This window comes from Paenibacillus sp. FSL R7-0331 (assembly GCF_000758645.1).
In the GTDB taxonomy this organism is placed as follows: domain Bacteria; phylum Bacillota; class Bacilli; order Paenibacillales; family Paenibacillaceae; genus Paenibacillus_AQ; species Paenibacillus_AQ camerounensis.
The window spans coordinates 1,733,257-2,656,002 of record NZ_CP009284.1; the positions used below are offsets into that span (position 1 = coordinate 1,733,257).

Genomic DNA, 922,746 nt, shown 5'->3' on the forward strand with positions numbered 1-922,746 from the left:
AGGAATTATCGCGATCCGTCCGCAATCTATTGTTAGTTTTTGTATCGGCATGGGAATCAGCTTTGTGGTTACATTTATAATCACTCTGTTTTGGGGCAAACGGAAGAATACCTCAGCCCCAAGTGAAAACTTAAATGAAGCAGCGGCTTAACAGGCGGTCTTAATAATATTTATAGCAAATTTACAGTTAGGAGGTGGTCTGGAGTGGAGTGGGTAAAAGAAGAGAGATACAGAAGACTGGAAGATACCGATCCGGATGAACTCTCCTGGCTGGCTGCCAAAGTCGCAAGAAGCCCCTGGCGTCAAGGTTATCATATCCAGCCTGAAACAGGGTTGCTGAACGATCCGAATGGATTTGCTTTTTTTCAAGGGGAATATCATTTGTTCTATCAATGGTTTCCCCTTGGTCCTGTACATGGTCTGAAATACTGGTACCATACCAGTTCTCCGGATCTCGTTCGCTGGACGAACCGGGGAGTGGCGCTTAAACCGGATCAAGACTTTGACAGTCATGGGGTATACTCAGGAAGTGCAATCGAATTTAATGGTTGCTTGTACCTTATGTATACCGGTAACACACGTGATAAAAGTTGGGAGCGCCTGCCTTATCAGTGTATGGCACAAATGGAGAAAGACGGACAGATACACAAGTTTCACTCTCCTGTTATAAGCGGGACCCCCTCCGGGTATACCGAACATTACCGTGACCCCAAGGTATGGCAGCAGGGGGAGTGTTTCTATGCTGTAATCGGTGCACAGCGCTCTAACCTCACTGGCTGTGCTGTGCTGTACCGCTCAAATGATCTTTATAAATGGGAAAAGGTTGACGAGCTCAATACCGGTTTACCGGATTTCGGTTATATGTGGGAATGCCCGGACTATTTCGAACTCAATGGTCAGGGGGTTCTTTGTTTCTGCCCACAGGGAGTAGATCTGAAAGAGCCTGGAAACATATATTCTTCGGGTTATATTATCGGAACACCGCTTGATGTTGAGACAGGGGATCTTCAGCATGAGGATTTTCGCCTGCTAGATCGTGGTTTTGATTTTTATGCTCCCCAGACAACTTTAACGCCTGATGGAAGACGAATATTAGTCGGCTGGATGGGACTACCCGAAACCAAGTATCCTACCGACGATTATGGGTGGGCCCACTGCCTGACACTGCCGCGTGAATTGCGTGTAGAGGGTGGAAGTTTATATCAGGTTCCTGTTCGTGAGCTTCAGACAATTAGAGGACAGCGAAGTTTAGCGGACGGGATGATTTCAAGCGGTTCGCTTAATCTGACTGACTTTGCCGGTTCCCGTTACGAACTGATAATAGAATTTAATAATATTGACGCTACCGGATTTGGTATTGCACTGAGGACAGGAGAAAAAGAAAGAACAGTCCTGTTATGCAACACAAAGGAGTCTAAGCTAATGCTGGACAGAACGCTCTCCGGTCGACCGATTGCAGAAGAGTTTGGGACGATTCGAACCTGTAATGTGAATCCTTCGACTGTCAAGCTGCAAATATTTATGGATACATCGTCTATAGAAGTTTTTGTGGATGACGGACGCGAGGTCTTTACCGCTCGAATATTCCCCCATGAGGAAAGTAAGGGAGTATGCCTTTTCGCCAAGGGCGGCAATGTGCTGTATCGTGCGAAAAAGTGGAACATTGAAGTAGAGGGTAGCAAACTGAATGTTATTTAGGAGCTGGAGGTTGAGGGAAGATGGCATGGTTTAAGAAGAAGGAAAAGCTGGAAATGATTGAAGTTGGGGTTCCGATTGCCGGCACTGTCGTTGAACTTTCAGAAGTGCCCGATCCGGCATTCGCAGGCGGATTTATGGGCAAAGGGGCCGCTATTAAGCCGCAGGATGGTAAAGTCTTCTCACCATTTGACGGAACTGCAGCACATGTATTTGACCGCAGTAATCATGCTTTGCTTCTGGAGCATTCCAGTGGTATTCAACTACTGATTCATGTTGGTATTAATACAGTGTCGTTGAAAGGAAGGGGGTTTACTCCTCGCGTTAAGACCGGTGATAAAATCAAAAAGGGACAACTGCTTTTAGAGTTTGATATTTCTGAAATTGAGCATGCCGGTCTATCGGTGATTACACCGGTATTGATCCCGGATGATCAGGAATCCGTGAAATCTGTGGAGTTGATAGATGGGGCTGGAGTGACAGACGGTGTCCCGTTACTACGCGTTCACTTGCATTAATAGAAAGCAGGGCTTGGAATCATGAGATTTCAAGCCCTGCTTTCTATGTTCTTTCTAAGCTTCAGTATAATTACTTATTCTGCGACTCTGCTAAACCGCCAGAATAGGCTGATATAATCTCCTTTAATTCTTGGGAGCGTCAATCCGGCGTACATCAACTCATCACCACCGTACACCTGGCCCGTTTCGTAATGTCGATACACATAATCTGGATTTAAGCCTTTGCACTTTAGAACAGGTACCCTTTCACCAGGCTGACTAAGCACTCGGAAGAAGGCAAGCACAGCCTCATTTTGGTCGGCAGAAACAAAAGCCCAGGCTGTTTCATTCCCTTCAAACGGGCTTAAAATCCGATAAAACTCCCCAAACTGAATGAGAGGGCGAATTTCTTTATATAGTGCAATTTGATGTTTGACCGTTAATTTTTCCTCTGGAGACAATTTGGTAAGATCAAGCTCGTAGCCAAAGTTTCCCGACATCGCGACGTGCCCCCGGGTATCAAGAGGAGTAACACGGTTAACTTGATGATTAGGAACACTAGAAACATGAGCCCCCATAGACACAGCCGGATAAACCATACTATTACCATACTGGATTTTTAGTCTGCTTATTGCATCTGTATTGTCGCTTGCCCATGTTTGGGGCATGTAGTACAGCATGCCGGCATCATACCGTCCCCCTCCGCTTGAACAGCTCTCGAACAGTACATCCGGGAAAGCGGAAGTGAGCTCATCCATTACTTTGTACAGACCAAGGATATAACGGTGCCCTGTTTCGCGCTGACGTTCCGCCGGAAGAAGGGCAGAGCCGATCTCGGTCAAATGACGGTTCATATCCCATTTAACATAGGTAATCGGTGCAGAAGACAAAATATCGGATATGGCCCCAACAATATAGTCACATACATCACAGCGCGATAGATCAAGTACAAGCTGATTCCGTCCCACGGTTCGAGGACGATCGGCCATATGAAGGCACCATTCGGGATGACGCCGGTAGAGATCGCTATCAGGTGAGACCATCTCCGGTTCAAACCAAAGACCGAACTGCATACCCATCCCGGTTATCCGTCGGGCAAGGTTGTCCAGCCCCTCGGGAAGCTTGCGCTGATCAACAGTCCAGTCCCCTAAAGAACTTAAATCATTATCCCGCTTGCCGAACCAACCGTCATCCAAAACAAAGAGCTCCATACCAAGTTCCTTTCCTTCACGGGCAATCGCTTCGATTGTGTCAGCGTTAAAATCAAAGTAGGTGGCTTCCCAATTATTAATTAGAACGGGCCGTTCGGCATCTCGAAATTTGCCGCGGCATAGCCGTGTGCGATATAGCCTATTAAAGACACGGGACATTCCGCCCAGTCCCTGTGCAGAGTAAACCATAACAGTTTCTGGAGTTTGGAAGCTCTCACCGGGAGTAAGCTGCCAGGAGAAGCCAAAAGGGTTGATGCCTATAGACACTCGGGTCGTCCGGTACTGTTGAACCTCTGCTTGGGCGATGAAGTTTCCGCTGTAAACGAGGTTCAGAGCAAACACCTCACCGTTATCTTCATCAGTACCGGGACGAAGTAATGCCAGAAAGGGATTCTGCTGAGGACTGCTGGCACCTCGCCGGCTTTCTGCACTCTGGATGCCAGGCATTAGGGGCCTACGCGCTATATTCCGTTCATTGGTATGCGCTCCGTAGAAGGTTAGCATGTCATACTGATCATCCCTGAAATCAATACTTGCGCTGAGGGCACGTGTCAGGAGCAAATTTTCTGAGCCGGTATGGTCGAAGCGAACGGAACGCACGATGGCATCGTGTTCATTAAATACTGTATAAATTAAGGTTGCACGTAGACCCGTTAGAGTATCCTGAAGTTCAATTTCTAGTGTATCCGCTTCGCTCTCCTGCTCGATGTAAGTAGTAGGAAGACCTGGTAGCTTTGGCTTACCTGCATAAATCCGATATGCTCGATAACGGAGGTCGCAGATTTCAGATCCGTTAGGCTGGCTCACTTGAAAGGCAGGTACGCCGAAATCTCCATTTCCGTACCCAGGATATTCTTGAGGAAGGTTGTCTAATGAGAACTTTCTGTCTGCAGGATCGGGATTAGGAGAAAAACCGCGGTCAATAAAATCAAAGGGGATAGAATTTCGATAGACAGCGATTCGTCTTCCCCAGTATATATGTCCAACATAGCCGTCACGGATAATTTGAATACAGTAACTAGAACCAGGTGTCTGGAGGTGAAAAACCTGACTTCCCTCATCATAATGAATGCCCATAAGTGAAATAATGCTCCTTTTGTTGGTATAATTCAGCATGAGATACGCCAATTGATTTTAAATAAAATTGCTTTCTATACTAGCGTAAAGGTGCGGAAGCACTGAAACAAGAGTAATTTCATAGAAAGGTAGGGTGAAATATTGCGGTGAATCATAGTGAGGAAAGCAGGGGGCCCAAACAAACGTCTGTATCTTTTCACTTTATTACACCAATGCCTTATATATTATTAAAGGGTGTTGGATATGAGTTAATTACCTCGCATGACTACATCTGGGATGGGAGGAACCGTACCGGTGACCATTGTGTGCTTCAATTTACATTAAATGGTTGTGGTGAGATCGAAACGGGCGGGAAAAGATATTCTCTTAAACCTGGAGATGCTTTTTTAGCGGATATACCGGGTGATCATATTTATCGTCTCCCTTCTGATTCTACCAAGTGGGAGGTGCTCTATTTCGAATTGTCACACTTAGCCCTACATCTTTTGCATGAATGGATTGATATTAACGGCTATATTTTTCGGATCGAACAGGGATCACAACTGGAGCGTCTGTTGTGGGGGACTTACCGGGAAGCGATTGAGGATAGTTATTATGATATGTACCAGTGTTCACGGGCTGCTTATTCATTGGCCATGGCACTTGCTAGTCATCTGGTCGCGCTTGCCAGTAGTATCCCATTACCTCGGTTTGTGGAACGGTGTAAGGCCTTTATTGAGGGCAATCTGCATCAGAGCATTGGTCTCCAAGACATGGCAGAGTTTTCCGGTTGTTCGAAATACCATCTTACCCGTGAGTTTGAGAGTAGGCTTGGAATCTCTCCCGGTCGCTATCTAACCCGTATGAGGTTGGAGAGAGCCGCTACTCTTTTACTTGAGCCTGTAAATCTAACACTGGAGCAGGTGGCGGAGCAATCCGGGTTCTCTAATGCAAACTACTTTGGTAAAGTATTTCGGAAATATACAGGAATGGCTCCAGGCGAATTCCGAAAAGAGGGTGATTTGTATCAAATTCGGCGGGTAATCCGGAGCGGTCAATAAAAGCAGGGTCTTAAAAAGAGTAACAAGCTGCCGACGATTTCAGCAGCTTGTTTTGTGGTACCCAGCATGGGTGTCATCTCTAGGGTGAAACTCCCGAACGGGGGCTGCTTTTACTTCGAACCCCAAATCGACTTGTTGTTGGTACCGATCAAGGAGAAGGTCATCACTTCATTGTGGCTGGACAATTCATTGCGCTGCTTAAAGAATACGCCTTTATATGTTATGCCATCAATGACCATCGTGCAGTAGTAGGTTCCTGACGTATTGGACCATGTACCTGTTGCTGAACCGCTGATGGTTCCATTGCTGTTCAGGGTCACACTCTGGGTGGTCAGCATACCCACATTGGCCGTAGAAGCATCCAGTCCCATATTGATGAATTGATAGGTCCCCGCCATTTCACTGGCACTGTACCCGGTGGAGGCAATACTGCTGCCCAGAAATTCATACACCGCAGTAACCGGCCATTTGTCCTGATTCATAAATTGCTGATGCACACGAACCTCATGCGCCTCGGTGCCGTTATTGAATCGGGTGTGGTATACCAGATATCTTCTGCCATCCGTATCGATTAGAGCAGAATTGTGGCCGCCCGATTTATACCCCTGATTAATTCCTGCCAAGTTATAATTCCCGAACAGCTTGATGCCGTAACCCGACTGATCCGCGGAAGCGGAGGGATAGACGGCCGGGTTGCCGGCGGCATCGGTGTAGGTTCCGTCGATGGTGGTGGAGCGGTACAGCCGGATGTGGTACCCGCCGGCATTGGCCAGACCGCCATACGTGACGTAAAGGTAGTAATAGCCTGATGAGGAATCATACACGATGTAAGGAGCTTCGCCTGTTTTACCGTAGCCTCCGGCAATCCGCTTGCCAAAATAACGGTCAACATTGCCATTGTCAGAGCCCGGGTGGTACGGCTTGCCGGTGGCCGGGTTAATCTGCAGAATATAAATGCCTCCGGACCAGGAGCCGTAGCTCATCCACAGCTTGCCGTTGCTGTCATACACCAGCGCCGGATCTATGGCATTCGGAAAAAGGGTGTTGTTGAATCCGCCGTTGCTGTTAAACCAGCCGCTTCGGGTTCCGGCTAACGTACCGTTGTCGATCAGCTCGGGGATATTGGTGTACTTGTGCCACGTATCCACCGTCTTGCTACCTAACGAAGAGGTTGTTGTAATCGGATTGATGCCGCTGGTGAAGCCGGAATAGACAATGGTATCGATATATTCATAAGGTCCGGTGACCGACTTGGACACACTGTAGGCGATAGCTGAACGGATGTATGTCGAGGAGGTGCAATAGTAGAGCATGTAAGCTCCCGTTGATCCGTCTGCCCACACGTATGAAGAATTATATACCGGTCCCGGCGCCCATACGGATTGTCCGCCAGAACTATCCTGATCATTATACCCAGCCCAGGCAAAAGGCACCGCGAGCGCAGAGTTCAATGCTGCACCGGCGCTTCTGGCGGAATTGCCGGTTCCTCCTGCCTTCACCAGCTCCCATTTCTGCATATCGCCGCCCCAGTAATTCCATTGCTGGATGTTCGCGCCATTCGCTGTGCTGCCGTCCGCCACATCCATTGCGGCAGTGTAGTTGGATGCCTTGGTTAGGAACGCCACCGTTCCGTCGGCATTTTGCTGGATTTTGAACAGCTGCATAGTACCGCCCCAGTAATTCCACTGATCAATGATGGCCCCGTCCGCGGAGGAACCTTCGAAGATATCAATACCGCTTTTATAAGCGGAATTCCCTGTAAGGATGTAATAATCCCCGCTTCCGTAGTACATAATCCTGAACTTCTGCGCATCCGAGCCAGTATACGACCATTGCTGAATATTCGTGCCGTCAGCCGCCGAGCCGTTGAGTACGTCCAGATATAATCCGCTGTTCTTATTTTTGATATAATAATAGCCTTCAAAAGTGGAAGGAGCGTACAGGCTGGTGTTCGAGTAGCCCTGTGTCCCGAGGTTGGACCAGTTCCGCAGATCGGTACTTGATGCCTGTGCCAGGTGTGACCCAAATATATAATATTTGTTCGTAGAAGCATCATAGGAAATCGAAGGATCATGCACAGATACTCTTGTGTTGTTAGAGGTAGTGGATGAACCCGCCGTCCCGAAAACATTGCCGCTGCCAATGATCATTGCTAATAAAATGCATACAATAGCTAGAATAACAATTTTATTGCTCCTCATTTTGTGGATTAGCTGCATATTGATCAAATCTCCTTTTGGTTGCTTTTAAATGAACCGCTTACATTATGTTAGATGAATGTAGGTTTTCATTTACTCTGCTAGCTCTCTTATCCCTCCCTCAACTGATTAATACTTCGCAGTATGGAAATCCTCCCTTGGTTTTTAAGCTAATTTTAGTCCGAACGCGGTGTCTAAGTAAGGCTTATTTTGTCGTCAAATATAAAATAATTTAAAAAGGTTTAGATATATATTGATATAAAAAGATATAGAGAACTCAAAAAGTGGAAAATCATAATTATCTGGTTTGATGAAGTTCATTAGCTGCTATTTCGTCGCTTTGAATGGAACTCATTAGTATTTGGTAATATTATCCATCCAACTAAAGTGATAGAAATCCAATCGTTGTTATCTCGTCTTTGCCTATACGCCGTTCTATAATAACTTTACGAGGAGGATGTTTATGTACTCAAAACTTCACAAGTATCGTTGGCAGTATCTCATGATTTTACCGGGCGTAGTGTTATTGTTTCTTTTTAATTACATTCCTATGGCTGGTATCCAGGTTGCTTTTCGTGACTTCCGGATTGGCGGCTCAATATGGAATAGCCCATGGGTTGGCTTTAGTAATTTTGAGTTCTTGCAGGATCCGCAGTTTTTGACCATTGTAGAAAATACACTTTTTATTTCTGTTCTGAAATTTATTTTTGGTTTTCCGGCTCCGATCTTACTCGCTCTTCTCATTAATGAAATTAGAAGTTCAAGATTCAAACGGTTTGTGCAATCCGTCAGTTATTTACCCCATTTCTTCTCTTGGATTGTAGTCGCTTACATTCTTCATTCGTTTTTATCGCTGGATGATGGACTCGTCAACCAGTTCATTACGTGGACCGGAGGAGAGCCGGTCTTCTTCCTAGGGTCGGATGAATGGTTTAGACCTATGGTTATCGTAAGCGGTCTATGGAAAGAGACGGGGTGGAACACCATTCTCTTTTTAGCCGCGATTACTACGATTGATCCTCAGCTCTACGAGGCGGCGAAGGTAGAGGGGGCAGGCAGACTGGCGCAAATTCGGCACATCACGCTGCCGGGCATGATACCGACCATTACAATTATTTTGATTTTGAGCATACCCGGATTAATTACAATAGGAATGGATCAGATTTATCCGTTGATGAATTCCGCAAATATGGGAGTCGCGGATGTGTTGGATACTTATGTATTGCGAAGCGGCCTGCAACAAGGGTACTTTGGAATGGCGACAGCCGTCGGCCTGCTATCTTCGGTGATTAGTTTGATACTGGTTATCTCATCGAATCAATTTTCGCGAAAAATAAATGGCGAAGGGTTGTGGTGAAGATGAGATTATCCAAGTCTGAAAAAATCGGCCAAATCATCATTGTAGTTATACTAGCCGTATTGTGTGTCTCCATTATTTATCCGTTTCTCTATATGATGGCCATATCGCTTAACGAAGGAGCGGATGCGGCCAAAGGGGGCGTATATTTGTTCCCGCGCTCTTTTACGCTAATTAATTACGAAATCGTACTTGGCAACGAGGTCATCCGCAATTCGTATATGATTACCATCGCTCGAACAGTCATCGGTACGATATCCGGTCTCGGTATAACATTGTTAGTTGCCTTCGGTTTGTCTTATAAAGGACTTCCATTGAGGCGGACCATTATGACTTACATTTTAATTACGATGTTGTTTAACGGGGGGCTGGTCCCCTTCTATATTCAATTGAACAATTTGGGGCTGGTGAACACATTTTGGGTCTATATTTTACCAGGTATGTTCTCGGTCTGGAATATGTTCGTTATGCTCAAATTTATTCAGGGTATACCTGAAGCACTCATTGAATCGGCAGAGCTGGACGGCGCCGGTCCCCTAAGAACCCTGTTGCAAATCATCATTCCTCTCTCAAAGCCGATGCTTGCTGCTCTTGGTTTGTTTACGGCTGTAGGTCACTGGAATGATTGGTTCTCTGGCGCTTTTTACGTAACCGACCAATCGCTCATCCCGGTGCAGACCTTCTTGCAGCAGTTACTATCCGCCTCTGATTTGTCCGCCATCTTTGGCTCGAACACCAATCAAGAAGCAATAGCAAGAAACTCCATGATGCAGAGCACGACGCTTATGTCCATCAAGATGGCTGTCGTCATGGTCAGTGCACTTCCGATTCTATGTGTCTATCCTTTTCTGCAGAAGTATTTCGTAAAAGGCGTACTCATTGGTTCTGTCAAAGGATAATTCATGAACCTAAGTTTTGGGCAACAAATAAATAACAATATGAGAATTATAGGGAGGGTCATTCCATGGTCGTTATCAAAAGGAACCGACATTTGATTGCTTTAGTGATGGCAGTACTGCTCGTCACTCTCGTCGGCTGTTCAAGCACAGGAAAGGAGAAAAATAGTTCTGGAATTCCTGAAAGCGCAACCAATTCTGGGACGTCAACGTCTGATAGTGGATCGTCCAAGTTCGATCTTTGGCTGGGTTGGGCGGCAACAATCAATAACGACAGTCTGGTTCAACAATATTGGAGGGATAAAGAACCAGGGGTCGAAGTGAAGTTGGAAGCAACCCAAGGGGATGCGATGACGGCGCTCAATTTGAAACTGAATGCCGGCGGTTTTAAAGACGCAGCCATTTTCAGTCACAATGATACGGTGGTAGCCGCAATGACCCGGTCTGGAATGGTTATGCCTCTTGAACAATATTTCGATATGCCTGACAAATATCCGGGATTGGCTTCCATCCCCAAAGTGTACATTGACCGGTTGAAAGACAAGGATGGTCATATTTGGTCCATTCCTACCTGGTTCGACCAAAATCCCGATAACCCATGGCCAGGTTGGTCTTCAAACGCATGGGTGGTTCGGACGGATGTTGTTGAAAAGGCAGGAATGACCCTAGAGGACTTAAGCACAATCGAAGGTGTGGAGGAGTTTCTTCGCGAAGCAGCCAAGATCAAGGATGATTCGGGCAAACCCTTACTCCCGCTTTCGTTCCTGATGGATCAGAATGATAATTTAGGTTATAGCGATGAGAATGCTGTACTTAATGCCTTTGGCGTGTCTACAGGCGGAGCCGGTATTGAGAAAAAAGGTGAAGAATTTATATTCGCCTATGACAACCCCAATTATAAGAAAGCCTATCAATGGATGAATAAGCTGTACCGGGAAAAGTTAATCGATCCCGAAGTTGTCACAAGCAAGAAAGAACAATACCAGGAGAGAAACCAATCCGGACGCGTAGCAATGAATGTCGGATCGTTCTTTAATATTCCGTCTTCTGCTTGGGAGGCTCTAGATGGACCTACGGCTCCCGGGTGGTATTATCAGGTTATTCCGATCCCAAAGGTTCCAGAGGTGGATCAGGTCGGCATCAATCAAGTCGTGAATCCTTATCCGGGTTATGATGTCTTTGTCAATAAAGATACCAAGAATCTGGATGCCGTCTTAAAATTCTTTGATTATACCTTGCAACCGAATCCCGAGCAGCAGCATGTTGTTAATGAAGGACCATCGGGACTGTATTGGGACTGGGTTGACCAACCACTCGGCAAATGGAATTTCACCGATCCGGAATACGACAAGGCTCGTAACTCGGGGGACGTGGCCTTAAAATCCAAAGTTACGCCTGAATTGTACATGACGGCTTCCTTTAGTAATGAATGGTACCCGTGGTGGAATGTCGGCAATCATCCGCATGTGGGTTATACGAAGACAACCGAGTTTACGGAAGCTGTCGGCAAAATGGGTGCAGTGCGCTCCGTGCACTCTTATGACTTAGTGAAGATGAAGACAGGCGGAGTTTGGGAGAAAACTGCACCAACTGTTGAGAATCTTCGTAAAGAGTACCGGGCAAAGTTATTGATGGCACAGGACGATAAAGCTTTCGAGAAGATTTGGAATGAGTTCCGCGGGGCGCTTGAAAAGCGAGGGCAGTGGAACGAAATGAAAGCAGAATGGCATGAAACCTATCAGGCTGAAGTTAAAGTGAATGGAGAGTTTTAGTATAATGAAGGAGCATTCTTGAATAAGGGGTGCTCCCCTTTGTTGTTGCTAAGGCCCGGGGAGTCAGAAATGGGGGGTCCTGTTGAGTCTGCCGCGACGAGTTGAAAATTTCGTTATCAGAATGACCCAATCGATGAATATTAGAAAAAAGGTCATCATTTTATACGCATTCATCGTATTTATTCCGACTGCATTACTCGCAGTAGGGGCAGGTTACGTTGTTCTTCACCTAGTTCGTGAGAATTATTTGATTACGATACAAGAAGCCGTCCGCCAAAATGCCCAAAGCATCGCATTCAAAAAGCAAAGTTACGATTTAATCGTCACCCGTGCCGCCACGGATGGGGAGCTGATTTCTAGACTTTCCCGTGAATACAAAGATATATACGAGCAACTGGACACCGTGCTGTACGTGGACCGGTCTTTTCAATATACAAATCAGTATTTACCGGGAATTAAGTCGTTTCGTATTTACCATTCGAACGGCACGCTCGTTCAGGACGGGGGGTTCCTTTGGAGACCGGAAAACCGGATGATATCCGGTGAAAGTGAAGAAGTATGGTTTGATCGAACAATTGAGACTCCGGGCGCGCTAAAATGGTCCAATGTCATTGATAACGAGCGCGAGTTGGTGGTCTCTCATAAGATTTCAAACCATAACGGCGGGTATTACGGAATTATTTATATGCGACTGGATTATAACGAGGTCTTTAAGGAATTCATCCATCGCCCATTCGATGGAGCCGGCGATTTGTATATCGTGGATGAAAAAGAAAACATCATCGCTTCTTCGAATCAAGAACAAATCGGGACCCGGTTGGACGAATCTTCGATACAGTCTTACTGGAATGATTTATTTGAAATGAACGCCGTAATGAACGGCAAGCTGTTTGTGACCAGCAAGCTGGATTCCGGTTGGACCGTCGCCGCGCTGGTACATTTGGACCGAATGGAAGAACAATCTCGGCTCATTTTTATCTCTGTTGGAGCAGGTATCGTTTTCTTCTTACTGTTATCGATTTTCTTGCTGCATGCCTTTTTAAACAACTTCGTGTGGCGGATCCACAAACTGGGGAAACGAATGAATGATATTTCTCGTGGTGATTTCGAAGTAAGTGTAAAAAACAGGGTGCAAGACGAGCTTGGCGAGCTGGAAGTGCTGTTCAATCATATGACAGGACGCTTAGGAAAGCTTGTCGAAGAGAATGCGCAGGCCGGGATGAAGGAGAAAGAACAGTCGTTCAAAGCATTACAGGCCCAAATCAATCCGCATTTTATCTATAACTCCTTAGGGTTGCTACGCTGGCGCGCGCTGGATCTGCATGATGACAAGCAGATTAGAATCATTGATGCGTTAACGACCTTCTATCGAATGGCTCTGAATAATCGGGAAAACGTGACCGCAATTCGCGACGAACTAGAGCATGTAAAGGCCTATCTTGAAATTCAACAATTGCGCTACCCGGATCGGGTTTCGGTGGAGTGGGACATAGATTCTGAGGTTTTGGACTTGTATTCGATCAAACTTTTGCTTCAGCCGATTGTGGAAAATTGCTATTTACATAGCGGAATTACGCAGGTTATCCATGCACAGATCCGTATTGCCATTATTCGATTGGATGGAGAAGTCCGCTTTGAAATATTTGATAACGGTAAAGGCTTGCGTCCAGAGATATTGGAACTGGTTCGTATGGAGAAATATGAAGGCACCGGAAACGGGTTTGGGCTTAACAATATAAGAGAACGGCTGCGTTTGTATTTTGGTTTGCAAGGACACTTTGCTATAGACAGCATCGAAAACGAGTGGACATGTATCTCTATTCGTATTCCTGTCTGCACGACTAAGCCCCAAATTATGAGAGGTGAGGGTTATGATTCAAGCGTTAATCGTGGATGACGAACCGCTGCATATTGAAGGGCTGATAAAGTATATTCGTTGGAACGATATCGGTTATGTGCGGCCACTGACTGCAGAATCGGCTGAAGCAGCCTTGGTGACCTTGGCCGAAAACCTTGTAGACGTTCTGATTACGGATGTATCAATGCCTGGAATGACAGGGATCGAACTGCTTGCTACCATCACGGCAAATTATCCTAGATTATCATCCATGCAGACATTGATAATCAGCGGGTACACAGAGTTCGAGTTCGTCCAGGAAGCGATCAATCTAGGCGCAAAGGGATATGTGTTGAAACCGATCAAGATGGAGGAACTGGAAGCAAAGCTGATTTCATTCCGAACGGTTATCGAAAAAAAACGGATGATCGAAAAGGAAACTACAGCATTGAAAGAGAGAGTCATTGGAAGCATTGACGTACTCCATGATCGATTCGTTAATGAACTGCTAGAAGGAAGAATTCAAAACGGAGAGCAAGCCAACTCATGGAGGCATCTTCTTGATTTACCTCCCGGAGACCGGGAGATTCGATTGTTCCTGTTTACTTACGACAAATTACATGGATTGCCCTTGCAGGATGCTGAGCAGCGAATTCTCCTAAGTGACTCGTTAGTTCGTACCGTTCGAGTGGGAATCTCAGGGTACGGTCAAATTTATATCGGAAGAATAGCTACCGACGAAGTAGCTGTCTTGCAATTGAACGCCTCTCCAGGCGAACGGGCCATGTTGGAAAAGCAGTTCGCTTTCGTGCAGGAAGTCATCCGTGAGCAGCACGACGCTACGATCACGATAGGCGTGAGCAGAGAAGTCATCGGTATAGGGGAGGTTTCAAGACTTTATAAGGAACTGAAACATATGCTCACTCAATTGAAGTCTACCGGAAGTGAGCAAATTCATTATTTCGATCAAATCCAAGCGACCGAATACCGCGAATTTCAGTTACGGGATGAGGAAATTCCGGAAATCGTCCGGCTTCTAGAAGCAGGCGAAGAGGAGCGGGCCGTTGCGCAATTTAATCATGCCTTTGATATGCTGTTGGTGCAAGACGACATTTCGATCACCTATGTAAAGGCCTTTGCTATGGGTTTGATCAGCGAATTGGTGCGAAGGTTTAATCGTTTGAAAGATAATGACAAAACTCACTATCTGATGGTCTGGCATTGTTTGCTTGAATGTGTCCATACGTTGGAAATTCGCGAGGTTGTCTTGGATTACATGACCAGATTCGTACAACTTGAGCGGAAGGAGCTAGCTACGCAGCAGCATCATCTTATTCGCAACGTTGAAGCTTATCTGGAAAAAGGGCTTCATACACAACTGACGGTCAAACAATTGGCTGAACACTTTCAATTGAATGCAAGCTATTTAAGCGTTTTGTTCAAGAAGGAAATGGGAAGAACAATATCCGATTTTATATTGGAGAAGCGTCTGGAAAGAGCGAAGGAATTGCTGAAGGACCCTAATATAAAGGTGTATGAGGTAGCGGAACAGGTAGGGTATCAGACTGCTGCGTACTTTACATATTTGTTTAAGAAAGCTACCGACGTCACCCCGCAGGAATATCGGGATTATTATTATGAGGATTAACGATGATTGTTTGTAATCAACCAAAGAATTGGCGCTTCCGGTTCTCGAATATTTCTGGTTACAATCATCAGGAACGAACGGCGATCGGCGGCATCAACTTTTGCTCCTCGCAATTCTCATTCATCTTCAAAATGTACTATCTTTTCCTTCTGATCTTCATACTAGGAGTCCGGATAGAAAGTTAAAATACAATGGAGTGAAAGAAAATCGAGAGCTAGAAGAGATTGGAGGAAAACAATCAATGAATATAGAGCAATTAAAAGGATTATTCACTAATCCATCTGCTGAATACAGGTCTGTTCCATTCTGGTCCTGGAATGACGATCTGCAGCAGGAAGAACTGGACCGTCAGGTTGAGGGGTTTAAGCAGCAGGGAATGGGCGGCTTTATGATGCATGTAAGGGAAGGGCTGGAAACGCCTTATCTCGGTGAAGAGTTCTTCGAACGCATCCGTGAGACCGTGCAGACTGCGAAGAGAGAAGGGATGTACGCCTGGCTGTATGATGAAGACCGATATTCTTCAGGTATGGGGGGAGGGGCTGTTCCGCAGCTTGGCGGAGATGATGTTCGTGCCAAAGCCCTCACGCTGGAGACGACACTACACTATGCTCCCGACAATAAAATCATTGCTGTATATGAAATAATGGAAAGCAATAATCAGCTTGAAGAATTTGTTGTAGTGGATCATGCTTCTCTTACTGAGGGTGCAGCCCCCCGTGAAGGTTATCACTTTCTTGTATTTAAAAGAGAAATTGCCGCCGCCAGAGAATGGTGCCACGGGGATACGTATACGGACAATCTCAATCCGGAATCAGCACGGCTTTTTCTGCAAAGCACACATGAATTATACAAGAAGGAAATCGGTGAGGAGTTCGGCAAAACCGTCCCGGGAATATTTACGGATGAGCCGACGATTACCGGATTTGGAGAGAGTGCGGGAGACCGGTTGAATTGGATTGGCTGGTCTGATGTGTTTCCGGCTTATTTTCTGGAGAAGAACGGCTACTCCCTCTGGGATATACTGCCGCTGCTGATCTATCCTGGTGAAGGGTTCAATAAAGCCCGGTTTGATTATTGGAGAACAGTCACTGAATTGTTCTGCGAATCCTACACACAGCAAATCAGTACCTGGTGCCGGGAGAATGGCTTGAAATTTACGGGACACTTCCATTCTGAAGCAAGTCTTATTGGGGCAACTAAAACAACTGGAGCCGTTATGCCCCACTACCGCTACCTCGATATTCCCGGAATTGATACTTTGGGTGAACAAACGGATGAGCATCTGACCATCAAGCAAGTGGCGAGTGTTGCCCGGCAGTTTGGGAAGAAGCGGGTCATTACAGAGACGTACGGAGTCACGGGTTGGGATTTCACTTTTGAAGGCCGCAGATGGCTGGGTGACTGGCAGTTTGTGCAGGGAGTCAATTTTTTGACCCATCATCTTGCTCTCTATTCTCTAAAAGGCTGCCGGAAGAGGGATTATCCGCCGTCCTTTAATTACAACATTAATTGGTGGGAGCACAATCATGTGCTCGAAGATTATTACGCCAGACTGTCTGCTGTGTTGAGCCAAGGGGAGGTGGTGCGCGATGTTCTGGTCATCAATCCGGTCTCCTCTGTATGGTCGATGCTGGGCGCAGAGTCAGGATCTAATGAAGAGGAGAACAATCGCGCGCTCCGCAAGTATGAAAAGGATTATACGAAATTTGTGAATCTGCTGCTTGCCTCACATTATGATTATGATCTTGGTGACGAGCTGATTATTCGCGATAGCGGTGCCATCCGTGACGGGAAATTTGCAATTGAGCTTGCTTCCTATTCAGTGGTCGTGTTACCTCCGGTCAATAACATGTTTGGTACAACGGCAGAATTACTGCAGGATTTTCTGCGGGCTGGAGGGAAGGTCATCGCTGCCGGACAATTGCCGGCCCTGGTGGATGGAACACCGTCAGATTTGATGAAGCAGCTGAGGGAGCATGAAGGGTTCATTCAAGCGGATGATCCGGGACAAGTGCCGGTCCTGCTGGAGCATGTCCTTCCCCGGGAAGTCAGTATCCTGAATAACGTACGCCGCGAAGCGGAGTCTTTCCTCTATATGCTGAGAGATGAGGAAGACAGCCGGATTCTGTTTGTAGTCAATAACAGCCGGCATCATGGCGCGGAGGTTGAATTGTCTCTGCGGGGCAGCGGGCGTCTGGAGGTCTGGGACCTGTTATCCGGGACAATACAGGAAGTGGCAACGGTTGTGAAGAACGGAAATACCTGCTTCCAGGATTCCTTCGGACCGGCCGACTCCCGGTTGTATGTACTCCATACGGTTTCACAAGAACGAACGGCACCTGAAAGCAAGCGGCAGCATAACGGGCAGCAGCAGATCATTACCGCCCTTGGCCCGGTGAGCAAATTTAGCCGTTCAGCGCCCAATGTGTTGACTCTCGATCAGTGCAGCTACTCCATTAATGGCAGCGCATCCTCGGAAACAATGGAGGTATGGCTGGCACAGAAGCAAATTCGGGACACTTTGGGGATGCGTCAGGTGTTCAGCAACGGCGGCTTACAGCGTCATATGTGGATACACAACCCTCATGTGAATGATGGTGCAGCGGTGTCCTTCGAGTTTAACTTTGAGGTTGCCGATGTGCCAGGTAATGATGTCTTCTTAGCCATAGAACAGGGGCAACGCTTTGCAGTCACGTTAAACGGAACTCCGGTTGATCCATCTGTAGACGGGTGGTTTCTCGACCGCAGCATCAACAAGGTTCTTTTGCCAAGGATGAAATCCGGTCTTAATACATTAACAATCAGTTGTTCCTACATGAACGATATGGAGGTGGAAGACTGCTATCTCATCGGGGATTTCGGGGTTTCACCGGATCGGCGGATTGTACAGGAGAAGGAGACGCTCCGCTTTGGTGACTGGTGCCTCCAAGGATATTTACATTACTGCGGAAGCATAACCTATCATTTGGAATATGATCATCTCATCCAGACTGAGAAGAATGAATCCATTATCCTGGAACTTGGAGATTATAAGGCAGTCACTGTGAATGTGCGGGTTAACGGGCAGCATGCAGGGTATATTCCCTGGCGGGCAGCCAAACGTCTCGACATCAGTAAGCTGATTGTAAGCGGAATAAACACTATAGACATCGAGGTCGTGGGTAGTCCGCGTAATATGCTGGGGCCTCTGCATCAGGCAGGGACTGATTATAACTGGAAAGAATGGTGGGATTACCGCCGTACAGGCCAGGAATACACACCAGACTATGTGCTTACTCCATATGGCTTATTGGGACAAGTGCATATCTATCGACAATCCAATTAGAGAAGGTGATTACAACCTATGTTACAACCATACGCGCCGGCTATTAAAAATTACTATTCGGCAATTGGGATTGACACTCCCAAACCCATCTTTGTCTGGAAGTTAAGCAGTCCGCTTCGGAATCAGAAGCAAACACATTACCGGATTACAGTAGCAGAAAATGCCGAATCGCTTGAAGAAGAAAACAACCTGCTGTGGGACAGCGGGAAGGTGGCTTCCGATGAGCAGCTGGGTGTTATGTACAAGGGTTCACCGCTGGAGAGCACTTCCAGGTATTGCTGGAGGGTAGCCATTTGGGATTCATCCGGCCAAAGCTTATGGAGTGAAGTCCAATATTTTATTACCGGATATCTAAATAGTGAGCATTGGAGTGCCAAGTGGATAGGTGACGGAAGCGATGCGCCCTTCTATGCCCGTTATGAATTTGATCTGAACAAGAAGGTCAAGCAGGCATTTGCCTTGGTATCGGGACTTGGACAATTTAAGTTCTATATGAATGGCAGGCAAGTGGGTGACCATGAAATGGATCCGGGATGGACTAATTATCATAAGTCCGTACAGTATGTAGGTTTCGATATAACGGATCATCTGCAATCAGGAAAAAATGCGGTCGGACTCCATGTCGGGAACGGATTCTTCGCTGGAGCCAGCGGCGGACGACACTTTTATACGATGGATAAAGGATATGAGCCTTACGGAGACCAGCTTGTGGCTATCGGGGAATGGCATATCGAATTTGAGGATGGAAGCCGGATCATTCTCCGTACGGGAGAGGAAGGCTGGAAAGTACATGAGAGTGCAACTACGCTAGCCAATGTGTACGGGTCTGAAAATTTCGACGCCCGGCTGTATCCGGATGGATATCACGTTCCGGGATTCGACGACAGCGGGTGGAAGCCGGCTCAGCTTCTGAAGCCGCCTGCGGGTAACCTGGTTCAGCAGAACCAGCCGCCAGTCAAGGTTAAGCAGGTCTATGATACGCTGTCTGTTGCCGAACCGCTGCCGGGAGTGTATGTGTTTGACCTGGGGCAGAATATGGCGGGGATGTTCGAGATCTATGCCAGCGGACCTGCGGGCAGTAAGGTGATCATTAAACCCGGTGAACTGATGAGAGAGGACGGAACCATTGCCACTCCATGGGACATCGTAACCTATTCTGAATTTATCCTGGCAGGAACAGGGGAAGTAGAGGTATGGAAACCGGATTTCTCGTATTACGGTGCGAGATGGGTGCAAATTGAAGGCTGTACACGTGATGAAGCGGATACGGGCAGGCCAATGATCCATGATGTAAAAGGTCATTTTATTACTTCGGCATCCCAAGATACAGGCACTTTAAGTACGGATGATGTAAGAATTGATAAACTAGCGGATATCATCACCAAAGCCATCGAGAGTAATCTGCAAAGTGTGCATACGGATTGTCCGACCATTGAGAAGCTTGGCTGGCTGGAAGCATCGGCTTTAATGGGGCCTTCGATCGTGTACGTCAAACAGGCAGAAGAGCTGTTCCTGAAAATAGTCCGGGATATGATGGAAGCACAAACGGAGGAGGGGCTGATTCCTGATATTGCTCCCGAGTATTCTCTCTTCCCGGATGGATTCCGTGATTCCATCGCATGGGGCATTGCCCTTCTGATGGTACCTGATCTATTGCTCGAAAGGTATAACAACTTTACAGCTATTGAGGTTGCCTACCCTGCAATGAAGCGGTATATGGATTACCTGAAATCCAAAGAGATTCATGATGGGCTAATCGGCCACGGGTTAGGGGACTGGGGAATCCAACCGCAAACAGGCGGCGATTATATAGAAAATGTGGAGACAGCCTTTTATTATGAAGGCTATCGTCTAATGGCCAAATTCGCCGGCATACTTGGTTTTACGGATGAGCTTGAGGATTACTCCGCGGAAGCAGAAAGAATTAAATTGAATTATAACAAGCAGCTGCTACATTCGTTGCCGGAGAACAGCCCGCGCTATGCTTATTGTAAGCTGGGAGGCCAATTCGATCCGGCCAATCAGGTCGTGCAGGCGATTCCGTTAGCCTTCAACCTTGTCCCGGAGGAACAGCTTCACAATGTAGAACACGCATTGCTGCAAGCAGTAGCTTCCCGGCAGTTTCATTCCGGTGAAATCGGGCTGCGTTACTTATTTCTCGCACTTTCCCGATTGAACCGTAATGATATCGTTTTGGACATGATGATGCAGCCGGAGCATCCAAGCTATATCAGATTCGTAGAGCGCGGAGAAACATCGCTGCCTGAATTCTGGACGGACGAAGCCCGTTCCCGCAATCACGATATGATGGGCCATATCCTGGAGTGGTTGTATAAGGAATTGCTGGGCATCTCCTCTGCTTCCGGGGCGTATAAAGAGATTCTTATTGCTCCGTTCCGAAGCGGACGCGTGAAGCGGGTGAAGGGAGTGCATCATTCCATCCGCGGAGAAATTGGAGTGGAGTTTAGCCATTCCGCAGAGGAGATTATTCTCAATGTTCAGATTCCGGCAAACACGACTGCAACTTTACAGATTCCACTGCTGCATGGTGAGTCTCAGCTATATGAAAGGGGTACGCGGGTTCTATATGAACCGTTCAATCAAGGTGCGCAGATCTATGCCCGGTTAAAGATAGGCTCTGGCAGCTACTCCTATGTAAACAGAGTTTAAAGAGTGATGCGGTAGACTACAAAGGGTATCCGCATTTGGATACCCTGATTGTTTGCTTTATTTTGCCGTGCTTAAGGCGATTCTTTTTTTAATATCACCCGGTGTATAACCATATGTTTTACGGAACAACCGGATGAGATAGCTGGGCTCCATGCCCAATTGTTGGGCTACATGTTGAATCGGCAGGGACGGGCTTTCCCTGATCATCTGCATTGCACGTTCAAGACGCAGATTCTGCAGGTACTTGAGAGGTGTCACGCCATATTCCTGCTGGAACAAAAGCTGGAAATGCTGCACTGAATAACCTACAGCCCGGGCCAGGTTAGAGATCAGCAGCGGCTCAGTATAGTGTTCGTTCATAAGCCGGAGTGCTTTTTGCAGTACCTCATTATGGGGTAATTCATCGGCAGGCACTTGCTGAACCTCCCTGGAATGCTCTGCAATGCGGAGATTCAGGAAAAAGTGGTAGAGTGATCCGGAAATGCTCTGCATATAGCTTTCATCATGGGGAGGAGAACAGGAAATATCTACAGATTGCCATATATGTTTGATTTTCTCCCAGCATTCCTCAAACCTTTTGGGGTAAAAAGGAACGGCAGTGTTCAGACCTATTCCTTCCAGAAAGCTCCCAAGTATGCTGCCGAAAAAACCAATAAAGCCTACATGCCAAGGTTCATTGGACAGGGGGAAATATTCATGTGCCCGGTCTGCCTGAAATAAAAACGCATGTCCCGGCTCAAGCACCCATTCTTCCCCGGAATCCAAATCCCGGAACAATCCCTTCCCGCTGCGGATCAGAAAAACCTGATACACCGGAAAGCCCTGCGGTTTGACATGGCGGTATTGATGATGACTTCCCACAGAATACAGGTAGAGGGGGAGCGAAAGGGACTCCCGGGATGATTTGTTTAACCGGAAAGGAAGCATCATCGTGTTATCATTCATACTTACTTTGGATTAGCTTAATAATTACTTCAACTCCGCCTAAAGCGCTTCGTCTCACTTCTAATCCCGACCTTTCTCCGTAGTATATTTTCAGACGTTTGTGAATGTTAAGAAGACCCGTCACTTCACATTGTTCCCTATTCTCGAGTCCGGAGTTTATTTGATCAGGGTACAAGCCGGAGCTTTCCTCCCCGTTATCCGCAACATGGATTTCAAAGTAAGGTCCGTTCTCAGCAAAGGTAATCTGTAGCATTCCATTCTCTTCCTTGTTCTCCAAGCCATGCTCAAATGCATTTTCAATAATCGGCTGTAAAATTAAGCGGGGAACAAGCAGATCGTTGTACCGTTCAGGGAGCTCTTCAAACTCAATATGAATACGGTCATAGAATCGTGATCCCTGTATGCTGGTATAGCTTCTGGCGTGTTCCACTTCCAGCGCCAAAGGTACGTCATCCGAATTGTTTTTGGTCAGAAAACGGAAGAAGACACCAAGATGCTGCGCGAACTCTTCTGCAATTGCGTTATCTCCTCTTTTTATTTTCTGGCTTAGAGAAAAGAAGCTGTTATACAAGAAATGTGGATTAATCTGAGCCTGAAGCTGTTTGAGTTCAGCTCTTTGAGTCAGGTTCTTCTGAATATAAACCTCCTCAATTAAATTCCGGATCTCCAGTGTCATGTGATTGAAGCCGTCGTACAGATAGCTGAACTCATTCCCTTTGCCTGCAGCCAATTTAAGCTCGCTGTTAAAGTTGCCGTGTTCGACTCTGGAGAAGGCTCTTAGCAGTTTGACCAAGGGCTTATGAATGTTGCGTTCGGTAAATGCAGAAATGCTGACCGATAAGAAGAGCATCACAACAATGTAGATAAAGACCAGCCATTTGTACATTTGCAGATCACGTAATACCTCTTTTTCCGGGTTATATTGCACAAAAAGCCCAAAATAATCAGATTTTCGGATGACCGTCAGGAATTTTTGCTTATCTACATTTAAGGTGAGCGAATTTTCTTCAGCATGATTTGGATCTGAACGGATATACTCCATCATGTTTTTGCCGTAACTACCGCCTTCGTTACTCTCAAAAAGGATGTTCTGATTTTGCTGGAAGAGAAAGGAACCGCTGTTCTTGATGGTATTGAAGGTGGACAGCGTATCGATAATTTTGTCCCGGTTCAGCTCTACATAGAAGAAAGCCTCCGTCATTGAAAGGTTCTTATCATAGGGGGTACCCGTAGATACCATGAACAGCTTGTTATCTTCAACATTCATGATCTGGTTTACGGAAGGATAGTGCTTTTCAATGAAAGACATATCCTCGCCACTTAATGCTTCCACAACGTCATTGGATATCTTTAAGTTTGCTTTCGGTAAGTACAGCGTGGCTGTTTTGACCAGTAGACTGCTGTTCTTCAACGAATTCAGGCGTTCCTGTTCGGTTAATATGGCTTCTCTCCGCTCATAATCGGTGAGTGTGCTGTTCGGATTCACCAGAAACACCAGTTTGCGCGCCGAGAATAGATCATACATCATATTCTTGATATTCATGATCTGCTGATCGATGGAATCAACAAAAAAGTCCGCCTGGGAATTCATTTTGTCATTAATGGATTGCTTAGCGACTTTGATAGCGTTGTAGTAAAGAAAAGAAGACAATAGTGTACTCACAAACAAGAAAAGAAAGAATATAGAAAGCTGTCTTGTACGAATCGAGTTTTTCCAGTTGATTTTGAATGGGTTTTCCCGTAATAAAGTTCTTTTCATTAATGCTCACCATACTTATCCCTATATTCCTGTGGCGTTATTCCGGTCATTTGTTTGAATACTCTGGTAAAAGAGTGTGCGGATGTATAGCCGACTTTCCGGGAAATTTCGTGAATGCGCTCGTTGCTGGTTCGCAGCAGGCGTTTTGCCAATTCCACACGGCCTTTCCCTATATACTCAGAAAGATTACACCCATAGGTTTGTTTGAAGATTCTGGACAGGTAGGAAGCGTTGAAGCAGCCGACTTCGGCCAGCCTGTTCAATGTCAGATCTTCATGAAGATTGTTCTCGATATAATCCTGGACCTTCTGCAGCGCTTCGTTTGTCCGATTTCTCGCTTCGCCGCCAAGGGTTTCAAAGATACGGCTTGAGAGATCATACAAGAAGGTGATTAAATGCTCCATTGATGTTTGATTGCCGGCATTCATTAGTTTATCCAAGTTTATTTTTTCAGCAACAGCTGCAGTCAGGTTGTTTTCGTTAATAAAGTTGAGCAGTGTGACGGCGACGTTATAATAAAGCGCCAATGCCGCATCATAATACTTGCTCTGTATTTGCTCCGGCGTTCCCAGAAGAGTATCCAATGTTTCGAAATAGGATACGGGTTTTCTCATCTCGAGATACGTCTCCAGCAGTTGAATTTGCGGGCGCACATTCATTGGAGTGAATGCAGCTTCAGCTGTCCCCTGAGCATGGTTGTCTTCCTTAAGGATCATCTGCTCGCTTAGGCCTATCCTTGAAATGGCCAGTCTCTTTAATCGTTCATAATGAAAATGCAGCTCCTGAAAGGAGCAAGGCTCTGTGCTGGTTACAAAGGAAATACTCGTATGAACTGTTTTTCGGAAATTTTCTTGTATATATTCCAAGGCTCCAAAGGAAAGAGTATATATACGTTCCCACTGGATCTCATGAACTAAATCTGCCGCAGCGGGCTCAGGCTGTAACAGCAATATTCCGTATCCGTTTGTTACAAAATGAACATGGACCCGGATGTGGTCAGGCATGAAATGATGGACAATATGAAAGATATTCTGATATAGAACAAATTCTTCAGCAATGAAATCCTCCGCCCCGGCATTGTCCAGACGGAAAAGAAAAGCAAGCATAGGGAAACTGCTCTGAATGGGGATTCTGAGCTCTTCAAGCTGTTGTTGATGGATTTCACGTTTGCCCTTATTGTATATAAGCTGGTTAATGTACTCCTTGCGCAGCCACATCTGCGCCTTATCCATTTCAAGCTCCAGCGATTGGGCGGTGTATTCGAGCTCAATCATTTTTTGGATGTCATCAAAAGCCTCCATGACCGTTCTGATGATGGCGGTATTGTCTTCGCTTTTCAGCAGATAACGTACATCTTTGTAATCATGGATTTCGTACAAATAATCAAATTCCCTATAGCCGGTCAGGAAAATAACCCGGCATTGCGGCCAGTTATTTTTGATCACCTTAAATAATTCGAGGCCGCTCATTCCGGGCATCCGGATGTCTGTCATAACGACATCGAATTTCAGCTTATCCAGCAGTTGAATGGCTTTTCGGGCTGAGTTGGCTGTGTAAACATCAATATCTGCTGATACTTCGTATAGGAACATGTCCTGGAGGGACTCCAATATATCTAACTCATCGTCTATAATTAACAGGCTTCCCACGGTTATTCCTCCTAAGGTTGCATAGAAATGAACAAATTAATGCGTCTACCTCTATTGTACAGAACAATAGAACTCTTTTGAATGCGCTATCAGAAAGTAGTAAAAATATAAAGGCAAAGTAAAATCATGGACGTAGATGAAAGAAAACGTTTTCTTTTATAATGCACATGTACCCACCAAGGTAGTTACAAAAGGGAGGATAAAAATGAAAAAAGAGAGATTGAAAAGCGCGGCTGGTATTGCACTGGCTGCAGCAATGCTGATAACTGTAACCGCATGCAGCGGTAATGGTAGTTCAAACAATAATACGGGTAATGCAGCTGCCAGCAACAACGCTACTAATCAAGCTGTCAGTAATGCAGCGGATGATGACAATCTTTATGGTTACACTACGCCGGTCAAGCTCAATGTAGGATTTGCTTTTGCCTCTGACTTTAAGATGCAGGGCCAGGAAACGGAATCCCAGAACACCTGGATGGATCTGTATAAAGAAAACGGATATAACATTACTCCTATGTACAGTGTTGACGCCAGTCAAGGAGAAACCAAGCTATCGACGGCAATCGCTTCCGGCAGTTACCCGGATGTATTTACGGTATCGGCTTCTGAGCTTGTAAAATATGCGCAAACGAATGTAATCGCCGACATTAGTGAGGTATATGAAAAATATGCTACTCCGGAGCTCAACGAGTATTTGAATGTAGATGAAGGTGCGTCACTGGCTTCAGCCAAGGTGGACGGTAAGCTGTATGCGATTCCAAAAATGAGCAGCGGTTTTGACGGCGTTATGATGATGTTCGTCCGTCAGGATTGGCTGGATAACTTGGGCTTGAAGATGCCGGCAACCATGGACGAACTGGTCGAAGTGGCAAGCGCATTCACCAAAAATGACCCGGATGGCAACGGTAAAGCGGATACTTACGGACTTGCACTAAATGGTAAAGAGGGCTTTGCCATGCTCTCCGGTTTGCAGGCATTCTTTGAAGGTTACGGCGCAGCGCCGGGTCACTGGAACGGAAAATTCTCTCTTATTGAGAAGGATGGCAAGGTGGTCTGGGGTGGTGCTCTGCCGGATGAGATGAAGAAGGGTTTAACCGCACTGCAGGCTATGTACAATGAGGGATCTTTGGCCAAAAATTTTGGAACCATGGATTTGACTGCAATCAACAAGGATTTAGGCAGCGGAAAAGCCGGAATCTTCTTCGCTCCGATGTGGGGAGCCATGACATCTATTATGGATGCAATTAAAAGTGACCCGAATGCCCACTTTACAAGCGCCCGCATTCCGGACGGTAATGGTGAAGGCTCCTCCAAAGCTTACATGCCTACACTGCCTGAATCTTATTTTGTAATAAGCAGCAAAGCCAAAAATCCGGAAGCGTTAATCAAGTTGATTAACCTCAGTGTGCAAAAACTGATTCACCCGAGCAACGAAGACGAATTCAACAAATATTACGGACAAACTGATGTGTATAGCGGCTGGAAGTTCAGTCTGACTCAAACCCTGAACCCACTGAAAAATCTCGAGAATTATTATAAAGAATCCCAAGCACTGCAGACAGGCGATACTTCTGAGCTGAATGTTGAACAAAAGGGCGATTATGACAAAATGAAATATTATCTGGATGCCGTAGAAGCGGGAACGGCTAAAGACATGATTGCAGCAAATGATTCCACATTCCTGAGCGGCGCGAGCTTATATACCGTGTTTGGTGACCCGCAAGGCGGGGAAGCGACAGTGGACCTAATTAAAACAAGTGGCGCTTATAACCTTTCGGCGTACAACTACATTCCAACCGAAACGATGTCAGCCAAATATTCGACACTCGACAAAATGGCGCTTGAAACCATTGTGAAGATTATCTACGGTGACAGCGTGGATTCGTACGATAAATTCCTCCAATCCTGGAAGGCACTTGGCGGAGAGACAGTAACGAAGGAAGCGCAGGAATGGTACGACAGCAATAAGTAATCAGATATAAATAAGGTTAGGGGATGTAATGACAGTATTGCATCCTCTAATGATGGAAAGGAGCAGGAGCGGATGACCAATATTGATAAAAAGAGACAACGAATGTTTCATCTTATGCTTGTTCTGCCTGTGGTAGTTTTATTCATCTTTAGTTATCTTCCCATTTTCGGGATTGTTATCGCTTTTCAGGACTATCAGCCGGGCCTCGGGATGCTGAAATCCAATTGGGTAGGATTTGAGAATTTCAAGACGATTGCGTTATTGCCGGACTTTATGCCGGCTTTACGAAATACGCTAACTATTGCCGTTTTTAAGATTATCGGTAATATGATTTTTCCGATTGTATTTGCCCTGATGCTGAATGAACTCCGGATCAAATGGTTCAAAAAAACGGTACAGACCATTACCTATTTGCCTTATTTTCTTTCCTGGGTCGTTTTAGGAGGAATCTTACTGGATTTTCTGTCACAAGGCAATACAGCTGGAGATGCAGGATTCCTGAATACGGTGTTGATGAATCTAGGTTTGGTGGATGCGCCTATTAACTTTCTGGGAAATAAGCACATCTTCCCGGCTTCGGTAGTAGTCAGTGATGTCTGGAAAAACTTTGGCTATAATACGATTGTTTATTTAGCCGCATTGACCAGTATCAATCCCAGTTTATATGAAGCATCGTCAATCGATGGTGCAGGAAGATGGAAACAGACCTGGCATGTTACGCTCCCGGGCATTGCGCCTATTATCATCTTAATGACAGTACTTTCTATAGGGAATATTCTGAATGCCGGGTTTGAGCAAATCTTTGTATTGTACAGCCCTTCAGTATACGAGACCGGCGATATCATTGATACGCTTGTTTATCGGCTAGGTCTGGTAAATCAGCAATTCTCGTTATCTGCAGCGGTAGGTCTGTTTAAGTCAGTTATTTCGGGCATCCTTATCGTCGTTTCATTTAAAATGGCAGAGCGATATGCTGGATACCGCGTATTTTAGAAGGGGGTAACAAGCATGTTTGCTAAAAATATTTCCATGAGCAGGAAGGTATTTATTCTTTGTAATGCTATTTTAATATTGGCGATAACGCTGGCTTGTCTAATTCCGCTTGTTAATTTATTGGCCCGCTCTCTTAGCGGCTCCCAAGCAATTTTGGCGAACAGAGTGAAATTATGGCCGGTAGACTTCACCACAGAAGCTTACAGCTATGTAATGAATAACAGCGAGTTTTGGACAGCGGTTCTTGTAACGGTCAAACGGGTAGTTATCGGCGTTCCGATCAATATGCTGTTAACGATTCTGGCAGCTTATCCGCTATCCAAAAGCGATTCTATCTTTAAGAAAAGAAAGTATTATTCCGCGTATTTCATTTTTCTGATGGTATTTAACGGCGGTTTGATTCCTACGTATATTCTAATATCCAAGCTCGGGTTGATTGATTCCATATGGTCACTTGTCCTTCCCGGCGCGGTTCCTATTTTTAATGTCATATTGATTATGAACTTCTTCAGGGGCATACCCGAGGAATTAGAAGAGTCTGCAATGCTTGACGGAGCAAGCCAATGGACGATTTTATGGAGAATATATATTCCTCTGTCTAAACCTTCTATTGCTACAGTTACTCTCTTTAGCTTAATTCATCACTGGAATGCCTGGTTCGACGGCTTGATTTATTCGAACTTTACTTCAAACTATCCGCTGCAGTCGTATTTGCAGACACTTGTCGTTGATATTCAAAGTGCAATTCTTGGTGGAGACCTGCAAACTATCGTTGATGTAATGAACGTAAACGACATTAACCTGAAAGCCGCTCAAATCTTTATTTCCATTATTCCTTTGTTTGTTGTTTATCCGTTTATGCAGAAGTATTTTACGGAAGGGCTGACACTGGGAAGTGTGAAGGGGTAGGGCTCAGGGATTGGTAGTAATAAATTTGCCTGTAGGAATGAGACATTGGATGTCTCGATCCTGCAGGTTATAAAAGATAGAATTACATTTACATTATGTTAGCCAGCTCAATCAGGTTGTTGTCAGGATCACGTACGTAAACGGAGAGGATGGGCCCTTGTGCTCCAGTGCGTGCTACTGGCCCCTCTTCAATAGGAATATGATACTTCAATAATCGTTGTATAACTTCTTCCAGTGGAGTGCTCACAAGGAAACAGAGATCCGCTGAGCCTGGTGTTGGCATCAGGGCTTTGGGTTCATACTCGTTGCCTTTTTCATGCAGATTGATTTTTTGTTGACCGAACTGCAGGGCTTTTCGGCCTTGGCCGAATTCTACAAGCGTCATGGACAGTACTTCTGTATAGAAAGTAATTGTCTGGTTTATAGAGGTAACAGTTAATACGAGGTGATCAATACCTTCGATCTTCATGATGAAAGCCCTCCTGGCAGTCGTGCATATCAATACAGTTATTTTAGTTGAAGGGAGCGTATGAATACAAGGATTGCTCGTTGAGATAGCGACTTGTCTTCGGATAAGTTGCTTTTTTTCATTGGAATGAGATTTTATTAATATCGTTACCGTTCTTAATTGGATGATGAATATGTTACTAAATGACATGCATGTGATACTAGCTTGCATTCCGGTTTATTATAGATCTCCTTATAATGAATGAGACTGAAGTTGTTCTAAAGGGAAGAAATAATAAAAGAGGAGTGCACATTATGATATTTGTCGGAACCAATTACCACCCGCATGACTGGCCCCGTGAACGATGGCCGGAGGATATCTGCCTGATGAAGGAATCAGGCTTTAATCTGGTACGTCTCGGGCATCTGTGCTGGGATAGCTTTGAGCCTTCGGAAGGCAATTATGACTTTGCGTGGTTTGATGAGGTTATGGATTTGTTCGCAGAGGCAGGATTCAAAGTAGTTCTCGACATTGCGACCCGTCCGGCGCCCACGTGGCTGCATAAGAAATACCCGATCATCAATATTACTGACCAGCACCGGAATCGTCTCCATTCTGTACGCCGTTATATGGAAGATGTGGGCAATCCGGTATTTCAGGAATATGCCTACCGGTTTGCAGAGAGACTGACCACAAGGTATGCCGGTCACCCGGCTCTTCATGCCTTCGGCTTATGCAATGAGGTGGGTGCGGGCATGCAGACTTACTCTGAAGAAGCCCGTCAGCGGTATATTCAGTGGCTGAGAGCGAAGTATGCTACGATCGGGGAATTGAATGAAGCATGGGCTGCGCAGAGATGGTCCCGCAAGCTCGGCAGCTTCGAGGATGTTGAATTTCCGGTTTCCGGTGAAAGAACTGGGCCGCCGGAGCGGATGCTGGAGGTACGCCGGTTCTATTCGGACGAGCAGCTGTCCTATCTTCAGGGCTTAAGCGATATCGTGCGCAAGCATGCTCCTGATGCCCGGGAAACGACCAATCACTGGGGGGAATATCCGGCACTCGGCTTTGATTATTTGAAGGAATACCAGCAAATCTTTGATCTGCCTGGAGTAGGCTTCTATCCCGGAGTAAATCCCGAAGACCACAATGCGTTATTTGGAGCTTGCTTCACGATGGTTCACCGGATTGGGGAGAAGGATGAAGCGATCTGGTGTCTGGAATTCCAGACAGGATCATTCGGTGCCTATGCACCTCCAAAGGGTGTTCTCCGGATGTATGCCTACTTATCCTTGTTATTTCGCTCGGGAGCCGTCTGCGCATGGACATGGAGATCCATGTTAGGCGGAGAAGAACAGTACTTATTCGGGCTGCTTGATCACGATGGCCAGCCGGGAAGGAAGCTGGATGAATTTCGCGAATTTGCACGCGAGATGGAGCAGCTGAAACCAATTGGATTGCCCTATCTGCCGCAACCGGAAATCGCCATGGCCTATTCCTTCGAATCCTTCAGAGTCTCCGAGAATTCGAAAGCTTACTATAAGACAGCTTATCTTGAGCAAATCATGCAGACCTTCCTTGCGTTAAGCGAGGATAATGTCGCATTCAATATTGTGGACCTCCGCAACATCGAGAAAAACTACAAAATGTTGCTGGTACCTGGCCACTGTATTATGGATGAAGCTTCCGCCAGTGCGATCAGGAAGTTTGTTCAAGAAGGCGGAACGGTAATTATGACTGCCTATTCAGCCAAAGTCGATGAGCATAACCGGGTTTTCAGCACGACCATGCCCGGAAGGCTTAGCGATGTATTTGGTATCCGCGCTAATGCTTTTGAGAATGCTGCCTATCACTATTCGGATAGCAATGAGGGTGGTCTCCAGAAGCAAAAGCTCAATATCCGGCGTGAAACTCCGAACATTAAAATGAATGATCGGATTTTAGATTATAGGGTAGACTACTATGAAATTCTGGAACTTACGAGTGCTGAAGTACTGGCTACATTTACTAACCTGGATCAGGAGCTTCCGGCGGTTAGCATCAATGCGTACGGAAAAGGTAAAGCCGTTTATGTAGCGGTTCCAGCTCAGTTTGAGCTTATGCAAGAGTTACTCAGCCACTTCTATGCACAGCTCGGAGTTGAAAAGGGGCCGGAGACTCCGTTAGGGGTAAGCGCTCGTCAGTTAGGGAATCACGTGATATACGTAAATACGACAGCTGATGAACAGCATGTCTTCCTTAAGGTACCGGGGGAAGGCCTCTTGACCGGAAAATTGTACGAGACAAGTCTGGAACTCGCTCCTTACGGGGTGGAAGTCTATAAGGCGGCTGCAACTTCGAATATTTAATCCAAATCCATTGTAATAATCAGGCTGTCATGAGCAGTTGTTAACAGATAAATCCCTTTCTTTCTGACATCGTAATATGAAATGATTATACATCTATGGACAGCAATCTCATGGAGTTACGTGATCTAGGAGTTCGGCTTAATCATTCTGGTAATTACCGGAAAATCCGTTGAACTTCTCATTGTTGTGATTTATCATTTATAAATTTGACGACCTCTTCAAAGGCTAACTGAGCAGGCTCCGTTTGGAGTCCAAAGATGTAATCATGAGGCAAGTTATTTCCGCTGCCAGTCCAATAGACACTCGTAACGTCAACACCATGTGCTCTGAGAATAGCATCCATTTCATAGGTCTGTGGTTCTAGTGGATCGGCATCACCTGCGGTTAAATACGTTGCCGGATAATCGGAGGTGATATTTTTTACAGTTGAAAGCTCGTCTAATCTGGAGTAGCTTTCGTAATCTTTCTTTCCGGTATAACTCCAAGCATATTTTCTAAAGCCAGGGAAGTTATCCCGTGCTACAGTATCAAAGTCATATACGCCATTAAGTAACAGTAAACCCTTCACGTTATCAGCGGGGATATCAATATTTATGCCGACTTGCTGTTCAAGTGCGGGATTGGTGATCATTGCTCCCAGCTGACCTGATATTTGAGCACCCGCCGAGTTACCGCCTATGAAGAGCTTTGCGGGATCTGCATTGTATTCGGCAGCGTGAGCCTGCAGATAATGGATTGCTGCTGCGGCCTGCTGTATGGGAGCCGGATATCTGTACTCGGGGGCAAGCGAATAATCTAGAGACGCAACAACATATCCCTCGGACACTAGAAGCTTTGAGAATGACTCTAATTGTTTCGCATTTCCTGCTGCCCAGCCGCCGCCATGTATAAATAAAATCAGGGGCTTAGGAGCACCGGATCCGGCATCAGAAGTATACATGGTTAACTCAGCATCGGGCAATCCTTCAACAGGAATACTGACTGCGTCACTAACTTCAATACCATTAATTTTGTCAGCATATGGACCCAGATTTACAGCATTCTCTTGGGTGTTGATTAATGCTCTGAAAATGGCCACATAAAGACGCGGTGTGAGCTGGTTCACAACAACAATTGTGAGGATCAGGAAAGCTATAACACTGAGTGTAATCCCGGTTTTCCTCCCGATTCTAAATTTTTTTACTTGGTTCATATTTTCCTCCTATTGAACTTCAATTAATTGAGACAATGGAACTTATCCATATAAAATACAGTCTAATTGACGATGCGATGAACCAGTATTATTGGCATATTAACGGTAGAGTTCTTAACGTTTCTGGTGGTACTGCCGTAATGAATGATCTGGAAGGATATCTGAATGTACCTAAACGATGGGCTTAAGGCTTTTTTGTAAGTGGATCACTAGTTTTACCGGAACTGGGATGGCGGCACATTGTAGTATTTCTTGAAGGCCTTTGAAAAGGTATAGGGATCAGGATAGCCGAGCAGCCCCGCAATTTGTTTGATTGAAAAACGTTTGGTGTACAATAAATTCCGGGCACGGCTCATCTTCATCTGATAGATGTACAGACCTGGTGTAGCACCGCATGCTTGTTTGAAATAGACAATGAAGTACTTCTCCGACATGCCAGCCAGTACTGCAAGTTCTTCAATACGGATGGGCTCATGCAGATGCTCGCGGATGAACTGGAAAACAGGCTGCAGCTTCTGTAAACTGGTGATTCGCTTTCGCTCGGACAAATTATTCGTAAATCCCCCGCGGTATGAGCCAAGCTCATAACATTCCAATAACTTGGAAATTAAGATGGTCAGCGCGCCCTTTAATCGAATCGTTGACATCATAGCACCGCCCTTATACTGTTCACAACTGTCTAAGAACAGACGAATTTCTTCCGGGAAGAGGGGGCTTGGAATCACACCGGGGAGCTGGAAATTGTCCAGAATTGTATGCTGGTCTCCAAGGTCAAAATTAAAGTGTGTAAAGGTAAATCTGCAATTAGCCCCAACGTTTGTGGCGGTATAGACTACCTTGGGGCTGAATAAAATCAGGTCGCCTTCTCTGGCGATGTGTACCTGATCGTAAATGCGAATTTCAATTTGGCCTTCATGTAGATACCAAAAGGAGTAATCCTGAAGCTGTTTGGTTTCTGCCCAGCTATTGGGATGAGCGGCCTCCAAGCACATATTGATTCGAATTAATATGTGCTCTGAAAGTTCATGGAGTATGTTTAAGTTGTTCACTGCTATGCTCCCTTACTTTCTGACATCAAAATATGAAATGATTATATCATAACAGGTTAGTAGTATCCGTTTACAATAAGGTTTCAAAAAGCAACTTGTCTGCGGATGGGTTGCTTTTTGTTTTGCTTCCGGAGCTCAGTAAAGAGAATGGATATCACTTAAGTTACATTTTTTTGCAGTGGATGATTTTAAAAAAACATTGACCTGTAAATGAGGTGTGGTTATAATTTACAATGATAATCGTAATCATTACTAATAGAGTAAGGTATCAGTGATTCAAACTGAATTTCTAAGGATGTGAGTGATGAAGCGGCAGCTCTCTGCATGGCCGGTGGTGAATTCTGTGGGAATGCCTGCATGTCCTTGGATGCATTGACAGCATTTCACAGGGGACTTGAGCCCAAGAGCACTATGGCGATTCAAATGGGGACCTCTGGATTAGATCAGCTTATAAGCTGTCAAGTGCAGAGAACGGATGCGGATTATTTCTGCAAGGTCATGATGCCCGTACCTGAAAACATCGAAATTAGGATGTTCAGCTATAACACCCGTGAATTCATGCTCGGTCTTATCCAGTACTCCAAGCGTGAATTCGGGAGCTTTCATATTCCTGCTGATTCCAAGGTAGTATACGTCTTGTAACAGGAGGAATAGAGCAATTTAAGGCAGAATTGAAACAAGTTACACCTATCATTTTCAGTTCAACGGTGCCGGCAAAGTATGAGCCGCTTGACTCAAGGCTACGGGACCGTAAGCGGGCTATGGGAGATAGTGATCTTGTCGGTGACAGCGGATGCATATCTGCAGGTACTGCGACAATTGGACAGCGGTCTTTTAGCCCATGTGAAATCTGTTATTTTGATTTCCCCCACTTTGGGTTCGAACAGCCTGGTTCACACTTACATAAAAGAAAAGGGGGCGGAAGCGGAGAGCAGAAACATCTCTTTGTTCGTTCATCCTGTATATCCGGTACGCCTCCCTGCTGATCGATCCGTGCTCAGTGCCTGACCATCGATCAGTTCATTGACCGTTATGAGCAGCAGCTGAAGTTCTCGGCCCAGGTGCTCCAAGGCCAGGCTGTAACCGAGGCGTTTCACGTACAATCCTATTCCGAGGATATCCGGATGATTTGCAGTAATTTGGCAGTGAAAAAGAAAGACTGACAATAGTTCTTACATGGGGGAATAAAGATGAAAAGAAGATATGCCATTTTGCTGGCAGCCGTTACATCCATGGCTGTGCTGGCCGGATGCGGGCAAGCAGACAGCGGACAGAATACGTCCAATTCAAGCCGTGAGCTGGTTTATGCTACGGTAAAGGACATTAACGACATGAACCCTCATTTATACACTGGCTCTATGCCGGCGCAGGGGAAGGTATACGAGTCCTTGGTTGAGAATACACCTGAGGGAATCAAGCCGTTGCTGGCAGAATCATGGGACATCTCCGCAGACGGGACGGTCTATACGTTCCATCTAAGGCAGGGCGTTGTCTTCCATGACGGAGAACCGTTTAATGCGGAGGCGGTCAGGCTGAATATCGACGCAGTCCAGCATAATGCAGTCAAGCACGCCTGGATTAAATTGTCTACGAAAATTGTGGACACCAAGGTGATCGATGAGTATACCTTTGAAATGACGTTATCGGAGCCGTATTACCCGGCATTACTGGAGCTTTCCATGACAAGGCCTTATGTGTTCCTTTCCCCGAAAGACTTTATCAATGGAGAAACCAAGGATGGAGTCAACGGTTATAACGGCACAGGCCCTTACCGGCTTACAGAGCATCAGACGGATCAATACGCTGTATTCGAAGCGAATAAAGATTACTGGAACGGTGCACCAGCTATAGAGAAAATCACAGCAAAGGTGCTTCCGACAGGGGAAACAACATTTCTGGCCCTGCAAAAGGGGGAAGTGAACTTCGTCTTTACTGATGACAGAGGAACGGACAGCATCGATGCGGAGTCAATGGACCGGCTGGCGGAATCCGGGGACTATCAGGTGGTCAGAAGTGAGCCGATGAACACGAAGATGATCGTGGCTAACAGCGGCAAGACAGACAGTCCTGCAAATGAAAAAGCCGTCCGTGAAGCCATCTGGTATGCTATCGACCGTGATACTATCGCCCGGCATATTTTTAACGGGAAAGAGACGCCCGCCGAAACCTTGTTCTCCCCCAATGTGAACTACGCGGATATCGGATTGAAGCCGAGAGCCTATGATTTGCTTGCGGCTGAACGATTGCTGGAGGAAGCGGGCTGGGGACTCTCTAGCGGAGAAGTTCGGATGAAAGACGGTAAGCCCTTAACGATGAAGCTATACTATGATGCGGCTTCATTATCGCAGAAAACGCAAGCCGAGCTGATCCAGAATACCGTAAAAGGCATAGGCATGCAGCTTACTCTGGTCGGGGAGGACTCTTCCTCAATTGCGAGGCGGCGAGCCGCGGGGGATTATGATCTCTTATTTAACCAGACTTGGGGACTGGCTTATGACCCGCAAAGTACCGTTTCTGCATTCACCACGGAGTCATCTTATTATCATGCAACAAGCGGTATTGCCCAGGCAGAAGACCTGTATAGCAATATTAAGGAGGTCATGGTCACTACCGATGAGGAACAACGGAAATCGCTCTACGCGGATATTTTGACGACTGTCCATGATGAAGCGGTCTTTATCCCGATTACGAACGGCAATCTTACAGTGGTTGCTCCGGGCAGTCTACAAGGCATCGGTTTTAAGCAAACCCAGTTTGAGCTGCCTTTCGAGACTATGCATTTTCAATAATCGGAGACGGAAAGGGGCTTTATGAAAGTTTTTATCCTGAAAAGAACACTGCTAACGGTTCCTCTGCTGATTATCATTTCCTTTTTGACTTTTGTGCTGAATCATCTTTCACCGCTGGACCCGGCAGAGGTTGTGCTGCGGGCACAGGGAGTCCCGCAAATCACCGAAGCACTGCTTGCGGAGACAAAAATAGCGCTGGGCATGGACCGGCCGTTTATGATCCGCTATTTCCATTGGCTGTCCTCCTGTCTCCGGCTGGATTTCGGTGAATCCTATATAACGGGTACCCCGGTATGGTCGATGCTTGGACCCGCATTTCTAAATACGCTTAAATTAACGTTGGTATCGGTGGTTGCCATTCTGGTGTTGTCTGTTGGACTGGGCATCTTCTGCGCGCTGAAAGAAGGCAGGCTGCTAGACCGCTCGGTCCGCGGAATTTCATTCTTCCTCACATCCATGCCTTCGGCATGGCTTGCAGCGATAATGATCTGGTATTTCTCTGTCAGGCTGGACTGGCTGCCGACGAGCGGTATGGATTCTTATGCCAGCTACATCCTGCCAGTGACCGTGCTGACGGTCAGTTATGCCGGTATCTACTTTCGCATTGTACGAAGCTCGATGCTAAGCCAACTGCATGAAGACTACACGCTTTATGCCAGGGCATGCGGCTTGCCGGAAGGGAAAATTACACTGCGGATGCTGAAGAACTCTATGCAGGTCGCCGTCTCCGTATTCTGTATGGCAGTTCCGATTATTCTTGGGAGCACAGTCGTTGTAGAGAGTATCTTCGCCTGGCCGGGACTCGGGGCATTGACCGTGAACTCCATTCTGGGCCGTGATTTTCCGGTCATCCAGGCATATGTCCTGGTGCTGGCTGTTTCCTTCGTGGTGTTCAATACCCTTTCGGATCTTATTAACGCTGCATTGAATCCCAAGCTGAGAAAGGAGTTCTAGATGAATGTACTTCAAAGGATGTGCAGGGACAAGCTGGCGGCCTTGTCCCTGACTGTCATAACATTGACCGCAATCCTCGGAATCTGTGCGCCTTGGTTTGCCCCCCATGATCCACAGCAGGTCCAGATGGAGCTGCGCTATGCTTCACCCTCCTGGCAGTATCTACTGGGTAACGATCATCTGGGACGCTGCGTATTGTCCAGATTAATATACGGCATTCGTCCCAGTGTACTCTGGGTATTTGTTGCTCTGGCGGTATCGGCTTCCTTTGGCGCCATTCTCGGCTTCATCGCCGGCTACTTCAGAGGTAAGACGGACAATATCCTAATGAGGGTATGTGACGTCATGCTCTCCTTTCCGGGTTACGTCATGTCACTGGCTGTTGTCGGCATCCTGGGTCCGGGAATCCAGAACATCCTGATCGCCTTCGTCATTATGAAGTGGGCCTGGTTTGCACGAGTCATCCGGACCTCGGTCATGCAGTATGCCGATACAGACTATGTAAGATTCGCCAAGACATTGGGGATGGGCAACTTGACCATTATGATGAAGCAGATCCTCCCTATGACCCTTCCGGATATGGCAGTGATTGGCAGCAGCGCTTTTGGCACCATGATCCTGCAAATTTCAGGCTTGTCCTTTCTGGGTTTAGGTATCGAGGCGCCTCACGCAGAGTGGGGGATGATGCTGAATGAAGCCAGAGGGGTGATGTTCTCCCGGCCGGAGCTTATGCTTGCCCCCGGACTGGCTATCGTTATCGTCGTTTCGGCGATTAATTTCTGCTCCGATGCGCTTCAGGCAGCCTTGGACCCGAAATTGCAAAGGAAGGCTAACAAATCACAGCGGGCCTTCGCTTTATTCTCCGCCAAACCAAAGGGAGAAGAGGTGGCATGAATTCTATGAACACGCTGGAGGTTTCAAACTTACGGATATGGGACGATTCGACCGGCAGAAGCATTGTTTCGGATAGTTCCTTTCAAGTTAGGCCGGGGAGCTGTCTGGCCATTGTAGGAGAGAGCGGAAGCGGAAAATCTGTAACCTGCCGGGCGCTCCTTAGGCTGAATAAAAACAACATTAGACAATTGGGAAGCATTAAGCTGAACGGCAAGGATCTGGCGAAGCTTTCCGAAGCGGAGATGCGGGAGCAAAGGGGCAGACAGTTGTGCCTGATCATGCAGAACGGCATGCGCGCCTTTGATCCTTCAAGTGTGGTCGGCACCCATTTCAAAGAGACGCTGCAGCAGCACTATGGCTGGGGTCTCAGTGAAATAACGGCGCGGATGGCCAGAGCGATGGAGAGCGTCATGCTCAAAGATCCGGTTGAACTGATGAATAAATACCCGCATCAGCTTTCAGGAGGCATGCTCCAGCGGATGATGATCGCACTTGCCATCGTGCTTGAGCCCAAGCTGATTATTGCCGATGAACCGACATCTGCGCTTGATACGATTTCACAATACGAGGTTATGGAACAATTGATCCGCCTGCGGGCTGAAACAGACTGCTCCATGATATTTGTTTCGCATGATTTAGGCGTGGTGAAACGGATTGCGGACGAGATAGTGGTCATGAAGAGCGGCGAGATTCTGGAGCGCGGGACTACAGCCGATATTTTCATCCGTACGAGACATGAATATACAAGACATCTGATTGAAGCTAAGCAGGCACTAAGCCGGCATTTTATCAGCAGGATGGGGGGACCTCAGCATGTTGACCGTGGATAAGGTGGAGAAATCCTATGCTGGCGGGGGAGCGTTCTCACTTAAAAATAAAAAAGTGTTGTATAATATCAGCTTTACTGTAGAGGCAGGCGAGGTACTGGGGATAATCGGAGAAAGCGGCAGCGGCAAGTCGACTTTGGGACGTCTGATGCTTGGTATTGAGAAGCCTGATCACGGGAGTATCTGGTTTGAAGGCAAAAGCATAGGTAAGCGGGACGGCCGGCGGGGAAAGATCAGTGCGGTCTTTCAAGATTATACTTCATCGATTCATCCGTACTACTCGGTGGAGAAGGCTTTGGCTGAACCTCTGAGACTTCTTGGGTGGAAAGACGGGGAAATCGGGAAGCAGATTGACCTTCTGCTGCGCCAGGTAGGGCTGGACTCTTCTTATCGGATGAAGTATCCTCATGAGCTGTCCGGAGGAGAGGCACAGCGGGTATGCATCGCCAGAGCTGTTTCGACTGAGCCGGCCTGCATCGTCCTGGATGAAGCCGTTAGTGCGCTCGATGCCTCCGTACAATTCCAGGTGCTTGAGCTGCTGAAGACGCTGAAAGAAATGTACGGCATGAGCTATATCTTCATCACCCATGATATCCAGGCGGCAGCCTATCTGTGTGACCGCATGATGTTTCTGCGCAGCGGACAAATCGAAGAGATTGTATCTGCCGACCAATTACATAATGTTCAGTCCGAGTATTCTAAAGTCTTGCTACAGATGGCCCTGCGCTTTACTGATCCCGAAGAGTGCGGTAGCAATGGATGTGCAGACGGAAAGGAGAGTACCCTGTGAAGGGAGCCCTGTCTTGGCCCTTTCTGCGTTTGTATCTGCTGACGCTGCTGTATTTCAGCGCGAATTCCATTCTCAATGTCATTATACCTTTAAAGGGAGAGTCCCTCGGCGCCAGCAATTCAACAATTGGCATTGTCATGGGGGCGTACTTGTTAACGACCATGTTCCTGCGGCCTTGGGCCGGCCAGGTCATCCATCAGCTGGGACCGGTCAAAGTTTTGCGCGTTATTCTGGTAATTAACGCCTTGGCTTTATCTCTTTATACCTTTACCGGGTTAGGCGGGTATTTCTTCGCCCGGATGCTGCAAGGGATATGTACAGCTTTTTTCTCCATGTCATTGCAGCTTGGCATTATTGATGCCCTGCCGCAGAAGGAGCGTTCGCAAGGAATTTCCATGTATTCACTTTGTGCATCAATGCCCGGGGTATTAGGACCGTTGCTGGCAGTGAACATTTGGGAGACCGGGAACATGAATGTTTTTACAGCGGTTATTGTCGGCATGGCTGTACTTACAGGAGCTGTAGGCTTCAGTGCCACGGTGAAGACAGCTGCTGATAACCGGCCCAAAGCTCATAAAACGAGCATGCGGGGTTCATTTAACCAGTTAATCACGAACCCTCACTTGTTTCGCTGCAGTATATTGATGCTGGGTGCGTCCATTATTTTTGGCGCCGTAACTGTCTTTATTCCATTATATGCAGCACAGAACGACCACGGCAGTGCAGCCGTTTATTTAATGCTGCAGGCCGGAATGATTGTTGCGGCGAGGTTCTTTTTGCGGAAAAAGATACCTTCGGACGGGAGATGGCATCCTGCTTTTGTAACAGGCATTATTCTTGCAATTACGGTGGCATCCTTGTTTACGGGGCTTTCCAGCAGTATGGGTGGATTTGTAGTGTTCTATTGCGGTGCTTTATTCATGGGCTTGGCCCAGGCTATGCTGTATCCAACCTTAACCACCTACTTAACCTTTGTACTCCCGGAAATAAACCGCAATGTACTGATCGGTTTGTTTATAGCCATGGCTGATCTGGGCGTATCGCTTGGCGGGGTAATTATGGGTCCTGTGGTCGATTGGTTATCGTATGCCGGGATGTACTTCGTTTGTGCGGTTTTGGGAGGAGGCCTGCTTCTGGTAATCTATGGGCCACAGCGGCAACGATATTAATAATTAGTATCCCAGGTCGATCATGAGAAGGAGGCTTGCCGTCGGCCGCTTCGGCCTGGACACCGGCGGAGAGGAGCGGACGCAGCAGGAGATTGCGAAAGGAGCTTGGGATTAGCCGCAGCTATGTATCGCGGGTCGGGAAGCGTGCGCTAATGAAGCTGTGTCATGAGTTTTATAAGGGGAAGCAGTAAAAAGTGAAGGGACTGTCCCAAAAGTAGTCTTTCTACGAGTAGAGACAAATCCTTTTTAGGATGGAAGAGTCAATTCTCGCTTAAACAGCGGAGGGGGCAGAATGATTGTGGAAAAGCGAAGCGTTCGCCTTTGTGTCCGGATTTTCACCACTAAGGGGAATGAAAAAAATCTGGACTGGGCAGCGGTTGGAACAACGTTCTGTCTGCGGAGCGTCCACCCAAGTGCTCACATTGATTCTACTCCAGAATAAAGAGCCGTCCCAAGTAGCCATTTCATGGCTTTTGGGACAGCTCCTGCTGCACTAACCGAGGATCGCGCGTGCCCTTAAACTCGCGATGGAGCTGCACTCTTGACGCCGCCCTCGCCGCTATTTCCGCCTTCGCTTCGGCGGCGGACGATGGTGCGCGTAATGGTCTTTTCGATTTCAATAATGACGAATACCGCAGCTCCCATCATAAGCGGGAACGTCCAGTAGGACAGGCCGATCGGCACAGTACCGAACACCTTGTTCATGAACGGCAGATAGGTGATGGACAGCTGGAATAGGATCAGCAGGCCGGATACGACGAATACGGCTTTGTTGGCGAAAAAGCCTTTGCCAAATGCCGGCTCCAGCTCTGTACGGCAGTTGAATAAATGGAACATTTGGGCCAGGACGATGGTCTGCATTGTAACGGTGTTGACGACGCTCTGGTCATATCCGTTATCCAGCAGGGACATGCTCATCGCCAGCGTTCCGCCGCCGAGCAACACCGATACGAACAGTATCCTGAAAATATAATACTTGCTTAGCAGAGGCGCAGCCGGATTGCGGGGCGGCCGTTTCATCGCACCCGGTTCGATGCGCTCAAACGCCAGCGCCAGGGAAACGGTAACCGAGCTGACCATATTAACCCACAGAATCTGGATCGGCGTCAGCGGAATCACGGTGCCCAGCAGGATGCTCGCCATGATCAGGAAGCTTTCAGCACCGTTAGTCGGCAGAATGAACAGGATGGTTTTCTTCAGATTGTCGTACACACGCCGGCCTTCCTTCACCGCCTGGACGATGGTGCTGAAGTTGTCATCGGCCAGCACCATTTCCGAGGCATCCTTGGACACCTCTGTTCCCTTGATGCCCATTGCAACACCTACGTCTGCCCGTTTGAGGGCCGGCGCGTCGTTCACCCCGTCGCCGGTCATGGCGCAGATGCTGCCGCTGCTTTGCAGCGCTTCGACCAGCTGCAGCTTGTTTTGCGGGCTGGTCCGGGCAAAGATAGAGTATTGCCGTGCGGCCTCCTGCAGCTCTTCCTTGGACATACGGTCCAGCTCCCGGCCTTCGATTGAATGCTCGCCGTCGCCGATGCCGAGCTGTTTGCCGATCGCCATCGCGGTTTCCTTATGGTCGCCGGTAATCATCTTGACCTCAATGCCTGCATTCTTGCACTCGCGGATAGCGTCCACCACCTCATCACGCGGCGGATCGACGATGCCCGTGAGTCCCAGAAATACAAGCCCTTCCTTCAGATCGTCATGATCTACCTGATCAGGGGACGCCCCTTCCGGCAGCTCCTTCATCGCAAGTCCAATGACCCGCTGTCCTTTGCGGGCATGGGCCTGCATCTGGTCACGCCAGAAGCCGGCATCGAACGGGGCTACGCCATCATCCTCCGCCTGACTGTCCGCCATTTCAAACAGGCGATCAGGAGCACCCTTGACGTAGATAAGCGATCGGCCCTCATCCTTCGTCAACACCGCCATATATTTATACTCGGAGTCGAATGGCAGCTTCGATGTTATTTCCAGTTCAGGTATCTCGGATTGTGCCTTGCCCGCAAGCGTAAGCAGACAGCCTTCCGTAGGATCACCTTGAAGCGTCCATTTACCTTCTTCTTTGGTCAGAACAGAATCGTTGCAGGTTACCCCGCATATCAGCAGATGCTTCAGCGTCCGATCCTCTTCAGGGTCGGCCTCTTGCTCTTTGTTCCGGCGAATTTCGCCATCCGGAGCGTAGCCCGTTCCTGTTACCTCGTATTCTCGGGAGGATGTTACCACGGAGGTGACCGTCATTTCGTTTTTGGTCAGGGTGCCTGTTTTGTCCGAGCAGATGACCGAAACAGCGCCGAGTGTTTCTACCGAAGGCAGATTGCGGACAATTGCTTTTCTTTTCGCCATATTTTGTACACCGATTGCCAAGATAATGGACAGAATGGCCGGTAAGCCTTCGGGGATTGCCGCTACAGCCAGACCGATGACCGACAGCAGCAGCTCTCCGACTTCATAATCACGCAGCCAATACCCGAATCCGAACATCAGTGCAGCTACGGCAACTATAACGATGGATACCATCTTGCCGAAATGGGCAGTCTGTTTCAGCAGCGGTGTGCTTTGTTCTTCGACGGAGGCAATCGACTTGTTTATTTTTCCGATTTCTGTCTGATCCCCGGTTGCTACCGCTACGCCGGTCCCCGTGCCGGATGAGACGGTCGTCCCGGAAAAAACAATGTTGGTCCGGTCGCCCAGTGTCACTTCCTCCTCCAGCGCGCCCGTCTGCTTCTCAACAGAGGTGGATTCGCCGGTCAGTGCCGATTCCTCAACCTTCAGGTTATCACTGCTGAGCATTCTGAGATCTGCCGGAATTTTATCCCCCGCACTTAGCAGCACGATATCACCCGGTACGACCTCCGCCGCTTCAATTTTTGTCAGATTTCCATCCCGCCGCACCTGCGCCTCCGGAGACAGCATATTCTTGATGCCCTCCAGCGCTTGTTCGGCCCGGTGCTCCTGCATGAAACCGATTGTTGCATTAACGATGGCTACAATAACGATGACGACGGTGTCACTCCAATGGCCCAAAATGGCCATAATAACGGCGGCTGCCAGCAAAATGTAAATTAGCACGTCATTAAAATGCTTTAAAAACTTAAAGATAACCGGTGTTCTCTTTCCTTCAGGCAGCTCATTTCTTCCATACCTGTCCAGACGGCTTTTTGCCTCGCCATTACTCAGTCCGCGTTCACTGTCTGTTTCCAATGCTTCCAGCGTATGCTGGCTGTCCAAGGCATGCCACAATTTGTCCTGCTTCTCTGCCAAGTCAGTCGCCTCCTCTGGTTTAAATCTTCCCATTCATTAAACGGGATAGCGCCGAGGCAAACGCTTCAGAGGGAAGTCGTTATGAAATGTTCACATAAGGAGCAGATAAATGCTAAAGTTGACAGAACAGGTTTCAAAAAAAATCGGTACTAGTGATGAACAGATGAATTCTACGCAAGGGAGTGCAGCCTGAATTGAATAAAACAGAGCGTCTTTTAGCGATTGTGATAGAGCTGCAGCGAAGCAGATTGCAGACAGCAGATGAATTAGCAGAGGTTTTGGGGGTCAGTGTAAGAACGATTTATCGTGATATGCAGGCTTTGAGTGAGGCAGGTGTTCCCATCATTGGTGAGACAGGATTAGGCTATTCGTTAATGGAAGGCTACTTTCTTCCGCCCATTAGTTTTACAGTAGAAGAGGCAGTGTCACTTGTTCTTGGCGCTGAATTCATCGAAAAACGTTTTGATCCGGCTTTTCGCAGCAGTGCCCGTTCTTCCAGCAAAAAAATAGAGGCCATTCTGTCTGGCCCCATCCGTGAGGAGACAAGCCGGATACAAGGAGGCATCCGGCTGCTCCATCAAGATGAGATGGCCGTCATGCTGCGGGAGAAAGAGCACTTGGGAATCATTCGTGAAGCCATGCTGGAGAGCAAGAAGATTCGTTTTACCTATAACAAGCGGGTTGCTAGAGCGGATGGGGGCAGGGTAACTGTGCGAACGGTATCGCCATTCGGATTGGCGCATGATGAGCAGAACGGCTGGCTGTTACTTGCCTTCTGTGAACTGCGGAAGGATATTCGCCATTTTCGTGTCTCCAGAATCAGTGACCTTACCGTGACGGATGAACCGTTTCAGCTTCCTGATCACTTCAACCTGCAATCCTATCGGCCTAAGGATACCCGCGGCATACAGGTCTGCGCCATTTTCAATTCAGACATCGCCGATAGAGTAGAAGAGGCGAACAACTATTATATGGAGACTGCTGAAGCTAGAGAGGATGGGTACCATGCTACTTTTCGTGTCCGCGAGCCGGAGGAATTGCTGAGCTGGATGCTTGGGTGGGGTGCAGATGTGGTAATCACTGAACCGGAGTCCTTCAGAAACCGGATCAGAGAAGAAATCAGCAAAATGCAAGAACGCTACTGACATACTGTTGGCAAGAGGGTGCTCGTATAATCAAGTTATACAAGAGCTGGTGTTAAGACTTGTATTAACATCTTACACAAACCCGCATACAAAGGAGAATATTATGTCAGCCATTGGACCCGATTTCATTTCACTTCAGGTGAGCAATCTTGAGAGCTCAGCAGAATTCTATCAACACTATCTCGGACTGGTCCGCTCGCAAGCGGGACCGCCGCATGCTGTAGTCTTTGATACAAAGCCTATTGCATTTGCTCTTCGTGACCTGTTGCCGGGAACAGAGCTTGGTTCAGGCACTCAGCCTGGACTCGGTGTTGCTCTGTGGCTCTATGCCCCTGATACGCAAGAAATCCATGACAAGCTTACTGCAGGAGGCGTAAAGATTGCTTCCGCACCCATTGATGGCCCCTTCGGGCGGACCTTTACCTTTGCCGACCCGGACGGCTATCTGGTTACCCTTCACAGCAAAGGCTAATCCGATATCCTGCACCCTGATATTACCCTGCATGAAATTCCTTGTCCGGTGCACGGGAGGATGGCGGAGCTTGGATGTCAAGGCTGCGCAGATGAGGATTGGACAGCCCGGCGGTCAGGCAGACGGCAAACAGGGCAGCGGCAATTCCGAAGCAAATGGCTACACCGATGCTGTCGGCCAGAACACCTACTCCGCCGTAGGTTAACGGGATAGAGAGGTTAAATGCCAGGGAGCTGATGCTGTTGACGCGTCCCCGAAGCTGCGACGGAACCAGGAGCTGAAACAGGGTGCTCATCGGGATTACTGTAACGGTTACTCCGAAGCCCAGAAGCAAGTTGCCGAAGCAGGCCGGCCAAAGTGCAGGAGATAGTGCGATCACACCCATGCCGAGGCCTTGAATCCCCAGCCCGACGGAGAACCAGAGACCGATTCTCCGGGGCGACCTGCTGCCGACAAAGAGTCCGCCCAGAAGCAGACCGGCACCAATAGCTGCATTAAAAATACCTAGCTCGCGGGAACCGCCCTGCAGCAGCTCCCCGATCAGCATGGGGGGGAGCACATTGCTTGGCCCCAGGGCAATGTTGCTGAGTGTACCGAGAAGGATAAGCAGCAGCAGGGCAGTCTGCCCCCGCAGCCATCCCCAGCCCTCATGAATTTCCGCGAAGATGGACAACCCGGCAGTGCCGGGTTGTCTTTTGGTCTTGCTGCGGAATTTAATCCGCTGAATCAGGGCGAGCGAGAGGATAAAGGATACCGCATCTACAACCACGGCTCCTGAATTTCCAATGGAGGCCACCAGTATTCCGCCGGCAACCGTACCGAGAATACGGGTGACTTGCAGGGAAACAGACATCAGTGAGTTAGCCGGGATAAGATAGGCTTTATCTGCGATGAGCTCGGGCATTAAGGAGCTCTGTGAAGTCCCGAACAGATTGCCCATTATCGCAAGGGCAGCTGTAATCAGATAGATATGCAGCAGCTGCAGCTGACCGGTTAACATGAGCACAGCAAGGGTTCCGGTGAGCAGGGCCTGAGCGGCATCGGAGATCTGCATCAGGATTTTTTTGTTCAAGCGGTCAACCCAGGCCCCGATGAATAGGCCGAGTATCATTTCCGGCAGGAATTTAGTGACGATGACTAGCCCCACCTGGAGTGAGGAGCCAGTCATCGAATACACGAGCCAGCTAATCGCCAGATTGTATAAGGCATCTCCGAAGAAGGAGCAGGCACGGGCCAGCCATAAATAGCGGAAGTCCGCATTATGCTGCAGGAGGAGCCTGTAATTAGGCTTGCTTACTGCGGAATTCAACTGAACACGCCTCCTCTGTCCAAGGCTCTGTATACCTCTGTTACCGGCGGCTGCTTCAGCCGCAGAAACCGGTTGCTGATACAGTGCTGCCACAGCTTTGTATGGAACTCCTGCTGCGAGGAGTGCTGAAGCAGCTCCGTTAAGCTTAAGCCATGCTCGAACTTCCGCAAAAAAACGATCATCGGGGCGGGAAACGGAAAAAGAGTACCGTCCCGCCGGACGAACAGCTGCTGCTCCTGCGGCTCTGCGTAGCCGGGAACATCCGGTTTCCACCACTGAAGCAGCTCCGATATATTTTGCGCGGTGACGGCCTTTCCTTCGCGTTCGGAGGTATCAAGGATGTGGTCGAGGTCCTTTTTGCTGAACAGCTTGTGTACAGGAAGGTAATAATGTCCCTCAAGGAGATGACCGTTTAATTCCATGACTGTGTCCCCGTTAGCCGGCGTATGATTTGCACCGCCGATGATGCTCAGGATATGATTTCCGAACCTCTCGTGATAGAACATCGAATGTGCAGTATCCACTCCCCCAACCCAGGGACGGTCCAGCAGACTTCCCCGCAAGGAGGCTTTGGCCTCAGTCAGCTCCTTCGGCCCGCAGCGGGAAGAGTCAGCCAGAAGATCCTCAGGCTCACTGTAATGCAGCCGCCATGCAACATCCTCCCCCTCGAACGGCCGGACACCATGAATATTGAAGCGTTCCGGCTCCTTGGCTATAATGGCACCTTTGGTTAAGACGAATTGGCCGAGTCCGCCAAAGGTCCAATACATGGTATTCTTCTCCAAAAATTCAACGGAGCCCAGAGCATCTTCAACCGTTTCCGTAGGGAAGCCGGTAAAGCCCATAATTTGCACGCCAATGCCGGCTTCGCTGAACATTTGAATCGTTTCCTGCAGCCGGTCAACCCTGGTTCCTTTATTAATCAGATTCAATATCCGCTGGTTGCCGGATTCAAAGCCGACCGAGATGGCAGTACAGCCGCTTTGATGCAGCAATTCACAGCGTTCTGGTGTCCAGTATTCCTCAAGCCGGATCTCTGCTCCCCAGCGGATATCAAGTCCTTCTTCCAGAATGGCTGCTGCAAGCTTCAGGAGCAAGGCAGGAGAAAGCACGTCCACTGAGAAATAAATATATTTGAAGGTGACGGCGAGCGTCCTCAAATCTTCGATGATTTTATCCAGCGGGTATTGCCGCCAGGGGCTTGTAGGTGAATCGGTGTTCAAGCCGTAATCACAAAAGGTACACCGGTTCCAGTAGCACCCCCGCGAAGGCGAATAGTAAATGAACGGAAACGGGGACAGATACTTCTCCCAGGGCAGCTTGCTGTACTCCGGCACCGGAAAGGAGCAGATATCTTCATATTTAATTCTCAGAGCTGCCGGGTCATGCGCGGCCTGATGCCTTGGGTGCAGAGCGATATTGGCAGATGCAGGTATAGGAGTACCGTGCTCCAAGGCCTGGAGGATAGAGACAAAGGCACTCTCGCCTTCACCGATAATGCAGGCATCTGCCGGGTCGAATACTGCAAAGAAATCTTTTTTGTCCAAAATGTATTTCCAGTAATCCGAGACGGCAGTGCCGCCGAAGATAATCCGTATTTCCGGACAGCTTGTCCGGATAAGGCGTGCCATGCTGAGTGCAAAGGGGATTTGGGCGACATAGGTGATGCTGATGCCAACAAGCGAATAGCCGCCTGTAATCATACCGGGAATCAATTCCTTGCTGTAATAATCAGCGAACGGCCGGGAGATCATCCCGGTAATTTCAGGATCACGCATATCCAGTGAGCTAAAGATATTGTAAAATCCGCTGGTTGCCAGGCTGAACCCCCGGAACTGCCCCGGGAAGCCTTTTAAAGATAAGGCATCCATCCAGAGCATCACGGTCTCAACAGCGCTGGTATACAGCCTGTAGTCAAAAAATGCAGCTTCGTCCCGGAACGTATGCAGCGCAGCCGGCAGAGCCTCTGCGAAATTCATACCTTGCACTTTGAGTGCGTAATGCAGCTCCATTTGTTCAATGGGTGTAAGCTGTTCCCTGGTTTGAAGCTGCACACTCCGTTCTTTGACAGATTGCATCGTCATCCCGATTTGCTCAGGGGCTACTGTATATAGCCACGAATCAATGTTACTGTCAATAATATCAATGTCTTCAAAGCCGTATTGCCGCGCATAGCCCGCCAAACAGCAAAGGCTGTGATAACCCGATGTAGGATCGCTGACAGGAGGGTATATAAGCGCCGTTTTTACCATTCTAAGACCTCCATAATAAGAGAATACCTCCTCATTAAGAAGCTCCAATGAGGAGGCAGGGGCGCGAAAGGCTGCTAGTGGATGTTATTAATGTTGTTCTCGCGTGTAGTAACGCTATCAAATTCTTCGGTGACTTCCAGAATGGCGGCAAGCAGCTCTTGCTCTTCCTTTTTCATACAAATTCACCTCCTTTGGGTATTGTAGAGATTATATGCTAAAAAATACCATTGATATATGAGCTTGAAGATAGACTCTGAAATGATTTACAGATAAACTATTCATTTAGATACGTATAAGAATTCTGGAAAGTGAGGCAAGCGAAATGATAAGAGCATCTGAAGATAATCAATATTATGAGCTGTCGAGTCCGACGATTCTGCCCAAGGCCTCGGGCTTCCTGTGGAATGAGCAGATGATGATCCATGTGAACTGCCGGGGGTATGCGGTAGCCCAGTTTATGCAGCCTGAGCCTGCGAAATATTCGTATGCACCGAATCTGGAAGCCAAAACCTTCATGCAGCCGGAGCAGCCTTATTATGCCCATCATCCCGGACGGTTTGTCTATATAAAGGATGAGGAGAGCGGCGAGGTGTTCTCTGCTCCGTACGAGCCTGTCCGTATGCCTCCTGACCACTATACCTTTGCTGTAGGCAAACATAATATTGTCTGGAAAATAGAGAAAAACGGCATTGCCATTGAAATGACGCTGAGCCTGCCCAAAAATGAGCCGATGGAGCTGTGGCGGGTGAAGGTGACCAATCTCTCTTCCGCTGCCCGGAAAATCAGCATGTACCCTTATTTCACTATTGGCTATATGTCCTGGATGAACCAGTCCGGTGAATATAAGGAAGCATTGCAGGGAATTGTGGCTACAGCCGTTACGCCTTACCAGAAATACCAGGACTATGACAAGATCAAAGGTCTGAAGGACCGGACTTTCCTGCTCGCTGATCAGGCCCCGGCAGCCTGGGAGGTAAACCAGGAAGCCTTTGAGGGTGAGGGGGGAATTGGCTCGCCGTCAGCACTAAAAAGCGGACTGCTGGCTAACGGGGAAGCGCGCTATGAAACGCCCGTAGCCGTACTGCAATACAGCATTGGCCTTGCTCCGGGCGAAGAGCGGGATTACCGCTTTGCATTCGGGCCCGCTCATAATGAGCAGGAGATTGCAGCTATCCGCCAGCGTCTCTTCCTGACTACCGATGCAGCCGGTAAGGATGGCTTCGCGCTCGCTGAGCGGGAGTACGAGGAGTACATTAAGGAAGGCAGAGGCGTCATCGAAATCACCACTCCGGATGCCGATCTTGATAATCTGGTTAACCACTGGCTGCCCCGGCAGATGTATTATCACGGGCAGACGAACCGCCTGACGACAGACCCCCAGACCCGGAATTATCTGCAGGATAACATGGGGATGAGCTATATTAAGCCGCAGACGGCGAGAAGGGCGTTCCTGACCGCCTTAAGCCAGCAAAATGTAAGCGGAGCCATGCCGGACGGGATTATTTTGCATGAAGCGGCTGAGCTTAAATATATCAATCAGGTTCCGCATACCGACCACTGCGTCTGGCTGCCGGTCTGCCTCATTACCTATCTGGATGAGACGGATGACTACAGCATTCTGGAGGAGACCGTTCCTTACTCGGGCGGGGAGGAAGCCGGCACTGTCTTCGAGCACATCGACCGGGCCATGCACTGGCTGATCCATGAGCGGGACGAAAGAGGACTGAATTATATTAATCAGGGCGACTGGTGTGACCCGATGAATATGGTCGGCTATAAGGGCCAGGGTGTTAGCGGATGGCTGACAATAGCTACGGCGTATGCTTGTATGGTCTGGGCCGATATCTGCGAATACAGCGGTCGGCCGGAGAACGCTAAGGCCTTCCGCCAGGCTGCGGAGGAGACGAATGCTGTAGTCAACCGGTATCTCTGGGATGGAGAGTGGTATGCGCGGGGAATCACCGATGATAATGTAGTGTTTGGCATCAGCGAGGATAAGGAAGGCCGGATCTTCATTAATCCGCAGGGCTGGGCGTTGCTCAGCGGTGCGGCCGATGCGGAGCAGCGGGAGAAGCTGATGAGATCAGTCCGGGAACAGCTGGAGACCCCATATGGTGTGGAAAAGCTGGCGCCCTCCTATACCGCTATGCGGGAAGATGTGGGCCGGGTAACGCAGAAGCATCCGGGGACAGCCGAGAACGGGGCGGTCTACAATCATGCCGCAGCCTTTTATATCTATGGCCTGTATGCGGTTGGCGAGCATGAGGATGCCTACCGGCTGCTGCGTAAAATGCTACCGGGACCCGATATCGAGGACATTATCCGCCGGGGCCAGCTGCCGGTCTTCATTCCGAACTATTACCGCGGAGCCTACAGACAATTTCCAAAGACTGCCGGACGCTCCAGCCATCTTTTTAATACAGGAACGGTGCCGTGGGTATACCGCTGTCTGATTGACGGGCTGTTCGGACTGCAGGGTAACCGTGAAGGAATGCTGGTACGGCCGCAGCTTCCTTCGCATTGGGATGAGGCTGTGGTCAAACGAAGCTTCAGAGGCGCGCAGCTGCAAATTGATATGAAGCGTGAAGCCGGAGTTACGGCTACAGAGGTTTATCTGGACGGTAAGCTTGTACGTGACGGTATTCTTAAAGGGCTGGAAGCCGGCGGGCAATATAAGGTGCTTGTTAAGCTTCCGGCGGTTAATGCCTGAGTAACATAAATAACCCAACTGGTTCCAGAAGCAGCAGAATTCTGGAACCACTTGGGTATTAATTTTTCATTAATAAATGTCCTTCAACAGCGCAACCACTTCTTCTAATGTGAGACCAAAAGATTTGTAATAGTCCGTATCTGTTACCATTTGCTTAAGAATCATTTCATTGCGCTTCTGAAGCTTTGCGTCAGCTGAAAGCCCGGTGACAAAACAGCCTTTACCTGTCACGGTATAGATCAGGCCGCTTCGTTCAAGCTCCTCCCAGGCCTTTTTCACGGTGATGATACTGACGGACAGCTCAACGGCTGCTTGGCGGATGGGCGGCAGAATATAGCCGCTGTCCAGCTCTCCCTTAAGAATCTGTGAACTGATCTGATCAAATAGCTGTTGATAGATTGGTTTATCAGAAGTGTTAGAAATGGCTATGTTCATTAGATTTCCACTTTCAAGAATCGTTTGTAGCCAATATGATAAGCTAAAAATGTGAATATTGCAAAAATCGCAGTGCAGGCAAGCAAGATAGAGAGCTGGGTAGTCATGCTGTCAGCACCGCTTCCCTTGAACAGATCATGCACTAACGGGCTTTGGATGCCCAGCCATTCCGCAACTCCGGCGAACAGGGTAGCGGCGGTGATAGATACAGTGGAGGCTGCGCCGTATTTATAGGCTGTTTTGTAATACATCGCAAAAAAGATGAGATTAAAGATTGCCAGCATCACCAGACATAACCCCCAGAAGCCAATAGTCGGTGAGAAGAAATAGTAAGTCATATTCGGATATAAGCGCACACTGATCAGACCGTAGATTATGGCGAATACAATATGCAGCAGCTCCAGAATGACAATGAAAGTTACCTTCGCTTTGACGACATCCTTTTTGGTTACAGGCAGCATGCCGGTGAACATGAGATCATTTTGACTTTTATATCCGGCGAACATATTCGGTACCGTTAAAAAACAAAAGTATAGGATAACAAGGAAATACAGCCAGCCCGGAATTAACATCAATGCGCCTGTCAAAAGAGGGAGCAGGTAAAAGAATGGGTTTACGCCTAACTTAAATTCTTTGAGCAGCAAATTATACATAGGCTTCCTCTTTTCTAGAGTAGTAAATCATAATTTCCTCGAGATTTGGAACTGCGGATATAATGCCCCGGGACGGATCGAAATCTTTCGTATAGATCAGGCCGGTAAAGCCGAAGGAATTTGTTTTGTAGGAAATCAGGTGGTCTTTGACCAGCTCCAGCTGCTCTTTTGTTCCGTTCAGCAGGCGAAATGCATCGACGAATGCTTCCTTCTCGGCACTGTTAACGATTTCGCCGTCATGGATGTAGGTGATATAGTCAGCGCATTTTTCCAGGTCGGAGGTGATATGGGTTGAGAAGAGAATGCTGATTTCGCCGTCTTGTACCAGCTCCTGAAAAATACTCAGAAGGTTATCTCTGGCGCTAGGATCGAGTCCGCTTGTCGGCTCATCCAATATAAGGAGCTTCGCACCATGCGACAAAGCGAGGGCCAGGCTGTATTTGACCTTCATTCCGGTTGATAATTCGGCGATTTTTTTATTTTCATTTAGATTGAATTTTTTCAGATACCTGCGATAGGTTTCGTCATCCCAATTGTGGTAAAAGGTTTTGATTACATTCGTTAACGTTTTGATTTTGTTGCGGTTGTAAAAGTTGACGTCTCCAAAGGCATAGCCGATTTCCTGTTTCAGCTCAAGTTCATGCTGTGTTATGTTTTTCCCCAGAGCATGTATCTCTCCTCCGTCCATGCTGATTAAATTCAGAATGGATTTGATCGTTGTTGTTTTTCCTGCGCCATTTATTCCGATAAAGCCCATAATATAACCCTGCTCCAGCTGGAAGGACACATTTTTTAATGAAAAATGTTCATATTGCTTATTTACATTTTTGATATCCAATACAAGCATGAGAGTTACCTCCTCATTAATATTGTGTATGTCGTGCATACACAATATATCATCGGAGATTTATGGTGTCAATTGCTGCTCCGGGTATTTGTTCATTTGCAGAGGTTCTAATCAGGATAGAAATAAGGTTATAATCAATACGGATCTATACCATGAAAAAACACCGGGAGAAGAATCATTCATGCATTTTCTAAGCAATATTCTTACCATTATTATGTGTTACGGGATTTCCGTTTTCGGACATCTCTATTTAGTGAACAGGCTGCTTCATCTAAGGATGAGCCTGGTGCAGTATGCGTACTGCTGGTTAATCGCCTTCACGGTGTTCAGTGTACCCCTAGTATTGTCTTGGGAGCACCCGGTGCTGACCGCGTACCTGCTTCAGGCTCTGGTTATGCCGATACTTTCCTTTATGCTCTGCCGTAAATCCGTATTGCAGTGTATAGGCGCCTCGGGAATTGCTTTTATTATGGTATACATAGTGATCAGGACCTTTTTTATTACGGGAAGCTCGACTACGTTCAATGCGTTATTATCGCTGGAAACTTTGAATTTGCAGACCTTGGCCGTTTCACTCATCAGTGATGCGTTTCTGCTGGGCGTCTTGTTCTTTGTGCGGAAAAAGAGGCTTTCGGTGTGGTTTGAGCGGCTGTACCGCATAAGAAAAGGAAGCATCGTTACCACCATATTCGTAGCCCTGTTCATTCTGATCTGGGTTAAAATGATGCAGTACCTATCCGTACAGTTTCTGGCAGGCACAGAGGATTTCGATCAGCTGTACTTACTGTCGTTTGTTACGATCATCGGAAGTATAATTGTCCTGCTGCTGGTCCTGACGGTCTATTACCGGAATGAAATGAAGAACGAGCGGCTTCAGAGTCAGGAATTCATGCTGCTGCAGCAGCAGGCCTACATCAGCAATTTAGAGCAGCTGCAGCATGAGATCCGGGTCTTTCAGCATGATTACAAGAACATTATGGCCAGCCTGTATGCCTCTGCGGGTGATGACAAGGTTAATGAAACGCTGGGCTTTATCTCCCGGCACATCCTGAATCTGGAGCTGAACCTGGATCAGAGCATTCAGGAAACTACCCATCTGAGCCGTGTCAGGATCGATGAAGTCAAAGGGCTGCTGCTGGCCAAGCTGTCCAAGTCCAAAAGCATGCAGGTGAGCTTCACTCTGGAAGCCGTTAAGGATGTTACGGAGGTGTATATGGAGCGGATCGATTTCATCCGTTGCCTGGGCATTCTGCTGGATAATGCGATTGAAGCGGCTGCCGGCAGCGAGGACGGGTTTGTAAAAGCTGCACTGATCCAGGACCAGGGAAAGTTTGTGCTGATTGTCCGCAACAGTTATGCAGATGCTCCTTCTGTGAGTGAGATATGGAACAACGGCTACTCTACTAAGGGAGATAATAGAGGAATAGGGCTGTATAGCTACAAGGCGATGGTAAACAGATATGCTAATGTTGTAACAGAGAGCGGCTTGGAAGACGGGTGCTTTGTACAGGTTTTAAAATCCTTTAAAGAGAAGAGTGTGCGTTAACATTGCTGCCTATTTATGTATGTGAAGATGATGATGCGGCGAGAACACGTGTTACGGATGTGATTGAGAAGTTTATCCTTATCGAAAATCTGGATATGCGGCTGCAGCTGGCTACCGGTAATCCGCACGAGGTTCTGGAATGGGTCGCCGGCAAGCGGACGAGGGGGATTTATTTTCTCGACATCGATTTGTCCAGTGACATGAGCGGCTTTGATCTGGCTAAAGAGATACGGAGGATGGATGCCAGGGGCTTTGTTGTCTTTATAACGACGCATGGCGAGCTGGCCTTTGAAACCTTCAAGTACCAGATCGAAGCGATGGATTATATCCTGAAGGACGAGCCTGAGCAGGTCGGTTCAAGAATTCAGCAGTGTCTCACCAGTATTAATGAACGGATGCATGCGGACGACCGCGATGAGACTGAATTTTTCACCATACGCCAGATGGATGAGATCAGATACGTCAAAATCCAGGATATCCTGTACTTTGAGACGTCTGCCGCCAAGCATAAGGTTGTCCTGGTTACAGCCCATGCTAACGTGGAGTTTTTTGATAATCTCAAAAATATCGAACAAAGAATTGGCGGACGGTTCATCCGCTGTCACCGCTCCTTTCTGATTAACAAGCGTCATATTGTAACGGTGAATACTAAAGATTCCTCCGTGCTGATGGCGAACGGGCAGACGTGCATGCTGTCTAGAAGCGGCAAAAAAGAACTGAATATCCATATGGAATGCTCCTCATTTTCTTAACCGGAAATGGGGAGTTTTTGAATATAAGGATTTAAATGCTTTACGCTATAAATTCTCCTTATATTTCTCGCAGAAACGGACACCGTCCTGTTTAGGACGGAGTCTGTTTCTACTTTGTCAAACAGGAAATGAAACGGTCCATTCAGGAAAAAGCGCGCTGCGTATTCACCATTTACCTTATGATCACTTCAAGAACAAGACAAATGGAGTGAAGCTGAGATGAACGAGGTTATGCTGCAGACGAAAAAGCTCTCGAAGCATTATAAGGAAGCTAATGTGGTACGCAATGTTGATATGACTTTATATAAGGGGGATATCTACGGGCTGATCGGTAATAACGGTGCCGGCAAAACCACCCTGATCCGTATGCTGACAAAGCTGATAACACCAAGCTCCGGGGAGTACAGCTTTCTGAGTCCTGATGTTAAGGTGGCTGCCGTAATTGAAAGCCCGTCACTCTACATGGATATGACAGCTGAGGAGAATCTGAAATACAGCAGCATTCAGAAAAAGTGCTACAGCAAAGAGAAGATAGCCGGCACTCTGGCTTTTATTGGCCTGGAGCATGCAAGAAACAAGCAGGTCAAAGACTTTTCTCTGGGAATGAAGCAGCGGCTGGGGATCGGCATGGCTATCCTGAATGAGCCGGATTTGCTGATCTTGGATGAGCCTATCAACGGTTTAGACCCACTGGGGATTATCGAAATCAGACAGATGATTCAACAAATTAATCAGGAGCTGGGCACAACACTGCTGATTTCCAGTCATATTTTAACCGAGCTTGAGCTGGTGGCTACGAGATATGGCATCCTGCATGAGGGGGAGTTAATTCAGGAATTCGCGAGCGGAGAGCTGCAGGCAGGGCTGGAAGACCACTTCCTGAAGGTCGTAAGCAGACAGAAGGTGGCACTATGAAGCTTTTGCTGAGAGCTGATGTTTACCGGATGTGGAGAAAGAAAAGGCTGCTGCTCCTCACGCTTGCAGTCATGTGTATAGGCTGTTTAATGGTCAGGACAGCAGGGGAGCAGGATGCGCTTATGGTGATTACGAGGGTGCTGCGCAGTGGAACGCTTCTTTTGCCAGTCATGTTCATACCGGTTTATCTGTTCACCTGGCATACCGATTTTACGAGCCGTGCGGTTAATAACGTGCTGATCTCCGGGATTTCGCGTAAAGGCTATTTTGGCAGCAAACTTCTTTTAACGTACCTGACCGGAACTGTATTGGTTGCAGCGTACAGCCTTTCGGCAATCCTGTCTGCATATGTGTCTCTGGGTTCTTTTAACCTTAGGACAATCATGCTGGCACTTGGCCTGCAAATCATCCTGTATTACATCGTGCTGTCACTTGGGTTCATGATCTACACGCTGGTGCGCACAACGGCTTTGCCTACTACTGTGTACCTGCTAATCGTTCTCTTGGGTGAGAATCTGCTGAGTGTGCTTATGAACCAGATGAACATGGACGCAGGGCGTCTTTCGCCCTACTTGCTGTTCCAGAACTTGTCCAGAGTGGTAAGCATCGGGGAGTTTAGCCGTCAGGACTGGAGCGGGATGGTTATCGGCGGATTCGTGATCTGGATCTTAGCGGTAGGCTGGAGCTGGGTCAGATTCTCGGGTGAGGAATTGAAATAGGGGGCATGGCTATGCGCAAACGGACAAAGATACTGGTGATTCTGATCATGCTGGCGGCGGTTGGTATTGTACTTATGGGGTACACACATGAGCAGACTATTGCTGTGAATAAGAGCTGGGTATTAAATGAGGCTGAGGCTTCTGAAATTGCGGTCAAAGGTCTAAGCCAAAACCTGGATGTTCATATCAGGCCGAGCAGCAGCTCTGACAATCGGGTGGTAATAACGGGAAGCCTGCCGGAGTCCTTTGCACAGAAAATAGAGCAGATTCGCCCGGATTCTCAGGGTTTGAGCCTGTCGGTTGTCTCCGATTTCGGCTTCAGTATGGCGAAGTTTAATGATGCAAGCTTAATAGTGGACATTTATCTGGCGGATCTGAATACGCTGAACGGACTTGTTATCCAGTCGAACCGCGGAGATGTGAAGCTGTATGTGCCGGAGGCTTTTGAGCGGAGGTATCAATTGCTGACCAATAACGGGACGGTAACGGGGCCGGCGAAGGCGTATGATGTTCCTGAAACCGTCAACATCGAGCTGGGGTCAGGTGATATTAAAATTATTGAGGAATAGCCTTCTTATACAATTTAATCCAAGCGCTTGTCCAAAAGGATAAGCCCCTGGGTTCTTTTCATTTAAGCCTACAGGGTTATTACGCTGATCTCGTTACCATGGGCCGTTACAATGCTAAGCAGATCTTCGGGTGCCAGCCAGACTGTAGCGGTGTTATCGTTGGGATGGACGCCGACGGCTTCGCCCTTTTGCAGATCGGCATCCAGTACGAATTTCACCATGCACTCCTTGTCGTTCAGTATGCCAAACGGGGAGACAGCGCCTTTGGTAAGCCCAAGCAGCTGCAGCAGATCCTCTTCAGAAGCAAACGTCAGGGGCCGGGATTCCAGCAGTGTGCGCAGCTGCTTCAGGTTAACGGATTTATCCTTTTGGATCGTCAGCAGATAATAGTTTCTTTTTTTGTCATCCCGGATGAACAGATTTTTGGCGATCTGCTCGATTCCCGGGAGCTCAAAGCTCTCCATATCGGCGATAGTATAGGCTGCGGGATGGTCAATCACTTCATGGCTTACATTCTGCTGCTTTAACAGCTCAATAACGGCTTCGCGGTTCATCATAATCACCTTTATCTCTGGATTTGGTAGAGTGGAAACTGCAACTGGACATAATAATATCATCTGTTGATAGAAAATATCAGTAGACGGTTTGGTTTTTTTTCTGTATTTTAAGTTTAATCCTAGCAGAGGAGCTTTGGGTTTAGATAAATGTAGAAGGTGAAGCACATTGAAAATCAGAAAAGTAAGATTACGCCTTCAGACAACGATTACCCTGATGATCTGTCTGGTTGTTGTCTCCGTCCTGATCATTGTATATGTGATGTTTGGCATGAGATTCTCCAGACAAGCTCAGGAATCGCTGGAGAATAAGGCCATTACTATTGCCCGTACCGTATCGCGCACACCGCTTGTAATGAATGCTTTGCTGGGGAACCCGGATTCCGGCAGTATTCAGGATTTTGCAACCGAGATCAGTGATATTAATGACGTTCAATTTGTGGTTGTGATGGATGTGCAGGGCATTCGTCATTCTCATCCCGATACGGCCTTAATCGGCAAGCATTTTATAGGAGGCGATGAGGAGGATGCCTTACACGGTAAGGAGAAAATATCGATTGCAAAAGGTTCGCTGGGCTATTCTGTGAGAGCGTTCTCACCTATATTCGGACCAGATGGCAGGCTGATCGGTGCGGTGGCCGTAGGAATCTCACTCAGTAGTGTCCAATCCGCTGTACATCAGAATCAGTGGATCATTTATTCGGGGATTTTGGTTGGCGGACTTATCGGCATGGCCGGGGCGGTGCTGCTGGCGCGCACCATCAAGCGGATGATGCTCGGTATGGAGCCCTGGGAAATTTCCAAATTGCTTGAGGAGCGGAGCGCAATGCTTCAATCCACCAAGGAAGGTATTCTGGCAATAGACAAAAATTCCTGTATCACCCTGGTTAACGCAGAGGCAAGGAGACTTATGGGCAGCAAAGGCATAAGCCAGGACCCGGTCAGCAGGCAGATTGAGGAATTCTGGCCTCTCCTACGGATGGAGAAAGTACTGGAGAGCGGGGAGCCTTTGCTTGATAAGGAAGTTGAACAAAGCGGAATCACACTGCTGGTAAACGTAGTTCCGGTAAGGGTAAAGGGGGTCATTGAAGGAGCTATTGCCACCTTCCGTGACAAGACGGAAGTCAGTCTGCTGCTTGAGCGTCTTTCAGGGATATCGCTATACGCGGAGGCGCTGCGTGCCCAGACGCATGAATTTATGAATAAGCTGCATGTCATAATGGGACTGACCAGTATGCATAGATATGACCGGCTGGAAGAATATCTGAAGGATATCGTACTTAGCATTCAGACAGAAGCGGATTCCGTAGTAAGGCTGGTCAAAGACCCGGTTATGGTTGGCTTTCTGCTGGGTAAGCTCAGCAGGATGAGGGAGGCGGATGTACGATTGGTCATTCTTGAAGATGGGGGGCTGCCCGAGTCTGCCAATCACGAAGCTTCCCGGGAGCTCGTCACGATTGCCGGCAACCTGTTGGATAATGCTCTGGAGGCCGTACAAGGTAAGGATAACAAGCTGATCGAGATCGGATTCCGTTACAGGGACAATAGGCTTGTACTCCTTGTCCGCGACAATGGTACAGGAATTTCTGCAGCCAATGGAGATCATCTGTACGAACAGGGGTATTCCACCAAAGGGAAAGACCGGGGCATTGGGCTCTATCTGGTGCAGCGGAGCGTAGACATGCTGGGCGGAAGGATTCACTGGGTCAGCCGAGAGACTGAAGGAACCGAGTTTACTGTAGAGTTACCCTATACCGCGAAGGGTGATGATCAATAACGATGATAAAGGTACTTATTGTTGAAGATGATCCGATGGTTTCGGAGATGAATAAATTTTATTTACAGCAGGTTGAGGGCTTTCGGGCTGAAGATTGGGCCAGCAACGCGAAAGAGGTGCTGGACCTCTTAAATGAAAAGGTCTATGATCTGATTCTGCTGGATATTTACATGAAAGAGAGCAACGGCCTGGAGCTGCTGTCCGAGATCCGCAGGAAGGGCTTGAAAATTGATGTCATCGTTATTTCGGCGGCCAGTGACAAGGAAAGTATCCAGGAGGCTCTGCAAAACGGAGCTGTAGACTACTTGATCAAGCCGTTCGAGTTCTCGAGATTTCGTGCGGCACTGAACGGATATAGGAAGCAGAACTATTTATTCCGTACCCAGGAACGGCTGAATCAATCGGAGCTGGATAAGCTGTCCCGCTTCAAGCAGGAGCGGACAGCCTCACAGGAGCTCGCGAAAGGCTTCACACGCCAGACGCTGCAGGCGGTCTGGAAAGCGGTAGAGGCCTGTAATAGTGATCTGTTTTCTGCGGAGGATATTTCGGCTGTTTCAGGAATTTCCCGGGTTTCTGCCGGTAAGTATCTGGTTGGACTCACGGAAATGGGAGTGCTGCAAATGGATCTGATCTATGGTAGTGTGGGCAGGCCGGTACAGAAATACAAAATCGCTCCCGATGGCACAACGCTGATTACCCAATACCTCTAACATATATAAGCCCCTGCCGCGAAATTGCAGCAGGGGCTTATATATGCGTGCGTACGACATTTCATGCCGGTTTCCACTGTGTTCGCCGGGAAATAGAGGTGTTTCTGCTGTCGTTTTTTGATAACGCTTACTTTAATAATTTACAAAACCCCTTCATTATTTACACAAAAACAAAAGCGCTTTCATAAACGCTATGATGATTTTGTAAACGAGTTAAGGAGGCCAGGATAATATGCAAAAAGTATTTCAAGCTCCACTTCCGGTACCGGATCAGCAGCATGCACGGAAACAAGAAAAAAATGGTTTTGTACAGCGGGTCATGCAATTAAAAGTAGGTGTGATTCCGCTTCCGCTGTACGTAGTATTTGCACTCATCATCTTTGCAGCATCTGTACTTGGCGAGCTGCCTAACGACATGATTGGCGGATTTGCGGTAATTATCGTCCTGGGTGTACTGCTCAGCGATTTGGGCTTCAAGCTTCCGGTTCTGAAAAATATCGGAGGTCCGGCCATTCTCTCGTTAATGATTCCGTCGTTCCTGGTGTTCTGGAATGTACTGGACCCTTCGGTTACCGAATCGGTTAACACACTCATGAAAACGTCGAACTTTCTGTATCTCTACATCTCTGTACTGGTGGCAGGAAGCATTACCGGTATGAACCGCACTACATTAATAAGCGGCTTCATCCGCATTTTTATCCCGATGATGGCCGGAACCCTTGTTGCGGTGGGCGCGGGCCTGGGTGTCGGAATGCTGCTTGGATACAGTGCTCACCGTACCTTGTTCTACATTATTGTACCGATCATTGGAGGCGGCGTCGGGGAGGGGATACTCCCGCTGTCCATTGCATTCTCGCAGATTCTCGGAGGGGAATCCGGTTCCTATGTGGCCCAAATGATTCCTGCAGCAGTTATAGGGAATGTATTTGCGATTATCGGCGCAGGGTTACTCAAGAAAATGGCTGACAAAAACCCCTCCATTACCGGCAACGGTGTTCTGGTGAAATCGAAGGATGGCCGGGTGCTGGGCGGAAGCACCTATGATAGTGAAAAACCTGATTTCCTGCTGATGGGGGCGGGTCTGCTGTTCGCATGCGGGCTATTTATTACCGGACATCTGCTGTCGCCATTCATCGGCATTCCCGGTCCGATTCTCATGATTTTTACAGCAGCGCTGCTAAAAATATTAAAGCTGCTTCCGTCTAAAATTGAGCAGGGTGCTTATCAGCTATACAAATTGGTATCCGGTACATTGACCTGGCCGCTTATGGTGGGCCTTGGCATGCTGTATATTCCGCTGGAGGACGTGGCTGCACTGATCTCCATTCCTTATATTATCGTCTGCGCAACCGTTATCGCTGCGATGATTCTGACCGGCTATTTTATCGGCAAGTGGATTAATATGTACCCTGTGGAAGCAGCGATAGTAACAGGCTGCCGGGGCGGCCTTGGCGGAACGGGTGATGTTGCGATTCTGTCAGCATCCGGACGGATGGAACTTATGCCATTTGCACAGATCTCTACACGTATCGGGGGAGCCATTACGGTTGTTGCAGCAACATTACTGATCTCCGTATGGGGTGGCTGATTAACATGGGCTATGAACCTTAGAATATCACGCTGGAGGCGATTAGGATGAATCAAATTAACCGGAATTCCTATACATTTACACTTCGTGTCCAATACCGCAGCAGCGATTATCTTGCGAATCTGGTGAGTATCGCCGAGAACTACAAGGGCACCGTGCTGCATGCTGAATTAAAGGAGCTGCGTGAAAACCTGACAGGTGCCGATGTTGTAATTTCCGTAGAGCTGCCTGAGGATCAGAAGTGGATTGAAAAAGCAGTAAACCAGTTGAACGGGGGAGTCATTGTGGAATTATTGGAAGAAATCATGTATTTACACAGAGGCGGTAAGCTCGAAACAACCTTGAAGAATCCGATACGGACTAAAGAGGATTTATCCAAAGTGTATACACCGGGTGTAGCTAAGGTCTGTCAGGCAATCGTGCAGGATCATACCCAGGCTTATGAGCTGACGACCAAGAAGAATACAGTGGCTGTCATATCAGATGGAACCGCTGTACTGGGCCTCGGGGATATCGGACCGAAGGCAGCCATGCCGGTAATGGAGGGCAAAGCTGCGCTGTTTAAGCAGTTTGCAGATGTCGATGCTGTGCCGATCTGCCTGGACACTAAAGATACGGAAGAAATTATTGCGATTGTGAAGGCGCTTGCCCCTACCTTCGGAGGGATCAATCTTGAAGACATTTCCTCCCCGCGTTGCTTCGAGATCGAAACAAGACTGAGAAATGAGCTGGATATTCCGGTGTTTCATGATGATCAGCACGGAACAGCCATCGTGGTCCTTGCCGGATTGCTGAACGCGCTTAAAGTATGCGGCAAGAATATAAGTGAAGTCAAAATCGTAGTCAACGGTGTCGGGGCGGCTGGAATCTCTGTCTCCAAGATGCTGCTGCACGCAGGAGCGGTAAATTTAATCGGTGTGGATCGGGAAGGCGCCATCAACCGGCTTCACACCTATGACCGGACACATTGGAGCGACTTCGCCCAAATCACCAATCCGGGACTTGAAACCGGCGGACTGTCGGATGTAATTAAAGGTGCGGATGTTTTTATCGGGGTATCTGCGCCAGGCGTGCTGAAACTGGAAGATGTGCTGAATATGGCAAAGGACCCGATCGTATTTGCAATGGCCAATCCGACTCCTGAAATCGATCCGGCCATTGCTGCACCGCATGTCAAAATTATGGCAACAGGGCGCTCGGATTTTCCAAACCAGATTAACAATGTACTGTGCTTTCCCGGCATTTTCAGAGGAGCGCTTGATTGTGAAGCCTATGATATTAATGATGAAATGAAGCTGGCTGCAGCAGAAGCTATCTCGTCCGTTATTGATCCGTCCGAGCTGCATGAGAATTATATCATTCCTGACGCCTTTGATCCCCGGGTGGTTGAGAGAATCCGTACGGCCGTTGCCCGGGCGGCATTTAAAAGCGGAGCCGCCAGAAAAGATCTGTTTATCGGCGTCAACTGATTTTCCGAATAGAGACGACGAATTCCGGTAATGCAATATGAGCTGCTGTGGAGGAGGAAATAAAAGATGTCGGCTGAACACATTACAAAGAAGCAGGTCTACCTGTTCGAAGAAGGAAATGCCTCTATGGTTAAGCTTCTAGGAGGAAAAGGTGCGAATCTGGCTGAGATGACAGCACTTGACCTGCCTATTCCGCCGGGATTTACGATCACTACAGATGCTTGCAGAAGCTATTACAAGCAAGGCGGCCAATTGCCCGGGGAGCTGCTGTCTGAGATCAGAACGGCCGTCTCAGTCTTGGAAAAAGCGAAGGGCAGCCGGTTTGGTGATACTAATCAGCCGCTTATGGTATCCGTCCGCTCGGGTTCGGTTACATCCATGCCTGGTATGATGGACACCATTTTAAATCTTGGCCTGAATGATGAATCCGTTATAGGACTGGCCCGGCAGACGGAAAGTGAAAGCTTTGCTTATGACTGCTATCGTCGGCTCATCGCGATGTATGGAGAGATCGTTCTCGGTGTGCCCTCCCTGTTGTTCAGCAAGCAGCTGGAGAATCTTAAGCTTCTGGCAGGACGGGAAAGTGACGGGGAATTAAACGCCGGTGAATGGAAAGAGTTAATAGTTAAATATAAGCAGCTGATTAAGGAGCATAGCGGCATAGATTTTCCGCAGGATGTCTACCAGCAGCTGAATATGGCGGTGCGGGCGGTGTTCCGCAGCTGGAATAACGCGCGGGCAAAAGTCTACCGCAGGCTGTACTCCATCCCGCATGATCAGGGAACTGCAGTAAATGTGCAGGCGATGGTATTCGGCAACAAAGGGGCGGACTCCGGGACCGGCGTTTTGTTTACACGCAACCCATCCACCGGATGCAATGAGCTGTATGGCGAGTATTTGCTTAATGCACAGGGCGAAGATGTAGTCGCCGGCATCCGAACCCCCCGCAGGCTGGAAGAGCTGCGGGATGAGATGCCCGAAGTCTACAATCATCTTGCTGCCTTGGCAGCTGGTCTGGAGAAGCATTACAGGGACATGCAGGATATCGAATTTACGATAGAAAGCGGTACATTGTATCTGCTTCAGACCCGCAGCGGTAAGCGTACCGCCCAGGCGGCAGTTAAAATCGCCGTTGATCTGTATGAGGATAGGGTGATATCTAAGGAAGAGGCGGTCAGCCGGATCGATGTCGGCCATTTGGATCAGCTGCTGCACCGTACCATCACTGAGGAAGAAGGGCTGAAACCTCTGGCTGTCGGACTTCCGGCTTCGCCCGGCGGAGCGTCCGGTAAGATCGCCCTTGATGCTGAAACAGCAAAGGAATGGAAAAGAAACGGAGGCCGGGTCATCCTCGTCAGTGCAGAAACATCGCCTGAGGATATTGATGGCATTCTCGCTGCCGAAGGTGTGCTGACGGCCAGGGGAGGCATGACCAGCCATGCGGCTGTTGTAGCAAGGGGCATGGGTACGCCCTGTGTCTGCGGGTGTGATCAGCTGAATATTGATATGAAACAGCGGGCTGTTCAATTGGGTGATCACAGCCTCAAAGAAGGAGAGATCGTCTCAATTGACGGTACTTCCGGCCGTGTCTATGCCGGTATTGTGCCGCTAAGCGATCCGCAGATGACGCCCGAACTGCGGAAGCTGCTGGAACTGGCTGATGAGATCAAAGAGCTGAAGATTTACGCAAATGCAGATACTCCTGAGGATACCCGTATCTCACGGCAGCTGGGTGCTGAGGGGGTTGGATTATGCCGGACAGAGCATATGTTCTTCTCAAATACCCGGCTGCCTACCGTACAGTCCATGATCCTCGCCGACAGCCGGGAGGAGCGGCTTAATCTGCTCGAACGTATCCTTCCTATGCAGCAGTTTGATTTCGAAGAAATGTTCACGGCAATGGACGGTTTACCGCTGACGATCCGGCTGCTGGACCCTCCGCTTCATGAGTTTTTGCCTAATCCGCAGCAGCTAGAAGAGCAACAACGGAAATTGCAGGCAACAAGCGGAGCTGTGGAGGAGCAGAGGCGTCTGAAACGGATGATTACCAGGATTCGTAGCCTGCAGGAAAAAAATCCGATGCTTGGACTGCGTGGCTGCCGGCTGGGCATTCAATTTCCGGAAATTTATGACATGCAGATTGAGGCAGTGTTCCGGGCAGCTAAAGCGGCCGCGCAGAGAGGAATTGAAGTGCGGCCGGAAATAATGATTCCGCTGGTAGGAGACCCGCGTGAGCTTAAAGAGCTGCGCAAGCTTGTGGATAAAGTAGCTTCAGAGGTACTCGGAGAAGCGTTCAAGTCGATTCACTACCGGGTGGGCACAATGATTGAAGTGCCGCGGGCGGCTATAATGGGCGATAAAATTGCCGAGTATGCGGATTTCTTCTCTTTCGGTACCAATGATTTAACACAGATGACGTTCGGCTACAGCCGTGATGATGCGGAAAGTAAATTTCTGAACAGCTATCTTGATCGAAACATCTTATCTGGAAATCCTTTTCAGATGCTGGATCAGGAGGGTGTAGGGCAGCTCATTGAATGGGCCGTTGCCAGAGGGAAAGCGAAGAAATCCTTTCTCAAAACAGGGCTGTGCGGTGAGCATGGCGGTGATCAAAGCTCTATCTTTTTCTGTCAGCAGATAGGCCTTGATTATGTGAGCTGTTCGCCTTACCGGATACCTTATGCCCGGGTAGCAGCTGCACAAGCAGTGATTACCGCCCGTAATGAAGCACCAGGCAAGAAACGGAAAGCGGAGATCCTTCCAGGGGGATGAGCCCGGTGAAGGGAGGCAGCTATGTTCAAACAGCGGCAGATCTTTGTTCTCTCCGATTCGGCTGGTGAGACGGCAGAGCGGGTAGCCCGTGCGGCGGTGCAGCAGTTTGAGCTTGGCAATGCCGCCGTGCGCCGCTTCAGGCGGATACAGTCAGAGGAAGAAATTGCCGGGCTGGTGCAGCTGGCACATACGGAGCAATCCTTTATTGTCTATACGCTCGTCCTGCCTGGCTTGAGGGAAGCAATACAACGTGAAAGCGCCAAATGGAGTGTAGATATAGTAGACATTATGGGACCTGTTATGGAAACTATTCAGCACCATTTTAAGCTTACACCCCTGTTGAAGCCGGGCTTGCTGTATGACATGAATGAGGATTATTACCGGCGGATTGAAGCTATAGAATTTGCAGTGAAGTACGATGATGGGCGTGATGCGCGCGGGCTGTTGTTGGCGGATATTGTGTTAATTGGCGTATCGCGTACCTCTAAGACCCCTCTTAGCATGTATCTGGCCTATAAGGGCTACAAGGTTGCCAACTGGCCGCTTGTTCCTGGAGTGAAGCCTCCCAAGGAGCTGTGGCAGATCAGCAGATCCCGTCTGTTCGCCTTGACTATGGACATAGAGGCCCTGATTGCGATCCGCACGGAACGCTTGCGCCTGCTCGGACTTGGAATGGGGGCAGGTTATATTTCCGGGCTTCAAGTGCTGGAGGAGTATAATGAGGCTGAGGCTCTGGTGAAATCCCTGAGCTGTCCGGTTATTGATGTTACAAACACATCTATCGAAGAATCAGCAGAGCTTATTATGGAGTGTGTAGTGCCGGGACAGAATTAGAGAGTTAAGCTGAATAAATGAAGGACACAAAAACGGTCAAGCTGCTGCCCGGACAGCATGTTTGATCGTTTTTGTGTGCAATCAGATGTGCATTCAGTTACCCGGAAAATAAATATGCAGATAAAAAATATCGTCCTCTGTATGAAAAGAAACGGTCCCGTCGTATTGCTCAGCAATATGCCGCATGCTTTTAATGCCAAAGCCATGGCGGTTTTTATCCTTTTTGCCGGTTTGCGGCAAATGATCTTTAACGATAAAGTCTCCATTAAAATAGTTGGTTACGTGAATACCGATTACTCCGTGTTCTTTGCCAATGGAAATAGAGATCATCCGTTTCTTGTCGTTTTGGACGAGCTGCACTGCTTCCAGGGCATTTTCTATGGCATTGTTCAAGAGAGAATACAGATGAGTAGGTGAGATAAAAGACAAACATTGGCCATCCGCCATGCAGCTCATGCGTATTCCGTTTTTTTCACAGAAAAGTTGCTTTTTATAAAGAATCACATCCAGAATATCGCTGCCTGTCTTGACGGTTGTATCGTATACCTCAATGGCTTCCTTTAAAGATTCCAGCTCCTGAAGGGTTAGCTTATAGCTGATATTCGACAATTGCTGGCGGAGGTCGTGAGATTTCATATTAATGATCTCAATTTCACTCCGCATACTGTCGAACTGTTTCTTTTCCGAATACAGCAATTCATCCATGATCAATAGATCCTGCTTGAGCTTGCTGGTCTCCAGTATTCTTGTCCGTAACAATAAAGTCAGCAGAGCATACAGAATAGCAAAAATACGGATGATAAAATCCAGAACTGTATTCTCTCCCTCAAAGGAACGGCTGACTGAGCTGAGGATCATTGTAACAACAATAAAAATGAGGGAGAAGGTAATAATTAATTGCCTATTGGCTCTGTCATGCTCATAGACTCTTTTCCGGCGAAAAAGAAGGGCAAGTAAAGAACACAAAAAGAAGTGAATCAAATAGTATAGCGGCCAGTCCCGCAATGGAACCATGCTGTGAAAGAGTGAAAGGGTTTCATACGGATTCTTATCTAAAGTAATAATTAAGATTTCATATAAACGGCCTACGATGACCTGGATAGCTACCGCACCGCATAGACACAGTAATAATTCGGAGAAAGTCTCCTGATACAGCAAATATAAAGCACCCAGAGCGAACAGATACAAAAAGATATTGGTCATGCCCGCAAAAAACTGAGGATTGTGCGTGTTAATTACGGACATGAGAAAAATAACCGGAAAGGCGAACGGAGTGATGATACCTAACGTTATTCCGAATCCGTTTCTTTTCTGAAAAGGCAGTGTCAGCAGAAAGACGCAAAATGTTAACTCAATTAACGAAGCGGAACGAATGGTAAACTGCTTTGCGTAAATCCCCAGTAAGTCATAAATGACCCCGATCATAGATCCTTATCCCTTACATATTCCATTAGTTTATTTACAAAGGCCTTTTTCCGGGGCTGGCTGATCCGCAGGGCATCGCCGTCAAGCATAACAGTATATCCCTGTATTTTTTGCACATAGGCCAAATTGACAAGATAGCAGTTGTTGCATCTGAAAAAATCATATTCCAGCAGCTTTTTCTCGATCGATGAAAGGGTTGCATACTGCCGGAATACACCATCTGCCGTATGGTAAAGCACATGATGTCCTTCCGTTTCAACATAGCGGATACTCTTGGGAGATACCTTCAGGATGCCGTCGTCAGTTGAGATAAGAATATCATTCCGCGGCACCTCATTAATTCTCCGTATAGCGCGGGACATTTTCAGAGCGAAATCGAAATATTCGACCGGCTTTACAATATAATCAAGCGCTTCCACTTCATAGCCCAGAATGGCGTATTGCGTAAGATTCGTAATGAAGATAATAATGACGCCTTTATCAAGCGCTCTGATGCTGCGGGCAGCATCCATTCCGTTCATATAGGGTAACTGAATATCCATGAATATGATATCAAAATTAGCGGTGTAGTTTTCTAGCAGTGCAACAGCTTGCGGAAAATGCACGATGCCAAAAGAGAGCCCTTTCTCGGATCCGTAATTGTTCAGGTGGCTTTCGAGCAGGCGGGCTTGATTCAGATCATCTTCCACAATGGCAATTTTAATAATCATATTTCACCTCTCCGTTTATCGCAGGTCCATTTTCACTATAGAAAGCGAATTCATTTTTGTCAATGAAGCAGCCCTTGCTTATCATAGACTAAAAAAAAACAGCTTAAACTAAAACGGCTGAGCTGAATTTTCTGCTATTTCATTAGATTAGGCTACGGATAACACGAATTGAATAATTTTCAATACAATTAGCTTGCGCTTAAGGAAGCGTATACAAATCCTTATCAGGGGGAAAAGAAATGACTACAAAAATAGTTAAAAGAGTAAGTACGGCAATCTTGACAATAGCACTGGCCACGGGGCTTGCTGCATGCGGTAATTCTTCAAATGAAGCCGTCAGCGGAGGAGGACAGCCGTCAGCGGTGTATGCTTCGACGACAAACGTCGCCTTTGCAAGTGCTTACCCGGAATATACCTTCAAGCAGGCAATCTTCGGTGTGCAGAGCATCGAGACCTTTGCAGACAACACTTATGTTCTGACAAGCACGGATACCTTCTATTCCGGACATCTGCTATTTAATGACGACGGCAAATATGATGTTGTTCCCAGAGGAGCAAGCATCATCAAGTACTATGGCACTTTAACTTCAACAGATGCGGACGGACTGGTCACCCTTGAGCTGTCCAAACCAACTGCAGTTATAACGAACAGCTCCTATTCGGCCGGGACCAATCCGATTGGTTATGTAAATACGAGTGAATGGACCGATGAGATGGGAACTGCAGTCGGCGGCGAGGGCCCGGCTTTATCTGCTGAAGAGTATCTGGAATCGGTTTCCTTCCCGGAGACTTCAATTATCGTTGATGCCGCAAATGACAGCTTTGATTATGTAGTGTTGACTGGTGACGAAGCAGCATCCAAATAAGCCAATCAGGGAAAGTGTAGGGAGGTAACACCTTGAGAAGACAATCGAATTTGTGGCGTGGAATGACATCCGTTTTCGCTTTTCTATTATCCTTTAGTTTGCTGATGACTCAGCTGCTGCTCAGCTGGAGCGGACAGGTCAACGTCTTTCTGAATGTCACAGCACCTGTAATCGAAGCGGATGCCAGCACAATGCAATATAAGAGTGATTACGAACTGTCAGATGAAGGCCTGCAGCAAATGCTGGCAGACTCTGATAAGCATGATGTACAGACCATGGAAGAGGGCGCGGTTCTGTTAAAGAACGAGCAGGCTGTTCTGCCGCTAAGCTCTGAAGAACGCAGTGTCACCTTGTTTGGCCGGGCGGCCGCCGATCCTGTGTACAGCGGGAATGCCGGGGGGCCGGGTATGGATGAGGCGCGTAAGGTCAATCTGTACAGCGCTTTGCAGGAAGCGGGATTCAAGATCAATGATAAGCTGTTCGACGCTTATACAAACAGCGATGTTGCCAGAGTTAAGGCATCACCGGACTGGTTTATCGGAGAAGTTGAAAACAGCTTCTATACAAGCGAGCTGCAGGCCACATACCAGGCTGACTACAATGATGCAGCTATTGTGATGTTGTCCCGCGATGGCGGCGAGGGTAAAGACTTAGCTACTTCTGATATAGACGGAATCTCTTATCTGGCTCTGCATGATTCTGAGAAGGATCTGCTCAAGATGATTAAGGACAGCGGGAAATTTACCAAGACTATCGTCTTAATCAACAGCGCCTATGCCATGGAGCTTGGCTGGATTGAAGAAGAGGAATACGGAGTAGACGCAGCGCTGTGGATCGGTAATCCGGGATTAAAGGGCTTCACCGGTGTTGCTAATGTATTGACAGGTGCTGCAGATCCTTCAGGCAGACTGGTGGATACCTATGCAGCCGATTCACTGTCTTCACCAGCTGTAAGCAATGCCGGTGATTTCAAATATGCCAACGATGACGGTCATTACATTGTTGAGGCTGAAGGGATTTATCAGGGATATAAATACTATGAAACACGGTATCAGGATGCTGTACTCGGGCTCAATAATGCGGACAGCAGCGCAGGTGCTTTTGTTAATAAGGATAGCTGGAGCTATGCAGATGAAATGGTATACACCTTTGGCTATGGCAGCTCGTACGCCGAGTTTTCCCAGGAGTTAACCTCCGTGAATTGGGACAGACAAGCGAAAACCGTGACCGCGACTGTCAAAGTAACAAATGAAGGTTATCCGGAAGGCTCAGCTTACACAGGAAAATCAAAATCAGTAGTCCAATTATATGCCCAGCTTCCATATGAAAAAGGGCAGGCTGAGAAATCAGCCATTCAATTGATCGGCTTTGGCAAAACGGGCGAACTTTCTGCTGGTGAGTCGGAAGAAGTAACAGTCACCGTTGACGAGTACTTATTCGCAACCTATGACGTTAACGCTGAGAATGGTGCTGACCCGGCCAAAAAAGGCAGCTATGTCTACGATCCGGGTGATTATTACTTTGCGATCGGAAATGACAGCCATGATGCGCTTAACAACATCCTGGCCCGTAAAGAAGGCGCTAATGTACAAGGAAAGCTGCTGGCTGCTGACGGTTCCAACGTGGAGGGCAAGCCGGAGAATGCGGCAGCTGTTGCGTTAGAGTCGTTAGATAACACATCGTACGCCAAGTCTCAATACACGGATGAGGTTGTTTCGAATCGATTTGATACTGTCGATATCAACACCTTTGCGGAGAATACAGTGACTTATCTGACCCGCAGCGATTGGAATACCTATCCGCAGCCTTATAAAGATATCACGGCGACGGATGATTTGAAATCGACTATGTACGATCAGAAATATCAAAAGCCGGCGGACGCGCCTGCATATGACAGCTTTACTCAGGGGGCAGAGGCTACACTTAAACTCCTTGATATGAAGGATGTCCCGTTTGAAGATGATGAGACATGGAACAAGTTCCTGGATCAGTTAACAGTCAGTGAATTAAGTGCAACGATTGGTGAGAATTTTGGCCAGCCGGCTGTAAAATCCATTAATAAACCTGCGAATAAAAATACGGATGGTCCTTCAGGGTCCCAATCCAGCTATTTATATGGCGGTAATCAGCCAGCTACGTTCCATGTGGTTCAAGTTGTAGCAGCATCAACCTGGAGCAATGAACTGATAGCAGAACGCGGCAATTTTATTGCAGAGGATTGCCTGTTCAGCGGCACTTCACAGCTCTGGTCACCAGGGGGGAATCTGCACCGCACTCCATTTAGCGGTCGTAACTTTGAGTACTACTCAGAGGACAGCATTCTTACTTATTTGATGGGAGCTACTCAGACAGAAGCGATGCAGGCCAAGGGGTTAACAGCTGCCATTAAGCATTTTGTAGCAAATGACCAAGAAACGAATAGGCAAGAGCTCTCTACATTTATGACGGAACAAGCTTATCGCCAAGGGCCTCTAAAAGGTTTCGAAGGTGCTTTTACAAAAGGCGGAGCGCTTGGAACAATGATGTCATTCTCGCGGATTGGCGGCCAGCTGGCTTATAGCGATAATGCTACGCTGAAACAGGTGTTAAGAAAGGAATGGGGCTTTAAAGGTGTAACGATTACGGATTCAGTCAAAGGAAATCCGAATATTCCAACTGTTGAATCCCTCGTCAATGGAACAGATACCTTTAATGCTGACACTGGCCGAGCCAGTGAGATTCTTAAATATCTGGTAAGTAAAAAGGACGGATATGTTCTGCAGGAACTAAGACGGGCCAATAAACATTTCTATTACTCACTGGCCAATTCTAATTTGCTTAATGGTCTCACAGATGACACCGAAGTTGAAGGGTTCACTCCGTGGTGGCAAACATTCCTGAAGGTTACCAATTACGTTCTTATAGCATTGACGGCGCTCAGTGCAATCTTGTTCATCAGAAGCGGCTTAAGACGCAATGACAAGGGGGGGGAATAGGATGGTCTTATTTAAAGATAGAACGCCGGGGTTCTGGATCGGGTTCCTGGCATCGTGTCTGATGCTTGCAGGCAATATTGCGTTTATCCTGTTTGATTATGGCGACCGGACCTTTTCCTTTATTACCTTTGGTCTGATTATATTCGGCTTCCTGGGAGAATTATTGGTTTGGACTAAAAACTATTACTTTGCTCCTCTATTACCGGCCATTTGCTTTGGTGTAGCGCTATCATGGCATCTTTACTTAGGTTTTCCGACCTTATCAGATGTTGTGAATGGCGTCAATTTTATCGGAGGAAATCCGCAGGCAGTCATTATTTTTGGCATTATCTTTGCTGCCGGTACCATTGCTTCGATCATCTCAAGCTTCATGAAGCAATCCAGAACGGAACGATTAATCTTTACCGTTACCACTTCAAAATGAATAGATGGAGATAAGTAGATGAGAAAAATCAGTATCTGTGATGGATGGAGTTTTGTAGAGAACATTACTAATGCATTTATTAACTTCACAGAGGAGGGGACAGCCGTAAGGCTGCCCCACACCTCTAAGGAAGTGCCGGTTCATTATATGGAGGAAAGCTCCTGTCAGATGATCTGCGGCTACCGGCGTCATCTGAACGTACCGGAGCTATGGAAGGGCCGGCGCCTGTTTCTCCAGTTTGACGGTGCTGCCCATGTAGCAGATGTGTTTGTAAATGGCGAACAGTTAATGACTCATTACGGCGGCTATACTGCCTTTCGGGTAGAAATAACGGATAAGGTGCTGTACGGGGAAGACAACAGAATTGTAGTCCGGCTGAATACGCGTGAAGATGCAAATGTCCCTCCGTTTGGCCATGTAATTGATTATATGACCTATGGCGGACTGTACCGCGAAGCATGGCTGGTGCTTGCAGATCAAAGCTATGTTGAAGATGTGTTTGTCCAGACACCGGATATGAAGCATGCGCTTATTGATGTCGCGATCAGCCGTCCTGATACAAGCCATACGCTGGAGTTAAGCATATTGGATCAACAGCAGAAGGTAGTGGGTCATAAGAGCCTGAATGCTCTTGGGACAGTAATTGATAAATGCAGTATCAGTATTGATAACAGTCATGCCTGGAGTCCGGAATCTCCATATCTGTACACATTGATAGCCGCGCTGAGAAATCAGAGGGGGGAGATCATTGATGAGTATAACGTGTCCTTTGGATTCCGCCAGGCTGTGTTTCGCGGTGACGGGTTCTATCTGAACGGCAGGAAGTACAAGATCCGCGGGGTTAACCGACATCAGAGCTATGCACATGTAGGGTATGCCATGCCAGCGTCCATGCAGGTGGAGGACGCCCGGATTCTAAAGGAAGAGCTGCATGTCAACGCGGTCCGCACCTCTCATTATCCCCAGTCCCAGCACTTTCTGGATGCCTGTGACCGTATGGGATTGCTTGTGTTCACAGAAACGCCCGGCTGGCAGCATATCAAAAACGATGATGAATGGAAACAGACCGTTTGCCGCAATGTTGAAGAAATGATTATGCAGTACCGGAATCATCCTTCCATTATTCTCTGGGGAGTACGTGTGAATGAGTCCCAGGACGATGATGCATTGTACACCAAAACAAATGAAATTGCCCATCGTTTGGATCAGAGCAGACAGACCAGCGGTGTCCGTTTCCTGTGGAGAAGCAGCCTGCTTGAAGATGTGTATGCATTCAACGACTTCTCTCATACAGGCAAGAATGGCGGTCTATTGCCAAGATGGCTGATTTCACCCAATAAAAACAAGGGATATCTGATTGCCGAGTTCAATGGACATATGTTCCCGACCAAATCAACAGATACGCCTACCCACCGGCTGTCCCATGCGATCCGTCATGCCAATGTTTTAAATGAAGTATATAAGAGAGAAGATATTGCAGGAGCCTTCGGCTGGTGTATGTTTGACTACCAGACCCATGGCGACTTTGGATCAGGTGACCGTATTTGTTACCACGGCATTATGGATATCTACCGTAATCCTAAGCTTGCTTCAAAGGTCTATGCGAGCTTCTCCGAAGAAGCGCCGGTCCTGGAAGTCGGTTCAGATATGCATATCGGCGATTATCCCGGGGGTGCCGTTGGTGAAAATTATATTTTCACCAATGCGGATACAGTACGGCTGTATAAAAATGAGCGGATGATCCGGGAATTTATGCCGGTCAATAAAAAATACCGTCATTTGCCTCACCCTCCTATAGAATTCTACGACACCGTGGGAAATGTAATTGAAGAGGGCGAGAACTATTCGCACAAAAAAGCCGAGGCCATCAAAGAGTGTCTGCTGGCCATTCAACGCTTCGGTACCGCCCTGCCGCCAAAGTATATTTTTAAAGCGATGTGGGTCATGCTGCGGCATGTTGTATCCCCGGTAACCTTTTACCGCTTGTTCTTTAAGTATATTGAGAATTGGGGCGTATCTGCGCCGGTTTACCGCTTTGAGGCGGTCAAAAACGGCAAAGTTGTTGCTGAGGTCACTAAAGCTTCCAGCGCAACCCTTCACCTGGAAACTACAGTCAGCGGCACCAGCCTTACTGAAGCAGAGACCTTTGATGTGGCGTCGGTCCGCATTCGGGTAGCAGATGCCAACAACAACAATGCTGCTTACTCTCATCTGCCGGTTTTCCTGAAAGCAGAAGGTGCGATAGAAATCATAGGTCCCGACTGTGTTACAGCAGAGGGAGGCATGTGCGGGACTTATATTAAGTCGACCGGAGCAGCCGGCAATGGAACCTTGACGATCTCAACTAATCAGACAGAGCCGGTGGTACTGCGCTTTAGTGTAAATGTAGAAGGACGTGGCAGCAATGAGTGGAATTAAATCGTTCTGGAATAATTACAGTATTAAACACCCCCAAATTGCCCAGTTTATTATGTTTGTTCTGCTCAGCAACGGGATTACCGTTTTTCAGATGATTCTGATGCCGGTTTTAAAAGCCGCTTTTAGCGGAACAGCCTTGGAAGCTTATAGTTTTCAGATTTTGCCGGTAGGTCATAACTCGGACGGATCGCCCTACTACATCTTTAACTATCCGTTAGGGTCCATATCCTCCGGCGGCGGGGGCGGGCTTGCCTACTTCATTGCCGTTCAGCTGACGCTGGGGATCGCCCAGGTTATTAATTTCTTTGCCCAGCGCAATATTACTTTCCGATCAAAAGGGAACATTTACAAAGCGGCCGTCTGGTATCTTATCGCCTATATTCTAATCACCATTTGTGCAGGGGCGCTCCAGGGCTGGTATAAGGACCCGATCTACCAATTCTTTATTGACAGGTTTGGAAGAACCGGGGAGACTGCTGCTGACTTGGTTACGATGATCATTAATGCCGCAATTTCATTCTGGGTCTACTTCCCGATCTTAAAAATTATTTTCAGAGAAGATAAAAAGCAAATATCAGCTTAAAAAATGAGGTTGGTGTGAATGAAACTATTGTCTTTCATAATCCCCTGCTATAATTCGCAGGATTACTTGGACCGTTGTATCAGCAGCCTGCTTGTTGAGGGAGAAGAAATCGAAATCTTAATCATCAATGATGGGTCCAGTGATCAGACTGGAATGATTGCCGAGGACTATGAGGCAAAGTATCCATCAATTGTAAGAGTGGTGCATCAGACAAATTTAGGGCATGGCGGTGCGGTTAATACCGGGATCAGCCATGCTTCCGGATTTTTTGTGAAGGTAGTGGACAGTGATGACTGGGTAGACAGAACTGCGTATCAGAAAATACTGGCGACCCTGAAGAAATTGATTACGGAAGCGAAGCCGGTAGATATGGTGGTCAGCAATTTTGTCTATGAAAAGCAGGGGAAAAAGCACCGGAAGGTCATGAAGTATGACAAAAACTTTCCTGAGGAACGGATTTTTACCTGGGACGACATTCAGAGCTTCCGTAAAGGCCAGTATATTCTGATGCACTCTATCATCTACCGGACGAATCTGTTGAAGGAATGCCAGTTGAGGCTTCCGGAGCATACCTTTTATGTAGACAATCTGTTTGTGTTCAAGCCGCTGGAGAAGGTGGAGCGCATCTATTATGTGAATACAGATTTCTACCGGTATTTTATTGGCAGAGAGGATCAATCCGTCAATGAGAAGGTCATGATCGCCAGAATTGATCAGCAGCTGAAGGTTAATAAACTCATGATTGACGGATTAAACCTTAAAGAGATTGCAAGTCCGAAGCTCCGCCAGTATATGCTGAATCACCTTGAAATTATCACCATCATTTCTACAATACTTTTAATTCGTTCAAAGCAAAAAGCTAACCTTCAGAAGAAAAAAGAGCTGTGGAAGTATATCAAAGAAAAAGATATGGAGCTGTACAATACGATCAGATACGGAGTAATGGGAAGATTAATGAACATACCGGGACATCTTGGCCGCAGTATAACTGTATCTGCCTATAAGGTTTCCCAGAAGATTGTGGGATTTAATTGAAAGTAAGGTGCCTCTATATGAAATACGACTATCTGGTGGTAGGCTCCGGATTATTCGGCAGTGTCTTTGCCTATGAAGCAGCCCGGCGGGGAAAACGGGTAAAGGTAATCGACAAGCGGAATCATGTCGGCGGTAACATCTATACCGAGAACATTGAGGATATCCAGGTGCATAAATATGGAGCCCATATTTTCCACACAAACAGTAAGGAGATATGGGACTATATTAATCAATTTGCAGCATTTAACCGCTATACCAATAGCCCGATCGCCAATTACAAAGGTGAAATTTATAATTTGCCTTTTAATATGAATACCTTTAACCAGCTGTGGGGAACGGTTACGCCTTCTGAGGCGATGGCAAGAATTGCGGAACAGACAACGGCTGCAGGGATTGAAAAGCCGGAAAATCTGGAGGAACAGGCCATTTCACTAATAGGAACGGACCTGTATGAAAAGCTGGTGAAGGGTTATACAGAAAAACAGTGGGGACGTAAAGCGGCAGAGCTGCCTTCCTTCATTATTAAACGGATACCGGTCCGTTTTACTTATGATAACAACTATTTCAATGACACCTATCAGGGAATCCCTGTCGGCGGCTATACCCGAATCATTGAAAAGATGCTGTCGAGCGAATTCATTCAGGTAGAGCTGAACCAGGACTTTTTTACGGACAGGTCATTGTATTTAAAAGAATATCCGAGAATTGTCTACACTGGCATGATCGATCAATTCTTCGATTACAGATTTGGTGCATTGGAATACCGGAGTTTAAGCTTTGAATCCGCTGTGCTGGATCAGCCGAATTATCAGGGAAATGCAGTTGTGAATTATACAGATGCAGAGACCCCGTATACCCGGATCATTGAGCATAAGCATTTTGAATTCGGGACTCAGCCCAAGACCGTTATTACCAAAGAGTATCCAAAGACCTGGAGCAGAGGCGATGAACCCTACTATCCTTTAAATGACGGCCGCAATAATGAAAAATATAGAAGGTACCGCGAACTTGCGGAGCAATTGCCGAATGTTCTGCTCGGAGGACGCTTAGGGCTGTACAGATACTTTGATATGCATCAAGTGATAGCTGAGGCGTTAAGTGTGGTCAAGAGAGAGCTGGGATGAAAAGAGGGGCCAAGTGCCCCTCTTTAATGTTTCACCAGGCTTACGCCAGCACAGTAATCTTCTGCGCAATCAGTTTAGTCATGGCATGCTTATGGGGAATACCCGATGAATTACAGTCGAAGACGACTTCTGAGCTATCCTTAATCAGCCAGTCATGATAATGCGACAGCAATTCGCCGGAATGCCATTTATAGGAGTTGGATTCTTTTTCGGGCGGAGGGGCAATGAACGGCTTGTTAACAAACACATTAAGGACATGCAGGCCGCCTTCATTGGTATAGTGCTTGTAATGATCAAAGATTTCCTTGCGGAAATCCGGTTTTATGTAGTTAAGCACGCCGCTTGAGAAGATGATGTCATAGTGTGTGTTCAAACGATAGTCCTGGATATCTGCTTTGAACACATTTACGTGTACACCGTTCTTTTCAGCAAGCCGCCTGGTCTTCTCGATACCCGCATCTGAAATATCCAGGGCGCTGACCTCATACCCGTTCCGGGCCATGAAGACAGCGTCTTTTCCTTCCCCGCAGCCGATATCCAGCACCTTCAAATGTCTGGTGGGAGGCATAAGCTGCAGCACCTGATAACATGCCTTGTTGGGCTCGGTTCCCCAGTAATATTCCTGCGTTTTATAGACATCCTCATAGATGGAAATTGGCCGGTCTTGAGATGTATACCCCAGCAGCTTATCGATACTTACTTCTAAGGTTGCAGACAGCAGGGGCAGCAGCGAAATGTCCGGCATGGACTGGGCATTTTCCCATTTGGACACGGCCTGAAAAGACAGACCGAGAATTTGTGCAAGCTCCTCTTGTGTAAGTCCCTTTTCCTTGCGGTATAGGCTTATGTTTCTGGCTAATTTATCCTTCATGATTCAGTATCCACGCTCCTTTTCTGTGTAGTCCAATTCTATTGGAGATTTATGGAACGGACAATAACCTGTTATTTGATTATTTTGGGGAGTTCAACTGATGGTTGAGTATCGCCGGGAATGTTCAGATTGTGCTATCAGGTTGAGAAGAATCGTTCTACACGACATGGCAGGTTCAGTGATAGAATTATTTACTGTAGTGTGAAAATTTTACTAATCATAATGGAAGCTGGAGGGAAGTTGAATGGATCACAAGGATTTCAGCAACTTTAATTGGCTAAATGAAAGCAGCATCCGGTTTGAGAATGAAGCAATGGTATTGTACGCACCTAAGGATAGTGATTTCTTTTGTAACAATGGGACGGTATCTGAAGAAGGAATTACGCCAAGCTCGCTTACAAACGCCCCGTTTTTTTACACAGAGGTTTCCGGGGATTTTGTAATGCGGGTCAAGGCAGAGCATGATTTCAAGGATATTTACGATTCCGCTTCGGTCATGGTCATGAAGGATCTCAAGGTATGGGCTAAGCTGTGCTTTGAATTGACGGATTTTAATACACATGCCGTTGTAAGCGTAGTAACAAATCCGTTATCAGACGACGCAAATGGAAACAATATTGACGGCAATTCGGTATGGCTCCAGATTACCCGTGTCGGTCAAGCCTTTGCTTTTCATTATTCATTAGATGGTGACCAGTTCTATATGGTGAGATTCTTCAATTTACCGGTGGACGAGACTGTAAAGGTGGGCTTCGTTCCGCAGGCTCCCAATGGCAACGGCGGGGACAGAAGCTACTCTGACTTCTCATTAGAGAAGAAAACGGTGAAAAACATTCGAGCAGGTGTATAGGCTGAACGGAGGAATAGACCCGTTATTGATCTGAATATCTGATGTAAGCTTAATATCTGAAAAGAACCCACCAGAGGCGTCAGGCTATCTGAAGTGGGTTTTTGCTTTGTGGTGCACGCAGGAAATCCCCAGCTAGATGTAGAATGAAAACGGTAGACAAACAGCCAAGAGACAGCAGCAGAGGAAATTGCGGGAGGACCTATCAGCATGCTCCCGGATAAAATGGAGGCTATTATGTTTCAGGTAACAGAAGCAACAGGATGCCCTTTTGACAGAACCTATCTATTGAAGGAAGAACGCCGGTTCGATATCCGTGATTTCGGGGCGGGTGTGGAACAGTCACCGGTGGTGAATACTTCGGCAATTAATAACGCCATTCAGGCTGCATCAGCAGAAGGCGGTACTGTCGTTATACCTGAAGGCAGCTTCAGAGTGTACACGATTCGTCTCTTGAGCGGCGTTAATCTATACTTGTCCCCAGGCAGTGTCCTTTCCGCAGCCAGAACGGATATCACTCAGTCCTATGAGCTGCAGCTTGGAGAGGGCGGTAACTATGATGAGCCTGAGGTCAATCTGTATGTGGGCTTGCAGGATCACGGGCATACGTATTTTGCCAACAGCCTGATTTATGGTGCAGATATCCGTGATGTAATGATTTACGGGCCGGGGCTGCTCGATGGAAGCTCACTGAATGATCAGGGGGAGCTGGAGCAGATTCTGATGGGCGGGGACCCGCATGAGCCAATTCGCCGTAGTGAGCCGGGGCATCAGGGTGAATGGTTCGGGAACAAGGCGATTGCACTGGTGCGGTGTGAAAATGTAGCCTTTTGCGACTTTTCGATTCTGGCCGGCGGCCATTTTGCGATTATTACGACTTGTGTGAAAAATATGCACGTGGAGCACATTCTGGTCGATACGAACCGCGATGCATTTGATGTAGACTGCTGCGAGAATGTGACGATTGTGCATTCCACCTTTAATTCTTTGACCGATGATGCCATTGTGTTAAAAGCCTCCTACGGAGGCGGAATATTCATGCCGCTGCGGAATGTGCTGATTGAAGACTGCACGGTCAGCGGCTATGACATCGGCTCCGTATATGCGAAAACGTATACACAGGACAAGCTGATTGCCACGGACCGCTGCGGCCCTACCGCCCGGGTTAAGCTGGGAACCGAATCAACCTGCGGGTATGATCTTGTTACGGTGCGCCGCGTCCGGTTTAAACGATCCAGAGGTTTTGCGCTTGAAGCCGTTGACGGGGCGGATTTGAGCAATATTATTTTTGAGGATTCGACTATGGAGGATGTAAGCAGCTCGCCGATCTTCATTAAAGCGGGAGACCGCGGACGATTCCCTGTTACGGGGAACAGCACCGGGGAAGACTTTATTCCTGCCGGGGATGAAGAGCCGAACGTCAGGCTGGATCAGAGGCACTGGGTGCTGCCAGCCAAGGAGCCATATCAGGTGTATCCGGCGAGGCGTTATCTCCCGTCGTATAACAGAACCCGTAAGGTTTCTGCGGACGGGTCCTCCTGTTTTAACATTGTAGACCCTGAGCAGCCTCTCCGGCTGAATCCGGCCAATGTCCATGAAGAGAACGGCAGATGGTATGCTGTCTGCTACGATGAGCTGACGAAGAAATATGTGCCGGATTATAGTAAAGAGCTGCAGGAAAGCGAGCTGCCCCTTTACGCCAATGCGAACGGCAGCGGGCATATTGCTTATGTTCACGACATTATCATTCGGAATATTACGGTTAAGAATGCCGATCCCCGTTATCCGATTGAACTGATGGGCCTGATGGGCAGCCGGATTAAGAATGTATCCATTACCAACCTTAAGGTGGAGTACCGCGGCAGTCTGAGTCTGGAGCATGCGGTGGAGCAGCGTCAGCTGAATACGAACTGGGAATATGCCCAGTATGGCGGTCAGAAGCGCAGTGTGCAATCGCTGCCGTGGCTGGTGAACACCTTTTTCCTGAAAAATGAAGGACTGCTCCCCCGTGTAGAATGGAATCCGGAAGCCGGAGTGTGGAAGGACGCGCCGTTTAATGTCCCGGAGCTGCCGGAGGTTTATCCGGAGCCGAGCAACTGGGGAATTCTGCCGGCCTACGGGCTGTATGCGAGACATGTGGACAATCTGTATCTGGACAACATAGAGCTGCGTTACCTGACAGAGGATACCCGGTATCCGATTGTACTCGATGATGTAGTGCACGGCTCGCTTCAGAATATTAGCGTTGACCATGCTGAAGGAGTTGAAGAGGTTGTACTGGTGAAGAACCGGTGCAAACGCCCGGCAGGACTGGAATATGTAACGGACTATCCGTATGAGCAGACTGCTGTGGTGGATGTAACGATAGCCAGTGAGCTGTCTGTCACAACGGTAGAAGTCACTGCACCGGCTCCGGGTACGCCGAAGGACAGGCTGTATCCGTACGAAACGGTAGCTATCCCGGAGAATGGCTATAGCCTCCCGGTTGAGACGGGAGAATATCCTTTGCCGCAGACGGTATTCCGGCCGTTTTTCGCTTTTATTCCGGAACAGAGTGCCCGGGTGGGTGAACAGCTATCCTTCCCTGTTATAGCCAGACAGCCGGCATATGAGGTGTCCGCTCACGAAACGGACGGCAAGATTTATAATGAAACCAGCTCCGTAAAGGACCCGGTAGTACGGGGGATAGCGGAGCCGATGATTTTGACAGCAGGGGCGTTGCCGGAGGGAGCTTGCTTTGATACAGCCTCTTTTGTTCCGGGACAGGCCTGTATGTTCAGCTGGACGCCTGCTGCTGATGCGGTACGCGATGAACCTTATCTGGCAGCATTCATTGCTGATGACGGGATCATTCCGGTTAAGCTGGAAGTCAGCATTAAGGTGACAGGATGAGCCGGATGATGGGTTATATTAAGGGACTAGATCCCAAACGGCTGATTATTATGGTTATCGGCAATATATTTTTGGGGATGGGGATTAGCATTTTTAAGCTGTCCGGTATGGGGAATGATCCCTTTAGCGGCATGGTAATGGCCCTGGCAGACCTCAGTTTTATCAGCTATGCTAATTTTCTTATTCTACTAAATGTAGTGCTGTTCGTAGTTGAATGGATTACCGGAAGGAAGTTTATCGGAGCCGGGACATTCGTTAATGCTATCCTTCTGGGGTATATCGCCACCTTCTTTTATGACATCTGGATCGATGTGCTGGGTGAGCCTCAGCAGCTCTGGTATAAGGTGATCACAGTGGCAATTGGTGTGGTGGTCTGCAGCTTTGGAGTATCCCTGTATCAGTCCTCGGATGTGGGGGTAGCCCCGTATGATGCACTGTCTCTGATTATGAAAATCCGCTTTCCGAAGGTTTCGTATTTCTGGCACCGGATGTTCACCGACGCGCTTTGTGCGCTGATCTGCTTACTGGCAGGAGGGATCGTCGGACTCGGGACGCTCGTATCCGCATTTGGGCTGGGACCAATCATTCATTTCTTTGATGTGCATTTTACGAACAAGCTGCTGGGCAAAAAGAGTACACACGCGAACGGCGGCCCAGTTACACTGTAAGGGCTGCTGAACAATAATGGTACTGAACGATAACAAGGTATCCCGGACTCCACAGCTGCTGCGGACCGGGATACCTTGTTTTTTTATTTCGGGCCTATATTGGTCCGGGGTGGCCTGGTTTGAGCCGCAATAAAGGGAAAAATACCTTTAAGTGGTCCGGATTGGTCCCGTCCAGGCCATAATAGAGGGAAAAATCCCTCTAAGTGGTCCAAAGTTGCCTCGCCCGGGCCACAATAGAGGGAAAAATCCCTCTATGTGGTCCAAAGTTGCCTCGCCCGAGCCGCGATAGAGGGAAAATTCCCTCTAAATGGTCCAAAGTTGCCTCGCCTGGGCCACAATAGAGGGAAAAATCCCTCTAAGTGGTCCAAAGTTGCCTCGCCCGAGCCATAACAGAGGGGAAATTCCCTCTAAATGGTCCAAAGTTACCCCGCCTGGGCCACAATAGAGGGAAAATTCCCTCTAAATGGTCCAAAGTTACCCCGCCTGGGCCACAATAGAGGGAAAAATCCCTCTAAATGGTCCAAAGTTACCCCGCCTGGGCCACAATAGAGGGAAAATTCCCTCTAAGTGGTCCAAAGTTGCCCCGCCTGGGCCGCAATAGAGGGAAAAATCCCTCTAAGTGGTCCAAAGTTGCCTCGCCCGAGCCATAATAGAGGGAAAAATCCCTCTAAATGGACCAAAGTTGCCTCGCCCGGGCCACAATAGAGGGAAAAATCCCATTAAAGGGGCAGAAGCAACCCAAGCCCGAGCCGCCCTACTAAACATGCCACCTGCTATTATCAGACGCTGCTCAGTCCCTGCGGTCCTCTTCGTCCTCATGATCCGGGGCAATCCCGGGAGCCGTTACCTCGTGGTCGTTCCCCAGCACTGCGCCGACGATTTCGTCGAGCTTGCCTGCTGCTCCTGTGTCGCTATCTGCCTTGGAGTCCGGCTCAGGGATCGGATGAACGCCCGGTTTGCGACCATCCAGAGGGGCTTCCTTGTTGTCCTTCATTGGATAATCTCCTTTCTATGTGCAGACTCTATCTTAGGATGTGTCACCAAAAGCCGTTCTATGTAACGATAACCGCCACCAGACACAGTGAACCACACGCCCGCTGCTCTTTTGCCAAAACGGCCCTGCCATTTGCTAATAAAGTGATAAATATTATAGACTGGTTTCTGTGAGCTTTTGTGTAAAAGGTAAATTTATTTAGAAACGGGGAAGTTTAATGAATGTAAGAAGACAACCGAAATCGAATAAGCTAAGAGTTTTTTCAAAGGCATTACTAGTAACTATCGGGGCTATGATCGCTGCGTATGGTCTGGAAGCCGTATTAATTCCCAATAATGTCTCCGACGGAGGCGTGACAGGTCTAAGTATCGTAGGCTCGCAATTGTTCGGAGTTCCGCTGGGGCTGCTGATTGCGGTCATTAATATCCCTTTTGTGTGGCTTGGTTATAAGCAGATCGGTAAAAGCTTTGCCCTTTACTCCATTCTCGGTATTGCATCATTGGCTGTCGGCACCGTGCTTATGCATCATGTACCTACGATTATCCAAGGGGATACCCTGCTGGTTACTGTAGTGGGCGGTATTATCATCGGTTTCGGGATGGGTCTTGCTTTGCGTAACGGCGGGGCGCTGGACGGGATTGATATGCTGGCTGTGCTGCTGTCACGGAAGCTGCCTTTTGGTACGAGTGACCTGATCCTGTTCCTGAACACCTTTGTGTTCATTGTCGTGTCAACCGTGTTTGGTCTGCAGGGGGCGATCCTGTCGGCACTTGCTTATTTTATTGCTTCAAAAGTTATACATATCGTAGAGGAAGGCCTCAGCGGCTCCAAAACGTTCAAGATTATCACCAACCAGCCTGAAGTCATGGTCGAGACGATCCGCGACCGGCTTGGCCGGGGAGCAACCTATACCGATGCTTACGGCGGCTACTCCAACGAACAGTTCAAAGAAATCACCTGTGTTATCAACCGTCTGGAGGAGAGCAAAATTAAAGATATCATCCATGAAATTGATCCGGGTGCCTTTGTCGTAGTATACGATGTAGCCGAGGTTAAGGGCGGTAACTTTAAAAAGAAAGACATTCACTAATCACCCTTATGACGCGCCCGGCGGAAGGATCGAAGTTCCTTCCCGCCGGCGCGTTATTTATTTGGAATAATGCTATAATCTGCATAATCACTTGAAACTTTATCAGGAGGGTCCGCATGGATATTGTTAATATTGCTTTGATTGGCGCCACAGGGAAATTTTCTTTAGACATTCTTAACGAGATAGAACATAATAATGGGTTCCTGCTCAGTAATGCCGTAACAAGAGCAGGGAATCAGCATGTTGGCCGCAGTGTTTCTCTGATTTCTGAGTATAAGAAAACAGATGTCGTGATTTCCGATAACTTCAATAATGTGAGCGAAGCGGATGTCATCATTGATGTTACGATGAGAGATGCATTTATGAATAACAATTACAGCCATTATAAAAACCTGAAGAAACCGCTGGTGATTGCCACCACTGCATTCACAGATGAGGATTTGAATGATATTCAAGAGCTGAGTCATTCTTTTCCTATATTGATGGCGGCTAATTTCAGTGTGGACATTTACATATTTATCGGGGAAGTCAGAGAAATTGTGAAGCGGGGAGGTATTGTTAAGGCCGGGATTGTAGAAAAGCATCATAAATATAAGCTGGATGCACCAAGCGGAACAGCACTGAAAATTTATGAGGAAATACGGGAAGCCGATGAAAGGATAGATGTTGAAATATCGAGTATCAGAGAAGGCGATATTATCGGAGAACATTACGTTACTCTTTATAATGCCTTAGGTGAAACCATTCAGCTGTCACATCAATTAGAATCCCGCAGAGATTTGACTAATGGTATTCTGATGGCGGCTACATTCATTGCAACACGGCACAATGGACTCTATACAGTAGAGGATTTAATGACGAATGTGTTGAGTAACGGTAAATAAATTTTTGACAAACAGGCGGATGTGGGCTATGATTTGCTTGAATGTCAGTCAGTACTGACAGTCATATAGGCAGGAAACGGCAGGTTTATTTTATAGAAAAGAGGCCCTACAATGCAGACAAACAGCAGCACTCCCGCCAATAACGGCGAGCGGCTAATGCGTATTCTTGTATTTACGCTGATCATCTCGGTGATGAACGGAACGATGTTCAATGTGGTGCTTCCGGTGATCAGCAAGCAATTTCTGCTGTCGCCGTCGCAGGTAAGCTGGATGGTATCGGGCTATCTGATCGTGTATGCTATCGGCACGGTTACCTTCGGCAAGCTGACGGACAAATACAGCCTGAAAAATCTGCTGACATTCGGACTGATCTTTTTAGCAGCGGGCTCTGTGTTCGGAATCGTGTCCACTGAGTATTGGATGATGATTGTGGCCCGTTTGCTCCAGGCGGTTGGGGCGTCGGTCATTCCTGCGCTGGCGATGATCATCCCGATCCGTTATTTTTCACCTGAAAAGCGCGGCCGTGCTCTGGGCACTTCCGCCATCGGGGTAGCGCTTGGCTCTGCACTCGGCCCGATTATTGCCGGGTTTGTGTCTACGGTGTGGAGCTGGCAGGTGCTTTTCGTCATTCCGCTGCTTGCCCTGTTCACGTTACCGTTCTACCGTAAATACCTGGATGATGAGAAGGGGGCAGACAGCAAAATTGACTTGATTGGCGGCGTTCTTTTGGCAGGCACCGTTGCTGCACTGCTGCTTGGGTTGACTAATGGAGGGGCCAGGTATGCTGTAAGCGGAGTTGCTCTGCTGATTCTGTTCCTGTTACGTATCCGCTATGCGGCGCATCCGTTTATTGATCCGGTTGTTTTCCGGAACAAGGCATATACCTCCGGTCTGGCTATTGCCTTTGTTTTGACTGCCATCAGCTTCAGCACACCGTTCATTACGCCTCAGCTCCTGGCACAGCTAAACCAGCTGTCACCGGCTGTAATCGGATTGATTATGCTGCCTTCGGCGCTAATAACGGCATATATGGGACGCAAAGGAGGCAGGCTGGCTGATGAAAAAGGGAATTCATTTCTTTTAACTACTGCAGCAGCTCTGCTTATCTTTGGCTTCATCAGCCTGTCTACGGCTGCAGGCATGCCGCCTGTTTTTATTGCCGTATCCCTTATCTTTACGGTGCTTGGCCAATCCTTTATGCAGATCGCCTTATCAAACACCATTTCCCGCACCTTATCCAAGGATCAGATCGGAATCGGGATGGGCCTGTTTTCCATGTTAAACTTTATTGCAGCAGCGGTATCTACGGCAACGATAGGCAAAATTCTCGATTTCGGCACAACGACAGTCCGGTTTAATCCGATTCCCCGGAATAGCGCGGCATTTGTATACAGCAACATTTTCTTAACACTGGCGTTGCTTGTGGCAATCATGGTTTCTCTATATTTCGTTCCATTCGGGCGCAGATCTGACAAGGACACAGCTGAACGGCCGGGAACTGCCAGACTATAATCATGAGGTGGAAATAATGAGTGAAGGAAGCAACGCTGCTACAAGTACCGGTGATAAGCTGCTGCTGGCTGCGATTGATCTGATGGCAACCAAGGGCTATAAGGGAGTAACAACCCAGGAGATTGCTGCAGCCGCCGGGTTGAGTGAGAAGACGCTGTTCCGCCATTTCGGAAGTAAGCAAAACCTGCTGGAGACAGCCTTTGACCGGTTTCATTATGCGGAGGAAATGACCAGGCTGTTCAATGAAAAGCTGGTGTGGGAGCTGGAGACAGACCTGCTGCTAATCAGCCGGACCTATCATGAGATCATGAACCGCAACCGTAAAATGATTATGATCAGTGTAAAAGAGGCAGATCATCTGCCGGGCTTTCGGGAGCGGACGATCAGGCACCCGAAGCAATTCATTGAAATTCTGACCCGTTATTTTACGGAGATGACCGCTCAGGGTAAGCTGATCGAGACCAACGCGGAGCTGCAGGCTTATTCCTTCATATCTATGAACTACGGAGTATTCCTTAACAATCTGTCCAGCGGTGAACATTTCCCTGGCCTGACACTGGAGGATTTCATCACGGAGAGTGTGGGGACGTTTACGAGGGGATTGGGGCGGCAGGTTTATTGATTAAGCAAGCATAAGGAGCAGGAAGACCGGTAACGGAGCTTCCTGCTCTTTATGCTGCTGCTGCGAAACTCCTTCATCCCTTTACCGAGCCCAGCAGCACCCCTTTAACAAAGAACTTCTGCGCAAACGGGTACAGGATAATCATGGGCAGGGAGGCGATAACCATTGCGGCCAGTTCAATTGTTCGTGCCGTGACGTTACCGACTCCGCCGGTATTATTAAGCAGATTGGCAACAGCGAGATTGGTGCCGTTGTTCATGCTCATCATATTCTCAACTGCACGGTTAGACTGGATGAGCCGCAGAATTAAGTACTGCAGTGTCTGCAGATCGGTAGATTGCGTGTAATAGAGTGTCGCTCCGTAATCATTCCAGATGTTAACGGCTGTAAAGACGGACAATGCGGCTAATACCGGTTTGGATAAGGGCAGGACAATCTGGAAAAAGATACGGTATTCGCTGGCCCCATCCATTTTGGCGGATTCAAATAAAGCTTCCGGGATGCCCTTATAGTTGGCGTTGAAAATAATGACATTCCAGAACCCGCCGAACAGGGCAGGGAGGATATAGACCCAGTAGCTGTCATATAATCCAAGCCAGTTCATCAGCATATAGGAAGGAATCAGGCCGCCGCTGAAGTACATGCTTATGAAGCCGATCGTAATGTAAAAGGCCTTGCGCCGCAAATAGGGGCGGGAGAAGGCATAAGCAAACATCGACGTATACAGAATGGATACGGCTGTAACAATTACAGTCCGCGAGGCTGTAATCCAGGCTGCGTACAGAATGCCCTGATCCGACAATACCGCTTTCCAGCTGGCGAATGTGAATTCGCGCGGCCATAGGAACACAGGACCACGTAGTAAATCTCCTCCGCTGTTAAATGAACTAATGACCGAAAACCAGAAGGGATACACGGTCATGATCATGAGCAGGATCATTATTGCAATGGTTAAACCGTTAAACAGCCGCTCCCCGGCGTGGTTTCCGCCCACCATAAGTGATTTCCTCCTTAGAACAATCCGGTTTTAGTTATTTTGTTAGATACCCAGTTTGACCCAACCAGCAGTACCAGTGCAAAGACAGACTTTGTCAAACCGATTGCGGTCGCTGACGAAAATTGAAAATTGAGTAGTCCGGTCTGATAAACATACGTATCGATAACCTGACTGGCAGGCAGATTTAGCGTATTCTGCAAAACATAAATCTGGGTAAAGTTGTTATTCAGCATGCCGCTGACAGCGAAAATAATAAGCACCATCAGTGTCGGAAGAATACCTGGTATTGTTACATGGAGCATTCGTTTAAACCGTCCTGCACCGTCGATCGCCGCCGCCTCATGCAGGCTCTGGTCCACTCCGGCCATTGCGGCCAGGTACAGGATGGCACCCCAGCCGAGATCCTTCAGCAGGCCAGTCGCAATGGCGACACCCCAGAAATATTTCGGATCAGCCAGAAATTGCAGAGGAGAGTCGATGAAGCCCAGTTGAAGCAGGACATAGTTAACGATGCCATCGCTGTTGAGCAGCGTAATAAATAATCCGCCGAAGATAACCCAGGACAGGAAATGCGGTAAATAGGTAACCGTCTGGACAACCGCTTTGAAGCGGGAATTGCGGATTTCATTGAGCAGCAGGGCGAAGAGCAAAGTACACGGGATGCTGACGGCTGCGCCGAGCAGATTAATCCCCAGTGTATTGCGGATCATCGGCCAGAACTGAAAATTGGTAAACAATCGTTTGAAATGGGCCATCCCGTTCCAGTCCGCTGTAAAAATACCTTTGACACCCATAACCGGCTCAAAATCTTTAAAGGCCATAAGCAGCCCGAACAGCGGTGTGAAATCGAACAGGAAGATCAGGAATACAGCGGGCAGCAGCATCGTTTTGAGCTCCAGCTGTGTGCGGAAGTCGTAACCGAGCCTGAAGGATTTTTGCTTGCGGGCTGCCTTATTCTTCTTCTTAGCAGAAGTTATTGGTTCGATCATCGCCATACCGGTTTCCTCCAATCCGGCTTGAGCCTGCCGCAGACTGTTTGCCGCAGGTCCAAGCCTTTTTCTTTGGTTTAATTGCCTATCAGGAGTTTATACCTTTGGCATGAACGCCGTATTCATCGCTTTTCTGCTGAATGTACTGATTGCGTTCGGCATCCAGCTTTTCAATCCCCAGCTTCTTCAACTGGTCAATCAGCTCATCGTACAGCCGGTTAAATTCATCATCTGTTTTGGCCATCACAATCTTGGCAATCTGCGCTTCTTTATAAGCCTTGATCTGTGTTTCTATGTTGGCGTTATCGCTGTTTGCAGGGAAGAGATCAGCTGGCAGTGACAGTGCGGAGCTGTCGTAAATATGAGTCTCCTTATCCTTACCATAGGCTGCCTGAACCTTATTAGCCGTCACGGCTTCCTTATCTGTTGCCTCGGTCGGAGGCTGCTGTACCGAATAGGAAAAGGTGGTGTGATGGAACGGCCAGATCGCGCTGACGGCTGTATTCATATAATCTGCGGCGTCCTTCAGCCCTTTTTCGGTTTTGACAAGCAAGCCTTTGTCGTCCAGGGTGTAATGCTCGCCTTCAAAACCGTAAATATGCAGCATCATCCCGTCCTTGCTGGTCATATAACTGAGCCATTTAGCCAGCTTCTCAGGGTATTTGGTATCTTTGGAAATCAGGGTTTTCATCCAGCCGCCGCCAGCCCGTTGACTTTTATCCAATGTCGGAACTTTGCCGCCTGCAGACAGGATGGGGCCGGAAGACTGCCAGTAATCGTTAAGCTGGAATGAGGTGTTGGCCGTATTTCCGATAAAGGTGAACACCCGGCCGGAGGCGACATCGGCTTTGACTGCAGCGTTGTCAACGGTCATCTGTCCCGGTTCAAAGTAACCGCTGCGCATGGACTGGTTCAGGAAAGACAAAGCATCTTTGGTTTCCGGAGCGAGCAGCAGATCTCTATAGGTTCCGTCTTTATCGACAACCATTGCACCGAAAGTGTCCTGGAGGAACTTGAGTGTGCTGTCCTGATAGCCCTTGCCGTCAACCAGCAGCGGAATCACCGGCGTGCCGTCCACCTTAAGGCCTTTGGCTTTGTCATAAGCAGCCAGCAGCCCCTCTTCGGTACGGATATCCTCAAGTGTCATGCCGATCTGCTCCAGAATGCTGCTGTTTACCATAATGCCCAGATTGGAGGCGTAATCCACCAGGTCAACGTAGAACTCACCGGAAGGCGGATAGACGCTGCGGGCATCTGCTGAATTGATGTGGCTCGGGTAGGAATAGAAGCCGCCGTCACGTTCTTCAATCACTGCTTTTACGTCGGCTGGAAAGTCATTAAGAATGTGGGATTCCGGATCGTATTTGGTCAGGAATTCTTCCAGATCCCATACCTTGCCCGACTGGATCAGCTTCTTCACCATCACATCATTCGTAACCGTCAGAACGTCCGGGAAATCCTTGCCGGATACGAGCATCAGATTCAGCTTCGTATCACCGTCCTGTGCCGGAATGTTGAATTCAAAGCTTAATCCGGTTGCTTCTGAAATTGCGCCCTGCACCGACTTCGGGTCTGTGTTCCAGGTGGCCGGCGGATTCCAGAAATCAATGCTGGAGAACCATACGGCCTGATCCAGCTTCCCGCTTTGTTCTCCAGCGGTGTCCTGTGATGGTGATGCGGCGTTGCCCGCATTTCCGTTAGAAGAACCGGAGCTGCCGCATGCTGTAACCAGAAGTGATAAGGCCAATAAACCGCTTAGTGCCAGTGGCTTCATTCTTTTCATTTCTCTTTAAACCTCCCCGTTTGTTGTAATGAGGCATAAGACAATTCTTATGCTAAACGTTCAGCCTTCCAGGGCATAGGGCTGGAGTTTGCTGTTTTGGTGTTTTGTTCACGGGTTGAATCCGCTTTCACAGTTTGCGGTACTTGCTTGGCGTTACACCGAAATGTTTTTTGAACAGCTTGTTGAAATGGAAATAATCCTTATAGCCTATACGTTGCACGATCTCCTGGATCGACAGCTCCGGGTCTGCGAGCAGCTGGCGGGCCAGCTGCAGACGCTTGGCGGCCACATAGTCTGAATACGTAGAGCCTGTTTCCCTTTTGACGAGGGCACTCGCATAACCGGTGCTGAGGCGGAAGTTCCGGGCTACCTCGCTCAGCAGCAGATCTTCGGTAAAGCTGTCATCGATATAATCCAGCACCCGCTTCGCAAGTCCGCTCGGATTAACAGCCGACTCACCGGCTGCATTCTCAAAGCTGGCCCCAAGGCGGACGAACAGCTCTTCAGAGGTACAGTGCTGACGGGCAATATTATCATAGGTTAACAGCTCTGGACCCGAGTTCCAGGAAGATTCATAGTACTTGTAATATAGGCTGACAATCTGATTGTAGGCAAAAGCTACCTGATCGGCAGGCAGCAAATGAGTCCGGCAAATGGCAGCAATAAGTGCGACATCAGAGGTAATGTCATCATGACGTTGCTCCTTGATAGACACTTCCAGTCTAAGCAGCGTTTTACGCAGCTCAGCAGGGGGCTGAACAGGCTTGTAGCGCAGCACATTCTCTGTCCGGTAAAAGGCCGAGCTGTACAGAGCAATGTCAGCTTCCTGATGAAGGCGGGAGAGTGGGGAGTCAAGCAGACCCAGACTGCTGATGCCGGTCCATTCCGCAACTTGCAGATGCTCTGAAATGTAAGTTAGCAAATCAAGCGGATAATTATCCTCGTCATAATTGATAAGAATGGATAGCTTGTTCTGTCCGGTACGCATACGGAGCTCGTGAAGCTGTCCGGCGTTTGCAGGACTGGTTAGGGCCGGCCAGTCCGGGGAGGCTTCCGGAAACAGGCAGTTGATGAAGCGGAAGTGGGGGAAGCTGGCTGGTATTCTTCTGTTTAGGGTGAAGCCTGCAATGCTTACACTGTTATCCGGATCAAGCAGCTCAAACAGATCATCCAGAAAAAGATCCAGACTGCTATCGGGCTGCTCCCTGGCATCCAGATATTCACCCACCCGTTTAGCCGCATCCTCCAGCTGGTCCTGCTCCACCTGCTTGAGCAGATAATCAAATGCACCGTGGCGGATTGCCTGCTGGGCATAGCTGAAATCCGCATAGCCGCTAATCAGCACAACCTGAGTAGGAAGTCCGCTCTTATTAATATTTTCCAGCAGTTCAAGGCCATCTAGTCCGGGCATGCGGATATCTGAAATAACCAGTTCAGGCTGTTCCTGCATGACCTGCTGCCATGCACTGGCTCCGTCATAGGCTTCACCGATAATCCTGAAGCCGAGACGCTCCCAGTCGATCAGCTGGGATATGCCATAGGCAACCCAAGGCTCGTCATCGACGATTAATACTTTTCTCATGCTAGTCGGCCTCCGTCTCATCTAAAGGAATATGAATGGGAAAATCAAGCGTGACAATTGTGCCCTGAACAGGGCCGGCCTCAATCTTAAGCGCTGCCTGCCCGCCGTAAAACAGCTTAAGCCGGCGGAAGCTGTTAGCGAGGCCGATTCCGGAGCTCTGCAGTCCTGTGCGAGGGTCGCCTGTAAACTCAGCCTGCAGCAAAAAAGCCTGGAGCTGTTCCAGCTTGTCCTCCCGGAATCCGATCCCGTCATCTGCGACGACAGCCCGGATGGAGTCTGAATTCACTCTATGCAGCGTAACGGTAACCTTGCCGGGTCCGATTTTACGCTCCAGCCCGTGGAAGACAGCGTTTTCAACTAATGGCTGAAGCAGCAGCTTTAGTGTCCTCACCTCGGTTAGGGACTCTTCCACATCAAAGCGGATCGTGATTTTTCCTCTGAAACGAAAGTCAATAATACGGGCATATTCCTGCATATGGGCTATCTCTTCACGGATTGTAACAAAGTTATCCCCTTTAACGGAATAGCGGAACAGCCTTGATAAGGAGGAGGTAATTTCAGCGATGTCACCTGCCTTGTGGTAAAGGGATAGAGCCCGGATACTTTCCAGTGTATTGTACAAAAAATGGGGATTGATCTGGTTCCGGTAAGCGGTGATCTCCATCTGCTTACGGTCCAGCTCGGATTCGTACATTTTTCGCTGCGCATTCTGCACGTCATTTCCCAGCTGTACAATCGAATCCAGCATATGATTGATGCTTGTGCCCAGCACGCCAATTTCATTATGATAGCTGTTATGGAACCGGGCCTGTCCTCCTCTGCGCGCATACGAGTTTACGAAATCCAGCAGGGCGCGTACGGGGCGCAGCAGCTGGAAATAGAAGAGCAGCAGAAACAGCAGGAACACCAGTGAAATCACGGCATAAGCAACAACGTTCAGCCGTTTGACCAGATCCAGCTCGGACAGAAGCTCGGCACGGGGGATGTCGCTGACAATTTTCCAGCCGTTGGCCAGTGTCCTGCTCAGCACAATATAGGTTTTGCCGGAGCTGTGCTGATCAACATCTGCAAGCATGCGGGGATCAGGCCCGTCGGAGCCGGTTATGATATGGTCCCGGTCATCGGTCAGGAATAGGCGCGAATGCTCGGTCAGCTTCGATTTGCTTAAGACCGAGGTGAAATTTTTGACGTCCATATAAAATACGCACATACCCCGGTAGTCCTTAAGTACACGGTTATTCTGCAAATTGTAGACAGGTACTGATATGGTATAGAAGGTTTTGCCGGCCTGGTCTGAGGTGCCCAGCTCATATTTAATTTCATCCACCGATCTTTGCTGCACCGGAGCAAAGGGTTTGCCGACACTGGTGGCGAGCTCCCCTTCCCGGTTGTAGAGCTGGATACCCATTACCTCCTCCTTCAGTGCCAGTGTGCTGGAGAACTCGGCAATGATCTCCGGATTCATCAGAATCTTCGTGAGCGGATCATCGCTGCTCAAGTAATTTTGCAGGATAGTGCTGTAAAGCAGGGAGTAAGAGATTCCGTCCATATCCTTGAAGAAATTGGCCAGCGTCTCCTCTACCTGCAGCACGATTTTGTCAGCTGAGTCTGCGACCTGCTTCTCTACCGTGCGCTCCGCAATTTTATTAGACACAGCGAACGATACCAGCACGATAATAAAGGTCACTCCGATTAAGTAGACCAGCTGTCTGAATAAGCCTACATTGTGAAATGGATTGCGCATAGGTTCCCTCCCGGCTATTCTTGCCCATATCATAACGTATTCTTTATTAATCCGCATAAAAACAGGAAAAATCAGTAAAATGTCAAAGAAGTTATCTAAAGTATATTGTGTAAAATGCCTATAGCTGGGATGATAAAGGTTGCCTGAAGATTATGATCTGTTCTATAGAATGGATGTACAGGAGGAATAGAGTTGAGCAAATACTTGCTGAAGCTGCTTGCGTATAGTCTGGTGCTGGGCATTCTGCCCACGATCATTATCGGCTTTGCCTCCTATTCTACAGCTTCAAGGGATATGGAGACGAAGGTCAAGGAAATGAATATGCAGTGGCTGGATCAGACGCAGATGCGTGTCGAGCAGATTCTCAGAACCACAGAGAAATCGGCTACCCAGTTTGCCAACTCCTCGCTTGTCAGGGAATCCATGAGCAGCCCGTTATCTTCATATAACTTTGAAGCCGTCCGCCAGCTAACCAAGGAGCTGTATAACCTGCAGTCAAGTGATGCCATTATTACGCAGGCCTACCTGGTCAGCCTGGAGCAGAACTGGGCGCTGGGCCTGAATGTAATGAAGCCGCTGGATCAGCTGGAGAACTATCAGGAATTTGCGGAGAATGCCAGACAGCCCAAAAGCATCTTCTGGTATACGGGGGTGTCGGCTCCCGGTACAGAAGATTTATACGAACCTGTGAAAACGATTACATTGGTGCATAAAATCCCTATTCTGCCGCGGACCAATGAACCGCAGGGACTGCTGGTCGTGAGCATTGTTTTATCAGAAATCCAGGATGTCATGCAGTTATCCTCCAACGTATCCAGCCGGAATTATATTCTGGACCGGACGGGTGCAGATATTCTGGCTGCAGGACCGGATAAGACCAGATATGAAGAGATAAACAGCGAGGTGCTTAACCGGCTGACCTCAGATGCGGAGCGGCAATCAGGAATACTGAACACCCGGCTGGACGGGAAAGAAGCGGCTGTCATGTACCGTTCCTCAGGCTATAACAGCTGGACTTATATCTCGGTGGTGGATATCGGGGAGATCAAGAAGGATACCCGGAAAATCGCCGGCTTCACAATCCTGGTATGTCTGACCATCCTGCTGATGGTCGTTACTATAGCTCTGTATGGAAGCCGCAGGATGTATCTGCCCATCCGTAATCTGCTTAAGGTGGCGCGGACCTACGGGGAATCGGATTCAGAACCGCGGAGCGTGCGCGGCCGGGATGACCTTGAATACATCAAGTCGAGTTTTCAGTCCCTTGCCGGATCACGGGACCAGCTGGAGAAGCAGATGACGGGCCAGACCAGCCACCTGAAGGAATATTTTGTATTAAAGCTGTTCACCGGCCAGATCAGCGAAAACGATTATTTATTCCGCTCAGACAAATACGGTTTTCCTGAAGGCTGGAAGAGCCTGGGGGTGCTTGCCCTGCAGATTGATAATCTGCAGGAGACACGCTGCCGGGAAGAGGACCGTGAGCTGCTGCTCTATGCGGTCAGCAATATTGCCCAGGAGGTGCTGCCTGCCTCGCTCCGCTTCCCGCCAATTACGCTGAACGGGTCTCAGGTTACGCTGATTGCCACGGATAAGGAGGACAGGGAGGCGGTAAGAAATATTCTGTATGAGGCTGCAGAGTGTATCAAGCTAAATGCCGAAAAGGTTCTGCAGATTAAGGTGAGCATCGGGATCAGCAATCCGTATGTCCAGCTCACAGATACCGTCCATGCCTACGCGGAAAGCCTGAATGCCCTGAAGGCGAGGATCAGCCTGGGACCGGAAATGATCATTCATTACGGCGATACCGGGAACCATGCCGCGGACAGTCATTATGAATACTCTCATCTGAAAATTCTGGAGGACCGGGTAATCTACGCCATCAAGGAAATGCAGCCGGACAGCGCTTCTGAGCTGCTGGGCCAGTATCTGGACACCCTAATCCATAAGGACCGCCCGCTGTATGAGCATCAGACCATGCTGCTGCAGCTGGCCTCCGGCATCCTGCGGATCGCCCAGGAGCAGGGAATTCCGGTCAAGCAGGTGCTGGAGGGGGAGAGCAGCCTGAGAACCATTTTTCAGCTGCAGACCCGGGAGGAGATTATTCACTGGTTTGAATCCAGACTGTTCAGGCCTCTAATCAGACAGCTGTCAGACAGCTCCAAAATCCAGTACGTTAAAATTGCCGACAGGCTGGTGAACCTGATTCATGAACAATACGATCAGGACATTACGCTGGAAATGTACTCGAAGCTGCTGAGCTATCATCCGGTGTACTTAAGCCGTATTTTCAAGCGGGAGATTGGGGTCTCGTTCAGCGATTATCTGACGGACTACCGGATGAAGATGGCCAAGGAGATGCTGGAGACGACGGATATGAGGATAGCGGAAATCAGTGAGAAAATAAAATACAAAAATATCAGCTCCTTTATCCGCAGCTACAAGAAAACCTATCAAATTACCCCGGGCCAATACCGGGAGAATATGATGAATGGAGTCCAGCAATGAAAATAAATCTCTGCCGTGGTGCAGCTATCCTGATGTTGACGGCTGTTCTTGCCGGCTGCGGACCTGTGGACGGAAGCTCCAGGCAATCCGCCGGCCCGGCTCCGTTCCATCTGTCTATAGGTGCCACCCTGATTGGTGAGCTGCCGCCCAACAATAATGCAGTAGAGCAGGCTATCGAAGCTTATACGGACACCGAGCTGCAGATTGACTGGATTCCGATGTCTGCTTATGACGATAAGCTGAGGCTGATGATTGCTGCCGGCGAGCTCCCCAAGCTGGTTAAGCTGGGCTATACACCGGACTATATAAGCACGATCAAAGCCGGCCAATTCTGGGAGCTCGGGCCGCTGCTGAAGGATTATCCCCATTTATCGGTGCTGGACAGCGAGTACTACAGTAACATCTCGGTGGAAGGGCGGATCTACGGCATTCCCATTGTCCGTGATCTCGGCCGGGCGACCATCCAGTACCGCAAGGACTGGTTCGATAAGCTGGGTCTGAAGGTGCCTGTTACGCTGGAGGACTGGTATACTGTCGTGCGGGCTATGACCTTGGAGGACCCTGACGGGAACGGGAAGCAGGATACTTACGGTATGGTGCTGGATAAAAGATACAACCAGGATGCCAGCTCGATGCTGACCCGGATTTCTGTATCCCAGGGCGGGCCGAACAAGTGGCTGGTGGAGAACGGTAAGTTTACCCCCGAATTCCTGACCGGGACTTTTTATGAAACCATGCAGTTATTCAGAAGGCTGTACGCGGAGAAGCTGATTAATTCTGATTTTGTAGTTATCGATAATAATGAAGCCTCCAGAATCTATGATTCAGGTCGTGCGGGCATCCAGATCTCCGGAGGGAACGTCCAAAGCTGGATGGATAAATTAATCAAGACAGTGCCGGACGCGAAGGTGGATGTAGCCTTTCTTGCCGGACCAGCAGGCAGCCGTCTGCCGGGTGAACCGGGCAATGCCGGATTCTTCGCAGTTCCCAAGGATTCTGTAAAAACACTGGAGGAGGTCAAGCAGATCCTCGATTTTCTCGACAAGCTGTTTGATCCTCCGATGCAGACCGTCATTACAAGAGGAATTGAAGACCGGCATTGGTCTGACCGGGGAGATTATGCCGAAATTACGGACCGCACGCTGGATCTGAGAGAGGTTAAGCCGTACAGGGACCTGCTGCCTAATCTTGCAGAGTATCAGCGTTCCATCAAGCCTGTCCGTCAGCCTGAGCTGTACCAGAAGAATCAGCAGATCGGTAAAATGAACCGGGAATATACCGTAGAGAATCCGGCGCTGACACTGGAGTCGGACACCTATACAGAAAGAGGCAAGGATCTGGAGACTATTATCCTGGATGCCCAGACCAAATTTATTATGGGCATGATTGATGAGGAGGGCTGGCAGGCGGAGCTGGCCAGGTGGAAGGCGGCAGGCGGCAATCAAATGTGTCTTGAATATGAGCTGGCCTACAGGAGCAGGGCGGCGGAATAACCGGCGGGTTGAGATCACAGATCTCACCCGTTTTTTTTGCTTATATCACGCTGTAGCCATGGTTGCCTGGAGTCAATGGTAAAGGATAGATGAAGCTTATTGCAGGCTCCGGTATCCCTGGAAAGCCTTATGGACAGCGGCCGGACAGCTGCAGCGAGCAACAGGTTACCCCAGCCTTATAGCCGGTCACGGCAAACTGAAATAAGATTGGGCCAGAAACCAAACAGGACCATAAGGAGGTTACAAAAGGTGAAGCAGAATGTCTCAACTTCTGCAGGAATGCCCGGTATTAAAGCCCCCAGAGGCAAGGCGGGTACCCTGCTGCGGGATATTATCCGGGACAAGTGGCTGTATCTGATGCTGCTGCCCGGTGTCATCTATTTCATTATCTTTAAGTACGTGCCGATGTACGGGGTATCGATGGCTTTTATGGATTATAAGCCGTACACCGGTTTTCTGGGCAGCCCTTGGGTGGGACTCAAGCATTTTGAACGGTTTTTCTCGGAGCCGCAGTTCGGCATGCTGTTCCGCAATACGGTTATTCTGGCGGTCTACAATCTGGTGTTCTTTTTCCCGATGCCGATTATCCTCTCTCTTATGCTTAATGAGGTAAGGAGGGCCAAGTTCAAAAATTTCGTACAGACCCTCATCTATATTCCGCACTTTGTATCCTGGGTCGTGGTTGTCGGGATCTTCTATATTCTGCTAACAACGGAGAATGGGATTCTAAATGAGCTGCTTTATCGGATTACCGGCGAAAAAATAGCCTTCCTGCTGGAAGCGGAATGGTTCCGGACGATGATTATCACCCAATCGATCTGGAAGGAAATCGGCTGGGGAACAGTTATATTCCTGGCTGCCCTGGCCGGTGTCGATCTGCAGCAGTATGAAGCAGCACGAATTGACGGGGCCAGCCGCTGGCGCCAGCTGTGGCATATTACACTGCCGGCGATACGCAGCACAATCATCATCCTGTTTATTCTGCGGCTGGGCAACTTCCTGGATTCCGGGTTTGAGCATATCTTCCTGATGATTACGCCGACCAACCGCGAGGTGGGGGAAGTGTTCGATACCTACGTGTATACCAAAGGGATGACCCAGGCCCAGTACAGCTACAGTGCGGCGGTCGGATTGTTCAAATCGGCAGTAGGGCTGGTGCTGGTATTAGGGTCCAACTGGCTGGCCAAAAAATTCGGAGAAGAAGGGGTCTACTGAACCCGCTGCATGAACAAGGAACGGAGGAGGAGTATTCTACTATGCTTCAAGATAAAACCATCGGTAACCGGATTTTTGACATTATCAATTACACGCTGTTAATGCTGATCGCTCTGGTCTGCGTGCTGCCCTTTGTATATGTGCTGGCGGTTTCCTTTACCAGTCCGGCAGAAGTCGCGAGGGGCGGGTTAATTCTCTGGCCGAAGGAATGGTCACTGGCCTCATACCGGTACATTTTCTCAACGGATACGCTGTTCCGCAGCATGCTGGTGTCCATCTACATTACGGTAGTGGGGACCTTCATCAACCTGCTGTTCACTTCACTTATGGCCTATCCGCTGGCAAAAGCAACACTCAGAGGCCGCCAGTTTATTCTGCTTGCTGTACTGTTCACCATGCTGTTCGGCGGGGGCATGATTCCTACATACTTCGTAGTCAAGGCGATGGGGCTGACGAACAGCCTGTGGTCGCTGATGATCCCGAATGCGATCAGTGCCTTTAACCTGATTGTGCTTAAAAATTTCTTTCAGCAGATTCCTGACGGCCTGGAGGATTCGGCACGGATTGACGGCTGCAATGATGTAGGCGTGCTGTTCCGGATTGTGCTTCCGCTTTCGATGCCGGCAATGGCTACCTTCGGCCTGTTCTATGCAGTCGGGCACTGGAACCAGTTCTTCAATGCCATTCTGTACATCAATGACAGCCGGCTGTATCCGATCCAGGTGCTGCTCCGCCAGATCGTCATTCTGGCCCAGGGCAGCATTGGCGATACCTCGATTGACAATATTGAGATTCAGCCGCTGACCATACGGATGGCCGTCATCGTGTTTGCTACCGTTCCTATTCTGCTGGTCTATCCGTTCCTCCAGAAGCATTTTGCCAAAGGGGTAATGCTAGGATCGGTCAAGGGCTAAGGGTGCTTGAAAGGCAATGAACAGGCTATGAATGCCTGTAGCCCCTGATTAAACGGGCGTTACAGGCTCAACATAGAAATTTCTACAACCGGAGGGGTTAGGTTAATGAAGAAAAGAATGGCGTTACTAATGGGAGGCGCGTTACTGGCCACATCTGTATTGTCGGCATGCGGCAGCAATAATGAGCAGAATGCGGCGGGCGGTAATAATGATGCGGCTAAGGGTAACACGAATGCACCTGCTGTGGAGGACACTTCACCGCTGGAGCTGTCCATTGCCGTACACCAGGCCGCTGAGGCGCCTGCCAAGGGAAATCCGATGGAGCAGGCTATTGAGAAATATACAAATACCAAGCTGAGTATCCAGTGGATTCCGAATTCGGGCTATGACGAAAAAATCAACGTTATGATTGCCTCGGGAGAGCTTCCCAAAATTCTGAAGGTCAGCTATGTTCCAACCATTATCAGTGCCATGCAGGCTGATGTGTTCTGGGAGATTGGAGCTTACCTGAAGGATTATCCGAACCTTGCTGCCCAGCCTGAGACTTACTATAACAATATTAAAGTTGACGGAAAGCTATATGGACTGCCGGTATTCCGCAGTGTAGGCCGCGCTGTTCTACAGTACCGCAAGGACTGGTTCGATGAGTCCGGCCAGAAGGTTCCAAAGACGCTGGATGAGTGGTATAACGTGCTGAAGGCTGTAGCGGAGAATGACCCGGACAAGAACGGGAAGAAGGATACCTACGGAATCATGCTGGATAAGAATTACAATCAGGGTGTGGCTTCGACCTTAACCAGATTTTCTGTTATGCAGGGCGGTCCGAATAAATGGGAGGCCGATGAACAGGGAAACTTCACTCCTGAGTTCATGACAGATGTATTTAACGATACGCTGGATTTATTCAGACGGCTGTATGCCGAGAAGCTGATCAATCAGGATTTTGCTGTAACCGATGCCCAGACCATCGATAAGGCATATGAAGCAGGCCGGATAGCTATGCGCATCTCCGGGGGCAATGCCCAGTCCATGCAGACCAATCTGGTGAAGGTCGTGCCTACCGCCGTTATGGATGTGGTCGCACTGGAAGGGCCTGGGGGAATCCGGGTTCCTGCCGAGAGCGGAAATGCGGGGATATTAGCCTTGCCGAAGTCCTCCGTTCAGAGTGAAGCGGAAATGAAACGGGTGATGACGTTCCTCGATCAGCTGCTCGACAAGGAAATGGTCAATCTGATCAATAAAGGGATCGAAGGGACGCATTACTCAGTAGAAGGGGATTATACCCTTCCGCTGGATAAGGATGCTGATGCCAAGGAAGTGAAGCCTTACCGGGATACACTGCTTCAGCGCGGAGAGTCCTATAACATGGATAAGCCGATGAAGCAGACAGAGCTGTTCCAGAAGAACAATAAAATAGTATCAGACAACGAACAATATGTAGTGTCCAATCCGGCCCTTACGCTGATCTCTAATACCTATACAGAACGCGGAAGCGAGCTTGAGCAGATGATTACGGACGCGGAAACCAAGTATATCATGGGCAAAATAGATGAAGCGGGCTGGAACGCCGAAATTGAGAAATGGAAGCAGGCCGGCGGCAGCAGCCTGATGGAAGAGTATAAGGAAGCTTATCTGAAAAACAAATAAGAATTGCCGGCCGGAGTGAAACCGTCTTATGAACCTGGAAAGGAAGTAAGGCGGTTTTTTTAGAGTAAAGATAAAAGCGCTTAGATGAATGCAGCTTTATCATTTTTGAAACAAGGAGGACACACATGTACAAGCAGACGAAAAAAGCCATGAGCCAGCTCATGGTACTTGTGATGCTGGTAACGGCTGTGTTTGGCCTGCAGTCTGCCCCCGCAGAGGCGGAGGGCAATGCACAGGGCGGCCAGATCGAGGTATGGGACTTCGGAGGCGTACAGGCAGCGGGAGATTCCTATATCAATCACATTACAGTGGATACCCTTAACGGGTTAGGCTCCTTTATCGGGGCCGGCTGGTTCAGGCAGAATACCGTGTTCGGCGACTTAACGGTAATGACCCCAGCCGGGGGCGGTTACCACAGACTATATTATTACGACGGTGAAGTGAACGGCGCATTATCTTACGGCAAGCCTACCACCAAGACCTTCAGCGACGGCTATGCGAGCAAGGGCTCTGTCTATTCCGCCGGCAACGGAGATGCTTCAGCTAAATACATCCAGCTGGAGAATGTGAAAGCCGGAGACAAGATCACGGTATACGGCTTTGTTACCAACGGGTCCGGGCCGGCTACTGTTAATTTCGCCTTGACCAGCAGCACCACTGGTGAAGTGGTGACCAGAAGCACCGACTCGTTTACTTCAGCGGGGCAGATCCTTGAATATCATGCACTGGACTCGGGAACATTGCGGCTGTTTTATTCTGAATCGGGGAGCTATAAACCCAATGTGGCCCGCGTTACCAGAACCCCGGGTGTTACAGTATCCGGTACGCTGGGCCTGAATGAACACACGCTTTCCGGTCATTCCATTGTATTTCAGAATCAGTCCACCGGGGAGCTACTGCCGGCTGAGCTTGCTGCTGACGGCACTTACACGGCCGCTCTTACAGCAGGCTACACGTATACCGCCGTTCTCCGGGGCGTGAGCTCTGAATATGCCATTTCAGACACCTCGAAGACCGTCAACGTTACGCTTGCTGATCTGGGCAGCGGTATTAAGAATGTCCAATTAGATGTGGTGAAAACCTCCATGGCGAAGCTCAGCGGTACCATTAGCGGATTCGAGTCAGGCTACAGCCTGAACAGTCTGAAGGTTACCCTGGTTCCGTCCCAGGGAAGTCTTGCTCCGGTTGTAGAAGCTGTGCTGGATACAGCAGCGCTGACTTACTCAGCAGATCTCCGTGCCGGAGAACGTTATACCCTGACCCTTTCCGGCATGAATGATTACGTCCTTACAGGCGAAGCGGATGTTAACATCAGCGCGGATACTGTGCGGCCCCTCACGGCTGCGAAGGCAGAGGTTTATAACGCAACTGGTGCTTTTACGGGATTGCCGTCCGGGGTCACCGTCAGCAGTCTCAAATTTACGAATCTATATGACGGGTACAGCTATACCGGAAACGTTACGGGCGACGGTTACTCAGTCAAGCTGAGGGATGGCGCTTATGCAGTGACCGCAGTTTGCTCTGACCCTGCCTACACAACCGGAGGCCACACCGTTATCAAGGGAAGCGGCGCGGTAAAAGATCTCAAATTCTCAACCTCTAAGGCTCCGGCCGCTCTTCCGCTGGTTCAGGATTTGTATGTGGGTGACAGCGCCAAGGAGCACCATTTCGGTTCGGTCAAGGAGGCACTCGCAGCAGCCGCGAGAATGAATCCTTCCAGCGAGACGGAACGGATTACGATCCATATTGCCCCCGGCACTTACCGGGCCCAGCTGAAAATCGCCACTCCTTACATCAGTCTCGTCAATGCCGAACCGGATAAGGAGGTTAAAATCACGTGGTACTACGGGGTTGGTTATGATTATTACAGCGCAGGACCGGATGGGCTGTACAATGAGGACCGGGCTTTTGATAAATACCTGAAGGGCAATCCGGGCAGCTTCAAGTGGGGAGCTACCGTGTTTGTGACGGGGGCTGCCACCGGCTTCAGGGCAGAGAACATCGTGTTTGAGAATTCTTTTAACAAGTACATTACTGAGGAGGAGCTGGAGGACGGAGTCGAAGTCACAACGATTAACTCGCCTACTAATCTGACTCCAAGAACAGCTTCCCTGGATGCCAGATCGAGAGGCGCAACAGAACGGGCAGCTGCCATCGCGGTCGAAGCCGATCAGGCTGAATTTTATAAATGCTCCTTTTTGTCTAACCAGGATACGCTGTTCACGGGCAACACCCGCCAGTATTACAAGGACAGCTTCATAGAAGGCAACACCGACTATATTTTCGGCTCGGGTAACGTTGTATTCGATAACAGCACGCTTAACTTCACAGGCTACAGCGACCAGGATTCGGGAGGCCATATTACAGCAGCCAAGCCGTCGTCTGCATCGGACCCGTCCTTCCATGGTTATCTGTTCAGGGACAGCATAGTCACTGGCAGCTCTACTAATAACTACAAGGCATCCGGGGATTTCGGGAGACCGTGGGGACAGGATGCCAAGGTGACCTTTCTGGATACCAGACTGGAGAACAGCTCCATCATCTATCCGGAGGGCTGGGCCGGCATGGGCGGCTCCGTCCCGGAAAAGGCAGATTTCTATGAATACAACACGACCTATAACGGCGTTCCGGTAGACACCTCTGCGAGAAAAGGGAATGTGCTTAGCGCAGCGGCAGCTGTGGTCGATGTGACCCGATATTTCGGCGCGGACTGGGTGCCTCATTACTATGAGCCGGGTACCTTGACACCGCCTGTGCTGCAGGCTGACTCTGTCAGCGAATCCCGGGCGGTTATCAGCTGGCAGGGCGCTGTCAGCAGCATCGGCTCCATCCTTTATGAGGTATATCAGGATGGCCGGAGGGTCGCCACAACAACTGAAGCCACTTATGCGGCGGATCATCTGGCTGCGCTGACGAGCTATACCTTTAAAGTCAATGCCGTCAACACTGCCGGAAATACGGCGGAAAGTAATACTGTAGAGATTACTACCGCTGAGCAGGGGCTGCCTGCTGCACCGGTCATAACGGCTGAACCCGGCGATGGGAATGCAACGATCTCCTGGTCAACAGTAACAGGCGCCACCTACTATACCGTCAAAGGCAGGTCTGCCGGCAGTGACGGATACGACATGCTGCATACGGTTAGCCCGGCAACGGTTACCTCTTATACGTATACGGAGTTAACCAACGGAACCCCCTATCATTTTGTTGTCTCCGCTTCCAATGAGCATGGGGAAGGACCGGATTCTAATGAAGCTGTGGTAACCCCGGAAGCCGGAACTGCACCCGGTACTGTTATTAAACCGGAGGATTTCACCGGCTTTGACATCGGCAGTCCCGGCACACCGGGCTCATCAGGCTTTGATGAGGATACCAACCTGTTCACGCTGACCGGTTCAGGAACGGGAATCAATAAGAATGCCACCGGACTGGATCAATTTTATATGAAGGCAGTCAAGGTCAAGGGCGACTATACGATTAGCGCCAAAGCGGTCTACAGTGAAGGCCAGCTGGGGGCGATGAGCTTAACACTCAGAGAGAGCCTGGACCCGAACAGCTACCATTACACACAGGCGGCCACCGCTACAGGCGGACGAAAAATGTTCCGGTACAGCGGCTCCTCCAACGGCTCCAATTCCGTGATGCCCGTGAAGGGAACAGCCTACCTGCAGATCACCAAAACCGGCGACAAAATCCTGTCCATCGTCAGCACCCTGCCTATCCCGTCTAATCCGGTTGCCTCAGAGACGCTTGCGGTCAGTACAGCTACCGCCAGCCGGCTGGGCCTGGATGAGAACGGGAATCCCAAGGAGCTGTATGCGGGGCTGATGGTGAATGCCGCGAATGCATCTTCTTCCCTTACGGCTGTATTCGAAGATGTCAAAATTGTGATGGCCGATGGTACCGTGCTGTTTGACGCCAATGCCGGCAAGCCGGTCGCGCCGAAGAATGTCCAGGCCAAGCCTTATAATGCGGGCGTCCAGATTACCTGGGATGCGTTAAATACAGCCACTTCCTATACGGTACAACAAAGCATAAGCCCGGAAGGGCCATTTACAGAAGCTCTGACCGTTGGAGGCTCTGTATATGAAGCCTTCGTTACAGGGCTGGAAAATGACAGAACATACTATTTTGCCGTCACTGCAAAGAATGCCAGCGGGGAAAGCGTGCCGTCACAGGTGGTAAGTGTATCGCCTGCCGCTTCAGCCGATCTGCCTCCGGTTCTTACGATGACTTCGGCTGAGCCTGCCGCCGGTGTGTTCAGTGCCCTGCTGCCGCTAAGCGGGAGTGTGGATAAGGAGAGCATCCTGACAATCAGAAATAACGGAGTTCCTGAAAAGCTGAACGGGACGGAGGAGTATTTACTTTTACACAAAGGGGATACGTTCAGTGTGAAGCTGATTCTGGTGCCGGGACTGAATGAAATTGAAATCAAGGCCACTGATACGTACGGCAATGAAACTGTTATAAAATATGCTGTCACTTACACGTATAGAGCGGGCAGCATTGGCTTCTATGATGCAGAGGGGCAAGCCGTTACTGTGCTCGAAGCAGGCCGGGAAATTTGGATACAGGCAGAAGCAGAAAACTTTATCGCTGCCACCAAAGATGTCTTATTGTTTATCGGCCTGTATGACGGGCATAACAATCTGATCAAATTCATTAGTACGGCTGAGACCCTGTACAGCGGTGAGACAGATACCCTTTACGCCCGGCTAAGGCTTCCTGATGATGTGAGCGGCTATACGCTCAAAGCCTTTGTCTGGGACAACATGACTGACATGCAGCCTGTTTCTGAAACGGCCGAGTTACAATCCAATTAATCTGCAGGAGGATGAACCATGAAGAAAAGGATGATCTCAACTGCGTTATGTGCGCTGCTGGGTGCTTCATTCCTGGCTGATGCAATGCCTGCTCATGCTGCCCAGGCGCCGGCGGCTATACCGGCGTTTCCGGGGGCCGAGGGCGGAGGGATGTATGCCAGCGGCGGCCGGGGCTATGACGTCTATGAAGTGACCAATCTGAATGACTCCGGGCCGGGTTCCTTGAGAGAGGCAATCAGCGGAGATAACAGAATGGTCGTATTCAGGGTATCCGGGACGATTCAGTTGTCCAGCCCGCTCGGCTTTAACAACAGAAAGAATATTACCGTTGCCGGACAGACGGCTCCGGGAGACGGGATTTGCATTGCCGGCTTTAACACCGATATCAGCAGCGCAACCAATATTATTATCCGGTATTTAAGATTCAGACCCGGTTCGGCCAACATCTCCAGCGAGCCGGATGCCCTGGGCGGTAGGGGATCAAATTATGTGATGATTGATCATGTCTCAGCCGGCTGGTCGACGGACGAAGGATTATCCTTTTATGAGAATAACAATCTGACCGTGCAGTGGAGCATCATCAGCGAAAGCCTCACTTTATCCGGGCATGTAAAAGGAAAACACGGGTACGGCGGGATCTGGGGCGGCAATGCGACCACCTTCCACCACAATCTGCTTACCAGCCATACCAGCAGAATGCCGAGAATCGGAAACGGCAATACGCCCGGTAATATCACGATGTCTAACAATGTGATTTACAACTGGGGCTTTAACAACACCTATGGCGGCTTAACCACGCTGCAGTCCAATATCATTAATAACTACTACAAGCCGGGGCCGTCTACCCTCCAGTCCGTAAAAGGCAGAATTATCAATCCCGGTGACGGCGAGTTTTTTGTGGACGGAAATTATATGTACGGCAGCCCGGAGATCAGCGCGGACAACAGCAAGGGGATTCAGAATGCAATCCCTGCTACGGTTCTCTCCAAAGCCCCGTTTCAGAATGACAGCTATACAACGGTAAAGATCACGGATGCAGAGCAGGCTTACCAGGATGTGCTGGACATGGCGGGTGCGGTGCTGCCAAGAAGAGATGCCGCAGATGCCCGGGCCGTACAGGATGTAATAGACAGAACCGGCCGGACGATCAACCGGGAATATGAGGTGGGCGGTTACCCGGAATTACGGTCCGCAGAGGCTCCGCCGGACAGCGATCATGACGGCATGCCGGATGCCTGGGAAGAGGCTAATGGCCTGAATAAGCTGGACAAAGCGGACGGCAAAACCATCAGTCCGAACGGGTACAGCAATCTGGAGAACTATCTGAACAGTCTGGCAGATATGAGCCATGCTGCAGACAATCCTGTGGTCAAGCTGAAATCACCTGTGTATAACGCTTTGTTTGCCGAGGGCGGAGCCATCCGGATGGATGCAGAGGCTGCAGACAGGGACGGAATTGCCAAGGTGCAATTTTACAGCAATGATGTGCTGCTGGGGGAAGTAAAGAAGGCCCCGTACAGCTTCACTCTGGACAATGTGGAGGACGGCACTTATTTTATCTCTGCGCGGGCTTATGATACGAAGGGAAATGCAACCCAGTCCACCTCCCTGCCGGTTCATGTCAACGGTCCCGGGGTGAGTACGGGCTGGACTTCCGCAGATATCGGCAATACGCCGGTGAAGGGCAGCGGAAGCCTGGACGGCTCCGGTACGCTGACTGTGAAAGGGTCCGGCAAAATCACCGGCCGCAGTGACAGCTTCCATTATGTATACCAGCCGGTCAGCGGCAATGCTTCCTTAACCGCCAGACTGGATTCTATTGCCCTGCTGGACAACAACGCCATTTCAGGCCTGATGATCCGGGACAGCCTGGAGCCGGACGCAGCTGCAGCAATTATCAGCACCTCCATCGTGAAGGCGGACCGGGATGAGCTGGGCAACGGTGATAAGGATGACACGTTCTATGCCACCTATTTCTCATCACGGATGAACAAAGGAGGGACTATCCGCACACTGAACAATACCGATTATCCGCAGGATTATTTGCCAAGCTTAACAGATAACACCCTGCCGATCTGGCTGAAGCTGGAGCGTGTAGAGGATACCATTGTCGCTTTCACCTCCTATGACGGTGAGCATTGGAAAGAGCTGTTCAGGGATACCTTTGCTATGGATAAGGAGGCTTATATCGGATTTGCCGTCGACGGGACCCAGCCTGCGATAGGGGATAAATACTACAACACGGCCAAATTCTCGAATGTGCAGCTCAGCAGCTCCTTTACGGTAACGGATATCAAGCTTACAGATGCTCTGGGAAATGAGGCAGCGCAGCCGGCTCCTGGGCTGACCGCTGTAGCCGCGGTTACTGTTGAGCGGAATTCTATTGCTGCACCGGAGGGAGTCATTGTTATCCAGCTGTGTGACGCGGAGGGCAATATTCTCTCCTCGTCTTATGTGAAGTCTGCCTTTGGGGTGAACGGGACCAAGACTGTAAAAGCCATGTTCAGCACGCCTCTGCAGCTTACAGGGCTGCAGATAAAGGCTTATGTCGTCAATAATGTGCAAGAAGGACAGCTCATTTCCAACGAGAAGCTCGTGCAGTTAGGAGGAGGCTTATGAACAAGAGGATATTCAGAGCGTGCATAGCATGGATCGTATTCTCATTGCTGGTGCTTCCGCTTTGCAGTACCGGTGTATCGGCAGCTGCAGCCTTAACGGCCAGCTTGGAGGTAGATCATAATACTGCAGCAATCAAGGTTATCAGTACAGCCAATGAGCAGGACACAGTAACGGTATTCATTATGCAAAAGCAGACCGGGTCCATCGCCTATGTGGATCAGGCTGAGCTTAAAAACGGACAGCACACCTTCCAGACCGTGCTTCCAAAGGGAGAGTATTACGGCTCCGTGAGCTCGGCCGGCAGCGGGAAGGCAGAGCTGCAGGCTTTCGCGGTTGAGCATACCGAGACGATAACGGGCTTCAGGCCGTTGCAGGCTCTTACAGTTGCCAAAGGCGGCAAGCTTGTACTGCCCGGCTCCGTGATTGCCGTATTCGACAGCGGGGCTAACCGGGAGGTAGGTGTGAAATGGTCCGGAGTGCCGGATACCGGTACAGCCGGTCAATTCACGGTTACCGGTAATGTGAACGGAAGCCTGCAAACCGTGGAGCTGGTGGTAAAGGTCGGCGGGACGACAGCGACACCGACAGCGACACCAACTCCAACATCAACACCGGTGCCGACCGCTACACCCGCAGCGACAGCGCCACCCGTATCAGGGGGACAGACCATAGCAGCAACAGCGACACCGAAGCCTTCACCTGCAGCAGCAGGTTCTGCCATTACGCTGACTGCTGTGCTTGATCCGGCAACGGCTGTCGCGAAGGCAGAGGTCACTGCAGCAGCCGTCAGCACAGCCTTGTCCAAGGCGGCAGCGGATGCTAAGGGAATCAGAACTGTGGAAGTCATTATAACTCAGGCAGAAGGGGCTAAGGCGTATGAGCCGGTGCTGCCTGCCAGCCTGTTTGCAGGAGATCCGAAGCAGGTGATCCGGCTGGTTACTCCGGTTGGAACCGCCCAGCTGTCCGGAAATATGTTTGAAGCCCCGCTTACAGCAGGAAGCTCTACTGTTTCCGTGGTTATCGGATTAGCAGATGCGGCGGCGATAAATGACCCATCGCTGAGAGAAAGCGCCAGCGGTAAACCAGTCATCGAGCTGACTGCGAAGGTTGACGGTACAGCCGTTGAATGGAGCAACAAAAATGCACCGGTTAAAGTATCTGTTCCATACTCACCTAAGCAGGACGAACTTAACAGCGGTGAACATATCGTAGTCTGGTATATTAATCCGGCGGGGAAGGCAGTCAAGATACCTGATACCAGATTTGACGCGGCGGCAGGGAGGGTAACCTTTAGTACCACGCACTTCAGCAAGTTTGCCGTTTCCTATGAATTGAAGACTTTTGCTGATGCTGCTAAATTTCCATGGGCGCAGCAATCCATAGAAGCACTAGCCTCCAAAGGTGTGATCAACGGAATTTCGGATACGTCCTTTGCCCCTGAAGCGAACATCACCCGGGCGGATTTCCTGGTTATTCTGGTAAGGGGCCTGGGACTTACAGCCGGCTTCAATGATAACTTCAGCGATGTTAGTCCTGCGAAATACTACTATGAAGCGCTGGGAATTGCCAGGGAGCTGGGGATCACAGACGGAGCGGGCAATAACCTCTTCAAGCCGGATACACCGGTCTCCCGCCAGGAGCTGATGGTTCTCGGCAGCAGGGCCCTTTCGCTTAGCGGGGCGGCAATGCCGGCGGGCAGCGCTGACGATATCCGTAAGTTTAGCGACAGAGCCGAGCTTGCAGCTTATGCGGTGGAGGATGTGGCTGCGATGGTAAAAGAGGGGATTGTCAGCGGCAGCGGAAGCAAGCTCAATCCGCATGCCAATGCGACCAGAGCGGAAGCTGCGGTTATTGTGTACAGGATTATTAATAAGCTGTAACTGCATTCTTGTCTATAGTGCGCCTCCCCTGTGGGGGCGCTTTTTCTGTAGACGATTTTTTATACCATCAAAGACTTCTTTCCAAAAGAGTGCCAACCTGCTTCGCCATAACCTGCGGAGGATGCGGCATCCCGTTTTTAATCCACCACTCAATAATCCCCACATAAGCGGTGCCTGTATATTGCAGCATAACAGCTTCATTTAGCTCCGCATTTTTTCCGCTGTCCCTGTCGATTTCTTCATTGAAGCCCTTCATTACATATTCGAGCAGCCTCGCTCTGAAAGTAGGGGCCCCTTTGCTTGCCAGCATGGTCGAGAAGAATAAATAGTTTTTTTCAAAGTATTCAAAAAAAGGCGTGAGCCCGTTGCTCCAGTCCAGCCGGCATGCCCATTCATCCATCTCGCTTAATTCATCCATATGGGATTCAATCAGTTTATCCAGAAGATCATATTTATCCTGATAGTGAAGGTAGATAGTGCCCCGATTCAGGTTTGCCCTGTCAGCGATATCCTGAATGGTAATTTCATCAAAGCTTTTTTCGCCCATTAGCTCAAGAACCGCTTTTTTTAATGCCTCTTGTGTTTTAATAATCCTCCGGTCCACTTTTGCCATACGATTTCCACCAAACCTTCTTAGTTAATTGACAATTCAAGCTGATGTGTTGAGATATCAATAGATTGCATGCTTTTAAACATTGAATCTATACGTTGTAATTCTATAATAATAGACACGAGTTGTTTTAACAATTGTTTATGGTTATACAGCTGATGTTGGAACTAAATGTGACTACTTCTATAGATTGTGAGGATGAATAAATGAACGCAGCATCAAGTGTAACTAGACGAAATCCGTTACTGATTTTCATTTTAACGATAGGTGTGTTCGGTATACTTAATACCGAGATGGGCGTAATCGGCATATTGCCGACCCTTGCTGAACGCTTTAATGTCAGTGTCACAGAAGCGGGGCTGCTGGTGAGTGTTTTTGCTCTGGGCATCGCTGTTTCGGGTCCGATCATGCCGCTGTTGTTCTCAGGTATAAACCGTAAAAAGGTCATGCTGCTTGTACTGGGCATATTCGTTGTGGGTAACCTGGTCTCCCTGTTTACAACTAACTTTACGGTTTTATCTAAAAAAGCTGAGAATACTCCACCCTCGATAGGGTGGGGATGAATCTGCGGTATTTGACCTAAACCCGAACGTATGTGCTATAATGTAAATAATATTACCAAAAATGAGGTGTCGCACATGCTGATACATCAAGCCTATAAATACCGGATCTACCCCACATCGGAACAACAGCAACTCATAAGGCGTATGTTTGGCTGCTGCCGCTTTGTGTTCAATTACTTTTTGGACACTTGGAATCAAAGCTATGCGGAAACGGGAAAAGGCTTGTCCTATCACGCTTGTGCGACAAAACTCCCTGCACTAAAAGTACAATACGACTGGCTGAAAGAAGTCGATAGCATTGCTTTGCAGTCGGCTGCCCGTCATGTGGCGGATAGCTTTGATCGCTTTTTCAAAAAGCAAAATCAAGCGCCACGCTTTAAGAGCCGGAAGCATCCGGTTCAAAGTTACACGACCAAATTCACGAACGGGAATATCGCCATTGAGGGGAGTCGCTTGAAGCTCCCAAAACTCGGCTGGATGCGTTTTGCAAACTCCCGGAAGCTGGAAGGCCGGATATTGTCCGCTACCGTGCGTCAAAACGCCAGTGGGAAATTTTTCGTTTCGCTTGGTTGCGAAGTTGAAAAGAACCCACTGCCGCAAGTGGACGCACATATCGGAATCGATCTGGGTTTGAAAGAGTATGCTGTAAGCTCGAATGGTGAACGGTATGCCAATCCCCGCTTTTACCGCCAATATGAGAAAAAGCTGGCGCTTTGGCAGCGGCGGATGGCTCGGCGTACTCCGGGCGGCTCCAACTGGAAGAAAGCGAAGCAGCATGTCGCTCGCATTCACGAACGTATTGCGAATAAACGAAATGATTTTCTCCACCAACTGACAACGAAACTGATCCGTGAAAACCAAACGATTAGTATCGAACATCTGCGTGTCGCGAATATGATTCAGAATTCCAAGCTTTCAAAATCCATCGCGGATGCGTCTTGGGGGGAGTGGGTACGGCAACTGACGTACAAAGCCCTTTGGTATGGACGAACCCTTCGGATCGCCGATATGTTCGAACCGACCAGTCAGCGGTGTCACGTGTGTGGCACAATCCACCCGGAAGTTAAGAATCTTGCGGTTCGGGAATGGACGTGCAACGCTTGCGGTACGCTTCATGACCGTGATGAAAACGCCGCTCATAATATTGCACAAGTAGCGGTTTAACCGCCACCTATCCAAATGATAGAACTGTTGGAACGCAGGAATCGCTTGCTAAATAAGAAGAGGTTACTCTTCTGTTCGCAAGAATCCGCCACTTCAAGCGCTAGCTAAGTGGGGGAGAATTCAATAATAGCCAGGATTATACCAGCCTTATTCCATCCCGCAGCTACATGCTTGTCCCTGCAAAGCAGCTTTCAGGGCAAGGCTAATACTGGAGAGGGAGGATTCCTATGAACAAGAGACCCTATATTGTCTGCCACATGCTAACCTCATTGGACGGGAGGATTGCCGGAGATTTTCTGGAGACGGAGCGGACCTCCTTTTTCAGCAAAAAGTATGAGGAAATTCATCAGCAGTATGAATGCAAGGCGTGGATCTGCGGCAGAGTGACCATGGAGAAGCATTTTACCTTTGGACACAGATTAGAATTAGGAGATGAAAATATACCGGCTATTCCAAGAACAGACTACGTAGCGGATCGTGCTGCCGATGCCTACGCAATCGCAGTAGACCCTTCAGGTAAACTGGGCTGGACCCAAAATTATATTGCAGAGGATGACGACCGGTATGGCCACCATATTGTCGAGGTGCTTACTGAGCAGGTTGCGGATGCCTATTTAGCCCACCTGAAGAACCTGGGTATCTCCTATATCTTTGGCGGCAAAACTGACTTGAATTTCACTGTGGTGGCTGAAAAGCTAAAACGTCTGTTTTCCATTGACAAGCTTCTGCTTGAAGGCGGAGGCAAAATAAATAGTTCGTTCTTGAACGAGGGATTAATAGACGAGATCAGTTTAGTTCTGATTCCCGTAATAGACGGCGCAGCGGATGCATTGACTTTGTTTGAAGCAAACGCCAGTCCCCGCAAGATTAATCCCGTAGATTTTGATTTCAAAAGTGTAGAGAATCTGGGCGATGGCGGACTTTGGATTAAGTATGTGCAGAAGCCGTAAACGGACTAAACTTCATTCACTGCTTGAATCAACCATTATACGAATTCAACTTCATTGTTCCTTAAAAGCTGTTGCCAAAAAACCGGACTTAGGAGTACATTATACTGCGAGTATAGAAGCCGAGAAGGAAGGTAGTTGCAGATATGACAGAAACCACTCAGGTATATAGGGCAACAGAGGATAATGTAAAAATCATCGGACGGACACATTATTATAATGATGTGCGGTGGCTGGCTCTCTCCGGCAGCGGCGTTGAGTTCACCTTTTACGGCCGGAAAGCGGAAATTACGCTGCTGGGGGATGCCATCGCCCTAACCGGCAATAACCTGGCCCGGATGGCTATCTGTGTAAACGGAGTGCAGGTGATTGATGATCAGCTTAACCAGCGCGAGGTAACGTACACTGTATTTGAAAGCGATACCGAGCAGGAGGTTACGGTAACCGTCATAAAGCTGTCCGAGGCGGCAATGTCGACCGCAGGGATTCAAGCCATCACAGTCGATGCTTCGGAAGGCATTAAGCCGGCTCCTGCTGGCGTACATACAATCGAATTTATCGGCGATTCCATTACCTGCGGCTATGGCGTGGATGATGAGGACGGAACGCACTCTTTTAGCACAGCCACTGAAGATGTCACCATGGCTTATGCGTATCAGACCGCCCGGAGACTTGGGGCAGATTATAGCATGGTATCCTACAGCGGATATGGCATCATCACAGGCTATACGGAAAATGATCAGAAGCTGACTACACATCTGCTTCCGGACTACTATGAAAAGGTGGGTAAATCCGAGGGCAGATTTGCGGATACTCTTCTTCCCCAGGAGCTTCCCTGGGATTTCAATAGGCTTGTACCCGACCTGATTGTTATTAACCTGGGTACTAATGATGATTCCTATACTAAAGATGATCCCGGCCGGCAAGCCGAGTACGCCCGTGAATATGCCGGATTTCTAACAACAGTCCGGTGCTGTAATCCCCATACGAAGATACTGTGTACGCTGGGAATCATGGGCGACAGACTGTATCCTTATGTGGAGCAGGCGGTTAGCCGATACTCTGCTGAAACTGGGGACAGCAATATATCTACGATGAAGTTTGAAGTGCAGCTGGCGGCGGACGGTTATGGTTCGGACTCTCACCCGTCCCGGGTTACTCATCTTAAAGCGGCTGATAGACTGGCTGCCCATATCCAAGAGCTTATGAAGTGGGAATAAAGGAAGGAGAGGCCTGCGGAAACCGCAGGCCTCTGGCAATACTCAGTAGAACCTATCCTGAAGTCCCGGACTATGCCCGTTCGGCATCTCCGGTCTGCTCATCAAGAGGCTGGTTAAGGTTAGACCTTTACAGCTTCAGGTCTTTTAACCTGGAGCGGCGGAGGGATCAGCCAGCCGTTTTTCTTGGTTAGCTGAAGCACCTTCATCCCAAGGGCGGCTTTGGTGAGGTGATACTTGGCAAATAAGGCGCCGACATCCTCACGGATGGATTGCCCCATAGCCTGGCTGCAGGCCACTAGTCCGGCAGCATTGTCCGCAGCCAGCTTGGCTGCAATCTCCGGATCAGTGAATCTTGCACCGGCCGGGATATCCTCCAGCCGGGCTTCAGGGCGCTGCGGCATCGCCGGTGCAGACGCCAGTCCCTGCTCAGCCAGAAGCGAATCCAATTCGCTGATTTCCAGCTCCGCCTGATCAATCATAGCTCCCAATATCTTTTTCAGATCATGGTCACCGGCATGATACATGTACGCCCGGTAACAGGATAAAGCACCTTTGGCTACCGTCGAGGCTGTCCATACGCTAAAAATCTCCCCGTAATGCATCGGCTCGTCTTTGGGGTTGCCGCCTAAAATTCCTGTCATGGGTAAGCTCCTTTGTTATGAAAGTGAAATGTGGAACAAAGGTAGCATGCCCTGAAATGTGCAGAAATTGCAGGAGGATTTATCCGTAATCCTGGCAAAGGGTTAGCGGAATAATTGCCAAGCTTAGTCTTTGAACAGAATTCTGAAGCTGAAGGGCTCAAGCACAAGTCTGATCTCGCCATTGTCTGCAGCGGCGGCTTCTCCGGTAAGGGCATCCTTCCATTTGCCCTCAAGGGCCTGCACCAGCGTAGCCGGTTCAGCGGTCGGATTCATCCAGACCGTACAATGCTCTTGATCATTATAACGTTCATAGATTAGGGCGCGTTCCTGCTGGTTGCTCTTCAGGAAGCTGAACTCCCCTGTACGGAGAACCGGATGGTCCTTGCGGAGCTTAATCAGCTGTTTGTAGCTCTGATGCAGATCGCGGTCCTGACGCTCCTTCTCCCAAATCATGCATTTCCGGCAATCCGGATCATCCTCGCCATCAAGGCCAATTTCATCCCCGTAATAAATACAAGGTGTTCCGGTAAAAGTAAGCAGAAAGGCAATCGCCAGCTTGAGCTTTCTTTTATCGCCGCCCAGTTGGGTAAGCACCCGCGGGGTATCATGGCTGGCCATCAGATTGAACAATACTTCATTGGCCTGCTGCGGATACCGCATCAGCAGGGCGCTGATATATTGTGAGAAGGTCTGCGCATCCATATCATCGCCTTGCAGAAATTCAATCAGCCTTTTTGACAGCGGATAATTCATGACGGAATCGAACTGGTCGCCGTGCAGCCAGCGCAGGGAATCGTTCCAGTTCTCCCCGATAATATAGGCATCCGGATTAACCGCCTTAATGCGGCTGCGGAATTCCTTCCAGAACTGATGGTCGATTTCATTGGCCACATCCAGCCGCCAGCCGTCCATCCCGAGCTCCTTGACCCAGTATTCGGCGATATTAAGCAGATATTCACGGGTTTCCGGATTGGCAGTATTCAGCTTGGGCATCTCGGCGAAGAACCCGAAGGCATCATAAGTGGGTTTCCCGTCTTTGACCTGAACCGGAAATTCGTTAATATGAAACCAGTCTGCATATTTGGACTTTTCCCCATGCAGGGTAACATCCTTGAACTGTGAAGAGTTGGAGCCGATATGGTTAAACACGGCATCAAGAACGACCCGGATTCCTTTGGCATGGGCCTCGTCAACCATTTTTTTTAACAGCTCCGTATCACCGAAATGCGGGTCGATCTTCATATAATCAGTGGTGTCATACTTATGATTGGTAGGTGCCTCAAATATAGGTGTCAGATAAATGGCCGTAATGCCCAAGTCCTCCAGGTAATCAAGATGATCGATTATCCCCTGCAGATCCCCGCCGAAAAAATTATCTGTAGTAGGCTTATCCCCCCACGGCATCACGTCTTCCGGATCGTTTCCGGTATCTCCATTGGCAAACCGCTCAGGCATAATCTGATAAAATACGGCTGATTTTGCCCATTCCGGTGCTTGGAAAATATCAATTTCATGGATATAAGGCCAGTCAAAAAAACCGCCCGGAGCTTCGGGCTCTTCTGCCATAATTCCGTTCTCCGTCATCCAAACCGTCTCACCGCCGGCATGAAGGCGGAAAGCATAGGAGAACCGGCGGTGATCCGGCTTTACCGTTGTCTGCCAGTAATCAAAGAGCCGGTCGGTGCCTACTTTGCGCATTTCATATTCGTGATGATAGGTTTCCCAGTCATATTTATCGCCTGTCAGCGCATAAATGCGTTCCACATTCTGCTTTTTGGTCCGGACGCGTAAATGAAAGGTATCTTTGTCGTATGGATAGGACCAGTTGCCATACGGAACATGATGCAGGCTTTCCAAATGGATGCAGGTCGTAAGATTGGCGCAGCTGATGGCTTGTTCATTAGAGATCATTCCAGTCCCTCCCGGATCTGTGTAGTTGGTGTATGCCTAGCAGTATTACCTTAGTAGAAAGGAATCAGCCGGAGCCTTAGATTTGCCGTCACCCCAAAGCCCGTGCTTAAACAGGCTGCCGGAAATCATGTTAATTTGAAGCACAAGAGGAAATGCTACATTATAAATAACCTGTGCCGTAGTAAATAAACACATGGATTTATATTTCTGGATGCAGTGGAGTAATGGTCATTGTTTAAGCGGTCACACTTAATTATATATAGTACCTTATAATATGTTATAATGGATTTCTTACTGCAAACTATGAAGAATAGAGGTCGCCACAGGATGAAATGTAAAATTAACCGCAACGCCGCCAAAGTCTTGAAGGATATGCTGAACACACCGGAAGCGGAAGGCAAGAAGATCCGCGTAGTGATTACCCAGAATCACGGGGATCACGGCCACTATGATGTGACCCTGGATACACCGACTGAGCATGATGAGCTTGTAGCAACCGACAAGGATATCGAGGTGCTGCTGGATACACGTGAGCCGCTGCTGGACGGGGTATGGATTCAATACTTCTACGTGCCGCAGGAAGGCTTCTTCATCACAAACCCATCTACCGGATTCCTTGAAAAATAAGCAGTACACGTTAAAAGCGTTCAACCCGTACAATGGGCTGAACGCTTTTTTTGGCTTGTCAGGCAATAATCAGGAGCTCCCGTTCCTGTTCATACCGTTCACTACACTCCAGTTATGATTAACCGACGCGGTAATACGCCCCTGTCTGCCCAGATAATCGGCGATCAGCTCGACCATGTCTGTCGGGATGTCCTTCACGACCGGCTTATTCTGGAACATGGCGAAGTTTCCGCCGCCTGACGCCCGGTAATTATTCATAACCACATCATATTCGGCGTCAGCTATGAGCGGCTGTCCGTTCTGCTCAAGCCGGGCAACACGCTGTCCGGCAGGCTGCGAAATGTCCAGAATATAGTCTATGCCTTCCCACATGTCATAATTGAAATGCTGGGGCTTGGGCATGAGGAACGACGGATTCACGGCAATCTGCCCCTCAGCATTGATTTCGAAGTATTCTGCTGATTGCTCCAGTGCCGCTTTAATGTCGCTTCCCGACACACGCAGCACTTTTAACGTATTGGGGTAGATGTAATTAGCTACGATCTCGCGCATGGTGATGCATTCCCCAAAGCCCGGCGACACGTTATCGAACAGGGCGGCAGCTGAGATGCCTGCTCCGGAGGCATCCATCTGCACGCGGTGGATAAATTCAATTAACGGGTGCTCCTGAAGACGCGCCCGGGCATGGGAATGCACCGTCATGTCGCCGTCCAGGAAGCCGAAGGGCTGATCAAGCCAGGTCTGTGTCAGCTCCTCAATTTCATGGACAAGCTGCAGAATGGCCGGGTCAGGCTCATAATCCGCAGAAGAGATCAGCTCAGAACGGCAGCCGGTCATGCTCCAGCCTTCGAAATTCTTCTCTATATGCAATGTCACCTTACCCAAGTACCGGCCCTCGTTCCCGGGCTGAATCACATGAACCCCGTTAATGCAAGCCTCCAGAACCCGGTGCTGGTGGCCCGTGAACAGCACATCTATACCCGGTACCTGTTCGCAGAGGGCATAGCCTGTATTCTCTCCGGTCAAAGGCTCGGTCGCCTGTCCGGTCTCAGGGTTCCGTTCTAACCCCCCGTGATACGAAACGACTACAATATCTGCCTGCTCCTCTGTTTTCATTACAGGAATCCACTTCTGCGCAGCCGTCACCGGGTCCTCAAACTGCAGGCCTGCAATATGGTCCGGCTGTTCCCAGACAGGAATATAAGAGGTGGTCAGCCCTAGAACACCGATCCGAATACCATTCTCCAGCTCCCGCATGATATAGGGCTTGCCGAAGGCCGGCTGTCCTGTAGTTGAATCCACAATATTGGCCGACAGCCACGGGAAGCCAGACGCATCTGCTGCGCTCCGCAGATACGGCAGACCGTAATTGAACTCGTGATTGCCCGGGACAGCCGCATTGTAGCCCAGCTCATTCAGGCAGGCGATGACCGGATTCGGCAATGAGGGATTTACTTTGGCATGATAATAGGTCAGCGGGGTGCCCTGCAGACAATCGCCGTTATCAATCAGTATGGTATCTGGTGCGGAGCGCCGGATATCCTTGATTATACCGGCAATCCGGGCTAGTCCGTGTCCGGCCTCTTTCCGCGTAGCATAGCTGCTTGGCAGGATAAATCCATGCAGATCGCTGGTTTCTAACAACACAATTTCATAGTGCTGAGTCGGCATGTTGTCTCTCCTTTGCAGGCTTATCTAGAAAACTTTGCTTATTCTATCACACTATTTGGCGAATCAACAGACTCTGGAAGTTTTATCATAGTGATTACAAATTCATGCCAGATCGTTAACAAATGAATTATATAGTGATTAAGCACCAGTAAAATTCCGGTCTTGTATAAGACAAAAAAGTGGAGGGTCTTTAAGTGAAAAAAAGAATTCAGCATCTGTTCACAGGAGTACTTGCAATCGGGCTATTGGCAGGTTGCGGCAACAACAACACAGGCAGCAACGGAGCTGCGAATGCAGCTGCAAATAATGCAACAAAGGCAGCGACAGCACAGCAGGAGACAAGCACGGCAATTGATGTTCTGAAGGTCAGCTTTGTACCGTCGAAGGACCCGGATCAGATCATTACAGCCACTGAGCCGTTAAAGGAGCTGCTGAAAACCCAGCTGGGCACCAAGGGCTTCACCGTAGGCGATGTACAAATTGATGTCGGTACTACATACGAAGCAGTAGGCGAAGCACTCAGTGCCGGAACTACCGATGTCGGGCTGATTCCCGGCGGTACGTATGCACTGTATGATGACGGGGCTGAGGTTCTGCTGACATCAACACGCAAGGCACTTTCCAATGACTCCGAGAATCCGAAGGACTGGAATGACAATAAGCCGACTACCGGGCTTGACGACAAACAGGCTTCCTATTACCGTTCCCTGCTTATTGCCGGACCTTCCGCTAAAGGCCAGGAGCTTGCAGCTAAAGTAAACAACGGCGAAGAGCTGACATGGGAAGACCTGAACAGCGCAACCTGGGCGGTAATGTCCACATCTTCTTCCGCAGGCTACATCTACCCAACACTGTGGCTGCAGGAGAAATATCAGAAGGGATTGACCGATCTGGCCAAAGTAACCCAGTCGGATTCCTACGGAAGCTCGTTTGCGCGTCTTGCCGCAGGACAGGCTGATATTGTGGTTGCCTTCGCAGACGCACGCCGCGATAACGAAGAGAAATGGACAAGCGAGTACGGCGGTACAGGCCCGATCTGGGATCAGACGAACGTAATCGGTGTAACGCAGCCAATCTACAATGACACAGTTAGCGTAAGCAAAAACTCCCCGATTATGACGGATGAGCTGAAGACAGCGCTGCAGGAATCCTTCATGGAGATTGCTGAAACGCCAGAAGGTAAAGAAGTTATCGCCATCTATTCACACGAAGGCTACAAAGTAGCTCAATCTTCCGATTATGATGGTGAACGCCAGGCGCAGGAACTGATCCGCAGCATGAAATAAACAGCAAGTTCATATTCGTGAAACCTGAAATGAGAGCATCATGATTTCATGATGCTCTCATTTTTTCCACTTTATAAAATATGTGCAAAAGGATTGGATGCCCCCATGATTCAGTTTATCGATGTAAATAAGACCTATAATAACGGCACGACTGCTCTCAGCAATATCAATTTGACAATCGGGCAAGGTGAATTCGTTGCCGTAATCGGCCTCTCCGGTGCCGGCAAATCGACATTGATCCGTTGCATTAACCGTATACATGATATTTCCGGCGGCCAGCTGCTGGTCGACGAGGTAGACGTGTCCAAGCTCAGAGGACGGCATATCCGCAGATTCCGGCGCAGAATCGGGATGATTTTTCAGTCCTTTAATCTGGTAACACGCACGAGCGTAATGAACAACGTGCTGGTATCCTTCGTGCCGGGGCTGCCCTGGTGGAGAAAGCTGACGGGAATCTTCCGCAAGGAGCACAAGATTCTGGCGCTGGAGGCGCTCGACAAGGTCGGTATTCTGGACAAGGCCTTTGTCCGGGTGGACCAGCTGTCGGGAGGCCAGCAGCAGCGGGTGGCCCTGGCGCGGACGCTGGCCCAGAATCCGGATATCATTCTGGCGGACGAGCCGATTGCTTCCCTTGATCCCGTTACTGCACGGATCGTAATGGACGACTTCAAGAAGATCAATCAGGAGATGAACATCTCTGTCATTATGAATATCCACCATGTCGAGATCGCGCTTGAATATGCGGACCGCATTATCGGAATCCGCAAGGGAGAGGTTGTGTTCGACGGGGCAACCGGCGGGGTAACCCAGGACATTCTGCAGGAGATTTACGGCGGGAAGTGGGATGCGGAAAAAGCAGCCATGGAGGAGCAGCCGGCCTATGTATGATAAACTTTTTCCTCCGCGCAAAATTGAGCTTCCCAACGGAAAAATGGTGCTGCAGAAACGTTCGCGCACGCCGCTTGTCGTCCTGCTGCTGGTTATCTGCACGATAGCCTCTGCACAATTCACGGGCTTCAGCCTCCGGCTGCTGGTTACACGGATTCATGAATTTTTTACAATCATCATTGCCATGATTCCGCCGGACTGGCAGAGCCTGTCCCGGATCTGGTCCCCGCTGCTGGATACGATCAAGATGTCCCTGCTGGGTTCCATTATCGGGGCCGTAGTGGCACTTCCGGTTGCTGTTGCAGCTTCCGCTAATATTGTCCAGTCCAAGGTGCTCATTGTGCTTAGCAAAGCTGTGCTCAGCCTGCTCCGCACGCTGCCGACGCTCGTATCCGCACTGATTGCCACCTTCGTATTTGGTCTCGGACCGATGGCCGGAACAGTGGCAATCACGCTGTTTACGATTTCTTATGTCGGCAAGCTGCTGTACGAGCAGATCGAGAATGTGGACATGGGCCCCTTTGAAGCGATGGAGTCGCTTGGGATGACAAGACTTGAGGCTTTCCGTTTCGCGGTTATGCCGCAGGTGCTTCCAGGCTATATCTCAACCTCCTTGTACTGCTTTGAAGGAAATGTTCGTTATGCGGCAATTCTCGGCTATGTCGGGGCGGGAGGCATCGGGCTGCTGATTAACGAGGGGCTTGGCTGGCGGGATTATCCTGCGGTCGGCATGATTATCGCTGTTCTGATTGTGACTGTATATCTGATTGAAAGAGTCAGCGAGCATTTCCGCAAGAAGCTTATTTAAGGGAGACGTTACATTCATGAATACCATTGAAAAGCAGCTGGGAACCGCTCCCCGCCGTTCATTATATCTGGGCACCATTGCGGTCATTGTCGGTGCGCTGTTCTTCTGGTCGCTCACGGCAGTGAATTTCAACCAGATCGAGCAGAACAGTCTTAAAATTGCCAAAAATATCGTATACGGGCTTACCCATCCGGATACAGAGCTGTTGTTCAATGTATCGAAGCAAAGCGTGCTGTATCTGCTGCTGGAGACAGTGGCTATAGCCTTTCTAGGAACGGTAGTGGGTGCAGTGCTTGCGGTGCCGCTTGCCTTTCTGGCTGCCTCCAACATCGTACCTAAGCCGGTATCATGGCTTACAAGACTGGTGCTGATCGTCATCCGCACCGTACCGGCGCTTGTCTACGGCTTGATGCTGATCCGGGTAACCGGTCCGGGCGCTTTTGCCGGAGTGCTGACGGTGGGCATAACCTCCATCGGGATGCTGGCCAAGCTCTATGTGGATGCGATCGAGGAGCTGGACAAGCGGGTTCTGGAGTCGATGACCTCGGTGGGCTGCAGCACCTTTGAGAAGATCAGGTTCGGCATTGTACCTCAGCTTCTCTCGACGTTTATGTCCGTTATGATCTACCGCTTCGATATGAACATGCGTGAGGCTTCCATTCTGGGGATGGTCAGCGCGGGAGGCATCGGCGCACCACTCATCTTCGCCATGCGCAGCTATAAATGGGATCAGGTCGGATCGATTCTGATCGGGCTGGTTGTGTTCATTCTCATTATTGAGTTCTTCTCCAACAAGATCCGCGGAAGACTGGTAAAGGGATAACCATAAAAGCGCTATGAGCCGGGTTGCCGGTTCACAGCGCTTTTTACATGCAAAGGGGGGTTACAGGTAACACAAAATAGATTGTTCGATCCAATACATAAACTGTGTGTTCGGGCTTAATGGCTCATATTCCTTCATCCGCAGATACATGTCCATACCGTCCGAGACATCATGCCAAAGATCGGTAAAGACAAAATCATATTGCCCGCCGGGCATCTGGTGCTCCGCATATTCAAAGGCATCGGCCTGAATGACTGTGATTTTGTGCTTATTGCCGAACTGGGGCAGGATATGCCTGCGGAACAGCCGGATCACATCCTCATTGTTGTCCACGATGGTAACACTGCGCACCTCAGCTTTTTCCGAAGCCATGTAGGCATAGTAGCCCATCCCCAGCCCGTACGTAAGCACATTGCCGGACGCACCGGCGACAGCCTCCTTCATCGTCTCGATTTCATTCGGGGTAATCGTCATCCAGATCCGGTTATTCTCAAGCACGGCCGGGAAGCGGAATTCCGTCTCAAAAAAGCCGATCTGCGGAATCATCCGTCCTGCGGAGGTAGTGATAATGTCATTGCAGACAAAAGCCTCATAAGGCTTGTACTGTTCAACCTTCAGCTCACTGCCCCCGATCGTGGCCGCGGGTATCTTAATGTTTTTGAAGTACGGATTATCGTAATACTCATGGACATCGAGCCTGTGCAGCATTTTGCTGAAATAGTGGTTGTACAGGTCCGTATCCTCAGGATTATCTACAATATCCAGCCCCAGTGCAGCCGCGAAAAGAACACCGAAGGCATACTCCGCAGATACGCCGAGCCCGGTAATCTCCGCAATCTCTTCCCGGCTGATGTAGTCCGGCCTGTTATTTAAAAAGCGGCTTAGCAGGGTCAATATTCTGTAGTTATCGTCCTTAATCTTATCGGTTGTAGTCTCGTTCATAATGTCACCTTTCTGGAATGGCGCTGCTGTCCGGGAGCTTATTCTGTCCGCCGAGGCGGCGCCTGAAGCTTTCCTGCCAGTTGGCTTCAAGGTGACCGGCGGCTGCTGCGAAATCTCCAGCCTGCAGGGCGCGGATAATCTGTGTATGCTCTTCAACCGACTGAGCGGCTCCGGTAAATCCGTTGAAATAGGTTACTTCATAGCGGCGCAGCTTTTTTTTGAGTCCGTCCAGGACGCTGATCAGCTCCTCATTAGCCGACAGGCGGATCAGCACCTGATGAAATAACGTATCCAGACGCTGGGCTTCCAGTGCATCCTGTTCGTTCAGTGCATGCCGAAGCTGCTCATTGTATTGCTCCATTTCCCGGATATGCGCGGCAGTGATATGCTCCCGGGCAAAGGAAACCGCCAGCTTTTCCAGTGAGATAATCATCGGATACAGCCGGTAGGCCTGATTAATATCCACAGGTGCAACCTGAGTCCAGCTGTTGGCCTTGCTCTGAATCATTCCTTCTTCCTCGAGCCGGAGCAGTGCTTCTCGGATGGGAGTACGGCTGGCCCCGAGGGTTTCCGCCAATTCCTGGTCCCTAAGCTTATCGCCCGGCTTTAGCACCCCGTTAATAATCCATTCCTGTATTTGAAGGTACACCTGCTCACGGATGGATGAGCGTTTGACCTTGGCTGTATCTTGCGGCAGCAATAGAGACTCCTCCTTCATGACAAATACACATAGACGTAATATATCACATACAATTTTAGATTGACAGCAAACGGATGATCTAATTAACATGTAATATATCACATATCAATTAAAGCGGAGTACCATATCTTTTGTAGGAGGGATGCATGTGAATACAGCCGGTGAACTGAAGGTTGTGGCTAACGAATTGGCCCGGAGGCTTGTGGTTGAGGAGAAAACGCTGCCTTTTCTGAACGAGGAGACGGTAAGCAGGGTGAGGGCGTTCCACCGCAGCTTTCCTGAGTATGAGGCAACTCCGCTGCACAGCCTCGATAAGCTGGCCGGTAAGCTCGGAGTGGATAAAATATGGGTCAAGGACGAGTCTTACCGGTTTGGCCTGAATGCATTCAAAGTACTCGGCGGCTCTTACGCGGCCGGGATGGTACTGGCGCAAATGCTGGAGCTGGAGCCAGCGCAGCTGTCTTTTGACAAATTAAAGGCGGATGAGGTTAAGGCCTTGCTGGGTGAGGTCACCTTTGTAACGGCGACAGACGGCAATCATGGCAGAGGCATTGCCTGGGCGGCACAGCAGCTGGGCCAGAAATCGGTTGTGTTCATGCCCAAGGGCTCCTCGGAAGCCCGGCTCGATAATATCAGAAAAGAAGGCGCAGAGGCTTATATCACCGCTTTGAACTATGACGATGCGGTTAGATGGGCCAGTAACTATGCGGCTGAGCATAACGGCGCACTGGTGCAGGACAGTGCCTGGGACGGTTATGAACAAATTCCCGTCTGGATCATGCAGGGGTATTGCACACTGATAGACGAGGCGCTGGAACAGATCAGGGCAGCTGGGGAGGAGACTCCGACGCATGTGTTTTTGCAGGCAGGGGTGGGCTCTTTTGCGGCTAGTATACTCGGTTATTTGTTAATGCAGTTTGGTGAAAATAGGCCGGTAACCGTTATTGTTGAGCCGGAGGAAGCGGCCTGCATCTATAAATCAGCGGCAGCAGGTGACGGCAAGCCGCATGCGGTGGGCGGTGACATGCCGACGATTATGGCAGGACTGGCCTGCGGGGAACCCAGCACGGTGGCGTGGCCGCTTTTGCGGGACTATGCCGATACGTACATTTCCTGCCCCGACTATACTACTGCTAACGGAATGAGAATACTCGGCAACCCGCTGGAGGGCGATCCCCGGGTAATTTCAGGAGAATCGGGGGCAGTCGGTATAGGTGTGTTAAGCGCCATTCTGGAGTATGGAGATCATCATGAGCTGGCTGAAAGATTGGGCCTTAACCAGACTTCCAGAGTACTGATTATAAGCACTGAGGGGGATACCGATCCAGTGAGCTATAGGGATATTGTCTGGAATGGCAGCTTTTCGGGCCGGGGGGATAGTGACGGTGGTACAGGGCAGGATGGAGGAGAGGAGGATAATTATGGACAATCTAAGCTTTGAAGACCAGCTCATCGCCTGGAGGCATGATCTCCACAGGCGCCCTGAAACTGCGTTTGAGGAAAAGGAAACCTCAGACTATATCGCCGCTGTGCTGACAGAAATGGGTCTGGAGGTGCACAGAGGCATAGGCGGTACAGGTATCGTGGCCAGTCTGGTAGCGGGAGAAGGGCAGGGAGTTATCGGTATCCGTGCAGATATGGATGCTCTTAACCTGAAAGAAGAGGCACAGCATGGTTATTCTTCACTGCATCCCGGCCAAATGCATGCCTGCGGACATGACGGCCATATGGCGATGGTATTGGGCGCTGCCAAACTGCTGACGGAGCGGCGCAATTTCCATGGAACGGTCCGCTTTATCTTTCAGCCTGCAGAGGAGCCGGGAAAAGGGGCACTGGCTATGCTTCGGGATAGGCTGCTCGAACGCTTCCCTATGGATGAAATCTATGGTATGCACAATATGCCGGGGATGCCGGCGGGTTCATTTTCTACCCGCAGCGGCGGTATAATGGCAAGTGAGGATAATTTTGTAATTCGGATCAAGGGACAGGGCGCGCATGCGGCTCGTCCGCATATGAGCAAGGACCCGCTGGTCATCGCCTCTGAAATCATTATCGCCCTGCAGACGATTATTTCGCGTAATCTGGAGCCGGGTGTGCCGGCTGTGATCTCCTGCACGGAGCTCCATACCGACGGAATACGTAATGCCATTCCTTCCCGCGTGGAAATCAAAGGGGATACCCGGAGCTATACGCCCGAGGTGCAGCAGCTGCTGGAGGAAAGGATGCGTACGATCAGCACAGCCCTTTGCGGGATGAACGGGGCGGAATGCGCTTTTGAGTATACGCGTGAATTTGCCCCTACTGTTAACTGGGCTGAATGTACAGCTGTGGCGGTTAACGCTGCCCGTCATGTTGCCGGTGCCAATCGTGTTGACCCCGATGTGCGGCCGATGATGATCTCAGAGGACTTTGGTGTTTTCCTGCGGGAGATTCCGGGCAGCTTCATGCTTATCGGGAACGGCGACGAGGCCGAGGGAAGAGGCCATATACCACTGCATAGCTCTGCTTACGATTTTAATGACAGCATTCTAGAGACAGGTGCAGAGTATTGGGCTGAGCTGATCCGGATCAGGCTGCCTGAACAGCCTGAAAATGCGGTTGAGTAGGTGAGTGGACTGGCGGGCGGGCAGGCAAATATTGAATGACATTAGTGAGTGGACAGGTGAGCGAACGGGCAGGTAGGCGAGCAGCGGAGTAGGCGCTAACGGACCGAGACGACCTTATTTTCACTATAGAGGGCATTTCGTCGGGTTAATGGACCGTAGCGCTCTTATTATTGCAGAATCAGAAATAACAAGGCTGTTTACCCCAATTAAGAGCGTTGGTGTCCGTTAGCCTGGCCAAGTGCGGGATTTTGGCGAAAGAAGGTTATCTGAGTCCGTTACAGGTAGCTGCTGAAATATCACCTAGTTGAAACAACGCTAGAACTCCCGCTTATTGCCCGAAATCGCGCCCGCACGGCCAAATAACGCAAATATCCCCCTGTTTGCCGGGCAGGTAATCGGTTAATGATTAATGACTGATTGAACACCAAGACTGGCCCAAGGGGGTTATGCGATGTTGAAGAAGATTAAAGAGAAGCTGTATGACCGGAAGGAGCAGGCCTTTCCGCTGGCAGTGTTCCGGATCGGATTCTCACTTGTGATGATACTTGAATTGCTGCAGATGATGACGCTCAGGGATCTGATTTTTCAAAAAGACAGCCTGGCTGCGACCGTGCCGGCCTTCCTGACCGCCTTATTTGTACTGTGGATGATAGCGCTGTTCCTGCTGCTGATTGGATACCTGACCCGTCCGGCTGCCATTGTCAATTATGCAATCAGCGTGTATCTGCTGGGCTTTGTTGTGGTGAATGAAGCGAATAACTGGCAGGTGGATTCGCTGTTTCTGACAGGAGCATTCCTGTTAATGTTCATGCCTGTGTCAGCATGCGTGTCAATAGAAAGCCTAATGGAACGCCGCCGCCAGGCCAGAGTCCGTGTCCGCAAGCTGCCCAGGCCCCAGGTCCGGTTCCTTCATACTGGGTTCCTGATCCTGCTGATCGGACTGTTTTATCTGGATTCAATGTTCTACAAGCTTTCCTCCGATATGTATCTGTCGGGACTGGGCTTATGGGCTCCGGCATCGCTTCCCTTTACTACTTATTATGATGTCACCTGGCTGATCAATCATGAATGGCTGGTGCTCATCCTCGGCTACTCCTTGCTCCTGTACGAAGGACTTTACATCTTCCTGGTCTGGTTTAAGCAGCTGCGGGTATGGATGAGTCTCGCCGGAATTCTTTTGCATGCAGGAGTGCTGTTCGTCTTTCCGATCCCGGCAATGAGCCTGCTGGTGATTGCTATCCATCTGGCGGTTATTCCAGAGAGCACCTACCGTAAGCTGTATGACCGGTGGATCGCGGCGAAGCACAAACGGCTGGCCGTCTATTATGACCGGCTCTGCCCGCTGTGCCGCCAGACCGTCGGCATCCTCTCGGCACTGGATTTCCGCAAGGCGATTGAGTGGAAGGCGCTGCAGGATTTTGCGGCTGAGGAAAAGCTTCTGGCTGACATTCCCGAGGCCGACCTGCTCCATGACATTTATGCGGTGGAGAACGGAACCAGGCTGCATAAAGGTGTGGACACCTACGCTGCGGTTCTGCGGTCGATGGGCTGGGCTTATCCGGCCGGTCTGCTGCTTGGCCTGCCGCCGTTTCATGGCATTGCCGCCCGCATTTACGGGAAGGTGGCAGCCAAACGCAAACGCGAGGGCGGCTGTACGGACAGCACCTGCGGTATCGGGATTGTGGCTCCGCCGGAGAAGGCTGTCACTCCATTTAGCGGAAAATTCTGGCCTGCCGGGACCTTCCTGCTGCTGTGGGCTGTTTCATTCCTTATCATTTCCTTCGGAACACCGGCCTACGGAAAGTATCTTACGGGTGAGAACAGCAGCCTGACGGCTACCCTAAGGGATATGGCCGCAGTCTACAAGCGGATAACCTATCCTGTACTGGGCTGGACTAACCATGGCGTGTATACGGAGACGCATTACGCGGAGTATGACTTTCAGACCCGGCTGGTCTATGTAGACGGCGATTCATCTGTGCCGCTGCCGATTATGGACGATGAAGGCTTTTCCCGGGGCTATAAGGTCGGCCGGCAATGGGATAACTGGGCCTACGCCACGGTCAAGCCGGATGTTGCATACGGGCAGGCCAGCAGGAGCATGCTGGGGTACGCCGCCTTCTGGGCGAAAGACAGCGGGACAGATCTGCACTCAGGCAACGGGCATATTGAAATCCAGCGGAAGCCGATTGAGGTGTCCATGAAGGACTTTCGCCCAGGCCTGCTGCAGGACAATATGGGCCAGCCGTGGAGCCGGATCGGCGAAATTGCAGCCAGCGGCGGCAGGCTGCAGCTTGCGCTGGACGGCGCTGCCGGCAGCGGCGAGCACCGGACCTGGGGCGAGGCAGTGGATGCTGCGGTAAAGTCCACTGCAGCTGCATTGCAATAGAATCGCAATAACATGGCAATAGTACCGCATCGTCACAGCAGCCGCAGGCGCATTCGCATCTGCGGCTGCATTGCGTCCAGCCTCAGCCGCGGCAGCCCCGCATCCACCGCCCCCGAACCAGCTCAGTAATACAGCTTCCTGAACTGGTTCGGGCTAAGTTGCTCGTGCTTTTTGAACACGGTGCAGAAATAGTTGGGGTCCTCGAACCCGGACAGGAGGGCAACCTCTTTTACCGGCATATTAGGACTGCGCAGCAGCAGCTCCTTGCTGTTCTTGATCCGCACTGAATGGATATACTGGACAATCCGGATGTTCGTCGTCTTCTTGAACACAGTACACAGGTGCTGGGGCGTAATGCCGGCCACTCCGGCCATTTCCTCCAGTGTCAGCGGTTTGTGTGCATTCTGCTCGATATAGTCAAACAGCGGCTTCAGCTTCAGATTGAGGCTGGAGGCACTGTTGTGCGGATGGACGGACGCATACTGGACCATTTCAATCAGCAGGGCATAGATTTGTGCGGACCATTCCAGGCTTCGCAAGGCATAGTCCGATTGCTGAATATCCATAATGCTCTGGATTCTGGCTGTAAAAACCTCAGGCTTCGAAATATAGTAAACCCCCGGAGCGGTAATCCCCGCCGTCCGCTTCAAAAAGCTCTCCACCTGATGGCCGTCGAACACAATCCAGTTGACCCGCCAGGACGGGCTGACCGCATAATACTCATGGGGAGCCCCCTTGAGCAGCAGCATCGCGGTGCCTTCCTTTACCCGGAAGGTTCTGCCGCCGGATATCAGCTCGCCTTCGCCTTCCACGCATTGAATCCATTGATATAAGTAGCCGTCCGGACGGACAATCGGCTCCTGATCCCAGTGAACACCCGCATCCACAAGGTAGTAGGGAAGCTCCTTGTCTGATTCCGTGATGAGGGGCAGCAGCCGCCTGTACATAGGATCACGACCTTAATATTTTAATGTTGTTATGAATATCCTTAGATTGTTCGCAGGGAATAACATCACTACAATATAAATATAACAAAGTTTGTTTAGCGCTTACAAATATATATAAAGGATGGTACAACACAATGAGCAGGCTTGAAACCAAAATCATGGACGGCTGGGATTTCACCTTGCAGCAGCCTGAGGACGGGAATTTCGTACCCGTAAAGCTGCCGCATGACTGGGCGATCACCGCTCCGGTAAATACGCAGATGAAGCAGGGAGAGGCTCAGGGCTTCAGGGACCGCTGGGGAACAGGCTGGTACAGAAAGCAGCTGACCATCAGCGGGGTTAAGGAAGGCTATGTGTATAAGCTGCATTTTGGTGGAATCTATGAAAATAGTACAGTGTGGGTCAACGGCAAGGAAGCAGGCGGCCATAAATACGGCTATACCAGCTTTGAACTGGATATTACGCAACTGATTCATGAAGGCGATAACCTGATTCAGGTTAAGGTGGATAACACCGTATTCCCGGCAGACCGATGGTATTCGGGTGCAGGCATTTACCGTGATGTAACCCTGCTGGAGCTGCCGCAGAATCATCTGGTGCCTTATGAAATTCAAGTAACAACGAAGATTGAAGGTAGTGCAGGCATTGTCACTGTAAAAACCGGCACAACAGCCCTCGTAAAAGCCGTTCTCACTGACACAGACACCTCCTACACGGAAGAGTCCGATGATCAGGGCGTTATCCGGTTTGAGCTTCGATCAGCGAAGCTGTGGAGTCCGGAGCAGCCGCATTTGTACCGTCTGGAGCTGTCGCTTTTCCAGGGGGATGAAGCTGTTGACCATTACGGCCTGAACGTCGGCATCCGGGAGATCAAAATGGTTCCGCACAAGGGGATGTATATCAACGGGCAATTAACCAAGGTCAAGGGTCTGTGTATCCACCAGGATGCAGGCTGTCTCGGAACGGCTGTAACGGCGGAGATCTGGAAAGACCGGCTGCTTGCCTTCAAAAAAATCGGCTGTAACGCGATCCGCACCTCCCACCATATTTTTATGGCAGAGTTACTGGACCTGTGTGATGAGCTGGGCCTGCTGGTGTACGAGGAGCCTTTTGACAAATGGACCGGCGGGGCTTATGGGCGTTACTTCGAGACCGAGTGGCAGCGTGATCTGGAGGGGATGGTGAAGCGCGACCGGAATCATCCCTGCATCTTTATGTGGGGTGTCGGCAATGAGGTGGAGCATCAGGGACAGGCCTCCATGCTGAACATTCTGAAGATGCTTAGGCAGCATCTGCTGACGCTGGATGATACGCGGCCGGTGTCGTATGCGATGAACCCGCATTTTAAATTTGAAAGCAATGTTGATGTGTCGCTGATAGAGGATATCCAGCAGTTTGTTGATGAAGCGGATGATACGGAAATTTATGATGTGGCCGAAAGGGTCGAGCGGATCCGCCGGATCGGGGAAATCGTCGATGTGGTCTGCTGCAATTACCAGGAGCAATGGTATCCCGAGATTCACGAAGCCTTGCCGGATAAGCTGATTTTGGGGACGGAGACGTATCAGTTTTTCCGCGGTCACCGGGATCAGATGCAGAATTTTAAGGCAGAGGTTCCCTGGATGGATGTGGAGCAGCACGATTATGTGATCGGCGGAATGCTGTGGACCGGGATTGATTACCTAGGTGAATCGATGGGTTATCCGGCCAAAGGCTGGGCGGGCTCACTGTTCTATACGAATAATGAGCGTAAGCCGTTATCTTACCTCTATGAAAGCTACTGGTCCAATAAGCCGATGGCCTATCTGGCCGTCATGGATTATTCGCTGCAGGATGAAGGTGTGAAGGAGCATTGGGATGCGCCGAGATACGCCAGCCACTGGAATTTCCCGCAGTTCAACAAGACTGTGATTCCGTACATGATTGCTACTAATTGCGAAGAGGTCACTCTTGAATTGAACGGTAAAAGCTTTCATGTGGGCAAGCCGGCTGCTTACCCGGGCCGGATGATTACCGGCTATCTGCCTTATCAGCCCGGTACGATTACCGTAAAGGGGTATATCGGCGGCGAGGAAGTGAGCCAATATGTACTGAAGACCGCAGGGCCTGCGGTCAGGCTGGTGTTTGATCAGGAGATTGTGCGTCTGAAAGCGGAGGATGTATCGCAAAAGCTGCTCACTGTCCGGGCGGTAGACGCTGAGGTTGTGCCGGTATTCCGCGACAGCTCCAAGGTGACCTTTGAGGTTACGGGACCGGCGGAGGTCATTGCAGTTGATAACGGTGACCTTAGCTCAAGCGAGCCGTATGACCGCAGCTGGATGCATCTGTACCACGGCTGTCTCAGCACAGCTATCCGGCTGACCGGGGAGAAGGGGCGCATCGTGTTGTCGGCTTACGCGGAGGGAATGTATCCGGCGCAGCTGATTATTAATGTAATCTAACTTTTGAGTCAAAAAAAGGGGTATCCCGGCCGCCGCTAACGGCTGTCAGGATACCCCTTATTATTTACAGGAAGCTATACAATCGTACGCCATGCGGCGGTACGGTTGTCTGCAGTGTACCTGCGGCCAGCTCAGCCGCTTCACCGCTATACAGCTCCGTACCGGCTGCTGCGCTGAGGCCGATCTCTTCAAGAGCCAGCTCCACCTGCAGCGGGGCCTCACCGGTGTTGAACACTGCAGCATAGCGGGTGCCGTCGTTATGCTCGGCAGTCCACACAATGAGCTCGCCCTTGCAGAGGGCTTCTCTGGCGCCGTGGCTCTCCTGCTGGATGCGCAGCACTTCGCGGTTGGTCAGCAATGACAGCGTCCACTCGTCATTGTCGCGCAGCTCGCCGCCGAAGATGAGCGGCGAGCGGAAAATGCTCCAGAGCGACATCATCGTCAGCTGCTCGTCACGCGTGAACCGGGTCCAGCGGTCTGCACCGCCGCCGTCCACCGAACGGATACCGATATGGCCGAGCGGCAGCATATCGCAGTCCGGCCAGCTGCCGTCCCCGGGTACGCCCTGCCATTTGCGGCAGCGGTCGAACATGTCCAGCAGCAGCGGCCACAGATCCCAGAAATCATCCGTGACCCGCCACATGTTGGCGTGCTCTACGAAGAAGTCGGCGTATTCCACCGGAGCCGGGCCCGGTGACAGGCTCAGCACCATCGGCCGGCCGCTGCGCTCGATGGCCCTGGAGATCAGGGCAATCTCCGGCTGATGGGTGTCATACAGTCTGGAAGCTGCGATGTCATCCACCTTAACCAGATCGACACCCCACTGTGCGTATAGCTCAAAGAGGGAATCGTAATATTCCTGCGCGCCTTCCTTCGAGGCATCTACTCCGTACATATCCGTGTTCCAGGGGCAGATGGAGTTGGTATGGGCGATGTCGCGTGCCGTCGCCGTTGTGCCGAGCAGCGCAGTGCCGGCATGAGCAGCCTGCCGCGGAATGCCGCGCATAATATGAATCCCGAATTTCAGCCCGAGGCTGTGTACGTAATCAGCCAGCGGCTTGAAGCCCTGGCCGTCCGCTGCCGAAGGGAAGCGGTTCTCGGCAGGCAGCAGCCGGGAGTGTTCATCCATTACAAGCGGTACAAACGGCCGGTATTGGGAGGAGTTGGCATAAGGCTCATACCACTGAATATCGACCGTAATGTAATTCCAGCCGAAGTCTTTAAGATGCTCTGCCATATAGTCTGCGTTACCGCGGATTTCGGATTCTGTTACGGCTGCGCCGTAGCAGTCCCAGCTGTTCCAGCCGAGCGGTGGAGTAGGTGCTGCAAGCTTATGTGTCATTGTAAATCTCCTTTACTGATGGATTATTGCTCTTTGTTAAGAACATCATAAGGTAGGAGAATCGCAATATCTATAGTAATCTTGCAAGCTCTATAGCACTATATTGCGGTCAGTCAAAGAACAGTCTGCGGTAGGTGAGGCTCTCGCCCCCGCTGCGGAATTCACCCGGCGTCAGCCCGGTCAGGCCGCGGAAGGCTTTGATGAAATAGCTTCCGCTGGAATAGCCGATCTTTCCGGCGATCGCTTCAATGCTGAGGTTTGTTCCCCGGAGCAGCTCCATCGCCTTCTCGGTGCGGACCCGGGTCAGATAAGCGACCGGCGTCAGCCCGGTGCTGGCTGAGAAACGGCGGATAAGATGGTATTTGGACAGCGCCACATGCTCGGACAGCTGATCAATGCTAATCATCTGCGCATAATGCTGCTCTATATATTCCGCCGCCCGCCTCACACTGTCAGACCAGTTCTCCTTGTCCCGCAGGCTGGTCACCTGCATTCTGGCCAGCTCCGTCATGAACTGGTAGATGGAGGAGGAGGCGATCAGCGGATCGGAGATCCGGCCTGCCGCCGCATCAGCTACGATCAGCTTTAGCAGCCGGATGGGGACGCTATCGGCAGGCAGGTGAGGAATCTCGCCGGCTTCACGGAGGAACTTGCGCCAGTGCGGCAGAATCAGCTCCGGCCGGAACAGCAGAAATATGAACTCCCATGGCTCTGCCGCTCCCGGGTCATAATAATAGCGGTGCGGTCCGGGAATCTCTGCCAGAAAAGCCTGTCCGGCAGTAATCCGGTGGGTCCGGCTTCTGGACTCAAATATGCCCTCTCCGGAGAGCGTATACTGGAACAGCAGAAGCGGGCCGTCAGTCCGCTCCAGTCCGTCCCAGCGGTAATCCGGCGTGGAGATGGAATCACAGCCGGCGGCGTAGAGCACGCACAGCTTGAGCTCTTTATCTTCGGCGAACCGGAAGCCGTAGGTGCCTGCGGACATGTCCATTGCTGTAGGTTGCCTCCTTAGGTGTCCATATATGAATAAGGTTATAAATGTAACTTTATCATAGGCACCCGCAAAAAACAGCGCTGCCCCGTATACGGGAACAGCGCTGTTCTGAGTTGTCTTTTAACTATGCCTGGGCACTTTCGGCTGTTTTGGAGCCAAACGCTCTACGGACCAGCTTGGTCAGCTCCATCAGGATAACGGCACCCAGTGCCAGTCCTGTTGCTGTCAGCCAGTGCGACATTCCGAATGTATCCGGGATAGAGAAGATTTGTCTGATGCCCGGCAGTACTGCAATACCATAGAAGGCAAAGCAGACGAGCACGGCACCGATGACATATTTGTTGCTGAAAAAGCCGGCTTCAACCGAAGTCTGAGTGTTGGAGCGGGCGGCAAAGGTCTGAAGCGTACGGGACAGAATCAGCGTAGTGAACGCCATCGCTACACCCATGTCATCGGAATGCTGAAGACCAAGGTACAAGGAGACAATTACCGCTGCTCCGATAAGCACGCCGCGCGTAATGATTGCCTGCATCAGGCCGCCGGAGAAGATGCCTTCATTAAGCTCTCTCGGTTTTCTGCTCATCACATTCGGCTCGGCTTTTTCCATACCGAGCGCAATGGCAGGCAAGGAGTCATTAGCCAGGTTGATGAACAGCAGCTGAATGGCTGTGAACGGGTTGATCCAGTCAAAGATCAGGGCGAACAGGATGGCGATAATCGCACCGAGGTTGCCCGAGAACAGATAGGCGATCGCTTTTTTAATATTATCGAACACTGTCCGTCCTACGGAGACTGCGTTAACAATCGAGACAAAGTTATCATCGGTCAGAATCATCGCAGCCGCATCCTTGGCTACATCGGTTCCGCTGCCCATCGCTACGCCGATATCGGCCTGCTTGAGGGCTGGTGCGTCGTTCACACCGTCACCGGTCATGGCTGTGACTTTACCTTTACGCTGCCATGCGCGGACAATCCGGATCTTGTTCTCCGGGGAGACACGGGCGTATACGCCGATCTGCTCCAGCTTGTTGTCGAGCTCTGCATCAGACATGGCATCCAGCTCCTGGCCGGTGATAGCAATATCAGTGTCACTCATCAGGCCGATGTCGCGTCCGATTGCCTGGGCGGTGGTTTTGTGGTCACCGGTAATCATGATCGTACGGATGCCGGCGTTTTTCGATTCAGCGATGGCACTGTATACGGCTTCACGCGGAGGGTCAATCATTGCGGTTAAGCCTACCAGCACCAGATTTTTCTCATCCTCAAGCGTAATTTGCGTAGAGGAATTCGGCACAGTCTTGTAGGCGTACGCCAGTACACGCAGCGCCCTGCTGGAGAAATCCTCATTGACTTTAATGAACCGTTCACGCAGCTCTTCTGTAAACGGCACTTCGATTTCATCAATCAGCACATGCGAACATACGCTAAAGAGCACATCCGGTCCGCCTTTGGTGATCATTTTCTTTTGTCCGCCAAACGTATGCAGGGTACTCATCAGCTTACGTTCGGAGTCGAACGGGAGCTCTGCTTCCCGGGGGAAGTTATCGCGGATTTCCTGGTAATTCTTATCAAGACTGTTACTGAAGGCGATAAGCGCAACCTCTGTCGGGTCGCCCAGCTCCTTGCCTTCTTCATTAATATTGGAATCATTACAGAGTACGGCAATATGCAGCAGCCTCCGGGCTTCGGGAGACCATTCATGATGCTCGAGCTTGAACTGGTCCTTCTGGCCCTCCGGCAGGTAATAATCAACAACCGTCATTTTATTCTGGGTGAGGGTACCCGTTTTATCCGTACAGATGACGCCGGCCGAGCCGAGTGCTTCAACAGCCGGCAGCTTACGGATAATTGCGTTTTGCTTGGCCATTTTGTTCGTTCCAACGGACAATACTATTGTCACAATAGAGGAGAGGGCTTCAGGAATCGCCGCTACCGCTACAGCGACAGCAAACATGAGAGCGTTGAAGATGGCTTCAGTAGTATCAACGTCCGTATCCGACAGCCATACACGGCCCGCCTGGATACCGAAGATAATAACCGACAGTATCAGAATGGCGATACCGAGCTGTTTACTGAAGGCTTCGAGCTTGCGCTGCAGCGGCGTCTGCTTGGCTTCGGCGCTTTCGAGCAGTTCGGCGATTTTACCGATTTCAGTAGTCAGGGCAGTTCCCGTTACGAGAAAAACACCGCGTCCGTAGACCACCAGGGAACCGCTGAAGGCCATATTGCGGCGGTCGCCGAGCGGGGCCTCCTGATCAATAATATCGGTATGCTTTTCAACAGCCTCAGATTCCCCGGTCAGCATGCCTTCGTTGATCTTCAGGCTCCCTGATTCAATAATACGGCCGTCGGCAGGGACGAAATCCCCGGCTTCCAGAATAACGATATCCCCTCTGACCAGCTCACGGGCAGGAATTGAGAGCAATGCCCCGTCCCGCTGAACTTTGGCCTCCGGTGCAGACATCTGCTGCAGGGCAGCAAGCGAGCTTTCCGCTTTACGGGTTTGAACTACACTGATTACGGCATTAAGAATCAGCACGAGGAATATAATGAGTGATTCCATAACATGTCCCATGAAAATCTGGATGGCCGCTGCAATCAGCAGCACGACCACCATCGGGTCTTTGAAATTTTCTAGAAAAAGCTTCCATAGCGGGTCTCTGTCCCGGCCTTTGATTTCATTGTAGCCGTCCTTCTCCAGACGACTTTGTACCTCAGCAGACGTAAGTCCTTTTGCTGAACTCTGCAGTTCTTGTAAACTGTCGGTCACACTTTTGCGGTAATGCTCCACTAATGATTTCTCCTCTCTCTCCTATACGGGTCTGTGTGTGGTTATAAGCAGCTTCGATTTACTGGACTAATACCCGTTAAATGCTCCTTCAACTCAGGTGTGATATTTCAGTTTGCCCAATAATCCTGCTTTGGAACCTGTTTGTAAAAGTTACGGTTTAAAAACGGAGGAGGTTTCAAGAGAAACGCATTCTTTAAGGGTGAAAGGGCTTACATGAAAAAAGTTTCATGAAAGGAATCATCCTCGGAGCGGCTTTTGACCGTCTACACAATGAATAAATAAGGGAAAACAATACTTAACAGGCTGAAAAAGAAACTGAAGCGCGATAAATATCTGTATCTGATGCGGGCTTAAGCTCGCGATTACAGGAAAACCATTAAAGGGAAAAATCCCATTAAATGAGCCAGAACCCCGTTCGGAGTCTGTCCTCAAAGGGAAAAATCCCATTAAATGAGCCAGAACCCCGTTCAGAGTCTGCCCTCAAAGGGAAAAATCCCATTAAATGAGCCAGAACCCCGTTCGGAGTCTGCCCTCAAAGGGAAAAATCCCATTAAATGAGCCAGAACCCCATTCGGAGTCCGCTCTTAAAGGGAAAAATCCCATTAAATGAGCCAGAACCCCGGTCAGAGTCTGCACACAAAGGGAAAAATCCCATTAAATGAGCCAGAACCCAGGCCGGAGTCTGTTCTCAAAGGGAAAAATCCCATTAAATGAGCCAGAACCCCGTTCAGAGTCTGTCCTCAAAGGGAAAAATCCTATTAATGAGCCAACACCTGGCACGCGCGCCACGCCATCCGCCCTAGCCCTTCCCACTGCCGGCTCCCGCGCTCACGATACAGCCGCACTAGCCCGGAGCACTCCTTGCCACCGCACCTGCACCATCCACGCCAAGCCTTTCCACTCCCGGCCTACGCGCTCATGATACAGCCCCCACTAGCCCTGCCCACTCCCCGCCAGCACGCTAAAGCGGTACTGGCGGGGGGCCATGCCGATCTTGCGCCTGAACAGCTGGTGAAAAAACTTCAGATCGGCATACCCGACGGCGGCGGCGACCTCGGCTACACTGCGGCTGGTGTCTGCAAGCAGGCGGCAGGCTGCGTCCATGCGGATATTGTGCAGGTAGCCGGTGAAGCTCATACCGGTCTGCTGCCGGAACAGCCTGCTGAACTGGCGCTCACTGAGATTGGCAGCGGCGGCCAGCCCGCTGAGCGTCAGGCCGCCTGCATAATTACCTTGTATGCAGGCGATTGCTTCATCAACCGCGGTCCATTGCGGTCTGGCCCCTGCAGACGCCCCCGACTGCAGCTGCTGCCTGTAGAGGCCGGTCAGCATCCGTACGATGAGTGATGCGATTACAGCCAAATAACCCGGGGGCCTGGCTGAGAACTCACTATACAGCTCCCTGAACAGCATATGGTAGGTACCGGCGGTATCTTTTACGGAGAACCAGGACATTTGCTCTACAATGAAATAATCACAGATTTCAGCAGCCTGCGGGTAGGCTCCGCGAAGCCCGGACACATAGCTGAGCGGAAACAGGCAGTTATACACAACCAGCGGACGGTCCTTCTTGGTTGTTCTGGGCCGGAACACATGGCTGCGCCCGACGGGAATAAAGAACAGGGTGCCATGCTCCACCGGGACGGCCTCATCATCAATATAATGCACGCCCGAGCCTTCACTGACATAAGTAATTTCGATGAACGCATGGGAGTGCTCATGCAGCTCAAAGTTTTCGTAAGCACGGTTCACAAACACGGGAATATCGGGTGCGAAGAACTCCTCACCTGACATTACAAAGCTGCTGCGTCTGACTGTCATTCGGATTTCACCTCTGGAGCATTGGTTAACTGACTCCATCCTACGTAATCAGACTTTGAATGTCCAGATTACCCTGCAACAATGTCCGGAACAGCCCCCATAAGCCATTGAATTGCCCCATACAATAGACGTAGATCTGCCGGAGATGGAAGGTTAAGGCAGTCCGGAACCGGCACGAGGCGTACATCTTAAGTTAAGGAGCGGCTGAAATGACCCAATCTACAATGTTCAACAACCTGATGGTGAATTACAGAAAAAATCCTGTGGGGATAGACGATCCCAACCCGCGGCTCAGCTGGCAGATTCAGGCGCAGGCAAGAGGATTCATGCAGTCTGCGTATCAGATTCAGGTAAGCGGTAATCCGGCGTTTGAGGCAGAGGCAGAGGCAGAGCTGGAATGGGATACCGGGAAAGTCATATCAGATGCCAGTGTGCACATCGAATACGAGGGCCGTTCCTTGCGCCCGCGCACCCGTTATTATTATAGAGTGCGCATATGGGATTCCGAAGATAATGCAACAGTCTGGAGTGAAGCTGCTTATTGGGAAACCGGATTGCACTCAGCCCACAATTGGCATGCAAAATGGATAACAGCCTCTGCCCCGGGCCGGTCCGTTGAGAACAGCGAAGGCGATCCCTGCGATTATTTCCGCACTGCATTCGAGCTTCCCGACGGAGCCGTTTCAGCGCGGATCTATGCGACCTCCCTCGGCTTGTACCGTCTATATATAAACGGGAGACCGGCTGATGATACACAATTTAACCCCGGCTGGACGAGCTACAACAAAAGGCTGCAGTATCAGACTTATGATGTAACACAGCTGCTCACTGCGGGTGAAAATGCCCTTGGCTGTATCGTAGCCAACGGGTGGTACAAAGGCTATCTGTCCTGGGACGGAAGCAAGGATCATTATGGTAAACAGCGTGCTGTACTCATTCAGCTGCATGTGACGTTAGCAGACGGAACAGAACAAATGCTGATTTCAGACGGCAGCTGGCGCACCTCATCAGGACCGCTGCTCATGTCGGAGCTGTATCACGGGGAAACCTATGATGCACGGCTAGAGCTGGACGGCTGGTCTTCTCCGGGCTTTGCGGATCACCAATGGCTGCCAGCTGAACTTACGGATGCTCCGCCAGCCGGGCTGGTCGCCCAGGAGAACGAGCCGTCACGGATTGTTGAAACTATCAAGCCTGTCGCAGTTATAACCACCCCTGCCGGCGAAACGGTGCTTGATATGGGCCAGAATATGGTCGGCTGGGTCAGGTTCACGGCTGACGCCGGAGCCGGTACAGAAATCACATTGCAGCATGCCGAGGTGCTGGACCGGGACGGGAATTTCTATACCGGCAACCTGCGCTCGGCGAATCAGACCGTAACGTATATCTGCCGGGGCGGTGGCCCGGAGACGTTTGAGCCGCATTTTACCTTCCAGGGCTTCCGCTATGTGCAAGTAACGGGTGTGCCGCAGGATCAGCTGCTGGAGCAGTTCACCGGCTGTGTGATCCATTCGGATCTGGAGCAGACCGGCAGCTTCCGCTGCTCGGATGAGCTGGTGAATCAGCTGCAGCATAATATTCTATGGGGGCAAAAGGGGAATTTCCTCGATGTGCCGACCGACTGCCCGCAGCGTGATGAAAGACTGGGATGGACGGGTGATGCCCAGGTGTTTATCCGCACGGCTGCTTTTAATATGAATGTCGTGCCTTTTTTTGAAAAATGGCTGAAGGATCTCGCAGCGGATCAGGAGGCGGATGGCAGAGTGCCGCATGTCATTCCCGACATCCCGGCTGCGGGCTACGGCTCCTCGGCCTGGGGGGATGCCGCCGTTATCTGTCCGTGGACGCTGTATCAGTGCTACGGGGATGTCCGTGTGCTGAAGGAGCAATATCCGAGCATGAAGGCGTGGGTAGAATACATCCGGGCCCAGGGTGATCATGAGTTTCTGTGGAACACCGGCCATCATTTTGGAGACTGGCTCGGTCTGGATGCGAAGGAGAACAGCTACATTGGAGCGACGCCCAAGGATCTGATCGCTACCGCTTTTTTTGCTTATTCAACAGAGCTGCTGGTCAAGACGGCAGAGGTAACCGGACAGCCGGAGGAAGCGGAGAGGTACCGCCAGCTGCACAGCAATATTATCCGCGCATTCCGTGAGGAATTCGTAACACCAGGCGGGCGTGTCGCCTCTCCGACACAAACTGCCTACGCAGTGGCGCTGATGTTCGATCTTTTGGAGGAAAAAGACCGTCCGCGTACGGCCGCGATGCTGGCTGAGCATGTAAAAGAGAATGGAAACCACCTGACGACCGGTTTTGTCGGAACGCCTTATCTGTGCCTGGTTCTGTCCCGCTTCGGTTACACCAGTCTGGCCTATGAGCTAGTGCTTCAAAAGGAATATCCGTCCTGGCTGTACTCTGTTCTTCAGGGAGCAACAACGATCTGGGAGCATTGGGACGGAATCAAGCAGGACGGCTCCTTCTGGAGCGACGATATGAACTCCTATAATCATTATGCTTACGGGGCTGTCGGGGACTGGCTCTACCGGATTGCCGGAGGGATTGAGCTTATCGAGCCCGGCTACAAAAAAATCCGCATCCAGCCGCAGCCGGGTGCACAGCTATCCTGGGCGGAAGCCGCCTACAGCTCCATTTACGGGACGATCAAGTCTGGCTGGAGCAGGCAGGCGGACGGCTCCCTGGAGCTGAACATGGAGATCCCGGCCAATACTACGGCTGAGGTGATTGTGCCGGACGGCTATCAGGGACGGATTACAGAGAAGGGTGAGAAGCTGGATCAGGTGACGGGGATTTTAACGGTGGAAGAGAATGCCGGTGACCGGAAGCTGACCGTGGGATCGGGAGTCTACCGGTTCACAATCTATAATGAAATAGACTGAATTTACGAATGGCAAAAAAGCGGCAGCTGAGGACTAGAGATGTAGTCTGCAGCTGCCGTTTTTTGATTTCAACCTGCTTTGGCGAGCTTCGCGCCGCGAACCGATGAGGCGGCGTAGACCGCTAGTGCTGTCCAGATGAGCGCAAAGCCGGTGAGCAGAACCGGCGATACCGTTTCTTTGAACACAAAGACGCTCAATATCAGCATAATCGTCGGCCCGATATATTGCACGAAGCCGAGTGTGGTCAGCGGCATCCGGGCGGCTGCCCGCGCAAAGAAGAGCAGCGGCAGGGCCGTTACCGCACCGGAGAGAAGCAATCCGGTGAACATAGGCCAGGACAGTGTCCAGGCTGTGGACTCTCCCGAGGCTGCCAGATAGATCCAGTAGACGAGTGCAATGGGCAGAACAACAGCTGTCTCCGACAGCAGGCCCACAGAAGCCTCTTGTCTGGTCTTTTTCTTTGCAAGGCCGTACAAGCCAAACGACGCAGCAAGCGAGATTGCAATCCATGGAAAACGTCCATAGTTGACGGCGATGAGCAGCACTGCGGCACCGGCAATCGCAATGGCGAGCCATTGGCCGCGGTTTGGCTTTTCACGGAGAAAGACGACTGCCAGCAGCACATTAAACAAAGGATTTAAATAATAGCCGAGACTTGTCTCGACGACATGCCCGTTGTTCACCGCCCAGATGAAGATGAGCCAATTCGCTGCGATCAGCAGTCCGCTGGCTGTGAGCGATAACAGCTGTGAGCGGTTGGCTGCAATCCGCTTCATGTCACTCCAGCGCTGCTGGATGGCGACGAGAACAGCCATGAATACAAACGACCAGACAACCCGGTGTGACAGAATCTCGCCTGCAGGCACATCATTGAACAGCTTCCAGTATAGCGGCAGGACCCCCACATAATATAAGCGATAATAGCGTTGACGAGCCCGTTGTTCATGCTCACTTCCCCCTTACAATTGAAATTCCTCTTTAATTCTCTGTGCTGCCTCATCCGCAGACAGATGGGTGTTATCAATTCTTATGTAACGCTCTCTGGTGATCTCCCCTTCATGTGAGTTCAGCCGGTGCTGCTCCATTGTTGTTAACAAATTCTGTTCAGAGCGTGCGGTATCCCGTTTGGAAGGCTTATGCTGAAGCCGGTGAGGTGTTTTGTTCCGTTCAAGCCGCTCTTCAAGGGCTGTCTCAAGCTCCACAAAGTACACTTCACCGCCGCGTTCCTCGATGATTGTACAGACAGAATCTATATAGTCCCAATCATTCTGCAGGTCAAAGGCCCATACGTAGGTAAAAATCATTCCGTACAGCCCGCTATCGGCAGCCGCTTCGAATATCTCCTGGCGAAACTTGGTGGCAAGCCTCCACATCTCTGAACTAAAGCCGAAATAAGGAGCCAGCAGCTCGATCGTCATATGGTTGTGGAACAGCTTCAGTTCCGTGCTTTTTTCCAGTGCATGCCCGATTGTCATTTTCCCGGATGCCTGCGGGCCGAATATAATGACTAGCTTCATCTTTTCATCCTCCCGGAATCGTCTGGATACATAATAGCATAAGCGAATGGACCGGGCAGTATTATTTCAGGCAAGGGGTCAGAGGGTAATGAACAGTAATATGTACTGATAATAGAAGGAACAAGGAGGCTGAAGCATGCTTATTCTCCGGATATTGGCAGGTTTGGCCCTGTTTATATCAGGGCTGTTGTATCTTGTACAGAGTACGGTGACTGTGAATATCGCCAGGCCCGGCACAGCGGAGACCAAAAAGTATACGAAGGGCTTTCCGCTGATCCTGTCCCGGATTGCCGGTGTTGCGCTGATGATCATTGGTGCAGTGATCTGGATTTTCGGATTCCCTCACTTATGGTGAATGATAGTTTTATCCAAAAGAAAGATAAGATCGGACATTCATCCGGCTGTCCGCTGCTGCTACGATTAAACGGTGAGAGCAGTAACATCAGCCGGATAAATGGAGGTCTGTAACAAGTGAACATTCAATTTGCTACCCCTGCTGTATATTGGACGGAAGCGCTGCCTGCTGGTAATGGTAACCTTGGCGCTATGGTATTCGGCGGGATTGAACAGGAAAAGATTGCTTTAAATGAAGATACGCTCTGGTCAGGATATCCCCGTGAATGGAATAATCCGGAGGCGAAGGAGGTATTGCCGGAGGTACGGGCACTGATTGCAGAGGAGCGCTACAGTGAAGCGGACCGGCTCTGCCGGAAAATGCTCGGGCCCTACACCCAGTCGTATTTGCCGCTCGGTAACCTGAACATCATGATGGAGCACGGCAAGCCGGTTCACCGGGGAAGCTACAGCCGGAAGCTGGATCTGTCGTCCGGTGTAATAAGCATTAAATATGAAATCGGCGGTGTCCAATATACGCGTGAGGTATTTGCTTCACACCCGGATCAGGTCATTGCTGTCAGGCTGACCGCAAGCCGGGAAGGTGCGCTGAGCTTCCGTGCCGGGCTGGACAGCCAGCTCCGCTACAGGGCTCTGCCGGAGCAGGATCAGTACACCATAGCCGGACATGCGCCGGAGCATGTGGACCCGAATTATTATCAGACTGCCGAACCCGTAAGTTACGGCGATCCAGAAACAGCCAAAAGCCTGCGGTTCCATGGACGGCTGGCTGCCGTGCTTGACGGCGGAACCCTGCGGGCTGGAGCAGAAGGACTGCATGTAAGCGGGGCAACCTCGGTTACCCTGTACTTCAGTGCAGCGACAAGCTTTGATCCGCTGCTGCGGGCCGGCAGCCCGGACCGGAATCCCGGGGAAGTGACGGCCGGAATGATCAGGGCCGTCTGCAGGAAGGCATATGCCGGGGTTCTGGAAGACCATGTGCTTGATCACCGCTCGCTTTTTGATAGAGTGAAGCTGCATCTGGGAGCAAGTACAGCCCCGGCTGATCTGCCGACTGACCGGAGAATTGCTGAGTATGGGAGCAGTGATCCGGGACTAGTGGAGCTGCTGTTCCACTATGGCAGATACCTGCTTATTGCCAGCTCCCGCCCGGGTACACAGCCAGCCAATCTGCAGGGGATTTGGAACCAGGAGACAAGAGCGCCATGGAGCTCCAATTATACGCTGAACATTAACGCCGAGATGAATTACTGGCCGGCAGAGGTCTGCAACCTGGCTGAGCTGCATGAGCCGTTTATCGATTATATCGGCGCGCTTGCTGTTAACGGGCGCAAGACAGCGGAGGTTAACTACGGCGCCAGAGGCTGGGTAGCCCATCACAATTCCGATCTGTGGGCCCAGACGGGACCGGCCGGCGCTTACGGGGACGGAGATCCGGTATGGGCATTCTGGCCGATGGGGGCAGTATGGCTGACCCAGCATTTATGGGAGCACTATCTGTTCGGCGGTGACGGGGATTATCTGCGCAATATGGCTTATCCGGTCATGAAGGATGCTGCACTGTTCTGCCTGGACTATCTGATTGAGAACGAAGCTGGAGAGCTGATGACTTCGCCGTCCACCTCACCTGAGCACAAGTTCCATGCCGGAGGGGGGCTGCATGCTGTAACAGCCGCCCCCGCGATGGATCTGTCACTGATTGCCGAATTGTTCGGCAACTGCCAGGAGGCAGCTCTGCTGCTGGAGATTGATGAGGAGTTCGCAGCCCTGCTGCAGCGTACGAAGGAGCGTCTGCAGCCGCTGCGCATCGGAGCGCAGGGCCGGCTGCAGGAATGGTCGGAGGATTACCAGGAGGAGGATGTCCATCACCGCCATGTCTCCCATCTAGTCGGCGTGTATCCGGGCCGGTTAATCTCCGAGAAGTCATCACCGGAGCTGTTCCAGGCTGCAAGAACTGCGCTTGAGATTAGGGGAGACGGCGGAACGGGCTGGAGCCTGGGCTGGAAGATTAGCCTTTGGGCCCGTTTTAAGGACGGCAACCGGGCGGAACGTCTGGTCTCCAATCTGCTGAATCTGGTCAGGGAAAATGAGACGGATCATAACCGCGCTGCTGAGGGCGGCGTCTATGCGAACCTGTTCGACGCTCATCCGCCATTCCAGATTGACGGGAATTTTGCAGCGACCTCCGGTATAGCCGAGATGCTGCTGCAGTCCCATCAGGGCTTCCTGGAGCTGCTGCCGGCGCTGCCGGACTCCTGGCCTGAAGGGTTCGTGAAAGGGCTGAGGGGCAGAGGCGGATTTGAAGTCGATATCGACTGGAATAACGGAAGCTTGTCAGGCGCGGCTGTTACAGCTTCGGTTACCCAAACCTGCTGCGTGCTTACCCGCTGTAATGTTAGAATCACCGGAGCGGGGAATGCGGCAGTGAAGGCTGCTGTTAAGGACGGGATAACCGAATTTACGGCTGAGGCTGGCACGCGGTATATTATCTCTGTTAAGAAATAGTCAGATAAACGCAAAAAAACCTCATTGCTGAGGTTTTTTTGCATGTTCAAGCCGCTGCTCCGGGCTGAAGGTCAGCCGGTAGGCTGTCGGCGAAAAGCCTGTAGCGGCCTTGAATGTTCTTGACAGGTAAGAGATGTCCGGAATCCCCACCCGTTCGCCGATTTCCGCGAGCAAAAGATTCGTGGTCACAAGCAGCAGCTTGGCTTCCTCGAGTCTTTTTTTGTTGATGTACTGGATCGGTGAGGTTCCGAACTGTCTTTTAAATACACGGATGAAGTAGTTGGGCTGCAGGTGTGCCTGCTCCGCCAGTTCTTCGATCGTCAGATTCCGGTGGTAGAAGCGCTGAATATGCGAGATGACCTGCTGAAGCGGCTCAGATACTGCTGCTGTACTGAGGCCTTGCGGGGTTACCGCGCTCCGTTCCAGATAGTATGAGATAAGCCTCAGCATAGCAGATTTGACCAGCAGGGGACCGGTGATAGAAGAATCCTTATGGTATTTCAGCAGCTCACGGAAAAGCTCAATGGGCGCACTGTCCTGCTCCTTGCCGATCCATACCGGCGTCTGCAGCAGATCAAACAGATTGCGTTCCCCGATCCGCGCGGTAAAATGGCACCAGTACTTGGTGTACCGCGGCCCGGAAGTATATGAAAAAGACTGCTTGATCCCCTGCGGCATCAGGAACCACTCACCAGGCTGCGGAGTGAATTCCGTATCACCGATTTTCAGCCAGCCCTCCCCTTCGCAGATCAGGTAGAACTTGTTGTAATCAGGCGTGTAGTCCAGCTCCCGCCAATCGGTCCACACCTGATTGTATCCGGCAGCCGTTACATGTACCTCCATATTCTCCATATACATCCGGATCAGTTGCTGGTTATTCACAGTATACGCTCCGTTTCTTACAGTAGTGGATTGTCTAGTCATTGTTAATGATTTTATCATGCATTGGCGGAATTCAGTCGTTTTTTTGACGAAAGGGCTTACAGCCCTGAAACTTCCATAAATCCAATATTTACAAAAATCACTATACGTCGTACAGTTCAAATAGGGTTCCAATAACATGAAGGTGGATAAAAATGGCATACAATGAGAATGAATTGCGTGCATCATTAATTTCTACGGTTCCTGTCATTCTGGACAGGCATTATCGGTCTATAACCGGCAGAAGTTCAGATTTTGCCATGTTTATTGCAGCACATAAGGAAATACTGGATTCAAGCTTCAAGGAGATCCTTTTACATATGATCGGGGCCTTGTTCATGAATCCCGGGGATTATAATCAGTATCTTGAGGTTCAGCAGCGCGAAGGCGCCCAGCAAGGGGTATTCATGGCGGATATATTCGGTAAGCACTTTGATCTGATGCTGGAGATGAGCAAGGATCTGAATCTGACAGCCCAGAATGTGATGTTCCGGGTTATTGAGGACGGGGTGGCTGATTCAGCGGAACGTCTGCTTTTTAACGGCCGTCTGATGGAGTGCAACTGGGTCCGGTTTACCGGTTTCGCCCAAGGCTATCTATCCAACAAGAACCAGGAGATTGACAGCCTGCATGAACAAAAGATAGCCGTTATGGGGCAGATGGCAGCAGGTATGGCACATGAAATCCGTAATCCGTTAGCTTCTATAAAAGGCTTCGCCCAGCTGGTCAACAACCGGCTGAAGGAGCCTGTGATCAAGGCAGCAGAGCTTCGCACCTACATGGATATTACAATCAAGGAAATCGACAATCTGAATAAGCTGGTTACCGATTTTCTGGTGCTGTCCCGCAAAGGGGATATCGTAAAGAGTGACGGCGAGATTTTTAACGTTATCGAGGTTGTACACAGAGTGATCAATATCGTGAATCAGCTGATCCTCAGCGATAATATCGTTCTGAATGTAGACTACTCCGCAGAGCAAGTGCTGACACTGGGAAGCGCCTCCCAGCTGGAGCAGGTTTTCCTGAATATTTTAAAAAACAGCATCGACTCCTTCACGGCCTGCAGCGGCAGAATTGACGTTACGATTACGGCACAGGCGGAGCCAAACCTGATTGTGCTGATTTTTGCCGATAACGGCGCAGGGATTCCGAGGGACAAGCTGGACCGGATATTTGACCCCTTCTTTACCACGAAGCAAAAGGGGACGGGTATCGGGTTATCCATCTGCAAGCAGTTGATCGAAACGTATGGCGGACAGATCAGGGTCGACTCCGAGATCAAGGTGGGAACAACGGTAAAGGTCAGCCTGCCCTTAGTTCACGACCCGGCTTATATTAAGGAAGCTGTCTTATAGCCTTTAGCGGATATGCGATAGATAAGATATTTAAGGGAGACCTGCCGGGCGGCTGGTCTTTTGTTTTGGTGCGATTTTATTGCGGTTCACTGAAGTGCTGCCGGAAGTGCTATTGACGGAAGATGCGCTAACGGACAGGAGCGGCCTTATTTTTGCTGCGGAGCCTCTTTTTTCGATCTAACGGACCGTATTACTCCTATTGTTCCTCATAAAGCCATACTTGGGGCAATAGCTGCACATAAGGTCGCTGGAGTCCGTTAGCAGGTTCATTTGGGGGTTAGCGCAGAAATAAGGTCATCTGGGTCCGTTAGTTGTTAAGCGGCGTTAAGTAGTTGAGAGATCTCAATAAACCGATGAATTTTAGTTAATATATATATTAACTAAAGGCGAACAGCGGCACTGTTGAACAATAACACATCAATATTTCAGTCCTTTCAGCAATAATGGATTGACTCCATACCGTTCATCTGCCTATAATATTTTTGTAATTATAAATGTATTAATATATATATTAACTAAATAAAGGCTTTATAAGAGAGGAACAGGATCAATGAATAACCAGACCAAGCTGAAGGTGTACACGCAAAAGACTGGAGCAGCGCTGGGCGATATGTTCGGTATTTTCTTTGAGGACCTTAATCATGCAGCCGACGGGGGATTGTATGCTGAGCTGGTCCAGAACCGCTCGTTCGAATTCGACCCGATCGACCATCCCGGCTACCATGCGTTGACTGCCTGGGACAAGGTGGAGCGCGGCGGCGGGCGTGCAGAGCTGACGGTAGAGAGTGAATCGCCGTACCACTCCAAAAACCCGCATTATGCAGTTATTGAAATTACTGAGCCGGGAGACGGTGTCGGCCTGTCCAATGCCGGGTTTAACACGGGTATTCCGGTAAAAGAAGGCGAGAATTACCTGTTCTCCATCTATGCCCGGCGTACGGACAGCTTCAATGTGCCTGTACGTGTCCTCATTGAGGACCGGAACGGCGCGGCATGCGCATCGGCTGAGCTTGCTGTGGATTCTGCTGACTGGCGGAAATACGAAACGGTACTGACCTCAGGCTGCACTGATAACGCTTGCAGACTGGTTATTCTCACCGGCGGACAGGGCAGGCTGGAGCTTGATCTGGTGTCCCTGTTCCCTGAGAAGACCTATCTTGGACGCCGCAACGGACTGCGTGAGGACATTGCGGTCCTGCTGGCGGATATGAAGCCGAAATTCATGAGATTTCCCGGCGGCTGCCTTGTTCATGACGGCTCGCTGAATCCGGATGACCGGAATTCAATGTACCGCTGGAAGAATACAATCGGAGAGCTGGCTGCCCGTCCGGCAAGACGTAACAACTGGCAGTATAATCAGACACTGGGCCTCGGCTACTATGAGTACTTCCAGTTCTGCGAAGACATCGGTGCCAAGGCCATTCCCGTATTGCCGGGCGGCTATGACCCGCACCACAAGCGCATCGTTCCGCTGGACGAGCTGGGGCCGTGGATTCAGGATGCCCTGGACGTTATTGAATTCGCCATTGGTGATGCCTCCACAGAGTGGGGCGCAATCCGCAGCTCCCTTGGCCATCCCGAGCCGTTCGGGCTGGAATATATTGCGATCGGCAACGAGGAGGTCGGCGAGCCGTTCTTTGAGCGGTATCCGTATTTCCATAAGGCGATCAAAGAGCAGTACCCGGATATGCAAGTAATTAACAGCAGCGGCCCGTTCGCTGCCGGCGGCGAGTATGAGCGGGGCTGGGCCTCGGCCAGAGAACACGGCTCTGATCTTGTTGACGAGCATTACTACCAGTCCCCGGAGTGGTTCCTGGCCAATATGGACCGGTACGACAGCTTCAAGGCTGATGAGCCTAAGGTGTTCCTGGGTGAATATGCATCCTGGGGCAATACCTACTATAATGCCCTGGTGGAAGCCGCCTTTATGACCCGGCTGGAGCGCAATGCCCATGCCATCGGTCTCGCCTGTTATGCCCCGATGCTGTGCAATGTCGACTATGTTAACTGGAAGCCGGATATGATCTGGTTCAATAATCATGAGGTATTCGGCACACCGAATTACTATGTCCAGAAGCTGTTCATGAACCATCAGGGAGACCGGCTGCTGCAGATTGATGCCGAGAATCTGCCGGAGAAGCCGGAGCCTGTTCAAGAGCCGGTGAAGGGAAGTATTGTCCTGGCTGCCGAGAAATCGGCTGTAACGTACAGCAATATTACGCTGACCAACAATCTGACAGGCGAGCAAAAGGTGATAGAAGCACCGGTGGAGCTCAATGATACAGAAGGAACAGTAAGCAAAGAGGAGGAGCTGCGCTCGTTCACACTGGGAGAAACGGACTGGAGCGACTACACGCTCAGACTGACTGCCCGCAAAACCGGCGGCGTCCGCGCCTTCCTGATCTTCTACGGCATGCAGGATACTAAGAACAGGCTCAACTGGGAGCTGGGCGGCTGGCAGAATCAGGACAGCACGCTGAGTGCGGTAACTGACGGCCGGGGCTCCTGCCTGACCCAGAGCCTGTTCACGGTGGAGAAGGATACCGATTATGAGCTGGAGCTGCATGTCAGCGGCCGGCAGATTACAGCCTCGATTGACGGTGCTGTGATCAACTCGGCGGAAGACCGCCAGCCGGACATCCAGCCGCTGTATTATACGGCAAGTGTGGAGGATATCACCGGTGATGTGATCGTTAAGGCGGTAAATGTCCTTGATACTCCGCTTCCGGTGACGGTAGAGCTGCAGGAGCTGGCAGCCGCTTCATACCTTGCTGAGATTCATGAGCTGTCCGGAGTCAGTCTGGATGCCGAGAACAGCTTTGATGAGCCGCTGAAGGTCAGCCCGTCGAGCGGGACGATCGCTTTTGAAGGCAGCAGCTTTGCTTATGAATTCCCGGGACATTCCGTTACTGTATTCAGAATTAAGTCTAAATAATCCAACATTCCTGTAAGGAGGGCTTATCTTGTCCCAATCCAAATTAACATACACCGGCTATCTTTTAGTTCATTTTATCGGGGAGCAGCCGGACGGTGAACAGGTTTACTTCTCATACAGCGAGAACGGCCTGCACTGGAAAGACCTGAACGGGGGCCGGCCGGTTCTGCGCTCGGAGCTTGGAGAAAAGGGAGCGAGAGATCCCTTTATCGTCCGTTCGCCCAAGGAAGGCAAGTTCTATCTGATTGCGACCGATCTCCGTATTGCCAGCGGCAAGGGCTGGGGCAAGGCAGTTGAGGGCGGAAGCCGCGATATTATCGTCTGGGAATCAGCTGACCTGGTGAACTGGTCAGAGCCTTGGCCGGTTACCGTCGGCGTGGAAGGTGCCGGCTGTGTGTGGGCGCCGGAGGCTATTTATGACGAAGCGGCAGACGAATTTCTGGTATTCTGGGCTTCTGCTACACAGGAAGCACATGAAAGCGGACGTAAGCACAAAATCTACAGTGCCCGCACCAAGGATTTCCGTTCCTTCAGTCCGGCGGAGAAATACATTGAGCGTGAGAATCACATCATAGATACTACAATTATTGAGGCGGGCGGCAAGTATTACCGCTATTCCAAGGATGAGACAACCAAGAATATCCGGGTAGAGGAAGGCGCTTCTCTGGATAAGGATGCCTTCAGCTATGTAGATGCTCCTGTTCTGGAAGCCATCATGGGTGTAGAAGGCCCGGAGATCTTTAAGCTGAACGGCCGTGAAGAGTGGTGCCTGATTGTGGACCGTTATGCCGAAGGCAAAGGGTATCTGCCGCTCCTGACCTCAGACCTTGGCAGCGGAGCGTTCCGGGTGCTTGAAGACGGCGAGTTTGACCTTGGCCGCAGCAAAAAGCGCCATGGCGGCGTGCTGCCGGTTACCTTTGAGGAATCCGGCCTGCTGCTGCAGGCATTCGGAGACGGCCACCAGGTGCTGCCCGGACAGTTCGCTGACCCGGATCTGGCTAAATTCGGAGACCGTTATTATCTGTATCCGACAACAGACGGCTTCACCGGCTGGTCGGGAACACAGTTCCATGTCTTCTCGTCGGATGATCTCCAGCTGTGGAAGGACGAGGGCGTTATTCTCGATCTTGCGACCGATGATGTGCCTTGGGCAGTCAGCAGCGCCTGGGCTCCGTGCATCGCCACTAAGGACGGCCGCTACTACTATTATTTCTGCGGTAAAAAGCCGGATGGAGACAGCGCCATCGGCGTGGCCGTTGCCGATACGCCTGTAGGCCCGTTCACTGCGCAGCCGGAGCCGCTGATTACACTTGAGCAGATCAGCCGGCTCGGGCTGGTAATGGGACAGGCGATCGACCCGTCCATCTATGTCGAAGAGGATGGCAAGGTGTATATGCTGTTTGGTAACAGCCACGCAGCAATTGTAGAGCTTGGCGCAGATATGGTCTCAGTCGTTGAAGATACGATGCGCAATCTGGAAGGGCTGCATGACTTCCGTGAGGCCGTAACCGTGCTTAAGCGGGACGGGCTGTATCACTTCACCTGGTCCTGCGATGATACCGGCAGCGAGGACTATCATGTGAACTATGGAACGGCGGAGCAGCTGTACGGGCCGGTCACCTTCCTGTATACCGTTCTCAGCAAAAATAAAGACAAGGATATGCTCGGTACTGCACATCATTCCATAATGAATGACCCGGATAGCGGAAAGTACTGGATTGCTTATCACCGGTTCGTTACACCGCTTACCCGGTTCGATGATTATAAAGGCATTCACCGTGAAACCTGCATTGATCTCTTAAGCTTTGGCGAAGACGGGCTGATGCTGCCGGTGAAGCTGTAGAAGCAGCATGTAAAGAACAGCTATAAAGACAGAGAAACCAGGAGGCTGCTATATTATGAAAGAAACCCTTACCAATCCCTTAGTCCTTCAGCGTGCAGATCCCTGCATTTACCGGCACAGTGACGGCTATTATTATTTTACCGCTTCAGTACCCGAGTATGACCGGATTGAGCTGCGCAGAGCACAGACACTCGGAGGGCTTGCCGGCAGTGAGCCGGTTGTAATATGGACCAAGCATATTACCGGCATTATGAGCGGTTATGTGTGGGCACCGGAAATTCATTTCATCGGCGGCAAATGGTATGTGTATTTCTCCGCAGGCAGCGATGATGCGCCTTTTGCACAGCGCCTATATGTGCTGGAGAACGGGGCGGACAATCCGCTTGAGGGCAGCTGGGAAGAGAAGGGGCGGATCTACACTGCCTGGGATACCTTCTCGCTGGACGCTACAACCTTTGAGCATGCCGGAGCACAATATCTGGTATGGGCCCAGGAGGACCCTTCGGTTCAGGGAAATTCCAGCCTGTTCATCTCGAGGATGTCCAACCCGTGGACGCTGGAAGGGGAACAGACGGTGCTGACCCGGCCTGAATATGACTGGGAAATTATCGGCTACCGCGTAAATGAAGGGGCGGCTATCCTGAAAAAGAACGGCAGAATCTTCCTGACTTACTCTGCCAGCGCGACTAACCATAATTACTGTATGGGCATGCTCACGGCAGCAGACAGCAGCGATCTGCTGGACAGCGGATCATGGATCAAATCCCCGGTTCCTGTCTTTACTTCAAGCGAGGAGACCAGCCAGTACGGACCGGGGCATAACAGCTTTACTGTATCGCCGGACGGATCGCGGGAGCTGATCGTCTATCATGCCAGAAGCTATAAGGAGATCACAGGAGATCCCCTGTTTGACCCTAACCGCCATGCCCGTGTCCAGCCGGTAGAATGGGATGAACAGGGTCTGCCGGTATTCGGCCTGCCGGTCCCGGACGGAAAAGAACTGGAAATCTAGTAAACGGACGGTTAGCCAGATTGAATTAGATAACAAAAATCGAACTAAATAGAATGCACTAAGCAAAATCTATAACCAAAACAGGGATGCCCCTCAGCCGTTACGGCGGGGGGCATCCCTGTTTGTTAGTTAGAAATTATTGCAGATTGATGATGTTGCTGATGATGACGGCAGCCTGAGCACGGTTAGCAATGCCTTTTGGCGCAAAGGTGTCGGCGGTCATGCCTTGAACGATACCTTCCTGGGTAAGCAGCGCTACAGCGTCTTTACCATAGGAAGCAATGCTTGCTTTGTCCTTGAAGCCTGCAAGGGCAGTATCGGCATTGGCAACCGATTTGCCTTTAAACTTCGTCAGAGCGTTAGCGGCGATAATCGCCATTTCTTCACGGGTGATAGAGCGGTTAGGCTCGAACTTGCCGTTGCCTACACCATTCACCAGGCCATTGCTGACACCGGCAGCAACATAGCTGTAAGCCCAGCTGGAAGCTGCTACATCACTGAAGTCTGCGGAAGCATTCTCCAGCGGCAGAGCAAACGCACGTACGATCATGGCGATGAATTCGGCACGGGTAACTTCCTTGAGCGGTGCGAAGCTGCCGTTGCCTACGCCGTTGATGATGCCTTTAGCGCTTAGCTCTTCGATAGCAGAGGCTGCCCAGGTAACCTTACCCAGATCTGTGAAGCTGCCTGCCGGAGCTGGTGTAGCTGTCGGCTGCGGTGTTGCAGTTGGTGCCGGAGTTGCAGTCGGTGCCGGAGTTGCAGTTGCGATTGGTGCACCTGTACCCGGATTAACCGGCTCAGATTCCAGTACGCCAGGGTCCATGCCGTCAGCTTCGGTAGCTGCCGGAGACGAAGCGTAGATTGCATTAGCCAGTAATCTGAACTGGTTCTGCGGGTGATACTTGTTAAGCAGATCGTTAGCGAACAGAGTTACATGAATGCTGTCCGTCTGGTAATCGAGAGCCAGTACCTGATCTTTGGCAGCATCGCTGTTCGGCCACCAGCCGGCTTTGAAGAAGTCATCCCCGGTTCCGTATTTCGCCAGAATTTCAGCGCCTTCCGGAACGGAAGTGATATACGCAGCAGACACTGTGTACAGGTATTCACTTTCTTCATAAGGAGCAGTAATCAGGCTGTCCTGCGAGATTGTTGCTTTGAACAGGCCTTCATGGGCAGCGGTTCTGTTCGACTGGTTCACCGGATTGGAATAATTCAGGCCCGGCAGAACGTTCAAGGATTTAATGCTGCTAAGGATGGTACGGCCGTAGCCGATAAACGGCTTACCGCTGGCAATCAGGTTAGTACCGGAGTTAACCAGCACGTCTGCAGCAACAGTGTCGGTAGTTACCTTGAATCCAAGATCAGCCAGGATGAATGAAGGTGCTCCGGCAATTGCTACATTCGCCGGCTTCAGCAGCTTGCCTGTCTTATCGCCAGATTCGTTGAATGGAACAACGTCAAGCAGGTATTTTGAGGCTACAGTTCTCAGATTGGATCTGGAGACCAGGAAGCTGCCTTTTTCATAGCCTGTTCCGCCGTTATCAAGCAGGGTTACCGCTTTTTTGTTGGCAAGCAATTCGTTGACGGCCTTGACCGCATCGTTGCTGCTGTTGCGGATAACATAATTTTGCGAGAACGCATATTGGCTCAGGTCAGTTGTTGGAATAATAATGCTGCTTACTTGCGTTGTTTTACCGGTAAAAGCACCGGCACTGCGGCTGATGTAACGGTTAAATCCGCGCATGTCCGCAAAGTTCTGTACCGTATCGGAATACATAGCATCGAAGTCGGATACATCCAGTCCGTCGTACAATACCAGGTTGGCATAGCCGCGTTTGGCCTGATGCATATTGACCACATAGGTTCCGGCAGGGTAAGTTACCCCGTCCACAGTGACTTGTTCAGCAGTCTGCTCAACCTTTACGCCGTTGCGGAGCAGGTACTGCACCATTTTGTAGGTTTCCAGAGCATTTTTCTGCAGACTTTTCGCAATTGGAAGCACGTAGTATTCAGGGAAGAAGTTCGAATCTTCCGTAGCGCGCTCACGGCCAATGGACTCATAGTCGGCATTTACCAGATAGGGATCAACCTCTTTGTGGTCTTCATTGTTGATACCGCGTTTGAAGATTTCAAGCTGGTTCAGGAACAGTTCTTCTTTGTTGTCCTGCACATAATTGGTAGCTGCCAGTGTTGCATAATAGAAGGCATCCAGGGAATCTTCATTCAGCTCAGGCACCTCGATCGTATGGCCGAGTGCACCCTGGTGCATCGCATAGACAGCGGTGTAAGCCGGGGATGCATCATCCCAGCCGGTGGCATTGCCGTAAGGATCGGCATAGTTTGGATCATTTTTCAGCTTCTCAGCTTCCAGATAAGGAATGTGGTACGCATCATATTTCGTGTTGGCAACTCCGGCATTACCCATGGCGTTCGCCTGTTCAAGCATGCTGTCCATGACCAGATCGTATTCGATATTCGGGTCATGCGGAGGCGTACAAGGCTCAATCAGGAAGCCGCTCACGAAGCCGTGCATATCCAGGAAGCTCAGCGGTGTCCATTTGGCGATCTGTGCCGTAACAGCCTGAGTCTCAGGTTGTGTCTGGTAAGAGTTGTCGCGGTTCGGGTCAAGCAGGGTCGAAGTCGCACGTGTGTTCAGCGCACGGCCATCCGGATTCTCTACATAATCGAGCAGGAAAATCACATTGTCCAGCGCTTTATCGATATCCAGTGTCACTGGAACAACGTTGCCGCCGGCATCCGTTGTATCATAGTTAACGATCTTCTCTGTCATCAGGGTTTCCAGGAACTTGATAATAACGTCAACACCGTTGGCCTCATCCGCATGGATGTTGTTCAGCCAGATCGGCACTTTATAATCCTGAAGCTGGCCGTTCTTGATCATCTCCTGCAGCTGGGCAGGATTATTGTTCATCAGCGGCAGCGTTTCGTTCAAATATTGGTCTACGGACGCTTTGTCCTTGGCGATGATGGAGAAGTGGATGGCCCGTCCCTGTGTGGACGTTCCGATCTGCTGGTACTCCACATAACGGCCGTATTTGTTATTGCTGTCAGCGGTGATTTTATCAATCGCCGGCTTGATTTCATCATATGTATGATAGGTATCATACGGGTTCAAATCTACTTTCTGCTCTGCCAGTACATCCCCGGCAGGCGTCTTTGCAGTCAGGTTGTATACTCCTGCGAGCTTTACATATTCAGCCCGGATACCGCTGACGGCCAGGTTGACGCCGAATGGCATATCGAAGTATACCAGAGCGGTTACCGTAGAAGCTGCAACAGGCTCATAGGATACTTTTACAAAAGGATCTCCCGTATAAGCTCTAACGTTCGAAGCGTTGTTCCATTTCTTCCATTCAGCCAGCGGCTTCGTTTCTTCCGCAGTTCTGCCGAATGTCCAGGTAAGCTGTTCTGCTGTTACTCCCTCAGGAAGGGTCAGTGTAACCGGCATAGTTCTGGCATCGGTCATCGAAGCCTGATAGACTTCTTCCGATACGGTGGCTTGTGCAGCAGCCTGGGCTGTCTGATAGACTTCCTCAGATACCGTTGCGGACTGAACCTGAGGCTGTACCTCAGTGACAACGGCTCCGGCATAGGCTGACGGAATGATTCCGGATAATGTAAGGGTTAAAGCGATTAATAAGGATAAGAATTTCTTAGTCATCATGTACCTCCCAGTGTCTTATATGATAGCTTAGCTGATAGATTGCTGCCGGAATGGCAGATGGCTTCTGCCTATGCAGATTTATGCATCCCTCCTGTTGTTTCGCACGGCAAATCTCCCATGAATATGTAATATTCACATTGCGTGTAACGAATTAATATACATGAAAAATATTTATTATACATATGGAATACTATAATATAGTATTTTAATTAAAATCGGAAGCTTTTTAATAGATTTAAGCCAAAAAATTATATTTCACAAATGATAACGCTTAAAAATTATATTGTGTGAAGTCTATTCGTTCCTGCTGATGCAATCCACCGAATGTCCCAGGAAATGGACCGCTGACATAGTCCTTAACGCTTATCCGGTGTACTCCGGTTGCGTGAGCTCATTACTAAGGATTCATTTTCTGGAAATAACGCCATTTTAGGCTATGAACCTTCTCTGACAAGCCTTAGAATACTATCTATCGGATGTATGATCCTCTTAATCCGGCAGGACTGCGTAATCAAGTGAAGGAAGGCGGGGTGATCCCGTAGATGTCGTTAGAGGCATATGATATTTTTATAGGAAAAAAGCTGAGCAGCAATATTTACAGCATGGACGGAATCTTATTAATCGCGAAGGATACGGTATTGCTGCAGAACCACATCGACAAGCTGGCGAATTTTCGGATCAAGCTTAGAGTTGTGGAGGAGGCTGTGGAAGATGCAGTAGAGGAAGAAGAAAAAGCTGCACAAGGACAAGCCGCACAAGGACAAACCGGACTCCGCCCCTCCAGCATTGAATCACGGCAGAAGGCCAAAGTGACCGAAAAGCATCTGGAGGAGATTGACAGGCTGGTGCGGGCTAACGGCATTGTTCCCATTGACGATGTAGAGGAAAAAATTCTGCCTTTCATTAAAGACACTGCTAAGCGGTTTAATCTGTTTCAGGTTTTCTCGGAGCTTAAGGAGCAGGAGGATTACCGTTACAAGCAAAGCATAGGCGTTGCGGTCATTGCCACCTCGCTAGGCAAGCGGCTGGGCCTGGACGATGAAGAAATGGAGCTGCTGGCGATTGCAGCCTGTGTCTATGATATCGGCTTAGTCCGGCTGCCGTCCTCGCTAATCACGAAGCCGGGCAGGCTGGACAAGCATGAGTTCGAAATAATGAAGCAGCATACTGTACTCGGGTATGAGCTGCTGGCGAATTCCGATGTTGATCCCCGGATCGCGCTGGTCGCCCTTCAGCATCATGAACGCGAGGACGGCAGCGGTTATCCTCACGGGATCAAAGGGGAGCAGATTGACCGGCTGAGCAAAATCGTCACTCTGGCAGACATCTACATGGCGATGATTTCGGACAGGCCGCACAGGCCTGCGGTTTCTTTTTTTGAGGTTATCAGCAGTATACATGAAGGTATTATACATAAGCGTTTTGATTCTATTATAGGTATGACGTTTCTGGATTCGCTGCTCGCAAGCCAGGTCGGCTGTGAAGTCTCATTGTCAGACGGGAGAATGGGCCGGATTGTGCTGACTAATGCGAATTATCCGACAAGACCGCTCATTGCGTTAACGCAGAATGAGTTCATTGATTTAAGCAAAACCAGCCACTTACATATCAGGGATGTTATCGGTTAAACGGAGTAAGGAACAAATTGAATAAGGGAAAGGAAGCAGCTTCTCTTAAGAGAGGCTGCTTTTTGATTATAAGCTTTCGGAGTTATTTCATGCGGGTATAGCGCTGTCAGGTACGGTGCAGCTTACGGTACTCACGGGGCGGTAAGCCCGAAATTTGCTTGAACACCTTGCCGAAATGGGTGAGGCTGTCAAAGCCGCAGTCCTCCGACACTAGTGTAATGCTCCAATCAGTGTCCCTTAGCAGCCGCTCCGCTTCCCGCACCCGGATAAGATTTACGTATTCGGTGTAACCGAAGCCGGTGATTTTTTTGAAAATACGGCTCAGATGGCTTTTGCTGATATAGAAGGCTTCCGCGATACCGTCAAGCTGGAGCGTCTCCCCGTAATGCTGGTTGATATGTCGGACAATCTCTGTCACCTTGCGTTGTGCGGGTGAAGTCAGAGCTTCCGGCTGGGCGCCGCGCTTCCAGACGGTTCTGGCAATATAGAGCAGCAGCTCAGCCGTCAGATTCTGCAGCTTGAGTGTATAGCCGGGTGCCTGCTCATCCATCTCATCCAGCATGGAATATAACAGCTGCTCCACCTGCATCTGCTCCTGAAGATTCAGCCGGATTACCGGTGTATGCTGGGTAAAGGGGGCGAGCAGCAGCTCCTTCTCAGCCGGCCGCAGCGAATCAAAAAAGCCGGGTGAATAATAGACGACAATCCGTTCGTGATTCGGCTTGCCGGACTCGGAGGTTTTGTGCAGAGCGTTGGATTCAACCAATACGAGATCGCCGGGCCGGATATGGTAGGCGGTGTCTTTTACGAAATAATTCCGTTCACCCTGGAACAGATAGAAGATCTCATACTGGTAATGGTAATGGTTGCTGTTCATTGAATAAGGGCCGGTACGCCGGTCAAATTCAAGCTTGAAGGGGTCCAGATCGGTACCGGAACGCAGGATATCAGGATAGACCGGAGCGGACATACGGAACTCCTTTCGCTATAGCGGGTGATTTTATTATTATAGCAAAATAAATGGAATATAGGAGTATTATGCGCTTTAATGCGGAGTAATCCCACTTTTATTGTGTTAGTCTGGTTACGACTCGCAAGCAACCGATACGGGAGGATGATATGAGGACTAATGGGATTATATGTAAGGAAGAGCTTGTGAATGGATTGGATAAGCTCTGGAATAAGCTACATGGCGGGGAAGAGCATGACAATCTGGATATGTGGGAATGGGTGCAGGGGGTAGCGCTGTACGGGGTCATTAAGACCTATGAGGAGACAGGGCAGAAGCGGTATTTGAACTTTTTACAAAAATGGTGTGAGGACAATGCAGAGAAGCTGCGGCACGGCTCGGTGAACTGGGTTGCGCCTGCCAATGCGCTGCTTAGCGTATACAGGGAGACGGGCGATAAGCGATACCTGGATAGCTGCCGGGAGGTCGCTGACTGGTGCGTGCACGGAGCCCTGCGGACAATTAACGGCGGCTTTGCCCATGTATGGGGGCCGGGGGCAGGCGGATTAGAGGATTATAGGAACCAGCTATGGATTGACACGCTATTCATGTCAGGGTTGTTCATGCTGCGGTTCGGTGTTACTGAAGACAATGAGGCTTGTATTACCGAGGCGCTGCGCCAGTTCGATATTCATGCCGGCTGCCAGCTTGAACCGGAGAGCGGCCTATATTCCCACGGCTATCACTGCCTGCAGAACGTCCGGCTTGGGGAGCATTGGGGCCGCGGCAACGGCTGGGCTGCAGTAAGTGTAGTAGAGCTGCTGGAGCTGCTGCAGGGGCAGCCGTATGATACCGCACGGTTCGGGGAGCAGTTCAAGCGGCATATGGAACAAGCGTATGAGCTCCGTATGGAGGATGGGATGCTGCGGACACTGCTGGATGAGGAAGAAGCCTACATGGAGGTCAGTGCCTCCGCATTGTTCGCCTATGCTGCACTCAAAGGCTTCAGACTCGGCCTGCTTGATGAGCGTTTCAGGGAATGGGGCCGGCAGATTACGCGGAATATACTGGCTGATCATCTGGCGGAGGATGGAACGGTGCTGCACGCGTCCGGCGGTACAGACTGTCAGGATAAGGCGGGCTATCTGCAGGTGCCTTACGCGCCGAGACAGTATAACACCGGCATTGCGCTGATGCTCTTCAGTGAAGCGCTGGTTCATCACTGCTAATGCTAATGGAACAACAATATCAGGAGGTGGGAAAAAGCATGTCTATGCTGCGTTTAGACTGGCTGACAGCGCAACAGGCAGCGCGTACACCGGTAAGCTTCGGTACGCCGTGGAGCCAGGGGGCGCTGCAGCCCGGAGAGCTTGTATCGTTACAGGACGAGGCCGGGAACGGTGTCCCCGTTCAGACGAAGATTAACGCTTACTGGCCGGACGGCTCGGTGAAGTGGCTGCTGCACAGCGGAGTACTGGATACCACGGCAGCTCATTATTTGCAAAAGGGGAAAGCGGCTGTTGCACATTCCCTAATCACAGCATCTCAGGCGCCGGACGGGTCCGTATATATCGAAAGTGAACAGCTCTCCTGCTCGGTACAGAAGGGCGGTCAGCTTATCTCGTCCCTGCTCCGCAGACAGAGCGGGCAGCAGCCCTTATCAGCACAGTTAACCGCCCTGATTGAGAACCGCAAGGAGGACGAAGGTCTTGAGACCGTTTCCATCCACAAGCTGATCGGTTATACGGACACCCTTACACTGGAGGAAGCGGGTCCGCTGCGGGCTGTCGTCAAGCTGGAAGGCAGCCACCGGTATATGAACAGTAGTGAGCGGCGTTTTCCGTTTGTGATCCGGCTCTACTTCTATGCCGGAAGCGACGAAGTCCGGATGGTTCACAGCTTCATCTTCGATGCGGATGAGAACCGGGATTACCTGAAGGGGCTGGCCGTGCATTTTCAGATGGGGGCTGCGGGAGAGCTGTGGAACCGCCATGCCGGCTTCACCGGGGATACGGGCATGTTCTACGAAGCCGTGCGGCCGCTGTATACCTATAGCGGCATCCATCCGCTGTACGAGCGGCAGCAGAGGGACGGCCAGTTTGTCTACATTGATCCGGATGCCGAACCGGCGCTGCTGGAGAATGTGCGGGATAATGCGGCCTGGAGCAACTTCCGGCTGCAGCAGGACTCCTGCGACCACTACAGCATTGTCAAAAGCACCGCCCGCCGCAGTGCCTACATTCCGGCGGCGCAGGGCAATCGTTCCAGCGGAGCCGTTTTTTTCGGCAGCGAGAGCGGAATCATGGCGGCAGCAGTCAAGGATTTCTGGCAGAAAAGCCCGATGGCGCTGGAGATTACCGGGGCCAGGGAGGAAAATCTCTGCCTAAGCATCTGGCTCTATAGCAGGTACGCCGAAGCCTATGATTTCCGGGCTTATGATACGGAGTCACATGCCTTCTCCTACGGGGATATGAATAACCATCCGGAGGGGACCGCCAATACCAACGAGATTACGCTCAAGCTGTTTGACCGTATGCCGGGCAAGCAGGCGGTTTTGGATTTTGCCGCAGATGTGCAGAACGATGCGCTGCTGGTTGCCGGACCCGAAGTGTATGCGGAGACCAGGGTGTTCGGCTCCTACTGGCACCCGCCGGGCCAGGAGGAATACCGGACGGCTGCGCATGAGCAGGCGCTGCTTGGCTTTATGGACTTTTATATGAAAGAGGTGGAGCAGCGGAGATGGTACGGCTTCTGGGACTACGGGGATGTGATGCACACCTATGATCCTGTCCGCCACACTTGGCGTTATGATGTCGGCGGCTTTGCCTGGCAGAATACGGAGCTGTGCAATACCTATGTGAACTGGCTGCTGTTCCTGCGCACCGGTAATTATGATATCTTCCGGTTCGCCCGGGCGATGACACGGCATACAAGCGAGGTGGATATGTATCATCTCGGCGAATATGCGATGCTTGGCAGCCGCCACAATGTCCGCCACTGGGGCTGCAAATGGAAGGAGCCGCGAATTTCCATGGCCGGGCATCACCGTTTCTTCTATTATCTGACGGGGGATGAGCGGACCGGCGATATTATGGATTTTGTTAAGGATGCCGACCATGCCCCGCGGATAGACCAGAGCGCGGATGCAGAAGGCTGCTATCAGGTGAGGACCGGTCCGGACTGGTCCTCCTATGTCTCCAACTGGATGACCCGTTGGGAGAGATTTCAGGATACAAAGTACCGTGACAAGATCCTGACCGGCCTAAGGGCGATCAAACAGGCGCCGAACCGGCTGGCCTCCGGCTCCCATTTCCGGTATAACCCGGATACCGGAGAGATGGGATATTTAAGTGAAGGCAATTACCAGTATCATATGGTCATCTGCTTCGGCGGGCCGGAGATCTGGTTTGAGCTGGCGGAGCTGACCGGCGATGAAGAGCTGCGGGATATGCTGGCCCAGTTCGGAGACTACTTCGCTATGACACCGGAGGAGCGAAAGCTTGCGTCAGGCGGCTTATTTAATGAAAGTAATGATAAGGCCTGGGACGGTCTGCGGTTTGGCATTCGTATGCCGGCCTATACGGGCTACCGCTTCGGAAAGCCTGAGCGGATGCAGCAGGCGCTGGATATGCTGAATGCAGCAGCGGACCACAGCTCCAACACTCCCGGCCAAATAGATCCGGACGGCAATCCGGTGTATGTAAATGTGGCGGAAGCGGAATATATCCGCCCGGTCCGGGAGGTTTCGTATGCCAACACCAACGGGATTTCGCAGTGGAGTCTCAATTATATGGAGACGGTCAGACTGCTGGAATTAATGAAGGAAAACGGAGGGAATGGCAATGCAACCAACGGACACTAACCTGTTAACGCCGCTTAATCTTGTTTCTCCGCCGTCCGCCCGGACCTCCGGAAGCATCGCGGTGGTCTGGGATAAACCGGAGGTACCGGGAGGCGCCGCCTGTTACCGGGTGTATGTGAATGATGCCGTTCACGGCATATGCGCGGCGGCAGACTATACGTTGACAGGGCTTGCGCCTGCGCAGGAATATAAAGTGCATGTGTGTGCGGTAACTGCAGCCGGAGTAGTGTCTCCTCCGAGTAATTTAATTATGGCGTCCACGAAGCCGGAAGGGGAGCTGTTTGATATTACCGGATTCGGTGCGGCAGAGGGCGGTGAGGTGCTTAACACAGCCGCGATCCAGGCGGCTGTTGATGCCTGTACACCCGGCGGTACGGTATACGTGCCTGCAGGCACATTTTTAAGCGGCGCCATTTTTCTTAAAAGCAACATGACGCTGTTCATTGAGAAGGGCGGGGTGCTGCTGGGCAGCGCGCAGCCGGCGGATTATCCGCTGATGGCCTACCGCTGGGAAGGCCGGGAGCAGCTCTGCTATGCGAGCCTGGTGAATACGCAGGACTCCAGCGGCGGCGGGCGGCTTGAGCACATTACGATTACCGGCGGAGGAACAATCAACGCGAACGGGAGTGCCTTATTCAAGGCGGAAATGGCTGAGAAAAAGGGCTTCCGGGGCCGGGCGGTCTGCCTGCGGAGTACAGATTATGTGTACCTGAAGGACATTACCGTCCGCCAGTCGCCCGCCTGGTGCGTGCACCTCATCTACTGCAATCAGGTGACGCTCAATAATGTCAGTATCTATACCAAATACGACGAGTATGGCCGCAGCTATGAGCATATCTTTAACGGTGATGGGCTGGACCCGGACTCCTCCAGCAACATTCATATCTTTAATTCGTTGATCGCCAGCCAGGATGACTGCATTGCGATCAAGTCAGGCCGGGATGAAGAAGGCAGGCGTGTCGGCATCCCTTCAGAGAATATCCGGATTTCGAACTGCCGGTTTAAGAGCGGCTTCGGTGTTGCTGTCGGCAGCGAAATGTCCGGCGGTGTCCGAAATGTCAAGGTCAGCGGCTGCACATTTGAGGATGTCTACAGCATCGGGACGGTGAAAGCGCCAAGAGGCCGGGGATCGGTTATAGAGAATATTCTTTATGAGGATTGCACATTACGCAACTATAACCTGGAGCATGAGGATGGCCAGTGGTTCAGGGGAGCAATCAATATTGACCAGTTCTACGGCCAGAGGGAGTACGATCCGGACTGTGTGGAAGAAGTAACAGAGGGCACTGGAGTCATCCGCAATATAACGTTCCGGAATATTGTGCTCGACACACAAGCCGGTAACGCGATATTTATGGCCGGGCTGCCTGAACAGCCGCTGCAGAATATCGTGCTGGAGAATATATCGGCTATCGGGAAGTACGGCCTGAAGGCCTACAACATCGAAGGCTTAGCAATGAACAAGGTATCCGTGCTGTCACGGCTGGATGAGCCCTATCAATTCCGTAACGCCTAATAAGCTTAATAAGAATAAGGCAGTCAACTGATGTGTTGACTGCCTTATTTATGCTGCCGCCGGCTATCAGCCGGTAGGCATAGCCACCCAGTGGCCTTCCGATATCTCCACCAGACTGGAGGTCTCCAGATTGTACTTGTCACCGGCGGTTTGTTCTTCCATCAGTGTCCGTTTCTTGGCTGCCTCGATCTTCGGATCGGGCACCGGGATGGCTGCCAGCAGCGACTTAGTGTATTCGTGCTGCGGATTCGTATACAATTCTTCACTTTCAGCGAGTTCAACGATGCGGCCCATATACATTACAGCTACCCGGTCGCTGATATGCTTGACCATGGACAGGTCGTGGGCAATGAACAGATAGGTCAGGCCGAGGCGCTGCTGCAGCTCCTCCAGCAGCTTGACGACCTGTGCCTGAATCGACATATCCAGTGCCGAGAGCGGCTCATCGCAGACGATGAACTTCGGCTCGACGGCAAGCGCCCGGGCAATGCCGATCCGCTGCCGCTGTCCGCCCGAGAATTCATGCGGATAACGGATAGCGTAGGCCGGATCAAGCCCGACCAGGTCCAGCAGCTCCTCGACCCGTTTCTTCCGCTCGCTCCTGCTGCCGGCGAGATTATGTACATCCAGCGCTTCCCCTATAATATCCATCACCCTAAAGCGCGGATTCAGCGAGGCGTACGGGTCCTGAAAGATTATCTGCATATGGCGGCGCATTGTCTTCATTTCCTGTGCATTCAGCCGGTTAACGGCCATACCGTGGAAGAGCACATCACCGCCGGTCGGCTCATGCAGCCGGAGAATCGAACGGCCGGTGGTTGACTTGCCGCTGCCTGATTCACCAACCATGCCAAGCGTCTCGCCTTCACGGATCTGGAAGCTGATATCGTTAACAGCGCGCAGCACCCGGCCTTTGCCGAGGTCGAAATGCTGCTTCAGTGATCTGACCTCCAGCAGCGGGCGTTTGCCTTCTCCGGGAATAATCAGCCCGGGCGGCTTGGGCTTCTTCTTCTCGTCCAGACGGGGCAGGGCGTTCAGCAGCCGCTGTGTATACGGATGCTGCGGCCGTGCGAAGATCTCCTCAGTGGTGCCCGTCTCTACAATCTCCCCGTTCTTCATAACGGCTACCCTGTCGCACATCCCTGCGACAACTCCAAGATCGTGGGTGATCAGAATAATGGAGGTGCCGAGCCGCTGCTGCATATGCTTCATCAGATTGAGGATCTGGGCCTGAATGGTCACATCCAGCGCCGTGGTCGGCTCATCCGCAATGAGTAGTGCCGGCTGGCAGACCAGAGCGATCGCAATCATTACGCGCTGCCGCATACCGCCCGAGAATTCGTGTGGATACTGCTGATAGCGGACCTCGCTGTCACGGATGCCGACCTGCTTCAGGATCTCCAGCGCCTCCTGTTTGGCAGCCCTGCGGGACAGCTTGCGGTGCTTGACCAGGCTTTCACTGATCTGTTCTCCAATTCGGATCGTCGGGTTGAGGGAGCTCATCGGGTCCTGAAAAATCATTCCGATCTCCCGGCCCCGGATTTGCTCCATCTGCTTCTCTGATTTCGCCGCCAGGTTATCTCCCAGAAAAACGATTTCTCCATCCTTTATAAGTGCAGGCGGGGAAGGTAGAAGCCTCATAATGGAGCGGGCGGTGACGCTTTTGCCGCTGCCTGATTCACCGACAATCCCCAGTGTTTCCCCTTTATAAACTTCAAAGCTTACGCCGCGGACGGCGGGGCGCTCTTCATCATGGCTCTGAAAAGAGATATGCAAATTGTTGACTTTCAAAATCGGTTCCATGTTTCCACCTGCCAGTTTCGCTAAATTTTAAAATGGTTTTCTTGACAACAATCAAATCTATTAATAAAATATACCTTATCTATCGGAATAGTACAATTTTAAAATGTAGAATCAAGGAGGGCAAGTTATATGGAGGCGGCAAAGCATGGAGGCATAAATGTCGCCAAGGCCATCGGTGATTCTTACGGCAAACTGCTGCAGAACAACTCGTACCGGTATTTCGCTCTTATACTGGGCGCACCCGTTAATCTGTTCACGCTGCTTGTCCACCGTGCGCATAAGGCCGGAGATATTCATACTTCCGTCTTGCAGGAGACACGCCAGGAGCTGGTGGCTTCAGGGCTTCAGGAGAAGCTTGAGTCCGAGTTCACGGATCAGCTGCACAGTAAGGCACAGTTCTTCGGGCGCCAGACAAGTGAAACGGAGCTTGCAGGCGAAGCACGTAAGCTTGCGGCAGAACGGTTTGAGCTTATAGCTGCCGAACGTGCGGATGGCAGGCTGAAGGAGAAGGGACTTGCCAGATCAACGTTTATCAGCACCTTTCAGACGCTGCTGCAGCACCCGTTATTTTTACCGTTATCTTTTATTCCGGGCTTGCCCTTATATCTATTAATTCTGCTCTACAGCAGCCCTTATCTTAAATACATATTTGAAAGACTGGTAATGACCGTCTTTGTCATTTTCGGAGTTGCCATCCTTGTATTTACCATTCTGTACATTTCACCTTTTGATCCGGCGGTTAATATTCTCGGCCAAACCGCTACCGACGCGCAGATCGTCGAGTTCAACCGGGTATACGGGCTGGATCAGTCCTATCTCGTACAGCTATGGAACAATATTAAAGGCATTGCGATGTTCGATCTCGGCAAAGCCTTTGCGGGGAATGAGGAAATTGTATCAGCGATCGGCCGGAAATTCCCGGTAACGCTTGAGCTGACGCTGTTCTCGCTGCTGATGGCTGTAGTGATTGCAATTCCGATCGGAATCATCTCAGCAGCCAGGCCAAACTCCTGGTTTGATTATACATTCATGCTCGTTGCGCTGATCGGCCTGTCAATTCCGAGCTTCTGGCAGGGGCTAATCTTTATCCTGGGTTTCTCGATCAAGCTGCAGTGGCTGCCGGCAACCTTTAATCCGGGCAACTGGCTGACCTTTATTCTGCCGGTGGTGGTGCTTGGAACAGGATTAACTGCAGCGATTGCCCGGATGACCCGGGCGTCCACGCTTGAGGTTATCCATGAGGATTACATCATAACGGCAACGGCTAAGGGCCTCAGCAGGCGGACAGTGCTGCTGAAGCATGCTGTACGCAATGCGCTCATCCCGATTGTGACTGTCATCGGGCTGCAGTTCGGGGGCATGCTGGGCGGAGCGGCTGTTACGGAGAAAGTATTCAATATCAGCGGCCTCGGCAGCTACATTGTGGATAAACAGTTCATTCCCGACATTCCGGCCATTATGGGCGGTGTTGTCTACACGGCAATCACTATTTCTCTTATTAACGCATTGATCGATATCTTATACGCCTTTGTGGACCCGCGTATCCGGTCCAAAATGAAACAATACTGATAGCAGGTGAACTTACATGGTTAACACAAACGCCGAAAGGCGTGAAATACAGCTTAGGCTCAAAACCTCCCGGGAGTACCGGCAGGCCGGCTTTGCCTGGACCGGGTCCCTTATCATCACGCTGGTGCTGCTATTCGCAAGCTATGACTGGGAGTCGCACAGCATTAAGCCTTGGGTGGGGATCGCCTGTCTGGTTTACGGGGTTTTTACAATCCTGCAGGTGCTGCTCACTCTGCTCATCCGCAGAGATCTTATTGTCGGGGGTGAAATCCGCAGCATTACCCGTGCTTTGGGCTATGTACAGCTACTCAGTCTGGTGGCGGGCAATGTATTTCTTGCCACTGCAGCCTTTCAGCTGATTCAGAAGCGTAAGTCACCGGAATATACGCTGGCAGTGTACGCTCTGCTGACACAGATTGGGGTCATTGCAATTTCTGCAATCAATCTGTACAAGCCCTACGTAGCGGATACCTTCCTTACGGGAATGTTTATTCTGCTGGCGGTCGCTGTTTTTCACCTGCTGACAGTGATCCTTTCCGCCAGCTTCGTACGGAGACGCCAGGTGCCGGGAGGTATGGTATGGATCGCTTACCCGCTCCTGCTGACCTCGCTGACCGGTAATCTCTTTGCACTTGCGCTGGGAATTATCCTGCTGATCCGTATCCGGAACAGCGGCAACCCTGCGGTCGCCGGCTGGGAGGATGTGCTGGAGCGGCTGACCCGCAATACAACAGCAATGCTGGGTCTGCTGTTCATTGCCTTTTTGTTCTCCGTCTCCGTCTGCAGCTACGTCACCTTTGATTATGGTATGGCGGTGGATAACAATTACTCGCTGATTTTGCAGCCGCCGTCACTGGCGTATCCGCTGGGCACCGATAATTTCGGACGCTGCCTGTTTACACGCATTGTTTTTGGAGCGCGGATCTCTCTAATTGTCGGAGTCATGTCCACTGTTCTGCCGCTGTTCATAGGAGGTACATTAGGGGCGGTCTCCGGTTACTATGGCCGCTATACCGACAACATCATCATGCGTGCGCTTGATGTGCTGTATGCGATTCCGGGTATCCTGCTGGCGATTGCCATCATTGCCGCCTTTGGCGCTAATACGGTCAATCTGATTCTTGCGCTCAGCGTAGGAGCTATTCCGACCTATGCACGGACGATGCGGGCCAATGTGCTGCAGGTGTCCACCTTTGAATATGTGGATGCTGCGCGGGCCTTCGGCTCCAGTAACCGGTCGATTATCTTCAAGCACATCGTTCCGAATTCACTGGCGCCGATGATCGTCAAGGCCACGCTGACCATTGGCGGTGCGGTTATCTCGACAAGCAGTCTCAGCTTCCTGGGGCTGGGAATCGAACCGCATATCCCCGAATGGGGGAATATTCTTAAGCTGGGAAGTACCTATCTTGAGACGAACTCTTACCTGGCGATATTCCCGGGACTGGCGATTATCGCACTTGTACTGTCCTTTAACTTCTTCGGGGACGGGCTGCGGGATGCGCTTGATCCCAAGATGGATTAATTATTGTATTGATTAAGGAAAACTCGTCTTAACCGGCGTTTTTCATAGAGATATTAATAGATACTGGGGAGGAAATTGTAATGAAAAAGAAATCCGCATTGGCGCTGCTACTGACTACGGTAATGGTCCTTGGCGGCTGCTCTGTAGCAACCAAGTCCAATACAGCCGGCAGCTCGGCTGAACCAGCTGCTTCCACTGCTCCGGCAACAGCGCCTGCCGGCGATGGAACACCGGTTAATATTGATGTGCTGGGCATGAGCAGCAATGAGTCTGATCTGAACATTGTCCGCGACCAGCTGACTAAGAACGGCTTCAACGTGAAGCTGAACATTCAACCTGACTATGCAAGCTTCAAAGCCCAGGAGGATGCCGGGAACTATGATGTTTCCTTGTCCGGCTGGACTACTGTAACGGGTAACCCGGATTATGCGGTACGCTCCTTGTTCATAACCGGCGGTGACTACAGCAGACAATCCGACCCTGAGCTTGATGCGCTGATTAACGAAGCGGCTACGCAGACTCCGGAAGAGTACACACAGACCTACAAGGAATTTGAGCAGCGTCTCGTATTTGACGAGGCCCGTATTGCACCACTATATATCTCCCTGAAGAGCCAGGCGGTTAACAAGGAGATTCTTAAGGCGGATTCTGTTAGACTGTCCAAATCCCGAGCTCTCGCATGGGAAGACATTGATTTTAACGACACTGCTAAACGGACTACAGATCCGCTGATTCTGTCCCAGGCGGCATCTACGCTTACCTCTTTGGACCCGATTAAGGGCAATGACGGTTCGATCAACCAGCTGAATACGAATATGTATGTACGCCTGGTCAACCTGACTGACGATGATAAAATTACGTCCGATGCTTCGCTGTCCCGCAACCACACGATTGCAGACGGCAACCAGGACTACTACTTTATTCTGCGTGATGATATCCATTTTGCCAAAATCGAGAATAAAAAAGCGGTGGATACCGGGGAGCGTGTAGGCGGCGACGATGTTGTATTCTCACTGGACCGCGCCAAGAACAAGGACTCTGTGCCGGATCACCGTACTTACAGCCTGCACGAGCATATTAATACTGTTGAAGTATTCACAGACCTGAACGCGCTGGACTCTATTAAGGTGGCAGGCGGAAACGGTACGGTTAAAGAAGCGCTGGAAAAAGGTCTGGATGCACCGATCTCCGAGCTGGTAGCTGATAAGAAGCAGGCTGACAACGCAAAAGGGAAATATCAGGTTATTAAGCTGACTACTACCGAGCCGTTCCCGCAGGTGCTGAACTATCTGGCGCATCAATCGGCTGGTATTGTCTCCAAGAAGCAGGTAGAGAGCATCAACACTTATGATGTAGCTACATTTGACGTTAACAAGGACATCCCTTACGGTGACCAGAACACAGTAACAGAAGGCGACAAGTACAACAACACGCTGTATACCAGCGGCCCATACATTCTGTCCTACAAGAACGACTATGAAGGGATCTTCCTGAAGAACCCTGCATACCAGAAAGGCACAGACAACGAAGCGCTGATTGATCAGGTTAATGTCCGCTTCATTGCCGATGCTGACAGCACCTTGTCTGCTCTGCGCAGCGGTGAGATCTATGTGTACTACGGCGTGCCTGAAACGAAGTATGACGTTGTTGAAGGCGACAGCAAGCTGCAGCTTAAGAGCATCCCGAGCAACGGGGTGAGCTACCTGCTGTTCAATACGCAGAACCGGGAAGTGGCGAATAGTGTAGATCTCCGTAAAGCGGTGCTCTACTCCATCAATCAGGATGAAATTCTGGCCTTCTACAACGGTAAAAAGATTAAGGCGGTTTCCACCGTCAGCCCGCTGATCGACACAGGAAATGTGCTTACAGCCGATCCGGCAAAAGTGCAGGAATTCCTGGCAGCCTACAAGGCTTCCAAGTAAGTCCGCACAGGAAAAACAGTAATCCAAAAGAAGCCCCGCCAGTCAGCTTGAAGCTGAGGGACGGGGCTTTTCTTTATACCATACGATGCTCTACTTATAATCACACACGAAGTCTGTGAACCCGGCGGATGCCCCCTCACCGCAGGCATACAGCCCGATCAGTACGCCGGTAAAGCCGCCGGCCACCTCGGAGGAAAGGTATTTGGTATGCGCCGTTCCGAGCGGCAGCTCTCCGCCGTCTGCCTGCTTAAGGAAGAAGCTATAGCGTTCAGCTGCAGATTTGATAATCAGCGTCGCTTCCTGCGTGTCATTCAGCTCAGCAGTATGCTCGACCGATTTGACATCCCCGATGTTCAGCCGCTCAATTACCCGGCAGCCGTCCTGGTCTTGGATGACTGCCAGATCATAGTGATGCAGCTCATCCATGTACAATGTAAGGCCGGCCTCGCCGCTGCCGGTGAGCTTCACCTTGCAGGAAATGACGGCATCGAAGTCTCTCTGCCGGATACCGATAAAGGTAGGGGAAGCCGGTACATCCAGGGTAATTCCGGTTCCTGTCAAGGTTGCTTTTTCAGGCTCCAGCTTGTAATTCTCTGTCGCCGGATGGCGGAGATAACACCAGTCAAGGCTCCAGTCCGTGTTGCCGAAGGTATACTGCTTCTTGTCCGCCTGGACTATATTTTCCGGGAAACGGTCTGTCTCGAAGCTGCTCAGTGTGGTGCCGTTATGCCCTGCGGTGAACCAGCCGTCCTCATCAAAGGTAACCGGAGTAAGGAACACCTCGCGTCCCAGGTGATGGAAGGTCAGCCAGCGGCCGGTCTGGCGGAAGCCCAGATGCAGCATCCACCAGTTACCCTCAGGGTCCTGGATAAGGTCGCCGTGTCCGACACCCTGCAGCTCATAGCCGCCCAGATTGCGGTTGGTCAGCACCGGATTGTGCGGATAGGACTCGAACGGGCCGGACAGCTGCTCGCCCCGGGCGTAAATAACCATATGTCCATACTCGGTGCCGCCTTCAGCCGCCATCAGATAATAACGTCCGTTGATAAGGTACATATGGGGACTTTCCAGATAACGTCCGCCGGTACCCTGCCAGATCGTCCGGCTCGGGGAGAGCTTCTGTCCGGTAGCGATATCGATCTCACATTGGACAACTCCGCCAACACCGTTGTCGTCCTGGCCGTTGCTCATAAAGTAGGCTCTGCCGTCTTCAAAATACAGATCCGGATCAATTCCCCCCTGGTCAACAAAAATAGGCTCTGACCATTCCCCGTAGATATCATCAGTCCATACATAAAAGTTCTGGCGCAGTGAATCATTGGTTGTCGTCATATAGAAGCGTCCGTTGTTGTAGCGGATCGTAGGGGCGAATACCCCGCCGGAGCTGCCTACTTCTCCAAGCTGTACCTGGCTCTCCCGGGTAAGGCAATGGCCAATCTGCGTCCAGTTGATCAGATCCTTGCTCTCAAACAGCGGAACGCCGGGGAAGAATTGAAAGGAGCTGCAGACCAGATAATAAGTATCTCCTGCCCTGCAGACACTCGGATCCGGATAAAAGCCTTTAATGACCGGGTTGTTGTATATCATAATATTCCACCTCGTTATGAATTCTTATATATGTGAATCTAATATGTTCACTGACTAATGAAATTAAACATTATTGACTGTAATCTTGCAATGGCTTAGGGTTGTCTGGGAATGTTAAATCAATTAAATTAATAAATATATGAATTCAATTGCAGGGGATGGATGACACCTATGATTAGGGCGAACGGGGAAACGCAGTATCTGCCGCTGTATGAAGCACTGGCAAGCGAGGTGAGATGGCGGATTATGAGCCTGATAGCCGGGCAGGAGATGAATATGAAGGAGATTGCGTCCAGGCTGGAGCTCAGCCCTTCTATTGTGACTATGCATATCCGCAAGCTGGAGCAGGCCGGGCTGCTGGGGAGCCGCAGAGTCCGGCTGAACGGAGGTACACACAAGCTGTGTTTTCTAAAGGAAAAGCATATTGAAATCGATCTGCCATCGGTTCACCGCAATGCGAAAGTCAGGGAGCAGAGTATTTCTGTGGGCCACTATACCTCATTCGAGATTCATCCTACCTGCGGGCTTGGTACACATGAGATGGAGATCGGCGTGTGGGATGATCCGCGCTACTTCTATGATCCGGAGCGGGTGAACGCGGCGATCCTGTGGTTCGGCAAAGGCTATGTGGAGTATAAAACACCGAATTATCTGCTCTCCGGCCAGAATGTCGAAGCGCTTGAAATTTCGATGGAGCTGGCCTCTGAAGCGCCGGGCCTGAGGGATGACTGGCCGTCGGATATCAGCTTCACCTTCAACGGTATCCCGCTCGGAACCTGGACCAGCCCCGCTGACTTCGGCCGGGCCGCCCGCGGCAAATACACTCCGTCATGGTGGCACCGGAATGTGAATCAGTACGGTCTGCTCAAGACCATACGTATCGACGCCTCAGGCACATGGATTGACGGGGAGCGGATGTCGGAGGTGACCGTCCATGATGTACGGCTCCAGGAGCCGTTCTGGACGCTGCGTTTTGCGGTTGAAGAGCAGGCAGTGCATGTCGGCGGACTAACACTGTACGGGGCCGGATTCGGCAATCACGACCAGGATATTGTGATCCGGGTGCAGCTGGAGGGCTGATAGTGCTGATAGTGCTGGGATTGGATGTGCCTTGGGCGACTGAAAGAATACTGAACTAAGTGGAAAATCGCCATCTAATTCAGGACAATCTGCAAGTGGAAGGAATTTAGTCGGAAAAAGGTAACTTATTCCTGCTGTTTTTGCTCTCAAGTGGCTTTTTGGTTGAATTTAAGTGGCGATTTTCCAGCTAAATATCAATAATTATGGAAAATAATGAAATTAGATGGCGAAAATCCAACTATATAGATTGAACTTTAAAAAATAGTTCAATCTATATAATTATCGGAGGGCCCCCGCACGAATCTGCCCGCGAGTAGACAACAGATTACCGGCTGTTCCGGCAGCGGCCCCGCTTGCAGCTGGAGCAGCTGTGAAGTACACTTTCAGTATCTGATGCTAAGGACGTGTTATGGATGAATGCAGAAAGGGTAATGCAGGAGCTCGAAGCCCTCGGCAAGGAGCGCACGAAGAAAATGTATTGCTCAAACGGTGCGCAGGAGCCGCTGTTCGGCGTGGCGACAGGGGCGATGAAGCCGATTTTCAAGCAGACCGGGATTAATCAGGAGCTGGCCGAACAGCTGTACGCAACAGGTAACTACGACGCCATGTATTTTGCCGGAATCATTGCTGATCCGAGTGGCATGACCGAAGCTGATTATGAACGGTGGATGGACGGTGCCTACTTTTATATGCTGTCCGATTTTGTGGTGGCGGTGACGCTGGCGGAGGCAGATATTGCCCAGCAGGTAGCCGATAAATGGATCGCCAGCGGCGAGGACCTGCGGATGTCAGCGGGCTGGAGCTGTTACTGCTGGCTGCTCGGCAGCCGGAAGGACGCGGAATTTGATACAGACAAGCTGGCCGGCATGCTGGGGCTGGTGAAGAATACCATTCACGATGCGCCCGAACGTACCAAATATTCCATGAATAACTTCCTCTACACGGTGAGCACATCTTATGTGCCGCTTCATGAGCAGGCTGCCGTAACAGCTAAAGGGGTTGGACCGGTAGAAGTCGGAGACGGCAAGGGAAAGAGCAAGCACATTCATGCCTATGCGAATATTGAGAAGGCGATGGATAAAGGGCAGAAGCCCGGGTTTAAGCGCCGGCATGTGAGGTGCTGAGGATTCGCAGAATGGTTTATGTATAAAGGGAAATTTCTTGAAGGACAAGCCGCCGGCTTGTCTCTTTTTATGGCTTTAGCCAGTTGAGCGCTTGAAACGCAGGAACCAAAAAACACCCAAAAATTTTGGGTAGAAGAGGTACTATGTAAGTACAGTAGGTTAGCAATTAGGGGTTATACCCCAAGAGCAAACCACCCGTTGGACGGGTGGTACAGATTTGAAAATGCCCTTGAGTTCACGCAATATACACTGTCAGAATTTAGCGCGGCAATGAATTAAAAAAATAGCTAACATATGCGCGTTATATAAGCTATAATAAGGTCTAAAAAAATAAAAAAATGGGGTCAGTACATGAATCAACAAAAAGGTCAACAAAGCCTGCTGACGGAGAAAAAAGAACGTTTCTCCAACAGCGGCTTCATTTTTGCGGCCATCGGCAGCTCGGTGGGTCTGGGGAACATGTGGAAGTTTCCTTATATAACAGGGGAAAACGGGGGCGCAGCCTTCTTCCTGCTCTTTATTGTCTGTCTGGTGCTGATCGGTCTGCCGGTGCTGCTGGCTGAGCTGGCTATCGGACGCAGCGGACGCGGAAGCGCCGCAAGCTCGTTCATCCGTGCCGGTGGCGGTAAAGGGTGGAAGGTAGCCGGAATATTACAGGTAATCGCACCGTTTCTGATACTTTCCTTCTATGTCATTGTTGCTGGCTGGACCCTGCAGTATGCGGTCATTTCCTTCAACGGACAGCTGTTTAGTACTACTGATTATGCCGGGGAGTTCGGTTCTTTCGTCTCCGGGTATATGCCGATTGTATGGCAGGGTATTGCGATGCTGATCACAGCGGCTGTCGTTATTCTCGGCGTATCCGGCGGGATTGAGAAGTTTAACAAAGTCTTGATTCCGGGCCTTGTCGTGCTGCTGATTGTCCTGATGATCCGTGCAGTTACACTGCCGGGCTCATCTGCAGGCGTGTCATTCTTCCTTAAACCGGACTTCTCGGTGCTGACCGCGGAATCCGCTCTGGTAGCTTTGGGACATGCCTTCTTCTCATTATCGCTCGGGATGGGGATTCTGCTGACTTATGGCTCATATGTGGACAAAAACCAGTCACTCGGCAGCGCCACACTGGCGATCGGCGCAGGTGATTTGCTCTACGCGTTCATTGCCGGTCTGATCATTTTCCCGACAACGTTCTCGTTCGGCATTGCTCCAGACCAGGGGCCTTCGCTGATCTTTGTCGCGCTGCCTGCAGCGTTCTCTGCGATGCCATTCGGCGCCTTCTTCGGCGGGCTGTTCTTTATCCTGCTGGCCATTGCGGCGCTGACCTCGGCTGTATCCCTGCTTGAAGTTCCGGTATCCTACGCTATGGAACGCTTCCGCTGGAGCCGTCCGCGTGCGGTCTGGATTCTGTCGCTGGTCTGCTTCCTGGTCGGTGTTCCGTCCGCTATGTCGCTGGGGATGTTCCCTGAGCTTACGTTCGGGGGCAAAGCGCTGTTTGACTGGATGGACTTTATTACCTCCAATATCATGCTGCCGCTGGGCGGCCTGCTGATTACTCTCTTTGCCGGATACTTCTGGAAAGGCGCGGCGGATGCAGCCGGACTTAATGCCCGCTGGTTCCGCATTTGGCTGTTCACCCTGCGTTATGTGGCTCCGGTGCTTGTCTTCCTGGTGCTGCTGCATACGTCGGGGATCATCAAATTCTAAGCTGAGTATACGTATGTAAGCCTCCGGGATTTATCCCGGGGGCTTTTTGCTGTACAGGCCATTAGCCTGTTCATTAGATTTTATTACATTAGCTTATTATGTCTCCATCCCCCGCATCCCCTTTATGCTTGACAAAGTACAAAGTACTTCACATACTTAATAATCAATTCAGGGCAGGCTGCCCTGGTTTTATGTAAGCGCTAACCGATGCCAGATGTAGAGGAGCTAACCTATGCTTGGACTAATCAAACGGATGAAGATTTTCCACCGGCTGGTGTTTTTTATGCTGCTGCTGATCCTGCTGGTATGTGCCGGATTTCTGGCGGTCACAACGCTATCTTTCAAAACCTATGATGAAATGCTATACGAGCAGGCTTCCCGCGCCATGAACCTGTCTGTCTCCGGTATCGAGAACGAGATCAGCAATATCGAGGAGCTGTCGATGAATATGGCGCTGGATTCCAGAATCCAGGAGCAGCTGGTCAGCATACAAGGGGGAATCTCCGCCTACGAACGCACGGTCCGGACAACGGATTTCAAAAATAAAATTGCACAATATATGTTCTCAGAGGAGAGTATCGCCTCCATCCGGTTCCTGAATACAAGCGGCTATGACTTTTTGGTCGGGCAAAATAGAGTTATGAATCAAGAGGAGGACGTTGACGGGATTGTCCGGACTGCACATGAACGGCAGGGCTCCGGTGTCTGGATTGAACCGCAGCAGACGGATGAGGGGCTGACGCTGGCCCGGGAGGTCCGGTCGATTTTTGAGCCGATTCTGGAGCCGCTGGGTACGCTGATTTTTCAGATTGATTACCAAAGGCTGGTGGAGCGCCATTTCAGGCCGGAATCCAGCACAGCAACAGAGCTGTTTGTATTATCCGGGTCACGTATGCTGTACCGTCCTGCGTCTGAGAGCCTTCAGCGCTTTGAAATTGCGGCAATCCCGTTGACCGGCAGCACAGGCTCCCTTTTGCAGCATATTAACGGTAAGCCTTATTTTCTTGCTTATAAGCAATCCCCGGCGACGGGTTGGACCTATATCAGCGTAATTCCCTACGACGAAGTATTCCAGGAGAAAAAAGTGCTGCGAAACACCATTCTGCTGATTGCGGGAGCACTCCTTATAATTGCCTGTACCATCAGCTATCTGTTCGCTAAAAGCTTCACCCGCCCGATCAACCAGCTGGCCAGACAGATGCGCAGTGCCGAGAAGGGAGATTTCAGTGCTTCCCTGCTGGATATCCGTGCGGCTGCACAAATGGACGAGATCGGGTATCTGCACAAAAGGTTCAACAGCATGATCCGTAATATCGAGCAGCTGATCGACGACAATTACAAGAAGCAGATTGTGATCAAGGATACGGAGTACCGGGCGCTTCAGGCGCAGATCAATCCGCATTTTCTCTACAATACGCTGAATTCGATCAACTGGATGGCCCGGATGCGCAGTGATGAGGTCATCTCCACAATGGTGGAGTCCCTCAGCCAGCTGCTTCGTGGGGCGATGGATAACAAGCGTACCATGGTGACCGTCCGTGAGGAGCTTGAGCTGATTAGCAGCTATATGTATATCCAGAAGGTTCGCTATGGCAAGCGGATTGCTTTCAGTACGGAGGTGGAGAGCGGAGCAATGGACAGTCTGATTCCGAAGTTTGCACTGCAGCCGGTTGTTGAGAATGCAGTGTATCATGCCGTAGACCAGACAGCAGGGGTATGCCATATTCTTATCCGCTGCGAGACCGCGCGTGACGGGGAGGACCTTGTCTTTGCCGTCAGTGACGACGGGCCCGGCATCGGCGCGGATTATCTGGAGCGTCTGCGGAGTCTGGATTATGAGGCTAAAGGGACGGGAATCGGTCTGCGGAACATCCATGAGCGGCTGCAGCTGGCTTTTGGCGGGGAGTACGGCATTGGCATTGAGAGCGAGCCCGGCAAAGGAACCTGTGTGCGGATTACGATACCTAAAGGAGGCAGCGGCGATGTATAAAGTACTGCTCGTTGATGATGAGGAGCTGGTGGTGCAGGGGATTTCCAGCCTGATTCCCTGGGAGAAGAACGGGTTCCGGCTGCTTGAGCCGGCCTATAACGGAGCGGAGGCGCTGGAGCGGTTCCGCCGGGAACCGGCTGACATCGTGATTACAGACATCCGCATGCCGCTGATGAACGGACTGGACTTGATCCGGCAGCTCAGGGCAGAGTCTCCGCACACGGAGTATGTCGTCTTGTCCGGTTACGGTGAATATGACTATACAAGCGAAGCGATGGCCCAGGGGGTGAAGCATTATCTGCTGAAGCCAAGCAATGAGACCAAAATTCTCGAGGTTCTGCACACCGTGGCCGCCGAGCTGAAACGCCGGTCGGAGCATGCGGAATTTGTGGAGCGGCTGCAGAATGATTTTAAAAAGGTGCTGCCCCATGTAAAAGAACAGCTGCTGCGCGATATTGTGCTCACCGGCATGTACAACAAGCAGGACTGCGATTATTTCATGGATCTGTTCATGATTGAGCAGCAGCTGTTCAAGCTGGTGCTGTTTGGCATCCACGGGGAAACGGAGTATATTCATAAATTTGCACTCAGGAATATTGCCGGGGAAGTATTTAAGGATGAGGGGGCCTATTTAACGACAGTAGTGCGGGACCAGGTGCTGCTGCTTATAAAGGCAGTTGATTTCGGGCAGCTCTCAGCAAAGGTCAAGCAGGTTCAGCGGATTTATAAAGCTTATTACAAGCTTGAATGCTTTGTAGCGGTCAGCAATGAAGGGGGCTTCACAGCGATCCGCTCCATGTACGATACGGTGAGACGCTGCCTGAGCTTTGGGCTGCCCTTTCAGGAGGGCTTCATCGTGACTCCGCAGGATGTGCCGGATGCCGAAAAGGAGCTTCCAGTGGATGCAGCCAATGTATCGGAACGGCTGGTGCTGGCTGTCCGTGCCGGCAATGCGGCGGAGATAAGCGAGACAATTAATGAAGCAGGCGGACTGCTGGTAAGCGGTGTACATGATCCGGCGGCTGCACGGAAATTGTGTCTGGAGCTGTTTCTGGCGGTAATCCGGCAGAGTGAAGGAGGGCTGGATGAGTACGTGACAGCTATACCGCAGCTGTATAACATGCCTTCCCTGCGCGAAGCCTTTCAGCTGCTGGAGGAAACGGCGCTGGAGCTGGCTGCACGCCATTCCGGCCGGACAGCTAAACGGCAGAATGATCTGATCGACTCGGTGCTGCAGATTGTGCAGGAGAATCTCGGCAATCCCGATTTATCGCTGAAGTGGATCGGCAGCGAGCTGCTCTATGTAAATGTGGATTACCTGGGCAAAATGTTCACCAGAAAAACCGGCAGTAAATTTTCCGGTTACCTGCTGCAGCTGCGGATGGAATCGGCCAAAAGGCTGATGGAGCAGGAGCGGGAGCTGAGGATTTATGATATTGCGGTCATGCTGGGGTATCCGGAGGACGCCCAATATTTCTCCAAGCTGTTCAAGAAATATACCGGCATGACGCCGACGGAATATATGCGCGGCAGTGAGGGGCAGAAGCAGCAGCCTTCCTGAAAGAACTCGATTTCTTTCAGGAAGAACCTCTGTTTTTTCCATGTTGGAGAAGCGCGAAGCGGTGTATTTTAGATATAGAAACGTATTGCAGCATCCGGGCCCGGACAACACAGATACGTTCAGGTTACAAATAACAACAATAGAGGGGCGCTAACCAATGAAGAGACGTTTTTCCAGTATGATGATTGCGGCTGCTGCCGGTATCCTTGCGCTTACCGGGTGTTCAGGGGGCAATTCGAATACAGCAGAGCCGGGCGGAAGCGCGCAGCCTGCCGGTCAAACCGTAAGCAGCAGTACACCGGATGCCGGGGGCAATCTCCGGATTATCTGGTGGGGCAACCAGGAACGGCATGATTTGACGTCCAAGGTGCTCGATCTCTACGCCAAGACCCATCCGGGGACCACCTTCGCACCGGAATATCAGGGCTTTGACGGGTATTTCCAAAAGCTTACGCTGCTTGCCGCCTCCAACAATATGCCTGATGTGGTTAATTTTTATGTGGGCTCCAGCGATTCGAACCAGTTCCTGGACAAAGGGCTGCTGGAGCCGATGGATCAATATGTTGAAAACGGTACCATCGATGTTGCGGATATCGGGGAAAATACATTGTCCGGCGGAAGAGGTGCTGACGGCAAGCTGTACGGGATACCGCTTGGCGTTAATGCCAGAGTGATGATTGTCGATCCGGCAGCGTACGAGAAAGCCGGCCTGACTATTCCTGGGCAAGGATATGCTAACTGGGAAGCGCTGCATGACGATCTGGCTAAGCTGAAGGAGGTCACCGGTGCTTACGGTGCAGATGATCTGTTCAACATCAATTTCACGCTTGCGTATTATGCCCGCCAGTTTGGCCAGACAATCGCAGCTGAGGAGAAGGGAATCGGCTTTGACGAGAAGCTGTACACGGATTTCTTTACTTACCGGCAGGGGTGGTCCAAGGAGGGGCTGATACCGAAGATGGATGCTTCCTTGTCAGTCAAGAACCCGGAGGAATCCTTCCTGGTAAAAGGCCAGTCTGCGGTCATGGTCGCCTACACGAACCAGTATCCCGGGATTGTCAAGGCAGCGGGCAGACCGCTGCAGATGATTCTGATGCCTGGTCCGGATTCGGATAAAGCAATGGATGTGCGGCCGGGCATGCATTTCTCCATCTCGGTCAATTCCACGCACAAAGAAGCAGCTGCCAAATTTATCAGCTATTTCGTCAACGATGTGGAAGCCAATAAGATCCTGAATGCCAACCGCGGCATGCCGGTCTCAAGCGCTGTGCGCGCTGCCCTGATGGAGCAATTCGAGCCGGAAATGAAGGCGGTAGCGGATTATATGGAAGTCGTAGCAGAGCATAGCGGCCCGCTTGATCCGCCTGCCCCGGCAGGAGCGACTGAAATTGATAAGCTTATGGTGGATCTGGAGCAGCAGATTATGTACGAGCAGACCTCCATTAAGGATGCCTATGCGAAGCTGACGCAGGAAGCGGCGGCGATTGTAGCCAGAAACAAGCAATAACATACAACAGCGGCCGGCTTCTGATTACGGTGAAGCAGCCGGCCGCAGACAGGTGTGATGAAGCTAATGGCACAAAAGGCCGTCAAAGCAGGTTATGAGAACCGGACAGGCTATCTGTTTATTTTACCGTGGATTATAGGCTTTACCGCATTTACGCTCATCCCGTTTGTGGCTTTATTCTATTTCGCCTTTACTGATTATGATCTCTTGTCATCACCCGGCTGGGTCGGGCTGGATAACTTTATCCGCATGTTCACAGTGGATGAGAAGTTCCTGACCAGCCTGAAGGTTACATTCTTCTATGTGCTGACTGCGATCCCGCTCCGCCTAATCTTTGCTTTATTCATTGCGATGCTGCTGAACATGAAGATCAGGTTTGTGGGCTTATACCGCACAGCCTTCTACATTCCCTCCATCATCGGAGGCAGTGTAGCGGTGGCGGTCATGTGGGGCCAGCTGTTTGGCCTGAACGGGGCCGTTAACGGAATCATCGGCCTGTTCACCGGCGCGAGCCCCAATACCTCATGGATTGCCAATCCTGATACGGCGCTGTGGACACTGATCCTGATGGCGGTCTGGCAGTTCGGCTCGCCGATGATCATTTTTCTGGCCGGGCTCAAAAATATTCCCGATTCCTATTATGAAGCAGCGGTTGTTGACGGGGCGAACGGCTTCCACCGTTTTGTCAAAATTACGCTTCCCCTGCTGACTCCGGTCATCCTGTTCAATCTGGTTATGCAGATTATCGGCGGCTTCATGACCTTTACCCAGGGGCTTATTATTACGTCAGGCGGACCGCTGGACCGGACTTTATTCTATCAGCTGTATGTATACCGGCAGGGCTTTGAGTTTCTGGACATGGGCTATGCGGCGGCCTTATCCTGCTTCCTGCTGCTTATTGTTGCCGTACTGACCGCGCTTGTCTTTAAGTCATCCTCCGCATGGGTACATTACGAGTCGAAAGGATAGCCGCTATGATGCCAAATACAAAAAAAAATGCCAGCAGGCTGACGGTCCACCTGGTATGCCTCCTGATCGGGATCGTCTCGCTGTATCCGCTTGTCTGGATGGTGGCCAGCTCCCTGAAAGAAAGCTCCCAGGTGTTTGTAAGTGCGCATTCACTGATTCCAGCCAGCTGGGACTTCGGCAGCTATATCAGCGGCTGGCGCGGGTTTGCCGGAATTACCTTCGGGACCTTTTTCAAGAATACCGTTATTATTGTCTGCTCTGTAGTCGCAGGGACCCTTGTCTCCTGCTCCCTGATCGCTTACGGCTTCGCCAGAATACCATTCAGGCTGAAGGGCTTCTGGTTCGCAACCGTCATGCTGACGCTGCTGCTGCCGGGGCAGATTGTACAGATTCCGCAGTATATTATTTTTTACAAAATGGGCTGGGTCAATACCTTTCTGCCCTTAATCGTGCCGGCCTTTTTCGGCTCAGCGTTCTTTATCTTCCTGCTGCTGCAGTTTATCCGCACCATTCCCTATGAGCTTGATGAAGCGGCCAAAATTGACGGCTGCAGCCGGTTCGGCATTTTCTCCCGGGTTATTCTGCCGCTGATCAAGCCGGCGCTGGTCACCGCGGCCATCTTTGAATTTTACTGGGCCTGGGATAACTTCTTCGGTGCGCTGATCTATCTGGGCAGACCACAGCTGTATACGCTCAGCGTTGCCCTCCGGCTGTTCGCCGACCCGAGCTCCGGCACGGACTGGTCTGCCATGTTCGCAATGGCTACATTGTCGCTCATTCCGCCAATTCTGGTCTTCTTCATATTCCAGCGTTATATTGTTGAAGGAATCAGCACAACGGGATTAAAAGGATGAACGGCCAGTGTGATGAGGCTGGCTCCAGCTGTTTCGACAGCACAATAAACATGCGGTGCGCTGATAACAGCGTACCGCATGTTTTGCTTTTACCGGAATATCCAGACCCCGGCTACCCTTTCACCGCACCAATCATGACACCCTTCTCGAAATACTTCTGCACAAAAGGATACACAACCAGGATCGGTACCGTTGCTACGATAATCGTAGCGTATTTGATCGTCTCCCCAATCATGAACTGGTCGGCAGAGCTGGCTCCGGTGGACATATTGTCGGTGGAATTGGCGATCAGGATCTCGCGGAGCACCAGCTGCAGCGGGAACAGGTTCCGGTCCTTCAGGAAAATGGAGGCATAGAACCATGCGTTCCATTTCTCTACTGCATAATAGAGGATCATAACGGCTATTACCGGCTTGGACAACGGCAGGATGATCCGGAACAGAATCGTCAGATGGTTAGCCCCGTCTATCTTTGCCGATTCCTCCAGACTCTCGGGGATGGCCGAGAAGGAGGTGCGCATGATGATCAGGTTGAACGTGCTCACGGCGAATGGAACAATGGTGGCCCACAGGGAGTCGATCAGGCCGACATTTTTGACGATCAGGTAGAGCGGAATCAGTCCGCCATGAAAGAACATGGTGAAGATAATCAGGAAGGTGAACAGATTGTTCCACATCACGTTCCGTCTGGATAATACGTAGGCTGCGACCGCAGTCAGGAACAGGTTGAGCGTGACCCCGACAACGAGAATGAACAGCGTATTTCCATACCCCTTGATGATGCCGGGATTACTGAATACACTCTTATAGGCTTCAAGGCTGAAGCCCAGCGGCTTAAACAGAAAGCCCTTGTTCGCAACCAGCTGCGAGGACTCACTGAAGGAAGCGAAGGTGACGTACAGCAGCGGATACAGGGTAACGATGACCAGCAGAATGAGTGCGGTATTAATAATCCAGTCAAAAGCTTTATTTTTCAGGCCGTTTTCGGCTTGCATCATATTTTCCTCCTACCATAAGCTGCTCTTGTTGACTTTACGGCTGATATAGTTGGCCGAGATGAGCAGAATCAGATTCACAAGCGAGTTGAACAGGCCGACGGCCGAGCTGTAGCTCCAGCCGAATTCGAGCAGACCTTTGCGGTAGACAAAGGAGGAGATGACGTCAGCTGTTTCGTAGGTAACCGGGCTGTAGAGCAGGATGATTTTTTCAAAACCGACGTTCAGCATATTGCCCATCCGGAGAATGAACATGATCGTGATAGTCGGCAGAATCCCCGGGAGCGTGATGTACAGCATCTGCTTCAGGCGGCTGGCACCGTCGATCCGGGCGGCCTCATATTGCTCCTGGTCGATGCCCGCCAGTGCGGCGATGTAGATAATGGATTCCCAGCCGATTTTCTGCCAGATTTCGGACCCGATATAGAGGGGTCTGAACAGGCCCGGCTTCTGCAGCATGGCAGCCCCGTCATAGCCGAACAAGGAGAAGAGGGAATTGAGGATTCCGTTGCTGTTGGTGAAATCGGTAATCATCCCGCAAATAACAACAAGGGAGATAAAATAAGGCATATAGGAAACGGTCTGAACGACCCGTTTGAAGGCCTGGTTTCTGACTTCATTGATCAGCAGCGCAAGAATAATCGGAGCCGGAAACATAAAGATGATGGAATACAGGCTGATGACCACCGTATTCTTCAGAATGCGCCAGAAATAATAGCTGGAGAAAAAGTCCCGGAAGTGCTGGAGCCCGACCCATTCACTGCCCATAATTCCTTTCATCGGTGAAAAATCCTTAAAGGCGATGACTGCCCCGTACATCGGTGCATAGTGGAAAATAACATAGTAGAGCAAGACAGGTATCATCATAAAATACAGCAGCTTGTTCAGCTTGAAATCGCGGATAAAGCGCTGTTTAAAGTTGTTATGTGAAGCTGCGGTTTCGTATCCGCTCATCGGTTCCAGTTTAGACATGGTTTTCTGCTCCTCCTCCTTAAAGGAAGCAGGGAGAGGATGTCTCCCGCCTGCTCCGTTATACCTTCTTTGGTCTAACGCTGCAAATACCGCTCCAGCGCCGCCTGTTTAATTTCAATGGCCCGGGAGAGCTTGACGGACTGCAGTTTATCCAGATACCCGTCATAAGCCTCCAGCGGTTCAGTACCCAGAATGATCTTTAGGGTCATTTCATCTACAAGGGTGTTCACATCCGCCATGATGTTGGCGAATTCTGCACTTTCCTCCGGGGTTGGGGTAACGAGAGGAATCTGGTATTTGGCCATATCCGTTTTTTGCCACGTTGCTACTGCTTCCTGCTGCTCAGGCAGGTTCAGATACTGCTCGGAGACCCGCTTGTCAGAAACAAAAGGCCCCATGGTATTGCCCCGGATATAGAGTGACATCGCCTGAGCCGGAGCCAGCTTCTCAGGATTGTTCATCAGCAGATCAGTAAATACCGGCTCGCCGTTCTCAAGGGTATAGCTGACGCCTTCGGTTCCGAAGTTAAACAGCATACTGCCAGCTTCGCTGTAGCCGTAATCCAGCAGCTTTACTGCAAGCTCGGCATTCTTGGAGGTGGCCGAGATGGCTACCATACCGCCGGTGGACATGAAGTAGTCTCTTTGTCCAAACTTAGGCGTTGTTCCTTTTTCGAGCACCGGATACGGTGCTGCTATAATTGAAGCTGTAGGGTCCTTTTCTTTAATGATCGGCGTCCATTTGCCGATGCCGCCGCCGGAGTTGCCCCAGGTAGCCCCGGTTGCACCTGATGTAATATTCGCATCCATCACCTTGGAATCCACTGTAGCCACATCCTTATCCAGCAGCCCTTCGGCATACCACTGGCGGAACAGGCTCAGGAACTCCTTATAGCCCGGCTCGGCAGGTCCGAATTTAACCTTTCCGTCTTCCAGATAGAAGTCACGGGTAACGCCGAACGCACCTACAAAAGCACCGTTGCCCAGTTCATTGAACACACGCGGCTTGCCGACGAAGGAGATCGGTGCGGCTGCCCCCTTTTTCTCCTTAAACGCTTTCAAGGTTGCTGTCCATTCATCGATCGTTTCAGGCACAGGCAGACCCAGCTCATCCAGCCAGTCCTTGCGGATGACCGGGCCCTGGAATGTCAGGAGGGATTCATCCCCGCGGATAAAAGGAAAGGCATAATAGCTTCCGTTATCGGTTTTGACCATTTTCTCAACCTCGGGATGCTCCTGCAGATACTTTTTGTAATTTGGGGCGTATTTGTCGATCAGGTCATTCAGCTCCAGAATGTAGCCGTCCTTGATTGCTTTCTCCGGTCCGCCGGGGAAGCCGAAAAAGTTATATTCCAGCATATCCGGCAGCTCACCCGATGCCAGCATGACGTTAAAGGATTCATCGATCTGGTTGGTTGGAGGCGCAGTGAAATTCACTTTAATCCCCGTCTGCTTTTGCCATTCCTGATAGAAGGGAACCTCAGCATGCTCTGATCTTACCCCGGTCAGCGCATTCGGCAGAGCTCCCCAATACGTAAGCGTCTTATCTGTCTCAATGGGGTACGTCACTGCCACAGGTTCCGCAGATATATCTGTGGAAGGGGCTGCTTCGTTGTTTCCGTTGTTGCCCGAGCATCCTGCCAGCGTGCTTCCCGCCAAGAGGAATGTCATGAGCGAAAACATGATCTTTCTGCTTGCTCTTCTCATTCTTTGTTAACCTCCCTGAGTGTGTTTCATAAGCTTATCTTTCAGAACCTGCCGTACGGCGGCGGCTCATGCCATAACTATAAGGTTGGTCCCGCGTGACTGTACATGCGCAGTATATCCAATGGGATTGAAACCTGTATTTTCAGCATCGGCAAAATAGACAAAGGGATAGGCGAATCGGGAACATGAAGCTCGAATCCGAGGTCTCCTGAATGGGCTCCGCCGTGACTCCAGAGAATATTTGGACTTCCGGCCGCTGTTGTCTGCAGATTTCTCATATTTAAACCGCTGCTCGCGGTAGAAATCCGCAGACAAAGGCGGACGCTACCGCTCCTCCAGTTCCAAAATTCTCCTCCCCCACTTTTTCCTTTAGGATTGTTTTAATTCAATGTTCAAGCTGTCATCCTATGCTTCATTCCCTATAAAAAATCCCCGTCCGCCATACAGGATGGCAGGCAGGGAAGAGAGGAGTCAACCATCAATAGTCTCTTTATATTTGCCGGGGGTGATGCCCTCTAGCTTCTTGAAGGTACGGATATAAGTGCCGACATCATTGAAGCCGGATTTCTCCGCCGCCTCCTGGACGGTCAGCCGTTTATCCGCGATCAGCTGCTTGGACCAGTCAATCCGTTTCTTGTTGATCGTATCCAGCAGGCCTTCACCGGACTGCTCTTTGAACAGCCGTGACAGGTAGGTGGGCTTCATATCAAACTGCTGGCCGAGCAGGGAGACGTTCAAGCCGGGATCAGTATAATGGTTATCGATAAAAGCTGATACCTCGCTGATCAGCTCCGTCAATGCCCGCTGGCGGTTCTCCTGCACATTCTGCAGGCGTCTGGCTGCGGCATAATCACAGACCTCCTTCAGCATACTCTCCAGCTGCTCCTGCATTTCCGAGAGCGTCTCGGAGGAGGAGAGCCTGTCAATGATCTTGGGGTTCTGGATCAGGATATTGTCCCGGCCCGCGCCAAGCTCGCCCATGCTTTTAATCAATGTGCCGGCCAGATCGAGAATCAGACAGCGGGCCAGCGGAAGCTTGACCGGGTGGGCCGAGAAGTTCATCTGCAGAATGTCCTCCAGGGCAGCCTTGGCCGCCGGGAAATCCCCGACCTTGACGTAATTGATCAGCTGCTGCTCACTCTGGAGCGGATAATAATAGCCGGAATCGGTATCCGCCTGGATGCTGTACCGCTGAATGTCCTCATAGGCGAGAATCTCCTGCTTGCCCATCACCAGCTTATATTCCATAGCCTCCAGCGCTTCCTGATATGCCTGGGGAATATGCTCCAGGCCGCTGTGAACCCGGCTGATTGACACAGTAATATAGATGCTATAGGTTTGGGCAAGGAATTCCTGGGCGGACCGGGCTGCCTGGAGCAAATCCGCTGCCTGCTCTTCCTGGGGAAGCCCGGACAGGCTGACTAGGCAAGGCATGGCGTCATCATTTTCAACCAGGTAACCCCGGTGCTTGACATTCACCAGCTCCTCCACTACATTCCACACGATAAAATGCAGCAGCCGCAGCTTTTCCGCAGCCGTTTTACCCTGAACCCTTTCCAGAAAAATATCCACATCCTCCATGTATAACAGCAGAACCCCGAAATCCTCTGACAGCAGACGGATATCAAAGGCAGTCAAAGCTTCAGCCAGCGGAAGCTCATGGTCCCGTTTGCCCTTGAACCATTTCATCATATAGCCGGAGCGAAGGCTGTAATGCTGCTTTTTCATCTCCAGCATCAGGTTGTCCATTTCATTCAGAGTACTGTCCACAGCCTGCTGGATAAAATGAAATTCGTTCGTTCCTTTCTCCCGGAGAGCCGCTTTATTATTGAAAGCGCCTACAATTTGCCGGAGAGGATTATAATTTTTACGCAGAAAGATGTAGGTGAGGCATCCGCCGCCGAGCAGGCTGGCCAGAATACTGATATAAGTGAGCTTGCGGACAAGCTCCGCCTTCTTCCAGTACACCTCGCTGGGAACAAGAGAGATATATTTAAGATTGGATACCCCGGACTGGATGGAAAACACCTCGTATTGCCGTCCTCCCGACTCCCAGATGAACATGCCGCCTGACTGAGTATCAAAGGGAAGCCTGGCGGGAAGCTCCTCACTTGAGCTGGATACCAGCACATTGTTATCGGCGTCTGCGATCAGTACATGCCCCTTGCTGAAGGCCTCGATGTTAAGCAGGGAGGTAAGGATATTGGATTTGTCGATCAGAATAACATTGGCCCCTGACGGCTTGCCCTCCTCGTAATCATAGGTGCTTACATAGGCGAGCGCATCTACTTGAACCCCGTTTTCGTTGTTGCGCTTCACGGGTACAAAGCCCTTGAACTTTTGGCGCTGCAGAATATCCGTCCATTCCTCGTAGCTGAGCATACTTGATTTGTGATGCTCATTGTAGGCAAACCTCGCACTCCGGTATACGCCGGGAAGCAGGACGGTTTCTCTCGCTGCCAGGTAGATATAGAAAAGGTCCGTTTCGCCGTAAGCCGACTGATAGAGGGACATATCCTTGGTGGCATCGTACAGATCATACATGTATTCTTCCGGAAAAATAGCATACTTGTGCTGATCGACCAGCTCCCGGAACTTGGTATTCCAGCTCAGCTCAAAATCAAGCCGGTTGACCGCTTCAATCTGCTTGTCCATTAGCTCTCTTAATTGTCTGAGCAAGGAATTGTTGGCCAGGTGGATCTCGTCAGCCAGCATCCTGCTGGACTGGTAATAGACAATCGAGCTCAGTATGACCGGCAGCAGCAGCACGGCCAAATAAGATAAAGTCCAGGTGAGCAGCACGCTCCGGCTGGCCCACCATCGTTTGTTTGTTTTCCCCATCCGCATTCTCCTGTCGGCACTTCCATTCTTTGACATGGTTTATTGTACAGGGACGCCCGGCTGATTACAATTGACATTCTGGAGGCAATTCTGCCGGAACGCAGGCAAGTCTCACTCATAATAAATCGCATCGTATGGAAATTCCAGCTTTTTCAGACGGTAATCCTTCGGGGTCATGGACATATAATCGCGGAATACCTTGCCGAAATAGCTTGGGCTGTCAAAGCCGCACTCACGGCCGATTTCCTGTATAGAGTGATCGGTGGTACGCAGCAGGGAGACGGCCGCTTCCACCCGCCGTTCCCTAAGATAGGCGAGCGGGGAGGTCTGCTCCGATTTCTGGAACAGCCGGCACAGATGATGCTTGTTGACCCCGCAATGCTCTGCAAGCAGGTCCAGAGTCAACGGCTCAGCGTAGTGCGCCCTCATGTATTTTTTGGCCTTTAGAATGATCGAGCTGGTAGCCGCGCTGATATCCTTGGAGATCTCACCGCTCGTCCGGACCAGAGTCAGCAGCCAGCTGTAGACCTGGGCGGAGAGCAGATATTTGTCGGTCACCTTATCCTCGCCGATGGCCCGCAGCAGCTCCCATAACGCCGTGATCAGCGGGGAACCGGCCTCTCTGCGGATGACATGGCCCTCCTGGGCAATAACCATATCCCAGATCCGGGCTGCTTCAGCTCCTCTTATATTCAGCCAGAGAATTTCCCAGGGCTGGCTGTCCGGTGTGTAAAAGTAGCGGTAATTGCCGGGAACCTTGACCAGAAAGCCTGAGCCTTTAGCCAGGGGAATAAGCTGCTGGTCCACCTCGATCCAGCCCTGCCCGCTGAGCGTATATTGAAAAATGACATGCCCGGAGTCCGGACGCTCATTGCCGTCAAAGCTGTATTCAGCATTTCTTATTCTCTGCCACCCGATGGAGCTAAGCATCAAGATTGAATTATCATCGTTATGAAAAGCATATGCCGATGGCTCAGTCATCGTTCATCCTCCTAAACCCAAAAGTCAATTTTGTTATATTATAGCGCACAACTTTTAGATTGTCTCCGGCTGGCCCCGCAGGTAAGATCGGATTAGAAAAAGGAGTGAGGTCAGATGGATCAGACGACAAAATACGAACAGCTTATCAGGCTGCTTCCGGGTGAATACTGGTGGGGCGGACGTGCTGCAGACGGCAAAAGCATGCCTTACGGACAGGAGCTGTTCCGGGCAGATCTGGATCAGCATCATAACGGCAATCAGGCCAGTCCGCTGCTGCTCTCAAGCCTGGGAAGGTATATCTGGAGTGAAGAGCCCTTTGAATTTGTTTTTGAGGACGGGTTTGTAACGGTAACAGGGAAGGGGGAGCTGATAGCCGGAGAGGGCTGCGGCAGCTTAAAAGGGGCGTTTGAGCAAGTATCCCGAAGCTATTTTCCGCCAGCCGCCGGCATCCCGGAGGAGCTGCTGTTCACCGCTCCGCAATATAATCTGTGGATCGAGCTGCTGTATGAGCCGACCCAGGAAAAGGTGCTGCAGTATGCCCGCAAGGTGCTTGAGCACGGAATGCCGCCGGGCGTCATCATGATTGATGACAACTGGCATGAGCCTTACGGCACCTGGACCTTTCATTCCGGAAGGTTCCCTGATCCGGGCCGGATGGCCCGGGAGCTTCATACCCTCGGCTTCAAGGTTATGCTATGGGTCTGCCCGTTCATCAGCCCGGATTCCCGCACCTTCCGCCAGCTGGAGCCTGCCGGAATTCTGCTGAAGGACCGGGAAGGCAAGACTGCCCTACGGAAATGGTGGAACGGCTATAGCGCGGTTCTGGATTGTACGAATCCTGATGCGGTGAAGTGGATTCAGGAGCAGCTGGATACCCTGCAGCGGGAGTACGGGATTGACGGGTTCAAGCTGGATGCCGGCGACGCTGAGTTTTATGAGCCGGATGACCAGGCTTTTATTCCGGCCACCACACGCAGCGGGCATAGTGAAGCCTGGGCGAGAGCCGGGCTGAAGTACAGGCTGAATGAGTACCGTGCCTGCTGGAAGCTGGCCGGCCAGCCGCTGGTGCAGCGGCTTAAGGACAAGGGCCATGCATGGCAGGACAACGGGCTGGGGGACCTTATTCCTGACGGGCTCGCCCAAGGACTGCTTGGTTATGCCTACACCTGCCCGGATATGATCGGCGGTGGTGAATTCAGCAGCCTGACCTCGGCCCGGATTGATCCCGAGCTGTTCGTCCGGTATGCCCAGTGCTCGGCGCTGTTTCCGATGATGCAGTTCTCAGCGGCCCCCTGGCGGGTACTGGATGAGAAGCATCTCGCTCTTTGCGTAGAGGCAGCCGCATTACATGCCGGGTTCGGGCAGGAGATTCTGGAGCTGGCCCGTCACGCCTCCGTCACCGGAGAACCGGTTATGCGCCATATGGCTTATGAGTTCCCGGGCCAGGGACTGGAGGCCATTAAGGACCAGTTCATGCTGGGCAGCTCTGTACTGGTTGCACCGGTTATCCGGATGGGCGGCAGACAGCGCCGTGTAATATTCCCGGAGGGCATCTGGACCGGGGATGACGGCAGCACCGTTACCGGCCCGGCCGAGCTGGAAATCGAGGTGCCGCTCAGCCGGCTGCCTTATTACCGGAGAGGCTGACTCTTGCCGGGCTGCTGTGCAGCAGCTGTAACGGACCGTAGCGCCGCTATTTTTATTATTAATTATTTCAAAAAAATCTAACGGACCGTAGTGAGCTTAAATCGTCCCTGGCGGGTAATTTTTAACCATATTATCGGGATTAAGAGCACTGGTGTCCGTTAGACTGAAATAATGTCCATTTTCCCGATAATAAGAGCATCTGTGTCCGTTAGGGCTATATATAGCTTTTCCGCCTTGATTAAAGTCCGACCCTCCGGATAGCCGCCAACGTGTTTTGGTTAATAAATGGTATGTCTTTGGACAACCTATTACCTAATACGGAAGAAATGAGGCGATAAGCATGTCAACTTTGAACAATAGCCACCAGGAGGCTGTCGAAACAGTACGTAAGCTGATCAAGGGTATTGATACGGCGATGTTCACCACGATTTCACCTGAAGGTCTGGTGTCCCGGCCGATGAAGACGCAGGAGGTCGAATTTGACGGGGACCTGTGGTTCCTGACCAAAAAGGATACCAGCAAGTTCGGCGAGATCCTGCACGACCCGCGGGTGAATGTAGTATATGCCGATAAATCCTATGTCTCGATCCGCGGTGTGGCGAGAATTGTGGATGATGTAGCCAAGAAGAAGGAATACTGGAATCCGGGCTATGAAGCTTTTCTGAAGACCAGCTATGATGATCCGGAAGTCATCCTGATCCAGGTCCATGCCGAATCTGCGGAGTACTGGAAGAGCGGCAATCTGGCCGAGAAGGCAAGTTATATGTTCAAAAGAATTACCAATCAGGATACGGAAGACTCCAATCTCAATCAGACGGTTGAGCTGGAATAACACGAATTGAATGCTATGACAGCAAGGAGCCCCGCTGCAAAAGCGGAGCTCCTTTTTGTTAGAAGGCTGTAAGCTGTATCTCAGATTTTGAACTGGTTCAAAATCTTCTGAAGATCATCAGCAAGACTGGCCAGCGCCTGGGCGGAAGAGGAGATTTCCTGCATGGAAGCCAGCTGCTCTTCGGTTGCGGCAGAAATATTCTGGCTGAGGGAGGCGGAATCCCGGGCCACATTCCTTACCTTACCAATCGAATCATCAATGCCGGAAGTCCCCTCGGCCAGCTTGTGGAGCGCTTCAGCGATGCCTCCGATTTGGTCAACAAAACGGCTTACAGCCTCCTCAATTTTATGGAAGGACTGGCCGGCATGATTAACTTTGCTCAAGCCTGACTCCACTTCGTGCGAGGTTTGATCCATAGTGGAAAGGGTGGTTTCCGTATCCTGCTGAATCAGCCTTATCAGCTGTGCAACCTGCTCGGCTGAGCGGTCTGACTGCTCAGCCAGTTTTCTGACCTCCCCGGCAACAACAGCAAATCCCCGTCCATGCTCCCCGGCTCTGGCTGCTTCAATGGAAGCATTCAGCGCAAGCAGGTTCGTCTGTGCGGAAATGCCGGAGATGACACTGACGATCTGCCCGATCTCCGCGGAACGGTTATTAAGGCTGGTGACTGCTTCAACCAGGCTGTGCACATTGGAGGAGATTGAATTCATCTGCGCCGTTACCTCAGTAATGGCCTGGTTGCCTTCCATAGACATGCGGGAAGCGTGCAGCGCATCCTGCTTCATCTGCTCAGTATTGCCGGCGATGGCCTGCGTGTAGCCGCTCATTTCTGCGATGGAAGCCGAACTGCCTTCGACAATATGAACCTGCTTCTCCGTGCCCGTGGCCAGATCCTGAACCGTCTCGGCAATATGCCCGCTTGCGTGGCTGTTCTGCTCAGCGCTTGCGCTGAGCTCCTCGGAGGTGGAGGCGACAAAATGCGAGGACTCCTGCACGGTGCTGAATATCGCCTGCAGCTTGCCGGTCATTTCATTAAAGGAAGCCGAAAGTCCGCCGATCTCGTCTTTGGAGATATAGCTGCTTTTGACCGTAAAGTCTCCGTTTTCCGCTTGCGCCAGAAGAGACCTGACTTCCTTGACCGGTCTGACAATCATGCGTGAAATCAGCAGACCGAGAAGGACAAGTAGAAGGAGGGCGGCTATCATCACGGATGAGGCAATGATGGTAATCCGGGTAACCCTGCTCTGATTCTCTGAATTAATGCCCTCGGCTCCTTCAACCTTGGATTGCTGCATGGCCTTTAGAGTGTCATTGACCAGCTTGCGCTGGGATTCTATTTCTTCTGTATAGACTATATAGGCCAGCTCATTTTTGTTCTGTGAGGCTAATTCAATGACCTGAAGTCTTGAAGCTTCCAGCACCGCAGCCTGCTCATGATACCGGGCTATAAGCTGACGCTCCTCTTCCCGGAGATGTGTTGCTTCAATCTCCCCGATCATGTCGTCAATTTCCGCCCATGCGGAAATAATTTCTTCATTTAATTCTTTTATACGGTCAGCCTTTTTGGTTGTCAGCAGCTCAAGCGTATAGGCATCACTTGCTCTGGCGTTGATCCGGATCTGCATGACCGTTTTGAGCGGGATCAGATTCTCCTCGTACATTACTGTAGATTTATCGGCCATTATATTCGTGTAGACCTGCCCGATTGTTCCGATGGTAAGAAGAGAAGCTGCACTCACCAGGATGAGAATCATAAGCTTTTTTGCAATACCCAGGTTTTTTAACAGTCTCATACAGGATGTCCCCTTTGTTTCTCTATAATGTTAATTATTTTAACTGAATATATATCGACAGATTACAGCTGTTTGTTGAGCAGATAGGGGAGAATTCCGGGACTTTTGTATTGGTAAAATAGAGAAAAGGGTATTCATCTCCGGGGCGGAGATAAATACCCTTTTTTGCTGCAGTGGTATTGCAGTAATCAGCTGACTGAGTCTTGGAGCAAGCTTAGCGTTTTATTGCTCTCAGACGGTAGGTGCAGCTGGTGAAATCGCCGCGCAGATCGGAGACAACGAGCCCGATGCGCATCAGACGGTCGCCGCCGTAAGGTGCGCCGCCAAAGGCAGACTGGAACGGAGCCGTGCTGTCAGCAGCTGCATCCGCAGTACCGTGGCTGTCAGAGCTGCCGGCAGCGCCGGTCTCAAGCACATAGTCCAGCTCAGGATCAAGCCCTTTTAGTGTGAGACGCGTTATTGGAGCGTTCGGCTTGGCAAGTACACGGAAGTAGGCCACGAAGGCTTCTGTCTTATCTTCGCTGACGAACATCCAGGCGGTATCGCCGCTGCCCTCGAACGGGCTCAGCAGACGGTACATATCCCCTTGCTGAACAAGTGTGCGGATCTCCTTGTACTGGGCAATCTGCTGTGCAGCCAGGCTCTTTTCTGCTTCGGTGAAGGCAGTCAGGTCCAGCTCATAACCGAAGTTGCCGCTCATGGCCACATCGCCGCGGATCGCAAGCGAGGTTGTCCGCTCTACCTGATGGTTCGGTACCGCAGATACGTGTGCGCCCATGCTGCTGGCAGGGTACACAATGCTGGTGCCGTATTGAATCGCGAGACGCTCGATTGCATCGGTGTCGTCGCTGGTCCAGGTCTGCGGCATGTAGAACAGCATGCCCGGATCGAACCGGCCGCCGCCGCCGGAGCAGCTCTCGAACAGGATGTCAGGGAAGCGCGCGGTTAGGCGCTCCATCAGATTGTACAGGCCGAGCATATAGCGGTGCGCAGTTTCCTTCTGGCGCTCAGGACCGGCTGCTGCTGAGACAACCTCAGTCATGTTGCGGTTCATATCCCATTTGATGTACGTAATTGGTGCGCTGGAGAAGACCGCGCTCAAGGTCTCATACAGATAATCGCAGACCTCTGGACGCGAAAGGTCAAGGATCAGCTGGTTACGTGCCTCGGTCCGGCGGCGCCCTTCAGCGTGCAGGCACCAGTCCGGGTGCTTGCGGTACAGCTCGCTGTCCGGCGAGACCATCTCCGGCTCAACCCACAGGCCGAATTGCAGGCCTTCTTCGTTCACACGGCCGGCAAGATCAGCGAGACCGCCGGGCAGCTTGCGGCTGTGCTCGAACCAGTCGCCGAGTGAGCTGTTATCGTTATCCCGTTTGCCGAACCAGCCGTCATCGAGGACAAACAGCTCAATCCCGAGCGGTCCGGCTTCTTTGGCAATGGCGGTGATTTTGTCGGCATCAAAGTCAAAATAAGTCGCTTCCCAGTTATTGACCAGGATCGGACGGGCCTGGTCACGGTGTACGCCGCGGCACAGACGGGTCCGGTATAGCCGGTGGTACGTGCGAGACATGCCGCCGAGCCCTTCACCGGAATAGACCAGAATGGCCTCTGGAGTCTGGAAGGTTTGGCGCGGCTCCAGCAGCCACGAGAAATCAAACGGGTTAATCCCGATATTTACGCGGGTTGTACCGAACTGCTCAACCTCGGCAACAGCTGCGAAGCTGCCGCTGTATACAAGGCTGAAGCCGTATACATCGCCGTTATCTTCATCCGCACCCGGACGCAGCAGCGCCAGAAACGGATTGAGCTGATGACTGCTTGAGCCGCGGCGGCTCTCCAGCGACACTGCAGCACCGGGAACAAGCGCGCGGCGCTGGATGTGGCGCTCTCTCACCCAGGCTCCGCTGAGGTGCAGGGTATCGTAGGACGAATCGGCAAAATCGACCGAGGCGCTCAGCGCCTGCTCCAGCCGCAGCGGCTCTGTGCCGTTATGCTCGAAGTGTACGGAGCGGGCAATTGCACTGTGACCGGCAAAGACGGTGTACAGCAGCTTAACGGTAAGTCCGGCATAATCGTCCTTTAGGGTAAGCTCCAGTGTCTGCGCTTCATCATCGCTTTCTGCATAGACAGCAGGAAGCCCTTCAAGAACCGGCTTACCGGAAGAAATAGCGTAGCCTGCATATTTAAGCTCTGTGATCCGGCTGCCGTCGGCAAGCTGGGCCTGGTAGGCAGGACGGCGGAAGTCACTTGTTCCATACTGCGGATATTCCTGCGGCAGGGCATCCAGTGACAGGGACGGCTTACCCGGCACCGGATTCGGGGAAAAGGACGACCGCTCGCGGAGCTGGAGCGCATCAGTCAGACTGTTGTCGTGGCGGAGGCGTGATCCCCAGTATACATGGGAAGGATAACCTTCAACTAGCTGGATAATATAGCTGGTATCCTTGGACTGAAGGTGAAACAGGCCTAACGATTCTTCAACGTAAATGTTCATGCTCATGTTATTAACTCTCCTTTATTCATGTGTGTTATCTATACGGCCGAATGATTCCGCTGCTCCGCAGGTCCCTCTGATAATTAGTCTGGTACCGATAATGGTGTGAGACGGTGCCTCTCGGCCTTCAAAACGCTCGGCAAGCAGTTGGACCGCAGCCTTTCCCATCTGTTCCGGATAAGCGCGGATGGTGGTCAGCGGCGGCTGGACATAGGCGGCCATCTCGATATCATCGAAGCCGACAATGGCCATCTCCTGCGGCACTTGTACTCCATGCTCATGCAGTGCCCGCAGGGCGCCGACCGCGAGCGGGTCGCTGGCAGCGAAGCAGGCCGTCGGACGTTTGCCGCCGGAGAGCAGCTCGTCCATCATCCGGTAGCCGTCGGCGCTGCTCCAGCTGCCGGTGCGGATCAGCGTAGGATCATAACAGCCTTGCTGCTGCATTACCCGTGCGAAATGATGAGCCCGGCGCTCACCGCCGTCACCGCCGCCGATAAAAGCGATATCGCGGTGGCCAAGGGCAAACAGATGACCGAGCGCCTGATCCACCGCCTGGCGGAAATGCGTCCGCACGGAATCATAGTCGGAGCGCTCCTGATACTGGTCTACGAGCACGATCGTATCCGGGTCATCATGCAGCCCCTTGAGATCGTTCGGATCGAAGCCGCCTACAACGATAAGGCCGTCGCCGGGCCGCAGCATATGCTGCGGCGCCCGTCCTCGCAGCGTCTGATCAATCCGGATGCCCAGCTCTTCACAGCGCAGCTCTACCCCGCGGCGGATCGATCCGTAATACGGGTCATCCCGTTCTTCTTCAGGAGAGCACCAGAGCAGGAGCGAAACCTTCTTGGCGCTGAGCTCGGTATCCCGTTTCAGCTGCTTCAGCCTCGCGGGCTTGTAATCCAGCTGCTCCGCAACAGCAAAAATCCGGGTCCGCGTATCTTCGCTCACAGACAGGGACAGGTCGTTATTTAACACCCTCGATACAGTAGCTGCAGATACTCCAGCCTCGCGGGCGATGTCTTTAATCGTTGCCAAGCTGCTCACGCCTTTTTTAGTTAATAAATTTACTAAATATTAATCACGCCTTTATCCTACCATCCCGCCGGCTAACTTTCAAGCAGACTTTTTACAGAGTAGGCCGGAACTGAACCTGCTGCACCTAACGTCTTCTAAAGCCGGGATGATTATGTTACCATGTTGAATATTCATTTGAGGGCGGAGGAGAACTGGGCTTGAAGATAACAGCACTTATCGGGAAATGGTTTGGACGGCTCCGCTTCAAAAGCAAGGTTATCGCGATTTTTCTTCCCCTGCTGATCCTGTCTCTGCTTATTTTGGGCGTATTGTCCAGCCATTTATTCAGCCGCTCGCTGATTGAGCGGACGACACGCAATGTAGCGGATGAATCGCAGCTGATTCTGTCGCGCACCGATTATATTCTGCGCAGTGCCGAGACTGCAGCTAATATTATGGTCACGAATATTAACCGGTTGTATGAAATGTATCCGGGCGTTCAGACGATTCCGCTGGAGCAGGTGCGATTTGCCAATCTGATGCAGAGCCGGCTTTCCACGGACCTGTCGATATTCCGGGAGGTGGATGCGGCGGTGTTTGTCAGCAATGACGGCACTGTGTACCCATCGTATACCTCCGGCGTTAATGAGGAAGGCCTCGCCGCGAGCGGCATGCTGGAGCAGGTGCTATTTTCGGACAGCTACGGTGTCTCCCATTGGTTCGGGATGGAGCAGCGGAGCTATCTCACGCCTGATCCGTCATCACCTGTACTGACACTGGGCAAAATGGTCATCAACATCGGCAGCGGTGAGCCGCTGGGAACGTTATTTCTGATGGTTAAAGAGGAGCAGCTGTCGGCATTTCTACAGTCGAGCGATCCGGCTGCGCCCAAAGCTTATTATTTCATGGATGGTCGGGGGCGGATTGTAGCCGCAGCGGATAAAAGCAGCCTGCTCCAGCCGGTGGAGCAATCGGTGGCAGCGGAAATCGGGGCGGCCAGCGGGCTTGCCGGTGAATCCAGCTTTTCCTATCAGGAGGGTGGAAATCTGGTGACAGTCAGCCATTACGGCCGGATGGACTGGGAGCTGATCAACGTCGTATCCCTTAAGCTTCTGACGGCGGATGTGCAGCAAAATGTGCGGCTGACTGCGCTGGTCGGGGCTCTCTGCCTGATCTTTTCCCTGTTCGGGGCCAATTTGCTGTCACGGAAGGTGGCAAGTCCGCTGGAGCGGCTGACCCGGGCGATGCGCCAGGTGGTGAGCGGTGATCTGCGTCCGGTGGCTGCGGCGAGAACCGGAGATGAGATCGGCACGATTGCCGAAGCGTTCAATTTTATGGTTGGCCGGGTAGGAGAGCTGCTGGACCGGGTAACCGAGGAGCAGAACCGTAAGCGTGAGTATGAGCTGGCTCTGATCAGCGCGCAGATTAAGCCGCATTTTTTGTATAACACACTGGATACCATCTATGTGCTGAATGAGCTGGACCGCAACGAGGAGGCACGCGATACGACCAAGGCGCTGGCAGATTTTTACCGGATGGTGCTCAATAAGGGGCGGGAGCTGATCATTCTTGAAAAAGAAGCCCAGATTACGGACGATTACCTGGCAATTATGCAGATCCGCTACCCTGACGTATTCCGTTATGAGATTGATATCCCGCCCGAGCTGTCGGGAACCCCGGTTCCGAAGCTGTCGCTGCAGCCGCTGGTTGAGAACGCTATTTACCATGGCCTGAAAAAGAAAGGGAGCAAGGGCTTCATCCGGATTCAGGCCGGAATAGCCGGGGGCAAGGTAATCGTTACTGTGACAGATAACGGTGTGGGTATGGATGAGGAGCGGATTGAGGCGGTTATGTCCGGATACTCTCCCGAGGAGGAGACCCGGTCGATCGGCACTTACAGTGTCCGGCAGCGGCTGAGCCTGTACTTCGGGGAAGAGTACGGCCTTAGTATCCGGAGTACCGCCGGTGAAGGGACTGTTGTAAAGCTGTCTTTGCCGATGCTTGGAAACGAAAAGAGGGATGTGCACGATGTACAAGGTGATGATTGTTGATGACGAGCCGCTGTTCCGGGATTTTTTGAGGCTCAAAATGGACTGGCAGCGCTTGGGCTTCGAGGTATGCTGCGAGGCCAGAAACGGGCAGGAGGCGCTTGTGGAAGCGGAGAAGCACCGGCCGCATCTGGCGCTGGTCGATATTAATATGCCCTTTATGGACGGAATCGAGCTGGCAGGCAAGCTGAAGGACCGCTTTGAGCGGATCGTTATTGTGTTCATTTCGGGACACAATGAATTTGAGTATGTACAGAAGGCGGTCCGTACCGGTGTGCAGGATTATCTGCTTAAGCCCTTCAACGAAGCGGAGATGACGGAGATGCTGGAGCGCATCCGGCCAAAGCTGCCGCGCTTGTCCGGCGGACGGAAAGCAGTGCAGCAGGCGGCAGACGGCAGCGGTACGGCGGGGCACGCCTCCGGACAGGAGATGCCTGAGCTGGGCTCGGTGCGGGATGCCATCGTGCTGGGCCTGCGCATGAAGGATGCCGATGTACTGGAGGAGGTGCGCAAAGCAGTCAGCCAGCTGCGCGGCAGCACCTGGGGAGACGAATATGCAGACGCGATGATGATGGGGCTGCTCTCGCTGGCTTTGACCTTTGCCGGGGAGCGCGGATTTTCGTACAGCCGGGTCTGGGACAGCGGTGAAGACAAAGCACCCTATGACAGGCTGAAGGCCTGTGCCTCCTGGGATGAAGCGGAGGAATGGCTGACCGCCCTGTACCGCAGGGTGATCCAGCTGACGGAGGATGTGAAGCCGACCAAGGCCTCGAATCTGTTCAACGCCGCTATCCGCTATATCGAGCAGCATTATGCGGATGCGGAGCTGTCGGCTGAGCAGGTGGCAGGCGGCGTCTATGTGGACTCCAGCTATCTGCGCCGCGTCTTCCGCAAGGAGTCCGGCCATTCCATTGTCGACCACCTCACCCATATCCGCATGAAAAAAGCCCGCGAGCTTCTGCTCGGCGGCAACCGCAGGCTGGCCGACATCTCTGAGAGTGTAGGCTATGCGGACCCGAGCTATTTCAGCAAAAGCTTCAAAAAACGCTTTGGTGTAACCCCGACTGAATATGAGCAGCTGGTGCGGAAGTAGCCGGGTGCGGGCGGCGGCTGCACCTACTGGCGGATACCGCTCGCTGCCAGGGACAGAATGAGAGGCAGAGGATGTGCAGCCAACCTTTATAAGCTTTGCATCTCGTCACCCGGCAGGGGTGGCTTTTCTTTTTGTCCCGTTTTTTACGGGTAATGCCCGTTTTGTGCCTTAAGATCACCGGTGTTCCGGAGCTATAATGTGGGTGTAGCAAGGATAGCAAAGCCTAAAGACATATACTCGCACGAGGGGGAAACAAAATTGAATAATCAGCGCAAAGGTTTAAGTGTAATCATGATAACGCTTTCCATGACACTGGTGCTCTCCGCCTGCGGAGGAGGCAATACGGCTTCCAATAATAGTCCGGCAGCAGATACAGCGGCAGAGGGCGGCGCGGTCAAACTGAAGGTATATGCCCAGCATTTTGACGATGATACCAAAGGGCCGTTTGATTACGCGGTGGCTGAGCTGAAGAAGGAAATGCCGGAGGTGGAGATCGAGCTGGACCCGGCGGTGCAGGACGGCAACCAGAAGCTGAAGACCTATGCCGCAACCGGCAACATGCCTGATATTTACTTCACGGACTGGGCGACACTGCAGACTTTTGCCAAATCCAAAAATGTAGAAGTGCTGGATGATTACGAAGCCACCACCGATTACAAAAACAGCCTGAACCCGGGCGTAGAATCTCGCCTGATTGCCCCGGACGGACATGTATACGCCTATCCCGACACCGGCATCGAGTTTCAGGTGATCTATTACAACAAAACCATCTTTGAAGAATTAAGCATTGCCACCCCAATCAAGACCTACGACGAGCTGGCGGCTGCAGCCGGTAAATTGAGGGAAGCGGGCTATGTGCCAATGTCGATTTTTGCAAAAGAAAAATGGATTACCTCCGCGTTCTACAACGGTCTCGTAACCCGTGAGGAGGCTGCCGGCTTCGGCGCGTTGGATGAGCAGGGGCTGACAGAGCTGCCGCAGTCATTCGTAACAGCAGCACAGCAGCTCGAAAAGCTGCAGCAGGCCGGATTGTTTGACGCCAACGCGACGAATACCAACTATGACCAGGCATCCTCCCAATTCTACCAGGGGCGTGCAGGCATGTTCGTCAACGGCCAATGGGAAATCTACAGCTCGGCTGAAAAACTCAGTGACCAGGTAGACTGGATGTACTGGCCGGCTAAGGACGAAGCAACATACGAGACATCCAAATTTAACATCGCGGGAGCAGGCTCCCCGCAGGGCTACGCTGTATCTCCGGCAAGCGATAACAAAGAAACCGCAGTTAAGGTAGCCGCTTTCCTGGCAGCCAAATCAGCCGAGTATAAATATACCCAGCTGGGCAGCCCGATTGTTTCGCCTAAAACCGATAAGCCAATCGCATCCGATGTACCGGTTATGATGCAGCGGATCGCCGATGAGCTGCTGCCAAATGCCAAAGAATACGCGAAGCTGCTGAGCAATACGCAGATTCAGAATGCCATCAATGACAACACGCAGAATATGCTGGTAGACGGCTTTACTGCAGAGGATTTTGTAACCAACCTTAACCGTACGCTTAGTAAAGAAAATCAGTAATTTAAGGAAACCTGAAACAGTCCCGACCCTGTGGCTCTTGCCCCGGGGTCAGGCTGTAACGGGAACTTGGAGGGAAAGAACCGCATGAATAAATACTTGGGAAATAAACCGGCACTGGCGCTGTTTCTGCTCCCTGCCCTGCTGTTATACAGTGTTATCCTGATTTATCCTGTGCTGCAGTCGATAGTTCGCAGCTTCTATGACTGGGACGGGCTGAGCACGGCAACCTTTGCAGGCCTGTCCAATTACCGTGAGCTGTTCAGTGATCCGCTGCTGGCCACTTCGCTTAAGAACGGTGGACTGTTCGCTCTTGTACTTGCTGTATTCCAGATCGGGCTGGGCACTATTCTTGCGCTGGTCTGCGCCAATCCGAAGGTCCGCGGACGCAAGCTGCTGAAGACGGCTTATTTTATCCCCGTAGTTCTGTCGGTGACCGTTGTCTGCCAGCTGTGGATCGCGATGTACGATCCGACGAACGGGCTGGTGAACAAGCTGTTTGAGGTGCTGGGCATTTCTTATCAGCAGAATTGGCTGGTTTCACCGACGCAGTCGATCATCGCGATTGCTTTTGTCAACGCCTGGCAGTTCATGGGGTACCAGTTCTCGCTCTTGTACGCCGGAGTCAAGGCCGTGCCTGAGGATTACTTTGAGGCTGCAACGATTGACGGCTGCGGCAAATGGCGGGCTCACTGGCATGTAACCCTGCCGTTGATGCGCGAGACGTTCAAATTCTGCTTCACAATTGCCATCACCTCGGGAATCGGGGCGTTTGTGCAGATGCTGATCATGACCAACGGCGGTCCGGGAACAACGAACTACACCTTGACCTTCATGATTTACCGTTACGCTTTCCTGGAGAGCAATTACGGTTACGCCTGCGCTGTATCGGTCCTGCTCGTGTTAATCTCACTTGTAGCGACTGTTGTTATTAACAAAGTATTTGACCGCGGACAGCATGCTTAATGGAAAGGAGCACAACATGAACTCAAAAACTGCATTCCGGTCCATCGGCAGCTTCCTGCTGCAAATACCGCTGTGGCTGTACTTTATTGTCTCTGTCTACCCGCTGTTCTGGATGATTTCCTATTCCCTGAAAAATAATGACGAAATTTTTGTTACCAATCCATTCGGCTTCCCGACCCATTTCCGGTTCGAGAACTATGTAAATGCCTGGACACAGTTTAACATTCCGCGTTATTTTATGAACAGCTTCATTGTTTCTATTATATCTACATTATTTATTCTACTGCTGGCGCTGATGTTCGCTTTTGCGGTAGCCCGGATGCAGTGGAGATTCCGCTCGGCGGTCAGAACGTATATGATTGTCGGGATGTTCATGCCGCTGCAGGTAATTATGATACCTTTGGCCATTCTGGTGCGTGATTTCCACCTTACTAATACCTATGGGGCGCTTATCATTCCCTACATAGCCATTGGTCTGCCGTTCTCAACGATGGTGTTCTACGGATTCCTTGTGAGCATTCCCCGGGAAATAGAGGAGGCGGCCTGCATTGACGGAGCGAGTATTTACCGGCTGTTCGGCCAGGTGATTCTGCCGCTGGCGCTGCCGGCGATTGCTACCATTGCGATTTTCCAATTCCTGAACAACTGGAACGAGTTCACCTTGGCCTACATTTTAATATCCGATGAGAATATGAAGACACTGCCGCTGGGACTGCTCTTTTTCCAGGGCTCTTACAGTACCGATTGGGGAGCGATGGGTGCAGTTATGACGATTGCATCGCTTCCTATGGTGCTCGTCTATCTGCTGCTGAGTGAGCAGGTGGAGCGGGCGATGACGGTGGGCTCAGCGGTAAAAGGCTGAGTGTTGCAGCAGAATATATTTTGCAGAAATAAGAGGATTAGCAGAACTAATAAGATGTAAACCGGACCTTAAGATTGGGAATCTTAAGGTCCGGTTTTTTTTTGAAGCCCCGCCGCCGCTGACCCGGTGCAAACACCAACACCAACACCAACACCAACACCACCTCGCTAGCAGGCGAGGAAGTATATGGTCTTTGCAGTAAATAATCATCCTTGATGGAGTGAAGCGCCAAATCTATAATCAAACCAAACGGACGAAGAACGTCCCGTAATCCAAGCTTATTGGGGTGCGGGACTTTTTTGTGTTTGAAGGGGGAAGAGAGTAATGGGATTTGCTGAAGAGCATATGAAATGGATTGATTATCATAAACAGCGGAGGAGCAGTGAACATTTCCTTCTATAATACAGTCCAGTCCAAGAGCTTCCTCTCCCGGCCGAATATACATGCTACTAGATTCAATCTCCATAATAAAGAGGTGGTAAATAATGAAGCGGAAGTCAGCGGCGGGGAAGCGGCGCACCCAATCTGCAAGGACGCGGTTAATCTCCAGGCTTAGCCCCGGCCTGAAAAAGAAGCTTAGCGGCCCTACCCCAAAGCCCCTGCAGACCAAACCGGGATTGAAACGCAAGGCAAAGGCCTACACGGTGGAATTTGCCGTGATTGGAGACAGCCATGTGGGCTATGCGAACAGCTCAGCTATCTTTAAAGACTTGTTGCCGAAGGCGGCAGGCAGCGGGAACAAACGGTTTTTCATTTTCGGCGGAGATAATACGCAGGCCGGGGCGAATCACGGGAAGGAGGCGGACGCGTATTACAGGGATTTTAAGAATATAGTCACTGCCACCCTCGGCAGCACTCCCTACAAAGCTTCTATAGGCAACTGGGAAGCCAGCACCCGTCCGCTGTTCACTAAGTACTTGGGAGGGGTAACGGGGAGGATGAATTTTCCGGGAACTCAGGGGCTGGTCCGGTATGTGTGGCTGGATTGTGCACTGGGAATCTTTTCGGCCGACAGCATCAATCTGCTCAAAAATCTGGATGATCACTACTATTATATTATCGACTTTCACTGGCCGCTCCAGATCAGCGGAATTACAGTGGAGTCCAGCCATGTGCTCAGTGCGGCGGAGACGGCGAGATTTTTTGCAGCAATTCCTGATAAGGCGAGAGATAAAGTGCTGGCAATCTTTACCCATCACGGGCATAAATTTTTCCGCAAGCTGACGCATATTTATCCGGGCTTCACCAACACCAAATTTTTCGTGACCGGCTGCTCCGGCGATTATAAATGTAAGCCGGGCGGCGACCGGGGGTATTACAACGGGACACTGAGAATGAACGGCTCTGTTGTCACGGTGGAAGCGTATAGAGTAACTGTATAATGCAGACCGGCTATATCTGCTGAACCCAAGCTCCGCGGTGCGGGGCTTTTTGGTATGTCCCGAAAGGATAATATAAAGACAACCGGAGGGTTTGAAATAAACAGCCATCTGCCCTAAAGCCCGCAGCAGCAAGGGTTCCAGACTGGTACTAAGCTGACTATAGACGGCAATTCCGCAGCTCAACTATATTGGTGGCAGAGCAAGCAGCTGCCGATATGCTCCGCCGCCGGGGTGAGATGGGGGAGATACGGTGAAGGTTACTAATTTCATCCTTCCGGACTAATTCCATTTCTCACTCTAGTTAATTCAATTCAATAGAACAGCCGATGAGCTTGTGTTGCCTCTACGAGGCATTGACGTGAGCAAATACCCGGCAATATAATTTAACAAACGGACGAAGAACGTCCCGTACTCCTTTTCCTTTGGGGTGCGGGATTTTTTGCGTTAAGGAGGAGGTTAACAATGGGATTTACGGAAGAGCATCAGAATTGGATACAGTATCACAAGAAACGGAGAACCGGCGAACGTCTGGATAGGCTGGAGCGTGGGCATGGACATGGTGAGCGGATGTTTCTGGAGCGGGTGTGGTGGCCGGTTTTTGGACAAATGGAAGATTTGCACCCGGAGTATGAGGTTTCGGATTGGCGCGGCCGGCCATACTTTGTGGATTTTGTCTGGAAGCCGGGGCAGGTTAAGTTCGCCATCGAGGTTAAAGGATACGGGCCTCATGTGCAGAATGCCGACAGGACCCGGTACCGCCAGGAGCTAAACAGGGAAACGTATCTGCAAATTGCCGGATATCGCGTTGTTGCCATTCCCTATGATGACCTGGAGTCGGCGCCTGAGCTGACCATCTCTCTGCTGAAATCGTTACTAATCCCAAGTTTGCTGAAAAACACTGAAGGGAGGAGCCATCAATATACTAGAGTAGAGAAAGAGATTCTGAGGTTTGCAGCGCATGCTAACGGATTCATACGGCCGGTTGATCTGGTGAAGGAAACTGGCGTTGACCTTAAAACAATTAGAAAGTACATGGCCGTATTATGTGAGAAAGGCAAGTTCAAACCTATACAGGTCAAGGAAAACAGCCGAATCTGCCGGTACGAATACATTCACTCTGTGCTGGAAAACGAGCTATGGTAAGTGCCACTAGAGACAATGGGCCGTATAGTGCAAATCAACGGTAAAAGTCCCGTTGATTGTGCCTCCTGCGGGCCGTATAGTGCAAATCAACGGTAAAAGTCCCGTTGATTGTGCCTCCTACAGGCTGTATAGTGCAAATCAACGGTAAAAGTCCCGTTGATTGTGCCTCCTGCGGGCCGTATAGTGCAAATCAACGGTAAAAGTCCCGTTGATTGTGCCTCCTGCAGGCTGTATAGTGCAAATCAACGGTAAAAGTCCCGTTGATTGTGCCTCCTGCAGGCCGTAAAGTGCAAATCAACGGTAAAAGTCCCGTTGATTGTGCCTCCTGCGGGCCGTAAAGTGCAAATCAACGGTAAAAGTCCCGTTGATTGTGCCTCCTGCGGGCCGTAAAGTGCAAATCAACGGTAAAAGTCCCGTTGATTGTGCCTCCTGCAGGCAGTATAGTGCAAATCAACGGTAAAAGTCCCGTTGATTGTGCCTCCTGCGGGCCGTAAAGTAAATCAACGGTAAAAGTCCCGTTGATTGTGCCTCCTGCGGGCCGTAAAGTGCAAATCAACGGTAAAAGTCCCGTTGATTGTGCCTCCTGCGGGCCGTATAGTGCAAATCAACGGTAAAAGTCCCGTTGATTGTGCCTCCTGCGGGCCGTATAGTGCAAATCAACGGTAAAAGTCCCGTTGAACCCTTCCACGCTCTCCTCCCAAACTTGACAGCCCTTTCATAGTGCCGCTATGGTAGACTGGTCAGAAGAAAAGGGAGGCTGAGGCGCTTGGGAGGATTACTAGGTAATCATTTTGTTACTCAGATTGGTATTCTGGTGAATGATGTGGAGAAGGTGAGCGCGGCGTACGCGGCGTTTTTCGGGCTGGAGCAGCCTGAGATTATAGTGACGGATACAGCGGACCTCGCACAGACCCGGTATAACGGTGAAGGAACGGAGGCGCGGGCGAAGCTGGCCTTTTTCGATATGGGGTCACTGCAGCTGGAGCTGATTGAACCTGACCATCAGCCGAGCACCTGGCGTGACTATTTAAATGAGCATGGGGAGGGTCCGCATCATATCGCTTTTGTGATTGAGGGTATGCAGGATAAGATCATGTTACTTGAAGGGAAAGGGTTTGCGCTGCAGCAGAAGGGTGAGTATACCGGAGGGCGTTATGCGTATATGGATACGTTTAAGGACTTGAAGGTGCTTGTAGAGCTGCTGGAGAACGATAAGCAATAAGTTTAATTAATGCAGCCAGAGTAGTTATAGATAACGAGTTGTATACCTAATATAAGGAGGATCTATCGATGAACAACATTCTGATTACCGGTGCCGGACGCGGACTGGGACTGGATTTGACAGCCGAAGCACTGCAGCGCGGATACTTGGTGATTGCCGGAGTGCGCAACCCCAATCAACAGACAGAAGCGTTATCCCAGCTTGCCGCTGAATACGGGGATAAGCTGACAATCGCAAAGCTGGATGTGACGGATGAAGCGGGAATCGCAGCGCTGGCTGCTGAGTTTAAAGAACAGGGCCGCACGCTTGGCGCCATTATCAATAACGCGGCAGTGCTGACTGCGCGCAACACGCCTGTTGAAGCGCTGGATCTGCAGGACATGCTGACTACTATGGACATCAACTTGTATGGTCCGATCCGTGTCGTTAAGCACTTCCTGCCGCTGCTGACCGAAGCGGATCCTTCGATTATCAATATCTCCTCGGAAGCAGGCAGCATTACCAATGCTTATCCGGGTGATTATCCGTACAGCATTTCCAAGACAGCGCTCAACATGTTCTCCCAGCAGCTGCATGTCTACCTGCAGGAACGCGGAGTGCATGTGCTCAGCGTCCATCCGGGCTGGATGCATACGGATATGGGCGGGGAGCAGGCGCCGACAGACCCGCGTAAAAGCGCGGAAGGGGTGCTCAGACTGATAGAGCAGCGGACGGCACCGGAAGGCCAGTTCATGTTCGTGGATTACACCGGGAAGGATATGAAGATATAAGCGGACAATTACCGGGAGGCTTCCTGAAAATATGCTGCGGATAGGCGCCGTTTAGTCGGAGCCTATCCGTTTTTATTATGCTGCAGCAGTCCTAGAGAATATCTTCTTTCCGGCTCATCATCATTTTTTACAGCGCGTAAGGCCTATTTCCTGCCTCCCCCTTTCATCACATCGCTCCTCCCGTTTGTACCGGGCTTTTATCTGAATTGGCCCGTCCAGAGCTTGGAACCACCATCAGCACAAAAGAAACAACGAGCAGCAGCAGGCAGCCCCAGTAAGCATGGCGGTAGCCGAGCCACTGGGCGGCTGCTCCGCCTGCCAGACTGCCGAACAGACGGCCTAGCGTAGTAGCGTTGGTATAGAGCGTCGAGGCATAGCCGGGCAGGTCCGGCAGCAGATCCTGGATATAGCTGATGCCGATCGCTGAAATCACAGCGACGAATACAGCCAGCAGTACCTGGCCGGCGATAATCTGCCACAAGGCGCCTGAGAACAGGACCAGTACATAATAGGCCGCGCCCAGCACGATTCCCCACAACAGCAGCAGGCGGTTGGAATATTTAGCGGACAGAACGCCAAGCACAAGCATGAACGGAATCTCAAGCAATGCGCACACGCTGGACACGGAAGCCACATTCTGCGTGCTGCCGCCCAGCGTATTGATGATGAACAGTGAAATGTTCAGGTTGTTCATCCAGTGGCCGGAATAGAGCAGTGTCATCACGAGAAAAGGGATAAGGACCCGGGTGTCCTGATGAAGCTTCAGCGGCTGCCCGGGTTTAACCGTAGCGGCTGTTTTCACTGCCGGACGTTTTGCGGTGCAGAGCATCAGCACGGCATTCAACACGAAGATCAGCGAGGTGCCGGTAAAAATCCCCTGAAAGCCGGAATGCTCCAGCAGAACCGCACCGATCAGCGGGCCGGTAATGAAGCCCAGGGAGAACATGGAGCGGAGTGATGAATTGGCAAAGGCGTGATCCGAGCTGCTGCTGGCATTCACTGCCTCACGTGCGCTGGCGAACAGCTGTGGCATGGCGGGTGCGCCGATTGCCGTAAATACGGTCATATAAATCAGCAGCAGATAAAACTCATGGATGAATAAATATCCCGAGAAAGCTATGGCATTAAAAAACATAGCCGTGACCATCAGTGTCTTGCGGTTCATCCCGTGATCGGAGCGCTTGGCAATCAGTGTGCTGATCCCGACGCCGCTAATCAGTGTGACTGCCGTGAAGATGCCGAAGACACCTGCCGATACGCCTAACTCTGAAGTGAAATAAACAGCCAAAAACGGGGAGCTGATGGAAATGCCCATTCCCTGCAGTATCATGCAGATCATAAACGGGGTGTAGCCGGGAATGCTGAAAAGCTGGCGGATACGGATTGACATAGGGATGAAGGTCTCCTTTTGCGTTCATTGCGGTATCATTTTGGTTTGTATTTATTATATTGAGTTTTTTATACAGAAAGAAATGTCTAATTTTACAGTGATTTTTCCGTCAATTGTGCTGGTGTTTCTGAAAGCGTTTATCTTTTATGATTAAATAGAATGTAACCGTTATCATATAGACCGAAGGAGTGACTATGGATGGAAAGCGTGACATACCCTTTTCAGCAGACAGAATTGCCGCTTAATGAACGTGTGCAGGATCTGCTGTCCAGATTGACTTTGGATGAAAAAGTAAGCTTGATGCCGCAATATCAGGCGGAAATTGAGCGTTTGGGCATAGGTGCCTATAAGCATGGTACGGAAGGGGCGCACGGGATTTCCTGGCTGGGAAAAGCAACCTATTTTCCGCAGCCGGGTGGGCTGGCCTGCACATGGAATCCGGAACTGCTGAAGCAGGTGGGCTCGGCAATTGGCGATGAAGCGCGAGCTTTTTACAAAAAAAATCCTGCGATTAACGGACTGACCCTCTGGGCGCCTACCGTTGATATGGAGCGCGATCCGCGCTGGGGACGGACGGAGGAGGCTTACGGGGAAGATCCTGAGCTGACCGGTCAGCTGAGTACTGCGCTTGTGCAGGGGATTCAGGGCGATCATCCGGTGTATTTGAAAGCGGTAGCAACGCTCAAGCATTTCCTCGGCAACAACAATGAAATCAACCGCGGAGTGGATTCCTCCAGCATTGACCCGCGCAATCTGCGCGAGTACTATCTGGAAGCCTTCAAGCCTGCCTTCAAGGAAGGCGGCGCACAGTCGATGATGACCGCCTACAATTCGCTTAATGGCGTACCGGTTATTTTGCATCCTTCTGTGATGGATGTGGTCAAGGGCGAGTGGGAAATGGACGGGTTCATTGTGAGCGACGCCGGGGATTTGTTCGGAATTGTAAAAGATCATAAGTACTATGATTCGTTTGCCCGGTCAATGGCGGAATCGATCAAAAACGGGATCGACAGCGTAACCGAAGAGACAGAAGAGACGATAAAAGTAATCCATCAGGCGCTTGCCGAAGGCTTGCTGGCTGAAGAGGATCTGGACCGGGCGCTGTGTAATACCTTCCGCGTGCGTTTCCGTCTTGGTGAATTTGATCCTGAGGAGGGCAACCCGTACGCAGCTATTGACGATTCTGTGATTCTAAGCAAAGAGCACAGTGAGCTGTCACTGGAGGCGGCTAAGCAGTCTATTGTATTGTTGAAAAATGAGAATGCAGCGCTTCCGCTGAACCCGCAGGAGCTGTCCAAAGTGGCAGTGATCGGCCCGCTGGCGGATGAAGCCTTCAGAGACTGGTACTCCGGTACACTGGCCTATGGAGTTACTCCGTTGCAGGGCGTGATCAAAAAGCTCACCGGTAAGCAGGTGACCTTTGAAAGCGGGGATGACCGGATTATCCTGACCTCGGCGGACGGCGGCAAGGCGGTAGGCATGACGGGTGAAGACGGCCGGCTGGCTGTGCTGCATGAGGCTCCTGAGCGCGGAGAACTGTTCCGGCATACAGCCTGGGGCTGGACTGCCCATACACTTGAGGCGACCAGCCGCGGCCAGTATGTCACACTGAAGGATGAAGGGATTTTGACGGCTTCAGCAGATGAAATTTACGGCTGGTACGTCAAAGAATCGCTGGATTTGGTGACAGAGGAAGACGGAACGGTTACGCTGCGCACCTGGAACGGTAAGCCGATTACGGTTTCCGAAGACGGAACACTTCGTTCGGCTGAACAGGATGCTGAAGTTGAGGCGCATAAGTTCCGCAAAAAAACGGTCGTTAACGGTGTGGAAGCAGCCGTTGCAGCAGCGAAGTCTGCAGAGGTTGCGGTGGTGTTCGTCGGTAATCATCCGCTGCTGAACGGCAAGGAAGAGATTGACAGGCCGGATATCGTGCTCCCGGAAGAGCAGGAGAACCTGGTAAAAGCAGTCTACGCCGCCAATCCGAATACAGTTGTAGTTATTGTCGGCAGCTACCCGATTACTTCTACCTGGATCGACGAGCACATTCCAGCCGTGCTGTACACCTCACACAGCGGACAGGAGCTGGGCAATGCGGTGGCAGAGGTGCTGTTCGGCGGCTATAGCCCGTCCGGCAAGCTGAACATGACCTGGTTCCGGTCGGTGGACCAGCTTCCGCCGCTGATGGACTATGATATTATCAAGGGCAAGAGAACCTATATGTACTTTGACGGCGAGCCGCTGTACCCGTTCGGCCATGGCCTGAGCTATACGCAGGTAGCCTATAAGCAGCTGGTGCTTGCCGCTGATGTGCTTCAGCAGGATGAAACCATTAATCTGAGCGTAGAGCTGGAGAATAACGGCACAGTAGACGGCGACGAGGTCGTTCAGCTGTACGTGCAGTCATTGTCGACCCGGATCAGACGTCCGCTTAAGCAGTTAAGAGATTTTGATAAAATCAGCCTCACGGCAGGTGAATCAAAGATAGTCTCATTCTCTCTGCCCGTGCCTGAGCTGGCGTTCTGGGATGTAACCCGTGAGCAATACTGTGTGGAAGACGGGGAATACAACATTCTGGTCGGCCGTTCCTCCGGTGACATTCAGCTCTCAGCCCGAATCAGGGTGCATGGCGACACTGTGCCTGCCCGTAATCTGTATGTTCCTGTAAAGGCAGAGAACTATGACGATTACGAAGCGGTCTACCTGGACGAGTGCAAGGCCGGTGGCGCTTCCATCCATCCGGTTCAGGACGGCGCATGGATTGCTTTCCATAACGCTGCGTTTACTGATGGAGCAGCAGCGTTTGAAGCGCTGGTCTCCTCAAGCAGAGGCGGCAGCATCGAGGTCAGAACCGGCAGCCCGTCCGGCAAGCTGGCAGCTGCGCTGCAGATCCCGGCAGGCGGACAGCAGGAATGGCACAGCCTGACGGCTGATGCCGGAGTGGATGCCGGAACAGCCGATGTATTTCTGATTTTTACAGGAGAAGTACTGCTCAGCCGCTTCAAATTTACGCAGTAATATGCTCCTACATGCTCTAAGAATATATTGGTGAAACACAAAAAAGCCCCGGATGACGGGGCTTTTTTGTGTTTATTGGATCAAAAAGCCTCTACAGCTTACAAAAGACCGTTTAATTGCACATACTACATTTAAATTGTTGTATCCGGCTACATGACGGAGCCGGTCCGGGGAACCAGCGGATATCCCTGCTGAATGCTCAGTCTCCCCCGCCCCCTCCGCCGCCGGAATCTCCGCCGCCCGAGTCACCGCCGCTATGGCTCCCGCTGTCCCAGCCGCCGCCGTGACTGCTGTCGTGACTGCTGCTCCAGCTGCTTCCGCCATGGTGGTGATCATGATGATGGCTGTGATTGTGGTGGCTGTGATGCTTGTTCGTTCCGTTGTTGTCATCATCATTACGGTGAAGGTCATTAGTGAGCATGTTCGGGTCGGCTCCCGTAAAGAAATAATTGCCGGACGAGCTGCTGCTTCCATCATGCCCGTTTCTTCTGCGTTCATTTCCGCCGTTATTGCGTACAACTGCCTGAACAACAATAACCAAAGCTACACCAACAAAAATAATCCCAATACCCAAGCTGTTCCCGCTCCTTTTTTTGGAAAATAAAAGAAGAGTTCCTCTAGTGATCATACCATAATTTGCAAAAAAAGGCTGTTGAGCTATTGTCACTTATAAACTGTACCCATGTCCTTCCTGAACTGCCTGGGAGTCAATCCTGTCAGCTTTTTGAACACCTTGGTGAAATAGCTTTGGTCGTTAAAATGCAGCCTGGCAGCAATATCCGACAAGCTGAGGCCGGGAAGAGCCATCAACCGTTTGGCTTCCTCAATCCGCTCCTGCTGAATATAATCACTTACAGCCAGGCCCGTCTCTTTCTTGAACAGCTGAGACAGATAGCTGGGATTCAGCCGGGCAATCTCTGCAAGCCTGCCTAATGTGATCTCCTCGTACAGATGATTAAAAATATAGTTCTGGCACAGGGCGGAGGTGCGGGACTGCTTCGATCTGCGGTTATCGCGCACATGGTCAGCGAAGTCGCACAGGGCTGCAGTCTGGGCCAGGTCGACGGCCGGAATATCGTTCAGCTCCTCAATGTGCTGGATGTGAAAATCACTCAGTGTATAGGCAATCTCCCAGAACAGCCCGCCCTCAATTGCAGCACGGGTCGCTAGGGTGATGGAGGAGACGGCCAGGTTTTTTTTGCTGCGCAGCAGGCTTTTTTTGGATAAGAGCCCAAAGCTCTCCTCGGGAAAAGCCGCCTGGCTCGCCAGCAGCCCTTCCGTATCACCGCTGGAAATGTATCGGAACATTTCACGCTCCAGCATCGGATCATGATGCAGCCATTCATTTTCGCGCCGGTAGGAGAGGTCGAGATCAGGCCCGTTTTCCGGATGCTCAGCCGGCTGCGGAGCCGGGACGGGCAGCAGCAGGTCCGTTACAGACAGTTCTTCTCCGGTAATAAGCGTGTACAGCAGCAGTGCTGCATGATACCATCTCGTTCTGCTCAGCACCGGCAGGCTGCGGAAGTAATGCAGCCAGCCCTCATGCTGACTCGGGGCAATATTATAATCATGCATCAGGCTGGCTGCACTATCTCCGGTAACCGGAGCGGACAGAACCGGCCCGATGATAACAGTCCCGGCAGACCCGGACGGCGCTGCGGGAAGCGGGAGCAGAATAAATTGCTCCAGAAGGCTGCTCGTGTAGAGACACGGGAGGGGGGCTGTTCCGGCCGGATTTGCAGCCTGCCGGCTGAAGGCGTAGTCGGCAGCCTCTGCCAGCAGCCCGCGGTTACCCTGAAGCGATGTCCGGCACTCGAAGGATTCAGGCAGGCCCAGTTGGACATGGCCAGCGGCATCCAGCAAAAAAACCGGAACACGGTAGGCCTCATAGATGAGCTTGCAGATATAGGGAATGCGTTCTATGCTGCTGCTGAGTGAGTTCATGCACGAACCTCCTTCTTTTATCCAATAAAAATACCAAATAACAGATGAAAATACCATAAATCAATAATCAAGTCCGATAAAATAATAAATAAGAAAACGCATTCTTAGGAGGAATGACGAAGTGACAACAACGAAGACTACCACTGAGATCCGCAATCTGATCGCACAAATGACACTGGAGGAAAAAGCCGGGCTCTGCTCCGGACTGGATTTCTGGAATACGAAGGGAATTGAGCGGCTCGGTATCCCCTCTGTGATGGTAACAGACGGACCGCATGGCCTGCGGAAGCAGCAGGAAGGCGCGGATCATCTCGGGCTGCATGACAGTGTGCCGGCAACCTGTTTTCCATCGGCGGCGGGACTGGCATCCACGTGGGACCGTGAGCTGATCGTGCGGGTTGGTGAAGCGCTGGGTGCGGAGTGCCAGGCGGAGAACGTGGCGGTACTGCTGGGACCTGGTAACAATATAAAGCGCTCGCCGCTCAACGGACGGAATTTTGAATATTTTTCAGAAGACCCGTTCCTTGCCTCGGAGCTGGCAGCGAGTCATGTTCAGGGGGTACAGAGCCAGGGCGTGGGGACATCACTTAAGCATTTTGCAGCCAATAACCAGGAGCACCGCAGGATGTCGGTCGATGCTGTCATTGATGAACGGACGCTGCGGGAAATCTATCTGGCCAGCTTTGAAGGAACGGTGAAGCAGAGCCAGCCTTGGAGCGTCATGTGCTCATACAATCAGGTGAACGGCGAGTTTGCTTCCGAAAGTGAAACACTGCTGACCAAGGTACTGAGAGAGGAATGGGGCTTTGAAGGCTTCGTCGTATCTGACTGGGGCGCGGTGAATGAGCGGGTGAAGGCGCTGCAGGCCGGCCTGGAGCTGGAAATGCCGTCAAGCAGCGGTATCGGAGATGCCAAGATTGTGGCGGCGGTAAAGAGCGGCGAGCTGGCGGTGGAGATACTGGATAAGGCTGTAGAGCGGGTGCTGGCTTTTGTATTCAAAAGCGTGGGGCACCGTAAGGAGAAGACTTCGGTTAACCAGGAAGAGCATCATGCGCTGGCCCGTCAAGTGGCCCGTGAGAGCATGGTGCTGCTGAAGAATGAGGACAACCTTCTGCCGTTGGCTAAGAGCGGTACGATTGCCATCATCGGCGAATTTGCCAAAAAGCCTCGTTACCAGGGCGGCGGCAGCTCGCATGTAAATCCAACGAAGCTGGATGATGCTTTTGCCGAGATGAAATCCGTTGCCGGAGCCTCTGCCACCTTCCTGTATGCACAGGGCTATGAGCTGGAGAGTGATGAGGTCAATGACCGCCTGCTGGATGAGGCCCGGGATACCGCTTCCCAAGCTGATGCTGCAGTATTGTTCCTGGGATTGCCTGACAGATATGAATCTGAGGGCTATGACCGTACCCATCTGTCGCTCCCCGAGAGTCATAAGGCGCTGATTGACGCGGTAGCTGGAGTGCAGGGCAAGGTCATAGTTGTATTGAGCAACGGTTCACCGGTTGAGATGCCGTGGCTGTCTTCAACCCAAGCGGTCCTTGAGGGTTATCTGGGCGGCCAGGCCTTCGGCGGTGCGGTTGCCGATCTGCTCTTTGGCGTTGTAAGTCCAAGCGGTAAGCTGGCTGAGACATTCCCGCAGAAGCTGAGCGACAATCCTTCGTTCCTGAATTTCCCTGGGGAAGGCGATAGAGTGGAGTATAAGGAGGGGCTGTTCGTAGGCTACCGTTATTATGATAAAAAAGAAATCGAGCCGCTCTTTCCGTTCGGCTTCGGCCTGAGCTACACCAGCTTCAGTTATAGCCATCTGCGGCTCGGCAAGAGCAGCATCCAGGATAGTGAGACTGTGGAGGTAACGGTAACCGTTAAGAACACCGGCAATGTGGCAGGTAAAGAAATTGTGCAGCTCTATGTCAGTGATGTGGAGAGCAGTGTGATCCGTCCGCTTCAGGAGCTGAAGGGCTTCGCGAAGATCGAACTACAGCCTGGAGAGGCGGGCGAGGTTACCTTCACACTGGATAAACGCTCCTTCGCTTATTACAATGTGAAGCTGGGTGACTGGCATGTGGAGAGCGGAGAGTTCAGCGTTGCTGTGGGGGCTTCTTCACGCGACATCCGTCTTACCGCTCCGCTTGTAGTTCATTCGGCTGTGACAACAGCTGTCAAATTCCATCGCAACACCACAGTTGGCGACCTGCTGGACAATCCGCTGACTGCAGATAAGGCGAAGGATTACAGCAGCATCTTCGGACTAGAGAGCGCGATGGAGGATAATCCGGAAATGTTCCTGGCCATGATGAAATACATGCCGCTTCGGGCCCTTGTCAACTTTGGCCAGGGGAAATATACCGAAGCTGACCTGGCAGATGATTTGCTGGAGCTCAACACTCTGGCTGGCCGGGATTGAGCCTCCTGAGTTATTGAAGCCGTCTGCTTAGCAAGAATTCAAGATTGCGCTCAAATACGGCGGTGGCGTCCCAGTTCATGTATGCTTCCGGGACCGGGATGCCGGCAGCGGAAGGCTTGGATTCCAGCCCGATGTAAGGCTGGCAGAGAGCCAGCAGATCGCTTATGTACTGCTGCATATGCGTGATACTGTCTGCACTACTGACAGGTCCATGTCCGGGAACGATGCAGACAGCATCCAGATTCCGCAGCGTTTCTAGTGCGCTCATCCAGTCTTCCGGATCACCATCGGTAAGCAGCGGATGGTTGCTGACCGCGACGGCATCACCGGCAAAGACGATGGAGTCGTCAGCGAGGTGCAGGACAGAGTCACATTCTGTGTGGGCCCGGCCGAGGGTCAGCAGCCGGGCACTCCGTTTGGAGCCGTGAATGGTCAGTTCTTTATCGTACGTTACAGCGGGACAGGTAACAGCAAGAGTTTCGATAGATTCGCGGATCTCAAGCAGATAGCTGTGGTGGACGTTTAGCAGCTTACGGGTATCCTCATCCGTTGCAGCCTTGACAGCTGCCGCCGCTGCAGCAATATCTGCGTTCAGCTGCGGGAGCAGCGGAGTCATTCGTTCCAGCCATTGCGGCTGGGTAGTCAGTATGAGCCCCCTGGTCTTGCCGGAGGATACAATGGGCACGTCCCCAAAGCATTGGTTCCCACGGACGTGGTCCCCGTGCCAATGGCTGTTAACGACATAGCCGATAGGCTGGTCCAGCAGCTGCAGCGCTGCCTCCCGCAGATCCCGGCCGGCCTGGGGCGTATTAAAGGTGTCAAAAATGATTGTAAAGCCGCCCATATCAATGATTCCTGCATTGCTCATGGCTCCGCCTTGTTCAGTGGCAATAAGGGCATAAATTCCCCCGGCCAGCGGTTTGATGCTGAAGTGCCGTGAATGGATCATGGTTTAACCTCACTCCTATATAATAAATTTATATTAATACCATTTTTTGTTGTACGTAAGCAAGGCCTCGCAGGATTCGTTTTTCCGCCATATGCTTGCTTTCCCCGCAGTTATTTGCTAACATACGATGTAACTTAATCAATTTGGTTTTCTAGGGTTCCGCGGCCGTAAACGGCCGGACTGGTCCGAGGGAAAACGCACGGATTCCAGTCCGTGTCTACACGGAGGGATAAAAGCCCGGGAGGTATCGTCAGTGATGACGGTGGCCTTCCGGGCTTTTGTGTTGCCGCGGGAAGGCCCGGATTAAGAATCAGCAGCTTACTGGAGGAGAAGTGAAATGAGCAAGAGCAGCAAGGCCTGGTTGAAAATAGCGGGAGCAGCCTGCTTCGAGGTTGCGTGGGTGATTGGACTAAAGCATGCGGCAACACCCTGGGAATGGGCGGGGACAGTGCTGGCTATTATTATCAGCTTCTATGTGCTGATCTCGGCCAGCAGCAGGCTGCCTGCAGGCACTGTCTATGCGGTGTTTGTCGGGCTGGGAACGGCGGGAACGGTCCTGGCGGATATGGTATGGTTCGGACAGCCGTTCCATATGGGAAAAGTGGCGCTGATCGTACTGCTGCTTTCGGGTGTAATCGGACTCAAGCTGGCGACCAGGGACGGCGCAAAAAAGCAAACAAAGGAGGTATCATAGATGGACTGGCTGATGCTGATTGGGGCCGGGCTTTCTGAGATGCTCGGTGTTGCGATGATGGCCAGGCTGCAGATACGCCGCAACTGGCAGACACTGACTTTGCTGATGGGCGGCTTCGGTGCCAGCTTTGTACTGTTATCCCTGGCGATGGAGACCCTTCCCATGGGGACAGCTTATGCGGTGTGGACCGGTATCGGTGCTTCCGGCGGAGCGGTCCTCGGCATGTTGCTGTACGGGGAATCACGGGATCTGCGGCGGATACTGTGTATTGTGATGATCCTCGGTGCTGCTGTCGGCTTGAAGCTGGCGGGCTGAGACCTGCACTAAGATGTTAAAGATTTGGACACCTGTACGATGTTTCGATTGAAGCAACATGGTAAGTATAGTAAGTATACAATCCATCTGTTAAGGAGACATCAGCATATGAATAACAGCATTCACAACCGGATTAATCTGCGGGGCGGCGCTTCTGTTCCGAGAATCGGCCAGGGCACCTGGTTTATGGGGGAGGATGCGGCAAGCCGGACAGAGGAGATTGCCTCTCTGCGCCTTGGTGTTGAGCTCGGCATGAACCTGATCGATACCGCTGAAATGTACGGTGAGGGGCGGGCAGAGGAGCTGGTTGGTGAAGCGATCCGCGGCATCCGTGATGAGGTGTTTCTGGTATCCAAGGTTTACCCGCACAATGCGGGCCAAGGACAGCTGGTCCGCAGCTGTGAGGATAGTCTCAAGCGCCTTGGTACAGATCATCTGGACCTGTATCTGCTGCACTGGCGGGGACATGTACCGCTTGAAGAAACCGTTGAAGGAATGCAGGAGCTGGTAGCTGCAGGAAAAATCAAGCGCTGGGGTGTCTCCAATCTGGATACCGAGGATATGAGAGAGCTGATGGGTATACCCGGCGGAGAGAACTGCGCCGTGAATCAGGTGCTCTACCATTTGGGCTCCAGAGGCATAGAGCACGAGCTGCTGGCCTGGGAGCGGAGCCACAAGATCCCGGTTATGGCCTATTCTCCGCTCGCCCAGGCAGGCAGCCTGCGCAGAGGCTTGACTGACAACCCGGCAGTCCGGGATATTGCTGCTAAGCACGGGGTTACTCCGCTGCAGATCCTGCTGGCCTGGAGCATCCGTGAGGGGGATGTCATTGCCATCCCGAAGGCAGCCTCGCGCAAGCACGTGACCGAGAACGCTGCGGCTGGTCGGATCCGGTTTAATGAGGAGGAGCTGCGGCAGCTGGATGAGGCGTTCCCGCAGCCGGCCTGGAGAGTTCCGCTGGATATGATCTGATAAATCGGCTGTCCGTGATTTCACGGGCAGCTTTTTTTAATGATTTATGATACTTCCTATCGCTATTTTTTTTCTGTAAGGTAGGCCCTAAGGCCCGGTAAAAGCTTATGGCAACAGCTCTTAAATGTTGTCAACAACGTTCATGACGAAACCGCATTTTCAATTGAGTGACAAAGAAAGCGCTTTGATTTACGATGTGTGCATAGGGGATGAACTCACAGCAAAGCTTAAGTGCAGGAATCCCATTTAATTCAATAGGGGGGCATTTTAAATGGCCACATCGGCAACTACGCCAGCAACACAACCTTCATCCGGCGGAGCAAGGGTGAAACTACAACAATTCGGCCGCTTGCTCAGCGGTATGGTTATGCCGAATATCGGCGCCTTTATCGCATGGGGATTAATTACGGCTTTGTTTATTCCAACAGGTTGGATTCCAAATGCAACTCTTGAAGCACTGGTAGGTCCGATGATTACTTACCTGTTGCCGCTGCTTATCGGATATACCGGCGGTACAATGATTCACGGCAAACGGGGCGGTGTTATCGGAGCAACAGTAACAATGGGGGTTATCGTGGGTACAACCGTACCTATGTTCCTCGGGGCTATGGTCGTTGGTCCATTGTCCGCATGGGTTCTGAAGCAGTTTGACAAAGCCGTTGAAGGCAAAATTAAAGCCGGATTCGAAATGCTTGTTAACAACTTCTCACTCGGTATTATCGGCGGTCTCCTCACACTGGGCGCACTGAAAGGTGTGGGACCGGTCATTCAAGGGATCACTAATGTTCTGTCTGACGGTGTACAGGTACTGGTGGACCATAACCTGCTTCCATTGATCAACATTCTAATTGAGCCGGGTAAAATTCTGTTCCTTAATAACGCAATTAACCAGGGGATTCTAACCCCGATTGCATCGGGGCAGGTAGTTGAAGCAGGGAAATCCATCCTGTTCATGCTTGAATCAAACCCTGGTCCCGGTCTTGGTATCCTGCTTGCTTACTGGCTGGTTGGTAAAGGTTCAGCTAAATCATCCGCTCCTGGTGCAATTATTATCCACTTCCTCGGCGGTATCCATGAAATTTACTTCCCGTACATCCTGATGAACCCGCGTCTGATTCTTGCGGTAATCGGTGGCGGTGTATCCGGTACATTCACCTTCCAGATGCTTGGTGCAGGTCTGGTAGCTTCTCCTTCGCCGGGCAGTATCTTTGCTTACTTCGCTATGACGCCTAAGGGCGGATACTTCCCGATGCTTTCTGGTATTATTGTGGCAACGGCAGTTTCCTTTGTCCTTGCATCATTACTGCTCAAGACTGTGAAGAAAACAGATGAAGAGGATATGGATCTTGAGACAGCTGCAGCAAAAATGAAAGACATGAAGAGTGCCGGTACTGCAGCTTCCCCTGCAGTTGCAACTGCAGCTGCAAATAACGTTGCTGCTAATGTCCGCAATAAAGCAGATGTCCGCAAAATCGTCTTCGCTTGTGATGCGGGCATGGGCTCCAGTGCAATGGGTGCTTCGGTACTCAGAAAGAAGCTGCAGAGTGCAGGCGTTAATCTTACGGTAGTTAACTCGGCGGTAAGTGAAATTCCGGCGGACGCTGATATTGTATTCACACAGAAAACGCTGACTGACCGTGCTATTGCAAGCAATCCTAATGCAGAACACATTTCAATCGATAACTTCCTCAAAAGTCCGAAGTACGATGAATTGGTTGAACGTTTAAAATAAAAGACGGTTTAGCAATGACGTATAACGCTAAATAAGGAGACGCTGGCCCCCGGGAGCCAGCGTTTGTCTCCATTTTAGGGCGGAGGTACACGGTTATGAGGAAGGTTACCGCCAGGCAGCGCCAGATTATCTGGCTGCTGCTGGGCGTAAATGAAGAAATCACAGCCGCCGAGATCGCCGAAGGGATCGGGGTAAGCGTAAGAACCGTTCACCGTGAGATGGAAGACATTGAACACACGCTTGCGGATTTCGGGCTGGATCTCATCCGTAAATCGGGAAAAGGCATACAGCTGAGCGGACCGGAAGACGGTCTGGCTGAGCTCAGGCTGTTCCTTCGCCAGGAAAAGCCTGCCGAGTATTCCAGCGAAGAACGCAAAATTTACGAGCTGTGCACGCTGCTTGAGGCAGAAGAGCCGGTGAAGCTGTTCACTCTCGCTCATTGGCTGAAGGTAACTGTAGCAACGGTGAGCTATGATCTGGATGAGCTGGAGCTGTGGGTCCGTAAATTCAACCTGCATCTGGTCCGAAGGCGGGGGTACGGTGTCGAGATAACCGGCAGCGAGGCGGATAAGCGCAGGGCAATCGGCCGGCTGGCGGCAGAGCATCTGGATCTCTCGGATCTGGTAGGGCATACTCCCCAGCTGGCCAGCAGCCAGGTCTACCGGATTCTGCTAATGACCGTCGGAAAGAACAATTTGCTGGAAGTGGAAAATACACTATGGGATATGGACTGGAAATGGACTGCGGAGCTTCCCGAAATTGTCTACATGGAAATGCTTCTGGGGCTTGCTGTTGCCTCAAGACGGATTTCTATCGGCCAGGGGATTGGAAACGGCGGTGAGGCCGGCTATCCCCGAATGTCTGATCACCGTAATATTGCCGGAGCAGAGCATTTTGTCAAACGGCTTGGCCTGGCGCTTGAGGAGGCTATTCCCCGGGCAGAGATTCTGTATATTGCCGGATTATTCGACCGGGCCCAGGAATCATTCTCCTCCGGCGGGATTGCTTACGGCGATGTAGAGCTGATGGAGATTGTCTACAGGCTGACCGAGAGTGTGGTCAGGCGGACAGGGCTGCCGTTCCAAAGTGACCGCTCCCTGCGGGAGGGTCTGCTGGAGCACATGGACCCGGCCTTCAAGCGGCTGCGGGAGGGAACGCGCATCCGTAATCCGCTGCTGGGGCCGATTCGCAGGGATTATGATTATTTATTCCAGATTGTCAGGGCTGCTGTGGAGGATCTGCAGCTGGATTTGGAAATTCCCGATGAAGAGGTAGGCTTTCTGGTCATGCATTTCGGGGCCTCCATGGAACGGCTGAACCAGCTGCAGCGCACTGTAAGGGCTATTCTGGTCTGTGCCAGCGGACTCAGCTCCTCACGGCTGCTGGCTACCAGGCTGGCCAAAGAGATGCCCCAGATTGAAATACTGGGTAATATATCATGGTACGAAGCCGCCCGCCTGCCGGAGGTTGACTATGATCTGATTATCTCCACTATTGATCTGCCGCTTGACAAGGAACGCTATATTAAGATCAGTCCGCTGCTTACCGCAGATGAAATTGATCAGCTGTTAAGCTACATTCAGAATATCACCCTGCGGGAGCGGGAGAGCGTACCGCAGGGGGACAGTGATAAGGGCAGCCGGGATGACAATGCGCTGAACCGACTGAAGAGCTACAAGGGCATACTGGATGAAACAGTAAGCCTGCTGGAGCGCTTCCGCTTTTATCCGCTGAATAATGAAGGTATTCCTTTACAGTCTACGATAGCAGCAATGCTTGATTCTCTTAAGGGAACTGGAGTCGTAGGGGATGCTGATATCCTGCTGGAGCGGCTGCTCGAGCGGGAAAGGATGTCCAGCCAGGTTATTCCGGACACGGGACTTGCGCTTTTTCATACCCGGAGCAGCCATATTCTGTTGTCGTCTCTTACGCTCTACCGTCTGCAGCATCCTGTTATACTGGAAGGGAATACGGAGGTCAGGGTGATCCTGCTGATGCTTGCTCCCCGCAAGCTGTCCAAGGAGAGCCTGGAGGTACTTAGCGAGATTAGCGCCATGCTGTTGAATTCGGATCTGGTGAAGCTCCTGGAGGAACGGACAGAACCGGAAATCCGGGGCTACTTGTCTTCAGAGCTGCTGCATTTCTTCGAAAATAAAATGTGAAAGCGAGAGAAACCATATGAGTATACTGTCAGAAAATAAGATTATTATGAACGGTGCCGCCAAAGACAAATATGAAGCGATCACTATGGCCGGCCAGCTGCTGGTTGATGCTGGACATGTAACAGAGGAGTATGTGCCGAAGATGCTGGAGCGTGAAGAAGTCGTGTCTACTTACATGGGCGAGGGGCTTGCCATTCCGCACGGTACGAAGGAAGCAAGACCCTTCATCAAATCCACCGGACTTTCAATAATCCGTTTTCCGGACGGCGTTGATTTCGGCGGGGATGAGCCTGCTTTTGTCGTAATCGGCATTGCTGCTGCAGGCGACGGGCATATGGAAGTGCTCACGAATGTTGCGATGATCTTCTCCGAGGAAGATGCGATTGAACGGGTAATGAATGCTCCTACACCTGCTGATGTCATTGCTATTTTTGAAGGAGGCCTTGAATAATGAAGGCTGTTCATTTCGGTGCGGGCAATATCGGCAGAGGCTTTATCGGACTTTTGCTCTCGCAGGCCGGCTATGAGGTCTGTTTCGTAGACGTAAATGAAGCATTTGTATCCCAGCTTAAGGAGCGCGGCGAATATCCGGTGACTCTGGCAAGTGAAGGACAGGAAACGGTTATTGTAAAAAATGTTACTGCGCTAAGTAGTGTTACACATGCCGATGAAGTAGCAGCTGCCATTGCAGAAGCTGATCTGGTTACGACAGCAGTCGGTGTGTCCATTCTGAAGCATATCGCCGGCACTGTGGCTGAAGGAATCAAAGGGCGGGTTGCCGTCTCTGATGCCCCGCTGCATGTGATTGCCTGCGAGAACGCCATCGGCGGCAGTGCACAGCTCAAGGAGCTGGTGTATGCGCAGCTGGATGAGGCTTCCCGTGCTAAGGCAGACGCATCGGTTGCCTTCCCTAATGCAGCCGTAGACCGGATTGTACCGCTACAGCAGCATGAGGACATCCTCAAGGTTGTAGTGGAGCCTTTCTATGAATGGGTGGTAGATGCTTCACAGATGCTTCCGGGCTATACTCCCGTTGAAGGTGTACATTATGTGGAGAATCTGGAGCCTTATATCGAGCGCAAGCTGTTCACCGTTAATACCGGACACTGCTCCGCCGCCTACCTGGGATTCCTGCGCGGCTACGACACCATCCAGCAGGCGATGGCAGATGAGAGTCTGACTGCACTGGTGCGTGAAGTATTGGAAGAGACCGGAGCGGTACTGGAGCAGAAGCACGGTTTTGACAGCGCAGAGCACAGTAAATATATTGACAAAATCCTGGAGCGCTTCCGCAATCCGGCGCTTACAGATGAGGTATCTCGTGTGGGCCGTTCGCCGGTCCGCAAGCTGTCTCCGAATGACCGCCTGGTATCGCCAGCCCTTCAGGCCTTTGACCGCGGTCTCAGCTACAAGGCGCTGACCCGCTCCATGGCCGGAGCCCTGCTGTTCCAGGCTGCTGATGATCCGGAAGCTGTAGAGCTTCAGGCTGCTATCGCCGGACTTGGCGTGGAAGCTGCGCTGACCAAGTACACCGGGCTGGCTGCTGACCATGCCGTACATCAGTCTGTTATGGCAGAATACGCAGCTCTTAAATAATTCCTTTTTCGGCTGTACACAATAAGAAAGAGCAAGGCTTTCCGCTGCGGATAAGCCTTGCTCTTTCTCTATTCTTGAATCGGTTCCCAGTGACGGAGCTCGCCGATTAAATCACGCCCGGACGATACAAAAAGAAACCGATTGTCTTCTCCTCCCATTACTGCAATTTAGCTGTTTTCCAAAATGGTCTGCAGCGTTGTGCGGTCCAGGCCTTCCACCAGCTTGATCAGCAGCTCCTTGGCCGCCTCATAATCATCGCTGTGAATGACGGAGGAAGCGGTGTGGATGTAACGGGAGCAGATGCCGATAACTGCAGACGGTACGCCGATACCGCTGGTGTGAACAGCTCCGGCATCCGTTCCGCCTTGGGATACGAAATACTGGTACTTAATCTTATGAGTATCTGCTGTATCTTGTACATATTCTATCAGTCCGCGGTGGGTAATCATCGTCGGATCGTAGATACGCAGCAGCGCGCCCTGGCCGAGCTGTCCGAACGCTTGCCGGTCACCGGTCATGTCGGCAGCAGCACTGGCATCCAGCCCGAAGAAAATGTCCGGGTTCAGCAGGTTAGCAGCTGTACGGGCGCCGCGCAGTCCGGCCTCTTCCTGCACTGTAGCACCGGAATAGACGGTATTAGGCAGCTTTTTCCCGTGCAGCGCCTTCACCAGCTCAAGAGCAAGACCTACACCGTAGCGGTTGTCCCAGGCTTTTGCCATGATCTTCTTAGGATTGGCAAGCGGAGTAAACGGACAGATTGGCAGGATCTGCTGGCCGGGCTTTACGCCAAAGCTTTCGGCTTCTTCCTTGCTGTCTGCGCCGATATCAAGGTACATTTTACTGATTTCACCGGTCTTGGTGCGCTCTTCCGGGCTAAGCAGATGGATCGGAGTGCTGCCGACGACTCCGGTAAGCACACGTTCAGGTGTGATAATCTGCAGCCGCTGTGAAGCGACAGCCGAGGCCAGCCAGCCGCCGAGCGGCTGGAAACGGATCATTCCGCTGCTTGTAATGCCGGTAACCATAAAGCCCACTTCATCAAAATGACCGGCAACCATAATTTTTGGCCCGTTCTCCTCGCCGCGCAGCACGCCGAACAGGCTGCCAAGCCGGTCCTGCACAAACTCGTCTGTATAAGGGGACATCGCATTTTTGAAGTATGCGCGAAGTTCACGCTCGAAGCCCGGGGCTGCGGGGAATTCAGTCAGTGTTTTAAATAAATCCATCGTTTCCTGATTCATACGGATAGCGCTCCTTTTCTTATCTCAAGTGTTCAAGCTCAACCAATATAGTATGAACTTCTGCACGCCGCTTGTCTATCTCTAAGGGGACCGGGCGCACACCCGGAGCTGCTCCGCTGAATACCATACAGTAACGGATCTGCAGGCAGGAGCCGGGAAAGGAAGCGGATAGAATGAAGGGTGCAGGAAGAATTTCCGGACCTTTTACACAGGGTGTTCCCCGTAGAGCGCCTGCACGCGGCATGCAGCGGAGATACCGCAGGCGTTACGGGCGGGACAGTGAAACGGTGCTGATTCTCGTTTTGTTCATGCTGCTGGTAATTGTGCTGCTGTTTTTTTCCTGAGTATACAGGGACATAACAAGGCGGAATATGGTGAACAATAAGGAAAAACTTCTAGGTGAAGAACAACCGCGGGGAAGCGGGCAGCAAAGCTTTCAGAGGCAGCTTCCCTTCGCACATATTCCAGGAGGTGTCCTATTTTGCCGGCAAAAACGAAAAAAAGCGGTGTGAAGCTGCGGCTTGACACCATGACTCCCCAGGACTACGAGAAGCTGTCGAAGCCGTTCGTGCCTTCAAGGCCTGTGTTCAAAAACTGTATCCGTGCCTTTCTGTCCGGCGGCCTGATCTGTGTGCTGGGACAGGTCATTCAGGAGGCCTTTATGGCGATCTTTGATATGTCCTCCCGGGAAGCTTCAAGCCCGACGGTAGCCGTCCTGATTCTGCTCTCGGTAATCCTGACCAGCTTCGGCGTGTACGACAAGCTGGCCCAGTGGTGCGGAGCTGGAACGGCCGTGCCTGTTACCGGTTTTGCGAACAGCATGTGCTCCGCAGCACTTGAACACCGTGCTGAGGGTCTTGTACTTGGCGTAGGCGGTAATATGTTCAAGCTGGCCGGATCGGTTATCGTCTTTGGTGTGGTCGCCGCATTTGTGGTCGGCGTAGTTTATGCCGTTATGGGCTGGGGAGGTACACATTAATTATGGAGCAGCTTGGCAGCCAGACCTGGAAATTCACCACCCGTCCAATCATTGTTGGTTCTTCCTCGGTTGTGGGACCGGAGGAAGGGGAGGGCCCCCTGGCCTCTGACTTCGATTTTATTTATGACTCGCTTGAGATGGGACAGAAGACCTGGGAAAAAGCAGAACGCGCCCTGTTTGAAAAATCATCCAAGCTGGCGCTGATGAATGCCGGAATTGAACAGGAGCAGCTGGAGTTTTTTGTCGGCGGTGATCTTATGAACCAGATTATCAGCAGCTCTTTTGCCGCCCGCAAGCTTGGTGTTCCTTATCTCGGCGTATTCGGTGCCTGCTCCACCTCAATGGAGAGTCTGGCCATTGCCTCAATGATCGTTGATTCGGGAGGAGGCAAATATGCACTGGCCGGAACCTCAAGCCATAACTGTACAGTGGAGAAGCAATTCCGCTATCCGACAGAATACGGCTCGCAAAAGCCGCCTACCGCCCAATACACCATTACCGGCTCAGGCTGCGCGGTTGTCGGCCGTAATGACGGCAGTGCACAGGGGCCACAGGTCCATGTCATTTCGGCAACGATCGGCCGGATTATGGATTTGGGCCTGACAGACCCTTTTAATATGGGGACTGCAATGGCGCCTGCTGCTGCGGATACCATTACCGCCCACTTCCGTGACACCGGCCTAACACCCGGATATTATGACCTGATTGTAACCGGTGATCTTGCATCAGTAGGTCTGCCGATTGCCAAAGAGCTGCTGGCGGAGGAAGGCATCCCGATGGAACAGACGACCTTTGATGACTGTGGCCTGCTTATTTTTAATCTGGACAAGCAGAAATATGTAATCGCCGGCGGGAGCGGCTGCGGATGCTCCGCGGTCGTCACATATGGGCATATTCTAAAGCGGATGCGAAAAGGGGAGCTTAAGCGGGTGCTTGTCGTAGCAACAGGAGCACTGCTGTCTCCGCTATCCTATCAGCAAGGCGAGAGTATTCCCTGTGTAGCGCATGCTGTAGCTCTTGAGATCGGAGGTGAAGGACAGTGATCTATCTTTGGGCTTTTCTTGTTGGCGGAGCTATTTGTGTCATCGGCCAGCTGATGTTTGATGTACTCGCACTTACGCCAGCCCACACGATGAGCACACTCGTAGTGCTCGGGGCTGCTGCCGATGCATTCGGACTATATGATCCGCTTGTGAAATTTGCCGGAGCCGGAGCCAGCGTGCCGATCACAAGCTTCGGTAACTCCCTGGTGCACGGCGCATTGACAGAGCTGCAGCGCGACGGCTGGGTAGGTGTAGTAACCGGCATATTCGATGTAACGAGTGCCGGGATTTCTTCGGCTATCGTGTTTTCGTTCCTGGCAGCGCTCGTTGTAAGGCCTAAGGGCTAAGGTATCTTCGTTAAAATGAATGAATAAAGTCCGTAGACCGCTGAATAGCGGTCTTTTTTCATGAAAATAGGTAATTAATCTCAAAAAAATGTCGATTATTGCCGATATATAAGGTTGATTGAATGCTTGATATACATAATGACAGGGGACGTGCAGAAGTTGCAAAATCAGCAGAAGGTCGAATTGTTTTGGAGAAGAAACACAATTATTATGGTTATTTTTTGGGCGGTAACGGTGGTGGGCGTAATTCTTGCCTTCCAGACCCCAAAGCTTTGGATTAGCAGCGCGGTAGCCGTGCCGCTCGCTGCTGCACTTACCCTCTTTAACAGCCGGCGGAAGGGTGTAATGGTGATACCCTGGATCATTACAGGAATGCTTACATTTATGGCGTTTTACTTAACACTCGGCACTTTGAACAGCTTGGTAGTGCTGCTGTTATGCTCGCTGCTCCTGCTTTATCCGCATTATAAATACTATGCGGCTGCTTCTGGAATAAGCGCAATTCACATTCTGGTCCAGCTGATCGGCGGGGCTGAGGTTTCGGGTGAAGAGAGCAGAATGCTTACCTATTTTACCGGATTAGGCCTGTACCTTATCATCAGTATTGTACTGCTTGTCGTTTCGTACCTGAATGAGAAGCTGCAGCGCCAGAGCTATGAGCAGCGCCGGCAGGTCGAAGCTTCCGGTGAACAGGTGCAGTATCTGCTTGAACGGGTGAAAACAGCTGTGGACGGCCTTTATGATTTCACCGGCAGCTTCAAGGTAGAGGTCGAAATGGCTGGAGCCATTACCAATGAAGTGGCAATCGGCTTTCAGGAGGTATCCAAGGGAATCGAATATCAGGCAAGCAGCATCGGGGAAATTACCGAAGCTGTCTCAGTTTCCGACCGTCATATTCAGGATGTAGCCGGATACTCACAGGAGATGAAGAAGCTGTCGGCAGAAACTGCAGCAGTCAGTGAAGAAGGCAGCGGCAACATCTCCCTGCTGGCCGGACAGTTCTCCGAGCTCAGGGAAATGATGGAGCAGACCTCGGCCCAGATGCAGGAGTTCAGCCGGCGCAGCCAGGATATCCATGAAATGCTGGAGGGCATTACGCAAATATCCAGACAGACAAATCTGCTGGCCCTAAATGCATCAATTGAAGCAGCGCGTGCAGGCGAGCACGGGCGCGGGTTCGCAGTGGTTGCCGGTGAGGTGCGCAAGCTGGCCGAGGATTCGGGTAAAACAGCGGATTCGATCAGCGGGGTTATAGGCAGCCTGAGACAGCAGACGGACTCACTGAGCGACCAGTTTGTACAAAGCGTCGGTATTCTGCAGACAGGCAGTGAATCGGTGCAGCGCACCGAGGCTGTCTTCCGTTCCATACTGCTGAACGCACATAAGGTGCTGGAGCAGGCGGGAGAGGTTGAGCAGAGTTCGGCAGGCATGAAGCAGTTCTCGGAGAAGATTGTTAGTGAGATAACCGAATTCTCAAGTGTCACGGAGCAGTCCAGTGCCGCAACTGAAGAAATTCTGGCCGGAGTCGAGGAGCAGCGCACAATGACCGGCAATATGATAGACAGCTTCAAGCAGCTGGAAGGCCTGATCGTCAGCCTGAATGAGCTGGTGAATGATCATAGGCAGGGATAGAAGATTTGAGGGATAGGTGTTAACAAGCAGGGCGGCGGTTCTTCCACTTAGGAAGGATGGCAGCGCTGCTTGTTCGCTTTGCGGTGTGTTTATCAACGAGCTTTTATATTTGTGATTTATTACAAGAATTGAGCGGAACCGCTTCTGTCCTTTGTAAAAAAAGCTATATGTTTGGCGGCCGGCAATTTCAAAGTCTTCAATAATGTACTTTGGGTCCTATAATCATGTAAAATATAATTATTACTGCTTATTCTGACATAGGAGGTCTAATCATATATGCCCGTACGTCAAGAATCCACGCAAATCATGAAGGCTGTTCGCTCTAATCTGGAATCCTGTATACTTGGAAAAAGCTTTGAAATAGAATTGCTGCTCACAGCACTTCTGGCCGGGGGACATGTCCTGATCGAGGATGTTCCGGGAACCGGGAAAACCCAGCTGATACGGGCATTATCACGGTCAATGTCCGGTGACTACCGGCGGATCCAGTGTAATCCGGATATTCTGCCGAGTGATATCACCGGGGTGTCCGTTTATCATCCGCGTGATGAAATGTTCTATTTCCGGCCGGGGCCGGTAATGACTAATATTCTGCTTGCCGACGAGATTAACCGGGCGACGACGAAGACACAATCAGCACTGCTTGAGGTAATGGAGGAACGGAATGTGACAGTGGACGGTGAGACCTATCCGCTTCCGCATCCCTTCATGCTCTGTGCTACACAGAACCCGATTGATTTCGAAGGAACCTATACCCTGCCAGAAGCCCAGCTTGACCGCTTTATGCTGCGGATCAGCCTCGGCTATCCGGACAGCGAGACCGAGAGGAATCTGCTGCTCAGCCATCAGGCGGGCCAGCCGGTGGACAAGCTGACTCCTGTTACAGGCATGGAGCAGATTGCAGCCATTCAGGAAGAAATCCGCGAAGTGTACATCAGTGAACCAGTGCTGGGCTACCTGCTGGATATTGTCCGCCAGACAAGAGAGCATCCGCTGGTGCTCCTGGGGGCAAGCCCGCGGGCTTCGCTGTCCTTTATGATGGCCTGCAAGGCATATGCGTTCCTGCAGGAACGTGATTATGTCCTGCCTGATGATGTGAAGATCCTCACGCCCTATGCCCTGGGGCACCGTATTATTCTGCGTCCGGAATCGCGGCTGGATAATGTCAGCGTGGAATCCCTGCTCGTCAAGCTGCTGCAGAGCATCCATGTGCCCGTTACTATGAGGCAATAGCGATGAAGAGCTATCTGTCCGGAGTGGCAGCAGGCATCCAGCCGCGCAAGTTCGCCGGCATACTTGCGATTTGGGCCGTTACGCTCCTATATGTGCTGTTTCAGGGCGGCAAAACATCATTCATGCTGTTTATTATGGTCTCAGTCCTCATCCTTTATTTAATCATCGGTGCTCTTGGCGGAGTACGGAGGGCCAAGGGCACCCGCAGCCTCTATTCGGAGCAGGATAAGCCGGAGCTGCTCTATGCCGGCGGATATCTGCGTGTGAAGCTGCAGGTGAACATACCGGGTTTCCTGCCGCTGCCGTACGTAGTTGTCAGGGAAATTCTTAAGCGGCACAACGGTGAGTCGTGGGTGTTCGAAGAAAGTATGATTCCCAGCCTGAGAGGGCACGGGGAGCTGCAGTTTCAGACCCCTCTGCTTGAGCGCGGCAGCTACAGCTTTGAGCGCACGGATATTCTTGCTGAAGATATTTTCGGGCTGGTGGAGCATAAAGGGACCTTTAAGGCGGAAGGGCAGTTCCGTGTACTCCCGCGGGCCGTCTTCGTTCCGCGCTGGCAGCTGTATGAGCGCAGATCACGGCTCGCCGGACTGCAGACCTCGCTTGCTCATTCACGGCGTGAAACTACACAAATCAACGGGGTCCGCGACTATGTGTACGGCGACCGGTTAACCCGTATTCACTGGAATGCTACGGCCAAAACAGGCCAGTGGAAGTCCAAGGAATTCGAGCATGAATCGGTCCCCAAGACGGTGCTCGTCCTCGACGGCAGTGCTGCGGCATACGGCAGCTCCAACCAGTTTGAGCTGGCCGTATCCGTTGCTGCCTCCTTACTCGGCTATGGTATCCGTGACAGGATCGGCATCGGCCTGTGCTGTCTGGACCGGACCACCAAAGTCTTCGTTCCCGCTGAGAGCGCTGCTGAACGGCACAAGATGATTCAATATCTGATAGACATTAATGCCGAAGGCAGCGGACCGCTGGTCCCGAGGCTGGAAAAGAGCCACCGGATGTTTCCTAAGGGCGCCTATTTTGTTCTGATCAGTCCGCAGAGCGGCCAGCCGGTGCTGGATATCCTGCGCTGGGCGGAGAGCCGGGGAATGACACCGGCCCATATCCAGGTGCTGAATCCCGCAGCGGCAAGCGGTGCCAGAGAGTGGGCCGGTGTGCTGAGATCACGCGGCATCACGGGCTACAGTGTAAACTCCCTGCAGGAGCTGCCCGCAGTGCTGGGAGGTGATGCAGTATGAACCGGTGGTGGAACGGCATCAAATCATCCTGGCATCATTCCTTCAGTCTGCTGTGGCTGGCCCTAATCGGCCTGCAGTGGGTATCCTTTACCGAGCCATTCTGGCTGCAGGCTACTACAGAGGTGGTGCTGCTGGCGCTGGTCACCGTTGCAGCCATCGAAATTCTTCTGCCTGTTAAGTGGGGAGTAAGGCTGCTGCTTGAGGCAGCCGCGATATTGTACATTACCTACCGGCAAATCCTGAATAAGGGTATTTATATTCCCGATCCCTGGGCAACTGCTTTACGTGACCGGCTGAATGATACTGCAGCCCATATGGTCCCGTATATCTGGTTCGCTCTGGCAGCAGGAGCAGCACTCCTGCTGTCTTCCTGGTGGGTCAATTCCAAAACCAGGATTTTAATGTTTCTTACCGCTAACATCGTTGCTTTTGCGGCGCTCGATTCCTTTACTGCCGCCGTTCTCTGGCAGGAGGTAGCCTGGACTGTAGCAGCCGGCATGGGCTGGCTGGTAACACAGCATTTACGCAGCTTTCAGCTGCATTACCCCCGGGGCTGGACCTATTTGCTGCGTTATCCGTTTAAGGTACTGGTTAACATTGCTATCATTTTCTCGCTGGTTATTGTGACAGGGGTTAATATGCCTGACGTACGGCCAACGCTGACCGATCCTTATACAGCCTGGCAGGATTGGAACGGGGGCGGGGGATCGTCCGGAACAGGCACCTCGGGCAGCCAGAATACAAGCCCTGGCAGCGGTGGAACCGGAAGCGGCAGCTCTTCTTCCGGCTACAGCCTGGACGATGATAATCTGGGCGGCGGCTTCAGCTTTGATTACTCACCGGTGATGACGGTGACCTCCGATCAGCGTACTTATATGCGGGGAGAGTCGCGGGCTGTCTATTCCGGCAGAGGCTGGAGTGATGACGACAGGTGGAACAGAGGTCCGCTGATACGGGCTGCTGCAGGTCAGGAGCTGGAGCGGGAGATTGCGCCAAAGGTGCAGACAAAGCCGCTGCAGCAGACGGTAAGGCTGCTCGGCGGCAATGATTATCCGGTGCTGTTCGGCGCTTATTCTATTTCCAGTGTGGATACGATAGACGGTGAAGCAGCAAGCAACGGACTGTTCTGGCGGAGCCAGGACAATGAGATGATCTGGGGCTCAGATGATGTCCTGACTTATCCGCAGACCTATGTGCTGACCTCCGAGATCCCGGTTGTCCCGGTTCAGGAGCTGAGCCAGCAGACCTTTGACCAGCTGTATGAGGGCCAGGACAATGACCGGTACCTTCAGCTTCCTGACAATTTCCCGCAGAGAGTCAGCGGGCTTGCTGAAGAGATTACCGCCGGCGCACAGACACCTTACGAAAAAATAGCGCTGCTGCAGCAATATTTACAAGTAACCTATCCTTATACCAACCAGCCTGACCTCACCCGTAAGAGAAGCAAGGATATGGTGGAGAGCTTCCTGTTCGAAATTATGGAGGGCTACTGTGATTACTACTCTACAGCGCTTGTTACCATGGCCCGTTCACTTGATATCCCGGCCCGCTGGGTGAAAGGCTATGCGCCTGGTGAACAGGCGCAGCTGCCGGACAATCTGATGGCACAGGGTGTGTCTAACAACAATTATACAATTACCAATGCGGATGCCCATTCCTGGGCAGAGGTATATTTCGGGGAATACGGCTGGGTTCCGATCGAGGCAACGCCCGGCTTCACTGTTCCGCTGATGACCCAGAGTGAGGAGCAGACTCCTGAAGAGCCGGTGCAGGAGGAGGAAGAGGTCGAGGAGCCGGTGCAGGCACCGGCACAAAGCAATTCCGGCGGTAACCTGAACATCGGCGCATGGAGTGTAGCAGCGGCTGCAGCCGTATTGCTGCTCTGGAGCGGTTATCTGCTGTGGCAGCACCGCTTGAGCCTGCGCTTCCTGCTGCAGCGCCTGCGCACCGGCCGGCCGCTTACGCCGGTCCAGAAAGTGGTCGCTGAAACGGAGAGATGGGTAAGGTATGTGCGCAGAAAGGGTATGCTGAAGGAAGAGCATGAAACACTGCGCGAAGCTGTCGGCCGCTGGAGCCGTGAAACCCCGGAAGCTGCGGGCAGTTTTACTTCGCTGCTGCACCTGTTCGAGCAGGCGCAATACAGTCCTGATATTATTAAAGACAAAGACTGGCACAGCGTGTATACTGAAGCTTTGCAGCTTCAGCGCAGCCTGAAAGGGCACAGAACTAAGAGTATGATATAGTTGTTTGAGCAACTTGTATGAAAATCGAGGTGAACGTATTGTTTGAGAGGCTAGTCCCGAAACTGCGGGTAAATACCGTTTTTGATATTAACCTTGAAGAATTGTACCGGAAGGGCTACCGCGGCATTATTACAGATCTGGATAACACGCTCGTTGGCGCCAAAGCGCCGCTGGCTACCCCGGAGCTGCTGCTGTGGTTCGCAAAGGTAAAGGAGCTTGGATTCAAGCTTGTCATTGTTTCCAATAACAATATGGACCGTGTGTCCCGTTTTGCCACGCCGCTGGATATCCAGTTTGTTCATCAGGCGCGCAAACCGATTAATACCCCGTTTCTGAAAGCAATGAAGCTGATGGAGCTTCAGCCGGAACAGACCATTGTAGTCGGTGATCAGATGCTTACCGATGTGCTGGGCGGCAACCGCCTGGGTCTGTATACGGTATTGGTCCTGCCGATCTCCGTTAAGGATGAAGGCTTTGGGACAAGAATTAACCGCCGTGTTGAACAGATTGCACTAACGCGGCTGCGTAAGCAAGGATTGTGGCAAGAGGAGGATAAATATTAATGAGTCAACCCAATGAAACTGAGCGCCCGGTGAAATGCAGCGGCTGCGGTATTAAGCTGCAGACCGGAAATAAGGAGCTTCCGGGCTATATCCCGGAGGCGGCCTTTGAACGGGAGCCGGTCATCTGCCAGCGCTGTTTCCGGATTAAGAATTACAACGAGGCTTCTTCTGTATCCGTCGATCAGGATGAATTCCTTCATCTGCTGAGCGGAGTCGGCGAGAAGAATGCGCTTGTAATCCACATTGTGGACCTGTTTGATTTTGAAGGCAGCCTGATCTCCGGGCTTCAGCGGTTTGTCGGTAATAACCCGGTTATTCTGGCGGTTAACAAATGCGATCTGCTGCCGAAGGTAACGAACTGGAACAAGGTCCGCAACTGGATGCAGCAGCGCTGTAAGGAGCATGGCCTGCGGACAGCGGAGATCGTTCTGGTCAGCGCCAAGCGCAACCAGGGCTTTGAACGCCTGCTGGAGACCGTCACCGAGCTGCGCGGACAACGTGACATCTATGTTGTCGGGGCTACAAATGTAGGCAAGTCCACACTGATTAACCGACTGATCTCCGATTACAGTGACCTGGAGCAGGAGCTGACGACCTCGCGTTATCCCGGTACAACCCTGGATATGGTCAAAATTCCGCTCGACGACGGCCACTATATTATCGATACTCCCGGGATCGTATATCCTTGGCGTTACAGTGAGCTGGTGGAGCGGCGTGATCTGGGCGCGGTAATGCCCGAGAATCCGCTTAAGCCTGCGGTATATCAGCTGAATGAAGGCCAGACGCTGTTCTTCGGCGGACTGGGAAGGTTTGATTTTGTTCAGGGACCCCGCCAGTCCTTTACCTGCTACATTAGCGGGGCGCTGAAGATCCACCGCACGAAGCTGGAGCGGGCGGATTCGCTGTATCAGGATCACCGCGGTGAGCTGCTGACTCCGCCTTCGGCAGAGGATATGGACAAGCTGCCGCAATGGCAGCGCCATGAATTCCGGATTGGCCGGGGCAGCCAGACTGAGTTGTTCATGTCAGGGCTTGGCTGGATCAAAGTGAACGGAACAGAAGGTGCAGTAATTGCCGTACAAGTTCCGCGCGGTATTAAGGTGCTCACCCGTCCTTCGCTAATTTAATTTCAGGAGGAACATGCCTATGGCCGGTAAGACCGGAAGTACAGATCTTCTGCTGGGCGTGATGGGCGATCCGATTGCCCAGTCGAAATCCCCGCTGATGCATACCGCAGCACTGAAAGCCCTCGGCCTACCTGGTGCGTATGTACCGCTTCACATTGCCCCGGGACAGCTGGGCGAAGCGGTTCAGGCAATCCGTGTGCTCGGGTTCCGCGGAGTTAACGTGACAATACCGCATAAGATTGCGGTGATGGAATACCTGGACCGGCTGGATGAGAGCGCACTTGCCGGAGGTGCTGTCAACACTATCGTCAATGACAACGGTGTGCTGACCGGATACAACACCGACGGGATCGGATATGTCCGTTCGCTGAAGGCAGAGGCTGTCCCGGACCTGACAGGTGCCCGCATTCTGGTGCTGGGCGCCGGAGGTGCGGCCAGAGGCATCATCAGTGCCCTGCTGCAGGAGCATCCGGCTGCTGTCGTAATTGCTAACCGCACGGCCGGCAAGGCGCATGAGCTTGCAGCCTCGTGGCAGTCAGCAGGAACAGTAAGCGGAGTGGCTATGGAGGATATTGCGGGCATTATTCCGGCTACCGATATTGTAATTAATACAACCTCAGTCGGAATGTATCCGTATCCGGGTGAGCTGCCGCTTGATCCGGGCCTGCTTCATAAAGGGCTTGTTGTCAGCGATCTCATCTATAATCCGCTGCGCACCCGGCTGCTGGAGCAGGCGCTTAACACAGGCTGTACCATTCACGGCGGCCTGGGAATGTTTATCTATCAGGGTGCTTATGCGCTCGAATACTGGACAGGCAAAGCTGCTCCGGTAGAAATTATGCGGCAGACTATGCTGGATGCCTTCGGGGTCAGCGAAGCCGACATGGAATTACTTAAATAGGGTAATAATATTTAATATTTGTTAATTAAGGGGTTTGTTCATTTATGTTAACTGGTAAACAAAAACGTTATCTCCGCTCTTTGGCCCATCATCTAGATGCTGTCTTTCAGGTTGGCAAAGGCGGCGTTAACGACCATCTGATCCGTCACGTTGAGGAAGCGATTGAAAAGCGCGAGCTGATGAAGATCAGTGTGCTGAACAACAATGCCGATGATCCGAAAGAAATCGGCGCTGCCCTCGCGGAGCAATCCGGTTCAGAGCTGGTGCAGGTGATCGGCAAGACAATCGTGCTGTATAAGGAATCCCGCGACAACAAGACAATCGAGCTGCCGCGCTAAAGCTTTTTATCCGGATGATAAGAGGAGGTACACCTCTTGAAAGTAGGAATTATGGGAGGAACCTTTGATCCTCTTCACATAGGCCATATGCTGGCGGCGGAAGCTGCCAGGGATTCGTTTTCCCTGGACGAGATATGGTTCATGCCCTCACATATTCCGCCGCATAAGCACGAAGCCGGAGCCTCCGGTGCAGACCGGCTGGCTATGGTGAAATGCGCGGTAGAGGGTGATCAGTCGTTCGGCATTCTCGACTGGGAAATCGTCCGGGGCGGTGTCTCTTATACCATTGATACCGTACGCAGCCTGAGGCAGGAATATCCGCAGCATGAGTTCTATTTTATCGTCGGCGCGGATATGGTTGAATACTTGCCTAAATGGCATGGGATTCGTGAGCTTGTGGAACTGCTGACCTTCATTGGTGTAGGTAGGCCCGGAACTCCGCTTGACCTATCAGCCCTGCCGGATTTCATCTCAGGCAAGGTGCTGCTGGCGGATATGCCGCAGGTGGATATTTCATCGACGATGCTCAGGTCAAGGGCGGCCGGCGGCCGTTCAATCCGTTATATGGTGCCTGAGCAGGTATATGAATATGTGCAAAGGAGTGGATTGTATGGGATTCAGCCGCGAAGCGCTGATTGAGGCTGTCTCTGCCCAGATGCCCGACAAGCGCTGGCAGCATACGCTGGGCGTGATGGAGACCTCGGTCAAGCTGGCGAAGCATTACGGAGCTGATCCAGAGCAGGCGGAAACGGCGGCAATTCTGCACGATGTAGCCAAATACTGGCCGGTGGAGCGGATGAGGGACATTATTGAGCAGAACGGTCTTTCAACTGAGCTGCTTCAGCATGACAAGCAGCTGTGGCATGCTGAGGTAGGGGCCTTTGTCGCTGAGCATGAGTATGAAGTTACTGACCCCGGTATTCTTGGGGCGATCCGTTATCATACCTCGGGCCGCGAAGGGATGACATTGCTGGAGAAGGTGGTCTGCCTGGCGGATTACATCGAACCGGGCCGTGATTTCCCCGGGGTGGACGAGATCCGCAGGCTGTCTATGGTCAGCCTTGAAGAAGGGCTGATTGCCGGATTCGATTCAACCATCAGCCTGCTGCTGCAGAAGCGCCGGGTCGTATTTCCGCTTACCGTGCTTGCACGCAATGATTTAGTAAGAATACTGGAGGAAAAAATATGAGTGTACAATCAAGCAAAGTGCTGGAGCTGGCCCTGAAGGCAGTCGAAGACAAAAAAGCAATGAATGTTGTCGCATTGGACCTGCGCAGCGTATCACCGATCAGTGATTATTTCATCATCTGTCACGGTAACTCCGACACCCAGGTGCAGGCAATTGCCACCGAAGTACGCAAAGTCGTTCACGAAGCCGGCGGCCTGATCCGCGGGATTGAAGGCATGGATGCAGCCCGCTGGGTTCTGATGGATCTCGGGGATGTAGTAGTGCATGTCTTCCACCGCGACGAACGGGAGTACTATAATATCGAGCGTCTCTGGTCTGACGCCAAGGTTGTGGAGACCGTATGAGTCTGATTGCCGGAACGATCGTTACTCTGGAAGTACTTCGTGAAGTATCCCCTTACGGATACTTCCTCGGTGCAGGTGACCAGGATGTCATGCTGCATTATACAGAGCTTGTCGGCAGTAAGCCCAAAATCGGTGCTAAGGTAGAAGTGTTTATCTTCTTTGATACGGAGGACCGGCTTGCCGCTACTATGAAAAAGCCTTTTCTGACGCTAGGGGAGATGGCGCTGCTGGAAGTGGCAGATATTCATCCCCGGCTGGGCTGTTTCCTGGAGATGGGGCTTGGCCGCCAGCTGCTCTTGCCGATTGGCGAGCTGCCTGAGCTGATCGAGCTCCGCCCGCAGATTGGCGACAAGGTGTTTGTACTGATGGAGCATGATAAGCAGGGGCGCCTGCGTGCCAAGCTGGCCGGTGAGCAGGAGCTCGATCCGCTTACTTTTGCTGCGCCTGATTCCTGGAGGGGGCAGAACGTTACAGCAAGAGTGTATAGACCCCTGCAGATGGGTACATTCGTAATCATAGACGGCGGTGTACTTGGTTTTGGAGTAATCGGCATGATTCATTCCTCCGAACGCAGCCGGCTGCTGCGTCTGGGAGAGCAGATTGAAGCACGTGTCTCTCACATCCGTGAGGATGGCCGGGTCAATCTGGCGATGACCCAGCGCAAGGAAATCGGCCGCGATGTCGATTCTGCTGCTCTGCTGGAGTTTCTGCACTCCCGCCCGGGCGGCGCAATGCCTTATTCGGATGCTACGCCTCCGGAGATTATCAAGCAGCGCTTCGGCATCAGTAAGTCTGCGTTCAAACGGGCGATGGGCAAGCTGATGAAGGAAGGCCTTATTACTCAAAAAGAGAACTGGACCTATCTGGCCAAGCCTGAAGAAAGTACTCCGGAACAGAATCAGGAATAGAAAGCGGTGTGCGCATTGTCTTCCTACGGGAAATTTGCATATGTATATGATGAACTGATGGCGGACATGCCGTATCCGGACTGGCTGGCCTTTGCTGAAGCCGCATGGAGCAAATACGGCAAGCCGCGCACAGTCGCCGAGCTTGGCTGCGGAACCGGCAGTATTACAATTCCGCTGGCGGCAGCAGGCTATCACATGACCGGAATAGATCTTTCCTCAGACATGCTGTCCGTAGCCCGGCAAAAAATGGAGCAGCATCCGCAGGGCCGCCGGTTTCTGCGCGAGGGTAGTGTGCGCTGGATCAGACAGGATATGACGGAATGGGAGCTGCCGGAGCCGGTGGATGCGGTCATTTCCTTCTGTGACTGCCTGAACTATGTGCTTGAAGAAAAGGATGTTCAGGACGTTCTGGCCCGTACGTACGCAGGCCTTAAGCCGGGCGGGACCTTCCTGTTTGATGTCCATCACCCGAATACGCTGGTGAGATACGAAGAGGAGCAGCCGTTTGTGCTGGATGAGCCTTCAGTCTCCTACATCTGGACCTGTGAGCTGGATGTGCCGCGCCGGGAGATTGAGCATCATCTGTCTATCTTTGCACGGGACGAGGGAAGCGGCCTGTACCGCCGGTTTGAAGAGAGCCATGTCCAGCGCGCATATGATCCGCAGTGGCTGGCTGAAGAGCTCCGCAAGGCAGGCTTCAGCGAGGTCCAGCTATATGCGGACTTTGAATGGCTTCCGGCAGATGACAGCGCCCAGCGCCTGTTCTATGTAGCAGTGAAATAAATCATATGTACGATAGTGGTCCTTACCCGCGGGGTGAGGGCTTTTTTTCTATGTTGATCATAAAAGGATCATTAAAAGGAACCGGCCTGTACATGCTGTACAGGTCCGGCATCTTCCAACCTTTTACCGGTGCTCAAACAAGTCAATGGCACCCAGGACCATATGTGCCAGACCAAAGCCAAGTACGCCTGTTGCGGCCAGCTTATACTTACTTCCTAGAAAAGCTGCGCCGGAAGCGGAAACTACGGTACCAAGAACAGTGGGAATCAGACCTTCGCGCATTCGAAACACTCCTTCTCGGTGGTATGGGAGACAGGTTTATTGTTCGTTTTCCAGCCCGGGATTATGTATGGCGGATAATGGTTGTCTGTTTTAGACATTTATAAAGGAAAAATCTGGAGAAGATCCAGAAACTTTTTTTACATCAAACAACGATTTCTGACCACCCCGGAAAAAACTGATGGATAAACGGAAATACGGAAAATTGCGTTTTTTTGTACCTCAAAAGTTTCTATTTCCTCGCCTGGCTGAATACATTATAACTGCCTAAAACATTTAATAAATGTGTAAAGGAGGATGCCAGGCAGCGGCAAGGAGCCGCAGGTTTTCCGGAGGGCTTTTGATTACGGAGTTATTTTGTATCCGTTTACATTACGCTCGGGCAACAATATTGAACTATAGGAGGGTCAAGCATGAAAAACAAATGGCTGATCTCATTTCTGGTCGTCTCCATGCTGGTGTTCTTGGCCGGTTGTGGGAAATCTTCCTCAGGAACCTCAGGCGGAGAGTCCTCTGTGCTGAACGGCGGGGCTGGAGATAAGGCTACAGAGCTGTCCTACTGGACGTTTGTCGAGCTGCACGGGCAGCATTTTGAGAAAATGCTGGAGAAGTGGAATGCCGCCAATCCTGACCGGCAAATCAAGCTGAATGTAACGGTCATGCCGTATGACGATATGCACAACAAGCTGTCCATCGCGGTGCAGACGGGAGTGGGAGCACCGGATATTGCCGATATCGAGCTGGGCAAGTTCCCGGACTTCCTGGCCGGAGAGCCGCAGCTTGAGCCGCTGAATGATGTGGCAGAGCCCTTTAAAGGCACAGTCGTGCAGTCTCAGCTCGATCTCTACGCCAAAGAAGGCAAAATCTACGGATTATCCACCCACGTAGGGGCGACGGTCGCTTTTTACAATACCGAAATTCTTGATGAAGCCGGAGTGGATTACAAAAGCATCGTAACCTGGGATGATTTCAAAAAGGCGGGTATTCAGGTCTACGAAAAAACCGGCAAGTACATGGGCACCGCCGACACCAGTGCGATCTGGCAGGCTTCGCTGCTTCTGGCCCAGCAGGAATCGGATCTGACGGATGCTGACGGCAAGCCGCAGGTGAATTCTCCTGAAATGGTCAGAGCGATGACGATGCTGAAGGATCTGCAGGACAATAATGTGATCTCAACAATCGCCGGCGGACAGCCGGATACGGAGGAAGCTTACGGCGAGTATAATTCAGGCAACTATGCGGCCGCCTTTATGCCGCTGTGGCAGATGTCCAGATACACCAACTACATGAAAGACCTGAGCGGCAAAATCGCCATTGCCCCGCTGCCCGTCCTGGAAAAAGGCATGCACAGATCGTACGGCGGCGGCGGTACCGGAACAGTCGTGACGAAGACGGCTAAGGATATCCAGCTGGCGAAAGATTTTATCGCCTATGCGAAGCTATCGCTTGATGCCAACATTGAAATTTGGAATACGCTCGGCTTTGACCCGATCAACATGAGTGTCTGGGATATGAAAGACGTAACCCACAACCCGGAGAACCAGTTCGTCAAATACTTCGTCAACAACCCGTTTGATGTGCTGAACGAAATTAAAGAGGAGATCAACCTCATCAAATCAACCTCCGCCTCGCCGACGATCAACAATGTGCTGTGTACGGTGACGCTGAATGAAATTTTTGAGGATGGAAAAGATGTCCAGCAGGCGCTTGATGATGCCCAGACGCAGATTGAACAGGAGCTGAAATAACAGGTACGGTTACTCTTTGGGGCTGTCCACCCGGTGGGCAGCTCTACTTTAAAGGAGCATTAGCCATGATCAAAAACTTCCTTTATTCGCAAAAAGTCGCTCCCTACGTGTTCGTGCTGCCGTTTGTACTCGTATTCATCATCTTCTGGGTCTATCCGCTGCTGAGCTCGTTCGGGATGAGCTTTCAAAAGGTCACTCTGGGCCAGGAGGCCAGCTTTATTGGAGCGGATAACTACACCAAGCTGATGGGGGATACCATCTTTTTCAAAGCGGTGCGCAACAGTGCGGTATATATGATTCTGACCCTGCTGATCCTGATCCCGTTCCCGATGCTGTTCGCCGTGCTGATCAACAGTAAAGCCATGTGGGGCCGTGAATTTTTCAAATCCTCGTTCTTTTTCCCGGCGTTGACCTCGGTGGTGGTGGCGGGGACGATTTTCCGGCTGATGTTCGGGGAGATGGAGGGCTCGCTGATCAACAGCCTTCTCGGTGTGTTCGGCGTGGAGCCGGTTAAATTTCTGAAGGGACAGACTACCGGCTTCGTTGCTCTGGTGGCGCTGGCGAGCTGGCGGTGGATGGGTGTGAACATGCTGTATTTTCTATCGGGACTGAAAAATATCCCTGACGACTACTACGAGGCCGCCTCCATCGACGGGGCATCCGCCTTCCAGCGGTTTACCCGGATCACCATACCACTGCTGAAGCCGACGACAATCTACGTGCTGACGATCAGCATATACGCCGGACTGGCTATGTTTATTGAGAGCATGATGCTCTGGAACGGCAACAACTCTCCCAAAAATATCGGTCTGACCATCGTCGGTTATCTGTACCGGCAGGGGATCGAGAAAAATAATCTCGGCTACGCGGCTGCGGTCGGGATCGTACTGCTCATCATCACCATGGTCATTAACCTGACGCAATTGGCGCTCAGCGGGATGTTCAAGAAGGAGGAGGAGTAAAGGATGAATACAGGGACTCTCCGCAAAATCCTCCTGTTTGCCTTTTTCAGTGTGCTGTGCCTGCTGATTCTGGTGCCTTTTTATGCTGTGACGATTGCCTCGTTCAAGCCCGGGGAGGATCTGATCCGTTACGGACTTAACCTGCGCTTCGACTTGTCGGCGATGAGCTTCGATAATTTTGTCTTTCTGTTCACCGGGGAGCATGCTTACTTCACCTGGTTTTTCAACTCACTGCTGCTGACAGTGGTACAGGTTGTGTTGACGCTGCTGGTCAGCGCGACGGTTGCTTACGGTTTTTCTGCTTATGAATTCAGAGGGAAAAATCTGCTGTTTGTCTGCGTGCTGCTCATTATGATGGTGCCGTTTGAGATTCTGCTGCTGCCGCTGTACACGCTGACGTTTAATATGGGGCTGATGAACAGCTATTCGGCGATTATTCTGCCGGGTGTGGCGGGTGCGGCGACGATCTTTTTCTTCCGGCAGTATCTGCGGGGCATTCCCAAGGAGATGATTGCGGCCGGGCGGGTGGACGGGGCGAATGAGTATGCCATTTACGTGCGCCTGATTCTGCCGGTGATGAAGCCGTCCTTTGCAGCGATGGCGATCCTGAACGGGATGAACAGCTGGAACAACTTCCTCTGGCCGTTTATGGTGCTGAGCGATGAAAAGAAGTACACGCTGCCGATCGGCCTGAAGACGCTGCTGACTCCCTATGGTAACAACTACGATCTGCTGATCGTCGGCTCGTTTTTTTCCATTCTGCCGATTCTGGTACTGTTTCTCGGGTTTCAGAAGTATTTTATTGACGGGATGACGGCGGGTGCGGTGAAGGGGTGAGGGCGGTGCGTGCGGAAGAACGGGCGGTGGTAAAGATAAACTGGCCAGAATTGAAACGTTATGGCTGGTAAGGTGGTTAAGGCGGGCAGGGCTGGATAATAAAACACCGGTTATACGTTTAGCAGGCAGCTTATCCGTAGCGGTAGGCGGCTTGCTTTTTTATTTCATTTGCTATTGGGAGGTTTTCGTTTTATTATTTGAATATATGGAAAAATTTTCTTTTGATATGGAGGGTTAAATCGTGAAGCAAAGTGTGATTAACGTTATGTTATGCTTTATCCTCATAGCAGCAGTAGTTACCATGCACGATGTGTTTCCCGGCTTCAGTTACAGGGTGCCTTTCACTTTAGTGTTAGCACTGGGCGTGCTATACATTTTCTCAAAAGCGGGAATACAAAAGCCTGCATCGTATAAAGGAATTTCACTGTTATTCTTGTCTCTGTTCGTATTCACCTGTGTGTACCATACAGCTCTGTCTGCGATAACGGGGAACGGGTTGTTTGATAACAGCTACTGGATCTTCTTGTGTGTTATCAATGTTCTGGCCTGGCTGCGGATGCGCTTTACCTTCAAAGGGAACAGCGGTGCTGCGTCATAAGCAACTTGTCTGCGGACGAGTTGCTTTTTTCTTTGCTGGCGGGCGGTGAGTCGTGAGAACGGTAAAAGTCCCGTTGATACTGGGCATCTGCCCGAGATGAACCAAATCAACGGTAAAAGTCCCGTTGATACCCGGGCATCTGCCCGAGATGAGCCCAATCAACGGTAAAAGTCCCGTTGATACTGGGCATCTGCCCGAGATGAACCAAATCAACGGTAAAAGTCCCGTTGATACTGGGCATCTGCCCGAGATGAACCAAATCAACGGTAAAAGTCCCGTTGATACTGGGCATCTGCCCGAGATGAACCAAATCAACGGTAAAAGTCCCGTTGATACTGGGCATCTGCCCGAGATGAACCAAATCAACGGTAAAAGTCCCGTTGATACTGGGCATCTGCCCGAGATGAACCAAATCAACGGTAAAAGTCCCGTTGATACTGGGCATCTGCCCGAGATGAGCCCAATCAACGGTAAAAGTCCCGTTGATACCCGGGCATCTGCCCGAGATGAGCCCAATCAACGGGAAAAGTACCGTTGATACTGGGCATCTGCCCGAGATGAATCAAATCAACGGTAAAAGTCCCGTTGATACCCGGGCATCTGCCCGAGATGAACCAAATCAACGGTAAAAGTCCCGTTGATACCCGGGCATCTGCCCGAGATGAGCCAAATCAACGGTAAAAGTCCCGTTGATACCCGGGCATCTGCCCGAGATGAGCCCAATCAACGGTAAAAGTCCCGTTGATACTGGGCATCTGCCCGAGATGAGCCAAATCAGCGGTAAAAGTACCGTTGATACTGGGCATCTGCCCGAGATGAACCAAATCACCGGTAAAAGTACCGTTGATACCTGGGCATCTGCCCGAGATGAACCAAATCACCGGTAAAAGTCCCGTTGATACTGGACGACATTTGCGGACATCTGCCTGTGTGCATCCCGCATACCTGCCTGTCTCACGCCAAAAAGGCTATCCCCGCCAAACGCAGGGATAGCCTTTTTGCCCTTGCATCAATCGCTAATCATCACTGCCGATCTCCCGGCTTCCCAGCGGCTGAACAGGGCGGTTATCATGCGGGAAAATAGCTGCGAATTTGCCGATTTGCTCCGCGGACCAGGTTACCGGGTTCTCCAGGACAATCCACTGGACACCTTCGGTACAGGGCGGTGTGGTGAGCGAGCCCTGGTAGCGGAAGGAGTGAAGATCGGCGGGCAGCAGCCCGGCCGGATCGAAAGCTCCGTCAATCACAATCTCATCCGCACTTTCTTCGGCCGGAAGCACGGACCAAAGCATGTTCAGCGTGATGTTTTCACTCCCCGAATGGATCAGCACACCCAGTACAGCGAGCGAACCATCTTCGCTTTTATGAACGAGATGAAGCTCCATCTCTGCATGCTTGCCGTCAACCTCATGTTCACTGGGCAGGTGGAAGTGAAACTGCTGCAACTGGTAAGTCTTGCCCTCGATAGTAAGCTTATTGTTCTTGTTGTTAAGAGTAACCTGGATGGTATGACCGTTGTTCATGATAGACACCGGTGAAGGAGAGTACTCAACTGAGACAGGAGAAAGGCTCTCATCTTCCTTCACTTTGTCATGAACAATATTAACCGGCGACTGGGCTGTACCGGTGCTGCAGGCGGTAAACAGCTGATCCAGCTCCGCCCAGTGCTCCGGGGACGTATCTCCTTCATAAGACCAGTGTGTCTGATGCGCGCTAACCGGGACGGAAGCTTCCTTAGCAACTTCTGCCTTATGACTGGGATTGCTGTTGTTACCGCAGCCGGCTACTGCAGTTAGTACTATGACCGTGAATAGTAATCCCCGTTTGTTAATCTGCATGCTTCATCCTTCTTTCTGATATACTGGAACATTGTTATTTATATTGTAAATAATGGATGTTGCGGTATCCAGAGAACAAAGACTCAGCTGCCTGAGTAGTTCTAATTATCCATAATAATCCAGATCACTATAGACATCAGGCTCTCTCGCGGGAAGACTCCTGAACTGTAAATCTAACGCTACATACAAAAATACCCCTCCGCATCCAAGCTGGAAGCGAAAGGGCAAAGAAGCAGATCTATAGCTTTCCCTCACTTAAGGGTTCTTAGCTGTTCTTCAGAGTGCTTTAGCACTCTTAAACAGCTCAAAGTAAGCTGCTATTCGGTAATAGCTTCGGCCGCCGGCCGCCGGTTCATTTCCTCCACCTCATGCACATTGTAGAGCACGCGGGCCAGCAGGTCCTGGCTGTAGTTGCCGAAATGCTTGCCGTAGATAGTCAGGCCGCGCTTGTTGACCGGCTTGTCGGTGACGGCAATGCGGAAGGTCAGCTCGCTTTTGTAATCCAGCTTGATATCGTTCAGTGTGATGTTGGAGATCCGGCAGCCGTCGATAAAGCTTCCTTCGTTATTGATCCGGATCAGCTTCAGCATCCCGTATTGATTAAGATGCGGCGGCCACCAGTCCGGGTTGAACGTTCCGCGCTGGTCGCCGAAGTCGCCCGGGCTGGTCCAGTAGCCAATCTCGATCCCGTTCAGGTAAAAATACAGATCGGACGGATAGTTGTCGCTGAAGCCCGGGGCCTCGGAGCCGATTTCCATGGAGAATTGAATCTCCCGGAAGGTCTGGTTCGCTTTCAGGTAATTTGGTATACGGTACTCCAGGAAGCCTTCGGCCATCCAGATAATCTCGGAATCTATCCGCTGGGGATCGGCGAAATAACGCGGCTCGTCAAAGTCTCCGATTATACTGTCTTTGGTAGCAAGCCCGCAGGTAGGAACCGCCTGATAGTTGCTGTAGTGGCCGACCTGGATCTCCACCTCATAGAGGTTGTCGACATCCTTGCTGCGCAGATCCACCATCAGCTTATCCTTGTTCAGGTAGCAGACCTTCTGGATGCCGTGCTTGCCGACAGAGGTGTTAATTTCAATCAGTCCGCTTTCCTCCAGCTTCTTAATGTGCATTGTGATAGCACCATTGCTGAGGTTCAGCTTCTTGGCGATTTCATTCAGGTTAAGCTCCTGATTACCGGCGAGCAGCTCCAGAATTTGAATCCGGATTTCAGAGCTAAGCGCTTTGAAAATATCAATGCCACTCATCAGATCTTTTATATATATCATCTCAAACCTTCTTCCGCAGACGTCTATAATGACTATTTTATAAAATTATAAACTAATTGAGGTGAAAAGGGAAGCTTCCTGCCTTTATTTGTGAGATTCTATTAAAAATATGTTGCCATTTACATAATAAAATATTTTATTATGTGTTTATTTGAATATAAAATTGAGTAAGCCTTTAAAAAGGAACAATTTTTATCTGTATTGATGTTGAAACTATGTTTATTTTGTATATATATAAATAGTTTTATATTATTATGTTTACAACGTAGTTTATATATGTTATTTTATACCTGTAAGCGAATACATTCAAATGTTTTTTAATTAATTAATGAATATGTGAAATGGATGGTGCTCACATTGTCGTCAGACACACTGAGAGCGGCGATAAGGCCGAAAGGGACAAGCATCCTTACGGTTCATTCATTAAAGAGCCGGCAACATAAGCGCGCCGAGTGACCAAGACATCCTGGAATGTTATTCGTACGGGCAAATCGGTGGTATCCAGCTGACGTGACCCGGAATCAACCCAGAGTTAATTGTTTGCAAAAACATTTTTGTAGATGATTCACTAATTTTAATCATTTAGGAGGAGAAAGTGTTGACTAAAAAGTGGGGTTTTTCAGCATTAGCACTTGTTCTATCATTATCTACGGTGTTGGCAGGCTGCGGGAACGATGACACAAAGACAATTACGTTCTGGACGCCGCTGACTGGTGATGATGGTGCTTATATGGATCAGCTGGTGAAGGATTACAATGCAACCAATCCTGAAATTCAAGTGAAGCATGTCATTACCGCAGATATGTATACAAAGGTATCAACTGTACTTAACTCCGGTAAAGGCGTACCTGACCTCGCGATTATTCACGCGGACCGCGTACCGGGCTTTGTGAAGCAGGGGCAACTGGAGCCCATGACTGCCGTAACAGCTGCGCAGACCGAAATTAAGGAAGAGAACTACCTGCCGCAAGCATGGAATACAGGTAACATCGGCGGAACGCAGTATACAGTACCGCTTGATATCCACAGTAATGTTATGTATTACAACAAAGATCTGCTCGCGAAATACGGCGCGGAATCTTTCCTTGACGATAACGTTGTAACCATTGATGAAATACTCTCCCTGCAGGGCAAATTGGATGAAGGCGATTTTGTTGTCAATGACGCCCTGCTTGGCTGGGTCATTCTGGCGCAGATTCAGAACCTTGGCGGAGATATCCAGGAGAACGGCAAGCCTGCTGTGAATACACCGGTTATGAAGCAAGCCTTTGAGGAAGTTAAAAAAATCAACGATGCCGGCCTGATGACACCATTTGGTGAAGACGGCTACCTGATGTTCCAATCCGGTAACGTATTGTTCTCCACTGACGGTACTTGGAGCTCCACTGCACATGCCGGAGTAGAGGGCCTCAATTTCGGAGTAACCAACATTTATTCTCCTACACCTGACAAGTTCACGAACAGATCGTCCTCCCATTTGTTCGCGATGCTGAAGAACAAAGACAGATCGGAAGAAAAAGTAGCCGGAATCGGCAGCTTCCTGGAGTTCATCCGTGAAAACTCCATGGAGTGGGCGAAAGCCGGACAAACTGTAGCAAGTAAGCAAGTTATCGAGAACCCTGAATACAAGAACTACATGCAATCCTTCTTTACCTCTGATGAAAAAGAAATTGAATCGCTCTATATCTACACTTATGAGTACTACCCGTACATCGCAGAAGCTGTTGATACGTATTGCGGAGATATCGTCCGCGGTAACGTGGATATCGACGAAACCCTACAGACCATGCAGAAATTCGTAGAAGATAAGATCGCTGAAGGAACAAGCGCAGCGCAGTAAACAGCAAGCGGAAATGATTGTATGGAGCAATGTGCCACTTGTGGCACATTGCTTTATGCCAAAGGAGAAAAGATTGCCTATGAAAAAGAAATTAAATCTGGCGCCTGTTTTCTTTGTAGGTCCACATGTCATCTTATTCATTGTATTTATCCTGCTGCCGACCATTTACGGGATTTATGCTTCCTTCACGAAGTGGAATCTGATGAATGATCCGGTCTGGGTTGGCCTCGACAACTACAAGACCATTCTTTTTGATAACAGCTCCACCTTTCATACGCAGTTCAACAACGGTCTCAAGAACACTTTGATATTCGTTCTGCTTAGTGTACCGCTGTTAATTGTGCTTCCGCTGCTGATTGCGGTTGCGCTGGAACACAAGAAAGTGAAGGGGAAAAGCCTGATTCAAGCTATTTTGTATGTTCCCGGCCTGATCTCCATTTCTGCAGGCGCCTTGATCTGGCTGCTGCTCTTCAACAAACAGCTTGGGATGGCCGGTAATGTGTTCGGCTCTGATGTCTCCTGGCCGACTCACCAGCCGTATGCCTGGATTCTCATTATTATCATTACCATTTGGGGCGGTGTCGGGGGCAACCTGATTATTTACCGTGCTTCCATCAGCGGTGTAGCTCAGGATTTATACGAATCTGCTGAAATTGACGGTGCAGGCCCTATCCGCAGATTTACGAGCATCACACTGCCTTCAATCCGCTTCCCGCTTATTTATACCTTTGTTATGACGACTGCGGGGGCCTTCAACGTCTTCGGCCAGCCGCTCATGATGACAGACGGCGGTCCGCGTCAGAGTACGCATGTATTGATGATGTACATCCGCCAGCTCGCATTCGGCAACGGTGAATCTATTGCGGGGATGGCTTCGGCAATGGCAGTACTCCTGGGACTGGTTATTTTGCTGATTTCGGCTCTTCAATATTATGTAATGAACCGGAATGCGACCTAATTCTCCCATAAGACAAACGGATCAAGCAGCGAAATTGAAAAGGCAGGTGTACCCGTATGGCAAACCAAGTGGCTGGGCAAATGGATAAAGGTCCGCTTATAAACGGACAGCGAGTCGATAATAGAAAAGGTTCAGGCATTAGCATCTCAAAATATATCTCCTATCTGTTTCTGATCATTCTGTGTGTAATCTGGATCGTTCCTGTAGTGTTTGGAATCACTACCTCCTTCCGGTCGCAGACTGAGGTTGTCAGCTCAGGATTCAGAATGTTTCCGAAGGAATGGATTTTTGATAACTATATCGCAATTTTAAATAATACCTCTACGGCTCCAATTCTGCGCTGGCTGATGAACTCCCTGTTTATTGCCACCATGCATACATTCCTCGTAGTTGTGGTCATTTCCATAACCGGTTACGGATATTCCCGGATGAAGTTCAGAGGAAGAGATACGCTCTTTTTTACCTTACTGGGTATTTCCTTTTTCCCGGGTGTCGTGAACCTGATTCCTTCCTACAAAATCATTGATGCCCTAGGGTGGGTGAATACTTCCTGGGCGATGATTATTCCCGGGCTTGCGGGTATGGGAAACCTCTTTTTGGTCAGACAATTTATGAATGGTATCCCTAAAGAGCTGGATGAATCGGCTCACGTGGATGGTGCGGGCCATTTCCGGATTTATGCCTCGATCATTGTACCGCTGATGAAACCGATTCTGATTGTATGCGGCCTGTTCTCGTTCACCGGATCATGGAATGACTTCCTGTGGCCGGTTATCGTGTTCACAGATGTTGATAAAATGCCGGTTACGGCAGGACTCTTGCTGCTGCAGGATATTTACGGCAACTACCGGATGATCGGGCAGCTGATGGGCTCGGCGATTCTGGCCATTATTCCTACACTGGTGCTCTTCTTGTTCGCACAGAAGTACTTCGTACAATCAATCAATTTGAATTCAGGGATAAAGGGCTAAATATAAGGCTTAACCCAAGGAGAGAGAAACTATGACTGCAAAGCTTGTAATCAACGCCGATCTTCCTAAAAACAGGATCAATAAAAATATTTACGGGCATTTTGCCGAGCATCTGGGCAGATGCATCTATGAAGGAATATGGGTAGGCGAGGATTCGCCGATTCCGAACACGGATGGTATCCGCAATGACATAGTAGCAGCGCTCAAGAAGCTGGATATTCCAGTGCTTCGCTGGCCGGGCGGCTGCTTTGCCGATGAGTATCACTGGAAGGACGGAATTGGCCCGAAGGAAGGCCGCAAACGGATGGTTAACACCCACTGGGGCGGCGTTGTGGAGAACAACCATTTTGGAACGCATGAATTTTTCCGCCTGTGTGAGCTGCTGGAATGTGAGCCTTATATTTGCGGCAATGTCGGCAGCGGCACGGTTCAGGAGATGTCAGAGTGGGTCGAGTATATGACCTTTGACGGGGAATCACCGATGGCTGCCTGGCGGCAGGAGAACGGGCAGGAGAAGCCATGGGCGCTGAAGTATTTTGGCGTCGGCAATGAGAACTGGGGCTGCGGCGGAAATATGCGCCCTGAGTATTATGCGGATCTCTACCGGCGTTATCAGACCTATGTCCGGAATTACGGCGACAACAAGCTATACAAGATTGCCGGCGGAGCCAATGTGGATGATTACAACTGGACAGAGGTTGTGATGCGGGAGGCAGGCGGCATGATGGACGGCCTCAGCCTGCATTCCTATACCATTCCCGGCAGCTGGGAGGAGAAACGTCCGGCGCTTGGCTTCGATGAAGCTGAATGGATTGAGACGATGCAGAAATCCCTACGTATGGACGAGCTCATTACCCGCCACTCGGCGATTATGGATAAATATGATCCGGAGCAGCGGGTAGGATTGATTATAGATGAATGGGGAACCTGGTTCCTTAGCGAGCCGGGGACGAATCCGGGATTCCTCTACCAGCAGAATACACTTAGAGATGCACTGGTTGCAGGCATCCACCTGAATATTTTTCACAATCACAGTGGCCGCGTGCAGATGACGAACATTGCCCAGATGGTCAATGTGCTGCAGGCGCTGATCTTAACGGAAGGGGATAAGCTGCTGCTTACGCCTACCTATCATGTATTTGAGATGTACAAGGTGCATCAGGATAATGAGCTGCTAGAGGTTGGATTTGAGAGCCCGCTGTACACCTACGGTGACGTAACGGTTCCGCAGCTTAGCGTCTCTGCGTCCCGCGACGCGGAAGGCAAGGTTTATGTCTCGATCTGTAACCTCAGCCATGAGGCGGCTGCCGCCTTAAGCCTTGACATCAGAGGCACACAGGCTGGCCGGGTATCCGGACAGATTCTGACGCATGCAGAGCTGGGAGCACATAATACCTTTGAAGCGCCGGATACAGTAGCCCCGGTTGCCTATGAAGGTGCCGAACTGGCGGACGGCGTGCTGCACTGCACCCTCCCGCCGGCATCCGTTACCGTGCTTACACTTAAATAGATCCAGCTTAAATGGACCAAAGGAGAAACCGATATGAGTACTGGCAAAGAATACAGCAACCCGCTTGTGGAGCAGCGCGCCGATCCCTGGGTATATAAGCATACAGACGGATATTATTACTTTACCGCTTCCGTACCGGAATATGACCGGATCGAAGTGCGCAGAGCCGCAGCAATTGAAGACCTCGCGGAGGCCGTGCCTGTTGTAGCCTGGCGCAAATATGACACCGGACCGCTAAGCGCCAACATCTGGGCGCCGGAAATCCATTACCTGCAGGGCAGATGGTATATCTATTTCGCCGCTGCGCGTACAACCGAAACACAGGACGGACTGTTCGATCACCGCATGTTCGTGCTGGAGAATGAATCGCCGAATCCGCTGGAAGGCAGCTGGGTGGAGAAGGGCCAGGTCAAGACGGCCTGGGAATCCTTTGCCCTGGATGCGACGACCTTCCAGCATAAAGACATTCTCTATTATGTATGGGCCCAGAAGGACCCGGATATTCCGGGGAACTCCAACCTGTACATCTCGGAGATGAGCAATCCGTGGACCCTGACCGGGAAACAGACCATGATTGCCCAGCCGGAGTACGATTGGGAGAAAATCGGATTTAGCGTGAACGAAGGTGCAGCTGTGCTGAAGCGGGGCGGTAAGATCTTCATGAGCTTCTCGGCCAGTGCGACCGACTACAACTACTGTATGGGACTGCTGACTGCCGATGAGGACAGCGATCTGCTGGATGCGGCCTCGTGGAGCAAGCATCCGGTGCCGGTGTTCAAGACGAGCGAAGAGAACGGCCAGTTCGGCCCGGGCCATAACAGCTTCACCGTTAATGAGAACGGGGAGGATGTTATGATCTACCATGCCCGCAGCTACAAGGAGATCACAGGCGATCCGCTGTATGATCCGAACCGCCACACCCGCGCCAAGGTGCTTGGCTGGAAGGAAGACGGCACACCGGACTTCGGCGTGCCGCTGCCGGATAATAAGTAGCAGGCCCTGACCGGGTGTGATGAAGGGCAAAAATGCCCTTAAATAGAAACAGCGGCAGTAATGGACATTGTTTTTGTCCATTAACTGCCGCTGTTTTTTCGCGTATATTAGTAACCTCGGCCCGTCCGCCTTACGAGGTCAGCTTCAGCCCCACGGCTGCCGCCAGCACCATTCCGATGAACAGAACGCGGCGCCATTCTCTGGACTCCCCGAAGAAGAACATGCCGACCAGTGCGCCGCCGACTGTACCGATTCCCGTCCAGATCGCATATGCCGTACCCATAGGCAGGTCCCTCATGGCCAGGCTTAGACAGGCAAAGCTTAGCACAATGCCGGAGATGAAGGTCAGATATGCTTTTTTGTTACGGTCACGTTTAATCCGGTTCATGCCGAGCACGCCTACGACCTCGAACATACCGGCGAACATTAATGTTAACCATGCCATCGTTATGCTGCCTCCTTTGTTTTGGCCGAGCCGCTGTACAGTTTCAAGCCGAGCACACCTGCCAGCAGCAAGGCGATCAGCAGAAGCTTGGCAGGCTTAACAGGCTCATCGAACAAGACCATTTCAGCCAGCACAGTGCCGGCGGTTCCAAGTCCGGTAAACACGGCGTATACCGTACCGACCGGCAATTTTATTGAGGCAGTAATAATGAGATAGAAAGATACGACAAGTGCAACAATGGTTGCTCCCCATGTAACGATATCGTCGGCATGCTTGAATCCGATCACCCACACGACTTCGAATAATGCTCCGATAAAAATATAAATCCAGCTGCGGTTCATCTGTAAATCCTCCTCTAGTTGTTTCTAATCCCGCGCCAATAGACACGCCATGATGCATCAAGCCTGTGGGCAGCACTTTCAGTATTGCCGTACAGCAGCTCGACAAACATTCCGTCCAGTACAGCAATAAAAGCAACAGAAGCTGTAGCCGCAGTGACCTCCGGATGGATAATGCCGCCCTGTGCCGCAGACTCAAAATGTGCCTGCAGCAGCAGACCTATCCGGTCAAGATGCCGGTTGCTGTACTCTACGATTTCTTCGCGCAAATGAGCCGGCGGAAAGAAAGCCATCCTCAGAAAGAAGCGGGTATCATCCTCTTGCTCATAACGCCTGCTGTAGCTATGTAAAAAGCCATGCAGCATCTCTTCCAGCGGCAAAGAACCGCTCTGCTGCAGATAGCCTTCAATGAACAGCATTTCCCTCTCGGCTGCATCACGGAACACCGTCAGGAACAACTCGTCTTTGCCTTTGAAGTGGTTATAAATCGACTGCTTCTTGATCCCCACCTCGGCAGATATATCGGCCAGTGAGGCCCCTTCATAGCCGTTTTTGGCAAAATGGGCCAGCGCGATTTCTCTTATCCTGTTGGATGTCATCAGCTCAAGCCTCCCTTACGAACGTTCGTCAGTTTATTTAAGCACATAACTAATAGTAATGCAAATCGACGATGCACCAGATGTAAGAGGCTTGTACGAAAAGAACGGATTCACCTCCTGTGATCAAGGCACGCCTGTGGCTTTTGCAAAACTGTCCTGATTATACAACTTAGCCTGCCCAACCGGAGAGCCTGCCCGCTTAGCGGGGGATGGCTCTCTTTCGCTTGTCCAAGGCGTTTACTCATAAAACAACAGCCGCTTCGCATAAGCATTGCGGAAGTCAGTGGGCGTTAGCCCGACGATCTTTTTGAACGATTTCATAAAATTGTGGCAGTCCTTATAGCCGAGCTGGAGCGAGACCTCGCTGATATTCTGGTTGGTGTCGGTGAGCAGAAACTTTGCCAGCTCCATCTTTTGCTGCAGGATGTACTGCTTGAGCGGGATGCCGGAGATGGTGGTGAACAGATGGGACAGGTATTTTACGTTATAGCCAAAATAGGCGGCGAGCTGTGATACCTTGATATGCTCGCTGCGGCTCCATTTGATATAGTCCACAATGTCGTTATAGAGCTGCTCCTGCTTTGTTTTTTTGACCGGGCTATGTTCATTATGGAATACCTGATTATACAGCTCGCACAAAATAACCGTGGTCATATAGTTGTTAAGCGTCTTCTGGTTGTACGACCTTACGGAATCCTGGAGCTGCTTCATCATGACGATGATTTTCTCCAGACTTTTTACAGTGCCGCACTGCGGGAGCAGTAGCCGGGTCTCCGTTTGATCCGCTGTATGGCCGGTACTGTCTGTAACGGCAGGTCCGCCGGCCGTCTTAAAATGAAGCCAATAAAAGCTGCAGCCGGAGGCTTTATAGCCGTATTGTCTGGTGTAGGGAGGGAGCAGCAGGTACTCCCCTTTAGAGAGGGTATACCGGGTATCATCACCGGCCAGATAGAGCACGCCTTCTGTCATTATAATCAGCTCATAATCCTGCAAAATCCGGCTCAGATGAATCCAGTCGCTGGAGGGGGCGACAAACTTTCCAGTCATCTCCAAATGAACCGGTCCAGCCACGTTCAGCTCAAAAGCAAGCATACATTGATCTCCTTATCTAACTTTAATACACTTTGTTACTCTTAGTATTGGGGAAGAAACACCTAAAGTAAAGTGCTTGCTTAGGGAGAAAGATAACCTTTTTACACCCGCTCACAGGCTGTTGCCACACCTGAATCAAGTAATCCCTGCAAACGTTCCGTCATTAAAAAGAGGCTGCCCTTGAAGTAGATAACTCTACTGCAGGATAGCCTCTGTCTGCTGCTTGCGCAGGTATGTGATTATGGGATGTACTGCTGAACGATTGAAGTAATAACGCCATTCTCAAGCGTCACATGATAAGGCGTCCAGCTGAGGTCAAAAACGTCCGTCTGTGCAAATTCCTCAGTGAACTTCTGGAGCGTGATACTCTCGTTCCAGTTAATATCAAGATCCTCAATATTGCCGGTATGATCAAAGATCTGCATCGTCACTGCAGCGTTATCAGCGACCGGATAGGTGCTGAGCGTATCGCTGTCATTTACGATGTAGTAGCCATCCGGTGCTCCGCCAATCTCGGCAGCAGCCTCCGGCTCACGACCGGCAAAAATGCGGTCCGCCTCAGCGCCTTCATACCATTCAACCGGATCGGCTGTCAGCTTCAGGCTGCCGTCTGCAGTTTTGTGAATTCCGTTGATATATACTGTCAGGTGCTCTGACTGAGCTCCGCTCTGCGCCTCTGCTCTAGTGCCTGGCGTGCTTGCCGTCGTAATGAGGGAAAGGAACAGCAGAACCAGCACAGGCAACACAACTTTAGGTTTGTTAATAGACATCTTATCATTTCCCCCTTGGCAAAATGTGACTCGAACGATCACTTATACTCATTCTTTACCCGCCGCCCTGTAGTTCAAACGGGTTTGTACCGTTATAAACGTTGATTTACTGAAAATGTTGCAAATATTTTTTGGGAAAAGGTGGTTAGCTGTAGATTTCGTCCGCAGCATATTAGAATATTCAGAATACAGCCGTAAGGTGCCTAATAAATGGGCGGGATGTTATGGATAAATTGTGAAGCAGGGGGAGATAAACGGACTGCTGGGGAAATAGCTTAGCTAGTATGAGCCAAACAAACAGAGCAGCGGTCCCCTAAGGAAGCGCTGCTCTGCTTGTTGTATCCTATCCGCCGATCGTGCCGGCGGATGCTATGGCACTTGTCAGGCTTCTTATCTCGCCGGTGCGAAATCGGCCACCTGGCCGAGGATGCGGTCGATCGTCTCCAGCGTGTCCGGCTGGAGGACGATGTCAACAGCCTGCGCATTTTCTTCGACCTGCGCTGGCTTGCTCGCCCCGATCAGCGCGGAGCTGACGCCCGGCTGGCGGAGTACCCAGGCCAGCGCGAGCTGAGACAGCTTCACGCCGAGGCCGGCCGCGACTTCATCGAGCTGGGCCACAACGCCCAGCACATCGTCGCGCAGATAGCTGCGGATGACGCCGTTGACCGATTCATCGGCGCCGCGCGTGCCTGCCGGTGCCTGCTGGCCCGGCTTGTATTTGCCGGTCAGGATGCCCTGGGCCAGCGGAGAGAAGACCACCTGCCCCAGGCCTGCTTCACGGGAAACCTCAAGCACTTCCTGTTCGATATAGCGCTCGAACATGTTGTAGATCGGCTGGTTGGAGGCCAGCGGGCGCAGGTTCAGCCGGCGGCTGATGCCGCTGGCCGTGGCGATCTGTGCCGCGCTCCATTCGCTGACGGCGGCGTAGAGGATTTTACCCTGTGCAGTCAGGTCATCCAGTGCCCGCAGCGTTTCTTCGACCGGAGTATCCTGGTCAAAACGGTGGCAGAAATAGACGTCAATGTAATCGGTACCAAGACGGCGCAGGCTGGCTTCGCACTGCTCTATAATATGTTTGCGCGAGAGGCCGCGGTCGTTCACGCCGTCTCCCATCGGGAAGAATACCTTGGTGCTCAGCACATAATCGGAGCGTTTATACGGCCGGAGTGCTGCCCCGATTGCTTTTTCCCCTTCACCGCGGTTATAGGCATTAGCTGTGTCAAAAAAATTGATACCGCATTCAAAAGCGGCGGCCACACACTCATCAGCAGCCTTTTGCTCTGCTGCCGTTCCGTAGGTCAGCCAGCTGCCCAGCCCAATCTCACTGACCTTCAGCCCGGTGTTGCCAAGTCGTCTGTACTTCACTTTGATCCAATCCCTTCTGGAATGCTGTAGTAGTAGTTTCGAAACAATCAAGTTAATAGTATCACAACTGCAGCAGTGGAGCTAACAAAGTTATTTTGGATGACGGGTCTCACTAATATGAGGGGTTCCCGGTCGCCGGAAGGCGTGCTAATATAATGACAGTCAGGGTTGAAAGCCCTTACTTTAATACTGCTCGCCATGGTGGTCTTATGGCAAGGGGAGGAAGAGGCCGCGTGTGGTGGCTGCAGACAAGGTTGAAATTTAATACACTCAGGAGTCAGATGCTGCTCGGTTTTCTCGCCGTTATGCTCCTGATTCTCACGTTCGTCGGCTATCTAACCTTTCATTCCGTTTCGACGCTGCTCAAAAATAACGCCGAAAAGCATATTCAGCAAACGGCTGTTCAGGCTAATGGCCGTCTGGAAGGTATTTTGGAGCAGATTAATTCTCTGACGACGCTGGTTTCCACCAATGAGTATATCCAGCAGCTGCTTTTGCGGGATGTAGAGGGCCAGGCGCCAACCTTTGCGGAGCGGCAGGCGCTGCCGCCCATTATCAACCTGGTCCAGCTATATACAGATGACATCAAATCTGTTGAGCTGTATAACAAAGACGGGACGAGGCTGTATCCGCTTGACGAAAGCAGCCTGAGAGGGAAGGTGCCCGGGAATTTGATTGAGCTGGCGGCCCAAAAGGAAGGCAGTCTAGTCTGGTATGGGATTGATCCGCTTGATCCCACCTCGCTGCTGGCAGTCCGGCAGATTAGTCTGATCGACCGCTATTTCACGGCAGGGGGCTACCTGCTCATCCGCTCCGACCGCGGAAAGTTTGCACTGGAAGACTCCTTAACCGCGGGAGGGGAGAAAGAAACTATACTCCTCCTCGATACCGGCGGCCGGCTCATTAACTCTAATGATGAGACTATTTCGCAGGACACAGCTGCCCTGATTGCTGCAAAGTCGGGGGATCAGACCGCTTCCATCGGCAAGCGTTCCTTTGTCGTTGTGAAACAGCGTTCTGCGGTAACCGGTTGGACACTGCTTATCCTCACACCGGTTAACGTCATTACTCAAGGGATTTCCGTCCTGCGGACTACGATCGTTGTATCTGCTATTATCGGCACTCTACTGTTCACTGTGCTTTCTTTTTTCCTGTCCACACTCATTACCCGGCCTGTCTTTAAGCTTATTAAAGCAATGAGAAGCACCAGGCTCGGCATTCTGAGGCCCACCGAATATGCATCATCCACTATGGAAATTCAGGAGCTGAACTATTCCTATAACAAAATGGTGGATAACATTAATGAGCTGATCCAGCTGGTTTATGAGAAGGAGCTGTCCCGGAGCCACACCGAGCTGAAAGCGCTACAGGCTCAGATTAATCCGCATTTTTTATTCAATACGCTGGATGTGCTGTACTGGTCACTGGTGGACAAGGAGGAGGACGAGCTCGCAGGCTATGTTGTCGCGATGTCCGATTTATTCCGCTATACGATTACCGGGCAGAGCGAAGAGGGCTGGGTGAAGCTTCGCGATGAACTGGAGCATATCGGCAAGTATTTGTACATCATGAAGGTGCGGTTTGAAGACCGGCTGGAATGGGAAATCGAAGCTTCTCCAGAAGCGCAGGATGCTGAGCTGCCCCGGCTGCTGCTGCAGCCGCTTGTGGAGAATGCTGTCCTGCATGGGGTGGAGAGCAGGATTGAGCCCGGAAGGGTGAAGCTGACAGTTGCCCGCAAGGGTGAGCGGATTGCCATCACAGTGGAAGATGACGGGATCGGCATGGATGAAGAAAGGCTGTCCTCCCTGATGAATGAGCTGGACAGCGGTAAGGTCTCTTCTGCCAAAGCCTCCGGGGTCGGAATTGCCAATGTGCAGAAGCGGCTTCAGCTGTTTTTCCCGGGAACAGGCAGGCAAGCCGCAGCTATGCGTATCGAGAGCCGGAAGGGCCAAGGCACCGTCATCAGCATCGAAATACCTGTCCGAGGAGGCACAATGACATGAGGAGCCGTACGATTCTTGTTGTCGATGATGAACCGAAATCAAGGGAAGGAATAAAGAAGATGCTGGGGGTGTGGTCTGCCGGCCAGTTTGAGGTGCTTACCGCCAGCAATGGAGTAGATGCGCTGCGGATTCTTGAACAGACTGCCGTCGAGCTGATGATAACGGATATCCGCATGCCGGAGATTACCGGGCTTGCCCTGGTCCGGCAATTGCGGGAAAAAGGAATCCGGTCCCAGCCGTCTGTTATTCTTATTTCCGGTTACGCCCAGTTTGAGTATGCTCAGCAGGCGATTCATTTGTCTGTGGTGGACTATCTGCTGAAGCCTGTCAGCCGGGACAAGCTGGTGGAGTCGGTGGAAAAAGCCCTAAAGGCAGGCGAGGAGCGGGAGCACCTCCTCTTCATGCGGAAGATGGCCGACCCGCAGCTGATGGCTGTCAGGAATGAAGAAGCTGCCCTAAGCAATCCGGTCCGCCAGGCCATTCAATATGTGGAAATGCATATAGAAGAGGCGATCAGCCTGCAGGAGGTTGCCGGGCATGTACATCTGAACGGCAGTTACTTCAGCGCGCTTTTCAAAGAGCAGTGCCAGATGAATTTCAGCGAATATGTCGCCCGCAGAAAATTGCAGAAGGCGAAGGAGCTGCTGCTGAAAACCAACCTGCCGATAGCGGAAATCGCCAGCCGTACGGGCTATCAGGCTGTGAAGTATTTCAATAAGCTGTTCAAGGAGCATGAAGGGATGAGTCCGGGGCAGTACCGGTCCATGAGGAACGAGACGAAAGCAGAGGTCCGTTAATGAACAGAATTCGCCAGGGGAAGATACCTACGAAAAAAATCGGATATTATGGCGCCCTGCTCCTGGCCCTGCTGCTGACAGCGGCTGCCTGCGACGAGAACAACAGCGGCAAGGAGAATGTCCCCGAAAGCAGCGGTGAAAAAATTACCCTCAGGATGATGCATTCATGGCCGGACAGCAGCAATTCAGCACAGAACCAAATGGTAAAGGATATTATCAGCGAATTTGAAAAGGCCAATCCGAACATCAGCATCCGTACAGAGGCGCTGGAGACCGAACAATACAAAAGCAAGCTTACTGTGCTTGCCGCATCCAATGATCTGCCGGATATCGGCTTCACCTGGGCGGCCGGGTCTATGGACCCTTATGTTAAGGGCAACAAATTTGCGGCACTGGACGATCTTTTACAGATGGAGCTGAACGGTAAGTTCGTAGCCGGCACGACAGAAGCCTATTCTTTTGACGGGAAAACGTATGCTCTTCCGGTGGAGCTGAACATTGTTCCGGTCTACTATAACAAAGAATTGTTTGCAAAATACAGTCTGCAGCCTCCCCGTACCCTGGATGAGCTGAAGACCATTATCCGGACACTGAATAATAACGGGGTTACTCCGGTTACCCTTGGGGGCAAGGAAGGCTGGCCCTCCTCCTTCTGGTACATGTATCTGGCTGACCGGATCGGCGGTCCTGATCTGCTGGATCAAGCCGTAGCAGGGCAGGACTTTACGGACCCATCTCTGCTTGAAGCAGCAAGAGCGGTGCAGGAGCTGGTAAATCTCAAAGCCTTTGTTAAAGGCTATAACGGATTGTCCAATGATGAAGCCAAGCTCCAGTTCCTGAAGGGGGAAGCGGCGATGTTCGCCACAGGTACCTGGGAGCTGCCGGACTATACAACGACCGCAGGTATTCCCCGGGAATTCAAGGACAAAATCGGATATTTCAAGTTCCCGGCAGTGGCAGGGGGCAAAGGGAATGTGGATGACTGGGTGGGCGGACCGGGGACCGGATTATTTGTATCCCGCAACTCCGCACATACTGCGGAGGCGAAGCGCTTTGTCAGCTTTTTCGTTGAAAAGTGGGGCGAGCATTCGGTTGTCGATGCGGGTGTGATCCCGGCAACCAAAGTGGATACAGCGACTATCAGGCTGCCGCAGCTGTTTATTGATCTGTTGGATGAACTGAATAAAGCCCGTAAAGTAACGCTTTATCTGGATACCCAAATGAAGCCGGGTGCTTCCGGCATACACCTTAACCAGGTCCAGGCGCTGTTCGGTAAAGCGGTAACACCGGAGGAATTCATCAGGAAGCAGGATGAGGCGCTCAAGGCAGATAAGTAGTGGCAGGAATAGAGCTGGACAGAAGGCACCGGGGGGTCCCAGGTGTCTTTTTGCATCCTCCGGCAGCGGAATCCAAAAATAGTGGAAGTTTTCCCAATGGTAGGCTCCTTATGGGGAAGCATAATCAGCTATATAATCATGTATGCGGTTACATAAACCGCAGGCTTAAACAAAAGGGGAGGCAAAGTATGAAAAGGTTGAAACGTGTGTTTACAGGGATTTCTGCACTGCTGGTGATGTCAACTGCACTTGCAGCGTGCGGCGGTAACTCTAATTCCGGCTCAAGCTCATCCGGTTCTGAAGCAAGTCCGGCAGCATCAGCTGCTGCATCCGAGGCACCGGCCAAAGGGAAGGGCGAAAAAGTGACGATCAATCTCTGGAGCTTCACCGATGAGATCCCGAACATGACTAAAAAGTATCTGGAGACCCATCCGGACGCCAATGTGGAATTTAAAACAACGGTGATTGCCACCACTGACGGAGCCTATCAGCCTGCACTTGACCAGGCCCTGGCGGCCGGCGGAAAGGATGCCCCGGATATTTTTGCGGCTGAAGCGGCATTCGTTCTCAAATATACGCAAGGTGATGCTTCCAGCTATGCAGCTAACTATGCGGACCTCGGGCTTGATGATCAGCTGGTTAAGGATGCGGGCATTGCCCAATATTCAATTGATATCGGCAGCAAGGACGGCCAGCTGAAGGGCCTCGGCTACCAGGCGACAGGAGGAGCCTTTATCTACCGCCGCTCGATTGCCAAGGATGTATTTGGAACCGATGATCCGGGGGCTATTAAAGGTGAAGTCGGACCCGGCTGGGAGAAATTCTATGAAGCCGCTGCGAAGCTGAAGGCCAAAGGCTACGGCATCGTTTCGGGAGACGGGGATATCTGGCACGCTATCGAAAACAGCTCGGAAAAAGGCTGGATTGTTGACGGCAAGCTGCATATTGATCCGAAGCGCGAGGAATTCCTTGATCTCTCCAAGAAGCTGAAGGATAACGGCTACCACAACGATACGACAGACTGGACGGAAGCCTGGTATGCGGATATGTCCGGCGCCGGCGCGCAGCCTGTCTTCGGATTCTTTGGTCCTGCGTGGCTCATTAACTATGTAATGAACGGCCAGGTGAAAGACACGAACGGCGACTGGGCCGTGACTGAATCACCGACAGGCTTCTTCTGGGGAGGCACCTGGCTGCTTGCCAGCCAGGAAGCTACCAAGAATGAGGCTAAGAAGCAGGCTGCTGCGGACTTTATCAAATGGGTGACACTCGATACCACCGAAACGGGCCTGCAGTATTACTGGGCTAACGGGACGATGAAAGAGGGTGAGCAGGGCACCAAGGACAGTGTGGCTTCCTCTGTGGTAATGTCGAACTCCAATGGTGAAGTACCGCTGCTTGGCGGGCAGAATATGTTCGACGTGTTTGTTCCGGCCAACGCCAACGCTTCGGGCAAGAATCTGACCCAGTATGACGAAACGATTAACCGGCTGTGGCGTGATCAGGTGCGTGAATATACTGCGGGCAACAAAGACCGCGATAAAGCGATCGAAACGTTCAAGCAGCAGGTCAAGGACCAGCTCGGCATAGACAGCGAATAAGAAGAAAGTAAAAGGGGCGGGGAATATCCCGTCCCTTCATATAACAAGGGGTGAAATCATGCGCCGCAAAGGTGTGAACTATGCAAAATTTGGCTATATCTTCACATTCCCGTTTGTCCTGGCCTTTCTGATTTTTTCGTTATATCCCATTCTGTACACTGCAGTCATCGGATTTACAGATATGCAGGGGCTGATCCCCAAACCGGTTCATATTCTGGATAACCCTTTTCAAAACTTCAAGGATTTGCTGTTCGATAACGTCTCTTTCAGAAAATCCCTGGTGAACACCGGGCTGCTCTGGATCGTCAACTTCATTCCTCAGATTGCTCTTGCGCTTCTGCTTACCGCATGGTTCACGAACAAGCGCCTCAACATAAAGGGACAGGGGGCATTCAAGGTTCTGCTGTACATGCCCAATATCATCACTGCGGGTACAATTGCCGTATTGTTCAGCACTTTGTTCGCTTATCCGATGGGTCCCATGAATAGCTTCATTGAAATGATGGGCTGGTCGGATGCTCCAATCTTCTTCCTGCAGGACAAAACAACAGCGCGCGGTATTGTGGCGTTCATCCAGTTCTGGATGTGGTACGGCAACACGATGATTATTCTGGTCGCCGGCGTTATGGGCATCAATCCGGCCCTTTTTGAGTCTGCGGCAATTGACGGCGCGAACGGCGTGCAGACCTTTTTCCGGATTACACTGCCGAGCCTGCGGACCATACTGCTGTTCACGCTCATTACCTCGATGATCGGCGGTCTGACGATGTTCGATATTCCGCAGCTGTTCCTGGCAGGCGGACCGGATGATTCCACGCTTACCACGTCCATGTTCATCTACGGGCAGGCATTCAAGGGAAGCTATATGTATAACCGCGCTGCGGCGGCAAGCATGATTATGTTTGTGATTGCGGCCATTTTGTCGGGACTGGTGTTCTATCTGATGCGTGACCGCGATGCGCAGAAGTTGAAGAAAGCGGAAAAAATGTACCGGAAAACAGCTAAAGCAGCAGCTGTGAGGGAGGGATAGCATATGGACCATAATCATTCAAGCGGAGCCGTTACCCGAAAGATCAACAAGACGATCATTTATGTGGTCTGTATCTTTCTGGCGGTGCTCAGCATCCTCCCGTTCTGGATCATGTTCGTTAATGCTACCCGGTCAACAGCGGAAATTCAGAGCGGCCTCTCACTGATTCCGTCCACCCATATGATGAACAATCTGCGGGTGCTGCTGGACAAAAGCTTTGATCCGGTGCAGGGGTTCCTGAATTCTTTTATCATCTCCAGCTCAGCTACAGTCCTGACGGTCTACTTCTCGTCGCTTTCAGCGTACGGGCTTGTGACTTATGACTGGAAGCTGCGCAAGCCGTTTTTTACCTTTATCCTGTGTGTGATGATGATTCCTTCCCAGGCGAGTGCAATCGGGTTCTATCAGTTTATGTATAAAATCCACTGGACCAACAGCTTCCTTCCGCTGATCTTGCCTGCGATTGCAGCACCTGCTGTGGTGTTCTTCATGCGCCAGTATCTGCTCGCAACCCTGTCCCTTGAGATCGTAGAGGCTGCGCGCGTTGACGGGTCCGGCGAATTCAAAACCTTTAACCGGATCATCCTGCCGCTGATGATGCCGGCGGTAGCAACCCAGGCGATCTTTGCCTTTGTGGCCAACTGGAACAACCTGTTTATGCCGCTCATCCTCCTGACCCAGAAGGAAAAATATACGATGCCGGTCATGGTAAGCTTACTGCGCGGCGATATTTACAAAACGGAGTTTGGCTCAATTTATATGGGCCTGGCGCTGACGGCCCTGCCGCTGTTTGTGGTGTATTTCCTGTTATCCAGGTATATCATTGCAGGCGTAGCACTGGGTGGCGTGAAGGAATAACCGGTTGAGGCTCAGTAACCCTTTTACAGAGCATTAATATTCTGAGGGCGGCGGAATCCGGTTTTTCTGGTTTTACTAGTATCCGAGCCGCCGAGTCCTGTTGAATGTCGTTCAACAGGGCTTTTTAGCGCCAGCGGGAGTTAGCTGGATATTCGCCATCTAATTTTAGGATTTTTTTGAATTTTCTAATCATTAGGTGGAACAACGCCGCTTATTTCAGGGCGTAATCCCGTTTAGGTGCGATAAGTACTGATTTAAGAGGCGTTTTTCCCACTAATCTCCTTTTCGCGGCAAGAATCAAGGAAATAGATGGCGATTTTCCACTTAGTTGCTGCTTCTGGCCGAGCCCTTTCGGCATATTGAACAGCTGCAGCAGGCACTTCACTTCATCGACCAACAATGCTCCAACAACTCACCAGCAATCCACCAACATTCCTTTAACAACCCTCCGCAATCCAATCCACTATTCACCCTCACCGGTTCTGCTTCCTGTACTGAAGAGGCGAGCGCTTGGCTATTGCCTTGAAGACGCGGCCGAAGTGGGCGATGCTGTCAAAGCCGGTGTCCTCGGCAATCCGGGTCACGGAGTCGCTGCTCTCCCGCAGCCGCCGCTGCGCCTCCTGGACACGGATCGTGTTCAGGTACTCAATAATCGTGAAGCCGGTGGTCTGCTTGAACAGGCGGCACAGGTACGGAACACTGAGGTAGAACCGCTCCGACAGCTCCTCAAGCGTAACGGCACCCGTGTAGCTGGCCTGCAGATACTCAATAATCTCATATACCTTGCGCTGCTTCTCATCATTGGCCGGTGCGATTGCGGCCTGTGCGCTTTCGCGGATGCGGTTCATTTCAATCAGGAACTGGATCAGCAGCGTCTGCAGATAGAGGCTCTGGTGGCCCCGCGGCTCCTGCTGCTCCTTCAGCATCGCAAACAGCAGGTTCTCAATAGTACCCTGTTCGTGTCCATCCGGCCGCAGGAGCAGGCATTGCTCACTGAAAAAGGGCAGCGTAAGCCCCTTGCCGCCAAGCATCCCCTGCAGAAATTCAGGACGGAAATTAATCAGGATGCGCTCATGGCGCACTTTGCCCTTAGCCATCGTACGGTGCAGCTCATTACGGTTAATGAAGATCAGATCACCCTTGCGCAGGGAATAGACCAGATTATTAATGTAGTAGCTGCGCTCTCCCGCAAGCAGATAATACATTTCATAGGTTTCATGAAAATGGTCGGTGTCCATGCTGAAGGAGCCGGCCCTTTTTAACTGCTCCACATAAAACAAAAATTCCTGCTTCTCCTCTTGCACTATACTCACTCCTAACCCAAGGATAATATATGCACAAAAATGCTTATTTTAAGCAAAAACCGTTTAGAAATGAATGTATTTTATACTATACAATATACGTAGTAAACGCATTCAAAACAATAGTGATGGAGTGATAACAGTGGGAAGCAAGAAATATGCATTTGTAGGCACGGGCGGCCGGGCTGAGTTCTTTTACGGGGAGATTACAACGAATTACCGGGAGACCGCGGAGATCGTAGGCTTGTGTGATGTCAACGGGGCGAGAATGGCTTATGTGAACACACTGCTGACTGACAAATACAATTACCATGCTGTTCCAGCGTATAAGGCGCATGAGTTCGATAAGATGATCGAAGAGACGAAGCCGGATACTGTAATCGTTACCAGTGTTGACCGCACGCACCACCGTTATATTGTCCGGGCTATGGAGCTAGGCTGTGATGTGATATCCGAGAAGCCGATGACTACGGATGTGGAAAAATGCAAGGAAATCCTGGACGCTATTGAGCGGACCGGCAAAAAGCTGCGCGTAACCTTCAACTACCGCTATGCCCCGCATAACACCAAAATCCGCGAGCTGCTGATGGACGGGGCGATCGGCGAGGTGCTGTCCGTCAATTTTGAATGGCTGCTCAACACGCAGCACGGGGCGGATTATTTCCGCAGATGGCACCGCGACAAGCGCAACAGCGGGGGGCTGCTGGTCCACAAATCGACGCATCATTTTGACCTGATGAATTTCTGGCTCGGCTCGCAGCCGGATACGGTATTTGCGATGGGCGATCTGCGTTTCTACGGGCGGGAAAATGCCGAGAAGCGCGGAGTTACTGAGTTCTACCAGCGGGTACACGGAAGCAAGGCGGCAGAGAATGACCCGTTTTCCCTGCATCTCAAGGATAATGAGAAGCTGAAAAAGATGTATCTGGACACTGAGTATGAGGATGGATACCTGCGCGACCAGAACGTTTTTGGCGATAATATCAGCATTGAGGACACCATGGGCGTGATGGTCAAGTATAAGAACAAGACGATCATGAACTACTCGCTGAATGCCTATCTGCCGTGGGAAGGCTTCAATATTGTCTTTAACGGCACTAAAGGCCGGATGGAGGTTAAGGTTGTTGAGCAGTCCTACGTTAACGCCGGAGGCGGCAAGGATCAGGAGGGTGCGGTCAAGGACAAGCAGATTACCATCTTCCCGCAGTTTGCTGCTCCGTATGAGGTGGAGATCGAGGAAGGCGTCGGCGGACACGGCGGCGGTGACCCGGTTATGCTGCGCGATATATTCGAGCATCCGGCGGATGACCGCTTTAACCGGGCAGCCTCGCACATTGATGGCGCCCAGTCGATTCTAACCGGTATTGCCGCCAACCAGTCGATTGCCACCGGCCTGCCGGTGAAGGTGGATCAGCTGCTTAAGCTGTAGCGAATCTGATGCACAAAACAACTTAATAAGCCTTCCAGAGACCGTCCTGATTTATGCAGGCGGTCTTTTTATGTCGAAAAAGTTGATGAATGATCATATTTTGGCGGCAAATTGTTAAAAAGACCTTGAAAATAGTGAAATGTGTCGAGAATTGTTGAGAGTTTGTTCAGAGGGCTCTGTTACAATGACTCCAGGATTAAAAATATAGGTACAAAGTAGTTGATTACAGGAGTGAACGCGAACCTTAGTCAGCCGCAGAATTTTAACATGGGAGGTAAGCAGCATGAAGAAACGGTTTTTATCAAAGGTCTTATCTATTGTTACTACCGTCAGTTTGAGTATAGGCTCTTTTGCAGGCATCGGCTATGCGGGCCCGGCAGACACAAGCGCGTACGGTGAGGTCCTGGTAAGCGATACCGATACTACCAGTTGGACTATAGCACCGGGTAATACCTCAAGAAATTTAGCGGTTTCGCCGGATGGCTCCATTTATGCCGTATATAACGGCGGTACTGAGATCCGTGTCGCCAAGAGCTCAGATAACGGAAAGACCTTCCAGGCGAGCGTTATTGCTGCAACCGGCCAATATGAGCCGGAGATAGCGGTTTCTTCTTCCGGTACGGTATATGTTGTGGGAGTGGAATCAGGTACAGGTGTACTGGTGAAAAGTACTGACGGTGGTAAAACATTTGGTGCCCCGGCCACAATAGGCTCTTTTATGGGCAGTGCAGTACATATGGCTGTGGATGGCAGCTACATTTATGTGACGGACACGGTAGGATCAGACCTTTTTTACAGCAGTGATGAAGGGGTGACCTTTAATAAGTACGCTTTTAATGAATATTATGCCTTTACCGATCTGCATGTCGACCCTCAGACCGGCGATCTGATTGTCCAGAAGGATAATCCGTCATTGAAGTATTATGTAAGCAGCACTCACGGTCAGACCTTTGAGACGGCTGTAATTCCTAACCGTTCGGTATTTTATTCTGTCGGGGCTTTATCGGCAGGCAGCAAAGGCCAATACCTGTTTGTAGCCGGATCGGGTTCGAATATGGTCCGAATGAATATCAAGGACAAATCTGTAACGGATCTGCAGGGCGGAGACAACCAGTCTTCGCAAGGGCGCTCCCTTAGCGCAGACAGCTACGGCAATGTCGTGACGGGCTTCAGCAACGGCTCCTCCGTATTTTTCAGCGTCAGCCAGGATCTGGGCGCGACCCTTTCCTCCGCGGTTGAAGTCGCAGCCACTGACGTAGCTAATGCGGCAATCAACACGACGAATGGTGACGTTCTCTATCTGTATGAGCAGAGCGGCAAGATCTACCTGAAGGTATTCCAGGGTCTGCTGAGCGGCTACAAGCTGTATCTCTCGAACACCAATCTGTATTTTAATTATCCAGCGCAAAAGAAAGGCTCCGTCACAGTAACCAATACGTCGGATGCCTCCCTTAAAATCAATGAAGTACAGGTAAGCGGCGACTTTTCCATCGTCAGCAATACCGTTCCTTCCGAGCTTGCCCCGGGTGAAGGCGGTGTAATTGAAGTACAGTATGTACCGCAGGGTCCGGGTACCTCAAACGGGAAGCTGACCCTTAAGATGGACGGCGAGCCGGATCGTGTAGTTCTGCTGAGCGGTATCAGTGATGCTGCGGCAGGCAGCTCTGCACCGCAGGCATCTGATGTTACTGCTAATGCGACTGCTGACACAGTGACTGTTAAAAATGTTCCTGCTGGTACAGAAGTTACGGTATATGCCGCAGACGGCACGACTGTACTCGGAACAGCGAAGAATACTGCTGATGCAGCTGCCGATGTTACGGTAGTCATTACAGCCGGATTAAGTGCAGGGGAAGCCCTGAAGGTGAGTCTGACTGAGCCTGATTTGGCTGAGAGCGAGCTTACAGTTATCACAGCCCTAAATGAAGTGACAGCATCACCAGCTGCGGCTGATATTTCCGCCAATGCTACTACATCTGCTGTTACTGTAAAAAATGTGCCTGCAAACGCAGTGGTATCTGTATATAGCGAAGATGGTATTACCGTGCTCGGAACAGTTACCAATGAGACTGGAAGCCCGGCTGATTTAAATATCGTAATTGCATCCGGACTTGCAGACGGACAGATCGTGAGAATCGGCTCGCAGGAGCCGGGCAAGGATCAAAGTCCGCTTATAGCAGTTCCCGCAGCATATGAGCCGACCGTGGCGCCAGCAGCCGGTAGTTTGACGGCCAATGCCACGACCGGCGTAGTTACAGCAAGCGGCGTTCCGGCAAGTGTTACGGTATCTGTATACGCAGAAGATGCTGTAACTGTGCTGGGTGCTACTTATAATGATACCGGTGCTCCGGCTAACTTTAATTTTGCAGTGAACGGCCTTGTACTGGGACAGATTGTAAAGGTCAGCTACACTGAAGTAAATAAAGCGGCAAGCGCGAAGGTGGAGGTTAAGGCCGTTTATGAGCAGACTGTCCAGCCACTGGCCGGAAATATTGATATCAGTGCCACTCAAAGCACGGTCATTGTCAATCAGGTTCCTGCAGGAGCGGCAGCTTCTATCTACAACAAAAACAACAAGCTGCTGATCAGCGCTGTAAATAACACAGATACAGCAGGTCCGCTGAAATTTACAGGCCTTGCCCTGACCGAAGGCGACAGCATTTCCGTTACACTGACAGAAAACAAAAAAACGGAGAGCGCTCCGCTTAGTGTAATTATAACTATCAACGCAGCAGACGCTGTAAATGAAGCCTCCAAGCTGCTTGAAATCAGCTATTCAGCCGGTGAAAGTTGGGAGAATGTACTGTCAGCTCTGACCCTTGCTGCAAACGGCAGCTACGGTACACAGATCAGCTGGACTTCCAGCAAGCCGGAGGTTATCGAAATTCCCGCAGCATCAGGCAGCGCCATCAAGGCTGCTGTGAACCGCGGTACCAAGGATGAGTCTGTAGTGCTCAGTGCGAAAGTCAGCCGGGACGGACAGGAGAAAATCCGCACCTTCCTGCTGGTTGTAACTGCAGAAGGAACATCAAAGGTTGAGGATACCAGCAATATCCGCAATGTGGAAGTGAAGGACCAGTCAGATGCAACAGCCCAGATTCCGGTAAAACGGATTAACGTAACGGCTGCAGACGGTACAGTCTCCAAAATTGACAAGGTAGTATTCGACACTGCCAAGGCACAGGAGATCATTTCATCTTCTGTACCGGGCTACAATAATGCAACTACTGTATACATTGATGAGCTGGCAGGGAATGCCGCTGATGAAATTGCAATTGAAGTTCCGGCAAGTACACTTGCCCTTCTGGGAGCAAACGGCTTCAGACTGAATATCCAGAGTGACTATTCAACAGTAACGCTGAATTCAGCTGAGCTGCAGTCCATGATGGAAGATAATCTGGATCTGTATTTCCGGATTGTGCCGGTTCACAGTAATTCAGCATTGGCAGAAGTAACGCCTCCGGTGCCAACGTCCTTTGGCGGACAGAATCTGAAGGCGCTTGGCCAGCCGCTTGAGATCGAAACAAATTACAGCGGCTATGAGACAACGCTGATGATTCCTTTTGTGAAAAACGGTATCAATGGTGCGCTGGACCTTAACCGTCTGGCCGTCTATATTGTCCACAGCGACGGGGATATTGAGCTTTCGGCGGGAACTGTCGTGTACAATGAGCTTAAAGAGCCGGTAGGCATTTCCTTTGTTATTAACAAATTCAGTACCTTTAGTGTAGTTGAGACAAGCTCCTCGCTTCCGGGCAGCAGTGCACCTGCACCAGCCGGACCGGTTGTACCAGGTGTTGTCTCGGACAGCCAGACTACAGCAACAGAAGCAACCTATTCGCATTCCTCTTATATCCAGGGGTATGAGGATGGTACCTTCAAGCCTAGCCGTGCAGTAACGCGGGCTGAGCTTGCAGCCCTTCTTGCACGCAACCTGGGCACAACTGCTGCAGCTGCAGCAGGCTTTACAGATGTAACAGCCCAGCACTGGGCTGCGGAGTATATCTCCACAGTTGCAGCAGCGGGCCTGATGAAGGGTGATCCGGACGGCAGCTTTAAGCCGGACCGTGTGGTAACCCGTGCCGAGATGGCGGTTCTGAGTGCGCGTCTGAAGGAATTGTCCTTTGATGAGAGCGGGGCAGTCGTTTCCGCTATTACTGATGTGAACAAGCACTGGGCTGCAGGAGCGATTGATGCAGTGAAGGCTGCGGGGCTGATGACCGGCTTTGCAGACGGAAGCTTTGCCCCTGCCAAGACATTAAGCCGTGCAGAAGCAGTAACTGTAATCAACCGTCTGTTCGGAAGAGGACCGCTTACGGGTGTAACCCGTCCAAGCTTCTCTGATGTTCCGGCAGCACACTGGGCTTTTGCAGACATTGAGGAAGCATCGGTAAATCACAAGTACACGATCCAGAACGGTAAAGAGGTTCTTGCTGACTAGGATTATAGCCAGACAAGAATTAAGCTGTAAAGAATAAAACAAAAGCCTGTCTGTATTCCGGCAATACCGGATTCAGACAGGCTTTTTGCTGACTTTATAACAGAGTTTTGAAGGAATGGCGGATGACGTCGCCGCGGCTGATAATGCCGACAAGCACACGGTTGCGCTCAACAGGTACTTTTTTAATTTGTTTTTTTCCCAGCACAGCGGCAATCCGCTCAATATCCTCGTCCCAGTGAACGGTGATGACCTTCCTTTTGGCGATAGACATCACATTCAGATCGAGCAGCCGGCGGGTCCGTTCCTCGAATTCATCCTCGTCACCTTTAATCACATTTACCTGAAAAAAAGAATCGACAATCAGATCATCGTGCTTGCCGATATAACGCATGATGTCCCCGTCGCTAATGTAAGCGACAATTTCGTTCCGGTCATTGATGACCGGCATGCCGCTGATCCGGTGCTCCAGACATTTCTCGATGAAGGTCCGCACGGTATCGTATTCCTTCACTTTGTATACCTGTCTGATCATAATTTCATGAGCTTTCATGAGGTTCCCCCAACTATGAATGGACTAGCTTTTGTTCAAATAACTTGTATAATGAAACTATATACTTGTATTATACAAGCTGAATGGCTGAAGTCAATGATAGTGCTCTTTTTCGACCTGTTAAAGGAAGTGAAGAATACAGATCAGCATGGAAAGGGAGGCCGCCGTACATTATGGAACGAAGCCCGTTAGAAGCAATTGAACTCGAAATGACCATACTCAGCCGCCGGCTGACCTCCATCAGCACCTACAAGAAATACGGCATTCTCGATCACTCCGCCTACCTGCTGCTGCACCAGATTGCTTCACGCGGCTCCGCCGGAGTGAAGGCTCTGGCTGATGAGTTTCATCTGGACATTTCCACAATCAGCCGCCAGGCTTCCGCCCTGGAGCAGAAGGGCTATGTGTACCGGGTTCCCGATCCGCTGGACGGCAGAGCATACACGCTGCAGATGACGGAGCTGGGAGCCGAAACGCTGAAGAATGATACAGATGTCCGCCGCGTCAAATTTGCACAGCTGCTCGAGGATTTTAGTGAAGCGGAGCGTGAGCAGCTGGGGCAGCTGCTGCAGAAGCTGAATGAAGCTGTTTTTCGGGCCATGTAACGGGCTGGCCGGCCATACAATCACGGAGGTGTCTTATGAATTCCCAGAATCATCAGGAAGAGCAGCTGCTGAAGGTATTTGAGAATATCAGAAGCTTAACGAACCGGACCAACTGGAATGATCCGATACCTTATGGTGAGTTCCTTATGATGTTTATGATTCATGCGATGATGAAAAGGATGGACCCGGATGCGGAAATGCCGGCTCAGCAGGGCGTAATGGTGTCCAAACTAAGCGAGCTGCTGCAGATCAGCAGGCCGACCGCATCACAGACCATCAGTGCCCTTGTGGATAAGGGATATATCCGGCGGACGACGTCTGAAGTTGACCGGAGAGCCGTTTACATCAGCCTGACCGGTGAAGGGCAGGCGGTGTTCCGGGAGCGGATGGCCCGTTATTCAGGCATTCTGAATGAGATTATTGATAAAGTTGGCCGGGAAGAGGTCGATCAGCTGTTCGTCACCTGTGACCGGCTTCGTAATGTGGTCGATGAAGTAAGAATAAGACACACTACAAGCCAAGCGACATAATTTTCACCAGGGATAGACGCCGCTTATACCAGTATAAGCAGCGTCTATTTAACTTTTGCCTGTGTCTCCGCGTTCTGGCGGCAATAATGGATTTATAGCGCGATAGGCAAGGCCCATTGCCAAAGTGAAGGCCCGGGGGGTTATCCTGAGGGCCTTTTTGTCATACACGGCAAGAATAAAGTATCAAAGAAGGTTACTAGAAAATAGTTTGCTAAGCATACTGCCTTAACCTCAAGGCTAAAATAAACAGGATTGACGTCTGTGCAGCAGCATCCTGCTAGTTGAAAGCAGTTTGTTTGGACGATAATTGTTTATATGAAAGGTTTTCGCACATGATATAAAGGGATTTTGGAGTGGAAAATGGTTTATTGTGCGTTTATGTATACTAATGTGATACTAGGTGACATCGAAGGTGCTGATAACAAATGGCATAACGATTGATGATATGTTAAATGACATTAAAAAAGGGGAAAGGTGATGAGAGAATGACAACAAGATGGTCTAAGAAATGGGCAGGTCCTACAACGGCGGTCGTATTAATCTCCTCTATGCTATTAACCGCATGTTCTTCCAAGGAGGATGCTGCCAGCGGGAATGCGCCGTCAGAATCATCCAAGCCTACTACATTAAAAGTAGAGTTGTTCGACCGGGGGAACTCACCCGCCGGCTACACCATCACCGACAGTTATTTGACGAGGCTGGTGCAGGAGCGTTTTGGCAAGCCGAATAATATTGATGTCCAGTTCGTACCGGTGCCGCGATCGGAAGAAATTCAGAAGCTCAATGTACTGATGGCCAGTCAAAGTGAAGTGCCGGACATTGTGTTCACCTACGATTCAGGAACCTTCAACCGGTATGCTGAGCAGGGCGGTTTAACAGATCTTACGGACTTGCTGGATAAGAATGCACCGAACCTAAAGGGATTTCTAGGCGAGGATACGTTAGCCTACGGACAATATAAAGGGCAGCAATTCGCACTTCCGGGCAGAAGACTTGTGCTGGGCAAATACGCCGGTTACATCCGCCAGGATTGGCTGGACAAGCTTGGAATGCCAGTGCCGCAGACAACAGAGGAGCTCTACACTACACTCAAAGCTTTTAAGGAAAAAGATCCCGGCAATACCGGCGGCAAGGCCATTCCGTTTGGTATGAGTCTGGCGTCCGCTCAATATGAGCCGCTTCTCTGGTCCTTCATTGAACCGCTCACGGATGAGCAGAAGTATACCTTGACCCAGCAGCTTGGCTCCAATGATTATCCAACGCTGCTTCCAGGCTTCAAGGAGGGTCTGAAATTTATGAACAAGCTGTACAATGAAGACCTTATAAGCAAAGACTTCGGCCTTGATAAAGACAAGAAGCAGCTATGGCAGAATTTGCAGAATGGCCTGCTTGGCTTCTATACAGAGGATGCAGGGGAACTGTACTTCTCAGCGAATGGCGGGTACGAAAATCTGCAGGCTAATGTGCCGGGCGCTGTGATCACACCTGTTGATGCATTCACTAACTCGGAAGGCATACATGCCAAGCCGGCTTATGCGCCGAATGCCATGTACGTTATGATCCCGAAAACCAGCAAAAATGCTGAAGCCGCACTGAAATATCTGGATTGGATGGCTTCAGATACGAACCTCTTCGATATGCAGTACGGTGTAGAGAATGAGAACTATACCCTCGTAGACGGAGTGCCTGTGGTGAAAGCAGATGCGACGCAGGAAGCTATGGACCGGATCTACAACTTCGGTGACCTTGCCATCATCGTTAATGGTAAATTTGCCGGAGACGATGCCAAGAATGAAGCAGCATACATTGCACAAACTCCGGAGAAATACCAGGCTGATATGAAAAAGTCGGTGGAAATCTCGAATACAGACAACATTCAGCCTGTGAAATTCGATCACCCGATCGAAGCGGAAGCAAAATATGGCACAGCGCTGGCTGACAAATTCCAGGAGATTATCGTTAAGATGACGATGGTTAAGCCAGAACAGTTCGACAGTACCTATGATTCGATGATCAAGGATTACTTGGCAAGCGGCGGTCAGGCCATTCTGGATGAGCGTACCGAAGCTTACAAAGAGATGTCTTCCAAATAAGCTGCATCTATATAAAGAGAGATAGCGGCAGGTCCCCCGGGGGTGCAGTTAAAGCCCCCGGACATTGCCGCAGACAAGAGAGGAGAGTGATGGCAGTGAAGAACAGTACTTATATCCGCAGAAACTGGCAATTGTATCTTTTGCTCGTACTGCCGGTCATTTACTTCCTGGTCTTTAAATATGGGCCAATGTACGGGGTACAGATTGCTTTTAAAGAATTCAACTTTTTTCAGGGCATCGGCGGCAGTGAATGGGTCGGGCTTGATATTTTCCGCGAGGTCTTTCATAACAATGACTTCTTCAAGGCGCTGCGCAATACGCTGCTGCTCAATCTGCTGGACCTGATCGTTTCGTTTCCCGCTCCGCTAATTTTGGCAATTATGCTCTATGAGCTGCGGATTGTCTGGTTCAAGAAGTTCGCCCAGACGATTCTATATATTCCTCACTTTATTTCGTGGGTTATTATCGGCGGCATTGTGCTGCAGGTATTCGGTACAGAATCCGGCTTTATCAACAACATGCTGACGGGTATGGGGCTGGATGCCATTCCTTTTCTCTCCAATAAGCATTACTGGCTGATCACTTATTTGCTGGTCGGGGTGTGGCAGAGCGCAGGCTGGGGAACCATCCTGTATCTGGCGGCGCTGACAGGCATCAATAAAGAGCTGTTCGAGGCCGCAGAAGTAGACGGGGCAGGAAGGTTCAAGAAGATTCTGTATATTTCCCTCCCGGGGATCAAAACAACCATTGCCACCCTGCTGATTATCAACCTGGGCAATATGATTTCCATCGGCTTCGACCGCCCGTTCATCATCGGCAATGTCGCTGTCCGCGATTATTCAGAAGTGCTGAGTACCTTTGTCTACCGTGTCGGTATTGGGTCCGGGCAGATTTCGCTGGCTACCGCTGTCGGGCTGTTCCAGGCGCTTGTAGGCTTGATTTTCCTGCTGGGGGCGAATTATGCATCTAAGAAACTGGCGGATGAGAGCATTCTCTAGTCCTGGCCGAACGCAATAGAGACTAAGGGGGAATTTCAATGAGTGAGCGTGCATCAAACCGGATATTTGATATCTTTAATGTCTTGGTAATAACTTTTGTAATCCTGCTGTGCATAATGCCTTTTATTCATATTATTGCAATCTCTTTAAGCTCTACCCGTCCGATTATGTCGGGACTGGTGACCTTCTTTCCGAAAGAATTCAACATTGACGCCTACACTAAGGTTTTCTCTGATATGGCGATGATCCGATCCCTGGGCTTCACAATAATGCTGACCGTTCTGGCTACGGTATTGTCGATGATTATGACCATCGCTGTTGCGTATTCTTTATCCAAAAAAGAGCTGCGCGGACGAAAGTGGTTCATGCTGATTATCGTCATCACAATGTTCTTCACCGGAGGGATCATTCCCGATTACATTCTGGTCCGCAACCTCCATTTGCTGGATACCGTCTGGGCGCTTGTCCTGCCGGGTCTTATCAGCCCGTTCTACATGATTATCCTGATCTCATTCTTTAACAGTATTCCGAAAAGTTTGGAGGAAGCGGCGGAAATTGACGGCACTACCCATCTGGGTACGCTGCTGCGCATCATCCTTCCGCTATCGCTGCCATCGCTGGCTACGCTCAGCCTGTTCTATGCCGTGGGGCGCTGGAACGGATTCCAGGATGCCTTGATGTATATCAACCGCCCGGATCTGTATCCGCTCCAGCTGAAGCTCTATCAGATGATCCAGAACAATCAAGTCAGCGAGCTGATGCAGCAGGAAGGTCTTGGGATGGCCCAGCTGATGCCGGAGAGCCTGAAAGCGGCGAGTGTCGTTTTCTCCACCGTTCCGATTCTGATCGTCTATCCATTCCTGCAGCGCTATTTCATCAGCGGAATGATGGTTGGCGCAGTTAAAGGCTAATGAAAGAGGGGAATACGTGTGACACAGGTCATGATAGACGGGCTTTCGGAAAGACAGCGTTATTTGGTGGTTCAGGCAATGGCGCTTATGGATTCGCTATATGACGAAGCAATGGAGCTTGTGATCGATGAAGAGGAGAGTGACCGTCATAACACACGCAGCAGTGCCCATTATGCGCTGGGGCTACTGATCCGTGGCGGTGCAGGTGATGCGCAGCGGGCATGCAGACTGCTGGATCAGGTGATGAATCTGCAGTTTAATTGCCCGGACGAGATTTATCACGGCACGTTCCGCGTTTCTCCGCAGGCCGCACTGCCTCCGGCCGGGAATTATGAGTGGAAAAAGTTTGCGCCGGGTTTCGCCTTTTTTCTCAGTGAAACTACAGAGAAGGTCGGTAAACAGCTAAACAGCATACTTTCCCGGGAAATAAGTCCCGCATGGACCGGAGAGGACGGGCAGGCAATCAGACAATATCTGCAGTCAGCGGTCGATGAGGTGCTGCCGCCGGTCTGGAAGAGCTATGATCCGAATTGGCGTGAATTCATTGCCAGCACCTTTGCGGTGATTCTTGAGCATTTTGCCGGAGTTCTGCCGCAGGAGCTTGTACAGCGGTTGGAGGAATCGATGCAGAGAACGGTTTCAGCTTCCATCGACCGGCGGTTATCCGATGTTATTCCGATGAATTCAAATATTGAGCTGATGCATATTTTTATCGTCCATTACTACGGGCACCGCTTTGCTAATGATGAATGGATCCGGCACGCGGACCGGGAAGCAGCAGCATTCCTGAGTGAATTCTCAGAATTTGGCAGCATTGCCGAATTCAATACAACCACCTATTACGGTGTGGACCTTACCGTGCTTGGCATGTGGAGAAAGTATGGACGTACTGCTTCATTCAGGGAGATTGGACGAAGCCTGGAGCATGGAATGTGGGAGAATATTGCCCTATTCTATAATCCGCTGCTGGAGAATATGTCGGGACCGTTCTCGCGGGCTTATGAGATGGAGATGACGGGGCATAGCTCAATAGGCGTATTCCTCTATCTCTCCTTAGGAGAAGGCTACGAGCATCTGGCTGCGCCGAACTGTGAAACCAGTCATGATCCGCTGATCGCACTCGCAGCTGGCGAGGTTCCGCCGGAACTGCTGCTGAAGTTCAAGACATTCGGCGAGAGCCGCAGAGTCGAGAAGCAGTTCCGCGAGCTGTGTGAACGGGACAAGCCCGGAGAGAACCGCAACCTGTGCACAGCGGCGGCTTGGATTGAAGAGAACCGGATGATCGGTGGGATGTCGGGAAGCCGGAATACGAACGGGCAGATGCATCCGGCGACCGTACATTGGAGAACCGCAGACGGAGCCCGCTATTACCTGCGCTTAATCCGCAGGGAGCAGGGCAAGAGCTGGAACAGCCATTTGCGGGGAATCGTTTTTGAAGCCGCAGTGGACAAAGATCTGCTGACGGCCGAGGTTCGGCTGGATACGGAGGTTCCCGTTGAAGTGCTGTTTGAGATTACCGGCCCGGGGCTTGCGTTGGCCGAAGTAAGTCCAGACCACTGGGTGCTTCCTGGTCTTGTATGCCGGGTGTCAGCTGCAGCACCTGAGCCGTCCATCCTTTGCGATGAAGGAGAGAGCAGACTGGAAATTATTTATCTGCACCGTCCGGAGGACGGAGTGCAGAGGATGTCCTTCACTCTCCGGATGGACCCGGTTTCTTGAAGCTTACCTCTGAAAGGTGGCAGCAAACAATGACAACTGAGCAATTGACCGGTTATCAGGCGGGGCGGCGGGTGCAGCGATTCTGTCGTAAAGGAAGGATACATCATGGAAAATACGGCGACAATATCGGTGGATGCCAAGAAGGAGCTGCTGAAGCTTCGCTTATTGTATCTATTGACGGGCCTCGCAGGCGGACTGTTTAACCCCTATTTAACTACCTTATTTGTGCATCAGGGCATCGGAGCAAATGTTGTCGGGATGCTGATGTCGATCGGCACGCTGCTGTCCATTATTGTCCAGCCGGTATGGGGAATACTGGTTGACAGGTATCGCCAGACGAAGCTGGTACTGATCCTTGCGGTCTCTGTACCGGCCTGCTTGTCTTTTTTTTATAGCTTTCAATATACTGCGGTAATTATGACGGTTTATATTCTGTCTATTATTTTCCAGGCGACGCAAAGTCCTGTTGCTGATTCCTACGCGGTTACTGCTGCGAAGAAAGGGCGTACCTCTTATGGGACGATCCGCAGTCTGGGCAGCCTGGGGACAGCGCTGGGCGGTTATGCCGGCGGGTTCTATCTGTCGAGCTTCGAGATTACTCAGCTGTGGATGCCGTTTCTGACCCTTAGTCTCGCAGGGACAGCCACGGTGCTTACTTTATCCCGAAGTACAGAAAGAAAGGCCGCGGCGATTTCATTGTCACAAGGGATGAAGGAGCTGCTGGGTAACCGTCTGTTTCTGCTGTTTCTGATCGCCTGCTTTTTCGTTAACCAGACTCTGACAGCTTACAATTCATTTTTTGTACTGGCCTTTCAGGAGGCGGGGGGCAGCTATTCGCTCGTTGGCACGGCACTGCTGCTTGCCTCCCTGACGAATATTCCTTCAATGCTGCTGGCAGCCGGAATCCTCAGGCGGATCGGCCATGAACGGACGCTGCTGCTGGCCGCTTTATTTTATGCGCTGCGCTGGGGTATCCAGTGGCTGTTCCCGGTTCCGGCGGTAATGGTAAGCATTCAGGTGCTGCATGGACTTTCTTTCGGGCTGTTTTATGTGGCTGCTGTGGAATATGTGGCCGAAGCCTCCGGGAAAAGGATGCAGGCGACAGGCCAAAGCCTGTTCAATATGGTATTTTCCGGGCTTGGCGGAATTGTGGGTAACTTGCTGAACGGCTATTTGTTTTATTCGGGCGGTGCACAGATGATGTATCTGTCTTGTACAGTTAGTGCATTAATCGGTGCGGGCATGCTATATTGGATAAACCGAATAGCAAGAATGTCCGTGTGAAGTTTCCTGTCATTCTTCAGGCGGCATGCTTCGGAACCCATTGAAGAAGGGCGGGAGTACATATGAGACGAAACTGGTCGAGAAGCATGATGTTCTCCTATTTCCCTATCTTTCTGCTGACCGTGTCGATCCTGATTTTCCTGTCGTTTCTGATCGTAGGTGAGCTGTCCCGCAGCGAAACGAACAAGGCCAACCGCATCTCAACGGGCTATGTGGTGGATTCACTGCGGAGTGCACTGAACGATGTAGAGATCTCCGTACTTCAGGAAATGGAGACCAATCATGATTATGGCGATTTCCTGAGCGGGCTGAGTGACGAAGGGGACCGGACCCGGCTCTATAATACGGTGAGTGATATGCGGGGGATTCTGTACCGCAACCAGCTGATTGATTCCATCTATATTTACCGTAAATGGGATGATAAGGTCCTGACGCTTAACGGCCTGGTCGACCGGGAGTTTTTTGCAGACCGGGAAATTCTGGATCAGATGCTGGCAAAGAGTGATGAACGGAATTGGAGTGATGTCCGCACCCTCCGGCTCTTCAGCTTTGACCAGCCGGTGCGGGTAATCAGCATGGGCAAGCCCCTGCCGCTGCCGTTTGGGGCGGAGGGCGTCATTATGGTGAATTTAAGCATGTACCGGCTTGAACGGATGATTGATGATATGACGAACAGCCAGGTCTCCTTCATGCGTGTGGTGGGGGATCAGGGGAATCTGATCTATTCCGCCCACCGGGAAAATAATATGCCCGAAGGCGATGTGCTGACCCGGATCACGCTGGACAAAACAGGCTGGACCTTTGAGAGCGGCATCCGTGCAGGGGAGCTGTTTGCCTGGATGTCCGTGGTCTCTTACCTTTGGATTATTATCGGTATCCTGACAGTCGTTCTGGGTACGCTCTATATCCTGTACATCACCCGCAAGAATTACCGGCCGATTAAGGCGATGATGAACCGGATTCAGGTACTGCAGTTCCGTGAACAGAGCCTCGACAGTACATCAAGAAGCGAGCTTGTGCTGATTGACCGGGCGCTGGAAACGCTGATTAACCAGACGGTAGACTATCAGAAACAGTACGATGAGAATCTGCTTGTACAGCGCCGCCAGCTTTTTCTGGACTTAATGGAAGGGGAGCAGAGAGGTTCTCTGGAAGAGAAGCTGCAGCATTTCGAGCCGTTTACGGATGAAGCGGTGCAGTTTGCCTTTATAGCAGCGGAAATGAACCGCTACGAGGAGTTCCGCAGGAAATATCCGGCTAAGGAGCAGAACATGCTCAAGCTGACGCTCATGAACCTGTTCCAGGAGCTGGCGGTTGAAGAGGGGCTGCAGGGCTGGGCGGAGTGGGTGAGCGGCAACCGGATCGGGCTGATGACGGGCGGCGGGGAGCTGCGGACGGACAAGCAGAAGCTGACAATCCTGGCTGAGCGTTATTTGAGATGGGTCAGCGATAATCTCGGACTGTCGCTCGCAATAGGCATAGGTCCGGTTGTGGATGGACTGGAGGCCATTTCGGAGTCCTGTACCGCGGCGGAGACAGCATTGCAGCATAAGCTGTCCCTTGGCAGGGACATGATTGTACTGAGCGACAGCCTGCCGGACCGTTCCACGCTGCATTCCTACAAATATCTGCAGATGCTGAGTGAAATCGTCCGTGAATTCCGGATTGCCGACGAGAACTGGCGGCAGCGGGTGGATGAGCTGTTCCGCTGGTTCAGCAGCGATCAGATTAAGGATGAAGAGATCCACATGCTGCTGCATATGCTGATCCAGATGCTTGACCGCGAGCTTGGGCAGCTGTCGGACAGCCTGCGCAGAATGTTCGCCGAGACCGGCCTGCAGGGATATTACAGCGAAATGGAAATGCAGGCGACGCTTGAGCAGGTGCATGCTGTAATTCTGAAGTGGCTGGCCGAAATTTACCGGACTTATGTATCTGTAAATGAATCGAAGAGCTACCGGGCGATGATCAGCGAGATGAAGGTATATATTGAAGAGAATTTCGATAATCCGGATTTATCGCTGAAGCATCTCAGCGACCGGTTCCAGATCTCGGGCAAATATGCCAGCCATTTGTTTAAAGAGGAATTTGATATGAAATTCGTCGATTTCCTGACCCAGCTGCGGATGCAGCGCGCAGAATATCTGCTGGCGACGACCAGCGATAATCTGCAGGACATCGCCCAGAAGCTTGGCTATACCAGCTCGATTACCTTCGGGCGGGTATTCAAACGGGTGGTTGGAGTGACGCCCGGCGACTACCGCAAGCACCGTATGAAGCCGGGGACAAAGGCTGACAGGTAGTGCAGACTAGCTGAAACAGCGGATCAGCAACTAAATGTTTCAACGGATAGTCGGTTCCGCTGCGGCCGCTGGCGTTATACCTGATATTAATCCGGTTACCGGCCGGATTGACAACAAATTGTGAATTGGCTATACTTTCTGTAATCTTATAGTTTGTATACGTTGAATGAGCGCAGTAGCAGCTTAGTCCCTGTCACAGAAAGCCGGGGGGTGATGGAACCCGGTACACACGAGGGCTGCGAAATACACTCTGGAGTATCTTGGGTAATGCCAAGCGGAACGAAGCGAACGATAACTCGCTTATGAGTGGTACGGATCGGCTGATTTAGGCTGTCTGTGCAATTTGGGTGGTAACACGGTTAATTCAATCGTCCCTGTGTCTGAATAGACAAGGGGCGATTTTTTGCGTTTGCCGGACCGGCGGGCTGTATGACATAAATGCAGAGATTGGCGGTCCGCGGACTTTTGGCCGTACCACCGGGTGGCGCTCACCCTCCAACGTATCTCACTAACACTAACCATACCTGATCACTAACAAAGGGGTTGTACATGTTGAATATTATTGATGAACTGGAATGGCGCGACGCCATTAATCAGCAGACGGATGCAGAAGGACTGCGCGAATTGACGAAGAGCAAGGCGGTTTCGCTGTACTGCGGCGTTGATCCGACCGGGGACAGTATGCATATCGGACATTTGATTCCGTTTATGGTGCTTAGACGCTTTCAGCTGGCCGGTCACCGTCCGGTGATTCTGATCGGCGGAGCTACCGGAACAATCGGCGATCCGAGCGGACGCCAGAGCGAGCGCTCCCTGCAGACACTGGAGCAGGTACAGGAGAATGTGGATGCGCTGACTGCGCAGATGAAGAAGCTGTTTATCTCCGATGATGATGCCAATCAGGTCCGTCTGGTCAACAACTACGACTGGACCAAGAACATTAATGTCATTGAATTCCTGCGCGATTTCGGTAAAAACTTCAGCATCAACACGATGCTTGCCAAAGATGTTGTCTCCAGCCGTCTGGACAGCGGGATTTCGTTCACCGAGTTCTCGTACCAGATTCTGCAGTCAATCGACTACCTGCACCTGTACAAGCATGAGGATGTACAGCTGCAGATCGGCGGCTCTGACCAATGGGGCAATATTACAAGCGGTTTGGATCTGATCCGTAAAAAAGAAGGCAACGAAGCCAAAGCATTCGGTCTGACCATCCCGCTGATGCTTAAGGCTGACGGCACCAAGTTCGGCAAAACCGCAGGCGGCGCTGTCTGGCTCGATCCGAAGAAAACTACCCCTTACGAGTTCTACCAGTTCTGGGCGAACACGGATGACCGGGATGTAATCAAATACCTCAAGTACTTCACATTCCTCAGCAAGGAAGAGATCGAAGCTCTTGCAGCCAAGGTTGAATCCGAGCCGCACAAACGGGAAGCGCAAAAGGCGCTGGCAGAAGAGATGACCCGGTTCGTGCACAGCGAAGAGCTGCTGGAGCAGGCGAAGCGGATTACTGCGGCGCTGTTCAGCGGCGATATCCGTTCCCTGACTGCCGATGAGATCGAGGAAGGCTTCAAGGAGATGCCGACCTTCACCGCCTCCGCCGAATCGAAGAATATCGTTGAATGGCTGGTTGATCTGGGCATCGAGCCGTCCAAACGCCAGGCACGCGAGGATATCACCAAGGGCGCCATTTCCATCAACGGCGAGCGCGTTAGTGAACTGGAAGTTGACATTACCGCTGAACACGCCATTGGCGGCAAGTTCATTATCGTCCGCAAGGGCAAGAAAAATTACAGCCTCGTCAAGCTGGTTTAATCCGCAACTGATAAGTTAGGCGGCAAAAGCACACAAAAAAGGCTATTCCGGTCATTTCGCATGACCAGGGGATAGCCTTTTTTGTTTTGGTCGCAAGGAAGCCCACTCGTTTGCTCTTCTGGCGGTGCTGTTAGAAGGAAAAATCCCACTATAAAGGCGTCCGCCTCTCCTTCTTCTCGGTGATGCACTTGCCCTGTTTCGTAGGTAATGGCACGGCATCATGAATGAGCCGGGTTGAAATAACTGTACTTTTTGCAACTAAACTAGGCTAATTATCTTCGCTGCAGGTTTTAACTGCACTCTATACATTTATATTTGCCGAAAACGCCCCGAACCGGCTTTGTTGCGAAAAATAGATGTACAGAATACAGTTATCTCCTTAAAATGACTGAAATCCCCTGTTTTAATTGCACAAACTACACTTAAAACTCATTTGGCTCCGAAATGACTGACTAAGGTTAGAGCTTTGGCAAGGGAGATCCATCCGCTGCTCAACGCTTTACCTAAGGCAGGAACAGGAGACGGTTTGTTAGTCTCTTAATGACGTTCTATATATAGCCGGGTAACTTCCTATTCTCCCTAGCGGGCCCCAAGCTTAGTCTGCCCGTTGTTCTGCTAGTTTTCCAGGTGTCAGTTTAATCTTCAAGCTGCTCCAGCTCATCCTCCAGCCCGGCCAGCTTTTTCCGGATGGCGGCGGCAAGCTCCGCGTCCCCGTCTTTTTCCGCATGTACCAATGCTTCCTGTGCCTGGCTGATTTGATACTCCAAATAAGCATAATCGGATGAGGCGCCCGGCTGTGCTGAACGTTGAGAGTAGGTCATGCTTTACACTTCCTTTTTACATAGTAGAATCGTTCCAGGCTGTCGCCATAGTATGTCCATATTACTAGCTTGCGGGAGTATGCTCAACCTGTGAAGCTTTGTGAACAGCGCTCCTGACAGTTATCAATCAGACTTGCTGCAACAAAAAGCGACATTATTCACAGACAGGTAAGATACTTTGGTTAACCATAAGATAGAATCAAAAATTAAAACTAATTTTTTAGAAAAGTTTATTAGAAAAGTTTATAAGGGAGCTTCCCGCACAGAAAGGTTGTTATACATAATGAAAGCTTTATCGTTTCTCACGTTGGACGAAGCCAAGCGTCATCTGGAAGTACTGGGTGACAGCCGCGGCTTGGTGCTGTTTGCTTCAGCTGCTGCTGTCAGGCAATTGTCTCCGCTGGCTCCGCCGCGTGTTCTGCTCTGCTCGACCAAAGGAGAGTATACACCAGAGGGCTACCGGAGCGGCGTTGTTACCGGCTTTGAATATGATACCTCTATCGCCGAGATTACAGAAATTGTGCAGCCGCCCGTTCTGAGCAGTGCCAGGCTGAAGGCCGCTTATCTTAAGGTAAAGGACAACGCCAATGCCTTTCTGCTGCTGCTGTGTGACGGAACAGCGGGGATGGAGGAGACGATTCTTTCCTCACTGTTCTTCGTTGATCCGGATTTCAAGGTTATTGGCGGAAGTGCTGCGGATGATGAGAACGGAGAGGCTTATATCTTCATAGGCAGCCGCCGTGTTCAGAACCTTGGCGTATTCTTCGACATGTCTGTTCGCACCACACTGGTTAAAGAGAATATTTATGTCCCGACCGGCAATACGCTGCTGGTTACAGAAGCTGATGTGTTCGCGAGAACCGTGTATTCGTTCAACGGGCGTCCGGCTTCTGCGGAATATGCTCGCGCGCTGGGCGTTCCGGAAGGAGAGCTGGACCGGCATTTCCTTAGCAATCCGCTGGGTAAAAGGTATGCCGATGATCTGATCATATCTTCCCCGATGACAGTGAATCCCGATCAGTCCGTCACTTTTTACAGTCAGATTATGTCCAGTACTTATGTTGAGGTGCTTAATTCGGCAGATCCGCTGGCGGTGCTTGAAGAGACTCTGGAGACAAGCCCGTACAAGCCTTCCTTTGTGCTCAACATTAACTGTACTTTGCGGGACCAGCTGTTCACCAGAGATAACTTGTGGGCGGCGTTCGATGAGAAGATGCTCAGCTTCTGCGGCAACACTACAGGCTTCATCAGCTACGGAGAGCAATATTATAAAAAGCATGCCAACCAGACAATGATACTGCTGCTGGTTGAATAGGGGGAATCATAATGGAATGGATTAATAAACTGCGCTCTTTCTGGAAAACATCATATTCAGATCATGAGATCATGATTCCGGAAGCCGCTATACCTGCAGGAGCAGTTACTGAAGCTGACTCCGCGCCTGTACCCGCTGTACCTGCACCTGTATCTTACGGTATTCACGCCTATGCTTTGGCTGAGCAGATCCGCCGCGAAACCGGGGCTATTCTTCAGCAGGAGGGACGAATGGTCGAGGAGTTTGCAGCTCTGCGGGCGGGTGGCGGGGAATTAATCACGCAGGTCGGCGGAACCCAGCAGCTGCTGGAGCATCTGAAGGCGAACAGCGGACTGACTGAGAATCTGATCAATGATATGTACGGCAGCCTGTCCTTTTCCTCCAACAAAATCGAATTTGCCAAGGAATCCAACCTCCAGATTGCTGCCGAAATGCAGAAGGCATCGGCGGTATTTACGGAATTCGTTACATTGAACGAAGAGCTGCGCCGGCATTTCACCAGCATTGAACAGCTTGCCAGATTCATTACCGAAATCGCCGAGCAGACGAATCTGCTATCGCTTAATGCGGCGATTGAAGCAGCCCGGGCGGGCGAACATGGGCGCGGCTTTGCCGTTGTCTCAAGTGAGATTCGTAAGCTTGCCGACAGCACACGCAGCCATGTAAAAGAAATTATGGGCTCGCTCACAGGAATGACCGATGTAATGGAGCAGCTGCACAGCAAATCCGCTGATGGTACCAGGGCGATGGCCGAAACGGCCGAGCGGATCAGCCAGTCAACCGTATTTATGAACGAGATTGTGGAGGCGGAGGAAGAGGTATTTGAGCATCTGGAGAAAATTCAGGTGTCACAGGAGAGCAGCATGGAGGATGTCGAGCAGATCAACGGCGACCTGCTGCGTATTCTGGAGAAATCAGGACAGGATTCCGACCAGTTCCAGAAGCTTGTAATGGCTGTCCAGCAAAAAGCCGATCATTATCAGCAGCTGCTCAACCATCTGCATCAGATAGAGCAGCTGCAGCAGCTTGATGAAGCGCAAAGCGTGCACTGAGCAGCTGCAGCGTATGGAATGGCGATACAGCAAACCCGCAGCCGGCAGAGTTCCGGCTGCGGGTTTTTGCTGTGATTAAGCGGGTGAGGCTGTATGATAGAGGCGCTGTTTATGCTATAGTTAACAGTAAGCTTTACGAAGTGACAGCAGACCTGAAAGGGAGTACTTCATGACACAGTTTGTCTACAAGCAGATTATTGATGACCTCAAAATGAAAATTTTTGCCGGAGCCTACCCGGATATGCGCCTGCCGGATGAACGTACGCTTAGTGAGACGTATGAGGTCAGCCGCAGCTCAATCAAACGCGCACTCGCCAAGATGGAGAGTGTCGGCATTATTTTCAAAAAACGGGGCTCAGGCACCTTTATCAATCCCTTGTACATAAAAAATGAATCGATCTTTAATTATGAAGGCTCCAATCTGGGAGTCACCGACAATTTCCAGATGCATGGCACGAGGCCCAAAGTCAAAGTGCTGAAATTCGAGGTCATCCCTCCAACCAAAGAGCTGCAGCGGGATTTATTCCTCGGGCCCCATGATTTCGTATACCGGATCGTCCGGCTCCGTCTGTTCGACGATGAACCGTTCATGATTGAGACCGGTTATATCCCGATCAAAATTGTTCAGGACCTCAATCAGACGATTATCGAAGGCTCGATCTTTAATTATCTGGAGGATTCGCGTAATCTGGCGGTGACCAAATCTTTCCTGTCTGTTTTTGCAGAACCGTCCGAGCCGGGTGACCAGGAGCTGCTTAATCTGGCGCCGAATGAGCCTGTCAGCATCATGGAGGGGATTTTCTTTCTTGATAACGGTACTCCGCTTGAATTCTCCCATATGAGATTCCACTACAAATATCTGAAATTTAATACCTTTGTATCGGTTACTTAAGCGCAGGTCCGGGAATTTTCCCGGGCCTTTTTGTTATCAACATAACAGTAATCATCCTCTAACAAATAGCCTTTAGGATTCGGTGAATGTAAAAAACTGGCGAAAGACATAGCGGAAGAGCGTTTTCCCAGACAATTACCTGCACATTTCATACTATGTTCAAAATTTCACAAAATTGGACCGTATCACTTGTCTAAAAGGTTGTATTTATTTTTATCAGAGGTATGATGTACCTGTAGAGAGAAAAGATTGGCAATAATAAATACAATCAATTAGGGAGTGGAGAAAATGGGATTATCGACCATGGGTGTTGATTACTCATCAAAAACGTATCTGGAGAAGCTGGACGCTTACTGGCGGGCAACGAACTATATTTCCGTAGGGCAGCTGTATTTGAAGGATAATCCGTTGTTAAGAGAACCTTTGAAGGATGCTGACGTTAAAATCAAACCGATCGGGCACTGGGGAACGATTCCCGGCCAGAACTTCATTTATGCGCACCTCAACCGCGTTATTACCAAATATGATCTGAATATGTTCTATATAGAAGGACCGGGCCACGGCGGCCAGGTTATGGTGTCCAACTCCTATCTGGATGGCAGCTACACCGAAATTTACCCGGAAATTACCCAGGATATCCCTGGTCTCAAAAAACTGTTCAAGCAATTCTCGTTCCCGGGCGGCGTAGCTTCCCATGCTGCTCCAGAAACTCCAGGATCAATTCATGAAGGCGGAGAGCTTGGTTATTCCTTATCCCACGGCGCTGGAGCTATTCTGGATAACCCGGACCTGATCTCGGCTGTAGTTGTCGGAGACGGCGAAGCAGAAACCGGACCGCTGGCTGCTTCCTGGTTCTCCAACCGTTTCATCAACCCTGTAACCGATGGCGCTGTGCTGCCGATTCTGCACTTGAACGGCTTCAAGATCAGCAACCCGACCATCCTGTCCCGTCAATCGAAAGAAGAAATTACCGCCTACTTCACAGGCATGGGCTGGGAGCCGTTCTTCGTTGAAGGCGAAGACCCTGAACAAATGCACCCGGAAATGGCGAAGGTCCTCGATACTATCGTTGAAAGAATTGCAGCTATCCAGAAAAATGCGCGTGAAAATAACGACCTTACCCGTCCGGTATGGCCGATGCTCGTCTTCCGTTCCCCTAAAGGCTGGACTGGACCTGCGCAGTGGGATGGCGTGCCTAATACAGGTTCGTTCCGTGCCCATCAGGTGCCGATTCCGGTGGACCAGAAGAATATGAAGCATGCACCAGCCCTGCTGGATTGGATGAACAGCTACAGACCGGAAGAATTGTTCGATGAGAACGGCCGCCTGAACGCTGAACTTGCCGAAATCCTGCCTACCGGCGACAGACGTATGGGTATGAATCCTGTAACCAATGCCGGCAACCTGATCAAAGATCTGAACCTGCCTGACTTTGCCGACTATGCGCTGGACAATGCTGTTCCGGGTCAAGTGGTAGCACAGGATATGGCCGTTCTCGGTAAATACCTGAAAGAGGTAGTCCTGCGTAATGAGCCTAACCGCAACTTCCGGATCTTCGGACCGGACGAAACGATGTCCAACCGTCTGGGACCTGTGTTTGAAGTGACCAAACGCCAATGGCTGGATCAGGTTATTGAACCAAACGATGAATTCCTGGCTTCCTACGGCCGTGTTATTGACTCCCAGTTGTCGGAGCATCAGGCAGAAGGCTTACTGGAAGGCTATGTGCTGACCGGACGCCACGGCTTCTTCCACAGCTATGAAGCGTTCCTGCGTGTGGTGGATTCGATGATTACCCAGCACTTCAAATGGCTGCGCAAGGCAACCGATCAGGGCTGGCGTGCTGATATCCCGTCCCTGAATGTTGTGGCAACCTCGACTGTATTCCAGCAGGACCATAACGGCTACACTCATCAGGACCCGGGCCTGTTAGGCCATCTGGCTGACAAGAAACCGGAATTCATCCGTGAATATCTGCCGGCGGATGCGAACTCCCTGCTGGCTGTATTCGACACCGTGCTGAATGACCGTCAAAAGATCAACCTGATCGTCTCCTCCAAGCATCCGCGTCCGCAATGGTTCAGTGTAGCAGAGGCACAGGAGCTGGTTGATAAAGGGCTGAAGATTATCGACTGGGCAAGCACTGACAAGGGCGGAGAACCGGATGTGGTCTTTGCTTCCGCAGGTACAGAGCCAACTATTGAAGCCCTGGCGGCCATCTCCATCCTGCATGAGAAATTGCCTGAGCTCAAAATCCGTTATATCAACGTAGTGGACCTGCTGAAGCTGAGAAGCCGGAAGCTCGATCCGCGCGGCTTATCCGACGAAGAGTTTGATCAATTTTTCACAAAAGACAAACCGGTCATCTTCGCCTTCCACGGCTATGAAGGCCTGATCAAGGATCTGTTCTTCGACCGTCACAATCACAATCTGCATGCGCACGGCTACCGCGAGAACGGTGACATCACCACTCCATTCGATATGCGCGTGCTGAACCAGATGGACCGCTTCGATCTGACGAAGGAAGCTGTACTGAGCCTGCCGGAGTCTGCCGAGCATTCTGCCATCGCGGCTGAAATGGATGCCATGGTCAAGAAGCACAATGCCTTTATCCGCGAAGAAGGCATTGACCTGCCGGAGGTTGAAAGCTGGGTCTGGAAGGGCTTGAAATAAGGTTTGTATTGGATAGAAGGCCTGCTCCCTTGTCGGGGGCAGGTTTTTTTGTTCAGTCCGCAATCCGAATGCTGCTAACGGACCGTACAGCTTTTAATTTCTGTGTGGGAAGCATTTTCATAATCTAACGGACCGTAATGCCCTTATTGCTCCCAAATTGGGGATTAAGTCAGCAAAAGTCGGTGAATAAGCGCACTGGGGTCCGTTAGCCTGGCAAAAAGGAATATTCAGCAGAGATAAGAGCGCTGGAGTCCGTTAGAGCTTGGTGCAAGCTGGCTAATTGCTTTAAGCAGGATGAAGGCCAGACAGAAAAACGATAACTGCAGCACCATAGGTGCATCTGGCCATTAAAGGAAAAAATTTGCACCCTATTTCCAGTAGAAACGTAGTAGAAGTTATACGTACTTATGGAATTAATTAACTATAATACCAGCGTTACAAAAGGAGGCTGTACATGAACCTGAGAAGATGGTTTACCTTATTTAAGCCGCCGGTTATTTGTCTGACGGCACTTTTATTACTGCTGTCCGCCGGAGTTCCTGCGTATGCGGCAGAAGGAGGAGCGGTGCCGGCTAACGATGAGAGCCCTTCCGGAATCAGGCTATCTTCACTGGAAACCGTTATTGATTCTTATATGACTCCTGCACGCATGGAGACGACTGGAGCGGTATCTGTTGCAATAGTTAAGAGCGGTAAGATTATATTAAACAAAGCCTACGGCTTAGCGGATGTGGAGCACAATGTCGCCGCCGATACGGACACGGTGTTTGAATGGGGCTCCGTCACGAAGCTGCTGGTCTGGACGAGTGTGATGCAGCTGGTGGAGCAGGGAAAGCTGGATTTGCAGACAGATATCCGTGAGTATCTGCCGGAAGGCTTCCTAAAGAAACTTAAGTATGATGAGCCGATTACGCTGCTTAATCTGATGCATCATAATGCAGGCTGGCAGGAGCAATATACAGGTTTATATTTCTTACAGGAAAAAGATGTCCCTGATTTGGCTGAGGCGCTACAGATCTTTGAACCCCGTCAGGCTTATAAACCGGGTAGAGTAGTAGCCTACTCCAATTACGGTGCAGCGCTGGCAGGCTATATTGTTGAGCTGCAGAGCAGCCAGCCGTTTTATACATATGTTAATGAGCATATTTTTAATGTTTTGGGTATGGAGCATACCTCCATTCATCCGATGCAGCAGGATAATCCGGCAGCCGGCATTGCAAGGGACAGGATTCAGGGCTATTCATCAGAACGAGAGCTGATACGGCAGAATCAATTGCCTATCAGTATTTATCCGGCAGGGGCTGCACTCGGAACAACGGCAGATGCAGCAAAGTTCATGGCCGCGCTTATCCCGCCGGCTGGCAGCACGAGCCCGCTGTTTCAGAATAATGCCACACTTCAGGAAATGCTGACTCCAAGCCTGATGTATGAAGGCACTGATATGGCAAGAATTGCCCATGGATTTCTCGTGAACGAACACGCAGTCCGCACGCTGGAGCATGGGGGCAATACGACGGCTTTTACAAGCAATTTTGTGTTTGATCCTGTTTCCGGGTTCGGGATCATCGTGATGACAAATCAGAAGAATGAAGGGCAATATACTACGGGGCTGGTTGACAGCGTTTTTGGCACCTATAGACCGGAGTCTTACAGCGGTAAGCTGCCGGACACTACTGAGGTCGCCGGGACCTATCTTCCGGCACGGCGGGCGGTTCACGGCTTCGGGAAGATGTATGCCTACTTTAATACGGCGGACATTGTTGCTGTAAATAACCGCGAGTATAACTGGAATGAACAGCCCTCCAGCCAATTTGCACCTGATGCTTACTCTAAGGTATACTGGTCGGCCAATGAATACTTTGTAAGAAATGATCAGGGTGAGGTTGAAAAGCTTTCTATTCAAAGCAGTGATTATTTTCGCCTGACAGGTCTTGCTTTATATAGTGTAAGAATTACACTGATTGTTCTTGTGCTTGGGATAACCTATACCCTGTTTGCACTTATTAACGGATTGATACACTTCAGTAGACGTACAATCAAAAGAATGGCCGGATCGTTACCCGGCTTGGAAAAGTACCATCTATTAATCAATACTTCCAGTCTGCTTCTGGTTCTGAATATTGTTATTATGGCCTATCGTAATATTGGCTTAACTTCATACGCTACGATTAGAGTTCATCTAATAATAAACATTCTCTATTGTCTGCTGACCGCCGGATACATAGTATTACTTCTCCTGAAGCTGCGGCGCTCGGACAGCAGAAGAATGAGAAAAGCAATGTACATACTGTCCGGCCTGTCAGCTGTGCTGTTCAGTGGGCTGATTATCGGGTGGGATTTGTACTTTTAGGTTTTCAACCTCATACAAGGAGGCTGTACATGGGAAAATATATCCGTTATGCATTTTACAAGCCGTTGTTCATCTGTCTAACCGTCGTCCTCCTGTTTTTGTCTGCAGGTGTCCCCGCTTTTGCGGCAGAAGGAACGGTTGCTCCGGCCGCAGATGTTACTCCCTCCGGAATCAGGCTGTCTTCGCTTGAAGCCGTTATCGATTCTTATATGACTCCTGCACGTATGGAGACGACTGGAGCGGTATCTGTTGCAATAGTTAAGAACGGGGAGATTATATTAAATAAAGCCTACGGCTTAGCGGATGTAGAATACAATACTGCCGCTGATACGAACTCGGTGTATGAATGGGGCTCTGTCACGAAGCTGCTGGTCTGGACGAGTGTCATGCAGCTGGTAGAGCAGGGGAAGCTGGATCTGCAGACGGATATACGGGAGTATCTGCCGGAGGGCTTTTTGAAGAAGCTGAAATACGATGATCCCATCACGCTGCTGAATCTGATGCATCATAATGCGGGCTGGCAGGAGCAGTATACCGGTTTGTTTTATAGGCAGGAAGATGATGTACCCGGCCTGAGAGAGGCGCTACGGAGAGGTGAACCCCGGCAGGTGTATAAACCAGGTACGGTGTTGGCTTATTCCAATTACGGTGCGTCTCTAGCAGCTTACATCGTAGAGCTGCAGAGCGGAATGCCGTTCTATACATATGTTAATAGGTATATTTTTGAGGTGCTGGAGATGGATGCTACCTCGATTCATCCGAAGCAGCTGGATAATCCGGCTGTTGCCGCTGCAAGAAGCAAGATTCAGGGATACACAGCTGAGCGGGAATTGATCAAGAAAAACAGGATATATTTTGGTATGTATCCGGCAGGCGGTGCTATCGGCACCACAGCAGATGCTGCAAAGTTCATGACCGCACTAATGCCGCCGGGAGACCAGTATAGTCCGTTATTCCGCAGTAACACAGTACTCAAGGAAATGCTGACGCCAAGCCTGGTGTATGAAGGCACTGATGTGCCAAGAGTTGCCCACGGTTTTTTTGTGAATGAGCATGCAGTCCGTACGCTGGAGCATGGCGGAAATACACTGGCTTTTTCTAGTAACTTTGTGTTCGATCCTGTTTCCGGGTTCGGATTCATCGTGATGACCAATCAGAAGAATGAATGGCAGCATTGCCAGGGGCTGGTTGATAGAGTCTTTGGCACCTATACTCCGGAAGCTTACAACGGCGAGCTGCCGGACAGCTCAGAGGTAGAAGGTACTTATATACGCGCACGCCGGGTTGTTCACGGATTTGGCAAAATGTTTGAATATCTCAATCTGGCCTATATTGAACCTGTTAATACACGGGTATCAAGCTGGAATGATGACCCCTCTAATCAGTTTGCGCCTTATGCCTACTCCAAGATTTACTCGTCGGGTGTCGAATATTTTATAAGAGATGATCAGGGGAAGATTATCAAGCTTTCAAATATGTACGCGGATTACTTGCCGCTTACCGGCTTCTCCGCACAAAGCATCGGAATATCGCTTATTGTCCTGGGGCTTGGTACAGCAATTACTCTGTTTGCAATTATCAATCAATGTATCCGCTGGCTGATCTGCCGCTTTAAGAGAGCACATAAACGGGTGACTGGGTTGGATAAGGTTTACATGTGGGTTAATATAGCGGGGCTCATTTATATTTTGAATAATACCATTATGTTTTTCCGGGCTATGAATACCGCAACCTACACCGGATTGTATGTTCATTTTGCATTAAATATTGTCTATTGTCTGCTGACCGCCGGATACCTAGTAATACTTCTCCTGAAGCTGCGGCACTCGGACAGCAGAAGAATGAGAAAAGCAATGTACATGCTGTCCGGCCTGTCAGCTGTATTATTCAGTGCGCTGATCATCGGGTGGGATTTGTACTTTTAGTATGTAGGGCGGATGCATAGTTCAGACTGCGGCTGGTTAAAATTAGGTAACTGTTTTTTTGAAAGGATGGTTGACACCGTTTTCAGCTTGTGTTAAATTGTTTCCGAGGCTTGTTACCGGTAATGCGGGCAAAACCACAGTGGAAATGATTCTATCATAGCCATTGTTGTTTTGCCCTTTTTTGATTCCTCAAACACAGGTGGGTTCATAGTGATCATCAAACAAATTTTTAACAACAATATCGTCAGTACGCTTGATGACAAGAACCAGGAGCTGCTTATCCTCGGCCGGGGTATCGGTTTCCAGTTCAAGGCAGGCGACACTATTGACGAAGGGCGGATTGAAAAAATCTTCCGTCTGCAGGATTCCTCCATCTACGAGCGCTTTAAAGCGATTGTTACTGAGGTGCCAATTGAAATTTTGCAGGTTACGGATGATATTGTCAGTCTGGCGCGCATGCAGCTGAACAAGCAGATAAGTGATGGGATTTACGTATCGCTGTCCGATCATATTCATTTTGCCGTACAGCGGATGGAGCGGCAGCAGATTGTCCGTAACCCGCTGTCGTGGGAGGTGCAGCACTTCTATAAGGCTGAGTACGATGTGGCCAAGGAAGCGCTGACGATTCTCAAGGAGCGGCTGGGAATTGATTTTCCAAAAGATGAAATTTGCAATATTGCCCTGCATTTCATTAATGCTGAAGTCAATGATTCGATGAACGATGTGACGCATCTGATGCAGCTGCTGCAGGAGATTATGAATATCATCAAATATCATTTCAGTGTGGATCTGGATGAGGACAGCGTTAACTATTTCCGATTCATTACGCATCTCAAATATTTCTGCCAGCGTGTCATTACCCACTCCAGTCATGATGACACAGAGGAGTATCTGTACGAGGTTGTCCGCAAGAATTACCCGGAGACCTTCAAAGGTATCATCAAGATCGAAACGTTTATTCTCAAAAACTATGATTATGTCATGACGCATTCCGAGCAGCTCTACCTGACGCTGCATCTGGAGCGGCTGATGAAAAGTAAATAACCAAGGGCTTGTTACTGTTCAATCAGGCAAAACCCGGATGAGGCACGGTACGCGTAAAGCGCGGAGACGGTGTGTTCGTTCGGGTTTTTTATATGCCAAAAATAGGGGGAAGTAAGATGAAACATCAGGAAACAGCACAGCAAATCGTCCAGTCCGTGGGCGGGGTGTCCAATGTGAATTCGGTTTACCACTGTGTAACCCGGCTGCGTTTTGAGCTTAAAGACAACAGCAAGGCCGATCAGGCTGCGCTCAAAAAGCTGGATATGGTCATGGGCACCAACATCTCGGGCGAGCAGTTCCAGGTCATCATCGGCAACGACGTACCGAAGGTCTACGATGAGATGGTAAAGGCTTATCCGGCACTTAAGCAGAGTGGTGAGAGCGTTAAAAAAGAGGATGGAAAGAAACAGAACGTCATCCTGAAGATTTTTGAAACGATCGCGGGCGTATTTGCGCCAATGCTGCCGGCTATCACAGCTGCAGGTATTCTCAAGGGTCTGCTGGCCCTGTTCGTAACACTGGAATGGCTGACAACCGGAACGGATACGTACCGGATTCTCTCCGCCATCGGTGATGGGGTGTTCTACTTCCTGCCGATTCTGATCGCCTTCAGCGCAGCCCGGAAATTCGGCAGCAATCCGTTTATTGCGGTTGGAGTAAGTGCGGCATTAATGTATCCGGATATGGGGGCATTATTGTCGAGCGGTAATCCGGTTGCTTTTCTGAACATCCCGGTTACTGCGGTATCCTACGCTTCATCGGTTATTCCGATCCTGCTGGCCGTATGGCTGCTCTCTTATGTTGAAAAGACGGTAGACCGTTTCATCACGCCATCACTGAAATTACTGCTTGTTCCGTTAATTTCGCTGCTTATTATGGTTCCTGTAACGCTGATTGCGATCGGACCGCTGGGAACCTTTATCGGCGACGGCCTGTCCGGCGGCATCAACTGGCTGCTGAATGAAGGCGGACTGATCTCCGGTATCGTCCTCGGGGGGGCAATGGCCCTGATCATTATGACGGGGATGCACTACGCGCTGGTTCCGGTTATCATCAGCAATCTGGCTACACTTGGCTTCGACAAATTCCTGCCGCTGACCTATATCTCGAATATGGGACAGGCTGGAGCAACTCTGGGCGTATTCTTCCGGGCAAAAGATAAAAAGCTGAAATCCGTAGCACTCTCCACCAGCTTCACCGCGCTTATGGGTGTCACTGAGCCGGCGATGTACGGTGTCAATATGAAATACAAAAAGCCGTTCATCGCCGCGATGATTGGTAGTGCGGCAGGAGGCGGCTTCGCGCTGGCCTTTGGTGCCAAAGCCTATGCGCTTGCCGGCAACGGCGGTATTCCGGGTCTTCCGGGACTGGTGGGCCAGACATTCTGGTACGCTTTTGGCGGGATGGTTATTGCCTTTGTAGTTGGCGCTGTCGTTACAGTACTGCTTGGATTCCAGGAAGAAGCGGATGATGCTGCGCAGATTTCCGGCAATATTGCAGCCAAACCGGCTAATGAGGCTCCGCAGTCTGCGGCTCCGGCAGCAGTAGAAATTGAAGCAGCGTCCGCAACTGCAGACAGCACGGCTTATGCACCGATGAGCGGCAAGGCGATTCCTCTAAAAGAGGTTAATGATCCTACGTTTGGTGATGAGCTGATGGGTAAAGGGATCGCTTTTGTACCGGCAGTCGGCGAACTGGTATCTCCGGTCAGCGGTACAGTAATGAATGTATTCAAAACCAAACATGCCATGGTCATCCGTGATGAGAGCGGCATGGAGCTGCTGATCCACGTCGGCATCAACACCGTTAAGCTGCGCGGCCAGTTCTTTGAAGCCCATGTGCAAACAGGTGATCAGGTGCAGGCTGGCGACAAGCTGCTGACCTTCGATCTGGAGCAGATTGCCCAGAATTACGATATTACAACCGCGATGGTTGTTACGAACACTGCTGACTATAAACAGATTCTGCCGATTAAGCTGGGTCCGGTTGGCTTTGGTGAGCCGGTGCTGCGAGCGGAGCTGTAGGCTGGACGTTAAGCCATGCTGCGTGAAGTCTCAATAGACTGGACAGTAGACGACATGAATCCGTACCTAATTCGGGGATTTCCCGGGCAATTAGATCAATTTTGTAATACTAACCAGGGATGGATTTGCAGGCGCAGCAAAAGCAGAATACTTTTTACAAAAAAATATGATATAGATGGATCTTGAAAACTTAAATTAAGGGAAAAGTGGCGGAAGGGATTTTGGAACTGTAGGAGCGGAGCGTCCGCCTTTGTGTTTGGATGTTACGGCCTATATAGATTGAACTTGAAAATTAAGTTAAGGGAAAAGTGGCGGAGGGGAATTTTGGAACTGGAGGAACGGAGGTGTCCGCCTTTGTCTGCGGATTTCCACCGCGAGCAGCGGTTTAAATGAAGAAATCTGCAGACAACAGCGGCCGGAAGTCCAAACATTCTCTGGAGCCACGGCTAATCCCAAAACGGAAAATTCTTCAGTTCGATCTATATAGTAGCAGTTAAAGAGACAATTTCATAATTCAGTTTGCTGGAAAGCAAGACTGGGCCAAAATCTGAGTTTGTTTTTAAAAAAATCAGGCCACTTGTTGGGAGTTTCTTAACTGCTTGTTCAACTTGTCTAGCGCAAACTTACTCAAATTGTAGGCCAATGTGCTGAGCTGGAAATCGACACTTGCCCGGACGCCGCGGTGACGCGTGCGTTTCATCCCAAAATACTCTTTGAGATAGGCAAAAACACGTTCTACAGCCGTTCGTTTCTTGTACAGTTGCGTAAAGCTCTCGCTTCCTCTTGCTGGGTTGGCATGCTTACGCAAATCGGTTTGGATTCGGATTTTAAACACTTTTTGGCAGCCGGATTCGGAAAACGGACAGTCTTTGCACTGGTTAGGCTTGGTGTAACGCAGCGTTTCGTACTTAGCATCGAAACTGTCGTAACGGTAGGCGTGTCCCTGTGAGCACACAGGGGTGTAGTCCTGGTTCATCCCCTCAGGCGGTTTTTTGTGGTGAATCATTTTAATAATAGGAAAAGCGCCTAAGGAATGAATCAACCGGTAAATGGCCGAACTGTCATACCCTTTGTCGCCCAAGACATGCTTCACCTTCAGCCCAGGAAACTTCAGGTGTAGCCCCTTTAGGAGCAGGACGGCCATCCGCTGGTCATTCAGATTCGCCGAACTAAAGACACCGCTTAGCACATACTGAGAATCCGCATCCACCAGTACGTTTGCCTTAAATCCGTAGTAACTGGTGAGTCTGCCCTTTGTATTTTTCTTGTCAAAGCGTGCAGCGTGCCGGGGGATCGTGCTCAGGAGCTCGTTATAGGTGTAAGATAGCATCGCTTCAATCGTTTTCTCAAAGGGCGCTAAGGTCTCTTCATAAGCGTCCCGTTCCAGACGCCGGCGCTCTTTTTCTTCCGCAGAAGCCCGCCCACGTCGGTAGACTGGTTTTTTAAGCGGTTCGTTCGCTGGCTGAGGCTCTGGCTCGGCATTCTCGAACTCCAGTTGCTGGATTTCTGGAGCTTTGCTTGGTTTTTTGGCACGGCGGGCCGCTCGGCATTTCGACGCAGATTCACTGAATTGGCAATCCCAAGCCTCCACAATGGAGGAGTCAACGGCAAGGTGCGTGCCCGTAGTAAAGCCCTCTTCCATGGCAGACAGCACCAAGGTATCCTGCAGTTGCTCAAGCATTCCCGTTTGCTCAAGCGCAGAAATCAGACGGGAGTATGAAGCCAGGCTCGGAATAGGGTTCGAGCCGGTAAATCGGCACTGCGCCCGAAATTCCTCGCTATGCTTAAGGCGCCTAACCAAGGAAGAAACAAACTCAATGCCCTCCATTTTTGAGATGAGCAGCGAGTAGATCATGGCAGGGAGGTTTAGCTCCTGTGGCCGCCCACGGTGGTTCTTTTTCCGGAGGACGTGCAGGACCGGAGCCAGGTTTAAGTGATCAAAGATTTGGCTGTATTTATCTTCCGGGCGCATTTGGAGCAATTCCTCGAAGGAAAACAGCTCTTCTTGTCGAATAGAATAGATAGGGATTACCTCTTTTCTTCTCGGGTGTTGGTTTCGTCGCCTATAACTTCGAGAACTTGGGGAGGTACTCCTTTTTCTATGCTCAAAAAAACCAGGTATAGCAAGGGTTTTGAATTATGAAATTGTCTCGTTAAATCCAAACAATTGCAGACAACAGCGGCCGGAAGTCCAAAATACTCTGGAGTCACGGCCAATCCTAAAATTTACACTTTATAGTTCAATCTATATAACAACCAAGGAGATGAGCACATTGAGCATACAGCAAGGATTTCCGGAAGGTTTTTTGTGGGGCGGCGCCATCGCGGCCAATCAGGCGGAAGGAGCATTTGATGCTGACGGCAAAGGGCTGTCCACTGCGGATATGGTGCCTTACTTTAAGAAAAAGGATTATACCAATCTGAAAGAGCTGATGCATGTTACCAGCGAATCCATTCAGCGGGGGATGCAGCATACTACGGCTGAGGGGTATCCGAAGCGCTACGGGATTGATTTTTACCACCGTTATAAGGAGGATATCGCTCTGTTCGGCGAGCTGGGCTTCAAGGTGTTCCGGATGTCGATTAACTGGGCGCGGATTTTCCCGAATGGTGATGATGCGGAGCCGAACGAAAAAGGGCTGCAGTTCTATGACGATATGTTCGACGAGATGCATAAGTACGGGATTGAGCCGCTGGTTACTATGTCCCACTATGAAATGCCGATGTCGCTGGTGCTGAACTATGGCGGCTGGAGAAACCGCAAGGTGATTGCTTTTTATGAAAAGTATGCAGAGACGGTGATGACCCGGTATAAGGATAAGGTTAAGTACTGGCTTACCTTTAATGAGATTAACACAACCGTCATTGAACCGTTCACCGGCGGCGGTGTGGTTGAAGATACCGTGGATAATATCCGTGAAGCGTCTTATCAGGCGCTGCATCACCAGTTCGTGGCCAGCAGTCTGGCAACGAAAAAGGGCCGCGAGATCAATCCGGAGTTCCAGATCGGCTGTATGCTGGCGCGCATGATTCATTATCCGGCAACCAGCAGTCCCGAGGATGTACATCAGGCGCAGGTGGACAACCAGCTTAATCTGCTGCATACCGATGTGCAGGCACGGGGCAGTTATCCTCCGTTTGTGAAACGGTATTTTGCCGAAAATAACATTAATCTCGTGGTTGAGCCGGGAGACGAGCAGCTGCTGCGTGAGCACACGGTAGATTTTATCTCCTTCAGCTACTACACTTCGTTAATCTCAACAGTGGATCCTGAGAAATACGGTGTGACAGGCGGTAACCTGTTCAGCACGGTGAAGAACCCGAATCTGCAGGTAACCGAATGGGGCTGGCAGCTTGATCCGATTGGATTACGAATTGTGCTCAAGGAGCTATATGACCGTTACCAGCTTCCGCTGTTCGTCGTGGAGAATGGTCTCGGGGCAAAAGATAAGGTAGAAGAAGACGGTTCAATCAACGATGACTACCGGATCGACTATCTGCGCAAGCACATCACGCAAGTGAAGGAAGCTGTTTTGGACGGCGTTGACGTGATGGGCTATACCAGCTGGGGGGCAATTGATATTATCAGTGCCTCAACCTCCGAGATGTCCAAACGTTACGGTGTGATCTACGTGGATCAGGATGATGAGGGTAATGGTACGCTGGACCGGTTCAAAAAGAAGAGCTTTTACTGGTATCAAAAGGCGATTGCTTCGAATGGTGCGGATTTGGATTAATAGCGGAACAGTGTGATGCGGCAGAGCTTTGCAGCAGTAGAACTGTTGCGAGGTTATTGTAGAGTAATGAATAGCTAATGCTTAGCTAATGCTTAGCTACGTACAGCCTGTTGTTATGGGACGCACTGCTAACTGTGAGGTTTAGTTGCAGTTTGTGCAATTAAAAACGGTAAATTGCTGCCTTCGCGCCATATAAGTGTACTCTGTGCAGCTATTTTTGCCCATATTGGCCTAAAGAGGGGTTATGCGGACATTTTAATTGTATGGAATACACTTATATGTCTTTTCTGTGGTAAACCAGCTGTTTTAATTGTACAGAGTGCAGCTATGTAGAAGAAGATTAGTTAGTTGGCGGGAATGATCGACAGGGTGATTCTAACCAGGTTAAGTGATAATCGGCATCTGAAATCTGCTTCAGCCAGAGATTCAGGGAGGCCATAGTTTCAACAGCCGGTTGAGCGGATAGCATATCACCGGTAACTGAAAATAGTCAAAAAGCAGTATGCAGCGGAATTAATTCCGGCGGCATACTGCTTTTTTTTGTTGCCTGATGATTCAAAAGCTTGCGCACAACACTATGTTATTGCGGGCAGCTCCTGCTAAGGGCTGTTGCCAAGGAGCTGCTGCTAAAGCGTTACTGTCAAACATGCCATGTGATGTTCATTCTGGAGCTCCTGCCATGATTACGTCCGCGCTGCAACGCCGCGTCCTTATTCCCTGAGCGTAATGAGCCGGTATTCATACGGCTCCAGCATCAGCGGGCCGGCCGGCACAGCCCGGCCGGCAAGGACATCCTGCCCGCTGCGCGGCAGGGTCACAGTGCCCCCGAGACCGTCCATGTTCACGACGGTCCACAGCTCCCCGCTGCTGCCGCGCCGCGGGCACACCACAGTGCCTGGCGTGACATCGCTGCGCACGGTCACACCAGCCCGGCCGGCATAATGCCCGATCAGCGCCTGCAGCAGCTGATCGCCGTCCTCGCCGGCCGGCAGCGAACCGAGCATTACGATGGCCCCCCGGCCATACGGCTGCTCGGTCGCAAAGGCAAGGCCAGGCGTCCGGCCCTCCGTAATCTCGCCGATCACGGAAGCTCCGCCGGGCAGCGGCTCAAACACCGCGCTCCATAAGGAAAGCGGCGCGGACAAGCCAAAAGCCTGCCCGATGCTGCCGGTTCCCTCCATCGGGTAGACGTATTTGGTATGCACGCCTGCATACCGTTCCAGCTCACCCAGAGCAGCATCAGTATGCAGGGTGTGTTCGGCCGTGCGTCCGCCGCTCAGCGGGCCGGCGATCCAGATGCCGCCGGCCTCCGTGAACGCCAGTGCTCTCCGCAAATACTCAGGAGACAGATAGTGCACGAAGGGAGTGAACAGCAGCTTGTAGCCGCTGAGCTCGCCGCCTTCCGGCACCAGATCGCGGTGAATGCCCATGTCCACGAACCGTTTATAAAAGTCACCGAGCAGGGAGCGGTAGTTCAGCTTCCGGTGCGGCTCGGTAGCCAGATAAGCTTTGGTCCGGTCCGAATAGGTTATTGCGACCTCAGCCTGCACCGGCCGGGTAGCCAGCATATGCGGCTCGATTGCCAGCCGGGCCTTTGATGCGGCCCGTACATTATCGTATCCGAGCGCCGGGTCACCCCAGGCGCTGAGAATCGAGCTGTGTGTCTGCTCGCTGCCCGAGCGCTGCTGCCGCCACAGCCAGTAGCAGAAAGCCCCGGCTCCAAGTGCATACGCGGACACTGCTTCGGCTGTGAGGTAGCCGTCCGGATGCGGCTGGCCGTAACTCGTGAGAGAGCCGGCATATGCCGGGCTGGTCTCAAGCAGCCAGAAATTCCGGCCGGGCTTGAAATTTCGCCATAGATCACAGTTCAGCAGATAAGCATGGCGGTTGGCCTGGGAGGCATAGGTGTCATATGCAGCAAAATCCAGCTCCTTGAACAGCTGTTCATTATCCACGTGAAAAGCAACGCTGCTATTGTGGGTGATAGGCGCATCCGAATAGCGGCGCAGAATACTTGCCTGATCTGCTGCGAATTCAGCGAGCTTCTCCATATGGAACAGCCTGTACAATGTAACGAGCGAGGAGTTATGGAGGAACGGGGTAGCCACAGGCTGCGGCACCTGCTCAAAGGACTGATAGGTATGGCTCCAGACAGCGGTTCCCCAAGCGTCATTCAGCCTGTCAATGCTGCCGTAGCGCTGCTCAAGCCACTCATGCCACAGTAATCTGCAGGTTCCGCAGATGCATTCGGCGACATGCGCCTTGAATTCATTATCGAGCTGCCAGGCAACAAGGCCCGGCAGCCCGCCCAGCTCCCGGGCCAGATGTTCGGCAATAATGGCTGCCCGCTGCCGGAAGTACGGATTATTGGTACAGATATGCTGTCTGGACCCGTGGTTCATCACCGCTCCGTCTGTCTTGACGAACAGCCGCTCGGGATGTCCGTGCGTCAGCCATATAGGCGGTGTTGCGGTTGGTGTACACATAATGGTGTCGATGCCGTGGTTATGCAGCAGCCGGACATATTCGGCAAACGGGCGTACATCAATAAGATTCTCCTCAGGCTCCAGCTCTGACCAGATGAACTCACCCATACGGACCAGGTTGATCCCGGCTTCCTTCATAAGCTGATAATCCTGCTGCCGCTCCTTTTCTCCCCACAGCTCCGGATACCATGCGGCACCGTAATACAGTTTATGCTTCACTGAACATACCTCCAGGTGATTATAATGAAAGAATTTAATCTTCCGGCATCATAGTTGCCGCCTGTCAGGCAGGCAATAGTAATGTTTTGCCGGCTTTGCACTTTATTGAATTGTGCTGTACCAAACCGGATGCAGAACCATCCAAAAAGTATGATTGCCGGAAAAATGTAGCAGGGACATAATGGGAACCGTAGCCCAAGAGAATAGACAAGGCTGCATAATCCTATCGGAGGTGAATGTAATGAAACAAGGAGCGGCGATGGGAACGGCGGAGATTCATACTGGCGCCTACCGCAGTAAGCGGGAGATGGTCTTCAAACGTCTAAAGCGCGATAAATGGCTCTACATCCTGCTAACCCCGGGACTCCTGTATTTTTTGGTATTTAAATATGTACCAATGTGGGGGATTTTGCTCGCATTCAAAGATTTCCAGCCCTTCCTGGGCTTCATGAAAAGCGAATGGGTCGGACTTGAGCATTTCCGCACATTTTTCCAGAACCCGGACTTTTTCATGCTGCTGCGTAACACGCTTGTATTGTCACTGCTGAATCTGGTGTTCTTTTTCCCGGCACCGATTATACTGGCTCTACTATTAAATGAAATACGGCTGTCTTTCTACAAACGAACGATTCAAACACTGATTTATGTGCCGCATTTTATATCCATGGTTATCGTCGCCAGTATATCCTATGTATTTCTGACCACTCAGGGCGGAGCAGTGAATGAATTCCTGTATACGTATACAGGAAGCAAAATTGACTTCCTCGCCGACCCTAACTGGTTCCGGCCGATGATCATTCTCCAGACAATCTGGAAGGAATGCGGATGGGGAACAATCATCTTCCTCGCTGCGCTGGCCGGTGTCGATGTGGAGCAATATGAAGCAGCTGTAATGGACGGAGCAAGCCGCTTGCGTCAGATCTGGCATATCACACTGCCTGCGATCCGCAGCACGATTGTAATTCTGCTGATTCTGCGGATGGGAACCATTCTGGACAACGGGTTCGAGCAGATCTATCTGATGATGAATGCGCTCAACCGCGAAGTTGCTGAAGTCTTTGATACATATGTATATGCGCTGGGGATTACCCAGGGGGCATTCAGCTACAGTACGGCTGTCGGGCTGTTCAAATCCGTAATCGGTGTTGTACTGGTGCTCGGCACCAACTGGCTCGCCAAAAAATTCGGCGAATCGGGACTTTACTAAGAGGGAGGCTGTTTGCGTGGTTAAGAAGCAATATCGGAGCACGGGTGAGATCACCTTTGACATCTTCAATTACATTATCTTGGGAATTATCGGAATCACCGCCATACTGCCGTTTCTGTTCGTAGTCGCCGGTTCGTTCGCAACTGAGGCGGAAATTACGAAGCGTGCGGTCTTCCTGATTCCTACAACGATCTCGTTCGATGCTTATAAATTCATCTTTTCAACAGATACGATTGTACGAAGCATCGGGGTTTCCTTATATGTGACGGCTGTCGGGACGATTGTCAATTTGTTCTTTACCGTAACCATGGCTTATCCGATGGCAAAGCGGTATCTGATGGGCCGCAATATGATCCTGAATCTGGTTATTTTCACCATGCTGTTCGGGGGAGGCATGATCCCCACCTATCTGGTCATCCGTGATCTCCAGCTGCTGGATACCTTAAATGCCCTGATTTTGCCGGGGGCAATCAGCGCGTTCAATCTGATTATTGTTAAAAACTTCTTCCAGGAGCTTCCGGTGGAAATGGAGGAGGCGGCACGGATTGACGGCTGCAGTGAGCTTGGCCTGCTGTGGAAAATCGTGCTTCCGCTCTCAAAGCCGGTGCTTGCGACCTTTACGCTCTTTTACGCGGTAGGGCACTGGAATAACTTCTTCTCGGCGCTGCTCTATATCAATGATCCATCCAAGTGGCCGCTGCAGGTAATGCTGCGCCAGATCGTTATGCTGTCCCAGTCGGCAGCCGGCGACCTCAGCCAGATGGACCCGAATTTCATACAGCCGCCTGAGCAGTCGATCAAAATGGCCGTAATCGTGGTCGGCACACTTCCGATTATGTGTGTCTATCCGTTTCTGCAAAAACATTTCGCCAAAGGGGTGATGCTCGGTTCAGTCAAAGGGTAATCTGTTATGCTAACATATAAAGGGAGGCCAATCATGAAAAATCAAGGTTTAGCAGGAAAGAAATCCGTTAAATTTAAAAAGCGGTTGTTTACAGTACTGTCAACTATTATGATTGTAAGTGTAATGTCAGGCTGTGGAAGTAACAATGAAACAAAGAATGCAGCAGGAACTGCAGGCAGTGAAGGAAATGCCAAGTCTGAGGCTACAGCGGGAACGGAAACAGAGAAGCCGCTGGATCTGACGCTGATGCTGCCGATTTTTAAAACCAATTATCCGAAGGATGACAGCCCCGTTGCTGCCAAGCTGGAAGAGCTGACCAATACTAATATCCATTTTGAATGGGTACCGAATGCTTCCTATACCGATAAATTCAACATTACGCTTGCTTCAGGCAAACTGCCCGATATTATTTATGTAGGAGATGTGAAGGCTTCGAGCTTTGTCAATGCGGCAAGATCCGGCGCGTTCTGGGAGGTTGGACCCTACCTTAAGGATTATCCTAACCTGAGCCAGGCTAACCCGGTCATTCTGAACAACTCGGCCATTGACGGCAAGAACTACGGAATTTACAGAGGCCGGGCGCTGGGCCGCAACGGTGTAGTATTCCGCAAAGACTGGCTGGAGAAGCTGGGTCTTGAGACTCCGCAGACAGTGGACGAGTTCTATAATATGCTGAAAGCGTTTAAAGAGCAGGATCCGGACGGTAACGGCAAGGACGATACCTACGGCATGGTAATGGTAAAGTGGACCGGCGGCTGGGCCAGCGGCTTTGATGCGATGAAGCTGTGGTTCGGATCTCCGAATAAATGGGGCATCCAGGATGGCAAGCTTGTACCTGAGCATGAATATCCGGAGTATGTGGAAGCGCTTAAATTTATGAAAAAGCTGTATGATGAGCAGCTGGTCAACTCCGACTTCGCCGTTATGGACAGCTCTAAATGGAGTGATCCGGTTGTTAACAACCAGGCTGGCGTTATTGTCGACGTAGTGGACACTGCTGCACGGATTGACGACAAGATTCATGCTGCACTGCAAAAAGAAGGCAAAGATGAGCCGGACCGTCACTACATGGATGTTATAGGCGGCGTTAAGGGAGAGGACGGACAACTGCATACACTCCCGACTTCCGGCTTCGCCGGTATGCTGGCTATCCCGAAATCCTCCGTCAAAACAGAGGATGAGCTGAAGCGGGTGCTGGCTTTCCTGGATAAGGTGAATGATGCGGAACTGCAAACGCTGACAGGATACGGAATTGAGGGTGTCCACTATAACCTTGTGGATGGTTTTGTAGAACGTTCAACAGACACTGTTCTGCTGGAATCTGAAGTCGAAGGTCTGAACCAGATGGTTCCTTATATTCCGGATGAGAACGCAAAAGCCGCGAAGCAGATTAAGCAGACGGAACTGCGGAACAAGCAGACGGAACTGCAAAAGACAAATGAAGCAACTATCGTAGTTAACCCGGCAGAAGCACTGATCTCTACTGTGTATACACAAAAAGGCTCACAGCTTGATAATGTCATCAATGATGCGCGCATCAAGTTTATTGTCGGACAAATCGACGAAGCCGGGCTGAAATCAGCCTTTGACGTATGGCGCAAGACAGGCGGAGACGAGCTGGTAAAAGAAATGAACGAATTGTACGCAAAATTGGGTAAATAGCATCCGGCCACGCTCCATGTACCGGCCGGAATAGCCCCATTAACGCCGCAAGGCTGCAATGCTAAACTATGAATTCGGCTGGTGAATAGACATGGAGAATGGAACGACAGAAAAGCGGAAGGGCTTTATACGGGGATGGAAGGGGCGCAAGGGACGGTATTACCGCAATAATCTGATTATTGTGCTGATTGTCTCGTCCATTCCCGGCCTGATCATAGGATTGCTTGTATACTGGATGGCGGGCGGAAGCCTGGAGGACGAGCTGCTCGAGATGCACAACCGGCAGATCGAGCAGCGTGCCGCCAATATTGATGACCAGCTGTCCAATCTGGAGCTGATGCTGGCTCATTGGGCCTTTGATCCCAAGTTTGACTATAGCCTCAAGGGTATGGATTTTACAATGGATCACGAGCGGGCTTGGGACATCACCAAGACGCTGCTAGTCATGCAGGGCTCCAATTCCATGGCACGTCAGGTGGAGCTGTATCTGGCCGATGAGCGTCCGGTGCTGTTCGGCACAGAGTATGGTACGGTAACGTCTTCCGGAGCTGCCGTTTATGAAAAGCTGATGAAGACGGAGCAAAGCACCTACTGGACAGAGACGGCATTTGACCCGGCGAAGCCTAAGTCTAAAGAACTGACACTTGTGCACCATATTCCCGGCGGCAGCCTAGAGCCGTTCGGGGTATTGCTGCTGCGGATGGATACACAGAAGGTTGCAGACATGCTGCGGACGATGACGCCGTATAACAGCGGAGAAGTGTATATGCTGCAGAAATCAGGCGGCTTGTTCATCTCCGGAAGCGGGGTTGATAATGCCCCCACGCCGTTTGTTGGTGCGCTGCAGACGGCTATAGAAACAAGAGGCAGCGGTGACAGCACATCCTTCCTGTATGACTGGAACGGGGTTACCTATGCGGTGACCTACGGTGATTTCTCCCGGATTTCCAGCGAATGGGCTTATGTATCCGCTTCACCGATTTCAAGCATAACCTCCCCGGTGGTGGAGCTTTCAAGAACCATTATTACAGTCAGCCTGAGTGCGCTGCTGCTCGCGGCGGTTCTGTCCTGGATTGCCTCCCGCCGGATCTATTCGCCTTTCCGCCGTCTTCTGAAGACGCTGCTCCCTGAGCACGATGCCTCCGGAGACCGTGAGGATGAGGTGACGCTGATCGAGCGGCACTGGCAGAATCTGCACGGGCAGCAGAATGCATTGCAATACACCCTTTCGGAGCAGCTGCCGCATGTACAGCGCAGCTTCCTTCACCAGCTGTTTCTCGGCTATCACTATGCTTTTTCCGAGCAGGAGCTGTTAGGCCGGATGAAGCAGTACAAGTGGGAAGTAGACAATTGTGTCTTCGTGGTGCTATACATTCAGCTAACAGGTATTTCCAGTCTTGAGGCTAAGTTCCGCAGCGGTGACGAAAGCCTGGTCTCTTTTGCGGCGGTTAATATTATCGGAGAATTGGCAGCTGAGCACTTTGATCAGGCGGAGACAGTCAATCTGCACAACCTTACAGCCGGCATCCTGCTGATTGAACGGGGAAGCGGCCCGGAGGCGGCCCGGGTACAGGCGTTCGGCGAAGAGATGGCTGCCACCCTTAACCGGATGCTTAAGCTGCAGGCTACTGTGGCATACAGCTCACCGATGGAACATATTTCAAGTATTCCCCGCTCTTTTGAAGCAGTAAAGCAGGCAGCGAAGCACCGCAGATACGGGGGCGGTAACCAGGTAGTCAGCCTGGAGCAACTGGAACGGGAAGGAGAGGGCGCTCATATGCCGCAATATTCGTTCGCTCTGGAACGTGGCCTGATTCAGGCGCTGCGCACCGGCGAAGCGGAGGAGGCAGACCGGCTGCTGGAGGAATTCCTCACCACGCTATCCGCTGACGGCGCTAAGGTAATTGACGTGCAGCAGGGGATGCTGCATCTGCTCGGTGCGGTACAGCATGCTGTGCTGGAAGCAGGGATTGCGCCGAACCAGCTGTTCAAAGGCAAGAATCTTTACGCCGGCCTGTCACAGATTCATGAGCCGGGTATGATTCTGCCATGGTTCCGTGACCAAGTCGTTTCTCCTTTCCTGAAGGAGCTGTCCGAGCGTTCAGACGCCGGTATCCGGCGGACGATTGATCAGGCCATGCTGTACATTCAAGAGCATTATATGGACAATATCTCACTGGACAGCTGCGCGGATTATACGGGGACAAGCCCGTTCCTGCTCAGCAAGTCTTTTAAACGGGTGACCGGACAGAACTTTATTGATTATTTAACGGAGCTTCGGATTGAAAAAGCAAAAGAGCTGCTTCGTGACACGGATCTGAAAATGAACGATGTTGCGCTGCAGGTCGGCTATCAGCAGAGCTATTTTAACCGGATATTCAAAAAACAGGAGGACATCACACCGACACGCTACCGTGAGCTGAGCCGGCATGAAGGGGAGAAGGGCACCGGAAGCCGGTAGGCTGGTAGCTGGCAGGCTATACGGATGGGCGCCATAACGTGCTCTGCGGCGGCTTGTATAAGCCAAGATTTACTGCCCGTATGATGTCTAAAAAGGAGATGACAGCCTTGTCTTCAGCCTTGCCGATCCATTTACACTGGCTGAACCAACCCGCCGCGGCTGCGGGGGTTACATGGGGAGTTCCCTGGACCAAAGGAGAGTTAAACCGCAAGGAGCTCGCCGATCTTTATCTTAGCGGGCCGGACGGCAATTCCCGTCTGCCGCTGCAAAGCCGTCCGGCCGCTTATTGGCCGGACGGTACTATTAAATGGTCGTTTCATTCGGCAGTCTGCCCGGAAGGCGGAGCGGAAGGGTATACACTGGAACGTTATACAAAGCCGGAAGCCGTCCAGTATACAGCAAAGGTATCCGTCCGTGAGACGGAGGAAGCTTACATCGTGGATACAGGTGCGATTATTTGTACTGTAGGTAAATACGGTGCGGGACCAATCTCGCAGATTTTGCGCCGGAGACCGGAGCAAGCAGGCGCTTCAGATAGCAATTCCGGACATTCAGGAGATATAAAGGATGTCAATGCAAGAGACGGACAGCGGGTATGCAGCGGAAGCGAGCTGGTCTGTCTGCGTGAGCAGCGGGATACGCTGAGCGGTGAGCTGACACTGCGTCAGGAACGGTTCACCGGCGTGACCAGACAGGCCGCCCTGGAGGAGAACGGGCCGCTGCGCGCTGTGATCCGTCTGGACGGCCGGCACCGCAGCAGTAACGGAGCAGGAGAGTGGCTTCCCTATACGCTGCGGCTGTATTTTTATGCCGGGCTTGAGTCGATCCGGCTAGTGCATACCTTTTATTATGACGGTAACCCGCAGCAGGATTTCATCAAGGGGCTGGGTATCCGGTTCAGAGTGCCGCTGAGCGGACCGCTGTATAACCGTCATATCCGGTTTGCAGGCAGTGAGGGCATTTTCAGCGAATCGCCAAAAACACTCCATACCCGCAGAACCAAGGGGAAATATGCAGAGCTGTTCGCTGCCCAGCTGGAAGGCCGCAACCTGCAGTTCGACCCCGGGGAGGATGCCTATTTCACCGGACTGCTGCGGGATTCGGCAGTATGGGACAGCTTCCGGCTCGTTCAGGATTCCTCGGAGCATTTTGCCGTCCATAAGCGTACCGGCCCGGATTGTGTCTGGATCAAGGGAGCAGAGGGGCGGCGTGCCGGAGGGCTGGGCTATATCGGCTCGGAGGGCGGCGGTCTGGCTGCCGGAGTGAAGGATTTCTGGCAGAAGCATCCGTCGGGTCTTGAGCTTAGCGGTGCTGCCGGCGATGAAGCCGGGTTGACCGTCTGGTTCTGGTCGCCGGAGGTTCCGGCGATGGATCTGCGCCATTACGATACGAAGACCCATGTGGAGTCTTCATATGAAGGAGCAGAGGAGCTGCGTGCTACCCCGTATGGTATTGCCAATACCAACGAGCTGACCCTGTGGTGCACTTCGGGGACACCGGATTCCGCCGGGCTGCTGCGGATGCAGCGGGAGGCTGATCATCCGCCGCTCCTCGTCTGTGAACCGGAGTATTATCACCGCAGCCGGGCATTTGGCCTATGGAGCCTGCCGGATAGAAGCACACCTGCCAAGGCATATCTGGAGGAGCGGCTGGCCGGAATTATCTCCTTCTACCAGGCGGAGCTGGAGCAGCGCAAATGGTATGGCCTGTGGGATTACGGCGATTTCATGCACAGCTACGATCCCGTGCGCCATGTCTGGAACTATGATCTGGGGGGCTGCGCCTGGCAGAATGCGGAGCTGGTGCCGAATATGTGGCTGTGGGTGAGCTTTTTGAGAACCGGGCGCGCGGATATATTCCGCATGGCCGAGGCGATGACCCGGCATACCAGCGAGGTGGACGTCTATCACTTCGGGGAGTATGCGGGTCTTGGCTCGCGGCATAACGTGGTGCATTGGGGCTGCGGCTGCAAGGAAGCGCGGATCGCTATGGCCGGGCTGCACCGCTATTACTATTATCTTACCGGTGATGAACGGATCGGCGACATTATGGACAGTGTGAAGGATGCCGACTACACGACGGTGACGCTGGACCCGATGCGGGCTTATTTTCCCAAGGATGAATTTCCGACACATGTGCGGGTTGGCCCGGATTGGGCGGCGTTCAGCTCGAACTGGATGACCCGGTGGGAACGGTACGAAGATACGTTTTACCGCGATAAAATATTGACCGGATTGGACGGCATCAAAGCAGCCAATCTGCGGCTTATCTCCGGTCCAACCTACGGATATGATCCAAAAACCGGCATCCTCAGCCCGATGGGTGATGATAACTGGGGCCGGCATCTGGCAATCTGTATGGGCGGACCGCAGGTGTGGTTCGAGCTCGCCATGATGCTGGAGGACCCGGTATGGGAGGATATACTCGCTGAATTTGGCGTGTTCTATAACCTGCCGCAGGAAGAAAAGGATGCTTATGCAGGAGGAGCAATTACAGGCAAGCTGCGCTTTGAGCACCCTGTACTGAGTGTCGCTATTGCTGCTTACGGGGCATGGTACAAGGATGACCGGGCAACGGCTGACCGCTGCTGGAACATCCTGCTTGAGAATCCGTTCGGTGCAATCAATCTGCAGGAAGCGCAGACGCCGGTTACTTACATGGAAGAGCTGAATGAAATTGACTGGATGAATACGAACGAAGCCTCCCAATGGTCGCTCAATACGATTATTGCACTGGAGCTGATTGCAGAAGCCTTGCCGGAGCGTGATTCCGTGAAGGGGGCAGAAGAATGACCGCTCAGCAGAATGCAGCGCTGATCCCAGAGCAGTGGCGGGAGATATACCGTAATACGCTGGCGGACCCGGAGCAAACGGACGGATTCCGGATGGAGGGGGACGGCGCTGTAACCTTTCCGATGGGCCGGTTACGGCTAGAGAGCACGCGGGCTGCTTCTGAGGGTCAGAAAGCTAATGTTGTGTTCTGGTGTCCTGAGGTATTTCCGGGGGATCTGGCAGTATCGTGGAAATTCCGGCCGCTGCGCGAGCCTGGACTGGCGATTCTGTTCTTCGCTGCCGCCGGCGCCAATGGCAAAGACCTGTTTGACCCGTCGCTGCCGGGACGGACCGGGGAATATGACCAGTACCATCACGGGGAGATGAATGCTTTTCATATCTCGTATTTCCGGCGGATGTGGGAGGAGGAACGTGCCTTTCACACCTGTAACCTGCGCAAAAGCTACGGCTTCCATCTGGTCGCTCAGGGCGCTGATCCGCTGCCGGGTGTTGCCGATATGAACGTTGCCTACGAGATTCTGGTAGTGAAGCAGGGACCTGCAGTAACCTTTGCAATTAACGGACTGCCGCTGCTGAAGTGGACCGATGACGGCTCGTCCTACGGTCCGCTGCTTGCCGGCGGCCGGATCGGCTTCCGCCAGATGGCACCGCTGATTGCAGAGTACAGCGATCTGGTTGTGTATGCGCCTTGAATGGCCCGGAAGCTGCCGAGTGGGCGCTATTTTTACTTGGGATACATCTATATATAGAGAAGGAGGCGTAACAGCAATGCCTGGAGTGTATTACTGCTATCCGGAAGGCCGGCACAAGGCACTGACAATGAGTTACGACGACGGCAGACGTGCGGATGAGCGGCTGGTCGGCCTGTTCAATCAATATGGAATCAAAGGAACCTTCCATTTGAATTCCGGCCTGCTGGGAGAAGGGGACCGGATTACAGCGGAGGAGATTCCTGATCTCTATAAGGGCCATGAGGTCAGTGCCCATACGCGGCGCCATCCGACGATGGCACGCTGTCCGCAGGAATATATTGTTGAGGAAATTATGGAGGACCGCAAGGCGCTGGAGGCGCTGCTGCATCAGCCGGTCCGCGGCATGTCTTACCCGAACGGGTCGTATACTGCCGAGATCAAAAAGCTGCTGCCGCATCTGGGTATTGAGTATGCCCGGACCGTACAGAGCACCGGCGGCTTCGGCCTGCCGGAAGACTTTCTGGAATGGCCGGCAACCTGCCATCACAACCGGGGACTGCTGGAACACGGGGAGAATTTTGTCGGACTGTTTAAACGGCAATATCTGTATCTGATGTATGTATGGGGACACAGCTACGAATTCGACAACGATAATAACTGGGAGCTCATGGAGCGCTTTTGTGCCATGGCCGGCGGCCGGGATGACATCTGGTATGCCACCAATCTGGAGTTTGTCCATTATATGAAGGCCTGCCGGAGTCTGATTTTTTCGGCTAGCCGGGATTTTGTATATAATCCGAATGCTGCTGCGGTCTGGCTCGAGGTTGACGGTCAAATCGTTGAAGTGCCGGGCGGGCAGACAGTGGACTTGGGTTAATAATCGGAGCAGGCCGGGAGAGACGACTGGTTGCACCTGCTGCAGGCGGGGCAAACGGATAGGAGACAAGGAGGAGCAACTGTGAATAACACCAACCATACCAACAATCAATCATTGCACCGGCTGGCCGGAATTGACATTTCGGCTGCCGGTCCCAGATGCAAAATGCTGATCGGGGATCTGGACGGGGACGGCAGGGCTGAGCTGCTGCTGGTGCAGCCGGATAACCGCCAGGATGTCAGATACATTCCGCATCAGGTGCAGTGTCTGACCGCTTATGATCTGGACGGACGGCTGCTGTGGCAGACCGGTAAGCCGGATGAGGGTGCAGGAAGCCAGGGCTCGGATTATCCGGCCCAGATCTATGATATTGACAGTGACGGTGCGCTTGAGGTGCTGTGTGTCATGGATGATAAGCTGCAAATACTGGAAGGGGCAACCGGAAAAGTGAAGGCAGTACACGAGCTTCCCTCCGCTGAAGCGCATGACTGCATCATTATTGCCAATCTGAGCGGTAATGAGCACCCTTCTGACATTATCCTCAAGGACCGTTACCACAAGTTGTGGGCACTCGACAAAAACCTTCAGCTGCTGTGGACTCATGAAGGCAATGTGGGCCATTATCCATGGGTATCCGATCTCGACGGTGACGGGCGTGATGAGGTTATGGCCGGTTATGATCTTCTGGATGCCGACGGAAAGCTGAAGTGGAGCTGCCATGATCTGGATGATCACGCAGATTGCCTGTGGGTCGGTGATGTGAACGGCGACGGCCTTCCCGAGCTGGTGGTCGGGGGAAGTGTTACAGTCATGTATGACCGGAACGGACAGGAGCTGTGGCGGTACGAGGGCTCCATTGAATCCCAGCATCTGGCCCTTGGGCGCTTCTGTCCTGAGCTGCCCGGACTGCAGATTGCCGGGCTTGACCGTATGGTCCGCGAGGATGACGGCAAGGGTCTCAAGGGAAAGGACGCCATGTTCCTGCTGGATCAGAACGGCCGGGAGCTCTGGAAAGAGGAGCGCACTACGGACGGCTGGCTCACAATCGTGGATGCGGTCAGCAGCTTCTGGAAGAACGCGCCTGACTACATTCTGGCGTACCGGCGCGGCGAAGGCGTGCTGCCTGCGCTATATGACGGTAAAATGAACATAGTTGCACAGTTTGCCGAGCAGGGCTATGCCGTGCACGGGGATCTGCTGGGCAGCGGCACTGAGCAGGTTATCATCTATACGGATGAGCTGGCGGCAGTCTATGCCGGTGAGCCGCTTCCGCTGACGCCGGTTCATCCGGGCCGTCAGCTTCCGCAGCCCAAACGGCTGTACAGCTCCACCCTCTACCCTGGCGGTGAAGTTGCGCTCTAAGGACGTGCTCTATTAAGGTGTATAGAATGTGCAGCACAATTGACGCTGCTTTAACCCGGAATAACCCGTGAGGCATAAGCCTCCGGGTTATTTGTATTATTGAGCATAACATTATACGGTCACGGACCATCCCTATTGTATAGTAACCACCCGTTTAACAGACGAAAGGGTGATTTTGTAGTAAACTGGAAGGAATGTACTTTGTGCTCTCAAATTCTACAGAAAAGAATGTGATATGTTTATGCAGCTTCAGGCTCGAATACGCAGTAAGCAATGGCTGGAAAAATACCTTACCGGGGAAGGGATGGATTACCGGCAGATTATCGCCTTGTTCCTTCCCATCCTGATCGACCAGGCTTTCATCATCGGGCTGAACCTGGTCAACACAGCGATGATCAGCTCGTCCGGAATGGCGGCGATCAGTGCGGTGAATATGGTGGATTCACTGAATATTTTTCTGATCAATGTATTTGTGGCGATAGCGACCGGCGGGACAGTGGTGGTGGCTCAGTATAAGGGCAGCGGAAATGACCGGATGGTGTCACAGGCTGCAGCGGGTTCCGTTACTTCGGTATCGCTGATCTCTGTAGGAATCGGTCTTCTGCTGATGGGCTTCCACTCCCCGATCTTAAATCTTCTGTTCGGGTCAGCCTCTGCCGATGTCCTGGATAATGCCCGGATTTATATGATAGGCAGCAGTATCTCCTATCTGGGGATTGCCGTAGTTCAGGCCGTATGCGGTGCGCTGCGGGGTGTGGGCCGGACACGGGCTTCCCTGATGCTGTCACTGATTATGAATCTTTTGTACGTACTCCTGAACATTGTTTTTATAAATCTGCTGGATATGGGTGTGCTGGGCATGACGCTGGCGGTCAATATCGCGCGGTATGCGGGAATGATCTGTGCCCTTGTGTACCTGTTCAAAATCGATACGGCTCTGCGTGTGCGCATGCGCGATCTTCTCCGAGTTCCGCTTGATATGCTGCGCAAAATTATGTTCATCGGCGTCCCCTTTGCGGCGGAGCAGATGTTCTTTAACGGCGGCAAGCTGCTGACCCAGATTTTTATCGTCAGCCTGGGTACCTATGCCATTGCGACCAATGCCATTGCAGGCTCTCTGGCCATGGTGTTTCAGATCCCGGCAAGTGCGCTGTCGCTAACTATTGTAACGGTAGTCGGGCAAAGCATCGGGCGGGGGAATGTTGCTGATGCCAGAAAATTTATCAAAGCCTTTCTATGGATCGGTTCAGGCTCCTATGTCCTGGTTACGCTGATTCTGATGCCGCTGTTCCATCCGCTGGTATCTATCTTTTCTCCGCCTCCGGAAATCATCGATGATTTGTTTATAGTGCTGCTGGTCAATGCGGTTGCCCAGATTCCGCTGTGGGCTGTCAGCTTTATTCTCCCGTCTGCGCTGCGGGCAGCAGGGGATTCCCGGTTTACCTCCATTACCTCGATGCTGTCGATGTGGCTGTTCCGGGTTGTACTGGGCTATATTCTCGGGATTGTGCTCGGCTATGGGGTGCTCGGAGTCTGGATGGCGATGAACTGCGAGTGGGCTGTCCGCGGGGCTGTTTTCCTATGGCGGTTCAGAGGAGATAAATGGTTTGCGCATAAGCTGATCTGAAGAATCTGGTAATCAGATATGCTGAGAAAAATGATATTTTCGCAATTAAAACGGATTCATTTCCTGTATTGGATATAATAGTTTTACCCGCTCTGGCATTATGTGAATTTTGTTTGACAGGGGGTTTAGTATGGGCCATAATACAATCCATACTAAACATATAAGGTTTATAGGAAGGGGAGTTCAGATATGCAGTTTACGTCTTCTATCAAAAAATCGTTATGGTCAGGAACAGTGGCAGTTCTATTAATGGCGGTGATTGCGGGATGCTCCGGACAGAACAATACACCTGCTTCCGGCGAAACGGCCCAGCCAAGCGCAAGTCAGACAGCGGATGCGGGCAACAGCACCAGCGAGCCGGCGGCGGGAGGAACCTTTGTTTACGGACGGCCTGCTGCAGTAACCTCATTTGATTTGCATAATCAGATTACCTCAAACAATGCTTTTGCGATTGATAAGGTTTTTGAATCCCTGGTTGCCTTTAACAGTGAAGGGGAAATCGTAGATTGGCTGGCTGCCTCCCATACCATCAGTGAGGACGGATTAACTTATACCTTTGTGCTGCGCGACGGTCTGAAGTTCTCTGACGGCAATGCTGTAACAGCAAAGGATGCTGTATTCTCGCTGGAGCGCCACCTGAAGGTCGGCGGCCCGCTGGCCATTGCAGCCAAGGTGGACAGTGTGACTGTGCAGGATGACAAGACGCTGGTAATTAAACTCCAGGAGCCGTATACTCCGTTCATCTCAGAGCTGTCCAACTTCTCCAACGGAATTATCCCGGCTGATTTCGGCGGGGTTACAGAAGAAGAATTCTTCAAAAAGCCAATCGGCACCGGCCCGTTCGCCATCGAAGCATGGGACCCTGCAGGTGATGTGACATTCGTCAAGAACACAAGCTACTGGCAGGAAGGCAAGCCGGCGATTGACAAGCTCGTCTATAAGCTGATTCAAGACGACAGCCAGGCTATTAACCAGCTGAAGGCCGGAGAAGTGAACGCTATTGAGGCGCTTGCCCTTCAGAATGCTGAAGAGCTGAAGAATGGTGCAGATACAGCTGTAGTAACTAACGGCAGCTGGGTAACAGAGCAGCTGTTCTTCAATACACTGGATGAGCATTTCAAGGATGTGCATGTCCGCCGCGCGCTGGCACTGGCACTGGACCGTGAAGGCCTGACCAAAGCGCTGACCTTCGGTTATGCCAAGGCGGCCACTTCACTGCTGCCAACGACTATTCCTTACAATGCGAATGACACGATAAAAGCACTGGGCTATGATGTCGAAGCGGCCAAAGCTGAGCTGGCCAAATCCGCATTCCCTAACGGCTTCAGCACCAAGCTGCTGGTGGCCTCCGGCAACAGCACAAGAGCCCAGGAAGCGCAGATTATTCAGGCGGCAGGCCAGGCAATTGGCATCAAAATTGAGATTGAATCCATTGAGCTGGCTTCCTTCCGTGAACGGTTCTTCGCTTATGATTTCTCTGCCATGCTGAACAGCGGCCAGGCTGATTCTCCGGAAGCGAACTCGATTCTGGCTTTCCAGACTGATCCGGAAGGCTTCAGCAAATCGTACTGGACACATTATACCAATGACGAAGTAACCAAGCTGCTGTATGAAGGACAAAAAACAGCAGACGGCGACGCCCGGGCCGAGATTTACACCAAGCTCCTGCAGACGCTGGCTGATGAAGTGCCTTACATTCCTCTTTACTACCCTGACATTCTGATCGGCGCCCGTTCTTCGGTAGAGGGACTTACCGTACTGCCTAACGGCAGCGTCCGCTTTGAAGACGTGCGGATTGGTCAATGATGATGCCGGGCAAGCTGCAAAGTTCTGCAGCAGGTAATCGTACATCCTACAGATGGCTGACGGCGGCTCTAATCAGAGCCGCTGTCGTTATCCTCTGTGTGATGACCGCTGTCTTTTTTCTGATCCGTATCGTTCCCGGTGACCCCGCAAAAATGATTCTGGGTGAATACAGTACTCCGGAAGCCATCGCAGCCATGCATCATACACTCGGACTGGATCTTCCGCTCTGGGAGCAGTTCATCCGGTTTGTGAAGCTGCTGTTCACCTCCGGCGATACCGGTAATTCCATTATCTCGGGAACCTCAACACGGGTGCTGATAGCTGAGCGTGCTCCGGTAACCATGCTGCTGATTGCAATGGCCTGTGTCATTGCAGTAGTGATTGCCCTCCTGCTTGCTACGATTGCGGCTACGAATAAGGACAAGCTGCCGGATCATCTGATCCGTATTTTTCCTACGATTACTCTGGGTATGCCAATCTTCTGGGTTGGCATCCTTTTCATTATGCTGCTTAGTGTCCGGCTCCGCTGGTTTCCTGTGGGCGGTGTGGGGGAAGGCTGGTCCGGCATGCTGTACAGCCTGACGCTACCGGCGGTTACGGTCGCTTTTTCACAGATTCCAACGCTTGTCCGCTCTTTAAGGGCACAGATGCTGGAGGTGCTGGAATCCGACTTCGTAGTCACTCTTAGGGCTGCACGTATTCCCGGCAGGGTTATTCTGTTCAAGCATGTGCTGCGAAATTCAGCCCTGCCGACACTGATGCTGCTGGGTGTTAACATATCCTATCTGATTGGCGGCACGCTGGTTGTTGAGCAGGTGTTCGGCATTAAGGGCATCGGCAGCCTGCTGTTTACTTCCATTTCAAACCGGGATTTTCCGGTCATCCAGGGAATTGCGCTGTATTGTGCGGTTTCTGTGGTGATTATCAGCCTGCTGGTGGAGATTGCAGCCAAGTGGCTTGATCCCCGGACGAAAGGATCACGATGAAAAATACAACAGCTTACCCTGAACTGCAGACAGACAGAGCCGGGTTTTCCCTGATCCGCCGGATTCTAAATACTCCGTCCCTGCTGGCAGGAAGCATAATGTTCGCTGTGCTGATCCTGCTGGCTATTTTCATTCCGTACATCAGCCCCTATGACTCGACGGAGCAGAATTTAAGCGCGTTTTTACAGCCGCCCTCCGCCGCGCACTGGCTGGGAACTGACCAGCTGGGGCGGGACCTGTTCACCAGACTGATCTACGCTGCCCGGACTGACCTGACGATTATGGTGCTGGCGGAGATTATCCCGTTTTGTACCGGTATCTTTCTGGGAATGGTGGCAGGATACTATGGAAAATGGGCCGATAACATCATTACCCTGATTACAGATACGTTCATTGCCTTTCCATTTTACCTGATCGTCATTATTGTGGCCTTTGCCAGCGGAGCGGGCCAGCGCGGAATATATATCACTTTTATTCTCGTCGGCTGGATTGTGTTCGCCCGGGTTGTCCGCGGACTTAGCGCCTCATTCCGGGAACAGGAGTGGATTGCTTCAGCCCAGACGCTGGGACTGTCCGGCCCGCGTATTATTCTGCGGCATCTGCTGCCCAATGTACTGCCGCAGGCAGTAGTTGTGCTGATGACGGATATGGTCGGCCTGCTGGTGGCGATTGTTACGCTCGGCTATCTCGGCATTGGTATCGCCCCGCCGACTCCCGACTGGGGAACGATGATTGCGGACGGGCAATCCTTTATCTCGACCGCCTGGTGGCTCTCGGCTGTTCCGGGCTTCGCCGTGGTATACACGGGGATTGCCTTGTCGCTGGTGGGCGACGGGCTGGCAGATCTATGGAGGAAAAAATAATGGCTACAACACCCGTTTTGGAAATAGAGGCCTTGACGCTGACTGCCAAATCGCAGGAGGCGCTGGTCAAGGATGTCAGCTTATCGCTTAACCAGGGGGAGAGCCTGGGCCTGGTCGGTGAATCGGGTTCCGGCAAATCGCTAACGCTGCGTGCGGTGCTTGGCCTGCTTCCGCGCGGTGTCGACCAGACTGGAGGAGTGATCCGGAGTGCATCAGACAGCGCGATGGTCTTCCAGGACCCTAGGGGGGCGCTGGACCCGCTCTGCCCGGTAGTTAAGCAGGTAACCGAAGTAGTCTATTACAGACAGCGGATAGGCCGAAAAGCGTCCCGCGCCGCGGCGCTGGAGCTGCTGCATATGCTCGGGCTGCCCGATTCACTGCGCAAAGCGGACCGTTATCCCGGCCAGCTCTCCGGCGGCCAGTGCCAGCGGATCGTTATTGCAATGGCTCTGGCCTGCAAGCCTGGCATTCTGCTCTGCGATGAGCCGACAACGGCGCTCGATGTTACGGTACAGAAGCAGATCATGGAGACAGTGGGCCGGCTGCAGCAGGAGCTGGGCTTTGCGATGATCTTTGTAACCCATAATCTCGCGGTTGCTGCCGCGATGTGCTCCAGGCTGGCCGTGATGAAAAAAGGGGAGGTTGTGGAGCATGGCAATACGTTAAGTGTTCTGCAGAATCCGCACAATCCGTATACACAGATGCTTATTAACTCGGTGCTGCCTGTGCCGGAGCTTGCGGCTGAAGGGAGCGGTGCTTTATGGACCTGAGCCTGCAGGTTAACAATGTAACAGTACGTTACGGAGGATTTACAGCGCTGGATAATATCCGGCTTGAGGTGCAGCGGCATACTACTCTCGGTCTTGTTGGAGAATCCGGGTCGGGCAAGTCCACGCTGGCACGGGTAATTGCCGGGCTGATTATCCCGGATGAGGGCCAGCTTCTGCTGGGAGCAGAGCCGCTCTCCAGAAAACGGACCCGTGAGCAGCGTAAGAGCATTCAGATGATCTTTCAGAATCCGGATGCCTCGCTGAATCCTAAGCACCCGATCCGGCAGATTCTGGCTGAAGCGCTGCTGTTTCATAAGATCGTAGGGCGCGCAGAGGTGGAGAAGAGATCCAGGCAGCTATTGGAGCGTGTGCAGCTTGACGGGAAGGCATTGGACAAATATCCTCATGAATTCTCAGGCGGCCAGCGCCAGCGGATCGCTATTGCCCGGGCGCTAAGCGTTGAGCCGAGCCTGCTGATTGCCGATGAGCCGACCAGTGCCCTTGATGTATCCGTGCAGCTGAATGTGCTGGAGCTGCTGGGCACTCTCAAGTCAGAGCTTAATTTGACTATGCTGTTTATTTCCCATGATCTGGGTGTTATACATGCTGTAAGTGATAAAGTTGCTGTCATGCGGCAGGGAAGGCTGGTTGAGGTTAGCCAGAAGGACAGGTTCTTTAGCCGTCCGGAAGCAGCCTATAGCCGTGAGCTGCTGTCTGCAGTTCCCCAAATGCCGACTAAGAAACCATCAGGAGGACTACATGAACCAAGATCATAAAGGATATGTGCCGCTGACACGCGCTGAATTCAGCACATTGACCAGCCAGCTCTCCCGGCTGCTGTCTACCGAACATCCTCCCGTTATCATTCCTGCTGAGGCAATTCTGGGGATCGAGGCGGTCGCCGCAGGCATTTCTGCACCGGGCAGGACGTTTATTAATGTTGTAACAGGGCCATACGGCAGCCTGTTCGGCCAGTGGCTGGAGCGCGGCGGGGCAAGAGTGGTGGAAGTGAAGGTCCCGTTTGATGAGGTGGTGCCGGCTGAGCAGGTTGCCGCAGCCATTGAGCGGGTTAAGCCGGACGCGATATCCTTCGTGCAGGCAGAGGTTGTGACCGGAGGCTCGAACCCGGCTAAGGAGATTCTGCGTATTGCGCGCAGCCACAACCTGATCACGGTAACGGACTCCGTCTCGGCAGTCGGCGGTGAAGAGCTGCTGGTGGATGAGTGGGATGTTGACTTTGCCGCTGTCGGAGCGCAAAAAGCGCTGGGCGGACCCAACGGAGTCAGCGCCGTCAGCATTTCACCGCGCGGCTGGAAGTTCCTGGAGTCCAATAAGAACGCCCCGCGTAACTCTATACTTTCTCTGCTGGATCTGAAGCCGTCCCCGGATGGTGCAGAGCCAGTGCGCGTTCCGCCCAATATTCCGGCGCTGGAGGCCAGAGCACTGATTGAAGCGCTGGAGGCGGTTGAAGTAGAAGGCCTGAATCAGGTCATCTCGCGCCATAGGGCTGCGGCAGCCTCTGCCCATGCCGGCATCAAGGTACTTGGACTTGAGCCTTGGCAGAAGGACAGCGGGCAATATTCCACCCTGACGACCACCGTCCGCATTGGCGGGGATCAGCGTCTTAGAATTACGCAGCCTGTCGGCATTGTTGCTCCGGGAGACGGGGAGCTTAACGGCCGTCTGCTGCGGATCAATCATTTTGGCGTAAATGCAAGCCTGCTCAGCGTGGAAAAGGCGGTTGAAACGCTGGCGGAGCTGCTCGAACAAGACGCCGCTTCAGCGCTGCAGGCGGTCCGGGCAGCATGGGGGAATGCCCATGCTTAACAAACGTCCGGAGGCGCTGGATTATAGAGCAATCCGCATCGCAGGGATTGAAGGCAAGCGTTACGATATTTCTATCAGAGACGGCAGATTTACGTCTGTGAAGGAGTCGGAGCCAGGGGCGCAGATTGAGTCCTTGGACCATACAGAGCCATTTGCACAGCAGGAGCCGGATCGGCCGGCAGAGCCTACTCAATCAGAACCCGGTCTCTGGATCAGTCCCGGCATTATCGACCTCCATACGCATCTCGCCTGGACGGACTTTGACCATGCAGATCAGCTGAAGCGCACAAGCAGTGAGGTGGAGGCCATGCAGGGTGCGGCATTTGGAGCTACCCTGCGGACCGGTGTAACGACTGCACGGGACGCAGGCGGTATTACGCCTCAGACCATCCGCCATCTGGTCCGGAACTATGGGAACCCGCTGAGGGTTGAGACCAGCAGTGAAATGCTGGGTTCAGCCGATGCGCTGGGAACAAAGTTCCTGGAAGGCCGGCTGGCCGAGATTTATGCTACCGGAGCAGGCTGGGTTAAGATTATGGCAACCGGAGGCCTTGGTGCACCAGCAGAGAAAGTGCTTGAGCCTGTATTCTCTGAAGAAGAGTTCAACTTCATTGTCCGCCATGCCCATGCCAATCAGATCAAGGTGCTGGTCCATACCTGGGGCGGGGTGACCGTTGACTGGTCTATCCGGGCCGGCGTCGAATCGGTCGAGCATGGAATGTTCCTGACTGCAGACCAGGCAGGAAGGCTGGCCGAATCGCGGACTGCCTATGTGTCTACGGCGTCAATCTACCGGATTGCTGCAGATCCGGCCGGCGTGCTGGCACTGCCTCCGGTGATCCGCGACCGTGCTGCCCGTGCTGCCGAGGCGCACTCCCGGGCCATCGGCTATGCCCGAAGCGCGGGCGTCCGCCTCGGCTTTGGCACAGACTATGCCACTCCGTTACTGCACGGCTACAATCTGCAGGAACTGGATACACTGCTGGATTACGGCCTGACCCGCGCGGAAGCTTGGCAATCCGCTACCTCCGGCGCGGCTGAAATTCTCGGGCGAGGGCATGATTTAGGCCGGATTGCCGAAGGCTACCTGGCCGATGCCGTAATCTGGAACGCCGATCCGTTCCAGGCGCGTGATGCCGATGTGCTGCGGGAGAGCATTGTGTCCGTGATAACGGGGCAGAGTGAGGCAGAGCTGGCAGGCGGGAAATAGGCCGGTTCAATGGGTTTAGAGTAAACTTTAAGCGGACGGGCTGTATAACCTTAAGTTATACGGCTTTTTGCTGTGCTTTGGGTTAGTGAGTGACTGCTCTTACTGTTCAATAGATTACTTCACAGAGAGCTGATATCAGCAGACGGTTGACGGGGAGAGCAGGGAGGCTGAAGTGTATTGAGATCATTTTTCACTGGAATAAAGGCTGCTGAATATTTAGGTAGATTTTCTCCACCTAATTCTGCTGTATTCCTGAGTTTTCACGGGTTAGTTGGATAATGGATACTTAATTCCGCTCTATCCCCCGCTTTAAGCCCAAAACAGTAAAATTAGCTTGCCTTTATCCATTTAAGTTGGCCTTTTCTATACTCGCAGAAAGAGTTAGTGGTCGTTTTTCCACATATTTGGATTAGCGGCCACTGCGAGAAGCATAGTTAAAGCTGCTTCCCCCTCTTCCAGAGCACAGATCCGGCTGCTGACTCAAATGTTATATAAAAAGTACGGTATCATCTTTAGTTTGGAGAAAGACAGTGATTTTGCGGGTGTGCTACGATTTTGCTTGAGGAGGGGGGCTGTTCAGGAAAGGTTTGTAAGCGCTTAACTTGAAGGGCAGGTACAAATTGATAAAAAAAGGAGTGCAGTGCATGAGTAGAATGTTCAAGCGGGTCTTCCCGGCAATATTAGCAGCCAGTCTGCTGTTACCGTTAGGCTGGGCTGCTCCCGCAGCGCAGGCATCCCAAGTATCCCGGGCTACAGAAACGGGCCAAGCGGAAGTAACAACGGTTTATCATGAGACCTTTGCGGGTGGAGCAGGTAAAGCCGGTCAATCCGGCGGGGCCAGTCTGGCTGCGGTTAACGGTATCCCCTTCGACGGTAACACTGACGGTGCGGCGCTGTATGTAAGCAACAGGGTGAACAACTGGGACGCGGCAGATTTTAAATTCAGCGATCTCGGACTTGTTAACGGGGAGACTTATACAGTGACTGCCGTGGTATACGTTGACGCCGCTGTTATTCTGCCTGAAGGCGCAAAAGCGGCACTGCAAACCGTGAACAGCTACGGGAACTATGCTGAAGCAGCCTATGAGGCGGGTAAGGCCGTTACACTGACTAAGGAATTCATAGCAGATACGTCAAAGGATCAGGCGCTGCGCATTAATTCCAATGAGGCGGGCAAAGCCGTTTCGTTCTACATCGGAGATGTGCTGATTACCGGAAAAGCAGCCTCAGGCGGCGGAGAAGAGCCGGACAGAGACCCGGCATTACCGTTCAGCACGATTACCTTTGAAGATCAGACCGCAGGCGGCTTCACCGGCAGGTCGGGAAATGAGACACTGACGGTAACGGATGAAGCAAACCATACGGCAGAAGGCTCTTACGCTTTGAAGGTGGAAGGAAGGACTTCGACCTGGCACGGGCCGGCGCTGCGTGTGGAGAAATATGTGGACAAGGGCAGCGAATACAAGATCTCCGCCTGGGTCAAGCTGATCGACCCTGCCAGCTCGCAGCTTCAGCTGTCTACACAGGTCGGCAACGGCAGCAGCGCCAACTATGTTGCGCTTTCCCCTAAGACTATCAGCGCCGCTGACGGCTGGGTGAAATTTGAAGGCAGCTACCGCTATAACAGCGTGGGCGACGAGTTTCTGACCATTTACGTGGAGAGCTCAAATAACGCTGCCGCTTCCTTTTACATTGACGATATCAGCTTTGAGCATACGGGTACTGGTCCGGTTGCTATCCAGAAGGATCTGGTTCCGGTTAAGGATGCGTACCGGGATGATTTTCTGATCGGGAATGCTATTACGGCTGAGGATCTGGAAGGGGTACGGCTGGAGCTGCTGAAGATGCATCATAATGTGGCCACGGCAGGCAATGTGATGAAGCCGGATGGGCTGCAGAATGTGAAGGGCGAATTTACCTTTAGCGAAGCGGATACGATGGTCGATAAGGTGCTGGCAGAAGGCATGCAGATGCACGGTCACGTCCTGGTCTGGCATCAGCAGTCACCGGTGTGGATGAATACGGGCAAGGATGTGGAGGGTAATAGCGTACCTTTGGGCAGGGAAGAGGCCCTTGTGAATCTGCGGACCCATATCCGTACTGTGATGGAGCATTTTGGCGATAAGGTGATCTCCTGGGATGTCGTGAACGAGGCGATGAATGATAATCCGGGGAATCCGGCCGACTGGGAGTCGTCGCTGCGCCAGGCCCCTTGGAAAACCGCAATCGGAGCAGATTACGTCGAGCAGGCTTTTCTGGCGGCACGCGAAGTGCTGGATGAGCATCCGGAATGGAACATCAAGCTGTACTACAATGATTACAATGAGGACAATCAGAATAAAGCCCAGGCCATTTATAACATGGTAAAAGCACTGAACGATAAGTATGCGCTTAGTCATCCCGGCAAACAGCTGATCGACGGTATCGGCATGCAGGCGCACTACAACGTAAACACCAATCCGGAGAACGTCAGGCTTTCACTCGAAAAATTCATCTCCCTTGGGGTGGAGGTAAGCGTCACGGAGCTCGACATTCAGGCAGGCAGCAACTATGAGCTGTCAGCAAAGCTGGCCGATGCCCAAGGGTATCTGTACGCCCAGCTTATGGGCCTCTACAAGGAACATGCCGCGAACATTGCACGAGTCACCTTCTGGGGGATGGATGACAATACGAGCTGGAGAGCCTCGGCCAATCCGCTGCTGTTTGACAAGAGCCTGCAGGCCAAGCCGGCATATTATGGCGTTATTGATCCGGTAAAATATATAGCGGAGCACCAGCCGGATACGACGGACGCTAACGTGTCTAATGCGGTATATGGCACACCGGTCATTGACGGGACAGTAGATGCACTCTGGACAGGTGTACCCGAAATGCAAGTTAACCGCTACCAGCTGGCGTGGCAGGGGGCAAGCGGTATAGCCAAAGCCCTATGGGATGACCAGAATCTGTACGTGCTGGTTCAGGTCAGCGATGCACAGCTGGATAAGGCAAGCGCGAATGTCTGGGAGCAGGATTCGGTTGAGATTTTTGTGGATCAGAATAACGGAAAAACCTCCTTTTATCAGGACGATGACGGCCAGTTCCGGATCAATTTCAATAACGAAACTACCTTTAATCCCGACAGGATTGCGGCAGGATTCACTTCTGCAGCCAAAGTATCAGGAACCAACTATACGGTTGAAGTAAAAATTCCGCTAACCGGCGTTACTCCGGCCAATGCTAAGAAGCTCGGCTTCGACGTGCAGATCAATGATGCGAAGGATGGCGCGCGGCAAAGTGTGGCCGCATGGAACGATACTACCGGCAACGGGTATCAGGATACCTCGGTATACGGTGTGCTTACACTCACTGGCAAGCCTGATGCACCGGAAGTGACGCCTACACCGACGCCTACACCGACGCCAACGCCAACGCCGACTCCGGAAGTAACCCCGTCACCCGTTGCAATTCCAGGCGGTACCAACACTATGGCTACGCCAAAGCCTGTTACGGCAGAAAATAAGGACGGTGTTGTTACGCTCAAACCGGAGGTTAAGATCACCGGCGGCGAGGTTAAAGCGGACGTCTCTGCTGATAACCTGACGAAAGCCCTTGAACAGGCGCTGCTTGGTATTGACGGGCTTAAACATATTGGAATCGAGCTGCCTGAACAGCGAGATGCTGCCGCCTATGAATTGCAGCTTCCGGCGCAAAGCCTTAAAGGGCAGGCAAACTTTGTACTGCTGGTAAAGACGGCAGCTGCCTCAATTGAGATTCCGGGTGATGTACTATCCGGTGCAGCGGCAGATACGGAGTACGTATCCGTCCATGTAAAGCAGGCTGTTAAGGATAGTCTTGCCAGCGTAGCCCGTACCCTTATAGGTGAGGGTCCGGTTATTGACCTGAGCCTGACGGCAGGAGCCAAGGAGATTGCCCTGGGCGCTCCAGATGCTCCGGTAAAGGTTGCCATCCCATACACACCTGCTTCGGCGCAGCTTGGTAATCCGGCAGCCCTCATAGCAGGTCAGCTGGGCAGCACGGGCGGATTGACGCCAATTCCGAACAGCCGCTATGATGCGGCTAGCGGATCACTTGTGTTCCATATTACCGGTTCCGGCACCTATGCAGTTGCCTATAATCCAGTGAGCTTCACAGAGCTGGAGAAGCTGACATGGGCTAAAGAGGCTATTACAGCCCTGGCTGCGCGCGGTGTCGTGCAGGGATCTGCTGAAGGCAGCTTCACCCCGGCAGCACCCGTGAAGCGGGCCGACTTTGTCGTAATGCTCGTCAAAGCGCTTGAGCTGAAGGGAACCGGCTCCGCTGCTTCCGGCTTCAGCGATGTCCCGGCCGGTATAGATTACAGCAACGGGCTGGCTATAGCACATCAGCTTGGCATCATCAGCGGCTATGCAGACGGTACCGTCCGTCCTGACAATCCGATCAGCCGTCAGGAAATGATGGTGATTGCAGCGCGGGCACTGGCGGCAGCGGGCAAAGCCGCTGCAACCAGCAACGGTAGCCTGAATGCATATCCGGATGCGGCGCAAGTAGCCGGATACGCCGCAGACAGCGCATCCCTGCTTGTTAAAGCCGGTGTTATCACGGGCAAGAACGGCCTGCTTGCACCAGGTGACACGCTCACCCGCGCGGAAGCGGCGGTGATTGTGTACCGGATTTGGGGTCTGTAGCGAAATGCGCGTAATTTATTTATATTAGGGGGCTGTCCCATCAGCAAGCAATGCTGATGGGACAGCCCTTTTGACTTCCCGTGCGGAATCGTACAGACGACAGCTAACTTGGCGCGAACCCTGTTTCCTGCGCCCGAATATTATCAATGCACGGAAGGAGCTTCTGGACAGAGTGGCAGCCTGCTTCCAGTAGGTCAGATAAGTTACCACCAGTAGGTGTATATAATTTTATGGTTTGGCAAAGAGTATTATCTGTGGCAGGTCTAGTAATAAACAGACAATAATAAGGAGAAAACAATGATAAAACCAATTGATATCATCACAAACCCTCCATTTAATCCAACTCAAGGTGTACTCTATAACCCATTTGATTTACTTGAAAACTTTGATCCCGATAATGCACTTAGCTTAACTTCGACTCCCGATTTTCAGAGCTTTATATACTTCCTGCAACAAGGACGCACCACCATCTCAGATCCATACGCAGCCATGATGGAAGCGCTACATGACGCTTCCATTGGGCGGGGATTGAACGCATTTCTGGCAACGGAGGTCCAGGCTGGCCGACGTCCTGTTGGGATTATGGGAGGACATCGCGAGCCACGCGGGAGCAAGACATATCGAGAGGTTGCGCAAATAGCGCAGCTTCTTTCAGAATCTGGTTTTATCGTTGCCAGCGGCGGTGGACCTGGTTGTATGGAAGCGGCCCATCTTGGTGCACTTTACGCGGGGCGCCCCGCAGACTCGCTCACTTCTGCCATTGACAGATTGGCGGATGGAGCATTTGCCGAATTGCCGAAGAAGATAGATGAAATCGTTGTTAAAGACAATGAAACACTGACATGGACAATCAATGAAGATATTGCGAGTGAACTCCATGCATGGATGCTTCCCGCTTGGAAAATTGCACAAGAACTCAGTAGCCAGCTCACCTCAATCAATCGTAGTTTGGCTGTACCAACTTGGCATTATGGGCATGAACCTATTTCGCCGCTTATGACCCATGTCTCAAAATATTTTCTTAACAGCATACGGGAGGATGTCCTCCTGACGCTGGCATCATGCGGTATTGTTTTTTCTGAAGGAAGGGGAGGGACTATCCAAGAGGTATTCCAGGACGCTGCTCAAGTCTACTATCGCGACAAAAAAAATAATTCTCCAATTACTACAATGTTGTTCCTTGATAGCAAGTTCTGGACATTGCCTGAAGTCCAGGATGGCAAGGCTCACCTGCCAGTGATGGATTTGCTCAAGCAACTTTTTGTTGGTACACAGAACATGACTGAGGAGGAATACAAGCGTCATATTCGACTTGTCGATGATGTTGATGAAGCGGTGAACATCATTATTGAAAACGCCCCTTCCGCCGGCCAAGTGGTGCAGAAGCTTACCAATATTGGTATAAGCAATATTGACCCTGAGCTCATGGCTGAAAGGGCAGCAATCTTTGAGAGTAACATTAGGAAATAATGAAGAAATGACAGATCGACCCCCCCCGTGTATTCACAATAGACGGGGGGGTTAAATTCTTAGGACCAGCGGCCGTTTCTTTAGCTAAGTAATTAAAAGGCAAAATTTCGTTACCGAATTGAACTTTTTCTTCAGTAATGGAATGATTCCCTTGAATCAGACTCTTGCGAAATGCCAATCTATCAGGAGTATCCACTTTGATGGGATTTTTAGTTTGTAACTCCAGCAGATGTTTTTCCCTAATCGTCGTTCTTGTCAGATAACGGTTCAGCGCAGCGTTCTCTTGATCCCGCTGCATTTCTCTTAGCGGAGTGTACAGTAAGGCCATTATATTCATCCTTTCACTAAGACGTAGGGATAACGTTCTAAAGTATAGAGTTCATAATAGGAACACCCCCGTGTGTGTTAAAGCAAACGGGGGTGTACGATTTTTTAGCAAGGCAAGGCTATAAACGGATATCCCGTTCAGTTTCAATTAGATGTCCAATGGTAGATTCAATCCGCTCCATAGGATCGTAATTTCGGAGGCTTCCAAAATCAAGACCTGTCAGCCCTTCAATTAATGAAACCTTTACCTGGAACGTTTTAAATGCTCCTGGAACATTCGCCTCCAGATCATTCATAAATTGCTTCTGGGAGACCAGATATGCTGTTGCAGATAACTCCCCGCCATCCTTCACAACCACAGCAACCTTCCAAAACTCTTCAGGAATTTTCACCCCGCGATAGACAATATCATTTTCCCGGAATATAGGGCCAGTGAATACAGAGGCTTCCTGTTTATTATTTTCTACATGATTAAGCAGGTAGTCTTCCAATCCTAACCACAAATTTTCACTTTGATTAAAATTTTCATGCTGAGGTGAGCAATTGGTGTAATGAAAGGTATCAGCATTTGCTTCATTGCTTTGATTCCCCCATATTGGATCCCTTCTTCTAACCAGATGGCCTCTATCTAATTTGTTATCCTTATACAACTCATTGCCGCATTGGTAACGCTGATCGATTCTAGGATCCATACGCCATTTTACTCTTTTCTCATCTCTCAGTTGTTTTCCATCAATATTTACAACGGTGTAATAAGCTAGCCGTCGGGACTTGCTCATCACGACCGAGAAATGAGTGTAAGGAAGAATATATTCTCCATTGCTTTGCTTGGCTACATCATTGGCTAGATCGGAGCGCAGTTTAGGATGGGGAACAACCTTTTGTCCGTCTCCTAAAAATGCAGGATCATAGCCAGTGAAGCCTTCGAATCGTTCCAGGTTAAACGGAATATCTTCTTCTTCACCAAAATCATTTTCTATAGGATGATCTGAAATAACTGGTGTTGCAATATGATCAAGCAGCCTTTTTTGATCAATACGGAGTCCCCCTGATTCCCGCTCGATAAATTCGAGAATACGGCTGATACGAACACCTTCATTGGCGATATATTTTCCCGATTGATTTGGGTCAGGTACGCTTGCATGATGGAGACCCACCACCATCCAACTGTCATTAAAGACTGGCGAGCCGGACGAGCCAGGGTTAGTATCGGCTGTGTAGTGGAGGAAGTTTTCAAGGACATCAATAAGCTTGTTTTCACGAAGCACCACTGCTTTAAGCTCAGCCTTTGGATGCTGAATAACCGACACATATTCGCCCAGAAGGATTTTTCCCGTTTGCTTTACCAAGGGCAAGTAACCATAATCCTTGAGATTTTTTCCCAATGTTGATTGCTCCTGAACAGCAACCAAGGTAAAATCCAGCTCCGTGTTGGTCATAAAGAAAACTTCCGGCGCTAAGCGAAACTCCTGAAATTGAACATCAGCTTCATAATCGAATTGAGCTGAACTTAAACTTGCTGTTTCAAAATTCTGCAGAACATGGTTGTTGGTTAGGAGCAGGGTCGGAGTGACCAAGAATCCGGATCCATATCCGAATACACGTCCGCTTTCTTCTCTAGTAACAATGCGGCATACGGATTTACCTGCTTTCGTTCCTTTTGCCAAGTAGTTAAAGGGCATTATATCGTTTCCTACAATCACCTTTTCTTTAGTGATGGAATCCTCTCTAGAAATCAGTTTTTTCCGCAATGCAACCCGTTCGGGAGTATCTACTTCGAATGGCGTCTTTGTAAGCAAATCCATTAAATGGTGTTCACGGATGGGCATTCTGTTTAGATAGCGGTTCAGTGCGGCCTGCTCTTGATCCTGTTCCATTGTTCTTAATTCTCTGGTAAGTAAAGTCATCTTTTTTTCCTTTCGTGGAGCATTTTTTGTTGTTGCCTTTATTGCTTTCTGTAGTATCTTTATGAGAAATTGAAATATCCGCAGTTCATAAAAAGTTAACAAAAAACTATTTTAATGAATATTTATGTATTACTATAAACAAACTCTATTCGCCATTTTTAAGCCGGATCTAAGGCAGAGCAGCAGCCCGGAAAAGCCGGTCCTCAGGCCAAACATTGACACAATCCCCGCCGCTGGCTATACTTGAAATGTTGAAATGCAAATCGGATAAAACGTTGATGAAATGAAGTACGCCGGAGCATGGCTCCCTCAGAGAACGGGTTCCGTTACGAATCGCTCGTAATGGCTGTGAGAACCCGGAAGACAGACCGGCGGAAAGCTGATTTCGGAGTGCGGGGAAATCCCGCCGGGGGCGCCCGTTAACAGCCGCGACAAGGCGATCGTCTGCAGGTGTCCGTGTATATCACGGTCAAGGCGATAACCAGGGTGGTACCGCGATAATCATCGTCCCTGAATTTATTCAGGGGCGTTTTTGTGTATTCCGGCGTAAGGCCGGATGCAGATTAATACTAAGACGGGGGCTGTACATGATGAAAGCAAGTGAAATCCGTTCCAAATGGCTGCAGTTTTTTGAGAGCAAAGGCCACAAAATCGAACCAAGCGCATCGCTCGTTCCGCACAACGACCCATCCCTTTTGTGGATTAACGCCGGCATGGCGCCGCTGAAGGCGTACTTTGACGGACGCGAGATTCCTGAGAATCCGCGCCTGACCAACTCGCAGAAATGTATCCGTACCAATGATATCGAGAATGTCGGCAAAACACGCCGTCACCACACCTTCTTTGAGATGCTGGGCAACTTCTCGATTGGCGATTATTTCAAGGAAGAAGCGATTACCTGGGCTTGGGAATTCCTGACCGGCAAGGAATGGATCGGCTTTGACGGCGACCGCATTTCCGTTACGGTATATGCTGAGGACGAAGAAGCCTTCAAGCTGTGGAATGAAAAGGTAGGCCTGCCTGCTGAACGCATCATCAAGCTGGGCGATGAGAACTTCTGGGATATCGGCGAAGGCCCGTGCGGACCTTGCTCTGAAATTTTCTACGACCGCGGCGAAGCTTACGGCAGCGACATGAGTGATCCTGAAATGTATCCGGGCGGCGAAAATGAACGCTGGCTGGAGGTATGGAACCTCGTATTCTCCCAGTTCAATCACAACAAGGACGGCAGCTACACGCCGCTTCCTAACAAGAACATTGATACTGGTGCGGGCCTTGAGCGTCTGACTTCCATTCTGCAGGACGTGGACTCCAACTTCGATACCGATCTGTTCCAGCCTGTGATCCAGAAGACTGCCGGTCTGGCCGGAGTGAAATATAAAGAGAACCTTGAGCAGGATATCGCCCTGAAGGTCATTGCTGACCACGTTCGTACTGTGACATTTGCGGTTGGTGACGGTGTGCTTCCTTCCAATGAAGGCCGCGGTTATATTATCCGCCGTCTGCTCCGCCGTGCTGTCCGTTACGGGAAAACACTCGGCCTTGACCGTCCGTTCCTGCATGAGCTGACTGAAACCGTCGGCGAAGTAATGGGCGTGTATTACCCTTCCGTTGTGGATAACCGCGAATATATCGCTAAAATCATCCGTCTGGAAGAGGAGCGTTTCCATGAGACGCTGTCCGACGGCCTGAATATCCTTGGTGAGATTTCAGCCAAAGCCAAAGCTGACGGCCTGAGCGTGATTGCCGGCGTAGATGCGTTCAAGCTCTATGATACTTACGGCTTCCCGTTTGACCTGACAGAGGATTTCGCATCCGAGCAGGGGCTGTCCGTTGACCGCGAAGGCTTCGATACAGCGATGCAGGAGCAGCGCGACCGGGCAAGAGCAGCCCGCCAGGACAATGCCAGTATGAAAATCCAGGGCGGCGCGCTTGCCGATCTGACGGTTAAAAGTGAGTTTGTTGGATATAATGACACGGTAGCAGAGTCCAAAATCCTCGCTATTGTTGTAGACGGTGAGCTTGTTGACTCCGTCAGCGAAGGTGCGGATTGCCAGGTTGTGCTCGAAGCGACTCCGTTCTACGCTGAAAGCGGCGGCCAGGTGAGCGATACCGGTCTTCTGACCGGCGGATCTGTTACGGCAAAAGTAACGGGCCTGTTCAAGGCTCCGCACGGACAGCATGTACACCTTGTAACGGTTGAAGCCGGTGACCTGAAGGTCGGCGAAAGTGTGCGTGCAGAAGTGAACCGTGCTGAGCGCGAAGACATTGTGAAGAACCACACAGCGACTCACCTGCTGCATAAGGCGCTGAAGGAAGTGCTCGGCGGCCACGTGAACCAGGCAGGGTCCCTGGTAGAAGGCGCGCGCCTGCGTTTTGACTTCTCTCATTTCGGTGCCATTACACCGGAAGAGCTAAGTGATATTGAACACCGGGTGAATGCGCAGATCTGGCGCGGCCTGGATGTGGTCATTGAGAACAAGCCGATTGACGAAGCCAAAGCTATGGGCGCAATGGCACTCTTCGGCGAAAAATACGGCAACATCGTCCGCGTTGTACAGGTCGGCGATTACAGCCTTGAGCTGTGCGGCGGTATCCACGTCGGCAACACCTCGCAGATCGGGATCTTCAAGCTGGTCAGCGAGAGCGGAATCGGCTCCGGTGTACGCCGGATTGAAGCTGTAACCGGCCGTTATGCCTACCAGTTCACCGAAGGCCAGCTGGATCTGTTGAAGCAGGCTGCAGGGCTGCTGAAATCGGCGCTGAATGACGTGCCTAAGCGGATTGAGGCGCTGCATGCACAGGTACGGGAAATTTCCCGTGAGAATGAATCACTGCAGTCTAAGCTGAGCGCAACCTTTGCCGCTGAGCTGACCGGCAGTGTGAAGACTGTTGGCAACGGCACACAGCTGCTTGCAGTTGCTGTTCAGGCAGGCAACATGGACGCGCTGCGTTCCACTGCCGATGAGCTGAAAGCCAAGCTGCCGGATGCTATTCTGGTGCTCGGCGCAGCGATGGACGATAAAGTGAACTTTGTTGTTTCCGTACCGCAGACACTGGTTAAACAGGGCTTCCATGCCGGCAAGCTGGTCAAAGAAGTTGCCGCTGTATGCGGCGGCGGCGGCGGCGGACGTCCGGATATGGCCCAGGCCGGTGGCAAGGATGCTTCCAAGCTGTCCGAAGCATTGGCTAAAGCCGAAGAGCTTGTAGCTGCACAAGGCTAGGCATTGATGTCCGGCTGCCTGTATGGCAGCTATCCTCTCATATAAATATGCCCAGCGGTACTGAGAGCCTCATATCAGTACCGCTGCTTTATTGAGCGGGTATGGTGTGCATTTTAGCGAATATTCGTCCTGAAAGCGGTTATGCAATAGCTTAAAACCCAAAAATATCTATATTTTTGTAGACAAAATGCCAAAAAAAGCGCTATCTCAGAGGCAGGATTTCCAAGGCAGGGCATGAATATGTTATGATGAGGTCAGCAAGTGAGCTGTACAGCAGCAACTATGCGAAGCCGCCCTCTGAGGGTGATTTTGCAGAAGGAAGGTGTCACAGATGGACTCCATGGACAAAACGGTTAAATTCAATGTGAAGGGCGACGAAAAGGAAGCTTCTCCCCAGGAAATTCTGCTCGCCGTATACGACGCGCTGGTGGAGAAAGAATATCATCCGATCAACCAGATCGTAGGGTATCTTCTTTCCGGAGATCCGGCTTACATTCCGCGCCACAACAATGCGAGAAGTTTGGTCCGGAGAAAAGAACGTGATGAGCTGATTGAGGAACTGGTCCGTTTCTACCTGGCGAATCATCGGGTGGATCAGCCGAAATGATGAAGAAGCTGGGACTGGATTACGGCGACCGCAGAATCGGTGTCGCCACAAGTGATATTTTCGGGTGGACCGCCCAGGCTCTTGAAACCATTGAGCGCCGCGGAAACGGCAATGAATTTGAACGTATCCGTGAGCTGGTCAAGGAGCATGAGATTGGAGAGATCGTGGTTGGCCTGCCGAAGAATATGAACGGCTCAGTTGGACCCCGTGGTGAAATCTGTATAGAGTTTGCCGGTCAGCTGCGGGAGGAACTCGAAATACCCGTACACCTTTGGGATGAGCGTCTGACGACGGTATCCGCTGAGCGGGTGCTGATTGAAGGGGACGTCAGCCGGAAGAAACGCAAAGGGATTGTGGATAAAATGGCCGCAGCCCTGATTTTGCAAAATTTTTTGGATGCTAACAGTAAAAGGTGAGGGGTGCGCTATTATGACAAACGAACAGATTGGCCAAGAAGAAGAACCGGAAATTATCTATATTCCCGATGAGGAAGGTAATGAAGAGGAATTTGAGGTCATCATGAAGTTTGAAGTCGACGGTTCGGATGCAAAGTACATGATGGTTGTGCCGCTTGATTCCGAAGATGAGGACAGCGATGAAGTATATGCTTTCCGCTACGAGGAAGACGGCGACGATCTGCAGCTCTTCATGATTGAGAATGACGAAGAGTGGGCGATTGTTGAGGAGACCTTCAATACGCTTGTAGACGAGCTTGACGGGGGAGCCGAGAATGACTGATTTTTCCGCCGAACAAGCGGTATGGACATCGAAGCTTAAGGAAGCCTATGGAGAAACAGTAGAACTGGAAGATGAGCAGGGCCGGTCTTCCGTTTACAATATTGTCGCCGAATTTGAAGTCGGTGACCGTGCATATGCGGTACTGGCAGGTTCCGGTAAGAATGCGGAGAGGGAGATTCTGCGGATCGTAGTTTCGCCTGACGGTGTGCCGGAGCTGGAGAGTATCGTGGACGATGAAGAGTGGGAAGATGTCTCCGAGCTGTATGATGAGCTGACCTTTCCTGCCGAGGACACGGAATAAATGCTGTAGCCATATCAATGCTTGCAAGGAAGAGGGCGGATTTTTTCCGCGCTCTTTTTGCTTGGTAGGCCATGTAAATGCGGTGAAATGTATATTTTCAGAAAATATATATTGAATTTAAATCAATACAATTCTATACTTTATAGTCGGAAAGTGAGGAGTTCTATTTGAAAGCCGCAATCCGCGCCGTGCTGATCGTAATCCTTGTGCTGGTCCTGGCAGCAGGGGGAGGCGCATGGTATATCTGGAATGGAATGCAGCCGGTCCAGCCTGCAGGTCAGGCTGTAACATTTACGATAGAGAAGGGAATGGGCAGCTCTGAAATTGCTGATCTGCTCGAAGAGAACGGCATTATCCGTAACGCTTTATTCTTCAAAGGTTATCTGAGATGGGTCAAGGAAGGGTCCGGTTTCATGGCTGGTACTTATACTGCAAGCCCCGGCGATACGTATGACAACCTGATTACCCGGCTGAATGCAGGTGATGTTGTGAAGAAAGAGACGGTTATCTTCACCATTCCGGAAGGATATACCGCGAAGCAGGTAGCGGATAAGCTGGCTGAGGCCTGGGGCCAGAAGCCGGAGGTATTCCTTGAACTTATAGATTCGGGCGCGGGGCTGGCTGTAGTGGAACGGCTTCAGATCCCTGGGAATGCAGAGCTTCTGCACCGCCTTGAAGGATACCTGTTCCCTGAAACGTATGAACTGCTCAAGGACAGCACACCGCAGGAGGTTGTTGAGGTGCTGCTGGAGCAGCTAGAGAAGAAGCTGGACAGCATTCCGGACTGGAAGCAGCAGCTGGCAGAGCGGAAGATGTCCCTGCATGAGCTGCTGACCGTGGCATCGCTGGTGGAACGTGAGGTTGTCGTCGAAGATGAGCGGGCGCTGGTAGCCGGCGTTATTTATAACAGGCTCAACAAAGGCCAGAACCTGGAGATCGATGCTACCGTCCAGTATCTGCTGGATAAACAGAAGGAACGGCTGCTGTATAAGGATCTTGAGGTAGAAAGCCCGTTTAATACGTACAGGAACGCAGGGCTGCCGCCGGGGCCGATTGCGAGTCCCGGTTTAGCCTCAATCAAAGCAGCTCTTGCGCCAGAAGCATCGGAGTATTACTTTTATGTGACCAAAAAAGACGGCACACAAGGCCATCTGTTCGGCAAAACATACGAGGAACATTTAGCCAATATTAAAAAAAGTGAACAAACTGCGCCGTAACCTATTAAAATAGAGATTACTGCGGTTTGATGTACCGTAAGGCAGGAGGATGTAACATGATGAACAAACCGGAGCTGCTGGTAACAGCGGCATCCCTGGAGGAAGCGCGGGCACTGCTGAATGCAGGAGCGGATGCACTGCTGATCGGAGACGACCGTTTCGGTATGCGGCTGGCCGGCCATTTTACGCTGGAGGATACAGCGGCCGTAATTGAACTGGCCCACGGTATGGGCCGCAAGGTATACGCCAGCCTTGGCGGGCTGATGTCTAACCGCCTGCTGGACGAGCTTCCGGCTTATGTGAAGGCAATCGGCGGGCTGGGCATTGACGGAATTGAATTCGGTGACCCTGCTGTGCTGTACGCCGTGAAGTCAGAGGCACCGGAGCTGGGGCTGCACTGGAATGCCGAGATGACCTCGACGAATTACTATACGGCTAATTACTGGGGCCGCAAAGGGGCTTCACGGGTCGTTCTGGCCCGAGAGCTGAATATGGATGAGATTACCGAAATGGTACCGCTGCTTGAAGTGGAAGCCCAGGTGCAGGTGCACGGAATGACCAATATTTATCATTCCAAGCGCGGGCTGGTAGCCAGCTACATGGCGCATCAGGGACGTCCGGTGGAGGATGGCAATCTTGGCAAGGACCGCGGCCTGTTCCTGATTGAAGCAGAGCGCCAGGAAGAGAAATTCCCGATCTACGAGGATATCAACGGAACGCACATTATGAGCTCCGATGATGTCTGTATCCTTGAGGACCTGCATATCCTGCTCGCTGCCGGAGTGCACAGCCTCAAGATCGAAGGCCTGCTCAAGCCAATTGCTTATAACGTTGCTGTCGTCAAGGCTTTCCGTCATGCAGTGGACCTGTATGCACAGGACCCGCAGGGCTATGAATTTGATGAGTCTTGGATGGATGGAATCCGTGCGCTGCAGGACCCTGAGCGTGACCTGTCGTTCGGCTTCTTCTACAAAGAACAAGTCTATTAATTAATCTTTTAGGGCAATAAAATAAGGCAATGATTTGCTGCTTTAAAATGAACTTGAAGCTTACCTTAAGGATAAGAGTAACGGAGGAAAGGTTTGGAACTGAAGGAGCGAACGCGTCCGCCTTTGTCTCCGGATTTCAACCGCGAACAGCGGTACTAGTCAAGAAATCTGGAGACAACAGCGGCCGGAAGTCCAAACGCTTTCTGCAGTTACGTTCATATCCAAAAGAGATGATTTGCGGTTTGTTTTAACACAGCAAAGATATGGAGGGGAGAACATCAATGGGTACCATGACCAAGCCCCAGTACAAGGGGAAACGTTACCGTCTGGACAAACCGGAGCTCCTGGCTCCGGCGGGTAACCTCGAAAAATTGAAATTTGCCGTGCACTATGGTGCGGATGCAGTATATATCGGAGGACAGAAATACGGACTGCGCTCCGGGGCTGACAACTTCAGCTTCGAGGAAATGCGCGAGGGTGTTGAGTTCGCTAAAAAATACGGGGCAAAGGTATTTGTCGCCACTAATATCTATGCCCATAACGAAGATATCGCGGGGATCGAGGAATACCTGCGTAACCTGTATGAGGCGGGAATTGCCGCTATCATCGTAGCCGATCCGGCTATCGTTGATACTGCGCGCCGGCTGGTGCCTGGGCTGGAAGTGCATCTCAGCACACAGCAGTCTACGCTGAACTGGCAGGCTGTATCCTTCTGGAAGGAAGAAGGGCTGCCGCGTGTCGTGCTGGGCCGCGAGACCAGCCTGGAAGAGATCGCCGAGATCAAAAAGCATGTCGATATCGAAATCGAGAGCTTCATCCACGGCGCGATGTGCTCCTCGTATTCCGGCCGCTGCGTGCTGTCCAACCATTTTACAGACCGTGACTCCAACCGCGGAGGCTGTTGCCAGTCCTGCCGCTGGAAGTATGACCTGTTCGAGGACGGACGTCCGGAAGGAACCTGGGTGTCGGAGGAGGATCAGGCTGAAGCTGCTCCGCCGCAGCATCTTTTACCGGGAGTAACCCAGCTGCCGCTGCATCAGCCTGAGGATAACCCGTTCACCATGGGCTCTAAGGACTTGTGCATGCTGGAGAGCATTCCCGACCTGATCGAGGTGGGCATTGACAGCTTCAAAATCGAAGGCCGGATGAAATCTATCCACTATGTAGCCACTGTCGTGAATGCATACCGCAAGGCAATTGATTCCTACATGGCGGACCCTGAGAATTACGTGCTGAAGCCGGAATGGCTGGAAGAGCTTCAGAAGGCGGCGAACCGTCCGCTGAATACCGGTTTCTTCTATGACACGCCGGACCACGAGGATCATATTTATGAGCCTGAGGAAAAAGCGGCACCGTATGATTTTGCCGGATTGGTGCTCGAATATGATTCGCAGAGCGGTACAGCGCTTGTGCAGCAGCGTAATCATTTTAAGCCGGGACAGGAAGTTGAATTTTTCGGACCTGACAATACATTCTTTAAGCAGACCGTCGGCGAGCTGTGGGATGAAGCGGGGAATCCGCTTGATGCTGCCCGTCACCCGCTTCAAAAGGTGCGCATGAAGGTGGATCAGCCGGTTGCTTATTTTGACATGATGCGGAAAAGAAAATAACAAGAGCGTACATGATAATAGAGGATGCCTCCACCTGCGGGGCGTCCTTTTTGCGTATATACAGAATGTGACAAAAGATTATAGAATATATAAAAATTCTCAGTTTAATTCTTGAGAAATCTAAGCATTTTGTCCTAATCAGCCGATAATAGAGGGTGAACGCTTACATACATCTTCTATTCTAACTGGCAGGTGATTGCATGGGAATTCCCGAGCAGGAGAACAGAGAGAAAAAGCAGAAGGGGAGAAGGGTAAAAGTGAGAAAGAACAATAAACAAACACTCAAAGAACAGAAAGAACATCCTGATTCGGCAAAGGGGAAACAGCCGTCAGGAAAAGGCAAGGGTAAGATAAAAATGCCTGATTTAAGCTTTAAAGGTGTGCTGCACGGCTCCGTCCGCCAGGTAAAGAGAGTAAATCCGATCAAATCAGTAGGGGTCAAGCTGTTCCTGATTTTTCTCTCCTCTATCGTGGTTGTTGTACTTCTTCTCGGACTCTTGTCGTATAACAAGGCTAAGACTACGATTAAAGATAATGTGTCGGAGGCGAACAGGCAGACCATTCTCCAGACCTCGGACAAGCTGGACATTATGCTCAACCAGTACGAGAATCTGGCGCTTCAGCTGTACTTCGATACCAAAATGCAAAGCGATCTGACCGCTCTGGTCTCAGCTGCATCCAATTATGATAGATTCGTCGCTACGGATGCAATCAGCAAGAAGCTGTCCAGCCAGACGACAACGGACTCTAATATTGTGGCGATTTCACTGATTCCGATTGAACCGGAAGAGGGCGTCATCTCAAGCGGCAATTCCAGTCTGAAGATGGAGGGAATCAGAGATCAGGAATGGTTCAAGACTGTGGTTGACCGGACTAAAGAATACACTGCTTACTATACAAAAGACGGTGAGTCGCTGCAGAATTACTGGTTCTCAACCTCTGTGCAAGGAAACGGCGGGAAGAATGTCGCGATGGTAAGATCCCTGAAGACAATGGGATCCGGCTCAGGGTTCATCTTGATGCTTGAGTTGAAGAACACACTGCTTGAGGATGCCTTCAAAAGTGTGTCGCTTGGCGAAGGCTCACGGATTCAGCTGGTTGATCCGGATGGTACTGTAGTAGCCTCCTCTGTGTCTGCTGATGACGGAACGGCTTCGGAATTCAGCTTCATTAAGGACAGCAAGGATGCAACCAGCAGCCGGGAAGCCAAGGACGGGGAAGGCAAGGATGTGCTGGCCGTATTCGGAACGCTTACCAAGGCTGACTGGAAGCTCACCGGAATTATTCCTACAGGCGAACTGGTAAAAGCTGCGGCGCCTATCCTGTTCACCACGTTTATGGCTGCACTTGTAGCAGCTTTGCTTGCTGTACTGCTGGGCTTCTGGATGGTGCGGATGATCGCCCAGCCGCTGGCCCGCCTGAAGGATCTGATGGTTCAAGGGGCAAAGGGAGACCTTAGCGTACGGACTGAGTTTGTCTCGAAGGATGAAATTGGCCAGCTCTCAGACTCCTTTAATATGATGATGGAGCGAATTACTGATCTGGTAGCGCAGACGACCGATACAGCACGTGAAGTATTGGAGACTGCCGGTGAGCTTGGCGATGCTTCCCGCAAAACCGCCATTTCTGCCAAGGAAATCGCTGCAGCCACTGAAGAGATTGCGGGCGGCGCAGGCAGTCTGGCGCTGGAGGCAGAGCGCGGCAGTGAGCTGACAGATCTGATCGGTACCCAGATGCAGAGTGTGGTAGCTGCCAATGCGGCAATGGATGAAGCGGCGCATACGGTCGGCGAAGCCAGCGGACACGGTGCCAAGCAGCTGGAGGCCCTGCTGGAGAAGACCGGCCTGATCGGTGAGAAGACGGGGGCGCTGGTGTCTCGGGTCAACAATCTGAAGGATACAGTATACTCTGTCGTTAAAGTGCTTGACGTGATGAAGAATATTACCCAGCAGACGAATATCTTGTCTTTGAATGCTACGATTGAAGCAGCGAGAGCCGGCGAGGCAGGCCGCGGATTTATGGTGGTGGCCGGTGAAGTCCGGCAGCTGGCTGATCAGTCCAAGCAGTCGATTGCCCTGGTAGCCGGCATCATTGATAATATTGTCACTGAGATGAACGGAACCGTAGAGGAGCTGTCCGAAGTGGCTCCGCTCTTCAAAGAGCAGATGACCTCAGTGAAGAGTACAAGCGATATCTTTGTTTCGGTACAGGCTCAAATGGAGGATTTCATTGCCAGTCTGGAGTCTGTTACAAGCGCAATAGGCAGTCTCAGCCATTCGCAGGGTGTGCTGTCTGATGCAATGGGCAATGTAAGCGCAGTGGCACAGCAATCGTCGGCTACCTCCGAAGAGGTGGCTTCACTCAGCAGCGAGCAGCAGAATGTGAGCGATCAGCTCGTATCCCTGTCCGGCAAGCTGGAGGTTGCTTCGAACCAGCTGAAGGACAAGCTGGCGTTATTTACGATTTAACTTTAGATAGTATAGTTAATCCTGGCGAACATTCAGGCTGTTTCTTCCCTTGTGAAGAAGCAGCCTGTTGTGCTTTTAGGGGCTGGTTCTTGTGTATAAGGGAAACGGCAAGTATAATTATTTTGTTAGGTAAAAGTTATGATAACGGAATCAACCGCTGGAGGAATACATATGGCTAAAAAAGTTACGATGCAGATCATAGCAGACCATCTCGGAGTGTCCAAATTCGTCGTCTCGAAATCCCTGTCCGGCAAGGAGGGAGTTAATGAAACAACGAGAGAAAGAGTCATTCAGGCGGCTTCACAGCTTGGTTATTTCACGCAAAAAAATGCATACATGCAGAGCACAAAACGCTCTGCCCAAGCGGCCGGCGGTGACCGCAACAAGCAGTCGGTGCTGGTGCTGATGCCCAATATCCGTTCCCAGACGCAGGATTCGCTGTATTGGGGCAAAATTGTAGACGGCATTGCCTTAGCACTGGATGAACAGGGGCTGGGCATGGTAATTGTCTCGGAGCACCGGGCTGACAACTTCGTTAATATTTTGAATCCCGGCGGCCTGCTGGGACTGGTCGGTGTAGGTACAATATCAACCTCACTGCTGCTGGAGGTTCACCGGATCGGCCTGCCGATGGTGCTGATTGATCATGAGGACCCGCTGATTCCAAGCGACACTGTATTTGCGAACAACATGGACTCCATGTCGAGGCTAAGCAATCATCTGCTGGGAATCGGCCACACACAGCAGCATTTCATTGGTCCGATCCGTTATTCCCGCAGCTTCAGGGACCGCTGGATCGGCTTCCGCAGTTCGCTTGAAGAAGGAGGAATTCAGCCTCAGCAGGGCAATGATGTGCTGCTGATGCAGGAAGGGATGGATTCGCTTGTTTTTCATGAGGAATTCAAGCAGTGGCTGTTGAAGCGGAAGCGTGAGGGGAATGTCCCGACTGCGCTGCTGTGCGGCAATGATTTTATTGCCCTGACAGTATGTGAAGTACTTGAGGAGGAGGGCATGTCCGTTCCTGAGGCTATCTCCGTGACCGGCTTTGACAATATTGACGATGCTGCCAGAGGTATTCCGCCGCTGACTACTGTGCATGTCCCGAAGGAAGCGATGGGGCGGGCCGCGGTCGAGAAGCTGCTGCACCGGATTAACAGCCCGTCTTCACCGCTGGAAAAAATCCTAATTGCCGCTGATATTGTCCACAGGGATTCGGTGGCTGAGCCGCGTAGCTGAACGTGTAAGACGGCATGAATCAAGCCTTAAAATTTATTATCTTTTAATTGGAGTGAACAAACGGATGAGTTATGATGTGCACATTACCCGGACGGAACACTGGACGGAGAGCGGAAGCAATCCGATTTCCTTGGAGGAAGCAAAAGCGTATTTTGCCGGACAGGCAGATTTTAATTACAGCAGCGGACTTTCAGTAAAGAGTCCATTCGGGACACTGGATATTGCCGGGGACTTTTTTAACTGGCTGGCGGAAGAAGATGAACAGATCTCTTTTAAATACACAGACGGGCGGATTACGGTAGCGGGTGCGGATGATTTTGTAATTGAGAAGATGATCGGGGTTGCTGCCGGGCTAAATGCTAAAGTACAGGGGGACGACGGGGAGGAGTATTAGATTCGGGATGCAAGCCGATCTGTGAAGATATCGATCCTGCTCTGGATGGCACTCCGGCGGCATTTATTGCTGTCTAAGCGCTGTATGCCGCCGGTGAAGTGCCTGGCTTGAATAGTGTAAGCTGTAATCACTCTGGAAGCTCCCAGGCCGGGTTCCAGGCCACCTCCCATAAATGCCCGTCAGGGTCCTGAAAATAGGCGGCATACCCTCCATAGAAGGTATCGTGAGCAGGTACGGTAATGACCGCGCCGGCCTGCCGCACTTCGGCGATAAGCAGGTCTACTTCTTCACGGCTGCCTACATTGTGGGCCAGAGAAAACTCAGTCGGACTGGCAGGAGTCTGCGGTAGCCTGCTGTCATCGGCCAAATCCCTGCGTTTCCACAGAGCCAGCCTGAGACCTGCCTGCAGCTCAAAAAAAGCAACAGCCCCGTGCTCGAATTCCGTCCCGATAATCCCCTCTGTCGGCAGGCCCAGCCCGTCACGGTAGAACTCCAGCGACCGCTCCAGGTCATCCACTCCCAGCGTTATAACGGAAATACGCGGTTTCATCTCTTAACCTCCTCGTAGCTATTTCGGCTCTGATTCCATTGTACCCTGTTTGCAAAACAGGAAAACATCGCTTCATAGGGATGGATAGTGTGTATTCATTTAAATAAGTGGAATTTCACCCGCTAAATCCTTCTCAATCTCGGCTGTAAGGATATTAGTGGGAAAAAGTCCACTAAAATTAACCGAATTACCTGAAAAGTGGTATATCGTACGAAATAGCTGGCGATTTTCTAACTAATTATTGAAAATAATTGTTTTTAATGGAATTAGGTGGAGGAAATCGAACTAACCGGTAAGCGCATATAAAAGGCGAATAGGCGCCGCCTGCAGATACGTTGAGCTCTGCCGGCGGCGCCTGTTCTTTTACATGTGAATAACATTAGAGCTGCAGATTGCGGTTAATCAGTTCGATCCGCTGCTGGACGCAGGCGTAGGAGCGCAGCGGATCTTCCGGCGTGTTCAGCACGTAATCGAGCATCTGATCGACTGTGGTGGTTGCTACATGCACCCGGGTATCTGAGGATGCGTAATACATGTAGATTTCCCCGTTGTCACGGGCGATTACACCGTTACAGAATACGACATTCGAGACATCACCGACGCGTTCTTCCCCGTCCGGTGCGATGAAGTGTCCGCCTGGAGCATGGGTAACCTTGTTCGGTTCATTGAGGTCAGAGAGGAAAACATACAGCACATAACGCAGACCCGCAGCGGTATTACGCACGCCGTGGGCGATGTGAAGCCAGCCGCGCGGGGTTTTGATCGGAGCGGGCCCCTGGCCGTTCTTCACTTCCTTGACCGTATGATAGTAGCGCTGGTCGATGATCGTCTCGCTCCCGATGACCGCATTCTCAATAGTATCGGATAGCCCCCAGCCGATGCCGCCGCCGGAGCCGGCGTCGATGAAGCCGTCCTGCGGACGGGTGTAGAAAGCGTATTTACCGTCTATAAACTCCGGATGCAGCACGACGTTGCGCTGCTGGGCGGAGCCGGTCCGCAGGTCGGCTAGGCGCTCCCAGCTCTTCAGGTCCCTGGTGCGGGCGATACCGCACTGCGCCACTGCACTGGACAGGTCGCCATGCGGCGCATCCGGGTCCTTGCGCTCGGTACAGAACAGCCCGTAGATCCAGCCGTCTTCATGCTTGGTAAGACGCATATCATAGACGTTGACGTCCGGTTCTCCGGTCTCAGGCAGAACAACCGGATGAACCCAGAAACGGAAACCGTCCACTCCGCTGTCACTCTCGGCGACGGCAAAGAAGGATTTACGGTCGTTGCCTTCAACACGGGCTATAATATAGAATTTGCCGTCCAGCTCAATTGCGCCGGGATTGAAGACACCGTTTACGCCGATCCGCTCTGCAAAGTAAGGATTAGTCTCAGGGTTATAATCATAGCGCCAGATCAGCGGAGCATGCTCTGCGGTCAGCAGCGGATAAACGTACCGGTCGTATATCCCGTTGCCGTAGGGCAGCTTTTCATTTTTACGGGCAATCAGGGTCTCGTACCGCTGTGTCAGCTGTGCCTTGCGTTCTTCGAATAATGCTGTCATTAGTGAGTCTCCTTTACGGCGGCCTGCAGGCGTCCGATCATTTCGAAGCAGGCTCTGCTGTTATGATAAGGGCACTTCCAGGCACTGACCTTAGGCGCGTGAGCCAGAGGCTGCAGATGCTCATCCACCGCCCAGTACCATTCACCCAGCTTATGGTCAACGATATAACGGTCGATAAATTCCCATACTGCTGCCGAGGCATCCAGATAACGTGTATCCTGTGTCAGCTGATAAGCGTTATAAAAGCCGACCATTGCTTCAGCCTGGGGCCACCAGTCCTTTTCCTCATTCAGCAGGCCGCTTGGTACAGCCTCGTTCCAGATTCCGCCGTCTTTGTCGATTCCTTCAGCCAGAACTGCTTCGGCCATAGTAACGGCAACCTTACGCACACGCTCCAGCAGCGCTTCATCACCCAGCACCTCAGCCGCCTCCACCAGCAGCCAGCTGCCTTCAATATCGTGGCCGTAGGAGGTGATGTCCGATTTGATGTGCCACTCTTCATCCATGAACAGGTGGAAATGACGGTCTTGATCATCAACGATATGATCAAGCATCGTGTTAATCAGCTCGGCCAGCTTCACCCGCAGCTCCTCGGATTTCCATACCTGGTACAGCCCGGTATAGCCCTCAAGGACGTGCAGATGGGTATTCATCGATTTTTTCTCATTCATATCCTTATCGCTGAGCGACAATTCATCCGTAACCTCCCATTCGCGGGAGAGCGCTTCAATATAACCTTTATAAAGAGGATCATAGCTGTGCTTCTCCAGGACGCGGAAAATCTCTACAGCAAGCTTAAGCGCATTCTGATCTCCGGTAGCATGATGGTATTCAGCCAACGCATAGATGGCAAAAGCCTGGCCGTACACCTGCTTCTTAGGCTGGGAAGGGACACCGGATGCGTCAACCATCCAGTACAATCCGCCATATTCCTTATCGAGGAAATGCTCCAGCAGATAACGGTAAGCGCGTTCAGCCATACTGAGATATTCCGCCGAACCATAGGTGCGGTAGGCTGTAGCAAAGGTCCAGAGAATCCGCGCATTAAGCACCAGGCTCTTCTCGGCCCCGGCAATCACGTTGAGCTGATTATCAATTTCGCCGACGAAGCCGCCGTGCTCTTCATCCAGTGTGTGCTTGATCCAGAAGCCGAGAATATTGTTCTGCAGCTCGTTCGTAAGTGCGTTCAGCCATGCTTCAGTTGTTATTTTCATAAGGTAACATTCACTCCTGACTATTTATTGTAGTAGTAAAAAAGTGCTTGATAACAGGTGCGGCAGCCTTGCCGTACATACAATAATCATCATTGGCTGCAGCTTCCTCCAGCGGATAAAGCTCTGCCGGCCAGTCCCAGAGCATGAAGCCCTGCACCCAGCTGCGCTTTTGGCATGCACTGAACATCGCCTGGTAGAAGCGGCTTTGCTCCTCCTGATCCGGCCCGCCCGGCAGCGACCAGTCATTGGGGATCGCGGCGCTTCCGCTGCGGCTTGGGCATCCGGCTTCCATGAAGAAGAAGGGCTTGCCGTGCGCCTGCACGACAGGCTCAATCCGGTCGAGCTGGGCTTCCCAGTCCGTTTCCGGATAATAGCCGCTGGACGATATCACATCGAGAGCATCCCACCAGGTTACATTAGCCTCCTGATACTTGTCGCAGTTGTACGTGATGACACCGTTATATACTTTGCGGACCTCAGCGATCAGCGTGCGCCATTCTGCTTCACGCCGGTCAGTCTGGACCATTTCACAGCCGATGCAGAACATTTCGCAGCCGGTTTCTTCGGCAATCCTCGCATAATGCAGAATAAAAGCGGTATAAGAGCGGAACCAGTCTGACCATTTGGGCTCGCAAGGAACATCTTTGTCAAAAAAGTTAATATGTGCCCGCCAGGTTCCGTCAGCACAGTTGACGATCGGCTTGAGACAGACCTTCAGACCGAGCGTTTTGGCCTTGCGGATAGCCCACAGCACTTCATAGTCAGTAACCGTCGGTGCTTCCTGGTAAGGGATATTCGTGGACTGGGCAGTCGCCTGGAAGGCGCTAAAGGCAATGGCTGTCCAGTTAGCTCCCGTAACCGATTTCATAAGTTCCATTGAGGTCCCGGCAGCCTCTGTTGCCCATGTTCCGCGTTTGCCCATGAAGCCCCAGGTTACCCCTCCGATATATTCATTAAGCCGTGACATTCTACAACCTCCGATTTACAAATTTTATCAATAAGAAGTGATAAAATAAGTGATTTTGTTATTGTTAGTTAGCTACAATATAATAACAAAACAATAATTTAATCATACAATTTAGTTATAACCCTTTTCAGTGGTGATTTCAAGAGGGGAAACAGATGAATCAGGGTAGGGATAACAATCATTTTGAGTAATCTTCAGCAGCTATCACCGGATACAACAAAATCACAGCATTTGCAGTCCTTTTCGTTTATGATTAATGGCGGCTGTGTGCAACAATAATGAAGATTTGGCGGTGGTTTTTTGTGAGTAAATTAAGAAAAGTCGGCAGCGGACCCGCGTGGCTGAATCCTTCCAAGTCACTGGGGATGCGGTTATTTCTGGTGTTTTTTATCACGACTATGGGGATTGTTCTGTCACTCGGCTATACTTCGTATTCTGTAGCCAAACATACGATTGAAACTAACGCCCTGGCGGCGAATGAACAGACGGTGCAGCAGACAGCGGAGAAGCTGGATGTGATCCTGCTGCGCTTTGAGGATAGGCTGGGGGAGCTGTTTTACAACAAAACGATCAGGCAGGCCGTCCAGTCCGGCACAGCGTCCGGTGCAGAGGCGGAGGCTAAGGCAGCAGCGGCTGCCTCGATTCAATCGGAGCTGGATGCCTGGCTTGAAGCGGCGGGAAATATGCAGGCTGTATATCTGGTTCCGCTGGAGGATAGTCTTCCGGTATTGGTATCTGGTACGGCAGACAGCGCTTTTATAGAAGGGATGAAACAAAACGGCTGGTTCAGTCAGCTGCAGAATCAGCCTCAGAGTCTCTGGATCACGCAGGGGCTCAAGCAGGGCGAGAACACAGGAGTATTTCATTTTGCCAAGTCGGCAGAAGCTTCCGGCAGCGCAGGCTATATTGCTGTGTGCGATATCAAGACTGCTGAAATTGAAAGCCAGCTTAGCAAGGTCAGTCTTGGAATGGATTCTTATATCCAGCTGCTGACAGACAAGGATGAGCTGATCGCCACCTCGCAGCACCAGGAAGCAGATTCCTATCTGCGTCTGGGCGGAACACTTTTTAATGGACTGAACAAGGATTCCGGCTCACTGCCAACCCGTGATGAACAGGGAAAATCAATTCTGGCGGTATACGGTACGCTGGCAAGCTCGGGGTGGAGAGTACTCGGCGTTGTTCCTTCGGACAATCTCATCAAGGATGCCGGACTAATTCTGAATACCACGTATATTGCCGTTGCAGCAGCTGCGGTTATCGCAGTGCTGATCGGCTTCTGGATGGTAAGGATGGTCTCAGGTCCGCTGAACCGGCTAAAGACATTAATGTTCCAGGGAGCCGAGGGAGATCTCAGGGTACGTACTCAAGTGAAGTCCCGTGACGAGATTGGGCAGCTATCCGGCTCATTTAATATGATGATGGAGCGGATTAACGAGCTGGTGGTACACACCAATGAGACAGCGCTTGAAGTGCTTGGAACGGCGGATGCACTGGGACATGCGTCCCGCAAGACAGCAATGGCTGCGAAGGATATCGCTTCTGCGACAGAAGAGATTGCCGGCGGAGCAGGCAGTCTGGCGCTGGAGGCCGACCGGGGCAATGAAATGACGGAGAGAATATCCGGCCAGACGGCCCAGGTTATCGCTGCAGCACAGGAAATGAGCAGCACCGCACACAGTGTCGGGCAATCCAGCAAGGAGGGGGTTGCGAAGCTGCAGGAGCTGCTGGTCAGAACGGGGAACACAGGTGTAATGACAGGCACCTTGGTTCAAAAGGTGAACGAGCTGCAGGAGACAGCATCCTCAGTCATTAAGGTGCTGGATGTCATGCAAAACATTACGCAGCAGACCAATATCCTGTCACTGAATGCCACGATTGAGGCAGCACGGGCAGGCGAGGCCGGCAGCGGCTTCATGGTGGTGGCTGATGAGATCCGCCAGCTTGCCGACCAGTCCAAGCGTTCCATTGCCGTGGTCGCAGACATTACCGAGACTATAATGCAGGATATCAACGATACCGTGAACGCCTTATCTCAAGTGGCGCCGCTATTCTCGGAGCAGATGGCTTCTGTGCAGGATACCAGTGAAATTTTCGTATCTGTGCAGGAGCGGATGAACCAGTTCATTGCCAGGCTGGATTCCGTATCGGATTCCATCGCAGGATTAAGCCAGTCGCAAAAAGGGCTGTCGGAGACGATCGGCAATGTCAGCTCCTTTGCCGAAGAATCGTCGGCAGCTTCTGAGGAGGTGGCTTCGCTCAGCGGTGAACAGCAGAATGTGAGCGATTATCTGGTCGAGCTGTCCGGCAAGCTGGAGAATGCATCCTTGAAGCTCAGGGAACGGCTGGCCAGGTTCAGTGTGTAGAATACAAAGCGTATACAGCGCTATAGTGGCTATTCTGCCGTACTCTTCTTTAGAAGGGTACGGTTTTTTGTGGTTTTAGGCTTATTTTGTATACCGCTGACGAATTTTTGGTATTTATCGGGAAGGTGGGCATAATAAAAGCCACAAGGCCTGAACCGTTGATGTACAGGTAGCAGCAGGGGGAATAACATTGCACAAGCACCTTAATAAGCGTATTGTCTGGAGCCTGCTAATACTGTCGGCTCTTATTGGAGTTCTTGTAATCAGGCTGGCCTGGGTGCAGCTTGTGCTGAAGCACCGGGCTGTTCCGGGAGCGGCATATACTATGGCACAGATGGCGGCGATTCAAAGCGAACGGGAAACCGTACTCGATAGCGGGCGGGGGAGGCTCTATGACCGCAACGGGAGACCGCTGGCCGGAGAGACGGTATGGACAGCGGCCTTTTTTCCGCAGGAGGAGACGGCGGCAGCAGGAGACAGCAGCAAGCTGAAGCAGCTTGCTGCTGTCCTTGGAGTGTCATACGGCGAGCTGGAGAGCCGTATCAGCGGGCTGAAAGAGCCGTTGCTCTGGCCTTCGGCAGGGGGCAGAAGCCCCATAGCCCTGACTCCCGAGCAGGCGGAGCAGGTGGAGGCGCTTGCGGTCAACGGTGTGCGCGCGCTGCCGTATGTCCGCAGATATGACGAAGCGGCGACAGGACGCCAGTGGCTGGGCTATTTGTCGGAGCTGGCACCGGCAGTCGCTAAGCAGTCGCCCACTGGTCTGCGGGTTCCGCTTGCCGGCATGGACGGGCTTGAGAAGACGCTGGAGCCGCTGCTGCAGGGAGTGGGCCATACCGAGGTCTATGTGCAGGTCGATGCCCGCGGCAACCGCCTGCCCGGCAGCCCGCTCAAGGTAAAGGCGCCGGGCAATCCTTATTATCCGCTTTCAGTCTACACTACGATTGACAAAAAGCTGCAGGAGGGGATAGAACAGCTGGCGGTGGAGGCTGGGGTGAAGGAAGGAGCTGTAGTTGTTCTGGATTCCAGGTCAGGAGACATTGCGGCCATGGTGTCTCTGCCTTTATATGATCCGGACCGCATCTCGCCTGAAGGCGGCGAGTGGAATAACCGGGCGCTGCAGGCGGCGGTTCCCGGCTCGGTCTTTAAGCTTGTAACGGCTGCCGCAGCGCTTGAAGCCGGCGTAACCTCACCGGAGGAACGGTTCTTCTGCTCCGGCCAATTCGGCAAGTATCACCTGTCCTGCCCGCACGGCAAAGAACACGGCTCCCTCACGCTGGCGCAAGGGTTCGCCGTGTCCTGTAACACCGTATTCGCTTCGCTGGCCGAGCGGCTCAGCGGCGCCCAGCTCCAGGCCGCTGCGCTTGCGCTCGGCCTGGGAAGAGACATCGGCTGGCAGGCCGCGGATACGCTGGGCCAGCCGGTGCTCCGGCCGCTGGCTGGCGAGCAGCCGGGCCGGATCTTCAGCACCCTGGTTCCCGACGACGCCGGGGCCAGGGTGCAGACCGCCATTGGCCAGCGGGATGTAACCATGACGCCGCTGCAGGCGGCGAATCTGGTTGTGACGCTGCTGCATGGCGGGGAAGTGCGGGCGCCGCGCATTCTGCAGCGCGTCGCCTTCCGGAACGGGCAGACGCTGCAGGAGCTGCCCGCGCACCTGGCGCCGGCTGCCGCCGGCGCCGTCTCCAGACAGACAGCACAGACACTGCTGTCCTGGATGCGGCTGGTAGTAACTGAAGGAACCGGCAGGCGCCTGCGCAGTACGCATTGGCCGGTGGCAGGCAAGTCAGGTACAGCCCAGACCCTGGTGAAGGGGATGCCGCGTAACAACCAATGGTTTATCGGCTATGGGCCGGCAGATCATCCCCGGTATGCCGTATCCGTTGCCGTAGAGAATGTAGATCCCGGCAGCCAGCATACCGCAACCCTCCTCTTCGGTCAGATCTTTGATTTGCTGTCAGGCTCATCCGGAGCCTGACCCGGGGCCGGAGGTTCAGCTGCCGGATCGCCGGATTTCGTGCCTCCGGCAGTTGAAGGGTCTGAAGCGGCAAACGGTGACACAATGAATTCCTCCTGCGGCAGGTAAATCCAGCGCTGCAGATAACCCTGCTGAATAAGCTCTTTGATCAGAATAAGCAGAATCGGCGACAGAATCAGTCCGGCGACACCGAAGGCAGACATCGAGAAGATGACGAACGACAGCATCAGAAAAGCAGAGGAAACGCCGATGGAATTGCCGGTAATCTTCGGCTCCAGCAGCTGACGTACGATCAGCACCACAGCGAGCAGCACAATAAGCCCGATTGCAAGTGAAGTGTTGCCGACGATGAACAGGTAGATGATCCAGGGAATCAGGATGGTCGATACTCCGAGCAGCGGCAGTATATCAAATACGGCACATACCAGCGCCAGCGTTAATACATTACCGGTTCCAAGAATGAGCAGGCCGGCCAGTACAATTACAAAGGTGATGCTAATTAGAATCATCTGTGCCTTAAGGTAGGACCCGATAGCCTTAAATACATTGCCCTGGACAAAAGCGTAGGCAGTTTTGAATGTCTTGGGCATTTTATCATGGGCAATTTTGCGCCAGTCCTTGATCTCCATGCTGAGGAAAAAGGCGAGAATAATGGCAATTCCGAAATTCCCCATAAAGGAAGAGAAGGAACCAAGCGCTCCAATCATATATTTAAAGAAAATGACCAGCCAGCCCGAGAGGACGTTGGTGGCATCGGTAAAATAGCCGTTGATTTTGTCTGTCAGATCGGCCGGCAGCGCATCAATCTGCTGTTGGAGATATGTAGTGGCTTCGGCAAAATGCTCCTGGACAATAGCCGTATATTTTGGCAGGCTTTCCTGGAACTGCATTGCTTGTGTAGCGATAAGCAGGCCGGCGCCAAACAGAATGCCGAGCAGAATGACCAGGAAGAGCAGCACCGAGATGGCTGAGGCGAAGGGCTTGCCGAGGCCTTTGCGGTTAAGGAAACGGGCCAGCGGCTCAATCAGCAGGAAGACGAAAAAAGAGAGAAATACGGGTGCGGCGAGCTGATAGAGCTTGCTGAATGCGAGCATAACCAGATACACTGTCAGCACGACCAGCCCGATATCGAAAAATGTTCGCCAATATTTTTTGTACAGCGGCAGCATAGATTAACACGACTCCTTTTTAATAACGTCAAATTGAATTTAGTTGATTTTACGTTTGAGTATGTTCTTGGTTTCTTTTTAGAGAAATTGACAAATTTAGCTTCCATTCATTGTACACGATTTTAATAATAATGCGTCTTTTTCTTTATGACCTGTGTTAAAATAGGGGGTAATGTTTTTTTGCGGAATCTGTCCGCCGGAAAAATCATGAGACATCTAACTGTTCTTCTACTTGGCCGTACCTGTAAAACGAGCCAAAGTCAACTCTGGAAAAGCGGGGAATATACATGCAGACTTTGCTGCTCTGGTTATTTTACATTTCTACCTTTTATGCTTTCATTCCCGGAATGATCAGCAGAATATTCGGCTACCGCGTCTTCCGCAAAGGCATCGGGCGCAGTGAATTTGCCTTGACCTTTGACGACGGTCCGGACCCGCGCTATACACCGCTGCTGCTGGATCTTTTGAAACGATATGATGCCAAGGCGACCTTTTTTGTCGTCGGCTCACACGCCGAGCAGAATCCGGAGATTATTAAGCGTATCCATGATGAGGGCCATCTCATCGGCATCCATAATTATGTGCACAAAACCAACTGGCTGATGCGGCCCGCCACCGTGAAGCAGCAGATTAAGCGCACAGATGACATTATTTACAGTATTACCGGTGTGCGCAGCACGTATTACCGTCCGCCGTGGGGCATCGTCAATCTGTTTGACTTCTCAAAGCGCCGTCAGGTACAGATCGTTCTGTGGTCTGCGATGTTCGGCGACTGGAAGGAAAAGCTGGGTGCTGAGCGTCTGACCGGCAAGCTGATGAGCAAGCTCGGCCCGGGTGAAGTCATGCTGCTGCATGATTGCGGTACAACGCTGGGTGCTGATCCCAATGCGCCGGAGCATATGCTGATTGCCTTGGAGCGCATGCTGCAGGAGGCAGACAGCCGCGGGCTGCGCAGCATTCGGATCGACGATATGATCAAACAGGTGCAAGCCTCCCCGATCATGCGGCTATCCTTCGGCAAACGGCTGCTCGTCGGACTGTGGCTGATCTGGGAACAATGCTTCCAGTTCATGTTCCGGATCAAGACGATCGCTCCCGCTGACCCGTTCCTGCATTACCGGCTGCGCAAGTACCAGGGGGAGCCGGTACAGATGGAGAACGGCGAGCGGCTGGTCAAAGGCGACCAGATTATCGAGCTGCATATCGACAACAGGCAGCTGTTCGAGCTCGGTGTTCACGCCCGGTCTTCCGCACAGCTCGCCATCCGGATGATCCGCCGCATGCAAAAGGACCTGCCGGTCCTGGCGGAGCGGATTGCGGCTGACGTGGAACTGGCAGAAGCCAAAGCGTTATACGGGGTAAGCATGCTTAACCGCGGGCCTGAGAAGTTCGGCTTCATGGTGCTGGATCTGCCGGACGGCTGGTTTGCCCGGTCAACCAAGTTTTATCTGAGTGTACTGCTCAGCGTGATTCACCCGGCCGGCGGCGCACGTCTCAAAGAACGAAGTGAGGTGCTGGTGCCCAAAATGATACTGATGCCGGTATCCCAGCTGCTTGACCAGATGAACCAGCAGCGGCCGCAGAAGCAGGTTAAGGTGCGGGAGCGGGTGCGCGAAGAGGAAATGGCTCTGGAACCGGAGCTTCCGGGCGCGACAGCTGTCCATTAATCTGATCGTCCTTATGGATTCGTTAATTTGTCAGCTGAGCGGACATAATTTACTTAGCAATCGGTTAGGTATACTAATTATCAGGCAATTATTATTATAACTTGTTCAGTACAGGATAGGACGGGGGCTTTTGAGCCCCTGTCTTTTTTTGTTATCCGCAATGCTGCCGTATTTACATTTTCGTCTACATCCGGAATAAAATTGGCAGATTAGATTACCCGCCTGCTGATTAGCTTAGCTGCACTTTATACAATTAAAAACGGTCATCTCCGGGGGGCGCGGCCTTATAAATGTACTTTGTGCAGCTATTTCATCCGGAAACGGCCCAAACCAGCTTTATACGGCCAGATAGTTGCACAGAATACAGCTATATGGGCAATTCCGGAAAAAACAGGCCTTTTAATTGTACAAAGTGCAGTTATTCATCTGGCAGAGGCTATACCTGTAAACGCCGGCATTAGTCTTTCACTTCATCCAAAAGAGCCCCGGACGCGTATGAAGCAAAGGTCCGCACATAAAAAAGTCCCGGACGCATTAAACGTCCGGGACCTGCACACAACGATTATTAAATCTTCAGCACGCCGCCCTTGCTTGCATTGGTAACGAGTGCGGAATAACGGGCCAGGTAGCCTTTTTTGACCTTTGGCTCAAAGCCTTTCCAGCCTGTGCGGCGGGTAGCCAGTGTTTCTTCATCGACCAGAAGCTCAATCTTACGGTTGATCAGATCCAGCTCAATGATGTCGCCGTCTTCAACGAATGCAATCGGGCCGCCTTCTGCAGCTTCCGGTGAGATATGGCCGATGCTGATCCCGCGGGATGCACCGGAGAAACGTCCGTCCGTGATCAGGCCGACTTTGGCGCCAAGGCCCATGCCGACGATCTGGGAAGTAGGGGCGAGCATTTCCGGCATGCCCGGACCGCCTTTAGGACCTTCATAACGGATAACTACGACATGGCCTTCTTTAACCTTGCCGTTTGCAATGCCTTCCAGTGCAGTTTCCTGGGAGTCAAAGCAGATTGCCGGTCCTTTGTGGTAGCCGCCGACAGAAGCGTCAACTGCACCAACCTTGATGATGGAACCTTCCGGTGCCAGATTGCCGTACAGGACAGCCAGGCCGCCTACCTCGGAGTAAGGATTCTCCAGCTTATGAATAACGCTGGTATCCAGGATCTCGTGGCCGCGGACATTCTCGGCCAGTGTTTTGCCGGTAACGGTCATACAGTCGCCATAGATGGCGCCCGGCTTCTTGAGCAGCTCGTTCAGCACGGCGCTTACGCCGCCAGCCCGGTCAACGTCTTCGATGAAGATGTCGGAGGCAGGTGCCAGCTTGGCCAGATAAGGTACGCGGTTAGCCACTTCATTGATGCGTTCGAGCGGATAATCAATTTCAGCTTCTTGAGCCAAAGCCAATGTGTGAAGCACGGTGTTTGTCGATCCGCCCATCGCCATATCGAGTGCGAAGGCGTTGTCCAGTGACTCCTTGGTTACGATATCACGCGGCTTCAGATCCAGCTTGATCAGCTCCATCAGCTGGGTCGCTGATTTGCGGACAAAGTCTCTGCGTTCTTCAGCTACTGCGAGGATTGTGCCGTTACCCGGAAGAGCAAGGCCCATGGCCTCAGCCAGGCAGTTCATGGAGTTGGCTGTGAACATACCCGAGCAGGAGCCGCAGGTAGGACAACCAAATTGTTCAAGTTCGAGCAGCTCAGCATCGTTGATTTTACCGACCTGATGCGCGCCAACGCCTTCGAATACAGAAGTAAGCGAGAGCTTGTTGCCTTTGCTGTCAACGCCGGCCTTCATCGGCCCGCCGCTGACAAAGATAGTCGGGATGTTGACGCGCAGGGCGCCCATCATCATGCCCGGGGTGATTTTATCACAGTTGGGAATGCAGACCATGCCGTCGAACCAGTGCGCGGAAACAACCGTTTCCAGTGCATCGGCGATGATCTCGCGGCTTGGCAGCGAATAGCGCATACCGATGTGGCCCATAGCGATTCCGTCGTCAACGCCGATCGTATTGAATTCAAAAGGAACGCCGCCGGCTTCGCGGATGGCATCCTTAACGATTTTGCCGAACTCCTGAAGATGGACGTGTCCAGGTACGATGTCGATGTAGGAGTTGCAGACCGCAATGAACGGTTTGCCGAAATCCTCTTCTTTTACGCCGGCGGCACGCAGGAGACTGCGGTGCGGAGCCCGGTCGAAGCCTTTTTTAATCATGTCTGAACGCATTTTCTTGGCTGCCATAATTACATTCCCTCCCGAAATTTGTTGAACGGATATAGTGTCGCATTAACGCATTGCAATCCCGAAAGATGCGCATCTGCGGTTTATAGAAAGAACGGGGTCCAGCTTCATGCAGAAGGAGGGCGGAGCCGTTTCTATAAAAAACAATGCCGTATTTAACAGGGTCTAACCAGCCTCCCGAAGCAGGCAGCCAGCCATTGTTATTAGTGAGTCTATCATAAAAGGCCTGCTTTTTCTACCGGGCAGTGTGAAGTTTGTCGGGTTATGCGGATCAGATTGTGATCTGAATGCAAACTGTAATTAATAATCCAAAGTGATTCGGGGATTACGGACAGAACATTATAATGAAGATAAGTTACACGCTGCCGGAAAATTAATTGTCGGAAGCTCTATTTAACGCATAAAGGCCCGGCTCCCGATCAGCGGATAACCGCTTAAGGAGCCAGGCGTTTATAGTTGCAGGGGATGTGGTGACTTTTAAGGCGTGCGGCGAAGTGCGGCGCGCTGCAGGGTAATCATCCAGTCCACTGGAGGTTCAACCAGCGGGTGCAGCCAGCGCTTGACGGCCGGCCGGGCCAGCAGCACGGTGCAGAGCACGGCTGCGAACAGCAGCAGAACGGCTCCGGCAGCGTTGCCGATATAGCTGTAGATTCCTGAGACCGCAGCCAGCCGGACAACAATGCCGTGAAGCAGGAATACATACAGCGTGCGGCGGCCCCAGTCGGTCATCCGGCTCACACCGTAAGGCACGAGTCCGAGAAAGGCCAGGGATGCTGCGATCTGCACAGCGTACAGCGCCAGCCGGTAGACACCTGCATACCATTCTGCAGCGCCAAGCTGCATATAAGTCATATTGCCGTACAGCCACCCAAGCGGCAGCTCGGGGCTTAGCAGGATTAGAACGGCCAGGAGCACCAGGGAGGCAGCGGCAGCAGCAGCCTTAACATATTTACGGTATATCCTGGTAAATGCGCCGAAAGAGAAGTGATAGCCGATTACGAAATAAGGCAGATAGACAAAGGTGCGGCTGATGCTGAACCAGACGCCATCAACCTGAAGATAGCCTACCGCTACACCGGCTGTTACAGCAAAGGCAATCTGCGCGGCTGCAGACCATTTGCCCATTCCCAGCATCAGCAGGCGCCAGCAGGCATGACTGGCCAGAAACCAAAGGAGCAGATAAGGTGCGAATACGGAATGATGAATGCCATTTACTTGGAAAAGGGAAACGTCCAGTGCAGAATACAGGGTTTGGAAGATCAGGTATTGCATACCGATTTGCAGGAGTACTTTGCGTCCTGCGCCGCCGGCAAGGCTTTTTTTGGCGAAATAACCGGTTACCAGTACAAACAGCGGCATATGAAAGCTGAAAATCCACATATAAAGCCCGTGCAGGCCGTCCATACGGCTGATTAGAGGCTCGATCGCATTGCCGGCAAATACAGTGACGATAAGCATAAAGCGCAGGTTAAGAAAAAAGGCTTCTCCGCGCGACTCCAGCGTGCTTTCCCTTACCATGACCTAACCCCCAAAGTTGCACTATGCAAAAATTTTAACTTAATTTTAAAATACATGATTTTGTCTTTAATTATTGTGAATTCTATCACAACAGAAAGCGCTATCAGAGCGATTATTTGTGGCGATATGTTGAAGGTTGTTTGATTTCAGTGATTCCACTATAATTTTCGTATGCAGTACTCGGGAGTGAATCTAATTGAACAAAACGATAAAAAGACGCAGAATTCTCCTGTCACTTGCGGTGCTTCTGGTCATTGCAGGTCTTCTGCTGTGGAGGTATCTGACACCGTATGCGCCGGCGCACAATGCCGAAACAGCGCTGCTCTCAGCCGGTGGAATCACTGTGGAGCAGACGGACGGCTGGATTTCCTTTGAACCTGCGGTCATAAGCGGGACTGCCGTTATTTTTTACCCCGGCGCGCTGGTAGAAGCGGAGGCCTACGCGCCTCTGGCCAAAAGACTTGCCGCCGCAGGGCATCCGTTCTACATAGCCAAAATGCCGCTCAATCTGGCCGTGATCAAGGGGGATGCAGCGGAGGATATCATCCGTGCGCATCCTGAGCAGTCCTTTGTGCTGGGCGGCCACTCGCTTGGCGGTGTTATGGCTTCGCGTTATGCAGCCGGGCATGAGGAGCAGCTTGAGGGTGTCTTTTTTCTGGCCTCTTATCCTGATGAAAAGGGCAGTCTGAAGGACACAACGCTGTCTGTCTTATCGGTACTCGGAACAGCGGATACAGTGGTCAACAGGGACAATTACAGTGAAGGCCGCAGCTATCTGCCCGGTAATACTGTCTATTTCTCCATTACCGGGGGCAATCACGCCCAGTTTGGCAGCTACGGGCCGCAGAAGGGCGACGGAGAGGCGGCGATTACCGAAGAGGAGCAGCAGACCCGCACTGCGCGGGCCATGCTGGATTGGCTGGGCAACCTGCGCTGATTCCCATAGGCAGCTGAGAGGAGGCGGGTGATGCCGCTACTGCATGTTAACAATATGGCTGTACCTTGCCAGAGCATACTATTCGATAAGGACGGCACCTTGCTTGATCTGCTCGCAACCTGGGGAGTCTGGGCTGAGCTGGTGCTGGAGGGGCTGGATAGTCAGCTGGCGCTCATAAGCGGCAGCCGCCCGGCTGATCTGTCCCGTGTGCTCGGGACCCGGCACGGCGCTGACGGCCGGATGACCGGCTATGACCCTGCCGGGCCGCTGGCTATGGCGACTGCTGAAGAGACCACCGGCATTCTGGCCTGGCATCTGTACGATGCAGGGATACCCTGGAACGAAGCTGTAACCCGCATAAATATTATTGTCAAAGAGGCGATGAACGGGCTGCGTTCACGGCGTACCGCAGTGCCTCTCCCGGGCCTGCTGCCGTTTCTGCAGCAATGTGCAGCAGCAAAGCTGAAGCTGGGCGTTGTGACCTCCGACGGATCAAATACAACCGGTGAACATCTGGAATGGATGGGTATCGCCGGATTTTTTCAGACTATAGTCACAAGAGACCGTGTCAGGCTTGGCAAGCCGGCTCCGGAGATGGCCGAAACAGCCTGCCGCGAGCTCGGTGTGCTGCCGGAGAATACCGTAATAATTGGTGACAGCAATGCGGATATGCAGCTCGGTAAGGGTGCCGGCCTGCGGCTGTCTGTCGGGATATCTCCGGAAGGGGGCTCCGGTCATCTGCTGGATGCGGATACGGTTATCGCCGGTTATCATCAGCTTGCCATTACAGGTTAATATCTGCTGAAAGAAAGGATGCGTGTGCTGGCTATGGATAAAGTGCAGACTCTGGTTTCCTGGATTAAGAACAGCGGCAATATTGTATTTTTCGGAGGAGCCGGAACCTCGACCGAAAGCGGAATTCCCGATTTTCGTTCTGCAGCAGGGCTGTATCAGTCTGAGCATAACTCCCCTTATCCGCCTGAGGTAATGCTCAGCCGGCGTTTTTTTATGTCCTCACCGGACATTTTTTTTGATTTCTACCGTAGTAAAATGCTTCATCCGGAAGCTTCTCCGAACGGCGCGCACCGGCTGCTCGCTGAGCTTGAAGGCCAGGGTAAGCTGAAGGCGGTGATTACCCAGAATATTGACGGCCTGCACCAGCAGGCGGGCAGCCGCGCTGTATTTGAGCTGCATGGCTCAATTCACCGCAATCACTGCATGGGCTGCGGGCGCTTTTATCCTGTAGAGGCAATTACGGGCTCAGCAGATAGTGTTCCGCGCTGCAAGGATTGCGGCGGAATTATCAAGCCGGACGTGGTGCTGTATGAAGAGGAGCTTGATCATGACGTGCTGGTGGGATCTGTTGCGGCGATTGCCGCTGCCGATCTGCTGATTATCGGCGGTACTTCGCTGACTGTGCAGCCTGCTGCCAGCCTTATTACTTATTTTAACGGCCGCCATACCGTCCTGTTGAACGGAGAGTCTACTCCCTATGATCACCGGGCTGACCTGATCATTACTGACCGGATCGGAGAGGTTATGGGAAGGATAATGGAGCAGCTGTGACACAGCTTAGGGGCAATCACAGATTATAACGGCGGCACAAGGTTTAAAATAGGGTAGTGAAGGAATCAAGGTTAGCGAGAGGCAGGGATCGGCAATGGTATATGTGGCTAGCGATGAACGTTACGAAATGATGCGTTATAACCGTACGGGCAGGTCAGGCCTCAAGCTTCCGGCAGTTTCGCTGGGGCTGTGGCATAACTTTGGCGGGATCGATGCCTACGAGAACGGCCGGGAGATGATCACACGCTCGTTTGATCTCGGCATTACCCATTTTGACCTGGCGAATAACTACGGCCCGCCTGCGGGCTCCGCGGAGGAGCTGTTCGGCAAGGTGCTGAGCCGTGAGCTTTCGTCTTACCGCGATGAAATGGTGATATCCACCAAGGCGGGATATTATATGTGGCCGGGTCCTTACGGTGACTGGGGTTCGCGGAAATATATGCTTGCCAGCCTGGACCAGAGCCTGAAGCGCCTGGGACTTGATTATGTCGATATTTTCTATTCGCACCGCCCGGACCCGGAGACACCGCTTGAAGAGACGATGGCGGCGCTCGACTATGCTGTGCGTTCGGGCAAGGCGCTCTACATCGGTTTATCGAATTATACGGCGGAGCAGACGGTGGAGGCGGTCCGGATTCTGAACAAGCTGGGAACGCCGCTTCTGATCCATCAGCCGCGTTATTCGATGCTGGACCGCTGGATCGAAGGCGGACTGCAGCAGGTATTGGAGGAGAACGGGGTCGGCAGCATTGCCTTTACTCCTCTGGCTCAGGGGCTGCTGAGCAATAAGTACCTTAACGGGATTCCTGAAGATTCACGGGCTGCCGGCCCATCTGCAGCACTCAATGAGAGCGGGATAACGCCGGAGGTGCAGCGTAAAATCCGTGCCCTTAACCAGCTTGCTGTTACGCGCGGCCAGAGCCTGGCGCAGCTGGCGCTGCAGTGGACCCTGCGGGACGGCAAGGTAACCTCGGCATTGATCGGTGCCAGCCGGATCAGCCAGATTGAGGAGAATATTGCCTGCCTGTCCCATCCGGAATTCTCGCAGGAGGAGCTGGACCGGATCGAAACGATCCTGAAGACCGAGAGCGAGGTTTGAGCCATTGTCTGCTGACGGTACCAGGCTGAATAAAGAATCGTACCTGAAGCACAAAGCTTAATTGCGTGCAGGAGTGTCGATTATACGGAAACGGCGGGAGTTCAGCTATTGTTCAAGAACCGCTGAGACGCTGGCATTTTCGTCCCAAGCATTTAGGTGGATTTTCGCCACTTATTTTCGCTGTTTTTCAGCTATTCTAAAGCTTAGTTGGGAAATCGCAGCTTATTTTAGGTTAAACCGCCGTTTGGAGCGAAAATGGTATGATTAAGTGGCATTTTTCCATCTAGATTCTTCCAACCGGTTGGTAAGCCAAAATTAGTAGGCGGTTTTCCACTTAGCTTGATAAGCGGGAACCTTGTTGAATTATTCCCGTAAGATCGGTAACCCTGAACGATCTATAATCAGCCTAACCTTACAGGCTATAATTGAAGATACGGCATTAGTACAAACATTCCGTATAGCCATACAGTTGTATATTGCCATTTAGCTACAGTAGAGCAACAGCCCGTTTCCTGGAAGGAGACGGGCTGTTGCTCTACATAAAGACAAGGCTGGCAGACAAGTATAAGAACGGTGGCATGAACCGTGAGCCGCTTAGGGAACGTACCCGGCGGGCAACGGCACGGCTATTTCTCCCCGTGTCTGGCTGTTGCCAGCCGGTAGGCGGTCGGGGACTGGGCGCAGAAGCGCTTGAACTGGCGCGAGAAGTACAGTGCATCAGTCAGCCCTACCGAAGCAGCCACCTGCTCGACGGACAGCTCAGGGCGTTCGCGCAGCAGCTGGCGTGATTTCTCGATGCGCAGCTTAAGCAGGTAAGTCACCGGAGAGAGCCCCGTCTCCTGCTTGAAAATCCGTGACAAATAGGCACGGTTGTAGCCAAGGCTGGCGCACATCTGCTCGATGGATACCGGATGGGCATATTGGGAAGCCATATAATGAATCATCTGCTTCACCGTGCGCTTGACCTGGGATTCTGCCCCCGGCAGCCGGGACGCAGAGAGATGGCGTTCCGTTGCTTCGCCAATCACAAGATACAAGTAGCCGAGCGAAGTAAGGTGGGCGCTATCCTTGTTGGCGTAAAAAGCCTGCATCATCCCTTCAAGGGCAATAGGGATTACTGTCCCTTCTGCCGTGGACAGCACCGGCTGCTGCGGCGCAAAGCCTGCCTGGAGCACGAGGCTGTCGGCACCGGCCCCTGTGAAGGCAGCCCAGCGGTAACGCCAGGGCTGCTGCCGGTCTGAGACATAGCTGACAAGCTGTCCGGGGTGGATCAGGAAGCAGTCGCCCGGCCCCAGCTCATATTTACGGTGCTCGGTTGTGAACAGGCCGCAGCCGGATTCAATGAAGTGAAGCAGGTAATAATCGTAGATTTTGGGGCCGGCCTGATGGACCGGCAGAGTCTGGCTTTCGCCGGCAAACAGCACATGCAGATTCTGGTTTTCGAAGTATACGGGATTTGATCCTACGGAATAAGTATGTTCCACGCTGACAGATCCTTTCCATGGGTTAACGCTCTCAATGCCCTGCGCGCAGGGCGGCGGCTTCAGAAGCTAAGATCCTGCCTGAACAAAGTATAACGCGTAAAGTCACATTTATCCATACATTACACACATGATTGCATTATCAGGGCAAGTCTGATTTTATTATAATGTAACCATAAAGAACGCAAGCAAGCTTCCAAAGACGCAGCGATACAATGAAAGGATGGAGTGGCATTAATGAGCATACAGGAACTTAACAGCAAATTTATCGAGAAGTACGGAGAGAGCACAGAGGAGGCGCGGGCATTCTACGCTCCGGGCCGTGTGAACCTGATCGGCGAGCATCTGGACTACAACGGCGGTTATGTGTTCCCGGCAGCACTGGATTTCGGAACAACCCTGATCGTGCGTCCTCGCAGCGACAGCAAGGTGAAGTTCGCTTCCACGAATTTCCCTTACGAAGCTTCCATCGACTGCAGTGAAATCGGTAAAGCAAAAACCGGCGAATGGGTAGACTATCCTGTCGGCGTCCTGGTTGAGCTGGCCAAGAAGGATCTTCCGCTCTCCGGCGGATATGATCTGCTGTTCCACGGCGAAATCCCGAACGGCTCCGGCCTTTCATCCTCTGCTTCCATAGAAGTGGTTACAGGCTATGCTTTCCTGTCCCTGCTGGGCGGAGATACCGATACCGTTGAAATTGCCCTCTTGTCCCAGCGTGCTGAGAACCAGTATGTCGGCGTAAACTCGGGGATTATGGACCAGTTCGCAGTAGCTAACGGCAAACGTGATCATGCAATCCTCCTGATGTGTGACACACTGGAATACAACCTGGTTCCATTTGCAACCGGAGCCTACAAGCTGGTAATCGGAAATACGAACAAAAAGAGAGGTCTTGTAGACTCCAAATATAACGAGCGCCGCAGCCAATGTGAAGAAGCTCTTGCGATCCTGAAGCAGGAAGTACCTTCCCTGTCGTATCTTGCAGAGATGAAACCAGAGCAGTTCGAGCTTCATCAGGACAAAATCACTGATGAAACTGTACGTCGCCGGGCCCGCCACGTTGTGGAAGAAAACCAGCGTGTGCTTGACTCTGTAGAAGTGCTGAAGAACAATGATTTGAAGCAGTTCGGGCTGTACATGAATGACTCCCACGTATCGCTTCGCGACCTTTACGAAGTAAGCTGCGAAGAGCTGGATGTAATGGTGGAGGAAGCACAGCGCATTCCGGGTACACTCGGCTCCCGGATGACCGGAGCAGGCTTCGGCGGCTGCACCGTATCACTGGTACATGAAGATGATGTGGAACGCTTCATCCGTGAAGTTGGCGAAGCTTACACTGCAAGAACCGGCCTGACCGGCGAATTCTATGTATGCGGCATCGGCAACGGTGTAGAAGAACTGGAAGGAGTGAAGTAAGATGGCAATTTTAGTAACAGGCGGAGCGGGGTATATCGGTTCCCACACGGTAGCGGAGCTGCTTGAACGCGGCGAGGAAGTTGTTGTAATCGACAATTTGCTGACAGGGCACCGTGAGGCGCTGCTGGGCGGCAAGCTGTACGAAGGGGACCTGCGTGACAAAGAGCTGTTGGCAAAGCTCTTCTCTGAGAATAATATCGAAGCGGTTATCCACTTTGCAGCCAGCTCCCTAGTTGGCGAGAGCATGAAGGACCCGGTTAAATACTATGACAACAATGTATACGGCACACAGTGTCTTCTGGAAGCAATGCAGCACGCCGGTGTTGACAAAATCGTCTTCTCCTCCACTGCAGCGACCTACGGTGAACCGGAAAAGGTGCCAATTGAGGAAAGCGACCGCACTGAGCCGGCGAATGTCTACGGTGAAACCAAGCTGACTATGGAGCGTATGATGGCGTGGTTCGATAAAGTACTAGGCATCAAATATGTGGCGCTGCGCTACTTCAACGCTGCAGGTGCACACGCCAGCGGCAAGATTGGCGAAGACCACCGTCCGGAGAGCCATCTCGTACCGCTGGTACTGCAGACAGCACTGGGACAGCGTGAGAGCATCGCAGTTTTCGGAGATGACTATCCGACTGAAGACGGAACCTGCGTACGTGACTATATCCATGTCAGCGATCTGGCGGATGCCCATATCCGTGCGGTAACGTACCTGCGCAGCGGCAGTGCCAGCAATGTATTCAACCTCGGGAACGGACTGGGCTTCTCGGTGAAGCAGGTTATCGAATCCGCCCGCAAGGTAACCGGCCGGGACATTCCGGTTGTTACCCAGGAACGCCGCGCCGGCGACCCGGCAGTGCTGGTGGCTTCCTCGGCCAAAGCACGCTCGGTGCTGGGCTGGAATCCGCAGAAGGCAGATATTGAAGAAATTATCCAGAGCGCCTGGAACTGGCATTCGGCCAACCCGCAGGGCTACGGAGAATAATACAGATAAGAGGCTACACCTGAATAAGGAGAATGGAGAGTTAACATGTCTAACGATAATACTGCTGCTCCCGCTGCGGAGCAGGCACTGTATGCCATTGAACAGCTCGTCCTGTTCGCGCAGCACCAGCAGCTGATTCAGCCGGCGGATGTGGATTACAGCCGCAATGAGCTGCTGGACCAGTTCGGCTTCAGCGAGCCTTACCTCGAAGCGTTCAGTGAGGCTCCGCTCGAAAGCCCGCAGGCTCCGCTTGATGTACTGATCGATTACGGCTTCACTATTGGCCTCATCCCTGAGAACACCGACACGTACCGGGACCTGCTGGATGCCAAAATCATGGGCCTGCTGATGGCCCGGCCGTCGGAGGTCAATGCCGAATTCAAGAGCCTTGCGGCTGAGCAGGGAATTGCAGCGGCTACAGACCGCTTTTACAAGCTCAGCATAGATTCTAACTACATCCGGATGGACCGCGTCGCCAAGAACGTCTACTGGCTGCAGGATTCGCCGTACGGCGATATCGAGATGACGATCAACCTGTCCAAGCCGGAGAAAAGCCCGAAGGAAATCGCGATGGCCCGGCTGCTTCCGCCGCCGGTCTATCCGAAATGCCAGCTCTGCCGCGAGAATGTCGGCTATGCCGGCCGGGTCAACCACCCGCCGCGCCAGAACCTGCGCATCATTCCGCTTGAGCTGAACAAAGAGAAATGGTTCTTCCAGTACTCGCCTTACGTCTACTATAACGAGCACTGCATCGTGTTCCATCACGATCATGTTCCGATGAAGCTGACGAAGGACACGCTGAAGCGTCTGCTTTCTTTTGTTGAATCATTCCCGCATTATTTCATCGGCTCCAATGCCGATCTGCCGATTGTCGGCGGGTCCATTCTGACTCACGACCATTTCCAGGGCGGGCGGCATTCGTTCCCGATTCAGAAAGCGCCTAAGGAGGACAACTATAATCATCCGGCTTATCCCGGTGTGAGTCTGAGTATCGTGAAATGGCCGATGTCTGTGCTGCGTCTTGGCGGAAATGATCCGGCGGTGCTGCTGGAATGCGGAAATGCGCTGTACGAAGCCTGGAAGGGCTACAGTGATCCAGAAGCCGATGTACTGGCATTCAGCGATGTTGATGGTATGCAGACACCGCACAACACCGTTACGCCTATCGTACGCCGGTCTGAAGACGGCGGCTTCGAGATGGATCTGGTGCTGCGCAACAACCGGACCAGCGAGGAGTACCCGGAAGGGATCTTCCATCCGCACCGCGAAATGCACCATATCAAGAAGGAGAATATCGGTCTGATTGAGGTTATGGGTCTGGCCATTCTTCCCGGCCGCCTGAAGGAAGAGCTTGATGCCGTAGCCGGTATTCTTGCCGGAGATAAGGCACTGCTTGAGGCAGTCAAGACAGTGGAGGGACATGCGCTGGCGCTGCACGCCTTCTGGATTGATGAGCTGGTTGAACGCTTTGGAACAGGCCTTAGCCGTGAAGAAGCCGTCAAGACAGTCCAGAACGAGGTGGGCACCAAGTTCACGCATATTCTGGAGCATGCCGGAGTATACAAACGGACACCTGAAGGCCAGGCTGCCTTCCGCCGGTTCGTGAAAAGCTTTGGCGCACAATAATAAATATTTAACTGGAATGTCCCGGCCTGTGATGGCACGGGACATTTCTTTTATCCTGCGGGAGAAGGAAATTGATTCCAGAACCGATTTGTATGCAGCACGCCGGAGGTCTATAATATAATCCTGCATTCTATTTTTGAAATTAACGGAGGTAAAGACATATGCGCAAGTTTGAATTTTATAATCCGACCAAACTGATTTTTGGACAAGGTACGCTGGAGGCGCTGCGGACGGAAGTACCGAAGTACGGCAAGAATGTACTGCTCATGTACGGAGGCGGCAGCATCAAGCGCAGCGGCCTTTATGATAATGTGCTAGCCGAGCTGAGTGCGGCCGGAGCAGTTGTCACTGAGCTGGCCGGTGTGGAGCCTAATCCGCGCTTGTCGACGGTACATAAAGGCGTGGAGCTGTGCCGCGGGCATAATATTGATCTCGTTCTTGCTGTCGGCGGCGGAAGTGTGCTGGACTGTGCCAAAGCTGTAGCGGTTGGAGCAAAGTATGACGGGGATATGTGGGACTTCGTTGAACGTAAAGCGGCTCCGCAGGCCGCCCTCCCGCTGGGTACAGTGCTGACCATGGCGGCAACAGGCTCAGAAATGAACAACGGCTCGGTAATTACTAATGAGGTTACGAAGGAAAAAATGGGCTGGGGCAGCGTTCATGCCTATCCGGCATTTTCGATTCTTGATCCGGTGAACACCTTCTCCCTGCCGCGCGATCAGACGGTATACGGGATGGTTGACATCATGTCTCATACCCTTGAGCACTACTTCCACACCGACACCAATACGCCGCTGCAGGACGGCTTCTGTGAAGCGCTGCTGCGCACAGTCATCGATGCGGCGCCTAAGCTGATCGGGGAGCTGGAGAATTATGAGCTGCGTGAGACGATTATGTACTGCGGTACGATGGCGCTGAATGGTATGGTCAGCATGGGCTTCGCCGGTGACTGGGCTACCCACAACATCGAGCATGCTGTATCGGCCGTATATGATATCCCGCATGGCGGCGGTCTGGCCATCCTGTTCCCGCAGTGGATGAAATATAACCTCAGCACCAATCCTTCACGCTTCCGCCAGCTTGCCGTGAATGTATTTGGAGTAGACGCTTCCGGTAAAACGGATGAGGAAGCCGGTCTTGAAGGCATTGAGGCATTGCGGAGCTTCTGGGATTCAATCGGTGCTCCGAAGACGCTTGGCGATTATGACATCGACGACAGCGAAATCGGCAGCATGGCCGACAAGGCGGTCCGCTTCGGACCGTTCGGCAACTTCCGCAAGCTGCAGCGTGACGATGTTGTAGAGATCTACAAGATGTCACTGTAATAAGAGCAGAATTGATACAATACAGAAAGAGGTCTGCAGGCCGTTATGAACGATAACGGCTCGGCGGACCTCTTTCTGTGTAATTTTACAAAGACCCGTCCGGCATTGAACGTACGCATGCAGGAGACATTAATGAGATAAAAATCCAACTTTGTGAAACCAAGGACATGGTTTGTGCGTTTATAGTAGTATGACAGTCCGTAATTACAAGACGGGAGGAGAAAATTATGCAAACGCTATACTTGGGCTGTTTGGCGCTGGGCGTAATTTTTGCGGCAGTTAGTGTCCTGTTTGGGGATCTGATCGGGGATGCCCTGGACGGGGTTCTTGATCTTGTTTCATTCGATTTTCTGAACCCTACAGTACTGGCCGGGGGCATTACTGTTTTTGGAGGAGCAGGTGTTATGCTGACACGCTACAGCGGGCTGGAAGACGGTGCTATTCTTGCCTTGTCTCTGCTGATAGCGGCCTTTATGGCGGTACTCATGTTCCTCGCAGTTATTAAGCCAATGGATAAAAGCGAGGTGTCCACCGGCTTCTCCATGGGTGATCTGCCCGGCAGAATTGGAGAAATCACGGTGCCGGTTCCGGCAGTAGGCTATGGTGAGATTATGGTGAAGTTCGGTGCAGGCAACAGCCTGCATACGGCGGCCAGCTTCGAGCAGCTTCCGCTGCCGGCAGGCAGTAAGGTGGTTATCGTCGAAGTGAAGGAAGGCGTTGCAATGGTTACTGAATTCGAAGAGAGAATAGGAGCGGGTGTGTAATGTTCAATTTGGCTGATTATGATTTCTTGTTGATTCCTGTTGTAGTTATTGCTGTTCTGTTTGTACTGGCTATTGCCTTCTGGGCGCGGTACAAGACTGTCGGACCTGATGAAGGCATGATCGTTACCGGTTCTTTCCTTGGCAAAAATCATATTTCTGATGACGGCTCCGGCCGCAAAATCAAAATCGTCCGCGGTGGCGGTGCCTTTATTCTTCCTGTATTCCAGAAGGCGGAGTTCATGTCGCTGCTCTCCCATAAACTCGATGTAACTACACCGGAAGTATATACGGAGCAAGGGGTTCCGGTTATTGCCGACGGTGTGGCGATTATCAAGGTGGGCAGTTCGACTGAGGATGTTGCGACGGCCGCCGAGCAGTTCATGGGCAAGCCGATTGATGCGCTCAAGAGCGAAGCCCAGGAAGTGCTGGAGGGCCATCTGCGGGCTATTCTCGGCTCGATGACTGTTGAAGAGGTGTACCGTAACCGTGACCGTTTTGCCCAGGAGGTTCAGGGAGTTGCAGCGCGGGATCTGAAGAAGATGGGGCTGCAGATTGTTTCCTTCACGATTAAGGATGTACGCGATAAGCACGGTTACCTTGAAGCATTGGGTAAACCGCGGATTGCCGCAGTAAAGCGGGATGCCGAAATTGCAGAAGCTGAAGCGGTGCGGGATGCCCGTATTCAGAAGGCAAACGCCGAGGAGCAGGGGCAGAAGGCGGAGCTGCTGCGTGATACGAACATTGCTGAAGCATCTAAGGACAATCAGCTGAAGGTTGCCGCGTTCAAGCGCGATCAGGATACGGCAAAGGCGGAAGCCGATCAGGCGTACCACATCCAGGAAGCCCGTGCTAAGCAGACCGTAGTAGAGGAGCAGATGAAGGTCGAGCTGGTCCGCAAGGAGCGCGAAATTGATCTGCAAGGAAAGGAAATTCAGGTCCGCGAGAAGCAATATGATGCAGAAGTGAAGAAGAAAGCGGAGGCTGACCGTTACGCTGTAGAACAGGCGGCAGAAGCAGATAAGGCAAAACGTATGCGTGAAGCGGATGCTCTCCAATATAGTATTGAAACTCAAGCAAAAGCGACCTCTGAGCAGAAACGGCTTGAAGGCCAGGCGATGGCGGATGCCGAGCTGGCCAAGGGTAAAGCGGAAGCCGAGGTTATCCGGGCACGCGGTCTTGCCGAAGCGGAAGCCAAGGAGAAGCTGGCTGAGGCTTTCCAGAAGTTCGGCGAAGCGGCTGTGCTCGACATTATCGTCAAGATGCTGCCAGAGCTGGCCGGCAAGATTGCTGAGCCGATCTCGGCAATTGACAAGCTTACGGTCGTGGATACCGGCAACGGCGAAGGTGCAGCGCGGGTAAGTAATTATGTGACCCAGCTGATGGCGACTGCTCCAGAAATGCTGAAGAGCGTCTCCGGCATTGACGTAGAGGCGCTGATCAAGGGACTGACCCAGAAGTCTGTACCTGCAACAGCAGTCAGCACCGTTCAGGCTGTTCCGCACAGTCCCGCAGCAGGCATTGAGCCAAAGGACCAGGCATAGGTACCGGTATAGTACAATAAGGACTGTGCAAGACTTTCCGGCATGAACGTGATTTAAGCATCAGCACGTCTCTACACAGGCAGACGTGCTGATTTTTTTGTACCTTGACCGGAAGCATTTAGACAGTATATGGACTGGGGGGAGAATGGATTGGAGCTCGTACTGGACAACATCAGAAAAAATTATAATGATAAACAGGTACTGAAGGGCGTCGATTTTACTTTTGAAAAAGGGAAAATATACGGCCTGCTGGGCCGTAACGGAGCCGGCAAGACCTCGCTCTTCAATTGCCTGAGCGGGGAGACCCCAATGGACAGCGGAGGCGCGTTCCTGCGGCGTAATGAGATAAGCCTGCCGCTCAGCGAGAGTGAGATCGGCTATGTGTTCTCGCTGCCGATTCTGCCGGAGTTTCTGACCGGTTATGAGTTCGTGAAGTTCTATATGGACATCAACCGGGATAAGATCCAGACCGGGCGGACGATTGAGGATTATTTTAATATCATCTCCTTTGAGGAAGAAGACCGCCACCGGCTGATTAAAGGCTATTCCCACGGCATGAAGAACAAAATTCAGATGCTCTGCTTCATCATTACCAGGCCGCCGCTTATTCTGCTGGACGAGCCGTTAACCTCATTCGATGTCGTTGTGGCGCTTGAGATCAAGAAGCTGCTGCGGGAGATGAAGCAGGACCATATCATTATTTTTTCTACCCATATTCTGCAGCTTGCCGCGGATCTGTGCGATGAACTGGTTATTCTGAATAACGGTGTGCTGCAGGAGATTCCTGCTGACCTTCTGCGCAGCCCGGAATTCGAGGAGAAGGTTATTTCACTGCTGAGGGACGGCAACGGCCATGCTTAGGATGCTGAACACCATTATGGAAATCCGCGGCGTATCCGGAGCCAACCGGCTGATCTATTATTTCCGGGGCATCCCGGTACTGGGTAAGACGATGAAGGACAGTGTATATTCCAACTGGGCCCTTAAAAAGACCTTTACGGTCATTGCGCTCATCCTTAGGATTTTGTTCGCGTTCTCAACCCGGTTTGCCTACCTTGGGCTAATCATATATCTGCCGGTCTTAATGGCTGCAGGTGATCTTCCGCTGACGCAGCAATATGATCTGTATCTTCACATTCTGGTGCTGCTGAGCTTCGCAGTCAGTGCCGTATCCAACGCAATCATTCTCGAATCCAAGCGCGACAAATATATCTGTGTCAAGCTGATGCGCATGCCGGCTGATAAATATATGCACGCGACCTTAGGCCTTAAGGGAATAAGCTTTTTTATTTATTTTGTGCCGGCGATGATGGTGTTTGCAGGCGTGTTTGGGGCTCCGCTATGGCACGGTATCCTGCTGGCGCTGCTGCTGACACTCTGGCGTACAGCCGCCGAAGCGCTGCATCTGCTTGTCTTTGACCGTAAGGGAGTCGTAGTGGTCAAACAAAATGCGCTGGTCTGGTCAGTCATCGGTATCGGATATGCGCTTGCGTTCCTGCCGCTCTATACAGGCAGTGCATGGCTGGATATGGACAACGTACTGATCAGTCTGCCTGCGGTTCTGGCTGTGCTGCTGCCGGGTATAATTGCAGTTATCTATATAGCCAGGTACCCGCGATACCGTAATGCGGTCGATGCCGTAACCAAGATTGATGATCCGCTGCTTGATATGAGCCGGATGATGAAGGAAGCCAACCGGAAGCAGGTGGAGACCAAGGAGCAGGATATCTCCGCTGAGCAGCTGCGGCCCGGGCAGTTTACCGGGAAGAATGGCTATGCTTATCTGAATGCGATTTTCTTCAGCCGGCACAGGAGGCTGCTGGTTCAGCCAATCCAGCGGCGGCTTATGATCATTGCCGGATTATCTGCTGCAGGACTGCTGCTGCAGCTTACGGCGCCTGACCTGTTCGCGCAGCTGATCCGTTATCTGATTGGCGGGCTACCGGTGTTTGTCATTGTTATGAATTTTACCTCCATCGGGGAGCTGGTCTGCAAGGCGATGTTCTTTAACTGTGATCTCAGCCTGCTGCGTTACGGATTTTACCGCGAACGGGCGGCTATCTTAAGCAATTTCCGTATCCGTCTGCTGCGCCTTAGCGGTCTTAATCTGATCCCGGCTGCAGCGATCTGCCTGGCGTTGAATCTGCTGATATTCCTGTCCGGTGAAGGCTGGAGTGCAGCCGAGGCCCTTATCTTCAGCGGAACAGTGCTGGGACTGTCGCTGTTTTTCTCGGTGCATCACCTGTTCATGTATTATATTTTCCAGCCGTACAGCACTGAGCTGAATATGCGGAATCCGTTTTTCACCATCGTAAACAGCATTATTACGGGTGTAGCGGTGATTGCTCTGCAATTCAAGGGGGCTCCCGCGCAGTTTGCGCTGTTTGTCCTTCTGGCAGCTGCAGTATATACGCTCATCGCCCTGGTTCTGGTCTACCGGTATTCCCACAGAACCTTCCGGGTCAAATAAACCCGGCTGCACGCGCCCTTCTTTTAACCTCAAGTTGATGTTATGATGGTAGCTCTAGTATAATTACCATGCTGCTATGATAAACTGGCTGCTTTGAAGAAACAGGTATTCAGATTAAAAGAGGTGTCGGAATTGGGCAGCATAACTGTAGCCAAGGTGCTTAATAACAATGTCATTATTGCCCAGCATCCCCAATACGCCGAGGTAGTCGTAATCGGCAAAGGGATCGGGTATAACCGTAAAAGCCGTGACCAAATTACACTGTCCTCCGTTGAGAAGATGTTTATTCTGCGCAATCAGGAGGAGCAGGAACAATATAAGCAGCTCGTTCCGCAGGTGGATGAGAAGCTCATAGAAGTGGTTCAGGAAATCGTCCTGCATATTATGCAGAGCAGCAACCAGCCGCTTAATGAGCATATCCACATTGCCTTAACCGATCATATTTCCTTTGCCATCCGGCGCAGTGAGCAGAATATTGCCATTCATAACCCTTTTCTGTATGAGACAAAAGAGATCTATCCCGAGGAATACCGGCTTGCGGAATATGCGGTCAGACGGATTAATGAGACGATGGCAGTGACGCTGCCGCCTGATGAGATCGGTTTCGTAGCGCTGCATATTGTCAGTGCACTCAGCAACAGGCACATCTCTGAGGTCAGGGAGCATTCCCTGCTGATCGGGGATCTGGTAGCAATTGTTGAGGATAATCTGGACTACCGGATTCCCCGGGATTCTCTGGATTATTCGCGGCTTGTGACACATCTGCGCTTTGTGTTGGAACGGCTGCGGCGCGGAGAAACCGTACGGGAGACATCCTCGCTGGATGATCTGATGAAACGGGAATATCCGGAGATGTATTCACTGTCCTGGAAGCTGACCAAGATAATTGAGCAGAGGGTCCGCATTCCGGTGTATCCGGCCGAGGTCAGCTATCTGACGATTCATCTGCAGCGGCTTGCCCAGAAAAAAGAGGACGAGGCGGATATGGAGCAGGAGCAGGGGCTCTGATTCGGCAGTTTTATTTGTAGTGATGCATAAAACTCCGTCAATCCAAATTGTTGCTTGCTTTCTTTTATCATCGATGCTACAATGATCCCTGTTATGAAATACCAACAAAATACCAACGTGTAACTGATACGATCAGGCATGAGTGATTTGCAGTATTTTTGGTTGTAATCCCCTAACTCGGGGTAATCTAACTTTAGTGTTGGATTGACAACCAGTATGCTGTATTGCTCATGCCTTTTTTGGCGTTTTGTTTGGGGAAAATTATGATTAAGGAAGTGGCCCCTAATGTTTAAAAAGTTGTTCGGCGTATTACAGAGGGTCGGTAAAGCGCTTATGCTTCCGGTAGCGATTCTGCCTGCGGCGGGTCTCTTGCTCGGAATCGGCAACATGCTGGTCAATCCTGACTTCCTGCAATATGTTCCTGCGCTTGAAAATGATGTGGTTCAAGCGATTGCCAATGTATTGATGAACTCGGGACAAATAGTATTTAATAACCTGTCGTTGCTCTTTGCAGTCGGTGTAGCCATCGGGCTGGCCGGCGGGGAAGGGGTAGCAGGGCTTGCAGCTATCATCGGATTCCTGGTCATGAACGTGACAATGGGTACCGTGCTTGGCATCAACGAGTGGGTGCTCAGCAAACAGGACTTCGCTTATGCAAGTGTCCTGGGAATACCAACCCTGCAGACCGGGGTGTTCGGCGGTATACTTGTCGGGATACTGGCGGCATCCATGTATCAGCGGTTCTTCCGTATAGAACTGCCGTCCTATCTGGGATTCTTTGCCGGTAAGCGGTTTGTGCCGATCATGACGGCGGTGACCTCACTGATTCTCGGTCTCGCACTGACGATCATCTGGCCGCCGATCCAGCACGGGCTGAACTATGTATCACAGAGTATGATCAATACGAATCTTACACTTTCGGCCTTTATTTTCGGGACGATCGAGCGCTCTTTGATTCCCTTCGGCCTGCATCACATTTTCTACTCGCCGTTCTGGTACGAGTTCGGAAGCTACGTGGACAAGGCGGGCGACCTGATCCGCGGGGACCAGCGGATCTTCATGCAGCAGCTGCGCGACGGGGTGGAATTTACAGCCGGAACATTTACAACCGGTAAATATCCGTTTATGATGTTTGGATTGCCTGCGGCGGCGCTCGCGATCTATCATGAAGCACGGCCCGAGAACAAAAAGATTGTAGGAAGCCTTATGGTTTCCGCTGCGCTCACTTCGTTCCTGACAGGGATTACTGAGCCGCTGGAGTTCTCGTTCCTGTTTGTTGCACCGTTATTGTTCGCAGTACATGCAGTCTTCGCAGGTCTGTCCTTTATGACTATGCAAATTCTGAATGTTAAGATCGGGATGACCTTCTCCGGAGGCTTCATCGACTATGTTCTGTTCGGTATTATTCCGAACCGTACGGCCTGGTGGCTGGTTATTCCGGTAGGTCTGGTGATGGCCGCTATCTACTACTTCGGATTCCGCTTTGTAATCCGCAAGTTTAACCTGAAAACTCCGGGCCGCGAGGATGCATCGGACGATGCGGAGGATGCAGGTGAAGGTGCACAAGCTGTTTCGACAGCCGGTGACGATCTGCCGCGCAACATTCTGTCAGCCCTCGGCGGCAGAGAAAACATCACTCATCTGGACGCATGTATTACGCGTCTGCGGGTCGAGGTTAAAGATAAAGCGGGCGTAGATAAGAACCGCCTGAAGAAGCTTGGTGCTTCCGGGGTGCTCGAAGTCGGAAACAATGTTCAGGCGATCTTTGGTACACGTTCCGATACTATTAAGTCACAGATTCAGGATGTCATGAACGGCAGAACGCCTGCGGCTGCACCGGTTGCCCCGCAGCCTGAGCTTGAGAAGCAGGCAGGGGAGGACGGAGCTGCAATTGTCCCTGAAGATATCGTGTCACCGGTCAACGGTGAACTGCTTGATATCACGCAGGTGCCTGATGCGGTCTTCTCACAGAAGATGACTGGCGACGGCTTTGCCTTCCTGTCAACTGACGGAAAGATTGCCTCGCCGGTCTACGGTAAAGTGTTCAATGTATTCCCGAGCAAGCATGCCATCGGCATTATGTCCGACGGCGGCAAGGAAGTGCTTGTCCATATCGGGGTAAATACAGTGAAGCTGAAAGGGCAGGGCTTTACGGTTCTTGTTGAAGAAGGCGACCTGGTAGCAGCCGGACAGCCGATTATGGAAGTGGATCTGGAGTATGTCAAGGCGAACGCGCCTTCTGTCATTTCACCGGTCATCTTCTCCAATCTGCCAGAGGGCGCAGCTGTAACCCTAAAGAAACCGGGTAAGGTATCCATAGGCGACAAGGACATCATCACTATCCAGTAAAATGTGCAAAGGCGCAGCGCATCCATTATACTTTAGTGGAGGCGCTGCCCTCACATATATATGAGAAACACTCAACCATACCAAATAACAGAAAGCGAGTTGGATTATTATGCAAAAAACTTTCAAAATTGTTGACGAAGACGGAATTCACGCACGTCCAGCAACTGCACTGGTAAATACAGCTACTAAATTCAAAGGCACCGAAGCATTTGCAGAAGCTAAAGGCAAAAAAGTAACCCTGAAATCCATTCTGGGCGTATTGTCCCTGGGTCTGGAAGCAGGCGACACCTTGACCCTGATCACTGAAGGCGCAGAAGAGGCTGAAGCACTGAGCGCACTGCAGGATGTCATGATCAAAGAAGGGCTGGGAGAAATTAATGAGTAAAATTTCAGGAATCGCGGCTTCAGCAGGTATTGCCGTAGCCCGTGCATTTATCCTGGAACATCCGGATTATACTATTACCAAGACTGCAGTTAGCGACGTGGAAGCTGAGCTGGTTAAGTTGCAGGACGCCCTGGATAAGTCCAAGGGTGAGCTGCAGGCCATCAAGGAGCGCACGCTTGCTGAGCTGGGCGAGAAAAAAGCTGAGATTTTTGAATCCCACCTGCTGATTCTTGAAGATCCTGAGCTGATCAGCCCGGTAATGGATAAAATCCGTGAAGAAGCGGTTAATGCAGACTACGCTCTTAATGAAGTTGCGTCACAGTTTGTTTCGATGTTCGAGAATATGAAGAGCGCCTACCTGCAGGAACGTGCTGCCGATATGCGCGATGTAACAAAGCGCGTGCTGAATCACCTGCTGGGCATTCACTACATCAGCCCTGCTGAGATCAGTGAAGAGGTTATCGTTATTGCACAGGATCTGACGCCTTCGGATACTGCGCAGCTAAACCGTAACTTCGTTAAAGGCTTCACCACCAATATCGGCGGACGTACGTCACACTCGGCGATTATGGCCCGTTCCCTGGAAATCCCGGCGGTTGTCGGTACCAAAAATGTGCTGTCCCTGGTAAAAGCAGGCGATCTGGTCATCGTTGACGGTTTGAGCGGCGATGTGCTGATCAACCCTAGCGAGGCTGAGGTGGCTGAGTACAAAACGAAGCAGGAAGCTTACGATCTGCAAATTGCCGAGTGGAAAAAGCTCCGTGATGAAGCGACCGTATCTGCTGACGGCAAGCATGTCGAGCTGGCTGCTAACATTGGTACGCCAAATGACGTTACGGGTGTTATTGAGAACGGCGGCGAAGGCGTAGGCCTGTACCGTACTGAATTCCTTTATATGGGCCGCGACAAGCTGCCCTCCGAAGAAGTACAGTACAATGCGTACCGCACCGTGCTTGAGAACATGAAAGGCAAGCCGGTTGTTGTCCGTACGCTGGATATCGGCGGGGACAAGGAGCTTCCATACCTGGAGCTGCCTAAGGAAATGAATCCGTTCCTCGGCTTCCGTGCGATTCGTCTTTGTCTGGACCGTCAGGATATTTTCCGTACCCAGCTGCGAGCCCTGCTCAGAGCAAGTGCCCACGGCGACCTGCGGATCATGTTCCCGATGATCGCTACCCTTGGTGAATTCCGTGCAGCCCGTGACCTCCTGCTTGAGGAGAAAGCGAAGCTGCGTGAAGAAGGCAAGGAAGTGTCCGATAACATCCAGCTGGGTATTATGGTTGAGATTCCTTCAACGGCGGTGCTGGCTGACCAGTTCGCGAAGGAAGTTGATTTCTTCAGTATCGGAACAAATGACCTTATTCAATATACAATGGCTGCCGACCGGATGAATGAGCAGGTATCCTACCTGTATCAGCCATACAATCCGGCAATTCTGCGTCTGGTCAAAATTGTGATCGACGCGGCACACGCTGAAGGCAAATGGACAGGTATGTGCGGTGAAATGGCCGGTGACTCCACCGCGATTCCGCTTCTGCTCGGCCTGGGTCTTGATGAATTCAGCATGAGCGCCACTTCCATCCTGCCGGCACGCAGCCAGATTTCCAAGCTGTCTGCTGCAGAAATGAAGGAAATGGCTGCCAAAGCGCTGCAGCTCGGTACTGCCGAGGAAGTAGCTGCACTTGTGCAGAGCAGCGTGAAGTAATTCTTTTTAAGCTTAAGCAAGCTCCGTTTTGGCAAGTTCACTTTTCCAACTACTTTATGCCGGTCTCCTGACAAGGGGGCCGGTTTTTTTATTCCGCAAGCCCGGAACAGCAGAAGCCGGCCGCTTTTCTTATACTTAAGGCACATTTACGAGAAAAGGCGGATATAGTGTGCGAAAATTACAGGCTTCCGGGGTGTATCTTTTAATGATGTTCATGACGGCGTTTGCGGGCAGTACGATATTCACCACCTACAGTATTTACTATGTGACTGAGCTTGGGCTCCGGCCGCTTGAGCTGCTGCTGATTGGGACGGTGCTAGAAATCACTGTGCTGGTCTTTGAGGGGATTACCGGTGCCGTTGCTGATTTGTACAGCCGCAGACTGTCGGTCATTATCGGGTTGACAGTCATGGGCTGCGGTTTTCTGCTGGAAGGGAGCATTATCTGGTTTGCCGGCCAGGGATCTCCCGTACCGGCAGTGGTATGGGTTATGGCAGCCCAGCTGCTGTTCGGCCTCGGCTGGACCTTTGTCAGCGGTGCCGATACAGCCTGGATCATGGATGAGCTGGGGGAGGAGAAAGCGGGGACAATCTTCATGAAGGCGGAAAAAGCTTCCCTCGCCGCATCCCTGCTCGGCGCCGGAACAAGTGTAGGCTTATCGCTTGCAGGTCCGAATCTGCCCTATATCGCCGGAGGTGCAATATATCTGATTCTGGGGGCCAGCCTAGTCTTCCTGATGAAGGAAACAGGATTTGTGCGGCAGGAAAGGCCAGCCGGCTCTCCGCTCAAGGCGTGGGCGCGTACCTGGCGCAGCGGGGCCGGCATAATTGCCGGGAGCCCGCTGCTGCTTATGCTGGCTGTCGTCAGCCTGTTCGGCGGTGCGGCTTCTGAAGGGTATGACCGGCTATGGCAGATTCATTTAATAGAAGGAATCGGTTTTCCGGACAGCGCTCTCTCGATGGCAGTATGGTTCGGCATCATCAGTGTCCTTTCCACACTGCTGGCAATACCAGCTGTACATCTAGCTGAACGCAGAATAGATATGCAAAAGGAGAAGCTGCTCACCGCAGTCCTGCTGGCGTTAACAGTAGTCAGAATCGGGGCTATTCTTCTGCTTGCACTCGCCCCCGGCTTTTACACAGCCCTGGCGGCTGTGCTGCTGCTGGCAGTTGCAGGTGCTGTAAGCGGGCCGGTGCATAAGACCTGGCTCAATATGCGTCTAGAGAGCAGTACCCGGGCAACGGTGCTCTCCATGGTCAGCCAGGCTGATGCCCTTGGACAGACTGCCGGCGGTCCGGCAGTCGGATATATAGGCAGCCGGTTGTCTGTCCGCGCCTCCCTGCTGGCTGCTGCTCTGCTTCTGCTTCCGGTTGCCGGCTTATTCGGCAGACTGCTGCGCAAACGGTAGAATGGCTGGCTCGTCCAGATAAAAAAAGAAAACCCCGAAATCCCGTTCTGCCGGGTTCGGGGTTATTTAGCGTGGCCCTGGCTCATGCGGTTACAGCAATTGGCAGTGGCGCTCTGCCGGATTACACTCTATACTTCCGGTAAAGCAGCCGCTTTCTCATTTTCACTTAAAGGATTGACTGAAAATGTCGATATATGTAATGTAGAATGCAGAATAGGCTGCTGGACCCAAACCTGTGAACATAGTGTTACATATACTATTTTGAGCCAAGTTATTAGCTTGAACTCAGAGTACGGGCTTCCGCTACACACCGCTTGCAACTCAGTGCAAGTATGTTTTATGAATGATGTGTTAATAGATTTAATAACTGGAATGAAGCAAGGTGATCCGTTCACTGGTTGTAATCCATAGTGAGCAGCAGGATGGTGATATTGAATGAACAGTAACTATATGAATGCAGAGACCGTACTTGAAACCTATGAAGGCAATGATCTTGGCCTGACCTATACCGCAGCGCGCAGCCAGTTTAAGGTGTGGGCGCCGACAGCTTTTACCTTATCACTGGTCCTGTATGAGACTGGAGGGAGCGAAGCCGGGTCTTCGCTGATTTTCGGCAGGGACAGCGGACGGATTGTGCCGATGCAGCGCGGGGAAGGAGGCATCTGGCAGGTAGAGGTACCCGGGGATTTAAAGGGAATATTCTATATGTACCGCACGATTTTTGAGAACGGAACGATAAATGAAGCGGCAGATCCATATGCAACGGCTGTTTCGGCCAACGGTGTACGGTCAGCTGTTGTAGACCTGCGGGAGACTGATCCTGCAGGCTGGCAAGGTGACAAGGCGCCGCGGCTCGCGCATCCGGCTGATGCTGTTATCTATGAGCTGCATGTACGTGATTTCTCGGCGCACGAGAGCTCCGGAATGGTGCATAAGGGCAAGTTCAAGGCTTTTACCGAAACCGGTCTGAGGGATGCAGCCGGTAACGCGCTGGGCATAGATCATCTGGCTGAGCTGGGCATCACGCATGTGCATCTGCTGCCGGTATTTGATTATCAGACAGTTGATGAGCTGAACGGAGCCGGGGCCGGCCCGCGGCCGGATTATTACACAGAATACAACTGGGGCTATGACCCTCAGCATTATAATGTGCCGGAAGGCTCTTACAGCACCAATCCCTCAGAGCCTGGCACGCGCATCCGTGAGTTTAAGGAAATGGTGCAGGCGCTGCACAGCAGAGGGATAGCTGTAATAATGGATGTGGTCTATAACCACACCTATGCGTATGAAAAGGGTCCATTCGAACCGCTGGTGCCTGATTATTTCTACCGCCGGGACTATCTGGGCCGGTTATCGAACGGCTCCGGTGTCGGGAATGAGCTGGCGACGGAGCGGCCGATGGTCCGCAAATTCATCAAAGATTCGCTCGCTTACTGGGCTTCCGAATATCACATTGACGGCTTCCGCTTTGATCTGATGGGGCTGATGGACAGCGTGACAATCCGGGAGATTACCGAGGAATTACGGCTTAACATTAATCCGGAGCTGCTGATTTACGGGGAGCCCTGGACGGGCGGAGATTCGCCGCTGGCTGCGAAGACCCTCAAAGGCGTACAGCGCGGCAAAGGCTATGCGGTATTTAACGATAACTTCCGCTCAGCAATCAAGGGAGACAGCGACGGCTGGGGCAGAGGTTTCGTTACCGGTGAATATGGCAAGGAAGGAGCCGTGGCTGCGGGAATTAAGGGAGCAATCCATGATTTCACTGATTCTCCGGTAGAGACCGTCAATTATGTAACCGCACATGATAACCTCAATCTGTGGGATAAGATACTTGCCTCACAAGGGCTTAGGCAGGCGGCCAATCTGCCTGAGCTGGAGAACGGCAGGCTGTTGCGGGGCGGAGATCTGGAAGCGGCCGTTCAGGCGGCAGATCCGTATTTCGCCGTCTCTCCCGATAATATTCTGGGTAATGAAACGGTGCGCCGTTCCCTTCTGGCGAACGGCCTGATTCTGACCTCACAGGGCATACCGTTCATTCAGGCCGGTGATGAAATGCTGCGCAGCAAATACGGTGATCATAACAGCTACCGGAGCCCGGATGTTATCAATGCGGTGCGCTGGGGCCTGAAGCAGAGCTTTATGCCGGTCTTCCAATATTACAAAGGCCTGATTGAGCTTCGCCGGCAGCATCCCGCCTTCCGGTTGCACGGGCGTCAGGAAATTGAGCGTTCCCTGGAATTTCTCCGCTGTGACGGCGGTGTTGTGGCCTATATGCTGAAGGGTCATGCAGGCGGTGATGTCTGGAACAACATTATTGTTATCTTCAATGCCAACACAGAGAAGGTGGTGCAGCAGCTTCCGCATACCGCCGGAGGCTGGAACATTGTAGCCGATCATAGCTATGCCGGAACCGAAGCCTTCCGGATTTCCGGTGAGCAAGAGGTTGAGGTAGAAGGCTTGTCGATGATGGTGCTGTATGACAGCCATGGTGAGCCGGCGCCGCGGTCCAAAATTATTGAAGTCCATTATGACCGCCCTGACGGCGATTACCGCGGCTGGAACCTCTGGATCTGGGGTACAGGTATTCAGGACGGGCAATGCGATTTCAGATATATGGAGAACGGGCGGGCTGTAGCCGTTATTGAAGCTGAAATCGGTACTCAATCCGTCGGCTACATTCTGAGGCTGAATGACTGGGAAGAGAAGGCGACGGACGGGGACCGGTTTATTGACTGCTCAGGCAGCGGGCAGCGGATTAAAGTGCTGGTACGCGAACGCAAGCAGAATGGAGCGGGCCATGGTGATGATCCGCTGACACTGTCCTGTTAACAAATTTTGATATATAGCTGGTACTCAACCAAAAGGCGCCCCTGCCGTTTTACGGCTTCAGGGGCGCCTTTATGTATAAAGACTAGGCTGCTATTTGGTATTCCGGTCCGAAAACTCTTCGTCTGCCAGCTCGTTGTACAGGCTCGCCTCGTTCCCTCCGTGATTCTTGGAGCGGTACATCGCCAGGTCGGCTGCGCGGAGCAGCTCATTGATACTGGAGCCGTGCTGCGGATACAGGGCTACCCCGATACTGGCTGAAGTATGAAAGCTGGACCCGTTATTCACGGACCAGGTTTTGTTGAACAGCTGCAGCAGCCGCTGGAGGATCTCATCCAGCATTTCCGGGCTGGTGAACCGGTGCAGCACTACGGCGAATTCATCGCCGCCGATACGGAAGGCCTGGCCGGTACCCTTGACGGTCTGCTGCAGCTCACGGGACAGCAGCTGCAGAAACTCATCGCCAGCCAGGTGGCCCAGGGTATCGTTCAGCTGTTTGAACCGGTCGCAGTCAAGCAGCGCCAGTGCGATTTCCTGTCTGCGCTCCTCCGGCTGGGTAATCAGGTTCTCCATATACATTTTAAAATGCGCCCGGTTCGGGATTGCTGTCAGGTGATCATAGAAGGCCAGCCTATGCAGCCGCTCCTCATACTGCTTGCGCTGCGTAATCTCCCGGGAAACCAGCATGAATTGTACCGGAAGATCCTTCCTGCCGCTGATTGGCGATACCTTTGTTTCGAGCCATACCCAATGCCCTTCCGCAGAGCGCATACGCAGCTCGGAGATCCGCGAGGTACCCTGTACAGCGCTCTTCAGCTTCGCCCAGGAAATTTCTGCTTCACGGATATAGTTGGTAAGGGGGGAGCCCTTCTCCGGAATATAACCGAGTACGCCGGCATGTGAAGGGGAGGCATACAGAATCAGGCCGTTTGGATCGGTCAAAATAATAAAGTCCGACATCGTTTCGCCAATAAGCTGGTGCAGTGATTTTTCCTCCATCATCTCATTCTGCAGTGAAATTAGCCTGCGGCAGAGGTAGATGATGACCAGAATCAGCAGGAACAGGAACAGGGAGTATACGCCAAAAACAGCGCTTTTCTTCTCCCGGAATTCAAGGGTAATCTGCTGGGCGTAGTTGTCGATCAGACTCTCAGCCTCATCCAGACTGCTGCGTGTCTCTATCAGCTGGATATTAATAAGGGAAGGGGAATAATTGCCCGGATTCCAGTCGCTTTGAACCCGCCGGGCAATAAGGTCGCGGCCTGTTTCCTTCCAGGTTTCAAATGAGCTGTCAAAGCCGGCAAGCTTATCCCTCAGATCACTCAGCAGCAGCTCGCTCTGCTTCATACCGCTGTATGGATTGTCCAGATTGTTGATATTATAGCTGGCCATAGTCAGGCGCTGCTTGATCTCGGAGTTGTTATCTTCAAAGCTCTGGGCAAAAAGGCCAAGCTGTTCGCTTGTGATGTCGGAATTCATGGCTGCATGCAGGGAGACAGCACCCTGATACAGATCGCGGTCAGCGTTCAGGATCAGCTCTGAGTTCTGGTACACGTCGCTATAAAGGGAATCTGAAAGCCTGTTCATTGTGTTGTTTAAATAGAGCAGGGAAGCGGTGCTGATCAATACCAGAAGCACTGAGAAAGCGGCGAATACAATAATCAGTTTGCGTGTGTTTTTATTTTTGGACAAGACTGCCACTGTCATCCTCTCCCCGCATCAAACTTTAGAAAATTCATTGCTGTGTGCAAGAAACATGCGGTGCTGATCGCCTGCGGCTCTAAGCCGGACAGGGACTGGAGGAGGGGTCAAAAAGTTACAGGAAAGCTCAGCTTCTGTACGATTAACAATTCTTCTCAGCAGTCAGGGATTTCCCGTAATAGCAATAAAACGGGCAGGAGGGCTTCCGTCAGCGTATGTATCATGCTCGTATAAAGAAATTTTACTACAAACTTTAAAATTATGTATTGGACCCTACAGACTATTTGTATTCCAGCCCTTGAATCCTATTACCCAACTTTTATATAAACGATACTCCTCCCGGCATATAAAATAACTACACATAACAGAGCCTTTACAGGGATGCGGACTCAGGTGCTTTGATGGGACCGCTGAAAAATATAAATTCTTCCTGATTAAAAAACCCGCAGGACTCCAGTCTGGAGCCTTACGGGTTCTGTTCGCTTATAAAAGGCTAATCGTTGCGCAGCGCGTAGATCGGGCGCATTCTTGCCGCCTTGTTCGCCGGAATCATTCCAAACACGATGCCGATGATCAGGGAGAACGAGAAGGAGATCATAACCATGTTCCAGGAGGTTGCCACATTCATTGAGGTATAATTGCCTACAGCCCAGCTGGCGCCAAGACCCAGACCGACCCCGATCAGCCCGCCAAAGCCGCTGAGCACTACAGACTCAATCATGAACTGCATCAGAATATTGATTTTCTTGGCGCCGATGGCTTTGCGGATGCCGATCTCCCGGGTACGCTCATTGACAGAGACAATCATGATGTTCATAATGCCGATGCCGCCGACAAACAGGGAGATGCCGGCAATTCCGCCCAGTGCGAGCGATAGGGTGGCACTCGTCTCATTGACCGTTGCCAGCATTTCCTGGGAATCAAATACCGAGTAGGCATTCTCCGCCGAGCTGAATTTCGCATCCAGAGCAGACTCCAGTTTGCCCTTGACCTCCTCAACATTATCATTTGAGGTTGTAGTTATTGTAATTGAGCGAACACCCCTGCTCTGCAGGAACCGCTCGGCCGTAGAGATCGGGATGAGGATCTTTTCGTCGCTGGAGCCGCCGCTCGTGCTGCCCTTGCTCTCCAGCAGGCCGACGATCTTGAAGCTGGTTCCGTTGAGCTGAACCTTTTCGCCTACCGGACTGTCTGTACCGAATAAATCCTCAGCAGTATCCGAACCGATTAAGGCGACCTTCTGGCGGTACTCTGTATCAATATCGAGCAGGAAACGCCCGGACTGCACATGAAAATTCTGTACATCCTCATAGGCAGGTGTAATGCCCTCTACTGAAACCGAAACATTCTCTGTACCGTGCTTGGCGGTGACATTGCCGCTAATGACAGGAGAGACATTTTTGGCGCCTTCAATCTCGCCGAGCGCAAGCGCCTCCTCATAGGTCAGGGAGGTGGTTGCTCCGCGTCCGGTGATATTGACAGTGAGCTGGTTTGTTCCCAGTGAGCTTAATGATTCTGTAATTTGTGAAGTCGTTCCCTGGCCTACGGAGACAAGCGCAATGACGGATGAAACACCGATAATGATCCCGAGCATGGTGAGAAAAGCTCTGACTTTACTGCTGAGGATGCTCTTTAATGCCATTTTCATGCTTTGATACAGCATCATTATCTGGCAATCCTCCGATCTTCGACCAGACTACCGTCCTGAATGCGGATGACCCGTTTGGCCTGCTCGGCAATTTCGAGGTCATGCGTAATCAGGATGATGGTGTGTCCCTGTTCATTAAGTTCTTTGATCATCTGCAGAACCTCCTTGCCTGTTCTGGAATCCAGGGCGCCTGTAGGCTCATCGGCCAGCAGGATCGGCGGAGTGCCGGCCAGTGCACGGGCGATGGCGACGCGCTGCTGCTGGCCGCCGGACAGCTCCGAGGGCCGGTGGTCAATCCGGTCTTCAAGACCAACTCTGATGAGGGCACCCCGGGCCACTTCTCTGCGTTCCCGGTGGGAGACTCCCCGGTAGATCAGGGGGAGCTCCACGTTTTCCACCGCAGACAGCTTCGGCAGCAGATTAAAGTTCTGAAAGATAAAGCCGATTTTCTCGTTTCGGATCTGGGCGAGCTTGTTGTCCGACAACTTGCGGACCTCCTGGCCGTCCAGAAAATAATCGCCTTCGTTGGCTATATCCAGGCAGCCGAGCATGTTCATCAATGTGGACTTGCCGGAACCCGAGGGACCGATGATGGCAACAAATTCACCATGTTCAATCGTAAAGCTGAGGCCTTTGAGAATGGTCATCGATTCACCGGCCATGACATACCGGTGGATCATGTTCTCAACCCGGATCAGCGGCTCTATACTGCCGGTCATTGACGGCCACCACCCATGCCGCCACCGGAAGGCGGTCCGCCTGTACCGCCGCTAAATCCTCCGCTTCCTCCGCTGAAACCGCCGGTACTGAAACCGCCCATGCCGCCCATCTGGCTCTGTTCCGCACTCGAAGAGCTGCCTGTGCTGATAACGGTCGGGATAATGACCTCGTCGCCTGCGGACAGACCGCTGACAATTTCGATGTTACTCTCATCATGGATGCCGACAGTAACCTCAACCCGCTTCTGGCCGGAAGCGGAGCTGGAGCCGCTTCTGCCTCCGCCCGGGAAGCCGCCGCTTGGAGCACTGCTCGGGAAGGAGCCGCCGCGTCCTTCTGTACCGCGTCCCTGCCAGCCTGCAGCATCACCGGAAGGCATTTCACCGCTTGGAGCCTGGCCGCCCGCAGCATCACCGGAAGGCATTTCACCCCTTGGAGTCTGGCCGTCCGCAGCATCACCGGAAGGCATTTCACCCCTTGGAGTCTGGCCGTCCGCAGCATCACCGGCCGTACCGGCTTCGCTGTTACTTTCTTCTGTTAGGGGAACGTTAACATAGTACTTGCCGTTAACCTCAGATACGGCTTCAATCGGAACAGTGAGCACATCGTTTTTCTCTTCAATCGTGATGGCCACCTCGGCAGACATGCCGACCAGAACGCCTTCGGCTTCATTCAGGCCCACCGTGACATCGAAGAGAGAAACGCCGTTGGATGAAGTGCCTTCTTTGGCAATTTCAATAACTTTGCCGTCAAATTCCTGATCCTCCAGCGCTTCCAGTGTAATAGTGGCGGCCTGATCCAGCTTGATCTCGGGAATATCCAGCTCGTCCACCTGAACAGTGACGCTCAGATTCACATAATCGGTCATGGTGAACAGCTCGGACCCGTTCTGGGCCTGTTCGCCTTCTGTAATGTTGACAGCAGTAATGGTGCCGTCAATCGGAGCCGTCAGCGGATCTGGAGGAAGCATATCCTCCGCAAGGTCGTTGATAGATTCCTGCTGCTCGGTAATGTCGCTTTCCGCTTTTTCAATCGCTTTTTTGGCCGAAGCCAGCTCGTCTTCAGTAGCATTGTTCATTGCCAGCGTCTTGTAATTTTCCTGCTTGTCTGTAAGCTCGGTCTTCAGGCTGGTTAATGATTTCTCCGCGTCTTTCATTTTGTCGCTTAGATCACTTGCCACAAAGGTAATCAGCACATCTCCTTTTTTGACAACATCCCCTTTAGCTACCATCACCTGATCCACCTCTCCGGCTTCCTTGGTACGGATGCTCTCGGTATGAATGGGCGACACTGAGCCGGAGCCTGACACTCCGTTCAGAATACTGCCTTTTGTTACAAGGGCGGTGTTCAGCGTAGCCGCACTGGCCTCCTTACCGGTATCGGGCCACAGCACATATGTTAAAATACCTGCAATTGCCACAATAACAGCACTGGATGCAATGATTACCATTTTTTTCTTGTTCATTCGGGGTCCTCCACCCTTGCTCAATATAAAGAAATAAGTATTGCTATAAAAATTATGACGCGCTATCTGCTGAAGCATCGCCGGCAGTGTCTGTTTCCGCATCCTTGTCCTTGTCATCTGTGGCCGAAGCAGGCTGAGTAACGGTAATATCGTAGATCTGGCTGCCGAGCTCCATGCGTTGGCCCTGGAACTCATCGTATAGCTTAAGTCTGTAATTACCGCCGTTAAGCGATTTGAACAAGGAGCTGCTGATCGTAGTGGTGTACAGGCTGTTGCTGCCGGTGATCAGATCGGTGCCGAACGTCAGCGTCTTTTCAAAAAACTGCCCATAAGGATCAATGAATTGCAGCACCAGCTTATGGCCGTAAGTACCGGTCTGGTAGGTAGAATCCTTGGTCAGGCTGTAGTTGATGGACAGTGTCAGATTCGTGGTGCCAGCAGTCAGGCTGCCCGAAGAGCTGTTAACCGCAAGTGTATACGGAAACATGGATATGCCGCTGCTCAGATTACTCTGAGGAGTAACTGTCTTGACATTCAAGGTAAGAGCAGATGTATTTACATATCCTGCAGCTTCTGTTCCGGCTGAGGTCAGCTTACCGCCTGCAACACCTTGTCCAATGTACAGCTGCAGGGAAGAGGTATCTACCGTAGACGGAACATTCGCTGAGAAGGTAACCAGAGTTTTTCCTGCAGCACCTGTGGCCAGGTCCGACTGATTGACGTCTGCCTCAAAATATTGCCCGTCCGCGCTGCGGAAGGTGGCATAAAGCCTGGACAGGTTACTCTGGCGGGATTCCCCGCTGTTCATTTCCACCTCACTGTATACCGTTTTGGAGCTGCTGCCGGTATAGACGGTTGTCAGACGCTCCTGGATGCTCGCTTTTTTACCGGTTGAGGTGATCTTGATGGCCGAACCTGCTGCGAGCGGAGCAAGGCTTGTTACCGCTCCGTCGCTTGTGCTGAGAGAGAGGAACTGCCCTGAGGTTTCCTGGAGAATGATTTTGGTCTGGCTGTAGTCCAGAGTGTACGGAATATGAGCCAGCACTGTGAGCTGTGCACTTTCACCGGGAGCAAGGATAGAAACGTCATTATCTACGACTACCTGGGTTGTGGAGGACAGATCATTCAAGTCCGCCTTCAAGATACCTGTCAGCTTAGGCAGCGTAATCGTCTTGGAGGTGCTGTTCCGGATATTGAGCTTGGCCTGGACCAGATCCTCATCGCCCCATGGAAGACGCTGCAGGGACTGAAGGGTAACACCGAAGGTGCCGTAATTGTTAATAACACTGGCTTCGGTGGCGACATGCGTGTTGCTCTCCAGCTTGTAAGGGATTTGGAAATAGGCTGCGGGCAGGACGATTGTGCTTGTGCTTTCCGTGCCTGCCGGCGGAATAACTTGAAGCTGAAGGGTATCCTGGGCGAGCTCCAGGGGTACGCTTGCGGTAAGCTCAATCAGCTTTTCTTCCAGCGGCTTCAGCGTGAGACTGTTAAAGGCCGTGGTAGTGATTGGGAAGCTATAGCCTTCGGCTGATTTAACCGAAAGCGTGTAGGCCGGCAGTGTCACTGCTGTGCTGCCTGCGTTTTTGACCCGGACCTGATAGGTCCAGATGCCGTTTTCGTTCTCCGCATAGACAGCTGAGGATTTCAGCTGCAAATCAACTATATTGCTGTTGACGGATATCTTCTTGACGGCTCCGGCGGCAACAGTGAAGTCGGCAGTAACCGCAGCAGGCAGCGAATAGGAGGCTACCGGCAGATACAGCTTGAGGCCCTCGTCCTGCTTGGCAATCTGCAGCGTCATGTTGGACAGGTTCATGTAAGCCGGGATTTCGGTCATGAAATACAGCGTCTTTTTTTCCTGCGGCTGAATCTTGTATTCGGAGCTGCTCTCATCCAGAGCCAGTGTAAATACCGAGCCGCCGGAGGATTTCAGATTCATGCTGTATCCCGGATCGGTCAGTACCCTGGTGCCGAGATTCGTGATGCTGTAGCCCACTTTTGCATAAACCTTGCCGTTATAATGGTAGATTTGCAGCGAGCTGGCCTGGGTGGTTACGGGAACGTTGTTCAGTTCGGTCTTTTTGCTTTCCCCCTGAAGTGCGGCGAGTGAATAATTGGAAGGGACCGTAAAGGTGCCGATCCGCTGCTCGTAGCTGGCTGCGCTGAAATTCCAGCCGTACATATTAATCTTGAGCCCTTTCACAGTGGCGGCTTTGCCGATGTTGGCGTAGTATGTAATACTTTTTGTTTCTTTGCCGGCAATTTTTTTGACCGGGCTGTCCGCTGAGACAGCCGATCCCTTGATTACGCTTCCCCCGGTTGTCACAGCCTTGGAGAAGTAATTGGCCAGGTTGACACTGGTGCTGGAGCTATTGGTGTAAGTAAGGGTATACGTTAAAATATTTCCGCTGTCCTGGGCAAACACGCTGACATCGCTGAGCTTTACACTGAAGGACGCCCCCAGATTCATTGAACTCAGCTTGGTGAGCGTGGAGATTTCCGTGACGGCTGCCGCTGTTTTGACAGTTGCAGTGACGGCTGCTGCCGCGTGCGCTGCCGACCCCGTGAATCCGGGGAACTGGCTTACGGCAAATGTGCTGAGCAACAACAGAACATAAGCCTTACTTCGTTTATGCATGAATTTCCCTCCCTGTTTAAAAACCTGACCTTCCCTGCGTGCTGTAAAAGTAAGGATAGCCAGGCTTACTAATTAGGAAAAATAACAAGATTCGCTGAAGGTTAGCTGAAAAATCTCCTGAAAAAGCTTTCTGAAACTTAAAGGAAGATTAAAAACAGATAAAAATTTGCCTAAATTTATGTTTGCTTGTCAAACGCCTGATTTTTGCTTATACTATTGAGGCATATCTTTGTGAAGATGAATACGTATAATCTGTACAAATGCAGTGATGGAGACAAGTACGCAGTGCCTGGCCAACAGGGAGGAGACGCCGCAGATTGAGAGCGTTTCTGGGAGAGCAGAGCTGCCGAAGTTCACTCCGGAGCAGTTCCCTGAATATTTGAGTAGGGGATACCGGCCGCAGACCGTTATTTCTGTTAAAGTGAGACAGGTCTTTACCGTGCCCGAAGAGGGAATACCTCTTTTTATAGGGATAGGGTACAGCTTGTCTAACAAGGGTGGTACCACGGTCTTTTCGTCCCTTACCGGGAGAAGAGGCCTTTTTTTGTCGTACAATATATCATTAAAGGGGGCAGTGCACGCCATGAAAGAAAAGCTGGAAGCATTGAAGGTCGAGGCCTTGGCTAAGCTGCAGGAGGTTACCGATCCGCAGGCGCTGAATGATCTGCGCGTCAAATATCTGGGTAAAAAAGGCGAGCTGACTGAGGTTCTGCGCGGAATGGGCGGACTCAGCGCCGAGGAGCGTCCGGTGATCGGCCAGGTGGCGAATCTGGTGCGCAGCGCCATCGAAGAGATTGTTACAGACAGGCAGGAGGCTTTCCAGCAGCAGGAGACACAGAAAAGGCTACAGGCTGAAAAGGTAGACGTTACCCTGCCGGGCCGCACTCTGCCGCAAGGCGGCATACATCCGCTTAACCGTGTGGTACAGGAGATCGAGGATATTTTCATCGGTATGGGCTACAAGGTATCTGAAGGTCCTGAGGTGGAGACAGATTATTATAACTTCGAGGCGCTTAACCTGCCGAAGAACCATCCGGCGCGCGACATGCAGGATTCCTTCTACTTAACTGAGGATCTGCTGATGCGCACCCAGACCTCACCGGTCCAGGTCCGCACCATGCAGGCTATGAAGGGAGAGACTCCGGTCAAAATTATCTGTCCCGGCAAAGTATACCGCCGCGATGATGACGATGCGACCCACTCCTTCCAGTTCCATCAGATCGAAGGCCTGGTCATCGGCAGCAAAATCCGCATGAGCGACCTTAAGGGCACGCTGAACCAGTTCGTGAAGGAAATGTTCGGTCCGGCAACAGGCATCCGCCTGCGCCCGAGCTTCTTCCCGTTCACAGAGCCGAGCGTAGAGGTCGATGTCAGCTGCTTCAAATGCGGCGGCGACGGCTGCCGCCTGTGCAAGCAGAGCGGCTGGCTGGAAATCCTCGGTGCAGGTATGGTCCATCCGAACGTGCTTAGAATGGGCGGATATGATCCTGAGAAATACAGCGGCTTCGCCTTCGGTATGGGTGTGGAGCGGATCGCAATGCTGAAATACGGCATCGACGACATCCGCTACTTCTACACTAACGATATGGGCTTTGTGAAGCAATTCAAGGGGATTTAAATTTTTGGCGGGGCTGCGGGCTGGTGCGGTGGATATGAAAGGTAAGCGTAGCGATGGTTTGGCTTTTAAGGATAATAGTGTATAGGAACGACCGGAGGGGAATTTTGGAACTGGAGGAGCGGAGCGTCCGCCTGAAAGCTTTTCGCAGAAAAGCTCGCTACGGAAGCATATGCTGTCTTCGGATTTCGACCGCGAATAGCGGTTCTAATCAGGAAATCTGAAGACAACAGTGGCCGGAAGTCCAAATATTCCCTGGAGGAAGTACGTATAGACAAGAATATTTTTAAAAGTGAAATTGGGAGTGCGGACTTTTCTATTTCCCGGACAACAAGCAGAACCGGCAGGTAGATAAATACATCTGAAACAAAAGGAAGTGAGCGGACATGAAAGTATCAACCGGATGGCTGACCGATTATATATCGTTAGAGGGAGTAACCGCTGAAGAGCTGGCGGACAAAATCACAACCGCAGGCATCGAGATCGACGGCGTCGAGCGCCGCAACAAAGGACTGTCCGGAATCGTTACCGGATATGTGAAATCTAAAGAAAAGCACCCGGATGCCGACAAGCTGAACGTGTGTATCGTTGACGCCGGACAGGGCGAGGATCTGCAGATCGTCTGCGGAGCGAAGAACGTGGAAGCCGGCCAGAAGGTTCCGGTTGCCCTCGTCGGCGCTAAGCTCCCGGGCCTGGATATCAAGAAAGCCAAGCTGCGCGGTGTTCTCTCGCAAGGCATGATCTGCTCGGCTAAAGAGCTGGGCCTGAACGACAAGCTGCTGCCGAAAGAGCTGCAGGAGGGCATTCTCGTACTGCCTGAGAATACTGAGGTCGGCCAGGATATTCTGAAGGTGCTCGGCCTGAACGATGAGATCCTGGAATTTGATCTGACTCCGAACCGTTCCGACTGTCTCAGCATGATCGGTGCGGCTTACGAAGTAAGTGCCATTCTGGGCCGTGACCTGAAGCTGCCTGATCCAGCTGCGGAACTGGTTGAAGCTGGCGGTAAGGCTGCCGACTCGATCTCGGTGCAGATTGAGAACGAGGAGTTCTGCAGCCATTATGCAGTCCGTTATATTTCCGGGGTGAAGCCTGCCCCGTCGCCGCTGTGGATTCAGAACCGGCTGATGGCTGCAGGGGTGCGTCCAATCAACAACATCGTGGATATCACGAACTACGTCATGCTGGAATACGGCCAGCCGCTGCATGCGTTCGACGGTGATAAGGTGGAAGGCGGCGTTCTGGGCGTTCGTTTTGCCCGAGAAGGCGAAGGGTTGACTACCCTGGACGGGCAGGAGCGCAAGCTGGAGCCGCAAATGCTCGTAATCGCTGATGGAGCCAAAGCGGTTGCACTGGCAGGAGTGATGGGCGGACTGGAAACAGAGGTAACAGCAGACACCGTAAATATCGTCCTGGAATCAGCCAGATTTGAAGGCGGCACCGTGCGCAAAACCTCGCGCCAGCTTGGTCTGCGTTCGGAAGCCTCCCTGCGCTTTGAGAAGCAGGTTGACCCTAAGGCTGTCATTCCCGCACTGAACCGTGCCGCAGCCCTGATCGCCCGCTATGCAGGCGGTGCAGTGCATGAAGGCATCGTGCAGGCAGGAAGCGATTCCGCGCCTGAGAAGATTCTGACCCTCTCGCTTGAGAAGCTGAACAATTATCTGGGCACTGAGCTTTCGCTACTGGAAGTGAAGACACTGTTCGGACGCCTTAGCTTCAAGTGCGGCGATGCGGCACAGGGCCTGGTTGAAGTTCAGGTGCCGACCCGCCGCGGAGACATCAGCTACGATGTAGACCTGATTGAAGAGGTGGCCCGCCTATACGGCTACGATAATATCCCGACTACCCTGATTGAAGGGGTTACGACACCGGGGGCACTGACAGCCCGGCAATCCGTACGCCGCGAGCTCCGCCGTATGCTTGCCCTTGGCGGTTACCAGGAAGTAATGGGCTACTCCTTCATCCAGCCGGAGCAGAGCAAGCTGTTCCCGGCGTTCTCCGGAGGGGAAAAGGCTGTGAAGCTGGCGATGCCGATGAGTGAGGAGCGCAGTGTGCTGCGTACGAGCCTGCTGCCGCAGCTGCTGGATATTGCCCTCTATAATACGAACCGCCGGCAGAGTGATCTGGCACTGTTCGAGATCGGCAATGTGTTCTTCACTGATGAGGAGCAGCTAACCCGCCAGCCGCGTGAGCTGCCGGTGCTAGGGCTGCTGCTGAGCGGAACCCGGACAGCCAAGCAGTGGAATCTGGCTGCTGAGCCTGTTGATTTCTTCGATCTCAAGGGCGCGCTGGAAAGCGTGTTTGCCTACCTGGGGCTCACCGGACGCATTGTATATGAAGGCAATGCGCCGCAGGATTATCATCCGGGCCGCTCCGCTTCAATCTATCTGCTGGAAGGGGAGCAGCGGACGCTGGTCGGCACGGCGGGCCAGCTTCATCCTGAGCTTCAGCTCAAGCTGGATTTGGAGGATACCTATGTGGCCGAGCTGCTGCTGCAGCCGCTGTATAACAATGCCCGGACTCATCTGCAGTACAGTGAACTGCAGCGCTTCCCGGGAATGGAGCGGGATATTGCGGTTGTCGTTGATGATACCGTCCCTGCGGGTCATCTGCTGGGCGTCATCCGTGATAACGGGGGTACGCTGCTGCAGAATGTGCAGGTATTTGACGTTTATACCGGCGGCAAAATGGAGAGCGGCAAGAAGAGCGTAGCGATCTCCCTGCTGTACCGCCACACCGAGCATACTCTGACAGATGAAGAGGTAACGGAAGTGCACGATAAGGTCGTTTCCGCGCTTCAGCAAACTTTTGGCGCAGAATTAAGAAAGTAGCAGGAATTGTGCAGAGCCGCAGCGAATCCAATTAGAACCGGGATTCGCGCGGCTTTTCCTATTCTGAATTCGCAGAATATTGAGTGCGGGATACCGGCAGAGACGATAACAAAAGCCGCTGTTTTGCCAAATGTTCAGAAATAACGCTACAATAGGAGCAGGGCAATCAGCTTAGAATCCGCACACATACAAAGGAGGGCACAACTGTGGCTATGGACCGGACCCGTGTCGCCGTGGAGATATATGGAACTTCCTATAAATTAGTCGGAAGCAGCAGCGAATATATGAAGCAAGTCGCCCGTTATGTGGACGAGCATATGCAGGCTATTTCAAAATCCCATTCCAGACTGGATACACCGAGAATAGCGGTGCTTGCAGCCGTACATATGGCGGAGCAGGCTATCCAGGTTCAGGACTTCAAAAATGAATTGAATATGCTGACCGGCGAGCGTACAGAGCTGCGGGTGGAGGTATCGCGGCTTCTGGAAGTGCAGCGCGAGCGGCAGGAGGAATATGAGCGGCTCAGCGAGTCGGCCAAGGCGGAAGCCGCGCGGCTGGTAGCGGAAGCCGAAGAAGAGCGCAAACGGCACCTGGAGGCCCGTGAGGAGGAGCGCAAGGCTCACACCGAGCAGCTGGAGCAGGCTGAACGGACGGCGGCGGCGTCCCGGGAGCAGCTTGCCGGACAGCTGCAAGCCCGTGAGGCGGAGCTGAAGGAGCTGCGTAACCATTACGAACAGGAGCAGGCGCTGAGCCGTGATTCCCGCAGTCAGGAATTGGCAGCGCTTGAAGAGCAGCGGCTGCAGCAGCTCGATGAGCTGCGGGCGGCGCATGCACAGGAGCTGGAGCAGCTGCGGGAGACGCTGCTTAAGGAGAAAGCGGAAACGCTGTCTCAGCTGGAGCAGGAGCTTGCCAGCACCAGAGAATCGCTCGGCGGCGAGGTTGTGGAGATCCGCACTGCACTTAGCAAGGAGCTGGCTGATACCAAGGCAGCTCTGGAGAAAGAGCTGAGTGAAGAGCGTGAAGTTCTGCAGAAGGAGCAGGCAAGGATCAAGGAGCTGCGGCAGTCCCAGGGGACGCAGGAGCACCGCCACAAGCAGCAGCTTCAGGAGCTGGACAAGCAGCTTCAGGAGCTGCGCGGCGGCAGCGGACAGCTTCAATCCCGGCTGCGTGCAGCAGAAGCAGGGCTGAAGAATGAACGCGATACCCGCCAGAGCCTTCAGGCACAATATGAAACATTGCTGGCCCGGGAAGAGGAGCTCGCCGCCGAACAGCAGTCTGCCTCTGAGCAGATTACGCTGCTTAACGGTCAGCTGGAAGAGCTGAATCAGCGTTACGATGGGTCGCAGAACGATGCTGCCGGACTGAGAGATGCGCTGCAGGCTGCGGAGGAACAGCTCAGACGGACCAGTGAAGAGCTGCAGTCAGCGAATGAGCTCGGTGAGCTTATTAGCGCTGAGCTGGAGGAGCTGCGCCAGCAGAATGGGCAAGCGGAGCAGACGGCAGCCGAACTGCGTGAACGCTATGAGCAGTCCGGCCGGGAATCAGCAGAGCTGCGCGTTCAGTTACAGGAGAAGGATGCTGAGCTCAGTCAGGCCCGCAGTGAACTGCAGTCCGCTGCAGAGCTGAACACACTGCTGAATGACGAGCTGGACGAACTTCGCCGGCAGTACGGGCAGGCGCAGCAAGAATCAGCAGAGCTGCGTGAACGTTATGAGCAGTCCGGCCGGCAAACGGAAGAGCTGCACGGACAGTTACAACAGAAGGAAGCCGAGCTCGGTCAGGCGCACAGCGGATTGCAATCCGCAGAAGAGCTGAGCACGCTGCTGAATGAAGAGCTGGAGGAGCTGCGCAGGGAGTACGAACAGGCACAGCAAGAATCAGCGGGGCTGCGTGAACGCTATGACCAGACAGGACGCGATTCAGCCGTGCTGCGCAGCCAGCTTCAAGAGAAGGAAATAGAAATAAGCCAGGCGCACAGCGAATTACAATCTGCAGAAGAGCTGAACACGCTGCTGAATGAAGAGCTGGAGGAGCTGCGCAGGGAGTACAAACAGGCACAGCAAGAGTCAGCTGCGCTTCATGAACGCAGCAGACAGGCTGATGAAGAGTCGGCCGGGTTGTCCGGCCTGCTGAATGAGAAGGAAGCAGCATTAAGCCGGGTACAGGATGAGCTCACCCGTGCGGAAGCAGATGCGCGGAACTGGCAGGAGCTTGCCGATAAGCATATGGCAGATATAGGTGAACTGGAGATGAGCCTGCTGGAGGCGGAGGAGCAGTCCGATTCCCTGAAGCGTGAGCGCGAGTCTCTGGTCAGCCAAGCCGCTGAAATGAAGCAGAAGCTGGACCGCGAAGCAAGCCTGCGTGCGGAAGCCGAGCTTCAGTCTGCTGAACAGCTTGAAGAGTCGGCGGAGGTACGTAAGCAGCTGGCGGCCCTGCGCAGCCGGTATGAGGATCTGATCGCACAGTATGATGAGCTGCTGCAGGATAAGGAGCAGCTGGAGGAAAGATACGGACTTCTGGAGGCTGAGATTGAGGAGTCTGCGCGGCGGCTCGAAGAGCTGTCTGAAGCCGCCCGTGAAGCTGCAGCAGCTGCTGCAGAGCAGCAGGAGGCCATCCGCGAAGCACGCGAGGTTGAAGCTTCCTGGAAGCAGCGGTACGATGAGCTTCAGCAGCGTGAAATGCAGTGGAGCGGGACGGAAGCCGCACTGCGTGAAGAAATAGAGATCTGGCAGCAGGAGGCCGGAGAAGCTGAGGCACAGGCCAAATTGCTAAGCGAGTCCCGCAGCGAAGAGCAGCAGCAGCTGGGTGAGCTCGGGGAGAACTTTGAGTTGGCCCAGAGCCAGCTGAGGCTGCTGCAGGCCCAGTTCGAGCTCCGCGAGGGAGAACTGGATAAGCTGGCTAAGGAACACCGCGAGCTGCAGGCGGAATATGCCAAGCTGCAGAATGAATATAATGAATGGATTCAACTGATCGAACAGGACAGTTGAATGGCGGATGCAAGGCAAAAGCGGATGCTGCCCCTTAAGGGCGGCATCCGCTTTTGTATTTCTATTCCACAATCAGCTTGGCGCTCATGGAGCTGTGGCCGGAGCCGCACATAATGGCGCATGTCATTTCATAGGTTCCGGCTTTTTCAGGGATAATCACCTGCGATGGAGCTTTGGCATCCAGTCTCAGTTCCAGCCCGGGAACCAGAATTCCATGGTTACCGCTTTTATTACTGAAGATGATTTTAACCGGCACGCCCTTCTTCAGATGATATTCTTCCTGGTCAAAGCTGTAATTCGTTGCCGTAATCGTAATCTCTTCTTCGGCAGTTATGTTTTCCGGTGAGGCGCCCGGAGCGGAGGAATTCTCCTGCACACTGCCGCAGGCAGCCAGAAAAATAAGGCAGATGAAAGACAGTAATAGGGCCGGCCTTTTGAACATAAGCATCCTCCTTGAGAGTAGATTCCACAATAGCATAGCTTAGTTTTTGCTGGAAGTCTTTCATAAACTTTGAATAAGTGTTGAATAGTAGATAAAAGTCGTTGTTTGTCGAAATGTGCAAAAAAATGGTGCAAAGATATTTTAAATTTATTATAATAATAGCTACTATACCAGTGTTTAGAAGTAGGGGATTTACATTTATAATGCTATTGATGATCAGCAGGCGGGAGTATGGCACCGCAGAATTTTATACGGATATTGGGTGATCGTGCTGCTGATGCTCGCCGCCCAGTTTATTTTTGTGATGTCCACCCATATGCCTGAGGTGAAGTCAGCTTTTTTGCCGGCTAAAGGCCATTTGTTTGTTGCCTGTAATGTATTAATTGTCATTGCGATGGTTCTGGCGGAAATGTGGCTGCGCACGGCTGCTCAATATCATAAGCATGCTGTCGTCAGCTGCGGCTTTATCGTTTCCTATTTAATGTATTTTGTGCTGGAGCCTTTTGTGGACGGGGCGCAGATGACGCTGATGATGCCGATTATGATTTCGCTGATTTATTTTGACCGGAAGCTCCTGCATTACTTGGGGATATTCAGTATACTTTTTTATGCCGCAGTTTATTTCGGACTGGAACGTCTGGTGCTGGAGAAGCCGTTGCTTGAATTTTTCCTTGTGGAATGTGTATTCATTGTCTTTGTTGTGATGGCGAGGATGGTTATTGTCCGTGCATGGGAGGTCAGGGAACATCTGGAGCAGCTGACCAAATCGGAGCAGGAGTTGATGGTGGAGCGTGCCATTTCTGACAAGCTGCTCAAAATCGATGCGCTCACCGGCCTGTATAATCATAAAACCTTTCATGAATATCTTGACTCCCTGCTGGAGCAGTGTGAGAGCAACGGCCTGCACCTGCAGCTTGCCCTGTTTGATATTGATAGCTTTAAGCGTGTAAATGATACCTACGGTCACTGGGTCGGCGATCTGGTGCTCAAAGAGGTAGCGGCCCGGGTGAAGGGAATGATCGGACTGAATGATTTTGCTGCCAGATACGGCGGGGAAGAGTTCGCGGTTATTTTTACGGACAAAAGCTTTCAGGAGGCCGGTGCGGCTGTGGAGGAAATGAGGGAGGCTATCAGCCGTATGGAGCATCCTTATGCCGGCGGCAAGCCGATTACAGTCAGTATCGGATTATGTGATTATCAGCTTGGAGACGGTAAGGAGCTGCTGTTCCGCAAAACCGACAATGCATTGTATAAAGCCAAGCACGGAGGCAAAAACATGGTCGTCACCGTCTCCTCTTCCCTGCAGCAAGGAACTATCTATGCCTGAAGGCACACAATAAACCCCCTATTATCCGGACTTAGCCGGAGAGAGGGGGTTTCGTTGTCTGCTTACTGCAGGCCAGGTTCGGGATTACTTCCCGGCTTCAAACGGGGTGGATACCGGCAGAAAAAGATCGATGATCCCGATGACCAGTGCTGCCAGCAGGGCGCCGAGAATAGTGACGCTAACTCCGCTCACAATGAACTGGGCGAGCCAGATAACGAGGGCGCTGACGAGAAAACCGACGATTCCGCGGCCGAACGGGGTTGCTTTTTTACCGAAAATCCCTTCAACCACCCAGCCGAGCAGCGCGATAACAAGAGCCAGTATCAGTGCGCTCCAGAACCCGCCGATCGTGAACTGCGGAACAATCCAGCCTACGACGAGCAGCACAATGGCTGCCACCACGAAACGGACTACATGACCTAAAAATCTCACTGGATAAACCTCCTTTGGCCTTCGCATAAGGATATGTGCAGTTGTTATTGTGACCTGAGTCCGGCTTTTCTATGCCTCAAATAGCGCAAATGGGCCGAATTAGGTATAATGTAAACATCTATGAAGGGAGCTGTGACTGTAATTGGACGACAAAATTTTGCATACGCTTGAATATCGCAAGATTTTAAATAAATTGATGCAATATACGCAGACCGGGATGGGAAAGCTTGCTGCGGAGGCGCTGAAGCCTTCAGGTGATTTCGAGGGAGTGAAGCAGCTGCTTCAGGCAACGGATGAAGCAGTCAATGTGGACCGGCTTAAGGGCATTCCTTCCTTCGGCGGGGTAAGCGATATCCGGCCTGCCCTGAAGCGTGCATCAATCGGGGGGATGCTCGGTACGGTTGAGCTGCTCTCTGTTGGCAATACGATCGGCGGAGCACGCCGGGTCAAGCGTTTTCTGGCCGCATTGCATGAGGAAGAGCCTATTCCTATGCTGTATGCCTTGGGTGATCTGCTCTCTGAACAGAAGCATGTAGAGGATGCCATCCGCTCCTGCATCGATGAGGATGCGAATGTGCTTGACTCGGCCAGTCCTGAGCTTGCCGGCATACGCCGGGAGCTGCGCGGCGGCGAAGCGAGAATCCGCGAGAAGCTGGATTCCATGGTCCGCTCTTCCTCTGTAGCCAAGATGCTTCAGGATCAGCTTGTGACGATCCGCGGTGACCGTTTTGTCATTCCGGTCAAGGCGGAATACCGATCCCATTTCGGCGGGATTGTGCATGACCAGTCCGGTTCGGGGGCGACGCTGTTCATTGAGCCGGAATCGATAGTGGCCATGAACAACAAGCTGCGTGAGACCCGGTTGCGCGAGGAACGGGAGATTGAGATTATTCTTCACCGGCTGACCGATATGGTGGGCGGTATTGCCGAGGAGATGGCCTACGATGTCGATATTCTCGGCCAGCTGGACTTTATCTTTGCCAAGGCCCGTCTGGCCCGTGAGATGAAGGCGACCCAGCCAAGGATGAATGACCGCGGTTATCTGAAGCTGCGCAAGGGCCGTCACCCGCTGATTCCGGCGGAGCATGTGGTGCCGCTGGATGTGGAGCTGGGCAACCAGTACAGCTCCATTATCGTTACCGGACCGAATACCGGCGGTAAGACAGTAACGCTGAAGACGATCGGCCTGCTCAGCCTCATGTCGATGTCGGGCTTATTCGTCCCGGCTGAGGAAGGCAGCCAGATGTGTGTCTTCGATGCCATTTATGCCGATATCGGGGATGAGCAGAGCATTGAGCAGAGCCTCAGTACCTTCTCCAGCCATATGACGAATATTATCTCCATTCTGAAGCGGATGACTCCCAAGAGTCTGATCCTGCTGGATGAGGTTGGCGCAGGAACAGACCCGGCTGAAGGCTCAGCGCTGGCAATCGCCATTCTGGAGCATATCCACCGCACCGAATGCCGGATGATTGCTACAACACACTATAGTGAGCTGAAGGCCTACGCCTATGAACGTAAAGGCGTCATTAACGCCAGTATGGAATTTGATGTGCAGACCTTAAGCCCTACATACCGGCTCCTGATTGGTGTACCGGGACGAAGCAATGCTTTTGCGATAGCTGAGCGGCTGGGCCTGCCAAGTGCTATTCTGGAGCATGCCCGCGGTGAAGTGAAGGAAGAAGATATGCGCGTGGAGCATATGATCGCTTCCCTGGAGGAAAACCGGCTTACTGCCGAGCAGGAACGTGAGCGGGCCGAGGGCATCCGCCGCGAAGCTGAGGAATTCCGCAAACGCCAGCAGCTTGAGCTGGAGAAGCTGGAAAGCCAGCGCGACAAGCGGCTGGAGAAGGCGGAAAAGGATGCAAGCACCATTCTGGAGAAGGCGCGTAAGGAAGCTGAGGAGATTATCAGTGATCTGCGCCGCCTGGCTATGGAGGAAGGTGCTTCGGTCAAGGAGCACAAGCTGATCGAAGCACGCCGCCGCCTGGATGAAGCAGAGCCGGCACCGCGCAAGAAGGCAGTATCCCGCACCGCCAAGGCCCCGCGCCAGCTGCAGGCCGGTGATGAGGTGAAGCTGCCGAGTGTGAATCAAAAGGGCTATGTAGTAGAGCTGAGCGGAACGAAAGAGGCGGTTGTCCAGTTCGGAATCATGAAGATGAAGGTCAATGTGAGCGACCTGGAGTTCCTTGCCTCTGCACCGGATCAGCACGCACCTGCCCTGCGCAAGGCAACGACAGTCAAGCGCACCCGTGATGAGAATATCCGCACTGAGCTGGATTTGCGCGGAACCAACCTTGAAGAAGCCATTATGGAGACAGACCGTTTTATTGATGAAGCTTTCCTTGGAAATCTCGGACAGATCCATATTATTCACGGCAAGGGGACCGGCGTACTGCGGACCGGAATCCAGGAGTATCTGCGCAAGCATAGACATGTCAAGAGCTACCGGCTTGGAAATTACAACGAAGGCGGCGCGGGAGTAACCGTGGCTGAGCTTGAGTAGCGGGGAAGCCCGGCAGAAAGAGGGGAATTATGCAAGGGAATATTGATCTTTTGCTGGATCATCCGCTGGGCGCTCTGCTCGGTTATTTCACTGTAGCCATTCTGGGTCTGGTAATCTTCCTGTCCTTTTTTGAAATGGTGACCAAGTATAAGTGCTGGGAGGAAATCCGTAAGGGAAATCTGGCAGTGGCGATGGCTACCGGCGGCAAAATATTCGGGATCTGTAACATCCTGCGCTTCAGCATTCAGGCCGGGGCCTCTATTTACGAGACAATGAAATGGTCGCTGGTAGGATTTTTACTGCTGTTGCTCGCCTACTTCCTGTTCGAATTTCTTACCCCTGTCTTTTCGATTGACGATGAAATTGCCGCGGATAACCGGGCTGTCGGGTTTACAGCACTGCTGATCTCGGTCTCGCTGTCCTATGTGATCGGAGCCGCGATATCCTGATTTAGGAGCCGAACTGATGAAAATTCTGATCCGGGTGCTGTTTATCTCCGCCGCCGCTTTTTTAGCCGCAGGAATTCTTTATCTGGTATTAAACTGAACTGTATATGTGATGTATGAAGGAGATAGTGATGATGGAAACAACTGTATGCCCGTGGTGCCATACCGAAATTGTATGGGACGAGGAATTCGGGCCTGAAGAGACCTGTCCGCATTGTAACAATGAGCTTAGCGGCTACCGGACGATTACTGTAGGTGCGGATGATCTTGAGGATGAAGAGCCTGAAGCTTCTGCAGAGGAGGAATCCGGGGAGCTCAGCAATGACAACCTGTGGGATGACGACGATAAGGAAAGCGTAGTTCCGATCTATAATACGCTTAGCCAATTCGGTGAGGACTATGACCTGCAGCAATATGAGCTAAGTGTTGCCGCAGTTCTGGCTGCACAGCTTGAAGCACCGGAATGTCCGCAATGCCACGAATTGCTGGTTCTGGCCGGCAGTCAGCCGGTGACCGGCTTTGAGCCTGCAGCTTCCGAGGCGCTGAGCGGTCCTGTGCTGAAAGCGCCGTTCTCGCTGAATCTGTATGTATGTCCGTCGTGTTTCCATGTGCAGCAGAGTCTGGCTCAGGAAGACCGCATTCAGTTTGTACGCAACCTGAGCAGCGGACAATAACAGGACTTCTTATATTACGCCCGCCTGCCGGACAAGCTATACAGGATTGATTGTCCAGTCCAGATGGCAGGGAGGGCGTTACATTGAGAAAAGAACCACACAATCAGGCGGCTCTGCTGCTTGCGGTGAACGGATTGTATCTGCTGGCGAGTGTGCTGGCAGGTACTTTTTTGAATGTGTATTTGTGGAAAGCCCGCCAGGATTACAGCATGATCGGCTGGTTTGCGTTCAGCCAGCAGGTGGCGGTGGGGCTAAGCTTCTGGCTGGCCGGCAAATGGGTTAAGGAGCACAATAAAATGAATGCCCTGCGGCTGGGAATCGCCGTATCGGGCATTTTTTATTTGCTGGTGCTGTGGGCCGGGGACCATGCATCCCGTTATATCTGGCCGCTCGGACTGATCCTTGGCGTGTCCATCGGGCTATTCTGGCTGGCCTACAATATTATCTACTTTGAAATTACGGATGCACAGAACCGTGATCATTATAACGGCTGGATGGGGCTGCTTGGTTCGCTGACCGGCATTGCCGGCCCATTTCTGTCAGGCTGGCTCATTTCCAGGCTGCAGGGGGAACGCGGATACAGGGTGGTGTTCATTGTCTCACTTTGTATATATGCCGCCGCGGCCGTACTTAGTTTTTGGCTGAAGAAAAGGAAAAGTGAAGGAGCCTATCTCTGGCTGGAGCCGTGGAGGGAGCTGCGGAGAAGCGGCAGCGGGTGGCGTCCGGTTGCCGGTGCACTGCTGTTTCAGGGCTTAAGGGAGGGAGTATTCTCCTTTCTTATCGGTCTGCTGGTATACATTGCAGCGCAGGCGGAGAGCAGACTTGGGCAATTTGCCCTGATTACTTCGGCGATCTCTTTGCTCAGCTACTATGCGGCGGGCAAATGGTTCAAGCCCCGCTACCGCTCTGCAGGCATGCTTACGGGCGGAATTCTGCTGTTGGCCGTTATGGTCCCGCTGCTCTGGAAGTTCAGCTACGGCACGCTGCTGCTGATGGGAATCGGCACCTCGCTTGTTATCCCGCTGTACATGCTGCCAATGACATCTACCAGCTTCGATCTGATGGGAGAGTCGGCGGAGAGCGCCGGCAAGCGGGTTGAATGGGTGGTGCTGCGTGAGCTGAGCCTGATGAGCGGGCGGCTCCTGGGTATGCTGGTGTTCATCGCTGTGCTGTCAGTCAGCAGCTCCACCCGGGTAATTATTGTATTGCTGTTTGCTCTGGGAGCGGCCCCGCTGGGCAGCTGGCTGCTGCTCCGCCATAGGCTTCATCGCGCAGCAAGCGGCAATATGCCATAATGAAAGCAGGACAAGCCGGAGAGGACTTATCAATAAATGGCCAGAAAAAAACTAATCGGTTTACGGACCAAGGTTGCTATAATGGTGTCGGCTGTTGTGCTGCTGGTGCTGCTGATGCTTTATTTTATTTTCAGAAATCAGATTATTCCGCAAACCCGCCATGCACTGGAGGATAAGGCGTATGCAATTGCCCGCACCCTTGCCTTAATTCCGCTGATCTCTGACGGATTGAATACGGGGAGCAGCAAGGAGATCCAAGCCTATACCTCCAGAATTACCCGCCGCAATGATATTATGTTCGTTGTTGTAATTGATATGAACAGTATCCGCTATTCGCATCCTGATCCTTCGCTGATCGGTAAACCGTTTGTCGGCGGAGGACAGCAGGCTGCACTGCGCGGTGAGGAGAGCATCTCGGAAGGGGAAGGCATGCTGGGGCGCTCTCTGCGCGCTTTTGTTCCTGTATATTCGGGCCAGGGGCATCAGGTGGGAGTGGTGGTTGTAGGGCTCTCGATGGAAAGAGTACAGCGTCTGGTCAGACAAAATGAATGGACGCTGATTGCCATCCTGCTGTCCGGTGCGCTGCTTGGTGCCGGCGGCGCCTTTATTCTCGGCCTCAAAATAAAACGGATGATGTTCGGCATGGAGCCTGCAGATATCTCCAAGCTGCTGCAGGAGCGCAGCGCCATGCTGCAATCCATACGCGAAGGCATCATAGCTGTAGATGATAAAGCTGTTATAACCATGGTCAATGTGGAGGCTGAACGGCTTCTGGCCAGGGCGGGTATTGCCGGCAACGGGATGACACGGAGCATTGGTGATTTTTGGCCGGAGCTCAGGCTGGAGCAGGTGCTGTCCAGCGGAGAAGCCCGGCAGGACCGGGAGCTTGAGCTGAACGGCATTACTATACTGGTAAGCTGTGTTCCTGTACGTGTAGCCGGTGAGATGGTTGGGGCGATTGCCACCTTCCGCGACAAAACGGAGCTGGTTGTGCTGGCGGAACGCTTGTCCGGTATCTCGGTTTATGCCGATGCCCTGCGCGCAGGGGCCCATGAGTTCATGAATAAGCTGCATGTGATCATGGGCATGACGCATATGGGTCTTTACGGGGAGCTGCAGCAGTACATCTCAGGGACGGTCAGCAATTACCAGAATGAGATCGGCTCCATCACCCGGCAGATCAAGGACCCGGTCATGGCCGGCTTCCTGCTGGGGAAGCTCAGCAGAGCAAGGGAAACGGGGACGGAGCTTGTACTCGGCCGGGACAGTTATCTCCCTGAGGCCGCAGATCCGCAGATGATCCATGAGCTGATTACCATTGCCGGCAACCTGCTGGATAATGCGATGGATGCGCTGGAGGGGCAGGCGGTCAAGGAGATTAGGCTTTCTTTTCACTATGACGGCGGAATTCTCCGCTGCACGGTATGGGATAACGGACCGGGTATTCCCCGGCAGCTGCAGGAGCAGATCTACACTCAGGGCTTCTCGACCAAAGGAGAAGGACGGGGCTTTGGCCTGTATCTGGTGCATAAAAGCATAGAAAAGCTGGGCGGCAGGCTGGAGATCATCTCCGGCAGCGTGAAGGGAGCGGAAGCGGCAGGAACCGAATTTACCGCAGAAGTGCCCTATGCCTTAAAGGATGGAGATCATACATGAACATTAAAGTGCTGATCGTCGAGGATGACCCGATGGTAGCTAAATTTAACCGCCATTACCTGGAGCAGGTGGAGGGCTTTGAATTTGCAGGCTGGGTAACGACAGGCGAGGAAGCCGCCAGGATGCTTGCGGAGCAGGAAATCGATCTGGTGCTGCTTGATATCTATATGCCGGGGACAAACGGCCTGCAGCTGTTGTCCGCTTTACGCGAGCAAGGCAGCACAGCTGACATTATCATTATTTCCGCCGCCAGTGACAATGCCAGCATCCGCAAGGCGCTGCAGCTTGGTGCTGTCGATTATCTGATCAAGCCGTTTGAATTCGCCCGCTTTCAGGCGGCGCTGACCGGGTATAAGGAGAAATATTATGCTCTAATGAAGCAGGAGGAGCCGCTAAGCCAGGAACAGCTGGATAAGCTGCTTAGGCATCCTGTAGGGGGTGAAGATGAAAAGGCCTCCGCCCCGCTCCTGCCTAAAGGGCTGACTGAAGGAACCCTTCTGGGTATCTGGAGCATAATCTGTCAGCTGAAGCATCCGGTGTTCTCCACTGAGGATATCACCGCTGGCGCGCCGATATCGCGAATCTCCGTGCGCAAGTACCTGGCTTTTCTCAAAGACGCCGGTGTGCTTGAGATGGAGATCAGCTATGGCGCGGTTGGCCGCCCGGTGTATATGTACACTGTAACCGCTGCGGGTAATGAAATTATAAGTAAATATATTAGCGGACGGTAAAAATTAAAAAAGCGAAAAAGCCAAAAAGGACCCCTACGGGTCCTTTTTTTGGCTGTAGAGATACTGTGATAGCGATCTTTGGCAGCTGCGTTTCCGCAGGAGTGGGAATAATCTCTTAATTCAGTCACTCACCCGTACTATTCAGTGTGACCTTAATCTTGCGGATGCGCCGCTGTCCCACCTCCTGAACGGCAAAGGTGTAGCGGCCATAGGCAAACTCGGGCTTTTCCTGAGAAGAAGGAATCCAGCCGATCTGCCCGATTACAAATCCGCTAATCGTATCGTAGTCCTCCACCGGCAATTTGGCTGTAAGCACCTGTTGAACCTCACGCAGACTCATAGTGCCGTTGAACAGGTATGACTGGTCATCAAGTACCGTGTATTCTTCCTCGTGCTCGTCATATTCATCGTAAATATTGCCGACAATCTCCTCAAGCAGATCCTCCAGCGTTACAATCCCGGCTGTGCCGCCATACTCATCAACCACCACGGCAAAATGCACGCGGTTCTGCTGCAGCTCCTCAAACAGCTCATGCGTTTTTTTGGATGCCGGGACGAAATAGGGGCGACGGGCCAATTCCCGTAAATTCCATGTGCCGCCGCTCCCCCCGTTTACAAACCGGATCAGGTCTTTACTGTGCAGAATTCCAACTATATTGTCTATGTGATTCTCATACAGCGGAAACCGGCTATAGCCTTCCTTCTCTGCCCTCCGCGCTACCTCTTCGGGTGAATCATGCACCGAGAGTGCGGTAATGTCAGTCCGGTGGGTCATGATATCCGATACCTGCTTGTTGTCGAAATCAAAAATATTATTAATCATCAGCTTCTCTGCGGCCTGGATCGTTCCCAGCTGTGTGCCGCTGTCGAGCATCATCCGGATTTCTTCCTCGGATACCTCTTCGTCCTTCTCATTGGGGTCAACACCAAATAACCGGACCAGGAGGTTGGTGGAGGCGGTCAACAATTTGACAAAAGGGGCCGCTACCTTTGACAGCAGATTGAGCGGGGCTGCAACGAACATGGCAATGGTATCGGCTTTTTTCATAGCTATACGCTTAGGTACAAGCTCACCCAGCACAAGTGTAACATAGGACAGAATCAGGGTGATGAGTATTAAAGAAAGGGTATCCAGAATGGTAACTGCTACGGGAACACCCAGTGAAACGAGCAGGGCGGACAGGTCGCCGGCAAAGTTCTCGGCAGCAAAGGCGCTGGCCATAAAACCGGCTAGTGTAATCCCGATCTGGATCGTCGCCAGAAATCGGCTGGGCTCCTCAAGCAGTCCCTGAAGCAGCCTGGCTTTCGCGTTGCCGTCCTGGGCCATCAGTCTAATCTTGTTGTCGTTCAGTGAGATTAAGGCCATTTCTGATGCTGCAAAAAAAGCGTTAACAAGGATGAGCACTAAAACAACGACTAGCTCAATCAAATGACAAGCACCTCCCGGGTTATGTGAAATAACAGCCTGGCGGATGTTATCCCATACTATATACTTAACCTAAATATCCTTCGGACATTCCAACAGAAGTATTCACTTACTTTAGTTACAAAACAGTTTCTTTAATTACGTAAGCTTTCAATGCCCCCGGGCACACGCTATGATAATTGTGAAAATATGCACAAGGGGGCAGGAAATACAGATGAAAAAGAAAACAGCAGCCACTCTTCTTCTCATTCTTTCCGTTATACTCGTTATCGCGGGATGCGGTAACGCAAACAACAGCACTAATACGGAAAATAACGCAGGCGGGAATAAGAGCACTAACAGCGCAGCAAGCGCAACAGAAGCACCTAAAGAGGCGGAAGCCGTTTCCGGGGCATCAGTTGCCAGCTATACACCACTGGATCAGTTAAAAGACAGCTACGACATTATCATTGTCGGTGCCGGCGGGGCAGGGATGACCGCTGCGCTTGAAGCGAAGGCAAAGGGCCTCAGTCCGGTTATTTTTGAAAAAATGCCGGTAGCCGGAGGGAATACAACCAAATCCTCCTCCGGGATGAACGCTTCCGAGACCAAGTTCCAGAAGGAGCAGGGTATCGAGGATAAAAACGATCTTTTTTATGAGCAGACTCTAAAAGGCGGCCACGACACCAACAACACAGAAATGCTCCGTTTCTTCGTTGACAATTCCGCAGCAGCGGTTGACTGGCTGGATTCGATCGGTATCCGGCTGAACAATATCACCATCACCGGGGGCATGAACGAGAAGCGCACTCACCGTCCGGAGGACGGCTCAGCCATCGGCCAGTATCTGGTAAAAGGACTGGTGCAGAACGTTCAGGAGCAGGGGATTCCGCTGTTCGTGAACGCTGATGTGAAGGAAATTACCCAGCAGGATGGCAAGGCGGGCGGTGTAAAGGTCCTGTTCAATCAGGCCGATGAAAAAACAATTACAGGTAAAGCAGTCGTTGTAACTACAGGCGGCTTCGGCTCCAATATGGATATGATTACGGAAGTACGGCCGGATCTGGAGGGCTATGTAACCACTAACCAGATTGGCAGCACCGGTGACGGTATCAAAATGATTCTGGCCCTGGGCGGAACAACCGTTGATATGGACCAGATTCAGGTACACCCGACGGTACAGCAGGAAAAATCCTATCTGATCGGCGAAGCTGTCCGCGGAGAAGGCGGATTGCTTGTCTCCAATGAAGGTACACGGTTCACCAATGAGCTGGATACCCGCGATAAAGTAACAGCAGCTATCAATACCCTGCCTGAAAAAGCGGCATATCTGGTTTTTGATTCCGGTGTGAAATCCCGCGTTAAGGCGATTGAGCAATATGAGAAAATGGGCTTTGTCATCTCGGGCGATTCGGTTCAGGCATTGGCTGAGGCAATGGAGGTACCTGCTGACAAGCTTCAGGCTACAGTTGATACCTGGAACGCAGCAGTTGCCGGTAAACAGGACGCCGAGTTCGGCAGAAAGACCGGGATGGATAATGATCTGTCCGCCGGACCGTTTTATGCCATCAAAATCGCACCGGGGATTCACTACACCATGGGCGGAGTGAAGATCAACACAAATACTGAGGTGCTGGATAAAGACGGCCAGCCGATTGCCGGCCTGTTCGCTGCCGGTGAAGTAACAGGCGGACTGCACGGCGAGAACCGCATAGGCGGTAACTCTGTTGCCGAGATTATTATCTTCGGCCGCCAGGCCGGTATTAAATCTGCCGAATATGTACAGGCGCAGTAATTAGGATCATTTCACTGAGCCGCAGTCATTCATGCGGTGCGTCAGACATAGATTCACCAAACAACAAGCAGCAGCCCCGGCTCACATGAGCCGGGGCTGCTGCTTGTTATGTCGGTTGTACGGCAGGGGCAGGCGACGGCTTAGCGCTCCTTGTAAGCGAGAACAGCTCAAGCTCCGGGCGGCTGCGTCCGGCAAGCGTATCAGCCAGCAGATCAGCTGCAATCATGCTGTAGACAGTGCCGTTGCCGCCGTACCCTTCAATGAAGTAGCAGTGCGGATATTCAGGATGCGGCCCCATGTACGGCAGCCCGTCCCGGGTGGAGCCGAATACAGCTCCCCAGCTGAATTCAGCTTCGACTCCATTGATCTCCGGAAACAGGGCTTCGACCTCCTTCAACAGCAGCTGGCATTGGGATAACACACGAACATCACGCCGGTCGGGACCAGTCAGCTGTTCATCTTTGCCGCCGGCAATGATACATCCGTCAGGAGTGGTGCGGAAGTACAGGTAAGGCCGCGCTGTCTCCCAGAGCAGGCTCTGCTCATGCCATTTGGGCATACTGGCCAAAGGACGGGTTTTGATGGCATAGGTATTGATCAGCTCGGCGCCCCGGTCCTTCTTCATCTCCTGGGTCTCATAGCCCATTGCAAAAATTACGTTCTTGGCAAAGATCCGGCCATGGTCGGTGTAACAGATAACACCGTCAGCGCTGTATTCGTAATGCCGGGCTCTGGTATGCTCATAAATTCTTACTCCGCCGGAATGTGCCTTATCAATCAGGCTGTGTACTGTACGGAACGGATTGGTCTCTGCATCACCCCTGGAGTACAGTGCGGCCGGCTTGGAAAAGGAGTAATGGGCCCCGATTTTGTCTGTATCCCAGAACTCCGAATCAAATCCGTGTGCGGTCAGCGTCTCGTGCTCCTGGCGGAGCATCGGAACATCCTCCGGCGTACTGGCATAGAGCAGGCTGCTGCGCGGAATAATCTGCGGATCAATATCCAGCAGAGACGGCAGCTCGAGAATTTTTCCAAGGGCCTGCTGGCATAGCTTATAGAACAATACACCGTTAGCTTCGCCGAATGTGTTGATACAGGCGGTCAGTGATTTATCATTTGCGATTTGCAGCAGGCCGGTGTTGGCATGGGAGCTGCCGCTGGCGACCGCTCTTTTATCAATCAGGACGGTTGAAGCCCCGCTTAGCGACAGGCGGTAGGCAGTCATGGCACCGCCCATGCCTCCGCCGACGATCAGGCAGTCACAGGTTATATCTCCATCGAGTGTCTTATACACCGGGGGATTAGGTAAGGTCGCTTCCCAAGGAAGCTGTCCGCTGTTAAGTCTCATGCATATCTCTCCTTAGTGAGATTCCGATAGGGTAGTATTGCCAGCCCTGCCTGTGCTGATGCATAGGAATTAGGACCATTTTATTCTGGCAGGTACAGTTCGCAGTAACCACATAAACCAAAGCAGCAGCGGCATAATAAGGACTGCTTGTACATCAAGAAGGAGGGAATTACAGAATGCACTCAACCCAAATGCAGGCGCTAAGCGGCAAAGAACTCGAATACATCGCTGACTCCATCTCCAATGAAGATCTGCTCATTAAGCAGCTTGCTGCAACCGCAGGTACAACCCAGAATCAGACGGTCCAGCAGATTTGCGTACAGCATATCCAGAGCCATACCCAGCATATGGATTCGCTGATTCAGCTGCTGCAGCAGCACCAGCAATACGCGCCGGCGCAGCCGCAATAATGCAATTTGACTTCATTACTTGACCTTAGTCTATAACAATAATCAGGAGGTAATGCTAGTGTACGCACAAAACGGAACAGCCTTTATGGCAGACGAGGATTTGCTTAATACCGTTCTGGCCGATTTGAAGCGCACGGTGCGTGAATATACGACCGCTGCGACCGAATCGAATTGCCAGACTGTCCGCAGGGTCTTCAATGATCTGACAATGGATACGCTGCGCCTGCAGGGTGAGCTGTATACCCGGATGTCGCAGATGAATATGTACACTCCGCCGGGAAAAGCGCTGCGGCAGGATGTGGACAAGCAGATCCAGACCGCACATCAGACACAGGCCAAGTGCCAGCAGTTCGTCCAGCAGAAAACAGGCGGGGCGGGCGCATACAATCAGGCGGCAGGCATACCGGTGCATCAGCCGAATGTGCAAAATCATAACCCATACTATATGTAAACCTGCCCAGCAGGTGATGAAGCACAGCACGTGCTGCTGCCTCTGAGAGCTGTAAACAGTCCGTTCACACCGGGAATTCCGGCAGAACGGGCTGTTTTTACTGCTGCGGATAACGGCGGAGCCCGAAGGTGAATAAGCTGTACATCCGGCGGCCGGGCTTATGCGGGGTTATTTTGTTTGCAGAAGGGACATTTTCATGTCATATTAGTATTAAACTCTTTTCGCTGGTGCCGCGCTGAAGACGCAAGGCGGCAGGCGAACTATCCGGGGGGAAGGCATGAAGGAAATGGACGAATTAAAACGGAAAGTGCTGGAACTGCTCAAGGAGGACGCCCGAAGCTCTGCGGCGCTGATGGCGACCCTCCTCGGAGCGGAAGAAGAAGATATCAAGACAGCGATTGAGCAAATGGAAAAAGACCATGTTATTGTAAAATATGCGACGGTCGTGAACTGGGATAAGGTGGACGACGAGCGGGTAACTGCGCTGATTGAGGTGCAGATTACGCCGGAGCGCGGACGCGGCTTTGAAGGCATAGCCGAGCGTATCTACCTGTATCCGCAGGTGAAATCCGTTTATCTGATGTCAGGTGCCTATGATTTGCTTGTTGAGGTAGAAGGACGCAATCTCCGCGAGGTTGCCAATTTCGTATCCGAGAAGCTTTCGCCGATTGACTCCGTACTTTCAACCAAAACCAACTTTACGCTCAAAAAATACAAACAGGACGGTATCATCTTTGAAGAGCATGAAGAGGACAACCGTCTGCTGATATCTCCGTAAAGGAAGTAATCATATGATCACGAATAATCAGAAGCAGACCGGAGAATCAGGCAAATCCATGAATTCCTATCTGGCTCCGCTGGTTCAGCAGATCCAGCCGTCAGGCATCCGCAAGTTTTTTGATCTGGCTGCAGGCAGCAAAGACGTTATCTCGCTGGGGGTCGGCGAGCCCGACTTCAAGACACCCTGGCATGTCAGGGAAGCCTGCGTCTATTCGCTGGAAAGAGGCTTTACCGGCTATACCTCTAACGCGGGGATGCCTGAGCTGCGGGAAGGCATTGCGAATTACCTGCATTCCCGGTTTGCAGTCACCTATAATCCTGCTAACGAGATTATTGCAACAGTGGGCGGCAGTGAAGCCATTGATCTGGCGCTGCGCGCCTTAATCTCGCCCGGGGACGAAATCCTTATCCCTGAGCCATGTTATATCTCCTATTCACCGATTACATCCATCGGCGGGGGGATTCCGGTCGGAATTGAAACGTTCGGTGAGAATAACTTCAAACTGACAGCTGCAGATCTGGAAGCCAAGATTACACCGCGCTCCAAGATTCTGATCCTATGTTATCCGAGCAATCCGACAGGGGCGATCATGACCCGTGAGGACTGGGAGCCGATTGCCAAGGTGGTTGAGAAGCATGATCTGATCGTAATCTCCGATGAAATCTATGCGGAGCTGACCTACGGCAGCAATCATGTGAGCTTCCCGTCGCTGCCCGGCATGATGGACCGGACGATTCTGGTCAGCGGCTTCTCCAAAGCCTTTGCGATGACCGGATGGCGGATGGGCTATGCCTGCGGTCATCCCGACCTCATCTCGGCGATGCTGAAGATCCACCAGTATACCGTGATGTGTGCACCGTCCATGGGCCAGGTGGCTGCACTGGAGGCGCTCACTAACGGGATGGAAGAGAAAGACCGGATGGCGGACTCCTATAATCAGCGCCGCCGCCTGATCGTCAAAGGGCTGCGCGATGCCGGACTGGATTGCCATGAGCCGCAGGGAGCGTTTTATGCTTTTCCAAGCATTCAGCGTACAGGTCTTACTTCCGAGCAGTTTGCCCAGCGCCTGCTGATGGAGTACAAGGTGGCGGCAGTACCGGGCAGTGTGTTCGGTCTCGGCGGCGAAGGCTATCTTCGCTGCTCCTATGCGACATCCGTAGCACAGCTGAATGAGGCTATCGAGCGGATCGGCGCCTTTGTCCAGCAGCTGGAACGGGAGCGGACGGAATAAGGCAGCCTGCAATAATGAACCTGTAACGCGGGCAATAGCACTTCTCTTTTGTATATGGTATTATTTTACTATTCCATTTCATTAGGAGGGACGACTGATGCTTATGGGGGATTGTTACCTGCCTTCCTACAGTGGGGGATACTATCTGCAGACCGGACATCCTGCTGTCGATACTGCCGCGCGCAAGCGGACTCTTGAAGATGAGATTCTGGCTCTCCGCAGCAGAATGGAACAGATTTTTGTCCAGGAGAAATCCTTTACCTCTGAGCTTGTCATTGAGATCAGCTGCCTGCTGGACCACAAAATTAATGAATATATGAGGGGGGCATACCACTAAGCCTGGCTTAGGTGGAGATTCCCCTTATACAGAGAGCCTTCGGGCTCTTTTTTTATTGTATAGGAAATTATACAATGCAAAAAATGTGGATAACTCCGATGAAAAATAAAGGAGGGGTGGACGTGAAGAATCAGGAGACATGGAAGAAACGACCTGGTACCAACCCCCACATTGTATTCGTTTTTTCGCATACATTTGGCCAGTTTACCCTTATGGTGGCAGAATGTATTCGTTTTTTCGCATACATTTGGCTAGTTTGCCCTCTTAGTGGCCTATTGTATTCGGTTTTTCGTATACATTAGGCCAGGGTATGTGCCTATATCCGCTATTTCAATACAGCTGCCAGCTGCCAAGAACAATGAACTCCTTAAGTGGGTAAGACCAAATTAAAGTTAAGCAGCTGCTAGAAGTCAGCAAATTAGGTTCTTAAGTACTCTATATATAGATCCACCCTTCGTGTGGATTTGTTCTGCTTAAATAATTGCTGTTAATATCTATAAATTTACTTATAATGGAATATGAATGAACGATCATTCATTTCTAGGAGGTAGCGATGAGTATTCAGAGCAAGCAACTGGAGCAGCACTTTATTGAAACGTTTGAGCAGCTGCTGCCGGACCGGGCCGGCAGGCAGATTATCCTCCATGCCGTCGAGGTATTTTCCAGGAAAGGCTTTGCCGGCACCAAAATCAAGGATATTGCTGCCAGCGCCGGGTTTAGCCAGGGCTATGTGTACATGTATTTTAAATCCAAGGAAGAGATTTTTACCAGAATTGTGGAGCTGGCTTCAACCGGAGCAGGATTATCAGTCCGCTTCGCGGCTGGGCTGGAGGGGAAGGCATGGGAGCGAATCGGCTGGCTGACGGAAGCATTTCTGGCACCAGACAGTCTGGCGATGCAGCACTGGCGGCTGATTCAGCTCCAGACAGCAACCTCGGAAGCCATTCCGGAGGAAGCAAAGCGTATTGCGAAAGAAAAAATCCGCGAACCCTTTGAACATCTGGTTCCACTGATTGTGGAAGGCCAGCGGGACAAGGATATTGTAGAGGGTGATCCGCTGGAGCTGGCCATCGGTTACTTCTCTTTTGTACAGGGTCTGGGAATTGCCAGACTGCAGACTGCGGAGCAGCATTCTTTTCCTTCTGTAGACCTGGTGCTGCGTTTTATGAAGAAGGATCGTTAGGCTAATTTAACCGGAGGGCGGATTGGAGCATGGTCAAGGTATTCAAAAGCGAGGCCGGTAAAAAACAGGTGCTGCAATCGTATAATGAGCTTTTGGGACGGTGGGATGTAGCGTTTAAGGAGCTGGACGTGGATACACCATACGGGACAACGCATTGTATAACTGCCGGTGACACCGCTTTGCCCCCGCTGCTGCTGTTACACGGTGTGGGTGACAATTCGGCGGTGATGTGGCTGCTGAACATGAAGGAGCTATCCCGGCATTTTTACTGCATAGCGGTCGATACACTGGGCGGCCCCGGTAAAAGTATGCCAAGCACAAGCTTCCATAAAAAGGCCTTTAATCAGGTGGACTGGATCAGCTGCGTGGCTGACGGGCTTGGAGTGGAGCAGTTTTATGCTGCAGGCGTGTCAAACGGGGCATATATGGCTTTTAACTATACAGTCAATAAGCCGGAAAGGGTGCTGAAGGCTGTCTGTATGGAAGGCGGGATGGTCACTGCACCGTTAAAAAGCATGATCCAAACGCTCCTGATGATGTTCCCGGAGATCCTTATGCCTACCCGCAACAATCTGCTAAAGGTATTTAACAAGCTCAGCTCGCCGGAATCCCGGCTGCGGGAAAGACATCCCGAAGTAGCTGAGCATGTGGTGCTTCTTATGAAGAATCACAATCAGCAGGCGATGTTTATACATAAGCCGCAATTGTATGATCAGGACCGGGCGGAGGCTGTAAGAGAGAAGCTGTATTTTCTGCTGGGGGATTACAGGCTGGACCGGAAGAAGGACTTCACAAGCGTACTGGACCGCGGGCATTTCCGTTACTCCATTATTCAGGGCTCGGGTCACGGCGTTAACCATGAGCAGCCGGAGCGTGTGCACCGGGAGATGATTGATTTTCTCAAAGAAGACCAGGTCCTGTAATAGTGATTAAGATTGGCCCCGGTGAAAAGCAGCACCAGAAGCACGACATCTCTCCGCTGCTGGCTGAGGCAGTTATTTACATGGCAGAAATGCCGCGCTTTATTTGCCTAATCTGCACAGATGCGATTACACTATAATTATGTGATTGATTGTGCTGAGGGGGAGGAAGATTGCTATGGCAATTTATACACGTACGGGGGATAGAGGAGAGACTTCAGTGATCGGCGGCCGGGTAGGCAAGGATGATGTCCGTGTAGAAGCCTATGGAACGATAGATGAGCTGAACTGTTTTGTAGGGCAGGCCCGCAGCCTGATGGAGGATGAACGCTTCGCCGATGTGCGGGAGCAGCTGCTGGAGGTTCAGCATGAGCTGTTTGACTGCGGCTCGGATCTGGCTTTTGTGAAGCTGAGTGAGAATAAGTATAAGGTTAAAAGCGAGATGGCTGTCCGTCTGGAGGGCTGGATCGACCAGCTGCAGGCAGAGAATCCGGTGCTCGAGCGGTTCATCCTGCCGGGAGGCAGCCAGCTGTCCTCGGTGCTGCATGTCTGCCGGACGGTCTGCCGGCGGGCGGAGCGGCGCGCGGTTACGCTCGGGCGCAGCGCAGATATAAATCCGGAGGCGGTTATCTATCTGAACCGGCTGTCAGACTATTTCTTTGCACTTGCACGGGCAGCAAATACAAGGCTGGGGATTGCTGATGTGGAGTATGTGCGCAGCAAAAAGGTGTTCCGTAACTAAAATGAGCAGCTACTACCCGCCGTTAACCTATATTGTGCCGCCGTCCGAGGACGGCTGGCTGCTCAAAACCATTCTGCAGAAGCGGATGGATGTCTCCCGCAAGCTGCTGTCCCGGCTCAAAATGACTGAGCAGGGCATTATGCTGAACGGGGAACGCGTCTACATCAGTGTAAAGGTAGCTGCTGGTGACCGGGTGGAGATCCGGATGGAGCAGGAGACCTCGGAGGACATTCTGCCGCAGGATATCCCCTTTGACATTCTTTATGAAGACGAGCACCTGCTGGTAGTCAACAAAGCCGCAGGGATTATTGTACACCCGACACACGGGCATTACACGGATACACTGGCTAACGGAGTCGTCCACTATTGGGCGGCAAAAGGGGAGAAGTACCGCTTCCGGCCGGTTCACCGGCTGGATCAGGAGACCTCCGGCGTGCTGGTGATCGCCAAGAACCCGTACAGCCACCAGCATATCTCCGAGCAGATGATCGCCGGCACGGTGGACAAGCGTTATGCTGCTTTTGTACACGGAGTGCCCGCTTCGCCTGCCGGTGATATCGACGGTCCCATTGACCGTGACCCGGCAGAGCCGCACCGGCGGATTGTGACGCCGGACGGTTATCCTTCCTTGACCCGTTACGAGGTCAAGGAGGTCTACGGAGACCGCGCCGCGCGGGTCGAGCTGAAGCTGGAGACCGGCCGCACCCACCAGATCCGGGTGCATATGAGCTCGATCGGCTGCCCGCTGATTGGCGACGGGATGTACCGGCACCCGCTGTACGGGCGGGGGCCGGGCGGGGAGCCGCTTGAAGGCGCTGCGGGTACCGCAGGCGGTAAGGCAGAAGCTGCGGTGCTGCCGGCCGCTGTTCTTGAACCGGCTGAACCCCAGCTGCTTGCCGCGCAGGAGCTGACGGCAGAGGAAGAGAAGCAGCTCGCGGGCATTGCCGGGCTGGATGCGGCGATTCCGCGCCAGGCGCTGCATGCGGTGCGGCTGTCATTCCAGCATCCGGTCGGACTGGACGGGCTGGTTTTTGAGGCGCCGCTGCCGCCGGATATGGCGTTGCTGGAGCAGAAGCTGCGGCAGGATGCCGGAGGCGAGTAGGCTTGGAGCTGGTACACGTCGCGTATGTCGTATAGCCGGATAACGTACCATCACTCAACAGAGGCTGGATTAGGTTGATTTTCAAGAGCCATTTATAGTGATAGCGCCGGTTTTAAGTAACATATCTCCAACTAATTTCTACAGAGCGTGGATTTTTGAAGAATTAGCTGGCGATTTTCCAACTAAATTTCGTTTAAGAGGGGCGGATCGGTTTATGAGGAACAATCCAGTCCCGGACATAACAGTTACCGAAGGAGCTAGTCATGAGTCACTTAAAAGTCTATCAATACCCAAAATGCAGCACCTGCCGCAGTGCAGTGAAATGGCTGAAGGAGCAGGGGCATGAGCTTGAGCTCCAGCATATTGCCGAGCAGCCTCCAACAGTGGAGGAGCTTCGTGTGCTTGTGGCAGACAGCGGCCTGCCGCTGAAGAAGTTTTTTAATACCAGCGGTGAAGTGTATAAGGAGCTGGGCCTCAAGGACAAGCTGGCCGGCCTCAGTGAGGATGAGCAGCTTGAGCTGCTCGCAGGTCATGGAATGCTGATTAAGCGTCCCGTTGTTACTGACGGCAAGAAGGTTACTGTAGGCTACAAAGAAGAGCAATATGCAGATGCCTGGAGCAGCGCCGAATAACAGCATTAGAGTATCGTTAGCAGTAATTCAGACTAATTAAACGGACAATAAGGAGAGGTTACACATGAGTTCAGAAACAACGGGCCGGGTAATGATCGTCGATGGAATGGCTCTGCTGTTCCGGGCCTTTTATGCGACCTCTTATGGAGGATATATCCGCAAAACCAAGGCCGGGCTTCCGACCAATGCGGTGTACGGATTTTTGCAGTATTTTTTCGATGCAGTGAGCACGTTCGAGCCTTCCCATGTGGTCTGCTGCTGGGATATGGGCAAGGGGACCTTCCGTACGGAGAAGTATGACGGCTACAAGTCGAACCGGATTGAAGCGCCGCTTGAGCTGATTCCGCAGTTTGATCTGGTAAAAGAAGTGGTTGCGGAGCTTGGCGTTCCCAATATCGGGCTGGCCGGCTATGAGGCGGATGACTGCATCGGTACACTGGCTGCCTGCTACGGCGGGGAGTCCGAGGTCTACATTCTCACCGGTGATCATGATATGCTGCAGCTGGTTACGGACAACGTCAAGGTTATTATTATGAAAAAAGGCCGTTCCAACTATAAAGTGTATGATCCGGCTGAGCTGCTTGAGGAAAAAGGCCTTACGCCAAGACAGGTCATTGACCTCAAGGGCTTCATGGGCGATACGAGCGACAATTATCCCGGGGTCAAAGGTATCGGCGAAAAAACAGCTCTTAAGCTGCTGCTTGAATACGGCACCGTAGAAGGTGTTATTGAGAACCTGGAGGCTCTCCCGAAAGGGGTCCGCTCCAAAATCGAAGCCGATCTGGACATGCTGCATCTGTCGCGTGAGCTGGCGGAAATCCGCTGTGATGTGCCGGTGGTCTGTACTTTGGCAGAATGCCTGTGGGAGCTGCAGCGCGACACGGCGGCCCGCAAATTCCAAGAGCTGGAGTTCGGCAGCCTCATGCATCTGATCGGCGGCATCGCCGAGGTCCGTGATGAACGCGGGATCGTACAGATCGAGCTGGGGGATTTAGGTTAACCGCAGAGGAGGGGATGCCGGGCGGGAGAAGGTTTTCCGGAGCCCGTGTTCCATTCCATAGTAACAAAAAGCACCTTTTGGGCCGTTTCCGGTCTGAAGGTGCTTTTTGCTGAACGGATGTCCGAGAAAATGAACCTGAGCAGTCCGATATTATACCGCAATCAAATGATAATGCCGTCGCAGTGATCGACCTCATGCTGGATAATCTGGGCTGTGAAATCGCTAAAGACCTGCTTCTGCTGCTTGAAATTACGGTCTAAAAACGTTACTTCAATGGACTGATAACGTGTAGCAGGCCGGACGCCTTCCAGTGAAAGACAGCCTTCCTCTGTTTCATAGGGACCGTTACGTTTGGTGATGACCGGATTAATCATACCTGCGTGTACCGGCCCGATGCTAAAGGCTATGATGCGCTTATTTACACCGATCATGTTAGCCGCCAAGCCGACACACCGGTCGGCATTTGCCCGCAGCGTGTCCAGGAGGTCATCCAGCACCTGAAGATCCTCCCTGGTTGCCGGAGCAGACTTCTGGCTTAAGATAATCATATCTTTACAAATGGGTCTAATCATCATATTCTCCATGTCTGTTTTATTTGGTGTTAGCTGCCACTGCTATAATAGCATTCCGATATCAGCCAGGACAACACAGCGCTGGATATAAAGATTGACGTAGGTAACGGGGGATGTTTATAATATTAATATATGAGTTTAATAATTAATAAATATATTAACTATTGAGAGGTGGCTTTATCATGGCTCAGCGTGCAGTACTGAATGCAGACATCCGCAAGAACACGATTAACCGCAATATTTACGGGCATTTTTCCGAGCATCTGGGACGCTGTATTTACGAAGGGATCTGGGTAGGAGAGGACTCGCCGATTCCCAACACGAAGGGTATCCGCAACGATGTTGTGGAAGCGCTTAAAGAAATTAAAATTCCGGTGCTCCGCTGGCCGGGAGGCTGTTTTGCCGACGAGTATCACTGGAAGGACGGCATTGGTCCGCGCGAAGGCCGCAAACGGATGATCAATACACACTGGGGCGGCACAGTGGAGAACAACCATTTTGGTACCCATGAATTTATGGAGCTGTGCGCGATGCTGGAGTGTGAGCCTTACATCAACGGCAATGTGGGCAGCGGCACCGTTCAGGAAATGTCCGAGTGGGTGGAATACTTAACCTTTAACGGCGTGTCCCCGATGGCAGAGCTGCGCAAGGAGAACGGCCGTGAGGAGCCTTGGAGCGTATCCTATTTTGGCGTGGGGAATGAGAACTGGGGCTGCGGCGGTAACATGCGTCCTGAATATTATGCCGATCTGTACCGCCGTTACCAGACTTATGTGCGCAACTACGGTGACAATAAGATTCACCGGATTGCCTGCGGCGCCAATGTGGATGACTATAACTGGACGGAAGTGCTCATGCGTGAGGCAACCCGGTTCATGGATTCGCTGACTCTGCATTACTACACCATTCCCACAGGTGAGTGGAATAATAAGGGTGCAGCTACCGGCTTTGAAGCCAAGGAGTGGTTCTCCACACTGGAAGCAGCGCTGCGCATGGATGAGCTGGTTACCCGCCACAGTGTCATTATGGATAAATACGATCCGGAGAAGCGTGTCGGCCTGATCGTTGATGAGTGGGGTACCTGGTATGATGTAGAGCCGGGAACGAATCCGGGCTTCCTGTATCAGCAGAACTCGGTCCGTGATGCGCTGGTTGCCGGACTGACGCTGAATATTTTCCACAAGCACAGTGACCGGGTACGGATGGCGAACATCGCCCAGACGATCAACGTGCTGCAGGCTGTCATTCTTACCGAAGGCGAGAAAATGGTTCTGACCCCTACGTATCATGTGTTCAACATGTACAAGGTGCATCAGGATGCACAGCTGCTGGATCTGGCAGTGGAGAGCGGTACTTACAGCTTCGAAGGCCGTGAAATTCCTGAGGTATCGGCTTCTGCTTCCATTGATGCGGAGGGCGTCATTCATGTCAGCCTCTGCAACCTGAACCACGCTGCAGCAGCTAAGCTGCCGCTGGAGCTGCGCGGACTGGCCGGTGATAACATTGAGGTTACAGGCACTACGCTGGCTGCGGCAGCAATCGATGCCCACAATACCTTTGCTGAACCGGAAGCCGTGGCTCCGCAGCCATTTACTTCTTTCCAGCTGGACAAGGGTATTCTCAGCCTGGAGCTTCCTCCAATGTCGGTTACGGTGCTGGCTATCAAGCAGAAGGCTTAAGGCGGGGATTCAGTTATGAGTACTGCTTCCGCCTGCAAGGGCTGCCGGGATGAATACAAGGTGACGGAGGCGCAGATCGCCCGGATTCTGGCTTCCTCCATGTTTAATCCGGACAATACTGCTCCGGAGGAGATATATGCTGCCCGTTATGCCCTCTGCTCGGCATGCCCCAAGCTGCAGGACGGCGTTACCTGCACAGCCTGCGGCTGCATCATTCCGGTAGTCGCGCGGCTCAAAGCGCGCGGCTGCCCGTTGCCGGGAGGCGGGCTATGGCAGCCAATGCCTGCGGAGGAATAAGCCATCCGGGCAGGCCAGGGTAATCATTGAAACAAGCGGGCCGGCAACCTGCATTATACACACAAAAGCGGCAGTCATGGATTGGGAAACCTCCATAACTGCCGCTTTTGTGTGTGCTGCCGGTCCGGGTGCCGATGGACAGCAACGGTTAGCCCTGTTACTCCGCCTGCTCCGCCGGAGCGGTACCGTCTGTATAGAACAGCTCGACGACCAGATCATCGTTGTAATTACCAAAGCCTTTGCCGAACAGGGTGAGTCCGCCGATGTGCTCGGCGTTCTCCTCGACGGAGAGCCGGAAGGTCCATTGCTTGTCACGGATGCCGACCTGGTCCAGTGTGACGTCGGAGAGCTTCAGGCCGTCCATGAACGTTCCCTTCGGCGTGATGCGCAGCTGCTTCAGCAGCCCGTACTGGTTGGTCAGTGCCGGCCACCAGGCAGGAGTATACTTGCCGCGGCTGTCACCGTAATCACCGGGGCTTGTCCAGAACCCGAGCACCTTGCCGTTCAGGGTAAAGGTAATATCCGACGGCCAGTTGTTATTGATCGACGGCGCTTCGGAGGCAATCTCCATTGTAATGATAAGCTCATCCGGCTGCTGGCTGGATAAGAGGAAATTAGGGATTTTGTATTCGACAAAGCCCTTGCCGAACCAGAGGATACCGGCGTTCATCCGCTCCATATCCCAGAAATAGCGGGGGTCGTCGAAGCTGCCGATTACCTGGGCAGTAGTGGCTAGCCCGCAGGTCGGCTCAATCTGGAAGTCTGAGTAATGCCCGACAGGAATTTCTTTGCGGTGGGCCTTGCGCTCTGCTTTATCCGGTGCCGGAAAAGTGATTTCTGCCCGCTCTGCGGCCAGCGAGCAAATCTTCTGCAGTCCGCTTTTGCCTGGAGCCATATGGGTGCTGATCAGTCCGGCGGCCTCCAGCTTGCGCACATGCATGGTCATAATGGCACTGCTGAGCTTAACCGCTCCGGCCAGCTCCTTGACATTCATCGGCTGAACCGCCAGCAGCCGCAGCATATGCAGCCTTACGGAGCTGGATAAAGCTTCATAGACCGGCAGAGATTCTTCAGTAAGATCTAGTTTCATAATGAACCTCCGATACATATTAATTAATTAATAATTATATTAGTTAAAAGGAATTAATACAAGCGAAATCCCGGAAAGCGGAAGCTTCACTTTTATCACAGACAAGTTGGGCTGAGGCTTAATATAATGTACACGACTATATAAGAAGCGAACAAGGTGCCCTTGCAGCAGCAAGGGGTAACAGGGAATCGGGTGCAACTCCCGAGCGGTCCCGCCACTGTAAGAAAGAGTCATGCTCCAGTATGTCACTCGGATCTTCTCCGGGGAAGACGGAGCAGGGCGTTAGTATTTCGAGCCAGGAGACCTACCTTGCAAGCGCACACCACGACTCTACGCGGATAGGAGCGGTGTACGAATAGGTTCATGTAATTGAAGGCACAAGCTGCCGCTGAGTTTTCGGGGAACGTTCCGGCGATGCAGCAGTCAGACCGGCCTCCTTTGCATGCCTGATGACGTACATATCACTCCCGCCCCATGAAGGGCGGGAGTTTTTTGGCTTTCTGCTGCACCAATCATGAATGCTTAGGAGGAAAAGAAATGAAGAAACGCGGAGCTTGGGGTTTTGCGGCACTGGTTGCCGGCTTTACGGTCTTTTTTCTGCTGAATGAACCGGGAACGGCTGCAGCGATGCATATTATGGAAGGATTTTTGCCGGTCGGCTGGGCGATTTTCTGGTGGGCGGCATTTATCCCGTTCTTTATTCTGGGCATTGTCAAATTGAAAAGTATGACCAGGGACAATCCTGAGCTGAAGCTGCTGCTCGGTTTGTCCGGAGCTTTTACCTTCGTACTGTCAGCGCTCAAAATGCCTTCCGTCACCGGAAGCAGCTCCCATCCGACAGGAACCGGGCTGGGTGCAATTATACTGGGGCCGCTGCCGATGAGTGTGGTCGGCTCGGTAGTGCTGCTGTTCCAGGCGCTGCTGCTGGCGCACGGCGGGATAACGACCCTTGGGGCAAATGCTTTTTCAATGGCGGTAGCCGGACCGTTTGCCGGGTATGCGGTGTACAGGCTGATTATGAAATCCGGTGACCGTGAAAAGCTGGCTGTATTCTGTGCCGCAGCGGTAGCGGATCTGATGACCTATATGGTGACTTCATTTCAGCTGGCTGTTGCTTTTCCATCGGCGGACGGCGGTGTGCTGGGTTCACTTGTGAAATTCGGCGGGATTTTTGCCGTTACCCAGATTCCGCTTGCGGTAAGTGAAGGACTGCTGACAGTGCTGCTGTGGAACTGGCTGAAGTCCTATAGTCCGAATGAGCTGTCACTGCTCAAGCGGCAAGCCAAGGGGGGAAGCCTGTAATGAAAGCTATGTGGAAAAATGGTCTGATGCTGCTCGCAGTCGTGCTGCTGGTAGTGCTGCCGCTGCTGTTTGTTAACGGGGAGTTCGGCGGAGCCGATGATGCTGCGGAAGGTGTAATCACCGAGATAGATCCCGCGTATGAGCCCTGGTTCAAGCCGCTGACCGAGCTGCCCGGTGAAACGGAAAGCATGCTGTTTGCGCTGCAGGCAGCGATTGGAGCCGGAGTGATCGGATATACCATCGGGCTGCTGCGGGGCAAGCAGGATAAGCAGAAGCTGAATGATCAGAAGAATTGATGTCTTATCCGGCAGCAATGCGCTGCGTGCAATATCCCCCATGTGGAAAAGCCTGTTTGCCGCAGTGATGTTCATCCTGTCCTATGCGCTGCATCCGGTGCTCCAGGCTGTCATTGCCGTCTGGATGATGGTATGGTGTACAGCTTATGCCAGAATTCCGCTGCGTGCTTACGGGCTGTTGTCCGGCACGGCGCTGCTGTTCTATGTTCTGGGCATGCCTGCGCTGCTGCTGGAGCTCGGTCATCCTGCCGCCGCAGGTGCGGGGATATATGAGCTTCCGGCTCTGCCCCTGTATGTTACGGCCGCAGGCCTGGAGCGTGCAGGGTTTCTGCTGGTAAGGGTGACGGCTTGCCTTAGCTGTTTCCTGTTCATCATTTTAACAATACCCTTCAGTGAGCTGCTGCAGGTGCTCCGCAGGCTGCGGATGCCGCAAATTGTGCTGGAGCTGATGCTGATTATGTACCGGTTTCTGTTTATACTCAGCGATACCGCACATGGCATGCTGCTGGCCCGGAGGCTGCGCGGCGGGAAAAGGGGCTTCAGGGATAAGCTGGGTGAGACGGCAGCGATGGCAGGCGTACTGTTTGCCGGAACCATGCACCGCTACCACGGGCTGTCGCAGGGGCTGATGACCCGCGGATACACAGGGGATATTGTTCTGCCGCCTTATCAGCCGCGGCCGGTTCCGCGCAGATACACGATCCAGGCTTATGCGGGGATCGTCCTGCTGCTGCTTGCGCAGTGGTGGATCGTCAGGTATTAAGGGTAATTCGGCCGGTTTAACCCGGAAATAAGGAGAATAGATCCGACATGGAGTACAGTCTGGCCTTTGACGGAGTTGTGTTCCGGTATCCGGACACGTTGGAGCCGGCGCTGCAGGGACTGAGCTGTGCGGTGCCGAAGGGCAGCCGGACAGCAGTGCTGGGGCACAACGGCTCGGGCAAATCGACTCTGCTGCTGCAGGCTGTCGGCGTTCTGCGCCCGCAGCAGGGCAGCATTATGGTATCGGGCAGACAGCTCGGGTATAACCGGAAAGAGCTGGCGGACCTGCGGCGCAGGGCCGGCCTTGTGTTCCAGGACCCGGAGCAGCAGCTGATTCTGAGTACGCCGCAGGACGATATTTCCTTCGGTCTGCGCGGAAACGGAATGGAAGAGCCAGAGATCCTGCGGCGCTGCGGCAAGGTGCTTGAACTGCTGAATCTGGGGGAGATCAAAGACAAGCCGGTTCATCAGCTTAGCCTGGGCCAGAAAAAGCGCACGGCGCTTGCGGGTGTGCTGGCAATGGAGCCGGAGCTGATCCTGCTAGATGAGCCGACGTCCTACCTGGACCCGCAGTCTGAAGCGCAGCTGCTCTCGGGGCTGGAGAGCATTCATGCAGCCGGGGCAACAATTGTAATGGCGACGCATGATATGAACCTGGCTTACCGCTGGGCTGACTGGATCATTGTACTGGACCGGGGCAGCTGCCGGGCGGCAGGAACACCGGAGGAGATCTTTGCCGGCCATACTGTTCTGCGGGATGCCGGCCTGGGTCTGCCGCTGCTGGCAGAGCTGTGGTACAGCCTGCCCGGACAGCTGACAATGGGGCAGCAGGCCCCGAGGAACGCCGCTGATTTCAAGACTGCGCTGGCCCGGCTGCTTGGCAGCTGAACGCAGCGCGGCATCACTAATACATTTTAGAACGGGGAGATTGGGATGGAGAAACAAGGGAAACTGCTGATTATCGGCTTCGGCCCCGGTGCCCTGGAGCAGATTACCGGGCGAGCCCTGGCTGCGATCGAAGAGAGTGAGGCTGTAATCGGCTACAACACTTATGTGGAGCTGATCAAGCCGCTGCTCACTCATCAGGAGATTGTCGGCACCGGAATGACTGAGGAGGTCAGCCGTGCGCAGGAGGCGGTGCGCCGGGCAGAAGCGGGCCAGACCATTGCCGTAATCTCCAGCGGGGACGCCGGAGTATATGGAATGGCCGGACTTGTCTTTGAGGTGTTGATCGAGCACGGCTGGAATCGTCATAGCGGTGTGGAAGTCGAGGTGATTCCTGGAATATCGGCAATTCAGTCCTGTGCTTCACTGCTGGGCGCGCCGGTGATGCACGACTCCTGCACCATCAGCCTTAGTGACCATCTGACGCCATGGGACAGCATTGCTGCACGTGTTGAAGCGGCAGCAGCGGCAGATTTCGTTATCGCCTTCTACAATCCGCGCAGCGGCCGGCGGACGCAGCAGATTGAGGAAGCACGCGGCATTTTGCTCCGATACCGCGATCCTTCCACTCCAGTCGGTATCGTCAAGAATGCCTACCGGGACCGTCAGCAAATCATTGTAACAACGCTGCAGGCGATGCCTATGGAGGAAATCGGTATGCTCTCAACGGTTATTATCGGCAACTCGGCAACTACGGTCTATGACGGTCTGATGGTCACGCCGCGCGGCTATGAACGCAAGTACGATCTTGGTGCGCAGATACAGGCACTGAAGCCGCATGAGCGGCTGCGCACGGCGGCGGAGCCATGGTCACTTGCGGCCGGTTCTAGCGAGAGCCCGAACGGGTGCGGTGGCATAACCGGCAGTAATGTGGACAGCAGCGCGGACAAAAAAACCATACTGCTTGTGGGCCACGGAAGCCGGGTTGAAGCCGGCAATGAGGAATTGCTCGGCTTTACTGCCCGGCTTGCGGCAAGCCGGCCTGAGCTGAACATTGAAACCTGCTTTATTGAGCTGGCATCACCTTCAATAGCCGAAGGCATCGAACGCTGTGTAGCCGGCGGAGCAAAGGCAGTATATGTAGTGCCGATTATTTTATTTGCAGCCGGTCATTCCAAGCTTGACATCCCGATGGCGATCGACCGCGCCAAAAAGAAATATCCGGGAGTGGAATTTGTATACGGACGTCCGGTTGGCGTGCAGGAGCGGGCGGCGGATATTGTGCTGGACCGGATTAAGGAGGCCGTACCGGCAGCCCTGGAGAATAAAGTCCCGGGTGCTCCGGTCCCGGCGGAGGACTCTGTCGTGCTTATGATGGGCCGCGGGGGGAGTGACCCTGATGCCAACAGTGATTTCTATAAGCTGTGCAGGCTGCTGTGGGAAAAGACGGCATATAAAAGTGTGGAAAGCTGCTTCATCGCTATTACCAGGCCTTCGCTGGATGAAGGGCTGGAGCGTTGCCTGGCGCTGGGCGCACGTAAAATCATTGTGCAGCCGTACCTGCTGTTCACAGGCGTGCTGATGCAGCAGTTTACAGATCGCGTCACTGCCTTTGCCGCAGCCCATCCTGAAATAGAGGTAGAGCTGGGCGGTTATATCGGCACTCATCCGCTGCTGGCAGAAATGCTGAACGGCCGGATTGATGAGGTGCTGAACGGCCGGAGCTTTGCCAATTGCGATAACTGCAGATACCGCGACGAAGCTGCGGAGCATCACCATCACCACCATCACGGTGAGGATGGGCACGGTCATCACCACGGAGAAGAAGGGCATAGCCATCACGGGCATTCGCACGGCCATCACCACGGTGAAGCCGGACACAATCATCACGGTCATCACCACGGCCACCAACATGGCAATGTGTCTGCTCAGCGAAGCACGGACAACTTGGAGCACGCTGAAACTGCAGCGGCAGAAACAGCTGCAGCAGGCAGCCCGAAGGAGCTGTAGCTGCGGTGATTCTGATGCTGTGCGGTACGGGCGATGCACGGGAGCTGGCGGTGCTGCTGGCGGGCCGGGGGCTTCCGCTGACGGCTTCGGTGGTGACGGAGAGCGCAGCGGAGCGGCTTACCGCAGCCGGAATCAGCACCATAACCGGGCGGCTGGACCGGGAGGGAATGGGCTTGCTTTTGCAGGACCGGGGCTATCGTGCGGTAGTGGATGCCAGTCATCCTTTTGCGCTTGAAGCCCATGCCAATGCAATGCAGGCTGCGGCGGCGCTTGGGCTGCCGTATTTCCGCTATGAGCGTCCGGGACTTTCCTTTGCCGCTCATCCGCGGCTTGTCATTGTGCATTCCTATGAGGAGGCGGCGCTTGCAGCGAAGAAGATTAAAGGCTCTGTTATGCTGACAACCGGAGGCAAGACACTGGAGATTTTTGCAGGACAGCTGCTGGGTGATCCTGAGATCCGCCTGACGGTCAGGCTGCTGCCCTGCCTGGACAATATGGAGAAATGCCTAAGTCTGGGGATTGAGCAGCGTAATGTTATCGCTATGCAGGGGCCTTTTTCACGGGAGATGAACGAGGCGTTGTTCCGGCAATACGGCACACAGGTGATGATTACCAAGGAGAGCGGAGCTGAGGGCTCAGTGGAAGAAAAGCTGCGGGCTGCGCTGGATATGGGGCTATATGTCATTCTTATTGTGCGGCCCAAGCTTGATTTTACCGGTAACGGGGGAGTCTATCACTCCTTTGCAGGGCTTGCAGAGGCGGTGGAGGCTGCTCTGGCAGTGGATGATGGCGGATGCGCCGTCAGGCAGTCAATTAAAGGGAGGGTTAACGGTGGATTTCGGAACAGAGTTTAAGCCGCAGACGGTACAGCCGCAGGAGATTGAAGGCCTTAGCTTTCAGATGATTACAGAGGAGCTGGGCAGCCATGACTTCACTGCAGAGCAATATCCGGTGGTGCAGCGGATTATCCATGCTTCGGCTGATTTTGAGCTGGGGCGCAGCCTGGTGTTCCATCCGCAGGCTGTTGAGGCGGGGATTAAGGCGATTCTAGACGGAATGCCGGTTATCGCTGATGTGCGGATGGTGGAGGCAGGAATTGCTAAAGAGCGGCTTCATCGTTACGGCGGAGAGGTCCGTGTCCATATCTCCGATCCGGATGTGGTTGAGGCAGCAGGGGCGCTGGGGCTTACCCGGGCGATTATGGCGACACGCAAAGCCTGTGCGGAAGCTCCGGGCGGAATTTACGTCATCGGCAATGCACCTACTGCGCTGCTGGAGCTGATCCGTCTGATCAAAGCAGGCGAGGCTAAGCCGGGACTTGTGATCGGCATGCCGGTTGGTTTCGTATCTGCCGCTGAATCCAAGGACGAGCTGCGCAAGCTGGATATTCCTTATATTACGAATATCGGTCGTAAAGGCGGCAGCACTATCGTGGTAGCAGCGGTCAATGCGCTAAGCCTGCTGGCAGTGCGCCGGGCAGCTGAGACGGATGCCTCCCTTAAGCGGCGATGACCGCGAGCAAGGAAGCTGCCGGGAGCCAGGGTCCGCTGCGCCGGGGATACACCACCGGCGCCTGCGCGGCAGCCGCAGCCAAGGGAGCAGCGCACCTGCTTATCACAGGCGAGGAGCTGGCAAGTGTGGAGCTTCTGCTGCCGGCCGGCTTCAGCCACAGCTTTGAGCTGACCGGCTGGCAGCGCAGCGAAGGCGCGGACGGCACAGCAGTCTGCGCCACAATAAAGGACGCCGGAGACGATCCTGACGCGACGCACCGGGCCAGAATTGAAGCAGCGGTCAGCTGGCTTGACCAGCCCGGTGTGGAGATTGACGGCGGGCTCGGCGTCGGCCGGGTAACGAAGCCGGGGCTGCCTGTCCCGGTAGGCGAAGCCGCAATCAACCCGGTACCGCGGAAGATGATCCGCGAAGCGGTCTCGGAGTTGCTTGAGGAGCACGGCGCGGCGCGCGGGCTGCGGGTAGTCATCAGCGTGCCGGAAGGCGAGGCTATAGCGATGAAGACGCTCAATCCGCGCCTGGGCATCCTCGGCGGCATTTCCATCCTGGGTACACGTGGCGTGGTAACCCCGTTCTCGACCGAGGCTTATCAGGCCAGCATCGTCCAGGCAATTTCGGTCGCCGCTGCTGCCGGGAACCGCCAGCTGGTCCTGACCACCGGCGGCAGCAGCGAAAAGTTCGCGATAGCGATGTTCCCGGAGCTGCCGGAGGAAGCTTTTATCCAGATGGGGGAGTATGTAGGCTTCTCGCTCGGCCATGCGAAGGCTTACGGCTTTCAAAAGGTGACCCTTGTGGGCATGGCCGGCAAATATTCCAAGGTTGCACAGGGTGCAATGCTGATTCACTCCAAAAATGCACCGGTGGATTTCGCTTTCCTTTCAGCCGTTGCGCTTGAAGCGGGAGCGGATGAGCAGACAGTTCAGGAGATTGCCGGTGCGAATACCGCTTCACAGGTGGTGGATTTGATGACGGAAGCGGGAAATGAAACGTTTTTTGAGCTGCTGTGCCGTTACGGCTGTCTGCAATGCCTCAAGCAGGTGGATGGGGGCATGACGGCCGAAATGGTACTGATTACGATGAAGGGCCGGAGGCTGGGAAGGGCGGAAATCCGTGGATAATGTTATCTGCGTCATAGGTATCGGGGAAGACGGCGCCGGGGGACTGACAACACAGAGTCTGCGCATCATCGAGGAATGCGGAGTGCTCTGCGGCGGGGAGCGGCAGCTGTCGTTTTTCCCCCGCTTCACAGGAAAAACAATCACTCTGCAGGGCGGGCTGGAACGCTTTGCCGAAAGACTGGACCAAGTGCACCGGGAGCATAAGACGGTTGTGCTGGCTTCGGGCGACCCGCTGTTTTTTGGCATTGCCGGTTATCTGGTACGCCGGTTCGGGCCGCAGCAGGTGGAGGTTATTCCGCATTACAGCAGCGTTCAGCTTGCTTTTGCCCGGCTGGGTGACAGCTGGCAGGATGCGGAGCTGATCAGTCTGCACGGGCGTCCGGTGCAGGGGCTGGCCCAGCGGATCGACGGCAGGGCGAAGGTTGCGCTGCTGACGGATGAGGTGAATACCCCGGCGCGGATTGCTGCATACCTGCTGGATTTCGGCATGAAGGAATATGAGGCCTTCGTCTGCGAGCATCTGGGCGGTCCGGATGAGCGCTGCAGCTTTTGGGAGCTTGAGGACATGTTCCGGCATGAGTTTGCGGCGCTTAATGTGGTTATTCTGCGCAGAAAGCCGGGAAGCGGGGGCCGCCGCAGGCGCGGCTTTGCTTATCCGGATGAAGCCTTTGCCCAGCGCAAGCCGGAAAAAGGGCTGATCACGAAGCGTGAGGTCCGCGCACTGGTGCTGTCTGAGCTGAATCTGGCGGAGAATGCAGTGGTGTGGGATGTCGGCTCAGGCTCAGGGGCGGTTGCTGCGGAATGTGCGCGGATTGCCCGCCTCGGTAAGGTATATGCTGTGGAAAAAGAAGCGGTTAACCTGCCGAATATGGAAGCAAACCGGCGCGAATTCCGTGCTGACTATACTATTGTTCACAGCAGGGCCCCGGAGGGGCTGGAGCAGCTTCCTGACCCGGATGCTGTATTCATCGGAGGCAGCGGCGGCGAGCTTGCAGATATTATAGCCCATGCGGCTGAGCGGCTGCGGCCGGGCGGCGTTATCGTCATTTCGGCGATCACTATTGAGACGCTGCACGGGAGCATGACGGCGCTGGCAGCGGCGGGACTCAAGACGGAGGTTACACAGCTGCAGGCATCGCGGGGCAGGCCGATTCTTGGGATGACCCGGTTCGAGGGGCTTAACCCAGTCTTTGTAGTCAGTGCGGCTAAGCCAGAATGAATGGCCGGGGAGACCGGAAATTTAATAAAAGGGGATGCGTAAATGGGCAACAATGAAGTGGAGGGACTGGAGCAGGCTGCTGGCGCTGAAGAGTGGTTGTTGGACCTGGAGGAGGAGCTGCCGGCCGAGGAGGAACCCGGCTTACTTACTGTAGGTACACTTTATGGGGTTGGTGTGGGCCCGGGAGACCCGGAGCTGATTACAGTCAAGGCCTGCCGCCTGCTTAAGGAATGTCCGGTTATCGCCTATCCTGCAGCCCGGAAAGGCGGAAAATCCTACGCCCATGAAATCGTGGAGATTTATGTAGATGCTGAGCAGAAAACGATGCTTGGCCTTGTTTTTCCGATGACCAAGGACCCTGTGCAGCTGGAGAACGGGTGGCGCTGGACAGTTGAGCTGTGCTGGAATGAGCTGCGGCACGGCAATGATGTGGCTTTTGTAACGGAGGGTGATCCGAATCTGTACAGCACCTTCATTCATCTTGCCCGGCTTATGCAGGAGCTGCATCCCGTTGTGCCGGTGGTTTCGGTACCGGGAATTTCCTCGGTGCTGGGCGCTGCCGCCGCGCTGGAGCAGCCGCTCGCCGACGGTGACCAGCGGGTTGGCATCATTCCGGCGACGGATGACCGTGAGGCGCTTAAGGAGGCGCTGCTGCAGCATGATACGGTGGTCTTTCTAAAGGTAGCCAAGGTGCTGGATACCGTACTTGATGTGCTGGATGAGCTGGGCCTCGCCGGAAAAGCTTCGGTAGTGACCAAAGTGACCTCGCCGTATGAAACGGTATGGCGGGATGCCCGGGAGCTGCGCGGCCGGGAGCTGGAATACCTCAGCTTAATGGTGGTGAGCAAATGAGCGGACTTCAGCTGGAGCCTATGGTGTACATTGTCGGTGCAGGGCCGGGCGATCCTGAGCTTATTACGGTCAAAGGCAGCCGGATTCTCCGCTTCGCGGATCTTGTCCTCTATGCTGATTCTCTGGTCAGCGAAGTCCTGGTCAGCAGCGCGAAGCCCGGGGCTGAGGTAGTGCAGAGCTCCGGACTTGATCTGGAGCAGCAGGTGGAGCTGATGGCCCGTGCTGTCCAGGAAGGCCGGAGCGTAGCGCGTGTGCATACCGGTGATCCGGCTATGTACGGCGCCATTCTGGAGCAGATGTCGCTGCTTAAGCTGTGTGGCGTCCGCTATGAGATCATTCCCGGCGTCAGCTCCGTGTTCGCATCGGCGGCGGCGCTCGGGGCCGAGCTGACCGTGCCGGAGCTGACGCAGACGGTGATTCTGACCCGTGCCGGAGGACGCACGCCGGTGCCTGAGCGGGAGCAGCTTCGAGCTCTGGCCGCTCATCACTGCACGGTGGCGCTGTTTCTCAGCGCGGGGCTGGCGGGGCATGCGGCCGGTGAGTTTCTTGCTGCCGGCTGGAGCCCGGATACGCCTGTAGCTGTCGTCAAACGGGCTACCTGGCCGGATCAGCAGATTGTGCGGACGACTGTGCAGCATCTGGAGCGGGACCTGCAAGAGGCCGGCATTACTATGCATGCCATGATTCTCGCCGGCTGGGCGCTTGACCCGGAGCTGGTGAACCGGGATGCCCACCGCTCGAAGCTGTATGACCGCGCCTTTACCCACGGCTTCCGGCAGGGAAGCAGCCAGGATGGCTAGGCGGTATGCGGCTGTAGCCATTACCCGTAACGGCATCAGGCTGGCACTGAAGCTGGGCGGACTGCTGGCGGATACTGAGGTCTACTGCTATGCCAAATACAGCGGAGAGCTGGAGGAGATTCCGGGGGAACGGCGGATTTTTGACGGTCCGGTGAAGGAGCTGCTGCCCGGTTTATTCCGCGGGTACGAGGCGGTTATTTTGTTCTTCTCCCTTGGAGCCGCTGTCCGGCTGATGGCTCCGCTGCTGGAGAGCAAGCTGACCGATCCTGCTGTCATCGTGATTGACGAGGGCGGGCAGCATGTCATCAGCGTGCTGTCCGGCCACCTCGGCGGGGCTAACCGGCTGACTCTGGAGATTGCCGGGCTGCTGCACAGCCATCCTGTCATTACGACGGCCTCCGACGTGCAGGGCGTGTTTGCGGCCGATCTGCTGGGCCGCGAATTCGGCTGGCGGCTGGAGGATTTCGCCCCGGCAAAAGGTGTAAGCGCCGCGCTGGTCAACGGTGAGCCGGTTGCTGTGCTGCAGGAAGCCGGTGAGACCGGCTGGCTGCCTCCGGGAGCCGTACTGCCGGTGCATGTCCGGCTCTGCAGCGACATGGCAGAGCTGCTTCAGCAGCCGCTTCGCGCGGCGGTCATCATCACCGACCGGCTGCTGAAGCCGGCTGAGGCAGCAGCGCTCAGCGGGCTGCCTGCTGCAGTGTACCGGCCGCGCAGCCTGGTGCTTGGCCTTGGCTGCAACCGCGGGACAGCGGCGGCCGAGCTTGAAGCAGCCGTTCTGGAGACGCTGGAGGAGCTGCGGCTGTCTCCGCTGAGCGTCCGGGGCGCAGCTACCATTACGATCAAGGGCAATGAAGCCGGGCTGCTGGAGCTGTGCGGCAAATTCGGCTGGGAGCTTGACCTGTATACAGCGGAGCAGTTGAATACAGTACCGCTTGATCAGCCCTCAGCAGTTGTGTTCAAGGCAACCGGGGCTTATGGCGTCTGTGAGCCTGCTGCCATCTTGTCTGCAGGCGGCGGGAAGCTGCTGCAGCCGAAGAAAAAAAGCGGCAATGTAACCATTGCCGTTGCCAGAGCGGCCTATGGCGGCAGGGAGGAGCAAGCGGATGAAAGAACGCAGTGAATTCAACGTTCTGGAGAAAAGCCCCAGTGAGCCACAGCACCGCCCGCGCCTGATTGTCGCGGGAACAGGCAGCGGATCGGGCAAAACAACGGTGACACTTGGGCTGATGCGGGCCTTTGCCCGGCGGGGACTGAAGGTACAAGGCTTCAAATGCGGCCCGGATTATATTGATCCGGCCTACCACGCTGCAGTAACCGGACGCCCCGCCCGTAATCTCGATTCATGGATGACCTCACACTCCTATTTGCAGGAGTATTTTCTGCGTTCTTCTGCAGATGCAGAGCTATCCATTGTGGAAGGAGTCATGGGGCTGTACGACGGAAAAGAAGCCACAGAGCTTACTGGCTCTACTGCAGAAATTGCGCTTCTCACCGGCAGCCCGGTGCTGCTGGTGGTCGATGTTCGCAGCATGGGCCGCAGCGCGGCTGCGGTCGTGCTCGGCTTCCGGCAGCTGGAGCCGCGGGTGCAGATCGCAGCGGTCATCGTGAACCGCTGCGGCAGCCCCGGCCACTACCGGACAGTTAAGGCCGCTATTGAAGCCGCCTGCGGCATCCCGGTAATCGGCGGTCTGATGCGCGACGCTACGCTGGATATACCGGAGCGGCATCTGGGCCTGCTGCCTGCGCTGGAACGGGGCGAGCTGGAGCCGCTGTTCGGGCATGCCGCGGATATGCTGGAGGCAGGCGTGAATCTGGACCGGCTGCTGGAAATTGCGCACTCTGCTCCTCCGCTGCAGTACATAGAGGCAGATGTATCACCGTCTGCCCCGGCTGTTACAGTCCGGCAGGATAACGGAGATTTTCCCGTCATAGCAGTTGCCAAGGATGCGGCATTCAATTTCTATTATGCCGACAATCTGGAGCTGCTGGCGCGTGCCGGGGCCCGGCTGCTTGAATTCAGCCCGCTGTGCGGAGATCCGGTACCGCCGGAGGCAGACGGAATCTATCTCGGCGGAGGCTTCCCCGAGGAATTCGCTGCGGAAATCTCTGCCAATGCCGGATTCCTTAACGGTCTAAGAACAGCCGCGGTGCTGGGTATGCCGCTGTATGCGGAATGCGGCGGCTATATGGTGCTGGCCCGCTCCATCACCGACCGGGCAGGGTCTGTGCACCGGATGGCCGGTATTATCCCGGCCCTTGCCGTTATGCAGCAGCGCCGCGCGGCGCTGGGCTACCGTGAAGTAACCGCGCTGCAGGACAGCCTGCTGCTGAAGCAAGGCCAATCTCTGCGCGGCCATGAGTTTCATTACTCTGTGATGCATTATGATGAACAGGAACAGCAGACTTACGCCTATGAGAGCAGGGGGCGAAGCGGCAGCCAGCCGGAGGGCTATCTCCAGGGAAATGTTATGGCCGCATATGCCCATATCCATCTTGCTTCTTATCCTCCGGCAGCAGCGCGGTTCATCTCTGTCTGCCGCTTATACCGGGAACAGCGGACTGCCGGACCCGGGCGTTAAACTTCTCATGCTACAGGGGCTTTAAGCCCTTGTCCGGCTTATATGTCAACCGCTTGTCATATAAGCCGCAGGCACGTATAATCGTTGTAAGAGAGCGTTTTATTTGTGAAGGGAGAATGCTGCTGTGAGAGTGCTAGGAGCAATTGAAGCCGGTGGAACAAAATTTGTATGCGGAATCGGATATGAGGACGGGACTGTAACCGACCGGGTAAGCTTCCCGACAACAACCCCAGAGGAGACAATGGGGCTGGTACTGGACTATTTTTCGGACAAGAAGGTTGAAGCGCTGGGAATCGGCTCCTTCGGGCCAATTGACCCTATACCCGGCAGTCCAACTTATGGTCATATAACGACAACCCCCAAACCTCACTGGGGAGGATATAATCTGGTTGGTGCGGCTGCCCGGCATTTCAATGTGCCGATCGGCTTCGATACCGATGTGAACGGGGCTGCTCTCGGTGAATATACCTGGGGTGCAGCGCAGGGACTGGACAGCTGCCTGTACATCACTGTAGGTACAGGCATCGGTGCGGGTGCAGTGGTAGGTGGCCAGCTGATTCACGGCTTATCCCATCCGGAGATGGGACATATTCTGGTTCCGCGCCATCCAGAAGATACTTACAGCGGGTTCTGCCCGTATCACAGGGATTGCCTTGAGGGTCTGGCGGCCGGCCCTGCCATCGGCAGCCGCTGGGGCAAGCCTGCCGGTGAGCTGGACGCTGATCATCCGGCCTGGGCGATGGAAGCCCACTACCTGGCCCATGCGCTGATGAACTATGTACTGATACTGTCTCCGCAGAAGATTGTTATGGGCGGCGGCGTCATGAAGCAGAGCCAGCTATTCCCGCTGATTCATGCCAAGCTGCAGGAGCTGCTCAGCGGCTATGTTCAGCACCCGGCGCTGAATCAGGAAATCGGCAGCTACATTGTGCCTCCGGAGCTTGGCGACAATGCCGGGCTTGCCGGAGCGCTCAGCCTGGCCAAGCTGGCACTTGCCGGAGCCTGATCCAAAAAGAGATTGACTGTACGGAAATATATGGTATTGTAGTTTCTAACAGCATAGCATGTATGAGGAAGCACCTCTTTCGCGATTTTCGCGGGAGAGGTGCTTTTTTTGCGTAAAGATAAGAAAGTATAGGTTTTATCAATCCTTTATCCTTATCTTTCTTGCAGAACCGGATACCGTCCTGTTTAGGACGGCGTAGCCGTTTCTACTTGTGTGCCTGCTGTAAGACGACGAAAGTAGGGATTCATATGCAGATTGTATTTTTGAACCGGTTGTCCAGAATGTCCGGAGCGGATCAGGAGGTGTATGCCCAGCTCTGGATTGGTGAGGAGGAGGGAAGCTGGCGCATCGGCTGGAGGGATTTTTCCGGAAGCCGCGAGGTAGACGAGCATATCTGGTATGAAGGCGGCTCCTGGAACGAGATGCTCTGTGTGTACAGGCATGAGCTGGCAGTGAAGATGGGCGACGGCTACAGGCCGCTGATTGAAGGTGCTTTTCATGAGGAAGAGACACTTGCCCAGCGCAGCCGTGAGCAGCAGAAGCTGCAGTATTACAGTGAGCGGCATGGCAATGAAGCTGTGTATGAGGCGTTGTGCGCCTGGCGCAGGGGAAAGGCCTCCAGTGAACGGAAGGCGCCGTATATTCTTGCCAGTAACCGTCTGCTGCGTATGCTCAGCGCTTTTCTGCCGCGTACGGAGGAAGAGCTGCTGCAGATTCCGGGAGTCGGGGAAGGCAAGGCCGCGCAGCATGGCAGCGACTGGCTTGCCGTAACTGCTGATATTCCGCGGGAGCACAGCTATCCGCTTAGCTGGGTAAATGAAGCTGTGGAGGAAGAAGCCTTCTCATCCTGGCTCTACAAGCAGAAGGAAATCAAATATAAGAAGCAGCTCGAACAGCTGCGGCTGCGGCGGATCATGCTGCAGGGCATTGAGAACGGGCTTGGCATGGAGCAGCTGCAGGCTGCGGGCGGAATCAGCCGGCGTGAGGTACTTGAAGCGGTAGAGGAGCTGGAGAAGGAGGGCTACTCTGTCGAGAAGCTGATTGAGCATGAACTGAAGGAGGTTAGCGCGGAAGAGCAGATTAACATCTGGACAGCGTATGAGCTGATGGGGGATGCTTTTTTGAAGCCTGCGTTATATAAGGCATACGGGGAGAATTTCTCGCCGTCTGAGGGGCTGGATCTCTACTATGAGCGTCTGCGGCTGATCCGTATCCGGTTCCGGCGGGCACAGCAGCCTCAGGCAGACGGAGCAGCTGTGAGCTATTAGCAATGGCAAAGGCGAAGGTTCCCCATACTTTGCAGTAGCGGTAGCCTTCGCCTCAGCGTATTCGTCCGTTATCGTTCATAGCCAATCCTTTTTGCGGAAAATCACGAGCATTCCGCAGCCGAGTGTGACCATCACGGCAATAACACCATAATAGCCGTATTGTGAATGGGTCTCGGGTATATTGTCAAAGTTCATTCCGTATATCCCGGTAATGACGGTCAGCGGCATGAATATTGTAGTTATTGCAGTGAACACCCTCATAATTTCATTGGCGCGGTTAGCGATACTGGACTGGTAGGCTTCACGCAAGTTGCCCATCAGGTCGCGGTAGGTCTCAAAGGTTTCTGAGATCTTAACCGCATTTTCATAAATATCACTGAAGTATTTCTGCAGCTGGTCATCGATCAGGCGCAGATCCTTTTTGTTCAGGGTGTTGATTACTTCCTTCTGCGGACCGAGCATCTTCTTCAGCCACAGAATTTCACTGCGCAGACCAATGATTTCGCTCAGATGCGTTTTCTTGGTATGCATCAGAATATCTTCCTCAAGCTTCTCAATCCGTGCTTCAATCCGGTCGCCCACAGAGAAATAGTTATCGACTACGATGTCAATCAGATGGTAGAGGAAGCGGTCAGGCGCACTGACCTCCTGTTCCCACAGAATGGGCTTCAGGACGCGAAGCTCATGAATTTTTTGTTTAGTCACAGTAATGATGTAGTGTCTGCCTAAGAATACGTTAAGCGCCCGGAGGAAGATTTCCTCATCATCAAACCGGATGCTGTTAACTACAATAAAATAATGGCTCTCATAAATTTCGATCTTTGGCCGCTGCTCCTCTTCGCTGAGACAGTCCTCTACGGCAAGATCATGCAGATTAAACAGGGGCTGGAGCTGCTCCAGGTCCTCATCATCAGCATCGATCCAGTAGAATCCTTCAGCCGGTGCGGTCAATGTTGCTTCAATGTCATCAATCGGGGTAAAAACGCCTGCGTTCACCAGCCGGATTTTCATCTGATTCACTCCTTATGTCCCCGGTCTTCTCCAGGGTTATGCTAATTAAAGCACACGGAAAAAATCAGCTTGGCCGGCAGTACAATCAATGCTTAAGGCCAGGATGACGTCTCGAGAGCATGAAGAAGTAGTGCTCCCGCCGCCGGCAAGCTGATGTTAATCCTGTGTGGTTGCTCACTTTGCACGCTTAACTGCGTACCCGGGTCGCCTTCCATTCTTCTCTCACCTCTGCTCCTCGTCATTTGTGCCTTTTGAAACACTTGTCTAGTATAACGCCGGGGTATGCCTCTTTCAAGCTAAATTCTTTTCATTTTCAAGGCTCTTCAGCATTGTATGGACTTGACGAAAAGCAGGTTCATGATTTAAAGTGAATTTTAAGAAAAAAATTGAATACAGCTAAATCTTATCAAGAGCAGGTGGAGGGACTAGCCCGATGAAACCCGGCAACCGGCGTGAAGACGCACGGTGCTAATTCTTGCGGAAGATATGCAGGGGAGAAAGCCCCGGCGTTGATTCTGGCAGATGAGAGAGGCACATATGACTGAACCTATATGACCTTTCTCGTGCGAGAAGGGTCATTTTTGCATGGAAATCAGTTCAAGCTCAGGTACTAATTCGATTAAGGAGTGGACACAGCAATGCCAATCAAAATCCCTGACAGTTTACCGGCGAAAGAAGTATTATCCGGAGAAAATATCTTTGTAATGGATGAAAGCCAGGCTTTTCATCAGGATATCCGTCCGCTCAGGATTGCTATCCTCAATCTGATGCCGACCAAGGAAACGACCGAGACGCAGCTGCTGCGCCTGATCGGTAATTCCCCCCTGCAGGTTGATGTCGTTCTGCTTCATCCCAGCTCCCATACCTCCAAGAATACTTCTGCGGAGCACTTGAAGAGCTTTTATACAACCTTTGACGAGATCAGCAACCGCCGGTTCGACGGACTGATTGTGACCGGCGCTCCGGTTGAGCAGCTGGAGTTCGAGGATGTGAATTACTGGGAAGAGCTGCAGCGGATTTTTGAATGGAGCAAGCACAATGTTACATCGACTATGCATATCTGTTGGGCTGCACAGGCGGGCCTGTATCACCACTTCGGTGTACGTAAAGTCAGTCTTGCCGAAAAATGCTTTGGAGTGTTCCCGCACACTGTGAGCCATAATAATGTTAAGCTGCTGCGCGGCTTTGACGAATTGTTCCATGTTCCGCACTCCCGCCATACCGATGTATCGCGTGAAGACATTGAGGCAAATCCGGAGCTGCAGATTCTGGCTGAATCGGAGGAAGCCGGGGTCTACCTCGTGGCGACACATGACGGGAAACAGATTTTTGTTACCGGACATTCCGAATATGACCCGTTCTCGCTAAAATGGGAATATGACCGTGACGTTGCAAAAGGAATGGATGTCGCGCTGCCGAAGCATTATTATCCTAAGGATGATCCGCAGCGTACACCGCCAGCCGTATGGCGTGCCCATGCGAACTTATTGTTCGCCAACTGGCTCAATTACTATGTGTACCAGGAGACACCCTACGATATTGGTCCTATTATCTAATATATAGAAGGAATTCATTCACTCAACCCCACATTAGGAGGCTCACCGATGGACGAGAAACTCAGGATTGAAAGCAGACTTGCACAAATAGGCTCACAGGAAGATCCCGCAACCGGGGCAGTTAATTATCCGATTTACAATGCAACGGCATTCCGCCACCCGCGGCTTGGACAAAGCACCGGCTTTGATTACATCCGCACCAAAAACCCGACCCGTTCTGTTCTCGAGACAGCGGCCGCTGAGCTGGAGTCCGGCGATGCCGGCTTTGCCTGCAGCTCCGGCATGGCAGCCTTGACCACCGTGTTTGCTTTGTTCGGACAGGGAGATCATCTGGTTGTTTCCCTCGACCTGTACGGCGGAACCTATCGTCTGCTGGAACGGATTCTGTCCAAGTACGGCATTACAGCCTCCTATGTGGATACCAACGATTTGGACGGGCTGGAAGCAGCCCGCCGTCCCGGGACAAAGGCAGTATTCATCGAGACACCGACCAATCCGCTGATGATGATTACAGATATTGAAGCAGTGTGTACATGGGCCCGTCATCACGGGCTGCTGACCATTGTAGACAACACACTGCTCACTCCGTTCTTCCAGCGTCCGCTTGAGCTTGGGGCAGATGTTATTGTACACAGCGCAACTAAATACTTAGGCGGCCACAATGATGTGCTTGCCGGGCTGATTGTAACCAAAGGTGCCGAGCTGTCAGCGGAAATGGCGATTCTGCACAATTCCCTCGGGGCCGTACTAGCGCCTAATGACAGCTATCAGCTGATGAAGGGCATGAAGACGCTGGCACTGCGCATGGAACGTCATGAGAGTAACGCTCTGGCCCTTGCCCGTTATCTGCTGGAGCATCCGGCAATAGCTGAAGTATTCCATCCGGGCCTGCCGGATCATCCGGGCTATGAAATCCAGAACCGGCAATCCTCAGGCAACACAGGGATCTTCTCCTTTAAGGTAAAAGATGCCCGTTACGTAGAGCCGCTGCTCCGCCATATCCGGCTGATTGCCTTTGCCGAGAGCCTCGGCGGCGTTGAATCCCTGATGACCTATCCTGCCGTGCAGACCCATGCCGATATTCCGGTGGAAATCCGCGATGCTGTAGGTGTGGATGACCGGCTGCTGCGCTTCTCTGTCGGCATTGAGCATGAGAATGACCTGATTGCCGATCTCGCACAGGCGCTGGAGGCGGCACGCGTGGAGCTTGAACAGATTGTAGCAGCTGAATAAATATACAAGGAGGGACGGCAGCGCCGCATGTGCGCCGCCGTCTTTTTTTTGAAGAGTAAGAAAGGATATGTTCACGGGGGTCCCGCTAATGACCTGAGTAAGCTTCCATGTTAAAGCCCCATTATATGGAGGTATTTCGCCTGTACACGGGAGCGGCAGCATCAAAAGATTTCTCAAGCTGCCGGTATTATGTTAGGATGGAAGAACGAATGCTTGTATCTGTTTATTTCTAAAATTTAATTATCCATAATATATGGACTTTGAAGGAGGCTGCGAACGATGAGTGCGATAGATCTTATTCTGGATAAGACGCTGAAGGGCGAACGCCTCGGGCTGGAAGACACAATCCGGCTGTTCGAGAGCAACGAAATTGAAAAAATGGGCGCAGCCGCAGACGTTATTATGAAGCGCTGGCATCCCGATCCGCTGGCCACATTCGTCATTGGCCGCAATATCAACTATACCAACGTATGCGATGTGTACTGCCGCTTCTGCGCATTTTACCGCAGACCCGGTTCAGAGGAAGGCTACGTGCTGCCCGATGAAACCATCTATCAGAAGATTGCCGAAACCATTGCTGTAAATGGAACGGAAATTCTGATGCAGGGCGGGACGAACCCGAATCTGCCTTTTAGCTACTATACAGATATCCTCCGCGGAATCAAACAGCGCTTCCCGGATATTACGATGCATTCCTTCTCTCCCGCTGAGATTATGAAGATGGTTGAAGTATCCGGCCTGCCGCTGGAGCAGGTAATGCGCGAGATTCATGCAGCTGGTCTGGATTCCTTGCCCGGCGGCGGCGCAGAGATTCTCGACGACCGCACCCGGCGCAAGATCAGCCGGCTCAAGGGCTCGTGGCGGGAGTGGATGGATGTTATGCAGACCGCGCACCGGATCGGCATGAACACTACAGCTACAATGGTTATCGGACTTGGGGAAAGTATGGAGGAACGGGCGCTGCATCTGCTGCGGGTACGTGAAGCACAGGATGAATGTATTGCTAACAAATATGATTCTGAGGGCTTCCTCGCCTTCATCTCCTGGACCTTCCAGCCGGACAATACGAACCTGAAGCTGGACCGGCAGACTCCGGAAGAGTACCTGAAGACGGTAGCAATCAGCCGGCTGGTGCTCGATAACATCAAGAACTTCCAGTCTTCCTGGGTAACAATGGGGCCTGAGGTCGGCAAGCTGTCCCTGCAGTATGGCTGTAACGACTTCGGCAGTACAATGATTGAAGAGAATGTTGTCTCCTCGGCGGGTGCGACTTACAAGGTTAACATTGAGTCGATTACCCAGCTGATCCGCGAGGCTGGCAAGATCCCGGCGCAGCGGAATACGCGTTACGACATCCTGCGTACCTTTGAGGACGGTAATGCGAAGATCGACAATGATTTTGTGATGCAGAACTAATCTTCTTATACAATACCAGCGCTTGTTCAGTATTAATCCGAATGTGGAAGGGTTAATATCGAACAAGCGTTATTTGTGTTTTTTTGTGGGATTATATGGAATAATATATATTTTTTTGATATTGCAGCAATATAATAGTTCTATGATCATTTAATACACTGCACTAGGAGGGGGTTCTTTGAAAATAATATGGACTAACCTGTTTTTAAGTCTATTAATTTTGAGCATCATAGCAGCTCTGATCGTCAAGGGAATAAGTGTATTAATTAAGAAACTGAAATAATAGCCGCATATGTTAAACAATAGAATCGAACAGAAAGCAGCTAATCCCCGTTAGGCAGTAATTGCACTGTCCGGCGCGGATTTTTGTTCTGTCTGGTACTGACCAGGGAAAGGATGAGAGACAGATTATATGTTAGAATTCCTTCCGTTTTTCGCTCCGTTTAATAATGGATAGTAATGAGATATTTTGAATAAAAATAGATTTACGTAGTTTTTTATAGTAATTATGAAAAACGGCCGGATTCATTGATATATTACGCCGTTATGTTTTGAAAGCTAACATCTGTTTTTGATGAAAATATGTATTATATGTAAAATAATATATTTCTATTAAGGCGCAATGACTAAGTTTTTGCGTGAATATATGATATTTTGCACAACTATTGGCTCTATTTTTTGCTAATTGCTAGATTCGTATAATCGCTTGTGATACAATCGTTCTCGGTCACTAAAAGAGAGAAACTGGGAGGATTAATCACTTATGGGAGAAAGACGATGGAACAAGCCGGTAGCATCATTTCTGGCAACCACAGTTCTGACTGCACAGGTTTTTGGGGGTGTGCTGGCAGGTTCATTCATTGGAGCTGATACGGCAGAAGCTGCTCCGGCAGCCGGCGTGACAGTAGATCTGCGTCTGATGAGCACGACTGATGTGCACACCAATGTTTACGGCTGGGATTATTTTAAAAATGCTGCTTCGGCGACAGTAGGTCTCGACAAAACAGCAACGCTTGTTAAAGAAGCCAGAGCTGAAAACGGAAACAATCTTTTGCTGGATAACGGTGATTTGATTCAAGGAACTCCACTAGGCACTTACATGGCCACCAAGTCAGATCTCATGACTAATGACGAGCGGATCCATCCGCTGATTGCAGCGATGAATGTTATGGAATACGACGCAGCAACCTTCGGGAATCATGAATTTAACTACGGCCTGGAATATTTGGAGCGTACGATCAACGGAAGTGCCGCTCACAAAGCGGATACTGCTGCGGATTTCCAATATCTCAATGCCAACATCTACAACATTGACGGAACAACGAATACGTATAAGCCTTATGAAATTATCGAGAAGCAGGTTGTAGGCTCTGACGGCCAGACACATACTGTAAAAGTAGGTCTGCTTGGCCTTGTAACTCCACAGATCATGGAATGGGACAAAGTTAACCTTGACGGCAAGGTTGTTGTAAAAGATATCAGTGAAACAGCCGAGAAATTTGTACCTCTAATGCAGGCTGAAGGTGCACAAGTTATCGTTGCTATGGCTCACACCGGCTTTGATGCTTCTGCTGCCTCAAACCTGACAGGTGCAGAAAATGACATAAACCAACTGAGTAAGGTAGAAGGCGTTGACGCCATTACTTTCTCGCACACACATAAAGTATTCCCTACCAACGGTGTGGATGCTTCACTGGATGCCTCCTTCAAGGATCCTAACACCAAAGCCCCTTACAATAATGATGCTGCCACAATTGACAACGTAAACGGCCACATCAACGGAACTCCGGCGGTACAGGCTGGTTACGGCGGCGGTTACCTCGGTCTGATCGATCTGAAGATCGTACAGGACGGAAGCGGCTGGGCGGTAGACAAAACAGCCTCTAAGGCTTCCACCCGTTCAATCTCCGGTAAAGCAGCTGATCCGGCTGTAGATGCGGTAGTTGGTGCCGACCACGCGGCAACTATTGAATACACCGGCCAGAAGCTGGGTGAAACCAAGGCTCCAATGAACAGCTTCTTCGCTATGGTGCAGGACGATCCGACAGTTCAGATCGTAACTTATGCACAGCAGCGTTATGTGTCCAATCTGATTAACACAGACCCTGCACTGGCTGATTACAAGGATTATCCGATTCTTAGTGTGGGTGCGCCGTTCAAAGCAGGACGCAACGGTCCTGAGGAATATACAGAGATCTCTATCCCTGCTGGTCAGGCAACAGGAGACTTGACGATTCGCAGCGCCAGCGACCTGTACCTGTACGACAACACGCTGAAGGCAATTGTTGTTGACGGCGAAACTGTAAAAGAATGGATCGAGATGAGCGCAGGCGCATTTAACCGGATCAAACCGGGCATTTCGACAGCCCAGCCGTTGCTTAATCCTGCATTTGCAGTATATAACTTCGACGTTATTGACGGTGTTCAGTACACCATTGACGTAACCAAAAATGCCAAATACAAGCCGGACGGCTCTATTAATGATGCAGCGTCCAGCCGTGTAACCAGTGTTACTTACGGCGGTGTGGAAATTCTGCCTGAGCAGGAATTCGTTGTTGTCACCAACAACTACCGTGCAAGCGGCGGCGGTAACTTCCCTGGTGTTAAGGGTTCCACAATGATTATCGACTCCCAGATGGAGAACCGTCAGGTGCTGATGGATTATATCAGTGAAGCCGGAACGGTTGATCCTACAGCTGACGGCAACTGGACAATTGCCCCGATCAAGGGCAACGTAAATGTTACCTTCACTTCTTCACCTAAAGCGGCAGCAGTATTGCCGGACAATATGCAGGATACAGGAGTTAAAGATTCCAAGGGCTTCTCTGTTTACAGTATGGATCTGAAGGCAGTAACGCCAAAGCCTACTGCAGATGTTGAGGTTCACCTGATCGGAATCAACGACTTCCACGGCCAGCTGGATACTACCTCCGTAGTAAGCGGCAAAAATGCAGGTACTGCTGCTGTTCTCGCAACGTATCTGAAGCAGGCGCGTGCCAAGTACGAACATTCCCTGCTCTTCCATAACGGTGACTCCGTAGGGGCATCTGCTCCGGTATCCTCACTTGAACGTGATGAGCCGACGCATGAGTGGATGAACCTGATGAAATTTGATGTCGGAACACTGGGCAACCATGAATTTGACCAGGGTGTTGCGGCGCTGAAAACACAAATCTTCGGCGGTATCGATCCTAAAAACAGCAGCGTTAACCATGCTGGTTCTGACTTTGATTACATTAACGCCAATGTGATTGACGTTGCGACCAATGAGCCTATCATCAATCCATATGTCATTAAAGAAGTAGGCGGCGTAAAAATCGGATTTATCGGTGTGGTTACAAAAGCAACGCCTGACAAGGTAGCACCATCCGGTCTTGTCGGTGTGAAATTCCTGTCTGTTACTGAAGAAGTAGCAGCTATTGAGAAGTATGCAAAAGAGCTTCAAGATAAAGGTGTAGAAACTATCATCGTGCTGGCTCATGACCCTGCAACTACAAAGGGAGATGCGGCAAGCGGTTTTGTAACAACGGGTGAAGCTGCAGATCTGGCAAAAGCTCTGCCTGCGAACTCGCCGGTTGACGTTATCGTGGCCGGAGACAATCACGGGTATGCTAACGACATCGTAAACGGCAAGCTGGTTGTTCAAGCTTACTCCTACGGAACAGCGTTCGAAGATATCAAGCTGGTTATTGATCACAAGACAGGTGATGTGAAATCCAAGTCTGCAACTGTAACCTCTACTTTCCAGGAAGGTGTAACACCTGATCCTGAAACGGTAGCATTGGTTAACAAATACCTGGCTAAGCATCCTGAATTGACCCAGCCTGTAGGGACTACTGACGGTACAATTACCCGTACAGATGCTTACAACAATGAAGCTTCCCTGGGTAACCTTATTGCAGATGCTATGCGTCTGGCTGATTTCGGTGACGGAGAACCAGCTGATTTCGCCTTTATGAATCCGGGCGGTATCCGTGCCGATCTTCCTAAGGGTGATGTATCCTTTGGTGATCTGGCCAAAATCCAGCCGTTCGGCAACACGCTGGTTAAGCTGACCCTTACCGGTGAGCAGATCAAAACACTGCTTCAGCAGCAATGGGCAGTAAAGGCTGATGGAGCTGCCGATACCAAAACACTGCAGATCTCCGGCCTTAAATACACGGCTGATATGTATCTGCCTGTAGCTAACCGTATCTCCAGCCTGTCAAAGGCTGACGGTACACCGATTGAAATGAGCAAGAGCTATACGGCTGTAGTAAATAACTTTATGGCTGCAGGCGGTGACAACTACACTGTACTGACCAAAGCCAGCAAGACTGTGCCCGGCCCGATCGACCTGGATGTATTCTATGATTATATTGTAGACACATTTAAGGGCGGAGCTATTACAGCTAAGACAGAAGGCCGTATTACTAACAATGTTAAGGCTCCGGCGGCTATTCCGGGCGGAAATCCTGCTCCGGCGGCAACCCCGGCACCATCTGCTACACCGGCTCCAACAGCAACAACTGCACCATCTGCTACACCTGCCCCTTCGGCAGCGCCTGGCTCCTTTACTGATCTTGGCAATGTAGTCTGGGCACAGGAAGCAATCGCATCCCTGGCAGCCAAAGGTATTGTGAAGGGTCTGGAGAACGGCCAGTTTGCACCAGCCAAAACAGTAACCCGTGCTGAATTTGTAACGATGCTTGTACGTGCACTTAATTTGAGTGCTCCGGCATCCGGTACAGCATTTAACGATGTGAAGCAGGGCGTATGGTATACCGATTCTATCGCTGCTGCTGTGAGTGCAGGCATTGTAAAAGGCTCCGGCAACGGCAAGTTTGAACCGGGCCGTGAAATTACCCGCGAGGAAATGGCGATCATGATCGTTAATGCTCTTGCCGGCCAGCTGGAACCAGTCGATACTTCTGCAGCTCTGGGACAGTTTGCTGACAAAGCCTCGATTGCGCCATATGCCCAGGAAGCTATTGCGCAGCTGACTCAGCTGGGTATCGTTAACGGGGTAGACGGCGGCAAATTTGCACCAAAAGCAATGGCGAACCGTGCCCAGGCAGCGGTAATTATCTACCGTGTGCTTGAGAATAAAGCCTCATAATTCAGCATTTATAGAAGATGCCTCCCTCTCATCTGCGGATGACGGGGAGGCATCTTTTTTATGGATATGAATGAATAGGTTATGGGTTCCCCGTAAAGTACCTAAGTCAGCTTCCATGGTAAGGCCCCGGTTAGTGGGGGGATGCAGTTTGAACCTGCAGCAAACAGGCCCATGCGGGATGGCATGGGCCTGTCCGATGTACCCGGCTATTTATTTCACAGCGGCTTCCCATTTACAGCGGACCGGTGAGACAATCGCATTTTCCTTCTTCAGTTCTGTAAAGGCTTTGTCTACCGCTTTACGCTCCAGCCCGGAGAGCTTTTCTACTTCACCTGCGCTTAGCGGGGCTGCTGATGCTTTGATAATGTCCAGCACTTGTTCTTTTATGCTCATCATTGTCACGTCCCTATCCAATATATTCTTCGAAAGAAAGACTGCTTAGCTTTGTAGTATAGAAGAGGCGGAGCAAAAAGGCAGTGACTTTTATCGAATAAGACTGCGGATTTCAAATAATACTGATTTACAGTTGTATCCAAAAGTGATATCATAATTATATCAAATACATATCTTTATGGAGGTGCTTTTTTATGAAGGAAAAAGTATTGCGTCCGGTAAGCGGCTTCTGGGTTATTGCACTGATTGCGGTCTGTCTGGCAGGCGGAATATACGGGGTGGCCCAGGAATATGTTGTGTTGCCTGTGATTCTGTTTATAGCTGCCGGAGTCCTGTGCACAAGCATCACTATCGTACAGCCTAATAAGTCTATTGTTGTCACCTTCTTCGGACAATACGTCGGAACGATTGTGAAGAGCGGGATGTGGGCGGTTGTTCCGTTCAGTATCCGTAAGACTGTGTCACTGCGGGTGCGCAACTTTAACAGCGTCAAGCTGAAGGTGAACGATGTAGAGGGGAATCCGATTGAAATAGCGGCAGTAATTGTATTCAAGGTTATCAATTCTGCGAAGGCATTGTTCGATGTGGATAAATACATGGCTTTTGTAGAGATTCAGAGCGAGACAGCGCTCCGGCATGTAGCGAGTAAATATCCGTATGATAACTTTAATGAATCGGGAATGTCACTGCGGGCTAATGCAGATGAGATTGCCAAAGAGCTGGCCTCAGAACTGCAGGAACGACTGTCGCTGTCCGGTGTAGAGGTAATTGAGGCGCGCCTGACTCATCTGGCGTATTCAACGGAGATTGCCAGCACGATGCTTCAGCGCCAGCAGGCTTCAGCTATTCTCTCTGCGCGGCAGATTATTGTAGAAGGTGCTGTCGGCATGGTGGATATGGCAATCCGTCAGCTAAGAGAGAACGGTGTAGTTGAGCTTGATGAAGAGCGCAAGGCTGCGATGATTAATAACCTGATGGTGGCGATTGTGTCGGAACGCGGAGCGAGCCCGGTCATTAATGCCGGATCGTTATATTAGGGGATGATGAAATATGGCGGCCAAGAAGAGCTTTCCGCTGCGGATTGATCCGGAGCTGTATGAAGCGCTGGAGCGTTGGGCGGGAGAAGAATTTCGCAGCGTAAACGGACATATTGAATATCTGCTGCGTGAGTCTTTGAAGCGCGCGGGCCGCTTGCCGGGGAAGAAACGCCGGGAAGAGGAGTGAGCAGGATAAGCAGATTGATGTTATGGCAGCACTAACCCTGGCGCGGTATTAGGCTGACACAGTCAGCTTCTGTCTCGGTTTGGCGGTTCTCCTTCAGACTGCAGGCTTGACTGATACTGCGGACAGCTTTATAATTACTGCATAATTCACGTTAAAAGCATCGACAAAGACACGGATCGTTAATTCAGGACCGCTACAGAGAGAGGGAACCCAGGCTGCAAGTCCCTCCGGTATCCGGCTTCCGGTCTACCCCTTTGTAGCTGCGGTTATGAACTTCCGGCCGGCCTATGCGCCTGGTACGGGACAGTAAGAACCGCCGGTTCATGGCCGTTATTCCCATGCTGATGAAGGATTCTGGTTATAGAATCGAATTTGGGTGGAACCACGGGTGTAATCACTCGTCCCTGCGCGGGACGGGTGTTTTTTGTTTGCGTGGATGGCCCCATACCGCAGTCAGTGCCTTTACGCGCTTTCGTTAACCAACCATTAGGAGGAATAACAATGTCAGTTAGTATTAAGCTGCCGGACGGATCGGTCCGGGAATACGAGAACGGCAGCAGCATCGAAGATGTAGCCGCCTCCATCAGCAGCGGCCTGCGTAAGAATGCAGCCGCAGGCAAGCTCAACGGAGTAGTCGTTGACCTGTCGACACCGCTTGAGGAGGGTGCTCTTGTCGAGATTGTTACCTTGGATTCACCGGAAGGCTTAGAGGTTGTGCGTCATAGTACAGCTCACCTCATGGCTCAGGCAGCAAGACGCCTGTTCGGTGCTAAGGAAGTTAAGCTTGGTGTGGGACCGGTTATTGAGGACGGCTTCTATTATGATATGGATCTGGAGCACCCGCTCAATCCGGAAGATCTGCTGAAGATCGAGAAGGAAATGGAACGTATCGTGAATGAGAATCTGCCGATTGTGCGCAAGGAAGTCAGCCGCAAGGAAGCGCTGGAGATCTTTGGAGAGCTGGGCGACCCGTACAAGCTGGAGCTGATTGAGGCTCTGCCGGAAGACAGCGTAATTTCGATCTATGAGCAGGGTGAATTCTTTGACCTGTGCCGGGGGCCGCACGTGCCGTCCACTTCAAAGATTAAAGTGTTTAAGCTGATGAATGTGGCAGGAGCGTACTGGCGCGGAGACAGCAAAAACAAAATGCTTCAGCGCGTATACGGAACAGCCTGGAACAAGAAGGCACAGCTTGATGAGTATCTGCATCTGCTGGAAGAGGCCAAGAAGCGTGACCACCGCAAGCTGGGCAAAGAGCTGGAAATCTTCACCTTCAACCAGCTGGTCGGACAGGGCCTGCCGATCTGGCTGCCTAAGGGTGCCAAGCTGCGCAGCATTCTGGAGCGCTATATTGTAGATTTGGAAGCAAGCCTCGGCTATCAGCATGTATACACGCCTGTACTTGGTAATGTAGAACTGTACAAAACCTCAGGTCACTGGGAGCACTATCAGGAGGATATGTTCCCTAAGATGGTTATCGATACCGAGGAGTTCGTGCTCCGTCCGATGAACTGTCCGCATCACATGATGATCTATAAGAGCTCCATGCACAGCTACCGTGATCTGCCGATCCGGATTGCCGAGCTCGGAACCATGCACCGTTATGAAATGTCCGGCGCACTGACCGGCCTGCACCGCGTCCGCTCCATGACGCTGAATGATTCCCATATTTTCTGCCGTCTGGATCAGATCAAAAGCGAATTCAAACGCGTGCTTGAGCTGATTAAGCAGGTATATAGCGATTTCGGGATTCACGATTACCGCTTCCGCCTGTCCTACCGTGATCCGCAGGATACCGAGAAGTACTTCCAGAACGATGAAATGTGGGAGACTGCACAGCGTATGCTTCGCGAGGTAGCGGAAGAAGCCGGCTTGCCGTTCTTTGAAGCGGAAGGCGAAGCTGCTTTTTACGGGCCGAAGCTGGATGTGCAGATCCGTACTGCACTTGGCAAGGAAGAAACGCTGTCCACCGTACAGATCGATTTCCTGCTGCCTGAACGCTTTGAACTGGAGTATGTTGGAGACGACGGTAATAAGCACCGTCCGGTTGTCCTGCACCGCGGTATTCTGGGAACAATGGAACGTTTCGTAGCCTTCCTGCTGGAGAACTTTGCCGGCTCCCTTCCGCTGTGGCTGTCGCCGCAGCAGGTCAAGATTATTCCTGTATCGTCAGCATTTGACGAATACGCCAAGGATGTGGAAGCAAAGCTGCAGAGAAGCGGCATCCGTGCTGAAGTGGATCTGCGTAATGAGAAGCTGGGCTACAAAATCCGTGAAGCCCAGCTGGAGAAGCTTCCATATATGTTCGTAGTCGGAGAGAACGAAATGAACGCCGGCACAGTCTCCGTCCGCAAACGCGGAGAAGGCGATATCGGCGCCAAGCTGCTGGATGAAGTTATTGAAGCCCTGAGTAAGGAAATCTCCGGCCGCGTCATCTGATTTAACCGTCATCTGTGTTCTTAATCAGGCGGTATAAGCCTGCCCTAACAGCCTCTGTCATAAGCCGCATGAAGCCGCCTTAAGGCGCTTTATGTATAAAATTTTGTGAAACGGGAAACCTTCGCTAATAGGGGGAGGTTTATCAAATGAACAAAATGGGCTTATGCCAGAGGCTTTGGTGTGTAATGGTTACGGCAGTGCTAATATCAGCTGTTGCCGGTATCTATCCGGATTACGGGCGGAAATCCGCTGAGGCCAGAGGGACCGCGGATATTACAGACCGGCTGAACTACGGCACAATGAAAGCAGATGATTTTCAAAATACACAGGGTTCGCCCTTCTTTACAAGCATTAACGGAAAGGCTCAGCAGGAGGAACGGATCACCGGACGTGCCATTGAACATTCACAGGAGGCGTTCTTTACAGGAGCTTCACAGCTCGGAGGGACTTCGCGGGTGAAGCCGGCCGCAACAGCGGCCCCGCAGCCGACAATGGCCCCGCAGCCGACAGCTGCGCCAGCCGTCAAGAAGCCGGATACCGCAGCCAAGCAGCAGCCGGCTTCAGTGCCTGTAGCCGCACCGGCGCCAGAACAGATTATTACTTCAATGAAGGTTACAGCTACCGGATATACAGCAGGCTACGAGTCTACGGGCAAAACATCCAAGCACCCGCAATACGGCATTACCTATTCAGGTGTTAAGGTGCGCCGTGACAAAAATTCAGTGTCGACTATTGCTGCCGATCCGAAGGTTCTGCCGCTGGGCAGCATACTGTATATTCCCGATTACGGATATGCGGTCGTTGCCGATACAGGCTCAGCAATCAAAGGGCGGAAGATTGACTTGTATTTTGCCACAACCAAGCAGGTGTATAAGGAATGGGGTAAAAAGACAGTTGTCGTTCAGCTGATCAAACGCGGTAATGGGAAATGCACGGAAGGCATGCTTAAGGATCTTGGTAGTGCAATCAAGACATACAAAACCGTTCCTCAGGATATCTTGGAAGAGATTATTTAGCGTAATACAAAGCTGCTCACCAAGGTTGAAATTTTTTTCACTTGCAGATGCATAATACTGCCCTGTGCTCCCCATAATACTGACTGGGGCACAGCGAGTGTCCCTGAAGCGATAACACTCAGGGGGTGAAATCCAGTGGCTAAAAAACCAAAGGTGCAGGACAACTATAAAACACCGAATGAAAAATACAATGCTGAGTTTGCTGTTGAAAACGACGGCGCAACGAAGCAGGGTACATTTGCTAAGCCGGTACAAAAACCGCAGCAGTAATGCTGTGAACGCTTAGTAATACCGATATGCTAAAAACTGGACTGTTCCGGTCTGCTCACACTATGGGCGCCGGGACAGTCCTTTTTCCGTTATATAGGATCTGCAGCCGCCGGGATGGTTATCCCTTATAATTCCAGGAGGCTCGGTCCAGAGACTGAGGCTGGATTCATTCTCACGGCGCTGTTCCCGCTCCCCTTAATGCTGTAGACTAGTGGTATAAGTTACGCATGAAGGCGAATATGACAGCATAAAGGGGAAATGTAGGATGAAAAGAAGGTTCACGAGCCAGATTCTTGGCGGACTGATCCTGATCGGGCTCGGCGGGATGTTCCTGCTGAGACAGATGGGATATACCGATTTCAGCATAGGCTCTCTGATTTCCGATTATTGGCCGCTCGTTCTGATCTGGATGGGGCTGCAGAATTTTCTGTCCACCAATGATAACGGGTCAAAAGGCTCTTCGGCCTTCTGGGGATTCTTTTTCCTGGCTCTCGGAGTGTATTTCCTGGGCCGGAATCTGGAATGGTTCGATGTTTCGCCCGGTGATTTCTTCAAGCTGCTCTTTCCGGTAATGCTTATCGGCGGAGGTCTGTATGTCATTTTCAGACCGCGCGGCCGGAATATTCCGCCTGTGCCACCGGCACCTTCCTCACCGCCGGACTTCTATCCGCCCGGGCCTGGAGCGAATGACCCGGTACCTGCACCGAAGCCGCTGGAATCAACACTCGACGAGCAGTTTGAGCAGAAATTCGGCAAGCCTGCCGGAGAGCGTGACTGGAACGGTTATTTATCCAAGGAAGATCAGGATGAGCATGACGCGGATCAGAGCCCGAAGGGGTATTTCCAGTCGGCCTCGGAGGGCCACTGGAAGGAGAACCGGGAGCGGCATGAGCAGCGGCGCCGGGAGCGCCAGCAGCGGCATGCCCGCAGACACGGTGAATGGCATGAGGAGTTTCATGAAGAGCACAATGATAAGGAAACGACCAACCGTTCGGCATTCATCGGAGATGTGCATATGGGTAAGGAGCATTTTCAGCTGAAGCACACGAATATTTCACAGTTCATCGGAGATACGGTGCTTGATCTGACCAATGCGCAGATTCCTTACGGCGAGACCAAGATTAACATTTCGGCGTTTGTCGGCGACATCAAGGTCTATATCCCTGACGATATGGACCTGGGTGTCTCGGTTAACAGCAGCTCCTTCATCGGAGACATGCAGGTGCTGGAGCAGACGCGCAGCGGTTTCATGAGCAGTGTGCAGTGCAAGACCCCGTATTATAAGGAAGCGGGTAAAAAAATCCGGATCAACGTCAGTGCTTTCATCGGTGACATCAAGGTTAAAACGGTGGGCTGACAATGGGGACAATCTTCAGCAATACCAAATGGCTGCTGCTGCTCTATTTCCTCCTCAGCGGCGGCGTTGCTGCCGGTCTGGTCTATACAGGGACATGCCTGGGCTATATAGAGGTTGTGGATTACCGGATGTGGCTGTATCTTATCCTCGGGATCGTGCTGTTCAACATCGTCGTCGGTTATATGGCCGGGCAGCGGATTCAGCGGCGGATTGATCATCTCGACCTAAATATGCTGCAGGTCGCCAAAGGCAATCTGTCCGTACGGATGCCGGAGAGTGATGACCAGTCCTTTGCCAGGGTGTATCATGAGTTCAATATGATGATGGATACCGTTGAGAATAAAATGCAGATTCTGCAGCGTCTCGGCGAACAGGAAGTGATTGAGAAGGAGAAGGCAGCGGAGAGTGCGGTATTGGAGGAACGGCGGCGGATGGCCCGTGATTTGCATGACACGGTAAGCCAGCAGCTGTTCGCGATCCATATGTCCGCTTCTTCGCTGCCTAAAGTGCTGGAACGCAATGAGCAGCAGGGAATAACGGTCATGCAGCAGCTCATCACGATGTCCCAGATGGCGCAAAAGCAGATGAGGGCGCTGATTGCCCAGCTGCGTCCGGTGGAGCTGGAGGGACGCAATCTGTTCGAGGCGCTGGAAAAATGGTTCCCCGACTATTGCCGCCAGAACGGGCTTAAAGGTGTCAAGGAGCTGGAGCTGCAAGGAGAGCTGTCGGAGGCAATTGAACACCAGCTGTTCCTCATTATCCAGGAGTCTATGGCTAACATTGTTAAGCATGCCGGAGCACGTGTGGTCAGCCTGTCACTGCGCGAGGCGCCCAGACAGGTCGTGCTGAGCATCAGTGATGACGGCCAGGGGTTTGAGCATGTGCAGCATAAGCAGGGTTCGTATGGACTTACCACAATGCGCGAGCGTGCGGAAAAGCTGGGCGGGCAGGTGGAGATTATCAGCCGCAAAGGAGCGGGGACGACAATCCGCGTACATATACCAAAGTTTGTACAAGGCAATCAGGAACAGGAGGAGCAGATATGAGTGTCATAAAGGTGCTGCTGGTGGATGATCATGACATGGTGCGGATGGGGCTCAAAACCTATCTTATGCTGGACCCGAAGTTTGAAGTTATCGGCGAAGCCGCCAACGGTGAAGAGGCGCTGAATACGCTGCGCGGCTGGGAACGGGAGAGTCTGCCGGATCTGGTGCTGATGGATCTGATGATGCCGGTGATGAACGGAGCCGAGACCACCCGGGCTGTGCTGGCTGAATTTCCGGGTCTGAAGATCGTTATTCTTACCAGCTTCCTGGAGGATGATCTGGTAGTAGACGCCATTGAAGCCGGAGCCGTCAGCTATGTGCTTAAGACGGTCTCTGCCGAAGAACTGATCTATGCACTGCAGGGTGCATACCGCGGTATGCCGGTTATGACTGGTGATGTCTCGCAGGCGTTAACCCGCGGCATCCGCCAGCGGACCGTTCAAGGAGACTCCTCAGGCCTGACCGAACGCGAGAAGGAAGTCCTGCTTCTTATAGCCGAGGGCAAAACGAATAAGGATATCGGTGAGGAGCTGCACATCAGCATCAAGACGGTCAAGACGCATGTCAGCAACCTGCTGATGAAATGTGAGCTGGACGACCGAACCCAGCTGGCCATTTACGCACACCGCAAGGGATGGGCGCAGGGTTAGCATGCGAGGTTAATCATCATATAAATATCCAATTAGGTCCCGCTGCATTCATGCACCGGGATTTTTTTTGCCGCTGCAGCCCAAATTCCTTCATCTTTTATCTCTGGTTAAATTGTTTTTAATGTAGAGTTAAGGTTTAAAGTACAAAATAAGAACAAGAAGAAAACACAATACTCCTTGTCAGACAGACAAGGCACGGGAGGAAAGCAACCATGGAAAACAACAAAAACAATTTTAATCGAGATAACGAACCGACACCGAACCGGGAATGGGATCATTCAAATACTTCTAATCAGAACTCCGGCAACGACAGTGCAGCTAACCGCAGTCAATCCGAATCCGAATCCGGCTCTTCATACTACTATTCTTACGGACCTTTCAAATCTATCAATAACGATGAAGCCAATCAGGAGAACGGACAGCACTATAACCGGCGTGAGCCTGAACGTGTAGAGGTTACAACTCCGCAGCCGGTCAAGCAGCTTCCTTACAGCACATCGCTCCGTACAGGCGGATATGACGGTAACGGCGGACGGGGCAATGGCGGCGGGAATGGTTCGGACGGCGGAAACGGCTGGCAGTATAACCACAAGCCTAAGAAGCCTGTTAAAGCAGTACTGGTCTCCTTTCTGGCCGGAATGGTTGTATTATCCGGTTCGATGTTTATGGCAGACCGGGGCAACTGGTTCACGGGTGACCAGGCAACTACAGCCTCTGTGGCAAGTACAACGGCTAAATCGGCTGTCGGCAGTGCAGGTGTGACCCCTTCCACTTCCACAACTTCACTGCTAACCGGTACTAGAGATGTTTCCAATGTTGTAGATACGGTAGGACCGGCTGTAGTGAAGATTGAAACGCTGGTGAAGAGCTCCAGCAGAAGCTCATCTAATCCGAATATGAGCGATCCGTTCTCGCAATTCTTCTTCGGTGACCAGTTCGGAGGAAGCGGTTCTTCCGGAACAGACCAGAATTCACAGTCACAGTCCGAGAATAACTCGGATTCCCAGCTGACTCCTTACGGTATCGGAACGGGCTTCATCTACGAGTCTTCCGGCTATATTTTAACGAATCAGCACGTTATTGAGGGAGCAGATGTCATCCAGGTTACTGTTGACGGAACCACCAAGCCTTATGAAGCTAAGCTGCTGGGCTCCAGCAAGGATCTGGATCTAGCGGTTCTAAAAATTGAAGGTGCAGATTTCCCTACAGTAGCGCTTGGCGATTCTGACAGTCTCAAGGTCGGCTCCGAGGTTGTTGCCATTGGTAACCCGCAGGGCTTTGACCATACGGTCACTGCCGGTGTGCTGAGTGCGAAAGGACGCAGCATTGATATTAATGAAGAAGACGGCAGCGGTACGCGCAACTACAAAAACCTGCTGCAGACCGACGCGTCGATTAATCCCGGGAACTCCGGCGGACCGCTGCTTAACCTGAACGGTGAAGTAATCGGGATGAACGTGGCCGTAAGCACAGAGTCACAGGGTATCGGTTTTGCAATTGCAGTCAACACCATTAAAGAGGTTGTAGACAAGCTGGAGGCCAATCAGGAAATTCCGAAAGAGCCGGTTCCGTTCATCGGCGCATCGCTTATGACCATTACAGATCAGGTGGCACAGCAGATGGGCACTGACATTACTGAAGGATCAGTAGTAGCGGAGATTGTATTCAAATCGCCTGCCTACACTGCAGATCTGCGCCCTTACGATATCATTACAGGTGTGAACGGTACGAAGTATGCGACCAGCCAGGAGCTGATTACCTATATTCAATCCCTGAAGGTTGGTGACCAGGTCACTCTGAATGTGGTCCGCGACGGCAAAACACTGGAGCTTCCGGTTACAATCGGCAACAAAAATGATTTTGATACCACCAAAACCCAAACTCAGGAGCAGTAAACACACCGGACGGTACGGCACGCGGAAGGGGCGACCCTTCCGTTTGTGCTGCTGCTGGACGTGAATCCGTACATTCATGCTACAATAGAGATATAAAGAATTGGACAATGGGGGCTGCTTGATGCGACCGAATATATTAATTATTGATGATGATGAAAAGATTACCTCCATGCTGCGGCGCGGCCTTGCCTTTGAAGGCTATGACGTGAAAACCGCATCCAACGGGGCAGACGGGCTGCGTGCGGTCCTGAACAGTGACCCGGATGTGGTTGTTCTGGATGTAATGATGCCTCAGGTGGACGGCTTCGAGGTATGCCGGCGCCTGCGTGAGGGAGGCAGTAATGTTCCTGTACTGATGCTGACCGCGAAGGATGAGATTGAACACCGTGTAAAGGGGCTCGACCTGGGAGCAGATGATTATCTGGTTAAGCCTTTTGCGCTGGAAGAGCTGCTGGCCCGTGTGCGGGCGCTGCTCCGCCGCAAGAGCGAGCAGAACGGAACACCGGATCAGACAGTAAGCTATGAAGATATTACACTTGATGTGGATTCACGTGAGGTAACCCGTGCCGGTAAGCGTCTGGAGCTGACTGCGAAGGAATTTGAGCTGCTCCATCTGTTCATGCAGAATCCGAAGCGGGTGCTGTCCCGTGATCTGATTATGGACAAAATCTGGGGTTATGATTACAGCGGCGAATCCAATGTGCTCGAAGTATACATCGCTATGCTGCGCCAGAAGACGGAGGAGCATGGAGGTAAGCGGTTAATTCAGACAATCCGGGGAGCCGGTTATATTTTAAGAGGTGACAATTAACATGTCTATCAAATTGCGGCTGACAGCCTGGTATTCAGGAATTTTGGCCGTTATGCTGCTGGCCTTATCAGCCGCAATTTACGGTTTTGTCTATTTTAATACGTTTGGGGATTTGAAGGACCGGCTTAGAGAACAGGCATCAAAGGTTCAGCCCAAGTCAGTCTGGAATTATAATAACGGCACACTGGATTTAGTACTTGGCGGTCCTGCGGGGCAGAGCTTATTCGCTCAAGTGTACATTTATGATCTGCAGAAAATGATTCCCAGCCCTAATATGACTGATATTGATCTGGAATTTAAAATCCCCTCAAAGGAAGATCTGGGCAAACAGCAGGGGTTTCTGCAGGCTTCGTATGGCGGCGATCCTTTTCTTATTTATCAGCTTGCTGCTGAGATCAATGTTAACAATACGGCTATGCCGGGTGTGCTGCAAGTAGCAGTGTATACAGGCGAACAGGTCACGATGCTGAACCGGCTCAAGAATATTCTGCTTGTCGGCTCATTTGCCACGCTGATTGCCGCCTTTACCTTCGGGCTTTTCCTTGCGCGCAAATCAATGAGTCCAATCGGTATGGTCATTGAGGCGGCCAACGGGATTCAGACCGGCAATGATCTTAGCTCCCGTATTGAATACAATGGTCCTCCTGACGAAATCGGGCGGCTGATTGAGACGGTCAACAGTATGCTGGGGCGTATGGAAGGGTTTTACAGGGATCTTGAGGATTCCTATGCCACCCAGCGCAGGTTCGTATCGGATGCTTCACATGAATTGCGGACACCGCTTACAACGATTCGCGGCAATATCGACCTGCTGCAGAAGGTCTGGGAGATGGAGCCGGATCAGAGCCGGATGAGCGAAGCGGAGATCCGCCAGCTGTCCATTGAATCGGTTAAGGATATTGCCGATGAGTCGAAGCGGATGAGCCGGCTGATAGGCGATATGCTCTCACTTGCACGGGCGGACACCGGGCGTACTTTTGACAAGGAACCGGTTGCACTGGAGCCGCTTATGACGGAGGTAGCGCGCAGAGCCTCATTTTTGCCGCGGCAGTCTGAGTGGTCGATCGGTGACTTAAGCCAGATGAACGGCAAATATATCGTCGGCAACAAGGATTATCTGCAGCAGATGCTCTTTATTTTTATCGACAATGCGTTTAAGTACACACCGTCCGGTGAGGTCAGCATGGATGCGGTGTTCTATCACAACCAGGTTGGAATCCGGATCAAGGATACCGGTATTGGTATGGATAAGGACGAGGTGCCGCATATTTTTGACCGGTTCTACCGGGCTGATGAATCACGCGGAATGACAGAGGGAATCGGCCTTGGCCTGTCAATTGCCAAATGGATTATCGATGAGCATGGAGGGTCCGTTGAGGTTGTTACCCGTCAGGGTGAGGGGACAACCTTTATCATCTGGCTGCCGCTTCTCTTTGCTCCGCCGCTGGAATAGGGTATAATAGACAGGTCCTATTACAGCCGTCATTGACAGCAGAAAGCCGGTGAACATATATGGAAGTCATCAAAATTTCTCCCCGGGGCTATTGCTATGGTGTCGTAGATGCCATGGTAATGGCGCGGCAGGCCGCCCAGAATCTCGATCTGCCCCGGCCGATTTATATACTTGGCATGATTGTACATAACAGTCATGTTACGAATTCCTTTGAGGACGATGGGATTATTACGCTGGACGGCCATAACCGTCTGGATATTCTTGATAAGGTAGACAGCGGCACCGTTATCTTTACCGCACACGGGGTTTCGCCAGAAGTCCGCAAGCTGGCCCGCGCCAAGGGGCTGACTACGGTCGATGCTACTTGCCCGGATGTGACGAAGACGCATGACCTGATTAAAGAGAAGGTAGAGGAAGGCTGCGAGATTATTTATATCGGAAAAAAAGGCCATCCGGAGCCTGAAGGCGCCGTCGGCATTGCGCCGGAGCATGTCCATCTGATCGAGAAGGAAGAGGAAATCGCCAGCCTGAATGTGCCGCCTGGCCGGATCGTGATTACGAACCAGACCACGATGAGCCAATGGGATATCAAGCACATTATGAAAAAGCTGCTTGAAACCTATCCCGGCGCGGAAGTCCATAATGAGATCTGTATGGCTACACAGGTGCGTCAGGAAGCAGTGGCTGAGCAGGCCGGGCTATGTGACCTTGTGATCGTCGTCGGAGATCCGCGCAGCAATAACTCTAACCGGCTGGCACAGGTGTCGGAAGAGATCGCCGGTACGCCAGCCCACCGTATTGCAGATGTATCCGAGCTGAATATCGAATGGCTGCAGGGGGTTAACAAGGTAGGTGTAACTTCAGGCGCTTCCACGCCAACACCGATTACCAAAGAGCTCATTAACTATCTGGAGCAGTACGATCCGGCAAAGCCTGAGACCTGGGAAATCAAACGTACTGTGAATATGGCGAAGCTGCTGCCGCCGGTCAAGAACAAAACAACCAGCGCTACCTGATTCAACAGTTTCGGTTCTGAACTTATCCGTTCGCTATTTCACATGCGTATAGCTGCATCCGTCTCCCTGTTTGGGGGACGGGTGCTTTTTATTTACCAAAAATGTTTAGCTATAAGTACATGAATGAATATGGTTAAAATTACCGCGTTAGTAATAAATGGAACAATGGGCGGTTTTAGCCTGAAAATTAGTTGACGTAAGGTGCAATATGAGCTAAAATTACTTTAGCGCTTAAAAGCACACACGCGTCGTAGCGAAATAGTGTTTTGTATCAGAGTGAAATCCGTCAATCATAATATCCTAAAAGGGGAGCTATAATATGATCGTTATTACGTCTAATCAGGCACCGCAGGAGCAGGTAAATGATATTATTGCCGTTATTGAAAAGCAAGGGCTGCAGGTTCACCTGTCCCGCGGCGCAGACCATACAGTAATCGGGCTGATCGGCGGTGTTACACCGAGTCTTGCCGAGCACTTGCGCCAGATGAAGGGCGTGCAGAATGTGGTGAAAATCACCAAATCCTATAAGCTGGCCAGCCGCGACTTCCATCCGGAGGATACGATAATTGATATCCGCGGGGTTAAGATCGGCGGCGAGAATCTCGTTGTCATGGGCGGTCCGTGTGCAGTAGAGTCACCTGAACAGATCGATGAGATCGCCCGGCTTGTTAAGGCCTCCGGAGGGCAGGTACTGCGCGGCGGCGCATTTAAGCCGCGGACCGGTCCATACAGCTTCCAGGGCGTTGGCGTTGAAGGCCTGACTATGATGGCAGAAGCCGGTAAGAAGCATGGCCTGCTGACTATCACTGAGGTCATGACTCCGGAGTACGTGGATATTTGTGCGGAGCATGCAGATATTCTGCAGGTAGGCACACGCAATATGCAGAATTTTGATCTGCTGCGCAAGCTCGGAACCTGCGGCCGCCCGGTGCTGCTCAAACGCGGCTTCAGCGCGACCTACGATGAGCTTCTGAACGCGGCTGAATACATTCTGGCCGGAGGCAACCGTGATGTCATGCTGTGCGAGCGCGGTATCCGTACCTTCGAAACTTATACCCGTAATACGCTTGACCTGTCGGCAATTCCTGTGCTTCAGAGCCTGAGCCACCTGCCTGTTATTTCCGACCCGAGCCACGGAACCGGCCGCCGCGAGCTGGTTGAGCCGATGGCAAAGGCATCCGTTGCTGCCGGAGCTAACGGTCTGATTATCGAAATGCATACAGATCCTGACAATTCAATGACAGGTGACGGGGTTCAGTCCCTGTTCCCGGATCAGTTTGATAAGCTGCTTAGAGATCTGGAGAAGCTCGCTCCGCTTGTAGGACGCAAGTTCTCTGAGCAGCTTGAAGCTGCACCGATTGCCTGATTAATCTGAGAAAACCTGCCATAGGCATGGCCGTCTTACCCGCTTCCGGGCGGGCAGGACGGCTGTTTTGCATTCAGCGGGCCACCCTATGATGCTGATTTAGACAAGGTAAGGGATATTCACGAAAGCGTCAGAATATCTTACATTGTTATTAAAAATACCTGACATAAGCATTGACGATGTAAGGTATCGGTTTTATAATGACGACAGTTAAAAAAATAAAAACAAGAACATTTGATACTGAGAGCGGGTTAATGTTCGGAACTTGGGGAGGAATTATTCATGTCGGTTGAAAAAGTGTTGCAGACGATCAAGGAAAACAATATCGAGTGGGTGGATTTTCGCTTTGTAGATTTGGGTGGGCGTGCTCATCATATCTCATTGCCGGCATCCGCAGTTGAGGAAGAAACATTTGTAAATGGTGTAGCTTTTGATGGTTCTTCCATCAAGGGGTTCCGCGGTATTGAAGAATCGGACATGGTTATGATGCCTGATCCTAGCACTGTATACATTGATCCTTTTACAGCTCACCCGACGCTGAATATCATGTGTGACATCTTCACTCCTGATGGCGAACGTTACGAGCGCGACCCGCGTGGTATCGCAGTAAAAGCTGAAGAGTTCCTGCAGGCAAGCGGTGTAGGTACAGCAGCATTCTTCGCACCTGAGTCTGAATTCTTTATCTTTGATGATGTCCGTTACGAGACAACCATGAACAGCTCTTCCTTCTCCGTAGATTCCGAAGAAGCAGCATGGAACACAAACCGCAAAGAAGAAGGCGGTAACCTTGGATTCAAAGTCGGCGTTAAAGGCGGATATGTTCCGGTAGCGCCAGTGGATTCCCAACAGGATATCCGCAGCGAAATGTGCCGTCTGCTTGCTGAAGCCGGCCTGGAAATTGAACGTCACCATCACGAAGTGGCGACTGCGGGACAAGCGGAGATCAACTTCCGTTTCGATACCCTGAAGAAAACAGCTGACAATCTCCTGACTTACAAATATATTGTGCAGAACACTGCACGCCAGTACGGCAAGGTTGCGACCTTCATGCCAAAACCGCTGTTCGGCGATAACGGAAGCGGCATGCACGTTCACCAGTCGATCTTCAACGGAAGCGAGCCTTTGTTCTACGAAAAAGGCGCTTATGCCAACCTGAGTGAAATGGCGCTGCACTACATCGGCGGTATCCTGTATCATGCTCCGGCACTGATCGCGCTGACTAACCCAAGCACCAACTCGTTCAAACGTCTGGTTCCTGGCTACGAAGCACCGGTTAACCTGGTTTACTCCAAGGGTAACCGTTCCGCTGCTGTCCGTATCCCGGTAGCTGCTGTAACACCTAAGGGCTGTCGTATTGAATTCCGTACACCAGACTCCACTGCTAACCCATACCTGGCATTCTCCGCAATGCTGATGGCTGGTCTGGACGGAATCAAGAAGAAGATCAACCCTGAAGAAATGGGTTACGGCCCGCTTGATAAGAACATCTACGAATTGTCCGATGCTGATAAAGAGAAAATCCGCAGCGTTCCAGGCAGCCTGAACGAAGCGCTTGACGCTCTGGAAGCTGACTACGAATTCCTTACAGAAGGCGGCGTATTCACTAAAGACTTCATTGATAACTATATCGCTCTGAAGCGTGGTGAAGCACAAGAGGTTGCCATTCGCGTTCATCCGCATGAATATGCCCTGTACTTCGACGTATAGGATTCGTTAAATAATAGCTGTGCGTTATCCAGAAGCCCCCGGAACTCTCCCGGGGGCTTCTTTGTATGTTATTATCGTTCAAGACTAACGAAAATTTTCGTAAATGCAACGAGAGTATCAGATTATTATTTCTATATATAGAAATGAATGCGATTACTAATATTAAGCAGTATTAATTAATAGTATAGGTAGACCAGATACATAGCGGAATAAGTATGATTTTTAAGGGTGAATAAGCACAGCGAAAATATATTTTCGTAGATGTAAGGTTATTTATACATTTATATATTGTGTAGTTATGCATCAAAAACATGATTATGACGCTGTTTAGACAGATTTGGATACTTGTTCTGCATAGGTATGGATGGAGCTCCAGAAACCTCTTTACAAGATTTGCCGACGGTGCAATAATAAAAGCGAAATCGGTTTCGTAAATAAGGGTTGGAAGGATGAATACATTGACACATACAAAGCAATCAAACTGGCAGTTTACCGGACCTAACGGAGAGTTCAGTCTTAAGCAGCCTGACCGGAGCAGCTTTCTGTATTTCCCCCTGGTCAATGAAGGCGGAATGATGTCTTCCGTTACACCGCAGCTACACGGTCAGGTGACTTCCGGGCATAATACATTCCTTACACCGCCGCTGTCTGTTGAGGACCTGCATAATTCACGGGCATCGCGTAATTTCTGGGTCTACATAGACGGTAAAGGGGCATGGTCGGCAGCCGGTAATTCGGCCCGGCAGCATGCGCAATATTATTCTGAAGGTGCAGATGAATCTTTGCTGGAAGCCGGGCTGCTGTGGCACAAGATCACCAGGGAAAATAAGCAGCTCGGTATCAAAGCGGAAATAACCAGCTTTGTTCCTGCCGGAAGTGACAAGGCCGAACTGATGAAGGTTATTCTCACGAATACGGGGGAAGAAGAGATTGTGGTTACTCCAACAGCGGCTATACCGCTGTATGCCCGTTCTGCAGACGATTTGCGTGACCACCGGCATGTTACTTCTTTGCTCAACCGGATTTATACTTCGCTCTATGGTGTCGAGGTTCAACCGGCTCTTTCCTTTGATGAGCGGGGACACCGGATTAACTATACCTCTTACGGAGTGTTTGGTGCTGAGGAAGAGGGCACACAGCCGGCTGGATTCTTCCCGGTGCAGGAGGAGTTCGTCGGTGAAGGCGGGAGCCTGGACTGGCCGGAAGCTGTTGTGCTGAACGCTGAGCCGCAGGCCGGCTGCGTCGGGGAGGCTCAAAGACAGGGGTATGAAGCTTTGGGCGGGATCAGGTTCGCCACAGCTGCGCTGAAGTCCGGACAGAGCCGTTCCTATGTAGTCGTTATGGCAATTGCGGAGGAACGGATTGATATTGCTGCACTGATGTCTAAGTACGGCTCAGCGGCAGCATTTGATGCTCATCTGGACATTAACAAGCAGTACTGGACAGATAAAGTGAATACGGTATCCTTCCATACCGGAGATAACGATAGGGATCAGTGGATGAAATGGGTTACTTTGCAGCCGGTCCTGCGCAGGCTGTATGGGAACTCGTTCCTGCCTTATCATGACTATGGCCGCGGAGGCCGCGGCTGGCGCGATTTATGGCAGGATTGTTTGGCCCTGATGATCATGGAGCCGGAGGATGTACGCAGCCTGCTGTTCAATAATTATGCGGGAGTCAGAATCGACGGAAGCAATGCAACGATTATCGGGCAGCAGCCCGGGGAGTTCATCGCCGACCGCAATAACATTCCGCGGGTATGGATGGACCACGGAGCCTGGCCGTTCATGACCACGCTGCTGTATCTGAACCAGAGCGGTGATCTGGATTTCCTGCTGGAGGAACAGACTTATTTCCGTGATTCCTTCATGAGCCGCTGCCGTGAACGTGACAGCTCCTGGGAGCCCGCTGCCGGCAGCAGTCTGCTGGCGGATAACGGTAAGATCTATAAGGGGACAATTCTAGAGCATATTCTGCTGCAGAATCTGGTGCCGTTCTTTAATGTGGGCGGACACAACAATATTCTGCTGGAGGGAGCAGACTGGAATGACGGGCTGGATATGGCGGCCCAGCGGGGCGAGAGTGTCACCTTTACCGCTTTTTACGGAGATAACCTGTATGAGCTGTCTGGACTGCTGCGCACGCTTAAAGAGCGGAACGGAAGCGGCACGCTGGAGCTGGCGGAAGAATTAGTATTGCTGCTGGATTCCTTGGGCGATCCCGTTGATTACGCCTCTGTATCCGCTAAGCAGGAGCGGCTGAACCGCTATTATGCCGCTGCTCCGAACAGGGTAAGCGGTGTCAGGGCAGAGCTGGAGCTTGAACAGGTGGCCGACGATCTGGAACGTAAAGCAGAATGGATCTTTGGCCATTTGCGCAGCAACGAATGGGTGAGCAGCCAAGAAGGCGGCGGCTGGTTCAACGGCTATTACAATAATGACGGTGAACGGGTTGAAGGCGAGACTGCTGAAGGCATACGCATGACCCTTACGGGACAGGTATTTCCGCTGCTCGGCCATGCGGCATCTCCTGAGCAGATTCCGCAAATTATTACATCCGTGGAAAAGAATCTGCACGACGCAAAAATCGGTTACCGGCTGAACTCGGATTTCGGCGGCATTCAGCAGAATCTGGGCCGTGCCTTCGGCTTTGCTTTTGGCCATAAAGAAAACGGGGCGATGTTCAGTCATATGACCATAATGTACGGGAATGCACTTTATAAACGCGGATATGTACAGGAAGGATATAAGGTTCTTGATTCCCTGTACAGCCTGAGTGCGGATTTTGAGTCCAGCCGGATGTATCCGGGAATTCCTGAGTATATCAATGAACAAGGCAGAGGCATGTATACGTATCTGACGGGCTCGGCCAGCTGGCTGCTGCTGACGATGGTTACTGAGGTGTTCGGTATCAAAGGACGGCTGGGTGACCTGCTGCTGGAACCGAAGCTCGTAAAAGAACAGTTTGACTATGCCGGCAAAGCATCTATCAAGACTCTATTTGCCGGACTTGAGCTGGAGGTTGCCTACACGGCCGCAGGAAGCACGGAATACGGGGAGTACCAAATACACGGAGTAAGCCTGAACGGCGCTGTGGTGACGCTTCAGCGCGTCTCAGAGGGCGTGCTGATTCCGCGTACGGTCCTGAATGGCTTGCCGAAAGGGCAGGTTCATAAGCTTGAGGTCATTCTTAACTAGCTGAAAGGAAGGAATGCATATGGTGCACCGGCTCTCAAACGGTATTCTCACTGTTGACATTGCCGAACCCGGAACCTATAACAGAACCAGGTTCGACTGGACCGGATTCATTACCCAGGTCACACTGGAGGAAGGGAAGCATATCTTTTGTGTTCCGGAAAGCTTAATTCCAGGGCAAGGCAGCGGCGGTATGGGGTTATGTAATGAATTCGGCATTTCCCGGACAATCGGCTACGATGAAGCAGCTGCCGGGGAGTGGTTTCCCAAGCCGGGTGTAGGTCTTCTCCGGAAGCTGGAGGATATTCCGTATGACTTCACAGCGGATTATCCGTTGCAGCCGTCTGAAATGACTGCAGATAGCAGCAGCTGCGGAATTATATACAAGGTTATTTCTGCGGAATGCCGGGGTTACAGCTTTATTTTGACAAAACAGATTTCATTGGACGAAGATCGGCTTATCATCGATTATACGCTTGAGAACACAGGGTCAAAACCGATTCATACAGAGGAATACATTCATAATTTTATAGGAATTAACGGAGCGCCGGCAGGGGAAGGCTATGAGCTGAGACTGCCGGGAGAAGCCGGTGTGCATGAACCCGAATCCGTGTATACCTCCGGGCTGCTGCATGTAGCCGGAGACCGTATACACTGGAACGCACAGCCTGACCGTCCGTTTTATTGCCGGCTGGGCGGCTGGGAGCCGGAGGATGCTGACTGGTACTGGGAGCTGGTTCACAACCCCGCCAGAGCTGGAGTGCGCGAGAGCGGAAGCTTCCGTCCGGAGCGGATGGCACTCTGGGGAGAGCGGCATGTAATTTCTCCCGAGGTATTTGCGGACATCAGTATTTTACCGCGTCACAGCAAGGATTGGAGCCGCAGCTATCAGTTTTTCACGTTCTAACCCCTGCTGATCTTACGCTTTATGTGAATAATTATACTTGCTGGCGTGTTGGAATGCTGCTATCATAGCGATATCCATATTCGTAGGAGAGAAAGGATGGGGGCAATTTTGAGCAAGAGAGCATACAATTTCAATGCAGGACCGGCGGCGCTGCCGCTTGAAGTACTGGAACGCGCACAGGCGGAGTTTGTTGAATTCCGGGAGAGCGGGATGTCCATTATGGAGATGTCGCACCGCGGAGCAATATACGAATCCGTGCATAACGAAGCGCAGGAGCGTCTGCTTTCACTGCTCGGCAATCCGGAGGGTTACAAGGTGTTGTTCGTACAAGGCGGAGCCAGCACACAGTTCGCCATGATCCCGATGAACCTCATCTCCAGCGGACAAGCCGGCAGCTATGTTATGACAGGAAGCTGGGCTGACAAGGCCCTTAAAGAAGCGAAGCTGGTAGGAGAAGCGCATATTGCCGCATCCTCCGAGGATAAGAAGTTTCTGGCTATTCCTGAGCTGGGCAGCATCAAGCCGGCTGACAATGCGGCCTACCTGCATATTACCTCCAATGAGACGATTGAAGGTACGCAGTATGCGGAGTATCCGGATACAGGCTCCCTTCCGCTGATCGCTGATATGTCCAGTGATATTCTGAGCCGTTCCTTTGATGTCAGCAAATTCGGGCTGATCTATGCCGGAGCGCAGAAGAATCTTGGACCGTCCGGGGTTACGGTAGTAATTGCCAAGGAAGAGCTGATTGCCAAATCACCTGCGAATATACCGACGATTCTGCGTTACGATACTCACTACAAGAACAACTCTCTGTACAATACGCCGCCATCCTTTTCTGTATATATGGTTAATGAAGTGTTAAAATGGATTGAGGAGCAGGGCGGGCTTGCCGGCATCGAATCCAAAAACCGGGACAAAGCCGGTCTGCTGTATGATCATATCGACGGAAGTGACGGTTTCTACCGCGGAGTAGCAGAGGCGGGCAGCCGTTCCATTATGAACGTCACCTTCCGGATGCAATCCGAGGAGCTGGAGAAGCAGTTCGTTAAGGCAGCCGAGCAAGAAGGCTTCATCGGACTCAAAGGTCACCGCAGTGTAGGGGGCTTGCGCGCTTCGATCTATAACGCCGTTCCTTATGAGAGCGTTAAGGCCCTTTCAGATTTCATGAAGCATTTCCGGCAGACTCAAGGCTAATGTATAACATTTCCGGACCTTCCGCTACTCAGGCGGAAGGTTTTCTGCTGTGTTTGCCCAGTCCGCCTGTCATCCCAGAGCAGTATATTACCTGACCATTCAGGGCTGAAGCAGCCTAAAGAGAGGAAGTTATTGATTATGGCTTTACACATTGTGCTGGTTGAACCGGAAATTCCGGCGAACACCGGCAATATCGCCCGTACCTGTGCAGCTACAGGCACCCATCTTCATCTGGTCCGCCCGCTGGGCTTCCGGACTGATGATGCGACACTAAAGCGGGCAGGGCTTGATTACTGGCATGCCGTTACTATCGAATATCATGATTCGTATGCAGAGGTGCTGGAGAAATACAGCGGGGGACGTTTTTTCTACGCTACGACTAAGGCAGAAAAGCGTTATACAGACTTTGCTTTCCAGGATGGCGATTTCTTTGTTTTCGGCAAAGAAACCAAGGGACTGCCGCCTGAGATTCTGGAAGCAGGTAAGGAAACCGCGATGCGCATGCCGATGGGCCAGGCAGTCAGATCGCTGAATTTATCCAATTCAGCAGCGATTATTGTCTATGAAGCGCTTCGGCAGCTCGATTTTCCGGAACTTTTTTAAAGTAGACACTATTTTTTATTTTTTTCAGCAGGATTCGACATTTAAATAACGAAATAGAAGAATACTGCCGAAAAAAGTAGTAGCTACTAATTCAATAGTTGAACAGGAGAGGTGTACGTAAGATATGAAACCTGCTGGCGTAGTTCGTAAAGTAGATCAGCTGGGTAGAATCGTTCTGCCTAAGTCTCTGCGGAAAAGGTACCAGATGAATGAAGGAGACCCGGTGGAAATTCTTGTACAGGGAGACCACATCATTCTGGAGCGCTACCGTCCTAAATGCGTATTTTGCGGATCGATGGAAGGCGTAAGCGAATATAAAGACCGTTATATTTGTTCTGATTGTCTTTCGGAGATGACACAACTGCCAAGACACGCTTAAGTCTTCTCCGCTTTCTTCCGGGAAGGCGGCAAGCAACATTATTACATAGTACGGTACTGCGGTGTACCCCGCAGGCCAACACTGAAAAAACGCCGCACAATGTGCGGCGTTTTTTTGAAGTGTCGGCAGGATAAGAAGGCTGGAGAGCAGCTATAAGCCTTTGGTTTTGTCGTCGTTGTAGGATGAAGTCAGAATTCCGGCCAGAAACAGCAGGAAGACAAGAGTGACAATCCAAAAGGTCAAGGAGAACGACATGCAGGACACCTCCGTAAAGGATTGTAATCGTTATCCTGATTATAACCTGCTCCAGGCCGGGATTAAAAGCTAAAAATTAAGCTATTTAAAAAAGAGGAAGTTCGTCGGCACCTGCCGGAGATTTCCATCAGACGGCTTGTTGATGACTTTACCTTTAAAAATCAGCGAAGAGGAGCCGCCGCCGTCCAGATTGTAGGCATCCACTACGCCCATGCCCCAAAGCTTGCTCTGCAGTTCCATCAGTGTGGCCCCGGAGTTGCCGCTCTCATTATAACCGTCGGCAACCAGCACCAGAATCTGCTCATCCTTATACTTGCCGATAATGGTACGCGGCGCGCGTGCAGGGCTGGTCTGCCATTTGAACGGAATGGGCTGCAGCATGCTGTTTTTGATCAGCACAGGTACAAAGGTGGCGCCAAAAGCCGGTTCAAGCTGATCAAGCTGTGATTTGCTGCTGAATTTACCGCCGATCAGCCGCCCGGATTTGCTGAGTCCGACAAAGCTGAGATCCTTATAGGTCGGTTCAAAGCCGTACAAATAGCTGCCGTTGACAATAGTGGTGGAGAGCGGATATCGCCTGCCGCCCTGATCGGCAAAGCCCCCGGCATTGATTCCGGCAACCGCGCCATAGCGGTTTACCGCCTGCATGGTTGTTTCAGACTGACCGCTGCCGTCACCGGCCAGGCTCATTTTCATCGCGGATACGTCCTTCAGTCTGATTTTGAGCGCATAAGCTTTATAGTTGCCGGGGTTCAGCCGGTATAATTCAATGGTTATCCGGTCACTGGAGATGACATCGGCCGGGATGCCCAGCTTGGCAGTAATCCGCCGGTTATAAATAGATTCCGGCCGGGATACCTGTGCTGCAGCGGTGTTGACCAGTGCATTCATCGCATTCGTAGTCTGATTGTACAGATGTGCAGAAGCACCGATGGCATCTATTGTATAGGAAGCGGAGCTCTGGGCCTGAAGCAGCTCCTGCTTGAGCTGCGCTGTCTGTTCAAGCGGACCGGGTTCAGCGGCAAACTGGCTGACATTGAGATCCAGCGCAAGCTTGGGCTGATACCCCCACAGGACAATTATTAGTCCGATAAAAGGCGCTGTCAAAAGCATGAAGAAACGGTTGACTCTTTTAACAGGCGTCATCATTTCAGCAGATCCATCTCTTTCTTAAGTGTATCAAGCTGCTGCTTGACCTCGCTCAGCTGTGTGTAGAGCTTGTTGCTGTTATCCGTTTTGTTGCTCGCGTTATCCTTAGTAAACGTCAGCAGCTCGTTAAAGGTCTGAACTGTGTTCTGCAGCTCCTGAACCTCCTCGGAGAGCACGGCAATCCGGGCTTCGTAATCGGTTTTTAACACGTTAAGCTGCTGCTGGCTCTGAGTACTGAGCTCGGTCAGCACCTGCAGCTTCAGATGATTGGTATAGCTGTAGACAGCATATACGCCGAGTCCGATCATCACAATCCAGAACAGTAAAAACCATTTTACGGAAGGGCCGTTTCGCGCTGCAGTACGACGCGAGTGTACAGGGGTCGATTCCGCTAGCGGTTGCATTTCAACATCACCTCAAGCACTTTTTTTCAAGTTCCCATTCTATCAGACTTTTACAAGTTTCGCAAAAGTGAAAGGGGGAAATGTAAAGGTGAAAAAGTAATTGCATCCTATTAAAGTACTGAGATACAATTTCTATAGATTGGAATATCTGAGGGGCGTATTCAAGGTAAAAGAAGGAAGAAACGAGCAGGTACAAACAGCCATCCTTGCTTGCGTAAAAGCCAGAAACGCTTAAAGCGCTTTCCACTCAGAGTAATTATATAGATAGCAGGAGGTCTGGGGGAGTAATGATGAAGGTTTGGCGGGTGGTCATTGTGGGGTGTCATCCCACAAGTATGTTGGGTACAAAATTAATATTGGAGGAAGGAGGAGAACTTGCCGTTCTGGGGATGTATTCCACCTGGAGCGACGGTCTAAGCAGTGTGCAGGAGCATCAGCCGGATCTGGTGCTGGCTGATTATCAGATGCCGGAAGGAAATGTGGAGCATGTGCTGCCGGAGCTGAAGAGCAGCTGTGAGGACGCGCATATTATTATTATGACGGATGAGGAAGACAGTCAGCTGTTCCAGCCGCTGCTTGAGCTTGGAGCCAGCGGTGTGCTGTCCAAAGGCGCCTCTGCCCGGCAGCTGCTGTTAATGATTGGCGGCTTGCGGGAGGGGTTTCTGTCTGTTCCGCTGAACTGGATTCAAAAGGGCTACCGGCCGGCAACCTCCTCACGCGGGCTGGACAGCGTGATGCAGCTGACCCAAACGGAGATGTTCATTATGGAGAGGATTGTGCAAGGAATCACTTACGACAAAATTGCACTTGAGATTGAAGTGAGCCGGCGCTCTATAGATAATTATCTGCGCAAAATTTATGTGAAGCTGGATGTAACAACGAGGGCCCAGGCCATCGAGAAATTCGCGCTTTTCTCAAGGCAGAGCAAGCAAATCTACGCGTAGGCTAAGCATTTGCGACATAATGCCGGCTGTGCTGGAATATTCTTGGTACCAGGGAAGGGGGGAACATATGAAGTATGAGTTTTCTGCCCGTGCGCATACGTTAATTTCTTCACCGCAGCTCAGCATCCGTACCCAATCGCGGCGCGGCGCGTTAATCTCTCTGGCTGAGGAGCTGCCTGCAGAAGAATTGTTCCCGTTGTCGTTGCTTGCAGAAGCGGCCTCGACTGTGATCTCAGCTGATGCGGGTGCGCTGCAGTACGGAGATCCTGAAGGGTACGCGCCGCTGCGGGAGTGGCTGACCGGAGACTGGCTGAAGGGAAAAGGGGTGACTGCCGCAGAAGGCGGAGTTCTTCTGACAACGGGGAGTCAACAAGCCATTGACCTGCTGTCCCGGGTCTATATTGATCCAGGAGACCGCGTGCTGGTGGAGAATCCGACCTCACCGGGGATATTGCAGGCGCTGCGTATGCAGGGGGCAGTCATTATACCGGTGCAGGGCGACCGGAACGGGCTGCTGCCGGATCATCTGCGGGCCCAGATTCATCAGCACAGGCCGAAGATGCTGTTTGCAACACCAAGCTACACTAATCCGAGCGGCATTCTCTGGAGCCTTGAGCGGCGCAAGCAGGTGCTTGAGCTGTGCATCGCCCATGATCTGCTGATTGTTGAGGATGATTCCTACGGGGATCTGCATTTCAAGCGGGCAGAAGGCAGCGGCGCAGCCCCGGCAGCACAATATCCTTCGCTCTATGCGCTGGAAAATGTCAGCAAAGCCGGACATGTACTTTACATAGGCTCGTTCAGCAAGACCGTAGCGCCAGCGCTGCGGACGGGCTGGGCGGCAGGCAGCCGTGAGCTGATCTCCATGATGGCTGCCGCCAAGCAGATGGCGGACTGGCAGTCCAGCTCACTGAATCAGCGGCTGCTGCATCATCTGCTGGATGTCACGGCTTTTAATCTGCGGGAGCACATTGCAGTGCTGAACCGCGAATACCACACACGGCTTAAGCTGATGTCAGAGCTGCTGAAACGCCCGGCGTGGAAGAACAGCAGATACGATATGCCGGAAGGCGGTATGTTTCTGTGGGTCTCGCTGCCCGAAGGGCTGGATGCGATGCTGCTGCTTAAGGTAGCACAGGCTAAGGGGGTTGCCTTCCTCCCCGGACAGCTCTGCAGCGTCAGCGGCGGCGGTGACCGCATCCGCCTGAACTTCAGCCATCCCGGCCGGGATGAGCTGCTGCTCGGCATGAACCTGATGAGCGAGGCTGTGACGGAATTTACGGCACGGAGCTGAGAGGCAGCAGGGAGTCGGCGGGATGGGGGGCTGAAAAAGCTTTTCAACCTAAACCGGTCTCAAAAGTGAATTAGTAGCAGACAAGCAAGCACCAGGCAGGATGGGGCTTGCTTTTTTGCGTCCGCCGGGAGTGGCGGCATAAGTATAGGAATATTGTAATGGCTGGAATAATGCCGGGGTGTGTTACGGATAAGCTGGAGATACAGGTGATTCCATAGGGAGGTAAATGTGAAAATTCGGTGACGGTGCAGGGATAGTATGGAAGGCGCTGGTCTAACGGTCATAAGCAACTGAAGCTGATACAGCTGGCTTAAACAGAAAGGCAGGCAGAAAGAGGATGGCTGTGGAGAACATACTGGAATGCAGTGGCCTGAGTAAAAGCTATGGCCGAAAAATGGCTCTGAACGGACTGGAGCTGAAGATTCAGCGCGGGAAAATTGTCGGGCTGCTGGGAAGGAACGGGGCGGGAAAAACAACACTGATGAAGCTGATTGTCTCACTGCTCCGCAATTATGAAGGCACTCTGCTGGTCGACGGGAAGAAGCCCGGTGTGGAGACGAAAAAAATCGTGTCCTACCTGCCGGATCATGAGTTTCTGTATCCGTGGATGACGGTGGAGGAGTGTGTTACATTTTTCGGGCATGCCTTTCCTGATTTCAGGCGGGATAAAGCCAGGGATATGATCGGCTCACTTGGCCTGAATGTCAAAGATAAGGTGAAGTCGCTGTCAAAAGGAATGAAGGAGCAGCTGAGTCTCTCACTGGCTTTTGCGAGGGAGGCCAAGTTGTATGTGCTCGATGAGCCGCTTGCTGCGGTGGACCCCTCGACCCGGGATAAGATCATGAAGATTATCCTGGACCATTTTACCGGAGACAGCACCATTCTGGTCAGTACCCATCTGATCCAGGGAGTGGAGCCGCTGTTCACCGATATTGCCATTGTGGATGAGGGCAGGGTGCAGCTGCAGGGAAGTGTGGCTGATATCAAACGGGAGTACGGGATGCATCTGGAGGATGTCTTTAAACAAATTGTGAAGTAAAGGGAGTGAAGATATGATTCTTGTTCATCAGTTTAAGCTCGAATGCAGAAAGCATCTGGCAGTGTTTGGTTCACTAACCGGTCTTAGCGCACTGATTAATCTGTATTTTCTGTTCAGTACTCAGCAGGATTTGGCGTTTCTGGTACTGACTGCGAATATGGTGATCGGCCTGCTTGTTCCGCTCTATATCTACACAGATCTGTACAAGGAATTTTTTACTGGTGTTATGCCTGTTAATCACCTGCTTCCGGTCAGAACCTCTTCATTGTTCGCGGTAAAATCAGCCGTGTTCATCCTGGGCAGTATGACGGTATGGTCAACAACGCTGCTGGAGATATTCCTGAATCCGGCCGGGCTGTATCAGATGCGGATAGAGCAGTCCTCAAGCCCCGCACTCGGCATCCTCTATCTGGTGCTGTCCAAGCTGCTCAGCCTGCCTGCGGGTTTCGCACTGATCGGATTTGCACTGGCAGCCGGCAAAAGATTCCGCAAACCGCAGCTCAGCCACCTCTGCATTGTGGTGCTGCTGGCAGGAGGGGTAGCTGCCCAGTTTACTCTGGCTGTGCAGGACAGCTGGCACTGGAGCATCGGGACGTCTTCGGTGGATGCTTTTAAGCAGTATGCGAACCTGCTGAGTGTGACTCCGGTCTTCCGGGTTATGGAGGCTGATATTAACGACACGATCAACTGGCTGACGGTGGGCAGCAATGTGCTGGTCATGCTGCTGGCCGGCAGCGCTGCGGCCCTGCTGCTGAACGGGCGCGGGTATGAGCTGTGAGTGGGCGGGGTGGCTGAGTCATTTCATCAGCCTCGGAGTTTTAGCTGCAGTTTGTACACTTAAAATCAGCTAAATCTTCCGCTAACAACGTATAAGTGTACTTTGTACAGTTAAAAGTAGCTCGTAAGGCAAAAATCGGCGATTTGGCACATTTTAGCTGCACGAAATACATCTATTTTACTTTTAGTGAGTAAAACAGGCGTTTTAGTTGTATAAAGTGCAGTTAAGGTGATGGCAGGTGAGGGAGGGTAGGGTGTGTGCGGGTTGGTGGTGTGGCGGGTGGAGAATAAAGGTCGAGTGTGTGCTGGTGGTATGGCGGGGGAGAGTAAAGGACGAGTGCGGGCAGGTGGTATGGTGGGGGAGTGTAAAGGGCGAGTGTGGGCTGGTGGTGTGACGGGGAGAGTAAAGGGCGAGTGTCGGCTGGTGGTGTGGCGGGATAGAAAGATTGCGTACGGACTGGCGGTTTGGTGGATGGGGGTAAAGGGTGTACGCATGCAGGTAGTATGGTGGGGGGAAAGAGCGAGTGAGGTATGATGATATGGCGGCAGGCGGGCTGCTGCACTACCTCCACCCGGCAACACAGGGTGCCGAATGAAGGCAACCTGTGTGTGCGGCAGGCGGAGCTCAGCCTGCCGCTGCTGCTCCGCCGCAGAAGCCTGCTCCGCCGCAGAAGCCTGCTCCGCCACAGAAGCCTGCTCCGCCGCAGAAGCCTGCTCCGCCGCAGAAGCCTGCTCCGCCGCAGAAGCCTGCTCCGCCGCCGCAGAAGCCTGCTGCTCCGCCGCAGAAGCCTGCTGCGGCGCTACCCCTTGCCCGCGCTGATCTCGGCGATCGCGGCGTATTCCACCAGCGCGGCCGTGCCGGCTGGCGTCAGCTGGTACCTCCCGCGGTTCACCCGTGTGAACCAGCGGTAGTAGTTGCGCTGCAGGATCGCCGCAGCGCCAGGCACCCCGCTCCGCCTGCGCAGCTCGGCGGGCGTGATCCCTGCCCGGCCTGACGCAGCGGCCGGGCCATCGGCAGGCGCATCCGCGCCTGCCCCGCGCGCGCGGCTTCGCCCGCCGCGCCCCTCTGCGAGGCCGAGCACAGCCTCGGCCTCAAGGGCCTGCAGCGCGAGTGCCACGCGCAGCGCCTTCTCGCGGTAGGCAGTCACGAGCTTGACGCGCGTGCTGCCGCCGGTGTTGTAGTCCCCGCTGCGCTCGCGGAACTCGTAGAGCAGCTTCTCGCGCCGCCGTGCGCCGCTGCGCACTTGAGGCGGCGCGTCACCAGGCTCCGCGAGCACCTCGACGAGCGGAGCCTTCGTCTTATAGAAGACGACGGTGATCAGCCCGAGGCCGAGCCGGCGGCACAGCCCGGTGAGCTCGCCCCAGCGCTGGTTCACCGCGCCCTTCTTGTCGCGGACGCGTTCCACCGCGAGGTAGACGTTAGGGCTGAGGCGTAGACGTTCAACCCCCTGCAGCAGCAGAGCGAGGTTGAACGTTTTTTTCATCTCCACGATCAGCGGCTGGTCCTCACCCTCGCGCAGGCCGACCAGGTCACAGGTGCGCACCTCCCCTTTGATCGAGTAGCCATACCGCTCAAAGTAAGCCTTAAGAGGAGCGTACAGCTCCGTTTCATGCTTGATTGCCATCATAGTCACTCCCTGCAGTTATCCTGGTTGTTGCATGCTTAATCGCCATCATAGTCACTCCCTGCAGTATTGCTGGTTGTTTCATGCTTGATTGCCATCATAGTCACTCCCTGCAGTGATCCTGTTTGTTGCATGCTTAATCGCCATCATAGTCACTCCCTGCAGTTATCCTGGTTGTTGCATGCTTAATCGCCATCATAGTCACTCCCTGCAGTATTGCTGGTTGTTTCATGCTTGATCGCCATCAAAAGTCACTCCTTGCAGGTTTCCTGCTCGTTCACCTTATATTTCATATGTGAATCTTTCCCGGTTCCATCTATATAGCTAACGTTAAATGTGAAGTTCTATTATTCATAATGATTCTCTATTATAGCACAGCAAAAAAGAGGTCAACTATTCCGGGCTCCCCGCATAGGTATGTAATACACTTTTAAAGCCAATCGAGCAAGTAGGAGCGCAAGAGGAGGCAGCGAGCAATGGACATTTTTGAGCGAATAGCTTCGTATCGGGCTGAGAATGACCGTTTGGCGTGGAGCGGTACCTTCAAGGATTATATAGGACTGCTGAGAAAAGACCCCTCTCCCGCTAAAACGGCTCACTCACGCGTATACGACATGATCAAATCACATGGCGTAGAGGACATTAACGGACGCAAGCGGTATAAGTTTTTTGAGCAGGAAATCTTCGGGCTGGACCGTGCGGTTGAAAAGCTGGTGGAGGAGTATTTCCATTCCGCTGCCCGCCGGCTCGACGTACGTAAACGGATTCTGTTGTTAATGGGGCCGGTCAGCGGCGGTAAATCGACACTGGTTACACTTTTAAAGCGCGGCCTGGAGCAATATTCACGTACCGATGCCGGCGCTGTATACGCAATTGAAGGCTGCCCGATGCATGAGGAGCCGCTGCACCTGATTCCGCTGGAGCTGCGTCCGGAGATAGAGCGTGAGCTCGGCGTACGGATTGAAGGCAACCTATGCCCGTCCTGCCAGATGCGGCTAAGAAATGAATACCACGGCGATATCGAGCAGGTCAAGGTTACCCGCGTTATTTTGTCGGAAGAGGAACGTATCGGCATCGGGACCTTCAGCCCGTCTGATCCGAAGTCACAGGATATTGCCGACCTGACCGGCAGCATCGACTTCTCGACCATTACCGAATACGGCTCGGAATCCGATCCGCGCGCCTACCGGTTTGACGGGGAGCTGAACAAGGCCAACCGCGGCCTGATGGAATTCCAGGAAATGCTCAAATGCGACGAGAAGTTCCTGTGGAACCTGCTGTCCCTGACCCAGGAAGGAAATTTCAAGGCCGGACGGTTTGCGCTGATCAGCGCGGATGAGCTTATCGTAGCCCATACCAACGAAACAGAGTACAAATCCTTTATCTCCAATAAAAAGAACGAGGCGCTGCAGTCCCGCATGATTGTTATGCCGGTGCCGTATAACCTGAGAGTATCGGAAGAGGAAAAGATCTACGCCAAGCTGATCGGCCAGAGCGATATGAAGCATGTGCATATTGCGCCGCATGCGCTGCGGGCAGCTGCGATTTTCTCCATCCTGACCCGGCTGAAGGAGAGCAAGAAGCAGGGCATGGACCTGATCAAAAAGCTGCGGATGTACGACGGTGAAGAGGTGGAGGGCTACAAGGAAGCCGATCTCAAGGAGATGCAGACCGAATATCTGGATGAAGGCATGTCCGGTATCGATCCGCGGTATGTCATTAACCGGATTTCCAGCGCCCTGATCAAGGGTGATCTGCAGTGCATGAATGCGCTGGATGTGCTGCGGGCGATCAAGGACGGACTGGACTCCCACCCTTCGATCACCAAGGAAGAGCGCGAGCGTTATCTGAATTTCATTTCCATTGCCCGTAAGGAATATGATATTCTCGCCAAAAGCGAAGTGCAGAAGGCGTTTGTTTACTCTTTTGAAGAGTCAGCCAAGACACTGTTCGAGAACTATCTCGACAACATCGAGGCGTACTGCAACTGGAGCAAAATCCGTGATCCGCTTACAGATGAAGAGATGGAGCCGGATGAGCGGCTGATGCGCTCGATTGAAGAACAGATCGGCATCTCGGAGAACGCCAAAAAAGCCTTCCGCGAAGAGATCCTGATCCGCATCTCAGCCTACTCCCGCAAAGGCAAGAAGTTCGAATACAACAATCACGACCGGCTGCGTGAAGCGATTGAGAAGAAGCTGTTTACCGACCTGAAGGATATTGTAAAGATTACCACATCGTCCAAAACGCCGGATGAAAGCCAGCTGAAGCGGATTAATGAGGTCTCAAGACGACTGATCGAGGATCACAATTACTGCCCGATCTGCGCTAATGAGCTGCTGAAATATGTGGGCAGCCTGCTGAACAGGTAGGTAGGTTTTACCTTAAACAAACAGCGTGCCCCGGAAGTTCGAGGCACGCTGTTTGCTGTGATTTAAATAAAGCGTATTACCCGTACAGATGCGTACAATCCTCGATTTTATCGCGCCTGCTTGGCATACCACTCCGAGAACTGTTTTTGGTACTCGGCGGTATATTTGTCGATGCCCGCTGCCTTCAGCCGTTCCAGCGCTTTCGGGAAGGCGGTCTCATAATCGCTGAAGCCGCTGCCGATCGGGGCAAGGTATTCCGTGAATACGCCGTTCAGCTTGGTTTCTTCGTTTTTGACCGTTGTGTTGTCGAAGTTGAAGCCGGCGCCTTTGGAGATAATGGCTCCGTCATCCCAGGCTTTGTAATCGGCGATGAAGTCATCCGGCACGGTGTTGTCAAAGCGGATAAAGCTTTTGTTCATCAGCAGCCAGTCGGGAATGAGCGAATCAGTGCTGATTTTGGTCAGGCGGCCGTTCTCATCGAGTGTATAATCGGTTCCTTCGATACCATAGGCGAACAGGTCATACAGCTCCTGATTTTTTTGAAGCAGATTAAAGAACAGAATGTACCTTTCCGGGTCCTTGGCAGCTGTGGAGACAAAGAAGGCGGTGCTGTAGGTTCCGCGGCTGATTTTTGGACGGCCTGTGCCGAGGAAATAGTTGACCAGCCTGGCGTCAGGAACAGCCTGTGAAATGGTAGCTGCGCCTTCAAACGGGCGGGCAGCCGTTCCTGCCCAGAACATGGCTTTACCGGAGTTCCAGTCGGACTGCAGCTGCGGAACATTGGTGGCAGCGTATTTTGGAATAATACCTTTGTTATACCAGCCGCGCATCAGGCCCGCATAGGTCTTGAACTCCTCGGATTCAAACCAGCTGATAATTTTATCGTCCTGCATAGATTCATCAAGGGCGATGAAATCATTCTGCCAAAAGAGATTCTTGTCGGTAAAGTCATATTGCAGCATTCTGCGCGCATCGGTGCTGGCGTAGCCGATCAGCTCGGGATGCAGGGCATGAGCTTTATCATAGAATTCTTCAAGCTCTGCGAGGGAAGTCACCCGGGTCATCCCGACCTCCTCCAGTAGATCCTGACGGACCAGCACGCTGTAGAATTCTGCGGAGTTCGGCTTGTTGCCTACTGGGATGGCATACTGCTTGCCCTCCAGCTGGAAGGCGGTAAAGGAGGCCTCATCCACATTTGTACTCAGATCCTTTAGTGCAGCAACATAGGGGGTAAGGTCGGCATACAGGCCTTTGGCTACTGATTTCACCATATAATTGGTATCGGTATAGGTGGCAAAATCCTCACCCGTGGAGAGCATCAGGTCGGTTTTACCGCCGCCGTATTCGGTCCAGGGCAGGAACTGGAATTCCACCTCGGCATTGATCTCTTTTTTGATCACATCGTAGAATTCTGTCTTGGCCAGCTCTTTCATCCGGTTAGACTCATCGCCGTAAAGGACGATTTTCAGCTTGGCCGGCGCCAGGGTACTGCCTTCATTTGCGCTGTCTGCCGTAGCTGAAGGTGTTGTTCCTTCGCTGCCCGTGCTGCCGTCATTACCGGAGTTAGCGCTTTCATTGTTGCCCTGGGAGCAGGCGCTTAACAGGAACACAGCGGAGAGGAGCAGACTTAACCAACCTTTTTTCTTTTTCATGATGAACCCTCCTGAAATAGAATGTACACATGAAGCATATATTGCAGCGGCTGCGCTCCTTTACCCATTGTACAACAAGTCGGGATACGGGGTCACAGGCCTGTAGCAACCGGTGCGGAGGCAGGGTGCCGGAATCAGCCTTTAACTGAACCGACAACAATCCCTTTGACAAAAAAGCCCTGCAGAAACGGATACAGAATGGCGATCGGCAGAACGGTCAGACAGGTCATGGCCATTTTGGCGGTTTCCAGCGGCGGGGCGATAATCGCGCCTCCCACCAGTGCGGCATTGCCGGAAGCAAGGAACTGGATGTTGGCCATCATGTTGTACATCAGATACTGAATGGTATAGAGCTCCTGGTCGGATACCAGCATCAGCGGCAGATAGAAATCATTCCAGAACTGCAGCGCGTAGAACAGGGAGATGGTAACGAGCCCGACCCGGCCGAGCGGAATCATGATGCTGAAAAAGATCCTCAGGTGTCCTGCACCGTCAATCTGCGCCGACTCCACGATTTCATGCGGAATGCTGCGGAAGTAATTGGCCATCAGGAACATCAGAAACACGCTTAATACATAAGGAATGAACAAGCCGAGCAGCGTATCGCCCAGGTGATAATATTTGGTGCTCAGCAGATACCACGGCAGCGTTCCGCCGCTGAACAGCATGGTGAAATAGGCAAAGAAGGCGAAGGCGTTTTTGAGCCGGAAGCCTTTGACAGAAATCACGTAGGCATAGGCGGTAGTTACCAGTACAGCGGTAAGGGTACCAAGAACAGTTACGACGAGCGACATGGAGTAGGCTCTTATAATCTGCTCGGCCTTTGAGCCGAACAGGAACTGGTACGTTTCCAGGCTGAAGCCGCGCGGCCAGAAGGAGTAGCCTTCGGCAGCAATCCGCGATTCAGTGGAGAGGGAGCCGGACACGGCCAGAACAAACGGTATGAGGCAGATGACTGAGAATACAGCGATACAGATATAAAAGAAAATGAGCAGGCCTTTGTTTTCGGTAGCGGGCATGATTTTGGCCTCCTAAAATAATTTGCTGTCCTTGTCATACCAGCCCGCCAGCTTGTTAGCCAGCAGCACCAGAATGAAGCCAAAGACGGACTGATAGAGTGTAATCGCTGATGCAAAGCCGAATTCACCGGACCGGATGGCTGTGCGGTAGACATAGACGTCGATAATATCGGTAGTCGGCAGCAGCAGCGGATTGAGGAAGGTGACACCCATGATCATGCTCAGGTCGCCCTTCAGCATCCCGCCGATTCCGAGCAGCGTCATCAGAATAATGGATGGAATCAGCATCGGTACTGTGATTTTGGTAATAATCTGCCAGCGGGAAGCCCCGTCGATCTTGGCAGCTTCATAATAAGAGGTATCAATACCCTGCAGCACAGCATAGTAGATGATGGCGCCATAGCCGGCGCTTTTCCAGATATTCGCCAGCACCAGGATGACAACAAACAGCCAGGGGCTGGAATACCAGTCCATTTGACTGAGTCCAAGCGCCTGAAGCAGCTGGTTCAGAATACCTTTGTCATAATCCAGCAGGGAGAAGAGGATCGCACCGATAATAATCCACGAAATAAAATACGGGAAAAACATCACGCTCTGCGTTACCTTGATAAACCACTTGCTGCGCAGCTCGTTCAAAATGACGGCAATCGCTACGGAGCAGAAGGTACCAGTCAGCATATAAAGCGCATTCAACATTACGGTGTTGCGGGTGGCGCGCAAGGCATCCTCCATACTGGAAAAGAAAAATTCGAAGTTGGAGAAGCCGGCCCAGGGACTGCCGAAGATTCCGTCATTAAAGTTGTAGTTCTTAAAGACGAGAATCAGGCCGCTCATCGGCAGGTAGGCAAACAGGATCAGAATAATGATACCCGGCAGGGCGAGCAGGTACAGCGAGCTGTCCCGCCTGAACGTTTTGCGGAGGCTTCCGATTCGGGAAGTCCTGGGGCTGGGGCTCTGCCGTACCGGTGTACCGGGTGCAGCCTCTTGAATCATTAGCAGTCACTCCTTTGTGCTATATCTATCATTTTCCCGTGCCATGGCAGCACGCTTTACAAGGCAAAGCATAAATCGCGATTGAATGTAAACGCTACCAAAATAAACGGGGAAAAGTTAAAAAAAGCGGAATCAACGGGTTTAAAAAAACGTAAAAGGCATCACTTTTCTGCTATTTAGACTTGAAACGGGGTGTACAGGGGCTGTTTTTGAGGGGGAGTATGGAATAATTAACTATATTTTTGTCCGGGCAAGAGTAGAGGGAAAAATCCTACTAACTTATATACTGGACAGTGAAAAGTTCTTGTCGAAAAATCAACGCATAGAAAAATAACCCAATTGAGCGAATTATGGTATCCTTTAGTTCTCACACGAAAGGAATAATCGCCAAATGGGTTACAACAAGCAGTTTACCCTATTTGCAGGCGATTGAACATACCTATTATCAAATACTTGAACCACCTTTTTCAGCCTTTCCGTTCCTGCTTTTCTAGACATGCCACGTTTGAGTGGTTCGTTGTACTGGTTTTGGGTTTTATGCTGCGCTCTGACCATCTGGGCGTCACTTCGGTGATTCGGGATCTCTCCCTGAATGGCCGCTGTTACGAGACACTCCTTCACTTCTTTCGCTCGTCGGCTTGGTCCCTGCAAGCGTTGCGCCATCGTTGGCTTCAAGTTGTTCGCCAGTCTGCACCTTTGCTAAGGATACATGGCCGCGTGGTCCTCGTCGGGGATGGCATGAAGCAGGCCAAGGAAGGCCGCCGGATGCCAGGGGTCAAGAAGCTCCATCAGGAATCCGAAAATGTCTCCAAAGGAGACTATATCTTTGGTCATTTGTTCGGTGCTATCGGCATTCTGGTCGGTTATTCCCGGAAGTGGTTCTGCTTGCCCTTGTTCATGAATCTACAAGACGGTGTCCAAACCATTCTGGGTTGGAAAAAGTCCAAAGGCGAAGCAGAGACGCCTTCCCATGTCGTTCAGATGATTGAACAGGGCTTCGAGGCCGCAAAAGGTTTCGGTCAAGCGCTGCTCCTCCTGGATCGATACTTCTTATCGGTTCCAGCCTTGGAGCGGCTGAATGCGTGCCACCTGGCTTCCGAAACCCGCATGCACCTGGTGACCAAAACCAAATCGAACGCGGTCGCCTACGAACGTCCCCCTGCAAAAAAGCCGGGACGGGGCCGACCGCCGAAAAAAGGCCAATCGGTCAAATTGAAGGACCTGTTCACGACTCACGCCGCCGATTTCCAGACCACATCCCTTCTGTTGTACGACAAAGAAGAGACCGTTCAGTTTCTGTGCCTGGATCTGCTTTGGGGCCAGCGCTTGTATCAGGAATTACGTTTCGTGCTGGTGGTGCATGAGGGCCGCTGCTCCATTTTGGTCAGTACGGATTTGAGCCTGGCGGCTACCGACATCACCCGCTTGTACAGCTATCGCTTCAAGATCGAATGTACGTTTCGGGAAATGAAGCAAGTTACCGATGCCCTCGGCTACCGTTTTTGGAGCAAGTCGATGCCGAAGTTGAACCGGTATTTGAGAAAAGAGGTAACGCATCCCCTCGAAGCCGTAACGAATGAGCAAGACCGGCAGCGTATCCAGAAAACGATCCAAGCGATTGAGGGATTCGTGATGTGCCAGTGCATTGCCATGGGACTCCTCCAACTCGTCGCTTTGCAGTTTTCAGGCCGGATGACGGGGCTGTTTTTCCGCTATCTGCGAACGCCCTCCCATGCCGTAGTCTCCGAAGCCACCGTTGCCGCTTATTTACGCAAGTCTATTTTTCGCCTGTTTGCCCAAAATCCGCACTTATCCATAACTAAAATAATTAAATCCAAGCAGGAAAACGCTGGTATGGAGCGCGATTCGCTGGTTTCTTAGTGCTATAGAACTTTTTACTGTCCAGTCTTTATCTTACTCATCCAATAATTGATGTAAATAAAGTTTATTTTCAAAATAAAGGATTTTTATCACGTTGTGTCGAAGATTAAGCAAATATGTCAGTGAAACATGAGGTGTACCATGAGCGTAGTAAGTATTCATTCTGATATGAAAAACCGTATTATTCGGAACTCTAACCAAGACGTAAAATACTTTATTAATAAATACAATCTTTTGACCTATGGACAATTAACGGAAGAGAATCTCCTGTTGCTTCATAAGGAAAATGCTACATTGTTCTATGATGTTGTTAGGATATTTGGCTTTCTCGGCGTTCGCTTTACTGGTAAGCTCGAACAGTTTTCGGCCCTCGACCTCAATCAAGGCTCGTTTCTTTATTATGAAGAAAATGAAACTGACGAAATGCACAATACCGATGTGGCCTTCACTTACAAAATAGAACGGTTTCTCTCGCCTTTTATGACTAGCTACGGCCTGCAAACTATAGCTGACTTTTCAGGTCTGCATCTTCCAACCTTACGGAATCATTTGGAGAAGTTGAATTTTGCTTCCTGGTACCAACCTTTAATAGAAGAGCTGCTGGAGCAACATTTTATTATTGTTAGTAAGTTAGACGAATACAAGCCTATCGTAATGGATTCTGTCTTGTCGAGTGAATCGACTTCAAATGCAAAAGCTCAACCTAAAATTGTGTATTTTGACGACTTAATGATCACGATCCCACCTAATATCCAATCGCGTAAGATCGAGGGTGTATTCTCCAGCTCTCTACTACGCAACGTCAATTGTCTTATCTCGGACGGTTTCACGACTTATGGGCAGCTACCAGAACGGCTGGCGGACTATTTTCGCACCAAGTTTCAGATTGGTGTTGGTAAAATTAACAGATTCAAGCTGGAGCTATTGAAGAATTTAGAAGAAGACGGAAATCACACAACTCCTCTTGCAACAAAAATAGATAGTGAGACACGGGTTCAGCAAGAGAGGCCCATTCATGTGCCGGCAATCCTTTTCAATAAAAGAATAGATCTTTTTAACTCAGTTATTACGAAGTATACCTTATATCCAGAAATAGCCGAACGACTCACTCAGTTAGGAATTTCGAAATGGGGGGAACTCACCGGTTATACAAAATCCGAACTACTTGAAAGGCTATCGAAAAAAGGCACTCGGATGAACCGCCTTTATCACATGTTTGAGACTTTGGAGATTAACTTGAACGGAGAAGAGAGCGAGACGCCGTTGGAGGTATTGTGGGAACGGTTTTGTTCCGACATGTCCGCTATCACGAAGAACAATAACCCTTACTCCGAAATGTTAGATGAGGGCGTATGGGATGTTCTTTGCAGAAGGATTAATAAAGGACCTCTCGGAAGAGAGCGAAAACTACAGGGAATTGCTGTTGAGAAAGGAGTCACACGCGAGCGAATTCGCCAACTCGAGCTCAAAGGCTTCCAGCTATTTATGTTCCGTCATATGCCCTTGATATATACGATTTACGAAGCGGTCAAAGGTAAGCACAAGTTAGTGAAAATTGAGGAAATCTTAAATGTCCAGATTAAGTTAAATGAAGCCGGGGAATCGGTGCTTGCAAGCTTGATTAAAAAATGCGATCTCGGTATTGCCTACAGCCTGACATCCCATGCATTTTTGGAAGGTGAACAAACGCTGATACAGGAGGAGATCGATGAGTTTGTCACCTACTTACTAAGCAAGCGACGGTGGTACTATCCTAACAGGCTTTGGGAGAAAGTCAATGACTTTTTCGAAAACAACCCGACGACGAATATTAGACCTGAATACGTGAAGGAACAGATAATCCCAAGTCTATTTCTCGTATACGATTCGATTTATTTCGTCACAGACGGTACTAAGAGGGACTTGACGTTTGCCGTTTTTGAGGCTTTTTTTCCATATGGGCTTGCCATTATTAAGGATTCTAAGCAGTTTACCGATAAAGTTCTGTCAGTCTATCCGGACAAGTTTGTCGGAAATGATGATCGAAGCATTTATTCCAGCCTATTGCGTAACGAAGAAGATGTACTGATTTGGGACAATGGTTACTACATTCCACGTTCTTCCATTCAAGTATCTCATGAAGATATTGAACCAATGATGGCCTGGACTGTTCAGCTGCTGAAAAATAATCAGTCCCCACAGATTCGACTCACTCGAACGTTGTGGCATTTTCAGGAAGATCTCGCCCGAATTAGCATCACAAACGCCTATTCTTTATATACTTGTTTCCGGTTGTATGGGCAGGAATATTTCGACTATATCAAAGCTCCACGTATTTGCCTGAAAGGTGGATTGGAAGCAGCCCGGCAGCCGCTGTCTCAAATGTTCCAAGAGTATATGAAAAACCAAAAACGAAAAGTGAGTCGTAAAGAGATCTTTGACCTGTTCAAGGGGCAAATGGGTTGGCAGTCGTATCATATTGAGCAACGATTTGGTGATCAGATTATTCGTGCCGGCGTTGAGGAATACATACACATCGATAACTTGCAGGTTAGCGAGAAAGGACTCGAGGCCGTCAAAAACTGGCTTGCCCGGAAGCTCGAATCAGTCGATACTGTCGTCTCTATTAAAATTGTAAACCGTGCAATTATGAAGATGGCGGGTGTCGATTCGTATCAAATCCTTTACAACTTATTTGAAAGGGAATATCCGGATGTGTTCAGCTTTTATATCTATCCTAAGCTCGGCTTATTCGATCCTTCGGAGCAAGAAGAGGCATCGATACGGCGATCTCGTATGGCGTTGCTTGAAAATCACATCTTGAGTGGGAATAAGGTGTTTTACCGGAGCGAGTTGGAGAGCTACTTCCAAAGTATTGGTTGGAATAATTTCATTTGTAACTCCGATAACCTCATCATTTATGAATTCAAAAATGACATGGCGCTAGCGTTTGTCCATACGGCAACGATTGGTTGGACAGAACAGAAGCAGACTTCGTTTTTTGCGGTTATTGATGAGGTATTCGATACATATCATGCGCAGGGACAAGTTTATCTCGATATGGATGCTGTATTTCTGCAAACCGATATCGAATCGCGGTTACCGGAACTAGATAATCACGTCGCTTGGACGTCGGATCTGATTATTTCGTTGCTGAAACCGGAAGAGCGTTTTGAGATTCTTGGTTTTGTGGGACGTATCATCATTCGGGATGACAACCCAGTAGGTATCGCCAACGATCAAGATCTCATTCACTATGTACTGATTAAGGACTTTGGTGGGGCTACTTCGATGGGGAAAATGGAAAAGCGCCTCCAGGATATTAATCTTATTAATAGAAATATGAGAAAAATACACTTTAATGACGAAGCCGACGAAGAAATGCCGTACGTAACGACACCTTCGCTTGAAATCATGACGCAAGAACTTTACAGCTTACAAAAAAGGGGGTGAAGTACGATGCTGAGAGATCTTACGTTGGAGTATGTCTACGACTCCTCGGAGAACAGTATTGTTGAGAAGTTGTTCTTGCCATTGTTGGAACATTCTGTGCTGTATCGACGGGGGGTCGGCTATTTTACCTCGGGATGGCTGAGCTTGAACATTAAGGGCATTCGAAGCCTTATTGAGCGCAATGGAAAAGCGGAACTCATCACCTCACCTCATCTATTGGCGGAAGATTTCGAGGCAATGCAACGAGGGGAACAGGCTAAAACAGATGAAACGCTATATGAAGCACTCATGCACGAGTTGGACAGTCTGCAGCAGGAGAACACGCCAAGCGCGCATGAAACGCTAGCTCTGCTAGCTTGGCTGGTGGCGGATGGGTTGCTTGATATAAAGTTTGCAATCCCGCGTAACAAAAAGGGCGACTTCCATGACAAGTTTGCGGTATTTATGGATGAAGCTGGCGACCGAGTGGCGATTCATGGAAGCTACAACGATTCTATCCATGCTAACTATAACGGTGAAAGTTTTTCGGTCTACTGTTCATGGGTGGAAGGCCAGGCTCCTTATGTAGTTAAGCATGATGAACGGTTTAGTCGTCTTTCGGCGGGAGAGAATGATTTCTTTCTAATGTACGAAATGCCAGGGCTTGTTCGTGCTAAGCTAGTGCAAATTATGGAACATTCAGAACGACCTTACGACATAAGCACAACACTGGCCGCCCCTAAAGATGATGAGCTTCAGATCCGCATTCCTTCGCATATACGTTTACATGGCTACCAGGAGGAAGCGATTCAAGAATGGGAGAAGGCTGGACAACGCGGGTTGTTCTCCATGGCTACGGGAACAGGCAAAACGATAACTTCGCTTGCGGCTGCCGCCAAGGTCTATAAGGTTAAACGAAAAATCTCACTCATCATCTCGGTACCATTTAAGCATCTGGTGGAACAATGGGACGGCGAGGCTAGGGAATTCGGCTTTATGCCGGTTTTGTCCACAAATCGGGACTGGCTTTTTGAGGCGAACTCGCTTATCGATGATTACAATCACGGTTTCGAAGATGTACTTTGTTTCATCATGACTCACCAGTCCAATGCAGATCAGAACAAATTTTTGAGGCTTGTTAAGAAGATTCGCGACAAAGAAAGCATTCTGTTTATTGGAGATGAGGCACACTATCTCGGTGCTTCCTACTTGCGTAATTCGCTCCTCCCAGAAATCCAGATGCGAATTGGTTTGTCTGCCACGCCCGAGAGGTGGCGGGATCCGGGAGGCACACAGGTAGTCACGGATTATTTCGAGAATGAGGTTATTTCTTTCGGGCTGGAGAAGGCAATTGAGCAAGGATTCCTGACACCATATGAATTTACGCCTCATTATGTGGAGATGGGAGAAGACGATTATCAAGAGTACAAAAAGCTATCTATACGCATCATGCAGCATTTTCAGGCTGCCAAGAAGGACGCGTCCCGCCGCCAGGCTGCAAACATTCTAGCCGCTCAGAGAGCAAATCTGCTGAACCGGTCGGAGGCGAAAATCGAGACCTTTTTTTCTGTACTACACAATCATGTCTCCGAGATTGGTAGGGAGAACTTTAAGCATACAATCGTCTATTGTCCTGAAGGGAAGCACCGCGAAATTCTGCGGAGAATTGCCAATCTCGGCCTGCGGGTGCAAGAAATTGTAGCTGATACGAGTAATATGGAGAGAAAGGTAATCTTGCAGGCGTTCGACCGAGGAGACATTCAGGTAATCGTTGCAATGAAATGTCTGGATGAAGGTGTTAACGTGCCTGCGACGAAACGGGCTTATTTTCTGGCCAGCACATCAAATCCAAGACAATTCATCCAGCGACGCGGGCGTATATTGAGGAGAACGTTTAATAAAGAGCAGGCTTTCATTCACGACTTTATTATGATTCCACCCTCACTAGTGAGAGATGAGAGCAGTGCGCCGGAGACGATTTTGAAGCGGGAGTTTGCCCGTTTTGTAGAGTTCTACTTATGTGCGGCAAACCGTGTCTCCATTCATCAGCCAGCATACGGAGTACTAGAGCGATACCGGCTTGGCTATTTGCTCAGTTTGAAGCCGGAAGAGATTTACGCAACACTATCAGGGGAGTTGGAAGAGGATGAAAACAAATGATGTGCATCCCAAAATTATTGAGGAGTTGAAGAAGTACCCGAAAGAAGTGCAGGAGCTGGTAATTGATGCACTCCAGAGCTTTAGTCAGGGACTTAATCAGCAAGAAGTGCAACGGAAGCTGGAAAATAAAATGCGCAGGCTTTTGCAAGAGGAGGCCCAAGGGTGAAGATTGAAAAGCTCGAACTCTACAATTTTAAGCAGTATTACGGTGAGCAGACCATTCATTTTGCGGGTTTTGGGACGGAAAGTAACCAGAACGTTACTGTAGTGTATGGTGCCAACGGAAGAGGGAAAACGAGCATTTACCGTGCATTGATGGTTGCCTTATTCGGCGTGGCGGAACTCGCGAAAGACAAGGAGTTCGGTAAAAAAGGAGACATTTACTATATTTGCAACCTTAATGTACTGCGGGAGTCAGAGGATGGGTCTGGCATCGTACGTGTGAAGGTGTATTTTTCACATCATGGCGAGTATTTCGAGCTAGAACGGGTACTTGTATCCCAGTTGTTCGACAACAATCAGGTGCAGGAGGATTTTCTGTCGGCATCCCTAAGCTATATCGACCGCGATGGAAGGACGCATACATATGATCGGGAAGACGAAATTGCGGAAATTGTAAACCGAATTTTCGACAGACGAATGAAAGATTATTTCTTGTTTGACGGTGAGCGTATTGAGCACCTAATGCGGGATGAGCATGACCAGAAAAAGGAAGTTGCCAAAGGTATTAAAAGCCTGCTTAAGCTCGACGCTCTGGATGAATCGTTGCAGGCCGTGACCAAGCTATACTCGAATTACCATCAAGAGGTCCAAAATGCGGCGAGTGGCGAATACCGTGCTAAGCTGGCTGAGCAGCAGGCGAAAGAGAAGGCAATTGGCGATTTGGATGAAAAAGTAGAAAGCTTGCACGCCGAGCTTGAACTCAAAGAAACGCAGATTATCCAGATTGACGACCAACTTAAAGGTTACCAGGAAATCAGCGAGAAAGTTATTCGCCGTGAGCATCTGACTGGGCAAATGAAGGATCTGAACTCGCGTAAATTGGATCAGCTCGCCAAAATCCGCGCATTCACTAAGCACGGCTTCAATTTAATAATGAAGGATGAGTATACGAGATTTTATAGCGAACTCGAGCATATGCGGTCTAACTTGAGCAATCCGTACGATATTGCAAAAGAGCTGCTGCAAAAGATTCTGATAGACCGGAAATGCGCCATCTGCGACTCTGACGTTACGCCAGACAGCAAGCAGCATAATGCTGTCCAGTTACTCATCGAACAGCACCAGGAGGAAAATCATACACGCGAGCTCCTCGATCTGAAGGAAGAGATTCGATCTATCATTGAAAACAATAAAATGGCAAGCAATAGAAGTGGCGAATTGTTGCATGGCTATAACGAGATTAACAGAGAGATCCGGAGGCAGCAAAAAGCGATCGACGACATCAGCGAAGAGATTAGTCAAAGCCCAAATATGGATTTCCGAAACATGCAAGTGGCAAGAAATAACCTGTCAGAGCAAATTCAAGAGCTTCGGATGGGGTTGAACCGTGGCAAGGAAGCATTGAAACGTCTAGAGGCTGAGAAGTGCGAAATTGATCTCGCTATCCAGGAGTTGGAGAAGAAAGAAACACAGAAGGACATTAAGGTTAAGATGAAAGACATTGCTAGTGCTACTAAGGATGCATTAAAGACAATTCAAACCAAATTCGTTGAAGAAATTTCGAGGGAAGTCGAGCAACTCACAACTACAAACTTCCGGAAATTCATTGACGAGGACAGTAGACAGAACATACATGAAGTGAAGATAGAGAAGGACTTCTCGCTGCAGGTACTCGCCTGGAACGGGGTAAACTTCTTGCCAAATCTGTCATCAGGCCAACGACAGATTTTATCACTCTCCTTTATTATTTCACTGCTTAGCATTTCTGGTGGGACCGACAAAGCGCTCGAATTTCCGCTGTTCATGGACACGCCGTTTGGCCGAATTTCTGGCGATAACCGCGATAACCTGCTTCGCTTGATCCCGGATGTGACGCCGCAATGGATTCTACTGGCGACAGATACGGAGTTCACACGCGTTGAATGCGCAGAGCTACGTAAAACGGGGCGTTGGGGAGAGGTGTACCGATTGCGCATTCCAGGGGCGGGTAAAACGGAAGTCATCCGAGAAAGTGTGCTCGGTTTCCAGCCGGATCGATAAAAGGGGAGGATACAGAAGCATGCGAACTATATCATACACGGGTGATCCCCGTTTACTATGGAGTAAGAAGTATGAAGATATTTATCACACGTTGCGGGATAAAGGGGTTTTTTTTCAAAATGCTCAGACGTTCATGTTCTGTGCTAGCCTAGGCTACAAATACAACCACAGCGTCCCTGTTACGGGGCCGACGAATGATTTTCGTTTCGTGACACTAACGGAGGAGGAGTTGGTTCCTTATGTAACCATAGCGTTCTCTAAAGCCGGGATGCAGTTGGACAAGCTCGGAAAGATCGAGGTGTTTAAGACGATCATGGAGGAGTTTGCGGAAGGCGGGATGCAGGTCTTCATCGAACGTTTTTTGAGCACGTATCTTATGACCGCCGCAGATGGCAGCCTAGTCCTGGATATTAAGAGCAATGCGTTTGATTTTGAAAAGGATTTGTTAGTATTTATTCATGAGGAATCGTCCAATACTAATCCTTTTGTGTAAATTCATTAGTTCACATACTTTTAAGAAGTCCAAGAAATGCGTTTGGGCTTCTTAGCTTTTCTTAAGAGCTGGACAGTCAAAAGTTCTACAATGCTAAGAAACCAGCGAATCGCGCTCCGCATCAGCGTTTTCCTGCTTGGATTTAATTATTTTAGTTATGGATAAGTGCGGATTTTGGGCAAACAGGCGAAAAATAGACTTGCGTAAATAAGCGGCAACGGTGGCTTCGGAGACTACGGCATGGGAGGGCGTTCGCAGATAGCGGAAAAACAGCCCCGTCATCCGGCCTGAAAACTGCAAAGCGACGAGTTGGAGGAGTCCCATGGCAATGCACTGGCACATCACGAATCCCTCAATCGCTTGGATCGTTTTCTGGATACGCTGCCGGTCTTGCTCATTCGTTACGGCTTCGAGGGGATGCGTTACCTCTTTTCTCAAATACTGGTTCAACTTCGGCATCGACTTGCTCCAAAAACGGTAGCCGAAGGCATCGGTAACTTGCTTCATTTCCCGAAACGTACATTCGATCTTGAAGCGATAGCTGTACAAGCGGGTGATGTCGGTAGCCGCCAGGCTCAAATCCGTACTGACCAAAATGGAGCAGCGGCCCTCATGCACCACCAGCACGAAACGTAATTCCTGATACAAGCGCTGGCCCCAAAACAGATCCAGGCACAGAAACTGAACGGTCTCTTCTTTGTCGTACAACAGAAGGGATGTGGTCTGGAAATCGGCGGCGTGAGTCGTGAACAGGTCCTTCAATTTGACCGATTGGCCTTTTTTCGGCGGTCGGCCCCGTCCCGGCTTTTTTGCAGGGGGACGTTCGTAGGCGACCGCGTTCGATTTGGTTTTGGTCACCAGGTGCATGCGGGTTTCGGAAGCCAGGTGGCACGCATTCAGCCGCTCCAAGGCTGGAACCGATAAGAAGTATCGATCCAGGAGGAGCAGCGCTTGACCGAAACCTTTTGCGGCCTCGAAGCCCTGTTCAATCATCTGAACGACATGGGAAGGCGTCTCTGCTTCGCCTTTGGACTTTTTCCAACCCAGAATGGTTTGGACACCGTCTTGTAGATTCATGAACAAGGGCAAGCAGAACCACTTCCGGGAATAACCGACCAGAATGCCGATAGCACCGAACAAATGACCAAAGATATAGTCTCCTTTGGAGACATTTTCGGATTCCTGATGGAGCTTCTTGACCCCTGGCATCCGGCGGCCTTCCTTGGCCTGCTTCATGCCATCCCCGACGAGGACCACGCGATTCTGAATCACCAGCAAAGGCGCATGCTGGCGCACCACTTGAAGCCACCTCTGCCACATCGATGAGGTGGGACCAAGCAGAAGAACGGAAGAAGTGAATCAGTGTCTCGTAACAGCGTCCATTCAGCGAGAGATCCCGAATGACCGAAGTTACGCCCAGATGGTCGGAGCGCAGCATAAAACCCACAACGAGTACGACAAACCACTCGAACGTCGCTTGTCTGGAAAAACAGGAACGGAAAGGCTGTAAAAGGTTGTTCATATATTTGAGAATAGGTATGTTCAATCGCCTGCAAATAGGGTAAACTGCTTGTTGTAACCCATTTGGCGATTATTCCTTTCGTGTGAGAACTAAAGGATACCATAATTCGCTCAATTGGGTTATTTTTCTATGCGTCGATTTTTCGACAAGAACTTTTCACTGTCCAGTTATATATTACTCCTAGAAAAGGGGATGCCTCCTGACAGCTCATGGCTGCGGAAGCATCCCCTTAGTAATTGTAGAAGCTGTTGCGTGAGGTAATACGTATAACCGTGCCTATCCGTGATGTCGATGCCATCGGTGCTATCCATGCTATCCGTACAACCTACGTTATCCCAGCTAATCTGCTATCCGTGCGACTGCAGAATGTGGCTCATCCGCCATTTGGACGGGGTTACCCCGTAGCGCTTTTTAAATTGCGTGGTGAAGTAGGTGCTGCTGTTATAGCCGACCTTGCCGGCGATTTCCCGGATATCCAGCCCAAGCTCGTTAACCAGCAGCAGCTGTGCCTGCTCCAGCCGGATCAGGTTGACAAAGTCGGGAAAGCTGCAGTCCACCTCATCGGCAATCAGCCGGCTAAGGTAAGCGGGGCTGAGCGACAGCTTGGCAGCAAGCGAGTTAAGCGACAATCCGGCATCATGATAATTTTCCCGGATATAGCAGACCGCTTCGGCCGCGATGCTGCGTGTCTGGACCGCGCTCATGCCGTCGATCCGTCCGGTCGCAGTATGACAGCATTCTTCCAGCCAGCGGCGCAGCTTCTCATAGCTCTGGATTTGCCAGATTACCTGATAATGATCGAGAAAGCCGGAGTGCCGGATATCGCTGCCCAGTCCGGCAGTACGCTCCAGCTCCAGAGCAAGCCTGGATACGGCGATTGTAGCCTGTTCTATCCGGTAGCTGGTAGCTACGGCAAGCAGACGCTCTACGGCCTGCGGGATATGGCTGCGCTGCTCCGGCAGCCTGACCGCCTGCAGCACCGGCTCAAGCGTGCTGTCAGGAACCGGGCTGCTGTTCAGATGAATCGTGTCATCGGCAAAAATAATGCTTCGCTGCTCCTGAAATTTAGCGTACTGCAGCCCGTTGGCCGCTTCATTGTATTTGGGCTTCAGAAGGCTGAGGTCATCTGTCAAGCCGCTAATCCCGAACGCGCAGCGGGCGCCAGGCTGTGTGAGCCTGGCCGCGAGCGCTTCCCAATTGGCCCGGTACAGAGCGTAATCCTCCAAACTTCCGCTATGCAGCTCGCTTAGGATGAGGACGGCCGATCCTTCATGCGGTTGGAAGGCCTGTACAGCGGCCAGTCCCGAGAATTCCGTCCGGATCTGTGATACTGCTGCGCTGCAAATCTGCTGCAGCGTAGCAGCCGGAGCCTCCTCCAGCACCGCCAGTACGCATACGCAGTAGGCTCCGCCGGCAGCGCCCAGGCTCATATTGGGATTGACCGACTCGTCAGGAGCCCTGCGGGGGGAGAGCAGCCAGCGCATCAGGGCGCTGTCGTCGCTTTCTTTCTTGAGCTGGTTCAGACGTGCTCCGATCAGCTCCAGCTCCTGGCTGGCTGCTGCAAAATCGCTGCCTGTCTTCAGCGCCTCCACATTGCCGGACAGGTGGATGATGTTACCGAACAGCCGGCCGATTGGCTGGTACATGCGGCGGGAGATCAGGCCGGAGACAATGGCAGCTGCTGCAATAAGGGCTAAACACAGCGTAATCATCAGATTACGGGCGCTTGATATATCCCGGATGCTGTCTTTATAAGGAGTGTCCGATATGAACCACAGCTTGTCCTGCAGAGAATAGATAAATGTAACCAGCCGGGGCTCGCCAGCCCCCCTGTAGACAAAGGATCCCTGCTTCTTGGAATCATTCACGATCTGCTCCAGCATTCCGGATTCCAGCGGCTCGCCAGATAAGGCACTATGCATAAGCACTATACCTTGCGTATCCAGTACAGCATAACGTGTCGTTTCTCCTGCAGCCTGTGTAAAAAGATTATTCTGCAGCTTGGACAGATTCACGGTCAGGGCCACTGCCCCGTAATATTCACTGTCCGCAAAGGCACGGTCATTATAAAAGAACGTCATTAGCTTAACGGGAGTGCCGTTGTTCATATTTGTATCCCACAGGAACGGAGATTCAACAATCCGGCTGCCTTGCATCCGCTCCTCCAGCTGCAGCTTGGATTCCGGGCTCAGCGGCATATTTTCAAACATTGCGACGGGCTCATTTATCCCGAAAATATAGGCATTCTCCAGGTACTGGTTGACCACCAGTGCACCTTTGATTTGACTCAAGGCACTGTAGAGCTGGTCGCTCCAGCTTGTATCGCCGCTTAACATCAGCGCGTTAATGTTCGGATTGGCATAGAAATCCATAGTGTAATTCTGGACGATGTCCTTGTAATTATTGTATACGGTTTCAGTATTGAGCAGTACGCTGCGGTTGGCTTTGTTGACATTCGCTATCGAAATATTCCGGTACCAGAAAAAGATGACCACAGCCAGCACAAGAATGCAGCAGACGGATATCGTAGTCAGGCTTATAAAGAAACGGGTGTATAGTCGCTTTCTCTTCCCCAAAGTGATCGCCCCTTAAATGTCAATCCTGCTACTCCCATTCTATGGCGGCAAGTAAGGTGCTGGCAAGCACTGAAAATAGAAAGATAGAGCATAAAAGTATAAAAATGAAGAAAGAGAGCATGTAAAATACAAGAAAGTTGAACTTGTGCGAACTATAATTGGTTGTGCTTACATATTACCTGCTATGAGGAGGCTGCTTGAATTGAGAACATTCCGCAACCCGGTTATGCCGGGCTTTTATCCTGACCCTTCGGCCATTCGTGTCGGTGAGGATTATTATCTGGTTACTTCCAGCTTTGAATTTTTCCCGGGCGTTCCGATTTTCCACAGTAAGGATCTGGTTAACTGGCGGCAGCTTGGGCATGTGCTTGACCGGCCGTCACAGCTGAACCTCGACCATACGATTCCCTCCATGGGCATCTGGGCACCTACGCTGCGCTATCATCAGGGAATCTTTTATATGATTACAACCTATGTCGACAATGACAAAAACCAGCACAACTTCTACGTTACCGCCACTGATCCTGCCGGAGAATGGTCTGATCCGGTCTGGCTGGAGGATGCCCCGGGGATTGATTCCTCGCTGTTCTTCGATGATGACGGCAAGGTGTATTATACCGGCAACCGTGTACCGCCCGAAGGCCAGGATTATCCGAAGGATATGGACATTTGGCTGCAGGAGATTGACCTTGAGGCAGGCAGGCTGGTCGGACCGAAGATCAGCATCTGGAAGGGTGCACTTAAAGTGGCCCACGCCCAGGAAGGTCCGCATATCTACCGGATCGGGGACTGGTATTATGTGCTGATCGCTGAGGGCGGCACCGGACATACCCATGCGATTACGATCGCCAGAAGTAAAAACGTAACCGGCCCTTATGAGGGGCACAAGGCCAATCCGATCCTGACCCATCGCCATCTAGGCAGACAATATCCAATTGTTAACGTCGGCCACGGCGAGCTGGTCGAAACCCAGCACGGGGACTGGTGGATGTTCTGTCTGGCTTCACGAACCTGCGGCGGCTATTACCGCAACCTGGGGCGTGAAACCTTCCTAACCCCGGTAGCCTGGGAGAATGAGTGGCCTGTAGTAAATCCCGGCAAAGGCGTGCTGGAATTTGAGTCTGCCGCACCGGATCTGCCGGAGACTAAGTGGCCGGAGCTGCCGGCGCGTGATGATTTTGCGGATAGCAGGCTGGGCCTGAGCTGGAATTTCCTGCGGACACCGCGCGGCGAATTCTGGAGTCTAACGGATAAGCCGGGTTATCTGCGGCTTCGCCTGAAGCCGCAGCGGCTCTCTGATGTGGCGAATCCGTCCTTTGTCGGCAGACGGCAGCAGCACCTCAGCTTCCGCGCTGCGGCGGATATGATGTTCAGCCCGGTGCAGGAGGGTGAAGCTGCAGGGCTTGTGCTGCTGCAGAATGAAAATTACCATTTCCGCTATGAATTAGGGCAGGATGCGGGCGAGCAGGTGCTCCGCCTGATCGAGCGCCGCGGCGGCAGTGAGCAGCAGCTTGCTTCCAGAGCATACACACCGGGCAAAGTGCAGTTCAAGGTGGAAGCAAGGGGCCAGGAATACAGCTTCTATTACAGAACCTCTGAATCGGACAAATGGGCAGCACTGTATGAGAAGGCGGACGGAACGGTGCTTAGTACTGATCTGGCAGGAGGTTTTACCGGTGCATACATCGGTATGTATGCCAGCTCGCAGGGGGCAGAAAGCATTAATGCTGCAGATTTCGACTGGTTCAGCTATGAAGGGCTTGAATAGAGAAGGAGGAAATGATCATGAATGTTAATCCAATAACGGTAGCTTATCCGCTTCCCGAGCTTCCGCAGATTCCGGATCGGACTTTTCATATTACGGAGTATGGTGCAGAAGCCGGAGTCTTGTCGCTGTGTACCTCTGCCATTCAGGCTGCGCTTGATGCCTGCGCTGCAGCCGGAGGCGGAACGGTTATTATTCCGCAGGGAATCTGGCGTACAGGCCCGCTTACCATGCACAGCCGGACCAACCTGCATGCCCAGGGGGGAGCGCTGGTACAGTTTGTCCCGGACCCGGTTTTGTACCCGCTGCAGCCCTCCTACTATGAGGGTACATCCGGCTGGCGCTGCCAGTCACCGCTTGATGGTGAGGGTCTAAGCGATGTGGCGATTACAGGCGACGGGATTTTTGACGGTGGCGGAGAGGGCTGGCGTCCGGTAAAACGCTTCAAGATGACAGAATTGCAGTGGAAGAAGCTGACCAGCTCCGGCGGAGTTGTGGACGATGACGGTGAGATCTGGTGGCCGTCCCGTGCAGCAATGGAAGGGGAGGCGTACGTACGCAGCCTGCAGGAGAGCGGGGATACCAGTGCAGAGGCTTACCTGCCCGCCCGTGCCTATCTCCGGCCTGTGCTGCTCAGTCTGCGGAACTGCCGCAGGGTGCTGCTGGAAGGTCCGACCTTTCAGAATTCGCCTGCCTGGAACCTTCATCCGATGGCCTGTGAGCAGATTACGGTACGGAAGGTCCAGGTGCGTAATCCCTGGTATTCGCAGAACGGGGACGGAATTGACCTGGAATCCTGCAGCCATGCGCTTGTCGAGCATTGCAGCTTCGATGTGGGGGATGACGCCATCTGCCTGAAATCAGGCAAGGATGAAGAAGGCCGGAGATTAGGAATACCTTGCAGCTATATCACAATCCGTCATTGCACCGTGTATCACGGCCACGGCGGAGTGGTCATCGGCAGTGAAATGTCCGGCGGTGTGCATGCGGTTAGAGTGCATGACTGCCTGTTCATGGGAACTGATATCGGGCTGCGCTTCAAGAGCACCAGAGGCAGAGGCGGTGTTGTTGAGGATATTGTTATGGAGAACATCGACATGAGCGGTATCCTTCATGAAGCAGTGTCCTTCCACATGTTCTACGCAGGTGTAGAGGGCTCGGAGGGGCATGATGAGGTGCTGCTGCCGGTAACCGAAGAAACACCGCAGTTCCGGAACATCACTCTCCGCAATATTGTCTGCCAGGAGGCGGATACCACACTACTGGTGAACGGATTACCGGAGCTGCCGCTTTCTGAACTCACGGTCGAGAATCTACAGGCCGTCAGCAAGCGCGGCATCATCCTGCGTAACGGCGACGGGTTAAGACTCGATAACATCAGCCTGCAGACTGAAGAATTGCCTGAGGTGCAGATTCATAAATGCAGTAACGTCTCTGTTACGAATTCAGATCAGCTGTCCATCAGCCGGAGTTAAAATGATGTCATGGTCTACGGCCTCTCCGGTAATCCGGGAGCCGGACGACGGCCGGGCTTTGGCTTCCTTCCTGTATTGAAGCGGAGTCAGCCCCGTCGATTTTTTAAAGGTTTTATTAAAGTGGGAGAGATGCTCGAAGCCGACCGCCGAGGCGATCTCCTGGATTTTATCCGCCGAACCGGCAAGCAGCCGTTCAGCTTCCCTGACCCGGATATGAACGATGTATTCGCGAAAATGAAATCCTGTCAGACGGTGGAAAACCCGGCTCAAATAAGAGGGGCTGATGAAAAAATGCCCGGCAGTCTGCTCAAGGGTCAGCGACTCGCGGTAATGGCCGCGGATGTAGGTGGCAACTTCTGTAACCAGCTGGTGGAGCGGATGTTTGGTTGCTCCGGCCTGTGAGGTAGTCTCGGAACGCTGCAACAGAATCATCAGCTCGGTGAGAAGCGTTATGATGCAGGTCTCATAGAATGGCTTCTGCAGCCGGCATTCCTCCAGCATCCGGTTCAGCAGGCTTTCCGCCTCGTCCTGTTCGCGCAGTGTAAGCCTGAAAAGCCGGTAGCTGCGGCTGTGGAACCACTGCGCTCTGCTGCGCAGCTGCACCGGCAGCAGAGCCGGATCATAATTAATCAGAATCCGTTCAAATTCGGCGATTTCTGAGCTGGCTGTGGAATGAAGCTCGTTGCCTTGGATGAGAATCAGCTCGCCTTTATGAACGGTGATCACCCTGTCATCGACAAAGTAGACGCGCTCCCCCTCCAGCAGATAATACAGCTCTATTAATTCATGTCTATGGGGGCGCGGCATGGCGGTAATGCCTTTGCGCTTCATATGCTGGATGCTGTACCGGCTGTCTGCTATATGATATTTGGGATTTGGGCTGGTTACGCTGGTCATGAATCTCCTCTTCTCTTCAGGCCGTTATCGCTATTATAGAATAAATTCAGACAGATATAAAAGGAGCCGCGTATGCTAATTACAGTCTCAAAGGATAATACCGGCGGATTCGGCAGCCTGCAGGAGGCCTTGGATTCTATTCCCCCGGAGCACAGGTCAGCGGTTACCATCCGTATCAGACCCGGAATCTATGAGGAAAAAATTACGGTAGGACAGCAGCTGCCTCCCATTCTGCTGTTGGGTGAGGATACAGAATCGACCATCCTGAGCTGGTCGGACAACGCGCATACGCTCGGCCCGGACGGCGAGCCGCTAGGCACATTCAGAACGGGTACGCTAAATGTCTTTGCGTCAGGCTTCACCGCCGAGAATCTGACTGTCCGCAACAGCTCCGGTCCGGGCACCGGTCAGGCCGTAGCTGCCTTTATTGATGCAGATCAGGCCGTCTTCCGGCGGGTCCGCCTGCTCGGGGATCAGGATACGCTGTACACCGGCCAAGGCAGGCAATATTACGATAACTGCTATATCGAAGGTGATGTAGATTATATTTTCGGTCCAGCCACCGCTTTATTTGACCGCTGCGAGCTGCATAACAAGCGTTCCCGGGGTTATATTACCGCAGCTTCCACACCGGAAGGCGCCAGATTCGGTTACGTGTTCCTGAACTGCGGGATCACCGGGGGAGAAGGAGTCAGTGATGTCTATCTGGGCCGTCCATGGCGTCCCTATGCCCGTGTGGCTTTTATCCGCACCGGGATGGATGCTTCGGTTACGCCGGAAGGCTGGCATAACTGGGGGCAGCCGGACAGGGAGGCAACCAGCCGTTATGAGGAATATGCCAGCAGCGGACCGGGGGCTGGTCCGCAGGCAAGAGTATCATGGTCCCGGCAGCTGAATGCTGAGGAAGCGGCGGAATACAGGGTGCTGAACGTCCTCGGCGGCTGGCACCCGGAGGGATATTGAGTGTCCGCTAACATCGCGGACAGTATGCAGGAGGCGAACAAGAAATGGATGTATTGCAGCAATACATGAACAACCTGACAGATTCCGCACCCCGCAGCTCCGCGTTCCGGGAGGAGCTTCCTTTCGGGCGGTGGCGGTCCGGGCTTGCTGCAGCCTTCACGGAGAAGCTGGGCGGATTCCCGGAGACGCGTACCGGGCTTGAACCCGTGCTGCTGGAGCGGGTAGCCTGTCCCGGATATATCCGGGAACGGATAGAGATTACAACCTACGAGGGACTGCGTATGCCGCTGTACCTGCTGATTCCGGAGCAGGCTTCAGCTTCTCCCGCACCGGCCATTATAGCCGTTCACGGACATGGCTATGGCAGCCGGGAGATTACCGGCCTGGACCCGGACGGATCAGAACGGCAGAGTGACCCGGGACTTCATAAGGATTTTGCCGTATCGCTTGTTAAAGAGGGCTTTGTAGTGGCTGCTCCGGAGGTGCTTGGCTTCGGTGACCGGCGGCTGGATGAAGACCGCATGAGCGGTGAGCCAGGCAAAAACTCCTGCTTCCGCCTGTCCTCGGCGCTGTTAATGGCCGGACAGACGATGGCTGGTTACCGCATCTATGAGACGATGCGGGTGCTTGATTATCTGGAGACCCGCAGTGAGGTGCGCAGCGGGCATATCGGCATTATGGGCATCTCCGGCGGCGGACTGGTAGCCGGCTTCACGGCGGCGCTGGATGAGCGGATTGCCTGTGCCGTTGTCAGCGGCTATGCCAATACATTCGCGGCTAGTATTCTTACACGGAACCACTGCCTGGATAACTACATTCCGGGGATACTGCTGGAGGCAGAGATGCCGGATCTGCTCGGATTGATTGCGCCGCGCGGGCTGTTCCTGGAGTCAGGTGATGGCGATCCGCTATTCGGTCCGGCAGGATCGAAGCTGGCGCTGGGCAGACTGCAGCAGATTTACAGCGCAGCGGGGCATAGCGGGCAGGTCGGGGCAGATTTTTTCTCAGGCGGGCATGAGATTCACGGTAGCCCGGCGTTTGCCTGGCTGCGCGGGCAGCTTGCAGAGTTATCATGAAACCTGAACAGTAAAAATACAAATTCAATATCTAATAGATGCAAAACAAATGACAGGAGGAATGAATGATGTCTGCAACAGAAGTGAATACCGTAAGCTGGTCACGCAGGATTGCGGAGGCTATACTCGGCCAATGCAATGAGCAGGGAGAACATGCTTACCTGCTGGAACGCTGGGCTTATGTTCCGGGGATGCTGCAGCTGGCGATGGCCCGGGCCGGGCTTCAGCTGGGGAAGCCGGATTATTTCGATTATATGCAGCGGCATATGGACAGCTTCATCGGTGAGGACGGCTCTATCCGGACCTACAGGCTGGAGGAATATAATCTGGACCAGATTAACCAGGGCAAGAATCTGTTCCTGCTCTACCAGAAAACCGGAGAGCAGCGCTACGCCGAAGCCGCCCATCTGCTGGCGGCCCAGCTGATCAGCCATCCCCGCACCTCGGAAGGCGGGTTCTGGCACAAAAAGGTCTATCCGTTCCAGATGTGGCTGGACGGCTTATATATGGCCTCGCCGTTTCTGGCCCAGTTCGGCGCAGTCTTCCAGCGTCCCGAGCTGATCGACGAGGCAGCCCGCCAGCTGCTGCTGATCGAGCGCCGGACCCGCGATCCCCGCACCGGGCTGCTGTATCACGGCTGGGATGAATCGAAGGAGCAGGAGTGGGCAGATTCCACTACCGGATTATCCTCCCACTTCTGGAGCCGGGCGATGGGCTGGTATGTGATGGCTTGCGTGGACTGTCTGGAGCATTTTCCGGTGACCCATCCGCAGCGCGGAACGATCATCGGCATCTTCCAGCGGGTATGCGGCGCGCTTCTGGAGGTACAGGATAAGGAGACCGGCCTCTGGTATCAGGTGCTGGATCAGGCGGGACGCAAGGGGAATTACCTGGAAGCTACCGGCTCCACTATGTTCGTGTATGCCATGGCTAAGGGGCTGAGACTGGGCTATCTGGAGCGTTCCTTTGAAGAAGGTATGCTCAGAGGCTATGAAGGTATTATGAAGCATCTGGTCACAGAGGACAGCGAAGGTCTTCATCTGCACAAAATCTGCAATGGCGCCGGGCTGAGCAAAGACCGCAACGGCTCCTACGATTACTATATTTCTGAGGCTGTTGTATCCGATACCGCTATGGGAGTCGGGCCGCTTTTGCTGGCATCGCTTGAAGTGGATAGCTATTGTGAGGGGAAGTAGACAGTCTGATCCATCTGGGCCGCCAAGGCTGTGCATCAAATACAGGTGCTGATCCACCCGGTAAATGTTGAGAATCATGTGCTGCTTGTAGCGGATGATTTGTTGTTAGTACCCAGCCTGCTTTTCCCCCCTTGGAGGGGAGGGGCGGGCTTCTTTTGCTGACAAGAGAGTTGAACTATGGAAAGGAATGTACTGCTCTTGATTTTATTAACATAACTGCATTCTGGAGACAATTTCATAATTCAAAACCCTTGCTATACCTGGTTTTTTTGAGCATAGAAAAAGGAGTACCTCCCCAAGTTCTCGAAGTTATAGGCGACGAAACCAACACCCGAGAAGAAAAGAGGTAATCCCTATCTATTCTATTCGACAAGAAGAGCTGTTTTCCTTCGAGGAATTGCTCCAAATGCGCCCGGAAGATAAATACAGCCAAATCTTTGATCACTTAAACCTGGCTCCGGTCCTGCACGTCCTCCGGAAAAAGAACCACCGTGGGCGGCCACAGGAGCTAAACCTCCCTGCCATGATCTACTCGCTGCTCATCTCAAAAATGGAGGGCATTGAGTTTGTTTCTTCCTTGGTTAGGCGCCTTAAGCATAGCGAGGAATTTCGGGCGCAGTGCCGATTTACCGGCTCGAACCCTATTCCGAGCCTGGCTTCATACTCCCGTCTGATTTCTGCGCTTGAGCAAACGGGAATGCTTGAGCAACTGCAGGATACCTTGGTGCTGTCTGCCATGGAAGAGGGCTTTACTACGGGCACGCACCTTGCCGTTGACTCCTCCATTGTGGAGGCTTGGGATTGCCAATTCAGTGAATCTGCGTCGAAATGCCGAGCGGCCCGCCGTGCCAAAAAACCAAGCAAAGCTCCAGAAATCCAGCAACTGGAGTTCGAGAATGCCGAGCCAGAGCCTCAGCCAGCGAACGAACCGCTTAAAAAACCAGTCTACCGACGTGGGCGGGCTTCTGCGGAAGAAAAAGAGCGCCGGCGTCTGGAACGGGACGCTTATGAAGAGACCTTAGCGCCCTTTGAGAAAACGATTGAAGCGATGCTATCTTACACCTATAACGAGCTCCTGAGCACGATCCCCCGGCACGCTGCACGCTTTGACAAGAAAAATACAAAGGGCAGACTCACCAGTTACTACGGATTTAAGGCAAACGTACTGGTGGATGCGGATTCTCAGTATGTGCTAAGCGGTGTCTTTAGTTCGGCGAATCTGAATGACCAGCGGATGGCCGTCCTGCTCCTAAAGGGGCTACACCTGAAGTTTCCTGGGCTGAAGGTGAAGCATGTCTTGGGCGACAAAGGGTATGACAGTTCGGCCATTTACCGGTTGATTCATTCCTTAGGCGCTTTTCCTATTATTAAAATGATTCACCACAAAAAACCGCCTGAGGGGATGAACCAGGACTACACCCCTGTGTGCTCACAGGGACACGCCTACCGTTACGACAGTTTCGATGCTAAGTACGAAACGCTGCGTTACACCAAGCCTAACCAGTGCAAAGACTGTCCGTTTTCCGAATCCGGCTGCCAAAAAGTGTTTAAAATCCGAATCCAAACCGATTTGCGTAAGCATGCCAACCCAGCAAGAGGAAGCGAGAGCTTTACGCAACTGTACAAGAAACGAACGGCTGTAGAACGTGTTTTTGCCTATCTCAAAGAGTATTTTGGGATGAAACGCACGCGTCACCGCGGCGTCCGGGCAAGTGTCGATTTCCAGCTCAGCACATTGGCCTACAATTTGAGTAAGTTTGCGCTAGACAAGTTGAACAAGCAGTTAAGAAACTCCCAACAAGTGGCCTGATTTTTTTAAAAACAAACTCAGATTTTGGCCCAGTCTTGCTTTCCAGCAAACTGAATTATGAAATTGTCTCTTCTGTGCAACTAAAAGGGGAGGGATTTAGTACGTGAGCGATATAAGTGCAGTTTGTACAGCTATATCATCCGAAATTAGGCTAAAGGGGCTTTTTTCGTGTTTTTAAGTGTACGGAGTACAATTAAACGGATTTTGCGGGAGAAAAAGAGCCTTTTAGATGTACAGAGTGCAATTAAGTATGGCGGGCGGGCTAAGGTTAGCTTTTTGATACCATCTGGGACCGGATATACTGCTCCATCTGCTTCTTGTGGTGCTTATCGTGGGGGAGAAAGCCGCGCAGATGCCCGCGGTAGCTGAACGTTTTACCGTCACCGTCCTTATGCGTCCGCAAAAAATCCTCTTCACTGCTGCCCGTCATCTCGGCAACGATCAGGCTGCGGTATAGCACAAACTGCTGAATCGCCTCCTGCACGGTTACCGTCTGCGCGTACTGGATCGCCCGGGCGTTAAATTCGTTAAAATTCAGATGCCTCGAGGTCACCGGCTGGCCTTCCTTCACTTTGGCGAATGCCTCCTCGTAAAAATACTGATCCCAGCGCATCAAGTGGCAGACAAGCTCTTTGAGTGACCATTTGCCGTCTCCGACCGGACTTTCCCAGACTGTATTGTCCAGGGCTTCCAGCGACTGAATGTAGGGAATGAAAGACTGGAATTCGGATACACGCTGAGCATTTGTTTTGGGTGCCATGATTTTTTCCTCCTGCAAAAAGGGTGTATTGGGTATTATTTCTGCTTTAACTATACCTCATGGAAGTTGACTACAGTACGTCAGGTTAATTGTGCAACGTACATTTTCATTCAAGCAAAACAGGAACAGTCTCCTGCTAAGCGTGTTGCTATAATGAAGGTACCGTACGGGAAAGGCTGGGTTGCTCAGTGAATTACAGTAAGGATATAGAACGCTGCATTGATTACATTGAGGCGAATATTAAGGAAAACCTGACTGCTGAGGAGATTGCTGCTGTAGCCGGCTATTCGCTGTATCATTTTTGCCGCGTATTCAGCCTGTGCAGAGAGATGACTGTGATGGAATATGTGCGCAGCCGGAAGCTGTCTTTGGCAGCGGTTGAGCTGTTCAGCGGGCGGAGTGTGACTGGTATTGCGCTGGATTACGGGTTCGAGACCCCTGGCGGCTTCACCAAAGCCTTCCGCAAAGCCTACGGCTACAGTCCCTCGCAATATGCGGCGCGGATGGCAGGATATCTTCAGAATGGTCCGGAATTTGAGCTCGGAGGATATTTAATGAATCCTGTGTTTGTAAGGAAGCCCGCTTTTAAGGCGGCTGGCTACGGAATTGCGACGAATGTAACGGACAGCAGCTATACCAGGGATATTGCTTCGTTCTGGAGCCAGTATGAGGGCGAGAATCTGGAGGACCAAATGTACAGCCTCCTTAATCCGCCCAGACACGGCGAAGTGGGACTGTGTGTGCCTGCTAACGGCGATGGCAATGCTGTGTACCTGCTGGGTGTAATTGTGGATGATTTCTCCAGAGTGACCCCGGATATGCTGACCGTGGAGGTGCCGGCTGCAGAGTATGCGGTGTTCACCACACCGCCGGTGGACGGGACAGAGAACGGCGACCCGGATGTATTCGTGCAGGTGATCAGGAGCACCTGGAAATACATCTTTGAGGAGTGGTTTCCGGCCAGCGGCTATGCGTTCGACGAGGATAAGCTGGACTTTGAATTCTATGATGAGCGCTGCCATTCTCGGGTGGATACGGTGATGGAGATCTACATTCCTGTTAGGGTGCGGGCGTGAAAATAGGGCTTTAACGTTGTACTGATGCGGGTGCTGATAGATGCTGCGGTGATAGTGCAACTGCTGCGGGGCAAATACTGTCCGGCTGAAGGGCTGCACTGCGGGAATGTTTGGGCTTCCGGCCGCTGTTAAGGTTGGATTTCCTGATTATGGCCGCTGTGCAGCGGTCGAAATCCAACCTTAAAGGCGGACGCTACCGCTCCTGCAGCTCCAAAATTCCCTCCGTTACGCACGCCTAGCCAGTATTTTCCTGTTAAAGGACCTATTTTCACGGCCGCTGTGGTGGCGGCCGGGCGAGGCCCGCGACGCACGGAATCCCCGTGCTGGCGGGCCATTGTTGAGATGCTGCCTGCTTGCTGCTGGGCAGCACCGCAGGTTAAGGATAACACTAGTCTGCCATAATATGCGGGGAATCCTGCGAGAAGCTTCAGATTGTAAGACTACAAATTTCAAAACGGACGCTACCGCTCCGTAAAATCCCCATACCTCACCCGCGCGGGCGTTATTTGCAAACGTTTTTTCGTAAGATTATCTAATACCAATCATTCCCGGCGGACTCTATAATGGGTTAGAATGTATACCTATTTCCGAAAGGGATGTTCCGCAAATGCCATTAGTAGATATGCCGCTAGAACAGTTAAAGCAATATCAGGGAAGAAACCCGCGTCCGGCCGACTTCGACGCTTACTGGGAGCGTGCACTGGAGGAGCTTGCATCGGTGGAAACGCAGCTTGAGCTGATTCCGGGTGCTTTTCAGACGCCGCAGGCCGAATGCTTTGATCTGTATTTTACGGGAGTGCGCGGTGCGCGCATCCATGCCAAATACCTCCGTCCGAGAACGGTAAGTACGCCGCAGCCGGCGGTTCTGCAGTTCCACGGATATACCGGTGACTCCGGCGAGTGGCAGGATAAGCTTGCTTATGTCTCGCTGGGTTTTTCGGTGCTGGCACTGGACTGCCGCGGGCAGGGCGGTTTATCTGAGGATACGGGCGGTGTAAAAGGCAACACCCATAACGGGCATATTATCCGCGGACTGGATGATCATCCGGACAACCTGCTGTTCCGCCATATTTATCTGGACACTGTGCGGTTAGCGCAGATTGCGCTTGAGCTGCCGGGAGTAGATCCGCAGCGTGTATACGCCATGGGCGGGTCACAGGGCGGAGCGCTTACTATCGCCTGTGCCGCACTTGAGCCGCGGATAAAAAAAGCCGCCACCACCTATCCGTTCCTGTGTGACTACAAACGTGTCTGGGAGATGGACCTGGACAAGGATGCCTACCATGAGCTGAACCTCTATTTCCGCAAGTTCGATCCGCTGCATGAGCGGGAGGACGAGGTTTTTGAAAAGCTGGGTTATATTGACCTGCAGCATCTGGCTTCCCGCATTCAGGGTGAGGTGCTGTTCTTCACCGGCCTGATGGATACCATCTGCCCGCCGTCCACCCAGTTCGCAGCCTATAACAAAATTACCGCTCCCAAGCAGCTGGTCGTGTATCCGGACTTCGGACATGAATATCTGCCTGGCGGCGGGGACCGTACCATGCAGTTTTTACTTGGGGAATAACGCAGTCCTCTACACAGGCTGAAAAGAGAAGGCACTATCAGCGGCGCTCATATCGGAGTGCCGGCAGATAGTGCCTTCTTCGTGTCACATTACCACATTCCGCAGAGCCGGCTGCGGTTAGGCTGTCGTGTGGCTGCTTGAAGGAGCACCTGCCTCCGGCAGAGATTCGCTGTGACGACTCTGCTTTGGCCGGCCGCTCCATGTCAGATAAGTCCAGATGCGCAGAAGCTGTTCGACGGGACCGATACGGAAATATTTTAAATAATACGGGCTTAGCAATAACTGCGCAGCATAGACCACCAGAACGATCCCGATGCCTCCGAGTATGCCCGCCCTGCCGAACAGACCCAGCCCGTAGCCATAGAAGATAGTTGTGCAGATCACACTCTGCATCAAATAATTCGTCAGCGAAAGCCTGCCCACCGCTTCGAAATTGTACAGCAGGCCGGTCTTGCCAGGTCTCGTATACAGAAGAGCGAAGGCATAGATATAACCGAGTGCGAGCAGTGACCCGCCAGCCAGATCACCGATTCCCGCTCCGGGCAGGGATTCTCCTCCAAGCTGCTGAACCAGCACGCTGTAGGCTTTGGTGAGCAGTCCTGCCGGAACTAGAATGAGCGTGCGCCGGAGATAAATGCTGCGTTTGGCTTGCGGGTTATCGAATATGCCGTTGCGGGCGGCACGCATGCCAAGAAGGAACAGCGGAGCAGTCAGCAATGGGGCCAAAAGAGCTGCATATGCCATAAGGTCGCTCTCCTCATCCGACAGCGCGTCGGTGTTGTTGCGGAAATGCATAATCTCTCCATAGCTTCCTGAACCATAAATATTAATGCTTTCTCGTATGTAGTTTTGCGTATGCGCCGATGTCCGGGCAAGGGGGTCCTCCGGATCTTGCGGGATGATGCCCAGTATCCCCATGACCGACAGCAGCAGGACTGACCAGATTAGCAGCGTCTTGGGCTTCCGGTTCAGGAACAGCAGCAGGAAAAAGCCGGTAAACCCGTAAAAGGCCAGAATATCGCCTTCCCACAGCAAAAATGAATGCAGCAGCCCTAAGACCAGCAGCAGCAGAAATCTGCGGGCCAGGTGGCTTTTTGGGCGGAGACCGCGTCCCTTTAGGCTTTCAGACAGCTTTACCATGCCGAATCCGAACATGAAGGCGAAGACAGGCATGAAGCTGCCGACGACAAAAATAAACAATAGAGAGCGTAACACGAGGTCAGTTCCACCGATTCCGAACAGCTGCGGATCAGACTCCCCATACATACCGTACTGGAAGATCAGCATATTAGCCAGTATGATTCCCGATAAGCTAACCCCCCTTAGTCCGTCAATCAGATGGACACGTTGTTTGCTTGAATTCAATTCAATCACCTCTGTGCTCTATTATAGCTGTTATTAATATAAATAAATGTGTTTTTATGGAATTTAATGGAGCGGTATAAAAGAGGCATTAACAGGGCCTGGCATGAGTATAGCTTATGTCGTAGTGATAGCTCACAGGGCCAGCTATTGCACTATGTTATTCAGATGAAAATCACAAAAAGAGACCATCCCAACAAGGAGATGCTCTCTTGATAACATTTTCATATTCGCTGAAAGACCTACATAAACTTCCGCTGTACCTTTTTCCCGTCATAAGTGAACAGAACCTTTTTATCCTCCACGACAGTCTGTAAATGAACATTGCGGCCCCAGAGGGAGTAGATGTGCGGAAGGGTGCGCTCCAGGTATTTCAGATCCAGCTCGATGCTCTCGTAGCGGTGGGAGATCAGCAGCTCGCCGTTGCGCTCATAGTCTGCATCCTGGATGACGAGGTACGGGGAGCCGCCGTTGACCCGGGCGAGCACGAGCTGGTCGCGGACATTTTCCCAGGCTTTGTCGGTAATTTTCCACTCCGGCCCTTTTTTCTCGAATACGTATAGGTCAAGATCGTTAACCAGCTGCTTCGACAGGTAGCTGCGGATGAAGGAGATGTCGGAGTCGAGCTCGCGTACCTCGAACATTTTGTCACGGTCCCAGCGGCGCTCGATGTCCTCAAAGATTTTCAGGCCCAGATAGTATGGATTCAGGCTCTGGCGCGACGGCTGCACAACGGACGAATTGAGCTTGGAGTACTCGATAGTCTCCTCCGAAGTCAGGTCCAGCTCGCGCATGATCCGCTGATGCCAGTAGGAGGCCCAGCCTTCGTTCATGATCTTCGTCTCCATCTGCGGCCAGAAATAGAGCATCTCGTCGCGCAGCATGGTCATAATATCGCGCTGCCAATCCTCAAGGCTGGTCGAATATTGCTGGATGAACCAGACGATATCCTTTTCCGGCTCAGGCGGGAAGGCCCGCTTGGCGGCAGCGTCCGGCTCCTGCGGACCTTCTTTGGCCTGATCGAGCTTCCACAGCTCGCTGTAAGCATTTTCTCCGGCGGGCTTGCCGGACTGGCCTTCTTTGTTAGCTCTCATCTTGGCTTCCAGCAGATCGGTTTTGCCAAGCTTGCGCGGCTGGATCAGGCTGGGATCAATATGCTCCTGAATCGCCAGCACCGAGTCAATGAACCGCTCCACCCGGTCAATGCCGTAGGTCACCGTGTAACCGGCGATCCGGTCGGCTGTGGCAGACATGCTCTCAACCATATCCCGGTTAGACATGGAGAAGCGCATATTATTTTTGAAAAAATCGCAGTGAGCCAGAACGTGGGCTACGATTAGCTTATTCTGGATCAGGGAATTGCCGTCCAGCAGAAAGGCGTAGCAGGGGTTAGAGTTAATGACGAGCTCGTAGATTTTACTGAGGCCAAAGTCATACTGGGATTTCATTTTATGAAAGCTTTTCCCGAAGCTCCAGTGCCCGAACCGGGTAGGCATCCCGTAGGCCCCAAAGGTATAAATAATATCAGCAGGACATATCTCATACCGCATCGGGTAAAAGTCCAGCCCGAACCCGGTAGCAATCTCCGTAATCTCGGCAATGGACCGCTCCAGCGCCTTGATTTCATCTTCACTTGGCATGATTCTACTCTCCCTCCGGCTTGCTGTTCCTTTTAAGTATATGGGCGGGAGGGGGAGAGTATGATGGGGGGGGCTGTGGGCTGGAGAATTATACATTTATGCAGGTTTTTCCTGAAATGATGGAGAAAGATTAAATATCGCTAAGTACAGGGGGGACTAATATGGATGTTGCTTTATATGAGGGGAAAACACTCAACATTACAGCGGAGATCAGCAGATACAATGATTCTGAAAAGAATAGGATGATTGACAAATATCGAAAGGCTGCTGAAAAAAAAGCAATGGTCTGCCCGTTTTGTCATGAAGAGCTGCGACTACGTGCTGGAGAAATTAATGAAATACATTTTGCCCATCTAAAGGGTAAGTCATGTCAACAGTCTGAGGCATACGATACTTATCATAATCAAACGAAACGAGAGAATAAAAAACATTCCGTTATCAAAGAAATTATTTATAACGAGCTTAAAGGACAGGAATTGATAAGACCTGATTTGAAAGTTGAGTATGGCTTTAAAGAAAAAGCTGAAGAAAAATGGAAAAATTACCCTGACATTTATCTGAATAAAAACGGTCGCGAATTTGCTGTTTCTGTAATAACAAATGTGCATGAGATTGGCGATGAAAAAATAGTAAAGACAATTCATAAAAGGAATAAGTACTTTAAAGATAAAGGGCTTGAATCCATCTGGTTCATAGAAGACAGAGAATTGGCGGATGATTACGGGCATCGGGTTCTCCACCTGTGGGAAGCAGAGTATAGCCTGGCCATAAAGACAGAGGAGGATTACAAATGGGATAAATTATTGAAGGAAATGAGTGAGGAATTTCCAGGCCAGAATATTCCTCATTTGTTTGGATACAGGGCGCAAGGCACAATGAAGCCTGATGTCAGGAGCCTGTACTATGTTCACTCTATGGGAGATGATATTACGTTCTCTGTGTACAGGTTGATTCTTGATCAAATGAAATCACCTTTCAGAGGATTTGCCCTAACAGAAGGTTATCGGATGAATATCTCGCAAGCCTTGATCGTACGGGATGAGATTCTCCTAAGCGATAAGGAACAGGAGGAAAGCAATAGGCGTGACTTCGCCAATCAAGTACTGCTTCAAGTTGAAGTGTTAAAAGCGGAAACGGCATTAAGAAGACGAGAAAACGAAGTCAAGTATGATCAGAAGGTAAGGGAGGAGTATTTCCCATCATCTGTTCAAGAAGCATTAGCAGAAGCAACTGCAGTCTATGAGGCAGTGGATATAGATATTGTTGAGTATGTCTCCAAATTAAAATATCTATCGCTGTCTCCCAATGAAGCCAACTCGTTATTTTATTATCTTAAGCAACATAAAGGCGAACTCGAAGATTACGGATTGTCGCTCACGGAAGTGAAGAGATGGGTCAGATACGCACTGGGGAAAATTAGCGAACCGAAGATCCGTACGTGGCTTGTTGAAATTGAAGAATTATAGAAAAAAAGAATAGCCTAACCTATGCGCAGATTACGTCCCCTGGTTGGGCTATTCTTCATCTGGATCTATCCCCCAAAATACATAATGAGAAAGTCCAGTATTTGCAAAGTAACAAGCATCTACATACACTTCACGAAGATCTTCGTCAATCCTGTAAATAACAATCACGTTGCCAATTAGTAGCCAGTAGTACCCGTTAAACTCAAAACCAGGAAAGTCCGACACTCCATCAGCTTTGTATTTCGGCTCATCGGCTAATACAGACTTAGAACGCCTAAAGACATTCATGGGGTCTACTTTATATTCCTTCATACGGGCAAGAGCTAGCCGAGCGTAAGTATTCCAGAGAACTTTATAACGGTCAGATTTCATTCTGAGCCTCATTCAGTAATTGTGCAAACTCTTCTTCGCTGTCACTGTATGTTGAAATTCCATCTTTACGATCCTTTTGGGCTTGCTTCAGTTGGGACAGAACACCTTCATCTTTAAAAATGACTGAAGACATTCGCTTCTTCTGGTCATCGGTAAATGTAGGCTGCCCATCTTTTCTTTGCAACGTAACGTTGAATCCAAAGTTCTCTTCGATTAGCTGGACCAAATCTTTAAGATCTACATAAGATTTGCCCTGAAAGCTCTGTTCCAATTGCTCTTTTGAAATAGACATTCTGCTCACCTTCCTTTTGCTCATTATAGCATAAACCAACAGCAATCTAATTGTATTCAGATTACATTTATTAACACTTGAATATCATGGTTCTCTTGATTTTACAACTCAGGAAACTGAACTTAATTATGGTCATTTAATCAATCAAGCATATCAGTTAACTATTAAGAGCAGAGTCAGTGATTACATTCAGAAGCATTTCTCTTTTTGCGTTCTGGCTATACAAGATAAACCAGAGCGCTTATCTTTGGAATCCAGGCTCATATCTACGCTATCATTATGTGATGAGTGCGCTCCTTCTGTTCAATGGCTTGGGATGTCGATATTTAATAAGTATTGAAAGCAAGCAAATATCGACCATGGTGAGCTAATGCGTTGACGAATACACAAGCTAAGTCATGGCTGCATGCTGGTTGGAAGGTGGATTCAGTCATGCTTGGAGGAAAGACGTCATTCAGAAAAACAGGTGATGAGCTGTAGCTCTGTTGAAAATAGAAATCGGAGAATCCGTAATATATATACGGTATAGATTAAGCCATTCATGACAATGGATTGAATTACGGGGACGAGTGGCGGAGGGGAATTTTGGAACTGTAGGAGCGGTAGCGACCGCCTTTGTCTGCAAATTTCAACCACGAACAACGGTATAATTCAAGAAGTCTGCAGACAACAGCGGCCGGAAGTCCAAATATTTTCTGGAGCCACGGCCAATCCCACAAAATAAAAATCATTAATTTCAGATGATCAGGATGGTCATTGCCGATGTCAGCAGACGTATTTCCGCCAGCCGATAACGGTCAGACTGGCGAAGCAGAATCCGGTGTCCTTTTTCCAGCTCAAACATAGATTCACTGCTGTCTTCAGCAATGGCGGAATCGCCCAGCAGCAGCTCAATCTTTGCTGTCCACTCTGTCAGATCGGGTACATCAATGACCAGTGTATCGATGCCGAGCACGCCGTTGGCATGGGTTGTTTCGGCTTCCGTGCATGGAACGGCGGGATCATATTCGCTCATGAGAAAAGGCAAGCCCGTATCCTCCGGCGGTGCGATCCACCAGGTCTGCTTACGTCCATCCTGCAGCTTCTTGCTCATATCGAGCCGCTTGCCTAGCTTAACTCCCGCCTGTATGCGCTCCTGCAAATAATCTGCAGCTTTGTGTGCAGGCATGCTGTCCAGTGCAAAATCGGCCAGTCCTTCACCACCTCGTATGTAAGAGCGGTAGCGCTCAATGAAATGCGGCTGCAGTGGACGGATAAGGCTCAGCAGTCCCAGCAGCAGCTTGTCGGGGAGGGGAAACGGCTTCGGGTCGAATAGTTCAAGAAATGCCCCGTCCTGTAAGAAGATCAGCGCATTATGCGCTTTTCCCGGATTGGCACGATAGGTGACAGTGAAGCCCATACGCTCATAGTCGTCTACGGTCTGCTTCAGATTCCTGCTTTTAATCAAAATATGTCCGAGTGCGAATCTACTCATGATGATCTCCCTTCAATACTGTACTCCATCCCGCATACAGGAACGGCATCAACAGCTCCAAGTAATGCTGCGACTCTTCACGAGTCATCCGGGACACTACAACTTCCAGCAGCTGCCGGTAGCTCTGCTCAATCAGCAGCGGCAGATAACGGGTCAGATGATCCGGCAAAGGCAGACTCAGAGTAGTCATCTCCTCAAGGTAGCTGCGGGTCATGTTGACATCCAGCGTGATCAGAGCATCGACATAGTCAGCTCTCGATGATCCGGCGGAGCTGTTTACCAGCAGGTCGAAGGCTTCGAAGTGCTCATATATATAGCCGATAAACAAGTTGAGCATCTGCTCTGTATCTGCATATTCGGGCAGTATCTGCTGAGTGTTTAAATGCGCTGTCTGCTGATTTGCGGCAGCCTCGAGCTTCTGCTTGAAGCCTGCAATTACAGGGTCTACCAGAGCCTCAAACAGGCTGTTCTTGTCGGGAAAATAACGATAGATTGCTCCCGTGGTCATGCCGGCCTGCTGTGCGATGGAACGCATACTGGCTCCGGCAAAGCCTTTTTTCAAAAATTCGGCTTGTGCGCATTGCAGGATGCGTTCCTCAGTTAATTTGGCTTTGTCCTTTGAAATAGCGGAGAGCCTCCTTTAAAATAAAAAATAACAGTGTTATTTTATCATAAACAGATGAGGATTGCTACAATTCCGGCCTTTAGCGTAAAAGAGCAACGTCTGCCCGATTAAGGGAGAACGCTGCTCTAATAAGGTTACAACTATACATATTTGTTTCCGCATATACCCTCAATACACAAACCGCCGCTGAGCCCAGTAACTGAACACGAAGATCGATACCTCTGTCAAAATCTTGGCCGCCGCCAGCGGGAGGATCAGCTGCTCACTGTAGAAGTAGAGCAGGCCGTAGTTGAACAGCAGCACCAGGACAACTAGTGAAAAGTATTTCGGGAGCGACTGGAGGCGCGAACGCTTGCCGCCGCTAAAGACATATTTCCGGTTCACGGAATAATTAAAGATCGAGCTGCACAGTCTTGCGCCGACCACCGACAGGAAAAGATTGTGGGTCAGGCGCTGGAACAGGAACAGCAGGACGAAATCCATCAGCGCCGACAGCAGCGATGAGGTACTGAACATCAGGATCGGCAGATAGATCCGGAAGGAGTCTGCGAGCGGGCGGAAGTGTGACGATTTGTTGTGATCCAGATATACGGTGTCAATGAATGCTTCATTAATGTCGTAGCCCTCCTTGCGGGCGGTCAGCAGCATGTTCATCTCATATTCGAACCGGTCGCCGGGGATTTGGCATAGCCAGTCCAGCATGGACGGCGGGAAGCCGCGCAGTCCGGTCTGGGTATCACAGATTGTGCTGCCGGTGGTCAGCGCGAACACTCCGCGGGTCACAGCGTTACCGAAGCGGCTGCGCAGCGGGACCTTACCGCTGAAGCGGCGGCTGCCCAGCACGATTCCGGGCTTGCTCTGGCTGTGCAGAAGCTCCACAACCCGCTTGATGTCATGAGGCAGATGCTGTCCGTCACTGTCTGCGCAGACTACGTAGCCCGGCAGTCCATGCTCCGATATATAACGGAATCCGGTCTTGAGCGCCCGGCCCTTTCCGTAATTTACGGGATGGGTCAGCACGGTGCAGCCGAACGCCTCAGCCGTCTGGAACAATCCGCGGTAAGCGGGGCCGCTGCCGTCATCCACAATCAGAAGCGGGCCAAGCCCGTAATCCTGCAGTTTAATAATCAGGTCAAGCAGGCGGTCGTCAGGCTCATAGGCTGGAATTAGTATAGTCATAATAGGGGTCACTCCTTAATGTATAGTATGTCGCTGACACCGCGCTCCTGGTTTTTACCCTGCGGGTTGTTGACCACCCGGCCCATGAAATACATGGTCGAGGAGCCGCCGCCGTCGAGATTGTAGGCTTCTGCCGCCCCGAGTCCCTGCATCACATCCGCAAGCTCGGCCAGTGTCATGCCGCGGCTGTAGCCTTCATTGCGCCCGTCAACGACAACGAACACATAATGGTTCGGGGCAATCATGCCGATGGCCGTGCGCGGATTGGCGTTCTGGATCGAGCGGTTGCCGAAATTAGAGTCGATTTTGACACTGCTAAAGTCACTGGTGATCTGTCCGTCCTGAATCAGAATCGGCCCGAAGGAAAGGGTATTAGTAACTCCCTGTGCCAGCAGCTCGTCAGAGGAAACCTCCTCCTCGTTATAGGTCTGCATCGTGCCATCCTCAAAAAGCGCCATTGCATCACGCACCGGGTCATCGCGGTACACCGTACCGTTACGGATAATCACTCCGTCGTCGCGGAAGCCGTAGTAGTCGCCGTTAACCGCAAAAATCGCATCATTACCGGAAGCGATCTCCGAAGTCACCTCCGTAATATTCGTGCCAAAGCTGTTATCCGCAAAAGCTGATTTCAAGCTGTCCGCATCCTTCAGCACAACATCCGCCACATAATAGGTGATCTTGTCCGAACCGGACCCGGTCTCCACCTGGTCAATTTTGATCTGGATATCATCACTGCTGTAGCTCCAGTCGTCGGATGTAGCGTTAACCTCGGCTGAAGGTGAAGCAGTCTCAGCACTACTGGTTGTACCAGTGTCATTACTGCCGGACGTTCCTGCACCTTCATCTACCACAACGACCTCAACATGCTCGATCAAATAACGGTCAGCCAGCTTATACACCACTCCGCCGATCACCAGGATCACGGCCAGAATTACGATTCCTATCTTTTGCTTGAAGCTCAGGGTTTTCTTTTTGTCCATTTGTGCCATTTCAGCATCACCTCGGGTGTGTAAGTTCTTAAGTTGGATCTTACGCGCCTTACCTTTAATGAACCTGAAATGATGAATAGGGATGAGATTGGTGAATGCTGCTTGTCTGCAAGTTTTGATAAGTGGGTAGTAAGAGCCGCAGCGGCTTGGTATACTCGAATGATAGACAAACTTTTCCAGAGATTAGAGGAGGCAGATTATGCCGGGTTCTGTAAAAGAAAGGGCACTTCGCTATGGGATGGTGACGCTGGCATGGCTGTTGGCTGCGATGGTTCTGGCGGGCTGCTTCCTGACGGAGAATGCAAAGGGTAAGCTTAGCCATAAGATTAATGAGCAGCAGGATGTCGTGTATTACAACGGGACAGACCTGCTTAACCTGAACAAGCTGGATGAATTCCTGGAGCGGAAAGCGGGCAGCCAGCGGATTATCCAATATACGATTGAGGGTGACCCGCTCTTCATGGAGCTGCGGTATGAAGGGGATAAGCTGAGCATTATTTATGACAACACAGAAGACGCTTTTGGCTCTAAAGAAATAAGCAGGTATACCTGTTCAGCGCTTGAGAGAAAAGAGGGAAGCACAGAGCTGAAATATACACTCACAGGCTGTGAAGGAGAGTATCCGGAAGCTGAACTGCTCCAGGTCCATTACGGTCTGTCGGAGCAGGCTGATTTCGGTTTCGTGCTACAATACGGGGTGAACCGGAGAAACGAGATTAATACACTGGAACAAAGGCTGGTTAAGGATCTCCAGGACGGCAGAACAGTCGAAGCCGCAGATTTCAGGCTGCCGCACGCGAAGCTGCAGAGCATTTACCGTGAGCTGGTGCTGGCCGGTTATATGCAGGACAAGACCTTGACTGAGGCGTGCAATATCAAGCCGGCTGTAACCTACGCGCTGCTGGTAATGATGAACGGAAGTGAGCACAATTTTGCCTGGAGTGAATGCGATCAAAGCGCTGATGGTAAGGTAATGACTGCACTGGCACACAGCATTATCATCGAGGTGCAGGAAAGCGAATTATATCAGGCGCTGCCGGAGACGAAAGGGTATTATGAGTAAGAGCCGGAGGGGAAGTTTGGAACTTTAGGAGCGAATGCGTCCGCCTTTGTCTTCAGATTTCTACAGCGAACAGCGGTTCAAATCAGGAAATCTGAAGACAACAGCGGCCGGTAGTCCAAACATTCCCTGGAGTCACGGCTAATCCCAAATCAGCAAATCTTTTATGTAAGCATTAATAACTATTGGAATTTACGGAGGTCCTGGCTATGCAACAGCGTGTACTGCTGATTGAAGATGATGAAGATATAAGCAGAATGGTAGGCTCTTATCTGGCAAAAGAGGGCTATGAGGTTGAGCAGGTGTTTGACGGGGAAGCTGCTGAGCGGAAGGTGCGCACCGGTCATCCTTTTGATCTGGTGCTGCTGGATCTGATGCTGCCAAAGCGCAGCGGGATGGATGTGCTGCAGAGTATCCGGTCGGTAAGTCTGGTGCCGGTGCTGATTATGTCCGCTAAGGACAGTGATGTGGATAAAGCGCTCGGACTCGGCTTCGGCGCAGATGATTATATAACCAAGCCGTTCTCGATGATTGAGCTCGCGGCCAGAGTGAAGGCGGCGATCCGCCGGGCAGGCTATGCCGCTGCCGGTGCAGCAAGCAGCGGAGGGCCGGAAGCAGCCGAAGTGCAGCAAGCCAAGGTCATCCCTCTGCGCGGACTGACAGTGAATCTGGATACTTTCTCTGTGCAGAAGCAGGGAGAAGAGATCAAGCTGACCGCCAAGGAGTTTCAGATCCTGCGGCTGTTTGCGGCCAACCCCGGCAGGGTGTACACAAAGGCGCAGATCTACAGCCTGGTCTGGGCAGAGGATTATTACGGCGATGAGAATGTCATTAATGTACATATGCGCCGGCTGCGCGAGAAGATTGAGGATGATCCCTCCCATCCCGAATATATAAAAACACTCTGGGGCATCGGCTACAAGCTGGGGGATGTGCTGCCATGATTCCTTTTTTTGGCGGCTTTGTTGTGATCCTGCTGCTCATCATCCTCTGGCAATCCTTGCGGCTGAGGGAGCATGGGCGCCAGCTGCGGTACATCCAGACCAAGCTTACGGGCATTATGGCGAGCGGCTCGCATGAACGGCTGCTGCTGTTTAACAGCGATCCGGCACTGCAGCAGCTGCTGGCTGCCCTCAATGCGCTGCTTAATATCAATCACAAAGGGGCTGTGGAGAGGGCTCAGCTGGAGACATCCATGCGCCATATGCTGGCGAATATTTCCCATGATCTGAAGACACCGCTGACCGTTGTGCTCGGTTATATAGAAACATTGCTGCAGAGCGATGATCTGCCTGCCGGAGAACGGGAGGTTATGCTGCGGACCATTCATACCAAGGCGCAGGAGGTAATTGCGCTGATGAACCGCTTCTTTGATCTGGCCAAGCTGGAGTCAGGGGATAAAGAAATCCCCCTTGGGCGGGTAGAGCTGGGTGAGCTGTGCCGCCGCAATATCCTGTCCTTCTATGAGCTTCTCAGCGCCGGGGGCAGTGATGTGCAGATCGAGATCCCGGATGAGCCGCTGTATATTATGGGAAATGAGGAGGCGCTGGACCGGGTGCTTGGCAACCTTTTGTCCAATGCCATCACCTACGGCGCAGACGGTGGTGTGCTGGGGCTCAGACTTTTTTTGAAGGAAGAGCAGGTATGCATTGAGGTATGGGACAAGGGCAAGGGCATTGCCGAGAGGCATCAGGATAAAATATTCGAGCGTCTGTATACAATGGAGGATTCGCGCAACCGTGAATACCAGGGCAGCGGCCTGGGCCTGACCATTACCAAAAGACTGACCGAGCAGATGAACGGCAGCATTACTTTGACCAGCAGGCCTTATGTCAGAACGGCATTCACGCTGTCTTTTCGAAGGCTGGAATTTTAGGGGAAATAATTAACGGGAAAAGTGGCGGAGGGGAATTTTGGAGCTGGAGGAGCGGAGCGTCCTCCTGAAAGCTTTTCGTAGAAAAGCTCGCTACGGAAGCATATGCTGTCTGCAGATTTCAACCGCGAACAGCGGTATAATAATAGAAATCTGCAGACAACAGCGGCCGGAAGCCCAAATATTCTCTGGAGCCACGGCGAAGCCCCAATAGGAAAATCCTCTGCTGAAGCTTAAGATTTTCGTAAGAAACAGGTAATAAAAAAGAAAATTCCGCCCTGTATGATATAAATCAAGGAAGACAACGAAGCCAAAGGGGATAACGGAAATGACAACCATACTGCGGACGTGGAACTTAACCAAGGTCTATCAGGGCAAAGAAGCTGTGAACAGCGTGAACATGAATATTAAGCAGGGTGAGATTTACGGTTTTCTGGGACCGAACGGAGCCGGTAAGACTACTGTAATGAAAATGATCACCAACCTGGTGAAGCCCACTGCCGGCGAGATCGAGTTTTTTGGCGAAAAGATGACATCACGCTCCTACGAAATGCTCAAGCGCATGGGCTGCATTATTGAGCATCCGGTGTTCTACGACAAGCTGACCGCCCGGGAGAATCTGGAGCTGCACGGGGAGTATATGGGCTATTATGACCCGAAGGCGCTGAAGGAGGCCCTGGAGCTTGTAAAGCTTACCGGAACAGACAAGAAGCCGGTCAAGCAGTTCTCAATGGGGATGAAGCAGCGGCTGGGCATAGCCAGAGCGGTAATGACCAAGCCGGAGCTGCTGATCCTGGATGAGCCGATTAACGGGCTGGACCCGCTGGGCATCATGGAGCTGCGCGAGGTGTTCCGCATGCTGAGCCGTGAATACGGGATGACGCTGCTGATCTCCAGCCATATCCTTGGTGAGGTGGAGCAGATTGCCGATACCATCGGCGTAATCCGGGACGGTGTGCTGCTGGAGGAGGTTGCCATGGATGAGATCCGCAGACGCGATACCGACTACATTGAGCTGGTTACCAGTGAGAGCAGCAAGGCGGTATATACACTGACTCACACGCTGGGCCTAAGCAATTTTAAGGTAATCGGGCCGCGGACGATCCGTATCTATGAGCAAACCTCACAGCTGGAGCTGAGCAAGGCGCTGGCAGCGGCAGATGTGGAGCTGGAGAGCCTGAACCGGAAGCAGCACTCGCTGGAAGATTATTTTATCGAACTAATGGGGGGTGAGGTCGTTGCTTAAGCTGATCAGACTGGAATTGCGCAAAAATAAAATCAATCTGTATAAAGGCTCCCTGATAGCAAGTCTGGCTATAATGTTATTCATGCTGCTGATTGTATTCACAGAAATAGATGACCCTGGTGACTTTGCTACCTATGCCGATGTTTTTGACGGGGTCCATATTTTTGTAAAAGCCGTCTTTATGGTGTTTGGCGCCGTCCTGATCAGCAAGCTGGTTATTGATGAATACAAAAATAACACGATAGATCTGCTCTTCATGTATCCGATTCCCCGCAAAAAGCTGATGGCAGCCAAGCTGATGATTGTCTCGTTATTCATGCTGATTACAATTTTTATAGCTAACGTGTTGGTGGGTGCTGCAATTGTCGGCTTTAATCATTATTTTATAGAAGCGATTTCGGGCGAGCTGACGACGGAGCTAATCGGTGAGCATCTTATAAGGGCTGCTTCAGATGCGGTATACTCGGCAGGCATCGGGCTAATTCCGCTGTACTTTGGGATGCGTAAGAAATCCGTTCCGACAACCATTGTAACAGGTGTGCTGATCGCGGGTCTCCTGTCCTCTGATTTCGGGAGCTTCCAGCTTGGCAATCAGGTTGGCGTATCCCTGTTTCTTGGAATTGTGGGTGTAATCATTGCTTATCTCTCGATCCGTAAGATAGAGACTCAGGACGTGGCCTGATTAAGTCCCCCCGGCTGCATAAAAAAGTGACAAAACCGCTTGACGCCGCTGGTTTTTCTGGCGACTGCAAGCGGTTTTTTTGTTATAATAGAGGTTAATTCAGGAATTTCTACATAAAAAGATATATTCCGCATTTGCGGATTAACAACAATAGCAGGGCTAAGAGCAGCTGAGGAGGTGGGCTATGCATAAAGACTGGGCTGCCATACTGGGCAGGGTGCTTTCCGAGGAAAGTGCTTTTAAATCGTTATACGATCATCATCCGGACTTGATCATTGTGCTCGACAGGCTGGGGAATTACGTGGACAGCAACCGTGCTCTCGGCCCTGGTGCATTATGTGTTCCAGTGCAAATTCAAAAGGGCGGGGAGCCGCAGCAGCCCCCTGGTGAAGTACACTTTGCCGCAGCCCTGGAAGGATTGACTACAAGCTTCGAGCTGACAGAGGAGGAGAACGGCAATACCTCCTCCCGCGCCACCGTTACCTATGCCCCTGTTAAGGCTGCGGAAGGGGTGGCCGGCGTATTTGCGATTATTCATCAGGATGTGAATGCGCTACTCCCTGCCGTACTGAAGGAATGGCTCAGCCGGCTCGCGGCAGCCGGAACAGCGGGGGAACCGGCTGAGCAGGAACAGGAGCTTCCTGCTCAGATGCGTGAGATGGCTGAGGATAAGCGGCTCAGCCTGATACTCAATTCTGTATCCGCCGGTATCTTCGGGCTGGATACAGAAGGCAGAACGATCTTTATCAACCGTGAAGGTGCGGATATGCTGGGTTATCATCCGTCTGAGCTGGCCGGTGTGTCTCTGATGGACACGATTCATCATGCCCACAACAGCGGCACGTCCCTTTCTCCGCTGGAATGCCCGATCCGGCATACGCTGGAGGACAGGATTACCCGCAGCAAATCTGACGAGATATTCTGGCGCAAGGACGGCACGAGCTTCTTCGTAAGCTACCGGATTGCCCCGCTGCTCGACAAAGGGATGATCTGCGGGGTAGTTGTTTCATTTACGGATATCACGAATGAACGGGAGATTCTGCGGGCTAAGGAGTCAGCTGAGCAGGCAGCCCAGGCCAAATCGGATTTTCTGGCGATGATGAGCCACGAAATCCGTACACCGATGAACGGAATGATCGGGATGGCAGACCTGCTGCTGGATACGGAGCTGGAGGAGGAGCAGCGCAGCTATGCGGAGATTCTGCGCAGCAGCAGCTACAGCCTGCTGCGGATTCTGAATGATATCCTTGATTTCAGCAAAATGGAAGCAGGGAAGATGCAGCTGCAGTCCGAGACTGTTGACCTGCGGGAGATGATTGAGAGTGTAATTGATCTGTTTACACCGAAGGCGGAGGAGCGGCAGCTTGCCCTGCGCTGGTGGGCAGATACCAGCGTACCGGAGGTAGTAACCACCGATCCCAGCCGGCTGCGGCAGATTATTGTTAACCTGGTCGGCAATGCGCTCAAATTCACTGAACATGGCAGTGTAACCTTGTCAGTGAAGAATATCCCGCTGCCGGGCTCCCCGGAGTATCTGCTTGAATTCTCTGTAAGGGATACAGGTGTCGGTATTGCCGACAGCAAGCTGAATCTGCTGTTCCAGTCCTTCTCGCAGCTGCATCCGTTCATTAACCGCAAATACGGCGGCACCGGCCTGGGGCTTGCCATCTGCAAGCAGCTGGTCGAGCTGATGGGCGGCACGATCTTTGTGGAGAGCGAGGAAGGCCGCGGATCGATCTTCCGCTTCATGCTTCCGTTCGTGAAGGAAGCAGCGGAGGGTTAACAGGTGGCTAAGGTGATCGGCAGCATCAGGAAGATGTCTTTATTATGTGAATACAAAAGCCAGCCGCCCCGCTATCCGGGGTCAGGCTGGCTTATTTGATGATTGAAGTTCAGGTGCAGCAGGTAATTACACCGTTTAGGTGGAATTTCGCCACCTATTTCTTGCCAGAACACTGGCATTAGAGAGTTAGATGGAAAAACGTCACTTAATTTTAGTGATTTCGTCCCCGGAAGGCTGTTAGAGACGTTATAGGTGGAGTTTTTCCAACTAATCAACGTAAAAGCTGAACTAAGACGGAATTAGGTGGCGAAAATCCAACCCAATTAAGATAACGCTCTTATTTCGAACGGTTTTTACCGGCCTGCTCCTTTGTTTAGCCTGAACCGGTAAGTATCAGACAGGCGGCATCGGGCCAGCCTTAACGCATATACATCAGGCCGACGGTTGCCGGTCCGCAGTGGCTGCCGATAACACAGCCGGCGTTAATTACGGCAATTTCTTTAACCTTGGTCTGCTTGCGCAGTTCCTGTTCCAGGAACGCTGCATCTTCTTCAGCCAGGGTATGTGCAATAATCAGCAGCTCCTGGTCGATCTCGTCCACGTTATCTAGCGCATTCTGCAGCATTTGCTCAACAGCCTTTTCCTTCTTGCCGCGGACTTTGCTGACGGGCACGATCGCGCCGTCGATTAAACGGAGGACCGGCCGGATCTTCAGCAGGCTGCCGATAAAATTCTGCATCCCAGAGCAGCGTCCGCCCATATATAAGTAATCAAGAGTATCAACGACAAATTCGGTTTCCACCCGGCTGCGGCACTGCTCCAGCATGGAGGCGATTTCCGCACTGCTGTGGCCTTTGGCGGCAGCACGGGCAGCCTTCATGACCAGCAGCGCAATCCCGCCGCACAGGGTCTCGGAGTCAACGACCCGGACTCGTCCTTCCGGAAATTCGCCTGCAGCAAGCAGGGCATTCTGGTATGTAGAGGATAGGGCAGACGACAGGCTGATGTAGACTACATCTCCGCCGCCGGAAACGACAGGCTCGAAGGCAGAAATAAAGTCAGCAGGGGACGGGGCAGCCGTCTTCGGTAAAGCTCCGTTAGCCGCTACCCGGCGGTAGACTTCCTCCGGTGTAATGTCTACGCCGTCTTTGTATGTACCGTCCTGAAATACTACGTACAGCGGAACGATGCCGATATCATACGTGTTCTTCCAGCCTTGCGGCAAATCGGAAGTGCTGTCTGAAAAAATCTTTACAATAGACATTAAATTCTCCTTCACCGAATCTGAATCTCGGATCACAGTTATAAGTTGCAGAAATACCATATAATCTGTCTATTATACCAAGCCTATGCCGAATCTCAAAATAAAAATCACAATTTAATAGAAAAAAGACCGTCCGCAAGAGACAGTCTTAACTGTTGTATACTTCACGCAGTATGGAAGAGTACTGCTTATTTTTTGACAACCGGAATCCAAACCTCACACACATAATCTTCCGCTGATGTATCACCGGGAGGGTACAGCTCAATCTCCGGCCCTCCGGCATGCTGGTAGCCTGTTCCCGGGAACCATTCCTGATAAATCCGCTGCCAGACCGCCTGCAGTGTACCCGGTAATGGCCCTTTGGAGGTAAATACCGCCCAGCTGGCAGCCGGAATGATACCATTCTCATAACCATGCGAATCCGCAGCTTCATCCGCCTGGACTCCGACCCAATAGGACAGCAGATCCTTTTCCATGTCCATGCTCATACAGATACCGAGCCACGCCTCCTCTGAAGCAAGCCCGATCAGCTCATCTGAGGTGCCGTCCTCATTGCATTCGTCCCAAAACTTAGGAATTCTGCGGAAGTTCTCTCCGTCCTTACAGGTAACCTGAATGGATTTGCCGATTACGTTAAAAGCAGGCTTATCTACGATTTTGTATTCCATTTCCTGATCTCCCTTCAATGATAGGTGGAAAGAGAGGCGGGGGAACGCTTTGAGCTGTACCCCTGGTTCACGCGCAGCCGAAGGTGTGAGACCGTGGGCCTTGCGGAACGCCTTGGCGAAGGCTTCCGGTGAGTCATAGCCGTATTTCAGCGCTACATCCAGCACCCTGACTCTGGAGCTTGCTAGCTCCTGGGCAGCCAGTGTAAGCCTGCGCTTGCGGATATAGTCTGCCACCGTAAAGCCGGTCAGCATACTGAACATCCGCTGAAAATGAAACGGAGATACGTGCGCGACTCCCGCCACATCCTCGATTCGCAGCGGTTCTGTCATCTTGCTCTCCATATAATCCATAGCTTCCTTCATCCGGATCAGCCATTCCAAGACTCTTTCATCTCCCTTTGAGTTCATCCTATCATTCTTTAAGGAACCAGTCCTGTTATTCTCTGCTCATTAATGACAGGTTTGCTTCAAAGTATACCCGATTACAGGCGCAGCTGTCAGTTCCCGAGACGGTACACTCTGGCTTCATAAGGACGCAGCGTTTCCCGCTCAGCGGCAGCCGGCTCGTCCGGGTAATTACTGATGATCGTTTCACGCACTGCGGCAAGCTCATCCGCAAGCTGAACGTTCTGCGGCACATCACTGAAATTGAGCAGCACCAGCCATTTATCGGCGTCCAGCGTCCGGGTGTAGGCATAAATATATTCATGATCCGGCAGCAGCAGCTCATATTCACCATAAGACATAATGAGATTCTCTTTGCGCAGGGCAATCAGCCTCTGATAGTAATAAAAGATGGAATCCGAATCCGCCAAAGCCTGCTCCGTATTGATATCCTTGTAATTTGGATTTACCTTCAGCCAGGGTGTGCCTTCCGTAAAGCCGGCGTTTGGTGAAGCATCCCACTGCATTGGAGTACGGGCATTGTCACGGCCTTTGGCATGGATCGCCTTCAAAATGGTGTCATGATCCCCTCCGCCTTCCGTAACCTTTTCCCGGTACATGTTCAGAATCTCGATATCCTTATAATCTTCAAGCACAGGGAACTTCACATTGGTCATGCCGATTTCCTCACCCTGATAGATATAAGGAGTGCCCTTCAGCGTATGCAGCAGGGTAGCGAGCATTTTGGCCGACTGCACACGGTATTCACCGTCATGACCAAAGCGCGACACCATCCGCGGCTGATCATGATTGTTCAGGTACAGGCTGTTCCAGCCCTGTTCAGCAAGTCCAACCTGCCATTTATGCAAAATATCGCGTAGCCCCTTCAGGCTCCAAGGTGTAACCTCCCATTTACCGCCGGGACCGGAATCGATGTCCATATGCTCGAACTGGAACACCATCTGCAGCTCCTTGCGGTCCTCTGCCGTATATAGAATCGCATCCTCAACACTGGCGCCTGGTGTTTCCCCGACCGTCATCACATCATATTTGGAGAGCACCTCACGGTTCATCTCCTGCAGATATTCATGGACCCGCGGGCCGTTCATATAATATTCTCCGCCGCCGGCAAGCCTGCCGGGCTCCACATCGTCGCGCTTGACTGAAGGCAAGCCTTCTACCTTGGAGATCATATTGATGACATCCATCCGCAGGCCGTCCACACCCTTGTCCAGCCAGAAGGTCATCATCTTGTAAAGTGCCTGCCGCAGCTTAGGGTTCTCCCAGTTGAGATCCGGCTGCTTACGGGAGAACAGATGCAGATAATATTCGCCGGTTTTTTCATCCAGCTCCCACGCCGGGCCGCTGAAGATTGAGCTCCAGTTGTTCGGCAGCTCACCATCCGGGCCGCCCGGACGCCAGATATAATAATCCCGGTACGGATTATCCTTGGAGGAGCGTGATTCGGCGAACCAGGCATGCTCATCGGAGGAGTGATTGATGACAAGGTCCATCATCAGCTTGATGCCGCGCTCATGCAGTCCGGCCAGCAGCTCTTCCCAGTCCTGCAGCGTGCCGAATTCATCCATAATGTCCTCGTAATCGCTAATGTCATACCCGTTGTCGTCATTAGGCGACTTATAGACGGGAGACAGCCAGACTACATCCACGCCGAGCTTCTTCAGATAATCCAGTCTTGATATGATTCCGCGCAGATCGCCGACGCCGTCTCCGTTACTGTCCTGATAGCTTCGGGGATAGATCTGGTAGACTACGGCTTCTTTCCAAAAGGCTCTGTTCATTTTAACGACTCCTTCTATATGCTTTATTGGTGTATCCGCACAAAAAGGCCCCGGTAACCTAAGCCCCGGGGCCGCCAAAAATTATGCCGTTACCGAGGAACCTTCAGCAGTGACGCTGCTAAGCCCGTTCACAGTATACTCTTTGCCATGAATTGTGAGTGCCGCCGGTACATCGGTCTCATTGGTAACAGTAACCTGAGCATCGGTAACAGTAACCTTGAGCCGTGAGCCGCGGAACATGATTTTGAACGAATACGAGGTCCAGTGGCCCGGATTGGACGGATTCAGGATCAGCCGGTCTGCCAGCACGCGCAATCCGCCGAAGCCGTGTACTACCGACATCCAGGTACCCGCCATACTGGTGGTGTGGCAGCCGTCTTCCGTATCATTGTTGTAATTGTCGAGATCCAGCCGCGAGGTACGCAGGTACATTTCATAGGCTTTTTCCTTGTAGCCGAGCTCGCACGCCAGAATGGCATGGATACAAGGAGACAGGGAGGACTCATGGACGGTGATCGGCTCGTAGAAGTCGAAATTCCGTTTTTTTGTATCCAGGTCATAACGGTCACCCAGGAAATACAGCCCCTGAAGGACATCCGCCTGCTTGATGTAGCAGGAGCGCAGGATGCGGTCCCAGGACCATTTCTGGTTGAGCGGCAGGTTCTCCGGAGCCACTTCCTTCACCGGAATAATCTCCTTGTCGAGGAAGCCGTCCTGCTGCAGGAAGATGCCTAGCTCCTCGTCAGACGGGTAATACATTTTGCCGATGATTTCATTCCACTTGGCAGTTTCGCTGCCCAGCAGCTCCAGCTTATCAGCCAGCTCTGCGTAGCGTGCAGCTTCGTTCTCCTGCAGATATTTCAGCGCTTCCAGCGTGTATTCCATTGTCCAGGAGGCAATCCGGTTGGTGTACCAGTTATTGTTGACATTGTTCTCATATTCGTTCGGTCCGGTAACGCCCAGCATGACATACTGATCCTTGCGCGGCACATAATGCACGCGTTCCTCCCAAAAGCGGGAAATTTCCACCAGTACTTCAAGCCCGTATTGGCCAAGATAAGCCTTGTCCCCGGTGTAGTTGACATAGTTGTAAATGGCATGGGCGATTGCACCGTTGCGGTGAATTTCTTCAAAGGTAATTTCCCACTCGTTGTGGCATTCCTCACCGTTCATGGTTACCATCGGGTAGAGTGCGCCTTTTTTGAAGCCGAGCTTGCGCGCGTTCTCTTTAGCCTTCTCCAGATGCTTGTAGCGGTAGATCAGCAGGTTGCGTGAAATGCTGGAATCCGCAGTACTCAGATAGAACGGCACGCAATACGCCTCGGTATCCCAGTAGGTGCTGCCGCCGTATTTTTCACCCGTAAAGCCCTTAGGCCCGATGTTCAGACGGTCATCCTCACCGGTATAGGTCTGATTCAGCTGGAAAATATTGAAGCGGATCGCCTGCTGCGCCGACACGTCTCCTTCAATAATAATGTCACTTTCCTTCCACTTGTCGCCCCATACAGCAGCCTGCTCATTCAGCAGGGTAACAAAACCGGCTTCGCGCGCACCCGACAAGGCGCTGTGGGCGGCTTCAACAAGCTGACCCAGGCCGTAATTGCGGGAGGTTACATTGGCGGCATACTTATAAATAACCACCTGGTCGCCGGACTGCACAGAAAGATTCACTTTGCTGGCTACATATTTTTCCTGTTCAAGCGCTTCGGCGCCACCGGTAAGCTTTTCACCGTTAACCATAATTTCAAAAGTGAAAGCCGAAGTCACATGGAAATCGAGCTTTTTCGTTTTGAGCGTCAGATAGCCGCCTTCCGTACCGCTCTGCTTCTCCACTTCATTCCAGAACTTCTCGTCATAGTTGGAATCCTTGTTCTTAATATCCCCATCGAGGTAAGGAGTAACGGTAAGCGTTCCGGCGAAGTTCAGCGGAGTAACCGCATAACGGATCGCGCCGATCTCATGACGGGCCATGCTGACGATGCGGATGCTCTCCACCTGCACCTGCTTGCCGTCTGCAAGCTCAGCAGTAAAGCTGCGGAACAGCGTGCCTTCCTTCATATTAAGTACACGGCGGAACTGGGTCACGGTGCTGGTTGCCAGATCAAGCGTTGTGCCGTCGATATCAATGTTGATGCCGATCCAGTTGGTGCTGTTCAGGACCTTGGCAAAATACTCCGGATAGCCGTTTTTCCACCAGCCGACCCGTGTTTTGTCCGGATAATAGACGCCTGCCATGTAGCTGCCCTGCAGGCTGTGGCCGCTGTACTGCTCTTCAAAGTTGGCTCTGCCGCCCATGTAGCCGTTCCCGATGCTGAAAACACTTTCGGAAATTTCCTGGGTATGCGGATCAAAGGATTCTTCAATGATGGACCATTCATCAATTTTGAGATATTGTTTCATTGTTTTTTGGCTCCTTTTAAATGAGGGATGAAATAAATGGAACTATTGGTTCGACATTACAGCCACGCGGGGAACCGCTCCGAATGTAAAAGGATGTTACGATCGCTGTTGTCCCCGGATGCTCGGCTCTGAGCTAAATAAACTGAACTGATGATTTTCATTTGGGGCTGGTCGCGACTACAGAGAATGTTTGGACTTCCGGCCGCTGTTGTCTTCAGATTTCCTGATTTAAACCGCTTCTGGCGGTAGAAATCTGAAGACAAGCTTATGCTTCCGTAGCGAGCTTTTCTACGAAAAGCTTTCAGGCGGACGCTAGCGCTCCTACAGTTCCAAACTTCTCCTCCGCCGCTTTTCCCTTTAAATTTAATTTTAAGTTCAATTTATAAACAAGTAAGCATCCGGGGACAAAGGCGAACGCTGGCGCTTCTTCACATTCCTTTTACCTTCTCCGCTAATCGCGTATCTTCAGATCTCTCACAGATAGTTCTTTTATAAGAGTAGTAGGGCAGAAACAGTTGCATATCACAATTACCGGTTAATATGGGTCAAACCGCTGTAAACCATTCTTCCAGCTTGGCTACGCTGACCTGGGCGAGGGAAGGGACGACAACATTCGCACCGGACAGGGTTTCCGGTGAACCGATGCCGATGCTGCGCATACCGGCGCGGGTTGCGGCAAGGATTCCGGCTTCGGCATCCTCGAATACAACGCATTGCTCAGGGGGAATGCCTACCGCCTGTGCGCCCAGCAGGAATACTTCAGGGTCCGGCTTGGCGGCGCTGGTGTGTGTCCCGTCGATAATGGCGTCGAAATAAGGAGTCAGACCGGTGTTGTTCAAGATGGTCATTGCATTTTTGCTGGCAGACCCCAAGGCAACCTTGATCCCGGCTTCGCGGCATTCCTGCAGGAAGGAGAGGGCACCCGGCAGAATCTCGGAGCTGTCCATTTTGGAGATGTATTCGACATAACGGCTGTTTTTCTGTTCAGCGTAGCGGGCTTTGTCCTCATCACTGAATGTAAGTCCGCCGATCTCCAGCAGAATGTCGAGCGATGCGGCCCGGCTTACACCCTTGAGCCGCTCGTTGTCCTGCTCGGTGAATATAAAGCCAAGGCTATCTGCCAATTCTCTCCAGGCGATAAAATGATATTTGGCTGTGTCCACGAGTACGCCGTCCAGATCGAACAGGCAGGCTTTGATTTCTGACATGTTGAACCTCCTAATAGTATGGTGAGCTGCGCTTCCTTGAATTTTTCGTTCAAACCCGGCTCGGAAGCAGAGGCTAAGTTTGGTGAACGAGCTATTTTATGTTCTTCGTACACAGCTTGCAGCGGAAACGCAGGTCAGACTTTGATAGCGCTTGCTTCCTTGTTTTTTTCTTATAGATCTAGCTTCGGAATGATGAGCTTATTTTTGTAGAGTTATCGCCGCATTATTAGCGCAAACGTTTGTACAATTTTCGAAAAAATAAATGAAGCAAGGGCTCTGCTTCATTTATTCCTGAATCATGGTCATTTCTTCCCTGGAGCATACATGGACGACTCTCTTACAATCAGACGGTGGGGAATAACGAACCGGTTCGTATATCCGGGATCATTGTCCGGCTTCTGAATAGTCTGGATAAGCACCTGGGAAGCCGTATATCCGAGATGATAAATACCGATATCTATACTGCTGATCGGCGGGCTGGATAATTCCGAGAGCGGGATATTGTTAAAGCTGACAATCGCCAGATCTTCGGGCACCTTATATTTCAGTTCATTCAGTCCGCGCAGCACTCCGAAAGAGACCATATCATCGACTGCAACCAGCGCCGTCGGGCGGTTCGGGAGATTCATAAAGAACGACATCGCCCGGTAGCCGCTGTCCTGCAGAAACTCACCCTCCACAATCCATTCCGCACGCATCTCAAGGCCGCTGTTCTGCATCGCTTTGCGGTATCCTTCGAGACGGTCGCGTGACACAATCAGGTTGGGAGGTCCGCTGACAAAGCCGATACGCTCATGACCCATGGATATCAGATGGTTTGTGGCGTCGAAGGCTGCCATAACATTATCGTTATCCACAGACAGTATATCCTCATAGCGGTCACTTCGTCCCACGAGGACAAAGGGATAGCCGCCGGATTCGAGAAAATCAATAACCGCATCATCTTTACGTGAGTACAGCAGAATAACGCCGTCAACACGGCGTCCCTTGAGCAGGCGGGAAACAGCTTCAAGCTCTTCCTTCTCGTTCGCACCGGAGCTGATCAGTACATCATAGCCGGAACGGCTTGACTGGGTGACGATTCCTCGGATCAATTCCATAAAGAACAGATTGGAGAAAAGCTCCTCAGCAGGCTTCGGCAGGATGATACAGATACTGTTGGTTGTTTTCGAAACCAGGCTCTTTGCCATCATGTTCGGAGTGTAGCCCATTTCCTCCATGATCACTTTAACTTTACGGGAAGTTTCTAGGCTGATTCTGGGATGGCCTGACAACACCCGGGATACCGTGGAGGGAGAAACTCCCGCTTTCTTAGCCACATCCTTAATGGTAACTGTCATAGAAACCTCCTTCATGGAACCGTTTGCTTTACACAGTAATATTAATCGAAGTGCTGATAATTGTAAATAGAGAAAGTCCCGTTACAGGCTGTTTTACGGCGTTTTTGGAATAATCTAAAGGATTTGTGTGTTATTTTTGCATGATTTTACAGCAGGATCAGATCATTATCCGAAAATAACGGTTTTGCAGAGAAATGGGGCTGCTGAGCCATAAAATCAGCGGAATCAGACTGTGCAAACGGTTTTTAACGAAATATCGTCTAAAATATTGGTGTTTTGCTTTGTGTTTTGTGCAATTTTGTGCAAACCTACAAGGGAATCAACATAAGTACGAAAGTGAAATAAAGTTTTGAAATTCATTAATGATTATTGACAACGCTTTAAAACTAGGATTAATATGGTAACCAGTACTTAAAAGCGCTTACAAGTGCGTTTTTTGTGCAGCAAAAGCCAGAAATCCGTTATTCTGCTTACTGCAGCTGCTTTTAATCATTATTGCAAACGTTTGCGCTAATTTTATGCCATTCTGCAGTGTTACTGCAGGTAACAAAAAGGAGGATTCAGGCTTACTCCGGTCTAAGCAGCCGAAACGAATGTATACCCGTTCACGGCATGGTGCAATCCCGCGCAGAGCGGAAACAATCTCATATTAGGGGGGCTTTTTGGAATGAAAATGGCTTCATGGAGCAAAAAGGCGTTTGCCATCAGTATGATTATCGTTCTGGTGTGCTCCTATTTCAGCTTTCCGGCATCTAATGTACAGGCGGCAACAACCAGGGCAGTTCTGGTAGGCTCGCTTCAGTCTGAGCTGTCTACGGAGACCAGCCAGACAGGCGACTGGAATCCGGATACTACGGTTACTGAAATGACTTATCTGGACAACGGCACTTATATGTTTACTGGAACACTGCCGGCGGGCACTTATGAATATAAGGTTGCGCTAAACGGCAAGTGGGATGAAAGCTACGGCTACAGCAGCTATACCAATCCTCAGGGCGTAGACAAAGACGGCAATATTGCTCTTACGCTGGCTGCTGAAGCTCAGGTGACTTTTTATTACAACGATATTACCAAAAAAATTGCCGATTCCACGTACTACACCCTGCACACAAAGGATAGGCTGCCTAGACTGACAGGCTCCCTGCAGACGGAACTGGGAGATGCGAACGATCATTCTGCAGCAGACGCCCGGACATTACTTGCAGATACTAATTTTGATAACGTTTACGAGACTACGGTGAATCTGCCTGCGGGCGATTATGTGTATCAGATCTTCGTGCCGGGAGCATCCGCAGCTGAGGATACAAGCTATCCTGCTGCAGAGCTTACGCTTGCGCTGCCGGCAGATCTTCCGGTTACCTTCCAGTTCAATGCTCAGACTCACGCGGTGAATGCCAAATTCACAGCACCGGTCGATCCGGGCACTGTAACGCCTGTTCCGGAAGGAAGCCTGCGGATTCACTACAACCGCACAGCCGGTGATTACGCTGATCAGGGTCTGTGGCTATGGGATGATGTAGCTGCAGGCTCGTCCGGCTGGCCGGGTGGCGCTACTGCTTTTCCTGAAGGGCAGCTGGATGCCTACGGGGCTTATGTGGATATTCCGCTAAAAGCCGGCGCCAAAAAAATCTCTTTCCTTATCGTTAACCGCGCAAACGAAGCTAAGGACGGCGGAGACAAAACGTTCCTGATCAACACTCCGCAAACGAACGAAATTTGGATCAAGCAGGGCAGTGATGAAGTGACGCCGTACGAACCGGTGACGCTGCCTGCCAATACAGTCCGGATTCATTATATCCGCGCGGATCATAAGCAAAGCGATTTCGGTTTATGGACCTGGGAGGATGTAGCCCAAGCTCCGTCCCAATGGCCAACTGATGCGGTTCGGTTCTCTGATGAGAATACAGACCGTTTCGGTGCTTATGTAGATCTTCCGCTAAAAGAAAATGCCAAGAAGCTGGGCTTCCTTGTCGTGAATCCGTCAAACGAAGCTAAAGACGGCGGAGACAAAGCGTTCAGCCTGCTGGACCGCTACAATCAGCTCTGGATCAAAGAGGGAGATAATACGGTCTATGTCTCGCCGTTTGGTGAGCAGCCTATAGGGCTTGTATCGGCTGAAGTGCTGTCAACGAGCAAGCTGCTGCTCGGATTCACCCTTACTGACGGACTGGATGCTGCAGCACTGAAGAGCGCGATCACTGTAACAGACAAGGACGGTGCTCCCGTCAGCATCTCTGCAGTGAAGATCACCGGAACGTCTTCGATCGAAGTGGATACCGAGGCTTTTGACCTGGAGAAGACACCGCTGAGTGTCACCTATTCAGGCAAAACAGTATCCGCGTCCAGCGGCTGGAGAATGCTCGATGAAATGTACAATTATACCGGGGATGATCTGGGAGCTACTTATCACGCCGCTGACCAATCAGCAACGCTGAAGCTGTGGGCGCCAGTAGCCAGCTCCGTTACAGTCAATGTGTACAGCAAAACGGATGCAACCAAGGCGGTCGGCCATGTTAGCCTTACACGGGGTGAGCAGGGGGTATGGTCCACAGTCCTTAAGCCGGCAGATATTACCGGAGTCAGCGGTGAGAAGGATGTCCGCGGCTACTATTATCAGTATCAGGTAACCAACAACGGGGTTACTAAGCCTGTGCTTGATCCTTACGCCAAATCAATGGCCGTATTTACTGTTGACTCTGCCGGTGCAGCCGGTCCGGACGGTGATACCGTCGGAAAAGCGGCAATCGTTGATCTGAGCCAGACGAATCCTGCGGAAGTTCATCCTGCAGATATTGAGGGCTATGAAAAACGTGAGGATGCCGTTATCTATGAAGTCCATATCCGAGACTTCACCTCAGATGTCTCCATTGAGAGCAGTCTGGGCGGCGAACGCTGGGGCTCTTATGACGCTTTTGCAACTAAGCTGGATTACATCAAGTCAATGGGGGTAACCCACATTCAGCTTCTCCCGGTAATGGCCTGGTATTACGGGGACGAAACGAAGATGAATGAGAGAGAACTGGACTATTCTGCGCAAAACAACGAGTATAACTGGGGTTACGACCCGCACAGCTATTTCTCTCCAGACGGCGCCTATTCGGAAAACCCGGCCGACCCTGAGGAGCGGATCAAAGAGCTGAAGGGCCTGATTGATGCGGTGCATGAAGCCGGAATGGGTGTCATTCTGGACGTCGTATATACGCATATGGCCAAAAAAGACTTCCTGGACGATATCGTTCCGAACTATTATGCGTTCCAGGATGCGAACGGCAATTTTATCGGCGGGTTCGGCAATAACCTGGCCACCAATCACAAAATGGCCGAGAAGCTGATGATTGATTCCGTCAAATACTGGTTCAGCGAGTACAAAATCGACGGCATGCGCTGGGATATGATGGGCGATGCCACACAGGATGCGGTGCAGGCGGCCTATGATGCGGCTCAGGCCATCAATCCGCAGGCGCTGTTTATCGGCGAAGGCTGGGTTACGTTCGGCGGCGCGGCTTCTGACCCGTCACTTGCCGGCCAGGGTGCCGACCAGCAGTGGATGGACAAAACAGACAGCGTCGGCGTCTTCTCTGATGAGTTCCGTAATGAGCTGAAATCAGGCTTCGGATCGGAAGGTGAGCCGAGATTTATTACAGGCGGAGCGCGCTCCATTGCGACCATCCTGAATAATATCAAAGCCCAGCCGTCCAACATTCCGGCGGATGATCCGGGCGATGTAGTGCCTTATATTGAGGCCCATGACAATCTGACCCTGCATGATGTCATTGCCCAGTCCATTAAGAAGGACCCTGCGATTCCGGCCAATGAGCTGGAAATCCAGCAGCGGATTCGTCTTGGCAATACGCTGGAGCTGACTTCACAGGGTACAGCCTTTATGCAGGCCGGCCAGGAATACGGCCGTACCAAGCAGTGGCTGGGTACAAATGTGCCTGAACAGAAGTATACCGAGATGAAGGATTTAAACGGCCAGTCCTTTGGCTATTTTATCCATGACTCGTATGATTCCTCAGATGCCGTTAATATGTTCGACTGGTCTAAGGTAACGGATGAAGTGAAGTATCCGGTGCAGAATACGACCAAGGATTATACAGCAGGTCTTATTCAGCTCAGAAAGTCCTCAGATGCCTTCCGCCTTGGTGACAAGAGTCTGGTGGACTCCAATGTTACGCTGATTCAGGCGCCGGAAATGAAGGCAACGGATCTCGTAATCGGCTACAAAAATAAAGCAACTGACGGCACAGGCATGTACTATGTGTTCGTCAATGCTGATGATGAAGCAAGAGTGCTCACGTTGTCAGATGATCTTACTAAAGGTACCGTGCTGGCTGACGATGATCAGGCAGGCGTGACAGCCATTCCGGCTGAAGAGCAGACCGGATTTACGCTCACCGGAACATCGATTCAGCTCCAGCCGCTTACTGCAGTGATTATCCGTATGGATGCAGCGGCAGCCGTGTTCACTACGGTAGAAGCGGACAGCGCAGCCTATTCATTGCAGGTAGGCACAAGTCATCAGACAGCTGCCTATGCAAAATATGACGATGGAAGCAAACGCAATATTACGAAAGCAGCAGTCTATACTTCCGATAAACCGGAAGTAGCCGGCGTATCCGCTCAGGGTGTTGTGACCGGACATAAAGCCGGAACAGCCCGTATTACTATTACTTACGGCGGCAAGTCAACGGTTGTAACGGTTAAAGTAGTCACTGAGACAGTGGACAACAAACGTTATGTTGAATTTACCTATGTGCGGGCAGACGAAGATTATACCGACTGGAATATCTGGGTCTGGAACACAGGCGCGAAGAATGACCAGATTGATTTCACCACCTTCAAGGAGGGGAAAGCCAGTGTTCTGATCGAAGTTGCCCAGAATGCCACAAGTGTAGGCTTTGTGCTGCGTAAGGGCACTGACTGGAATACAGGCAAGCAGGACTATCCGGATGACCGGGTCATTCCGCTGACGGCAGGCGAGAGCTATACAAAGGTTATTGTAACTAGCATGGTGAAGGAGCTGGATATCAAGCCGTTTATCAGCGGACCGGTGATGAAGGACGGAACAATCACCTTTATGTACCGTGATGACGCGCTGTTCCGCAGCGGCAACCAGCAGGAGATTGAGTCTGTCACTGTAAAAGTGAATGGTACCGAATACCTGATGGTCTATGATGCCCTAAACGAATGGTTCAGCTATCAGCTGACAGGTGTGGAAACAGGGACTTATAAGTACACCTTCCTGGTTACAAAAGACGGAGTTTCCGAAGAGCTGGCTGATCCGAAAAATACGGCCGGCGGCGAATCTTCAGTAACCTACCACAAACCTGAAGTTACCGTTACGGCAACAGCAGCACCACAGGCGGTTAACTCTAACGACAATGCAGTAGTTTCCATTACTGCCGCTTCCGATGAGGAGGTCTCCTATAAGGATGGTTATATGGATCTCACTGCGCTGGGCGGGCCGGCTAAGGTTCAGATTGATACCAGTCTGATGAAGCAGACGGTTGCCGTAAAGGATACAGTGGCGGCGGGGGTTAAATCCATTCCGGTTACACTTGTTGACGAATACGGCAATACGCATAAAGGCTCGGCTACACTCGAAGTCAAGGCCAGAACCTACAGCGGGGATAAGCTTGACTTTGACTGGGATGAGGCGCGGATTTATTTTGCGCTGACTGACCGATTCGCGGACGGAGACCCTTCCAACAATGTGAATGTGGACAAAAGCCATCTGGAAGCCTACCACGGCGGCGATTTCCAGGGCATGATTGATCATCTGGATTATCTTCAGGAGCTCGGCATTAACACGCTGTGGATTACGCCGGTTGTCGATAACATCGACTTTAACAAAGGCGCTGAATTCGGCGGCATACAGTACGGCTATCACGGCTACTGGGCCAAGGATTTCACTCAGCTCGATGAGCATCTGGGCGATATGGAAACCTTCAAGGAATTAATAGAGAAGGCGCATGACCGCGGCATTAAGATTATGGTCGATGTTGTTCTTAACCATACAGGCTATGGCCTGAAGGAGAGCGACAACGCTCCTGGAGTCACTGCTGAAGATAAAGCACGCTTCGAGGGCATGCTCCGCACAGACGGTGTATCCTCGGATACTGATTCGATCAAGGGTGAACTGGCAGGACTGCCGGACTTCAAAACAGAAGATCCTGCGGTGCGCCAGCAGATTATTGACTGGCAGACCGGCTGGCTTGATAATGCGCGGACGGAGCGCGGAGATACGATTGACTACTTCCGCGTGGATACCGTCAAGCATGTAGAGAGCACAACCTGGAAAGCATTCAAAAATGCACTGACTGCCATCGACCCTGAATTCAAGCTGGCCGGTGAATACTTCGGCGGAACCATCGACAGTGACGGCGGAAATCTGCAGTCCGGCCAGATGGACAGTCTGCTTGACTTCGGCTTCAAGGGTGCAGCGAAAAGCTTCACCGACGGCAAAATTACCGAAGTAGATGCTTATCTGCAGGACCGTGAGTCCAAGCTCGACAATACGAAGACTATGGCCCAGTTCCTCAGCAGCCATGACGAGAATGGCTTCCTCTCCGACTATGTGGGCGGGGATCAGGGCAAGCTGATGATCGCGGCAGCGCTGCAGATTACAGCGAAGGGCCAGCCGGTCATTTATTACGGTGAAGAGCTTGGCCGCTCCGGCAGCAATGCCGGTGATATGTCCAAAGGAGAGTATAGCGAGAACCGCAGCGATATGCCGTGGGATCAGCTGACAGCAGAGCAGGATCTGCATGACCACTATCAGAAGCTGCTTAATATCCGTGCTGAATTCTCCAAGGTGTACTCCAAGGGAACACGCATGACACTGGCTGGCTCCGATGAGCTTGGTTATCTGGCCTTTAACAAGCAATACGGAGATGATAACGTAGTAACCGTTATTAACACGAAGACAGAAGCTATAGCTCTAAGCCTGTCTGTCCCGTTTGCCGCTGGAGCGGCGGTCAAAGATGTATACAGCGGCAAGACATATACCGTATCGGCTGACCGGAAGGTGGAAGTTGAGCTTCCCGGCAGAGATAGCGGAGGGACGGTTATCCTGGCAGCAGTACCGGAAGTAACACCAACGCCTTCGCCGCTTCCCGGCTCGGGCTCTGGAGTAACGCCTGTGCCTGCACCGGCCGCCGGCACACAGGTCGTTAATGCAGACAGTCTGAAGAACGGCAAGGACGGCAAAGTGACCATTGAGGTTGCTGCGTCGGCCTCGACAGTCCTGCTGCCTGTTCAGGCCGGTACAGAGCTGGGTACGAATAATCTTGAGCTCCGGATGGGTGAGCTTAGTGTAACCGTGCCTAATGCGGTATTACTGGAGCTCCAGAAGTCTCTCGGTGCTGCAGATGCTGAAGGTGCACAGATCCGGTTCACTGCCGATCCGTTACCGGATAGTGCAGTCAGCTCAATGCTTAACGGGCTTAGTAACGGGTACACCCGAATAAGCGCAGCTTCTGAGATGTATGACTTCTCGCTGTCTGTCGTCAAAAAGGACGGTACAAGTGTCCCTGTTTCTTCATTCACAGTGCCGGTTGAGCTATCCTTTAAGCTAAGCGGGAACGTCGATAAAGACCTGACAGGCGTGTTCCATGTAAGTGATAACAATAATCTGGAATATGTCCGCGGCTCGGTTAGCGGAGAGTGGATTACAGCGAAGGTAACGCATTTCAGCAAATATGCTGCACTTGTGCTGAACAAATCCTTTGCGGATGTACCGGCTTCACACTGGGCTTCCCAGGCCATTAAAGCACTCAGTGCCAAACAGATTGTAACAGGCGTATCAGCGTCTGCCTTCAATCCGGGTACGGATGTTACCCGTGCAGAATTTACGGCATTGCTGATCCGGGCGCTTGGCATCGAAGCTGCAGGCCAGACGGCCTTCAGTGATGTGAAGGCGAATGCCTGGTATGCCCCTTATGTGGCGGCAGCTGTAAGCCAGGGCATTGTATCGGGCCGAAGCGCAGCGCAGTTTGCACCGGAGGCGGCGATTAGCCGTGAAGAAATGGCGGCAATGCTGATCCGGGCCCTTGAAGTGAAACAGGGCCAAAAGGTAAGCTTGAGCTCAGCTTCCGCAGGCTTTACGGATGTGGGCAGCATCAGCGCATGGGCAGCGGCGTACGTGAATGCAGCCGTGGAGCTTGGTCTGGTGCAGGGCAGAGACAACAACCGGTTTGCCCCTAAAGCCAACATGACCCGCGCAGAAAGCGCACAGGTTATTTACAAATTGCTGGCTGAGTAGAAGATTTAGCGTTAGACAACACAAGCAGCGATCCTCGTGATGAGGACCGCTGCTTTGTGTTGTTGTAGTTGTTAAGTTGTTGTAGTTGTTAAGTTGTTGTAGTTGTTAAGTTGTTGTAGTTGTTAAGTTGTTGTAGTTGTTAAGTTGTTGTAGTTGTTGAGTTGTTGTGTTTTGAAGCGGGTAATTAATTTCAGTGGCTGGACTGGTGAGCAATGCGATAACACGGTCTTTCACCATATGCTGTCACCGTATGCTTTTACTTTTACTTATGCTTTTACTTATGCTTATACTTATGCTTGAACGCATCCTTGCCCGCGCACCAAACAGCCCTCTTCAAATGTTGAAGAAGGCTGTTTGCCGTGTATTTGTTCGAGAAACCAAGGCTTTGTTAGAGCAAATGTAAGGGGTGCGTGTGCTGACAGTTGGCGCGGTTTGAAATAAGTGGATTTTCGCATCTTAATTCTTTAACAATTGCTTTGTATAAGATTTTAGGTGGAAAATCGCCACTTATTTTGCCCAAATTAGCTCCAAAGGTGGTTTTGGACAGAATTAGATGGCCTTTTCCACCTAATTATCGGTATTATTGGAAAATAATAAAATTAGGTGGCCGAAATCCAACTATAGATAGATTGAGCTTGAAAATTCAAGTTAAGGGCAAAGTGGCGGAGGAGAATTTTGGAACTGTAGAAGCGCTAGCGACAGCCTGAAAGCTTTTCGCCGAAAAGCCCGCTACAGAAGCATAGGCAGTCTGCAGATTTCCATCGCAAATTGCGGTTATAATCAAGAAATCTGCAGAAGGGCCGCTGCCGGAAGCTCAAACATTCTCTAAAGTCACGTTAAATCCCAGAACAACAAAATGAATAGTTCAGGCTACAAAACGGCCTTAATTACTGTATATCCATAAGCCGGCAGCTTCACGGACAGCATACCGCGTTCAGCACGCAGGGAATCACCGGTGAACAGGTTCTCCCAGCTGCGCTCCTCAACGTTCAGCCGGAAGGTCTGTGCGGTTTCCTCCGTATTCATCAGGACGATGATGATATCGTCACCCTGACTGCGTTCGTAAGCGAGCTTGCTGCCGCCGCGGCCGGCTTCCAGGAATCTGAAGGCACCGCTGCGCAGGGCCGGATGGCTGCTGCGGACTGCAATCAGCTTTTGATAGAAGCTGAACAGGTCACGGTCCTGCTTGGCAGGGTCCCATTCCATGCATTTCCGGCAGCCTGGATCATTGTCTCCGTCCATGCCGACCTCATCGCCGTAGTAAATACATGGTGTGCCCAGGAAGGTGAACTGGAATAGCGCAGCCAGCTTGAATTTTTTCTTGTCGCCGCCGGCCAGGGTTAAGAGGCGGGCAGTGTCGTGGCTGTCCAGCAGATTGAAGGCAACCTCGCTGGCCTGCAGCGGATAGCGTGACAGCTGCTTGCCGATCGCATTTGCGAAGGCTTCAGCATCAAGCGTACCGCTGATAAAGAAGTCGAGTACGGCGTCGGTGAACGGGTAATTCATTACGGCATCGAACTTGTCGCCTTCCAGCCAAGGTGCCGATTCATGCCAGATTTCACCGAGAATATAAGCCTCGGGATTGGCAGCCTTGACAACCTTGCGGAACTCGCGCCAGAAGCCGTGATCCACCTCGTTCGCCACATCCAGGCGCCAGCCGTCAATGCCGACCTCCTTGATCCAGTATTCTGCAACCTTCAGCAAGTATTCTTTTACTTCAGGATTCTCAGTATTGAGCTTAGGCATATGCGGTTCAAAAGAAAATGCATCATAGTTAGGGATGTTATCGACTACCTGTAGAGGGAACTCGCGGACGTGGAACCAGTCCTTATAGCGGGAGTTCTCCCCATGCTCCAGCACATCCACGAACGGGGCGAAGGTTCTGCCCGAGTGGTTAAACACAGCGTCCAGCAAGATGCGGATTCCGCGTTCGTGACAGGCGTTAACCAGCTTTTTGAGCGCCTCCACATCGCCGAAATGCGGATCCACCTGCATATAATCTTCGGTATCGTATTTATGATTGGTGGTGCCGGTAAAGATCGGCGTGAAATAGATTCCGTTAATACCAAGCTCCGTCAGATGATCGAGGTGATCCATCACGCCCTGCAGATCTCCGCCGAAGAAATTGTCAGGTGTCGGGGTTCCTCCCCAAGGCTGCACATTGTCAGGATTCAGGCTGGCATCACCGTTCGCAAAACGCTCCGGAAAAATCTGATAAAAGACAGTATCCTTAACCCAGGCAGGAGGAGTGAACACATCCCCTCGGTTAATGTAAGGAAATTCAAACAGCCGGTTCGGGTTGGCCGGGCGTTCCGTCTGAAAATCACTTTCTGTCATCCAGATGCGCTCATGCCCCTTCTGCAGCAGAAAACCGTATTTCAGGCGGCGGTACAGCGGAACGGATTCACACTCCCAGTAATCGAACATAGCGTCACTGGTGAACAGCTTCATCGGAATCAGCTCTTTGGTGGTATCCCATGCATATTTATCACCGGCCCAGGCGAATACTTCTGTTAAATCTCCTTTTTTGGCACGCAGCCGGAGATGGATGGTTTCATAATCATAGGCATAAGACCAGTTCAATCGCGGGCGGTGATATACAGCTTCAAGTAACATAATAATTCCTCCTAAAAGTTTTGTGAGCTGCGCTTCCTGAAATTCTTCGTACAAAACTGGCTTCGGAAGCATGTGCTTAAGTTTTGTGAGCTGCGCTTCCTGAAATTCTTCGTACAAAACTGGCTTCGGAAGCATTCGCTTAAGTTTTGTGAGCTGAGCATGATATGGATATGTAAGAGGTTGTAAGTGCCAGGGATGGCGCTGTGCCTGCATGGCACGCATTTTGCGCCGCAGCTGGCACAGGATCACCTGAATTCGCCCATAGCAAAAAGGCACAACTTCAGCATAAGCTTGCCCGAGGTTGTCCCTGATAAGTAACATTGCCTTTTAATTGTTGTAAGAACAAGGGCGCATGATCCAATGCCGCCGGCTGGGCCGGTGCTCATAATGGTTTGGATTATAGCATGGAATAAATGGCCGTACAATACTATTGTACAAACCATTGCACTATTTTTCACGAGCAGCAGCCTTATTCCGGACTCGAAAAAACAATTTCAGCCCGCCAATCCCCGGTTTTTATTGAAGATGAAACGTATTTTGGATATTCTGCATGAATTATTAGCTGTTATTAGCAGTAAATCAGAGTAATCATGTGAATTCAAGAGATATATTAGTATTAACACGTGTTAAAAACGATAAATAGGCGAATATACACTGTGCAAACGTTTTAACAATTAAGATTACTGTTGTATTATGAAATTATGAATGAAGCGCTTTCTAGAACTTGTTGAAGCGTATTCAGAAGTCTGGTTCACTGGCATACACATTTTTTTTGGAACTTCTGAAATCGTTTGCGCACGTTCTGCAGCATCATTAAGGCTACAAAAAGCGATTTACAAAATCGGGAGGGGTTAAAGTAATGAAGTTGAAAAAACTCATGGTCATCACCGCAGCAGTATCCATGGCAGCATCTATCACGGCATGCGGCTCCAACAACAACGGGGGAAATGCAGCAGCAACAAATGCTCCGGCGGACACAACGGCTACTAATGCACCAGCTACAAACAGCGGCGAGGCTGTAACCGGTGAGGTTGTTCCTGAAGAAGGCGCATCGCTGGTTGTCTGGGAAAGTAAAGAAGAGAGAGTATTTGCAGAAGAAATTGCTAAACAGTTCACTGAGAAATACAACGTTCCGGTCAAAATTGAAGAGATTCCGCCGCCGGATCAAGTTGGCAAGCTGACACAGGACGGACCTTCCGGACTGGCTGCAGACGTTATTCTGATTCCGCATGACAACCTTGGTAAAGCTGCAAGTGCGAGCCTGCTGCTGCCAAATGATATTTTTGCAGAGCAGACCAAAGCTGACAATACTGAAGCATCCATCGTAGGCTCCTCCTATGACGGTGAACTGTACGGCTATCCTAGAGCCGCCGAAACTTATGCCCTCTACTACAATAAGACACTGTTGCCTGAGGCACCGAAATCCTTTGATGACGTTCTGGCCTTCAGCAAGACATTCACTAACAAAAACGAGAACAAATACGGCATTATGTGGGAAGTCGGCAACATGTACTACGGCTACACCTTCATTGCTACTACCGGCGGTTACCTGTTCGGCAAAGACGGTACTGACAAGGATGATATCGGCCTGAACAACGAAGGTGCTATCGAAGGTCTGACTGCATTTGCTAAATTGAAAGAAGCATTGCCGATCAAGAGCGGTGATATCAGCGCTGACATCAAACGCAGCCTGTTCACTACCGGCGATGTAGCCATGGACATCACTGGTCCTTGGGAACTTGCAGCATATAAAGAAGCACTTGGTGACAACCTGGGTGTTGCTCCAGTTCCGACTATTAACGGCAAAACGGCTATTACCTTCTCCGGTATTAAAATTTTCGGGGTTAACGCTTATACGCAATATCCGAACGCAGCCAAGCTGTATGCCCACTTCGCTTCCAGCAAGGACTCTCAGCTGGCCCTGAACAAGCTGGTAGGTTCCATTCCTACTAACAATGAAGCACTGGCAGATCCGCAAATCACTGGTGACCCTTATGTATCCGCATTTGCTGAGCAGGCTAAGAGCTCACAGCCAATGCCTTCCATTCCTGAAATGGGTAATGTATGGGCTCCTGTAAATGCGGCGCTTCCGGAAATCTGGGATAACAACGCTGATCCAAAAACAGCAATGGACAAAGCAGTTGAACAGATTAAAGATCTTAACAACGGTGCCCAGTAACACCCTGAATTCGTAGCAGCGAACAACCAATAGCAAACTGTGGAATGAATCGCCCGCCGAAAGCATCACCGGCGGGCAGTTTCCTGAATTCCGCGCGGAGAGGAGAACGGAAGGGAAATGCAGCGACACCGTACGAGAGCCGCAATACTGTCGACCGTATTTATGGGATTGGGACAAATATATAACCGCCAATTCATCAAGGGTCTTATCTTCTTAGCAGTCGAGGCGTTAGGCCTTATTTATTTCATCAACAACCTGGGAAGAGCCTTTTGGGGCATCTTCACATTAGGAGATTCTCCAAGCCGTCTTGAGAAAGTAAACGGCATTGCCAAAATGGTCACGGGTGACCACTCCATCTTCCTTATGATTGAGAGTCTGATTACCCTCCTGTTTTTCGTCATTATTCTATTTGCCTGGTATGTTAACATTAGAGATGCCTATAAGATCGGAGCGGCACGCGATGCCGGTCTTAAATCCAATACATTCAAGCAGACGGTCAGATATATTCTGGACTATAAATTTGCCCAAACGTTTCTGATTCTTCCGGGGATAGGCATTTTGTTCTTCACCATCATGCCGATCATCTTTATGATCATGCTGGCGTTCACCAACTTCTCTGCACCGGATCATATCCCGCCTGCCAGGCTGGTAGACTGGGTTGGGTTTGAAACCTTCCGCAATTTGCTAGTCTTGAAAACATGGAGTCATACCTTCTACGGAGTATTAACGTGGACGATCATCTGGGCGGTCCTCTCGACGGTTACTACATACTTCGGCGGCGTGCTTGTGGCGCTGCTGGTTAACCAGAAGGGGATCCGCTTCAAAGGCCTCTGGAGAATTATTCTGATTGTTCCTTATGCCGTTCCGCAGATGATTTCGCTTCTGCTCATGCGCAACCTGTTCAACGGGCAGTTTGGTCCGATCAACCAGTATCTGGGTTATTTCGGGCTTGGCGGGCTGCCGTGGCTGACCGACCCGTTCTGGGCTAAGGTAACGGTTATCCTTGTAAATATGTGGGTAGGGATACCGGTATCCATGCTGCTGGTAATGGGTGTACTGACTACCATTCCTCGTGATATGTATGAAGCTGCTGAAGTTGACGGTGCTACAAATTATCAGAAATTCCGGATCGTTACCCTGCCGATGATTCTTTTCTCAACCGCACCGACACTGATTATGCAGTTTGCCGGTAATATCAATAACTTTAACGCCATTTACCTGCTGACAGGCGGTGCCCCGGTTAAGGGTGACTATCAATACGCCGGCTCAACCGACTTGCTCGTTACATGGCTCTATAAATTAACGGCTGACCAGAACAAAAATAATATGGCTTCCGCAATCGGGATTATCATCTTTATCATTGTAGCCGGATTCTCCCTGTACAATTACCGCCGGACCAAGTCATTTAAAGAGGAGGATATGATCCAATGATAGGACGCAAAATTGCAAACTTTGCACGCCTGGCTGCCAGCTATATCATTCTGATTGTTTTGGCGGTTGCAGCGCTGTATCCGGCTCTGTGGATTCTTCTGGCCTCTTTCCGTCCGGGTAAATCCCTGTACAGTAAGACGCTGATTCCGGAGCAGTTCACACTTTCCCATTATAAAGAGCTGTTTACTTCAGATGTCTACATGTTCGGTACCTGGTACACCAACACGCTGAAAATTGCCGTATTCTCCATGCTGATCGGTGTTACGCTAACGCTGCTTACAAGCTACGCTCTGTCAAGATTCCGGTTCAAAAGCCGCAAGACCACGATGTCAACAATACTGATTCTTGGGATGTTTCCGGGCTTCATGAGTATGATTGCCATCTACCTGCTGCTCAAGGAATTTAATCTGCTCGATACGCATCTGGCTCTGATCATTGTGTATGCAGCAGGAGCTCCGCTGGGTGGAACGCTGATTGCCAAGGGCTTCCTGGATACCATACCGCGTTCGCTGGATGAAGCGGCCCGGATTGACGGTGCCAGCAACTTCGGGATATTCACCCGGATTATTCTGCCGTTATCCCGTCCGATGATCACCTATATGGCGCTGACCCAGTTTGTCGGCCCGTGGGTGGACTTCATCTTCGCCAAGCTGGTTCTGCGGACCAAGGAGAACTGGACCGTTGCAGTCGGAATGTGGGATATGGTCAACAGCATGCAGAATTCGAACTTTACACTGTTCGCTGCAGGCGCGGTAATGATTTCCGTTCCGATTATGATTCTCTTCGGATTCCTGCAACGGCTGCTGGTTGACGGTCTGACCGCCGGTGCCAGCAAAGGGTAAAACAACACAGCTTCAAATTTCCATGAAAACAGGGTACACCTTTATGCAGTTTAGTAAGGGGATGCCCTGTTTATTTCTGTCATGAGGAGAGAGAGCCTGATGAAACGGCCGCGAAATGTGCAATTGAAATCGGTAGGCGTCAAATTGTTTGTTATTCTCTTCGGTACCATTGTCCTGCTGTCCACCGTGCTTGGAATCACCTCTTATTATGCAGCTAAAGGCATTATTACGGATGAAGTAGCAGCAGCCTCCTCGCAGTCGATCGTTCAGGCAGCGGACAAGCTGGATTTCCTGTTTGCAGAATATGAAGCGCTATCAAGACAGTTTGCAGTGGATTCCTCGCTGAAAGCCGACATGGAGCTGGTAAATAATCCGGCGGCCGGGACGGTAGCCAAGGTAGCAGCCGAGGACCGCATCCGCCGCAAGCTCGATTCGGTAAAAGGGTCAGACGACCGGCTTATTGCCATACGGCTTGTATCCAGAAGCCTTGTGGATGCGGAATCCTATAAATCAGCCGGAGTAAGTGCTGTCCGGGACGGTGAGCAGATTCAGGCAAGAATGAAAAAAATCGATGAAGGCAAGGGCCAGCCGGTCTGGTTCCCGGTGCTGGATAAAGGGTTCTTTGAGATGTACAGTGAGTCATCCATGACAATGGGCCGGCTGCTGCGCAATATCCAGAACCCGGCTGCCGAATATTATATGCTCATTGAGATTAAGGGAAGCGCACTAACGGATGTATTGTCTAACCTCCATATCGGGCAGACCGGAGAAATCCGTATTCTGGACCCGCAGGGCAGCATTGTATATGGAGCGGACAATTCGCTGCTAGGACAGGCCTCATACATACAGGTTGCAGGAGCGGAGCAGGCGGGGCAAGAACAGTCTTTTACAGCCAAGGATGAACAAGGCGAATCCCAGCTGGTAGTCTACCAGCCGCTGGCTACGGGGGGATGGACTTTGCTCGGCTATGCTCCGGTCAGTGATTTTACCAAATCTGCGGACAAGCTGCTCTATATCACCTTCGCTGTAGTACTGGCGGCAGCCCTGATTGCGCTATTGATCGGTTATGTATTGATACGCTTAATCGGCCGTCCGCTGGGCAAGCTGGCCCGGCTGATGGAAGAGGGCGAGCAGGGCAATCTGCAGGTTCGTACAAGCTTCAAGGGCCAGGATGAAATCGGGCGTCTGGGTCACAGCTTCAACAGGATGATGGAGCAGATATCCCTTCTGGCCGGCCAGAGCAGCAGGTCGGCGGCAGAGGTGCTGGCGACCTCGGAGCAGCTGGTTAAAGCCTCCGGCGCCACCTCGGCCCATGCACGGGAGGTGGCTGAGGCTACCGGGGAGATTGCGCAGGGCGCAGCCAGCCTGGCGGCTGAAGCGGAAGCCAGCAACCGGAATGTGGAGCTGATGGCAACCATGATGCAGGAGGTAGCCGGAATTAATGCCATCATGGACAGCACGGCGGAGCGGGTGTTGACGGTAAGCGATCAGGGGGCGGAGCTGATGCGGACGCTGGTAACACAGAGTGAATCAACGGTGCAGATGATGAAGCTGATCCATGAGAATTCCGCATTGCTGCAGGAGAGCAACCATCTGATCCGCAGCATTCTGAGCCCGATGATTGCCGTTAACAAGCAGACTAACATTCTGGCGCTCAACGCTTCAATTGAAGCAGTCCGTGCAGGAGCTGCCGGTAAAGGATTTATTGTCATTGCTGATGAGATCAGAGGCCTGGCGAACCAGTCCAACGAGTCGATTCAGTCTGTGTCCAGAATTACAGAGGAGATCAGCAACCATATTGAAAATACAGTAAAGGTTGTGAGCGAGGCCGGTCCGCTGTTCCGGGAGCAGATTACATCCGTGCGGGAATCTTCCATTATATTCGGGAGTGTGCGGACTGAAATGGAAGCCTTCCTGGCGCTGATCAGCCAATCGTCAGCCTCCGTTACCGAGCTTGACCTGTTCCAGTGCCAGCTGGGAGAATCGATGGCCAGTGTCACCTCCGTGGTGCAGCAGACCAGCGCTTCGACCCAGGAGGTAGCGTCGATGTCGTCACAGCAATTCATTGTCAGCGAAGAGCTTGTCGCCCTTTCAGCGAAGCTGGAGGAGCTGGCTGAGAATCTGAAGCAGTCGCTGGTTTCTTTTGAAGGATAAGTGCATTAACATGAACAATATTCTTCATCACTAATTTGTGGTATAGAAGAAGCATATTTTCATTATTAAATGAGCTCAATTTAAGATATTAACTAAAAGCTTAGCGTTACTGCTGCAAAAGTTTGAACTTCCGGCTGCTGTTTCCTTCAGAATTCCTGTTTGAACCGCTGTTTGTGGAAGAAATCCGAAGGCAACGGCAGACGCTAAAACTTCGGCAGTTCCAAGTCTACCTTCCGTCCTCATTTGCCTTTATATAAGTTCCTTATATTTTATTTAATATAGTTAAAAAAATCATGGTACTATTTTAAAAATTGGGGATATTATTAAGAGAAGTTTTGTTATGGTTAGAATTGCCATCTAATTTAAAGGGATTTTAGTTGAAATAATAATCTTGGAAAGTAATGATTTTGTAATCAAATAAGTTTTGGAACTGTAGTTGTGACAAAGTTAAAATTGATTTTTGATTTTTGATAATTGTTATGGTAATTTGTATGTTGTTTTGATTTTTTACATAAAGTGATAGTCACTAGACTTTTGAGGAGTGGTTTTTTGGATAGAATTGAATTCAGAACTAATTTGTCACTTGATTGTCTCAAAAACTTACTTTTATTAAAGCATGAGGATCCGGCTTTAGATTTTAAAGCTACTATTGATCTTGATAATGGCTGGGCCGAGTTAATAAAAGACATAATGGCGTTTGCTAATACTGAAGGTGGGCATATCGTAATTGGAGTAAGTGAAGATAAAAAAAGTAAAAATTTTGAGCTTGATGGTGTTCCGGAAGAATATAGTATAGATGATCTGCAACTAAAAAGGCAACTGGATAATTTTTTATCTTCAGTACCTGAATTTGGGGTGGCGCATCATACGTTGAATGATAAAAAGTTTGTGTTAATCTATATTGCAAAATCAGAGATACCTATCAATGCCATTAAAATGGGGAATAATAAAGCGAATAAAACTGTATTTAGAGAAACGGATATGTATCATAGAGTAAGTAGTGAGAGCACTCCAGTGTTAAATCTAGCTGAATTTTTGGATAAGTTTGAGAATGGAATGAAATTTAAAGCGAAAAAGAGTATAAAAACAAATCTTCCCGATATCCCTGTTTATGGAGGGAAATCATTATTTATTGGTCGTTCAGACGAATTTCTTAAACTGATTACTTATGTAGAAAATGAACCAGGAACGCTAAGGATATTAGTAGATGGGCGTGGGGGTGTTGGTAAAACAGCACTAGCACAGTATTATGCCTTTGATATTATTGAAAGAGGCAAAAAAGGAGTTCTTGAAAGAGAGTTAGATATTCTAATTTGGATAAGTGCAAAAGATGAAGAATTGACTGAAGAAGGAAGATTTAATAAGGATCCGGAATTAAAAAATGTAGAAACTATTTTTGAAACGGTAGCTGAAGTTACTGGTAATATTGAGATATTCAATACATTAGAAACTTATGATCAAAAGCAAGAATTAATAATTTCCGTGTTAAGTGGATTGGTAGGAAGCTTGTTAATACTTGATAATATGGAAACTTTTCATGATAATAGATTGCTTGATTTTATAGCTAAAATTGACCATAAAACTAAAATAATCTTTACTTCAAGACATAAAACTCTTGATAGTACTATGCTTCCGGTGAATCGAGTTTTAGAGGTTAAGCCTATGATTGGTTCAACTGGTGGTAGAGAACTAGTAACGTCATGGGCTGAAAAACTTGGAATCGATTATATAACTGAAATGTCATCTGCTGCAAAAGATGAATTTGTAGATACTGCTTTTGGCTTACCTTTAATTATTATTAACACTTTAAATGATATTAAGAATGGTTTAGAATTAAAAGAAGCTTTAGAAGGGTTGAAATCACAAGATATTGATAGTGATATTTTAGAGTTTCAGTTCAGTAGATCATTCCGATTTCTTCCGATTATTCAAAAAAATGTTTTTTTCGCCTTGGCCTTTTTTAATTATCCACAATCCAAAAAAACTATTAGTGCCGTTTCGGGAATTGAAGGTTTGGAATTAGATAAAGCTATATTTACACTAGTGTCTAGGAGGTTAATAATTCGTGATTTAATTGAGAATGGTTCATTTGAAACACTATATACAATGGAACCTATAGCAAGAATTTATGCAATGAATCATTTGAAAATTGATCCTCTATTGGAGCAAGTTTTAATAACTGCATATAATGACCATATTATTATTACAGAAGAAAAAAGAGATATCTTATTAAAGCCTGCATTTGGACATGGTTTTAACTTTGGATCTATTGAGGAAAACAATGCTGCTGCCTATGCGAGTGATGCTACAAGATTATGGAAGATTAAAAATGATTATAAAGAAGTTGAGAATAGATTTAAAAAGGCTGTAAAACTTGCGCCAAAGCTAGGATATGTATATTCTCAGTGGGCTTGGGTTTGTGAAAAAGCAGCTCAAGCAGAGCGAGATTATAGTAAGAGGGAAAGTATGTTGGAAGAAGCCCGAAACCATTATATCAAGGCATGTCAGTTTGACGAAAGAAACATACGTATGTGGTATCAACGAGGAATGTTTGAAATTAGACTAAAACTTCCTGAATTGGCGCAACCTTGTTTTGAACGTGGTTTAAGTTGTCCGGGTGGATCAGATGATCCAAGGTGCTGGCATGGAATTGGAAGATGTTATATACAACGAGCATCTAATGCAATACGCAGGCGTGAAAATCGCAGATCTGTAAAAGGTATAAATGAATCGGCTAGACAGATGTTTGAGAAGGGTTTTATAAATAATACAAAATCTAAGGCAGATAAGACTCATAATGCATTAAATTGGTATTACTTATCACTTATGAGATTTCACTTAGCTGAATCTAATCAAGATTATAAAAGAATTTCTCATGGAATCCAACAAGGGCTTGAATTAGATCCTTCAAATTCACATTTACTTCAATTAAGAGAACAAGTAAATGGTAAAATAACTAATGCTAAATTTAATAGAATATGACTTACTCTTACAAGAAGCTGCTTTAAGTAGCTTCTTTTTGCTATGATATAATAATGGTATGATCATTCATGAGTTTGACAAAATTTGAATTTTGCATAAATTGCAGGTGGTTGAAATATCAATCATAATCTAAAATATCAAAATTTTTGATTTAGGCTACGATTAGCAGGGTTTGTTCCTACAATATGCGGTACCATTTGGGTTAAACTGTATAGTTTGAAATAAATAGTATTTAAAAATGGGTATTGGTATTTTATAGACATGTGTTTTTTTAAAAGCTCACCCTTTAAAGACAGGAGTGGACAGCATGAGTGAGCTGAGCGGAAGCCTGTTTCAGCAGTCTCTGCTTGAAAAAGAATATAGTCCGCATTTTTTTGCCTACTATTATAAGCAGTGGGAGCATTATACGATGCCGTACCATCAGCACAACTCAACGGAAATTATGTATGTTATCTCCGGGAGCTGCACCGTTGAAGTGCGCAGCGGGACAGGCGGGGAGGAGCGGTTCAGGCTTAAGCGCAGTGAGCTAATTATCCTTGATGCTAATGTTCCGCACCGGCTGATCGTTGAACCGGACGCGGCCTGCCGGATGCTGAACGTGGAATTCGGCTTTGCAGAGCATAAGGGAGTCGCGCCGTCACTCAGCAGTCTGGCCCGAGAAGAGGGAGACCTGGCTGATTTTCTGCAAAAGCCCTTCATCAGTCTGATGCTCTCTGATCCGGAGGAGGTCTTTCATGTGCTGAAAGCACTGGTGCTTGAGCTTGACCAGCATGGAAAGGAAGGCGGCAGTCTGGTTCAGCTGCTTTTTGCCGAGCTGCTGCTCCGGCTTTCCAGGCTCCGCCGGGAGCGGCTGGTTGCCAGCCAGCAGCCCTCCCAGCTCTACGTGCGGCGGGCTGTCGAATTTCTGCACCAGAATTATGACCGCAGCCTTCAAGCCAGTGAGGTTGCAGCAGCCGTGAATGTGCATCCCGGGTACCTGCACCGTATTTTTAAGGCGCAGACAGGCAGAACCCTGACGGATTATCTGAACCTGCTGCGGATGGAGAAGGCCAAGATGCTGCTCGGACAAAGCGAGATTCCGGTGGCAGAAATCGCGGATTATGTGGGAATCAGCAGCAGACAGTATTTTCATCTGTTGTTCAAAAAGTATGCCGGCGTTACTCCGGTCGAATACCGCAACTCCATCGAACGTTACTCCTGGAGCGACAACAGCCTGATATCCGATGAAAGGTGAGGATTGTTGACAGTCTGGAACGAAACGGGTCATGATATTGGTTACGCTTCCGTATGCTGTCTTGCTACAATGGACAGGTAGAAGAACCTATAACGGAGGATGATAACGATGTCTTTTAAAGTAACCTTTATCGGGGCGGGCAGTATCGGGTTTACCCGCGGACTGCTGCGTGACCTGCTGACTGTAGCGGAATTCCGCAATATTGAAGTTTCTTTTATGGATACTAACAGCCACAATCTGCAGATGGTCACTGAGCTGTGCCAGCGAGATATTGCGGAGAACGGGCTGTCGATACAGATCAAGCCTACAACTGACCGCAGAGAAGCGCTGCAGGATGCCAAGTACGTATTTTGCACAATCCGTATGGGCGGACTGGAGGCTTTTGCAACGGATGTGGATATTCCGCTGAAATACGGGGTGGATCAATGTGTGGGCGATACGCTGTGTGCCGGCGGCATTATGTACGGGCAGCGGGGGATTGCCGAAATGCTGGAAATCTGCCGTGATATCCGTGAGGTGGCCTCACCGGATGTACTGCTGCTCAACTACTCTAACCCGATGGCGATGCTGACCTGGGCCTGCAATAAATACGGCGGGGTCCGGACAATCGGCTTATGCCACGGTGTGCAGCACGGACACCATCAGATTGCAGAGGTCTACGGGCTGGAGAAGTCAGAGGTGGACATTATCTGTGCCGGCATCAACCACCAGACCTGGTATATCTCGGCGAAGCATAAGGGTAAGGATCTGACAGCCGGCCTGCTGGAAGCGTTCGAGCGTCATCCGGAGTTCAGCCGGACAGAGAAGGTGCGGATTGATATGCTGCGCCGGTTCGGCTACTACAGCACGGAATCCAACGGCCACTTGAGTGAATATGTTCCATGGTACCGTAAACGCAGCGGTGAAATTATGGACTGGATTGATCTGGGCAGCTGGATTAACGGTGAAACCGGAGGTTACCTGCGGGTGTGCACAGAGGGGCGTAACTGGTTCGAGACTGATTTTCCCAACTGGATGAAGGACCCGGCACTGGAGTATACACCGGAGAACCGAGGGGAGGAGCATGGCTCCTATATCATTGAAGGGCTTGAGACAGGCCGGGTCTACCGCGGGCACTTTAATGTCGTGAACAACGGCGTAATCGCCAACCTGCCTGCTGATGCTGTTATCGAAGCACCGGGATATGTAGATCACAACGGGATCTCGATGCCGCTGGTCGGCGAGCTGCCGCTTGGTCCGGCTGCAGTCTGCAATGTCAGCATTTCGGTGCAGCGTTTGGCAGTGGAGGCAGCGGTGCACGGGGATGACCAGCTGCTGCGTCAGGCGTTCATGATGGACCCGCTGGTCGGTGCGGTCTGCAATCCGAAGGAAATCTGGCAGATGGTCGATGAGATGCTCGTTGCCGGGGAGCAGTGGCTGCCGCAGTACAAGACGGCGATTGCCGCAGCAAAGGAGCGTCTGGCTTCAGGGAATCTTATTCCTACCCGTACAGATAATGAGGGAGCTGCCCGCCTGAAGGTGAAAAGCGTTGAGGAAATGCAGCAGGACCGCGACGCAGCCAACAAAAATGCCGGTGAATCCGACAAGGGCAAGGACCGTGAGAAGGTGCAGTGAATGGAAAAAGGGCCGGTGCAGAGGGTGTCTGCTTCCGGCCTGTTTTTTTTATAGAAGTGGGTTATACCTATATAAAGGTTCATTCGCGGATCAGCTTATCATTTTGCAGCTTGGTAATCTTTTGGCGGATTGGCCTGCTGATTAATATAAAGAAAAGACTCAGAGCGATAAGGAGCAATCCCAGGACAAGATTAATCCTGTTGAGGGCAGTGGGGTTGTTCACGAACATCAGGGATATATTAAACAAACCAATGACTAGGCCCATCACCACCATAGACATCCATAGGCTGTAAATCCGTTTATAGTGACTGATTTTGGAATCAATATCTGAATAGATGGTAAAGGCGCCTTCAGATGCCTTTCTTCTGAAAATAACCCACCTCAGGTTGTTGTATTTGCCCCAGAACCATTTGCCGGTAGGCACCTGCTCTGCTCCTGTCTCTTTCATAAACTGCAGATATCCGGCAGCCTCCGGTCCTTTCGGATCTTCCTTCAGCAGCTCAATGCGGTAGATATACTCTCCTTTGCCGCTTTCCTCAAATACGTACCTTGCCCATGAGTATTCGCTAAGTGCGAGCCCTTTGGCAGCCATCTCATTCAGCCATTCCTCTTCCTTCTCAAAATCACTGAAAAATTTGCGTTGTACGAGACTCATTGCGGTTCGCCTCCTATCAGCTTTTTGCCGTTCGCCAGCAGCTCGTCAAGTCTTGCCATTTCGTTCCGTACAGCACTCCGGCCGTCAGCTGTAATCCTGTACTCCTTCTTGCGGGAATCCTGATCCCCCTGCAGCAGCTCGATCCAGCCCCGCTCGGCCAGTGTGCTCAGTGCGCCGTATAATGTGCCAGCGCCCAGCTCGACCCGCTCATTGCTCAGCAGCTTCACGTTCTGCATAATGCCGTAGCCGTGCATCGGGGTGAGCAAAGATAATAGAATATAGTACACGCCTTCTGTTAAAGCGCCAAAATCTTTATTGTCTGCCACTCCGGATCACCTCTTTCCTGCTATACCGTGTATCGTTATATCGTCTGCCGATATATAAACTATATCGCCTGACGATATAGATGTCAACAGGCATGTGTGGAAGTTGTGGAAAGTCATAAAGTAGCAGCGGTAAACAGAAAGCCCTGTCCCGGGTTAGTCGGGACAGGGCTTTTAGCTCATACGGCAATCGGCTGTAATGTTATTTGATAGCCTCTCTTTTCCGGAAAAAAGTCTTGAGTGCCTGATACACTTCCTTTTTATCCTTGATGACATAGTGCATGAACTGCTCCTGCTTGAGATGGCGGTAGGCGGACATCAGCGTGCTGCTGCGGTTGTACTGGTTCACCTCACCGTAGCCGAACATGTTGCTGCGCTTCAGCAGTTCGCCGATCAGCTTGACACAGCGCTCATTATCAGAGGTCAGGTTATCACCGTCCGAGAAGTGGAAGGGGTAGATATTATATTTTGCCGGAGGGTAGCGGCTGTCGATAATCTCAATCGCCTTCTGGTAGGCTGATGAACAGATCGTGCCGCCGCTCTCGCCCCGGGTGAAGAAATCATGCTCGCTGACTTCCTTGGCTTCGGTATGATGGGCCAGAAAGACGATATCGACCTTTTCGTACTGGCGGCGCAGGAAGCGGGTCATCCAGAAGAAAAAGCTGCGCGCGCAGTACTTCTCAAAGGTACCCATGGAGCCCGATGTATCCATCATCGCAATAATAACGGCGTTGGAATGAGGAACCGTAATATCATCCCAGGTTTTGTAACGCAGGTCATCAGGGCTGATGCTGTGGATGCCCGGCCGGCCGCTGCTGGCATTACGCCGCAGATTCTCCAGCAGGGTGCGCTTCTTGTCGATATTCGACATCATGCCCTTTTTGCGGATATCGTTGAATACAATCGACTTAACCTCAATCTCTTCCTTGTCCTTGGGGGACAGATGCGGCAGCTCCAGATCCTGAAACAGAATATCCTCCAGATCCTCCAGATTAACCTCCGCTTCAACAGTATCCTGGCCCGGCTGATCACCGGCCTTATCGCCTTTTCCCGGCTGGGCAGACTGGGAGTCACGGCCGAGCACATCGCCCACCTGGCTGTCTCCGTCCCCCTGGCCGACATGCTTCTGCTTGCGGAAGTTATAGATAATCCGGTATTCATCCAGACTGCGGATAGGCACCTTAACAATCTGCTTGCCGTCAGACATGATAATGTTCTCTTCGGTAACCAGGTCGGGCAGATTATCCTTAATGGCTTCCCTGACCTTCTGCTGGTGACGCTCCTGATCCTGATGGCCTTTACGGTGCAGGGACCAGTCTTCTTTCGAGACAACGAACGTATATGGCTCCGGTGATTGCGGCAGGATGACCACCTCCCATGAAATATAAATCAGTCGATGCACAAGCCTTAGTCCCGCTGAAAGGGTTGTAACTAAAGTATATTCATGGGGATGGGGGATATGTGAACTGTCTTTATTCGCTGATCTCTTCAATAATCAGGCGGTAGCTGTTGGATCTGGCTTCACCTGAATAGCGGCGGTCCTCAATGGTATATACGTAAAGAGCCGTCGAATTGCCCTGAAGGGTATTACCCATGTAATCAATATTGATTTTGACCATGTAGGTCAGATGAACCGTCTGACCGGGCTCGAGAATCCCGAGCGGTACTGTACCGCTATAAGAGGTTCCCGGCATCGTCAATGCGCTGACCGTTACAATATCCGGATCAATAACCGTGCCTTGAGGCACAATCCGGATTACAGTGACATCGGCAGGATAATTGCCGCTGTTGGTTACATGGATATTGAACTCGGCAATACTTCCATGCTCGACAACCGGCGGTTCGCCGGTCATCTGAATGGTAATAATCGGAGCATAGAGCAGTGTTATGACCATATTGGACCGGGAATTCTGCCTGACATTACGGCTGTCTGGAAGTGTGTAGGTGTACACGGCATTCCCCTGGTTCCGGATTGCCGGCAGCTCCCGGATATCGGTGGCGGCCGGTATGGAGACAAGAAACGCTACCGTTGCAGATGCCCCGGGCCTTAAGGTGCCCAGCGGAATGCCGTCTCCCGGCCGGGCACCCGGACGAGGCATTCCGTTCACCTGAATGCTGTCCCAAATAAACAGTGTACCGGCAGGTATGGCATCGGTAAGTACAGCCTCCACAGCCAGATTGCCGCTGTTCCGGACTGTAAATTCATAGCGCAGGTTATCGCCTGGAGATGCACTGTGACGGTCTACCTTTAAGCTCACATTGATGCCGGCCTGCACAATGGTAACAGTTACTGAGTTACTCTCGGCCCGTTCGGTATCATCACCGACAATATAGGAGAGCGTCGCGCGGGTAACGAGTACGGAATCAGCGGGAACAGCATTAACGCGAACCCGGAAGGAGATTTCTTCAGCAGCTCCGGCGTCCAGTGTTCCCAGCGGGATACCGGCAGCGGGGTCCGCTTCGGGGGAGTATACTCCTCCTGCTATTACACTTCCGGGGATAAACACGGCTCCCTCCGGTACAGGAACAATAGCAGAGATACTTCTAAGCGGCCGTGTTCCTTCATTTCTCAGCAGCAATGTATAGGTAATGACATCCCCGATGAATGTAGTCGGAGTGCTTGCAGTAAGCAGCAGAGAGAGCTGATAGGCAAGCAGAGATACACTAACCGTATTGGAGCGGATTTCGCCCCTGATCATTCTGCCGCCTGTTGTAGAGAAGGAGTATTCGCCAGTGGCGGCATTCTGCAGCTCAAGTAACGGCGGAAGTGAAACTACAATAACCTGGAAGGCAATTGTGGTATGGCTCTGCGGTGCAACCGCATCAAGCGGAATACCGCCCTCTGGAGATACGCCGGGCAAGGGCACCCCGTCTCTAATGACACTGTTGGCAATAAACGATACCCCTGAAGGCAGAGCATCCAGGACTGTAACCAGCGCAGGAAGGTTACCGCTGTTGGTTGCCGTAATGGTATAAACCAGTGTTTCCCCGAGGGAAACACTGGTTTTGTCTGCGCTTTTGTACAGGGAGAGAACAGGACCTACAACCTGGGTGTTGACGGTATTGGAAAAGGTGATCCCGTCAATGCCCGCCGCTGAGCTAAACAGCACCATGGATTGATTGGTCACGACAGGTTGCAGATTCGGGCCGGGAGTCATATCACAATTACCTGTACCTGGAAAGTAACGGTCGAGGAAGCTCCGGCAGCGATGCTGCCGATTACAATACCTGCCCCGGGGTTGGCGGCAGGCCGCTGCACACCATCGACGGCCACGCTGCCGATGACGAACTGGCTGCCTGCCGGGATCGGGTCGACAAGCACGACATTGTTGACGGTGACGATACCATTGTTGGTAACTACAATCGTGTAGGTAATGAGATCGCCGACTATCGCATCGATTGCAGGAGTGCTCTTGACCGCCGTAACATCAGGGGACGATACCGGTATAACGAGCACATTGGACAGTGAGCTGCCGGAGAGCAGGCGTCCGTCCGGCGGAGTGAAGGTGAAGGTCGCTGAAGCCTGATTGACCAGCTGCTGCGGCGAAGGCAGCGAAGCCACGGTGACCTGCAGCGTAACAGTTACTGTAACGGTAGCTCCGGCTGCTATAGTACCGATCGCAATGCCAGCCGTAGGATCAGCTCCCGGCTGCGGTACGCCATTGACAAGCACGCTGTTCGGCACGAATACTGCCCCTGCTGGAATGGCGTCTGTAACGGTGACATTAGCCGGCAGGTTGCCTGTGTTGTTCACGTTCAGGAAGTAAGTGACTGTATCGCCGACGGTTGCGTTAGCTGTATCCGCACTCTTAACGACATTGATGAACGGCTGGTATACCGGTGTAATCAGGTTGTTGGAATAGGATGCACCGGAGAAGGCGCCGGAGGTGAAGCTGACCGAAGCCTGGTTATTTAGGACAGTACTGGCTGGCAAGGCATTGACCAGGATGTTGAAAGTTACGGTTGTTGATGCTCCCGGTGCAATTGTGCCGATGGGGATACCATTGGCAGGGCTCGCTCCAGGTACCGGAGTGCCGTCAACGACTACACTGCCTGTAACAAAGGAAGCGCCTGCCGGTATTGGATCACTAAGCACAACGTTGTTAATCGGTGCAATTCCGCTATTAGTGACGACGACGGTGTAAGGGACAGTATCTCCAATGACGGCATCGATAACGGTGGTGCTCTTGACTACCGCCACGTTAGGAGAGGATACCGAAATCAGGTTGATATTTGAAGGTGCCGTCTGGTTGAAGGTCCGCCCGTCAGGAAGCGTATAGGCCAGTGAAATGATGGCCTGGTTGCTGAGCTGCTGGCTCGGCGGAAGGGTAGTGATGAGCACGGAGAAGGTAACCGTCAGCGTGGCTCCGGCAGCAATCGAGCCGAGCGGAACACCTGTGGCCGGGTCGCTGCCCGGAACCGGCTGTCCGTTAATCAGCACACTGTTGGCTACAAGGGTGGTCCCTGCCGGAATCGTATCCGTCAGCGTACCTGTTGCCGGATAATTGCCTGAATTGTTGACTGTAACTGTGTAGGTAATGGTATCACCGACCGTTGCATTGGTGATGTTGGAGGATTTGACGGCTGCGACAATCGGCTGATAGACCGGAGTAGTAACAATGTTGGAGAAGGCTACGTAAGAAAGGGCCCCGGAAGTAAAGCTGACGGAGGATTGGTTGTTAAGCACTCCGGTAGCCGGAAGCGTTGTAACAGATACTGTAAAGGCGACCGTGACGGAAGCACCCGGAGCGATACTGCCGATATTCACCCCGGTGGACGGAGAAGCGCCCGGCCGAGGTACCCCGTCCACCAGCACACTGCCGGCTACAAATGCGGTTCCTGCCGGGAGCGCATCCGTAAAGACGACATTGTTGACGTTGGCAATGCCGTTATTAGTCAGAACGACGGTGTAAGTGATGGAATCTCCGGCAGTCGTAGCGGTAGTAGTTGTGCTCTTGACAACGCCAAGATTCGGATTGGACACCGGAATGGTGAACGTATTGGATACAGCCGATCCGCTCAGTGTCCGTCCGTCCGGCAGGGTGAAGGTGTAAGAAGCTGTTCCCTGATTGACCAGAAGCTGCGGTGACGGAAGGGAGGTGATGACAACCGAGAACTGTACCACCACGGTTCCGCCGGCAGGAACAGTCCCGGCAGCAATGCCTGCTGCAGGATCAGCCTGCGGCAGAGGCAGTCCGCCCACCAGCACGCTGTTCGGCACAAAGGTTGTACCTGCCGGAATGTTATCGGTCACTGTCAGATTTGCCGGGTAGTTGCCGGTATTGTTCACCGTCAGGGAGTAAGTCACCGTATCGCCGACAGTGGCATTGCTGGTGCTTGCGCCTTTGGTTACAGCAATATTCGGCTGAAAGACAGGTACAGCCACCGGATTGGACCAGGTGGAGCCTGAGAACACCCCTGAGGTGTAGGTTACTGTCGCCTGGTTGTCAATGGAGGCATCGGCCGGCACGGAGGTTACCAGGACATTATAGGTGACAACCGCGACAAACCCGGCTGCCAGTGTGCCTATGGCCACCCCTGTGGCCGGATTGGCATTCGGGAACGGCACGCCGTTGACAGCCACGCTGCCGGTGACAAAGGTGGTGCCGTCCGGTGTCGGATCATTAAGCAGCACATTATTGACGGGGTCGATCCCGTTGTTGGTAATGGTTACTGTATAAGGAATCGTATCTCCAAGTGCGGCAGCGGTGAAGGTCGTGCTTTTGACTACAGCCAGGTTCGGGGCAGATACAGCAATGGTTACCGTATTGGATACAGCTGTTCCGGTCAGCAGGCGGCCGTCCGGCGGAGTGAAGGTGAAGGTGGAGCTGGCCTGATTGACGAGCTGCTGCGGACTCGGCAGGGAGACGATAAACACGGTAAAGCTGACCGATACACTGGCACCCGGTGCGACGGTGCCGACTGCTATTCCGGTATCCGGAGCGGAGCCCGGCTGCGGGAAGCCGCCGACAATGACGCTGTTCGGATCAAAGGTCGTACCTGCCGGGATATTATCGGTCAGGGTTACATTGGCTGCCAGATTACCGGTATTGCTGACGACGATAGTATAAATAATGGTATCGCCGACTGTTGCATTCAGGTCATTTGCGCTTTTGACCAGAGAGATTTGCGGCTGAATGACCGGGGTCGTTGTCACATTGGAGCTTGATGAGCCGGAAAAAACCCCGGAGGTAAAGCTGACGGTGGACTGGTTGTTAATCTGTGATGGTATCGGCATTGTAATCCTCACCTCGAATGTTACGGCAACTGAAGCCCCTGGGGCCAGACTGCCGATTGGAATGCCGGTGGACGGAACTGACGACGGCTGGGACACGCCGCCCACAATTACGGTTCCGGGAATGAAGACTGCATTCTCAGGCAGAGGATCACTGAGAATGATGTTATTTACAGCAGCTATACCGGTGTTTGTCAGCACGGAGGTAAAGGTCAGGATATCGCCTGTAACGGCGTCAATGGCGTTTACACTTTTTACGATATTGATATTAGGCGCTGAGACAGGGACGGTTAGCGTGTTCGAAACGGTATTTCCTCCGAGCTGCCGGCCGTCCGGCAGGGTGAAGGTATACGAGGCGGCTGCTGAGTTAAGCAGCTGCTGGTTGGGCGGCAGTGCAGTTACAGTAACAAGAAAGCTTACTGTTACGCTGTCGCCGGGGGCAAGCGGTCCGACAGGTACCCCGCTCACCAGATCATAGCCCGGCAGCGGAGTACCGCCGACAATGACGCTGTTAGGCTCAAAGGTGACCTGAGGCGGCAGGTTGTCGGTCAGATTCAGCGTGGCAGCGATGTTACCGGTATTCCGGGCCAGGATTGCAAAGGATAAGGAGCTGCCGGCAGATGCCTGCGTCGCATTGGCGCTTTTGACCAGACTGATAACCGGAGTGAAGACCGGCGTGTTAATGGTTCCCGACAATGCGGTGCCGCTGAATGTGCCGGCGGTAAAGGATGCGCTGGCCCGGTTGCTGAGCTGACCGGACGGCGGCACCGAAGTGGCATTGACTTGAAAGGTGATGACCACGGTTGCACCTGAAGCGATAGTTCCGAGATTAATACCGGCACCGGGATTGGCAGAGGGTGAGGAAGCACCGTTAATTGTTACGCTGCCGGCTACAAATGCGCCTCCGGCCGGAATCGGATCGGACAGGACGACGTTACTGACTGCGACGCCGCTGGGATTGGAGACAGAGACGGTGTAGGTGATATATTCTCCGACGGCAATGGCAGTAAGATTGGCATTCTTGAGTATTGTGATATTGGGTGCCGATACCGGAATGCTGACTGTATTGGACACACTGGAGCCGGACAGCGAACGGCCGCTGGGCAGCTGATACGTGTAGCTGCTGCTGCCCTGGTCGGTTAATACTGCCGGTGAAGGCAGAGACTGCACAGAGGTGAGGAACGTTACGGTAAAGGAAGCACCGGGGGCTACAGACCCAAGCGGAATCCCGGTAAGCGGAGAATCCGAGGGGCGGACAACATTGTTTACAATGACACTGCCGGAGACGAAGCTTGAACCGGCCGGTATATTGTCTGTCAATGTAACGTTTGCAGCAATGTTTCCTGAATTCTGCACCTGCAGGGTGTACAGGACGTTCCCTCCGACGGTTGCGCTGGACGGGCTGGCGCTTTTGACGATTCCGATGACCGGCTGGAACACAGGTGTAGGAACAATATTGGATTGCGTGATAGCAGTGAATGCTCCCGAGCTGTAGGAAGCTGATGAGCGGTTGGAGAGCTGTCCTCCTGCCGGAATTGAGGTGATGCTCACCTGAAAGGTGACCGTGGCACTGGTGCCTGGGGCGATAGTTCCAATGGCTATCCCCGAGGCGGGATCAGCTGCCGGCCGGGAGGTGCCGGCAACAACGACACTGCCGGGTACAAAGGTGCTGCCGGCGGGGATCGGATCGGACAGGACGACATTGGTAACTGCAGCGATGCCGTTGTTGCTGATGACCGAGGTGTACAGCAGGGTATCACCTACGGCAACATCAGGCAGACTGGCGCTTTTGGCAACTGCTACATTTGGCAGAGTGACGGGTATGGTCAGTGTGTTGGATGCGGCGGACCCGGAAACCGTACGGCCGTCAGGAACCAAAAAGGTGTAGGCAGCGGTGGCCTGGTCTACGAGCTGAGGCGGTGACGGGAGGCTGTTAACCACGACCCGGAACTGCACGGTAGAGCTTCCGCCGGCGGCAATAGTGCCGATGGGAATACCGGTGGCGGGATTGCCGGCTACAGGTGTCCCGTTAACGGTAAAGCTGCCCGGGACATAAGTGCTGCCTGCCGGAATATTGTCGGTAAGCGTAGTGGCTGCGCCGATGTTGCCGGTGTTGGAGACTTGAATGGTATAAATGATCTGGTCGCCGACGGTAGCATTGGTGGTATTGGCGCTTTTGACAAGTCCCAGTACAGGAGAGTATACAGGCAGGGAGTTGGTATTGGACGGGATAACCCCGGAAACCACGGGACCGCCGGCCACGCTTTGAAATGTAAATGCCGCATTGGCGGTATTCGGAACGAACTGCGGGTTAGGCAGTGAAGTGACCCTTGCCTGATATGTAATGGTCACAGAGGTGCCCAGAGCAAGTGAACCTAAAGGAATACCTGCTGTAATATCAAAAGTAGGCCTGGAAACCCCGGCGACAACGACACTTCCGGCGACAAAGGTCAGTCCGGGCGGCAGCGTGTCAGACAGAACGACGCTGGCAGCGCTGGCTGTTCCGGTATTGCTGACGGTCACCGTGTAGGTTACCGTGTCCCCGACAATAGTGCCGGCTACGTTGGAGCCTTTGGTCAGGCTGATGTTCGGCGCATTGATATCGATCTGCAGCGCATTTGCATTTACAACATAAGCATCACCGGAGGTGGTCAGCGTAAGCAGGGCTGAGCTCTGGTTGTTAACCAGTCTGGCTGATACACTGACATTGGTAATATCCCAGCCTTGGCGTCCGCCGACTATATTGCTTCCCGGGCTGCCGTTGGTCTGGTTACGGTTGCCGAATGTCCCGGTGGTGTTCAGCGTCCCGGCATCATTATTAATCTGTGAGGCAAAAAAGTTGTTGGCAAAGTTATTGGGTCCGGACAGTGCCACCTGAGTAGCGGCTGTCGGTCCGAACAATGCCTGGTCACCGGAACGGTTGGCATCTCCTTCCTGCGCGCTGAACAGGATGCGTCCGCCGAGTGCGCCGGAAACAGGGGTAGCAAAGCCGGTAATCGTAGTGACCACAGGCGCCGAGGTAGACTGAACGAGCACAGCTCCCGCACGGAGGGACATATTGCGGAAAGGCAGCGACGGGTTCTGGTAGATAACGCCGAGAGTCCAGCCGGCATGGTTGCCTGTCGGATCACCGGCAATAATAATTGTCCCGACAACCCCGGAGACAGTGTATGTCCCGGCTCCGCCTGCCTGTATGATGCTGGTTACATTGTTTGAGCGGACATAAGCAGCGGCTCCGCTGCCCAGATCCACCGTGTTGCTGGTAGCCGAATCGGGAGAGACACTGACTGTATTGCCGGCTGGTGTTGTCAGCGAAACAGGATTATTGATGAACGCGCTAAGATTGACGGTCCCGTTAATATAGGAGCCGCCCCAGATGAGTTCTGCATATAGTACCGTACTTCCGGAAGGGATCGTCAGAATGGCAGAAGCGCTGTTGTTCTGATAAAGGCTGGTAGTTCCGGCAGGATATGTGCCAAAGGTAGATGCTGTATTGATTGTACTGAAGGCACCGATACTGTCCTGTGTGCCGGGCACGCCTATTGTATCCGAACGGCTTAAGCCGAGCGTATTGCCTGTAAACGTAATTGCACCGGTTGCATTAATAGTAGACCGAACGACTAGAGGAATAATTTTCACCTCCTTCATAGGACTGCTGTGCTTGTTCTGCAACGAAAAAAAGCAAACCGTCTCCTGCTGAGGACGATATGCTGTCTTTCTTGTGATATATTTAGCCTATGACGGAGGAAAGCGTTACTTGTTTGTCCAACTGCAACTTTTTTGAATAATTCAATCCGGTTCTGCCGGGCAGCGGCAGCGGCTCTCAGATCAGGTCTTGTCTCAGCCGGCTCAGCCGTCTGCGTTCCAGCAGTACACGCGGCTCGGGATAGGGAATGCGGCTCATGGCTTCAAGCTCGGCATGGGAAATGTCCTTCTTGACCACAACGAAATGATACATTATTTCATGAACAACATTTGCCTGAAGCGTTTTGAGGATATCAAGCTCCTCTGTTTCATACAGCGACTGGTCAAACGGATACTGGTAGAACAGCTCCATCCGCAGAAGCCTGTAGTCAAACGGAGGCACGGGGACCGGATAATCGGGAACCGCCGGCGATACGGGGCTTGAGGACGGCTGAAAGAAGCTGCCTGTCAAATAACGGGGGGTATATTCGTCGAACTTCTGCTTAAAAAAGGGGTTGGAGCTGTGCGGATAGCTGTGGGCATAAGGAGCCAGAATGCAGACTACCGCCTTGTGACAGCTGATCCGGTATATTTCCGCCATGACATCCATCAGATTATCCACGTAAGGCAGCACCCGGCTGGCCATGACGAACTCGGCGGTGTTGTCCGGGAGCGGTATTTCTTCATTAATATTACAGACAATATCCACTCCGGGGTATGCAGTCCGGTCGATTCCCAGATAACCTGATTCTTTGGCGGAACCGCAGCCGATATCGATTTTCAAGGAAACCACTCCTTCGGGGGATAAAATAAGGCTCTTCACTATAGTATTAGCACCGACGGCTCCTGCTTCCGGTAGATGCCTATGGGCCGGGAAAGAAACCGTATTGCTGCTGCTTGCATTCTATTTATATATAAGAGATTTCAATTACAAAGGAGTATCTGCCAATGACATTAACCTTGTTCAAAAATGGAAAGCTCACATCAGCCGGCCGTCCCGGCGATGATGCTGTGCTTGTAGAGGATGGCTTCATCAAGGCTGTCGGAAAAGGGAGCGAGCTCTCCCTGCAGCTGCCGGAAAGCGGTGCGGCTGTTATCGACTGGGACGGCGGGCATGTCCTGCCCGGACTTGTCGATGCCCATGTGCATCTGGGTATGCACGGCATGAAGCTGGACATGCTGGATTTCACCGGCATGACCTCCAAAGAGGAGATGCTGCAGGCGATCAGGGAACGCGCGGCACTTACGCCTCCGGGGGAATGGATTCTCGGCCTCAACTGGAACGAGAATGAGTTCAGGCCCGCCGCCGCTCCGCACATCTCGGAGCTCGACGCAGTGACACTGCAGCATCCGGTATTCCTGACCCGGACCTGCTTCCACGCGTTCCTCGGCAACAGCGAGGCATTCCGGCGGGCGGGTGTCACGGCTTCCACACCGGACTTTGCCTCCGGCGCTTACGGACGGGACGGCGAAGGGGGGCTGAACGGCTGGATCTACGAGGATGCCGTCCAGCCATTCAATGAGGTGCAGCCGGCGCCGGACTACACCGCCCTGAAACAGGCAGTGCGCCGCGGCATTGCGGACGCGCTCTCCCTCGGGCTGACCGCGGTGCATACTGAGGACCTGCGGCTCTTGGGCAGCGTGGAGACCATGCTGCGCATCCACCGTGAGCTGAGGGAGGAGGGGGTTCTGTTCCGCACCCATCAGCTGCTCTATTACGCCTATCTGCAAGAGGTAGAACAGCTTGGGCTCGCAGCAGGCAGCGGCGATGAATGGCTGCGGCTTGGTGCAGTCAAGCTGTTCGCCGACGGGGCGATCGGCGGGCGGACTGCCCTGCTGGAGCAGCCCTACAGTGATGAGCCTGGAACCTCAGGGATAGCGATTCATACCCAGGAGGGGCTGGACGAGATTGTCCGTGCTGCCCGCAGGCTTGGTTATCCGGTGGCGGTGCATGCCATCGGTGATGCTGCTGCCCGGATGACGCTGGCTGCAATGCAGCATAAGCCGCTCCGGCCGGATGCGGCGCTGCCTGACCGGTTCATCCATGCCCAGGTGCTGAACCGCAGCCTGGTGGAGCAGATGGCCTCCATGCGGCTGATTGCAGACATCCAGCCGCGGTTTGTGGCGAGTGACTTTCCGTGGGTGCTGGAACGGGTCGGTCCGGCAAGAGCCGGCTACCTCTATGCATGGAAAAAGCTCCTGGCGGCAGGCATCCCCTGCGCCGGAGGCAGCGATGCCCCTATTGAGCCGCTGAGCCCGTTCCTGGGCATGCACGCTGCGGTTACCCGGTGCAGGCCGGGAGAACGTCACGAGGGCTATCTGCCGGAGGAGAAGCTCAGTCCGGCGGAAGCGCTGAGGCTATTCACAGAGGGCAGTGCCGTTGCGGCTGGTGAGCAGCAGGAACGGGGGCGCATCACACCCGGCTGCCGGGCGGATTTTACCGTTATAGACCGTGATATTATGGCGGATGCTGAGGAGATGCTGAACGTAAAGGTGCGTATGACAGTGATTAACGGTATTGCGGCGTACAACGCAGATTAAACGGCCGGCCGGAGAGAACGTGTACCCTGATGTGAGGCAGAGCAAGTTTATGCAACCCTGACAACGGGTTAAACGTTATTAAGGGTAGACTCTTATTACACTCTGCACACACAAGGAGGCCGTCAACATGAGATCAGTGAGACCGCAACGTTCATTACCGGCTGCAGCTGCTGTTGCTGTATTAATGCTGGCCCTTACCGCTTGCGGGGGACAAAGCCCGGCAGAGGCGCCAGGCGAGCCCACGGCAACGGCTGCCCCGTCACAGACAGAGAATGCTGCACCGGTATCACCTTCACCCGCCCCTGTGCCTACAGAAGAAGCGGCGCAGGTCATCCGCGGGACAGGAACCTATATCGGCCAGATTGATAATCATTCCGTGGAAATCGAAACGGAAGAAGGTCCGACTGCATTTGAGCTGGGAGCAGGTACCGAGGACGTTCCAGAAGGACTTGAGATGGATGATCATGTACTAATTGAATATGTGGAAAAAGCAGTGGAAGGCGATCCCTCAGTAGTCCAGCGGATTCTGTCCAGACTGGAAAAGGCGGAAGCCGGCGGGGGAGCGGATTCTGCTGAAGTCCTGCCGCCTACAAAAGCCTTCAAGCTGACACTTGAAGGCATGGAGGAGGAGAAGACGGCGAATTTGGCCGAGGGGGAAGGCTATTCGCTGTATGTATTTGATATCTTCACCTTTGACAGAACGGCCGGGAGGCTTGCTATGAAGGTGGATCCCGGCTATTATGCCGACATAACCCGGCTGCCCTCCGATTTCAACCTGGACGAGCTGGAAGCAGAAGGCCGGAAAGCCCTATCTGCTACAGGAGAGATTACCAAGCTGAGCCAGGAGGAGCGTGAACGGCGGATGTCAGGGATAAGGCTGTATCTCACGGCGATGGGCTCCGGGGTAACGAGCCAATATATTGTTAAAGAAATTGACGGCCAAGGCTACATCATCCGCATGAATATTCCGCAGCGGGAGGCCTCGGAGGGGTTCGGACCGCATGTCTATGCTTCACTGGATTCCATCGTCAGCCGCTGATCTTAACAGAACAGGGCCGCTCCGGATTTAACCGGGCGGCCCTGTTTCTGTGTAAACCATAGAGCCGCAAGAATCAGGCTCCGGCATTTACCAGTACAGTAGCAATCATTAGCATGAACAGAATAAGAATGATTGCATTGATAATGGTGCCGATGATGGCGAAACCTTTTTTGCGCCTGCGGAGGGTAAGGCCGATAATCCCGACAACAGCACCGGCTATGTTAACCGCTACAAGAATGATGACGGCCAGACCCAGCATCATGATGGCTTGCGATGAATCATTGATTACATCGTTGCTGCTGTTAAGGATGGAAGTCGCCTGCATGCCTGCGTAGACAAAGGCAATGGCATATCCGATAACGGTTACCAGGGCAATCACGAAAGAAGCGATCCCCGGGCCGGAATGCTTGTAATCGCGTTTGTTCTCCTCATACCCGTATCCCGGGTTGGTTTCCGGCTGCATGCCTGCCCCGGTCAGTGGAGACTCGGGCGGGCTGCCCGGCAGGTCGGTTTTGGGCGGGTATTGTTGATCCATATTCAGCACTCCTCGTAATGGGGATGAAGACTTATACTTCCACTTTTTCATAAGACAGCTGTAAAAGCAAGACATAACGCAAAAATTCTGCCAGTCCTCCCTTGCTGGAAAACGCAGGCTCCGATAAGTTAAGATAAGGAAAGCTTACTGAAGAGGGGGTGTGACATTAGTGCAGCGAAGATTTATAGCCTGGGGTGCATTGCTTACGATGCTGTCGGTGATGATTGGCGCGTTTGGGGCCCATATGCTGAAGTCTGTAATCAGCAGTGAGCATCTGGCTGTGTATGAGACAGGCGTTCAATATCACATGGCTCATGCACTTGGCCTGCTGCTGATAGGCGTGCTTATCGGGCAATGGGGAGAAAGTACCCGGCTGCGCTGGGCCGGCAGGCTGCTGATAACGGGCATAGTATTGTTCTCCGGCAGCCTTTACGTGCTGAGCATTTCCGGAATCAGCCTCTTAGGGGCTATTACGCCCCTGGGCGGAGTCAGCTTTATCGCCGGCTGGTTTTGCCTCGCCTTGGAAGCCTTCTCCCGCAAGCAATAAGGCCAAAACACCAACAGGCACCTGCCCGCATCGTACCGGCGGGAGGTGCCTGTTGGTGTACCTGTAAAGAATAATCTTACACAAATTCATCAATTTCATAAATTTTAAAGGTATACACTTGCTTCTCGTCGACATGATAGACGCTGATGGTCGATGACTCTTCATCGAAATTCAGAATCCGGCAGGGCATGGAGACCTGGTTGCCGGGCCTGTTCGTACGCAGACGGACCAGCTGATTGTTCTTAATGTATTGGCGGATTTTTGCAAAAGCATCAACGGGGCTGTCAGCTGCAGATTTAGCTGCGGCTGGCTTTTCGGTCGTCCCTGCCTTTTTGCTATCGGGCTTAACCGGCATTTTGAACGGCACCGGCGGCTGTACAGGCTCCTGATTCAGGGCTGCTTTGGCTGAGCGGAGCAGCGTGTCGATGCTTCTTCCCAGTTCAAGACCTGAGTTAATTTTGAAATCCGTGACCTTATCGCTATTGTTATTCAGTATTTCGAGTAAATATTGCAGGGCTAGCGGGTTGGTACGGGCATTGATCAGGATGTCGACGTTAAACAGGTAATTACCGTCCGTATTTTGCAGTTTCTTGTCCATAAATCCCCCAGCTTTTCATTAAATCATTTCATTTAATTGTTTCGTAGTCATTTCACAAGCCAAGTAAACTATACCACTAAATAGCAGATAATCATATACTTCTTTGTCCGGAATAAGGACCAGCGGCCCATGTAATTTATAGACCGTCTAGTCCATACGTCCACACCCCGGCATGCAGGGGAGCATACACATACAATGTGACTGTGACAAAAAGGAGGAACTGCAAAGTGGTGACGTTGGAGCCTGTTCAGGTAGGCGGACATACGCTGGTTGGTGTCGAGGTGAAGCTGCCCAAAACAACCCTGCTGACGGTCAGCACGGACCGGGGATATATTATGTGCGGAGCACTCGATGTAGGTCTGTTGAACGAGATGCTGGCTGACCGGAAGATCATTGCGGCAAGGGCGGTAGGTGTGCGTACGCTGGCTCAGCTGCTTGCCGCTCCGCTGGAGTCTGTTACCATAGAGGCCGGGAAGCTGGGCATAGTTCCGGGGATGACCGGTGAAGAAGCGCTGCTGCTTATGCTGTAGGCGGTGCATTTTCAACGTATTGAAAAGCTGTTAAGGGGCCGCTGAGGCCCCTTTAATTGTGCCGGAACGGGCAGCGGATAAGCCGGCAATAGATGGTCATCCTACATAAGAGGAAGCTGCATACCCTCGCCCGCGGACTGCCGGGAATGCCGGGGGGGACGTTGTTTCGTGCCCGGTTATGAAGGGTACAATGAATATAGACAACTGCTGCCGGAGGTTGGACATGCAGCCGGCAAATATTATGGATAAGGATGGGATCAATAATGGCTAAAGCAACAAACAAAGTCGACACAACTTCAGTGGAACAAGTACTTAACCGCCAGGTGGCGAACCTGAACATACTATACGTCAAGCTTCATAATTACCACTGGTACGTTAAGGGGGAGCAATTCTTCTCCCTGCATGTGAAATTTGAAGAGCTGTATGACGATGTAACCCTTAAAATGGACGAGGTAGCTGAACGCCTGCTAAGCATCAAGGGCAAACCTGCTGCAACGCTGAAGGAATATCTGGAGATCGGGACGATCCAGGAAGCAACGGGCAAGGAAGATACCCGCGGTATGGTACAGACCCTGATAGAGGATTTTGCAACAGTAGCGGAAGAGCTGACTGAAGGCATCGAGCTGGCTGAGCAGGCCAGTGACCAGCCGACAGCGGACCTGTTCATCAAAATCCGCACCGATCTGGAAAAGAACCAGTGGATGCTTCGTTCTTTCCTGGGCGCGTAACACTGCAAGTACTATGACAGTAGGATATAGAGCCTCCCGCGTGGAGGCTCTATATTTTTTTGCAGGAACGTTTTCAGGGAATTCTCAGCCAAATATTTCTTTGTCGGATGTGATTCAGGCTATTTGTAGACTGCGTCTGCAAGTTATATAATCCATAGTAAATCTCCTGTTATGTAACTGGAGCCGGAAAGGGGAAGACTGCTCTTGAATATGAATTCTGTCGCACTAAAGGAATGGGCTTCAGCTGTACATGCCCTGGCCGGAGGACAGCAGATAGTCCTGCTGCGCAAAGGAGGCATTGCGGAGGAGACCAGAAGGTTTGAGCTGAAGAGCCCTTCGTTTTTTCTTTACCCCACCTATGAGCATCAGCGTGAAGAGCTCCTGAAGGAATCGTACCGTCATCTGGTCACAGAGACACTGGCAGAGGAGACGGCTTCCGGTGGCGGGACAGTTCCGCTGGCAGTGTACGCCGAAGCTGCTGACGATATTGAGATCCGGGATTTGGAACAGCTTGAGCTGCTGTACCCTTATCATATCTGGAGCGGGCAGCTGGCTGCCGAACGTTTGCGCTGGAAGGCTAAGGAGCCGCTGCATGTTCTGCTGCTGCGCGTATATGTTAGCGATGCTGCCGTGTCTGTACCGGTACTGCCTGAGTACTCGGGTTGCCGTTCCTGGATTGAATTGGCTGATATGCCGCCGGCGCAGCAATGGAAGCCGGTTCTCAGCGATAGTGAGTTTGAGCACAGAAGAAATGAAATTCTGTCTGCTCTTGGCAGGTAGTATGCCATACAACACGGCAAAAAAGGGCAGAATTACCGTGAAAAATGAAAAGCAGTATTTGAAAAAAGACATCCTTTGTAATAAAATTAGTGAGAATCATTGATAATCATTATGATTCTGTTTATAATTATTATAATGTGATATACAATCTAATTGTGCTGGCGATCAGGGAAATCCTGTGACAATACAACTTTCTGATTTCGCAAATTGACGAGTGGAGGGAATATTAATTATGGCAGCAGATTTTGTCATTGAAGGACTAAAAGCGAACATTGAAGGAAAAGAGATTCTGAAGGGGATCAATATTCAGATGAAGGGCGGAGAAATTCACGCCATCATGGGACCGAACGGTACCGGTAAAAGTACACTTGCTTCGGCACTTATGGGTCACCCTAAATATGAGGTTACTGAAGGTACAGCTGTTCTAGACGGTGAAGATCTGCTGGAAATGGCAGTAGATGAGCGTGCACGTGCAGGCCTGTTCCTGGCAATGCAGTATCCGAGCGAAATTGCCGGTGTAACCAACTCCGACTTTTTGCGCAGCGCGATTAATTCCCGCCGTGAAGAAGGGAAAGAAATTTCCCTGATCCGCTTCATCCGCCAGATGGAAGCGAAGATGAAGGAACTGGAGATGAATCCGGAATTCCTGCACCGTTATTTGAATGAAGGCTTCTCCGGCGGTGAGAAGAAGCGCAATGAAATACTACAGATGATGATGCTGGACCCGAAGATCGTCATTCTTGATGAGATTGACTCCGGCCTTGATATTGATGCATTGAAGATTGTTGCTGAAGGTGTAAATGCCATGAGAAGCCCGGAACGCGGTTTCCTCGTTATTACCCACTATCAGCGCCTGCTTAACTACATCAAGCCTGATTTCGTTCATGTCATGATGCAGGGACGTATTGTTAAATCCGGCGGACCTGAGCTGGCTGAGCGTCTGGAAGCAGAAGGCTATGAATGGGTTAAGGAAGAGCTCGGCATTGAAGATGAAACTGTAGGACAAGAAGTTTAATTCATACACCAGGAAGGAGGAAACCACTTATGACGACGCAAACCATTCTTCCGGTGGATGCCGAGCGGCTCAGCGAATTATCACTGAGCGGCGGTGAGCCGGGCTGGCTGAAGGACAGCCGCCTGCAGGCGCTGGCACTGGCAGCCGAACTGGAGCTGCCGAAACTGGAGAAGACGCGGATTGACCGCTGGAACGTGAACAACTATGGAAGCTACAAAGCGGCTAAGCTGCTTACTGCCCTCAATGAAGCACCTTCAGCTATTGCTGCGCTGATTAAGGACCAGGAAGAAGGAAGCCTGATCATTCAGCATAATTCAGGTGTTGTCTATACACGTCTGGCGCCTGAGCTGGCTGCACAGGGCGTAATCTTCACTGATCTGCAGACAGCTGCCAAAGAGCATGGAGATCTTGTGCAGCGTTATCTGCATAAAGCTGTACTCCCGGGCGAGCATTCAATTGCTGCGCTGCATGCGGCACTGTGGAACGGCGGTGTATTCCTCTATGTTCCTAAGAATGTTGTTATTGATACTCCGCTGCAGGCAGTCCTGCTCACCGATGATGCTGAGGCGTCTTTTGTTCCGCATATCCTGGTCGTTGCTGACACCAACAGCTCTGTTACTTATGTAGACAACTATGTATCCGACAAGGCTGAAGCAGGTCTGCACAACGGGGCAGTTGAAGTGTTCGTCGGCGCAGGGGCAAAGGTGCGTTATGCGACAGTCCATCAGCTTGGGGAGGACACCACAGATGTTACTTACCGCCGGGCTGTTGTTGAGAATGACGGCACGATCGAGTGGATTGTCGGAGAGATGAACTATGGCGACACTGCTAGCGATACCAAGTCCGTGCTTAAGGGCAACGGCTCAAGCTCTGACGCCAAAGTGATTGCAGTAGGCTCGGGTTCCCAGAAATTGAACTACACTACCCAAGCACAGCATTTCGGCAAAAACACACCAAGTGACATGATTACCCGCGCGGTAATGCGTGAATCAGCCAATTCCATCATTAACGGGATTACGAAGATCGAGAAGGGTGCGACAAGAGCTGACGGCCAGCAGACTGAAAAAGTACTGATGCTGAGCCCGAAAGCGCGCGGAGATGCCAATCCGATTCTGCTCATAGACGAAGATGATGTAACAGCAGGCCATGCCGCTTCCGTAGGACAGGTCAATCCCGAGCAGGTCTATTACCTGATGTCCCGCGGAATTACACGGCATGACGCAGAGAAACTTATCATTTACGGCTTCCTGGCACCTGTCGTGTCGCAAATTCCACTTGAGGGACTGCGTAATCAGCTCCAGACTCTTGTGGAAAGGAAGTTGGGCCAATGATTAACAGCAGTATCCGGGATCAGTTTCCCATCCTGAACCAGAAGATTAACGGTCATCCGCTCGTTTATCTGGACAGTGCGGCGACCTCACAGAAGCCGCGTCAGGTTATCGAGGCGGTCAAAGCCTATTATGAATGGGATAATTCGAATGTGCACCGCGGTGTTCACACCTTAGGCAGCCGGGCAACGGATGCTTATGAAGGCGCACGTGAGAAGGTAGCGAAGTTCATTAACGCCCGCAGCGTCAAGGAGATTATATTCACCCGCGGAACTACTACGGCACTGAATATTGTTGCATCCTCCTATGGCCCTGCTGCAGTCGGTGAAGGTGATGAGATCGTCATTACCCAGATGGAGCATCACAGCAATTTCATTCCGTGGCAGCAGCTGGCTAAGCGGACAGGGGCTACCCTGAAGTTTATCCCGCTGCAGCAGGACGGAACGGTTACGCTGGAGGATGCGGAGGCTACCATTACGGACAAGACGAAAATTGTAGCCATCGCTTATGTCTCCAACGTAATGGGTGTTACGAATCCCGTTAAAGAGCTTGCTGCTCTTGCACACCGCAACGGCGCAGTCATTGTTGTGGATGGTGCGCAGAGTACTCCGCACATGAAGGTCGATGTTCAGGACCTGGACTGCGACTTCTACGCGTTTTCCGGCCATAAGATGCTGGCTCCGACCGGTATCGGTGCTCTGTACGGCAAAAAAGCCTTGCTTGAAGCAATGGAGCCGGTTGAATTCGGCGGAGAGATGATTGATGATGTCGGCCTTTACGAATCGACCTGGAAGGAGCTTCCGTGGAAGTTCGAAGGCGGTACACCAATTATTGCCGGTGCTGTCGGTCTTGGAGCAGCCATAGATTTTCTGCAGGAGATCGGGCTGGACAATATCCACCGTCATGAAATGCAGCTTGCCGCCTATGCGGAGCAGAAGCTGTCTGAGATAAGCGATCTGTCCATCTACGGGCCGCGCAACCGTCAGGTGGGTGTAGTAACCTTTAATCTCGGTGACGTCCATCCGCATGATGTTGCCACCGTACTTGATGCCGAAGGCATTGCCGTGCGGGCCGGACATCATTGCTGCCAGCCGCTGATGCGCTGGCTGCAGGTCAGCTCAACAGCCCGGGCCAGCTTCTATCTCTACAATACGGAAGAGGATGTAGATGCGCTGGTTAAAGGCCTAATCAAGGCAAAGGAGTACTTCTCTTATGAACTTGGATGACCTGTATAGACGCGTTATTATGGATCATTATAAAAATCCCCGGAACCGCGGTTCATTTGAAGACGATGCCTTAAAGATCGAACTGAACAACCCGACCTGCGGCGACCGTATTACGCTGCAGCTTAAGGTAGAGGACGGCATCGTTAAGGATGCGCGCTACAGCGGCGAAGGCTGCTCGATCAGCATGTCTTCCGCTTCCATGATGACGGAAGCGGTCAAAGGCCAGAGCATCGAACATGCGCTTGAGCTTGCTGACAGCTTTTCCTCACTGATGAAGGGTGAAGATGCAGATTTCGGAGACTACGAAGATATAGAAGCCCTGTCCGGTGTTAATAAATTTCCGGCGCGGATCAAATGTGCTACCCTGGCCTGGAACGCGCTGCGCAAGGGCATTGAAACAGAAGAAGGGCACCAACAACATTAGAACAAGGAGGCTGACACCATGGCTAAGAAAGCGCCTGATATGGAAGAGTACCAGTACGGGTTCCGTGATGAGCATAAGTCGATATTTCAGTCTGGTAAAGGACTCACGGAAGAAATTGTCCGCGAAATCTCCGCAATCAAAAACGAGCCGGAGTGGATGCTTAACTTCCGCCTGAAATCCCTGGAGCAGTTCCGCAAAATGCCGATGCCTAAATGGGGCGGCAATCTGGATGATCTGGATTTCGAAGATATTCAATATTATGTAAGACCTTCCGAGAAGCAAGGAAAAACATGGGAAGAGGTTCCTTCCGAGATCAAGGAAACCTTTGACAAGCTTGGTATTCCGGAGGCAGAACAAAAGTTCCTCGCCGGTGTATCGGCACAGTATGAATCCGAGGTAGTCTACCACAGCATGCAGAAGGATCTTTCGGATCAGGGTGTTATCTTCACGGATACGGATACTGCACTCCGTGAGCATCCTGAGCTGTTCAAGAAATTCTTCGGTACGATCATTCCTCCGGCTGACAACAAATTTGCCGCACTTAACAGTGCAGTATGGTCAGGCGGCAGCTTCATCTATGTTCCAAAAGGCGTGAAATGCGAAGTGCCTCTGCAGGCATACTTCCGCATCAACTCTGAGAACATGGGACAGTTCGAGCGTACCCTGATCCTTGCGGATGAGGACAGCTTCGTGCATTATGTGGAAGGCTGTACAGCGCCGATCTACAGCACGAATTCCCTGCACAGCGCAGTTGTTGAGATTCTGTGTATGAAGAACGCACGCGTTCGTTACACTACGATCCAGAACTGGGCACCAAACATCTACAACCTGGTAACCAAACGTGCGGTAGCCGAAGAAAATGCCACCATGGAATGGGTTGACGGCAACATCGGCTCCAAGCTGACGATGAAATACCCTGCGGTTGTCCTCAAAGGACGCGGAGCCAAAGGTTCGGTATTGTCCATCGCAGTTGCCGGCAAAGACCAGCACCAGGATGCAGGCGCCAAGATGATTCACCTGGCACCTGACACAACATCGACCATCGTCTCCAAATCCATCAGTAAGCACGGCGGCAAGGTAACTTACCGCGGTCTCGCTTCCTTTGGCCGTCAGGCAGAAGGCGCGAAGGCTAACATCAAGTGCGATACGCTGATTCTGGATAACCAGTCTACTTCAGATACAATTCCGTACAACGAGATCATGAATGATAATGTCATTCTTGAACATGAAGCCACGGTATCCAAGGTATCCGAAGAGCAGCTGTTCTATCTGATGAGCCGCGGCCTGACTGAGGCTGATGCTACACAGATGATCATCATGGGCTTTATCGAGCCGTTCACCAAAGAGCTGCCGATGGAATACGCGGTGGAAATGAACAGATTGATTAAGTTCGAAATGGAAGGAAGCATCGGTTAATTCTTCTTTATAGAAGGACCGGACCTATGTAACCTTACAATCGTTTACGATAACGTATAAAGTAGTGCCCGCTGTCATCCTGACACTGAAGTGTCCGAGATAAGCGGGCACTTTTTTTGATTTCGGCTACCAACCTGTCAGAAGTTAACCGTTAAGTGACGTGGTGCAGTTAGTAAAGCCTGAATAAGGCGGAAGTATTGCCGAGGAAATAACAGCCGGCGGCTTATCATAGCTGCTTAGGCGGCGGAGTGAGAAAGAAGTATATTGGTGGAGGAGCTATTACTTTTGATCATTTGATTGCAGATAAATACATATAATAACTTTTATGGATAAATAGTTGGTGAAAAATGCTGTTTTCAGCGCAAAATCCGGTGAAATGTACGTTGAATTATGCTAAAGCTAAATTGAGCAGCATTTGTAAGGAAACGGGAGCAATTAAAGATACGGCAGTCATTATAGGCCAGGTTAAGCCTGATTTAACCGGAAAAAACATGGAATATGGACGTTTCTCCCCTTTGCCGCATTAAAACATGGGTGATAAACTGCTTAAAGCCGCTAATGTGAAAGCGCTAATAAATATGGCTTACGATGTGAGGTTAAGCTTTAAGGAGGAGAGAAATGGATGTTCTCAGGCAACTGCGGGGCTTTTACCGGGAGAAGCTGCATTATTTAATTCTGTCGATTATAGCTTTGGCCGCCGCAACTGCAGTGGGGCTTATAACCCCGAATTTGCTTAGAAGACTGATTGATGATGTTATTGTTCCCCTGAAATTTACAGAGGTGCCGGTATTGGCCCTCAGTGTTGCTGCAGTCGTCATTGTAAAAGCCTGCCTGCAATTTGCCCATGGTTTTTTTGGCGGACGGCTGGGTAACTTTCTGGCCTACCGTCTGCGTAACGCCTGTTATGAGAAGCTGCAATTCCTGTCTTTCCGTTATTACGATACTGCCAAGACAGGCGATCTGATGTCCCGTTTAACCGGGGACCTGGAAGCAATCCGTAACTTTATCGGCTTCGGCTTCGCACAATTGCTGAATGTATTTTTTATGGTGCTGTTCGGCTCCATTATGATGTTCACTATTAATTGGCAGCTGACGCTTGTTACCCTGGTTACGATGCCGTTTCTGGCGGCTGTAGCCTTCAAATTTGAATCGAAAATTCATCCCGCCTTTCAGGAGATGCGGCTTGCCTTAAGCTCTCTGACTACGGCTGTACAGGAGAATGTTACCGGTGTGCGGACGGTTAAATCCTTCGCCAGGGAGGATTATGAGGTTCAGAAATTCTCGCACCGTAATGAACGCTATAAAGATAACCAAATTTTTGCGGCTGAGCTGTGGAGCAAGTTTTTCCCGGTGATGGAGCTGCTGGCCTCGGTCAGTATTGCCATTCTGCTTGGTGTCGGCGGAACACTGGTCATAAAAGGGAATATGTCACTGGGTGAGCTTGTAGCCTTTTTCAGCCTGATCTGGTACATTATCGGTCCGGTATGGGGACTTGGCTTCCATATCAATAACTATACGCAGTCCAAAGCCTCCGGAGAACGGGTGCTCGAAGTGCTCAACCAGCGGATTGATGTACAGGATAAGGCAGATGCTCTTCCGCTGGATTCCTCTAAGGTTAAGGGTGAGGTTATCTTCAATCATGTAACCTTTGCTTACGGAAACAAAATGCCTGCTGTTAAGGATATTCACTTTGAAGCAAAACCAGGCGCAGTAATCGGCTTCCTGGGCGGAACCGGCTCCGGTAAATCAACGATTACCCAGCTGATGATGCGTGCTTATGATGTGAATGAAGGCAGTATTACACTGGATGGTACTGATATCCGGGAGTACAATGTGCGCAGTCTGCGTTCACAGATTTCTACTGTTTTTCAGGAGACGTTTCTGTTCTCCTCATCCATCCGCAATAATATTTCATACGGTCTCAAAAATGTTAGCATGGACGAGATCATCCGGGCGGCTCAGCTTGCCAAAGCCCACGATTTCATTATGGAGATGCCGGAAGGCTACGATACGGTGGTTGGAGAACGGGGGATGGGGCTTTCCGGCGGACAAAAGCAGCGTATTGCCATTGCCAGGGCATTGCTGAAGAATCCGCGGATTCTGATTCTTGATGATGCAACGAGTGCGGTTGATATGGAGACAGAGCACGAGATTCAGGCCGGCTTCCAGGAGGTTATGCGCGGACGCACCACACTGATTATCGCCCACCGGATTTCCTCGCTGCGCCATGCCGACCAGATCATCGTTATGGATCAGGGACGGATGGCGCAAACGGGCACGCACGCCGAGCTGATTGAGGTTCCCGGACCGTATCAGGATGTGTATAGGATTCAATATGCCGATTATCTGGCCAGAACGCAGGGTAGAGGGGAGGGGACGGAGCATGGAGCTTGAAAAGAAACAAGCGGCAGGCGGACCGGCAGGTAAGTCCGGTAAGGCCGGTAAGCAGGGTAAGGCTGCGGGACAGCTCCTTGAGGAGCGTTTTGTATACAAGGATGATGACCAGATTGACAAGGCCTTTGACTGGAGGCAGTTCACCCGCCTGTTCGGGTATATGAAGCCGTACGCGAAGCAAATGCTCCCGCTGGTATCTGTATTGATGATTCTGGGCACTGTAACCAAGCTGACCGTTCCTTTTCTGACCAGTATGGCCATTGATAAGGCAATTGCGCCCAAGGAAGGCAGTCCTAGCTTAACCCTGCTCTACATATTGACAGCAAGCGTAATCGTGTTATATCTGATCCAGTGGATTGCCGGGGTATACCGGATTAAGTACACGAATGTGATCGGCCAGCGGGTCATTTATGATCTGCGTTCAGATTTATTCCGGCATATCCAGAAGCTGTCCTTTAATTTCTTTGATAAACGGCCTGCCGGTTCGGTGCTGGTACGGGTAACGAATGATATTAACTCCCTGCAGGATCTGTTCACAAACGGAGTTGTCAATCTGATGATTGACTGTGTTCAGCTGGTCGGCATTATGGTCATTCTGTTGCTGATTAACTGGAAGCTGGGCTTGGCTGTAATGATTACTGTGCCGGTTATGTTCTTTGTGTCCACTAAGCTGCGCCAGAAAATCCGGATCGCCTGGCAGGATGTACGGATGAAGAACTCACGGATCAATTCCCATCTGAACGAGTCGATTCAGGGTATCCGGGTGACTCAGGCCTACACGCAGGAACAGGAGAACATGCAGTATTTTGACGCGATGAATATGGACAGCCGCAAATCCTGGAACAGGGCTTCGGCAATGAACCAGGGCTTTGGCCCGATTATCGAGGTTACCGGCGGGATCGGCACGATGATTCTGTTCTGGTACGGCGCTTATCTGATCCAGTCAGGCGAGCTTACAGTAGGTTACCTGGTTGCATTCAGTACGTACGTCAGCAATTTCTGGGACCCGATTAACAGGCTGGGCCAGATGTACAACCAGCTGCTGGTGGCTATGGCATCCTCGGAGCGGATTTTTGAATACCTGGATGAGCAGCCTGCGGTGCAGGATAAGCCGGATGCCAAGCCGCTGCCGAAGATTCAGGGGAATATCAGCTTCAAGAACGTCGTATTTGAGTATGAAAAGGGACGGGCGGCGTTAAAGGGGATTTCGCTCGACGTCAAAGCCGGCCAGTCTATAGCGCTTGTCGGGCATACCGGCTCAGGGAAGAGTACCATTATTAACCTGATTGGGCGTTTCTATGATATTAAAAGCGGCGGGCTGACAATAGACGGCCAGGATGTGCGTGAAGTTCAGCTGCAGACTCTGCGCGAGCAGATCGGGATTGTGCTGCAGGATACGTTCATTTTCTCGGGAACGATCCGGGACAATATCCGTTTCGGACGTCTGGATGCAACCGACCTGGAGATCGAAGAGGTAGCCAAAGCAGTGGATGCGCATGAATTCATCACGAAGCTGCCCCGCGGCTATGACACAGAGGTAGAGGAGCGGGGCAGCGCCTTGTCGATGGGACAGCGCCAGCTGCTATCTTTTGCCCGTGCGCTCCTGGCTGACCCGCGGATTCTGATTCTGGATGAAGCTACTGCAAGTATTGATACCGAGACAGAGATCAAAATCCAGGACGCGCTGAAAATCCTGCTCAAGGGCCGGACCTCCTTTATCGTGGCTCACAGGCTTTCAACGATCCGACATGCCGACAAAATTGTCGTGCTGGATCACGGTGAGATCAAGGAAGAAGGAACCCATGCCGAGCTTACGGCACGGGACGGCATTTATAACGGATTGATTGAAGCGCAATTCCGCTTCCTCTAATAGTAAAGTCAGCAGCCCGTCTCCGGATTATTGGAGACGGGCTGTTTGCCTGGAAAAGGGTTATCCGGTGGTGTGCCCGCCATGGTGCCAGCGGAGCTGCTGAGAAGCTTCATCTGCATATTAGCTGGAAAAACGTCCGCTAATTCAGCTTATTTCTCTGTTAACTGACTATTAAGCGGAAAGAATCCGTTTACATTATGTGAAATGCAGGTTTTTATCCGAAAAGGGATGGATTAGGTGGACAATATCCCGCTAATTACAAATGTTAGATCAGCAAAAGTGATGTAAGTGGATACATTCCAACTATATAGATGGAACTTGTAAACTTAAGTTAAGGGAAGAGTGGCGGAGGGGAATTTTGAAACTGTAGGAGCGGTAGCGTCAGCCTGAAAGCTTTTCGAAGAAAAGCTCGTATCGGAAGCATAGGCAGGCAGTCTTCGGATTTCTACCGCTATAAGCGGTGTAAATCAAGAAATCTGAAGACAACAGCGGCCGGAAGTCCAAATATTCTCTGGAGTCGCGGTTAATCCCAAACTAGAAAAATCATTAGTTCAATCTATATAGACATCCGGTTCAAACGGCCAGCCCTGATATAATGGCTTGCATTCATATGTGTTTTGAAGATGAGAAGAGGTAACAGCGGCTTGAGCAAATTTTCTGTTGTGTGCAGCAGCGGTACAGCAGCCATTACCGGCGCCTAGGTGCTTTACCGCTGATACGCACCTCCTGAAGCTGAGCAGCAATGTCCTGCTGCCATAACGTATCTGCGGTTAATGCCGCAAGCTGTTCCTCCATATTCAGCCGGCTGATCTCCCAGCAGTAGACAGCGTTGGCGTGCAGGCAGTGTTGTTGTTCTGTAAGCTCTGCTTGCGTAAGCGGACGCTTGCAGCCTATGGTATACAGCTCAGCCAGCCGCTGATGAATCAGTAGCATTACTCCACCTCCGGTTTTTTACAGCTGTCTTTACAGCCTCGCCAGAGAATCCGGAGTCCAAACATTCTTGGAATTACCCTCCAATTGTCATCCAATTTCCATCCAATAACTATCCAATTACTATCCAATTACTAGTCAATGCCCCAATAGAAAGTGACTATTCCATTTCACTCAAATAAATAGCCCTCTTGTACCGCTAGCGGTCAGGGGGCCTTGTTCTTATTCCATATAAATTTCAATAATGGAAATTTGGCGTTCACGGGACAGATCAAGGAACATGCCGTCGCACTGCACCAGCGGACGGAAGACATCCAGCGGATTATTCATGATGATAACACCGATATCCCCGGTGCTGAGTAGCACTTTTTTATTGATGAAATTGGGCATCAGATGCTGGACAAAAGCCTGTACATGTCTGCCGTTTAGCTTGCCGAAGCTAAGCGAATTAAGCTCCCGCAGCACGGAGATAAGCTCCTGCTTCGACTGGTAGATCCGGTGGGTAGTCATTGCGCTGTAGGTATCGGCGACGGCTGCAATCTGGGCATAGGGATGAATTTCGGCTTTAGTCAGTCCATTCGGGTAGCCGCTGCCGTCTTCCCGCTCATGATGCTGCAGGGCAACCAGGGCTGTGAAGGGATCATCCATGGAATTGCGGATAATTTCATTGCCGTAAAGCGTATGTAATTTCACTTCTTCGTATTCAGCCGGTGTAAGCTTGCCCGGCTTCTTAAGTATGGCCGGGGAGACCCGGCAATTCCCGATGTCGATCAGATAACCGGCCCGGCCGATCTCATAACATTCCTGCTTGGAATATCCCAGCCAGGAAGCTATATAATAAGAAAGCATGCCAACCTGCAGGGAATGGTTATAGGTGTAATTATCTTCCCGGTCCAGCAGCAATAGGAGAGTTACCACATCCTTGTGCTTGTCCAATGCTTGCAGCGTGGGCTGCAGGATGTCATCAACGACAGACTGATTAAAGCTTCCTTTAGTCAACGCTTCCATGTATACGGATTCGAAGCCATCAATGCTGCTGTCGAAGCTGGCGGTTACTGCCTGGATAACGGAAGATCTGCTGGTCGGTACAACAGGCTCCTGCCGAGTCTCTTCAATATCTACATAATCTACCCCATGTTGTATCAGCTTGGATATCTCTTCCATCTGAAGAAGAGAGCCTTTGGGCAATACGTGCAGCCCTTTCGAACTAAAGGTATCCGACCGCAGAAAATCACCGGCTTTAAGATCCATGACGTGTACTCTCAATGCTAGGCCACCTTACTCATCGCAATTTTCCTCAGCATAGCAACAAAGCAGGAATTATTCAATGATTTTGCAGCATGTGCTAAAGCGGCTTATATTGTTCGGCCTTGGGGTCGGAGCCGAGCCAGGCTTCACCGGAGTCATTGATGTCTTTTTTCCATACAGGTACTGAGGCTTTCAGCTTCTCAATAGCAAACCGGCTTGCTTCATAACAGATATCACGGTGTGCGGCGGACACCGCGATAATGACACTTGCCTCTTTAAGTCCGACCAGGCCTGTACGGTGTGCAATTGCGCAATTCGCGTTCCAGCGGCTCTTAACTTCACTGCCGATTTCCTGCAGCTTGCCAAGCGCCATCGGTGTATAAGCTTCATAATGAAGCGCTGTTGTCCGCTGATCTCCGGTCATTTCTCTTGTGGTGCCGACAAACACCAGAGAAGCGCCGTGATTCTGATCCAGCACCTTATCGAGGAGGGCTTCTGCATTCAAGGGCTGACCGGTTATGCTGAATAGGCCGTCAGCTGTCTCACCGTCCGTCTGCTCTGGTTCTCCGCCGGATACAGGCGGAATCAGGGCGACTTCGGCATCTGCAGAAATAAGGGTGTCATCAGGTGCATATTCATGATCAACGGCTACTAGTGAAGTATGGATCTGCTGTGCGGCCTCAGGGTAGGAAGCGGCAAGCTGTGCCTTCAGGCTGCCTGCGGTCAGCGGAGCTTCCGGGACCTGAAATGTAAGTGTGGATGCGCTGAACAGCTCGGCCAGGCCGGCGAACAGGCGTATGGTTATCTGCATTATTCATTTCACCTCATGCTTCTAATAATGATTACAATATACCATATTGCCCTTGAAAATGTTATGCTAGGCTACATAAGATTACATGCCTGCCGCTTCTGCCGGAACGGCTTTACAGAAGGAAGGGAACTAGTGCTCATGGAGTCTGTACCGCAGAGACTGACGATACTTCATACAAATGATATACATAGCCATTTTGAGACGATGAGTCCCATTGCTGCCGGGATATCCGGCCTGAAGGCAGCCGCCGGTGAGGAAGCCGTGCTGCTGGTGGATATTGGTGACCATATGGACCGGGCTGCAGTGGAGACTGAAGGAACGATGGGCCAGGCGAACATTGATATTATTAATCTGACCGGATATGACGCGGTTACTATAGGTAACAACGAAGGCTTGACCTTCTCACCGGAGACGCTAGCCGCCATATTCTCCGGGCTGCAGTGCCCCGTAGTATGCTGTAATTTTCTTGATGCTGCCACAGGCCAGCCTCCGCTATGGATGAAGCGTCATGCCATCGTGGAGAAGAATGGGATCAGGATCGGCATAACCGGGGCTACTGCTGCGTTCACTTCCTTTTATGCCCTGCTGGGCTGGGACGTCAGAGATCCGGAGGAGGCGCTGCGTGAAGAGTGCCGCCAGCTGGCACAGCAGGCGGATCTTGTAATTATTCTGTCTCATCTGGGGCTGCCGGCAGATAAGCTGCTGGCAGAGCGGCTGGAAGGGGTTCATGCCATTCTGGGCGGTCACACCCACCATATGCTGGAGCAGCCGCTGATGATAAGCGGGACGGCTGTCTGCGGCGCGGGCAAGTTCGGCCGTTATCTGGGAAGGCTGCAGTTTGAGCGGCCGGAACCGGGAGTACCGTTCAGACTGGTGAGCGGAGAATGTATTGAACTGGATCAAAGGCTGACAGAAGCTGTTATTGCTCCTGCGGCTGCGCTGCATCTGCAGCAGGGGCAGGAGGCGCTGGAGGAGACTGTAGCGATTACCGGACAAGAGCTGCCGCTGAATCTGCTTGGAGAATCGCCCTTCGGCAATCTGCTCGCCCAGGCCGTGCGCCGTTTTACAGGCACCCGGCTGTCACTGGTCAATACCGGACAGCTGCTTGGGCCTCTTCCGGAAGGCAACATTACGGCAGGTATGCTGCACGCCCTATGTCCCTCGCCGATTAACTCCTGCGTTATAAGGCTTAAGGGCCAAGATATCCGGACAGCCCTGCTGCAGAGCCTCAGGGAGGAGTTCTGTACTAAGCCTATCTTTGGCTATGGTTTCAGGGGCAAAGTGCTCGGGAGCCTGGCCGCAGACGGATTAAAAATCTTGTACGATCCTGCCGTAATACCGTATGATAATAGTATTGCAGTTTTTGTCGAAGGGGAGCCGCTGGAGGATGATACAGAGTACGAGGTCGGTACTCTCGATATGTTCACCTTCCGCTCCGGCTATGAGAGTATTGCGAACGGGCGCGATCCGGTTTATCTGGTGCCCCATTTCCTGCGTGATCTGCTGCGGATTGAGCTTCAGCGTCCGGGAAGCCTTGAGGAAGCTGCTGCTATCCGCTGGGAGAGCACAGCCACATAAAAAACATCTACATAAACGCAATTATCGCAGCACAGGCAGAAGACGGGCCAGGTTCATTTTTTTAATCAAAATCAGGAGGAAGCCATGGATACAATTACAGCAATAATTCTCGCTATAGTTGAAGGTATCACCGAATTTATTCCCGTATCTTCAACCGGCCATATGATTCTTACCACCAAGCTGCTTGGCTTTGATGAGCAAAATTCGATCATGAAGACATATGAAATCGTGATCCAGCTCGGGGCCATTCTGGCTATCGCACTGGTCTACCGCAAACGTGTGCTGGACCTGCTCGGCATCGGCCGGAGCAACAGGGGCAGAGGCGGAGTTATGCCGGCCCCCCGGCTTAATCTGATCCACGTTATCCTGGGTATTGCTCCGGCGCTGGCGGTCGCTTTTTTTGCCAGGGACTTTATTAAAGGCCTCTTTGGAGCAACTACAGTACTCTGGGCGCTCGTTGCAGGGGGGATACTGATGATTGTGGCGGAGTGGTGGAACAAGCATAAGTCGCGTGTGACTGCGCATGAGCTGGATGATCTGTCGTACGGCCAGGCGCTGGCGATCGGCCTGTATCAGATTATTTCCGTATTATGGCCGGGATTCTCCCGTTCTGGTTCAACCATCTCAGGGGGGATGCTGAGCGGGGTAAGCTATAAGGCTTCGGCGGACTTCTCCTTCCTCATTGCGATTCCGATTATGTGTGCCGCATCCGGCTATGAGCTGCTGGATTCCTACAAGTATTTTACAAAGGATACCATAATGGATTTCGCGATAGGATTCGTAATTGCCTTTGTGGTTGCATACTTCGTGGTGGTATTATTTATGAAGCTGATCCAGAAGATCAGACCGACGCATTTTGCCATCTACCGTTTTATTCTGGCAGCTGTTTTCTGGCTGTTTATTATGCGTTAATTCAGGTTTACCCGTGATAACGGTATAGCATACAGTATTTCAAAAGACTTCGAATCAGAATAGTAATTTACCGTTAAAGGCAGGAGTGAGCCAAGGTGCGTTTAGTATCCGTGAATCGGCTTCAGGCTGGGATGAAGCTCGGAAAAAAGATTTATAATGATGAAGGACTGGTTCTGCTCGCTGACGGGATAGAACTTACGGATGCGTTAATTAAGCGGCTGGCTAAGATCGACATCGGCTATGTCTATATTGAGGATGCCCATACGGACGATGTTGTGATTACGTCAATGCTGCATGATGAGACGCGCAACCAGGCGCTCAAAGTTATCAGGAACCAGTTCCAGGAGATGTCCGGTGCCTCGGGGATTACCAAGGGCTTCTATCATCTGGACAAAAAATTCTCCAAAATTATGGATTCTATTCTGGATGATATGTCCTCCCAGGAAGATCCGATGATCATGCTGGCGGATATGCATACAGCAGATAATTACCTGTATGTCCATTCGCTTAACGTATGTCTTTATACACTGGTGCTTGGAATTGCTTACGGCTACAGCAGGGAAGAGCTGCGGGTACTCGGTCTTGGATCACTGCTGCATGACATCGGCAAAACCCAGATTCCGGTCAAAATCGTTCAGAAGCCCGGCATGCTGAGCGATGAGGAGTTCAAGCATATGCAGGCGCATACCGAGATCGGCTACCGGATTCTAAAAGAAGAGCCCAACATCCCGCTGCTTGCCGCTCACTGCGCATTTCAGCACCATGAACGGATCAACGGCTCCGGCTATCCGCGCGGCCTGACCGGCCCGCAGATCCATGAATATGCCAAGTGGCTTGGCGTTGCCGATTCCTATGATGCCATGACCTCCAACCGGATATACAAAAAGGCAATGCTGCCCCATCAGGCTGTAGAGGCGCTCTATGTAGGTTCAGGCACGCTATACGAGCAGAAGCAGCTGGAGCTGTTCAGAGACCGTGTAGCCATCTATCCGCTGGGGCTTACTGTCAAGCTGAGCACAGGCGAAAGCGGCGTTGTGGTCAAAATTGATCCTAGTACACCGCACAGGCCGGTAGTACGCATATTTACAGGGCCGGAAGATGAGCCGGTTACCCCGCATGAGCTGGATCTGGGCACGGCACTCTCTGTAGTGATATCTGATGTCTCTGAAAATGATGAACAGTGAAGTCTGCCAGAACCGCAGGAGCGGCGGCAGGGACTTCACCCGCAGCCCCCTGCCACCTAGCAGCGAGGAGCGAACAACGGGCAGCCGCAGCCGTGCGGCAGATAGTGCCTGTGTCCGCCCCGCTGTTTTTCGTTAGCTGCATATAAAAGGTGCTGCTGCAGACTGTGGCTTCAGAACATGACGATTTTTGGCTCGCCGTGGTATGATAAAAGGTAAGTTGCCTATCTTTTTCATATATTTGGGTTAATAATAAGGAATACGCATTAAAGGAGCAAGCAAAAATGAGTATATTAGAACCATCAAGATCAATGAAGGAGCTGTCGCCAAGCTACGATCCTTGGGATCCGATTACTTCACTCCGCCGGCATGGACGTCATGTGCTGACCAGTGTGGAGATGACGGTTACCAATCTATGTAATATGCGCTGTGAGCACTGTGCTGTCGGGGACAGCCTGACCATGAAGGAAGGGGACATGCTTCCGCTTACCAATATGCTGAAGCGCCTGGACGAGGTGGAGCATCTGCAGACCATCAGCATAACCGGGGGAGAGCCGATGTTTCGGGCTTCTACGGTAGATAATATGATTGTGCCGCTGCTGAAATATGCGCATGATCGAGGTATCCGCTCGCAGATCAATTCGAATCTCACCATGCCTTATGCCCGGTACGAGAAGCTCCTGCCATATCTGGACGTTATGCATATCTCCTTCAATTACGTGAACGGTGATGACTTCCACGAGGTCGGCTTCGCGAACAGCGGGCACCCGGTCGCGAAAGAAGCGGCCTACCGGCTGTATGAGACAATGATTGATAATTCCCGCCGGCTAAGTGAAGACGGTATGCTGATCTCGGCAGAATCCATGATTAACTACCGCACACACACGAAGCTGCCGCAAATTCATAAGCTGATCGGTGATATGGGGGCGCGGCGCCATGAGGTGCATCCGATGTATGCCTCCAGCTTCGCTTCCTCACTTCCTGTGCTATCGCTGAAGGAGATGGGGAATGCTATTCATTCCCTGCTGGACGCCCGTGATCCGGAGATGTGGATGCTGTTCGGCACTCTGCCGTTTTTTGCCTGCAGCGAACTTGAAGAGCACCAGACACTGCTGCGCAGGCTGCGTACAGAAAAGAATGTGACACTGCGCAATGATCCGGACGGACGCAACCGGGTTAATGTAAATATGTTTACCGGTGATGTATTCGTAACAGATTTTGCCGATATTTCTGCCTTTGGCAACATTGAAACGAACCGGCTGGATGATATTTTTGCTGAGTGGCTAAGCAGTCATCCCCTCAACCAGAAGGTTAATTGCTTCTGTGATGCTGCGGGCTGCTGCGGGCCAAATCTGCTGGTTGCTGATATGTACTATCCAAAGATCGATTTCAAATCAAGAAAAGCGATCACTTTGTAGAATCGAGGCGTTGTTATTGTGCATACGGAATTTGACATAGGAAGCTTACTGCTTAATCTGTTGCTGGTTCTGGTGCTTGTGTTGTTGAACGGTATCTTTGTTGCTGCTGAATTCTCGCTGGTGAAGGTCAGACAATCCCGTCTGACCCAGCTGGTGAGCGAAGGAAATAAAATGGCCGGGTATGCGCTGAAGGTGAACAAGAAGCTCGATTCGTATCTCTCTGCTACCCAGTTCGGCATTACGCTGGCTTCACTGGGGCTCGGGTGGATCGGGGAGCCGGCAATCTCAGAGCTGCTGGTTGAGCCGCTGATGTTCAAGCTGGGGGTTACCGACCATACATTGATTTCTACCGTATCAGTCGTAATCGGATTTTCCATTATTACTTTTTTACATATTGTACTGGGAGAGCTTGCCCCGAAATCGCTGGCGATTCAAAAAACAGAAGGCTCTGCGCTGCTGCTGTCTGCACCGCTGATGTTCTTCTATAATCTGTTCCTGCCGTTCATCTGGGTTCTGAACGCTTCGGCAAATGCGCTTCTGAGATTAGTTGGCGTAGAACCGGCCAGTGAAGCAGAGGCAGCCCACTCGGAGGAAGAAATCCGCATCCTGATGAACCAGAGCGCCAAAAGCGGGGTCATCGACAAGGATGAGATGAAACTGATGGATAACATCTTTGAATTCTCGGACCTCCTTGCCCGTGAAGTGATGCTGCCGCGCACCGATATGGATGTGCTGTACAGCAATCTTTCACTGGAAGAAAATATGCGGATTATTAACGAAACCAAGCATTCCCGGTACCCGGTAGCCAATGAGGATAAAGACCGGATTATCGGCTTCATCCATATTACTGACCTGCTGTTCGCCCCGCTGGATCAGCAGAATGACCTGGCATCACTGGTGCGCCCGATCCTGAATGTCCCGGAATCTATGGAGATCAGCCATGCGCTGCGGCTCATGCAGAAGAACAAATCCCAGCTCACTCTCGTGGTCGATGAATACGGTGGAACGGCCGGTCTCCTGACTGCTGAGGATATTCTTGAAGAAATAGTCGGCGATCTGCACGACGAGTTCGAGAATGAGCGTCCGGACGTTGAGCGTAACGGTGAATTTATCTCGGTGGACGGGCGGATGCTGATCGAGGATGTGAACGATCTGACCGGTGTCATTATCGAAGATGAAGAAGTGGATTCGATCGGCGGGTGGCTGTTTAAGGAGCTGGAGGGCAATCCGTCCAAGGGCAAGCACATTGTAATTGGTGATGTAACCTTTGAAGTAGAGGAATCAACCCGCCTGCGGATTACGAGAATCAAGATACACCGTCTGAATCCGCCTTTGACGGACGAAACAGATCCCGGTGAGGATGAAGACAGGGAGTAAATATATTATTTTATAAGCTGTGCTGCTGAATGAGGGTCCTCTGACCTGATGAAGCGGCGCGGCTTTTTTTTTGCTGATAAAGAATGTTTAGGTTTCAGGGGGATTTTGTGTGACAAACGTTCTGTGAACGCCTCAGAGCATCATACAGTAGTTACGAAGGGAAGAACGCCTGAACTTGAAGCAGACCTAATAAGGAGGGGAACTTTATTGAACTCCCAGGAGCGTGTATGGGCTACTTACCGGGGACCGTTTGATCCTTGCCCGCCAGTGCCGTTCAAAACGTACGTTGTGCCGCCCAACCAGTATGTCAACTTCCAGCCGCCGGGCTTGCCACAGTATCCGTTGGCTGAAGCCCTGAGGGCTGGAACCTTATGGCCGGCCTTCTACAGTCCTTACGAATCCAAAGCCGGAAAAGGGGGTGTCTAGCCAGATGGAGCAGCCAAAAGCATGTGAGCCGCGTTATTATGAAATGCTGGAGCAGCTGCAGGTGCTTGATTTTGCTCTGGTTGAGCTGAATCTGTATCTGGATACTCATCCGGAGGACTTGAAGGCAATCGAGCAGTTTAACCAGCTGACTCAGGAGCGAACCCGGCTGGCTAACCAGTTTCAGGAGCTGTACGGGCCGCTGCAGAATTTCGGGCGGGCGTACTCCAAATGTCCGTGGGAATGGAGCCAGAGCCCTTGGCCTTGGCAGGTATAGCGCAAAAACAGCGTATAGGAGGGAGGCTTTCGGATGTGGATTTATGAGAAGAAGCTGCAGTACCCGGTGCGTGTCGGCAAATGTGATGTAAGAATGGCGCGCTACCTGATGGAGCAGTATGGGGGGGCTGACGGGGAGCTGGCAGCAGCCCTGCGCTACATGAATCAGCGTTATTCGATTCCTGATAAGGTGATCGGTGTCCTTACTGACATATCAACTGAGGAATTTGCCCATTTAGAAATGATTGCCACCATGATCTATAAGCTAACCAAGGATGCCTCTGTGCAGGAGCTGGAAGCGGCAGGTCTGGGGCCAAACTACGCACAGCGCGATCATGCCCTGTTCTACCAGAACTCAGCAGGGGTTCCGTGGACCGCCAGCTACATCCAGGCCAAGGGCGATCCCATCGCTGATCTATATGAGGACATCGCTGCTGAAGAGAAGGCCAGAGCTACATACCAGTGGCTGATTGACATGACGGATGATGTAGATCTGCAGGACAGCCTTAAGTTCCTGCGGGAGCGTGAGATTATCCATGCAATCCGCTTTAAGGAATCCGTGCAGATTCTGATGGAGGAACGGGATAAGAAGCGGGTGTTCTAGATAGAATCTGGTATTTATAAAGGCCGCCATTTACGGCGGCTTTTTATATTGGATGAATCAGAGGTTTGTAACTAAACAGAAGCATAGCTGAATAAAGTTAGCTGTGTTAATATGTTTGGATAATAAACCACAGGAGGGAAAACATTGAAAATTAAACAGATTTATATTATTTTTACTGCTACAATTGTTCTTCTTATACTGGCAGGCTGCAGCAGCAGTTCCGGGGTTATCCGTTCAGCCGAAATGGAACCAGACACATTCTCCGAACAGGATATGGCTATATACAAAGCAGATAACAGTAAAGAGCGGATTAGTTATGGCATGTCCCGCAAAGATGCAGAGAAGGTACTGGGCACGGGCAATGAAGGTCTGCCCAATTCTTATACATATGAGTCTGGAGTAAGCGTGCTCTATAGAGAGGATAAGGCAGTTGCCATAACGCTGCGGGTTAACACTGAGGGAATCTACAGAACTGCAAGGGGGGCACACGTTGGGATGACTTCATCAGCCATCAAGGAATTGTATGGAGAGAAATATGCCATAGCTGAAGGTGATCAGTCTATGGAGTATTATTACGATACAAAAACCGCGACAATGCTGGAAAGGTCTGAAGTGAACATGAATTCACTTTCCGGGGAAGAACTCGTAGACATACATCTGTTATCCACAGCCTATAATGCGGAAGGTAAAGCAGTGTTTGTCATCCTGATGGACGGGCAGGCTGCTAACACTTTTAAATAAAATCAATAGTATAAAGCCTGAGTCTATGGATATTAAGGATTAAATGGAATCAATAATCTTGTGATCCAGTATTTACAAAATTCGATAAAAGATGATATGCTCATTCTGATACATAATGTTTTTGTGGCTATTATATACATTATTGTGAAAATGGAGTGTGCTGAATAATGTTAAAGGTGACAAGTAAAAAAGTGATGACTGTCATTACAGTTAGCTCGATGCTGCTGGCTGTGGGGGCAGTGGCTTATGCCGACACCACTCTGAAGAAAATTTCTGCTTACCAGAATGCAGCCATTAGTATTGAGGTAGACAATCAGAAAGTGAATTTATCGAGCAATGAAGGCACTATGTATCCCATTGTCTATGAAGGGCACAGCTATGTATCCGCTAAGGCTGTAGCAGAGGCATTAGGAGCAACTGTCAAATGGGATAACAGCCGTAAAACGGTTGCGATCACATCGGGTAACGGCGGTACAGCTGCATCTGTTGTTCCGGATAAAGATAATACAGTTGTCCAGGCGACTGCGAAGCCGGCAGCAACAGCTGCGCCGCAAGCGACAGCTGTTCCGCAGGCAACACCAAAGCCGGCAGCTTCTTCCACTTCCAGTAATAGCGGCACCTCGTTCGCAAACGCTGTAAGTATTGGTACCCCGTATACCTTTACAGATATTAAAAATGATGAAGATGGTGAAGCAGATACAAGTTCTGCACAATACACGTTCACCATTAATAAAGTAACTCCGTTTAGCCTTCAACAAATGAAAGCCTTGGGTTATGACGTAAGTGCAAGTTATGCAGCAGAAATGGACTTTGTTATGCTAGATGTATCTCTCAAGGTTAAGAATGCAACCTTAACTAAGGGGAGCGATGGTAGCGGATCACGTTATCTTTCCATGTATTATCCATACATGTGGGGGGTTCAAACGCCTAGCGGGAATTACAACGTTGGGAAGGAATACATAGGCTTTGATGGTTCGCTAATGGATAATATTTATGCTGCACTACCTGAATTTCCTGAGATTAAACCTGGCGAAACAGGCTCCTATGAGGCTTCGGGCAAAGTTATCTTACCGGTTATAAAGGGTGAAGACAACTATTTCGTGCTTGAAAAACTAGATTATCGCCTTAAATATGAAGATAGTTTCATCTATTTTAAAATTAAATAACCTTGTGACCCTACTGATCATAATCCGGTCAAGTACAACGATCATAAAAGCGATGCAGGCAGCGCGTACCTATATTCAATGGGTACGCGCTGTTTTTATTTGCAATAAACGGCTAGATGATATTGTTGATATTGCTACTTCAGTTGAACAGCAGGGTGCCATTTCAACCAGCAGCAAATTATGTGATAATATCAATAAAACTTCTGGGACAGGAGAAAACAAGCTATGGCATTTGAGCGGCTGAGCGGATTTGTGCGGGCCTGGAAGGATTATCCGCTTCACGAAGGATCGAGGATCGGCGGGCGATATACAATTGAATGTTTAATCGGTGAAGGGAGCTATGGGCTAACCTACCGCTGCTGTGATATAGAGAACGGCAGGGTGTACGCTCTGAAGCAGTCCAGGCCGAGCAAAAAGACTGCCGGACGGATGCTGCTTGAGAAGGAGTATACGATCCTGAGGTCCATGGAGCATCCCAATATCCCCCGGTGCCGGGACTACCTGGAATATAAAGGATCGAACTGGATGGTCAGTGATTATATTACGGGGAAAACGCTGGAGGACCTGATCTTTGATGATCAGCTCATCTACGGTGAACGGGAGAGCCTGGCTGTTATTCTTAAGCTGGCGGAGCTGGTGGCCCATGTTCATTCCCGAGGGTATGTGCATCTGGATCTGCGCATTCCTAATGTGATTTTACAGAAGGATGCTTTATATCTGATTGACTTTGGGCTGGCAAGCAGGATCGGAGAGGAAAGAACGGCAGTAGCGCAGCTAAGCCTTGATCCAGATCTCCTGCCAGAGCAGCTGCCGCCGGTAGCCGCCTCGGATCTGCATGACATGGGCCGGCTGATGCTGTTCATGCTCTACTCCGCCTATGAGCCGGTACGGGGTGAAGAGGAGCGGAGCTGGAGGGAGGAGCTGAAGCTCTCACCTGAAATGCGGCAGCTGCTCAGCCGGCTGCTGGGTGAGCAGGCTGAGCCGTATCCGGATATAGGGACTTTTGCCCGTGAGGCTGCTGCTTTATATAAGAGTCTGCTGTAATAACAGAAAGAGGCGCTTCCAGCCGGAACTGGAAAGCGCCTCTTGCGTTATTACGGCTGCCAGAGCTTAGCTTGAGCTGCCGTAACGGTTCTTATAATATTTGTGTCCGCTACCTCCGCGCCGGGCATCGGAGGACGAATGCCGCTTGTAGCCGCGGCTGCTGCTTGAGTGTCTGTTGTAAAAAGACCGTCCTTTATGGCTGCTGGAATGTCTGCGGTGACCGCCGGGCCTGGAGTGTTCCACGGAATGCAGCACTTTACCAAGAAGTTTTCTGAGCATTACAATTCCTCCTTATATGTTAGGTTTAGCTAATAATTTTATCTTACTCTATAATTACCCTGTAGTACGCGATGATTAAATTAAGGTTTCATGAGAAATTTTTCATTTTTGCAGGGTGCAGCAGGCAAGAACATGGGTATCCATATGGCGCTGGAACCTGCCGCAGCAACAGCAAACAGCCGTCTCCGGACCGGAGGCGGCTGTTTGCTGTGAGTAATACCTTTTACGCGCGCAGTGTCTTGAGAGCACCGCTCCAGGCCAGGACCTGATCAAGCATTGCATTAACGTTGGCTGTATGCAGGTCAGCCGGCTTGAACACTGAACCATTCTCGAAATCAGTGAACAAGGAGAGCAGCGGATGGACACGGACATCTGCAACCTGCAGCTCTCCTAGAATTCCGCGGAGATGCTCGGCTGCACGCGCGCCGCCTGCCGAGCCGTAGCTTACAATACCTGCAGCCTTGTTATTCCATTCATCACGTGCGGAGTCAAGCGCGTTCTTAAGCGCCCCGGTAATGCTGTGGTTATACTCCTGCGCAATGAAGACAAATCCGTCCAGTGTAGCCAGCTTAGCCGCCCAGGCAGCAGCAGGGGCATAATCGTCACTCTCGCCCAATAGCGGCAGTTTAAAGTCGGCAATATCCACAATTTCATAATTGGCATCTCCCCGGGCATCCGCAATGCCTTTAACCCATTCTCCAACTTGCGGACTAACGCGGCCTTGACGGGTGCTTCCCAGAATAATTCCGATGTTTAAAGTAGTCATTTAATATTCCTCCCAAGTAGTTGTATTGGATGTCATTTGTTGTTTGTGTTTTTATTATAGCATATTACTTTTATAAAGCAAGTGTATTTATGAAACTAAAATGCATTTTTAGATGCAGGGAGATTGAATGGGAAAATGAGCGTTCATTCCTGAAGAATTAGCTGCTGGAAGCAGATTTACAGGGAAAACGCTTCATGATAAACTAATAGCCTAAATAGTTATTTTAAAATTTAATTAACTTTCGGCAGTCTGTATTTAATATATGATCTCACGTCATCGTTACGGGTATTCTGTGCAATTGTATGAGGTTAGAGCAGTAAATAAGTACTCAGTGCAGGTTTTTTGCAGCAAGATGTACACTGGAGGAGAGTTATGACGAGAGCGGTAATCATCGACGACGAAAAGCCTGCACTTGAATTATTGGCCAACATGCTGCTCAGAGATGGGCGGATTGAAGTGATCGGTGCTTTCCGTAAACCTTCAGATGCCCTGCGTGAGATTAGGTCGCTGAAGCCGGATGCTGTGTTTCTGGATATGGAAATGCCGGGCATGAACGGGGTGGAACTGGCATTAATGCTGCTGGAAGCATGCGGGGAGCTTGACATTATTTTTGTAACCGCCCATACCTCCTATGCAGTAGAAGCATATAAGGTTGAAGCCGTCGATTATCTGCTGAAGCCCCTGATTCCGGAGCAGCTGGACCGTGCGGTTACCCGGCTTCAGAAAAAACGGATGTTGCGTGGAGCCTATGAGGCAGCAGTGCGATCCATTCAGCCGGAAACCCGTATTATCGGCTTCGGCGGGCTTAGGCTGCTGAACACATCGGGCGAGGAAGAGGAAGTGAAATGGAGAACCTCCAAAACGAAGGAGCTGATGTCCTTCCTGTTCTTGAAAGGCTTGTCCAATGTGTACAAGGGGCAGATTGTTCAGGCGCTCTGGCCGGACTGCAGCGATGAGCAGGCCCAGTCTAACCTCCATACCACTATGTATCAATTGAAGAAGGCATTGAAAGCAGCGGGGATCCATATCGTTATTCATTTTAAAAGTGGAAAATACCGGATGGAGCTTGAAAGGACCACAGGAGATGTCTGGGAATTTGAGACGTTCATCAGTAAAAACAAGGTGGTTGATGCGGCAAACGCCATGAATGTGGAGCGGGTGCTGGAGCTGTACACCGGGGATTTATTCGCTGATTCGGACTACCTGTGGAGTATCTCTAAACGGGAGGAAATGCTCAGCCACTATATTAAGCTTTCCAAAAGGCTCTGCGGCTTCTACATGCGAGAGGGAAGGACGGAGGAAGCTATACAACGGATTGGTAAACTGCTGCAGCATGCCCCGCTTGAGGAAGAGGCGCATGAACTGCTGCTTGGCCTCTATTTCCGGGAAAAGGACCGGATCAGCCTGATCCGCCATTATCATGCCATGAAAGAGCTGCTTAATCATGAGCTCGGGCTTGAGCCGAGAGAGTCAGTCAGACAGCTGTATAATGATATGCTGTGCCAGCTCTGATCCTATATATGATATAAAAGAAGTACATCTTCCCTCGTTGGAAGGTGTTTTTTTGTGTGCGTGGCTGTAAAAGATTCTTACGCTCTATTGTGAATATTATGTTTCTATGCAGCACAAAAAAATGTGTCGGAAAATGTCCAGAAAATGTCCATAGTCCGATGATACATTAAAACAGTGTATACATTTCCGACAGGAGGTATTATGTGCTACAAAAAAGACAGGAATGCGGGAGCATTTAAAAGTGGGAAAGAAGAAATCCTTGTAGGTTTTTGATGCCTGGAGGTATCTTTTGTCACAGGAAATAAACTTGTCAATTTATTGTAGTGTTTGATTACCTGCGAAGCAGTAACAATAATCACATTGGACGGGGGATTATTTTGAAAGATAAGAAAAAAGCAATTATGACCGGTCTCAGCTTCAGTCTGTTCCTGTCGAGTGCAGCTCAGGCAGCCGCTGCTGCCAAAGCAAGTTTTACAGATCTGCAGCATGTGAAATGGGCGGAGAAGCAAATTACGCAGATGAACCTGCTGGAGGTCATTGATGGCCGCGGCGACAGCACTTTTGCTCCGCAGGATAACGTAACCAATCAGGAATCTGTTATCATGATGATCCGGCTGATGGGGCTAGATAACCAGCTGTCTGCAGGAGTAAGCGGTTACCCGGCAGATGATTGGGCACAGTCATATATTAAGCTGGCATTGGATCTTGGACTGCTGGATCAGGACAATCTGGGTCCGGGATGGGGCAGAGCCTCGGCCAGCCGTGAAACCGTAACAGAGCTTGTTGTGAGAGGGATACAGTCTGCTAACCAGATCAGCGGGTTGACTGCGGATACCTCACCCTTCACAGATATCAGCGATGCTTCAACTGGTCTTGTGAATGCCATTCATGTTGCGACCCAGCTGAAAATCGTAAACGGTTTTCCAGACAATGAATTCAAGCCGTTACAGAATGTAACCCGTGCCCAGATGGCAAAAATTCTTAATGCTTCCCTGCCTTATCTGGCACTAGATGAAGCTTCACCAGTAGCACAAAAGGTAAAATACGGCATCATAAGTGAAATTACGGACAGCCGCCTTGTAATTGATACAGACGGCGTTAAAACGACGTACAGTCTGACTGAAGGACTGGCGGTCTACGGGCTTAATGCTTCAGCCATTAATCTTTCGCAGCTTAAAGTCGGACAGCCTGTATCTCTCGTATCTGATGCAAGCGGTCTGGCTATGATTGAGGTAACCAGCAAGGCGGTATCCTTGCCAGAAATCAAAGCTCAGCTCGCCCAGCTGGCAGTCAAAGGTGAAACAGGTGCAACCGGTGCGACAGGAGCAACCGGACCTGCCGGCCCGACCGGGGCAACAGGGGTAACAGGCTCCAGCGGTAACCCTGGTTCCCAGGGGCCGGTAGGCGCAACAGGAGCAACCGGACCTGCGGGAAGTGACGGCGCTACAGGTGCGACAGGTGTAACCGGACCGTCGGGAGCGACAGGCGGAACGGGAGCAACAGGAGCAACCGGGCCTGCGGGAGCGACGGGTGAGACGGGAGCAACAGGAGCAACCGGGCCTGCGGGAGCGACGGGTGAGACGGGAGCAACAGGAGCAACCGGGCCTGCGGGACCGACGGGCGAGACGGGAGCGACAGGAGCAACCGGGCCTGCGGGAGCGACGGGTGAGACGGGAGCAACAGGCGCAACCGGAGCTACTGGAAGTGACGGTGTGACCGGGGCCACTGGAGCGACAGGAGTAACGGGAGCGACGGGTGTAACCGGAGCGACAGGTGCAACTGGGGCGACAGGAGTAACTGGAGCGACGGGTGTAACGGGAGCGACGGGTGTAACCGGAGCGACAGGTGCAACTGGGGCGACAGGAGTAACTGGAGCGACGGGTGTAACTGGAGCGACGGGAGTAACTGGAGCGACAGGAGTAACTGGAGCAACAGGTGTGACTGGGGCGACAGGAGTAACTGGAGCAACAGGTGTGACTGGAGCGACAGGAGTAACTGGAGCAACAGGTGTGACTGGGGCGACAGGAGTAACTGGAGCGACGGGTGTAACTGGAGCGACAGGAGTGACTGGAGCGACAGGAGTAACTGGAGCAACAGGTGTGACTGGGGCGACAGGAGTAACTGGAGCGACGGGTGTAACTGGAGCGACGGGTGTAACTGGAGCAACAGGTGTGACTGGGGCGACGGGAGTAACTGGAGCAACGGGTGTGACTGGGGCAACAGGAGTAACTGGAGCAACAGGAGTAACTGGAGCAACAGGAGTAACTGGAGCAACAGGTGTGACTGGGGCGACAGGAGTAACTGGAGCGACGGGTGTAACTGGGGCAACAGGAGTAACTGGAGCAACAGGAGTAACTGGAGCAACAGGTGTGACTGGGGCGACGGGTGTAAATGGAGCAACAGGAGCAACCGGAGCAACCGGAGCAACCGGGGCAGACGGGGGAAGCGGATACGCAAGCGCAGTCAATTCGGGCGGAGGAACAGTTGCAGTTGTGCTCGGTGGTACATCGGTGCCGCTTACGCTTGACACACAAAGCTCCGCTGTTAGCTTCAATAGCAGTACTTTTACAATTAATACTGCTGGAACCTACTTTATTCAGTATGATATTAATATGAATAATAACTATTTAGTGAGCTCAAGAGTTATGCGCAACGGAGTACAGATTAATGCAAGTATAGTTAATCCTAGTGTCAGCACATCGCATCTTAACAACGGATTTATTATACAATTGAATGCCGGTGACAGCTTAGAGCTGCAATTGTATAACCTGCTAGGAGCTGTAACTTTGACAACCGGAGACGGCGCTTCCATGAACGTAATATATATCGGACCGGGAACTCCTCCTATCTAAATGAGCTGTAAACAGAATAGATCTGCTTCATAAAAAAGAGAAGGGCAGCTGCCTCCGGTTCATTCCGGTGTGCGGCTGCCCTTCTGGTTTATTTTGTTATGCCGTGTCTTTCAGCCTTCCGTACCGGAGTGCAGCATTGGTGAGATCTTAACCCGGAGCAGCTCGCTGCATACGGCTTCCCCGATATTCCGGATCAGGGCCAGGAACATTTCGTGCCCCTCGAACTGATATTCCTGGAACGGATCGTTACCAGAGTAAGCCCGCAGATGAATGCCCTCCCGGAGCTGATCCATCGCGTCGAGATGCTCCATCCATTGACGGTCTACCTGGTTAAGAATGATATATTTTTCGAGGTTACGCATGGCTAAGCTGCCAAGGGCTGTTTCTTTTCTGCTGTAAGCTGCGCTCAGACGCTCCGTCAGGTATAGACGCAGCTGCGGCTGCTCCATAACCCGCAGATCTGCTGCATTTATCTGCAGGTCGGGATCGAGCAGCGGATTCACAGCGGTCTGCAGTCCCTCCGTGTTCCATTCCTCGGGAATCTCCTGTTCCGGGCAGTGCAGGGTTACAAGACTTCTGCACCATTGCCCCAGCATAGCCGCCACAAGGTCTCTGTCTATCCGGTTCAGCAGAACGTCCTCCCTGTCCCGGTAGATCAGCTTCTGCTGCCGGTTTACCACATCATCATATTGAATGACATGCAGAAGTGTATCGTAATGGATGCCCTCGACCACATGCTGGGCGGATTCAATACTCAGGCTGACCAGCTTGCCTTCGAGCGGGCTGCTTTCGTCATGGCCCAATTTCAGCATCTTCCGTCTAAGCGAATCCGATCCGAAGCGCTGAAACAAGGAATCCTCCAGCGAGAGGAAGAAGCGGCTGGAGCCCGGGTCTCCCTGCCGGCCTGAACGTCCCCGCAGCTGTTGATCAATCCGCCGGCTCTCATGCCGCTCGGTCCCGATCACATGCAAACCGCCGGTTTCGGCTGAGCCTTCTCCCAGTTGAATATCGGTGCCTCTTCCGGCCATGTTGGTAGCAATCGTAACAGCACCTTTCCGGCCGGCGCCGGCGATAATTTCGGCTTCCTCCGCATGCCGGTGGGCATTCAGCACACGGTGCGGAACTCCCGCTTCCTGAAGAAGCACCGATAATTGTTCTGATTTCTCAATGGAGACGGTCCCGATGAGAACAGGCTGTCCGTTGGCGTGCCGTTCGAGCACCTCGCAGATGATCGCACCGTTCTTGGCCGCTTCGGTCAGATAGATGAGATCCTGCAGATCATCACGGATACAAGGCAAGCGGGTCGGAATCTGGACGGCATGCAGCCCGTAGACTCTGCGGAATTCGTTATGCTCCGTAACTGCAGTTCCGGTCATGCCGGCCAGCTTGGGATATCCGGCGAAATAATGCTGAAGCGTCATTGCCGCTTTGGGAACCAGCTCTGTTCCGATATGCACCCCTTCCTTCTCTTCAATAGCCTGATGCAGACCATCACTATAACGGCGTCCGGGCATCAGCCTTCCGGTATTCGTATCAATAAGCTGTATCGCATTATCCTTGACAATATATTCGATCTCACGTCTGATCAGGTGATGGGCTCTAAGCGCCTGAATGAGATGATGATGAATCAGTGAATGCTCCGGATCAAAGAGGTTGTCAATCATGAATTCGCGTTCAGCCTTCCGGACGCAGAGCTCAGTCAGGGTAAGCGTCTTGGCCTTCAGGTCAATGGTGAAATCAAACCCTTCACTAAGCGGTAAAATAAAGCGGTTCATCCGGTAGTACAGCATGGACGGCCGCTGGCCCTTACCGGAGATAACCAGCGGTGTACGGGCTTCATCAATTAGGATTGAATCCACCTCATCAATAACGGCATAATGTAGCGGGCGCTGGACCAGCTGCTCGCTGTACAGTGACAGGTGGTCGTGCAGATAATCGAAGCCGAACTCACTTGCAGTTCCGTAAGTAAGATCGCAGGCATAAGACCTGCGTTTCTGGTCACGGGCCATGCCGTTAAGCGTGCAGCCGACAGAAAGACCCAGGAACTGGTACACGGGCTGCAGCTGGGTGCTGTCACGGACGGCCAGATACTCATTGGCTGTAACAATATGAACACCCTTGCCTGTCAAGGCGTGGACATAGCCGGCCGGAATGCTCGCCAGCGTCTTTCCTTCACCGGTCTTCATGTCCGCAATGTCGCCTCTAAACAGGGCCGCAGCGGCCAGCAACTGCTCATCATAGAGCAGAAGCCCCAGCACACGGCGGACAGCTTCGCGTACAACAGCAAAAGCCTCAGGCAGCAGCCCGTACAGCGGCTCGCCATTGCTAATCCGTGTGCGGAAGACGAAAGTACGGGCATTTAGCTCAACGTCACTAAGCGCCTGAATTTCCGGAGCGAATGTATTCATCCGCTCAATGATCCGGCTAAGCCTGCTTAGCTCCCAGTCGTTATGATTTAATATCCGCTGAACTTGTCGCAGCATTATTGTTCCTCCTTAACATGCCGGTTAATCGGCATCCTCATATTCGAGCTGCAGTGCAGACATCCGGTACGGATCGGCGTCAGCCGGGGCGTTCTGTTTCTCACGGCGCAGCTTGCGCAGTGTCAGGGTAAGCCAGATTTGGCTGGCAATACATACAGAAGAATACACACCTGTAATAAGACCCAGTGTCATTGCCAGTGAAAACAGCCGGATGGACTCACTGCCCCAGAACAGAATCGCTGCTGATGCAAAGAGTACACACAAAAAGGTGTTCACCGAGCGGAGCAGCGTCTGGTTAATGCTTGTATTTACTATCTGCTCCAGCTGCTCCCGGTCACGGGGAATGCCGCTCTTCAGGTTTTCGCGGATCCGGTCGAATATGACGACAGTATCATTAACGGAGTAACCGATAATGGTAAGCATTGCAGCGATAAACGGAAGATTAATCTCCAGGCGGAAGATTGAAAAAATAGTAATGATAACAAAAACGTCATGCAGCAATGCGACGATAGCACCGACGGCAAATCTTTTTTCAAAACGGATGCCGACATAGACCAGAATACCGAGACTGGACAATGCCACTGCCAGACCGGCCTTCTTGGCGAATTCCCTGGCAATATCCGGGTCCACGGTATTCTCCTCCAGGCTGGCTGTGCCGCCGAGCCTGGCAGTCAGCGCATCCCCTATGATGGCGGCGTTGCCGCTATCGGGCGGAAACGTTTCATTAAAGCGCAGCGAAACCCGGTTTGCGGCCTCACCGCCGATGGCAACAATAGCCGGCTGAAATCCGGCTTCGCGGATGATGCTCTCGGCCTGCTGCTGGGAGACGCTCTGGGACAGCTGGATATCCAGCGACGTGCCTGCACGGAAATCCACGCCGTAGTTCACCTGCTGAATCAGCAGGCTGGCAACCCCAATAATCGTCAATGCTCCCGAAAAGATGTAGAACCGCTTCCGTGATCCGGTAAAATTGAAGCTGCGGTGCGAGGCTGTAACCTCATGCGCTTCACGGGAGCCGAATGCATTTACCTCGGACGGCTTTACACTGTACCATCTGACATTCTGGAGCAAGCCTGAACGGCCGAGCTGGCGCAGCAGCCACTGGGAGAAATAAACATTGGTAAGGATGCTCAGCACAATGCTCAGAATCATGGTGACCGCAAAGCCTTTAATCGCCCCCGATCCGAGGGAGAACATACAGAATGCAGAGATCAGCGCGGTTATATTGGAGTCCATAATGGTTCTGAAGGAATGCCGGGAGCCAGCCGTGAGAGCGGAGGGAAGGCTTTTACCTGACCGGAGCTCTTCCTTAATCCGCTCATAAGTGATGATATTCGCATCAACAGCCATTCCTACGCCGAGTACGAAGGCGGCTATTCCCGGCAATGTCATGGTCGCCTGAACCAGATTGAAGCTGAGCAGCAGCAGCCAGCCGTAAGTTATCAGCGTGAAGGAAGCAATGAGACCTGGCAGCCGGTAAAAAATCAGCATGAACAGCAGCACCAGCACAGAGCCGATCGCGGCAGCCCGAAGCGTCTCTGACAAAGCCTCCTGGCCAAGGGAGGCGCCGATGGTCTGGTTCAGCTTCTCATTCAGCTTCAGCGGCAGGGCCCCCATATTGATAATGTCTGCAAGCTCAGATGCTTCAGTCTGTGAAAAAGCACCGACAATCCGCATTTTCCCGCCCGTTATGACCGCCTGGACGACCGGATCGGTAAGCAGCTCCCCGTCCAGTTCAAAACGGATCTGCTGGTTCAGCAGACGGGTGGACATTTCCTCAAGCTTCTCCGGATTCTTCAGCGTGACCAGAATGCCGGGATTTCCAAAGTCATCCCGCACAACAAGTGATTCGCCTTCGACAAAGTCAGCCCCGCGCAGCTCCACTGAACCGTCAGGACCGACTACCGTCAGTTCAGCCGGTTTACCGAGCAATTCCCTGACCTTCTGCTCGTCGGTTACACCGGGTAGACGGACGCGGATCCGGTTCGTGCCCTCTGTCCAGATCTCGGGCTCAGAGGTGCCGAGCGCATTCACTCTTTTTTCAAGGCTGGCTGCGGTCTGTCTGAGGCTCTCCAGTGTTATGACGCCCCCGGGTGAAAGCGGCTGCGCCTCATACAGCACCTCAAAACCGCCCTTTAGATCAAGTCCGAGCCGGACATCCTCTAATACTCTGGGAATTGTCGCTGCTATAATAATGAATAAGAGTATTACCGTTGCCGAGAAAGCAGCTATACGTTTCCGGTTTATCGCCACGCTGGAAAATCCCCCTGTGTGAAGCAGTGAAGCCGTTTCCGGCTGCGATTCTTCAAATTTTATTGTTTTGCTGCTATAGTAGATAAGGGCTTACAGTATTCATAATAAAAGAAATGAAGGTGGTTCCTTGAGCAGTGCCAAACCGCGTCTGACACTTTCCATGGTTGTCCGCAATGAACAGGGGCGTTACCTGAGGCAGGCCCTTGAGCGCCACCGCCAATATATCAGCGATGCAGTCATTATTGATGACGGCAGCACCGACGGAACCCCTGAGCTATGCCTGGAAGTGCTCGAGGGAATTAATGTGAAGCTGGTGCGGAATCAGGCATCCCGGTTCAGCAATGAAATCGATCTGCGCCGGCAGCAATGGCAGGAGACCCTTGAAGTCGGACCAGACTGGATTCTGAATCTGGATGCCGATGAATGGTTTGAGGATGCATTCGGCAGTCAGATCGAATCGCTGATATCAAGAGAAGGAGTGTACTTATACTCCTTCCGTTTGTATGATTTCTGGAATATGAATGCTTACAGGGACGATGCCTACTGGCAGGCGCATCATTATTACCGCCCGTTCCTGCTCCGCTATGAGTCCGGGTACGAGTACACCTGGCGTGAAACAAGCCAGCATTGCGGCCGGTTTCCCGAGAATGTATACGGGCTTCACAATGAGCTTTCGGCGCTCCGCCTGAAGCATCTCGGCTGGGCAAGAGCAGAGGACCGCTTGAGTAAATACAGGCGCTACATGGAGCTTGACCCGGAAGGTGCTAATGGAAGTCTTGCCCAATATCACTCTATTCTTGACCCGGAGCCTCGTCTCACGGCCTGGGAAGAATAACGCTACAGGCTGTCTCCGGCATCTGCCAGGGAGACAGCCTTTTGCTATCCCGCGCCTGCCTTGGCCTAGCCGGTTTGCTCTGAGTCCGGCTGCGTTCCGGCGGTCAGCTTGTCCAGCAATGCACTGCGGTTGTTAAGCATGACCAGATTGTCAGGCACGTAAGCAAGCCCCTGCTCATTGTATTTAAAAGCGGACCGCCAGCTGCCGAGCCTGGAGTAGCAGACGCACAGCTGAATGCAGGGCATCCAGGTCCAGGTGTCCTTTCCGGGCAGGCTCTCCCAGTTAGCCGGCCGGGGCGAGGCGAGCGACTGCTTAAGCCAGCGGATGGCTTCATCCCAAGCCTGCACGTCCATTAATTTGGCACCGATTCTAAAGGTGAGCTCGGACCGGCTGAAGCCGGCTGCAGCGGCTCTCAGGAGGTCAAGGCCCTTCACTGTATCCCCGAGCCTGCCGTAACAGGCATCCAGCTCCAGCAAAGCGGTTACCCGCTCATCCTCTGTTCCCTGATTGTCATCCAGAAACTGCTCAAGCAGCTCACTGGCTGCTTCGTCATATCCGTAACGGATACATTGCATGGCAGCAGACAGCCCTGTGTCTGCTGCTGCCGGCACCGCAGAGGCACTTGCTTCAAGATAGGCAGAGCAGCCCTCCAGATCAGAGCTTCTGTAAATATGGTAGGCAGGATAAGTTGTTTCGACATACATCTGCAATCCTAAGGCAGCGGCACGGACACAGAAATGCCGGTCTTCGCCCCAGTAGCCCAAATTTGGAATTTCGGCAAACTGTACTCCGCGCAGCAGCGCCTGACGGCTGATCAGCGTACAGGCTCCGAGGCCTCCGACCTCATGCAGGCCGGGCTGGCGCAGCCGGGCATAGAAGCGCTGAACCTGGCTCCAGGTTTCCTGCGGGCTTAAATCCTCACGCCGGATCAGCGGATGCTGGCCGTATTCACTATGCAGCCATACCTGGGGCATCTCCAGTGCATCCGCCTGCCAGCGGGTCCAAAAAACAGCCGATACAAGCTCCTTCCCGCTTTTCAGCAGCGTTTTTAGTGTCTGCGGATGGAACAGGAGGTCAGAATCGGCAAGAAAGGCATGTGTATATTCTCCGGCCGCGGCTGACTGGAGGATCTGATCCTTCATCGCGGCGACTCTCCAGACGGCATCCTCAGGCCAGCGGTGGGTATTGTCATCACTTGAGTATCTGGAGCCCTCTTCCTCAGGGGGAGAAAGAATGACGGCAGCTCCTGAGGATTGCCGGACAAACTGCTGCAGGAGCCGGGAGGATGCGGGAGCGGTATTATCATCGAAGAACATATAATGGATGTCAATTCCTGCTGTATCCAGATTGCTAAGGGAGTACAGAAACAGGCTGAGGATTTCCGGCTTTTGCCGGATAGGGCTTGCGATAAGCAGTCGCGGGCTGTTCATAATGATGTTCCTCTCCTGATAGATGCCTCTCGAAAGTGCGTTTATTCATAGACAATAGTAGTGCTGAAGTTTTTTTGGATGCGAAATTTGGTTATTGACGTTGATTTATAGATTGTTTTGGCTGTTCTACTATTCTGTGTTATCTTCTATTATATAAGAATTCACCTATTTGACACAATGAACATTCTATTTTAGCAAACCATAGAAATTCATTCCAAACTGGTCTAGAATAACAATGTACAAGAACTGCCGGTTCTGTCATGGCAGATAAAGAGGGTGCTGAGAGGAGAAGTGTGGAATGAAGTACCGCAGATTGGGCGGATCGGGGCTTAAGGTCAGTGAGATCAGCCTGGGAAGCTGGTTGACCTACGGCGGGTATGTTGAGCGTGATAATGCTGTACAAGCTATTGAAACCGCTTACGGTTTAGGCGTGAATTTTTTTGATACAGCTAATGTATATGAAAAAGGTGCGGCCGAGACGCTCCTTGGCGAGACGCTGCGCGGATTTCCCCGCGAATCCTATGTCCTGGCCACCAAGGTGTACGGCGTTATGGGCGACGGTCCAAATGACCGGGGGCTGTCCCGCAAGCATATTACGGAGCAGTGCCATGCCAGCCTGAAGCGGCTGGGTGCTGAATATGTGGACATTATGTACTGCCACCGTTATGACCCGGAGACGCCGGTTGAGGAAACCCTGCGTACGCTGGATGATCTGGTCCGGCAGGGCAAGGTGCTCTATGTAGGTGTTAGTGAATGGACGGCTGCACAGATGACGGAAGCGCTGGCGGTTGCTGACCGTTATCTGCTCGACCGCATTGTCGTTAATCAGCCGGTTTATAATATGTTCGAGCGTTATATTGAGAAGGAAGTAATTCCGCTCGGGGAACGCAAAGGGATCGGACAGGTTGTATTCTCACCGCTGGCCCAGGGGCTGCTGACCGGAAAATACAGCTCGGCCCACGACATTCCTGCCGGCAGCCGTGCCTCTAAGCTGGATTGGATGCGCAAAGGAGTCACCGAAGAGAAGATCGCCAAGGTACAGGAGCTGGGCAAGATAGCAGCTGAGCTGGACATCTCTGCCGGTAACCTGGCGCTTGCCTGGATTCTGCGGCAGCCTAATGTGGCAAGCGCACTTGTCGGCGCGAGCAGACCGGAGCAGGTTGAAGAGAATGTTAAGGCTTCGGGTATTGAACTGACAGAAGAGGTATTGTCACGTATTGCCGCTATCATTGATTAGAGAGAGGAGCAGATACAGATGAAGGTACTTTTTATCGGAGGCACAGGATTAATCAGCGAGGCCGTATCAAAGCTTGCAGTTGCACAGGGGATCGAGCTGTATCTGTTCAACCGCGGGGAGCGGGATGAGTTCGTGCCTGAAGGGGCACAGGTAATCCGCGGGGATATCCGCGATGCGGCAGGAGCTGCAGAGGCGCTTAAGGGTTTGGAATTCGATGCTGTGGTAAATTGGATTGCGTTCACGCCGGAGCATGTGCAGAACGATATTCAATTGTTTTCCGGCAAAACGAAGCAGTATATCTTCATCAGCTCAGCCTCTGCCTATCAGAAGCCGCAGCGCAGCTACCTGATCACGGAGGAGACGCCGCTGAATAATCCTTACTGGGAATATTCCCGCAATAAAATCGCCTGTGAAGAGCTGCTGCTGGAGAAGCACCGCAGCGGCTCCTTCCCGGTAACCATTGTACGGCCCTCCCATACTTACGGCATAACAGCCATTCCGGCGGCATTGACCAGCGGCAAGCATCCCTGGTCACTGGTGGAGCGGATCCGCAAAGGACAGCCGATAGTCATTCACGGGGACGGCACCTCACTCTGGACAATGACCCACAATACAGACTTTGCCAAAGGCTTCACGGGTCTGCTGGGGAACCCGGAAGCAATCGGTGAAGCCGTGCATATCACGTCTGATGAATCGCTGAACTGGAATCAGATTTATGCTGCAATTGGCGGGGCGGCGGGCAGAGAGCCGAAGGTGGTTCATATCTCGACAGATTTCATCGCGGCGCATACACCAGCGGGAACCGCTGACGGCCTTATCGGTGATCAGGCGGTGAGCAGCGTGTTCGACAACAGCAAGATCAAGCGGCTGGTGCCTGAGTTCAGTGCCACAGTTCCGTTTGCGGAGGGCATCAAGCAATCAGTTGATTGGTTCGAAGCTCATCCGGAGCGCTGCAGCGTGGACGGGGAATGGTCCAAAATGCTGGATACGCTGATCAGCAGACACGGCGTTGACGCCAAGCTGTTGTCTTACTACGTGTAACAGCATGTGGCATGAATCAAGGAATGATGAATATACTCTCACTACCTACCGAAACCTGTAAAAAAGGAGTCCTGGTCATGCCGACACATCCGTATGTATCCCGCTTTTTTGTCAATTCCGATGCCCGCCGCGACAAGCTGATTTATGACTTGCCGGAGTCCTGGTGGAGCCGGCCTTATGAATACGAATGGTGCACGAATTTCATTTCGTCCCATGATGTGGTGCTGGATGCCGCCTGCGGCATCTCCCACCCGCTCAAGTTCTATCTTGCCGGCTTCAGTGCCGAGGTCTACGCCTGCGATATTGATGCCCGCATTATGTCCAGGGAAGCGATTCTTCAGGACATTGTCGATGATATCGGCGTGGAAGCGGCCCGGCAGGTGCTGGCCAGAAGCACAACAAGCCTTCATCTGGCCCAGGCTGACCTAACATCGCTGCCTTATGCGGATGAGAGCTTTGATACGGTTTTTTGCATCTCGGTGCTGGAGCATCTGTCCGCAGAGGATGCCGTGCTGGCCATCCGTGAGTTCCACAGAACCCTGAACGGGGAGGGGCTGCTTGTGCTGACATTTGATTATCCGACCGTCAATCTGCCGGTGATGAACGATGTGCTCCTGCAGGCCGGATTCCAGTACTGGGGGGAGACGGATTTCAATCTGCCGGCGGATGCGCTGCGGACAGAGCAGTGGGGCGGGCTGAACTGCTTCCGGGCGGTACTGAAAAAAGCGCAAGTCTAGCAGGGACTTTCTACTCTTTTGGGTAATGAACCTTATCCGTTATAGTTGATAAATAAATTATCAGAAGGAGTAACCCGAGTGCGCAGAGCTGCCATACTTATTCTATTAATCTTTCTGCTGGTTCCCGGCCCGGCGGTATCCGGGGGAGCTTCAAAGACACAGCCTCCAGACCGGATCACCCTGACCTTCGCCGGAGATATTCTGCTGGACGGCTTTGTGGGGGAGCAGATTGCCAGATACGGTGTCAATTTCCCGTTTGCCAAAGTAGCTCCTGTCCTGCAAAAGGCCGATCTGGCCTTCGCTAATTTAGAGACTCCGGTCTCGGTCCGCGGCAAGCCGGCTGAGAAGACGTTTGCCTTCCGGTCCAAGCCGGAGACGCTCGGGGGATTGATCTTCGCCGGTATCGACGGGGTATCGCTGGCGAACAATCACATTCTCGACTACGGGCAGGACGCGATGCTGGATACGCTGGTCCATCTGGATAAATACAAAATCGGCCATACCGGAGCAGGCAGCAACATCGGCCAGGCGTTCAAGCCGTATGTCAAAACGGTCAAAGGCAAGCGGATTGCCGTACTCGGTGCGAGCCGGGTATTATCCGGGCCTTCCTGGCATGCCGGTAAGGATACGCCGGGAGCCGCATCAGCCTATACCGCCGAGCCGCTGCTGAGTGCTATTAAGAAATCCGCCAAAGACAACGACTATACAGTCGTATATCTGCACTGGAACGAGGAGTTCAAGGATTATCCCGAGAAATATGCCCGGACGCTGGCCAAGCAGATGATTGACAGCGGCGCGGATATTATCCTCGGCGCACACAGCCACTGTCTGATGGGCATTGAGTATTACAAGCACAAGCCGATCTATTACTCGCTGGGTAACTTTGTGTTCAACAAGTCCACGCGCGGCGGGGAGAAGACGGTGCATTCGATGCTGGCTGACTTTACGATTACGAAGTCGGGTATTGCCAGTAAGATCACGCCGGTCAAGATCATCGGGGGACAGCCGAACTTTATGGGTGCTGCCTATAATAAGGAAGCGATCCAAAAGCTGAACCAGCTGTCATTCAACGCCAGGATTGCCTCGGACGGAACGGTCAGCGAGAAGCAGTGAGCTGGAGGCTGACGTCATAAGCCTAGCAGCCGAAATCGCAGCTGCACACTTAACCGCTCCAGCCGCCCACCCTACAGCTTCACGCTAGCTGCTTCTGCTGAGGACCGGAATTTAGTTTGATTTTAGTCACTTAATCCTGCGCGAAATCGGAACTTCGCGTGATTAGCTGGAAAAATGTATCTTAATTCGCCGCTAATCCTCCCTAGGAGCGAAATCAGCGATATTAGGTGTCCTTTTTCCAGCTAATGTGCTTTTCCCCGCACTCAGCCCGGAATTAGGTGACGTATTTCCACTTAATTGAATGGAGCCTAATGAGTTCAAGCCGCGCATCAAGCATACAAAACCCAAAAAGCACCCCGCAGCCATCACGGCTGCGGGGTGCTTTGTATGGATATTACGCAGAAGCTTGCGGCTAAGCCAAACCGGTCAGCCCTTAACCGCTCCGGCGACAACACCTTTAACAATATACTTTTGCAGGAAGATGAACACGATGATGGACGGCAGCACGGCCATTACCATGGCTGTCATGGCATACTGCCAGTCAGAGGTATACTGTCCGACGAAGGTGTAAGCGGCCAGCGTCAGCGTCTTCGTATCCGGTGAGCCGTTGACCATCAGGAGCGGGAGCAGGAAGTCGTTCCAGATCCACATGACGTCGATGATGACAATGGTGGTTGTTACTGATTTCAGCAGCGGGAAGATGACACTGAAGAACAGGCGGAAGCCGGAAGCCCCGTCGATCGTAGCGCTTTCGTCGATTTCCAGCGGAATCCCTTTCACGAAGCCGTGATAGATGAATACGGCAAGCGGTGCACCGAAGCCCCAGTAGAGCAGGCCCAATCCCCAGGTGCTTTCAGACAAGTTCAGGTTCTTCGCTGTCTGGAGCACTGTCAGCATGATCGACTGGAACGGAATCAGCATCGGCATGATGCAGAGGAAATAGATGACGCCGCTCCATTTTGTTTTGGTCCGGGCCAGCTTGTAAGCGGCGATGGAGGAGACAAACACAATCCCCAGCAGCCCGACCCCGGTGATGATAAAGTTGTTCAGGAACAGACGCGGATAGTTAATGAATTCCCATACATAGGAATAGTTAGCGAATGTCAGCTTTTGCGGCAGGGCGATGACGTCGGTCATGACCTCGCCGAAGCTTTTGAACGAGTTGATAATGGTCAGGAACAGCGGATACAGGAACAGCAGGGAGAGGAGGACGAGCACAATCTCAAGTACAATTTTGCCTGCCTTGTTGTTGGTTTTCATTATGCCTCCACCTCTCTTTTCTTGAAGAATGTAAGCTGAATAACGGTAACGATCAGCACCGCTACGAACAGGATAAGCGCTTTCGCCGTACCGTACCCGTACAGGTTGTTCTGGAATGTGTCACGGTAAATGTCATAGGCGATACTGTAGGTGGTTCCGCCGGGACCGCCTCCGGTCAGCGACAGGATGACGTCGAATACTTTGATAGAGTTCGTCAGCGCCATAAATACCGAGATGGTAATGGATGGTGCGAGCAGCGGCAGCGTAATGCTGAAGAACCGTCTCAGCGCCCCTGCGCCGTCCACTGTTGCCGCTTCCTTAAGATCCTCCGGTACCGACTGCAGGCCGGCGATATAGATAACAAGATAGAAGCCGATAGATTGCCAGATGGATACACCTAATATGGATATAAAAGCGAGCCCCGGCGTCCCCAGCCAGCTCAGATCAAAGATTGCCCAGCCGGTGCTCTCCCCGAGCGAGTTGAAGCCCTGCATGAAAATGAACTTCCAGATGAAGCCGACGATCACCAGGCTGAGAATATAAGGAATGAAGAAGGCGGCTCTCAGCCAGGAGGTGGACTTCAGCTTCATATCCAGCAGCACGGCCAGCAGAATGGCCAGCACATTGACAATGACGATGTAGAGCACCGCATATTTAATGGTGAACCAGGCGGAGTCGGAGAAATTGGTATCCCCGGTAAAAATCTGCTTGAAGTTATCCAGCCCGACGAATTTGGGATGCTTGGAAATCCCGTTCCATTTGGTCAAGGAATAACGGATGGTCATGATGAACGGGATGTAGAAGGCTACTGCGATACAGATCAGAACGGGGAGGGTGAAGAGCCCGAATTCTGTTTTATCGCGCCATTTTCTGCCGAGTGATTTTAACATGGATGCACCTCTTCTGCTATTTATAGGGTGGGAGTAACGGACCCCGCTTGCCACACTTAACCATTCCGGTTAGTCTATATTGTGTATTATAGGGCAGCGCCGTATACTCAGAAATGGATTTAAGAAGACAGTTAGGGGTAAAAAAGTGAACTGAAAGCGGAAACAAAAATCATGCGGAGGAGGCTGCAGCCATTATCCCGAATACCCTGAAAAAGCTGCTGGAGCCGCTGCTGGAGCGGATTTCCCGCCGTCTGGCCAACAAGCTGATCCTGCTGTTCTCCATTATTATCATTCTGGTAGTCACCTCGCTGACCTTCATCTCGTACGGGATGCTGCGCAAGGAATCGGTCAACAACAGCATAGCGAGCACAAGCAACAACCTGCTGCTGGTCGGCCGGAATCTGGAGAGCTACCTGGGCGGAATCGAGCAGCTGTCCCTGCCGCAGATCTCCTATGATGAGTTCGCCTATGCGATTATGCATGAATCGGATGACTACGCTTCCAAGATGTATGTGGAGGACTATCTGAAGAACCTTTATTTTTCACGTAAAGATCTGGAATCGATCTACCTCTACATCATTAAGGAGCAGAAATATTATTATGTCACGAAGGAGAACTATAATATTACGGTCCGGGTCCTTGAGCATCCGCCGATTGATAACCTGACCTGGTACAAGCGTGCGCTGGCAAGCCCCAATAACCGGTCCTACCAGTCTTTTGTCAATGGTACTGTAGAAAATGGCGATTATAAGGTGAATCCGGATGATAGCTTCATGGGCTACCACCGGCTGCTGCGCTCCATTGCCTCCCGTGAGCCGCAGGCTGTACTGTCGCTGTACTTCAACTCAAGCGTAACGGATGAGATTATGAAGGACATTCCCTTTTCGGAAGGGGAGCATCTGATGTATATCAGCCCGGATAATGAGCCGTATGTGGTGGATGACCGGGAGTTCTATGCTACAGCGGAGAAGGCGGAGCTGCTCAAGCAGCTGACCCCGGAGCAGGGCGGGCAGGTAACCTGGTCAGACGATGAGGAAAAGTACCTGGTCATCTACGACATCAGTCAAAAAGAGGGCTGGAGGCTGGTTAAGCCAATTCCCTACAAGCAAATTTACGAAGCGGCGACCACAACGCGCAAGCTCAGCTATTCAATCGGGCTGCTCTTTCTGATTGCTTCGGTCATTCTGGTTGGCTTTCTGTCGAACCGGATTACAAGTCCCCTCAAAAATCTGTCCCTGCAGATGAAGCGCTTCAGCACCGGCAGCTTTGAGGCAGAGGCGAGAGTGGAAGGCAATGACGAGATTGCCTATCTGTCCCGGCATTTCAACAAGATGGTTGAGCGGACGAACGAGCTGATCAATGAACGCTATAAGATGAAAATCGTTGAGAAAAATGCAGTGCTAAAAGCGCTTGAAGCCGAAATCAATCCGCATTTCCTCTATAATGCCCTGCAGGCGATTTCCACCAAGGCGCTCAAGAATAACAATGATGATATCGTCGAGATGGTGGACAATCTGGCGCTTACGCTCAGATACTGCATCAGCGGCCGGGATGTCGTGCTGGCGAGTGAAGAGCTGCGGCATATTGAGCGTTATCTGGCCTTGCAAAAGGCCCGTTTCGGCAGCCGTATGCAGGTCGTCTACGAATGGGACGACAGTCTGCTGGAGCTGCGGATTCCGAAGCTGTCTGTGCAGACACTGGTGGAGAATTGTATCAAGCATGCGCTGGAAAAGGTGTCGGCTACCGTCACTATCCGGATAGAGGCCCATATAACACCGGCTTATAGTGTGATTTCTGTGATGGATGACGGCCCGGGGATCACAGCAGAGCGTCTGGAGGAGGTACTGGGCTCGCTGCAGATTCAGTGGGATGAGGAGAGCAGGGCTGAAGCATCCGGGGCGGAAGGGGAACATGAGAGCATCGGACTCAAAAATCTGAATACCCGGCTGAAGCTGCTGTACGGGGATGAGGCGGGACTGCTGATTACAAGTGAAGGAAACGGAACACAAATGGATATTCTTTTACCGCGGGGAGGCCAGGGACAACATGTATAGAGTGCTGATTATTGATGATGAGGAGCCGCTGCGCGAAGCCATTCATATTCTGGGGGACTGGAAGGGGCTGGGGGTCAGTGAGGTGCTTGAGGCAAGTGACGGAAAAACCGGGCTGGAGATGCTGCGCAGGGACAAATTTGATCTGGTCCTGGTCGATATGAAAATGCCTGAGCTCAGCGGCAGCGAGCTGCTGCAGATTGCGGAGCGCGAATTTCCCGAGCTGCTGCTGATTGTAATCAGCGGCTACAATGATTTTGAGTATACCCGCCAGGCGATCCGCTCCAAGGTAGTCGATTATCTGCTGAAGCCGGTGAACCGCGGTGATCTCAACATTGCGCTGCGCAAGGCTGTGGATATGCTTGATGCGAAACGGCGGAAGCAGAGCGAATTCATCACGCAAAATATTACTTTGAATATGTCCGTACCGAAGCTGAAGGAGAAAATGTATCTCTCTATTATAGAACGCAGCTTCAAGAGCCAGTCCAATGAGGCCTTTCTTTCGCTGATCGGCGCGGATACAGCAGGCAGCCAGTTCACGGCCGGCGTTCTGCGACTGCTTAATCTGGAGCAGGTGCGCCGCGCAAGGTTCCACGAGGACCGTGATCTGATGCATTTTGCCGTGACGAACGTGATTAATGAGAACAGCGGCGGGGCATTCGAGGCGTTCAGCTTTGTGAATCCGAAGAATGAGCGTGAGCTGATTGCTGTTTTTACGATGAAAAAAGGCTATGAAGAGGATGCGGCCTTCCGTTCCGTGTATCAGCTGAAAAAGGCTGCCGCGACGCTGAAGGAGCTGTTCGGCATTGTCTGTGCCGGTGCAGTCGGTGCTACATACGGTGATTATCTGGAGCTGGCGGGCTCCTATGAAACAGCAAAAGAGAGGCTGGACGATATTGATTTGCTGCAGTTAAAAGGGCCCATGGTTGCCGGAGCCGGGTCAGCCGTGCAGGAATACAAGGACAGCCCGTCTCTAACCGGACGGATGCCGCAGATCCGCAGTATTCTGGAGAACGGCAATGCGGCCCATGCCAAAAGCATTCTGGGTGAGTTCACCCGGAAATGGCAGTCCTCCGCCCGCTTCAGCCTGGGGGATGCAGAGCGTACGCTCCGCGAATTTCTGATGCTGCTCGGCGATCTTGCCGGTGAGCTGGAGGAAGCGCCGGCTGCGCTGCGTGCGGTCAAGAACAGAGGGCTGGCTGCGCTGGGCCTTAGCGGAGATTACGCATCGTTCAGCCAGTTTGAAGGCCTGCTCAATGAGCTTCTGGATGCCTATGCCGGTGAAATCAGCAGATCGCTTGCCGGTAACCGCAGCGGTGTGCTGGAAAATATTAAAGCATACATTGATAACCATTATTTCGAGAATATTAAAATATCGATGTTCACGGATAAGTATTTCCTGAGCAGAGAATACTTGATGAAGCTGTTCAAGGGCAAATACGGCTGCGGCATTCATGAGTATGTGCAAAAGGTGAGAATGGACAAAGCCAAGGATCTGCTGGCCGACCCGGCGCTTAAGGTTCAGGATATTTCTGAGATGCTGGGCTATAAGGACAAGAACTATTTCAGTAAGGCTTTCCGCAATTATTACGACTGTTCGCCTTCTGAATTCCGGACCGGGGCCTTGGAGGGAGAAAAGTGAAACGGTTACATTAGCCCACTTTTTTACCCTTAGAAGTTCACTTATGTACATTCTTATCCTTTTTCTTTTTCTTTAGAATAACAGCAAGAACACAAGATGCATGAGGAAAAGGGGGCAACATCATGTTAAAAAGATTTATGGCAGTCTCAGCGAGCCTGCTGCTATTCGGGGGATTGCTGGCCGGCTGCGGCGGCAACAACAATAATACGGCTAACAACACAGCTGGAACAAACGGCGGGGATAATGCAGCTACAGAAACAGACTCCTCCAAGCCCGTAACGATTAATATGTTCACCGCTTCTCCAGAGTACACGGACGCCTTCAATGCTTACATTGCCGAATATAAAAAAGTGAAGCCGAACGTGACCATCAACCTGGAAATTATGCAGGCCGACTATAATACTGTACTGAAATCCAAAATTGCCGCAGGCAGCACACCTGACGTCTTCCAGACCACTGCCGGCGGGGATATTGATACTTTTGCTGAATACAGTGCGGATCTGACCAATGAGCCGCTGGCTGCAGCTATGACTGACGCTGTACGGGCCAATATGAGCTCATCGGACGGCAAGGTGCTGGGGCTCCCGGTCAAAGGGAACCTGTTCGTGCTGATGTATAACAAAAAGCTGCTGAGCGATGCCGGCATCACTGAAGTGCCAAAAACGACCGCTGAGCTGGATGACGCCATCACCAAGCTGGAAGCCAAGGGCATCACACCGTTCGCCAATGCCTACAAAGAGTGGTGGGTATGGAAGCATATCTTCCAGCACTTCGTGGATGCAGCCGCAATCGATGCGGGAACGGATGCCAAGACGCTTGTAGCCCAGTTCATCGCCGGTGAAACGACCATCAAGGATCATCCGGTGCTGTACAATAACTTCTTCAGCTTCATTGATACTACGGTTAAACATGGTACAGACAAGCCTTTGGAGCGTGACAGTAACGCTCAGGTCAGCGACTTCGCCCTTGGCAAAGCGGCATTCATGACCGGTAAGGGCGCATGGGATGAGGAGGCAATCAAGAAGATCACCCCTGACTTTGACCTTGGCATTGCCGGCTATCCGGTCAGCGACAAGGCTGAGCAGTCCCAGATTATTACCGGTGCCGACCAGGCACTGCGCATCAACAAGGATTCCGCAGTAGCTGCCCAAACGATCGAGTTCTTTAACTGGCTGTACACTTCCGACTACGGCAAGAGCTGGTTCTCCACTGTAGCCAAGGTTATTCCGCCAATCAAGGATGCTCCGATGCCTGATCTGCAGATGCCTAAGGAAATGGATGAAATCCTCAAAACCGAGAAATCCGGCGACCTGTCCGTCAATTACTCGCTGGATACCTTCCATCAGAAATTCGGTGAGCTGATGCAGGCTTACATTGGCGGCAGTAAGACAAAGGACCAGGCTATCGACGAAATTCAAAAAGCATGGATTCAATTCGGTTCGGCTGAATAACAGATTGTGATGATCCGGGACGGTCTCGAAGGTAAGTTTCTTACCGGCGGGGCCGTCTTTTGCTGTAGGGATAAGACAGGAAGAATTAGTAAGGGGATTTTCGGTGTTGGCCGTAACTGTGGAGAGCGTTTGGATTTCCGGCCACTGTAGGCTGAGAGATTAGGTGGATTTTCTCCAGGCCTGTTGATTATCTAAATTCTGGTAATTAAATTCACAGCATTGGTTAAATAAATTCTCCACTCTAGCGGCAATCTCTGCAATGTAAATAACCGATCAAAATCGGCAAATGTTAATTTAGCGCTAAAATGTACAGTCGCACTTCCTTGCTCGAACAGTAATTTAAGCAAAACATAAACCAATAGAGCCACGTACAGTTGTCCATACACTGCATTTTCCGTTGTTCCAAACAATTTAGGAATGTTTAGGTGCTGCTTTATCCAACGAAAAAAGACTTCAATTTGCCAACGCTTTTTATAAATGGCTGCGATCCCTTCGGGCGAATACCAGTGCAGATTTGTGGCAAGAACAACCGGGTTTCCTTTGGGATCTTTAAGGATGACCACCCGAAACAGGTTCTCCGAAAGGGCCTTATTTTTACCCAACTGGCAGGTTAAATCTTGCTCGACACTTCCGGAAAAAGGACGCTTTCGATTTCGGGGAATTGGGTTTGTAAACGTTGTATTATTGTGAAGTCGAATCACAAAGTATTGTCTGTTCTCTTGCTCTTGGTAAAGGTCAAACAGTTTGTGTTTACCATAAGCGCGATCTGCAACTAAAATGTAGCGGCTGTCCAGTAGATCCTTGCAACTGTTCAAATCATGCTCTTTGCCGGTCGTTTCAGTGACTTTGTGTAGTTCAGTTCGGTCGCCAATGATTCCTACATGTAGTTTAACGCCTGCTTTTTTACCTTTAATCGGAGTCCAAGGTAGCCGCCCCAGACCCACAGAAATCGTAGTGGAATCAACGATGAGAAGTTCCTTTGGAATACCGAGGACACGCTTTGTTTTTCGGTTGCACAATCCAATCATAACATTCATCAGGCGCTTGAATAATTCATAAGGAACGTCTTTGGCTTTTTTAGAAAGGGTGGAGTGATCGACAGAACGCAGCCCACTATGAGCCATTCGCTGTTCTCCATCCCTGTATCCGTTCCACTGCTGAAACGAAGCTTCGCCCAAAAATAGAAACAGATCATAGACGGTAAACTTTCGCCCCACATCGACGTAATTCAATTCATCGAGGATGGGATGCAATTTTTCTTCGGGAATCACTAATTGCAGAATATTCGATAATGAAGTAGACTTTTTCATGAGGTCGCCTCGTTTCGGATGTTTGTAGGGGTACAAACACTTTACCGAATGAGCGGCCTTTTTTCTACCTTTTTTTGGCTAATCAACAGGCCTAGATTTTCTCCAGCTAATATCATCATTTTCCATGATTAACGATGATTAGTTAGAAAACCTCCAGCTAATTCCGGCGAATCCACCCTCTGAGGAGAATTTAAGCACATTTAAGTGGTGATTTTCCAACTAAATGATTAATCCCGTTGTTTGAAGAAGAATTAGATGGAGAATTTCCACTTAATATGATTCGCATAAGCCTTTATAATCAGAAGAGAAACCAACATTTGTCAGGAGGAATAACAACATATGACCAGCAGACTGATTGAGATTGCCGAAAACGGGCTTTATCTTACGATTGAAATTACAGAAGAGCTGGATGTGCGGCTGCTGCATTTCGGGACAGCTCCGCTTGAGCCGGGCGTGATTGCGGACAAGCATAAGCCGGGCTTCCGGCTGCTGGAGCTGCAGCTGTCCGGGGAGGACCGGGATGAATATCACGGACGGACGCACCGCGCCTCCTATCCGGGGCTGCGGATGGTATACAGCGGACACAGTGACACAGTGAATGCACTGGGGCGCAAGCTGGAGCTGACGCTCGCTGATCCGGTAACGGGTGTTAAGGCAGTACAGCATTTCCAGTTCTACAGCGGTGTGCAGATCATCCGTGCCTGGACGGTGCTGAAGAATGAAGGCGATAGCGAGGCCGCTATTGAATATGTCTCTTCCTTTGCGCTTACAGGTGTGGATAAAGAGGGAGACGGAGACAGAGGTGATAAAATAGAAGTCACTCTGGCGCACAGCGGCTGGCAGAGTGAGCTGCAGTGGCGAACCTACAGCCTGCCGGAGCTGGGCATGTATCATCTGGCTGACCGGGGCTCGAAGCGGATCGCCGCCAGCAATACCGGCTCATGGTCGGCAGCAGAGCTTCTGCCCATGGCGGTACTGCATAACAAGGAGAGCGGTAGCAGCCTGTTCTGGCAGATTGAGCATAACGGCTCCTGGCACTGGGAGCTGACCGACCAGTATGACCAGCTCACCCTGCTGGTCAGCGGACCGACAGAGCATGACAACCACTGGTGGCGGAAGCTTGCGCCGGGTGAAGAGTTTACCTCTGTGCCGGTTGCAGCCGGCTCCGTGCATGGCGGGATAGAAGCAGCGGCTGCACAGCTGACCGCGTACCGCCGGATTATCCGCAGACCGAATGAGGACAATGAGCTGCTGCGGATTATTTTTAATGATTATATGAACTGCCTGTGGGGCAGTCCGACGACAGAGAAGCTTCTGCCGCTGATAGACGCCGCCGCAGATGTGGGCTGCGAATACTTCTGCATTGATGCCGGCTGGTATGCGCCGGGCGAATGGTGGGACGGCGTCGGAGAATGGGAGCCATCGGCTGAGCGTTTTCCGGAAGGAATCAAATATGTGCTGGACTACATCCGCAGCAAAGGTATGATTCCGGGGCTGTGGCTGGAGCTGGAGGTTATGGGCATCAACAGTCCGAAGCTGGCTGAAGCCGATGACAGCTGGTTCTTCATGCGGCACGGTAAGCGGGTCAAGGACCGCAGCCGCTACCAGCTGGACTACCGTAATCCTAAGGTAATTGAGCATGCCAATGGTGTTATTGCCCGGCTGGTGGAGGAATATGGCGTCGGCTACATCAAGATGGATTATAACATCAATGCAGGCATTGGTACGGAGACGGGGGCAGACAGCTTCGGGGATGGGCTGCTGCAGCATAACCGGGCTTATCTCGCCTGGCTGGACAGCATCTTCGCGCGTTATCCGGAGCTGGTCATCGAGAACTGCTCTAGCGGCGGGATGCGGATGGATTATGCCATGCTCAGCCGGCACAGCATCCAGTCCACCAGTGACCAGGAGGATTATGTGCAGTATGCGGCAATTGCAGCCGGTTCCCCGCTGGCACTGACGCCGGAGCAGTCGGCGGTGTGGTCTTACCCGCTGCGGGAAGGTGATAATGAAGAGGTAATCTTTAACATGGTAAATGCCCTGCTGCTTCGTGTGCACCAGAGCGGGCATCTCGCGGAGCTTGCGCCCGGCCGCAGGGAACTGGTGCGCGAAGCGCTTGACTACTATAAGTCCATCCGCACCTATATCCCGCAGGCATTGCCCTTCTGGCCGCTTGGGCTTCCGGACAGCAGGGGCGGGTGGGTCAGCTACGGCCTGCAGCACGGCGATGTCCGCTATCTGGCCGTATGGCGGATTGCCGGCGGTGAGCAGGCCGTTACCCTGCCGATGCCTGAGCTGGCAGGCCGTGATCTCCGTATCAGCTGTGCCTATCCTAAGCAGCACAGCTCAGAGTGGAGATGGGATAAGGCAGAAGGCAGCCTAACCGTATCTATCCCTGCGGGCAAGACAGCCAGACTGTTTGAACTACATGTTTAACGTGGACGTTAAGGTCTAAAGAACCGGAAGAATCGGGACACTCTACGCAACCTGGAAACAGTAATCCAGTGCTTGCGGAGGGTGTCTTTTTGCTATTTACTCGAAATACCATTATTATTTAAACAAAACTATCTGATTATCATAATATTGCTAATTAAAATGAAAAATGGTTTAAAAAGTGTTTATTTTGATATTTTGTCGAAACATCTCTAAACTTTGTCGAATAGTTTGTCGATATATATCAAAAGATGTAGAAATAAATTTGACATGGAAGAAATAGCACTTTACAATGCAGATATGAGCGTAATCATTACTACTATTTAGAAGCATTGAGAGCTTTTAACACAAATGATTATATAAGGTGCTTATTTCAAGGGAGGATGCATAATGATGAAAGCAACAGGTATTGTAAGAAAAGTAGATGAACTGGGACGTATTGTAATTCCGATTGAGCTGCGCAGAACAATGGGAATCGACATAAAAGACCCGCTGGAAATTTTTGTTGACGGAGAAAAGATCATTTTGAGAAAATATGAGCCTACCTGCATCTTCTCCGGCAGTGCAGAAAACCTCATTAACTTCAGAGGTAAAATGGTCAGTAAGGATGTACTGGACGAGCTGATCTCCAGCTTTGACCGGATCTAGGCTATTATTGAATCTTACATTAATGATGTGAATGAAGGGGCCGGATGCAGACACTTTGACAGTGGATGCACCGGTCTCTTTTACTTGTCCTGATTGCCGGATTTATAGACAACGTATGCTGCAATCCTATATCATGATTTAGGGATCACCTGCAGAACAACACCGGAAGGGAAGGGTCACTTAATGGCTAAACTGAAGAAACCGGAAGCGATTGTTTTTGATATGGACGGAACACTGTTCCAGACTGAGAGCCTGTTACTGCCTGCTTATCATAAAATGTTCGATATCCTCCGTGAAGAAGGATTGTATGCCGGCCCGACGCCGCCGGAGGAACGGATCCTGGGCAGTCTGGGAATGCTGCTGGCGCAGATCTGGCATAATGTGATGCCCGAAGCAGATGAAGCTGTACACCGCCGGGCGGATGAATTGCTGCTCCAGCTGGAAATTGAGGGGCTGGAAGCGGGCGGCACCCTGCTGTATCCGAAGGTAGTGGAGACACTGCATGCGCTGAATGAGCGCGGGGTCCGGCTGTTCGTCGCCAGCAACGGGCTGGCGGATTACATTCACAGCATTGTAGTTGTACATGAGCTGAAGGAGTTGTTCGAGGGGCTATACAGCGCAGGGGGTCAGGGAACAGCAACCAAGACGGAGCTGCTGGGCATCCTGCTTAAGGATAACGGGGTGAGCAGCGCCTGGATGGTCGGCGACCGTTCATCCGATGTGGAGGCCGGCAAGGGCAACGGCCAGACCGTAATCGGCTGCGGTTATGCCGGCTTCGGCCGCCAGGAGGAGCTTAAGGGCTCAGATGTCATTATCTCTGCGTTCGATGAGCTAATCGGTCTGTACGACAGCGCGGAATCGCAGGGATAACCGGAATATTGGAACCAAGTTTATAGAAGCACTAAGTGCGGGGAGAACCTGCGCTTGGTGCTTTTATTGTTTTTGTACATTTAAGTAAAGAAAGGGTGCCATCTGTTTCCGTAAAAGCGTGGAATGGTGAGGGCAGCTGTATGCTGAAAAGTAAACGGTGTGTTTGAAAGCAGGCGTGACGGCGCTCTGGGCGGTGGCATCAACGGTAAAAGTGCCGTTAATTTGGCGGGAAGTGGGCGGAGCAGCTGAATCAGCAGTAAAAGTACCGTTGATTCTCCCAATGAGTGCGGCACAAAGGCTGGGCGGGACAGCTGGGCGTGATACTGCAACAAATTAAGAGCAGTCCGGCTCCCCGTTCAGCTGCTCGAAATAAGCATGAACCTCGTTCAGGAGTCCGATGAGCTGGCTGCTTTTGTCCTCACCCAGATGGTCAATCATGCCCTTGAAGGTATCACGGATCTTCGCGATTGCCTTGTCGGCGAGAATCTCACCCTGCTCCGTCAACTGAAGGGCGCTGATTCTGCGGTCTTGGGAGTCGGTGCTGCGTTCGACCAGCCCCTGGCTGAGCAGGCTATTTACCATTTGCGTAATGGTGGGGGACGTTACCCGGAGAAGCCTGCTGACTTCAGAGACGGTCAGCGTGTCCGTTCCGGATCTTTTTTTGCCCATATGGATTGTAATCAGCACCCGGATCTCACTCGGCTTCAATCCGAACATGGCTGTTTTTTGCCAGTTAAGCCGCGAGAATTGTTGAAATGCCCCCATTAGAGCGTCCACGTTGTCATAGCTGTGTTCTTTCATTTGTACACCCCGTAAATATATTTACCTTCAATTATAGCCCAAGAGACTGGGGAAAAGAAAACAGGTACAGAGCCTAGTCCTGATAAGGGACATAGCAACGGTCCGATATTTTTCTCTGCCGGCTGGTGTTATAGAACCTGACAAAAGTCTAGCGGATGATTGCCGAAGTATTGTATATTAAGTTAAGAAACTTAACTAACTATCTTGTAAAGGGCGAATGCTGAATATGTCATCTGCAGGAACGCCGAAAGCGATGCGCAACATGAATGAAATGCTGATCCTGGACCGGATTATTGCCGGCGGACCGCAATCAAGAGCAGATCTTAGCCGTGAAACAGGACTAAGCAAGCCTACTATTTCCTCGGCGGTTGCGCAATTAATCGGGCGGGGGCTGGTCAGAGAAACAGGACGGGCTGAGAATGCCCAAGGCCGGAAGGCCACTTTGCTTGAATTTAACCAGAAGTGCTTTTATACCATCGGTGTTGACCTGGGAGCGACCCGGATCAGGATGGCGCTGGCGGATATGGGCGGAGAGATTTGTCATTACAAACAGCTGGTTATGCCGGCAGAGAATCTGGCAGAGCCGGATTTTCAGGCTTTTCTGGTGCAGGGCTTTGATGAGCTGCTTGCCGAGGCCGGGCTGAACTGGGACAGTATCCAGTCGGCAGCCTTCGGAATTCCGGGTGTTGTTGATCCGGCAGACGGCAAGGTGTCTGAGCTGGTATCGCCGCTGGGGGGCCGGGAGGCAACACTGAAGCTGACGGCTCTGACACAGCTGTTCCCGGTGCCTGTCGTCACCGAAAATGATGTAAACCTCGCCGCCCTGGCCGAGTATACCTTATCGGGGCAGGGATTCAGCGGCTCTCTCCTCTATTTCTCCATTGGTGAGGGTACCGGCGGCGGCCTGATTCTGGGCCGGGAGATTTACCGCGGACTTGGCGGCGGTGCAGGGGAGCTGGCCAACGTGATGCTAAGTGCGGGCAGGCTGGAGGATATTCTGTCCGCAGGCGGACTGAAGCAGCTCGCTTCCCGCATATCCGCGGAGCATGATTCATCAGCAAATCCGCTGTTTGCAGAACCGGGTGTATCTGCTGAGCAGATATTTGATGAAGTCCGCAGCGGCAATGCCCTCGCTGAGTCCATTCTGGATGCTTACTGCGGCCTGCTTGCAGAAGCGCTTGGCAGTATTAGTGCGGTAATCGCCCCGGAACGGATTGTGCTGGGCGGCGGAATCGGCGGGAACGGAGACCTGCTGCTGCACAGGCTGGAAGCCGGGCTGGCGCAGCTGCACCGTAAGCCGCAGCTGTCTGTTTCCGGCAATGGAGACAAGGATGTGGTGCTTGGTGCCATTCAAATTGCAATTCAGGCTGCCTTCCGTAATATCCGCGGACATTAGGCCTGCACAACAAATCATACTATGCGGAGGAATCCATAATGAACCTATTTAGCGCAGGAATCGATGTCGGCGGAACCAAAACACAGCTCTGCCTAACAGATGAGCAGGGCAATATACTGGAGGAGTACAAGCTGGAGACACAGCTGAGCCGTGATCCGGGGAAATTCTTTGATTGGTTATTTGCTGAACTGGAGCAGAGCTGTATCCGTAACGGCGGTAAGCTCTCATCGCTTAAGGGAATAGGGATCGGCTTTCCGGGAGTGATGAACGAACGTACTGGAACACTAACCAGTGCTCCGGCGCTGAATTGGCCTGCTATAGATATCCGTCCGCTCATTGCCGCCCGTTATTCTGGAGCTATAGTACTAGATAATGACGTCAATATGGCGGCACTGGGCGAGCACGCAGCGGGAGCTGCTGCAGGCTTCGGGCATTTCATCATGATCACGGTTGGAACCGGGGTCGGAAGCGCCTTGTTCCTGGACGGGCGGCTCTACCGGGGAGCCGGCTTCGCAGCCGGCGAGATCGGCTATCTCATCGTTAAGCCCGGTGAGTACACTGCCGCAGCTGATCCGGAGTACAGCGAGTTCGGCCCGTTTGAAATGGAGGCTTCCGGTACAGGGATCGGAGCGAAGGCTGAAGATTATGTGCACAGCAGCAAGCGTCCTTCTTTAATCCGCGAACTGGCGAAGGGCGGACCTGTCCGCGCTGAGCATGTATTTGCGGCAGCGGAACGCGAGGATGAAGTCGCTTTGCAGCTTTTGGATCAGGCATATGAACACATGGCCGCTGTCGTCAAGAATATAGCAGTCACGCTCGATCTTGAGCTTATCATTCTCGGCGGCGGAGTAGTGGAGAAGAATCAGGGATATATAGATGAGGTTACAACACGTGTCAGCCGCTATACACCGCAGCAATCACTGGAAATCCGGCAGGCGGAGCTCGGTAACCGGGCGGGAGCCATCGGAGCTGCGGCTGCTGTAAGAAGCAGACTCACTTCAGGCCAATAAAAGAAACGAGGGTTTGATCATGAAACGTGAACTGGGCATAATAAGATTTTCTGTCAAAAGCAAGGAGTCCGAGGTGCTGCTGAAAATGCGCGGGCTCTACCTGTTCACGGGTCTGGCAGGGGGGAGCTTTAATCCGTACGTCTCCTCACTGCTGGTTCATCAGGGTATGAACAGCCAGGCAATCGGAGTCATGATGGCCTTTGGTACCCTGCTGGCGATTTTGTTCCAGCCCTTGTGGGGAATACTGGTAGACCGCTATCAACGGACCCGGCTGGTGCTGATGCTCACCTTGATTATTCCCGGAGCCATTGTCTATCTTTACAATTTGAAATGGCTGCTGGTTATCGTGCTGGTATACAGCCTGTACACTATATTCCAGAGCACCCAGACGCCGATAGCCGACTCTTATGCGGTAAGGGCGGCCCAGGCAGCTGGAACCTCCTTTGGAACGATACGCCTGTTCGGCAGTGTCGGCACGGCGCTGGGCGGATATTTTGGCGGATTGTATCTCAATTGGCTGGGGGTAACAGAGCTCTGGATCCCGTTTCTGATCTTTAATCTGCTCGCGCTCACACTGGTAATTACTATACCTGCAAGTGCGGAGCGGAGAAGCACCAGCGTTACGTTCTCCCAAGGAATCAGGTCACTGCTGGGCAACAAGGTATTTCTGCTCTTTCTGGCCGGCTGCTTTCTGGTCAATCAGACGCTTACCGCCTTCAATTCATTTTTCGTGCTTACCTTTCAGATGGCCGGAGGCAGCTTCTCGTGGTCCGGCATTGCGCTGCTGATTGCTTCCATTACCAGTGTCCCGGCGATGCTCGCGGCATCCAGGGTGCTTAATAAATACGGCTATGAAAAAACGCTGATGCTGGCTTCCGTTGCCTACATGCTCCGCTGGGCCATCCAATGGCTCGTCCCGGTTCCCGCTGTAATGATAGGAGTTCAGGCGCTGCACGGTCTTTCCTTCGGCTTCTTTTACATTGCTGCTGTTGAGTATGTAGCTTCAATTACAGGCAAGGAGCTGCAGGCCACGGGACAAAGCCTGTTCAATATGGTGTTTGTAGGCCTTGGCGGTATTGCCGGGAATCTGCTGAACGGCTATCTGCTGGAGACGGGCGGACCGGAGCTGATGTATTTCGCATGCACAGTCAGTGCAGCAGCCGGCGCTTTGCTGTTGTACAGGGTTAAGGCAGTCTCGCATTCAAGCCGATAATATTCCTAAAAAGGGAGGGGAAGAGCTATGAAGCGCAGTTGGTACAGCCGGATGCTATTTTCATATTTCCCTGTTTTTCTGCTTGTTGTGTCCGTGCTTATTTTTCTGGCTTTTATGATCATTACAGAGCTCTCCCGCAGCGAGACGCAAAAAGCCAACTATATCTCCACCAGCTATATTGCAGATACCGTGGAGCGGACTTTAAGTGATGCGCAGTTCAGTGTGCTCGATGAGATCGAGAATAATTACGCCTACAATGATTTTTTTGATAAGTCCGGTGCGGCTTTCCCTGATGACAGATCCTACGAAATTGTCCAGAGCATGAACCGCCTGGTTGAGCGCATCAGCTTAATCGACTCGATCTATATTTACCGCAGCAAGGACAGGCAGGTTCTCAGCCAAAGCGGTTACGTGGACCTCGATTTAACTCATGAGGCAGCATACATTGATCAGATCTCACAGCAGCAGGTGCAGAGCGGATGGAGTCCGGTGCGGATGTACCAGCCAAGGAATGCCAAGGCAGAATATCCGGTGGTCTCTCTGGCCAGAAGGCTTCCGATTCCCCTGGGTTCAGACGGTTACATCGTGATCAACATCAGCGTATACCGTCTGGAGCGCTTGGTGGACGGGTTAACGAACGGCGAGCTTTCTTTTGTCCGGATAAAAGATTCTGCAGGCACCCTGATGTATGATTCCTCGCAGGCATCAGGCGACGACATCCGCAAGCTGTCCACCATTCAGGCGGAGAGCCTGGACTGGACCTTTGAGAGCGGACTCCGTGCAGGCCGGCTGTTTGACTGGATCTCAGTCATTTCCTATGTCTGGATTGTGATCGGCCTGGTGACGATTTCCCTCGGTGTGCTATATATCATTTATATCACCCGGCGCAATTACCGGCCGATTAAGCAGCTGATGGTACGGATTCAAGCTTTGCAGCCCCATGGAAAAAATGAACCGGCTGCCGCTGCTAACCCGGATGAGCTGGCCCTGATGCACACAGCTCTGGACAGTCTGGTGCAGCTGACGACGGATTATGAGCGCGAGCGCTATGAAAATCTGATGATCCAGCGCAGGCAGCTGTTCCTGGACATCATGGGCGGCGAACGTTTAAAGGATGTGCAGGACAGATTAACAGCGCTTGACCCCTTTGAGGGAACAAGAGAGTTTGACGCCTTTGTTGTATTTGCGGCGGAGATCAATACGGCAGATGAGCTGAAGGTTCTATCCCGGCAGGAGCAGAATCTGCTTAAATTCGCCCTGACCCATGTAATCAGTGACCTGATGGCCGAGAAACAGCTTCAGGCATGGTCGGAATGGGTTAGCGGACAACGGCTTGCTGTCCTGATCGGCCTCCGCCGCCAGCCATCAGAAGATAGCCCTCAGCAGCTGCTTGAGCTGGCCAAAGGGTGCCACAGCTGGATTCTGGATAATCTGCGGCTCTCCCTTACCTTTGGCGTCGGTCATAGTGTTAACCGCCTGCAGGATATTCATCTGTCCTACACTGCTGCTGCCGGTGTACTGAGCCACAGGCTATCGCTGGGAACGGAGATTGCCGCGGTTCATATGGACCGGCAGGAAGAGCCTGGTCTGCAGAGCTATAAATATTTCGATAATTTCACCCGGCTTGTCCGTGAATTCCGGCTGTCGGGAGAGAATTGGCGGAGCCGGCTGGAGGAAATATTATCTTCGTTCCGCAAGGACCGTTTGAAGGATGAGGAAATTTACATGCTGCTGGAGGTCATGCTGCAGGCGCTGGAGCAGGAGCTAAAAGGCATCTCGGAGACTCTGGACAGGCAGTTTGCATTAACCGGTAACGGCGGTTTGCAGGAGCAGATCCGCAAAAGTAAAGATCTTGAGGAGATCAGGGAGCTGCTGACCGGCTGGCTTAATGAAACCTACCATGTTTATGTGTCGGTGAATGAACTCAAGAGCCACCGTGTCATGATTAAGGAGGTTAAGCATTACATCGAGGGCAATTATGCTAACCCGGATCTTTCCTTAAACCATCTGAGCGAACGGTTCCAGATCTCCGGCAAATATGCCAGCTATCTGTTTAAGGAGGAATTCAATATGAAGTTTGTCGACTTCCTTGCAGAGCTGCGGGTTAGAAAGGCGAAGGAGCTGCTGGATAACACGCAGGACAGCATACAGGATATTGCACTGCAGATTGGATATGCTAACGCTATTACCTTCGGACGAGTCTTTAAGCGGGTTACCGGAATGACTCCCGGCGATCACCGGAAGCTGAATCATCCGTAAGCTATATATCAACAAAGCATAAGTAAAGCGTAAATCCGGAAGCCAAGCGGCCGGCATTTACGCTTTTTTATCAGATTTTTTTATTGCATCCATGACTTTTTATGTTATATATGTGTTATATATATCTGATAATTTACTATTCACCGCCTAAAATCCACGGGAAAATTGTATATATGTCATGAAAAATGACGTAAAACTGCTTTATTTTCATGAAAAAGCGCAAAGAAACATGTTTATTGTACTTTTGTAAAAACGATGTAATAATTCATCCCATGATCAAGTCGAAAGCATAACAGAGACAGAGACGACTGGGTTAATACCAGAATTCGAAAGGGTAAGGTGAGGGAATATGGCAATCGGTCACGGCAAAGGGAAAATAGCTTTGGGTCTTTCGGCAGTTCTTGCTTCTTCAGTATTGTTGTCAGCGTGTTCGCAAGACAATAGTACAAGTGCGGGTGAAGGCGGAGCAGAGCAAGCCGGAAGCTTGAAAATCGAAGTGTTTGACCGCGGCAACGCACCGGCTGGACTTACGGCATCGGATAATTTTTTGACCGATTATGTAAAAGAAAGCTTTGGTCAGGCCAACAACATCGACGTCGAATTCGTTCCTATTCCCCGCTCGGAGGAAGTAACCAAGCTTAATGTATTGATGGCGAGCGGCACCGATGTCCCTGATATTGTGTTCACCTATGATTCGGGTACCTTCAATAAATATGCCGAGCAGGGCGGCTTAACCGATCTGACCCCGCTGCTGGATGAGTACGGACCGAATCTGAAAGCCTTCCTTGGTGAAGCAACACTCAAATACGGCCAATATGAGGGTGTTCAATACAGCATCCCGGCCAAACGCTCTACCGTTGGGAAATATGCCTCCTTCGTGCGCCAGGATTGGCTGGATAAACTGGGGCTGCCGGTTCCAACAACTACAGAGGAGCTCTACAATACACTGATAGCCTTCAAGGAGAAGGACCCGGGTGAAACCGGAGGAAAGGTCATTCCGCTCGGCATGACGATTGCTCCAGGCCAATATGAGTCTCTGATCTGGTCCTTTATCCAGCCTGTAACCGAGCAGGAGCGCTTCGAGCTGACCCAGACACTGAGCTCCAGAGATTATCCGATTCTGCTGCCCGGATTCAAGGACGCTGTCCAATATATGAACAAGCTGTATAACGAAGGGCTGATCAGCAAGGATTTTGCCCTGGATGAGAATAAGGAAACACTGACACAGAATATCGGCTCCGGGCTCGTAGGTGCTTTCAGTGAAGACAATGATAATATTTTTTACCCTGATGGCGCTTATGATGTGCTGCTGCAGAATCATCCGGATGCGGTCCTGACCGCAATTGATCCTTACACGAATAGTGAAGGCAAGCACGCCAAGCCGGTGGCTGCTCCGAACGGAATGTATGTAATGATCCCGAAATCCAGCAAACATGCGGTTGAAGCGATCAAATATCTGGACTGGATGGCCTCTGAAGACCATCTGATGTACATTCAGAACGGGATCGAAGGCGAGCACTATACCCTGGAAGACGGCGTGCCGGTTAGTATCCCGGACATGTCTGCTGAATCCTCCAATAAGCTGACTGGCGGCGGAGATATCGGCATTATTGCTAACGGCCGGATTTTTGAGAGCCAGGAAAAGAATAATGAAGCTTTTGTAAAGAGCTTTAAGATTCAGTATCAGGATATCATTGCTAAATCGCTGGAGATTTCAAATACGGATGCCATTGAACCTGTATACACAAGCCGTCCAATTGAGGCTGAAAGTAAATACGGCACTACCCTTGGTGAAAAAATTAAGCAGCTGATTGTTAAATCAGCCATGGTGTCCCCGGCGGAATTCGATACAACCTATGAAAGCATGCTGAAGGACTATATGGGAAGCGGCGGACAAGCGATCCTGGATGAGCGCAAAGCTGCCTATAGCGATCAGAAGTAACAGATCTGAATTTGACAGAGCGGTGCGGCCTTCGGGCCGTACTGCTCCCCTTATAATCCGAGGAACAGCAAAGGAGGAGCCGCCCATGGGGTATGCCCGATATTTCCGCAGAAACTGGCAGATGTACGCATTGCTGGTGCTGCCCATTACCTTCTTCATCATCTTTAAGTACGGCCCTATGTACGGTGTGCAGATTGCATTTAAGGACTTTAACTTTTTCAGGGGAATCGGAGGCAGTGAATGGATCGGCCTGGACGGATTCCGTGAGGTTTTTGCCAATCATGATTTCTATTTAACCCTGCGCAATACGCTGATGCTGAACTTCCTTGATCTTATCGTATCATTCCCGGCACCGCTGATTCTTGCCATTATGCTGTTTGAGCTCAAAGTGGTCTGGTTTAAAAAGCTGTCGCAGACCATGCTGTACATTCCGCATTTTATTTCCTGGGTAATCATCGGGGGAATTGTCTATCAGCTGTTCGGCACACAGTCCGGGATGATCAACAATCTGCTGATGAGCCTCGGCTTTGATTCGGTGCCTTTCCTTTCTGATAAAAATTACTGGCTGATCACCTATCTGCTGACCGGGGTCTGGCAGAGTGCGGGCTGGGGTACAATTCTATACCTCGCAGCGCTTACCGGCATCAATAAGGAATTGTTCGAGGCAGCTGAAGTGGATGGAGCGGGCAGGCTAAAGCGTATTCTCCATATTACGATTCCGGGAATCAAACCGACCATTGTTACACTGCTGATTATCAACCTGGGTAACATGATCTCCATCGGCTTTGAGCGTCCGTTTGTTATTGGCAATCTGGCTGTAAGGGAATACTCGGATGTGCTTAGCACCTTCGTATACCGGATCGGTCTGGAATCGGGGCAATATACGCTGGCTACGGTGGTGGGGCTGTTCCAGGCGGTAGTCGGACTTATATTCCTGCTGGCAGCCAATTACATCTCCAAAAAGCTTACAGACGAGAGTATCCTATAAAGAACCTTTTGACAGGGAGTGTACACTATGAGTGAAAGAGCAGCTAACAAGGCATTTGATACATTCATTGTCATCTGTCTGACCCTATCGGTGCTGGCATGCCTGATTCCGTTTATTCATATTCTGGCTGTATCGTTCAGCGGAACCGTGCCGATTTCATCGGGAAAAGTCACTTTATTCCCCTTGGATTTCAATATGGAGGCTTATAAAAAGGTGTTCAGTGATGCTGCGATGATCCGTTCCCTGGGCTTCACTATCTTCCTGACCGTGCTCTTCACGGTGTTCTGCATGATGATGACGGTTGCTGCCGGCTATGCGCTGTCCAAAAAAGACCTGAAGGGCCGTAAATTCTTTATGTTCATCATTGTAGTAACGATGTTCTTCAGCGGCGGTATTATTCCTGAATATATTCTTACTCGTGAATTGCACCTGCTGAATACGATCTGGGCGCTTATTCTCCCCGGGCTGATCAGTCCGTTCTACATGATTATTCTGATCTCCTTCCTGGCCGGTATTCCGGATGCGCTGAAGGAGTCTGCCGAGATTGACGGCAGCAGCCAGTTCGGTACGCTGCTCAGGATTATAGTACCGCTGTCCATGCCGGTGCTTGCTACCTTAAGCCTGTTCTATGCAGTCGGCAGATGGAACGGATTCCAGGATACGCTGATGTATATCACCAAGCCGGAGCTGTACCCGCTGCAGCTTAAGCTGTACCAGATGATCCAGAACAGCCAGGTATCGGATCTGATGCGGATGGAGGGCAATGCCATCAGTACGGTTGTGCCGGAGAGCCTCAAGGCTGCAACGGTAATATTTGCAACAGTGCCTATTCTGCTTGTATATCCATGGCTGCAGAGATATTTTGTCTCCGGTGTAATGACCGGGGCTGTTAAGGGGTAAAGCAGTGCGGGAGTAAAAATTACTTCTTCTAATAATGATAAAGAGAGGGTGATCAGGAGTGGAATTCACATCAAAAGAGCAATACGCCTTCTCGACCTGCTGGAATATCAGAAAGCATGATTCCGGTGCCCGGATGATTGAGGAAATCCGTTCGCTGGGCTTCTCCAGAGTTGAACTGAACTATAATGTAACCCGGGAAATGCTGCAGACCATTGAGCCGCTGATCGAACGCGGGGAGATCGGCATTTCCAGTGTGCACAATACATTCCCGCATATAGCCGATCCCGATTACGGTACAGATTCTGTGCTGCTTGGATTCGAGGATAAGGAGCGGCGGAGCAGGGCGGTAGAGCTGCTGCTGCAGTCAGCCGAATACGCCCACCGTTATGGGGCTGAGGCTGTTGTAGTGCATCCCGGTGAGGTGCCTTTTGACCATGACATTGACCATCAGCTTAAAGAGATTTATACCAGGGAAGGCCGGGAGTCTGCCGCGTACCAGAAGCTGTGGTCCGAAATGATTGAACGCCGTGAAGCTTTAAGCGACGGCTATATTCAGCGTATCACGGACAGCCTTGACGAGGTGTGCGGGCAGTCGGCAAGACGAGGGTATAAAGTGAAATTCGGGATTGAGACCCGTTCGCGCTGTAACCAGATGCCGACAATTGAGGAAGCCAGGTCTATTATCTCCGGGCTGAAGGGAGCACCGCTCGGACTGTGGTATGACATCGGCCACGGTATGATGATGGGCCGGATGGGGCTCTATGACAATGTGAATGAAGCGAATGCAATGATCGAAGATATTGTAGGCGTTCATATACACGAAACAATTGGCTTATCGGATCATTGGTGTCCCTATGTGCACAGCGGGGATGAAGAAAGCTTCGATTCGTTTCTTGATATTATTGCGCAGGCACCGGTCAAGGTGTATGAGCTGAAAGCGGCCTGCAGTCCGGAGGATATTGAGCGGAGCCATCAGCTCCTTGTTTCAAAAATAGCCCGGCGCACAGGGGGACATCCTGCGCGGACAGTTGGAGGGGAATAGCGAATGTTCAATAGAATAACGGCTATAAATGACAAGTGGACAGAGGAATCACTGGCTATGCAAATAACAGACCGGGCTAGCCGCTATTCCGGAGGGGTGCGTGATCCGCTGAGTGGTGTAGCCTGGCCGAATCATACCGGTACCGCCCAGTACATTGCGGCCTGGGCCGCTGCACTGTCCAATCCGCAGTCACAGTATTACCGCGATCCGGCGCTGCTTCAGCGGCTGCAGCAGGCAGTGGATTTCATGCTGCGGTTTCAGCACGAAGACGGCACGATATCACCGGGCTGGACCAATTATCATTCACCGCCGGATACAGCCTTTGTTGTAGTGGGGCTGGCTAATATCTATACACTGCTGGAGCAGCAGGCATGGGAGCCTGCCTGCACGGTACAGAACATGATCGGCATGTTTTTGCAGCGGACCTTTCCGGCGATGCTGACCGGCGGAGTACATACGCCCAATCACCGCTGGGTGCTGACTGCTGCGCTCGGCTCCCTGTACCGGATTTTCGGGGAAGATGAGCTGAAGCACAGAGCGGAGGAATGGCTGCAGGAGGGGATGGATATCACCCCGGACGGAGAGTGGACGGAGCGGAGCAACGGGATCTACAACACTGTCAGTGACATCATGCTCTATTATGCCGCCCGGGACTTGAACCGGCCTGAGCTGCTTGAGCCGGTCCGCCTGAATCTGCGGATGATGAAATATCTTGTCCACCCGGACGGGGAAGTGGTGACCGATTATTCGGGACGCCAGGACTTCGGCAGCGTATTCTCGCTGGCGGACTACTATCTGTGCTACAAGCTGATGGCCGAGCATGATGGGGATGCTGAGTTTGCTGCCCTGGCAGAGCTGGCAGGCCGCTCGGTGAATCATCCCGGCTCACTGCCGAATCAGATCATGCTTGGCTTTCTGCTGTACCCGCAGCTTCAATCAGCTGCGGTTCAGCCGGGCGAGCTGCCTGACCGGTACCGCAAGGTGATCAACGGCGCGTTCAACCGCCGGGAGCTGCTGGAGCGGATCGGGCAGGACGGCTACGGCGGCCCTGTCCGTCACAGCAAGCAGCATACCGAATTCGGCGCTCCTGTTGCCCGAGTCCGTAGCGGCTCTACTAGCGTGAGCGTGATGACCGAGGCGTCCTCCCTGTTCTCACTGAGGCATGGCAAGGCCAGGCTGCTTGGTGTACAACTGGCTTCCAGCTTCGAGCCGGGGCTGATTACGATGGATTCCCTGAAGGAGACTGAAGCGGGCTTTCTGCTGGAATCCACGGGCGATAAGGGCTATTACGGGACGATTCCCGCAGACAAGCTGCCGCCGCGCCAAGGACTGCCCGCAAGTCCCTGGTATCTGCTGCCGCATGGCGAAAGGCTGCTTACCCATTCGCAGACCAGTAAAGTATCCGTCCGGGTGAGCGAGCACAGCGGGGGCTGGGAGCTGCATTTTACCGCGCCATCGCCGGAGGATGTACTGACCCAGATTGTACTGCTCTTCGGCAGTGAAGGGACGCTTGCGGGAGAGGCGCTTGCGCCGGTTCCGGGAATGAAGGAGACCTCCTTCTGGAAATCCGGCAAGCTGCGTTACAGCTCCGGAGGGGACTGGATGGAGCTTACAGACGGCAGCCATGAGCACCATTTGGCCGAAGTCCGCGGTATGAGCTATCCGGACGGCTGCCAGAAGGTTATCGTGACGCTTATAACGCCGCTGGATTATACGCTGCGAATCAGTCTCTCCTAACGGAGAGGCTGATTTTTTATTATGGCAAGTATGGTGCTTACCCTGGGTGGATGCACCAACTGCCACTGTAAACCGCTGCCAACTAACTTTTAACGGACCTGAGCGACCTTATTTCGTATGCAGAGGACAATCACGAGGCTAACGGACCGTAGCGCCTTTATCGACCTATAATAGTCCGTTAGAGGAGAAATTTCAGACAATAAAGTCACTGGAGTCCGTTAGCGCTTCAAAAACCGGATTTTAGCCAAAATAAGGTTATCTGTGTCCGTTACAGCGAGTTTACCGGGCAGAGCAGCGGGAGCATGGTAAAGAATTCAAGAACGGGACTGCAAATAAGCTGAAGGCAGGCACTAAGATATTCAGTGTAAAAGAGCGGAATGACATACTAATTGCCGAAACCGCAGGCGGGGAAGTTAGATTCTACAGTTTAATAGAAGGTTGATGATAAGGGGGCTTTGTGACTTATACTACTGGAGCAGATTGATCAGTTCATGGACCAACTGCCCCTCGAGTAGCTATATCAATCGTATACTCCATATTCGCAGCCCATATTAGCCACCTTCAATTCATCAATGATAATAAGCTTCCCGCTATGTTTTTTATACAACTTGATCTCTCCATGACCTGTACCTCCGTTCCAGAGGCGATTGTGGAGCTTCTTGCCGTTTGGCGCTTCATAGTTGATTAGCAGCATTTCCTTCTTAGAGCAGGATACGTCTATTTGAATAGCAGATTTGCTGTTCTGTGAAAAGATTGACCATACCAAATCCTGCTCTGTTTCATAACAGTCGAAGCGGGTTCGGGTGAACGTCCAGAATTTCGAGAAATTGAATTCATAACTTTTGCCTTCGTAGTAGAAATCGATAAGCAATTTGCGATCCAACGGCATTCCGAATATTTTCGGCTTTCCCCCACCGACATTAAACACAGAGTTTTTCAATGGCTTTCCGCTAATTTTACTTGTCAGATTGCAGCTGCTAAGCCAGACCCAAGGGCTTGTGAAATCCGCTCCCCAATTTTTATCAGCGTAGCCGTATGAGGTTTCAGGAAGTACTATGTAGGGGGCCCCGTTTACGATCACTTCTCCAGAGTATTCCGTCTTCATCCCTTCTGCATGCCAAAACATTTCAAATGCATTGATGGCCCTGAAAAAGGGTGATGCTCCGTATCCCACGTTGAAGGCTACCTTTTTGTTGATATCAAGCTTCCAGCTCATACTGCCGCTGTCGCTCATGTATTCTGGATGTGCAGCCTTGTCCTCCTCCGATAAGGATACATTGCCGCTCATGAAGGTTTCGCTCAGGGTGCAGCTGCCCACAGTAAGCTCCAGTTTTTTATCATCCATCTTTAATTCATTTATGCCATAAAAGTTGTGAATCTGCCTGGCGTCCTCCCCCCAATATCCAGCTTTGACCATCACGTAGGACGGCTTATTCACAGTATCTCTCAACTGTCCGAAAATGGGCTCGTTTCCTCCAAGGGAGGGATTAATAATGAAGTATTCAATAAAAAAAGCTTTTTCCTCACCGGTCTCCTGATGTTTTCCGGTAAAGGAGTGCCACCACCAGTCATAGCCTTTGGAAGCAAGCGGATTTTTCTTCAGCATGTACATATTTCGGCTACTATCTTGTTTATTCATGAGTTATCACCTCTAAATTCATTATCTTATTTAATTTTCAAGTTATTCTGGTGAAGAGTCAAGCGTTTGTCAGCACTTTATATAACATTATTCACCAATATGAGAGCAGACTAATACGAATGAAGCAGGTGATTGGAGAACCGTTTCACAAAGTGTAGTCAGAAGACAGATGGAGTGATTTACCGAGTACCTCCGCATTAACACTTGTCTTGTAAAGAAAAGAAAAAGCGAAACGGGTTCCTTGTGTACTCTTCAAACGTTTGCTGGGTATCATGATTGAGCTGTGCAATTGTAAAATAAAGCGTTCCCTTGGCATTCCAAAAGAACTGCTTGTCGCCGATTCCACTCAGGTCTTCGTGGGGGCAGGCCGAATTCCTTGAACTCCCATTCGCGTGGGAAATCAGGGATAAACTCCACCTTGCGCTCATCGTGGACCGGGGTGAAGTGCATCGGGTAACTGAAACCACAGGAAATGAGCATGATCTCAATGGTGGGCGTTGCTATCCAGTAACTTAAAATTCTAGAAACAGGGTAATCAACAGCTGTAGCGGAAATCCAGCTAAATGCTAATGAGCTGCTGATGGAGGGAGAACGGCACATGGGTACTTGGGGCAGTACAAGAAAACCCACATCATTATAGACGTGGGTGAAAGAGCAGCTAATAGTTCTTTAAACTGGCAGGTTCCTTTATATGAAGATTACTGTTGTGAGTAAGAAGTGAAGAGGAAGTAATTTTTATTAGCATTCCAGTTATAGTATTTGGAATCAGTATAATTACTGCTAGGATCCTTAACGCCAAGCTCAAAGATACCATTAGCAGTTCTGTATCCATTTCCTGTCTGCCAATGCCAACTAACTGCTGGATCAAGCCAAGGGAAAAGGAAATTCAATCCAAATGTATCCCACATCACCAGAGGAGGTCTTGAGCTGACAATTCGGTCTTTATATTTATCTATTGCACCAGAGGAACTTCCGTTGACATTTGTTGCTGTCCATCCGCTCATATGCATATTTAGCAAATACGATGTCATGTACGACATATTTCCTGCTGATGTACCAAAAATACCTGTTCCCAGTAAATTATACATCCCATTTATCATTTGAGATTCTGAACTATTAAAATATGTCTGCATATCATGAACATTGAGTCCTATACTATCTAAATATTGAATAGCCATAGATAGGGAAGTAGGACCGCATGCGCTTTTAGGATGATTAACACCAGCTTGATATTGATTCATAGATGGAACGGCCAAATAATAAGCAGAAGGATAAGCTAATAAAGAAATATTCGAGTTTAGTTTCTGTTGCCATTGCTGAGGAGCGTTAAGATCCTGATTCAGTTCTAATTTACTAAGTACATTTGCCAAAGTCAGCTTTGAAGCAGAAGTTATATTCTTTTGTTCCTGTAGTTTTTCGTTATACGTTTGTACTCCTAATTCCACCTGAACTATTAGTTCATCAGCATTAGAAGCAGTGGCTTGATTTTCTCCTCCGAAATAATAAATCCTCTTGCCTGGTTCCGCTGATTCCAATGATTCTTTTGCGGGTGCACTGCTGTATTCCAATATCGGTGTAATATCATATCTAGCTCCGGAAACATAATATCCTATGCTCTTTCCTTCATCAATTAGCTGAAAGTAATAGCCCATAATATTATCATGAATATCATATAGGTCTGAACGATGAACAACTTTCGCATTGTCCCAAAGTCCAAAAAACTCGTGTTCGGGAGTTAAAGATTTGATATCGTTTTCAACAACTTGTTTAGCAGTGTCAACAGGGATGATTTCACTTTTGGTATTAGCATGTGTGGGGGCAATCCAAGCACCTGAAGCGAATAAAATAATCACTAAAATTATCAACATTGATTTTTTACTAGACAATCTATCATCTCCTTAAAAGTTAGTAAACAAGATATGTAAAAAATATCCTCCTTCCGTTACAAATTTTAGCATATTATAACAATTAAATAAACTTATGGGATGAAAATTGCGGATTTATTTAGTTCTTCCTTTTTTCTGAAATGTGAAATTGCATTATTTCCTTCCAGCCTTACGTTTGTCCAATTCATATTGATATAGATCATGAATTTTTTTGTTTTCAATATCTTGACCTACATAAAATACAAGAGTAGGGTCACTTACAGGGTATGCATAAGTAAGGTAAGTGCGGTGCATAAAATCAAAGTCCATTTTGTTTAGCTTGAATTCGATTTGATATTTATCTTCTAAGTAAATTTCGAATTGTTTTTTTAGTGCTATAGATTTCCAGGGTAATCCAAAGAACAGGACATATATTCCTATTAAGCTTATTAAGATAATTAAAATAAAGCATAAATGTTTCCGTTTCATTATTCTTAATCCTCCCTGAGATATAGTTATGAATGAATAGTTATTGAAACTATATAGATTGAACTAATGATTTTTCTGTTTTGGGATTAACCGTGACTCCAGAGAATATTTGGACTTCCGGCCGCTGTTGTCTTCAGATTTCCTGATTTAAACCGCTTATAGCGGTAGAAATCCGAAGACAAAGGCGGACGCTACCGCTCCTACAGTTCCGAAATTCCCCTCCGCCACTCTTCCCTTAACTTAAATTTACAAGTTCAATCTATATATACAGATCATTATATTACAAAAAAAACCAAAAAGTAAAAAGAAAGGGATGTGTTTTTGTTTTGATATACGGCTTGTTGCTAAGTATTGCGTGGTAATACGTTACGCCGGTCATGTAGAGCACCTGTTACACCTTATTCATGTAGCCTGCGGGTATTGTTGGCTTCTGCTGGTTTTGCCTAACAAATCGTATATCTCGCTGCAGTCACATCAGATTTCAATTATTTGATGTTTAAAGCACATTTTGAATAGATTAAATGGAAAAACGCCTGCTAATTCTTCGTCAAACAGCCTTTATATAATATTAGTTTGAAAAAGGTCACCTAATCACACCGGATTTGCTTCAAAGTGGGGGATTCGTCTGAAATAGGTTGCTTTTTTCCAGGTAATGCCGGCGCAAGGTGCAAATTAGTGGCATTAGTTGGCGGAAATCCAACTAAATGTAAATGAGCTGCTAATGGAGGGGGGATTGCGGAATAGCTGCAGCACAGCGGAATCAGGAGCCAAACAACAGACGAACTAACCGCCAAATCAAGAGCGAAATCAAAAGCGAAATCAAAAGCCGATCAAAGGACAGTTCAACAGCTAAATCAACAGCCGCGGATACATGAGCCATGCCGATAGAGCAACTGTCCTGTGCACACAGATGTACTCGTTAAGTGTCCAAATCAGCTGCACAGACCAGGTGTTCAGGCGCTTCTTTTACTGTAATCAACAGATGGCCCCTGCCCGGAGAAGCCGGAGCAGGGGCCATCTGTTTTATTCCTCTGCCGCCTTAGCCGGGGCAGGCGCATTCTTATTCTTGTGCACCCACAGCGCGTACTCCAGCGGACGGACCAGCGCTGTGCGGTAGGTGGCGGCGTCGCCGGTGCGTGCGAATACCTCGCGGGCCGGCTTGGGGTTGACCTCCAGCACGAAGATCCGGCCCTGGCGGTCGATCGCGAGGTCGAGCGCCAGCTCGCATAACGTGCCGAAGCTCTCCTCCAGGAAGGCTGCCGCCTCCAGGCCGAGCTTCTCGGCCGACTTCATGGTCTTGTCGGCCTTCTCGGTGCTGCCTAGCCATTCCTTCAGCAGCACCTCTGCACGGACGGCATGCCCGCCGCCGTGCAGGTTCGAGGTGACGCTGCGGGCAGCGCCGACGCGGCCGGCCATGCCGGTCAGCTCCCATATGCCCTGCCCGTTCTTCTGCACGAGCATGCGGTAGTCGTGGAAGCGCCCGCCCGGCAGGCGCAGCGGGATGCCCTGCTGGACGAGGAAGCGCCCGCCGGCGCACCACTGGCGGACGATAGCCTCCAGCTTCGCCAGCGTCACCTTGCGCGGGGCAATAATCTGCCGGCTCAGGCGGCGGCCTTGAATATCGTAGAGGCTTTGCCCCTCTTTGAGCCGTTCGATCCGCAAAATGCCGCGTCCGCCCGTACCGTTAACCGGCTTCACATAGACCACCGGGCTTGTTTTCAGCATCCGCAGCAGGTCAGACGAAGACTGGTAGAGCAGCGTCTCGGGCATATGCTGACGGAAGCGGGTCTTTTGTGAAAAGGTCTGGTGGATCGTCCATTTGTTGCGCAGCGGACGGTTCAGAAAGGTCAGATGGTTATAGCGTGAACGGAAGCGCAGCAGCTGCTCGAACCGGGAGCTGCGCTGAATCCGGCAGCGGTCATAGATCATGTTCGGAAAAGAGCGCCATTTACGCGACCATTTACCGCTCGCCGGGTCATAGATCATGGCATGAATCTGATCCTTGGCGGCGTTGACGTCCATCGGGGTAAATACGAAAACATCCAGGCCGAGCTTGCGGCCTTCGATGATCATCCTCCGGTAGACACTGCGCTCCTCAAGCTGCTTGGCGTCATTTAAATACAGGGTCAGGATACCTAAGACGGGTTCTGGCACAGGAGTTCACCTTCTTGTGGGAGAGTTGCCGCGCTGCGGCCGGAAGGCGACTGCAGCAGCAGCGTGGGCTTGCCTGTCGGGCCGCTTATCAGGTCAACAGCAGCCAGCCCGCTGTTGAAGCACATCTTCAGGCTGGCCGGATTATCGGAGGCCACCAGGCATTCCAGCCGGCCCAGGCGCTGCAGCTGGGCTGACAGCAGTGCTGTACCGGTATGGCGGCCCCTGTATAAGGGGTGAACGGCAACCAGGCAGGCTTCCTTACCGTAGCCGGAGACAAAGCTGATGCCGGCCAGCTGCCGGCCGCTTTGTCCGCGGACTGTTGCGACGAGGAGAGAGACGCCGGGAACCGCGAGCTGTTCCGGCGTTAGCCGGGCAAGCTCGCGGCAGCCGCGCAGAGTGATCCGCCGGTCTCCGTATTCCCGGAGGAAATCAAGCAGCCCGGCGATTCTTGCTTTCCAGCGGTCAGGATTACTGTCATATATAGAAGAGATCTGCATGGGGTTCACTTCCTTTTTGGAGGATTCTATTTGCCCTGCCGGGCAAGATGGTGGCTGTACTGGAAGATCCGCTCCAGCGACAGCTTACGGATGGCCGGCTCATCGAATTTCATCGGGCGTGAATTGGCCTCGAAGAACCAGAGGCCGCCTTCCTCGTCGACGCCCAGATCCATCGACATCTCACCGAGCATAGCCCCCGAAGCCCGCTCAATCTGGCGGGCGATCAGCAGGGCGGTGGTCGGGACGTTTTTGAGGATGGAGGCAGCCCGCTCAGTACCGAAGGTTCCCTCCAGCATAGCCGCAGGCTCCTCGATGCTGCCTCCGCGGGGCACATGGGTGGTAATGCTGCGGACGCCGGCCAGCCGGGCGCCGATTCCGGTCACCGCCCAGGCGCCGCGCCCGTTTTTCTGGAGCAGCACCCGCAGATCAAAGGGGCGGCCGCGGTGGGTAGCCAGCCCGATGGCCTGCTGCGCGATATATTGAGCAATGCCTTTTTCTCTCTTGATCCGGCTCCACAGGCGGTCGATGGAGGCAGCCTTGTAGGTTATATTCTTTTTACCGCCCTGGATTTGCAGCCTGAAGGGGAGGGGAGCCTCCGCCGCGTATTTAAGCCGCATAATGCCCTTGCCGGCCTTGCCGTTCTCTGGTTTCAGATAGAGGCTGTCATGATTTTTGAGCATCGCAACCAGCGTGGCTGCACTGCGCAGGCGTCTTGTTTTAGGCACATGCCGGACGGTAACCTTCGATTCCTTGAGCCATTCAAACAGATTCCATTTGTTGAAAAAGCCGGGGTTATACATCTGGATGGAGTCATGCTCCAGGCATTCGGCTATTTTGCGGGCGACCGGGGCTTTCTCTTCCTCATCCCGGTTTGGAATCCGGTTGTAGATGACCTGAGGCAGGGGCATGGGGGCGTTATACCAGATCCTTCCGCTGGGCGAAGGGATGAAGCCGTTCACCGTCTGCTCCTCAAACTTCAGGTCGCGGACGGTGACGACATAGACGAGATAACCCATTTCCTTGCCGGTACGGATGATGTCACGGAAGTTGTTCCGGTTGCCGCGGAACTGCTTCAGCCTGTCGCTGGTTGTCAGTATAGCAATTACCGGTTTGCCGGAGTCAGGGGAGCGGGTATTCACAGTTCATCCCTCCTGCGGAATTTGCTGAGATACAGGCAGTGCTCCAGAATATGCTCAACGGAAGCTTTGCCCTCAGCACGCAGGGAAGGATGACGGAAGATGGAACGTCCCGGTTTGGCATTCGCCTCAAACATCCAGATATCTTCATCCTGGTCAATGCCAAGGTCAAACCCGATTTCGCCAAGCAGATGGCGGTGCTGGATTTCCAGCGCCTCTGCCAGCTTGACGGCAGTCGTTTTGGCCCGCTGCAGCACTTCATCGGACCTTGCACCGAATACCCGGCCCAGCGCCTGCTGTGGAGTGAGCAGGGCTCCTCCGTTCTTGAGATGGGTAGTGACACTGCCGCGGCCGGCTTTTTTGGCTCCAATGCCGACTACGACCCACTGGTTGCTGCCGTTTTTGTGCATATGAAAGCGGAAATCGATCGGGCAGGCGTCGATCTCAATCAGGCGGATACCCTGCTGCACCACATAGTTCTGGAGGTTCTGGCCGTGGCGGGAGCGCAGCATGCGCATCAGGCTGTCAAAGCTGGTGAAGCGCAGCAGCACATTTTTGCCGCCCTTACGGTAACGGGCAAAATAGCCTTTCTTGGGCAGGTAGGTCAGACGGTAAATGCCGTGTCCCAGACTTCCGGCAGACGGCTTGTAGTATACGAAGTGATGACGGTCCAGCATTTCCCGCATTTTTTCTGAGCTGGGGTTAGAGACGGTCTCAGGTACGTAGCGGTAGGCTGCATTGTCGTTCTCGAGCAGTCGGTATACATCCGATTTATTGAAAAAGCTCCAGTTGAAATAGGGAATCCGCTTCCGCCCGAACCGTTCGCGGAGCTGATTGATGTATGGAGAGGTTTCGGCCCGGCGGCTAGGCAGCCTGTTGTACACGACATCCGGCAGCGGGACAAGCTTTCGCTCAAATTTGTCACTGGCATTCAGGAAAAAGCCGTTGACCTGCTCCTTCTGCCAGTCAATGTCGCGCGGCGTAAAGGCAAAAATATAGCATTTGTTGCTGCCTTCGCGCAGCAGCTGCTTAATGAAGCCCGTACGGGACCCGAAGGGATTGACGGATGAGGTAGGCCCGTCGGACAGAATGCCGACCAGCGGGCCGAGCTGCACCTCATCATTCTGCAGATTGCGCAGATAGATGCCGCCCGTTTTGGGAACCTTGATGGCGCTCTTGACGCCTGAAGCCAGGAACAGATGCTTGCCTGCCCGCTTAATCGGTTTGATCATGGCCGGAATGGCATCCTTGCCGAGCCGCAGGCGGATATTTTTTTTGCCGGATAGTTTCAGGCTTTTCATCAGTTCACCCGACACGTAAACCACTCTTTGGGGCTGCTTGGTGAAATGCACGTTGCAAAAAGTGAGACTCATTGATGAATCCTCCTTAGGAACCATTGATTTCATTCTCCTGTCTGTAGCGGAGCGTATTATAGCTGCTGTTTCTGCGGCCTGCCGGTGAGTGCAGCAGCAGGTGACGCGCATAACGCAGCGGGTTCTCGGCTGCGAGCTTAGCAGCCCGCCTGTCACCCGTCAGCCGGAACACCGTTCGCCCCGGCTTGGAATTGGCCTCCAGCAGATAGATTCTGCCTCCGGCGTCGATCCCGAAATCGAGGCCCAGCTCCCCGAGCCTGCCGCAGGATTCCTCCAGCAGGGGAGGGAGGAGGGCTGCCGCTGCGGCTAGATCGTCATGCAGCTCAGCCCCGGTAGAGCCAAACTCTGCAAGCAGAAAAGGCAGTACGGCAACTGCTGTGCCTCCGCCGTGCAGATTGGAGGTAAGGCTCCCGTGCCCGCCGAGCCTAACGGCCATGCCGGTTAGCGTCCAGGCGCCGCGCCCGTTCTTCTGCATCAGCACCCGGACATCAAAGGGCTGGCCCCGGCTGCTGGTCAGATGCAGATAAGGCTGCATAATGTAGCTGTGCTTCCCGGTGAACCGGTGAATCCACTGCAGACCTTGGTCCAGTGTTCTGAAATGATGAAGGAAGGGTTCATTGTCCCCGTCCCGCCCCCGGACGCCTAATCCCCCGCCTTGCTTCCTGCTTAGCAGCCTGGCATGCAAGGTACGCTTGCCGTGGGACCCGGCCTTAGGCTTGAGGAATACGCCGTATTCCCGTTCCGCAAGCATGGAGCTAAGTTCGTCCGGGCCGGTGTAAAGTCTGGTCTCGGGCAGCAGAGGTGCAGCCTCAGGGCTGCGCCGGAGAATCCCGCAGACCCTCCACTTATCGGGCAGCCCCCGTGACCAGGGAATGGTACCGGATAGTGCGGAAAGCGCCGCAGCCGCTGCCTTTCTCTCCTGCGGGCATGAATAAAAACAGCGGTTGTACAGAACATCGGGTGCAGGAGCGACGGTCTGCTGCCACCGGCCCTCCGTCCAGGCATAGCCGGTTATGGAATCTCCGTTTTTGGATACACCCTCAGGATGGAATACGAGCACCTTCAGATCGAACAGCGGAGCCGCTGCGCTAAGCTGGCTGCAGAACTCCGGCTCGGCAATCGGCGGATGTCCCTGGCGCCGGCCGGTCATGATACCAAGGAATCTCTGTGCTGTCTCTGTCATGGTGTCCTCCTTATAAACCGGCCAGGTAGCGGCAATATAGAATCATCTGTTTCACGGACGGTCTGATCTTCTGGTCATTCAGCGGCGTGTTGTCGTTTTTGGACGGCTTGGAGTTGACCTCCAGCAGCCAGATCCGGCCCGACTGGTCCAGAGCGAGGTCAATGCCCAGCTCCCCGAAGTGTGCGGGGATAAAGGTTTCGACACCTCTGGCAATTGCCAGCGCCGCCCGGGGAAGCTGCACTTGAGAGCTTTCCTTCATTCCTGCCGGGAGATTGCTTTTGCTGATGGCTTCCTTTACGGTGCTGAGCGTACCGCCCCGGGCAAGATTAGAGACAAAATGATTGCTCCCGGCGGTGCGGGCTACAATGGAAGTAACCCCCCATTTGCCGGTTCCGTTCTTCTGAACCAGCGCCCGGAAATCTACCGGCCGTTTGCCCAGCTCCATCAGGGGGAGACCCTGCTGAATCTGGAAGCGGGTGGTTTTCATCTTGGGGGATATCGACTGGAACAGCTTTGCCAGACTGGGATAGCTTTGCTTGCGCGTACCCATCGGCGTTGTGGACAGCAGCCGGTAGCCTCCGCCTTCTTCTCTGGAGATGCGCAGGATGCCTTTACCCAGGCTGCCGCGCACAGGCTTCAGAAAGACGCTGGAGTAGCTGTTGCACATTTTTTTTAGGACTGCAAAACCGTTAAAGGCATGTGATTCCGGCAAATACCGCTGCAGGGCGGCATCCTGGGCCAGCGCTTCGAATACCTCGGTTTTGTCAAGGAACTTCTCATTGAAGAAATGGGTTCCGTAGCGGGATTTTACATCCGCCAGAAAATGCTGTACGCTAGGTTTGTTCTCCACCTTGCGCGTAGTAAGCCGATTATTGATAACATCGGCGACAGGAAGACTCAGCTTCCGCCAGCCCTCGTCGTATACCCAGCCCTGGATGGAAGAGCTGCGTGCTTCCAGCGCCTCCGGGGTAAAGAAATATACATAGGCACCTTGTGCTTGGCAGGCATTGGTAAGCTCCCGGCAGAACATCGTGATCTGTCCGAACACTCTGTCCGGCTGGTCAGGATGGTCCCGGCTCACCAGCACTCCGATCAGCGGCCCGAGCCGCAGGGTGCGGCTTCCGGTGCTGTAGGTGGCATTGAGGGCAGGACGCCCTCTCCAGCCGAGCCGCCGGGCCAGCCCTTCGCTAACGCGCAGGCTTTCGGCTTTGGGGACCGGAATGACAGTAACCTCCTGTCTGAATGAGCCGAAGCTCAGCTGGATGACGCCGTGAGCCGGTATCTTGAGCCTTTTCATTGATTTGTCGCCAAGCATTATCGCGTTTTCCTGCAGGATGCCCGAGTGGACCGTTTGGACCGGGATCTTGAACTTAGACATCGTGGATCTCCTTCCGGTAGGCAGCATGATGCCGGCAATTATGAATCATAAGGGTTACCTATCATTCATCATATGGAGACATCTGACCCTTGGTGATTGACCTATTCTGTAAAAAGCCGTGCCGGGCGGAATTTGCTATTGCCGCAGACAGCAGACACAACAACAATTTCAGGAGGTAACAGAATGAACGTAATTGATAAAGCGCATGAACTGGCAAAAGCCATCAAAGAAAGCAGCGAGTTTTCCGATATCAGCAGTGCCATGAAGGTGATCGAGGGTGATCCGGAGAGCAAGCAGATGCTCGACAATTTCCGCCAGAACCAGATTGAGCTGCAGCAGCGGATGATGAACGGGGAAATGCCTCCGCAGGAGGAAATGGAAAAAATGGAGAAGCTGTTCGAGGTGCTTAACCTGAATCTCGGCATCCGCCGGCTGTTCGACGCTGAGCGCCGCCTCAGTGTTGTCATTGAAGATGTGAACAAGATCATTACGGACAGCCTGTCGCAAATGTACGGCGGACGTTAATCATTTGTGCTCCCGCTGGAGCAGAATAAGCAAAAGGGGACTCCCCGGCCGGTTGGCTGGAGAATCCCCTTTTGTGTGTTAAGCCTGCTAATCCTGCTTGCCTTCGACGGCGCAGAGCAGAATTCCGGCAGCCAGCCCAAGCCTGCGGTCAAGCTGGCCGGTGCGGTCGCCGGAGAAATCGGCGGTGATTTTGGTAACGAACGGGTTGATATTCTGGCTGTAGGTCGGGATCGGATCCCCCTGCAGCTCGACGCTGTATTTTTGCGGAATAAACGAGATCACCCGGCGCAGCAGCGCCATAAAGGTACTGTCCTCCTTCACCAGCCCGAGCTCCTGGTCATGCCTGTCGAGAATAATCCATTCATCCTTCAGGATCGATTTGAGTCCCTTGCGGCGCAGCGCCCCCACATGCTCACCAGTCTCAGAGTCCACCACGTCAAAGGTGACACTAAAGTCAATAATACTCCGTGCCTTGATCCGCAAAAGCTCTCTTTCCATGGACTCATCCGTGTACAGCGCGATATCCTCTTTTAGCTTAAAAGCTTTCATCTGTGAGTATAATACCAGCTCCTCTGAGCTGTTATAAATGTGCAGCTTGGTGCTCATAATCGAAAAAATCTTCTTGCGGATCGTATACTCCGTATAGCCATACGCCTTATTCAACTACTATCGCCTCCTAATAATTGTATACATCATCTCATATGACTGCGGGCGGTGCTATATTAATTTGCCTGAACAGATTTTAAATTTTGCAGACTTGTCTCATAAATTCCGCAGACGGCTCATAGAGTAGAGATATAGATTCAGTTGAAGGAGCTGTTTGCGATGAAAAAAAGAAACAAGTTCAAGCACATCATGTATCTGCTGATCGCGCTGGCTATGCTGCTCTATGCCCTGCCTCAGCTGTCGTTTCAGAACGGGCCAAGCTGGGTGCTGGGCTTCGGTGTTGTCTGGTGTGTGTTTGCCTTTCTGATTATTGCCGCGCATCTGCATTTCATCATCGGGGTGGATGAAGAGAAGCAGAAGCAGCTGGAGGCGGTCCGCAGGCACAAGCTGGAGCAGTGGCAGGGCAAGTGGAACGAGGAAGCGAGAATGTCGCAGCGGCTGTAGGAGGAATGCCGGGATACCGGGATTTATACGCTCTGCCGGCCCTAGAAGATAGATCCAGAAGCCTGGCTGCCGGAAACGGCGGTCCGGGCTTTTTTGGTGCTGAAATCATTCACGGAGTTACCTTATTTGGCCTTCTGCGGGCAGTTGTACTCTGCAAATTCCGGCTGTATAATGAGTACAGAATAGTACAGATTGGGGTATGGGGGTGTAACAGTTGGAAGGACAAGGCGATAACATTACAAAGCATGAACAACTGCTGCAGCATATCGAAGGTCTCAAGGTAGGCACCAAAATTTCTGTACGCAAGCTGGCGAAGGAAATGGTAGTGAGTGAGGGGACGGCTTACCGGGCGGTGAAGGAGGCTGAGAACCTCGGCATTGTGATTACGAAGGAGCGGATCGGCACTGTCAGGGTTGAAAAGAAACCGAGGAACATTTCCGATCAGCTTACCTTCGCGGATGTTGTAGATATTGTAGAGGGGCATGTGCTCGGCGGAGCTGACGGGCTGAATAAGCATCTGCATAAATATATAATCGGTGCGATGAAGGTAGATGCAATGATCCGCTATATTGATGCCGACAGCCTGCTGATTGTGGGCAACCGTGATGACGTGCATTCACTGGCTCTCGAGCAGGGGGCAGGTGTGCTTGTCACGGGCGGCTTCGGTACAAGCCGTGAGGTTAAGGCGCTGGCGGACGAGCTGGATCTGCCGGTGATCTCCTCAAGGCATGATACGTTTACGGTGGCTTCGATGATTAACCGGGCCATCTTTGACCGGCTGATCAAGAAAAAGATTATGCTGGTCGAGGATATTCTGGAGAGCAAGCCGAGGCTGAACACGCTGAAGATCTCCAGTACGGTTGGCGAGCTGCGGCAGCTGGCGCTCTCCAGCGGGGAGCAGCGCTTTGCTGTGACGGATGAGTGGAACCGCGTTATCGGCATAGTAGGCCGGCGTGATGTGGAGGAGCTGCAGGAAGGGCAGAGCATTGAAAAGGCAATGGTCCGCAGTCCGGTAACAGCGGCGCTGCAGACCTCGCTGGCTTCGGCGGCGCAGATCATGATGTGGGAGGGGATCGACTTCCTGCCGATTGTGGACCGCAACCGCAAGCTGGTCGGCTCGCTTACCCGCCGTGAGGTGCTGCAGAGCCTGCGCGATGTCAGCAACCAGCCGCAGCTGGGCGAGACGTTCGATCATCTGATCTGGAACGGCTTTGCCGAGGAGCGCGATGAAGAAGGGAAGCTGTTCTTCCACGGCTTCATTACTCCGCAGATGGCGACAGACCTGGGTACCATTTCAGAAGGCGTCCTGTCCACCCTGATGACCCGGTCTGCCTTCAAAGCAGCCAAAGATATTACCGGCAACGACTATGTGCTGGATAATATGTCTACCTACTTTATCCGTCCGGTGCAGATTGAGCACTCGATCATCGTGATGCCCAAGCTGCTGGAGATCAGCCGCCGGACCTGCAAGCTGGAGATTGAAATCAGCCACAATGACACGATGGTCGCCAAGGCTGTGCTGATGCTGCAGTCGATTGATCACGGCTAACCGGACTGTTCGGCGAAGCAAGGCAGGATGGAAAGACAGCAACTGGAAGGAATTTGCTTTGCATGAACAGGTCAGCCAGAAACTTCTGGCTGGCCTTTTTTCTGAAGCTTCCAGCAGCAGTATTAGTGGAAAAACGCCACCTAATTCACCGGCTTTACGCGGAATCCAGGATTTAGCGGGAAAAAGTCCACCAAAATTCCTGTAAGAGGCCCATTTTGGGAACCGTGTAAGCTTTTAGCTGGAGAAAATCCAACTAGATGCCCTCACCATCCGCTGTGCTCTAAATTATCTGGAGAAAATCAAACTATTTCCGCCCGATGCGCCTCCCAAAGTAGATTTAATAGCGTACGCGCTGCTGATCCGCTTTTTGGCACAGCCTCAGACGGCAGTTTTTCGTAATTAGGAAGCCTTTTTTCGGCTCCCGTCCCGGCTGTAATACCCGTAGCTGCGCAGCCCGGAGAAAATATTAAACGCCCCGATGACCAGAAACACGGCCTCCACAATGACGCTGAGCGTCGAGCCGCGGAACAGAAACATCGACATTAGCGACAGCGTGACCAGCATGGCCCCCAGCAGCACGTTCATAACGGAGCGCCGGCGGGCTTTTTCCGCAGGGTCGGAGGTCCGGCGTGAGGAGAGGCTGAACGCGGCAGCGCCAATCATAAAGACAACAAGCAGAATGAACAGCAGATACTTGATGAGCATGATCATGGACAGGCAGCTCCTTTATCAGGCAATAATGAAGAAAGGTTTAGTTCTCAGCGCGGCTTATGTTTGCCTCTATACCTGTCCATATTGTAGCATGGCTGCCACCTGTGCGCCCGGACTAATCTGCGGCTCAGCTGCGCTTGTAGGGATTAATCTCGACCCAGATCTGCAGTACGCCCTCCATTACCAGCATCGTCCGGATTCTGGCCGAGTACTCTTTTTCGCGGACGATATATATTTTTCCATCCAAAAGCAACCGGGCGAGCTTGCCGTCCGTATCAATATCGAACATGCTGCGGCCGCGCATCGGCTCCAGATCAGTACCCATCTTGCTGATGATTTCCTTCACCGTTACCGGATCTAGTCCGGACGTACTTTCTTTATCCTTGCTTTCCTCCATGCGCAGCTTGATTTCGCGGATCACGGTTGAGGTATTGTTGTATTTCTTGAGGGTCTTGATATCATTCCGGTACTGCTCAATTTCCACCCGCATCTCCTGATTGTTGAGCCAGAGCACATTATAGCCCAAGTGAAAAACGGCATTGTACATAACGGCCCCCGTCACCATGCCGAGAACGAAGACAGCGGAAATTTGTGAGAAACGGCGGAATCGCTGAAAAGGCGGAATCCTCATAAGCTGCTCACCCCTTGCCGCATACCCATTTGACCAGCTCGCTGCCCATATGGGCGCCCAGGAAGGCGAACACGAGGTAGAGAACCTGCTTGATCGCAGGGGACAGATTGCCGCCAATCATATTGCTCTCAATGACCCTCATAGGGTCGATGGTTCCTCCGACTGCCGCGGCGAGCGCCCAGATTTTAATCCGGTCGGCGATATCCAGCATCGTCTGTGTCGGCGGCTGCAGCGAGACAACCGCACCTACTCCTCCAAGCATGGCGCCGCCCAGCACGATACCGAAGGCAATGAAGAAGTCGAGCACGGCTTTGCTCATGAAAACATTCATAGAAGGCCCCTTTCCGGACAAGCCGGCTCTTCCGGCTCTGCCTGTCCCTGTGCACTTAATCCATTCTATGGGCGGCTCCCCCTGTAATATGATAAAATAGTTTCATCTTATGTTTTGATTTAAGTAGCGGAAGGGAAGTGGGGAACATGAGCCCATTCGTGCATTTGCATGTGCACAGCGAATACAGTTTACTGGACGGTGCGGCGCGTATTACAGATCTCGTGCGCCGGGCCGGCGAATACGGCATGAAGTCGCTGGCGCTGACGGATCATGGAGTGATGTATGGGGCCATCCCCTTTTATAAAGCATGCACAGCCGCAGGCATCAAGCCGATTATCGGCTGTGAAGCCTATCTGACGGCAGGCTCGCGCCGTGAGCGGGGCAGCCGCAAGGATCAGCCGATCTATCACCTGATCCTGCTCGCGAAGAATGAAACCGGCTACAGAAACCTGATGAAGCTTGTCTCCATCGGCCATCTGGAGGGTCAGCATTACAAGCCGCGAATAGATATGGAAGCACTGGCTGATCACGCCGAGGGTATCATCTGCCTGAGCGCCTGCCTGGGCGGAGAGGTGCCGCAGCATCTGCTGCACGGGCGCGGGGATGAGGCGCGCAAGGCGGCGCTGCGGTATAAGGAGATTTTTGGCGGAGACTTCTATCTGGAGCTCCAGGACCATGGCATTCCGGAGCAGAAGCGGGTCAATCCGCAGCTGATCGAACTGGCTTCAGAGCTTGATATCCAACTGGTTGCCACCAATGATGTCCACTATCTGGCCAAAGAGGACGCCGAGGTTCAGGATGTGCTGATCTGCATCGGCACCGGCAAAACGGTGGATGATGAGGACAGGCTGAAGATCGGGACGGACCAGCTGTTCCTGAAGAGCGGGGAGCAGATGGCGGCGCTGTTTCCGCATGTACCGCAGGCAATACTCAATACGCAGGAAATAGCGGATAAATGTAATCTGGAGCTGACGTTCGGACAGCATATTCTGCCCGAATATTCCCCGCTGCCGGAAGGTGTGGACGCCGCTGCTTATCTGCGCGGGCTATGCCGAAGCGGGCTGGAAGACCGGTATGCCGGTACACAGCAATGGGCTTCACCTGAGGGGAAGGCGGCGGCGGAGCAGCGTCTGGACTACGAGCTGGGCGTTATTGAGAGCATGGGCTTCAGCGATTATTTTCTGATCGTCTGGGATTTCATTGCCTATTGTCACAAGAACGGAATTGTTACCGGGCCGGGCCGCGGCTCTTCGGCGGGAAGCCTCACTGCGTATACCCTGCGGATCACCGACGTAGACCCGCTGAAATACAACCTGCTCTTTGAGCGCTTCCTTAATCCCGAGCGGATAACGATGCCCGATATTGACATCGACTTCAGCGATGAGCGCCGCGATGAGGTTATCGCCTATGTCGTGGAGAAATACGGCAAGGAGCATGTGGCCCAGATTATCACCTTCGGAACGATGGCTGCGCGGGCGGCGGTCCGCGATGTCGGCCGGGTGCTGAACCTGCCTTACAATGAGGTGGACAAGGCCGCGAAGCTGATTCCTGGGCAGCTCGGAATCAGTATTGCCCGGGCGCTGGAGGGCAGCCCTGACCTGAAGGCGCTGTATGAGACCAGCCGCAAGACGCGGGAGCTGCTGGATATGGCGATGAAGGTCGAAGGCATGCCGCGCCATGCCTCCACACATGCTGCCGGTGTTGTGATTTCCAAAGGCCCGCTGACCGATGCGGTGCCGCTGCAGGCCGGCAATGAGAGCACGGCGCTGACCCAGTATTCCATGGAGCATCTGGAGAGCGTCGGGCTGCTCAAGATGGATTTTCTGGGGCTGCGGACGCTGTCGATTATTGAGCGCTGCATGAACTGGATCAAGGAAATGGACGGGGCGGCTCCCGATTTCCGGACCATTGCCGATAATGATCCGCTGACCTATGAAATGCTCGGGGCGGGCGAGACGACCGGTGTGTTCCAGCTGGAGTCTGCGGGTATCCGCCGCGTATTGAAGGACCTGAAGCCGTCGGGCTTTGAGGATGTGATCTCAGTGCTAGCGCTGTACCGTCCGGGCCCGATGGAGTTTATCCCCAAGTTCATCGCCGGCAAGCACGGCGACATCACGGTCGATTATCCGCATGCCGACCTGACGCCGATTCTGGCGGATACGTACGGCATCATTGTCTATCAGGAGCAGATTATGCAGATTGCCTCCCTGATGGCAGGCTTCTCGCTCGGGGAAGCGGATCTGCTGCGCCGTGCGGTATCCAAGAAGAAGCGTGAGACGCTGGACAAGGAGCGCAGCCATTTCGTGCAGGGCAGCCTGCAACTGGGCTATCAGGAGCAGGATGCAAATGCCGTGTATGATATGATTGTCCGGTTCGCCGATTACGGCTTCCCGCGTGCCCATGCTGCCGCTTACGGTGTGCTGGCCTTCCAGACGGCCTATCTGAAGGCGCACTATCCCGTGCAGTTCATGGCGGCCATGCTTACGGCTGTCATGGGTACTCACCGCAAAGTAGCAGAATATGTGCTGGAATGCCGGCGCTCCGGCATCGGAGTTCTGCCGCCTGATGTCAACGAAAGCGGTGTGCTGTTTACTCCGGTTCCCGGCGCACACGGAAACGGCGGGCATATCCGCTTCGGTCTGGCGGCCGTGAAAAATGTCGGAACACTGGCTGTAGAGAATATTATGGCTGTCCGTAAGGAGCGTCCGTTCGACAGCCTGCTCGATTTCTGCCGCCGTGTCGATTTGCGCGTCTGCAACAAGCGGGTCATTGAATCCCTGCTCCAGGCCGGCGCCTTTGACCGTCTGCCCGGGCACCGGGCCCAGCTGCTGGCTATGCTCGATGAGACCGCCGATGCCGCGGCCAAGTGGCGTAAGGAGCGCGACGAGCTGCAGATCCAGCTGTTCGATGATCTCATCGAAACCCCGAACTGGGAAATCCGCTACCCGGATATTCCGAAATTCAGTGTCACCCAGCAGCTGGAGCTGGAGCGTGAGCTGCTCGGCCTCTACCTGTCCGGCCATCCGCTGGACGACAGCGCAGCCCTGCTTGAGGAGCCGGGCATCCAGCGGCTGATGGACCTTGGCGAAGCCGCGGATGAGAGCCAGACGGTTACGGCCGGAATGGTCGTATCCATTAAGGAAATTACGACCAAGGCCGGCAAGGCGATGGCCTTCATCCAGTGGGAGGACCAGATCGAGCGCTGCGAGGTCGTGCTGTTCCCAGAGGTGTGGAAACGCAGCCGCAGCCTGGTCGAGAAGGGTGCGCTGCTGGCCCTGCGCGCCAAGGTGCAGCAGGAGGACGAGGGCTTCAAGCTGCTGGCCGAGGAGGTCGCGCCGCTTGGCGCAGACGCTCTCCACGGCCTGCTGCAGCGCCGCAGCGCAGCTGCCTCCCGTCCGTCCGGCGGACGGACGGCCTCTGCAGGAGCGCAGCGCAGCGCTCCTGGCCCGCGGGGCGGCGCCGGGGGCACCGGCGCGCCGCGCACTGCCGCAGGCGGCGCAGCAGCGCCTGCAGCCCCGCCTGCCGCACCTGCGGGTGCGCCGCGGCAAGAGGCGCCGCGTCCGGCGGCTGCCGCGGCGGGGAACGCCCAGCGTGTCTTTATCAAGATCACGCCGGATGCAGAGAACCCGGCGCTGCTCTCGCGCCTGCAGGCATTGCTGCAGACCCATCCCGGGGCTGCAGCTACGCTCCTGTTCTACGAGCGCGAGCAGCGGGTGCTGGCGCTAAGCGACAGCTACCGGATCGAGCCTTCGCCGGAGCTGTTCGCAGCGGTTGAAGAGATGCTGGGAGCCGGTACAGTAAGAATAAAATAAGAACATTTCCGCCTTTTTCCGCATACATTAGGAAACCACAGGGAACGGTCCCGGTCCCGTGCGGAAAGGGGAATGACAACATGTCCTATCAAATGGCAACAGAGCTGCTGGAACGCAGGGGCGTTACGCTGAAGTCTATCGCTGAGATCGTATATATTTTGCAGTCAAAGTATTATCAGGATTTAACAGAGGAAGAATGCCTGTCCAGCGTAAAGTCGGTGCTCGGCAAAAGAGAGGTGCAGTACACGCTTATGACAGGTGTCGCCCTGGATGAGCTGGCGGAAAAGGGAATGCTTCCCCAGCCGCTGCAGGCGGTGATGGAGGCTGACGAATCGCTCTACGGCGCGGACGAGACGCTGGCGCTTGGAATTACCGGCGTGTACGGCATGATCGGGCTAACGAGCTTCGGCTATCTGGATAAAGTTAAGCTCGGCGTGATCGGCACACTGAATGATGATCCGGGCAGAATCCATGTATTCCTGGATGATCTGGTGGCAGGCATTGCCGCTGCCGCATCGGCCCGGATTGCCCACCGTCACGAAGGGGCGAAGGTGTATCCCCATGTCACGGGTACGCCATAATAGAGCACCCGTTAGCTGATGAATGCGGCCTCCTGGTCATGCTTCCTCCGTTTTACTCCTGTTGCGGTAAAAAAGAAAACTGTGTTATCATGATTCCATTATACGCGGGATACGGCTGGGAATTGAGATTAGGGAGGCCTTGCAGGGCATGTGGACGGTAATTTATATAGCGCCAACCGCCAAAGTGGCGGATATGATTGAGAGCAAGCTGACGGAAGAAGGATTTCTGGTCAAGTGCCGTCCGATTAATATGTCCAAGCAGCAGTTTGAAATTCTGGTTCCTTCCGGCGAGCTTGAGGAAGTCCAGGAAGCCCTGAATCTGATTTTACATCCCTAAATACAATGAAGTATAAGTGCGGTAGTAACAGCGGCATGCTGCTGAATTGCGCAAATAAACGGCTGAAGAGGTGCGACCCTTGTTCAAAGATTTATTTCAGAAAAAACGGAAGTACGCGACTATTCCTTCAGAACGTCTGGAGCGGAGCGGCGGACCGGCGGAAGGCGAACGCCCGAAGCGGGAGATTCCCGAAGGGCTCATGAGCAAATGCAGTAAATGCGGTACGATCCAGTACAGCAAAGAGCTGGAGAAGAACCTCAAGGTATGCCCGGCCTGCGGCCATCATATGCGTCTGAACGCGCTGGAGCGGATTGCGGTGACCCTTGATCCTGAAGGCTTCATTGAGTTCGACAGTGAGATGACATCAGTGGACCCGCTGCAGTTTCCCGGGTATGCTTCAAAGCTGGAGCAGCAGCGCTCCAAAACCGGACAAGTTGAGGCGGTAATTACCGGCCAGGGGACTCTCGGGGGCCATCCCGTCATTGTCGCGGTTATGAATTTTGAATTTTTCTCAGGCAGCATGGGCTCCGTAGTAGGGGAAAAGATTACCCGTGCGGTGGAAGAAGCGACGGAGAAGAAGCTTCCGCTGCTGATTTTCTCCACCTCAGGCGGAGCGCGGATGCAGGAAAGCATTCTCAGCTTAATGCAGATGGCCAAGACTAGTGCGGCTCTGGCCCGTTTTGGCGAGTCCGGGGGATTATATATTTCGGTTATCACCGACCCGACAACAGGGGGGGTATCCGCGAGCTTTGCGAGCCTTGGTGATATTATCATTGCTGAGCCCGGAGCCGTATTCGGCTTCGCCGGCAGAATTGTTATTGAGCAGACCATCCGCCAGAAGCTGCCGGATGATTTCCAGACGGCTGAATTTAACCTTCAGCATGGCCAGCTTGATCTGGTAGTGCACCGTAAGGAAATGCGGTCTACGCTGATTAAGCTGCTTGAATTGCATGATGTGAAAGGGGGATTTTAGGTTGGCAGGAGAGTTGCCTTTTGAAATGCCTCTGGTAGAAATGCGCAAGAAAATTGCCGAGCTGAAGCAGTTCGGTGAAGAAAAGGGCATTGATTTTACAGATGAAATCCTTCGTCTTGAAGAACGATACCGCGTATTGGCGGATGAAATTTACAGCAATATATCGGCCTCCCAAAAAATGCACCTGGCAAGGCATCACGGACGTCCGACCTCACTTGATCTGATCGGGCTGATTTTTACTGATTTCCTGGAGCTGCACGGAGACCGCCAGTTCGGGGATGACCTGGCAGTTGTCGGCGGAATCGCCAAGCTCAACGGCCGTCCGGTTACCGTAATCGGGCAGCAACGGGGCAAGGATACCAAGGATAACATTCAGCGCTTCTTCGGCAGTGCGCATCCGGAGGGCTTCCGTAAGGCAATGCGCCTGATGAAGCAAGCGGAGAAATTCGGCCGGCCGGTGATTACCTTTATCGACACCAAGGGGGCTTATCCCGGGAATACGGCGGAGGAGCGCGGACAGTCTGAAGCGATTGCCCGCAATCTTTATGAAATGTCCATGCTTGCCGTGCCTGTCATCTGCGTTATTATCGGTGAAGGCGGCAGCGGAGGAGCCCTGGCGCTGGCTGTGGGTAACCGTGTACTGATGCTGGAGCATGCCATCTATTCTGCGATCTCGCCGAACGGTGCGGCCTCCATTCTGTGGAAGGATGCCTCCAAAGCAGAGCAGGCGGCGGAAGCAATGAAAATCACGGCAGCTGACCTGCTTGAGATGGAAGTCATTGAAGAGATCGTTCCTGAGCCGAGGGGCGGTGCGCATCATGATTATGAGGCGGCTGCAGCAAGCATCAGAGATGCGGTATGGCGTCATTTGCAGGAACTGTCCAGTCTGGATGCCGCTGAGCTTCAGGAGGACCGTTACCGTAAATTCCGCAAAATCGGTGAATTTGCGGAAGGTTCCCAAGAGTCTGAATTGCCTGAAGAAGAAGTGCAAAGCGTGGAGTAGCAAGGCTGCTTCATTTGCACTTTTACACATAAGGTACTGTTTTCCGGTCAGAAGGTGCACAATGCCGGATTATACATTTATTACCACGATAATCATCCTGCGTTGCCCGCAGGATGATTTTTATTTTCGTGACAGATTGCGTAAATTCGACGTAAAATTACACGGAAAAGACGCTGGAACATTGATTTTGTGTCCAAGTTGCAGTAATATTCATTAGGGCGCAGTAAAAGGTGCATGTGACATAGTTCCTATACAAACATTAAGCCTTATAGTAGATTTTGTAGTTGGAAAAAGTGAGACAGAGAGAACGAAAAAACGGAGGAAAACCTAATGCGGAAAAGTAAAATTGTATGTACGATCGGACCTGCAAGTGAATCGTTGGAGAATATCAAAAAATTGATTTTGGCTGGTATGAATGTGGCCCGTCTGAACTTCTCCCACGGCGATTTTGAAGAGCACGGCAACCGGATCAAAACGATTCGTCAGGCTTCCCAGGAACTGGGCAAGACCGTTGCTATCCTGCTTGACACCAAAGGACCAGAGATTCGTACAGGCAAGCTGGAAGTAGAACCGATTGAACTGGTGCAGGACGAGTACCTGACATTGACTACGGAAGAAATCCTTGGCGATCAGAACCGTATCTCTATCACTTACAGCGACCTTCCTAACGACGTTTCGGTTGGATCAACAATCCTGATCGATGACGGTCTTATCGGACTTACAGTTGTAGACATTCAAGGCACTGAAATCAAGACCCGTATTGTTAACGGCGGTACAATCAAGAGCAAAAAAGGCGTTAACGTACCGGGAGTTTCCATCTCCCTGCCGGGTATTACGGAAAAAGACACCAACGATATCGTTTTTGGGATCGGACAGGACATCGATTTTATCGCCGCTTCCTTCGTTCGCAAAGCCAGCGACGTTCAGGAAATCCGTGCACTGCTTGAGAAGCACAATGCTTCCCACATCCAAATCATCTCCAAGATCGAAAACCAGGAAGGTGTCGACAACCTTGATGAAATCCTGGCAGCTTCTGACGGCCTGATGGTTGCCCGTGGTGACCTTGGCGTTGAAATCCCTGCTGAAGATGTACCTCTGGCTCAGAAGCTGATGATCAAAAAATGTAACATTGCCGGCAAACCGGTAATCACAGCTACCCAAATGCTGGATTCCATGCAGCGTAATCCGCGTCCTACCCGCGCTGAAGCGAGTGACGTAGCGAACGCTATCTTCGACGGTACTGATGCAATCATGCTGTCCGGTGAAACAGCTGCCGGGAAATATCCGGTAGAATCCGTACTGACTATGTCCCGCATCGCCGAGAAAGCGGAATCTGCTCTGAACCACCGTGAGATCTTCATGAAGCAGCAGATCGCTCAAGAAACAACGGTTACTGAAGCTATCAGCCAATCCGTAGCGATTTCCGCTCTGGACCTGAACGCTAAAGCTATTATCTCTTCGACTGTAACTGGCCACACAGCACGCGTGGTTTCCAAATACCGTCCTAAATCCCAGATCATCGCTGTTACGACTCAGGAAAGAACGATGCGTCAGCTGGCTCTGGTATGGGGCGTAACTCCAGTATTCGGCAAAGAAGCTACTACGACTGACGAATTGCTGGCAACTGCACTGCAAGGCGGTAAAACTTCCGGTCTGGTAAAAGCAGGCGATCTTGTTGTGATCACTGCCGGTATTCCGCTGGGACGTTCCGGTTCCACTAACCTCGTGAAAGTGGACACGATTCCTGCCGACTAGGACAGGCTTCGTTCCTTTTCTTCAATCGGATATAGGTTATAAGCAAAAAGCAATGGTGAAATCCGCCATTGCTTTTTTTGCTTGATCTAAAGGCTATGAATGTTTATATTTGATTGAGGGTTTTTTGAGTATGCCGGATGCTTGAGTCTGTATGGAAACAGGACGTTTCAAGTACGCTTGAGACAAACCTTTGGGATATAGGCGTTTTACGGTAAAAGCATCGCCTTTGGCATTCGGGCTCGAAGGCACGGCAACGGTAATCTTATTCTGGATCATGATGCCGCCGTTCGCATGAACAAGCTTGGGGCTCTTGCCGTTTACCCGGCAGCAGCGGAAATGTACGCTTGACAGCCGGGCCAGATCGGCAACGGTGCCGCCTACCTGCGGCGCTTCCATAATCCACTCTGCAGAGGTCTGCGGGCCGTTGTACCGCTGGATGGTGCGGAAGGTCCAGCGTTTGCTCAGGTTGCACAGCCGGATGCACCATCTGCCGGGGCTGAGCTTAACGATGCTGGCCCGCATCAGGTCACCTGGGGAGACGGGAAGCGGAATTACGGTTTCTGCCTCGGGAAGGATCTCCCACCAGGCATAGTAATGGACGGTGCCGTTTACAGATTCGTGACCGGTGCCGGTCTGAATCAGGCTGCCGTTTCTGAAGCCGTCGATTCCGATCCAGGCTGAAGAATAAGTCGGCTTAGCCGTAGGTTTTACGTAGGGAACAGTCCACTCGGCTGAAATCCGCCGGAAGGCGCCTTTCTTGCCTTTGATGGCGTATCCGCTCCAGTTGCTCGACGTCCAGCCGAACCCGGTAATCCGGCTACGGCCTGTATGGGTCTTGTCTGTAAGACAGGGCTGACTGCGCTGAAATCTATGAACTGTGCTCACTTGTCCACCGCCTTTTTTAGGTTCTGCTCTATTTAATGCGGTGAAGTCTCGTAAAGGTTGGGTTATCCGTTAAAAAGGATTGGAGAGGACTTATTGCACATATGGAAAAACTGCTGAAGCTTCGCGGCTTCTATCTCTTTTTAGGCTTGGCCGGGGGTTCCTTCGGCTCTTATCTGACTCTGCTGCTGAAGGACAAGGGCATGGATGTCAGCCAGATCGGCATGATGATGGCGACGGGTACCCTGATTGCCATTTGTATTCAGCCGGTATGGGGGCTCATTGCCGACCGGTATAATCAGGGTCGTCTTGTGCTGATTCTGAGTGTGGCTGTACCTGCGGTGCTGGCAGTGTTTTACCGGTCCGATTACTTTATCGTTATGCTGCTGATTTACACGGTATCTACCATATTCTCTTCCACACAGGCGCCTATCGCCGATTCTTACGCCATTGCAGCGGCAAACAGGGCTGGCTCCTCTTACGGGAGCATCCGGCTGATGATGAGCATAGGGGCGGCTGTAGGGGCTTATGCGGGCGGGCAGTATATTGAGCTGTTTACGGTCTCGACCATCTGGCTGCCTTTTCTCATACTGAGCTCGGTCGCGGTCGTTTTTGCCATGACCCTGCCGAAGCAGGCGGAAGAAAACCACATGATGAGCCAGTCCTTTTCGCAGGGGGTCAAGCAGCTGCTCAGCAACCGGATCTTTCTGGCCTTTCTGGGCGGCTGCTTTCTGGTCAACCAGACGATGGCGGCGTTCGGCACTTATTTTGTCGTAGCCTTCCAGTCGGTCGGCGGCTCGGCAAGCAATGCCGGGATCGCGCTGTTTCTGGCCTCCTTCAGCAATGTACCGTCCATGCTGTATGCTTCCAAGGTGATACGCCGGCTCGGGCGTGAACGCACGCTTCTGCTTGGTGCGCTTATCTATGTGCTGCGGTGGGGGATTCAGGTTGCCTTTCCGTATCCTTCGGTCATGATCGGTGTGCAGGTGCTGCATGGATTGTCCTTCGGCTTCTTTTACATTGCTGCAGTTGAATATGTATCGCAGATTACGTCCTCCGAGATCCAGGCGACAGGACAGAGTGTCTTCAATATCGTCTTCTCCGGCTTTGCCGGAATTCTCGGTAATCTGCTGAACGGCATGCTGCTTAGCAGGGGCGGTGTAGGCTTGATGAATCTCTCCTGTATGCTGAGCGCTGCTGTCGGAGCCGTATTACTGCTCTACGTAGCCAAAAGCTCGCGCCGCAAGGACCGGCTGCCGGTATCTTCAGATAGCCTGAGCCTCTGAGTGCAGCCGGTTGCCGGAGGGCAGAAGTGACTATGGAAAGGGGCATTTATTATTATGAAATCACGTGAACCGGTGCCGGCCAGCCGCTGGTACAGCACCGCATTCCGCGTAAGATATCAGGAGACGGACCGGATGGGCGTGGTGTACCATGCGAACTATCTGAGCTGGTTTGAGTGCGGGCGGACCGAAATGTTCCGCGGGCTTGGCTTTTCCTACCGTTCGCTTGAGGATAAAGGTGTATTGCTTCCCGTGACCGCGGCAGATTTGCAATTTAAAAGTCCGGCGCGCTATGATGATCTTATCGTCGTGTATGCACGGCTCAGCGTCTTTTCCCCCTTGAGGGTGGAATATGAATATGAAATCCGCCGGCTGACGGAGGAGACTGGTGAAGCCGGCAGCAATGTAAGCTCCGGTAACATCCGGAATGCAATGCCGCCGCTATCCGGCGAGCTGCTGGTCAGCGGCTCTACCTCCCATGTATGGCTGAATGCGGATTGGAAGCCGGTGCGGCTGGACCGGGCATTGCCGGATCTGTACCAGGCCGTAACCGGGGCGCTGAGGGAAGAAGGAGGAGCATAATGATTAGAAACAAATGGCTGTGGGCTGCAATGTTCGTAATCCCGGCCGTGGAATTATTCGGGTTCATTTATGTGGCGGGTTATCTCGGTGCACCCAAAACACTGCTGATTATGGTGGTCACTTCGGTGATCGGATTTCTCATGATGCAGTTTGAAGGTAAAAAGGTATTGCAGGACAGTAAGGTGCAGATGCAGGAGGGTAAGGTTCCGGGACGGACAATGCTGGACGGCTTATGTGTTTTTTTCGGCGGACTGATGCTGATTTTGCCGGGGTTTGTAACGGATATAATCGGTTTTTCACTGGTGTTTCCGCTGACCCGGCCGCTGTACCGGGTTTTTCTGCTGAAATGGATTGAGAAAAAAATGAAAAACGGCACATTCACCTTTTACCGGAGGTAAGGGCGTTGCCGTTTGGAATGCAGGGATAGGTTGTTTTTGTGATGGCGCCTTTGCCGCAATTTGCGGCAGGGGCGTTTTTGTTTAAAAGATAAGAATTTATATGCTTTACGCAATAAATGTTACTTATCTTTCTCGCTGAAACGGATACCGTCCTCATAAGGACGGCGTAGCCGTTTCCACTTGTTTCGGACAAGGCAAGCCGTTCGTTAATGTAATTTGCCGCTCACGATATAGCTGTGCAGCGCCCGGAAGACACCGGCTCGGCTGAAGGCACCCAGTACAACCAGTACGACCGGGCCGATTAGGAGGCCAGGCATGCCGAACAGCTGCAGGCCGGCGAACATGCCGATCAGCATGGAGAGCGGATCAACCCCGATGCTGCTGGCCAGCACCTTTGGCTCCAGTACCTGGCGGGTAATGAGGATAATACCGTATAGCACCAGCAGGCCGGCGGCCAGTCCCAGATTTCCGGTCATATAGGAGTACAGCGCCCACGGCAGCATAACGATGCCGACTCCCAGATAAGGCACAGTATCAATTAGCCCGATGGTCAGGCCGATTACGAAGGCGGAATTGACCCCGAGCAGCAGCAGGCCGATGATAACAATAACAGCAGTAACGGAGATCAGTACCGCCTGGGCCCGGAGATAACCGACCAGGGCTCTGCGCAGATCCTGCCAGATATTAGACACAGGACGCAGCAGCGGAGCAGGAAGAAGGCTGGTCAGCCTGGCATTATGGCGTTCCCATCCGGTGCTGAGGAAAAATGCGGCCAGTACAATAACAACCAGAATTGTACCGAGGCTCGGCAGCGCTGACACCAGTCTCAGGATCATATTAAAAAATCCGGTAATCAGCTCTGTTACGAATTGGCCGACTGTCGCCGTTGTCCGGTTAATATTGCTGTCGATTGTAGCGTGATAACCGGGATTGTCATGGTAAAACTGGTTGATCTGGTTAATAATATTCTGAATACTGGCATTGCGGCTGAGTGACAGCAGCAGCTCCCGCCATTCGCCGGTATGCAGATCGAAGGTCTGGAGAAGTACAATAAGCTCTTTGACCAGACGGGTTATCAGGGCGGTCAGTACGAGTGCGGTTCCGCCGATATAGAAGAGCAGCGACAGCACTACAGCCAGCCAGCCCGGCAGCTTGAAGCCTTTCAGGATCTGAACCAGCGGGTGGATAAGATAAGCAAGCAGCCACGCAACCAGCAGCGGATAGATCAGCGGCAGCAGTACATATACAGCCAGCAGCAGGCCGGCTCCGGCGAGCAAGACCCACAGGCCGCGCAGCATTTTTTTTATCAGCGGAGAATCCATTATCAACCCCTCCTGTCAGCCTGAGCTTCTGCTGAATAACAGCTCGTCTAATGTATATTCAGTTGTCAGATTCGCAGACTATGAAATATGGCGGAATGCCGCTGAACAGTAAAAACGGGTATTATATATACACTGAAAGCGTTATCATGAAACGGGGAGGCGGAATGTTTTTTTCTATCCCTCCGATAAAATCATTTGATGCCGAACAAAGCTCCCACGTTGTTCACATAACCGTCAAAATCCGGTATGATAATTAAAGGTTCTGTTTCGAAAGTTAGTTGCAATCCCCGGAAGGGGTAATAATGCCTGGTTTGTGATGTTTTATCCTTCAAATTGTAAATGTTTTCATGATGTCAGGAACGGCTCGCACACCCTCGTTGGCAAAGGAGAGATATACTATGACAGCTACTAAAGGCCTGGAAGGCATCGTCGCCACAACCTCCTCAATCAGTTCGATTGTGGACGGCGTACTCACTTACCGCGGTTACGATATTGATGATCTTGCGGTGAATGCGACTTTTGAAGAGACCGCTTATTTGCTGTGGTTCGGTAACCTGCCGACAACCCCGGAGCTGCAGACCCTGCAGCGTGATCTGAGCGCCTTTGCGCCTATTCCGGAGCAGGTGATTGCCCAGATGAAGCTCTATCCCAAGGAAGCGAGCACGATGGCCGCGCTGCGTTCTGCCGTATCCAGCCTTGCGCTGTACGATGAAGCCGCCGATGATATGAGCCGTGAAGCCAATGTATTAAAAGCAGTTAAGCTGCAGGCGCAGATCCCGACAATTGTGGCCGCGCTGGCGCGTATCCGTAAGGGTCTGGAGCCTGTGGCCCCCAGGGAAGGCGTCTCGATCGCCGAGAATTTCCTCTATATGCTCTGGGGCAGACAGCCGGATATTGTATCCGTTAAAGCGCTGGATGCAGCACTTGTCCTGCATGCAGACCATGAGCTGAATGCATCCACTTTTGCCAGCCGCGTTACTGTGGCTACGCTGTCTGATATTTATTCCGGTGTAACCTCGGCAATCGGCGCGCTCAAAGGCCCGCTCCACGGCGGTGCGAATGAAGCCGTTATGAAGATGCTGGAGGAGATCGGCAGTCTGGATGCGGTTGAGCCTTATATCAACGGTAAGCTGGAGCGGCGCGAGAAGATTATGGGCTTCGGACACCGCGTGTACAAAAACGGCGATCCGCGCGCCAAGCACCTGATGAAGATGTCCCAGGAGCTGGGAACGATGCAGAATGATACAACGCTCTACGATATGTCCGTTAAGATAGAGGAGCTGATTACCGGGCAAAAAGGGCTGAAGCCGAATGTTGACTTCTACTCGGCCTCCGTGTACACACAGCTGGGCATTGAGCGCGAGCTGTTCACTCCGATCTTTGCCATCAGCCGGACCTCGGGCTGGACCGCGCATATTCTGGAGCAGTACGAGGATAACCGCATTATCCGTCCGCGCGCCGAATACACGGGAATGCTGGAGCAGAAATACGTTCCGGTAGACGAGAGATAATCAGGGGACTTGCAGGCGGCTGCCCCCCTTAGTAGAATTATAGCTGTGACAGTGACGCAGTACCGGTGAACCCGGCAGACGTTTTTAGTAAGGCCTTACAGGTGAAGGCTTCCGCAGGACGTCTGCCGCTACTATACTTTTTAGGAGGAATCCCCACAAATGTTGAAACTCGAGAAGTACGATCTGCCGACAGAAGGCGAACAAATTACGATTGAAGATGGCAAGCTGGTGGTTCCTGCTAATCCGATTATTCCGTTTATCGAAGGAGACGGTACAGGACGCGACATCTGGAAAGCATCCAAGCGCGTACTGGACGCTGCTGTAGATAAAGCATACGGCGGGGAGAAAAAGCTTGCCTGGTACGAAGTGTTTGCCGGCGAGAAAGCCTTCAATACATATGGTGAATGGCTGCCGAATGATACGCTGGAAGCAATCCGTGAGTATATCGTAGCGATCAAGGGACCGCTGACAACCCCGATTGGCGGGGGAATCCGCTCACTGAACGTGGCGCTGCGCCAGGAGCTGGATTTGTACGTGTGCCTGCGTCCGGTACGTTATTTTGACGGCGTGCCTTCACCGGTTAAGCATCCTGAGCTTGTGGATATGGTTATTTTCCGTGAGAATACAGAGGATATTTATGCCGGCATCGAGTATAAAGAAGGCTCTGAAGAGGTGAAGAAAGTAATTGAGTTCCTCCAGAAGGAAATGGGTGTTAACAAAATCCGCTTCCCGGAGACCTCCGGTATCGGTATCAAGCCTGTATCCTCCGAAGGTTCCAAGCGTCTTGTGCGCGCTGCAGTTGAGTATGCAATCAAGCACGGACGCAAGAGCGTTACTCTGGTGCATAAGGGCAACATCATGAAATTTACTGAGGGCGCATTTAAGAACTGGGGATATGAAGTGGCTGAACAGGAGTTCGGCGACAAGGTGTTTACCTGGAACCAATATGATGTAATTAAAGAGAAGGACGGCGAAGCGGCAGCAAATGCGGCCCAGAAGGAAGCAGAAACAGCCGGCAAAATTATCATCAAGGATGCTATCGCGGACATCGCGCTGCAGCAGGTGCTGACCCGTCCGACTGACTTTGATGTTATCGCTACACTGAATCTGAACGGGGACTACCTGTCTGACGCACTGGCTGCACAGATCGGCGGTATCGGCATCGCACCTGGGGCGAATATCAACTACGTGACAGGACATGCGATTTTTGAGGCGACTCACGGAACCGCTCCAAAGTATGCTGACAAGGACGTAGTGAATCCGGGATCGGTTATCCTCTCGGGCGTTATGCTGCTTGAACATCTCGGCTGGCAGGAAGCGGCTGATCTGATCTACAAAGGCATGACTACTGCAATTAACAACAAGACGGTAACTTACGACTTTGCCCGCCAGATGGAAGGCGCGACAGAGCTGAAATGCTCGGCCTTTGCTGATGAAATTATTAAACACCTGTAATCTGCAACCCATAATGTTCGGGCCGGAGGAAGCTGCATGCTTCCGAGGCCCGTTTTGTGCGAGAAGGACTATAAATAAAAATTAAATTAAAATTCAGGAGGTCCCCCTGTGGCTATCAAACGTTATAAAATTACTGTTGTAGGCGCCGGATTTACCGGAGCTACTACGGCACTTATGCTTGCCCAAAAGGAGCTCGGAAACGTCGTGCTGCTCGATATCCCCCAGCTGGAGAATCCGACAAAGGGCAAGGCGCTGGACATGCTTGAGGCCGGTCCGGTCCAGAAGTTCGACAGCCAGATCACTGGAACCTCCAATTACGATGATGCTGCAGATTCGGATATTGTCATTATTACAGCAGGTATTGCCCGCAAGCCGGGAATGAGCCGGGATGATCTCGTGAATACCAATGCAGGTATTGTGAAATCGGTATGCGAGAACATCAAGCGCGTTGCTCCTGAATCGATTGTTATCATCCTTAGCAATCCGGTGGATGCGATGACTTACGTAGCCTACAATGCGCTTGAATTTCCTAAAAACCGCGTAATCGGACAATCCGGGGTGCTGGATACGGCGCGTTATTGCACCTTTATTGCCCAGGAGCTTAATGTTTCTGTGGAGGACGTGCGCGGCTTTGTGCTCGGCGGCCACGGGGATGATATGGTTCCGCTCGTACGCTACTCCAGTGTAGGCGGCATTCCGGTAGATAAGCTGATTCCGGAGGAGCGGATTGCCGAGATTGTGCAGCGCACCCGCGTAGGCGGCGGAGAGATCGTGAGCCTGCTCGGCAACGGCAGCGCTTACTATGCACCGGCGGCATCCCTTGTGCAGATGACAGAAGCAATCCTCAAGGACAAGAAACGGATTATTCCGGTAATTGCCCTGCTCGAAGGGGAATACGGCTACGACAACCTGTTCATGGGAATTCCTGCACTGCTTGGTGCGGATGGTATTGAGAAAATCTATGAGCTGGAGCTTACTGTTGAGGAGAAGGCCGCCCTTGATAAGTCAGCGGATTCGGTTCGCGCGGTTACGTCGGCTGTCAATGTCTGATTCCGCCCGGATTACAAAAACTATTTATTATAAATTTAAAATAGGCGGTTTCTTTTCTTGCAGCGCATAGTCAGTTATAATTAGTATGTAACATATATCACAGCGACTAATAGAGGAGGTAGAGGATGGACCGTTTTTTGTATTTTCTACATATGATCGGGACTCTGGCGCTTGGCTTCTATCTGGTACTGCCGTTTATTTTGAGCGGGGCACAGAAGCTGTCTGCTCCGGCCAAAGAAGGGACGATTAGTGCTGTCACCGGCTTTAACCGCTTTGCCCAGTACGGGCTGGTTATCCAGCTGCTGACCGGCGGTTACATGATGAGCCAGGGTGATTATTCGGTGGCATGGATGGTTGTTGTTGTTGTGCTGCTTCTGGCTATGTTTGCGCTCGCAGGCATTATGGGCAAGCCTCTGCGGCTGGCTGCAGCGGGAATCCGCGAGAACCGTGATGTTTCGGCTTATACAGCCAAGCTGCGGACGATGAGCCTGCTGCTGATGGTTGTCCTGATCGCCATGATCTTCTTCATGGTCTACAGACGGATCATTTAACTTAAGAATCGGGAGATAGTCCCGGCGGCTGCGGCTGCCGGGGCTATTTGGTTTGTACACATATTTAGAATACATCCGGAGTGACAAAGACAACGTAATTGCCGGTAATGTATTCCTATTTTCCATATATTAATGTAAAATAACAGCGGTTGGCGAAATAATGATTATGCATGGCATTGCGGGGGAGAGAAACAACAAGGATGAGAATTAAAGGGATAATAGCGCTAGGGTTGGGAGTTACTCTGGCCTTCGGTACATCGTCGTTAGTCAATGCGGCTGAAGGCAGCAAGGACTACGATGGGCACTGGGCGCAGAAGCAGATTGAAAGCTGGCTGCAGAACGGCTGGCTGAAAGGTTTTGAAGACGGCTCTGTCAAGCCGGATCAGGGTATCTCAAGAGCAGAGTTTATTACACTCGTCAACCGGATGTGGGATATTGGAGAAGGCAAACCGGCAGAGTTCAGTGACCTGCCTAAGTCAAGCTGGGCATACACAGAATTCTCCAAAGCGGTGTCAGCTGGTTATATTCAGGGGTATGAAGGGAAGGTTCACCCCAATGCGCTGATTACCCGCCAGGAGGCAGCGATCATAATCAGCAGGCTGATGAAATTTGAGGACGGGTCAGCGGATGCGCTCGCAGCCTTTACCGATGCCGGCCGCATCGCCGCCTGGAGCCAGCCAAAGGTAGCAGCAGTAGTAAATGCCGGAGCGATGAAGGGGTATCCTGACGGCAGCTTCAAGCCTGACCGCCCGATGACAAGAGCGGAGTCAGTGGCATTAATGGAATCGTTCAACACCCTTACTGGAGGGGTGGCTGATGGGGTTGTCGCAAGCCCGGGGGCGTTTGGAAGCTCCAATTCCTCTAGTCTCATGGCTTTTAAAAATCTTACTGTTACCGCATCAGGAGTAACGCTGAAGAACATGACGATCCATGGTGATCTGCTTCTGAAGGAGGTAACCGGTGCAGGCGGGCTTACTCTGGATAATGTCACAGTTGAAGGACGGTTTATCATCGAAGGCAGCGGTTCTGATAAGGTATATCTGAGTAATTCTAGACTCAATCAGATGATTGTCCAGAAAAAGAGCGGTGAGGTTCAGATAATTGCCGTAGGCACAACCGAAGCCGGACAGGTGCAGGTGAGTTCCGGTGTTATGCTGGAAGAAAGCGAAGGTTCCGGCAAGGGTTTTACTGATATTGCTGTCTCTTCTGATCTGCCCTCAGGAACAGTTGTAATACTGAATGGAGCCTTTAATCATGTTAAGGTTGAAGCTGCAGCAGCAGTGTTGAAGTTGCAGAAGGGCACTTTGAGCCTTCTGAGTGTGGCAAAAGGGGCCTCGTCTCTTCAAGCGGAGCTGGAAGCAGGAACAGTTATAGCCCGTGCTGTACTTGATTCGGCAGCAAGCTTTATAGGAAGCGGCGAGATTCAGGCGGCAACTGTAAACGATGGCGGTCAAGGCTCTTCTTTCGCCCGGAAGCCTTTGACAGTAGATGGAAGTCAGAAAGAATCAATAGTAACAGGTACGGGAACACCGGTTATTGTCGCTGGCGGAGGAGGCGCGGGCGGCGGTTCTACAGGAGGCGGCAGTAACGGAGGCGGAGATGGTGGTACTATTGAAACACCTGCTCCAACGGCTTTGCCGGTCATCGAAGGAATTACCTTGGCTCAGGGCAGTAAAGATGTATATACTAATGCGGCAACTGCGGTCATAAGCTTTACCGGAATATCCGGAGCTGAGCAGGCGGCAGCGCATTATGCGGGATACTATTTTACGGCAACTGCTGAGACAGCACCTGATCCGGCTAATCTTTATATACAGAGGTTACCTGATTTATCCAATTATTCGTTCCCGATTGCTCCCAAGCATCTGCAGGACTATATGACTGTAATTCTGTATGATGTAAACAACAAAGCCATAGGCTATAAGGCTATCAAATTAGATCTGAAGGCCGTGTATTCAACGCTGAATGAGCCGGTTGAGCGTTTTAGTGAAGGAGTCACAATCACCCGAAGCCTTGAGAGAGGTTTTATTAACGACAGAATAGCGATCAGGGAAGAATTTGCAGCACAGCATCCAGAAATTCAATACTTCACATACTCGGCGAATACCGAGCTGCCTTATGTGGTGGATGCGGATAAGGATTTCAATGTTAAGAGTCTTTCGGCCCAATCACATTATTTGCAAGGGGTAACTGATATCGTATACGGGTATTCCAATGAGAGCTTTGCTGATTACCAAGCCCCTTTCTATACCGTTCAAGATTTTGAAGAGCAGTATATGATTATTTTTTATAATAAAGATATGCATGTGACCGGTTATTATCAGGGCCCGTCTATCCTTACTGACCAGCAGGCTGCTGATACCGTTGCTTTCAAAATCGATCAGCTGCCTGAAGCAGAAAAACTCACCCTTGAGGATGAGCCGGCGGTTAATTGGGTGTACCGGAGATATTCCAACCTGACTGAAGCTCAGAAAGAGCTGGTCAGCAAAGCAAACACGGACAAAATCATTGCACTAAAAACAGCAATAGACAAATTAAAGCTTGGTTAGGAAAGAAAGTCTCTATCTGCACATCAAAGACCGCTGCCCTCAAAGGCGCGGTCTTTTTGCCATATAAACTTTACCGCGCTACAACAGCTCCTCCATAGCAAAAACACCGCTCCGCTCGAATTCAGCGAGGATTCCCGGAGGCAGCAGCTGCTGAAGCTGGCTCCGTGTACACCATTGGTAGTCAGCATGCTCCTCGGAGAGAAGGACGATATTATTTTCGCTTTGGCAGTGATAAGTAATAATAATGACCTGTCTGCCGGGATCAGTCAAAAAAGAAGCGGCATACGCAACCGCTCCAACCGTAACGCTGAGTCCGGTCTCTTCGGCGATCTCCCGTTCCAGTGCGTCTTCCAGTCCTTCTCCGAAATCGATTTTTCCTCCCGGACATTCCCAGCTTCCGGCTCCGACTACATCTGCTGCGGCTCTCCGGACTATCAGAATCCGGCCCTGAAACACAATGATTCCTTTGACGGCAACGATAATGCTCCGTGAATTTCTGGTCATACTGTTCTGCCTCCTTCATTCCAGCTCCTCTTCATCCTGATACATTATATCCGCACTTTACGCCGGCAACGACTGATTTTTTTGTTTGGCCGCCTTTTAACTGTGGTAAGTAACATAGCGTGAGCCTAAAGTGCCTGAGATCAGCGCATAAACCAGCAATCCTTAGCCATCCTAAAACGATGAATGACTTCGAGAAGTGCAAAAGCGAAAGGAGAATGGATCATGCCAGAACAAGAGAAAGCCAAGAAAACCCTGCCTCCGCAGGTGCAGAACCAGCAGCCCGGAATTGAGAGTGAGATGAATCCGCTGCCGGAATTTGAGACCTCAGAATATAAAGCAGCCGGCAAGCTGCTTGGCAAGGCAGCACTTATTACCGGAGGGGACAGCGGAATCGGACGTGCGGTTGCCGTGCATTTTGCCAAAGAGGGCGCTGATGTCGTTATTTCCTACCTGAATGAGCACAGTGACGCCGAGGAAACCAAGCGCCAGGTCGAGCAGGAGGGCCGTAAATGTATCCTGATTGCCGGTGACATCGGTGTAGAAGCCTTCTGCCAGGACCTGATCAACAAGACGGTCGAAGGACTCGGCAAGCTGGATATTCTGATTAATAATGCTGCCGAGCAGCATCCTCAGGACAAGATTGAGGACATTACCTCTGAACAGCTGGAGCGGACATTCCGTACTAATATATTCTCAATGTTCTATCTGACCAAAGCAGCCATGCCGCATCTGAAAAAAGGCTCGACGATCATTAATACGACTTCGATTACAGCCTACCGCGGTAATCCGCAGCTGCTTGACTATTCTTCCACCAAAGGGGCTATTCTCAGCTTCACCCGCTCCCTGTCGATGAATCTGGCGGACAAAGGCATCCGGGTTAATGCTGTGGCTCCCGGGCCGATCTGGACCCCGCTGATCCCATCTACCTTTGATGCGAAAAAAGTCAGCGAGTTCGGGGGCACGCAGCCGATGCAGCGTCCGGGACAGCCGGAGGAGCTGGCACCAGCCTATGTCTATCTGGCTTCCAGTGATTCATCCTATGTCAGCGGCCAGGTTATTCATGTAAACGGCGGAGAGATTATTAACGGCTGACCTTCGGAATTTTATGCCGTTTAACCTAGATTTTTCATGCAAAATAGTGTTACTATATACGAAGTCAGCAACAGAATATGATTTTGTCACTAGGGGTGCCGCAAGGCTGAGACGAACATTTGGTTCGGACCCTTTGAACCTGATCTGGTTTATACCAGCGTAGGGAAGTGGATGAGCATTGTATTGCAGCGCCAACGGTCCGGAAATCCGGCTGTTATTTTCTGTATACTGTTTAACCGCCTCCCGCCTGGAGGCGGTTTTTTTGCGTCTTTTTGTGCAGACGAGACACGAAAAGGGAGGTGGACAGGCTGGCAGAAATTCATCTGCTTTCGGACGGAAAGCTTGCTGCAGAGGAGTTCGTTGTACTCGCAGCTGCTGTTCATCCGCAGGTAGACTATATTCATTTACGCGAAAAGAAGCTATCGGCGCAGGAGCTGTATCATCTGGCATTAATTCTGCTGAATGCCGGTGTACCGGCCTGCAAATTGATCATCAATGACCGGCTTGACGTAGCAATGGCTGTGGGAGCAGCGGGTGTCCAGCTGGCCGGGAACAGCCTGCCTGCTGCTGCTGCGCGGCTGGCAGCGGGCTGTTCCCTGCGGCTTGGTTCCTCGGTGCATTCCGCTTCGGAGAGTATAGATGCAGCCAGCCAGGGGGCAGACTATTGCCTTTTTGGACATGTGTATCCTTCAACCAGCAAGCCCGGCCTGAAGGAACGCGGATTGACTCAGCTGAAGGAGGCTGTGCTTGCCGCCAGGACTCCGGTTATTGCATTGGGAGGAATTACGCCGCATAATGCGCCGCATGTGCTGCAGACAGGTGCGGCAGGAATAGCGGTGATGTCCGGTATATGCGGTGCGGCGGACCCGCTCTCTGCTGCGCGGGCCTACAGGAACGCAGTGATGGAGGCGGCCCCCGAAGGAGGTGAGAAAGCATGAATCTGATAGTCAACGGCAAAGCCGAAACGTACAAAGAGAGCTGCCGGACAGTAGCTGATTTGCTTAAACTGCCTGCTTGGAACAAGAGAATGGTTATTGTGGAGCTGAACGGTGAAATTGTTGCCAAAGAGGAATACGATACTATCCTGCTGGGCGAAGGAGACCGGATTGAGATCGTACATTTTGTGGGGGGAGGCTGATTAAGGCCCGCTCCTTGTTCACCGTAATTAATAAATGCAGGAGGGAATTCATATGTCAGATTCTTTAGTCATCGGAGGCCAGTCTTTATCGAGCAGACTGTTTATCGGAACCGGCAAATACAGCCGCAATAGCCTTATTCCGGAGGTAGTGGAGGCTTCGGGCTCTCAGGTTATAACGGTTGCCCTCCGTCGTGTAGACCCGGACAGCAATGATAATATCATCAGCCATATCCCAAGCAGCATGACTCTGCTTCCCAATACCTCCGGTGCACGCACTGCAGAAGAGGCTGTCCGGATTGCCAGATTGGCTAAGGCAACAGGTCTGGGCAACTGGGTGAAAATTGAAGTCATCAATGACCAGAAATATCTGCTGCCCGATAATGCGGAAACGATCCGTGCCACGGAAATTCTGGCTGCTGAGGGCTTTGTGGTGCTTCCGTATATGAGCCCGGATTTATCCGCTGCCCTCCTTATGAAAAAAGCGGGAGCCGCAGCAGTTATGCCGCTTGGATCGCCTATAGGTACTAACCGCGGGCTAAGAACCCGGGAGCTGCTGCGTATTCTGATAACGGAGGTCGATCTTCCTGTCATTGTAGATGCCGGTATCGGCAGGCCGTCTGAAGCGGCGGAAGCGATGGAGCTGGGCGCTGCTGCTGTGCTGCTGAATACGGCGATTGCCACCGCGAGTAACCCGCTGCTCATGGCCTCGGCATTCCGCGATGCCGTAGCTGCAGGCCGCAAGGCCTACCTGGCGGGACTGGGTCCCGTAGAGGAGACCGCATCGGCGTCATCGCCATTAACGGGTTTTCTCGGCTGATAGTGATAGTGACAGGGACCGGCGAAAAGGAGGAATACCATGGGGTTTTATGAGAACGTACACGCTCTTGGCCATCAGGTGAATACAGGCTTATGGGGGCAGTATACAAAGGACGATGTGAAGCGTTCGCTCTGCAAAGAGCAGCTGGATGAGCATGATCTGCAGGTTCTGCTGTCTCCTGCAGCAGCAGACTGTCTGGAAGAGATGGCCTTGAAGGCCAGAAGCCTGACTCGTTCGCATTTTGGGCATGTCATGCAGCTCTTTACACCGATGTACCTTGCAGATTTCTGCATAAATCACTGCACGTACTGCAGCTTCAGCTCTATTTATGATTTTCCGAGAAAAAAACTCAGTCCTGCGGAAGTAAGGAAGGAAGCAGAGGCAATAGCGGCTACTGGAATCAGGCACATTCTAATCCTGACAGGAGAATCGCGGACGGAAAGCCCGGTCTCTTATCTCAAGGAATGTGTGATGATACTCAAGGAATTTTTCTCTTCTGTCAGCATTGAAGTGAACCCCTTATCTGAGGACGAGTATAAGGAGCTTAAGGAGGCCGGTGTAGACGGGTTAACCTTGTATCAGGAGGTTTATCATGAGGAGACCTACCGCAAGCTGCATGTTAAGGGACCCAAGAGAATCTACCGCAACCGGCTGGATGCACCTGAGCGGGGCTGCCGGGCAGGATTCAGGACGGTAAATATCGGGGCGCTGCTGGGGATGCATGACTGGCGGCAGGAGGCATTCCTTACGGCCATGCACGCGAGATACCTGCAGGACAAATACCCGGAATGTGAAATCGGCTTGTCTGCTCCGCGTTTTCGCCCTTTTTTGGGAGAATACAATCCGGAGCACACCGTATCCGACCGGTCTCTGGTGCAGATTATTCTGGCTTACCGCCTGTTTCTTCCCCGGTCGGGTATCACTCTGTCCACGCGAGAACCGTCTGCTTTAAGAGACCGCCTTATCCATCTGGGGGTAACCAAAATGTCTGCCGGGGTATCCACGGAAGTTGGAGGACATACGCAGCAGGGCGGTACGCCGCAGTTTGAAATCTCGGACGGGCGCAGTGTGCGGGAGATCTCCGAAATGCTTAAAGCGGGCAGCCTGCAGCCGGTTTTTAAGGACTGGGATATGCTTGAAGCCGAATTATACTGAACACGGTAGAATTGCCCCGGAATAGGGTAGTTCAATTTTGAAGTAAACCCTTTCATGCCTGTCAGAGTGTGATATGATAATACTAATTGTATCAGACGTAAGACAACCTGCTATGGATGAGAGGAGCCGGAATGAAGATGCAGAATTTCGAAGAGAGCATGTATAATCTGATTGTTGAGACCTCCACAAATTTGCCGGGTGATGTGCGCAGGGCTGTTGCCAAGGGACGTGCACTGGAAGACCGTGCCACCCGTTCGGGCCTGGCCTTGACGACAATTGCCAAGAATATCGGCATGGCCGAGCTTCAGGTATCGCCCATCTGCCAGGATACGGGGATGCCGACTTTTATTATTCATACGCCTGTAGGCGTCAATCAGATTGAGATGAAAAAAGATATCCATAGTGCGGTCATCCGGGCTACAAAGAACGGGAAGCTGCGGCCGAATTCAGTTGATTCGCTGACCGGCGAGAACAGCGGGGATAACCTTGGCGCAGGTACACCGGTCATTCATTTTGAACAGTGGGAAGAAGAGAATATAGACGTAAGGCTTATCCTTAAAGGCGGCGGCTGTGAGAATAAAAACATCCAGTACAGCCTTCCGGCTGAGCTTGAGGGGCTGGGCAAGGCGGGCCGTGATCTGGATGGCATCCGCAAATGCATCCTTCATGCCGTGTATCAGGCCCAGGGGCAAGGCTGCAGCGCCGGCTTCATCGGTGTCGGCATCGGCGGAGACCGGACAACCGGATATGAGCTGGCGAAGAAGCAGCTGTTCCGCAAGGTTGAAGATACGAACCCTGTGGAGGATCTGGGCAAGCTGGAAGATTACATTATGGAGAACGCGAACAAGCTGGGAATCGGCACGATGGGCTTCGGCGGCGAAGTTACGCTGCTCGGCTGCAAGGTTGGTGTAATGAACCGGCTTCCGGCCAGCTTTTTCGTCTCGGTTGCCTATAACTGCTGGGCATTCCGCCGCCAGGGTATTCTGGTGGAGCCGGCAACCGGAGAGATCAGGGATTGGCTCTATGAGCGCGGAACCGGTATTTCCGTCGATGACGCGGGCGGGCCGGTTCCTGTATCCGTGACCGCGCATCCGGCTGCGGCCGAAGCCGGCGTTATTCCCGGGGATGCCGTAATTCCGGCAGCTCCTGCTATGGCAGCGGCAGCTGGTGCCGTGGAACCGGCTGTACCTGATACCGCTGCTGCTGAGGGTTCACGAGAGGTCCGGCTGACTACACCGGTCAGTGAAGAGGATATCCGCAGCCTGCGGGTCGGTGATGTTGTCATTCTGTCCGGAGAAATGCATACAGGACGTGATGCGCTGCATAAATACCTGATGGACCATGACACGCCGGTTGATCTGAACGGAGCAGTTATCTATCACTGCGGGCCTGTTATGCTAAAGGACGATGAAGGGTGGCATGTTAAGGCGGCAGGTCCGACTACCAGCATCCGTGAGGAGCCTTACCAGGGCGATATTATCAAGAAATTCGGCATCCGCGCAGTAATCGGCAAGGGCGGGATGGGTCCCAAGACGCTGAAGGCGCTGCAGGAGCATGGCGGGGTATACCTGAACGCGATCGGCGGAGCAGCACAGTACTACGCAGAATGCATCAAAAGGGTTAACGCGGTTGATTTCATGGAATTCGGTATTCCGGAAGCGATGTGGCATCTTCAGGTAGAGGGCTTTGCCGCCATTGTAACGATGGATTCACACGGCAACAGCCTGCACGCTGATGTTGAGAAGGACTCCGCGGCCAAGCTGGCCCAGTTCCGGGAGCCGGTTTTTAAATAAAATAACTGCTTCAGAATTGATGATGACAGCGGTGTAAGCAGAAGCCTCCTTTCAAATTCCGGAAAGGAGGCTTTTTGGCATAATTTTTCTTGACAGCGCATACATGGACATGGTAATTTTTACTTGGGAAACCGGTTTCCTTGATAACATCTCAGATATGCAAGTGATGCGGTGATAGTTCACAAGCAGCAGAATTTCCAATGGGTTCAATGAGGAGAGGGAGATGAGGGAATGAAACGCAACCGATGGCTGATTCCGGTTCTGATCACGTCTATTGTTCTGTCTGTTATGACGAATTTGTTTGTTCTGGCACCGTCTAAGGCTGAAGCGGCAAGCATTGGCACTATTACGGAGAATGACACGATTTATCAGATTATGGTCGACCGGTTCTCTGACGGGGATACGTCCAATAATGCAACCGGGGCTGCAATCCGCTACGGGGAAACCTCCGAAGAGGATTTCCGTTATATGAAGGGCGGGGACTGGCAGGGGGTCATCAACAAGCTTCCCTATATCGCTAATATGGGTTATACCGCGATCTGGATTTCTCCTGTGGCCGAGCCGCAGATGACCAGCCGCGATAATAACGGAACGGGCAAGAACACTGCCTATCACGGCTACAATGTAAAAGACCCCAATGCTGCCAATCCGTACTTTGGCACTAAGGAGAAGCTTAAGGAGCTGGTGGATGCTGCACACGCGCTTGGCATCAAGGTCATTATTGATGTAGTGCCGAATCATATCGGCGACTATATGCTCGGGACTCAGGCTTATTACGATATCCCGGGTCTGCAGCCGGCTGCACCGTTCAACAACCCGGCCTGGTATCATCACAACGGGGATATTAACTGGTCGCTGGCCGACGGCAGATATGATCAATGGGCCCAGGATTATCTGGAGAATCATGATCTGGGCGGGCTGGATGACATTGACTTTGATGTTCCTGCCGCGAAGCAGGCTATCTTCAGCTCCATCAAAGCCTGGTTTGACTATACCGGAGCAGATGGTGCACGCGTGGATGCCGCCAAGCTGATGAAGCCTGCCGACATCGGTGAGCTGCAGAATCTGCTGGGGGTTAATACCTTTGGTGAGAATTTTGACGGCAATGCGGAATTTGTCTCCCGCTGGGTTGGAGCGAACAAGGAATGGGGAATGCTGGACTTCCCGTTATTCTTCTCGGTGCTGAACAGCTTTGCTTACGGGCAGTCTTTTGAGTCCAACGTTAAGAGTACTTTAGCACAGGATTCATATTACAACGGAAATGCGAACCACATGGTTACCTTTATCGACAATCATGACCGTAACCGGTTCCTTACGGAGGCTGGAGGCAGTGTAGAGAAGCTGCAGAATGCACTCTCCTTTATTTTCACCGTCCGGGGGACGCCGGTAGTCTTCCAGGGAACAGAACAGAATAAGGGCAACGGTAACGGCCAGATTATGACCGGCGGCATTGCCGATACCTGGAACCGCTGGTCGATGGTGAAGCGGGATGCAAACGGCAATGTTCTGGAGAACTATTTTAATGAAAATACGAGCACGTACAAGCATGTAGCCAAGCTGAATGAAATCCGCAAAAATAATCCGGCCCTGCGTACAGGCACCCAGCGTGAGATGTGGTCCGCCCAGAATCTGTATGCCTTCTCACGCCGGATTGATACTGGCACGAATGTCGGGCAGGAGGTCATTTCTGTATTCAGCAATGCCTCTGGCGGGACGCAGACGGTCACCATTCCGCTTCGCAGCGAAAGTACGCTGACTGCCGGAACGGTGTTAATCAATCAGCTCAATACCTCAGATACAGTAACAGTACAGGCAGGCGGTGTTACGGGGAAGCAGATCACTGTATCCGCCAATGCCAACTCGGCCAAAATCTATTCCAAAACACAGCCTGTAACCGATACCTCTGCTCCAACAGCTCCTGCTAACGTTACAGCCACCGTACAAAATGCCTCCAGTGCACTGGTCAGCTGGACAGCGTCCACCGACAATGTGGGGGTAACCGGCTATGAAATTTACCGCAACGGAGTCAAGGTAGGCACTTCTGCAACCACCTCCTATACAGACAGCGGACTGGCGGGACAGACAAGTTACACCTATACGGTAAAAGCTTTTGACGCGGCAGGTAACCTGTCCGCCTTCAGTGCAGCTGCGCTGGTGACAACTCCGGCCGGGAACAGTGTAACGATCTATTATAAGCAGGGTTATACTACCCCTTACATTCACTACCGGCCTGCCGGCGGAACCTGGACGACTGCACCAGGTGTAGCTATTCCGGCTGCAGAAGTATCAGGCTACAACAAGATTACGATTAATATCGGCTCAGCTACCCAGCTAGAAGCCTGCTTCAACAACGGCAGCGGCACGTGGGACAGCAATGGAGGCAGCAATTATCTGTTCGGCACAGGCACCTGGACGTATACACCTGCCGGAAATATCCAGTCAGGAGGCCCGGCAGGCCCGACTGCTACACCGACTCCAACGGTAGCGCCTACTGCCACACCTACGGTAGCGCCAACGGCTACACCGACTCCGACAATAGCGCCGACCGCTACACCAACGCCTACAGTTACACCAACAGCAACACCAACAGTAGCGCCAACGGCTACACCAACTCCTACCGCTACTCCTGTTGGCAATTCAGTGACCATTTACTACAAGAATACAACATTCACGAATTCATATATGCATTACAGTGTAGACGGCTCAAGCGTATGGACCACTTCACCGGGAGTGCAGCTGCAGGCTTCGTCTTATGCTGGATATAAGACAGCTACAGTTCAGCTGGGCACGGCGGCCGGTCTGACTGCAGCCTTCAATAATGGCAGCGGTACCTGGGATAATAACGGAGGCAGCAACTATCATCTGACTGCCGGCAGCTGGAGCCTTGTAAATGGAAGCCTGACTTCCGGCGTGCCGCAAGCGGACAGCGTAACCTTCAGGGTGAGTGTTCCAAGTACTACACCGTCATCCGGACCGGTGTATCTCAGCGGCTCCTTCAACAGCTGGGCAGCGGCCGATCCTGCTTATCAGCTGACTAAAGGCAGTGATGGTGTCTACTCCATCACACTCAGCCTGCCCGCAGGAACAGCAGTACAGTACAAGGTCACCCGCGGTACTTGGGCTTCGGTTGAAACCAGCACAAGCGGTGCAGACATTGCCAACCGGACCCTGACACCGCCCGGTGGAGCGCAGACTGTGAACCTGACCGTGCAGCGCTGGAAGGATCAATAGTTTACCGGTAGTTACAGCAGCGCTGCTCCGTTTGGGGCGGCGCTGCTTTTTTAGCAGGAGGAGTAATCTGCTGCTGTGACTGTCTGATAAATAAGGCGGCAAGGCCTTCAGCAGTTAAGGAGTGAGTTAGTTCATTTATTCACAAGGATTATGGTGGTAGGATTATACAATTGTCTGTATACAAATGTGTAATCTGGAAGGGGGATAGCTGTGGCTATCAAGAGTAACTTGAAAATGGTATGGATGATGTTTGGCGTATTTATGCTGCTTTTTGTGCTGAACTTTTATGCCGGCAGTAATCAAACCGATGCAACATCTAGAATGTGGATTGTCCTTGGGGCATGTTCGCTGCTTGTAAGCGTATTTTTATTAGTTAAGCACAAGCTGCCTGCAAAACGGCAGATCCTGATCTCGCTCCTGCTGGCGGCAGCAGTTGCGGCAGCGTATATTAACCTTCCCCTGTTCACTATGATTGAAACGAGCGTCATCACTTTAATGTCATCTCTTGCTGTATTCAGTACTTTTAACAGGTTCAGTGATAATCGGCTTGTCTTCCTGCAAAATTCAAACAAAAAAACAGTTGCTGTAAGCCTGCTTACCGGTATTGCTGCCGGTGCGGTACTAGGCATAATTAATCTGCTGCTGAGCGGGAAGGCCTTGGACAGCTTCAGTATTAAGTTCGCTTATTTCAAAATTGCACTCAGCCCGGCAATATATGAAGAGATGGCTATGCGTGCAGTGTTCTACGCCTTATGCCTGTCACTGCTGAACGGCAGAATGGATACCAGAGCGAAAAGATTCACCGCCTGGTTTATGATGATTATTCCGCATGTGCTAATACATACTCCGGACATCATTATCAATAACGGGATCGTTCCGGGAGTCATCAACATTATCATGCTGGCTTTGCTCTTCGGTCTTCCGTTTGCCGTTCTTCAGAAGAAAAGGGACATCACTTCCGCCATGCTGGCGCATGGGATTGTTGATGTCATCCGGTTCTGTTTTTTGGGTCTTCCCTATTAAAAATATAAAGACAGGGGCTGTCTGCTAAACAAGCAGAACAGCCCCTGTCTTTAGTTATATTAGGTGACAAGTTAGCGCGTAAGGCCTGCTGTAGACTCGCGTACAATGAGCTCAGGCTCCAGCAGCAGTCTCCGTGAGCCGGTACAGTTCCCGCAGATATGGTCCATCAGCCACTGGCCGGAGGTCACTCCAAGCTTGAAGGTATCGATGTTCAGTGAAGTTAGCGGCGGGGTCGTATAGCGGGACAAGGGATATTCATCAAACGCCGCAATACCCAGCTGGCCCGGAACCTCTATCCCCAGAGCACGCGCGGCCTTCAGGACACCGAAGGCGGTATAGTTGGTCATGCATACGACCGAGTCCGGCCGGTCTTCGCGCTGCAGGAGCCTGAGGGCGGAGCGGTAGCCTTCATGCTCATCCGCCTGGCCGTTGATGATCCAGTCCTGGTGGACAATGACACCGGACTGCTTAAGCGCCTGAAGATAACCGCCCAGCCGCCGGGTGAAAATCCGTTCATTCCGCTGGCCGCCGATGAATGCGGGTCTGCTGTAGCCCTGCTCCAGCAGATGGCGGGTCAGCATTCTCCCGCCGGCTTCATTGTCGAAATCGACCCAGCTCGCAGCAGGCTCCATTTCTCCGATAGAAACGTAAGGAAAGCGGAGGCGGTCCAGCTCCTTGGCCAGCTCCTCCGTCAGTACCGAATTGTTGGCAATAATTCCGTCGACCCGCTGGTTCAGCACCAGCCGGTTCAGAAAATGATCCTCCGCGTCATGATGCTGGATATTGCAGAGCGTCAGCTCATATCCGAGAGGACCCATAACGCTTTCAATTCCGCCGATGATATTGTAGAAGAACTGGTTAAGGAACTCACTTTCTTTTGACATATCAACCAGCAGGCCTACCGTCTGAGAGCTCTGTCTGGCTAAACCGGTTGCGATGCTGCTCGGTATATAATTCATCTGCTTCATAATCTCACGGACGCGCTGCTTCGTCTCGGATGATATTTTGGGAGAGTCGTTCAACACCTTAGAGACAGTAGATTTTGCCACATTTGCTGCTCTTGCCACATCCGAAATGGTTACTTTCATCGGGATCCCTCACAAAAAATAAGAGTAAAAGGTACTATCTAATAGTTTAGCATTTTGCGGTGCTATATACGACAGGCAACATTTTTACCGGAGCAGCCGGCAGTCGGATAGGGATTTTACACTGCGTTGATAATTGTGCCGGGAACTGGTATTTTTGCAGAAATGGAGTTAGGATGTTCTCAAAGACAAAAGAGAAGAAAGAGGATTGCCTGATATGAAACCGTTCCGCATTCGTCTTACCTTTATCCTTATGGCTCTGGTTGGCATCTCGATGATCGGCGCAGGCCTCACGATGGCCAAGCTCTTTAAGGATTCACACATTTCAGCGCTGGAGGAGAACATGTCCCGGGAAATAAAACTGCTCTCCGGAACTTTCCAGTTTGTTGATATGAACAGTCCGGAGGCGATCTCCTATTATACGGAACGGGCTAAGCATATTGCCGGGCTAACCGACTCGCGGATTACCTTCATTACGAAAGAAGGGAAGGTTATCGGTGATTCTGAACGGAATCCGCTGGAAATGGACAATCATTCTAACCGTGAAGAGGAAATGCTTGCGCAGAAGGAAGGGATCGGACGGGCTATCCGCTACAGCGATACACTGGACCGCGAAATGCTTTATGTTGCCGGTGCTGTAACCTCAGCTGACGGCTTTGACGGTTATATCCGGCTGTCGATGGGTCTGGACGCAGTAACCGAGGGTCTGAGCAGGGCATGGTTCATCATGGCTATAGGACTGGTTCTGCTATTCGTGGCAGCAACCTTTGTCAGCTATAAAGTGGCATCGAGCATGACCTCGCCTCTTGAGCAGATAACAAGGGTTGCCCGGCGAATTACGGATCTGGATTATGATGCGAGAGTGCCGATGCAGCGCAAGGATGAGGTCGGCCAGCTGGCCAAAGCGATCAATGCCATGGCGGACAGCCTGCAGGCCCAGCTCAAAACGATCCGCGACAATGAGGATCTGCTGCAGAGCGTGCTTGATAATATGACCGGCGGTATTGTCATGGTTAATGCTGAAGGCGAATTTGCCCTGATTAACCGGGCGGCAGAACGTATGCTGGATGTGAAGAACAGCGAAATGACCGGGCATTCCTATAAAGAGCTGAAGCATCATTATGAGCTGAGCCGGCTTATTGAAGAAGGTATAATGCGTTGTGAGCCTATTCATGAAGAGCGCAGTATTTATACCCCGGCAGAGCGGATTGTCCGGCTGGACGGAGTGCCGATGGCGCAGGACGGCTCTCACCGGGGAATGCTGTTCCTGCTACAGGAGGTTACCGATATCCGCCGGCTGGAGAAGATGCGCAGCGAGTTTGTTGCCAATGTGTCGCATGAGCTGAAGACGCCTGTTGCTGCAGTCAAAGGCTTTGCCGAGACGCTTCTCGGCGGCGGTGTAACCGACGAGAAGACGGCGCGCTCGTTCCTGCAGATTATTTATGATGAGAATGAACGGCTGAACCGGCTGATCGGCGACATTCTGGAGCTGTCCAAAATTGAATCCAAGCGGGTGCAGCTCGACTGCTCTCCGGTATATTTAAGCGAGTTCTTTGATTCCGTTCTGGAAACGTTAAGTAAAGTAGCTGAGAAGAAAAAAATCAGCCTCAGCGCAAATATCCCGGATGAGCTTTTAATGGAAGGGGATGAGGATAAGCTGCGGCAAATCTTTATGAACCTGCTCTCCAACGCGATCAATTACACACATGACGGCGGCAATGTCAAAGTTACAGTAGCTGACGGGCATAAGCCTGACGGCACGGAAACGGTTATCTTTACAGTCAGTGATACGGGGATGGGCATCCCCCGCAAGGATCTGCCGCGGATTTTTGAACGGTTCTACCGGGTGGATAAAGCCCGCTCCAGAAGCTCCGGCGGTACAGGGCTCGGCTTATCTATAGTCAAGCATCTGGTGGAGCTTCACCGGGGTACGATAACTGTAGAGAGCGATCTGGGAATCGGAAGCTCGTTTATTCTGGAGCTGCCGCTGCTGCAGGAGCACGATAAATAACTGCAGGGTGCCGGATATCGCTATAATAAGCGGTGAACCGATTTGCCAATTGCAGCGCAGAGGAATACTATTAATCTGCAGGATCATCTGCGAAATTTGTTGTTATTTTACACCAAGTTAACATTCCGGTGATATGATGGGTTTGCTGCATTTTTTGTAAAATTTAAAAACACGTGAATACGGGGGAAACTATGGCACAACGATTGCTGGTCATTGAAGACGAACCGACGCTTGCCCGGCTGCTGTCCTATAATCTGACGCAGGAAGGCTATGAAGTAACAGTGGAGGATCATGGAACGGCAGGATACGACCGTGCGACTAGAGAACCTTTTGATCTGATCGTACTGGATCTGATGCTGCCCGGTATGAACGGGATAGATATCCTTGACAAGCTTCGCGGACAAGGCATCCGCACGCCTGTAATTGTACTGACGGCCAAGAACGCCGAAGAGGATGTAGTCCGCGGCCTGAAATCCGGTGCCGATGATTACATAACCAAGCCGTTTGGCGTATCTGAGCTGCTTGCCAGAGTCAGTGCCGTGCTCCGGCGCATATCCGGGGTGGCTGAAGAAATTCAGCCGGACAATCCAGTCTCTGCTTCAACCATTATTTTGGGACAGCTGGAGATTTATCCGGAGCGGTATGAGGTCTCTCTGGGCGGACACAGCATTAACCTGCGGCCCAAGGAATTTGAAGTGCTGCTGTATTTGGCACGCAAGCCGGGGGTTGTGCTGACCCGTGATGACCTGATGAATGCGGTCTGGGGATTTGATTATATCGGCGGGCAGCGCACAGTGGATGTACATGTCAGTTCCCTGCGCAAGAAGCTGGAGCTTGATCCGGAATCCGTCCATATCGATTCGATCCGCGGAGTGGGCTACAAGCTGGTTGTTAATAAAAAAAGAGCACCGGTCATTTAATATGCCGGTGTTTTTTTAATCGTCTGGCGTAAATGTTGTACATAAAAAATTAATATTAAATATAAAATATAATTACAATTAGCTTAGATAATGATTACGCAGTTTGTGATTTTACACTGCGTTAACATTTCTCTTCAACTCTATTTACACTCAAAGCTTATCATTGGGAACGAAGATGATGAGAAGGAGACTGCCAAAACACATGAAATCCATCATTGACATAGAGAAGCTTGATCTCTACTATGAGTCATTTCACGCATTGAAGAACGTGGATCTGCAGATTCCGGAGAAACAGGTAACCGCCTTTATCGGACCGTCCGGCTGTGGTAAATCCACCCTCCTGCGCACCCTAAACCGTATGAACGACATGATTCCCGGAACACGTATTGAAGGTAAAGTGAACATCGGCGGCAAAAATATCTACAGCGACGAAGTGGAAGTGGAGAGCCTGCGCAAGCAGGTCGGTATGGTGTTTCAGCAGCCCAATCCTTTTCCGAAGTCGATCTATGACAATGTGGCTTACGGCCCGCGTCTGCATGGAACCCACTCGAAGCAGGAGCTTGATGAGATTGTGGAGCAGAGTCTCCGCCAATCGGCCCTGTGGGAGGAAGTTAAGGATTTCCTGAAAAAGTCTGCACTCAGCCTGTCCGGCGGACAGCAGCAGCGCCTGTGTATTGCCAGAGCGCTTGCCGTTCAGCCAGATATTCTGCTGATGGATGAGGCAACCTCTGCCCTTGACCCTGTGTCGACCCTCAAGATTGAGGAACTGGTACAGGAGCTCCGCAGCAAATATACGATTGTTATGGTAACGCACAACATGCATCAGGCTGCCCGTGTATCCGGCCGCACTGTATTTTTCCTGAACGGCGTTATTGTGGAGGCTGCGGATACAGAAATGCTGTTCTCGAACCCGAAGGACTCCCGCACTGAAGACTATATCTCCGGACGTTTCGGCTAATATCCTATCGGGGACCCGCTCCTGAAATATCAGGCTGACCATATGTTTTTGAGGAGGAACTCTTTTATTATGATTCGCAGAAAAGAATTCGACAAAGATCTGGAAGAACTGCGCAGCCTGCTGCAGCAAATGGGCGAACACGTAAATGATGCACTGGAAGGTGCAATTGTTGCCTTGCAGACGCTTGACATTGCACGCGCACAGGAAATTGTAAAGGCGGATTTGCATCTCAATGCGATGGAAGACCGGATTATGGAAATCGGTTCCCGCCTGATCATTACCCAGCAGCCTGTTGCAAAGGATCTGCGCCGTATCATTGTTGCCTTCAAAATCTCCAGTGACCTTGAGCGTATGGGTGACCTGGCTTTGGACGTGGCTAAGGTAACTATGCGCATTCAGGGGCAGACACTGATTAAGCCGCTGGTGGATATTCCTCGTATGGCTGAGATCGTATCGGTGATGATTACGGAAGCCATTCAATCCTACCTGGATGAGAATACGGATCTGGCTTACAAAATGGCCCAGGATGACGATCAGGTTGACGGGCTGTACAGTTCAACCATTAATGAGCTGTATGCTTACATGGTTGAGAAGCCGGAATCGCTGAACCAGGCGATGCTGCTGACCTTGGTTGGCCGCTATATTGAACGGATCGCCGATCATGCGACCAACATCGGTGAGAGCGTAGTGTATCTGGTAACCGGGAAGCGCCCGGATTTGAATCAGTAAAATGAAGCAGTGCCACAACAGCACCCGCCTTAGGCGGGCTGCTGTTTTTTTGTTGTTATCGCAGGGTTTACGGTTTCAAGCCGGTGAAGTTTGGCAATCCTGCATTCCATGCGGGAATATGCTTAGCTGCAGCGTAAATCGTGCGCTTTGGTTCATTTTGGTGCAGGGCATATGGTAAGATGTAAAGAGTAAGCAAGAAAAAGGCGAGGTGCTACAGTGGACAAGTTGATACTAATAGATGGAAACAATATTATTTACCGCGCATTTTTTGCGATGCCGCCGCTGACGAATACAGCCGGGCAGCAGACGAACGCCGTATACGGCTTTACGACCATGCTGCTGCGTTTAATTGAAGAACATAAACCAAGCCATATGATCGTGGCATTTGATGCAGGAAAGATTACGTTCCGTCATGAAGGCTATGAGGATTATAAGGGCGGACGGCAAAAAACGCCGCCGGAGCTATCCGAACAATTCCCTTTACTAAAAGGTTTGCTGCGTGATCTTGGGGTTCCGCAGTTTGAGATCAACGGCTATGAGGCTGACGATATTATCGGAACGATTTCCCGTGAGGCAGATGCTGCCGGACGTGAAGTGATGATCGTATCCGGGGATAAGGACATGCTGCAGCTGGCTTCGGAACATACAACCATAGCGCTTGTGCGTAAAGGCGTAACTGAAGTGGAGCTGTACGGGCCGCAGCAGATCCGCGAGAAATACGATTTGACGCCTGAGCAGATCATTGACCTGAAGGGCCTTATGGGCGATGCGAGTGATAATATTCCAGGGGTGCCTGGAGTGGGTGAGAAAACCGCGCTTAAGCTGCTGCACCAGTTCGGCTCCGTAGAAAGCGTTCTGGCCGGAACAGGCGAGCTAAAGGGTAAGATGAAGGAGAAGCTGGAGGAGCATGCGGACAGTGCGGTTATGAGCAAAAAGCTGGCGACCATCTACCGCGAGGTTCCGCTCGAGCATGCCTGGGAGGATATGTCCTTTACAGGGATTAACCGGGATACAGCAGGACCTGCGCTGGCGAAGCTGGAGTTCAAGTCTCTTCTGGAGCGTCTGTCGCTGAGTGCGCATTCCGGATCATCAGATGAATCAGCAGCAGTTGAAGCTGCCGAGCTGGATATTACAATCGTCGGTGAGGCTGATCTGGATGCGCTGATTGCCGCACTCCCGGAGATTTCAGCTCTGCATGTGGAGACGAACGGGGAGAATCCCCACCGGTCCGAGGTAATCGGTATCGGCCTATCTTCGCCGGAGCGGCATTATTATGTTCCGTTTGAACTGCTGCAGAGCCCGGCGGCAGCGCCGCTGCGGGACTGGCTGGGAGACAGCAAGGCGCCGAAGAGCGGATATGATCTGCACCGCGCAGATCTGGCATTACATTGGCAGGGAATTGCTTTTGCCGGGGCTGCGAATGATGTTCAGCTTGCCGCATATCTGCTTGACCCGACGGAATCGAATCAGAACCTGAATGATCTCACCTCCAAATACGGTCTGCCCCGCCTGTCACCGGACGAAGATATTTTTGGCAAAGGCGCCAAATACAAAATTCCGGAGCTTGAAATTCTGGGCAACCACGTAGCCCGCAAGAGCGCAACTGTGCTCGGTATTGTGGCTAAGCAGCAGGAGGAGCTGCGTGAGACAGCAATGACCGGATTGTTCGTGGATTTGGAGATGCCGCTGTCACGGATTCTGGCTGACATGGAGAAGCAGGGCATTGCCGTTAACAAAGAGGAGCTTAAAGAGCTGGGCAAAGAGTTCGAGGCACAGATTGCGTCGCTGGTTACGGAAATTTATGAGATCTGCGGCACTGAATTTAACCTCAACTCACCGAAGCAGCTCGGCGAAATTCTGTTCGTGAAGCTGGGGCTGCCTGTGGTGAAGAAGACCAAGACAGGCTACTCTACAGATGCAGAAGTGCTGGAGAAGCTGGCACCTTATCATGACGTGGTGCGTCTGATTCTGCAGTATCGTACGATTGCCAAGCTCCAGTCCACTTATGTGGAAGGGCTGCTGAAGGAAATCTCGGAGCAGACGGGGAAGGTGCACACCTTCTACCGGCAGACAATTGCGGCGACTGGACGGCTCAGCAGCCAGTTCCCGAACCTGCAGAATATTCCAATCCGGCTGGAGGAAGGCCGCAAGCTGCGGAAGATATTTGTTCCTTCTGAACCGGGCTGGTCGATTCTGGCGGCAGACTATTCACAGATTGAGCTGCGGGTGCTGGCCCACATCTCCGGCGATGAGCGGATGAAGGAAGCTTTTCTGGAGGACATGGATATTCACACCAAGACAGCAATGGATGTATTCGGCGTAACTGCTGATCAGGTGGACAGTAACATGCGCCGCTCCGCCAAGGCAGTTAACTTCGGGATTGTGTACGGCATCAGTGATTACGGGCTGTCCCAGAACTTGAATATTCCGCGTAAGGAAGCCGCCCAGTTCATTGAGCAATACAAGGAGGTCTTCAACGGTGTCCGCCAGTACATGGTCGATATTGTTGTGGAAGCACGCAAGCAGGGCTATGTTACGACGATGCTGGAGCGCCGCCGCTATCTGCCTGAGATTAATGCCAGCAACTTCAACCTCCGTTCGTTTGCTGAACGTACCGCAATGAATACTCCGATTCAGGGAACGGCTGCCGACATTATCAAGCTGGCTATGGTGCATATGGATAAAGCGCTGTTTGAACGCGGGCTGAAGAGCCGCATGCTGCTTCAGGTGCACGATGAGCTTGTGTTCGAGGTGCCGGCGGATGAGCTGGAGCTGATGAAGGAGCTTGTGCCTGAGGTGATGGCCGGAGCGCTTAGCCTGTCCGTGCCGCTAAAGGCAGAGGTAAGTTATGGCAGTAACTGGTACGAGGCTAAATAGGCTCCCCGTTACCTTGCTTTATCCGGTATAATGGAGTGGAGGTGAGCCATTATGCCGGAACTACCGGAAGTTGAAACAGTCAGAAGAACACTAAATGAATTAATTACAGGCAAGCAGATAGAGCACGTCACCGTCCGGCTGCCGCGGATCATCCAGCGTCCGGACGATACCCAGGCCTTTGCTAACATGCTGGCAGGCCATAGCATTGTTACAGTTGAGCGCAGAGGCAAATTCCTGCGGTTTGTGCTGGACGGGCTCGTTATGGTCTCCCATCTGCGGATGGAGGGCCGTTACGGCCTGTACCGTCAGGATGAGCTGCTGGACAAGCATACTCATGTTATTTTCCATTTCACCGACGGTACGGAGCTTCGCTACACGGATGTACGCCAGTTCGGGACTATGCATCTGTTCGATCCCGGTGAGGACCTGCTGCTGAAGCCGCTGAACAAGCTGGGACAGGAGCCGCTGGATGTTTCTTTTACGCCGGAGCGGTTTAAAGAAATTGTCGGGGACCGCAGTACCAAGATCAAGCCCCTGCTGCTGAATCAGGAATACATTGTCGGCATCGGTAATATCTATGTAGATGAAGCACTGCACCGCGCAGGGATTCATCCTGAGGAGACAGCGAAGCTGCTTTCGGACGGGCAGCTGAACCGGCTGCATAGTGCGATCGTATCAACGCTGACAGATGCAGTCAACGCTGGAGGTTCATCGGTCAAATCATATGTCAACGGTCAGGGTGAGAGCGGCAGCTACCAGCAGCAGCATCTCATTTACGGCCGTAAGGACCAGCCCTGCACAACCTGCGGTACTCTGATCGAGAAAAGCGTTGTAGGCGGCCGCGGCACGCATATCTGCCCGAATTGCCAGCCGCTAACGGTTGTTATAAACAACAATTAGATACGGGATTTACCTGATTTAAGGATGAAGTACACCGTAACGATCCGGCTAGACGCAAAAGCCCAGGAACCGACTGCCCGTCCCGCCCATATACTGTGTGAAGAACGCTGAAACAAGCAAACAGAACCGGAATGATTCTTCCTCCGGACTTCTGTTTCTTCACGGGAGGGATTGCGGGTGATCAGCCCATTATTTTCACTGCTGCTGCTGGCTTTTGCGCTTAGTTTGGACGGTTTTGGTGTAGGCATTACATATGGTTTACGCAAAATGAAAATACCGCTGCTCTCCATTCTGATTATCTCGCTTTGTTCGGGGATTGTCATTTGTGTCTCCATGCAGGTCGGTGTACTTTTAGCCAAGGTTGTCTCTCCGGATGCCGCCTCCATTATTGGAGCGGTTATTCTCGTCTTAATGGGCTGCTGGTCATTGGTTCAGATGCTGACCCAGAAGGAGAAGGGCCCGCAGGAGACGGAGCGGAAAGCTGCGGATGAAATAATGCCAGCAGCTGCCCAGGCCGGCCCTCAGAAGTCCGCGGTCTTTTCATTAGAGCTGCGGCATCTGGGTGTAGTTATACAGATTCTGCGTACGCCGTCTTCCGCAGATATAGATGATTCGGGAAGTATATCTTCCATGGAAGCGATGATTCTGGGGATTGCACTCTCGCTGGATGCGTTTGGAGCGGGGCTTGGCGCTGCGCTGCTCGGCTTCAGCCCGGTATGGACCTCGCTGATGATTGCCCTGTTTAGCGGCACCTTTTTATTGCTTGGAATGAAAACCGGCCTTAAGCTGTCGGGAAGCTTCTGGATGAAGCACGCTGCTGCACTGCCTGCGTTATTATTAATTGCTATGGGAATAATGAAGCTGTTATGAGGTGAGTACATGATTATGGGCTTAACCGGAGGCATTGCATCCGGAAAAAGCACCGTCTCCGCAATGCTAATACAAAAAGGAGCACGACTCGTTGATGCCGATGTCATCGCAAAAGGGGTCATGCTCCCGGGACATCCCGTGCTGGCTGCTGTTGCAGGCCATTTTGGCCAAGGCATACTGCTGCCTGACGGCACGCTGAACCGGGCTGCGCTGGGGGAGATCGTCTTCAGCGATCCCGCTGCCCTGCAGAAGCTGAACAGTCTGACTCATCCTGCGATCCGCCGGGAAATCAAGGAACAGATGTATGCACTCGAAGAGGAGGACCCGCAGCGCCTGATTATTGTGGATATTCCTCTATTGTATGAATCCAAGCTGGACAACCTGTTCGATAAGGTGTTAGCTGTTTATGTGCCCCGTGAGGTGCAGCTCGCCCGTCTGATGGAGCGTAACGGTCTCAACCCCGAACAGGCTGCAGCAAGGCTGGACGCCCAGATGGATATTGAAGAGAAACGAAGCAGAGCAGATTATATTATTGACAACAGCGGCGAGCCTGCCGAGACTGAGCAGCAGGTTGCCGTGTTGTGGGACAGGCTGGGCTTATTATGAGCTGGCTGCGAAAAAAAAGAGTGCTGCTCCTGCTGTTCATTGGTTTTACTGCAATTCTGTTTCTCGGCACCAACTGGATGTCCTGGTTTTATCCTATTCATTATAAAGACGAAATCCGAAAGCACAGCACCACATATGAGACGGATCCGTTTCTGGTTGCCGCTATTATCCGCGTTGAAACCAATTTCAAGACTGGCCGTGAATCCAAAAAAGGCGCTCTTGGACTGATGCAGCTCATGCCGGACACCGCCAAGTGGGCGCTTGAGATGGCCAAGCTGCCGGAAGTATCCCTGGATGAGCTTAAAGAGGAGCCGTCGGCCAACATCGAGCTGGGCACCTGGTACCTCTCTTCATTGTCCCGCCAGTTTGACGGCAACCGTACTGCAGTGATAGCCGCCTACAACGCCGGGCCGGGCAAGGTGCAGAGCTGGCTCGATGGTGGACAATGGGACGGGACAGAAGCGGCTGCCAAGGATATTCCGTTTGGCGAGACCAGACACTACGTGCAGCGCGTGATTTATTATTATAATCAGTACACGGAGATTTACAGTGAATTTTAAGCCTCTGCTATGTAAAAAGAAGTATTAAACGGCATGCAGCCGTTTAATACTTCTTAGGCAAGCTTATGGGGACAGGTTATTTATATTGACCTGCCAGGGATTGCTCGGCGATCGTTACAAGACGTTTAGTGATGTAACCACCGATCGAACCGTTTTCGTAAGAAGTTTTATTGCCTTGGTATCCGTCCGGGGAAAGAGTGATACCCAATTCTTGGGCAACTTCATATTTCAGTTGTTCCAAGGCACCGCGTGAGTTTGGAGCTACCAGGTTATTGCTGCTGTTTTGGCTCATTTCTGTTCACCTCCTATCGGTTGGTAACTGTATTATGTGCCGGACTCGCCAGATTCATAACAAGATAAAAACGGTGTTTTATGGAAATAAATATTACCTGCCCAACATGGGGGTACAGAAAACAGCGGCGACTAATACTACAGTAAAAGGAGTGGCCTTAGCTTATGAAATGCCCATACTGCGATCATACAAATACCAAAGTGCTTGACTCGCGTCCGGCCAATGAGAATAAATCGATCCGGCGCAGGCGTGAATGTGAGCGTTGCAGCAAGCGCTTTACTACATTTGAGATGATTGAGGAAACCCCGCTGATCGTCATCAAGAAAGGCGGCAGCCGTGAGGAATTCAGCCGTGACAAAATTCTGCGCGGACTGATCAGAGCCTGCGAGAAGCGTCCTGTCTCTGTCGAACGTCTGGAATCCATCGTCTCAGAGGTGGAGAAGACGCTGCGCGGTATCGCCCTGGCTGAGATCGAGAGCCGCCAGATCGGCGAGCTGGTCATGGAGCAGCTATATCCGGTAGATGAGGTGGCTTACGTCCGCTTTGCCTCTGTATACCGTCAGTTCAAAGACATCAACATGTTTATGAAGGAACTGAAAGGTCTGCTGTCCAAAGACGATGGTGAGATGGAGGGGCTATAGACAGGCTGCAGCACCTGTGCTCCGTAATGCTCTGTATGGTATGGAGCGTTGCATAGGTGCTGTGGCGGTTCTCCGGAAGGGAAGAGAAAAAAATGATAAAAGTGTTGACATCAGGAATGGATTTCTGTATTATATAGAAGTCGGCTACGAAATAATTAATAACACGACGAGGTGAGCTTGACGCTCACACACACGAGGATTTAGAATACATAGTTTCATTTCCACAATAACTAATATGGGGCCATAGCTCAGCTGGGAGAGCGCATCGCTGGCAGCGATGAGGTCAGGGGTTCGATCCCCCTTGGCTCCACCAAATATCTTAATATCATGGACTCTTAGCTCAGTTGGTAGAGCAGTAGACTCTTAATCTATTTGTCCAGGGTTCGAGCCCCTGAGAGTCCATCCCATGAAGAACGGCAGAGATGCCGTTTTTTTGTTGTGTTGGGAGTGGGACGGGGATTGTATTGAAAGCTAATGCTACGCCAGTTGCCGACGGCAACTGACTACACTGAATTACAAACCAATTCCGATATCCCATAACGAACACATCAGCACCAACTGGCTACCGTCCACAACAACTGCTGATAGCCCAAGAAGACCAAAGCCAACAACCCAGTACCAACTGCCAACCGTCTACACCAACAGCTGACCGATCCAAAAACCACTAAATCCAGCTTTCGACTAACTATTGCTACTTTGAAATCCTATTATCCACTGTTACGGACCCCACGGACGTTATTTTCTCTGATTGGGATATTTAGGAGCGCTAACGGACCGTACCGCGCTTATTCCCCTTCATCAGGCAATAATCCACACGAAAATCAGCAAATAACTGCATCTGAGTCCGTAAGGTTGACGTAATAGTGCTTTTGAAGGGAATAAAGGCTGTACGGTCCGTAACGATTCACTCGACTTCCCACTATTACAATAGGTATAACAATTTAGTACAACCGAAACCTTAACTAGTGATAAACCACTGGTTACTTTGTTACACCCTCAACTGGTACGTACGATTGCGCTGTATATCCAGTAACTGTAGGAGAACAAATTTTGCAGAATTCGTCTGGCGTGTCTGTCAGAAATTTTGAGATGCTGCGCAAGTTCCGAAGGTGTGAAAGCCCTGAGCAGACGTCTTGCGAAACGCAATGATTCTGCCTCCAGCCAAGTTAAAGTGGAAGAGACATCTGTTGCAATGAATTTGCCTATAAAAGACAGAACCAGCTGTTGGCATTGTTTAGGCTCTTCCACAATTGAAGGATATGCGATAGGGAGAAAGGTCCAGCCATCCAAAGCCAGCAAGCAATGCCGGCGGCATAAATCCTTGAATCGTCTGACATCCAGTTCTCTAGCGTGTGGTCCATAGCCTTTAATTTCAATCCCGCTCTTCACACCTCCAGGCATATAAGCCAAATCCAGATAGCAGTAACCTTTATTGAAATCACGCACTTCCCATTCCGTGTACAAATGATCCGGATTACCGATTACCGGGAACCAGACGGTGCGGAGAAATTCAACGGTCTCATGGTCTAATCCATTGCTTATAAACTTCTTTCGCCTGTGGTTGCTCTCATTCTCTAGGTTGTCAATTAACTATTCTTCGTACTGCTGCTCAAATCGCGGCATCCCAAACTCCTCCTTGAACGCTCGATTCAGAGCTGATTTTGCCCGCGAAAAAGCCGCCTTAACACTCAACCCCTCCTTGATTTAATCTAGGATCGGGTAACTGCTACATTGAAATCAGCTTGACTATTTTCCGCGTACTATTGGAATGCCTAAGTTATTCAAAAACAAGAACCTGAAATTCGAACCATAATAGACTAAATAATGCTCAAAAGTACGGAAATTAGATGTGATAGAAAATTTCGCGAGAAAATTTTCAGATGACGTCTTTTGCTCATAAAAACATGGTGGGGAACAGAAGTTAGCTACTTTTTGCGTTGTTTTTTGAATTTATCTGCAAGTTGAGGAAGCACAGAGATAAGCTGATCTCTCCATACATTATAAGTTTTTAATGAGATGCCGAGCTTCTTGGCTGTCTCGGTGATACTCATATCAGTGGTGTGGATATAAACAATGAGGTCTATAATCTGAGATGCTTTTTGTTTTCTATAGAACAAAAGCTGCCGGTTCACTGAGAAAGTACGTAAACATTTTTTACAACGAAATCGTGGGATCGGGCCTTTTGTATGCTTTATTGTGTTGTTAGATGAGCAATGAGGGCAGACGGTAGAAGATGTTTTTGAATTAGCAGAAAGAGTGTTTGATTTTTCGGATATTGATTTAAGCAGTTTTTTTAGATCTAATTCAAGAAACAATAAATCCTCCACGTTTAGCTCTTCATAACGTCCCAGATTTTCTCGAACATCTTCAATAACTCTCAACATACCATTATTTCCCTCCTTGAGAATAATGATAATAATGTATCAGGTCTCAAAGATAAATACCACATTTAATTTCCACATCGGAATAGTTTGGAAGTGAGGGGTATGCAACAACTCCAAAATACTTTAGTATAAGTATAAAATTGTAAATTTACGTATTGTAAATGACTAAGGAAGGTGGGGGAACATGCGTGTTTTTCTTGGCAGTTCCAGTTCACAGGATTCGATGAGATATCTTAGAAATGTTGCAATGCTTATTGAGAGTGAGAACGTCACACCTTACCCTTGGAATAGGACTGGGGTTTTTCCGTTGGGGGGTTATATGTTGGATACTCTTATAAACATAAGCAAACAGGTGGATGCAGCAATATTAATTTTTAACGAAGACGATCCGGTTTGGTACAGAAATGATATTATTTTGCAGCCTAAAGCTAATGTTTTGATTGAATATGGAATTTTTGTTGCAGCTCTTGGTAAAGAAAGAACGATTATTTGTAGAAAAGGTAGTTCAGTTATTGCATCAGATCTGCAGGGCCTAATTTATTGTGATCTTGATAAGGAGTACAAAGCAGAGAATGAAATTATAGCTTGGCTCCAATCAATAAACAAAGTAAAAGAAAATTGAAATTTTATAGGAGGCTATTTTGAGTAGAATTCCTGATATACAATCTCTTCGAGGCGTTTCTGAGTTGAAGTATTTAAATGCGGATAATGTTACCCGCTACCGATCTATCATGAAGTATCTGTACCAGCAATATCATAAACTGAATTATTGGCTCAAACCGGAGCAGATATACGACGGAGTGATTGCATGGAAGTTACATAAAAATTATACATTGGAACAATGTCAACTTGATCTGGAACAACTTGTTGAGTGGGGAAATTTAACCTCGCGTCATTATGGTGAACGGGCTGTCTCAGTAGATGAATATTTAAAAAAGAAATTTCAATACTTATTGACGCCTTATTCGATTGAAATTGAACGGCTGCTGGAAAACTTGGTAACAGTCCGGGGATATGGTGGATCTCTTGAGCCTACCTTGTTTGATACAATTGCAAACACCCTGTTTACAATTAGAGCCCGATCAGGCGAGTATGAACATGGGGAAGCATTAGTATTATGGGATCAAATTAATGAATCGTTCCAAAAACTTCACGAAGCATCAGTGGATTATATAGCTAGTCTTCAGACAGGAAAGGCAGAAGAGCTAATGGTCACTGATGATTTTTTAATATATAAAGATGCTATTACAAATTATTTAAAAGACTTTGTTCACACTATGCAGCGACGTTCTTACAAAATTGAAGGTAACTTAGTACAAATATCAAATGGAGTGAGAGATGTTTTTCTAGAAGCTGTGATTGAAGATGAGTGGAGAATTCCTAAACTTGAGGAAATAATTACGAAACAGCAATATTATGATGAGCTCTTTGAAAAATGGCATATACTGAGCAAATGGTTTCTGGGTGAACACGGAACAATCAGCGAAATGCAGTTGCTAGAAAGGGCAACAAAAGAGGCAATTGTGAAGATGGTACGGAGTGCTTTACGGATTCAGGAAAAAAAACGTACTAGTATTAGCCGCAGAAAAGAATTGGAGCATTTAGGTCAATGGTTTTACAAAATAGATAATCTGGATTCTGCTCATAAGCTTGCTGCCTACGCCTTTGGAATATTTTCCACCAGACATTTCCACGGAGAAGACAGACGGGAATCAGATAGCTCTGGACAATCCATGTGGTTGGAAACACCAATTGTCAAAAATTTGCGATCTCGGAGCAGAAAAAGACATGAACGCCAGGATACAGAAGCAGCGATTGATAATTCTCAGGAGAAAGAACGGCTGAGATTAGAATTTATAACAAGGCAAAAACAAGAACTTCAATTTTTAAAAGAGATGGTAGATCAGCGGGATATAAGTATATCTCAACTGGATGTAATAACTACCTCATCTAGATTGCAATTGTTGGATTGGATTAGTCGTTGTAACAATTCCTCAAACTCCATAATGCAGACCTCTGAAGGTGTCAAAATTCATTTAACTAAGCCAGTAGATAATGAGCGAGCGAGTTTGAGATGTGAGGACGGCCAACTTGAATTGCTTGATTATCATTTTACTTTTGTAGTTGTTGATAAAGATAATTGGAGTAATTTGCTTAGCTGGGCAATTGAGAATAACTAACTGTTGTTCTAAGAGAGGGGAGTGAGCTGTGGAGACTATTAGAGTTGGTAAATTAACAAAAAAGAGAAAACGGTCAAATATTGTGGATAAGGAAGAATTGTTAAATAGAAGGCGAGTATGTATGAATGCCCTATTAAATCGTCCATGGGTATCCAAAGAGCAAGATTCTCAATTATATTATTGGATTAAAGATAATTTCACCTCATTAAGAGATTGGTTTTCTAATTACACAGGTTACATTCTTATCTTAAACGGTAAGCTTGCAAAATTAGAAAAGGTACCTGAAGTCGCATATCCGTGGATGGGATTTCAAGAGTTTCGAGAACCTTTAGACTACTCTTTGTTTACATATTGTTTATGGTTTCTGGAAGCCAAATCAGAGCAAGAACAGTTTTTGCTGACTGATCTAATAAAGGAAGTTCGTGATTCTATGATGGAATCGGGAATAGAAGTAGACTGGAAAAATTACTATCATCGTTTATCTATGGCAAGGGCTTTGAAAAAGCTAAAAAGTCTACAAGTTATCATAGCAGTAGATGGTACAGAGGCCGATTGGGCATCAACTGATGACAAGCATGATGTGTTATATGAAAGCACACATTATTCAAGGTATGTGTTTCGTAATTTTACAAAGGAACTTGCCGGTTATATTGATATGAATCAAATGAAAGAAATCATAGATTATGGAGATAGTCCTGAAGAACAGAATAGTAGAAAAAAACATCGATTGTTCCGGCGCTATCTTATAGAACCAGTTGTACTTGATGAAGAATGGCAAGAGGATCTGTTCTACTTCCATGGACAAAAAAATAATGTAATTAATCAAATAAGAATGATGTTTGGGTGGGGAGGCAGCAAATATCGAGAGGGCATTTTGTTTTTTGAATCCGACATAGTTTCCGAGGCAGAAATATTTCCAACATTAGCTTCACTTTCTGATCTTACATTGCTGGTATTAGGAGAAATCAGACAACAACCGGCCGTTGAAAATATTGATGAAGTTTCAGACCAGACCCATTTGTACATCACTAGACATCATTTGGAACGCATTCTTATTCATTTGAAAGAACATTATGGAGAGTATTGGACGAATGATCATCGAAAGATGAAATCTTCCGAATTGGCTGAACAGATATTTACGCATTTGATGGAATGGGGATTTGGACAGTGGGAAGATAACACATTATTCGCTTTGCGGGCAGTAGCGGGCAAATGGGTGGCCCGATATGGAGCGGTGGAATTGGAAGTATAGGAGGGGTGGATTTGGCACTGGAAAGATGGCAAATGAACCGAGCAGGTGTTTTGAATTTTTGGTATTACGATGAAGAAGTATTTGGTTTTGAAGAAGGACGGATGATTTTAAGAGGGACCAATGGTTCAGGGAAATCGGTTACTATGCAAAGTCTTATTCCATTGGTGCTTGACGGAGACAAACGACCTGAAAGGCTCGATCCTTTTGGGTCTCGGGATCGGAAACTTGAGTATTATTTGCTTGGAGATAGTGAGCATGGACATACCGATCGGACTGGGTATTTATGGATGGAATTTCATCATCCAGCTAAAAATATTTATAAGACTATTGGTATCGGCCTAAGGGCACGCCGAGGTACAGCTCAGTTAGGTTTTTGGGGGTTCCTTTTAGAGGATGGTAGAAGAATCAATCATGATTTTTGGCTATACAATAATTCTCTATGGCGGGAACAAGGGAGTAAGGTACCACTAAATCGAAAAGAATTGGAAATTGCAGTTGATTCAGGCGGGAGAGTTGTACAGGAACAACGGGAATACCGTGATTTGGTCAATGCGGCTTTGTTTGGTTTTCAGGATTCAGATTCATATAAGGATTTACTAAAGCTGCTGCTGGAATTGCGCAGTCCTAAACTTTCAAAGGATTTCAAACCTTCTTCTATGTATGAGATATTAACGAAAGCGTTACCTCCCTTAATGGAAGATGATTTGAACTCACTTTCAGATGTGATAGAGGATATGGATCAAATAACGGATCGTTTGGATGAATTGAATATACAAGTGGAAGATATGAGAAAATTAAACGATAAATATAATGAATATAATCGTTTTTTACTATTACATCACTCTGAGATTGTACTTAAACAATTTCAAGTGTACGACGAATCAGAGAAGCAGGTTATTGAGTTAACACGGCAAGTTCAAATGAATGGCGATGATAAAGATAAGGTTATATCAGCTATCGAACATAGGAAGTTAACACTTAAAGAAATCGATGCAGGGATGGATATATTAAATCGTAGTGAAGTGATAGAGAAGCAGCGAGAATTAGGTGATGCAGAAGAACAAATTAAGGATACCCAAAAGCAGCTAGTAACTCTAAATGAACGAATCGAGCGCAACTCCAATAACTTACTTATTATAGAAAATGAAATTGCAAAATCCCAGAACAAGCTGGAACAGCTCGAGATTGAGCAGAATAATGTCATTGATGAGTTAGAGGATACTGCCCGAGTTATTGAATTTAGAGAACATGATATTTACCACAATATTTGGTTAAGAGGAATTCTTGAGGATGAAAGCTGGGTCAACAACTGGATTAAAGATCTTAGCCAACATAGAGAGGAATTAAACAAAGCGTATAACATTGCGTGCGAAGAACGCGAAGCTTATCGTAAGGTAACGGAAGCGGAATTAAGTTTGGGTGAAATTCATCGAGAACGAATCCATGTTGAAGAAGAACGTGAGGGGCAAGCCAATCTAGGCGAAATTATTAAAGCCTCGATGAAAGAACGTCTAATTCGTTGGCAGCAGGAGTTACATCAACTTCCCGTGAATAACGAGACAATTCGAGAAGTGTTGCGAGTCTTAACTTCCCTTACGGCTAACGAACGTCAGTATGATCGGGTACGTTATCCAGCCATTCAAGTGTTTCAGATTAAGAATCAGGAATTGATAGAACAATCTCTTCGATTGCAGCATCATAAAGAGCTATTACAATCTGAGTGCAATAAACTAGAACAAGAACTAGAACAATGGAAAACAACTAAAGAGCCCGAACCAGTTCGTAAAGAGAAGAGGAAGAATTCTCGCAAGTTAAGGAGCTTGAACACAGGATCGCCTTTATATGCAGTATGTGAATTTAATGAAACTCTTCCAGAAGATGTTCGGCCTCACTTAGAAGAAACGTTAGAACAAGCAGGCATATTAGATGCGTGGATATTTCCGGGTGGAAATGTAGCTGTAATAGATTGGGAACACAATGAAGAGGTATGGCTTGAACCCAGTTTGAAATCTACTAAATCATCCCTTGCAGATGTGCTATGCGCTACACCTTCTCTGGAAAGTGGATTAACTGTTGAGGATATTATGTCAGCACTTAATGGTATAGATTGGGATAATAATACTTCTGATATTGCTGCAGGCAATGAGAAGCTAGCAATTGGCCCAACTGGCTTTTGTATAGGGGGATTATCTGGAAAAGGGTTCTCTAAAGAGCGGGCAGAGTACATTGGCAAAGAAACAAGAATACGTACAAAACAAATACTCATAGCAGATATTGAAACTAATATTAGCCAATTAAGCAGTGAAATAGTGTTTCTTGATGAGCAGTTAAGAAAGAATGAACATAATAAAGGAACTTTACAATCAGAGATTAATGCATTTCCAGATGACAGAGAACTGCAAGAACATTTTGACACGTCTATACAACTAACTCACAGACTCAAAGAAATAATGAGCCAGGAGTTTAAACTGGAAGTTCAATACAGAGAAAAATTAAGCACATACAAAAAACTTCAACTGACATTAGAAGAAGCAACACGAAAGTGGTCGGCGTTAAAAAATGAAAAACGGATTTGGGAAGCACTGGATTCATGGCCTTCTTATCGTGAGAGGGTTACGGAATTGCAATCATTGTGTGTTCGCCATAATGAGATTTCACAGCATCAACTTATAAGAATGAATCAGCAAAACGATATAGTTATACAAGCGGAAGAGGATGAGGCAGAGAAGGATTTATTGGAAGAAAAGAGAATTAAGTGTGAAGCGAAAATCAGGCAGCTTAGAAAATTAATGCTCGAAATGGGCAGTGAAGAGATCTATGAGCAACTTGCAAAATTGAAACAGAGCAAGACATCATTAAATAACCAATTAACCGATTTAGAGAATAAAAAAGATAAACTTATCGCAATATTAGCCAGTCATGAAACGAATCTCAATACACGCAAAGATGAGTACGAAAGAAATAATGATCAATTACAGCTCGTAATAAATTTTTGGCACAGTGAGTTACAGTTAAAGCTTATACATGAATGGAAAGATACAGTCATTCAGACATCAGATAAGGCAGATATCAAGAGGATTTGCAGGCAAATTAAGAAGACGTATGAGTTCGGTAATATTAACAAAGATAGATTAGGAAACGAAGTTCAGCAAATATGTAATGTAGTCGAGAGTAATTTGCGTGAATATATGTTGCAATTGGAGTATTTGTTATCTGGTCGTATACTTATTACCTCAAACCGGGATCGGCTAAATCCCTTACCTCCATCTGTATTATTGGAGGAGTTAATTCAACAGAGAGATGAGCAACGAATACTATTAACACAAAGAGACAGGGAGCTTTATGAAGAAATAATTATTGGAAGTGTAGGTAAAGCAATCCGAAAAAGAATTCATCGTGCGAAAGATTGGGTTCTTCAAATGGATAGTTTAATGAACCTCCGTGATACTTCGAGTGGCTTAAAGTTATCACTCAGTTGGGAACCTAAAAAAGCAGAAACTGAAACAGAGATCCCTACAGATGCACTAGTAGGATTACTATTAAGGGACGCTCATCAAATGGATGATGAAGAGATTGATCAGGTTGTAGAGCATTTCCGCACTCGTATATTAAAAGCGAAAGTCAGTGCTGAGGAAGAGCAGGGGATGTTAAGGCATTATCTGAATGAAATACTGGATTATCGTTCTTGGTTCGAATTCAGACTATACTTCCGTAAAGGAGAACAACTTGGTTATAAGGAGCTTACGGATTCTAAGTTTAATGTGTTAAGCGGTGGGGAACGAGCGATGGCTATGTATATTCCTTTGTTCGCCGCCACATATTCCAGATATAGCGATGCTCGTGATGAAGCTCCGAAAATCATATCACTAGATGAAGCTTTTGCGGGCGTGGATGATGCGAACATGCGCGACATGTTTCAGTTAATAACAGAGATGGGCTTTGATTATATTATGACCTCTCAGGTGCTGTGGGGCTGTTATGACACAGTACCACGTTTGGCTATTTATGAAATATATCGCCCCAAGGATGTTCGTGTAGTGACATTATTTCATTATCGCTGGAACGGTAAGAGTAAAATGCTAGTTGAACCAGAGCCTTCATTGACTGAATAGACGAGGTATTGCATATGGAGATTGGATTTCGTAAAACAGCCAAGCAGTATTACAGCGACCCCCTATTTGAAAGGCTTCTTACGGCTGTGTTTAAAAAATATCAGGGACAAGGTGGCGTACGGGGGAACGCCAAAATAGTTGTGAGTTCATTTGCTGAGGCTAATCGCTTGCAAGAGTTTTTCGGCAATAAGGTAGAGAGAATAATCCGGCCTAATACTATCCTCGAAGTACCCTTATGGTTGTTTACAGAAGAAATTATACGGGGGCATCAGCTTACAATCCCTGATTTGTATGAGTTGTTATATGATAGTCCTCTTTTGACTAAGAAAGAGGACAAACAACTTAAAGATCATCAATGGATAGATATGTTTGATCGTATAGCAACACGCTTTACTAAGGAAGCCCAACTGGATTTATTTAACGGACAGTTTAGTGTAGTGACATATGATTGGTTCTGTCGATTAAGGGAAGGTAAGGCATTAGGATACCAAATAGTAAAAACAGTGATCCGCAATGGTGGTGACGCTGAAAACGATCTTTTCTACTGTGCAAAAGCTTTGTGGAAGTTACTTCTTGAGAAAAACAAATTAAGATATGAGATGAATACTGACGCGGATTATATTTACATTCCTATATTCTCTGAAAAGATCACCAAAAATTCTCATTTCTTTGATGTGAAATTTTCTAGTGGAAGACTTTTTTTAGCTGCACTATGTGACATTTACAATATTAAAGTTGAATCAGGAGAAGTTACCATAAACGAAAATTTGATCAATACAGACTTCATGAAAGACCGACAAATCTATAGGTACTTTGGGCTTATGGATGATAGTCTCAGTTCCATTTCACATGTATTTGCTTCAGGATTTGTTGATGGTGCTTCACCGAGAACATTAAATCTTCACGAAATTGAGGCGAAGAATTATTGGCCTAAATATTCTAAAATTTATCTTTTTGAAAATCCCTCAGTGTTTTCTTATTTAGTGTTAGAAACTACACATTTTTTTGATAAGAATGGTTTTATATACAACCATTTTTCTAATGCTTTTCCACCGCTTATTTGTACATCTGGACAGGCAAGAAGTGCAACCAAGTTCTTTATTAGAAAATGTCTTGAGGTTAATCCTGATTGTATCATCTTTTATTCTGGTGATTTTGATCTTCATGGTCTTCAGATGATGCATAAAATAGAAGAACTGGCTCAGAAAAAAGTTGTTCAACATTTTATGGATGCAGCAACGTATAGGAGATTCTTAGATCCTGATTGCTTACCAATATCCTCTCAAGATAAAAAGCTTCTTCGCAAAATGCATGGTGAACAGTTAGCTCGAACAATGGCTGAGACGGGGGTTAAGGTATACCAGGAATCTACTGTAGCTGAATTGAAAGAGGAATGGATAAATTTGATTACCGGCCTTGTAAAATAATTTTCCAAATGATTTTAAAAAGGAGGCAGCAGCAGTATGTTAGCTGAATTCTATAAAACGCTTGATTCTCCTGAAGAGTTGGGGACAAACATTTTAATTCCGGATTTTGGTCCGGTATTGTACCTTTCTGAAAACGGCGAATTGTTTTGTTACATGGGAATCGTCAGTAGAGAAGGGAATGGATCTTCTTTTCAAGGATGGCCTTATTACCTCCGTGGTAAATCTGCAAGTAAATGCAAAAAGCAGATAAAAGGTTTCTATAGGCTGCAAGCAGGTTGCATATTAATGACTGATTTTTTAGATCACGAGTTATACGAGATGAAAAAATTTAAACGACTTAATAATTACATTGTAAGTCTGCCGGTGGCAAATTCTTGTGATTTCGGAATCGTACGAAGAGTCCATTCAGAGCATTCATCCAATTTTGAAGAAAATGAATCAATGTCCCGTGCGTGCTTTGGTTTGACTTACGATGAACTTGAACAAGTTGTTGGAATTTATGCTCGAAGATTGGGAATTCTTAATGACTATATTCAATATCCTAGGGTAACGCGGTCAATGAAACACGATAATTTTTGTGATATCACAGGATTATGGATTCCACCTAAATTTCCGTATATCACTTTTAATGGGAGTGGCCATACTTATTCTCATGTCTCGTTATACGGTTTTTACCGTCATATAGATATCATGCTTTCAATGGGAAGAAACACTTTAGCGTCAAAAATTTTCACACATGGGGTACCAGACATTGAGGCTTTGAACCAACTTCATCTAATTGAGGATTATTTTCTAATGGGGATAAAAGTAACTAGAGAGTGTATTTATTCTGATGCTTACATACGGTAATTTTGTTTAATCCCCCCTTTTTTTTAATAATTATTTAATTTTCAGTGAATTATAGGTTTCTCTTAGTGGAAGTGATCATAATATAAGAATTAATAATTATGAGTTTTTGATTGAACTATTTTTCTTAAGGGGCAGTGCCCCTGACCACCTCGCCAGAGCACATAGCTGGCTGCGATGATGTCAGGGGGTGAATCCCCTTGGGTCCACCAAACATCCTAATAATATGGACTCTTAGCTCAGTCGGTAGAGCAGTAGACTCTTAATCTATTTGTCCAGGGTTCGAGCCCCTGAGAGTCCATCCTTGAAGAAACGGTAGAAATGCCGTTTTTTTGTTGTGGCGTGCCCAGAGGCGCGCATTATCTAGTTGGTGAAAGTCCAACCAAGAGAGGGGCCAAGCCACTCTTGTAGCTAGGATGCTGCCACGGTCCGTGTGGAACCACTCAATTTGGCGTAGATCGCCTTTTACCGTAGCAAAGGCGCGGGAAACCAAAGTCGCATCCTTGTTTGGCCCTGCGCTGTGTCCCACAATTTCTCGATTGAATAGGTCAATGAGCACGCAAATATAGTGTCATTTGTTCTAAACCTTTACATAGGTTAGATCACTCACAACAAAGCGCCTAGCCTTCGTCTGCTCGAATTCACGGTTCAGTACATTCGCTGTAGGCGCGTCGTTACAAGCCGTCTTATGGGGCTTAAACTGCACGACAGTGTAAGTTGAAACTAACCCCTGCTCTTTCATGATTCGTCCAATACGGCGTCTGGATATAACCAATCCTTGTTCCTTCAGTTTTACTTTAATTTTGCGTGTGCCGTAGACTTTACGGTTCTTGTGGAAGATTTCCACAATCGCTGCGCTCAGCCCATCTTCATTCTTTTCGTCCTTGGTTTCATAGTAGAACGTGCTTTTGGCGATTTGTAGGACTTCGCACATTGCTGATACCGAGTATTTATCGCGGTTATTCCGGATGATAGCTACTTTCGTCCCATGATCAGCGCGGCTTGCTTTAGGATGTCAACCTCCATTTGAAGACGTTGATTCTCTTTTCGTAAAGCCAGGAGCTCATTTTCTTCTTGGGAACGGTTGTCTTTCTCTTTGAAGGAACCTGTGCTACTAGACTGCTTGATCCAGCGGTCCAGAGCAGAAGCTGTGAGGTCGTATTCCTCCACGATTGCAGCCCGTGATTTTCCATTCTCATAGAGTTGTACCATCTGATTCTTGAATTCTGCTGTAAACGTACGTCGTTGTTGTTGTTTTGGCATTGTAGAGTTCCGCTCCTTAACTTGATAGGTTTATTCTACAAGCCCTTATTTTTTATGTCCAACTAAGTTTAGACGATCCATAGTGGTGAAAATAGGGGAATAGTGATCGCTTTAATAATGCGGGCCGCCTCACTGGCTCTAAAACTAAGACGTGTAGACTACCGAATGACTTTAAAACAGTACAACAGCTAAAATTACTTGTACAACCAAAGTACATAATCATCTGAACATTTCTAGGCACCGAGTACTCTGGGTAAAGATAGCCGCAGTTAGGCATACGGATCCTTAACCGATCGATCCGGCTCATTCCCTAGGCTAATAACTTACATAGTCATAACTTAGCATAACCTGCTGCGCTTGATTGATCCTATGCACCTCATGAATGCTAACGGACCGCAGCACCGTTATTTCCGCCTTTCGGCTTGTCTACACAAGCTAACGGACTGTAATGACGTTATTCTCCCCAATTTTCAGCCTGATTCAGCTGCTGGAACGAAAATCAACGTCATCTGTGTACGTAAGATCTGCAGATATGCTTATTTGGTTGGAAGAATGGCTCCTAGGTCCGTAACGCTTTATCCAGTTGCTCATCTCAAAAAAATGTTAGTCATCTTTTATCCAGTCTTATTGTATTAGTCAGCGAACTAACGTTTAGAAACTACACTCTCAACTGGTATGTCCTATTACGCTGCTGTCCGCCGCTGGCTATATCCAGCAGCTGTTGTTGCACTAATCCGTGCAGAATGCGTCTGGCATGCCGGTCTGTTACATGAAGATGATCTGCGAGTTCCTGAGGGGTGAATGACCTAAGCAGGCGTCTAGCAAATCGGACAGTTTCAGCTTCGAGCCAAGTTAACGTAGAGGGAACATCTGTCGCCATGAATTTTCCGATAAAAGAAAGCACCAGCTGCTGACACTGCTTGGGCTCCTCTACAATCGAAGGATAGGCGACAGGAAGAAAAGTCCAGCCATCCAAGGCCAGTAGACAATGCCGGCGACATAAATCCTTAAACCGTCTGACATCTAGATCTCTGGCATGCGGTCCGTAGCCCTGAATCTCAATTCCGCCCTTCACTCCCCCTGGCATATACGCCAAATCAAGATAACGGTAACCGTTATTGAAATCACGCACCTCCCATTCCGGAAGCAGATGATCCAAATTTCCGATTGCCGGGAACCATACTGCGCGAAGAAACTCCACAGTTCCATGGCCCAGTCCTTTTTCAAGAAACTCTCTTCGTCTGTGATTGATCTCATTTTCAATATTACGTAGTAACCATTCCTCGTACAGCTGATTGAATCTCGACATCCCATCTTACTCCCCTTGGATGAATTTTTCGCGCAAAAAAGCCACTCCCATTACAATTCTCCTAAAACCAACCGGGTGGAGGATTGCATGAAAAGCGGCGTGTGCTTCACGGCTTATAATATTCATTATATCGCGAACTCAAAAATGAATTCAATGTATAAATGAACATTTGCATAAAAAGGTTAAGAGACACTTCATATGCTATAAAAAGACAAATTATGCTATAGTAGAGAAAAACTGAGGTGGGTCAAAAATGGCAAAAACGTATTATGCAGAAGGCAGGCAGGTAGCATATTTATTGCGGGGAATTTTTATCCTTGGGGCCTAGGATTTACTTTAGTATTCCTGAATTGCACTGGGGGTGGTTCTTTGTTGTTTTATTTGGCTCTATTATCCTGGGCGAGATTTTTGGCGGCATGTGGACGCGAAAACGGAGGAGCGACAAAAAGGCAAGGAAATTCACCAACGCGAGTAGATTGAGGCGAGTAAATGCAAACAAGTCTAAGTCTAGCGTGCAGAATACTTCCACTAAGGCACATATGAGCAAGTTAACTGATGTACAGATTCTAAAAGCAGATGTAAGGACATTGTCCGGTATGGATTTTGAGAGATTAATGGAACTATACTACATAGATCAAGGTTTTACTATACAATGAGTCGGTGGTTCTGGCGTTCATGAAGTGGACTTGATTCTCCAAGGCAAAGAGGGATACAAAATCGCTGTACAGTGCAAGCGCTGGAAACAGGATGTCTGGAATGATAATTGTGCTCCTCCTGAAAGCTGGCAAGCAGGTTCATGGCTGTTATGATGCTTGGATTGTGACGACTAGTAATTTTACGAAAGCAGCTAAAGAAGCGGCCGACAGGCTGAACATTAAATTGATTAACGGGTTGTCGTTGGACGATAGATTAAGAAGATGGAAATTACATTAAGCGAATATTAACGTTTTATGATAACATTACAAACTGGACACGTGCTGAGGAAGGCTACGAATTATTTGCGGATATTGGCCAGAAAAGCAGGTTCCCTGGTGTTCAGAAAGTGACAATCAGCAGCGTATTCCTTGCACCCAAGCAAAGGATGCTGCTGTTGTTCGATTACGGTGTCTGCTGGCATTTTATTGTTCAATATCTGGGGGATGCAGAAGTGGAGCCGGCTCAAAAGCTGCCTCATGTTATAGAGAGCAAAGGGGAGACGTATGAGCAGTATGATAGCTTTGGCGTTGAGGATGATTGGGATGAGGATTAAGAATAGCGGAACTCTAATCAAGCCGTAGTGAATTTCCCCACTTCCCAATCTCACACAACATGGTAAGATAAGCAGACGGAAATGTACCGTGATTACAGAGACAGGAAGGGTCAGAAATTACATTATGAGCACTAAGAAAGCAACAACCAAATCACTTGGCAATACAGTAACATCTATTCAGGCCCTGGCCATTGTGGTCGGGATGATTATCGGGTCCGGGATCTTTTTGAAGCCGGGGATTGTGCTGAGCAATGCCGGTACTCCGTGGATGAGCATCCTGGCCTGGAGTGTCGGAGGCATCATTACATTGGCATCTGCGCTGACTGTGGCGGAGATTGCGGCTGCGATTCCGAAGTCCGGCGGATTGTACACATATCTGGGCGATCTTTACGGCGGTGTAGCAGGCTACCTGCTGGGCTGGGTGCAGGCGGTGATCTCTTATCCGGCGTCGGTAGCGGCGCTGGCGATTGCTTTTGCCACTTATTCCGGTTACTTTGTGCCGCTGAACGGCTGGCAGCAGAAGCTGCTGGCTGTAGCCATACTGGCGTTCATCCTCATCATGAATGTCATTGCCACCCAATTCGGCGGGATCATCCAGACGGTTGCGACGGTGGGCAAGCTGATTCCCGTCGCGGGCATCATCGGCGTTGGCCTCTTCTCGAATTTGGCTCCCGGCTTTGACGGCATCAGTGCACCGGCAGCGGGAGCAGGCTTTGGAGCGGCAGTTCTGGGTACGCTATGGGCTTATGACGGCTGGATCAGTGTGACGAATATGGCAGGTGAAATTAAGAATCCGGCTAAAACACTGCCGAGAGTCATCTCTATCGGGGTTATTTTTGTGATTGCAGTGTATGTTCTGTTTAATATGGCGGTGTTCAAGGCGCTGCCTTATGAGCAGATCATTAGTTCACCTACTCCGGGCGCTGACGCGGCTGAGGCACTGTTCGGGAACGGGGGCGGAGCGTTTATTACCGCGGGCATCATTATATCGGTGCTGGGTGCGCTGAACGGTTATTTGATGACCGCAGCCCGTGTGCCGCAGGCGATGGGGGAGAAGCAGCAGATTCCGTTCTCACGGGTGCTGAGCAGCATTCATCCGAAGTTCCGGACTCCGGCGAATGCACTGATTTTTCAGAGTGTGCTCGCGGTTATCTACATATTCTCAGGGACCTTCAATACACTGACGGATCTGCTGGTGTTTGTACTGTGGATCTTTTTCACGATGGGTGTGTTTGGAGTCTTTCTTCTGCGCAAAAAAATGCCGCCCGAAAAAGGACGCTACCGTGTGCCGCTGTATCCGGTTACTCCGGTAATAGGGGTCGCTGGCGGACTCTATATTCTGGGCAGCACGATTGTCAGTGACCCGCTGCGCTCGCTGATCGGAATCGGGATTACGCTGGCCGGACTGCCGGTGTATTATATTTTATCACGTAAAAAAGCTTAATCCGAATACAAGAGACCGCCTTCTATTCACTCAGGAAGGTGGTCTTTTTGCATATAACCAGCCTAAGCTGCAAGAATGTCCAATCCGGGTTAAATAGTCCAAAACCGCATAACAGAGCGGGCAAAATTGTCCTATTGCCGGAATAATGGGAGATAAGTATGCTACAGTTGTTGATTCTTTGGAGAGATCTCATTATAAACAGGCAGGTATGGAGGAGAAACGTAAATGAGTATTCAAATGGAGCATTTGGACCGGGGGCTGGCGGCAGTCTGCACTTCGGAGGGGATATTTATCAGCTGGCGGCTGCTGGGACAGGAAGTGAGCGCTGCTACAGACAGCGGTCTGATTGCTGCCGATTTTCGGATATACCGTAACGGCGAACGAATTGCTGAGATTAGTGACAGCACGAATTATCTGGATACGTCCGGCAGCCGGGAAGCGGAGTATGCGGTAGCCGCCGTTATAGACGGAGAAGAGAAAGAGCGGTGCGTATCTATCCGGCCGTGGGAGACCCCCTACCTGGAAATACCGCTGCAGAAGCCAGCAGACGGAGTTACACCTGCCGGTCAAACGTACACGTACAGCGCAAATGATATGAGTGTAGGCGATGTTGACGGTGACGGGGAGTACGAATACATTGTAAAATGGGACCCGTCAAATGCGAAGGATGTCTCTCATGTGGGATATACAGGTAATGTGTACGTAGATTGCTATAAGCAAAACGGTACTCTGCTGTACCGGATCGATTTAGGTGTTAATATCCGGGCAGGGGCTCACTATACCCAGTTCCTGGTCTATGACTTTGACGGGGACGGCAAGGCTGAGCTGATGTTCAAGACTGCGCCGGGTACGCGGATCATCTGTTATAAGGATGGGGCTCCTGTCTCTGAGTCTTTCATCACCATACTGCCGGAGGATGAAGCGGCCGGATACAGCCATCAGGATGACTACCGCATCAACGGTGCAGGTTATGCAGAGCATGTGGCAGATATGTTTGAACGCTGGCATGAGCATGAAGAGGTAGTGGCAGGGCACTGGCCTGCCACGCTGGAGGAATGCTTCGGCATTACACCTGAATATACATACCCGTTGTCTAGAGAGGATGCAGTGCGTCTGGCGGATTATTTCCTTGATGTGTACGCACCTTCGAGAAGTGAGCGGAACAAGCTACGTGAATTCGAAGGCTTTATTCTAAAAGGGCCGGAGTACCTCACAGTCTTTCGCGGAGAAACGGGAGAAGAGCTTAAGACAGTACGCTATAAGCCGGAGCGCCATGATGACGGGCTGATGTGGGGAGACTATTCCTGGAACCGCATCGAACCGGGCAACCGGGTAGACCGGTTCCTGGCCGGAGTGGCTTATCTGGACGGAAAGAAGCCATATGCGCTGTTTGCCCGCGGATACTATACAAGGGCTACAATGGCTGCTTACAGCTGGGATGGACAGGAGTTGAGCGAGGCCTGGTATATTGACAGCGGCTGGGTCACCATGAACAATCCGTTTGCCGACACGCTGCACCTTCAGGACGGCAGGAACTCCGGCTTCGGCGGTTTAGCCAAGCAGGGCGCCCATGCACTATCCACTGCCGATGTGGATGGAGACGGCTGCCAGGAGATTATCTACGGGTCAGCTACGATTGATCACGACGGCAGCCTCCTGTACAGCTCAGGCGGTATTCTGCCGGAGGGAAGTGCAGCTCCGGGTGAATACGCCAAGCTCGGCCACGGGGATGCGCTGCATGTCGCGGTGGTCGATCCTGACCGGGACGGACTGCAGATCTATATGGTTCACGAAGAGGGGATACACGGCCCTTATGGATATACACTGCGTGATGCGGCTACCGGGGAAGTGCTCTACGGAGGGTTTGCCAAGGAGGATGTAGGCCGCGGTATGGTCGGTAAAGTAGACCCGGACGTACCCGGATTGCAGACCTGGTGCAGCGAAAGTCATCTTGCCCAAGAGCCGTCCCGCGGCCTGCGGTCAGCCAAGGGTGAGCAGCTGGACGAGCAGGCGCCGGGCACTAACATGAACATCAAATGGGCAGCCGATATGACGACCCAGTTCATCAGCGGCACCTTTGAAGATCCGGTAACCATCGAAGACTGGAGACGAGGCACGCTGCTGACAGCTGAGGGGACGCGCTCCAACAACGGAACCAAAGGCAATCCTTGCCTGGTAGCAGACCTGTTCGGAGACTGGCGGGAGGAACTGGTTGTACGTATGGCCGACAGCTCGGCTATCCGTATCTATATGAACACAGAGGTGACAGACCGGAAGCTATATACTCTGATGCATGATCCGCAGTACCGCACAGGAGTGGCCTGGCAGAATGTAGTGTATAACCAGCCTTGCTATACCAGCTTCTATCTGGGTACGGACATGAACTGGTCCAAGGTGCCGGTGCCGGATCTGCTGTAACTGATTTAGGATACGTCAGATCCTTTTTCGCTCGTCCGTTGCCTTCTCCGGTCCGTTAAAATAATATTAAGCCGCTGGCTCAGCATTAACAGCCAAAACGACCGCCCATTTAAAAGGGCGGTCGTTTTACGTTGCTGTGCATTCATTTGCAGCCCGTCAGGCTGCTGACGCCCTGCTATACCAGACTAGCTGTGCTCCGCGATCTGCACCTCAAAGCCGTCCGGGTCCAGCACATAAAAGAACCGCAGATGCGGATTCGGCGAGACGGGTCCGCGGGCTACCGGGATGCCGTGGTTTTTTAATTCCTCGATAGTTCCATCCAGTGACTCTGTTTCGAATCCGACAGAGACCCCGCATTCAGGCTTCAAGGCAGGGTCACTTCCCTGAATCAGCTCAATCTTGGGCTGTCCCTCCGGACCTAACATAACGATCTGTCTGCCCCTGCTTTCAAACTGCCGCTCAATAGGGAGACCCAGAATCCGGTGATAAAAATGGAGGGATGCCTCCAGGTCGCTTACTCTAAGCGTAATCCAGTTAAGGCTTAGCTTCATAATAAAATGCCTCCTGTTCTGATTCATGTGACATGTCCGCTGTATTCATTATACGTCAATTTGCACGTGCTGAAAGCCCGGGTGTCTAAGCGCAGTTCATCTAGGGGAGATTGATGTTATATTAATCAATCAGTATTATTTTTCCTTAAAATGTATTTGTGTGTTATATAAAGTGACATTAAGTTGTGCATTTTAGATGATTTTGTCGAATAATAGGATTTAAATGAATTTCTAAGCTGCTAAAATAGACCTATATTCATATAAGGGGTGAGCAGGAAATGAGAAAATGGTTAAGCGTGTCAATTATTATGACAATGGTGGTGCTGGTGCTGTCTGCATGCGGTGGTAACAAAACAGATGAAGCGGCGTCGGGCTCCAGCAGCGGTTCATCCAGCAAGCTGGTGGTCTATACACCGAACAGTGAAGCGATGATCAATGCACTTGTTCCTGCATTTGAGAAGCAGACAGGCATTACAGTGGAATTGGTATCGGCAGGCAGCGGTGAGCTGATCAAGCGGATTCAGTCAGAGAAATCCAACCCGTATGCTGACGTCATGTTCGGCGGAGCATACGCCTTGTTTAACGATAATGCAGATCTGTTCGAGGAATACGTGTCACCTAATGATAAGGATTTACTTGAAGGGCATACGAATACAACAGGCATTATGACCTCGTACGTCTCGGATGGCAGCGTCTTGCTGGTGAATACAAATCTGGCAGGCAGCATTGAGATTAACGGCTATGAGGATCTGCTGAATCCGGAGCTGAAGGGCAAGATTGCGATGGCTGACCCTGCCAACTCCAGCTCAGCATTTGCGCAGCTGACTAATATGCTAAAAGCAATGGGCGGGGATTATACCTCTGAAGCAGGCTGGGATTATGTAGCGAAGCTTCTGGAGAATCTGGATGGTAAAATTGCCGGCGGCTCCAGCAAAGCGCACAAAAGCGTAGCAGACGGTGAATATGTAGTAGCGTTAACCTACGAAGATCCGGCAGTCAGCTATGTCAGAGACGGTGCCCCGGTAAAGGTTGTCTATCCTGAAGAAGGAACAGTATTCCTGGATGCAGTAGCCGGAGTTGTAAAGGGCTCGCCAAACCAGGACAATGCCAAGAAGTTCATTGATTTTCTGATCTCCAAAGAAGGGCAGGATGCCCTTGGACAGGAGACGACTAACCGGCCTTTGCGCACAGATGCAGCGATTGGCGACTTCATGACACCGATTGAGCAAATCCAGGTCATTGATGAGGATGTAGCGTATGTTGCAGAGAATAAAGCGGCCATTGTGGAGCGTTACACGGAGCTCTTTACCGATATAGCGGAATAATTCGGAATAAGTACAGCTAATTAGAACGAAAGCGGGTGTATAACATGAGCGTTGCGATATCCTTCAAGGACATTGTTAAAAAATATGGCGACACAACCGTTATCCCCGAGCTGTCCTTGGACATTCAAAAGGGTGAGTTCTTCACCCTTTTGGGTCCTTCGGGCTGCGGGAAAACGACCCTGCTGCGGATGGTGGCAGGCTTCAACAGTATTGAAGGCGGGGATCTTGGGTTCAATGATAAGGTGATGAATACCGTTCCGCCGGGCAAACGGAATATCGGCATGGTGTTTCAGAATTATGCAATCTTTCCGCATTTAAATGTCGCTGAGAATGTTGCATTCGGGCTGCAGAACCGTAAAGTCAGCAAGGAGGAGCAGCAGCGCAGAGTAAAGGAAATTCTGGATACGGTACAGATCGAAGTGTACAAAAACAGGATGCCCAAAAACCTGTCAGGCGGACAGCAGCAGCGGGTAGCCCTGGCCCGGGCCATCGTCATTAATCCGGATGTGCTGCTCATGGACGAGCCGCTCTCCAATCTGGATGCCCAGCTCCGTGTCGACATGCGTAATGCCATTAAGCGGATTCAGCGCGAGGTTGGAATTACCACGGTCTATGTAACGCATGATCAGGAAGAGGCGATGGCAGTATCAGACCGGATTGCAGTGATGAAATCCGGTATCATCCAGCAGGTAGGAACCCCAAGGGATGTCTACCAGCGTCCGGCTAACCTGTTCGTCGCAACGTTTATAGGACGGACAAATGTAATCGAGGCACAGCTGGAGGCAGGTGCTGAAGGCAAGGCGGTTCTTCGTATTGGCAGCAGCTATACACTTGAGATGCCGGAGCTGCTGCCAGAAGTGACGTCTGCTGGTGCGGTAGAAGTCAGAATTTCAGTCCGGCCTGAGGAATTTGTTCTCTCGGAGGACGGGCAGGGACTCACCGGAAAGGTTGTCAATAATGTCTTTCTGGGACTGAATACACATCTGGTCGTCGAGCTCGAAAACGGGCAGGAAGTAGAAATCATTCAGCAGTCGGCCGTAAGCACGGTAGTGGATATCGGCCGGAAGGTTACGCTGGCTATCCTTTCAGGAACAGTCAATGTCTATGATGCGTCCGGCGAACGCAATCTGAACCGGGGAGCGCACTTATGAGCGGCCGCATGAAGCGCCTGGACATCTGGTCGCTGATTACCTTTATTATTTTTGCCGGATATCTTGTATTCCTGGCACTGCCTTTATTCATGCTGCTGATCAAAAGCTTCTTTGACGGGACAACCGGCGAGTTCTCGCTCGCATACTTTCATAAATTCTTCAGTAAAGCCTATTATATGAACGCGGTATGGAACAGCATAAAGGTGACGGTAAGTGTCACGCTGCTGTCCATCCTGGTGGCTGGTCCGCTGGCTTACATTATGACGGTTGCCAAAATTAAAGGAAGCGCAACGGTCCGTATCCTGATTCTAATCTCCTCCATGTCAGCTCCGTTTATCGGCGCATACGCATGGATCCTGCTGCTCGGGCGCAGCGGGGTAATTACCACTTTCTTATCCAGTGTATTCGGTATCCGTATGCCTGATATTTATGGCTTTTCCGGCATCCTGCTTGTGCTGACCCTGCAGCTGTCCCCGCTGATTTTTATGTATGTATCAGGGGCGCTCAAGAATGTCGACAACTCGCTGATGGAAGCAGCAGAAAGCATGAACTGCACGGGTCTGCGGAAAATGTGGAAAATACTCGTACCGCTGATCACACCGACCTTACTCGCCGGAGGACTTCTGGTCTTTATGAGGGCATTTGCCGATTTCGGCACACCGATGCTGATCGGTGAAGGGTACCGGACCGTACCGGTGCTGATCTTTAATGAGTTTATCAGTGAGGTTGGAGGCGATGACGGCTTTGCTGCTGCGATCAGTGTTATAGTAGTTCTGTTCGCCGTTGCTGTATTTCTGCTGCAGAAGTTCGTGGCTAACCGGAAATCATACAGCATGAGTGCGCTGAATCCGATTGAACCTAAGAAGCTCAAAGGGTTCGCTAATCTGGCAGCCCACGCCTACGTTTATCTGTTCACCCTACTGGCACTGCTGCCGCAGGGATATGTAGCGTATACGTCATTCCTCAAAACCTCCGGTAAAATATTTGTGGACGGATACTCTCTCGACAGCTATCGTGCAGCCTTCTCTAAAGTTGGCGATTCCATCTACAACACCTTTATGATGGCCAGTATTACAATCATTATTATCACGCTTGCTGCCGTACTGATCGCTTATGTAACAGTAAAGCGCAAAGGTGCAGTTGCGAATGTCCTGGATACCTTCACGATGCTGCCCTATATCGTGCCGGGCTCCATTCTCGGGATCGCCCTGCTGGTTACCTTCAACAAGGAGCCGCTGGTACTGAGCGGAACCACCGTTATTCTGATTGCCGCCTTTGTTATCCGGCGTCTGCCCTACACGATCCGCTCCAGCGCTGCAGTGCTCCATCAGGTGAATGACAGCATTGAAGAAGCGGCAATCAGCCTTGGAGCCTCCACGATGCGGACATTCTTCAAGATTACCGTGCCGATGATGATCTCAGGTGTATTCGCCGGAGCCATCATCAGCTGGATAAGCATTATAACAGAGCTCAGTACCTCCATTATTCTGTACACGGGAAATACCCGGACGATGACGGTTGCTGTCTACACAGAGGTTGTACGCGGCAATTACGGGGTTGCAGCCGCCCTGTCAACCCTGCTGACAGCCATTACTGTGGTCTCCCTGCTGCTGTTCTTCAAGCTTTCCGGCAAAAAAGAAGTAACCATGTAACAGTGAACCGGTCCTGCGTAAGCGGGCCGGCTTTTGTTCATCTTCAGGATGCCGGCCGGAATGGTTTCGTGAATCCGGGCAGTCGGTTATGATAGTAGGACGAATTAGAGAGGGAGTGGCACAATGGTAAAACGGAGCTTCAAGGATTCGCTGCGCCGGATGTTTCTGCTGCATACCCTTGTGCCGATTTCCATTTTGTTTGTGCTGTTTCTAGTGTTCATGATGATCAATTCCCGGTTTGTGCTGGTCAGCCAGACGGCGGAAGCAGGCAAACAGATTAAATCGTCGATGGAGGCAGTCTACAGCTCCTACATTAAGGAGATAAGTGAAGCTGCAGCGCTGGAAACGGTAATTTCTTTTGCCGGGTCACGGAATCACGGTCCGGAGGTATTTGAGCGGTTTTACGGCTTTAATAACCGGCAGCAGGTAAAAAGCATTATGTATATAATCGGTGCTGACGGGATGATCATGGCCTCCTCTGCCAACTATAATGATGAACCGTCTGATCTCGCGCTGCAGGCGATTGCCCGGCGGATGCACAGCCAAGGCTTGCCTCTCCTTGCCGAAACCAATCATATCCGATTCTCGCATGACCGTTATACCGCCTATACCTTTGCCCATGAAATCCGTAACGGAGGGGCAGTGCTCGGTTATCTGATCTATCAGCTGTATGAATTAGATCTGCAGAAGCTGATCTTTGTGCAGAATAACGAAATTGCCGTGGTTACAGATCCTTACCGCACCATTATTGCCACTACGAATAATCTGACGCAGGGGCTGATGAATAAATACAGCCTGTCCAGCGATTCTAAGGGCTACGTGTGGATAGATAAGGGGAAGTATTATAGTAAAGAAACATACATACCGTTGTCCCAGTGGCGAGTATACACGTTAAGCGCTGCTGAGGGGAATCATAGTGCCTATTGGTCACTGGCTGTATTTTTTATAATGGCTAGTCTGCTGCTATGGCTTGTTATTCAATATTCTGCCCGCATTATCTCCACGCGCCAGTCACGGGCAATAGATAAGCTGATCTATGCCGTCAGAGAGCTGGAGTCAGGCAACATGGACTCTTACGTCTATATCGGGACCGGGGATGAGTTCGAGACGCTTGCGAGCCAATATAATCAGATGCTGCAGCGACTGAATGAGCTCGTCGCCCAGAATGTGGAGCTGTCCGATTTGCGCAGGGTTATTGAGGTTAAGCACCTGCAGTCGCAATTTCATCCGCATTTTATATTTAATGTGCTGGAGACGCTTCGCTACGCTATTGTTGTAGACAACAAGCTCGCTCAGGATATGGTACTTACTCTTTCCAGACATCTGCGCTACAGCATTGGCAACGAAAAGGACCATGTTATGCTTGGCGATGATCTGGAGTATATTGCCGGGTACATGAAGCTGCAGCAGATAAGGTTCAAGGACAGGCTCCATTACCGGGAAGAGGTAAGCCAGGCGGCCAAGACTGCACTGGTTCCCAGGCTGATGCTGCAGCCGGTCATCGAGAATACAATTAAATACGGCTACCGCCAGCGCCAGACTGTTGCCGTTACAGTGACAGGCCGTGTGCAGGGTGCGGATCTGCTTCTTGAGGTGAAGGATAATGCGGGAGGGATGAGCAGCGAACGGCTGGAGGAGGTACGGGCCATTATGGCGTCTCAGGATAACCGTGCCCCGCATATCGGGCTGCATAATTTGCACCGGCGGCTTGTGCTGATGTACGGGGAACGTTATGGCATTCAGATTGACAGTATTCAGGGCGAAGGAACCCGGGTTACTTTTGTACTGCCGTACAGGAAGGAGGAAGCGGATGTTTAAGGTGCTGCTGGTAGAGGATGAAGAGATGATCCGTAAAGGTCTGCGGTTTACCTTTGACTGGATGGGGGCCGGGTGTGTGGTGGTTGGTGAAGCAGAGAACGGTGAGGAGGGACTCCGCCAGATCGCGCTGCTTCATCCTGATATTGTGATTGTTGATGTAAATATGCCGCTGATGGACGGGATATCCATGATTGAGCATAGTGTGGAGGAATCGGATTGCAGCTATATTATCCTGTCCGGCTACGATGAATTCAGGCTGGCCAAGGATGCTATCCGGCTGGGGGTTACCGAGTATTTGCTGAAGCCGCTGGAACAGGAGCAGTTATCAGCTGCACTAGAGCGTGCTAAGAGCCAGCTGGAAATGAAACGCCAGTATAATGCGATGGTAACTTCCGGAGCCGGAAACGGGGAGCTGCTGCAGGCGTCTGTTGTGAAGCTGCCGGGGAAGTCGTCCCGCTATGTATCCAGAATGATCCAATATGTCCAGGAGCATTATGCGGAGAAAATCGGCATTAAGGATCTGGTTGAAAGCCTGGGCGTAAGCGCCACGTATCTAAACCGGACATTCAAAAGTGAAACAACCTATACCTTCAACGATTTTCTGAACCGTTACCGCATTCAAAAAGCAATGGATCTGCTGAGCAGCGGCGAGGACAAGGTATATGCAATTGCTGCTGATGTAGGCTATAAGGATTACAAATATTTTATAGCCATCTTCAAGAAATACGCGGGATGTACCCCAAGCTATTATCAGGAGAGATTTGGCAGGGGAGAGGTAGACCTTTGATTGAACGGTTGAGGATCGTTGTACCGGGAAAGGCATTGCAGCTGCCCGGCAGAGTGAGCCCAGGCAGCTGCAAAATAAACAGTTGACATTTATATCGCCACGAGGTATATTATAAGAGTTCCTTTTGAGAACAAAGGTTGTTAACAGCCTACATATTGTGGACTCTTAGCTCAGTTGGTAGAGCAGTAGACTCTTAATCTATTTGTCCAGGGTTCGAGCCCCTGAGAGTCCATCACATAAAGAACGGCAGCGATGCCGTTTTTTTGCTGTTCTTTTATATCTCTAAAAGAGCGCCTCCGTTAAAGCAAAGGGAGGCGCTCTTTATTATACACAGATCATCTGGTTTCCAGATATGCAATGCCCAGCGCCCCGGTAACCGGATTGCGGTAGGTTTCGCAGGCCACGTCAAAGACCTGGCCGATCAGCTCCTTGGTGAGGATATCCTCCGGTCTGCCGCTGGCCGCAACCTGACCCTGCTTCATCACATACAGATAATCGCAGTATTCGGCAGCAAGTGTAAGGTCGTGGAGTGCGGCGAGTATGCCGATGTCCAGCTTTTTGACGATGTTCAGGATCTGCAGCTGATATTTGATGTCCAGGTGGTTAGTCGGCTCGTCAAGAATCATGAATTCCGGCTGCTGTGCCAGCACACGGGCCAGAATGACACGCTGCTTCTCGCCGCCTGACAGGGAATTGTAGCTGCGCTCAGAATGGCCTTCCAGATTAACCATGCGCAAGGCGGAGGTCACGATTTCATGGTCTTGACGGTTGTCTGTCTCAAGCATCCCCTTATGCGGCGTCCGGCCCATTGCAGCCATCTCACGGACAGTGAAGTCGAAGCTCAGCTCGTTGAACTGGCCGACGACGCCCAGCTTTTGCGCGACCGCTTTCGGGCTTGCTTTGATTACGTCCAGATCAGATAGGAAGACGTTCCCCTGCTTAGGCTTAATGACTTTGTAAATACTCTTCAGAAGCGTGGATTTGCCGCAGCCGTTCGGTCCGATCAGACCGACGAATTGTTTGTTACGGACCTTGAGCGATACATCCTTGACAATATTAACATTGGAAAAAGAGACCGCCAGACGTTCAACATTTAAATCCATTATGATTTGCCTCCAAACGCGTAGCCTTTTTTGACCAGCATATACATGAACATCGGCGCACCAATCAGGGCGGTGATAATCCCGATCGGGAGCTCCACATTCGGAACAATGGTCCGGGCAATCACGTCAGTCCAGATCATGAAGATAGCTCCGAACAGGATTGAAGCCGGGAGCAGCCTGCGGTGGTCAGAGCCGACCAGACCCCGGATCAGATGGGGGATAATCAGGCCGACGAAGCCGATCATTCCGCAGCTTGCAACCATAATACCGGTAATCAGTGCAGTGAGGATCATATAGGCTCTACGGTAAGCACCCAGCGAGATTCCCAGCGTAACAGCCGCTTCATTTCCAAGCAGCATGGCATTCAAGGCGCGGAACTGCATCAGGAAAAAAACAGAGGCAAGTGTTATGGATACGGCAATCAGCGGCAGCTTATCCCAGCTTGAGGCGGCCAGGCTGCCCATGGTCCAGAAAGTAACGGTCTTAATACCTTCGGCATTGTTGGCGAAATAGACGATGAAATTGGCAAAAGCGGTGCATAGCGCATTGATGACCATGCCGGCGAGCACGAGCTTGACCGAAGTCATTTTACCTCCGGCATTGGCCAGGAGCAGCACGAGAAGGGAAGCACCGACGGCTCCGGCAAAGGCCCAGAAGGCTACGCCGGTCTGCCCCAGAAAGCCCATTGTCCCAAAGCCGACCAGAATAGCGAAGGTTGCACCAAGCGAACCGCCTGAGGAAATACCAAGTATGTAAGGATCAGCAAGCGGATTTTGTACAGCAGCCTGCATAATCGTTCCGCACAGCGTAAGGCCTGCACCGATGAACAGGGCCATAAGAACACGCGGGAACCGGATTTTCCAGATGATATCTACAAAAGATCCGGTAGTCAGATCCTGCACATCTCCAATCTGAATGCCGGTAATCTGGTGTAACAGAATCCGGTAGGATTGGGAGACGGGGATTTCCACCTGTCCAAAGGAGACGGCAGCACCCGCCGACAGAACCGTAATAACCAGCAGAACAATTATAATAGCAGTGAATCCGTAACGGCTATTGATGATAGATTGCTTGGCTGCCGGCTGCGCGGCTAGCTCGGTTTGCATGACATTCATATAGACTCCTTAATTATAAAGTTTTAATTTAAAATATACCGTATGTTGAGAATCGTTGTCAATGAGAATTATTATCATTGACATATGCACCAGCTTTCTATATTCTACGATTGTATTCCTTGCAGAACGGAAGGTTGTGCCAACTCTGGCAAGGCTGTGTACCAGACATATAGAAAAGGGGATAGGAATGATGAAGAAAAGCTTAAAACGATTTATGCCGCTGCTGGCGGTTTTGCTGCTGGTAGGGATTCTTTCAGCATGCTCTTCTAACACGAAAAATGAGAATGCATCGGCTGCAACGGCAGCGCCTGCAGCTAATACAGCTGTTGAGGCCACAGAGGCTCCGGCTGCTGCTCCAAGTACAAGCACAGTTTATCCGCTGACTATTGAGAATTATACGAATAACGGTGAGGGCACTGAATGGACAGCCAAATCCGTAACCTTTGACAAAGCGCCTGAGAAAGTCGTTGCCAATACTCAGGGTGCCGCTGAGCTCTTAATCAAACTGGGCTTGACTGACAAAATGGTAGGCGTTGCTGCGCTGTATGGTGCAGGTGACCCTTCTGTCCAGGAAGAGTTCAAGAAAATCCCTGTAATCTCCGAGAATTATGCCAGCAAAGAGCTGGTTGTCGGAGCAAGCCCGGACCTGGTACTGGGACGTGCTGACCTGTTCGCGGATGCGGACTGGGGAGTTGGAACCGTTGAGGGCTTAAACGGGCTTGGCATCCAAACCTATCTGCAGAATACCAGCGTAAAGGGTGCTACGCTGGACAGCCTGTATAAGGACATTGAACAGATCGGCCAGATCTTTGATGTGCAGGAGAATGCTGCTGCTTATATCGGGGAGCTGAAACAGCGTGCTCAGACGATTAAAGATCAAGCTGCAGCCAGCAATGCGAAGACCTTTGCTTATGTATCCGACGGCGGAAACGGTGCAATTGCGATTTACAGTGGTAATATCGATACCTTTGCCGGCGATGTGCTCGGTCTGCTGGGCATTACGAACAGCTTCGGTGACGTTACCGGTGATGTTAGCAAAGAACAACTGCTTGCTACCAACCCGGATGTACTCTTGCTCTCTGTCTACACCGGAGGTGTTGACCCGCAGGAGACGCTGAAAGCCTTCTATGCAGACCCATCGCTGCAAAGCCTGAATGCCATCAAGAACAAAGCAATTTACCTGATCGACTTCAACCAGTTCTGGGGCTACAGCTATTCTATCTTTGACGGTGCTGAAAAGCTGCTGTCCGATATTCTGGCTAACCAGTAAGACAGGAATCTATGAAAAGCAGGTCAGGCAGCGCAATAGCTGCCTGACCTGCTTTTTGCTGCGGCTTGGTTTCTATATAAATTGAATTTGAAAAACATAAAAAAAGAAAAGTGGCGGAGGGGAATTTTGGAACTGTAGGAGCGTTAGCGACCGCCTGAAAGCTTTTCGCAGAAAAGCTCACTTCGGAAGCATAAGCTGTCTGCGGATTTCTACCGTTAACAACGGGGATAAATAAAAGAAATCTGCAGACAACAGCGGCCGGAAGTCCAAATATTCTCTGGAGTCACGGCCAAATTTTATTTATAAAGTTTCAATTCAATTTATATAGTAAATATTAATTTTGAATATTCAGCAATTTAGAGATAGAATGATGAAATAGTAAAAAATGATAGTGATATATAACAACAGCTTGGGGGAACAGAACGTGGAACTGGGTATTAGTACATTTGTGGAGACCACACCGGATGTGGTTACAGGTAAGACTATGAGCCATGCAGAACGGCTGCGTGAAGTAGTAGAAGAAATCGTGCTGGCCGACCAGGTCGGGCTTGACGTGTATGGTGTCGGGGAGCATCACCGGCCGGACTTTGCCGCTTCCTCTCCGGCAGTGGTGATGGCAGCGGCAGCGGGCCTGACAAGTAATATCCGCCTGACCAGTGCGGTGATGATTCTGTCATCGGCTGACCCGGTGCGGGTGTACCAGGATTTTGCCACCTTGGACGGATTAAGTAACGGACGGGCCGAAATTATGGTCGGCCGGGGTTCATTTATAGAATCGTTTCCGCTATTCGGCTGTGATCTGAAGGATTATGAGAGTCTGTTTGAAGAAAAGCTCGATCTCCTGATGAAGCTTCAGCAGTCTGAATATGTGACGTGGGAAGGTAAGCACAGACCCGCTATACATAATCTGCCGGTATATCCGCGTCCTGTACAGGACCCTCTTCCGGTCTGGATTGCCAGTGCGGGAAGCCCGGAATCTGCGGTTCGCACGGGTGCGCTCGGTCTGCCGTTTGCGCTGGCGATGATCGGACCTGTCCGCCCGCTGGATTTTGCCGCGCAGGTGAAGCTGTATAAAGAGGCAGCAGCAGCAGCAGGCCATGATTACGCCAAGCTGCCGGTTGCGGCACATGCGCATGGCTTTGTTGCCGGGAGTACGCCGAAGGCGGTTGAACAGTTCTTTCCGTCAACCTATGCCAGAACAAATGTCCGGGCGGTTGAAAAAAGCCTGCCGCCGTATACCCGTGCAGATTATGATGCGGCAGTCAGCCCGGAAGGCGCGTTATTCGTCGGCGATCCGCGTACGGTCGCGGACAAAATCATTCAGTTACGCAAAGAAGTCGGAATCACCAGATTCCTCCTGCATGTCCCCCACGGGACGATGGCCCACAGTGAGGTGATGGAGTCCATCCGCCTGCTTGGAACAGAGGTGGCTCCGCTGGTACGGGAGGAAATTGCACGCTGGGAGAGGGAAGTATAATAGAAGAAACGGCAGAAATGCCGTTTTTTTGCTGTCAGCGGGCGGTACAATTCACAGTATTTATGATCGATTGCCTTGACATTATTAGCTCCAGATTATAGGATATGAATGAAAAAATAAATATTCATTCATGGAGAGGTCATCAGTGGAAGATAAAAAGAAACTAATTTATGACGCTGCAAAAGATTTGTTCAGCAGCAAAGGCTTTAAGGATACGAATATATCGGACATTGCCAAGAAGACGGGCATGGCGGTGGGAACCTTTTATAACTATTATGGCTCAAAGGAAAAGCTCTTCATGGATATTTTTCTGGAGGAGAATGCAAAGCTTAAAAAAAGCTGTTTACAATCACTCGACATGAGCCAAAGTCCGCTAACCGTAGTACAGCAAATGATGGCGCTCAATACAGAAGGCATAATGGCAAATCCTATTCTAAAGGAATGGTACAACAAAGGTGTCTCTGCAAAAATCGAGCAGCTGTTCCGTGAGGAAAAGGGCATGCAGGCGGCTGATTTTATGTATGACAGCTTTCTTGAAATTGTAAGGCAGTGGCAAGCAGAAGGCAGGATGCGCAGTGACATTGACAGCAAAATGATTATGATGATTTTTGCTGCAATTACGAGCGTAGACACTCATAAGGAAGAGATCGGGTTGGATTATTTTCCGCAGCTTCTGGAATGTATGACGGAATTAATCATGAAGGGTCTGACAGACTGTCCCTAAACAGAACTAAGGGGCAGTTATTATATACACCATAATGAATGAATAAAAATATATTCATTCATTACAATGGCTCTGCATACATTAAAGAGAAGGGGAGTGTGAGATGCGCAAAATTGTTAGCAGAAGGAGTGGAAACAAAAAAAGGACATTTGTGCTGGTCATCTTAGGGCTGATTGCAGTCATAACCTTAACAGGGATGCTCTACGATGCAGCAGGAAGGCGGGAAATCCGGCAGCTTAGCATAGGTGCAATTGATTTCAGCAAGCTGCAGGACGGAAGCTACACGGGAGAATATAGCGGCACATTGAATCATCTGAGAGATGCTGAAGTGCAGGTAACAGTCTCTGCCGGACGGGTCTCGGAGATCCGCATTCTTAAGGGAGCAGTGGATAAAACGGGCAAACCACTGGAGCTGAAGGAAGGGCTGAGCATTGTTGATTTGTTTGGCACTGTGCTTCAGAGGCAATCACTGCTGGTGGATGCCATTAGCGGGGCAACGCTGACCTCGAAAACTCACCTTAAGGCATTAGAACATGCGTTAGAGCAGGCGAGGATTAAATAATACATGCTGAGGGGGATTCACATGAGTGTGGCAATCATTTCGTATTCGTTCACCGGTAATAATGAAGCACTAGCAGTGAATGTGGCAAAAGCGCTATCGACAACACATATCCGTATTAAGGAACCTAAGCCCCGGACGACGGGAGCTATTATCATAGACATGATGTTGAACAGGGCACCGCGGGTGAAGCCGGCACCGGATCAGCTGGGGACCTATGACATGATCCTTTTTGTAGGCCCGGTCTGGATGGGACATGTGGCTGCCCCGCTCCGTGCTTATTTGAAGCATCTCAAATCACACCCGCACCGGTATGGCTTCCTGTCCATTAGCGGCGGGGCAGACGGAGCCAACCCCAAGCTGCTGCAAGAGCTCAGAAAAAGAACTGGGGCAGACCCTGCTGTACTTCTGGACCTGCATATTGCTGACCTTTTGCCGAACAAGCATCAGCCCGCTGACCGCCAAGAAACCTCCGCGTACCGGCTAAACTCCGGGGATCTCGAACGATTAACCCAGACAGTTGTGGAAGCATTGAGGGAGACTCTTTAACTTTTCCAATGATAACCCCGGACATTCCTTGACAGCTCTTTTGACGTTAGATTGATTGTCAGCTCTTCGATTGCTGAGAGGCTCGCAAATCCGCATATTATACTTGAGGTTATAGTCAGTTCCAATAGACTGTACAAAAACGGAAAGCCGAAGAGCAGCAGACCGGTTGCCTTATTGGCATAGGTATGAATGAACGCCAGCGTACGGTATCTGAGCCACCCGGTCAGCAGAGAAGCGCCGCGGAGGACGGCAATGCCGGCTATCCAGTATATCAACCAAACGGGTAAATGCAGGAGCGGGAGGAATACCAGCAGTAACACGCCTATAAAAAGGAAGTCAGCCATACTATCCAGACTCGCGCCAGCTTCACTGGCGCTCTTTGTTTTGCGGGCAATATAGCCGTCCAGCGCATCACTCGCCCCGCACAAGGTATAGACAACAAGAAACAAGCCGGACAACGGTTCCAGGAACAACAGGCAGAGAGAGCCGATCATCCTCATGACAGTGAGTATGTTAGGGATATGTCTGGTCATTGCGCCTCCAAATAGGAATATTTATGTGCGGGAGTGTTCTTTTAACAGGATGCTGCTAATGTTATGGAACGATGGGGGACTTTTATTATAGCTGAGCTTTCTATTTCTGTGATAGGGTAAAAATAACAATAATGTATATAAGTTGGTGAATGAATGCGCAGATTAGATGAGGTCTTAAGAGTAAATCCGTTATTTGCCGGAGCGAAAGCGAGCAGGCTTAAGATTAATCTTTATGTGCTGGTACCGCTATATTTTGTATTATGGATGGGGAGCCTGACTGCAGGGCGTTGGGTTTATTCAGGAGTTTCGTATAGCCTGGTTCAATCCTTGGGGCTGGGTGAAAGCACAATTCAGGAGTACCGGAAGTTTATCATATGCAGTGTACAACTGGTTTTATTTTATTTATGGATCAACATAGTCGAGAAACGTCCGCTCAGGTCAGTGGGATTTCACACGGCAAAACCGTTAAGAGCTTATTGGACAGGCTTTCTCACCGGGTTCGGTGCGATTTCAGCGGTCACTGCAATATTACTTAGCTTGGGCATGGTGCAGGTGGAGGCTCATCATTGGACAGCCCTTACACCGCTGGCAGCTGTCATTGCTCTCGGATGGATGGTTCAGAGCGCAGCGGAGGAATTGGCGGTAAGAGGCTGGTTAATTCCCATGCTGGCGAAGGAAAGCACACCTGCTGCTGCAATACTATTATCTTCGGTCATATTCGGGTTCTTTCATCTGTTCAGCTCCGGGGTTACAGTGTTATCTTTTATTAATCTGATCTTATCCGGATTGTTTTTTGCCGGCTATGCGATCGTTACTAAACATATTTGGGGAGTCTGCGGTATGCACTTTGCCTGGAATGTTACGCTTGGCAATCTTTACGGATTTCCGGTAAGCGGGTTTGCGGACAACGGGCGGACGCTTTTAGGAATGAATCTGACGGGACCGGCGTTTTTTACAGGCGGAGCGTTTGGTCCGGAGGGAGGAGCGGTTACAACTTTTGTGCTAATGTTGGGCATTATTATTGTGGCTATATTGTGGTGCCGGCAACAGGCGCCCTTGACTTCCACGAATTAACATATTTCTAGTAACATTTGTAACAGAGTTTAGCGCTAGAATTTGATAAAAATAGGGTGTAAGCGTTTTTTATAACATGACTGGGGGAATGTTTGTGAAAAAAGTTACAAAACTAATGCTGGTGGCTGGAATCTCACTGGCACTTGTAGGCGTAGGCAATAGTGGTGCACTTAACAACGTATCTTCTGCAGCAAGTGCGCCTTTGAAGGTGGGCCGTGTTGAGGCAGCAGCCCATGGAACCAAGTGCTTTACAGTAGCTGTCGCCGTCGTTCAGAATGGCGTTATCGTAGCAGCTTCGCTGGATGATTACCAGTTCCTGAGCACAGATGTGGCTAAGGGTGTACCTAACTCTGATAAGGATTTTGGACAGAACTACAAAGATCCAAAGGTCGTTCTGGCTTCCAAGAAATCCAACTCCAAATACTACAGCGAGCACATGGCAGAAGCAGCAGGCTCCACTGTAGCTTATGATAAGAACCTGGCAGCGATTGAGAAGTTCGCGACCGGCAGAACGATCAAATCCCTGGAACAGACACTGACCTACAAATCGGCCGAGCAGGTAGTTGACGCAGTAAGCGGCGCAACACTTGTGGATACCCACGGTTATCTGAAAGCGATTCTTGATGCAGCCAAAGCTGCCAAATAAGAAACGGCTTAGTGTGCTACACCTTCACAGCTCCCGCTGTGAAGGTGTTTTTGCATGCCGGGATTACACCATGAAGCACCAGCGGACGCCAAAAGCATCAGCAAACTGCACCATGCACGGACTGTAAAAAGCCGGACCAAGCGGAGTAAGGGTTGTGCTTCCATTCCTGATGCTTTCGTAAGCCTGTTTCAGGGCAGCCTCATGCTCAAAAATGGCAACTAGCTCCTGGACTGATTCTGCCGGATAACCGGCTGTACCGCCATAATCGCTCAGCATGACCCGCTGGCCCAGAATGTGCATTTCTGCGTGAATGACAAAGGTTTCAGGCTTCTGCTCCGGATCATACATTACCGAATCTGCAGTACTGTTAAAAGCCTGTGCGTACAGCCTGATTGCCTCGTTTGTGCGGCCGTTTAAATACAATTGCGGAATAAGCATCGGAAAGCTCCTTTACAGGTATCGTTAGTATTTGAGCGGAAGATTCTATAAATATTTTACAGGAAATAGTTTTCACTGTATTGTAAAAATACGACGCAGAACCGGCGGGAAGCCCGTCATTACAGGGTTTATTATGCATATGCCGGCTCTCCGGCTGATGCTAAGGCTGAGGATTATATTTTACCCGGGGCCGGTTGATGGTATGATAGATAGCGGGGTGAGAATACGAATGAATAATGAGAACGAAACAATGGATGAAACAGTGAACGAAACAGCGAATGAGACTGTAAGTGAAGAGACAAGCAATAACCCGGCAGGTATGACTGAAGAGAAATGGAATGAGCTGGTCAAAGCGGTTCATCATAATGGTATGGTAGCTTTGAAGATGTATTTTAAAGAGGTGCAGAGCCAAATTATTAATCTGGCGGCTTTTGGACCCGTATTTGTATACCATGTGAAAAATGAATCGGGCGAAGTATATTCCACCGGATTCTTTCTGCGCGAGCTGGTGAACCGGTTCCAGTCGGACAAGAACCCTGAAGTGTGGGTATCCTCCTTCTTCCACGAGCTGATGAAGACAAAGGGCGGCAAGCCGCTTCCGAAGCAGCCGGAATCGGAGGAAGAGGCTAAGGCGGTTATCGACAATCAGGTGGTTCCACTGTGCATCAAGACTGTACAAGAGGAGTTCGCTCCTGAGAGGGTGCATGCAGGTCTGGCCTGGAATGAAGACCACGGTCCGGTATTTGAAGCCGGCTTCCCGGCTGTTACTGCCGGCAACAACGTATGTGCCATTCCGCTTCAGCTGCTCTTTACACACTTCCAGCTGAACCGTGATCCATCCGAGCTGCTGCTTACCGGTTTGTACAATATCCGCAAACAGCATGGGCTGGAATAGGACAGAATAGTTCGTCAGTTCGGTTCAACAGAAACAGCAAAAAGAGACGGTATTCCTGCCGTCTCTTTTTGCTGTTTGGGATACTTATAGCTAAGCCCGGTAACCGTGCTCTGTATAAATGCTGCCCGCACTGAACGGTTGAATGCGAGGGCAGGGTCAGAGCACGTATACCGGAATGGATTAATCAGCAGCCCTTTGCGTTACAGTGACATCAAAATCCGGTAGATCAGTACAGCTGCTTCTGCGCGGGTGGATAGCTTCGACGGATTGAGCTGGCCGCCGGCATCACCTTTGATGAAGCCTGCCTCAGCCAGCACAGCAATGTCACCGGCAGCGTAACTAGCAATCTCCGCACGGTCAGCGAAGGAGCTGAGAGCAGAGGAGGCCGCAGAGTCCCCTTGCAGAATACCGGCAGCCTTAAGTGCTCTGACAGTCATTACGAACATATCCTGCCTTGAGACAGGTTCCTGAGGATGGAAATATCCGTCCGGCTGTCCGTTGATCAGGCCGTGCTGCTTGGCTGTTATCAGCTCCCCGTAGAAGTAATCCTCCGGCTGAACATCTGCGAAGCCCGCAGTGTTGCCGCCCGCGGCTCCGGATAGACCCAGCAGCCTGACCAGCAGGGAGGCAAAGTCTGCGCGTGTCACGGACTGTTCCGGCAGGAAGCTGCTATCCGGCATACCCTTAAGAATTCCGCGCGAGGCCAGTAACGCAATCTCATGACTTGCCCAATGGCTGCCGGAGACATCCTTAAAGGATGGATGATGTAGAACAGCTGCATATTGTCCGGCAGTACGGTCAGCCGTGAAAACAGCCTGTTTCGCGGCTGTATCATAGCGGCTGTCCACAACCGCTGTAATAACGCCGCCAGCACTGATCTGCCAGACAACGATAAAAGGCTGATCAGCGGCTGGTACGGCTGCCGTATAAGGCAGGCGCACTTGGACGCCGGAGCTAGAACCGCTGTCTCCGGCAGGCTTGCCGTCTAACAGAAGCTCAAAGGCAACCAGCGGGGCTCCGCCGAGCTGTTCCTTCAGTACTCCAGATGGCTCGGTTATACTGATCTGCAGGGTTATAGCCTTGGCAGCTGCAAGCTCATCTGCCTTAAATAGCTGATCTGGAAGAACTACACTGGCAATAGCTGTGTTAACCTCTATTTGCAGTCTGGAGGTCCCGGCTGTAAATGCGGACGCCGGAATTGTAATTGCATAAGCACCGGTAGCAGCTTCCTCTTTCAGCTGAAGCCGGAGGAGTCTGGTGCCGTCTGCCTGATTCAGTGCCACTGCCAGTGCCTTCTGCAGCGAGGCATCACTCAGCACTGCCTGCACTTTGCCTTGTACAGCAGTCGCCGCCAGAGTGATGCTCACACTGCCATCCGGCTGAACTGTACTTACGGCGGGATCAGCCGCTGTTACGGTGCCGCCCGGAAGAGCAGGAGCTGGAGTAGGCGAAGGTGCAGGTGTTGCTCCGGGAGTTGGAGTCGCTGCGGGCTCTTCTTCTCCTGGTTCATTATCATCAAACGGAATGAACTTGAGGAAATCTCCCCAGACTACATTCCCTGAGGCATCTCTTGAATAGACGCTGACCGGAGTCAGGCTGACAAAGTTGGCATCGCTGAGCTGCTTGCCGGATTTATTAGCCGATACAGTCCCGTCATACATATAGTTATTATCCGCTGCCAGTCCCGCCGGGTACTGGTCTTTAGCGATGCTGGCTGTCCGGTAGGACAGGAAGCCGCCGATTGTGAAATCCGGCGTAATGTGATCATAGGTAGTGAAGCTCAAATTGCCGCGCGTGTTGTTGAAGCCGATGTTGTTCTCAGCAATGACACCGGGATTGCTGTTGCTGGTAAAGCCGTATGCCCCGTTGCCGAAGGCAACGGAATTGCGGATGATATGGTGGACAGAAATCCCTTCGCCGCCCAGTTTAAATCCGTTCTTGTCACCTGCACCCACGGTTCCGTCTGTCAGGTGGCCGTTGTTGAAGGCCGCGCTGTCTTCAATCAGCACAGCGCCAATCGCTCCCGTCCCTGCTTTAGTGTATAAATCCCACCCGTCATCAATATTGTTGTACGACTGGCAGCCCCGGAACACGTTGCCGACACCAGAGGTCAGCTTGGCCGCGAAGCCGTCGGCATTATTATCGGAAGGGTCGCGGTTATCGAAGGAGGAGCTGTTCAGAATCAGGTTGTACGACGGCCACTCCGCGAGTTCCACAGCGGTTCCGTCCGTCCGGCTGATCTGCAGGCCGGTATCCCCGTTGGCATAGAAACGGCTGTTTTCCACGATGTTATGATTGCCGCCTACAGTGAATCCTTTGGTATTGCCTGCTGTACGCGTGAAATCAAGTCCTTTGACATGCCAATAGCTGCCGCTCAGCAGGACGCCTTCTGTTTTTTTATCAAAGTCGAATATAGGGCGTGCACCGGGAGCTGCCTCCAGTATCTTCATGGCGTCAGCCGTTCCGTCATTGTACTTCTTGATCTCCAGCTTGCTTGAACGCACATACCGGCCGTCCTGAACAATAATACGCTGTCCGGGCTGCACGTAATCAATCGCGGTATCGATATCGAGCGGGTGCTCCAGTGTACCGTCGCCAGTGACCGTTCCGGCAGGGGAGACGTAAATATCGTTACCTTCGGCATAGCTTTTCATGGTGACGGTAAAGTTGCGGACGATCTTATCGTAGGAGGTCAGGTACTGGGTATCATCCGGCAAAAAGCTGATGCTGAAATTCGTGTCCTGCTGTGCCGCAAGTTCAGCGGAAAGCGAAAGCCGTTTACCGGCTTCTGCAGTGATATCCTGTGCAATGACTGCAGAGCCCTGCTTCAGCGTCACTGTTCCGTTGACATTCGGCCGCAGGATCATCCGGTAATCAGACTGGGAGGTTCTGCCCAGCGAAAGAATATCAAATGCCGGTGTCACTGCATTTTGCGGCGGATCAATCTTAGGAGCATCCGTCGCCGCCGAGGTAACGGTCAGCTGAATGCTGCTGACGTCGATGGTAGCCAGCCGGGCTGTATAGAAGCCGACATACATTTTGCCATCCTGCACGTTAAGGATATCCGGTGTGAAGAACACCGCCTCCTTGCCGTCATTAATCTGGCCGGTGAAGCCGCTATTCGTCTTGGATAACGTCAGCCGGTAGGGAGCGGCAGGGAACGTATTACCGGGAGCCGGCTGCTCGGTATTCAGCATGACGGTCTTGATGCCCTTGCTGCCGGCCCCGTCAGAAGATTCCACTCCGGTGCGCACGAACAGCTGGGTTCCGTTGCTGCTCTTGGTTCCGCCGCTGTAGCCGCCGATGGCAGCAATATTGGAGGCGAATACACTGGAATTGCCCGCTGTGCCGATCACATCACGGGCCATTATGCCAAAGGATTCCTGACCGTCATACGGGGATTTAGCATAAGCGGATACCTGGATGTCAGCAGACAACACGAAGTTATCTTGGACTGCATCAAGCACAGTGTAGTAGAACGTGATGCCGTCATGGTCCTCTGTAACCTTGCCTCCGCCTTCAAGTGCAATCAAACGAATGGAGCCGTCCTCCCGGACAACAGTCTGATTATTGGCGGCAGATGTGGACTGCCCGAAATGAATGCTGCTCCACACCGGCTGGGCTGCTTCCCTGACTGTTACCGGGTAGCTAATCGGATCAATATCGGGATCGGCCGGGATGATCACGATATCATACACACCAGCATTCTTGCTGTCGAACTTGCTAGTGTCAAGCGTATAGCCGCTGAGCACTTCCCGGTCCCCGTTGTCATATACCTTGGAAACGGCAAGCCCGTTGCTGCTAAAGCTGTCATCCAGCAGAAAGCTAGTCTTCGGGTATACTGTGACTTCAATACCGGTTAGCTGCTTTATTTTGACCTCAACCGGGAATTTAACAGTAGCGCCCTTATGGCTAACGGTAATCTCACGTGAGCCGGGAACAGAAGTGTCAAGCGCAGAAACGCTGTATTCCTCTTTCATGAGCCGCTGGGAGGTACCGTCACTGTAATGCGCATAGAGCACCAGCCCTTCCAGCTTCAGTGTATCCCCGATGTAATATAACGTCTGCTTCGGCAGATTGCGGATCTCCAGTTTACTTAGCGCCGCATCCTCAACCGTAATATCAAAGGCGGTTGTTACCTCCGGAGTCTCCACTGAGGCAGCGGTCACCTCATAGACGCCTGGTCCGCTGAACAGGTACGGTGCCTGCTCTGTTACGGGCTGGCCGTTAATGGAGAGTGAGTAGAGGGTGGTGTCCAGCTCCGTTCCCGGGGGGCTGCCGTTATAGCCGGCCAGAAGGACAAGTCCCTGCGGGTCGAAGGTATCACCCGGATAATAGACGGTTTTGGCCGGGTAGTATTTGACTATCAGCCCGGATACGGATAGCGGAAGAATCTGCAGGGTAATTGCTGCAGAAGCACCGTTATAATGAACGGTTACCGTGTTAGCCCCGGCCTTGCTGCTGTCAAAGCCGGTAACGATGTAGTCAGCCGGTGACAGGACAGCCTCGCTACTATCGGAATAGACGGCTTTTACAGACAAGCCGGTCAGGTCCAGTGCTTCCCCGATGAAATAAGAGGTCTTTACCATAGCGCTGGTATCTGCCGTTAAGGAAGTGACCGCTTTGGTCTCAAGCCTGATATCCACATCGCTGAAGGCAACTACAGCATCTCTGGCTGCATACACCCCGGCAAACAGGGTATCGCTGAACGCTCCGTCCAGTGTTACAGTTTCGGTCTGGCTGCCGGTGCTGAGCTGCAGCGTATTGCCGGATTTTTTGATACGGAGCGCGTACTCTTCACCGGCTGCAGGGACAGAAATGCCGCTGAACGGGGCAAGCTTTACCTGCGATGACTGTTTGTAGAACCCCTTAATCACCTGATCCAGCGCGCCGACTGCGGCATAATTGGAGGTTACTGCGGCTGAATCGCCGTTCACGCCCACGCTGTCCCGCAGCATCAGCCCGAAGGATTTCTGGTTTGGTGTACTGATGCTGCTGTTGCTGTTGAACGAAAGGACCTTGGCCGTGGCTGTAAGCTCAAAATTAGCCTGGGCAGGGATCTCCCTGAAATAGAAGGAAAGCCCTTCGTCGCTTCCGGAGATTTTTCCGCCGTAGGTTTCCAGCGTCACGGAGGTCTCAGTTGCGTCTACAGGCGCAGGATTCTTCACTGCACTGGTGTTCCCGCCAAAAGCGCTGTACGTCCACGGGCCGAGCTCGATTGGCTTTTCCTGAAGAAGCTGTACATTACTAAAAGTAACGGTTGTGTTCCGGGCAGTGTAAAGTCCCGCATATTGAACAGCTCCGCTGAAGCCTTCGAGTGTTTTGGTGACGCCGTCGAGAGTGAAGACATACAGATTCCCGGTTTTCCGGATGCTGAGGTCATAATCCTCCCCTGCCGCAGGCTTGCCGGCTGTATCAAACAGATAGCCGGTCTTCTGAAGGCTGCCGCCACCCGATTTATAAAACGCTTTCATTTCTTGGTCCAATGCACCCACAGCAGTGAAATCCCCTGTGTACGCCCCGGACTGGTTATCCCACACATTGCCGCGCAGCATGAGCCCGAATGACACCTGATTGTTGGCTGTCCAGGCATCCACATGCGCCTTAGCTTTGAGTTCGAAATCTGCTGCAGGATCAATCTGCTGAAAATAATAAGCAATCCCTTCAGTGCTGCCGGAAATTTTGCCGCGGTCAGCAGAGCTGCGCAGGGTAACGGTTGAATCTGCATTCTCTGTAATGCCGAAGTTTGCCGCCGTAATTTTGTCCTGGCCGCCTACATCGCCGAATACACTTCCTTTCCAATTACTGCTGATATTAATCATACCGGCAGCCGGATCGGGATCAGACACTTCTGCTGCAGAGGCCAGCGGCGGAAGTGAGGATGACAATAACAGGATGGATGTGAGCACAGACAGCAAGCGTTTTTTTAACAAAACCAGAATCCCCTCCATATGTACCTATATTTGACAGGCCGGGTGGCCTGATCAAGCGAAATTATACCCTACAGCAGAAAAGTACGGCTACAATCAATAACTCACATCTTCCCTCTCAGGGGAAGAATGGAAAAAATGTGAGCTAATGATACCAGGATTACCGCTATATGCCTCATGCCCGAACGGCCGCTGGACGGGGCTCATATGCTGAAGGGATAACAGGAGGGGAGAGAGGGGCAGTGGGAAAAGCGGCAAATAAGCAGGTCAATGCAGTCTCAATAATCGTGTGCACGAATCGTCCGGAGTTTTTTGATAATCTGCTTGCTAATTACAAGAACCAGAAAGTGAAATATAAGGAACTGATTATTATCCTCAACAAGGACAGCATGAAGCTGCAGGCGTATCAGATGAGGGCAGGCTCCGGGCACAACATTTCCGTCTATAAGCTCCCGGAGTCGGTTTCGCTCGGCCAATGCCTGAACAGTGCCATAACCAAGGCGCGTTATCCGCTGATTGCCAAGTTTGACGACGATGATTATTATTCCCCGTATTATCTGAAAGAACAGATCAGGGCGCTGAACCACACCCGCAGCGATATCGTCGGGAAGCATGCCTGTCTTGTCTATCTTGAGAAAAGCCGCCGGCTGATTGTACGGTCACCGAAGGAGCAGCATAAGCCGGTGGTCTTTTTGCAGGGAGGGACGCTGCTGTTCAGAAAACAGGTGTGTAAGCAGGTGCTGTTCCCCGACCGCTCGGTGGGTGAGGATGTTAACTTCCTTAGGCGCTGCAAAAGAAAAGGATTCCGCACCTTTGCCACCTCACCGTATAACTATGTCTATGTGCGCAGGTCCGACAAAGGCAGCCACACCTGGAAGGCCAAGGATTATTTTTATCTGAAGGATAGCATTCCGGTGGCGGTAACCGGTAATTTCCGGAGCTTTGCCGACAGAAAGCTATAGCTGAGGTTTCCGGGCCCGGATGAACAAAAACTGCGGTGTGCGGGTAAGCTTGTCGTAAGCAAGCGGTGCCTGCTGTCTGAAGGCATCGGCCGGCATCGGCTCCAGCAGCTCCTCGAGGACGAATCCGGCACGGTGTATTGCTGCAATGATCTGATACAGCGGGCGGCGGTAAAACTGGACCTTTACCTTGCCGTCAGGCGTATTCCATTCATCATCCAGCAGCTCAGTCAAAAAATAGTTCTCCTTCTGGAAATGAGTGAAATCCATAAACGGATGATGCACAGAGAAGACCAGTACTCCCCCGGGCTTCAAGGCTCTGTAAAACTCACTCAGCACAGAAGTCCAGTCTTTGAGGTAATGCAGCGCCAGTGAAGAGAGGACGACGTCCTGTGAAGCATCCGCCAGGAAAGCCAGAGGTTCATTCAAATCCGCTTGAACAAGCCGGGCTTTACCGCCCACCCGTCTGCGGGTCATTTCGATCATCCGGGAGCTGAAATCAACAGCGGTAACCTTCGCGCCCATGCGAAGCAGCTGCTCTGTATACCAGCCTGCGGCACAGCCCGCATCGACAACAGATTTACCTTCAACCCCGGGAAGTAACGACAAAGTGGCCGGACGTTCGTAATGGGCATTGTAGGGCTTGTTGTCTATATCGCGAAAATAGTATTCTGCCATTTCCTCATAAGATTGATGAGATACAGATTCCTTGTGCATTTCTGCCGCCTGCCTTCCAGGTAGAGTGATTGAGCTTGTTTGAGTGAAAATAAAGAGTCCCGCGCTCCGGCTGATTCCGGGGAACGGGACTTTTCTGTTAGATCTGCTTGCGGACCGCGGTCAGTAAAGCCGTCTTATAGTGCTTTATCGTCAATCGAATCCAGCCAGCTCTCAATTTCGCCGATTACCGAGCCGACACAGCCGTCCTCAAACGGTGAGATCAGCCCGGCCAGCTCTACCAGCTCAATGAAGGATTTGCTGCCGCCAGCCTGACAGAGCCTGAGGTAATCACTCCATGCACTTGCAAAATCCTCGTTCGAACGCTTCCAGAACTGGAACGCGCACAACTGGGCCAGGGTGTAATCGATATAGTAGAACGGAGTGCGGAAAATATGCGACTGCTTATGCCAGAAGCTGCCCTGCTCTAGATAGCTGTTGCCGTCATAGTCGCGGTGCGGCAGATACTTCAGTTCAATTTCGCGCCACGCCTGCTTACGTTCAAGCGGAGTCGCTTCGGGATGGCTGTATACAAAATGCTGGAATTCATCAACGGATACACCATAAGGAATAAACTCCAGGCTGCCTGCGAGATGGTTGAACCGGTATTTGTCGGCATCCTCCTCGAAGAACAGATTCATCCACGGCCAGGCAAAAAACTCCATGCTCATCGAGTGGATCTCAGCGGCCTCATGGGTAGGGAAGGCATATTCAGGAACCTTCAGGCTGCGGCTTGAATATGCCTGGAAAGCATGGCCTACCTCATGGGTCAGCACATCAATATCTCCAGAGGTTCCGTTAAAGTTCGAGAAAATAAACGGTGCCTGGTACTTGCCGAAATAGGCGCAGTACCCGCCGCCTTCCTTGCCGCTTTTACTCAAGAGGTCCATCAGCTCATTATTCTGCATCATTGTAAAGAATTCGTCTGTTTCAGGTGAGAGCTCCCGGTACATATTTGCACCATTAGCCACAATCCAGTCGGCATCCCCCTTTGGTGCAGCATTTCCGCTGTTGAAAATAAGGGATTCGTCATAAAATTTCAGCTTGTCCAGACCCAGCCGTTCATTCTGGCGCTGCTTCAGCTTCTGTGCTACAGGTACAATCTGCTCAAGCACCTGCTTGCGGAAGTTGGCGACCATGCCGGCGTCATAGGCGGTCCGGTTCATCCGGTCATAGCCAAGCTCAACGAAGCTGGGGTATCCAAGCTTGCGGGCGATGCCTGTACGTACAGCAACCATCTCGTCATAAATACGGTCAAAATCATTTTCGTGTGCTGCCATAAAATCGTATTTGGCCTGGAAAGCACGTTTACGCATATCCCGGTCAGGCGACATCTCAAACGGTATGAGCTGGGATAAAGTGCGTTCTTGGCCTTCAAACATAATTTTGGCTGAAGCGATGAGCTGGCTGTACTCGGTGGCCAGCTTGTTCTCCAGCTGCAGATCCTCAATGACCTCCGTACTAAAGGTACGGATCGAGATTTCAGCCAGGTCAAAGAGCTGGGCCCCCCATACCTGCTCGAATTCAGTCCTGTATTTGGACTTTACAAGTGCTTTGTAGTAATCGGTTATGTACTCCTGAAGAATAGGTTCAACTTCATCGAAATAATTTCGCTCAGCTTTGTAAAATTCATCCAGGGTATTGATCGAGGCCCGGACGTAGGCCAGATTCAGCAGGGTTTCGAATTCGCTGCGCAGCTCATTTATCGCGGTAATGGAGGCCTTCTGCTCCTCAAGGCTGTCTGCTTCCAGACCCTTAAGCAGGGCTGCAAATTCCTGCTTAAGCTTGTCAAGATCAGGACGCTCATAGGGATATTCAGTAAATTTCATGTAATCATCAACATCCTTTCTCTGCCAGATGAAGTATATTATACTATGTGGAAGACAAAACCAAAACCCAAATCATGAAGAACTTTACAAGCAGAGCGCCTGCATCAGCTCAATAAATAAACCCATGAACGGCGAAAGGTGGCGGTCCCGGTTATAGGAATAGAAAATCCGCCGCTGACAATGGTACGCTGGAATGGGACGCATGATCAGCTTACCGGAGGCCACCTCATCTGCAACTGCAAGCCGTGAAATGAAGGATACATATCTGCCGCTAATCAGCGAGTGCTTAATCGCCTCCAGGGAATCCAGCAGCAGGTGGGCACGTGGCTCAAATCCGCAGTCCTCGAACCATTTGCTGGTGATCCGGCCGGTGCTGGACTGGCTGTTATGCTGGATAAAATTAGCCCCGGAGATCAGGGAAGGGGTCAGCTCCGGCTGGCCCGCGAATTCGTGCCCCGGTGCGAACACGAGCACAAGCTCATCTTCACAGAGCGGCTGGCTGTGCAGGCTGGGCAGATAAAAGGATTCCGTGGACAGGATTCCCAGGTCAAGCTCCTGGTTGACCAGCATCTCTTTGATCACAGGCGAAGGCTTTACAGACAGCGACACTGTGGTCTCAGGATGCAGCTCACCGAACCGGCTGAGGATTCCGGGCAGGATGTAGGTGGCCGGAACATAGCTGGCACCAATGCTCAGCGAGCTGCGGCCGGCAAGGCTGAATTCCTTCACGACGCGCTCCGCCTCAGCCGCCAGGGCATTGATTTTAACCGCATAATGAAGAAAGGCTCTCCCGCTCTCTGTGAGAATCATTTTGTCCATCCTTGGCTCGAACAGCTTTTCCCCAAGCTGCTGCTCCAGATTTTTGAGATGATAGGTTACCGTCGGCTGCTTCAGCCCGAGAACGCTTGCAACGGTTGTTATTTTTTTGTGTTTATACAAAAGCTCCACAATCTGCAGCTTAATTAAATTCAGGTTCATTCCGTTCACTCCCCCGCGCTATTAGCTACAGGTTAACATAGAAAAATTCTATGAATGTTAAAACTGATGCATCAGAAAGTTAATATCAGGATGACACTTAGCGAATATAGGGGTGTTACGGGTAAACTGGACTGGCTGGAATACAGTGTGAAGCGCTCGCTTGGCGTGGAGTGTACGGATGAGGCCGAGCAGCAGCTGGGGGCGGACCAGGTTATCGGTACAATAGAATCGCTGAATGACTATGCGGCATTCATACCCGTCTGTATGGAATGGCTGGCGGAAGTCAGCAGATAAGATCGCCCGTGTCCGGTTAGCTTATGGTAACATGAGTGAGAGCCAGGCTAAGGTCAGCTGAGTCCGTTAGGGAGTGAATGTAAGCTATGGAGATGGACAATCTATTACTATTAACAACCCGTGAAGAGCTGCGGAGCTGGCTGCAAGCTAACGGCAGTAAGGAGAAATGCTGCTGGATTACCGTAAGCATGACGCCTGCCCCGGACAAGCTGCTGTATCTGGATGTAGTCGAGGAGGCTCTGTGCTTCGGCTGGATCGACGGAGTCAAGAAAAGCACGGAGCACGGGGTCGTACAGCGGCTGTCTCCAAGATCCAAAAGAAGCTCATGGACCGAGCTGAATAAAGAACGGGTCCGCCGGCTGGACAAGCTGGGGCTGTTAAGCGATGAGGGCAGACGCGTGCTGCCGGATATGGGACCGGAATCTTTTGTAATAGATGAAGTAATTGAGCAGGCATTAAAAGAGGACCCGGAGGTCTATGCGAACTTTCTGGCCTTCCCGCCTCTGTACAGCAGAATACGTATTGATAACATTCAGGGCTACAAAAAGCAGCCGGAGTTATTCCGGAGCAGATTGGACAAATTCATAGCGAATACACGAGATAACCGGATGTACGGTGCTTGGCATGATAACGGGCGTCTTTTGGAGCACTGAATGTTGCAGGCAATGAAAATATCCTTAATGACCGAGGAGGAGTAAGCATGGAGTATAACGCCAGCAGTCCCGAAGATTATATCAGCCAGCTGCCTGAAGAGCGCCGGACGATTATTGCCAGCCTTAGAGCAGTAATAAAAGAAAACCTTCCGGAAGGCTTTGCAGAGGTCATAGGTTACGGGATAGAATACATGGTTCCGCATGAGCTGTATCCTCCGGGTTATCATGTTTCGCCGGAGCAGCCGCTGCCATTTATCAGTATAGCCTCCCAGAAAAATCATGTCGCGCTGTATCACATGGGCATCTATATGCAGCCTGAGCTGCTGTCCTGGTTCCGGGAAGAGTATCCGAAGCATATGAAGACCAAGCTGGATATGGGGAAATCCTGCATCCGGTTCAGGCCGTCGGGCACCATTCCCTATGAGCTGATTGGTGAGCTAATCCGAAAAGTTACAGTTACGGAATATATCCGGCTGTATGAGCAGGAAATTGCCCAATTAAAGAAGAAATAATGGAGCTGTATCTGATACAATCGGGCTATTAGAAGCTCACGAGAGGGCGATGAAATGGACGATAACAAGGCTACATTTGAGAGCATGGATGAATATATTGAACAGGCCGCACCGGAGGTCCGGGAGCTTTTGCAGAATATACGCAGGGTCATTCATGAAGCCGCACCGGAAGCCACCGAGAAAATCAGCTATCAGATGCCTACGTTTGACCTGTATGGCAACCTTGTGCATTTTGCCGCATTCAAAAAGCACATCGGATTCTATCCGGCTCCGCGGGGAATCGAAGCTTTTAAAGACGAGCTGTCCGTCTATAAAGGGGCCAAGGGTTCCGTCCAGTTCCCGCTTGACCAGCCGATGCCCTATGACCTGATTACCCGGATTGTGAAATTCAGGGCTGCAGAGAATATAGAGAAGGCCAAGGGGAAGCGGAAGGGATGACCTGTGCAGCGATATGGTCTATTCGTTATGAATCCAGCCATTAAATGGTTGGATTTTTTATTGTGTCAGTGAGAACCATTATCACTTATAATGAATGTATGCAGACTTAAGATTGGAGGCAGGATGTACCGGAATGAATCTGAACGATCATATTTTATTATGGAATCATGTGTTTATTAAAATAATGGATGTCCGTCACACGATTCTTGCGCCGGGGGAGCTGCAGCCTTACCGGCTGCCGTCAAGCGCGTTTCTGTACATTGTACGCGGTGAAGCCGATGTCTATCTGGACCATAGCAGGCACAGGGTAGAGAGATTTCATGTGCTGCATGGAGGAAAAGGCGCCAGACTGCGGATCTTCCCGGATAGCGGGCTGGAATATTATCTGCTCCTGTACCGGGCTACACCGGGTTCAGCGAATCTGAGGGAGATTATCAGGCTGATGGAGCAGGATAATCCTTTTCTCGATCAATACGCCTTTGTCCCGCATAATCCCCTCACTTTATATGAAAAGGTTGAGCTGCTCGAGCGGGAGTGGGGAGACGGCTCCGGACTCGGGAAGCTGCACGTACGGGTGCTGTTCCACCAGTTTGTATATGAGCTTCTCAGCCAGCTGTACAGCCAGAATGTTCAGGCACAGAAGCCGGATCTTGTGATGCAGGCAGCAGATTTTATTCGCGAGCATTACAGCTCTGCGATCACACTGCAGCAGATTTCGGGGGAGCTGGACTGCAGCGCGGGCCATCTGTCCCGGCTGTTCAAGAATAGAATGAACACAAGCCCGATTCATTACCTGGGACAGGTGAGAGTGGAACGGGCGCTGGAGCTGCTGCTTCAGACGGATGCTACTCTGCAGGAGATTGCTGAGCATGTAGGGTATCCGGATGCGCATTCCTTAAGCCGAAGCTTTAAAAAATATAAGGGGCTTTCTCCCATCCGCCTGAAAAATGAGCTGCAAAAACGTAAAACGAGTCAGGATATGCCCTTCTCGATGCTAAAATCTGCCGTTCAGCAAGGCTTGCTGCCGGGTTATAGTGATATTGAGAATCAATTTCACTACAGACCGGAAGGGGATCTATTCATGCAAGGAAGATTCAAATTCACCGCAATGACTATGGTATTATGCTTGTCGCTTTTACTGACAGCCTGTTCGGGGGCTGCGGGTACCAATACTAATACAAATGCCGCCGGTTCAGGCAACACTGCCAATGCCGTAGCCGCAGAGACTGCTGCTCCTGCATCTGCGAAGCCTGAAGAACAGGCTGCAGCTGCGCAGACAACCAGAACGGTATCCACGCTGCTTGGGGATGTGGAGGTGCCGGCGAACCCGCAGCGGGTGGCTTCTGACCAGTATATGGGCCAGCTGCTGAAGCTGGGCATTATTCCGGTTGGTGTCCGCAGTTATATGTTGACTGAAAGCTGGATTGCTGATTCAGGCATATCCGCCGATACAATCGCCGGCATTGAGGACCTCGGCGGCTTCCCGATGAACCTGGAGAAGCTGGCTTATCTGGAGCCTGATCTGATCATCGGATCGATTGAGAAGAACATTGAGGATTACAAGAAAATCGGTACTACTGTATTCTTGCCTTACTGGGAAGGGGAATCCACCTCAGGACCATTGGACAAATTCCGGAGAATCAGTGAAATCTTCGGTAAGGAGCAGGTAGCAGAGGCTTGGATCACAGATTATGAAGCCCAGGTAGCAGATGCCCGTAAGAAGATCGAAGGTATAGTCAAAGAAGGGGAGAACGTATCCGTTATTTCGGTAAGCCAAGGTACGCTGTATGTACTTGGGGCAAAAGGCGGCAACTACGGCAGCTCGACCATTTATGAAATGCTGCAGCTTCCGCCGACCGAAAAAGCCCTGAATATGAAAGACGGGTATGAGAATATTTCTCTGGAGGTATTACCGGAGTATCTCGGCGACCATGTGTTTGTGTACGGTTCAGGGAGTGAAGGGGCCTCCGAAATACTGGATACCAGCGTCTGGAAAGCACTGCCGGCTGTGCAGAAGGGACAGGTCTATAAATACGGATCCAGCACCGGGGAAGATGATGAATTTGTCATGGAAGACCCGTACTCCCTGGAGCTGCAGCTGGATTCGATTGTTAAAGTAATGCTGGGCGAAAAGTAAGCGATTGTAAAGTTTATTTATAACAGAGTTGGGTATTTATTCTATTCATAGTTGCCCCTACAATTAGATTACAAGGATTTGTAGGGAGGGTTTAGAGTTGGATTATCATTATAGAGCGTATGAACGTACAGATATGCTGAAGGTCCGCCAGTTCCTGTCTGATGCTTACGGAAGAATGAAACGGCCGAACAGCTGGCTGATTGCCCGCTGGGAATTTGAGGTTTTTTTCTTTCAGCTAAGGGCAGGCACGCTTCAGGATTGGGAGCGGAACATCGGGCTATGGGAGGATGAGACCGGCAGGCTCGCAGCTGTGGCCAGTAAAGACGGTGACTTCTATTTCCAGCTGGATTCGAACGATCCGCCGGATAGCCTTACCGGCGAAATGTTCGACTTCATAGAGGGCAGGACCGGCCGGGAGCCTGCCGAATATTGCAAGCTGGCCATTCCGACATTCATGAGCAGCCTGGAAAGGCTTGCGCTGAGCCGGGGATACGAGCTTCTGCCGGATGAAAGCGACAGCACGGTCTCCATTCTGCTCGATAAGGAGTTTCCGGTCGTTCTGCCGGAAGGCTTCAGGCTGTGCAGCGGGGAGGAAGTCTCCAATAGCGCCAAGGCTCTGGGCCATATTATGGCGTTTCATTATCCGGGGACGAAGGATGCCGAGCGGATGCTGCAATTCTACGGGGGTATCCGCGAGGCGCCGGGTTACTGTCCAGAGCTGGATCTGGCGGTCCTTAACGGGCAGGGAGAGGTCGTATCGTTCTGTAATGTTTTTGTGGATGAAGCGAACCGGATCGGTATGCTTGAACCGGTAGGCACTCATCCGGATTACAGAAGATGCGGGCTTGGTAAAGCGGTAATCTATGAAGCACTGAACCGGCTGCGCTCCAAAGGAATGGTTAAGGCCTATACCGGTCCCAGCCAGCCCTTCTATGAACGGATCGGATTCGACCGGGAGGTAGAACTAGGCGTGTGGGGTAAGAAAATAAACGGATAAACAAGCCAGGCTCTGAGCTCCAGAGCCTGGCTTGTTCGCGTCAGTAGCCGGCAATGCGGAAGGGCATCAGCATGCGCTTTTACCTGAATCCTTTATCATAATCCCGTAATTGGAAAATACAGATCACACTCGCAGTAATGCCTGTTGCCCTTGGCATAATTGACGGATTCGTAGCTGAATTTCTCCTCCAGCTCAAAGTGTACGGTCGGCATCCAGACTTCGAAGATATATTTCCAGATTTCACTTAGAGAATCGGCTGAAATTTCCTCAGGCCGGTGAAGGCCGATATAAGTAAACACCCCGTATTTATGCGGCTTCGTGTGCCGGACATTCATATCCGGCGGGATGATGCTGCTGCGGCTGATCTGCAGGGACGGCTGGTAGAAGGTCAGGCCCCGGAACGGATTCGGGATTGCCGTAAACCCGAAATAGACATCCTTCTGCACGGGATTCAGAATCCGCTGGCGGTCAAGGGTGAAGAAGTCAACGCCCAGCCGGGCTGCATCCACAGAATCGGCATTTCTCCCATCCATCAGTGTATATTCCGGTCCGGCAATGGAGAAGGAGGGGACGACACTGATCGAGCGGAAGAAAACCAGACCTTCCCCGGCACGGCTCATAAAATCAGCATTGAAGCGGTCAAGGATACCCAGCGGTGACGGCGAGCGGCGCCATTTTGCCGGTGTAATGCCGAACTCCTCCTTGAAGCTCCGGTTATAGGTCCGCTCACAGCTGAAGCCGTATTTATCCGAAATGAATGTAATGCTGTCCCTCTGGTTCAGCAGATCCCCCAGCGACCGGGCAATCCTCCTTCTCCGCACATATTCCATCAGGCCGGTAGCTGTAGCCCCTTTCCAGATGCGCAGCAGATGGAACTTGGAGACGTTAACATGATCTGAAATATCGTCAAGACACAGCGGATCAAGCAGATGCTCTTCTATAAAATCAGTGGTGCGGTTAATGGTTTCCAGCAAGTAATGATCCATGTGCTCCTCCTGTACTTCGCAATTAGTGTCCGGTTTTGGGGAATGGATGAGGTGTATAATTCTACCATAGGATATTGAAAGGGCAAGCGATTTCAGTCATATGGAGTACAGGACTTACAGAAGGAGGAACAGGCATGGAGGATAGGTTATTGGATGAGCTGCAGGAGCGTTACCGGAATGCGACGGACCGCTTTGTCGACCGGGTGAAGAATGATTCTAATGTTATTGCGGTCATTGTGTGCGGGAGTCTGGCTTATGATACGGTCTGGGAGAAAAGCGACATCGACATGACTCTGATCATCCGCGATCAGACCTTGCAGCAGAATGCATACTGTCTGGATGAGGACGGCATCATCATCAATGTTCAGCTGTTTGAGCGGAGCAGCTTTAAGCGCGGGATGGACCGGCTGCTCGGCGGCTCGATGCCGCAGTCGTATTTTGCCAAGGGACAGATGGTCTACAGCTCGGATGACAGCCTGTATGACTATTTCGATGAGATGCGGAGGATGGGCACCCAGGATATTGCGCGTTCGCTGCTGTGGAGATCATGCGAGCTGATTGATATTTTCCACAAATGCCAGAAGTGGCTGACGGTGCGTAAGGATGCAAGGTATGCCCAGTTCTTTCTCCTGAAGGCTGCCGATCTGATCGCCGGTATGGAGCTGTGTGCAGCAGGTGAGCCGCCTACCCGTGAAGCTGTCCTCAGTGTGCTGGAGCGTTCCCCGGAGAAGATGGCCCCCTTTTACCAGCAGCCGTTATCCGGTCAGTTAAGCGAAGCTGAGCTCTGGAGTGCCATCCGGGAGATGGAGCAGGTGCTGGACCGCCATCTTGATGCCATGAGCCGACCGGTGCTTGATTTTATGGGGGATCAATCGCTTAAGACGATGACGATGCTGACGAAGCATTTTCATATGGAAGGGCATTATCTGATCAATGTTCTGGAGTATATGGCCGAAAAGGGGATCATTGAGAAGGTGTCCCAGACCATCCGCATCACATCCAAAAGCAAGCCGGCGGCTGAAGAAATCGGATTTCTATACATACCATAACGGGGAGGAACAGGCAAATGTCCATAAGAACGAGTATTGAAATCTCCGGGGCGAAGCAGAACAACCTCAAGAATGTTTCGGTGGAGATTCCGCGCGATAAGCTGACAGTCATTACAGGTGTTTCGGGCTCCGGCAAATCCTCGCTGGCGTTCGATGTGATCTATGGGGAGGGACAGCGGCGCTTCCTCGATTCCATCTCTAACTTTGCCAAAAGCCGGATCAGCCAGCTCAAAAAAGCAAAGGTGGATTATGTGCGCGGCCTGTCCCCGGTCATAGCGATTGAGCAGAAGAAAGGCAACAATAACCCGCGCTCTACGGTGGGGACGGTAACAGATACCAATGACTATCTGCGTCTTTTGTTTGCCACAGCGGGGACAGGCCATTGTCCGGAATGCAGCAAGCCGCTGCGCCAGCTGTCAGCTGCCCAGATTGCCGAGCATATTACAGGTCTGCCGGAGGGGACGGTAATTGAGCTGCGGGCTCCGGTCTACAAAATATACGGTGAGGATTACAGCTATACCTTCCAGCAGCTGCGCGAAAAGGGCTTCAAGCATCTGCTGATTGACGGGGAGCCGGTATCGCTGGGGGATGAGCTGGAGACGGATGAGAGCAAGTCCCATGTCATTGAGATTGTGATCGACCGGATTACGCTGCGCCATGATACCTATATCCAGCTAACGAAGTCTATAGAAGCGGCCATTCTGGCACTGGATGAAGATATTATGATTAAGGTGGAGGTAATGGGCGGCGCACCGGAGGGGTTCTATGAGCACTTTGCCTGCCCGGACCATCATTTCTTCCTGTGTGATATGCAGCCGTTTCATTTCTCTTTTAATACTCCGGCCAGCGCCTGTCATACTTGCCTTGGAGTAGGGATGTCCTATGTGGTGGAGCCGCATTTTCTGGTGGTCGCACCGGAGAAGAGTATCAGCAGAGGCGCACTCAAGAATACGGTATTCAACACCTCCGGCAAGGACAGCTACCGTACAGTGCTGATGTACAGCTTGTCACAGAAATACAACTTCAGTCTGGATACCCCGTTTCATGAGCTGCCAAAAGAAATTCATGAGCTGCTCTTCTTCGGTTCTAGGGGGGAGCTTGTGCCGATGCTGCAGCCGCCGTTTTCCCAGAAGAAAAACTGGCTGACCGGCCGGGACCGGACGTTTGCCGGCTTTGTTCATGAGATGGAGAGCTGGTACAAGCACTATATCCGCAAATCCTCCACGACTGAGGCATTTGAGCCGACCTTCATCAAGGACTGTATGATAGAAAAGATCTGCCCGGAGTGCAGCGGTGCCCGGCTCAAGCAGCAGCGGCTGCAGGTGACGGTCGGCGGCAAAAATATTGATCAGCTCAGCCGGATGCAGCTTCAGGAGCTGCTGGCTTTTCTTACGACGCTCCGCTTTGAGCAGGAGGTCCGGGATGTGGCGGAGACAATCGTCCGTGAGCTGCATACGCGCATCAGCCTGCTGATCGAGATCGGCCTGCATTACATCAATCTCGGCAGACGCAGCGACAGTATCTCCGGAGGTGAGATGCAGCGGATCAAAATGTCCACCCAGATCAGCAGTGAGCTGATGGGCATGCTCTACATTATGGATGAGCCGAGCATCGGGCTGCATCCCCGTGATTCCGGAAGAGTCATTGATACTATGAAAAAGCTGCGCGATCTCGGCAATACAGTAATTGTAGTCGAGCATGATCTGGAGACAATCGGCTGTGCCGATCATATCATTGAGATTGGTCCTGGACCGGGGATTCACGGCGGCAATGTTGTCGCGAGCGGGACGCTAGAGGATATAAAGAGTGCGGCGGAGTCTGTCACGGGCGGCTATTTGTCCGGCAGAACCGTTATTCCTGTTCCTGAGCAACGGCGTAATCTGGGAGATACCTTTCTGTCTATTCAAGGAGCGCGTGAGAACAACCTGAAGGATGTTGACCTTGATATTCCGTTGAATGTATTCATCTGCATTACCGGTGTCTCCGGTTCGGGCAAAAGCTCGCTGATCAACGAAATCCTGACCAAGCAGCTCAAAATTGACAAGACAGGCGCGCGGATCGTCGCCGGCAAGCATGATTATGTGTTCGGCGCAGATCTGGTCAATCATGTCATTAACATCGACCAGTCGCCGATCGGGCGCAACAGCAAATCGAACCCGGCCACTTATATCGGGCTATATGATAAAATCCGTGACCTGTTCGCCTCGCAGCCGGAGGCCGTGGAGCGCGGCTATCAATCGATTGACTTCAGCCTGACCCATGCCAACGGCACGCGCTGTGAGCACTGTGCAGGTGACGGGATCATTGTCACCAGCCTGCAGTTCATGGCTGACATCGAAACGATCTGTCCGGTGTGCAAGGGCAACCGCTTCTCGGAGGAAGGGCTGGAGATCAGAATCCGGGATAAATCCATCTCGGATGTGCTGGAAATGACGGTCGAGGAAGCAGCGGAATTTTTTGCAGATCATAAGTACCTCAAGCATAAGCTGGGTATCATGAATGAGCTTGGTCTGGGCTATCTGACACTCGGCCAGAGCTCGACCACGCTCTCCGGCGGGGAGGCCCAGCGGGTGAAGCTCTCGAATGAGCTGGCAAAGATCAAACGGGGTGCACACAACCTGTACATTCTCGACGAGCCGACCACCGGCCTGCATCTGGCCGACATCCAGAAGCTGCTGCTGGCGCTGAACAAGCTGGTGGACGGGGGGCATTCTGTAATCGTTATTGAGCATCACCTGGATGTGATGAAATCTGCCGACTATATTATTGATATGGGACCAGAAGGCGGCAGCGGCGGCGGCTATGTGGTCGCGGAGGGTACACCGGAGCAGGTTGCGAAGGTCGAGGTGTCGCATACCGGGCGGTATTTGCGGAGTGTGCTGGGGTAAAGAGCTGATGGGTTAACGAGTGCTGGTGTAGAGAGCTAACGAGCCAGCAAGTGCTGGCTTTTCTGGGTAAGTGAGTGGGGTTAATCGAATGAAGTGGAAATTGTCCACCTAATTCAAGCTGATTCGGCGGGTTAAAGGGATTAGCTGGAAATAAGTCAGTTAATTCTCCTGTTTGGGGTCTAAAGGGGGCTTTCAGGCATACTTAGGTGGCGATTTTCCAACTAATACTTGGAAATATGGATGAATCGTAGAATTAAGTGGTGAAAATCGAACTATATGTCGGGGATACACAAGTCTGGTTGAAAATGCTTGCATAATACTTTGAACTCATTGGGAGGCAATCATGCAACTACTGGCGTTACATCCGTTTGAATTACATTCCGGGGTAGAATCAACGCTTGGGGCATTTGAAGTCATCTCGGATCTCAGGCCCGGCAGTGCGAGAACGGGGGTCTGGAAGCTTCGAGCAGCGGAAGGTCAGAAGATGTATTACCTGAAAACATTTAGCCGGAAAGAAAGATGGCACCCGGAAGTCTATGCTTATAAGCAGTGGGTGAACGGTCTGCAGCCGTATGTACCGGAGCTAATCGCGGTATATGAGGGCGTGGGATGGCAGGCGATTCTAATCACAGCCATCGAAGGAACGATTATGCGGGAGGCGGGTCTCCAGCCACAGGCATTACATGCTGCTTATTATAAGGCAGGACAATTAACGAGGCTGATCCATGAGTCACAGAGCGGGGAATGGTTTGGCCGCCCGGATCAGAACGGACAACCGATTGAGCTGTTTCATCACACAGATCCGGTAATCTATATCAGGCAATCGCTCAGTGATCTCGGCACCAAATGTAAGGAAGCAGCTCTGCTCCAGACGGCGGAGGCGGAAGGCTTGATATGGGCATTGGAGAACGCGGATGTGTTCGCAGGAGCGAGGCCTGTACCGGTAAGCTGGGATTCGACCCCCGGCAATTGGCTGGTCGGCGCTGAAGGTGAATTTGCCGGGATGATTGATTTTGAGAATATGCTGTGGGGCGTGGATGTTGACAGCTTCGCGGCTTTGTTCGAGAAGTATTTTATTAATGACGAAGTATCAATGAAGGCGTTCTTTGCCGGTTATGGTGCTGAAATACTGCAGGAGAAGCAAATTCAGCTCAGAATCAGCTGCATTAAGCTGGCTCTCGGAGATATTTACTGGGGCACAAGGCAGAATGTTCCCGGAGTTGCGGCAAAAGGAAGAAGACTGCTGGAGGCTCAATTGAAATACATAGGGTACAAAGAGGAGCGGATGTAATTATCGTTATCACTTACTTGTGGCAGTTCGCCTTAGCTTGCGTGGCAGGTTATCTCGTTGGCAACATCTGCGGAGCCGTTATTTTGTCCAGGCTGCTGATGCGCAGTGATATCCGGAAGCTTGGCAGCAACAATGCCGGAACGACTAACATGACCCGGGTGTTTGGCCTGAAATACGGGATTGCCACATTTCTGATTGATCTGTTAAAAGCGGTTGTCTGCGTGTTTGTGTGCAAATATGTTATGAGTACTGTTGGCGGAACAGAAGCCGGATTATTTGCCGGTTATTTAGCCGGCCTGGCTGTGATTGCCGGACATAACTATCCCGTTCTGCTGGGATTTAAGGGTGGAAAGGGCTTCGCTTCAGGTATCGGAGTGTTAATCGTCCTGCAGCCTCTGCCCACGCTGATTATATTATCTGGCGGCATCCTGCTGCTGCTCATTGTGGACCGGATGTCGATATTTGCATTAGCTTTCTTTGTGGCAGAGGCCCTGTATACCTGGATATATGATCCTGCAAAAACGTTATGGATACCTTTGTTTGTAACCTTGTATTTGCTGCTGGCAGTTATTGCACACTGGCCGAATATCCAAAGGCTTGCCAGGGGGCAGGAACAGCCGCTGGGCATACTCCGCCGGATAAGAGCCGGAGTGAAGCATAGCCAATAGCAGGTATGAGAAAGACAGCGGAGCTGTCCTGTCTGTAATTCAATAAGGTTAAGGAAAAAAATGTAACCTTTAAGGGCGGGATGCGTATGTCGGTAGAATATCTAAACTGATCCTGGAGATGATGATATGCAGCTTGTCCGTAATTCTCTTAACGATCTGATACATAACACTGAAGAAGCAGGGATTTCGCTTAGTACGTCAATTGACAGTTATCTGACAAGATTCAGGGAGCTGGAGCCGCAGATTCATGCTTTTGTGCCTGAAGCTAGGCTGGAGCAGCGACTGAAGCTGGAACAGGAGCGCCTGCTGGCTTCTCTCCCCGGTACTGCCGGTAAACCAGCCCTTTGGGGAATTCCAGTCGGAATCAAGGATTTGATCCATGTTAATAATCTGCCGACGCAAGCGGGGGCCCGGCTGCCTGCTGAGGCACTGGCCGGCGAAGAAGCCTCCATAGTTACCCGGCTACGTGAACTCGGAGCGTTTATTGCCGGGAAGACAGTAACCGAGGAGTTTGCCTACCATGGTCCTATCGCTACGCTTAATCCGCATAATCCTGCGCATACCCCCGGCGGGTCGAGTGCAGGCTCGGCTGCTGCGGTTGCCGCCGGTCTGTGTCCGCTGGCATTGGGAACACAGACTTTGCGGTCTGTTCTCGGTCCGGCGTCGTTTTGCGGAGTGGTCGGATTTAAGCTGAGCTATGACAGAGTTCCGCTGGACGGAGTACTCAGGCTATCGCCGTCATTTGATACGCTCGGATTGTTCACCCAGGATCTGTCCGGTATGGAGACGGCGGCTGAACTGCTTGTTCCGCACTGGAGTTCCCGTCGGGTGAGCGGTAAACCGGTGCTTGGTATTCCCATGGGCATATACATGCAGCTGATGAGTGATGAAGTAAAGGCAGTTTTTGCAGCGCAGATTCAATCCCTGGAGCAGCTTGGTTATCAGGTGAAGCAGGTTCAGATGCCCTGGGAAGACGAGTTTATCTACGGGAATGCGATGCTGCGGTTTATTCAGGGCGAATTGGCCCGTGAGCATGCGGCGCGTTTCGGCGCGTATGAACAATTTTACGGTGCCAGTGTAAGGGACGCGATGATTAGCGGTGAGGCTGTTCCGGAGGAGGAGCTGGCTGAAAACCGGCAGCTGCAGCTGGTATTAAGAGACAGCCTGAAGAATCTCATGGAGCAGGAGGGAATAGATCTGTGGGTATCACCGGCACAGGGCGGAACCGCGCCTAAGCTGGAGGAGAACAATACCGGTTGGGTTGGCATGACGGCAGTCTGGAGCTTTGCCGGGTGCCCGGCTATCAGTATCCCTGCAGCTGGTATAGGCGGACTTCCGCTTGGCTTTCAATGTGTCGGCAACTACGGCGAAGACGAATGGCTGCTGGCCTGGGCAAGGCAGGTGACGCTGGATCTTTGTCCAGATAAAATTTGAGCTTGAGATACAGACACGTAACAGCCGCCGGACACGTTAAGTGTTCAGCGGCTTCTTTGCTGATTCCGGTAGCTTAAGTATTTCTTTGGGCATAGGCAGCCAGCAGCTCCTGCAGCAGTATTCCGTCAATCGTCACTCCTTCTGTATTGCAGTGCTGGATGTCTACACCTGAAAGATCGCAGCCGATGATCCGGCTTCCAGTTAACCGCAGGTCGCTGAGAAGGGTATGGGTCATATTCAGATTTGTATATTTGGAGCGGCTCAAATTAGCATCGGTAAATATGCTGCCGCTGAGGGTGCTGGGGATTAGAGCTGTTTCTGCGCGTCAAAGGTTTCTTTCATAATGGATGCTAAAATCTGTGCGTCTGCTGTTGTAGCTCTGCGTATATTCATTGTCGGGTACACTCCAAATGTTTGATTTATTGTGATGCAGGCAGGGGATAGATTTTATATACGATTTAAAAGGTTAGACGAAGTATGCAGGGGAATGTTTCCTTTGTATAATGGAAAATAGAAAAAATATACAATATAAGATCTGTTAGGAGCTGAATGATGAGCGAATGTAGTGCAAGCTATCATTTGAAAACAAATGATCAAGCTAAAGCCATTGAATTAATTAGAGCTTCCACAAGGTAAAAGTTGAGGAACAGCTGCAACCATTAATTAATACCCTGGGAAGAATCAACTCTAAGATGGCATTGTTTGACTTACAACTGGAGCAATTGGAGAAGTCGTCCTGCACATTATAATCCTTTGGATTCTGTCGCTTCCATGGCTGGAAAGAATTATCGGGCAGGATAGTTGAGCAAGATAAGTGGAGGTTTTATGTCGGATTTGATGCAAACGGTTCAGTAAGGAAGAATATTGCCAGAGAATTAGTCTAACGTGGCAGTTCTAAACAAAGAAAAATCAAAGTCATCAATCTGTTGTTTATTAAAATTTATTGCTAGCGTAATACATTGATTAATAAAAAAAGGCAGATTACTATACCGAAATAATAATCTGCAACTTTATCAAGCAAGTGTCTTTTGCAAGGATGCTATTAATTTTACAACAAAATTTTCGCGGGTCTCATTGTTTAATTCCAACAAAGACAAATATGGGTTTAAATCTTCGAGTTCGACTAATAATAACTCTCCTAGTCTAGTCCTGCATGCGTCAACTCGCTGGATACCGCAATTGATGTTATTCCAGTCTATGAATCGATTAGCAAAGATTAAATCATCGACCGTAGGTGTATATTCTACGAGTTCCCATCTTTTATCTTTATCAGGTGCATAAAGGGCATATTGAAAATCCTTATCAACGAAATAAAATGATACTTCATATTCAAAATCAATGAAAGGTTGTACTAATGTGTTCTTTAGTTCAGAGTCAACTTTCCTAGATAATTCATTTTTTGAAACAAACTCCATACCGATTGAATCAGCTCCATCTTTTGGCTTAATGATGTATGTTTTTACATCGGGAAGCTTACTCAGGGAATCAATAGTATCAATTGTTGGAATAACAGGATAATCACTATTAGTTAACTCAATTAAATACTCTTTACCATTCATATCAGCTTTACCATTGAACGAATTATATATGAGTAAGTTCTTTGAAGTAATACGATTTCTAAAAGCGTTGAATTTTTCCTTATAAGCTGCTATTGGACCTGCATTTCTAAATATTATCAAGTCAAATTTATCTTCAAATGCTTCAACATCAACAGGGTGGCAAATTACTAAATTAAAGGATTTACGAAGAATAGAAGTTAGGTACAGATCCTCTTCATAATAATTTCTTCCCTTTGCTTCATAATACAAGTCAGTCACAAATAGTACGGTTTTCATTATACTCTCCACCAGCTTCCATTCAAATTTCTTTTCAGTAATTTGATTTATTATAACAGACTTATCATTAGATGGACTGTTACTATGAGGTAGCTTGTATATGTTTTTTTAATACTGAATAAATAGGATCTTCTATTAGGATTCTTGGTTATTGTTGCACAGTAAGACGATATTGTGTAAAAAAGAAAGCGTGCTTATTGAACTAACGGGCAGTACACTGCGTTAATTAAATTCATTCAGTTAATGATAAATAAGAGGTGAAAATATGAATCGCTGTTCTAATTGTCAAAATACAAACATCAAACAGATAAGTTCATTTCATACAAGACTCTTACTTTCCATTTACTTATTTTTAAATTTTTACTTTTTTACAGGTGCCATTGATTACGGGGCATTGATTGCTATAATTCCTGTTTTTATTCCTTATTCATACAAATGCTCTAACTGTAATAAAACATTTTTGGGATTGCCCAGAATTAATTTAAATAACTTTTGGGTAGGAAATAATAATGATATATATTTACTTGCGATGTTACCTTCAATACTAATAATTACACTCCTAATACTGATCTTCCCATATACAGGACTAGGACGTATAATTTATTTACCAAATATATACTTTCTCAACAGCGTGATTGTCCTTTTATATTTATTTTTATTTAGAAAACGCAATGGAGCATTGAACCTTTTTATACGGGTATCGTTATTAATTGTAACTGTGATTCTTTCTGTATGGTTATATCCTCAAGAAGACGGTGTTGGGATATTAAAAATGATTTTTACATAAAAACTCGAACCGGGTCATACTTCGAGGGAGTAACTACTGATTAGTGGGGGCGAATGAATGGGTTCTGAATTAATAGTTGTTGATTACGATCCTAGTTGGACGGGAACATATGCAAAATTGAGGGAATTCGTACTGCCGGTACTTGAAGACATTATAGTCTCAATTGAGCATGTTGGAAGTACCTCAGTTCCTGGGCTAGCAGCAAAACCCATTATCGATATGGACGTTGTGGTTCCTGCGCAGGAAGATGTGTCCATAGCTATAGAGAGGCTTGCTACTCTCGGCTATGTCCATGAAGGTGATTTGGGAATTGAAGGACGAGAGGCATTCATTCCTCCTTCTGATGTAATTTGGCATCATTTGTACGTGTGTACCGTGGACAGCGCTGAATATAAGCGTCATATTCTCTTTCGCGATTATATGAGAGGTCATCCCGAGGAGGGTAAAAGATACAGTGACTTAAAAATTGAACTTGCTGAACAATTCAAAAAAGACCGCGCCGCATATTCAAATGCTAAGAGCTATTTTGTGAATGAGATACTACAACGTACAAGTGGGAAATGATGATCTACCGCATGAGCTTCTTTCAGCAATCCAGGGAGCATGATGATTTTAATCGGCAATGCAAGTTGAAAGGAATTGCCCTGTTCAGTCTCGTTAGTTGAAGAATATTTTAAGAGAGATTTTGAAGAATTACTTTCTCGAGTCGATTAAATCAACGCAATAAAGGCTGCTGCGTATCAGCTTTTGTTGCGTTAACGGACAGTTTAGTTGAACAAGATAAGTGGAGGTTTTATTTCGCATTTGACGCAAACGGCGCAGTAATGGGGGGAACGTTGGTCAAAAATTTTAATCGCCGGCAACTCTGAACGAGAAAATAGAGTCATAGGCTGTCACTGTTTTGTTGAACTAACGTTCCCAGCTAGTTGAATCAATTTTCACTAAAGTAAGCCATCTTAACAAACGCTAAAAAACCAATAATTTCAGAAAATAAAAATTAAAATGTATATTAATCCGACTGCTAATTTAATAAGTGAAATAACGTATTCTTTTGAGCCTTTCAAATACCTCCATTCGGTAAAGACATGTTGTCCCATGGCAACTATAAAAAATATGAACCAGAACCACTTAAGTGAATTGATATTTGTTGTATCCAAAACGAAGAAGAAAATACAAAAACTAATGACAGCAAGTAGTCCTTTTACCCACCTATTGATATTCTTTCCAATTGTATCTGAAATTTTATTTAATTCTTCTACAATGAAATACTTCTTTATAGTTAGATCTATTAAGGCTAAAAGTATCAATAATAATGAAATTGATAAACCCGTAGATTGTATATTTGAAATTGAATACGTCATAAACTCCCCCTTTCAGTATGCTTAATAAGCATTACTCTAAAGCCTTTTAAGACATGATAATTATACCATTAATTAGGTAGTTGAAATAAATGAATGTTGCGCTAAACCTGCCTGTTTAATACATGTTTTTTCATCGAGAGTCATAGTGACTGTTGCACAGTACGAGGATACACTGCAGTAGACACATACTATTCATTTTAATTGAATCAACGTGAAAATATATTAAATAAAAAGCCTACACCATAAAGTGTAGGCCCACCCATTAAAGTTAATCTGTTGCTAATTTCGAGAAAATGCTTAAATCAATAAACTTTCCTTTGGACTTTTCGCACTTTCTCATCGTTCCTTCAAATGTAAAGTTTAACATTTGTAAAACTTTCATGGAATTATTATTTTCAGGTTCGACTTTTGCTTCAATCCTGTTGAATTTTAATATATTAAAAGCATAATCCATGAGAGATTGGATAGCCTCAGGTGCATATCCCTTGCCCCAATAATCTTTACTAATATCGTATCCAATCTCCGCTTTAGCGTTTGATGGATCTATAGCATTATAACCGCAGGAACCAATGATGCGATTTGATTCCATCTCCACTATGGAATAGCGAATGGCCCTGTTTTCCAGAGAAAGGTTATTAAGAATTTCGATCATTTCTACTGCTTGGCTTTCATCAGTAAAAGTATTGATATTCATAAACTCTGTAACCTCAGGATTGGACCAAATCTTAAACAAACTGGCAGAGTCCGATAACTTCATTTTTCTTAAGATTAGTCTTTCGGTTTGTATTTCTTTAATCAATATAATTACCTCCAATATCTATTTGTTTTGGGGTTAAGATATCGATATCTGCGCATAGTTCAGTCCCTTCAATATTTAATTCACCATTATTATAACTTAAGCGTTTCTTTATGTCACAGTACGACGATATTGTGTAATAAAAGAAAGCGTGCTTATTCAACTAACGTAGACGATAGTTTGTAATACAGAGAAAGCAGCAGATCGATGATAAGCTGCTTTTATTCAGCGAACGGGCAGTTTAGATTTTTATGAAGAAGGTGTTTGTGGTATTATATGTAATTATGGGCTGTGAAAAAAATGGATTGTTTAAAAACGGGGGAATCTAAATATGGAACGTAAAATTCAACTAATGGAAACCTACGTAAATATCGACGTTGGATACTCACCCTTTTTAAAATTAGATAACGGATTGCAAATTCCTTACTCTTCAATTACAGGAATAACAACAGGTAGACCGATACCAAATGCTTTTAAAGTATATGGTGCTTTATTTGGAGAAAGGAGAAATGGGTTATTTAGATCAAATGGTAGTTATCAACTGCACTTTTTTGAAAATGAGCTTGAAACTCTTCATTTAGATTTGGATAGCTTTAAAGTTGGTAAGTTCAAAATATCAAAGTTGATCATTGGTGTTGATAATCCTGAAGAAATAAGTGAAAATATTTCCGAAAGAGTAAAGTGATAATTTGTTAATGAACTGTTCTTTGAACTAACGGGTAACATTAGCTCAATCAACAAAGGCAGCTAATCATCACGATTAGCTGCCTTTGTTGATTGAGAATTGCTTTGCAAGGAAAGATGAAAGGGTGAGGATTCTTGGAAGTAAAGGTGTTAGAGCGTTTGCCAAATCCAATCATTTTGAAAAAGCTGATGAAAATCCAGGCATCCCTAAATTTAATTCTGTGTCAAGAGGAATGGCTCTGTTACCATAGCTTCATTCAAGATTGGGGTGAGGGCATTTGTATGGCGAAAATCAGGCCTGTTGATTATCTAAATTCTGGTAATTAAATTCACAGCATTGGTTAAATAAATTCTCCACTCTAGCGGCAATCTCTGCAATGTAAATAACCGATCAAAATCGGCAAATGTTAATTTAGCGCTAAAATGTACAGTCGCACTTCCTTGCTCGAACAGTAATTTAAGCAAAACATAAACCAATAGAGCCACGTACAGTTGTCCATACACTGCATTTTCCGTTGTTCCAAACAATTTAGGAATGTTTAGGTGCTGCTTTATCCAACGAAAAAAGACTTCAATTTGCCAACGCTTTTTATAAATGGCTGCGATCCCTTCGGGCGAATACCAGTGCAGATTTGTGGCAAGAACAACCGGGTTTCCTTTGGGATCTTTAAGGATGACCACCCGAAACAGGTTCTCCGAAAGGGCCTTATTTTTACCCAACTGGCAGGTTAAATCTTGCTCGACACTTCCGGAAAAAGGACGCTTTCGATTTCGGGGAATTGGGTTTGTAAACGTTGTATTATTGTGAAGTCGAATCACAAAGTATTGTCTGTTCTCTTGCTCTTGGTAAAGGTCAAACAGTTTGTGTTTACCATAAGCGCGATCTGCAACTAAAATGTAGCGGCTGTCCAGTAGATCCTTGCAACTGTTCAAATCATGCTCTTTGCCGGTCGTTTCAGTGACTTTGTGTAGTTCAGTTCGGTCGCCAATGATTCCTACATGTAGTTTAACGCCTGCTTTTTTACCTTTAATCGGAGTCCAAGGTAGCCGCCCCAGACCCACAGAAATCGTAGTGGAATCAACGATGAGAAGTTCCTTTGGAATACCGAGGACACGCTTTGTTTTTCGGTTGCACAATCCAATCATAACATTCATCAGGCGCTTGAATAATTCATAAGGAACGTCTTTGGCTTTTTTAGAAAGGGTGGAGTGATCGACAGAACGCAGCCCACTATGAGCCATTCGCTGTTCTCCATCCCTGTATCCGTTCCACTGCTGAAACGAAGCTTCGCCCAAAAATAGAAACAGATCATAGACGGTAAACTTTCGCCCCACATCGACGTAATTCAATTCATCGAGGATGGGATGCAATTTTTCTTCGGGAATCACTAATTGCAGAATATTCGATAATGAAGTAGACTTTTTCATGAGGTCGCCTCGTTTCGGATGTTTGTAGGGGTACAAACACTTTACCGAATGAGCGGCCTTTTTTCTACCTTTTTTTGGCTAATCAACAGGCCTAGGCGAAAATAGATAATGGTGCAGGTGATCATCTGATTATTTTATTTTCCCATGAAGGCTGTATCATAAAAGGCTTTGATCATGAATCTGAATTAAGCCCTTATGCGCAAGATGAACATAAAGTATGGCCAGGGATTTACGATGACGTTCCCAAGGAATTATTAGGTTTACTTGAAGATGAGGCCATTGAAAAAGACGATGTGACCTTTTGTATTTGGCGTAAAAACAGTGATACTAACTGGCACAATGGAAAAGTTGAGATTCCGGAAGGTGAAAACGACGGGTCTGACTTTTTATTGGGCTGTATATACCAAACACCCCAGGAATTTGCAGCATTTGCAGCAGATTATTTTGAGCTGCCACTATCATTAGAAGCTGTTGCAAAAATTTATGCTGATTGCCCCATCACGGAAGAGATGATCAGTCAATTAAATCCCGGCTGTGATGTAAAGGAAGTTCTTCAAGAAATAAAAGAATTAGCCTAAGATCCATCATTTTCGCTTTTTCCGGCAGTCCAGAAACCGCATGTTCACCTCACCGCTCCCGGCGGTGTTAGGCTTCAGGTTGAGCGGGAAGGCATTTCGCTTCAGGGTCTTTTTAACCTGCTGCGGTGTCAGGCATGGACGATGCTGCAGCAGCTGGGCGGCTGCACCTGAGACAATCGGCGTAGAAATGGAAGTGCCGGACAGCTTGATATAGCATTTACCTACCCTCAGCCCTGGCTGCTGGCGGGCCAGCCGGGAGCCGGGTGCGAGAAGGGAGATGACTCTCTCCCCGGGCGCTACGATGTCCGGCTTTACTCTGCCGCCCGGAGCAGGACCGCGGCTGGAATAGAACGTGATGCGGTCATCTGCCTGGGTGAGCGTCCGGCGGTCGTTAACTGCTCCGACTGTAATCGCGGATGGGCTGATTCCTGGAGAATCAACCGTCCTTGGCAAAGGGCCGCTATTCCCGGCGGAGATAACAACGGTCAGTCCGGCCTTAACGGCATGTTCGACTGCCTGAATGAGCAGATCATCCTCAGCTGAAGCAGCTGCCGGTCCGCCGAAGGACATGGACAGGATGCGCAGTCTAAGACGCTTCCTGTTGGCGATGCACCATTCTATACCTTTAATAATGGTTGAGTCGTAGCCTTCGCCGTATTGATCGAGCACTTTCACCCCTACTATACCTGCTTCGGGAGCAGGCCCCTTATATTTGCCTTTGCTGGCCCAGCCGTTACCTGCAGCGTCCCCGCTGATATGCGTGCCGTGTCCATTGTCATCGTAGGGCTTCTTCCGGTGATTAATGAAGTCCTTAAAGGCGATAATCCGGTTGACCGGCCGGGTCAGATCGGGATGGGGATAAACTCCCGTATCTATGATCGCAATGTTAACCCCTTTTCCGGTAAGCCCTCGTGTCTGCTGAAGGGCTGCTGATCCGATCGAAGGAGTGGCGATATTCAGGAACGCTTTTTTCACCCCGTCCAGATAGACCTTTCCGACCTCTCCGCAGCTGCAGATCCGCTCCAGACATTTCACCGAAACCTGCGCGGATACGGCATTCAGCAGAGGCAGCCTGTGCTTTACAGGAAAAGAATGTCCGCCTATATGCTTCTGCAGAGCCTGTATCCGGGCCGGGGTCAGCTTATGCTTGAACTGGACAATTACCGGGACTGGGACAGCTCTTTTCGCAGATCCTTTTGAATTCCGCAGCTGGTGCTTTAAGGGCCTGTTGATTTTGGCGGCGTAATGCCGTATCCACATCGATTCACTCATGACTGTCGCTTCACCTCTCCAATAGCACATTCTATGCAGAGAGCAGCCCAGCGGACACCTATCTATGAAAAGGAGACAATACCACATTTTTACGAGAGTGGGTCAGTATTCCTTTCAGGCAGCTCTTAAATTGCATTTAATACACTATCTTAAAAGAAAGTGGTGAAGCAAAGTGAGAGAAGCTGACAAAAAAGCATTGATGGCAAAAAAAGCATTACTGGCTAAGAAAGCACTGATGGCCCGCAAAACGAACGCAAAGAAGGTTGTAAAAAGAAAACGGATCAAACAAACCTTTAGCCGCTTCGTCGTTCTGGCAACAAGCACGGGCAATGTCAATAAGGATACCACCGGCTGGACAGCCTCGTTGACAAGCGGAGCGGTCACAACGACTACGGATTTCGACGATTTCGGTGTAGCCCAATTTCCGACTATTTCTACTCTGACCACAGTGTCCTATGTGCTGCGGATAAGAGATGAAGCGGGTAACCTTCTGACAACAAAAAGTGTTTCCGCTAACCGTGAATTCTTTGTAGCCCGTTTCTAATAAAAGTGCAGCCTTAAAGTAGAGTAGACACATCCATATCCCCTACAATCATCCTGAATAGGATATTATAGGGGATATATTATGTTTCTGCTGATGTACTCAATGATAGGAGGTATAAGCCATGTTTGAATGGATTAAGGACCACAGCACATTAGAATACTGCAGCAGGCAGGAGCGAATGAATTTCGGAGACCGCTCCAGGTTTTTTATGAATACAATAAAGACAGATGATCCGTCAGGTATGAGCGCACTGGCGCAATATTTTACAGCGGGAAGTGTGCTGCTTAATGTCGATTTCAATATTACTGTTCCTGTACCGGATGAAAAGCTGCTGCAGCGGGTGATGGACGAGGTTACTCCCCATTTCGGTGTGGTGAGGCAGCTTGAACGGGGAGGGCGAATCGAATCTGTACATATGAACCAGCTGAAGCCCGGATCGGTTAAGCTGTTCCGTGAAACGGAGACTGGCATTCTACCTGTCATGCAGGATTTGTACCGGCATTACGACAGCGGTCACTGGTATTCCGGACAAAAGCGCAGGCTGATGCATTACACTGTCGATACAGCAGAGCTTGAAGCTTATGAGGATGCCGAGGTAAAAGAGGTTCAAGCCCTGCTGCAGCAAGCTTATTTCGGCGGTGAAGCTGTTGAATTCGGAATAATGCCGCTTGGCTGGCAGTTTGAGGATTCACTGAGACATTCCCCGGCGCTGCGGTTTGTGGCCGGTTTCACCCCAAATCTGACCATGTCTGTAGATGAAAACAGTAATGAAGTCATTTTGCTGAACATAACGGAGAATGAGCTTACCCATAAGCTTTACCTGCAGGGAGCACAGCCCCAGCCGCCAAGAAGGGTAGATCATTATCTGTACCTGAATGTCGGCCACAGGCTGGTCTATGTGGTGAACCTGCTGGTGCAGCCGGTGATTACGAAATGGGAGGGCTTTGCAGACGCTAAGCTGTACTCTCTTGGAGAAGATACTGATTTTGCGGATTTTGACCCCGGGACAGCGGAATGTCTGGAAGGGACAAGCTTGTTTTTTGATGAGGATACTCTGCAAAGAATGATGGATGAGGTTAACCAGGCGTTGAAATTTGGGTGAAATGTACAATCATTTGATTAATTTTTAGCTATAATGACAATTAACCTAACATATATATTCAAAAGGCAGCCCGCAGCAGATATAATATGGCAAATAATATAACTGAAGCGCACGGGAACAGCCTGATAGCGGTTAGGTTCCTGATAATGCCGGTGAAAGGTCTGAGGAATGATGAGCCTGGAAGCTTTGAACGAACGTGTGAGAACGGATCTTTCCTATCTGGCCTACGGCGGCGCGGATTGGCTGCGTCCCCTTGAGCATCCCGAAGGTCATGTATATGATGTGGTTATTGTAGGCGGCGGCCAGAGCGGGCTTGGAGCAGCTTTTGGACTATTGAGGGAACGGATCTCCAATATTCTTGTTATTGATGAGAATAAGGAGGGGAAGGAAGGGCCCTGGGACACTTATGCCCGGATGGTTACACTGCGGACGCCGAAGCACCTTACCTCTATTGATCTAGGTATTCCATCACTGACCTTCCGCGCCTGGCAGGAAGCACAGACCGGCCCGGAAGGCTGGGAAGCAGTTGATAAAATCCCGCGCGGCGACTGGATGAATTACTTGCGCTGGTACCGCAGTGTGCTTAGTCTGCCTGTCATTAATGAAGTAACGCTTAAGCTGATCGAGCCTGCGGAGGAGGGAGTCCACCGTCTGCATATTACCGGAGCCGGTGTGCCCTCCGGTATCCTGCTGGCCCGCAAGGTTGTGCTGGCAACAGGTATTCAGGGCGGCGGCGAATGGCATGTACCGCCTATGATCGCTGAGAACCTGCCGGAGCATCTGTATGCGCACACGTCGGAGGCTATAGATTGTGCTGCACTGGCCGGACGGACAATTGCTATTCTCGGGGGCGGCGCTTCAGCCTTTGACAATGCCAACTATTTGCTGTCGCAAGGTGCTGCAGAGGCCCACGTATTCGTCCGACGGGAGCAGCTGCCGTGCGTCAACCCGATCCGCCAGATGGAGCAGTCAGGGATGATCGAGCGGTTTCATACCCTCGCGGATGAAGATAAATACGGGGTCATCTCGCATTTCTTCAAATATAATCAGCCGCCGACGAATGACACCTTCGCCCGCGCAGCGGCATGGCCGGGCTTCCGGCTGCATCTCGGCTCACCTTGGCTGAAGGTGGAGGCTTCCGGGGATAAGGCTGTTGTGACTACACCGCAGGGCGAGTTTGCTTTTGACTTCCTGGTTGTCAGCACCGGGCTGCTCAGCGATCCCGGGCTGCGCCCCGAGCTGCGGCTGGTTGAGCCCCATATCGCGCGCTGGAGCGACCGTTATCAGGCGCCGGCAGATGCGGCCAATCCGCTGCTCGACGCGCATCCGTATCTCAGTCCGGGCTTTGCCCTGCAGAGCAGGGATGAGGAGGGGGAGCAGCTGCTGCACGGATTGTTTGTGTTCAACTATTCGGCCTTAGCCAGCAACGGATTATCAGCCTCGGCAATTTCGGGGATGAGGAACGCGATCCCCAAGCTGGTTGCGGGAGTAGCGGATCAGCTGTTCACGGATGTCCGGGAAGCGGTGCTGCAGGCTTTTTATGAATATGATGTGGCAGAGTTTACTGCTGAGTGGCTGCCTGCCAAGGCCTGATTCTAATATTTATAGAGTAACGCCTGCCTGAACAACGGTTCGGGCAGGTTTTTTTGTCTGCTGCAGCACATTAGGCGTTTGACCTCGGCTCCCGGCTCATTGATAATAAAGAGGATACTATTTCTTCTGCAGATTGGAGTAAGACCAATGACATACCGCAATTTGGAAGAATGCATTAACGATCTTGAGAAGCACGGGCATCTGATCCGGATCCGTGAGGAAGTCGATCCTCACCTGGAGATGGCAGCCATCCATATGAAGGTGTATGAGGCAGGCGGACCCGCACTGTTATTCGAAAAGGTAAAGGGCTCCAGATACCGCGCGGTATCCAACCTGTTCGGCACAATTGAGCGCAGCAAGTTTATTTTCCGGGATACGTGGGAATCTTCCCAGGATGTTATCGCCCTCCGGGATGATCCGGTGAAGGCGCTGAAGGCACCGTTCAAATATGTCGGCACAGGGCTTGCCGCCCGGAAGGCGCTGCCGCTCAAGCTGCCCGGCGGACTGCCGCCTAGCTTCGAGGAGATTCAGATCTCCGATCTGCCGCAGATCAAGCACTGGCAGGGGGATGGCGGCGCTTTTGTAACGCTCCCGCAGGTCTATTCGGAGGACCCGGACAAGCCGGGGATCATGAATTCCAATCTTGGGATGTACCGGATTCAGCTCAGCGGCAACGATTATGAGATTAATAAAGAGGTAGGCGTCCATTACCAGATTCACCGCGGCATCGGTATCCACCAGAGCCATGCGGTTAAGCGGGGCGAGCCGCTCAAGGTCAGCTGCTTCATCGGGGGGCCTCCCGCCCATACGCTCTCTGCGGTTATGCCGCTGCCGGAAGGCCTCAGCGAGATGACCTTTGCCGGCCTGATCGGCGGACGCCATTTCCGCTACAGCTATGTCGACGGCTTCTGCGTCAGTGCGGATGCGGATTTTGTGATTACCGGCGAGATTCATCCCGGCGACACGAAGCCGGAAGGGCCGTTCGGCGACCATCTGGGCTATTACAGCCTGACTCATCCGTTTCCGGTAATGAAGGTGCATAAGGTCTATGCCAAAAAAGGCGCAATCTTCCCCTTCACAGTCGTAGGGCGGCCGCCGCAGGAGGATACCGCCTTCGGCGAGCTAATCCATGAGCTGACCGGCAGTGCGATCAAGAATGAGGTGCCAGGTGTAAAAGAGGTGCATGCCGTCGATGCGGCAGGTGTACATCCGCTGCTGTTCGCGATTGGCAGCGAGCGCTACACGCCTTACCAGCAGCTGAAGCAGCCGGCAGAGCTGCTGACGATTGCCAACCGGGTGCTCGGCACCGGCCAGCTCAGTCTGGCTAAATATCTGTTCATCACTGCAGTGGAGAACCGTCCCGTCAGCACGCATGATATCCCTGATTTCCTGACGTATATTCTGGAGCGGATCGACCTGCGGCGGGATATTCATTTTCAGACGAATACGACAATTGATACGCTGGATTACTCGGGAACGGGAATCAACACGGGGAGTAAGGTTGTTTTTGCCGCAGTGGGCGATGTAAAAAGAACGCTGTGCACAGAGGTGCCGGAGGTTCTGGCTTCTCTGGAGGGCTTCGGTGAGGCTAAACTGGTGCTGCCGGGAATAGTGGCACTCCAGGGACCTGCCTTCACCACGTATGAGGATACGGAGCAGGAAATGAGCCGCTTGAGTGCTGCTATTGCAGCGCAAGGACCGCTGCCTGAATGCCCGATGATCATCCTGTGCGATGACAGCAGGTTCATGAGCGAAGAGCTGAACAATTTCCTGTGGGCGACCTTTACGCGCAGCAACCCATCGCATGATATTCACGGTGTGAACAGCAGAATCGTACACAAGCACTGGGCCTGCGACAATGTAATTATTGATGCCCGCGTGAAGCCGCACCAGGCGCCGCCGCTTATTCCCGATCCGGATGTGCAGCGCAATATTGAACGGGTGTTTGCAGAGGGCGGAAGTCTCAGCGACATCCGTAAGTAATTTTGAGAAGAGATGTCTGTCAGCCGGATAAGAGCTGGGCGGGCATCTCTTTTTCTTTTTCGAACAGTATGTAATTCTAACGGACTCAGTTGCCGTTATTTGCAGATTTTAGAGTGCCTCGATAAGCTAACGGACCCAGTTGCCCTTATTGCTGATGATTTCGAGCCAATGCATGATTTTTGGCAAAGTAAGGCCTGTGGTGTCCGTTAGCCTGTGCGAATGCTCTAAATCTGCGGATTAACGTCATCTGAGTCCGTTAGCGTTATCACATGCCGCCTTCATATGTTCATTTGAAGAAACCCGTAAGCTCATTTATACTGGTTAGGAAAAATATGGATAGCAGAGTTGGTATGTCCAATAACTATCGTTATGAGGTGAATTCATTGGAAGTCTTAGAAACAGAGCGGCTTATATTACGGCGGTTTAAGCCTGAGGATGCTACGGATTTGTATGAGTACCTTTCCAGGGAAGACGTTGTGAAATTTGAGCCATACGGTGTACATAATGAGGCTGAGTGTGAGGCTGAGGCGCTGCGGCGATCCGGTGATCCGGCGTTTTGGGCTGTCTGCCTGAAGGATTCGGGCAAGCTGATCGGCAACCTGTATTTTCAGCAGCAGCAGCCTGCTGCTTTCCGGACCTGGGAGCTTGGTTATGTGTTTAACAGCGGGTTTCACGGCTGCGGGTATGCAGCGGAAGCCTGCCGGCGGCTGCTGGATTACGGATTCACCGATCTGCAGATACGGCGTGTAACGGCTCGTTGTAATCCGGATAATGCACCGTCATGGCGGCTGCTTGAACGCCTGAAGCTGCGGAGAGAAGGCTTTTTCCGTGAGACCGGTTATTTTAAGCATGATGAGCACGGTGAACCCAAATGGCATGATACCTTTGCATACGGAGTGCTTGGGAGTGAGTGGTTCAGTATGGCTGAGGAGCCGGTGAAATAAGATGAAGGTAAACAGGCTGCTAGGCATAGTGGTATACCTGCTTAACAGGGACGTGGTCAGTGCACGTGCCCTGGCTGAGAAATTTGATGTTTCTCCGCGTACGATTCAGCGTGATATGGACTCGATTGGCGAGGCGGGCATCCCGGTAGGCTCTATACAGGGCAAAAGCGGCGGCTATTATATACTGGATAGTTACAAAATGAACAGGCAGCTGCTCCAATCAGAGGATTACATGTACATTGTGGCTGCGTTAAAGGGGCTGGTCTCAGGCTACAACAGCAGGCGGGCGGAGGAAACGGTGGAAAAAATGATATCCCTGTCCCCGGCGGGTCTTTCGTCTGAGCAGCCGTTCCGCCTGCAGCTGGATACGCTGCGTGAAGGCAACGGAACCTTACGTTCAGTCGAAGTTATTGAAGAAGCCATCCGCGGCCGGACTGCGGTCCAGTTTCAGTACACGGATGCACAGCAGTCTGTCTCCAGCCGTTATGTGGAGCCCTTGCTTTTGTCATACAGATGGTATGCCTGGTATCTGTTTGCCTATTGCTGCGAACGTAAGGGTTACCGGCTGTTCCGTCTGTCGAGGATCAGGGAAATCCGAAATACCGGTCAGGCCTTTATTCATAGTCACGGAAATGCAGAGCAGCTGCTTGCTGCCCATCAGGATGTACGGCCCTGCATCAGTATCAAGCTTGCCTGTTCTGCCGGCAGGAGGGTTCAGCTGGAAGAAGCTTTTCCAAATGCCAGAGTAGTTGAAGAATGCGGCGCTGAGCTGATCCTGCAATTTAGTGTGCCTGAGACGGAAACCGGCTGGTTCGGAATCCTGCTGCTGAACGCCGACTGCTGTACCGTGCTTGAGCCTGAGACGCTGCGCGAGCGGCTGCAGAGCCACGCCCGGATGATTTTGCAGCAATATGAGAAATGACGACAGGCTGTTGTCCGGTTTACCTGCTTATAATGGATTCATTCCCATTCAATAAGGAGGATTTTACCATGAACCTTGGCATTACAGACCCTTATACCTGTTGTCCCGTATATGAAACCGGAAGCTTCAGCCTGAGGCTAGTCCGGATGGACGATGCTGCAGATTTGCTCAGATGCTACAGTGATCCGGAATCGATCCCTCTGTTTAACAGTGATAACTGCCATTCCGATTTCAGGATGACCACGCTTGAGGAAATGGAGCGTTGTATAGGGGCCTGGCTTGGAGAATATCAGACACGGGCCTACGTGCGGTTCAGTATTGTCGAACGGAAGTCAGAGCGGACAATCGGTACAATAGAATTTTTCACAAGGAAGCTGGGGCAAGGTGGAGAACAGGCAGAGGCCGGCATTCTGAGACTGGATCTGGCCTCTGAGTATGAGCAGGCTGATGTTTTATCGGAAATGATAGAACTGGCAGAGCAGCAGTTTCCGCAGCATTTTGCCTTCAGCGGCTTGTTAACCAAGGCGGTTCCGCAGGCGGTGCACCGGGTCGCAGTGCTTCAGAGGCTGGGTTACCATAAGCTGGAGAGAAGCAGCGTGCTGCCTTATGAGGATTATTACTTAAAGATGAAGGATTAAAGAGCGGCACATCCCGCACATATAAGTGTGAATAGCCCGTCCAAACTCCCAAGTGGAGTCCTGGTCGGGCTAATTTTTTTGCTGAAGAATGTCGAAAAAAGGTGTAGGAATAAGATAGCATTAAGAGGTAGAATGAAACAACACTATGAGGAACCGGCAGTAGAGCTGCAGCAGAGGAAATATTATAGAAATTAAGGGTGGTTAGCGGCGGATGGAGAAAGGAAGGATACGCGGGCTATGGGCGGCTCTGGCGCTGTACATATTGGCTTGTATCTGGGTAGAGATCCAATATAGCAGCATACTGTGGATGATTATTATAACAGGCGGACCGCTGCTGGTCTGCTGTGCTTTTTGGAAAAGAGGGGGCGGCAGCAGGCCTGAGTTAAATAAATCACGCCACTGGATTCAGCTTGCGTTTCTGCTATGGTCAGCGGGAAATCTCATTCTGACTCTGTTTCCGGGTGGCCTGACCCTTTCCTTCGGAGATGGGCCGCACAGCGTGCTGCTGGCAGTAATGGTTCATATTCCGGCAAGAGTCGCGATTCTGTTCGGCATTATACATGTTTACAGAAAACTGAAAAAACGGATCAGCAGACTGCAGGTTCTCTGGGATCAGATTACAACTGTGGAGTGCATTGTGGGCAGTGTATGGTTTATCTTTTTTCAGGATGAATCCATTCATTGGATGCCGCGCGGCATCCAGTCGTTCGCCGTCTTCTTTTATCTGCTCGTACCGCTGCTGGTACTGGCCGGACTTACCCTGATCTGGATCTATATGGACAGCAGCCAGCGCACACCCGGCTGTATCCTGCTGATTTCGGGGATTGCCCTGATCGGGACGCTTGATCTCATTCAGGCGCTGCACGGCGGACTAATCTCAAGTCCATACATAGACAGCCTGTACCGGCTCTCCATCGCAGGTATAGCAGCCAGCGGTATTATGGGGACGCTGCAGATTAGCAAGACGGAACCCGCAGCAACACCGGAGAATAGTCCGCGGATGCTGAAGGGCGGGATTCTCTTTTTAATGTATCCTGTGATGATTGTGCTGCTGAAAGGCTTCTCCGTATATGTGTTTCTGTACTTTACGATCATTATTATGGCCTATTTCATTGTAAGGCTATATGCCAAGCAGACCATCGCCGCCAAAAAAATGCTGGAAACCGAAAGGGAGTACAACGAGAAGCTGCGCCTCTATCTAAATGTTATTGAGCAGGCGCCCATGTCTATTCTGATTACGGACAAAGACAGGCAGATCGAATATATTAATCCTTATTTTACTGAGGTGACCGGATACTCCAAAGAAGAAATTCTCGGCAAGACACCATCCCTCCTGAAAACGGACAAGACCGGGCGTGAGACCTATAATCAATTAAATGAAACGCTGGATGCAGGGGGGAAATGGCACGGGGAATTTGTTAACCGCAAAAAGAACGGCGAGGAATACACGGAAGCGGTGCTTGTCTCCTCCATTAAAAATGACAGCGGCGAGGTCACGCATTACGTCGGCATAAAAGAGGATATTTCCGAATACAAACGGATGAGAAAAGAGCTGTCAGACCAGCTGTACTTCACCTCACAGTTAATTGATACGCTGCCGCATCCGCTATTTTATATTGATGAACGGCAGTGCTTTCTCGGCTGTAATGCTGCTTATGAGCAGGCCTTTCAGGTGTCGCGCACTGAACTGGCCGGTATTCCGATGAGTATGCTGCCGCATTTGCCGGAGGACGGGTACCGCAATCTAAGCGAGATGATGACTGAAGTGGCGGCGACCGGCAGATCCTCGAACCGGCAGATTATCAGAACCTTTGCTTCAGGGGAGGAGCATCATATTCTGTATTCCCTGTCTGCGTTCCGCTTGTCCGATTATTCGATCGGCGGGTATCTGGGGATTATGACCGACATCAGCGATCTGAAGCATAAGGAAAAAGAGATTATCGATAACCGCAATTTCCTTGATGCCATCATCAGCCATATGCCGCTCATGATAACGGTGAAGGATGCACAGACCCTGAAGATTTTTAAGGCTAATCAGGCAAGTGCGGATTTCCTGGGCATAGCGCCTGAGCAGCTGGTAGGTCTGGATCTGCGGACTATGTTCCCTGAGGAGATAGCGCGCAAGCTGATGGATGCGGATAAAAAAGTAATCGCCACCGGCCAGACCTTCAGCGAAATCGAGATTATCCCCGACGACGGTGAGCATTGCAACCTCAGATATGTGCTGACCACCAAGCTGCCGATCATGGATGCCGAGGGTCAGCCGCTCTATCTGCTCAGCGTATCGGAGGATATAACTGATGCCAAACGGCAGGAGGCGGAGCTGAAATCGGCGCTTAATCTGGCGGAAGAAGCAACAGCTGCCAAGTCGCAGTTTCTGGCTAATATGAGCCATGAGATCCGTACACCGATGAATGCGATTATCGGCATGGCCTATCTGGCGCTTAAGACCGGCCTAAACCCTGTACAGCAGGATTATATCTCCAAAATCCATAATGCCGGAACCTCACTGCTGGGCATCATTAATGAAATTCTTGATTTTTCAAAGGTGGAATCAGGCAAGCTGGAGCTGGAGAACACGGACTTTACACTCATGGAGGTCTTCACCGGGGCGCTGGATCTGTCCAGCCAGACGGCCGGGGAAAAGGGACTGCAGCTGCTGTGCACAATCCAGCCTGAGGTGCCTGCCAAGCTCAGCGGTGATCCGCTGCGTCTGGGACAGATTATTACGAACCTGCTGAGCAACGCGGTTAAATTCACCAGTGAGGGTGAGATATTCATTGCTGCTGAGCTGAACAGCCGGATTGACAGCAGGGTCAAGCTGCAGATCAGCGTGCGCGACACCGGCATCGGCATGAGCAAAGAAACGGAGAGCAAGGTGTTTCAGGCCTTTACCCAGGCCGACAGCTCGACTACGCGGAGGTTTGGCGGAACGGGACTGGGACTGGCAATCAGCCGCAAGCTGGTAGAAATTATGGGCGGCAGCCTGTGGGTGGACAGTGTGGAAGGACAGGGCAGCACCTTTGCTTTTACCGCCTGGTTTGATGTGGTGCAGAATGCGGATATCCCGGCCAAGCTGCTGCCGGCAGCGGCTTCCCCTGTTCAGGAGAAGGATTACAGGCTGGCCGGAACCCGGGTGCTGGTAGCTGAAGATAATGAAATCAACCGGCAGATTGCCGCAGAGCTGCTGAGAAGCCAGGGAATGCTGCCGGATCTGGCGGTGAACGGGGCTGAAGCCGTGCGGCTTATTGAAGCAATGCCTGCGGACCGGCCCTACGGCATCGTCCTGATGGATCTGCAAATGCCGGAGATGGACGGCTTCGAGGCGGCGGCGAGAATCCGCGAGCTGTCTCCGGAACTGCCGGTAATTGCCATGACGGCCAGGACGATGCAGGAGGAGCGGGAGCGCAGCTTTGCTTCAGGCATGAACGGACATATCGCCAAGCCGGTTGACCCGGATATTCTGTTCGCCAAGATTAGCAGATGGGTTACAGACGGGACGGCCAGGCAGGCTGCCGGGCGTGAGGGATATGCGTCTGGACTTGATGATGGTACTGATGCGAGGGCTGAAGCGAGTACAGAAACGAGTGCTGATGCGAGTGCTGGTGTGAGTACAGAAGCGAGTGCTGGAGCAAGTAAGGAAGCAAGTGCTGATGCAGGTATTGATGTAAGTGCTGATGCAGGTATTGACGCCGGTGCGTTGTCTATCCTGCGGCTCGGCGGGATTGATACGGCGGGCGGTCTGACCCGGGTGGGGCACAACGGGACATTATACAGCAGCCTGCTGCTGAAATATGCGGACAGCCAGCATGAAATTGTTCAAGCTCTGCGTGAGGCGCTCCGGAAGGAGGAGGCTGCAGCTGCGGAAAGGCTTGCCCATAATCTGAGAGGGGTATCGGGCAATCTCGGGGTTACAGAGGTAGAGAAGCTGGCTGGTAGCCTGGGTGCAATGTTCACCCGGAAAGCAGAGCCGGAGGTGCTGGAGGAGCTGCTGCGCAGGCTGGAAACGGCTGTGCAGGACAGCTCCGGCATCATTGTCAAGCAGCTGGGCAGCAGCCAGCATCCAGTAGTGCCGGCGGAGGAGACCGGACAGCTGACAGTCCCGGCTGTGCAACTGCTTGAGCGGCTGCTTGAGCTGTTGCTGGATGATGACAGTGAAGCTGTTGATTATTATACCGATATTAAGGATACGGTGGCCCATCTGATACAACAGGCAGATATGAAGCGGCTGGAGCACAGCCTTAGCCGGTTTGAATATGAGGAGGCTGTGGAAATAACCCGGCAGGCCCTCCTTGAAAGTCAATATGAACAGAGGTTGATGTAAACAATGCTGGATTTAAGACCTGTTATATTAGTCGTAGACGACACGCCGGACAATATTGCGCTGCTCAGCGGCCTGCTGAAGGAATGCTACAAGGTGAAGGTGGCTACAAACGGTGAAAAAGCGCTGCAGATTGCCAAGGCTGCTCCTCCCGATCTGATTCTGCTGGATATTATGATGCCGGGCATGGACGGTTACGAAACCTGCCGCAGGCTGATGCAGGATGAGGTGCTGAGGGAGATACCGGTGATTTTTCTGACTGCAAAAGAAGAGGTGGAGGATGAGAACAAGGGCTTCGATTCCGGTGCGGTGGATTATATTACTAAGCCGATTAGTGCGCCGATCCTCCTCTCACGCGTAAAGACACATCTGACACTGAAGCGCTCCAAGGATTTTCTTGCAGACAAAAACCAGTATCTCGAAGCAGAAATCTCCCGGCGGATCCAGGAAATATCGCTGATTCAGGAGGTCTCGGTCATGGCGATGGCAGCGCTGGCGGAAATGCGTGATCCCGAGACGGGTAATCATATTCAAAGAACCAAGCTGTATATCAAGGAGCTGGCAACCCGGCTTGGCCGGACGGAAAAATATGCGGATGTCCTCAGCCCCGAGCATATCAGCCTGATTGTCACCTCGGCTCCGCTGCATGACATCGGCAAGGTGGGCATTCCGGATCATATTCTTCTCAAGCCGGGCAAGCTGACAGACGAAGAATATGAAGTGATGAAGACGCACACGACCCAGGGCCGGGATGCTGTCCTGCGTGCCGAGCGGCTGATGAACAGCACTGAAACCTTCCTGCGGTTCGCCAAGGAGATCGTCTATTCCCATCATGAAAAATGGGACGGTACCGGCTATCCGCAAGGATTGACCGGTGATGCAATCCCGTTATCGGCAAGGCTGATGGCGGTTGCAGATGTGTACGATGCGCTAACCAGCAAGCGTGTCTACAAGGAGGCGATGAGCCATGAGCAGGCAGTCGATATTATTGTCGGGGATGCCGGCCGGCATTTCGACCCCGAAATTGTGGAGATCTTTGTGAAATGCAGCCAGAAGTTTCAGGAGATTTCTGACCGGTACTAGGTGGTAGCAGACCGGAATTGTGGAATACTGGCTGGTGCTCATTGCAGGGATAGTTATGTGTCACAGCCACCTATAGCATCGTTTCAAAAAAGAGCCCGACCTACCTTCTATCTCAGAAGGTGGGTCGGGCTTTGCTAGTTATTATAGTAGGAAAGGGCAGATAGTATGCTGAGAGCCGTGACGGCTGGTGTATTGCCTGTGGAGATAGAGGGAGAAATCCCTTTGATTCCGGCGCAATCGGGCCGAATGGCGAAATGAAAGGGAAAAATCCCTCTGATTCCGGCGAAACCGGACTGAGCGGTGAAATGAGAGGGAAAAATCCCTCTGATCCCGACGCAATCGGACTGAGCGGTGAAATGAGAGGGAAAAATCCCTCTGATCCCGGCGAAAGCGGGCCGAATGGTGAAAGGAGAGGGAAAAATCCCTCTGATCCCGACGCAATCGGACTGAGCGGTGAAATGAAAGGGAAAAATCCCTCTGATCCCGGAGCAATCGGGCCGAGCGGCGAAAGGAGAGGGAAAAATCCCTCTGATCCCGGCGCAATCCGGCCGGACGGCGAAAGGAGAGGCAGAAATGCCTCTGCCTCTCCATTTCAGCCGTCCTGATTCCCGCCGCTGCGGCTAAGCCGTAAAAATCCCGGCACCGCCCTTCACGCGCCGGGCTTCAATGACCTCCTCGTAATCGCGGATCAGCCCGTCGAATATTGTCTCCCAGGATAGGCTAAGCGCCAGGCGCCGCCCCTCCCGGCCCATCGCCAGCCGCAGCTCAGGCTGCCCGGCCAGCCTGCAGATGGCCTCGGCCATTGCCGCCGGCTGCTGCGGGTCGAACAGCGTGCCGCTCCGGCCGGGCACCACCAGCTCGCGCGGGCCGCCCGCATCTGCGGCAATGACCGGCAGCCCTGAGGCCATGGCCTCCAGCACTACATTACCGAAGGTTTCCGTAGCAGACGGAAACACGAAAATGTCGCTGGAGGCGTACAGCTCCGCCAGCTCATCCCCGTGCCTGCTGCCGGCAAAGGTGACATTCGCAGGGGCGGAGGCGCGAAGCTCCGGCAGCAGCGGCCCATCCCCGACGACAAGCAGATGGACGGCGGCGGCAACGGATTCGGGCAGGAGACGCATGGCCGCCATGAGCGTTGCGATATCTTTTTCCGGAGCAATCCGTCCAACATATATCAGCATCAGCGGAGTCTGTATCCCGTAACGCCCGCGCACATTCTCTGAATGCTTCTCAGGGTTATATAATCCACAGTCTACCCCCCTTGACCACAGCCGCAGCCCCGTAAAGCCGCGTGTACGCAGAACACCCGCCGTTTCCCGGGAAGGCGCCAGGATGGCGTCACAGCTGCGGTGGAACCATTTCATATACTTCCAGTAGAGCGGAATAAGGCTGGGCATCCGGTAATAGCGGAGGTAGCGGTCAAAATGAGTGTGGTAGGAGGCGACATGCGGGAGGTTATGTTTATGGGCGTAACGCAGGCCGTATAAGCCGAGGTTGAACGGGGTAGCCAGGTGCAGCAGGTCGGGGCGGAAGGCGCGGAGCTCATTGTGAATGGAGGACAGTCCGGGCAGGGCCAATCTGCACTCGGGATACAGGAAAAAGGGGATGCTGGAAATTTTGCGTACCGGATCATCACAATCCTCTTCAGAGGCGGACTTTGGTGAAAACAGCAGATGCTCAATTCCACGGCGGTTCAGATGTCCGGTCAGCCGGTGAAGCGTACGGGAGACTCCATTGGTCTGCGGAAGATAGGTGTCCGTAAACAAGGCAAGACGCATCAATATCCCCTCCAGGACTTTAGTTGCCCTGATCATAGCAGGTGAATATTTGGCGGGGGTCAGCGGAATGTTAAGGCTTTTTTCAGGATCGGCCGGTTTGTCCCCGCACTTTACGCTCCGTTGATACAAATACGTACAATCGCAAACACTCGTCCACTATAGTTATTTAAAAAATAAGCTAATAGGAGTGACAACGACTTGAAAAAATCAGGTACTACCATCCTCTCTCTGCTGCTTGCGGCCGAACTTGCACTTGTTCCCGCCTGGGGCGGAGCCCCTGCAGCAGCGGCTGCAGTACAGCAGCAGGGCACTCCGTATAATGTTGACGGCTCTTATAATGTTAACGTTCCTCATATTATTGTGAATCAGGTATATGGCGGAGGGGATGCAGATACTACCGGCGGTTATTTTTCAAGCGGCTATATTGAGCTTTATAATCCCCTGGACACGGATGTGGACCTGAGCGGCTGGTCACTGCAATACTCTGATCCGTCGATGAACGGTGCCTGGAGCAGACTTGCGCTGAGCGGCACTATTAAGGCACATTCCTCTTACCTTATTACGGACAGTAAAAATAACCCGACCTTCCAAAGCGACATCAGCGGCAAGGGTGACCAGACGTGGAGCGGGCTGCTTTTCAATAATAAAGGCGTAAAGGTGGTTCTGCTCAGCAATACCGATCTGCTGACTGCGGTTAATCCGTTCGAGAGCAAAAGCGCTGCCTATGTGGACATGATCGGCACAGCTGGAAATGACAAGGGCTCCGTAATCGACGGCTATGAAGGGGATTACCCGACAGGCAAGGAGGAGGGAACCTCCAAGCAGAAGTCGGTCCGCCGCGCAGATTTCGCGGATACGGACAACAACAAAAAGGATCTGAAGCAGATCAGCTTCGACTCGCTTGATGCGGCTGCAATGAATCTGATGAAGCCGCACAGTAGTAGGGATGGTGCGTGGGGAGTCAAAGCACCTGCTCTTGGCGTAGCCACATCCTTGCTGCCAAAGGCGACAGCCGGCTCACAGTATACGGTAGCCCTGTCCGTGTACGGCGGAGTCCAGCCGTATTCCTTCACCGCAGACGGCTTGCCGGAAGGGCTGAAGCTTGATCCGTCTGCAGGCATTATCAGCGGAACTCCGCTCGCGGCAGGGACTTCAACTGTGAGCTATACCGTCTATGACAGCTCTGCGGCTCCGGCCAGAGTGACCGGAACGCTGAGTCTTGTTGTGGGCAAGCCTGCACCTGATCCCAAGCAGGATCTGATCAGCGTGACCAAGATCGGCGGATATTCTGTCGGAACGACCAGTGAGGACGGCGGCGTGGCTGAGATTGTCCGCTATAACCGGGATAACGGCAGATTCTATCTGGTTAACGGGTCGGCTCATCCCGCGACTGTAGATATTGTTAATCTTAAAGACGGTGTGCATCCGGAGAAGGAGGCAAGCATCAACATAGAGGTGCTGGCTGAAACCGGGGGCTTCAGCTACGGGGATTTAACCAGTGTGGACGTGAATACGGCAACCAAACGGATTGCAGTGGCTGTTCAGGAAGCCGATGCAATGAAGAACGGCAAAGTGCTTGTGCTGGATTACGGCGGACAACTGCTGGAGACATTTGAAGCCGGGGTACAGCCGGATATGGTCAAATACACTTCAGACGGCCGGTATATCCTGACTGCTGATGAGGCGGAGCCGCGTACCCTGGCAGGCGATCCGGAAGGCAGTATTACGATTATAGATACCTTGACCAATGCAGTAAGACTGGTGAAATTCGATAACCCTGCTGTCATTGATGATCTGGTGCATATCCGGGGGGCAGCGGACCCGGAGACGAAGCTGATTACCGGCAAAGGCGCCAAAGAAGACGCAGTACGTGATCTGGAGCCGGAATTCATCGAACTGTCCGAAGACCAGAAGACGGCCTATATCAGTCTGCAGGAGAACAATGCTATCGCTGCTGTGGATATTGCTTCGGGCAAGCTGCTGTGGGTGAAAGGTCTGGGACTCAAGGATCTGAGCCTTCCGCACAATGCGCTGGATCTGCAAAGGGATAATCTGATCAGTCTTGAGAACGTCCCGTTCTACGGTGTGTATATGCCGGATGGGATCAGCCAGTACACGGTCAACGGTAAAACCTATCTGTTCACAGCCAACGAGGGCGATGCAACGGAATGGGACAGCAAGGAGAATGCCAGCACCATCGGGAAAATGAAAGGCTTACTCAATCCTGAATCGGATGCGGCCAAATTCCTGGCCGGAACAACGAAGTATGACAGCGTTGAAGTAATGTCGGATATGGGCCATGACGGAATGTATCTGTATGGAGGCCGTTCCTTCTCCATCTGGGATGCTTCCAGCATGAAGCAGGTATATGACAGCGGCAGCGACTTTGAGCAGATTACGGCTGAACGCCTGCCGGCTTACTTCAATGCCAGCAACAGCAACACTACAATGGACAGCCGCAGTACCAAGAAAGGACCGGAGCCTGAATATGTTAAGACCGGCAAGGTGGGCAAGAAGGCGCTGGCCTTTATCGGGCTGGAGCGCATCGGCGGCCTGATGACCTATGATGTGACCAATCCGGAGCAGCCGGAATTTGTGAACTACATCAATACACGCGAATTCACACCCAAAAATAATATTGAAACGGATACCGGTCCTGAGGGGATTGAATTTATCGCCGCAGCCGACAGCCCGACGGGACTGCCGCTGGTGCTGGTTGCCAATGAAGTCGGCGGTACAGTGGCGATTTATCAGCTGAATGTGACAACGATAAGCCTGAATAAGGCAGTATTGTCCATGCAAGCCGGCGGTACTACAGAAGTGCTTACAGCAGATGTGCAGCCTGCCGGCGGAACTGCCGCAGAGCTAATCTGGAGCTCTTCCGATTCAGCTGTCGCTGCGGTTGACCAGGCCGGTAAGGTAACACCGCTTACTGCCGGGACAGCTGTAATCTCCGTGTACAGTGCAGACGGCTACGGACTGGCTGAAACGCAAGTAACAGTATCAACTGCTAATCCTGTGGTCAGCCTGCCGGGCTCCGGTATGCCAAGCGGTTCAACTGTACCAGTTCCGGCTCCGGCAGCGGAACCTGCGGTCAGCCCTGCTGGCGGCAAGGCGGTTGTAGAAGTCGAGGCTGAGGTGGATGCGACAGGTAATTCTTCCTATCCGGTCAGCCGGGAGGACGTAACAGCTGCACTGGAATCACTGAAGGGATCTGCGGCACATGAGCTGTTGTTCCGGACAGCTGCTGCAGATACAGCCGGAACGGCAGTGCTTAATGTACCTGCTGCGGTATGGTCTGACATTTCCGCCAGTACAGTAGAAACAGTGACTTTTGCAAGCCATGGAGGTACGATCTCGCTGGACCGTGCTGCAATCACGGCAATCCATAGTGCAGCAGCCGGAGAAGCTGTCAGTCTGACGATTGCCAAAGCTGCGCTCGCATCGGCTTCAAGTCTGGTCGGTACCCGTCCGGTGCTTAGCCTGACAGTAAAAGCCGGAAGCCGGGAGGTTTCCAGCTTTGGTGCAGGCGGTGCTGTGGTCAGCATACCCTACACTTTAGCTGCGGGTGAAGATCTCAACGCGGTGGCTGCATATTATGTAACAGCGGCGGGAGCATTGTCCGTACTGCCTGCAAGCAGTTATGATGCGGCGGCCGGTGTGCTGACATTTAAGACCCCGCATTTCTCGGTTTATGCAGTCGGCTATAACAAGCCGGTGTTCACCGATACCGTAAGCAGTTATGCCAAAGACTCGGTCACTTATCTGGCGGCGCGCGGCATTATCTCAGGAACCTCGGCAGGGCAGTTCGGCCTTAAGGCTCAGCTGAGCCGCGGAGATGCAGCGCTGCTGCTGGCCCGCCTGGCCGGAGCCGGATTGAACACAGCCGGAGCAGGCAGCTTTACCGATGTGCAGGCCGATGATTATTATGCGGCAGCAGTGAGCTGGGCCAGTGTCAACGGAATTGTGAACGGCACAGGGGATGGCCGGTTTAATCCTGAGGCTAATGTGACACGGGAACAGCTGGCGGTAATGATTACCCGTCTGGCTGAAGCGATGAACTGGAGCCTGCCGGTAAGCGCCGGTGCAGCTGCAAGCTTTGCCGATCAGGCATCGATCAGCAGCTATGCGCTGGAGGCGGCAAAAGCCGTCCAGCAGGCAGGCATTCTCTCCGGCCAGGCGGCAGCAGACGGCAAGATTAACTTTGCCCCGCAGGCTTCTGCCACACGTGAAGAAACTGCACATCTGCTGGCTAAGCTGCTGAAGGCAGTACAGTAAAAGACTTTCCGCTTAGTGTGGTCCGGCGGGTGCCCCGCCTTTCGGACTGCACTGACCGGTCAGGCGGTTTAGTGTTTCTGTTTCGGGACATGCTATAATCTAACCGGAGTTCACTCCAATACATGTGCGAGGTGATCAGCGAATGGGATTTCAGGCAGGCCAGCTGTTTATTAATTTGCCCGTAGCCAATCTGCAGAGGTCGATTGAATTTTTTACGGCAATAGGGTTTGAGTTTAATCCTCAGTTTACGGATGAGAACGCAACCTGTATGATCATTAACGGAAATTCGTATGCGATGCTGCTAACACGGGAGTATTTCGGTACGTTTACAAACAAGACGATTATCGATTCTGCTGCCCATACAGAGGTTATTACCTGTTTCTCCGCAGCAAGCAGGGAACAGGTGGACGAGCTGGTGCAGAAGGCACTGAATGCCGGCGGCAAGCCGTTCAATGATCCGGTCGATCACGGCTTTATGTATAACTGGAGTTTCCAGGACCCGGACGGGCATCTGTGGGAAGTTATGTATATGGACGAAAGTGCTGCACAGTAAATCAAAACATTAGTATTTTTCAGGCAGGTGCCCGGTAAGGGTGCCTGTCTTTTTGCTATGCTGGCGGTTGCCTTGTGTTAACAATATTGCAACATATTCTTTACGGTACGTATACAAAACACCGCAGAGCCGTTAATATCCAGCTTCTACAATGAGTGCGTGGCAAATATTACATACATAACGATACAACCAAGGCTCTGAATAGAAGGGATGATAGGCTTGAAAAGAAGGATGCTGCATTTATCCATGAAATGGAAGCTGATTCTCAGTTTTACGGCGATTTCACTTATCTTTTTGGGAGTAGCGCTGCTTCAGGGGCAGAAAATCAGTCAGGTAGAGCTGTCGATGGAACGCCAGAAGTCGGAGATGGAAAAAAGAATTACCGTTTCGAACATCACTCAGCTGCTGCAGGAGCTGAACAGCCTGGAGACAGAGCTTGCAGAATCCAGTGACCTGGAGCTGGCAGCGCCGTATATGGACAAGCAGCAGCAGCTTGAAGCAGCTGTAGCTGAGATTGAATTCGATAAAGAAACCTCTGCGTGGAAGGATCTGCAGCTGCTGCAGTCGGCATTCAAAATGTACAGCGGTTATGTCGGCAAGCTGGTAGAGACGATGGAGGATACAAGCCTTGACCCGTTGACAGTGCTTGAGGAGATTGACGGTCTGCATACAAATGCCCTTGCTGTACATCAGCAGCTGCTTAAGATTAATTCGGCACTATATAGGGCAGCGTCAGACAATGCGGACAATGCGCAGGCGGAATCCTTCACCCTGCTGGAGCGTACCGTCTCCATTGTCTATTATGCTGCAGGCGCGGTAATTCTGTTTATGCTGGTACTTGCTGTGCTGCTGATCAGATCGTTCCTTTCGCCGGTAGGCAAGCTTCAGCATGCACTGCGCAATATCGCGGAGGGAGATCTGCGCCAGCAGATCAATTCTCCGTACAAAGATGAGCTGGGGCGTCTGAGCTTCCATTTTGACCATATGGTGACCCGTGTACGTGAGATGCTTCGCCAGACGGTGCAGGTTGCTTCAACGCTTGCGGATTATTCCCGGTCTTTCCAGGAATCGTCGACCGTTACAGCGGATACAAATCAGGAGATTGTCAGAACCATTCAGGAAATTTCGGTAGGGGCGGATCAGCAGGCTGTCCAGTCTGAACAAAGTGCGGTGCTGCTGCGGGAGCTTGAGCGGGAAGTGGCTGAGATTACAGAATATACTGATAAAATGCTGGCGGCCAGCGGAATGGCTGACTTTGATGCACGTAAAGGGTCTGATACGGTAGGAGAGCTGCAGCGGATTTCAGAGCGCTCACGTTCCTCTGTAGGTAAAGTATATGAAGCGCTGGAGAAGCTGGTTGAGCAGTCAGGTGATATTTCGCGGATTACAAATTCCATTACGGAAATCTCCAAGCAGACGAACATTCTGTCATTAAATGCGGCGATTGAAGCGGCACGGGCAGGCGCAGCCGGGAAAGGCTTTGCAGTTATCGCTGATGAAGTCCGCCACCTGTCGGTACAGACCAGCGATTCTTCGATTCTGATCAGCCGGATTATCGGAGAGCTGCAGGAGAATATGGCGGACTTTGAGAAAGAAATGCTGGAAACGAAAAAAAGCCTGGAGCAGCAGGATTCCCAGGTTGCAGAAACCCTGGCCTCCTTCAAGGCGATAGACAGCTCAATTTCCGGAATCAGCCGGCAGATTACACAGATTCACGGCAAGGTTGAGGAGACGCAGCGGATTAATTCCCGGCTGGGGGAATCCATTCATTCCGTGGCTTCCGTAGCCGAGCAGACGGCGGCAGGTGTTCAGGAAGTGAATGCAGCAAGCACCCAGCAGGATCAGGCTATTCACGCTATCGCAAGCCAGGCTTTGGAAATCAGCGAGATTTCACAGCGGCTGTTCCGGGAAATTAATGTATTTAAGATTGGACAGGACGAAGAAGCCGCCAAGCCTCACGGCAATAGCGGCCTGGTACTCAATATGGACGAAGCCCGCAGCAGCAAGGAAGCGGATGATGAAGCACCGCTACTCGCGATGGCCGAGTGAGGCATGCAGCACAGTGATAAGCTCTGGCAGCCAGCTGCCGAGCGGAAGGAACGTGAAGCCCGCGGTGCGGGCTTTTGCTGTATTCATATGCCACGACCCGGTAATACCAAATGGTGACATATCCTTATCCGCTGCCTGGCGCGGCGTAATAGCCTGTCTACCGGTGACTGCCTCAATTAGCGAGATAATCTCACGGATGGCAATTGCCCCGTCTGAGCAGGCGTTAACCGGCCCGGTCAGCGAAGAGAAGCCCAGCCGGTACAGAAAGTCTGCAGCTTCATCCGAGCGGATAAAGGAGATCAAGGCCTCCGGATCAGGGATGCCGACGGGTCTGCCGGCTGTGATCTGTTCGATGTGAAAATGCAGCCGGCGCGTATAGTCATCTGTTCCGAGAACAATCGGAAACCGGACTGCCGCCGCCGGGAAGGCCGTCTGGTTCAGCAGAATAGCTTCGGCCAGCCGTTTGCCCTCCTGATAGCTGAAGTTCTCCTTCGGGCCCAGCCGGACAGGATAACTCCCCGGGTCAAAATCGGCTTCATCCAGCATTTCCGGGCCGGGATCATAGACTGACAGGCTGGAGGTGAGAATGTACCGTCCGGCAGTTTCTGCAAAGATCCCGGCCGCTGCCGCAGCATCGTCGGGTGAGTAACAGATGTTGTCATAGACAACATCAAAGTGACTGCCGCCAACCGCTGCCGTCAATGCTTCCGTGTCAGAACGGTCTGCGGTCAGGCGTGTAACAGCATCCCCGAACTCATCTGCTGTCTGCCCTCTTGTCAAAATAGTAACCTGCGTATCCTCATCCTCCAGCAGCCGCTGAACCAGCCGTTTGCCGAAAAACCGTGTGCCTCCAAGTACAAGTATGCTTCTCATGGTTAACCCCCTTAGCAGATTGTCAGGCAGCCATCCGCAGTCCGCCATGGATTCCGGTATATCTGGAAGCGGTGTGAGCGGACTGGTTGCGGGCTTGAACAGTACTGAAGCCGGTTGCCATTGTAACGCCGGCAGCCTTCTCCCGGCGCAGCAGCTCCAGCATCACAGGGACTTGCCCCTGCTCATAGGCTTCGGCCAGTGCGGCCAGCAGCAGCCGGAAATCACTGTCTGCGGGCAGGGCCGGCCCGTCCGCAGACAGTTCTGTGCGCACAGCTGTCAGAGCTTGCCTTGCCCGGTACAGCGCGGCTTTGACCGCACCCTCCGTGGTATTAAGCTGCTCTGCCGTTTCCTGTGCCGGGTAGCCGAGCACATCGCGCAGCAGAAATACGGACAGCTGGAGCGGCGGCAGGGATTTCATCAGGGCATGAAATACCGTTTCGAGATCGCTCAGGCTAGACTGCTCTTCTTCTGTGGCAGTATCTGCCGGCTGAAGCCCGCGCTCCATGGCACGTTGATGCGCCGATTTACGCCGGAGGCTGTCAATCCATGTATGTCTGGCAATCCGCAGCAGCAGTGCCTGGCGGTTAGGACTGGCCGGCCATCCGCTGTAGCTCAGCGCTTTGGTCCAGGTGTCCTGAACCAGATCATCAGCCTCATGTCTGGAGCGGGTAAGCGACAGGCAGTAGCGGCTCAGGGCCGTATGAAGCGGCTGCAGGCTCTCAGCGTCCGCTTTACCGGCGGTTATATCGTGCTGATCAAGGATTAGCATGTGTGGTCATCTCCTTTGTGGCAATCCTCACCGTAAGTTCAGTTCCCTCTATTATATAAGCGAATACCTCTTCATAAAAGATACGGGGGCCAATCCGTTTTTTTTCAGCCGGATACCGTATCCTTTCCCGGCATTCATCCGGTTACAAGATATCACTCAAAGTAAAACTTTAAGGAGGTATGAAGGATGGGTGTTATCCCGTATGTAGTTGAACAGACAGGCAGAGGTGAGCGGTCATATGACATTTATTCGCGCCTGCTGAAGGACCGGATTGTATTTGTCGGTGCGGCCATAGATGATCAGCTGGCGAACAGTATTATTGCCCAATTGCTGTATCTTGCAGCTGAGGACCCGGAGAAGGATATTCAGATGTTTATTAACAGTCCCGGCGGGTCGACTACCGCAGGGTTCGGCATTTATGATACGATGCAGGTAATCAAACCGCAGGTCAGCACTATTTGCACGGGTTTTGCTGCTTCCTTCGGTTCCTTGCTTCTGCTGGCCGGAGCGCCCGGCAAACGGTTTGCGCTGCCGAACAGCGAGATCATGATTCATCAGCCGCATGGCGGAGCGCAGGGCCAGGCCAGCGATATTGCCATCAGTGCCAAGCGGATTCTGCAGATCAGGGAGAAAATCGTACAGATTACTGCAGAGCGTACCGGCCAGCCGGCTGACAAAGTCGCAAAGGATATGGACCGCGATTATTTCTTGACGGCAGATGAGGCGCTGGACTACAGTATCATCGACAAAGTAATTTCCAGTTTATAATCGAAAAGGAGCTGATTGGCATGCTGCAGGAACTGATTGGACAGAAGGTGGCGGTGCATTTTCTGGACGGAACCAGCGTCAGAGAAGGTGTGCTGGAGGAGCTTGACGAACGTTTTGTAAAATACCGGACAGAGTATCAGCTGCTGTATATCCCGGTTTCCTCCATCCGGGCGGTTGCGCTGGAGACCAAAGAGCGGGAACGGCCGCGGGTCGGATTCGGGCATTAAGGACAGATACAGGACGAAAGAGACTATTCTTAAGCCAATAGGCACAGGAGTAGTCTTTTTTTTGTGCATACAGGATTCCAATGATAATCATTATCAATTATACTGAAAGGACTTATAGAGTTACTGATGGTGGTGAGCTGGAAATGCTGGATGAGAAAATAAGAGACGGTCAGGAGCAGGAGCTGCCGGATTGGGGGGAGCTTGCCTTCCGTCTGCTGTCCGTTCAGGCTGTGAAGGGTACAGACGAGATGCATTTGCCACAGCAGCTTGTATTAACCTATGCGCTGATTGTAGTGACAGGCGGAACGGTACAGCTTCAGGCTGACACCGGCCTGCTGGAGCTGGCGGCCGGTTCAGTCAGCCTGTGCATGCCGGGACAAACCTTCGGCACTGTGGAGCAGTCTGGGAGTCTGGAGATGTATATATTTTATTTTAATGTCTACAGGTACGGCGCGGCAGACGAAGGCAGCCGTCCCCTCAAGGATGTGCAGCTGCTTCCGCAGTCAGGGCTGCTGGCACAGATCCCGATGCAGTCTATATTGACAGTGTGCAGCGAGCTGGCACAGAAGGAGGAAATGCAGCAGCGGAGAGTGAGTTTTCGGGCGCAGATTGCATTTCAGGAGCTGCTGCACAGTATCCGGGTGAGCGGACGGCAGCGGCCAAGGGATACGAATTATGCGCTGGAACAGGCGAAGCAGTACATAGAAGACAATTTTACCCGGGATTTAACCGCACAGTCACTGGCCCAGGCCGCCGAATTCAGCCCTAAATATTTCAATGATCTGTTCAAAAGAAAATACGGTAAAAGCGCTCTGGATTACGCCGCAGAGCTAAGGCTGCAGCAGGCCAAACGCCTGATGGCAGAGAGCGGTGCGAAGCTGAGGGAGATCGCCCACCAGGTCGGGTATGCGGATGAATTCTATTTCAGCCGCAAATTCAAGAAAATGATCGGTGTGCCGCCCGCAGTCTATATGAAGAGCAGGCGCCGTAAGCTGGTGGCTTATTCCTCCTCGCTGCTGGGACAGCTGCTCCCGCTGAACTTGATGCCTTATGCGGCGGCTCTGCATCCAAAATGGACAGAGTACTATTACCGGAATTACCGGACAGAAATTCCTGTCCATATCAGCGCCTACCGCAGCAAGCAGGACTGGCAGGCCAATCTGGAGATCCTGCGGCAGGTTCCTGCTGACCTGATTCTGGCTGAGGACTCGCTGCTGGCGGAAGAAAAGGCGGCACTGGAGCGGCTTGCGCCGGTCCATTATCTGTCCTCCGAGCCGGCTGACTGGCGCAGCCAGTTTCTGGAGCTGGCGGAGCGGCTCGGGGAATCCTGGCAGGCGGCGCAGTGGCTTGCCAATTTTGACCGGGAGGCAGGCCAGGCCAGAGAACAGCTTCATGCGCAGATCGGCAGTGAATCTGTTGTGGTCATCCGGATGCTGCACAGTAAGCTCTACCTGCACTGCAGCCGTAGTATGGCCAGCATGCTGTATCAGGAGCTGCAGCTGCAGCCTGCTTATACCGGTGGAGGCGGAGTCTACAACATCCCGGTAACACCAGAGGATATTGCAGCTATCGGTGCGGATCACCTGCTGATGCTGATCCGCAGGGAGAGTGATACGCTGAATGAGTGGAGCAGGCTGCAGAATGATCTGCAGTGGCTGAAGATACCGGCAGTACAACGGCACCGCGTACATTTTCTGGCTTCAGACCCGTGGCGTGAACAGTCAGCCTATGCGCAGTTGCGTATGATCCGGGAGACCAGGCATCTATTCCTCAGCCATTCGTCCATACATGTTCCGTAATTTGTCCATGGAGCACCAGCTGGCGTACCGCTATAATCGGTAATGATAATCATTATCATAAATAGAGTACGTTAAAAGAGTGGGATGAGATGAAAAGAGCAGCCGGATTCAGAGCAGCCTCCCTGCTGATGCTGGGAATTGTATTGATTGTAATAGTTAGTGTATTGTCCGTGCTTTACGGCTCCAAGGATATCAGCTACATAACGATCTGGAATGCGCTTGTACACTTCGACCCGGATAATATTGATCACCAGATTATTCTCACGTCGCGAATCCCCAGAGTTGCCGGCGCACTGCTGATCGGTGCATTCCTGGCAGTGTCCGGTGCGTTAATGCAGGGGATGACCCGGAATTACCTGGCCTCGCCTTCCATAATGGGGGTCAGTGACGGCTCGGTGTTCGCGATTACGCTGTGCATGGTATTTCTGCCGGGGACCTCATCAATGACTATGATTCTGTATTCGCTTGCCGGCTCCGCACTCGGTACAGCGCTGGTGTTCGGAATTGCCAAGCTGGTTCCGGGCGGTTCTTCACCGCTGGCAATGGCTGTCCTCGGTACTATAATCGGCACCTTCCTCAGCGGGGTATCCCAGGCGCTTTCCGTTTATTTTCAGGTCTCACAGGATATCAGCTTCTGGTATAATGCCCGGCTGCATATGATGGACCCGGCAGTAATCAAGCTGGCGATTCCGTTTGCTGCTGCCGGTCTGACGCTGGGCATGCTGATGTCCCGTCCGGTTACCATGCTGTCGCTCGGTGAAGAAACGGCAGCCGGGCTGGGGCTCAAGGTCACCGCCGTTAAGGGGCTGACGATGCTGAGCGTAGTCCTTCTTACGGGCATCTCGGTGGCGATCGCCGGAAAAATCGCCTTCATAGGTCTAATTATTCCGCATATTACACGGCTGCTGATCGGACAGGATTACCGCAAAATCATTCCGTTCACCGCATTCTTCGGGGCGCTGTTCCTGGCAGCGTGTGACCTGATCAGCCGGTTTATCAATTATCCGTTCGAAACGCCGGTCGGCGTCGTTACAGCAATCTTCGGTGTGCCGTTCTTCCTCTATCTGGTGAAGACGAGAGGGGGCAGCCAGGCATGAGCAAGCCTTCTCTTACACCGCAGTCCAAACAGGGCAGATTCTGGTCGCTGTTCCTGCTGCTTAGCCTGCTGACCCTGGCCGGGATCTATATCAGCCTGACCAACGGTACCTTCGATCTTACGGTTAAGGATGTTGTACGTACACTGCTGCGGATTAATCCGGTCGAGGACTATGATCTGGTCATCTTTGAATTCCGCCTGCCGCGTATTGTTCTCGGTGCGCTTGTCGGGTTCGGGCTGGGCATTGCCGGAGCCGTACTTCAGGGCATCTCGCGCAATACGCTGGCTGACCCGGGCATTCTGGGCATTCATGCCGCCGCCGGGGCGTTCGTGGTGCTGTTCATGTTCTTCACAGCAGGCACCATGCAGGCACCGGCCTGGCTGTCGGTGCTGTCCATGCCGATGTTCGGATTCATCGGAGGACTGATTGCGGTTATCCTGCTGTTTGTGTTCGCCAGATCGCACGGCGAGTTCCATCCGCAGCAGCTGATTCTGGTGGGGATCGCACTGGCATCAGGGTTCGGGGCGGTTACGCTGTACATCTCGCTCAAGATGGACCCGCAGAACTTTGAAATGGCAACCGTCTGGCTTGCCGGAAGCATCAGTAATGCGAACTGGCGGCAGATCATGTCCACACTGCCCTGGCTGGTTATCCTTACGCCAATAATTTGGCGGAGAGGCGCAGTGCTGGATCTGATGCAGCTTCATGAAGTAAGCGTGAAGGGAGTCGGCGTTGCAACCGGCAGGGAAAGGCAGATTCTGCTGTTATGCTGCGTCGGGCTGGTCAGTGCCTGTGTATCTGTGTCGGGCAGCATCGGGTTTGTGGGACTGATTGCCCCGCATATTGCAAGGCGCCTGATTGGCAACACCTACAGATACATTATTCCGTTATGCGGCATGATTGGCATGCTAATGGTCGTGCTGGCCGACTTTATCGGCAAGACTGTATTCGCCCCGGCTCAGCTGCCGGTCGGCATTGTAATTTCTATAATCGGGGTCCCGTACTTTATCCTGCTGCTATTCAAGGCACGGGTAAGATAAGTGATCCTGCGGGGTGGCTCAAGCGGCTGGAAACAGTGCGTTTGAGCTTTTTTTGTAGCATATGGAGGAATTGGATTCCTGCTGTTACACATACTATGCCATAACTAAATCCGCTTAGACAGGCGGACTCTAGCGCGGACAGCGGAGCAAGAAGCCGTTAACGGACAGCCAAAACGGGTAAAGATAACTAGTGCGCCTGGATGCCGGAGGTGAGCCTGTAGTTTGATTTTGAAATAATTTCGTATGAAGAAAGGCGCTGCTGTGATACAATAGCCTAGTTGTCCTTCTTGCCGGATATGCTGGTATGACAAGCTGCTGCTTCTGAGAGGATATGTTTATAAAAACTCAGGAAAATGAAGCATAAGCGTGTATTTACATGCGTTCAGGAGTATTAACGGGATAATTGCGAGATTTTACAGACTATGTATCAATTTTTGTCGTTTTTTATTGATTTGTTGAGAATGTTTCTGTATAATCAGCCTTGTTGATTTTTCATAGGATGTAGCCTGCCCAAGCTTGATGAAACGAAACGACTGACAACGAAACGGATCCAGAGCAGCAAGGCTAATAACTAATAACTTAAGCAAATTTAGGGGGTTATTAATTGTGGGAAAAGCGTTAATTATTGGCGCTGGCGGCGTAGCAAGCGTTGTTGTTCATAAATGCTGCCAGAACCCGGATGTATTCGAAGAGATCTGTATTGCCAGCCGTACGGTCGCGAAATGCGATGCTCTTAAGGAGAAACTGGATGGCGGCCAGACGAAGATTTCTACGGCTCAGCTTGATGCGGACAACACGGACGAAGTTATTGAACTGATTAAGAGCTTCCAGCCGGATGTCGTGATTAATGTGGCTCTCCCATACCAGGATCTGACGATCATGGATGCTTGCCTGGCTACCGGAGTGCATTATGTAGATACAGCTAACTACGAACCGCAGGATACTGCAAAATTCGAGTATTCCTGGCAGTGGGCGTACAAGGAAAGATTTGAGAAGGCCGGAATTACAGCACTCTTGGGCAGCGGCTTTGACCCTGGCGTAACCGGTGTGTTCACTGCGTATGCCCAGAAGCATTATTTTGACGAAATCCACACGATTGATATCGTTGATGCGAACGCCGGCGACCACGGTTACCCGTTTGCCACCAACTTCAATCCAGAGATCAATATCCGCGAAATTACGGCTAACGGACGTTATTTCGAGAACGGTGAGTGGATTGAAACAGCTCCGCTGTCCGAGAAGAAAGTGTACGATCTCCCGGAGATCGGCCCTAAGGATATTTACCTGCTGTATCATGAAGAGCTGGAATCCCTGGCTGTTAATATTAAAGGCGTAAAGAAAATCCGCTTCTGGATGACTTTCTCGCAGAACTATCTGACTCACCTTAAGGTGCTGGAGAATGTCGGCATGACTTCAATTGAGCCGATTGTTTATGAAGGCAAAGAGATCATTCCTTTGCAGTTCCTGAAGGCGATTCTGCCTGACCCGGCTTCCCTCGGACCAAGAACCAAAGGTAAAACCAACATCGGCTGTATCATTCAGGGTACTAAAGACGGCCAGCCAAAAACATATTATGTCTACAATGTCTGTGATCATGAAGAATGCTACAGAGAAGTGGGCTCCCAGGCTATCTCCTACACAACCGGTGTTCCTGCCATGATCGGGGCTATGATGATCATCAAGGGCATCTGGAACAAACCGGGTGTACACAATATCGAAGAGTTCGATCCGGACCCGTTCATGGATGCTCTTAACAAACACGGTCTGCCTTGGCAAGAAGATTTCTCGCCAACGCTGCTGGACTAGGGCGTAAGGCAATGAAAGAGATCGATATCGACATCAGCGCACTGCCGTCACCTGCCTATCTTGTTGATGAGCGGCTGCTCAAGAAGAACCTGGAGACCCTTAACTACGTTCAGGAGCGCACCGGAGCGAAGATCCTTCTGGCCCAAAAAGGGTTCTCCATGCATGCACTGTACCCGCTGGTCGGCAAGTATCTGCATGGTGTAACCTCCAGCTCCCTGTTCGAAGCCCGTCTGGGCTTCGAGGAGATGGGCAAGGAAGTGCATGTCTACGCGCCGGCCTACATGGACCGTGAATTCAGTGAGCTGCTTGGCTATACCGACCACATTGTGTTCAACTCGTTTGACCAGTGGAGCCGGTTTAAGGACCGCGTACAGAATGCCGGCAAGCCAATCAGCTGCGGCATCCGTGTCAATCCGGAATACTCTGAGATTGAAGTGCCGCTGTACGACCCTTGCTTCAACTACTCCCGTATGGGTGTAACCCTGCCGAACTTCCGTCCGGAAGAGCTTGACGGCATTGATGGGCTGCATTTCCATACGATGTGTGAGCAGAACTCCGACACTCTTGAGCGCACGCTCAAGGTTGTAGAAGAGAAGTTCGGGCAGTATCTGCACGGCATGAAATGGCTCAACTTCGGCGGCGGCCATCATATTACCCGTGACGATTATGACCTGGAGACACTGATCAAGTGTATCCTTCATATGAAAGAAACCTATAATGTACAGATCTACCTGGAGCCGGGCGAAGCGGTTGCGCTGAATACCGGGTACCTTGTAGCTACCGTACTGGATACGATGCATAACGGCATGGACATTGCCATTCTCGACACTTCGGCTGAATGCCATATGCCTGACGTGCTCGCGATGCCTTACCGGCCGAACATCATCGGCTCCGGGCAGCCGGGAGAATATCCGTACACGTACAGACTCGGCGGCATGACCTGCCTGGCCGGGGATATTATCGGGGATTATTCCTTCCCGGAACCGCTGAAATACGGTGACAAGCTGGTCTTCCTCGACATGGCGATTTATTCCATGGTGAAGAACCATATGTTCAACGGCGTGAACCTGCCGGCCATCGCTTCCTACAACGATGAAGAGGGCCTGAAGATCATCCGCGAGTTTGAATACAGTGACTTCAGCGGCCGTTTGTCTTAATTATTTCTATAATAGAGTGCCCTGTAAGCTGGCTGTGGTTGGCTTGCGGGGCGCTTTTTTTGATTTTCCGTGGAAAGCGGATAGTGAATAGCTGCACTTTGTACACTTATTATGCTCATTTTTGCTGTCACCACGGCTTTAGCTGCACTTTATACAACTAAAAGCGGCTATTTCGGCTCTGAGAAGCAAAATGGCGATTATTAATTGCACAGACTGCAGTTAAAATAAAAATTCAGCTCTTTTCGCGCCTAATAGTTGCAGAAAGTGCACTAATAATCAATAAACAGCCCCGCATCACCGCCTATTAGACGGGACTCGGGGCTGTTTTGAATGGAGACTTTTGTTTAGATGCACTTTAGATGCACCATAGCTACATCAGAGCAAGGCTTCCTCACTTCATACTAATTGCTATTTCCTCCTGCTGCGGCAGCCAGCTGACGGTGGCGCCGAGCTGCTCGCTGATAAAGCGCAGCGGGAGATAGAGGGTACCATTCACGATGAACGGCGGCGTAGCAAGGGCTATCACTGTACCGTTGACCGTTGTCTCGCCGCTTACGGTATTAATGGAGATAGAGAGTGAAGGCTTACTCACAGCGGTTCGGGTGATGGTTACTATTTTCTCAACCTTGGAAGCTGTGACTCCGCTACTGGTTGGAGTGGTGGTATGATTCTCCTTATAGGCGACGATAGCCCCCAGCTTATCGAATAGTGACCGCAAAGGAACAAAGTTCTGGCCGCTGCGGGTGATTACACCACTCGTCAGATTAACCGTCTCTCCGTTTAGGGTGAGGGTAACAGGCTTTTGCATCGGCACCGGCTGGTCAAAGCTGAAATCATAATTAGCGTAGCCGAGCTGGGCATTTTTGTTGACGCCCCACCCCCAGAGGGTGCCGTCACTTTTTTGCATAATAACGTGGCGTCCGCCGCCCTCAATGGAGGTTATATTGGAAGCCAGTAATGTGAACACTGCATCTGCGGTAATAGTCTCTTCTCCGATAGAGGCCGTGTATACCTTGCCGCCGGATGTTAAAGCGACTATAGAACGTTCCATAATATAAGCATCCGTTACATTCCTGATTCCGCTAAAACGCAGCGGTAGCGCCTGCTCATGGAAGGCCGTGCCGTCGGAGCTGCCGGTAATGGTCATTCCCCGGAACCAGAGGCCGGCGTTATTGTCGATAGCTAACGTGCTGCGCCCGTTATCATGAAGGATACGGATATCCTTCAGTCCGGTTACAGGTACGGGATTCATTACATCGTGGCCGGCAACCGGATTATAGATCGATTCGATAGGCCAGGTCCAGACTGTGCCGTCCCCGGCAAGCGCAAAGTTGCTCTCCAGCTGCAGGATTCCGCTCAGCTTCTGGACAGGCTGGAAGGAGCGCAGCTGATCCGTTGAAGTCCACACCGTTCCGTCCTGCTTGAGGAACAGGAATCTTTTCCAGGAGCCCTGCTCATTATCCTCACTATAACCTCGGGCCGCCGTTACTCCATCTATCCCCGCAACAGGGGAGAAAGAGACCGAACCGCCACCGTTGTCCAGGAATTCTGCCTGATAGACCGCACCTTCTGCGTTGATAGCCAGGTACGTACCCTGTACCATTGCAAGATCAGTCAAACCAGTCATTTCCGGCACTTGTACGGTCTCCATGGCTGAGGTCTTGGCATTCGTCTGCCATTGCCAGACGGAGAGATCCTGCTTAACAGCAAGACCTCCGCCCCCGGCAAGACCGAAGGAAGCCTTAACCTCTGTAAGGCCCGGTACACGTGTCGGAACCGGGCGGCTATCGCCCCAGACCCAGAGGCTGCCGTCTCTTTTGATCAGGTGATCCGGCCCGTAAGCGGCAATAGTAGTAACTGAGGCTGCAGTATCAGCAGCCTCAGCCATTCCGGCGTTGCTGAGTACAGGAATGCCGGCTGCTGTAGCTAAGCTTAGCGCCAGGCTGAGCAGTTTAGTCCATTTTTTCATATAAGATCCCCTTATTTCAGTCTGCATATATCGTCCTTATTGCATGGTAATCGCGATCCGTTCCTCCTGCGGCAACCACTCTACGGATGCACCGAGCTGCTCGCTGATAAAGCGCAGCGGCAGATACAATGTACCGTTAACGTTAAAGGGAGCCTGAGCCAGGCCAACCGCCTGGCCATTAAGCTTTGTTGCGCCGGTTACTGCATGGATAGTGATTGACAGCGGAGGGAGGCTTGCTCCGGCGCCAGCCCTCTTAATAACCGCCAGCTTGGCTGATCCGTCAAAAGTAACATCAGCACCAAGCCTGCCAAACAGCGAACGGAGCGGGACGAAATTTTGCCCGCCACGGGTAATTACACCGGAGGTAAGCGGAACATTAATTCCGTTCAGCGACACTGCGATGGGGTTTTGCACCGGCACAGGGGTCTCGTGCATTAGCTCATAGTCACCATAGCCAAGCTCGGCATTTTTGTTGATGCCCCAGCCCCAAAGACTGCCGTCTGTCTTTTGCATAATCATATGCCTGCCGGCATTCTGTATCGTGGTGACTCCCTCAGCCAGCAGTTTGAATTTGGGCTTCGCCGGCATCATGTCACTGGTAAGGGCCGTCTCATACACTTTCCGGTCTTTGGTGAGCACGATCAGGGACTGGTCAACAACAAATGCATCTTCAATATCCGTGATACTGGTGATCAGCACCGGCTCAGGCTGCTGCTTATATATCCAGCTGTCAGCATCCCCGGTTAACGCACCGCCCCAGAACCACAGCCGGGCCTTATTGTCGATAGCCAGGCCGGATCTCTGGTTATGCCTGATTAACCGTATCTGGCTGCCGGACAGTGGAGCATAGGGTCCGGATATAAGACCTGCCGGCGGAGGGTCTCCGTTAAACCCCTTATCCCATGTCCACACTGTCCCGTCAGCCTGCAGGGCGAAATTCTCCGAAACCCGGATAATATTAGACAGTCCGGCTATCGGCTTGAATGTCTGCATATACGCATCATCACTCCAAACCGTACCGTCTTTTTTAAGAAAAATATGCCTGTAATACAGAAGATCATCCCGGCGTTCCCAATAACCGTCAATGTCTGCTACATTGTCTATCCCTTCGAGCGGAACGAAGGTTAATTCGCCCTGTAGCCCGTTGTCTGTTGACCGTACTTTGGAATATACAGTTCCTTCCTTATCGGTAATTAACGTCTGATCCCGGATATGTACATCGGCAATGGTACGGGGCCCGCTGACAGGTGTGATGCTAACTTCCGGCACATAGTAGTCATTGTTCCAGGCTGCAAGCGATCCGTCGCTCTTTACGGCAAACCCGCCCGGATAGGAGATGGTGGTACCTGTAAGTTCAGGGATTTGCGTAGGAACGGACTGATTGTAATCCCAGATCCAGAAGCTTCCATCCTTTTTGATCAGCCAGTCTGCACCAAAGGAAGTAATCGTTGAATTTCCAGTGCGGGCTGGCTCTGCTGAAGAACCCTGATCGGCAAGGCAGATACATAGCAGGGCAGTGAAGAACAGCGGACTCTTTTTCATAGTCATCCCCTCATCAACGAATTCCATTAACTTACATTTAGACGCGTTTTCCGTATAAAAAGTTTCTGCGGAAAAATGTCGCTCATTGTCGGCTGACCTGTGATACAATGTCTTAGTCTGTTTTTTTAGTTTTGTCCGTATCTGAGGAGGAAATCAGCGTTAATGAAACATGCACCTTTTATTGCAGTAGAGGGCCCGATCGGGGCCGGAAAGACTACACTGACTACGATGCTGGCCGAAGAGCTGGGGCTCCCGGTCGTCAAAGAAATTGTGGAGGAGAATCCGTTTCTGGACAAGTTCTATCAGAATATGGATGACTGGAGCTTCCAGCTCGAAATGTTCTTTCTCTGCAACCGCTACAAGCAGCTTGAAGATACCGTGACCGAGTACATAGAGAAAGGAAAGCCGGTCATCTCGGATTATCATATTTATAAAAATCTGATTTTTAGCGAACGGACACTCAAAGGCACGAAGCGGGACAAATACCGTGAGATTTACCACGTGCTTACCGATGATCTGCCGAAGCCGGATATTATTCTGTATATTAGGGCGGATCTGGATACCCTGCTGAAGAGAATTGCGAAGCGTGCCCGGGCGTTTGAGGAAGAAATCTCCAAAGCCTACCTGCAGCAGCTGATCGAAGATTATGACGATGCTATGGCCCAGCTGGCCGTCCGCGAGCCGTCGACCGTTATCGTGACGATAGACGGGAATAAGGTTGATTTTGTGGAGAACCAGGAAGACTACCGCGCAATCGCCGCACAATTAAAGGAGCTTATGAAATGAACACATATAACATCCCGGACAACGCCATTATTACAGTAGCCGGAACGGTGGGCGTCGGCAAATCGACACTGACCGGAGCGCTGGCGCAGCGCTTGAACTTCCAGACCTCGCTGGAGCAGGTGGACCATAACCCTTATCTGGAGAAGTTTTATCATGATTTTGAAAGATGGAGCTTCCATCTGCAGATTTATTTCCTGGCGGAACGGTTCAAGGAGCAGAAGAAGATGTTCGAGCTGGGCGGCGGGTTTGTACAGGACCGTTCGATCTATGAGGACACCGGAATTTTTGCCAAAATGCATGCCGATCAGGGGACTATGTCCAAGACCGACTACGACACGTATACCAGCCTGTATGAGGCTATGGTGATGACGCCGTATTTTCCGCATCCTGACGTGCTTATCTATATTGAGGGCAGCCTGCCGTCGATTCTCACCCGGATCAATGAACGCGGCCGCGAGATGGAAATCCAGACCGATGTCTCCTACTGGGAGCATATGCACGGACGTTATTCCCAGTGGATCAACGAATTCAGCGCCTGCCCGGTGCTGCGCCTGAATATTGACGATTATGATGTAAAAGACCCTGCTTCGATGTCTGCCATCCTGGAGCAGGTGGGCAAGGCGATTAACCGGAGTGCGGTAACGAAGTAACCTTTATATAGCGTGTAGAGCGGGAGCCAGCCGGTGCGGTTGGCTTTTTTTGCGGGGAGAAAAAATTAAAGAGTTTCAGAGATTGTTCAGAGGCTTGTGGTAGATTATTCTGCATCATGAGATTTGAACACTGGTAGAAAAACAGATATTCGGATTTCTTCATATTCATTGGGGGGTATAAATGATAGTCTGGTTTAGAGTTATGTTAAGCGGATGGATTCTGTTCTGCGGGTTTGCGGTCAGCTGGTTTTTGTACGGGGCAACAGGGCATTTTCGGCAGGGGCTCGATCTGATGGAAGCTTCTCTGCTGCTGGGTGCCGGAATTCCGGTTATGCTTATCTTCGTGCTGATGATTGTATTCTTAATAAAGAAGTGGGAGCCGGTAACCGGAGGAGATTATGTGCGGATCAGTGTGGGGCTGGCGCTGTCTTTTATTTTGTCGGCGGCGATGATTGATAGTGTGGGTACATTTAAATAGAGGCAAGAGCTTCAAGCTTGGACAATAATTACTGTCCGGGCTTTTTTTGTTTTCTATAGTCATATTCGACAATTTTCTGAGTGAAATAGTCGAAGAAAATAAAAAAAATATATTAAAAACGAAAAAAATACGAAGTTTTATTCAGATTACCCCCTTTTCACCCCTCTGAAACAGCATTTTGTCGAGATTTGTTAAGAGTTTGTTTAGAGCCGCCTGCTAGAATGGACTTCAGATATGAAAAAATAGGTATTTAGTAATTAATCATTCTTGTCCGTCGTAAGGGAGCCGAAAGGAGAGAGCGTGCAGACACAAGGTATTTAAGACTAAACACAAACAATTCTTGTAGGACGGCGGACGGAGAATGATGAAACAATAAGGGGGAGCATCGAATTGCTGATGAGCAGGAAAGCAAAGAAATACACCGCATTAAGCCTAACGATTATTATGCTGCTGTCTTTGATACCCGATGTGTGGACAGGGCGAGTGCAGGCTGCGGCAAAGGACATTGAAGTGGTCTTCAAGAGCGGGGCGCGTATAGGAAATCTGTCCTATAGTGCCACCAATACGTTTATTAACTTCTACAACAATCAGGTTGAAGGGTTTAAACAGACTGAGACCGATAAGGATGCCCAATATGACTGGGCGGGCGGAAATATTTTTGCCGGGGTTAACGATAATGAAGCGACCGTTCAATTCGAAGTCCGTGTAGCGGATAATCCGATTTTGCGCGAGATGGCCAAGAGCGGACATGCCGAGATGAAGACCGGGTTCGCGGTTCTAAGACGTCACTCCGGATTCTTGTGGACACGTCAATCGGCCATAAGAATTAGTATCGACGGAACAACGCTTATTAATGAAAGAACCGGGAGCAGCCAGGTTTACAACAAGTCGGCCTCAGCTGTCATCAAGCCAAATTCTGTTATTAACATATGGGTCTATGGTGAAGGCGATGATGACGGTGAGGCTGCAGGTGTACGCGGCTTTTACCTCAATTTCGAGGACATGCAGCGTCCGGTTCTGAAAGACTACACCTTCACCGGCAACGGTGCAACCCGTGAGAATACAACGATTAACCAAACTGAACTTTATGTGAAAAAGAGCGAAAATGTTACGGTCGCCTACAATTTCACAGAGCCCGTTCTGCCGACCTCGCTGGTGGCAAGCAACTCTGACTTTTTCCTCCGTCATCCGTTGTTTGTGAACCCGGCGGGTACAGGACTTCCGGGAGCAGGCCAGCAGCAGTATCTGGAGAACATCACTTACAGCTCCTCAAATCTGAGTACGCTGAATAGTTCGATCGCCTTCTCCTACAGCCCGAACGAATACTCCCAGAGCGGAAACCTTCCGGTGGAGCCGAAGATTGCAGGGACAACCCCGAACAATCCTCCAATGGAACAGACCATGCAGGAGAAATTCACGGCAGCCGGACTTGCGGATGCGGCGGGTAACATGGCAACGATCAGCTTCCCGAATGCCGGCAGCTCAGCGAGCTTGCCTAATGTTCAGGGCAGAACTGTTGACCCGTTCAACTATAAGAGCGGCGGCTACCGGGTCATTGTCGATGCGGTACGGCCGAAGTATACCAAGGTCGGTAACGGCATCCAGCCGGAGATTCTGACCGGGGTAACACTTAATGAAGGCGATATTATTGATTTTACGGTGCAAATGACCGAAGAAGCCGTTGTGAAAAAAGGCTGGACTACGGCTCAGACCTTCCTGCGCTTCAACAACGGCATGAAGGCTTACTACACCGGCGGTTCCAATACAAAGAACTGGACGTTCCGGATGACCGTGCCTGGCGGTACTGATGTAGAAGCGCCGCTGCTTAAGGTAATTGCGCTTTCCAATGATGCTAAGGGCGATAACACGGACATTAACGTTATACAGGACTATGCAGGCAACCTGCTGTTCCAGCCGGCTAACTATGACGGCGAGCATGTGGACGGCGATACGTCGCTGGTGAACTCCAAGATCGACTGGGCAAACCTGTCCATCGACAATACGCTGCCGATTATCGGCTACCGCTATGAAACCGGCGGGGGCAGCAGCACCACTTATCAGAAAAAAGGAAAAGTAACGATTGATGCCAATGATCCGGCAGTAAAGGTGCCTTCCCTTGATCCGATAGCTGCAGACCGCGGCCTTGACAGACCAAGCCGGGGGATTTACCGCCCTTCGAATATGACCGGCTCGGCTTCACCTTCAGTCGGCCTGGTGTACTACCTGTGGAGCCAGAATCCGGCAGACCCGTTCGCTTCCGTACCGGAAGACAACTATGCCGCGCTTAAACGGTATGCACTATCTGCGAAGCAGCCTTCCGAGGAGCTGTATCCGGACAAGTTCCATGATATTAAGCTCCAGGTTGCCAATAACAAGACGAACCTGCTGGCACCTCCGGCAGAAGCCTTTACTTCCGAGAACAGCGGAGAATGGTACCTGCACACATGGACTGCAGACATGACCTGGGATTCAGCGCGTGAGCTGAAGCAGTATGAGCTGAAGCAGCAATATGTCAGAGAACATGATGAGCAGTACAAGGCATGGCTTGCAGAAGCACCAGGGAATGAAGATGAGAAGATCCTTTATGCTGACAACAAGGCACTGGTTGCTGTAGGACAATACGGGGACACGAATGTATGGAAGCTGGACTACTTCAAGAAGGCTGACTCCAACTGGACGCATAACGTGGGTATCCTGAAGCTGGACAATCAGGTTCCTGTCATTGCTAACGGGACTCCAAGCAACGACAACTCCAACAGTGTTGAGATTACAGCCCTTGTATCTGATCCGCACAGCGGAATCGATACCGTGAAGTATCAGTGGGTTAAGGACGGCAATCAGCCGGCGGATGTGGACTGGAAGCCTGCTAACTACAATGGCACTACAGTAACCCAATCCACTTATGAAGATGTTTTTGAGGACGGCAGCTACTGGCTGTATCTAAAGGCGGCTGACAAAGCCGGCAATGAAACTACGAATGTAGCTTACGACAAGACGGTCACTGTTAATTCACAGGATAGCATGCCGGCTGCCTTCTCGCCGGAAGCCAATGTGAATTATGTGCAGAGCCATGATGTAATGTTCAGCATCGGGGGTATTACACCGGATTTCGTCGGATATGCCATTACCGGCAGCTCCAATCATCCGGCTGGCGATAGCGAATTTACGGCACTTGAGCCGGCAGAAGTGACGGGTAAAAAATCGCTTCTTGAGGCATCACCATCTCCTTCACCGGAAGCCGTCAACGGCGGAGCAGCAGCAACACCGGCACCGACTCCAGCACCAGTGGAGGGCAGCGGCCCTGAAATCACTCCGGCACCAGCACCTGCAGCAGATCCGGCAATAGAACCGGTGGTCGGTGCAGCGGTCGGACCGGCAGCAATGATGAAGCTGCTGGCTGTCGGCCTCCTGAATGCAGGCAGCTTTAAGCAGGTAGCTGTCAACACACTGGAAGCAACACCTGAGCCGGAAGCTTCAGCAGCACCGGCAGCAACAGCGGCACCGGAAAGTGGTTCTCAAGCTTCTGCTGCACCTTCAGCTGATGCCAAGCCGGCAGAAGATGCCGATCAGGCAGCCATGCTGCTGGCAGCAGAAGAGCCGGAGAAGCTCACTTATCTGGTTCCGGCCGACACAACCAAAAACGGTGTACAGTATGTGCATTTAATTGTGAAGCAAGGCGATAAGGCGTATTACTACTCCAAAGCCTATTATTTTGATAACGAGCCTTCACTGGTAACCTTCAGCAAGAACGGTGTTAACTACCCGCTGCCTAAGCAGACGCTGAATGTTACCGTTTCTGAGCTGTTCAGCAAGACAGGTGCAATCACCAAGTATCAATGGGTCAAAGCGGCTGGAGCTGCACCGGATATGGCTTCAACGGGCTGGACGGACCTTCCGGTCGGCGGAGCTGTTGAAATTACCGGTAAGGATCTGAAGCCGGGTGAAGTGGCTGATTATACCTTGTATGTACTTTCTATTGACGGAGCAGGTAACAGTGTAATCGTGCACACTCCTGAAAGCTTTAAGGTTTCGGCCAGCGGAGATGAGGAAGCCCCTCCGGCAGATGCCGAATCGGCACTCCTGTATCTGTCGGGTGATGCAGAAGACGGCTATACGGCCATTGTAAAGCTGAGCCTTGACACAGAAGACAAAGCCGGCTATGAATATTCGATTTCACCGGATAACGGCAGCAGCTGGGTGAACTGGAAGCCTTACACCAACTTTGTATCGGTTAAGGTTCCGACGGGTAATCCTGCCTTCCTGGAAGTTATGGTGAAATACAGAACACCGGGCGGCAAGATCAGTGACGCAGCCAAGCTGAAGTTACCGGCCCAGATGCCGGAAGATGCTCCGGTTTATGCTCTGGCCAGCATGAACACCACGAGTCCGGTGAATGCGACGATTGGTGCGAACATTGAGGTGGCAGCCCCTGCAGGCGTCAAAGTCATTGTCGGCAAGGTGAATCCGACTGTACCGACACGCACGGGCAACACCTTTAATGTCAAGGAGAACGGCTTCTACAGCTTTGATCTCATTGATCTTAATGATGCTGAGCGTACAGACACCCTGTACATCGTGGTTAAGAATGTGGATGGTACGGCGCCTATGGCTACCGTGGAATATCCGTTCACAGCACTGACGAACAGCAATGTAACGGCACTGCTGGTTGACCCTTCAGAGCCGATTATTATTACGAACAACAACGGCAAGAGCTCGTATACCTTTAAGGAAAACGGCTCGTTCACCTTTGAATTCAAGGATGCCGCAGGCAACACAGGCACTGCGGTAGCTACAGTGAACAATATTGACAAAGAAGCACCTAAGGTAAAAATTGTCCGCTCCTATCAATACGGGGCTGACGGCAGCAAGGTGTTCGGTACAATTGAGGATGGCAACGGCAATGTGGTGCTCTCTTCCGGAGTAACGCTTGAAGTGCAAAAGGCGGATAATTCGGCGAAGCAGATCTTTATTACGAGCCAGAACCAGACTGTATCACTGAAAGAGAACGGTGTAGCTTCCTTTACTGTAGCTGACCAGTTCGGTAATACGACAGTTGTCAAAGAGACAGTAACCAATATCCTGAACACAGCACCGGATGCGGACAAAATCACTTATACATTCGTTGATGCTGCAGGCAATGCAGTACCTGACAGCAGGGTTGTTACAATCGGCGGACAACAATACGCACAAGGCAAGGTTAAGGTGACAGTGTCGGGTAAGACGACAGCGCCGAATATGGTGTTCTCGGGACTGAAGCCAATCCGGTCAGGCGCAAGCTACACTAACAAAATCAGCGCGGCTGACGGGACGTTCACTTACTCCAGAGAATTCGAGAGTGCCGGTTCAACCGTAATGACGATCTCCGATCTGCTCGGCAATTCGAGCAAGATTCCGGTTACGGTAAAAGGTCTGGATAACACTGCACCTGAGCTGACATTGAAAAAGAATGCTGTCGGCATCGCCCAGAACAAGCAGAATTTCAACTTTGCCGTTGATCTCGGCGGCTACACCGTCTCCGATAATGTATCGGCGGCAGCGAATGTGAAGGTTGAGGTTGCCGGTCTTGATCTGACCAAGCTGGGACGCCAGCAGGTTACTTATACTGCTACAGACCAGGTTGGCAATAAGACGGTTGCATTGCAGGATGTCATTGTAGTCAAAGACGGCGGGCTGCTTATTTTCGGGGACGATACCCTGATTTCAGCATCCTCCGGAGAATCCGCATTGTTCAGCAGCAATACCATTACCTTCAAAATCAGCGGCTACAACACTATGAAGGTTTCAGGCACTGACAAAGTGAACGAGTGGGGTACGTTTGATCTGATGTATCAGTCAGGGCTCTACCGCGAAGGGCAAATGAAATCTATCGCTACCAAAATCACCTATGATCAGCTGGTAAGCGGACAGTACAAGGTTACTTTCCCGAAAGCCGGCTGGTACACAATTATCGTGAGAACGCAGGAGCGCGACCGTGAGTATGCGACCTTCTTCGTCAGCAGCACGAACTAGAAAGAACTATGAACAGGGGGACTATAGGTGAAGCTGCTTAAAAAAACGTGTGCGATGATGCTCTCCTTTGTGATGGTATTCCTGTCTACATCAGAGAGCCTGCATGCCCTGGCGGATGCGGCTAAGGCAACGAATACAACCACGATTACCAATGACTTCATTAAAGTCACTGTGGATAACGCTACGGGCCGTTATGGTGTCCGTACAGTGGATGGCCAGCCCATACGCAAAAAGGACCAGGATACCAATCTGCTGTTCCAGGGAGATGATCCGGAAACGTCGTTTACGACGTTCCGGATTGATGGAACAGATTATATCTACGGAAACAAATATAAGTTCGACAGCAGTTTTTATTCCGAAACAACTGCACCAAAGGTTGTGGAGAACTCTAACGGAACCAAGCAGCTTGAAATGCTGTGGAAAATTAAAGGCGTAGAGATCAAGCAGATTCTCATGCTCTACACTGACAGCACGGATAAGGTGAATTCCGGAAATATCAATATCCGCTATGAAGTCAATAACAAAAGCGGTGCTGTCGTTGAAGTCGGCAGCCGGATCCTGCTGGATACTATGGTCGGCGCCAATGACGGACCCTTGTTCCAGATCGGCACAGCTTACCAGGCTCCGCTGATGGTTGAAAGAAAACTTACGCATGACCCGCGGGCAGCGGGCATTCCTGAAGAGGACGCAGCCCTTTACAAGCTTCCTTCCTACTGGGTTATGCGTGATAAGCTGGACCTGACCAATCCGCAGGCGACGAATGTTGTCGCCTACGGCTTCAACAATATTGCCGAGCAGAATATCAATATTGTGGATGAGATGATTGTCGGCCACTGGAACGGTCTGGCTAATACAAAATGGGATTACAAGGTGAACCCGAATCTGGACTTCACCCGTGACACCAATGATTACGGAAGCGCCGACTCTGCAGTAGCCTTTTACTGGAATCCGGACAAAATTGCAGCCGGAGGCTTCCAGAGCTTCGAGACAGTATACGGCCTCGGGGAAATCATTGCCCCGGACAAAGTATTCTCTGTCCGTTTTGTAGACCAGATTCAACAGCTGGCTACGCTCGAAGATAACAGTGCTTACCGCGACGAAGGCATTTTTGATATCACCGCTGAGGTGGAAAATCTGGCCGCATTCAATATGGAGCATTCCAAGATTAATGTGAAGCTGGAGCTGGAAAGCGGACTTGATTTCGTCAAGCTTGACAGTAAAGGGGCAGTTGTAAGAGATGCGAACGGCAACGCTGTTATTGAGAATACGCGAAGCCGGACGCTGGAATTCAAGAAATCGGCAACGCCTGAGGAAGCGGAGCAGGGTATTCAGCCGAAGTACAAGCCGGGCGATACGATTGCGGCTTCATTCAAGGTGAAGGCCAAAGGCAGACCTTGGCCGGTAACGCGGGAATATATGCTTACCGCCAGCAGTCCGGAGACCCAGAGTGAAATTGAAGGGATCGCGGATGAGAGCATCAAGGCACAGTATGAATCGAGTAAATCGAATTTCATTCTGCTGCCGCCGGTGGGCGAAGCGACTCCGACCTATGTATACGGAATGTCACCGGATGAGCTGTACAGCACAGACGTGAAGTATATGACAGTCAACCTGTCGAATATCGAAGCCTACAACACCGGTAACGATACGACAGCGGCTAACTTCGATCTGTATCTGAAGGAGACCGTGACCGGAGAACGTTATAAAATCAATGTCCAGGACGCCGTCGTTATGCAGCCAACGGATGACGGAATGTCCGGTGATATGCGTATAACCTACCGCGGCGGGGATTTGGTTGACGAGGCCGGCAATGTAATTGAAGCTGATCTCGGGCCTGAGCTGCCGCTCGGTGAATATCAGGTGGAGATTGACTATAAGGGTGATGCCGGCGGCGATGAGGAAATTGCCTCCATGTATGACATCACTACGGAACAGACCATCCTTGTATCCGACAATGACGAATCGCGTATCCGCGAAGCCGGCATTATGGTCGTGTACAAGCAGCTGGTGGACGTCAGCGGTATCGCGAACGGTTCGTCTGTAAGCGGAGATTTGCTCGACGATCTGAACAGCCTTTTCCCGAATGAGCCGTTTAAAGACGGAGCGTTCCTCTATAATGCAGTAACAGAATACAAGAAGACCAAAGCGGTTATCGGAATGGCCAGTAAGGCCGTTGATCCTGAATTTGAACTGAGTGAATTCATGGATGATGAAGCGCTGGAAGAAACACCGCTTTACAACTATCAATTATTTGATTCTGAAGAAGACCTGGAGGCATTCGAGGCTGAGGCAGAGGAAGAAGAAATTGACCGCGAAGTCGTTGTAGTGATCCGCGGGATGATCAAGCAGGTCGGCTCCAAAGCCGATGAACAGGTTATTGTAGATACAAAGACTGAACCGGCCATTATAAATGATGCTGTAGCCTATACAGGTAAGGATCTGGCGTTTGTCCGCGGTAAGCTGAATATCTTCGGACAGACCCAGTCAGATGACATGCCGTTCCTGGATACCCTCTTTATTAAAGGGGATGGAACGCTGAGCGTTGCCAGCAGCGGCTTTATTTTCCACAAAGGGGAATGGACGCTGGACTTCTTCAACGGCTTCAACAAATCGCTTGGAGATGAAAACTTCAATCTTCCGTCAGCAAGTACGGGAGATGACGATGAGGATGAAGAAGAAGAAGAGAATACGAACCCTGAGGATGATACCCAGAACGGCAGCCTGAAATGGGCCGTCGGCGGCGTAGGCGACAGATTAAATCCGCTGCGCCAGGTTATGATCGAGGATGTATATTTCAACAAACAGTCGCTGTTCGCAGCACCGAGCTTCTCAATTGACGGATTCGGACTTTCTTTTAATGACTTTATGTTAAGAGAAGGCGGGATTTCCTTCGGCGGCTCCCTGTCGATGAAGATTATTAATGCAGAAATCAATAACGTTGTATTTAACGATAAAGGTTTTGTCGGCATTGATGCGGCACTTAAATTCGACTTGGGCGAATCGATCGGTTTGTTCGGACCTAAGAAGGAAGGCGCCAAGAAAAAAGATGACGACAAGCCTAAGAGTCCAAGCGGCGAAATTACAGTAACCCACTTTGTTCAGGATATCGGCGGAGAGCCGGTAGAGAACCAGTATGGACTGGCATTCGATGCCCAGCTTAAGAATATGCTCGAAGTGTCCGTTGAGCTGTCCCTCAAGAAGGTCAGAGACGGCCGTATCCTCCCGGATGTCATTGCCTTCGGAGCAGGACTTCCATCCCCGGGTATTCTGATCACAGGTGCTACGTATCTGACAGGAATTCGCGGCGCGGTCCGTGAGCTTGCGGATACCATTGCGGGCGGAAGCAAGGATGACCCGTTCCCGCTGACTGTATCAGCTGGTGTAAGCCTGAGATTCGGGATGGCTCCGGCGTACTTCTTCGGAGATGTCGATCTTACGGTTAAACGGACCGGACTTAAGGTAGAAGGCAAGATGGACTTCTCTACGATGGCAGAGCCGGAAGATGATGATAAGCTGCCGATGCTGACCAAGGCGCTGCTTGAAGCCCAGTGGGTAACCCCATGGTTCGTGCGCGTTCAGGCTGAGATGGATATCGGCGGTTGGGATATCATTATCGGTAAGGCGGGAATCTTCGTCGGACAGAACCTGGAGAAGAACCGTACAGATTTCGAGGGCTACATCGGCTCCAAAATCCAAATTCCGAACAGTGTGCCGATTGTCGGCGGTATGCCGCTTTCCAGCATGTTCCTCGGAGTCAACAATGATAAGGTATGGGGCAGTATCGGCATTCTGCTGATCTCGCTCGGAATCACATATTACTGGGGCGGCGGGGTTGAATTCGGAACCTCGACAGACCAGCTGCCGGATGGCGTTATTCATCTGGTTGTAGATGACCCTGAGCTCGGACCGCGCCTGATGGTTATCGGACAAGGTGTAGAGACATTAGCAACCTCCGAAGCGGCTGTTCCGGCAGCTGAGCAGGAGAATCAAGAAATTGTATACCGCGAAGTTGCTGAAGGTGTGGATTACGTTGAGAATGGTTCATTGAACGTCAGCGTAGGCGGCATCACGGTTAAAAACAGCGGCAGAGTGCATGAGATTCCAATGGATAATGTAACCGGTAATGCGGTTATCGAAATGGAATATGAGTCTAAGGATCGTCCGGAATTCACGCTGAAGGATGGAAGCGGCAAGGCGTTCCCGGTTAAATTCGATAATACGAATACAGATCCGACGGCTAATGCATTCACCCAGTACATTCCGGCCAGTAGCTCCAAAGACCAGGTCGATGTGCGTAAAGCGTATATTATCGTTCCTGCAGATAAGGTAAATGGCGGCAAATGGACACTGACTGCAGTATCTCCGGTCAAAACCAAGCTGCTTAACGTACCGACTGCACCGCAGCTGAACGATATTGTTCTCGCTAAGGACAACTCGAATGCGAACAAGTTCAATGCTTCCTGGAAAGTAGCCAATGCAGCCGAAGGAGATACAATCAATCTGTATCTGGCTCAGGACGCGGTTTCCAAGAAAACAACGATGCTGGATAATGGAGAACCCGTGCTTGAAGCAGGTGATCCGGGTCTGCTCATTGCCAAGGATATTCCGGTCGGCCAGAACGGCGGCGTCAGCGGCGGAGTAACCAGCGGAAGCACAAGCATTGATGTTACCAATGTAACCCTGATGGGCAATCCGGAGGATATCCGCGGACTGCTGAGACAAGGAAATTACTATCTGCGTGCTGAGCTGAAATCCAGCGCTACCTTCGCTACGAAGACTTCTGTGCAAAAGTTTGAGATTGTCGATCCGTTTGCACCGCAGAACGTAAGCGATCTGAAGGTTGAACCGGCAGGAAACGGACTGTTTGCCCTTTCCTTCAAACCGGGCGCGAAGAAAGCCGGACACAGCGGCTATGAACACAGCTATATTATTGATGCAAAACGGTTGCAGGACGGCGAAATGAAGGATTATGACAATTTCGGCGAAATTCTGTTCACTGAAGAGGAGCTTGCCCCTTACTGGAATGCTTCAACGGGCAAGTATGAAGGTATTCTGATCGGCGGCTGGTCCGCAACCTCAACTACTGATGAGGTGGAGCTCGGCAGTCTTGAAGGAACCGTAATGGACCTGAAGGACGTCAAGTATGTCGGTCTTGAAGTCGGATATGAATACGAAATCGGCGTGTCGGCGGCAACGGTTCCGACTGAAGCGGATGACAAGAACCAGAATTACCATTACGCAGACCGGATTGCTGCTGCGAAGAAGCTGCTTCCTGTACCTGTTAAGCCTAAGCTGAATGTAACAGGTCAAGGTACGGTAGAGAACACTGGCGCTTACATCAATCTGCTTACCAAGCAAACGGAGCAGACACTGACGTTTACTTCGGACCAGAAGAATGTAACCGTAGAAGCGTTCTATGCGGAAGAGTCAATCGGTAAGGTAGCGCTTAGCAATACGGCTAACGGAAGCCAGGGGACGCTGAAGCTGACCAAGTTCCAGACAGACGGACCGTTTGCTGTAGAACTGCGTGCAACCAATACAGCAACCAAGGATCTTTCCGTAACGATGCTGTACCTGACGGTTGATACTATTGCACCTGTGCTCTATATTGACCAGCCGGCGACCGGAGCAAGAACGGCTAACGACGGTTCAGGCAACAAGATCACTGTTGCAGGTACTACAACAAAAGGAACGCTGCTGAAAGTAGGCAGCACAGTAGTGCCGGTTGCTGAAGACGGCACCTTTAATGCAGGGGTGCCTGTGGCATCGGCTGATCCGACTGTTGCGCTTCAATTCACCGCTACAGACGGTGCCGGTAATGAAAATACGGCGGTTGTGAACATCTCCAATGAAAGCTTTGATGTTCCTTCGGCGCTGATTCTCGAAAAGGTTCCTGCTCTGCATCCTGGAGACAAGAGCATCATTACCAAGGCCTACCTTAAGGTAGCCGACGGCAAGGACGAGAACGGCAAGCTGAAGTATAAGCAGGTAGAAGTAAGCCAAAGTGACATGAGTAAAATCACCTACTCTGTAGCATCCGGAGATTCGGTTGATGTTGTGACTGTCGTGGATCAGGCAACACAAAAACGCACCACTACTGTTACAGCCCTCGCAACCGGCTCTAGCCTGATTACAGGGGAGTACACAGTAACGGATGGAGTAACCATTCAGGGCTATACGGTTGCTTCGGTTGAAGTGCCTGAGCCTGTGAAGCTGGGAAGCCTGGTTATTTCTGCAGTGCCTGCCGGGACGAATACAACCCAGACCAAAATTATTGTATCCGACTCCGGGGATATGACCGGACAACAACTGGCTTACAAGATTTACAGCTCAGGTCAAGGCGGAGCCCTTCCGGCATTCAAATCGGATTTGAGCGACTGGCAGATCCTGCCGGCTGACGGTGCCGTATTCGTGAAGCCGGGTGATGAGATCGTCGTTGCCAAGCGGACATCCATGGATAAACTGGCAATGGCAGCCGCCAAAGTAACTGCGGTCATTTACTCCGCATTACCGGGCAATGGACCTGGGGCCCCTAGTTCTCCAGGCGCTCCGGGTGCTCCGGGTGCTCCTGGACCAGTAACACCTGCACCGGCTCCTGAAGGTGCGCCTAAAGCAACACTGAACGGCCAGGATGTAGAAGCGACCTGGAACGGCACTACAGCCGTCATTCATCTGACTGACAGCAGCAAAGCTGCAGATGGTACAGGGGATATTACAATCAGCAGCACAGATACAGCTGCAGCAGGCTTTGATATTACGGTTGATCAGAGCGTCGTGCAGCAGGCTGTTACAGCCAAGAAAAATGTGGTAATCCAATTGCCGTTTGGATCACTCGTCCTGACACCGGATCATCTGTCCGGACTTAACGGGCCGCTCCAGATCAGCATCGGAAGCAATACTGCTAATGATAAGACAGCAATGTCCGCAATTGCGTCAACCCAGAACTTCACTGTGCTGGGAGCAGGCGAAGGGGTACATGTTGCAGTCAATCTGCCTTCCGGCAAATGGGCACCTGCCCTTAAGGCCAATGTTGCAATCCCTTCAGGCATTACTGCCGGTGGTATCACCGCAGTGGTTCTGAAGGATGCCAGCGGAAACTGGACAACGATACCTTGGAAGCTGAACAGCAACAGTACTGCTGTGGATGTACAGCTGACCGGTGAAGGCAGCCTGTTCTTCATCAGTAACAAGAAGGTATTCAAGGATGTGGCTGCAGGCTTCTGGGCTCAGCAGGATATCAACGCCGCCTCGGGTAAATTGTTTGTTCTGGGTAAAGCGGCTGACAGCTTTGCTCCTCAGTCCAAGGTTACCCGTGCCGAGCTGCCGACGATTCTCCTTAGAGTAGCAGGCTTGATGAACAATCCGTTTAGTAAGCAGAGCTTCTCGGATGTGGCGGCGAACAGCTGGTACAACCGTAGCGTATCGATTGCTGCTGAACTTGGCATTGTTACCGGCCAAAACGGCGGGAAATATGCACCGCAGGCAACCCTGTCAAGGATGGAAGCAATGACAATGGTCGGCAGACTGCTAAATGTTATCAGCGCCGGAGGCGAGACACTCAGCGAAGCTGAGGTTACGCAGATTCTTGCAGCATATGCTGACAAGGATGTGATTCCGGCCTGGGCTAAGCAATCGATCGCTCTCAGCATCAAATACGGTATTATCCGCGGTGTGGATGGTAAAATCAACCCTGCCGGCGTATTAACCCGTGCTGAAGCAGCTACGATTGCTATCAGACTGGATCAGTTTATTACAGACAAACAATAGAGCAGCAGAGCCCGCATCAGCTGAGAAGGCTGATGCGGGTATCCTACTGTAGAGTAATCCAAACTATTTGAGGTGGTGTCATGATGGCAATAAAGCAAAAATCAATCCTTGGATTGGCGGTTGCAATGATAGTCCTGACTATCGCAGCGGTTGCCGGTGGCCTGTTGGTTAAAGCCGACGGGCAGACCTGGTCTAGTGCAGCGGATACGTCATGGTACAACCCGGTTTATACAACCTTCAAGATCGATACGGAAGCGAAGCTTGCAGGTGTAGCGAAGCTGGTCAATGATGATATCGATACAGACGGCAATAAAATAAACGGACTCAAAGGTAAAATACTGGAAATTGACCGGGACATGGATCTCGGCGATTATCTCTGGGTGCCGATCGGCACCGGGGAGCATCCGTTTCTCGGAACATTGATCTCTAAGGAAGGCTCCATTCTCTCGATTTCGGGAATGAAGGTGCCGTCCGGCTTGTCCTACCAAGGTCTGGTCGGTAATATGATTGACGGAACCGTGGGCGGGTTTCTTTTCCCGGACAGCGGTTCAATCAGCGTAACCACTGTCACCTATGATGTGTATGCAGGAGCTGCAGTCGGTAAAATGTCCGGCTCCAGCATTGTGTATGACATTACAAATTATATTAAGATCACAACAGACAGCGCTCCTTACCATGTATATGCCGGCGGGATTGTCGGGATGGCTGAAGGTTCGGTTGCGAATTCCTTCAACAACGCTTCGATTACTGCTAACGGCACAGCCGCTATCGGCGGGATTGTTGGCTATGGTGATGTAGGTGGTTTGAAGTTGAAGAAGGTTTCCAACACCGGTGCTCTGCTTGCTAACGGGCAGGACGGTGACTCCATCTATGCCGGTGGTATCGCGGGTCACACGAGCAGCACAGTTACGATGAATGATGAAGATACTGTTATCAGCAATACTGCTCCGGTTACTGTGAACGGGGGATCTACTATCTATGCAGGCGGTATTCTTGGGAAAATCGACAACGCAGCGGTATTCTCCAATACGACTAATAACAGCGGTGCTATCAGCATTGATGCTCCGACAGCAACCGGCACGTATGCCGGCGGACTTCTCGGTGCAGTAGGTACTGTAACAATCCCTGATATTAATATTGCTTTTGTCAATACTGCACCTGTAACGAATAACGGCGGAACGAATGTGCATACAGGCGGTATTGCCGGTTATGCAGACAGTTCAGTTACATGGACCAAAGAATACAACAATGCAACAAATGTAACAGCTTCAGGCTCGCAAAATATCTATACAGGCGGATTTATCGGTTACGCTGCGAGCGGAATCTTTCTTAATAATCCGGCAGTGAACGCGTACCAGAATACCGCACACCTTCAGGCGAGCGGAGGAAACGTCGTCTACACAGGCGGAATTATCGGGTATGACGCGGGCAGCAGCATCTCCAATGCCTCATTTAGCGGCGCCGTTGATGCCGTAGGCTCGGCGGATGTGTATACCGGCGGTATTGCCGGGTATAAATCCGGCGGAAGCATCCTGTCTTCGAAGGCAGGTAATATGTCCGTAATTCCAACAATCACCTCCGACGGAACAATCGGCGGGATTGCCGGTTATCTTGATGGAACGATCAATAATGCAGTTGTTAAAAACATACGCCTGAAAGCAACATCGGAGGGCGGTGTAATCGGCGGTATCGCCGGTAACGCGCAGGGAACCATCAACGGCGCTTATGCCGGAGATGCCGGAAGTGCGGATTATAACAGCCTTACTATCGAGGGAGCTGTGAAGAACCCTGCCGCCGGTGCAGATAATGTCACTGCCGGAGGACTTGTCGGTATTAATGACAAAGCACTGACTCTGACTAACAGCCAGGCTGCCAGAGTCGGACTAATCACCGAAAGCGGAAAAAGCGGCTACACACTGGGTACAGTAGCTGGTAACCTGAACACGCTGGCGGTGATCGGCACAACGGAAGCACCGGTTGTAGCTAAGGACTTTATCATTGAAATGAACGCAGACAACGGAATCGTCGGCGGTGCTGTCGGTATCAACCGTACTTCCGCGCTTCATCTCCATGCCGAGCGGATTGAAATCAAGGCAAAGGGCTCATCAACCCATGCCGGTGGTATTTTCGGTGAAAACCACGGGGCAGCACCTTATGTGCTTGCCGAAAGTATTATTCTCAGCTCTGAAGGCGCAGATGCGCTGCTGGGCGGAGTGGCCGGATTGAATACTGGCTCACTTACCGATGCAACAGCTCACGCTGTAAGCATCACTGCAGGAGGAATCCGTACAGAAGCCGGCGGTATCGCCGGACGTTCAGAAGGTACCGACGCAGCTTCAAGCCGTGCAAGCATCTATACTCCGGTATTCCATGCAGGCGAGCTGGCAGTTGTCACGGTTAACGGTGCTGATGCCAAAGCCGGCGGGCTTGTCGGTTATGCTAAGGCTACGGATATCGTAAATCCAGCCGTTGCAGCAACTGCGCCGGATTATGTGAATATTTCCGTTAAGGGAACAGGAGCGAGAACCGGAGGTCTGGCCGGTGCACTTGAGAACAGTACACTGAGCGGTGATTCAACAACGGTCAACCTGGAAAACCTGCTTGTAAATACTACAAAAGACGCAGCCAACGGTTACACAGGCGGACTTGTCGGCTATAACGACAAATCCAGACTAGAGCGCCTGGTCGGAAAGACACTTAACCTGACGATCAACGGTGCAAATGCCAAAGCAGCGGGAATTGCCGCTTACAACCTGGGTACAAATTCAGCAATAATCACTAACAGCTATGTAACAGCATTAAGCTTGAAGGCAAATGCAACAGCAACCAATTCTACCATTGGGGGAATTGTCGGAATCAACGATGCCCGTACAGGTGACCCTGTGATGAATCCGGGATCGGCAGTGAGCACGCTTCAGAACACGCGTACACTGGGCAGCATTGCGATAACCGCACCGTCCACTATTCTAGGTGGGATGGTTGGTGAAAACCGCAGCCTGATTGCCAATAACAGTATTACGGACAAAATCTCGGTATCCTCCAAGGGAAACAATGTAACCTTTGGTGGCTTAGCCGGTCTCAACACTGAAAAAGGAACGCTTTACTATACCTACTCCAATGCCAACCTGACCATTGAAGGGGCAGGCACACTGGCTGGCGGTCTAGTAGGGGAAAACACCGGAGCAGTTAAAGGCTCCTATATCGATATCGATTTGACGGGCAAGGCAACCGGAACAGCGGGCCAATCCGTATTCCTGGGCGGTCTGATCGGCCGCAACAGCGCAGGTACTGTAGAACAGTCCTACACCTCCTCCAGAATCACAGCCGGCGGAGTTTATACAAATGTAGGAGGACTGATCGGAGAGCTTACCGGCGGTACAGTTAAAAACTCCTACGTGGCTAAAAGCGTGTCTGCCACAGGTGATCATTCCTATGCGGGCGGTTTTATCGGCAGAATCAAAGACGGCAAAGTTTCCAATGCCTATTCTGCGGCTGAGGTTTCGGCTACCAACGGCGCCTATGCCGGCGGCTTTGCCGGACGTTATGACAATGCCAGCAAAGAGCTTTTATACAAAACCTACTATATTAAAGATGAATCGCTGAACATCAACAAGGACCTGCCGGACTTTGCCGAAGGCAACCACCGCTGGTTGAACGTGCACGTACGGCTGACTACCATTCTTTCAGCGACTTTGAAGGACAGAAACGTATTCCCTGAATTGTCCGGCTGGGATTTCACCAGCGCATGGAAATACGGCTCCCTGAATGCTGACTACAAATATCCTGAAGTGAACCGTGAAGCCAACACTGGCGGTGATCTCGGCAATGATGTTAACGCCAATATCAACTGGTACATGAAGGATAGGGATGCTATCCACTTCCAGATCACTTCAGAAGCTGAGCTTGCGGGTCTTGCGTCTATTGTCAACGGCACTATCGCCGGCGTGGACAAATTCAATTTCGCAGGCAGAACAATTATGATCATGAACCCGATTCATATTCAATCCAAGCAATGGGTTCCGGTCGGCGATAAGGAAGAAAATGCATTTGAAGGTACATTCAACGGTGGAAATCATCTAATTGACGGATTGACCCTGCAGCCGGTCTTCACTTACTCCGGACTGTTCGGAGTCATTGGAGAAGAAGCAACAGTATCTGCCGTTAATCTGGAGCCTTTAACTGTATCTGGTAACCAGTTTACTGGTGCTCTGGCCGGTATTAACCTGGGTACCGTATCCGATGTGGATCTGAAGCTGCTGAACGGCATCAAGATCAGCGGCGGAACAGTTGGCGGTGTTATTGGTACAAATACAGGTGAGGTTTCCGGACTTCACGTAACTCTTGATGGCGGAAGCCGGATCGAGACTATATACAGCGGCGGTATCGCCGGTGGTATCATTGGTGACAACACCTCCGATCTGAACGCAGCAACCTATTCTGTCAATGCTATCGACGGCAGCATCGGCAGCTCCGTGGATCAGGCCGTTATCGGCGGGGTTATCGGTGTTCAAGCTGGTAATGTCACCGGTCTGACAACAGAAGTAAACACAAAGCTCCGCATTACTGCATCTGGAATGAACAGTGTAGCGGGCGGTGTAATCGGTACATTCACAGAAGGAACAGCAAGTGAGCTCAAAGTGAACTTCACTGACGGTGCACTGCAGGCAAGCGGCCTCGATTCCATCCTTGGTGGTGTTGTAGGACAGGCTAAGGCAGGTACAGTGCTTAAAAACATCGCTGTTACTGGTACAGGAGAAGGAGTCCAGCTGACAGGTAACGGTATAGTTGGCGCTGCTGTAGGACTGAAGGAAGGGGCTCTGGGCGGTATGAAGCTCAAAGCTATGGCACTTGCCGCCAGCAACCAGACCTTTGATGTTGACCATGTAACTGTGGATAAAGTTGCACTGGCTACTGCTGCAGACTCTCTGAACGCAGTAATTGGCGGTATTGCCGGACAATTTGTAAATGTAGCAATGAATGACAGCTCTTTTGTGGGCACAATTCAGGCTTCCGGTGAAACGGCCTCTGCCGGAGGTATTGCCGGACAAGCTGACAATAGCATCCTTTACAATGTGGATGCATCACCAGTAATTAACGCGGCTGTCAAGACAGGTGAGGCAGCAGCAGGCGGTATTACAGGACTAATCTCGAGCAGTGATATCAATGAGGGCTTTGATTTTGGCAAGCCGTATCCGTTATACCGCGGTATCTATCTTGCCAATGTTCATAACGGGACTGTAACAATTGGCGGAACGGACCATGTTATGGATCTGTTTGCCGGCGGTGTGACTGGCCGAAATAATGACGCTTCGGTTTACCGTTCCAGCTCGCAAGCAGACCTTAACGTCAGCGGAGGTAAAATCGTAAATCTCGGCGGTATCGCAGGCTACAGTAACGGTATTATCGTGGATGCCTATGCTGCCAACAGCCTGAAGGCTGATGACAGCAGTGTCTATAATGTTGGTGGTATCGTCGGTCAGGGAGCTGACGGCGAGATTCATTACAGTGAAGCAGCAGCACCTGCGGGACAGGCAATTACGGTAGGAACTGCTCTGACTCTGGATAATTCGTTGCCTGCTACCCGTACAGGCGGAATTGTAGGCATGGGCGACCATATTGTGATCACTTACTCCCATGCGGGCATTCCGGTAAATATTAATGATACCAATAAAGACAACACCATTTATGCAGGCGGCTTTGCCGGTCTGCTCGGTGATACCGATGTGCGCGAAGGACAGATTTCGCACTCGTATGCAACAGGTGCTTTGCATGTCAGCGGAAGACTGGGTTCTTATGTCGGCGGCTTCGCCGGTTCAGTTGACCACTACAGCATCAGCAGTTCCTATGCATCCGGTGATGTGATGAATACAGCACTTGATACACGCACAGGCGGTTTTGCAGCAGCTGTAGAAAGAAATGCCAGCATCAGCAGCTCCTATGCGCTGCAGGCGAAGCTTTCCACTACAGGAATTAAATCGGCAACCCGTTCTTTTACAGGCGGCTTTGCCGGATACAATGACGGTACTTTAAGCAATGTTTATGCAAACGTGCCAGCCATTACAGCGAGCGCACCGGGAGCTGATTTCCAGCAGGGCTCACTTGTTGGCTACAATTTCCGTGACGGCAAAATCAATGGTTCCAGCTATGTAGGCACACTGCCTACAGTAGGCAAAAATGCCGGATCTGCAGCGAATGCTGCTGAGCTGGCACCGGCAGCAGCGCCTAATCCGCTTGCATCCGGAGCCTGGAACATCGATCACGACACTTCGTTCATGGATAATGCTGCAGACGGTGTGATTACACTGAATTCTGTGGAACAGTTAACAGGAGCAGTACTGCTCTATAATGAAACGGGCTTGGACTACTATGTTCTATACAACAGAACAGCTACAGAAAAGCCGGTCTACAGCACCATCAGCCTTGAAGCGGATATTGATCTGGCTGGCAAGCCTTGGGTTCCGTTCAATAGCTTTGAAGGTACGTTCGATGGTAAGGGACATGCGGTTTCAAATTTTGTAATGGATTCCGCAGAACAAAACTATGCTGGCTTCGTAACCGAGAATCTCGGTACCATTACCAATGTTAACTTTGCCGGTGTTAAAGCTTCTGCTAAGAATACCGGAGCAGTTGCCGGAGTAAACCGCAGCACGGGAACGATCTCCGGTGTTACCATCATCGGTGCTCTGGAGGGTACTGAAGCTGCAGGCGGTGTGGCAGCTATCAATGAAGGCACAATTAGTGCCATTAACGCTGTTAACCTGACTGTGTCAGGTGCTGGAAAGATCGGTGGTGTTACCGGGTTTAACCACAGCACGGGAACGATCTCCGGTGTTACCATCAGCGGTGCCCTGGAGGGTGCTGAAGCTGCAGGCGGTGCAGCAGCTGTCAACGAAGGAACAATCAGCAACGCGAACGCTGTTAATCTGGCGGTATCAGGCACTGGACGGATCGGTGGTATTACCGGAGTGAACGCAGGTATAATAACGGCTTCCAGCTCAGGTGGTACCATCAACGGCAGTGGACAGGCAGCAGGAGGAATTACCGGGCAGAATGCACCTGCAGGTGTTATCTCAGAATCCGTATCCTATGCTGATGTTAATGCAAGTTCCGCAGAAGCGGTTGCCGGCGGTATCGCCGGATACAACAGCGGCAGCATCAATAACAGCTATTCTGCAGGCAGAATTTTGGCAGAGGGTACTCAGAAGGCATGGAGCGGCGGTATTGCCGGTCATGCTGCAGAAGGCGCCATTGCTTCTTCTCTGAATACAGGTGAAGTTAGAGCTTCTGTAAATGGTATCCTTACACCTGGACAGGCATTCTACGGCGGAATTGCCGGACAGAAGGTGAAAGATGCTTCTATCAGCGGTTCTGTGTTTAATGCACAAATGCTAAAGGAAAATATTGCTTTCTTCGATGCTGAAGGTAAAGCTGTAACTGGCAGCAGCGGGACATCCAACGCGTCAGGGCTCAAGTCGGCCGAACTGGTTAACGGAACGCTTCCTGCGGGCCTCACAGGAGGATCTTGGACGGCGTATAACGGCTATTACCCTGGATTGGCTGCTTTCGACGGAACCAAAGAAGGTATGCTTAGCACTGCGGCAGTTGTGCTCAGTCCAAAGGATCTGATTAACCGGGTAGAAACCAGCTTCACACTGAAAGGTGCAGAAGGGGTAACCTGGAGTGCAGATCCGGCAGCGGTTGTTCTGAACGGAACGACTGGAACACTGAGAGACGGAGCCGGAACCGGAACTAAACTCACGGTGTCCGCTCAAGGGCTGAGCAGAAGCGTAATGATAAACGAGCCGGCAGTGAAATATCCGGCAACAGCAGCGGCACCTGAGCTGCGCTCAGATGCCAAGGACAAGATCATTACAACGGAGACTTCGGTTGTTCTTGGAACAGATGAGCCGGGCGGCAGCATCTATTACACTTTGGATGGCAGCACGCCTAATGAAACATCCTTGCTGTACACTGCACCGATTGTGCTGAAGACAGCCACAACAGTTAAGGCTGTTACAATTGTTACAGGCAAAGAGTATAGTAAGGTATGGACAGAAACATGGACGCTTCCTAGCGGTGGAAGCGGCGGAGGCGGAGGCGGGTTCTTCGTGCCTCCTGTCAAAGAGCCAGCCATCACAGCAGTCACCAGCAACGCAAGCATCAACAGTGACAGCGAGGCACCTGTTAAAGTTGCCAGAAACAGCAAGCTGAAGCTGACTGCTCCTGAAGGGCAGGTCATCTACTACACGCTGGACGGCAGCACACCGACGGTGAACAGCACGAAATACACCAGTGAGCTTCTGATTACCGGAAACATGACCATCAAAATGATTACCGATCAGGATGATACGGTCATCACTATCGAGTATGCGGTTGAGAACGCAAAGTACAATCTGAAGAACACTGCAAATGAGGTTAAATACATGACCGGTTATACGGACGGTACGTTCAAACCAAGCGCAGCGATTACAAGATATGAACTGATCGCATCCCTTGCCCCGCTGCTTGATATGGAGAATGTAAATGTAGGCAATCTCTTTACAGATGTGACAGCAGAGTATGACAAGCTGACTGGATTCTTTGCTTCAGCAGGCATTATCCAGGGTTACCCTGACGGCGGGTTCGGCGGTACCAAAGGCTTGACCAGAGCCGAGTTCGCGAAGATCATTACCACTGTGCTGAATCTGGATGTTACAAATGCCGGATTGACGAAGCAGTCCGATCTGAAGGGCCACTGGTCAGAGCAGTATGTGAATGCTTTGTCCAAGGCCGGGTATGTACAAGGATTCCCTGACGGTACCTTCAAACCGAATGCTTCGATTACACGTGCAGAAGCTGTAGTTATGATCAACCGGATTGTCGGCACCAAAAAGCTGACGGTAACGGCTGTGAAGTATAACGATCTGCCGGCATCGCACTGGGCGTTCAAAGATATCATGTCAGCAGTGCAATAAACGAAAAAGGAATGAGTAGCGGATGAAAAAACAGCTGGCTTATCTGTGCATCATAGTATCCCTGCTGTCCGCAGCCCTCTTCTACAACGGCACAACCAGTGCCGATACGCAGGTAGTCAACAATGCCGAACAGACCTATCAGCTTGCTGAAAAAGCGATGTTCTACCTTCGGGTGCTGAAAAGTGACGGGACGGCAAGTGCCACGGGTACAGGAGTAATCCTGTCCCCCGGCGGCACGGCGGTAACCGCGTACCATGTTGTAAAAGGTGCTGACCGGATGGAAGGTGTAATGGCAGACGGGACTGTGATCAGTCCGATCAAAGTTACGAAATACGATGAGCTGAAGGATGTAGCAGTGCTTGAGCTGCCTTCGCCCGCCGCGATGAAGATGAAGAACAATGTCTATTCTTATCTTCAGGTGCGCAAAGATGCGGTAGAGCATGGCGAGGCTGTATTCGCACTGGGGTATCCTTTAAAGAATACGAATATTATCACCGAAGGCATCGTCAACACGCCTGCAGCAGAGATTAACGGCCGCAGCAGAATTCTGACCTCGGCACAGGTAGCAAGCGGAATGTCCGGGGGACCGCTGATGGATGCGCACGGCCAGCTGGCCGGAGTGATCTCAGGCTCTTTGCGGACGATGAACAATATTCATCTGATCGTTAACAATGATGATGTTCGCAGCCTGCTGCCGCCGGTACTGAAATAAGGTGCCTGCCAGGGCAGAAGGATAAACGGGTCTTATTACAAATGATGGCTGTCCCAAGGCGTCTGATTTTAGGCGTGCAGGACAGCTTTTTTTTAAAAAATAACTTCCTGAAGAAAGGCGGGAGAGGCATGATTAGAGCGTTTTTGCTGGATGTGAATCAGAAGGATCTCTACAAGCTGGATGCGATGCTGCACAGGTCAGGAAAAGTCGCTGTGATCGGAAAGTCTTCTCATCCGCAGAGTGCTCTGGAGCAGATGACCCTGCTTCAGCCGGATGTGCTGTTTCTGGATCTTCAGCTTCAGGGCCTGCAGGGAGTTCTTGTCGCCGAACAAATCAAGCAGCTGCTGCCGGCGATCCAGATTGTAGTCACCACGGAGAGTAAACAGCATGCGTTATGGGCGTTTGACCAGGCGATTGTTGATTATCTGTTAAAGCCGTTTGAAGAGGACAGGCTGGTTCAGTCTCTGGAACGGCTGCGTAAAGGCAGCTGATTGCAGTAAAGGATGCCGGAAGGACTCCCCCTGTGATACAATATTCTGAAAAGCCAAAGAACAGGGGATGGAAGGAATGTATGACTTTGAACACATAATTGACCGCCGCAATACCCGCTCCTACAAATGGGATCAGAGTGAAAAGCTGTTTGGCAACAGCAACATTCTGCCGCTGTGGGTGGCTGACATGGATTTTGAGAGCCCGCCTGCGGTGAAGGAAGCTATTTTGCGCCGGGTGGAATCCGGGATCTACGGATATAGTGTCACTGGTGAATCATACAGACAGGCGATTGTGAACTGGTACAGCCGCCGCCATAACTGGGAGCTTAAGCCGGAATGGATTACAGATTCTCCGGGAATCGTCACCTCGCTCAGCCTTGCAGTTGAGCTGCTAACCAAGCCGGGGGATCAAGTAATTCTGCAATCGCCGGTCTATTATCCCTTCTATGATGTCATTAACATGAATGACCGCATAGTAGCCAAGAACCCGCTGATCTTAAGCGGCGGACGCTATGAAATGGATTATGCCCAGCTCGAGGAGCTGATGCAGGGCGGCGCCAAGCTGCTGCTGCTGTGCAATCCGCATAACCCGGGCGGAATCGTGTGGAAGCGTGAGGAGCTGCTGCGTCTGGGCGAGCTGTGCCTGCGTTACGGTGTCACCGTCATCTCGGATGAGATTCATTGCGACATGATTATGCCTGGACATCAGCATATCCCGTTTGCCTCCTTGTCTGAGGAGCTTGCAGATATTACGGTAACCACACTGGCAGCAACCAAAACCTTTAACCTGCCGGGCCTGCAGACCTCGTATATTGTAGCCAAAAATCCGCAGCTGCGCCGCCAATTTGAGCGCAAGCTGAAGACGCTTAGCCTGCATATGTCGCATTATTTTGCCCAGGAGGCGGTAGAGGCGGCTTATAATGAAGGGGAGACCTGGCTGGACGAGCTGGTCCTGCACATTGCCGGTAATGCTGATTATGCGATCAGCTATCTCGGAGAGCATCTGCCTGCGGTTAAGGTTATGCGTCCGGAAGCTACCTATCTGCTGTGGCTGGACTGCTCTGCTTTCGGGCTTGATGCAGCCGGACTTAAGAAGCTGATGTACCAGGAGGCGGAGGTTGCTTTTAATGAAGGCTCTGTTTTTGGTTCAGAAGGTGAAGGCCATCTGCGTATCAATCTGGCTTGTCCGCGTTCAATCCTTGCTGAGGCCCTGGAGCGGTTCAGCCGGGCGGCTGCACCTTACGTCCAGCAGCCCAATAACCTATCGTTATAACACTTTACAAGTAAGCTTGCTGCAGCTCCCTGTGAACATACTGTTCATAGGGAGCGCGGCAGGCTTTTTGCTTGACTATGCGGAATACAGAGATGAATGGAGAGAAACTGTACATGAGCACAACCCGAATGATTATTGACTGCGACACCGGCATTGATGATGCACTTGCAATACTATATGCACTCCATACTCCGGGTGTAATAATTGAAGGGATTACTATGGGCTTCGGCAATACCAGTGTTGAGCAGGCGGCAGAGAATACGCTCAGGCTGCTGGATCTGGCTAAGCCGGATTATGAAATTCCTGTTGCCATTGGTGCTTCCAAGGCGCTGGCCCGGGAGCTTGGCGGCTTCTCACCCCATGTGCACGGAGAGAACGGGATTGGCGACGTTCAGCTCCCTCCGTCTTCCCGGCAGCCGGTTAAAGAGACAGCCGCAGAATTTATCGTGAGGCTGGCTAATGAGAGTCCCGGAGAAATTGTGCTGGTGACGCTTGGACGGCTGACCAATCTGGCGATGGCGCTTGAACTGGACCCAGGACTGACAGGCAAGCTGAAAAAGGTGGCCGTGATGGGCGGTACCATTTTCAAGCCGGGGAATGTGACACCGGTAGCCGAAGCCAATCTATGGGGAGATCCGCTGGCTGCTGACCGGGTGTTTACCTCAGGCCTGCCCGTGCTGATGGTGGGTCTGGATGTGACGCTGGAGACACTGATTACTGCAGAGCATATGGAGCTGCTGAAACGCCAAGGCAAGGAAGAGAACCGGGCGATCATTGATTTTATGGACCGTTCCCTGCAGCATTATTTCAACTTTTACCGGGAGGCGAACTACATCATTGACGCAGCGCCGCTGCATGATCCGCTGGCACTGATGGCTGCGCTGCAGCCGGATCTGCTGACCTGCCGGAGGATGAAGGTCCGTGTTGAGCATCAGGGGGAGCATACCTGCGGGATGGTCGTAGCCGATCTGCGGGCGCAGCCCAAGGTAGGGGAGTTCATTGAGGTGGCTGTTGGAGTGGATGCCCGGCGTGCGGTCGGTGTCTTTTTAAGTGCGTTTATGTAAGCTTTCCCGGCTGCAGGGTTCTGAAGAAATGTCAGGGACGGCATTCAAAAGTGACAATCTATTAATTTGCTAAATTGTGCTAGTTTGGTAAAATGATAGGGTCGTGATTGTCCGGCATTCAGAATCTGGCAGATTGGAGAATAGAATATATGAAAAGACTCAGCAAGCTGATATTATGCGCTGCGATAACTATGAGCGGCTTTACTGCTCTTCCTGTACAGCCGGCAGAAGCTGCCGCAGCAGGCAGCGTAACCATTATGCTGGACGGTTATCCGCTGCCCTTTCCGGTGTCACCGGCCGTAATGAGCGGAACAACAATGGTACCGTTCCGGGCCATTTCCGAAGCACTCGGCATTAAGGTGGAGTGGAACCAGACAGCCAAGAAAATTACAGCTACCAGCACCGGAGCCTCAGGCGCCAAGGTGGTCACTCTCACTTTAGGCAGTACAACGGCAACAGTAGACGGTGCAGCAGTTAAGCTGGCTGTAGCACCGCAGAATATCCGCGGTACGACGATGATTCCGCTCAGCTTCTTCGGCCAGCAGTTCGGGGCAGGGGTAAGCTGGAATCAGGCGACGAAAACCGTGTCCATTAGTTCACCCCAAAGAGACCTGTACACACTCGGCTTCTACGCCCAGAAATCTTACGGCGAAGTGTCGCTGATTCCCAGCTTCGATGCTGTTCATTTCGGCTGGAGCCGGCTTGACCGCAGCGGCCAGTTTACGACAAGCAGTACGGATTTCTGGTGGCCGAAGGCTGACGGTGATGTGACGCCGGAGTCGATTGTCCAGAACGCTGCAGCCGGAGGCACGGCCCCTTATCTGATGGTCTATTCGGGAGATAAGGAGCTTGAGCTGACCAAGAACCTGGAGGACCCGGCATTGCAGCAGCAGACCATCTCGAGCATCGTTTCGCTGGCAACGGAGAAGGGCTTCCAGGGCATCGGGCTTGATCTGGAGGGACTGGGGCTGACCGGTGACAAGCAGCTGGTCCAGAGCCAGTTCAATACGTTCGTGAAGAACCTGGCGGCGGTGGCCCGTCCGGCAGGACTCAAGCTGACAGTCATTCTGCCGCCGCTGAACGGCTCCTATAAGGGCTATGACTATAAGACGCTAGCTTCACTGGCTGATGATCTGGTCATAATGGCGTATGCCTATGAAGATGAATCCAGACCGGAGCCGCTGGCTATGGTTGATCAGGGAATCCGCCAGGCGCTGGAGCAGGTCAGCAGGGACAAGCTGATCCTCGGCATCTCGGTATACAGTGAGAACGAGACTTCTGTTAATGCAAAGATCGGCCTGGCGAAGCGTTACGGGCTGAAGGGCATCGCCATCTGGCGTCTGGGCCTGATCGGCCAGCCGGTATGGAACGAGATGAGTAAATCCGTGGAATTATAATGTTATTAATATTGAAGAGGCTGCTGCGAGCAGTCTCTTTTTTGCATTCTCGCGACAGAAGGAACAAGCTCAACACAACAAATGTCACATTAACCTGAGCGCGAAACCTTTATAATTTTTAAGGTTGACCCTTGGGCTGACTACTTTACTTACAGGAGGACATTTGAGCATGAGCATAAAATATAAAGCACTGGAGCTTGATAAGCCGCTGACGTATGAGCTGGAGGGGCTTGAAGTAGGCGTTACCTCGAACTGCAATTTCCGCTGCGATTACTGCTGCGCCTATAATAGAAATGACGGGGAGGCCATCAACGGCAAGGAGGTTATCCGCATTCTGGAAGAGCTTCCGGGGCTGAAGCGGGTCCGTCTCTCCGGCGGTGAGGTTACGCTGAAGTTCCAGGATTGTGTGGAGATTGTGTCCTACTGCTCATCCCGCGGCATCCAGACCCAGCTCAATTCCAACGGAAGTCTGCTGAACGCGGAGCGGATTGATCAGCTGGTGAAGGCCGGCCTGACCACGATACATATTTCATTTAACTTTACGATGGCTGAGGGCTTCTCGAAATATTACAACATTCACCCGACAGTCTACGAAAAAATCAGAGAGAACATCACCATGTTCGCCAAAACAGAGGTGAACGTTGTGCTGGAAACGCTGCTGTTCGACCAGACGCAGGATAACATGCAGGAGATCAGCGACCATGTATATTCCATGGGAGTACGGACCCACGAAATCCAGAACAGCATCATTATGGGCCACACCGGCTGGAAGGCAATTGCGGCACAGGAGAACCTGAAGAATGCCGTTAAGCAGCTGATTGATAACCGGAAAGAGGACACCACGCTGTACTTTACCTGTATGGACCGGTTCATGGACAGACTGGGCTTTGCAGAGCAGCCGGGCGTATACTTCCCGCACTGTATTGAAGGCAAGAAGCAGCTGCATCTGCACGGCAACGGCGATATTCTGATTTCCGAGCTGTGTCATCCGGTCATTATCGGCAACATTTATAAAGGCACCTCACTTACTGAAATCTACAGCAATATGCCGAAGCCGCTGGAGCGGTACCTGGAAAAGCTGCCTTGTCCGGCGCTGGACGCACTTTTCCCGGCAGAGGGGTAAGACTGCGTGCTCCGGATATGGGGCTATAGCCTGATTTAATTTGGACTGCGGCCCTTTTGCCGTGGTCCTTTTCTATTTTCCATGCCAAATAACCCTATGATTCGACAAAGTGTGATATTTTTCGCTGAAATTCTTCATGTCATCTTCACTATCCACCGGTACAATCCGATATAAATTGTAATAAATGTTACAAAAATTAGGCTTTTTTAAGAAGATGGATAAGATGAGGGCGGAAGGGTGCTTATTAAATGAAAATTCGGATGAAGCTATCGGTTATGATGATCGTCGTTACACTGATTTCTACAGCAATGATGGGGGTTTTCACGTATAACAAATCCACCGGCACTATAATGGACCTCACCGAATCCGCGATGGCACAGGTTAACACCAACAAAGCACAGACAATTGAGGCAATGATCGACAAAGAAAAGCGGAGCATGCAGCAGGCGGCCGGCGAATCGGAAATTATTGAGCTGCTGGCGAGGGAGGCGGCCGGTGATTTAAGCGCCGGTGATGAGCTGCAGGCTGAGGTTAATACACGGCTGCAGAAACAGGTCAAGGATGCTGGTAACCTCGAGCACATGTTTGTAGTTAATATGCAGGGCATCGCGGTTGCTGACAGTGACACTGCTCTGGTGGGCACAGATTTCAGCGAACGCAATTACACGATTAATGTGATCAAGACCAAGGCGGCTGTGATCAGCGAAACGCTGAAGTCCAAATCGACAGGGGCTTATGTGCTGGCTTTTGCCCATCCGGTAATGAATGACGGTGAAATGATCGGGTTCGTCGCCTCGGCCGTCAATGCGAACAGCATCATTAAATATCTGGCAGACGCCAAAGTAGCCAATGCCCCTTCCTCCTACGCTTATCTGGTGGATGAGACCGGGAATATGCTGTACCATCCTGATGAAACCAAAATCGGCTTGCCTGTCGAGAATGAGCAGATCAAAGGCGTGGTGGAGCAGGTGAAGACCGGGGCTGAGGTTCCTGACGGCGATGTGGAGTATCTTTTTAATGGAGTGAAAAAAAAGGCGGCATTTACTGTAATGCCGGTTACCAAATGGACGCTTGTGCTGACCGGTGATATCGATGAAATTATGAAGCCTGTCGACACTATGACAACCTTTATTATTCTGCTCGGTCTGGGCAGCCTGCTGCTGACGCTCTTGATCGGCATTATTGTGGCAACCCGGATTTCTTCACCGATCATCAAGCTGACGGAGCTGATTAACCGGACGGCCGAGCTGGATCTGAAATATGATAAGCAATATGAGCATCTGGTGCGAAATAAGGACGAAACCGGTACAATTGCCAAAGCCATGTTCCACACACGTGCGGTTCTGCGCGATATGGCCGGAAGTCTGGTGAACATTTCTACCAAAGTACTGGATAATGCGGTGACTCTTGAAAAGCTTTCGGTTGACGTGCGCGAGAATGCGCATGACAACTCGGCTACAACCGAGCAGCTATCCGCAGGTATGGAGGAGACTGCGGCTTCCACCCAGGAGATGACGGCAGCGATCCATGAGGTACAGACCAATGTCCAGCTGATCTCCGGCCGGGTAAGAGAAGGGGCGGAAGTGTCCGGCCACATTACAGAGCGTGCGCTTGCCCTGCAGCATGATGCCCTGGAATCGACGGACAGAGCCAAGCGGATCTATGAAGAGGTGCGCTCTGAAATGGAACAGGCGATTGAACAGTCCGGCGCCATCAATGAGATCAACGTGCTTGCGGATACTATTCTTTCGATTACAAGCCAGACCAATCTGCTGGCGCTCAATGCGGCGATTGAAGCCGCGCGTGCGGGTGAGGCAGGCCGGGGCTTTGCGGTTGTAGCCGGTGAAATCCGCAAGCTGGCCGAGAAATCCTCGGAGACCGCGTCAGGCATTCACGATGTAGTCAAAAATGTCTACACCTCCGTCGGGCTGATGAAGGAGCATTCGGAAGCCGTGCTGGACTTCATTGACCGGAATGTGCTTGCCGACTATGAGCGTCTGAATGAAGTCAGCCAGCAGTATAACGAGGATGCTTCCACGATAAACGGGCTAATGGGGCAATTTGCCGAGGCTGCCGATCATCTGAATGAGACTGTAGGCAGTATTGCCATTGCTGTGAACGAAGTGGCTGCTACTGTTAATGAGGGGGCAATCGGAGTACAGGATATTGCTGTAAAAACTGCCGACATTGTTGAGAAAACCTTCCATGAGGCAGCAATGGCGGATGAGAATACCCAAAGCGCGAAGGAGCTTCAGATTCTGGTCGACAAATTCAAAATTTAACCGTAAAACAATTAGCGGTTCCTGCTTGCAGGGACCGCTTCTTTGCATGCTTTCCCGGGGGATTATTCAGGGTACACCATAAATTTTGCTCAGCAGCGGTTCTTCCTGGTATTTTAGTCCATAATTATAGTAAGAATATAATATGATGTCAGGTTTACCGTTTATTGCACATTGAAAGGGGGAACAGCATGGTAGAAATCTCACTTAAAGAGGAGCGGCTGCCGGGAAGCATACAAGTGCAGCAGCTTCAGGAGAGCTTTGTGCTGGAATTGATCCGGGAGGATTGGCTGAGCACCGAGCAGGCCAGAACCCGGCTGCGCCAGCTCAAGCTCTCTCAGCTGGCTGCTGAGGGTCTAAGGCTGCGCTTTGCCGCAGCTGAGCTGAAGCTGCCGCCGGAGGAGCTGTCTCCCGCTTCCAGACGCAGACAGCATGCAGCGGGGATGAACTTCCAGCTTGCCTGCCGGGAGACGGCAGCAGGCTGGAAGCATATCTATCCGTTTGCCAGTGATGCTAATCCCCTGCAGCTTTTTTTTCTGATTCCTGCCAAGGAGGGGCCAGAGCATGCGGACCGTGCCGGAAGGTTTATGGAGGAGCTGGGGCAGAGGCTCAGCACCTGCCTGGAATATGAATGCACGATTATAGCAGGCGTTGAGCTCAAGGGCCTGAAGCGGCTGAAAAATGCATTTGCCTCCTGCCTGTGCGCCCTCGGCCGGGGCAGCCTGCCGGAGGCGCGGCAGGGAGAAGACAGCAGGGCTGCCTCCGCCATGACTTGGCTGCCTCCAGATGAAGAACGCCGGCTGCTGCACCTGATCGGGACTGCAGATACCTTCGCCTTCGGACAGGAACTGGATGCGCTATTCGGACCGGGAAGGCAGGAAGCACTGCTGTCAGGCTTTCAGCTGTATCAGGGGCTGCGGATTCTGCTCCTGCTGGCCGTTACAGCCGGAAAGTTTGCCTTCCGGGGGAGTGCCTTGTCCAAATATGTGTGGAACAGTCACAGCACGCTTGCAGCCTGCATAACTGCGCCGGAGCTGAAAGAGCAGCTGTCTGCGCTCGGTCTGCTGGTCATGGAGGAGGTGAAGCTGGCCCGCCAGTCTCCGGAAAGAGCGCTTGCCGAGGCGGTAAGAAGATATATAGAGCGGAATTACGGCTGGGAGATCCAGTCTGCGGTAGCAGCCCGGATCTTCGGGATGGAGGAGGACAGTCTACTGAGGCATTTCAAGCAGCATGTCGGCATGCAGCCTGCTGACTATGCCGTCAAGATCAGGATGGGCAGAGCGGAGCAGCTGCTGCCGGACGTCAGCCTGAAGCTGAGCGACCTCGCCCTGCTCGTCGGCTATGACAGCCCGGGCCATTTCGTGAGCGCCTTCAAGAAATACAGCGGCAGAAGCCCGAAGGAATACCGTGAGCGGCTGCTTCGGAATCGTCGATAAAGCGTGACACCGGGGAATCCCGCTGTACGGCAGGAACTTCTACTGATAGTACTAATTGAACTTCCAGCAGAAGCAGATTATTTTCCTGCTCGAAAGAAAGCGCATACTTTTTGCTTGTCAAAGGTAAAAAAACATGTTATTCTGACTTTGGGATTGTTACTGAAAAGGCAAAACCCAGGACATGTGTTGAGACATGTTTTGGGTTTTGCCTTTTTTTAGTCTCACTACTTGTACTCACTGCAGTTACAGAACTAATACAACGGAGCAGGTGATGTTGAAATTCCAGTCTCCCTGGAAGCGCTTAACAGTGTCGGCTGGCCTGAGACTTTTCGTCCAGTGTCTAAATCCTGCGGGTACACTATTTAGGGATATAGAGGAGGCAGCTTGGATGATTATCAAAAAAATCTTTAACAACAACGCCATTGTCGCCAAAGATTCGCAAAAGCAGGAGCTTGTCGTCATGGGCTGCGGAATCGGCTTCAAAAAGAACATTGGCGATGCTGTAGAAGAAGGATTAATTGAAAAGGTCTTCATACTTAAGCAAAAGGAAGCCTCCGAGCGGTTCAAGCTGTTGCTTGAGGATGTCCCGTCTGAATATGTATCGCTCTGCTACGACATCATTGAATACGGCAAGAATATGCTGGAGGTACCATTAAGTGAATATATTTATGTTACACTCACGGATCACATTTATAATACGTTCAAGATGTATGACGAAGGGATTCAGAACCCTAATCCGCTGATCTGGGAAATCAAAAAGATTTACCCCAAAGAATTTGCCGTCGGCTTAAAGGCGCTGGAATTCATCCGGGATTCTGTCAGTAAAGAGCTGTCAGAAGATGAAGCGGGCAACATCGCCCTTCATTTAATTAATGCCCAGATCAACAGCTCGTACCATAAGACATCGGACGTAGCAGGCCAGACCCAGAAAATACAAGACATTCTGAACATTATTAAATACACTTACAATATCACCCTCGATGAGAAATCGATCAGCTTCGAGAGATTTATAACCCATTTGCGCTTCTACTTCCAGCGGATTCATCAGAAAAAGAAGATGGAGCTGGATGATGATTTCTTATTGCAGCAAGTCAAGGCAAAATATAAGAATGCATATAACTGCATGATGAAAATTGAGAAGTATCTGAATACCGAATTGTCAGATGAGGAAAAGCTGTACCTGACCATTCACGTACATCGTGTAACAGACCGGCAAACTGAATAATGTTTTTGGATTGTTACTGGTAAAGCAGGCGAGACCAAAATAGATAACATGCTCTGTATGTTATCTATTAGGTCTCGTCTTTTTTATACGAATTATCTAATAAAGGAGCGGTCAACATGAAATACGAGCAGCTCGCAAAAGCCATCATTAAGAACGTAGGCGGCAAAGAAAATGTTAACAGTCTGACACACTGCATCACCCGTTTGCGGTTTAAATTAAAGGACGAGAGTAAGGCGAACACCGAGGTTCTGAAGAGCATGGACGGGATTGTAACGGTAATCCAGAGCGGAGGCCAGTATCAGGTTGTTATCGGCAACCATGTACCGGAGGTATATGCAGAGGTCTCGGCAATTGGCGGGTTTCAGTCAGCGGCAGCTGAAATACCGGATGAGAACGTTGGCCTTTTTAATAAATTTATCGATATCATCTCAGGTGTGTTCACACCGGCGCTGGGCGTATTGTGCGCAACAGGGATGATTAAAGGTTTTACCGCACTGTTCCTTTCCCTTGGGCTGCTGGCGAGCACTTCAGGTACCTATCAGATTCTGAATGCAATCGGTGACTGCCTGTTCTACTTCTTCCCGATCTTCCTGGGATATACGTCAGCTAAGAAATTCAATGCCAATATTTTTCTGGGGATGGCAATCGGGGCAACACTGGTTTATCCTACATTTTCGTCGATAACGGCTTCCGGTCAACCGCTGTATACCTTGTTTAGCGGCAGTGTCATTGAATCGCCGGTTTACCTGACCTTCCTTGGCATTCCGGTAATCCTGATGAGCTATTCGTCCAGCGTTATTCCGATTATCCTCTCGACTTATGTGGGCGCGAAGATTGAAGCGGTGTTCAAAAAAATCATTCCAAGCGTGGTACGGACCTTCCTTGTTCCTTTTTGCACCCTGTTGATCATTGTACCGCTGGCACTGATTGTCATCGGGCCGGTTGCGACTTGGGCAGGCCAGCTGCTTGGTGCAGGCACTTTATTCATCTACAACCTGAGTCCGGTCATTGCCGGTATTCTGCTCGGAGCGTTCTGGCAGGTATTTGTTATCTTCGGCCTGCACTGGGGCTTTGTACCGATTGCCATCAATAACCTCACTGTACTGAAATATGATCCGATCCTGGCCGGTGTCTTCGGAGCATCCTTTGCCCAGACAGGTGTTGTGCTCGCGATTCTGCTGCGGACCAAAAACATTAAATTGAAATCGCTTTCTATTCCGGCGGTCATCTCCGGGATCTTCGGGGTTACCGAGCCGGCCATCTACGGGATTACCCTTCCGCGCAAAAAGCCGTTCATTCTCAGCTGTATCGCAGCAGGTGTAGGCGGCGGTATCATCGGGCTGATGGGAACCAAGGGCTATATCATGGGTGGTCTGGGGATTTTCGGAATCCCGAGCTATATCAGTCCTGAAGGTATGGATGCGGGATTTTACGGGGCAATTATCGGAATTAGCGTGAGCTTTGTGCTCGGGTTCCTGCTGATGTACTTCGGCGGATTTAAGGACGATGTTGTAAAAGATCAGCCTGCCGAAGGTCCAAAAGGTGACATTCTGGTGAAGCAGGAGACGGTAAGCAGTCCGTTAAAAGGCGAGGTTATCGCACTTTCCGATGTTAAGGATGAGGCCTTCTCTACAGGTGCGCTTGGCAAAGGAATTGCCATTGAACCTGCGGAAGGCAAAGTATTTTCTCCGGTGGACGGGGTGTTAACCTCCTTGTTTGCCTCCGGTCATGCGATTGGAATCACCAGCGATCATGGGGTAGATATTTTGATTCACGTCGGCAAGGACACCGTTAAGCTGAAAGGACAGCATTTTACACCAAGAGTGAAGCAAGGGGACAATGTGAAAAAAGGCGATCTGCTTATGGAATTTGACCTGGAGGCGATCAGAGCGGCCGGCTACATTCTGACCACACCTGTCATCGTTTCTAATTCAAACAATTACCTGGATGTTATTGAAACCGGGAAGAAGTCTATCGGCTACAAAGAGGATTTGCTAACAGTAATGATCTAACACAAACTTATTAAGGGAGGAATAATGATGCAACCATTGACCAAGTATTTTCCGGAAGGGTTTCTGTGGGGGGGTGCAACAGCGGCGAACCAGCTGGAGGGCGGTTACAACGAGGGAGGCAAAGGGTTAAGTACTGCAGATGTAATCACAGCCGGAACGCACACCACTCCCCGTAAAATTACACCGGTTCCTGAGCAGGGACTGAATTATCCGAGCCACGAGGCGGTCGATTTCTATCATCACTATAAGGAAGATATCCGGCTGTTTGCGGAGATGGGCTTCAAGGTGTTCCGGATGTCCATGGCCTGGTCGAGAATTTTTCCGAACGGGGATGATGCCGAGCCCAATGAAGCCGGCTTGAAGTTCTATGATGATGTATTTGCTGAGCTGCGGAAATACAATATTGAGCCGCTGGTTACCATCTCCCACTATGAAGCTCCGTTCCATCTGGCACAGAAGTATAACGGCTGGACCGACCGGCGGGTGGCAGACTTTTATGTTAACTATTGCGAAGTGATATTTAACCGGTACAAAGACGTGGTGAAATATTGGCTGACCTTTAATGAGATTAACATTCTGACGATGCCATTCGGATCATTCATGGCCGGAGCGATCCTGCCGGAGGGCAATACGGAGTTTGGCCATGCTCCGGCAGCTTCCGGTGATGAACAGCTCAGGTACCAGGCGCTGCACCATCAGTTTCTCGCCAGTGCAAGAGCGGTGAAGCTGGGGCATTCCATTAATCCGGAGTTCAAAATAGGGTGCATGATCGCTTACATGTGCTCCTATCCGCTGACCTGCAATCCTGCGGACATTATACTCGCGCAGCAAAAGGATAATGTATCGAACTTTCTCTGCTCGGATGTTCAGGTGCGTGGCGCGTATCCGGGTTTTGCCAAACGGTATTTTGCCGACAATGGCATCGAAATCGCTATGGAGGACAATGATGAGCAGGTTTTGCTGGAGGGCCGGGTTGATTTCTATACCTGCAGTTATTATTCCTCGACTTGCGTAAGCGCCGATCCGGATCAGGAAGCCATCGGCGGTAACCTGTCCATGGGACTGAAAAACCCATATCTTCAGGCCAGTGCCTGGGAATGGCAAATCGATCCGGAGGGTCTCAGATGGTCACTGAATAATATCTACAACCGTTATCAGATTCCGATGATGGTTGTAGAGAACGGCCTTGGGGCCGTTGATACGGTGGAAGCGGACGGCGCAATCAATGATGATTACCGGATTGATTACCTGAAAGGCCATATTGCGGCAATGAAGGAAGCCGTGGCTGACGGTGTGGAGCTGATCGGTTACACGCCTTGGGGCTGCATCGATCTGGTGAGTGCAGGGACGGGTGAAATGAAGAAGCGCTACGGCTTTATCTATGTGGATAAAGACAATGAAGGGAGAGGAACACTGTCCAGATCCCGCAAGAAGAGCTTCGGCTGGTATAAGCAGGTGATTGAAAGTAACGGAGAAAAGCTTGAGTAGATTAAAAATCAGAGAGTAAGCCGGCACAGAGCCGTATCAGACGAGGAGCTGATACGGCTTTTATGCTGAACGGCCTTAACCGGAAATAATCTGCTGCGCTTCCTCCACTGTAACCAGCTGCTCGGTCTGTTCCCCCATGTCCTTCAGCCTGAGCTTGCCAAGCGAAGCTTCACTTTCCCCGATTAGAAGGCAATACCGGATGCCCCGGGCTGAGGCGGCAGCCAGTGTCTTTTTGAGCTTGCGCGTGCCCGTGTCCACGCTGGTACGGATGCCTGCATTCCGCAGCCCGGCAGCAGCTGACAGCACCTGAGGCATGGTCTCCCCGACAGGAATCAGCAGCACGACTGAAGCTTCCTCCTGTACCGGGCGCTCACTCAGCAGCGCCATAATAGACTCCATACCAAAGGAAATGCCGACTGTCGGAATATTAAGATCCTCCCGTCCGACGAGCCTGCCGATGATGTTATCATACCGTCCGCCGCTGCCGAGACTTGAGGTATAGCCCCCGGTTGCATCAAAAATTTCATATACCGTTCCGGTATAAAAGGACAGGCCGCGTGAGAGGAACGGGTCAAAGACGCAGATCGCGGACAATCCGGTGGCATCAATCAGCTGCTGCAGCGCCAGCACTTCAAGTGCACCCGGCTGTCCGGCCAGCTTGTAGCTGTCTGCAAGACTGCTGAAATCCGTATCGTCTGACTCCAGCAGCCGGGCAATCGAATCTGCTGCTGCCGCCCTGATCCCTTTGTCCTGCAGCTCTGCCAGCACACCGGACGTGCCGATTTTGGCCAGCTTATCGAGAGTCAGCATTACAGACAGGCTGTCCTCTGCAGGAACGCCGGCTGCTGAGAGTATTTCGCCCAGAAACCGGCGGTTATTCCATTTGAGCACGACAGGGATATCCAGCTGCCTGAATACATCTGCCGCCAGCTGCATCAGCTCGGCTTCGGCCTGCGGTCCGGCAATGCCGGCCACATCGGCATCGCATTGCAGGAACTCGCGCAGACGCCCTCTTTTAACCGGACCGTCGCGGAATACCTTGCCGATCTCATATCGTTTAAAAGGAAGTGCAATACCCGGATTCAATGCAAGCACTTTGGCGAATGGAATGGTCAGATCATAACGTAATCCCAGTGTCCTGCCGCCCTGATCGGTTAACTGGTACATTTCCCGGAGAATCTCATCGCCGCCGGCGTACTTGGAGGTCAGCAGCTCCAGCTCATTCAGCAGCGTCGTTTCCATCGGCTCGTAATCATACAGCCCGAACAGCCCGCGCAGTACAGTCTGGACCTTTTGTCTGACCGCCTGCTCTGCTCCGTAATAATCATAAGTTCCTTTAATGTTTTGCATATTCAGCAGCTCCTTGGGTTTGGAATATAAAAAAACGCGCCGGACCCCGTGGTCCTGCGCGTTCCTATTCCGCAGGGAGGTCAAACGCGAATAGCGTTAGCCCTCCCTGAATGCCTTCAGGTGTGCTAACGCCGCTTGTGATGATGAAGCTGATTCTGTATGATGGAAATGCTGTTTATAAGGTTCACCGAAATCAGCTCCCTGCACATTTTGATTAATGCACATTATAGCGGATGGATCGGAGCTGTGCAAGCGGCAAAATAAACAGGGGCCGGATAATGGATGACTAACGTGAAAAGAGGCATTTATCATGAATCATGAACAATTGATAGCGGAAGCAGAAGGCTTCGCCAAGGAACAGCTGGGCCGGGATACTACCGGACATGACTGGTTCCATACAGACCGTGTACGGAATGCGGCGGGTCTGATTGCCGGAATGGAAGGCGCAGATGTCCTCATTTGCACAATTGCCGCACTGCTGCATGATGTGGCCGACGAGAAGCTGAATACTTCCAAGGAATCAGGCTTAAGCAAAGTTCAGCAATGGCTCGATGAACATATGGAGGATGCGGGACAGATCAGGCATATCATGCTCATTATTGAGACCATGTCCTTCAGCGGCGGCGGAGGTGCTCCAATGTCTACTTTGGAAGGCCAATGTGTACAGGATGCGGACCGGCTGGACGCCCTGGGGGCAATCGGAATCGCGCGGACGATGGTTTTCTCGGGGGCCAAGGGCCGTCCGGTTTACGATCCGGAGGAGGCTCCGCGTGATGAATCGCTGCAGAAGGAATACCGCGATTATTCCAAGGGGACGGCGGTTAACCATTTTTATGAGAAGCTGCTGAAGCTGAAGGACCTGATGAATACCGCCTACGGGCGCAAGCTGGCTGAAGAGCGGCATGCCTTTATGCTGCTGTATCTGGAACAATTTTATAAAGAATGGAATCAAGGCAGCCGGAAGCTGTTATAATGGGACAATGCTTAACACGGAAGGAACAAACAACTACATGAGTGAGTTACAATTTAGAGATTATGAGTTACATGAAGAGATTATTAAAGCGCTGGACGTGCTGGGCTACACCAATCCAACTGAAGTGCAGAGCAAGGTTATTCCTGTTGCCCTGAAGGGGCAGGATCTGATTGTCAAATCACAGACTGGCAGCGGCAAAACTGCATCATTCGGTATTCCCGTCTGCGAGCTGGTGGACTGGGCCGAGAACAAGCCGCAGGTGCTGGTGCTGACGCCGACACGGGAGCTCGCCGCACAGGTAAAAGAGGATATTACGAATATCGGCCGTTTCAAACGGATCAAGGCGGTAGCTTTGTTCGGCAAGCAGCCCTTTGCCCCGCAGAAGATCGAATTGTCCCAAAAAACACATGTCGTCGTTGGTACGCCGGGACGCGTGTTCGACCATATCGAGCGCGGCACCCTGCCGCTGAACAAGATCAGAACGCTCGTTATTGACGAAGCGGATGAGATGCTCAGCATGGGCTTTATTGAGCAGATTGAGAAGATTATTAAGCAGCTGCCTAAGGAACGGGTAACGATGCTGTTCTCGGCAACGATGCCGGAAGCCATCAAGAACCTGTGCCGCAAATATATGACGTTGCCTGTGGATATTGAGATTGAAGCCAGCGGGATTACGACGGCGACGATTGAGCATGCGCTGATTGAGGTTAGACAAGCTGCCAAGTTCGGGCTGCTGCTGGACCTGCTGACGGTGGAGAATCCGGACAGCTGTATTATTTTTTGCCGGACACAGGAGCAGGTGAACGACCTGTTCCGCGGGATGGCTGACCAGGAGCTCCCTGCAGACAAGCTGCACGGCGGGATGATGCAGGACGAGCGGTTTGAAGTGATGAATGCGTTCAAGCGGGGCCAGTTCCGCTATCTGATTGCTACGGACGTGGCTGCTCGCGGCATTGACATCGAGAACATTACCCTTGTCATCAACTACGATATCCCGATGGAAAAAGAGAGCTACGTACACCGCACCGGCCGGACCGCCCGCGCAGGCAAAAGCGGCAAAGCAATTACGTTCGTCACGCCCAATGAACATAAGTGGGTAAAAGATATCGAGGGCTATATCGGGTTTGAACTCCCGCACATGAAGGCTCCTTCGGAGGATGCTGTGGCCTATGCTAAGCCGGCTTTTGAACAGAAGCTTGGCAAGCAGCAGGTCCGCAAGGCAGGCAAGACCGAAGTGATGAACCGGAATATCATGAAGCTGTACTTCAACGGAGGCAAGAAAAAGAAGCTGCGCGCGGTCGATTTTGTCGGCGCAATTGCCAGGCTTGAGGGAATGACCGCCGAGGACATCGGAATCATTACCATTCAGGACAACGTAACCTATGTGGATATTCTGAACGGTAAAGGCGCAATGGTGCTGCAGGCCATGAAGGATACAACCATTAAGGGCAAGCTGCTTAAGGTGCATATCGCAAAAAAATAATAACGGATAACGAGTAACGGGGGACGGTTATAATGGCAGCTGCGGTAAGTCGTAGTTACGCTGATGATCAGTGCCCCCTCGGGAACCCGGCTTCACGGTGGAGGATTTGCTTTCACCGTGAAGCCGGGCTTTTTGTTGATGAAGCAGGCCGGATGCACAGAACGTGATATTTTAGGCTGCAAACCGCTGCGGATTAGCGTACATTTCAACATAACTATCGTAAGTATGCTGCCAAAAAGGATGTGGAAGATGATAGACGTGAGAAGCCGGGAATTCGCCGTTCCCTTTCTGCAGAGTCTGATTCAGGTAGATACCTGTAATCCGCCGGGAAATGAACACCGTTTGTCCCTCCTGCTGTATGATTTTCTGCAGTCGGCCGGGCATGACAGCACAGTCCGGGGGATCGGGGAGGGACGAAGTAATCTGGAGGTGGTATTCGCTGGTGCTGGGAAGGGAAGGAAGCTGATGTTCTGCGGACATTTGGATACTGTCAGCCCCTGGACTGGCGAAGCGGGGAAATACCCGCCGCACGGCGCCGTAATTGAAGGCGGCCGGATGTACGGACGGGGAACCTCCGATATGAAAGGCGGGCTGGCAGCCATGCTGCTTGCCGCCGTGTCGCTACAGCAGGAGGGCATCCGCCTGGGCGGTGACCTGATCTTTCTGGCGACAGCCGGGGAGGAGGTGGACAGCTGCGGGGCCCGGCACTATGCACAGGAGCATAACCTGGAGGAGCTGGACGGCCTGGTCATTGCCGAGCCGACAGGCAGCCGGGTTGCAATCGGTCATAAGGGGGCGTTATGGCTGCGGATTACGCTATTTGGACGGAGCGCCCACGGCTCCATGCCGCAGCTTGGCCTGAATGCAGTGGAAGGGATGATGGAAGTCATCGCACTGCTTCACCGGCATGCATTGGAGTGGCAGGCCCATGATCCCGTGCTGGGAACCAGCAGCCTGTCAGTCAATACAATCTCCGGTGGTGTACAGACAAATGTCATAGCTGACCGCTGTACCATTGACGTGGACATCCGCACCGTTCCGCCGCTGCAGCACGCGGAGCTGCTGGGTGAGATAACAGCCAGGCTAGCCGATATCCAGCAGCTGAAGGCCGGCTTCCGTTATGAGGTGCAGGAGCTGCTGGACCGCAGCGGGGTCTATACTCAGCCGGACGAGGAGCTGATCCGGACCGCGCTTGAGCTTGCCGGCGGGGCGGGAGGCTTGGCGGAGCAAGAAAGCGCACCGGCTGCCGGTGGTTCGACTGCTTACAATGGCGATGTGGTTACTGGGGGTGCTGCTGAAGAGGGCGCCTCTGCTGGTATTCCAAGTACCCCGGCTGTGCAGGGAGTATCCTATTACACGGATGCTTCTGTGCTTCATAATCATGGGAAGCTGCCCGTGCTGATCTACGGTCCCGGTGATCCCAAGCTTGCCCACCAGCCGGATGAATGGATTGATATTGAAGCGTATCTCGAATCGATCAGCTTTTACCGTGAGCTGGCCGTCCGCTTTCTTGGGCTGGCCGCAGATTAGAGGGCCGGTGCATCTGTTTACGGGTACATACTGCCAAGTGGAAGGATTGCTGTAACGACGAGCGTAACGGTAACTGCAAAAACAACCGTAATGGTATACCATTATCCTATCCACTGTATCGGTATCATCTTCACACTATCGGAATCGACTCCACTTTATCGAAATCACCCTGCCTAACGGACTCAGATGACGTTATTTTCCGAAAAGATGGGCTGCTAGAAATCTAACGGACTCAGATGCGCTTATTTGCAGCAGAAGAGGGTATTATAGCCGTAATAGCACCAAATAAAAGCGCTGGAGTCCGTTAGAATGGTGACAATGCTATTTTTGCTAAAGTAAGGTCACTGGAGTCCGTTGGAGTTCTAAGATATGACCCGGATGCTACCCCACACACAAACAACCTTCCGCCGGACGGCCAGCAGGCCGGGGAGCGGAAGGTTGTTTGTGCTTTCTTATTTTGTTGTACCGTATACGTTAAGCGTTATACTGTGCCTGATACAGACGGCTGTAGGTGCCCCCGGCATTCAGCAGCTCCTCGTGACGGCCTTCCTCGGAGATGCCGTCTTCGTTCACGACCATAATCCGGTCAGCATTCTTGATGGTGGTCAGGCGGTGCGCGATAACCAGCGTTGTCCGGCCGACAGACAGCTCGGCCAGGGACTGCTGAATGGCTGCCTCTGTCTCGGTGTCGAGCGCGGAGGTAGCCTCATCCAGAATCAGAATCGGCGGGTTCTTCAGGAACATCCGCGCGATGGCCAGGCGCTGCTTTTGCCCGCCCGACAGCTTCACGCCGCGTTCGCCGATGATGGTGTCCATACCGTCCGGCAGGGAGTTGATCAGCTCCTCCAGATGAGCGCGTCTGGCGGCTGTCCAGATTTCCTCAATTGGCGCACCGAGCTTGCCGTAGGCGATATTTTCGCGGATTGTACCGGAGAACAGGAATACGTCCTGCTGTACAATTCCGATCTGCTTGCGCAGGGAATGAAGCTTCATATCACGGATATCGGTGCCGTCAACGGAGATGGCACCGCCGGTAACATCGTAGAACCGGGGCAGCAGGCTGCAGATGGTTGTTTTACCGGCACCGGAAGGACCGACAAAGGCGATTGTCTCTCCGGCCTTAACCTTCAGGCTGATCTGATTCAGCACAGGGCGGTCTGCTTCATAGCCGAAGCTCACGTTCTCGAATACAATATCCCCGCGCAGGGAGCCGGCGTCAACGGCATCAGGCTTGTCAGCAATGTCCGGCTCCGTATCGATAATTTCCAGATAGCGCTTGAACCCGGCGATACCCTTCGGATAGCTCTCAATAACGGCGTTAATTTTTTCAATCGGCCGGAAGAAGATGTTCGACAGCAGAATGAAGGCGACGAATTCCCCGATCTCAAGCTCACCCTGGATAAAGAACCAGGCGCCGCAGATCATAACGACAATTGTAATCAGCCGGGTCATCATATAGCTGACCGAGGAGCTTTTGGCCATCAGCTTGTACGCCATCAGCTTGGTCTGACGGAAATTCTGGTTGTCTTCAGCGAACAGTACCTTCTCATGCTCTTCATTGGCAAAGGACTGTACTACGCGGATACCGCCGACATTGTCCTCAATCCGGGCGTTGAAGTTACCCACATTACCAAACAGATTATGGTAAGTAGCAGTCATGTTCCGTCCGAAGTGAATAATGACCCAGGCCATAATCGGCACAATGATAAAGGTTATAACAGCCAGCTGCAGGTTGAGGTCTGCCATCAGGATAAAAGCACCGATCAGCGTCATTATCGCGATAAAGACATCTTCAGGACCATGGTGCGCGACCTCGCCGATATCATTAAGGTCATTGGTGATCCGTCCGATCAGGTGGCCGGTTTTATTATTATCGAAGAAGCGGAACGACAGCTTCTGGATGTGGTCGAACATTTTTTTGCGCATATTGGTTTCGATGTTGATCCCCAGCATATGCCCCCAGTAAGTAACTACGTAGTTCATGACTGTTGTCAGCGCATAAATAGCCAGCAGGACAATACATGCAATCAAAATCAGCGGCCAGTCCTTGCCGGGCAGCAGCTCATCAATAAATTTATTTACAGCTACCGGAAAAGCAAGCTCCAGCAGTCCCGCGCCTACCGCACAGGTGAAGTCGAGAATAAACAGCCCTTTATAAGGCCGGTAGTAGGAGAAAAAACGACGCAGCATCTCTTGTTCACTCATTTCTGTAGGAATATGTATTGTTAGTTGAGAGTCATTCTCAACAACCTTATTCTTAGGATACTAAAGAGGGTTGCCGGATTTGTCAACCATTGTCATGCATAGAGGGAGACAGGAATTCATACCGCGATACCCAGTCCAAGCCGGATATTCCCTCATATTTTATGATTATTCAAGGGACAAAGGAGGAGTTAACATGAGCGAAAATGTCGGCGGATACAGCCCGTTCACTTCAACTGGCGCGATTCTGGTATTGTTCATCCTGCTCGTCATCATTACTAAATCCCTTTGGGTATAATGATGAGCTGAGGTCAGCTGAACCCGCTGCTCCTTCGGGGAGGGCGGGTTTATTGTGTTACATAAGAGTGAGGCGGTGCGGTAAAAACATAAGCAATTCCGGCGGACAGAGAGTATAATGTAACAATGTGTGTAAGATTAATCGGCTATAAAGGCTGACAAGCTCCGGCTTCTCGGCCGTTGGCACGGCAACAGGGAGGATCATCATGTCTGTAAGTACGCAAGAACGGACATCCGCGAAATCCGGGATGTCCCATACCAAGGCCGGCACCGGCGGACTGCTGCTCGTGCTGGGTATAATTTTTGTGGCCGCAGCTCTTCGGGCACCGTTTACATCAGTCGGACCGCTGCTAAAGCTGATCCGCGACGATCTTGGGCTGTCCAATACGCAGGCGGGGTTTATCACAACCCTGCCGCTGCTTGCTTTTGCCCTCTTGTCACCTTTTGCGCCGCAGCTGGCCCGCCGCTTCGGGCTGGCACGGGTGCTGCTGCTCGCGATGCTGTCATTGTCAGCAGGCATACTCATACGTTCCGCAGCCGGCGCAGTGACTTTTTTCGCCGGGACTGCCGTTATCGGGCTTGCTATTGCCGTCTGTAACGTACTGCTCCCCGGGCTGATCAAGGGGAGATTTCCGGCCCGCATTGGGCTGATGACCGGCATATATACAGTCTCAATGAACCTGTGTGCGGCTGCAGCCTCGGGCTTCAGCGTACCGCTTGCGGGAAGAGCGGGCTTCGGGTGGCGCGGAACGCTGCTGATGTGGTTTATCATTGCTGCAGCGGCTGTTGTTTTGTGGATACCCCAGTTAAAAGGCTCCGTGCAAGGTAAAGGAAGCCAGAGCGGAAAATCTGGTGTGAACGTATGGAGGTCGCCGCTCGCCTGGCAGGTTACCCTGTTCATGGGGCTGCAATCTTTGCTCTACTATGTGCTGATCTCCTGGTTCTCGGTCATTTTAAGTGAAAGAGGCATGTCCTTAAGCCAAGCAGGGTGGATTCTGTCACTGATGCAGCTGGCCCAGCTTCCCTTCACCTTCTTTGTACCGTTGTGGGCGGGGAGACTGAAGAACCAGCGCGGTCTTGTACTTATTACATCGATTCTGTTCTTTACCGGCATCCTCGGAATCTGGCTTGGCAGCACAGCCTGGATGGTGCTGTGGGCAATCTGCATCGGGATCGGCGGCGGCTTTGCCTTCGGGCTGGCGATGATGTTCTTCAGCCTGCGGACCAGAAGCGCGCAGGAGGCCAGCGAGCTGTCCGGAATGGCACAGTCTGTGGGCTATCTGCTGGCGGCGATGGGACCAGCCCTGTTCGGGCTGCTTCATGATGCCACAGACAGCTGGAGCCTGCCGCTGGCACTGCTTGCTGCTGCTGCGCTGCTGTTATTCGCTGCCGGTATGGGGGCAGGCAGAAATAAATTTGTAGGCAGCCGGTAAGGAGAGAACCGGCAGAGACTGTACCAAGGGCGCACCGGGATACGTATCCCGGTGCGCCCTTGGTTTATCTTTTTACAGCCGCTACTCTGATTCTGCGGTAATCCATAATCCAGACGCCCCAATGAAACAGCCGGGGCTTAAGCTCTTGCTCCATGTAGTCAAGCACTTCCGTCCGCTGCGCAGGTGTGAGCACACTGAGTATGCCGCCAGCAAACATATTCAGCCAGCCATAGAGAAAATACTATACACGCTGAACAGGATTAGAAATACAGCGGAGATCCGGCTAAGGCGACGGCTGAAGGACTCGGGAAGCCTGCCCCTGATCCATACTATTATAAGAGTCAGGAGCAGCCACCAGCCGAACGAGCCGAGCGCAATGCCGGCCGGGAGGAGCAGCGAGCCTCCGGCTCCGCTGCCGAGGGCAGCAGCCAGGGCAATGAAGCTAACAACAGTGGCAGGGTTGGCCAGTGTTATCAAATACGAAGAAATGAAGCAGTAGAGGCTTCCGCTGCGTGCCCCCTCGGCAGAGGCTTCAACCCCTGCCGACCGCCAGGCCCTGGCTCCAAGGTACAGAATGAACAAGGAGCCCAGCAGTTTCAGCGGCAGGGCAAATTCAGCAGTAAATTCACTTACGGCCCGGAATCCGGTTACAGCAATCAGGGCATAGCACATATCTGCCAGCGCGATTCCGGCACCGGTAGCCAGACCTGCGGTCAAGCCCTGCTGCAAAGTCCGGTTCATGCAGAGCAGTGACATGGGGCCGACCGGTGCAGCGATCAGGAAGCCGAAGCCAAGGCCGCTGAGCAGTGCGGGCCAGATCATCATGACTCATTGCCGCTATGAGGCAGGGGAACATTCGGGGTTTCCTTGAGTGTGCCGAGTATAATGGTCGTCCGGGTGCGGACGATACCCGGAAGGCTCTTCAGCTCCTCGCTGATAATCCGGTCCAGATCCCGTGTACCGCGGCAGCGGATTTTCAGAATATAGTCATCGTCACCGGCGGTATGATGGCATTCCTGAATTTCCGGCAGCTTCTGTACGAGGTCAAGAAAAGCCTGCCGGTGTGCCGGACGCTCAAGTGAAACTGCGATCAGCGCCCCGAGTCCATAGCCGGCGGATTCGGCGTCAATCAGCGCGGTGTACCCTTTAATCATTCCCTGTTCCTCTAGCCGTCTCACCCGGTCGGCAGCAGCAGGAGAGGACAGGCCGAGCAGGCCGGCCAGCTCTGACCAGGTTATTCTGCCGTTATCCATGAGCGCTCTGACGATTTTGTTATCTAATGAATTCATGCTCATTATCCTTTCTTTATTAAGTTATATGATAATATATATTTATTTTATTAATAAAACAAGGATATTTGATTGTTGTTTTTGAAAATTTACTTTATGGCTTTTCTTCTGCCAGCCAAAAAAAATAATAAATCTCTTGCATTCTATCCCAAAAGAGAGTATATTCTTAATTACGGTGATTGAATCGCTGTGATACATAATATGCGGTCATGGCGGAATTGGCAGACGCGCTGGCTTCAGGTGCCAGTGATAGCAATATCGTGGAGGTTCGAGTCCTCTTGACCGCATCATACACAATGAACCCTTCTAAATGAAGGGTTTTTTGTTTGTCTTTGGCCTGCCCCTTATCCTCAATCACACCAGTGATTGGGGATTTTTAATATTCAGATGTCATCTTTCGTTTCGGAGCTTCATAACCCGGGCAAGTTAGCCGAAAAAAGGTATAATATAAGAAAGCTAAGACCCTTAATTTTACAGAGGAGGCAATGTCTTTGACTGATATCCTTTACAAAAATCTATTCCTGCGGTCTTCTTCTGGATTTGCGGTCGTTTCACTTAAGGACGGGCTCATTGAGCTGGCGAATCCTTCACTGTGCCGTATGTTTGGATATACTGAGAAGGAGTTTCTGGGCCTCCGCTATCTGGAAATTTCGTGTGCTGAGGAGAGAGACCAGGAGGATGAGGATCGGGTAATAAGACTCCTGCTGGAGAGTCCCGGTGCGTCAGTGGACAGTGAAGAGCGGTTTATCCGCAAGAACGGGGAGATGTTCTGGGCTGCCCTCCACCTGTCACTCGTTATGGATGAAGCTGCAGGAATTCCAATATATATGATCGCTGAACTGCAGGACATTACTGAGCGCAAGGAAGCAGAACAAAGAATACACAAGGAACATAACCTCTATAATCTGATTACCAGTAATACACCGGATATGATCTCGCTGGCTGATCCCGAGGGGACGATTATTTATGTGTCACCTTCCGTGGAGAAGATGCTGGGATATCCGGCCCATGAAATGCTCGGTAAAAAAAGACCTGAATATTATCATCAGGAGGATGCCGATGAGATGCGGGAGCCGGGTAAGCTCTTTTCGGACAAGGATGTATTCACGAGAAGGGTCAGGCATAAGAACGGGAACTACCTGTGGATCGAAAGCTCCTTCCAGGTGATGCGGGATGCTGAAGGGGAAGTGATACAGGTACTGACCGTAGCCCGGGATATTACAGAGCGTAAAAAGTATGAGGACATGCTGGCCCGTGCGCATCTGCTGGCTAAAATGGGCTCCTGGGAGTGGGACTATGCGGACGGCCAGCTTAAGGTTTCAAAAGAATTACGCCATATATTTGGTCATACCTGGAATAACGGGCAAAACTCCGTTTTGGACCCCGGGCTGGTGTTTGACAGGATTCATCCGGATGACTTGCCGGATTTAATGAAAGAATTAACCAGATGTGCGGAATCGGGTGAAAGCGGGAACTGGATTTTTCGGGCAAATGTGCCCGGGCATGGTGAGAAATGTATCAGTGCCCATTGGGAAGCGGTACTTGGAGATCAGGGGGAGACCCGGCAAATCAGCGGAGTGGTTCAGGATGTGACTGAACACCATCACATGGAAGAACAGCTGCGGGAGAGTGAGCGGAATTACCGGCTGATTTCAGAGAATTCCCAGGATTTCATCACACGCAACGCAGCAGACGGGGATGCCACTTATCTGTATGCTTCACCGGTCTGCCAGCAGATGTTCGGCTACACGCCGGAGGAGTTGGCGGGAACCAAAGGGATGGAATACATCCATCCTGAAGATCTATCAAAGATGCGCCAGTACTTGGCCGATATCATAGACGGACTGCGGCTGGAGCCGATGGAATTCCGCTTTTTGTGCAAGGACGGCTCTTATCTGTGGGTGGAGACGACTCTGCGCCATATCTGTAACGGCACCGGAGAGACCGCTGAGATTATTGGTGTAACCCGGGATGTCTCTGATCGCAAGCAATATGAGCTGAAAATGCTGGAAAGTGAAAACCGCTACAAGTCCCTGTTTGAGTACAACCCTTCCGCTATCCTTGCGATGGCTCTTGACGGACGTATCGAGTCGCTGAATGCCAGTCTGCAGCATATCACCGGTTATTCCCGTGATACCCTGCTGGATTCCGCTTACAGTGAGCTTATTGATCCGGAGGAGCTGGATTTTGTAGCTGAGCGGTTTACACTGGCTGCCGGCGGGATATCGCAATCGTTCGAGAGCAGGCTGATCCGCAGGGAAGGGCAAAGGGTTGAGGTAGGGATGATATATGTGCCGATCATGCAGGATTCCAGGGTCACTGGTATATTTGCTATTATAAGTGATATTACAGAGCGTAAAAGGCATCTGGAGCAGATTGAGAAGCTTAGCTATGAGCATGCGCTGATCCTGAACTCGGTTACTGAGGGGATTTTTGGCATCAGTCTGGAGGGGGAGACGGTATTCATTAATCCTGCCGCCTCTGCGATGCTCGGTTATGACTCCGGCCGGAGCGGGGGCAGCATTGAGCTGCATGCCATACAGCAGACCTGGCTGGACGGCGATCCCTATCCGGGAGGCGGCAAAACGCTGCCGGAATGGTTCTCCGAGCACCTGACCTATGAAGAGAAGGAGGGGGTGTTCTGGCGCCAGGACGGCTCCAGCTTCCTGGTCCGTTACCGGATGACTCCGCTGTTCGACAACGGGGAGCAGAAGGGTACTGTGATTGTATTCCGTGATATTACCGAGGAAAAAGCGATCGTGCGGGCGAAGGAGTCAGCCGAACAGGCGGACAGGGCTAAATCAGAGTTCCTGGCCATCATGAGCCATGAGCTGCGTACACCGATGAACGGCATTATCGGAATGACCGATCTGCTGACGGGCACAGAGCTGAGCGAAGAGCAGGAATACTACACTCAGATTATCAATAAAAGCAGTGCCTCGCTGCTGCATATTCTGAACGAGGTGCTTGATTTCAGTAAAATAGAGGCGGGAATGATGACAGTTGAGCTGCAGGCGGTTGATCTTCGGCAGGTGATGGCCCATGTTGCCGATATCTTTTACCCGCGGGTGAAGGAAAAGGGGCTTGTTCTGCATACCGAGCTTGATCCTGACCTGCCGCCGCTGCTGGTGACCGACGAAGTGAGGCTGCGCCAGATTCTGATTAACCTGGTCGGGAATGCCGTTAAATTCACAGATGAGGGCTCAGTCAGCGTGTCCGCCAAGCTGGAAACATCCTTGGAAACCGGAGTAGTAATCCTCAAATTTACCGTAAAAGATACCGGCATCGGCATTGACCCGGCGAGCCAGGGAATGCTGTTCCAGTCCTTTTCCCAGCTGCATCCCTCCATAAACCGCAAGTATGGCGGGACCGGACTTGGACTTGCCATCAGTAAAAAGCTGGTCGAGCTGCTGGGGGGCGCAATTGGTGTAGACAGCCGGGAAGGCGAGGGAGCGGAGTTCTATTTTACCATTGAGGCTTTGATTCCGCGTCAGGATTTATCCCAGGGGCTTATTACAGCGGGAGAAGGCGGCGAACAGGTAACGGTTCAGAACAGGCGGAGTGAGTACTCATTCGGTGAATTCGGCCCGCTCTCCATCCTGATTGCCGAGGATCACCCGGTGAACCTGCAGATTCTGCAGGCACACCTCAAGAAGCGTGGATATGCTGCGGATGCCGCCCTGAACGGACTGCAGGCAGTGGAGGCTGTGCGGCTACACCGTTATGATCTGGTCTTCATGGATGTCCAGATGCCGCTGATGGATGGAATAGAGGCTACTATGCGAATCAGAGAGGAGCACGGCTTGTATCCGGTAATTATAGCGGCTACGGCTTTTGCCCAGAAGGAAGACAAAGAGATGTGCCTGAGGGCAGGGATGCAGGATTTCATCTCCAAGCCGATCCTCACAGACGAGCTGGACAGGGTGCTCAGGGAGTGGTCGGCTCAGCTCCATAAGTAGGAAAACTTAATCCGGGAGGATTGTAGTATGAAGTGGCTCCTCTATATGCTGTTTGGCTTGCTGTATGCACTGGTTACTTTTTTTGGAATAGGGCCGGTGCTGTTTGCGGACGGAGATCCTGCAGAACGGATTATGACGCTTATTGCGGTGCTGCTTATCTATATTCTGCTTACACTGGTCTTGCGGCAGATACTAAAGCGTCTGTCCAAGCGTTGACAAATTTTTCGCTGCTGACTATATTTATATTATTCGTAATACTTACGTATAAATTACAGCAGCGAGAGGATAACAGCAGTGAATAAGATGAAACGCGGCGATTTTATAATTATTGTACTTGTTCTGCTGCTTGCCGGCGGAATCTACGGGGTTAAATGGCTGGATGTCCGGGGAGAGCATTATGAGCAGGGGGATCTGCAGGCGGTGATTACAATCAACGGCAAGGCGTACCAGACCGTCACTCTGACCAAAGAGGAGCAGACCCTTGATATTCAAACCAAATACGGCCATAACATCCTTAAGGTATACGATTACGGGATTCAGATGACCTATTCGGATGCTCCCCTCCCGATCGCGCTGGATATGGGGTTTATCTCCAGGCCGAAGCAGCAGATTATCTGTATTCCGGCCAGGCTGATGGTTGAGGTGGTAAATCCCGGGTCCTCCATTGACAATGACGATGAGCTGGATGCGGTTATTTAGCCCCGGCTTCTGCCGGACTGCCGCTGATCTGCTCCCAGGCGGCTATTGAATCCGCATTGGAGTACACGTAAGGAGTATCGGGCTGGAGGATTGGAGTTACAAGCTCCGGCGTAATCCGGACCACAGCTTTACCCTGATACTGCGCAACATGAAGCTTGCCCTGCACCTCAATCCAGGTGTCTGCGGGCAGGCTTATTTGCGTCTGCGGATCAAGCAGGATGCCGAAGGGTGTAGCGTCTGCCGTACAGCACTGCACCAGAAAGCGGCTGACCGCAAAGGAATCCCCGTCTGTGCCTTGGCCTTTGTACAGGAAGCCGGATACCTTGATCTGCTTGCCTTCAAACTGCTCCTTGTACAGGTCGATAGCTCCGAAGGTCTCAGAAAAAATCTCCGGATGCACAGTGATTACAGGCTGCTTATACAATCTGCCTGCAAGCCCGGCGAATTCCTCCTGATAGGGATTGGAAGCGGTGAACCGCTCTCCGCTGCCTTCTTCGGGTGCGATATAGGTTAAGGAGATCCCCTTTCTGGCAGCGGCAGCGCTGCCCAGTGCCCGGTCCGGCAGCACAAAGCCGAGCAGCAGCGGAAACAGGAACAGGCCGTATAAGGCGGTGCTTCTGAACAGGGAGCGTGGCAGCTGATGCTCGCAGTCACACAAGGCGCTGCTTTTTCCGAACAATGCCTGTATTCCGAGGCTGGCCGCCATCAGCGCCAGCGGTACGGGACAAAGCCTGATCCAGCGTGCCAGCTTGGGAGCCACATAATAGTGCAGTGTGTCCTGCTGGCTTAAATGGGCGATATAGAGTGCAAAGCCGAGCAGAAGGACCGCCCTGAGCAGATAATGGACGCGTATGCTTCGCGGATCATTCATGGGGACCTCCTGTAAAGTGTACTAGAGCCAGAGTGAAGCCAGCACTGAACCGATGAATACAGCTGCGAAGATGAGAAAAAACAGATACAGGGCGAATCTGGTTTTGAACAGTGAGAGCAGCATCAGTGAATTTTTGAAATCCAGCATCGGTCCAAGCACCATGAAGGCAAGCAGGGAACCGGCCGGAAAGGTATGCAGAAACGTGGCGGCCACAAAGGCATCTGAAGTGGAGCACAGCGACAGCACGAAAGCGAGACCCATCATGAACAGATAAGAGCCCAGCGGCATCCCGCCGATTGCTTCCAGACTGCCGTGATCCATGAAGGTCTGAATGCCGGAGGTCAGCAGGCAGCCGATGATTAAATATTTGCCCATTTCAAAAAACTCATCCGAGGTATGTACCAGCACAGAGACAAGTCTGCCTCCGCGGGTACTGAGCCGGTGCGGTTCACCGGTTTCGCGTCTGATGGACAGCCGCAGCGGTGATTTGGTTACGGTGGCGTATATGATGAATCCGATAGCAGCAGCTACGGCAAAAGCCAGTCCCATCCGTGCGTAAGCCAGCCAGGGATGCGTGCGGAAGGCGGTCAGCGTGGCCCCGTACACGACAGGATTCAATATGGGCCCTGACAGGATAAATACGACAGCGACATAAAGCGGCATTCCTTTTTGCATCAGCCGGCGGACGAGCGGAATCATTCCGCATTCACATACGGGAAAAAGAATGCCGAGCAGACAGCCGAACAGAATCGCCGGCACCGGACGCCGCGGAATCCAGCGCGAGATCCATTCGTCCGGCACGAACACGCGCAATAGAGAGGAGAGCAGGGCGCCGAGCAGCACGAACGGCATGGCCTCCAGCAGGATTCCGATAAAAGCGGTTTTGAAGCTGTGCAGATATGAATTGTCCAGCAGCTCCGGATGGGCAGGCAGCCAGACTATGCCGAGGATGATCAGAAACACGGCGGGAATAAGCAGCGGCAGCAGTTTGAACGGTGAAATGATAGTCAAGGCGTTGTCAGGCTCCTTCCCGTCTCATTGCTTCAGCCGAACAGCCTGGACCAGCGCTCCGTCAGACGCTGCTCTTCAAGGCCCAGGCCGATAAATACGATATAGGACTGGCCGGGATATCTGGATTCCTCCCAGCTGATGCGGCTTCCGGCGAACTGGACCAGCTGAACAGATTGCAGCTCCTGTTCCCGGCCGGCCAGGCGGACATGGCCTTTGGCTCTCAGCAGGCTGCTGCCGCATTCACGGAAGAAAGCTTCAAGCGTCTCTGCAGATATCCCTTGCGCGGCAGATTGCGGATAGGTGAGCGTGACGGCAGATACCTGAGAATAGGAACCGGAGGTGCCCGCTTCCCGCTCCTGCAGGGCTGTTGCCCCGGAAGACTGTCCCGTCTGCATGCGCTTGAGCGGAGCGCCGCTGACAGGAAGCGCCCGTCGCTGTGCGGCCGCAGTACGCGGCTGCTGGGGGATAATTCCGTCCAGTACGGGAGCAAGATTAATCTCGCTGTAATGGGTGAACACAATTTCCGATTCCGTATTGTATTTACGGACTGTCTTTTCAATTCTCCACAGCCGCTCCGGATCGACAAGGTCTGATTTGTTAACAATCAGCAGATCGGCACCGGCCAGCTGCTTACGCAGGGTACGAACCAGCTGCTTGTCTGACGAGAAGCGGCTGTTATACTCCAGTACGTTCTCTGCATCCAGCACGGTAACAGTATAGTGCAGGTGTACTTTTTCACTAAGCGGCAGCTCATGCAGGGTCAGGGCGATCTCCTCGGGATCAGCAACGCCGGTCAGCTCGATATAGATAATATCCGGCCGCCTTGCGAGTACGGCGTTCATACTGCGCGGCAGATCTTCTCTGCGGCTGCAGCAGACACAGCCGTCCAGCAGCTTTTCCACATTGGCCCCGGTCTGCTCCTGCAGAATATATCCGTCCACATCCCGTTTCCCCAGCTCATTCATCACAACTCCTGGGCTGAGTCCCCGTGCCTTGCTCTCCTTAAGCAGGGTGAGCAGGAGGGTTGTCTTCCCGCTCCCCAAAAAGCCGCTCAATATCATCACCGGTATCTTCATGGTCCACACTCCCGCTTTTATTTGTTATGAATCACTGCAAGAATCATAGTTTCATAATTCCATCTATACGTGCTGCCGCGGGCAGAAAGACCATCTTTTTGAGAGAGTGAGTGCGGTGCTGCTAGAAATTTTTTTAGCTGCGGACGGTTGACATTTGATTGGAGAAGCCTGTATGATGTGTAAATCGTAATAATTACGAATAAACAAAAGGAGCTGAATACTGTGAGAGTAGTCGTTACATTGGCCTGCACTGAAACAGGTGACCGCAACTATACCACTGTCAAGAATAAGAAAAATAATCCGGAGCGTCTGGAAATGAAGAAGTATTCCCCGCGTCTGAAGCGCGTTACACTGCACCGTGAGACACGCTGATTCTTCGCCGGCCCGGCTGACGGCTGTTCAATAAAACTACACTAAGGAGCGGAACAATGAAAAAGATACCTGTTACAGTGCTGAGCGGATACCTCGGCTCCGGCAAGACAACCCTGCTCAACCATATCCTGCAGAACCGGGAAGGGCTTAAGGTGGCGGTAATCGTCAATGACATGAGTGAGGTTAATGTGGATGCGAATCTGGTGAAATCAGGCAACACGCTGTCTCGTACAGAGGAGACACTGGTAGAAATGTCCAACGGCTGCATCTGCTGTACGCTGCGTGATGATCTGCTGCGTGAGGTGAGCAAGCTGGCTGCTGAAGGGCGGTTCGATTATATACTGATCGAATCCTCGGGTATCAGCGAGCCGGTGCCTGTCGCCCAGACCTTTACTTACGCCAATCCGGAGCTGGACATTGATCTGACCGAGCTGGCCCGGCTGGATACGATGGTTACTGTCGTTGACGCTAACCGGTTCTGGCATGATTTTGCCTCGGGAGACAGCCTGCTCGACCGCAACATGACTGCAGGCGAAGGTGATTTCCGCGACATTGTCGATCTGCTGATCGACCAGATTGAGACCTGCGATGTGCTGCTGCTTAACAAATGCGATCTGGTAGAGGAGCAGGAGCTGAACAAGCTGGAGGCTGTGCTGCGCAGATTACAGCCAACCGCCAAGATTATCCGTACCGTCAAAGGTGTGGTTGATCCGAAGGAGATCCTGAACACGGGCCGGTTCGACTTTGAGAAGACAAGCATGTCCTCCGGCTGGATTGCCGAGCTGAACAAGGAGGACCATACACCCGAGACAGAAGAATACGGTATCGCCTCCTTTGTCTACCGCCGCAGAACACCGTTTCACCCTCAGCGGCTCAGCTTCTTCTTCAGCAACTGGCCGGAAGAGGTGGTAAGGGCTAAGGGGCTGGTATGGATTGCCGCGAAGGGCGATCTGGCGGCAAGCTTGAGCCAGGCCGGACCGTCGATCCAGTTCGGACCGGCCGGCTACTGGCTGGCGACGCTGCCGGAAGCACAGCAGCGGGAGGTGCTGGCAACCGAGCCTGATGTACAGGCCAGATGGGATGAGCAGTGGGGCGACCGGATGAACGAGATCGTGTTCATCGGTATTGGAATGGACCGTGCCGAGCTGGAAGCCCGGCTCGACAGATGCCTCCTGACCCCTGAGGAGACGGAACAGGACTGGGAGCAATTTAATAATCCGCTGCCGTGGGTAGCGGAGGAGCTGCTGGCTGCCGGGCAGGAGTAGCCGGAGTCTGTCGGGCTCAAGGTGAGTGCCAGGTGCTCAGTGCGCATACGTATGTAAAAGCAAATGGCAGGATGCGGCATCCCCGCAAACGAACGGAGGCGGTACCATGATTCTCTCATCAATGCGTAATGTAGTGTTTGGTTACGGGGAAGAGCCGGTGATTGACCGCCTCACGCTGGATATTGAAGCCGGGCAGTTCATCGGTATTACCGGACCGAACGGCGCAGCCAAAACCACACTGCTCAAGCTGATGCTGGGCCTGCTGCGGCCGTGGAGCGGGACAGTGACTTTGAATCAGGAAATAGCAGCCGGCGGCAGACTGGAAATAGGTTATGTTCCACAACAGGTCGCTTCGTTTAACACAGGATTTCCAAGCTCCGTTCATGAACTGGTGCGGTCCGGCTGCTATGGAAGGCTTGGATTGTTCCGCCGGTTCACGAAGGAACAAGAGGAGCTGGTGGAGCGTTGTCTGAGGCAGGTGGAGATGTGGGACTACCGCAGCCGCAGAATTGGTGAGCTGTCGGGCGGGCAGAAGCAGCGGATCTGTATCGCCCGTGCGCTGGCCCAGGAGCCGCAGGTGCTGGTGCTGGATGAGCCGGCGACGGGAATGGACGCTGCTAGCCGTGCCGGATTGTATAAGCTGATGCGGCATTACGTAAGTGTACATAAAAGGACAGTTATCATGGTTACGCATGGACAGGAAGAAGCGGGCAGCTATCTGGACAGTGTGATTAACCTGGAGCGCAGGGAGAGGGAGGGATGGACGTGTTTGGTTACGAATTCATGCAGCGTGCGTTTTGGGCAGGAGGAATGATCGGCATCATCGGACCGCTCCTCGGCGTCTACCTGATGCTGCGCCGGCAGGTGCTGATGGCCGATACATTGTCGCATGTGTCGCTGGCCGGCGTAGCGCTTGGCTCTGTGCTCCGGCTAAATCCTGCGCTTAGCGGTTTTGCCGTTGCGGTTGCCGGCGGAATCATCATCGAGCAGCTGCGCCGTTCCTACCGGACATACAGTGAGCTGCCGGTAGCCATCATCATGACCTCGGGATTGGCACTGGCGGTTGTACTGATGAGCCTGAGGCAGAATTTGAGCAAAAGCTTCAGCTCCTACCTGTTCGGCTCCATTGTTGCTGTCAGCGGTACCCAGCTTAAGCTGATTGCGGTAGTTACCGCTGCCGGGCTGATCTATTTCACTGTTCTGCGCCGGCCCTTATACAGCCTCACCTTTGACGAGGAGACCGCCGGCATCAGCGGGGTGCGCACAGGACTGCTGTCCTTTTCGTTCGCAGTGTTAACCGGAATGACTGTTGCCGCTGCAATGCCGGTAGTTGGTGTGCTGCTGGTATCTGCGTTAATTGTATTGCCTGCGTCCATCGCGCTGCGCCTTGCTTCAGGCTTTACGGCTGCAATTCTGATTGCGGTCTCGACCGGTCTGCTGGGCGTGTTCAGCGGTCTAACCGCTTCCTACTATATCAATACGCCTCCCGGAGGCACGATTGCCCTGATCCTGCTGCTGTTTCTGCTGACAGCCATATCGTTACAGAAGCTGGCCAGACTGAAACGCCGCCGTAGACAATACCGGAGCCCGCTGCACAGCAGGGGAACCGTTAATTAACTATAGAATTCACTGGAGAATAGGAGTGTCTATCCATCTTGTTAAATTTCAGAACCCGTCATCTTACCGTTTTGGCCCTGTCTGCTTTACTCATTGCCTCAGGCTGCGGCAGTAACAACAATCCTGCAGGCAATGCGGCTGATATACAAGCTACAGGTACTTCAGATACATCCGCCGCTGCCAATGCCTCTGCAGATTCGTTAGGCAAGCTGGACATTAAAGTAAGCTTCTACCCGATGTATGATTTCACAAAAAATATTGCAGGCGATCTTGCTGACGTAGAGCTGCTGGTACCAGCCGGTATTGAGCCGCATGACTGGGAGCCGACTGCACAGGACATGGCCCGTATCACCGATGCAGATATACTGATCTATAATGGTGCAGGTATGGAAAGCTGGACCGGACAGGTGCTGGACAGCGCTTCAGGCAGCAAGCTGATCACTGTGGAGGCCAGCAAAGGGCTGGATATTATGGAAGGCGCCGAAGAGGAAGAGGCCGGTCACAGCCACGAGCACGGGGAAGAAGCCCATGGCACTGATGAGCACGACCACGAGCACGGGGAAGAAGCCCATGGTGCAGACGAGCACGACCATGACCATGACCATGGCGGTCTTGATCCCCATGTCTGGCTGTCCCCAGCCCTGGCTATCAGGGAAGTGCGCAACATTGAAGCCGCACTGGCTGCAGCATCTCCTAATCATGCAGCAGTATTTAAAGCGAACGCTGACAGCTATGTCTCTAGTCTGGAGCAGCTTGACCAGGATTTCAAAGACGGCCTCTCTAATACGAAACGTAAGGATTTCATCACGCAGCATGCAGCGTTCGGCTATCTGGCCAGAGAGTACGGACTGACCCAGGTGCCGATTGCCGGCCTGTCTCCTGAGCTGGAGCCTTCTGCTGCACAGATGGCAGGTATTATTGAATTCGCCAAAGCAAACGATGTAAAAACGATCTTTTTTGAAACACTGATCTCCTCCAGTGTCGCAGAGACTATTGCCCAGGAAATAGGAGCTAAGGCGGCTGTGCTGAATCCGGTTGAAGGTCTGACAGAAGAGGACCGCAGCAGAAGTCTCGACTATATCGCAATCATGCGCCAGAACCTGGAAGCCCTTAAGAAGGCATTGAACGAATAGGCGGAAGGATGATTTCCAAGGCTGACATTCATTAGAATCAGGAAAGGAGCTGAACATTTTTGGCCAAAAAATCAAAAGTTGTAAAAGAGCTTAAACGCCAGGAGCTTGCCGCCAAATACGCGGATAAACGCGCAGAGCTGAAGGAAAAGGGAGATTACATGGCCCTGCAAAAGCTCCCCCGGGACTCCTCGCCGACACGCCAAAAGAACAGATGCGCTGTTACAGGCCGGCCCAGAGGCTACCTAAGCAAATTTAAGGTATCCCGGATTATTTTCCGTGAACTTGCGCATAAGGGCCAGATTCCCGGCGTCACCAAATCCAGCTGGTAGGCCTAAGCAGGGCAGATTCATAGACCGGCTGTAAGCATATAAGGCCGTTCCCCAAAATAACGGGGGGGCGGCTGTTTGTGTTGTATTTTTGTTCACTTTGCCGGCTCATCTCCTTGGGTTATGATAAAGGCACTACAGTCCCGTATATAAAAAGGAGGCCGACAAATGAGCTACATCAATACATTCATACGTGTCTCGGAGGATTGTCCGGTAGAGACAGGGACCGTTCCGGTGAGCGCAAAGGCGCTGCCTCCGGCGCATCTTATCCAGTTTGAGCTGCTGGCAGACAGCCCCTACAAGTACAATCATGAGGAGCTGCTGTATGAGGTGCATGTGCGCCACAAGCAAATTCCCAGGGAAGAGCGCCTCTCCCGGAAAACGGAAATATGGGCCGGACTGTTCTCCAAAAAACACCCCTGCCTGCGTGCCTCCATGCTGCCAAAGTGCTACGGCTGGGGAATCCATTATGATGCAGCGGGCAAAATCGCCATTTACGGCAAAGAGTCACCGGAATATGATAAGTTCACTTCCGAAGCGGAGAATGGGCTAACCCTGCTGAATGCGATGCGCAGCAAACGGAGCTAGAAACGGAAAGGAGTCCGGGGAATTGTTCGAAAAAATTGAAGAAATATCATTGAATACCTGGCCGGCGGAACAGAGTGTGCTGCTGGATGGCTGGATTCTGCGCTCGGCTTCAGGTTATACGAAACGTTCCAACTCGGTTAATCCGTTATACGGACCGGAGGAGAATGCCGGGAGCCTTGAGGTACAACAAAAAATCCGCCTTGCCGAGCAGTATTACGATCAGGCAGAGCTTCAGACCGTATTCAAAATCACCCCTTACTCAAGACCCGCCGGACTGGATCACCTGTTAAGTGAGCTAGGCTACCGGAAAGACAGCCCGTCCTCGGTCCGTATGCTTGAACTGGAACAGCTGCCGCCGGTGCAGAGCAGACACACTTTAGTTATCAGGGAGCGGCTGGAGGAAGCATGGGTAGAAGCGTTCTCACAGCAGACAGGGCTGTCCGGAGCCCAGCGGAGTACCTTGTGCCGGATGCTGGGCTCTTCCTCTCTGCAGCATGGATATGCTCTGCTCTATAAGGACGGTGAGCCGGCGGCCTGCGGGCTTGGTGTCCTTCAGCATGGATACATCGGGCTGTATGATATTGTTACAGCTCCCGCATACCGCAGACAGGGTCTGGCAGAGGAGCTGATCCTGGGCCTGCTGCAATGGGGACGGGCTCAGGGGGCAACAGCATCTTTTTTGCAGGTGGTGCTGGCGAATGCCGGCGCTTCCGCTTTATATGACAAGCTGGGCTACAAAGAGATTTATCAGTACTGGTATAGAATCAGAGACTAGTATTTATCTTAGAAAGGAGATCACTATGTCGCAATATTGGAGCGGGCGCTTTGCCCGCGAAGGGATGATCTGGGGAAGCCAGCCCAGCCCTTCAGCAGAGCAGGCTAGTGAAGTATTCCGTGCAGCCGGACTGGGCTCCGTGCTGGTTCCCGGTGCCGGTTACGGGCGCAATACCAAAGTGTTTTCAGCCGGATTCACCACCTATGGCATTGAATTAAGCGCAGAGGCGCTGGAGCTGGCGGAGGAATGGGACCCTGCAACGCATTTTATAGCCGGTTCGGCGCTGGAGCAGCAGCTGAACACGCAGGTCGATGCTGTATACTGCTATGATGTGCTCCACTTATTCTTGGAAGAGGAACGCAGGCGGCTGATTGAGGCATCTCTTGCCCAGCTGCGGCCTGGCGGCCTGCTGTATTTCACCAGTTTTTCCGATGAGGACCCGAATAACGGCTGCGGCCGCAAGCTTGAACCGGGAACCTTTGAGTACAAAGAAGGGAAATACGCCCACTTTTTCAGCGATGCCGATTTAAGAAGCCATTTTGCCGGAACAGAGATTATTGAGAGCGGGTCATTCGTTGAGCGACTGCAGAGCAGCCGGGGCGGAACCCATGAATACATACTGCGGTACCTTATCGCACATAAAATAGGCTGACCGAAAAAGACGTCAATAGGCCCTCCTTGTCTTGCAAGGGGGGCCTTAAGTAGGGTCGTCGCTTAGGAGTAAAGGTTCATCCGGCGCTCTGCCTGCTATCGCAGTTCACAATCGGCAAACAGAATATGCCGCGGAATGCGGAAGAAGCTTTCAGCCTTTTCCTGCAGGGCAAGGGTCGGAAGATGACAGTGGTGCAGCCATTTGCGGAAGGTGCCCGGATGGACGCCGATCCAGATGCTGACATCGGTTACTGAAAAGTCATACACCATGCACAGCCCTGTCAGAATCGTGTTATTCTGCGGAGAGTGGGCAAGCGTTCTTTTCATAAAACGTGAAGGGGTAGGCTGGCATACAATCGGACTTTGCCGCAGGAGTGCCTCGTTGAACAAAATATGGGACGGATAACCCAGCAGACGGCATACCTTGTCCAGATTGTTTCTGGAAGGGATGCGGCCCTCGTACACCCAGGCGCTTACACTGCGCGAGGACACGGAGAGCTCTTCTGCAAGCTTGGACAATTTGATGTCCTTTGCCATGAGGATTGCCAGCAGAACCCGGTTGCGGATCTGGCTGCGCTTGGGTCTGCGGAACCGTTTTACACGTACGCCTTGTCCAAGATATTTGCGGTTGATCAGAGACCAAGCCTGAATTTTATGAGGTTCTTGTTGATTCTTAGGCATACTTCCTCCGAATTTTTAACGTTATACTACAATACTTTCCTTTGCGCTGCAATGGTTAATGCTGTAATTGCTGACATGAGGGTTAAGTTTCTTTCAGAAGTGTTGCCGTTATGATATATTTTTAGTAATCAAAAAATACAAAACTGTCTGCAGGGAGCGAATCAGATGATTAAACATATCGTATTTTTCAAATTGAAGGACCGTTCACCGGAGAGTGTCGCAACTACAGTCGGCGTGCTACGCAACATGGAAGGAAAGATCCCGCAGCTGCTTTCGATTGAGGTCGGAGCCGATATTATTCATTCGGAGCGTTCCTTTGATATCGCGCTTGTCACCACGGTTGCTTCACTTGACGATCTGCAGGCCTATCAGGTTCATCCTGCCCACAAGGAAGTCATTGCACACATTAATGAGGTCAAGGAGCTTTCTATCGCGGTAGATTATGAAATCTGATACCGGAAGCGGTGATGTACATGCGTGAGCTTGAGTATCCGATGGAAGCATTAACCTATCTGATCGTTTTTCTGGCTGCCTGTTTCATTATGTTATTCTGGCTGAAGCGCCGCGGCAGGCGCGGCAAGTAAGTATAGCACATTATCGTTCTTCCATACCACCTGACTACTTGGAGGGTTCAGCTGTGTACTATGTTAACCGGAAGCAAATTGAGAATATACTGGATCAGATTCCCGCAATTGGAACCGGCCTGCACAGTGCTGCGGATTCCTGGGACGGCGGTATTATTAAAGGGCTGGTGCAGGAGCGCTGCCTGCATCTGGCAATCGAGGTAGTGACGGATGTCGGGAGCTGTCTGATCGACGGCTTCATCATGCGCGATGCTGGCAGCTACGAGGATATCATCTCAATTATCAACGAAGAAAAGGTGCTCGGAGACAGCGGAATCTACGCTGTGCTTATCGAACTGGTCGCGCTCCGCAAGCCGCTGGTGCAGGATTATTATAACTGGGACCGGAGCAGGCTTCATCCGCTTGCGGCGCTGCTGCCGGATACTCTGGAACGTTTTGCCCTGGAAGTGCGCAGGTATCTGGATCAGGAGCTCGGGGCACAATTGCCGGTCTGAGTCAGGTTTTACCGCGCAGCCGGATCGGATACACGGATAATATCTGTAAAGAGAGGAGGTGCCTGAGCATGAAAAAAGGGCAGGAAAGCGGTTCGACAAGACGAAATATTATGACGCTGCTCAAAATGAAGGGTCCGCTGACGATTGGCGCGCTGGCAGAGGAGCTGGGAATTACCGAAATGGGAGTCCGCCGGCATGTGCTGCAGCTAGAGCAGGAGTCACTGGCCAAAACGAAAGTCGTCCGCCAGGCGATGGGCCGGCCGCTGCATGTATATTCGCTGACAGAGCGTGCGGAGGAGCATTTTCCCAAAACCTATCACAATCTGGCGCTTGAGCTGCTGCGGGAGCTGGATCATACCAGCGGGACTGAGACGGTTAACCTGTTGTTTGAGGGAAGGCGCAGGCGGATGCTTGCCCAGTATACTCCGATGATGGAGAACCGCAGTCTGGAGGAGCGCGTAGCGGAGCTGTCATCAATCCAGAATTCCGGGGGATATATGGCCGAGTGGAGCAAGGAGGAAGACGGCACTTTTGTCATGCAGGAATTCAATTGCCCCATCCGGCAGGTAGCTTCCCAGTACCGCAAGGCCTGCCAATGTGAGCAGAGTCTGTTCGAGGAGCTGCTGGGGGCAAAGGTGGTGCGCAGCGAATGTATGGCGGAAGGCGGCCATTCCTGCCGGTATGCTATAACGCCGATTCCTCCGGCTAAGCGGGACAAAACATTAGAAAAGTCTTCCTGAAGCAGTCACAGGACAAACTCTCTATGCTTATGATATAGCAGAACTAGGCGAACGCCCGGGGATGACGGGCAGAGGCACTTTGAATCCAGAGGAGAGATTGACGATGAAAAAGGATACTAAAAGCTTGCTGTGGGGAATTCTGGCCGGCAGTGTAGTCGGATCTGTAACGGCGCTGCTGTTCGCCCCAAAACCGGGAAAAGAGCTGCGTCAGGATATTGCGGACGGTACAACCGCAGCCGTTGATAAAGTGACGGAAATTGCAGGTGCGGCCGGAGAAAAAAGCAGCGACCTGTACGGCAAAGCCAAGGATGCGGTAGAATCTGTGGTGAGCGAAGTAAAGGAATGGAGCAAGCAATATACACAGATTGATGCGGAAGAGGAAATCGCTGTCGTCAGCGGGATCGTGACCGAGGAAGCCGCTGTAAGACTGGATGAAACAGACACTGAAGAGATCATTGCTGCGGCTGCCGAGGATGCACAGGATGTGGCGGATGCCGGAGTTGAATCAGCAGAGGATAGCGCCGATGCTGTTCTGCAGGATACTGCTAAAGATGACAAGGACGGCTCAATCTAAGCTGCACCGTACATTCTGCGTTTGTACAGAGTCCCCGTTGCTGAATCTATTGATATAGCTGGCTTGCAGCCGCCTTCCGCGTCCCCGCGGGAGGCGGTATTTTTATTCCTTCCTTGAACTGGAGCCGTAAAAATAGTATTATCTGCAATTGGGGCTAAAAGTCAGGTACACTTGGGTATGACCTTACATAAGCTACACAAAACAAGTAAAAAGGAAGCGGTGTGTTCGTGCAGCAGGCTATAGCTATACTAGACTCAGGTGTGGGGGGGCTTACAGTTGTCAAAGAAGTAATGAGACAGCTTCCCAGGGAAAAAATCATTTATTTTGGTGATACTGCCCGTGCCCCTTACGGACCCCGTTCGACCGAAGAAGTGAAATGGTTCACTGAACAGATTGTTGACTATTTAATTCAATTTAATCCTAAAATGATAGTGATTGCCTGCAACACAGCCACGGCAGCGGCACTAGATTATATCTCGGCCAAGGTGCCCATACCGGTCATAGGGGTGATCCATCCGGGAGCACGGGCTGCAATCAGCGCCACCAAAACCGGCCGGGTCGGTGTGATCGGCACCGTCGGCACGATAAAAAGCGGGGCTTATACTGCTGCGCTCAAGGAGCTGTCCCCGTTCGTGGAGGTAGTCAGCCAGGCTTGTCCGGCGCTGGTGCCTTTTGTGGAGCAGGGTATGTTCCGTTCAGAGGAAAGCCATATTGCTGTTGCGGAATCACTTAACGGGATCAAATACGAGCCTATTGACACTATGATTCTCGGCTGCACTCATTATCCTTTTCTCGTAGAGCCGATAGGTAAAGTAATGGGACCGGGAGTGAAGCTGATCAGCTCGGCGGATGAGACCGCACGGGAGATCAGTACGATTTTGTATGATAAAGGCCAGCTGGCCCGGGGGGATGAAAGTCCGATTCACCAGTTCTTTTGCAGCGGAGACGCCGAGATGTTCCAGCGGATCGCCCGCGACTGGCTCGGGGAGCAGCTCAAAAGGACACCGGTAGTCTGGCAGGTATCTTCACTGTAGGCCAGCTGTTGTAAATGCTGCATCAGACGTATGCAATAGGGACAAACCTCTAAGATATCAAGACATTAGAACCGGGAGCTGATCCTGGTTTTTTTGTATTCAGGAATGAATAACGCCACATAAGACTCGTACACCTCCGGCTGCTCCAAGCATCCGTCCTTTATTACCTTCATATTCTTTGTATGCGGTTACATTATTTTGGTACAGCCAAGCCTTCGGCGGAGCTTTTCGTTCATGACAGGTGATAGGCGCTGCATACAATACAATGAGGCTGTGTGTCCCTTAGACTTGCAGGGATGACGGCAACCCAGAGAGTCTGAGAGGATGAGACCTATGCAGCAATATATTGCCCGCAAGGGAGATACCGTCAGCCGGATCGCGGCGAGATATGGACTTACACCAGAGCATGTTATACAGGGGAACCCGTGGGCGGGCAGGCAGCCTTACCTTTATCCGGGGCAGATCCTGTTCCTGCCCTCTGCTCCGCGTAAGCGTTACGCTGTGCAGGAGGGGGAGAATGCAGCAGCCATCGCCGGCTTGTTCGGGGTGGATATAGGTGAACTGGAGCTGCTGAACCCGGGTATCACTGCCGGCCGCTGCTGCACTCCGGGCAAAGTGCTGGTCATTCCCAACGCTGCCCCAAGCAGCATAGTAACCATAGAAGGCGAATACGGCCCGATGGAGCTAGAGGAGGATACCAGGCTGCTTACACAAAAGTATCCTTTTATTGATGCAAGCAGTATAGGGATGAGCATTATGGGCAAGCCGCTGCAGCTGCTGCGGATCGGCAGCGGTCCCCGCCATCTGCATGTGAATGCCGCCCTGCATGCCAACGAATGGCTGACCTCCCCGTGCCTGATGTCTTTCATAGAGCAGTATGCGGAAGCTTATGCAGCTGGCGGTGACTGGCATGGGCATGATCCGGCACAATGGTTCCGGGATTGGACGCTATGGGCTGTGCCGATGGCAAATCCCGATGGTGTGGAGCTGGTGCAGGAAGGGGTGCTGCCGGGCCATCCCTATTACACTGAGGTGCTGAAATGGAACAACAGACGGCGCAGCTTCCGCCACTGGAAGGCCAATATCCGCGGCGTTGATCTCGGCGACCAGTTCCCGGCTCACTGGGAGGAGGAGCGTAAGCGGCGGCAGATTTCCGGTCCTGCACCGCGTGATTACAGCGGCCAGGCACCGCTGAGCGAGCCTGAAGCAGCAGCGCTTGCCGCACTTGCGGAGCGGTATCCCGGTGAAGCGGCAGTTTCATTGCACAGCCAGGGTGCTGAAATCTATTGGAATTACCGCGGATACGAACCGCCTTCGAGCAGGCAGCTGGCTGCCAACTTGGCTGCAGTAAGCGGCTACCGGGCGGTTGAGCTGACCGGCAGCGATGCCGGTTACAAGGACTGGTTCATTCAGCGGTTCCGCAAGCCGGGCTTCACAGTCGAGCTTGGGAACGGCAAAAACCCGCTGCCGCTGGCAGACTTTGAAGACATGGCATTGGAGACCGGTCTTATTATCGCGGAAATCCTTACGAATTTGCATAAAAATTGAAACAAAAACTGCAAATTTGCGTAAGATAGCAGCAAAGGGTACGGCCGCAATCCTGATTATCGGTGCTTAGCGGCTGTATCCTTTTTTATATTTTTAATTAAAAATGAAACAATAACTGCAGATTTGCGTAATGAACAGCAAAGAGTACGGCCGTACTCCTTTAACAGGTACTATAGCGGCGGTACCCTTTTCATTTGAGGCAAATAAGCAGGAGGAATGTAATCTATGAAACTAAGAAAACTGCTGTCCCTGAAACAGTGGTCCTATATATTCAAAAGCACCTGGAAATTCGTAATTTCGCCTTCCGTCTCGCTCGGGGATAAGCTGCTTTTTACTATACCAGCGCTGCTCTACTGGATTCTGCCTGATGTAATGCCTTTTATGCCGATTGATGATATCGGGGTAACCATGCTGCTGATGGGCTGGTTCGTGTCACGGATGGACCGCAAATATCCGGGTCTGGGAAGCGTAAGATGAAAGTTTAAAGAATTTTGTACGTATTTTGTCATAAGACGCCCTTCTATTTGTCCGGGAAGGTTGCTTTTGCAGACTACTTTCCTTAAAATGAATTATTGAGGTTTTAAAGTAGATGCTGAGGAGATGGATGATAATGAACGTCAAAATTACCCGCAATGCGGCTAAAGTGATAAAGAAAACCATGGAACTCGAAGGCAACAGCGAGCTTAAGCTGCGCGTAGCCATTACACACGCCCACGGCGACCATGCTCATTACGGTCTGGATCTGGACACGCCTAAGGAAAATGACATCGTGGTTTCCACCGACAAAGATATCGATGTTATACTTGATCCGAACCAGCCGCTGCTGGACGGTGTGAAGATTGATTACCTGTATCTGCCGGAAGAAGGCTTTGTCATTACTAATCCGTCCAAAGGCAATCACGGCGACCACTAAACCGCCGCTGTAAATAAGGACATAAAGAAGGGTTGCTCCATGGCTAACGAAATACAGATCTGTGATCAATGCAATCACACCAGAATGAAGACGATCATGCCCAAGCTGCGTAAGATGGCGCCTGACGCCGAGATCAAAGTCGGCTGCAAGTCCTACTGCGGACCTTGCGGCAAACGGGCCTTTATCTATATTAACGGACGTTATGTAAGTGCTCCTACCGAGGATGAGGTGCTGGCTAAGGCAGAAGCTTTTGTTAAGAAGCCGGCGGCTGTTAAGGAATAAATTCAAATATCGGGTATGCCGGGTGGACCGGTGTTCCTAGACAGAAGTCCCTGCTCTCCGGCGGGGGCTTTTGTGTTATGCAGAGGAATTGCACTGATTTGGGGCAGATTGCTTGACGTGTTATAATATACAGGTTGTTGATTGATTTATTACATAGGCGGCAGCCGCCAAAACTTAGGAGGGAATGAGACGGTATGAAGCATCTTAATGGCAGCACGGTTCTGAATAACGGGGTTCATATGCCCTGGTTTGGTCTCGGTACGTTCAGAGCAGAAGGAGCCGAGGTGGCTAATGCGGTAACAACCGCACTGGAGCTGGGCTACAGAAGTATTGATACAGCTGCGGTATACGGCAATGAAGAAGAAGTCGGACAATCGATTGCATCAAGCGGTGTAGCACGGGACAGCCTGTTTGTGACGACTAAAGTCTGGAATTCCGATCAAGGCTATGATACGACGCTGCAAGCTTTTGACACCAGCTGCAGGAAGCTTGGTCTTGATATGATCGACCTGTATCTGATTCACTGGCCGGGCAAGGATAAATATAAGGATACCTGGCGTGCACTTGAACGCCTCTATGAAGAAGGCCGGGTGCGGGCAATCGGGGTCAGTAATTTCCAGATCCATCATCTGGAGGAGCTGCGCAAGGATAGCGGCATTGTACCTGCCGTTAACCAGGTGGAGCTGCATCCGCGTTTTATTCAGAAAGAGCTGCATGACTACTGTACTCAGCATCAGATTCAGATCGAGGCGTGGGCGCCGCTGATGAAGGGCAGACTGCAGGATAACGGGCTGCTGCAGGGCATCGCCGGTAAGCACGGCAAGACCGTATCCCAGGTGATCCTGCGTTGGGGCCTGCAGAACCGGATCGTTATTATACCGAAGTCGGTTACCCCGTCCCGCATTAAGGAGAACAGCGAAATCTTTGATTTTGAGCTGACTTCTGAAGAAATAAGTGCCATTAGCGGTCTGGATGCCGGTGAACGGATCGGGACAGATCCGGATAAGCTGATGTTCTAGGAATGAAAGCATCATCTGAGCTTTGAGGGATAACCCGCATCATGCAATAAAAAGAGCCTTAGACCCCAGCAATGCTGATGTGGTCTAAGGCTCTTCTGCAGATCTTTATTGCGGCTGGCGCGGCGGGAGCGGTCCCAGATACTGATAATACTGGCACTCAATCCGGCCGTTGTACAGCTTGCGGCGCTTGTCCGCTTTGCGGCCGTAGTATTGCTCGAATTCCTTATAGGGACTGATCGCGAAGAAGGACCAGGTCGGCAGATACAGCATCATCTCGCCAAACTGGCGGGTGAGCTTCTCTACTTCCTTATCATTACTGATCCGCTCACCGTAAGGAGGGTTCGTAATGATGCAGCCGTATTCGCCTTCCGGACGGGCTTTGGCGGCGGCCATATGCTTGAATGTGATCTCGCCGGCGAGACCTGCGCTTTTGGCAGCGGCTTCGGCAATTTCAATTGCCGCCGGGTCAATGTCGGTGCCGGTCAGCTGCAGCGGGTAATCATCGCGCACAGCATCAAAGGCCTCATCGCGGGCTTCCTCCCACAGGCGCTTCGGAATTTCCGGCCAGTGTTCGGACGGGAACGAACGCCGCAGTCCGGGCGCGATGTTCCAGGCGATCATCGCCGCCTCAATGAGAAGAGTTCCAGAGCCGCAGCAGGGATCGTATAGCGGACGGTGGCCATTCCAGCGGCTGAGCTGAATGAGGGCGGCTGCCATCGTTTCCTTCAGCGGGGCTTCGGTTGCCTGGCGGCGGTAACCGCGCTTATGCAGCGCAGGGCCGGTGGTATCCAGCGTAATCAGAGCAATGTCGTTCAGCAGAATGACTTCAACCACATAACGCGGGCCGTTCTCCGTGAACCACTCGGTGTGGTACGACTGCTTCAGCTTCTCAACAATCGCCTTCTTGACAATCCCCTGGCAGGCAGGTACGCTGGTAAGCTGGGATTTGTGGGACCTTCCCTCAACCGGGAACTCTCCGTTCTCAGGAATCCAGTCCTCCCAGCTGATGGCCTTGACGCCTTCAAACAGCTCGTCGAAGGTCCGGGCCGGGAACTGGCCCATTTTGATCAGGACCCGGTCAGAGGTGCGCAGCCAGAGGTTGCAGCGGCAGATATCGATAAGATCCCCGCTGAATAACACCCGGCCGTTCTCAATTGTGGTCTCATAACCCAGTTCATTTAATTCACGTGCCACTACAGCCTCCAGACCCATAGGGGCGGTGGCGATCAGTTGTAATTTACCCAATTGTGCTCAACTCCGTTTAGCTTGTAGATGGTGGCTCCCAGCCAGTACAATAAGGAAAGCAGACAGTCAAAGCGGGTTCTTATACCTTCTTCATTCCGTGCATGCCTACGCTTAGTAAGGCCTGGCCTAGCCAATCCTTTTAAGTATAGGGGAATGCGCGTGACTTCACAACATGATAAGGAGAATACATATGCTCAATCAGGAAGAATACAGTGAAATGTTGTACTCGGAAGACGAATTATTGCTTGAGGTAAAAAAAGCGATCCTTGCTAACGGCATGCCGGAGGTCTCTGTCGCTCCGGGATACGGGCGGCTGCTGTCGATGCTGGTCAGGCTGTCCCGCTCCACGCGCATTCTGGAGATCGGCGCGCTTGGCGGCTATAGCGGTATCTGCCTGTGCCGCGGATTTGCCTCCGGCGGACAGCTGACCTCCCTTGAGCTGAAGGCGGAATATGCGGAGCTGGCGCAGAGCCATCTAGCCAAAGCCGGCTTCGGTGAAGCAGTGGAATACAGAATCGGCCCTGCACTGGACAGCCTGAAGGAGCTGGAAGCGGAGGGCCGGACCTTTGATTTCTATTTTATCGATGCGGATAAGCTGAACTATCCGGACTATCTGGAATATGCGATCCGGCTTGCGGCGCCCGGGGCGATTATCGCCGGTGATAATATTTTTCTGCGCGGCCGCACGCTGAATCCGGAACGTAACGGCCCTGCAATTCAGGCGGTGCGGAGCTTCAATGAAAGGATCGCAAGTGATGAACGGCTGATCAGCACCCTGCTGCCGGCTTATGACGGACTGGCGCTGGCGATGGTGAAATAAGCATCCGGCGCACCATTAGCGGAACAGCTGGTGCCGGGTCGGCTTGTACAGCTTGAAGCGTACCCAGACGGTATTGATCAGCAGAAACCCGCCGGAGATGATGAATAAGCCCTCGATACCGATATAGCCGGACAAAAACCCGCCGATTACCGCCCCCAGCATATTGCCTAGGGCCAGCGTGCTGCTGTTGAAGCCGAAGGCCCTGCTCTCCTTGCCGTCAGGGGTGTAGGAGCGGATCAGTGCGTTCACACTCGGCAGCAGCCCGCCCATAAAGACTCCCATCAGGAAGCGTACAACAATTAATTGCCATACACTTGTCACAAAAGCCTGCGGAATCAGAAACAGCGCAGCCCCGATTAGCGCATACGTCAGAATGCGGTGGGCACCCACCTTATCGCTCAGCTTACCAAGCAGCGGTGAGGCAAGCATATTGGAAATACCGGTTACCGCGCTGACCATTCCCGCCCAGAAGGCGATATTGACAGCCGATCCGTGCAGCTTCTCTACATAGATCGGCAGCAGTGACATCGGGCTGATCATCGCGAACTGCAGCAGAAAGGTCACACCGAACAGCGCAGGCAGCTGCGGTACCTTAGCCAGCTCCTTAAATCCCTCCAGCACTGACGCCTGCGGCACCTTGGCCGCCTCCACACGGCTGAATTTTTCTTTTACCAGGAATAAAGCAAGCAGTGATGCTACAAACAGCAACGCACCTACGACGTAAAAAATCGGGCGGAAGCCGATCCAGTCAGCAAGCAGGCCGCCGATAAGCGGTCCCAGGATGGTTCCTGCTACCGAGCCGGACTGCATAAGGCCCATGGCAAATCCCATGCGGTGCTTGGGGGTTGTACCGGACACCAGAGCGATCGAAGCCGGATTGAAGCCGGATATCGTCCCGTTCAGCAGCCGGAGCAGCAGCAGCTGCATCGGGGTCTGGGCGAAGCCCATCAGCACGATGACGATCGCCATGCCGAAGCTGGAGCGCAGCAGCATGATTTTGCGGCCGTATTTGTCGGCGAGCTTACCCCACAGCGGCTGAAATATAAATGAGGTCAAAAAATTTGCGGCAAAAATGAGTCCGGCCCAGAGTCCGATTTCCCTGTCACCGACAACACCTAGATCCTTCGCGAGATAAAGGGACAGGAACGGGGTAATCATAGTCATACCGGCATTTACGAGAAATTGGCCAAACCAAAGCACCATGAGGTTGATCTTCCAGGTCTCCCGGTTCTTCAAAGTGCTTTCACTTCCTTTCGATAAATATTATGCGAAAAAATTCACGAAAAATTGACATTCTATCAGTATATCATATATTTTCCTCTCTCCGGTGCAACACTTGTCATAGTAATGTCATTGGATTGTCATTCCGTCCGGGTGAGAACGCTTGTTACCATCTTTTAAAAGGGGCATAATAAGTGATATGCGTGTGCAACTATCCTATCAAAAAACAATGGAGATCTTATCATGACCTACAATGACACTTTTATCCGCGCCTGCAGACAGCAGGAGACGGACCATGTTCCCGTATGGTACATGCGGCAAGCCGGCCGTTATGATCCCGAGTACCGTAAAATCAAGGAGAAATACTCGCTGCTGGAAATCTGCAGCCAGCCGGAGCTTGCGGCTGAAGTAACCTTGATGCCTGTGCGCAAGCTGGGTGTGGATGCGGCTATCCTGTATTCCGACATTATGAATCCGGTCGCTTCGCTTGGCGTGAATTTCGACATTGTGAAGAATATCGGTCCGGTGATCGAGAATCCGATCACCAGTGCTGCCGATGTAGACCGTCTGAAACCGATTGATGTAGAAGGCGATTTGGGCCATATTCTGAAAACAATCGCCATTCTGGACAAGGAGCTGGAGGTGCCGCTGATTACATTTGCCGGCGCACCGTTCACTATTGCCAGCTATTTAATTGAAGGCAGACCTTCAAAGAGCTATCACCGGACCAAAGAGATGATGTTCAGCCAGCCGCGTGTCTGGGAGCAGCTGATGGATAAGCTGGGCGATATGGTTATCACATATCTGCGTGCTCATGTAAAGAGCGGCGGCAAGGCGTTCCAGCTGTTTGACAGCTGGGTCGGGGCGCTGGCCCCGCGTGATTTCGAACGCTACGTATTGCCGACAATTACCCGTATTTTTGCCGAACTGTCGGATCTTAATGTGCCGAAGATTTATTTTCCCGGCGTAAGCTCCGGTGAGCTCCTGCCGAGCCTTAAGGACCTGAAGGCTGATGTAATCGGACTGGACTGGCGTGTAAGCCTTGCGGAAGGCAGACGCAGAACCGGAGGCGGATTTGCTGTTCAGGGCAACCTCGATCCTTATCTGCTGACTGCACCGATGGAGCTGCTTAAGGAGCGGGCCAAGGATCTGATCGACGAGGGGATAGAGCAGCCCGGATACATTTTTAACCTGGGGCACGGCTTATTTCCCGAGGCTTCGCTGGATACGCTAAGAGAGCTGACGGAATACATCCACGACTATTCGAAGCAGGCGCTGAAACAGGCGGCTAAGCCGCACAATTAACATAAGGAGCTGAATTCCATGACTGCAAAAATCGGTGTTCTAGTGATGTCGTACGGCACACCCGAAAGCCTGGAGCAGGTAGAGGCTTACTACACCCATATCCGGCGCGGGCATGCCCCTTCTGCTGAACAGCTCAAGGAGCTCAAAGACCGCTATGAAGCCATTGTCGGAGGCGTATTTCCGCTTAGAGAAAATACCGACCGGCAGGTTGAGGCGCTTCAGGAGACTTTGAACAAATCCGGCGGGGACGTAGAATATGTGTGCTATCAGGGACTGAAGCATGCCAGGCCTTTTATCGAAGACGGTGTGGAAGCAATGGTGCGAGACGGCATTAATCATGCAGTCGGTATCGTGCTGGCCCCGCATTATTCGGTTATGAGTGTTGGAACATACATTAAACGGGCAAAAGAAAAAGCAGAAGCCTGCGGAATCACCATAACCTTCGTGGAAAGCTATCATCTGCACCCTGAGCTGGTCGATGTGCTCAGCCGCCGGGTATCGGCAAAGCTCGACCAGTTCGAAGAGACCGGTGCGGCGCGCGGCGATGTGCGCGTGCTGTTCAGCGCACACAGCCTGCCTGAGCGGATTCTGGCAATGGGAGACCCTTACGTCGATCAGCTGCTTGCAACCTCGCAGGCTATTGCTGATAAGACGGGTGTAAGCAATTGGCAGTTCACCTGGCAGAGTGCCGGAAGAACGGCTGAGCCGTGGCTGGGTCCGGACATCCTTGATACCATGCGTGAGCTGGCCAAGAGTGAAGTGAAATATGTGCTGTCAGCTCCGATCGGATTCGTATCTGATCATCTGGAGGTGCTGTACGACCTGGACATCGAGGCCCAGGCGCTTGCCGCCGAGCTGGATATGCGCCTGATGCGCATTGAGTCGCTGAACAGTGATCCGGCATATATGTCTGTTCTCAGTGATGTGGTCCGCGCCAAAGCCGGCGAGCTGCAGGTGAATCAGCTATGACCGCACCACACCGTAAAGTAGTGATTATCGGCGGAGGCCTTAGCGGCCTCAGCGCCGCTTTTTATGTGCGCAAGTATTACCGGGAAGCAGGCGTCCAGCCTGACATTGTTCTTCTGGAGAAGGACAATGTTCTTGGCGGGAAGATCGAGACGCTGCAGCGTGAAGGCTTTGTCATCGAGAAAGGACCGGATTCGTTTCTGGCCCGCAAGACGGCAATGGTTGAGCTGGCCCGGGAGCTTAAGCTTGACCATGAGCTGGTGAGCACGAACCCTAACGCCAAGAAGACGTACATACTGCAAAAGGGCAAGCTGCACCCGATGCCGGCAGGACTGGTGCTTGGTATTCCGACTGAGCTGAAGCCGTTCCTGCAGAGCGGCCTGGTCTCCTTCGGCGGCAAGGTCCGGGCGATGCTTGATTTTGTACTTCCGCCTCGCCGCAGCCGGGAGGATGAATCACTGGGCGAGCTGATTGAGCGCCGCCTTGGGACAGAGGTGCTGGAGAATATGACCGAGCCGCTGCTGGCAGGTATTTATGCCGGCGATATGCGCAAGATCAGCCTCCAGGCGACGTTCCCGCAGTTCGGGGAGGTAGAGCGCAAGTATGGAAGCCTGATCCGGGGGATGACCACCGGCCGCAAGCCGGTGGAGACCCATACCGGCACCAAGAAGAGCGCCTTCCTTACCTTTAGGGGCGGCCTGCAGAGCCTTGTGCAGACGATGATCCGGGAGTTGCATGATGTAGAGCAGCGGACCGGAGCAGCGGCTGCGGCCATTAGCAAGAGCGGATTACAGGGTGCGCCGCGGTATATGGTGCACTTGGAAAGCGGCGAAGTTCTGCAGGCGGATGACATCTACGTTACCGTGCAGGATTTTGCCGCTGCAGGCTTACTCCGGCCGCATGTGGATGTATCACCGCTGGAGAACGTGAACTATGTATCTGTGGCAAATGTAGTTGTAGCGTTTGCCAAGAAAGACATCGTTACGGAATACGACGGCTCAGGCTTCCTGGTTCCCCGCAAGGAGGGCCGTAATATAACCGCCTGCACCTGGACCTCGACCAAGTGGCTGCATACCAGTCCGGACGATAAGGTACTGCTGCGCTGTTATGTCGGCCGCTCCGGGGATGAGCAGAATGTGGAGCTGCCGGACGACGCGCTTACAGAACTGGTGCTGAAGGATCTGCGGGAGATTATGGGCATAACCGCAAAGCCGCTGTTTACGGAAATCACCCGTCTCCGCCGCTCCATGCCGCAATATCCGGTCGGCCATCCGGCCCGGATTGCCGGCCTGCGCAGTGAGCTGGGGCAGAAGCTGCCGGGGGTATACGCCTTCGGGGCAGGCTATGATGCAATCGGCCTGCCGGACTGCATCAGGCAGGCTAAGGACACTGCCGGTGCTGCGGCTGCCGGCCTCGTGAAGCTGCCTGAGCCAGAGGCGGCGGCTGTAAAATAAGAACGAACGGTGAAGCTGGGGCTTCACCGTTTTTTTCTGCGGTTTGGGATACACAGGGCGCATTTGTATGATTTGGAGGGCAGCCTGCCAGATATGCTATAATAGAAACACTTTTACGAATAAAGGAGATTATTTGTATCCATGTATCCGTCGCGATCACAGAGCCGCAAGAAAGATGAAAACAAGAAAAAACGCCGGCGCAGAACAATTTGGGCATGGACTAATGTAAGTCTGTTATTGTTGATTACCGCCATGTTAACTTATTATTTTATTGGTGACCGCGGGAGCGGCATTGCTTCTGAGCCCCCGCCGGCTGAGAGTGCAGCCTCTGAAGCTCCTTCACCGTCACCGGCTGTTTCGGCCGCCCAGCCTTCACCAACGGCCCAGCCGCTGCCGACAGCTACTGTAACTCCGGAATCGACGCCGACTCCAACGCCGGAGGCTACGCCTGCACCTTCACCGTCTCCCACCGTGGAAGAGCCTTCACCAACACCGTCAGCAGACGGAATAGCGGAAGGCGCTGCACAGACAGGCGGCGGCCAGGGACAGGATGTCTCCGGCCTTCCTGAGAATGCTGCGGGGCAGACCGTTACCATGAACTTTGCCGGCGATGTCATCTTTGCGGGTAAGGTTGCCGAGCTGCTTCAGAAAAAGGGCTATGATTATTCCTACTCCGCACTGGACGGGATGTTCAAGAAGGACGATCTGACAGTTGTAAATCTTGAAACTCCGATTACGACTGGCGGGGTTGGCGCTGCTGATAAGCAATTTGTGTTCAAAGGCGCACCCGCAGCACTGGATGCACTCAAAGCGGCAGGTGTGGATGCGGTTAATCTGGCCAACAATCATACGCTGGATCAGGGAGAGCAGGGGCTGCTGGATACCCTGAGCCATCTTAGCTCACGGGGAATTCCTTACGTCGGAGCAGGCAGGAACAGCAAAGAAGCTTATACTGCACAGTATTTTGAACGCAATGGAATTAAGATAGCCCTTCTGGGTTTTACCCGGGTTATTCCCCGCAGTGACTGGACGGCCGGAGCCGCCAAACCGGGCTTAGCGGCGGTATACGACAGTACGGAAGCGCTCAAGACGATCTCAGCCGTAAAGAAAAAAGCGGATATCGTAGTTGTAGTCGTCCATTGGGGGAAAGAGCGGGTGGAGCAATATGACTCCACACAGCAGACTCTGGGACGCAGCTTCATTGATGCCGGAGCAGACCTGGTTATCGGCGGCCATCCGCACGTGCTTCAAGGGATTGAGCCTTATAAGGGCAAATGGATTGCCTACAGCACGGGTAACTTTATTTTTACCCGTTCCACAACCCCGGCTACCTGGGAAACGGCAGTCTTCCAGGCGGAGTGCAGTATTAAAGGCGAGTGCTCGCTGACGCTGCACCCGATGGATGCGGAGCTGGGACAGCCGGTGCCGATGAACGATGCCGACGGACAGCTGCTGCTAAGCAAGGTTCAATCCTTGTCGGCAGGCCTGGTCAGAATCGGCAGTGACGGGCGGGTTATCCAGGCAGGAAGATAATCTGCGTCCGGCTGATACAGCACAAGGATGATCTATATCCAGTCTTAACCCGAGTATGTGACAGGCCATTTCTTCAGCTGGAGGGATTGAAGATGATGAACAATAGTTGCGTAGCCCATCGCGGTTTTTCCGGCAAAGCACCGGAGAATACACTCGCTGCCGTACGTATGGCGCTTGCCCTTCCTTTTGTCAGCTGGATGGAAATTGATGTGCAGCTGACCAGGGACGGCGTGCCGGTCGTCATACATGACTTCACGCTCGACCGGACGACGAACGGGCACGGTAAGGTGAAGAATATGGATTTTGAGCCCATGCGGCGGCTGGATGCGGGGAGCTGGAAGGGGCGTGCTTTTCGCGGGGAGAAGGTGCCTTCGCTGGAAGAGGTGCTGGAGCTTGCCTCGGGGAGGCTGAAGCTGAATATTGAGTTGAAGACAAGCGGAGATATGTATCCGGGGCTGGAGAAGGCGGTTATTGATCTGGTCACCTCCAAGGGCATGCGGGGCGAGGTGGTCCTGACCTCCTTCGATGCAGGAGTACTGCAGCGGATTAAGGAACTCGATACGCGCTTCCGTACCGGACTGATCTATGACTCACGGCTGGGTGATCCTGCGCGCAAGGTGAAGGAGCTGGACTGCTCCTTTCTGTCAATCAGCTTTGCCAGGCTGAATCCGGGGCTGGCCCGGCTGATGTCGGAACGCGGGGTCAAGATGATGGCCTGGACGGTGGACAAGGCGAAGGAAATGCGCCGTCTGTCCGAGATGAATACTGATATTATGATCTGTACGAACCGTCCGGATATTTGGGGCGATACTTTTCTGAAAGCCTGACTCTGTCATCATATTAATAGGGAAGCGAGCTGAAGCTATAATGTGTGCTGATATTAATAATGTGTATTGTGTTGGTCGGAACTACAGATTGCATGCGGAGGAGCTCGGGAACAAGGTTCCTCAAGAGCCGCTGATTTTTTTGAAGCCGTCCCATGCTGCTGTAGCGCTGGATAAGGCGATCATCCATCTTCCCCAGAATGCCGGCCAGATTCACTATGAAGGTGAGCTGGTCCTGCGCATTGCCCGTGATTATGTCCCCGGCATGAGTGTGGAGGAGCTGGTGGATGTGATGGCGCTGGGTCTGGACTTCACCCTGCGTGATGTTCAGGAGGATCTGAAGAAGAAAGGGCTGCCCTGGACGGCGGCAAAAGGCTTCAAAAATGCGGCTCCGCTGACACCGTACATTGCTTTTCCTGAACAGGAGGAGCTGGACGCTACTGACTTTACTGTCCGTAAAAACGGGGCAGAGGTGCAGCGCGGCAACGTGAAGGATATGATTTTCCCGCTTCAGAAAATTGTTGATTTTATTGCAGCCAGATACGGGCTCGGCAAAAATGACCTGATCTTCACAGGGACACCGGCCGGGGTCGGACCCGTGGTTTCGGGTGATTCCTTCGAGCTGTTCTGGGGCGACAGGCTGCTGGGCACCTGCATCATCGGATAAAGGAGCTGGCCGGCAATGGTGTCTTGGATAATTGGCGCCTTGGGCGCTATGCTTGTGGCGGGAGCGGCATACCGCAGGCAATCACTCAGCTTCTCAGGGATGATCGCAGCCTTTGTGATGGGGACGGTTTATTTTGGGGCAGGCAATGCATTCTGGTTCGGCATTCTGCTGGTCTTTTTTATCTCATCAAGTCTCCTTTCCAGGCTGCACCACGAAAATAAAGCGGAGCTGGAGCTCACTTACGACAAAACAGGAACGAGGGATGCCGGGCAGGTCTTTGCCAATGGCGGGATGGGCATGCTGCTGGTATTGCTTAACGCGGTTTATCCGCTGGAGCTATGGGAGCTGCTCTTTATCGGCGTTATGGCCACGGTTACGTCCGACACCTGGGCGACAGAGATCGGCACGCTGGCCAAGCGGCCGCCGCGCTCTGTGCTGACCGGCAAGGTGCTGCCGGCCGGCACCTCAGGCGGCGTGTCGCTGCCGGGCACGCTGGCCGCCGCTGCCGGCGGAGTTCTGATTGGCGCAGCCTCCTGGCTGCTGCGGGCGGTCTCCGGCATGGAAGAGAGCTCCTTCCTGCTGCTGACGCTGGCAGGACTGCTGGGCGGGCTATTCGGCGCCTTCGCCGACTCGATCCTGGGGGCCACGGTACAGCGGATGAACCGCTGCAGCGTATGCGGCCGAGAGGTAGAGGCCTCGCGGCACTGCGGCCATCCTACAGTACATGCCAGAGGCTGGCGCTGGATGAATAATGATGCCGTCAACGCGCTTAGCACGCTGGCCGGCGGCGCTGCAGCCCTGCTGGTCTGCCTGCTCTGATATAGAACAGGCAGCAGAATGCTCCTTCACGGGGCAAAGAGATTACGATTTGGAGGTGGAACGGTTGGGCAGCACAGTAAGTCACAAGCATACAGCTATTCTCGATGCGGCTTATGAACTCTTCGGCTCAGGGGGCTTTTACGAGACGAAGATGTCCGAAGTGGCAGAGCGGGCGGGAATTGCCAAAGGTACCGTCTACTTATATTTTAAAAGCAAGGAAGAGCTGTTTCTGGCTGTTACACGCCGGGATTGCGAAGATTTCCTGGAGCAGCTGGAGATGAAGCTGAAAGGCTGCAGCAGCCTGCAGGACCAGCTCACCGTGATTGCCGGCCATCATCTGCTGTACTATTTTGAGCGTAAGCAGCATACCAAGCTGTTCTTCCGTGCGCCTAATAACCATCCTGAGCTGATGGCTTTTATGGCCCGTTTTATGGAGGACTATATGCATGCGGTAATGAAGGTTATGCAGGACAGCGGTGCTGAGGAGCCTGAGCTGCTGGCCGAATCCTATATCGGCACACTGGACAGGCTCAAAATGGATATTATGCTGCGTCCCGGGTTCACGGAGGAAGATGCGTGTAAACGGGCGGATTTTGCGGCAGGGCTGTTTATCCATGGAGCACTCGGCAGCCTGAAGGAAGTACAGGTACATACCATACCTGAAGAAGAGGAAGACAAAGCGTAATCCGCTATCAAACTATATAGCAAGTGAGGACAGAGCATGAATATTATGACAGTGGAGCATCTTTCCAAAAGCTACGGGGAGAAAGTCCTGTTCAAGGACGCATCTTTCGGGATGGATGACCGGGACAAAATTGGCGTTATCGGTGTGAACGGCACAGGCAAATCGACTTTTCTCAAAATTATTGCCGGTCTGGATACTGCGGACGAAGGGCAGATTGCTATCGGTAACGGTGTGCGGGTCCAGTATCTGGCGCAGAATCCGCCCTTTGAGCCGGGGAATACAGTGCTGCAGCAGGTGTTTGCCGGCGATGATCCGGATCTGCGGACTATGCGTGAATACATGGAGATTCTCTCCGGACTGGACAATAATCCGGGCAACGCTGAGCTTGAGGCCGCACTGGTACGGATTGGCCAAAAAATTGACGCGGCCGGGATCTGGCAGCTGGAAAGTGAAGCCAAAACAGTTCTTACCAAACTGGGTATTACCCAGTTTGATGCGCTGATAGAGACGCTCTCGGGCGGCCAGCGTAAGCGTGTTGCTCTTGCTGCGGCACTGATCACCCCGTCTGAGCTGCTTATTCTGGATGAGCCCACCAACCATATCGACACTGATTCTGTGGCCTGGCTGGAGCAATATCTGCAAAAACGGCGCGGAGCACTACTGATGATAACGCATGACCGCTACTTCCTGGAGCGTGTCGCGAGTGTGATGCTGGAGCTGGACGGCGGGCGGCTATACCGTTATGAAGCGAACTATTCGCGGTTTCTGGAGCTGAAGGCGGAGCGCGAGGAGCGCGAGGCGTCTGAAGAGCAGAAGCGCCGCAACCTGCTGAGAACCGAGCTGGCCTGGATCCGCCGCGGAGCCAAGGCACGCACAACGAAGCAAAAGGCGAGAATCGACCGGTTTGAAAAGCTCAAGGACAGCGTAGGCGGAAGTTCAGCAGGCTCCATGGACATTTCAGTGGCATCGACGCGTCTGGGGCGCAAGATTATTGAAATGAAGGATCTAACCAAAGTGCTGGACGGCCGTACCTTGATTAAGGACCTGACTTATATTGCTGTTCCGCAGGATAGAGTGGGTATTGTTGGTCCCAACGGCAGCGGCAAATCGACACTGCTTAATCTGATCGCCGGCAGGCTGCAGCCGGACAGCGGTGAGGTAGAGCTGGGCGCAACCGTTAAGCTGGGCTATTTCACCCAGGAGCATCAGGATATGGATGATACAATGCGGGTCATTGAATATGTAAAAGAAGAAGCGGAAATCGTCCGTACAGCGGACGGCAGCGTCATTACAGCCGGTCAGATGCTGGAACGCTTCCTGTTCCCGCCGGCGATGCAGTGGACACCGATAGCCAAGCTGTCCGGCGGAGAGAAAAGACGTCTCTATCTGCTGAGGGTGCTCATGGGCGCGCCTAACGTGCTGCTGCTGGACGAGCCGACGAATGATCTGGATATCGGAACGCTGGCGATTCTGGAAGACTATCTTGATGAATTCCCGGGTGTAGTTTTCACCGTATCGCATGACCGGTATTTCCTGGACCGCACCATTGATAAGCTGATCGCCTTCGAGAACGGCAAGATTCGTCTGCATGTCGGGGATTATACCGAGTATGAAGAATGGCTGGCCAAAAATGTGCCCGCCGGTAACGACGGAGCCGCCAAGCGAAGCGCAGTGCAGGAACCCGCTGCTGCGGCTGTTACAGCCCCGGTAAGGGAGAAGGTGAAATTCACCTTCAAGGAGCAGAAGGAATATGAGGCGATTGACGGGATGATTGAGCAGGCAGAGCAGCACCTGGTTGATCTCTCGGCGAAGATGGAGGCGGCCTTTGCCGATTCGGCAGCTCTTCAGGAGCTGGTTGAGCAGCAGAAGCAGGGTGAGGCTGAGCTGGAGCGGCTGATGGAGCGCTGGACCTATCTCAATGAGCTTGCAGAGCGGATCGCCGCTAAGTAGCTCAGGCCCGTGAAGGTAAAGCACTTTTGTATTACAGGAGGCGTCTAGCTTGGATACTAAGATGCAGGAAGCCATAGCACTGCGGGAGAACGGCCGGGCAGAAGAGGCGCGGGTGCTTCTCATGGATCTGCTGGCGGCAGAGAGCAAGGATGACGCGGCTGATGCCGGTGCCGATAGCATTATTAGCGGTTCCAATGCCGAGCTGCTGTACCAGCTGGCCTGGACCCATGATGTGCTTGGACTTGAGCGGGAGGCTGTTCCTTATTATGAGCGGAGTCTTGCCTTGGGACTGCCGCCGGAGCAGCGGGCGGGTGCTCTGCTTGGCCTCGGAAGCACCTGCCGGACGCTCGGCGACTACGCCCGGGCCAAAACCGTGCTGCAGCTGGGAGCTGATGAATTCCCTGAGCGTGCAGAGTTTCAGGCTTTTCTGGCGATGGCGCTGTACAATTTGGGAGAGCACAGCGATGGCATGGGCATTCTACTCAAGCTGCTTGCTGAGACATCGGAGAATCCGGGCATACAAGAGTACCGCAAAGCCATCTCATTTTATGCCGGCAAGCTGGATCAGATATGGCCTTAAATTGTACGTTAGTAGAACAAAAACAAGCTGTAACCGGTATCTCCGGCGACCAGCTTGTTTTTTTGTTTGCCGTGTAATGTTAACATCTGGATTGAGTAGTTTGAATTCGGCTGTGGGGGCTTTTGGCGTCATCAGCCTGTCCGGTATGCTGCTGCGTGTGGGGCATCAGCAGCTGATCAATGCCGTGCTTGGGGAAACGCGAGCTGGTCCATGACCTGTTACGTGCGGCGTCAGCTGTTTAATATCTTGTTGGGTGCAGTACTAGCTGATCAACCTGCTGCAGGAACACTCATACAGGAGAAGCAGACAGAGGGGAGTAACGGACTAAGGAGACCTTATATTTGCTGATACCGCTATACAGCCGGACTAACGGACCGGATTGCACATACGGATTCCAAAGTTAGCATTTTCGATGCAAACAGTCCAAGTATGGACACTGGAGTCCAGTGGCGTGTGAGAATTAGCATTTATTGTGGGGATAAGCAAAGTTCCGTCCGTTAGAGCAGGTCGATCCAAGACTGGTAAAATAATGTATAGCAATAGTCGATGGTTAAAGCTGAGTCAGTCCTTTACCCTATCTGCTGCCCGTTAGCATAGATATCTGTTATGACAAATCGTGTTCTGTGAATTTCTTATCTTACCGTAGCGCCACAGGATGCTACTCCGGAGCAAACTAAATGAAAGTTAAGTGGAAAAATGCCAACTAATTCCCGGTGAGCAGCAGGTTAGAGGAGTTTAGGTGGAAAAAGGCAAACTAATAATACCGTTTGTACCCCCAAACGGAGTTTTGGACAAGATTAACTGTCATTTTGACAACTAATCATTAAAAAACAAGAGAAACAGTAGAATTAAGTGCCAAAAATCGAACTAATTACAGCGGGCGTATAAAAAATGCAGGACCGGCAGTTTGGCTGCCAGATCCTGCATTGCAGCCGATAGTCCATCGACCTCAATCATTAACTTTAACCATTAATTTCAATTAATGAGTTTCAATGATTCACTTGTCTTATAGCCAACCCAAGTCAACCCAGACCAACTTAAGTCAACCCAACCCGCTACTTCCCGCCCGCCACCGCAATCATCTGCACCACCGGACGCGAGTCGCCGGTCAGTACCGCCTCATCGGCGTTCAGCTGCGAGGAGCCGTCGCCGTCGAGGAAGATGCCTTCCCGGCTGTCACCGGGAACAGTGTCCAGCACGGCCTGGCGGAACTCTTCCGCCGTGCTGAGCGTAGGCGTGACGATCAGCCACAGCTTCCCGTCACTGTCATAGACAAGCCCCGAGCGCATGCGCTGCTCATCTGCAAAGGGCAGGTGTTCGGCCTGGCTTGCGGCCTTCCACAGCTCCTCATGCTGCAGATTCATGCTGATGCCGCCCTGGGCCCAATAGCGGCCGCGGTCTGTGACCGTCAGCTCGTCTCCGGAGGAGACGGTCTGGACGGACAGCCTGCCGGCAGCACCATCCCACACCAGTGTGCCGCGGGCATACTTGGCGTTGAACCAGCCGGAGCCGTAGGCTCCCTTGTCCCCGTTAACGGGGACATCATTCATGATCGCCACAGACAGAAGGTCTGTGCCATAAAAGAAGCCGCCATTGATACCGTAGGCGGCAATCTGACGCAGCGGAAGGCCATCGGCCCGCAGGATAATATCCTCCGGCGCTACAGCCAGCATATGCAGCTGCACTTTGCCGGGGCTCTCCGCCTCAAGATACTCATAGTTATGCGGGAGTCCGCTGAAGGCCTCCTGCGCCGGCTTATCCGCCTTATTCAGCAGAACTGCCGCCAGCACAATCAGCAGCACCAGCAAAACCAGCAATGCTGAGCTAAGCTGCCAGCGCCTGTGCTGCCACAGCTGCCGCCATTTACGGCCTGCTGGTTCAGTTGGTGCCGACATAGGCGGCCAGCAGCTTGGCTGTATTCAGGACAGCCTGCTTATGTGTACGCTCCATGGAGTGCGAAGCATGCACGCCGGGGCCGATCAGTGCCGCGCGGATATTGTTGCCGCCGCGCAGTGCTGCGGATGCATCGGAGCCGTACTGCGGATAGATATCGACCGCAAAAGGTATAGCCAGGCTATTCGCCAGCTCGATCAGACGGCCGGTCATCGCATAGTCGTACGGGCCGGAGGAATCCTTGGCACAAATCGAGACATCCGTCTCCTTACAGCTCAGGTCATCGCCCATGGCGCCCATGTCTACTGCAATGAATTCACTGATGTCACCCGGAATCCAGGACGTACCGTGTCCAACCTCTTCGTAATTAGAGATTAGCAGGGCAAGGTTGTGCAGCGGCTTCCAGCCTTCGCGCTTGATGCTCTCCAGCAGGCCGAACAGCGCGGCTACACTGGCTTTGTCATCCAGGTGACGGGATTTGATGTACCCGCTCGGTGTAATAACCGCCCGGGCATCGAAGGAGATGAAGTCGCCGACGGAAATGCCGAGCTTGAGCACATCATCTTTAGTTGAAACCAATTCATCAATCCGCACTTCCATGTTTTCTTCGGCACGCTTGAAATCACGCGCATCGGCATAGACATGCACAGAAGGGTGGCTGGTCAGAATGGTCCCGGTATAAGTCAGACCGCTGCGGGTATGAATGACGCAATATTCATTTTCAATGCTGTTCATCGTAAAGCCGCCGACAGAGGTCAGGCGCAGTGTGCCGTTTGGTTTAATCGAGCGGACCATGGCTCCAAGCGTGTCCACATGGGCACTGATACCGATGGTACGCGAAGGGTCGAGGCCGGGTACGGTAAGAATAATGCCGCCTTTTTCGTTCCAGCTGAGCGGTACATTCAGCGCGGCAGCTTCCTCGGCGATCAGCGACATCACTTCGGCAGTAAAGCCGCTGGGGCTCGGGGTGTCGAGCAGTTTTTTCAGCAAGGATAGAATGTAGTCTTCATTAGGCTGAATTGTTAGCATAGGTTAAAATTCCTCCATCCGTCTTTTATGATAATGTAGCCGTTAATTAGAGAGTCTCGTCAGGCAGCGGTGTTAATGTGTCAAGCGAATGATCCGTGTCTCGCAGCTTGGACAGCTCGGCTGTAAGCGACTTAATCTGCTTTTGCAGCTTGTACTGGCGGAAAATCCCGTAGGAGCCGACAATAATACCGCCGATCAGGGCGCAGCCCAGAATAACCAGAATAAGCGGAATGCTGACCTGGTCGAAGCCGAAATTAACCTGTACCGGATCGACATTAATAACAGCGAACACAGCTGTAATCAGTGCAAAGATAAGCCCCAGAATAAGAGACCATTGAAATTTCATATCATAGTTACCCCCCATAGACGAGTTTGACAATATAAATCCCCTGCCTGGCAGCAGGCAAGGGATGACAGCTTGGTTAAGCGGATTTGTAAAGTCTTACTTGGTCAATTGCTCCATCTGCTCAATTACGCTTTCGAACACGCTCATCGCTTCGCGGATCGGCTCAGGAGTAGACATATCAACTCCGGCTTTGGCCAAAATGTTGATAGAATAATCGCTGCCGCCGCTCTTCAGGAAGCCGAGGTAACGGTCCACCGCCGGCTTGCCTTCCTCCAAAATCTGCTTGGAGAAGCTGGTTGCCGCTGAGAAGCCGGTAGCATACTTGTAGACGTAGAAGCTGTTATAGAAATGCGGAATCCGCGCCCACTCCATTTCAATGTCCTTATCCACTACCATATCTGCACCGTAATATTTCACGTTAAGATCATAGTAGACAGCAGACAGATCCTGCGGAGTCAGTGATTCACCCTCTTCAGCACGCTGGTGGATGATTTTTTCGAATTCAGCGAACATAGTCTGCCGGAATACTGTAGTGCGGAACTGGTCGGCATAGTAGGTCAGCAGGTACATTTTTTCCTTAGGATCTGTTGACTTGTTCAGCAGATAGTCCATCAGCAGCGCCTCATTGGTTGTGGAAGCTACTTCTGCCAGGAAAATGGTATACTGCGCATCACGGTATTTAAGCGCATTATCCGAATAGTAGGAATGCAGGGCATGCCCCATTTCGTGCGCCAAAGTGAACATGCTGTTCAGGTTATCATTATGGTTCAGCAGCACATAAGGGTGTGTGCCGTAGGCTCCCCAGCTGTATGCACCGGTGCGTTTGCTCTCATTCTCATAAATATCGATCCAGCCGTTGTCATAGCCTTCCTGCAGCACATTGAGGTAATCCCCGCCGAGCGGCTTCAGTCCTTCTTTGGTGATCTTTTTTGCTTCTTCAAAGGTAATATCCAGCTTGTATTCGTCCACCAGCGGCGCGAACAGGTCATACATATGTAGTTCATCAACGCCGAGCAGCTTCTGGCGCAGCTTCATATAGCGGTGCATCAGCGGCAGGCTCTCGTGAATCGTATCAATCAGGTTCGTATAAACTTCCTTTGGAATATTATCACCGTACAATGACATTTCCAGGACAGAAGGATACTTGCGCACCCGTGAGTAAAATACATTTTTGTTCACATTCGCACTGAGTGTAGCGGCGATGGTGTTCTTTTGCTTGGCATAGGTTTCATATACGGCTTTAAAAGCATTCTTGCGCACTTCGCGGTCCGGGCTTTCGAGGAACTGAATGTAGCTTCCGTGGGTCAGCTCGACTTCCTTGCCTTCCTCGTTCTTAATCTTCGGGAATTTAAGGTCAGCATTGTTCAGCATACTGAAAATATTCTGCGGAGCCTGCGAAATGTTGCCGACCTGGGCAAGCAGCGCTTCCTCTGCCTTGGTGAGAACGTGGGCCTTTTCCCGCTTCATTTCAGTCAGTGTAAAAGTGTACGCGGACAGGGAAGGGTCAGCGATGAACTGATCCAGCTTTTCTACAGGCAGGGACAGAATTTCAGGTGTTACAAAAGATAATGCTTCTCCGGCTTCTACACTAAGTTTCTTCGCCTTTTGGGTAAGGGCCTGGTAGGTTGGAGCCGCAGTATCTTCATCCTGGCGCATATGGGCATAGACGTAGAGCCGTTCGGTCAACTGTGACAGCTCATCATCCAGCTCAAAGCAGGCTTTGAGCTCATCGGCCGAATCCAGCTTGCCCTGGAAGGCGGAGGCTTTCTTGATCAGCGCTTTGACTTCGTTGTATTCCTTATCCCACTGATCCTGTGAGGCAAACATATCTTCAAGCTTCCAGCGGTTCTCGGCAGGCACTTCACTTCTCTTCAATAACGGGTCCATAGAAATCCTCCTTAAATGATGGGATATAGCCGGCATGGACTGTTGTGCTGCAGACTTTGAGGAGCTTACCGGCAGCAGGGACAGTGCGAGCACAAGCGAAAGAAATCTGGCGGTAAAGGGCATGACTTGCGCCTCCTGTATCATAGGGTCGGCTTAGTATGCCCTGCCAATTTCTGATTATGAACTTCTTTAACAAGAGTTATGCAAGCAGGCTATAAATAATGAAGATAAAAGCAAAGGCAATCAGAACAACTGCAGTCAGAGCCATACCGCGCTTGAGGCGGGGCGGCAGTTTGTCCTTACTCATAATAAGAACGGCTCCTAGACAGAGGACAACAATGATATAAATAACCAGATTTCCATTATTCATACCAGCTTAGACCTGTTTGAATGCCGCAATAATATTTTTGTACTCTTCCTCGTTGTCTTTATAAGACTCTTTGTTGAAGCGGTTGTTAACCCATTCCATCATGGCCGGACGGCTCATAAAGGTATGTGTTTCCTCTCCCCACTGGTCGGAAATTTCCCTTAGAATAATGTAGCGTCCCTGAACCTCGACGGTCATCATATTCCATTTGTCTGTTTTGTATATTTCGTGTTTTTTGATCATGTCATTACCACCCTGGCGATTTTTGGCTTTTGGGTCAATGATAACGCACCGGGTTGGTGAAAAGCAAATTAAATCACTAATATAGGGAAAAAGTGGATTGCTTTGCAGGAATAGTTGGGGTATAATGTAAGCATACGCCATATATGGCGGTATTTTTAGGAGGTTGTTCATTTGAAAGGTACAGTAAAATGGTTTAACGCAGAAAAAGGTTATGGTTTCCTTCAGGTAGAAGGCGGCGAGGATGTATTCGTTCACTTCTCAGCTATCCAAGGCGACGGCTTCAAGACTTTGGATGAAGGCCAAGCGGTTGAATTTGACATCACTGACGGTAACCGCGGTCCTCAAGCAGCTAACGTAGTTAAATTATAAGATACGGCTGGACAGTTTAGCTGTCAGCTGCAACATATATTTGATTTATGGCATGCCCTTGCAAGAGTGGTAACCATCAACTTACACAGCACACAGTTCTTCCGGGAACTGTGTTTTTTTATACCCTGAAGAGCCCCTGCCGCAATTGCGGCAAGGGCGTACCGGGCTAGAGTGTGGCTTTGTGTGAAGAGGCCGCTTCTGCAGGCGGTGAGGGGATGGCGGATTCCATCTCCGGAGGGACGGCAGGGAGTGTCTTTTTACGGAAATAACGCCGTGAAGGTCCTCCGATATCAAGCAGATGCTTGACGAAGAAGCCGATGAATGCGAGAACAGAGAACATAGTAGCTACCAGATAGAATGTACTGCGGCCGGCATCCTCATAGATCAAACCTCCGAATGTCCCGCTTAGCAGCCCGGAGGCACTGGACCACACTACGGTAAACAGCGCGAGACCGGTTGCCCGCAGGTGATCGGGTATAATACGTGTAATATAACGGATAGCTGTTACGAAAAAAACACCGAATGAAATACTGTGCAGCGCCTGGATGGCAATAATCGCACCCGGCTGTACCGCCTGCGACATTAACAGAAAGCGCAGGCCGTACATGAGACTGGCAAAGGCGAGCAGCGGAAGCTCCTTGAACCGTTCGCCGTGTTTGCTGAGCAAAAAGAAAACCGGAATCTCGCTGAGCGCCGAGGCAAGCAGTGCCCAGCCGATTAAATCGTCGCCGGCATTCATGCTTTTCAGGCTCAAGGTCAGAAATGCTTCGTTCATCCGGTGCCCGAGGGCCAGAATAAAGACGCAGCCGAAGAACCACAGTACTTCCTTCTGCAGCATAATCTCCTTCAGGCCGCCGCTTTGTCCAGGTGTTTTGCCGGAAGAAGGAGTGCCGCCCGCTTTCTCTGCTGCTGGCTTTACGTCCTTTAATCCGATAGTCAAAAGCAGGGCGCTTACAATAATAACGATACATACACCGATGCTGTAGGATGAGCCGAGCGCTCTTAACACATACCCGATCGTAAGGGCGAAAAAGGAATAACCCAGGGAGCCGAATACACGGATGGTTATAAAGTTCCTTCCGTGGCGCTGGGCAACTTTGATCGCCATTGTGTCCGCCAGCGGGAAAACAGGGTAATAGAAGAAATAGAATAAGGATATTATAAGCATTACCATTGAAAAATCGGTAGCTCTTGCCAGCAGAATGGCGGTGACCAATTGTCCTGCCAGCAGAATGGCCATGATTTTTTTGATCGTTCCGAGCCGGTCGCTCATCATGCTCCAGAATAGATTAGACAGAATGGAGATCAGCGGTCCCAGAGAATACAGCAGTCCTACCTGTGTGCTGCTGAAGCCGAGATGGGTATAAAAGAGCGGGAAATAAGAGACCACCAGTACACTGGTCCCGAACAGTGTAAAGATGAAGGAACGCAGCCAATTCTGATCACTGTACTGGCCGCCGGTCCGTCCTGATTCCATGTGTTTGCACTCCTTGAGGTATCAAATACGCTCAGTATAGCATAAAGGCTGCTGCCGATGTTTGTTAAAAGTTTATTAAAATGGTGCGATTTCTGAATTTTTCAAGGATTTGCGAAAGTGATTTTGTTATTTGTACAAAAACGCTTCGCATATTATAATAATGATGATTTGGATAAGGAGACAACAATGTGGAGGCACTGTCATTGAATGAATTTGAGCAAGGCCGTTACCTAAGCCCGCGCGGCCCTATAGGGCTTATGAGCCGGGTTTACAAGTACGTGCTGCCGGAAGTGCGGGAGTGTCTGCACGCCTGGCGACAGGATGCGGAAGGGATTCCCGATCCCGAGCTCCGGAAACAAGCGCTTGCCAGCATTGAAACCAAGCAGTTTCACTGTGAAGGCGGAGGTATTTATGCTGCCGGCAATTTGTCGATGAGACATATACTGATTCCGCTTATTGTCGCCTATCAAACGATCAGTGATTATCTGGACAACCTGTGTGACCGCAGCACTTCTCTTGATCCGGCCGATTTCCGGCTGCTGCATCAGTCGATGCTGGATGCGATCACTCCGGGTGCCGAGCCCGTTAATTACTATGCGCTGCGCAGTGAAC

General features: G+C 51.3%; 704 protein-coding genes, 5 tRNA genes, 6 pseudogenes, 4 riboswitches and 2 other annotated features (2 of these 721 cut by a window edge). Of the genes and pseudogenes, 518 read left to right on the forward strand and 197 right to left on the reverse strand.

Annotated features, from left to right (window positions below):
* The 3 genes in view from R70331_RS07250 to R70331_RS07260 are tightly spaced (at most 53 nt apart) and all read left to right on the forward strand, a layout consistent with a single transcriptional unit that may run on beyond the window.
* Positions 1-151, forward strand: the 3' end of a protein-coding gene (locus tag R70331_RS07250; RefSeq protein WP_042174113.1) for a sucrose-specific PTS transporter subunit IIBC. 1,298 nt of this gene lie to the left of the window's left edge; the window shows 151 of its 1,449 coding nt (coding positions 1,299-1,449); its start codon lies off the left edge, out of view; it ends in the stop codon at positions 149-151.
* Positions 152-204: 53 nt separating this feature from the next.
* On the forward strand, positions 205-1,698 hold the full coding sequence (locus tag R70331_RS07255; RefSeq protein ID WP_042174115.1) for a glycoside hydrolase family 32 protein: 1,494 nt from the start codon (positions 205-207) through the stop codon (positions 1,696-1,698).
* Positions 1,699-1,718: 20 nt separating this feature from the next.
* Positions 1,719-2,213, forward strand: coding sequence for a PTS sugar transporter subunit IIA (locus R70331_RS07260; RefSeq protein WP_042174117.1), 495 nt, complete (start codon positions 1,719-1,721; stop codon positions 2,211-2,213).
* Positions 2,214-2,287: 74 nt separating this feature from the next.
* On the opposite strand, the gene R70331_RS07265 is transcribed toward R70331_RS07260, so the two are convergent.
* A complete protein-coding gene (locus tag R70331_RS07265) occupies positions 2,288-4,480 on the reverse strand; it encodes an alpha-galactosidase (RefSeq protein ID WP_042174121.1) in 2,193 nt (730 codons plus the stop codon).
* A gap of 146 nt (positions 4,481-4,626) precedes the next feature.
* Here R70331_RS07265 and R70331_RS07270 point away from each other — a divergent pair, with 146 nt between their 5' ends.
* Positions 4,627-5,520, forward strand: a complete 894-nt coding sequence (locus tag R70331_RS07270) for a helix-turn-helix domain-containing protein (protein WP_042174123.1) — start codon at positions 4,627-4,629, stop codon at positions 5,518-5,520.
* 110 nt (positions 5,521-5,630) lie between these two features.
* Here the strand turns inward: R70331_RS07270 and R70331_RS07275 are convergent, their stop codons facing one another.
* Positions 5,631-7,739 carry an RICIN domain-containing protein gene (locus R70331_RS07275; protein WP_042174126.1) on the reverse strand — a complete coding sequence of 703 codons (2,109 nt, stop codon included), beginning with the start codon at positions 7,737-7,739 and terminating at the stop codon, positions 5,631-5,633.
* Between the two features lie 442 nt (positions 7,740-8,181).
* Between R70331_RS07275 and R70331_RS07280 the strand changes: the two genes are divergently transcribed.
* From R70331_RS07280 to R70331_RS07315, 7 genes are all read left to right on the forward strand, one after another.
* Positions 8,182-9,075, forward strand: a complete 894-nt coding sequence (locus tag R70331_RS07280) for an ABC transporter permease (RefSeq protein WP_042174129.1) — start codon at positions 8,182-8,184, stop codon at positions 9,073-9,075.
* 2 nt (positions 9,076-9,077) lie between these two features.
* The gene (locus R70331_RS07285) at positions 9,078-9,974 is read left to right on the forward strand and encodes a carbohydrate ABC transporter permease (RefSeq protein ID WP_042174131.1); all 897 of its coding nucleotides are present in this window, start codon (positions 9,078-9,080) and stop codon (positions 9,972-9,974) included.
* Between the two features lie 65 nt (positions 9,975-10,039).
* The gene (locus R70331_RS07290) at positions 10,040-11,743 is read left to right on the forward strand and encodes an extracellular solute-binding protein (protein ID WP_042174133.1); all 1,704 of its coding nucleotides are present in this window, start codon (positions 10,040-10,042) and stop codon (positions 11,741-11,743) included.
* A gap of 133 nt (positions 11,744-11,876) precedes the next feature.
* Positions 11,877-13,640 carry a cache domain-containing sensor histidine kinase gene (locus R70331_RS07295; protein WP_231576422.1) on the forward strand — a complete coding sequence of 588 codons (1,764 nt, stop codon included), beginning with the start codon at positions 11,877-11,879 and terminating at the stop codon, positions 13,638-13,640.
* Positions 13,615-15,228 (forward strand): response regulator, encoded by a 1,614-nt coding sequence (locus R70331_RS07300; RefSeq protein WP_042174134.1) that lies wholly within the window; start codon positions 13,615-13,617, stop codon positions 15,226-15,228. The genes R70331_RS07295 and R70331_RS07300 overlap by 26 nt, the downstream gene beginning before the upstream one ends.
* 241 nt (positions 15,229-15,469) lie before the next feature.
* The gene (locus R70331_RS07310) at positions 15,470-18,553 is read left to right on the forward strand and encodes a glycosyl hydrolase (protein WP_042174138.1); all 3,084 of its coding nucleotides are present in this window, start codon (positions 15,470-15,472) and stop codon (positions 18,551-18,553) included.
* Positions 18,554-18,571: 18 nt separating this feature from the next.
* On the forward strand, positions 18,572-21,223 hold the full coding sequence (locus R70331_RS07315; protein WP_042174140.1) for a family 78 glycoside hydrolase catalytic domain: 2,652 nt from the start codon (positions 18,572-18,574) through the stop codon (positions 21,221-21,223).
* A 57-nt stretch (positions 21,224-21,280) separates the two neighbouring features.
* Here the strand turns inward: R70331_RS07315 and R70331_RS07320 are convergent, their stop codons facing one another.
* The 3 genes from R70331_RS07320 to R70331_RS07330 are packed head-to-tail and all read right to left on the reverse strand — an operon-like array spanning position 21,281 to position 25,576.
* Positions 21,281-22,168 carry an AraC family transcriptional regulator gene (locus R70331_RS07320; protein ID WP_331281503.1) on the reverse strand — a complete coding sequence of 296 codons (888 nt, stop codon included), beginning with the start codon at positions 22,166-22,168 and terminating at the stop codon, positions 21,281-21,283.
* Positions 22,161-23,927 carry a sensor histidine kinase gene (locus R70331_RS07325; protein ID WP_081947521.1) on the reverse strand — a complete coding sequence of 589 codons (1,767 nt, stop codon included), beginning with the start codon at positions 23,925-23,927 and terminating at the stop codon, positions 22,161-22,163. The genes R70331_RS07320 and R70331_RS07325 overlap by 8 nt, the downstream gene beginning before the upstream one ends.
* Positions 23,927-25,576, reverse strand: coding sequence for a response regulator (locus R70331_RS07330; RefSeq protein WP_042174145.1), 1,650 nt, complete (start codon positions 25,574-25,576; stop codon positions 23,927-23,929). The genes R70331_RS07325 and R70331_RS07330 overlap by 1 nt, the downstream gene beginning before the upstream one ends.
* Before the next feature lie 205 nt (positions 25,577-25,781).
* Here R70331_RS07330 and R70331_RS07335 point away from each other — a divergent pair, with 205 nt between their 5' ends.
* The 3 genes from R70331_RS07335 to R70331_RS07345 all read left to right on the forward strand — a co-directional run bounded on the left by R70331_RS07335 (position 25,782) and on the right by R70331_RS07345 (position 29,450).
* Positions 25,782-27,548, forward strand: coding sequence for a type 2 periplasmic-binding domain-containing protein (locus tag R70331_RS07335; RefSeq protein WP_042174147.1), 1,767 nt, complete (start codon positions 25,782-25,784; stop codon positions 27,546-27,548).
* Positions 27,549-27,620: 72 nt separating this feature from the next.
* Positions 27,621-28,541 (forward strand): ABC transporter permease, encoded by a 921-nt coding sequence (locus R70331_RS07340; RefSeq protein WP_042174148.1) that lies wholly within the window; start codon positions 27,621-27,623, stop codon positions 28,539-28,541.
* Between the two features lie 15 nt (positions 28,542-28,556).
* Positions 28,557-29,450 carry a carbohydrate ABC transporter permease gene (locus tag R70331_RS07345; RefSeq protein ID WP_042174149.1) on the forward strand — a complete coding sequence of 298 codons (894 nt, stop codon included), beginning with the start codon at positions 28,557-28,559 and terminating at the stop codon, positions 29,448-29,450.
* A gap of 88 nt (positions 29,451-29,538) precedes the next feature.
* Here the strand turns inward: R70331_RS07345 and R70331_RS07350 are convergent, their stop codons facing one another.
* On the reverse strand, positions 29,539-29,919 hold the full coding sequence (locus tag R70331_RS07350) for a VOC family protein (RefSeq protein WP_042174151.1): 381 nt from the start codon (positions 29,917-29,919) through the stop codon (positions 29,539-29,541).
* 293 nt (positions 29,920-30,212) lie between these two features.
* On the opposite strand from R70331_RS07350, the gene R70331_RS07355 reads away from it, so the two are divergent.
* Positions 30,213-32,243 (forward strand): beta-galactosidase, encoded by a 2,031-nt coding sequence (locus R70331_RS07355; protein ID WP_052418960.1) that lies wholly within the window; start codon positions 30,213-30,215, stop codon positions 32,241-32,243.
* 178 nt (positions 32,244-32,421) lie between these two features.
* On the opposite strand, the gene R70331_RS07360 is transcribed toward R70331_RS07355, so the two are convergent.
* Positions 32,422-33,435, reverse strand: a complete 1,014-nt coding sequence (locus R70331_RS07360) for an alpha/beta hydrolase (RefSeq protein ID WP_042174155.1) — start codon at positions 33,433-33,435, stop codon at positions 32,422-32,424.
* A 215-nt stretch (positions 33,436-33,650) separates the two neighbouring features.
* On the reverse strand, positions 33,651-34,484 hold the full coding sequence (locus R70331_RS07365; RefSeq protein ID WP_042174157.1) for an AraC family transcriptional regulator: 834 nt from the start codon (positions 34,482-34,484) through the stop codon (positions 33,651-33,653).
* 720 nt (positions 34,485-35,204) lie between these two features.
* Between R70331_RS07365 and R70331_RS32465 the strand changes: the two are divergent.
* The 10 genes and pseudogenes from R70331_RS32465 to R70331_RS31465 form a co-directional block, all read left to right on the forward strand.
* A pseudogene (locus R70331_RS32465) lies at positions 35,205-35,402 on the forward strand (opine metallophore biosynthesis dehydrogenase); the annotation flags it as partial.
* 28 nt (positions 35,403-35,430) lie between these two features.
* Positions 35,431-35,511 (forward strand): annotated as a pseudogene (locus R70331_RS32470) (opine metallophore biosynthesis dehydrogenase); the annotation flags it as partial.
* Complete coding sequence (locus R70331_RS32475) at positions 35,489-35,647, forward strand: opine metallophore biosynthesis dehydrogenase (protein WP_442950577.1); 159 nt, start codon at positions 35,489-35,491, stop codon at positions 35,645-35,647. The pseudogene R70331_RS32470 and the gene R70331_RS32475, both read left to right, overlap by 23 nt.
* 27 nt (positions 35,648-35,674) lie before the next feature.
* The gene (gene cntA, locus R70331_RS07375) at positions 35,675-37,273 is read left to right on the forward strand and encodes a staphylopine-dependent metal ABC transporter substrate-binding lipoprotein (RefSeq protein ID WP_042174160.1); all 1,599 of its coding nucleotides are present in this window, start codon (positions 35,675-35,677) and stop codon (positions 37,271-37,273) included.
* Positions 37,274-37,294: 21 nt separating this feature from the next.
* The gene (gene opp1B, locus R70331_RS07380) at positions 37,295-38,227 is read left to right on the forward strand and encodes a nickel/cobalt ABC transporter permease (RefSeq protein ID WP_042174162.1); all 933 of its coding nucleotides are present in this window, start codon (positions 37,295-37,297) and stop codon (positions 38,225-38,227) included.
* A complete protein-coding gene (gene cntC, locus R70331_RS07385) occupies positions 38,228-39,121 on the forward strand; it encodes a staphylopine uptake ABC transporter permease subunit CntC (protein ID WP_042174164.1) in 894 nt (297 codons plus the stop codon).
* A gap of 5 nt (positions 39,122-39,126) precedes the next feature.
* Positions 39,127-39,951, forward strand: coding sequence for a staphylopine uptake ABC transporter ATP-binding protein CntF (gene cntF, locus R70331_RS07390; protein ID WP_042182319.1), 825 nt, complete (start codon positions 39,127-39,129; stop codon positions 39,949-39,951).
* Positions 39,935-40,738, forward strand: coding sequence for an ABC transporter ATP-binding protein (locus tag R70331_RS07395; RefSeq protein ID WP_042174168.1), 804 nt, complete (start codon positions 39,935-39,937; stop codon positions 40,736-40,738). The genes cntF and R70331_RS07395 overlap by 17 nt, the downstream gene beginning before the upstream one ends.
* Positions 40,735-41,907 carry a staphylopine family metallophore export MFS transporter CntE gene (gene cntE, locus R70331_RS07400; RefSeq protein WP_042174170.1) on the forward strand — a complete coding sequence of 391 codons (1,173 nt, stop codon included), beginning with the start codon at positions 40,735-40,737 and terminating at the stop codon, positions 41,905-41,907. Before R70331_RS07395 ends, cntE begins: the two co-directional genes overlap by 4 nt.
* Positions 41,908-41,947: 40 nt before the next feature.
* Positions 41,948-42,098: pseudogene (locus R70331_RS31465) on the forward strand (sigma factor-like helix-turn-helix DNA-binding protein); the annotation flags it as partial.
* Between the two features lie 325 nt (positions 42,099-42,423).
* Here the strand turns inward: R70331_RS31465 and R70331_RS07410 are convergent.
* Positions 42,424-45,171: a cation-transporting P-type ATPase gene (locus R70331_RS07410; RefSeq protein ID WP_231576424.1), complete on the reverse strand. Its 2,748-nt coding sequence runs from the start codon at positions 45,169-45,171 to the stop codon at positions 42,424-42,426.
* 194 nt (positions 45,172-45,365) lie between these two features.
* On the opposite strand from R70331_RS07410, the gene R70331_RS07415 reads away from it, so the two are divergent.
* Together R70331_RS07415 and R70331_RS07420 are read left to right on the forward strand one after the other, a co-directional pair.
* Positions 45,366-46,316: a helix-turn-helix transcriptional regulator gene (locus tag R70331_RS07415; protein WP_042174173.1), complete on the forward strand. Its 951-nt coding sequence runs from the start codon at positions 45,366-45,368 to the stop codon at positions 46,314-46,316.
* 103 nt (positions 46,317-46,419) lie between these two features.
* Positions 46,420-46,788: a VOC family protein gene (locus R70331_RS07420; protein WP_042174174.1), complete on the forward strand. Its 369-nt coding sequence runs from the start codon at positions 46,420-46,422 to the stop codon at positions 46,786-46,788.
* A gap of 22 nt (positions 46,789-46,810) precedes the next feature.
* Here the strand turns inward: R70331_RS07420 and R70331_RS07425 are convergent, their stop codons facing one another.
* Both R70331_RS07425 and R70331_RS07430 read right to left on the reverse strand, forming a co-directional pair.
* A complete protein-coding gene (locus tag R70331_RS07425; RefSeq protein ID WP_042174175.1) occupies positions 46,811-48,097 on the reverse strand; it encodes an MFS transporter in 1,287 nt (428 codons plus the stop codon).
* Complete coding sequence (locus R70331_RS07430; RefSeq protein WP_042174176.1) at positions 48,094-50,349, reverse strand: B12-binding domain-containing radical SAM protein; 2,256 nt, start codon at positions 50,347-50,349, stop codon at positions 48,094-48,096. The genes R70331_RS07425 and R70331_RS07430 overlap by 4 nt, the downstream gene beginning before the upstream one ends.
* Before the next feature lie 322 nt (positions 50,350-50,671).
* On the opposite strand from R70331_RS07430, the gene R70331_RS07435 reads away from it, so the two are divergent.
* The gene (locus R70331_RS07435; RefSeq protein ID WP_042174177.1) at positions 50,672-53,059 is read left to right on the forward strand and encodes a GH36-type glycosyl hydrolase domain-containing protein; all 2,388 of its coding nucleotides are present in this window, start codon (positions 50,672-50,674) and stop codon (positions 53,057-53,059) included.
* Between the two features lie 69 nt (positions 53,060-53,128).
* Here R70331_RS07435 and R70331_RS07440 read toward each other — a convergent pair whose 3' ends face one another.
* The 3 genes from R70331_RS07440 to R70331_RS07450 are packed head-to-tail and all read right to left on the reverse strand — an operon-like array spanning position 53,129 to position 54,994.
* Complete coding sequence (locus R70331_RS07440; RefSeq protein WP_042174178.1) at positions 53,129-53,494, reverse strand: GntR family transcriptional regulator; 366 nt, start codon at positions 53,492-53,494, stop codon at positions 53,129-53,131.
* On the reverse strand, positions 53,494-54,147 hold the full coding sequence (locus R70331_RS07445; protein ID WP_042174179.1) for an ABC-2 transporter permease: 654 nt from the start codon (positions 54,145-54,147) through the stop codon (positions 53,494-53,496). The genes R70331_RS07440 and R70331_RS07445 overlap by 1 nt, the downstream gene beginning before the upstream one ends.
* The gene (locus tag R70331_RS07450; protein WP_042174180.1) at positions 54,140-54,994 is read right to left on the reverse strand and encodes an ABC transporter ATP-binding protein; all 855 of its coding nucleotides are present in this window, start codon (positions 54,992-54,994) and stop codon (positions 54,140-54,142) included. Before R70331_RS07450 ends, R70331_RS07445 begins: the two co-directional genes overlap by 8 nt.
* A gap of 181 nt (positions 54,995-55,175) precedes the next feature.
* Between R70331_RS07450 and R70331_RS07455 the strand changes: the two genes are divergently transcribed.
* The 5 genes from R70331_RS07455 (at position 55,176) to R70331_RS07475 (ending at position 59,495) form a co-directional block, all read left to right on the forward strand.
* Positions 55,176-56,540, forward strand: coding sequence for a sensor histidine kinase (locus R70331_RS07455; RefSeq protein WP_042174181.1), 1,365 nt, complete (start codon positions 55,176-55,178; stop codon positions 56,538-56,540).
* Between the two features lie 2 nt (positions 56,541-56,542).
* Positions 56,543-57,292: a LytR/AlgR family response regulator transcription factor gene (locus R70331_RS07460; protein ID WP_042174182.1), complete on the forward strand. Its 750-nt coding sequence runs from the start codon at positions 56,543-56,545 to the stop codon at positions 57,290-57,292.
* A gap of 219 nt (positions 57,293-57,511) precedes the next feature.
* Positions 57,512-58,207 carry an ATP-binding cassette domain-containing protein gene (locus R70331_RS07465; RefSeq protein WP_052418962.1) on the forward strand — a complete coding sequence of 232 codons (696 nt, stop codon included), beginning with the start codon at positions 57,512-57,514 and terminating at the stop codon, positions 58,205-58,207.
* Entirely contained in the window at positions 58,204-58,926 is a 723-nt protein-coding gene (locus tag R70331_RS07470) for an ABC transporter permease (RefSeq protein WP_042174183.1), read from the forward strand. The genes R70331_RS07465 and R70331_RS07470 overlap by 4 nt, the downstream gene beginning before the upstream one ends.
* A gap of 11 nt (positions 58,927-58,937) precedes the next feature.
* Positions 58,938-59,495, forward strand: coding sequence for a hypothetical protein (locus R70331_RS07475; RefSeq protein ID WP_042174184.1), 558 nt, complete (start codon positions 58,938-58,940; stop codon positions 59,493-59,495).
* A 68-nt stretch (positions 59,496-59,563) separates the two neighbouring features.
* Here R70331_RS07475 and R70331_RS07480 read toward each other — a convergent pair whose 3' ends face one another.
* Positions 59,564-60,052, reverse strand: a complete 489-nt coding sequence (locus R70331_RS07480) for a prolyl-tRNA synthetase associated domain-containing protein (RefSeq protein WP_042174185.1) — start codon at positions 60,050-60,052, stop codon at positions 59,564-59,566.
* Between the two features lie 166 nt (positions 60,053-60,218).
* On the opposite strand from R70331_RS07480, the gene dcuS (R70331_RS07485) reads away from it, so the two are divergent.
* The 6 genes from dcuS (R70331_RS07485) to R70331_RS07510 all read left to right on the forward strand — a co-directional run bounded on the left by dcuS (R70331_RS07485) (position 60,219) and on the right by R70331_RS07510 (position 69,199).
* Positions 60,219-61,826 (forward strand): DcuS/MalK family sensor histidine kinase, encoded by a 1,608-nt coding sequence (dcuS, locus tag R70331_RS07485; RefSeq protein WP_042174186.1) that lies wholly within the window; start codon positions 60,219-60,221, stop codon positions 61,824-61,826.
* Between the two features lie 2 nt (positions 61,827-61,828).
* The gene (locus R70331_RS07490; RefSeq protein ID WP_042174187.1) at positions 61,829-62,536 is read left to right on the forward strand and encodes a response regulator; all 708 of its coding nucleotides are present in this window, start codon (positions 61,829-61,831) and stop codon (positions 62,534-62,536) included.
* A gap of 232 nt (positions 62,537-62,768) precedes the next feature.
* On the forward strand, positions 62,769-64,124 hold the full coding sequence (locus R70331_RS07495) for a 2-hydroxycarboxylate transporter family protein (protein WP_042174189.1): 1,356 nt from the start codon (positions 62,769-62,771) through the stop codon (positions 64,122-64,124).
* A gap of 305 nt (positions 64,125-64,429) precedes the next feature.
* Positions 64,430-65,593 (forward strand): NAD(P)-dependent malic enzyme, encoded by a 1,164-nt coding sequence (locus R70331_RS07500; protein ID WP_442950578.1) that lies wholly within the window; start codon positions 64,430-64,432, stop codon positions 65,591-65,593.
* Positions 65,594-65,659: 66 nt separating this feature from the next.
* Entirely contained in the window at positions 65,660-68,365 is a 2,706-nt protein-coding gene (gene ppdK / locus R70331_RS07505) for a pyruvate, phosphate dikinase (RefSeq protein ID WP_197071403.1), read from the forward strand.
* Positions 68,366-68,386: 21 nt separating this feature from the next.
* Positions 68,387-69,199, forward strand: a complete 813-nt coding sequence (locus tag R70331_RS07510; RefSeq protein ID WP_042174194.1) for a pyruvate, water dikinase regulatory protein — start codon at positions 68,387-68,389, stop codon at positions 69,197-69,199.
* A gap of 93 nt (positions 69,200-69,292) precedes the next feature.
* On the opposite strand, the gene R70331_RS30385 is transcribed toward R70331_RS07510, so the two are convergent.
* Positions 69,293-70,624 carry a sensor histidine kinase gene (locus R70331_RS30385; RefSeq protein ID WP_052418964.1) on the reverse strand — a complete coding sequence of 444 codons (1,332 nt, stop codon included), beginning with the start codon at positions 70,622-70,624 and terminating at the stop codon, positions 69,293-69,295.
* Positions 70,621-71,334, reverse strand: a complete 714-nt coding sequence (locus R70331_RS07520; RefSeq protein ID WP_042174196.1) for a LytR/AlgR family response regulator transcription factor — start codon at positions 71,332-71,334, stop codon at positions 70,621-70,623. Before R70331_RS07520 ends, R70331_RS30385 begins: the two co-directional genes overlap by 4 nt.
* A gap of 239 nt (positions 71,335-71,573) precedes the next feature.
* Between R70331_RS07520 and R70331_RS07525 the strand changes: the two genes are divergently transcribed.
* From R70331_RS07525 to glf, 7 genes are read left to right on the forward strand one after another with little or no spacing between them, the layout of a single operon-like run.
* Positions 71,574-72,200 (forward strand): hypothetical protein, encoded by a 627-nt coding sequence (locus tag R70331_RS07525; protein WP_042174198.1) that lies wholly within the window; start codon positions 71,574-71,576, stop codon positions 72,198-72,200.
* A 32-nt stretch (positions 72,201-72,232) separates the two neighbouring features.
* Positions 72,233-75,175 carry a glycoside hydrolase family 3 protein gene (locus R70331_RS07530; RefSeq protein ID WP_156131089.1) on the forward strand — a complete coding sequence of 981 codons (2,943 nt, stop codon included), beginning with the start codon at positions 72,233-72,235 and terminating at the stop codon, positions 75,173-75,175.
* Between the two features lies 1 nt (position 75,176).
* Positions 75,177-75,599, forward strand: coding sequence for a hypothetical protein (locus R70331_RS07535; RefSeq protein WP_042174201.1), 423 nt, complete (start codon positions 75,177-75,179; stop codon positions 75,597-75,599).
* An 18-nt stretch (positions 75,600-75,617) separates the two neighbouring features.
* Positions 75,618-78,017: a glycoside hydrolase family 2 protein gene (locus tag R70331_RS07540; RefSeq protein ID WP_052418966.1), complete on the forward strand. Its 2,400-nt coding sequence runs from the start codon at positions 75,618-75,620 to the stop codon at positions 78,015-78,017.
* On the forward strand, positions 78,004-78,600 hold the full coding sequence (locus R70331_RS07545; protein ID WP_042174204.1) for a hypothetical protein: 597 nt from the start codon (positions 78,004-78,006) through the stop codon (positions 78,598-78,600). The genes R70331_RS07540 and R70331_RS07545 overlap by 14 nt, the downstream gene beginning before the upstream one ends.
* 18 nt (positions 78,601-78,618) lie before the next feature.
* Positions 78,619-79,635 carry a glycosyltransferase family 2 protein gene (locus tag R70331_RS07550; protein WP_042174206.1) on the forward strand — a complete coding sequence of 339 codons (1,017 nt, stop codon included), beginning with the start codon at positions 78,619-78,621 and terminating at the stop codon, positions 79,633-79,635.
* Positions 79,636-79,652: 17 nt separating this feature from the next.
* Complete coding sequence (gene glf, locus R70331_RS07555; protein ID WP_042174208.1) at positions 79,653-80,759, forward strand: UDP-galactopyranose mutase; 1,107 nt, start codon at positions 79,653-79,655, stop codon at positions 80,757-80,759.
* Between the two features lie 40 nt (positions 80,760-80,799).
* On the opposite strand, the gene R70331_RS07560 is transcribed toward glf, so the two are convergent.
* Entirely contained in the window at positions 80,800-81,630 is an 831-nt protein-coding gene (locus R70331_RS07560; protein ID WP_042174210.1) for a methyltransferase domain-containing protein, read from the reverse strand.
* A 244-nt stretch (positions 81,631-81,874) separates the two neighbouring features.
* On the opposite strand from R70331_RS07560, the gene R70331_RS07565 reads away from it, so the two are divergent.
* From R70331_RS07565 to R70331_RS07575, 3 genes are all read left to right on the forward strand, one after another.
* The gene (locus R70331_RS07565; RefSeq protein ID WP_042174212.1) at positions 81,875-82,480 is read left to right on the forward strand and encodes a DUF1349 domain-containing protein; all 606 of its coding nucleotides are present in this window, start codon (positions 81,875-81,877) and stop codon (positions 82,478-82,480) included.
* Between the two features lie 207 nt (positions 82,481-82,687).
* Positions 82,688-85,369: a glycoside hydrolase family 28 protein gene (locus tag R70331_RS30390; RefSeq protein ID WP_052418967.1), complete on the forward strand. Its 2,682-nt coding sequence runs from the start codon at positions 82,688-82,690 to the stop codon at positions 85,367-85,369.
* 5 nt (positions 85,370-85,374) lie between these two features.
* Entirely contained in the window at positions 85,375-86,037 is a 663-nt protein-coding gene (locus tag R70331_RS07575) for a YczE/YyaS/YitT family protein (protein ID WP_042182326.1), read from the forward strand.
* Positions 86,038-86,827: 790 nt separating this feature from the next.
* Here the strand turns inward: R70331_RS07575 and R70331_RS07580 are convergent.
* Positions 86,828-87,031: a hypothetical protein gene (locus R70331_RS07580; RefSeq protein ID WP_042174214.1), complete on the reverse strand. Its 204-nt coding sequence runs from the start codon at positions 87,029-87,031 to the stop codon at positions 86,828-86,830.
* Between the two features lie 217 nt (positions 87,032-87,248).
* On the opposite strand from R70331_RS07580, the gene R70331_RS07585 reads away from it, so the two are divergent.
* The 4 genes from R70331_RS07585 (at position 87,249) to R70331_RS07600 (ending at position 91,139) form a co-directional block, all read left to right on the forward strand.
* Positions 87,249-88,121, forward strand: a complete 873-nt coding sequence (locus tag R70331_RS07585) for a YitT family protein (protein ID WP_042174217.1) — start codon at positions 87,249-87,251, stop codon at positions 88,119-88,121.
* Positions 88,122-88,237: 116 nt separating this feature from the next.
* On the forward strand, positions 88,238-89,005 hold the full coding sequence (locus R70331_RS07590; RefSeq protein ID WP_042174219.1) for a 4-hydroxy-tetrahydrodipicolinate reductase: 768 nt from the start codon (positions 88,238-88,240) through the stop codon (positions 89,003-89,005).
* Positions 89,006-89,116: 111 nt separating this feature from the next.
* A complete protein-coding gene (locus R70331_RS07595) occupies positions 89,117-90,517 on the forward strand; it encodes an MFS transporter (protein ID WP_042174221.1) in 1,401 nt (466 codons plus the stop codon).
* A gap of 16 nt (positions 90,518-90,533) precedes the next feature.
* Complete coding sequence (locus R70331_RS07600; protein WP_042174223.1) at positions 90,534-91,139, forward strand: TetR/AcrR family transcriptional regulator; 606 nt, start codon at positions 90,534-90,536, stop codon at positions 91,137-91,139.
* Positions 91,140-91,212: 73 nt separating this feature from the next.
* Here R70331_RS07600 and R70331_RS07605 read toward each other — a convergent pair whose 3' ends face one another.
* The 5 genes from R70331_RS07605 to R70331_RS07625 form a co-directional block, all read right to left on the reverse strand.
* Positions 91,213-92,136, reverse strand: a complete 924-nt coding sequence (locus R70331_RS07605; RefSeq protein WP_042174225.1) for a carbohydrate ABC transporter permease — start codon at positions 92,134-92,136, stop codon at positions 91,213-91,215.
* Between the two features lie 14 nt (positions 92,137-92,150).
* Positions 92,151-93,131 (reverse strand): ABC transporter permease, encoded by a 981-nt coding sequence (locus R70331_RS07610; RefSeq protein WP_042174227.1) that lies wholly within the window; start codon positions 93,129-93,131, stop codon positions 92,151-92,153.
* An 82-nt stretch (positions 93,132-93,213) separates the two neighbouring features.
* Complete coding sequence (locus tag R70331_RS07615) at positions 93,214-94,908, reverse strand: extracellular solute-binding protein (RefSeq protein WP_042174230.1); 1,695 nt, start codon at positions 94,906-94,908, stop codon at positions 93,214-93,216.
* A 127-nt stretch (positions 94,909-95,035) separates the two neighbouring features.
* Positions 95,036-96,490 carry a response regulator transcription factor gene (locus R70331_RS07620; protein WP_042174232.1) on the reverse strand — a complete coding sequence of 485 codons (1,455 nt, stop codon included), beginning with the start codon at positions 96,488-96,490 and terminating at the stop codon, positions 95,036-95,038.
* A 1-nt stretch (position 96,491) separates the two neighbouring features.
* Positions 96,492-98,234 (reverse strand): sensor histidine kinase, encoded by a 1,743-nt coding sequence (locus R70331_RS07625; RefSeq protein WP_042174235.1) that lies wholly within the window; start codon positions 98,232-98,234, stop codon positions 96,492-96,494.
* A gap of 192 nt (positions 98,235-98,426) precedes the next feature.
* Here R70331_RS07625 and R70331_RS07630 point away from each other — a divergent pair, with 192 nt between their 5' ends.
* The 8 genes from R70331_RS07630 to R70331_RS07665 all read left to right on the forward strand — a co-directional run bounded on the left by R70331_RS07630 (position 98,427) and on the right by R70331_RS07665 (position 115,333).
* Positions 98,427-100,742 carry a helix-turn-helix domain-containing protein gene (locus tag R70331_RS07630; RefSeq protein WP_042174238.1) on the forward strand — a complete coding sequence of 772 codons (2,316 nt, stop codon included), beginning with the start codon at positions 98,427-98,429 and terminating at the stop codon, positions 100,740-100,742.
* Complete coding sequence (locus R70331_RS07635) at positions 100,739-102,235, forward strand: extracellular solute-binding protein (RefSeq protein WP_042174240.1); 1,497 nt, start codon at positions 100,739-100,741, stop codon at positions 102,233-102,235. Before R70331_RS07630 ends, R70331_RS07635 begins: the two co-directional genes overlap by 4 nt.
* A gap of 279 nt (positions 102,236-102,514) precedes the next feature.
* The gene (locus tag R70331_RS07640) at positions 102,515-103,450 is read left to right on the forward strand and encodes an ABC transporter permease (RefSeq protein WP_042182327.1); all 936 of its coding nucleotides are present in this window, start codon (positions 102,515-102,517) and stop codon (positions 103,448-103,450) included.
* Positions 103,451-103,491: 41 nt separating this feature from the next.
* Positions 103,492-104,364: a carbohydrate ABC transporter permease gene (locus R70331_RS07645; RefSeq protein ID WP_042174242.1), complete on the forward strand. Its 873-nt coding sequence runs from the start codon at positions 103,492-103,494 to the stop codon at positions 104,362-104,364.
* A 105-nt stretch (positions 104,365-104,469) separates the two neighbouring features.
* Entirely contained in the window at positions 104,470-106,011 is a 1,542-nt protein-coding gene (locus R70331_RS07650; protein ID WP_042174245.1) for an extracellular solute-binding protein, read from the forward strand.
* 125 nt (positions 106,012-106,136) lie between these two features.
* Positions 106,137-110,834, forward strand: a complete 4,698-nt coding sequence (locus R70331_RS30395; protein WP_052418968.1) for a pectinesterase family protein — start codon at positions 106,137-106,139, stop codon at positions 110,832-110,834.
* A gap of 18 nt (positions 110,835-110,852) precedes the next feature.
* Positions 110,853-113,453, forward strand: a complete 2,601-nt coding sequence (locus R70331_RS07660; protein ID WP_052418969.1) for an Ig-like domain-containing protein — start codon at positions 110,853-110,855, stop codon at positions 113,451-113,453.
* Positions 113,450-115,333 (forward strand): S-layer homology domain-containing protein, encoded by a 1,884-nt coding sequence (locus R70331_RS07665; RefSeq protein WP_052418970.1) that lies wholly within the window; start codon positions 113,450-113,452, stop codon positions 115,331-115,333. The genes R70331_RS07660 and R70331_RS07665 overlap by 4 nt, the downstream gene beginning before the upstream one ends.
* 67 nt (positions 115,334-115,400) lie before the next feature.
* Here R70331_RS07665 and R70331_RS07670 read toward each other — a convergent pair whose 3' ends face one another.
* Positions 115,401-115,946 carry a TetR/AcrR family transcriptional regulator gene (locus R70331_RS07670; RefSeq protein ID WP_042174247.1) on the reverse strand — a complete coding sequence of 182 codons (546 nt, stop codon included), beginning with the start codon at positions 115,944-115,946 and terminating at the stop codon, positions 115,401-115,403.
* Between the two features lie 203 nt (positions 115,947-116,149).
* On the opposite strand from R70331_RS07670, the pseudogene R70331_RS07675 reads away from it, so the two are divergent.
* The 4 genes and pseudogenes from R70331_RS07675 to R70331_RS07690 form a co-directional block, all read left to right on the forward strand.
* Positions 116,150-116,458 (forward strand): annotated as a pseudogene (locus tag R70331_RS07675) (MFS transporter); the annotation flags it as partial.
* Positions 116,459-116,581: 123 nt separating this feature from the next.
* Positions 116,582-117,670: an IS200/IS605 family element RNA-guided endonuclease TnpB gene (tnpB, locus tag R70331_RS07680; RefSeq protein WP_197071404.1), complete on the forward strand. Its 1,089-nt coding sequence runs from the start codon at positions 116,582-116,584 to the stop codon at positions 117,668-117,670.
* A gap of 227 nt (positions 117,671-117,897) precedes the next feature.
* Positions 117,898-118,620: a dihydrofolate reductase family protein gene (locus tag R70331_RS07685; protein WP_042174253.1), complete on the forward strand. Its 723-nt coding sequence runs from the start codon at positions 117,898-117,900 to the stop codon at positions 118,618-118,620.
* Between the two features lie 143 nt (positions 118,621-118,763).
* Positions 118,764-119,837 (forward strand): SGNH/GDSL hydrolase family protein, encoded by a 1,074-nt coding sequence (locus R70331_RS07690; RefSeq protein ID WP_042174255.1) that lies wholly within the window; start codon positions 118,764-118,766, stop codon positions 119,835-119,837.
* Positions 119,838-119,956: 119 nt separating this feature from the next.
* Here R70331_RS07690 and R70331_RS07695 read toward each other — a convergent pair whose 3' ends face one another.
* Together R70331_RS07695 and R70331_RS07700 are read right to left on the reverse strand one after the other, a co-directional pair.
* Positions 119,957-120,478 carry a DUF3231 family protein gene (locus R70331_RS07695; RefSeq protein ID WP_042174256.1) on the reverse strand — a complete coding sequence of 174 codons (522 nt, stop codon included), beginning with the start codon at positions 120,476-120,478 and terminating at the stop codon, positions 119,957-119,959.
* Between the two features lie 123 nt (positions 120,479-120,601).
* Positions 120,602-122,389, reverse strand: coding sequence for an alpha-glycosidase (locus tag R70331_RS07700; protein ID WP_081947529.1), 1,788 nt, complete (start codon positions 122,387-122,389; stop codon positions 120,602-120,604).
* Positions 122,390-122,716: 327 nt separating this feature from the next.
* On the opposite strand from R70331_RS07700, the gene R70331_RS07705 reads away from it, so the two are divergent.
* The gene (locus tag R70331_RS07705) at positions 122,717-123,016 is read left to right on the forward strand and encodes a heme biosynthesis protein HemY (RefSeq protein WP_042174258.1); all 300 of its coding nucleotides are present in this window, start codon (positions 122,717-122,719) and stop codon (positions 123,014-123,016) included.
* 69 nt (positions 123,017-123,085) lie between these two features.
* On the opposite strand, the gene R70331_RS07710 is transcribed toward R70331_RS07705, so the two are convergent.
* Positions 123,086-124,687, reverse strand: a complete 1,602-nt coding sequence (locus R70331_RS07710) for a bifunctional metallophosphatase/5'-nucleotidase (protein WP_042174260.1) — start codon at positions 124,685-124,687, stop codon at positions 123,086-123,088.
* Positions 124,688-124,881: 194 nt separating this feature from the next.
* On the opposite strand from R70331_RS07710, the gene R70331_RS07715 reads away from it, so the two are divergent.
* The 4 genes from R70331_RS07715 (at position 124,882) to phnE (R70331_RS07730) (ending at position 128,492) form a co-directional block, all read left to right on the forward strand.
* Positions 124,882-125,973 carry a phosphate/phosphite/phosphonate ABC transporter substrate-binding protein gene (locus R70331_RS07715; RefSeq protein WP_042174261.1) on the forward strand — a complete coding sequence of 364 codons (1,092 nt, stop codon included), beginning with the start codon at positions 124,882-124,884 and terminating at the stop codon, positions 125,971-125,973.
* A 105-nt stretch (positions 125,974-126,078) separates the two neighbouring features.
* Positions 126,079-126,861 carry a phosphonate ABC transporter ATP-binding protein gene (gene phnC / locus R70331_RS07720; protein WP_042174263.1) on the forward strand — a complete coding sequence of 261 codons (783 nt, stop codon included), beginning with the start codon at positions 126,079-126,081 and terminating at the stop codon, positions 126,859-126,861.
* Positions 126,854-127,669 carry a phosphonate ABC transporter, permease protein PhnE gene (gene phnE, locus R70331_RS07725; RefSeq protein WP_042174266.1) on the forward strand — a complete coding sequence of 272 codons (816 nt, stop codon included), beginning with the start codon at positions 126,854-126,856 and terminating at the stop codon, positions 127,667-127,669. Before phnC ends, phnE (R70331_RS07725) begins: the two co-directional genes overlap by 8 nt.
* Positions 127,670-127,685: 16 nt before the next feature.
* On the forward strand, positions 127,686-128,492 hold the full coding sequence (phnE, locus tag R70331_RS07730; protein WP_042174268.1) for a phosphonate ABC transporter, permease protein PhnE: 807 nt from the start codon (positions 127,686-127,688) through the stop codon (positions 128,490-128,492).
* Positions 128,493-128,552: 60 nt separating this feature from the next.
* Here phnE (R70331_RS07730) and R70331_RS07735 read toward each other — a convergent pair whose 3' ends face one another.
* The gene (locus R70331_RS07735) at positions 128,553-129,434 is read right to left on the reverse strand and encodes a hypothetical protein (RefSeq protein ID WP_042174270.1); all 882 of its coding nucleotides are present in this window, start codon (positions 129,432-129,434) and stop codon (positions 128,553-128,555) included.
* Positions 129,435-129,438: 4 nt separating this feature from the next.
* Positions 129,439-130,134, reverse strand: coding sequence for a GntR family transcriptional regulator (locus R70331_RS07740; protein WP_052418971.1), 696 nt, complete (start codon positions 130,132-130,134; stop codon positions 129,439-129,441).
* A gap of 148 nt (positions 130,135-130,282) precedes the next feature.
* Between R70331_RS07740 and dpaL the strand changes: the two genes are divergently transcribed.
* From dpaL to R70331_RS07755, 3 genes are all read left to right on the forward strand, one after another.
* Positions 130,283-131,575 (forward strand): diaminopropionate ammonia-lyase, encoded by a 1,293-nt coding sequence (dpaL, locus tag R70331_RS07745; RefSeq protein ID WP_442950568.1) that lies wholly within the window; start codon positions 130,283-130,285, stop codon positions 131,573-131,575.
* Positions 131,556-132,740, forward strand: coding sequence for a M20 aminoacylase family protein (locus R70331_RS07750; protein ID WP_042174277.1), 1,185 nt, complete (start codon positions 131,556-131,558; stop codon positions 132,738-132,740). Before dpaL ends, R70331_RS07750 begins: the two co-directional genes overlap by 20 nt.
* 451 nt (positions 132,741-133,191) lie before the next feature.
* Complete coding sequence (locus tag R70331_RS07755; RefSeq protein ID WP_052418972.1) at positions 133,192-135,129, forward strand: DCC1-like thiol-disulfide oxidoreductase family protein; 1,938 nt, start codon at positions 133,192-133,194, stop codon at positions 135,127-135,129.
* Between the two features lie 122 nt (positions 135,130-135,251).
* On the opposite strand, the gene R70331_RS07760 is transcribed toward R70331_RS07755, so the two are convergent.
* On the reverse strand, positions 135,252-136,076 hold the full coding sequence (locus R70331_RS07760; RefSeq protein WP_042174279.1) for an AraC family transcriptional regulator: 825 nt from the start codon (positions 136,074-136,076) through the stop codon (positions 135,252-135,254).
* Positions 136,077-136,210: 134 nt separating this feature from the next.
* Between R70331_RS07760 and R70331_RS07765 the strand changes: the two genes are divergently transcribed.
* Positions 136,211-138,517 carry a glycoside hydrolase family 2 TIM barrel-domain containing protein gene (locus tag R70331_RS07765; protein ID WP_042174281.1) on the forward strand — a complete coding sequence of 769 codons (2,307 nt, stop codon included), beginning with the start codon at positions 136,211-136,213 and terminating at the stop codon, positions 138,515-138,517.
* Between the two features lie 64 nt (positions 138,518-138,581).
* On the opposite strand, the gene R70331_RS07770 is transcribed toward R70331_RS07765, so the two are convergent.
* The 4 genes from R70331_RS07770 to R70331_RS07785 form a co-directional block, all read right to left on the reverse strand.
* Positions 138,582-139,859 carry a glycoside hydrolase family 27 protein gene (locus R70331_RS07770; protein WP_042174283.1) on the reverse strand — a complete coding sequence of 426 codons (1,278 nt, stop codon included), beginning with the start codon at positions 139,857-139,859 and terminating at the stop codon, positions 138,582-138,584.
* 109 nt (positions 139,860-139,968) lie between these two features.
* Positions 139,969-140,850, reverse strand: coding sequence for an AraC family transcriptional regulator (locus R70331_RS07775; RefSeq protein WP_042174286.1), 882 nt, complete (start codon positions 140,848-140,850; stop codon positions 139,969-139,971).
* Positions 140,851-140,977: 127 nt separating this feature from the next.
* On the reverse strand, positions 140,978-143,644 hold the full coding sequence (locus R70331_RS07780) for a cation-translocating P-type ATPase (RefSeq protein WP_042174288.1): 2,667 nt from the start codon (positions 143,642-143,644) through the stop codon (positions 140,978-140,980).
* A gap of 933 nt (positions 143,645-144,577) precedes the next feature.
* Complete coding sequence (locus R70331_RS07785) at positions 144,578-145,465, reverse strand: AraC family transcriptional regulator (protein ID WP_042174291.1); 888 nt, start codon at positions 145,463-145,465, stop codon at positions 144,578-144,580.
* Between the two features lie 209 nt (positions 145,466-145,674).
* Here R70331_RS07785 and R70331_RS07790 point away from each other — a divergent pair, with 209 nt between their 5' ends.
* Positions 145,675-148,365, forward strand: a complete 2,691-nt coding sequence (locus R70331_RS07790; protein ID WP_081947532.1) for a glycoside hydrolase family 78 protein — start codon at positions 145,675-145,677, stop codon at positions 148,363-148,365.
* Between the two features lie 68 nt (positions 148,366-148,433).
* Here R70331_RS07790 and rarD read toward each other — a convergent pair.
* Together rarD and R70331_RS07800 are read right to left on the reverse strand one after the other, a co-directional pair.
* Positions 148,434-149,311, reverse strand: a pseudogene (gene rarD / locus R70331_RS07795) (EamA family transporter RarD).
* A gap of 13 nt (positions 149,312-149,324) precedes the next feature.
* The gene (locus R70331_RS07800; RefSeq protein ID WP_042174293.1) at positions 149,325-149,882 is read right to left on the reverse strand and encodes a DEAD/DEAH box helicase family protein; all 558 of its coding nucleotides are present in this window, start codon (positions 149,880-149,882) and stop codon (positions 149,325-149,327) included.
* Positions 149,883-150,018: 136 nt separating this feature from the next.
* On the opposite strand from R70331_RS07800, the gene R70331_RS07805 reads away from it, so the two are divergent.
* Both R70331_RS07805 and R70331_RS07810 read left to right on the forward strand, forming a co-directional pair.
* A complete protein-coding gene (locus R70331_RS07805) occupies positions 150,019-150,237 on the forward strand; it encodes a hypothetical protein (protein WP_042174294.1) in 219 nt (72 codons plus the stop codon).
* 116 nt (positions 150,238-150,353) lie between these two features.
* Positions 150,354-152,741, forward strand: coding sequence for a glycoside hydrolase family 95 protein (locus R70331_RS07810; RefSeq protein WP_042174296.1), 2,388 nt, complete (start codon positions 150,354-150,356; stop codon positions 152,739-152,741).
* 21 nt (positions 152,742-152,762) lie between these two features.
* Here R70331_RS07810 and R70331_RS07815 read toward each other — a convergent pair whose 3' ends face one another.
* On the reverse strand, positions 152,763-153,623 hold the full coding sequence (locus tag R70331_RS07815; RefSeq protein WP_042174298.1) for an AraC family transcriptional regulator: 861 nt from the start codon (positions 153,621-153,623) through the stop codon (positions 152,763-152,765).
* 194 nt (positions 153,624-153,817) lie between these two features.
* Between R70331_RS07815 and R70331_RS07820 the strand changes: the two genes are divergently transcribed.
* The 4 genes from R70331_RS07820 (at position 153,818) to R70331_RS07835 (ending at position 160,807) form a co-directional block, all read left to right on the forward strand.
* Entirely contained in the window at positions 153,818-155,017 is a 1,200-nt protein-coding gene (locus R70331_RS07820; RefSeq protein WP_042174299.1) for a two-component system sensor histidine kinase NtrB, read from the forward strand.
* 550 nt (positions 155,018-155,567) lie between these two features.
* Positions 155,568-157,952 (forward strand): alpha-L-arabinofuranosidase C-terminal domain-containing protein, encoded by a 2,385-nt coding sequence (locus tag R70331_RS07825; protein WP_042174302.1) that lies wholly within the window; start codon positions 155,568-155,570, stop codon positions 157,950-157,952.
* Between the two features lie 28 nt (positions 157,953-157,980).
* On the forward strand, positions 157,981-159,795 hold the full coding sequence (locus tag R70331_RS07830; RefSeq protein ID WP_042174304.1) for a glycoside hydrolase family 43 protein: 1,815 nt from the start codon (positions 157,981-157,983) through the stop codon (positions 159,793-159,795).
* A 55-nt stretch (positions 159,796-159,850) separates the two neighbouring features.
* Complete coding sequence (locus R70331_RS07835) at positions 159,851-160,807, forward strand: glycoside hydrolase family 43 protein (RefSeq protein ID WP_042174306.1); 957 nt, start codon at positions 159,851-159,853, stop codon at positions 160,805-160,807.
* Between the two features lie 136 nt (positions 160,808-160,943).
* On the opposite strand, the gene R70331_RS07840 is transcribed toward R70331_RS07835, so the two are convergent.
* Positions 160,944-164,492: a M14 family metallopeptidase gene (locus tag R70331_RS07840; RefSeq protein WP_081947534.1), complete on the reverse strand. Its 3,549-nt coding sequence runs from the start codon at positions 164,490-164,492 to the stop codon at positions 160,944-160,946.
* 542 nt (positions 164,493-165,034) lie between these two features.
* Here R70331_RS07840 and R70331_RS07845 point away from each other — a divergent pair.
* Positions 165,035-166,120, forward strand: coding sequence for an HD-GYP domain-containing protein (locus tag R70331_RS07845; RefSeq protein WP_052418974.1), 1,086 nt, complete (start codon positions 165,035-165,037; stop codon positions 166,118-166,120).
* Positions 166,121-166,226: 106 nt separating this feature from the next.
* Here R70331_RS07845 and R70331_RS07850 read toward each other — a convergent pair whose 3' ends face one another.
* Positions 166,227-167,090: an AraC family transcriptional regulator gene (locus tag R70331_RS07850; protein WP_042174308.1), complete on the reverse strand. Its 864-nt coding sequence runs from the start codon at positions 167,088-167,090 to the stop codon at positions 166,227-166,229.
* Positions 167,091-167,239: 149 nt separating this feature from the next.
* On the opposite strand from R70331_RS07850, the gene R70331_RS07855 reads away from it, so the two are divergent.
* Genes R70331_RS07855 through R70331_RS07865 form a run of 3 tightly spaced genes read left to right on the forward strand, consistent with a single transcriptional unit; the run spans position 167,240 to position 172,447 of the window.
* Complete coding sequence (locus R70331_RS07855) at positions 167,240-168,298, forward strand: glycoside hydrolase family 88 protein (protein ID WP_042174310.1); 1,059 nt, start codon at positions 167,240-167,242, stop codon at positions 168,296-168,298.
* Positions 168,299-168,336: 38 nt separating this feature from the next.
* A complete protein-coding gene (locus R70331_RS07860; RefSeq protein WP_042174311.1) occupies positions 168,337-170,931 on the forward strand; it encodes an exo-rhamnogalacturonan lyase family protein in 2,595 nt (864 codons plus the stop codon).
* Positions 170,912-172,447, forward strand: a complete 1,536-nt coding sequence (locus tag R70331_RS07865) for a glycosyl hydrolase family 28 protein (protein WP_042174313.1) — start codon at positions 170,912-170,914, stop codon at positions 172,445-172,447. Before R70331_RS07860 ends, R70331_RS07865 begins: the two co-directional genes overlap by 20 nt.
* A gap of 66 nt (positions 172,448-172,513) precedes the next feature.
* Here R70331_RS07865 and R70331_RS32290 read toward each other — a convergent pair whose 3' ends face one another.
* Positions 172,514-174,250: an ABC transporter ATP-binding protein gene (locus R70331_RS32290; RefSeq protein ID WP_042174315.1), complete on the reverse strand. Its 1,737-nt coding sequence runs from the start codon at positions 174,248-174,250 to the stop codon at positions 172,514-172,516.
* Positions 174,251-174,379: 129 nt separating this feature from the next.
* Between R70331_RS32290 and R70331_RS07875 the strand changes: the two genes are divergently transcribed.
* From R70331_RS07875 to R70331_RS07885, 3 genes are all read left to right on the forward strand, one after another.
* Positions 174,380-175,819: an ABC transporter permease gene (locus tag R70331_RS07875; protein ID WP_042174318.1), complete on the forward strand. Its 1,440-nt coding sequence runs from the start codon at positions 174,380-174,382 to the stop codon at positions 175,817-175,819.
* A 16-nt stretch (positions 175,820-175,835) separates the two neighbouring features.
* Positions 175,836-177,344 (forward strand): ABC transporter permease, encoded by a 1,509-nt coding sequence (locus R70331_RS07880; RefSeq protein ID WP_042174320.1) that lies wholly within the window; start codon positions 175,836-175,838, stop codon positions 177,342-177,344.
* 80 nt (positions 177,345-177,424) lie between these two features.
* Positions 177,425-179,266, forward strand: coding sequence for an ABC transporter substrate-binding protein (locus tag R70331_RS07885; protein ID WP_042174322.1), 1,842 nt, complete (start codon positions 177,425-177,427; stop codon positions 179,264-179,266).
* A 90-nt stretch (positions 179,267-179,356) separates the two neighbouring features.
* On the opposite strand, the gene R70331_RS07890 is transcribed toward R70331_RS07885, so the two are convergent.
* Positions 179,357-180,853, reverse strand: a complete 1,497-nt coding sequence (locus tag R70331_RS07890; protein ID WP_042174323.1) for a glycoside hydrolase family 43 protein — start codon at positions 180,851-180,853, stop codon at positions 179,357-179,359.
* A gap of 171 nt (positions 180,854-181,024) precedes the next feature.
* Between R70331_RS07890 and R70331_RS07895 the strand changes: the two genes are divergently transcribed.
* From R70331_RS07895 to R70331_RS07930, 8 genes are all read left to right on the forward strand, one after another.
* A complete protein-coding gene (locus R70331_RS07895) occupies positions 181,025-181,933 on the forward strand; it encodes an ArsR/SmtB family transcription factor (RefSeq protein WP_042174325.1) in 909 nt (302 codons plus the stop codon).
* A 413-nt stretch (positions 181,934-182,346) separates the two neighbouring features.
* Complete coding sequence (locus R70331_RS07900; protein ID WP_042174327.1) at positions 182,347-183,057, forward strand: DNA alkylation repair protein; 711 nt, start codon at positions 182,347-182,349, stop codon at positions 183,055-183,057.
* 351 nt (positions 183,058-183,408) lie between these two features.
* A complete protein-coding gene (locus tag R70331_RS07905; RefSeq protein ID WP_039871137.1) occupies positions 183,409-184,761 on the forward strand; it encodes a sodium-dependent transporter in 1,353 nt (450 codons plus the stop codon).
* Between the two features lie 232 nt (positions 184,762-184,993).
* Positions 184,994-186,751, forward strand: a complete 1,758-nt coding sequence (locus R70331_RS07910; protein WP_042174329.1) for a sensor histidine kinase — start codon at positions 184,994-184,996, stop codon at positions 186,749-186,751.
* The gene (locus R70331_RS07915; protein WP_042174331.1) at positions 186,744-188,312 is read left to right on the forward strand and encodes a response regulator; all 1,569 of its coding nucleotides are present in this window, start codon (positions 186,744-186,746) and stop codon (positions 188,310-188,312) included. The genes R70331_RS07910 and R70331_RS07915 overlap by 8 nt, the downstream gene beginning before the upstream one ends.
* 157 nt (positions 188,313-188,469) lie before the next feature.
* Positions 188,470-189,819 carry an ABC transporter substrate-binding protein gene (locus R70331_RS07920; RefSeq protein WP_052418975.1) on the forward strand — a complete coding sequence of 450 codons (1,350 nt, stop codon included), beginning with the start codon at positions 188,470-188,472 and terminating at the stop codon, positions 189,817-189,819.
* Positions 189,820-189,885: 66 nt separating this feature from the next.
* Positions 189,886-190,788, forward strand: a complete 903-nt coding sequence (locus R70331_RS07925) for a carbohydrate ABC transporter permease (protein ID WP_042174333.1) — start codon at positions 189,886-189,888, stop codon at positions 190,786-190,788.
* Positions 190,789-190,793: 5 nt separating this feature from the next.
* Positions 190,794-191,642: a carbohydrate ABC transporter permease gene (locus R70331_RS07930; protein ID WP_042174335.1), complete on the forward strand. Its 849-nt coding sequence runs from the start codon at positions 190,794-190,796 to the stop codon at positions 191,640-191,642.
* Positions 191,643-191,754: 112 nt separating this feature from the next.
* Here the strand turns inward: R70331_RS07930 and R70331_RS07935 are convergent, their stop codons facing one another.
* The 5 genes from R70331_RS07935 to R70331_RS07955 form a co-directional block, all read right to left on the reverse strand.
* Positions 191,755-192,636 carry a carbohydrate ABC transporter permease gene (locus R70331_RS07935; RefSeq protein WP_042174337.1) on the reverse strand — a complete coding sequence of 294 codons (882 nt, stop codon included), beginning with the start codon at positions 192,634-192,636 and terminating at the stop codon, positions 191,755-191,757.
* A gap of 12 nt (positions 192,637-192,648) precedes the next feature.
* Positions 192,649-193,608: an ABC transporter permease gene (locus R70331_RS07940; protein ID WP_081947537.1), complete on the reverse strand. Its 960-nt coding sequence runs from the start codon at positions 193,606-193,608 to the stop codon at positions 192,649-192,651.
* A 74-nt stretch (positions 193,609-193,682) separates the two neighbouring features.
* Entirely contained in the window at positions 193,683-195,314 is a 1,632-nt protein-coding gene (locus R70331_RS07945; protein WP_042174340.1) for an extracellular solute-binding protein, read from the reverse strand.
* A 471-nt stretch (positions 195,315-195,785) separates the two neighbouring features.
* A complete protein-coding gene (locus R70331_RS07950; protein WP_042174343.1) occupies positions 195,786-198,155 on the reverse strand; it encodes a helix-turn-helix domain-containing protein in 2,370 nt (789 codons plus the stop codon).
* A gap of 111 nt (positions 198,156-198,266) precedes the next feature.
* The gene (locus tag R70331_RS07955) at positions 198,267-199,136 is read right to left on the reverse strand and encodes a helix-turn-helix domain-containing protein (RefSeq protein ID WP_042174346.1); all 870 of its coding nucleotides are present in this window, start codon (positions 199,134-199,136) and stop codon (positions 198,267-198,269) included.
* A 114-nt stretch (positions 199,137-199,250) separates the two neighbouring features.
* Here R70331_RS07955 and R70331_RS07960 point away from each other — a divergent pair, with 114 nt between their 5' ends.
* A complete protein-coding gene (locus R70331_RS07960) occupies positions 199,251-200,783 on the forward strand; it encodes a glycoside hydrolase family 31 protein (protein ID WP_042174348.1) in 1,533 nt (510 codons plus the stop codon).
* A 340-nt stretch (positions 200,784-201,123) separates the two neighbouring features.
* The gene (locus tag R70331_RS07965; RefSeq protein WP_042174350.1) at positions 201,124-201,615 is read left to right on the forward strand and encodes a pyridoxamine 5'-phosphate oxidase family protein; all 492 of its coding nucleotides are present in this window, start codon (positions 201,124-201,126) and stop codon (positions 201,613-201,615) included.
* A gap of 80 nt (positions 201,616-201,695) precedes the next feature.
* On the opposite strand, the gene R70331_RS07970 is transcribed toward R70331_RS07965, so the two are convergent.
* The 3 genes from R70331_RS07970 to R70331_RS07980 all read right to left on the reverse strand — a co-directional run bounded on the left by R70331_RS07970 (position 201,696) and on the right by R70331_RS07980 (position 206,940).
* On the reverse strand, positions 201,696-203,408 hold the full coding sequence (locus tag R70331_RS07970) for a methyl-accepting chemotaxis protein (RefSeq protein WP_042174352.1): 1,713 nt from the start codon (positions 203,406-203,408) through the stop codon (positions 201,696-201,698).
* 214 nt (positions 203,409-203,622) lie between these two features.
* Complete coding sequence (locus tag R70331_RS07975; RefSeq protein WP_042182340.1) at positions 203,623-205,902, reverse strand: alpha-galactosidase; 2,280 nt, start codon at positions 205,900-205,902, stop codon at positions 203,623-203,625.
* A 21-nt stretch (positions 205,903-205,923) separates the two neighbouring features.
* Complete coding sequence (locus R70331_RS07980) at positions 205,924-206,940, reverse strand: LacI family DNA-binding transcriptional regulator (RefSeq protein ID WP_042174354.1); 1,017 nt, start codon at positions 206,938-206,940, stop codon at positions 205,924-205,926.
* Between the two features lie 197 nt (positions 206,941-207,137).
* On the opposite strand from R70331_RS07980, the gene R70331_RS07985 reads away from it, so the two are divergent.
* From R70331_RS07985 to R70331_RS08030, 9 genes are all read left to right on the forward strand, one after another.
* A complete protein-coding gene (locus R70331_RS07985; RefSeq protein WP_042174356.1) occupies positions 207,138-208,970 on the forward strand; it encodes a sensor histidine kinase in 1,833 nt (610 codons plus the stop codon).
* Positions 208,948-210,060 (forward strand): response regulator transcription factor, encoded by a 1,113-nt coding sequence (locus R70331_RS07990; protein WP_042174358.1) that lies wholly within the window; start codon positions 208,948-208,950, stop codon positions 210,058-210,060. The genes R70331_RS07985 and R70331_RS07990 overlap by 23 nt, the downstream gene beginning before the upstream one ends.
* A gap of 306 nt (positions 210,061-210,366) precedes the next feature.
* Complete coding sequence (locus R70331_RS07995) at positions 210,367-211,638, forward strand: ABC transporter substrate-binding protein (protein ID WP_081947831.1); 1,272 nt, start codon at positions 210,367-210,369, stop codon at positions 211,636-211,638.
* Between the two features lie 84 nt (positions 211,639-211,722).
* Positions 211,723-212,601, forward strand: a complete 879-nt coding sequence (locus tag R70331_RS08000; RefSeq protein WP_042174360.1) for a carbohydrate ABC transporter permease — start codon at positions 211,723-211,725, stop codon at positions 212,599-212,601.
* Positions 212,602-212,617: 16 nt separating this feature from the next.
* On the forward strand, positions 212,618-213,463 hold the full coding sequence (locus R70331_RS08005) for a carbohydrate ABC transporter permease (protein ID WP_042203674.1): 846 nt from the start codon (positions 212,618-212,620) through the stop codon (positions 213,461-213,463).
* Positions 213,464-213,948: 485 nt separating this feature from the next.
* Complete coding sequence (locus tag R70331_RS08015; protein ID WP_156131091.1) at positions 213,949-214,845, forward strand: metallophosphoesterase family protein; 897 nt, start codon at positions 213,949-213,951, stop codon at positions 214,843-214,845.
* 462 nt (positions 214,846-215,307) lie between these two features.
* Entirely contained in the window at positions 215,308-215,988 is a 681-nt protein-coding gene (locus R70331_RS08020) for a hypothetical protein (RefSeq protein ID WP_042174366.1), read from the forward strand.
* A gap of 766 nt (positions 215,989-216,754) precedes the next feature.
* Complete coding sequence (locus R70331_RS08025; RefSeq protein ID WP_042174368.1) at positions 216,755-217,210, forward strand: VOC family protein; 456 nt, start codon at positions 216,755-216,757, stop codon at positions 217,208-217,210.
* Between the two features lie 68 nt (positions 217,211-217,278).
* Entirely contained in the window at positions 217,279-217,980 is a 702-nt protein-coding gene (locus R70331_RS08030; RefSeq protein WP_042174370.1) for an SDR family oxidoreductase, read from the forward strand.
* Positions 217,981-218,146: 166 nt separating this feature from the next.
* Here R70331_RS08030 and R70331_RS08035 read toward each other — a convergent pair whose 3' ends face one another.
* Positions 218,147-219,370, reverse strand: a complete 1,224-nt coding sequence (locus R70331_RS08035) for a sugar efflux transporter (protein WP_042174372.1) — start codon at positions 219,368-219,370, stop codon at positions 218,147-218,149.
* Between the two features lie 198 nt (positions 219,371-219,568).
* Between R70331_RS08035 and R70331_RS08040 the strand changes: the two genes are divergently transcribed.
* Positions 219,569-222,388 carry a glycoside hydrolase family 3 protein gene (locus R70331_RS08040; protein WP_042174374.1) on the forward strand — a complete coding sequence of 940 codons (2,820 nt, stop codon included), beginning with the start codon at positions 219,569-219,571 and terminating at the stop codon, positions 222,386-222,388.
* Positions 222,389-222,587: 199 nt separating this feature from the next.
* Here R70331_RS08040 and R70331_RS30400 read toward each other — a convergent pair whose 3' ends face one another.
* Entirely contained in the window at positions 222,588-222,962 is a 375-nt protein-coding gene (locus R70331_RS30400; protein ID WP_052418976.1) for a hypothetical protein, read from the reverse strand.
* 89 nt (positions 222,963-223,051) lie between these two features.
* On the reverse strand, positions 223,052-224,332 hold the full coding sequence (locus R70331_RS08050) for a helix-turn-helix domain-containing protein (protein ID WP_042174375.1): 1,281 nt from the start codon (positions 224,330-224,332) through the stop codon (positions 223,052-223,054).
* Positions 224,333-224,501: 169 nt separating this feature from the next.
* On the opposite strand from R70331_RS08050, the gene R70331_RS08055 reads away from it, so the two are divergent.
* Positions 224,502-226,739: a glycoside hydrolase family 3 C-terminal domain-containing protein gene (locus tag R70331_RS08055; RefSeq protein ID WP_042182345.1), complete on the forward strand. Its 2,238-nt coding sequence runs from the start codon at positions 224,502-224,504 to the stop codon at positions 226,737-226,739.
* A gap of 10 nt (positions 226,740-226,749) precedes the next feature.
* Here the strand turns inward: R70331_RS08055 and R70331_RS08060 are convergent, their stop codons facing one another.
* Complete coding sequence (locus tag R70331_RS08060; protein ID WP_042174376.1) at positions 226,750-227,688, reverse strand: MBL fold metallo-hydrolase; 939 nt, start codon at positions 227,686-227,688, stop codon at positions 226,750-226,752.
* A 140-nt stretch (positions 227,689-227,828) separates the two neighbouring features.
* A riboswitch (guanidine-I (ykkC/yxkD leader) is annotated at positions 227,829-227,934 on the forward strand.
* Between the two features lie 91 nt (positions 227,935-228,025).
* Here R70331_RS08060 and R70331_RS08065 point away from each other — a divergent pair.
* The 7 genes from R70331_RS08065 (at position 228,026) to R70331_RS08095 (ending at position 235,159) form a co-directional block, all read left to right on the forward strand.
* Positions 228,026-228,382: a DMT family transporter gene (locus tag R70331_RS08065; RefSeq protein ID WP_042174377.1), complete on the forward strand. Its 357-nt coding sequence runs from the start codon at positions 228,026-228,028 to the stop codon at positions 228,380-228,382.
* Entirely contained in the window at positions 228,383-228,697 is a 315-nt protein-coding gene (locus R70331_RS08070) for a DMT family transporter (protein WP_042174379.1), read from the forward strand.
* Between the two features lie 108 nt (positions 228,698-228,805).
* Positions 228,806-229,669 carry an aldo/keto reductase gene (locus tag R70331_RS08075; RefSeq protein WP_042174381.1) on the forward strand — a complete coding sequence of 288 codons (864 nt, stop codon included), beginning with the start codon at positions 228,806-228,808 and terminating at the stop codon, positions 229,667-229,669.
* A 271-nt stretch (positions 229,670-229,940) separates the two neighbouring features.
* Positions 229,941-231,401, forward strand: coding sequence for a PTS mannitol transporter subunit IIBC (locus R70331_RS08080; RefSeq protein ID WP_042174383.1), 1,461 nt, complete (start codon positions 229,941-229,943; stop codon positions 231,399-231,401).
* A gap of 95 nt (positions 231,402-231,496) precedes the next feature.
* On the forward strand, positions 231,497-233,563 hold the full coding sequence (locus tag R70331_RS08085) for a BglG family transcription antiterminator (protein ID WP_042174385.1): 2,067 nt from the start codon (positions 231,497-231,499) through the stop codon (positions 233,561-233,563).
* 16 nt (positions 233,564-233,579) lie between these two features.
* Positions 233,580-234,014: a PTS mannitol transporter subunit IIA gene (locus R70331_RS08090; RefSeq protein ID WP_042174387.1), complete on the forward strand. Its 435-nt coding sequence runs from the start codon at positions 233,580-233,582 to the stop codon at positions 234,012-234,014.
* On the forward strand, positions 234,014-235,159 hold the full coding sequence (locus R70331_RS08095) for a mannitol-1-phosphate 5-dehydrogenase (protein WP_042174389.1): 1,146 nt from the start codon (positions 234,014-234,016) through the stop codon (positions 235,157-235,159). The genes R70331_RS08090 and R70331_RS08095 overlap by 1 nt, the downstream gene beginning before the upstream one ends.
* Before the next feature lie 167 nt (positions 235,160-235,326).
* Here R70331_RS08095 and R70331_RS08100 read toward each other — a convergent pair whose 3' ends face one another.
* Entirely contained in the window at positions 235,327-236,400 is a 1,074-nt protein-coding gene (locus tag R70331_RS08100; RefSeq protein WP_042174391.1) for a M42 family metallopeptidase, read from the reverse strand.
* Positions 236,401-236,573: 173 nt separating this feature from the next.
* Here R70331_RS08100 and R70331_RS31470 point away from each other — a divergent pair, with 173 nt between their 5' ends.
* The 17 genes from R70331_RS31470 (at position 236,574) to R70331_RS08180 (ending at position 251,280) form a co-directional block, all read left to right on the forward strand.
* Positions 236,574-236,744, forward strand: coding sequence for a hypothetical protein (locus tag R70331_RS31470; protein ID WP_156131092.1), 171 nt, complete (start codon positions 236,574-236,576; stop codon positions 236,742-236,744).
* 137 nt (positions 236,745-236,881) lie between these two features.
* Positions 236,882-237,379 (forward strand): stage V sporulation protein AC, encoded by a 498-nt coding sequence (spoVAC, locus tag R70331_RS08105; protein WP_442950569.1) that lies wholly within the window; start codon positions 236,882-236,884, stop codon positions 237,377-237,379.
* Between the two features lie 2 nt (positions 237,380-237,381).
* Positions 237,382-238,422 carry a stage V sporulation protein AD gene (gene spoVAD, locus R70331_RS08110; RefSeq protein ID WP_042174393.1) on the forward strand — a complete coding sequence of 347 codons (1,041 nt, stop codon included), beginning with the start codon at positions 237,382-237,384 and terminating at the stop codon, positions 238,420-238,422.
* Positions 238,419-238,769 (forward strand): stage V sporulation protein AE, encoded by a 351-nt coding sequence (gene spoVAE / locus R70331_RS08115; RefSeq protein WP_042174395.1) that lies wholly within the window; start codon positions 238,419-238,421, stop codon positions 238,767-238,769. The genes spoVAD and spoVAE overlap by 4 nt, the downstream gene beginning before the upstream one ends.
* Positions 238,770-238,928: 159 nt before the next feature.
* Positions 238,929-240,401, forward strand: a complete 1,473-nt coding sequence (locus R70331_RS08120) for a methyl-accepting chemotaxis protein (protein ID WP_052418977.1) — start codon at positions 238,929-238,931, stop codon at positions 240,399-240,401.
* A 276-nt stretch (positions 240,402-240,677) separates the two neighbouring features.
* Positions 240,678-241,634: an AAA family ATPase gene (locus R70331_RS08125; protein ID WP_042174397.1), complete on the forward strand. Its 957-nt coding sequence runs from the start codon at positions 240,678-240,680 to the stop codon at positions 241,632-241,634.
* Between the two features lie 2 nt (positions 241,635-241,636).
* Positions 241,637-242,884: a DUF58 domain-containing protein gene (locus R70331_RS08130; RefSeq protein WP_042174400.1), complete on the forward strand. Its 1,248-nt coding sequence runs from the start codon at positions 241,637-241,639 to the stop codon at positions 242,882-242,884.
* The gene (locus R70331_RS08135) at positions 242,881-245,127 is read left to right on the forward strand and encodes a DUF4129 domain-containing transglutaminase family protein (protein WP_042174402.1); all 2,247 of its coding nucleotides are present in this window, start codon (positions 242,881-242,883) and stop codon (positions 245,125-245,127) included. Before R70331_RS08130 ends, R70331_RS08135 begins: the two co-directional genes overlap by 4 nt.
* A 38-nt stretch (positions 245,128-245,165) precedes the next feature.
* The gene (locus R70331_RS08140; protein WP_042182348.1) at positions 245,166-245,690 is read left to right on the forward strand and encodes a YqeG family HAD IIIA-type phosphatase; all 525 of its coding nucleotides are present in this window, start codon (positions 245,166-245,168) and stop codon (positions 245,688-245,690) included.
* A complete protein-coding gene (yqeH, locus tag R70331_RS08145; RefSeq protein WP_042174404.1) occupies positions 245,690-246,817 on the forward strand; it encodes a ribosome biogenesis GTPase YqeH in 1,128 nt (375 codons plus the stop codon). The genes R70331_RS08140 and yqeH overlap by 1 nt, the downstream gene beginning before the upstream one ends.
* Positions 246,818-246,836: 19 nt before the next feature.
* The gene (gene aroE, locus R70331_RS08150; RefSeq protein WP_156131093.1) at positions 246,837-247,718 is read left to right on the forward strand and encodes a shikimate dehydrogenase; all 882 of its coding nucleotides are present in this window, start codon (positions 246,837-246,839) and stop codon (positions 247,716-247,718) included.
* A gap of 44 nt (positions 247,719-247,762) precedes the next feature.
* Positions 247,763-248,056 carry a ribosome assembly RNA-binding protein YhbY gene (gene yhbY / locus R70331_RS08155; RefSeq protein WP_039871239.1) on the forward strand — a complete coding sequence of 98 codons (294 nt, stop codon included), beginning with the start codon at positions 247,763-247,765 and terminating at the stop codon, positions 248,054-248,056.
* A 36-nt stretch (positions 248,057-248,092) separates the two neighbouring features.
* On the forward strand, positions 248,093-248,695 hold the full coding sequence (locus tag R70331_RS08160) for a nicotinate-nucleotide adenylyltransferase (protein ID WP_042174409.1): 603 nt from the start codon (positions 248,093-248,095) through the stop codon (positions 248,693-248,695).
* A complete protein-coding gene (gene yqeK, locus R70331_RS08165) occupies positions 248,667-249,245 on the forward strand; it encodes a bis(5'-nucleosyl)-tetraphosphatase (symmetrical) YqeK (RefSeq protein ID WP_042174411.1) in 579 nt (192 codons plus the stop codon). The genes R70331_RS08160 and yqeK overlap by 29 nt, the downstream gene beginning before the upstream one ends.
* Positions 249,242-249,589: a ribosome silencing factor gene (gene rsfS, locus R70331_RS08170; RefSeq protein WP_042174413.1), complete on the forward strand. Its 348-nt coding sequence runs from the start codon at positions 249,242-249,244 to the stop codon at positions 249,587-249,589. The genes yqeK and rsfS overlap by 4 nt, the downstream gene beginning before the upstream one ends.
* Positions 249,586-250,497: a CvfB family protein gene (locus tag R70331_RS08175; protein ID WP_042174415.1), complete on the forward strand. Its 912-nt coding sequence runs from the start codon at positions 249,586-249,588 to the stop codon at positions 250,495-250,497. Before rsfS ends, R70331_RS08175 begins: the two co-directional genes overlap by 4 nt.
* 15 nt (positions 250,498-250,512) lie before the next feature.
* Positions 250,513-251,280, forward strand: coding sequence for a class I SAM-dependent DNA methyltransferase (locus R70331_RS08180; RefSeq protein ID WP_042174417.1), 768 nt, complete (start codon positions 250,513-250,515; stop codon positions 251,278-251,280).
* 123 nt (positions 251,281-251,403) lie between these two features.
* On the opposite strand, the gene R70331_RS08185 is transcribed toward R70331_RS08180, so the two are convergent.
* Positions 251,404-251,562, reverse strand: a complete 159-nt coding sequence (locus R70331_RS08185; protein WP_042174418.1) for a hypothetical protein — start codon at positions 251,560-251,562, stop codon at positions 251,404-251,406.
* A gap of 410 nt (positions 251,563-251,972) precedes the next feature.
* On the opposite strand from R70331_RS08185, the gene R70331_RS08190 reads away from it, so the two are divergent.
* The 5 genes from R70331_RS08190 to R70331_RS31475 all read left to right on the forward strand — a co-directional run bounded on the left by R70331_RS08190 (position 251,973) and on the right by R70331_RS31475 (position 256,242).
* Positions 251,973-253,307, forward strand: coding sequence for an ABC transporter substrate-binding protein (locus tag R70331_RS08190; RefSeq protein WP_042174420.1), 1,335 nt, complete (start codon positions 251,973-251,975; stop codon positions 253,305-253,307).
* Between the two features lie 65 nt (positions 253,308-253,372).
* Positions 253,373-254,269, forward strand: coding sequence for a carbohydrate ABC transporter permease (locus R70331_RS08195; protein WP_042174422.1), 897 nt, complete (start codon positions 253,373-253,375; stop codon positions 254,267-254,269).
* 3 nt (positions 254,270-254,272) lie between these two features.
* Entirely contained in the window at positions 254,273-255,106 is an 834-nt protein-coding gene (locus R70331_RS08200; protein WP_042174424.1) for a carbohydrate ABC transporter permease, read from the forward strand.
* Positions 255,107-255,347: 241 nt separating this feature from the next.
* Complete coding sequence (locus tag R70331_RS08205) at positions 255,348-255,704, forward strand: hypothetical protein (RefSeq protein WP_042174432.1); 357 nt, start codon at positions 255,348-255,350, stop codon at positions 255,702-255,704.
* A gap of 148 nt (positions 255,705-255,852) precedes the next feature.
* Positions 255,853-256,242 (forward strand): hypothetical protein, encoded by a 390-nt coding sequence (locus R70331_RS31475; RefSeq protein WP_156131094.1) that lies wholly within the window; start codon positions 255,853-255,855, stop codon positions 256,240-256,242.
* A gap of 478 nt (positions 256,243-256,720) precedes the next feature.
* On the opposite strand, the gene R70331_RS08215 is transcribed toward R70331_RS31475, so the two are convergent.
* Both R70331_RS08215 and R70331_RS08220 read right to left on the reverse strand, forming a co-directional pair.
* On the reverse strand, positions 256,721-257,542 hold the full coding sequence (locus tag R70331_RS08215; protein WP_042174437.1) for a carbonic anhydrase: 822 nt from the start codon (positions 257,540-257,542) through the stop codon (positions 256,721-256,723).
* A gap of 317 nt (positions 257,543-257,859) precedes the next feature.
* A complete protein-coding gene (locus tag R70331_RS08220) occupies positions 257,860-258,819 on the reverse strand; it encodes an ArsR/SmtB family transcription factor (protein WP_042174439.1) in 960 nt (319 codons plus the stop codon).
* 595 nt (positions 258,820-259,414) lie between these two features.
* Between R70331_RS08220 and R70331_RS08225 the strand changes: the two genes are divergently transcribed.
* The 5 genes from R70331_RS08225 (at position 259,415) to R70331_RS08245 (ending at position 265,091) form a co-directional block, all read left to right on the forward strand.
* Positions 259,415-260,659, forward strand: coding sequence for an extracellular solute-binding protein (locus R70331_RS08225; protein ID WP_042174442.1), 1,245 nt, complete (start codon positions 259,415-259,417; stop codon positions 260,657-260,659).
* A 79-nt stretch (positions 260,660-260,738) separates the two neighbouring features.
* Positions 260,739-261,617 (forward strand): carbohydrate ABC transporter permease, encoded by an 879-nt coding sequence (locus R70331_RS08230; protein WP_042174444.1) that lies wholly within the window; start codon positions 260,739-260,741, stop codon positions 261,615-261,617.
* A gap of 80 nt (positions 261,618-261,697) precedes the next feature.
* Positions 261,698-262,588 carry a carbohydrate ABC transporter permease gene (locus R70331_RS08235; protein ID WP_156131239.1) on the forward strand — a complete coding sequence of 297 codons (891 nt, stop codon included), beginning with the start codon at positions 261,698-261,700 and terminating at the stop codon, positions 262,586-262,588.
* Between the two features lie 31 nt (positions 262,589-262,619).
* Positions 262,620-264,098, forward strand: coding sequence for an alpha-N-arabinofuranosidase (locus R70331_RS08240; RefSeq protein WP_042174447.1), 1,479 nt, complete (start codon positions 262,620-262,622; stop codon positions 264,096-264,098).
* 33 nt (positions 264,099-264,131) lie between these two features.
* On the forward strand, positions 264,132-265,091 hold the full coding sequence (locus R70331_RS08245) for a glycoside hydrolase family 43 protein (RefSeq protein ID WP_042174448.1): 960 nt from the start codon (positions 264,132-264,134) through the stop codon (positions 265,089-265,091).
* A gap of 130 nt (positions 265,092-265,221) precedes the next feature.
* On the opposite strand, the gene R70331_RS08250 is transcribed toward R70331_RS08245, so the two are convergent.
* From R70331_RS08250 to R70331_RS08275, 6 genes are all read right to left on the reverse strand, one after another.
* Entirely contained in the window at positions 265,222-265,536 is a 315-nt protein-coding gene (locus R70331_RS08250; protein ID WP_042174449.1) for a DMT family transporter, read from the reverse strand.
* 2 nt (positions 265,537-265,538) lie between these two features.
* On the reverse strand, positions 265,539-265,877 hold the full coding sequence (locus R70331_RS08255) for a DMT family transporter (protein WP_042174459.1): 339 nt from the start codon (positions 265,875-265,877) through the stop codon (positions 265,539-265,541).
* Positions 265,878-265,891: 14 nt separating this feature from the next.
* Positions 265,892-266,473: a TetR/AcrR family transcriptional regulator gene (locus tag R70331_RS08260; RefSeq protein WP_042174461.1), complete on the reverse strand. Its 582-nt coding sequence runs from the start codon at positions 266,471-266,473 to the stop codon at positions 265,892-265,894.
* Between the two features lie 237 nt (positions 266,474-266,710).
* Entirely contained in the window at positions 266,711-267,565 is an 855-nt protein-coding gene (locus R70331_RS08265; protein WP_042174462.1) for an AraC family transcriptional regulator, read from the reverse strand.
* Positions 267,566-267,804: 239 nt separating this feature from the next.
* Positions 267,805-268,335: a hypothetical protein gene (locus R70331_RS08270; RefSeq protein WP_042174463.1), complete on the reverse strand. Its 531-nt coding sequence runs from the start codon at positions 268,333-268,335 to the stop codon at positions 267,805-267,807.
* A 390-nt stretch (positions 268,336-268,725) separates the two neighbouring features.
* Complete coding sequence (locus R70331_RS08275) at positions 268,726-269,700, reverse strand: aldo/keto reductase family protein (RefSeq protein WP_042174464.1); 975 nt, start codon at positions 269,698-269,700, stop codon at positions 268,726-268,728.
* Positions 269,701-269,933: 233 nt separating this feature from the next.
* Here R70331_RS08275 and R70331_RS08280 point away from each other — a divergent pair, with 233 nt between their 5' ends.
* The 6 genes from R70331_RS08280 to R70331_RS08305 all read left to right on the forward strand — a co-directional run bounded on the left by R70331_RS08280 (position 269,934) and on the right by R70331_RS08305 (position 277,326).
* Positions 269,934-271,703: a sensor histidine kinase gene (locus R70331_RS08280; RefSeq protein ID WP_231576426.1), complete on the forward strand. Its 1,770-nt coding sequence runs from the start codon at positions 269,934-269,936 to the stop codon at positions 271,701-271,703.
* Positions 271,700-272,500 (forward strand): response regulator transcription factor, encoded by an 801-nt coding sequence (locus R70331_RS08285; RefSeq protein ID WP_042174465.1) that lies wholly within the window; start codon positions 271,700-271,702, stop codon positions 272,498-272,500. The genes R70331_RS08280 and R70331_RS08285 overlap by 4 nt, the downstream gene beginning before the upstream one ends.
* Positions 272,500-273,837, forward strand: a complete 1,338-nt coding sequence (locus tag R70331_RS08290) for an extracellular solute-binding protein (RefSeq protein WP_042174467.1) — start codon at positions 272,500-272,502, stop codon at positions 273,835-273,837. Before R70331_RS08285 ends, R70331_RS08290 begins: the two co-directional genes overlap by 1 nt.
* A gap of 188 nt (positions 273,838-274,025) precedes the next feature.
* Positions 274,026-275,438, forward strand: coding sequence for an ABC transporter substrate-binding protein (locus tag R70331_RS08295; protein ID WP_042174469.1), 1,413 nt, complete (start codon positions 274,026-274,028; stop codon positions 275,436-275,438).
* Positions 275,439-275,496: 58 nt separating this feature from the next.
* The gene (locus R70331_RS08300; RefSeq protein ID WP_042174472.1) at positions 275,497-276,468 is read left to right on the forward strand and encodes a carbohydrate ABC transporter permease; all 972 of its coding nucleotides are present in this window, start codon (positions 275,497-275,499) and stop codon (positions 276,466-276,468) included.
* Between the two features lie 3 nt (positions 276,469-276,471).
* Entirely contained in the window at positions 276,472-277,326 is an 855-nt protein-coding gene (locus R70331_RS08305) for a carbohydrate ABC transporter permease (protein ID WP_042174474.1), read from the forward strand.
* A gap of 473 nt (positions 277,327-277,799) precedes the next feature.
* Here R70331_RS08305 and R70331_RS08315 read toward each other — a convergent pair whose 3' ends face one another.
* Positions 277,800-278,630 carry an AraC family transcriptional regulator gene (locus R70331_RS08315; protein WP_331281505.1) on the reverse strand — a complete coding sequence of 277 codons (831 nt, stop codon included), beginning with the start codon at positions 278,628-278,630 and terminating at the stop codon, positions 277,800-277,802.
* A 139-nt stretch (positions 278,631-278,769) separates the two neighbouring features.
* On the opposite strand from R70331_RS08315, the gene R70331_RS08320 reads away from it, so the two are divergent.
* Positions 278,770-280,056 carry a Gfo/Idh/MocA family oxidoreductase gene (locus R70331_RS08320; protein WP_042174477.1) on the forward strand — a complete coding sequence of 429 codons (1,287 nt, stop codon included), beginning with the start codon at positions 278,770-278,772 and terminating at the stop codon, positions 280,054-280,056.
* Between the two features lie 283 nt (positions 280,057-280,339).
* On the forward strand, positions 280,340-284,497 hold the full coding sequence (locus R70331_RS08325; protein WP_042174480.1) for an S-layer homology domain-containing protein: 4,158 nt from the start codon (positions 280,340-280,342) through the stop codon (positions 284,495-284,497).
* A gap of 94 nt (positions 284,498-284,591) precedes the next feature.
* Here the strand turns inward: R70331_RS08325 and R70331_RS08330 are convergent, their stop codons facing one another.
* Positions 284,592-285,047 carry a CBS domain-containing protein gene (locus tag R70331_RS08330; protein WP_042174482.1) on the reverse strand — a complete coding sequence of 152 codons (456 nt, stop codon included), beginning with the start codon at positions 285,045-285,047 and terminating at the stop codon, positions 284,592-284,594.
* A gap of 173 nt (positions 285,048-285,220) precedes the next feature.
* Here R70331_RS08330 and R70331_RS08335 point away from each other — a divergent pair, with 173 nt between their 5' ends.
* The 9 genes from R70331_RS08335 to tyrS all read left to right on the forward strand — a co-directional run bounded on the left by R70331_RS08335 (position 285,221) and on the right by tyrS (position 297,305).
* Positions 285,221-285,652: a MarR family winged helix-turn-helix transcriptional regulator gene (locus tag R70331_RS08335; RefSeq protein WP_042174484.1), complete on the forward strand. Its 432-nt coding sequence runs from the start codon at positions 285,221-285,223 to the stop codon at positions 285,650-285,652.
* A 35-nt stretch (positions 285,653-285,687) separates the two neighbouring features.
* The gene (locus tag R70331_RS08340) at positions 285,688-286,182 is read left to right on the forward strand and encodes a MarR family winged helix-turn-helix transcriptional regulator (protein ID WP_042174486.1); all 495 of its coding nucleotides are present in this window, start codon (positions 285,688-285,690) and stop codon (positions 286,180-286,182) included.
* 485 nt (positions 286,183-286,667) lie between these two features.
* Positions 286,668-288,275: an extracellular solute-binding protein gene (locus tag R70331_RS08345; protein WP_042174488.1), complete on the forward strand. Its 1,608-nt coding sequence runs from the start codon at positions 286,668-286,670 to the stop codon at positions 288,273-288,275.
* A gap of 89 nt (positions 288,276-288,364) precedes the next feature.
* Positions 288,365-289,273 carry an ABC transporter permease gene (locus R70331_RS08350; RefSeq protein WP_442950570.1) on the forward strand — a complete coding sequence of 303 codons (909 nt, stop codon included), beginning with the start codon at positions 288,365-288,367 and terminating at the stop codon, positions 289,271-289,273.
* A 38-nt stretch (positions 289,274-289,311) separates the two neighbouring features.
* A complete protein-coding gene (locus R70331_RS08355) occupies positions 289,312-290,184 on the forward strand; it encodes a carbohydrate ABC transporter permease (RefSeq protein WP_042174489.1) in 873 nt (290 codons plus the stop codon).
* 18 nt (positions 290,185-290,202) lie between these two features.
* A complete protein-coding gene (locus tag R70331_RS08360; RefSeq protein ID WP_042174490.1) occupies positions 290,203-291,903 on the forward strand; it encodes a DUF8769 domain-containing protein in 1,701 nt (566 codons plus the stop codon).
* 105 nt (positions 291,904-292,008) lie between these two features.
* Positions 292,009-293,187, forward strand: a complete 1,179-nt coding sequence (locus R70331_RS08365; RefSeq protein ID WP_042174492.1) for an MFS transporter — start codon at positions 292,009-292,011, stop codon at positions 293,185-293,187.
* A 62-nt stretch (positions 293,188-293,249) separates the two neighbouring features.
* Entirely contained in the window at positions 293,250-295,490 is a 2,241-nt protein-coding gene (locus tag R70331_RS08370; RefSeq protein ID WP_042174495.1) for a helix-turn-helix domain-containing protein, read from the forward strand.
* A 153-nt stretch (positions 295,491-295,643) separates the two neighbouring features.
* Positions 295,644-295,869 (forward strand) — a binding site (T-box leader).
* A 173-nt stretch (positions 295,870-296,042) separates the two neighbouring features.
* On the forward strand, positions 296,043-297,305 hold the full coding sequence (gene tyrS / locus R70331_RS08375) for a tyrosine--tRNA ligase (protein WP_042182352.1): 1,263 nt from the start codon (positions 296,043-296,045) through the stop codon (positions 297,303-297,305).
* Between the two features lie 635 nt (positions 297,306-297,940).
* Here the strand turns inward: tyrS and R70331_RS08380 are convergent.
* Positions 297,941-298,126, reverse strand: a complete 186-nt coding sequence (locus R70331_RS08380) for a hypothetical protein (protein WP_042174497.1) — start codon at positions 298,124-298,126, stop codon at positions 297,941-297,943.
* Positions 298,127-298,409: 283 nt separating this feature from the next.
* On the opposite strand from R70331_RS08380, the gene R70331_RS08385 reads away from it, so the two are divergent.
* The 8 genes from R70331_RS08385 (at position 298,410) to R70331_RS08420 (ending at position 311,401) form a co-directional block, all read left to right on the forward strand.
* Positions 298,410-299,441 (forward strand): FIST signal transduction protein, encoded by a 1,032-nt coding sequence (locus R70331_RS08385; protein WP_042174500.1) that lies wholly within the window; start codon positions 298,410-298,412, stop codon positions 299,439-299,441.
* 11 nt (positions 299,442-299,452) lie between these two features.
* The gene (locus R70331_RS08390) at positions 299,453-300,493 is read left to right on the forward strand and encodes a methyl-accepting chemotaxis protein (protein WP_052418978.1); all 1,041 of its coding nucleotides are present in this window, start codon (positions 299,453-299,455) and stop codon (positions 300,491-300,493) included.
* Positions 300,494-300,662: 169 nt separating this feature from the next.
* The gene (locus R70331_RS08395; protein WP_042174502.1) at positions 300,663-301,385 is read left to right on the forward strand and encodes a GntR family transcriptional regulator; all 723 of its coding nucleotides are present in this window, start codon (positions 300,663-300,665) and stop codon (positions 301,383-301,385) included.
* Between the two features lie 288 nt (positions 301,386-301,673).
* Positions 301,674-304,058, forward strand: a complete 2,385-nt coding sequence (locus R70331_RS08400; RefSeq protein ID WP_197071406.1) for a phosphoketolase family protein — start codon at positions 301,674-301,676, stop codon at positions 304,056-304,058.
* 454 nt (positions 304,059-304,512) lie between these two features.
* A complete protein-coding gene (locus R70331_RS08405; RefSeq protein WP_052418979.1) occupies positions 304,513-306,408 on the forward strand; it encodes a serine hydrolase domain-containing protein in 1,896 nt (631 codons plus the stop codon).
* Between the two features lie 29 nt (positions 306,409-306,437).
* Positions 306,438-308,333: a serine hydrolase domain-containing protein gene (locus R70331_RS08410; protein WP_052418980.1), complete on the forward strand. Its 1,896-nt coding sequence runs from the start codon at positions 306,438-306,440 to the stop codon at positions 308,331-308,333.
* A 210-nt stretch (positions 308,334-308,543) separates the two neighbouring features.
* A complete protein-coding gene (gene licT / locus R70331_RS08415) occupies positions 308,544-309,377 on the forward strand; it encodes a BglG family transcription antiterminator LicT (protein WP_042174505.1) in 834 nt (277 codons plus the stop codon).
* Between the two features lie 116 nt (positions 309,378-309,493).
* The gene (locus R70331_RS08420; protein WP_042174507.1) at positions 309,494-311,401 is read left to right on the forward strand and encodes a beta-glucoside-specific PTS transporter subunit IIABC; all 1,908 of its coding nucleotides are present in this window, start codon (positions 309,494-309,496) and stop codon (positions 311,399-311,401) included.
* A 568-nt stretch (positions 311,402-311,969) separates the two neighbouring features.
* Here R70331_RS08420 and R70331_RS08425 read toward each other — a convergent pair.
* Positions 311,970-313,373: a transposase gene (locus R70331_RS08425; protein ID WP_052418870.1), complete on the reverse strand. Its 1,404-nt coding sequence runs from the start codon at positions 313,371-313,373 to the stop codon at positions 311,970-311,972.
* Positions 313,374-313,665: 292 nt separating this feature from the next.
* Between R70331_RS08425 and R70331_RS08430 the strand changes: the two genes are divergently transcribed.
* Positions 313,666-315,138, forward strand: a complete 1,473-nt coding sequence (locus R70331_RS08430; RefSeq protein ID WP_042174509.1) for a glycoside hydrolase family 1 protein — start codon at positions 313,666-313,668, stop codon at positions 315,136-315,138.
* Between the two features lie 710 nt (positions 315,139-315,848).
* Here R70331_RS08430 and R70331_RS08435 read toward each other — a convergent pair.
* Complete coding sequence (locus R70331_RS08435; protein ID WP_042174511.1) at positions 315,849-317,843, reverse strand: beta-galactosidase; 1,995 nt, start codon at positions 317,841-317,843, stop codon at positions 315,849-315,851.
* A 307-nt stretch (positions 317,844-318,150) separates the two neighbouring features.
* Between R70331_RS08435 and R70331_RS08440 the strand changes: the two genes are divergently transcribed.
* The 18 genes from R70331_RS08440 (at position 318,151) to R70331_RS08525 (ending at position 345,026) form a co-directional block, all read left to right on the forward strand.
* A complete protein-coding gene (locus R70331_RS08440; protein WP_425280472.1) occupies positions 318,151-319,050 on the forward strand; it encodes an ABC transporter permease in 900 nt (299 codons plus the stop codon).
* 16 nt (positions 319,051-319,066) lie between these two features.
* Positions 319,067-319,954 carry a carbohydrate ABC transporter permease gene (locus tag R70331_RS08445; protein WP_042174515.1) on the forward strand — a complete coding sequence of 296 codons (888 nt, stop codon included), beginning with the start codon at positions 319,067-319,069 and terminating at the stop codon, positions 319,952-319,954.
* Between the two features lie 33 nt (positions 319,955-319,987).
* A complete protein-coding gene (locus tag R70331_RS08450; protein ID WP_042174517.1) occupies positions 319,988-321,616 on the forward strand; it encodes an extracellular solute-binding protein in 1,629 nt (542 codons plus the stop codon).
* 91 nt (positions 321,617-321,707) lie between these two features.
* A complete protein-coding gene (locus tag R70331_RS08455) occupies positions 321,708-324,077 on the forward strand; it encodes a helix-turn-helix domain-containing protein (RefSeq protein WP_042174519.1) in 2,370 nt (789 codons plus the stop codon).
* A gap of 98 nt (positions 324,078-324,175) precedes the next feature.
* Positions 324,176-326,869 (forward strand): exo-rhamnogalacturonan lyase family protein, encoded by a 2,694-nt coding sequence (locus R70331_RS08460; RefSeq protein WP_081947833.1) that lies wholly within the window; start codon positions 324,176-324,178, stop codon positions 326,867-326,869.
* Positions 326,866-327,561: a DUF1961 family protein gene (locus R70331_RS08465; protein ID WP_042174524.1), complete on the forward strand. Its 696-nt coding sequence runs from the start codon at positions 326,866-326,868 to the stop codon at positions 327,559-327,561. The genes R70331_RS08460 and R70331_RS08465 overlap by 4 nt, the downstream gene beginning before the upstream one ends.
* A gap of 76 nt (positions 327,562-327,637) precedes the next feature.
* A complete protein-coding gene (locus tag R70331_RS08470) occupies positions 327,638-328,438 on the forward strand; it encodes a polysaccharide deacetylase family protein (RefSeq protein ID WP_042174526.1) in 801 nt (266 codons plus the stop codon).
* A gap of 165 nt (positions 328,439-328,603) precedes the next feature.
* Complete coding sequence (locus R70331_RS08475; RefSeq protein ID WP_231576495.1) at positions 328,604-329,800, forward strand: hypothetical protein; 1,197 nt, start codon at positions 328,604-328,606, stop codon at positions 329,798-329,800.
* 241 nt (positions 329,801-330,041) lie between these two features.
* A complete protein-coding gene (locus R70331_RS08480) occupies positions 330,042-331,427 on the forward strand; it encodes an MATE family efflux transporter (RefSeq protein WP_042182357.1) in 1,386 nt (461 codons plus the stop codon).
* A 189-nt stretch (positions 331,428-331,616) separates the two neighbouring features.
* On the forward strand, positions 331,617-333,233 hold the full coding sequence (locus R70331_RS08485) for an ABC transporter substrate-binding protein (RefSeq protein WP_042174531.1): 1,617 nt from the start codon (positions 331,617-331,619) through the stop codon (positions 333,231-333,233).
* Positions 333,230-334,219 (forward strand): ABC transporter permease, encoded by a 990-nt coding sequence (locus R70331_RS08490; protein WP_231576427.1) that lies wholly within the window; start codon positions 333,230-333,232, stop codon positions 334,217-334,219. Before R70331_RS08485 ends, R70331_RS08490 begins: the two co-directional genes overlap by 4 nt.
* The gene (locus R70331_RS08495; RefSeq protein ID WP_081947542.1) at positions 334,216-335,082 is read left to right on the forward strand and encodes an ABC transporter permease; all 867 of its coding nucleotides are present in this window, start codon (positions 334,216-334,218) and stop codon (positions 335,080-335,082) included. The genes R70331_RS08490 and R70331_RS08495 overlap by 4 nt, the downstream gene beginning before the upstream one ends.
* Positions 335,082-335,852, forward strand: a complete 771-nt coding sequence (locus R70331_RS08500; RefSeq protein ID WP_042174534.1) for an ABC transporter ATP-binding protein — start codon at positions 335,082-335,084, stop codon at positions 335,850-335,852. Before R70331_RS08495 ends, R70331_RS08500 begins: the two co-directional genes overlap by 1 nt.
* On the forward strand, positions 335,843-336,628 hold the full coding sequence (locus tag R70331_RS08505) for an ABC transporter ATP-binding protein (protein ID WP_042174537.1): 786 nt from the start codon (positions 335,843-335,845) through the stop codon (positions 336,626-336,628). Before R70331_RS08500 ends, R70331_RS08505 begins: the two co-directional genes overlap by 10 nt.
* Positions 336,612-337,679 (forward strand): aminotransferase class V-fold PLP-dependent enzyme, encoded by a 1,068-nt coding sequence (locus R70331_RS08510; protein ID WP_042174540.1) that lies wholly within the window; start codon positions 336,612-336,614, stop codon positions 337,677-337,679. Before R70331_RS08505 ends, R70331_RS08510 begins: the two co-directional genes overlap by 17 nt.
* Complete coding sequence (locus tag R70331_RS08515) at positions 337,672-338,889, forward strand: amidohydrolase family protein (RefSeq protein WP_042174542.1); 1,218 nt, start codon at positions 337,672-337,674, stop codon at positions 338,887-338,889. The genes R70331_RS08510 and R70331_RS08515 overlap by 8 nt, the downstream gene beginning before the upstream one ends.
* Positions 338,890-339,533: 644 nt before the next feature.
* On the forward strand, positions 339,534-343,556 hold the full coding sequence (locus R70331_RS08520; protein ID WP_042174544.1) for a glycoside hydrolase family 10 protein: 4,023 nt from the start codon (positions 339,534-339,536) through the stop codon (positions 343,554-343,556).
* A 297-nt stretch (positions 343,557-343,853) separates the two neighbouring features.
* On the forward strand, positions 343,854-345,026 hold the full coding sequence (locus tag R70331_RS08525; RefSeq protein ID WP_042174547.1) for a hypothetical protein: 1,173 nt from the start codon (positions 343,854-343,856) through the stop codon (positions 345,024-345,026).
* On the opposite strand, the gene R70331_RS08530 is transcribed toward R70331_RS08525, so the two are convergent.
* Positions 345,016-345,354 carry a hypothetical protein gene (locus R70331_RS08530; protein ID WP_042174549.1) on the reverse strand — a complete coding sequence of 113 codons (339 nt, stop codon included), beginning with the start codon at positions 345,352-345,354 and terminating at the stop codon, positions 345,016-345,018. The two genes, R70331_RS08525 and R70331_RS08530, sit on opposite strands and share 11 nt — an antisense overlap.
* A gap of 118 nt (positions 345,355-345,472) precedes the next feature.
* Entirely contained in the window at positions 345,473-347,230 is a 1,758-nt protein-coding gene (locus tag R70331_RS08535; protein WP_231576428.1) for a DNA/RNA non-specific endonuclease, read from the reverse strand.
* Positions 347,231-347,850: 620 nt separating this feature from the next.
* On the opposite strand from R70331_RS08535, the gene alaS reads away from it, so the two are divergent.
* The 11 genes from alaS (at position 347,851) to R70331_RS08590 (ending at position 360,044) form a co-directional block, all read left to right on the forward strand.
* Positions 347,851-350,484 carry an alanine--tRNA ligase gene (gene alaS, locus R70331_RS08540; protein WP_042182362.1) on the forward strand — a complete coding sequence of 878 codons (2,634 nt, stop codon included), beginning with the start codon at positions 347,851-347,853 and terminating at the stop codon, positions 350,482-350,484.
* Positions 350,485-350,815: 331 nt separating this feature from the next.
* Positions 350,816-351,091, forward strand: a complete 276-nt coding sequence (locus R70331_RS08545) for an IreB family regulatory phosphoprotein (protein ID WP_036696603.1) — start codon at positions 350,816-350,818, stop codon at positions 351,089-351,091.
* The gene (gene ruvX / locus R70331_RS08550; protein WP_197071453.1) at positions 351,091-351,507 is read left to right on the forward strand and encodes a Holliday junction resolvase RuvX; all 417 of its coding nucleotides are present in this window, start codon (positions 351,091-351,093) and stop codon (positions 351,505-351,507) included. Before R70331_RS08545 ends, ruvX begins: the two co-directional genes overlap by 1 nt.
* A gap of 13 nt (positions 351,508-351,520) precedes the next feature.
* Positions 351,521-351,829: a DUF1292 domain-containing protein gene (locus R70331_RS08555; RefSeq protein WP_039871393.1), complete on the forward strand. Its 309-nt coding sequence runs from the start codon at positions 351,521-351,523 to the stop codon at positions 351,827-351,829.
* The gene (locus R70331_RS08560; protein ID WP_042174555.1) at positions 351,822-352,130 is read left to right on the forward strand and encodes a DUF1292 domain-containing protein; all 309 of its coding nucleotides are present in this window, start codon (positions 351,822-351,824) and stop codon (positions 352,128-352,130) included. The genes R70331_RS08555 and R70331_RS08560 overlap by 8 nt, the downstream gene beginning before the upstream one ends.
* Positions 352,131-352,297: 167 nt before the next feature.
* Positions 352,298-353,347, forward strand: a complete 1,050-nt coding sequence (mltG, locus tag R70331_RS08565) for an endolytic transglycosylase MltG (RefSeq protein ID WP_231576429.1) — start codon at positions 352,298-352,300, stop codon at positions 353,345-353,347.
* A gap of 56 nt (positions 353,348-353,403) precedes the next feature.
* Entirely contained in the window at positions 353,404-354,336 is a 933-nt protein-coding gene (locus R70331_RS08570; protein WP_042174557.1) for a peptidase U32 family protein, read from the forward strand.
* Positions 354,337-354,617: 281 nt separating this feature from the next.
* On the forward strand, positions 354,618-355,946 hold the full coding sequence (locus R70331_RS08575; protein WP_042174559.1) for a peptidase U32 family protein: 1,329 nt from the start codon (positions 354,618-354,620) through the stop codon (positions 355,944-355,946).
* Positions 355,947-356,203: 257 nt separating this feature from the next.
* The gene (locus R70331_RS08580) at positions 356,204-358,414 is read left to right on the forward strand and encodes a methyl-accepting chemotaxis protein (protein WP_197071407.1); all 2,211 of its coding nucleotides are present in this window, start codon (positions 356,204-356,206) and stop codon (positions 358,412-358,414) included.
* A 171-nt stretch (positions 358,415-358,585) separates the two neighbouring features.
* Complete coding sequence (locus R70331_RS08585; RefSeq protein WP_042174564.1) at positions 358,586-359,650, forward strand: LacI family DNA-binding transcriptional regulator; 1,065 nt, start codon at positions 358,586-358,588, stop codon at positions 359,648-359,650.
* A gap of 64 nt (positions 359,651-359,714) precedes the next feature.
* Positions 359,715-360,044, forward strand: a complete 330-nt coding sequence (locus R70331_RS08590) for a hypothetical protein (RefSeq protein WP_042174567.1) — start codon at positions 359,715-359,717, stop codon at positions 360,042-360,044.
* 127 nt (positions 360,045-360,171) lie between these two features.
* Here R70331_RS08590 and R70331_RS08595 read toward each other — a convergent pair whose 3' ends face one another.
* The 4 genes from R70331_RS08595 to R70331_RS08610 all read right to left on the reverse strand — a co-directional run bounded on the left by R70331_RS08595 (position 360,172) and on the right by R70331_RS08610 (position 364,327).
* Positions 360,172-360,594, reverse strand: coding sequence for a VOC family protein (locus tag R70331_RS08595; protein WP_042174570.1), 423 nt, complete (start codon positions 360,592-360,594; stop codon positions 360,172-360,174).
* Positions 360,595-360,973: 379 nt separating this feature from the next.
* Complete coding sequence (locus R70331_RS08600; RefSeq protein WP_042174573.1) at positions 360,974-362,146, reverse strand: glycoside hydrolase family 130 protein; 1,173 nt, start codon at positions 362,144-362,146, stop codon at positions 360,974-360,976.
* On the reverse strand, positions 362,146-363,360 hold the full coding sequence (locus tag R70331_RS08605) for an AGE family epimerase/isomerase (protein WP_042174575.1): 1,215 nt from the start codon (positions 363,358-363,360) through the stop codon (positions 362,146-362,148). The genes R70331_RS08600 and R70331_RS08605 overlap by 1 nt, the downstream gene beginning before the upstream one ends.
* 10 nt (positions 363,361-363,370) lie before the next feature.
* Positions 363,371-364,327, reverse strand: coding sequence for a glycoside hydrolase family 113 (locus tag R70331_RS08610; RefSeq protein WP_042174577.1), 957 nt, complete (start codon positions 364,325-364,327; stop codon positions 363,371-363,373).
* A 302-nt stretch (positions 364,328-364,629) separates the two neighbouring features.
* Between R70331_RS08610 and R70331_RS08615 the strand changes: the two genes are divergently transcribed.
* Together R70331_RS08615 and R70331_RS08620 are read left to right on the forward strand one after the other, a co-directional pair.
* Positions 364,630-366,693 carry a methyl-accepting chemotaxis protein gene (locus R70331_RS08615; RefSeq protein WP_052418981.1) on the forward strand — a complete coding sequence of 688 codons (2,064 nt, stop codon included), beginning with the start codon at positions 364,630-364,632 and terminating at the stop codon, positions 366,691-366,693.
* A gap of 190 nt (positions 366,694-366,883) precedes the next feature.
* A complete protein-coding gene (locus tag R70331_RS08620; protein WP_042174579.1) occupies positions 366,884-368,668 on the forward strand; it encodes a peptidoglycan D,D-transpeptidase FtsI family protein in 1,785 nt (594 codons plus the stop codon).
* Here the strand turns inward: R70331_RS08620 and R70331_RS08625 are convergent.
* Positions 368,629-369,837, reverse strand: a complete 1,209-nt coding sequence (locus R70331_RS08625) for an AI-2E family transporter (protein WP_042174581.1) — start codon at positions 369,835-369,837, stop codon at positions 368,629-368,631. The two genes, R70331_RS08620 and R70331_RS08625, sit on opposite strands and share 40 nt — an antisense overlap.
* A gap of 287 nt (positions 369,838-370,124) precedes the next feature.
* Between R70331_RS08625 and R70331_RS08630 the strand changes: the two genes are divergently transcribed.
* Complete coding sequence (locus R70331_RS08630; protein WP_042174583.1) at positions 370,125-371,504, forward strand: polysaccharide deacetylase family protein; 1,380 nt, start codon at positions 370,125-370,127, stop codon at positions 371,502-371,504.
* Between the two features lie 565 nt (positions 371,505-372,069).
* Here the strand turns inward: R70331_RS08630 and ilvD are convergent.
* Positions 372,070-373,755: a dihydroxy-acid dehydratase gene (gene ilvD / locus R70331_RS08635; RefSeq protein WP_042174585.1), complete on the reverse strand. Its 1,686-nt coding sequence runs from the start codon at positions 373,753-373,755 to the stop codon at positions 372,070-372,072.
* Positions 373,756-374,232: 477 nt separating this feature from the next.
* The gene (locus tag R70331_RS08640; protein WP_042174588.1) at positions 374,233-375,273 is read right to left on the reverse strand and encodes an acyltransferase family protein; all 1,041 of its coding nucleotides are present in this window, start codon (positions 375,271-375,273) and stop codon (positions 374,233-374,235) included.
* A 196-nt stretch (positions 375,274-375,469) separates the two neighbouring features.
* Between R70331_RS08640 and R70331_RS08645 the strand changes: the two genes are divergently transcribed.
* The 4 genes from R70331_RS08645 (at position 375,470) to mgrA (ending at position 378,875) form a co-directional block, all read left to right on the forward strand.
* Positions 375,470-376,210, forward strand: coding sequence for an alpha/beta hydrolase (locus R70331_RS08645; RefSeq protein WP_042174590.1), 741 nt, complete (start codon positions 375,470-375,472; stop codon positions 376,208-376,210).
* Positions 376,211-376,240: 30 nt separating this feature from the next.
* Positions 376,241-377,005, forward strand: coding sequence for an HAD family hydrolase (locus R70331_RS08650; RefSeq protein ID WP_042174592.1), 765 nt, complete (start codon positions 376,241-376,243; stop codon positions 377,003-377,005).
* 33 nt (positions 377,006-377,038) lie between these two features.
* Positions 377,039-377,776, forward strand: coding sequence for an NAD-dependent protein deacylase (locus R70331_RS08655; RefSeq protein WP_042174594.1), 738 nt, complete (start codon positions 377,039-377,041; stop codon positions 377,774-377,776).
* Positions 377,777-377,870: 94 nt separating this feature from the next.
* A complete protein-coding gene (gene mgrA, locus R70331_RS08660) occupies positions 377,871-378,875 on the forward strand; it encodes an L-glyceraldehyde 3-phosphate reductase (protein WP_042174596.1) in 1,005 nt (334 codons plus the stop codon).
* A gap of 626 nt (positions 378,876-379,501) precedes the next feature.
* Here the strand turns inward: mgrA and R70331_RS08665 are convergent.
* Positions 379,502-380,359 carry an AraC family transcriptional regulator gene (locus R70331_RS08665; RefSeq protein ID WP_042174598.1) on the reverse strand — a complete coding sequence of 286 codons (858 nt, stop codon included), beginning with the start codon at positions 380,357-380,359 and terminating at the stop codon, positions 379,502-379,504.
* A 234-nt stretch (positions 380,360-380,593) separates the two neighbouring features.
* Between R70331_RS08665 and R70331_RS08670 the strand changes: the two genes are divergently transcribed.
* The 14 genes from R70331_RS08670 to pulA all read left to right on the forward strand — a co-directional run bounded on the left by R70331_RS08670 (position 380,594) and on the right by pulA (position 400,173).
* Positions 380,594-381,772 (forward strand): galactokinase, encoded by a 1,179-nt coding sequence (locus R70331_RS08670; protein ID WP_042174600.1) that lies wholly within the window; start codon positions 380,594-380,596, stop codon positions 381,770-381,772.
* 1 nt (position 381,773) lies between these two features.
* Complete coding sequence (galE, locus tag R70331_RS08675; RefSeq protein ID WP_042174603.1) at positions 381,774-382,760, forward strand: UDP-glucose 4-epimerase GalE; 987 nt, start codon at positions 381,774-381,776, stop codon at positions 382,758-382,760.
* Positions 382,761-382,805: 45 nt separating this feature from the next.
* Entirely contained in the window at positions 382,806-384,386 is a 1,581-nt protein-coding gene (locus R70331_RS08680) for a UDP-glucose--hexose-1-phosphate uridylyltransferase (protein ID WP_042174605.1), read from the forward strand.
* A 161-nt stretch (positions 384,387-384,547) separates the two neighbouring features.
* Positions 384,548-385,711, forward strand: coding sequence for an iron-containing alcohol dehydrogenase (locus tag R70331_RS08685; RefSeq protein ID WP_042174608.1), 1,164 nt, complete (start codon positions 384,548-384,550; stop codon positions 385,709-385,711).
* Positions 385,712-385,938: 227 nt separating this feature from the next.
* Entirely contained in the window at positions 385,939-386,475 is a 537-nt protein-coding gene (locus tag R70331_RS08690) for an NfeD family membrane protein (protein ID WP_042174610.1), read from the forward strand.
* Positions 386,475-388,016 carry a flotillin lipid rafts scaffold protein FloT gene (locus tag R70331_RS08695; RefSeq protein ID WP_042174614.1) on the forward strand — a complete coding sequence of 514 codons (1,542 nt, stop codon included), beginning with the start codon at positions 386,475-386,477 and terminating at the stop codon, positions 388,014-388,016. Before R70331_RS08690 ends, R70331_RS08695 begins: the two co-directional genes overlap by 1 nt.
* Positions 388,017-388,166: 150 nt before the next feature.
* Positions 388,167-388,877, forward strand: a complete 711-nt coding sequence (locus R70331_RS08700) for an ABC transporter ATP-binding protein (RefSeq protein ID WP_042174616.1) — start codon at positions 388,167-388,169, stop codon at positions 388,875-388,877.
* Positions 388,870-390,486: a hypothetical protein gene (locus R70331_RS08705; RefSeq protein WP_042174618.1), complete on the forward strand. Its 1,617-nt coding sequence runs from the start codon at positions 388,870-388,872 to the stop codon at positions 390,484-390,486. The genes R70331_RS08700 and R70331_RS08705 overlap by 8 nt, the downstream gene beginning before the upstream one ends.
* A gap of 132 nt (positions 390,487-390,618) precedes the next feature.
* Positions 390,619-391,494, forward strand: coding sequence for a glucose PTS transporter transcription antiterminator GlcT (glcT, locus tag R70331_RS08710; protein WP_042174620.1), 876 nt, complete (start codon positions 390,619-390,621; stop codon positions 391,492-391,494).
* A gap of 285 nt (positions 391,495-391,779) precedes the next feature.
* The gene (ptsG, locus tag R70331_RS08715; RefSeq protein WP_042174622.1) at positions 391,780-393,843 is read left to right on the forward strand and encodes a glucose-specific PTS transporter subunit IIBC; all 2,064 of its coding nucleotides are present in this window, start codon (positions 391,780-391,782) and stop codon (positions 393,841-393,843) included.
* A 109-nt stretch (positions 393,844-393,952) separates the two neighbouring features.
* Positions 393,953-394,228, forward strand: a complete 276-nt coding sequence (locus R70331_RS08720; RefSeq protein ID WP_042174624.1) for an HPr family phosphocarrier protein — start codon at positions 393,953-393,955, stop codon at positions 394,226-394,228.
* Positions 394,221-395,933, forward strand: coding sequence for a phosphoenolpyruvate--protein phosphotransferase (gene ptsP, locus R70331_RS08725; RefSeq protein ID WP_042174627.1), 1,713 nt, complete (start codon positions 394,221-394,223; stop codon positions 395,931-395,933). The genes R70331_RS08720 and ptsP overlap by 8 nt, the downstream gene beginning before the upstream one ends.
* 169 nt (positions 395,934-396,102) lie before the next feature.
* Positions 396,103-397,341, forward strand: coding sequence for an MFS transporter (locus tag R70331_RS08730; protein WP_231576430.1), 1,239 nt, complete (start codon positions 396,103-396,105; stop codon positions 397,339-397,341).
* A gap of 435 nt (positions 397,342-397,776) precedes the next feature.
* Positions 397,777-400,173 carry a type I pullulanase gene (gene pulA / locus R70331_RS08735; protein WP_042174632.1) on the forward strand — a complete coding sequence of 799 codons (2,397 nt, stop codon included), beginning with the start codon at positions 397,777-397,779 and terminating at the stop codon, positions 400,171-400,173.
* Positions 400,174-400,263: 90 nt separating this feature from the next.
* Here pulA and R70331_RS08740 read toward each other — a convergent pair whose 3' ends face one another.
* From R70331_RS08740 to R70331_RS31815, 5 genes are all read right to left on the reverse strand, one after another.
* Positions 400,264-401,862: a sensor domain-containing diguanylate cyclase gene (locus R70331_RS08740; protein ID WP_197071408.1), complete on the reverse strand. Its 1,599-nt coding sequence runs from the start codon at positions 401,860-401,862 to the stop codon at positions 400,264-400,266.
* Positions 401,863-402,364: 502 nt separating this feature from the next.
* A complete protein-coding gene (locus tag R70331_RS08745; protein ID WP_042174639.1) occupies positions 402,365-403,537 on the reverse strand; it encodes an ABC transporter permease in 1,173 nt (390 codons plus the stop codon).
* Positions 403,537-404,238, reverse strand: a complete 702-nt coding sequence (locus R70331_RS08750; protein ID WP_042174641.1) for an ABC transporter ATP-binding protein — start codon at positions 404,236-404,238, stop codon at positions 403,537-403,539. The genes R70331_RS08745 and R70331_RS08750 overlap by 1 nt, the downstream gene beginning before the upstream one ends.
* A complete protein-coding gene (locus R70331_RS08755) occupies positions 404,235-405,701 on the reverse strand; it encodes an efflux RND transporter periplasmic adaptor subunit (RefSeq protein ID WP_042174643.1) in 1,467 nt (488 codons plus the stop codon). The genes R70331_RS08750 and R70331_RS08755 overlap by 4 nt, the downstream gene beginning before the upstream one ends.
* Before the next feature lie 52 nt (positions 405,702-405,753).
* Positions 405,754-408,339, reverse strand: coding sequence for a hypothetical protein (locus R70331_RS31815; protein ID WP_052418982.1), 2,586 nt, complete (start codon positions 408,337-408,339; stop codon positions 405,754-405,756).
* Between the two features lie 256 nt (positions 408,340-408,595).
* Positions 408,596-408,864 (forward strand) — a binding site (T-box leader).
* Between the two features lie 58 nt (positions 408,865-408,922).
* Between R70331_RS31815 and pheS the strand changes: the two genes are divergently transcribed.
* The 3 genes from pheS to zapA all read left to right on the forward strand — a co-directional run bounded on the left by pheS (position 408,923) and on the right by zapA (position 415,772).
* Entirely contained in the window at positions 408,923-409,957 is a 1,035-nt protein-coding gene (pheS, locus tag R70331_RS08765) for a phenylalanine--tRNA ligase subunit alpha (RefSeq protein ID WP_042174645.1), read from the forward strand.
* A gap of 383 nt (positions 409,958-410,340) precedes the next feature.
* Positions 410,341-412,785, forward strand: a complete 2,445-nt coding sequence (gene pheT / locus R70331_RS08770) for a phenylalanine--tRNA ligase subunit beta (RefSeq protein WP_042174647.1) — start codon at positions 410,341-410,343, stop codon at positions 412,783-412,785.
* Between the two features lie 212 nt (positions 412,786-412,997).
* Entirely contained in the window at positions 412,998-415,772 is a 2,775-nt protein-coding gene (gene zapA, locus R70331_RS08775) for a cell division protein ZapA (protein ID WP_331281512.1), read from the forward strand.
* Between the two features lie 61 nt (positions 415,773-415,833).
* Here zapA and R70331_RS08780 read toward each other — a convergent pair whose 3' ends face one another.
* Positions 415,834-416,214 (reverse strand): cupredoxin domain-containing protein, encoded by a 381-nt coding sequence (locus R70331_RS08780; protein WP_042174653.1) that lies wholly within the window; start codon positions 416,212-416,214, stop codon positions 415,834-415,836.
* A 277-nt stretch (positions 416,215-416,491) separates the two neighbouring features.
* Between R70331_RS08780 and R70331_RS08785 the strand changes: the two genes are divergently transcribed.
* Positions 416,492-417,541, forward strand: coding sequence for a GGDEF domain-containing protein (locus R70331_RS08785; RefSeq protein ID WP_231576497.1), 1,050 nt, complete (start codon positions 416,492-416,494; stop codon positions 417,539-417,541).
* An 84-nt stretch (positions 417,542-417,625) separates the two neighbouring features.
* Here the strand turns inward: R70331_RS08785 and R70331_RS08790 are convergent, their stop codons facing one another.
* A complete protein-coding gene (locus R70331_RS08790; RefSeq protein ID WP_042174656.1) occupies positions 417,626-417,973 on the reverse strand; it encodes a phage holin family protein in 348 nt (115 codons plus the stop codon).
* A 142-nt stretch (positions 417,974-418,115) separates the two neighbouring features.
* On the opposite strand from R70331_RS08790, the gene R70331_RS08795 reads away from it, so the two are divergent.
* The 6 genes from R70331_RS08795 (at position 418,116) to R70331_RS08820 (ending at position 425,281) form a co-directional block, all read left to right on the forward strand.
* A complete protein-coding gene (locus R70331_RS08795) occupies positions 418,116-420,479 on the forward strand; it encodes an endonuclease MutS2 (protein ID WP_042174659.1) in 2,364 nt (787 codons plus the stop codon).
* 29 nt (positions 420,480-420,508) lie between these two features.
* Positions 420,509-420,928, forward strand: a complete 420-nt coding sequence (locus R70331_RS08800) for a DUF350 domain-containing protein (protein ID WP_042174661.1) — start codon at positions 420,509-420,511, stop codon at positions 420,926-420,928.
* A 128-nt stretch (positions 420,929-421,056) separates the two neighbouring features.
* A complete protein-coding gene (locus R70331_RS08805; RefSeq protein WP_042174664.1) occupies positions 421,057-421,599 on the forward strand; it encodes a hypothetical protein in 543 nt (180 codons plus the stop codon).
* An 83-nt stretch (positions 421,600-421,682) separates the two neighbouring features.
* A complete protein-coding gene (locus R70331_RS08810; RefSeq protein ID WP_042174666.1) occupies positions 421,683-422,894 on the forward strand; it encodes an MFS transporter in 1,212 nt (403 codons plus the stop codon).
* 36 nt (positions 422,895-422,930) lie between these two features.
* The gene (gene dcuS, locus R70331_RS08815) at positions 422,931-424,550 is read left to right on the forward strand and encodes a DcuS/MalK family sensor histidine kinase (protein ID WP_042174668.1); all 1,620 of its coding nucleotides are present in this window, start codon (positions 422,931-422,933) and stop codon (positions 424,548-424,550) included.
* On the forward strand, positions 424,547-425,281 hold the full coding sequence (locus R70331_RS08820) for a response regulator (RefSeq protein ID WP_042174670.1): 735 nt from the start codon (positions 424,547-424,549) through the stop codon (positions 425,279-425,281). Before dcuS (R70331_RS08815) ends, R70331_RS08820 begins: the two co-directional genes overlap by 4 nt.
* A 124-nt stretch (positions 425,282-425,405) precedes the next feature.
* Here R70331_RS08820 and R70331_RS08825 read toward each other — a convergent pair whose 3' ends face one another.
* On the reverse strand, positions 425,406-426,710 hold the full coding sequence (locus tag R70331_RS08825) for a hemolysin family protein (protein WP_081947546.1): 1,305 nt from the start codon (positions 426,708-426,710) through the stop codon (positions 425,406-425,408).
* 211 nt (positions 426,711-426,921) lie between these two features.
* Here R70331_RS08825 and R70331_RS08830 point away from each other — a divergent pair, with 211 nt between their 5' ends.
* Complete coding sequence (locus tag R70331_RS08830) at positions 426,922-428,481, forward strand: flavocytochrome c (protein ID WP_042174675.1); 1,560 nt, start codon at positions 426,922-426,924, stop codon at positions 428,479-428,481.
* A gap of 106 nt (positions 428,482-428,587) precedes the next feature.
* Here R70331_RS08830 and R70331_RS08835 read toward each other — a convergent pair whose 3' ends face one another.
* Positions 428,588-429,829, reverse strand: a complete 1,242-nt coding sequence (locus tag R70331_RS08835) for an NAD(P)/FAD-dependent oxidoreductase (protein ID WP_042174678.1) — start codon at positions 429,827-429,829, stop codon at positions 428,588-428,590.
* 176 nt (positions 429,830-430,005) lie between these two features.
* Here R70331_RS08835 and R70331_RS08840 point away from each other — a divergent pair, with 176 nt between their 5' ends.
* From R70331_RS08840 to R70331_RS08895, 11 genes are all read left to right on the forward strand, one after another.
* The gene (locus R70331_RS08840) at positions 430,006-430,239 is read left to right on the forward strand and encodes a hypothetical protein (protein ID WP_042174680.1); all 234 of its coding nucleotides are present in this window, start codon (positions 430,006-430,008) and stop codon (positions 430,237-430,239) included.
* 58 nt (positions 430,240-430,297) lie between these two features.
* Complete coding sequence (locus R70331_RS08845; protein WP_042174682.1) at positions 430,298-430,690, forward strand: spore coat protein; 393 nt, start codon at positions 430,298-430,300, stop codon at positions 430,688-430,690.
* A 277-nt stretch (positions 430,691-430,967) separates the two neighbouring features.
* Positions 430,968-431,468 (forward strand): Lrp/AsnC family transcriptional regulator, encoded by a 501-nt coding sequence (locus R70331_RS08850; RefSeq protein WP_042174684.1) that lies wholly within the window; start codon positions 430,968-430,970, stop codon positions 431,466-431,468.
* Between the two features lie 13 nt (positions 431,469-431,481).
* Positions 431,482-432,702, forward strand: coding sequence for an aminotransferase class I/II-fold pyridoxal phosphate-dependent enzyme (locus R70331_RS08855; protein WP_042174686.1), 1,221 nt, complete (start codon positions 431,482-431,484; stop codon positions 432,700-432,702).
* A gap of 97 nt (positions 432,703-432,799) precedes the next feature.
* Complete coding sequence (locus tag R70331_RS08860; RefSeq protein WP_081947547.1) at positions 432,800-433,039, forward strand: aspartyl-phosphate phosphatase Spo0E family protein; 240 nt, start codon at positions 432,800-432,802, stop codon at positions 433,037-433,039.
* Between the two features lie 553 nt (positions 433,040-433,592).
* Positions 433,593-434,222 (forward strand): TetR/AcrR family transcriptional regulator, encoded by a 630-nt coding sequence (locus tag R70331_RS08870; protein ID WP_052418985.1) that lies wholly within the window; start codon positions 433,593-433,595, stop codon positions 434,220-434,222.
* Between the two features lie 29 nt (positions 434,223-434,251).
* Entirely contained in the window at positions 434,252-435,145 is an 894-nt protein-coding gene (locus tag R70331_RS08875; RefSeq protein WP_042174689.1) for an alpha/beta fold hydrolase, read from the forward strand.
* Positions 435,146-435,320: 175 nt separating this feature from the next.
* On the forward strand, positions 435,321-435,884 hold the full coding sequence (locus tag R70331_RS08880; RefSeq protein ID WP_042174691.1) for a cob(I)yrinic acid a,c-diamide adenosyltransferase: 564 nt from the start codon (positions 435,321-435,323) through the stop codon (positions 435,882-435,884).
* Position 435,885: 1 nt separating this feature from the next.
* Positions 435,886-436,986, forward strand: a complete 1,101-nt coding sequence (locus tag R70331_RS08885; RefSeq protein WP_042174692.1) for an RluA family pseudouridine synthase — start codon at positions 435,886-435,888, stop codon at positions 436,984-436,986.
* Positions 436,987-437,249: 263 nt separating this feature from the next.
* Positions 437,250-437,618, forward strand: a complete 369-nt coding sequence (locus R70331_RS08890) for an arsenate reductase family protein (protein ID WP_042174694.1) — start codon at positions 437,250-437,252, stop codon at positions 437,616-437,618.
* Between the two features lie 64 nt (positions 437,619-437,682).
* Positions 437,683-438,618, forward strand: a complete 936-nt coding sequence (locus R70331_RS08895) for a 5'-3' exonuclease (RefSeq protein ID WP_042174696.1) — start codon at positions 437,683-437,685, stop codon at positions 438,616-438,618.
* A 161-nt stretch (positions 438,619-438,779) separates the two neighbouring features.
* Here R70331_RS08895 and R70331_RS08900 read toward each other — a convergent pair whose 3' ends face one another.
* The gene (locus R70331_RS08900; protein ID WP_231576431.1) at positions 438,780-439,193 is read right to left on the reverse strand and encodes a peptide deformylase; all 414 of its coding nucleotides are present in this window, start codon (positions 439,191-439,193) and stop codon (positions 438,780-438,782) included.
* 179 nt (positions 439,194-439,372) lie between these two features.
* On the opposite strand from R70331_RS08900, the gene R70331_RS08905 reads away from it, so the two are divergent.
* Together R70331_RS08905 and R70331_RS08910 are read left to right on the forward strand one after the other, a co-directional pair.
* Complete coding sequence (locus R70331_RS08905) at positions 439,373-440,869, forward strand: alpha-N-arabinofuranosidase (protein WP_042174700.1); 1,497 nt, start codon at positions 439,373-439,375, stop codon at positions 440,867-440,869.
* Positions 440,870-440,884: 15 nt separating this feature from the next.
* On the forward strand, positions 440,885-441,166 hold the full coding sequence (locus R70331_RS08910; RefSeq protein ID WP_042174702.1) for a hypothetical protein: 282 nt from the start codon (positions 440,885-440,887) through the stop codon (positions 441,164-441,166).
* Positions 441,167-441,323: 157 nt separating this feature from the next.
* On the opposite strand, the gene R70331_RS08915 is transcribed toward R70331_RS08910, so the two are convergent.
* Entirely contained in the window at positions 441,324-442,256 is a 933-nt protein-coding gene (locus R70331_RS08915; protein ID WP_042174704.1) for an ArsR/SmtB family transcription factor, read from the reverse strand.
* A 137-nt stretch (positions 442,257-442,393) separates the two neighbouring features.
* Positions 442,394-442,582, forward strand: a riboswitch (cobalamin riboswitch).
* 211 nt (positions 442,583-442,793) lie between these two features.
* Here R70331_RS08915 and R70331_RS08920 point away from each other — a divergent pair.
* The 15 genes from R70331_RS08920 to R70331_RS08990 all read left to right on the forward strand — a co-directional run bounded on the left by R70331_RS08920 (position 442,794) and on the right by R70331_RS08990 (position 457,862).
* Positions 442,794-443,558: an energy-coupling factor ABC transporter permease gene (locus R70331_RS08920; protein WP_042174706.1), complete on the forward strand. Its 765-nt coding sequence runs from the start codon at positions 442,794-442,796 to the stop codon at positions 443,556-443,558.
* Positions 443,558-443,854, forward strand: coding sequence for an energy-coupling factor ABC transporter substrate-binding protein (locus tag R70331_RS08925; protein ID WP_042174708.1), 297 nt, complete (start codon positions 443,558-443,560; stop codon positions 443,852-443,854). Before R70331_RS08920 ends, R70331_RS08925 begins: the two co-directional genes overlap by 1 nt.
* On the forward strand, positions 443,838-444,617 hold the full coding sequence (cbiQ, locus tag R70331_RS08930) for a cobalt ECF transporter T component CbiQ (RefSeq protein WP_042174710.1): 780 nt from the start codon (positions 443,838-443,840) through the stop codon (positions 444,615-444,617). The genes R70331_RS08925 and cbiQ overlap by 17 nt, the downstream gene beginning before the upstream one ends.
* 47 nt (positions 444,618-444,664) lie before the next feature.
* Positions 444,665-445,504, forward strand: coding sequence for an energy-coupling factor ABC transporter ATP-binding protein (locus tag R70331_RS08935; protein ID WP_042174712.1), 840 nt, complete (start codon positions 444,665-444,667; stop codon positions 445,502-445,504).
* A gap of 45 nt (positions 445,505-445,549) precedes the next feature.
* Positions 445,550-447,511 carry a precorrin-3B C(17)-methyltransferase gene (gene cobJ, locus R70331_RS31015; protein ID WP_081947548.1) on the forward strand — a complete coding sequence of 654 codons (1,962 nt, stop codon included), beginning with the start codon at positions 445,550-445,552 and terminating at the stop codon, positions 447,509-447,511.
* A gap of 5 nt (positions 447,512-447,516) precedes the next feature.
* Entirely contained in the window at positions 447,517-448,365 is an 849-nt protein-coding gene (gene cobK, locus R70331_RS08945) for a precorrin-6A reductase (protein ID WP_081947549.1), read from the forward strand.
* Positions 448,343-449,023 (forward strand): precorrin-8X methylmutase, encoded by a 681-nt coding sequence (locus R70331_RS08950; protein ID WP_042174714.1) that lies wholly within the window; start codon positions 448,343-448,345, stop codon positions 449,021-449,023. The genes cobK and R70331_RS08950 overlap by 23 nt, the downstream gene beginning before the upstream one ends.
* A complete protein-coding gene (locus tag R70331_RS08955) occupies positions 449,020-450,138 on the forward strand; it encodes a cobalt-precorrin-5B (C(1))-methyltransferase (RefSeq protein WP_042174716.1) in 1,119 nt (372 codons plus the stop codon). Before R70331_RS08950 ends, R70331_RS08955 begins: the two co-directional genes overlap by 4 nt.
* Complete coding sequence (locus R70331_RS08960; protein ID WP_042174719.1) at positions 450,131-451,357, forward strand: bifunctional cobalt-precorrin-7 (C(5))-methyltransferase/cobalt-precorrin-6B (C(15))-methyltransferase; 1,227 nt, start codon at positions 450,131-450,133, stop codon at positions 451,355-451,357. The genes R70331_RS08955 and R70331_RS08960 overlap by 8 nt, the downstream gene beginning before the upstream one ends.
* 42 nt (positions 451,358-451,399) lie before the next feature.
* Positions 451,400-452,209: a precorrin-2 C(20)-methyltransferase gene (gene cobI, locus R70331_RS08965; protein ID WP_081947550.1), complete on the forward strand. Its 810-nt coding sequence runs from the start codon at positions 451,400-451,402 to the stop codon at positions 452,207-452,209.
* Positions 452,206-453,009, forward strand: coding sequence for a precorrin-4 C(11)-methyltransferase (cobM, locus tag R70331_RS08970; RefSeq protein WP_042174721.1), 804 nt, complete (start codon positions 452,206-452,208; stop codon positions 453,007-453,009). The genes cobI and cobM overlap by 4 nt, the downstream gene beginning before the upstream one ends.
* On the forward strand, positions 453,002-454,129 hold the full coding sequence (locus tag R70331_RS08975; RefSeq protein WP_042174723.1) for a cobalt-precorrin 5A hydrolase: 1,128 nt from the start codon (positions 453,002-453,004) through the stop codon (positions 454,127-454,129). The genes cobM and R70331_RS08975 overlap by 8 nt, the downstream gene beginning before the upstream one ends.
* Positions 454,113-455,588: a cobyrinic acid a,c-diamide synthase CobB gene (locus R70331_RS08980; protein ID WP_042174725.1), complete on the forward strand. Its 1,476-nt coding sequence runs from the start codon at positions 454,113-454,115 to the stop codon at positions 455,586-455,588. The genes R70331_RS08975 and R70331_RS08980 overlap by 17 nt, the downstream gene beginning before the upstream one ends.
* A 124-nt stretch (positions 455,589-455,712) precedes the next feature.
* Positions 455,713-456,594 carry an ROK family protein gene (locus R70331_RS08985; RefSeq protein WP_042174728.1) on the forward strand — a complete coding sequence of 294 codons (882 nt, stop codon included), beginning with the start codon at positions 455,713-455,715 and terminating at the stop codon, positions 456,592-456,594.
* A gap of 248 nt (positions 456,595-456,842) precedes the next feature.
* Complete coding sequence (locus R70331_RS08990; RefSeq protein WP_042174730.1) at positions 456,843-457,862, forward strand: HRDC domain-containing protein; 1,020 nt, start codon at positions 456,843-456,845, stop codon at positions 457,860-457,862.
* Between the two features lie 75 nt (positions 457,863-457,937).
* On the opposite strand, the gene corA is transcribed toward R70331_RS08990, so the two are convergent.
* The gene (gene corA / locus R70331_RS08995; RefSeq protein ID WP_042174732.1) at positions 457,938-458,873 is read right to left on the reverse strand and encodes a magnesium/cobalt transporter CorA; all 936 of its coding nucleotides are present in this window, start codon (positions 458,871-458,873) and stop codon (positions 457,938-457,940) included.
* Between the two features lie 400 nt (positions 458,874-459,273).
* Positions 459,274-459,402: riboswitch (SAM riboswitch) on the forward strand.
* 109 nt (positions 459,403-459,511) lie between these two features.
* Between corA and metA the strand changes: the two genes are divergently transcribed.
* From metA to R70331_RS09015, 4 genes are all read left to right on the forward strand, one after another.
* The gene (gene metA, locus R70331_RS09000) at positions 459,512-460,429 is read left to right on the forward strand and encodes a homoserine O-acetyltransferase MetA (RefSeq protein WP_042174734.1); all 918 of its coding nucleotides are present in this window, start codon (positions 459,512-459,514) and stop codon (positions 460,427-460,429) included.
* 48 nt (positions 460,430-460,477) lie between these two features.
* Positions 460,478-461,662 carry an aminotransferase class I/II-fold pyridoxal phosphate-dependent enzyme gene (locus R70331_RS09005; RefSeq protein ID WP_042174735.1) on the forward strand — a complete coding sequence of 395 codons (1,185 nt, stop codon included), beginning with the start codon at positions 460,478-460,480 and terminating at the stop codon, positions 461,660-461,662.
* A 279-nt stretch (positions 461,663-461,941) separates the two neighbouring features.
* On the forward strand, positions 461,942-463,078 hold the full coding sequence (mqnC, locus tag R70331_RS09010; protein WP_042174736.1) for a cyclic dehypoxanthinyl futalosine synthase: 1,137 nt from the start codon (positions 461,942-461,944) through the stop codon (positions 463,076-463,078).
* A gap of 763 nt (positions 463,079-463,841) precedes the next feature.
* A complete protein-coding gene (locus R70331_RS09015) occupies positions 463,842-468,176 on the forward strand; it encodes a bifunctional 2',3'-cyclic-nucleotide 2'-phosphodiesterase/3'-nucleotidase (protein ID WP_042174737.1) in 4,335 nt (1,444 codons plus the stop codon).
* Between the two features lie 210 nt (positions 468,177-468,386).
* Here the strand turns inward: R70331_RS09015 and R70331_RS09020 are convergent, their stop codons facing one another.
* Positions 468,387-468,572 (reverse strand): transcriptional regulator, encoded by a 186-nt coding sequence (locus R70331_RS09020; protein ID WP_231576432.1) that lies wholly within the window; start codon positions 468,570-468,572, stop codon positions 468,387-468,389.
* Positions 468,573-468,763: 191 nt separating this feature from the next.
* Between R70331_RS09020 and R70331_RS09025 the strand changes: the two genes are divergently transcribed.
* The 19 genes from R70331_RS09025 to R70331_RS09110 all read left to right on the forward strand — a co-directional run bounded on the left by R70331_RS09025 (position 468,764) and on the right by R70331_RS09110 (position 491,099).
* Positions 468,764-469,606 carry an SPFH domain-containing protein gene (locus R70331_RS09025; protein ID WP_042174738.1) on the forward strand — a complete coding sequence of 281 codons (843 nt, stop codon included), beginning with the start codon at positions 468,764-468,766 and terminating at the stop codon, positions 469,604-469,606.
* Positions 469,607-469,619: 13 nt separating this feature from the next.
* Entirely contained in the window at positions 469,620-469,793 is a 174-nt protein-coding gene (locus R70331_RS31020; RefSeq protein WP_039871515.1) for a type II toxin-antitoxin system antitoxin, read from the forward strand.
* Positions 469,794-470,294: 501 nt separating this feature from the next.
* Entirely contained in the window at positions 470,295-472,232 is a 1,938-nt protein-coding gene (thrS, locus tag R70331_RS09035) for a threonine--tRNA ligase (RefSeq protein ID WP_042174740.1), read from the forward strand.
* A 491-nt stretch (positions 472,233-472,723) separates the two neighbouring features.
* Positions 472,724-473,248: a 3D domain-containing protein gene (locus tag R70331_RS32480; protein ID WP_042182385.1), complete on the forward strand. Its 525-nt coding sequence runs from the start codon at positions 472,724-472,726 to the stop codon at positions 473,246-473,248.
* 135 nt (positions 473,249-473,383) lie between these two features.
* Positions 473,384-473,518, forward strand: a complete 135-nt coding sequence (locus R70331_RS32295) for a hypothetical protein (RefSeq protein WP_269322296.1) — start codon at positions 473,384-473,386, stop codon at positions 473,516-473,518.
* A 265-nt stretch (positions 473,519-473,783) separates the two neighbouring features.
* The gene (liaF, locus tag R70331_RS09045) at positions 473,784-474,875 is read left to right on the forward strand and encodes a cell wall-active antibiotics response protein LiaF (RefSeq protein WP_042174742.1); all 1,092 of its coding nucleotides are present in this window, start codon (positions 473,784-473,786) and stop codon (positions 474,873-474,875) included.
* A gap of 2 nt (positions 474,876-474,877) precedes the next feature.
* Positions 474,878-475,921 carry a sensor histidine kinase gene (locus R70331_RS09050; protein ID WP_042174744.1) on the forward strand — a complete coding sequence of 348 codons (1,044 nt, stop codon included), beginning with the start codon at positions 474,878-474,880 and terminating at the stop codon, positions 475,919-475,921.
* Positions 475,918-476,571: a response regulator gene (locus tag R70331_RS09055; RefSeq protein WP_042174746.1), complete on the forward strand. Its 654-nt coding sequence runs from the start codon at positions 475,918-475,920 to the stop codon at positions 476,569-476,571. Before R70331_RS09050 ends, R70331_RS09055 begins: the two co-directional genes overlap by 4 nt.
* A 212-nt stretch (positions 476,572-476,783) precedes the next feature.
* Complete coding sequence (locus tag R70331_RS09060) at positions 476,784-478,466, forward strand: S1C family serine protease (protein WP_042174748.1); 1,683 nt, start codon at positions 476,784-476,786, stop codon at positions 478,464-478,466.
* A 121-nt stretch (positions 478,467-478,587) separates the two neighbouring features.
* On the forward strand, positions 478,588-479,277 hold the full coding sequence (locus tag R70331_RS09065) for a response regulator transcription factor (protein ID WP_042174750.1): 690 nt from the start codon (positions 478,588-478,590) through the stop codon (positions 479,275-479,277).
* 1 nt (position 479,278) lies between these two features.
* Complete coding sequence (locus tag R70331_RS09070; RefSeq protein ID WP_042174752.1) at positions 479,279-480,730, forward strand: sensor histidine kinase; 1,452 nt, start codon at positions 479,279-479,281, stop codon at positions 480,728-480,730.
* 59 nt (positions 480,731-480,789) lie between these two features.
* On the forward strand, positions 480,790-481,746 hold the full coding sequence (locus R70331_RS09075) for a 4-hydroxy-3-methylbut-2-enyl diphosphate reductase (protein WP_042174753.1): 957 nt from the start codon (positions 480,790-480,792) through the stop codon (positions 481,744-481,746).
* A gap of 319 nt (positions 481,747-482,065) precedes the next feature.
* Positions 482,066-483,112, forward strand: a complete 1,047-nt coding sequence (gene aroF / locus R70331_RS09080; protein ID WP_042174755.1) for a 3-deoxy-7-phosphoheptulonate synthase — start codon at positions 482,066-482,068, stop codon at positions 483,110-483,112.
* Positions 483,113-483,394: 282 nt separating this feature from the next.
* A complete protein-coding gene (glnA, locus tag R70331_RS09085; RefSeq protein ID WP_042174757.1) occupies positions 483,395-484,819 on the forward strand; it encodes a type I glutamate--ammonia ligase in 1,425 nt (474 codons plus the stop codon).
* Between the two features lie 458 nt (positions 484,820-485,277).
* Positions 485,278-488,016: a GH36-type glycosyl hydrolase domain-containing protein gene (locus R70331_RS09090; protein WP_231576434.1), complete on the forward strand. Its 2,739-nt coding sequence runs from the start codon at positions 485,278-485,280 to the stop codon at positions 488,014-488,016.
* A gap of 19 nt (positions 488,017-488,035) precedes the next feature.
* Positions 488,036-488,920: a hypothetical protein gene (locus tag R70331_RS09095; protein WP_042174760.1), complete on the forward strand. Its 885-nt coding sequence runs from the start codon at positions 488,036-488,038 to the stop codon at positions 488,918-488,920.
* A gap of 105 nt (positions 488,921-489,025) precedes the next feature.
* The gene (gene serC, locus R70331_RS09100; protein WP_081947834.1) at positions 489,026-490,117 is read left to right on the forward strand and encodes a 3-phosphoserine/phosphohydroxythreonine transaminase; all 1,092 of its coding nucleotides are present in this window, start codon (positions 489,026-489,028) and stop codon (positions 490,115-490,117) included.
* A gap of 138 nt (positions 490,118-490,255) precedes the next feature.
* On the forward strand, positions 490,256-490,720 hold the full coding sequence (trmL, locus tag R70331_RS09105) for a tRNA (uridine(34)/cytosine(34)/5-carboxymethylaminomethyluridine(34)-2'-O)-methyltransferase TrmL (RefSeq protein ID WP_042174761.1): 465 nt from the start codon (positions 490,256-490,258) through the stop codon (positions 490,718-490,720).
* Between the two features lie 124 nt (positions 490,721-490,844).
* Positions 490,845-491,099 (forward strand): AbrB/MazE/SpoVT family DNA-binding domain-containing protein, encoded by a 255-nt coding sequence (locus tag R70331_RS09110; protein WP_042174764.1) that lies wholly within the window; start codon positions 490,845-490,847, stop codon positions 491,097-491,099.
* Between the two features lie 336 nt (positions 491,100-491,435).
* On the opposite strand, the gene R70331_RS09115 is transcribed toward R70331_RS09110, so the two are convergent.
* Both R70331_RS09115 and R70331_RS09120 read right to left on the reverse strand, forming a co-directional pair.
* Positions 491,436-492,503 carry a phosphodiester glycosidase family protein gene (locus R70331_RS09115; RefSeq protein WP_042174766.1) on the reverse strand — a complete coding sequence of 356 codons (1,068 nt, stop codon included), beginning with the start codon at positions 492,501-492,503 and terminating at the stop codon, positions 491,436-491,438.
* Positions 492,500-492,907, reverse strand: coding sequence for a hypothetical protein (locus tag R70331_RS09120; RefSeq protein WP_042174768.1), 408 nt, complete (start codon positions 492,905-492,907; stop codon positions 492,500-492,502). The genes R70331_RS09115 and R70331_RS09120 overlap by 4 nt, the downstream gene beginning before the upstream one ends.
* 287 nt (positions 492,908-493,194) lie before the next feature.
* Between R70331_RS09120 and R70331_RS09125 the strand changes: the two genes are divergently transcribed.
* From R70331_RS09125 to R70331_RS31480, 5 genes are all read left to right on the forward strand, one after another.
* Positions 493,195-493,851, forward strand: coding sequence for a response regulator transcription factor (locus R70331_RS09125; protein WP_042174770.1), 657 nt, complete (start codon positions 493,195-493,197; stop codon positions 493,849-493,851).
* A gap of 67 nt (positions 493,852-493,918) precedes the next feature.
* The gene (locus R70331_RS09130; RefSeq protein WP_042174771.1) at positions 493,919-495,145 is read left to right on the forward strand and encodes an aminotransferase-like domain-containing protein; all 1,227 of its coding nucleotides are present in this window, start codon (positions 493,919-493,921) and stop codon (positions 495,143-495,145) included.
* 343 nt (positions 495,146-495,488) lie between these two features.
* Complete coding sequence (locus R70331_RS09135) at positions 495,489-496,184, forward strand: ABC transporter ATP-binding protein (RefSeq protein WP_042182389.1); 696 nt, start codon at positions 495,489-495,491, stop codon at positions 496,182-496,184.
* Positions 496,185-496,197: 13 nt separating this feature from the next.
* Entirely contained in the window at positions 496,198-496,962 is a 765-nt protein-coding gene (locus R70331_RS09140) for a hypothetical protein (RefSeq protein ID WP_042174773.1), read from the forward strand.
* 530 nt (positions 496,963-497,492) lie between these two features.
* Positions 497,493-497,873, forward strand: coding sequence for a hypothetical protein (locus tag R70331_RS31480; protein ID WP_052418987.1), 381 nt, complete (start codon positions 497,493-497,495; stop codon positions 497,871-497,873).
* On the opposite strand, the gene R70331_RS09150 is transcribed toward R70331_RS31480, so the two are convergent.
* The gene (locus R70331_RS09150) at positions 497,762-498,586 is read right to left on the reverse strand and encodes a DUF2161 family putative PD-(D/E)XK-type phosphodiesterase (protein ID WP_042174775.1); all 825 of its coding nucleotides are present in this window, start codon (positions 498,584-498,586) and stop codon (positions 497,762-497,764) included. The two genes, R70331_RS31480 and R70331_RS09150, sit on opposite strands and share 112 nt — an antisense overlap.
* A gap of 476 nt (positions 498,587-499,062) precedes the next feature.
* On the opposite strand from R70331_RS09150, the gene R70331_RS09155 reads away from it, so the two are divergent.
* A complete protein-coding gene (locus tag R70331_RS09155; RefSeq protein WP_042174776.1) occupies positions 499,063-500,958 on the forward strand; it encodes a PrkA family serine protein kinase in 1,896 nt (631 codons plus the stop codon).
* A 107-nt stretch (positions 500,959-501,065) separates the two neighbouring features.
* On the opposite strand, the gene R70331_RS09160 is transcribed toward R70331_RS09155, so the two are convergent.
* The 3 genes from R70331_RS09160 to R70331_RS09170 form a co-directional block, all read right to left on the reverse strand.
* A complete protein-coding gene (locus tag R70331_RS09160) occupies positions 501,066-502,610 on the reverse strand; it encodes a DUF3502 domain-containing protein (protein WP_042174778.1) in 1,545 nt (514 codons plus the stop codon).
* 134 nt (positions 502,611-502,744) lie between these two features.
* Positions 502,745-503,629 (reverse strand): carbohydrate ABC transporter permease, encoded by an 885-nt coding sequence (locus R70331_RS09165; RefSeq protein WP_042174780.1) that lies wholly within the window; start codon positions 503,627-503,629, stop codon positions 502,745-502,747.
* 12 nt (positions 503,630-503,641) lie between these two features.
* Complete coding sequence (locus tag R70331_RS09170) at positions 503,642-504,622, reverse strand: ABC transporter permease (protein WP_081947551.1); 981 nt, start codon at positions 504,620-504,622, stop codon at positions 503,642-503,644.
* A 453-nt stretch (positions 504,623-505,075) separates the two neighbouring features.
* Between R70331_RS09170 and R70331_RS09175 the strand changes: the two genes are divergently transcribed.
* From R70331_RS09175 to R70331_RS09200, 6 genes are all read left to right on the forward strand, one after another.
* Positions 505,076-506,503, forward strand: coding sequence for a transposase (locus R70331_RS09175; protein ID WP_156131243.1), 1,428 nt, complete (start codon positions 505,076-505,078; stop codon positions 506,501-506,503).
* 141 nt (positions 506,504-506,644) lie between these two features.
* Positions 506,645-509,935 carry a hypothetical protein gene (locus R70331_RS09180; protein ID WP_042174781.1) on the forward strand — a complete coding sequence of 1,097 codons (3,291 nt, stop codon included), beginning with the start codon at positions 506,645-506,647 and terminating at the stop codon, positions 509,933-509,935.
* A gap of 6 nt (positions 509,936-509,941) precedes the next feature.
* On the forward strand, positions 509,942-512,074 hold the full coding sequence (locus tag R70331_RS09185; protein WP_042174783.1) for a DEAD/DEAH box helicase family protein: 2,133 nt from the start codon (positions 509,942-509,944) through the stop codon (positions 512,072-512,074).
* Positions 512,061-512,240: a hypothetical protein gene (locus tag R70331_RS09190; RefSeq protein ID WP_042174784.1), complete on the forward strand. Its 180-nt coding sequence runs from the start codon at positions 512,061-512,063 to the stop codon at positions 512,238-512,240. The genes R70331_RS09185 and R70331_RS09190 overlap by 14 nt, the downstream gene beginning before the upstream one ends.
* Entirely contained in the window at positions 512,237-514,276 is a 2,040-nt protein-coding gene (locus R70331_RS09195) for an ATP-binding protein (RefSeq protein WP_042174786.1), read from the forward strand. The genes R70331_RS09190 and R70331_RS09195 overlap by 4 nt, the downstream gene beginning before the upstream one ends.
* Positions 514,277-514,295: 19 nt before the next feature.
* Complete coding sequence (locus R70331_RS09200; RefSeq protein WP_042174788.1) at positions 514,296-514,769, forward strand: hypothetical protein; 474 nt, start codon at positions 514,296-514,298, stop codon at positions 514,767-514,769.
* A gap of 93 nt (positions 514,770-514,862) precedes the next feature.
* On the opposite strand, the gene R70331_RS31820 is transcribed toward R70331_RS09200, so the two are convergent.
* Positions 514,863-516,065 (reverse strand): transposase, encoded by a 1,203-nt coding sequence (locus R70331_RS31820; protein WP_231576435.1) that lies wholly within the window; start codon positions 516,063-516,065, stop codon positions 514,863-514,865.
* Positions 516,066-516,638: 573 nt separating this feature from the next.
* On the reverse strand, positions 516,639-518,867 hold the full coding sequence (locus R70331_RS09210) for an AraC family transcriptional regulator (protein WP_042174790.1): 2,229 nt from the start codon (positions 518,865-518,867) through the stop codon (positions 516,639-516,641).
* Positions 518,868-519,069: 202 nt separating this feature from the next.
* Between R70331_RS09210 and R70331_RS09215 the strand changes: the two genes are divergently transcribed.
* Positions 519,070-520,635 carry a glycoside hydrolase family 43 protein gene (locus R70331_RS09215; protein WP_197071409.1) on the forward strand — a complete coding sequence of 522 codons (1,566 nt, stop codon included), beginning with the start codon at positions 519,070-519,072 and terminating at the stop codon, positions 520,633-520,635.
* 17 nt (positions 520,636-520,652) lie between these two features.
* Complete coding sequence (locus tag R70331_RS09220; RefSeq protein ID WP_052418988.1) at positions 520,653-522,107, forward strand: glycoside hydrolase family 28 protein; 1,455 nt, start codon at positions 520,653-520,655, stop codon at positions 522,105-522,107.
* Here the strand turns inward: R70331_RS09220 and R70331_RS09225 are convergent.
* Complete coding sequence (locus tag R70331_RS09225; RefSeq protein WP_081947552.1) at positions 522,078-523,004, reverse strand: helix-turn-helix transcriptional regulator; 927 nt, start codon at positions 523,002-523,004, stop codon at positions 522,078-522,080. The two genes, R70331_RS09220 and R70331_RS09225, sit on opposite strands and share 30 nt — an antisense overlap.
* 72 nt (positions 523,005-523,076) lie before the next feature.
* Here R70331_RS09225 and R70331_RS09230 point away from each other — a divergent pair, with 72 nt between their 5' ends.
* The 4 genes from R70331_RS09230 to R70331_RS09250 all read left to right on the forward strand — a co-directional run bounded on the left by R70331_RS09230 (position 523,077) and on the right by R70331_RS09250 (position 528,049).
* A complete protein-coding gene (locus R70331_RS09230; protein ID WP_042174794.1) occupies positions 523,077-523,967 on the forward strand; it encodes a pectinesterase family protein in 891 nt (296 codons plus the stop codon).
* A gap of 44 nt (positions 523,968-524,011) precedes the next feature.
* Positions 524,012-525,043, forward strand: coding sequence for an alpha/beta hydrolase family protein (locus tag R70331_RS09235; RefSeq protein WP_042174796.1), 1,032 nt, complete (start codon positions 524,012-524,014; stop codon positions 525,041-525,043).
* 65 nt (positions 525,044-525,108) lie between these two features.
* On the forward strand, positions 525,109-526,239 hold the full coding sequence (locus R70331_RS09240; protein WP_042174797.1) for a glycoside hydrolase family 88/105 protein: 1,131 nt from the start codon (positions 525,109-525,111) through the stop codon (positions 526,237-526,239).
* Between the two features lie 406 nt (positions 526,240-526,645).
* On the forward strand, positions 526,646-528,049 hold the full coding sequence (locus tag R70331_RS09250; protein ID WP_052418870.1) for a transposase: 1,404 nt from the start codon (positions 526,646-526,648) through the stop codon (positions 528,047-528,049).
* Positions 528,050-528,317: 268 nt separating this feature from the next.
* Here the strand turns inward: R70331_RS09250 and R70331_RS09255 are convergent, their stop codons facing one another.
* Positions 528,318-528,809, reverse strand: coding sequence for a DinB family protein (locus R70331_RS09255; RefSeq protein ID WP_042174800.1), 492 nt, complete (start codon positions 528,807-528,809; stop codon positions 528,318-528,320).
* A 188-nt stretch (positions 528,810-528,997) separates the two neighbouring features.
* Here R70331_RS09255 and R70331_RS09260 point away from each other — a divergent pair, with 188 nt between their 5' ends.
* Both R70331_RS09260 and R70331_RS09265 read left to right on the forward strand, forming a co-directional pair.
* Complete coding sequence (locus R70331_RS09260) at positions 528,998-529,885, forward strand: AraC family transcriptional regulator (RefSeq protein ID WP_042174802.1); 888 nt, start codon at positions 528,998-529,000, stop codon at positions 529,883-529,885.
* A gap of 607 nt (positions 529,886-530,492) precedes the next feature.
* Positions 530,493-531,452 carry an alpha/beta fold hydrolase gene (locus R70331_RS09265; RefSeq protein WP_042174804.1) on the forward strand — a complete coding sequence of 320 codons (960 nt, stop codon included), beginning with the start codon at positions 530,493-530,495 and terminating at the stop codon, positions 531,450-531,452.
* Between the two features lie 117 nt (positions 531,453-531,569).
* Here the strand turns inward: R70331_RS09265 and R70331_RS09270 are convergent, their stop codons facing one another.
* Positions 531,570-532,826 (reverse strand): DUF418 domain-containing protein, encoded by a 1,257-nt coding sequence (locus R70331_RS09270; protein ID WP_331281506.1) that lies wholly within the window; start codon positions 532,824-532,826, stop codon positions 531,570-531,572.
* Between the two features lie 230 nt (positions 532,827-533,056).
* Positions 533,057-534,454 carry a SpoVR family protein gene (locus tag R70331_RS09275; protein ID WP_042174807.1) on the reverse strand — a complete coding sequence of 466 codons (1,398 nt, stop codon included), beginning with the start codon at positions 534,452-534,454 and terminating at the stop codon, positions 533,057-533,059.
* A 161-nt stretch (positions 534,455-534,615) separates the two neighbouring features.
* On the opposite strand from R70331_RS09275, the gene R70331_RS09280 reads away from it, so the two are divergent.
* Positions 534,616-535,920: a competence protein CoiA family protein gene (locus R70331_RS09280; RefSeq protein WP_052418989.1), complete on the forward strand. Its 1,305-nt coding sequence runs from the start codon at positions 534,616-534,618 to the stop codon at positions 535,918-535,920.
* A 48-nt stretch (positions 535,921-535,968) separates the two neighbouring features.
* Here the strand turns inward: R70331_RS09280 and R70331_RS09285 are convergent, their stop codons facing one another.
* The 6 genes from R70331_RS09285 to R70331_RS09310 all read right to left on the reverse strand — a co-directional run bounded on the left by R70331_RS09285 (position 535,969) and on the right by R70331_RS09310 (position 540,854).
* On the reverse strand, positions 535,969-536,292 hold the full coding sequence (locus R70331_RS09285; protein WP_042174809.1) for a hypothetical protein: 324 nt from the start codon (positions 536,290-536,292) through the stop codon (positions 535,969-535,971).
* Complete coding sequence (locus R70331_RS09290; RefSeq protein WP_042174810.1) at positions 536,282-536,584, reverse strand: hypothetical protein; 303 nt, start codon at positions 536,582-536,584, stop codon at positions 536,282-536,284. Before R70331_RS09290 ends, R70331_RS09285 begins: the two co-directional genes overlap by 11 nt.
* A 736-nt stretch (positions 536,585-537,320) precedes the next feature.
* The gene (locus tag R70331_RS09295; protein WP_042174812.1) at positions 537,321-538,058 is read right to left on the reverse strand and encodes a VOC family protein; all 738 of its coding nucleotides are present in this window, start codon (positions 538,056-538,058) and stop codon (positions 537,321-537,323) included.
* The gene (locus R70331_RS09300) at positions 538,051-538,683 is read right to left on the reverse strand and encodes a TetR/AcrR family transcriptional regulator (RefSeq protein WP_081947555.1); all 633 of its coding nucleotides are present in this window, start codon (positions 538,681-538,683) and stop codon (positions 538,051-538,053) included. The genes R70331_RS09295 and R70331_RS09300 overlap by 8 nt, the downstream gene beginning before the upstream one ends.
* A 168-nt stretch (positions 538,684-538,851) precedes the next feature.
* On the reverse strand, positions 538,852-539,862 hold the full coding sequence (locus R70331_RS09305) for a bifunctional glycosyltransferase family 2/GtrA family protein (protein WP_042174814.1): 1,011 nt from the start codon (positions 539,860-539,862) through the stop codon (positions 538,852-538,854).
* Between the two features lie 8 nt (positions 539,863-539,870).
* A complete protein-coding gene (locus tag R70331_RS09310) occupies positions 539,871-540,854 on the reverse strand; it encodes a phosphodiester glycosidase family protein (protein WP_197071410.1) in 984 nt (327 codons plus the stop codon).
* Positions 540,855-541,053: 199 nt separating this feature from the next.
* On the opposite strand from R70331_RS09310, the gene R70331_RS30415 reads away from it, so the two are divergent.
* The 6 genes from R70331_RS30415 to R70331_RS09340 all read left to right on the forward strand — a co-directional run bounded on the left by R70331_RS30415 (position 541,054) and on the right by R70331_RS09340 (position 547,498).
* Complete coding sequence (locus tag R70331_RS30415; protein ID WP_052418991.1) at positions 541,054-541,917, forward strand: DUF4362 domain-containing protein; 864 nt, start codon at positions 541,054-541,056, stop codon at positions 541,915-541,917.
* Between the two features lie 206 nt (positions 541,918-542,123).
* Complete coding sequence (locus R70331_RS09320; RefSeq protein WP_042174816.1) at positions 542,124-542,858, forward strand: response regulator transcription factor; 735 nt, start codon at positions 542,124-542,126, stop codon at positions 542,856-542,858.
* Positions 542,855-543,790, forward strand: a complete 936-nt coding sequence (locus R70331_RS09325) for a sensor histidine kinase (RefSeq protein WP_042174819.1) — start codon at positions 542,855-542,857, stop codon at positions 543,788-543,790. The genes R70331_RS09320 and R70331_RS09325 overlap by 4 nt, the downstream gene beginning before the upstream one ends.
* 325 nt (positions 543,791-544,115) lie before the next feature.
* Complete coding sequence (locus R70331_RS09330) at positions 544,116-545,033, forward strand: ABC transporter ATP-binding protein (RefSeq protein WP_042174821.1); 918 nt, start codon at positions 544,116-544,118, stop codon at positions 545,031-545,033.
* Positions 545,017-545,715, forward strand: coding sequence for an ABC transporter permease (locus tag R70331_RS09335; RefSeq protein WP_231576437.1), 699 nt, complete (start codon positions 545,017-545,019; stop codon positions 545,713-545,715). Before R70331_RS09330 ends, R70331_RS09335 begins: the two co-directional genes overlap by 17 nt.
* 184 nt (positions 545,716-545,899) lie before the next feature.
* Positions 545,900-547,498 carry a PAS domain-containing sensor histidine kinase gene (locus R70331_RS09340; RefSeq protein WP_052418992.1) on the forward strand — a complete coding sequence of 533 codons (1,599 nt, stop codon included), beginning with the start codon at positions 545,900-545,902 and terminating at the stop codon, positions 547,496-547,498.
* 418 nt (positions 547,499-547,916) lie between these two features.
* Here R70331_RS09340 and R70331_RS09345 read toward each other — a convergent pair whose 3' ends face one another.
* The 6 genes from R70331_RS09345 to R70331_RS09370 all read right to left on the reverse strand — a co-directional run bounded on the left by R70331_RS09345 (position 547,917) and on the right by R70331_RS09370 (position 556,564).
* Positions 547,917-548,762 carry a DegV family protein gene (locus tag R70331_RS09345; protein WP_042174825.1) on the reverse strand — a complete coding sequence of 282 codons (846 nt, stop codon included), beginning with the start codon at positions 548,760-548,762 and terminating at the stop codon, positions 547,917-547,919.
* Positions 548,763-548,950: 188 nt separating this feature from the next.
* Complete coding sequence (locus R70331_RS09350) at positions 548,951-549,811, reverse strand: AraC family transcriptional regulator (RefSeq protein ID WP_197071411.1); 861 nt, start codon at positions 549,809-549,811, stop codon at positions 548,951-548,953.
* 116 nt (positions 549,812-549,927) lie between these two features.
* Positions 549,928-551,616, reverse strand: a complete 1,689-nt coding sequence (locus R70331_RS09355) for a glycoside hydrolase family 13 protein (protein WP_042174828.1) — start codon at positions 551,614-551,616, stop codon at positions 549,928-549,930.
* 81 nt (positions 551,617-551,697) lie between these two features.
* Positions 551,698-554,016, reverse strand: coding sequence for a glycoside hydrolase family 65 protein (locus R70331_RS09360; protein ID WP_042174830.1), 2,319 nt, complete (start codon positions 554,014-554,016; stop codon positions 551,698-551,700).
* 545 nt (positions 554,017-554,561) lie between these two features.
* Positions 554,562-555,224, reverse strand: coding sequence for a beta-phosphoglucomutase (pgmB, locus tag R70331_RS09365; RefSeq protein ID WP_042174832.1), 663 nt, complete (start codon positions 555,222-555,224; stop codon positions 554,562-554,564).
* Between the two features lie 302 nt (positions 555,225-555,526).
* On the reverse strand, positions 555,527-556,564 hold the full coding sequence (locus tag R70331_RS09370) for a LacI family DNA-binding transcriptional regulator (RefSeq protein ID WP_042174834.1): 1,038 nt from the start codon (positions 556,562-556,564) through the stop codon (positions 555,527-555,529).
* Between the two features lie 667 nt (positions 556,565-557,231).
* Between R70331_RS09370 and R70331_RS09375 the strand changes: the two genes are divergently transcribed.
* Positions 557,232-564,830, forward strand: a complete 7,599-nt coding sequence (locus R70331_RS09375; RefSeq protein WP_042174836.1) for a pullulanase — start codon at positions 557,232-557,234, stop codon at positions 564,828-564,830.
* A gap of 422 nt (positions 564,831-565,252) precedes the next feature.
* Complete coding sequence (locus R70331_RS31485) at positions 565,253-565,537, forward strand: hypothetical protein (RefSeq protein ID WP_156131097.1); 285 nt, start codon at positions 565,253-565,255, stop codon at positions 565,535-565,537.
* A gap of 163 nt (positions 565,538-565,700) precedes the next feature.
* Here R70331_RS31485 and R70331_RS09380 read toward each other — a convergent pair whose 3' ends face one another.
* On the reverse strand, positions 565,701-567,446 hold the full coding sequence (locus R70331_RS09380; protein WP_042174838.1) for an alpha-glycosidase: 1,746 nt from the start codon (positions 567,444-567,446) through the stop codon (positions 565,701-565,703).
* A gap of 859 nt (positions 567,447-568,305) precedes the next feature.
* Here R70331_RS09380 and R70331_RS09390 point away from each other — a divergent pair.
* From R70331_RS09390 to R70331_RS09420, 7 genes are all read left to right on the forward strand, one after another.
* Positions 568,306-569,625 carry a sugar ABC transporter substrate-binding protein gene (locus R70331_RS09390; RefSeq protein ID WP_042174842.1) on the forward strand — a complete coding sequence of 440 codons (1,320 nt, stop codon included), beginning with the start codon at positions 568,306-568,308 and terminating at the stop codon, positions 569,623-569,625.
* 117 nt (positions 569,626-569,742) lie between these two features.
* A complete protein-coding gene (locus tag R70331_RS09395) occupies positions 569,743-571,056 on the forward strand; it encodes a sugar ABC transporter permease (protein ID WP_042174844.1) in 1,314 nt (437 codons plus the stop codon).
* On the forward strand, positions 571,053-571,898 hold the full coding sequence (locus R70331_RS09400) for a sugar ABC transporter permease (protein ID WP_156131098.1): 846 nt from the start codon (positions 571,053-571,055) through the stop codon (positions 571,896-571,898). The genes R70331_RS09395 and R70331_RS09400 overlap by 4 nt, the downstream gene beginning before the upstream one ends.
* A gap of 99 nt (positions 571,899-571,997) precedes the next feature.
* Positions 571,998-574,052, forward strand: a complete 2,055-nt coding sequence (locus tag R70331_RS09405; protein WP_042174845.1) for a methyl-accepting chemotaxis protein — start codon at positions 571,998-572,000, stop codon at positions 574,050-574,052.
* A 549-nt stretch (positions 574,053-574,601) separates the two neighbouring features.
* Positions 574,602-577,034: an ATP-binding protein gene (locus R70331_RS09410; protein WP_042174848.1), complete on the forward strand. Its 2,433-nt coding sequence runs from the start codon at positions 574,602-574,604 to the stop codon at positions 577,032-577,034.
* 316 nt (positions 577,035-577,350) lie between these two features.
* Positions 577,351-578,268, forward strand: coding sequence for an AraC family transcriptional regulator (locus R70331_RS09415; RefSeq protein WP_042182411.1), 918 nt, complete (start codon positions 577,351-577,353; stop codon positions 578,266-578,268).
* A gap of 108 nt (positions 578,269-578,376) precedes the next feature.
* Entirely contained in the window at positions 578,377-579,882 is a 1,506-nt protein-coding gene (locus tag R70331_RS09420; protein ID WP_042174849.1) for an alpha-glucosidase/alpha-galactosidase, read from the forward strand.
* 79 nt (positions 579,883-579,961) lie between these two features.
* Here R70331_RS09420 and R70331_RS09425 read toward each other — a convergent pair whose 3' ends face one another.
* The 6 genes from R70331_RS09425 to R70331_RS09450 all read right to left on the reverse strand — a co-directional run bounded on the left by R70331_RS09425 (position 579,962) and on the right by R70331_RS09450 (position 591,563).
* Positions 579,962-580,537 (reverse strand): DUF2812 domain-containing protein, encoded by a 576-nt coding sequence (locus R70331_RS09425; RefSeq protein WP_052418993.1) that lies wholly within the window; start codon positions 580,535-580,537, stop codon positions 579,962-579,964.
* The gene (locus R70331_RS09430; protein ID WP_042174851.1) at positions 580,534-580,863 is read right to left on the reverse strand and encodes a PadR family transcriptional regulator; all 330 of its coding nucleotides are present in this window, start codon (positions 580,861-580,863) and stop codon (positions 580,534-580,536) included. The genes R70331_RS09425 and R70331_RS09430 overlap by 4 nt, the downstream gene beginning before the upstream one ends.
* A gap of 199 nt (positions 580,864-581,062) precedes the next feature.
* Complete coding sequence (gene yhbH, locus R70331_RS09435) at positions 581,063-582,253, reverse strand: sporulation protein YhbH (protein WP_442950579.1); 1,191 nt, start codon at positions 582,251-582,253, stop codon at positions 581,063-581,065.
* Positions 582,254-582,332: 79 nt separating this feature from the next.
* Positions 582,333-584,018, reverse strand: a complete 1,686-nt coding sequence (locus R70331_RS09440) for a COG1361 family protein (RefSeq protein WP_042174853.1) — start codon at positions 584,016-584,018, stop codon at positions 582,333-582,335.
* Positions 584,015-590,743: a DUF7507 domain-containing protein gene (locus R70331_RS09445; RefSeq protein ID WP_042182417.1), complete on the reverse strand. Its 6,729-nt coding sequence runs from the start codon at positions 590,741-590,743 to the stop codon at positions 584,015-584,017. Before R70331_RS09445 ends, R70331_RS09440 begins: the two co-directional genes overlap by 4 nt.
* A gap of 175 nt (positions 590,744-590,918) precedes the next feature.
* Complete coding sequence (locus R70331_RS09450; protein WP_042174856.1) at positions 590,919-591,563, reverse strand: methyltransferase domain-containing protein; 645 nt, start codon at positions 591,561-591,563, stop codon at positions 590,919-590,921.
* Positions 591,564-591,727: 164 nt separating this feature from the next.
* On the opposite strand from R70331_RS09450, the gene R70331_RS09455 reads away from it, so the two are divergent.
* Both R70331_RS09455 and R70331_RS09460 read left to right on the forward strand, forming a co-directional pair.
* The gene (locus R70331_RS09455) at positions 591,728-593,320 is read left to right on the forward strand and encodes an amidohydrolase (protein WP_042174858.1); all 1,593 of its coding nucleotides are present in this window, start codon (positions 591,728-591,730) and stop codon (positions 593,318-593,320) included.
* Positions 593,321-593,447: 127 nt separating this feature from the next.
* Complete coding sequence (locus R70331_RS09460) at positions 593,448-594,359, forward strand: DUF8580 domain-containing lipoprotein (protein ID WP_042174860.1); 912 nt, start codon at positions 593,448-593,450, stop codon at positions 594,357-594,359.
* A gap of 73 nt (positions 594,360-594,432) precedes the next feature.
* On the opposite strand, the gene R70331_RS09465 is transcribed toward R70331_RS09460, so the two are convergent.
* Positions 594,433-594,894 carry a hypothetical protein gene (locus R70331_RS09465; protein ID WP_052418994.1) on the reverse strand — a complete coding sequence of 154 codons (462 nt, stop codon included), beginning with the start codon at positions 594,892-594,894 and terminating at the stop codon, positions 594,433-594,435.
* Positions 594,895-595,063: 169 nt separating this feature from the next.
* Between R70331_RS09465 and R70331_RS09470 the strand changes: the two genes are divergently transcribed.
* The gene (locus tag R70331_RS09470; RefSeq protein WP_042174862.1) at positions 595,064-595,441 is read left to right on the forward strand and encodes a DUF423 domain-containing protein; all 378 of its coding nucleotides are present in this window, start codon (positions 595,064-595,066) and stop codon (positions 595,439-595,441) included.
* A gap of 76 nt (positions 595,442-595,517) precedes the next feature.
* On the opposite strand, the gene R70331_RS09475 is transcribed toward R70331_RS09470, so the two are convergent.
* The gene (locus tag R70331_RS09475; RefSeq protein WP_042174864.1) at positions 595,518-596,039 is read right to left on the reverse strand and encodes a hypothetical protein; all 522 of its coding nucleotides are present in this window, start codon (positions 596,037-596,039) and stop codon (positions 595,518-595,520) included.
* A 227-nt stretch (positions 596,040-596,266) separates the two neighbouring features.
* On the opposite strand from R70331_RS09475, the gene R70331_RS09480 reads away from it, so the two are divergent.
* From R70331_RS09480 to R70331_RS09525, 10 genes are all read left to right on the forward strand, one after another.
* Positions 596,267-596,569: a YunC family protein gene (locus tag R70331_RS09480; RefSeq protein WP_042174865.1), complete on the forward strand. Its 303-nt coding sequence runs from the start codon at positions 596,267-596,269 to the stop codon at positions 596,567-596,569.
* Positions 596,570-596,832: 263 nt separating this feature from the next.
* Positions 596,833-597,297 carry a Dps family protein gene (locus R70331_RS09485; RefSeq protein ID WP_042174867.1) on the forward strand — a complete coding sequence of 155 codons (465 nt, stop codon included), beginning with the start codon at positions 596,833-596,835 and terminating at the stop codon, positions 597,295-597,297.
* Between the two features lie 210 nt (positions 597,298-597,507).
* A complete protein-coding gene (locus R70331_RS09490; RefSeq protein ID WP_042182420.1) occupies positions 597,508-598,077 on the forward strand; it encodes a DUF1802 family protein in 570 nt (189 codons plus the stop codon).
* Between the two features lie 232 nt (positions 598,078-598,309).
* Positions 598,310-599,092 carry a Fe-S cluster assembly ATPase SufC gene (sufC, locus tag R70331_RS09495; protein WP_042174869.1) on the forward strand — a complete coding sequence of 261 codons (783 nt, stop codon included), beginning with the start codon at positions 598,310-598,312 and terminating at the stop codon, positions 599,090-599,092.
* Positions 599,093-599,121: 29 nt separating this feature from the next.
* Positions 599,122-600,423 carry a Fe-S cluster assembly protein SufD gene (sufD, locus tag R70331_RS09500; RefSeq protein WP_042174871.1) on the forward strand — a complete coding sequence of 434 codons (1,302 nt, stop codon included), beginning with the start codon at positions 599,122-599,124 and terminating at the stop codon, positions 600,421-600,423.
* On the forward strand, positions 600,420-601,646 hold the full coding sequence (locus R70331_RS09505) for a cysteine desulfurase (protein ID WP_042174873.1): 1,227 nt from the start codon (positions 600,420-600,422) through the stop codon (positions 601,644-601,646). The genes sufD and R70331_RS09505 overlap by 4 nt, the downstream gene beginning before the upstream one ends.
* Entirely contained in the window at positions 601,633-602,070 is a 438-nt protein-coding gene (sufU, locus tag R70331_RS09510; RefSeq protein WP_042174876.1) for a Fe-S cluster assembly sulfur transfer protein SufU, read from the forward strand. Before R70331_RS09505 ends, sufU begins: the two co-directional genes overlap by 14 nt.
* A gap of 18 nt (positions 602,071-602,088) precedes the next feature.
* On the forward strand, positions 602,089-603,486 hold the full coding sequence (gene sufB, locus R70331_RS09515) for a Fe-S cluster assembly protein SufB (RefSeq protein ID WP_042174878.1): 1,398 nt from the start codon (positions 602,089-602,091) through the stop codon (positions 603,484-603,486).
* A gap of 618 nt (positions 603,487-604,104) precedes the next feature.
* Entirely contained in the window at positions 604,105-605,880 is a 1,776-nt protein-coding gene (locus R70331_RS09520; RefSeq protein ID WP_042174880.1) for an ABC transporter ATP-binding protein, read from the forward strand.
* Positions 605,870-607,750 (forward strand): ABC transporter ATP-binding protein, encoded by a 1,881-nt coding sequence (locus tag R70331_RS09525; protein ID WP_042174882.1) that lies wholly within the window; start codon positions 605,870-605,872, stop codon positions 607,748-607,750. Before R70331_RS09520 ends, R70331_RS09525 begins: the two co-directional genes overlap by 11 nt.
* A 687-nt stretch (positions 607,751-608,437) precedes the next feature.
* On the opposite strand, the gene R70331_RS09530 is transcribed toward R70331_RS09525, so the two are convergent.
* The 3 genes from R70331_RS09530 to R70331_RS09540 form a co-directional block, all read right to left on the reverse strand.
* Positions 608,438-608,683, reverse strand: coding sequence for a DUF7667 family protein (locus tag R70331_RS09530; RefSeq protein WP_042174884.1), 246 nt, complete (start codon positions 608,681-608,683; stop codon positions 608,438-608,440).
* A 219-nt stretch (positions 608,684-608,902) separates the two neighbouring features.
* On the reverse strand, positions 608,903-609,946 hold the full coding sequence (locus R70331_RS09535; protein WP_042174886.1) for an HD-GYP domain-containing protein: 1,044 nt from the start codon (positions 609,944-609,946) through the stop codon (positions 608,903-608,905).
* Between the two features lie 79 nt (positions 609,947-610,025).
* Entirely contained in the window at positions 610,026-610,739 is a 714-nt protein-coding gene (locus tag R70331_RS09540; RefSeq protein WP_042174888.1) for a molybdenum cofactor biosynthesis protein, read from the reverse strand.
* A gap of 138 nt (positions 610,740-610,877) precedes the next feature.
* On the opposite strand from R70331_RS09540, the gene R70331_RS09545 reads away from it, so the two are divergent.
* From R70331_RS09545 to R70331_RS09595, 11 genes are all read left to right on the forward strand, one after another.
* Entirely contained in the window at positions 610,878-612,317 is a 1,440-nt protein-coding gene (locus tag R70331_RS09545; RefSeq protein WP_042174890.1) for a bifunctional metallophosphatase/5'-nucleotidase, read from the forward strand.
* 84 nt (positions 612,318-612,401) lie between these two features.
* Positions 612,402-613,229: an undecaprenyl-diphosphate phosphatase gene (locus R70331_RS09550; protein ID WP_042174891.1), complete on the forward strand. Its 828-nt coding sequence runs from the start codon at positions 612,402-612,404 to the stop codon at positions 613,227-613,229.
* 95 nt (positions 613,230-613,324) lie between these two features.
* Entirely contained in the window at positions 613,325-614,413 is a 1,089-nt protein-coding gene (locus R70331_RS09555) for an HD-GYP domain-containing protein (protein ID WP_042174893.1), read from the forward strand.
* Positions 614,414-614,694: 281 nt separating this feature from the next.
* Entirely contained in the window at positions 614,695-615,828 is a 1,134-nt protein-coding gene (yfkAB, locus tag R70331_RS09560; protein ID WP_042174894.1) for a radical SAM/CxCxxxxC motif protein YfkAB, read from the forward strand.
* A gap of 18 nt (positions 615,829-615,846) precedes the next feature.
* Positions 615,847-617,205, forward strand: a complete 1,359-nt coding sequence (locus R70331_RS09565) for a hemolysin family protein (protein WP_042174896.1) — start codon at positions 615,847-615,849, stop codon at positions 617,203-617,205.
* A gap of 207 nt (positions 617,206-617,412) precedes the next feature.
* The gene (locus tag R70331_RS32025) at positions 617,413-617,631 is read left to right on the forward strand and encodes a spore coat associated protein CotJA (RefSeq protein WP_039871645.1); all 219 of its coding nucleotides are present in this window, start codon (positions 617,413-617,415) and stop codon (positions 617,629-617,631) included.
* Between the two features lie 4 nt (positions 617,632-617,635).
* Positions 617,636-617,905, forward strand: a complete 270-nt coding sequence (locus R70331_RS09575; protein ID WP_042174898.1) for a spore coat protein CotJB — start codon at positions 617,636-617,638, stop codon at positions 617,903-617,905.
* Positions 617,906-617,938: 33 nt separating this feature from the next.
* Complete coding sequence (locus tag R70331_RS09580; protein ID WP_039871648.1) at positions 617,939-618,508, forward strand: manganese catalase family protein; 570 nt, start codon at positions 617,939-617,941, stop codon at positions 618,506-618,508.
* A gap of 144 nt (positions 618,509-618,652) precedes the next feature.
* Positions 618,653-619,249 (forward strand): hypothetical protein, encoded by a 597-nt coding sequence (locus tag R70331_RS09585; protein ID WP_042174899.1) that lies wholly within the window; start codon positions 618,653-618,655, stop codon positions 619,247-619,249.
* A gap of 167 nt (positions 619,250-619,416) precedes the next feature.
* Positions 619,417-620,415, forward strand: a complete 999-nt coding sequence (locus R70331_RS30420) for a stalk domain-containing protein (protein ID WP_052418995.1) — start codon at positions 619,417-619,419, stop codon at positions 620,413-620,415.
* 225 nt (positions 620,416-620,640) lie between these two features.
* Positions 620,641-621,459: a serine/threonine protein kinase gene (locus tag R70331_RS09595; RefSeq protein WP_042174901.1), complete on the forward strand. Its 819-nt coding sequence runs from the start codon at positions 620,641-620,643 to the stop codon at positions 621,457-621,459.
* A gap of 66 nt (positions 621,460-621,525) precedes the next feature.
* Here the strand turns inward: R70331_RS09595 and R70331_RS09600 are convergent, their stop codons facing one another.
* Both R70331_RS09600 and R70331_RS09605 read right to left on the reverse strand, forming a co-directional pair.
* On the reverse strand, positions 621,526-621,738 hold the full coding sequence (locus R70331_RS09600) for a hypothetical protein (protein ID WP_042174903.1): 213 nt from the start codon (positions 621,736-621,738) through the stop codon (positions 621,526-621,528).
* Between the two features lie 223 nt (positions 621,739-621,961).
* The gene (locus tag R70331_RS09605) at positions 621,962-622,504 is read right to left on the reverse strand and encodes an NADPH-dependent FMN reductase (RefSeq protein WP_042174905.1); all 543 of its coding nucleotides are present in this window, start codon (positions 622,502-622,504) and stop codon (positions 621,962-621,964) included.
* 372 nt (positions 622,505-622,876) lie between these two features.
* Here R70331_RS09605 and R70331_RS09610 point away from each other — a divergent pair, with 372 nt between their 5' ends.
* Positions 622,877-624,016: a response regulator gene (locus tag R70331_RS09610; protein WP_042174907.1), complete on the forward strand. Its 1,140-nt coding sequence runs from the start codon at positions 622,877-622,879 to the stop codon at positions 624,014-624,016.
* A gap of 377 nt (positions 624,017-624,393) precedes the next feature.
* Entirely contained in the window at positions 624,394-626,868 is a 2,475-nt protein-coding gene (locus R70331_RS31025; protein ID WP_156131099.1) for a BclA C-terminal domain-containing protein, read from the forward strand.
* Positions 626,869-626,978: 110 nt separating this feature from the next.
* On the opposite strand, the gene secA is transcribed toward R70331_RS31025, so the two are convergent.
* Together secA and secD are read right to left on the reverse strand one after the other, a co-directional pair.
* The gene (gene secA / locus R70331_RS09620; RefSeq protein WP_042174908.1) at positions 626,979-629,351 is read right to left on the reverse strand and encodes a preprotein translocase subunit SecA; all 2,373 of its coding nucleotides are present in this window, start codon (positions 629,349-629,351) and stop codon (positions 626,979-626,981) included.
* Between the two features lie 24 nt (positions 629,352-629,375).
* Positions 629,376-631,604: a protein translocase subunit SecD gene (secD, locus tag R70331_RS09625; protein ID WP_231576438.1), complete on the reverse strand. Its 2,229-nt coding sequence runs from the start codon at positions 631,602-631,604 to the stop codon at positions 629,376-629,378.
* A 127-nt stretch (positions 631,605-631,731) separates the two neighbouring features.
* Here secD and R70331_RS09630 point away from each other — a divergent pair, with 127 nt between their 5' ends.
* Positions 631,732-632,439: a glycosyltransferase gene (locus R70331_RS09630; protein ID WP_231576439.1), complete on the forward strand. Its 708-nt coding sequence runs from the start codon at positions 631,732-631,734 to the stop codon at positions 632,437-632,439.
* A gap of 65 nt (positions 632,440-632,504) precedes the next feature.
* Here R70331_RS09630 and R70331_RS31830 read toward each other — a convergent pair whose 3' ends face one another.
* Positions 632,505-633,869 carry a hypothetical protein gene (locus R70331_RS31830; RefSeq protein ID WP_052418996.1) on the reverse strand — a complete coding sequence of 455 codons (1,365 nt, stop codon included), beginning with the start codon at positions 633,867-633,869 and terminating at the stop codon, positions 632,505-632,507.
* Positions 633,870-634,167: 298 nt separating this feature from the next.
* Between R70331_RS31830 and R70331_RS09640 the strand changes: the two genes are divergently transcribed.
* The 4 genes from R70331_RS09640 (at position 634,168) to R70331_RS09655 (ending at position 637,997) form a co-directional block, all read left to right on the forward strand.
* Positions 634,168-635,106, forward strand: coding sequence for an aldo/keto reductase family protein (locus tag R70331_RS09640; RefSeq protein WP_042174909.1), 939 nt, complete (start codon positions 634,168-634,170; stop codon positions 635,104-635,106).
* An 18-nt stretch (positions 635,107-635,124) separates the two neighbouring features.
* Positions 635,125-636,147: an SDR family oxidoreductase gene (locus R70331_RS09645; RefSeq protein ID WP_042174910.1), complete on the forward strand. Its 1,023-nt coding sequence runs from the start codon at positions 635,125-635,127 to the stop codon at positions 636,145-636,147.
* 77 nt (positions 636,148-636,224) lie between these two features.
* A complete protein-coding gene (locus R70331_RS09650) occupies positions 636,225-636,884 on the forward strand; it encodes a class I SAM-dependent methyltransferase (protein WP_042174911.1) in 660 nt (219 codons plus the stop codon).
* Between the two features lie 78 nt (positions 636,885-636,962).
* A complete protein-coding gene (locus tag R70331_RS09655) occupies positions 636,963-637,997 on the forward strand; it encodes a CapA family protein (protein ID WP_052418997.1) in 1,035 nt (344 codons plus the stop codon).
* Positions 637,998-638,423: 426 nt separating this feature from the next.
* On the opposite strand, the gene R70331_RS09660 is transcribed toward R70331_RS09655, so the two are convergent.
* Positions 638,424-639,257 carry a carbohydrate ABC transporter permease gene (locus R70331_RS09660; protein ID WP_042174912.1) on the reverse strand — a complete coding sequence of 278 codons (834 nt, stop codon included), beginning with the start codon at positions 639,255-639,257 and terminating at the stop codon, positions 638,424-638,426.
* Positions 639,257-640,147: a carbohydrate ABC transporter permease gene (locus tag R70331_RS09665; protein ID WP_042174914.1), complete on the reverse strand. Its 891-nt coding sequence runs from the start codon at positions 640,145-640,147 to the stop codon at positions 639,257-639,259. Before R70331_RS09665 ends, R70331_RS09660 begins: the two co-directional genes overlap by 1 nt.
* Before the next feature lie 329 nt (positions 640,148-640,476).
* On the opposite strand from R70331_RS09665, the gene R70331_RS09670 reads away from it, so the two are divergent.
* From R70331_RS09670 to R70331_RS09680, 3 genes are all read left to right on the forward strand, one after another.
* The gene (locus tag R70331_RS09670) at positions 640,477-642,201 is read left to right on the forward strand and encodes a sensor histidine kinase (protein WP_231576440.1); all 1,725 of its coding nucleotides are present in this window, start codon (positions 640,477-640,479) and stop codon (positions 642,199-642,201) included.
* Complete coding sequence (locus R70331_RS09675) at positions 642,194-643,840, forward strand: response regulator transcription factor (RefSeq protein WP_042174918.1); 1,647 nt, start codon at positions 642,194-642,196, stop codon at positions 643,838-643,840. The genes R70331_RS09670 and R70331_RS09675 overlap by 8 nt, the downstream gene beginning before the upstream one ends.
* Positions 643,841-643,962: 122 nt before the next feature.
* Complete coding sequence (locus R70331_RS09680) at positions 643,963-645,291, forward strand: type 2 periplasmic-binding domain-containing protein (protein ID WP_042174919.1); 1,329 nt, start codon at positions 643,963-643,965, stop codon at positions 645,289-645,291.
* A 191-nt stretch (positions 645,292-645,482) separates the two neighbouring features.
* On the opposite strand, the gene R70331_RS09685 is transcribed toward R70331_RS09680, so the two are convergent.
* Complete coding sequence (locus tag R70331_RS09685; RefSeq protein WP_042174921.1) at positions 645,483-646,601, reverse strand: IS4 family transposase; 1,119 nt, start codon at positions 646,599-646,601, stop codon at positions 645,483-645,485.
* Between the two features lie 339 nt (positions 646,602-646,940).
* Here R70331_RS09685 and R70331_RS09690 point away from each other — a divergent pair, with 339 nt between their 5' ends.
* The 3 genes from R70331_RS09690 to R70331_RS09700 all read left to right on the forward strand — a co-directional run bounded on the left by R70331_RS09690 (position 646,941) and on the right by R70331_RS09700 (position 650,552).
* Entirely contained in the window at positions 646,941-649,037 is a 2,097-nt protein-coding gene (locus R70331_RS09690; RefSeq protein WP_042174923.1) for a glycoside hydrolase family 36 protein, read from the forward strand.
* A gap of 387 nt (positions 649,038-649,424) precedes the next feature.
* On the forward strand, positions 649,425-649,682 hold the full coding sequence (locus R70331_RS09695) for an AbrB/MazE/SpoVT family DNA-binding domain-containing protein (RefSeq protein WP_042174925.1): 258 nt from the start codon (positions 649,425-649,427) through the stop codon (positions 649,680-649,682).
* A 183-nt stretch (positions 649,683-649,865) separates the two neighbouring features.
* Positions 649,866-650,552, forward strand: coding sequence for an HAD family hydrolase (locus R70331_RS09700; protein ID WP_042174927.1), 687 nt, complete (start codon positions 649,866-649,868; stop codon positions 650,550-650,552).
* A gap of 333 nt (positions 650,553-650,885) precedes the next feature.
* On the opposite strand, the gene R70331_RS09705 is transcribed toward R70331_RS09700, so the two are convergent.
* On the reverse strand, positions 650,886-651,353 hold the full coding sequence (locus tag R70331_RS09705; protein ID WP_042174928.1) for a MarR family winged helix-turn-helix transcriptional regulator: 468 nt from the start codon (positions 651,351-651,353) through the stop codon (positions 650,886-650,888).
* A 226-nt stretch (positions 651,354-651,579) separates the two neighbouring features.
* Here R70331_RS09705 and R70331_RS09710 point away from each other — a divergent pair, with 226 nt between their 5' ends.
* The 9 genes from R70331_RS09710 to R70331_RS09750 all read left to right on the forward strand — a co-directional run bounded on the left by R70331_RS09710 (position 651,580) and on the right by R70331_RS09750 (position 663,840).
* Complete coding sequence (locus R70331_RS09710) at positions 651,580-652,749, forward strand: ROK family transcriptional regulator (RefSeq protein WP_042174929.1); 1,170 nt, start codon at positions 651,580-651,582, stop codon at positions 652,747-652,749.
* Positions 652,750-652,787: 38 nt separating this feature from the next.
* The gene (locus tag R70331_RS09715) at positions 652,788-653,759 is read left to right on the forward strand and encodes an ROK family protein (protein ID WP_042174931.1); all 972 of its coding nucleotides are present in this window, start codon (positions 652,788-652,790) and stop codon (positions 653,757-653,759) included.
* Positions 653,760-653,778: 19 nt separating this feature from the next.
* On the forward strand, positions 653,779-654,972 hold the full coding sequence (locus R70331_RS09720; protein WP_042174933.1) for an MFS transporter: 1,194 nt from the start codon (positions 653,779-653,781) through the stop codon (positions 654,970-654,972).
* A gap of 27 nt (positions 654,973-654,999) precedes the next feature.
* Positions 655,000-657,231, forward strand: coding sequence for a helix-turn-helix domain-containing protein (locus R70331_RS09725; RefSeq protein WP_042174935.1), 2,232 nt, complete (start codon positions 655,000-655,002; stop codon positions 657,229-657,231).
* 349 nt (positions 657,232-657,580) lie between these two features.
* A complete protein-coding gene (locus R70331_RS09730; protein WP_042174937.1) occupies positions 657,581-659,173 on the forward strand; it encodes an extracellular solute-binding protein in 1,593 nt (530 codons plus the stop codon).
* Positions 659,174-659,258: 85 nt separating this feature from the next.
* Complete coding sequence (locus tag R70331_RS09735) at positions 659,259-660,161, forward strand: ABC transporter permease (protein ID WP_042174939.1); 903 nt, start codon at positions 659,259-659,261, stop codon at positions 660,159-660,161.
* A 27-nt stretch (positions 660,162-660,188) separates the two neighbouring features.
* Entirely contained in the window at positions 660,189-661,061 is an 873-nt protein-coding gene (locus tag R70331_RS09740; protein WP_042174941.1) for a carbohydrate ABC transporter permease, read from the forward strand.
* A gap of 58 nt (positions 661,062-661,119) precedes the next feature.
* Positions 661,120-662,103 carry a sugar phosphate isomerase/epimerase family protein gene (locus R70331_RS09745; protein WP_042174943.1) on the forward strand — a complete coding sequence of 328 codons (984 nt, stop codon included), beginning with the start codon at positions 661,120-661,122 and terminating at the stop codon, positions 662,101-662,103.
* 3 nt (positions 662,104-662,106) lie between these two features.
* A complete protein-coding gene (locus R70331_RS09750; protein ID WP_042174945.1) occupies positions 662,107-663,840 on the forward strand; it encodes a hypothetical protein in 1,734 nt (577 codons plus the stop codon).
* Between the two features lie 520 nt (positions 663,841-664,360).
* Here the strand turns inward: R70331_RS09750 and R70331_RS09755 are convergent.
* The 9 genes from R70331_RS09755 to R70331_RS09795 form a co-directional block, all read right to left on the reverse strand.
* Positions 664,361-665,479 carry a tocopherol cyclase family protein gene (locus tag R70331_RS09755; protein ID WP_042174946.1) on the reverse strand — a complete coding sequence of 373 codons (1,119 nt, stop codon included), beginning with the start codon at positions 665,477-665,479 and terminating at the stop codon, positions 664,361-664,363.
* 698 nt (positions 665,480-666,177) lie between these two features.
* Positions 666,178-667,365, reverse strand: a complete 1,188-nt coding sequence (locus tag R70331_RS09760; protein ID WP_042174948.1) for a C39 family peptidase — start codon at positions 667,363-667,365, stop codon at positions 666,178-666,180.
* Between the two features lie 153 nt (positions 667,366-667,518).
* Positions 667,519-667,833: a hypothetical protein gene (locus tag R70331_RS09765; RefSeq protein WP_042174949.1), complete on the reverse strand. Its 315-nt coding sequence runs from the start codon at positions 667,831-667,833 to the stop codon at positions 667,519-667,521.
* A gap of 1,023 nt (positions 667,834-668,856) precedes the next feature.
* Positions 668,857-669,987 (reverse strand): YheC/YheD family endospore coat-associated protein, encoded by a 1,131-nt coding sequence (locus R70331_RS09770; protein WP_042174951.1) that lies wholly within the window; start codon positions 669,985-669,987, stop codon positions 668,857-668,859.
* Entirely contained in the window at positions 669,969-670,484 is a 516-nt protein-coding gene (locus tag R70331_RS09775) for a GNAT family N-acetyltransferase (RefSeq protein ID WP_042174952.1), read from the reverse strand. Before R70331_RS09775 ends, R70331_RS09770 begins: the two co-directional genes overlap by 19 nt.
* A 26-nt stretch (positions 670,485-670,510) precedes the next feature.
* On the reverse strand, positions 670,511-671,623 hold the full coding sequence (locus R70331_RS09780) for a YheC/YheD family endospore coat-associated protein (protein ID WP_042174954.1): 1,113 nt from the start codon (positions 671,621-671,623) through the stop codon (positions 670,511-670,513).
* Positions 671,620-672,993, reverse strand: coding sequence for a YheC/YheD family endospore coat-associated protein (locus R70331_RS09785; RefSeq protein ID WP_042174956.1), 1,374 nt, complete (start codon positions 672,991-672,993; stop codon positions 671,620-671,622). The genes R70331_RS09780 and R70331_RS09785 overlap by 4 nt, the downstream gene beginning before the upstream one ends.
* A gap of 13 nt (positions 672,994-673,006) precedes the next feature.
* Positions 673,007-674,176: a YheC/YheD family endospore coat-associated protein gene (locus R70331_RS09790; RefSeq protein ID WP_042174958.1), complete on the reverse strand. Its 1,170-nt coding sequence runs from the start codon at positions 674,174-674,176 to the stop codon at positions 673,007-673,009.
* A gap of 10 nt (positions 674,177-674,186) precedes the next feature.
* Positions 674,187-675,554: a YheC/YheD family endospore coat-associated protein gene (locus tag R70331_RS09795; protein ID WP_042174960.1), complete on the reverse strand. Its 1,368-nt coding sequence runs from the start codon at positions 675,552-675,554 to the stop codon at positions 674,187-674,189.
* Between the two features lie 183 nt (positions 675,555-675,737).
* On the opposite strand from R70331_RS09795, the gene R70331_RS09800 reads away from it, so the two are divergent.
* Positions 675,738-676,079, forward strand: a complete 342-nt coding sequence (locus R70331_RS09800) for a YlbF/YmcA family competence regulator (protein WP_042174962.1) — start codon at positions 675,738-675,740, stop codon at positions 676,077-676,079.
* Positions 676,080-676,166: 87 nt separating this feature from the next.
* Here R70331_RS09800 and R70331_RS09805 read toward each other — a convergent pair whose 3' ends face one another.
* Positions 676,167-676,742: an LURP-one-related family protein gene (locus R70331_RS09805; protein ID WP_042174964.1), complete on the reverse strand. Its 576-nt coding sequence runs from the start codon at positions 676,740-676,742 to the stop codon at positions 676,167-676,169.
* A gap of 162 nt (positions 676,743-676,904) precedes the next feature.
* Here R70331_RS09805 and R70331_RS09810 point away from each other — a divergent pair, with 162 nt between their 5' ends.
* On the forward strand, positions 676,905-677,189 hold the full coding sequence (locus tag R70331_RS09810; RefSeq protein WP_042174965.1) for a hypothetical protein: 285 nt from the start codon (positions 676,905-676,907) through the stop codon (positions 677,187-677,189).
* A gap of 214 nt (positions 677,190-677,403) precedes the next feature.
* Positions 677,404-678,738: a DRTGG domain-containing protein gene (locus tag R70331_RS09815; protein ID WP_042174967.1), complete on the forward strand. Its 1,335-nt coding sequence runs from the start codon at positions 677,404-677,406 to the stop codon at positions 678,736-678,738.
* Positions 678,739-679,137: 399 nt separating this feature from the next.
* On the opposite strand, the gene R70331_RS09820 is transcribed toward R70331_RS09815, so the two are convergent.
* The 3 genes from R70331_RS09820 to R70331_RS09830 form a co-directional block, all read right to left on the reverse strand.
* Positions 679,138-679,449, reverse strand: coding sequence for a YtpI family protein (locus R70331_RS09820; RefSeq protein ID WP_042174968.1), 312 nt, complete (start codon positions 679,447-679,449; stop codon positions 679,138-679,140).
* 127 nt (positions 679,450-679,576) lie between these two features.
* Positions 679,577-680,080 (reverse strand): sporulation membrane protein YtrI, encoded by a 504-nt coding sequence (locus R70331_RS09825; protein ID WP_042174970.1) that lies wholly within the window; start codon positions 680,078-680,080, stop codon positions 679,577-679,579.
* Between the two features lie 7 nt (positions 680,081-680,087).
* The gene (locus tag R70331_RS09830; RefSeq protein WP_042174971.1) at positions 680,088-680,411 is read right to left on the reverse strand and encodes a YtrH family sporulation protein; all 324 of its coding nucleotides are present in this window, start codon (positions 680,409-680,411) and stop codon (positions 680,088-680,090) included.
* A gap of 146 nt (positions 680,412-680,557) precedes the next feature.
* On the opposite strand from R70331_RS09830, the gene R70331_RS09835 reads away from it, so the two are divergent.
* From R70331_RS09835 to pyk, 6 genes are all read left to right on the forward strand, one after another.
* Positions 680,558-684,223, forward strand: coding sequence for a DNA polymerase III subunit alpha (locus R70331_RS09835; protein WP_042174973.1), 3,666 nt, complete (start codon positions 680,558-680,560; stop codon positions 684,221-684,223).
* Between the two features lie 80 nt (positions 684,224-684,303).
* Positions 684,304-684,804: a phosphatidylglycerophosphatase A family protein gene (locus R70331_RS09840; protein WP_042174975.1), complete on the forward strand. Its 501-nt coding sequence runs from the start codon at positions 684,304-684,306 to the stop codon at positions 684,802-684,804.
* Between the two features lie 148 nt (positions 684,805-684,952).
* Positions 684,953-685,141 carry a hypothetical protein gene (locus tag R70331_RS09845; protein ID WP_042174976.1) on the forward strand — a complete coding sequence of 63 codons (189 nt, stop codon included), beginning with the start codon at positions 684,953-684,955 and terminating at the stop codon, positions 685,139-685,141.
* 79 nt (positions 685,142-685,220) lie between these two features.
* Positions 685,221-686,114 (forward strand): acetyl-CoA carboxylase, carboxyltransferase subunit beta, encoded by an 894-nt coding sequence (gene accD, locus R70331_RS09850; RefSeq protein WP_042174978.1) that lies wholly within the window; start codon positions 685,221-685,223, stop codon positions 686,112-686,114.
* 1 nt (position 686,115) lies between these two features.
* Positions 686,116-687,117, forward strand: a complete 1,002-nt coding sequence (locus tag R70331_RS09855) for an acetyl-CoA carboxylase carboxyltransferase subunit alpha (protein ID WP_042174980.1) — start codon at positions 686,116-686,118, stop codon at positions 687,115-687,117.
* Positions 687,118-687,447: 330 nt separating this feature from the next.
* Entirely contained in the window at positions 687,448-688,872 is a 1,425-nt protein-coding gene (pyk, locus tag R70331_RS09860; protein ID WP_042174982.1) for a pyruvate kinase, read from the forward strand.
* A gap of 93 nt (positions 688,873-688,965) precedes the next feature.
* On the opposite strand, the gene R70331_RS09865 is transcribed toward pyk, so the two are convergent.
* A complete protein-coding gene (locus R70331_RS09865; RefSeq protein ID WP_042174984.1) occupies positions 688,966-689,757 on the reverse strand; it encodes a G1 family glutamic endopeptidase in 792 nt (263 codons plus the stop codon).
* A 101-nt stretch (positions 689,758-689,858) separates the two neighbouring features.
* Here R70331_RS09865 and R70331_RS09870 point away from each other — a divergent pair, with 101 nt between their 5' ends.
* Genes R70331_RS09870 through R70331_RS09880 form a run of 3 tightly spaced genes read left to right on the forward strand, consistent with a single transcriptional unit; the run spans position 689,859 to position 692,017 of the window.
* Positions 689,859-691,040 carry an MFS transporter gene (locus R70331_RS09870; RefSeq protein ID WP_042174986.1) on the forward strand — a complete coding sequence of 394 codons (1,182 nt, stop codon included), beginning with the start codon at positions 689,859-689,861 and terminating at the stop codon, positions 691,038-691,040.
* Between the two features lie 54 nt (positions 691,041-691,094).
* On the forward strand, positions 691,095-691,619 hold the full coding sequence (locus R70331_RS09875; RefSeq protein WP_042174987.1) for an acyl-CoA thioesterase: 525 nt from the start codon (positions 691,095-691,097) through the stop codon (positions 691,617-691,619).
* Positions 691,619-692,017: an FxsA family protein gene (locus tag R70331_RS09880; protein WP_042174989.1), complete on the forward strand. Its 399-nt coding sequence runs from the start codon at positions 691,619-691,621 to the stop codon at positions 692,015-692,017. Before R70331_RS09875 ends, R70331_RS09880 begins: the two co-directional genes overlap by 1 nt.
* A 206-nt stretch (positions 692,018-692,223) precedes the next feature.
* Here the strand turns inward: R70331_RS09880 and ytvI are convergent, their stop codons facing one another.
* The gene (gene ytvI / locus R70331_RS09885; protein WP_042174990.1) at positions 692,224-693,339 is read right to left on the reverse strand and encodes a sporulation integral membrane protein YtvI; all 1,116 of its coding nucleotides are present in this window, start codon (positions 693,337-693,339) and stop codon (positions 692,224-692,226) included.
* Positions 693,340-693,737: 398 nt separating this feature from the next.
* On the opposite strand from ytvI, the gene R70331_RS09895 reads away from it, so the two are divergent.
* The 5 genes from R70331_RS09895 (at position 693,738) to R70331_RS09915 (ending at position 700,455) form a co-directional block, all read left to right on the forward strand.
* Positions 693,738-694,850 carry a citrate/2-methylcitrate synthase gene (locus R70331_RS09895; protein ID WP_042174993.1) on the forward strand — a complete coding sequence of 371 codons (1,113 nt, stop codon included), beginning with the start codon at positions 693,738-693,740 and terminating at the stop codon, positions 694,848-694,850.
* Between the two features lie 159 nt (positions 694,851-695,009).
* Entirely contained in the window at positions 695,010-696,305 is a 1,296-nt protein-coding gene (gene icd / locus R70331_RS09900; RefSeq protein ID WP_042174996.1) for an NADP-dependent isocitrate dehydrogenase, read from the forward strand.
* Positions 696,306-696,413: 108 nt separating this feature from the next.
* A complete protein-coding gene (gene mdh / locus R70331_RS09905) occupies positions 696,414-697,355 on the forward strand; it encodes a malate dehydrogenase (RefSeq protein WP_042174998.1) in 942 nt (313 codons plus the stop codon).
* A gap of 125 nt (positions 697,356-697,480) precedes the next feature.
* Positions 697,481-697,906, forward strand: coding sequence for a hypothetical protein (locus tag R70331_RS09910; RefSeq protein ID WP_042175001.1), 426 nt, complete (start codon positions 697,481-697,483; stop codon positions 697,904-697,906).
* Positions 697,907-698,106: 200 nt separating this feature from the next.
* Positions 698,107-700,455 carry an S-layer homology domain-containing protein gene (locus R70331_RS09915; RefSeq protein ID WP_197071414.1) on the forward strand — a complete coding sequence of 783 codons (2,349 nt, stop codon included), beginning with the start codon at positions 698,107-698,109 and terminating at the stop codon, positions 700,453-700,455.
* A gap of 78 nt (positions 700,456-700,533) precedes the next feature.
* On the opposite strand, the gene R70331_RS09920 is transcribed toward R70331_RS09915, so the two are convergent.
* Positions 700,534-700,959 (reverse strand): NUDIX hydrolase, encoded by a 426-nt coding sequence (locus tag R70331_RS09920; protein ID WP_042175004.1) that lies wholly within the window; start codon positions 700,957-700,959, stop codon positions 700,534-700,536.
* A 222-nt stretch (positions 700,960-701,181) separates the two neighbouring features.
* Here R70331_RS09920 and R70331_RS09925 point away from each other — a divergent pair, with 222 nt between their 5' ends.
* From R70331_RS09925 to R70331_RS09960, 8 genes are all read left to right on the forward strand, one after another.
* Positions 701,182-702,051 carry an SDR family oxidoreductase gene (locus tag R70331_RS09925; RefSeq protein WP_042175006.1) on the forward strand — a complete coding sequence of 290 codons (870 nt, stop codon included), beginning with the start codon at positions 701,182-701,184 and terminating at the stop codon, positions 702,049-702,051.
* A gap of 81 nt (positions 702,052-702,132) precedes the next feature.
* A riboswitch (TPP riboswitch) is annotated at positions 702,133-702,234 on the forward strand.
* A 116-nt stretch (positions 702,235-702,350) separates the two neighbouring features.
* Complete coding sequence (locus R70331_RS09930; protein WP_042175008.1) at positions 702,351-702,989, forward strand: thiamine phosphate synthase; 639 nt, start codon at positions 702,351-702,353, stop codon at positions 702,987-702,989.
* Positions 702,986-703,189, forward strand: coding sequence for a sulfur carrier protein ThiS (gene thiS, locus R70331_RS09935; protein WP_042175011.1), 204 nt, complete (start codon positions 702,986-702,988; stop codon positions 703,187-703,189). Before R70331_RS09930 ends, thiS begins: the two co-directional genes overlap by 4 nt.
* Positions 703,190-703,241: 52 nt before the next feature.
* Entirely contained in the window at positions 703,242-704,006 is a 765-nt protein-coding gene (locus tag R70331_RS09940; protein WP_042175013.1) for a thiazole synthase, read from the forward strand.
* Between the two features lie 39 nt (positions 704,007-704,045).
* Positions 704,046-705,161, forward strand: a complete 1,116-nt coding sequence (thiH, locus tag R70331_RS09945) for a 2-iminoacetate synthase ThiH (RefSeq protein ID WP_052418998.1) — start codon at positions 704,046-704,048, stop codon at positions 705,159-705,161.
* 137 nt (positions 705,162-705,298) lie between these two features.
* A complete protein-coding gene (locus tag R70331_RS09950; RefSeq protein ID WP_042182436.1) occupies positions 705,299-706,954 on the forward strand; it encodes a fumarate hydratase in 1,656 nt (551 codons plus the stop codon).
* A 231-nt stretch (positions 706,955-707,185) separates the two neighbouring features.
* The gene (locus tag R70331_RS09955; protein ID WP_042175015.1) at positions 707,186-710,185 is read left to right on the forward strand and encodes an alpha-amylase family glycosyl hydrolase; all 3,000 of its coding nucleotides are present in this window, start codon (positions 707,186-707,188) and stop codon (positions 710,183-710,185) included.
* A gap of 210 nt (positions 710,186-710,395) precedes the next feature.
* Positions 710,396-711,208: a CPBP family glutamic-type intramembrane protease gene (locus R70331_RS09960; protein ID WP_042175018.1), complete on the forward strand. Its 813-nt coding sequence runs from the start codon at positions 710,396-710,398 to the stop codon at positions 711,206-711,208.
* Positions 711,209-711,279: 71 nt separating this feature from the next.
* Here R70331_RS09960 and R70331_RS09965 read toward each other — a convergent pair whose 3' ends face one another.
* On the reverse strand, positions 711,280-712,296 hold the full coding sequence (locus tag R70331_RS09965) for a LacI family DNA-binding transcriptional regulator (protein WP_042175020.1): 1,017 nt from the start codon (positions 712,294-712,296) through the stop codon (positions 711,280-711,282).
* A 214-nt stretch (positions 712,297-712,510) separates the two neighbouring features.
* Here R70331_RS09965 and pnpS point away from each other — a divergent pair, with 214 nt between their 5' ends.
* The 9 genes from pnpS to R70331_RS10010 all read left to right on the forward strand — a co-directional run bounded on the left by pnpS (position 712,511) and on the right by R70331_RS10010 (position 722,724).
* The gene (pnpS, locus tag R70331_RS09970; protein ID WP_042175022.1) at positions 712,511-714,304 is read left to right on the forward strand and encodes a two-component system histidine kinase PnpS; all 1,794 of its coding nucleotides are present in this window, start codon (positions 712,511-712,513) and stop codon (positions 714,302-714,304) included.
* Between the two features lie 191 nt (positions 714,305-714,495).
* Positions 714,496-715,224, forward strand: a complete 729-nt coding sequence (locus R70331_RS09975; RefSeq protein ID WP_042175024.1) for a response regulator transcription factor — start codon at positions 714,496-714,498, stop codon at positions 715,222-715,224.
* Positions 715,225-715,426: 202 nt separating this feature from the next.
* Complete coding sequence (pstB, locus tag R70331_RS09980; RefSeq protein ID WP_042175027.1) at positions 715,427-716,182, forward strand: phosphate ABC transporter ATP-binding protein PstB; 756 nt, start codon at positions 715,427-715,429, stop codon at positions 716,180-716,182.
* Positions 716,183-716,251: 69 nt separating this feature from the next.
* The gene (gene phoU, locus R70331_RS09985) at positions 716,252-716,911 is read left to right on the forward strand and encodes a phosphate signaling complex protein PhoU (RefSeq protein ID WP_042175028.1); all 660 of its coding nucleotides are present in this window, start codon (positions 716,252-716,254) and stop codon (positions 716,909-716,911) included.
* 216 nt (positions 716,912-717,127) lie between these two features.
* Entirely contained in the window at positions 717,128-719,788 is a 2,661-nt protein-coding gene (gene polA / locus R70331_RS09990; protein ID WP_042175030.1) for a DNA polymerase I, read from the forward strand.
* Positions 719,789-719,839: 51 nt separating this feature from the next.
* Positions 719,840-720,688 carry a DNA-formamidopyrimidine glycosylase gene (mutM, locus tag R70331_RS09995; protein WP_042175032.1) on the forward strand — a complete coding sequence of 283 codons (849 nt, stop codon included), beginning with the start codon at positions 719,840-719,842 and terminating at the stop codon, positions 720,686-720,688.
* Between the two features lie 177 nt (positions 720,689-720,865).
* Positions 720,866-721,558 (forward strand): sporulation membrane protein YtaF, encoded by a 693-nt coding sequence (gene ytaF / locus R70331_RS10000; protein ID WP_081947561.1) that lies wholly within the window; start codon positions 720,866-720,868, stop codon positions 721,556-721,558.
* A 9-nt stretch (positions 721,559-721,567) separates the two neighbouring features.
* A complete protein-coding gene (gene coaE, locus R70331_RS10005; RefSeq protein WP_042175033.1) occupies positions 721,568-722,164 on the forward strand; it encodes a dephospho-CoA kinase in 597 nt (198 codons plus the stop codon).
* Positions 722,161-722,724: a lytic transglycosylase domain-containing protein gene (locus R70331_RS10010; protein ID WP_042182440.1), complete on the forward strand. Its 564-nt coding sequence runs from the start codon at positions 722,161-722,163 to the stop codon at positions 722,722-722,724. The genes coaE and R70331_RS10010 overlap by 4 nt, the downstream gene beginning before the upstream one ends.
* Positions 722,725-722,800: 76 nt before the next feature.
* Here the strand turns inward: R70331_RS10010 and R70331_RS10015 are convergent, their stop codons facing one another.
* Positions 722,801-723,016 (reverse strand): alpha/beta-type small acid-soluble spore protein, encoded by a 216-nt coding sequence (locus R70331_RS10015; RefSeq protein ID WP_042175036.1) that lies wholly within the window; start codon positions 723,014-723,016, stop codon positions 722,801-722,803.
* A gap of 164 nt (positions 723,017-723,180) precedes the next feature.
* Here R70331_RS10015 and nrdR point away from each other — a divergent pair, with 164 nt between their 5' ends.
* The 3 genes from nrdR (at position 723,181) to R70331_RS10030 (ending at position 724,059) form a co-directional block, all read left to right on the forward strand.
* Complete coding sequence (gene nrdR, locus R70331_RS10020; RefSeq protein ID WP_042175038.1) at positions 723,181-723,657, forward strand: transcriptional regulator NrdR; 477 nt, start codon at positions 723,181-723,183, stop codon at positions 723,655-723,657.
* Between the two features lie 237 nt (positions 723,658-723,894).
* Positions 723,895-723,970, forward strand: a tRNA-Ala gene (locus tag R70331_RS10025).
* A 16-nt stretch (positions 723,971-723,986) separates the two neighbouring features.
* A tRNA-Lys gene (locus R70331_RS10030) sits at positions 723,987-724,059 on the forward strand.
* A gap of 594 nt (positions 724,060-724,653) precedes the next feature.
* Here the strand turns inward: R70331_RS10030 and R70331_RS31035 are convergent.
* Together R70331_RS31035 and R70331_RS10035 are read right to left on the reverse strand one after the other, a co-directional pair.
* Positions 724,654-725,103: a hypothetical protein gene (locus R70331_RS31035; protein WP_442950571.1), complete on the reverse strand. Its 450-nt coding sequence runs from the start codon at positions 725,101-725,103 to the stop codon at positions 724,654-724,656.
* 479 nt (positions 725,104-725,582) lie between these two features.
* Positions 725,583-726,041 carry an IS1/IS1595 family N-terminal zinc-binding domain-containing protein gene (locus R70331_RS10035; protein ID WP_042175040.1) on the reverse strand — a complete coding sequence of 153 codons (459 nt, stop codon included), beginning with the start codon at positions 726,039-726,041 and terminating at the stop codon, positions 725,583-725,585.
* 184 nt (positions 726,042-726,225) lie between these two features.
* Between R70331_RS10035 and R70331_RS10040 the strand changes: the two genes are divergently transcribed.
* The 7 genes from R70331_RS10040 (at position 726,226) to R70331_RS10070 (ending at position 736,159) form a co-directional block, all read left to right on the forward strand.
* Positions 726,226-726,663, forward strand: a complete 438-nt coding sequence (locus R70331_RS10040) for a nucleotide-binding protein (protein ID WP_042175041.1) — start codon at positions 726,226-726,228, stop codon at positions 726,661-726,663.
* A gap of 19 nt (positions 726,664-726,682) precedes the next feature.
* Positions 726,683-728,221 (forward strand): TIGR02677 family protein, encoded by a 1,539-nt coding sequence (locus R70331_RS10045; protein WP_042175043.1) that lies wholly within the window; start codon positions 726,683-726,685, stop codon positions 728,219-728,221.
* A 28-nt stretch (positions 728,222-728,249) separates the two neighbouring features.
* The gene (locus R70331_RS10050; RefSeq protein ID WP_052418999.1) at positions 728,250-729,473 is read left to right on the forward strand and encodes a TIGR02678 family protein; all 1,224 of its coding nucleotides are present in this window, start codon (positions 728,250-728,252) and stop codon (positions 729,471-729,473) included.
* 11 nt (positions 729,474-729,484) lie between these two features.
* The gene (locus tag R70331_RS10055; protein ID WP_197071415.1) at positions 729,485-733,585 is read left to right on the forward strand and encodes a TIGR02680 family protein; all 4,101 of its coding nucleotides are present in this window, start codon (positions 729,485-729,487) and stop codon (positions 733,583-733,585) included.
* A 14-nt stretch (positions 733,586-733,599) separates the two neighbouring features.
* Positions 733,600-735,012, forward strand: a complete 1,413-nt coding sequence (locus R70331_RS10060; protein WP_042175046.1) for a DUF2399 domain-containing protein — start codon at positions 733,600-733,602, stop codon at positions 735,010-735,012.
* A 36-nt stretch (positions 735,013-735,048) separates the two neighbouring features.
* The gene (locus R70331_RS10065) at positions 735,049-735,861 is read left to right on the forward strand and encodes a hypothetical protein (RefSeq protein WP_042175049.1); all 813 of its coding nucleotides are present in this window, start codon (positions 735,049-735,051) and stop codon (positions 735,859-735,861) included.
* 225 nt (positions 735,862-736,086) lie between these two features.
* Positions 736,087-736,159 (forward strand) — tRNA-Lys (locus R70331_RS10070).
* Positions 736,160-736,276: 117 nt separating this feature from the next.
* On the opposite strand, the pseudogene R70331_RS32030 reads toward R70331_RS10070, so the two are convergent.
* Both R70331_RS32030 and R70331_RS10085 read right to left on the reverse strand, forming a co-directional pair.
* Positions 736,277-737,121 (reverse strand): annotated as a pseudogene (locus tag R70331_RS32030) (IS3 family transposase); the annotation flags it as partial.
* A gap of 658 nt (positions 737,122-737,779) precedes the next feature.
* A complete protein-coding gene (locus R70331_RS10085) occupies positions 737,780-738,430 on the reverse strand; it encodes a transcriptional regulator (protein ID WP_042175054.1) in 651 nt (216 codons plus the stop codon).
* Between the two features lie 756 nt (positions 738,431-739,186).
* On the opposite strand from R70331_RS10085, the gene R70331_RS32035 reads away from it, so the two are divergent.
* From R70331_RS32035 to R70331_RS10105, 4 genes are all read left to right on the forward strand, one after another.
* Positions 739,187-739,363 carry a restriction endonuclease gene (locus tag R70331_RS32035; protein WP_231576441.1) on the forward strand — a complete coding sequence of 59 codons (177 nt, stop codon included), beginning with the start codon at positions 739,187-739,189 and terminating at the stop codon, positions 739,361-739,363.
* 109 nt (positions 739,364-739,472) lie between these two features.
* Positions 739,473-739,679, forward strand: a complete 207-nt coding sequence (locus tag R70331_RS10095) for a hypothetical protein (RefSeq protein ID WP_042175056.1) — start codon at positions 739,473-739,475, stop codon at positions 739,677-739,679.
* A gap of 124 nt (positions 739,680-739,803) precedes the next feature.
* A complete protein-coding gene (locus R70331_RS10100) occupies positions 739,804-741,123 on the forward strand; it encodes an APC family permease (protein WP_042175058.1) in 1,320 nt (439 codons plus the stop codon).
* Between the two features lie 225 nt (positions 741,124-741,348).
* Positions 741,349-743,541, forward strand: coding sequence for a rhamnogalacturonan lyase (locus R70331_RS10105; protein ID WP_052419000.1), 2,193 nt, complete (start codon positions 741,349-741,351; stop codon positions 743,539-743,541).
* 185 nt (positions 743,542-743,726) lie between these two features.
* Here the strand turns inward: R70331_RS10105 and R70331_RS10110 are convergent, their stop codons facing one another.
* Positions 743,727-744,092 carry a VOC family protein gene (locus R70331_RS10110; protein WP_042175060.1) on the reverse strand — a complete coding sequence of 122 codons (366 nt, stop codon included), beginning with the start codon at positions 744,090-744,092 and terminating at the stop codon, positions 743,727-743,729.
* A 278-nt stretch (positions 744,093-744,370) separates the two neighbouring features.
* Here R70331_RS10110 and R70331_RS10115 point away from each other — a divergent pair, with 278 nt between their 5' ends.
* The 6 genes from R70331_RS10115 (at position 744,371) to R70331_RS10140 (ending at position 751,057) form a co-directional block, all read left to right on the forward strand.
* The gene (locus R70331_RS10115) at positions 744,371-745,417 is read left to right on the forward strand and encodes an ABC transporter substrate-binding protein (RefSeq protein ID WP_042175062.1); all 1,047 of its coding nucleotides are present in this window, start codon (positions 744,371-744,373) and stop codon (positions 745,415-745,417) included.
* A 44-nt stretch (positions 745,418-745,461) separates the two neighbouring features.
* Complete coding sequence (locus R70331_RS10120) at positions 745,462-746,568, forward strand: ABC transporter ATP-binding protein (RefSeq protein WP_042175063.1); 1,107 nt, start codon at positions 745,462-745,464, stop codon at positions 746,566-746,568.
* Positions 746,565-748,220: an ABC transporter permease gene (locus R70331_RS10125; RefSeq protein WP_042175064.1), complete on the forward strand. Its 1,656-nt coding sequence runs from the start codon at positions 746,565-746,567 to the stop codon at positions 748,218-748,220. Before R70331_RS10120 ends, R70331_RS10125 begins: the two co-directional genes overlap by 4 nt.
* A 123-nt stretch (positions 748,221-748,343) precedes the next feature.
* Complete coding sequence (locus tag R70331_RS10130; protein WP_042175066.1) at positions 748,344-750,038, forward strand: sensor histidine kinase; 1,695 nt, start codon at positions 748,344-748,346, stop codon at positions 750,036-750,038.
* Positions 750,031-750,825: a response regulator transcription factor gene (locus tag R70331_RS10135; protein WP_042175068.1), complete on the forward strand. Its 795-nt coding sequence runs from the start codon at positions 750,031-750,033 to the stop codon at positions 750,823-750,825. Before R70331_RS10130 ends, R70331_RS10135 begins: the two co-directional genes overlap by 8 nt.
* A 159-nt stretch (positions 750,826-750,984) precedes the next feature.
* Positions 750,985-751,057 (forward strand) — tRNA-Lys (locus tag R70331_RS10140).
* Positions 751,058-751,160: 103 nt separating this feature from the next.
* On the opposite strand, the gene R70331_RS10145 is transcribed toward R70331_RS10140, so the two are convergent.
* Together R70331_RS10145 and R70331_RS10150 are read right to left on the reverse strand one after the other, a co-directional pair.
* On the reverse strand, positions 751,161-751,928 hold the full coding sequence (locus R70331_RS10145; RefSeq protein WP_042175070.1) for an ABC transporter ATP-binding protein: 768 nt from the start codon (positions 751,926-751,928) through the stop codon (positions 751,161-751,163).
* Entirely contained in the window at positions 751,928-753,043 is a 1,116-nt protein-coding gene (locus R70331_RS10150; protein WP_442950572.1) for a FecCD family ABC transporter permease, read from the reverse strand. Before R70331_RS10150 ends, R70331_RS10145 begins: the two co-directional genes overlap by 1 nt.
* 187 nt (positions 753,044-753,230) lie before the next feature.
* Here R70331_RS10150 and R70331_RS10155 point away from each other — a divergent pair, with 187 nt between their 5' ends.
* The 5 genes from R70331_RS10155 to R70331_RS31495 all read left to right on the forward strand — a co-directional run bounded on the left by R70331_RS10155 (position 753,231) and on the right by R70331_RS31495 (position 757,622).
* The gene (locus R70331_RS10155; protein WP_231576442.1) at positions 753,231-754,313 is read left to right on the forward strand and encodes an ABC transporter substrate-binding protein; all 1,083 of its coding nucleotides are present in this window, start codon (positions 753,231-753,233) and stop codon (positions 754,311-754,313) included.
* A gap of 424 nt (positions 754,314-754,737) precedes the next feature.
* Positions 754,738-755,790 carry an LLM class flavin-dependent oxidoreductase gene (locus R70331_RS10160; RefSeq protein WP_042175075.1) on the forward strand — a complete coding sequence of 351 codons (1,053 nt, stop codon included), beginning with the start codon at positions 754,738-754,740 and terminating at the stop codon, positions 755,788-755,790.
* Positions 755,791-755,935: 145 nt separating this feature from the next.
* A complete protein-coding gene (locus R70331_RS10165; protein WP_042175077.1) occupies positions 755,936-756,514 on the forward strand; it encodes a TetR/AcrR family transcriptional regulator in 579 nt (192 codons plus the stop codon).
* A 103-nt stretch (positions 756,515-756,617) separates the two neighbouring features.
* The gene (locus tag R70331_RS31490; RefSeq protein WP_042175079.1) at positions 756,618-757,076 is read left to right on the forward strand and encodes an FMN-binding protein; all 459 of its coding nucleotides are present in this window, start codon (positions 756,618-756,620) and stop codon (positions 757,074-757,076) included.
* 21 nt (positions 757,077-757,097) lie between these two features.
* Positions 757,098-757,622 carry a flavodoxin family protein gene (locus tag R70331_RS31495; protein ID WP_042175082.1) on the forward strand — a complete coding sequence of 175 codons (525 nt, stop codon included), beginning with the start codon at positions 757,098-757,100 and terminating at the stop codon, positions 757,620-757,622.
* On the opposite strand, the gene R70331_RS10180 is transcribed toward R70331_RS31495, so the two are convergent.
* Entirely contained in the window at positions 757,619-758,155 is a 537-nt protein-coding gene (locus tag R70331_RS10180; RefSeq protein WP_042175084.1) for a CDP-alcohol phosphatidyltransferase family protein, read from the reverse strand. The genes R70331_RS31495 and R70331_RS10180 overlap by 4 nt on opposite strands.
* A gap of 153 nt (positions 758,156-758,308) precedes the next feature.
* On the opposite strand from R70331_RS10180, the gene R70331_RS10185 reads away from it, so the two are divergent.
* Together R70331_RS10185 and R70331_RS10190 are read left to right on the forward strand one after the other, a co-directional pair.
* The gene (locus tag R70331_RS10185; RefSeq protein ID WP_052419001.1) at positions 758,309-759,229 is read left to right on the forward strand and encodes a CPBP family intramembrane glutamic endopeptidase; all 921 of its coding nucleotides are present in this window, start codon (positions 758,309-758,311) and stop codon (positions 759,227-759,229) included.
* Between the two features lie 94 nt (positions 759,230-759,323).
* A complete protein-coding gene (locus R70331_RS10190) occupies positions 759,324-759,875 on the forward strand; it encodes a hypothetical protein (RefSeq protein WP_042175086.1) in 552 nt (183 codons plus the stop codon).
* A gap of 63 nt (positions 759,876-759,938) precedes the next feature.
* Here the strand turns inward: R70331_RS10190 and R70331_RS10195 are convergent, their stop codons facing one another.
* Positions 759,939-760,313, reverse strand: a complete 375-nt coding sequence (locus R70331_RS10195; RefSeq protein WP_042175090.1) for a VOC family protein — start codon at positions 760,311-760,313, stop codon at positions 759,939-759,941.
* Between the two features lie 229 nt (positions 760,314-760,542).
* Between R70331_RS10195 and R70331_RS10200 the strand changes: the two genes are divergently transcribed.
* Complete coding sequence (locus R70331_RS10200) at positions 760,543-761,208, forward strand: hypothetical protein (protein ID WP_231576443.1); 666 nt, start codon at positions 760,543-760,545, stop codon at positions 761,206-761,208.
* A gap of 200 nt (positions 761,209-761,408) precedes the next feature.
* On the opposite strand, the gene R70331_RS30430 is transcribed toward R70331_RS10200, so the two are convergent.
* Entirely contained in the window at positions 761,409-767,141 is a 5,733-nt protein-coding gene (locus tag R70331_RS30430) for a right-handed parallel beta-helix repeat-containing protein (protein ID WP_052419002.1), read from the reverse strand.
* Positions 767,142-767,380: 239 nt separating this feature from the next.
* Here R70331_RS30430 and R70331_RS10210 point away from each other — a divergent pair, with 239 nt between their 5' ends.
* A complete protein-coding gene (locus tag R70331_RS10210) occupies positions 767,381-768,100 on the forward strand; it encodes a glycosyltransferase family 2 protein (protein WP_042175092.1) in 720 nt (239 codons plus the stop codon).
* On the opposite strand, the gene R70331_RS10215 is transcribed toward R70331_RS10210, so the two are convergent.
* The 3 genes from R70331_RS10215 to R70331_RS10225 all read right to left on the reverse strand — a co-directional run bounded on the left by R70331_RS10215 (position 768,095) and on the right by R70331_RS10225 (position 771,618).
* Positions 768,095-768,814: a class I SAM-dependent methyltransferase gene (locus tag R70331_RS10215; RefSeq protein WP_042175094.1), complete on the reverse strand. Its 720-nt coding sequence runs from the start codon at positions 768,812-768,814 to the stop codon at positions 768,095-768,097. The genes R70331_RS10210 and R70331_RS10215 overlap by 6 nt on opposite strands.
* Before the next feature lie 134 nt (positions 768,815-768,948).
* Positions 768,949-770,640, reverse strand: a complete 1,692-nt coding sequence (locus R70331_RS10220) for a M3 family oligoendopeptidase (protein WP_042175097.1) — start codon at positions 770,638-770,640, stop codon at positions 768,949-768,951.
* 84 nt (positions 770,641-770,724) lie between these two features.
* Positions 770,725-771,618, reverse strand: a complete 894-nt coding sequence (locus R70331_RS10225; RefSeq protein WP_042175099.1) for a LysR family transcriptional regulator — start codon at positions 771,616-771,618, stop codon at positions 770,725-770,727.
* Between the two features lie 66 nt (positions 771,619-771,684).
* On the opposite strand from R70331_RS10225, the gene R70331_RS10230 reads away from it, so the two are divergent.
* The 6 genes from R70331_RS10230 (at position 771,685) to R70331_RS30435 (ending at position 776,649) form a co-directional block, all read left to right on the forward strand.
* Complete coding sequence (locus tag R70331_RS10230; RefSeq protein WP_231576444.1) at positions 771,685-771,912, forward strand: hypothetical protein; 228 nt, start codon at positions 771,685-771,687, stop codon at positions 771,910-771,912.
* Positions 771,913-771,998: 86 nt separating this feature from the next.
* The gene (locus R70331_RS10235) at positions 771,999-772,565 is read left to right on the forward strand and encodes a YdeI/OmpD-associated family protein (RefSeq protein WP_042175103.1); all 567 of its coding nucleotides are present in this window, start codon (positions 771,999-772,001) and stop codon (positions 772,563-772,565) included.
* A 47-nt stretch (positions 772,566-772,612) separates the two neighbouring features.
* On the forward strand, positions 772,613-773,077 hold the full coding sequence (locus R70331_RS10240) for a DUF1801 domain-containing protein (RefSeq protein ID WP_042175105.1): 465 nt from the start codon (positions 772,613-772,615) through the stop codon (positions 773,075-773,077).
* Between the two features lie 54 nt (positions 773,078-773,131).
* Positions 773,132-773,515, forward strand: coding sequence for an iron chaperone (locus tag R70331_RS10245; protein WP_042175108.1), 384 nt, complete (start codon positions 773,132-773,134; stop codon positions 773,513-773,515).
* Positions 773,516-773,648: 133 nt separating this feature from the next.
* Positions 773,649-775,652, forward strand: a complete 2,004-nt coding sequence (locus R70331_RS10250; RefSeq protein WP_042175110.1) for an AraC family transcriptional regulator — start codon at positions 773,649-773,651, stop codon at positions 775,650-775,652.
* Positions 775,653-775,749: 97 nt separating this feature from the next.
* Positions 775,750-776,649 carry a GNAT family N-acetyltransferase gene (locus R70331_RS30435; RefSeq protein WP_052419003.1) on the forward strand — a complete coding sequence of 300 codons (900 nt, stop codon included), beginning with the start codon at positions 775,750-775,752 and terminating at the stop codon, positions 776,647-776,649.
* 95 nt (positions 776,650-776,744) lie between these two features.
* On the opposite strand, the gene R70331_RS10260 is transcribed toward R70331_RS30435, so the two are convergent.
* Positions 776,745-777,635, reverse strand: a complete 891-nt coding sequence (locus R70331_RS10260) for an AraC family transcriptional regulator (protein ID WP_042175113.1) — start codon at positions 777,633-777,635, stop codon at positions 776,745-776,747.
* A 134-nt stretch (positions 777,636-777,769) separates the two neighbouring features.
* Between R70331_RS10260 and R70331_RS10265 the strand changes: the two genes are divergently transcribed.
* From R70331_RS10265 to R70331_RS10285, 5 genes are all read left to right on the forward strand, one after another.
* Positions 777,770-778,684, forward strand: coding sequence for a nucleotidyltransferase (locus R70331_RS10265; protein ID WP_042175114.1), 915 nt, complete (start codon positions 777,770-777,772; stop codon positions 778,682-778,684).
* 17 nt (positions 778,685-778,701) lie between these two features.
* On the forward strand, positions 778,702-781,572 hold the full coding sequence (gene uvrA / locus R70331_RS10270) for an excinuclease ABC subunit UvrA (RefSeq protein WP_042175116.1): 2,871 nt from the start codon (positions 778,702-778,704) through the stop codon (positions 781,570-781,572).
* Between the two features lie 343 nt (positions 781,573-781,915).
* Positions 781,916-782,863, forward strand: coding sequence for a phosphotransferase (locus R70331_RS10275; protein ID WP_042175118.1), 948 nt, complete (start codon positions 781,916-781,918; stop codon positions 782,861-782,863).
* Positions 782,864-782,904: 41 nt separating this feature from the next.
* Positions 782,905-783,531: a glycerol-3-phosphate acyltransferase gene (locus R70331_RS10280; protein WP_269322305.1), complete on the forward strand. Its 627-nt coding sequence runs from the start codon at positions 782,905-782,907 to the stop codon at positions 783,529-783,531.
* Positions 783,532-783,657: 126 nt separating this feature from the next.
* Entirely contained in the window at positions 783,658-784,965 is a 1,308-nt protein-coding gene (locus R70331_RS10285; protein ID WP_052419004.1) for an amidase, read from the forward strand.
* Positions 784,966-785,038: 73 nt separating this feature from the next.
* Here R70331_RS10285 and R70331_RS10290 read toward each other — a convergent pair whose 3' ends face one another.
* Both R70331_RS10290 and R70331_RS10295 read right to left on the reverse strand, forming a co-directional pair.
* The gene (locus R70331_RS10290) at positions 785,039-785,272 is read right to left on the reverse strand and encodes a pentapeptide repeat-containing protein (RefSeq protein ID WP_081947565.1); all 234 of its coding nucleotides are present in this window, start codon (positions 785,270-785,272) and stop codon (positions 785,039-785,041) included.
* A 706-nt stretch (positions 785,273-785,978) separates the two neighbouring features.
* Positions 785,979-786,800, reverse strand: coding sequence for an ATP-grasp domain-containing protein (locus tag R70331_RS10295; RefSeq protein WP_042175121.1), 822 nt, complete (start codon positions 786,798-786,800; stop codon positions 785,979-785,981).
* A gap of 844 nt (positions 786,801-787,644) precedes the next feature.
* Here R70331_RS10295 and R70331_RS10300 point away from each other — a divergent pair.
* Entirely contained in the window at positions 787,645-788,151 is a 507-nt protein-coding gene (locus R70331_RS10300; protein ID WP_042175124.1) for a GrpB family protein, read from the forward strand.
* Positions 788,152-788,570: 419 nt separating this feature from the next.
* On the opposite strand, the gene R70331_RS10305 is transcribed toward R70331_RS10300, so the two are convergent.
* Together R70331_RS10305 and R70331_RS10310 are read right to left on the reverse strand one after the other, a co-directional pair.
* Positions 788,571-788,948 (reverse strand): DUF4181 domain-containing protein, encoded by a 378-nt coding sequence (locus R70331_RS10305; RefSeq protein ID WP_042175126.1) that lies wholly within the window; start codon positions 788,946-788,948, stop codon positions 788,571-788,573.
* Between the two features lie 268 nt (positions 788,949-789,216).
* Positions 789,217-789,747: a GNAT family N-acetyltransferase gene (locus R70331_RS10310; RefSeq protein ID WP_042175129.1), complete on the reverse strand. Its 531-nt coding sequence runs from the start codon at positions 789,745-789,747 to the stop codon at positions 789,217-789,219.
* 328 nt (positions 789,748-790,075) lie between these two features.
* Between R70331_RS10310 and R70331_RS10315 the strand changes: the two genes are divergently transcribed.
* A complete protein-coding gene (locus tag R70331_RS10315; RefSeq protein ID WP_042175130.1) occupies positions 790,076-790,429 on the forward strand; it encodes a hypothetical protein in 354 nt (117 codons plus the stop codon).
* A 308-nt stretch (positions 790,430-790,737) separates the two neighbouring features.
* On the opposite strand, the gene R70331_RS10320 is transcribed toward R70331_RS10315, so the two are convergent.
* Positions 790,738-791,856, reverse strand: a complete 1,119-nt coding sequence (locus R70331_RS10320; RefSeq protein ID WP_042174921.1) for an IS4 family transposase — start codon at positions 791,854-791,856, stop codon at positions 790,738-790,740.
* Positions 791,857-792,149: 293 nt separating this feature from the next.
* Between R70331_RS10320 and R70331_RS30440 the strand changes: the two genes are divergently transcribed.
* Complete coding sequence (locus R70331_RS30440; RefSeq protein ID WP_052419006.1) at positions 792,150-792,434, forward strand: hypothetical protein; 285 nt, start codon at positions 792,150-792,152, stop codon at positions 792,432-792,434.
* A 6-nt stretch (positions 792,435-792,440) separates the two neighbouring features.
* On the opposite strand, the gene R70331_RS10330 is transcribed toward R70331_RS30440, so the two are convergent.
* Entirely contained in the window at positions 792,441-793,706 is a 1,266-nt protein-coding gene (locus tag R70331_RS10330; protein WP_052419007.1) for a S8 family peptidase, read from the reverse strand.
* 172 nt (positions 793,707-793,878) lie between these two features.
* On the opposite strand from R70331_RS10330, the gene R70331_RS30445 reads away from it, so the two are divergent.
* The 10 genes from R70331_RS30445 (at position 793,879) to R70331_RS10380 (ending at position 807,441) form a co-directional block, all read left to right on the forward strand.
* Positions 793,879-794,250: a hypothetical protein gene (locus R70331_RS30445; RefSeq protein ID WP_052419008.1), complete on the forward strand. Its 372-nt coding sequence runs from the start codon at positions 793,879-793,881 to the stop codon at positions 794,248-794,250.
* Between the two features lie 121 nt (positions 794,251-794,371).
* Positions 794,372-795,352 (forward strand): hypothetical protein, encoded by a 981-nt coding sequence (locus R70331_RS10340; protein ID WP_042175132.1) that lies wholly within the window; start codon positions 794,372-794,374, stop codon positions 795,350-795,352.
* Between the two features lie 171 nt (positions 795,353-795,523).
* A complete protein-coding gene (locus tag R70331_RS10345; protein ID WP_042182460.1) occupies positions 795,524-796,945 on the forward strand; it encodes an FAD/NAD(P)-binding protein in 1,422 nt (473 codons plus the stop codon).
* Positions 796,946-797,092: 147 nt separating this feature from the next.
* A complete protein-coding gene (locus R70331_RS10350) occupies positions 797,093-798,928 on the forward strand; it encodes a UbiD family decarboxylase (RefSeq protein WP_042175134.1) in 1,836 nt (611 codons plus the stop codon).
* Positions 798,929-799,311: 383 nt separating this feature from the next.
* Positions 799,312-799,872: a GNAT family N-acetyltransferase gene (locus R70331_RS10355; RefSeq protein WP_231576445.1), complete on the forward strand. Its 561-nt coding sequence runs from the start codon at positions 799,312-799,314 to the stop codon at positions 799,870-799,872.
* Position 799,873: 1 nt separating this feature from the next.
* On the forward strand, positions 799,874-800,794 hold the full coding sequence (locus R70331_RS10360; RefSeq protein ID WP_042175139.1) for a helix-turn-helix transcriptional regulator: 921 nt from the start codon (positions 799,874-799,876) through the stop codon (positions 800,792-800,794).
* Between the two features lie 68 nt (positions 800,795-800,862).
* Positions 800,863-801,432 (forward strand): GNAT family N-acetyltransferase, encoded by a 570-nt coding sequence (locus R70331_RS10365; RefSeq protein WP_052419009.1) that lies wholly within the window; start codon positions 800,863-800,865, stop codon positions 801,430-801,432.
* Positions 801,433-801,643: 211 nt separating this feature from the next.
* On the forward strand, positions 801,644-805,756 hold the full coding sequence (locus R70331_RS10370) for a PAS domain-containing protein (RefSeq protein ID WP_042175142.1): 4,113 nt from the start codon (positions 801,644-801,646) through the stop codon (positions 805,754-805,756).
* 3 nt (positions 805,757-805,759) lie between these two features.
* Complete coding sequence (locus R70331_RS10375) at positions 805,760-806,836, forward strand: response regulator (RefSeq protein ID WP_042175143.1); 1,077 nt, start codon at positions 805,760-805,762, stop codon at positions 806,834-806,836.
* Positions 806,837-807,090: 254 nt separating this feature from the next.
* Positions 807,091-807,441 carry a hypothetical protein gene (locus R70331_RS10380; RefSeq protein ID WP_042175145.1) on the forward strand — a complete coding sequence of 117 codons (351 nt, stop codon included), beginning with the start codon at positions 807,091-807,093 and terminating at the stop codon, positions 807,439-807,441.
* Positions 807,442-807,456: 15 nt separating this feature from the next.
* Here R70331_RS10380 and R70331_RS10385 read toward each other — a convergent pair whose 3' ends face one another.
* Positions 807,457-808,614, reverse strand: coding sequence for a glycosyltransferase family 4 protein (locus R70331_RS10385; protein ID WP_042175147.1), 1,158 nt, complete (start codon positions 808,612-808,614; stop codon positions 807,457-807,459).
* A 198-nt stretch (positions 808,615-808,812) separates the two neighbouring features.
* On the opposite strand from R70331_RS10385, the gene R70331_RS10390 reads away from it, so the two are divergent.
* The 3 genes from R70331_RS10390 (at position 808,813) to R70331_RS10400 (ending at position 815,494) form a co-directional block, all read left to right on the forward strand.
* Positions 808,813-812,892: a choice-of-anchor I family protein gene (locus R70331_RS10390; protein ID WP_042175149.1), complete on the forward strand. Its 4,080-nt coding sequence runs from the start codon at positions 808,813-808,815 to the stop codon at positions 812,890-812,892.
* Between the two features lie 142 nt (positions 812,893-813,034).
* Entirely contained in the window at positions 813,035-813,445 is a 411-nt protein-coding gene (locus tag R70331_RS10395) for a VOC family protein (RefSeq protein WP_042175152.1), read from the forward strand.
* 219 nt (positions 813,446-813,664) lie between these two features.
* Positions 813,665-815,494, forward strand: a complete 1,830-nt coding sequence (locus R70331_RS10400; protein ID WP_197071418.1) for a methyl-accepting chemotaxis protein — start codon at positions 813,665-813,667, stop codon at positions 815,492-815,494.
* Here R70331_RS10400 and R70331_RS10405 read toward each other — a convergent pair.
* Together R70331_RS10405 and R70331_RS10410 are read right to left on the reverse strand one after the other, a co-directional pair.
* Positions 815,474-816,367, reverse strand: a complete 894-nt coding sequence (locus R70331_RS10405) for an NAD-dependent epimerase/dehydratase family protein (RefSeq protein WP_042175155.1) — start codon at positions 816,365-816,367, stop codon at positions 815,474-815,476. The genes R70331_RS10400 and R70331_RS10405 overlap by 21 nt on opposite strands.
* A gap of 22 nt (positions 816,368-816,389) precedes the next feature.
* Positions 816,390-817,136 carry an RNA polymerase sigma factor gene (locus R70331_RS10410; protein WP_052419010.1) on the reverse strand — a complete coding sequence of 249 codons (747 nt, stop codon included), beginning with the start codon at positions 817,134-817,136 and terminating at the stop codon, positions 816,390-816,392.
* A 186-nt stretch (positions 817,137-817,322) separates the two neighbouring features.
* Here R70331_RS10410 and R70331_RS10415 point away from each other — a divergent pair, with 186 nt between their 5' ends.
* The 7 genes from R70331_RS10415 (at position 817,323) to nspC (ending at position 825,030) form a co-directional block, all read left to right on the forward strand.
* A complete protein-coding gene (locus R70331_RS10415) occupies positions 817,323-817,904 on the forward strand; it encodes an ATP-dependent Clp protease proteolytic subunit (RefSeq protein WP_042175157.1) in 582 nt (193 codons plus the stop codon).
* 20 nt (positions 817,905-817,924) lie between these two features.
* Complete coding sequence (locus R70331_RS10420) at positions 817,925-818,131, forward strand: hypothetical protein (RefSeq protein WP_042175159.1); 207 nt, start codon at positions 817,925-817,927, stop codon at positions 818,129-818,131.
* A gap of 143 nt (positions 818,132-818,274) precedes the next feature.
* Positions 818,275-819,930, forward strand: coding sequence for a helix-turn-helix domain-containing protein (locus R70331_RS10425; protein ID WP_042182466.1), 1,656 nt, complete (start codon positions 818,275-818,277; stop codon positions 819,928-819,930).
* Between the two features lie 89 nt (positions 819,931-820,019).
* Complete coding sequence (locus R70331_RS10430; protein WP_042175160.1) at positions 820,020-821,027, forward strand: FecCD family ABC transporter permease; 1,008 nt, start codon at positions 820,020-820,022, stop codon at positions 821,025-821,027.
* A complete protein-coding gene (locus R70331_RS10435) occupies positions 821,024-822,067 on the forward strand; it encodes a FecCD family ABC transporter permease (protein WP_042175162.1) in 1,044 nt (347 codons plus the stop codon). The genes R70331_RS10430 and R70331_RS10435 overlap by 4 nt, the downstream gene beginning before the upstream one ends.
* 606 nt (positions 822,068-822,673) lie before the next feature.
* Positions 822,674-823,873, forward strand: coding sequence for a saccharopine dehydrogenase family protein (locus R70331_RS10440; protein WP_042175164.1), 1,200 nt, complete (start codon positions 822,674-822,676; stop codon positions 823,871-823,873).
* A 20-nt stretch (positions 823,874-823,893) separates the two neighbouring features.
* The gene (gene nspC / locus R70331_RS10445) at positions 823,894-825,030 is read left to right on the forward strand and encodes a carboxynorspermidine decarboxylase (RefSeq protein WP_442950580.1); all 1,137 of its coding nucleotides are present in this window, start codon (positions 823,894-823,896) and stop codon (positions 825,028-825,030) included.
* Positions 825,031-825,421: 391 nt separating this feature from the next.
* On the opposite strand, the gene R70331_RS10450 is transcribed toward nspC, so the two are convergent.
* Both R70331_RS10450 and R70331_RS10455 read right to left on the reverse strand, forming a co-directional pair.
* The gene (locus R70331_RS10450) at positions 825,422-826,999 is read right to left on the reverse strand and encodes a stalk domain-containing protein (protein ID WP_042175168.1); all 1,578 of its coding nucleotides are present in this window, start codon (positions 826,997-826,999) and stop codon (positions 825,422-825,424) included.
* A 36-nt stretch (positions 827,000-827,035) separates the two neighbouring features.
* Complete coding sequence (locus R70331_RS10455; RefSeq protein ID WP_042175171.1) at positions 827,036-828,541, reverse strand: stalk domain-containing protein; 1,506 nt, start codon at positions 828,539-828,541, stop codon at positions 827,036-827,038.
* Positions 828,542-828,703: 162 nt separating this feature from the next.
* Here R70331_RS10455 and R70331_RS10460 point away from each other — a divergent pair, with 162 nt between their 5' ends.
* From R70331_RS10460 to R70331_RS10540, 17 genes are all read left to right on the forward strand, one after another.
* Entirely contained in the window at positions 828,704-829,327 is a 624-nt protein-coding gene (locus R70331_RS10460) for a deoxynucleoside kinase (protein ID WP_039871876.1), read from the forward strand.
* Positions 829,324-829,977 carry a deoxynucleoside kinase gene (locus tag R70331_RS10465; protein WP_042175172.1) on the forward strand — a complete coding sequence of 218 codons (654 nt, stop codon included), beginning with the start codon at positions 829,324-829,326 and terminating at the stop codon, positions 829,975-829,977. The genes R70331_RS10460 and R70331_RS10465 overlap by 4 nt, the downstream gene beginning before the upstream one ends.
* A 181-nt stretch (positions 829,978-830,158) precedes the next feature.
* The gene (locus R70331_RS10470) at positions 830,159-830,455 is read left to right on the forward strand and encodes a hypothetical protein (protein ID WP_156131101.1); all 297 of its coding nucleotides are present in this window, start codon (positions 830,159-830,161) and stop codon (positions 830,453-830,455) included.
* 396 nt (positions 830,456-830,851) lie between these two features.
* Positions 830,852-836,464, forward strand: coding sequence for a hypothetical protein (locus R70331_RS10475; RefSeq protein ID WP_156131102.1), 5,613 nt, complete (start codon positions 830,852-830,854; stop codon positions 836,462-836,464).
* Positions 836,465-836,491: 27 nt separating this feature from the next.
* Positions 836,492-844,231, forward strand: a complete 7,740-nt coding sequence (locus R70331_RS10480; RefSeq protein WP_042175177.1) for an S-layer homology domain-containing protein — start codon at positions 836,492-836,494, stop codon at positions 844,229-844,231.
* A gap of 80 nt (positions 844,232-844,311) precedes the next feature.
* The gene (locus R70331_RS10485) at positions 844,312-853,185 is read left to right on the forward strand and encodes a chitobiase/beta-hexosaminidase C-terminal domain-containing protein (RefSeq protein ID WP_156131103.1); all 8,874 of its coding nucleotides are present in this window, start codon (positions 844,312-844,314) and stop codon (positions 853,183-853,185) included.
* Positions 853,186-853,207: 22 nt separating this feature from the next.
* Positions 853,208-853,897, forward strand: a complete 690-nt coding sequence (locus tag R70331_RS10490) for a S1 family peptidase (RefSeq protein WP_042175180.1) — start codon at positions 853,208-853,210, stop codon at positions 853,895-853,897.
* Positions 853,898-854,025: 128 nt separating this feature from the next.
* Positions 854,026-854,388 (forward strand): LytR/AlgR family response regulator transcription factor, encoded by a 363-nt coding sequence (locus tag R70331_RS10495; protein ID WP_042175181.1) that lies wholly within the window; start codon positions 854,026-854,028, stop codon positions 854,386-854,388.
* Positions 854,389-854,464: 76 nt separating this feature from the next.
* Positions 854,465-855,661: a MalY/PatB family protein gene (locus tag R70331_RS10500; RefSeq protein ID WP_042175183.1), complete on the forward strand. Its 1,197-nt coding sequence runs from the start codon at positions 854,465-854,467 to the stop codon at positions 855,659-855,661.
* Between the two features lie 113 nt (positions 855,662-855,774).
* A complete protein-coding gene (locus tag R70331_RS10505) occupies positions 855,775-856,725 on the forward strand; it encodes a nucleoside hydrolase (protein WP_042175186.1) in 951 nt (316 codons plus the stop codon).
* A gap of 149 nt (positions 856,726-856,874) precedes the next feature.
* Positions 856,875-858,122 carry a stalk domain-containing protein gene (locus tag R70331_RS10510; protein ID WP_042175188.1) on the forward strand — a complete coding sequence of 416 codons (1,248 nt, stop codon included), beginning with the start codon at positions 856,875-856,877 and terminating at the stop codon, positions 858,120-858,122.
* A gap of 163 nt (positions 858,123-858,285) precedes the next feature.
* A complete protein-coding gene (locus tag R70331_RS10515; RefSeq protein ID WP_042175191.1) occupies positions 858,286-859,245 on the forward strand; it encodes a radical SAM protein in 960 nt (319 codons plus the stop codon).
* A gap of 248 nt (positions 859,246-859,493) precedes the next feature.
* On the forward strand, positions 859,494-861,527 hold the full coding sequence (locus R70331_RS10520) for a methyl-accepting chemotaxis protein (protein WP_042175194.1): 2,034 nt from the start codon (positions 859,494-859,496) through the stop codon (positions 861,525-861,527).
* 188 nt (positions 861,528-861,715) lie between these two features.
* Positions 861,716-862,960, forward strand: coding sequence for a helix-turn-helix transcriptional regulator (locus R70331_RS10525; protein ID WP_042175196.1), 1,245 nt, complete (start codon positions 861,716-861,718; stop codon positions 862,958-862,960).
* Positions 862,961-863,348: 388 nt separating this feature from the next.
* Entirely contained in the window at positions 863,349-864,185 is an 837-nt protein-coding gene (gene licT, locus R70331_RS10530; protein WP_042175199.1) for a BglG family transcription antiterminator LicT, read from the forward strand.
* 116 nt (positions 864,186-864,301) lie between these two features.
* Positions 864,302-866,197, forward strand: coding sequence for a beta-glucoside-specific PTS transporter subunit IIABC (locus tag R70331_RS10535; protein WP_042175202.1), 1,896 nt, complete (start codon positions 864,302-864,304; stop codon positions 866,195-866,197).
* Positions 866,198-866,224: 27 nt separating this feature from the next.
* Positions 866,225-867,685: a glycoside hydrolase family 1 protein gene (locus R70331_RS10540; RefSeq protein WP_042175203.1), complete on the forward strand. Its 1,461-nt coding sequence runs from the start codon at positions 866,225-866,227 to the stop codon at positions 867,683-867,685.
* A gap of 75 nt (positions 867,686-867,760) precedes the next feature.
* Here the strand turns inward: R70331_RS10540 and R70331_RS10545 are convergent, their stop codons facing one another.
* Entirely contained in the window at positions 867,761-869,035 is a 1,275-nt protein-coding gene (locus R70331_RS10545; RefSeq protein ID WP_042175205.1) for a histidine--tRNA ligase, read from the reverse strand.
* Between the two features lie 310 nt (positions 869,036-869,345).
* Between R70331_RS10545 and R70331_RS10550 the strand changes: the two genes are divergently transcribed.
* The 3 genes from R70331_RS10550 to R70331_RS10560 all read left to right on the forward strand — a co-directional run bounded on the left by R70331_RS10550 (position 869,346) and on the right by R70331_RS10560 (position 873,021).
* The gene (locus tag R70331_RS10550) at positions 869,346-870,008 is read left to right on the forward strand and encodes an HD domain-containing protein (protein WP_042175207.1); all 663 of its coding nucleotides are present in this window, start codon (positions 869,346-869,348) and stop codon (positions 870,006-870,008) included.
* Between the two features lie 37 nt (positions 870,009-870,045).
* Positions 870,046-871,491 (forward strand): DEAD/DEAH box helicase, encoded by a 1,446-nt coding sequence (locus R70331_RS10555; protein WP_042175210.1) that lies wholly within the window; start codon positions 870,046-870,048, stop codon positions 871,489-871,491.
* Positions 871,492-871,740: 249 nt separating this feature from the next.
* Entirely contained in the window at positions 871,741-873,021 is a 1,281-nt protein-coding gene (locus R70331_RS10560) for a M20 family metallopeptidase (RefSeq protein WP_042182468.1), read from the forward strand.
* A gap of 474 nt (positions 873,022-873,495) precedes the next feature.
* Here R70331_RS10560 and R70331_RS10565 read toward each other — a convergent pair whose 3' ends face one another.
* A complete protein-coding gene (locus tag R70331_RS10565; RefSeq protein ID WP_042175212.1) occupies positions 873,496-875,211 on the reverse strand; it encodes an ABC transporter ATP-binding protein in 1,716 nt (571 codons plus the stop codon).
* A gap of 208 nt (positions 875,212-875,419) precedes the next feature.
* Here R70331_RS10565 and R70331_RS31835 point away from each other — a divergent pair, with 208 nt between their 5' ends.
* On the forward strand, positions 875,420-875,521 hold the full coding sequence (locus R70331_RS31835) for a sporulation protein YjcZ (protein ID WP_197071419.1): 102 nt from the start codon (positions 875,420-875,422) through the stop codon (positions 875,519-875,521).
* Positions 875,522-875,726: 205 nt separating this feature from the next.
* On the forward strand, positions 875,727-876,953 hold the full coding sequence (locus R70331_RS10570) for a CynX/NimT family MFS transporter (RefSeq protein ID WP_081947572.1): 1,227 nt from the start codon (positions 875,727-875,729) through the stop codon (positions 876,951-876,953).
* Positions 876,954-877,017: 64 nt separating this feature from the next.
* On the opposite strand, the gene R70331_RS31500 is transcribed toward R70331_RS10570, so the two are convergent.
* The 3 genes from R70331_RS31500 to R70331_RS10580 are packed head-to-tail and all read right to left on the reverse strand — an operon-like array spanning position 877,018 to position 878,242.
* Positions 877,018-877,170 carry a hypothetical protein gene (locus tag R70331_RS31500; protein ID WP_156131105.1) on the reverse strand — a complete coding sequence of 51 codons (153 nt, stop codon included), beginning with the start codon at positions 877,168-877,170 and terminating at the stop codon, positions 877,018-877,020.
* A gap of 2 nt (positions 877,171-877,172) precedes the next feature.
* Positions 877,173-877,778 (reverse strand): LysE family translocator, encoded by a 606-nt coding sequence (locus tag R70331_RS10575; protein ID WP_081947573.1) that lies wholly within the window; start codon positions 877,776-877,778, stop codon positions 877,173-877,175.
* Positions 877,775-878,242 (reverse strand): Lrp/AsnC family transcriptional regulator, encoded by a 468-nt coding sequence (locus R70331_RS10580; protein ID WP_042175214.1) that lies wholly within the window; start codon positions 878,240-878,242, stop codon positions 877,775-877,777. Before R70331_RS10580 ends, R70331_RS10575 begins: the two co-directional genes overlap by 4 nt.
* 203 nt (positions 878,243-878,445) lie before the next feature.
* Between R70331_RS10580 and R70331_RS10585 the strand changes: the two genes are divergently transcribed.
* The 4 genes from R70331_RS10585 to R70331_RS10600 all read left to right on the forward strand — a co-directional run bounded on the left by R70331_RS10585 (position 878,446) and on the right by R70331_RS10600 (position 882,900).
* Positions 878,446-878,529 (forward strand) — tRNA-Leu (locus R70331_RS10585).
* 204 nt (positions 878,530-878,733) lie between these two features.
* Entirely contained in the window at positions 878,734-882,201 is a 3,468-nt protein-coding gene (locus tag R70331_RS10590; protein WP_052419011.1) for a PAS domain-containing hybrid sensor histidine kinase/response regulator, read from the forward strand.
* 27 nt (positions 882,202-882,228) lie between these two features.
* On the forward strand, positions 882,229-882,417 hold the full coding sequence (locus R70331_RS10595) for a DUF6954 family protein (RefSeq protein WP_042175218.1): 189 nt from the start codon (positions 882,229-882,231) through the stop codon (positions 882,415-882,417).
* An 87-nt stretch (positions 882,418-882,504) separates the two neighbouring features.
* Positions 882,505-882,900 carry a NusG domain II-containing protein gene (locus tag R70331_RS10600; protein ID WP_042182474.1) on the forward strand — a complete coding sequence of 132 codons (396 nt, stop codon included), beginning with the start codon at positions 882,505-882,507 and terminating at the stop codon, positions 882,898-882,900.
* On the opposite strand, the gene R70331_RS10605 is transcribed toward R70331_RS10600, so the two are convergent.
* From R70331_RS10605 to R70331_RS10615, 3 genes are read right to left on the reverse strand one after another with little or no spacing between them, the layout of a single operon-like run.
* On the reverse strand, positions 882,893-883,771 hold the full coding sequence (locus R70331_RS10605; RefSeq protein WP_042175220.1) for a TIGR03943 family putative permease subunit: 879 nt from the start codon (positions 883,769-883,771) through the stop codon (positions 882,893-882,895). The two genes, R70331_RS10600 and R70331_RS10605, sit on opposite strands and share 8 nt — an antisense overlap.
* A gap of 21 nt (positions 883,772-883,792) precedes the next feature.
* Positions 883,793-884,782, reverse strand: coding sequence for a permease (locus R70331_RS10610; protein WP_042175222.1), 990 nt, complete (start codon positions 884,780-884,782; stop codon positions 883,793-883,795).
* 32 nt (positions 884,783-884,814) lie between these two features.
* On the reverse strand, positions 884,815-885,858 hold the full coding sequence (locus tag R70331_RS10615; protein WP_042175223.1) for a CobW family GTP-binding protein: 1,044 nt from the start codon (positions 885,856-885,858) through the stop codon (positions 884,815-884,817).
* Positions 885,859-886,080: 222 nt separating this feature from the next.
* On the opposite strand from R70331_RS10615, the gene rpmG reads away from it, so the two are divergent.
* The 9 genes from rpmG (at position 886,081) to R70331_RS10660 (ending at position 892,586) form a co-directional block, all read left to right on the forward strand.
* Positions 886,081-886,230 carry a 50S ribosomal protein L33 gene (gene rpmG / locus R70331_RS10620; protein WP_042175225.1) on the forward strand — a complete coding sequence of 50 codons (150 nt, stop codon included), beginning with the start codon at positions 886,081-886,083 and terminating at the stop codon, positions 886,228-886,230.
* Positions 886,231-886,286: 56 nt separating this feature from the next.
* The gene (locus tag R70331_RS10625) at positions 886,287-887,495 is read left to right on the forward strand and encodes a GTP-binding protein (RefSeq protein WP_042175227.1); all 1,209 of its coding nucleotides are present in this window, start codon (positions 886,287-886,289) and stop codon (positions 887,493-887,495) included.
* 106 nt (positions 887,496-887,601) lie between these two features.
* Positions 887,602-888,309 carry a metal ABC transporter ATP-binding protein gene (locus tag R70331_RS10630; protein ID WP_042175229.1) on the forward strand — a complete coding sequence of 236 codons (708 nt, stop codon included), beginning with the start codon at positions 887,602-887,604 and terminating at the stop codon, positions 888,307-888,309.
* Entirely contained in the window at positions 888,255-889,112 is an 858-nt protein-coding gene (locus R70331_RS10635) for a metal ABC transporter permease (RefSeq protein ID WP_042175230.1), read from the forward strand. Before R70331_RS10630 ends, R70331_RS10635 begins: the two co-directional genes overlap by 55 nt.
* Positions 889,113-889,150: 38 nt before the next feature.
* Positions 889,151-890,245 carry a metal ABC transporter substrate-binding protein gene (locus R70331_RS10640; protein WP_042175232.1) on the forward strand — a complete coding sequence of 365 codons (1,095 nt, stop codon included), beginning with the start codon at positions 889,151-889,153 and terminating at the stop codon, positions 890,243-890,245.
* A gap of 59 nt (positions 890,246-890,304) precedes the next feature.
* A complete protein-coding gene (gene rpsN, locus R70331_RS10645) occupies positions 890,305-890,574 on the forward strand; it encodes a 30S ribosomal protein S14 (RefSeq protein WP_042175234.1) in 270 nt (89 codons plus the stop codon).
* Positions 890,575-890,739: 165 nt separating this feature from the next.
* On the forward strand, positions 890,740-891,159 hold the full coding sequence (locus R70331_RS10650; RefSeq protein ID WP_042175236.1) for a DUF6157 family protein: 420 nt from the start codon (positions 890,740-890,742) through the stop codon (positions 891,157-891,159).
* 22 nt (positions 891,160-891,181) lie between these two features.
* Positions 891,182-891,934, forward strand: coding sequence for a GNAT family N-acetyltransferase (locus tag R70331_RS10655; protein ID WP_042175237.1), 753 nt, complete (start codon positions 891,182-891,184; stop codon positions 891,932-891,934).
* A 25-nt stretch (positions 891,935-891,959) separates the two neighbouring features.
* Complete coding sequence (locus R70331_RS10660; protein ID WP_042175240.1) at positions 891,960-892,586, forward strand: class I SAM-dependent methyltransferase; 627 nt, start codon at positions 891,960-891,962, stop codon at positions 892,584-892,586.
* A gap of 95 nt (positions 892,587-892,681) precedes the next feature.
* Here the strand turns inward: R70331_RS10660 and R70331_RS10665 are convergent, their stop codons facing one another.
* A complete protein-coding gene (locus tag R70331_RS10665) occupies positions 892,682-893,266 on the reverse strand; it encodes a helix-turn-helix domain-containing protein (protein ID WP_042175243.1) in 585 nt (194 codons plus the stop codon).
* A gap of 165 nt (positions 893,267-893,431) precedes the next feature.
* Between R70331_RS10665 and R70331_RS10670 the strand changes: the two genes are divergently transcribed.
* The 10 genes from R70331_RS10670 to R70331_RS10715 all read left to right on the forward strand — a co-directional run bounded on the left by R70331_RS10670 (position 893,432) and on the right by R70331_RS10715 (position 900,454).
* Positions 893,432-893,719 carry a Dabb family protein gene (locus R70331_RS10670; RefSeq protein ID WP_042175245.1) on the forward strand — a complete coding sequence of 96 codons (288 nt, stop codon included), beginning with the start codon at positions 893,432-893,434 and terminating at the stop codon, positions 893,717-893,719.
* A gap of 184 nt (positions 893,720-893,903) precedes the next feature.
* Positions 893,904-894,344 (forward strand): DUF86 domain-containing protein, encoded by a 441-nt coding sequence (locus R70331_RS10675; RefSeq protein ID WP_042175247.1) that lies wholly within the window; start codon positions 893,904-893,906, stop codon positions 894,342-894,344.
* A gap of 68 nt (positions 894,345-894,412) precedes the next feature.
* Positions 894,413-895,084 carry a helix-turn-helix transcriptional regulator gene (locus tag R70331_RS10680; protein ID WP_042175251.1) on the forward strand — a complete coding sequence of 224 codons (672 nt, stop codon included), beginning with the start codon at positions 894,413-894,415 and terminating at the stop codon, positions 895,082-895,084.
* 103 nt (positions 895,085-895,187) lie between these two features.
* Positions 895,188-895,658, forward strand: coding sequence for a YtxH domain-containing protein (locus tag R70331_RS30450; protein ID WP_052419014.1), 471 nt, complete (start codon positions 895,188-895,190; stop codon positions 895,656-895,658).
* 227 nt (positions 895,659-895,885) lie between these two features.
* The gene (gene racE / locus R70331_RS10690; RefSeq protein ID WP_042175254.1) at positions 895,886-896,692 is read left to right on the forward strand and encodes a glutamate racemase; all 807 of its coding nucleotides are present in this window, start codon (positions 895,886-895,888) and stop codon (positions 896,690-896,692) included.
* A 333-nt stretch (positions 896,693-897,025) separates the two neighbouring features.
* Complete coding sequence (locus tag R70331_RS10695) at positions 897,026-898,240, forward strand: M14 family metallopeptidase (RefSeq protein ID WP_042175256.1); 1,215 nt, start codon at positions 897,026-897,028, stop codon at positions 898,238-898,240.
* A 225-nt stretch (positions 898,241-898,465) separates the two neighbouring features.
* Complete coding sequence (locus tag R70331_RS10700; protein WP_042175259.1) at positions 898,466-898,717, forward strand: hypothetical protein; 252 nt, start codon at positions 898,466-898,468, stop codon at positions 898,715-898,717.
* Positions 898,718-898,850: 133 nt separating this feature from the next.
* Positions 898,851-899,153, forward strand: coding sequence for a HesB/IscA family protein (locus R70331_RS10705; protein ID WP_039871960.1), 303 nt, complete (start codon positions 898,851-898,853; stop codon positions 899,151-899,153).
* A 39-nt stretch (positions 899,154-899,192) separates the two neighbouring features.
* Positions 899,193-899,435 carry a YuzB family protein gene (locus R70331_RS10710; RefSeq protein ID WP_039871963.1) on the forward strand — a complete coding sequence of 81 codons (243 nt, stop codon included), beginning with the start codon at positions 899,193-899,195 and terminating at the stop codon, positions 899,433-899,435.
* Between the two features lie 194 nt (positions 899,436-899,629).
* Positions 899,630-900,454: an aldo/keto reductase gene (locus R70331_RS10715; RefSeq protein ID WP_042175261.1), complete on the forward strand. Its 825-nt coding sequence runs from the start codon at positions 899,630-899,632 to the stop codon at positions 900,452-900,454.
* Positions 900,455-900,559: 105 nt separating this feature from the next.
* Here the strand turns inward: R70331_RS10715 and R70331_RS10720 are convergent, their stop codons facing one another.
* Positions 900,560-901,699 carry a THUMP domain-containing class I SAM-dependent RNA methyltransferase gene (locus R70331_RS10720; RefSeq protein WP_042175263.1) on the reverse strand — a complete coding sequence of 380 codons (1,140 nt, stop codon included), beginning with the start codon at positions 901,697-901,699 and terminating at the stop codon, positions 900,560-900,562.
* 190 nt (positions 901,700-901,889) lie between these two features.
* On the opposite strand from R70331_RS10720, the gene R70331_RS10725 reads away from it, so the two are divergent.
* Positions 901,890-902,519 (forward strand): O-methyltransferase, encoded by a 630-nt coding sequence (locus R70331_RS10725; RefSeq protein WP_042175266.1) that lies wholly within the window; start codon positions 901,890-901,892, stop codon positions 902,517-902,519.
* Positions 902,520-902,534: 15 nt separating this feature from the next.
* Here R70331_RS10725 and R70331_RS10730 read toward each other — a convergent pair whose 3' ends face one another.
* A complete protein-coding gene (locus R70331_RS10730) occupies positions 902,535-903,755 on the reverse strand; it encodes an MFS transporter (protein WP_042175268.1) in 1,221 nt (406 codons plus the stop codon).
* Positions 903,756-903,983: 228 nt separating this feature from the next.
* On the opposite strand from R70331_RS10730, the gene hemE reads away from it, so the two are divergent.
* The 10 genes from hemE to R70331_RS10780 all read left to right on the forward strand — a co-directional run bounded on the left by hemE (position 903,984) and on the right by R70331_RS10780 (position 914,523).
* Positions 903,984-905,045: a uroporphyrinogen decarboxylase gene (hemE, locus tag R70331_RS10735; protein WP_042175271.1), complete on the forward strand. Its 1,062-nt coding sequence runs from the start codon at positions 903,984-903,986 to the stop codon at positions 905,043-905,045.
* 18 nt (positions 905,046-905,063) lie between these two features.
* Positions 905,064-906,014 (forward strand): ferrochelatase, encoded by a 951-nt coding sequence (gene hemH / locus R70331_RS10740; RefSeq protein ID WP_042175273.1) that lies wholly within the window; start codon positions 905,064-905,066, stop codon positions 906,012-906,014.
* The gene (hemG, locus tag R70331_RS10745) at positions 906,011-907,465 is read left to right on the forward strand and encodes a protoporphyrinogen oxidase (RefSeq protein WP_042175276.1); all 1,455 of its coding nucleotides are present in this window, start codon (positions 906,011-906,013) and stop codon (positions 907,463-907,465) included. The genes hemH and hemG overlap by 4 nt, the downstream gene beginning before the upstream one ends.
* Positions 907,466-907,606: 141 nt before the next feature.
* Positions 907,607-908,998, forward strand: coding sequence for a CapA family protein (locus tag R70331_RS10750; RefSeq protein WP_042175279.1), 1,392 nt, complete (start codon positions 907,607-907,609; stop codon positions 908,996-908,998).
* A gap of 95 nt (positions 908,999-909,093) precedes the next feature.
* Positions 909,094-909,825: a glycerophosphodiester phosphodiesterase gene (locus R70331_RS10755; protein WP_042182478.1), complete on the forward strand. Its 732-nt coding sequence runs from the start codon at positions 909,094-909,096 to the stop codon at positions 909,823-909,825.
* Positions 909,826-909,865: 40 nt separating this feature from the next.
* On the forward strand, positions 909,866-910,489 hold the full coding sequence (locus R70331_RS10760) for a fumarylacetoacetate hydrolase family protein (protein WP_042175281.1): 624 nt from the start codon (positions 909,866-909,868) through the stop codon (positions 910,487-910,489).
* Between the two features lie 18 nt (positions 910,490-910,507).
* Complete coding sequence (locus R70331_RS10765) at positions 910,508-911,308, forward strand: DUF92 domain-containing protein (RefSeq protein WP_042182481.1); 801 nt, start codon at positions 910,508-910,510, stop codon at positions 911,306-911,308.
* A 64-nt stretch (positions 911,309-911,372) separates the two neighbouring features.
* A complete protein-coding gene (locus R70331_RS10770) occupies positions 911,373-911,993 on the forward strand; it encodes a TetR/AcrR family transcriptional regulator (protein ID WP_042175283.1) in 621 nt (206 codons plus the stop codon).
* Positions 911,994-912,029: 36 nt separating this feature from the next.
* A complete protein-coding gene (locus tag R70331_RS10775; RefSeq protein ID WP_042175286.1) occupies positions 912,030-913,943 on the forward strand; it encodes an ABC-F family ATP-binding cassette domain-containing protein in 1,914 nt (637 codons plus the stop codon).
* Positions 913,944-914,004: 61 nt separating this feature from the next.
* Positions 914,005-914,523, forward strand: a complete 519-nt coding sequence (locus R70331_RS10780; RefSeq protein ID WP_042182483.1) for a tetratricopeptide repeat protein — start codon at positions 914,005-914,007, stop codon at positions 914,521-914,523.
* Between the two features lie 1,055 nt (positions 914,524-915,578).
* Here the strand turns inward: R70331_RS10780 and R70331_RS10785 are convergent.
* The 5 genes from R70331_RS10785 to R70331_RS10810 form a co-directional block, all read right to left on the reverse strand.
* Entirely contained in the window at positions 915,579-916,418 is an 840-nt protein-coding gene (locus R70331_RS10785) for a hypothetical protein (protein ID WP_042175289.1), read from the reverse strand.
* Positions 916,402-917,445, reverse strand: coding sequence for a M42 family metallopeptidase (locus R70331_RS10790; protein WP_042175291.1), 1,044 nt, complete (start codon positions 917,443-917,445; stop codon positions 916,402-916,404). Before R70331_RS10790 ends, R70331_RS10785 begins: the two co-directional genes overlap by 17 nt.
* Before the next feature lie 46 nt (positions 917,446-917,491).
* Complete coding sequence (locus R70331_RS10795) at positions 917,492-917,791, reverse strand: LapA family protein (RefSeq protein WP_042175293.1); 300 nt, start codon at positions 917,789-917,791, stop codon at positions 917,492-917,494.
* 96 nt (positions 917,792-917,887) lie between these two features.
* Complete coding sequence (gene pepF / locus R70331_RS10800) at positions 917,888-919,678, reverse strand: oligoendopeptidase F (protein WP_042182485.1); 1,791 nt, start codon at positions 919,676-919,678, stop codon at positions 917,888-917,890.
* Positions 919,679-920,054: 376 nt separating this feature from the next.
* On the reverse strand, positions 920,055-920,288 hold the full coding sequence (locus R70331_RS10810) for a hypothetical protein (protein ID WP_039872008.1): 234 nt from the start codon (positions 920,286-920,288) through the stop codon (positions 920,055-920,057).
* Positions 920,289-920,459: 171 nt separating this feature from the next.
* Here R70331_RS10810 and R70331_RS10815 point away from each other — a divergent pair, with 171 nt between their 5' ends.
* Entirely contained in the window at positions 920,460-920,657 is a 198-nt protein-coding gene (locus tag R70331_RS10815; RefSeq protein ID WP_019911834.1) for a cold shock domain-containing protein, read from the forward strand.
* Between the two features lie 166 nt (positions 920,658-920,823).
* On the opposite strand, the gene R70331_RS10820 is transcribed toward R70331_RS10815, so the two are convergent.
* Positions 920,824-922,134: an MFS transporter gene (locus tag R70331_RS10820; RefSeq protein ID WP_081947575.1), complete on the reverse strand. Its 1,311-nt coding sequence runs from the start codon at positions 922,132-922,134 to the stop codon at positions 920,824-920,826.
* 203 nt (positions 922,135-922,337) lie between these two features.
* Between R70331_RS10820 and R70331_RS10825 the strand changes: the two genes are divergently transcribed.
* On the forward strand, positions 922,338-922,746 hold the beginning of the coding sequence (locus R70331_RS10825; RefSeq protein ID WP_042182487.1) for a tetraprenyl-beta-curcumene synthase family protein. 674 nt of this gene lie beyond the right edge of the window; only the first 409 of its 1,083 coding nucleotides appear in the window; it begins with the start codon at positions 922,338-922,340; the stop codon falls past the right edge of the window.

Excerpts from the sequence above, each read along its gene's own strand:
- R70331_RS08535 (WP_231576428.1), bottom strand. The coding sequence starts at position 347,230 with ATGGAACAGGATCAAGAGCAGGCCGCACTGAACCGCTATCTAAACAGA.
- R70331_RS08250 (WP_042174449.1), bottom strand. The coding sequence starts at position 265,536 with ATGGCATGGTTAACATTAATGTTCGCCGGTATGTTCGAGGTCGTAGGC.
- aroE (WP_156131093.1), top strand. The coding sequence starts at position 246,837 with ATGGCCGGTAAGACCGGAAGTACAGATCTTCTGCTGGGCGTGATGGGC.
- R70331_RS10750 (WP_042175279.1), top strand. The coding sequence starts at position 907,607 with ATGTATCCGTCGCGATCACAGAGCCGCAAGAAAGATGAAAACAAGAAA.
- R70331_RS09200 (WP_042174788.1), top strand. The coding sequence starts at position 514,296 with ATGCGAACTATATCATACACGGGTGATCCCCGTTTACTATGGAGTAAG.
- R70331_RS08680 (WP_042174605.1), top strand. The coding sequence starts at position 382,806 with ATGTCTAACGATAATACTGCTGCTCCCGCTGCGGAGCAGGCACTGTAT.
- R70331_RS09400 (WP_156131098.1), top strand. The coding sequence starts at position 571,053 with ATGATAGGACGCAAAATTGCAAACTTTGCACGCCTGGCTGCCAGCTAT.
- R70331_RS07975 (WP_042182340.1), bottom strand. The coding sequence starts at position 205,902 with ATGAACATTTACGTTGAAGAATCGTTAGGCCTGTTTCACCTTCAGTCC.
- R70331_RS10350 (WP_042175134.1), top strand. The coding sequence starts at position 797,093 with ATGACATACCGCAATTTGGAAGAATGCATTAACGATCTTGAGAAGCAC.
- R70331_RS08245 (WP_042174448.1), top strand. The coding sequence starts at position 264,132 with ATGAGTACTGGCAAAGAATACAGCAACCCGCTTGTGGAGCAGCGCGCC.
- R70331_RS08590 (WP_042174567.1), top strand. The coding sequence starts at position 359,715 with ATGAGTTATGATGTGCACATTACCCGGACGGAACACTGGACGGAGAGC.
- R70331_RS09600 (WP_042174903.1), bottom strand. The coding sequence starts at position 621,738 with ATGCTCAGAAAACTTCTTGGTAAAGTGCTGCATTCCGTGGAACACTCC.
- R70331_RS10660 (WP_042175240.1), top strand. The coding sequence starts at position 891,960 with ATGTCGCAATATTGGAGCGGGCGCTTTGCCCGCGAAGGGATGATCTGG.
- R70331_RS09230 (WP_042174794.1), top strand. The coding sequence starts at position 523,077 with ATGCTAATTACAGTCTCAAAGGATAATACCGGCGGATTCGGCAGCCTG.
- R70331_RS08285 (WP_042174465.1), top strand. The coding sequence starts at position 271,700 with ATGAGGAGCCGTACGATTCTTGTTGTCGATGATGAACCGAAATCAAGG.
- R70331_RS09665 (WP_042174914.1), bottom strand. The coding sequence starts at position 640,147 with ATGTTAAAATCACTCGGCAGAAAATGGCGCGATAAAACAGAATTCGGG.
- R70331_RS10665 (WP_042175243.1), bottom strand. The coding sequence starts at position 893,266 with ATGCCTAAGAATCAACAAGAACCTCATAAAATTCAGGCTTGGTCTCTG.
- R70331_RS09330 (WP_042174821.1), top strand. The coding sequence starts at position 544,116 with ATGACAACCATACTGCGGACGTGGAACTTAACCAAGGTCTATCAGGGC.
- R70331_RS08510 (WP_042174540.1), top strand. The coding sequence starts at position 336,612 with ATGAACCAAGATCATAAAGGATATGTGCCGCTGACACGCGCTGAATTC.
- R70331_RS08980 (WP_042174725.1), top strand. The coding sequence starts at position 454,113 with ATGAAAGAACGCAGTGAATTCAACGTTCTGGAGAAAAGCCCCAGTGAG.
- R70331_RS10015 (WP_042175036.1), bottom strand. The coding sequence starts at position 723,016 with ATGAGCCAAAACAGCAGCAATAACCTGGTAGCTCCAAACTCACGCGGT.
- R70331_RS09835 (WP_042174973.1), top strand. The coding sequence starts at position 680,558 with ATGAGCCCATTCGTGCATTTGCATGTGCACAGCGAATACAGTTTACTG.
- R70331_RS10560 (WP_042182468.1), top strand. The coding sequence starts at position 871,741 with ATGATAGACGTGAGAAGCCGGGAATTCGCCGTTCCCTTTCTGCAGAGT.
- R70331_RS09455 (WP_042174858.1), top strand. The coding sequence starts at position 591,728 with ATGACATTAACCTTGTTCAAAAATGGAAAGCTCACATCAGCCGGCCGT.
- R70331_RS09225 (WP_081947552.1), bottom strand. The coding sequence starts at position 523,004 with ATGACCAGCGTAACCAGCCCAAATCCCAAATATCATATAGCAGACAGC.
- R70331_RS10365 (WP_052419009.1), top strand. The coding sequence starts at position 800,863 with ATGAACCTTGGCATTACAGACCCTTATACCTGTTGTCCCGTATATGAA.
- R70331_RS09940 (WP_042175013.1), top strand. The coding sequence starts at position 703,242 with ATGTCAGATTCTTTAGTCATCGGAGGCCAGTCTTTATCGAGCAGACTG.
- R70331_RS07445 (WP_042174179.1), bottom strand. The coding sequence starts at position 54,147 with ATGTATAATTTGCTGCTCAAAGAATTTAAGTTAGGCGTAAACCCATTC.
- R70331_RS08035 (WP_042174372.1), bottom strand. The coding sequence starts at position 219,370 with ATGTCAATCCGTATCCGCCAGCTTTTCAGCATTCCCGGCTACACCCCG.
- R70331_RS07695 (WP_042174256.1), bottom strand. The coding sequence starts at position 120,478 with ATGACAGGAATTTTAGGCGGCAACCCCAAAGACGAGCCGATGCATTAC.
- R70331_RS10295 (WP_042175121.1), bottom strand. The coding sequence starts at position 786,800 with ATGAAAACCGTACTATTTGTGACTGACTTGTATTATGAAGCAAAGGGA.
- R70331_RS08925 (WP_042174708.1), top strand. The coding sequence starts at position 443,558 with ATGAAAGCTATGTGGAAAAATGGTCTGATGCTGCTCGCAGTCGTGCTG.
- R70331_RS09840 (WP_042174975.1), top strand. The coding sequence starts at position 684,304 with ATGTCCTATCAAATGGCAACAGAGCTGCTGGAACGCAGGGGCGTTACG.
- R70331_RS08640 (WP_042174588.1), bottom strand. The coding sequence starts at position 375,273 with ATGGTAAGGGAAAGCACGCTGGAGTCGCGCGGAGAAGCCTTTTTTCTT.
- R70331_RS09320 (WP_042174816.1), top strand. The coding sequence starts at position 542,124 with ATGCAACAGCGTGTACTGCTGATTGAAGATGATGAAGATATAAGCAGA.
- R70331_RS10180 (WP_042175084.1), bottom strand. The coding sequence starts at position 758,155 with ATGACCAGACATATCCCTAACATACTCACTGTCATGAGGATGATCGGC.
- R70331_RS08395 (WP_042174502.1), top strand. The coding sequence starts at position 300,663 with ATGACACAGTTTGTCTACAAGCAGATTATTGATGACCTCAAAATGAAA.
- mutM (WP_042175032.1), top strand. The coding sequence starts at position 719,840 with ATGCCGGAACTACCGGAAGTTGAAACAGTCAGAAGAACACTAAATGAA.
- R70331_RS08370 (WP_042174495.1), top strand. The coding sequence starts at position 293,250 with ATGAGACGAAACTGGTCGAGAAGCATGATGTTCTCCTATTTCCCTATC.
- R70331_RS10405 (WP_042175155.1), bottom strand. The coding sequence starts at position 816,367 with ATGAGAAGCATACTTGTACTTGGAGGCACACGGTTTTTCGGCAAACGG.
- R70331_RS09895 (WP_042174993.1), top strand. The coding sequence starts at position 693,738 with ATGACAGCTACTAAAGGCCTGGAAGGCATCGTCGCCACAACCTCCTCA.
- R70331_RS08805 (WP_042174664.1), top strand. The coding sequence starts at position 421,057 with ATGATGGAAACAACTGTATGCCCGTGGTGCCATACCGAAATTGTATGG.
- R70331_RS09325 (WP_042174819.1), top strand. The coding sequence starts at position 542,855 with ATGATTCCTTTTTTTGGCGGCTTTGTTGTGATCCTGCTGCTCATCATC.
- R70331_RS09550 (WP_042174891.1), top strand. The coding sequence starts at position 612,402 with ATGGATACAATTACAGCAATAATTCTCGCTATAGTTGAAGGTATCACC.
- R70331_RS08460 (WP_081947833.1), top strand. The coding sequence starts at position 324,176 with ATGACAGCCTTGTCTTCAGCCTTGCCGATCCATTTACACTGGCTGAAC.
- R70331_RS07495 (WP_042174189.1), top strand. The coding sequence starts at position 62,769 with ATGCAAAAAGTATTTCAAGCTCCACTTCCGGTACCGGATCAGCAGCAT.
- R70331_RS09505 (WP_042174873.1), top strand. The coding sequence starts at position 600,420 with ATGATTAACAGCAGTATCCGGGATCAGTTTCCCATCCTGAACCAGAAG.
- R70331_RS08560 (WP_042174555.1), top strand. The coding sequence starts at position 351,822 with ATGACTGATTTTTCCGCCGAACAAGCGGTATGGACATCGAAGCTTAAG.
- R70331_RS08235 (WP_156131239.1), top strand. The coding sequence starts at position 261,698 with ATGGATAAAGGTCCGCTTATAAACGGACAGCGAGTCGATAATAGAAAA.
- R70331_RS07430 (WP_042174176.1), bottom strand. The coding sequence starts at position 50,349 with ATGGTAAAAACGGCGCTTATATACCCTCCTGTCAGCGATCCTACATCG.
- R70331_RS07950 (WP_042174343.1), bottom strand. The coding sequence starts at position 198,155 with ATGGGGAAAACAAACAAACGATGGTGGGCCAGCCGGAGCGTGCTGCTC.
- R70331_RS07345 (WP_042174149.1), top strand. The coding sequence starts at position 28,557 with ATGTTTGCTAAAAATATTTCCATGAGCAGGAAGGTATTTATTCTTTGT.
- R70331_RS08600 (WP_042174573.1), bottom strand. The coding sequence starts at position 362,146 with ATGACAGCATTATTCGAAGAACGCAAGGCACAGCTGACACAGCGGTAC.
- R70331_RS07490 (WP_042174187.1), top strand. The coding sequence starts at position 61,829 with ATGATAAAGGTACTTATTGTTGAAGATGATCCGATGGTTTCGGAGATG.
- R70331_RS09185 (WP_042174783.1), top strand. The coding sequence starts at position 509,942 with ATGCTGAGAGATCTTACGTTGGAGTATGTCTACGACTCCTCGGAGAAC.
- R70331_RS10725 (WP_042175266.1), top strand. The coding sequence starts at position 901,890 with ATGCTCAATCAGGAAGAATACAGTGAAATGTTGTACTCGGAAGACGAA.
- R70331_RS07945 (WP_042174340.1), bottom strand. The coding sequence starts at position 195,314 with ATGAGAAGAGCAAGCAGAAAGATCATGTTTTCGCTCATGACATTCCTC.
- R70331_RS10215 (WP_042175094.1), bottom strand. The coding sequence starts at position 768,814 with ATGCACAAGGAATCTGTATCTCATCAATCTTATGAGGAAATGGCAGAA.
- R70331_RS07670 (WP_042174247.1), bottom strand. The coding sequence starts at position 115,946 with ATGGCAAAAGTGGACCGGAGGATTATTAAAACACAAGAGGCATTAAAA.
- R70331_RS09240 (WP_042174797.1), top strand. The coding sequence starts at position 525,109 with ATGATGTCTGCAACAGAAGTGAATACCGTAAGCTGGTCACGCAGGATT.
- R70331_RS08220 (WP_042174439.1), bottom strand. The coding sequence starts at position 258,819 with ATGATATATATAAAAGATCTGATGAGTGGCATTGATATTTTCAAAGCG.
- R70331_RS10490 (WP_042175180.1), top strand. The coding sequence starts at position 853,208 with ATGAAAAAACAGCTGGCTTATCTGTGCATCATAGTATCCCTGCTGTCC.
- R70331_RS09810 (WP_042174965.1), top strand. The coding sequence starts at position 676,905 with ATGAAAAAAAGAAACAAGTTCAAGCACATCATGTATCTGCTGATCGCG.
- R70331_RS31500 (WP_156131105.1), bottom strand. The coding sequence starts at position 877,170 with ATGTTTGCTGGCGGCATACTCAGTGTGCTCACACCTGCGCAGCGGACG.
- R70331_RS10555 (WP_042175210.1), top strand. The coding sequence starts at position 870,046 with ATGAGTGAGTTACAATTTAGAGATTATGAGTTACATGAAGAGATTATT.
- phnE (WP_042174268.1), top strand. The coding sequence starts at position 127,686 with ATGAATACCATTGAAAAGCAGCTGGGAACCGCTCCCCGCCGTTCATTA.
- R70331_RS09390 (WP_042174842.1), top strand. The coding sequence starts at position 568,306 with ATGAAGTTGAAAAAACTCATGGTCATCACCGCAGCAGTATCCATGGCA.
- R70331_RS09395 (WP_042174844.1), top strand. The coding sequence starts at position 569,743 with ATGCAGCGACACCGTACGAGAGCCGCAATACTGTCGACCGTATTTATG.
- R70331_RS10230 (WP_231576444.1), top strand. The coding sequence starts at position 771,685 with ATGCATCAGAAAGTTAATATCAGGATGACACTTAGCGAATATAGGGGT.
- R70331_RS10235 (WP_042175103.1), top strand. The coding sequence starts at position 771,999 with ATGGAGATGGACAATCTATTACTATTAACAACCCGTGAAGAGCTGCGG.
- R70331_RS09140 (WP_042174773.1), top strand. The coding sequence starts at position 496,198 with ATGATTCTTGTTCATCAGTTTAAGCTCGAATGCAGAAAGCATCTGGCA.
- R70331_RS09695 (WP_042174925.1), top strand. The coding sequence starts at position 649,425 with ATGATGAAAGCAACAGGTATTGTAAGAAAAGTAGATGAACTGGGACGT.
- R70331_RS09785 (WP_042174956.1), bottom strand. The coding sequence starts at position 672,993 with ATGAGTCTCACTTTTTGCAACGTGCATTTCACCAAGCAGCCCCAAAGA.
- R70331_RS09070 (WP_042174752.1), top strand. The coding sequence starts at position 479,279 with ATGTCTATCAAATTGCGGCTGACAGCCTGGTATTCAGGAATTTTGGCC.
- R70331_RS09965 (WP_042175020.1), bottom strand. The coding sequence starts at position 712,296 with ATGAAAGTAACCATTTCGGATGTGGCAAGAGCAGCAAATGTGGCAAAA.
- R70331_RS08575 (WP_042174559.1), top strand. The coding sequence starts at position 354,618 with ATGGGTACCATGACCAAGCCCCAGTACAAGGGGAAACGTTACCGTCTG.
- R70331_RS07560 (WP_042174210.1), bottom strand. The coding sequence starts at position 81,630 with ATGAAGGATAAATTAGCCAGAAACATAAGCCTATACCGCAAGGAAAAG.
- aroF (WP_042174755.1), top strand. The coding sequence starts at position 482,066 with ATGATCGTTATTACGTCTAATCAGGCACCGCAGGAGCAGGTAAATGAT.
- pnpS (WP_042175022.1), top strand. The coding sequence starts at position 712,511 with ATGAAACCGTTCCGCATTCGTCTTACCTTTATCCTTATGGCTCTGGTT.
- R70331_RS10260 (WP_042175113.1), bottom strand. The coding sequence starts at position 777,635 with ATGGATCATTACTTGCTGGAAACCATTAACCGCACCACTGATTTTATA.
- R70331_RS08085 (WP_042174385.1), top strand. The coding sequence starts at position 231,497 with ATGAGGAAGGTTACCGCCAGGCAGCGCCAGATTATCTGGCTGCTGCTG.
- R70331_RS10460 (WP_039871876.1), top strand. The coding sequence starts at position 828,704 with ATGAAACATGCACCTTTTATTGCAGTAGAGGGCCCGATCGGGGCCGGA.
- R70331_RS08705 (WP_042174618.1), top strand. The coding sequence starts at position 388,870 with ATGCTTAGGATGCTGAACACCATTATGGAAATCCGCGGCGTATCCGGA.
- R70331_RS10110 (WP_042175060.1), bottom strand. The coding sequence starts at position 744,092 with ATGAAGCTAAGCCTTAACTGGATTACGCTTAGAGTAAGCGACCTGGAG.
- R70331_RS10415 (WP_042175157.1), top strand. The coding sequence starts at position 817,323 with ATGGGTGTTATCCCGTATGTAGTTGAACAGACAGGCAGAGGTGAGCGG.
- R70331_RS09340 (WP_052418992.1), top strand. The coding sequence starts at position 545,900 with ATGCATAAAGACTGGGCTGCCATACTGGGCAGGGTGCTTTCCGAGGAA.
- R70331_RS10425 (WP_042182466.1), top strand. The coding sequence starts at position 818,275 with ATGCTGGATGAGAAAATAAGAGACGGTCAGGAGCAGGAGCTGCCGGAT.
- R70331_RS10615 (WP_042175223.1), bottom strand. The coding sequence starts at position 885,858 with ATGAAGATACCGGTGATGATATTGAGCGGCTTTTTGGGGAGCGGGAAG.
- R70331_RS07625 (WP_042174235.1), bottom strand. The coding sequence starts at position 98,234 with ATGCGCAATCCATTTCACAATGTAGGCTTATTCAGACAGCTGGTCTAC.
- R70331_RS07475 (WP_042174184.1), top strand. The coding sequence starts at position 58,938 with ATGCGCAAACGGACAAAGATACTGGTGATTCTGATCATGCTGGCGGCG.
- R70331_RS08175 (WP_042174415.1), top strand. The coding sequence starts at position 249,586 with ATGAGTCTGATTGCCGGAACGATCGTTACTCTGGAAGTACTTCGTGAA.
- R70331_RS07280 (WP_042174129.1), top strand. The coding sequence starts at position 8,182 with ATGTACTCAAAACTTCACAAGTATCGTTGGCAGTATCTCATGATTTTA.
- R70331_RS08955 (WP_042174716.1), top strand. The coding sequence starts at position 449,020 with ATGACCGCGAGCAAGGAAGCTGCCGGGAGCCAGGGTCCGCTGCGCCGG.
- R70331_RS10240 (WP_042175105.1), top strand. The coding sequence starts at position 772,613 with ATGGAGTATAACGCCAGCAGTCCCGAAGATTATATCAGCCAGCTGCCT.
- R70331_RS07465 (WP_052418962.1), top strand. The coding sequence starts at position 57,512 with ATGAACGAGGTTATGCTGCAGACGAAAAAGCTCTCGAAGCATTATAAG.
- R70331_RS08485 (WP_042174531.1), top strand. The coding sequence starts at position 331,617 with ATGCAGTTTACGTCTTCTATCAAAAAATCGTTATGGTCAGGAACAGTG.
- R70331_RS07735 (WP_042174270.1), bottom strand. The coding sequence starts at position 129,434 with ATGAACGAGACTACAACCGATAAGATTAAGGACGATAACTACAGAATA.
- R70331_RS07295 (WP_231576422.1), top strand. The coding sequence starts at position 11,877 with ATGAATATTAGAAAAAAGGTCATCATTTTATACGCATTCATCGTATTT.
- R70331_RS09265 (WP_042174804.1), top strand. The coding sequence starts at position 530,493 with ATGCCATTAGTAGATATGCCGCTAGAACAGTTAAAGCAATATCAGGGA.
- R70331_RS08050 (WP_042174375.1), bottom strand. The coding sequence starts at position 224,332 with ATGAACTCACTCAGCAGCAGCATAGAACGCATTCCCTATATCTGCAAG.
- R70331_RS09580 (WP_039871648.1), top strand. The coding sequence starts at position 617,939 with ATGTGGATTTATGAGAAGAAGCTGCAGTACCCGGTGCGTGTCGGCAAA.
- R70331_RS08695 (WP_042174614.1), top strand. The coding sequence starts at position 386,475 with ATGTTCAATTTGGCTGATTATGATTTCTTGTTGATTCCTGTTGTAGTT.
- R70331_RS09765 (WP_042174949.1), bottom strand. The coding sequence starts at position 667,833 with ATGAAACGGAAACATTTATGCTTTATTTTAATTATCTTAATAAGCTTA.
- R70331_RS31470 (WP_156131092.1), top strand. The coding sequence starts at position 236,574 with ATGAAGGGTGCAGGAAGAATTTCCGGACCTTTTACACAGGGTGTTCCC.
- R70331_RS10135 (WP_042175068.1), top strand. The coding sequence starts at position 750,031 with ATGTTTAAGGTGCTGCTGGTAGAGGATGAAGAGATGATCCGTAAAGGT.
- R70331_RS07435 (WP_042174177.1), top strand. The coding sequence starts at position 50,672 with ATGATAAGAGCATCTGAAGATAATCAATATTATGAGCTGTCGAGTCCG.
- pepF (WP_042182485.1), bottom strand. The coding sequence starts at position 919,678 with ATGGACCCGTTATTGAAGAGAAGTGAAGTGCCTGCCGAGAACCGCTGG.
- R70331_RS07605 (WP_042174225.1), bottom strand. The coding sequence starts at position 92,136 with ATGGTGGGCGGAAACCACGCCGGGGAGCGGCTGTTTAACGGTTTAACC.
- R70331_RS07545 (WP_042174204.1), top strand. The coding sequence starts at position 78,004 with ATGAGTGGAATTAAATCGTTCTGGAATAATTACAGTATTAAACACCCC.
- R70331_RS10200 (WP_231576443.1), top strand. The coding sequence starts at position 760,543 with ATGAATAATGAGAACGAAACAATGGATGAAACAGTGAACGAAACAGCG.
- R70331_RS08410 (WP_052418980.1), top strand. The coding sequence starts at position 306,438 with ATGGGAAAATATATCCGTTATGCATTTTACAAGCCGTTGTTCATCTGT.
- R70331_RS07315 (WP_042174140.1), top strand. The coding sequence starts at position 18,572 with ATGTTACAACCATACGCGCCGGCTATTAAAAATTACTATTCGGCAATT.
- R70331_RS10605 (WP_042175220.1), bottom strand. The coding sequence starts at position 883,771 with ATGAATGATCCGCGAAGCATACGCGTCCATTATCTGCTCAGGGCGGTC.
- R70331_RS09115 (WP_042174766.1), bottom strand. The coding sequence starts at position 492,503 with ATGATGACGCCTGTTAAAAGAGTCAACCGTTTCTTCATGCTTTTGACA.
- R70331_RS07575 (WP_042182326.1), top strand. The coding sequence starts at position 85,375 with ATGATGGGTTATATTAAGGGACTAGATCCCAAACGGCTGATTATTATG.
- R70331_RS09710 (WP_042174929.1), top strand. The coding sequence starts at position 651,580 with ATGTCATCTGCAGGAACGCCGAAAGCGATGCGCAACATGAATGAAATG.
- R70331_RS08920 (WP_042174706.1), top strand. The coding sequence starts at position 442,794 with ATGAAGAAACGCGGAGCTTGGGGTTTTGCGGCACTGGTTGCCGGCTTT.
- R70331_RS07340 (WP_042174148.1), top strand. The coding sequence starts at position 27,621 with ATGACCAATATTGATAAAAAGAGACAACGAATGTTTCATCTTATGCTT.
- R70331_RS08530 (WP_042174549.1), bottom strand. The coding sequence starts at position 345,354 with ATGGCCTTACTGTACACTCCGCTAAGAGAAATGCAGCGGGATCAAGAG.
- R70331_RS08880 (WP_042174691.1), top strand. The coding sequence starts at position 435,321 with ATGGCAATTTATACACGTACGGGGGATAGAGGAGAGACTTCAGTGATC.
- R70331_RS10245 (WP_042175108.1), top strand. The coding sequence starts at position 773,132 with ATGGACGATAACAAGGCTACATTTGAGAGCATGGATGAATATATTGAA.
- R70331_RS32480 (WP_042182385.1), top strand. The coding sequence starts at position 472,724 with ATGGCCCCGCAGCCGACAGCTGCGCCAGCCGTCAAGAAGCCGGATACC.
- R70331_RS10265 (WP_042175114.1), top strand. The coding sequence starts at position 777,770 with ATGGAGGATAGGTTATTGGATGAGCTGCAGGAGCGTTACCGGAATGCG.
- licT (WP_042175199.1), top strand. The coding sequence starts at position 863,349 with ATGATTATCAAAAAAATCTTTAACAACAACGCCATTGTCGCCAAAGAT.
- R70331_RS09915 (WP_197071414.1), top strand. The coding sequence starts at position 698,107 with ATGAGAATTAAAGGGATAATAGCGCTAGGGTTGGGAGTTACTCTGGCC.
- R70331_RS07320 (WP_331281503.1), bottom strand. The coding sequence starts at position 22,168 with ATGAATGATAACACGATGATGCTTCCTTTCCGGTTAAACAAATCATCC.
- R70331_RS10220 (WP_042175097.1), bottom strand. The coding sequence starts at position 770,640 with ATGAAATTTACTGAATATCCCTATGAGCGTCCTGATCTTGACAAGCTT.
- nrdR (WP_042175038.1), top strand. The coding sequence starts at position 723,181 with ATGAAATGCCCATACTGCGATCATACAAATACCAAAGTGCTTGACTCG.
- R70331_RS07665 (WP_052418970.1), top strand. The coding sequence starts at position 113,450 with ATGAACAAGAGGATATTCAGAGCGTGCATAGCATGGATCGTATTCTCA.
- R70331_RS07855 (WP_042174310.1), top strand. The coding sequence starts at position 167,240 with ATGAGGACTAATGGGATTATATGTAAGGAAGAGCTTGTGAATGGATTG.
- R70331_RS08495 (WP_081947542.1), top strand. The coding sequence starts at position 334,216 with ATGAAAAATACAACAGCTTACCCTGAACTGCAGACAGACAGAGCCGGG.
- R70331_RS10820 (WP_081947575.1), bottom strand. The coding sequence starts at position 922,134 with ATGGAATCAGGACGGACCGGCGGCCAGTACAGTGATCAGAATTGGCTG.
- glnA (WP_042174757.1), top strand. The coding sequence starts at position 483,395 with ATGTCGGTTGAAAAAGTGTTGCAGACGATCAAGGAAAACAATATCGAG.
- R70331_RS10410 (WP_052419010.1), bottom strand. The coding sequence starts at position 817,136 with ATGCTAATCCTTGATCAGCACGATATAACCGCCGGTAAAGCGGACGCT.
- R70331_RS10600 (WP_042182474.1), top strand. The coding sequence starts at position 882,505 with ATGAAACGCGGCGATTTTATAATTATTGTACTTGTTCTGCTGCTTGCC.
- R70331_RS08655 (WP_042174594.1), top strand. The coding sequence starts at position 377,039 with ATGGATAAAGTGCAGACTCTGGTTTCCTGGATTAAGAACAGCGGCAAT.
- R70331_RS07450 (WP_042174180.1), bottom strand. The coding sequence starts at position 54,994 with ATGCTTGTATTGGATATCAAAAATGTAAATAAGCAATATGAACATTTT.
- R70331_RS08030 (WP_042174370.1), top strand. The coding sequence starts at position 217,279 with ATGAACAACATTCTGATTACCGGTGCCGGACGCGGACTGGGACTGGAT.
- R70331_RS07290 (WP_042174133.1), top strand. The coding sequence starts at position 10,040 with ATGGTCGTTATCAAAAGGAACCGACATTTGATTGCTTTAGTGATGGCA.
- R70331_RS09735 (WP_042174939.1), top strand. The coding sequence starts at position 659,259 with ATGGGGTATGCCCGATATTTCCGCAGAAACTGGCAGATGTACGCATTG.
- R70331_RS08295 (WP_042174469.1), top strand. The coding sequence starts at position 274,026 with ATGAAAAGGTTGAAACGTGTGTTTACAGGGATTTCTGCACTGCTGGTG.
- R70331_RS10195 (WP_042175090.1), bottom strand. The coding sequence starts at position 760,313 with ATGCTTATTCCGCAATTGTATTTAAACGGCCGCACAAACGAGGCAATC.
- R70331_RS07860 (WP_042174311.1), top strand. The coding sequence starts at position 168,337 with ATGTCTATGCTGCGTTTAGACTGGCTGACAGCGCAACAGGCAGCGCGT.
- R70331_RS07335 (WP_042174147.1), top strand. The coding sequence starts at position 25,782 with ATGAAAAAAGAGAGATTGAAAAGCGCGGCTGGTATTGCACTGGCTGCA.
- R70331_RS09795 (WP_042174960.1), bottom strand. The coding sequence starts at position 675,554 with ATGTCTAAGTTCAAGATCCCGGTCCAAACGGTCCACTCGGGCATCCTG.
- R70331_RS09160 (WP_042174778.1), bottom strand. The coding sequence starts at position 502,610 with ATGAAAAAGAAAAAAGGTTGGTTAAGTCTGCTCCTCTCCGCTGTGTTC.
- R70331_RS08215 (WP_042174437.1), bottom strand. The coding sequence starts at position 257,542 with ATGCAGATTAACAAACGGGGATTACTATTCACGGTCATAGTACTAACT.
- R70331_RS09775 (WP_042174952.1), bottom strand. The coding sequence starts at position 670,484 with ATGCAGATCTCTTCTATATATGACAGTAATCCTGACCGCTGGAAAGCA.
- R70331_RS09460 (WP_042174860.1), top strand. The coding sequence starts at position 593,448 with ATGAGATCAGTGAGACCGCAACGTTCATTACCGGCTGCAGCTGCTGTT.
- R70331_RS10795 (WP_042175293.1), bottom strand. The coding sequence starts at position 917,791 with ATGAAATTTCAATGGTCTCTTATTCTGGGGCTTATCTTTGCACTGATT.
- R70331_RS07775 (WP_042174286.1), bottom strand. The coding sequence starts at position 140,850 with ATGGACATGTCCGCAGGCACCTACGGCTTCCGGTTCGCCGAAGATAAA.
- R70331_RS09075 (WP_042174753.1), top strand. The coding sequence starts at position 480,790 with ATGGAAGTCATCAAAATTTCTCCCCGGGGCTATTGCTATGGTGTCGTA.
- R70331_RS09130 (WP_042174771.1), top strand. The coding sequence starts at position 493,919 with ATGAAGTATGAGTTTTCTGCCCGTGCGCATACGTTAATTTCTTCACCG.
- R70331_RS09825 (WP_042174970.1), bottom strand. The coding sequence starts at position 680,080 with ATGAGGATTCCGCCTTTTCAGCGATTCCGCCGTTTCTCACAAATTTCC.
- R70331_RS10595 (WP_042175218.1), top strand. The coding sequence starts at position 882,229 with ATGAAGTGGCTCCTCTATATGCTGTTTGGCTTGCTGTATGCACTGGTT.
- R70331_RS08240 (WP_042174447.1), top strand. The coding sequence starts at position 262,620 with ATGACTGCAAAGCTTGTAATCAACGCCGATCTTCCTAAAAACAGGATC.
- R70331_RS10565 (WP_042175212.1), bottom strand. The coding sequence starts at position 875,211 with ATGCTGCGTCGTTTTTTCTCCTACTACCGGCCTTATAAAGGGCTGTTT.
- R70331_RS07850 (WP_042174308.1), bottom strand. The coding sequence starts at position 167,090 with ATGTCCGCTCCGGTCTATCCTGATATCCTGCGTTCCGGTACCGATCTG.
- R70331_RS10065 (WP_042175049.1), top strand. The coding sequence starts at position 735,049 with ATGTTAGCTGAATTCTATAAAACGCTTGATTCTCCTGAAGAGTTGGGG.
- R70331_RS08910 (WP_042174702.1), top strand. The coding sequence starts at position 440,885 with ATGAGTACTGCTTCCGCCTGCAAGGGCTGCCGGGATGAATACAAGGTG.
- pheT (WP_042174647.1), top strand. The coding sequence starts at position 410,341 with ATGAAAGTATCAACCGGATGGCTGACCGATTATATATCGTTAGAGGGA.
- R70331_RS08255 (WP_042174459.1), bottom strand. The coding sequence starts at position 265,877 with ATGAACCGCAGCTGGATTTATATTTTTATCGGAGCATTATTCGAAGTC.
- R70331_RS07995 (WP_081947831.1), top strand. The coding sequence starts at position 210,367 with ATGACACTGGTGCTCTCCGCCTGCGGAGGAGGCAATACGGCTTCCAAT.
- R70331_RS10500 (WP_042175183.1), top strand. The coding sequence starts at position 854,465 with ATGTATGACTTTGAACACATAATTGACCGCCGCAATACCCGCTCCTAC.
- R70331_RS08000 (WP_042174360.1), top strand. The coding sequence starts at position 211,723 with ATGAATAAATACTTGGGAAATAAACCGGCACTGGCGCTGTTTCTGCTC.
- R70331_RS07580 (WP_042174214.1), bottom strand. The coding sequence starts at position 87,031 with ATGAAGGACAACAAGGAAGCCCCTCTGGATGGTCGCAAACCGGGCGTT.
- sufD (WP_042174871.1), top strand. The coding sequence starts at position 599,122 with ATGACGACGCAAACCATTCTTCCGGTGGATGCCGAGCGGCTCAGCGAA.
- R70331_RS08265 (WP_042174462.1), bottom strand. The coding sequence starts at position 267,565 with ATGCTTGCTTTTGAGCTGAACGTGGCTGGACCGGTTCATTTGGAGATG.
- R70331_RS08720 (WP_042174624.1), top strand. The coding sequence starts at position 393,953 with ATGCAAAAAACTTTCAAAATTGTTGACGAAGACGGAATTCACGCACGT.
- opp1B (WP_042174162.1), top strand. The coding sequence starts at position 37,295 with ATGAAAGTTTTTATCCTGAAAAGAACACTGCTAACGGTTCCTCTGCTG.
- R70331_RS09530 (WP_042174884.1), bottom strand. The coding sequence starts at position 608,683 with ATGCTACTGATTCATCAGCGGCTGGCTGAGCTGTATACCATAGGCTGC.
- R70331_RS10010 (WP_042182440.1), top strand. The coding sequence starts at position 722,161 with ATGAGCTGGCTGCGAAAAAAAAGAGTGCTGCTCCTGCTGTTCATTGGT.
- R70331_RS07350 (WP_042174151.1), bottom strand. The coding sequence starts at position 29,919 with ATGAAGATCGAAGGTATTGATCACCTCGTATTAACTGTTACCTCTATA.
- sufC (WP_042174869.1), top strand. The coding sequence starts at position 598,310 with ATGGCAGCAGATTTTGTCATTGAAGGACTAAAAGCGAACATTGAAGGA.
- R70331_RS31480 (WP_052418987.1), top strand. The coding sequence starts at position 497,493 with ATGATGATATGGCGGCAGGCGGGCTGCTGCACTACCTCCACCCGGCAA.
- R70331_RS09660 (WP_042174912.1), bottom strand. The coding sequence starts at position 639,257 with ATGAAAACCAACAACAAGGCAGGCAAAATTGTACTTGAGATTGTGCTC.
- rsfS (WP_042174413.1), top strand. The coding sequence starts at position 249,242 with ATGAGTGTACAATCAAGCAAAGTGCTGGAGCTGGCCCTGAAGGCAGTC.
- R70331_RS07395 (WP_042174168.1), top strand. The coding sequence starts at position 39,935 with ATGTTGACCGTGGATAAGGTGGAGAAATCCTATGCTGGCGGGGGAGCG.
- R70331_RS09875 (WP_042174987.1), top strand. The coding sequence starts at position 691,095 with ATGAAATCACGTGAACCGGTGCCGGCCAGCCGCTGGTACAGCACCGCA.
- R70331_RS10250 (WP_042175110.1), top strand. The coding sequence starts at position 773,649 with ATGAATCTGAACGATCATATTTTATTATGGAATCATGTGTTTATTAAA.
- R70331_RS08570 (WP_042174557.1), top strand. The coding sequence starts at position 353,404 with ATGATGAACAAACCGGAGCTGCTGGTAACAGCGGCATCCCTGGAGGAA.
- R70331_RS08190 (WP_042174420.1), top strand. The coding sequence starts at position 251,973 with ATGAAAAACAAATGGCTGATCTCATTTCTGGTCGTCTCCATGCTGGTG.
- R70331_RS09095 (WP_042174760.1), top strand. The coding sequence starts at position 488,036 with ATGGTGCACCGGCTCTCAAACGGTATTCTCACTGTTGACATTGCCGAA.
- R70331_RS08885 (WP_042174692.1), top strand. The coding sequence starts at position 435,886 with ATGAGCAGCTACTACCCGCCGTTAACCTATATTGTGCCGCCGTCCGAG.
- R70331_RS08905 (WP_042174700.1), top strand. The coding sequence starts at position 439,373 with ATGGCTCAGCGTGCAGTACTGAATGCAGACATCCGCAAGAACACGATT.
- spoVAD (WP_042174393.1), top strand. The coding sequence starts at position 237,382 with ATGGAGCAGCTTGGCAGCCAGACCTGGAAATTCACCACCCGTCCAATC.
- R70331_RS09790 (WP_042174958.1), bottom strand. The coding sequence starts at position 674,176 with ATGACAGAGACAGCACAGAGATTCCTTGGTATCATGACCGGCCGGCGC.
- R70331_RS09220 (WP_052418988.1), top strand. The coding sequence starts at position 520,653 with ATGAATGTTAATCCAATAACGGTAGCTTATCCGCTTCCCGAGCTTCCG.
- R70331_RS10580 (WP_042175214.1), bottom strand. The coding sequence starts at position 878,242 with ATGAATTCATTAGATAACAAAATCGTCAGAGCGCTCATGGATAACGGC.
- R70331_RS09870 (WP_042174986.1), top strand. The coding sequence starts at position 689,859 with ATGGAAAAACTGCTGAAGCTTCGCGGCTTCTATCTCTTTTTAGGCTTG.
- R70331_RS09650 (WP_042174911.1), top strand. The coding sequence starts at position 636,225 with ATGCCGACACATCCGTATGTATCCCGCTTTTTTGTCAATTCCGATGCC.
- R70331_RS07265 (WP_042174121.1), bottom strand. The coding sequence starts at position 4,480 with ATGGGCATTCATTATGATGAGGGAAGTCAGGTTTTTCACCTCCAGACA.
- R70331_RS32290 (WP_042174315.1), bottom strand. The coding sequence starts at position 174,250 with ATGGAACCGATTTTGAAAGTCAACAATTTGCATATCTCTTTTCAGAGC.
- R70331_RS10315 (WP_042175130.1), top strand. The coding sequence starts at position 790,076 with ATGGAACGTAAAATTCAACTAATGGAAACCTACGTAAATATCGACGTT.
- R70331_RS07620 (WP_042174232.1), bottom strand. The coding sequence starts at position 96,490 with ATGAGAAAAGTATTAATCGTCGATGACGAGCCTTGGGTTGCCTATGGC.
- R70331_RS07925 (WP_042174333.1), top strand. The coding sequence starts at position 189,886 with ATGGCACAAAAGGCCGTCAAAGCAGGTTATGAGAACCGGACAGGCTAT.
- R70331_RS08840 (WP_042174680.1), top strand. The coding sequence starts at position 430,006 with ATGCACTCAACCCAAATGCAGGCGCTAAGCGGCAAAGAACTCGAATAC.
- R70331_RS10085 (WP_042175054.1), bottom strand. The coding sequence starts at position 738,430 with ATGTCGAGATTCAATCAGCTGTACGAGGAATGGTTACTACGTAATATT.
- R70331_RS10115 (WP_042175062.1), top strand. The coding sequence starts at position 744,371 with ATGAGAAAATGGTTAAGCGTGTCAATTATTATGACAATGGTGGTGCTG.
- R70331_RS09520 (WP_042174880.1), top strand. The coding sequence starts at position 604,105 with ATGGATGTTCTCAGGCAACTGCGGGGCTTTTACCGGGAGAAGCTGCAT.
- R70331_RS09305 (WP_042174814.1), bottom strand. The coding sequence starts at position 539,862 with ATGACTATACTAATTCCAGCCTATGAGCCTGACGACCGCCTGCTTGAC.
- R70331_RS08040 (WP_042174374.1), top strand. The coding sequence starts at position 219,569 with ATGGAAAGCGTGACATACCCTTTTCAGCAGACAGAATTGCCGCTTAAT.
- R70331_RS10060 (WP_042175046.1), top strand. The coding sequence starts at position 733,600 with ATGGAGATTGGATTTCGTAAAACAGCCAAGCAGTATTACAGCGACCCC.
- R70331_RS08780 (WP_042174653.1), bottom strand. The coding sequence starts at position 416,214 with ATGTTCAAAAGGCCGGCCCTATTACTGTCTTTCATCTGCCTTATTTTT.
- R70331_RS09065 (WP_042174750.1), top strand. The coding sequence starts at position 478,588 with ATGCGACCGAATATATTAATTATTGATGATGATGAAAAGATTACCTCC.
- mqnC (WP_042174736.1), top strand. The coding sequence starts at position 461,942 with ATGAGTGCGATAGATCTTATTCTGGATAAGACGCTGAAGGGCGAACGC.
- thiS (WP_042175011.1), top strand. The coding sequence starts at position 702,986 with ATGAATCTGATAGTCAACGGCAAAGCCGAAACGTACAAAGAGAGCTGC.
- R70331_RS07900 (WP_042174327.1), top strand. The coding sequence starts at position 182,347 with ATGAATGCAGAAAGGGTAATGCAGGAGCTCGAAGCCCTCGGCAAGGAG.
- R70331_RS08520 (WP_042174544.1), top strand. The coding sequence starts at position 339,534 with ATGAGTAGAATGTTCAAGCGGGTCTTCCCGGCAATATTAGCAGCCAGT.
- R70331_RS08895 (WP_042174696.1), top strand. The coding sequence starts at position 437,683 with ATGAGTTCAGAAACAACGGGCCGGGTAATGATCGTCGATGGAATGGCT.
- R70331_RS07845 (WP_052418974.1), top strand. The coding sequence starts at position 165,035 with ATGTCGTTAGAGGCATATGATATTTTTATAGGAAAAAAGCTGAGCAGC.
- R70331_RS09050 (WP_042174744.1), top strand. The coding sequence starts at position 474,878 with ATGGGGACAATCTTCAGCAATACCAAATGGCTGCTGCTGCTCTATTTC.
- R70331_RS07650 (WP_042174245.1), top strand. The coding sequence starts at position 104,470 with ATGAAGAAAAGAATGGCGTTACTAATGGGAGGCGCGTTACTGGCCACA.
- R70331_RS09645 (WP_042174910.1), top strand. The coding sequence starts at position 635,125 with ATGAAGGTACTTTTTATCGGAGGCACAGGATTAATCAGCGAGGCCGTA.
- R70331_RS07480 (WP_042174185.1), bottom strand. The coding sequence starts at position 60,052 with ATGATGAACCGCGAAGCCGTTATTGAGCTGTTAAAGCAGCAGAATGTA.
- R70331_RS10320 (WP_042174921.1), bottom strand. The coding sequence starts at position 791,856 with ATGAAAAAGTCTACTTCATTATCGAATATTCTGCAATTAGTGATTCCC.
- R70331_RS10130 (WP_042175066.1), top strand. The coding sequence starts at position 748,344 with ATGGTAAAACGGAGCTTCAAGGATTCGCTGCGCCGGATGTTTCTGCTG.
- R70331_RS08685 (WP_042174608.1), top strand. The coding sequence starts at position 384,548 with ATGCGCAAGTTTGAATTTTATAATCCGACCAAACTGATTTTTGGACAA.
- R70331_RS08425 (WP_052418870.1), bottom strand. The coding sequence starts at position 313,373 with ATGCGCCCGGAAGATAAATACAGCCAAATCTTTGATCACTTAAACCTG.
- R70331_RS07300 (WP_042174134.1), top strand. The coding sequence starts at position 13,615 with ATGATTCAAGCGTTAATCGTGGATGACGAACCGCTGCATATTGAAGGG.
- uvrA (WP_042175116.1), top strand. The coding sequence starts at position 778,702 with ATGTCCATAAGAACGAGTATTGAAATCTCCGGGGCGAAGCAGAACAAC.
- R70331_RS31020 (WP_039871515.1), top strand. The coding sequence starts at position 469,620 with ATGGCGGCCAAGAAGAGCTTTCCGCTGCGGATTGATCCGGAGCTGTAT.
- R70331_RS08335 (WP_042174484.1), top strand. The coding sequence starts at position 285,221 with ATGGAACGAAGCCCGTTAGAAGCAATTGAACTCGAAATGACCATACTC.
- ptsG (WP_042174622.1), top strand. The coding sequence starts at position 391,780 with ATGTTTAAAAAGTTGTTCGGCGTATTACAGAGGGTCGGTAAAGCGCTT.
- secA (WP_042174908.1), bottom strand. The coding sequence starts at position 629,351 with ATGCTGCGACAAGTTCAGCGGATATTAAATCATAACGACTGGGAGCTA.
- ptsP (WP_042174627.1), top strand. The coding sequence starts at position 394,221 with ATGAGTAAAATTTCAGGAATCGCGGCTTCAGCAGGTATTGCCGTAGCC.
- R70331_RS10305 (WP_042175126.1), bottom strand. The coding sequence starts at position 788,948 with ATGACGTATTCAATTTCAAATATACAATCTACGGGTTTATCAATTTCA.
- R70331_RS09345 (WP_042174825.1), bottom strand. The coding sequence starts at position 548,762 with ATGTCTATTGTAAAGATTTTTTCAGACAGCACTTCCGATTTGCCGCAA.
- R70331_RS10435 (WP_042175162.1), top strand. The coding sequence starts at position 821,024 with ATGAGCAAGCCTTCTCTTACACCGCAGTCCAAACAGGGCAGATTCTGG.
- R70331_RS07455 (WP_042174181.1), top strand. The coding sequence starts at position 55,176 with ATGCATTTTCTAAGCAATATTCTTACCATTATTATGTGTTACGGGATT.
- R70331_RS10375 (WP_042175143.1), top strand. The coding sequence starts at position 805,760 with ATGCTGGATTTAAGACCTGTTATATTAGTCGTAGACGACACGCCGGAC.
- R70331_RS07910 (WP_042174329.1), top strand. The coding sequence starts at position 184,994 with ATGCTTGGACTAATCAAACGGATGAAGATTTTCCACCGGCTGGTGTTT.
- R70331_RS10785 (WP_042175289.1), bottom strand. The coding sequence starts at position 916,418 with ATGTCGGCACCAACTGAACCAGCAGGCCGTAAATGGCGGCAGCTGTGG.
- R70331_RS09540 (WP_042174888.1), bottom strand. The coding sequence starts at position 610,739 with ATGCAGATAACCATACGCCTGTTCGCCGGCCTGGCCGAGCTGTTCAGC.
- R70331_RS10520 (WP_042175194.1), top strand. The coding sequence starts at position 859,494 with ATGAAAATTCGGATGAAGCTATCGGTTATGATGATCGTCGTTACACTG.
- pstB (WP_042175027.1), top strand. The coding sequence starts at position 715,427 with ATGAAATCCATCATTGACATAGAGAAGCTTGATCTCTACTATGAGTCA.
- R70331_RS08610 (WP_042174577.1), bottom strand. The coding sequence starts at position 364,327 with ATGTCACGGCTTAATGAATATATCGGAGGGGTAACCTGGGGCTTCATG.
- R70331_RS09060 (WP_042174748.1), top strand. The coding sequence starts at position 476,784 with ATGGAAAACAACAAAAACAATTTTAATCGAGATAACGAACCGACACCG.
- R70331_RS07915 (WP_042174331.1), top strand. The coding sequence starts at position 186,744 with ATGTATAAAGTACTGCTCGTTGATGATGAGGAGCTGGTGGTGCAGGGG.
- R70331_RS08505 (WP_042174537.1), top strand. The coding sequence starts at position 335,843 with ATGGACCTGAGCCTGCAGGTTAACAATGTAACAGTACGTTACGGAGGA.
- R70331_RS07785 (WP_042174291.1), bottom strand. The coding sequence starts at position 145,465 with ATGACAGTCAGACGCAGCAGCTTTGTAATGTCAGGTGAGGAGTTCTTC.
- R70331_RS09290 (WP_042174810.1), bottom strand. The coding sequence starts at position 536,584 with ATGTCTATTTCAAAAGAGCAATTGGAACAGAGCTTTCAGGGCAAATCT.
- R70331_RS07965 (WP_042174350.1), top strand. The coding sequence starts at position 201,124 with ATGTCAACTTTGAACAATAGCCACCAGGAGGCTGTCGAAACAGTACGT.
- R70331_RS08990 (WP_042174730.1), top strand. The coding sequence starts at position 456,843 with ATGCAGATTGTATTTTTGAACCGGTTGTCCAGAATGTCCGGAGCGGAT.
- cobM (WP_042174721.1), top strand. The coding sequence starts at position 452,206 with ATGAGCGGACTTCAGCTGGAGCCTATGGTGTACATTGTCGGTGCAGGG.
- R70331_RS07690 (WP_042174255.1), top strand. The coding sequence starts at position 118,764 with ATGACAGAAACCACTCAGGTATATAGGGCAACAGAGGATAATGTAAAA.
- R70331_RS08065 (WP_042174377.1), top strand. The coding sequence starts at position 228,026 with ATGAGCAAGAGCAGCAAGGCCTGGTTGAAAATAGCGGGAGCAGCCTGC.
- R70331_RS08355 (WP_042174489.1), top strand. The coding sequence starts at position 289,312 with ATGAGTGAGCGTGCATCAAACCGGATATTTGATATCTTTAATGTCTTG.
- dcuS (WP_042174668.1), top strand. The coding sequence starts at position 422,931 with ATGGCCAGAAAAAAACTAATCGGTTTACGGACCAAGGTTGCTATAATG.
- R70331_RS09360 (WP_042174830.1), bottom strand. The coding sequence starts at position 554,016 with ATGAAACAATATCTCAAAATTGATGAATGGTCCATCATTGAAGAATCC.
- R70331_RS09440 (WP_042174853.1), bottom strand. The coding sequence starts at position 584,018 with ATGACTCCCGGCCCGAATCTGCAACCTGTCGTGACCAATCAATCCATG.
- R70331_RS08820 (WP_042174670.1), top strand. The coding sequence starts at position 424,547 with ATGAACATTAAAGTGCTGATCGTCGAGGATGACCCGATGGTAGCTAAA.
- R70331_RS07760 (WP_042174279.1), bottom strand. The coding sequence starts at position 136,076 with ATGTACAGGCGGCTGCTGCCCCTCATCACGGAATCAGACAAGGAGCTT.
- R70331_RS07500 (WP_442950578.1), top strand. The coding sequence starts at position 64,430 with ATGTATTTACACAGAGGCGGTAAGCTCGAAACAACCTTGAAGAATCCG.
- R70331_RS08475 (WP_231576495.1), top strand. The coding sequence starts at position 328,604 with ATGCTGATCGGGGATCTGGACGGGGACGGCAGGGCTGAGCTGCTGCTG.
- R70331_RS09730 (WP_042174937.1), top strand. The coding sequence starts at position 657,581 with ATGGCAATCGGTCACGGCAAAGGGAAAATAGCTTTGGGTCTTTCGGCA.
- pyk (WP_042174982.1), top strand. The coding sequence starts at position 687,448 with ATGCGGAAAAGTAAAATTGTATGTACGATCGGACCTGCAAGTGAATCG.
- R70331_RS08200 (WP_042174424.1), top strand. The coding sequence starts at position 254,273 with ATGAATACAGGGACTCTCCGCAAAATCCTCCTGTTTGCCTTTTTCAGT.
- R70331_RS09720 (WP_042174933.1), top strand. The coding sequence starts at position 653,779 with ATGAAACGTGAACTGGGCATAATAAGATTTTCTGTCAAAAGCAAGGAG.
- R70331_RS31835 (WP_197071419.1), top strand. The coding sequence starts at position 875,420 with ATGAGCGAAAATGTCGGCGGATACAGCCCGTTCACTTCAACTGGCGCG.
- R70331_RS08230 (WP_042174444.1), top strand. The coding sequence starts at position 260,739 with ATGAAAAAGAAATTAAATCTGGCGCCTGTTTTCTTTGTAGGTCCACAT.
- R70331_RS07565 (WP_042174212.1), top strand. The coding sequence starts at position 81,875 with ATGGATCACAAGGATTTCAGCAACTTTAATTGGCTAAATGAAAGCAGC.
- R70331_RS10635 (WP_042175230.1), top strand. The coding sequence starts at position 888,255 with ATGGACGTGTTTGGTTACGAATTCATGCAGCGTGCGTTTTGGGCAGGA.
- R70331_RS09740 (WP_042174941.1), top strand. The coding sequence starts at position 660,189 with ATGAGTGAAAGAGCAGCTAACAAGGCATTTGATACATTCATTGTCATC.
- yqeH (WP_042174404.1), top strand. The coding sequence starts at position 245,690 with ATGAGTCAACCCAATGAAACTGAGCGCCCGGTGAAATGCAGCGGCTGC.
- yhbY (WP_039871239.1), top strand. The coding sequence starts at position 247,763 with ATGTTAACTGGTAAACAAAAACGTTATCTCCGCTCTTTGGCCCATCAT.
- R70331_RS08260 (WP_042174461.1), bottom strand. The coding sequence starts at position 266,473 with ATGACATCCAACAGGATAAGAGAAATCGCGCTGGCCCATTTTGCCAAA.
- R70331_RS07955 (WP_042174346.1), bottom strand. The coding sequence starts at position 199,136 with ATGACTGAGCCATCGGCATATGCTTTTCATAACGATGATAATTCAATC.
- R70331_RS10275 (WP_042175118.1), top strand. The coding sequence starts at position 781,916 with ATGCAACTACTGGCGTTACATCCGTTTGAATTACATTCCGGGGTAGAA.
- R70331_RS08440 (WP_425280472.1), top strand. The coding sequence starts at position 318,151 with ATGGTCTTCAAACGTCTAAAGCGCGATAAATGGCTCTACATCCTGCTA.
- R70331_RS08325 (WP_042174480.1), top strand. The coding sequence starts at position 280,340 with ATGAAGAAACGGTTTTTATCAAAGGTCTTATCTATTGTTACTACCGTC.
- coaE (WP_042175033.1), top strand. The coding sequence starts at position 721,568 with ATGATTATGGGCTTAACCGGAGGCATTGCATCCGGAAAAAGCACCGTC.
- R70331_RS09370 (WP_042174834.1), bottom strand. The coding sequence starts at position 556,564 with ATGACAGTTACCATTAAGGATGTGGCTAAGAAAGCGGGAGTTTCTCCC.
- sufB (WP_042174878.1), top strand. The coding sequence starts at position 602,089 with ATGGCTAAGAAAGCGCCTGATATGGAAGAGTACCAGTACGGGTTCCGT.
- R70331_RS08650 (WP_042174592.1), top strand. The coding sequence starts at position 376,241 with ATGCCGCTACTGCATGTTAACAATATGGCTGTACCTTGCCAGAGCATA.
- R70331_RS10540 (WP_042175203.1), top strand. The coding sequence starts at position 866,225 with ATGCAACCATTGACCAAGTATTTTCCGGAAGGGTTTCTGTGGGGGGGT.
- R70331_RS07920 (WP_052418975.1), top strand. The coding sequence starts at position 188,470 with ATGAAGAGACGTTTTTCCAGTATGATGATTGCGGCTGCTGCCGGTATC.
- R70331_RS07470 (WP_042174183.1), top strand. The coding sequence starts at position 58,204 with ATGAAGCTTTTGCTGAGAGCTGATGTTTACCGGATGTGGAGAAAGAAA.
- R70331_RS08630 (WP_042174583.1), top strand. The coding sequence starts at position 370,125 with ATGCAGACTTTGCTGCTCTGGTTATTTTACATTTCTACCTTTTATGCT.
- R70331_RS07615 (WP_042174230.1), bottom strand. The coding sequence starts at position 94,908 with ATGAAAAGAATGAAGCCACTGGCACTAAGCGGTTTATTGGCCTTATCA.
- R70331_RS07880 (WP_042174320.1), top strand. The coding sequence starts at position 175,836 with ATGGTTAACACAAACGCCGAAAGGCGTGAAATACAGCTTAGGCTCAAA.
- R70331_RS07930 (WP_042174335.1), top strand. The coding sequence starts at position 190,794 with ATGATGCCAAATACAAAAAAAAATGCCAGCAGGCTGACGGTCCACCTG.
- R70331_RS10470 (WP_156131101.1), top strand. The coding sequence starts at position 830,159 with ATGATAGTCTGGTTTAGAGTTATGTTAAGCGGATGGATTCTGTTCTGC.
- R70331_RS08075 (WP_042174381.1), top strand. The coding sequence starts at position 228,806 with ATGAATAACAGCATTCACAACCGGATTAATCTGCGGGGCGGCGCTTCT.
- R70331_RS10630 (WP_042175229.1), top strand. The coding sequence starts at position 887,602 with ATGATTCTCTCATCAATGCGTAATGTAGTGTTTGGTTACGGGGAAGAG.
- R70331_RS07355 (WP_052418960.1), top strand. The coding sequence starts at position 30,213 with ATGATATTTGTCGGAACCAATTACCACCCGCATGACTGGCCCCGTGAA.
- R70331_RS08585 (WP_042174564.1), top strand. The coding sequence starts at position 358,586 with ATGGCTAAAAAAGTTACGATGCAGATCATAGCAGACCATCTCGGAGTG.
- R70331_RS10760 (WP_042175281.1), top strand. The coding sequence starts at position 909,866 with ATGTGTGCTGATATTAATAATGTGTATTGTGTTGGTCGGAACTACAGA.
- hemE (WP_042175271.1), top strand. The coding sequence starts at position 903,984 with ATGACCTACAATGACACTTTTATCCGCGCCTGCAGACAGCAGGAGACG.
- R70331_RS10370 (WP_042175142.1), top strand. The coding sequence starts at position 801,644 with ATGGAGAAAGGAAGGATACGCGGGCTATGGGCGGCTCTGGCGCTGTAC.
- R70331_RS10680 (WP_042175251.1), top strand. The coding sequence starts at position 894,413 with ATGAAAAAAGGGCAGGAAAGCGGTTCGACAAGACGAAATATTATGACG.
- R70331_RS09380 (WP_042174838.1), bottom strand. The coding sequence starts at position 567,446 with ATGTTACTTGAAGCTGTATATCACCGCCCGCGATTGAACTGGTCTTAT.
- R70331_RS10035 (WP_042175040.1), bottom strand. The coding sequence starts at position 726,041 with ATGTTGAGAGTTATTGAAGATGTTCGAGAAAATCTGGGACGTTATGAA.
- R70331_RS07885 (WP_042174322.1), top strand. The coding sequence starts at position 177,425 with ATGAAAAAGAAATCCGCATTGGCGCTGCTACTGACTACGGTAATGGTC.
- R70331_RS10525 (WP_042175196.1), top strand. The coding sequence starts at position 861,716 with ATGGTAGAAATCTCACTTAAAGAGGAGCGGCTGCCGGGAAGCATACAA.
- R70331_RS07645 (WP_042174242.1), top strand. The coding sequence starts at position 103,492 with ATGCTTCAAGATAAAACCATCGGTAACCGGATTTTTGACATTATCAAT.
- R70331_RS31495 (WP_042175082.1), top strand. The coding sequence starts at position 757,098 with ATGAGTGTGGCAATCATTTCGTATTCGTTCACCGGTAATAATGAAGCA.
- R70331_RS10105 (WP_052419000.1), top strand. The coding sequence starts at position 741,349 with ATGAGTATTCAAATGGAGCATTTGGACCGGGGGCTGGCGGCAGTCTGC.
- R70331_RS09165 (WP_042174780.1), bottom strand. The coding sequence starts at position 503,629 with ATGCCCGCTACCGAAAACAAAGGCCTGCTCATTTTCTTTTATATCTGT.
- R70331_RS07275 (WP_042174126.1), bottom strand. The coding sequence starts at position 7,739 with ATGCAGCTAATCCACAAAATGAGGAGCAATAAAATTGTTATTCTAGCT.
- R70331_RS07440 (WP_042174178.1), bottom strand. The coding sequence starts at position 53,494 with ATGAACATAGCCATTTCTAACACTTCTGATAAACCAATCTATCAACAG.
- R70331_RS08350 (WP_442950570.1), top strand. The coding sequence starts at position 288,365 with ATGGCAGTGAAGAACAGTACTTATATCCGCAGAAACTGGCAATTGTAT.
- R70331_RS09880 (WP_042174989.1), top strand. The coding sequence starts at position 691,619 with ATGATTAGAAACAAATGGCTGTGGGCTGCAATGTTCGTAATCCCGGCC.
- R70331_RS09170 (WP_081947551.1), bottom strand. The coding sequence starts at position 504,622 with ATGATTCAAGAGGCTGCACCCGGTACACCGGTACGGCAGAGCCCCAGC.
- R70331_RS10430 (WP_042175160.1), top strand. The coding sequence starts at position 820,020 with ATGAAAAGAGCAGCCGGATTCAGAGCAGCCTCCCTGCTGATGCTGGGA.
- R70331_RS08090 (WP_042174387.1), top strand. The coding sequence starts at position 233,580 with ATGAGTATACTGTCAGAAAATAAGATTATTATGAACGGTGCCGCCAAA.
- R70331_RS10755 (WP_042182478.1), top strand. The coding sequence starts at position 909,094 with ATGAACAATAGTTGCGTAGCCCATCGCGGTTTTTCCGGCAAAGCACCG.
- yqeK (WP_042174411.1), top strand. The coding sequence starts at position 248,667 with ATGGGATTCAGCCGCGAAGCGCTGATTGAGGCTGTCTCTGCCCAGATG.
- R70331_RS08755 (WP_042174643.1), bottom strand. The coding sequence starts at position 405,701 with ATGAACAAGAAAAAAATGGTAATCATTGCATCCAGTGCTGTTATTGTG.
- R70331_RS07935 (WP_042174337.1), bottom strand. The coding sequence starts at position 192,636 with ATGCAAGCCGAAAACGGCCTGAAAAATAAAGCTTTTGACTGGATTATT.
- R70331_RS09610 (WP_042174907.1), top strand. The coding sequence starts at position 622,877 with ATGACGAGAGCGGTAATCATCGACGACGAAAAGCCTGCACTTGAATTA.
- R70331_RS09975 (WP_042175024.1), top strand. The coding sequence starts at position 714,496 with ATGGCACAACGATTGCTGGTCATTGAAGACGAACCGACGCTTGCCCGG.
- R70331_RS09275 (WP_042174807.1), bottom strand. The coding sequence starts at position 534,454 with ATGCCAAGTGAAGATGAAATCAAGGCGCTGGAGCGGTCCATTGCCGAG.
- R70331_RS07875 (WP_042174318.1), top strand. The coding sequence starts at position 174,380 with ATGGAGGCGGCAAAGCATGGAGGCATAAATGTCGCCAAGGCCATCGGT.
- R70331_RS30390 (WP_052418967.1), top strand. The coding sequence starts at position 82,688 with ATGCTCCCGGATAAAATGGAGGCTATTATGTTTCAGGTAACAGAAGCA.
- ytvI (WP_042174990.1), bottom strand. The coding sequence starts at position 693,339 with ATGGATTCTCCGCTGATAAAAAAAATGCTGCGCGGCCTGTGGGTCTTG.
- R70331_RS08430 (WP_042174509.1), top strand. The coding sequence starts at position 313,666 with ATGAGCACATTGAGCATACAGCAAGGATTTCCGGAAGGTTTTTTGTGG.
- R70331_RS09310 (WP_197071410.1), bottom strand. The coding sequence starts at position 540,854 with ATGGCACAAATGGACAAAAAGAAAACCCTGAGCTTCAAGCAAAAGATA.
- mgrA (WP_042174596.1), top strand. The coding sequence starts at position 377,871 with ATGGTATATGTGGCTAGCGATGAACGTTACGAAATGATGCGTTATAAC.
- R70331_RS09355 (WP_042174828.1), bottom strand. The coding sequence starts at position 551,616 with ATGAACAGAGCCTTTTGGAAAGAAGCCGTAGTCTACCAGATCTATCCC.
- R70331_RS09680 (WP_042174919.1), top strand. The coding sequence starts at position 643,963 with ATGTTAAAAAGATTTATGGCAGTCTCAGCGAGCCTGCTGCTATTCGGG.
- R70331_RS07685 (WP_042174253.1), top strand. The coding sequence starts at position 117,898 with ATGAACAAGAGACCCTATATTGTCTGCCACATGCTAACCTCATTGGAC.
- R70331_RS10695 (WP_042175256.1), top strand. The coding sequence starts at position 897,026 with ATGCAGCAATATATTGCCCGCAAGGGAGATACCGTCAGCCGGATCGCG.
- R70331_RS10465 (WP_042175172.1), top strand. The coding sequence starts at position 829,324 with ATGAACACATATAACATCCCGGACAACGCCATTATTACAGTAGCCGGA.
- R70331_RS07960 (WP_042174348.1), top strand. The coding sequence starts at position 199,251 with ATGGATCAGACGACAAAATACGAACAGCTTATCAGGCTGCTTCCGGGT.
- R70331_RS10495 (WP_042175181.1), top strand. The coding sequence starts at position 854,026 with ATGATTAGAGCGTTTTTGCTGGATGTGAATCAGAAGGATCTCTACAAG.
- R70331_RS10535 (WP_042175202.1), top strand. The coding sequence starts at position 864,302 with ATGAAATACGAGCAGCTCGCAAAAGCCATCATTAAGAACGTAGGCGGC.
- R70331_RS09180 (WP_042174781.1), top strand. The coding sequence starts at position 506,645 with ATGAGCGTAGTAAGTATTCATTCTGATATGAAAAACCGTATTATTCGG.
- galE (WP_042174603.1), top strand. The coding sequence starts at position 381,774 with ATGGCAATTTTAGTAACAGGCGGAGCGGGGTATATCGGTTCCCACACG.
- R70331_RS09125 (WP_042174770.1), top strand. The coding sequence starts at position 493,195 with ATGATGAAGGTTTGGCGGGTGGTCATTGTGGGGTGTCATCCCACAAGT.
- hemH (WP_042175273.1), top strand. The coding sequence starts at position 905,064 with ATGACTGCAAAAATCGGTGTTCTAGTGATGTCGTACGGCACACCCGAA.
- R70331_RS09445 (WP_042182417.1), bottom strand. The coding sequence starts at position 590,743 with ATGAAGGAGGTGAAAATTATTCCTCTAGTCGTTCGGTCTACTATTAAT.
- glf (WP_042174208.1), top strand. The coding sequence starts at position 79,653 with ATGAAATACGACTATCTGGTGGTAGGCTCCGGATTATTCGGCAGTGTC.
- R70331_RS08875 (WP_042174689.1), top strand. The coding sequence starts at position 434,252 with ATGGTCAAGGTATTCAAAAGCGAGGCCGGTAAAAAACAGGTGCTGCAA.
- R70331_RS07640 (WP_042182327.1), top strand. The coding sequence starts at position 102,515 with ATGCCCGGTATTAAAGCCCCCAGAGGCAAGGCGGGTACCCTGCTGCGG.
- R70331_RS10420 (WP_042175159.1), top strand. The coding sequence starts at position 817,925 with ATGCTGCAGGAACTGATTGGACAGAAGGTGGCGGTGCATTTTCTGGAC.
- R70331_RS07890 (WP_042174323.1), bottom strand. The coding sequence starts at position 180,853 with ATGATATACAACAACCCGGTCATTAAAGGCTTTTATCCGGATCCGAGT.
- R70331_RS07360 (WP_042174155.1), bottom strand. The coding sequence starts at position 33,435 with ATGAACCAAGTAAAAAAATTTAGAATCGGGAGGAAAACCGGGATTACA.
- R70331_RS32035 (WP_231576441.1), top strand. The coding sequence starts at position 739,187 with ATGATAATTGTGCTCCTCCTGAAAGCTGGCAAGCAGGTTCATGGCTGT.
- R70331_RS31830 (WP_052418996.1), bottom strand. The coding sequence starts at position 633,869 with ATGAACAGCCCGCGACTGCTTATCGCAAGCCCTATCCGGCAAAAGCCG.
- R70331_RS08390 (WP_052418978.1), top strand. The coding sequence starts at position 299,453 with ATGGAATGGATTAATAAACTGCGCTCTTTCTGGAAAACATCATATTCA.
- R70331_RS08480 (WP_042182357.1), top strand. The coding sequence starts at position 330,042 with ATGCAGCTTCAGGCTCGAATACGCAGTAAGCAATGGCTGGAAAAATAC.
- phnE (WP_042174266.1), top strand. The coding sequence starts at position 126,854 with ATGTATGATAAACTTTTTCCTCCGCGCAAAATTGAGCTTCCCAACGGA.
- R70331_RS09545 (WP_042174890.1), top strand. The coding sequence starts at position 610,878 with ATGGAGTCTGTACCGCAGAGACTGACGATACTTCATACAAATGATATA.
- R70331_RS08070 (WP_042174379.1), top strand. The coding sequence starts at position 228,383 with ATGGACTGGCTGATGCTGATTGGGGCCGGGCTTTCTGAGATGCTCGGT.
- R70331_RS08060 (WP_042174376.1), bottom strand. The coding sequence starts at position 227,688 with ATGATCCATTCACGGCACTTCAGCATCAAACCGCTGGCCGGGGGAATT.
- R70331_RS07525 (WP_042174198.1), top strand. The coding sequence starts at position 71,574 with ATGACTACAAAAATAGTTAAAAGAGTAAGTACGGCAATCTTGACAATA.
- trmL (WP_042174761.1), top strand. The coding sequence starts at position 490,256 with ATGGCTTTACACATTGTGCTGGTTGAACCGGAAATTCCGGCGAACACC.
- R70331_RS08300 (WP_042174472.1), top strand. The coding sequence starts at position 275,497 with ATGCGCCGCAAAGGTGTGAACTATGCAAAATTTGGCTATATCTTCACA.
- R70331_RS08420 (WP_042174507.1), top strand. The coding sequence starts at position 309,494 with ATGAAACATCAGGAAACAGCACAGCAAATCGTCCAGTCCGTGGGCGGG.
- R70331_RS08020 (WP_042174366.1), top strand. The coding sequence starts at position 215,308 with ATGGGATTTACGGAAGAGCATCAGAATTGGATACAGTATCACAAGAAA.
- R70331_RS08095 (WP_042174389.1), top strand. The coding sequence starts at position 234,014 with ATGAAGGCTGTTCATTTCGGTGCGGGCAATATCGGCAGAGGCTTTATC.
- R70331_RS07840 (WP_081947534.1), bottom strand. The coding sequence starts at position 164,492 with ATGATGACTAAGAAATTCTTATCCTTATTAATCGCTTTAACCCTTACA.
- R70331_RS08470 (WP_042174526.1), top strand. The coding sequence starts at position 327,638 with ATGCCTGGAGTGTATTACTGCTATCCGGAAGGCCGGCACAAGGCACTG.
- cntC (WP_042174164.1), top strand. The coding sequence starts at position 38,228 with ATGAATGTACTTCAAAGGATGTGCAGGGACAAGCTGGCGGCCTTGTCC.
- R70331_RS31475 (WP_156131094.1), top strand. The coding sequence starts at position 255,853 with ATGAGCCCAATCAACGGTAAAAGTCCCGTTGATACTGGGCATCTGCCC.
- R70331_RS07790 (WP_081947532.1), top strand. The coding sequence starts at position 145,675 with ATGACCCAATCTACAATGTTCAACAACCTGATGGTGAATTACAGAAAA.
- R70331_RS09705 (WP_042174928.1), bottom strand. The coding sequence starts at position 651,353 with ATGAAAGAACACAGCTATGACAACGTGGACGCTCTAATGGGGGCATTT.
- R70331_RS09820 (WP_042174968.1), bottom strand. The coding sequence starts at position 679,449 with ATGATCATGCTCATCAAGTATCTGCTGTTCATTCTGCTTGTTGTCTTT.
- yfkAB (WP_042174894.1), top strand. The coding sequence starts at position 614,695 with ATGAGTATATTAGAACCATCAAGATCAATGAAGGAGCTGTCGCCAAGC.
- R70331_RS09375 (WP_042174836.1), top strand. The coding sequence starts at position 557,232 with ATGAAAATGGCTTCATGGAGCAAAAAGGCGTTTGCCATCAGTATGATT.
- R70331_RS08015 (WP_156131091.1), top strand. The coding sequence starts at position 213,949 with ATGAAGCGGAAGTCAGCGGCGGGGAAGCGGCGCACCCAATCTGCAAGG.
- R70331_RS10455 (WP_042175171.1), bottom strand. The coding sequence starts at position 828,541 with ATGAAAAAGAGTCCGCTGTTCTTCACTGCCCTGCTATGTATCTGCCTT.
- R70331_RS09055 (WP_042174746.1), top strand. The coding sequence starts at position 475,918 with ATGAGTGTCATAAAGGTGCTGCTGGTGGATGATCATGACATGGTGCGG.
- R70331_RS10340 (WP_042175132.1), top strand. The coding sequence starts at position 794,372 with ATGTTTGAATGGATTAAGGACCACAGCACATTAGAATACTGCAGCAGG.
- R70331_RS31815 (WP_052418982.1), bottom strand. The coding sequence starts at position 408,339 with ATGCATAAACGAAGTAAGGCTTATGTTCTGTTGTTGCTCAGCACATTT.
- R70331_RS08690 (WP_042174610.1), top strand. The coding sequence starts at position 385,939 with ATGCAAACGCTATACTTGGGCTGTTTGGCGCTGGGCGTAATTTTTGCG.
- R70331_RS07510 (WP_042174194.1), top strand. The coding sequence starts at position 68,387 with ATGTTCAAACAGCGGCAGATCTTTGTTCTCTCCGATTCGGCTGGTGAG.
- R70331_RS09830 (WP_042174971.1), bottom strand. The coding sequence starts at position 680,411 with ATGAATGTTTTCATGAGCAAAGCCGTGCTCGACTTCTTCATTGCCTTC.
- R70331_RS09800 (WP_042174962.1), top strand. The coding sequence starts at position 675,738 with ATGAACGTAATTGATAAAGCGCATGAACTGGCAAAAGCCATCAAAGAA.
- R70331_RS09190 (WP_042174784.1), top strand. The coding sequence starts at position 512,061 with ATGAAAACAAATGATGTGCATCCCAAAATTATTGAGGAGTTGAAGAAG.
- R70331_RS09120 (WP_042174768.1), bottom strand. The coding sequence starts at position 492,907 with ATGCAACCGCTAGCGGAATCGACCCCTGTACACTCGCGTCGTACTGCA.
- R70331_RS07310 (WP_042174138.1), top strand. The coding sequence starts at position 15,470 with ATGAATATAGAGCAATTAAAAGGATTATTCACTAATCCATCTGCTGAA.
- R70331_RS08385 (WP_042174500.1), top strand. The coding sequence starts at position 298,410 with ATGAAAGCTTTATCGTTTCTCACGTTGGACGAAGCCAAGCGTCATCTG.
- R70331_RS30415 (WP_052418991.1), top strand. The coding sequence starts at position 541,054 with ATGCCGGGTTCTGTAAAAGAAAGGGCACTTCGCTATGGGATGGTGACG.
- R70331_RS07820 (WP_042174299.1), top strand. The coding sequence starts at position 153,818 with ATGGCATACAATGAGAATGAATTGCGTGCATCATTAATTTCTACGGTT.
- thrS (WP_042174740.1), top strand. The coding sequence starts at position 470,295 with ATGTCAGTTAGTATTAAGCTGCCGGACGGATCGGTCCGGGAATACGAG.
- R70331_RS08555 (WP_039871393.1), top strand. The coding sequence starts at position 351,521 with ATGACAAACGAACAGATTGGCCAAGAAGAAGAACCGGAAATTATCTAT.
- cobI (WP_081947550.1), top strand. The coding sequence starts at position 451,400 with ATGGGCAACAATGAAGTGGAGGGACTGGAGCAGGCTGCTGGCGCTGAA.
- R70331_RS07970 (WP_042174352.1), bottom strand. The coding sequence starts at position 203,408 with ATGAGACTGTTAAAAAACCTGGGTATTGCAAAAAAGCTTATGATTCTC.
- R70331_RS08545 (WP_036696603.1), top strand. The coding sequence starts at position 350,816 with ATGGACTCCATGGACAAAACGGTTAAATTCAATGTGAAGGGCGACGAA.
- R70331_RS07325 (WP_081947521.1), bottom strand. The coding sequence starts at position 23,927 with ATGAAAAGAACTTTATTACGGGAAAACCCATTCAAAATCAACTGGAAA.
- R70331_RS07610 (WP_042174227.1), bottom strand. The coding sequence starts at position 93,131 with ATGGCGATGATCGAACCAATAACTTCTGCTAAGAAGAAGAATAAGGCA.
- R70331_RS08185 (WP_042174418.1), bottom strand. The coding sequence starts at position 251,562 with ATGCGCGAAGGTCTGATTCCCACTGTTCTTGGTACCGTAGTTTCCGCT.
- R70331_RS09595 (WP_042174901.1), top strand. The coding sequence starts at position 620,641 with ATGGCATTTGAGCGGCTGAGCGGATTTGTGCGGGCCTGGAAGGATTAT.
- R70331_RS08500 (WP_042174534.1), top strand. The coding sequence starts at position 335,082 with ATGGCTACAACACCCGTTTTGGAAATAGAGGCCTTGACGCTGACTGCC.
- R70331_RS09690 (WP_042174923.1), top strand. The coding sequence starts at position 646,941 with ATGACCAGCAGACTGATTGAGATTGCCGAAAACGGGCTTTATCTTACG.
- R70331_RS10225 (WP_042175099.1), bottom strand. The coding sequence starts at position 771,618 with ATGAACCTGAATTTAATTAAGCTGCAGATTGTGGAGCTTTTGTATAAA.
- R70331_RS08195 (WP_042174422.1), top strand. The coding sequence starts at position 253,373 with ATGATCAAAAACTTCCTTTATTCGCAAAAAGTCGCTCCCTACGTGTTC.
- R70331_RS10380 (WP_042175145.1), top strand. The coding sequence starts at position 807,091 with ATGAAAGGGAAAAATCCCTCTGATTCCGGCGAAACCGGACTGAGCGGT.
- R70331_RS07550 (WP_042174206.1), top strand. The coding sequence starts at position 78,619 with ATGAAACTATTGTCTTTCATAATCCCCTGCTATAATTCGCAGGATTAC.
- R70331_RS09575 (WP_042174898.1), top strand. The coding sequence starts at position 617,636 with ATGGAGCAGCCAAAAGCATGTGAGCCGCGTTATTATGAAATGCTGGAG.
- R70331_RS07905 (WP_039871137.1), top strand. The coding sequence starts at position 183,409 with ATGAATCAACAAAAAGGTCAACAAAGCCTGCTGACGGAGAAAAAAGAA.
- phoU (WP_042175028.1), top strand. The coding sequence starts at position 716,252 with ATGATTCGCAGAAAAGAATTCGACAAAGATCTGGAAGAACTGCGCAGC.
- R70331_RS08525 (WP_042174547.1), top strand. The coding sequence starts at position 343,854 with ATGATAAAACCAATTGATATCATCACAAACCCTCCATTTAATCCAACT.
- R70331_RS09685 (WP_042174921.1), bottom strand. The coding sequence starts at position 646,601 with ATGAAAAAGTCTACTTCATTATCGAATATTCTGCAATTAGTGATTCCC.
- R70331_RS08100 (WP_042174391.1), bottom strand. The coding sequence starts at position 236,400 with ATGAATCAGGAAACGATGGATTTATTTAAAACACTGACTGAATTCCCC.
- tnpB (WP_197071404.1), top strand. The coding sequence starts at position 116,582 with ATGCTGATACATCAAGCCTATAAATACCGGATCTACCCCACATCGGAA.
- R70331_RS07805 (WP_042174294.1), top strand. The coding sequence starts at position 150,019 with ATGCTTATTCTCCGGATATTGGCAGGTTTGGCCCTGTTTATATCAGGG.
- phnC (WP_042174263.1), top strand. The coding sequence starts at position 126,079 with ATGATTCAGTTTATCGATGTAAATAAGACCTATAATAACGGCACGACT.
- zapA (WP_331281512.1), top strand. The coding sequence starts at position 412,998 with ATGGACCGGACCCGTGTCGCCGTGGAGATATATGGAACTTCCTATAAA.
- R70331_RS30450 (WP_052419014.1), top strand. The coding sequence starts at position 895,188 with ATGAAAAAGGATACTAAAAGCTTGCTGTGGGGAATTCTGGCCGGCAGT.
- R70331_RS10385 (WP_042175147.1), bottom strand. The coding sequence starts at position 808,614 with ATGCGTCTTGCCTTGTTTACGGACACCTATCTTCCGCAGACCAATGGA.
- R70331_RS09950 (WP_042182436.1), top strand. The coding sequence starts at position 705,299 with ATGCAGAATTTCGAAGAGAGCATGTATAATCTGATTGTTGAGACCTCC.
- R70331_RS10710 (WP_039871963.1), top strand. The coding sequence starts at position 899,193 with ATGGCTAACGAAATACAGATCTGTGATCAATGCAATCACACCAGAATG.
- R70331_RS10700 (WP_042175259.1), top strand. The coding sequence starts at position 898,466 with ATGAAACTAAGAAAACTGCTGTCCCTGAAACAGTGGTCCTATATATTC.
- R70331_RS07770 (WP_042174283.1), bottom strand. The coding sequence starts at position 139,859 with ATGACACATAAGCTTGCAGCACCTACTCCACCGCTCGGCTGGAACAGC.
- R70331_RS09025 (WP_042174738.1), top strand. The coding sequence starts at position 468,764 with ATGAAGGAAAAAGTATTGCGTCCGGTAAGCGGCTTCTGGGTTATTGCA.
- R70331_RS09155 (WP_042174776.1), top strand. The coding sequence starts at position 499,063 with ATGGACATTTTTGAGCGAATAGCTTCGTATCGGGCTGAGAATGACCGT.
- R70331_RS31490 (WP_042175079.1), top strand. The coding sequence starts at position 756,618 with ATGCGCAAAATTGTTAGCAGAAGGAGTGGAAACAAAAAAAGGACATTT.
- R70331_RS09020 (WP_231576432.1), bottom strand. The coding sequence starts at position 468,572 with ATGATGAGCATAAAAGAACAAGTGCTGGACATTATCAAAGCATCAGCA.
- R70331_RS09670 (WP_231576440.1), top strand. The coding sequence starts at position 640,477 with ATGCTGCGCAAGGAATCGGTCAACAACAGCATAGCGAGCACAAGCAAC.
- R70331_RS07590 (WP_042174219.1), top strand. The coding sequence starts at position 88,238 with ATGGATATTGTTAATATTGCTTTGATTGGCGCCACAGGGAAATTTTCT.
- R70331_RS09015 (WP_042174737.1), top strand. The coding sequence starts at position 463,842 with ATGGGAGAAAGACGATGGAACAAGCCGGTAGCATCATTTCTGGCAACC.
- R70331_RS08400 (WP_197071406.1), top strand. The coding sequence starts at position 301,674 with ATGGGATTATCGACCATGGGTGTTGATTACTCATCAAAAACGTATCTG.
- R70331_RS09150 (WP_042174775.1), bottom strand. The coding sequence starts at position 498,586 with ATGGCAATCAAGCATGAAACGGAGCTGTACGCTCCTCTTAAGGCTTAC.
- R70331_RS08975 (WP_042174723.1), top strand. The coding sequence starts at position 453,002 with ATGGCTAGGCGGTATGCGGCTGTAGCCATTACCCGTAACGGCATCAGG.
- R70331_RS09405 (WP_042174845.1), top strand. The coding sequence starts at position 571,998 with ATGAAACGGCCGCGAAATGTGCAATTGAAATCGGTAGGCGTCAAATTG.
- R70331_RS08330 (WP_042174482.1), bottom strand. The coding sequence starts at position 285,047 with ATGAAAGCTCATGAAATTATGATCAGACAGGTATACAAAGTGAAGGAA.
- R70331_RS10450 (WP_042175168.1), bottom strand. The coding sequence starts at position 826,999 with ATGAAAAAATGGACTAAACTGCTCAGCCTGGCGCTAAGCTTAGCTACA.
- R70331_RS09955 (WP_042175015.1), top strand. The coding sequence starts at position 707,186 with ATGAAACGCAACCGATGGCTGATTCCGGTTCTGATCACGTCTATTGTT.
- R70331_RS10475 (WP_156131102.1), top strand. The coding sequence starts at position 830,852 with ATGAGCAGGAAAGCAAAGAAATACACCGCATTAAGCCTAACGATTATT.
- R70331_RS07765 (WP_042174281.1), top strand. The coding sequence starts at position 136,211 with ATGAGCAGGCTTGAAACCAAAATCATGGACGGCTGGGATTTCACCTTG.
- R70331_RS10790 (WP_042175291.1), bottom strand. The coding sequence starts at position 917,445 with ATGCTAACAATTCAGCCTAATGAAGACTACATTCTATCCTTGCTGAAA.
- R70331_RS08890 (WP_042174694.1), top strand. The coding sequence starts at position 437,250 with ATGAGTCACTTAAAAGTCTATCAATACCCAAAATGCAGCACCTGCCGC.
- R70331_RS07260 (WP_042174117.1), top strand. The coding sequence starts at position 1,719 with ATGGCATGGTTTAAGAAGAAGGAAAAGCTGGAAATGATTGAAGTTGGG.
- R70331_RS10120 (WP_042175063.1), top strand. The coding sequence starts at position 745,462 with ATGAGCGTTGCGATATCCTTCAAGGACATTGTTAAAAAATATGGCGAC.
- R70331_RS09110 (WP_042174764.1), top strand. The coding sequence starts at position 490,845 with ATGAAACCTGCTGGCGTAGTTCGTAAAGTAGATCAGCTGGGTAGAATC.
- R70331_RS07835 (WP_042174306.1), top strand. The coding sequence starts at position 159,851 with ATGAAAGAAACCCTTACCAATCCCTTAGTCCTTCAGCGTGCAGATCCC.
- R70331_RS07540 (WP_052418966.1), top strand. The coding sequence starts at position 75,618 with ATGAGAAAAATCAGTATCTGTGATGGATGGAGTTTTGTAGAGAACATT.
- R70331_RS08915 (WP_042174704.1), bottom strand. The coding sequence starts at position 442,256 with ATGAAACTAGATCTTACTGAAGAATCTCTGCCGGTCTATGAAGCTTTA.
- R70331_RS07600 (WP_042174223.1), top strand. The coding sequence starts at position 90,534 with ATGAGTGAAGGAAGCAACGCTGCTACAAGTACCGGTGATAAGCTGCTG.
- R70331_RS10780 (WP_042182483.1), top strand. The coding sequence starts at position 914,005 with ATGCAGGAAGCCATAGCACTGCGGGAGAACGGCCGGGCAGAAGAGGCG.
- R70331_RS09605 (WP_042174905.1), bottom strand. The coding sequence starts at position 622,504 with ATGACTACTTTAAACATCGGAATTATTCTGGGAAGCACCCGTCAAGGC.
- ilvD (WP_042174585.1), bottom strand. The coding sequence starts at position 373,755 with ATGGCAGCCAAGAAAATGCGTTCAGACATGATTAAAAAAGGCTTCGAC.
- R70331_RS10145 (WP_042175070.1), bottom strand. The coding sequence starts at position 751,928 with ATGGATTTAAATGTTGAACGTCTGGCGGTCTCTTTTTCCAATGTTAAT.
- R70331_RS10155 (WP_231576442.1), top strand. The coding sequence starts at position 753,231 with ATGATGAAGAAAAGCTTAAAACGATTTATGCCGCTGCTGGCGGTTTTG.
- R70331_RS10100 (WP_042175058.1), top strand. The coding sequence starts at position 739,804 with ATGAGCACTAAGAAAGCAACAACCAAATCACTTGGCAATACAGTAACA.
- R70331_RS08450 (WP_042174517.1), top strand. The coding sequence starts at position 319,988 with ATGAAAAATCAAGGTTTAGCAGGAAAGAAATCCGTTAAATTTAAAAAG.
- R70331_RS08490 (WP_231576427.1), top strand. The coding sequence starts at position 333,230 with ATGATGATGCCGGGCAAGCTGCAAAGTTCTGCAGCAGGTAATCGTACA.
- R70331_RS09255 (WP_042174800.1), bottom strand. The coding sequence starts at position 528,809 with ATGGCACCCAAAACAAATGCTCAGCGTGTATCCGAATTCCAGTCTTTC.
- R70331_RS09845 (WP_042174976.1), top strand. The coding sequence starts at position 684,953 with ATGTGGACGGTAATTTATATAGCGCCAACCGCCAAAGTGGCGGATATG.
- R70331_RS08785 (WP_231576497.1), top strand. The coding sequence starts at position 416,492 with ATGCTCGCCGCCCAGTTTATTTTTGTGATGTCCACCCATATGCCTGAG.
- R70331_RS07800 (WP_042174293.1), bottom strand. The coding sequence starts at position 149,882 with ATGAAGCTAGTCATTATATTCGGCCCGCAGGCATCCGGGAAAATGACA.
- cobJ (WP_081947548.1), top strand. The coding sequence starts at position 445,550 with ATGGAGAAACAAGGGAAACTGCTGATTATCGGCTTCGGCCCCGGTGCC.
- R70331_RS10510 (WP_042175188.1), top strand. The coding sequence starts at position 856,875 with ATGAAAAGACTCAGCAAGCTGATATTATGCGCTGCGATAACTATGAGC.
- R70331_RS08900 (WP_231576431.1), bottom strand. The coding sequence starts at position 439,193 with ATGATGATTAGACCCATTTGTAAAGATATGATTATCTTAAGCCAGAAG.
- R70331_RS08290 (WP_042174467.1), top strand. The coding sequence starts at position 272,500 with ATGAACAGAATTCGCCAGGGGAAGATACCTACGAAAAAAATCGGATAT.
- R70331_RS08340 (WP_042174486.1), top strand. The coding sequence starts at position 285,688 with ATGAATTCCCAGAATCATCAGGAAGAGCAGCTGCTGAAGGTATTTGAG.
- R70331_RS09425 (WP_052418993.1), bottom strand. The coding sequence starts at position 580,537 with ATGAGTCTCGTACAACGCAAATTTTTCAGTGATTTTGAGAAGGAAGAG.
- R70331_RS07825 (WP_042174302.1), top strand. The coding sequence starts at position 155,568 with ATGAATAACCAGACCAAGCTGAAGGTGTACACGCAAAAGACTGGAGCA.
- R70331_RS08850 (WP_042174684.1), top strand. The coding sequence starts at position 430,968 with ATGAAGGAAATGGACGAATTAAAACGGAAAGTGCTGGAACTGCTCAAG.
- sufU (WP_042174876.1), top strand. The coding sequence starts at position 601,633 with ATGAACTTGGATGACCTGTATAGACGCGTTATTATGGATCATTATAAA.
- R70331_RS09755 (WP_042174946.1), bottom strand. The coding sequence starts at position 665,479 with ATGAATAAACAAGATAGTAGCCGAAATATGTACATGCTGAAGAAAAAT.
- R70331_RS08055 (WP_042182345.1), top strand. The coding sequence starts at position 224,502 with ATGACACTGGAGGAAAAAGCCGGGCTCTGCTCCGGACTGGATTTCTGG.
- R70331_RS07285 (WP_042174131.1), top strand. The coding sequence starts at position 9,078 with ATGAGATTATCCAAGTCTGAAAAAATCGGCCAAATCATCATTGTAGTT.
- R70331_RS10575 (WP_081947573.1), bottom strand. The coding sequence starts at position 877,778 with ATGATGATCTGGCCCGCACTGCTCAGCGGCCTTGGCTTCGGCTTCCTG.
- R70331_RS10650 (WP_042175236.1), top strand. The coding sequence starts at position 890,740 with ATGAGCTACATCAATACATTCATACGTGTCTCGGAGGATTGTCCGGTA.
- R70331_RS08855 (WP_042174686.1), top strand. The coding sequence starts at position 431,482 with ATGATCACGAATAATCAGAAGCAGACCGGAGAATCAGGCAAATCCATG.
- pgmB (WP_042174832.1), bottom strand. The coding sequence starts at position 555,224 with ATGTCAGAAATCAAAGCCTGCCTGTTCGATCTGGACGGCGTACTCGTG.
- R70331_RS08595 (WP_042174570.1), bottom strand. The coding sequence starts at position 360,594 with ATGAAACCGCGTATTTCCGTTATAACGCTGGGAGTGGATGACCTGGAG.
- R70331_RS09910 (WP_042175001.1), top strand. The coding sequence starts at position 697,481 with ATGGACCGTTTTTTGTATTTTCTACATATGATCGGGACTCTGGCGCTT.
- R70331_RS30420 (WP_052418995.1), top strand. The coding sequence starts at position 619,417 with ATGTTAAAGGTGACAAGTAAAAAAGTGATGACTGTCATTACAGTTAGC.
- R70331_RS08835 (WP_042174678.1), bottom strand. The coding sequence starts at position 429,829 with ATGAGACTTAACAGCGGACAGCTTCCTTGGGAAGCGACCTTACCTAAT.
- R70331_RS10040 (WP_042175041.1), top strand. The coding sequence starts at position 726,226 with ATGCGTGTTTTTCTTGGCAGTTCCAGTTCACAGGATTCGATGAGATAT.
- R70331_RS09005 (WP_042174735.1), top strand. The coding sequence starts at position 460,478 with ATGGACGAGAAACTCAGGATTGAAAGCAGACTTGCACAAATAGGCTCA.
- R70331_RS09285 (WP_042174809.1), bottom strand. The coding sequence starts at position 536,292 with ATGAAATCTGACCGTTATAAAGTTCTCTGGAATACTTACGCTCGGCTA.
- R70331_RS07535 (WP_042174201.1), top strand. The coding sequence starts at position 75,177 with ATGGTCTTATTTAAAGATAGAACGCCGGGGTTCTGGATCGGGTTCCTG.
- R70331_RS08605 (WP_042174575.1), bottom strand. The coding sequence starts at position 363,360 with ATGAAAATAACAACTGAAGCATGGCTGAACGCACTTACGAACGAGCTG.
- R70331_RS10670 (WP_042175245.1), top strand. The coding sequence starts at position 893,432 with ATGATTAAACATATCGTATTTTTCAAATTGAAGGACCGTTCACCGGAG.
- R70331_RS07710 (WP_042174260.1), bottom strand. The coding sequence starts at position 124,687 with ATGCCGACTCAGCACTATGAAATTGTGTTGTTAGAAACCAGCGATCTG.
- R70331_RS30385 (WP_052418964.1), bottom strand. The coding sequence starts at position 70,624 with ATGATCGGGGTCATTTATGACTTACTGGGGATTTACGCAAAGCAGTTT.
- pheS (WP_042174645.1), top strand. The coding sequence starts at position 408,923 with ATGAAAGAAAAGCTGGAAGCATTGAAGGTCGAGGCCTTGGCTAAGCTG.
- R70331_RS09925 (WP_042175006.1), top strand. The coding sequence starts at position 701,182 with ATGCCAGAACAAGAGAAAGCCAAGAAAACCCTGCCTCCGCAGGTGCAG.
- R70331_RS09675 (WP_042174918.1), top strand. The coding sequence starts at position 642,194 with ATGTATAGAGTGCTGATTATTGATGATGAGGAGCCGCTGCGCGAAGCC.
- R70331_RS10300 (WP_042175124.1), top strand. The coding sequence starts at position 787,645 with ATGGGTTCTGAATTAATAGTTGTTGATTACGATCCTAGTTGGACGGGA.
- R70331_RS10395 (WP_042175152.1), top strand. The coding sequence starts at position 813,035 with ATGGGATTTCAGGCAGGCCAGCTGTTTATTAATTTGCCCGTAGCCAAT.
- cbiQ (WP_042174710.1), top strand. The coding sequence starts at position 443,838 with ATGATCAGAAGAATTGATGTCTTATCCGGCAGCAATGCGCTGCGTGCA.
- R70331_RS07750 (WP_042174277.1), top strand. The coding sequence starts at position 131,556 with ATGGACAATCTAAGCTTTGAAGACCAGCTCATCGCCTGGAGGCATGAT.
- R70331_RS07635 (WP_042174240.1), top strand. The coding sequence starts at position 100,739 with ATGAAAATAAATCTCTGCCGTGGTGCAGCTATCCTGATGTTGACGGCT.
- R70331_RS08670 (WP_042174600.1), top strand. The coding sequence starts at position 380,594 with ATGAGCATACAGGAACTTAACAGCAAATTTATCGAGAAGTACGGAGAG.
- R70331_RS07660 (WP_052418969.1), top strand. The coding sequence starts at position 110,853 with ATGAAGAAAAGGATGATCTCAACTGCGTTATGTGCGCTGCTGGGTGCT.
- R70331_RS08080 (WP_042174383.1), top strand. The coding sequence starts at position 229,941 with ATGGCCACATCGGCAACTACGCCAGCAACACAACCTTCATCCGGCGGA.
- ruvX (WP_197071453.1), top strand. The coding sequence starts at position 351,091 with ATGAAGAAGCTGGGACTGGATTACGGCGACCGCAGAATCGGTGTCGCC.
- R70331_RS08870 (WP_052418985.1), top strand. The coding sequence starts at position 433,593 with ATGAGTATTCAGAGCAAGCAACTGGAGCAGCACTTTATTGAAACGTTT.
- R70331_RS08005 (WP_042203674.1), top strand. The coding sequence starts at position 212,618 with ATGAACTCAAAAACTGCATTCCGGTCCATCGGCAGCTTCCTGCTGCAA.
- R70331_RS08750 (WP_042174641.1), bottom strand. The coding sequence starts at position 404,238 with ATGACCGGCAGTATAGAGCCGCTGATCCGGGTTGAGAACATGATCCAC.
- R70331_RS10625 (WP_042175227.1), top strand. The coding sequence starts at position 886,287 with ATGAAAAAGATACCTGTTACAGTGCTGAGCGGATACCTCGGCTCCGGC.
- R70331_RS07595 (WP_042174221.1), top strand. The coding sequence starts at position 89,117 with ATGCAGACAAACAGCAGCACTCCCGCCAATAACGGCGAGCGGCTAATG.
- R70331_RS09235 (WP_042174796.1), top strand. The coding sequence starts at position 524,012 with ATGGATGTATTGCAGCAATACATGAACAACCTGACAGATTCCGCACCC.
- R70331_RS09920 (WP_042175004.1), bottom strand. The coding sequence starts at position 700,959 with ATGACCAGAAATTCACGGAGCATTATCGTTGCCGTCAAAGGAATCATT.
- R70331_RS10125 (WP_042175064.1), top strand. The coding sequence starts at position 746,565 with ATGAGCGGCCGCATGAAGCGCCTGGACATCTGGTCGCTGATTACCTTT.
- R70331_RS09715 (WP_042174931.1), top strand. The coding sequence starts at position 652,788 with ATGAACCTATTTAGCGCAGGAATCGATGTCGGCGGAACCAAAACACAG.
- R70331_RS10485 (WP_156131103.1), top strand. The coding sequence starts at position 844,312 with ATGATGGCAATAAAGCAAAAATCAATCCTTGGATTGGCGGTTGCAATG.
- R70331_RS08345 (WP_042174488.1), top strand. The coding sequence starts at position 286,668 with ATGACAACAAGATGGTCTAAGAAATGGGCAGGTCCTACAACGGCGGTC.
- pulA (WP_042174632.1), top strand. The coding sequence starts at position 397,777 with ATGAACAGTAACTATATGAATGCAGAGACCGTACTTGAAACCTATGAA.
- R70331_RS09640 (WP_042174909.1), top strand. The coding sequence starts at position 634,168 with ATGAAGTACCGCAGATTGGGCGGATCGGGGCTTAAGGTCAGTGAGATC.
- R70331_RS07990 (WP_042174358.1), top strand. The coding sequence starts at position 208,948 with ATGTACAAGGTGATGATTGTTGATGACGAGCCGCTGTTCCGGGATTTT.
- R70331_RS08455 (WP_042174519.1), top strand. The coding sequence starts at position 321,708 with ATGGAGAATGGAACGACAGAAAAGCGGAAGGGCTTTATACGGGGATGG.
- metA (WP_042174734.1), top strand. The coding sequence starts at position 459,512 with ATGCCAATCAAAATCCCTGACAGTTTACCGGCGAAAGAAGTATTATCC.
- R70331_RS10705 (WP_039871960.1), top strand. The coding sequence starts at position 898,851 with ATGAACGTCAAAATTACCCGCAATGCGGCTAAAGTGATAAAGAAAACC.
- alaS (WP_042182362.1), top strand. The coding sequence starts at position 347,851 with ATGAAAGCAAGTGAAATCCGTTCCAAATGGCTGCAGTTTTTTGAGAGC.
- R70331_RS10550 (WP_042175207.1), top strand. The coding sequence starts at position 869,346 with ATGAATCATGAACAATTGATAGCGGAAGCAGAAGGCTTCGCCAAGGAA.
- R70331_RS07865 (WP_042174313.1), top strand. The coding sequence starts at position 170,912 with ATGCAACCAACGGACACTAACCTGTTAACGCCGCTTAATCTTGTTTCT.
- liaF (WP_042174742.1), top strand. The coding sequence starts at position 473,784 with ATGAAAAGAAGGTTCACGAGCCAGATTCTTGGCGGACTGATCCTGATC.
- R70331_RS07700 (WP_081947529.1), bottom strand. The coding sequence starts at position 122,389 with ATGATCTCTAATGAACAAGCCATCAGCTGCGCCAATCTTACGACCTGC.
- R70331_RS09525 (WP_042174882.1), top strand. The coding sequence starts at position 605,870 with ATGGAGCTTGAAAAGAAACAAGCGGCAGGCGGACCGGCAGGTAAGTCC.
- R70331_RS10570 (WP_081947572.1), top strand. The coding sequence starts at position 875,727 with ATGTCTGTAAGTACGCAAGAACGGACATCCGCGAAATCCGGGATGTCC.
- R70331_RS09465 (WP_052418994.1), bottom strand. The coding sequence starts at position 594,894 with ATGGATCAACAATACCCGCCCAAAACCGACCTGCCGGGCAGCCCGCCC.
- ppdK (WP_197071403.1), top strand. The coding sequence starts at position 65,660 with ATGTCGGCTGAACACATTACAAAGAAGCAGGTCTACCTGTTCGAAGAA.
- R70331_RS08860 (WP_081947547.1), top strand. The coding sequence starts at position 432,800 with ATGCTTATGGGGGATTGTTACCTGCCTTCCTACAGTGGGGGATACTAT.
- R70331_RS07520 (WP_042174196.1), bottom strand. The coding sequence starts at position 71,334 with ATGATTATTAAAATTGCCATTGTGGAAGATGATCTGAATCAAGCCCGC.
- R70331_RS10545 (WP_042175205.1), bottom strand. The coding sequence starts at position 869,035 with ATGCAAAACATTAAAGGAACTTATGATTATTACGGAGCAGAGCAGGCG.
- R70331_RS07585 (WP_042174217.1), top strand. The coding sequence starts at position 87,249 with ATGAATGTAAGAAGACAACCGAAATCGAATAAGCTAAGAGTTTTTTCA.
- R70331_RS09475 (WP_042174864.1), bottom strand. The coding sequence starts at position 596,039 with ATGGACAAGAAACTGCAAAATACGGACGGTAATTACCTGTTTAACGTC.
- R70331_RS08380 (WP_042174497.1), bottom strand. The coding sequence starts at position 298,126 with ATGACCTACTCTCAACGTTCAGCACAGCCGGGCGCCTCATCCGATTAT.
- cntA (WP_042174160.1), top strand. The coding sequence starts at position 35,675 with ATGAAAAGAAGATATGCCATTTTGCTGGCAGCCGTTACATCCATGGCT.
- R70331_RS08405 (WP_052418979.1), top strand. The coding sequence starts at position 304,513 with ATGAACCTGAGAAGATGGTTTACCTTATTTAAGCCGCCGGTTATTTGT.
- R70331_RS09485 (WP_042174867.1), top strand. The coding sequence starts at position 596,833 with ATGGCTAAAGCAACAAACAAAGTCGACACAACTTCAGTGGAACAAGTA.
- R70331_RS09420 (WP_042174849.1), top strand. The coding sequence starts at position 578,377 with ATGTCTTTTAAAGTAACCTTTATCGGGGCGGGCAGTATCGGGTTTACC.
- R70331_RS10330 (WP_052419007.1), bottom strand. The coding sequence starts at position 793,706 with ATGAGTGAATCGATGTGGATACGGCATTACGCCGCCAAAATCAACAGG.
- R70331_RS07420 (WP_042174174.1), top strand. The coding sequence starts at position 46,420 with ATGTCAGCCATTGGACCCGATTTCATTTCACTTCAGGTGAGCAATCTT.
- R70331_RS08830 (WP_042174675.1), top strand. The coding sequence starts at position 426,922 with ATGAAAAAGAAAACAGCAGCCACTCTTCTTCTCATTCTTTCCGTTATA.
- R70331_RS30395 (WP_052418968.1), top strand. The coding sequence starts at position 106,137 with ATGTACAAGCAGACGAAAAAAGCCATGAGCCAGCTCATGGTACTTGTG.
- icd (WP_042174996.1), top strand. The coding sequence starts at position 695,010 with ATGTTGAAACTCGAGAAGTACGATCTGCCGACAGAAGGCGAACAAATT.
- R70331_RS07755 (WP_052418972.1), top strand. The coding sequence starts at position 133,192 with ATGTTGAAGAAGATTAAAGAGAAGCTGTATGACCGGAAGGAGCAGGCC.
- corA (WP_042174732.1), bottom strand. The coding sequence starts at position 458,873 with ATGAAAATCCGGCTGGTGAACGCAGGCGTTTTTACCCCGATTGATGAC.
- R70331_RS10345 (WP_042182460.1), top strand. The coding sequence starts at position 795,524 with ATGAGCCTGGAAGCTTTGAACGAACGTGTGAGAACGGATCTTTCCTAT.
- R70331_RS09250 (WP_052418870.1), top strand. The coding sequence starts at position 526,646 with ATGCGCCCGGAAGATAAATACAGCCAAATCTTTGATCACTTAAACCTG.
- R70331_RS09490 (WP_042182420.1), top strand. The coding sequence starts at position 597,508 with ATGAATTCTGTCGCACTAAAGGAATGGGCTTCAGCTGTACATGCCCTG.
- R70331_RS09700 (WP_042174927.1), top strand. The coding sequence starts at position 649,866 with ATGGCTAAACTGAAGAAACCGGAAGCGATTGTTTTTGATATGGACGGA.
- R70331_RS10505 (WP_042175186.1), top strand. The coding sequence starts at position 855,775 with ATGAGCACAACCCGAATGATTATTGACTGCGACACCGGCATTGATGAT.
- R70331_RS09725 (WP_042174935.1), top strand. The coding sequence starts at position 655,000 with ATGAAGCGCAGTTGGTACAGCCGGATGCTATTTTCATATTTCCCTGTT.
- R70331_RS08515 (WP_042174542.1), top strand. The coding sequence starts at position 337,672 with ATGCTTAACAAACGTCCGGAGGCGCTGGATTATAGAGCAATCCGCATC.
- R70331_RS09280 (WP_052418989.1), top strand. The coding sequence starts at position 534,616 with ATGGATGTTGCTTTATATGAGGGGAAAACACTCAACATTACAGCGGAG.
- R70331_RS08130 (WP_042174400.1), top strand. The coding sequence starts at position 241,637 with ATGAAGAGCTATCTGTCCGGAGTGGCAGCAGGCATCCAGCCGCGCAAG.
- R70331_RS07705 (WP_042174258.1), top strand. The coding sequence starts at position 122,717 with ATGAAATGTAAAATTAACCGCAACGCCGCCAAAGTCTTGAAGGATATG.
- R70331_RS08465 (WP_042174524.1), top strand. The coding sequence starts at position 326,866 with ATGACCGCTCAGCAGAATGCAGCGCTGATCCCAGAGCAGTGGCGGGAG.
- R70331_RS10185 (WP_052419001.1), top strand. The coding sequence starts at position 758,309 with ATGCGCAGATTAGATGAGGTCTTAAGAGTAAATCCGTTATTTGCCGGA.
- R70331_RS10810 (WP_039872008.1), bottom strand. The coding sequence starts at position 920,288 with ATGATCAAAAAACACGAAATATACAAAACAGACAAATGGAATATGATG.
- R70331_RS08125 (WP_042174397.1), top strand. The coding sequence starts at position 240,678 with ATGCCCGTACGTCAAGAATCCACGCAAATCATGAAGGCTGTTCGCTCT.
- R70331_RS08270 (WP_042174463.1), bottom strand. The coding sequence starts at position 268,335 with ATGTCTATTAACAAACCTAAAGTTGTGTTGCCTGTGCTGGTTCTGCTG.
- R70331_RS08800 (WP_042174661.1), top strand. The coding sequence starts at position 420,509 with ATGCAAGGGAATATTGATCTTTTGCTGGATCATCCGCTGGGCGCTCTG.
- R70331_RS10285 (WP_052419004.1), top strand. The coding sequence starts at position 783,658 with ATGCAGCTTGTCCGTAATTCTCTTAACGATCTGATACATAACACTGAA.
- R70331_RS08135 (WP_042174402.1), top strand. The coding sequence starts at position 242,881 with ATGAACCGGTGGTGGAACGGCATCAAATCATCCTGGCATCATTCCTTC.
- R70331_RS08305 (WP_042174474.1), top strand. The coding sequence starts at position 276,472 with ATGGACCATAATCATTCAAGCGGAGCCGTTACCCGAAAGATCAACAAG.
- R70331_RS10715 (WP_042175261.1), top strand. The coding sequence starts at position 899,630 with ATGAAGCATCTTAATGGCAGCACGGTTCTGAATAACGGGGTTCATATG.
- cntF (WP_042182319.1), top strand. The coding sequence starts at position 39,127 with ATGAACACGCTGGAGGTTTCAAACTTACGGATATGGGACGATTCGACC.
- R70331_RS09295 (WP_042174812.1), bottom strand. The coding sequence starts at position 538,058 with ATGAGTAGATTCGCACTCGGACATATTTTGATTAAAAGCAGGAATCTG.
- R70331_RS09750 (WP_042174945.1), top strand. The coding sequence starts at position 662,107 with ATGTTCAATAGAATAACGGCTATAAATGACAAGTGGACAGAGGAATCA.
- R70331_RS08365 (WP_042174492.1), top strand. The coding sequence starts at position 292,009 with ATGGAAAATACGGCGACAATATCGGTGGATGCCAAGAAGGAGCTGCTG.
- R70331_RS10775 (WP_042175286.1), top strand. The coding sequence starts at position 912,030 with ATGAATATTATGACAGTGGAGCATCTTTCCAAAAGCTACGGGGAGAAA.
- thiH (WP_052418998.1), top strand. The coding sequence starts at position 704,046 with ATGGGGTTTTATGAGAACGTACACGCTCTTGGCCATCAGGTGAATACA.
- R70331_RS08625 (WP_042174581.1), bottom strand. The coding sequence starts at position 369,837 with ATGCTGCCGCTGTACAAAAAATATTGGCGAACATTTTTCGATATCGGG.
- R70331_RS10150 (WP_442950572.1), bottom strand. The coding sequence starts at position 753,043 with ATGAATGTCATGCAAACCGAGCTAGCCGCGCAGCCGGCAGCCAAGCAA.
- R70331_RS07895 (WP_042174325.1), top strand. The coding sequence starts at position 181,025 with ATGATTAGGGCGAACGGGGAAACGCAGTATCTGCCGCTGTATGAAGCA.
- R70331_RS10360 (WP_042175139.1), top strand. The coding sequence starts at position 799,874 with ATGAAGGTAAACAGGCTGCTAGGCATAGTGGTATACCTGCTTAACAGG.
- R70331_RS07940 (WP_081947537.1), bottom strand. The coding sequence starts at position 193,608 with ATGTCTAAACTGGAACCGATGAGCGGATACGAAACCGCAGCTTCACAT.
- R70331_RS08935 (WP_042174712.1), top strand. The coding sequence starts at position 444,665 with ATGGAGTACAGTCTGGCCTTTGACGGAGTTGTGTTCCGGTATCCGGAC.
- hemG (WP_042175276.1), top strand. The coding sequence starts at position 906,011 with ATGACCGCACCACACCGTAAAGTAGTGATTATCGGCGGAGGCCTTAGC.
- R70331_RS08745 (WP_042174639.1), bottom strand. The coding sequence starts at position 403,537 with ATGATGCTGTATCAAAGCATGAAAATGGCATTAAAGAGCATCCTCAGC.